Consider the following 922,746-nt stretch of genomic DNA (forward strand, 5'->3'; position numbering starts at 1 on the left):
TCGTACATAGACATTGGTTTCTGGCGTATTTTTATCCGCTTTGCGTGCAGTGAGATTAACGCCGAAAAATGCTGTTTGTTTGTGGTTTAAAAGTGCGGTGTTTTTTTCAATAAATTTATAGAGTAATTTATTGAAGTGTCCATAACGGATCGAAGCACCGATAATAATGCGATCAAATTCCGCTAAGTCAGCCACATTCTCATTAATGCTACACACTTCCGCGCTTAATTTTTCTGCCAAAAATTGGGCGATTTTTTGCGTTTGCCCGTCATAGCTAGAATATAAAATCAAGGTTTTCATTAGGTTCTCCAAAACGCAGGGCTAAATAAAATTAAGAGGGAAAACACTTCCAAACGCCCTGCAACCATTGCGAAAGAAAAAACATATTTTGCGCTATCTGGCACGTCAGCAAAGCTGGTGCTAATCATTCCCAAGCCTGGGCCTGCATTAGTAATCGCGGCAAAAACAGCGCCGATGGAATCAAATGCGCTCATTCCACATAAAATAGCTGCGAAAACGCAGAGCCAGAAGGTTAAGAAAAAAGCGATTAAAAATGCCCAAATACGTTCGATAACGTGCATAGACAAGAGATTATCGCCTAATTTTACGGGAACGACTAAGTTAGGGTGCACAAGGGATTTTAGCTCGCGCTTAAATTGCAACCATACCACCAAAACGCGGATCATTTTGAGCCCACCTGATGTTGAACCTGCACAACCACCCAATAATCCTGCGAACACTAGCATCATTCCTAAAAAAGGCGGTAACTGATTGAAATCAAATAAGGTGTAACCCGACGTCATCGCCATTGAGGCCGATTGCGCACTCCCCTGCGCGAAGGCATCAATTAAGGAAAGGTTATCGAAAGAAAGGTATAGCCCAAGGGATAGCACCAAAATAAAGAAGCCTTGCACTAAACAAAAGAAGCGAAATTCGGGATCGTGCCAGTAAGTTTTCCATAGGCTTTGGTGCTTCCAATGGGTTAGCGCGGTGATGTGCAGCCCAAAGTTGCAGCCAGCTACCAGCATAAAAAAGGCAGCCAGAAAGTAAATAGTGGAATTGTTGAAATAGCCTAAATTCGCGTCGTGGGTGGACATTCCGCCATTAGACACGGTAGAGAAACTATGGGAAATAGCGTCAAACACCGACATTCCAGCCCACCAATAGGCAAAAATACAAATGACGGTTAAAACGCAATACAAAATCCATAACAGCTTTGCTACTTCGGCAATTCTCGGCAAGTTTTTTTGATCTTTAAGTGGCCCTGAGGATTCAATACGATAAAGCTGACTGCCTCCAATACCTAAAATTGGCACGACCGCCACCACTAAGACGATCAATCCCATTCCGCCTAGCCATTGCAAAAGTTGGCGATAAAATAAAATGGATTTAGGCAAATTATCTAGCCCCGACATCACCGTTGCACCCGTGGTAGTGAGTGCTGAAAAGGCTTCAAAAGTGGCATCGGCAAAGCTCATTGTTAATTCATCAAATAATAAGAAAGGGATCACCGCCAATAAACTGAGCAACACCCAGAACGCCACCACAATAAGAAAGCCTTCTCTGGCGCGCAATTCCTGTTTATGTTGATGGCAGCTCCACCACAACAACGTACCAAAAGAAAAGCTGGCAATAAAGGCTTGCATAAAGGCTTTTCCGCCACCATCGCCATAAATCAGCGCCACAAAAGCTGGCACGAGCATTGTGGCTGAAAAGCACATCACCAAAATGCCGATAATTCGAAAAATAGATAATATATGCACAATGTTCTCTCTTATTTTATTGCGATGATAGCCAACTGCCCTGCCGAACGCTCGGTTAATTCTCGTTCAAACACAGTGCGTTTATCAGGACGAATTGCCAACACAAAATGCACTTTTTCTTGGAAATCTTGCGATTCAATCAACACATCTTGCTGCTCGCATAAATGTTGTAGCCAGTTAATTTGGTCATAATCGCAAGTTAAACGAAAATGTTCTCGTTCCACTTTCATTGTGGTTTCGAGCAATTTCAACGCCTGTTGCACACCGTTGCCATAAGCACGCACTAAACCGCCCGTGCCGAGCAAAATTCCGCCATAATAGCGCACCACAACAGCACTGATCTCACCAATCTGGCTACCCAACAAGGCATTCAGCATTGGTTTACCTGCCGTGCCTGCGGGTTCGCCATCATCAGAAAAACCTAAAGATTGAGAATCCGAAGGCTTGCCCGCCACCGCTGCCCAACAATGATGGCGCGCATTCGGGTGCTGGGTACGAATTTCCTGCCAAAAGGCTTTCGCTTGTTCTAAACCTTCTGTATGTTTGAGATAAGTGATAAAACGGCTTTTCTTAATTTCTTCTTCAAAAACCACCGCACTTTGCGGGATTAAATATTCCATAACCCAGACTAATTTTGACCGATATTTAATTGAACGGTATTATACGCACAAAATCACTTCAACGAAAAATAAACAATGAACGAAATTCACATTCACCAACAGTTAGACACCCAAGGGCTGCGCTGCCCTGAACCCGTAATGCTGGTACGCAAACAAATTCGCCATATGCAAGAGGGCGAAGTGTTGCTCATTCTTGCCGATGATCCTGCCACCACAAGAGATATTCCGAGCTTTTGTCAATTTATGGATCATCGCTTACTTAAAAGCGAAACAGAAAGCACACCGTTTAAATATTGGGTGCAAAAGGGGCAGTAAAAAGCAAAATAAAAAGGTGCGTTAAACGCACCTTTGTTTTATTAGAATAATTATAGATAGAATTTATCTACAAAGTTTAATTTGTCATCAAGTTTTAACACTAACGGCTGACCTGTTGGGATTTCAAAATCCATAATGTCTTCATCAGAAATGCCGATAATGTGTTTTGCCAACGCGCGCAATGAGTTACCGTGCGCAGTTACTAATACTCGTTTACCAGATAATAATGCTGGGGCAATTTGATCTTCCCAGAATGGTAATACACGCTCTAAGGTAACTTTTAAGTTTTCGCCATCTGGAATCACATCTGGCGGTAAGTTGGCATAGCGGCGATCGTTGTGCGCTGAATTTGGATCGTTTGGATCTAATAATGGTGGTAAGGTGTCGTAAGAACGGCGCCAAATATGCACTTGCTCATCACCATATTTTTCCGCAGTCGCTTTTTTGTCTAAACCTTGTAATTCGCCGTAATGACGCTCATTTAAACGCCAGCTTTTCACTTGTGGAATCCAAAGTTGGTTAGATTCTTCTAACACGATGTTACAGGTTTTAATTGCACGAGTTAATACAGAAGTAAAGGCAATATCAAACTCATAGCCCGCATCTAATAATTTTTTACCCGCTGCTTTGGCTTCTTCTACGCCACGCTCGGTTAAATTCACATCGCGCCAGCCAGTAAATAAATTTTTTGCATTCCATTCACTAAAACCGTGACGAATAAACACCAATTCCATAGAAAATCTCCTAATGTTAATGAAAAAATACTGGGCATTTTATAGCAAAAATTTCAATCTTTTAAAAGGAAAAAGCACGACTTTCCTGATCTTTCGCAAGGATTTGCTAGGTTATAATTTTTCCCTAAGCGAGGATTTTCAGATTTGTACAAAAATTTTCCGCCGAACATTTAGCGCCTTGCGCAAATAATGGTATAGTTATGCACATTTTTAGCCGCCAGTTTTAGTTTCTAATTTTATTAATGAGAGAAAAAACGTTGAAAAAAATCACCGCACTTTTCTTTTTTGCCTGCGCACTGCCTTTCGCCGTGCAAGGCGCGGATCTGTCTGCGATTCAAAAACAAATCAAACAGCAAGAACAGAAAATTGCTGAACAAAAGCGTGAACAAAATAAATTGCAATCCACCCTAAAAAATCAAGAATTGCAAATTAACGGCGTGGTCGGCCAACTGCGCAAAACAGAATCTGACCTAAAAGCAATTCGCAAAATGATGGCGGATACAGATAAACAAATCAAACACTTAGAAAGACAAGAAAAAAATCAGAAAGAAAAACTGGCTAAACAGATCGATGCAATGTACCGCTCGGGGATTAACCCTTCAATGTTGGAAAAACTGTTTTCTGAAGATGCTAAAAAAGCGGAACGAATGAAGGCTTATTATGATCATATGAATCAAGCTCGCCTTGCATTAATTGAAGATCTGAAACAAACGCAAGCGCAACTCAAGAAAGAAAAAGCCAATATTCAAGATCAGCAAAAAGAGCAACAAAATCAGCTCAATGAGCAAAAAAAGCAACAGCAAAGTTTGCAAAAAGTGCAACGCGAACGCCAATCTACGCTCAATCAGCTGAATAAAAGTTTAGCCAAAGATCAGAATAAATTGGACAGCTTGAAAGCGAACGAAAATGCCTTACGCCAACAAATTAAGCGTGCGGAACAGCAGGCTCGCGAGCAAGAAAAACGTGAACGTGAAGCCTTAGCACAGAAAAAACGCCAAGAGGAACAAAAAAGCCAAAAACCTTACACACCAACGGCACAAGAAAAACAGCTTATGGCAAGCAGTTCAGGGCTGGGCAAACCACAAAGGCAATATCAATATCCCGTATCAGGAAAAATTCTTAACCGTTTCGGTTCAACGCAAATGGGCGAGCTTAAATGGAAAGGGATCGTGATTGGTGCAAATGCAGGGGCGTCTGTACGCGCAATTGCCGATGGGCGCGTGATTTTGGCAAGCTGGCTGCAAGGTTATGGGCTAATGGTGATCATCAAACACGGTGAAAATGATCTGAGTTTATACGGCTATAACCGAGCAGTGTCAGTCAAAGAAGGGCAACTCGTGAAAGCAGGACAGAAAATTGCCGAAGTGGGATCCTCAGGCGGACAATCACGCTCAGGCTTGTATTTTGAAATTCGCCGCAAAGGCGTCGCGGTCAATCCAACAGGCTGGTTGCGATAATGACAAACTCTAATCAAAAACAACGCGTGAAAAAACAATTCATAAAGAAACCAAGTGCGGTCAAAAATTTGTTTATTTTTTCCACCGCACTTTGCTTGAGCCTATTCTCCACAATTGCTCTCAGCCAATCACGTCTAGCCATTGTGATTGATGATGTGGGCTATCGCCCGAAAGAAGATGCTGCCATTTATGCAATGCCGAAAGAAATCTCGGTGGCAATTATTCCTTCTGCACCTTATGCCAAACAGCGTAATGATCAGGCAAAACAGCAAAATCGTGATGTTCTTATTCATCTGCCAATGCAGCCGATGGGAAGCCATAAAATTGAAGCTGGCGGGCTAAGCCTTGGAATGTCGCAACAAACTGTGCGAGAAAAAGTGCAAAATGCGAAAAAAACCGTTTCTGCCGCCATTGGCTTAAACAATCATATGGGCAGTGCGGCAACGGCGGATCAAGATTTAATGACGAAATTAATGATCGCATTGCAAGAACAGCATTTGTTTTTCTTAGATAGCCGAACCATTGGTCGTTCAGTGGCAAGTAAAACTGCAAAGCAACAAGGCGTAAAAGCGCTAGATCGCCATATTTTCTTAGATGATAGCGATGCGTTCGCCGATGTTCAACGCCAATTTCAGCAAGCCATTGCCTATGCACGTAAACACGGTACTGCAATCGTCATCGGACATCCGCGTAAAAACACCGTTGCTGTGCTACAAAACGGTTTACGCACTCTGCCGAAAGACATTCAATTGGTTAATATGGGCAGCTTATGGCGTGGCGAAAAAGTGGTGCCTGTCAAGCCGTTTATTATGCTATTTAACACTACCCCGGCGCCAACTTCCGTTGCGCCTTTTCAAGATGTGCCGTTATTGCGGGGCATTCCACGTTAGACAATTATCAAACAAAAAAACCTTGGGCGAAAACCCAAGGTTTTTATCAACATGAAGTGCGGTAGAAAATTATAAAATTTCTTTCGCTTTAGCCACCACGTTTTCTACGGTGAAGCCAAATAGTTTGAATAATTCACCTGCTGGGGCTGATTCACCAAAGCTGTTCATCCCTACAATACGGCCACCGAAGCCAACGTATTTGTACCAGAACTCGCTAATTCCCGCTTCCACAGCCACACGTCTGGTTACGCTGCTTGGCAATACGCTTTCACGGTAAGCATCGTCTTGTTTGTCGAAAACATTGGTTGAAGGCATTGATACCACACGGATTTTTTTGCCTTCTTGACGAAGTTGCTCCGCCGCTTTCACCACTAATTCTACTTCAGAACCTGTCGCAATAAAGATTAAATCAGGTGTGCCTTCGCTATCGGTTAAGATATAACCACCGCGTGCCACATCAGCCAATTGTGCAGGGGTTCTGTCCATTTGAGTAAGATTTTGACGGCTGAAAATCATCGCACTTGGGCCATCTTTGCGTTCTACCGCCGCTTTCCACGCCACCGCTGATTCCACTTGGTCACACGGACGCCACGTATCTAAATTTGGAATTAAACGTAATGAGGCCGTTTGCTCCACAGGTTGGTGTGTCGGGCCGTCTTCCCCTAAACCGATAGAATCGTGGGTGTAAACAAAAAGCACACGTTGTTTCATTAAGGCTGCCATTCTCACTGCATTATGGGCATATTCCATAAACATTAAGAAAGTCGCACCATAAGGAATGAAACCGCCGTGGAGCGCGATACCGTTCATAATGGCTGACATTCCAAACTCACGCACGCCGTAGTTGATGTAGTTACCATCTTGATTTTCTGTGGCACGAATAGGGCGTGAGCCTGACCATAAGGTTAAGTTTGACCCCGCTAAGTCTGCCGAACCACCTAAAAATTCAGGGAGTAACGGTGCATAGGCTTCAATGGCATTTTGTGATGCTTTACGGCTTGCAATGCTCGCAGGGTTGGCTTGTAATTTTTCAATAAACGCTTGACTTTCTGCCGCCCAGTTTGCGGGCAATTCGCCACTTAAACGGCGTGCAAGCTCTGCGCTTAATTCTGGATAAGCTTGGCTATATGCTGTCCATTTTTCATTCCACACCGCTTCTGCTTGTTTGCCTTTCTCTTTTGCGTCCCATTGGCTATAAATGTCCGCTGGAATTTCAAATGGAGCATAGTTCCAACCGAGATTTTGGCGGGTTAATGCGATTTCTTCATCGCCTAATGGCGCGCCGTGACTATCGTGCGAGCCTGCTTTATTTGGCGAGCCATAGCCGATAGTGGTTTTACAAATAATCAAGGTTGGACGCGCTTTTTCTGCTTGAGCCTGTTTGATAGCCTCCGCAATGGCTTCAGGGTTATGCCCGTCAATTTGCCCGATCACTTGCCAGTTATAGGCTTCAAAACGCTCTTTGGTGTTATCGGTGAACCAGCCGTCCACTTCACCATCAATAGAAATATTGTTGTCGTCATAGAAGGCAATTAATTTGCCTAAGCCCAACGTTCCTGCTAATGAGCAAGCTTCGTGGGAAATTCCTTCCATTAAACAGCCATCACCTAAAAAAGCGTAAGTGTAGTGGTCGATAACCTCGTGGCCTGGGCGATTAAATTGTGCCGCGAGAGTTTTCTCCGCAATCGCCATACCTACTGCGTTGGTGATCCCTTGACCCAATGGCCCCGTGGTGGTTTCCACACCCGGTGCATAGCCATATTCAGGGTGGCCCGGGGTTTTAGAATGTAATTGGCGGAATTGTTTTAAATCTTCGATGGATAAATCATAGCCTGTTAAATGTAAAAGGCTGTAAATCAACATTGAACCGTGGCCATTTGATAACACGAATCTATCGCGGTTTGCCCATTTTGGATTGGTTGGATTATGCACTAAAAAATCACGCCATAACACTTCCGCAATATCTGCCATTCCCATTGGTGCACCCGGATGGCCCGATTTGGCTTTTTGTACTGCGTCCATACTTAAAAAACGAATGGCATTGGCTAATTCTTTTCGATTCGACATTTTTGTTCTCCTAATTATAAAGTTATCAAATGTAAAAGGGATTTGGGCTATTCTACTCCATTTATTGTGAAAAAATAGCAATTAATTTAATTAGTTTTTTATAGGTTTTGTGTTTCTTATGAAAGATATTCCACGTTTCCTTAAAAATCGTCGTTGTATAAAAATAATCGCCAAAAACGACCGCACTTTACCCCAGCTCTTCTTGAAGGCTATGCACTATTTTGAGTGTTTCTATTCGTTTATTTACTGCCCATAATACGCATTTTTGCCGTGTTTGCGAAGATAATGTTTATCTAAAAGTGCTTGTTGCATTGCACCTAATTGCGGATTTAATTGGTGAGAAAATAAGTTCATATAAGCAATTTCTTCCAACACCACGGCATTATGCACCGCATTATCGGCATCTGTTCCCCAAGCGAAAGGCCCGTGTGAATTAACTAACACCGCTGGCACATCTTTCGCGGCAATTTGGCGGGTGCGAAAAGTTTCCACAATCACTTTGCCCGTTTCGAGTTCATAATCACCCGCGATTTCTTGTGGGGTCATTTGTCTAGTGCAAGGAATGCTACCGTAGAAATAATCAGCGTGGGTTGTGCCGAGAGGGAGCAAATCACGTCCTGCTTGTGCCCAAATGGTGGCGTGGCGCGAATGGGTATGCACAATGCCACCAATTTCAGAAAATTGGCGATATAATTCCAAATGCGTTGCGGTATCAGAGGACGTTTTTTTCGTTCCCCACACGCGTTCACCCGTGTTCACGTCCACAATCACAATGTCGTCAGCGGTCATTTTTTCATAATCCACGCCAGAGGGCTTGATAGCGACCAGCCCTAAAGTGCGGTCAATTTCGCTCACATTTCCCCAAGTGAACGTAACCAGATGATATTTTGGCAAGGCTAAGTTGGCTTGCAAGACTTTTTCGCGTAATTCGGCTAACATTGAAATCCTCCTTCTAACATTTTTTGTTCAATAAAACGGCGTGCTTTGATGAGTTCTTCAAGATGAAAGAAATCATATATATAAAAGCATTGTTAAAAATAAATTTATCAGATTTTATTTATCTCTAAATTGTAATTAATCTAATTAACGTTCTTGTCAGAAACCAACCAATCTCATTTAAATAATAAACCAAAAAAAGTATAAAAGTATATTGTAATTATTTGCTCAATATATGGATTTTTCAGCTGTAACACTAAACTGTGATCCAGATCTCTTTTATTAATTTATTCATTTAGTTAATATGGATTCCAGTCATATACAAGCTGTTATGAACATACCCTATCCTATTGATAATAATACCATTATTTATGGTAAGGAGTTTTTTATGAAAATTAATAAGCGATTTTTTATGAAGTCTCTTGCTGCAGTTTCTATCTGTATGTCAGTTGGATTTTATTCATTACCAGCATATTCCAGCTCTAAAGAAACAATGAAATTAGGGTTCTTAGTTAAACAACCTGAAGAACCTTGGTTTCAAACAGAATGGAAATTTGCTGATAAAGCAGCTAAAGATTTAGGTGATGTAGAAATTATTAAAATTGCCATTCCAGATGGTGAAAAAACCCTCAATGCTATTGATAATTTAGCTGCTAATGGTGCGAAAGGCTTCGTAATTTGCACACCTGATCCTAAACTTGGTCCAGCAATTATGGCGAAAGCTCGTTCTTATAATCTAAAAGTAATTGCTGTAGATGATCAATTTTTAAATGCCGCGGGCGAGCCCATGACTAATGTTCCATTAATTATGATGGCAGCAAGTGAAATTGGTCAACGACAAGGTGAAGAACTTTACAAAGAAATGCAAAATCGTCAGTGGAATGTGAAAGATACCGCAGTTTTAGCTATTACCGCAGATGAATTAGATACAGCTCGTCGCCGTACAGAGGGTTCCATTAATGCATTAATTAAAGCAGGTTTTCCTAAAGATAAAATCTATAAATCACCTACAAAAACAAATGATATTCCCGGAGCACTAGATGCTGCAAATTCAATGTTAGTTCAACATCCTGAAATAAAAAATTGGTTAATTGTGGGAATGAATGACAATACCGTTCTAGGTGGTATTAGAGCAACCGAAGGCCAAGGCTTTAAACCTGAAAATGTAATTGGTATAGGGATCAATGGTACTGATGCTGTTAGTGAATTATCAAAACCAAACCCTACGGGCTTTTTAGGTTCATTATTACCTAGCCCAGATGTACATGGTTACCGTAGTACCGAGATGTTATATAAATGGGTAAAAGATGGCATTGAACCACCAAAATATACACCTATTGGCGATCCAGTGTTACTACGTAGAGAGAACTTTAAAGAAGAATTATTGAAAAAAGGGCTCTAAATTAAAATAGATTAGCAAGGGAGATATAGTATGCAAATTCCATATCTAGAATTTGATAATGTAAGTAAGAATTTTCCTGGTGTGAAAGCATTGCAAAATGTTTCTTTCAAATGTTATGAGGGAAAAGTTCATGCGTTAATGGGAGAAAATGGTGCAGGAAAATCAACCTTGCTAAAAATTTTGAGTGGCAATTATCTACCAACATCAGGAAAATTAAGCATAGGTGGTCGCCAGCTAGTATTTCGTAATACGAAAGAAGCTTTATTAGCTGGCGTTGCTATTATTTATCAAGAACTGAATATTGTTCCAGAAATGACTGTTGCTGAAAATTTATGCTTAGGACAATTTTCCCATTCTTTTGGTATAGTGAATAAGGCCGAACTAATTCGTAAAACACAAAAATATTTAGATAAATTAGAATTAAATATTTCACCTGAAACGCCTCTAAAAGAATTATCAATTGGTCAATGGCAAATGATAGAAATTGCTAAAGCATTAAGCCGAGGCGCAAAAATCATTGCTTTTGATGAGCCTACAAGTAGTCTTTCTGCCCCTGAAATTGAAAAATTATTTTCTGTAATTAACGAGTTGCGTGATGAGGGCAAAGTCATTTTATATATTTCTCACCGTATGGAAGAAATTTTTCGAATTAGTGATGAAATAACTGTTCTGAAAGATGGGCAATTTGTGGAAACATTCTCAAATCTTTCAAAAATTACTAACGATGACTTAGTTCGTAGTATGGTAGGTCGGAATTTAGGAGATATTTATAACTATCAGCCAAGAAAAATTGGGGACACCCGATTAAGAATAAAATCATGTTCTAGTTCTAATTTAAACGGTTGTTTTAATTTGGAAGTAAAAAAGGGCGAAATACTTGGTTTATTTGGATTAGTAGGAGCTGGACGCTCAGAACTATTAAAAATCATCTTTGGTGCAGATCCTATGATTTCAGGCTCTATAGAGTTAGATGGTAAAGAAATATCCATCCGTAATCCAAGAGATGCCATTGAACATGGAATTGCCTTATGTCCAGAAGACCGAAAAAAAGAAGGAATAATTCCAACTGCTACAGTAGAAGAAAATATTAACATTAGTGCAAGACGCTCTCATAGTTTTAGCAAATTTATTATTAATAATAAGTGGGAGATAAATAATGCAGAAGAACAGCGTCTACAAATGAATATAAAAACCCCATCCATTAGCCAAATTATTATTAATTTATCAGGAGGAAATCAACAAAAAGTGATTTTAGGGCGTTGGTTATCAGAAGAGCTTAAAGTATTGCTATTAGATGAGCCTACTCGAGGAATTGATATTGGGGCAAAATCTGAAATTTATGATCTTATTTTTAAACTTGCGAGTGAACAATTATCTATTATTGTTGTTTCCAGCGATTTACCAGAGGTTATAGGGTTATCAGATAGAATCTTAGTTATGAGAGAGCATAAAATAGTAGGAGAGGTTAATCGTAATGATGCCACCGAAGAGAAAATATTAAAATTAGCAATGGTTGAAGCAGAACAAAATTAGTACTGGAGATTAATTATGACTACAACAATTAAAAAAGAATATGAGATTAACTCATTAGGTAAACTGTGGAATTCTTATGGCATGTTACTTATTTTTTCTGTAATTTTCATTTTTTCATGCTTTTTTATACCGAATTTTGCAACAGTTATTAATCTTAAAGGATTAGGATTATCTATTTCGATGAGTGGAATCGTGGCTTGTGGAATGCTATTTTGTTTAGCCGCAGGAGAAATAGATCTATCCGTTGCTTCAATAATAGCTTGTGCAGGTGTAGTCACAGCCGTTGTTATTAATGCAACTCAAAGTGTAACACTAGGCATATTGGCCGGATTAGGACTAGGTATTCTAGTTGGACTAGTGAATGGATTTGTTATTGCCAAGTTAAAAATTAACTCATTAATTACTACACTTGCTACAATGCAGATAGCACGTGGATTAGGTTATATTATCTCTGATGGAAAAGCCGTAGGAATTACAAAAGAAGAGTTTTTTGAGATAGGTTATCAAGATTTATTTGGTATTCCCCTACCAATTATATTTACAATAATTTGCTTTATGATCTTTGGTTTTTTATTAAATAAAACAATTTATGGGCGAAACTCTTTAGCTATTGGTGGAAATCAAGAGGCTGCTCGTTTAGCTGGAATTAATGTAGAACGAACTAAATTAATTATTTTCATTGTTTCTGGTTTTGTTTCAGCGTTGGCAGGAATAATTTTAGCCGCACGAATGACAAGTGGACAACCAATGACTTCAGTCGGATTCGAATTAACAGCAATTTCAGCTTGTGTACTTGGTGGTGTTTCATTAACGGGAGGTGTAGGAAGAATCTCTTTTGTGATTGCCGGAGTTTTAATTCTAGGAACAATAGAGAATGCAATGAATTTGTTAAATATTTCACCATTTGCTCAGTATGTTGTACGTGGTTTTATTTTGATGATAGCCGTAATTTTTGACAAATATAAACAGAAATTAATTAAAAGTTAATATGCAAGAAAAAATAAGTAATATACAAGAAAACCCTTTACTACCCGGTTACCAATTTGGTGCTTATTTGGTAGCCGGTCATACCCCTATAGAACGTAATGAAGAGTTAGATTTTATTATTGATCGACCTAATGGGATGTCAGGATATATAATCAACCTAACAACTGAAGGTATGGGCTCAATACTCTATGATGATATGGCTTTTAATTGCACTGTAGGAGATTTATTACTTTTTCCACCCCAGATACCTCATTACTATCAACGAGCTAAGGATTCTAATAATTGGCATCATCAATGGATATATTTTCGTCCAAGGAGCCTTTGGGATAACTGGTTGAGATGGGAAAATTATACACATGGTATTGGACGTTTAACAATTAAAGAACCATCTATTTATCAAGATATTCTATCTTTATTTAAGGAAATTGAACAAGAATATACAGAAAATAAACTTTTCTCACAGGAAATGTCAATGTGTCTTCTAGAAAAGCTTTTAATAAAATGCTCAAGATTAAACCCTTCAAATAGGGTAAATATGCTAGATCCAAGAATCATTTCCGCTTGTCAATTTATTTCAGATAACTTAGATAAGAATTATAAAATAAGTGATATTGCTGATCACATTCATATATCGCCATCTCGCTTAACACATTTGTTTTCAGAACAATTAGGCACCAGCATAGTAAAATGGCGCGAAGAACAAAGAATGATAAAGGCACAGCATTTACTACATATTTCAAAAGCACCAATTTATTACATTTCTCGCCAGTTAGGATATGATGATCAACTTTATTTTTCTAGATTATTTAAACGCTATACAGGTTTAAATCCTTCTGAATATAGAAATTCTCGATAGTTTTAAAGTAAACAATATTAATAAGATAGCAATTTTATCTATATAATCAGCACTTCTCTTATTATAGCTGATGTAAATAAAATATATTCTTACTTTATCTATATTAACCAAAAATATCGGAGTAGCACATCATGGAATCTATCAAAAAAATCATAGAGCAAGGTAAAAGCTCTTTAGGTATTGAGTTTGGTTCAACAAGAATTAAGGCAATATTAATTGATCAAAATGGAAACACTCTTGCCAAAGGTATTTTTGATTGGGAAAATAAGAATGAAAATGGTATTTGGACATATCCTGAAGATGAAATTTGGCAAGGGCTACAGTCAGCATATAGAAGTTTAAATAATAACGTAAGAGAACTTTATCAAATTGACATAAAAAATTTATCTGCAATTGGTATCAGTGCCATGATGCATGGATATTTAGCATTTGATGAAGATGCTAATTTGCTTGTCCCATTCCGCACTTGGAGAAATAACATTACAAAAGAATCTTCTAAAGTACTTACCAAGTTGTTTAATCAGCATATTCCTCAACGTTGGAGTATCTCTCACCTTTACCAAGCTATACTAAATAATGAATCTCATGTCGAAAAAATTGACTATTTAACAACATTATCAGGATATATACATTGGCGATTAACAGGAGAAAAGGTTTTAGGAATTTGTGATGCATCTGGTATGTTCCCTATTGATAGCGAAACTTATAATAAGAAAATGATTGCCCAATTTGAAGAATTAATCAGCCATAAACATTACAGATGGAAATTAAATAACATTTTACCAAAAGTATTAAAAGCAGGAGAGAATGCTGGAAGTCTAAGCTCATCGGGAGCAAGATTACTAGATCCTACCTGCAAATTACAAGCAGGTATTCCTCTCTGCCCTCCAGAAGGAGATGCAGGAACAGGTATGGTTGCAACAAATACAATTTCTGAAAATAAAGGAAATGTATCGATTGGAACATCAGCATTTGCAATGTTCGTTTTAGAAAAGCCATTAAGTCGAGTATATGAGGAGTTAGATATAATCGCTACTCCAACAGGAAATCCAGTTGCAATGGCTCATGCCAATAATTGCAGCTCAGATATTAATGCATGGGCTACTATATTTAATGAATGCCTATCAATATTTGGATTAAATATTCCCTCAGAACAACTTTATAAAACTTTATTTAGCCACTCCTTAAAAGGTGAACACGATTGTGGCAAATTACTATCATATGGTTTTTACTCAGGAGAGCCAAATATAGGACTAATAAAAGGATGCCCAATATTTTTGCATCCAATAGACTCTAATTTTAATCTTGCTAATTTCATGAAAGTCCATATCTATTCTGCTTTTGCCGCAATGAAATTAGGCGTTGACACCTTATTATATAAAGAGCATTGTCAAATCCAGCAAGTTTTAGCACACGGTGGAATGTTAAAAACAGAGGGTGTCGCACAAAAAATTTTAGCATCCGCATTAAATATCCCTATTGCAACAATGACAACAGCTGGAGAAGGAGGTGCATGGGGAATTGCATTACTTGCTAACTATTTAGAAAGTGCTCAGCAATCAATATCACTAGAAGCTTATCTAGCTCAGAATATTTTTCATAAAACACCTCTTTGTATTATCGAGCCAGATCAAGATATGCATCAAGGCTATGAAGAATTCCTTCAATCTTACATAAAAGGCCTTCCCATTGTTAAAACAGCAACAAATCAAATTAATCATTAGGAGAATATTATGGAATTTTTAAAAAAAGTTGAAGTCTGGTTTGTAGTTGGTACCCAGCACTTATATGGCAACGAAGCGTTATCACAAGTTAAAAAAAATGCTGAGCAAATTGTTCAACATTTAAACTCACAGAATCCCTTTTTACAGATTAAATTAAAAAATATTGCCACTACATCTGAAGACGTATTATCTATCTGTCAAGATGCTAATAATCAGGACAAGTGTGTAGGTATTATTGCATGGATGCACACTTTCTCACCAGCAAAAATGTGGATTGCTGGAATTAATCAGTTAAATAAACCCTTACTCCAATTCCATACCCAGCTAAATAAGAATATTCCATGGAATGAAATTGATATGGATTATATGAATCTCCACCAAACGGCACATGGAGATAGAGAATTTGGCTTTATTGTATCGCGCCTACGCAAACCAAGAACTGTAGTTGTAGGTCATTGGAAAAATATTAAAGTAAAACATAAACTAGATCGATGGATGAGAGTAATTGCTGCTATTTATGACCAAAAACACCTAAAAATAGCACGTTTTGGCGATAATATGCGTAATGTTGCAGTAACTGAAGGTGATAAGGTTGAAGCTCAAATAAAATTTGGTTATACCGTTAACGGATATGGCGTATATCAATTAGCAGAAATGATTAATCAAGTAAATGAAGTTGATGTTTTAAAACTGGTAAAAGAATATGAAGAATCTTATCAATTAGTCGATTCTCTAAAAGAGAATGGAGTAAACAGATCTGCTCTATTAGAAAGTGCTCGAATCGAACTAGGCCTAAAACAATTTTTAGATAACGGTGGTTTTCATGCATTTACAGACACTTTTGAAAATCTAAATGGAATAAAACAGCTCCCAGGACTTCCCGTACAGCGACTGATGAAACAAGGGTATGGATTTGGAGCAGAAGGAGACTGGAAAACAGCTGCATTACTACGAGCAATTAAAGTAATGGGCTATGGAATAGAAAAAGGAACGTCATTTATGGAGGATTATACTTATAACCTTGATGATAATAATGAATTAGTTCTTGGTGCCCATATGCTAGAAATCTGTCCAAGTATTGCAAATCAGAAACCTATTTTAGATATAAAACCATTAGGTATCGGTGGAAAAGATGATCCAACACGTCTAATATTTTCCTCCAAAACAGGAGCTGGAATTAATGCAACAATTGTAGATATGGGAAATCGCTTTAGAATGATTGTAGCTGATTTAGATGTAGTCGATAAACCGCAGGCAATGCCTAATCTACCAGTCGGGTCTGCCTTCTGGAAATTAAAGCCTAATTTTGATATCGGCACGCAATCTTGGATTCTAGCCGGTGGCGCGCATCATAGTGTATTTAGCTTAGACATTGATGCTGAAATGTTAAGAACATTTGCTGAATATCTAGAAATTGAATTTATTCATATTAACAAAAATACGGAGCTTGCCTCATTAAAAAATGAATTACGTTGGAATGAAACCTCATATCACTAGTAGAAAAAGTAAGGAAAAGTCAACTCATTGTTTACTATGCTAAATAAGCAATTCCCCAACGAAAAACAGGCTGGTTTCCCAGCCTTTTTATTGATATAAAAAGGGGCTGTAGTAGATTAGCAACAATGCTATACTACAAAAATGAAGATAACATATTGTAAATTAAAGAAATCCATACAGAAAAAACTGCTGGAGTTTTTTATCGCAGAAGTTACTGCAAGAACGGCAGCAAATTTGCTAGATATTCAACCGAATACAGCCGCTTTGTTCTACCATAAAATCAGGCTTGTGATTGACTATCATTTATCCTTTGAAGTTAACGAGATTTTTGAGGGGGAAATTGAACTAGACGAAAGCTATTTTGGTGGTCATCGAAAGGGAAAACGAGGACGAGGAGCGGCTGGAAAAGTTGCTGTTTTTGGGTTACTAAAACGACAAGGAAAGGTATTTACTGTTGTGGTTGAAAACACCAAGAGTGAAACATTACTCCCTGTTATTAAAAGAAAAATCAAGCCTGATAGCTGGGTTTATACGGACACTTATCGCAGTGATGATGCGCTTGATGTGAGTGAATTTCACCACGAACGAATCAATCATTCCGAGCTATTTGCGGTGAAACAAAATCATATTAATGGCATTGAAAATTTTTGGAATCAGGCGAAGCGGATACTGCGAAAATATAATGGAATTAACCGAAAAAACTTTCCTTTATTCTTGAAGGAATGTGAATTTCGGTTTAACTTTGGGACACCAAAAGAGCAGTTAAAAATATTGCGAAAATGGTGTGAAATTTAGGGCTAATCTACTACAGCCCCTTCAATTTTATTAAACATCTTATCAGTTAAACATAAACTTACCTTACGACCTTTTTCTAGCCATAAAAAGCATAACACTCGGATATTTTTTCAAATTATTCCAACCGCTCACCATGTGAAATGAGATCTAAGCCTTGGCGTTCTTCATCTCTGTCCACGCGAAGAGCCATAAATTTGCCCATTATCCATAATAATGCGAAAGAAACCACGCTACTATAAACAAGGGTAATCAGCACACTTTCAATCTGCACCCAAAGGCTGGTATCGTTGCTGCCTGTAATGTCGCTAGAAACAAAAACGCCTGTTAGTACCGCACCGATAATGCCCCCCATACCGTGAATACCGAAAGCATCTAAGGAATCATCATAGCCGAGTTTATATTTCAGCTTGGTTACCGAGAAAAAACATAACACACTAGTGATAAAACCAATCCACACCGCACTTTGTGCCTCTACAAAGCCTGCTGCGGGGGTAATGCCTACCAAGCCAGCAACTGCCCCTGAGGCCAATCCTAAGGCAGAAGGTTTATGACGATAAAGAGCTTCGCATAAAATCCACGCCAAAGCACCAACCGCAGCAGAGATTTGAGTGGTTACCATCGCCATTCCCGCACGACTATCTGCGGCGAGGGCAGATCCTGCGTTGAAGCCGAACCAGCCAATCCATAACATCGCACAGCCAATCAGAGTGAGGGTGAGATTATAGGGTGGCATTGCGTCTTTGCCATAGCCGATACGTTTGCCGATGAACATCGCAGCACATAGCCCCGCAACGCCCGCATTAATATGAATTACCGTTCCACCCGCATAATCTAATACCCCATCTTCAGCCAACCAGCCGCCAATTCCCCATACCCAATGGGCAGTTGGCACATAAACCAGTAATGTCCATAATCCAATGAAAATTAGCACCGCACTAAATTTCATTCGCTCCGCAAAAGCGCCAGTCATAATCGCCCCAGCGATGATAGCAAACGCCATTTGAAAGAGCATAAATACCGATTCAGGAATGGTGCTTGCAGCGGGATAAACCGTGAGTTTTTGTTCTGTGGTAAACACATTTAAACCGTGTAGAAAAAGGCGATCTAGCCCACCGATAAAGGCATTATTGGGCGTAAAAGCAAGGCTATAACCACACACAAACCAGATCACGGCAATCAGGCTACAAGCAGCAAAACTTTGTACCATCACCGACAAAATATTTTTCTTGCGTACCATTCCTGCATAAAACAGGGCTAGCCCAGGGATTGTCATAAACAGAACTAAAATGGTGGATAACATTACCCAAGCGGTATCCCCTGCATTAATTACGGAAAAGGGTTGCACCCAATCTGATAATGCGGCGTGCGATGTCAGGGGGAAACATAAAAGCATTAATAGCCCAACACATTTTTTCATTTTTACACCTCAATTTATTTATAAAGCCTGTTCGCCCGTTTCTCTGGTGCGAATACGCACAACTTGCTCCAAAGGAAGCACAAAAATTTTGCCATCCCCCACTTTTCCACTTTGCGCGGCATCAACGATAGCATCAATCGCGGGTTCAACTAGCTCATCTGCAAGAGCAATATCAATTTGAATTTTAGGAATAAAATCCACCTGATATTCGCTTCCACGATAAATTTCGGTATGCCCCTTTTGTCGCCCAAACCCTTGCACTTGGCTCACCGTAATGCCACGAATACCCACGTCAGTTAAAGCCGCTTTTACATCATCTAACCTAAAAGGTTGAATGATGGCACTGATAAGTTTCATAACGCTCTCCCATATAAATAAACCAGAACAAATTTAGATAACAACAATAAAAATACGATTAAAAATAAAATCTGTCAAATAGAAATGCAAAAAACTTAAAACCTATTTACTAGATTAATTAAATGGGTAAAGATAAGATAAATTAGGATCAATAAACATAGTTAGTTAGCGTTGAATAACGTCCAAATGCAAAACAATTAACTCACAGAGAAATGACAAGACCTAGTCAGAGATTATTCCCATAATAAAAAAATAAACCCACATTCCCCATATTGTGAGCCTCTCCCACAATTTGTGTAAATGCCTGTTTCTGAGATAATACATTAGACACAGGTATTTTATTATGAACGAAAAACAACTCCACGCCTTGGCAGCAGAATTTGCCAAACACCTCAAAACGCCGGAAGACCTTAATCAGTTTTCTCGAATGCTCAAAAAAATCACGGTCGAAGCAGCCCTAAACGCGGAACTGACTGACCACCTTGGTTATGAAAAACATCAGCCACGAAAAGGCAAAAATGCGCGTAACGGCTATACGTCCAAAACTGTGATGTGTGATGAGGGTGAAATGGAAATTGATACCCCTCGTGACCGTGAGGGCACCTTTGAACCGCAGCTTATCAAGAAAAACCAAACCCGAATTACCGGAATGGACGAGCAGATTATCGCCTTATATGCCAAAGGCTTAAGCAATCAAGAAATCGTCGAAATGTTCAAAGAACTCTATGATGCTGATGTGTCAACGAGCTTGATTTCTCGCGTGACAGATTCGGTTAAAGAGCGCGTCTTGGAATGGCAAAATCGCCCGCTTGATGCGGTGTATCCGATTGTTTATTTAGATTGCATCGTGGTCAAAGTGCGTCAAGACGGGCGGATTATCAACAAGTCCGTCTTTGTGGCGTTGGGTGTGAATTTGGAGGGGCATAAAGAATTACTCGGACTCTGGATTGCCGAAAACGAAGGCGCGAAGTTCTGGGCAAACGTGCTAACAGAGCTGCAAAATCGCGGTTTAAAAGACATTTTAATTGCGTGTGTGGACGGTTTAAAAGGCTTTCCTGACGCCATTAATGCCGTTTATCCCCAAACCAAGATTCAGCTTTGCATTGTGCATTTGGTGCGTAATAGTTTGAAATATGTGTCATGGAAAGATTACAAGGCGGTGACTGCGGATTTAAAACAGGTGTATCAAGCCCCGACGGAGATGCAAGCACGCGAGAATTTGACCGCACTTTCGCAAAAATGGCAGGAAAAATACCCGCTTGTAGCGAGAGGTTGGGAGGAGAATTGGGCGAATATCGCGACATTTTTTGATTATCCGTCGGATATTCGCAAAGCGATTTATACCACCAATGCGGTGGAGTCACTCAATAGCGTGATTCGGCGAGTCATTAAAAAACGCAATGTATTCCCGACGGATGAGTCGGTGTTCAAGGTAATATGGCTGGCGATGAAAGATGCGTCAAAGAAATGGACAATGCCGATTCAAAACTGGAAACAGGCAATGAATCGTTTTATGATTGATTTTGGTGATCGCCTCGACGATCACCGTTAAGTTGAAATGGGTGTTTACACAGAATTTGGGATAGGGTCCATATTGTTAGGGAAATGTGAATTTGTCAGTAGGCGGTATAAAATACCTATTATGTGCTGTTGCTATTTATACGAGAAAAATTATTCCCAACCTAATGCCTTTTTGATACCAGCACCATATTCAGGATCGCATTTTGTACAGTTATCAATATGACGCTGTTTGATAAAATCTGGCGCATCGCCCATTGCCCGTGCCGTATTTTCAAATAATACTTGTTTTTGTTCCGCACTCATTAATTGGAACAAGGCACGAGGCTGGCTGAAATAATCTGAATCATCTTCTCGATAATCCCAGAAATCAGCATCACCTGTGATCTTTAATGGTGGCTCTTTATATTGTGGCTGCTCTTGCCATTGGCTGAAGCTGTTTGGCTCATAATGCGGCAGGCTACCATAGTTTGCGTCCACACGTCCTTGACCATCACGGTGGTTACTGTGTACAGGGCAACGTGCACGGTTTACAGGGATTTGCTGATAGTTCACGCCTAAACGATAACGCTGTGCGTCTGCATAGTTGAACAGACGTGCTTGTAGCATACGGTCTGGTGATACGCTAATTCCCGGCACTAAATTACTTGGTGCAAACGCAGATTGTTCTACATCTAAGAAGAAATTTTCTGGATTGCGATTAAGCTCAAATTCACCCACCTCAATTAATGGATAATCTTTTTTCGGCCATACTTTGGTAAGATCGAAAGGATGATAAGGCACTTTTTCTGCGTCTTTTTCTGGCATAATTTGCACAAACATCGTCCATTTCGGGAAATCACCACGTTCAATGGCTTCATATAAATCACGTTGGTGGCTTTCGCGATCTTTACCGATAATCGCTTCAGCTTCGGCATCTGTAAGGTTTTTAATCCCTTGCTGTGTGCGGAAATGGAATTTCACCCAAAAACGCTCATTTTCCGCATTGATAAAGCTATAAGTGTGCGAGCCGTAGCCGTGCATATGACGATAACTTGCCGGGATACCGCGATCACTCATCACGATGGTTACTTGGTGTAGCGCTTCTGGTAATAATGTCCAGAAATCCCAGTTATAAGTAGCAGAACGCATATTCGTACGAGGATCACGTTTCACCGCTTTGTTAAGATCTGGGAATTTACGCGGATCACGCAAGAAGAACACAGGCGTGTTGTTGCCCACCATATCCCAGTTACCTTCCTCGGTATAAAATTTCAGTGCGAAACCACGAATATCACGCTCTGCATCTGCCGCCCCACGCTCACCGGCTACTGTGGTAAAACGCGCGAACATTTCCGTTTTCTTACCAATTTCACTAAAAATTTTCGCTCGGGTATATTTAGTAATATCGTGAGTAACGGTGAATGTCCCGAATGCACCTGAACCTTTCGCGTGCATACGGCGCTCAGGGATCACTTCACGCACAAAGTTCGCTAATTTTTCTTGCAGCCACACATCTTGGGCTAAAAGTGGTCCGCGTGGCCCTGCGGTTAAACTGTTTTGGTTATCCACCACTGGCGCACCAAAATCGGTGGTTAAGTGAGTAACCGGACATTTTTTGATTGAATCAGACATACTCTTTTCCTTTTTGTTATGGGAGAAAACGAGATTTATCATAACAAGATCGACATAGAAAGAATAAATGGAAATCTATATTGATTTGATAGGGCTAAGATAGGTATTGCCTAATATTTTAAGGAAAAGTGCGGTAAAAATTTTATGAATTTTTGCAAAAATAAAAAAGCCAACCCTTAGGCTGGCTTTTGGAATCTTGTATTATCAAGATTATAGGCTGCTTTGATCTACTGCAACGCCTGCACCTTGAGTGGTAGAAAGACTTACTTTCTTAATGAATACACCTTTCGCAGAAGCAGGTTTTGCTTTTGTTAAGGCGGCTAATAACGCTTGTAAGTTTTCTTTTAATTGCTCAGGGGTGAAGTCTGCTTTACCAATTGTGGTGTGAATGATACCGTTTTTATCATTACGGTAACGAACCTGACCAGATTTTGCATTTTTCACTGCTTCAGCAACGTTTGGAGTTACAGTACCCACTTTCGGGTTTGGCATTAAGCCACGTGGCCCTAAGATTTGACCTAACTGACCTACAACACGCATTGCATCAGGAGAAGCGATAACCACATCAAAGTCCATTTCGCCTTTCTTGATTTGCTCTGCTAAATCTTCCATACCCACTAAATCTGCCCCCGCTTCTTTCGCAGCTTCTGCGTTAGCACCTTGAGTGAACACAGCAACGCGAACATTACGACCTGTACCGTTTGGTAATACAGTCGCACCACGAACGTTTTGGTCAGATTTACGTGCATCAATACCTAAATTTACTGCCACATCAACGCTTTCTACGAATTTAGGGCTAGTAAATTGTTTTAATACTGCGATCGCATCATTGATTTCATAAGCTTTGGTTGAATCAACACCCGCTTTGATTGCTTTCATACGTTTGGTTAGTTTAGCCATTGATTAGTCCTCCACTACCAAACCCATTGAACGTGCAGTACCTTCAATAGATTTCATCTTAGTTTCGATTGTTGCACCAGTCATATCCGCTGCTTTAGTTTCTGCGATTTCACGGATTTGTGCTTGAGTTACTTTACCTACTTTATCTTTGTTCGGTTTACCAGAACCAGATTTAATGCCAGCTGCTTTTTTCAATAATACCGCTGCTGGTGGAGTTTTAGTAACAAAAGTGAATGAACGGTCTGCATATACAGTGATCACTACTGGAATCGGTAAACCTTTTTCTAAACTCTCAGTACGAGCGTTGAATGCTTTACAGAATTCCATAATGTTCACACCTTGTTGACCTAATGCTGGACCAACTGGTGGTGAAGGGTTAGCCATACCTGCTGCAACTTGCAACTTAATATAGGCTTGAACTTTCTTTGCCATTTTAATTTCCTCGTTATGGGTGATAACGCTTTTCAGCTCCCCGTGATTGAAAGCACCTTATAGTAAAATTACCTAACAGTGCGATTACATAAAAATACGAGCAAGGTTTGCTCGTAAGGTTGCGAATTATACAAAATATTCCTTTCAGATTCAAGCAAGATCTCCAACTAAAAGTCAGGAAATTAACCTTCCATATAGGCTTTTAACTCTGAACCTTGCAGCCCCGCATTAAGTGCGATCAACAATTTTAAGCGCGCTTTCTGTGCATTAAGTTCTTTCACAAACATCACGCCTTGCTCTTGCAAACTTGCACCACCGCCGTCATAACCATAAACAGGCTCTGCGATGCCGTTAAAACAACGAGAAACCAAGGCTACGGGAATGTTGTGCGCAAGCAGGCGTTGTAATCCTTTTTCCGCTTGCGGTGGAATATTCCCAGCGCCGAGCGCTTCAATAATCAAGCCATCTAACTGTTGCAGATCTAATTGCTCAAACAGCCAACTGTCCATTCCCGCATAGGCTTTGATGATTTGCACATTTCCGCTCACCGTTTCTAAATAAAAACGCACACGTGGCTCGGCAGTTTTGAAAAACAGAATGTCTTTTTTCATAATCACACCCAAAGGACCGTGTGTTGGCGTTTGGAAGGTGGAAACGTTGGTGGTATGAGTTTTGGTAACATACTTCGCAGCGTGAATTTCATCATTCATCACCACTAACACGCCTTTATCGGCACTTTTCTCAAAACTTGCTACGCGCAACGCGGAAAGGTAATTATAAATACCATCACTACCGAGCTCATTATTGGAACGCATCGCGCCCGTAATCACAATCGGCATTTTCGGCAGCTGCATTGTATCCAGAAAATAAGCGGTTTCTTCCAACGTATCCGTGCCGTGCGTAATCACCACACCATCATAATTTGCACCCTCTTGTTTAATTTTCTGGCTTAACGCCAACATATGCTCAAGGCGAATATGCGGACTAGGAAGATTAAGAAAATCCACCGATTCCACTTCAACATTATGCAAATCAGACCCAACTTTAGTCATAGGATTAGTAGCATTTGGCGCCACTTTCCCCAGGCTGTCCGCGTGCATTGAAATTGTTCCACCTGTGTGGAGAACGAGGAGTTTTTTCATTATTTTTCGATCTTCTATTCTGTTTTAATTGTGCTATTTTAGCATAGCTATTCACAAAAAAATTATCCTTGCCTTTCCAACACCTCTACCAAAATTGGTACATGGCTGTGTTCAATATCTTTCACTGCGGTAACTAATACGACTTCTTTTTGATTGGCGATTTTGTGTAGGAAATCTTGTACTAATAATGCGTTTTGCTGGAGTTCTTGGGCGTATTGTTGGGCAAATTCGGGGTAGGTGATTTCAGCGTGGTGATAGCGGGTTCTTAGCTCGGAAGATGGGGTGATGTCTTTTTCCCAAAGGGTGATGTGGGCTTCTAGTTTAGCAATGCCTCTTGGCCAAAGGCGGTCGATTAGGACGCGGAAATCATTTGGGGAAAAATCTTTGTCGTAAATGCGTTTTACTGTAAATTTCATTTGATGCTCAGGGATTGAATTTAGGGGCTAAATTTAGCCCCTTGTGTTGGTTTGATTAACGTAAGCCTAATTCAAAAATTAAGGATTCCGCTTGGCAGCTAAAGGTAAAATCTGCGCTGAGTAAAAAGCCATTTTCAACTGGGGTAATTTCTGCCTTAATTTGGCAAGGCTCAGTTTCTGCACTTCGCGCTTTGGCTGTGAATTCGGTTAAAGCCTGTTCGGCTTCTTCTTTGCTGGCATAAACACGTTCAAGATGGCTAGTGCAATTACTGTTATCAATAATTGTTCCGACATCAAAGGTATTACAGCCAACGCATTCTACGGGATTCTCTTTTTTCATTTTATGACTCCTATTTTTAATTTTTATATGATAAATGCGGTTGAAAAATATTGAAATTTTATACCGCACTTTATTTTTATGCAAAAAAAGCGATGAGTTATCTCATCGCTCTTTGATCATTTACACATCATAAGTGGTTGATGCGGTATTACCACCACGTCCTGTCCAGTTAGTATGGAAAAATTCACCACGTGCTTTATCTTTACGTTCATAAGTATGTGCGCCGAAGTAATCACGTTGTGCTTGAAGTAGGTTAGCTGGTAAATTTGCTGAAGTGTAGCCATCTAAGAAGGTGATCGCACTTGCCATACACGGCATTGGAATGCCCACTTCAATGGATTTTGCCACCACTTTACGCCAATCACTTAAGGCATTTTCTAGGATGTTTTTAAAGTATGGATCTGATCCTAAGAAAATCAGATCTGGGTTGGCTTCATAAGCATCACGGATATTGCCTAAGAAACGGCTACGAATGATACAACCCTCACGCCATAATAAGGCCGTTGCACCGTAGTTAATGTTCCAACCGAAGTTTTCAGAGGCTTCGCGGATTAACATAAAGCCTTGTGCATAAGAGATAATTTTTGAGGCAAGTAACGCTTTACGCACCGCTTCAATCCAAATCTGTTTATCTCCTTCCACAGGCTGAATGGTTTTGTTGAACAATTTAGAGGCGGCAATACGTTGATCTTTAAAGGAAGAAACGCAGCGGGCAAACACAGATTCGGTGATTAAGGTTAATGGAATACCGAAATCAAGAGCGTTGATCCCTGTCCATTTACCTGTCCCTTTTTGTCCTGCGGTGTCTAAGATTTTTTCTACCAATGGTTCGCCATCGGCATCTTTATAACCAAGAATATCGGTGGTGATGTCGATTAAATAGCTATCCAGCTCGGTTTTTTTCCATTCAGCGAAGATTTTTTGCATTTCGTCATAGCTTAAACCTAAGCCATCTTTTAAGAATTGATAGGCTTCACAGATAAGTTGCATATCGCCGTATTCAATGCCGTTATGCACCATTTTCACGAAATGGCCCGCACCTTCTTGACCAACCCAATCACAGCAAGGCTCACCTTTGTCGGTTTTGGCAGAGATCGCTTGTAGGATAGGTTTTACATAAGGCCAAGCTTCTGCGTTACCACCCGGCATAATTGATGGCCCGTGACGCGCGCCTTCTTCACCGCCAGATACGCCAGCACCCACAAAGCGAATGCCTTTTTCCGCCAATTCTTTCACGCGGCGGTTGGTGTCTGGATAGTTTGAGTTTCCGCCATCAATAATGATGTCGCCTTCTTCTAAGTGAGGTAGTAAGGCATTGATAAATTGATCAACCACTTCACCTGCACGTACCATTAACATCACTTTGCGCGGTTTTTCTAATTTGCTCGCCAAATCTTCTAGCGAGTAAGCGCCAATAATATTTGTGCCTTTTGCCGCGCCTTCTAAAAATTCGTCCACTTTTGAGGTGGTACGGTTATACGCCACCACTTTAAAGCCGTGGTCATTCATATTTAAAATTAAGTTTTGTCCCATTACCGCTAAACCGATAACGCCGATATCGCCTTTTTGACTCATAACTTTCTCCTGTTTCGTTATAATCAGTTGCTGCCTTTATGAAAGGCTAGGTTGATGAAATCTGTTGTTGAATAACCACAGATTTCTGCAAAATAATCTGCTGAAATTCTGATGATGTTGCTGCCCAATCCACAAGATCCACTTGCCAAGGTAAATCGCTTTCTGAAAAAGCGTTTTCTACTTCACACAGCGTTCTTAAGGAAAGGGGCTGTGTTGTCATTACCACTAAATCAAGATCTGAAAAGGGATGTGCTGTGCCTTTCACCCTTGAGCCAAAGGCACGCACTTCATACTCGCTCAAGTAAGTGCGGAGTATTTTTTCTACAATTTCAAGATGTTGAGGTTGAATATCAATCATCATTATTACGCTGCTGTAATTGGTTGAGCAAGTTCTTGGCGGAAGCTAAAAAACCGATCATTTGTTCATAAACTTGTTGCGCCTTATTTTGATCGTAAGTATGCGAGGTGATGTTGCGCATTTTGCGATAGAGCAGCCAATTTTCCACTTGCTCAATTAAGCCTGCTTTTGCACTCAAACGCAAAATATCACGGAAATCTGCACTGTCAATTTCATTGGGGGCTTCTGCAATCAGTTTTAATTGGCGTTTCATCATTTTGATGCTTAACTCATAAACAAATTCAAATTTTTGAATGCAACCAGCGATAAGGGTATCTTGCACAATATTTTCTTGTGCTGTAAACCATTGCTTATCCGCCAGTTTGGCTAAGGTCATTTCAAGTGAATTAAACGCCTTTTCTAAGGCTGAGAGATCCAGTTGATCCATTTATTTTCCCAATAAAAATTTGCTAAAAAATCACCGCACTTTTATTTTATTACAACAACTTTGCCGCCTCTTTATCCAAATACCACTCTGTTACTCCATTTTTCGCCTTGATTTTCGCGGCGGGATAAGGCAGATTTTCCGCTGGCGTGCTTTGAATTTCTTTTAAAATTTCCGCTTTAGCTCCCCCTGTTACCAAATAGGTAATGCGTTTGGCTTGCTCAAGCAATTTGGCGGTTTTGGAAATTCTCACTTGCCCTGTTTCTGGGTGTTTGGCGATCACCGCTAAATTTTCGTCATCAAAATTGGTTTGATGTGGGAATAATGAGGCGGTATGCCCGTCTGCGCCCATTCCTAAAATAATCCAATCAAACTCGCCGTTCGGCACGACTTCTGCCAGTTCATTTTGAAAGCGCACGAGCTCCTGCTCCACAGGGGCTTCACCACGAATACGGTGAATGTTTTCTGCTGGAATCTCAATGTGATCGAACAATAATTTTTGTACTTCACCATAATTGCTTTCAGGATCAGAAGGTACAACCATACGATCATCGCCCCACCAAAAATGCAAGTTTTTCCATTGGATAGCTTGGTTATACGGTGCTGTTGCCAAGGTTTTAAACAAAAGTTTTGGCGTGCTGCCGCCTGAAAGTGAAATATGCACAGGGCGACCTTCAAGGCTGTATTGCTTGAGTTCTTCAGCGATTTTTTCCACCGCACTTTGCGCATTTTCAAAAATAACGTTGTTCATTCTGTTCTCCGAAGATCCCCTAGCTCCCGTAAGAGCGGGGGGATTGGTTAGACTTTTTTCTTCATTAAACCGCTGGGTTTACGCCAAACGCGTCCTGTGCGTGCGATCAGTTTATCTGCTTCTGTTGGCCCCCAAGTACCGGCTTCATAGTCATAAATGCGTCCACGAGCGGCTTTGTAATCTAAAATAGGTTGCACAAATTTCCAACAAGCGTGTACGGCATCAGTACGCGCAAACAAGGTAGCATCGCCTTTCATTGCGTCCAGTAATAAACGATCATAAGCACTTAATAAGCTTGGTTGAGCAAGATCCGCATAGCGGAAATCCATAGATACTTCTTTTGCTTCAAAACCTGCGCCCGGCTTTTTCAAACCAAAACGCATTGAAATACCTTCATCAGGCTGAATGCGAATAATTAGTTTATTTTCAGGGGCATTTTGGCTAAATACAGGGTGTGGTGTCGTTTTAAAATGAATAACCACTTCTGTTACCCGTGCTGGTAAGCGTTTTCCTGTACGGACATAAAATGGCACCCCTGCCCAACGCCAGTTATCAATTTCACAACGTAATGCCATATAAGTTTCAGTATTAGAATCCGGTGGCACACCTTTTTCTTCGAGGTAACCTTTAACCTCTTTACCTTCAATAACGCCACGAGTATATTGCCCAAGTACAAGATTATGTTTAACATCTTCTTCACTTAATGGGTGTAGGCAGTGCAATACTTTTGCCACTTCATCACGCATTGAATCCGCGTTAATAATGGCGGGCGGTTCCATTGCAACCATCGCAAGCACTTGTAATAGGTGATTTTGGAACATATCACGCATTGCGCCAGAGCCGTCGTAATATCCTCCACGTTCTTCTACACCAAGCTGTTCAGCCCCAGTAATTTCAATATAATCAATGAAATTACGGTTCCATAACGGCTCAAATAGACCATTAGAAAAACGTAATACTAATAAGTTTTGAACGGTTTCTTTGCCAAGATAATGGTCGATACGATAGATTTGATGTTCTTCAAAAAAGCGATGAATTTGAATATCAAGTGTTTTGGCAGTTTTAATATCATAGCCAAAGGGTTTTTCCACAATTAAACGTTTCCAGCCATAGTCTTCGGTATTTAAACCGTGTGCCGCAAGACATTCAGGAATCACGCCGTACAGGCTTGGTGGTGTGGACATATAATAAAGTGTGTTGCCTTCAGTGTGATATTTTTCGTGCAATTCGGTTAAGCGAGGCACGAGTTTGGCGTAATCTTTGGCATCAGAGGTATTGATTGTTTGGTAATACAGATGGCTGCAAAATTGTTCAAGTATTTCGCCTTCCGCTTTTTCTGTCTTGATTAAGGCTTGACGCATTTTTGTGCGAAATTGCTCATCCGTCATTTCTGTTCTTGCTACGCCTAGCACGGAGAAATCTTCCGCTAAACGCCCGAGTTTGTATAAGTTGTAAAGTGCTGGGATTAATTTACGGTGCGTTAAATCACCTGATGCCCCAAAAATCACGATACAGTTTTTTTCTGCGTTGTGGTTTGTCATATGATTGCTATCCATTTTTAAAAGAGTGGTAATAATATGCGCAAATTCGGCAAATTACCAATAGTTCTCATTAATTAAATTGAAAGATGTTGTGCCAGTTTAATTGTGCGTCTGCCACCATAACAAAATCAGGGTTTACTAAGCTTTCACGCTGATTGTAAGTGAGTGGCTGGAAATGGCGATCAAAAATTTTACCGCCCATTTCAGCTAAAATAATTTCAGCCGCTGCGGTATCCCATTCTCCTGTTTCGCCTAATCGAATATAACAATCTGCCGCCCCTTCTGCAACTTTTACGCTTTTTATGCCACTTGAGCCAATAATCTCAAAATGGTAATTAAAATTTGGCTGCAAAATTGACCGCACTTTCTTTTTCGCAGAATGCGATCCTACAACAATACGAATGGGCTGTGATAAATTAACCGGTTGTCTGTTAAGTGCGGTGGTTTTTTGCGTTGTTTTTTTATAGGCGCCTAAGCCCTGTGCGGCGTAATAGGTTTGTTTGGTTTGCGGGCAATGAATCACGCCTAGCACTGGGCGATGATGATGTACCAAGGCAATTAATACTGAAAAATGCCCTGTGCGATTAATAAATTGTTGCGTGCCATCTAAGGGATCAACAAGCCAATAGGTTTGCCATTGCTGTCTTTTGTGAAAAGGGATTTTACAATATTCTTCTGATAAGACGGGATAAGCTGGGGTAAGGGCGCGAAGCTTTTCCATTAAAAATTGACTGACAAAAAGATCTGCTTCTGTAACTGGGGTATTATCCGCTTTTATGTATGAGGTAAGATTTTTGTTGTAAAACCGATTGAGGTGATGGCCCGCTTGTTCTGCAATCATTAGTACCGATTGTAATAAAGAAGAATCAAATAACAAAACCGCCTCCCAAAAGATGAACCAGATCCAGATAATGAAATGAGTATAGCAAAGGGGATAAAAAGAAAAAAGGGCAAGTATTATCTTGCCCTTAATTAACAAATAAAGATAAATTGAAACAGATTATCACTTATCCTTTTTTCGCCCGAAGTACACGTAATGCATAAATCACGATACCCGCGATAAAGACCGCGAAGCCAAGCCATTCTGCTGTGCTATCCCAGTTTTCCAGCGAAAGTGCTAATGGTGCATCTGAGCCACCAGACGTAACGGAAGCAGCAATAATGAAGGCAAGGATAACGCCAATTAAACTTTCTCCAACAATTAAGCCTGCGGCAAATAGCGTACCGTAGCGATCGGCTTTTTTCTTCACTTCTTCCACATTTTTACCATTACGATGGGCATAAGCCGTTAAATGGCGATTAATAAACCAAGCCAGTACCGCACCAATGACAATTGGCATATTTACAACAGGTGGTAAATAAATCCCCATTCCCACGGCAAGTGCAGGTAACGCAAAACGATTATGGCTTGCTTTTTTCAATAGAAGATCAAGCATAATGAGGACTAAACCTAATCCAATCCCCATAAAGATATAAGACCATTCTAAATTGCTAGAAAAAATACCTGTTGCAATGGTAGTCATTAAGGTTGCTTGTGGCGCTGAAAGTGCTTGAGAAGGATCCATATCAGCGCGTGGTAATGCTCCCGTAAAGCCATAAGCGTGATAAAGAATTTCTAATACTGGGGCAATAACTAATGCACCAACAACACAACCGATAATCAGTGCGACTTGCTGACGCCAAGGTGTGGCTTCAACTAATAGCCCTGTTTTTAAATCTTGTAAGTTGTCATTTGAGATTGCCGCTGTGGTAACCACAATAGAACCAGAAAAAATAGTCAGTGCAGTTAAAAATTTCATTCCTTCTGCGCTTTCAATAAGCCCTGTGAATTTACCTAATGCAAGTAAGGTTAAGGAAATAAGTACCACAGAAATGATTCCAATTCCTGAAATTGGGCTAGATGATGATCCGACAAGACCAGCCATATATCCACAGGCTGCAGCAACGAAGAAACCAATAAATACTGCTAATAGCGTACATACAATAACAAATAAGAAGGCATACTCAGTCGCAATTGGCGCTTCCGCGATAAAATGGTGTAATGCAACCATAATTAATGCAACAGATGTAATCGTGATATAGATCATTGATTTAGGTGATAAATCTAACTGAGTACGTTCACTACTTTGCGCTGATGGATCTTTTAATGCTCGGAAAGATTGTGCCATTCCTTGGATCATAGGCTTCATTAAGACAAGTAAGGTCCAAATCGCTGCAATACCAATGGTACCCACACCAATAAAACGCACTTTACTTTTCCAAATACCCATTGCATAGCTAATCATCTCGCCATCAACAGGCATTGATGATGCGCTAGTGAAATAGGGAACAGCAATTCCCCAAGTGAGAAAAATACCGATTAAAATTGCAATACCACCGACAATACCGACTAAATAACCGGCGCCTAATAAAGCGAAAGAAAACCCCATCGGTACTTGGAAAACTGCATTACCACCTTTAAACCATAAACTTGCCCCATCAGCAATAATGCGCAAGCCATTTGTTGCAAAACTAACTATTGCAGCAATGATACCTCCAGTCGCAATTTCTTTGATACCTGTATCATTTTCTCCTTCTTGGTGATTTCCTGCTTTAAGAATTTCAGCCGCCGCAACCCCTTCAGGATAAGGTAAATCACTTTTAGCCACCATTACTTGACGCAACGGGACAGTGAAAATCACCCCTAAAATTCCCCCTGATGCACAAATTAAAAGGGTTTGCCAGAATGGAAAATCTTGCCAATATCCCATCATTAATAAGCCTGGAATAACGAAAATCACCGAAGAGAGTGTACCTGCGGCAGAGGCTTGGGTTTGTACCATATTATTTTCTAGAATAGTTGACCCAGAAAACATTTTTAATACTGCCATAGAGATTACAGCGGCAGGAATGGATGAAGCAAAAGTTAGCCCCACCTTTAAGCCTAAATAGACATTTGATGCGGTGAAAATCACCGTAATTAACGCACCTAAGAACATTCCTCGGAAGGTAAGTTCTTTTAAACTTGGCGCTGAGTGATACGAAGTTTGCATATTTCTCCCCAATTTTTGTAATAAAAACATCTCATTCTATATCAATTTTATCTAATAAGATCAATTTTTTGTTTTCATCTTCCGTTATGGCATAAAATACAATAAAAAATGACCGCACTTGATTAGGAGAAATAAATGGCAAAACAAAACGTGCGTAATGCGGATAAAAATGATGAAGTTCGTCTAGATAAATGGCTTTGGGCAGCTCGATTTTATAAGACGCGTACCATCGCCAAAGAAATGATAGATGGCGGTAAAGTCCATTACAATAATCAGCGTACTAAACCGAATAAAACTGTCGAAGTGGGCGCATTGATCAAATTACGTCAAGGCAATGAAGAAAAAGAAGTGCAAGTGTTAGCCCTTTCCACCCAACGACGTGGTGCGCCAGAAGCACAATTGTTATATCAAGAAACCGCACAGAGTGTTGAAAAACGGGAAAAATGGGCCATTGCACGCAAAAATAATGCCCTTTCTATGCCAAACCCTGAACGCCGACCAAATAAAAAAGAGCGGCGAGATTTACTTAAGTTTAAATATCAAGAGTAGCCTTGTTATTTGTAGAATGATCCCAATATAAAGGCAAATTGCCAAGTTAATGAACTCATTGATCTAATCCGTGCTTGGCGTTATTTAAGTATTATTGAGGACAATATGACATATCAAGCTGACAACGACAAACTTTATCGTTATTTATTTAAACATCGAGCGGTACGTGGTGAATGGGTACGGTTAAATCAAAGTTTTAAAGAGACTTTAAATACCCACCATTATCCGAAAGTGGTGCAAAACTTACTGGGTGAAATGATGGTGGCAACCAGTTTACTCACCGCCACATTAAAATTTAATGGCAGTATTACCGTACAAATTCAAGGTGATGGACCACTTTCTTTAGCCTTAGTGAATGGTTCCGATGATCAAAAAATCCGCGCATTAGCCCGTTTACAAGGTGAAGTACGTGATGAGATGACACTAAGTGAAATGATTGGTAAAGGGGTGTTAGTCATCACCATCACTCCAAATGAAGGCGAGCGTTATCAGGGCGTGATTGGTTTAGATAAACCAACGATTACGGAATGTTTAGAAGATTATTTCGTGCGTTCTGAGCAGTTGCAAACCCAGCTTATTATCCGTACTGGTGAATTTAATGGTGAGCCTGTGGCAGCGGGAATGTTGTTGCAAGTAATGCCTGATGGCGTGGGCGAAGAAGGAGATTTTGAGCATCTTGCTACCCTTACTGCGACGGTAAAAGATGAGGAAATCTTTGGATTAAGTGCCGAAGAGCTACTTTATCGTTTATATCACGAAGAAACCGTAGAAATTTATCCCGCACAAAATGTGGAATTTTTCTGTGGCTGCACCCAAGAACGTTCGGGCGGGGCATTGCTATTATTACCAGAAAACGAAATTGACGAAATTCTCGCCGAACACAACGGCAGCATTGATATGCAATGCGAATGTTGCGGCACGCATTATTTCTTTAATAAAGAAGCCATTGAAAAATTGCGCGATTCCGCACAATAATTTGATTAGCACGAACTTCGGTTCGTGCTTTTTTATTTCTCTTTCCTTATCTTTTCCTTGATTCACATCACAAAACTTAACTATTTTGAGTAATGGAATGGTTTTTTTCTGATTTTGAGATCTACCTAACATTTTTTTTTTCGTACTTCACATAGAATACCGCTATCTTTTTTAATATTAACTTAATTGAGGTATATCTTATGACTGACGTAAAAAAACTTGTGGCAGAATTGGGTAACTTGGGTATTTATGATGTAAAAGATGTGGTGTATAACCCAAGTTATGAGCAGCTTTTCGAGGAAGAAACTAAGGAAGGTTTAGAAGGCTTTGAGAAAGGAACGGTTACCCAATCTGGTGCTGTTGCGGTGGATACAGGGATTTTCACAGGTCGTTCACCGAAAGATAAATACATCGTATTAGATGAGAAAACCAAAGACACCGTATGGTGGACAAGCGATGCGGCGAAAAACGATAACAAGCCTATGAACCAAGCCACTTGGCAAAGTTTAAAAGAGTTAGTGACTAAACAGCTTTCAGGCAAACGTCTATTTGTGGTGGACGCATTCTGTGGTGCGAACCCAGATACTCGCTTAGCCGTGCGTATTATTACAGAAGTGGCGTGGCAAGCTCACTTTGTAACCAATATGTTTATTCGTCCGTCAGCGGCAGAATTAGAAAACTTCAAACCTGATTTTGTGGTAATGAATGGTTCAAAAGTAACCAATCCAAATTGGAAAGAACAAGGCTTAAATTCTGAAAACTTTGTGGCGTTTAACATCACAGAAGGTATTCAATTAATCGGTGGTACTTGGTACGGCGGTGAAATGAAAAAAGGAATGTTCTCAATGATGAATTATTTCCTTCCACTTAAAGGTATCGCCTCAATGCATTGTTCTGCCAACGTCGGCAAAGAAGGTGATGTGGCAATTTTCTTCGGTTTATCTGGTACAGGGAAAACCACGCTTTCAACAGATCCAAAACGCCAATTGATCGGTGATGATGAACACGGTTGGGACGATGATGGTGTATTTAACTATGAAGGTGGTTGCTATGCTAAAACCATCAAATTATCAGAAGAAAGTGAGCCAGATATTTATCGTGCAATTAAGCGTGATGCTTTGTTAGAAAATGTGGTGGTGAGAGCAGATGGCTCTGTGGATTATGATGACGGCTCAAAAACAGAAAACACCCGTGTTTCTTACCCAATCTATCATATTGAGAATATTGTAAAACCCGTTTCTAAAGCGGGTCATGCGAAAAAAGTGATTTTCTTAACCGCTGATGCTTTCGGGGTGTTACCACCAGTAGCAAAATTGACACCAGAGCAAACCAAATACTACTTCTTATCTGGTTTCACAGCGAAATTAGCGGGAACAGAACGTGGTATCACTGAACCAACGCCTACTTTCTCAGCCTGTTTTGGTGCGGCATTCTTATCACTTCACCCAACGCAATATGCAGAAGTGTTAGTAAAACGTATGGAAGCCGCTGGCGCAGAAGCTTACCTTGTGAATACAGGTTGGAACGGCACAGGCAAACGTATCTCAATTAAAGATACTCGTGGCATTATCGATGCGATCTTAGATGGCTCAATTGATAAAGCTGAAATGTCTGAATTACCAATCTTCAACTTAGCGATTCCAAAAGCCTTGCCGGGGGTTGATCCTGCGATTTTAGATCCGCGTGATACTTATGCAGACAAAGCACAATGGCAAGCCAAAGCGGAAGACTTAGCAAACCGCTTTGTGAAAAACTTTGAAAAATATGCGACCAATGAAGAAGGTAAAGCCTTAATCGCAGCAGGGCCAAAAGCTTAATAAGATTGAAAAATAAGTAAAAAAATGACCGCTCTTTTTAAGAGCGGTCTTCTTTTTTACAAAAAGAAATTAGAAAATAAGCTTATTTTCTTTTTGAACGCGATTTAAAGCCACCTTCATCAAAAGAGCGGTGGTTTTTTTCTTTAAATTTGCGATCCCCTTTGCCACGGGCAAAGCGATCATCAGAGCGTCCACGGCCTTTTCCACCAAAGTTTTTTTCTTTCCCTTTGCTTTCGCCACCTTTAGCTTCACCAAGGAAAGACATTTGCATTTGTTTGTTCATTACGCGCGTTTTAGCGAAATGGTTGAGCAATTCTTTTGGCATTCCTTGTGGTAATTCAATGGTGGAATGGTTATCGTAAAGTTTGATATGGCCAATATAACGGCTGTTAATATCCCCTTCGTTAGCAATGGCGCCAACGATATGACGCACTTCCACGCCATCTAAGCGACCTACTTCAATGCGATATAAATCCATTGGTTGTGGATTGCCATAACCACGGCGTTCGGCAGAACGTGGGTTTTCTTTACGGCTGCCACGATCACGGCGTACGCGTTTATCCACGATAGGATCTGGTGGAAGAATTAATTTTTGTTTGCCTTGTAAGAGCATTAACATTGCAGCGGCAATATCTTCTTGATCTTGATCGGCGGTAAACAGATCTTCTAATAAGCTGCGATATTGTTCTAGATCGTGATGTTCCAGCTGTTTGGTGATCTGCGCCACGAATTTTTTACGGCGGCAAGCCTGTAACGCTTCGTGGTTTGGAATTTCGACTTCTTCAATCGGCTTTTTGGTTAAGCGTTCAATGTTTTTTAGTAGGCGGTTTTCTCTTGGTTCAACAAAGAGTAAGGCACGTCCTGCGCGGCCTGCACGCCCAGTTCGCCCGATACGGTGAACATAGCTTTCTGCATCAAGTGGAATATCATAATTCACCACAAGGCTAATTCGCTCCACATCAAGTCCGCGTGCGGCAACATCGGTAGCCACTAAAATATCTAGGCTGCCATTACGCAGGCGATCCAAGGTTTGTTCACGCAGTTGTTGCGTCATATCACCATTGAGAGCGGCGGCACGGAAACCGTGTTTTTCTAGCAATTCGGTAATATCAAGAGTGGCGGTTTTGGTGCGTGCAAAAATGATTGCTGCGTCAAAATCTTCCACTTCAAGAAAACGTAATAAGGCTTCGTTTTTACGAAATCCGTGTACATACCAGCAGCTTTGCGTAATATCAGGCGCAGTGCGTTGTGTTGATTGGATTTTGACTTCTTTTGGATCGTGCATAAAGCGTTTGGTAATGCGGCGAATCGGTTCTGGCATTGTGGCAGAGAAAAGTGCAGTTTGGTGCTGTTCTGGCAACGCTGCCATAACGGTTTCAACATCTTCAATAAAGCCCATACGCAACATTTCATCAGCTTCGTCTAACACGATGGCTTTTAATTCGGAGAGATCAAGGGTGTTGCGTCTAAGGTGATCTAAAATACGTCCCGGTGTTCCCACGACCACTTGCGCCCCTTGTTTTAAGGCACGCAATTGAATGTCATAACGTTGTCCGCCGTAAAGGGTAACAATGTTGATCCCTTTGGCATATTTCATAAATTGTTCGCACGCATCAGCCACTTGAATGGCAAGCTCACGAGTAGGCGCCATAACTAGCATTTGTGGCATTTTTTTATTTGGCTCAATTTGGGCTAATAAAGGGAGAGAAAAGGCGGCGGTTTTTCCACTTCCAGTTTGCGCCATTCCAAGTACATCATCACCTGCGAGAAGGTGGGGAATACAAGCTTGTTGGATTGGCGAAGGGGATTCAAATCCCATATCTGTTACAGCATTAAGGATAAATTCAGGTAAACCTAAATCATTAAAGGTGATTTTTGTTTCAGTCATTAAAATACTCGAATATAAAAAGGAAAGCTCAATTACTTTCAGTTGCACAAAGCCTAGGTGTGGCGAAAAATCGCAGCTTTGCGGATAACATTGTTGAAAAGTTTTACGTTTTACAACACCAAATCTAGGCAGATGCCTAGTTTATTGTGCTTGCCTGCGTTTTAATTTCGCCAGTTCAAGCACTGCAAAACGATACTCAACAAAGTTATACACCTGATTCGCTATGGCCAATTTAAACAGGGTTTCTGCTTTTTCCCTTTGACCCAAATTGAGTTGTTGTTTTGCTAGATAAAAGTAGGTTTCGGTCAATACTTCGGCATAAGGCATTTTTTGCTTTTCCGCAAATTCCACCCCTTGCTGTTGTAGCTCAGTGAGCGACAACTGACCTAAATAATATTGCACAATATAACTGCCCCATTGCTTTTGCGAGAGCGCTGGCGCCTGTTGTGCTAACTGCTGTTTAGCCTTTCTAGGATTGGTTTCTAGTTCATTGAGATATAACCACAATGCACGGTAAGCATCACTTTTATCTTGTTGATAAAACTGCGCTAAATCTTTCTGTGCAAGTGGGTAACGCGCTATATAATAAAAACCTAATCCACGATTAAATAGGCTATATTCATCGTTTGGATTTAATTCCAATGCCGCATTAAATGCTTCTAGTGCTTCATCATAATCTTCATTGATAAGCTGATAGACGCCCAAATAATTATAAAGTGCGGCGTTTTTTGGCTGAAAAATTAAAGACTGCAAAAAGTCATAACGCGCTAGTCCCCAAAGCCCAAGGGCGTCATACAACACACCTCGTTCAAAATGCAAGGCAGCACGTTCTTTTTTATCAATTCCGCCAATTTGCAATACTTGGCTAATACGAGCAACCATGATTTCTTGCTCAATATGGCTATTCGGTGTCTGTTCCGCAATAATCAACTTATTGTTTGACATAAATGGTTGCGAATTGACACAGCCTACAAGTAATAAGGCAACACACCAGATTGAAAACAATCTGAAAGAGTTTATACGCCAATTACATTGCATCATTGTTTAGCCTTAGGTGTTAGCTCAAGTATGCCTGACTGGCAATGCCAGCCCATTTCCCGTTAAGGAAAATTGCTCCCTAACAAGTAGGGAGCGGTATTTTTATTCTTGCTCGCTCACTGCAACCACAACCTCTTCTGTTGGGGCAGACTCTTGTTTTGGAGCAATATCTTTCATTGTTAAACGGATACGGCCTTGGCGATCAATTTCAACCACTTTCACGCTAACTTCCTGACCTACGCTTAAGTAATCACTGACTTTTTCTACACGTTCATCAGCGATTTGTGAAATGTGAACCAAGCCTTCTTTATTGCCAACTAAGGAAACGAACGCACCAAAATCGGCAAGGCGAGTTACTTTACCTTGATAGATTGCACCCGCTTCAACTTCCGCGGTGATGTCTTCAATACGCGCCATCACTTCTTTCACCGCATTGTTATCTACCGCTGCGATTTTCACTGTACCGTCATCATCAATATCAATGGACGTGCCAGTTTCTTCCGTTAAGGCACGAATTACTGCACCACCTTTACCGATCACATCTTTGATTTTCTTCGGATCGATTTTCATTGTGTGAATACGCGGTGCGAAGTCAGAAATTTCCGCACGTGGTGCAGGAATCGCTTGTTCCATCACACCAAGAATGTGCATTCTCGCGCCTTTTGCTTGGTTAAGGGCAATTTGCATAATTTCAGGGGTAATCCCTTCAATTTTGATGTCCATTTGTAGTGCAGTAACCCCTTCTCGTGTTCCCGCTACTTTGAAGTCCATATCACCTAAGTGATCTTCATCACCTAAAATGTCAGAAAGCACAACAAATTTTTCATCTTCTTTTACTAAGCCCATTGCGATACCCGCAACAGCGGCTTTAATTGGTACACCTGCGTCCATTAAGGCTAATGATGCGCCACATACCGATGCCATTGATGATGAACCGTTAGATTCTGTGATTTCAGACACCACACGCACCACATAAGGGAATTCGCTCAAGCTTGGCATTACCGCAGCCACACCGCGTTTTGCTAAGCGACCGTGGCCGATTTCGCGGCGTTTTGGCGAGCCAATCATACCCGTTTCACCCACTGAATATGGCGGGAAGTTGTAGTGGAATAGGAAGTGATCAGTTTTTTCACCGGTTAATTCGTCAATGATTTGTGCATCACGTTCTGTCCCTAAGGTTGCCACCGCTAAGGCCTGTGTTTCACCACGTGTGAAAATTGCAGAACCGTGTGTGCGCGGTAACACGCCTGTGCAAATGTCTAATGCACGCACGGTATCTACGGTACGGCCGTCAATACGCGGCTCACCGTTTAGAATGCGTGAACGCACGATTTCACTTTCAAGTGCGGTAAGAATATCGACAATTTTTCCTTCGCTAAGGGTTTCATCTTCAGTGGTTAATTGGCCTACTACGTCTGCTTTAATCGCATCAATTTGTTCATAACGAGCTTGTTTTTCAGTGATACGATAAGCATCGCCTAAACGGCTTTCCGCAAGGGCTTTAACTTTATCAATTAATGCCGTATCTGGTGCTGGTGGCTGCCAATCCCAACGTGGTTTTCCTGCTTCTTGGGCAAATTCTTTAATGGCTTCAATCACCACTTGTTGTTGCTGATGACCAAATACCACCGCGGCCAACATTTGTTCTTCGGTTAAAATGTCCGCTTCAGATTCCACCATTAATACGGCTTTATCTGTCCCTGCTACCACTAAGTCTAAACGGCTTTGTTTTTGTTCGTTAGTGGTTGGATTTAATACGAATTGACCATCAATAAAACCAACGCGTGCTGCGCCGATCGGGCCATTAAATGGCACGCCTGAAAGGGTAAGTGCGGCTGAAGCACCGATCATCGCCACTAAATCTGGGCTAATTTGTGGGTTTACCGAAACCACAGTTGCCACGATTTGAATTTCGTTGAAAAAGCCTTCAGGGAATAATGGACGGATTGGGCGGTCGATTAAACGCGCCACTAAGGTTTCCCCTTCAGAAGGGCGGCCTTCACGTTTAAAGAACCCACCAGGGATACGTCCTGCTGCGTAAGTACGCTCTTGGTAGTTTACGGTTAATGGGAAGAAATCTTGCCCTTCTTTAACGTCTTTTTTCGCTACCACTGTTACGAACACGCTAGTGTCGTCCATACTCGCCATCACTGCCGCAGTGGCTTGACGGGCGATTGCACCGGTTTCTAAGGTTACCGTGTGCTGACCATATTTAAATTGTTTAACAATTGGATTCACAATATTTTCCTTTAAATAAAATGGAATAATTTGCGGAACATTCCGCACTCAATGCTTTAGGCGAAATAACAGGCTAACTGTTTGATTTCACGTTGTTTTCCCAATTGCGACTAGCAAAAATTCTCTCAAAAAGCACCGCACTTTGTCGGGTTGCGTAAGAGTATTTTTGATAGCCGCACGCCAACGGGAAAAGAAAAGCCCCGCTATTATACAGGGCTTTTGTGTTTATTGATACCGCTAAATGCGTTGATTTTAGGTTTATTCACCTTACCTAATTATTCTGCTTTTTCAGTTGGTAAAAAGCCAGATTTCACGTCTTTCATATTTGGCAAGTGGTGAGCGATCCCTTTATGGCAATCAATACAGGTTTTGCCATCTTTAATTGCCATTGTGTGCATTTTTTCTGCTACGCCTTTTTGCAAGGTGAAATCCATTGCATCAAAATTATGGCAGTTACGGCATTCTTGTGAATTATTGGCTTTCATTCTTGCCCATTCACGCTCAGCCATTTCTAAACGTGCTGCTTCAAATTTTTCTTTGGTATCCACTTTACCTGTAATATGCGCATAAACTTCTGTTGCTGCTTTAATTTTACGCACCCACTTAGGAATAAATTCGTGTGGCAAATGGCAATCCGCACAAATGGCTTTCACCCCAGTACGGTTCACATAATGCACAGATTGACGATATTCAGGCACCACATCGTTCATATGGCAGCTAGAACAAAACTCTTCCGTATTGGTGTGTTCCAGCGCAGTGTTAAAGCCGCCCCAGAAAATAATCCCAGCAATGAAAGAAAGGGTGATTAGCACGCCGACAGCAATACGACTTGGTGAACGAAACCAATACCAAAACTTTTTGATTAATTTCAACATTTTTATTCTCCGTAACCTTTCATCGGTTTGAATTCATTTGGCACGATTGGCTCAACGTCAGATTGTGAAACGTGGCACTGTAAGCAGAAATAACGGCGTGGTGAGGTTTCACCGCCTACGATATTGCCATTACGATCCATAAAGTGCGTTGGGCTAATGCGTGTTGCGCCAGTAATGCGAGAAGCTTCCACACTGTGGCAGTTTAAGCATTGATTCACATTTTTCGTGACTTGATAATTTTTCACGCTATGTGGAATCGTTGGTGGCTGATTCACATAGTTAAGTGGTGGTAGCTCACTTTGTTTTGGTACATTGTGAAAAGCTGGTTTCACATCTTCGGCTGCCCCTTGCAGATAGTTGTCGATTTTGTCTTCCGCAGCCATTACGCTGGTGGCAAAAAGTGCGGTTAAAATTAATAAGGTTTTTTTAATCATTTTATTCCCCCGAATGATTAAATCTAGTGGTAAAAGTAAATACATTTTCAGCACAAACATCAATGCAACGTCCGCAACTGATACAATCTTTAGAAAGCACGAGCAGGCTTTCGTCTTTTTTGCCATGCAGTGGGCTGCGTAACACTTGCGGTTCAGGGCAAATGTTGTAGCAATCCATACAATTATCACAGCGTGCGCGATCAATCACTTTAATGCGCGCAATACTTTTTGCGCCAATTAAGCCATAGGTCGCGCCGATAGGGCATAAATGCCCGCACCAGCCGTGCTCTGCAATCAATAAATCAAATAAAAATATAGCTAAAATTAACCAAGTGGTTGCACCGAAGCCATAAATTAAGGCGCGTCCAAATGCGCTCACAGGATTGATCCATTCCCACAACATAATGCCACTTAACGCACTGCCGATGAGAATCATCAATAAAATGCCGTAGCGTAAGCCGCGTGGAATTTTGGCATTTTGACGAATACCTAATTTACGTCTTAACCAAGCCGCACAGTCGGTAACCAGATTTAACGGACACACCCAACCGCAAAACACTTTGCTTCCCAATAAGGCATAAAGGGCGATCACAATGCCAGCACCCAGTAAGGTGGTGAAGTTAGGCAAATAACCCGTTACAAGACTTTCTGCCGTGATGAGTGGATCGCTCATTGGAATTAAATCTAAAAATAAGCTACCGCTATAATTACCACGCAGAATCCATACACCGAGCCAAGGGCCGCTCAGAAACATTGCGAGAATGCTTAACTGAGTTAAACGACGCCAAAATAAAAAGCGATTAGCGCGCCACAAGCCCAGTTTTTCTCTTGCTTCTCTACCTGCATATTTCGGTGAATTTGCCATTAAAAGCCCTCCGGTTTGCGTACGGGTAAAGAAATAATGTCGTCAGGCGCAAGGGAATGCCCTGCCTTTTCTTTTTCTTCCCAACCAAGGCGATAATGTTTACCCAACATTCCTTTCGCCAAGGATAGCGGTAATACTTTAATCGCTGCTTCTTCCAGTACGCAGGCTTCTTCACATTTTCCGCAACCTGTACAGGCGTCGGAATGTACCGTTGGAATAAACACCGCGTGCTTGCCCGTACGATCATTACGTTGCATTTCTAGGGTGATGGCTTTGTCGATAAGTGGACAAACGCGATAACACACATCACAACGTAAACCTTGCCAGTTTAGGCAAGTCTCGTGATCTAACAGCACCGATAAGCCCATTCGGGAATCGTTAATATTATCCTGTGTGGAATCTAACGCTCCGCTCGGACAAGCTTTTGCACAAGGAATATCTTCACACATTTCGCAAGGTTTATCCCGTGCGATGAAATAAGGTGTGCCAGCTTCCATTGGCGAAAGCAAGGAAGCAAGGTGCAACATTTCATAAGGGCAGGCTTGCACACATTGTCCGCAACGAATACAGGCGGCGGCAAATTTTTTCTCATCTTCAATGGCAAAGGGCGGGCGTAATGCCACGCCTTGACGAGCAAGGCTTTGCTCTTGTTGAAGACCGAGTAAAATGCCAAGGCCTGCTAATCCGCCCGCGGTGCGAGCTGCGTCCTTAAAAAATTTACGGCGTTCCGGTGTTTGGGTTAATTTTTTCATTTTATTTTTCACCGCACTTTGCTTAGTTTAGAAAGAAAGTGCGGTGTTTTTTTGCTAAGTTTTTTAGGCTTTTTCCACTTTAACGGCACATTTTTTGAAGTCCGTTTCTTTTGAAATTGGGTCAGTGGCATCTAAGGTTAATTTATTTACCAACTGGCCAGCATCAAAGAAGGTGGTGAAAACTAAACCTTCAGGACATTTATTACGTCCACGAGTATCTACATAGGAAATAATTTCCCCACGGCGTGATGAAACTTTGATCTTATCACCGTGGCGTAAACCACGTTTTTTCGCATCGTTCGGGTGCATCCAAACCACATTGTTCGGGAATGAACGGTGTAATTCAGGCACGCGGCGAGTCATTGTTCCTGTATGCCAGTGTTCTAACACACGACCAGTGGATAACCATAAATCGTATTCTTCATCAGGCACTTCTGCAGGTGGCTCATAAGGCACGGCTAAAATCACCGCACGTTTATCTGGCTGACCATAGAAAGACACTTCTTCGCCTGATTTCACATAAGGATCGTAACCTTCACGATAACGCCATAGGGTTTCTTTGCCCTCTACCACTGGCCAACGTAAACCGCGCGCTTTGTGGTAAAGATCGTATTCGGCTAAATCGTGGCCGTGGCCGCGACCAAATGACGCATATTCTTCAAACAAGCCTTTTTGAATGTAGAAGCCGAAATCGTAAGCTTCATCGTTAAGGCGGTCATTGAGTTCAGCGTTAGAATATTTATCTACATTACCGTTGCGGTATAACACTTCATATAAGGTTTTGCCTTTAAATTCTGGGTTGGCATCTAAAAGCTCTGCTGGCCATACTTCATCAGTGGTGAAGTATTTAGAAAATTCCACTAATTGCCATAAGTCAGATTTCGCTTCGCCCGGTGCTTTCACTTGCTGACGCCATACTTGTGTGCGGCGCTCTGCGTTACCGTAAGCCCCTTCTTTTTCCACCCACATTGCGGTTGGTAACATTAAGTCCGCCGCTAAGGCTGATACTGTTGGGTATGGATCGGAAACCACAATGAAGTTTTCAGGATTACGCCAGCCTGGGAAGGTTTCTTCGTTGATGTTTGGGCCACCTTGCATATTGTTCGTACACATTTGCCATAACACACGCATTTTGCCATCTTTTAACGCACGGCTTTGTGCCACGGCGTGATAGCCTAATTTATCGGTGATCGTGCCAGCTGGGATTTTCCACGTTTTTTCTGCAATCGCACGATGTTCTGGCTTGGTAACCACCATATCAGCAGGTAAACGGTGGATAAATGTTCCCACTTCACGCGCTGTACCACAAGCAGATGGCTGACCAGTTAAGGAGAACGGGCCACAACCTGGGATAGAAATTTTACCGGTTAATAAGTGAATGTTGTAAATCAAGTGGTTTGCCCACACACCGCGGGTATGTTGGTTAAAGCCCATTGTCCAGAAAGATACCACTTTGCGTTTTGGATCGGCATAAAGCTGCGCCAAACTTTCTAATTGATCTTTTGGCACACCAGACATTTCGTGAGCTTTTTCAAGGGTATATTCAGACACAAGCGCTTTGAGTTCTTCAAAGTTACTGTCGTACATTTTACCGCTATTGGCATTTTTCGCTGCTTTTTGACGCGGATCGCTATCACGCAAGCCATAACCAATGTCGGTTTCGCCACGTTTGAATTTGGTATGTTTATTCACGAAATCCCAGTTAATGGCATCATTTTGAATGAGATAGTTGATGATGTAGTTGAGAATCACCAAGTCAGCTTGCGGTGTGAACACCATACCGTTATCTGCTAGCTCAAAGCTGCGGTGTTCAAAGGTAGAAAGCACGGCCACTTTTACATCAGGGTTAGATAAACGGCGATCAGAAATACGCGACCATAAAATTGGGTGCATTTCCGCCATATTTGAACCCCATAAAACAAAGGCTTCGGCGTGTTCAATGTCATCATAACAGCCCATCGGTTCGTCAATACCAAAGGTACGCAAGAACGCAACCGCGGCAGAGGCCATACAATGGCGCGCATTTGGATCGATATTGTTAGAACGGAAACCTGCTTTCCAAAGTTTCGCTTTGGCGTAACCTTCAAAAATGGTGCTTTGTCCCGAAGTGAACATTCCCACGCCATTTGGGCCACGTTCTTTCATTGCGTTTAAGAATTTCTCTTTCATTGTTTTGAACGCAGTATCCCAAGTAACTGGGGTAAATTCACCATTTTTGTCGTACTTGCCGTCTTTCATACGCAACATTGGTTGGGTTAAACGGTCTTTTCCGTACATAATTTTTGGCAAGAAGTAACCTTTAATACAGTTCAAACCACGGTTTACTTCTGCATCTGGATCCCCTTGTGATGCCACAACGCGTCCGTTTTGTGTTCCCACTAATACGCCACAACCTGTACCACAGAAACGGCAAACACCTTTGTCCCATTTGATACTGTTATCCTGTGCGGCTTCCACGTTTTTCACTGGAATGCTTAATCCAGCGACAGCTGCTGCAGCGGCGGCTGCATTGGCTTTCATAAAGTCTCGGCGACTTAAATTCATCTCATTTCCCCCACGAGTATGATTAATTATTCATCATTGCCATCATCTTGTTGATGATAGACCAAAGATACGGTAATCACGCCATCAATATTGCGCGCTTGCTCCATTTGTTCGAGCAAAATATGTTGATCGTGAGATTGCATCACCACCACCAACTTGCCTTTTTCTACATCTTCGGCAGGCACTTCAGCATAAGGCAGCGCTAAAAGTGCGGTCTTAATTTTTTCAATTTTTTGCGGATTACATTGAACAATCACGCCACAAACGTGCCATTCTTCCGCTTTATCCATTGGGATAATTTCTTGTTCTGACATAGTTATTCCTGTGGATAATCAAGTTTAATCGCAGAAACAGGGCAGGCACTAATGCACGCACCGCAACCATTACAATCCGCCAAGTTCAGGCTTGGTTGCGCCACCTTACCAAGCTGCGGCACAAAACGAATCGCACGCATTTCACAACTGTCTTGGCAGGCACGACATTCCACCTGTTTTTGCGTTAAGCATTCATTGGTAATATCAACTTTATGCCGCCAAGCCACTTCGCTGACTGGGCGAAAAACAGGCTGCTGACACACGTCCACGCATTTTTGACAAAAGGTACATTCACCTTTATCAAACTGCACTTCAGGAAATCCGCCTTGCCCTTGCACTAAAATCTGCGTTTCGCAGGCTTTGACACAATCGCCACAAGCGGTGCAGTGTTGAATAAACCGCGCTTCACTCACCGCCCAGGGTGGACGCACGCCCTGAAAGCCCTGTACTTTTACCGTTTCGCTTTGTAATGAATGCAGAAACTCTCCACGCAAAAAACGGCGTCTAGGTAATGCGGTTTCTGACATTTTCACGATCCAAAATGGTTTTTTACTAGGTTCGCTATTGTCTAAAGGTAAAGCAAGGTTTTTAATAACCTGAATTGAGTATTTAGGCAGAAAATCACGCTTTTGTTGCGTTAGATCAAAATTATCACCGCGCATTAATTTTATTCATTAGATACAAAATAAAGTGCGGGGAAATTTTTGTGAAAATTTCCTGTTCGAGAGCTAAAACAGCAATGGGATTTTTTGCTAGAATAGCCCTTAATTCTGATTGCCTTTGCCAAGCGTGAACATTGTGAAAAATAAAAAACATTCGGTGGCGACAAAAATCGCCAATTATTTATTGCTCATTATCATCTTCGCTGCATTTATCAGCTTGCTCAGTTTGATTGTGATGCAAAGTAACAAATCTGATGCGGAATTAATCAACGTATCGGGTTCCTTGCGAATGCAAAGTTATCGCATTTTATATGAAATTGAACACGAACCGCAGTTGGTGGCAGAAAATTTACAACAATACCGTGCAACCTTATATTCCAGCACCTTAGCGGATATTAACCAGCAATTTTTCGTGCCTTCTGATGTAAAACAGGCTTATAAAAACTTGGTTGCACGTTGGGAAACAATGGAAGTTTATGCCAAGCAATTAGACTACCAAGCCTATCAAAAAGAAGTGAAAAATTATGTTGAGCAAGTCGATCAATTTGTCTATAACTTGCAAGAGTTTGCAGAGAAAAAGCACGATTTTGCAGTGTTATTCATTCTTTTCACAATGTTATCGATCGTTGCTATGGTGTCTTATGTGGTGTGGTTTACCAAAAAGCAAATGGTTCGCCCACTGGAAAAATTAGCCTTAGCAAGTACACAGGTACAAATTGGGCAGTTTAATCATATTCCCCTCGATGTGAATAACGATGACGAAATCGGGCGACTTTCTTCCGTGTTTACCCAAATGGCCAGTGATTTGCAAAAGCTGTATACTGGGCTGGAAGAAAAAGTGAATGAGAAAACACAAAAACTCAGCCAAGCCAACCGCTCTTTATCAATGCTTTATCAATGTTCTCAATTAGTTACCACCAATAATATTGATCCTACGGTGCTAAAGCAGGTGCTAAACCAAATTAAAGTGAATGAGCATTTACGCTATATTGAATTGAGCGTTTATGGCGCGGAACATTGGCATATTTATTTAGGCGAAAATGATGCCAACTTCTCTTTACAAAAAACCGATCTTTGCGTGGAAGGGGATAAACTTGGCACGCTATATTGGCAAGCTGGCTTGCCTTGCCCTGATTTGCGCACAATGCACAACGTGTCGCAAATGTTGAGCCGTTCGCTTTATTTCCACCATACGCAACGCCAGCAACAACAGCTCCTATTAATGGAAGAGCGGTCAATTATTGCGCGAGAATTACACGATTCTTTAGCGCAAGTGCTGGCCTATCTGCAAATTCAGCTCACGTTGTTGAAACATAATTTGAATAAAGAGGGCGAGCAAAATAAGGAAAAAAGCCTAACGATTATTAAAGATTTTGAACAAGCCTTGAATGACGGCTATGTTCAACTGCGCGAACTGCTCGCCACTTTCCGTTTAACGGTGCAAGAAGCCAATTTACAACTCGCTCTTGAACAAGTGATCGATTCTTTACGCAATCAAACAGAAATGAAAATGCGCGTGGAATGCAGTTTGCCGTCCCACACTTTCAATGCGCAACAGCTAGTACACGCCTTACAAATTGTGCGTGAAGCGGCGTTAAACGCGATTAAACATTCCCAAGGCACGGAAATTGAAGTGATTGCACATACCAATGATGACGGTGAATATGAGCTGTTAGTGCGCGATAATGGCGTAGGCATTCCAAGCCTTGATGAGCCTGCGGGGCATTACGGTTTGAATATAATGAATGAACGTAGCGCCCAACTCAATGCTATACTACGCATCAATAATCGCCCTGAAGGTGGCACAGAAGTGAAAATCACGCTGCCGAATAAATTATAGAGATTAAGGAACACAATGGAAAATCTTCAACCATTTCATACATTTGGAACTAATACACAAGCAAAAATGGTGAAAAAAATCACCGCACTTGAACAGATTCTGCCCCTTTGGCAGCAAGCTCAGCAACAGCAGCTTCCCGTGCTTTTTCTCGGACAAGGCAGTAATGTATTGTTTGTGGAAGATTTTGACGGGATCGTGTTGGTAAATGCGCTCAAAGGTATCGAACATCGGCAAGATGACAACTTTCATTATCTTCACGTTCAAGGCGGCGAAAATTGGCACGAGCTAGTGCAATGGAGCTTAAAACAAGGCATTTATGGCTTGGAAAACCTAGCCTTAATCCCTGGCTGTGTGGGATCGGCGCCAATCCAAAATATCGGTGCTTATGGCGTAGAATTTAAAGATGTATGCGATTATGTGGACGTGCTGAATCTGAATACTGGGGAGATTTTTCGTTTAAGCAAAGCAGAATGTCAATTTGGCTACCGTGAAAGCCTGTTTAAACATCAATATAAAGACGGTTATATGATTGTCGCTGTGGGATTAAAACTCGCCAAAGATTGGCAGCCTGTGCTAAGTTATGGCACGCTTTCGCGCTTTGATCCCGCCACGATAACAGCGGAGGAAATTTTCGCTGAAGTTTGTGCCGTGCGCAGCGCAAAATTGCCAAATCCACAAGAATTGGGCAACGCGGGAAGCTTTTTTAAAAATCCTGTGATTTCCACCGCACTTTTTGAACAATTAAAAAGTCAATATCCAGAAATGCCTAGCTATCCGCAGACAGACGGCACCGTGAAACTCGCCGCAGGTTGGTTGATTGATCAATGTGGTCTAAAAGGCCATCAACTTGGTGGTGCGGCGGTGCATCAAAACCAAGCCTTAGTGCTAGTGAATAAAGCAAACGCAAGCGGTAAAGATGTAGCAAATCTTGCCCATCATATTCGCCAAAAGGTAGCAGAAAAATTTGCTGTGTATTTGCAGCCAGAAGTGCGTTTTATCGGTGCGCAAGGCGAAATTGACAGCGAACAATTTATTTCATCACAACATTAATCATTATTCTCATTTAAAGAAAAGGAAGCAAAATGGATTTCAAAACAATTTTAGAAACCTTACCAACTATCGATCACCTTGCAGGCTTAAGCGTATTTGACGGTGAAACGCAAATTCATCACATTCCTGCCATTGCAGGTAAACTTGGCTCATTGCGCGTGTACAACGCCCTCGCACAAGAATTTAACGGAAAATTAGACCGCACTTGCGCAGAAAAAGGCTTGCAACTTTTTGCCGAACATACGCAAGATGCCAAACAATTCCCCGGCAAGCACCCGAATATTGATCTGTTACTTGCGGTGATTGAGCAGGGCAAGGACTATCGCCTAGTGCCAGAAGAAAAATAAGCGTTAAGCCTTGTAAAATAAGGGCTGAGCGAGATTTTTTGAAGATTTATTTTATTTAATAAAAAATTTATCAAAAGTAACGAACTTTCTTAAAAGTCCATAGTCTAAACTTACAAGAAAAGGATAGATTAATCGTTATAATCGATTGACCTTATTATAGATTATGTTATAAATAGCCCTAAAGTTGGGCGTAAAATAAGAAGGAATATGATGAACAAAGATACACAAACCCTAATGTTAGTTCCTCAAGGCAGCTTAGAAGGCTATATCCGTGCTGCGAACGAATATCCTATGCTAAGCGCAGAGGAAGAAAAGGAATTAGCGGAACGTTTGTATTATAAAGAAGATCTTGAGGCAGCAAAAAAATTGATTTTGTCTCATCTTCGCTTTGTGATCCACGTTGCGCGTGGCTATTCTGGTTATGGATTGCCACAAGCAGATTTAATTCAAGAAGGTAATATCGGCTTAATGAAAGCCGTAAAACGTTTTAATCCAGAAGTGGGCGTTCGCCTTGTATCTTTTGCAGTGCATTGGATCAAAGCGGAAATCCACGAATATGTATTACGCAACTGGCGTATCGTGAAAGTGGCAACCACGAAAGCACAACGTAAATTGTTCTTTAACCTACGCAAAACCAAACAGCGCTTAGGTTGGTTCAATGATAATGAAGTGAATATGGTCGCCGAAGAGCTTGGTGTATCTAAACAAGATGTCATTGAAATGGAAAGCCGTATGACTGGAGCAGATGTTGGCTTTGATCTTTCTAATGAAGATGATGACGAAAGCTTTGCACCAGCGCTTTATCTTGAAGATAAAAGCTCAAACTTTGCCGCAGAACTTGAAAATGAAAATTATGAAACCCAAGCAGCAGATCAAGTTGCTACCGCGCTTGAAGGCTTAGACGAACGTAGCCAAGATATTATCAAAGCACGTTGGTTAGATGAAAACAAAGCCACCTTGCAAGATTTAGCAGCGAAATACAATATTTCCGCTGAGCGTGTTCGCCAACTTGAAACTAACGCATTGAAAAAACTTAAAAGTGCGGTAACTTTCTAATAAAAAATAGGGCTAGATAACAAGCCCTATTTTTTTGTCTGTACGCTTCTCACCATTTTTATTCCCTTGCTTTTCACTGCTATAATATTTCCTTTGCCACAAACAACAGCACAAATTAGCAACCTATGACAAAATCAAATTACATCACCCGAGATGGCTGGAATACACTTGATCAAGAGCTAAAGTTTTTATGGAAAGAAGAGCGTCCAAAAGTAACTCAAGCAGTGTCTGATGCGGCAGCATTGGGGGATCGAAGTGAAAATGCAGAATATATTTATGGTAAACGCCGCCTACGCGAAATTGATCGCCGCGTTCGTTTCTTAACCAAACGTTTAGAAGTGCTGCAAATTGTTGATTACCACCCAAGACAGGAGGGCAAAGTCTTTTTTGGCGCTTGGGTTGCCTTAGAAAACGAACAGGGCGAAGAACATCAATACCGCATTGTGGGCTGTGATGAATTCGATCCAGCCAAAAATTGGATTTCCATCGATAGCCCCGTAGCTCGCGCCTTAATTGGCAAAGAAGTTGATGATGAAGTAAAAGTAAACACCCCTGCAGGCTGGGTAACTTTATATATTAATCAGATTTTGTATGAGAAAAAGTAAGTGTGAAACAAACAACAGCCAATGATTTATGCCATTGGCTTTTTTGTTTAGATGATTTTGGCTTTTATATTCTAAATGGAAAACTCTTACTTTTTATTGAGATTTACCAAATTAGGGCTGCTCTTTTACAGATTATTGAATATTACATACTTCTTTTAACGCAAGATAAATTTCATTTTGATCATTTTCAAGCAAATCAACTATCGCCGGATTACTCAATAGTTTTTTAATGTAACCTTTTGCTACTACTAACCCCATTTTTAAATCAGCTAGTTTTTCCTCTGATATTTTATAGTTCTCTTTAAGTCGTTCCAGTTCCCTTTGCATAATAGAGAGTTCTGCTAAGTCATCATTTGTGGTTTTAGACTTATGATTTTCCACTAACTCTTCCTTTCGGGAACTGAGCAACATCATATTTGCATACGTCAATGTAAATTTATTACTTGCGATCATCATTTCTGCAACTTCTATCTGACGTTTTGGTTTCATCTTACGTAATACTCTAAATATCTCCCGACTAACCTGTTTATTAGCAAGCATATCTACGACTTCTTTCGTAATTCCATTGAGCATATTCATTTTTTGTCGTAACACTTTTAAATCAACATTTAATGTTTTTGCGATTAATTCATCTGATACACCTCGCTCAATAGTCTTTAAAAGCATTTTATTTTCTTGAACCGCTGTCAATCGATTTATTTGCTTATTGTATGTAAACCCCTCATCATCGGTTGATAACATACAAAGAACCTTATCTATACCTAACATTTTTAGAGCCTGTAATCTAGAATGCCCATCGAGTAAAATATACTGGCTATTTTCTGGATAAACAACGAGCGGTTCCACAATACCAATTTCACGAATTGAAGAAAGAATGCTATGAAATTTTACGCTTTTTTCAAAGTTCTTATCCATTTTCTTCGTAGGAAGAATTTGCTCCGTAAAAAGCCAAATTAATTTGTTATGAAATGCATAAGTAATATTTTTAGGCATATATATTCACCTCTTTTTGTTGCAGCATTCTTTTGCTTAAATCTTTGGGCATATCATCTAAATTCTCTGACTTTAAAACAAGTAAGAAGTATTTATCTGAAAACAATTTATTTAAACAAGAAAGAATAATAGATAATTGTTTATCATCATAATCTGCTTGCTTAATCATTAACTTTTGTCGTTCAGTTTCCTCTTTATAAATTTTAACGACGGTCTTAGGATTATAAATAGATGATTTAGCACTACCCGAAATACTTGCATTTGCTTTTTTTCCTACGATATTTCTTCGGTGAATCATATTGCGTATTTTTGTAATGTCTGTGCTTTTTAGTGTACCATTTGCATAAAGTTCTGTAAGTTGAGCCTGAACATTTTGATCATCTGAACGTGAAATAGAAATAGCAATGGATAGCGGCAAGAAGCCTTGTTCTACTGCATTTATTAGCCGCTCTTCCCCTGCGTTAATTAAATGAAGAATACCATTAATATGGCTTTGTGATAGACCTATTTTTCGAGCAATATCTAAAGGCTTATAACCTCTGTCGTAAAGTATTTTGATACCTGATAGCAGTTCCATATTTGAATATTTTCGTCTGGCGATATTCTCTACAAGGCTAATCAAATAACTTTCTTCACTATTTACCTGTATTACTCTACAAGGGATAAATAATTCTCCTAGAACTTTACATGCTTCAAGACGACCTTGACCACAAAGTAAATCATAATATTCTGAATTATCTGTAGATAGTGTTACAGTAATCGGCCTTTTTAGTCCAATTGCTGCAATATTTTCTACTAAATCAGCAAAGACTTTTTGGTTTCGAGTTCTAGGATTTAAAACACGAATTTTGTCTATAGGTAAAATCTGAATAGTGTCGTTTAGCATATATAAACTCCTTTACTAAAATTCGTTCAGCCATAATAAAAAAACGATCTAAATTATTATGACGATATATTTCAAACTCTGCGGGATTACTTTCTGAAAGCTTTAATTTTTCATGAGCCTGCCCCATCATAGGGAGTAAATAATAATCCAAGATCTCTGTTGCATTTTCGTTTAAACGAACTGCTATCGTAATATCTGGATTTAAACTCGAATCAAACCGAATAAACCATTTTTTGGCACCTGATAAACTGCGACTGAGACGACATCGGCTGAGAACAATAGATACGGTAAATTCATCGTTGATACGGACCAAATCTGTTTTTTCATCTATGCATACTGAACCACCAAGCTTAATAATAGTATCCAATGTTTTTTGCACAAAAGCCTTATACTGCTTACGCAGCAATCGATTAATTTCCACATAGTGATAATCTCTTCCTGGCTTGTAATTTATCAAGGTATAAGTATTCAGCAGACTACCAAATCGGCTACTATAAGCACTACTAGATGGGCAATTTTCAGCTTCATCGATGATAATACCAGACAGTTTACCCTTCTCTTTTAACAGTATTTTTAATCGTTCGAGCATTTCATCGTCTGATAATCTTGCTGAACGTTGATATATAATTGACTGCGCAGCATTAAATAATGCCTGAGGAACAATAGCCTCAAATGCTGAATCAACCCTAACCCATTCTTCAATAGGATTTTTTCCTTTATAATCGCGCGTTTTTGATGCACTACGTTTATTCCAAACATTATGCCCAACATACTTTTCATTAATTAGAATTTGATGAACCACACCTTTTGTCCAAGCTGTACCTCTATCTGTAACGATACCTTGAGAATTTAATTTATCTGCAATTTGTTGCTCCGTTTTATGGCCATAAACAAAATCATTATAAATTTGAAGAACTATTTCCTGCTCTTCTTTAGGCCCCGCAACCAAAATGATGCGATCTGTTTGTAAACTTTTTCTCTCCCCTAATTTTAAACTAAATTTTGCATTTCCTTGGGCATCAATTAATCTTCTACGTAATCCAAATCCAGCTGCACCACCTTGACGAAATCCTCGTTGAACCAAATTTTTCTGCCCATTAAAAACTTTTACGCCAAGTTCACGGCAATAATCACCAGCAGAAACGCGCTTAACCAACTTAAAAATCTGGGAACTAATATCATTTCCCTTAAACTGTTCCGCACAGTAATGAACTCGTATTCCTTGATAAGTGCAAATCTGCTCATAATGCGCAGATTCGTCAATATTCATAAAACGTCCCCAGCGGCTAATGTCATATACTAAAATATGATTAAAATCCGCATTACCACTCTGAACAAGCTTTATCATAGAAAGAAACTGTGGCCGATTTTCTGCCGAGAGTCCGCTTTTCCCTTCGTCAATATATTCATGGACAATTTCTAGCTTATTCTCTTTAGCATAATTTTCGATAAAACAGCGTTGCAGATCGGGGGAAAACTCCTGATGCTCAGTAGACATTCGAATATAAGAAACCGCCCGATTTTTAAGTTGATTCTTTGTTCGTATAAGCATTTTAATTACTCCTAATCGATCCCGATAATAAATAATCTAGGAGGAAAAATGTTACACTCAAAAGGCAAAATATTGCACAAAATCACAATCAACGAGATAGTGCTAGCTCAAAAGCTCAGTATTGCATTACGCCAAGAAATGCACGCACAGCATTGGACTGGAAAAATGGTGGCTACGGCATTAGAGGTCAGTGAAAGAACTGTAAGAGATTGGCTCTCTGGAAACAGATTGCCTAATGGACGAGACTTAGTCGCATTGATGACAATATCCCCTCACATACGACAAGTTATATGGGAAGAATCTCAATCAGAAAAATATTATCTAGACACACAAATGATCAGAATCATCTTATGGTATCTATTGATAAACTATCTAACGTAAATTCACCAAACTTAGGAATTACGAAAACTATACATGCCCTATTTGTTAAGTGAAAGTACAACAAAAAGCAAATAGGGTTACTTTCTTTCTCGCTTTCATTTTCTAATCTGAGTGTCTGTTAGTTACTATGTTTTTCTTACCATAGTATCAACCTTTAAAAAATTGTACCAAGAAAAAACAACCACCTTGCCACATAGCGGCATAATGTAACCATATAAAAATAAATGATTTTTCTGATAATTGTACCAAGATTTTTATCACCTAAATCATTACCTTTGGGAGTAACGTAGCGAAATTTTAAAATCTTGGTACAATTCTTGGTACAATTATATTGCGTTATAGAGATTTACGAAGACGCAATCAGACGCATACAATATCGCCAAAGGCTAGATTTTACAAGGATTTTTGAAGCAGTAGGATTTATGTAGAAACGTGTAGAACAGTGGATTGGCGGAAGACAATGGGAGTCGAACCCACCCAAGATTGCTGGCAACCTTAACAGGATTTGAAGTCCTGCCGTTTCACCGGAAACGCCTATCTTCCGAAAGTGCCTTCACTTTAAAGGAAATCGGTTGATTATTCAAGGTGTTGCTAGGGAAATTTAGTCAATACAGCACACTTGATAAGTTAGAGCTGAATTTTCAACAAAAAAACAGTATGATTAAGGCTAATTTTCCTAGAATGGCATAAATGAAAATAGGACAGCACAATGAATAGCCTATTCCAACAACTTCCTTCCATTGATAAATTGCTAAAACAGCCTGAAATTGCGTCTTTGATCGCAGAATTTGGGCGTAGTGCGGTGGTGAAAATTTGCCGCAGTTTGCTTGAAAATGTACGTGCAGAAATAAAAAATACGCAAAAAATACCGCGCTTTTTTCACGATAATTCCACGCTGATCGCAGAAATTCAACAACAATTACAATCCCAGCAGCAAGTGAAAATTCAGCCTGTGCATAACTTAACAGGCACAGTGCTGCATACTAATTTAGGACGCGCATTATGGGCGAATGCCGCACAGCAAGCGGCGCTATTGGCGATGCAAGAGAATGTGGCATTGGAATATGATTTGGCGGAAGGCAAGCGTAGCCATCGAGATAATTATATTAGCGAATTACTATGTGAACTCACGGGGGCGGAAGCCGCTTGCGTGGTGAACAACAATGCGGCGGCGGTGTTACTGATGTTAGCCACCTTTGCGGCAGGCAAAGAAGTAGTGATTTCGCGTGGTGAACTCATTGAGATTGGCGGCTCGTTCCGTATTCCAGATATTATGCAGCAAGCAGGTTGTAAACTAGTGGAAGTGGGAACAACAAATCGCACACATTTGGCGGATTATCGCCGCGCGATCAACGAAAATACCGCCTTTTTAATGAAAGTTCATAGTAGCAATTATCAAATTTGTGGCTTTACACATTCTGTCAGCGAAGCGGAATTAGCACAACTTGGCAAGGAAATGAATGTACCTGTGATGACGGATTTAGGCAGCGGTGCATTAGTCGATCTCAGTCAATATGGCTTGCCAACTGAACCCACTGTACAGGAAAAATGGCAGCAAGGTGTGGATTTAATCTCATTTTCTGGGGATAAATTGCTAGGTGGCCCACAGGCTGGCATTATTATTGGAAAAAAAGATTTTATTGATCAACTGCAATCTCACCCACTGAAACGGGCATTGCGTTGCGATAAAGTGATTTTAGCGGGCTTAGAGGCGACCTTGCGTTTATATCTTCAGCCTGAGAAATTGGCGGAAAAACTTACCAGTTTGCATTTACTCACACAGCCTGTGTCGGCATTACGCCAGCAAGCGGAAATACTCAAAGTGCGGTTGGAAAATCAGTTAAATTTTGCCTATACAATCCGCGTGGAAGAAAGCCAAGCACAGATTGGCAGCGGCGCGCAGCCTTTAGCGAAAATTCCCTCTGTGGCGGTAACTCTTGAAGAAAAAAACTCGCAAAAATTAACCGCACTTATCCAGCGCTTCAAACAACTTCCCCAACCAATTATTGGTCGGGTGGAGCAAAATAAACTTTGGCTCGATTTACGTAGCCTTGCGAATTTTGAGCGCCTACTAAATACCTTGGAGCAACTATGATTATTGTTACCTCAGGCCACGTTGATCACGGCAAAACCGCATTGCTACGGGCTTTAACAGGCACGAATGCCGATCGCCTACCTGAAGAAAAAAAACGTGGAATGACCATTGATTTGGGCTATGCCTATTTGCCGTTACAAGAGAAAACGCTTGGTTTTATTGATGTCCCCGGCCACGAAAAATTTCTTTCTAATATGCTCGCAGGCTTAGGTGGCGTACATTACGCAATGTTGATTGTCGCAGCAGATGAAGGCATTCAGCCACAAACGGCGGAACATTTAGCCATTTTACGTTTATTGCATTTTGAGAAAATCATTGTAGTGCTGACGAAAGCGGATAAAGCCAGCGAATCGCAAATTAATGGAGTAAAACAATCCCTTATTCAGCAATATCCATTCTTGGCAGAAAGCCCATTTTTTATTACTTCCGCCCAAACAGGGCAAGGCATCGCAGAATTACAACATTATTTAGCCAATTTGCCTGAACTAGCGGAGCGCAAAAAACTTTTCCGTTATGCCATTGACCGAATTTTTACCATTAAAGGGGCTGGAACGGTGGTAACGGGTACGGCTTTCAGTGGACAGGTTGCAATCAATGATGAGCTTTATCTTTCCACTGGGCAAAAAGTGAGAGTGAAGAATATCCACAGCCAAGATAGCCAAGCTGAGCTTGGTGAAGCGGGACAGCGCTTGGCGTTAAATATTCAAACCGAGGTTTCACGAGAGGCGATTCAGCGTGGGGATTGGCTTTTTTCTCAACCGCCACTCTCGCCAACGGATCGGATTACTATTGAAGTAGAGGCCGCGCAAAACTTGCAAGAAAGCCAAGCGGTACATATTTATCACGCGGCATCTCGCACCACGGGAAAGCTCACATTATTACAAGCTAAGCAGCTTGCCCCGCAACAAAAAGCCTTGGCAGAGCTAATTTTGCAAGAACCGCTATTTTTAACCTATGGCGATAAATTAATTTTACGCACCGGTGATGCAAAATCCTTATTGGCGGGCGGTAAAGTGGTCGAAATCCATTCACCAAAACGTTATAAACGCACCGAAGTGCGGTTAAATTTTTTACAAAATTTACTCAGCGCACAGCATTCCGCTCAACGCTTGAGCTACTATTTACAGCATCGTCCTATGCAGTTGGCTGAATTAGCTTGGCTGGAACAAATGGAAGAAGCCCAACTCAGCGCCTTGATTGTAGATAATCAGGCGCTGGCTTGGCAAGGTTGGGCGTTTAGCCAAGACTATCAACAAACGCAATCCGATAAACTTATTGAAACCTTGGCAAATTATCATCAACAACAGCCAGACCAGCTAGGATTGAGCAAAGCGCGTTTATATCGCATTGCGGCCATTAATCAGCCTGAAACCTTGATTTATCATTTTATTGAAAAGCTTCTGGAACAAAATAAAATTCAGCAAACGCGCGGCTGGTTACATCTTCCTGAGCATAAAATTCGTTTCAACGCCGAAGAACAAGCCTTATGGCAAAAAGTGTTAGCTCACTTTGAGCAACAACAAGGACAAGCCCTTTGGGTACGCGATCTAGCGAATTTGCTCGATCTTGAAGAAAGTGAAATGCGTAATTTTCTCTACAAAGCAGGCAAACTAGGTTATCTCACCCCCATCGTGCGTGATCGTTTTATGCTCACCGAAACCCTTTATGCTTATGCTCGCTGGATTAAAGCATTTATTCTGCAAAATGAGGAGATTTCAGTTAATCAGCTGCGTGATGAATTGCAATGGGGAAGAAAAATGACGGTGCAATTAATGGAATATTTTGATCGATGCGGATTCTTACGCCGCAAAGGCAATGTGCATTTATTGCGCGATAGGGATTTGTTTGATTTGTAATGGTAATAAAAATTGGCTTTAGCTATTTTATAGCTAAAGCCAATTTGGAACTAAAAAATATAGCGGTAAAAACCGCTATATTTATATATTATTCAGATGCTGAAGCTTCTTCAGCTGCTGGACGATCTACTAACTCAATGTATGCCATTGGTGCATTGTCCCCAGCACGGAAACCACATTTAAGGATACGAGTATATCCTCCAGCACGTTGTGCAAAACGTGGACCTAATTCGTTGAATAATTTCGCAACAGTTTCAATGTTACGTGTACGCGCAAAAGCTAAACGACGATTTGCAACACTGTCTTCTTTTGCTAATGTGATTAACGGCTCAACTACACGACGTAATTCTTTTGCTTTTGGCAATGTTGTCTTGATGATTTCATGACTAACTAATGCACTTGCTAAATTACGGAACAGCGCTTTACGATGGCTGCTATTACGGTTCAGTTGACGACCACTCTTACGATGGCGCATGATCTTATCCTTCTCAGAAAAATCTTAACCCAATGACCACTAATCTTCAGCAATACTTGCTGGTGGCCAATTTTCAAGGCGCATACCAAGTGATAAGCCACGAGAAGCTAGCACATCCTTAATTTCAGTAAGTGATTTCTTACCAAGATTAGGTGTTTTTAATAGCTCAACTTCTGTACGTTGTACTAGATCACCGATATAGTGAATTGTTTCTGCTTTCAAACAGTTAGCAGAACGAACTGTCAGCTCTAAGTCATCAACAGGACGTAAAAGAATCGGATCAAATTCCGGTTTTTCTTCCTTGACTTCAGGCTGACGAACATCTCGCAAATCAACGAATGCATCTAGTTGCTCTGCTAAAATTGTTGCTGCACGGCGAATCGATTCTTCCGGCTCAATAGTGCCATTTGTTTCAAGCTCAATAACTAATTTATCTAAATCAGTACGTTGTTCAACACGAGTCGCTTCTACATTATAAGCAATACGTTGAACAGGGCTATAACAAGCATCAACCAATAAACGACCAATAGGACGCTCTTCATCTTGGTTATGAGCGCGTGAAGAAGCTGGCACATAACCTCGACCACGCTGAACACGAATACGCATATCAATTGATGCGTTTTCGTCTGTTAGGTGGCAAATTACATGCTCAGGATTCACAATCTCAACATCACCATCATGGATAATGTCAGCTGCAACAACAGGGCCAATTCCAGATTTATGTAGTGTCAGAAATACGTTATCTTTATTCTGAACTTTAACCGCTAGGCCTTTTAGGTTAAGAAGCACTTCAAGAATATCTTCCTGAACACCTTCTTTACTACTATACTCATGTAAAACACCATCAATTTCTACTTCAGTTACAGCACAACCTGGCATTGAAGAAAGAAGAATTCGGCGTAATGCATTACCTAGAGTATGGCCAAAACCACGCTCTAACGGCTCTAAGATCACTTTAGCATGAGTTGGGCTAATTTGCTCAATATCAACTAAACGTGGTTTTAAAAATTCTGTAACAGAACCCTGCATTTTATCCTCTCTTTGCTACGAAGCTTTAACTATTATTTAGAATAAAGCTCTACGATCAGATGTTCGTTAATATCTGCTGATAAATCAGAACGTTCAGGAACACGTTTGAACACACCTTCCATTTTTGCAGAATCAACTTCTAACCAAGTTGGTTTTTCTCTTTGCTCTGCTAGTTCTAATGACGCTTTAATACGAGCTTGTTTCTTAGATTTTTCACGAATAGCTACAACATCATTAACTGAAACTTGGAATGATGGAATGTTAACAACACGACCATTCACAACTACTGATTTATGGCTCACTAATTGGCGAGCTTCAGCACGAGTAGCTGCAAATCCCATGCGATAAACAACGTTATCCAATCGACCTTCTAATAATACTAGTAAGTTTTCACCAGTATTACCTTTTAAACGGTTTGCTTCTTTATAGTAGTTACGGAATTGACGTTCTAAAATACCATAGATACGACGAACTTTTTGTTTTTCACGTAATTGACTACCATAGTCTGACAAACGCGGTTTACGAGCACCGTGTTGACCGGGTGCTGTATCAATTTTACATTTTGAATCAATCGCGCGTACTCCTGACTTAAGGAATAAGTCAGTACCTTCACGACGGCTTAGCTTGAGTTTTGGACCCAAATATCTTGCCATTTTCTTTCTCCAACTATCCTAATACGTCTTACACACGACGTTTTTTCGGTGGACGACAACCGTTATGTGGGATTGGGGTAACATCAGTGATGTTCGTGATACGGAAACCCGCTGCATTTAATGCACGGATTGTTGATTCACGACCAGGACCCGGCCCTTTTACCATAACTTCCAAGTTCTTTAAGCCAAATTCTTTGACCATTTCCGCACAACGCTCTGCCGCAACCTGCGCAGCGAACGGAGTTGATTTACGAGAACCACGGAAACCTGAACCACCTGCAGTAGCCCATGCTAGAGCATTACCTTGACGGTCAGTAATAGTAACGATTGTATTATTGAAAGATGCGTGAATGTGAGCAACGCCATCTACAACTTGTTTTTTTACACGTTTACGTGCACGAACTGGTGTTTTTGCCATTTAATTTACCCCGACTTATTTCTTGATCGGCTTACGTGGACCCTTACGGGTACGCGCATTAGTTTTAGTACGTTGACCACGCACCGGTAAGCTACGACGATGACGTAAACCACGATAACAACCTAAGTCTAATAGACGTTTAATGTTAAGTGTTACTTCACGACGTAAGTCACCTTCAACGGTAAATTTACCAACTTCGTCACGCAGTTTATCAATCTGCTCTTCAGACAATTCTCTGATCTTAACGTCTTCAGCAATTCCTGTTGCAGCACAAATAGCTTTTGCTCTAGTTTTGCCGATACCGTAAATTGAAGTTAATGCAATTACAGTATGTTTTTGATCAGGAATGTTAATGCCTGCAATACGGGCCACTATGCACTCCTATTATTTTAACTAAATTGATATACTGATCTTGAAAAGCCCGTTTTCAGGATACTCAAACAGTATATCAAGGACATAAATGAGCTGAGCATTATATATGCCCAGCTGGTTCTTTGCAAGAAAAATTATGAATTAACCTTGACGTTGTTTATGCTTAGGATCGCTGCACAATACACGTACAACACCTTCACGTTTAACAATTTTACAGTTACGACATAATCTCTTTACGGAAGCACGAACTTTCATTGCTTATCCCTTATCTATATGGCATTACTGCCCTAAACCTTTAAGGTTTGCTTTTTTCAGCGCAGATTCATATTTATTTGACATTAAATAACTTTGAATCTGAACGATGAAATCCATAATTACAACTACAACAATCAACAAAGAAGTTCCACCAAAGTCAAAACGAACGTTCCAAGCTGATGTCATAATATAAGGAACTAAACATACAAACGTAATATATAGACCGCCAATTAAAGCTAAGCGAGTCATAATTTTATCAATATAACGTGATGTTTGTTCACCTGGTCTAATCCCTGGAATAAATGCACCAGATTTTTTCAAATTGTCTGCTGTTTCACGTGGATTAAATTGCATCGCAGTATAGAAAAAGCTGAAGAATATAATTGCGATAGCATAAACGATGAGATATAACGGCTGACCTGGATGCAATAGCATTGAAAGATCAGTTAGCCAATCAAAATTTGTTCCTTGTCCAAACCAAGAGGTTAATGTTGCTGGGAACAAAATTACACTTGAAGCAAAAATTGCCGGCATTACGCTTGCCATATTCACTTTCAGTGGAAGATGAGTAGTATGCCCACCTAAAATTTGACGACCTTGTTGACGTTTAGCATACTCAACTTTAATTCTACGTTGTCCTCTTTCAACAAAGACAACAAAGAAAACTACTGCAAAAACAATTACAGCGATTAACAGAAGCGCTAACAAATGTATTTGCCCTTGGCGAGCTTGTTCGATTGTTGCTCCTATCGCTGATGGTAATCCTGCAACAATACCAGCAAAAACAATTAAAGAGATACCATTACCAATACCACGTTCTGTAATTTGCTCACCTAACCACATCAAGAACATTGAACCTGTTACTAAGCTAATTACCGCAGTAAAGTAGAAACCAAAACCTAAGTTTGGCACTAAACCTGGTAGCATATTTGGTAAACCAGTTGAAATACCAATTGCCTGAATAGTAGCAAGTACTAATGTTGAATAACGAGTGTACTTACTAATTTTACGGCGACCTGCTTCACCTTCTTTCTTTAATTCAGCTAATGCTGGATGAACCGTTGTCAGCAATTGAATGATAATAGATGCCGAAATGTACGGCATAATACCTAATGCAAAAACTGACGCACGACTCAAGGCACCACCAGAAAACATATTGAACATATCAATGATGGTACCTTTTTGTTGCTCAAGCAATTGAGCTAAAACAGCTGCATCAATACCAGGAACCGGAATGAAAGAACCGATACGAAAAACAATAAGAGCGCCCAATACAAATAGTAATCGAGATCTTAGCTCTCCTGTTCCACCTTGTGTGGTTCTACTTTGATAACCTGGTTGTTTAGCCATTTATTAATTATTCCTCAACTGAACCGCCAGCTGCTTCAATCGCTGCTTTAGCGCCTTTAGTTACGCGTAAGCCACGAATAGTTACAGCACCTTTAACTTCGCCTGAAAGAATAACTTTTGCAAATTGAATATCTTTAGTTAATACATTAGCCGCTTTTAAAGTGTCTAATGTTACAACATTACCTTCAACTTTTACTAAATCATTCAAACGAACTTCCGCAGTTACCGCTGATTTCATTGAGGTAAAACCAAATTTTGGTAAACGACGATATAAAGGCATTTGACCACCTTCGAACCCGCGACGAACACCGCCACCAGTACGAGATTTCTGACCTTTATGACCACGACCACTTGTTTTACCTAAGCCTGAACCAATACCACGACCTAAGCGTTTTGCACTATGTTTAGCACCTTCAGCCGGAGATAGAGTATTTAAACGCATTCTCTTATTCCTCCACTTTAACCATATATGAAACTTGGTTAATCATTCCACGTACTGCAGGAGTATCGATTAACTCAACAGTATGGTGCATACGGCGAAGACCTAGTCCACGCAAGGTAGCTTTATGCTTCGGTAAACGAGCGATAGAACTACGAACTTGAGTTACTTTAATAGTTTTAGCCATTGTCCATTACCCCAAAATTTCATCAACGGTTTTACCACGTTTAGCGGCAACCATTTCTGGTGATTTCATATTTGCTAGTGCATCAATTGTTGCACGAACAACGTTAATTGGGTTAGTTGAACCGTATGCTTTAGAAAGAACGTTACGAACACCAGCAACTTCTAATACTGCACGCATTGCACCGCCTGCAATAATACCAGTACCTTCACTCGCAGGTTGCATAAATACGCGAGAACCTGTGTGAGTACCTTTAATTGGGTGTTGTAAAGTGCCTTCATTTAAAGCCACAGTAATCATATTGCGACGAGCTTTCTCCATCGCTTTTTGGATCGCTGCCGGAACTTCGCGCGCTTTACCATAACCAAAACCAATGCGACCATTGCCATCACCAACCACTGTCAATGCAGTGAAACTCATGATGCGACCACCTTTAACTGTTTTTGATACACGGTTTACCGCGATTAGCTTCTCTTGCAGTTCACCAGCTTGTTTTTCGATGTTTGCCATCTAAAATTACCTCTATTAGAACTGTAGACCAGCTTCACGGGCAGCATCCGCTAAAGCTTGGACGCGACCATGATATTTAAAACCGGAACGGTCGAATGCTACGTCTTTGATGCCTTTTTCTAAGGCTCTTTCTGCAACAATTTTACCAACTACTGCAGCAGCATCTTTATTACCGGTATATTTAACTTGCTCACTGATTGCTTTCTCAACTGTAGAAGCAGCGGCAAGCACTTCTGAACCGTTTGGTGCGATTACTTGCGCATAGATATGGCGAGGAGTACGGTGAACTACTAAACGAGTTACACCTTGCTCTCTCATCATATGACGAGCGCGAGCTGCACGACGGATACGAGCTGATTTCTTATCCATAGTGTTACCTTAATTATTTCTTCTTAGCCTCTTTTGTACGTACAACTTCATCAGCGTAACGTACACCTTTACCTTTATAAGGCTCAGGACGGCGATAAGCACGAATATCTGCGGCTACTTGGCCGATTAACTGTTTGTCTGCACTTTTCAGAACGATTTCTGTTTGTGATGGACATTCACCAGTAACGCCTGCAGGTAATGTATGCTCAACAGGGTGTGAAAAACCTAAACTTAATGCAACTACGTTGCCTTTCATTTGTGCTCTATAACCAACACCCACCAATTGTAACTTCTTAGTGAAGCCTTCAGTAACACCGATAACCATTGCATTAACTAATGCACGCGCTGTACCCGCTTGTGCGTCAGCACCAACCACGCCTTCACGAGGAGTGAAAGTTAATTCATTATTATCTTGTTTAACTTCAACTGAGTTATGAATAGTGCGAGATAACTCGCCATTCTTACCTTTAACTGTTAGTAGCTGTCCGTCAAGTTTTACCTCAACGCCGGCAGGAATACTAACAGGTGCTTTTGCAACACGAGACATTTTCCTACCTCTCTATTAAGCTACATAACAAATAACTTCACCGCCTAAGCCCTCTTGACGAGCTTTGCGATCAGTCATTACACCTTGAGATGTAGAAATTACAGCTACACCTAAACCACCCATAACTTTTGGTAATTCGTCTTTACGTTTATAAATACGAAGACCAGGACGGCTTACGCGTTGAATGCTTTCTACAACTGGTTTCCCTTGGAAATATTTTAAAGTGATTTCCAGTTCAGGTTTAGCACCTTCTAAAACTTTAACACTTTCAATATAACCTTCTTCAGCTAATACATTGGCAATTGCCACTTTTAGCTTGGATGAAGGCATACTGATCACAATTTTATTCGCAGCTTGACCGTTACGAATACGGGTCAACATATCTGCGATTGGATCTTGCATACTCATTGTGCTTTTACTCCGATTCCAAAATAAAGTAGTAAATTACCAACTTGCTTTTTTAAGGCCAGGAATTTCGCCACGCATTGCTGCTTCACGAACTTTAATACGGCTTAATCCAAACTTACGTAAGAAACCGTGTGGACGGCCAGTTTGGTTGCAACGGTTACGTTGGCGGCTAGGGCTTGAATCACGTGGTAAAGATTGTAGCTTTAACACGGCTGCCCAACGATCTTCATCTGACGCATTTACATCAGAGATGATTTTTTTCAATTCCATACGTTTAGCATAGAATTTCTCAGCGAGTTTTACGCGTTTTACATCGCGTGCTTTCATTGATTGTTTAGCCATTTGTAACCTGCCTTATTTACGGAATGGGAAATTAAAGGCAGCCAATAGTGCTTGACCTTCTTCATCGCTGTTAGCAGTCGTTGTGATAGTGATATCTAAACCACGAACGCGATCTACTTTATCGTAGTCGATTTCTGGGAAGATAATTTGCTCACGTACACCCATACTGTAGTTACCACGACCATCGAATGATTTCGCGCTTAAACCGCGGAAGTCACGAATACGTGGAACAGCAATTGTAATTAAACGTTCAAAGAACTCCCACATACGCTCACCGCGTAGTGTTACTTTACAACCGATTGGATATCCCTGACGGATTTTAAAGCCTGCAACAGATTTGCGTGCTTTAGTAATTAAAGGTTTTTGACCAGTAATCGCTGCTAAATCCGCAACTGCGTTATCTAGCAATTTCTTATCGGTCAATGCTTCACCCACACCCATATTCAGGGTAATCTTTTCGATTCGTGGGACTTGCATGACAGACGAGTAGTTGAATTTCTCTTTCAATTCATTAACTACTTGATCTCTGTAGTAATCATGCAGTTTCGCCATCGCATTACTCCAGTTTTTGATTAAATAATTTCATTGTTAGATTTAAAGAAACGTACTTTTTTACCGTCTTCAAATCTAAAACCTACACGGTCAGCTTTGTTTGTTTTCGGGTTAAAAATTGCAACATTTGACGCATCAATTGGTGCTTCTTTTTTCACTAAACCACCTTCTTTTCCTAATGCAGGAACTGGTTTTTCATGTTTAGTGATAATGTTGATACCTTCAACAACAACTTTACCGTTTGGTAACACTTTAGTTACCTTACCACGTTTGCCTTTGCTTTTACCAGCAAGAACAATCACTTCATCATTTTGACGAATTTTTGCAGCCATTTCTTACTCCTTATAGTACTTCTGGTGCCAAAGAAATGATCTTCATAAACTTCTCAGAACGAAGTTCACGAGTCACAGGTCCAAAAATACGAGTACCGATTGGTTGCTCTGTGTTATTGTTTAAAATTACACAAGCATTACCATCGAAGCGAATGACTGATCCATCTGGGCGACGAACACCCTTCTTGGTGCGCACAACAACTGCTTTTAATACATCACCTTTTTTAACTTTACCGCGTGGAATTGCTTCTTTCACAGTAATTTTGATGATATCACCAATAGCAGCGTAACGACGGTGCGATCCACCTAGAACCTTGATACACATTACACTGCGAGCGCCTGAGTTATCAGCAACGTCCAGCATAGTCTGTTCTTGGATCATCTTAGTACTCCGCTAAAATTAATAACACCCTTTCGGGACGAACCTATCCAAGCTATATGGATAGACTGCGAATTCTACTACAAACTCAAGACATAAATCAACAACAGTCTTAGTAAAAAATGGATTATTTTGACAAATTAATTTATCGTCAAAAATAATCCATTTTATTCATCTAATTTCTTTATCTAAATGGTATAAAACCTAATGTTTATACTCATAGCGAAAATAAAGTGCGGTTATTTTTCCGTAAGTTTTGGCTTAATAACTGCATAAATCACGCCTGTTAGCGCCGCACCAATAGCAATTGCCGCTAAATACATTAATGGCTGAGTTACAAATGGAATCACGAATAAACCACCGTGTGGTGCTTGTAAGCCGATGGATAAGCCTAAAGAAATCGCGCCAGCCACTGCACCACCAATAATGCTTGATGCAATTACGCGCACAGGATCAGCCGCCACAAATGGCAATGCACCCTCAGAAATAAAGCATAACCCTAATACAAAAGAGGCTTTACCCGCATCACGTTGATTAGCGGTGAATTTTTTGCGTGCCAATAACGTGGCAATCGCCATTCCAATCGGTGGCACCATACCCGCCGCCATTACCGCAGCCATTGGGGTGTAAACGCCAGAAGCGATTAAACCTGTGCCGAAAGTATAAGCCGCTTTGTTCACTGGGCCACCCATATCCACACACATCATTGCACCAAGCACCGCGCCTAATAATAACGCATTGCTTTGTCCCATTGTGTTGAGCCATTCCACTAATGCGTCCATTAAGCCTTTTACCGGTGGGTTGATCAGATAAATCATCACCAAGCCGACAATCGCAGAACCGAGCAATGGCAAAATTAAAATCGGTTTTAATGAGCTTAAACTGGCTGGTAATTGAATGGCTTGGTTTAAGAATTTCACCACATAACCTGCAAGCAAACCGGCAATAATCCCGCCTAAAATCCCTGCACCTGCGGTGGTAGCGAGCATACCGCCAATTAACCCCACGGCTAATCCGGGACGATCAGCGATAGAAAACGCCACATAACCTGCGAACACGGCAATCATTAAGTGGAATGCTGCTCCACCACCAATATCCATCAAAGCTTTCGGTAAACCACCTGCAATATTCGGATCTTTAAAGGCCTCAATCCCAAACATAAAGGAAATGGCGATCAGCAAGCCCCCTGCTACCACCAATGGCAACATATGGGAAACCCCTGTCATCAGGTGTTTATACAACCCTTTACGCTCACCCGTGCTTTCTTCGCTGGCTTGTACTTTAGCTGCATTTGCCCCTGTGTAAATTTTCGCTTCTTTAAAGGCTTTTTCAAATTCTTGTGCTGTTTTCTTCAGCGCAAGCCCAGTGGACGTGCGATACATCGGCTTGCCTTCAAATTTGCTTAAATCCACATCAATATCTGCTGCAATAAAGACAAGATCCGCATTCGCCACATCTTCAGGAGAAATAATGTTGCTCGATCCCACTTGCCCACGGGTTTCCACTTTCACATTCCAGCCTTGCTTTTTGGCATATTCAGCAATAGCCTCCGCTGACATAAAAGTGTGCGCTACGCCTGTTGGACACGCGGTAACTGCCACAATATTTTTCGTTTGATGAGAAAAATCCGGCGCATTTTGCACCGCACTTTTATTTTCCGCCCCATTTGAATTTTCCGCTGGCTGATATTCCACTGCTTCGGTCTGCGCTTGTTTTAAGGTCGCCTCTGGCGCATTAAAGGCGTTTTCCACCTCTGCCACAAACAGTTTTTTGCCTTGTAATGCACCGTTATTTGGCGCACTGCCTAAGGCGATCACTAAATCCGCTTGGTTGGCTTCTGCCACCACATCATCGCCTTGCTGTTTTGCTGCCGCAGCCAGCACCTGTTTAATCAAAAAGGCTTTGGCATTGCCTAATTGTTGTGTGTTTGTCAAAAAAATCTTCATTGTTCTACCCTTTAATCACTGAAATTTCTACTTTTTCTAAGATTGGTGTTAATAACGCAGGATCACTCACGCCCACATTGCTTTGCGATACCGCAAAGGCAGACACCGCACTGGCAAACGCCAAGGTGTCTTGCTGTGAAAGCGATTTGCTCAAGCCATAAATTAGCCCAGCCACCATTGAATCGCCCGCACCCACGGTGCTAACCACTTGCTCGCATTTTGGTGGCTTCGCTTGGATCACGCCTTGTTCGCTTAACCACAAAGAACCGTCCGCGCCCATTGAAATAATCACATTGGCAATGCCTTGTGCGCGTAATTTTTCTGCGGCTGCAATAATCTCTTCAAGGGTTGGTAAGGAATGTCCCACCCAAGCCTCAAGCTCGCGATGATTGGGTTTCACTAGCCAAGGATTGGCGGATAACCCCGCGCTAAGCGCTGCATTACTGCTGTCTAACACCACTTTTACGCCCGCTTGTTGTAGCTGTTTAAGCCAATCTGCAAAATCTGCTGGACTAACACCGCGCGGCAAGCTGCCACATACTGCGACAATGTCAAAATCTTTGCATAACAGCAAGGATTGCTGCACAAAATCTTGCCAATCTTGTGGTGAAATTTCATAGCCTAGAAAATTGAGATCCGTTACATCGGCCTCTGTTTCGGTGATTTTCACGTTTATGCGAGTTTTACCCGCCACACGCTGAAAGCGATCTTCTAAACCAAGTTCCGCAAACATTGTGTTGAAATCCCCTTGATTATCACGCCCAAGGAAACCACTCACCGCTACATCAACGCCTAAATCTTTCAACACTTTTGCCACGTTGATGCCTTTGCCCGCAGGGAATAAGCCTAAGGTTTCCACCGTATTCACTTCACCCAGCTCAATACGTTTTAACCGCCCCACTAAATCATAGGCGGTATTTAACGTGATAGTTGCCACTTTTGCCATTATCAACTCCTACTCACCTAATCCTACTCACCCAAGCCAGCTTCAATCGCCGCACCAATGCCATCAAGGGCTTTTTGTGCTTCTTCACCGGTCGCCACGAAACGTAAACGATGCCCTTTCACCACGCCAAGCGCCACCACTTTCATCAAACTTTTAGCGCTCACTAATTGGCTATCGCGATCCACATTTTGCACCGCCACGGAAGCGTTATATTTCTTCACTTCATTAACCAATACGGCGGCAGGACGTGCGTGCAAACCATGTTCGTTACGCACCACAAACACCGCTTCAACACTTTCACTCGGATCTTGATTATCAAGTGCGGTGGTTTTTTCTGCGTTTTTTTCGCTAGTCGTGTTGCTTTCGCCAATCACTTCAATATGATCCGGCTCTTTCGGCGATAAAGAGGATACTTCTTCCCCTAAACCGTCCGCAATGGCTTTACCAATGGCTTCAATGGCTTGTTTGGCATCTTCACCCACCGCGCTAAAACGTAAACGATGCCCAAGGGTTGCGCCCAATGCCACGATTTTCATCAGGCTTTTAGCGCTGATGGCTTCACCACCACGGGTGAGATTTTCCACCGTAATTTTCGAGGCGAATTTTTTCACTTCATTCACTAACACCGCTGAAGGGCGCGCGTGCAAACCATGTTCATTACGCACGGTGAATGTACCGATAACCGTGCCTGCATTTTCGCTACTGGTGTTGGCTGACGCTGGGCTTTCAACGCTCACTTCGCCCCCATTAAGTGCGGTCAAAATTTGCTGAGAATTTCCGTTTAATAAGGCTTGTTGCACGGAATTTTCTAGCAATCGCGCGAGTAGCTCATCAATTTGCTCATTCACACAAGCCACCGTTAGCACGCCTTTCACTTCTTTATGATTATGCTGGAAAACTTGTTTTGCACGGCTGAACGCAAGGGCATTTTTCTCGTTGCCTTGCACCGAATCGGTAAGCCATAAGCCGCCGCCCAGTGGCAATGCAGGAGAGGCGATCACCTCTGCCACAAATTGATTATTCACCGCGCCTTGGCTTTGCAATTTGCCAGCATTAATCGCAATTAAAGTAAGCAGGCTTTCAGTGTCCACATCGAGGCTCAGGTCTTCGCTTTTCACTTCCAGCGTTTCTTCGCCCATTAAAATGGCACGGAATTTTTCTACCTCTTGTAATGTCGCCAATTTCGCCGCTTTTTCTTCATCGCCTAGCACTTGAGTAAGCTGACGCAACAAGGTTAAATGCTCATCTGAACGGGCGGCAATGCCGATCACCACATAGGCTTTGTTGCCGTCGCCCCATTCAATTCCTTGTGGAAATTGAAACACTTGCACACCCGTTTCTTTTACCATTGGACGTGTTTCCAATGTGCCGTGCGGAATGGCAATGCCGTTGCCTAAAAAGGTGGACGTTTGCGTTTCGCGCGCCAACATTCCTGCTACATATCCTGCTTCCACATTGCCCGCTTGTTCAAGCGCTTGCGCCACCAATTCAATGGCTTGCTGTTTATTTTCGGCTTGTGCCGATAAATGAATATTTTTTTCTGATAAGTTAAGCATTTTCCCTCCAGAATATTGGTTTGAATACCAAATGGCGTTGTGATACTGGCTCACTTCTTCGCAAAACCAATTTGGCGATACGTTTTACTGATGATTTGCTTAACACGTTGTTAAACGCTTGCTGAACATTAAGCAAAAACCTTTCAGCTTAAATAAAAAAAGAAAAGGTTACTGATTAAACATCAGTAACCTTACACATTATTTTCCTGTACAGACTTTCAATACTTGATCGCTGCCTTCCGCGATATAGCCCTCATCTAAGGAACGCGGCTGCCCTTTTTGTAGATCTCGCATTGCATCATAAATCCCTTGCGTTGCACTTGGCTGGCTGATTTGCGACCAACAATTTGCACTTAAGCGATTGAAATTATTCTGTAATTCAGAAGCGAACACCACACCACTATAATAAGCATAAACTTGGCTATCCACGCCACCGCCTTGGTATAATTTCGCTTTCACTTCTTCAATCGGCACTAAAATACGGTTGAGATACCAATCATTCACACCGCTAGCAAAAGAATTCACATCATAATCTTCATTTACACGCCCTGAATAGGTTTGCACCGTTGCCGCATACGCAGAAGCATAGGATTTTTTATCGATTTTCTCTTTATCTAAATCGATCACTTTTTTCTCGTTGTCCATAAACGGCACATAAGAAGTCAAAGAAGAACACGCCACTAAAAAGGCACTTAACACTGAAATTGAAATAATTTTGAACATAACTTATCCGTTTTTTGTTAATCAGATTTTTCTTATTATACTGATTATAATTTGAATAAAAAGCCAAATTTCCGTGATTTTTTCACCGCACTTCGCTTTCTAAATCTGCCAGCGTATTAAAATTTTGGAACGCCTCTTTCTGATCGCGAAAATCTACCGCAATCGCGCCATTTTCTCGCATAAACTGCAACATTCGCCGCTCACCGCTGTGTAAATAAGCAGCGAGCTTTTCCGCCAATAAGGTGGAAACTAAACAAAATGTCGGGTGTTCACGCTCACCATCGGTGGCATAAGTGAGTAAAACTGGCGAATTTCCCCCCGCACTTTGACGATCTTGCAAAGATTGCAAAATGGGCTGCTGCAATTTTTCCAATAAATTCAACGGTAAAAAGGGGCAATCACAAGGCACAAACAGCACAAAATCACTCTCTGAGCGTTTTAACCCCGTTAAAATGCCACTCAGCGGCCCTTGAAAATCCGCTAATTCATCGGCAAACACAGGCAAACCAAGCTGCGCATAGCGTTCTTGATTGCGATTGGCATTCACCGCCACCTGCGCCACCTGATCTTTTAAGCGCTGATAACAATGCCACACCAACGGCTGCCCACGAAAAAGCTGCAACCCTTTATCCACACCACCCATTCGCCTTGCCCGACCACCAGCAAGAATTACTGCACTGATTTTCATCTGCCCTCGCTTTGCTTTTTAGCCTACCAAATGGCCTCATTCTACTTGATAAATCCGCAAATAAAAAAGTGCGGTGGAAAAATTGTGTGTTTTTCTACCGCACTTATTAAAGTGCTTTTTTCCGCCAGCTTATTCCTTTCTCCCCGCAATTACAGTATTATTTAGCCCTTTATTATCCAAGGTAAGGAACTGTTATGAAATGTCATCGTCTAAATGAAGTGTTGGAATTATTGCAACCTTATTGGTCGCAAGATCCTGATTTGAGCTTAACCCAAATTTTGCAGAAAATCGCTGATGAAGCGGGGTTTGATAAACCTGTGGCAGAATTAACGGACGAAGTGATTATCTATCATTTGAAAATGTATGGCACAGATAAGCACGAGCCGATCCCTGGGATTAAAAAAGATTATGAAGAAGATTTTAAAACCGCGTTGCTAAAAGCGCGTGGCATTATTGAATAAGGAAAGTTGTAATGAAAAAATTTCTTGTTGCCTTAGCATCATTATTTTTTGTAGCGAATGTACAAGCCGCGGATTTAACCGAAGGAAAACAATACATTGCGTTAAATACTGAACGCGCAGTTCAGCCTGAAGTGATTGAGTTTTTCTCTTTTTATTGCCCACATTGTTATGCCTTTGAAATGGATTATCACATTCCTGAGAAAGTGAAAGCGGCATTACCTGAAGGAACAAAATTTAAGCAATATCACGTGAATTTCTTAGGTTTTCAATCAGAAAATCTCACCCGCGCTTGGGCCTTAGCAATGGCCTTAGGCGTGGAAGAGAAAGTCAAAGCACCATTATTTGAAGCTGCGCAAACTGCGGTGAAAAATCGTGATCAAAGTGCGCCAAGTTTAGACGCGATTCGTCAAATTTTTATTGATAGCGGGGTAAGTGCGGAACAATTTGATGGCGGTATTAACAGTTTTGCGGTAACGGGTTTGTACAATCAGCAAGTGCAAGCAGCTGAGCGTTTTGATGTACACGGTGTGCCAGATTTCTATGTGAACGGTAAATATCGTGTGAACCCTGAGGGCTTATCACACAGTGAAGCGGGTTTCATTCAAGATTATGTAGAAACCGTGAAAGCCTTGCTACAAAAGTAACAAATAAATTGCAAAAATAAGCAAAAATTGGTTTAATGCGTGCCGATTTTGAATTCGCAATATTGAGGATATTATGGCAGAAAGTTTTAGCGTAACGCGTCGTTTTTTTGACGATAAAAACTATCCCCGCGGTTTTGCTCGCCACGGTGATTATACAATCAAAGAATCTCAAGCTTTAGAGCAATATGGTCAAGCATTTAAAGCCTTAGATAGTGGTGAGCGTGCGCCTGCAACAGAAGAAGAAAAAGCCTTTGTGGCATTTTGTAAAGGCGAGCGTCAGCCAGAAACGTTCTTTGAAAAAACGTGGAATAAATACCGCACTTTAACCAGCACCACAAAACGTGTTTATACTTTATCTGGCGTGGTAGCGGATAACCTAGAAGAGATGAGCAACGCGGATTAATCTGCCTAGCAAGATCATAAGGCTTGAGCAATCAAGCCTTTTCTTTTTGTTGGCAACGAATAATGAGAACTATCAATGCAAGCCTTACCTATCGAAAAATATGATGAATTATTGGCAGAAAAACGCCAAAAATTAACCGCACTTTTAGCGCCCTTTAATGCGCCAGAATTAGCGGTATTTGATTCGCCAAAACAACATTATCGTATGCGTGCTGAATTTCGTGTTTGGCATCAAGATGATGATTTTTATCATATTATGTTTGATCGCCAAACACGCAAGCCTTATCGCATTGATCGTTTCCCCATCGCCAGCCAGCTTATCAATGAAATGATGCAAGCCTTGCTGCCCCTGCTCAAACAGCAAACCATTCTCAAGCATCGTTTATTCCAAATTGATTATCTCAGCACCCTGAGCAATAAAATTATCGTAAGCCTGCTTTATCACAAAGTCTTAGATGAACAATGGCAACAGGCGGCGGTAGCATTACGCCAAACCCTGCAACAACAAGGCTTTGACGTGCAGATCATCGGGCGCGCGTCTAAACAAAAAATTTGTTTAGATCAGGATTATGTGGACGAAATTCTGCCCGTAAACGGCAAAGAATATATTTATCGCCAAGTGGAAAACAGTTTCACACAGCCTAATGCGGTGGTAAATAGCAAAATGTTGCAATGGGCGATTGATTGCACCCAAAACAGCCAAGGGGATCTGCTCGAGCTTTATTGTGGCAACGGCAATTTTTCTATCGCGCTGGCGCAAAACTTTCGTAAAGTGCTGGCAACAGAAATCGCCAAACCATCGGTTGCTGCCGCGCAATTTAACATCGCCGCGAACCATATTGATAATTTGCAGATTATCAGAATGTCGGCAGAAGAATTTACCCAAGCAATGAACGGTGCGCGCGCCTTTAATCGTTTAAAAGGCATTGATTTACAAGCTTATGATTGCAATACCATTTTTGTGGATCCACCACGGGCGGGGCTTGATCCTGACACGGTGAAATTGGTGCAACAATATGATCGCATTTTGTATATTTCCTGCAATCCGTACACTCTATGCGACAACTTGCAAACCCTATGTCAAACCCACCGCATTGAGCGTGCGGCGCTGTTTGATCAGTTCCCTTATACTGAACATATGGAATCCGGTGTATGGTTGATCCGAAAATAGCCGTGCAACTGATTTGCGAAACAAAAAATTCGCAAAATTTCACCGCACTTTGTGAACAACAAGGGTTAATTCACCAGCCAGACAGCCCGCTGGCCTTAGTACAAACGGAACAAAACGGCATTGAGCGTTTAGAATTACGCAAATTAGACGAACCCAAATTAGGCGCGGTCTATGTAGATTTTGTCAGCGGTGCAATGGCGCATCGGCGCAAATTCGGCGGCGGACGTGGTGAGGCCATCGCTAAAGCCGTTGGCATCAAAAAAGATTATCTGCCTAGCGTCATTGACGCCACCGCAGGGCTAGGGCGTGATGCCTTTGTCCTTGCTGCTATTGGCTGCCAAGTGCGCTTAGTAGAACGCCACCCTGTGGTCTATTTATTGCTGCAAGACGGCTTGCAACGGGCTTATCAAGACGCAGAAATCGGCGCAATGATGCAGCAAAATATGCAGTTATTGCCGATAAAACAGATTGATGAACTTGCACAACAAGGCACGAAAGCAGACGTGGTCTACCTCGACCCGATGTATCCCCACAAAGCAAAAAGTGCCTTGGTGAAAAAAGAAATGCGCGTTTTTCAGCATTTAGTGGGCGCAGATGAAGACGCAGACCAACTGCTCGCCCCCGCCTTACAAATCGCGCAAAAACGTGTGGTGGTAAAACGCCCCGACTACGCCCAATTTCTCGCTGAAAAAGCCCCGCACTTTAGCCGCGAAACCAAAAATCATCGCTTTGATATTTATCTTGCAGAATAAGAAACAACACAAGTGCGGTAAAAATTTTGCTATTTTTTCACCGCTCTTATTTGCAAATTCTCGCCATCTTGCTTTCTTAAACCAGAAAGAATGAGTACCAGAATTAAGCCGAATAAGCTGGACGTTAGAAAGGTGTAGCTAAAAGCTTGTTGTAGCTGTTCGACACTTTCGCCAAGGGCGTTGCGGTATAAGCCTAAAATCACCGAAGAAACCGCAATGCCAATGCCAATTCCTACTTGCTGAATCACGCTCAGCATTGTTGAACCTGCGCTGGCGTTGTTGTCGGATAAATCGCCGACGGTTAAGGTGTTGATCGCGGTGAAACTGACTGACATACAACCGCCATATGCCAATAAAATCAGCACCATCTGCCAAATTGGCGTGTGGCGTTGTAGCAAGCTCATTGCGGCAATCACGAAAGTCATCACAATGGCGGTGCTGATCAGCGTTCTCTTATAACCAAAACGAGAAAGAATGCCACGAATCAGCGGCTTGAACGCCATTGAACTTACGGCAATTGGCACCATTAGCCAGCCTGCCACTTCTGCGCTGTAATGAAATACCACTTGGAGCATTAACGGTAGCAAAAACGGCACACCCGAGCCACACAGGCGAATAAATAAATTAGCAATAAAGCCTAAACGAAAAGTGCGAATATGAAACAAAGAAAGGGGCATTAGCGGATTGTGAACACGCTTGGCATAAAGATAATAGCAGGCCAGAAATGCCATTCCCACCGCTAGCACCACTAACGCAATCCAAGTTGCGGTGAAATGCTCAGCCACCAGATCCAGCCCCAAGGTCAGGCCCACAAGCCCGCCCGCAAACAGCACAAAACCCCATTTATCTAAACGGCTCACCTGCCCTTTCATATTTGGCATATAAATGCCTGCAAGGAAAATCCCTGTCAGCCCAATCGGAATATTAATTAAGAAAATCCAATGCCAGGTCATATAAGTTACGATTAAGCCGCCCAACACAGGCCCAAGAATTGGCCCAATAAGGCCTGCCATCGCCATAATATTCCACGCATTTAACAGCTGATTTTTCGGCACGCTACGGATTATTGCAAGACGTGCAACAGGCATCATTAACGCACCGCCAAGCCCTTGTAAAATACGGGCAAAGATCAATTGTGGCAAAGATTGCGATAAAGCACACGCCACTGATCCCAGTACAAAAACACCAATGGCAGCACGAAAAACCTTACGCGTACCAAATTTATCCGCCGCCCAACCGCTTAACGGAATAAACAACGCCACCGTCAAAGCATAGCTAATGATCGCCAACTGCATATTCAGCGGCGATTCATTTAGACTGCGCGAAATAGTCGGCAACGCCGTATTCAAAATGGTCGCGTCTAAGGTTTGCATAAAAAAGGCAACGGCGGCAATCCACGCCAAGCCTGTATAATTTTTCGTTTCTGTCATAAAAATTCTGCGATTTTGCACCGCACTTTATTTCATTTGTTGTTGATACCAATGAAAAATAAATGTGGCAATTTGCTCAACCTGATTGATATCCAAATGTGGCACAGTGCAGCTTAAAGGGTAATCGGTGGCGAGCGCAATCACTTTTTCATCAAGCTCTGGCAGGGCTTTCTCCATTGTTTTACGATGCAATAGAATCTTTGCAATAGGTTCGTGTTTGAAGCCTTCCACCAAAATCAAATCCGTCAGCTGCGGATCAAATTGCGCAGCCAAATAAGTTAAACTCACAGGCCGTGGTGTTTCAGTCATCAATGCCCAACGGTTATCACAAGCCATTACCACTTGGCTCGCGCCTGCTTCTTTCATTCGCCAGCTATCCTTGCCCTCTTTATCCACCTGCGCGTTATGATGGCTATGCTTAATCACCGCCACACGCAAACCTAAATCGGCAAGCTGAGGTAAAAGTTTTTCCAGCAAAGTAGTTTTTCCACTGCCACTGTATCCTGTAATGCCAAGCATCGGGCGCATTTTATGTCCTCTATTTGAGAGTTAATTCAGCAATTAAATTTAATAATGATCTTTTTTGTGAAGAATATCACAGATTCATTTATTCAAATATCTCTACGATAATAAAGTGCGGTGTAAATTTCACCGATTTTTATTCAAACACTTTCAACACATCTAAACTCACCCCTTCACCATTTAAATAATCTTGCAGGGCTTGGCTGACAAGTGGGTTGCGTTCTGCTTGTCCTTCTTGTTGGATATAGTGCTGAAATTCTGCGGGGGTGAGCCATAAACCGCCCTCAATATCAGGATCCCTTGGACGGATAGGCAGTTGTTCTTCAAGCTCTACAGCAAACACAAAACGCAAATAATCTTTTTGACTGCGTGGGGCGTGCCATTGGTAAATTTTAATCAGCTTGCTTGGCGTTGCGTCAATTCCTGTTTCTTCACGTAATTCGCGTATTGCACCGGCAAGGATCGTTTCGTTTTGCTCTAAATGCCCCGCAGGTTGGTTTAAGGTCATTTTGCCGTATTCAAATTCTTTGACAAATAAAAATTTGCCTTGGCAATGCACTACGCACGCCATAGTAATATAAGGTCTATGCATTAGATTTCCTTAATTTTAACCGTTGATAAAGTGCTGCTAGCTCTTGGGGATTCAATTGATAATACTGCCCTAATGGCAAATTTTCTACACGAAATCCTGCCATTTTGCCACGAATTAAACGCAAAGTGGGAAAGCCGATATGCGCGGTCATTCGGCGAACTTGGCGGTTCTTGCCCTCACAAATTTTAATTTCTAGCCAGCTTGTGGGAATGTTTTTTCGCTCACGAATAGGCGGCTCTCTGTGCCATAAAAAATTTGGCGCAGAAATCAACCGCACTTTCGCCGGCAAGGTTTTACCATCTTTTAACATTACTCCTTGACGCAGCGGTTCAAGCTCGCTCTCTGTTGGTTCCCCCTCCACCTGCACCAGATAAGTTTTCTCTGTTTTATATTTCGGATCAGCTAGTCGATGCTGAATTTCGCCGTTGTTGGTAAGAATTAACAAGCCCTCACTATCGCGATCCAAACGCCCTGCGGGGTAAATCTGCTCAATAGGGATAAAATCTTTCAGCGTTTGCCGCCCATTTTCATCGCTAAATTGGCTTAGCACATCAAAAGGCTTATTAAACAGCACCACTTTGGTTTGGGCGAAATTCGGTGTGCTTGTTTTTTTACGCGCAAAATGCTGAACCGTTTTTTTGCGTAAATTTTGCCGTTCTTGGTGATTACGGCTTGAAAGAAATTTTGCCTTCATATATGTTATGGAAATGTTGATTCGTTACTTAACAAAAGACACATTTTTAACAATCATTAATGCCGCTTTTGTTAAACATTTCATTCACTATAACACAACATCAAGCATAAAGGAGAAATCCAATGAGTCAAACCCAATCCGCCGTTGTTATCCCACAAGGTGAAAAAATTCGTTTAGATGCACAGGGCGCATTAATCGTGCCAGATAATCCAATTATTCCATTTATTGAGGGCGATGGCATTGGCGTAGATGTAACGCCTGCAATGCAGCGCGTGATCGATGCAGCTGTGGAAAAAGCCTATCAAGGCAAACGCAAAATTTCTTGGTTAGAAATTTATGCCGGTGGCAAAGCTAATAAAGTTTATGGCGAAAACACTTGGCTACCCGCAGAAACCCTTGATTTTATTAAAGAATATCACGTTGCGATCAAAGGCCCGTTGATGACCCCAGTGGGCGGTGGCATTCGCTCGCTCAACGTGGCAATGCGTCAAGGCTTGGATCTTTACAACTGCTTGCGTCCAATTCGCTATTACAGCGGCACGCCAAGCCCAGTGAAGCACCCTGAAAAAGTAAATATGGTGATTTTCCGTGAAAATTCAGAAGATATTTACGCCGGCGTGGAATGGAAAGCTGGCTCGCCTGAAGCGGACAAAGTGATCCAATTTTTGCAACAAGAAATGGGCGTGAACAAAATTCGTTTCCCACAAGATTGTGGTATTGGCATCAAGCCTGTTTCAAAACAAGGCACACAGCGTTTAGTGCGTGCGGCTTTGCAATATGTGATTGATAATGATAGAAAATCCCTCACCCTTGTGCATAAAGGCAACATTATGAAATTCACTGAGGGCGCGTTTAAAGAATGGGGTTATGAAGTGGCGAAAGAATTTGGCGCAACGCTTATCGATGAAGGTCCATGGATGAAACTGACCAACCCGAAAACTGGGCGTGAAATTATCATCAAAGATTCTATTGCCGATGCGTTCTTGCAAGAAGTGTTACTCCACCCAACCGATTACGATGTTATCGCCACGCTCAACCTAAACGGCGACTACATTTCCGATGCCCTTGCCGCACAAGTAGGCGGAATTGGCATCTCACCGGGGGCAAATATCGGTGCGGAAGCAGCAATTTTTGAAGCCACCCACGGCACAGCACCAAAAATCGCAGGGCAAAACAAAGGCAACCCCGGTTCATTAATCCTAAGCGGTGAAATGATGTTACGCCATTTAGGCTGGACAGAGGCCGCGGATTTAGTGGTAAACGCAGTCGCCAAAGCCATTGAAAACAAAACCGTAACCTTTGATTTTGCAGAAATGTTAGAAGACGCGAAATTATGCTCCACGTCCGAATTTGCTGAAGAAATTGTGGCGAATATGTAGCTTAGCGGCAAATCTTTCCCCTTTACTAAATTGGGGAGATTTTGATGCGGGTGAACACATCGGTTCGCCCCTACATTGTGGTAAATCAGAAAAGATCCGTAGAATGGGCTTTAGCCCATCAAAAGGGATAAATTATATTAAATGATGGGCTAAAGCCCATCCTACTCCTACTGTGTGCCTGCCCGAATAGGAGCATTGCGTTGAATAGAGGGCGGACACATCGGTTCGCCCCTACGGGAAAGTGCAATGATAAATGGGAAAAGAGCGGTAAAAAATCTCTGAATTTTTCACCGCTCTTTTTCTTTGCGTTTATTTGTTAATTCAAATAATCATATTCCTCTTGGCTAATCACCGTATCGTAGCCGCCGATGAATTTGTCGGTGTGTTTGCGGATGCCGGTGTATTCTAGGCTCGCATCTTCATAGCGTTTGAAGCTGAACACTGCGCTATTCATTTGAACTTGGTTGAATACGTTAAGGCTAACCAAAAGCTGGAAATCTTTTTGTGTTAAGCCTGTAACCGCAGAGAATAACTCAGGTTCTAGCACTTCAATTACTTCGCGCAAGGTGTGTTCGCGGAAATCGGTAAGATACATAAACACTGGCACGCGGGCAGCAAATTTAATCAGTTTCTCTTGAAGTAACTTGCGTAAGGATTTACGCTCTTTTTCGGCTTCATTGACTGTTTTTTCTTCATCTGGGGTAAGCGGTCGCCCTTCTTGTCTTGCTCCCCCTTTGGTTTTCCTCACTTCAGTAGTGCGGTTGATGATGGTGGTAATGTCTTCTCGTAAGGAGCGGAAGCCCTCAATTTTATCCAATGCTGCCATTGCTTCTTCGCTGTTGCGTAAACGATCAAGGGTAACATTATCCACATTTACCAGCATTGCGCTTTCCCAGCGGCGGGCGAGCAAGGTGGCGGTCATTCCGCTTAGGGCGTAATCTAAAATATCGCCTGCGTCAAAGCGGTGCATTGTGCCGCCGTCATAGGAAAGCACGGGTAAGAAGTGAATAAAATCCGCCACTTGTTTTTCTGGGTTATCTTCCGTTGGGTTTAATTTCGTGCTGTAATCACTCACTTGGGTTAAGGCTCGATTTAACGCAAAATCAAACACATAGCAATATTCTTTCACCACAATTTCTTGCTGATTGTGATCGCGCATTGTCCAAGGGGTTTGCACACGGAATGCCGCTTGGAAATAGGTTTCAGGGCTTTTTAAGTTGCACAGCATAAAAATGCCTGACCATTCAGGAATGGAAATGCCTGTTAATAATTTTCCGCAACTTAGGGTGATGCTTTTATTTTTCAGCGGATTTTCACCAATGGCCTTGCGCACTGGCGGCAAGGCTTTTTCGCCCACGCCAGCCTTGGTGCCAGCGGCCACCACCACGTTATAATCGTGATAAAACTGATTTTGTGGCATTGCCAACAGATTTCGCATTGCAAAACAACTTGCCACGGTGGGCAAAAACCACACCGTATGCAATAAATTTGCCAATAAATTCACATCGCTATAAGGCATTGGCGGTTTCTCAACGCCGAACTGTAAAGGCTGATCGCCACCGTAACGCAACCAATTCAGCCATTTTTGCACTTCATTTTGATACTTAAAGCGCGCCTCATCACCCTCGCCCTCGGCGGCGAAAAATTCGTTTAAATCAAATTCGTTTTTATCGCCTTTTTCTGCCACCGCGCGCAGATCTTCCGCCATTTGGTAAGTCATCATCACCATTTTTGGCAAGGCACGATAAGGGTTGTCGGGCTTGTTCCCCCACTGGATTTTGTCTTGCTGTTCATCGCTATATGTCCAGCTGAACACCTGTTCTTCGATAAATTCGCCATTGTTTAAAGCGCGGAACGGCGTGCCTGAAAGATAAAGATAGTGGTAGGTGGTAAGCCCCAGCTCATCTTGATCAAATTCTATTTGATCCTTTAATTCAGCGCTCAGCTCGCCGTCATCAAATTGTTCTTTGGTTTTGTTGCGCCACGCGCCATAGTGATATTCATCAAACACCACGCAATCCCAGTTAATTTCATACACCCAACGATTGCGATCTTTCACCTTGCCCTTGGCGGTGCGGCCGTGTAAATCTTGCAAAGAAAGGAAACAAATCAACGGTTTATGCAGTTTCTCGCTGTGCGTTTTAATGCGATCCCATTCATCAATATTATTTTTATCCACAAATTGCCAATCGGTAAAATCAATGTGGTTTTGCAAATCTTCTTGCCACGCCGTTTTCACCGCAGGTTTAAAGGTGAGAATCAACACCCGCCGCCACTGCATTTGCTTAATTAATTGATAAGTGGCGAACGTTTTACCAAAACGCATTTTTGCATTCCATAAAAATTGCGGTTCTTTGTTGGCATTTTTCGGATCTGCTCGAAAAGCGTTGAAATAATCCTTTGTGCGTTGCACCGCGCGGGCTTGCTCAGGGCGCATTTTAAAATCTAAAGTGCGGTGTTTTTTCGGCGATTTTCTGCCACGCACCGCCACGATTGCCGCTTGCACCGTTTCCACATCGCACTGAAACCATTCCCCCTCGCTGCGTTTTATGCCCATTTTCTGCAAGGCTTGATGCACATCGTGATCGTTAAAATAAGAACCGTCATCACGCACAGCTAGCTCATCAAGTTTAATTTGATAAGTTTGGCTAGGTGTTTTCACTGGGTATTGTTCCGCAATACGTTCTGCCACTTTGCGCGTGGTGTAGCCCACTTTGAGCATATTCGGAAAGCGATTATCGCTGTAAGCATAAATTTTCGGTTGTTGCAGAGAATGTAAATAATTATTCGACATCGGTTCTCTCCATTGGGCGTACCATTGATTCAATAAAGGCGATTTCATCGCTATTTAAGCCATATTTAGCGTATAACTTTTCATCATTCCACGATTGGCTGAAATCTTGCATTGGGACGAGTTGGTAGGCGTTTCTTGTGGCGTGTTGTGTATTCTTTTTTAAAGTCAGCATAAAATGGAAAAATTTGGTTTGAATGTAAGAAATCACATTTTTTGCTGTTTTTTCATCATCAAAAGGCCCGAAAACTAAATAGGTTTCCGAACAGCAAGAATTGGGTTCACCTAAAATTGGCTTCACTAAATCAACACGGCTATCGCCCGAGCCAATGGCATAAGGCACAAATAATTTATAGCGATCGATCCAATCTCGGTTCACTTTCACTTCACCACGGCTAATGTAATTTACCGCTTTATTGGCATAAAATTTCACTGTGTTATCTTTGGTTTTTGCATAGCCTTTAAATTGGGTAGTAAAACCAAAAGGTTTGCGAGAACTGATGAATTCGTTAAAACTAGGTTCATTGAAACTTTTCACCTTATGATAAAGATCTACGGCTTCGTTACTACGAATAAATGTATCCATATTTTCTTCTAATAAATAACGACTGGCTTGCGAGACCATTTCGCCATTTTCATAGCTGAAAACTTGCGTTTCACCTGTTGAATCTTTTTGCCAAAGGAAATAACACACGCCACCTTTAATATCCACGCCCGAAAAGCAATCCTGCGAATTAGGAAAATCGTGCAATTGACGAATTTGCGAATCTTGCAACATTGTGGCACGGAACTCATCAAGTCCTTTGCCGCCTGCATACCAACGGGCAGGGATAATCATCACCAAATATTCAGGTTGCAATTTTTTCGCTTGTTCCACAAAGTGTTGATAAATCGGGCTAGCACTGGATTGTGCACCACTATCTCTTAATTGGTAAGGCGGATTGCCAATAATAACGTCAAATTTCATCTCTTTATATCGTTCAAAAAATGGGCTGTAAGAATGGATAAAATGGTAGGCGTGGGTTTCAAGTTCATCACCACGATCAAATTCTTTTTGCGATGCACCACATTCCGTACAGCGCTTGTTTTCCCATTTGTGGGCTAAAGTGCGGTAAAAAATATGGCCATTTTCATCATCAAAGGCGGTGCAAACAGAATACTCGCCGTTCGCTTCACGGCTACAATACAGGCTGCGGCGGCTAAGCTGTGCGGTGAGGGTGGTGATGCCAATGCCGAATAATTGCTTGGTGAAAATGTGGTTTAACCGTTCCTGCAAATCAGGAAAATGGCTTTCCAAGCCTTTAATCAGGCGTTTGGCGATCTCGCGTAAAAACACCCCAGATTTACTGCAGGGATCAAGGAATGTTTTGTTGGGATCGCAGAAAAAGTGCGGTGGAATTAAATCCAACATTTTATTTGCCAACTGGGGCGAGGTGAACACTTCATCACTCGATAAATTGGCAAGACAAGATAACACGTCAGGGTTGTAATTTTTCAGCATTATTGGATCTCACTTTGTTCATATTCGGCGGCATAGGTTTGCTTGATCTGCAAAAAATCGCATAGGCTGGATTGAAAAACCGTGCGATAAGGGTGCGGTTGGGCTGCGTTGCCATTTGGCGTGATGGTGTATTCTTCCCCTACCAAGCCTGAGTAGATAAACGGCACGCGCTTGATTTTTCTCTCGTTAATAAAACTCCACTGAGAAAAAATAATGGCTTTTTTCGCCCGCTCTTCTTCCGTACCGCTTAAATTCGGAATGGGAGAATGCTCACGCGGGTATTTCACTTCCATTTTTAACGCATCGCCCAACACAATGTTGAAATGCAACAGGCAATCAATGGCATCAAGACATTCGGTTTTTTGGCTGTGCGGAAATAGCCGCGCGTATTCTTGCGCAGCAAAATCAAACAGCCGTTTGCGGCAGGCTTTTACGTTATCTTCCAACAGCTCAATACCGTAAAGACTGCTTACCACAAGGATTAAATCTCGCTCATAGGAAAGCTGACTTGGCGATTTAACGTGTTTTTTTCGCTTACTTTTATCTAGATAATTTTCTGCCGCCACCGCCAACTTACGGCGCAAAATTTCGATCAAAAAATTGCCCGTTCCGCACGCAGGTTCTAAAAAAGTGGCAGAAAGTGATTGGGTCTGTATCGCGACTAAATCCAACATTGCGTTCACTTCACGCTCTCGGGTATAAACTTCCCCGTGATCCGCCACACGTTTTTTTGAAACTATTTGTTTTTCGTTAGACACTTTAAAATTTGAGATTAGACTTTAAAACTGAAAGTATTATTGATCTTTTTTAAAGTTTTAACAATATAACTTTCATTATCAAAATCACTGCGTGATAGCTTTGCCACGCTATGAACGAAAAAGAAAAATTCGCCATTAATTTAAGGCAAGCTATGACAAGAAAAGGCTATCCACCAAAGCCTTCAGTGTTAGAAACGATCTTTAATTTAAAATATGAAGGGCAAGACATTACGCCACAGGCGGCTTCGCAATGGCTTAACGGTAAAATGATCCCAAGATTAGATAAGTTAAAGACGCTTGCGATTGTTTTAAATATAGATTTAAGTGAACTCGTACCGCCGAACAAGCTACATAAATTGCAAGCTGCGGAACTTAGACGCATTGGCACGCCCGAAGAATTTCGCTGGGAAAACATCGCCACCCAACAAGACAAAGCCCTTTTCAGCCACTTCCTTGATCTCCCCGAACCCCAACGCAATGTTGTGCGAGAAGTGATTATGGCGCTATATAAACAACACTGCGAATAATTGGTTTTGTTGTGCTTTTCCATTCCAGCCTAGAGCATTGTGATTTGTTTGTTGTTTGGAAATATTGTTTGGGCAGGCAATAGCATCTGGTTGAATTTTGAATAGGTGCGATATATAATGCAGAACAGGCGATAAGGTTTCCCTTACCGCCTGTGGCTAGTTATTCAAGTGCTACCAAGCTGTCGGGCTGTATAGCAACACGAATAACATGATAAGAATTATAAAAATAATTTTCATCGGTCTGATCTCAAATCAGAAGTTAAAACCAACTGTTCGAGATGTGCCACTACCTGACCCGCCAGTCAGGTAATGACAACACCTGACCAGCCATGGAAAAGTATAGCATAAACCGCCTTTTTAGGCGGTTTTATTTTTTATCTAAACTGTTTTCCCTTTATTGCCTAGAAAATTTTATTCGGACAAAACTCAATCTCTCCCGACGGAAAAGTGCGGCGGAAAATTTCCGATTTTTTTACCGCACTTTTTTTATTAATCAGCAAAATTCTGCCAAAAATCTAAACGTTCTTTTAGCTCTTGTATTGGCACAAATCGGGCAAAGCGTTCGACTTCTTTTTGCTGATAAAACATTAACACGACAGGGGCTGTTAAGGCGTGGAAACGGCTTGCCATTTCAGGAATATCTGCAATGTTGGCTTGCATTGCAAAAATTTCTGGCTTATCAGCTAAAAGTGGCGCTAATTGTTGCGCTACCGAAGTACAAACACCACAATTTGGTGCTTTAATCAGTAATAAAACCAATGGGTTATCAATGATCTCTTGCTCAATTTGCGCAAGATTTGTTGCTGTATTCATTTTATTTTCTCATTAAAAAAGATTTGTAGGATAGGCTTCAGCCCATTGTTTAACGCGATTTATCCCTTTGGTGGGTCTTACCTATCGTTTCCCTTTTAATAGGCTAAAGCCTACTTTACTTCTCTCATTAAAAAAGCCATCAAGGTAAGATGGCTTTCGTTACAATTAATCAGCTGATGAATTACATTCCCACTAATACGCAAGGGGTAATGGTTTTGGCTTTTTCGAGGGATTTCACCGTTGTGGCGCGATCACCAATTGGCCCAATCACTACTCGATTCCACTCTGCGCTTGCATTAACGCGAGCATTAAAGCCTGACATTATCAACTTAGCTTGTACATTTTCTGCTTGCTGACGATTTTTAAATGCGCCGCATTGCAAGCCATATTTTTTCTCTCCGCCCGTGTTTTTCGCTACTGCGTTTTCCACTTTTTTCGTGCTTTCTGCTTTCTTCTCAGCTTCTTGTTTTTTCGCTGTTTCCGCTTTTTTAGCTTCTTCTTTTACTTTCGCAACAGATTTAGCTTCCACCACAGCAGGCTTACTTTCCACCACGCTAGCTTTGGCTGGCTCTGGTTTTCTTACGGCTTCTCTGGCTGCCTGTTCTTCAGTTTTCTTGCGTTCTTCAGCTTGTTTTAAGCGCGCGGCTTCAGCGGCCTTTTGCTCTTTTTCCATTTCAATTAGCACTTTTTTCTGCTCTTCTGTTAAACGCATATTTTTTTCCAAAGATTTTGGATTGTCATCCACTGGCACTGTGCGCGTTTCTAAGGCTTTAATATAGCTCCACACTTCTTCGGGTGGCGTTGGCAAGACGCTTTTTGGCGCTTTTTTCTCTGGCGTAGGCACAACAGGGGCAATTTCGTTAGATTTTTGCTTAAGAAAATATAATCCGCCAGCAAATAGCGCGATCACTAATGCCACGATCGTTAAAACTACTGATTTATTTACTTTCTTTGCTTTCTTATTTGTTGCGCCAGATCGGCGAGAAACATAATCACGTTTAGCCACAATAACACCTTGTTTCCATTAAAAGTGCGGTCAAAATTTAGGATAAATTTACTCAATCAGTGGGAAATTTAACAATTATCCCCAACCATAATAAAAAATAACCGCAATTCTACTGAAAAATAGGGGTAATGGCTAGCAAGTTTTAACTTAAATCTAACGGATCCACATCTAAAATCCACCGCACTTGGTGAGCCTTTTGCGGAATATGCTGTTTAAACTGGTTTAACACTTGCTGTAATTTCGCTTTGGAAGAATGTTGTAGCAATAATTGCCAGCGGTAAAACCCTGCTTTTTTACTAAAGGGCGCGGGCAATGGGCCGTAAATTTGCAAGCCTGCCACATTTTGTCGTTGTAACTGTTCGGCAATGTGTTGTAAAAACTGCTCCGCTTCTTCGCTATGTCGGCTCTGCGCGCGAAATAAGGCCTGTGCGCTATAAGGAGGCAGCCCCATTTGTTGGCGTAACTGCAAGGCTTGCTGAGCAAATTCGCCATAGCCCTCTTTTAACAAGGTGCGTAATAAGGGGTGATCGGGATAGTGCGTTTGCAGCACCACTTGCCCGTGTTTCTCACCGCGCCCCGCGCGCCCTGACACTTGTACATAAAGCTGAGCAAGCCGTTCCTCTGCACGAAAATCCAAAGAAAACAAAGCGTTATCCACATTCATTAAGCCCACTAAGGTAACATTAGGAAAATGATGGCCTTTTGCGAGCATTTGCGTGCCGATTAAGATCTGGCTTTTGCCTTGCTGAATATCTTGCAAATGCTGTTCTAGCTTGCCTTTGCGCGCGGTACTATCGCGGTCAATACGCGTTACCACATAATCAGGGAAGCGTTGTTTTAGGGTTTCTTCCAGCTGTTCGGTGCCAAGTCCCGTGGTCATCAAATGGGTTGAACCACAATGCCCACATTGCATTGGAATGGGCCTTTGTGAGTTACAATGATGGCAGCGCAACACGCGTTGATGTTGATGATAAGTATAAGGTTTTTCGCAATGCTGACATTCGGCAATCCAACCGCATTCGTGGCAAAACAACACGGGCGCAAAACCACGGCGGTTTAAAAATAACAACACTTGATTGCCTTGCTGTAAATGTTCCTGCATTTTGTTGGCAAGGGCATCTGACAAGCCATTTTGCATACGCTGATGTTTCAGATCGATAACAAATTGCTGAAGTGCGGTACTATTTCCTGCTCTTTTTTGCAAAATAATATGCTGGTATTTGCCCAACTTCACGTTATTTAAGCTCTCAAGGCTTGGCGTTGCCGATCCTAATAAAATAGGAATATCCAACTGTTTGGCATACACCACCGCCAGATCCCGCGCGTGATAACGCCAGCCCTCTTGCTGTTTGAAGGAACTGTCGTGTTCTTCATCAATCACGATCAAACCAAGATCGGCAAATTGGGTAAACAGCGCCGATCTCGTGCCAATAACCACCGCACTTTGTCCCGATTTTGCTCGTTGCCAAGCCTGCAAGCGTTGCGTATCGTTCAAATTAGAATGTAGAACATCAATTTCTACATTAAAACGCGCTTTAAAACGTTGTACCGTTTGCGGGGTTAAGCCAATCTCTGGCACAAGCACCAACACTTGTCGCCCTTTTTTCAAGGTTTCTTCAATGCTTTGTAAATAGATTTCCGTTTTGCCCGAACCCGTTACGCCGTCAATCAACCACGCAGCAAAGCCTTGATGAAATAAAATTTGCCCTAGCGCCAGCGCCTGTTCTTTATTTAAGCGATGTTTATTTTGCTCATTCACAATCGGCTGTTCAATATCTTGCCAAGGGCGAATTTCCGCTAGCTGCTCTTTTTCTACCACATAGCCTTTTTCTTTCAGGTTCTGCCAAATGCTCGCAGCAAAGGGATTTTGCCCTTTTTCCATAGGCTGTGCGGCCAATAATTGCAATGCTTCTTGCTGTTTCTTCGCGCGTTTCAGCAAATTCTCACGCAAGGCTTGCTCGCCTAATTCTGTAATATGGAAAAAAACTTGCGAATTTTGCACCGCACTTTCACCCTGCCGCAATTTCACTGGCAAGGCTTGGAATAAGGCTTCCCCCAAGGGCGCTTGATAATAATTCGCCGCCCAGTGAATGAGCTGCCACACTGGTTCGTTAAATAAATTTTGTTCATCTAGCACGCCCAAGATCCCTTTGAGCTGTGGTGGATCGATCTCACTTTCAGTAGGAAAATCCACCACGATCCCCACTCGTTTTTGCGTTCCAAATGGCACAACCACACGCCCACCCACCACAGGACTTAAGCTCTCGGGTAGAAGATAATCAAAAAATTGGAACAATGGCACAGCCAGCGCCACACGAACAAGTTTCATTATGCGAGCCTTAACAAACAAAAATTGCCCTTATTATAGCGGAATAATCTCGCCCCTTGAATATTCCTTTTTTTTCGGTATAATTCGCACCCTTAAATGATCCTGTTTACAGTAAGATACTGTAAACGTAATATTAACCACACTCGGTGCTAAATTCAGTTTTAGAGAGCGGAGTGGCTTCAAATTGAGGTTTTTCTATTATGCAACAAGCTATTCATCCAGAATACAAAGAAATTACGGCAACTTGTTCTTGCGGTAATGTAATTAAAACACGTTCAACATTAGGTAAAGACTTAAACCTAGATGTGTGTAGCAACTGCCACCCATTCTATACAGGTAAACAACGTGTTGTTGATACAGGTGGTCGTGTTGAACGCTTCAACAAACGCTTCAGCATTCCAAGCACAAAATAAGATTCTTGATAATAAAAAACCCTACGCAAGTAGGGTTTTTTGTTGGCTAAAAGTTAGCTGTGAAACTACAACAAGTGCGGTACTTTTTCACCAAATTTTTCGTTCAATCATTCCTATGTCCACTCAATGTAATATTTACTCGTACTAAACGGTATCATTCGCTATACCAAGACCTTGAGTGAAATAAATTAGGAGCAAAATAATGCCAAACACATTCATTGATCTATTTTCTAAAATAGAAAAATCACAAGCAATTTGCGTAGTTTGTCGTTTAAAACAAGGGTGGACAACCGATTTACTGGAAAAGTATGCTGATATATTAGATTGGAAAATCCTTTCAATGAATCCATCTTTGCCTTGGTCTGAAACATTAATTGAGCAATTTTTAGATCGTTGGGATTATGATTTTCTAGCGGATAATCCGTCAGTACCATGGACAAATGCGTTAATAGAACACTATGCCAATCGCTTGGATTGGAAATTGCTTTCCACAAGCGAAAATTTTCCTTGGACAATGGAAATATTAGAAAAATATCAAGATCAATTGGAATGGTTTGATTATTGGAGTCTTTCAAACAATTTTTCTTTACCGTGGTCGGCGGAGTTATTAGAACGATTTAAAGAAGAATGGGATTGGGATTATATTTCAGAGCAAAAAAATCTTCCTTGGTCAGCAGATTTAATCCAAAAATATCACCGCTGTTGGCAATGGGGCCATCAACCTTATGGTGGTCTTTCTGAAAATGAATTTTTACCTTGGTCAGCAGAATTGATTCAACAGTTTATCCATCATTGGAATTGGGAAATCCTTTCTTCTAATACTGCATTGCCTTGGTCAGTGGAATTTATTGAACAATTTGCAGATTATTGGAACTGGGAAGCCCTTTCTTATAACATTGCATTGCCTTGGACAGAAGATCTTATTAAACAGTATCTTCACCGATGGAGTTGGAAAGGATTGTCGCACAATAAAGCATTACCATGGTCGATAGACTTAATTCAAAAATATGAAAAGCAATGGGATTGGGGTGAGTTTGGTCTTTCACGAAATATTGGATTACCGTGGTCAATGGATTTGATTTATCAATATATGGATCATTGGAATTGGCAGGGATTTTCACGAAATACCACATTGCCTTGGACGGAGAAATTTATCTCTGAATATACGGATCGCTTTAATTGGCAATTGCTTTCTGTCAATCCATCTTTACCTTGGTCGATTGATCTGATTAATCAATATATTGATCGTTGGGAATGGAAAGGCCATTTTGGACTTTCTGAAAATCCAGCACTACCGTGGTCTATTGAATTAATTCATAAATTTATTGATTATTGGGACTGGAATGTACTAACCCATAATGCTGAAGCATTTAAAATATTTGAAGAAATAACAACAGACGATCTAGAAGAAATTATGACTGTCATTTCGAAAATATAATTCAAAAGCTAATTGTGAATAAAATTGTTTTTTATCATACATTAGCCAAATTCTTTACTCGAAAAAAATCGGAAAGTTATCTTTCCGATTTTTTATTTAACGTTCACATAAGTGGTTCAAACTTACTCCCCTTTCCCCAAAAACTCCACCGCGGTATCCGGGAAATCGGTGAAAATACCTGTTGCGCCAGCTTGGTTTAGCAAAGCATCGTACATTTGGTTTACGTTAGTAAAAAATGCAGGTAAGGCATCTTTTCGTACGGTGTAAGGGTGTAGTTCCATATTGTATTTTTTCAATTCTTGCACAAGTGGGGTGTAAACCACTTTGTCTTTTGTGGATTGATCTTTATCAATCAACATATACCAACCCGGCCCTACGCCGTCTGCATATTTTGCCACTTCAGCCATTGCACCATCTTTGAACATCCAACCATAATCATAGTTTACCCATTCCCCCTGCGGATTTTTTTCTTCCGTTTCGTGCCAATCGGTGTAAGCCACAAGTTGAACTAATTTCAGATCCATACCTAATTGTGGCAACAATTCTGTTTTGATACGTTTAAGCTCATTAAAATCAAAGGTTTGCAAATAAACGCGATCAGATTTTTGAGTATAACCATATTTTTTCAGCACTTCTAAGGTGGCTTTGGCAATGTCTTTACCTTCTTTATGATGTAGCCAAGGCGCTTTGATTTCAGGATAAATCCCAATTTTTTTCCCTGTGGATTTTTCTAGCCCTTGGATAAATTCAATTTCATCTTCAAAAGTGTGAATTTTGAAATGGGATTTCCACATTGGGAAGCGCTCTGGATAAACCTGAACTTGTTTGCCATCTTTCACTTCAAAATTTTCTGTCATATTAAGCGATTGGATCTCCGCAAGGGTGAAATCCACCACATAATAACGTCCATCTGCACGTTTACGATCGGGGAATTTTTTCGCCACGTCAGTCAGCCCGTCTAAAAAATGATCGTGGATCACGATTAAATGATCGTCTTTCGTCATCGCTAAATCTTGTTCTAAATAATCCGCTTTTTGTCCAAAGGCAAGGGCTTTACTTTCTAGCGTATGCTCAGGCAAATAGCCACTTGCTCCGCGGTGAGCGATAACAAGTTTTTCATTATTATTCATTGTTGGCATTGCATTTGCTGCTTGCACACAAGTAAATGCCAAGGTGGATAAGGCAACAACTTGAGCTAATTTTTTTAATTTGAATGTCATAAAAACTCCTTTTAGTAAAGTGCGGTGCTTTTTCACCGAATTTTTACAAATAAAAAAGGAAGGGCATTGCTGCACTTCCTTTCTAATTATTCACTATTTACCGTAGTGATCGCCTAATGTGGCTTTATGTTTTGCTTCTTGAATAGTTACGATTAAGAGTAACAATACTGCCAAGATACCGCCGGTGATCATTACATAGAAACCACCGTCCCAACCGTAGTATTCCGCAGCCCAACCCACAACGGCTGAAGCAGAAACTGTACCACCGAGATAACCAAATAAGCCTGTGAAACCTGCAGCTGTACCTGCCGCTTTTTTCGGTGCAAGTTCAAGAGCGTGTAAACCAATTAACATTACTGGACCATAAATTAAGAAACCGATAGTGGTCATTAAGATAAAGTCAGTTAATTGATATGGGTTTTCATACCAAGCTTTGCCTGCATATTGTGCAAGTTCAGCTTCAGGCGTTGCTGGGTTTAACCATAATGCCACTACTGCAATGGTGGTTAAGATCATAAAGATGAAACCCGTTAAACCACGTTTGCCTTTAAATAGGTGATCGGATACCCAACCACAGATAAGCGTTCCCGGAATCGCCGCTAATTCATAAATGGTGTATGCCCACGCTGTACCTTTGATATTGAAGTGTTTCACCTCACCCAAATACACTGGCGACCATTTTAATACACCATAACGAATTAGATAAACGAACACATTAGCAATGGCGATATACCATAACAATTTGTTTTTTAAGACATAAGTAACGAAAATATCTTTGGTGCTGAGATCGTTTTCGTAGGTTTTTTCGTTGTAATCATCTGGATAATCATTACGCCATTTTTCAATGGCTGGTAAACCGCAAGATTGTGGCGTATCTTTCATTACTAAGAATACTGGAATGGCCGCAATCATTGCCGCAATCCCCGGATAGTAAAGTGCTTGTTGCCATACATCTTTTGCAGTGGCTTGCACGCCGTGCTCACTGAAATAAATCGCACTGGCTAATAGCACCATTGCACCCGGCACCATTCCCCCTAGATTGTGCGCGGTATTCCAGATAGACACGATTGTTCCGCGTTCATTTTTCGACCACCAGTGTACCATTGTACGTCCGCACGGCGGCCACCCCATACCTTGGAACCAACCATTAAGGAAGATCATCACAAACATCACTAAAATGCCTGATGTCGCCCAAGGCATTAAGCCCATTAGGGTCATACATAAACCTGAAAGTAACAAGCCACAAGGTAAGAAAACTTTCGGATTTGAGCGGTCAGAGATGGTCGCCATAAAGAATTTTGACAAACCATAAGCTAAACCCGCACCAGTCCCGATAATACCGAGTTCCGCTTTATTATAAAGCCCTGCTTCAATTAACCCTTTCTGTGCTAAATCAAAATTTGCGCGCACAAAATAATATGCCGCATAACCAAAGAAGATCCCTGCAAACACTTGCCAACGCAAGCGTCTATAAGTGGAATCTATCTTTTCTTTTGGCAGCTCCGCAATGTGAGGAGCTGGTTTAAATGGTCCAAACATAGATATTCTCCAAGTTGTTATTTTTTTATAGATGAAATACGTTCTTTTACGAACATTTCCAACATATCATAGCGAGAAAATAAAAAACGAAAAGAAGATAAAGTTTAAGATGTGATGTTTATCACAAAAAAATAACAAAAACTTTTCAATGACGGATAAATAGTGATCTACCTCACATAATTTAATACAAATTCGCTCATTTTATTTTCCAAAACGAACATTTGTCGTATGATAGGCTTGTTAATTTTATCTTTTTATTTACAAATTTAATGTGGGGGAAAAGCGATGAAAATATCACCGCACTTTTATCAAAATGCACAGGACTTTTCGCCTATCAATACGGACGTGATCATCATTGGCGGTGGTGCAACGGGGGCAGGTATTGCACGAGATTGTGCATTACGCGGTATTGATTGCGTGTTATTAGAACGCCGCGATATTGCCACAGGGGCAACGGGGCGTAACCACGGGCTGTTGCACAGTGGCGCACGTTATGCGGTGAATGATGAAGAATCTGCGCGCGAATGTATCCAAGAAAATCTCATTTTAAAAAATATCGCGCGCCATTGTATTGAAGACACCAAAGGGCTATTTATCACGCTGCCTGAAGATGATTTGGCCTATCAAAAAACCTTTCTTACCGCTTGCGATAATGCTGGTATTGAAGCGGTGGCAATCGAACCTGATTTAGCCAGACGCTTAGAGCCTTCGGTCAATCCGAATTTAGTGGGCGCGGTGGTGGTGCCTGATGGTTCTATCGATCCTTTCCGTCTTACTTCCGCCAATATGCTTGATGCCAGCGAACGTGGGGCAAAAATTTTCACCTATTGCGAAGTCAAAGGGCTAATCCGTGAAGGCGATCGCGTGATTGGGACGAAAGTTTACGATCATAAAAATAAAGTAGAACGCTTGTTTTTTGCCCCTGTTGTGGTGAATGCAGGTGGGATTTGGGGACAAGGCATTGCCGAATATGCCGATCTCAAAATCCGAATGTTCCCAGCCAAAGGGGCGCTATTAATTATGGGGCACCGCATTAATAATCTAGTGATTAACCGCTGCCGTAAGCCTGCCGATGCAGATATTCTCGTGCCAGGGGATACCATTTGCGTGATCGGCACAACTTCAAGCCGTATTCCTTATGATCAAATTGATAATATGGTGGTAACGCCTGAAGAAGTGGATATTTTGTTCCGTGAAGGGGAAAAACTCGCCCCTTCCCTACGCCACACCCGTGTGCTACGTGCTTATGCGGGCGTGCGCCCACTGGTTGCCACTGATGACGATCCTTCAGGGCGTAACGTGAGTCGTGGCATTGTGTTACTCGATCACGCAGAACGCGATGGCTTGGAAGGTTTCGTCACCATTACCGGTGGCAAGTTAATGACCTATCGCCTAATGGCGGAATGGGCAACGGATTTGGTGTGCAAAAAACTCAATAAATCCGCCACTTGTACCACAGCGAGCCAGCCTTTACCGGGGTCAGACGCAACACAAGAAGAAACCTACAAGCAAATTATTTCACTGCCAACACCAATTAAAATTTCTGCGGTATATCGCCACGGTCAGCGCGCCACCAAATTGCTCGATCAAGAACGCTTAGATCGTTCCTTGGTTTGTGAATGTGAAGCGGTAAGCGCAGGGGAAGTGCGTTATGCCGTTGATGAACTCAAGGTGAATAATTTGGTGGATTTACGCCGCCGTACCCGTGTAGGAATGGGAACCTGCCAAGCGGAACTTTGCGCCTGTCGTGCAGCAGGCTTAATGGCACGTTTTAATGTTGCCACACCACGCCAATCCACCACTCAACTAGCGTCTTTTATGGAAGAACGTTGGCGTGGTATTCAGCCTATTGCTTGGGGAGAGGCGGTGCGCGAAGCAGAATTTACCAGCTGGATTTATTACAGTTTACTCGGTTTAAATGATGTTAAACCACTTGATGAACAAGCCACACAGGGGACAGATAGCAATGAAATTTGATGTAATTATTATCGGCGGTGGCTTAGCAGGCTTAACCTGCGCCATTGCGCTGCAACAACAAGGCAAACAGTGCGCCATTGTCAATAATGGGCAAGCGGCAATGGATTTTTCCTCTGGCTCATTAGATTTACTTAGTCAGCTTCCAGAAGGAAGTGCGGTGGAAAATTTCGCTGAAATTTACCCGCACTTTGCTAAGCTGCTGCCACATCACCCTTATACATTGTTAGGCAAAGAACAGGTACTTGCCAAGGCCGAGCGCTTTGAGCAATTAGCCGAAGCGCTCAATTTAGATCTGGTTGGTTCAAGCAAAGAAAATCACTTCCGTGTTACCCCACTGGGTGGCTTGCGCCGTACTTGGTTATCTGCCAACAGCGTGCCAACCTTGCCGTTATCACAAACAGAATTTCCCCATAAACGCATTGCGGTGCTAGGCATTGAAGGCTATCACGATTTCCAACCGCAATTATTGGCGGATAACCTAAAACAAAATCCGCAATTTGCCCATTGCGAAGTCAAAATCGGCTACCTGCATATTCCACAGCTAGACCAATTGCGCAACAACGCGCGGGAATTTCGCAGTGTCAATATTTCGCAAATGTTAGAACATAAATTGGCTTTCAGCGAATTAGTTCAAGAAATCAAACAAGCAGCAAATGGCGCAAGTGCGGTGTTTTTGCCCGCTTGTTTTGGCATAGATGATCAGCACTTTTTCAATAGCCTAAAACAAGCAACCGGGCTGAATTTATATGAATTACCTACCCTGCCACCGTCTCTATTGGGAATGCGTCAGCGCAAAGCCTTAAAGGCAGAATTTGAAAAATTAGGCGGTGTGATGCTCAATGGGGACAAAGCCTTACGTGCAGAAATTGTCGATCACCAAGTGAAAGCCCTTTACACCCAATTACATCAAGATGATGCGCTTTATGCTGAACATTTTGTGCTGGCTTCAGGGCATTATTTTAGCTCGGGCATTGTGGCCGATTTCGATCGAATTTTAGAGCCGATTTTTGATTTGGATATTATCGGCTATGGTGATTTTGACAACGATAAGCGCCTTTCTTGGACGAAAGATCGTTTCTCTGCCCCACAGCCTTATCAAAGTGTGGGGGTAAAAATTAACACAAAATGCCAAGTACACAAGTGCGGTGAGATTTTAACCAATTTATACGCCGTAGGCTCGGTTATTGGCGGTTACAATAATTTAGAACTCGGTTGTAGCTCGGGCGTGGCGGTAGTTACCGCGCTCACCGTGGCAGAACAGATTCTTGCAGGGGGCAAATAATGAACATTCAACAATTAATCGAAAACGCAAAACAAAACGCCACCTTGCCACCAAGCCATCAATATGTGGATAACAGTTTTGAAAGCTGCATAAAATGTACGGCTTGCACGGCGGTTTGCCCCGTATCAAAACAAAACCCGCTCTACCCCGGTCCAAAACAAGCTGGCCCAGATGGGGAACGTTTCCGCCTAAAAAGTGCTGCCTTTTATGATGAAGCACTGAAATATTGTACCAACTGCAAACGCTGTGAAGTGGCTTGTCCTTCTGATGTAAAAATTGGCGATTTGATCGTTCGCGCGCGTAATAGCCATTTGAAAGAGCAGAAAAAATCGCTGATTCATAAATTACGCGATGCGGTGCTAAGTAACACGGACATAATGGGCAAACTCAACACCCCTTTTGCCCCTGTGGTGAATACCATTACAGGCTTAAAAGCCACGAAATTCCTACTGGAAAAAACCTTACAAGTCAGCCAGCATCGCAGCCTGCCGAAATATTCCTTCGGCTCATTCCGTCAATGGTATAAAAATAATGCCCTTGAGCGTCAGCGTTATTACAAAGACAAAGTGGCTTACTATCACGGTTGTTACGTGAATTATAATAATCCACAGCTCGGTAAGGATTTAATCAAGGTTTTCAACGCCTTAGATATTGGCGTAATGTTGCTAGAAAAAGAAAAATGTTGCGGCTTGCCATTAAGCGTGAACGGATTTCCAAAACGTGCTAGACAACTTGCCGAATTTAACCTTGCTCAGCTAGAAAATACCATTATTAATCAAGAGCTTGATGTAGTTGGCACCTCTTCTAGCTGTACAATGAATTTGCGTGATGAATATCATCATATTTTAGGTATGGATAACGCCAAAGTGCGTCCGCATATCAATATTGTAACCAAATATTTATATCAGCTATTCCAACGCCAAAATTCACCGCAGTTTAAATCAATGCCGTTAAAAGTGGCGTATCACACCGCCTGCCACGTTGATAAAGCGGGTTGGGCGCCTTATACGCTTGCGCTACTAAAACTGATTCCTGATTTAGAAGTAGTAATGCTACCAAGCCAATGTTGCGGTATTGCTGGCACTTACGGCTTTAAAGCAGAAAACTATGAGGTTTCCCAAGCCATTGGTAAAACCTTGTTTGAGCATATTGAAGAAGGGCAATTTGATTTTGTGATTTCAGAGTGCGAAACCTGCAAATGGCAAATTGATATGTCCACCAGCCTAACCTGCCTGCACCCAATCACGTTGTTGGCGAAAGCATTGTAAAAATAGGCAAAATCTCCGCATAAAAAAACCGCACTTTTAAAGTGCGGTTTTATTTTTCTGAATTTTTTAATCTGAAATTACGCTAATTTTTTGATTTGAGCAGATAATTTAGATTTGTGGTTCGCTGCTTTGTTTTTGTGGATTAAGCCTTTAGATGCCATACGATCCACAACTTTTTGCATTTCTACGAAAGCGGCTTCAGCCACAGCTTTTTCACCTGCTGCTACAGCGGCGTAAACTTTTTTAATGTAAGTACGCATCATAGAGCGTTGGCTTGCATTGTGTTGGCGGCGTTTTTCTGATTGAACCGCGCGTTTTTTAGCTGACTTGATATTAGCCAAGGTCAAACTCCTAAAAATTTCTGTTAGTTTATGAGATAAATAAAGGCGTAAACTATGCCTTTCCGTTCCATAATTGTCAATAAACAATTAGCAAAATTTAGCTTGATTACTCGGTGAGACACAACCGAAAGTCTGCATCGTTCGCTGAAAATGCGGCTTTCAATGTAGCCCACCCAAACGATGTGGGCGAATTTTATCAGTTTTTTTGCCTAGAATATAGCTTAAAAACAAAATTTCTATACAATTAAGCCAAATTTTTCTTGATGAGAAAGCTATTTTGAGTAAACGATTATTAAAATCTGGCATTATTGTCAGTGCAATGACTTTATTATCGCGCGTACTTGGATTGGTGCGTGATGTGATTATCGCCCAAATCATCGGCGCGGGGTTAAGTGCTGATGTGTTCTTGTTTGCCAACCGTATTCCTAATTTTTTACGCCGTTTATTTGCTGAAGGCGCATTTTCTCAAGCCTTTGTGCCAGTTTTGGCAGAATACCAAAAAGCCGGCGATCTCAACAAAACCCAGCAATTTATCAGCAAAGTTTCGGGGACATTAGGCGGATTAGTTACTATCGTTACTGCCTTTGCGATGATTTTCTCCCCTGTGGTTGCCGCCATTTTCGGTACGGGCTGGTTTATTGATTGGCTCAATGATGGGGTAAACGGCGTGAAGTTTGAACAAGCCTCATTGTTACTCAAAATCACCTTTCCTTATTTATGGTTTATTACCTTTGTTGCGTTATCAGGAGCAATTTTAAACACGCTCGGCAAATTTGGCGTGATGGCATTTTCGCCTGTGTTGCTCAATATCGCGATGATTTGCACCGCACTTTTCCTTGCGCCCTACACATCAAGCCCTGATCTTGCCCTTGCTATCGGGATCTTTATTGGAGGTTTGTTGCAATTTTTATTTCAGTTGCCTTTCTTAAAGCAAGCAGGCTTATTAGTGAAACCAAAATGGGCGTGGAATGATGCAGGGGTAAAAAAAATCCGCACGCTGATGATCCCTGCCTTATTCGGGGTTTCCGTGAGCCAAATCAATTTACTGCTAGATACTTTTATTGCCAGTTTCTTGATGACAGGCTCGATCAGCTGGCTTTATTATTCTGACCGTTTGCTCGAATTTCCCCTTGGTTTATTTGGTATCGCCATTTCTACCGTGATCTTACCGACACTGGCGCGCCACCACGTTAATCGCACAGATAATGCCGAACAAAGTGCGGTGGATTTTCGCAACACAATGGATTGGGGCGTGCGAATGATTTTATTACTCGGCGTGCCCGCGATGATCGGCATTGGTGTGCTTGCCCAGCCAATGTTGTTGGTGCTATTTATGCGTGGTGAATTTTTATTTTCTGATGTGCAAGCGGCCTCTTATTCCTTGTGGGCATTTAATATGGGATTGCTCAGTTTTATGTTGATCAAAATTCTCGCCAACGGCTATTACGCACGCCAAGACACCAAAACACCAGTGAAAATCGGTATTATCGCTATGGTGAGCAATATGGCATTTAACCTGCTTGCCATTCCGTTTAGCTATGTGGGGCTTGCCATTGCTTCGGCGATGTCTGCCACCTTAAACGCCTATTTGCTCTACCGTGGGCTAGCACAGGCAAATGTCTATCACTTTAGTAAACAAAGTGCGGTGTTTTTTGCCAAAGTTTTCACCGCAGGGCTAGCAATGGGCGCTGTGGTTTGGCACTATTGCCCAAGTTTAATCCAGTGGCAACAAATGGCGTTTGTTCAGCGCATTCACTGGCTCGTGTGGCTGATTGCCGTTGCGGCAGTAATTTATGGCGGCGCACTGTTACTTTTAGGCATTCGCAAACGCCATTTAGTCCATTCATAAACGCATTATAAAAATAATGAAAAATTTCACCGCACTTTAATGTGGGAATATTTGCGCAGCGCGTTGCGAAAACGTAAACTAGGGCAAGATTATTGGGGAACATTATGAAATTATTACAACAGAAAAAACGCCATTTACTCAGCGCACTAAGTTTGCTGGCGGGTTGTGTTTTAACCAGTTTAAATGTTTACGCTGAGCATACCGTAGATCTCAAAGTGATTGGGGTAAAAGGGGTAAAAGCCATTGAAAACGTGGATATTTACACCAAGATGATCGATCCTGAAGAAGCGGACGGCTCAGATCGCTATCAATATATTGTGAGTGAAGCCATCAAAAAAGCCTTGCGCGTTTATGGCTACTACAACATTAAAATTGATTTTCGCCTGCAACCTGCCAAAGGAGGCAAACGCCCTATACTCATCGCCGATGTTAATGCTGGCAAACCTGTTTTGCTCACAGGAATGGATATTCAAATTCTGGGCCAAGCAAAAGACGATGAAGCCTTCAAAGCGTTAGATAAAAAATTGCCAAAACTTGGCGAGCTACTTTATCATTCCAAATATGAAGATTACAAAAGCGCACTGCAATCCCTTTCTCTGGCTCGTGGTTATTTTGATGCGGACTTTGACGTTTCCCAATTATTAGTGCGTCCTTCCACTTATCAAGGCTGGTGGAAAATCACCTTTGATAGTGGTGAACGCTATCGCTTCGGCAAATTCACCTTTCAGCGCTCGCAAATTCGTGAAGATTATTTGCGTAATATGATGGAAATTGAAGAAGGGCAACCTTATCTCATCAATGATCTTTCCAGTTTTACCAACGATTACACCTCCACTAACTGGTTTAGTTCAGTGTTAGTGCAACCTAACCTTGATGAAGAAAATAAAATCGTTAATGTTGATGTGCTACTCACGCCACGCAAAAAAAATGCAATGGACGTGGGGATAGGTTATTCCACCGATGTCGGCCCGCGCTTTCAATGGGGCTGGACAAAGCCTTGGATCAACAGCCGTGGGCATAGTTTCCGTTTTAATCTTTATGCTTCTGCGCCAAAACAAACGGTGGAAGCGGTGTATAAAATGCCACTGTTGAAAAATCCGCTGCGTTATTATTATGAATTTTCCACCGGTTACGAACGGGAAAAAACTAACGACACGGAAACCTCATCAGGCACCTTTGCAGCGTTACGTTATTGGAATCGCGTATCAGGCTGGCAGCACGCCCTTGGGTTGCGTGTGCGTTATGATTCTTTCACCCAAGCCAATCATTCTGATCGCACTTGGTTGGTTTACCCCACTGCGTCCATTAGCCGCACGCGCTTAAGGGGCGGTTTATTCCCAACTTGGGGCGATGCACAGCGTTTAACCGTGGATTTTGGGCATAAAATCTGGCTTTCTGATGCGAATTTCTTCAAAGTACAAGCGTCCAGCGCGTGGATTCGCACCTTTGCCGATAATCACCGTTTCTTAGTGCGTGGTGAGATCGGTTGGTTACAGACCAAAAATTTAGAGAGAATTCCGCCCGCACTTCGTTTCTTTGCTGGGGGCGATCGTAGCGTGCGCGGTTACGGCTATAAAAAAATCTCACCAAAAAATGCCGAGGGCAAATTGGTGGGCGCAACCCGTCTTGCCACGGGAACATTGGAATATCAATACCAAGTTTATGAAAACTGGTGGCTCGCCACCTTTGCCGACACAGGGCTCGCGGCGAACAGTTTCAATTTAGAAGAACTGCGCTATGGCGCGGGAATGGGCGTACGCTGGGCATCACCTATCGGCGCGGTAAAACTGGATATCGCCACCCCAATTCGTGATAAAGACAACAGCAAAAACGTGCAGTTTTACATTGGTTTAGGTTCGGAATTATAGGCAACAAAAATGACAAAAGAAGCGCAATCCACCCCAAATACCGAAAAGCAAAATATGGCAAACCAAAGCACTGAACAGCAAGGTACCGAAAATCAGGCGGAACACTCCCCTGCCGTGAAGAAAAAACGTCCATTATGGAAAAAGCTGCTGTGCATAAGTGCGGTGATTTTTTTGCCGATTTTTGCCTTGCTCGCCACCCTTGCCACCAATCAAGGTCAGCGCGGTTTGATTCAGCTGGTGGATAAGCTAATGGATAGCCTTTCTATTGAGCAGGTGGAAGGCGGTTTGCAAAATGGGCTAACCTTGCATAATGTCAAATTTCAATCAGAGGGCGTGGATACGCAAATTCAGCAAGCCCATTTGCAACTGGATTTGTCTTGCTTGCTGAAAGCCAAAGTTTGCCTGCAAGATCTCAGCATTCAACAGCCACAAATTCATATTGACACGACAAAGCTGCCGCCGTCCGAAGAAAAGGACAAAGATCCTAGCCCAATGAAGAAAATTCATCTGCCTGTGGCGGTGCAAGCGGATAATGTACAAGTGCAGGATTTAGCTTTAACTATCGATCAAACGCAGATTAATTTAGCCCATTTTTCCACCGCACTTAGCCTAAACAATGACAGCGGTTTTACCCTTGCGCCAACGCAGATTAATGATTTGTTAGTACAAACTTACAGCTCTCCAGAAGAAGAAAAAACCGCACAAAAAACGGAAAGCAAAGCCACTCAACCAACAGAGCAAGTCATTGATTGGCAACAGTTAGAACAAAAACTTACCCCAGCCCTGCTCGGCAATTTAAATAAAATCGAGCTGCCTTTTGATCTCCATATTACCGATATTCAAGGCAAAAATTGGCAATATCAACAGCATTTCGACAGTGCAAATAAGGTGCAAGATAATGCACAAAATAAGGCCGCGAAAAGTGAAACAACGCCTGCCCCTGCACAGCAAATTGAGGTGTCCTCTTTGCAAATCAACGCTGATGCCAAAGGCAATCAAGTGCAACTGCACAACCTGAATATCGCCAGTTCAGTGGGAACGCTAGCAGGGCAAGGCACAATGCAACTGGACGAAGATTTCCCCCTTGATTTTCAGCTTAACAGCCAACTGAAAGGCTATGCGCCATTGAATATCCCACAGGGCGATCTCAACCTACAACTTTCAGGCAAACTACGTGGGCAAACGCAGCTTCATTTGCAAAGCAAAGGGGATATTAATGCGGAGCTGGTGGGTAATGTGGCGCTTAACCAAGAAAAAACGCCCTTTGATCTCAAGCTAACCAGTAAAAGTTTGCAATATCCTTTTGATAAAAAAGAAAAAGATCCGCTGAAAGTACAAAATTTAACGCTCAATCTGACTGGCGATTTGCTGGCTTACCAAGCGCAACTGAATGCCGATGTTTCTGGAATGAGTACACCAAAAACGCAAATTACCAGCCAAATTAACGGCAAACTTTGGCAGGCCAACATTGCACAATTTGCGCTTAACACCTTACAAGGCAAGGCGAATTTAAGCGGTGAAGTAAACTGGCAAAAAGGCGTGCAATGGCAAAGTGCGGTGGATTTTTCACAATTAAATATCACTCAATATTTGCCTTCAATGCCTGCGGTGCTGTCTGGTCATTTCAGCTCGCAAGGGCAAGTTGATGGGCAAAATTGGACAATTAACGTCCCCGATTTAGATATTGACGGCACGCTTTCTCGCCAGCCCTTAAGCCTAAAAGGTCAGCTCAGCGCAGACAACAACAAATGGTTGCAAGTGCCAAATCTGTTGCTCAATTACGGTGAAAACCGCATTGCAATGCAAGGGGAAATCAGCCAGCAATCCGATTTATCCCTTGATATTCACGCACCGAATTTGCGTGGTTTGCTGCCTGAACTTTCCGCCACCCTGTTTGGCTATGCAAAATTGAAAGGGGACATTCACGAGCCAAATTTAAACGTGGATTTAACAGGTAACAATATTCGCTTCCAACAATTACAGCTGAATAAATTCGCCATTAAAGGGGATATTCGTTCGCACCAAGTGATTAGCGGTGATTTAAACGCCAATGTAACGGGCTTGAAATATGCCGATGTGGCAATTAACCAAGCCACCCTTGCATTATCGGGTGATGAAAAAAATCACCAGTTACAACTGCAATCACAGGGTAAACCTGTGGCGGCCAATTTAAAAATTGCAGGAAATTTCGACCGCTCTTCGCAAATCTGGCAAGGGCAAATTAGCGGTGTGGATATTCAATCCCCTGTTGGAAAATGGCAAACAAATCAAGGCGTTGCAGTAACTTATAATCAAAACAAAATCGAAGCCGCCATTTCCTCGCATTGTTGGTTAAACAGCGATATTGAGCTATGTTTCCCTAAAAATTTCACCGCAGGGAAAAACGGCGAAGTGCCATTCCAAGTGCGTAAATTGGATTTAGCCTTAATCAACAAATTATTGGATAAAGAACAGAACCAAACGCAAATCAAAGGGCAATTACAAAGTCAGGGAACGGTGGCTTGGTTTAGTGATAAGCCGCTGAAACTCAATGTGCAAGTGGCAGGAAATCATTTATCGGTGGCGCAGAAAATTGATTATCGCACCTTCAACCTTGCTATTCCGAAAGTGGACATTAAAGCCCAAATGGAAAACAACAATCTGAATTTGGATTCCTCTATTGATTTAGTAGAAAATGGCCGAATTACCACCGCACTTAAATTGCAAGATTTGGCGAAATCTCGCACCTTAGGGGGCAACATTAGCATTCAGCGCTTAAATCTCAATTTAGCCAAACAACTGCTTTCAAGTGGCGAAAAAATCAATGGCGAAATTGCTGCCAACCTCACCTTAGGCGGCAATCTCAATGCACCGCTTATTCACGGTAATTTTGATGTCAATCGCTTAAGCGCCACAATGAAATCCCTGCCGTTCACCATTAAAGACGGCAATTTATCTATGCGTTTTGCCGGCAATCGTTCCACCTTGCAAGGCTATGTGCAAAGCCCTGAAAGCCGTTTAGATATTACGGGCGAAGCAGATTGGAAAGATGTAGAACACTGGAACACGCGCGTGCAAGCCAAAGCAGATCGCTTTAATGTGAATATTCCGTCAATGGCAAAATTAAAAATTAGCCCAAATGTGGAACTCACAGCCAATCCAAAACTGCTTGATATTTCTGGTACGGTAGATATTCCTTGGGCAAGAATTGCCATTGAAGAATTGCCAGACAGCGCCGTTGCCGTAAGCGGTGATGAAGTGATTTTAGACGGCCCAGACAAAACTAAAGTGGGGTTAAAAAACGGTGAAATTAAAGCGCGTACGAAAAGCGGTATGGAAATTCGTTCCGATCTGAAAATTAATATCGGTGATGATGTTACCCTCAACGCTTACGGCTTAAACACTAGCTTAAACGGCTTGCTTTCAGTCAAACAAGATAAAGGAAAACTGGGTTTATTTGGGCAAATTTACTTGAAAAATGGGCGCTATGCCGCTTATGGACAAGACTTGCTAATTCGCAAAGGGCAGATCAGTTTTTCTGGCTTGCCATCTCAACCAATGCTGAATATTGAAGCCATTCGCAACCCAACGGCAATGGAAAACAGCAATATTACTGCTGGGGTGAAAGTAATCGGCATTGCCACAGCCCCACAAGTTACGGTGTTCTCCGATCCTGCAAGCTCGCAAGATGAAGCCCTTTCCTACTTGCTAACAGGGCGTTCACTGGAAAATAGCGGTGAGGCAGGCTCAGGCGGTTCAATCGGGGCGGCACTGCTTGGAATGGGCTTAGCGAAAAGTGGTAAATTAGTCGGCGGTATTGGCGAAGCCTTTGGCGTGCAAGATCTCAGTCTAGGCACGCAAGGGGTGGGCGACAGTTCCAAAGTTACGGTGAGCGGCAATATTACACCACGCTTGCAGCTCAAATACGGCGTAGGCTTATTTGACGGCTTAGCCGAATTTACGGTACGCTACAAATTATTACCACAACTTTATTTACAATCGGTTTCGGGCGTAAATCAGGCCTTTGACCTACTTTATCACTTTGATTTTTAGGGCAATTTTATGAATAACGAAAACCTTCTAGCCAAAGCCTCTGATTATTTACATCAGCGTGGCGAAGCGCGTGAAATCGCCGCCATTGATTTGGGCTCAAACAGCTTTCATATGATCATCGCCCGCATTATCAATGGCTCAATCCAAGTGCTTTCACGCCTAAAGCAGAAAGTGCAGCTGGCTGAAGGCTTAGATGAGAACAACCAGCTAAGCCAAGAAGCCATTCAGCGCGGAGTAAATTGTTTAGCGCTTTTTGCGGAACGGCTACAAGGATTTCCTGCCGAAAATGTCAATGTGGTCGGAACATTTACCCTGCGCACCGCGGTAAACAATGAAGCATTTTTACGCCAAGCGGAACAGGTTTTCCCTTACCCGATTAACATTATCAGCGGACAAATGGAAGCCAAAACCATTTACGCTGGCGTTTCTCACACTCAGCCTGAAACAGGACGAAAATTTGTGGTGGACATTGGTGGCGGTTCAACAGAAATGATCATCGGTGATGATTTTCATCCGCTCATTGCAGAAAGCCGTCATATGGGCTGCGTGAGTTTTGCCAAAAAATTCTTCCCGCAAGGTGAAATTTCCGCCGAAAATTTTCAGCGTGCGGAACAAAGTGCGGTGAATAAAATTGAAGATTTAGCCTTTGAATACCGTAAATTAGGCTGGCAATCAGTGCTGGGTTCATCTGGCACGATAAAAACCGTCTATCAAGTGATTGCGGCAAATCTTGATCCCAATGGCATTATCACCACCGCCCGCTTAGCGCAGCTCAGTGAAAAAGTGCTACAAGTCAGTCATTTTGACGATCTGCATTTGGAGGGTTTAAACGAAGATCGCGCCGATGTTTTCGTACCAGGGCTGGCTATTCTCAGCGCAGTATTTGAGGTGTTCGGCATTGAACAAATGCGTTATTCAGACGGTGCCTTGCGTGAAGGGGTGATGTACAGCCTAGAAAAAAACTTCCAAGTGAGCAATATCCGCCAACGCACCGCCCTTGCCCTTGCCGAACAATTTAACCTTGATATGGCACAATCTGAACGAGTCTATCAAAGCGCTCAACGCCTTGCTGCGCAATACAGTGCTTGGCAAAACAGCCAACTACAAGATGAAATGGTGGACATTCTCCTTTGGGCAGCACGGCTGCACGAAGTGGGCATTGTGATCAATCATAAAGGCTTGCAAAAGCACTCCGCCTACATTCTGCAAAATATGGAGCTACCAGGCTTTGATAAAGAGCAACAACGCCTACTCACCACCTTGGTACGTTACCAAATCAACAATATTAAACAGGCTGATTTTGCAAAATTTTCTCGTTATGCCGAGCAAGATATTCTCGCCCTTGTGCGTTTGTTGCGCTTAGCCATTTTGCTAAATAAATCGCGCCAAGCCACCGTATGGAGTGAAAAAATTTCCCTAAAAATCGACCGCACTTTAGCGCAATGGACAATCCAATTTGAGCCAAGTTATTTAGCCCATAACCCCTTAGTGCGAAATGATCTCATCGCAGAAAACAAATTATTAAAAGAATTAGATTTAGGGCTAAACTTTTCATAAATAAGGAAAAATAATGACAAGGATTAATGTTGTCCCGCCACAAGAACTTTGTGATCAACACCTACTCGCCGAACATCGCGAACTCACTCGCATTCCCAACGCGGTTGCCAAAGGAAAATACAATCTTGCTGGGCAACCTGCGGATTACAAATTAGGCGAAGGACACGTCCGATTCTTTTTCAACAAACTGCAATTTCTCAAAAACCGCTACGATCTCCTACACCAAGAATGCAAAGCGCGCGGCTTTAAGGTGCAATATTTCTGGCCAGAAGATTTACCGCAAGATCCAAGCCTATGGCAAGATTACCAGCCCACAGAAAACGCCTTAACACTCAACCGCGAACGCATTCAATTAAGAATGCCTAAAGTGGCGAGATTTACGCTGGCAAATAAATTGTAATTTAGCTTATTTTGCCTAAAAACCACACTCCAAACGGAGTTTGCAAAAATAATCATAAAGATCAAAACAAAGATCATAATATTTATAAATTTTTGCCTAACCCCTTGTTTTTTTTTTTTTTTTTTTAAACTGAGAAAGTTTCAGCAAAATTTGCATAAGAAACCCAATTTTCACCCTAATTTCTTTTATCTTATGGAGAAAAATTATGCGTTCCTTTATCAAAATGTCTAGTCTTTCATTATTCGTTTCTCTTACTCTTGCCGCTTGCGGCAGCTCTGGCAGCGGTTCTGGTGCTTCAAACCAAAATGAAACCGCCACCAATAACCCACAAATTGTGCAAAATGAAAATGCACTACAAACTCAGTTAGAGAAGTTGAAACAGCAACAGACAAGAACCCAAAAAAACCTTGAAGATGAGCGTCAAAAATTAGCTAAAAAAGAGAAAGAATTACAAGATCTCAAATCAAATAATCAAATCGATCAAGAAAAATTATCTTCCCTACAAAAAGATCTCGAACAAAACAAAGCCCGCGTTTCCAGCCTAGAAAAAACCTTATCAGAACAACAAACTGAAGCCGCTCAAGCTCGCCGTAATTTAGAAGCTCAACTTGCCGCAGCCAATAGTGCTTTAAAGGAAAAAAGCAAAGCACTGGAAGATCTGCAAAATAACCAGAATGCCGATCAAGCAGCACTACAAAAAGCGCAAACAGAATTAAAAGCAAGCCAAAGCGAAGTAGCAAAACTCAATCAACAACTTGGTGAATTGAAACAATTATATCCACAAGCAGAATTTGCAATGGGTAGTCGGGTAAGAAATCGTCCAAAAAACGACCGCTCTTTGATTGAAAACTTTTCGGGATTATTGCCTGAAGGAGTAACCGAAGAACAAACCGTGCGCAACCTGCTATTTACTCCAAAATCAGTGGGAAAACAACAACTTGTACACCATCATATTCAACAGCAAATAGATGGACGCTATGTTGATATGGACTATACATTCTATCATTATCAAGAGGGTGATGCCTATTTAGCCGAAATTTGGGGACGAGGTAAAATTGATGGGCAAGAAGCTTACCCTTCGATTGTTGCCTATGGTGGTAAAGCAACCCCAACCGAAAAATTCGATGCATTCAAACAGTCTCAAATAGTGAAAGAGTACGATGTCAAAATGGCACCGGGAACTGAGCGTTGGTGGGATAGCTACGACACAACATTTACAGCAGATTTTGGCAACGAAAAAATTTCAGGTATTGCGAAAAAAATCGATCTCAACAATGACTTTACTGCTAATGAAGACATTACTTTCCCTGAACAGCCTATTTTCGTAGAAGATGGGGCTATCCGTTTTGGAAGCAATGAAGTATTCGTTCATGTTAATTTTAAAGATAGATCTGACGATATGAAATACGAAGGCTTATTTATCGGCGAAAATGCTGAAAAAATTGTAGGGCGAGTAGGGGGAAGTAGCCTAATTGGTAAGGAAAAAGAATAACCTTATTTTATCAATAACCACTGTAAGGCGTGTATTAACTGCACGCCAATTATTTTAATACTCTATGATTATACGATTTTCAATACCAGTTTTTACCTTATTTTTGTTATTTATTAGCAACACACTGTTTGCCGCACAAGAATTATCACAACCCTTGCCAATCAGCAATATTGCTCAACCTGAACAACCACCACAACAAATGCAAAATACGCCAACGGAAAACGGAAATTGGCAACAGGTTGATTTCTCTACTAATATACAAAATCAACTGAATCTCGCATTGCGTAAACGTAACGCAGCAGAAATCGCCTATTGGCTCAAACACTATCAAGCAAACACGCCACAGCAACAATTTCTGCGCGATTATGCTCAGGGCGTATTAGCACAGCTCAATGGGGATTATACACAGGCAGTTACTTACTATCGCCAATTATTAGCTCAATCACCAGATCTAAACCCGATCCGCCTTGAGCTTGCACGCTCACTGTTTGCCTTAAAACAAGACGATAATGCGCGCACTCAATTTGAAAAATTACTTTCCGCAGCGGATTTACCTTCCCCATTACAACGAGAAATCGGTGCTTATCTCAATACCTTGCAACAACGCAATCAATGGGAAATTCAATTGAGTGGATATTATGTACGTGATACAAATGTGAATAACGCCAATGATACAAAACAAATTGAAGGTATCGCTCAGCTATATAAAAAAGATGATTGGTTACCACAAACTGCGCACGGCATTGCTTACAGCCTACAAGTAAGACGGGATTTCAACCTTTGGCAAGCCTATTATCTACATTTAAACGCGGAATTATTTGGCAAAACCTATTGGAATAATCACGATTATGATGATCTCTACATCCGTACTTATGTAGGAATAAAACACAAAAGCCAACGCCAAACTTGGGCGCTTTTGCCTTTTTACGAACGGCGTTTTTACGGCAATCATCGCTATCAAGAAGGTACAGGATTACGCTTAGAATATCAACGTTGGCTATCGCCAAATTGGCAAATCAGCTCAGCATTGGAATACTCTCGCACGCATTATGATGAAATTACGAGCCTAAATGGGAATAATCGTTTGTGGTCAAACACCCTAATTTGGCTTACTAGCCCACGACAATTTTTTATTTTTGGGGTTGATTATCAACAAGAACGCACGCAAGTAAAACGCTACCAAAACCATACACAAACCTTGCGCTTAGGCTGGGGACGAGAATGGCAGCTGGGCATTTCAAGCCGAATTCAATTTAGCATAGCCAAACGACATTATAAAGACAAAGCAAAAATTGCGATTTTCTCACTAGGTAAAATTCGCCAAGATCACATTTATCGTGCGGAGATTTTACTATGGAAACGTGATTGGCACTGGCTTGGCATCACCCCTAAATTACAATTCCAATGGAGAAAACAGCGCAGCAACTTACCATCACTTTATAATTATCAGAACAGAAGTATTAATGTGATTTTTGAGAAAAGCTTCTAAAGAGGAATATAGAAAAGCAAAGTGCGGTGAAAAATTTGTGATTTTTCCACCGCACTTTTCTTTTTTCTGACTAAAAAATTACTTCTGCCCCAATTTCAATTCCGCGTTTTCAGGCAAATGAATATTCATTTGTGGGAAGGGAATTTCAATGCCGGCTTCATCAAAAGCTAGCTTCACTTTTTCCGTGACATCAAAATGCACTGCCCAATAGTCCGCGGTGTTTACCCAAGGGCGAACCACAAGTTGCACGCTATTTGCCGCTAATGCACCTACCGCAATAGTGGGCTCTGGATCTTTTAGGATGCGCGGATCGCTCGATAAAATACCAGCAACAATCGCTTTCGCTTGTTCAATATTTGCCTTGTAATCAATATCAAAAATGAAATCAATACGCCGGGTGGCGTTGCTGGAATAGTTGGTAATGCTGTCGCCAAACACTTTACCGTTAGGAATTAAGATAGTTTTGTTGTCGCCCGTGCGTAATTCCAAGAAAAGCAAGCCAATTTGTTCCACTTTTCCCACAATACCACCTGATTCCACCACATCATCTTTACGAAATGGTTTGAAAATTAAAATCATCACACCTGCGGCAAAATTTTGTAAGGAATTTTGTAATGCCAAACCAATCGCTAAGCCAGCGGCCCCAATTAGCGCCACTAAAGAAGAGGTATTAATGCCTAATTGAGAAAGTACGGCGATAATCACCATTAATAAAAACAAGAAATAACTAATTGATTTTACAAAACTTTGCAGCATTTCATCTTTGGTGGAATGATAAACACCTTTGGATAATAAACGACTAAATAAACGTGCAATGCGTTTTCCGATAAGATAGATTGCAAGGGCGAGCAAAATTTTTGTGCCGTAAGAGATCACATATTCATTGAGAAAATTATCCATTCCGATGGAATGAATTTTATCAATTAAAGCTGATGTTTCTGCTTCAAGATTGATGGTATTTTCTGTTGCTGGTGGGGTTTCTGTACTCATAAAGAATCCTTTTACTAAAAATCAGGGAAAAATAGACCGCTCTTTTATCAAACTACAAGGTAAAAGTGGGAAAATGAGAAAATAAAAGAAATCTGCACCATTAATTTGATTAATGATGCAGATAACATAAAGAGAATTAGGCGTTCAAGATTTTTTGAATTTCCGCCATACTTAAATGATATTCGTGCGGGCAGCTGCGCCACGCTTCGAGCATTTTGATGTATTTATCCCACATTGGGGTTTGTGAATCGCAGCCGTATTCGCATTGCATAAATTCTGGATATTTGCCCTCTGTGGTGGTGATAAAACGCAAATAGTTGAGATATTTTTTCTCGCGCACCGCACAATAACCGGCAAATTGTAAACGGTGTGGCGTAACAGCAGATTTGTCGCCGAGATTATTATAAGAAACGTGCAAGGCGTGGTACATTTCCAGCGTGTCGCGTACAGTTTGGCATTCTTGTTCTGAAAGGTTAGAGAACTCTTTGTCTAACTCTTTTAATTCTAAGCCAAATCCGCCTTTCACAATGGTTTCCAAACGGGCATATTTTGCCGCGTTGTTTGGATCTAACAAGCCCATTAATTTGTATTGATTGGCTAAAATTAAGCGTTGTGTTGAGGTCATTTCCATAGTGTGATTTCCTATAATTAATCAATTTCTTTTAGTTCATCTTGTGAAAGGGCTTCGCCTTTGCTTTCCACATTACCGTCTTTAACGTGATATTCCAAATTTTGGAAATAGGCTTCGCGGAAAGTGACATAAGGATCTTGCGCTTGGTCTAGCAAGGCATCTTTGTCTAACATTTTGGCACGCGCATCAATGCCCTGCACGCCCCATTTTAATAAGCCCCAAGGGCCTAATAAAGAAAGCATTGGATAAGTGGTATCCACTAAGTTACCCAAATCTTGGCGTGGGGTGGCTGGCCCGTACATTGGCAACATCACATAAGTGCCCGTTTCTACGCCGTAAGCACCTAGGGTATCACCGAAGCGGCGTTTTTCTTCCACGCGTAATGGTGGGCTGGCGCTCGCCCAGTCAATCAAGCCGCCTAAGCCGAAAATACTGTTAATCCAGAAGCGATTAAAATGCACCATTGCTTTTTTAAATTCACCTTGCAATAGGCGATTGACGAAACTGGCTGGTTCATCAAGGTTATTAGCAACATTGATGATCCCTGTTTTAACTGGCTGCGGCACATAGTCTTTCCAGCCTTTAGCAACAGGTTTAAGAATATAAGGATCGGCAACTTTGTAGTTGAAATCCCACATTGCACGGTTAAATCCTTCAAGGGGATCTTTGCGCTCACCAGTTTGCGGATCAATGGTCGCACAGCCTGTAAGCATTGCAGAACCCAGCACCAGGCTGGCAAGTAATACAGATTTTTTCATAAATAAGCCTTGTTACTTAAAATAAGGTACATTGTAAACAACTTGGTGAAAATCTACAAAATAAATCAGAGAAAAATAAATTGCTTGCATTACACTGATTATTTATGCAAAATTAATGAATAAATATATTATTCATCCCTTACGAATTTGCTTGAATATTGGGCTATTGTCTTTTAGAATTAGCCCGTTTAGCCTGTGAGCTGACCACCAATGCAATTTAGCCTAAACGCCAAACAAAAGTGCGGTGTTTTTTTGCTAAATTTCGGTTAATGAGCATTCGTAAGTGTTCACCTACAATTAAGGAGTTTTTTATGTCTAGTCCAGCAATTTTAGTCTTGGCTGACGGCAGCGTTTTCCACGGCACCTCTATTGGCGCAAGTGGCACAACCATTGGCGAAGTGGTGTTTAACACGTCAATGACCGGTTATCAAGAAATCTTGACCGATCCTTCCTATTTCCAACAAATCGTTACCCTAACCTATCCCCATATTGGCAACACTGGCACCAATAATGAAGATCAAGAAAGCAACGCCGTTTATGCCAGTGGATTAATTATTCGCGATTTACCTTTGTTACACAGCAATTTCCGCGCCAATCAAAGCCTTGCCGATTACCTAAAAGCCAATAACGTGGTGACCATTGCAGACATTGATACACGCCGTTTAACCCGTTTATTGCGTGATAAAGGCGCAATGGCAGGCTGCATTATGGCGGGTGAAGTTGATGAACAAAAAGCCCTTGCTCTGGCACGAAGTTTTGGCTCAATGGCAGGAAAAGATTTAACCCAACAAGTTACCTGCCAAGCGCCTTATGAATGGTCGCAAGGGGAATGGCAATTAGGCAAAGGCTATAATCCACAACCAAAACAGAAATATCATATTGTCGCTTACGATTTCGGTGTCAAACACAATATCCTCAGAATGTTGGCAGAACGTGGCTGTAAAATCACCGTTGTGCCAGCCAAAACTTCTGCCGAACAAGTGCTGGCTTACCAACCTGACGGGATTTTCTTATCCAATGGCCCGGGCGATCCTGAACCCTGTGATTATGCCATCAGCGCTATCCAAACTTTACTCGCAAGCAAAAAACCGATTTTCGGCATTTGCTTAGGCCACCAATTATTAGGTCTTGCGGTGGGCGGCAAAACCAAAAAAATGCCATTCGGCCACCACGGCGCCAACCACCCCGTGCAGGATTTGGATTCGCAAAAAGTGTATATCACCAGCCAAAACCACGGTTTTGAAGTGGACGAACACAGCTTGCCAAAAAATGTGAAAATAACTCACCGCTCTTTATTTGATAATTCCGTGCAAGGCATTGAACTCACCGACCAAGTGGCGTTTTCTTTCCAAGGCCACCCAGAAGCCAGCCCCGGCCCAAATGATGTAGCGTATTTGTTTGATAAGTTTGTGGCGGCGTTAGAACAAGCTAAACAAAAATAAAACCAATGATGAGCCACAAAGCTGGATTAATAATCCATACACAACGTTAAAAATATTATAAGAGAAACCAAAATGCCAAAACGTACAGACATAAAGACAATATTAATTATCGGTGCAGGTCCGATTGTGATTGGGCAGGCGTGTGAATTTGATTATTCGGGTGCGCAGGCGTGCAAAGCGTTGCGTGAAGAAGGTTATAAGGTGGTGTTAGTCAACTCTAACCCAGCCACCATTATGACCGATCCTGATATGGCAGACGTTACCTACATTGAGCCAATTACTTGGCAAACGGTGGAAAAAATCATTGAGAAAGAGCGTCCTGATGCCATTTTGCCAACAATGGGCGGACAAACCGCGCTGAATTGTGCCTTAGATCTTTCCAAAAATGGCGTGCTGAAAAAATACGGTGTGGAACTGATCGGCGCAAGCGAAGATGCCATTGATAAAGCGGAAGATCGCGGACGCTTTAAAGAAGCAATGGCGAAAATCGGCTTAAATACACCAAAATCCTTTGTTTGCCATACTTTCGATGAAGCTTGGGCAGCGCAAGCCGAAGTGGGCTTTCCAACGCTTATTCGTCCTTCTTTCACAATGGGCGGTTCTGGCGGTGGGATCGCCTATAACCGTGATGAATTTGTCGCCATTTGCGAACGCGGATTTGATGCCTCGCCAACCCACGAATTACTCATCGAACAATCGGTGCTAGGCTGGAAAGAATACGAAATGGAAGTGGTGCGTGATAAAGCGGATAACTGCATTATCGTTTGCTCCATTGAGAATTTTGACCCAATGGGCGTGCATACAGGCGATTCCATCACCGTTGCGCCAGCGCAAACGCTCACCGATAAAGAATATCAAATTATGCGCAACGCCAGCCTTGCGGTGTTGCGTGAAATTGGCGTGGATACGGGCGGTTCAAATGTGCAATTTGCCATTAATCCAACCAATGGTGAAATGATAGTGATTGAAATGAACCCGCGCGTGAGCCGTTCTTCTGCCCTTGCTTCTAAAGCAACAGGCTTCCCGATTGCCAAGGTAGCAGCCAAATTAGCCGTGGGCTATACGCTCAATGAATTGCGTAACGACATCACGGGGGGATTAATCCCTGCCTCTTTTGAACCATCTATTGATTATGTGGTTACCAAAGTGCCACGCTTTGCCTTTGAAAAATTCCCGCAAGCGGACGATCGCTTAACCACGCAAATGAAATCCGTAGGGGAAGTGATGGCAATGGGACGCACTTTCCAAGAAAGCTTGCAAAAAGCCTTGCGTGGTTTGGAAACGGGCATTTGTGGGTTCAATTTGCTGTCTGAAGCACCAGAAAAAATCCGCACGGAGCTTGGTAACCCCGGCCCTAACCGCATTCTTTATGTGGCAGATGCCTTTGGCGCAGGGTTCAGCCTAGAAGAAGTGCATCATTATTCCAAAATCGATCCTTGGTTCTTGGTGCAAATTCAAGATCTTGTGCAAGAAGAGCTGGCGCTTGAGCAAAAAACGCTGGAACAATTGGATTACGCCGAACTGCTCCGTTTAAAACGCAAAGGGTTCTCCGATAAACGTATTGCTCAGTTGGTAAAAAGCACGGAAAGTGCGGTGCGAAATTTACGCAAATCTTTCAATCTTCACCCTGTTTATAAGCGCGTGGATACTTGTGCAGGCGAGTTTAAATCCGACACCGCATATCTTTATTCCACCTATGAAGAAGAATGTGAAGCCAATCCTTCCGAGCGTAAAAAAATTATGATCTTAGGTGGTGGGCCGAACCGTATCGGGCAAGGCATTGAGTTTGATTATTGCTGTGTACACGCCGCCCTTGCCTTGCGTGAAAGTGGCTTTGAAACCATTATGGTGAACTGTAACCCTGAAACGGTTTCCACTGATTTTGACACCTCAGATCGCCTTTATTTTGAACCGCTCACCCTTGAAGATGTGTTAGAAATCATTCACGTTGAACAGCCTTATGGCGTGATCGTGCATTATGGCGGTCAAACCCCATTAAAACTTGCCAATGCCTTGGCGGAAAATGGCGTGAATATTATCGGCACGTCCGCAGACAGCATTGACGCTGCCGAAGATCGCGAACGCTTCCAACAAATTCTGCAACAGCTTGGCTTAAAACAGCCGAATAACCGCACGGCACGCAATACTATTGAAGCAGTGCAATTAGCGGAAGAAGTGGGCTATCCGCTGGTGGTGCGTCCTTCCTATGTGTTGGGTGGACGAGCAATGCAAATCGTGTATAACGTGGACGAACTCAACAAATATATGCGTGAAGCGGTGCAAGTTTCCGAAGACAGCCCAATTTTGCTTGATCACTTCTTAAACAACGCCATTGAAGTGGACGTAGATTGCATTTGCGATGGCGAACAAGTGGTGATCGGTGGCATTATGCAGCATATTGAACAAGCAGGCATTCACAGCGGCGATAGTGCTTGCTCCCTGCCTCCTTATTCCTTAAACACCGAAATTCAAGATGAAATTCGCCGTCAAACAGCGGCAATGGCAAAAGCCTTGAAGGTGGTGGGATTAATGAACGTGCAATTTGCCGTGCAAGATGGCGTGATTTATGTGTTAGAAGTGAACCCGCGCGCCAGCCGTACCGTGCCGTTTGTGAGCAAAGCCACAGGGCGACCATTAGCCAAAATCGCCGCGCGTGTAATGGCTGGAATGAGTCTCAGCGAACAGCAAATTCAAGGCGAAATTCAACCGCACTTTTATGCAGTGAAAGAAGCGGTTTTCCCATTCATCAAATTCCCAGGGGTAGATACCATCTTAGGCCCTGAAATGCGCTCTACTGGCGAAGTAATGGGCGTGGGCGAAACCTTTGCCGAAGCCTTCATCAAAGCCCAACTCGGCGCAGGCGAACGCATTGCGAAAACAGGTAAAGTGTTCCTTTCCGTGGATAACAAAGACAAAGCCCGTTTATTGCCAATCGCCCAGCGCTTGCAAGAACAAGGCTACGGCTTATGCGCAACCATTGGCACAGCGAACTTCCTGCATGAAAACGGCATCTTCGCACAAATCGTCAATAAAGTGCGTGAAGGCCGCCCACATATTGTGGACGCCATCAAAAATGGTGAAATCGCTATGGTGATAAACACTGTAGGTAGCCTGCCTGAAAGCGTGGAAGACAGCCATTCCATTCGCCGCAGCGCATTGCAACAAAAAGTGTTTATCCAAACCACCCTCGCCGCCGCCGAAGCCTTAGTGGAAAGCGTGAAGAATTTAGATGATTATGCCGTTTACCCTTTACAACAATTGAAAAACATAAAGGCAGAACGCTAAAACCGCACTAATAAAAAATGGCTCAGCAATGTTGCTGAGCCATTTTTTATCAAACATCCATTAATGATTTTTATGGCTAGTGCTATACAAGATTTTATCCGTATAAGCCATTGCGATGGCAGACACGAGGAAGCCAAGATGGAGCAGAAGTTGCCATTTCATTGTAGATTCCGGCATATTGGCGGCATTGACGAAAGTTTGTAGCATATGAATGGAAGAGATGCTGATAATCGACATAGAAAGTTTCACTTTCAACACGGAAGCATTAACGTGGCTGAGCCATTCGGGTTCGTCTGGGTGGCCCTCGGTGTGGAGTTTGGAAACGAAAATTTCGTAACCGCCAACGATCACCATTACCAATAAATTGGCAATCATCACCACATCAATCAAATTCAACACAGAAAGCATAATGGCGTTGGAATCCAGCTCTTGTAGGTTGCTGATAAGTTCCCAAAGGGATTTCATAAATTTGTAGGCGTAGATCCCCTGCACGACGATTAAGCCCAGATAAATCGGCAGTTGTAACCAACGGCTGGCGAAAATAATTTGGCTAAAGATCGCTGGGGTTTTGTATTTTACTTTATTATTTAACGGCTGTTGTTGCATATTTTCCCTATTCAAATAATGTTATCGCGGGCGGTGAAATTACCCGCTTTTCCTTTAAATAGCAATGATTTTATTCATCGCGTTGTGAATGAAGTTGTGTTTCAGAAATGGCACTGAGTTTTGCCAGATCTAAATCGTTATGCAGTAATTCCACCTGTGGCATTACTTTATTGGCTTTGGCAGAAAAGTCTTTAAATCGTTCAATTTTTCCTGCCAAGCCTTGTTGCCCTGCAAAGGCGGTAACCGTGTGGTTGTAATGTCCGCTCACGGTGGCGAGGCTGTTACCCAGTTTGGCTAGACGCTCTGCCACGAGGCACATTTGATTATAAATCTCCCCCGCTTTTCCGCTGATTTCACGAGCTTCAGCGTTGCCTCGTTCAATTCGCCATAAATTCGCCACCGTGCGTAAAATCGGCATTAAGGTGGTGTGGGAAACCAAAATCACGTTTTTTTCATAGGCATAATTGAACAGATTGCCATCTTGTTTCATTGCTTCAATATAGGCAGGCTCAACGGCGATAAACATCAAGACAAAATTCGGGCTATGCACACCAATTAAATTGCTGTAATCCTTGCGCGAAAGCTCATCAATATGATTTTTAATCGCCTTGTGATGCTCACGCAAAAATTGTTGTTGGGCTTGTTCATTGTCGGCACTCACCGCATTTTCATAGGCAACTAACGACATTTTGCTGTCGATAATCAAATGTTTATTATCGGGCAAATACACCACAAAATCAGGGTAATTAGCTTTGCCCTCCGCATTGCGGAAATGCTCTTGTGCCTTGTAATGATCGTTTTCCACCAAGCCTGCTAATTGCAATGCACGCTCAAGCTGAATTTCGCCCCAGTTGCCGAGGGTTTTCTTTTCCCCTTTTAAGGCAGAGGTAAGATTATTCGCTTCTTGCGACATATTCAGCCCGATTTCGAGGACTTTTTTGATTTCCGCTTCTAAATTGGCATTCCCTTTTAAGGATTCCGAATGAATATCGTTCACCCGCTTTTGGAAGCCCTCAATTTGCTCACGGAACGGCTTCAATAACGCATCTAGGCTGGCTTGATTGGTTTGCTCGAAACGCTGGCTTTTTTCCTCTAAAATGCGATTGGCTAAATTTTGAAATTCCACGCTAAGTTGTTGTTTGGTTTTAATAAAATCTTCCTGTTGCTGAGCAAAATGCTTTTCTTTCTCGCTCAAGCTGGTTTTTAGCTCCGTGAGTTGCTGTAAAAGTGCGGTGGATTTTTCGCTTAAATTTGCACATTCTTGCTGTTTTTGGCTGAGTTCTTCGCGGTTGTGGTTGAGCTGGGTTTGCAAGCTATGCACTTGGGCGGTGGCAATACCAAAACGCTCTTTCATTGTGGAAACTTGCGAGGCAGCATCATTATGGCGCGCCTGCTCTTCGTCCAATTCTTGTTGCAAATAGGTGATTTTTTCATCACGCTCCCCAAGCCGTACTTGCAACCCCTCTGCGTTGGTTTCCGCTTTCACTTTATCTTGTTCAAGCTGATTTTTAAGCTGTGAGAGGGCTTCATATTTTTCGAGTAGCTGATTGAAATCATTAATGTTTTTATTCAAATCCTGTGCTAATTCTTGTTTATCACGCTGATGTTTGGTGCTAACAAAAAACAGCACGAGGCAGACTATCAACAAAAAAATCGCCACATAAAGCCATTGAGATTGGGTTAATTCGATCATTCTTTTTCCTAAAATGCGAGTAATGAAATAATGCTGAAAATGCACACCGCACTTTTGGTTAAATAAAAGTGCGGTGGATTTTTCAGATGAAATTTCTAGCAAACTATAATAAAGTATAGCCTTATTTTAGCATTTTTTAACGCGGTAATTATGTCAAATCCACAACTTTATCTTGCTTCGCAAAGCCCACGCCGTTTGCAACTTTTACAGCAGTTGGGGCTATGCGTTGCCACCTTTAATGCTGATATTGATGAAACGCCGAAAATCGATGAGCTACCTGCGGATTATGTCGCCCGAATGGCTTGTGAGAAAAACCACGCCGCTCGTCAGGCATTGCAAAATCAGCCGAATTTTCTACCGCACTTGCCGATTCTTTCGGCGGATACCATTGTGGTGTGCGATCAACAAATTCTCGGCAAACCACAAACCACCTTGCACGCTCAGCAAATGTTAGAGAAATTATCCGCTCGCACGCACCAAGTGCTCACCGCCGTTTGCGTCAGCCGTGAGGAACGCCAAGCGGTGATGGTTCAATCAAGCGATGTAACCTTTAAACCATTGACATTACAAGAAATTCAAGCCTATATCGCCACGGGCGAGCCAATGGATAAAGCGGGGGCTTATGGCATTCAGGGGCTGGGCGGGATTTTCATTTCGCACATTGAAGGCAGTTTTACGGGCATTATGGGGCTGCCAATTTTTGAAACTGCGACCTTGTTGCGTCAAATGGGCGTAACCATTTTGTCATAATAGGAATGGGAAAATGAACAAAAGCCTCTTTCAAGCCAGCAAACACACCGAACATTGCCCGCAATGTGGGGCGGCGTTGCAAATTAAAAAAGGGAAAAAAGGCTTATTTTTAGGCTGCACGGCTTATCCGCAATGCGATTTCATCAAACCCTTGCATCCGCACAGCGAAACCAAAGTGCTGAAAACCCTTGAGCAAGCTTGCCCTCAATGCGGGCATTTTTTGCAATTAAAACAAGGGCAATTTGGTATGTTCATCGGGTGCAGCGATTATCCGCACTGTGATTATATCGTTCACGAACAACTTGAACCTGAGCAAGCGCATTTGCCTTGCCCTGCTTGTGGCAAAGGTCATCTTGTGCCACGGCGTGGACGCCAAGGCAAGGTGTTTTACGGCTGCGATCAATTTCCCAAATGCAAATTCACCCTTGCCAGCCAGCCCTATGCCGTACCTTGTCCACAATGTGCTTACCCCATTAGCACGCTAAAAAAAGAAGAAAAAACCGACCGCACTTTGCATCGCACTTGGTTGTGTGCCAACAAAGCGTGCCGTCATCAATTTGAAACAGACAATGAATAACCAACAGAATGTGGCTCAACTGGTTGAGCAATTAAAACAAAATGAAGTTATCGCCTATCCCACCGAAGCGGTGTTTGGTTTGGGCTGTAATCCGCAAAGTGAAAGTGCGGTGCGAAAATTGCTCGATTTAAAACAACGCCCGATGCACAAAGGCTTGATTTTAATCGCTCCGAGCTTGGATTTTCTATTGCCTTTTATTGATGAACGCCAGCTTTCCGAACAGCACTGGCAGCGCTTAAACGCCCATTATGATCGCCCGACCACTTGGGTTGTGCCAGCAAAAGCCGATACGCCGAAATTTCTCACGGGGCAATTTTCCACTATTGCCGTGCGCATCAGCGATCACCCTGCGGTAAAACTGCTTTGCGAACAGGCGGGCTTTGCGCTCACCTCCACCAGCGCCAATTTAACCGGCTTGCCACCTTGCCGCACGGCAGCGGAAGTGAAAGCGCAATTTGGCGATCACTTTCCTGTGTTAGAAATGGCTATCGGCACGGCGCAAAACCCTTCGGAAATACGCGATCTGTTTACCCAACAACTTTTTCGTCAAGGTTAATAAGGATTTTTATGAATAAGGCTATCAATAACAAAGGCAAAGATCTCTACGCCGTGTGGGGCAATCCTATTGAGCAAAGTAAATCACCACAAATTCATCGCATTTTTGCTGAGCAAACGCAGCAAGATTTAGACTATGTAGCGATGCTTGGTGATGAGCAACAATTTGAACAGCAACTGCTTGCCTTTTTTGCTGAAGGGGCGAAAGGTTGCAACATCACTGCGCCATTTAAAGAGCGCGCCTTTAGTCTTGCCGAGCAACACAGCGAACGTTGCTTGCTGGCAGGTGCTTGTAATACGTTAAAAAAACTCGCCGATGGCACGCTTTATGCGGATAACACGGACGGCGCGGGGCTGGTGAGCGATTTACAGCGTTTAGGCTGGCTCAAACCGCAACAATCTGTGCTGATTTTAGGCGCTGGTGGCGCAACCAAAGGCGTGTTGTTTCCCTTATTGCAGGCGGAGCAAACTATTCTTGTGGCCAACCGCACCTTAGCCAAAGCCACAGAATTGGCGGAAAAATTCAGCCCCTACGGCAATATTCAAGGCTGCACCCTTGCCGACATTCCTGTGCAAAAATTTGATCTCATCATCAATGCCACTTCGCTCGGCTTACAAGGCAAAACCGTGGCGATTGATCCCGACATTTTGCAACAAGCTGGCGCAGTGTACGATATGCAATACAGCAAAGGCGCAGACACACCATTTATCGCCCTCGCCAAAGAGCAAGGTGCACAACATTACAGCGATGGCTTCGGAATGCTCGTGGGGCAAGCGGCTCACGCCTTTTATTTATGGCGTGGAGTAATGCCTGATGTAGCACCTTTGCTTGATGAACTTTAATCCGATTTAATCCGATAAAAAACCTAGCTTGATGGCTAGTTTTTTTATTGGGCTGAATGATTATTTTACACCTGGTGCTTTCCATAGTGATGTGGTTAATCCATCATCTACAAGCTGTAATTGTTTCTGATAAACTTCAGCCCATTGTTGTTTGTGCTGCTGATAAAGCTCATAATTTTTAGGGTTTGGTATGTGTTTTCGTTCAAATCTGACAAGTTTTTTTCCTGCTTCGGCCAAAGAAGAATAAACCCCAACGCCAACACCTGCTGAAATCGCACAACCTAATGCAGTTGCCTCTTTTACTACAGGAATATTTACAATCAGTCCTGTAACATCAGCAAGGATTTGACTCCATAATTTTCCTTTAGCTCCGCCACCAGCAAAAACAATTTCTTTCAGTTTAACTTTAGAAAATTTTTCTACCTGATCTAAATTATAAGAAGATACTACCGCTGCGTTTTCTTCTAATGCTCTAAATAAAACAGGTTTATTGCATTTTTCTGGATCAATCGAAAGATTAATAAATGATGGTGCTGCGTGATACCAAGATTTAAAATGCATCGCATCAGAAAAAATAGGTATAACATCATTTGCTCCAGCAGGTACCTTTTCTGCCATTTGTTCGAGTAAGCTATAAGCATCAACGCCAAGTTTTTCAGCTAAATGTTTTTCTTCTTCACAAAAAACATCTCTAAACCAACGCATCGTTAATCCAGTGAAGAAACTAATAGATTCAGCTTGAACTAAAGGAGAAATGACATAAGGATTTATACGAATATTCATTTCAGGATCTGTCTGCGGGGCTGGCAAATTTACCACTTGTTGCCAAAAAGTCCCCCCAATAATAGCCGCCTGTGAAGGCTCTGTAATACCTAACCCTAAACACCCCAACTGAACATCTCCGCCACCGACAATGACTGGCGTTCCCTCTTTCAATCCTGTTATTTCCGCTGCTTGCTTTGTAACCTGCCCTAAGACTTCACCCGTTTCCTTAACTGGAGGCAAAATAGTAGAGTTTAATCCCGCCATATCTAATAGCATTGGAGACCATTGGCGAGTATGCAAATCCAACATCCCCGTAGTTCCCGCATTAGAAGGTTCTACCGCAAGCTGCCCACTTAGCATAAATCCGAGCCAATCGCTAATCATGGTTATCGCTTTGGTTTTTCGATAAATATCACTACGGTGATGGGCGAGCCATAATAATCTTGGTACGGCACTTAATGCCAAAGTTTGGCCTGAAATATGATAAAGTGTTTCTTCAAATGTATGATTATAAAGCTCTTTTAATTCATTCACCTCTTGGGTTGCTCTAGCATCAACATTGCCACAAGCCCAAATTGGTTGCTGTTTTTCATCGTATAAGACAATACCTTCACGCATTGAACAGGTCGAAATTGCTAAAATCTGATCGGGACTTATTTTCGTTTTATCCAATACTGTCGAAATACTTTTACAAGCTAAATCCCAATTATGTTCTAAATCAAACTCCATTGATCCTGGGATATTTGGATCGCTTAAATGGCTCCATTCGTATTGTGCTGCACCAATTTGATTTCCATCTAAGTCAAAAATAACCGCTCTAATACTCCCAGTTCCTGCATCTAATGCCATTAAATAGGCTGATTTCTTTTCCATGTTCCCTCCTGAATAATCTTGAAAAAACGCTAAAAAAATCAACCGCACTTATAACATCTAGACGAGGTGTGCAAGGATCATACGAGCCGTTTTTTCTTCTGTTACCAATGAATTGATATGCTTCCCATATAATGCACTTAGGATAGCTTCGACCTTATTTTCTCCACCTGCAATACCAATTACATTAGGAATTTTTTGCAAGTTATCTAAAGAAACACTGATTAACTCTTCATGCAATGGCATATCAGGCTGTAATGTGCCATCTTTTTGCATAAAATAACCAAGAATATCTCCTACAGCACCTTTTGCTCTAATTGTTTGCTGCTTTTCTTCTGTTATATAACCTGAACGCAATAATGTTGCTTGTCCTCGCTGCCGCGTTGCTCCAATACCAACGATTGCGACATCAGCACTACAAGCTGCAAGCATAATATCCCTAACGCAAGCTTCTTTTTTAAATAATTTAGCTGCTTCTATTGATGAAGCCCTTAACGGCGCTGGGATAATACTCACGGAACAAGAGCCATCCAATTGGCCAATACCTTTCATATAGGGACCAACCCCTCCAGATAAGGTAATCAGTTTAATTTGATTCTGAGTAATAAAATCATTGCTATATTTAATAGTCTGCATAATGGTTTCCCCAAACCCAATAGATAAAAGTTGATTAGGCTTGAGTAAGGACATTAATAATTGCGCAGCTCCAATTCCTAAGCGCTCATTCAGATCATGTTGTTCTAGCTCTGGTAAAATTCGAATATATTTCAAATCAAAACGTTGCTGTAAGGCCTGTTCTAATTCTAAGCATCCCGTAAACCGAGAGTTAATCTGAACTTTAATAATTCCATGCTGACGCCCTCTTTCTAACAGTCGAGAAACTTTTAGCCTAGGCAATCCTAGTCTTTCTCCAATTTCACCTTGTGTTAAATTATCGTGGTAATAAAACCAAGCAATACGAGCTAAAAGCTCTTCTTCTGTCATTGAATGAGATAATGCGTTCATTTCTTGTCTTTTTTCATTCATTTTCTACTCACAAATATTATTCATATGAATCATAAAAATATCAATTGTTCATTTTCAATTTTTTCAAATACTGTGACAAAGATCACTTTTTAGATAAAAACTTCCATTTATAGGGTAAATAATCTGAATATGAGATCTTGATCACAGATTTATTTTATATTTGGAACTAACATTATGATAAATTGAATTTTAGATTTTACATTTGTTCAATCATTAAAGGTAACATCTTATGCATAATGAATCTTCAATGAAAAAATGTTTATTAGATGTACATAATATCAGCAAATCCTTTTCAGGCGTAGAAGTTCTTAAAGATATAGATTTTTCTGTATATGCTGGTGAAATTCACTCACTATTAGGTGGGAATGGCGCTGGAAAATCAACATTAATGAAAATTATCGCTGGTATCCAATCTGCTGATAGAGGCACAATAAAAATTGGTGGTGAAATTCAGACTAGACTTTCCCCACAGAAAGCACATCGTCTTGGAATCTATCTTGTTCCACAAGAACCTCTGCTCTTTCCAAATTTAACCGTAAAAGAAAATATCCTTTTTAGTTTACCCCGTCATAAAGAAAATGAAGAAAAACTAAATGAATTGCTGAAAGAGCTAAACTCTCATTTGTCTCTTGATATGCAAGCAGGATCTTTAGAAGTTGCAGATCAACAACTTGTGGAAATTATGCGCGGACTAATGCGTAACGCAAGTTTGCTTATTCTTGATGAGCCCACAGCTTCTTTAACACCTGCTGAAACTGAAAATCTATTTAATAAAATTAATTCATTATTAGATAAAGGTGTAGGTATCATTTTTATTTCCCATAAATTAAATGAAGTATGTCAGATCTCTCATCGCATTAGTATTATGCGAGATGGATATATCGCTTTAACAGGGAAAACCAATGACCTAACCCAAGAACAAATTATCAACGCAATTAAGCCTAGCTTGAAAAATGCTCAGCTTAATGAAACACAAAAACTTTGGTTAGAATTGCCTGGTCATCTACGCACTAAAGATACTAACTCTCCTATCCTTGAAGTAAATCATTTAACTGGTGAAGGTTTTAAAAATATCACCTTTGATCTTTATCCTGGTGAAATACTTGGATTAGCTGGTGTTGTCGGAGCTGGTAGAACAGAACTTGCAGAAACCTTATATGGTTTAAGGAAAGCAAAGTGCGGTGAAATTTTATTTAAAAATGAAAATATTACTTCTCTCTCATTAAAACAGCGTTTACAAAAAGGTATTGTTTATCTTCCCGAAGACCGGCAATCTTCAGGATTATATTTAGATGCGGCACTTACTTGGAATGTTTGTGCGCTCACTTATTACAATCAAGGATTCTGGCTAGATGAAAATAGAGAAAATGCTACTTTAGAACGTTATAAAAGAGCGATGGGTATAAAATATGCAATGCCACAACAACCTATTCGCACCCTATCTGGTGGAAATCAGCAAAAAGTCTTAATTGCTAAATGTTTAGAAGCCAATCCACGTTTACTGATCGTTGATGAACCTACTCGCGGTGTTGATGTCGGTGCAAGAGCTGATATCTATCAACTTATCAAATCAGTCGCTAAACAAAATGTTGCCGTGCTTTTCATTTCTTCTGACTTAGAAGAAATCGAGAAAATGTCTGATCGTGTTCTTGTTATGCATGATGGAGAAATTAACTGTAGTTTGCAAGGTGATCAAATAAATAGCGATAAGATTATGCAATTTGCATTTGGCGGATAAATTTCAAAGGAGACACCAAATTATGTGGAAATTCATTCAAAACAATAGAGAAATAACCATTCTAATTGCTATTTTATTTCTTTTTCTATTACTTGGATTTGAAGGTAATGGATTTCATTTGCAAACAATAACAATGATTTTTAATTCATCTCTCATTGTTATCCTATTAGCACTAGGTACAACGTTCGTTATTTTAACGCGTAACATTGATGTTTCCATCGGTTCAATAATGGGGCTATGTGCTGTAATTATGGGTAGTCTTCTTAACGCTGAATTTAATCTGGTTACTGCATTTTTTATGACTTTATTATGTGGAATCGCAGCGGGAATATTTAATGGAATACTTGTTACTTTATTAAAGATACCTGCTATTGTTGCCACACTAGGTACATTAGGTTTGTACAAAGGAATAATGCTATTAATCACTGGTGGTAAATGGATCGAAGGATTACCACAAGATTTAAAATTACTTGCATCCCCTAACTTGTTATCTATCTCTCCCATTGGATGGATGACACTAATACTTATTTTAATTTCTTACTTCATTCTTACTCGTACTCAAAATGGACGCAATTTCTATGCCGTAGGCGATAATCTACAAGGTGCATTACAACTTGGTGTAAAAACAAATCAGATTCGAATCCTTGCATTTACAATTAATGGATTAATGGCGGCCATCGCTGGAATAGTATTCACTTCACAAATTGGTTTTGTTCCGAACTCAACTGGCAGTGGTTTAGAAATGAAAGCTATTGCTGCCTGTGTATTAGGTGGAATTAGTTTGCTTGGTGGAGCAGGAAATATTCTCGGTGCCGTATTAGGCGCTTACTTCCTGATACAAATTGATACGATCTTGGTTTTACTTAAAGTTCCTGCTTATTGGAATAATTTTATTGCAGGACTCGTTTTACTATGTGTATTAATTTTTGATGGAAGAATAAGAGTAATGATTAGTGAAAACTTAAAACTACAACGTTACTCCAGATTCCTTAACACTAAATAAATTAAGGAGAAATTATGTTACAGATAAAGAAATATAGCTGGGAAATAACATTATTCTTTCTTGTTATTTTAGAAATAATTGGATTTGGTTTATTTAACCCTAGAATGCTAGATATCAATATTTTGTTATATAGCACAAGTGATTTTATTTATATTGGAATGTTGGCATTACCACTGACACTGATTATTGTTAGTGGTGGTATGGATATTTCTTTTGGTTCTACTGTCGGTCTTTGTGCTATATCTTTAGGTGTCTTATTTCAATTAGGTTATCCTCTAAGCATTGCTATTTTTCTTACTTTTATCATTGGAATTTTATGTGGGTTATTTAATGCAAGTCTTATTTTGTACACCAAAGTTAATCCTCTCGTCATTACACTAGGAACAATGTATCTTTACGGTGGTGGAGCTTTATTACTATCTGGATTTGTTGGCGCTACTGGTTATGAAGGTATCGGTGGTTTTCCAGATAGTTTATTAAACTTCGCTAATCAAAGTATTTTCAACATTCCAACTTCAATTATTTACTTCATTATTATAGCTATAATATTCTGGTTATTAATGCATAAAACAGTTATTGGCAGAAGTATATTTTTAATTGGCCAAAATGAACGCGCTTCTATTTATAATGCCGTACCTATCAAACAAACCTTATTTATTATTTACGGTTTATTAGGTGCCGTTGCAGCATTTGTTGGAATATTACTAGTATCCTATTTTGGATCAGCTCGTTCTGACTTAGGTAGTTCATTATTAATGCCTGTCCTTACAGCTGTTGTATTAGGCGGTGCAAATATCTATGGTGGAGCGGGTTCTGTTCTTGGCACAGCCATCGCGGCACTATTAATTGGTTATCTGCAGCAGGGCTTACAAATGGTTGGTGTCTCTAATGAAATCTCTAGTGCTTTATCAGGAGCATTATTAATTATCGTACTAATTGGAAAATCATTCAGCATATATCGAAGTTTTATTATGAATTGGCTTAAGAAGAATGTTTTTTATTTAAAACAAAAATAAATAAAGGAGGACTTTTATAATTAATCTTTAACTTTTACTTATGCAGTATCTCATTAATGTTCAACTATAAAATAGGAGACTCACTATGAAAATGCAATTAAAAACAACCGCACTTGCTATTATGTTAGGTTTAACCGCAACTTTTGTACAAGCTGCCGATAGAATCGCATTCATTCCTAAACTCGTTGGAGTTGGCTTTTTTACAAGTGGTGGCCAAGGTGCGACTGAAATGGGTAAAAAACTAGGTGTAAATGTTACCTACGATGGTCCAACAGAACCAAGCGTTTCAAATCAAGTACAATTAATTAATAACTTTGTAAATCAAGGCTATAACGCAATTGTCGTTTCCGCGGTTTCTCCTGAAGGACTTTGTTCTACATTACAACGTGCAATGAAAAGAGGTGTAAAAATTCTTACGTGGGACTCTGATGTAAAACCTGAATGTCGAAGCTACTATATCAACCAAGGCACACCTGAGCAACTTGGTTCAATGCTAGTTGAAATGGCCGCTAATCAAGTCACTAAACCTAAAGCTAAAGTTGCCTTTTTCTATTCTAGCCCAACAGTAACAGATCAAAACCAGTGGGTAAACGCGGCTAAAGCCAAAATCAGTAAAGAACATCCAGAATGGGAAATTGTAACGACTCAGTTTGGTTACAATGATGCAATTAAATCTTTGCAAACAGCAGAAGGTATTATTAAGGCCTATCCAGACTTAGATATTATTATTGCGCCTGATGCAAACGCCTTACCTGCTGCCGCCCAAGCTGCGGAAAACTTAAAAAATGACAAAATTACGATTGTTGGTTTTAGTACACCAAATGTAATGCGACCTTATGTAAAACGCGGCACAGTAAAACAATTTGGTCTATGGGATGTAGTAAAACAGGGTGAAATTTCTATTGCTGTAACAAATGAACTTTTAAAAGGTCGAACACTAAACGTAGGAGATAAAGTTAAAGTTCCTGATATTGGTGAAGTTGAAGTATCACCAAATAGTGTTCAAGGTTATCAATATGAAGCGAAAGGAAATGGAATTGTACTCCTTCCTGAACGTGTTGTTTTTACCAAAGATAATATTGACAACTATAATTTTTAAAATCAGGTAGGAGAATAAAATGGCAGATTTAGATGATATCAAAGATGGAAAAGACTTCGGATTAGATAAGCCCCAAACACATAAGGCATTTTATTTAAAAGGATGTGCGGCTTTAGACTGGGGAATGCAATCTAGACTGGCTAACATATTTAATCCTAAAACAGGTAAAACAATTATGTTAGCTTTTGATCACGGTTATTTTCAAGGCCCAACAACAGGATTAGAGCGCATAGATCTCAATATTGCACCATTATTTGAATATACTGATGTTTTAATGTGTACAAGAGGGATCTTACGTAGCGTTGTTCCTCCAGATACTAATAAGCCTATTGCATTACGTGCATCAGGAGCAAATTCAATTCTAACTGAATTATCGAATGAAGCCGTTGCAGTTGATATTGAAGATGCATTAAGACTAAACGTATCAGCTATGGCTGCGCAAGTTTACATTGGCTCAGAATACGAACATCAATCAATTAAAAATATTATCAAATTGGTTGATCAAGGTTATCGCTATGGAATGCCAATTATGGCTGTAACTGGTGTTGGTAAAGATATGGCTAGAGATCAACGCTATTTTTCACTTTCTACGCGTATTGCTGCAGAAATGGGCGCAAATATAATCAAAACCTATTATGTTGATAAAGGCTTTGAGCGTATTACGGCTGGATGCCCTGTTCCCATTGTTATTGCTGGCGGAAAAAAACTCCCTGAACGCGATGCATTAGAAATGTGCTATCAAGCTATAGATCAAGGCGCTTTAGGGGTAGATATGGGAAGAAATATTTTCCAATCAGATTCACCTATTGCTATGTTAAAAGCTGTGAATGCTGTTGTTCATGGCGGTGAAAATTCGGAAAAAGCTTATCAACTCTATCTTCACGAAAAAAATAGTTAACCACAAATTCATTAAGGAGCAATTATGCTTACAATGTTAGTTGAAATTAATGTGAAAGAAGGAAAAGAAGAAGAATTCTTAACCCTTTTTAAACATCATCAGGCTTGCACAAGTGCTGAAAAAGGGAATATCCGCTTCGATGTTTTACGCGATCCAGAAATCAAAACACGTTTTTATGCTTATGAAGTTTACGCGAGTGAAGAAGCTCTAAATGAGCATAGAAAAACGCCACACTATCAGCATTGTGTGAAAGAACTAGAAAATCTTATGACTTGCCCTAGAAGCAAAAAACTATTTGACTGGGTTAGCCCTGAAATTTCATAAATATATTTAATAGTAAAAAAAATACACTATGCTTTAATCTGTACCCTAAAAGTTGGACGTAAAAGCTAGCAATTAAGGTGCAGATTTTTTTATGAACAAATCATCATTCATTTACATTTTTATCGGCTCACTTTTGAAGTAAAAATCAAAAGTGCGGCCATTTTTTACAAAATTTTTTGCATTTTTTTAAGCTAGTTTTTTATGTGGGGGGAAGATAGGCTTTTTAGCACGATTACTTATGAGAAACTCATTTTTAGAATATTAATCTAAAAATAAAAATCTTTACAAAATTTAAAACTGTAAAAATTGCTAAAACATAGAAAAAATAGGACTATTTATAGTATTTTTATCTATTGACTAAAACTTATATTCCGTTATATTTCCTAACCTTAACATTTCTTTAACGTTTAAATAGGTGAAAATATGACACAGTCAGCAAAACGCGAAACCTTTTCGGGCAGTCGTGCATTTATTTTTGCCGCCATCGGATCTGCTGTGGGTTTGGGAAACATTTGGCGTTTTCCTTATACCACTTATGAAAATGGTGGTGGTGCATTCATTATTCCTTATCTTATTGCGCTTTTAACGGCGGGGATTCCTTTATTATTTTTAGACTATGCGATCGGACATCGTCATCGTGGTGGTGCGCCGCTGTCTTATCGCCGTTTTAACCGCCATTTTGAAACCTTCGGCTGGTGGCAGGTGATGGTCAATGTGATCATCGGGATTTACTATGCGGTGGTGCTTGGCTGGGCTGCGAGCTATACCTATTTTTCTTTCAATGCCGCTTGGGGCGATAAGCCTATCGACTTTTTCTTACACGATTTCTTAAAAATGGGCGATATTGCTCAAGGGGTCAGCTTTGAATTTGTGGGAATGGTAGTTGGGCCGTTAATCGCCGTGTGGCTAGTGGCACTTGGTGTGCTTGCCCTTGGCGTACAAAAAGGGATTGCCAAAGCCTCCACGATTTTAATGCCGGTGCTATTGGTGATGTTTGTAGTGTTAGTGGTATCGTCCTTATTCTTACCAGGGGCAGCAAAAGGCTTAGATGCGTTATTTACGCCAAACTGGTCGAAACTGTCTGACCCGAGTGTGTGGATTGCCGCATATGGGCAGATTTTCTTCTCCCTCTCCATTTGTTTCGGCATTATGATCACCTATGCGTCTTACCTGAAAAAAGACTCCGATTTAACGGGCAATGGCTTAGTCGTCGGCTTTGCGAACAGTAGTTTTGAATTGCTCGCAGGCATTGGTGTATTCGCCGCACTTGGCTTTATGGCAAGCGCCTCAGGGCAAGAAGTGAGTGAAGTCGCCAAAGGCGGAATTGGCTTGGCATTCTTCGCATTCCCAACCATCATCAATAAAGCCCCATTCGGCGAAGTGCTAGGCGTATTATTCTTCGCTTCCCTCACTTTCGCGGCATTAACCTCCTTTATTTCGGTGATCGAAGTGATTATTTCTGCGGTACAAGACAAATTACGTATTCGTCGCACAAAAGTTACAGTTATCGTAGGCTTGCCTATGATGTTAGTTTCTGTGATTTTATTCGGTACAACCACAGGCTTGCCGATGCTTGATGTGTTGGATAAATTCGTGAACTATTTCGGTATTGTGGCAGTGGCATTTGTGTCTTTAGTCGCGATTGTAACGAACGAAAAACTCAGCACCTTGGAAAGCCATTTAAACGCAACCTCGTCTTTCAAATTAGGCTTTTTGTGGCGTTTATGTATCGTGCTAACCACAGGGATTCTCGCCTTTATGTTGTTAAGCGAAGGAGCAAAAGTGTTCACCGAAGGCTACGAGGGCTATCCATCTTGGTTCGTGAATATTTTTGGTTGGGGTATGGCTGTTGGGCTGGTTGTGGTTTCTTTCTTACTCTCACGCCTCAAATGGAAACACGAAGAATTATTTAGCCTAAATGATCAAACAAAAGAGGATTAATCAAATGAGTACCAGTGCAATTATTATGATGACCGTCGCGTTGGTTATTATTTGGGGCGGATTAATTTACGCAATCAAAGCCCTACCAAAAGAAAAAAACTAGTCGGAAAAAAGACCGCACTTTTAAATAGAAACAGCCACGAATGTGTGGCTGTTTTTCATCCAATTTACAAAATTATTTACAACGTCCTGCAGCTTTTTCTAATGCGTTACAAGATGAAGATTTACTTCCATCTGTACCAGAACAGACTGCATCAGAAGAAACGACAACCACGGTTGTAATATAGCATTGATATTTTTTCTTCCCAACGGTGGCAATAAAACGAATATCATCGATACCTGCTTTACGCTCTGAAATTACTACCTTATTTGCGTTTGTACTTAAAGCGAATGCGGCTTTCTCTTTGAGTATTTCATCAGAAATGGTTTGATTTCCCACAACACCGCACCCTGTGAGAAATAACGTGATTAACGTTGCTAATTTTTTCATTTTATTGTGCAACTCCCGCTGCGCCTAACCCAATGGCAGATAATAAAACAGGGGACGTCATTAATCCGATGAGTACTAATACCCAAGCTAGAATATTTACGCCAATACCCGCTAGATTGCGATTTTTAACCGCAATAATCGTGCCAATTAATACGGTAATAAAAGCCAATGGAACAAAAATAAAGCCTAAAAATAAGATACCCAGTACAGCTAGCACACAAGCAATTAATCCTGCGACTAATCCCGTTCCCACTTTAGTTTGCACGTTTTGAGTTGTCATAATTTTCTCCTTAATTTTCATTATTGACAGTTAAGATTTGCACCTAAAACAGGTTCATTCTAACCTGAACCTAAAATAGGTGCAATGAAAAAATTACGCACATCTATTCACGCAGAAGAACAACAATTTCTTCGCCAATTATTTATTACTCAACGGCAAGCATTAGGGCTATCACAACGGGCTTTAGCAGAACGTTTAGGGGTGATTTATTCTTTAATTGGAAAAATCGAAACGGGCGATCGCCGTCTCGATGTGATGGAATTTATTGAATATTGCCAGGCCTTAGAACTTGACCCTAGTAAAGTATTACAACAACTACACGCGACTTTTTTTCGTACTAAATAATTTCCTCGCGAAAAAAGTGCGGTGTTTTTACTTATTCGTCTAGTTCCTGCTGAGCCAGCTTTTCTTGTTTGGAATGATAAAAATACAGATAAATCAACCCAATTGGGGCAATCGCCCAGCTAAAGAAAAAGCATAGAAACATCGTCATAGTTTTTGTAACAAGCAACAAAATGGGGTTCACAAAGAAAACATTCTCTCCCAAGAGATAATCCACCACGCTTTCATACACAAAACGTGAATAAGGATACAAAAAAAGAAGAACGCAATTCATTATTGTGATTGAGATAAATTTGCTGTCAATCACCCCCTTTCCCGCATTAAAGAGCATTGCCTCCAATAGAATAAAAAGAATTAAGCCGAAGAAAAAATGGCGGAAATAGTATGCTTTATTTAAGCCACCAAAGGTTTTGCTGATCAAAGACATTTTCTCTCCTTTATTGATTAATAATGAATTTTATCTTATCACAGACAAAATAAAGCGCGGTAAGATTTTGTAAAATTTTGATTTTTATAAATTTAACAGTAAAATTTGTGCTAATTTTTAGTGAGGAAGATTATGTTAGATATTGTTTTGTATGAACCTGAGATCCCACAGAATACAGGGAATATTATTCGCCTTTGTGCCAATACAGGATTTCGTTTGCATTTAATTGAGCCACTTGGTTTTACTTGGGATGATAAACGCCTACGCCGTTCAGGATTGGATTATCACGAATTTGCTGAAATCAAAAAGCACAAAACCTTTGCTGATTTTCTTGCCAGCGAGCAACCAAAACGCTTATTTGCAATGACCACCAAAGGGCGTTTAGCTCACAGCCAAGTGGCCTATCAACAAGGGGATTATTTGATGTTTGGCCCTGAAACACGCGGTATTCCAATGGCCATTTTAGATGAAATGCCAATGGAACAAAAAATCCGTATTCCAATGACTGAAAATAGCCGTAGTATGAATTTATCGAATTCTGTTGCGGTGGCGGTTTATGAAGCGTGGCGACAATTAGGCTATGCTGGTGCGGTGAATTTTGATCCGACTGCATAAATTAAGCATTTCTTTCTCTTTTTAGCATAAACCGCCTTTCACGGCGGTTTTGTTTTTTAAACGAAGAGAAATAGAAATAATATCAACGCACTACACGCAAAAAAATCGGGCGATAACTTGCTTTTTTGTGCCAAGATTTCGATACCAAATGGACGATCACAAAAGCAAGTGCGGTGCAAAAAACGATAAAAATGCCTTGCCACAGTTCGGTTTGGAAAAGCTGATCGGCGATCAACGTGGAAAGCAATAAGGTGAGTAACGGGAAAAAATACACCAGCAAACTAGACAAAATCAGTGAGCGTTCCATTAAACCAATTTCGATAATTTGCCCTGCTTTGACAGGGGTGATGGTTTCCACCTCAAAAAAATGCGCCGTGCCTGTGCCGTTCAGTTCCGCCAGTGCAGCTGAGCCACAGGCAGACTTTGCCGCGCAGCTTCCGCAGGCACTTTGCGATTGGCATTTCACTTGCGCAATGCCAGATTGATAGGAAATAACTACCGCACTTTCTTTCAGCATTTACTTCACCTTAATATCTTGCACAATTCGTTTTGCGGTAGAAATCGGTAGCTGCCCGACAAGGGTAAATTCGTTATCGCCAAAGGTTTCGCTATAAAAGGTTCTGGTGCCATTCCACCAGCCGTTTTTTTCTTCATTTGGCAAAATTGAACTTGAGCGGTAAAGGGTGAAGGAAAATAATCCATCGCTGTAAAGCTGCGCTTCAATGCGTTCTTCGCCATTAGTTTCCACACTGCGATTAATCAGCTTAAAGCCGTTTGGTAACCAGCTTGGCTGCCAGTCAAAGGCTTCCTTACTTGGCTGGAAAGTGGTTTTGTCATTAATCAGCGCAGGAAAACCCATATGATTAATGGCATTGAGTAAATCATCAAATTGTTCGCTTTGATATAAATTCACCACGCGGAATTGTTCTAACAGATTATTTTCTCGATCTAACACATCACTGCGTAACAACAAATGGCTTTGTTCATCAATAAAGACCACATATTGATAGCGAAAATCATCTTTCGGCAAAATGCGAATGGTTTGCACCACACGATCTGCCACGCGGTTGCGTCCAATATAGGTGAAATCATAATTTTGTTTCAGCGCATCAAGATTGCTCCACATAATCGCAGGCAAGCTGTCCACAATATGATTGGCGTTAATCGAGAACGGAGAATAATTCGGTTGGAAATAACTCACCACATTATCACGTTGCACAATTTGTTGTGGCATTCCGTCAAGGGTGAGCAGTTGGGCGTAGGTTTTGCCGTTATGATGAATATGGCTATAACGTAATGAAGCCATATTCGGCGTGGTTTGCACGAAAGCAATTTCATAGTTCAGATGAGAGCCTGCCTGTTGCATTTCATCTAGCAATTGGCGGGGCTGGACTGCATCAGGTTCTGCCGCCCATAAGGGATTTACAGAAAATAGCACTAAGGAAAGTGCGGTGATTTTTTTGACCGTTTTTAACATCGTTATTCACACATAGGATACAAACAAATTCACCACCAAAAATGGTGGTGAATAACCTAAACTTCATTCATTGTTATTTCTGATTTTGCAAATTTAATCTATCCGCATAAATGCGTTTTTGCAATTCGTAGCTTTGTAGCATTGAATCAATACGTTTATTTTTTTGCTCGATTTGCTCAGGCGTAATCACCGATTGGGTTGGCGCATTATAGCTCACTTCTTGCACGGAATTGTTAAATGGCAAGGTTTGCAACACAGGGGCGTCTTGGTTTTCTTTGCCATTGTGCGCCATAAAACTTTGCACGCCCATCACCGCAACTAAGCACACGCCCGCTGCCACGGCAAATTGAGTCATTGGCATAAACCACGCTTTCAGTTTTTGCATAAATGGCGATTGCGCAGTTTCTTCTGGCATTGGTTGAGAAACCATCGGTTGCGCCACCACAATTTCTTCTTGCTCAATTAAATCTGCCATTTTTGCAGTGAAATCCGCACCCAATAATACTTCACTTTCCTGACGCATTACTGCACGAATAGTATGAAAATTTGCCCAGGATTTTTGTAAATCAGCATCTTGGCAAAGTTTTTCTGTCATTGCCTCGCTGATTTGTTCGCCATCAATGTAAGCGGAAAGTTGCTCTTTTTGCATTGTAAACTCCAGGGTTTTCTCTTTCTTAATGTTATTAATGTTGTATTAGCCTTGAAGAAGGGGTTGAATTTTATTTTCGATAATCTCCCTTGCGCGGAAAATACGCGAACGCACCGTTCCTACTGGGCAATTCATAATATCGGCAATTTCTTCATAACTTAGCCCCTCTAACTCACGCAAGGTGATGGCGGTTTTTAAGTCTTCTTGCATACTATGAATGGTATCAAAAATGATCTTCTTCAATTCACCAGATAACATCTGATTTTCGGGCGTATCTACGTCCCGCAAATTTGTTCCCACATCATAGGATTCTGCCTCATCTGCCAGAATATCTTCATTCGGCGGACGGCGCCCCTGTGCGGTTAAATAATTCTTTGCCGTGTTCACGGCGATACGATATAGCCAAGTGTAGAAAGCACTGTCACCGCGGAATGATTCAATAGAGCGATATGCTTTAATGAATGATTCTTGTACAACATCGGGAATATCATTCGGCGACACATAACGGGTTAATAGCCCTGCCACCTTATTTTGATAACGCGATACCAACAAATTGAATGCTTTCTTATCTCCCTGCTGTACCCTTTCTACCAAAGCCTGATCTGTTAGCTGTTCAGTCATATAACCTCTTATACACCTCTAACAAGCCTTGATACACAAGACAGCAAGCTCGTGTTCTCTTAGAGGGGTGAAAATCGTAAAAGTTCAATCTTTTTATCAAATTAGCTCGATAATTTTTCTTGTATATAGGAAACCATTTGCTGTAATTCAAGATCTGGCGCAGGTTTTCGGTTAAAAAACCACGAAAATAATTGTAAATCCGTTGCCGCTAATAAACGCACAAACGTGGCTTTTTGTTGCTCATCTAGCTCATCAAAATGTTGCTGAAAGAAAGGCATAATCACTTTATCTAACTCTAACATTCCACGCCGACAATCCCATTCAAGGCGAAATTTATTATATTTTTCCATTTCTGTTCCCTTTTGAACTGAATAATGGAGGGATTATAGCGAAAATCTGCCATAAAGTGCGGGGATTTTTTATGAGATTTTATTACCCCTTAAGAATTAACTCTTATGAGTCATAAATTACTTGACTATTACTCGATTAAGCATAGAATGACGGGCAGATTTTCTATTTATTTTATCTAATTTAATAAATATCAAAATCGAACAAAATAACAATATACTATTTTAAGGAGCATACCGTTATGTCAGGTATTTTTACGCAAACTAATCCAGCTCGCCGCCGTTATGGTGTTGCCGCTTTTGTCGGTATTATTGCGGGTTTACTTTCTGCCTTCGTAAAATGGGGTGCAGAGCATCCATTCCCACCACGCAGCCCATTCGATTTATTCGTTGCGGCTTGTCAAGATCCATCACAAGCTTTGGAAGTGTGTTCTCGTGCGTTTTTAAACCCACCACACGTTTTCTTGCGTGATTATTTTGGTATTGATCCAACTGAAGCAGTGTTCACTTTCGCTGATCACGGTTTTAACTGGATTGGGGTAACTCACATCACCTTCTCAATCGTATTTGCGGTGGGTTACTGTGTGGTTGCAGAGCGTTTCCCTAAAATCAAATTCTGGCAAGGTGTGGGCGCAGGTCTAATCGCTGATGTTTGTGTACACTACATCACATTCCCTGCTTTAGGTTTAACACCACCAGTATTAGACTGGCCATTATACGAACACGTTTCTGAATTAGTGGGCCACGTTTTCTGGTTCTGGACAATTGAGATTGTGCGCCGTGATTTACGTAACCGCATCACGCACCAACCAGACCCTGAAGTTCCATTAGATCAACCTTATCGTTAATCAAGTAAAGCCCGAACCCTTCGGGCTTTATTTTTTTCTTTTTTATCACCCCTCTTTTTTGTAAAAATGTAGAGCGAAATCAAAAATTTGCGTACAATGCCATAGCCTGAGTTTAACAATAAAAAGGAGAAAATATGGATAGAAGAAAATTCCTGCGTCTTGGCGCATTAAGTTTATTCAGTGTAAACAGCTTATCGCTCAATGCGGCGGAGCAAAATACTACGGTGGCGTTACGCATTATTGCCACCACGGATATTCACGGTTTTTTGACGGATTTTGATTATTACAAAGATGCGCCTACGGATAAATTTGGTTTTACCCGTGCAGCAAGCCTGATTGCAAGCGCTCGTCAAGAAGTGAAAAACTCGGTGTTAGTGGATAATGGCGATTTAATTCAAGGCAACCCGATTGCCGATTATCAAGCCGCTAAAGGGGATAAAGAAGACAAACCAAATCCGTCTATTTTAGCCCTAAATGCAATGCACTATGATGTGGGAACGATCGGCAACCACGAGTTCAACTATGGCTTAGATTATTTAGATCGTGCCATTAAGCAAGCTCACTTCCCTATTATCAACGCCAATGTGGTGAGAGCCAGCGATGACCAGCCTTATTTCCAACCTTATTTTATTCAAGAAAAAAGCGTAACAGATAATGCGGGCAACACGCATCAAATCAAAATTGGTTATATTGGCTTTGTGCCACCACAAGTGATGGTATGGGATAAAGCCAATTTAGAAGGCAAAGTAAAAGCCTACGATATTAAGAAAACCGCAGAAAAATATGTGCCAATTGTGAAAGCACAGGGTGCTGACATTATTGTTGCACTGGCACACACCGGCCCTTCCGATGAACCTTATAAAGAAGGTGAAGAAAATGCCGCCTTCCATTTAGCTGATGTCAAAGGCATTGATGCCGTGATCTTCGGCCATTCGCACCGCTTATTCCCAAATAAAGAATTTGCTAACAGCAAAGGGGCGGATATTGAAAAAGGCACAATGAACGGCGTGCCAGAAAGTATGGCGGGCTATTGGGCAAATAATATCAGCGTGGTGGATCTCACCTTAAATCAACATAATGGTAAATGGTTTGTGACTGACGGCCGTGCAGCCTTGCGTCCGATTTATGATGCCGATAAGAAAAAAGCCCTTGTGGGCAATCACCCTGAAGTTGCGGCATTACTTGCCCCAGTCCACGAAGCCACTCGTGCCTTTGTAGCACAGCCGATTGGAAAAGCCTCTGATAATATGTATAGCTTCCTTGCCTTGTTCCAAGATGATCCAACGGTACAAATCGTAAACCAAGCGCAACAAGCTTACGCTGAAAACGTGGTGAAAAATCTGCCTGAGCTAGCGGGTATTCCAGTGCTGAGTGCCGCTGCGCCATTTAAAGTCGGTGGACGTAAAAACGATCCAAGCGCTTATGTGGAAGTGGATAAAGGCGATCTCACCTTCCGCAATGCGGCGGATCTCTATCTCTACCCAAATACCTTAGTGATTGTCAAAGTGAGCGGGGCAGAACTCAAACAATGGCTTGAGTGCAGTGCAGGAATGTTTAACCAAATCGATCCAAATAGCGACAAACCACAATCCTTGTTAAATTGGAGCGGTTTCCGTACTTATAATTTCGATGTGATTGACGGGGTAAACTATGAAATTGATGTTACCCAGCCTGCCCGTTATGACGGTGAGTGCAAGCTCATTAATGACAAGGCATCGCGTATTGTCAATCTCACCTATCAAGGCAAACCAGTGCAAGATAGCGATCAATTCTTAATTGCAACCAATAATTATCGCGCTTATTCGGGCAAATTCCCTGGCACAGGTGATGCGCACATCGTCTTTGCTTCCCCTGATGAAAATCGTCAAATTTTGGCAAACTACATCAGCCAAACCACCAAAGAAAAAGGCGAAGTGATCCCTTCTGCGGATAATAACTGGAAACTTGCCCCAATCGCGACCACTCAGCCATTGAAAGTACAAGTGGAAACGTCCCCAAGCGATAAAGCAAAAGCCTTCATCAAGGAAAAAGCGCAATATCCAATGGATTACGTTGGGCAAGATGAACTTGGCTTCGCGGTTTACCAAATAAATTTAAACAAAAAATAGACCGCACTTTTAATAAAAACAAGGCGATGTGAACTCACATCGCCTTTTTTATCGCTTAAATGCAGTATGATTAATTACTGTGCTAACAAACTTTCATCGAGTAGCAAATCTTCATTTTTGTTTACGCCTACGCCGCGGTCAAGAATGTGTTGCGCGATTTGATGGGCTTCGAGCAGGGAGTGTTCGGTGTAAGTGCCGCATTGATATTCGTTTAATTCGGGAATCTCTTTTTGATCTTGCACTTGTAAAATATCTTTCATTGAGGCGAGCCACGCCTGCGCCACTTGTTGTTCGTTTGGTGTGCCGATGAGGGACATATAAAATCCAGTGCGGCAACCCATCGGCGAAATGTCAATAATTTCTACATTTTCGCTGTTTAAGTGATCGCGCATAAAGCCAGCGAAAAGGTGTTCTAAGGTGTGAATGCCCTTTGGTGGCAGAATTTCTTTATTTGGGATACAAAAACGCAAATCAAAAATCGTAATATCATCGCCTTTTGGGGTACGCATTGTTTTGGCAACGCGCACTGCAGGGGCGTTCATTTTGGTGTGATCCACTTTAAAGCTATCGAGTAATGGCATCGTTTCTTCCTTAATTTTGATGTTATGTAAATTAATGTAAAAATTTTTCTATTTTTTTCGAACTTTTCGTAAGTCCTTGTGTCTTATAGTATAGCAACTTGCAGTTGTTTTAATAAATTGATTCCTTAAATTATTTTGCCACCCTAATAAGGTGGCTTTTCTTTATCCTATTTTTGCACAAAAACTCACCTTAAAATGGAAAAATCAAAATTTTTCACTTTTTTTGCAATTTTTATTTGTAAACTTTTGTAAAGTTGTGTAGTATCTCTCTTGCAAAAGAATACAACTTATCGTTGTTTAAAAGAAATTGGTTCCTTAGGTTATTTGCCACCCTTGATGGGTGGCTTTTTTTATTTCTAAGCAAACTACTATCCCTACAAATAACCCATTGCGATAAAACAATGGGTTAATCTGATCATAAGACTTAATTAAAATTTTGCCAGTAACATCGTCTCAAGTTTTTCTTGGTCGATGGCGAATTTGCGGATACCTTCAGCCAGTTTCTCTACTGCCATTGGATCGCTGTTGTGCTGCCAATAGAACTCGCTTTCAGTAAGCGGTTGTGGCTTGGCTTTCACTTCACCCGTGTAGTCTAATTTACGCACAAGTGCGGTGTTATTTTCTTGCAATTCTTTTAATAATGCAGGGGCGATGGTTAAACGGTCGCAACCAGCCAGCTCAGTAATTTCGCCTACGTTACGGAAACTTGCGCCCATTACTACGGTTTGATAGCCGTGTTGTTTGTAATAGTTGTAAATTTTCGTCACTGAAATCACGCCCGGATCTTCTGCTGGTGCGTATTCTTTTTTGTCGCTGTTTGCTTTGTACCAGTCAAGAATACGGCCCACGAATGGGGAAATTAAATATACGCCTGCTTCCGCACAAGCACGTGCTTGCGCTTCTGAGAATAAAAGGGTTAGGTTACAGTTAATGCCTTCTTTTTCAAGGATTTCTGCTGCACGGATACCCTGCCAAGTAGAGGCGATTTTAATTAAAATACGATCGTTAGATACGCCTGCTTCATTATAAAGAGCGATTAATTTACGTGCTTTTTCAACCGTCGCTTGGGTGTCGTAAGAAAGACGTGCGTCCACTTCGGTAGAAATGCGTCCTGGGACAATTTTAAGGATTTCTAAACCGATATTTACTGCTAATTTATCTTCTGCATCAATAAGTTGCTGTGCTTTGTCGGCACTTTTGCTTTTGGCATAAGCAATGGCTTCATCAATTAATGGTGCATATTGAGGCAAAGCAGAGGCGCTTAAAATGAGTGATGGGTTGGTGGTGGCGTCTTGTGGTTGGTAGGTTTTAATGGCTTCAATATCCCCTGTATCTGCCACAACCACGGTCATTTCGCGTAATGCTTCTAATTGTGTTGTCATAGTTACCTCTCATTTGATTGTTAGTTAAGTTCGCATACAATATCACATCTTAGCGATGCACATATAGCTATTTTAGCTTTGGTATTGATAGGTAGATTCTAAATTAAATTTGGCGCGGTAGAAAACCTTAGAGAAATAAAATCTGTGATCAGGATCACAATATAAGGAAAACAAAATGAAAACACGTTGTAATTGGGCGCAAGGCTTAGCTATTTATGAAGATTATCACGATAATGAATGGGGAAAGCCTGAATATAATAGCTTGAAATTATTTGAGAAAATTTGTTTAGAAGGGCAACAAGCAGGGCTTTCTTGGATCACGGTATTAAAAAAGCGGGAAAATTATCGCCAAGCCTTTCATCATTTTGATCCCGTCAAAATTGCTCAAATGAACGAGCAAGATATTGACGCGTTAATGCAAAATGAGGGATTAATTCGTCATCGTGCAAAATTAGAAGCTATTGTGAAAAACGCCAAAGCTTATTTAGCGCTGGAAAAGTGCGGTGAAAATTTTAGCGATTTTATTTGGGCGTTTGTGAATCATCAACCACAAATGAATGATGTGCCTGATTTATCTGCCGTGCCTGCGAAAACGGAAACCTCAAAAAATTTGTCGAAAGCGTTGAAAAAGCGTGGCTTTGTCTTTGTGGGCGAAACCACCTGTTATGCCTTTATGCAATCAATGGGGTTGGTGAATGATCATCTCAACACCTGTTTTTGTAAGCATAAATAAAATGCTTTTTGAGCGGTTTTTCTTTATAATCGGGTTAATTTCTACACCTGAAAACAAAATGGGTTATTAATGAAAAAAAATTACTACACAATGCTTTCTTTCTCAATTTTGACCGCACTTTATGGTGCGCCAAGTTGGGCAAGTTTGCAGCAGCAATGTTTAGCTGGCGTACCACAATTTCAAGGGGAAGTGGTGCAAGGCGATCCAAATGAATTGCCAGTTTATATTGAAGCTGATCGCGCGGAGTTAAATCAGCCTGTTAATGCACGTTACGAAGGGGACGTGGATATTCAACAAGGCAATCGCCATTTAAAAACGCAAGTGGCGGAAGTGATTCAAACGGGCGAAGGGCAAAATGTGCAACGCTTTGCCTATGCGAAAAATGGCTTTGATTATAAAGATAATCTGATCAATCTGTTAGGTGATTCCGCCAAGGTTAATCTGAATAATAAAGATGCCGATGTAGAAGGCGCAGATTACCAATTTGTCGGCCGTCAAGGACGCGGTAAAGCACAGCAAGTTGAGCTACGTAATGATTATCGCTTGTTGAAAAACGCCACCTTTACCTCTTGCTTGCCTGATGATAATAGCTGGGCGATTGAAGCCTCTGAAATGCGTCAGCATATCCAAGAAGAATATGCCGAAATGTGGCACGCGCGCTTTAAAGTTCACGGCGTGCCAATTTTCTATACTCCTTATTTACAACTGCCAATTGGCGATCGCCGCCGTTCAGGCTTACTCATTCCAAGTGCAGGAACTTCTAGCCGTGATGGTTATTGGTATGCACAACCTATTTATTGGAACATTGCACCCAACTTTGATATGACCGTAACACCAAAATATATGTCAAAACGTGGCTGGCAATTTAATGGTGAAGCACGCTATCTCACTCAGCTTGGCGAAGGGTTAATTGCGGGCGAGTATTTGGGCCGTGATCGGCTTGATGATTACCAAGGGGATAACCGCTCGCGCCATTTATTCCACTGGCGACACAGTTCCAGTTTCTTACAAAATTGGCGTTTAAACGTGGATTACACCAGAGTCAGCGATAAGCGTTATTTCTCAGATTTTGATTCCGCTTACGGACGCAGCACGGACGGTTATGCCGATCAAAATTTCCGCATTGCGTACTATCAGCCAAACTACAATTTCTCTCTATCGGCGAAGCAATTCCAAGTATTTGATGATGTGGATATTGGGCCTTACCGCGTTTTTCCACAGCTCGATTTTAATTATTATCGTGATGGGCTTGCTAACGGTTTAATGGATTTCCGTTTATTCTCACAAATTTCTCGTTTTGAGAATGACAGCGCCTTAATGCCAAAAGCTTGGCGTTATCACATTGAGCCAAGCCTTAATATTCCTCTTGCGAACCGTTACGGCAGTTTGAATATTGAAACCAAACTTTACGCCACGCACTATAATCAAACCAAAGGGAAAGGGCAAAATGCCGAAGAGGTTGAACGCTCTGTAACCCGTGTGTTGCCGCAAGTGAAAGTGGATTTTCAAACCTTGCTTGCCAGCAAAGAAACTTTGTTTGACGGTTATACGCAAACCATTGAACCGCACATTCAGTATCTTTATCGTCCTTATAAAGATCAAAGTAATATTGGCTCAAAATTAAATAGCCAATATCTTGGTTTTGGTTATGATTCTGCGTTATTGCAGCAAGATTATTTTTCCTTATTCCGTGATCGCCGTTATAGTGGCTTAGACCGTATCGCTTCGGCAAATCAGTTCACCTTAGGCGGAACAACGCGTTTTTACGATCAAGAAGGAAACGAACGTTTTAACCTCTCTTTAGGGCAAATTTATTATCTCAACGATTCGCGTATTGATAATAATCCAAGCAATAGCAGTGATCGTTCCACCTCATCTTGGTCATTAGAAAGCAACTGGCGTATTAGTCCAAAATGGAATTGGCGTGGTAGCTATCAATACGATACCAGCTTACACCAAACCTCCCTTGCCAATACCGTGTTGGAATATAACCCAAGTGGCAATAATCTGATTCAGCTAAGTTATCGCTATGCAAGTCAGGAATATATTGACCAAAATCTCACCGGCGCAAATGCGTACAATCAAGATATTAAACAGCTCGGTTTAGTGGCTGCGTGGGAAATTGCCGACAGATGGGCCGTGGTTGGACATTACTATCAAGATCTTGCTTTAAACAAACCTGTTGAGCAATATCTCGGCGTGAAATATAACACTTGCTGCTGGGCAGTCGGTGTTGGCGCGCGCCGTTATGTAACCAGTAAAGATGGGCAACAAACCGATGAAGTGGTTTACGATCACGCAATTGGCGTAAATCTTGAATTGAAAGGCTTAGGTACAGATCATCAAAGTGGCATTGAAAAAATGTTGCAAAGAGGAAAACTGCCTTATATTCAATCTTTCAGTCTTTATTAATCACATAGCAATAAGAAAAAGGCCGCAACCAAAAGTGCGGCCTATTTTTTCGCAATTTTTATTAATCTCTAAAATTATTAAACTGGAATGGCTGCCCTAATTCGGCATTTTTCACCAGTTGGATCACCGCTTGCAAGTCATCACGGGATTTTCCTGTTACGCGCACTTGATCCCCTTGAATTTGGGTTTGCACTTTGAGCTTGGATTCTTTGATAAGCTTGGTAAGTTTTTTCGCCATATCCGTTTCGATACCTTGTTTCAGCTTAATTTCTTTGCTGAAGGTTTTACCGCTGTGTTCATATTCTGTTGGAATATCCAATGACGCAGAATCAATGCCACGCTTAATGCAAGCATTACGCAAAATATCCACCAGCTGTTCCACTTGGAAATCGGACTCACTGGCCACTTTAATGGTTTCGTTTTTTTCGTTTAATTCGATAGAAGAAGGCACGTTGCGGAAATCCCAACGGTTGGCTAAATCACGGTTGGCATTTTCCACGGCGTTACGCACTTCGTGCGCATCTAATTCAGAAACAATATCAAATGAAGGCATAATTACTCCTCGTTTTTCATTATTCGGTCATTCGCACCTAAAATACATAATAGTGCGGTTAAGTCGGCAAAGTTTACCACAATTTGCGCCTGTTGTTGCACTTTCGGCTTGGCGTGGAATGCCACACCGAGATTGGCGACTTTCATCATTGGCAAATCATTGGCGCCATCACCAATAGCAACGGTGTTTTCCATTGGAATATGATATTGTTCGCTCAATTGACGCAAGGTATCCGCTTTATATTGTGCGTCCACCACCGCACCTTGCACTTCGCCAGTCAAAATGCCGTCCACAATCTCAAATTGGTTGGAAACCGCAGCATCAAGCCCTAATTCTGCTTTTAAATAATCCGCAAAATAAGTAAACCCACCTGACGCAATGGCGGTTCGCCAGCCGTATTTCTGCAAGCCTTGAATGGTTTCCACTAAACCTGAAGTCAGCGGCAATTTTTCTCGCACTTGTTGCAAAATGTTTTCTGGTGCGCCTTTTAGGGTTGCCACGCGGCGGCGCAGGCTTTGCTCAAAATCTAACTCTCCGCGCATTGCTTGCTCGGTGATTTCAGACACCAATTCACCTGTGCCAGCCAGTTTCGCAATTTCATCAATACATTCAATTTGAATGGCAGTGGAGTCCATATCCATCACTAACAAGCCTTTTTTCTGCAAACTAGCGGAAAAGTTGAGCCGCGCAATATCCACTTCTAATTGATGAGCATATTCTTGCCACTGCGCTTGCCAATTGCCTTGCAACAGCACCGCAAGGTTATGCGCTTCAATCCAATAGTCAAAAAGCGTGAAATTTTCACCGCACTTTTGCTGAAATTTCTGCAATTTAGCCAAATCTAAGGTTTCGCCATAAAGCAAAAAATAATTCTGTCCTGCGGCAAAGGATTGCGTCTGTTGCAGTGGACAAGGCAGATTTGGATACTGTTGTTGTAATTGCTTGAGATTTTGTGTTTGCATAGAAAATCCTGTAAATTATCGGCATTCTTACGATTTATTGTGCCGTGAACGCATAAATAGACTAAAATAGCACCTTATTCTAGCCTATTTTGCGAAATCTTGGGGAAAATAACGTGCAACTTGTGAAACAAAAAGTGCTAAAAATCATTATGTTTAGCTCGATTATGCTACTAAGCGGTCTGATTATGGGCATTATTTTATTCGGTGTCCAACAATTCAAACTTGGCTCACAACTTGCCAGCGTCAATCAAGTTACCCATCTTTCTCACTTATTAGTTCGCCAACAAGCCAATTTATTTGCACTGTTGATCAATAAAGCTAAGCCAGAAGCATTAACGGAAAATTTAGATAATTTTGTCAAAGAAAATTTTATTCTTGATGCCTCCATTTATTCCACCCAAGGGGAATTATTAGCGCAAAGCTCAAATGCTTCGCTGTTGCGCCAACAATTAGGCCTAGAACAACCTGAATCAAAAGAAATCACTAATCAACAAATTGTTGAACCAATTTATTCAAGCAGTGGAGTGGAAGGCTTTTTGCGTGTAACCTTTAACAATAAATACGGACAAACCACACAAAGTAAGATTAATCAGATTTTTAATCGCCTATATGGCGAGCTAATCATTGTGTTTCTCACCGGTGTATTATTTGCCAGCTCCATTCATTATTTTTTAGCACGCTATCGCCGAATCAAACGCCGTCAGTTAGAAAGTCATTCTGTCATACAAAATGAAAAACCTGCGCCATCACGTTTAACTTATCATAAAAAACGTAAACGCTTGAAAAAATAATAAAAAAATCCCGCACTTTTTATCAAGTGCGGGATTTTTTGATAAATTATTCTGCGCTATTCTCTTCGCTTCGATTGACTTCCGTTTTAGGCTTACGGCGTTTGCCGATGTTTTTTGTGTCTTTATGGCGGAGTTTAGTTTTTTTCTGCTGTTCTGATTTTTTCTTTTCTGCCCGTTTTTGTTTAATGCGCGCTTTTTGTTTTTTGCTGACGCTTTTGACTTCGCCGTCTTTCGGTGCTTTGGTGCGTGGTTCTAAGCCTTCGATAATGCGTGGTTTGAGTAGTTCTTCGGTGTAACGTTTAATTTTGCCGAGCAGTTTATAATCGTGGGCTTCTACGAAAGACACTGCCACCCCTTTTTTGCCTGCACGCGCAGTGCGTCCGATGCGGTGTAAATAAGTGTCTGCGCTGTAAGGCAAATCCATATTCATCACGTGGCTGATGTCATCAATATCAATCCCACGCGCAGCCACATCGGTGGCAACTAGCACGGTTACCACGCCATTTTTGAGTTTATCAATGGCATTATTGCGTTGCGTTTGCGCCATTTCCCCTTCTAAATAGGTGCTGCGAATACCACGTTTACGCAAGGTGTCGGAAAGCTCTCGCACGGTTTCACGGCGGCGAACGAAAATAATGCCCTTGCTTACCTTTTCCTGCTCAATAAAACGAGCGAGCAATTTCACTTTATGCTCATCGCTGTCTGCGTGATAGTACCATTGTTGGATTTTTTTACGCTCACGGCGACTTGGCTCCGCATCAATTTGCACAGGGTCATTGAGTAGCCGCCCTGCAAAATCCATTAGCAGTTCACCTTCCAACGTAGCAGAAAACAGCAAGGTTTGTTTACGCCAGCGCGTTTCGGCAGCAATTTTTTCCGCATCTTGCCCAAAGCCCATTTGCAGCATACGATCCGCTTCGTCAAAAATCAGAATTTCGACCGCGCGACAATCAAAATTTTCTTCTTGGATATATTGCAGCAAACGCCCCGGCGTGGCGACCACTAAATCTTGGTTGCTGTTAAACACTTCACCGTGGTTTTGATACGCCACACCGCCTGTGATAGTAGTAATATCAAGGTTGGTAAATTGCGCTAATTGCTCCGCTTGCTCCGCCACTTGCATCGCTAACTCACGGGTTGGGGTGAGAACCAACACCCTTGGCGTACCGGGTTTACGGCGTGGATTATCTAGCAAATGTTGCAAAGCGGGCAATAAGAAAGCGGCAGTTTTCCCCGTGCCAGTTGGGGCTGAGCCTAGCACATCTCGCTCCGCCATTGCTGCTGGAATGCATTCCAACTGAATGGCGGTGGGGCGTTGGTAGCCTTTTTTCGCTAAGGCTTTTAATAATTCTGGGGCGAGATCCAATTCTTCAAATTGTGCTAAGTTCATATTTATTGTTACTATTAGGAAAAAATTAGTGCAGATTATACCGCACTTTGAGTGCAAAGTGCGGTCAATTTTTGGGAAGTTTATGACAAAGAAAAATCAAGGCTTTCGCTTTAAGCAGTTTCAGGTTAATCATCATCGCTGTGCAATGAAAGTAGGCACAGACGGCATTTTGCTTGGTGCTTGGGCGGATATTCAAGGGGCAAAAAACCTTTTGGATCTCGGCACAGGCACGGGGTTAATTGCGTTAATGTTAGCACAACGCACTCCGCAAGATTGCCATATTAGCGCGGTAGAGCTTGATAACGCGGCGGCAGAACAGGCGCAGGAAAATATTCAGGCTTCCCCTTGGGCTGAGAAAATCTCGCTATATCAAATGGATATTGCAAAATTCGCACAAAATCCACCGCACTTTTTTGATTTAATTGTGGCTAATCCGCCCTATTTTGAACCTGCACAGGCTTGCAAAAACGCACAACGTGATCTTGCGCGCTATACCCTTGAACAAAGCCATAATGACTGGCTCAATGTGGCAGCACAATGCTTAAATGAACAGGGGAAAATTCAATTTATCCTGCCCTATGAAGCAGGAAAAATCTTACAAAAAAGCACCGCACTTTATTGCACAGAACAATGTGATGTGATCACCAAAATCGGCAAGCCAGCACAACGAATATTACTCACTTTTCGTAAACTAGCTGAACCTATGCAACATTCACAACTGATTATTTATGACGAAAATAATCAATACCACCCTGACTTTGTGGCACTGACGAAAGAATTTTATCTGAAGTTTTGAATAAAAAACCTAGCACAAACGTGCTAGGTTGGTGAGATTACTCCGCAAATTCGTCCAACATATCTAAGGTTGGGACAAAGAAAAGCGTGCCTGTGCGGGTGCGGCTGAAATCAAGCAAGCGGTCGTAATTTCCTGCTGGGTTGCCGATAAACATATTGTTTAACATTGCTTGCACGGTGCTGAAAGTGTTGGCATAAGCAATGAAATAAGTTCCAACTTCGCCGTTAGCAGAAAATGGCATATTGTCGCGAATGACTTTGCGATCATCGCCCACGTTAGCTAATGCGCTGTGGCTGTTAGCTGGTTTGGTGTCATCGTCCATTTCAATGTCATCTGCTTTAGAGCGGCCGAACACTTTTTCTTGCTCGCTTAATGGCAGCGCACGCCACGCTTGCATATCGTGAACATATTTTTGTACGAACAAATAGCTACCGCCTTGGTAAGCTGGGTCTTCTTCCCCTACGGTGCCGAATAAGATGCGGTCTTCTGAATCGTGTGGGTTTTCTGTGCCGTCCACAAAGCCAAGAATACTGCGTCCGTCCCGATAGCGGAAGCCTTGAATATCCACCACACATTTTGCCACATCGTGTAATACATCGGTGATATTTTGTGCAATGTCAAAGCAGTAGCTTGGTTGATCGCAACGAATATGGAAATGCAAGTCGCCACGGGTTGCCACGGCGGTATATTTTGCGCCTTTAATTGGCTCAAAAGGGGCAAGTTCTTTTGGCAACGGCTGTGGTAAATCAAGGCGTAACCACGCATCGTGTCCAATGCCCATTACCACGCTGGCTTTGGCATCAGGAAAACGGGTTTTCGCTGAATTATTAAGATTGCCAATTAATCCGCAGAGTTGTTGAAACGCAGGTTTTACGTCCACATCATCGTGAAAATTCCACACCATAAAAATGGTGTTTTTGTTTGGTTCATCAAGAACATTTTGTAAAGCAGCCATAATTATCCTTATATTTCTTACAAGTTATACAATTTATTTGCCTTGAGTGAGATATTCACTCCCTTCTAGGATCATTAACTTCCCTTCTTCTGCGCCAATGGCATTAGGTAAATTCGTTACCAATGAATGAGCAAAGTTGCCTTGGTATAATTTCGCTCCTTGGTGCGTTAAATTGGAATGGCAATCAATATACACCTTGCCACCTAATTGTCGCCATAAATAGCAGAAACCATAATCTTCCGACAGATAGCGGTTAGTATCAGGATCGATCATTACATCAAAGAAACGATAGTGCAACCCGTTGTCTTTACGGCTACGGCTGTCTGGCGTGTAGCGTAAGTGCGGGTAATTTTCTCTCATTTTATCAAACACTTCGCGCTTAATGCACATAAAGCCTGTTGGTGCTTCGTCCATTTCCATAAAACCGTCTGGCTGCACTTTGAAGATAATTTCATCGCCTTCTTTTTTGCCTGCATTTACCGTATAACGTGCAGCTAAATTCGCTAATTCTGCACGACTTAAGCCATCAGGAATACGATCTGGCAGGTTTTCAAATTTTAATGGATATACCCCTGCTGCCACATCATAATCAGAAAGCAATAAACGCAAAAAGGCATCTACGGAAAAACCAATATCAGAATCAACCCAAAATAAATGCGTCCATTGGCCATTTTCTAAAAACTCCGCAACGGATTCATTTCTGGCACGAGTAACAAGGCTTTCGCCACGTTTTAATGAAACTTGTAACTGAAATCCTAAGCTTTTTGATGCATCAACTACATTAAGCAATGAAATCAAATAGTTATGAAAATACTTTCCATCGTGGCTCGGTGTCATAATCACCGGATACATATTTTTTAATGCACTAATATCTAACATTTTGATTCCCTATTATGCAATTAAACCCGCTTTCAGTAAGCCTTGATAAATGCCATCTTGTTCTAATTCAGTGGTAACCTGATCAGCGACTTTTTTTAATTCTTCGTGCGCATTGCCCATTGCTACGCCAATTCCCACGGATTTTAGCATTTCAATGTCATTTAAACCATCGCCAAACGCCATAACATTCTCTAAGGTAAAACCTAAATGGCGTGCAATCGCAGCAATTCCTCTTGCTTTTGAGCCTTCAGCATCAAAAATATCCACTGAGTTTTCGTGCCAACGTACCGTTTTCAGATCATCTAAAATATGCGCTTGCGCCACCAGTTCATCTTGATCTTCAGCATAGAAAGCCAACACTTGAAACACTTCGTGATGTTTAAAAAAGGTTTTGTCCACTTGATACTTTGTGGTGATCGGATCGAGTGCTTCTTTTAATCTTGGCGTAATTTCAGAAACACACACTTTATCACTTGCCACAAAGGCATAGGCTATTTGCTGTGCATCAAAAAAATCCACCAATTTTTGTACTTTCTCCGTTGGAATTGGGTGCTTTTCGATCACTTCATTTTGGTAAACCGCATACTGCCCATTCATTGTTACAAAGGTATCAATGCCTTGTTGCGCGATCATTTGATTAATTTTTTCAGGGAAAGCACAGCGTGTGCGCCCTGTGGCAATGCCGACTAAAATGCCCTTATCTTGCAATTTTTGAATGGCAAGTCTGGCACTTTCAGGAAAAAAACCGTTATGTTTACGAAACAAGGTATCGTCAATATCAAAGAAAACCGCTTTGATTGCTTGGCGATTGTTATGCTGAAGATCATTAACCGCTGTCATTTTTTACTCTCTTTTTCTAAAAATTGCTGTAAATTTTACCATTATTGCGATCTAGATCGAAAAATTAATCGCAAAAAATTTACTTATTACACAAAATCTTTAAATTCCTTTGTGCTGATAAGGTTAAAAATCTTGTTAAAAGTGCGGTGTAAATTTAATGAATTTTTTCGCTTTCCGTTGTGTATTATGCCAACAATCGCTCTCAATCCGAAATGCAGGCGTATGCTCAAAATGCAATCGCAACATTGAACGCTATGTTTATTGTGGTTGCTGCGGAATGCCCACAGCAAGCTATGTGCAGCGCTGTGGATTTTGTCTTAATGCAATGCCATATTGGGATCAAATGGTACTTATCGGGCATTACACCTCGCCTTTGGCTGAAATGATCAAAGATTTCAAATTTCATCGTCAATTTTGGTTAGACAAAACCTTAGCACGCTTGCTGCTGTTGGCCGTTTATGAGGCAAGACGAAAGCATTCTCTACACTTTCCACAAGCGATTTTTCCCGTGCCACTGCACCATTTTCGTCAGTGGCAACGGGGTTATAATCAAGCTGATTTAATCGCTAAACGCTTAGCCAAATGGCTGAATATTCCTTGCCATTCGCAATTTATTCAACGGGTAAAGCGCACACCACCTCAGCTTGGTTTAAACGCTAAGGCGCGCAGGAAAAATTTAAAACACGCCTTTAAATTTGCTAATCAAGAGATAAATTATCGTTCCATTGCGTTGGTTGATGATGTGATCACTACAGGTTCAACCCTAAACGAAATTGCTAAACATTTCCGCCAGTTAGGGGTGGAAAATATTCAAGTTTGGGGGTTAGCGCGGGCTTTTCACACTTAGCAATGCCTTGATTATAGAAAATACCGAATAAAAGAAAAGGTGGAAAAAAAGTCTATCTAGCGGTATGATGCCTGACTATCTAGCTCAAGTATTACTGAGGAATAAATAATGCAACAAATTACGATTTCTGACGCGGCGCAAGCACATTTTCGCCGTTTATTAGATCAGCAAGAAGATGGCACGAATATCCGCATTTTTGTGGTGAACCCCGGCACGCCAAGTGCAGAATGTGGGGTGTCTTATTGCCCACCAAACAGCGTGGAAGCGACAGATACAGAAATGAAATATGATACTTTTTCCGCCTTTGTTGATGAAGTGAGCTTGCCATTTTTAGAAGACGCGGAAATTGATTATGTTACGGAAGAATTAGGCTCACAGCTTACCCTTAAAGCGCCGAATGCGAAAATGCGTAAAGTAGCAGACGATGCACCTTTAATTGAACGCGTGGAATATGTCATTCAAACCCAAATTAATCCGCAACTGGCAGGCCACGGTGGGCATATCACCTTAATTGATCTGACAGAAGATGGCTATGCAATTTTACAATTTGGCGGTGGCTGTAACGGTTGTTCAATGGTCGATGTAACGCTAAAAGATGGCATTGAAAAACAACTGGTTAGCTTGTTCCCCGGTGAATTAAAAGGGGCGAAAGACGTAACCGAACATCAACGCGGTGAGCATTCTTATTATTAAGATTCACGAAAACCCTATTCAATCAAGGGCGTAAGTAATACGCCCTTATTTTTTGATTTTATAGAAAATTGATCTTTGCCCTGATTGGTATCAAATCATAGCGCTATTTGTGGAAAATACCGCTCAGTCAGCGCCACAAAATCTTGCAGAGAAATCAACCGCACTTTACTTTCATTGTTTTCATCGCAATTAACAAAGTGCGGTGCAATTTCTTGTAGATTTCTGGCGTAGATGTCGTTTTCTAGCGCATAGCAAGACACGCTGAGTTGGGCGAAAAGTTCTTGGTGTTTGAAGGGAAGTAGCACGCCGTCTTGCCATAGCACAAGGCAATCTTGTTCCGTAAAATGGGCAAAATAGCGAGCGAGGGTTTGGCTGTCGTAATCGGCTTTGGCGAAGGTATAAAGCATCATCATTTCCTGCAAAAAGAATGAAAAAGCACGCTAAAAAGTCAGCACTTTTTCTGCTTGTTGTAATTTTTCCATTAACGCCGCGCGGGACAATATTTCGCAATTCAATAGCCAATTTGCTTTTTCAAGGTGTAAGGCTTGTACGGATTGTTGGCACAGGTAACGCTGTTCGATGTCGTATAATTCCAATAATTTGAAAGGCTGGCTGACATTTTTCTGTAAGATTTTTTCGCTTTGTTGATTGGCAATAAGATTGAAAACCCCGTCATCAAGGAAAAAAACCGCAATTTCGTTTTCATCACAAAAGGCAGTGGCAGCAAGGAGTGCGTCTAAGCCCTCGCGGCTAGCGGCCGTGCCATAAGGCGGTTGGGTAAACACAAAAGCCAGTTTAATCATAGGGTTATCACTCGATCTGCTTGCAGCACGGCTTGGCTAAACTCGCCCAATCCTGCTAATACAAAGCCTTCTGCCAGATTATTTTGCTGTTTATCTTTGCTCGTTAAAGCGTCCACCACGCCACGGCGTTGGGAAGCCGCAATGCAAAGATGCAAAGGGATATGGTGCTGTTTACTCAAGGCTTGCCAATGCTGTTGTAAATTAAATTCATCATTGGCTGGATACACAAAACCGTTGCCATTACTTACGCCATTTTGCATAAACAAAACTTGGCTGATTTGATGCCCTTGTTCAAGCAAGGCGAGTGCAAACTGATAGGCTAAAAATGCCCCTTGCGAGCCATAAACGGGCTGTTTTATCGCCAATACATACCGCATTATTTTGCCTCGTCCTGCTTGATTTGGCGGATATATAAATACACCGTATGGCGTGAAATATCCAGCCGCTCCGCCACTAGGTTGATGGCATCTTTGATGTCAAAAATCCCTTTTTCATAGAGCGAAAGCACAATTTGGCGATTTTTATTATTGTTTGCCACCAAGCGATCGGCGGTGATCTCTTGCACGGTTTGTTCGATGGTTTGGCTAACCAGTTCTTCCACCGAGCTGGCAAAATTCACTTCAGAAGCAGACTGTTGCTCCGCAGGGGGCATAAGGGCTTGGATAAATTGGGTTACCGGCACATCTAAATTAATATTAATGCACAGCAAACCAATAATGCGTTTTTCTTGATTGCGAATGGCGATGGTGACGGATTTCATCAACGCCGTGCCTTTTGCGCGGGTAAAATAAGGCTTGGAAACATTCTCCGTTTGCATTGTTTTGAGCGATTTCAAGGCAAAATCAGTGATTGGCGATCCCACTTTGCGATGGGTGTTATGCCCGTTGGCAATGCAAATGGCAGAATGTTCAAAATCTTCGAGAGAATGCAGCACGATTTCGCAATGACTGCCGATTAAGGCACTCACGCCGTCCACCACCGCCACATAGGAATTTAAAATCGCACGATCTTCATCCGTAAAAGGGCGTCTATCCGTTAGCATTGGGTTTATCTCAAAATGATGGAAAAATCCACCGCACTTTTCTTTCAATGGATATAAAGTGCGGTGGTTTTTTCTTATTTTTTCTCAGGGGTAACGTCTAATACTTCCACATCAAAATAAAGGGTTGAGTTAGGTGGAATTGGGCCTGCGCCTTGTTTTCCATAGGCTAAATCCGCTGGGATAAGCAGGGCAATTTTGCCGCCTTTTTTGACTAACTGAAGCCCTTCTGTCCAGCCTTTAATCACTTGATTTAATTTGAATTCTGCTGGCTGACCACGTTCTACGGAGCTGTCAAACACGGTGCCATCGGCTAATTTCCCCGTGTAATGCACTTTGACCATATCATCAGGTTTGATTGCTGCACCTTCACCTGCTTTTTCAATGCGATACATTAAGCCAGACGCGGTTTTTTTCGCGCCCTCTTTTTTCATAAAGTCCGCGGTGAATTTTTCGTTTTCAACTTGTACTTTCGCTTGACGCGCTTCATACACTTTGTCGCCAATGGCTTTTAATTTTTCTTGGATTTGTTGATCCGTTAAATCCCCTTTGCCCTCTAAGGCATCGTTCACGCCTTGTAATACGCGGGCTTTGTCGTAATTGATCACATCTTTTTGATCGTTGATTAAGGTTTCAAGGAATTGTTTTCCTGTAGCATAACCCACCACATAAGAGGCTTCATCATTGAATTTTTTGTCCGCTGCTTGATCAGCAAAAACTGAGCCAGAAACCACCGCACTTAATGCAAGTGTGATAAGAGAGAATTTTTGAATTTTTAACATTGTTTATCATCCTTTATAATGAAATCGGAATTTTTGATAGGTTAAATTGTATTGCACAATTTAACAACCATTATTTAAGGATTATTTATGCAAATTCAACTTGAACACGCAAAACAAATTGCCGAATTAGAAACAAAAGTGGCATTTCAGGAACACGCTATTGAGGAATTAAACCAAGCCTTGGTGGAACAACAATTTATACTTGAGAAAATGCAGTTACAGCTACGTCATTTGGCGGCGAAGTTAAAAGATTTGCAACCTTCCAATATTGCGAGTCAAGCAGAAGAAACGCCGCCACCTCATTATTAAACACAGAAAAAAGGCTAATCACAAGGATTAGCCAAAGGTTTTTATAGGAAGTTTCTAATTTATGCTATGGGATTAATATTTATTTTGCGAAATAGTTTTCTAAATCGTCGCTACCGCCAATGTATTCTCCACCGATGAAGACTTGTGGTACGCTTGTTTTACCTGTAATAGCACGTACAGAAATGGTACTTGCATCACGACCTAACACGATTTCTTCAAAGGTGTAACCTTTCACTTTTAATAAACCTTTTGCTTTTGCACAGAATGGGCAGCCCGGTTTAGTGAAGATAGACACTGAAGGTTTTGCTTGCCAATCAGGTTTTAAGTATTTGATCATTGTATCTGCATCAGACACTTTGAACGGATCGCCCGGCTCATTTGGCTCGATGAACATTTTTTCCACCACGCCGTTGCGTACAAGCATTGAATAACGCCAAGAACGTTTACCAAAGCCAAGGTCATCTTTATCCACAAGCATACCCATACCTTCAGTAAATTCACCGTTACCATCTGGGATTACGGTAATGTTTTCTGCTTCTTGATCCGCTTTCCACGCGTTCATCACAAAAGTATCGTTTACAGATAAACAGATAATATCGTCCACACCTAAGGCTTTGAATTCGCACGCTAATTCGTTATAACGTGGTAAGTGTGTTGATGAACAAGTTGGGGTAAATGCACCCGGTAATGAAAATAACACGACCGTTTTGTTATCAAATAAATCTGAAGTGGTTACATCAACCCATTGATCGCCCTGACGAGTATGGAATGTTACTTGAGGAACTTTTTTTCCTTCCATTGTTGCTGTCATAATCTTTCTCCTATTGCGATTAAAATAATGATTTCTTATTGACGGGGTGAATTATAGTGAAAATCGTGATATAGTTACAAACGATTAATACCTATCCTTTTAATTGTTCCTTTCTATGATGGAGGAAGCAGAGAAAATATGAATATCCGTGATTTAGAATACTTAGTGGCGCTCGCCGAACACAAACATTTTCGCCGAGCCGCAGATGCCTGCCACGTTAGCCAACCAACCCTAAGCGGACAAATCCGCAAACTGGAAGACGAACTAGGCATCATTTTATTAGAACGCACTAGCCGTAAAGTGTTATTTACCCAATCGGGCTTGCTCCTTGTGGAACAAGCACGCACCGTATTGCGCGAAGTTAAAGTGCTGAAAGAAATGGCAAGCAATCAAGGCAAAGAAATGACTGGGCCATTGCATATAGGAATGATCCCAACCCTTGGGCCTTATCTGCTGCCTTATATTATGCCTGCACTGAAACAAGCTTTTCCTGATTTAGAGCTATTTTTATATGAAGCGCAAACTCACCAGCTGCTAGAGCAACTGGAAAGTGGACGTTTAGATTGCGCTATTCTTGCCACCGTGCCAGAAACCGAAGCCTTTATTGAAGTGCCATTATTTAAAGAAAAAATGTTGCTTGCAATTTCCCAAGAGCATCCTTGGGCAAAAGAGAACAGTATTCCAATGGACAAACTCAAAGGCTGCGAAATGCTAATGCTTGATGACGGCCATTGCCTGCGCGATCAAGCGCTGGGCTATTGCTTCACCGCAGGAGCAAAAGAAAATCCACATTTCCAAGCCACCAGCCTTGAAACCTTACGCAATATGGTGTCCGCCAACGCAGGAATAACCTTAATGCCAGAGCTTGCGGTGTTAAACGAAGGCAATCGCACAGGGGTAAAATACCTCCCTTGTGTGCCAGAACCCTCACGTACCGTAGCATTAATTTATCGCCCCGGTTCTCCATTAAGAATGCGTTATGAACGGGTGGCAAACACCATTAGCAGTATCATCACCCCGATCCTTCAACAAAAATAAGAGGGCAAAATGGCAGGCGTTCGTGCAATTCAAAAAGAAAAAACCAGACGCGCGTTGATCAGTGCAGCGTTTAATCAGCTCAGTGCGGAGAAAAGTTTTTCCAATCTGAGCTTGCGTGAAGTAGCAAGAGAAGCAGGTATCGCGCCCACCTCTTTTTATCGCCATTTTCGTGATATGGACGAACTCGGCTTAGAAATGGTGGACGAAGCAGGCCTAATGCTGCGCCAATTAATGCGCCAAGCACGAAAACGGTTGGAAAATGGCGGTAGCGTTATCGTGATTTCGGTGAATACGTTTTTTGAATTTATCACCCACAGCACCAACGTTTTCCGCCTATTATTGCGTGAAAGCTCTGGCACATCGCACGCGTTCCGCACCGCCGCTGCACGGGAAATTAAGCATTTTATTGACGAACTGGCAGAATATATTGCCGAACGCAATGGCTATTCCCGCCACATTGCTTATATTCAAGCCGAGGGCATTGTTACACTGGTGTTCACTGCTGGTGCGAATGCGCTGGATATGGCAAAAGAAGAACGAGAACAATTGAAAAATCGCGTTATCTTACAATTAAGAATGTTGGCAAAAGGGGCTGCCTATGCCGCCCAGAAAGAACAAAAAGAGCGGTGATTTTTTTTCTATTTTTTCTACTTTTATCGACTTAAATCCGTTCAAAATCGAGCGGATTTTTTATTTTCTCCCTTTCATTGACACTTCATTTAAAACCTTGTTAAGTATAGGTTAAACATTTGTTAAATAAGCATATTTTCTCTTTGATCTAGATCAGTCTTTCGTTTTTTAATGCAAAATTGTTTCAGTTCCAGTTACTCCAAATAGGTATAATTTCCGTAGGAAAAAATTATCAATTTAAAACTTTAGGAGAAATCATTATGAGTAACGTGGTTGAAAACACAATTAGCCCAGCTCAAGCAGAAGTGAACGCCTTGGTGGAAAAAGGCTTAGTCGCCTTAGAGGAATTCCGCCAGCTCAACCAAGAACAGGTTGATTACATTGTGGCGAAAGCCTCCGTTGCGGCACTCGATCAGCACGGTGTGCTTGCAATGCACGCTTATGAAGAAACAGGGCGTGGTGTGTTTGAAGACAAAGCAACGAAAAATTTATTTGCCTGTGAGTATGTGGTAAATAATATGCGAAATCTGAAAACCGTAGGGGTAATCAGCGAAGATGATGTAACGGGCATCACTGAAATTGCTGATCCCGTTGGCGTGATATGTGGGATAACACCAACCACAAATCCGACTTCCACCACCATTTTCAAATCCCTCATCGCGCTTAAAACACGTAATCCAATTATTTTTGCCTTCCACCCTTCAGCACAGCAATCTTCCGCTCACGCTGCGCGTATTGTTTATGATGCGGCAGTGGCAGCGGGTGCGCCAAAACATTGTATTCAATGGATTGAAACACCATCAATGGAAGGCACGGCAGCGTTAATGAAACACCCTGGTATCGCAACTATTTTAGCCACAGGCGGTAACGCAATGGTTGAAGCGGCTTATTCTTGCGGTAAACCTGCTTTAGGCGTAGGGGCAGGAAATGTGCCAGCTTATGTAGAAAAAAGCGCGGATCTTCAACAAGCAGTACACGATATTGTAATGTCCAAAGCCTTTGATAACGGAATGATCTGCGCATCTGAACAAGCGGCGATTGTTGATGCGGAAATCTATGACGATTTCATTAAAGAGATGAAATCTTACGGCGTTTACCTAGTCAATAAAAAAGAAAAAGCGATGTTGGAAGAATTTATGTTCGGCGCAAAAGCCAACAGCGCAAACTGTGCAGGGGCAAAATTAAACGCCAACGTAGTGGGTAAACCCGCCCATTGGATCGCGCAACAAGCAGGTTTTGAAGTGCCAGAAAAAACCAATATTCTTTTAGCTGAATGTAAAGAAGTTGGGCCAAAAGAACCACTCACCCGTGAAAAACTTTCCCCAGTGCTAGCCTTGCTTAAATCCCATTCCCGTGAAGAAGGGGTGAAACTTGCCGAGCAAATGGTGGAATTTAACGGTTTAGGCCATTCTGCTGCCATTCACACCAAAGATACAGCCCTTGCCAAAGAATTTGGCGAGCGTGTGAAAGCCATTCGTGTGATTTGGAATTCACCGTCCACTTTTGGTGGGATCGGGGACGTTTATAACTCCTTCTTGCCATCTTTAACTCTCGGTTGTGGCTCTTACGGTAAAAACTCCGTAGGCAACAACGTAAGTGCGGTGAATTTATTAAATATTAAACGAGTGGGCAGACGGAGAAATAATATGCAATGGTTTAAAGTGCCTTCAAAAATCTATTTTGAACGGGATTCAATCCAATATTTACAATCAATGAAAGGAATGGAACGCGTGGTGATCATCACCGACCGCACAATGGTAGATTTAGGCTTTGTAGAAAAAATTGCGAAACAAATCACCGCACGCGGCAATCACGTTACCTATCAATTATTCGCCGATGTTGAGCCAGATCCAAGCATTGAAACCGTACGCCGTGGGGTTGAGCTAATCCGTAGCTACAAACCAGACACCATTATTGCCCTAGGCGGTGGCTCATCAATGGACGCAGCGAAAGTAATGTGGTTATTCTATGAGCAACCTGAAGTGGATTTCCGCGATCTCGTACAAAAATTTATGGATATCCGTAAACGTGCCTTTAAATTCCCACAATTAGGACGCAAAGCACGCTTTATCGGTATCCCAACCACTTCAGGAACAGGTTCTGAAGTTACGCCATTTGCCGTGATCACCGAAGGTGATAAAAAATACCCAATCGCCGACTATTCACTCACCCCAACGGTCGCTATTGTCGATCCGGCGCTGGTAATGACCGTACCCGCTCACGTTGCCGCGGATACAGGGTTAGATGTGCTAACTCACGCAACGGAAGCCTATGTTTCGGTACTAGCCAATGATTTTACAGACGGCTTAGCGTTGCAAGCGATTAAATTAGTGTTTGAAAATCTTGAACGTTCCGTAAAAGAAAAAGATCCAGAAGCCAGAGAGAAAATGCACAACGCCTCAACGATGGCAGGAATGGCATTCGCCAATGCGTTCTTAGGAATGAACCACTCTCTTGCCCATAAAATTGGTGGCCGTTTCCATACGCCTCACGGACGCACCAACGCCATTTTAATGCCACACGTTATCCGTTATAACGGTACACGTCCGCAAAAAGTGGCAACTTGGCCGAAATATAATCATTACAAAGCCGATGTGAAATACCAAGAAATCGCACGTATGCTAGGCTTACCTTGTGCTACGCCAGAAGAAGGCGTGAAATCTTTCGCGCAAGCTTGTTATGATTTAGCTGCTAGCGTGGGCATTCAAATGTCTTTCAAAGAACAAGGTATTGATGAACAAACTTGGCTCGATGCGCGTCGTGATGTGGCATTGCTTGCCTTTGAAGATCAATGCTCGCCAGCTAACCCACGCTTGCCATTAGTGGAAGATATGGAAGTGATCTTAACCAATGCTTATTATGGCTATGAAGCAAGCCAGTATTAATTGGTAAAAATAAAAAACCACCGTTTTAAAAGAGCGGTGGTTTTTTTATTAGAAAGTATTTTAATAATCCGTTGATATTTTAATTGTACTTGATAAAATTTTTCATAATTAATTGAACCGTAAGAAATTTTGTTATGCCAAGCATAACAAAAGAATTAGGCATTTTAAAACCGCTTTTTTGAGAATTTATCTGACACGAACAGGCTTTTTGTCTTCCATCAGCCAAAAAGAAAAGGTCAAAAATGGCAAGGATTATGACAAACAAATACTTGAACAAGTATTTGGTGTATCACGATTTTTTAAATTTCGTCAAAGATACATCGGCAAATAAAAAGCAGTTTTGCTAGATTTTATTCGCAAAACCATATGTACAGTCGGGCGATCAGACGTGGCTACACGCCCTGCTATTCTAATACAATCTACAATAAAATTGTTATGTTGCCACAGCCAATTAAATAAGGATTTTAAATGATGAGTAATATGATTCAAGACGAACTACATCAAGCCCTGAAATCACTGCCAGAATATTGGGCAGATGAAAACCAAACCACGCTCAACAAACCTAAGCTGATTGATGCAGCCGAAAAAACCGACCCCGTCATTATCGGATTATTGTTGCAAAACGAAACGTTGAAACGTCATTTTTTTACTAAAATTGGTGGTGCATGGGTATTCAAAATGCAGGAATTTCGTTTTTTCTTAGATAAACACAGTGTAAACAACTCTTACACCCGATTTGCCAACCGCATAGGCTTGACAGATGGTAAACGCTTTTTAAAAGACAGCAGCGATATTGTGTTGGATTTTCCGTTTAAAGACTGTGTGTTAAATGGCGGACAAAGCACCGAAGAAGGCGAAGAGATTTATTTTAAACGCAATAACAGCCAGCCAGCCAGCCAGCCAGCCAGCCAGCCAGCCAGCCAGCCAGCCAATTATACACCAAATTAACCCGAAAAAGACAAGAAATCTTTTTTAATCAAATACTTGCTTTTGATGAAATTGACCGACTTTTTGACGCAAAAGCATTCTCAAAATTCTCTCGCCACACCGCAGACGGCAAACAAGCCGTTGGCGAAATCAAACGACATTTTGACGGCACGCCAGCCGAAAATCTCATTATCAAAGGCAATAATCTAATAGCCCTGCATTCGCTTGCCAAGCAGTTTAAAGGCAAAATCAAACTAATTTATATTGACCCACCGTATAACACGGAAAACGATAGTTTTAAATATAACGATAAATTTTCACATTCCACGTGGCTCACTTTTATGAAAAATCGCTTAGAAATTGCGAAAACTTTATTAGCTGATGATGGTGTGATTTTTATCCAATGTGATAACAATGAATATTCATACTTAAATGTTTTACTTAATGATATTTACAGTAGAAACAATCATATGAATACAATTATTTGGAAAAAAGTTAAAAGTGCTAAAAAACAAAGCTCATTTTTATCTAATGTGGTTGAATATATATTAGTTTATTCTAAAAATGGTAAATCAAAAATTAACAAACTTTTCCTTAAAAAGGTTGAAGAGGCAGATTTTAAAAATTACCCATATATTGAAGAAAATACAAATAGAAGGTATGGTTCGTTTGACTTTACTCAAAAAGGTCAAGGTCAGGCAAGATATTTTAATGGTAAATTACTAGAGCCACCAAAAGGAAAACATTGGATTTGGGGACAAGAAGAAATTGATAAAGGTATTAAAGCAGGAAGAATTATTTTCACAAAAAATGGAACACCTAGGGTTAAACGGTATCTTGACGATAAAGAAGGCAATCCATTATCTGATTTATGGAATGATGATGAAGTCCAAATTATCTCGGCTAACGATGCCCAAAGAGTTGAAGATTTTGATGGACAAAAACCAGAAGCACTAATCAAACGAATTATTGAACTAACAACCAACGAAAACGACATAGTCCTAGACTACCATTTAGGTAGCGGCACAACCGCCGCCGTTGCTCACAAAATGAACCGCCAATACATCGGTATTGAACAAATGGATTATATTGAAACGCTTGCCGTTGAACGCTTGAAAAAAGTGATTGATGGCGAGCAAGGCGGTATTTCCAAAGCCGTGAATTGGCAAGGTGGTGGTGAGTTTGTCTATGCCGAGCTTGCTCCATTTAACGAAACCGCAAAACAACAAATTTTGGCTTGTGAAAGTTCAGACGACATCAAAACGCTGTTTGATGAATTATGCGAACGCTATTTCCTAAAATACAACGTCAGCGTAAATGAATTTAGCCAAATTATTGAAGAGCCTGAATTTCAATCTTTGCCATTAGACGAACAAAAACAAATGATGCTTGAAATGTTAGATTTAAATCAAATGTATGTTTCATTATCTGAAATGGATGATGAACAATTTGCAGGTTGCTTAAACGATGACGATAAAGCGTTAAGCCGTGCGTTCTATCAAGCGGAGAAAAAAGATGGCGAATGATAAAACTTTGTTTGAAGTGATTGAAAATGAACGTAAAGCGGTTAAAAAATACAAGCCTGAATTACTTGAAATGCCTGAATTTGTTTCCAAAAACTTAAAATATGATTTTTTTGAATGGCAAAAATCTGCCCTTGAAAACTTTTTGATTTTTGACCGCACTTCAGAGCTAGATGATTTCCCTGATTTAAAAAATAAGCCAACGCATTTGCTATTTAATATGGCAACAGGAGCCGGCAAAACAATGATGATGGCGGCGTTGATTTTGTATTATTTTGAAAAAGGGTATCGGCATTTTTTGTTTTTTGTCAATCAAAACAATATCGTGGATAAAACGGAAAATAATTTTATTGACCCGGCGCACGCAAAATTTTTATTTACCAAAAAGATTTTGCAAGGCGATACGGTAATTCCCATTCGCAAAGTGGAAACGTTCAGCCCACATTCAGACGGCATTGAAATTAAATTTACCAGTATTCAAAAACTGTATAACGATATCCACACCGAGCGAGAAAACCAAACCACATTGGCAGATTTGCACAAATTGAACCTTGTGATGCTGGGCGATGAAGCACACCATTTAAACGCACAAACCAAAAAGGGAAAATCAGCAGAACTCGATTTGGATAAGGAAATTACAAGACAAACCAGTGAAGCGGAAATTGAACGCAAGGGCTGGGAGCATATGGTTTTAGAGTTGTTGCTGAATAAAAACGGTAATCCTAGTGAAAATGTATTGCTGGAATTTACCGCTACGCTACCTGAAAACACGGAAGTGCAAGAAAAATACCGTGACAAAATCATCACGAAGTTTGATTTAAAAGATTTTTTGAGTAAAGGTTACACCAAGTCGATTAACTTGGTTTCTTCCACTTTTGATAAAAAAGAACGTGTATTGCACGCTTTGTTTTTTGCCTGGTATCGCCATCAAATTGCATTGAAATATGGGATTGCAAATTTCAAGCCTGTGATGCTGTTTCGCAGTAAAACGATTGATGAGTCCAAAGCGGATTATCGAGAATTTTTACAATGGGTACAGCGTATTCAAGTAGCAGATTTTGCATTTTTAAATCGACTTTCAGATAACCTAAAAACAGACGAAAACGAAAATGAACAAGGCAAAACACGCACCGAACAAGCATTGACATTTATGCGTGAACAAGGCTTAGAACACAGCAATATTGCTGATTGGATTCGCCAGTCGTATCAAGCACATAATGTGATCATTACCAATTCTGAAACCAATAAAACAAAAAAAGAAAAAACCGATGAAGCAACAGAAAAATTGTTGAACAATTTGGAAGCGGCAGATAATCCCATCCGAGCTATTTTTACTGTTGATAGATTAACCGAAGGCTGGGACGTATTGAATTTGTTTGATATTGTGCGTTTGTATGAAGGGCAAAATGGCGGTGGTACAAACAAAAAAGCAGGAAAAACAGCATCTGCAACAGTTTCAGAAAAGCAGTTAATCGGGCGTGGTGTACGTTATTTTCCTTTTATGTTTGAAGATAAATTACCCAATAAGCGTAAATTTGATGAAAACCAACAACACGATTTGCGTGTGTTGGAAGAATTGTTTTATTACACGCACGATGAAAAATCTCGTTATATTTCTGAATTAAAGGCGGAATTACGTAAAGATGGTTTCCTGCCTGAAAATACAGATAAGGTTTTAGTCAAAATTGGATTGAAAGAAAAATTTGCACAAGATGAAAGTTTTAGAAACATTCTGATTTGGGTAAACGAAAAAAAAGCCAATCCACATGCGAAAGTCCATAATGCGGATAGCTTGAAAGCTAATCTACAAACGTTGTCGTTTACCACACACGGCAGTCAAATTTTGCTGGAAACTCAATTTAAAGCCGATGAAAAAGATGAACAATCCCAACAAATTGGCAAACAGACCGCATTTACCCAAATAATCAAAGTTTCAGAAATGGATAGGCATATTTTCAATAAGGCGTTGCATATTAAAGGAAAAAAGGCAAATTCTTTGTTTCATTTTAACCAGTTGCAAACTAAGCTGAATATTGCCAGACGTGATGAATTGCAAATGGATTTACTCAAAGATTGGAAGATTGAATTTTTGGGTTTAGACGAAAGCAAAAATATTAGCCCTGCTGATAAATTACAGGCTTGTTTGATGGTGCTGGATAAAGTTGAAACCCATTTAAATCAAAGCGATAAGCCATTTATAGGAACAACCGAATTTACGCCTAAAAACTTGTGGAAAATTTTTGGCAAACCAAAACAGAAATGGGTTGAAAAATCCCAAATTAAACAATCTGTTATTCAAAAGTATGATTGGTATGTAATGGATAACTTTATCGGCAACGCTTTGGAAGAAAATTTGATTACCTTTATTGCCAATCAATTGGGTAATTTGCAAACCAATTATGATGTGAGGTTAATTCGCAATGAAGAAGTGTTGAGATTAGCCAATTTTGATGATGGCGAGGGTTTTATGCCTGATTTTATTTTGTTATTGAAAGATAAACAAAAATCTTCTTCAAATGGTATAACTGACTTTTTACATTATCAGATTTTTATTGAACCAAAAGGAAATCATTTACTAGAAGCAGATGCTTGGAAACAACAGTTTTTGAATGAGATTACCAATAAATATGGTAAAGATAAAATTTTGAGTCACGATACACCGCATTATCGTTTGATTGGCTTGCCCTTTTTTGCTGATAAAGAGGAAAGTCCTGAACAATATGAAAAGTTCAAGCAGTTATTTCCCATCGGCTAATTAAAATCATAAAAATCAAATTATTTTTAAATGAGATTACAAGAAAGATCGGAATATTTTCATCGCTAACAATATATAAAGCAATTTTATTAATTGGCTGACCCTATCCCAAATTCTGTGTAAACACCCATTTCAACTTAACGGTGATCGTCGAGGCGATCACCAAAATCAATCATAAAACGATTCATTGCCTGTTTCCAGTTTTGAATCGGCATTGTCCATTTCTTTGACGCATCTTTCATCGCCAGCCATATTACCTTGAACACCGACTCATCCGTCGGGAATACATTGCGTTTTTTAATGACTCGCCGAATCACGCTATTGAGTGACTCCACCGCATTGGTGGTATAAATCGCTTTGCGAATATCCGACGGATAATCAAAAAATGTCGCGATATTCGCCCAATTCTCCTCCCAACCTCTCGCTACAAGCGGGTATTTTTCCTGCCATTTTTGCGAAAGTGCGGTCAAATTCTCGCGTGCTTGCATCTCCGTCGGGGCTTGATACACCTGTTTTAAATCCGCAGTCACCGCCTTGTAATCTTTCCATGACACATATTTCAAACTATTACGCACCAAATGCACAATGCAAAGCTGAATCTTGGTTTGGGGATAAACGGCATTAATGGCGTCAGGAAAGCCTTTTAAACCGTCCACACACGCAATTAAAATGTCTTTTAAACCGCGATTTTGCAGCTCTGTTAGCACGTTTGCCCAGAACTTCGCGCCTTCGTTTTCGGCAATCCAGAGTCCGAGTAATTCTTTATGCCCCTCCAAATTCACACCCAACGCCACAAAGACGGACTTGTTGATAATCCGCCCGTCTTGACGCACTTTGACCACGATGCAATCCAAATAAACAATCGGATACACCGCATCAAGCGGGCGATTTTGCCATTCCAAGACGCGCTCTTTAACCGAATCTGTCACGCGAGAAATCAAGCTCGTTGACACATCAGCATCATAGAGTTCTTTGAACATTTCGACGATTTCTTGATTGCTTAAGCCTTTGGCATATAAGGCGATAATCTGCTCGTCCATTCCGGTAATTCGGGTTTGGTTTTTCTTGATAAGCTGCGGTTCAAAGGTGCCCTCACGGTCACGAGGGGTATCAATTTCCATTTCACCCTCATCACACATCACAGTTTTGGACGTATAGCCGTTACGCGCATTTTTGCCTTTTCGTGGCTGATGTTTTTCATAACCAAGGTGGTCAGTCAGTTCCGCGTTTAGGGCTGCTTCGACCGTGATTTTTTTGAGCATTCGAGAAAACTGATTAAGGTCTTCCGGTGTTTTGAGGTGTTTGGCAAATTCCGCTGCCAAGGCGTGGAGTTGTTTTTCGTTCATAATAAAATACCTGTATCTAATGTATTATCTCAGAAACAGGCATTTACACAAATTGTGGGAGAGGCTCAATTACCTAGAATCAGAAAGAGCGTTCCTCGAACGCTCTTTACTGGTGTTGCCTTTATCAACGGATTGTTAAAACACAGCCTTTTATTCAAAAGTTAGCTGTTGCAGCTTTCACAAGCGGCAGTAAACATCCACACTAATTTTTCTTGCTCTTTGATGTAGTCGCTCATTTGTGAAGCGGTGCCTTCATCATCTGCATCAGCGGCTAAGGCTAAGATTTCACGTTGTTGTTTTAACAAGGTTTTGAAACCGCTTAATGTGCCACTTAAACAGTCTTGTGCTGCACTCACGCCTGTATGTTCTTTGATTAAAGATTTGGTTAAATACTCGCTGAACGCATTGCTTGGCGTGTAGCCTAACGTCAAAATACGCTCTGCGATTTCGTCCACTTTCACCACTAAATCATCATAAATTTCTTCAAATTTTGCGTGTAATTCAAAGAAGTTTACCCCTTTAATGTTCCAGTGATAACCGCGCACGTTCATATAAAATACTTGATAAGTCGCAAGTAAGTTATTGAGTTCTTGTGCTAATTTTTCTGAAGTGGCTTTGTCTAAGCCGATATTTGTTGCCATAGTATGTTCTCCTCTGTTTTGTTGGAAATATAATAGGGATTAATCCCTTACAAATAAAATGGATATAAATGATAGATTTGATAGCCTAAAGCTATTTATTGTTAAAAGTTCGATAGCTTTAAGTTTTCAACCAGTTAGCAATTAACGCCTTACCCAGTTCTGAAATATAAGATTCTGGGTGAAATTGTACGCCAAAAATTGGCAAATGGCGATGCTGCATTGCCATAATTACTTCTTCTTCACAAGTAGCAGTAATTTCTAATTCTGACGGAAAATTCTGCGTCGATACCGCCCACGAATGATAAAGCCCAATTTGAAATTGCGAGGGCAAGCCTAAAAATAAGGCAGAATTTGACCGCACTTTGATTTGCTTTGCCTGCCCGTGTCGCACTTGTGGCAAATTATACAAGGTTGCACCAAAAAACTGGCACAGGGTTTGATGCCCAAGGCAAACACCCAAAATTGATTTGCTATGCTGATAGCGCTCCAACATCGCAAACAGTTGTGGATAAGCACTCGGCACATCAGGGCCGGGGGAAATCAAAATATGACTGAAATTATCCACTTCATCAAGGTTTAGCTGTTCCACATTTACCACAGAAAACGGCACGTCAAATTGACGAATTAAATCCACTAAATTATAGGTAAAAGAATCGTGATTATTGATAATTAATAAATTTGTGTTCATCTCAGGGATTCACTACAATGACCAAAATGTTTGTTATCTTACTTGATTCATCGCCCTTATGCCATTTAATCACTTTGTGCAGCAAGCCAACCGTTTAGGTGCGCAACGCACGCCCTTTTTCTTTTTGATTGATTTTGAACAGCGAAAGCCCATCATTTGCCCCCTTACACAATGCGCAGAGCAAGGCATTTGGTTTGAATTTGCTAGTCAAAATAATCTTTCAACGGCACAAAAAGCCAGCCCAAAACAGCCCTTTAAGCTAGAAAAATTTCCCATTGATTTCGCCACTTATCAGCAAGGTTTTGAGATTGTGCAACAGGCGTTACAGCAAGGCAATTCCTATTTGCTTAATCTGACTTATGCCACGCCGATTGCGATAAATTACGATCTCAATACGCTTTTTTCTGCTACGCAAGCGAAATATAAGCTCTTGTTTAAAAAAGAGTTTGTCTGCTTTTCCCCAGAGCCTTTCGTGAAAATCGCGCATAACCAAATTTTCACTTACCCAATGAAAGGCACGATTAACGCCAACTTGCCTGATGCAGAAAATCAATTACTCAATTGTGAAAAAGAGCAACGGGAACATTACACTATTGTGGATTTAATGCGTAATGATCTGGCTATCGTAGGGCAAAATGTGCAAGTAAAACGTTTTCGTTATTTAGAAAAGATTTTCACTGAACGTGGTGCGATCTGGCAGACAAGTTCAGAAATCTGCGCCGATCTTAAGGAAAACTGGCAAGCCAACATCGGCACAATGCTTAGCCAGCTTTTACCCGCAGGCTCAATCAGCGGTGCGCCGAAAGAAAAAACCGTTGCCACCATTCAACAAGCGGAATTAGCACCACGGGGCTATTACACTGGCGTGTTTGGCATTTTTAACGGCGAAAGCCTAGAAAGTGCAGTGGCAATTCGCTTTATTTCTCAGCAAAACGGAAACACTGCTTTCCACAGTGGCGGCGGCATCACCATTCAAAGCCAAGCCGCGCAAGAATATCAAGAATTGTTAGAGAAAATTTATGTCCCACTTAAACTTCAGCAAGGAACAAAATAATGGATTTTCCCCTGTTTGAAACCCTGTGCATTGAAAATGGGCAAGTGCAAAATCTTGCCCTGCACCAACAGCGTTATGAAAACAGCCTGAGTGAATTTTATGCAGGGCAACCTTATGAAATTTTTTCCCTCGCAAAAATTCTGCAAAAAAACACCGCTCTTTGGGCAAATCTTCAAAGCCCAATTATCCGCTGCCGTATCGACTACAACGCCACGCAATATCACCTGCAATGTTTTCCTTATCAACGTAAAACCTACCAACGCTTCCAGCCCGTGATTTGCGATGACATTGACTACCACCTGAAATATAGCAACCGCGCCATTTTCAACGAATTGCTAAAACAAAAAGGCGATTGTGATGAGATTATGATTATCAAAAATGGTAAGGTAACGGATTGCTCCATTGGTAATCTGGTGTTACGCCAAGGATCACAATGGTTCACCCCTGACAGCCCCTTATTAATCGGCACCCAACGCACCGCATTACTGCAACAAAATAAAATCAAAGTGCGGTCAATTTTTCTCACGGATTTAGCTGATTACGAGGAAATCAGACTGATTAATGCGTTAAATCCGTTGTGAATATTTCTACCAATCTCCTGCGTGGGCTTCAACCTATAAAAGGGGGAAATTGTAGAATGAAGCATACTCTATTTGAATAACCACAAAGCACGGTGGAAAATTTCGAGATTTTTTACCGCACTTTGTGATTTTAGGGTATGCTAGGCACTTTCCTTATGGCTGAAATAGTTAAAAGATAGATAAAATGAGCAACGAAATTAAACTGAATTATCACAAAACCCATTTTCTGACGAGTGCGCCGAATATTCGCGTGTTGCCTGAAGATAGCGGTATGGAAATTGCCTTTGCAGGGCGTTCTAACGCAGGGAAATCCACCGCACTTAATGCATTGACCAACCAGAAAAACCTTGCCCGTACCTCCAAAACTCCAGGGCGGACGCAATTAATTAATGTGTTTGAAGTGGAACCGTTCTACAAATTGGTGGATTTACCGGGCTATGGCTATGCTGCCGTACCTGAGCAAATGAAAATCCAATGGCAGAAGGCTTTGGGTGAATATTTGCAAAAACGTGAATGTTTAGGCGGTGTAGTGATTTTAATGGATATTCGCCACCCCTTGAAAGATTTAGACCAACAGATGATTGAATGGGCGGTGTCCGCTGATTTGCCTGTACTATTATTGCTCACCAAAGCGGATAAACTGAGCCAAAGCGCCGTGAGCAAGCAAGTGAAAATGGTGCGCGAAGCCATTTTGCCATTCCAAGGCGATGTGCAAGTAGAAGCCTTTTCCGCCTTGAAAAAACAAGGCATTGATAAACTAGCAAGAAAATTGGATAGCTGGTTTAGCGCTGTAATTGTGGAAGATGAAGAAGCGTAATCAATGAAAAAGTGCAGGGGAAATTCTGCACTTTTTAAAATCAGTAACAATTCTGCAAAAGCAATCTCTTACCTAAAAAACTTCTCACTACATCAATAGACTGCCCGATCAATTTTCTCGATCCCGATCGCAAAAAAGTGCGGTGGGAATTTTCTTTGTTTTTGGCTTTTTCTATATTAGTTCTTCAAATGAAATGAGATAAAGGATAATAAATGTCGTTAGCCATTGTTTATAGCCGTGCGTCAATGGGGGTGCAAGCGCCGCTGGTGACTATTGAAGTGCATTTAAGCAACGGGAAACCGGGTTTTACCCTTGTGGGCTTGCCAGAAAAAACGGTGAAAGAAGCACAAGATCGCGTGCGAAGTGCGTTGTTAAATGCCAATTTTAAATACCCTGCCAAGCGGATTACGGTGAACCTTGCGCCAGCGGATTTACCTAAAGACGGCGGGCGTTTTGATCTGCCCATTGCCATTGGGATTTTAGCGGCTTCTGAACAAGTTAATCCTGAACGTTTAAAGCAATTTGAATTGTTGGGGGAGCTGGCTTTAACAGGGCAATTGCGTGGGGTTCACGGCATTATTCCTGCAATTTTAGCGGCTAAAAAAGTACGCCGTTGCCCGATTATTGCCAGACAAAATGCTAATGAAGCGGCTTTAGTCGCCGATCAAAAAAGTTATTTTGCGCAAAATTTATTAGAGGTGGTGCAATTTATTAATGAACAAGAAAAACTGCCCCTTGCCACGGATTTAACCACGCAAAGTGCGGTGAATTTTTCTTTTAAAAATCAAGCAGATTTAACGGATATTATTGGTCAGCAACACGCTAAACGAGCCTTAACCATCGCCGCCGCAGGGCAACATAATTTATTGCTTTTAGGGCCACCTGGTACGGGAAAAACAATGTTGGCGAGCCGTTTAACGGGATTATTGCCAGAAATGACCGAGCAAGAAGCCATAGAAACTGCTTCCGTTACTAGCCTTGTACAAAATGAGCTAAATTTTCAAAACTGGAAACAACGCCCATTTCGCGCGCCCCACCACAGTGCGTCTTTGCCTGCTTTGGTGGGAGGGGGGACGATCCCAAGACCGGGGGAAATTTCTCTTTCGCATAATGGCGTGTTGTTTTTAGATGAGCTACCAGAGTTTGAGCGCAAGGTGCTAGATGCTTTGCGTCAGCCATTAGAAAGTGGTGAAATCATTATTTCACGCGCTAATGCGAAAATCTGTTTTCCAGCGAGATTTCAACTGATTGCAGCAATGAACCCAAGTCCTACTGGGCATTACACTGGTGTGCATAATCGTACTTCACCACAACAGGTGATGCGCTATTTGAATCGTCTTTCAGGGCCGTTTTTAGATCGCTTTGATTTATCCATTGAAGTCCCCCTTTTGCCTAAAGGTGCATTACAACACATTGAAAATAAAGGGGAAACCAGCGAGCAAGTGCGGTCAAAAATTATTAAGGTTCGTGAAATTCAATTTGCCCGCGCTGGAAAAATCAACGCACATTTAAGTAGTAAAGAAATTGAGCGAGATTGCAAAATTAGCTCGCAAGACGGCATTTTTCTTGAAAATACGCTCACTCAATTAGGGCTTTCTGTGCGTGCTTATCACCGTATTTTAAAAGTGGCTCGCACCATTGCAGATTTGCATAATGAAAAGCAAATCCAACGCCCTCATTTGGCCGAAGCGCTTTCCTATCGGGCGATGGATCGACTATTGCAGAAACTTTCAAAAAATATGGGGTAACATCTCGGTAAAAAGCTACTCAAACCAAATCAGCGATGCCATTCGGCCTGTTTGCTTATCACGGCGGTAAGAGAAAAACGCTGTTTTTTCAAGATAAGCGCAATGCTCGCCACCACTAATTTGCGAAATGCCTAATTTGTTAAGACGTAATCGGGCGATGTGGTAAAGATCCGCGAGGTATTTGCCTTGCTCACTAGAATCTGGCACAAAGGCTTGTGCAGCATTGGGATCTTGCGCGATAAATTGTTGGCGAACCTCTTCCCCCACTTGGAATGATTTTGGCCCGATAGCAGGGCCTAGCCACGCGATAATCTCTTGTGGTTCGGCTTGGAATTGTTGCATCGTTTGCTCTAACACGCCATCACATAAGCCACGCCAACCTGCGTGTGCGGCGGCAACTTCCGTACCTTGTTGGTTGGTAAACAAGACAGGCAGGCAATCTGCGGTCATTACAAGGCAAACTTGGTTCGGTTGGTTGGTGTAAACCGCATCGGCATCTAAATTGTTGCCCTCATAAGGCAAGCGGATCACCCTTGTGCTGTGAGTTTGATTTAGGAAAAGCGGAAACTGCGGCAAATGAAATTGTTCCACCAACAAAGTGCGGTTGGTTTTTACTGAATTTTTGTCATCGCCAACGTGATCGCCCAGATTAAAGCTATCATAAGGCGCTTGGCTAACGCCACCTTGGCGCAAGGTAGTGAAAGCGTGGATATTGGCAGGAGCTGCCCAGTTTGGTTTAAGTGCGTCCATTTTAGTAATCCAATTCATCTTTATGAGCAAGGTAATCGGCTTTTAAGGCATTCACTAAGCCAACGAAATCCTCTGGTAATGGCGCGTACCATTCCATTAACTCCCCTGTGATTGGGTGTTCTAAGCGTAACATTATGGCGTGCAACGCTTGGCGTTTGAAATCACGCAAGGTGGTGAGTAATTCCTCGCTGGCGTTTTTCGGTGGGCGTGGGCGTCCGCCGTAAGTTTGATCGCCTAATAATGGGTGGGCGATATGCGCCATATGCACGCGAATTTGGTGAGTTCGCCCAGTTTCAAGGCGTAGGCGCAGGCGCGTGTAATTACGGAAACGTTCCATAATGCGATAATGCGTTACCGCTGGCTTGCCCATTGGGTGAACCGCCATATGAGTACGCTTGGTTGGGTGGCGCGCCATTGGTTCGTCCACGGTGCCGCCTTGGGTCATAATGCCGTAAGCAATGGCTTCATATTCACGGGTAATTTTGCGTTTTTGCAGATCTCGCACCAATTTAGTTTGTGCAGGAATGGTTTTTGCCACCACCATTAAGCCGGTGGTGTCTTTGTCTAAGCGGTGAACAATGCCCGCTCTTGGCACTTCTGCAATCGGCGGATAATGATAAAGCAAGGCATTGAGTACTGTGCCATTCGGGTTGCCTGCCCCAGGGTGAACCACCATATCTTTTGGCTTATTGATGACTAAAATATCATCATCTTCATACACAATATTGAGCGGAATATTTTCTGGCTCAAAACGGGTTTCATCTTCCACTTCAACATTGATGGTAATCTGTTCGCCGCCATAAACTTTACTGCGTGGCACATTCACCACTTCACCGTTTACTTTCACCAGATCGCTTTCGATCCAAGTTTTTAAACGTGAACGAGAATAGTCCGGGAACATTTCCGCTAAGCTTTGGTCTAAACGTTGTCCCATTTGGCTGGGCAGAACTTCTGCCGATAAAGTAAGATATGCCATAAATAAATCCGTGAATAATTTGCTTATTTAGCAATGTGCTATAAAATAGGGAGCATTGTAACTTATTTATCATTGCTCGTAAAAAAGGAATCATCAATGCGTAAATTAAAATCTCTCGTCCTGATTGCGCTTAGCGCTTTCGTTATTACCGCCTGTTCAAACAGTTCGCGTGAAATTGAGCAAGCCTCACCACAGGAACTTTACACTAAAGGGCAAGCCTATTTACAAGATGGCGATTACTCTCAGGCAATTCGCTATTTAGATGCGTTAAAAACTCGTTACCCTGGTAGTAACTACGATGCGCAAAACCAACTCAATTTGATTTACGCTTACTATAAAGCAAAAGATTACACCAAAACCCTTGCTACGGCAGAACGTTTCTTGCAACAGTATCCAAACACATCACGCTTAGACTATGTGGTATATATGGCAGGTTTAACCAACTTCTCAATGGGAGAGAACGCATTCCAAGATTTCTTTGGAATTGATCGCGCAACCCGTGAAGCCACTGCATTTAAACGTGCTTTTGCAAATTTCCAAACCGTTGTTCAGCATTTCCCAAATGGCCCTTATGCACAAGATGCGATTTTGCGTATGGCCTATATTAAATCGAGCTTAGCGCGCCACGAATTAGCCATTGCCAAATTCTATATGAAACGTAACGCTTACGTTGCAGTAGCAAACCGTGTGGTGGGAATGTTACAACAATATCCTGATACAAAGGCAACCCTTGAAGCATTACCATTAATGAAAGAAGCCTATGAGAAAATGAACTTGACCGACTTGGCAAATAAAACCCAAGTGTTGATTGATGCAAATAAAGACAAACAATTTGCAGATGTTGAGAAACCAGCAGATCCAGAAATCGCACTACCAAGTGGACAATAGTTCTCGTCATTCTTGATATAACAACGGCAAGCAGTACGCTTGCCGTTTTTTATTTTCCTTTAAGAAGTGCATTATATTAGTGCTAAAAGTGCGGTTAAATTTCCCCACAAATATGCACGGCGGTGTTACTTCCTTCTAATAGCTGAATAATGCTCTCTGACGGTGGGGTATCGGTAAATAAATGGCTCAGCTCGGTGAGTGATCCCAAACATACCATTGCGCGGCGGTTAAATTTGGAATGATCAGTTGCCAAAATAGTGCTACGCGAGCTTTCCATAATCGCACGTTTTACCTGCACCTCGTGATAATCATAGTCTAACAATGTGCCATCGCTATCAATGGCGCTAATGCCGAGAATACCAAAATCTAAGCGGAATTGTTTGATAAATGCCACGGTGGCTTCACCGATAATGCCGCCGTCTTGGCGCAGCGATCCGCCCGCCATTGTGATGTCAAAACTTTTATTTTGCATCAGAATGTAAGCGGCATTCAGGTTATTGGTCACAATGCGTAAATTTTTGTGATTTAACAAGGCATTCGCCACCGCTTCTGGGGTTGTGCCGATGTCCATAAATAACGATGAACCATTGGGAATAATTTTCGCCACTTCTTCGGCAATGCGTCTTTTTTCTGTTGAAAAGAAGTGCTTACGTTCCACATAATCAGAATTTTCTGATGTGGAAGGGGAAGCCGCGCCACCGTGATGACGGCTGATTAAATTATTTTCTGCCAGTTCATTCAAATCGCGGCGAATGGTCTGTGGGCTAACCCCAAGCAGGCTAACTAAATCTTCCGTGCTTAAATAACCATTTTGTTTCACTAGCGAAATGATCTTTTTATGACGAAGGGATTGTTTCATTGCTTCTTCCTGATGTTGTGTTTATTTTTAAATTGTTTTTTGTGGCTTGGCAAACAAGATTTTTACCCCAGCTAATACAACGCCCGTTAATAAGCCCGTGATGTGCGCGGTGTTCCCCATAGAAACCCCAATCAAGGGGCTAACAAAACCAAAGGCGATACCAACAAGGAGCATTGTAAAAAAGCCTTGCGGTAAATGAAAGGGGTGCTGACGACTAAATTTATCCAATACCAGAACATAGCCTAACACCGCATACACCACGCCAGATAATCCGAAAAATGCAGGCCCTGATGCCATATTTTGCGCAAAACCACTAATAAACGCAGAAAGCAGATACAACAGCACCAGCGTTGCTGTGCCAAATTTCTGTTCAATTTTCCCAGCAAAAATCCACCACCACACCAAATTGAAGGTGATATGCCAAGGGGAAAGGTGGACAAGGCTATGCGTGAAATAGCGCCAAAGCTTGGATTGTTCCGCATAGCCGTCTGGATAATGGGTGGCTAGCAAAATGTCTTGATTAAAACCAAGTAGCTGAAAAAGGTAAATAATCAGGCAAAGTGCGGTTAAAAAAACGGTAAATTTTTGTTGTTTCCACTGGGAAAACTGAGGAAATTTCCACCGCACTTTGTCTTCATCAACTTGTTCAATTTTGCCTGTTTCCCAGCTGGCTTGTTGATAACGCGAATGGGTAGGATCTTGCAAAAAGGCCTGTGCTTCTTGTTCTATTTTGGAGAATAATGGATCATCCTCATCAGCAAACACGGCAAAAATCGCTGGTTGCCCCTGCTGTGAAATTTCTTGAACGGATAAATTACGTTGATACTTCGCCAAAATATAATCACGAAAATGAAAAGCAAAGTTACGAATTTCACTACCAAATAAATATTGCATTTGCTATATTTCAACTCTTTAATTTGATGATGTTATGGTGAAATAAATGAATAACCAAAAAATGCCCTCTGGCTTTAGCCCTTTCACTTGGGCGCTCGCTATTTTTTGCCTACCTATTTTGCTTTGGCCCTTGGCGCTACTTATCTCGCCAAATTTACTGAAAAACCCCAGTTTAAGTGATTTGCAAACTACGTTGATGTCGATTTTTTTCTGGGTTTATCCTTTTATTTTAGGCATTAGCGCAAGAATACTTTACCTCATTCATCAACGCAATGCCCAACAAGGCAAAGCCTTGCTTATCCTAAGTGCGGTGATTTTTTACGGCATTTTAGGCTATGTGGCAATGGTGGGATTTAGGGTTTAATTAACTATAAATTAAAAGTTACCACTTTCCCTGTTGGAAGTTGGACAGAAAGGTTTAATGCTCCCCCCATTGCTTCTACATAGCGTTTTACGGAAGAAAGGCGAATGTCGTTGCCGCGTTTTTCTAATGCAGCAACAGAGGGTTGCTTAATATTTAAGGCTTCAGCGATTTCTTGTTGCGAAATTTCTAATTCTTCACGAATACGATATAGTTGCAATTCCATCCGCATTTCTTCTGACATTTTCTTCACTACTGCTTTTTCGTCTTCCGATAATTCCGCCATTAAATCTTGAAAATCTATACTCATTTTTTATTCTCCATTTCAAATTTGGAAAGATATGCGTCATAAACTTGCTCTGCAATTTCAATCATTTCACGATAAAATAACTTTTCATTTTTACCTTTTTTATTCCCACCACATAGCACAATAGCTTGACGAATAGGATCAAAAATAAAAAATAATCGAAAAACAGAAGATTTAGATTGTACCCTTAACTCTTTCAGATTGGGGTATTTAGAGCCTTGCAACGTATCGGCATAAGGTCGGCCTAATTGAGGCCCTTCTGCTGATAGCAAATCCAACGCCGCATAGATTTTTAAAACTTCATCTCGTGGTAATGTTTTTAACCAATCAACAACAGGCTCTTGCAATAAAACTCGCCATATGTGCTTCATTCCCCCTCCTTGATTCATAGATTATAATCTATAACCATAAAAGAGCAATATCCATTTTTATTGAAAATCAGGCGAACCCTGTTCGCCTATTCGTTATAAAATAATGTCTAGTTCGTTGTAAGCGCGTTGCACTTTTTGCAAGGCTTTTTCCACACTTTCATCGCGAGCTAACACCACACCCATTCGGCGATGGCCTTGCACTTCCTCCTTACCAAATAAACGAATATCCGTATTGGGTTCAGCCAACACCTTTTCTAAACCCGCAAATTGTACTTGGTTAGAATGTCCGTCCACCACAATGGCTTTAGATGCCGCTGGGCTAATAAGATTAATTTGTGGAATGGGCAAACCTAAAATCGCACGGGCGTGCAAGGCAAACTCAGAGAGTTCTTGCGAGATCAGGGTAACCATTCCTGTATCGTGCGGACGTGGTGAAACTTCATTGAAAATCACATCGTCCCCCGCCACAAACATTTCCACGCCAAAAATCCCGCGTCCGCCAAGTGCGGTGGTAATTTTTTCCGCAATTCGCTGCGCTTTGGCTAATGCCGCCGCTGACATTGCTTGTGGCTGCCAAGATTCACGATAATCGCCGTTTTCTTGACGATGACCAATCGGCGCAAAGAACGAAGTGCCACCAATATGGCGAACCGTAAGCAAGGTGATTTCATAATCGAATTTGACAAAACCTTCCACAATCACACGCCCCGCTCCCGCACGTCCACCTTGTTGGGCATAATCCCAAGCGGCTTGTAACTGATCGAGCGATTTCACGATACTTTGCCCGTGTCCTGAGGAAGACATAATCGGCTTCACCACACAAGGAACGCCAATTTTTTCCACCGCGCTTTGAAAATCTGCAAAATTATCCACAAATTGATAAGGCGAAGTGGGCAGCCCTAACTCTTCCGCCGCCAAACGGCGAATGCCTTCGCGGTTCATTGTTAAGCGTGTAGCTTTCGCCGTAGGCACAACATTAAAGCCAGCTTGTTCTAGTTCTACCAAGGTTTCTGTGGCAATCGCCTCCACTTCTGGCACGATATAATCAGGCTGTTCTTTTTCAACCAAGGCTTTCAACGCCTCGCCATCAAGCATTGAAATGGTATAAGCACGGTGTGCCACTTGCTGCGCTGGCGCATTTTCATAACGATCCACTGCAATCACTTCCACACCTAAGCGTTGCAATTCAATTACCACTTCTTTACCCAGCTCACCAGAACCTAACATCATCACTTTGGTGGCTTTTGGTGTCAGTACAGTACCTAATGTTGTCATTGTGTTTTCCTTATTTTTAAATATTATCCGTCAGATAAATTATTTAATGTCGATGAAACTGAATTCTTTTTTCCTTAGCTTAAATATAAAAAAATCTGTATTCAGATTTGAATACAGATTTTTTAATTAAGAAAAAATTAATTTACTTTTTCCACTTGACCAAATTCTAATTCCACAGGGGTGGCTCGGCCGAAGATGGAAACGGAAACTTTAAGACGCCCTTTGTCATAATCGATTTCTTCCACCATTCCATTAAAGTCTGCAAATGGACCATCTTTAACGCGAACTTCTTCACCTGGTTGGAATACGGTTCTTGGTTTCGGCTTATCAGAATTTTGCTCAAGGCGATTTAAGATAATGTCTGCTTCGCGGTTGCTAATTGGCGCTGGCTTATCTGGCGTGCCACCGATAAAGCCCATTACGCGCGGCACACTGCGCACCAACTGCCAAGTGTAATCATTCATTTCCATTTGTACTAAAACATAGCCTGGGAAATATTTACGCTCACTTTTACGGCGCTTACCGCCTACATTTTCAACCACTTCTTCGGTCGGCACAAGCACTTCACCAAATTGATCTTCCATTTGGTGTAGCTTAATGTATTCTCTTAATGTGGCTGCTACTCGCCCTTCAAACCCAGAGAAGGCTTGCAAAACATACCAACGTTTTTTTACTGTATTTTCTGTCATGTTAGAATCTCAAATCGGTTAAAAAGGTGATTACTGTAACAATAATTGAGTCAATTCCCCATAAAATGAGAGAAACAAATACGGTTACGCCCATTACGATCAACGTGGTTTGCATTGTTTCAGCACGAGTTGGCCAAACAATTTTTCTCAATTCAGTGCGAGATGCGCTAAGGAAAGCTCTTGCTTTTGTACCTTGGTTAGTAATAGCCAACACACCTGCTGCTGCAAGTAATAAGATCACTACCGCAACAACTCGAATCGGGGTAGAAAATTGATCTGCAAAATAAATATTTCCCACTGCTGCTACGGCAATAATCACAATACCGAGTAGCCATAAAAAGGTATTTAATCCTTTCGATTTTTCACGATTTTCCGCTTGTTCAACGTGTTTCTTTTTATCAATATTTGACGCCATAATTGTATCCATTATTCAATTAAAATCGGGATGCTGTTTTGAACGGGGAATTGTAGCATTTTCTGATTTTATTGCCTATTAAAAATAAGAGAAATTTTCGTGATTTTATAGGATAAAGATAGGGAACTTGGTAGGAAGAAAAAATAATTAAAATTCATACCGCACTTTATTCGCTATTTTGAGCGAAAAGTGCGGTGATTTTTTCCAACTTTTTTATTCAAAAATCCAAGCAAAACAAAAGGGCATCTTTCGATGCCCTCTCTTAGCTTTTAGCTTTTCTAGTGTTACCTAGCAATCATCATTATTTGATGATTTTCGCTACAACACCCGCACCTACTGTACGTCCACCTTCACGAATCGCAAAGCGTAAACCTTGGTCCATCGCGATTGGGTGAATTAAGCTTACTGTCATTTTGATGTTATCGCCTGGCATTACCATTTCCACGCCTTCTGGTAACTCGATTGTACCTGTTACGTCAGTTGTACGGAAATAGAATTGTGGACGGTAACCTTTGAAGAATGGAGTATGACGACCACCTTCTTCTTTCGATAATACGTAAACTTCTGATTCGAAGTCTGTGTGTGGTGTGATTGAACCTGGTTTCGCTAATACTTGACCACGTTCGATTTCTTCACGTTTTGTACCACGTAATAATGCACCGATGTTTTCACCCGCACGACCTTCGTCAAGTAATTTACGGAACATTTCTACACCTGTTACGGTAGTTTTCGCAGTTTCTTTGATACCTACGATTTCTACTTCATCACCAGTGCGGATAATACCACGCTCTACACGGCCTGTTACTACGGTACCACGACCTGAGATTGAGAATACGTCTTCGATTGGTAATAAGAACGGTTGGTCAATCGCACGCTCTGGCTCTGGAATGTAAGTGTCTAAGTGGTTTGCTAACTCAAGGATTTTTTCTTCCCATTGTGCATCGCCTTCTAACGCTTTTAACGCTGAACCACGTACGATTGGTGTATCATCACCTGGGAAATCATATTGAGATAGAAGTTCACGCACTTCCATTTCTACTAATTCTAATAACTCTTCGTCATCTACCATATCGCATTTGTTTAAGAATACGATGATGTATGGTACACCTACTTGGCGACCTAATAAGATGTGCTCACGAGTTTGTGGCATTGGGCCATCTGTCGCTGCTACTACTAAGATTGCACCGTCCATTTGTGCCGCACCAGTAATCATGTTTTTAACATAGTCCGCGTGTCCCGGGCAGTCAACGTGTGCGTAGTGACGTGTTGGAGTATCGTATTCAACGTGTGAAGTGTTGATGGTGATACCACGCGCTTTTTCTTCTGGCGCGTTATCAATTTGGTCAAATGCGCGTGCCGCACCACCGTAGTGTTTCGCTAATACGCTGGTGATTGCTGCTGTTAAAGTTGTTTTACCATGGTCAACGTGGCCGATTGTACCCACGTTTACGTGCGGTTTTGTACGTTCAAATTTTTCTTTAGACATTGCTAATGTTTCCTTTATGTGAAATTTCGTAGCATCTTGAGATGCTACGAAGTTTTATTGAATCAAAAATTATTTTTTACGTGCTTCAATTACTGCAGCTGCAACACTTGAAGGTGCTTCAGCATATTTCAATGGTTCCATTGAGTATGATGCACGACCTTGAGTTTGTGAACGAAGATCTGTTGCATAACCAAACATTTCAGAAAGTGGAACTTCTGCATTGATTTTAACAACAAATTCGCTTGCTTCTTGGCCATTTACCATAGCACGACGACGGCTTAAATCACCAATTACATCACCTACATACTCTGGTGGAGTTTCCACTTCCACTTTCATAATTGGCTCAAGTAATACTGGGTTTGCTTTGCTAAACGCTGCTTTAAACGCTAATGATGCAGCAAGTTTAAACGCTAACTCAGATGAGTCCACATCGTGGTATGAACCGAAGTGTAAACGAACACCGATATCAACCACTGGGTAACCCGCTAATGGACCAGATTTAAGTTGCTCTTGGATACCTTTATCAACTGCAGGGATATATTCGCCAGGAATTACACCACCTTTGATTTCGTTGATAAATTCGTAACCTGGACCTTCTGGATCTAATGGATACAAGTCGATAACAACGTGACCATATTGACCGCGACCACCAGATTGTTTTGCGTGTTTACCTTCAACATCTTTCACCGCAGTACGGATAGTTTCACGGTAAGATACTTGTGGTTTACCGATATTCGCTTCCACTTTAAACTCACGTTTCATACGGTCAACGATGATGTCTAAGTGTAACTCACCCATACCTGAAATGATGGTTTCACCTGATTCTTCATCAGTGTGAACACGGAATGAAGGGTCTTCTTGTGCAAGACGGCCTAATGCCAAGCCCATTTTCTCTTGGTCTGCTTTGGTTTTTGGTTCTACCGCAACAGAGATTACTGGCTCAGGGAATTCCATACGCTCAAGGATAATTGGCGCATCGATAGCACATAATGTATCACCTGTACCAACATCTTTTAAGCCGATTGCCGCTGCGATATCACCCGCACGAACTTCTTTGATCTCTTCACGTTTGTTTGCGTGCATTTGAACGATACGACCAAAACGCTCACGTTTTTCTTTTACAGAGTTTAATACTGTCGCACCAGACTCAACCACACCAGAATATACACGGAAGAAGGTTAAGTTACCTACGAATGGGTCAGTTGCAATTTTGAATGCAAGTGCAGAGAATGGTTCATTATCATCTGCGTGACGCTCACCTTCAGTTTCATCAGGATTGATCCCTTTGATTGAAGCGATGTCAGTTGGTGCTGGTAAGAAATCAATTACCGCATCAAGCATTGCTTGAACACCTTTATTTTTGAATGCTGAGCCACAAGTTACAAGAATAATTTCAGTATCTAACGCACGTTGACGTAACGCACCTTTGATCTCTTCTTCAGTAAGCTCTTCACCACCAAGATATTTTTCCATTAACTCTTCTGAAGCTTCTGCCGCTGCTTCAACAAGGTTTTGGTGCCATTCTTCACATAATTCAACCATATCTGCAGGAATATCATCATAGGTAAATGTCATACCTTGATCGGCTTCATTCCAGTTGATTGCTTTCATTTTGATTAGGTCAACAACACCTTTGAAGTTTTCTTCTGCACCGATTGGAAGTTGTAAAGGAACAGCATTACCACCTAAACGAGTTTTGATTTGCTCAACAACGCGTAGGAAGTTTGCACCAGTACGGTCCATTTTGTTTACGAACGCGATACGAGGTACTTTATATTTGTTTGCTTGACGCCATACAGTTTCAGACTGAGGTTGAACCCCACCTACCGCACAGTAAACCATTACCGCACCATCAAGAACACGCATTGAACGTTCTACTTCGATAGTAAAGTCAACGTGTCCCGGAGTATCGATAACGTTGATACGGTGTTGTGGATATTGCTGAGACATACCAGACCAGAAAGCCGTTGTTGCCGCAGAAGTAATGGTAATACCACGCTCTTGTTCTTGTTCCATCCAGTCCATGGTAGCTGCACCATCATGCACCTCACCAATTTTGTGACTAACACCTGTATAGAATAGAATACGCTCTGTGGTTGTTGTTTTACCAGCATCAATGTGAGCACTAATACCGATATTACGATAGCGCTCAATAGGAGTTACACGAGCCATTATTATTTCCTTGTTTGGAATTCAATAAATTAAAATTTTAAATATGGATAAGGCTTCACCGCATAGCAAAATGTGATGAAGCCTAAAAATCGTTTGATTAACTGATTACCAACGGTAATGAGCAAACGCTTTGTTAGCTTCAGCCATACGGTGAACGTCTTCACGTTTTTTCACTGCTGCACCTTTGTTTTCTGATGCATCAGATAATTCATTTGCTAAACGTAAAGCCATTGATTTATCACCACGTTTACGTGCTGCTTCAACGATCCAACGCATACCTAATGCGTTACGACGTGCTGGGCGCACCTCAACTGGCACTTGATAAGTAGAACCACCAACACGACGAGATTTAACCTCAACGGTTGGACGTACGTTTTCTAGTGCGATTTCAAATGCTTCTAAAGCTTCTTTACCTGTACGTTGAGCTAAAGTTTCTAACGCACCATAAACGATTGATTCTGCGATAGATTTTTTACCATCTACCATTAATACATTAATAAATTTCGCAAGTAATTCTGATCCGAACTTTGGATCTGGAAGAATTTTGCGTGGTTCAATACGACGACGACGTGGCATTGCAATTTCTCCGTTTTTTAATCTTCAGGATTATCCAAAACTCTTTGTGTAAGAGATCTTACGTTTACTGGAGTTTATGATAATTATTTAATTTAATTAGCGTTTGGCCTTACTTAACGGAGAACCATTAAGCTTTAGGACGTTTAACGCCGTATTTAGAACGACCTTGTTTACGATCTTTAACGCCAGCGCAGTCTAATGCACCACGCACAGTGTGATAACGCACACCTGGTAAATCTTTAACACGACCGCCACGGATAAGCACAACGCTGTGCTCTTGAAGGTTGTGACCTTCACCGCCGATATAAGAAGTTACTTCGTAACCATTTGTTAAACGAATACGGCACACTTTACGTAATGCAGAGTTCGGTTTTTTAGGTGTAGTTGTGTACACACGAGTACACACGCCACGTTTCTGCGGGCAAGCCTCTAATGCAGGAACGTTGCTTTTTACAACCTTTTTCACACGCGGTTTGCGTACTAATTGGTTGATAGTTGCCATTAAAAAAGCTCCAGTTTAATAGTTGTTATTCATAAAAGAATGTTTACTTTTTGTTCTACCTTAGAATAGATAGACGCCGAATTTTAATCTTGAATAGCTGTAATGTCAAGGTTTAGCAAAAATAAGCAGAAAAATAACCGCACTTTAGGATCTGATAGGATCCCAATAAACTGCAACTTTTCCAAATTGTAGAAATAATATTGCTTGAATTTCCCTTTCAGTTTTCCAAAAGATTGCATAGAATAAACTTTCTTTATCACATCACAAGGAAAACAAAATGACTAAAATTATTCATACAGAAAAAGCGCCCGCGGCCATTGGGCCTTATGTGCAAGCTGTGGATTTAGGCAATTTAGTGCTAACTTCTGGACAAATTCCTGTTAATCCTGCAACAGGTGAAGTGCCGGTGGATATTGTGGCGCAAGCACGCCAGTCTTTAGAGAATGTGAAAGCAATCATTGAACAAGCAGGCTTAAGCGTGGCAGATATTGTGAAAACGACGGTTTTTGTTAAAGATTTGAATGATTTCGCTACGGTAAATGCGGAATACGAACGTTTTTTTAAAGAAAATAATCACCCTAACTTTCCTGCCCGTTCTTGCGTAGAAGTGGCTCGATTGCCAAAAGATGTAGGCTTAGAAATTGAAGCCATTGCGGTAAGAAAATAATTCCTCATTTAACCAAAAGGGCAATTCATCATTGCCCTTTATTTTTCACTATTTCATTAGATAATAAACCAATGGCTATTTTTGGGAATCCGCCTTTAGCCCTTCAAAAAAAGGAATATATTTTAATAGAATTTCGTCTAATTCTTTAAGGCCTTGTTCATAATCAAAAGAATATTGCCACTTGTCTCCCATTGGAACTTCTTCAATATCTTGAAATTTGCGTTTTAAATAGGATAGTTTATCCATATCATCATCTATCTGCTGTTTGCTGAATGGAATGTTTTGTTTCTCAGCAAAGTCATTGTAATAACAGGAAAGATTGAGCAACATTCCCCAAGAATCGCCCGCTATTACCACCAATCGATGTTTTTCTCTGGTCAAATAATCTGCCCCGCCATCATAAACAGCACGCATCGGGTCATAAAAAAACTCACTATTTTTCATAACCACCTCATCTCTTTGCACAATAATTGCGATATAGCTGCTCAACGAACAAAGGGATTTTACGATCTATGGTTGAAATTGCAAATTTTTCTAAAAAATTCCCGCACTTTATGCGGGAAATTCGTTAAATAATTCTTGAGAACTGTTGGCGTCTGGCTTGTTGTCTTGAGTAGGTGTCAAAACATAAGCAAATATTGCGAATCAGCAAATGCCCAACAGGGGAAACCTGTAATCCTTTTTCGCCGATTTCAATTAAGCCATCTGCGGCAAGGGGCGCGAGCAATTCTAAATCTTCTGCAAAATGGGTTTTGAAATCAATGCCATATTGCTGCTCAAATGGGGCGTAATTCAGTTTGAAGTTGCAAATCAGCTGTTTGATGACATCACGGCGCAAGCAATCTTCTTGGCTCATCACAAAGCCTTTGTGAAGTGCGGTGCCTTTTTGCTCAATATCTGCGTAATAATGTTTTAGCTCTTTTTGATTTTGTGCGTAAGTATCACCCAACAGGCTAATTGCGGAGACGCCAAGACCGAGCAAATCCGCATCTTCTTGCGTGGTGTAGCCTTGGAAATTTCGGTGTAGCACGCCATTTTGTTGCGCAATGGCTAGCTCATCATCAGGTTTCGCAAAGTGATCCATTCCAATGAAGCGGTAGCCTGCATCGCTTAAGGTTTCAATGGTTTTTTGCAAAATGGTAAGCTTGGTTTCAGGTGCAGGCAGCTGATCTTCTTTGATTTTCGCTTGCCCCGCAAAACGGCTTGGCAAGTGGGCATAGTTAAACACGCTCAAACGATCAGGGTTTAATTCAATCACTTTTTGCAATGTGAACATAAAGCTTTCCACATTCTGCAATGGCAACCCATAAATCAAATCCAAATTGGTGGATTGAAATCCTAAAGCGCGTGCACGTTCTAGCAAGGCTTGAATGAAGTCTTCATCTTGTTCACGGTTTACCGCTTTTTGCACTGCTTTATTGAAATCCTGCACACCCATACTAATGCGGTTAAAGCCTATTTTACGCAGATGGTCAAGGGTTTCCAGCTCAATTTTGCGCGGATCCATTTCGATACTAATTTCGGCGTTATCAGCAAAATGAAAATGCTCACGCAACATTGCCATTAAACGGCTAGATTGTTGCTCGGTGAGATAGGTCGGTGTGCCGCCGCCCCAATGCACTTGGGTTACCTTGCGATTGCGGAAAAGTGCGGCGCGATTTTTGATTTCTTTTTCCAAATAATCAAGATAAATATCCGCTTTGTGCTGATGACGCGTAATGATTTTGTTACAGGCGCAGAAATAGCACAATTTATGGCAAAACGGGATATGCACATAAAGAGAAAGCGGACGGTCAGGGTAACGCGCTGCCGCTGCTTGGAAATCTTGTTCAGTATAATTTTCGTTAAATTCTAACGCCGTTGGGTAAGAGGTGTAACGCGGCCCAGAATAGTTATATTTTTGAATTAACGCGGAATCCCACATAGTTCCAGACATTAATTTCCCCCTAAAATTTTTCAATATCCAACAATAATTGATTTAATTCCAACAAAATTTTGCTTTCAAGATCGGCTTCGGCGCTTTCACGAGTGAGATCTAAACGCATACGCTCGTTCTTTTTTAATTCCTTACGCGCTTGATGCGTTGGCATTTCTTTCACCACATCATAAAGCTCAGCCAGCGCAGGATAAGTGGTGATTTTTAAGCCTAAGGGATCGAGCAACATTTTTAATCGAATTGCCCCTTCAGACAAATTGCAATCGCCATTTTGCATTGCTCGCGCGATAATCTCAATACTCTCTTTTAGGCGTTTTACACGCGCCAAGCGAGCATTTTCTAACGCCTGTTTTTGGCTTTTCAAGGCACGCAATAATTTCACCGCATAAGCGGCCATTCCCACAATAATCAAAAGCCCGAGGGCAATTAAAAGATAAATCCACATAAATTATTTAAACTGATTAATATCAATGGTTTCAAAAGTGCGGTATAAATCTTCCGCATTTTCGTCTTCGTCACGAATGCCCAATTCGTCCATTAGCTGCTCGATACGCGCTAAACATTCGTCCACAAAGGCTTGATCTTTGGCATTTAAGGTTTTGCCTGCTTCAAGCTGATCTAATAAATCATTCAAACATTCATTATTTTCAAGCTGTTCAAGTTCCACCATTGGATCAAGCGCCTTTGTTTTTTCCACATCTGGTTTTTCCACCGCCACAGGCGAAATGGTCATTCCTTTTTCTGGCTTATTGACAAACTCCACCACTAATGGAATTTTTTTGCGGCTGCCCACGCGGGGATCTAACTTGGCATCTTGTTCAAGGGCTTTGTTTTCTTCTTGGCGACTATGGCGAGAGCCAGCCACGAGGCCTTTGTGTTTTTTCTTTCTTTTTTCTTCACGCGCCTTGGCATCTAATTCATAACGTGTCAATTTACGCCCACGCCCAGTTGGGGCGCTTTGCGCGGGTTTATCCGCCTTGCGTGTTGGCATAATATCCGTAATACGGCGTGTTTTCTTTTGACGGGACATAATTTCTCTACTATTTGGTAAAAATGAATCGGGGAGAATTGTAGCATTAAATCGCCAATTCTCCGCATTATTTCTGTGATTGGTTAGAACGAATTAAAACGGCACATCTGCCGTGAAATTCATTATTTCACCCGTTAAAGGGTGGCGAATTTGTAAGGATTGTGCGTGCAAACACAAACGTGGCGACATCGCTTTCGCTTGTGGGTGAGCATAAAACTTATCGCCTAAAATAGGGTGGCCAAGGGCAAGCATATGTAGCCTTAATTGGTGCGAACGCCCTGTAATTGGGGTGAGCTTTACCCTTGTGCTGTTATTCGGTAGGCGTTCTAAAATTTCAAAATTTGTTACCGCACTTTTGCCCAGTTCAAAACAAATTTTCTGTCTAGGACGATTTTCCCAATCGCAAATTAGTGGCAAATTCACCGTGCCGCTATCTTGCGCTAAATGCCCCCAAACGAGCGCCTGATAAGATTTCTTCGGCTCACGCTCGCGAAACTGGCGCTTGAGTTCTTTATCCGCCAGCTTGCTCATTGCAAACAGCAAAATCCCACTGGTTGCCATATCAAGACGGTGCGCCGGCTCGCAAAAGCCATATTTTTCTTTTACGCGCGACATTGCACTGTCGTAATATTGCGGCTGATTGCCCGGCACAGAAAGCAAACCGCTCGGCTTATTTACCAATAAAATATGGTTGTCGTGATAGATCACATCTAACCAAGGTTCGCGCGGGGGATTGTAGTCAATTAATGCCATTATTTACTCTTATTACTGATAATCACACGCAGGCTATCCAAGCGCCAAGTGGCTTTGTGCAAGTGTTGTAAAATTTGCTCGCGCTCGGCACTGAGTGCGTCAATTTCATCTTGGCGAATGGTTTTATTCACTTGTTTTAACGCCTGCAAGCGGGTTAATTCGCTGTCCAAACGCTGCGCAGCTTGCTGCTCTGCGTGCTGAATTAATCTTTGCGCTTGTTCGCCAATTTGACGTTCACCTGCTTTTAATAATTGTTCAATATTGGCGCGCAACATTTTGATGACCTTGCTCGCCATTTGTTTTGCCATTGGTTTAAGCTGTTTTTGTAGCAGTTCAAAACCCACTTTATCCGCTAAATTATGCCCTTTGCCGTCAATTAATAAGCGCACTGGCGTTGGGGGTAAGAAGCGAGTGAGCTGCAAACCGCGTGGCGCTTGGGCTTCCACAATGTAAATGAGTTCCAGCCACAGCGATCCCACAGGCAATTCATTATTGATTAACAATGATACGGCAGTTTTGCCAATCTCGCCATCAGTAATCAAATCAATGCCGTTGCGGATCATCGGGTGATCCCAAGTGAGAAACTCAACGTCTTCACGCGCCACGGCTAAATTGCGATCAAAGGTTACCGTTAAGCCTTCTTCTTTTAAGCCAGGGAAATCTGGCACCAGCATTGTGCCTGTGGGGTGAATAACAATGCTCTTTTCGCCAAGATCTTCTTGCTCCACGCCAATAATATCGAACAAATTCAAGGTGAAATTAATTAACTCGCTTGAACCATCTTGCTCGCCAATGGCTTCGGCCAAGGCTTGGGCTTGCTCGCCACCGTTAGAATTAATTTCTAATAGGCGATCTCTGCCTTGATCAAGCTGCATTTTTAAGGCATCACGCTCGGTTCGGGTCTGAGCGACAAATTCATCAAAGGCCACATTCTGTTCATTATGCTGTAAAAAATCTTGCAATTTTGTACCGCACTTTTCAAACAAGGTTGCGCCCATCGGACAGGTTTCTTCAAATGCGTTTAGCCCTTGATGATACCATTTTGCCAACAGAACTTGCGGACTATCCGCAAAACAAGGGGCGTAAATTTCAATGTCTTGCGTTTGCCCAATGCGATCTAAGCGTCCAATACACTGTTCCAATAAATCAGGATTATCTGGCAAGTTAAACAGCACCAAATGATGGGCAAACTGGAAATTTCGCCCTTCTGAACCAATGCTGGACGTGAGCAACACCTGTGCGCCCTCTTCCTGTTGAGCAAAGTAAGCCGCGGCTTTATCTCGTTCCACAATAGACATATTTTGATGGAACACGGCGCTACGAATGGCTTCTTTTTCGCGTAAAGCTTTCTCTAACTGAATGGCGGTTTTGGCTTGATGACAAATCACCAACACTTTTTCTTCACGGTGAGATTGTAAGAAGTCGATCAACCATTCCACGCGCGGATCAAAATCCCACCAAGCAGCATCAGGGTTCATTTTTTGGAAGATCTGCTCAGGGTAAAATAAATCGCTGGTTTTCACTTCACCAAGCATTTTCAGCACACCAATCGCATTGCGATATTGTTTTGGCATTGGCAAGGTGATTTCGTGATAATGACGCAGCGGAAATCCTTTCACGCCTTGGCGGGTATTACGAAATAACACACGACTGGTGCCGTGGCGATCGAGCAGATTTTCCACTAAGGTTTCACACGCTTGGGCTTTTTTCTCGCTATGATGAAGATCCGCTAATAATTCGTTAATATCTTGATCAGACAGCAATTCCGCTAAATGTTTTTCTTCTTGCGTGCTTAATGGCTGCTCGCTTAACAATCCATTCACGGCTTCAGCCACTGGTTGATAATGCTGCTGTTCTTGCACAAAAGCGCTGTAATCATAAAAGCGATCAGGATCGAGCAATTTCAAGCGCGCGAAATGGCTTTCTTGCCCTAATTGTTCAGGGGTTGCCGTCAGCAATAATACGGCAGGAATATGGCTCGCCAACTGCTCGACAATTTGATAAGCCAAACTTGGCGCGTGTTCCGACCATTCGAGATGATGCGCTTCATCGACAATCAATAAATCAAATTCCGCATTCATCAGCTGTTCAGCGCGTTTAGGCTTTTTCACCAGCCAATCTAGGGCGCAAATAATTAAGGATTCTGTTTTAAATGGATTGGTTGCCACGCCACCGTCAAGGCCATCAAAATCAGCGCAACGTTCTTCATCAAAAAGGGAAAAATGTAAATTAAAACGGCGTAGCATTTCCACAAGCCATTGATGTTGCAAGGTTTCTGGCACGATAATGAGCACGCGATCGACCTTTTCGGCAAACAACTGTTGCTGCAAGATCATTCCTGCTTCAATGGTTTTGCCCAGCCCCACTTCATCAGCTAACAACACTCGTGGCGCAATGCGTTGCCCCACTTCTTTGGCAATATGCAATTGATGGGGAATCAACCCACCGCGAATGCCGCGTAAGCCACGCAATGGTGATTGATACTGCGCTTGGCGTTGTTGCAAGACGCGATAACGCAGCACGAATTGGTTTGCGCGATCGATCTGCCCCGCGAATAAACGCTCCTGCGGCTTACTAAAGGCAATTTGCGCACTAAGATCGGCTTCTTGCAATAGGGTTTCTTGCCCATCTTCTTTTTGCACCAAATAGAATGCCAGCCCGTTATGCTCTAACACTTCAAGCACCTTGCCCTGCCAACCCTCTTTGTGACGAATTTCATCACCCACTTGAAAAACCACGCGTACTAACGGGACATTATCTAAGGCATAAATACGAATTTCTTCGGCGGCAGGAAAATTTAGCGTAACCGTACGGTGATTGACTTCCGCAACCACGCCCAAGCCAAGATCATTTTCACTTTCACTAATCCAACGCTGACCAACTATAAAGGACATAAAATTTACTCTTATTATTGTTATAGCTAAATGGCGTATGCTTATAACAAGCCATTTAGCGAAGATTTTATTACGAAAAAGGGCGGCTATTTTAACGATCTTACAGTGAAAAAGAAATGAAAATATATACAACAAAAACACAACATCAATCACAGAATAAAAAGAAAAATGTAGCCTATCCTTGACTTTTAAAAAGTGCGGTGTAAAAATCGCAAGGTTTTTATTTCACTTATTAAGGATAATGCTATGCGTTTTTCTCAAACTCTTAAAAATGAATTTTTTGGTGGCTGGAAACCTTTTGAAGTCGTCTGGCTTTTCTTATTTATTGCTGCACAGCTTTACGCCTATGCACAATCGCCTGTGTCTTGGCTAGAAGCGCTCGCAGGGATTTCAGGTATCTTATGCGTGGTGTTTGTGGGCAAAGGGAAAATCAGTAACTATTTCTTCGGTTTGATTTTTGCTTATAGCTATTTCTATGTGTCGTTAGACAACAAGTTTTATGGCGAAATGACCACGACCCTTTATGTTTATATTCCTGCGCAATTTATCGGTTATTTCTTATGGAAAGAAAATATGCGTAACAGCGCAGAACAAAGCGAAACGGTAATCGCCAAATTCCTGACTGTAAAAGGTTGGGCCACCCTAATCAGCCTTGTGGTACTGGGTTCTATTGCCTTTATCAGCATTTTAAAAACGACGGACGGCAATTCCATTGGCTTAGATGGCGTCACAACGGTGCTAGTTATTGCCGCACAATTATTGATGATTTTGCGTTATAGCGAACAGTGGATCTTATGGATTATCATCAATATCCTTTCTATCATTCTCTGGGCTGACACCCCAGCAATGTATTTAATGTTCGGCGCTTACTTACTTAACTCCTTATACGGCTATTACAACTGGTCGAAGTTAGCGAAAAATTCGTAAAAAATGACCGCATTTTGAACTGTTAATCTAACTTAAAAGGACTGAATTCTGCATTGCACAGGTTCAGCCCTTTTTCTCTATATACTAAAAATTCAAACATTTTCACCGCACTTTAAAATTCTTTCTAACCGTATTTCTCGCTTCAATTTCTGGTATAGGAATAAAATTTTTTTAACGAAAAGCAAGCCCATACTCGCTACGCTGCGTTCAAGCATCACTTTTCTAAAAATTTTATTGAAATGAAGGCTATTTACACGGAGTAAGTGCAGTATAATTTTGAAGAGATTTTAGAAATTTATAAGCATAGCCTATAGAGTTGAACTTATTAGTCATCTCACTATAATAATCTCTCATACAGAAAGATACTATAACAAACTTATGTACCAATATTACATCGTCCACTTAGGCAATAATAAGCAAAAACTTATTCGAGGAATACCAGATAATTGGTTATCCTTTTCTACTTATGAACCACATAAAGATGATTGGGAACAAAAATTTGGTACATTCTGGGCTGATAAGATTTTCGTGAGCGATTTCGATGATTACCAAAAAATAAGTGAAGAGGAAGCCATGCAATTTATAAAATCAACTAAATCATAATGGCAAAAACAAAAAACGCCACTGAGTTCCCTCAATGGCGTTCTTCTTTTATTCAAAACCTGGCGGTGCCCTACTCTCACATGGGAAGCTCCCACACTACCATCGGCGTTACAGCGTTTCACTTCTAAGTTCGGCATGGATTTAGGTGGGTCCACTGCACTAACGCCGCCAAGATAATTCTTTCGCTTATCTAAAGCTTATCTCTCTTCTTTATAGACTTCAAAGCCTTTCGCTCTAAAATCTCTACTCTTTCAATCAAAAACAAGCCAAAACCCTTGAGTGTTGTATAGTTAAGCCTCTCGGGCAATTAGTACTGGTTAGCTCAACGACTCACATCGCTTACACACCCAGCCTATCTACGTCTTAGTCTCAAACAACCCTTACCAACTTAAAGTCGGGGAGAACTCATCTTAAGGCAAGTTTCGTGCTTAGATGCTTTCAGCACTTATCTCTTCCGCATTTAGCTACCCAGCAGTGCCTCTGGCGAGACAACTGGTACACCAGTGATGCGTCCACTCCGGTCCTCTCGTACTAGGAGCAGCCCCTCTCAATTCTCCAACGCCCACGGCAGATAGGGACCGAACTGTCTCACGACGTTCTAAACCCAGCTCGCGTACCACTTTAAATGGCGAACAGCCATACCCTTGGGACCTACTTCAGCCCCAGGATGTGATGAGCCGACATCGAGGTGCCAAACACCGCCGTCGATATGAACTCTTGGGCGGTATCAGCCTGTTATCCCCGGAGTACCTTTTATCCGTTGAGCGATGGCCCTTCCATTCAGAACCACCGGATCACTATGACCTGCTTTCGCACCTGCTCGACTTGTCTGTCTCGCAGTTAAGCTTGCTTATACCATTGCACTAACCTGACGATGTCCGACCGTCATTAGCAAACCTTCGTGCTCCTCCGTTACGCTTTGGGAGGAGACCGCCCCAGTCAAACTACCCACCAGACACTGTCCGAACACCCGTTTCAGGCGCTTCGTTAGAACATCAAACGTTAAAGGGTGGTATTTCAACAACGACTCCACGATAACTGGCGTTACCGCTTCATAGTCTCCCACCTATCCTACACATCAAAATTCAAGGTTCAGTGTCAAGCTATAGTAAAGGTTCACGGGGTCTTTCCGTCTAGCCGCGGGTACACCGCATCTTCACGGCGATTTCAATTTCACTGAGTCTCGGGTGGAGACAGCCTGGCCATCATTATGCCATTCGTGCAGGTCGGAACTTACCCGACAAGGAATTTCGCTACCTTAGGACCGTTATAGTTACGGCCGCCGTTTACTGGGGCTTCGATCAGGAGCTTCTCTTTCGATTACACCATCAATTAACCTTCCAGCACCGGGCAGGCATCACACCCTATACGTCCACTTTCGTGTTTGCAGAGTGCTGTGTTTTTAATAAACAGTTGCAGCCAGCTGGTATCTTCGACTGGTTCATGCTCCATCCGTAAAGAACTTCACACTACGCCAGCGCACCTTCTCCCGAAGTTACGGTGCTATTTTGCCTAGTTCCTTCACCCGAGTTCTCTCAAGCGCCTGAGTATTCTCTACCTGACCACCTGTGTCGGTTTTCAGTACGGTTTAGATAAACCTGAAGCTTAGTGGCTTTTCCTGGAAGTGTGGTATCAATTACTTCAGCACCTTAGTGCCTCGTCATCATCTCTCAGTGTTTACAGTGAACCGGATTTGCCTAGTCCACCCACCTACCAACTTAAACGTACATCTCCAACAGTACGCTAACCTAACCTACTCCGTCCCCACATCGCAGTTTATCCAAGTACGGGAATATTAACCCGTTTCCCATCGACTACGCTTTTCAGCCTCGCCTTAGGGGCCGACTCACCCTGCCCCGATTAACGTTGGACAGGAACCCTTGGTCTTCCGGCGAACGGGTTTTTCACCCGTTTTATCGTTACTTATGTCAGCATTCGCACTTGTGATACGTCCAGCAATCCTCTCAAATCACCTTCTTCCGCTTACACAACGCTCCCCTACCCAACAGGCGTATCACTAATATCCCTCTTCGATTTTTTGCCATTACACTCAACGTGTTTTTCGCTTTACCCACTTGCTTCGCAAGTGGTTAATCGTTAAGGCGTATTAGTGATACGCCTGATGCCGCAGCTTCGGTACTATATTTTAGCCCCGTTACATCTTCCGCGCAGGCCGACTCGACTAGTGAGCTATTACGCTTTCTTTAAATGGTGGCTGCTTCTAAGCCAACATCCTAGCTGTCTAAGCCTTCCCACTTCGTTTCCCACTTAATATAGATTTTGGGACCTTAGCTGGCGGTCTGGGTTGTTTCCCTCTCCACGACGGACGTTAGCACCCGCCGTGTGTCTCCTGAGTATCACTCTTCGGTATTCGGAGTTTGCATCGGTTTGGTAACCCGGGATGGGCCCCTAGCCGAAACAGTGCTCTACCCCCAAAGGTGTCCACTCAAGGCTCTACCTAAATAGATTTCGGGGAGAACCAGCTATCTCCCGGTTTGATTGGCCTTTCACCCCCAGCCACAAGTCATCCGCTAATTTTTCAACATTAGTCGGTTCGGTCCTCCAGTTAGTGTTACCCAACCTTCAACCTGCCCATGGCTAGATCACCGGGTTTCGGGTCTATACCTTGCAACTCAACGCCCAGTTAAGACTCGGTTTCCCTTCGGCTCCCTTATTCAGTTAACCTCGCTACAAAATATAAGTCGCTGACCCATTATACAAAAGGTACGCAGTCACCCCATCACTCAATCCCACTGCTATTTTTTGGGGTTAAATTTTTACTTCGTAAAAATTAACCTTTCAGTGAGGTATTTTTTACTAAACGTCCATCACTCAATAGGCTTGAGTGATGGGGCTCCCACTGCTTGTACGTACAGGGTTTCAGGTTCTATTTCACTCCCCTCACCGGGGTTCTTTTCGCCTTTCCTTCACAGTACTGGTTCACTATCGGTCAATCAGGAGTATTTAGCCTTGGAGGATGGTCCCCCCATCTTCAAACAGGATTCCTCGTGTCCCGCCCTACTTATCGTAAGCTTAGTACCACACGCAATCTTTCAGATACGGGGCTATCACCCTGTGTCGCTTAGCTTCCCAGCTAATTCTCCTAAATCACATGCTATCACTCACTGGCTACTCCGCTTTCGCTCGCCGCTACTCACAGAATCTCGGTTGATTTCTTTTCCTCGGGGTACTTAGATGTTTCAGTTCTCCCGGTTCGCCTTGTTTACCTATTTTATTCAGTAAACAATGATAGGTTCTTCACCTATCGGGTTTCCCCATTCGGACATCGTGGGTTAAACGCTTCTTATCAACTCACCCACGCTTTTCGCAGATTAGCACGTCCTTCATCGCCTCTGATTGCCAAGGCATCCGCCCTGTACGCTTTCTCACTTAACTATACAACCTCAAGGATTTTTCTCCCTGAAGTCTCTTCATTCTCGTTGAGAACGCTTACTTGCTTTTGTTCAAGTAAGTCTTTCTACTCAGACTAATTCAATTTAATAAGAAAATGGCTCTATCACGATGACCACTCTCTCATTAGCTTGAAAGTCTCTTCAGTTTTCAGCTTGTTTTTATATTGTTAAAGAGCAAATCGCTAAAAAATTAGCTTTAAATGGCGTCCCCTAGGGGATTCGAACCCCTGTTACCGCCGTGAAAGGGCGATGTCCTAGGCCTCTAGACGAAGGGGACTACATATAAAGGTAATCTCACACGACATTAAGTTTCGCTCTCGCTTGTCTAACATCAATCATCACAATCTGTGTGAGCACTCATCATTCCAGTCTTGGTAAGGAGGTGATCCAACCGCAGGTTCCCCTACGGTTACCTTGTTACGACTTCACCCCAGTCATGAATCATACCGTGGTAAACGCCCCCCTTGCGGTTAAGCTATCTACTTCTGGTACAACCCACTCCCATGGTGTGACGGGCGGTGTGTACAAGGCCCGGGAACGTATTCACCGCGACATTCTGATTCGCGATTACTAGCGATTCCGACTTCATGGAGTCGAGTTGCAGACTCCAATCCGGACTTAGATGCACTTTCTGAGATTCGCTCACCCTCGCAGGCTCGCAACCCTCTGTATGCACCATTGTAGCACGTGTGTAGCCCTACTCGTAAGGGCCATGATGACTTGACGTCATCCCCACCTTCCTCCAGTTTATCACTGGCAGTCTCCTTTGAGTTCCCACCCGAAGTGCTGGCAACAAAGGATAAGGGTTGCGCTCGTTGCGGGACTTAACCCAACATTTCACAACACGAGCTGACGACAGCCATGCAGCACCTGTCTCAAAGCTCCCGAAGGCACAAACTCATCTCTGAGTTCTTCTTTGGATGTCAAGAGTAGGTAAGGTTCTTCGCGTTGCATCGAATTAAACCACATGCTCCACCGCTTGTGCGGGCCCCCGTCAATTCATTTGAGTTTTAACCTTGCGGCCGTACTCCCCAGGCGGTCGATTTATCACGTTAGCTACGGGCACCAAGCTCAAAGCCCAATCCCCAAATCGACAGCGTTTACAGCGTGGACTACCAGGGTATCTAATCCTGTTTGCTCCCCACGCTTTCGCACATGAGCGTCAGTATCTCCCCAAGGGGCTGCCTTCGCCTTCGGTATTCCTCCACATCTCTACGCATTTCACCGCTACACGTGGAATTCTACCCCTCCCTAGAGTACTCTAGTAAACCAGTCTGAAATGCAATTCCCAAGTTAAGCTCGGGGATTTCACATCTCACTTAATTTACCGCCTGCGTGCCCTTTACGCCCAGTTATTCCGATTAACGCTCGCACCCTCCGTATTACCGCGGCTGCTGGCACGGAGTTAGCCGGTGCTTCTTCTGTGGCTAACGTCAAATCAATATGCTATTAACATATTAACCTTCCTCACCACCGAAAGAACTTTACAACCCGAAGGCCTTCTTCATTCACGCGGCATGGCTGCGTCAGGGTTCCCCCCATTGCGCAATATTCCCCACTGCTGCCTCCCGTAGGAGTCTGGGCCGTGTCTCAGTCCCAGTGTGGCTGGCCATCCTCTCAGACCAGCTAGAGATCGCAGGCTTGGTAGGCCTTTACCCCACCAACTACCTAATCCCACTTGGGCTCATCTTATGGCAGGTGGCTAAACGTCCCACCCTTTAATCTTCCGATACTATGCGGTATTAGCCATCGTTTCCAATGGTTATCCCCCTCCATAAGCCAGATTCCCAAGCATTACTCACCCGTCCGCCACTCGTCAGCGTCGAAAGCAAGCTTTCAACCCGTTACCGTTCGACTTGCATGTGTTAAGCCTGCCGCCAGCGTTCAATCTGAGCCATGATCAAACTCTTTAGTTTAATCTTTCTCAATTCGTACACTAACAAAGCTCTGTGATTTTATTTAAAATCACTATGAATTTCAGTTAAGCACTAATTGTTCTAAATCTTTTAAATTTTTCCAGAATCAACAAGTGCCCACACAGATTGTCTGATTGATTGTTAAAGAGCAAAAAACAACGACGCGATGTGTATCTTTCAATTTCTACAACGTCGCGTCGTTGTGTGCGGCGTATTATAGGCATCTGAAAAATCTTTGCAACCCCTTTTTGCAAAAAAATTTCAATTTTTTTAGCTTTTGACTAAAAACCTATCAACACGCCTATTTTACTGCCAAAAACTAGCGGTTTTTTAATCTTACAATTGATCTATCAACTTCCTTCTGAGATATTTCACGCATTCCCTCAACCTTCAAGGCTTTATTTAACCTAACGATAGCATTCTCCCTTTCTTTATCAGTAAGCAATAGTACATTTTTATTTAACAAGGCGGCTGTGAGGTTCCAAAAGAACTCCAAATTTACAGAAGCTTCGCTCTTACGCAGTTCAACATAGCACACCTCTGCACCAAATCTAATTAATGTATCCACATTAAGCACATTGATTTTATAAAGAAGTTTTTCGTGTTTAATGGAAAGGTTTGGCAATTCTTTGATACGAGTCCTCTTCCGTAATTGCGACTCCTTCAACTTATCTGCAACTTGTTTAATAGAAAAAAGCACTAAAAAGCGATATTCAATTTTATTCTCAAGAACCGATTCAGGTAAGCGATAATACTGAGAAATCTTAAGATCAGGATTTTCTGCGTCAACCACATAAGGCACTGCCCCCAGTTTTATTAAATGTTCAGCCAAAGAATCTACTGCTCTTAAATAAAAACGTGAATTTTGATATATACCAAACATAATGTTTTTATAAAAAAGACCATAGCCAGTAAACAGGCTTTTAGCTCTCACCTCCCCGATTAGCTCCGCAAGCTCTCTTCTGATTTCTAAAGTAGCGTCATATGTGATACTCATATCAAATCTCCTTATGGTTTCCTTAGTCACAAAAAATAACGAGATGCTTTAACGATTCCGTGTAAAGATTTTATATCACACTCCATCTGAAATATTGATAAGAATTTACGACTAATTTTAGTTTCTGTGATTTAGATCGTAAAAAGAAATTATTTTCCCTTCAAAATTGATTAATTGCCTATGAAATATGGCAAACTGTAAGAATTTCATCGCTAAAAATGGCGGGTAATTTTTCTACTTTAATAAAAAAGTGCGGTAAAAACTACCGCACTTTGGTCTGATCGCCAAAAGTTAACAAAGCCTTATCTAAGCAAGCTTTTAGCACAGTACCAATTATCCACAACGACCAAGGTTGTCTTTATCAAGTGTCTGTATGACCCGCACAAGTATTTGGTATTATAACGATCTGCTAAGTAAACTCGCATTAAATAACTTGAGCTCTGTGCAAGACAGAGCTCAATATTTAACTTCCTAGACCGTATAGGATTTTAGAGATCACTTTTATTATTCGGTGGACTTATAGAACTTGTTTTCAATTACATTTTCTTCTTGCTCATTGTATCTACCCAAACAGCGAGTAACAGAATGCTACCTTTTACAATATACTGCCAGAATGTCGGTACATCTAACATACTCATTCCATTATCAAGTAAGGCGATAATAAATGCGCCGATAACAACACCGTAAACGCTACCGATTCCCCCAGCTAAACTAGCACCACCAATAACGCAGGCGGCAATGGCATCAAGCTCTGCATTTTGCCCTGCTGAAGGCGCACCAGCACCAAGTCGTGCGCTTAAAATTAAACCAGCAATGGCTACCATCAAGCCATTCATTGAGAAAATGATTAATTTTACTTTTTCAACATTGATACCAGATAATCTTGCCGCATCAATATTACCACCAATGGCATAAATATGGCGTCCAAACGCGGTTTTTTTCGCAATAAACATTCCGATAACGGCAAGTAATGCGAGCAATAATACTGGGAATGGAATGCCACGATAATCATTTAATAAATAGATCGCGCCAAGTACGCCTAATGCAAATAGGCCATATTTTAAGGTTTCCTGTAAGCCGGAAGGAAGGCTAAGATTTAAGTTTCGTCTGGCTTTCCGTTGGTAAGTTCCCCAACTAATAAAACCAACAATCGCAATCATACCAATGAGCATTCCGGTGAAATCGGAGAGGTATCCCTGACCGATCATTGTCATTTCTGTGCTAATGGGGGAAACTGTTGTTCCATTTGTTAAACCAATTAAAACACCACGGAAAGCTAACATTCCGGCAAGCGTCACGATGAAAGAAGGAACTTTGCGATAAGCAACCCACCAACCATTCCACGCACCAAGCAAGATCCCTAGCGCAAGAGTGACAACAATGGTTAATGAAAGTGGCCAATCCCACCATACATTCGTAATTGCTGCAAAACCACCTAATAGCCCCATTAATGAGCCAACAGAAAGATCGATTTCAGCAGAAATAATCACAAATACCATTCCTATCGCAAGAATCCCTGTTATGGATGTTTGACGTAATAAATTAGAAATATTTCTTGCACTTAAATAAGCCCCTTCTGTTGCAAACGAGAAAAATACCATAATGACAACAATGGCAATTAACATAATATAAACTTGTAAATTAATGGATTTTAACTTAGACATAATTACTCCTTAAGTGCTGCTTCCATCACTTGTTCTTGCGTTAAATTATCATTAATAAGATCGGCTTTAATTCTCCCTTGGTGCATCACTAATACGCGATCACTTATTCCCAAGACCTCTGGTAACTCAGAAGAAATCACGATAATTGCCACCCCTTGGCTTGCAAGTTGGCTAATCAATTTATAAATTTCATATTTCGCCCCAATATCAATCCCTCGAGTCGGTTCATCTAAAATAAGAATATTTGGGTTAAGTAAAAGACATTTTGCTAAAATGGCTTTTTGTTGATTACCACCACTTAAACGCCCAATCGCTAAACTGGGACTTGATGTTTTCACCGTCAATTTCTCGATAGATTGTTGAATAACCGTTTCTTCCAAAGGTTCATTAATCACATTGCCTATCACACAATATTTATTGAGCGAAGATAAAGTGATATTTTTGCCTACCGTCATAATAGGAATAATGCCGTGTTTTTTACGATCTTCTGGCACCATAACAATGTGATGTGCAATCGCATCTGCACAATTTCTAATGTTAATAGGCTTGCCTTGTAAAAGAATTTCACCTTGTTGCTTTCCTTGATAAGAACCAAATAGGCATTGCGCCATTTCGGTTCGTCCAGAGCCGACTAAACCTGCAACGCCTAAAATCTCTCCTTTGTGTAGGTGAAAGCTAACCTCATCAACACGTTTAATATGCCGATTAATTGGATGCCAAGCAGAAAGTTTTTCTACACGCAAAATTTCTTCACCAATGGGATGGGGTTCATAAGGGTAAAGTGAGGTAATTTCTCGTCCTACCATCATCGTGATAATGTCGTCTTCACTCATTTCTGCACAAGGATGCGTGCCAATATGCTCGCCATCACGAATGATACAAATTTTGTCAGAAATCGCTTTTACTTCATTGAGTTTATGGGAAATATAAATACAAGCGATATTATGGGCTTTCAGATCGAGTACAAGATTAAGTAAAATTTCTGTTTCTTTTTCTGTTAAAGATGCGCTTGGCTCATCAAGTACTAATAAACGAACCTGCTTATTTAATGCCTTAGCAATTTCAACTAATTGTTGCTGACCTAATCCCAATTCTCCAACTTTTGTATTAGGATCAACGTCTAACTGAACTTGTTGTAAAATGGTTTTACAGCGTAAGTACATTTGATTGTCATCGGTAATTCCGCTATGACACATTTCATTACCTAAAAACATATTTTCCAAGATGGTCATATTTTTAACTAATGTCAGTTCTTGGTGAATAATTGAAATTCCTTTTTCTTCTGTATCTTTAATGTTCTTTGCAATAAGTGGCTCACCTGAAAAATAAATTTCTCCTGAATAATCCCCATAAGGATAGATTCCGCACAGCACCTTCATTAAGGTTGATTTTCCTGAGCCATTTTCACCACAAAGTGATAGAATCTCTCCTTCATTTAATTCAATGGAAATATTATTTAATGCGGTAACATCACCAAACTTCTTGGTAATATTTTTCATTGATAATAATGTTGGCATAATAAAACCTCTCCGATCAAAGTGCGGTATTTTTCAACCGCACTTTTATATTTAACTACAAAGGTTTAGCAATATTATTTTTCAATTTGCTCTTTGCTATGGAAACCATCTTTAATAATGGTTTCTTCAATATTATCTTTAGTCACTGCAATTGGTGCTAATAAATAGGCAGGCACATCTTTTAGTCCATTATTTAACACCGAATTAGATTCTGGTTTTTCATTTTTACCAAGCTGAACGGCTATTTCAGCGGCTTTATCCGCCAATTTTGTGATTGGCTTATACACTGTCATTGTTTGTGTGCCTTGTACAATACGCTTAATTGCGGCGAGATCGGCGTCTTGCCCTGAAATGGCAACCTTACCAGACAACCCTTGTGCGCTTAATGCTTGAATAGCACCACCCGCAGTTGCGTCATTAGATGCAACAACCGCATCAATATTGTTTTTATTTGCGGTTAAGGCATTCTCCATAATTTGTAAGGCTTTCTCAGCTAACCAAGAATCTACCCATTGATCGCCAACTACTTTAATTTTTCCACTATCAATTAAAGGTTGCAGCACTTTCATTTGTCCTTTACGGAATAATTTCGCATTATTATCAACAGGAGATCCACCCATTAAGAAATAATTTCCTTCAGGTTTCACTTCAACAATACTTTGTGCTTGTAACTCACCCACTTTTTCATTATCAAAAGAAACATAGAAATCTAAATCTGCATTATTAATTAAACGGTCATAGGCTAATACTTTAATCCCTTCACGTTTTGCTTCACCAATAATATTGCCTAATACTTCACCATTAAATGGAATAATCACCAAAACATCTACATTACGATTAATCATATTTTCTATTTGTGAAATTTGTGCCGTGGCATCTCCATTTGCAGATTGAACAAATACTTTTGCACCTAAGCTTTCTGCTTTTTTCACAAAAATATCACGATCTTTTTGCCAACGTTCTAAACGTAAATCATCGATAGACATTCCTATGGTGAGATCTTTAGCGAGGACAGGATTGGCTAATAAGGTTAAAGAAGCCGCAAGAGAAAGAAAAAGATGTTTGATTTTCATAATAGCACCTCATACTAGGTTAAATTAATGATATTTAAGAGTAACAACTTATTCACTCATCCTTAGTTTGCTTAGGTTAATGGGATAATTCAATTATCAGATTTATTAATGCTATTATGTTTTTTCTTTTTTGTGATGAAGTACACAATAATAAAAAAATCGCTATGGGATCAACCGCTAGCGATTTTTTCTCACAATTCTTAATTTATTGTTTAGGTAATTTTGCAATACCAAATCCTGTTAAGCCCCACAACATAGCGAAAACAATACCGCTCCAACATAAAATTGCCCAAGGTAAATAAGATAGCGTTGCAACACCTAATGTTCCCGCCATATAAGCGCCTGCTGCCGTCCAAGGTAAAATTGGCTCAATAATAGTCGCTGAATCCTCTGCTGTACGACTTAAATTTTTTGGATGTAATCCACGTTCGATATAAGCATCTCGTAACATTTCACCCGGAATAAGAATTGAAATTTGTCCGTTACAAGTTACCCCGATCATTGTCAGTCCACAAAGAATGGTTGTGAAAATCAATGAGGCAGTGGAACGTACTAATTTCAATAAATGGCTAATGATTACTTCTAACGCTCCGCTAAGAGATAGAATACCCGCAAAAGAAAGCGCACAGAAACAGATTAATAATGTCCCCATCATTGAATTCATTCCACCACGATTAAGTAAACGAGCTAAATCACTGCTTACCTGAACGTCATTCGGGATCATTGAAACATTAAAGCCATTTACCGCACTATTGATTACATCTGCTAATGCAAATTTTTGAATAAATAATGCATTTAAAATCGCAATAAATGCTGATAATAGCATCACTGGAATTGTCGGTTTCTTAGTGATTGATCCCCAAAGAATAATAGCAACAGGAATAAGTAAGAAAATTACGTTAAAATGATAAATCTGTTCCAGTCCAGATATCATTTCTACCACTTTTTCTGGCGTTGCTACATCGTGTAAGCTTCCTGACATTCCATAAACCACATACACAACAGCAGCAAGCAGGAAGGAAGGCAAGGTCGTATAGAGTAAATGGGCGATATGTTCATACAAATCAACGCCCGCCGCCGCTGACGCAATATTTGTTGTATCAGAAAGCGGTGAAAGTTTATCGCCAAAATAAGCCCCAGCCACCACAGCACCTGCTGTTGCGGCAAGATTTGCATCTAGCCCTATTGCAACGCCCATAAAAGCGACACCAACGGTTCCTGCTGATCCCCAAGAAGTTCCAGTACATACAGAAACAATAGCAGTCAGCAATAATGCGGTAATGTATAGAAATTTAGGATCGATCACTTTTAAACCATAATAAATCATCATTGGGATCGTTCCGCCAGCAATCCAAGTTCCAATTAATAAACCCACAGTAATTAAAATCAGAAGCGCTGGCATTGTTTTGGCAATCTTTCCTGAAATAGCCCCTAACATTTCTTCATAGCTATAACCAAGATATTTGACTAAGCCGCCCGCAAATACACAGGAAACAACCATCAGTGGTTCTGGCGGTAAATCAAAAAAGGCATATCCCAATCCTAACAAAATCAGCATAACAAGAATGGGTGAAAGTGCCTCTATTAAAGTTGGCGTTCTATGTAAACTTGTTGTTTTCATTGTTATTCCCCTTTTGTTTTTACATTAATGCATTTTTGACTTGAATTAATGCTTTCTGTAATAAAGATCTTGGCATTGCGACATTCATTCGAAAAAAGCCCGTTCCTTCAATACCAAAATCTGTTCCCCAAGCCATTTCAACTTGCGCAACATTTCTTAATCTTTCTTTCAACTGCTTTTCAGTGAGCGCAAGTTTTCGATAATTAATCCACAATAAATATGTCCCTTCTGAAGTCGTAACATCTAGCTGTGGAATTTCTGTTGCAAAAAACGCTTTTGCTTGTTGTTTATTTTCTGCAATGTAATTTTTCAGTTGTTCAATCCAAATATCGCAATGTTGATAAGCGGTCATTATGGCTGGCACTGCAAAATAATTTGGATTATGAATACCCAGTTGTAACAAAGTGCGGTGGAATTTTTCTCTAATTTTCTCATTGCTAATCAATATATTGGAAATTTCTAAACCGGGAATATTGAATGTTTTAGCGGGCGAAGTACAAATCATTGAATGTTCTTTTACATAATCATTCATTGCGGCAATGATTTGATGGGAAGAGGCAGAAAAAGTAAAATCTGCGTGAACATCATCAGAAATGATAAATACCCCATATTTCTCGGCCAATTGTGCAATTTTTTGTAATTCTTCCGTTGTCCAAACACGCCCCGTAGGATTATGTGGAGAAATAAGGATAAACGTTCTTGCTTGCTTAAAACAGGTTTCCAACAATGAAAAATCAATGACATATTGATTATCTTTGTATATCAGAGGGCAAGGTAAAAGTTGGCGATCATTTAATGTAACTGTATTGGCAATAGGAGAATAGGAAGGCGTAAACAAACACACTTTTTCGCCCACTTGTGTAAATTCTCGTATATAAATAGAAACTGCCTGAATAATTCTTGGGCAAAACACAATTTCATCGTTACTTACAACATAATGATAATGCCGTTCAAGATACTGGCGAACAACATCAAAATAATTTGCTGGCAATAACGTATAGCCATAAATTCCTATTCGATTAAACAATTCAAGTTGTTCAACTAATTCTTTAGGCGCAGATAAATCCATATCAGCTACTGACATAGAAATAAAATCAGGATATTCCACAGATTGGTTTTGCCATTTTGCTGAAAAAGTCGCAGAACGATCAATGATTGTATCAAATGTTAAATTATCCATATTTTCCTCCCTAATTGGGGTTGTACGAAATGTAAAACAGGTAATAATGATTTACTATTACCAAATCTAATATTGCTATTATGTTTTTTCTTTTTTGTGATATAGCACACAATAAACAATAATCTTAATTGATAAATAAAATAACGTAATTGATCCCCTCTTCTTTTTGGTCAATGATTTCTACAAATTTTATGCCATAAGGAGAAATGATGATGACAAACTATTTTGATAAAATCACAAAAGTTCGCTATGAAGGCGTTAATTCCACCAATCCATTTGCTTTTCGTTATTACAATGCCGATGAAGTCATTTTAGGCAAGACAATGGCAGAACACCTGCGTTTGGCAGTATGTTATTGGCACACATTCTGTTGGAATGGTAATGATATGTTTGGCGTAGGATCTTTAGATCGCCATTGGCAAAAAAATAGTGATCTGCTAGCGGCCGCTAAACAAAAAGCGGATATTGCTTTTGAATTTTTTACTAAATTAGGTGTTCCTTATTATTGTTTTCACGATGTAGATATTGCACCTGAAGGAAATTCTTTTAAAGAATATCTCTATAACTTCCATACACTTGTTGATGTTTTAGCACAAAAACAAGAAGAAACAGGTGTGAAATTGTTATGGGGAACAGCAAATTGCTTTACCAATCCGCGCTATATGTCTGGTGCGTCAACTAACCCCAACCCAGAAGTATTCGCTTGGGCAGCCGCACAAGTAACTAACGCAATGAATGCAACCCAAAAATTAGGTGGTGAAAATTACGTATTATGGGGCGGTCGAGAGGGCTATGAAACCTTACTTAATACCGATCTAAAACGGGAACGTGAGCAAATAGGACGTTTTATGCAAATGGTTGTTGATCACAAGCATAAAATTGGTTTTAAAGGCACATTATTGATTGAACCAAAACCGCAAGAACCAACCAAACATCAATATGATTATGATGTTGCAACGGTTTATGGATTCTTAAAACAATTTGGTTTAGAAAATGAAATCAAAGTGAATATTGAAGCGAACCACGCCACACTTGCCGGCCATACATTCCAACATGAAATTGCAAGCGCTTATGCTTTAGGTATTTTTGGATCTATTGATGCAAACCGAGGGGATCCACAATTAGGTTGGGATACCGATCAATTCCCAAACAGTGTGGAAGAAAATACCCTCGTGATGTATGAAATTCTCAAAAATGGCGGATTTACCACCGGCGGATTTAATTTTGATGCAAAAATTCGCCGTCAAAGTAATGATCCTTACGACTTATTCTATGGACACATTGGAGCAATCGATGTTCTCGCGCTATCATTAAGACGTGCGGCCGATATGATTCAAGATCAACAACTGCAAAAACTTGTCGAACAACGCTATGCAGGCTGGGATAGTCAGTTAGGAAAAGCGATTTTATCTGGCAATACGTCATTAGAAGACTTGGCGCAATTAGTAGAAACACAAAATCTGAATCCACAGCCTGTATCTGGTCAGCAAGAATATTTAGAAAATCTCGTTAACCGTTATATCTACCGTTAATTTTTCTAACAAAAAGGCTTGGAGAGTAATCTACAAGCCTTTGCTCGTACAATAAGGATCAAAATTATGTATATTGGTATCGATCTCGGCACATCTGGTGTAAAAGTGGTATTGCTTGATGAAGACCAACATATCCTTGCCACTAGCCATAAGGAATTATCTATTTCTCGTCCGCAAAACCTGTGGTCAGAACAAGATCCTGAAGATTGGTGGAATGCCACTCATCACGCGATGCTTGAATTATCACAACACCACAATTTAAAATCGGTCAAAGCTGTTGGTTTAACTGGGCAAATGCACGGTGCAACCTTACTAGATAAAGCAGATCACATCTTACGCCCTGCTATTTTATGGAATGATGGTCGTAGTGCAACTGAATGCACAGAATTAGAAGCACTTGTTCCCCAATCTCGTCAAATTACGGGCAATTTAATGATGCCCGGATTCACTGCCCCAAAATTAAAATGGGTACAAAAAAATGAGCCTCATCTCTTCGAGCAAATTCATAAAGTGTTATTACCTAAAGATTATTTACGTCTAAAGATGACGGGTGAATACGCTTCTGATATGTCAGACGCTTCTGGCACAATGTGGCTTGATGTGGAAAAACGGCAGTGGGATAACACAATACTTGAGGCAACAGGCTTAGAGCTAGATAAAATGCCGAAATTATTTGAAGGCAATCAAATCACAGGCTATTTACGTCAAGAAATTGCACAACAATGGGGAATGAATTCTGTTCCTGTTGTCGCAGGTGGCGGGGATAATGCCGCTGGTGCTATTGGTATTGGTCTATATCAAGCAGGGCAAGCAATGCTATCCTTAGGCACTTCTGGCGTCTATTTTGTCGTAACCGATAGGTTCACCGCCAATCCACAAAAAGCCGTGCATAGTTTCTGCCACGCCTTACCTGAACGCTGGCATTTAATGTCTGTCATTTTAAGTGCTGCCTCTGCAATAGACTGGGTAAAAAATATTATAGGGAACAACGATATTAGCCAGTTATTTCAACAAATGGCACATTATACAACATCATCTCAAGCCCTGTTTTTACCTTATCTCTCTGGAGAACGAACCCCACATAATGATCCTTATGCCACAGGTGTATTCTGGGGGCTAAGCCATAATGACAGCAATATTACATTAGCTAAAGCGGTACTTGAAGGGGTAAGTTTTGCACTTGCTGATGGGATTGATGTATTACACGAAACAGGGGCAACGGCTGAAAGTATAAGCCTCATTGGTGGTGGCACAAAAAGTGCTTACTGGCGACAATTATTAGCAGATATTACAGGCAGAACACTTGAATACCGCACAGGTGGTGATGTTGGCCCTGCATTAGGTGCGGCAAAATTAGCACAAATTGCATTAAACCCGAAAGAAGAGATTTCCACCTATTGTCGTAATCTACCATTGGAAGAAGTTTATACACCAAACGCTCAAGTCCACGAACAATACCAACAAAAACGAGAACGCTATCATCAACTTTATCAGCGATTAAAAGGATTTTAACTAGATAAACATTAAGTGCGGTATAAAAATTCAAAAAATTTACACCGCACTTTAACAGAAACAAGGTTTAAATTTTTCTAAATTCCGTTATGCTATTAATGTGGTTTGAGCGACAGGAACGAATAATATGCAAAACATAGGAAAGTTTTACCGCATTGCTTTGCTTTTTAATGCAAATAAAGTTTATGATCGTCAAGTTGTAGAAGGTGTTGGACAATATCTACAAGCCTCGCAATGTACCTGGGATATTTTTATGGAAGATGATTTTGTGTACCATAAAAAAACTATCCAAAGTCTTTCTATTGATGGCATTATTGCTGATTTTGATGATCCTGAAACAGTGGAACTACTTGAAAATATTAATGTGCCAATTATTGCAGTTGGAGGTTCCTACCAAAATCCTGATTTTTATCCACATTTTCCCTATGTAGCCACAGATAATTACGCTTTAATTGAAACCGCCTTTTTACATCTTAAACAAAAAGGGTTAAATCACTTTGCTTTTTATGGATTACCCACAGAAAATCGCCAAAAACATTGGTCTATTGAACGACAAAATGCTTTTGTTGATTTAATGAATAAATATGATTACCCCATACATATTTACCAAGGTGAACAAACCAATTCGCAAAATTGGCGTCAAGCACAAACCAATCTCATTAATTGGATTCGCACATTACCGCAACAGACAGGAATTATCGCTGTCACAGATGCAAGAGCAAGACATCTACTACAAGCTTGCGAAACAGCTAAAATCGCCGTTCCTGAACAATATTGCGTGATAGGCATTGATAATGAAGAGCTGATTCAATACCTTTCTCGCATTTCCCTTTCTTCCGTTTCACAGGGGACAAAGCAAATTGGTTATCAAGCGGCGAAACTTTTACACCGTTGCTTAAATGGCATCACAATTAGTCATAAACCCTTACTCATTCCCCCATTAAAAGTTGAAGAACGCAGCTCCACAGATTACCTTTCTCTACGCGATCCCTTAGTGATACAAGCGATGCACTATATCCGCCAACGCGCTTGTCAAGGAATAAAAGTGGAACAAGTATTGGACCATTTAAGAACCTCACGCAGTAATTTAGAGCTACGCTTTAAAGCGGAAATGAACAAAACGATCCACCAAGTGATTCATCAGCAGAAAATGGAACGAGCCATTAATCTCCTCAGATTTTCCGATATTCCCATTCCTGAAATTGCTGAGGTTTGTGGTTATCCTTCACTTCAATATTTCTATTCCGTCTTCAAAAAAGAACAGCAGCAAACGCCAAAGGCTTTTCGCGATAATTGGCAAAATAAATGAGCCATTCTGACTACCTAAATAAGGAAAAGTGCGGTGAAAAATTGTGAGTTTTTTACCGCTCTTTTTTGAGTGTTTTGATGGTTTGTGTAGGGGCTGGGCTGTGTGCCTGCCCGAATGGGGTGGTTGTGTTAAATGGTATTTTTAAGAAATATCCTAAAGAGAAGTTAGGGGGGATTTGTATAAAAGAACGGATTATGGACATGGATAAAGCCTACGGCTATGAATAATGGTTTTGATATGCACTTCATCGCCTAAAATATCATAAACAATACGATAACCACGACAAAAGGCTTCGCGTGTTCCATCATTGCGCATTCGACCGATAGCTTGTGGCATAAAGGCGATAAGTTCAAAAGTTTTGTTAAATTCTTGCTGTAATTTTTGTGGCGTGGAAATAAAACCAGTAAATTCATAAACACTGGCTAAAATCTCATCAATATCATTTAGGGCTAAATCAGATAAAATGATATTAGTCATAAGCTCCACCGAGCAGAGCTTCTTCTTGTGCGGAGAGTTCTGCTGCTTTTCGTTCAATCGTTGCCTGCCATTTTGCATTGGCTTGCTCAAGGGTAAAAACACGCCCCGCCTTAAAATCCTCATCGCCACGGCGGATTTTTTCCGCTAAAAATTCATCATAACCTTTTTCTTTAAACATTTGGTTTCTCTCTAATAGACTTGAACGAATATTGAATCGATCCTAGCACCTTTTCCATTGAACAACAATAGAAAGGGATTCTTTCCTTGGTTTCTATTCGGGTGAGTACATAGGTCAGCCCCTACGGGGGTATTGGTGAATATTGAAAGAAAAGTGCGGTGGGAAATGGGGGAATATGTTAGAAAATGGGGAAAGTGCGGTGGGAAATTTTGAATTTTTCACCGCTCTTTTTTTGAGTATTTTGATGATTTATGTAGGGGCTGGGCTGTGTGCCTGCCCGAATGGGGTGGTTGTGTTAAATGGTATTTTTAAGAAATATCCTAAAGAGAAGTTAGGGGGGATTTGTATAAAAGAACGGATTATGGACATGGATAAAGCCTACGGCTATGAATAATGGTTTTGATATGCACTTCATCGCCTAAAATATCATAAACAATACGATAACCACGACAAAAGGCTTCGCGTTGATTTTCCCCAATTAGCCTTCCAGCTCCTTCAGGAATATAGGCAATAACATCAATTTTGTTGAAAATATCATCTGCAAGTTTTATTCCACTGTTTTCATAACCAGTGTACTCAATTATATTCGCGATAATTTCACGCAAATCTTGTTGTGCATTGCCAGAGAGAATAACTTTAGCCATAAATCAAAAATTCACGCTCTGCCATAGCTAATTCTTTCGATTTTTGTTCGATCAATTGGCGAATATCTTCTTTGGATTCTGCTAATGAAATAACATTACCAGCCTTAAAATCCTCATCGCCACGGCGGATTTTTTCCGCTAAAAATTCATCATAACCTTTTTCTTTAAACATTTGGTTTCTCTCTAATAGACTTGAACGAATATTGAATCGATCCTAGCACCTTTTCCATTGAACAACAATAGAAAGGGATTCTTTCCTTGATTTCTATTCGGGCGAGTACATAGGTCAGCCCCTACGGGGGTATTGGTGAATATTGAAAGAAAAGTGCGGTGGGAAATGGGGGAATATGTTAGAAAATGGGGAAAGTGCGGTGGGAAATTTTGAATTTTTCACCGCTCTTTTTTTTGAGTATTTTGATGATTTATGTAGGGGCTGGGCTGTGTGCCTGCCCGAATGGGGTGGTTGTGTTAAATGGTATTTTTAAGAAATATCCTAAAGAGAAGTTAGAGGGGATTTGTATAAAAGAACGGATTATGGACGTGGGTAAATCCTGCGACTATGAATAATGGTTTTGATATGCACTTCATCGCCTAAAATATCATAAACAATCCGATAACCACGGCAAAAGGCTTCGCGCGTTCCATCATTGCGCATTCGACCGATAGCTTGTGGCATAAAAGCAATCATATCAATTTTGGCGTGAATATCTTGGTAGAGTTTCATACCACTGATGAAAGAATAGGTAAATTCAGCTACATTTTCTACAATATGATTGATGTTATTTTGTGCTTCTTGGCTAACAATAACCTTATACATAGGAATGATTTTCCATTTCTTCGAATTCACGCGCCTTGCGTTCAAGCAATGCAAGCGTTTGTCGTCTGGATTCTTCTAGCGTTAAAACACGCCCCGCTTTAAAATCCTCATCAGCACGGCGGATTTTTTCCGCTAAAAATTCATCATAACCTTTTTCTTTAAACATTTGGCTTCTCTCTAATAGACTTGAACGAATATTGAACTGATCCTAGCACCTTTTCCAGTGAACAACAATAGAAAGGGCTTCTTTCCTTGATTTCTATTCGGGTGAGTACAAAGAGATTTGGGGAATTGTGTTATTGGGGCGTATGCAATACGCCCCTACGAGATCATCGGGCATTGGTGGATATTGAAAGATTCGTTGGGGGGCTTTAGCCTACCATTTTTTGATGTGTTTTTTCTATGCGGTGGGCTTTAGCCCACCCTACGTTTGGTTTAAATAATGTTGAAACGCAAAAGAGCGGTGGGAAATTTTGAAATTTTTCACCGCTCTTTTTTTAATGTTTTGATGATTTGTAGGGGCTGGCCTGTGTGCCAGCCCGAATGGGGTGGGTGTGTTAAATGGTGGTTGCGTTGAATGGCGGGCGGACACATCGGTCCGCCCCTACGGGGTATTGGTGGATATTGTTGAGAGAGATTGAGAAATCGGGTTATTGCGGTAAATAAAAAGCCTACCGCTAGGGTGGGCTTTGTTAAGCGTTTTATTGCTTCCGATATGATTTGGGTTTATTGGGGTAAATAAAAAGCCCACCGCGAGGGTGGGCTTTGTTAAGCGTTTCATTGTTTCCAACAGGTGGAAGACAATGATTAGATGATGAATTCAGACTTAGCTAATAAATCTTCTAAGCTGTTTACACCATTAACTGTTACGCTGTTGTTGTACTGGTTGCTATCACCTGAAGTGAAGGTCAGTTTATGTGCAAATGAATCAAACTGTGCATTGTGTAGCGATTTGAATGATGATGCATCATTCACGCCTGCAAATACAAGTTTGTCATCACCGTTACCGAAGTCAACGATAGTGTCGTTACCGTTACCACCTTGTAGGTTGTACACAAACTTATCAGCGCCATCGCCACCAGTTAGGGTGTCGTCACCGCCACCGCCGATGATGATGTCGTCACCTGCACCGCCGTTGATGGTGTCGTTACCACCTGTTGCGTTGTTTGAAAGCACGTCTTTCCAGTTTTCTTGGAGATAGTCGTATGCTGCTTTCTGAGTCATTGTACCCCAGTTGTTCATACCAGAAGTATCAATCACATCACCGAAGATCACATCGTTACCGTTACCGCCGTTGATGGTGTCATTACCGCCAGTATAAGTAACCACTTCTGTACCACCAGTTTGAAGAGCGGTATTGAAAGTAGATAAATTACCACCATCAATAAGTGACGCTTCACCTACAGCATGACCAGATGTGTCCTGTGAACGCCAGTTTGAAAAGTCAACCAACGGCTGATCTGGTACATAAGTACTACCACCATTAGAAGGTGTATTATCCAAGTAATCTAGTACATGTTGTTTATTTGACTCAGAGAATGCTGACTGACCATTACCATATAAACCGATAGCATGTACATCAGATATTGCTGCAACTTTATCATAAGCCGCAAAAGTAGCCGCTGCTGTCGAATCAGGTGTACCATCTGTTAAAAGATAAGTAACATTCTGATAAGTGTTCTCTTTCGATGATTCCTTAAAGAATGTATCTGCTGCCTTAAATGCTTCATCATACATTGTCAAACCACCGACATCATACTTGCTCTGAGTATTATTCACAGAACCCCAAGTATCAATTTCTCTTACCAAGGCTTGTGCTTGATCAGGTGTAAAATCAGTATATTTCTTAACTACTCGAGAAATACCAGCAAATAGTACTAACTCAAAATTAACTGTACCATCATGGTTACCAAGATCGGTAACTAGTTTTTTCACAGCTTCTTTTGCTGTACCCCAGATACCATATCTTGATTCCATCGAACGAGTAACGTCAAGCAATACTACCGCATTGTAGTTACCACCTGGCTTAACAATCGTGTTAGTGCCACCAATATCACCAATTACTACGTCAGCTTGGTTGGTTGTTTCACCTTCGATTGCCAAACGTGCAAGTTTATCTTCACTTGGGCCATCAATTGCATCAGCGTTAACGCGAATATCATCGTTACCATTTGTACCAAGGATAAAGTGTCCGTCTTTCTCTACATTTTCGTTAGTTACGGTTAATGTAGATTGTGCATCTGCTTTACCATCAGTAATGGTGTAGTTGATTACTGGTAAAGTACCTGTGTAACCATCTACTGGCGTTACTTTATAAGTACCATCGCTTTGGATTTCTAGCGTACCTACTTTCGCACCATCTTGCATCAAGTCAACTGATGTTGAGCCGCCTGCAGGAACTTCTTTCGTTACATCGCCAACAGTTACTTTCGTTACGGTTAATGATGATGGGCCATCAGTATCTGTATCTGCACCATTATCAGCACGAGTTTCGTTTTTACCTGTAATCACGTTACCTTGTGCAGGAACATCTGTTGTTGCTTTATCAACATCAGGGTTTGCTACTGGCGGTTGGTTCGCTACATTGCCGTTAGTTACGGTTAATGTTGCATTCGCATCCGCTTTGCCATCAGTAATGGTGTAGTTGATCACTGGTAAATCACCAACGTAATCTTCTTCAGGCGTTACTTTATAAGTACCGTCTTTTTGGATTTCTAGCGTACCTACTTTTTGACCATCTTTCATCAGATCAACGGTAACTTTATCGCCATTGGTCGGCACGTTTGTTTCTTGGCCGTTAATGGTTACTTTGGTTACTGTTAATGGTGATGTCGGTCCATTGTCTGGATCGCTATCGTTACGCAACACATTACCCTCTGCAGGTCTTGCTGTGGTTGCAGTATTATCATCATCATTAGCTACTGGCGGTTTGTTATCAACATTTCGGTTAGTTACTGTTAATGTTGATGTTGCAGTGTCTTTGCCATCACTGATTGTGTAAGTGATTTGTGGCAATTCACCGGTATAACCTTCAGCAGGTGAAACAATGTAGTTACCATCGCTACCGATTACCAACGTACCTACGATTACGCCATTTTTGGTTAACTGAGCTGTTGTTGAGTACGCACCCGGAGTTACTTCTGTTTCACGGCCATCAATAACAACTTTAGTTACTTTTAATGGATCTGGTTGGCTATCAGGATCTCTATCCGCATTAGTTGTGCCTTCGTTTGTGCCTTCACCAGTGATTACGTTACCTCTCGCAGGATCTGCTGTAGTTGCAGTATCTGTATCAGGTCGAGCTACTGGTGGCTCATTAACAGGGTTGTTGTTGGTTACTGTTAATGTTGATGTCGCAGTGTCTTGGCCATCGCTTACAGTGTAAGTGATTTCTGGCAATTCACCTGTGTAACCCTCTTTCGGTGTAACAATGTAGTTACCGTTTTTGTCAATTACCAAGGTACCCACTGTTTCACTACCGTTCATCAATTGAACTGTAGTTACACCGTCTTTAGCAACTTCAGTTTCCTGACCATTAACAGTTACTTTAGTTACTGTTAATGCTGATGGACCATCTGTATCCGTATCTGCATTGCCAGTACCCTCTGTCGTGCCTTGACCTGTAATTACGTTACCTTTCGCAGGTTCTGCTGTAGTTGCAGTATCTGTATCAGGTCGAGCTACTGGTGGCTCATTAACAGGGTTGTTGTTGGTTACTGTTAATGTTGATGTCGCAGTGTCTTGGCCATCGCTTACAGTGTAAGTGATTTCTGGCAATTCACCTGTGTAACCCTCTTTCGGTGTAACAATGTACTTACCATCTTTGTCAATTACCAAGGTACCCACTATTTCATCACCGTTCATCAATTGAACTGTAGCAACACCGTCTTTAGGAACAACTGTATCCTGACCATTTACAGTTACTTTGGTTACTGTTAATGCTGATGGACCTCTATCTGGGTCAGTATCGTTAGTCAATACGCTACCAGTTGCAGGCGTTTCAGTAGTCGCTTCTCCAGTATCTGGTTTTGGTTGCGGCGGCTGATTAACAGGGTTGTTGTTAGTTACTGTTAATGTTGATGTCGCAGTATCTTTGCCATCACTGATTGTGTAAGTGATTTGTGGCAATTCGCCTGTGTAACCCTCTTTCGGTGTAACAATGTAGTTACCATCTTTACCAATTACCAATGTACCTACTGTTTCATCACCGTTCATCAATTGAACTGTAGCTACACCATCTTTAGGAACTTCTGTATCCTGACCATTTACAGTTACTTTAGTTACTTCCAATGGTTGTGGTTGGCTATCAGGATCGCTATCCGCATTAGCTGTGCCTTCGTTTGTGCCTTCACCTGTGATTACGTTACCTGTCGCAGGTTCTGCTGTAGTTGCAGTATCTGTATCTGCATTCGCTACTGGTAATTCGTTCTTATCGGCGTCGGCGTCTGCATCTGCGTCAGCGTCCGCATCAGCATCAGCATCAGCATCTGCATCTGCGTCTGCATCTGCATCGGCGTCCGCATCGGCATCCGCATCGGCATCCGCATCGGCATCGGCATCGGCATCAGCATCTGCATCTGCATCGGCATCCGCATCAGCATCGGCATCCGCATCGGCATCAGCATCAGCGTCAGCGTCGGCATCAGCATCAGCGTCGGCATCAGCATCGGCATCCGCATCGGCATCAGCGTCGGCATCAGCGTCAGCATCAGCGTCGGCATCCGCATCGGCATCGGCATCAGCATCAGCATCAGCATCAGCGTCGGCATCCGCATCTGCATCCGCATCAGCATCGGCGTCGGCATCAGCATCCGCATCGGCGTCTGCATCAGCATCGGCATCTGCATCGGCGTCTGCATCAGCGTCAGCATCGGCATCAGCATCAGCATCAGCATCGGCGTCAGCGTCTGCATCGGCATCGGCATCGGCATCTGCATCCGCATCCGCATCCGCATCTGCATCGGCATCTGCGTCGGCATCCGCATCCGCATCAGCATCCGCATCTGCATCCGCATCGGCATCAGCATCCGCGTCGGCATCGGCATCCGCATCGGCGTCTGCATCAGCGTCGGCATCTGCATCTGCATCTGCATCAGCGTCTGCATCTGCATCTGCATCGGCGTCTGCATCAGCATCAGCATCGGCGTCAGCGTCGGCGTCCGCATCAGCATCGGCGTCTGCGTCCGCATCGGCGTCAGCGTCTGCATCGGCATCAGCGTCCGCGTCGGCATCAGCGTCAGCGTCTGCATCTGCGTCGGCATCAGCGTCTGCATCAGCATCGGCGTCGGCATCAGCATCAGCGTCGGCATCTGCATCAGCATCTGCGTCTGCATCGGCGTCCGCATCTGCATCTGCATCGGCGTCGGCATCAGCGTCCGCATCAGCGTCAGCATCGGCATCTGCATCTGCATCAGCATCGGCATCGGCATCAGCGTCGGCATCTGCATCAGCATCGGCATCTGCGTCAGCATCTGCATCTGCATCAGCGTCTGCATCAGCGTCGGCATCGGCGTCCGCATCGGCATCTGCGTCGGCGTCCGCATCAGCATCTGCGTCGGCGTCGGCATCAGCATCAGCGTCAGCATCGGCATCGGCATCTGCATCTGCATCTGCGTCAGCATCAGCATCTGCATCGGCGTCCGCATCAGCATCAGCATCAGCGTCTGCGTCGGCATCGGCATCTGCGTCCGCATCAGCGTCTGCATCTGCATCTGCGTCGGCATCGGCGTCAGCGTCTGCATCAGCGTCAGCATCGGCATCTGCATCAGCATCCGCATCCGCATCGGCGTCGGCATCAGCGTCCGCATCGGCATCTGCGTCAGCATCGGCATCTGCGTCAGCGTCAGCGTCAGCATCTGCATCAGCGTCAGCATCGGCGTCTGCATCAGCATCAGCATCCGCATCAGCGTCTGCATCGGCATCGGCATCTGCTTCAGATGGATCTTTCGCTGTGTCGCGACCTTCAGGGCCTACATTGCCTGCTTCATCTGTCGCACGACCTACTACTTCGCTGCCGTCTTTCACTTTATCTGCGGGGATAGTAACTACACCTGTTTCTGGATTTACATCTACACCTGGATTTTCATCTGGGTTAGTAATTTCCCAAGTGCCGTCTTCACCTTTTTCTACGATTACTGTGTGATCGTTACCGTCTTCATCGGTATAGGTGATTTCCACTTCTTTTGTGTCTTTATCTGCAGGTGGTGTTACAACCACTGAACCATCATCTTTCGCATCAACATCTGGCGCGCCTGGGGCTACCGTATCGATTGGATCTTTCGGAATATTTGGTTTTTCTTCCGCTGTGGTTGTGTCGTCTTCACCTGTGTTACCTGCTTCATCAGTGGCTTTACCAGTTACTTCACCGCCGTCTTTCACTTTATCTTCTGGAATTGTGATTACGCCAGTTTCTGGATCAACAGTTACATCTGGGTTTTCATCTGGGTTAGTGATTTTCCACGTGCCGTCGTCATCTTTTTCAACAGTTACAGTGTGATCTTCACCATCTTCACCTGGGTAAGTAACTTCTACTTTATCCGTATCTTCATCTGCTGGTGGAGCAACAGTAATTGAACCGTCTGGCTGTGCAACTACATCTGGTTTGCCTGGTGGTGTTGTATCTACCGTTGTGGTATCGCTACCTTTCGGGCTATCAACGCCATCTGGATTAACTACTTTTGCAGTTACTTTTAAGGTGCCGCCAGTTTCTGGGATATCGTCTGCTGGTACATCAACAATGATTGAACCATTTGCAATATCTTCAGGTGTTAAGGTTTTGGTTACATCTGGTTGGCCGTCGCCATCAGTGTCAACTTCTACTTTGTCACCTTCTTTGGCATCGTTTGGCAGAGTCACTTTCACTTGAACGCCATCTTCTACTTCTTTGCCGTTCAATACGCCATCACCGCCGTCAAGAATTTCAACACCCGGTTGACCGCGTGGTGGTTCTTTGTCGGTTAAGTCGATAGGCTCTTTTGCCGTGTCGCTGTCTGTACCTGTGTTACCTGCTTCATCTTTCGTAGTAACAGTTACTTCGCCACCATCTTTTACTGCTTCTGGTGGAATGGTTACTACGCCAGTTTCTGGATCAACAGTTACACCTGGGTTTTCATCTGGGTTAGTGATTTTCCAAGTACCGTCTTTACCTTTTTCTACGGTTACAGTGTGATCTTCGCCATCTTCACCTGGGTAGGTTACTTCCATATCCGTAGTATCTTTATCTACTGGATCGATGGTTACTGAACCGTCTTGGTTCGCATCTACATCTGGTGTTGGTGCTGTGGTGTCAACTTTAGCTTGATCTGTACCTTTAGGGCTTACTGCGCCATCGTTATTAGTGATGGTTGCAGATACAGTTAATGTGCCGCCACTTGCAGGTACGTCTTCTGCTGGTACGTCAACAGTGATTTCACCTTTTGCGATGTCTTCTGGTGTGAGGGTAACAGTTACATCTGGCTCACCGTCGCCATCAGTATCTACTTCTACAGTGTTACCTTCTTTGGCTTCTTTTGGTAAAGTGATTTTCGCTTTAACGCCTTCTTTCACTTCTTCACCATTTAAGATACCGTCACCACCGTCAAGGATCTCAACGATAGGCGCTTCTACAGGTGGGGCTTTCGCTGTGTCGCTATCGCCTTCACTTGTGTTGCCAGCTTCGTCTGTTGCGGTTGCAGTTACTTCACCACCGTCTTTTACTTTGTCTTCTGGAATGGTAACAATGCCAGTTTCTGGATCTACGGTTACACCTGGGTTTTCATCTGGGTTGGTGATTTTCCAAGTGCCGTCTTCACCTTTTTCTACTGTAACAGTGTGGTCTTCACCATCTTCACCTGGGTAAGTAATTTCTACTTCTTTGGTGTCTTCATCAGCTGGTGGAGCAACTTTCACTGAACCGTCATTTTGCGCTTCTACATCTGGTGCACCTGGCGCAGTTGTGTCAGGATTGTTGCCTGCTGTATCACGATCTTCAGGACCAGTGTTACCAGTCTCATCAGTTGCACGACCTACTACTTCGCTGCCGTCTTTCACTTTATCTGCTGGGATAGTAACTACACCTGTTTCTGGATCTACGGTTACGCCTGGGTTTTCATCTGGGTTAGTGATTTCCCAAGTGCCGTCTTCACCTTTCTCTACAGTTACAGTGTGATCTTCACCGTCTTCATCGGTGTAGGTGATTTCCACTTCTTTGGTGTCTTTATCTGCAGGTGGTGTTACTTCCACTGAACCATCATCTTTCGCATCAACATCTGGTGCACCTGGGGCAACAGTGTCAATTGGATCTTTCGGAATGTTTGGTTTTTCTTCCGCTGTGGTTGTGTCGTCTTCACCTGTGTTACCTGCTTCATCAGTGGCTTTACCAGTTACTTCACCGCCGTCTTTCACTTTATCTTCTGGAATTGTGATTACGCCAGTGTCTGGATCTACGGTTACACCTGGGTTTTCATCTGGGTTAGTGATTTTCCACGTGCCGTCGTCATCTTTTTCTACGGTTACCGTGTGATCTTCACCATCTTCACCTGGGTAAGTAACTTCTACTTTATCCGTATCTTCATCTGCTGGTGGAGCAACAGTAATTGAACCGTCTGGTTGTGCAACTACATCTGGTTTGCCTGGTGGCGTTGTGTCAACTGTAGTGGTATCGCTACCTTTAGGACTGTCAACGCCATCTGGATTTACCACTTTCGCTGTTACTTTTAACGTACCGCCTGTTTCTGGGATATCGTCTGCTGGTACGTCAACAACGATTTCACCATTCGCGATGTCTTCTGGTGTTAGTGTTTTGCTTACATCTGGTTGGCCGTCGCCGTCAGTGTCAACTTCTACTGTATCACCTTCTTTGGCATCGTTTGGCAGAGTCACTTTCACTTGAACGCCATCTTCTACTTCTTTGCCGTTCAATACGCCATCGCCGCCGTCAAGAATTTCAACACCTGGTTGACCACGTGGTGGTTCTTTGTCGGTTAAGTCGATAGGCTCTTTTGCAGTGTCGCTGTCTGTACCTGTGTTACCAGCTTCATCTGTAGTCGTAACAGTTACTTCGCCGCCATCTTTTACTGCTTCTGGTGGAATGGTTACAACACCTGTTTCTGGATCTACAGTTACACCTGGGTTTTCATCTGGGTTGGTGATTTTCCAAGTACCGTCTTCACCTTTTTCTACGGTTACGGTGTGATCTTCACCGTCTTCACCTGGGTAGGTTACTTCCATATCCGTAGTGTCTTCATCTACTGGATCGATGGTTACTGAACCGTCTTGGTTCGCATCTACATCTGGTGTTGGTGCTGTGGTGTCAACTTTAGCTTGATCTGTACCTTTAGGGCTTACTGCGCCATCGTTATTCGTGATGGTTGCAGATACGGTTAATGTACCGCCACTTGCAGGTACGTCTTCTGCTGGTACGTCAACAGTGATTTCGCCTTTTGCGATGTCTTCTGGTGTGAGGGTAACAGTTACATCTGGCTCACCGTCGCCATCAGTATCTACTTCTACGGTATTACCTTCTTTGGCTTCTTTTGGCAGAGTGATTTTCGCTTTAACGCCTTCTTTCACTTCTTCACCATTTAAGATGCCATCACCGCCATCAAGAATCTCAACGATAGGTGCTTCTACAGGTGGAGCTTTAGCTGTGTCGCTATCGCCTTCACTTGTGTTGCCAGCTTCGTCTGTTGCGGTTGCAGTTACTTCACCACCGTCTTTTACTTTGTCTTCTGGAATGGTAACAATGCCAGTTTCTGGATCTACGGTTACACCTGGGTTTTCATCTGGGTTGGTGATTTTCCAAGTACCGTCTTCACCTTTCTCTACTGTAACAGTGTGGTCTTCACCATCTTCACCTGGGTAAGTAATTTCTACTTCTTTGGTGTCTTCATCAGCTGGTGGAGCAACTTTCACTGAACCGTCATTTTGTGCTTCTACATCTGGTGCACCTGGCGCAGTTGTGTCAGGATTGTTGCCTGCTGTATCACGATCTTCAGGACCAGTGTTACCAGTCTCATCAGTTGCACGACCTACTACTTCGCTGCCGTCTTTCACTTTATCTGCTGGGATAGTAACTACACCTGTTTCTGGATCTACGGTTACGCCTGGGTTTTCATCTGGGTTAGTGATTTCCCAAGTGCCGTCTTCACCTTTCTCTACAGTTACAGTGTGATCTTCACCGTCTTCATCGGTGTAGGTGATTTCCACTTCTTTGGTGTCTTTATCTGCAGGTGGTGTTACTTCCACTGAACCATCATCTTTCGCATCAACATCTGGTGCACCTGGGGCAACAGTGTCAATTGGATCTTTCGGAATGTTTGGTTTTTCTTCCGCTGTGGTTGTGTCGTCTTCACCTGTGTTACCTGCTTCATCAGTGGCTTTACCAGTTACTTCACCGCCGTCTTTCACTTTATCTTCTGGAATTGTGATTACGCCAGTGTCTGGATCTACGGTTACACCTGGGTTTTCATCTGGGTTAGTGATTTTCCACGTGCCGTCGTCATCTTTTTCTACGGTTACCGTGTGATCTTCACCATCTTCACCTGGGTAAGTAACTTCTACTTTATCCGTATCTTCATCTGCTGGTGGAGCAACAGTAATTGAACCGTCTGGTTGTGCAACTACATCTGGTTTGCCTGGTGGCGTTGTGTCAACTGTAGTGGTATCGCTACCTTTAGGACTGTCAACGCCATCTGGATTTACCACTTTCGCTGTTACTTTTAACGTACCGCCTGTTTCTGGGATATCGTCTGCTGGTACGTCAACAACGATTTCACCATTCGCGATGTCTTCTGGTGTTAGTGTTTTGCTTACATCTGGTTGGCCGTCGCCGTCAGTGTCAACTTCTACTGTATCACCTTCTTTGGCATCGTTTGGCAGAGTCACTTTCACTTGAACGCCATCTTCTACTTCTTTGCCGTTCAATACGCCATCGCCGCCGTCAAGAATTTCAACACCTGGTTGACCACGTGGTGGTTCTTTGTCGGTTAAGTCGATAGGCTCTTTTGCAGTGTCGCTGTCTGTACCTGTGTTACCAGCTTCATCTGTAGTCGTAACAGTTACTTCGCCGCCATCTTTTACTGCTTCTGGTGGAATGGTTACAACACCTGTTTCTGGATCTACAGTTACACCTGGGTTTTCATCTGGGTTGGTGATTTTCCAAGTACCGTCTTCACCTTTTTCTACGGTTACGGTGTGATCTTCACCGTCTTCACCTGGGTAGGTTACTTCCATATCCGTAGTGTCTTCATCTACTGGATCGATGGTTACTGAACCGTCTTGGTTCGCATCTACATCTGGTGTTGGTGCTGTGGTGTCAACTTTAGCTTGATCTGTACCTTTAGGGCTTACTGCGCCATCGTTATTCGTGATGGTTGCAGATACGGTTAATGTACCGCCACTTGCAGGTACGTCTTCTGCTGGTACGTCAACAGTGATTTCGCCTTTTGCGATGTCTTCTGGTGTGAGGGTAACAGTTACATCTGGCTCACCGTCGCCATCAGTATCTACTTCTACGGTATTACCTTCTTTGGCTTCTTTTGGCAGAGTGATTTTCGCTTTAACGCCTTCTTTCACTTCTTCACCATTTAAGATGCCATCACCGCCATCAAGAATCTCAACGATAGGTGCTTCTACAGGTGGAGCTTTAGCTGTGTCGCTATCGCCTTCACTTGTGTTGCCAGCTTCGTCTGTTGCGGTTGCAGTTACTTCACCACCGTCTTTTACTTTGTCTTCTGGAATGGTAACAATGCCAGTTTCTGGATCTACGGTTACACCTGGGTTTTCATCTGGGTTGGTGATTTTCCAATTACCGTCTTTATCTTTTTCTACGGTTACTGTGTGATCTTCACCATCTTCACCTGGATAGTCGATATCAACTTTTTGAGTGTCAGCGTCTTTTGGCGGAGCAACTTTTACTGAACCGTCATTTTGTGCTTCTACATCTGGCGCAGCTGGTGCGGTAGTGTCAGGATTGTTGCCTGCTGTACCTTTGCCTTCTTCACCAGTATTGCCACTTTCGTCAGTCGCTTTACCTGTTACTTCGCTGCCATCTTTTACTTTGTCTGCAGGAATAGTCACTACACCAGTATCTGGATCAACAACTAAGTTAGGATCAGTTGTTTTCCATTTGCCATCATCACCTTTTTCTACAGTTGAAGTGTGGTCATTGCCATCTTCGTCTGTGTAGGTGATTTCTACTTTTTTGGTGTCTTCATCTTTAGGTGGCGTTATAACTACTGAGCCGTCGTCTTTCGCATCTACTTCTGGTTTGCCTGGCGCAGTTGTGTCAGGATTGTTGCCTGCATTAGTTTTGCCTTCTTCACCAGTATTGCCGCTCTCGTCAGTCGCTTTACCTGTTACTTCACTGCCGTCTTTTACTTTGTCAGCAGGGATAGTAACTACACCAGTGTCTGGATCAACAACTAAGTTAGGATCAGTTGTTTTCCATTTGCCATCATCACCTTTTTCTACAGTTGAAGTGTGGTCGTTACCATCTTCATCTGTATAGGTGATTTCTACTTTTTTGGTATCAGGATCAGATGGTGGGGTTATCACTACTGAACCATCGCCTTTTGCGTCTACATCTGGTTGACCCGGAGGTGTAGTATCAGGGTTGTTACCAGCGTTTGTTTTACCTTCTTCACCAGTATTACCGCTCTCGTCAGTCGCTTTACCTGTTACTTCGCTGCCGTCTTTTACTTTGTCAGCAGGAATAGTCACTACGCCAGTATCTGGATCTACAACTAAGTTAGGATCTGTTGTTTTCCATTTACCGTCATCACCTTTTTCTACTGTTGAAGTGTGGTCGTTACCATTTTCATCGGTATAGGTAATTTCAACTTTTTTGGTGTCAGGATCAGATGGTGGAGTAATTTTTACTGAACCATCACTTTGCGCTTCTACATCCGGTCTAGCTGGTGGAGTTGTATCTCCAGGGTTACTATTACTGTCACTACCACCAAAATTTCCACCTTTAGTTAATGCAACACCAGCAATAGCAAGTGGAAGTAATGCTAATAACCATAATGGACTAAATGCCCAGAATGCACCAATTGGATTACCACCCAATGCTTGACCGGCAGATACTTGATCTGCTAATTCAGTTACTGCATCTGGTTGTAATGTACTTTCTGGAACATAAGGATAGACTGAACCATTTTCATGCATACCTACAAGTAAACTATCCTTGTAAGCGGCTACGTCCTCATCATAGTAATTAATGATGATTAAATCTGGGTTTTCGATATCAGAACCTTCAAACGCAATTTTTAAATCTTTACCATCGCGTTTGATCATAATGTTTTCTGGCGCAAACCCCGTTTTTTCATCAATAAATTGATAATTCACTTTATTTTGTGCAGCGATAGCAGTTACCGTGCCCGATTTTAAGTGAATTGTCTCTAGCGTTTCTTTAGCGCTATTAATTTTTAACGTTATATTATTGTTAGCCATAATTTATGTTTTACCTTTTTGTGACTACTTGCCACCGTGTACGACAATGCTTACACGACGGTTTGGTTGGTTACAAGCTTGACGCTCTTTCACATTTCTTGGGAAACGCGCTTTACAATCAGCAATTAACGGTTCGCTTTCACCACGACCTTCAGCTGTAATTAAGCTTGCATCTACACCACCTGCAGCTAATGCTTTTTTCACTGTCGCTGCACGTTTAAGAGAAAGTTTTTGGTTATAAGCCGCACTTCCTTCCGGATCGGTATGACCAACCACTGTAACATCACTGATTTTTTCTTTAATTTGTTTAATCTCTGCAGCAACAGCTGAAACTTCTTGTTTGCCTTGTGGCAACATATTCGCATAATCAGAACGATTGAATTTGAATAATGCTGATGCTTCAAGATTAAATTTTCTCAATACTTTTGAACATTCTTTCAAGTGTTCAACACGAGAAAGTGTATGTGTTTGCTCTGGGATGTTTTTAAGCTCTTCTCTTGCTTGTTGTTCATCCACTTGAACGAGCGTTGGTTTACCATTAGCGTTTGTTACTTTAAAGAAAGAAACTTGGTTTACTGCTAGATCATAGAAGTTACCATCATGTTCTTTCGCATAATAACCTGGATCGCGGTGAGTAAATTCACTGTAAAGTTTTTGGTTTTCTGCACAAACTGTTTCTTGACGGTAGGCATTCGGTTGTAACGACGCTAAATATTCACTATTAATGTAAACATTCACCGTTGGTCCATCAATTGCATCTGCTTGACGATAAATCACAACAGAAGAACGCCCTTCTGGAACCACGTTGCTATATGGTACATTCTTTGTATCAACCCAATTTAATTTTTGAGTTGTACATCCTGCAACTGCAAGAGGGAGCAATACCAAAGCGAGTTGTTGATATTTAAATCTCATAAAATTGAACTCCTATTCATCAAAAATATAGTATGTATGCTACACAAAGATGAACAATGAAAGACGATTTGATTTAATAAAAATTAAATCAAAAGAAATTCCTTTTTCCATCGAAAATAAACTATTAACAAAATCATCTTCACGCAAAATGCAGCAGACCGATTTTTCTAATCAGTTGCTTTATGCTAATAATTTTTAGGATGTACTCAAGAAACACCACTGACAAGACCAATAGCTTTAGCGTTTAGCGTTTAGCGTTTAGCGTTTAGCGTTTAGCGTTTAGCGTTTAGCGTTTAGCGTTTAGCGTTTAGCGTTTAGCGTTTAGCGTTTAGTATTGCCCTTTTAAGGGAGCAGCTCAAGCACTTAATCAGCTTAAGCTGTTAAATTGATAATCATCGGTTCGTTAGGTTTTCATTACATAAAAAGTTACTACCCAAAACTCATCCTTGAAGAAATTACCAACATCCCTTCTTCAAATATAAAAAACTGTTTTTTGTTAGACAGTTTCTTTTTTGTTATTCATAATCTGTAAAGATTACTTGCCAAATTGCACACAATACGGACAATTATGACCCTGCCATTATAACTGACGGGTAGAAAAAGTCATCACTTTTATTTGGTATTTCCTATCAATTTTCCTTGATGAAGATCAAATTTTTGTAAATTTACCTTACTAATCGATCATTTTACATACACTAATTTACTTTTCGTGCAAATAACCCACTTAATCCAATCGAATTTGAACCTTTCAGTAAGATTAAATCCTTCTCTTTAATGAGGGTTGGCAAGGCAGCTTTCAACTGTCCCACATCATCAAATACAGAAAAACTGTATTTCGATTTAGATAAAACCGGTGCAGCCATTCGACTTACACTTTTTCCTACTAACACAATATGGCGAACCTTCATTTCACTCAGCCATTCACCAAGCTGTTGGTGATATTTATCGCTATCTGTTCCCAACTCCAGCATATCCCCAATAATCAGTAGTTTATGTTTAATTGGTCGCGTAATCTGTGCAAAATTATCCAATGCAGCAGACATAGAAAGCGGATTTGCATTGTAAGCATCATCAATCACTTCAATATCAAAACCATTAAATTTAGTTTTAAATCGCTCATTTCTGCCTGATACTGGCGAGAAAGAAGCTAATCCTGCAAGGATTTTCTTCATATCTAATTGGAAATAATGAGCAATCGCCAAAATTGCCATTGCATTTAGCACAAAATGCTTACCACTTACGGCTAATTTCACTTTAACTGTTTCGCCATCAGGGAAAACGATTTCAGATGCTCTTTTACTATAAGTCATTAACTTCACATTAGCCTGTGAATGCTCACCATAAGTTAGCACCTTCAATCCTTTGGCTTCTGCTAAGGGTGCAATTAAATCAAACTGTGGAATATCTCTACAGATCACCGCTACTTGCCCTGCCTTCATAGACTCAAAAATGCGGGCTTTTTTAAGCGCAATATTTTCTACTGTATGATGATATTCAAGATGAGCGGGGGCGATATTAGTAATAATGGCAATATCTGGCTGCACCAATTGGCTATTAAGGCTCATATTGCCAATCGCCATTTCTAATATCCAAAAATCATCGCGCTGATCCATTGATGCCATATTCCACGCAATTCCTATCGGTAAATTGGCACTGGATAGCGTCTGCTCAGCTTGTCCAATTTGTTTTAAGGTGTGGGAAAGCATAAAAACTGTACTCGTTTTACCCGCACTTCCTGTTACACCAATCACTTTACCTTTAAAGGCTTTTCTTGATGCCGAACCAATATCCAGCACCGCACGGCGAACATCTTTAACTAATAGCACTGGCGCATCGGTGGTATAAACCGCATTCTCATCATCAGTAATAACGCCCGCGGCTTCTCTTCTTAATAATGAATTAATGCTCACTCTAGGTAAGTATCCCTGCGTCATTCCTTTACCACGTTCAACCAATAAATGATGTGGTTTAAAACTTTTCGGCCACGCGCAAAGTCCATTAGCAAACCAACCTGCTTTTGGTTCAACAATCCAACGTCCATTGGTGATTTTCGGTAAGGTTATCTTATTTAACACATTAGGAGCCTCATTATCTGCATCTGCTTCTTTTGTTAGACTTGCTGGATATTTACCACTTACCAGAATTTCTCTATATCCCACTAATCCTGATAAATAATGCTCTACATCATCAATGCGCACTCGGAAAGCGTGGTGACGAATAAAAAAGCCATGCAAAATTCGCTGCGGATTTTTGAAATACATTGCTACTTCAGGATAGAAGAAACCATTAATTAGATATTTTGCTCGATTATGTAAAGCTTGATAGAACACGGACACATCAAAATCTGCCAACACTTCATCTTTATATTCAGGGAACTCATCGAGTTTCAATAGCATTTTGTGAAAGGCGACTGAAAGTTCAAGCAACGTAGGGAAAGTGGTGATACGATTGTTGATAAAACTCACATAACCATCAATATTTCTTACCGCAAAGGCAAAGTATTTCTTCTCTGGCAGGTATTTAACCAACTCATTAGAACAATAAGATAACCAGTGATCGTGTGCTTTTTCATGTTTATTTTCAATAAAATAGTCAAATGCCTTAACGACACAATCGAGCCAACGGGGATCTTTATCCATTCCATAAAGACGCATTAAACCAAACGCCGCTTCTCCATCATAATAAATAATGCGATTTTCTTCTTTTACTGACAAATCCTCAGCATTGAGAACATGCACAAACCCACCGTTAGCTTTCTGCATCGCCAAAATGCCACAAGCTAATTTTTCACAAAGCGCAAGATACTGTTGCTTACGCGAAGTGGTCGGGAATACGGTCAAATACTTAACCAAAGCCAAAATGGCTACTGCATTTGCCCCTAATTTGATTTCATTTCCCGTATCAACGATATAAGCTTTATCCGCATAATCTCGAATTGACTGTGTAATTAAATAATCCAATGCCTTATCTATTTGCGCTTTCACCTCTGCAAAGAATTTTTCATCAACATTCTGATCGCTGCTCTGTGCTTGCTGATAATAGGATTCATAGCCCTCTAACATTGCATAAGTACTACTCGCGTGACGCAATGTATTGTAAGTCGGGATCACTCGGTCAAAGCAAGGGAAATAACCATATTCATAAATACCATTTTCTTTCACTTGCTTAGATAAATAATGGGTAGATAACTGGATTAATTGTTCAACTTGTGGAAGTTCAAAACTCGCAACTTTACGATGCCCTTGATAACGCGGCTGAGTATCTAGCGTGTAATATTTTGCTTGTTCCACATCAATGAAAAAACCTGCCGTTTGAAACACAATCATTTTTTCATCGGGCAAAAATGCTGGCATCTGACTACTTCCGTGACGTGCCTTAATATAACGCACTAAATTGTCTTGATTTACGCAAGCAGAAGTTACATCTGCCCCTGAATATAAACAAGCATTGGCATTTAACTCCATTTCAGTTAAAAGCAACCAAGGTTCGCGTTTGCCTTCAAAGGCAATCCCTGCACGGAAATAATTACGTTTATAACGTGATAAATCATTATTAAATTTATCCCATTCCGTCAAATTACCATTTAATGCCCATTCCACACGGATATATTTAATTGGATACTCAAATTTATTTTGCAACAAAGAAATATTCGCTTGCACCTTATCTGCCAACGCATCTGCACTTAAGGCGAATATATCCAGCCATATTGTCTTAACCTTTGCTCTTACCGTACCATCGCTCACAGACAAAATAAGCACCTGCGATAAAGGATTTGCGGCATCGTAGATTCGGTTACGTTTCACTTCATTACAAACATCTAGCACCAATTGTTTCATCTTATGTTCCTTAAAAATAACTTTCGATAAAAATTGTATCTCACAATTTCATTTGCTGAAAACACTATATACAAATCTCATCAAAAAAGAATAAAAGTGCGGTAATTTTTAGTGGGATTTTTATCGTAAGAAAAGAAATGATGCAACGATACCACTAAGATAAAAACAAAAAAGTAGGAAACCATTTCCTACTTTTTTATTGCCTTGCAATTATTTTATCACTAACGCTGCAGCGCCTTTTACGCCAGCGGAATCAAGCAGTTGGCTTGGTTTGATTTGCAGGTTTTGTAGGGATACGCCTAAGGCATAGTGCGGTAGGAATTTTTGTACTTTTTCGATGATGAAATCGGCGGATTTTGCGACTCCACCAGCCAATACAATAAGTTCAGGGTTAAAAATATTAATCAGCACGCCTAAGCCGTAAGCCAAATATTTTGCGAAGTTATCCACCACTTGCAGCGCGAGATGATCACCTTTTTTGGCGTATTCAAAAATATGATGTGCTTGCAAGGAATCTAAATCCGTGGAAAAACGTTGGAAAAATTCACCGCACTTTTGTTTATCCATTTCAGGCGCGGAAAGACGTTTTTTGGCCTCTCGCACCAATCCTGGGGCAGAGGTGTAGGTTTCCAAGCAGCCTGTTAAACCGCAGCCGCACTTCATTCCTTGTTCGTTCACCATAATATGGCCAAATTCGCCCGCACAGCCGCCCGAACCAGACAACACCTTGCCGTTTAGCAAAATGCCTGAAGCAATGCCCGTGCCAATCGGCACAACAATAAGATTCGCCACGCCTTGCCCTGCACCGAATAAATGTTCACCCAAGGTAATGGCGCGTACATCGTTTTCCACCACCACATTTTTGTGAGAGATTTCTTCCATTAATTGCTTGGCATTGAAATCATTACCCCAAGAAAAATTGGCCGCGATTTTAACAATTGCTTGATCCACCACTGGGCCTGGAATTCCCAAGCCGATGCCTGCTAATTGTGCTTCTGAAAGCTGATGTTGCGCAAGCAAATCTAAAATGCTCTGCCAAATGCGAGAAAAAGTGGTTCTTGCCCCTTGCTGAGACAAAGTCGGAATGCTCTGTTCTGCAAGAATATTAAAATGGTTGTCTAAAATGCCAATTTTTGTGTTTGTGCCGCCAATGTCCACACCTGCGTAATATTTCATTATCAACTCCATTTATTTCAATAGCCAGAAAATGCATTATTAACATACGCTATTTAAGCGGAAAAAACTATGATAAATATCATAGAGATAGCGTGATAAGGATCACAATTTTGACTGAAATAATGCCTGTTGCACAGCCTGCGGCACAAGTTCACTGACATCGCCGCCGTGTAGATGAATTTCTCGCACGATGGTGGAAGAAACAAAAGCCCATTTTTCGCTAGGGGGGAAAAATAAACTCTCCACGCCCTGCCCATTTTCATTTTTGGTTAATAAGCGGTTTAGGCTGGCGAGTTGCAGTTCGTATTCAAAATCCGTGGTGGTTCGCACGCCGCGAATAATGGCGTGGATTTGTTTTTCTTTCACCACCTTAGCCAATAAATCAGCAAAGCCAAAGACTTCCACATTGGGTAAGTGAGCGACCGCTTGCTGTGCAATTTTCACTCTGGTGTCTAAATCGAATAAGGGCTTTTTGCTCGGGCTGGCGGCAATGGCAACAAAAACGTTGGAAAAAAGCACCGCACTTCGTTCAATAATATCTAAATGCCCGTTGGTGATGGGATCAAAGGTGCCGGGGTAAATTACGGTTGTCATTTTTTCTCCTTTAAGTTCTGCTATGGCGTTCAGGCAAAATTCTGTGTTTATGGGGATTTCAAATAAGGTTGAAGTAAATCAAGCAAGCGTTGTAAAGCACCGCGATTTTCTAATAATACGCCATAGCCCGCTTTTCCTGTGCGTTCACGCAAGGCAGAGGAATTTAGCAAAATTTCCACCGCTCTTGCGATGGCGGCGGCATTATTATTCACCTCAACAAAGCCCTGAACTTCCATCAACTTGCGGTAAACTTCGGGGAAATTGAAGGTATATTTACCACTTACCACAGGAATTTGAAAAGCGAGCGGTTCAAGGGGATTATGTCCGCCTCGTTTCACTAAACTGCCCCCAACAAAGGCGACATCTGCCAAAGCGTACATTAACATTAGCTCTCCCATTGTATCACCTAGCACCACTTGGGTATCAGCTTGTGGCACACGATTTTCGCTGCGGCGCACAAAGGTGAAATGCTGTTTTTCAATCTGCTCCGCCACTTCGTTAAAACGTTCTGGGTGGCGTGGCACGAGAATCAGCAATAAATCGGGAAAGGTTTGCAATAATAAACGGTGGCTTTCCAAAATCAGGCTTTCTTCACCCTCGTGAGTGCTAGCAGCGACCCACACTGGGCGTTGTTGTTTCCATTGGGCTTTGAGCTTTTCTGCTTCAGTGAGTAAGCTCTCACTTAGCACTAAATCATATTTAATATTGCCTGTGAGTTTGAGCTTTTCTGGATCGTAGCCCAGTTTGAGATAACGCTGTCCGCTGATATTATCCTGCGGCGCGATCAGGCTGATTTTGCTTAAAATGGCTTGGATATAGCTTTCCAGCCAACCATAACGTTTTGCTGATCGGGCAGATAAACGGGCGTTGGCAATAATAAAAGGAATATGCTGTTTGTGTAGCTGATAAATTAAATTTGGCCAAATCTCGGTTTCGATGACAATGCAGACTTTCGGTTGAATGAAACGAACAAAGCGTTTAATCGCCCCGGGTAAGTCGTAAGGCAGATAAAAATGGCTAACTTGATCACCAAAAGCGGCTTTGACGCGCTCAGAGCCTGTTGGCGTAACGGTGGTAAGCGTAATGGATAATTCAGGGTAACAGCGTTGAATCGCTTTCACTAAAGGGGTGGCAGCAATCACTTCACCAACAGATGCCGCGTGGATTAACACGCCATTCGCTTTTGGCGGAGTTTGTGTAGCGCGATAAATGCCATAACGCTCCAAAATCCGCTGACGATAAGCTGGCGCTTTGAAGCTACGTAATAAAATAAATAGCCAAATCAGCGGTTGAACAAGATACATTATGCAAGTGTAAATTCTGTGCCACATAGCCGTTTCTTCATTAAGCCAGAAAATTGAGAAATTTGCCCCGCACTTTATTCATACAACTTGGCAAGATAAAGTGCGGTGGAATTTCGCGAAGTTTTTATTTTATTGATTGTTCAATAATGCCGCCACCAAGGCAAATTTCCCCTTGGTAGAATACGGCAGATTGCCCTGGAGTTACTGCAATTTGCGGTTCATCAAAACGTACTTCGATGCTATCATCATTAATTGGGATAATTTGACAAGGAATATCCGTTTGGCGATAGCGTGTTTTCACTGTGCAACGCAGCGGTTCGCGAATCGGTTGGCGATCCACCCAGTGCAGCTGTTGCGCAATTAATCCGCTGGAGAGCAGGGCGGAATTATCCAAGCCCTGAGCGACCACTAACACGTTGTTATTGAGATCTTTTTCCACTACATACCACGCATTTTCCGCTTTGCCTTTCACGCCACCAATGCCTAGGCCTTTGCGTTGCCCTAAGGTGTGATACATCAAACCTTGGTGGCGGCCGATGATTTCGCCTTCGGTGGTTTTGATGTCCCCTGGTTGAGCAGGCAAATAACGTGCCAAGAAATCTTTGAATTTACGTTCGCCGATAAAACAAATGCCGGTGGAATCTTTTTTCTTCGCGGTAACCAAGCCTAAATCTTCTGCGATGGCACGTACCACGGTTTTTTCAATATCACCCACAGGAAACAGACTTTGCGCCACTTGGCTTTCGCTTAAGGTGTAAAGGAAATAGCTTTGGTCTTTGTTAGGATCTAAACCACGCAATAATTGCGCTTTGCCATTGTGATCACGGCGGCGCACATAATGCCCTGTGGCGATATAATCCGCCCCCAGATCTTCGGCGGCATATTCCAAAAAGGCTTTAAACTTGATTTCTTTGTTGCACAGAATATCAGGATTTGGCGTGCGACCAGCTTTGTATTCCGCTAAAAAATGTTCAAAAACATTGTCCCAATATTCAGCAGCAAAATTAATTTTGTGTAATTTGATGCCGAGCTTGTCGCATACCGCTTGTGCGTCCGCCAAGTCTGCAGCTGCGGTGCAGTAATCGGTGCCATCGTCTTCTTCCCAGTTTTTCATAAACAAGCCTTCCACTTGGTAGCCTTGTTGCTGAAGAATAAAGGCGGAAACGGAAGAATCCACCCCACCAGACATTCCACAAATCACTTTAATTTTGCTGTTTTCTGCACGTTGGCTTTCGCTTAATGCAGGGAAATATTGTTCATAAGTTTTTGATTTCATCATAATTTTGCTTAATTTTTTTACCGCACTTTCGTTTCCCCATTGGGGCATTATTTGACTTCGTAAAAGTTATTTTCGCTTTTGTTGAAACGCTCTAATTCTGATGCGTCCACTTCACCTTTCTCTACTTTTGCTTTTAAGTTATCGCAAGGCTCATCACAATCGCAGACTTTTTTTAATCCCAACGCGGAGATCCCCCCGCAGCTTCCTGCAATGGATTTGCGTTTAATAATATAGCCAATAGACATAGCAAAAATAACGAGGACGAAAAAGCCGAAAGTAATAAAAAAGAGTTCCATATTTCCCCCTTATTGGTTGATGAGTTGTTTAAATGCAGAAGACATTTTTACCTCAAATCCTTTTTCCGTTTTAATAATTAAATAAACGGCAAGTTTTTGCTGCTCTGCAATATCCAGTGCTTTCGCTTCACCCAGTACAAATAGCCCTGTTGAAAGCCCGTCTGCGGTCATTGATGACGGTGCTAATACGGTAATTGAGGCTAAATGATGTTGGATTGGACGCCCAGTTTGTGGATCAATTTCGTGCGAATAACGCACGCCATTTTCTTCAAAGTAAATGCGATAATCACCTGAGGTTGCCATTGCTAAATTATGTAGCCCAACAACTTGCTCAACGCTTCTGGAACCGTCAAAGGTAGGCTTTTCAATGGCAATCTGCCAAGGTTTGTTTTCGCTATTATTTCCTTTAACACGAATTTCGCCACCAATTTCTACCATATAGTTGCCAATACCTAAACTTTCTAGGTAATCCGCCACTTGATCCACCCCAAAGCCTTTGGCAATCGAAGATAAATCCACATAAAGTTCTGGCACAGTTTTTTCTAAGTAAAATTTACCCGCACTTTCACTGAGTTTTAATTTTTCAATGCCAACCCACGCACGGCGTTCATCAAGTTGTTGTTGGCTCGGTGCTTTTTCCACGCGTTTTTCGGGGCCAAATCCCCATAAATTCACCAAGGGGCCTACGGTAACATCTAATGCACCTTGTGTAACCTTATTTAAGCGAATGGCTTCACCTATCACTTTGGCAAGATCGGCTGAAATTTCAATGGGCGTATTAACTTGACGATTTTGATTAAAGCGACTTAATTCAGAAGTCGGAATATAAGTGGACATTTTATCATTAACGTCTTTTAAAATATGTTCAATCCCCTCGTGTGTATCGGTAACCGATTGTGAGCCTTCCTCAGTGATGTATTTGATATGGTAGGTTGTTCCCATTGTTTTACCTTCAAAGGCAATTTGTTTTGGCTCTTTATTGCAAGCAGTTAGTGCTACCGCAGTGAACAATGCTACACCCCACATTTGTAATGTTTTGATTTTCATACGCCCTCCCAAAACGACTAATTAATAATGGAAAACAGACAACTCAACATCCTTATCTGTTTTCCATTCTTGATTATTAAAAACAACCGAGGGAAATTGAGCTATTTTTGGAAAATCCCTCGGCTGAAATTTATTGTTGAGGAGCTGGTTCGAGCATCTCTATTGTCAGTTTGCACTCAGCAATCGCTTTATTTGGATCCACCTTAAATTTTGCAAGCATATCTTTTTCCAAATCTGTCCAAAGTGCGTTGATATCATCCATTGAATGGGTTTCTTTCATAATTCTGAAAAAGATTTCTTTCACTTCAAGGCATTCTTTTGGTAATTCTGTCGCAGAAGCGGATAACACAAAAGTCGCAAAAAATATGGTGATCAATAATTTTTTCATTCATTTTCCTTATTAATTTAAGTGATTAAGGTTAGTTTAATTTTAACGCTCAAATCCATAACTATTTGAGAAATTTGACCATTCTTTTAATGGGATCATTCATTTTTCATCTTTAGTTATCTTTAAATCTTAGGATAAGCGGTCTCTTTTTTCAAAAAATTTGCAAGAAAAGACCGCTTGATTGATAAGATTATTTGCCATTCATCTCTTTGAGCATTTTAAGCATTTCTGCACAGCCTGCCGCAACCGCTTTTTCACCATTTTGTTTCATGGCATCAGCTAATTCTGCTTGGGCACCTTTAAATGTTTCTTCAATTTCAGCTTTACTTGGACCATTCTTTTTAGTTTCAGCTACTGTTTTCACATACTCCAAATATTCTTTACACTCTTTTGGAAGATCTTGTGCTTGAGCAGATAAAGCAAAACCTGTAAATAATGCAGCAATAAGTAATTTTTTCATAACATCTCCATTAATTGAAAAATAAGTTAGTCTTCGTTAGGAAAAAAGATCAAATCCACAAAGTCATCGTGAATTTGACCTTAGTTTAAGTAAGCTTGTGAGTAAAATTAACCACCGAAATCATCTAATAAGATGTTTTCATCTTCTACACCAAGATCTTTTAACATCTTGATCACAGAAGCATTCATGATTGGAGGTCCACACATATAGTATTCACAATCTTCCGGTGCTTCGTGGTTTTTCAGGTAGTTTTCATAAAGAACATTATGAATAAAGCCTGTATAACCCGTCCAATTATCTTCCGGCAATGCATCTGAAAGCGCTACATGCCATACGAAGTTGTCGTTTTCTGCAGCTAATTGGTCGAAGTCTTCTTGGTAGAAGATCTCACGTTTAGAACGAGCACCATACCAGAATGACATTTTACGTTTAGATTTTAAACGTTTTAATTGGTCAAAGATATGTGAACGCATTGGTGCCATACCTGCACCCCCACCGATAAATACCATTTCTGCATCAGTATCTTTCGCGAAGAATTCACCGAATGGGCCAGAAATTGTCACTTTATCACCCGGTTTTAATGACCAAATATAAGAAGACATTTGTCCTGGTGGAGCATCAGGCATACGTGGTGGTGGTGTAGCAATACGCACGTTTAGCATAATGATGCCTTTCTCTTCTGGGTATGAAGCCATTGAGTAAGCACGCACAATTGGCTCGTCCACTTTTGACACATAACGCCATAAATCAAATTTATCCCAATCTTCGTGATATTCTTTTGGAATATCGAAGTCTTTGTAATAAACCGTATGTGGATCTGCTTCAATTTGGATATAACCACCCGCACGGAATGGTACTTCTTCCCCTTCAGGAATTTGTAATTTAAGCTCTTTGATGAAGGTTGCTTTATTGTCGTTAGAAATAACGGTACATTCCCATTTTTTCACGCCGAACACTTCTTCAGGTAATTCAATTTGCATATTGGTTTTAACATTTACCTGACAAGCTAGACGATAACCCTCTTTCGCTTCACGTTTTGAAATGTGAGAAAGTTCTGTTGGTAGAATATCACCACCGCCCTCAGTTACTTTCACCACACATTGACCACAAGAGCCGCCGCCCCCACAAGCTGAAGAAACGAAAATCCCTTTGCTTGCTAATGCACCTAATAATTTTCCACCTGCTGGCAAGTGAATGGCTTTGCTTGGATCGTGATTGATTTCAATAGTAATGTCCCCTGAGTTTACGAGTTTAGATTTAGCAAACAAGATAATTGCTGCTAACGCTAAAACCACCACAGTGAACATTGCAATACCTAAAATAATTTCCATTTAGTATCCCCTTCTTATAACTGAATACCTGAAAATGACATAAAGCCAAGCGCCATTAGACCTACGGTGATAAAGGTGATCCCTAAACCACGCAAGCCTGCTGGAATATCAGCATATTTCATTTTTTCAGTTAAACCGGCAAGTGCCACGATAGCAAGCATCCAACCTGTTCCCGCACCGATACCATAAACCACAGATTCAGCAAGGTTGTATTCACGTTGCACCATAAAAGATACCCCACCGAAAATCGCACAGTTTACGGTGATTAACGGTAAGAAGATCCCTAATGCGTTATAAAGTGCGGGGAAAAATTTGTCCAAAACCATTTCTAGGATTTGTACTAATGCCGCAATCACACCGATGAAGGTGATAAAGCGTAAGAAACTTAAATCTACGCCTTCTACTAACGCACCATCTTTTAAGATGTGAGTATAAACAATTTGGTTTGCTGGCACGGCGATACCTAATACCACGATTACCGCGATCCCTAAACCAAAGGCTGTTGAAACTTTCTTTGAAACCGCAAGGAATGTACACATACCAAGGAAGAAAGAAAGTGCCATATTTTCAATAAAAATGGACTTAACAAATAGACTTAAATAGTGTTCCATCTTATTTCTCCACTTGCTCTGGTTTCCAAGTTCTTAAGCCCCAAATTAAGAAGCCGATGATAAAGAACGCACTTGGTGCTAAAAGGAATAAACCGTTTGCTTGATACCAACCACCGTCTTGGATAGTTTGGAAAATAGTCATTCCGAATACTTTACCTGAACCAATTAACTCGCGTAAAAATGCCACAATAACAAGGATCACACCATAACCGATACCGTTACCTAGACCATCAACAAAACTTGCCAATGGTGGCTCTTTCATTGCAAATGCTTCTGCGCGACCCATTACGATACAGTTGGTAATGATTAAGCCAACGAATACCGAAAGCTGTTTAGATAACTCATAAGCATAGGCTTGCAACACTTGGTCCACAAGGGTTACTAATGATGCAATGATCGCCATTTGCACGATAATACGGATACTATTTGGAATATAGTTACGGATACAAGAAATAAAGAAACTTGAAAATGCCGTTACTAAACTTACTGCGATTGCCATTACCACCGCGGTTTCTAATTTTGTTGTTACCGCTAAAGCAGAACAAATACCCAAGATTTGCAATGCAATTGGGTTATTGCTCACAATCGGAGATAACAATAATTTTTTCATATTTGCATTAGCCATTAGTTAGCCTCCGCTCTAAGTTTATCTAAATATGGACCAAAGCCATTACGATCAAACCAGTAATCGAAAGAACCTTGTACCCCTTTCGTTGTTAAGGTTGCACCAGATAAACCATCAATACCGTGTTCTTTATCTGCTGAAGCCCCTTTACCAATTTTAATCGCAACTTGATTTTGTTCATTAAAGAGTTTTTTACCTACAAAGTATTTTTGCCAGTTTGGATTAGCAATTTCGCCCCCTAAACCAGCCGTTTCACCTTGCTCATAATAAGTAATCCCTTTAATGGTATTTGCATCTGGTGCAACAGACACAAAACCATACATCACAGACCATAATCCCGTACCATAAATTGGTAAGACAATTTGTGAAGTTTTGCCTTGTGCATCTTTTACCAAATAAACCTCAGCGTATTTTGCCCGCACTTTAATACCAGCTTTATCATCTTCTGGTTTAATTGTGACACTTTCAGCTGGATTTTTCACCGCAACACGCGCATCAAAATTCGTGATGTTATTAACATAATCACCTGTTGCAAGATCAACAATTTTAGGCTCAATGTTTTCCGCATAAAGTGCTTTTATTTCCGCCCCTTTTGCTTTCGCTGGGAGTAATCCTGCCACACTGAGAATGTTTTTCTGTTTATCTAATAATTTTTGCTCATTTTGCGTCGGTTTTAAACCTACTGCCGCACTTGCTACGATAATTGAGCAAACTAAGCTGACTAGAACAACAACAAGGATTGTTCCGCCAACACTATCTTTATTAAACTTAGCCATTGCGCGCTCTCCGACGTTTGATATTTGCTTGAACAACCAGATAGTCAAAAATTGGGGCAAATAAGTTAGCTAATAAGATGGCTAACATCATTCCTTCTGGATAAGCAGGGTTTACCACTCGAATAATCACTGCCATTGCACCAATTAATGCGCCATACCACCATTTCCCTTTATTTGTAAATGAGGCGGATACAGGGTCTGTTGCCATAAATAACATACCTAACGCAAAACCACCTAACACTAAGTGCCAATGCCAAGGCATTGAGAATAATGGGTTTGTCTCTGAACCAATCACATTGAATAGGGTAGAAGTGGCAATCATACCGATCATCACACCCGCGATAATACGCCACGAAGCAATACGGGCGAATACAATCACCGCAGCCCCAATTAATAATGCAAGGGTCGAAACTTCACCGATTGAACCCGGGATATTCCCTAAGAAAGCGTCCATCCATTGAATTGGCTGACCGGTGGTAACTTGTTTTAATGCTCCTTGACCGCCGGTTGCCCATTGTGAAAGTGCGGTTGCACCAGAGAAACCATCAGCAGCGATCCATACGGAATCCCCTGAGATTTGTGCTGGATAAGCAAAAAATAAAAACGCACGCCCTGCTAATGCTGGGTTCATAAAGTTTTTACCAACACCACCGAACACCTCTTTCGCCACAACAACACCGAAAGTGGTCGCTAGTGCTGCTTGCCATAATGGCAATGTTGGCGGAACGATAAGGGCTAATAAAATAGAGGTTACGAAGAAACCTTCGTTGATTTCGTGTTTACGCACCATGGCGAATAACACTTCCCAGAAACCGCCCACAAGGAATACGGTTAAATAAATTGGTAGGAAGAAAATCGCCCCTAATGCCATTTTAGCAAGTACACCTGCATCAGGCGACACTAAACCTAGTGCGTTTGCTAAGGCAAAATGCCAGTCATTCGCCACATTTTGTGCTAAGTTTTGCGCAAAATCGCCGACGTTTAATGCAAGGATAGATTGCGCCCCCACATTAAACATACCGTAGAACATTGCTGGAAATAACGCCAGCCACACTAATACCATCATACGTTTTGAATCTAACGCATCACGGACGTGAGAAGCTTTCGCTGTTACTGTACCGGGGGTATATAAAAAGGTTGCCGTTGCTTCAAACAGTGCATACCATTTTTCATATTTACCACCCGGTAAAAAAGCAGGTTCCATTTTCTCTAAAAGATGTTTTAAACCCATTTTTAACCTTCCTTCTCGATCTTATCTAAAGCCGCACGCAGCATTGGACCGTAATCATTTTTACCCGGACAAACGAATGTACAAAGTGCTAAATCTTCTTCATCTAACTCTAAGCAACCTAATGCTTGCGCACTATCGGTATCGCCTGCACTTAAATCACGCAGTAATAATGTCGGGATAATATCTAATGGCATCACACGTTCATAAGCGCCAATTGGTACCATTGCACGGTGTCCACCATTAAGTGCGGTGGTAAAATTGAATAATTTATGTCCGAAATGACCTAATACGGTACGGGTGATCGAATATTTATTTGCGCCCGGCATAATCCAACCGAGGAACTCTTTCTCACGCCCTTCTACAAGCACAGAAACCTGTAACGCATAGCGTCCTAAGTAAGCTAATGCACCTTCCGCTTTATGACCGCTTAACACAGAGCCTGAAATAATGCGGTTTTCGCCTTCTTTTAATTCGCCTTGAGTTAATTGGGCTAAATTAGCACCAAGTTGCGTGCGAATTAAACGTGGATTTTTCACCTGCGGACCAGCTAATGCGACAACACGATCTGTAAACAATTCACCCGTGGTAAATAATTTACCGATAGCAATCACATCTTGATAGTTTAAATGCCAAACTTGCTTGGTTGCACCCACAGGATCGATAAAGTGAATATGTGTACCACTTAAGCCCGCAGGGTGTGGGCCACCAAAATCGTGTACGGCTAAATTTGGTAAATCCACCGTTGGGATATTGCTATCGCCCGCTTTACATAAATGCAATTTGCCTTCGTGTAAACGGCTTAATACGGTTAAACCATTGGTGAAATCTTCCCAATGGGCTTTTAACACCACTTCAGGATCAGCCGTTAATGGATTGGTATCCATTGCATTAACAAAAATTGAAGATGGCACGGCATCAACAGCAGGCACTTTACTGAATGGACGAGTACGAAGTGCTGTCCAAAGCCCTGATGCTTGTAGGTTTTGACGAACTTGCTCGGAAGTTAAACTTTTAAGCTCATCGGTGGAATATTTGTTAAAGGTAACCTGATCATCACCTTCGATTTGAATCACTACTGATTGCAACACACGCTTAGCACCGCGATTAATCGCAGTTACAGTACCACTTGCAGGGGCAGTGAATAATACGCCCGGGTTCTTTTTATCTTCAAAAAGCACCTGACCTTTTTTCACTACATCACCTTCACGCACCTTCATTGAAGGACGCATTCCCACATACTCTTCGCCAAGCAAGGCAACTTCAGTAACGGCATTGCCGTTATGGATTACTTGTTCTGGCTTCCCAGCGATAGGAAGATCCAAGCCTTTTTTAATCGTAATCATATTGTATGCACTACTTTTCGTTAGATTAAAAATATAGCTATCGCAAGATAAAACTCAATGCGATAACCTCGTCTTGAGTAATGATTTTTGCTTAATTATCAACGATGAATGCAAACACATCGCAACAATGTCCACTCCAACCACATAAATTTAAAACTCAAATTCTTTTTACATTTCATACTGCTAACAGGAATTAGCTAGCAATATACGTTAAAATTTTGATACAAGTCAGCTGGTTATTTTAACCAATTAATAACGTTCGTGCTACTTTGAAGGGCGGTTTTTCCAATATTTTAAGAAAAAAGACCGCTGTTTTTGTGGAAAATCAATTTTTGCTGAATATTATGAATTTATACTACCTTTTATTAGGTATGAATTATTGTCCAACCCCTAAACAATTTGGTGATTTCGGAAACTGCTGCTCCAAGGCTTGCCATTCATCTAAGGTATAAGTATGCAACGCCAAAGCGTGAATGCCATTTTTCAATTCTTCCGCCAATAATTGATACAGCATTTGGTGGCGTGCAACCTTTCTCACCCCATTAAACGCATCACTCACTAGCACCACTTTAAAATGCGAATCCGCACCGCGCCCTGAGCTGTGCATATGGCTTTCATTTTCAATATGTAAAAAGTGCGGTGCAAATTTTTGCGAAATTTTTTGTTCTAAAACTTGTTGAACACCCATTATCCTTTCCTTCTTTTTATAAACTAACACAATAAAAATTTGCTTTTGCAAAGACTATACATTCATACTGAAGTTTGCAAGAATAGCCGTATCTTTTTTATTCGCGAGGAAATGACTATGCGTTTTGCTAAACTCTCTCTGATCACTTTATTTTCAACTACATTCCTGTTATCCGCTTGCCAAACTCCGCCAAGCAACACCTTACACTTTAGCCCTTCAAGCCCTGTTGTACAATTTAACGCAGCTAACCAACAAGCGGTGTTGAATATCCTTACCCGTGATGTTCGTCAGCACAAAGAGATTTCTAGCTATGTTTATGATGGCAAAATCTTTAAATTGATGGCACAGCCTGAAGTCATTCAACTTTTTGATCAAGTCATCAAGCAAGATCTCAATGCCAAAGGCTTTAAAATTGCACAAACGCCTGCGCAATCAAATACCAATGTCATTTTGAGTATCACGCATTTTTATGCAGATGTCGATCAAGGAAACCTACGCTATAAAATCACCAGCAATGTACAGGTGAATGTACAAGTGCAAGGTGCAAAAGGGCAATTTAGCAAAAACATTGGATCAACCCAAAGCCAAGAAGGGGCATTTACAGCGAAAAATGAAAATATTCAAAATGTATTAGGCAAAACCTTTGAAGAAGTGGTGCAACGCATTTATCAAGATCAAGAAATTGCCAATGCAATCAACCGTTATGCCAACTAATTTGTCTTAAATAAAATTCAAATTTGGAATCTAACGCACAATTTTTGAAAAATCTGATAAATTTTTCTTGATACTGTATATGAATACAGTTATATTGTGCGGCAGTTTCAATTTAATAATGAATTTAAGAGGACAAGCAAAATGGCGAAAGAAGATAAAGCAAAAAAAGGTGAGAAAGTGCAAATTACCAATCAAGAAGAAAAACAAAAAGCCCTCGCTGCGGCGTTAGGTCAAATTGAAAAACAATTTGGTAAAGGTTCAATTATGAAATTAGGGGAAACCCAAGATTTGGATATTGAATCTATTTCCACAGGTTCACTGGGATTAGACATTGCCTTAGGTATCGGTGGCTTACCAATGGGGCGTATCGTAGAAATTTACGGGCCAGAATCTTCCGGGAAAACCACATTAACCCTTTCTGTTATCGCACAAGCACAAAAATTAGGCAAAACCTGTGCCTTTATTGATGCGGAACACGCTTTAGATCCAATTTATGCGGCAAAACTTGGCGTTGATGTCAAAGAATTGCTTGTTTCTCAGCCTGACAACGGTGAAGAAGCATTAGAAATTTGTGATGCGTTGGTACGTTCTGGTGCGATTGACGTGGTGATTGTGGACTCTGTGGCAGCACTTACGCCAAAAGCAGAAATTGAAGGGGATATGGGCGATGCACACGTTGGTTTACAAGCGCGTTTAATGTCGCAAGCCCTGCGTAAACTCACCGGGCAAATCAAAAACTCAAACTGTTTGGTGATTTTCATCAACCAAATTCGTATGAAAATTGGTGTAATGTTTGGTAACCCAGAAACCACTACTGGCGGTAACGCATTGAAATTCTATTCTTCTGTGCGTTTAGATATTCGCCGTGTAGGTGCGGTGAAAAATGGCGATGAAATCATCGGTAATGAAACCCGTGTGAAAGTGGTGAAAAACAAAGTTGCCCCGCCATTCCGTCAAGTTGATTTCCAAATTCTTTACGGTGAAGGCATTTCACGCAATGGTGAATTAATTGAATTAGGCGTAAAACATAAATTGGTTGATAAATCAGGCGCGTGGTTCTCTTATAACGGTGAAAAAATTGGTCAAGGCAAAGCCAATGCAATGAAATGGTTGGCAGAACACCCTGAACAAGCCGAAGAATTAGAAAATAAATTACGCGAAGAGCTTTTAGCAAACCCAGACAAATCTCTCATTGCGGATATTGAAGCGGATCAAAATGAAGACATTGCAGAAATGGATTCTGAATTTTAATCCCTTTGATTAAATCATCTCTAAAAAGTGCGGTAATTTTTGACCGCACTTTTTCTAACAGTAATTTAGGAATCAATGAGAAAAAATGGCATCATTGGCATTAAATTATGTGGTGAACTTGCTCTCCCGCCGCGAATATAGTGAATATGAATTGCGTTGCAAAATGCAAGAAAAAGCCTTCACAGAAGCAGAAATTGAACAGGCTTTAGCGATTTGTCAGGAAAAAAACTGGCAAAGTGATCGCCGTTTTACGGAAAACTATTTACATTACCGATCACAAAAAGGCTATGGACTGAATCGGATTAAACAAGAGCTTTTTCAACTTAAAGGTATTTCTTCAGAGATCGCGGAAGACGTATTAGCGGAAATGGACATTGATTGGTTTGAGATTGCGCATTCCGTGTTACGCAAGAAATTCCCCAATTATGCGCAAGAGCAAGATTTCAAAATGAAACAAAAAATCTGGCGCTATATGCTTTCACACGGCTTTCAAAGTGAAGAATTTGCCGATTTAGTCGGTTCGGGTGAAAACGAGTTTTACTAAGACACAGCATTTACTGCCCCTTTATTTATGCTTTCCAAGGCTTTCCACAAAATATTGGCACAAATAGCCCTTTCTTCTTTGAGTGAACCCTACTCAATGATAAACTAACGCCAATTTTTGTCTTAAATAATTAATATAGGAAACAACAATGCGAGCGAGTCGATATTTATTTGCTACTTTAAAAGAAACCCCGAATGATGCACAGGTGGTGAGCCATCAATTAATGTTGCGTGCTGGAATGGTGCGTCCTTTAGCGTCAGGGCTTTATAACTGGTTGCCAACCGGCTTACGCGTACTTAAAAAAGTAGAAAATATTGTGCGTGAAGAAATGAATAAAAGCGGTGCGATTGAAGTGGAAATGCCCGTTGTTCAACCAGCTGAATTATGGCAAGAATCGCAACGCTGGGAGCAATATGGCCCAGAATTATTACGCTTCCAAGATCGTGGACAACGTGATTTTGTGCTTGGCCCAACACACGAAGAAGTGATCACCGATTTAGTTCGCCGTGAAGTGAGTTCTTATAAGCAACTTCCACTGAATTTATACCAAATTCAAACCAAATTCCGTGACGAAGTGCGTCCACGTTTTGGGGTAATGCGTGGTCGTGAATTTTTAATGAAAGATGCCTATTCTTTCCACACCACAAAAGAAAGCTTGCAAGAAACCTATGACATAATGTACCAAACTTACAGCAATATTTTCACCCGCCTAGGTTTAGATTTCCGCGCGGTGCAGGCGGATACTGGTTCTATCGGCGGCAGCGCATCACACGAATTCCAAGTGTTAGCGCAAAGTGGCGAAGATGATATTGTGTTTTCCACAGAATCTGATTTTGCGGCGAATATTGAACTTGCCGAAGCGGTGGCTCAAGGCGAACGTGGTGCGCCAACTCAGTCAATGGAATTAGTGGATACGCCAAATGCCAAGACCATTAACGAATTGGTGGAACAATTCAATGTACCAGTAGAAAAAACCGTGAAAACCTTGATTGTAAAAGGCGCAAATGAAGAACAACCATTAATTGCGTTAATCATTCGTGGCGATCACAATTTGAATGAAATCAAAGCGCAAAAATTAGCGCAAGTGGCAGAACCACTTGAATTTGCCGATGAAGCGGAAATTAAAGCAAAAATCGGTGCAGGTGTTGGCTCTCTTGGCCCTGTTAATTTGCCGATCCCGGCCATTATTGATCGTAGCGTAGCATTAATGAGCGATTTTTCAGCGGGCGCAAACATTGATGGTAAACATTATTTCAATATCAACTGGGAACGTGATGTGCCAATGCCAGAAGTGGCGGATTTGCGCAATGTGGTAGAAGGTGATCTAAGCCCTGACGGCAAAGGTTCATTGTTAATCAAACGTGGTATTGAAGTAGGACATATTTTCCAACTTGGCACAAAATATTCTGAAGCAATGAAAGCCACCGTACAAGGCGAAGATGGCCGCCCACAAACAATGATTATGGGGTGTTACGGTATCGGTGTGAGCCGTGTGGTTGCCGCAGCAATCGAACAAAGCCACGATGAACGTGGAATTATCTGGCCAACGGACGCGATTGCACCATTTACCGTAGCAATCGTGCCGATGAATATGCACAAATCTGAAAGCATGCAAGAATTTGCCGAAAATTTATACCGCACTTTAAGCTCTGAAGGAGTTGAAGTGATTTTTGATGATCGTAAAGAGCGCCCAGGGGTAATGTTTGCGGATATGGAACTCATTGGCGTGCCGCATATGTTAGTCATTGGTGAGAAAAACCTACAAAATGGCGAAATTGAATATAAAAATCGCCGAACAGGTGAAAAACAGATGATCAACAAAGATCAGTTAGTGGAATTTGTGAAACAACAAATTAAACTTTAACTCGCCAGTATAAAAAATCCCCTGACCAAAAATTCAGGGGATTTTTTAATTCTTCATCATTTAGTTCTTATCGATTCAATAACGCAAAATGCAAAAACTCGACAAAATGATCTGCCCAGTGCATTTCGTGGTGGATTTCGTTCGCCATAATGCGTAAGCGGATATGGTCTAGCGGATGCCCTGTGCGTAACAAAGCCTGATAATAACGCAGGGTGCAATCAATGTAGGCTTGGTTCATATTAGAAATAAATTGCGAATCCATTTCATCGCCTTCATTTGTACCAACTTGGATAAACACGCGGCTTTGTGGCTGTAAAGGGTGATGATGAATAAAGTGCATAAACGCAGGTTCACTAAACCAAGATGCAAGGGAAAATACGCCCAAATGGCCAAAAATGTGTGGATACGCTGCGCCCATATAAGCGGTGATAATGCCACCCATTGAACTACCAGCAAGCAAGGTGTTTTCTGCATTTGGCAAAGTGCGGTAGGTTTTATCGATAAATGTTTTAACCTCATTAACCACCCATTGCGCATATTCCGCACCACGTCCGCCCACATTGCGCACGTCATCGTTGTTGCCCACATCCGTCCGCCAAGGAGCATATTCATTCAGCCGTTCTGCCCCTGCATTATCAATACCGACAATAATGAGTTTCGGCAAATGTTGATAATGCTTAATGGTAGGAATAATTTTCCACGAATGGCCCGAATAGGATTCTTTGCTATAAAACACATTTTGTCCATCGTGCATATAAAGCACAGGGTAATGCTGCCAAGGTTCGTTGTGATAATCTTTTGGCAACAACACGCGCACACGGCGGTGGTGATGGTAATAAGGCACATAAAGAAAATGCTCTTGCATTTCCAGATAATGATTAAACGCACTCATCTTTTAACTTCTATAAAAAACGCTGGCAAGCCCAGCGTTTATCACAAATTATTTTCTCGCCAATGGTGGAACGAAAGTGATGCCCATATCCCAAGGCTGTTCAATCCAAGTGTTTTGTGGAATATCGATTACATAATCGTCCACTAAATCCGCCCCTGCCGGTTTTGCAAAAACCGTTACAAAACGGGCATTTGGATAAAGTTCACGAATGGCACGCGCTGTGTTGCCAGTATCCACTAAATCATCGACCACGATAAAGCCTTCGCCGCCGTTAGGCACTTGCGCAGCGTGTAAAACATTTAATTCGCCTTGCTGATTATGATCGTAGCTTGCGATACACACAGTTTCAACGTGGCGAATGCTCAATTCACGCGCCAATACCGCAGCAGGAAACAATCCCCCACGGCTCACCGCAATAATGCCTTTCCATTGTGATGCTGGCAATAAACGTTCAGATAATTTGCGTGCGTGCATTTGGAACATATCCCAAGTCACAACATATTTTTCACTCATAACTCACCTTAACTAAGAAAGAGAGCGGAAACCGCCCAATAAATAAAATTGCGTTAGGATAACTTGAAACCAATTTTTATGCTATTATTTTGATGAATTTTTTTCATTTGAGGAAAAAACTATGTCTGAAATCCAACAACTTCAACCTACCTTGTTGTGGAAATGGTTCGATCAAATTTGTGCCATTCCTCACCCATCTTATCACGAAGAAGCACTGGCTAATTTCATCGTAAATTGGGCGAAAGAAAAACAATTTTTTGTCGAGCGCGATGAAGTCGGCAATATTTTAATTCGCAAGCCTGCAAGCGCTGGTATGGAAAATCGCCCTACCGTGGTGCTGCAAGCTCATCTTGATATGGTGCCACAAGCCAATGAAGACACCCAACACGATTTCCAAAAAGACCCTATTCAACCTTATATCGAAGGCGAATGGGTCACCGCCAAAGGCACAACCCTAGGGGCGGATAACGGGATTGGCCTTGCTTCTGCCCTTGCCGCATTAGAAGAGGAAAACCTTGCTCACCCAGAGTTAGAAGTCTTGCTCACAATGACCGAAGAGCAAGGAATGGAAGGGGCAATTGGTTTGCGTCCAAACTGGCTGAAAAGCCAAATTATGATCAACACGGATACCGAAGAAAACGGCGAAATTTATATTGGCTGTGCGGGTGGCGTGAATGCTGATCTCAGTGTTCCTGTGCAAAAAATTGCCAACCCTTATGCGCATAGTTACGAGCTAGTATTAAAAGGCTTGCGTGGCGGGCATTCTGGCGTGGATATTCACACAGGACGCGTCAATGCCGTGAAAGCGCTGGTTCGTTTTCTTGCCCATCTCAAACAAGATCACCCACAAATTGATTTCGCCATTAGCCAAATTAAGGGCGGCTCAGTACGCAATGCCATTCCGCGTGAAGCCTTTGTAACCCTATGCTTTGATGGCGATCTCGCCCCATTACAAAGTGCGGTGGAAAATTTTGAAGTTTTATTAAAAACCGAATTAGCCATTGCCGAACCCAATCTGAGTTTGTTCTTACAACCTGTTGAAAAACCAGCACATATTTTTGATAGCCATTCACAAAATAACGTCATTAACCTATTTAATGCCTTACCAAACGGCGTGATTCGTTACAGTGATGCGGTAGAAAATGTGGTGGAAACCTCACTCAGTTTAGGCGTGCTAAAAACCTCAGACAACCAAGTGAATGCCACAATTTTAATTCGTTCACTGATTGAAAGCGGCAAATATTATGTGCAAGAAATGCTGAAATCTTTGACCGCACTTTGTGGTGCAAGTGTCAATTTCGCTGGCAATTACCCAGGTTGGGAACCTCACCCAGACAGCAAAATCTTAGCCTTAACCAGCCAAATTTACGCGGATATTTTAGGCCATCAACCTGAAATAAAAGTGATTCACGCAGGGTTAGAATGTGGCTTGCTGAAAAAAATCTACCCTAATTTAGACGTAGTTTCTATCGGCCCAACCATTATCAATGCTCATTCTCCTGATGAAAAAGTGCATATCCCCGCCGTGCAAACCTACTGGCAATTACTCACCAGAATTTTAGCTGAAGTGAAGTAATTCATTAAAACATAAGTGCGGTGAAAAATTTCGAGATTTTTTACCGCACTTTTTATATATCCCAAAAAGAAAAACCACCCGAAGGTGGTTTTTTAATGTCTAGGATTAAGATATAGATTTTAACTCATTACCATTGATAGCTATACCCCAAATTTAGCTGTACATTCTCTCTATAACGGCTTCCCATTTGATTTTTCACTGATACATCGAAAGAACCTAATGTGGTTTTCAGTGCTGTACCTAATTCAAACTGAGCGCGGTTACCGAATGATTGAATATCAGCTTTATATTGGTTGATAACAATATCGCTTGAGCCAAAATCATTTAGCCAATAAATTCCGGCATAAGGTTTTAGGCTAAGCGATGAAAACGCAATATTTCCCATAAATTGAGCACCCAATTTGCTGCGGTAAGTTGTGTTACCATTGAATTTGGTTGCCGATATGCTCGCTTGTGGCACAACGCTCCAATTAGCAGATATTGGCAATTTAATGCCTGTACCAAGGCGTAAGCTATGCGCATTGAAGCTTTGTTTATCAACTTCATCACCACTTAAGCGTAAGCGGTTGTAGCTGTAATCGGCATCAAGGAATAAGCCGTTTTGCCACTGCATTCCGCCATAAATACCGATATGGTTACCTTTGATTTTTGCGCTGCCATAATCTTTGTCGAAATCAATTTTGCCTTGACCAAGCCCCGTATAAAGCCCTGAATAATAATAGGTATCTTGATTGACAAAATGCGTATCATAACCAACGCTCAGCAAATGGTTACGCTGTTTAAAGCCAGATGTGTTGGCTAAGAGTGTTTGGTAAGAATCCACTTCGCTCCAATTATTGCTATTTTGCACCCAGAACCCGGTTAAGCGTCCATTGTTATGCAAGAAACCAATGCGTTCGCTTACTGTTTCCCCTTGTGTATATAAATAAGCGCGCGCCGCTTGTTGGATTGAAATCACATTATTGGCATATTGACTAAATGTTCTCTCTCCTTCATCATCGCCTTGCGGTTGCGGTTGCGGTTGCGGTTGCGGTTGCGGTTGCGGTTGCGGTTGCGGTTGCGGTTGCGGTTGCGGTTGCGGTTGCGGTTGCGGTTGCGGTTGCGGTTGCGGTTGCGGTTGCGGTTGCGGTTGCGGTTGCGGTTGCGGTTGCGGTTGCGGTTGCGGTTGCGGTTGCGGTTGCGGTTGCGGTTGCGGTTGCGGTTGCGGTTGCGGTTGCGGTTGCGGTTGCGGTTGCGGTTCTTCAGTATCGGCTGATTTTCCTTTATGTGCCAATACCCAGTTATTATTATCTTTCGCTAATTCATAGCGATAAATCCCTACATCGACATAAGGTTTATCTTTTAAGCTGAATGTTCCATCGCCTGAATTAGTTTTCACTAAAATGACTTTGCCATTTTCTTTTTTCGGTTCGTTGCGAGAGTTTCTCACTTGTAAACGATGATCACCTGTTACGCTACCTTTAACAATAATTTGATCGGCTTTTTCAGAAGCGAGATCGGAATTTAGAATAAATTCACCGCTGCCCGATAAATCTTGGTTAATTGTTAAGGTGTGGAATGCGGAATCTGGCTCAAACTCAACGGTTGAATTATTTACGCTGAGATTATCTAAGGTGCTATCACCTTTAAATTTCCACTGGCTATTGCCATTTAAGGTTAAATCCACCGTGCCGTGTTGGTAATTAGGGTTAATATAGCTAACACCTTGCAATTTTGCGCCTTGAGTTGCATTTATTTTTAATGCCAATTCACTTTCTAATTCATCTTCATCATAATCACCAACTTTGATGATCTCTGGATCATTAATCGAAATTAATTTCTGAGTATTAATCTCTCCCCCTTCAATTGAAAGGGTTACAGCATCGCTTGCAACGCCATCAGTCATTCCAAGAAAGAATGAACCCGCAGATACTTTGCTATTTTTGACAGTAATTTGAGTTGGCAATACATTGTTTGTCGTTGAATCATTCACCCCCGAATTCATAAAAACAATACCTTTGCCACCTAAACTAATCTGGCTATCTTGTAAAGAAATGTTCTGAACATTTTTTGGAGAATATTTTGAAAAATCAATTGCGACTTGGTAATCTTTGTCGCCAGTTACTACTAAATGATTTGCATTAACTGTCGTATTTGCATTAAGAACTAAAGCTTCTGCATATTCGCTATTTAAGCGTATAGATAAATTATCTGCCAGAATCGTAGAATCATTCGCACTAATCCCCTCTGCCCCCCTACCATTTAAAATAATTTTTGATTCTTTGATTGATAAATCAGATGAATCTAAATAAATGGCATGACTACCCTCAAAACCATCTGGATTCTGGTTAATTTCATCAAAACTTGAACCCATTATAAAGGTTACATCGGGTTCGATAATCGCTTTGCTCCCTTTACTGTAACGATGTAGGGCTAAAATACTACTCCCGTCATTTGGGTAATTATCTAATGTGGCAACAACGCCCGTTTTAAATGTAATTTGATTTGCTGATGAGGTATTAATAAATCCAAATAAAGTATTAGCCGTAATAATACCATCATCTCTAACCGCATTATCTGTGGCGGGAGTATTAGTATAATTTCCTGCTTGAACGGTAATATTGAACTTTTCTTGGCCGTCTGGGAAAGCGCCTTTATCCAATATTTGGCTATCGTCTATCGGATCTTTGGAAAAAGAGGGTTGATAAACATTATATCCCTCATTTGTTTTAGAATAATTACATCCTAGAGAATTAGAACACGTTAAATCAATCGTATTCGCTTGCGAATAGCAGGCAACTAATATTGCAGCTAAAGATAAATTTGTTGATAACTTCTGCATTTTTTTTCCTTATCCAAAATAAAAAATTTTCAAAAAACAACCGCACTTTAAGACTAGTTATTCCTGAGCTACTAGTTCCACCAGTTTTAAAGTCAGCTCACAAGATTTCACGAAGGAATTAACGGGCAGAAACTCAAAACGGGAATGAAAGTTATGTGCGCCAGTGAAATAATTTGGGGTGGTGATGCCTTTTACAGAGAGAGCAGCCCCATCTGTACCGCCACGCATAGGGATCACTTTGGGTTCTACATTGATCTGTTCCATTGCATTAAATAGTAAATCAATGGATCGGCGATCTTCACCTAAACTATTGGCGATATTGCCATAAATATCAGAAATTGTGCAATTGATTACCGCTCTTGGGTAGCGCTGTTGCATTTGCTGTACCGCTTGTTCGATGAAAGCTTTGCGTTGCTCAAATTGGGCTTTATCAAAATCGCGAATCGCAATGCTAAGCTCAGCTTGACTTTGGTTTGCTTCAAAATGATTAAACCACCAGTAGCCTTCTTTGTTTTCTGTACATTCTGGGGTTTGGCTGCGATCAAACAAGGCGATGAAATCTTGTGCGACTAAAATAGGATTAATCAGCACATTTTTTGCCGACATTGGGTGTGCACTGACGCCTTGAATAGTTATGCTGGCAGAAGCGGCGTTAAAGTTTTCATACACCACTTCGCCTAGCTCGCAACAATCAATGGTGTAGGCGAACTGTGGCTTAAATTTGTTAAGATCCAATAACTTCGCACCACGTAATCCAATTTCTTCATCAGGCACAAAAGCGATATAAATATCCCCTGTGGCAATATTATTTTGCTTAATTATTGAAAGTGCGGTCATAATATTGGCAATTGCCGCTTTGTTATCTGCACCTAACACACTCGTGCCATCACTAAAAATGATCTCTTGCCCTTGGTAAGGCAAAATTTCAGGGTGTTCAGCAACATTTAGCCAAATATTTTTCTCCTCATTAAGTTGCAAATCCTGTCCGTTAAAGGTTTGAATTTGCGGTGTGATATGAGGTGATAACGCAACATCTACGGTATCCATATGAGCACAAAAACCGATGGCAGTGGCATTCGATTTAGTGCCTTTGAACACCCCTGTTACATTGGCGTGTTGGTCAATTTCAACCTCTTGCACGCCTAATTCTTGCAATTCTTTCGCCAATAGCTTTGCCATTTCCCATTGTCCCTGACTACTCGGCACAGTGGGATTACTTGCATCACTTTGACTGCTAATCGCAAGATAACGAAAAAAACGATCAATTAATTGTTGTTGCATAATGCCTCCCTCTTTTCTCTATGCTTTTGGATATGTGTAGCCGCTATCAAAACCAAGCGGAATGCCTAAGCCCCAGAATACATATAACACAAGGGTTAGCACAATAAATAAGCCGATAGTATATGGAATCATCATCGAACAAAGCGTTCCCACGCCAGTATTTTTACAATAACGCTGGCAATAAGAAATCAATAATGGATAAAAGGCAAACATTGGCGTTGAAACATTCATTACTGAATCACTAATTCTAAATGCCGCTTGGGTTAATTCGGGTGAAATATTCACTGACATCAGCATTGGCACGAGAATTGGCGACAAAATTGCCCATTTTGATGTGGCGGACGTGATAATAATATTTAGCAATAAAGTTAATACTAACACCCCAAACACGGTAATACCCGCAGGCATTTGCAAGGCTTTCAAAAATTCAGCACCGGATAAGGCAATCAATGTGCCGATTCCTGAACGGTTAAAAGAATACAAAAATTGTGCACAGAAAAAGGAAAACACAATAAATGGCACAAGGGTATAAGTGATTTTCTCCATGGCTTTGGTGACTGTGCGCGTATCTTTAAATGTGCCTGCAATAATGCCGTGAACCAAAGAAGGCACTGCAAAGAAAATCAGCAATAATGGCACAATCATTTGCATAATCGGCGATTTTGGACTAGTCAATGAACCATCTGACGCTCTCAATAACGAGTTTTCAGGATACGCCAATAAAAACAATCCCACCACCATTAACAATAGCACCAACGATGCCCAGCGAAAGGCTTTTAAGTCTTGTGCAGTTGGTGGGTTAATTGTGGTGTCTTTGCTATCTAAATCCTTATCAATAGGCATTGTGCGTTTTAAATGCGGATCGATAATTTTATCTGTAATATACCAGCAAGTTAGAATCACAAAAACAGTACTACCTAAACTCACAAAGTAATTACACAGCACATTCACATCATAGCTCGGATCTAAAATGCGTGCGGCACTTTGTGTGAAACTCTGCATAATAGGATCAATAATCGAAGGTGTAAAACTGGCGGAAAAGCCTCCCGCTAAGCCAGCAAATGAAGCTGCAATTCCTGCTAAAGGATGTTTACCTACGGAATAGAAAATCAATGCAGAAATAGGCATTAAAATCACATAAGCAGAATCTGCTGCAAGATGAGCGAATACAGAAATGATAATTACGGCTGGTGTAACTATTTTCTTTGGAATAATACTTAACGCACGGCTCAAACCTACATTAATAAAACCACTCGCCTCAGCAATCCCAATGCCAAAAGTCGCAACAATAGTAATACCCAAGGGTGGAAAATTCACAAAGTTTTTGGTGAGTGATGAGAAAAAGGTTGCAATTTCAGAAGATTGGAAAAGATTAGTGATTTGAATCGGTGTTTTTTGAATGGGGTGGATATAATCAAAATGAAAATAAGAAAGCCCCCAAGACAGCAACCAACATACAATTAACGCATAAATAAACAACATTGTAATGTCAGGTAATTTATTGCCGATATATTCAATTTTTTGTAACCAATTTCGTCTTGATACAGCAACTTCAGCCATTCTTTTCTCCTTGTTTAAAGATAATACAAGCAACCGATTATATGATTCTCCCACAAGGAAATCTAGAATTATTCCACCATCTTTTAGTGAAAAAACGTAAAATTCTTACCACTCTTTTAACCGCTTTTTTATAACAAATGAGTTATCACATCAGGAATCACTTTCGGTGTCGGGATAAAAATTTGTTTATGGCGGTTAAGTTCGCCTTTTTCGATGAGAATACTGCTTTTTGGCACTTTAAAGGTTTTGCTTAGGAATTTAAGCAAATGGGCGTTAGCTTGGCCATCAATAGGTGGGGCTGTGATGGTGATTTTTAGCTCGTTGTCGTGTAAGCCAACGATTTGATCTTTACTGGCTTTCGGTTGCAGAAAAATCCGCAACCGAAGTCCTTGCGTGCATTGTTCGATCGCATTCATTAGGCAAATTGCCATAAGATAGGCGCAATGTCGTACATTACACGGTTGGCGTAAAATAATAAAAATGCCAATAACATCGGGGAGAAATCAATCATTCCCGTGTTCGGTAAAATACGGCGAATCGGGTTGAGCAAAGGTTGCGTGAGCTGATAAAGGGTATATTGCAACGGATTTTGCCCGCGGTTAAACCAGCTTAAAATGGCTTGGAAAAACAACACATAAATCACCGCTTCACCCATAGTGCGCAAGGTATGCAATAACCCGATGTAAAGATAAAGCAAAGGATTTGCCGCCACTTGCGCTGATCCTAATAAATCTAGCAAAGGATATTTTGCCACGCCTAATGCCACACACAACGCCAATGCCGCGGTATTTAAGCCTTTCACCGTAGGTAAAAACTTTTGCAATGGCGCAAGCACAGGCTGGGTGAATTTCACTAAGGTTTGCGAAAAAGGATTATAAAAATCCACGCGGCTATATTGAAACCACGCACGCAAAATTAGCACAAAACTAAAAACATTAATCAGGGTATAAACTAAAAATTGAAGGGAATTTAAGCCCATTATTTTCTCCTTAAAAATTACAACCAGCCTTTGCGTTTAAAATAAATATAAGGCGTCAGTGCCGCAACGATCATCAAACCAATCGCCATAGGATAGCCATATTTTAAATGCAATTCTGGCATAAATTCAAAGTTCATTCCGTAGGTGGACGCCACCAAGGTTGCAGGCAGGAACATCACTGACACTACGGAGAAAAATTTCATAATTTTATTCTGCTCAATATTGATATAACCCATTGCCGCTTGCATTAAGAAATTCACTTTTTGGAATAAGGATTCATTATGCGGTTGCAGGGATTCAATATCGCGTAAAATATCGCGCGCTTGCTCTAGCTGATTGGCAGGCAGACGTGTTTTGCGCACCAAAAAGCTCAATGCACGTTGCGTATCCATCAAACATAAACGCACTTTGGAACTGGCATCTTCTTGCTCTGTGAGTGTGGCAAGCGCTTTATCAAAGGCTTCGCCCTGCTTACCCTCCAAAATAACGTGGCTTAATTTTTCCAAATCTGCGTAAGCATTTTCGATTACATCGGCGAGCTGCTCGATTTTGGTTTCAAATAAATCTAACAGCACTTCATAGGCGTTACATTCCACCAAGCGTTGGTTGCGCGAACGCATTCGATAAAGGCGAAAGGCTGGCAATTCACGATCACGCAAGGTGAACAAACGCCCATCACGCAAGGTAAACGCCACGCTGGCAATATCGGCATAATCATTTTCATCTTCACAATAGAAAAAAGAGTGCAAATGCAAGCCATCTTCGTCTTCAAAGAAACGTGCGGACGCTTCAATATCTTCCAATTCTAAGAAAGATGCCAAACTTTGCCCTAAGCCCTGTTGCAACATTTCACGTTCTTCGCTTGACGGCTCAAGCAAATCAATCCAAATGGCGGCGTTGAGATCCTCATCTCCCTCATCTAGCCGAATTAAACGCGCATTTTCCAGTGCAAAAGCATTAATCATTTTGTCATACTCCTTGAGGGATTATGAACAAACCCGATGAACAAAAGAAAACTAAATAATCAGCACATAAAGTGCGGTGCAAAAATTTCGATTATTTAATTAAAGATACCTAATAATTGAGGTAATGAAACTTACCTGCGAAATCTCGCCGATAAGTGGAGGACGAGATTTAGATCAACGATGAATTGGGTATCGACTATGACTGTCCAAAGTGTGTGTCCTCTTGTTGCTAAATCGTGCGGAATGTTACGCTTCAATGGGGTGTTCGTCAAGGGGATCTGTAGGAAAAGAAAGCGATAAAAAGTGCGGTGCAAAAATTCCGATTTTTTCCACCGCACTTAAAAGAAAGGCTATTTCACTACCGTGATTGTCCATTTTGCATCGCCAATTTGGTCAAAATGGGTAACTTCATAGCCTTCTTCTGCCGCCCAGTTAGGAATGGCCTCTGTGGCTTGCGTGCAATCAAATTCAATTTCGATGCCATCACCTGCATTTAATTGTGCCATTGCGGCTTTTGCTTCTTCTAATGGGAATGGGCAGACCAGCCCCGCGGTTTCTAATTTTACGATCATCTTAATTTCCTTCTATGTGAATAAATCTTATGCTGCAGTATTCGCTAACGCCAATCTGCGCGGACGAATAAATAAGACGTGTGCCATTGTCCATACTCCAAGAATCGTGAAAGCAAGGGCAATCCAGCCTTTAGAACTCATCACTGCCGTGGCAGTTAAACCATTTCCGATGGTGCAACCACCCGCCAATGACGCACCAACGCCCATTGCAAATCCACCAACTACACTGTGATAAAGGGTTTTCGTGTCGGGTAAGCGCCATCTAAACTCACGGCTACCTTTCGCGGCAAGATAAGAGCCGATAAAAATCCCGATCACCAAAAACACGCCCCAATTTAACCGTTTTTCATCGCCTGTTACTAAAAAATGAATAAGATTTGCAGAGGGTGTTGTGATCCCCAAGCCGCCAGCACGCCCCGTGCTTTCACTTGCAGGCCAAGCAACCAGTGCAATAATGCCAATAGCCAGTGCTGCTACAAAAGGGTGATAGCGCTTTTCAAACAACCAATGGCGTAACCCTTGATATTTTTGCGGCAATGTTGCCACTTTATTTTTAGGGTGTTTGCTTAGCGTGCGAGAGATTCCAAACCCTACCGCTATCGACAATAATGCGACAAGCCACCAAACAGAAATTCCTAGTTGTGCCGCAAGATTATCATTCATTCTGGTATAGCTAGTTACCGTATTTTTGAATTCCACCAACACACCATATTTCATCATTGCCGCACTTAGCATATACATTGCCAATGCCAACCAACTTCCGATCAAACCCTCACCTGCACGATACCACGTCCCAGTTGCACAACCGCTAGCAAGTACAATACCAATACCAAATAGGTAAGACCCAAAAACTGTTCCAACCAAAGAAAAATCTTCATAAGGTGATGAAATATAACCCAACTCTACAAGAGTCAGCACCCCCACGCTTTGAATTAAAATGGCCAGTAAAAAAGCATAAAACATTTTATTATTTTTCGCCGTGTACATATCACGAAACCCACCTGTCATACAAAAACGGGTACGCTGCAGCACAAAACCAAAAATCACACCGAGAACACCGCCCGAAATTATTGTCCAAACCATAAATTTCTCCTCTAACGTACTAATTAAGTGCGGTTATTATGCGAGAGATTTTTTATAGCTATCCAATAATTAATTGAAAGAATATATTTCTTTTGGTTATAAGAAGTTAAGGCGTTACTGCGTAGTTAATAATGAGGAAAATAAATAGAGGAAACCAATGTTTCCCCTAAAAATTTAGAAAAAACTACCTCGCTTTATTCCATCACTCTCTCAATCTCTTCCTGCACGGCAAACCATTCCATTTCGACTTCGTCTAGCTGTTTTTTGTATTCCGCTTGGTCTTTTAAAAGTGCGGTGAGATTTTCTTTCATTTCTGCTTGGTACAGATCGCCGTTGGCTAGCTGTTGCTCAATGTCTGCCAGCTTTTGTGATAGGGTTTCCATTTTGCTTTCCCATTGGGCGAGAGATTTTCGCAATGGCGCGAGCTGTTGGCGAAGTTCCGCTTCTTTGCGTTTTTGCTCTTTACGATTTTGGCTGCCACTTTCTTTATTGCTTTCTGTTTTGCCAGAGGATTGGTTTTGGCTATTTTGTTCGTTGAGCCATTTTTGATAATCGTCTAGATCGCCTTTAAACTCTTCCACTTGCCCATCGTGAACCAAATAAAATTCATCAACGGTGTTGCGTAATAAATGGCGGTCGTGGGAAACAATCACTAATGAGCCTTGATAATCCACCAAGGCTTCGGTTAGGGCTTGGCGCATATCTAAATCTAAATGGTTGGTCGGTTCATCTAATAACAATAAATTCGGTCGCTGCCAAACGATTAATGCCAACACCAAACGTGCCTTTTCGCCGCCTGAAAAGGTGGCGACAGGCTCATTCACTTTATCGCCGTGAAAGGCGAAACTGCCGAGATAGGTGCGTAATTGTTGCTCCGTTTGTTGTGGGGCGAGCTGCTGAATATGCCAAAGAGCGCTTTCTTCCGCACGCAAGGTATCCAGCTGATGTTGGGCAAAATAACCAAGCTGTACGCCTTTTGCGAGCTGAATATTGCCAGAAAGTGCGGTGATTTCTCCCGCTAATAATTTAATCAATGTGGATTTTCCTGCGCCATTCTTACCGAGCAAACCAATGCGAGAGCCGGGAACAAGATTTAATTTGATTTGTTTCAGAATTTCCGTGGTTTGCCCGTTATTTTCATAACCTGCACTAACTTTTTCCATTGAAAGCAATGGATTAGGCAACGCCAGCGGCTCACGAAATTCAAAAGTGAATGGATTATCCACATAAGCAGGGGCGATGAGTTCCATTTTCGCCAACGCCTTAACACGGCTTTGTGCTTGTTTTGCCTTGCTCGCTTTGGCTTTAAAGCGGTCAATATATTTTTGTAAATGTGAGATTTTTTGCTGTTGCTGACGGTATAACGCCGTTTGTTGGGCTAATTTTTCCGCCCGTTGTTTTTCAAAAGAAGAATAATCGCCAGTGTATTCATTTATTTTTTGATTTTCAATGTGCAGAATTTTGTCCACCACAGGATCAAGAAAATCGCGATCGTGTGAAATCAGCACCAGCGTGCCTTGATATTGTTGCAACCAACGTTCAAGCCAGATCACTGCATCTAAATCTAAGTGGTTGGTGGGTTCATCAAGTAACAACAGATCGGAAGGACATAGCAAGGCTTGTGCTAAATTCAGACGCATACGCCAACCACCCGAAAAAGCACTCACAGGCTGGCTAAGGGCATCTTGACTAAAGCCCAATCCATTTAACAATGCCGCCGCTCGTGCTTGGATTGTCCACGCATCAATGGTATCTAACTGTTCGTGAATGCGCGCAATCGCATTGCCGTCATTGTTTAGATTAGCTTGTTCTAGCTGTTGCTGTAACGCGACATATTGGCGATCACCTAAAATCACATAATCCAGAGCAGAAATAGCAAGCGCTGGGGTTTCTTGGTTCACCCAAGCCAGTTGCCAGTTTGTGGGGTAACTCACTTCGCCACCTTCAGCACTAATTTCTTTTTTTAATAAGGCGAGTAGCGAAGATTTTCCACAGCCATTTTTGCCCACCAAGCCCACTTTTTGCTTAGGATTAATGGTCGCGTTGGCATTTTCTAGCAATGTCGTTTGACCACGTTTTAACGAAAGATTGGTAAATAAAATCATTAAATTTCGGTTTATCTCTGATCAGCAAAGGGGTTATTTTCCACGTTTTTATAAAAATTGCCAATCATTCCAAATTTTTATTGGAAATTTTTCAAAAACCATTTTCAACAATGTGATCTAGTTCAATTTTTTTATAACCTAAACAGGATATGATACAAAATGCAGTTTTACATCTTTGAGGTATAAAAATGACAAACGCTGAACTTATGCAAGAAGGCATAAACCTGATGCTTTCAGGAATGGGGTTCGTGCTGGTTTTCTTGTTAATCCTAATTTTTGCCATTGGATTAATGTCGAAACTGGTAAACCGCTTTTTTCCTGAGCCTGTTCTCACCCAGCCTTCCCCGATAAAAGCACAATCCACTCAAACAGATGATTTAGAAAGATTACGCCCAATTATTGTGGCGGCGATTGCTCATCATCGCCGTAATCAAGGGCTTTAAATTGATTAATTTGGAGAAAATACAATGACTGTTGAAAAGAAAAAAATTGCCGTAACTGATGTTGTGTTGCGTGATGCGCACCAATCCCTTTTTGCGACCCGTTTACGCCTTGATGATATGTTACCTATTGCTGCTGAACTTGATGAAATTGGCTATTGGTCGCTTGAAGCTTGGGGCGGTGCAACCTTTGACGCTTGTATTCGTTTTTTAGGGGAAGATCCTTGGGTGCGTTTGCGTGAACTCAAAAAAGCAATGCCAAAAACCCCATTACAAATGTTATTACGCGGACAAAATTTGCTAGGTTATCGCCATTATGCCGATGACGTGGTAGATCGCTTTGTAGAACGTGCCGTGCATAATGGAATGAGCGTGTTCCGTGTGTTTGATGCAATGAACGATCCGCGCAATATGCAACAAGCGTTGAAAGCGGTGCGTAAAAATGGCGGACACGCGCAAGGAACATTAAGTTACACCACAAGCCCTGTGCATACTTTACAAACTTGGCTTGATACCACAGAACAACTGTTAGAAATTGGTATTGATTCCCTTGTGATCAAAGATATGTCGGGCATTCTCACACCAAATGAAGCCTATCACTTAGTCAGTGAAATCAAACAACGCTTTGATGTGCAACTTCATCTTCATTGCCACGCCACCACGGGAATGGCAGAAATGGCGTTGCTTAAAGCCATTGAAGCAGGCGTGGACGGTGTAGATACCGCCATTTCTTCAATGAGTGGCACATACGGCCACCCAGCCACAGAAGCCTTAGTGGCCACCTTAAAAGGCACACCTTATGATACGGGCTTAGATATTCAAAAATTAGAGAAAATTGCCGCTTATTTCCGTAATGTGCGGAAAAAATACCATAAATTTGAAGGACAATTAAAAGGCGTGGATAGCCGTATTTTAGTAGCACAAGTACCAGGCGGAATGCTCACCAACCTTGAAAGCCAATTAAAACAGCAAAATGCGTCCGATAAATTGGATTTGGTGTTGCAAGAAATTCCAAAAGTGCGGGAAGATTTGGGCTATATTCCACTAGTTACACCAACTTCACAAATTGTTGGAACGCAAGCGGTGATCAACGTATTAATGGGTGAACGCTACAAAACCATTGCTAAAGAAACCGCAGGTATTTTAAAAGGCGAATACGGCCGCACGCCTGCGCCAGTCAACGCACAACTGCAAGCGCGTGTGTTAGAGGGTGCAGAACCAATCACCTCACGCCCTGCGGATCACCTTGAGCCAGAAATGGAGAAACTCACGCTCGAAATCAAACAACAAGCCAAAGAGAAAGGCATCAAACTATCTGACAATGAAATTGATGATGTGCTTATTGTGGCGTTGTTTCCACAAGTGGGGCTGAAATTCCTTGAAAATCGTGGCAACCCTGATGCCTTTGAACCTGCACCAACGGTGGAACAAGCGCCAGAAAAAACTTCGCAAAAAACCACCGCACCTGTAAACCAATCTGTCGGTGGCGCAGCGGTTTATACGGTGGAGTTAGAGGGTAAAGCCTTTGTGGTGAAAGTAAGTGAGGGCGGCGATATTAATCAAATCACTCCAGCTGCAACACCATCAGTTCAACCAGCTCAACCTGCACAAACCGCACCACAGCCTGCAGCGCCGCAAGCCACACCGCAAGCAGCAAATGGTACGCCAGTGAATGCACCAATGGCAGGCACCATTTGGAAAGTGGTGGCAACCGAGGGGCAACAAGTGGCAGAGGGTGATGTATTGCTCATTCTTGAAGCAATGAAAATGGAAACCGAAATCCGTGCTTCGCAAGCGGGAACGGTGCAAAATATCAGCGTGAAAGCCGGTGATGCCGTTGCCGTGGGCGATACCTTATTAACGATTGCATAAGTGCGGGGTAAAAATGGAAAGTATTTTGTCTTTACTGCGTGGAATGGGCATTATGCACCTAGAGTGGGGGCAGGCGGTGATGATTGCCGTCAGCCTGCTACTCTTGTGGCTTGCCATCGCGCGCAAATTTGAACCCCTGTTATTGTTACCCATTGGCTTTGGTGGATTGCTCTCTAATATCCCTGAAGCAGGCTTAGCAATGACCGCATTGGATAACCTTTTGCATAACGGCACCAGTGAGCAACTTGCCATTGTAGCAAGTAAACTCGGTACTATTGCTGATCCTGCATCAATTAAGACCGCACTTAACAATGCGCTGCCCTCTGTACAAAATGAATTGGAAGTAATGGCAGGGGATATGGGCTATTCCGCAGGCGTGTTAGCGTTATTCTATAAAGTGGCGATCGGTTATGGCGTTGCTCCGCTCATTATTTTTATGGGCGTAGGGGCGATGACGGATTTCGGCCCACTGCTCGCCAACCCACGCACGCTCTTATTGGGCGCAGCGGCACAGTTTGGTATCTTTGCTACGGTGTTAGGTGCGTTAGGCTTAAACTGGCTAGGTATCATCGACTTCACCCTGCCACAAGCTGCCGCAATCGGCATTATTGGTGGAGCAGACGGCCCAACCGCAATTTACCTTGCGAGCAAACTCGCCCCTGAATTATTAGGTGCGATCGCCGTGGCAGCCTATTCTTATATGGCGCTCGTGCCATTAATTCAGCCACCGATTATGAAAGCACTCACTTCACAGCAAGAACGCAAAATCCGAATGGTGCAACTGCGTACCGTAAGCAACCGCGAAAAAATTCTTTTCCCGATTGTGCTATTAGTGCTGGTGGCGTTGCTCTTACCTGATGCTGCTCCATTATTGGGAATGTTCTGTTTTGGTAATTTAATGCGCGTCAGTGGCGTGGTGGAACGCTTAAACGACACCGCACAAAATGCGCTAATCAACATCGTTACCATTTTCCTAGGGCTTTCCGTTGGCGCGAAATTGGTGGCGGATAAATTCCTCCAACCTCAAACTCTTGGTATTTTATTATTAGGAATGATCGCCTTTGCTATCGGCACCGCATCTGGCGTATTAATGGCGAAATTAATGAACCGCTTTAGCAAAAATCCAATTAACCCATTAATTGGCGCAGCGGGGGTTTCTGCCGTACCAATGGCCGCGCGCGTTGCCAATAAAATTGGTTTAGAAGCCGATCACCAAAACTTCCTATTAATGCACGCAATGGGGCCAAACGTCGCAGGCGTTATTGGATCTGCCATCGCAGCTGGGGTAATGTTGAAATATATTTCAGCAATGATGTAAAAACATATAAAGAAAACCCAAAATTACTCTGCACCCCAAAAATTGGACTAAACAACCAACTGATTAAGGTGCAGATTTTTTATGACTAAATATACTCAACATCTGAAACAACAATTGCTCGACTTTTATCTTCAAAATGATAAAAAACAGTGTTCCACAGAAGCCCAGAAGCAAAGATGAATGACGTTATCTAATTTAAGAATTAGAAGCGGAGAATACGATTCTAAAAAAGTTGCAGAAACTCAACCAACAAAAATGCAGAAAAAACTGTCATTGTAAATAACTTACTTGTTCCTGCATTTACCGTTAGAAATGTTACTCAGATCAATCAGATTAGCGCGCATTTCCTTCTTTTTTTATCAATTTAGATTTCTGAAGCAAATAGACGCGATTTATAACCCAAATGACAAAAATTAGGGTTATCGTTAAATTACCTTCGGGTTAAAAAATTTTTGACTATTAATCACAAAAGTGTTCAACCGATAATCCAACGTCAGCTAAAAGGACTAAACTCTGTAGAATACAGAATTTAGTCCTCGATTAATACGTAGTCTAACTTTTTGGGGTCAGATCACTTTGGGATAGCTTTTGTTTGTTTAGAAAACAAATCGATTAGTAAACACCTTGCGCTAACATTGCATCTGCAACTTTTACGAAACCTGCGATGTTTGCACCAGTTACGTAATTGATGTTCGCTTGGCCTTCCACCGTACCGTATTTTTTACAGTTTGCGTGAATGTCGAGCATAATTTGTTTTAATTTTGCGTCCACTTCTTCCGCTGTCCAGTATAGACGCTGTGAGCTTTGCGCCATTTCTAAACCAGATGTTGCCACGCCACCTGCGTTTGCTGCTTTACCTGGGCCGAATAATACGCCAGCTTCAAGTAGTGCGTCTGTTGCTTCGATAGTGGTTGGCATATTCGCGCCCTCTGCCACAAGTTGTACGCCGTTGGCGATTAATTTTTGTGCGTCAGCAAGGTCTAACTCGTTTTGTGTTGCACAAGGTAGTGCGATGTCTGCTTTCACGCCCCAAGGACGCTCGCCTGCAACATATTGTAAGCCGAATTTTTCTGCATAATCTTTCACGCGGCCACGTTGTACGTTTTTGATTTCCATTAACGCAGCTAATTTTTCTGCTGTGAAGCCCGCTTCATCATAAACATAACCAGAGCTGTCAGAACAAGTAACCACTTTCGCACCAAGTTGTAATGCTTTTTCAATGGCATATTGCGCTACGTTACCTGAACCTGAAACCACAACGGTTTTGCCTTGGAAAGATTGATTTTTTTCTTCAAGCATTGCTTGTGCGAAATAAACTAAGCCGTAACCTGTTGCTTCTGGGCGAATTAGACTTCCACCGAATGACAATCCACGACCTGTGAATACACAACCTGCTTGGTTTGATAATTTTTTCATCATACCAGCAAGATAGCCCACTTCACGGCCGCCAACACCGATGTCGCCTGCTGGCACGTCTGTGTCTGGGCCAATGTGGCGATAAAGTTCGCTGATCAATGCTTGGCAGAAACGCATTACTTCGCCGTCAGATTTGCCTTTAGGATCAAAGTCTGAACCACCTTTACCACCGCCCATTGGCAATGTAGTTAATGCGTTTTTGAAGATTTGTTCAAACCCTAAGAATTTTAAGATAGATTGGTTTACCGATGGGTGGAAACGCATCCCGCCTTTAAATGGCCCGATTGCGCTGTTGAATTGTACGCGGAAAGCACGGTTTACTTGCACTTGTCCTTTATCATCTGTCCACGCCACGCGGAATTGGATTAAACGCTCTGGCTCAACAAGACGCTCCAAAAGCGCTTGCGAACGATATTGTGGATTTTTCTCTAAGAATGGCCAAATTGAAGTGAACACTTCACGCACCGCCTGTAAAAACTCTGGCTGGTGTCCATCGCGTTGTTCAACTTTGGCTAAGAATTCTTCTAATGAAGTGAATGTTTGCATACTGTGTTTCCTTTTTTAAATAAATATAATTGTTATAGGGGTTACTAAATTTGTGTGATTTTTATACCGCACTTTTAGTAAGCGAACCGATTAAGCGGTCAGGCATTAATATGCAACAAAAAAAGATAGAATTGCAAACATTTTTATCCAAGAAACCCCATTTTTTACAAAGTTTTTTGTTTTAAATTAAATTTTTTATAAAAATATGATGTTATTTATGAATTTATTTTAAACTATATAGCTTAACTTTGACGAAATAATCCTAATATTAATTTCTTAATCTGTGATCTTGCTCACGCGAGATTTATGGTGATTGTTAGAAGAGCTTGATGTAAAGACAAAATAAAAACGGTGCGTCTAATTACACACCGTTTCTGTTATATATGGGTTTAGTAAAATTTAAAACCCAGCTTGTTTTTCTAGTTGTTCAACGAGCACGTCATCAAGGTGAAGTGCGTTAGCAAGATTGCCAAGGAAAACAATTTCTTTGCGATCTAATTCGCCGCACACAACACGGGCTGCAAGGTAAACTTGGGAAGCTAATGCTGTGTCGTTGCCCACTTGTTGGGCGATTTCAGCGATGGAAATGGGTTGTTCAATTTGTTGCTGTAACCAATGATACACTTCAGGATCGTTTCCTGCTTCGGTGATGATGAGTTGTTTTTCTTCATCACTGATTGCTCCATCAGCGGCGGCCGCTGCGATCATTGTTTGCAGAATTAATTGCCCTGATGTGGCTTTTTCTGCGGTATCTACAAAGGTTTCTTCGCTAAGATTTGGATCAAGTGCGGTTGAATTTTGTGCATTTTTTTGCTGATATTGTTGGTAAGCTTGGTAGGCTAAACTTCCCAATGCCGCGAGTGAGCCTAATTTGGTAAGGCTTGCGCCGCCATTACGTCCTAATAACATAGAAAGTAAACCAATGGCTGCTGCGCCACCGCCTGCTTTGGTAATTTTATCTGCGGTAGAGTTTCCGCTCATTGTTTTACCAAGCTGATCTTTAGCAACAGTAAAAACTTGATTTAAAATTTGATTAAAATCCATAGAATGTCCTCCGTTGTGGCAAGTATGGCGAATTATGATTTTTTACCTTTAAATAAGATACTTAAAATTATTGTTAATAAAGTTGGCAACAACCAAGTTAAACCTTCTTGGTGCAATGGAATTTTATCTAACATCGTTTGGATAAAGTGCGGTAATAATTCCATATTTTTTAAGCTATCCGCAATACTAAATAAGGCCGTTACCGCAATAATCAAGCCAAATCCATTACGACTGATACCCAGTTTTTCACGTAACAATTGCATTGCAACAAGCATAATAGCTATCGGATAAATCAATAATAAGGCTGGAATAGTTACACGTAATAAGGTGTTTAAACCAGTTTCAGAAATAATAATCGTACTGATGGTAAATAAAATAATAAAAAAAGTATAATTTAAACGTGGATGAAATTTAGAGAAATAATCAGCACAGGCACTGGTTACCCCAACAAGGGTAGTAAGACTAGCGAGCAACACAATACCGCTCATAATCCACGATCCCCCTACACCAAATAACGCATTAACATATTGTGCGAAAAGTTGGCCACCATTGCTTGAGGTTTTTGCCACTTGTTCGCCTGTTGCACCTAAATAGAATAAGCAGAAATATAATAAGCTCAGTAGCACCACTGAAACTGTGCCTGCGGTAAGGGTATAGCGCACGATCGCGCGGTTGTCAGACACGCCTTTTACCGCCAAAGCGCGAGCCACAATGCCCCCAAAGGCCATTGCAGAAAGTACGTCCATTGTTTGATAGCCGCTAATTAATCCCGTTGCTACGGCAGAATGATCTTGATATGCGCCACTCGGCTCAATCACTGGAGAAAGCGGTGCGTGGATCACTTGGAAAGCCACAATCACTAATAATACGAGTAGTATTGGTGCCATAAATTTCCCAATACTGGAAATCATTGTGCTACGACCAAGCATAAAGCTCATTCCAATCAGGTTAAATACCGTAGCAAAGATAATATGAGAATATTCCCCCGAAATTAAATTAAGCGGTTGCCAGGCCATTTCATAAGCAACATTGGTTACTCTTGGCATCGCAAAGGTTGATCCGATCACCAAATATAAGATAGTCCAAAAGGTAACGTGCGCCCATTTAGGTAAATCTACAGATAATGCTTCACCACGTCCTTTTAGCGTTACCACAATCAGGGTGATAAAAGGCATAAAAACGCCAGTTACTAAAAAGCCTAATGCTCCCCAAAACCATAAATTCCCTGCTTGATACCCTTCCATTGGTGGGAAAATAATATTCCCTGCGCCTAAAAATAGGGAAAAAATCATCATTCCCAATATTGCTACATCTTTTCCAGATAACATTTTACTGATCCTTAAAAATAAAGTATTAATGATTATATTAACCTATGTTTACAAGACATTTGTCTAAACAAGGGCATTTTTATAGATATTTATTAGAGAATTGTCAAGAAAGGATCGTATTTGCAAAAAAATTTGAAGGTACTGATAAAAAAATTGCAGTATAAAACCAAATTTGTACTGCAATTTTTAGATAATATCAAAAATTAGTTTTTCGCCGCAGCTGCCGCTTTCACGATCACCGCGAATGCAGGCGCTTTTAATGACGCGCCGCCTACTAATGCACCGTCAATGTCTGGCTGGGTGAATAATTCTGCGGCGTTGGCATCATTGACTGAACCGCCGTATTGAATGATCACTTGATCTGCCACCGCTTGAGATTTTGCTGCGATATGGCCGCGAATAAAGGCGTGAACCGCTTGCGCTTGCGCTGGAGTTGCTGATTTGCCTGTGCCGATCGCCCAGATTGGCTCATAAGCAATGACTGCGCCATTGAATGCTTCTACGCCTAATGCGTTGATCACGGCATCAATTTGGCGTGCGCACACTTCTTCCGTTTTGCCTGCTTCGTTTTCCGCTTCAGATTCACCAATACATAACACTGGCACTAAACCAGCTTCTTTCAGTGCGGCAAATTTTTTCGCAATAAATTCATCGCTTTCTTTGTGGTAAGTACGGCGTTCAGAATGGCCGATGATGATGTATTTCGCACCAAAATCTTTTAACATTGCAGTTGAAATATCACCGGTGAACGCACCTTGTACGTTTACATCAACATTTTGTGCGCCTAAGGCAATTTGGCTGCCTGCAAGTGCGGCTTCAGCTTCGGCTAAATACATCACAGGCGGTGCAATTGCCACATCACAACCATTTACGCCCGCTAATTCTGCTTTTAAGCCTTCGATTAGCTCTTTGGTAAACGCTTTGCTACCGTTTAACTTCCAGTTACCCATAACTAAAGGACGACGTGCCATAATTTTTCTCCATAGTAATTAACAAAAAATAACCGCATTACTATATCAAATTTTTTCTGCGCTTCCGTTGATTTTAGGCAAATTTAAAAAATTTTTTTGTGAAAAGATGATTATTGTGCATTAAAAAGCTACAATCTACTGTATGGATTTCACAAAAAATCATCAATATGAAAATTTTTAAAGCTGAACAATGGAATTTAGAGCTATTGCTGCCCCTTTTTGAGCAATATCGACTTTCACAGGGTATGGCGGAAAATCCTGACCGCACTTTAGCCTTTCTCACCAACCGTATTCGCTTTAGTGAAAGCATTTTCTTCCTTGCGGTGGACGCTCAAAACCAAGCGCTTGGTTTTATTCAGCTTTATCCTCGCCTTTCTTCCTTACAACTGCAACGCTATTGGCAACTGACGGATATTTTTGTGCTGCCGCAACAAAATTCTACGGAAATTTACACCGCACTTATCGCCAAAGCCAAAGAATTTGTGCGTTACACACAATCTACACGTTTGGTGGTGGAGCAAGATCCGCAGCAGCAATCCTTGCTAGAAATGGCGGGCTTTCGTGCCAATCCCGAAAAACAGATTTTTGAACTTCGGCTGTAATCAAAGGTCTAATTTTCACCTTAATCACAATCCAATTTGGAGAACTATTATGAAATCAGTAAAACACATTCTTTCTGCCTTAGTGGTTGGCTCAGCGGTGTTAGCTAGCGTGCCAAGCTATGCGGCAGACTGCGCAGTCACTAACGTAAAATTTAAAAAAGGCGCATCATCAGCCAATTACAGCGGTAAAATCAAAGGCTGGCAATGTCGTAGCTATGCGTTTTATGCTAAAGAAGGGCAAACCTTAACCGTAAAATTAAGCGGCAAAGGCGCAGCGGAAGCCATTATCTACGGCGAAGATGATTTCGCACCAAACACGCCATATATTTTACCAAGAACAGGGCGCTATGAAGTGCGCGTGCTACAACCGAAAGCACAATCCATCAAAAAACTTACATCAAGCTATAAGATGAATATTAAAATTCAATAAACTAATGCTCTAAAAAGAAAAAGTGCGGTGGAAATTTGTTAAATTTTTTCACCGCACTTTTTTATTTCTTCAATTTAAACTTAATAAGCCACTAACACTTCTTTTTCGCTGATGGTGTTGCCATAAACAGGCAATAAGGTTTTGTCGTAAGCTTGTTTTAACACGCCTTCTTTGCCTAATTTTTCAATTTCTTGATCTAACCAAGCGAGCAATTCGGTGTCGCCTTTTTTCACCGCTGGAGCGATAAAATCTTGATCGCCAAGGGTTTTAATGCCAACGGTAAAACCTGGGTTTTCTTTTGCCCAAGCAAACAGCAAGGTGTTGTCGTGGGCGAGCGCATCACCGCGTCCATCTCTTAAGGCTTCAAAGGTTTCCGTGTTCTGTTCAAATTTTAATAATTTGATGTTCGGATAATGTTTGCTGAAGTAAGCATCTGCCGTGGTGCCTTTGTTCACCAATAAGGTTTTGCCTTCTAACTGATTGATGTCGGTAATAACCGCGCCGTCTTTTGACACCACGCCCAACGCCACTTGCATATAAGGCTTGGCAAAATCCACCACTTCTTTGCGCGCTGGGGTAACGGTGAAGTTGGCGAGAATAATATCCACTTTGTTCGATTGCAAATATTCCACGCGGTTTGCGGCTTCCACCAAAACATATTGCACTTTGTTTTCATCACCTAGCAAATCTTTACCAATGGCTTTTGCAATTTCTACGTCAAAACCTTGGCTTTTGCCCTGGTTATCCACATAGCCAAAAGGCGGTTTATCGCTAAAAACGCCAATGCGCACGCTATCGGCTTTTTGTAGCTGTTGCAGACGATTTTGCGCGCTATTGCTTTCGTTGTCATTGCACGCTGTTAGGCTTGCAGCAAGCAGGGTGGTAGCAAAAAGTGCGGTGATTTTTTTAAATGTTTTCTTCATAGTCTATTCCTCTTGGTTCATAGTTTAAGATGTTTAAGAACGTTTTTGCCCGATCAGAATTCGGGTTGGTAAAAAAGCGATCTGGCGTGTTTTCCTCCACGATTTTTCCTGCGTCCATAAAAATAATGCGATCTGCCACTTGGCGCGCAAAGGCCATTTCGTGGGTTACAATCAGCATTGTCATTCCCTCTTTGGCAAGCTCTAAAATCACATCTAGTACTTCACGCACCATTTCAGGATCAAGGGCTGCGGTAACTTCATCAAACAACATAATTTCTGGGTTCATACACAAAGAGCGAACAATGGCGATACGCTGTTTTTGGCCGCCTGAAAGCTCGCGCGGATAGGCATTTTTGCGATCCAGCAAGCCCACACGTTTAAGTAATTCATCAGCTTGCTTTTCCACTTCCGCACGGGAACGCTTTTGCACTTTCATTGGGCCGAGCAAAATATTGTCGATCACCGAAAGGTGAGAAAATAATTCATAGCTTTGAAAAACCATTCCAATATGTTGGCGCGCTTGTACCCAAGGCACTTGTTTGCCTAACACGCCTTGATCTTGCAAGATGATTTCACCACCTTGAATGGATTCCAGCCCATTAATGCAACGCAACAAGGTGCTTTTCCCGCAGCCTGAAGGCCCAAGCAACACCACCACTTCGCCCTTTTTTATGGCTAAATCAATGCCTTGAAGTGCGGTGGTTTTTTCGTATTTTTTTACCAGTTGATTAATTTCTAATAATGCCATTTTGATTTCCTTTTATTGCTCCCAACGATTTTCTATATAACGAGAAAAAATGGACAAGGGATAACAAATTGCGAAATATAAAAGAAAAATAAGTCCATAAATCCAAAATGCCGCAGAAGGATCGGTAAATAACGAGGTTTCAATAATTTGTTGCCCCACTTTCACCACTTCTAGCACGCCAATTAACATTGCCAATGAACTGGTTTTAATCATTCGGGTAAATAAATTAATCGCACTTGGCGTAACGCGCTTTAAACTTTGTGGTAGCAGCACATATAAAAAGGTTTGTGTACTATTTAATCCCAAGGCATAAGCAGATTCTCGTTGATGTTTTTCAATGGAATTTAATGCACTGCGCATTAAATCGCCCATTTCAGCCGTTCCCCAAAAAATAAAGACGAAAATACATACTGCAATGCCGTTTAAATGAATATTCAACCACTTAGCCAAACCAAAATAGGCAATAAATAACCACACTAGTAAAGGAATAATTCGCACCATTTCTAAATATAAACGACAAATTCCTTGGATTATTTTATTTCGGCTAGTCATTGCAATGCCAAGTAATATGCCTAACAGGCAAGAGAATAATACGGAAATAAATGCAATTTCAGCTGTAACCGCTAAGCCATTTAATAATCGTTGTAAATTATTTCCTTCTAATAAAATAGCTAATCCCATTATTAAATGCTCCCATATTTTGCATAACGGCTACATTTCTCTAAATAATGAATAAGAAACGAAACTGGCAATAAAATAATGAGATAAAATACCACCAATAAAAATAATGCCTCGTTAGTTTTATAATCTAGGCCAATTAATTCTTTCGCCATAAACATTAATTCCGCAATAGCAATCGCACTGGCGATAGAGGTTTCTTTCATTAAAAACAGACAGTTTGCACCAATGGCAGGCAGGGAAAGGCTCAAGGCTTGTGGCGCAATCACATAAATAAAGGCTTGTGTGGGCGTTAATCCTAAGCTCAGGGCTGATTCCACTTGCCCTTTTGAAACGCTCTCAATCCCTGCTCGAATCGCCTCAGCCATATAACTTCCCCCAAGAAAACTTAAGCCAATAATGGCGCAAGTAAACCCATCTAACTTAATTCCCAATTTGGATAAACCAAAATAGAGAAAGAAAAGTTGGATCAACAAAGGCGTATTGCGCGAAAGTTCAATATAGGCTTTGGCGAGCGAATTAAAAAAACGAATGTTGTAGCTGGTAGCCACCGCACACAAAAGCCCAATAATGAGAGAAAACACAATACTCCAAAACGAGAGCTGCAAAGTAATAATGCTGGCATCAATAAATTTCGGAATATTGTCAAAGACATACTGCCAATTCATTTTCCTTCCCTGTTGAAGTCATAAACTGGCAATCATTCTAAACAACGGAAGAGTGAATTTAAAAAGAATAAAAAATTATTGGTTAGATGATTTGGTTATATAAAGCTCATATAAAGAAACTTCCGACATTTCTGTACTTGAAGTAATAACTCATTCTACAGAAGCATTAATGGGATAGATAAGAAATATTTTCCATTATTTTTGAAAGAATGTGAATTTCGGTTTAACTTTGGATTACCAAAAGAACCGTCAAAAAACTACTATTATGGTGTGGAATTTGGGGCTTATCTAATACAACCTCAATATTTATTGAATAAAGCCCATCTGGCGCATTTTCTCTAATACGTCTGCCACAGAAATTTGTGCCATTAAATCTTTGCCTTTCAATTTGGTTGCCCAAGGTAATTGGCTAGAAGGTTTACCAAATTCTTGCAGGGCATTTTGTTCATACACGGAAACCACTTCGGGCAAATTATTATAAGGCCCTGTGCGTAGCGGGTTATGGTAAGCATACAATCCGATCACAGGTTTGCCTTGAGCGGTGGCAATATGTGCTGGGCCGCTATCGGGTGCGAGCAGTAAATCTGCCATTCCGATTAAGGCACTTAATTCCAATAATGAGGTTTTGCCGCTCGCATTCACAGGCTGAAAATCACACAGCGCGATGATTTCTTCGATCATTGCTTGCTCTCTTGGCGCAGGCGAGCCACACAAAATCACATTAATATTCTGACGATGCGCGATATTGGCAATTTCTGCATAGCGTTCAGCCAACCAATCTTTTTCTGATTTGCTTGAACAAGGAGAAATGAGCAGATTTTTTCTTGTCGGATCAATAAATTGCTGAATGGCGGAAATTTCTTTTTCGCCAATGGCTAAATCCCATTTTGGGGTTTCCACAGGCAAGCCTAAATATTCCACAAATGCCCAAAATCCCGCTAAAACGTGCGGATTAGTTGGTTCATTAATTTTACGATTGGTAAATAACCATTGCCCTTCTCGCGCACGGTTTTTGCTAAAACCCACTTTATAAGTGGCTTTGATGCCTAAAGAAATCATTGAAGCACGCAAGGCTGTTTGCATATTTAATAGCACATCAAAATGTTCGCCACGCAAGGTTTTCCATAAAGCTAAAATGCCTTTCCAGCCGGTTTTTTTGTCATACGGAATAAAGCGAATCCCTTTCACATTTTGCAATAACTGCATTTCGGTTTTGCCCACAATCCAAGTGATTTGAGTATCTTTCCAATAACGCTGAATTTGTTGTACCGCTGACAACGCATTACACACATCACCAATGGCGGAAAGGCGTAAAATACAAATGGATTTAGGGGGCGTGGAAAAAAGTGCCATAGATTTCCCTTACTTTTTCTGCTTAATGTAGCATTCTTTTTTATTTTCAGTAGAATATTTTTATTGATCTATTCTATAAGAAATCTGCCCAATATGCTTGAACTGCAACAGCAAAACCAATATTTTATTTTTAATCTGGAAACACAACCTGTTGATCCCAGCGCTTATTTTGATCCGCAATTTTGGCAGCAACAGCAGCGTATTCTTGGTTCAGCCAAAGGGCGGGGGACAACTTGGTTTGTGCAAAGTGCGGACCTTTTTGGCGTAAATTGTGCCTTGCGCCATTATTATCGCGGTGGTTTATTTGGTAAGTTGAATAAAGATCGTTATGGGTTCCACGATCTTCAGCACACGCGCAGCTTCGCCGAATTTCATTTGTTAAATAAATTACATCAAGACGGACTCCCCGTGCCAAAACCTATTGGCGCAAGAGTGATTAAAGGTAAAGCGGGCATTTGCTATCAAGCGGATTTACTGAGTGAAAAAATCGAAAATGCGCAAGATCTCACCGCACTTTTGCAGCATCATTCTTTATCTGCTGAAAATTGGCAGCAAATCGGCCATTTAATCCGCCAATTACACGACCGACAAATCTGCCACACCGACCTTAACGCCCATAATATTTTAGTCCAACATTTCGCCACACCAGAACAAAAATACTGGCTGATTGATTTTGACAAATGCGCCGAAAAATCAGGCAATAACTGGAAAGCCAAAAATCTCGCCAGATTACACCGCTCTTTTATCAAAGAAAAAGGAAAATTAGGCATTCAATTTAGTGACAATGATTGGGGAAATGTTGTTTTGGGGTATAAAGGATAGGATTTTCCAACGTATAACTTATGACTATATTTACAAAAAAGTGCGGTAGTTTTTACCGCACTTTTTATTTAAAAGCTAAGCTACATCTTTTGATTTTCTAGCTTGATATACAACTAAAATTGAGAAAATAATTGCGGCAACAACGGAGAGTAAATCAGCACCTACCCAGAAATAAGCAAGGGAATCAAAATCATAAATTTTATTACCTGCCGAATCAATAACCGTTGTTTTATCAATCATAAAACCTGTTAAAAATTCACCCGCTGCTGCACCAGCGTAACCAAATACACCCATCATTCCCAAGGCAATTCCCGATGCTGATTTGTGGGAAATATCTGTTGCTAACAACCCACCTAAGAAGCAAAGTTGAATACCTAAAGTAATACCAAAGACAGAAAGTGCGCCAATAGCAAGCCAGGTGTTACCTGCAGGAACAAATAAAAATGCTGCAAGAGAAAGAGCATTGAGTAAACTTACTATCACCGTCATAATATTTCGTTTACCTTGCAAGAAACGATCTGACAACCAGCCTGAAACAATTGTCCCTAAAATACCAACAATACTGTTTACGCTAATGATCGATGCGGCTTCTAATGTTGTATAGCCTTTTCCATTTTCAAGGAAAAATACGCCCCAGCTATTTACACCATAACGACCAATATACATACAGCAAGAAGCCACTGCTAACACCCAAATGGCAGGATTTTTAATAACGTCCCATTGATGTTTCAATACTTCTTTATTATCTAACTCCTCTGTTTGTTTATCCATTGTAATAATCGGTTTAAAGCCACAAGCTGCTGGCGAGTCTTTCATAAACATTATTGCAACCAACACGCCCAATAATCCCATAATACCCGCAAAACTAAAACCAAAGCGCCAACCGAAAGTAGTAATAATTGCAGCAGTAACGACAAAGGTTATCCCTTCACCTACATTATGAGCAACTGACCAAAATCCATAGTAAGAACCTCGTTCTTTATCATCATACCAACGTGAAAGTGCTACCACACAAGGACCTACGCCCATTGATTGTACCCAACCGTTAAATCCCCAAATGATAGTAAGAAAAATAGCACTGGTCGTCATTCCCATGGCAAAATTACATAATGCGGAGAAAAATAATCCTACCGAAAGGTAACGTACAATATTTGAGTGATCTGCTACTGCACTATTAACAAATTTACCAACTGCATAGGTAATAAAAATAGCAGAACCTATAACCCCAAGTTCTGTTGGAGTTAAAATATTATTATTGACTAAGGCTGGCTTAGCGACATTAAAAGATAAACGACAAACATAATAAATAGCATAAGCAAAAGAGAATGCCCAAAAACTTTTCATTCTTGTGCTTTTAAACATTGCCTCGGTGTAATCTTTAAGTGGAATAGCTGGGCTTGCTTTGAAAAAATTTAAAATAGACATTGTATTTTCCTCCTATAAAGTTAAGGATCGAATAGCTTCAAGCTGATTAAATATGCCTTGACTGCTAGCAAGAATATAATTTCCTTTTAATAATCCATCATTTGCTAAAAAGTCATTGGTTTGTCCACCAGCCTCTTGAACTAATAAAATACCGGCAAGGCAATCCCACGCATTGATATGCGGTTCAAAATAGCCAATTAATCTGCCTGCCGCGACATAAGCCAAGGTTAATGCCCCTGAACCATTACGGACAAACATTCCTCCTTCTTTTAATACTTGATCAATAACTGGCACAAATGTACTCTGTGGAACACGATGAGACATTCCCAATCCAACTAATCCCTCTTGCAAAGAAGTCGCTTTTGATGCAGATAAAGGAGCTTCATTAACAAACGCACCTTCACCTTTCATCGTATGAAAAAGCTCTTTATGCAATGGATCGTAAATCAGCCCAATAACAATTTCCTGTTTGTAAAGCACTGCAATAGAAATACACCAAGCCTGCAGGCCATATAAAAAAGGACTTGTGCCATCAATGGGATCAACCACCCAGCAAAAGTCCTTATCAAGCCCATCGGCACCGGATTCTTCACCTAAGAAGCCATCATCAGGAAAGTGGGCTTTTAATGCAGTTTTAATCTCTTTTTCAACATTTTGATCAGCGATGCTTACTAAATCTTGTGCTTCTCCCTTTTTATGCTGAATGTTAAGTTTGTCTCTATTTAAGTAGAATGAGAGTGCTATTTCCCCCACATTCTTAATGAGATCTTTTGCAAAAACATAACGTTGCTGTATATGGCTATTCATATGTCCCCCTTTTGTTTCATACCCAACAAAATTAGAACATATATTTCAATATATAAAAACATCAAAATTTTTGTTTTGAGAGATGTTTCACAAAATATTTTTAGACAAGTTTTGACTAGGAAAAGAAAAACCACCCGAAGGGTGGTTTTTTAGATACAGTAAAGAAAGTGCGGTAAAATTAGCGTTTGTTTTTGACTAATTTTTCTGTCAGTTCGTAAGCGCGTAGTTTTGCTAATTCTTTAGCAAGTTGAGAGGCGAGCATTTCGTAGTTTGCGTCTTTTGCGCTAGATACAATGTTTTGTTCTGCGCGGCGTTTCGCTTCTAAAATACGATCTGCGTCAAGCTCTTTACCACGGATTGCGACATCTGCGAGGACGGTAACGACATTCGGTTGAACTTCTAAAAAGCCACCTGAAACGTAGATAACTTCTTCATTGCCATTTTCTAAAGTCAATTTGACGATACCCGGTTTGATTGCCGTTAATAATGGGGTGTGGCCCGGTAAGATACCAAGCTCCCCTTCAATCCCTGTGGCTTGAATGCTTTTTACTTGACCAGTAAAAATGCTTTCTTCTGCACTTACAACCGTTAAATTTAATGTTGCCATTGTGATTCTCCTTCAAGTGTTTAATCAGGCTTGAAGTGATTACATATTTTTGGCTTTTTCTAGCACTTCATCAATAGAACCAACCATATAGAACGCTTGTTCTGGAATATGGTCATATTCACCTTCTAAAATACCTTTGAAACCGCGAATAGTGTCTTTTAATGAGACATATTTACCCGGTGAGCCAGTGAACACTTCTGCAACGAAGAACGGTTGTGATAAGAAACGTTCGATTTTACGCGCACGTGCTACCACAAGTTTATCTTCTTCAGAAAGCTCGTCCATACCAAGAATTGCGATGATGTCTTTCAATTCTTTGTAGCGTTGTAAGATACCTTGTACGCCACGCGCTACATCATAATGCTCTTGGCCAACCACTAATGGGTCTAATTGGCGAGAAGTTGAATCAAGGGGATCTACCGCTGGGTAAATACCTAATGACGCAATTTGACGGCTTAATACAACCGTTGAGTCTAAGTGCGCAAAGGTGGTTGCAGGCGATGGGTCAGTTAAGTCATCGGCTGGTACATAAACCGCTTGTACAGAGGTGATAGAACCTGTTTTGGTAGAGGTGATACGCTCTTGTAATGCCCCCATTTCTTCTGCTAGGGTTGGTTGGTAACCTACTGCAGATGGCATACGACCTAATAATGCAGATACTTCTGTCCCTGCTAGGGTGTAACGATAAATATTATCCACGAAGAATAATACATCACGGCCTTCATCACGGAATTTTTCTGCCATAGTTAAACCGGTTAATGCAACACGCAGACGGTTACCTGGTGGCTCGTTCATTTGTCCGTAAACAAGGGATACTTTGTCTAATACGTTAGATTCAGTCATTTCGTGGTAGAAGTCGTTACCTTCACGGGTACGTTCACCTACCCCTGCAAATACAGAATAACCTGAGTGTTCGATCGCAATATTACGGATTAATTCCATCATATTTACGGTTTTACCTACACCCGCACCACCGAATAAACCAACTTTACCCCCTTTTGCAAATGGGCAGATTAAGTCGATAACTTTGATCCCTGTTTCAAGCAATTCCGTGCTGTTTGCTTGATCTTCATAGCTTGGTGCAGGTCGGTGAATTGACCAAGTTTCTTCTGCACCAATTGGGCCTTGTTCGTCAATTGGTTCACCCAGTACGTTCATAATACGTCCTAGGGTTTTTGTTCCCACTGGAACGGAAATTGGTTTGCCTGTATTAGACACGGATAAACCACGTTTTAAACCATCTGATGAACCCATTGCGATACAACGTACGATTCCACCGCCTAATTGCTGTTGAACTTCAAGCACTAAGCCTGTTTCAACGTTTAAGGCATCATATACTTTTGGTACTGCATCTTGTGGAAATTCAACGTCAATAACCGCACCGATGATTTGTACAATTTTTCCAGTTGCCATTATCGATCCTCTTTACTTAAATTGCCGCTGCACCAGCAACAATTTCATTTAATTCATTTGTAATACTTGTTTGGCGAGCTTTGTTGTAAACTAATTGCAAGTCTTTAATTAAGTTTCCTGCATTATCAGTTGCCGCTTTCATCGCCACCATTCGTGCCGCTTGCTCAGAAGCCAAATTTTCAACTACCGCTTGATACACTTGAGATTCTAAATAACGAACCAATAAACTATCTAACAACACTTTTGGATCAGGTTCGTAAATATAGTCCCAAGATTGTGCGCTTTCACCTAAATCATCATTATCTAATTCAGGTAAAGGAACAAGTTTTTCTAAAGTAGGTTTTTGCGACATTGTGTTGATGAACTTATTGTAAGCAATGTAGATGGCATCTAATTTGCCTTCTCTATAAGCATCAAACATTTCATTTGCCGTACCAATTAATTCTTCAACAGAAGGCGTATCGCCCATTCCTGAATTTTGTGTAGCAATATTCAAGCCAAGGGATTGGAAAAACCCGATACCTTTTGCACCGATTAAACCCAGTGAAACTTCTACTTGTTTTTCTTTCCAACCTTTGATTTCTTGAAGTGCGGTCTTAAATAAGTTGATATTTAAACCACCACATAATCCACGATCTGTTGAAACAAGTAGGATACCTACTTTTTTCACTTCTCGTTCCACTAAAAACGGATGTTTGTAACCAATACTGGCTTTTGACACGTGGCTAATCACGCGGCGTATGGCTTGAGCATACGGGCGTGAAGATGACATTCGATCCTGCGTTTTACGCATTTTCGATGCTGCAACCATTTCCATTGCCTTAGTAATTTTTTGCGTACTTTGAACACTGGAAATTTTGGTTCTTATCTCTTTTGCACCTGCCATTGATGTTCTCCGTTAATGTGAATTACCAAGCACTGTTTGCTTTGAAATTGTCTAAAATCGCTTGCAATGTTGCTTTGATTTCATCATTGTAATCGCCAGTTTTGGTTAATCCGTCCATAAAATCAGCATAGTTATGTGCTGCATATTCTAAAAGAGCAGATTCAAAAGAAGCGATACGATCTAATTCAACATCTTCTAAATAACCAAATTCAACGGCAAATAATACTAATGCTTGCTGTGCAACGCTTAATGGAGAATATTGTTTTTGTTTCAATAATTCTGTTACTTTCTGACCGTGAGAAAGTTGTTTGCGTGTTGCATCATCAAGATCTGAAGCAAATTGTGCGAATGCTGCTAATTCACGATATTGCGCAAGTGCGGTACGAATACCACCCGCTAATTTTTTGATGACTTTAGTTTGTGCTGCACCACCCACACGAGATACCGAAATACCTGGGTTTACCGCAGGACGAATACCTGAGTTAAATAGGTTAGATTCTAAGAAAATCTGACCATCGGTAATGGAAATTACGTTGGTTGGTACGAAAGCTGATACGTCACCTGCTTGGGTTTCAATAATTGGTAATGCAGTTAAAGAACCTGTTTTACCTGTTACTTTACCTTGTGTGAAACGTTCAACATATTCTGCATTAACACGAGAAGCACGCTCAAGTAAGCGAGAGTGTAAATAGAATACATCACCTGGGAAAGCTTCACGACCTGGTGGACGACGTAATAACAATGAAATTTGACGATAAGCAACCGCTTGTTTAGATAAATCATCATAAACGATGAGCGCATCTTCACCACGATCACGGAAATATTCACCCATTGTACAACCTGCATAAGGCGCTAAATATTGTAACGCGGCAGATTCTGATGCGGATGCCACAACCACGATAGTATTTTGTAATGCGCCGTGTTCTTCTAATTTACGCACTACGTTAGCAATGGTTGATGCTTTTTGACCAATCGCCACATAGATACATTTAATGCCTGAATCTTTTTGGTTGATGATAGCATCGATAGCTAATGCGGTTTTACCTGTTTGACGGTCACCGATAATTAACTCACGCTGACCACGACCGATTGGCACCATTGAGTCCACGGCTTTATAACCAGTTTGAACAGGCTGATCAACAGATTTACGATCAATAACCCCTGGTGCGATAACTTCAACAGGCGCATAACCATCGTTTTCAATTTCACCTTTACCATCAATTGGCTGACCAAGGGTATTCACCACGCGGCCTAATAAACCGCGGCCTACTGGCACTTCAAGAATACGTCCTGTACATTGAACTTCCATACCTTCAGAAAGATCAGTATAAGGCCCCATTACAACCGCACCTACCGAATCACGCTCTAAGTTAAGTGCCATTGCATAACGATTGTCGGGTAATGCAATCATTTCCCCTTGCATTACATCGCTTAAACCGTGGATACGAATAACCCCATCGCTCACAGAAACAATGGTTCCTGTGTTGCGTGGTTCGCTCACCACGTTAAATTCGGCAATGCGTTTTTTAATTAATTCACTAATTTCAGTCGAATTTAGTTGCATCTTTTATTCCTCTTATAATTGCAACTCATTTGCAAGACGAGCCAGTTGCCCACGGCTACTTCCGTCAATGACAAAATCATCTGTACGAATAATAACACCAGCAATCAGTGCATTATCTACGCTGCAATTTAATTTAACTTTACGAGCAAGTTTCTTTTCCATTGCGGCTGCAATTTTAGCTTGTTGCTCTGCACTTAATGGTTGAGCTGAGATGACTTCCACATCTGCAATCGCTTGGTGTTCACTCACATAATGTTGGAACAGTGCAAATACCGCTGGAAGTACAGTTAAACGCTTATTTTCAGCCATTAACCGAATCAAATTTTGCCCATATTGATCAAGTTGGTCGCCACAAATTGAAATCACCGTATCAGCAACTTTGCTGGCAGATAAATCACCTGTTAGGAAATCTTGCATCTCTTTATTTTCAACAACTTGAGAAGCAAAATTTAGCATTTCTGCCCATTTTTCCACCGCACTTTTGTTTTGTGCTTGTTGCTCGATAGCAAAATCAAATGCTGCTTTTGCATAAGGGCGAGCTATGGTAGTTAATTCTGACATAAGCCCAACCTTCTTATAGTTCTGCAACTAATTTTTCAATAATGTCATTGTTTGCCGCTTCATCAACCGTGCGACCCACAATTTTCTCAGCACCTGCAACCGCTAAAGAGGCTACTTTCGCTCGTAATTCTTCTTGAACACGTTTACGCTCTGTTTCAATCTCAGCGTGGCCTTGTTCAATAATTCTTGCTTTTAATGCTTCTGCTTCAGCTTTCACTTCTTCTAGGATTTCGTTGCGACGTTTATTCGCTAAATCCACAATTTCTTGTGCTTGAAGTTTCGCTTGATTAATTTCTTGCTCCACCAATGTTTTGGTTTCAGCTTGCTCTTTTCGTGCGACTTCTGCTGCAGCTAAAGCATTAGCAATTGAGCTTTGACGCTCTTCAATTGCTTTAATAATTGGTGGCCAAACATATTTCATACAAAACCACACAAATAGTGCGAATGCAATAAGCTGACCAATTAATGTTGCATTTAAGTTCACAACGCCCTCCTCAATAATGTCATCAATGTTACCCGTTTAGGGTAAAGCTTGGTTGTACAAACAACGCTGACAATTATTGTAATAATCCGATGAATGGGTTTGCGAAAATGAAAAGTAACGAAATACCTACTGCAATCATTGCAATAGCATCTAAAAGACCAGCAACGATAAACATTTTAGTTTGTAAGCTACTTGCTAATTCAGGCTGACGCGCAGAAGATTCTAAGAATTTGCCGCCTAAAATCGCAAAGCCAATTGCTGTACCTAATGCTGCGAAAGCAAGTAGGATTGATGCACCAATAATCGTAGCTGTAATTACAGTTTCCATAGTTTTCTCCGTTAGATTTAAGAAAGTCAGCCTAACTGGCTGGGTTAGTTAATAAAAATCGTTAAATAATCTGTGTTTAATGTTCCGCTTTGTTGTAAGCGATACTTAAATAAACAATCGTTAGCATCATAAAGATAAACGCTTGTAAGGTGATAACCAAAATATGGAAAATCGCCCACGCAAGATGTAATGGAATGCCGAGTGAAGCAATCGCCATATTGGCACTATACATTACGGCAATCAAAATAAAGATAAGCTCACCTGCGTACATATTCCCAAACAAACGGAAACCTAATGAAATAGGTTTAGCAAGCAAAGTTACAGATTCAAGAATTAAGTTTACTGGAATGAAAGCCCAGTGATTGAAAGGGTGGAGCGTATATTCTTTAACAAAACCACTCAATCCTTTCGATTTGATGGTATAGAAAATAATGAGGAAGAATACACAAATAGCCATACCAAGGGTTGCGCTAATATCTGCCGTTGGAACAGCTCTTAAATAATGAACACCGAATAAATTTGCCACTTGTGGTAAGAAATCCACAGGGATTAAATCGATGGCATTCATAATGAACACCCAGCAGAAAATGGTTAGCCCTAATGGTGCAATAACATTGCGTGGCCCGTGGAAATTTTCTTTTACCACACCATCAACCCATTCTACGATCATTTCTACAAAGCATTGCAATTTGCCTGGTACGCCAGAAGTGGCTTTTTTACCCACTTTATAGAAAATAAAAAGGAAAATAACGGCAGATACCGCTGAAAAGAAAAGCGTATCTAAGTGAACGTGCCAGAAAGAATCCCCTGTTTTAAGAAATTCTAAATGGTGTTGAATATACCCTGCGGTTGTAAGGTCAGACATAGTTAATCCCTTGAAATTTAAACTAAATTCTAAAAAATTTACTTACCATTAAAGGCATCAGGTTATTTAGTAATAACCCTAAAAAATAACCAGAAAAGAAAGTAATATAATTCATTTCAGCAAAAAATTTGAATGCTAATACGATAAAAATGATCGTACATATAAATTTTATTGCCCCACCTCGATAAAATGTGGTTAATTTATGATTGTTTTTCTGCTTTATAAAAAACACCAGAAAAACAAATAAACAATGCGGAACAAAAATCGCTAATGATCCGAGCAAAAAAGACCCCGCACTTACGGATTGCGATGTGCTTAACATTGCAAAAATGACAATAAAAACGAGCAATTCTATGCTCAATGCAACCTGATATTTCTTTTTAACTTGTTTTATGATTGCAGACATTTGTCACTTTGTTTAAAAATCAAACGAACCTAACTTAAAATAGCCTATTAATTATACTCAAAATGGATTAGATAGCAATAAATAGACTATACAATAACTTGTTTATTTTATTATAAATTCAAAAAAGGTTCAAAAAATTTTAACCTTTATTTAACAAAACAAGGTTTCTTTCGCCAATTAATTCTGGAACTGTTAAGTTGATCACATTTTTTATCACAAAATCGGCTGATAATTGCTCCACTTCGTCTTGATGATATTGTCCTTTTAGGGCATAAAAGATGCCATTTTCATCAACCAAGTGCTGGCACCAGTCGGTCATATCTTTTAATGACGCAAAAGCGCGGCTTAATACACCATCAAATAACACTTCAGGCTGATAATCTTCAACTCGGCTTAATACTGGAATTACATTGGTAATACCAAGCTCACGCAAGGCATTACGGATAAAGCTAATGCGTTTGCCTAAACTATCTAACAACACAAAGGTTTTATCTGGATTAATAATGGCTAAAGGCAAGCCGGGTAAGCCTGGCCCTGTTCCCACATCAATGAATTGCTCACCTTGTAAGTAAGGACTGACAACAAGGCTATCCATAATATGTTTCACTAACATTTCCTGCGGATCACGCACAGAAGTGAGGTTGTAAGCCTTATTCCATTTATCCAACAACGCCACAAGCTTAACAAGCTGATCTTTTTGCTGATCGCTCACAGAAAGTGCGGTGCTTTTTAGCAGAAAATTTAATTTTTCTTTAAGTTGTTCGATGTTAGCCATTATTCACCACGCTTTAACATACCTTGTTTTTTCAGATTTACCAATAAAATGGAAATGGCCGCAGGTGTTACGCCAGAAATACGGCTTGCTTGCCCAATTGAGGTTGGGCGATGTTGCATTAATTTCGACCGCACTTCATTAGATAACCCAGATACCGCATCATAATCAAAATTATCCGGAATTTCGGTATTTTCATAACGTTTTTGGCGTGAGATTTCTTCTTGCTGATGCTCAATATAACCTTGATATTTAATCGCAATTTCCACTTGTTCTGCCGCTTCTTTATCTTCAATTGCAGGCGCAAATGGAGTTAATTGAGTAAGAGATTGATAATTCACTTCTGGACGGCGTAATAAATCTTCGCCACTTGCCTCACGAGTTAATGGGCTATTTAGCAATTCATTAGCTTCGGCCAAATATTCAGAACGTGGATGCAACCAAATGCTACGCAAACGCTGGCGCTCTAATTCTATATTTTCCATTTTTTGATTAAAACGCGCCCAGCGTTTTTCATCAATTAAGCCAAGTTTATGTGCCGTTGGGGTTAAACGAATATCTGCATTATCTTCACGCAGCAATAAACGGTATTCCGCACGGGAGGTAAACACGCGATAAGGTTCTTTGGTGCCTAAGGTACAAAGATCGTCCACTAACACGCCAATATAAGCTTGATCACGATGCGGATACCAGCTGTCTTTATCTTGCACATAAAGCCCTGCATTAATTCCTGCCAATAATCCTTGCGCCGCGGCCTCTTCATAGCCTGTCGTACCATTAATTTGGCCTGCAAAGAATAAGCCTTTAATCGCTTTGGTTTCTAAGGTAGGTTTTAGATCACGGGGATCAAAATAATCATACTCAATAGCATAACCTGGTTTGATAATGCGAGCATTTTCCAATCCTTTCATTGAATTAACGATGCCCATTTGCACATCAAATGGCAAACTCGTAGAAATACCGTTTGGATAAACTTCATTGGACGTTAAACCTTCAGGCTCAAGATAAATTTGGTGCGAATTACGTTCAGCAAAACGCATCACTTTATCTTCAATGGAAGGACAATAACGCGGCCCTATTCCTTCGATTACACCGGCATACATCGGGCTACGATCCAAATTATTACGGATCAATTCGTGGGTTTGATCGTTGGTATGGGTGATATAGCAAGGAATTTGGCGCGGGTGCTGATCCACTGATCCCATAAAAGAAAAAACCGGTAATTTTGCATCGCCGTGTTGTTTTGCTAGCACATCAAAATTAATGGTTCTTGCATCAATACGCGGTGGGGTGCCTGTTTTTAAACGATCCACGCGCAAATTCAGATCGCGCAGACGATGAGCTAGACTTACTGAGGCAGGATCGCCTGCACGTCCACCCGCATAATTTTCCATACCAATATGGATCTTACCCGATAAAAATGTCCCAGCGGTTAAGATCACCGATTTAGATCTAAACTTTAATCCCATTTTGGTTTCTACACCCGCAACGCGATCTTGTTCGATCAAAATATCTGTTACTTCTTGTTGGAAAATATCTAAATCCGGTTGATTTTCTAACGCGATCCTTACCGCTTGGCGGTATAACACGCGATCCGCTTGCGCACGCGTAGCGCGTACTGCAGGGCCTTTACTGCTATTTAAAGTACGAAATTGAATACCGGCTTGATCCGCCGCAGTGGCCATTAAACCACCCATAGCATCAATTTCTTTGACTAAATGCCCCTTACCAATGCCACCAATGGCTGGGTTACAAGACATTTGCCCTAATGTATCTACATTGTGCGTTAATAATAATGTTTTTAATCCCATTCGTGCTGGCGCAAGAGCTGCTTCTGTACCCGCGTGTCCACCACCAATCACAATCACATCATAACTTTCCGTATAAAACATAATAACCTTAATTGCGTGATAAATTTGATCTTCATAAAAGTAACCGCGTATTCTACATCAAATTGATCGTTGCTTAAATCGAAGATTGAAGATCCGGTGAATTTTGTTCTCTCGATCAAAGGAGCAGAAAGAAGATCCTTGCCTTATTAATATAAGATCTCTTTTTATATATAAAGATCTTATTATGATAATTATTAGGATCGTTGATCCTTGTGCATAAGGCAAATTTTCGCTTAAAAATAAAGGAGTTAGATCCTTTTTTAGGTTGTTTAGATCACCCATTGATCTAGCTGTATATGTTGTGAGTAAAAGCAAAAGTTATCCACAATCAAGCTTTTCCTTATTTTTATTTACAGAATAAATACAATATTTAGACAAGTTTTTACTGAGTTATCCACAGGGTAGTGGATGAGAGATCATTAAAAGAGAGAATGGTGATCTGATGAGATGATCATCAGATCTGAAGATTAAAAATGAGATAAAAAAGTTGGGATCCAATTTTCGGCATACTGTTCTTGATCGTCCACTGCAAGGACATCAATTTTTAAAGGATCGCAAATTTGCACCGCACTTTGTTGGGTTAAACATTCTTGTACAATGTTCACCGCATTGCAGAAGGTATCATAATCGGAATTTCCTAACCCGATCACCGCAAAGCGCAAATGGGATAAATCTGGTTTTTGTGCGCTAATTTCATCAAACAACGGTTTAAGATTATCAGGCAATTCGCCAGCACCGTGGGTGGAAGTGACAATCAACCAAAGATTTTCATCAGCCACTTCAGCAAAATCAGGCCCGTGCAACAGTGCGGTGGAAATTTGCTGAGTTTCTAGCACTTGCTGTAAATGTTCAGCCACATATTCTGCGCCGCCGAGGGTGCTGCCAGTTATTAAACATACTTTTTTAGTCATTTTTACTCCTAAAAAATAAGGCTTAGATAATCACCTAAGCCTTTATTTTTATTCTGAAAATTAAACGTTATCAATACGACCTAACAAAGAGCGTAAACGTTCTTGCCAGTTTTGATGTTCGCTCTTAAGTTGCTCATTCTCATTGCGTAATGATTCATTTTGTTGTTGCGCTTGGCTATTTTTTTCTTTTAATTCTTCAACTTCTAATTGAAGTAATTCAATGGTTTCAACTGCTTGTTTAATTTTTGCTTCAAGTTGGTCTAAAATTTCTAACGACATAGTGGATTCCTTTTAAAAAATGGTTAATGAACATAGATGTGTGCTTATTCTACCTGAGTTTGTTGATTTCGCAAAAAATTTTATCTTTTTATAACGCAATCGTTTGCGAAAGTGATAGAATACGCCGATTTTTAAACAACCAAAGGATCAAAAAAATGAATAGAGCATTAGCCATTGAATTTTCTCGAGTTACTGAAGCCGCGGCACTTGCTGGTTTTGCTTGGTTGGGGCGTGGAGATAAAAATGCTGCCGATGATGCGGCGGTGCAAGCGATGCGATTGATGTTAAATCAAATTGAAATGCGTGGCGAAGTGGTGATTGGTGAAGGCGAAATTGATGAAGCGCCAATGCTCTATATTGGGGAAAAAATTGGTACAGGGGCTGGCGAAGAAGTGTCTATTGCCGTTGATCCCATTGAAGGCACAAGAATGACCGCAATGGGGCAACCGAACGCTCTTTCCGTGTTAGCTGCAGGGGGAAAAGACACCTTTTTGCGCGCGCCTGATATGTATATGGAAAAATTGGTAGTTGGTCCTGAAGCCAAAGGAATGATTGACCTAAACTTACCGCTGGAACAAAACTTGCGCCGTGTGGCATCAAAAATGGGGAAATTGCTTTCTCAATTAACGGTGATCACCTTAGATAAACCACGTCACGCGGAAGTGATCAAAAAAATGCAGCAGCTAGGCGTGAAAGTCTTAGCCATTCCCGATGGCGATGTGGCCGCGTCAATTTTATGTTGTTTGCCTGACGGTGGCGCAGATATGCTTTATGGTATTGGTGGTGCGCCTGAAGGGGTGGTCGCTGCCGCAGCCATTCGTGCTTTAGGGGGCGAAATGCAGGCGCGTTTAATTCCACGTCATCAAGTCAAAGGCAGTTCGCCAGAAAATCAATCCATTGCCGCTGATGAAATTCGCCGATGCCAAGAAATGGGCATTGAAGTGAACCAAGTGCTGAAATTAGAAGATTTAGTGCGTGATGACAATCTTGTTTTTTCCGCCACAGGAATCACCAATGGCGATTTACTTAAAGGTATTCACCGCCGTGGCAATCTTGCTACCACAGAAACTTTGCTCATTCGTGGCCGTTCACGCACCATTCGCCGTATTCAATCGGTGCATTATTTAGACAGAAAAGACACCGCACTTTACCGTTTAATTGATGCCTAACGGAATTTTTAGTTGCTTTATGCCCATTAGGCGGAAATTTTCTGCCTAATGGGTTTTTAACGCCAATTACCACAGATCAAAGTGCGGTGCTTTTTTTTATTATTTTTCAATTTGTTATTTCTCTTCCCATCGCCTATTTGAGATTTTTGCGAAATTAGCCAAAAGCGCAAAAATTTGCTATAATCCGCCCAATTTTTTATCAATAAAAACAGAGAATTGTTATGTCGAATAATGTCCCAGAAAATTATGGTGCAAGTAGTATCAAAGTATTAAAAGGCCTTGATGCAGTGCGCAAACGCCCCGGTATGTACATTGGTGATACCGATGACGGAACAGGGTTACATCATATGGTTTTTGAAGTGGTGGATAACGCCATTGACGAAGCGCTTGCAGGTTATTGCTCGGACATTAACGTGATTATTCATTCTGATAATTCCGTTTCAGTGCAAGATGACGGGCGTGGTATTCCGGTGGACATTCACCCTGAAGAAGGGGTTTCTGCAGCGGAAGTGATTATGACCGTATTGCACGCAGGCGGTAAATTTGATGATAACTCTTATAAGGTGTCTGGTGGTTTGCACGGCGTGGGCGTGTCGGTGGTAAATGCCTTATCTGATAAATTACAGCTCACCATTCGCCGTCAAGGCCATGTTCACGAACAATTTTATAATTTAGGTGATCCGCAAGCGCCATTAACCATTATTGGCGAAACTAGCCAAACGGGAACCACAGTGCGTTTTTGGCCAAGCCCAAGCATTTTCACCAATATTGAATTTGAATACGATATTTTAGCAAAACGTCTGCGTGAGCTTTCTTTCCTGAACTCCGGCGTATCCATTAATTTAATTGATGAACGCACAGACAAACGCGATCACTTCCATTATGAAGGCGGTATTCAAGCATTCGTGGAATATCTCAACAAAAACAAAAATCCTATTCACCAAAAACCGTTCTATTTTTCTACTGAACGTGATGGCATTGGCATTGAAGTGGCGTTGCAATGGAACGAAGGCTATCAATCTGAGAATATTCATTGCTTCACTAACAATATTCCACAACGTGATGGGGGAACTCACTTAGCGGGCTTCCGCGCTGCCTTAACGCGTACCTTAAATGCTTATATGGAAAAATCGGGGCTGAATAAAAAAGGCAAGAACGATAAAGTAGAAACTTCAGGTGATGATGCGCGTGAAGGGTTGGTGGCGATTATTTCCGTGAAAGTACCTGATCCAAAATTCTCATCACAAACCAAAGATAAATTGGTTTCTTCTGAAGTGAAAGGTGCGGTGGAATCGGCAATGAATGAGCGTTTGCAAGAATATTTGGAAGAAAATCCAAATGATGCCAAAATGATTGCGAGCAAAATCATTGATGCCGCACGTGCCCGTGAAGCCGCACGCAAAGCCCGTGAAATGACACGCCGCAAAGGAGCATTAGATATTGCGGGGTTACCGGGCAAGCTTGCCGATTGTCAAGAACGCGATCCTGCCTTATCCGAACTTTACCTTGTGGAGGGGGATTCTGCGGGCGGATCAGCAAAACAAGGGCGTAACCGTAAAAACCAAGCCATTTTGCCATTAAAAGGGAAAATTCTAAACGTCGAAAAAGCCCGTTTTGACAAAATGCTGTCTTCGCAAGAAGTGGGAACATTAATCACCGCACTTGGCTGCGGTATTGGACGTGATGAATATAACCCAGATAAATTGCGTTACCACAGCATTATCATTATGACCGATGCGGATGTGGACGGTGCGCACATCAGCACTTTATTGCTCACCTTCTTTTATCGTCAAATGCCAGAGCTGATTGAACGTGGACATATTTATATTGCACAGCCGCCACTTTATAAAGTGAAAAAAGGCAAAAACGAAGAATACATCAAAGATGATGAGGCAATGGAACAATATGAGCTGAATATTGCTTTAGACGGTGCCGCATTGCACACCACAAAAGATGCACCACCAATGAGTGGCGTAGCATTAGAAAAATTGGTTGCCGAATACAATAACGTACAAAAAATGATCGGGCGTTTATCTCGCCATTACCCAGAAGCCTTGCTGAAAACCTTAATTTATCAGCCAGAATTAACGGTTGAATTAATGCAAAATGAAAGTGCGGTGCAATCTTGGGCTAAATTTTTAGTGGACACGCTGGTGGAAAAAGAAACCAGCGGTAACCATTATAGCTACAAGTTGGTATTCAATACGGAACGCCATTTGCACGAAGTGGTGCTAACCGTGCGTACCCACGGCGTGGATACAGACTATGTTCTAGGCTTCCAGTTCGTTAATGGCAATGAGTATGCACGCATTGTGAAGTTAGGTTCACAATTAAAAGGTTTACTTGAGCCTGATGCCTATGTTTCTCGCGGTGAGCGTCAGCACCCTGTATCTTCCTTTGAACAAGCTGTAGAATGGCTAGTGAAAGAATCGCGCCGTGGTTTAATGGTTCAACGTTATAAAGGGTTAGGTGAAATGAACCCAGAGCAGCTTTGGGAAACCACAATGGATCCTGAAACGCGCACAATGTTGCAAGTTACTATTAAAGACGCCGTGGCAGCAGATCAGCTCTTCACCACCTTAATGGGCGATGAAGTCGAACCACGCCGTGAATTTATTGAATCTAATGCGCTTTATGCAAATTTAGATATTTAATCAATTAATTATAAAATAAAAAACCACTCGTTATAGTTGAGTGGTTTTTTTCACCGCTTTTTATGAAAAATAAAGGCTCAATGAATATTGAGCCTTATGTTTATTTATTATTCTTCACTTAAAAAGCCACCGCTTTGGTGGTGCCAGAGTTTGGCGTAGAGTCCATTTTGTGCGAGCAATTCGTTGTGCGTGCCTTGTTCTACGATATGGCCTTTATCTAGCACGATTAAGCGATCCATTGCAGCAATGGTGGAAAGACGGTGGGCGATAGCAATCACAGTTTTGCCCTCCATCATTTTATCGAGGCTTTCTTGAATCGCCACTTCCACTTCAGAATCCAGCGCGCTGGTGGCTTCATCTAACAACAGAATTGGGGCATCTTTTAGCATTACGCGGGCAATGGCGATACGCTGACGTTGTCCGCCAGAAAGTTTCACACCGCGCTCACCAACGTGAGCATCATAGCCTGTCCGTCCTTCTGAGTCGCTCAAATAAGGAATAAATTCTGACGCTTCAGCACGCTGCGCAGCAGAGATCATTTCTTCATCGCTGGCTGTTGGGCGGCCGTAAATGATGTTTTCACGCACGGAACGGTGCAGCAACGAGGTATCTTGTGTTACTAAGCCAATTTGGCTACGTAAACTTTCTTGCGTAACATCACACACGTTTTGTCCGTCAATGGTGATGTCGCCGTGATTCGCTTCGTAAAAACGTAATAGCAAGTTTACAATGGTGGATTTCCCCGCCCCTGAACGACCGATCAAGCCCACTTTTTCCCCTGGTTTAATGGTAAGGTTAAAGTGACTTAGCAACGGTTTTTGTGGATCATAAGAAAAACTCACGTCATTAAAACGAATTTCCCCTTTGCTCACTTTTAATGGCAAGGCTTGCGGTTTATCCACAATAGTATGCGGCTTGGTGAGTGTGTTCATTCCGTCATTCACTGTACCGATATTTTCAAATAAACGCGCTGATTCCCACATAATCCAACGGGAAATAAAATTCACCCGCAAGGCCATTGCAATGGCGGTGGCAATCGCTCCCACGCCAACGCTGCCTTGCTTCCATAGCACAATGCCAAGGATTGCCGTGCTGAGCGTTAAGGTAATGTTAGTGGCGTAAGTGATAGTATCTAGAGAGGTCGCCAAACGCATTTGGGCGTGTACGGTAACCATAAATTCTTCCATTGAACGCTTGGCGTAACTGGCTTCTCTTGAACCGTGGGAAAATAATTTCACGGTGGCGATATTAGCGTAAGAATCGGTAATTCGCCCTGTCATTAAAGAACGCGCATCAGCTTGGCGTTCCGCCGTTTTAGCTAATTTGGGAATGATAATGCGTAAAATCGTGATAAACGCCACAATCCACAAGGCAAAAGGTAGCAAAAACCACGCATCTAATGCAGCAAGCACAATGCCTGAGGTGATAAAATACACCACGACATAGACCATAATATCCGCAATGGTCAGCACGGTATCACGCACCGCAAGGGCAGTTTGCATAACTTTCGCCGACACGCGTCCAGCAAATTCATCTTGATAGAAACTCAGGCTTTGCCCCAGCATTAAACGGTGGAAATTCCAACGCAAGCGCATTGGAAACACACCTTGCAAGGTTTGCAAACGCACTGCAGACGCAGTAAACGACCAAAATATGCTGAACACTAACAAGGCGGCCATAGCCAAAAGCCAATGACCTTTTTCTTGCCATAAGGTGGCTGGCGTGTACTTGCCAAGCCAATCCACCACAATCCCCATAAACTGGAACAACACGGCTTCCATCACCCCCGTTCCCACGGTGAGCAACGCAAGTAGCAAAATCCAGCCACGCATTCCTTCCATATTCGACCAAATAAAGCGGATTAAACCTTTTTCGGGCGTTTTCGGTGATTGCTCTGGATAGGCATTTAGGCGGCTTTCAAACCATTCAAAAATTTTATTAAACATTGTTTTTCCTAGTGGTATATAAGCAAGGTATGCCTTGCCTTAACCTTAAAATGACCATATAAAAATGGGGCGATCTTAACGTATCTACTAACAAAAAAACAATGTTTTCTCAAAACGTTTTTGAATAAGAGAAGTATTTTATCGATAATTTTTTCAAAAAAGTGTTTAATTTGGGGCTTTTTTTAACTGTTCAACCGCATATTGATTAAGTTTGTGTAATTCTTGCTTTCCTTTTTCCGATAACACTTTATTGTCTTTTAAAATTTGGCTTGAACGGGCGACAATAAATTCTAAATAGGTTTTATTGCCCAGTTTTTCAAATTGTTCTTTGGCAAAATACATATCGGCAAAATCTTTATTAATTTGTGAAAGTAATAATTTTTGTCCGACTAATATCATTAATGCAATCACAAGGGCAATCACCGTGCCGTAGCCTTTGGTTGGGTAGTAGGCAATTCCGCCAATAATAAAAAGTGCGGTGATTAATTTGGAACTATTTTTTAAATAGCTTTCATTTTCTGGTGGATTAATTAGATCTTTTAACTTCATTAAACATTCCTTTTTATTATCATTGTGAATTTGTTTACTCTAATAAAAAAGGCGGTTTTTAACACCGCCCTTTAGTAAATTTTAGTTAGGCTAAAATACCGAAATAGTATCCCACAATGCCCACACCAAACAAGGCAAAAATAATGTACATCGCGTTGATTTTTTTCTGCAATAAATACATACACAAGAAGGTTAAGCCTAACGCGGCAAGCCCCGGAAGCAGTTCATTTAACACGCTTTGCACTGTTGTTACCACTTCTTGCCCTTGCGAGTTGATATAGCGCGAGAGTTCAAGTGGAATATTGATGGTTGTCCATTTGGATACTAACGCCCCCATTACAAATAACCCCAGAATAGATGCCCCTTGAGTGAGTTTTTGTAAACGACCACCGCCCATATCTTGCACAATTTCTGTTCCTTTCGCATAACCATAATGGAAGCCATACCAACGGGTTAAGGCACGGAAAATGTTAATGCCGATAAAGAATAACAATGGCCCTAATAGGCTTCCGCTAATGGCTAAACCTGCCCCTAAGGCGGCGAGAACAGGGCGTAATGTTCCCCAGAAAATAGGATCACCCACACCAGCTAATGGCCCCATTAGCCCCACTTTCACGCCACTAATCGCAGCGTCATCAATGTCTGTCGCGCCGTTAGCGCGTTCTTGTTCCATTGCTGCTGTAACACCAATGATTGACGAGGCAACCCAAGGTTGCGTATTAAAAAATTCAAGGTGGCGTTTTAACGCATCGGCTTGATCTTCTTTTTTGCTATATAAGCGTTTGATTGCGGGGATCATTGATACACAAAATCCCATTGCTTGCATACGCTCAAAGTTAAATGAGCCTAATAAAAATGTCGAACGCCAGTAAGTGCTACGAATATCCGCTTTAGTTAATTGTTTTTTCTCTGACATAATCAATTCCTTCTCTTATAGACCTTCAAGTTCATCATCGGCAAGTTCTTTTTTCGCACTTGCAGCAGGCAAGGTTGCCTGATTAAAACGTGGGTTTAATTGAATATAAATTAATGCTAAACAAGCCCCTAATAATCCTAAGCCAACAAGGTTATAGTTAGAGAATGAGGCAATCACAAACCCCACGAAGAAGAACGGCATTAATGCGCCAGCACGCATCATATTAATCACCATTGCATAACCCACAACTACGATGAATCCCCCTGCAATTTGTAAACCACGGGTTACCACTTCAGGGATCGCATTTAAAGCAGTGGTTACAGTATCTGTACCTGCCACTAATGCCACGAAGAAAGTTGGAATAGCTACCCTTAACGCTTGTAGGGCTAGCCCTGAAAAATGGCACAATTCAATACCTCTGAAATTCGCCTGTTTGGCAAAATCATCGGCTTTATGTTGTAAGAAAATCGTGAGGGTTCGCACAAAAATGGTTAGCACCTGCCCAGCCGCTGCCACAGGAATGGCTATAGCGATCGCCGTGCCTTTATCTTGCCCACCTTTGATCACCAAAATAGCTGCGATCACCGAGGCTAAGGCTGCATCAGGCGCCATTGCTGCCCCAACGTTCATCCAGCCAAGCGCAAGCATTTCAAGCGTACCGCCAATAATAATGCCAGAAGTAATATCACCTAACACCAAACCAATCAGCGTACAAGCCACTAGTGGACGGTGAGTTTGTCTTTCATCTAACACGCTCCCCATACCGCAAATTGCGGCAACAAGGGTAACGAGGATAATTTCCATAGTCGTCATAAATAAGTCCTCTTAATTAGAATTTTAATGCGTCAAGTTTTTGTTTGGTTAATGCTTCTTTCGGGCTGCTTGCCACTTGTTGCAAGCTCAGATCAACCCCTAAATCTAATAATTTACGGAACGCTTCCACATCTTGTTGGTTTACGGTAACCGCTTGTGAAAGCTGTTGATTGCCTTCTTTATAAGTCATACCGCCCACATTCACTTTATCCACTTTCACGCCCCCTTCAATTAGGCGAACAATATCTGTTGGATTGGTTACCAGCCACAGAATATTCTTCCCTGCGTATTTCGGATTGTGGTAAACCTTAATGGCTTTTTCTACGGGGATCACATAGGATTTCAAATGCTCTGGCGCAACTTGCAAAAGCAAATCACGGCGGATTGGATCTTCAGACACTTCATCACTCACCGCAAAAATCGCCTCGCACTTCACCGCTTTTGCCCAAGAAGTCGCAACCTGACCGTGAATCAAACGGCTATCAATGCGTAACAAAGAAATATTCATATTGCCAGAAAGTGCGGTGCTTTTTTCTGAAGTTTTTGGCGTTTCTGAAGTGGTAACTTGAGCAGGTGCTGCCTGTTTTGTTGTGGTTTTCTCAGGCTGGAACGAACGCACTGCCGCCACGCCCACTTCTTTTGCTGTACTCACTAATTCCGCGAGAGAAGAATTATCTTTCGCATCTAACACTTCAAGTAGCATTGGCAAATTCACGCCAGTTACAATATCCGTATTTTCTCCACGCATTGTGGCAACACGGCTTGCCGCGTTATAAGGGCTACCGCCAAATAAATCCACCAAAAATAAAACGGGTTCATTCTCTGGTAATTGGGCAATAATCGCCTGATATTTCTCGACTAAATGCTCACCACCCTCGCCCGGTAAAAAGGTTACAACGTGGGTATTTTCATCTTCGCCGTAAACCATTGCCGCTGAATTTACTAGTTCTTCTGAAAATTTACCGTGCGTTGCAACAATAATATGGGTCATATAACCTCCAAATTTGTTTGAAAAAACGTTTCAGCAAAATAAGTAAAGCAATGCAACCGATTGCAAATACTGAGAAAGTGTAATCCTAATTTTTGGCAGATTAAACGTCTTTTTGTTGAAAATATGATCTGTGTCACAAAAAGAAACGCAGAAAATAGAAGCTATTTACATAACCTTTACTTTTTACCGAGGGATTTTTAGAATGAAAACGCAATTTGGCTCGAAAAGGAGTAAAGACAATGGCATACAAAATGGTTTTCTCAGATATGGACGGCACCTTGCTAAATAGCCAACATCAAATTAGCCCAGCAACGGCACAAGCCATACAACGCATTATGCAGCAAGGCATTCCTTTTATTCCTGTTTCTGCACGCCCCCCTTACGCCATTTTGCCTTATATGGAACAACTTCATAATGAAAATGAGATTATCTGTTATAGTGGTGCATTAATTTTGGACAAAAATCTCACCGCACTTTATTCCATCACCTTAGAAAATACGCTTTTACCTCAACTGGATCAGATCTTAGCCCTGCACCCTACGCTTTCAGTGAGTTATTATTCTCATCTTGATTGGTTTACCACAGATTTAGACAGCCATTGGATTAAGCAAGAAAGCGACATCACAGGGCTAAAAGCAAAAGAAAAACCGCAACATTTAAGCAACGTACACAAAATTTTATTAATGGGAGAAGCGACACAGATTGAGCAAATTGAGCCTTTGCTCAAACAACAATTTCCACAGCTTTCTATTCACCGTTCCAAAAAAGAATATTTAGAAATAATGAATAAAGCATCGACCAAAGCCAATGCCATTCAATTTATGGCACAGCGAGCTGCCGTAGATAAAGCAGACATCATTGCTTTTGGCGATAATTTTAATGATCTCGATATGTTGCAATATGTGGGCTTAGGCATTGCAATGGGCAATTCACCAGAGGAAATTAAACGCATCGCCAAACAAATCACGGCAAGCAATGATGAAGACGGCATTGCATTAAGTTTGGCAACATTTTTCCCCATTATAAAATAAAAAAACTACCGCACTTTACCTTTTATTTGAAAGAAAAAAAGCCAGCAGTTATTGATCTGCACCCCAAAAGTTGGACTAAACAACCAACTGATTAAGGTGCAGATTTTTTATGACTAAATATACTCAACGTTTCAAACAACAAGTGCTCGACTTTTATCATCAAAATGGAAAAAACCGTTCGCTTACTCGCCAGTATTTTCAGCTTCCTCAAAGAACGTTAGCACGTTGGATTGCGAAATTTAATCATAATGGAATCAATGGATTAGCTGTGTTAGGTAAAAAACGATATTATTCTGTTGAGTTTAAATTAAAGGTTATTCAAGCTATCAAAAAAGGCCAGTGCTCCGCTGAAGCCGCCTGCTTTCGCTTTGATATCCCCAGTTCAGGGATAATTAGTCAATGGTTGCAACGCTTTGAAAAACAAGGTATAGATGGGTTATTACTCAAACCTAAAGGTCGTCCAAGTATGAAACTCAACTCGCCTAAAATGCCACCAACGCCCAAAACAGAAGAAGAACGCTTGCGTTACCGAATTTTGGAATTAGAAGCGGAGAATGCAATGCTAAAAAAGTTGCAGGAACTCAACCAACAAAAAATGCAGAAAAAGCCGTCATCGTAAATGCCTTACGCTCGCGTTTCCCGTTGGAATTGTTACTCAGGCTAATCGGATTGGCACGCAGTTCGTTCTTTTATCATCTCAAGCCAAAGGCAGATAAAAATGTAGTGATTTCACAGAAAATAGAGGAAATTTATCGCAAAAATGACGAAAATTATGGTTATCGTCGAATTACCTTGGAATTAAGGAAATACTTGATTATCAACCACAAAAGGGTGCTAGCGATAATGCAACGTTTGGGGTTAAAAGGAAAAAGTAAGCAGAAAAAATATCGTTCTTACCAAGGCAAAGTGGGACACATTGCCGATAATCTGTTGCAACGGGATTTTACGGCAACGATGCCGAATGAGAAGTGGGTAACGGATATCACCGAGTTCAAATGTGCGGAAGGCAAAGTGTATTTATCGCCGATTAAAGACTTGTTTAATAACGAAATTATTGCTTATGATGTGGCGAGAAGTCCGAATTTTGAGCAGATAACCAGAATGTTGACCCAGGCGGTGAACCGATTAGCGGGGAAAAACCGATACTGCATTCCGACCAAGGATGGCAGTATCAAATGATGGGTTATCGAGAGATATTGAAAAAACACGGTATTACGCAAAGTATGTCGAGAAAAGGCAATTGCCTTGATAATGGTGCGATGGAAAGCTTTTTCGGGCGATTGAAGACGGAATGTTACTTTGGCAAGCGGTTTAAAACCTTTGAACAGCTTGAAAAAGTGATTCACGAGTACATTCATTACTACAACAATGAGCGTATTCAAGTGAAGCTCAAAGGACTAAGCCCTGTGGAATACAGAACTCAGTCCTTGAATTAAATTAGAATATAGTCTAACTTTTTGGGGGCAGATCATATGCTGGCTTTCTATTTAAAACAAGTGATTAGCCTTGTGAAGAAATGCGTTTCATATCTGTCATATAACCACGCAATTCTTGACCGATTAGCTCAATTGGATGGTTGCGGATTGCGTCATTCACATCGCGTAAGGTGATGTTGTCGATTTCCACCGTTGGTGTTGGTTCACCTAAATCACCGCGTTGTAAATGTTGCATTACCGTTTTGGCTAAAATTGGGGTTGCTACATTAGCGAATAAATAGTTACCGTATTCCGCCGTGTCTGAAATAACCACGTTCATTTCGTATAAGCGTTTACGCGCAATGGTGTTGGCTATTAATGGTAATTCGTGTAAGGATTCATAATAAGCAGATTCTTCAAAGATACCTGCTGAAACCATTGTATCGAACGCCAATTCCACGCCAGCTTTTACCATTGCTACCATTAATACGCCGTTATCAAAATATTCTTGTTCGCTGATTTTGATTCCGTCCGCTTTTGGTGCATTTTCAAAGCCAGTTTTGCCCGTTTCTTCACGCCATTTTAATAGGTTTGCATCGCCGTTTGCCCAGTCTTCCATCATCACACGAGAAAACTCGCCGCTGATAATGTCATCCATATGTTTTTTGAATAAGAAGTCTAATTCTTGCTTAATTTCTTCCGCAAGTTCAAAGGCACGCAATTTCGCACTGTTAGATAAGCGATCCATCATTAAAGTGATACCACCTTGTTTAAGCGCTTCGGTGATAGTTTCCCAACCGTATTGCACTAATTTTCCTGCGTAAGCGGGATCTTTGCCGTCCGTCACTAATTTGTCATAACAAAGGATTGAGCCAGCTTGCAACATACCACAAAGAATGGTTTGCTCGCCCATTAAGTCTGATTTCACTTCCGCAACGAATGAAGACTCTAACACACCGGCACGGTGTCCGCCTGTGGCTGCCGCCCAAGCCTTAGCAATCGCCATACCTTCACCTTTCGGATCGTTTTCAGGGTGAACTGCGATAAGCGTTGGCACACCAAAACCACGTTTATATTCTTCACGCACTTCTGTCCCTGGGCATTTTGGAGCAACCATCACAACGGTAATATCAGGACGAATTTGCTCACCTACTTCCACAATGTTCAAACCGTGTGAATAACCTAATGCCGCGCCTTCTTTCATTAAACCCATTACATCTGCAATCACTTTGCTGTGCTGTTTATCTGGAGTGAGGTTAATCACTAAATCCGCAGTAGGGATTAATTCTTGATAAGTGCCCACTTTGAAGCCATTTTCAGTGGCACGTTGGAAAGAAGCACGTTTTTCTGCAATGGCTTCAGGGCGTAGCGCATAGCTGATGTCTAAGCCTGAATCACGCATATTCAAACCTTGGTTTAACCCCTGCGCACCACAACCTACGATGACAATTTTTTTGCCTTTTAAGAAATTTGCTTCATCAGAAAACTCTTCACGATCCATAAAACGACAGCGACCTAATTGGTCTAACTGTTGGCGTAAATTTAATGTATTGAAATAATTAGCCATTTTTTTGTCCTTTTGGTTAAGTTGGTTTACAAAATAATCAATGACAGATTATACCTTTCTAAAGATTGCGTAAATTGATATTATTGGAACTTAATGTTGCGGTTTTTGCAATTACAATCTCCCCTAACCCCTCTTTACAAAAGAGGGGGATCTGGCACGAGGGAAAATTACTTTTCCTTTGAAGTAATGTGTTGTTTTTGTCTTAGATATAAATAACGAAGAAAGAATGTTCCCCTCTTTTGTAAAGAGGGGTTAGGGGAGATTAGTGCGGTAATTTTTTATGAATTTTTGTAGGGGAAAACCTATGTGTCTGCCCGCTTAATATGAGCTTATAATTTCTATCATTGGGCGAACACATAGGTTCGCCCCTACAGAAAAATGGTAAAGTGCGGTAAAAAATAATTAATTTTCCCCACCGCTGTTTGCCCGTAGGGGCGTATTGCATACGCCCCAATAAAATTGAATATAAAAATGGGCGTGTGCGACACGCCCCTACAATAAAACTTCTTTTTATTGAGAAAAACCAATGGAATTCCAAGATCTCAAACTCTTCATCGACCTAGCAGAAAACAAAAATTTCGCTAAAACTGCAGGGCAGCATTATATGTCGCCCTCCACCCTTTCACGGCAAATTAAACGGCTTGAAGAAGAACTGGGTGAGCCGTTGTTATTGCGTGATAACCGCAAAGTTTCGCTCACTCCAGCAGGCGAGCTATTTTTGCAATTTGCTTATCCACAATGGCAACAATGGCAATCTTTAAAACAGCAATTTCGTTCTAATCAGCAGGAACTGCAAGGGGAGCTACGCTTATTTTGCTCAGTAACGGCGGCTTATAGCCATTTGCCGCAAATGTTAGAAAAATTCCGCTTGCGTTATCCTAAAGTGGAAATTCAGCTCACGACGGGCGATCCTGCGATGGCGTTGGAGATGATTCAAAGCCAGCAAGTGGATTTGGCTCTCGCAGGGCGGCCAGCACACTTACCGCAAAATGTGATGTTTCATCATATTGATGATATAACCCTTTCTCTTATCGCCCCACGCGTTGCCTGTGCCACCACACAATTATTGCAACAAACGCCCATTGATTGGCAAAAAATCCCCTTTATTTTGCCGGTGGAAGGGCCTGCTCGACAGCGGATTGATCAGTGGTTTCAACAGAAAAAAATCAAACACCCGAAAATTTACGCCACCGTATCAGGACACGAAGGGATCGTGTCAATGGTGGCGCTTGGTTGCGGCGTGGCGTTATTGCCTGATATTGTGATCCAAAATAGCCCGCTTAATTTACAGGTTTCCACTTTGGAGATTGATATTCCTGTACAGCCATTCGATTTAGGGATTTGCGTACAAAAGAACTTACTAAGTTTGCCCTTAGTTCGTGCATTTTGGCAAATGTTGGGGTAAAGTGCGGTAAGAATTTGGTGAATTTTAGGTGGATTATGGTAAAAGGTATCGGTTTTTCTCTTTTAGCCTCAATGTTGTTTGGCTATATTTATTATTTTTCCACATTATTACTGCCATTAAGTGGCGAAGATATTTTTGGCTATCGTGTTGTTTTTACTGCACCTTTTGTGATTGCTGCGGTGTTTATTTTTCGCCAAAAATATATGCTGATCGCTCACCTAAAACGCATCAAATCGCAGCCTTGGTTACTGCTGGTTTTTCTATTTAACGGCAGCATTATGGGCTTCCAAATGTGGCTTTTTTTATGGGCGCCAAACAACGGCGGCGCATTGAGCGTTTCCCTTGGTTATTTGCTACTACCCCTTGTTTTAGTGGCAGCAGGGCGAATTTTCTTCAAAGAAAGCATTTCTCCGCTGAAATTTCTTGCCATCATCATCGCCGCCATCGGCATCGCCTTTAACATTAGCGCAAAGGGCGGACTTTCTTGGGAAAGCATTGCCGTTTGCACTTACGCCGTTTATTTTATGGTTCGCAAATGGTTCGGCTTTAACGACATCACCAGTTTTGCCATTGAAATGGTATTGACCTTGCCTGTGTGTATCTATTTCGCCGCGCAAGTAAACATCGCAGAAGTGCGGTTGGTTAATCCGAATATTTTATCGTTATTATTTCTGCTCGGCTTACTCAGCGGCATTGCCTTTAATGCTTACATCGTTGCCAGCAGCCTATTGCCTATCAACGTGCTAGGATTACTTGGCTACGCTGAACCCATAATGATGCTCGCCGTTTCGCTATTCATCGGAGAAAATATTGACGCCGAAAATTACCCGCTCTTTTTATCTTTAATGGTCGGTATGGGGTTAATTATCGTAGATGGATTGTTGGCGATGAGAAGAAAAAGAACCGTTTAACGATCATCAATATTCTTCAACAAATAATTCCCTTGTTCATCGCATAGGCTGCGGAAGCCTACGTTGGTGATTTTGAGTTTGGGATCTCGGTTAATCTGGGAATAATCAAAATTTTCGTGGTGGTGGCCGTGGAAAATGTGCGTTGCGCCCATTTTTTTCGCTAGTTTATTAAATACGGCAAAGCCAAGAGGGTGGGGTCTTGGTGCTTCGTGAGAGATGAGAATATCCGCTTGCAGATTTTCTAGTTGTTCAAAATCAGAAGGAAAAATCGAGGTGCGGTGGCGCAATGGCAAACCACCGCGCCAGATTTTCTCTTGTGGGCAATATTGGCAATAATGGATTGGGTCGAAAAAAACAGGTTTATTGGGTGGCATCCAAATTTGTCCGCGGAATACGCCGCCTAATCCTGCAATGCGTTTACCTTGAATGGTTTGTACGCGTCCGTGTAGGTTTCGGCTTTTCCATTCTGTTCCCCAAATGGCTTCAAAAGCGGCAACGGTTTTGCTGTCGTGATTGCCGTGAATAAACCAGAGATCGCAGTATTGCGCCAATTTATCCAATTCTTCTGTGGTGGTGAGTTGTAAATCCCCGAGTATGACAAGGGCGATACCCTCTTGCTCTTGCACAAAAGGGTAAAGATGGTCGTATCTTCCGTGTGGGTCGCCTGCAAATAAGATCATAGGGGCTATTATTCCTCAAAAATGGATTTATCGTTGTTTAGTTCGGGGAGTTCTTCTTCATTGAGAATTTTTTCTACAATGGATTTCACCTTATTATAACGCTCTAAATAGCTTGGTGATTCAATTTCAATATAAGGCACGTTATATTTATCCAATAATTTTTTCAATAATTGTTGGAAGCGTTGGCGCTGTTTGTGGCTACCCAGGCTACGCAAGCCGTCATCTACCCATTTGGTGTTGTTGTTCAATAAAATCGTAATATCGAAAGGATATTCTTTGATCATTGAATCCAAAAACGGGTGCGCTTTGCCTTCATATTGAATACAAAATGCTTGCGTGGTGATGAAGTCCGTATCCACAATCGCGACTTTATGGGCGTGGCGCACAGCGTAATCAATATAACGTTGATGACCTAGCGCCATTTGTGGGTAATCAGAATATTGCATCGCCTGCTCATCACCCCCTAATTTTTCAAACACAAATTCACGCCCATATTCCCACGCTGACGTGGTGTTGAATACGGTGGCAAGTTTATTAACTAGCACGGTTTTTCCGCTGCTTTCGCCGCCTAAAATGGCAATAGTTTTGGCGAAAAACGGACGCACTTCTTTCGGGATAAATTTCCAATAATGGAAAGGCGTATTACGAATTTTAGTGGCGGAAACGTTAAAGAATTGACGCTGCGGATCAACCAATTCCACCTGTAAATTCAAATATTTTTCGTAAGGTGCTTTGTCTTGCGGTTCGCTACTAAATACCACGCTAGGATTCACCTGTTTTTCTTCAAAAAGCTGTTTAACCCGTTCTGCCCACGCAGGCCAGCCATTTGGATAGCTTGGCAAGCCGTCTTCTACTAAATGATGAATGAAAATTTGGTTTTTCTGATATTTAAAAATTTGTTGCATCCAACGCAGGCGATCTTGCACCGTTGGCATACGCTTCATTTTGCTGTCATAAAATAATTTCAGATCGCGCTCTGTATCGCTACACACCACAACGTGGACTTCATCTACCTTACTGAACGCTTCATAAATCATATTAATATGCCCAGTATGCACAGGGTAAAACTTGCCAAAAATCACCCCCACTTTTTTATCTTGTAGATCTGTGATTTGTAGCACTTTATGCAAGGCAGACAACTTGGTCGCGCTTGGGTTTTTGATTTTGCCACTCACCAGCTGATTAAAATAAGCGCGGGTAATGTTGGCTTGCTCACAAACCTCGTTTACTTTTAGATTTAACTGCTTGCGTTTTTGTTGTAGATAGGCGAAAGCGGACATCTTGAAATTCCTTATATTGCCAAATTTATTCAGAAAAAGACCGCACTTTTCGTTTAATAAGCAAAGAGCGGTGAGATTTTAGCGCGTTTCTTGCCCTTGATTTTGTGCTTGCAACAGGGCATCAACACGCTTTTCTAGCTCGTTCAGTTTCTCACGAGTACGCATTAAAACTTGGGTTTGCACATCAAACTCTTCACGGGTTACAACATCTAATTTGGCCAATTGAGCTTGTAAAACTTGTTTGAATTTTGCTTCTGCATCTTTACCAAGCTCTTTCATTCCTTGCGGTAAAGAATTTTGCACTTGTTGTATAATTTGCTCTATTTTTTGTGGATTTAGCATAAAGACCTCACATTATTGCGTCAATGTGGCATATTGTATGCAATATCGGCGCAAAGAAAAACATTTTTTCTCTATTTAGATTGCGTTATACTATGCAAGCATTCTCAGGGCAGGGCGAAATTCCCTACCGGTGGTAAGTGCAGCGCGCATAAGCCCACGAGCGTTTACTTGCAAAAGTAAAGTCAGCAGATTTGGTGAAAATCCAAAGCCGACAGTTAAAGTCTGGATGAAAGAGAATAAACAGATTTACCTTAGGTTAAATCTGCCTTTGTTATTGGATTTTCTTATCTAATGAAAAGCCTTTCCTCATCAGCCCTGATTCAAGTATCCATTAATTTTTTAACAGGTTTTTTACTATGAATCAGTCAATTTTATCCGCATTTGGCACACCACAAGAGCGTGTTGAAAAAGCCATTGAAGCTTTCAAACAAGGCAATGGCGTACTTGTTTTAGACGATGAAGATCGCGAAAATGAAGGGGATTTAATTTTCCCAGCGCAAACCATCGAACCTGCACAAATGGCAAAACTTATTCGTTACGGCAGTGGCATTGTTTGCTTATGTTTAAGCGATAAAATTTGCCAGCAACTTGATTTACCGCCAATGGTGCAAAATAACACGAGCGTTAATAAAACGGCATTTACCGTAACCATTGAAGCGGCAGAAGGCGTATCCACAGGCGTTTCTGCAGCAGATCGTGTAACCACTATAAAAGCCGCCGTTGCAGATAATGCGAAACCGCAAGATTTACACCGCCCAGGGCATATTTTTCCATTAAGAGCCGCAGAAGGCGGCGTATTAAAACGCCGTGGACACACCGAAGCTTCAGTAGATCTTGCCGTGCTTGCAGGCTACAAACCTGCTGCAGTAATCTGTGAAATCACCAACGATGACGGCACAATGGCACGCACCCCTGAAATCATTAAATTCGCGAAAGAATTTGGTTATCCCGTGATGACGATTGAAGATTTAGTGCAGTATCGTTTAGCACAGAAATAATATAGAAATAATCTGCTCCCTAAAAGTTGGACTAAACACCCAACTGATTAAGGTGCAGATTATTTTATAAATAAATATACTCAACACTTCAAACAGCAAGATCTCGACTTTTATCTTCAAAATGGAAAAAATCGTTCGCTTATTTGCCGGTATTTTCAGTTTGTCGAAAATGGGGTCTAGTTTAGACCGCAGTTTTATGATTTTGATGGATATTATTGTTTAATACCCACTCCCCTGCGCATTCGTTCCTTTTACAATGGCAACGCCAGCGCTTACGCCTAGACGAGTTGCGCCAGCGTTGAGCATTGCTAGTGCGGTGGCGGTGTCGCGGATGCCGCCTGAGGCTTTTACTTCCACCTTGTCGCCGACGGTTTGCTTCATCAGGGCAACATCTTCAACCGTTGCGCCGCCAGTGCTAAAACCTGTGGAAGTTTTGACAAATGCCACGTTGAGTGCTTTGCAGATTTCGCAAGCCTTGATGATTTCTTCTTTGGTTAGTAGGCAGGTTTCTAAGATCACTTTTAAGGTTTTGCCTTGGCAAGCCGCAAGCACGGTGGCAATATCTTGTTCTACCGCTTGCCATTGATGGGCTTTGGCAAGGCCAATGTTGATCACCATATCAATTTCATCAGCCCCAGCATTAATGGCTTGCACCGCTTCAAAGGCTTTCACTTGGCTTAAATTTGCCCCTAAGGGAAAGCCAACAACGGTGCAAATTTTCACCGCACTTTTCTCTTTGCCATTTTGCGTGAGTGCCTGTTTAGCCAGTGGAATATAGGCGGAGTTTATGCACACGGAACAAAATTGGTGTTCAATCGCTTCTTGGCATAAGTTAAGAATATCTTGTGGGGTTTTATCTGCGCCAAGGGCGGTGTGGTCAATGTATTTAGCAATATCTTGTGGTTGCATTGTGTGTCCTTAATCTTGTCTGGATTTGTGCTATATCATAACCTAAAAGCGGTGGTGAGCGCGAAATTTCTTTAGCCCTTATGCGCAAAATCCTTTAGAATAAACGGCAATATTGAAATCAAATGAGGATTGAAAAATGATTATTGTAACTGGCGGCGCAGGCTTTATTGGCAGTAACATCGTAAAAGCGTTAAACGAGATTGGACGCACAGATATTTTAGTGGTGGACGATTTAAAAGACGGCACAAAATTCGTCAATTTAGTGGATTTGGATATTGCGGATTATTGCGATAAAGACGACTTTATTGCCTCCATTATGGCTGGTGATGATTTAGGCGATATTGATGTGATCTTCCACGAAGGCGCTTGTTCGGCCACCACCGAGTGGGACGGTAAATTTGTGATGGAAAACAATTATGAATATTCCAAAGAGCTATTACATTATTGTTTAGATCGCCAAATTCCGTTCTATTATGCATCCAGTGCTGCCACCTATGGCGACAGTGATACCTTTGTCGAAGCGCGTGAATTTGAAAAACCGTTAAATGTATATGGTTATTCCAAATTTTTATTTGATGAATATGTGCGTAAAATCCTGCCAGAAGCCCAATCACCTGTGTGCGGCTTTAAATATTTCAACGTTTATGGCCCAAGAGAACAACACAAAGGTAGTATGGCAAGTGTGGCTTTCCACCTCAACAATCAAATTTTGAAAGGGGAAAACCCAAAACTGTTCGCTGGTAGCGAGCATTTCTTGCGTGATTTCGTTTATGTCGGCGATGTGGCAGCGGTAAATATCTGGTGCTGGCAACAGGGCATTTCGGGCATTTACAACTGCGGAACGGGCAAAGCGGAAAGTTTCGAGGCGGTCGCACAAGCGGTATTAAAATTCCACGGCAAAGGGCAAATTGAAACCATTCCATTCCCAGAGCATTTAAAAAGCCGTTACCAAGAATACACCCAAGCGGATCTCACCAAACTGCGCGCCACAGGTTATGACAAACCATTCAAAAACGTTGCCGAAGGTGTCAGCGAATATATGGCGTGGTTGAATAAATAACATAGCTACGCAATTAAATCAGATTTAAGGGCGAACCTGCGTGTTCGCCCGAAATAAACAGGGTTAGTCGTAAAAAATTAGCAGAAATTTCACCGCACTTTTCTTTTTAGCTAAATATAAGTGCGGTGGGAAATTGGCGATTTTTGAGTGAGCGAGCATAGCGTTCCCCCGACAATTGATATAATTCACACATTAATGAGAACCGCAGAATGAACATCTTAGTAATTGGCCCATCTTGGGTTGGCGATATGATGATGTCGCACAGTTTATATCAATGCTTAAAACAGCAATATCCTGATTGCCAAATTGATGTGCTTGCGCCCAATTGGTGTAAACCCTTGTTGGAAAGAATGCCGGAAGTCAGACGCGCGCTCACAATGCCTATTGGACACGGCTCCTTTGGCTTGAAACAGCGCTATGAAATTGGGAAAAGTTTAAGAAATCAATATGATATGGCGATTGTATTACCAAACTCGCTCAAATCTGCGTTTATTCCTGTGTTTGCCAAAATTGCCCGCCGCCGTGGTTGGAAAGGGGAAAGCCGTTATTTCTTTTTGAATGATTTACGCGCCAATAAAAATGATTACCCAATGATGGTGCAGCGCTATGTGGCACTGGCTTATGAAAAAAACGCCGTGCCAACGGCAGCGCAAATGACCTTTCCTTATCCTTATTTACAGGTGAGTAGCCAACAAATCGAGCAAACCAAAAACCATTTCCACGCACAACTTGCACAGGCAGAAAATCGCTCTGCGATTGGTTTTTGTCCGGGCGCGGAGTTTGGCCCTGCCAAGCGCTGGCCGCATTATCATTATGCTGCGCTTGCTCAAATGCTGATTGAAAAAGGTTACAGCATTCGTCTGTTTGGTTCAGCAAAAGATGAGCAAGTGAGTGATGAAATTCGTGCTAGTCTGCCAGAAAATTTACAGCCTTATTGCTTAAATTTAGCGGGGCAAACCAGCCTTAATCAAGCGGTAGATTTAATTGCAGATTGCCAAGGCGTGGTTACCAACGATAGCGGATTAATGCACGTTGCGGCGGCGGTACAGCGTCCACTTGTGGCGCTTTATGGCCCAACCAGCCCACAATACACGCCACCATTATCCCATCAAGCGGTGATTATTCGCCTGCAAAAAGGCGGATTAGAAAAAATTCGTCAGGGCAAAGATAGTGCCGAAGGCTATCATCAAAGTCTTATCGACATCACGCCTGCGATGGTAATGGAAAAATTAAGCGAAATTTTACCGCACTTTGATCAGGCATAAATAAGGCAGAACGATGCGAATTTGCTTAGTAAAAACTTCTTCAATGGGTGATGTGATCCACACCTTGCCAGCATTGACCGATGCGCAAAAAGCTTTGCCTCATTTACAAGTGGATTGGGTGGTGGAAGAAAATTTCGCGGAAATTCCTACTTGGCATTCGGCAGTGAAACAAGTTATCCCCGTTGCTATTCGCCGTTGGCGCAAACAGCTTTTACAACGCAAAACTTGGCAAGAATGGCAAGCCTATCGTCAATTATTACAACAAAATCAATATGATGCGGTGATTGATGCGCAAGGATTAGTGAAAAGCGCATTGTTCGCTGTGCGCTTAGCTCAAGGGGTAAAACACGGCTATGATAAACATTCCGCACGCGAGCCTTTGGCTGCCTTATTTTATGATGAGCGCTACGCCATTGATTATCAGCAACACGCCGTAGAACGCATTCGCCAGTTATTTGCGCAAGCCTTGGGCTATGTGTTGCCGAGCCAACAAGGGGATTATGGCATTGCACAGCATTTTCCCGTGCAACAAAGCCTGCCGCCTTATGTGTTGTTGATTCACGCCACCACGCGCGCGGATAAACATTGGTGTAATCAAGAATGGAAAAAATTAGCGCAAAATCTCACCGCACTTGGGTTTGCCGTGCATTTACCTTGGGGAAATGAGAAAGAAAAACAGGCAGCGGAATGGATCGCGCAAGGCATTGAAAATGCCGTTGTTCTACCGAAAATGGATCTCACCGCCTTAGCCCAACATATCGCCAATGCCCAAGCGGTGGTTTCCGTAGATACAGGGTTGGCGCATCTCACCGCCGCCTTGGATAAACCGAACATCACCCTTTATGGCGCAACTAACCCTGATTTAATCGGCACTTACGGCAAAAATCAATATCACTTACAAGCGCCTACAATGGCACAGATTTCTGCCGAAGCGGTATTGCAGCGCTTGCGCCCTTTGCTTTAATTTGATTTTAACGCCCCTTGCAAGCGTCCTTGATTTTTGTGCAATAATTGCACCGCACTTGAATAATCTAAATCCGCTAGCAACATTAAGATAGCCACTTTTGCATTGTTGTGCGCGGAGTTAAGGGTTTGTTCTGCTTGTTCCGCGGTACAATCTGTCGCTTGCATTACGATACGCACAGCACGCGCCACTAATTTTTGATTGCTGGCTTGCACGTCCACCATTAAATTTTGGTAGCATTTCCCCATTAGCACCATACTGGCGGTGGTGAGCATATTCAGCACCAGTTTTTGCGCCGTGCCAGATTTCAAACGACTTGAGCCAGTTAGCACTTCCGCGCCTACCGCAGTGATAATGGCAATTTCCGCCGCCTGCGCCATCGGTGAATTGGCATTGCTAGCAATAGCCACCGTGGTTGCGCCTAAGGATTTCGCATAATCCAAGCCGCCTAGCACATAAGGCGTGCGGCCGCTGGCAGCAATCCCGACCAAAATATCTTTCTCATTAAAATCAATTTCTTGCAAATTTTCCACCGCACTTTGTGGATTATCTTCCGCCCCTTCAATGGGGTGGCGCAAAGCACGTTCGCCCCCAGCGATAATGCCTTTTACCATTTCATTGGAAACGCCAAATGTAGGCGGACATTCTGACGCATCAAGCACGCCCAAGCGCCCACTTGTGCCAGCTCCGATATACACCAAACGCCCGCCTTGCTGGAACGCCTGCACGATTTTTTCCACCGCCGTGGCAATTTTTGGCAAGCATTTTTCGATAGTCAACGGCACGTTTTTGTCTTCCGCATTCATTAATTGCACGATTTCCAACGCCGAAAGCTCGTCCAAATTCATTGAGTTTGGATTACGTTGCTCCGTGCTAAGTTGCGAAAGTTGATTGAGTAATGGGTTGTTTTTCATTTTTTGTCTCTTTGGTTTTTTGGGGAATATAGCGTTCCCGATTTTCAAATCTCCCCTAACCCCTCTTTACTAAAGAGGGGGATAGTTCTTTAGTAAAATTGCTCTTAGTGTGGTAAAAAATTATAAATTTTCCACCGCTCTTTTTGTGAATAGGGATTGATGATTTGTGTAGCAACTGTATTCCGCTAAAAAGCAAAAATACAAATTCGTTAATTAAAGCGCGTGAGCGTCCCATTGCGAGCCATCGCGGACAATCGCATTTAAAATGGTTAGAAGCTTACGCATACAGGCGTTAATCGCCACTTTGAACGCCTTACCATTAGCGCGTAAACGTTCGTAAAATTGTTTGAGTTTAGGCTCAAAACGCACGCAAACAAATGTGGCCATATACAGTGCATTTCGCACGGCTTTGCGACCACCTGAACAGCGGCTTTTCCATTTGGTGTCACCGCTTTCTTTCGGATGTGGCGCAACGCCAACAAGCAAAGCAATTTGTTTATGTGTATATTGACCTAACTCAGGCAACATTGACATCAAAACGGCTATCGTTTGTGTGCCTAACCCTTTGATGTCTTTAAACTTTTTTATTGTATCGTCAAAATGTTTGAGATGCTGTTCGATTTCACTATCCAGCTCATCAATACGCAGACAGAGATAGTCGATATGCTGCTCAACACTGAGTCGTTGTGTGGAATGGACTTGTTCAAGGCGGTTTTTCTCCGCGGAACGCATTTCAACAAGCTGATTACGGCGTGAAACAAGGGCTTCAAGCTGTTCTTGCTCGGGAGTCGGTGGTATGTAAAGCTGTTGCGCTACATTATCACGCATTGCGAGCATCTGGGCGTAAAAAGCCAACATTTTGGCGTCTTTATTGTCGGTTTTTGCTAGTGACTGCGACATCGCAAACTGATTGGTTTGTCGCGGGTTGGCAATCACCACACGAAAGCCTGCGCGGTGGAGTGCTTTAGCTAATGGAAGTTCAAGCCCACCGGTGCTTTCAAGGACAATTAAGTCCACACTGAAACGACGTAAATACTCAATGGTATGCGCAATCCCTTTCGGGTTGTTGGTTTCGGTCTTTGTTCGTTTTTGGTTAGAAAGCCCAATAACGAAATGACGTTTAGCAACATCAATACCACAATAAGTTTGTTCATTCATCATTAACCTGCCTTGCATTCGGGTTTAAGTCTGGCAACTGTTCGGTTTTTTGGTGAAATGTTATCTGCTCTCATTGCTACAACTCGGTTTGTTGCCTGGGGCGGACTCGAGATGCAGATAACGGGGTTTTGTTGCTATTTTATATTAATTTTAATATACAAGGGGCGGACCGATGTGTCCGCCCATTTAAAATCGCGGTTTATTTTATTAAAAATAAAAGTGCGGTGAAATTTTGCCAGTTTTTCCTGCGATTAATTCTGTCCATTTCGGGCGAACACATAGGTTCGCCGCTACGAAAATTATTCTTTATAAAATAATGTGTTACAGTTACTTCTAGGTTCTAACCCTATTTATTATTCAACAATCCTTAGGATAAATCACCCCTAAACTCACCGCTTTTGTTGCACCGGTAACGCTCGGTTCGTTGGAGGGTAAATTTTCCATTCGGCGGTAAGCTAGCCATGCGAAGGCGGCAGCTTCTAGATAGTCTGCGTCTAAGCCATAATCTGTAGTTGTGGCGATTTGCCAATGGGGCAATAAACGTTGCAAGTGCGCCATAATAACAGGGTTTTTCGCGCCGCCGCCGCAGACTAATAATAAACAAGGAAGCGCGTTGTGTTGGCTTAAATATTGCAGATCTTGCGCGGTGCATTGTGCGGTAAATTCTGCCAGTGTTGCTTGCACATCTTGAGGGAGAAGTGCGGTGTGTTTTTGCAGAATTTTTTCTAACCAAGCTAAATTAAATAACTCTCGCCCCGTGCTTTTCGGCGCAGGCAAGGAGAAATAAGGATCTGCCAACAAATCTTGCAACAATGCAGGATTGCTTTGCCCAGACGCTGCCCATTCGCCATTTTTATCATAGCTTTTTCCCTGATGTTTGGCGATCCAACTATCTAGCAATGCATTGCCCACGCCTGTGTCGTAACCTAGCACTGGCTGGTTTGGGATTAGCACAGAAATATTGCTAATCCCACCAATATTCAGCACCACGGTATTTCGCGTAGGATCAGCAAACACATTGTGGTGGAAAGCAGGCACGAGTGGCGCGCCCTGTCCGCCATAAGCCATATCTTTACGGCGAAAATCAGCCACGGTAGTAATGTCTGTACGAGCAGCGATAATATTGGCATCGCCTAATTGCCAAGTAAAGGGCGATTGCCCTTGCGGTGCGTGCCAAATGGTTTGCCCGTGGCAGCCTACCGCCTGAATTTGTTCTGCGCTAAGAGAGTGTTTCGCCAAAAATTGGTTAATGCTTTCTGCATAAAGTACGCCAAGTTGATGATCTAGTTCGCCAATTTGCTGTAACGAGCCTTGCCCTTGCTGGCAAAGTGCGGTGAGATTTTGGCGCAAATTTTGTGGCATTGGCACAAAATCTGTGGCGACCACTTGCGCAGGCTGAGTGGAAAAATCCATTAGCGCGAGATCCACGCCGTCAAGGCTCGTGCCAGACATCACGCCAAGGTAATAATGGGATTGCATAAACATTTCCATAGAAAATTTGAATTGGCGATATTCTATTATAAAATAGCGCAGATTTTTATCTTAAACCGACAGAACAAGGATTTTTATGAAAAATTTAAGCGTAGTGATTTTGGCCGCGGGTAAGGGCACAAGAATGTATTCTGACTTGCCAAAAGTGTTGCATAAAGTTGCAGGCAAACCAATGGTGAAGCACGTTATTGATACAGCCAAACAGCTCAATGCCGATAATATTCATTTAATTTATGGCCACGGCGCAGAATTATTACAACAACACCTTGCCGATGAAAATGTAAATTGGGTGCTACAACCTGTGCAACTTGGTACAGGACACGCAATGCAACAGGCTGCGCCATTTTTCGCAGACGATGAAAATATCGTAATGCTGTATGGCGATGCACCGCTTATCACCGCGCAAACCTTGCAAAAACTGATTGATGCCAAACCAGAAAACGGCATTGCCTTATTGACCGCGCATTTAGAGGATCCAACAGGCTACGGACGGATTATTCGTCAAGACGGCAATGTAGTTGCCATTGTTGAGCAAAAAGACGCCACGCCAGAACAATTAGCCATTCAAGAAGTGAATACAGGCGTAATGGTTTCCAGTGGCGCGAGTTTTAGAAAATGGTTAGCAAAATTGGATAACAACAATGCGCAAGGCGAATATTATATGACCGATGTGATTAAATTCGCCAACCAAGACGGCTGCAAAGTGGCTGCTGTGCAAGCGCAAGATTTAATGGAAGTGGAAGGCGCAAATAACCGCTTACAACTGGCTGAGCTTGAGCGTTATTATCAACGTAAACAAGCGGAAAAATTATTGCTGGCGGGTGTGAGTTTGCGTGATCCAAACCGTTTTGATTTGCGTGGCGAAATCACTCACGGTAAAGATGTGGAAATTGATGTAAACGTGATTATTGAAGGCACAGTCAAATTAGGTAATCGTGTCAAAATTGGCGCTGGTTGCGTGATCAAAAACTGTGTGATTGGCGATGATGTAGAAATCAAACCTTATTCTGTATTTGAAGATGCCGTGATTGGCGAACAAGCTCAAATTGGGCCTTTTGCCCGCCTTCGCCCCGGTACAGAACTTGCCGCACAAACCCATATCGGCAACTTTGTGGAAGTGAAAAAATCACAAATTGGCAAAGGCTCGAAAGTGAACCACCTAAGCTATGTGGGCGATAGCGAAATTGGCGCGAATTGTAATATCGGCGCAGGTACCATCACTTGTAACTATGACGGCGTAAACAAATTCAAAACCGTGATTGGTGATGATGTGTTCGTAGGTTCAGACAGCCAACTGGTTGCCCCAGTAACCATCGCCAAAGGCGCAACCATCGGCGCAGGCACAACCGTTACCAAAGATATTGCAGAAAATGAACTGGTGATCTCACGGGTTCCACAACGTAATATCCAAGGCTGGAAACGCCCAACTAAAAAATAAGTGTAGAAGTGATCTGCTCCCTAAAAATTGGATACTCTCCACAAATTAAGGAGCAGATTTTTATGCGAAAACATTATTCAATAGACTTTAAACTGCAAGCAATTTCATTAGTTTCTGAATAATGAGTATGCGTCAAGAAACGGAATATTTAATTTCCTAGCTGTCTAGGATTTTGGGGGCCGACTACGCATTTTTATTCTTCGCTTTTCACCTTATCCCAAAGTGCATCTAATTCTTCAAGGGTGCTATTTTGTAGCGATTTGCCTTGTTGTTGGGAGAGGGCTTCCAGTTGGCGGAAACGGCGTTCAAATTTTTGGTTGGCTTTGCGTAAGGTTTCTTCTGGGGAGCAATGTAAGTGGCGGCTTAAATTGGCAACGGCAAAGAGCAGATCACCGATTTCTTCTTCAATTTTTGCCTGATCTTGTTGCGGGTGGGTAAGCTCAGCTTGCACTTCTTGTAATTCTTCTTGCACTTTGGCGATCACAGGTTGCACGTTATCCCAATCAAATCCTACTTTGGCACAGCGTTTCTGTAATTTTTCTGCGCGCATTAGGGCAGGGAAAGCGTGGGGAATGTTGTCTAAAATGGACTGACGAGTTTTGTTTTCTTCCGCTTTAATCTTGTTCCAATGGCTGAGCGCTTCTTGTTCGTTGTGGGCTTTTTCTTCACCAAAAACGTGTGGGTGGCGGCGAAGAATTTTTTCTGCCACTTCATTGACTACATCATCAAAGGTGAACAAGTTATCTTCTTTGGCTAGTTGGCTGAAAAAGACCACTTGGAGCAGTAAGTCGCCCAGTTCTTCGCGTAAATTTTCCGTGTTTTGCTGTTCGATGGCTTCGACCACTTCATAGCTTTCTTCTAATAAGCAAGGGGTCATCGATTGATAGGTTTGTTTCAGATCCCAAGGGCAGCCACTATTTGGGTTGCGTAGTTGGGCGATGAGTTGTAGGAAATCTTGGATATTGTGTTTCATTTTTTGCTCGTTTGTACTTTTTTACTTGTTAAGGTTAGGCTGAATGGCGATTATCATAGCATAATTGATGAGTGCTGAGGTTAAAGGTGGGTTAAACAGGCGTTAAGTTATGATGTTAAATTATTGAAAAGTGCGGTGTTTTTTTTCTGAAAATGTGATCTAGTGCATATTTTTTTCTCCATACTAGTGATAGTATGAGAAAAAATTGATTAGCCACTCAGATAAGTAAGGAGTTAGTTATGTATAAACACGTTTTAGTCGCAGTAGATCTTTCTGAGGAAAGTACTTTCTTAGTGGAAAAAGCAGCAGGTGTTGCACAACGGAATGAAGCAAAATTATCGATCATTCACGTAGATGTAAACTTTTCCGATCTTTATACTGGGTTGATCGATGTGAATATGTCATCAATGCAAGATCGTATTTCCACCGAAACGCATCAAGCATTGGTTAGTTTGGCGGATCAAGCCAGTTATCCTGTATCTGAGAAGTTAAGTGGTAGCGGTGATTTAGGCCAAGTATTGGCTGATGCTATTGATAAATATGATGTGGATTTATTGGTTACGGGTCATCACCAAGATTTCTGGAGCAAATTAATGTCTTCAACCCGTCAAGTGATGAATACAATCAATATTGATATGTTAGTTGTACCGCTGCGTGATGAATAAATTTTGACGAAAAAAGCGAAGAATTGATCATTTAATCTGCATTTTAGAGCGATTTATTTTTGCTTTAAGATGCAGATTATTTTTGGGGCTGTCCTAGATAACTAGGCTAAACTCCCTTTAACCAATTGTTTTAAAATAGAAATTTGACTTTTTATGTTGCTGTAATTAAAACGCCATTCACATTCCTTTAAATAAAGCTCAAAATGCGCTTTTGGGATACCATTAAATTTGCGTAAATGGCGTTTTGCTTGGCTCCAAAAATTCTCAATTCCGTTAATGTGGTTATGATTTTCAGCAAAATGTGTGCTGTGATTGATACGAAAATGACTAAATTCACTCACATCAAGCACGTCATAACTACGATAATTATCGGTGTAAACAATACTATCAGGCTTTACCTGCTCCCGAATAATGGGTAACAAGGTGGCAGATTGCGTATTTGGAACCGCAACGGTATAAACCTTGCCATTGCGCTTGAGAAGCCCGAATACCGCAATTTTCCCTGCCGCACCACGACCACGTTTGCCTTTGCGAGCACCGCCAAAATAACTTTCATCGGCTTCAATTTCACCTTCAAACATCTCTAAGTGAAGGCTGTTTTGATAGATGAGTTGGCGTAAACGATGAAAGTAATATGCGGCAGTCGTTTTGTTTACATTGACTAACTCTGCTGCTGTCCTTGCAGTAACACCTGCAACAAATAGCTCAATGAGTTTATTTTGTTTGTGCTGACTTAGACGACTTTTTCTCATTGGTTCATTCTAACCTAAATAGATTTTTTAGTGTTATCTAGGACAGCCCCTTATTTTTTCTCTTGAAAAATGTTTTTTCTAAATTTTAAAAGTATGACAAAATAAGCCCCATTTATCGAATAAGCAAGATAACATAAGGCGATTTAATGAAAACAACGGCAGAAATAAGAAAGTCTTTTTTAGATTTTTTCCATAGCAAAGGCCATCAAGTGGTGCCAAGTAGTTCCCTTGTGCCTGAAAATGATCCAACATTATTGTTCACCAACGCGGGAATGAACCAATTTAAAGATGTATTTCTTGGTTTAGACAAGCGCCCTTACAGCCGTGCGACAACCGCACAGCGTTGTGTGCGTGCAGGCGGAAAACATAACGATTTAGAAAACGTAGGTTATACCGCGCGTCATCACACTTTCTTTGAAATGCTTGGTAATTTCAGTTTTGGTGATTATTTTAAACAAGATGCAATTCATTTTGCGTGGGAATATCTCACATCCGATGCGTGGTTAGGTTTACCAAAAGAGAAACTTTGGGTAACCGTGTACGAAACCGATGATGAGGCCTATGACATTTGGCACAACCAAGTTGGCGTGCCAGCAGAACGCATTATTCGTATTGGTGATAATAAAGGCGCGCCTTATGCGTCAGATAACTTCTGGCAAATGGGTGATACTGGCCCGTGTGGCCCTTGTACTGAGATTTTCTACGATCACGGTGATCATATTTGGGGTGGCCCACCGGGTTCACCTGAAGAAGATGGCGATCGCTATATTGAGATCTGGAATATCGTATTTATGCAGTTCAACCGCCAAGCAGATGGCACAATGGAAAAATTGCCAAAACCGTCTGTGGATACAGGAATGGGCTTAGAGCGTATTACCGCTGTGTTACAGCACGTTAATTCCAATTACGATATTGATATTTTTAAAACACTTATCGCAAAAGCGGCAGAATTAACAGGCGAGAAAGATTTAGGTAATAAATCCTTGCGCGTTATCGCAGACCATATTCGTTCGTGCGCTTATTTGATCGCAGACGGCGTATTGCCATCTAACGAAGGGCGAGGTTATGTGTTGCGCCGAATTATCCGCCGTGCGGTACGCCACGGACATTTACTTGGCGCGAAAGAAGCCTTTTTCTACAAACTTGTGCCAACCCTTGCAGAAGTGATGGCAGAAGCAGGTCAAGAGATCAAAGAAAACCAAGCGCATATCGAAAAAATCTTACGCTTAGAAGAAGAACAATTTGCGCGCACTTTAGAGCGTGGTTTGGCGTTATTAGATGACGCCTTAAGCCAAGTGAAAGATGGCGTGCTTTCTGGCGAAGTAGCGTTCAAACTTTATGATACCTTTGGTTTCCCACTGGATCTTACTGCCGATGTGTGCCGTGAACGTGGTATCACTATTGATGAAGCAGGCTTTGAGCGTGAAATGGAAGCACAACGCCAGCGCGCGCAATCAGCCAGCCAGTTTGGTATGGATTATAACAATGTGATTCGCGTGGACGGCTCAACGGAATTTGAAGGTTATAGCGAATCAAAAAGTCGCGCAAAAATTACCGCACTTTTCTATGAGGGCAAACCAGTAGAACAAATCAGCGCAGGACAAAATGCGGTGGTTATTTTGGAAAATACCCCGTTTTATGCGGAGTCTGGCGGTCAAGTGGGCGATACAGGGCGTTTAGAAGGGCAAGATTTCTTGTTCAACGTTACCGATACGCAAAAATATGGCCAAGTGTTTGGGCATATTGGTGGTGTGGCGGAAGGCACGCTGAGCGTAGGGCAAGTTGTTGATGCGGTTGTTGATGTGGCGCGCCGTAAACAAATTTCCTTAAACCACAGTGCAACCCACTTGTTACACGCGGCCTTACGTCAAGTGTTAGGTAACCACGTTGCGCAAAAAGGCTCATTGGTATCAAACAATTTATTGCGTTTTGACTTTGCACAACCTGAAGCAATTTCTAAAGAACAGCTGTTTGAAGTGGAAAAATTAGTCAACCAACAAGTGCGCGCTAATCACCCTATTCAAACAGAAATTATGGATTTAGATGCCGCGAAAGCAAAAGGGGCAATGGCATTATTCGGCGAAAAATACGCCGAACAAGTGCGTGTTCTCACAATGGGCGATTTTTCCATTGAACTTTGTGGCGGAATTCACGCCCAATATACAGGTGAGATTGGTTTATTCAAAATCATCAGTGAAAGCGCCATTGCGGCGGGTATTCGCCGTATTGAAGCGGTAACAGGCGAAACTGCCATTGATTGGCTTCACCAACAGCTTGGTGTGCTAAATCAAAGTGCAGACTTATTAAAATCTGATGTTTCTTCGCTGACGGATAAAATCCAACAATTACAAGACAAAGCGAAGAAAGCAGAAAAAGAATTGCAACAATTCAAAGAGAAAGCTGCGATGCAAGCTGGATCGGATATTGCAAAAAGTGCGGTGAAAATTAACGGTGTTTCTGTCGTATTACAGCAACTTGATGGAATGGATACCAAGTCATTGCGAGTGATGGTTGATGATTTGAAAAATCAACTTGGATCTGCGGTGATTGCCTTCGTTTCGGTATTAGAGGGTAAAGTGAGTTTAGTCGTAGGGGTTACCGCTGATTTAACAGCAAAAGTAAAAGCCGGCGAGCTGGTCAATATTATGGCTCAGCAAGTAGGCGGAAAAGGCGGTGGTCGTCCTGATATGGCAATGGCAGGGGGATCACAACCAGAAAATGTGAAAGAGGCACTTTCAGCTTGCTCAGATTGGTTAAATACCCATTTATAATAAAAATTTTGTGCCGTAGCTCACAACTTTGAATTTCATTCATCACGTTGTTTGAGTGAATGGAGTAAAATGAAGCAAGTAGTGTCCTTAATTACATTAGGGGAGAAAAATCGTCGATAGGATGTCGAATTAAACAAAAAATGAGGAGGTTGTATGCTGATCTTAACCAGAAAAGTTGGCGAAAGCTTACTCATTGGTGATGAGATTTCTATTACGATATTAAGTGTTCGTGGTAATCAGATCAAAGTGGGTGTCAATGCCCCGAAAGAAGTGTCTGTCTATCGAGAAGAAATTTACCAACGTATGAAAAAACAAGATGACACGTCATCTTAATTAACTTAGTAATTAGAAAAAAGGTGGATAGTTATGAGTAAATTAACTTGCTTCAAAGCTTATGATATTCGTGGTCGCTTAGGCGATGAGCTTAATGTGGATATTGTTTATCGCATTGGTCGAGCCTTTGGACAGTTTTTAAAGCCCAAAACCATCGTTGTTGGTGGTGATGTGCGTTTAACCAGTAAAGAATTAAAAAGTGCCGTAACTAACGGTCTATTAGACTCTGGGGTAAACGTGATTGATTTGGGTGAAACGGGTACTGAAGAAGTTTACTTTGCCACCTCTTTCTTAAAAGCCGATGGCGGAATTGAAGTAACCGCAAGTCATAATCCGATGGATTACAATGGCTTAAAATTGGTGCGTGAGGGTTCACGTCCAATTAGTGCGGATACTGGGCTTGCTGATATTCAACGCTTAGCAGAGGAAAATAATTTTCCACCTGTTACGCAACGCGGTGAATATAAGCAACTTTCCGTATTAGGTGATTACGTTGAGCATTTATTATCTTATATCAATTTAGATAATTTAAAACCAATGAAATTGGTGATTAACTCAGGAAATGGCGCAGCAGGGCACGTTATTGATGCCATTGAAGCGCAATTCCGAGCAAAACGTGTGCCGGTGGAATTTATTAAAGTGCATAACAATCCAGATGGCACATTCCCAAATGGTATTCCAAACCCAATCTTGCACGAAAATCGTCAAGATACCATTGATGCTGTGCTTGAGCATAAGGCAGATATGGGCATTGCCTTTGACGGTGATTTTGACCGCTGTTTCTTATTCGATGAAAATGGTAACTTTATTGAAGGTTACTACATTGTTGGGTTACTTGGTCAAGCCTTCTTGCAAAAAAATAAAGGGGCGAAAATCATTTATGATCCACGCTTAATTTGGAATACCGTTAAATTGGTGGAAGAAAATGGCGGTGAGGCAGTAATGTCAAAATCAGGCCACTCTTTCATTAAAGAAAAAATGCGTGCCGTTGATGCCATTTATGGTGGGGAAATGAGCGCACACCACTATTTCCGTGATTTCTTCTACTGCGACAGTGGAATGATCCCTTGGTTATTAGTGATGGAATTAGTTTGCACCACAGGCAAATCATTAGGCGAATTAGTTAATGAAAGTATTAATACTTTCCCATCTCCGGGCGAAATTAATAGTAAATTAACCGATGCCAAAGCGGCGATTGCCCGCGTTCGTGCAGCGTATGAAAAAGAGGCAATTTCAGTAGATGAAATTGATGGTATCAGTATTGAATATCCAAATTGGCGCTTCAATTTGCGTACATCAAACACTGAACCTGTGGTACGCTTAAATCTTGAAACGCGTGGCGATAAACAGTTAATGACTGAAAAAACCGAAGAAATTTTGGCATTATTACGTCAATAACTTAGCAAAAAAACACCGCACTTTAAGGACAAGGTGCGGTGTGTTCTTTTCTCGGCTATCATTAGATAGCCATTTTCTTACCGTTTCACAACATTAAATAAAAGCTATAAAGTGCGGTAAGATTTTGAATCATTTTAATTAAATAGAAGGACACCGAATGAAAGTTGTTATTCCCGTAGCTGGATTAGGTACAAGAATGCTTCCAGCAACCAAAGCGATTCCAAAAGAAATGCTCACTCTCGTGGACAAGCCGCTAATTCAATATGTGGTGAGCGAATGTGTGGCTGCGGGAGTAAAAGAAATTGTATTAGTGACGCACTCTTCCAAAAATGCCATTGAAAACCACTTTGACACCTCTTTTGAATTGGAAACAATGTTGGAAAAACGGGTAAAACGTCAATTATTAGAAGAAGTGCGCTCTATTTGCCCGAAAGATGTTACCATTATGCACGTTCGTCAAGGTAACGCCAAAGGCTTAGGACACGCAGTATTATGCGCCCGTCCATTGGTGGGTGATGCGCCTTTTGCGGTGGTGTTACCTGATGTGCTACTTACCGATTTCAGTGCCGATCAGCGTAAAGAAAACCTCGCGGCAATGATCAAACGCTTTAAAGAAACTAATGCCAGCCAAATCTTGGTTGAGCCAGTTTCTGAGCAAGACATCAGTAGTTATGGGATTGTCGATTGCGAAGGCGTGCAGTTTAACCCAGGTGAAAGCGCGAAGATTAAACGCACCGTAGAAAAACCAGCGGTGGAAGATGCGCCGTCTAATCTTGCCGTGGTGGGGCGCTATGTGTTCTCCGCAAGCATTTGGGATTTATTGGCAAAAACGCCAGTGGGCGTGGGCGATGAAATTCAGCTCACCGATGCCATTGATATGTTAATCGAAAAAGAAACCGTTGAAGCCTTTTATCAAACAGGCGGCAATTTCGACTGCGGGGACAAATTAGGCTATATGCAAGCCTTTGTAGAATATGGCATTAGACACCCTAAACTCGGCGATGAATTTGCTACATTTATTAAGAAATTAGCAAAAACGCTTTAGTCGCGAGTAAAAATGTAAAAAATTCTTACCGCACTTAAATGTAAGAAATAGCGTTGTCCATACAACGCTATTTTTGTTTCGTAAAAATACGAGTAAGATAGGCAGTATTCAAGATTAATTTAGGCAAGATAATGAACTTAGACGATAAAAATAGCCAACACACCCCAATGATGCAGCAGTACCTTCGATTGAAAGCAGAAAATCCTGAGATTTTGCTGTTTTATCGAATGGGGGATTTTTATGAATTATTTTATGATGATGCAAAAAAAGCGGCGGCATTGTTGGATATTTCCTTGACCAAACGTGGGCAATCTGCAGGGCAGCCTATTCCTATGGCAGGCGTACCCTATCACGCGGTGGAGGGCTATTTAGCGAAATTAGTTCAGCTTGGCGAAAGTGTGGCGATTTGCGAGCAAGTGGGCGATCCTGCCACAGCAAAAGGCCCGGTGGAGCGTCAAATTGTTCGTATTGTTACTCCCGGAACAATCAGTGATGAAGCCTTGTTGCCTGAACGTCAGGATAATTTGATTGCCGCGGTTTATCAGGAAAAAGACAAATTTGGCTTGGCAACTTTAGATATGGCATCGGGGCGTTTTCAGTTGAGTGAGCCTGCCAGCAAAGAGAGTTTGCAGGCGGAATTACAGCGTATTCAGCCTGTGGAATTGCTTTACAGTGAAGATTTTGAAGATCGTTATTTAATTGAAAATGCAAAGGGATTACGCCGCCGTCCCATTTGGGAATTTGAATTAAAAACTGCCATTGAGCAGCTTAATCGTCAATTTGGTACGCAAGATTTACGCGCCTTTGGGGTGGAAAAATCCCCGCTTGGGCTTTGTGCTGCAGGCTGTTTATTACAATACGCCAAGGAAACTCAGCGCACCGCGTTGCCCCATATTCAAAACATTAGCTTAGTGCAAAATAATGAGAATATTCAATTAGATGCCGCTACAAGACGAAATTTAGAACTTACCCAAAATCTCGCGGGTGGTACAGAGCATACCCTTGCTTCCGTGTTGGATAAATGCGTTACTCCAATGGGAAGCCGTTTGCTGAAGCGTTGGATTCACCAACCAATTCGTGATCGTGAAAAATTAACCTTACGCCAACAAACCATTAGTCAAATTTTGCAACAGGATTTAGTGGCAGAATTTCAACCGCACTTGCAACAAGTGGGGGATATGGAACGGATTTTAGCGCGCGTGGCATTGCGTTCAGCGCGTCCACGGGATCTCACCCGTTTACGCACCGCGCTCGCGCAAATTCCTGCGATTCAACATTATCTTAATCAACAACATTGTCCGCAATTTGCTGCATTTTCTCAACAAATTGCCGATTTTTCAGCGCAATTAGATCTATTAGAACGTGCGATTATTGAAAATCCCCCTTTGTTGATTCGTGATGGTGGCGTGATTGCAGAAGGTTTTAACGCAGAACTTGATGAATGGCGCTCCCTTTCGGACGGCGCAACCCGTTATTTGGAAGAGCTAGAGCAAAGAGAACGAGAAACCACAGGCATTGATAGCCTGAAAATCGGTTTTAATGCGGTACACGGCTATTATATCCAGATCCCGCAAGGGCAAGCACACAAAGCGCCTATTCATTATGTGCGCCGCCAAACTCTAAAAAATGCGGAACGTTACATTATTCCTGAATTAAAAACCTATGAAGATAAAGTACTGAAAGCCAAAGGCGCAGCGCTTGCGCTGGAAAAGCAACTTTATGAAGAAATTTTTGATGAATTATTACCGCACTTAGGCGCATTGCAGCTGGCAAGCCTTGCTTTGGCAGAATTAGATGTGCTAACCAACTTGGCTGAGCGGGCAGAAACCCTGAACTATGTTGCGCCAGCTTTTAGTAATGAAATTGGCGTGGATATTCAAAATGGCCGCCATCCAGTGGTGGAACAGGTGTCCAAAAATCCGTTTATTGCCAACCCAGTCAAACTGAGTGCTGATCGCCATTTATTGATCATAACTGGCCCGAATATGGGGGGGAAAAGTACCTATATGCGTCAAACTGCATTGATCACGCTAATGGCTTATATAGGATCTTTTGTGCCAGCAGAAAGTGCTATGATCGGCCCGATCGATCGCATTTTCACGCGTATTGGCGCATCAGATGATCTGGCTTCAGGGCGTTCAACCTTTATGGTAGAAATGACAGAAATGGCGAATATTTTGCATCAAGCCAGCGCAAACAGCTTAGTGCTTATTGATGAAATTGGGCGCGGCACGTCCACCTATGACGGACTTTCCCTTGCTTGGGCCTGTGCGGAATGGCTTGCACAAAAAGTACGATCGCTTACCTTATTTGCCACGCATTATTTTGAGCTGACCGTTTTGCCTGAGCAGTTGAAAGGCATTGTCAACGTGCATTTAGACGCGGTGGAACATAACGACACCATCGCCTTTATGCACGCAGTGCAAGAAGGTGCGGCAAGTAAAAGTTACGGCTTGGCGGTGGCTGCACTGGCTGGCGTTCCGCAATCGGTGATTAAACTCGCCAAACAAAAACTGGCGCAATTAGAAAAATTCTCCCAACAAAACAATCAGTTAAATGCAGAAGCCGTGCAACAACAAGGGCAAGGCGAGCTGTTGTTAATGGAAGAAAATGAGCAGAAAGATGCGCTTTGGCAGATGATTGAAAATCTTGATCCTGATGAAATGAGTCCGAAACAGGCGTTGGCCTATTTGTATGAACTAAAGAAAATAAGATAAATGGAAAGTGCGGTAAAAAATTCACCAAATTTATACCGCACTTTTTATTTTTCATACGCTTGTGTTGGACTTTCAAACCAACTTTCTAAAATAATGCAGGCAGAAATGCTGTCCACCTTGCCTTTTTCAAGCGCTTTAAAGCCACCACGTTGGAAAATCTCGGCGCGCGCTTCCGTGGTGGTAAGGCGTTCGTCTTGTAAGGTTACGGTTACGCCAAATCGTCCGTGTAAGCGATTGGCGAATTTTCTGGCGCGTTGGGTGAGCGGCTGTTCTGTGCCGTCCATATTTAAGGGTAAGCCGACCACCACAATGTTAGGCTTCCATTCCATTAGGCATTTTTCGATAGCCACCCAATTGGGAATGCCGTCTTGTGCTTTAAACGCAGGCAAAGGCTGGGCAGAGCCTGTGATACTTTGGCCTACGGCACAGCCGATACTTTTCGTACCAAAATCAAACGCAAGGGCGGTGATGCTCATTAACTATGCCCTACTTGATGGGTAAAATTGTGCTGTTCGATGCCTAATAATTGATTTGCCGCTGCCCAGCGTTCAAGAGGTGGCACATCAAACAAAATATGTTCATTAGCAGGTACAACTAGCCAGTCATTGTAAGCAATTTCTGTTTCTAACTGTTTCGCCGACCAGCTTGCACAACCAAGGGCAACAAGATATTTTTCTGGTTGAATTGGCGTACCAAAGGTTTCGATGACATCAGGCGAAACCGTCAGCCATAGGTTATCCGCCACTTTTGTACTGGTCATAAAACGTTCTTGATTATCCGTATGCAGAATAAAGCCACGTTCTAAGTGTGTTGGGCCGCCGGCTAGCACCAATTGATTGGGATAACGGCGATTATCCGCCATCATAAAATTCATTTTCAGTGAGAGTTCCGCAATGCTCAGATCGGTGGGCTGAGTTAACACCAATCCCATTGCGCCTTGCTCACTATGTTCGCAAATATACACCACGGAACGATAAAAATGATCGTCTTCCAAATGGGGCATTGCGATTAAAAAATGGTTTTGTAATTGCATATTTTCTTTCCTAAATTCAGGGGGTTAGGCTAAATCCCCAAAACAAACCTGTAACGCGGTGATTGCACTTAACGCCGCTGTTTCTGTGCGTAACACACGCTTGCCAAGCAACACTTCGGTAAAGCCTTGTTGCTCCGTTTGAGTAATTTCTTGTGGCGACAAGCCACCTTCTGAACCAATGAGCAAGCGCACCCCTTCAGGTGGCATAGCAGGCAAGGTACGAATGGAATATGTCGCACGTGGGTGCAAATTCAGCTTTAACATACCGTCTTGCTCGGCACACCATTCTTCTAATTTCATCATTGGACGGATTTCTGGGATCACATTTCGCCCGCACTGCTCACAAGCGGAAATCGCAATTTTCTGCCATTGCTGAATTTTTTTCGCCATACGTTCCGCATCGAGCTTTACCCCACAGCGTTCCGACCACAATGGTGTGATCACCTTTACCCCAAGCTCCACGGATTTCTGAATGGTAAATTCCATTTTTTCGCCACGGGACATCACCTGCCCAAGATGAATGTGCAGCGGGCTTTCCCGATCATCAAACTGACAATCTAAAATCTCCACGCCCACCGCTTTTTTGCTCACTTGCGTAATCACCGAAGGGTAAATATGGTTGCTACCATCAAATAATTCAAGGTGATCGCCTACTTGCATCCGCAACACCCGCCCAACGTGATTCGCCGCCTCTTCTGTTAACTCACATTGCGTACTATCGCGTAGAGAAATAGGATGATAAATTCTGGGAATTCGCATTTTTTCTTACTGTTAATTAAGGTTTGTCTATCATATCAGAAATTGAGGTGATAGGCGGTGATTGTTTTTACAAAAGTGCGGTCGTTTTTTGTGAGATTTTTGGCGTAGCTGTACCAAAAATAATTTTTACGCTTGGGAAAAGTGCAAGCTTCTAGACATTAAAAATATAGTTAAGATTATAGATTTTAGAGGGGTGACGCCCAAAAAATTAGGAATGAATTGGAGCGCTACTGGATACTTAGCATTGTCAGCATTAAATGTTAAAAATGGTTTTATAGATTATTCCATTAAAGCAAATTATGGAGGCGAAGAACTTTATAAAAAATGGATGTCAGGCAATGAGCTAAAAAAAGGGCAAGTATTATTTACAACAGAAGCACCTATGGGTAATGTTGCTCAAGTACCTGATAATAATAAATACATCTTAAGTCAAAGAACTATAGCTTTTGAGGTCAATCCTCAAAATTTAACAGATGATTTCTTAGCAGTATTACTTACATCACCAAATATATTTAAACGTTTATCATCCCTTGCTAGTGGAGGTACAGCTAAGGGTATAAGCCAAAAATCATTGTCAGAACTATTTGTACAATTACCAAACTCAACTATCGAACAACAAAAAATCGGCACGTTTTTCAGGCAGCTCGATAGGCTCATTACTCTTCATAAGCGAGAGGGCATAAAATCACCGCCCCAAAGAGCGGTGAAAAAATTCTTTATTTTCGATAAGTTAAGTAATATTTAGGTTTGATAATGATCGCATTACAATGTCCACATCTTTATTTTCCAATTCGTGAATAATATGCAAATAGGTTTTTTGCGTGGTAGTAATGCTGGCGTGTCCTAAACGACGAGCTACACTTGCAATGGATACACCTGCAAATAGTAGCAGTGAGGCGTGGGTATGGCGAAGTCCGTGTACCGTAATAATTGGAATAGCCGCTTTTTTACAATAACGTGCAATAAGATCATTAATCGTAGAATTATAGACTTTTTCCTGATTTGGCAGAAAAATTGGAATATTTTCAGGGCAATGACGGATTAATTGGGCAAATTGAATTATCGTTTGCCAATCTAGTTGAACTTTGCGAATAGAAGAGCGATTTTTAGTCGGTAAAAATCCACCTTCATTTTTATAATCCCACGTTTTATTGATTGTTAAAGTCTGCCGTGCAAAATCAAAATCTTTTGGGGTAACGGCAAGGGCTTCTGAAAAACGCAATCCCGTTTTTGCGATCAATAAAATTAGCCAATCAAAGCTTAATTTTTCACTTAAATTAAGCTGGTGAATAAGGGTTTGTAATTCATATTGGCTCAAATATTTTGGTTTTTTCTCTCGTGGAATTTTGCCTTTAATAATGGCTTTACGTGTAGGATCGCGGATTACTAATCCCTCATCAACAGCATCTAAAATTGCGCCTTTAATTTGATGATGAAAATCCATTACAGTTTGCCGCTCGTGGCTATTTGCATAATCATTTAAGAGTTGCTGATAGCTAATGCGATTTAAATCACATAACCTAAGCCTTGGTGCAAGGCGAATAAGCCAAGTATGCGTCATTTTGTATTTAGCGAGTGTTACTGGGCGGATCGCACCCTCTTTATAAATGCGAATCCAGCGTTTGAAATAGCGATGAAAAAGCTCTTGATTAGTTAATCGCATAATGATGTCCTCCATTTTATTGAATTGAAAATTACACAATACAACTTAAGAACTATTCAGCGATTTTGTCTATTTTGCAAGATTTTGACTTTGTTTTTATTATCTTTTTTCTAATACCTCTCGCTTATGAAGAGTAATGAGCCTATCAAGCTGCCTGAAAAACGTGCCGATTTTTTGTTGTTCAGGGAGGGAGGGGAGATTTATCTCAACTTTTTTTAGTTCATTAGAGTTTATAGAATCAAATGTTGAACCTGTGCTTAAAGTTTTCCAGAAACCAAAAATATTCATTTTACTTAATGTCTGAAATATGAATTCGTTACCTCGGATTGCAGCTACTCCTCTTCCTAAAACTAAGTCGTAATTAGTTTTTCCTATTTCTCCGACAGGGGCTCTAACACTAAAAATAATATCTCCTTTTTTTCCTAATTTGGTTATTTGCGTTGTCCAAACTCTAGGTGTTACCCAACCATTTTTAATATCAGCATTTCCTTGTACTAATATGTAATCTTTAGGATTATTAGTATAAAATTTTGAACTTGGAGATTGCCCCATAATAATATTAGCCACCTCTCCCAGCTTGCACTTTTCCCAAGCGTCAGTAAATTCGGGGAAGCGAATTTTTGGTATATTGTTGTTTTTCATCGTTTTATTTCCTTTATTTGTTGGGTTAGGGCTAAAAATTCTTCATCTTCGCGATCGGCTTGGCGTGCAGCTTGTTGTTTGCGGTTTTGTTCAAACTCGTCATAAATTGACCGCACTTTTTCTTCCATCTGTTTATGGCTGATTTTGCCTGATGTTTTCAATAGCGGTTTATCATTAAAGGTAAGCAAGGCATCTACGTTATTTCGCCAGTAGTCTAACGTGAGGTCTTGGCGGTTTTTAGCCCGTAATTCAGCACTTTCTAAAAAGATAACCACTAGGCGGTTTAGGCTGTCAATTTCATCAGCCGTTAAGTAATTTTTGGCAATAAGAATGTCTTGTTTACGAACTTGATTGCCTTTCCAGCTTGTGAGTCCCATATTTGGGGTGTTGGCATCGGCACGACTGATGATGAGCTCGGCTGCCGTTTGTTCAGTAACAGCATAAATGAGTTTGTTTTGGGTTTCAGCAAAAAACATTTGTGTGGCTTTGTCGTTACCATCATAATCACTAGAAAGGGCAAAAAGGTCTCGTACTTTTTGGTAAAAACGCTTTTCACTGGCACGAATATCTCGAATGCGTTCAAGTAATTCGTCAAAGTAATCAGGGCGTCCATCAGGATTTTTTAGCCGCTCATCGTCCATCACAAAGCCTTTTTTCATAAGCTCTGCAAGCTGTGTATTTGCCCATTGGCGAAATTGTGTACCTCGTTGGCTACGAACACGAAAGCCAATGGCTAAAATCATTTCAAGGCTGTAAAACGCGACATTGTAATTTTTGCCATCGTTGGCAGTTATTGAGAAATACTCAATAACTGAATTTTCTAATAATTCTTTTTCTTTCAATATGTTGGCAATATGTTTATTGATGTTGCTTACCGAGGTGGCAAAAAGTTCTGCCAGTTGGCTTTGGTTTAACCAAACGGTACCATCTTGAGCATAAAGCGAAACTTTGGCTTTGCCATCATCTGTGTGGTAGATAATAATTTTATTAGTCATCATTTTTCCCTTGGGGATTGGCGTAAATTTCTTTGAGCGTTTTGCCTTGGGCGGTTTTAAACTCTGCCCAGCCATTGGCATTGCCCAAGATCAGCAACGATGCTGCACTGCTTGGGCTAGTAAAGCGAAAATCTTTGGTAAAAAAACACCGCTCTTTTTCTTTGTGCAAAACACCTTTTTCAATCAGTTCATCGCATTGGGTGATGAACTTTTGCCGATATAGTGGCGTTTTATCGTCTTTATGCTGATAGGCAAAATGTGAACCTTTTAGCACAATCATACCGTCTTGGGTGTAGATGGCTTGGGCTTCTACACCGCCACGCGGACAATGAAAAATTTGCTCGGGTTGGCTGTTGGGCTGTGTTGGTTTGCGTAATGGTTCAAAAATCGGGTAACCCAGCGTAGAAAGCAAGAGTTCGCCAATTTCAAACATCGCTTCGCAAGCCGCTTTAAGGGGCAATGGTGTATGCGTTTTTTGCCCTTTATTGCCATTAAATAGGCTAAATCGCCCGCTTTGTGTGGCTTTTTCAATCGCCAGCCATTCTAGATAAAGGGCGTGCGTTTGGGTGAGGTTTTGGGTGAGCGAAACCAGCACCAAGGCGCGCGTGAAGTCAATTTCATTTTTGTCGTGGTGTTGTTTAAGGCGTTTGCCCACTTCACCTGATTGCCCGATATAGACTTCATCATTATCCATACCGCCAATCAGAAAATACACGCCCACTTGGCTGGCTTCTTCCATCGCAAAAAAGGTCGCTAAATCACGGCGTGGCACTTCAATGACACGCATAATCGAGGTACTTTCTTCGGCAATGCGAATGCCTTGCGGTTCGCCTGTGGGCAGGAAGATTTGAATGGTTTTGGGGTGTTTGGGGTGCATTGGGGGTTCCTCTAAGGTCTAAAATTGTTTTTTGCTCATAACCATCTAGACAATTTTAAATCCATATATCTAATTGATTTTCAATCATTTTATTAAGAATGATGAAAGTTTTGTCTAAATGATTCGTCTAAATTTGTCTAAACTATTTTTTATATTGCTCATCTAGACAATTGCCAAATACGGTTTTTATTGCATATAATCCCTTGATTTTTCAGTGATTGTAGAAGATTTTTAATTTTATGGTACTTCTGATTTTCGTCTAAAGCCGTAGGAAGTTTGTCTAGCAGAAGTCGTTCAAAATCTTTTCGCTTAGCTGTTTTGAATTGTTGCAAATATTCAATAATAAGTTTTTGATAATATTTATCATTGAGTCCTTTATGATGAATATATGTGGCTTCATCATCACTAAGTTGTGCAATTGTTGCAGAAATATAGTAATTGGGTTTTCTACCTTCAATGAGCTTTTTGCTTTTTAAGTGCTTTGCCGCTTTATCTGAGATAGGTATCTTTTTCTGTACTTTATCAAGCAACATAATTTCTTCTAGTGATAAATTAGGAGAAGAAGCGAGCTTTTGGGCATAGGCAATATCCAATACTTTACCTACGATACATACCTGTACTTTTTGATCTGAAAGCTGGTATTCGGGTAAGGGAAAAAACCGTTCTTTTTGAATGGTAAACATTTTTCTAATGCCGCTGCCGATCGTGTCAATCATATTAATATTAACCATTGCATTCGCTAAAAAACGATTACGATAGCGGTTTTCTGGTGCGTTTTCAGATAAAACCATTTCAATACTTTGAGGAATAAATCTCCCCGAGTTAGTAAAATAGAGCTGACTATTTTGGCATTCTACTAATGTAATTTTGCCACCTAACTCATAATCTTGGTGAGCAATAGCATTGTGTAGTGCTTCTCGTATTATGTAGGGGTCATATTGCTCAACTTCTTCTGGAAAGAGATTACCGTTTTTGATGTAGCGATATTTTAAGTTTCGGATTTTATTAAATACTTTTTCTACATTAAGTAATAGTGGGCAGGAAAAATGCTCATAATCCATTTCACTGCCTTGTTCATTTTTTAAAATCCAAGTAATCATTGGGCTTGCTGGATTAATCAGAACTTTCGATTCTTCTTTGCCTAGTTTCATATCCTGAATGTTAAAGCGTTCTGATAAGCCATCAGCAAGTTTTTTCTTAATTTCATTACTACCATTCTTTCCGCTGCAGTATGTTGTACCAACTATTTTTTTATCATCACTAACCCCCAATACTAAGAATGCAAAAGGTTTATGATGAAGGTTGGCCTCATTAGCAAGCGCAGAGCAATAGCGTCCTAATTTGTTATCATCAAATTGGTTTTTTGCTTCTTTAAATTCAATGAGTTCATTTTCAGATTGCTGTAATAATTGAGCTACCTGCATATTGCCTCCTTTACTTATTTTTCACTTAATCCTGCACCAACCTATCAGCCAACTGATAAAACGCTTTGCGTAATTCTGTGCGGTATTTGATGTTGGTTAATTTTTGTATATGTTCATCCGTAGCAAGTGCGGTGTAATTTTTGCTGCCTTCTGTGATGATGGTGGTGAGTTTTTTATCATCGTCTAAATCTTTTTCGCCATAGCGATGATTAGCGATAAAATTGCGGATTTGCACATTGTTAATGATGTCGGTAATGCCCCATTTATTGCGAAAATCTAGCAATTTACGATCAATGCTGATATTGCTTGCCGTGCTGATAGTCTTTGACAGTTCGGCAACGCTGATATTTTTCCATTTTTGGCTTGAATCTGTTGGATATTCGCCTGCCATAATGGCTTGAATTGCACGGCGGATTTGTTCTGCATAAGCTGTATCATCCATACCATTGGCAAATTGTTGGATTTTTTCTTCTGTTTTTTCTGCAGCTTCGGTTTCACCGGCTTGTACTTGGGTAATAAGTTGATTCACGAGTTCGGTGAGATAATCATAATCAACTTTAATGTCCTTAATATGAGTCATTCTCAGCTCAACTTGAGATATTGGAATATCTTTTTCCCGAGCTAAATGGCGTTTTAGTTCACCGGCAAGTACGGTAGTGAGCATTTCAAATTGGCTTGGCGTCATTCCAAGCGCTTCAATGAGTGCATCTGGATTATCGTAATCAAAGCCGGCAATATGCCCATCAATTTCCTCAGCTGGATATTGCTTTAATTTGGTAATGCCCGCATTAAAATCACGTAAATGAACTAACATTTCTTCTTTTGCTTTTTCACTTGGAGGAAGTTGCATAAATGGTTCGCCACTTGGGTTTTGAGTACATTCAGCGAGGGCATTGACGACATTTTTGACTTCATCTAATTGTTGATGAAAAGGCTTTACAAGCCAAGGTGGAGTTGGGTCATCATCGCCATAGACAGGCGAGGGTTCTTCAATTTTATTTGCCGAATCTTTGTTGGCGTATGTGGCGAGTGCTTCGTTCATTAGACGTTCATTTTGTACAGGCCAACGGTAATTCACCACTTGTCCCCAAGGTTTTTCTTGCAAATCGGCGATACGGTTGGTGCGTGAATAGGCTTGCACCAGCCCAGCACCTTTTAAGATACGATCGACATAGAGGGTGTTAAGTCCCGGCGCATCAAAGCCGGTGAGTAGTTGATCGATAACGATAACAAGATCAAGATAATTTCTATCGTAAACGGTTTTATTTAGGCGAGAGCTGAGATCTGAAAAATATTCTTGGACAGTGTTTAATCCCCAATTTGTACCAAAGATTGCGTTATAGTCATTAATTGCGTCGTGTAACACTTGATTTGTTTGTGCCATTTCATCACTGTTGTCTGTGTTTAAGCTATAAGTTAGCGCAACTTTTAAGGTAAATTCACCTTTTTTTGACCGCTCTTTGTTCACTCGTTGAAATTCTTGATAGTATTTTGAGGCAAGTGGCGTGCTAGCACCATTACCACTGACGTGGACGGTGAACATTGCGTTGTATTTAAAATCATTGGAACGATTTCGCCAGTTTTTGAAAATATCAGCGACAACAAGGCGGATATGTTCATCACTTTCATCGTAAAAATTACGCGTGAGTGTACGTTCCACTTTTTCGCCTTTGCTGATCGTAGTTTTGCTCTCATTATCTAAGAATTTAGCCTCATCAAATTCCTCTTTACGCATTGCTTCAAGCTCAGCATCAATTTTTTCTTCCGACCAATCAGGGTATTTCTGTTTGAGTAATTCACGAATATCTACAGTGCTTTTGAAATCCACTTTGAAGCCTAGTACGTTGCGATCAGCAATGGCTTCTTTAATGGTGTAGGCGTGCAATAAGTTGCCAAAAATATTTTGCGTGGTTTTTCCGTCAAACATTGGAGTACCAGTATATCCGACCCAAACGCCGTGCTTGAATTTCTCTTTGATAAGCTGGAATTGATCTCCCGCAGTAGAGCGGTGCGCTTCATCAACAATGAAAACGATATTTTTATTTGGTGCGCTAAAATCGCGACTTTTCACTAGTTTTCCAAGTTTTTGCACACTCGTAATAATAATGCTATTTTCATTGCTTTTGAGTTTTCGGCGTAAATCTCGAGTATTATTTGTATCCAGAATAGCGCCTACATCGTCATTGTTATCTGGGTCATAAGCACGATAATTTTCAAGCGTTTGCTTGGTTAAAGCTATACGATCGACCACAAAGACGACTTTGTTTACCTTAGGTAAACGGCTTGCCAACCACGCAGTTTTGAAACTGGTGATGGTTTTTCCTGAGCCTGTGGTATGCCAAATATAGCCAATTTTTTTATCACCCATTTCAAAATCGGCGTGTTTAATCCCCTCAATCACTGCTTGCGTTGCATAAACTTGGTAAGGACGCATTACTTTGAGCATTGTTTTGTTTGGCGTACCATCTAAAATCATATAGTTCGTTGCCATTTGGTGCGCCATTGGGATAGAAAGCATTGAATCGGCAAACTCTTTCCAGTGTCGAACAATACTGTTATCACTACGTTTTTGCCAAGCAAAGGAAAAATCCTTATTAAAATAATCAGCTGTCGTATTTGCCATATATCTTGCATTGTGCGGTGTCATTCCTACCAAGATTTGTACGGTGGAAAAAATACCTTGGTATTGCTGTTCTTTAATATATTGCTCCATTTGGTTGAGTGATTCATTGGCAGAATGTGCATCGGCTTTGAGTTCTAGCTGAATAATAGGTAAGCCATTGATCAATAAAGTTACATCAAAACGGCGGTTTGGTTTACCGGGGATAACCGCAGGGCGTTCGATTTGATTGACAATTTGATAAACCGTGTTGCCTGCGCCAACTTGTTTTTGATCAAAGACAGTTAAAAAAACGTGCTTACCATCATCTAAATCAATTTCAATTTGTGAAACACCATTAGTTCCATATAAAAATTTCCCAGCCTCAAAGGGGGTACGAGTTTGCTCAGCCAGTTTGGTTTTTACTTGATTAAATTCATTTTCACTTAAGGGGGATCTTAATGACTGGGCATTTAACCGTTCTAAAATGCGTTTAAAATTATCCCAAAGCTGTTCTGTTGTTTTGATTTCAGGAAGATATTGCCAAATTCTCGTTTTTCTAGGGAAATCTAAATAGTGGCTTAATCCTTGCAAATGATCAGCTGTGGTGATGTTGCCAGTGGAAAGATATTCAATAAGGGATTTTTCAAATTCCGATTCGTATTTATAGTTAGGCATAATCATTCCTTAATCCTTGATGTTGGATTTGCATTGTTTTTGAAAATTATTGAGTAAGTACGAGGTCAGCATTGCCTCATTTTCGGCCACACGTTTTTTTAACATTGTGATACGACGTTGCAAACGATCAACTTGCCCGATGGCCTGTTGTACTTCCAATGGTGGAAGTGGCGAAAGTTGTAAGTTGCGTAATTGATTAAGGCTATATTTCATCACACTCGAACCCTGTAAACTGGTGATTAATTGCCGTTTTATTCCAACATCATTATTCAGCAAATAAACCAAAAAAGCGTTATCCAGTTCTTTGGACGGATATAGTCGAGCATAATTGTGAGAAAACACATAGCCTGCACGAGTCTGACAGACTTGCACTGCCGTGCCTGAGATCAGGCTAAAAATGATATCCCCCTTTTGTAGCAAGGTAGGGCAATCTGGGGTACAAATTTGCTTGCCCTCTGTGGATTCTGTTCGGATCTCAAAATCCGCTTGTAAATCCGCTTGATCATATAATGAATAACAAGGACTACTCGGTTGCTCTGTGAGCCGAGAAAGTAATGTCCCCATTTCAAATTGCACAAGATGTTGCAGTTTCATTTTGTTCCTTATTGAAATTACAAAGTTAAGTAGCATTATATTCCTGTATAATTATTCGTCAAGATTTTTTTGTTATTTTTATAAATAACATTTTAATTTTGCAAAAAACACCAAAAATCCCACCGCACTTTTCCCCCTAACTCTGCAAAAAATCTGTTAAAATATCCGCACTTCAACGAATGATTAGCTAAGGATACGGTTATCGAAAATTGGCAGCGGGGCTTTGTTTTGCATCGCAGGGCGTATAGTGAAACGAGTTTATTGGTGGATTTGTTTACGGAAGAAACGGGGCGTTTGACGGTGATTGCGAAAGGGGCGAGAACAAAGCGTTCAGCGTGGAAAAGCATTTTGCAGCCGTTTACGCCGTTGCTTCTGCGTTGGACTGGAAAGGGCGAGCTAAAAACCCTGACTAAAGCCGAAGCGGCATCGCTCACTTTGCCAATGCAGCCTACGGCGCTTTATAGCGGTTTTTATGTGAATGAATTGCTGATGCGTTTGCTGGCTGTTGAGACCCCTTATCCTGAGATTTTCCAAGACTATCTAAAATGTATGATGGGCTTGGCAAGTTTGCCTGATGCACTAGAACCAAGCCTGCGAACCTTTGAATTTCAATTACTTACAGCAATGGGCTATGGCATTGATTTTTGCCATTGTGCCGGTTCAGGCGAGCCTGTCGATGAAAATATGACCTATCGTTATCGCGAAGAAAAAGGCTTTATTGCTTCTTTAATTAAGGATAATCTCACTTTTTATGGCAGAGAACTGCTGGCGTTTGAGCGGCGAGAGTTTCACGATCAGGCGGTGTTACAAGCAGCGAAACGCTTTATTCGAATTGCCTTGAAGCCTTATTTAGGCAGTAAGCCGTTGAAAAGTCGAGAATTATTCACCCAACATATTTTGTATCAGAAATAACCTATGGCATTACTTTACTCCCCGAAAAAAGTGGAAAAAAATCACCGCACTTTTACTGCGCAAGTGCAAGATTTAGATTATCAAGGGCTAGGCGTAGCGAAAATTCAAGGTAAAACGTGGTTTATCGAAAATGCGTTGCCTGATGAAAACGTGCAGGTCGAGGTGTTGGAAGAAAAGCGTCAATATGGCAAAGGGGTTGCGAAAAAATGGTTGCAAACTAGCCCACAGCGTGTGCAGCCTGCTTGTGCTCATTATGCAAAATGTGGTGGCTGCCAAACTCAGCATATTCCCTTGGCAATGCAGCGAGAAGCTAAAGAGCGCGCCTTATTTCAGCGTTTAACGAAATTGCAAGCTGACCCCATTGCGTTAATGCCTCGAATTGTGGGCAGCCAATGGCATTATCGTCGCCGTTTACGCTTAAGCATTTATTGGGATAAAAAGCAGGGGCTGCGCATTGGCTTTCGGCAAAAAAATTCGCAAAATATTGAGCCAGTGCAGTCTTGCCTTGTGATCGAAACGCCACTCAATAATTTATTACCAAAAATCACCGCACTTTTGCAAAACTGGTCTAACCCGAAAAATTTAGGCCATATTGAACTAGTGCGAGCGGATAACGGTGTGGCATTATTGCTACGTCATCAAAAAAATTTGGCAGAAAACGACCGCACTTTGTTACTTGAATTTGCTCGCCAAGAGCGCTTAATGCTGTTCGTGCAAGATGATGTGCAAATCCAGCAACTTTATGGCGAAAGCCCTTATTATGAATTGAATAATGGGCAACGGCTGCATTTTGATGTGCGGGATTTTATTCAGATTAATCCGCAACTCAATCAAGTAATGATTGACACCGTACTAGATTGGCTCGACTTAAATGCCCAAGATCAGGTGCTGGATTTATTCTGTGGAATGGGTAATTTCACTTTGCCTATAAGCCGTCAAGCCAAGCAAGTGGTGGGCGTAGAAGGCGTGGCGGAAATGGTGCAGAAAGCGACACAAAATGCGGAACGAAATGGCTGTAAAAATGTCCAATTTTATCAAGGCGATCTGGCACAATCTTTTGCTGAACAACAATGGGCAAGCCAAGCATTTAGCAAAATTTTGCTCGATCCCCCACGCACAGGCGCGGCATTTGCAATGCCGTTTTTGTGTCAGTTACAGGCAGAAAAAGTGTTGTATGTGTCTTGCAATCCTGCGACATTAGTACGCGATGCACAAATGCTGTTGCAAGCAGGCTATCAATTAACCCAAGTGGCAATGATCGATATGTTCCCAAATACGGGGCATTTGGAGAGCATTACTCTCTTTGAACGGAAATAATAAATAGGAAGACGTTATGGTTGCTGTTCGAGGTTCACACCTACTTAACCCGAAAGATTTTGTGATTGAGCAATGGAGCGAAAGCTTGGGGCTTTCTTCTGAGCTGGCAGAGAAGTTGGTGCTGGCTTGGCATTATTCGCAAGATAAAATCCAGCAGCACCAAAACACGGTGGAAAATCCGCAGATGCATTGTTCGCTATTTTCAGGGGTGGAAATGGTGGAAATTTTGCACAGCCTAAATATGGATAGTGAAAGCCTTATCACGGCAATGATTTATCCTGTGGTGAGCCATAATATCGTTGCGCTGGAGCAAATTAGCGAAGATTTTGGCACGGCGATTAGCAAGCTGGTGAAAGGCGTGCTGGAAATGGATAACATTCGCCAGTTAAACGCGAGTCATTCTGCCAATTCCCTGCAAGTGGACAATGTGCGCCGTATGCTGTTGGCGATGGTGGACGATTTTCGTTGCGTGATTATCAAACTGGCTGAACGTATTGCCTTTTTGCGTGATGCAGAAAATTGCTGTTCGGAAGAAGAGAAAGTGCTGGCAGCAAAAGAATGTGCCAATATTTATGCGCCTCTTGCCAATCGTTTAGGCATTGGGCAGCTGAAATGGGAGCTGGAAGATTATTGCTTCCGCTATTTGCACCCTGAACAGTATCGAATGATTGCCAAGTTGCTGAAAGAACGCCGTTTAGATCGTGAGCAATATATTGCGGATTTTGTGGCAGATCTCACCCGCTATTTACAAGAAAATATTGATCAAGTGGAAGTGTATGGCCGCCCGAAACATATTTATAGCATTTGGCGAAAAATGCAGAAAAAACACTTAGAATTTAGTGATTTATATGATGTTCGCGCGGTGCGCGTGATCGTCCAAAAGCTGCAAGATTGTTATTCTGCTCTTGGCATTGTGCATACCCACTTTAAACATTTACCGAAAGAATTTGATGATTATGTGGCAAACCCGAAACCGAACGGCTATCAATCCATTCATACCGTGGTGTTAGGCAAAGGCGGCAAACCCGTAGAAGTACAAATTCGTACCCAACAAATGCACGATGATGCCGAGCTTGGCGTGGCGGCGCACTGGAAATATAAAGAGGGCGTAACAGGGCGTTCAGCCTATGAAGATAAAATTGCGTGGTTGCGTAAATTATTAGCTTGGCAAGATGATATTACCGATTCTGGCGAAGTGATTGCCGAGTTACGCAGCCAAGTGTTTGATGATCGGGTTTATGTGTTTACCCCAAAAGGCGAAGTGATCGACCTGCCAACGGGCTCAACGCCGTTGGATTTTGCTTATGCCATTCATAGTGAAATCGGGCATCGTTGCATTGGCGCGAAAGTGGGCGGACGCATTGTGCCCTTTACTTATCAGCTGCAAATGGGCGATCAAATTGAAATCATCACGCAAAAAACGCCAAACCCAAGCCGAGATTGGTTGAATCCGAATTTAGGCTTCACTAACACCAGTAAATCGCGTGCCAAAATTGCGGCGTGGTTTAAGAAATTAGATCGTGATAAAAATATTCCAGCAGGTAAAGAGCTGTTGGAAAATGAAATTGCACGTTTAGGCATTGCACTCAAGCAAGTGGAGCAGTATGCCTTGCCGCGTTACAATCTGAAAAATTTAGAAGATTTGTATGCGGGCATTGGCGGCGGCGATATTCGCCTTAATCAGCTGATTAACTTTTTGCAAAGCAAACTGATTAAAACCACGCCACAAGAAACCGATGAACAGATTTTACGCCACGTTGCACAGAAAAGTGCGGTGAATTCTGCGCAAAAAAATGAGTCAAAAGGCTATGTGATCGTAGAAGGCGTGGGCAACTTAATGCACCACATCGCGCGCTGTTGCCAGCCAATTCCCGGTGATGACATTGTGGGCTACATCACAATGGGGCGTGGCATTTCTATCCATCGTAGTGATTGTGAACAGTTTTTAGAATTGCAAGCCAGCCACCCAGAACGTGTGGTGGAATCCGTTTGGGGAGAGAGCTATGCCAGCGGTTTCCGCATTAGTATTCGCATTATCGCCAGTGATCGCCACGGCTTGTTGCGTGATATTACCACTGTGTTGGCTAATGAAAAGATCAGCGTGCTAGGCGTATCAAGCCGTACGGACACGAAAAAACAAATCGCCACGATGGATATGGAAATTGAGCTAAACAACGTGCAAATGCTGAGTAAAATCCTCGCCCGTTTAGCAAAATTAGATGATGTGATCGAAGCAAAACGTTTATAAGAAAAACGGTTATAGGAAAACCAAGTGCGGTGGTTTTTCGTGTAATTTTGTTGCGATTAAAGCGAAAAATTGAGTTATCCCATTCAATCAATTAATAAGGAAAGAAAATTGGAAAAAACAACGGGCTTGACCCATTTAATTAAATCCACAGGCTATTCAATGCAAGGCTTAAAAAGTGCTTTCAAAAACGAAACCGCTTTTCGCCACGAAGTGTTTTGTGCTTGCATTTTAATCCCTTTGGCGTTTTTATTGGCTGACGACAAAATCGAATTGATCTTGATGATTGGTTCAGTGTTATTAGTGTTAGCAGTAGAGTTGCTTAACAGCGCGGTTGAAGCCGTGGTGGATCGCATTGGCACGGAACATCACGAGCTTTCCGGACGCGCGAAAGATCAAGGCTCAGCCGCCGTGTTTGTAACGTTGATCATCGTTGCGCTAACCTGGGGCGGGATCTTATTCTTTTAATGTCATTACTCACTGAGCAAAGGAAAACTAGGGAAAACCTTTATTATCAGTAAAATACAGAAGTGCGGTGAAAATTTGTTGAATTTTTTCACCGCACTTTTATTTGTTATATCTGCTTAGTTAGAGCATAAATAATGCTAAGAATAACACCGCAAGCACCATTCCTAAGCCGGTACGTTTGACAATTTCCACTGGGCTAACCATTGCTAGGCCTGCGCATACAATGGTTACGCCAGCAATAGGGGAGGCAGTGCGTCCGATAGCCCCTGCGATAGCCGCTGCCATACCAAGATTTAAGTGGGTATAACCTAATTCTACCGCGTGTGGGGTTACCGCCGTGTTGAAAGCAATGGCTGCCGCATCGCCAGAACCGGTGAGCAAGCCCATTAAGAATGGCCCGATGGTTGCGCCCCAGCGGACGAATTCGTTGGAATGTTTAAGGAATTCAATCGCACTGTCAATGGCGCCGGTGGATTTTAATCCTGCCACAAAAACGCTGGCGGAAATAATGATACCCAACACGTTTGCATAAGCGCTGCCCATTCCGTTAAAGAATTCTTCGGTAATTTTCGCTGGGGAAACTCGGGTGACGATAATGGCGTAAATTGCACCAATTAACATTGCTTGTGGCACGCCCATTTTTGTCCATGCCAACGCGGGGATCTCCTGTAAAGACGTACCGCCGATCACCAAAATCACCAACGGTAATAAAGGCGCAATGGCAAAAAGGAGGTTCGATTTTTGGAAAGATTGTTCCGCTTCTTTCGCTTCAGCTAAATAGGCTTGGCGGTGTTCTTCGCCGTAATCTTTCAACATTAATGCAACCAAGGTTAGTGAAACCGCCGCAATCGCTCCTGCGATCATTGTGTAAGGCGCGTGAGATAAGTTCACTTGCGTGATGGTTAAATTGGACATTTCTGCGATCATTGCAGAATGAGAAGAGCCCGGACTCATCATTGAGCCGAACGTTCCTGCCAAAATCGCAGCCCCCGCAGTGGCTGGGCGTACGCCAGCACTTTTTAGCACGGGGATTAAGGTTGCGCCAACCGCAGCGGCACAACCTGCCGCAGAAGGGATCGCGATATTAATAAAGAAGGTGATCACCGTGGCAAAAGGGATTAAGAAAAATCTGAGTCCTGAAAGCGGTTTCGTCATTAAATGCACCAGATGGGTGTCGCATTTTGTGTATTTCATTACATAAGCAAAACCCATACTAGAACAGATCGCCATAATCAAGCCACCGCTGGTCATTGATTTTGCAAAAGCGTCCAACGCGCCCATTGGGTTTAGGGTGAGCAAGGACATCATCAACCCCAAGCCAATTAATACGGTGCGCGTTTCATATTTTTTTACCAGTAAATAAACCGCAGCGATAACGCCCAAAATCGCTACAAAAGATTTAAGTTCAAGCATTTTTCTTCTCCTTAGTAATCAAAGGTAACACCGCTTGCATAGCGTTCGCATTGTCCATTTTTGCTGAATTTTAGCACCGCACTTTGCTGTGCTTCGCTAATATCCAGCACTTTGGCTTGACTGCCTTGAATCTGTAATGCCGTACCTTCAGGCAAGGCGTAAACGTGCGATTCAGGATTGACAATCAAAAATTCCGCCAAGCGCTCTTCACGGCTTTCACCGTTATGCCCTGCAATTTTGCCGGAAATAAAGTGTGGATTAATTTGATGTGGGAAAAGATTCAACGCGTCAAAGGAAGGCGGATAAAGAATTGGCATATCATTGGTGGTCATAATGGTTTTGCCTGCCACATTTGCCCCTGCGCTCCAGCCAAAATAAGGCGTACCTTGTTGCACTTTTTGACGAATGGCGTCTAATAAATGGTGTTCATACAACCCATTGATTAGGCAGAAGGTGTTACCACCGCCAATGGCGATCACGTCAGCTTGCTCAATAATATCTAAATGGCGCTTGCCACGATGGACAGACACCACGTCCATTTCTAGCTCTGCCAAAGCTTGTTGCACCAGCGCTTCATACTCATCATAACTACGGCTCACACCTGCATAAGGCACAAATCCAATAGTTTTTCCTTTGTATGTAGAAAGAAAGCTTTTCAGCCACGGCATACAATGCACGAGATAACCCGTATTTTGGTATTTAGAACCGCTCATTAAAAGCATATTTTTCATTCTTGCCTCCTTGTTGAATATAATGCATAAGAGTAAGGAATGATTACTCTTTATGAGTATTATGCGTTGTTAGATCAGGAAAAGAGAATGAAATTTACAATAAAAAGGCAGTTTTTTGAGCAATATCACAAAAAATCCATCTAGTTAGAATAGATGGATTAAAAGAGCGGTGATTTTTTTAGGAATTTTGTGTTTTAGCGCTTTAATTTAACCTTTTCCACCGCGTGATTTGCGCCCTTAGTTAAAATCAAATTGGCGCGTTCACGGGTCGGCAGAATATTTTCTCGCAGGTTTTTGCCGTTGATGTCTTCCCAAATTTTGCTCGCTGTGGCAACGGCTTCTTGCTCGGAAAGGCTGGCATAGTGTTTAAAGTAAGAATCAGGATTATTAAAGGCACTTTGGCGAAATTTAAGAAAACGGCGAATGTACCATTCTTTTAATAGGCTTTCTTCCGCATCAACATAAATAGAAAAATCGACAAAATCAGAAACAAAGACTTGATTTGTATTGCTATTTCCGCGTTGTAGCACGTTCAATCCTTCTAAAATAAGAATGTCGGGCTGATCAACATAATCAAACTGATCAGGCACAATATCGTAAGTTAAATGAGAATAAATCGGCGCACTCACATTGCGTTTGCCTGATTTTATATCAGCCAAGAAATGGATCAGGCGTTGCGTATCATAAGAAACAGGAAAACCTTTCTTTTGCAACAGGTTATCTTTTTTGAGTTTTTCTAAAGGATATAAAAAACCATCGGTGGTGATGAGATCCACTTTACGCACTTGTGGCCAGTTTGATAAGAGTGATTGCAAAATCCGCGCGGAAGTGCTTTTCCCCACCGCAACACTGCCTGCAATGCTGATAATATAAGGGGTTTTTTGCTTATTACCACCAAGAAAACGGGTTAAAACGGTCTGACGGCGCAGATTTTCTTCAATATAGTAGTTAATTAAACGCGCCAACGGCAGATAAATAGTGCTAACTTCATCTAATGACAGATCTTCGTTAATCCCTAGCAAAGGCTTGAGATCTTGCTCGGTGAGTTTTAATGGAACGGATTTGCGTAATTCTGCCCATTGCTGGCGATCAAAAGAAAGAAAGGGCGTTAATTGCTCATTTAATAAAGTCGAATCAGAAAATGCCACAATGTTGTCTTCATATTTATAGAATGTTGAATAGAAATATACCCTATAAATTTGCTTATGATTAGCGAAATTTAGAATAAATTGGCACTTTTTTTATAAATTTTGTGCATTTTGACTGAGAAATAGCCGAACAATAAAAAAAATCTATTTTTTTTCAAAAAAACGCTTGTCAGTGATAAAAATTTCCCTATAATACGCCTCACTTGCTTACGACGCCGACTTAGCTCAGTAGGTAGAGCAACTGACTTGTAATCAGTAGGTCACCAGTTCGATTCCGGTAGTCGGCACCATAACCAATCGTAGTCAAGTTCATTCATTTAGTGCGGAGGGATTCCCGAGCGGCCAAAGGGAGCAGACTGTAAATCTGCCGGCTCAGCCTTCGAAGGTTCGAATCCTTCTCCCTCCACCATTTTTTAGATGAATTCTGATGGGACAGATGAATTTAGGACTGCGGGCATCGTATAATGGCTATTACCTCAGCCTTCCAAGCTGATGATGCGGGTTCGATTCCCGCTGCCCGCTCCAAAGCGCTGATATAGCTCAGTTGGTAGAGCGCACCCTTGGTAAGGGTGAGGTCGGCGGTTCAAATCCGCCTATCAGCACCAGCCTTAACTTCACCTTTCTCTTATTAATAGTTTAAACTTAATTCAATTGGTTAATGTGGTATTTTGAACCATCGATAACCGTGTTTATCTAGAGGGACTCTTAATGTCTAAAGAAAAATTTGAACGTACAAAACCGCACGTAAACGTGGGTACAATCGGCCACGTTGACCATGGTAAAACAACTTTAACAGCAGCAATCACCAGCGTATTAGCGAAACACTACGGTGGTGCGGCACGCGCATTTGACCAAATCGATAACGCGCCAGAAGAAAAAGCGCGTGGTATCACCATCAACACCTCACACGTTGAATACGATACTCCAACACGTCACTACGCACACGTTGACTGCCCGGGACACGCGGACTATGTTAAAAACATGATTACTGGTGCGGCGCAAATGGACGGTGCAATCTTAGTAGTAGCAGCGACAGACGGCCCAATGCCACAAACTCGTGAGCACATCTTATTAGGTCGCCAAGTAGGTGTACCATACATCATCGTATTCTTAAACAAATGCGATATGGTAGATGACGAAGAGTTATTAGAATTAGTAGAAATGGAAGTGCGTGAGCTTCTTTCTCAATATGATTTCCCAGGTGATGATACACCAATCGTACGTGGTTCAGCGTTAAAAGCGTTAGAAGGCGATGCGCAATGGGAAGAAAAAATCCTTGAGTTAGCAAACCACTTAGACACTTACATTCCAGAGCCAGAGCGTGCGATTGACCAACCATTCTTATTACCAATCGAAGACGTATTCTCAATCTCAGGTCGTGGTACAGTAGTAACAGGCCGTGTAGAGCGTGGTATTATCCGCACTGGTGATGAAGTAGAAATCGTAGGTATCAAAGAAACTGCGAAAACTACCGTAACAGGTGTAGAAATGTTCCGTAAATTACTTGACGAAGGTCGTGCGGGTGAAAACATCGGTGCATTATTACGTGGTACAAAACGTGAAGAAATCGAACGTGGTCAAGTATTAGCGAAACCAGGTTCAATCACACCACACACAGACTTCGAATCAGAAGTTTACGTATTATCGAAAGAAGAAGGTGGTCGTCATACTCCATTCTTCAAAGGTTACCGTCCACAATTCTATTTCCGTACAACTGACGTAACAGGTACAATCGAGTTACCAGAAGGCGTGGAAATGGTAATGCCAGGCGATAACATCAAAATGACAGTAAGCTTAATTCACCCAATCGCGATGGACCAAGGTTTACGCTTTGCGATTCGTGAAGGTGGACGTACAGTAGGTGCGGGTGTTGTAGCGAAAATCATCAAATAATGATGATTGCTAGGTAACACTAGAAAAGCTAAAAGCTAAGAAAGGGCATCGAAAGATGCCCTTTTGTTTTGCTTGGATTTTTGAATGAAAAAGTTGGAAAAAATGACCGCACTTAGTTGGTGTTAGCCTTAAAATAAGGCGTATAAAAAATCCTGCTGTCGCAGGATTTTAATCATTTAATATGGCGTTATGGAAGAATTATTTCGCTGGATATTCCCACCAAATATCAAACAGTTGGCTGATTTCAATTTGTTGTAATCCATTGCTTTCTAACCAGTTTTTTACTAGCTCGCGGTGGCTTTCATCACATTTTCCGATTTCTTCTAAGCAGACTAAACCTTCCCAATGTAAATAACCGCTACCTTCATAAGCTAAGCCATTTGGGCGAATAACTTCGTTGATAAAACGATCTACAACTTCATCAATTTTATCAATCGGAGTATTTTCTGCGAATTGCCAGTTTACTAAAAAGCCTAATTCTTGGAATTCTGCAAGGTGCATTTTTTTGCGTTGTCTTCTGTTACGTTGAATAGCCATCGTTTTCTCCTCGTGTTTCTAGGCTGATATTATTCAGTTTTAATAAAATATAAATCCCATACGCCGTGTCCCAAGCGATGACCGCGCTGTTCAAACTTAGTCAGTGGGCGGCTTTCAGGACGTGGAATATAGTCCTTTGTGGCGGAAGTATTGCGTAACTGTGGATTGTTTTGCAATACGTCTAACATTTGTTCCGCATAGTTTTCCCAGTCTGTTGCCATATGAATAAAGCCTTGGTTGGCGAGCTTTTGGCAGACAGTTTGCACAAAATGCGGCTGTACAATGCGGCGTTTATGATGCTTCGCTTTATGCCAAGGATCAGGGAAAAAAAGCTGCAAGCCAGCAAGGCTGCCATCGGCAATGCAATCGCGTAAAATTTCTGTGGCATCGTGGCAAATAATGCGTAGATTTTTTACCTTTTTTTCCACGGCATAAGCAATACACGCGCCCACACCGGGGGTATGCACTTCAATTCCTAGATAATTTTTATCTGGATTTTGCTCCGCCATTTCCACTAGGGATTTTCCCATTCCAAAACCAATTTCTAAAATAACAGGCTTGTCGTTGCCATAAATCTTTTTAAAATCAAAAGGTTCTGTTTGATGTGATAAGCCATAAATTGGCCAATATTCATTCATCATATTACGTTGAAAATCGCTTAATCGCCCTGTACGCAACACGAAACTACGCACTTTACGTTTGTAGCGTCCGTCTGCGGTAAATTCCGCGGTTTCAACGGTTTTGCGTTTTTGATCCGCAAAGCTGGTTTGTCGTTCTGTCATTGAAAATCTTACTGCCAAAATACATTTTATTGTTGATAAAATGCACGAAATGATATTGAACGGCTATTCTATGGGTTCACTCCCCATCACGCAAGGGAAAAGGCAAAAGTGCGGTAATTTTTTTGTGCATTTTGTTCAATTTCGCTCTGTGATACACTTGTTCCTTTTATTTATCTCTTGGATTTATGTTACAAGCACAATCTTCTCCTGATGATTTTTTTGCCCGATCAGTTCTCACTTGGTACGATCAATTTGGGCGCAAGCATTTGCCTTGGCAGCAAAATAAAACCCTTTATGGCGTTTGGCTGTCCGAGGTAATGTTGCAACAAACTCAAGTTGCCACGGTGATTCCTTATTTTGAACGCTTTATGCAACGGTTTCCAACGATCATTGATCTTGCCGATGCGCCCCTTGATGAAGTGCTGCATTTGTGGACGGGCTTGGGCTATTACGCGCGGGCAAGAAATTTGCACCAATCGGCACAAATTATTCGCGATCAGTATCAGGGCAATTTCCCCACTGAATTTGAGCAAGTACAGGCGTTAAAAGGCATTGGTCGAAGCACGGCGGGGGCAATCTTATCTTCTTGCTTAAATGCCCCTTATCCTATTTTAGATGGCAATGTGAAACGCGTGTTATCTCGTTACTTTACGGTTGAAGGCTGGGCGGGCGAGAAAAAAGTGGAAAATCAACTTTGGCAGTTAAGTGCTGAAGTAACGCCAAGACAGCGTGTGGCAGATTTTAATCAAGCGATGATGGATATTGGTGCGATGGTATGTACACGCACAAAACCGAAATGCACGCTTTGTCCGTTATCTGAAAAGTGCGGTGCAAATTTGCAACAAAATTGGCAAGATTACCCTGCGAAGAAGCCAAAGAAAACTTTGCCTGAGCGACAAAGTTATTTCTTAATTTGGCAGCAACAAGGCAAAGTGGCATTAGAACAGCGTGAAAATGCGGGCTTGTGGGGTGGTTTGTATTGTTTTCCACAATTTGACAGCAAGCAGGATTTATTGGCTTATTTGGTGCGTCAAAACGTGGATTTTTATCAGGAATGGCCAGCTTTTCGCCATACCTTTAGCCATTTTCACTTAATGATTCACCCGATTTATGTGAAACAGGAATATCACGGCGAGGACGCGAATCGCTCTGATTGGAAAAAGGTGAGTGAAAATCACGGCAACTATGAATCTTCTATACAAAGTGCGGTCAAATATTGGTATGATCCGCAAAATCCTGATCAAATTGGACTGGCAACGCCAGTCAAAAATCTTTTATTACAGTTAGCAAAAGGAAAAGAATAATGGCAAGAACGGTATTTTGTGCCTATTTAAAACAAGAGGCGGACGGGCTAGATTTTCAACTTTACCCAGGCGAATTAGGCAAACGTATTTTTGATAATATCAGCAAACAGGCTTGGGGCGAGTGGATGAAAAAACAAACAATGCTCGTTAATGAGAAAAAATTAAATATGATGAATGCCGAACATCGCCAATTATTAGAGCAAGAAATGGTGAATTTCTTATTTGAAGGTAAAGATGTTCACATTGAAGGCTACGTTCCACCAGAAGAAAAATAATGATGAAAAAATATGTTATTGCATTAATCATTCCCTTTTTATTTGCCTGTGGTGGCTCAAGCCATAAGCGTGTCTATAATGATGAGGCGTTTAGCAAAGATACGCGCGGGTTAGATATTTTAACGGGGCAATTTTCCCATAATATCGATCAAATTTGGGGCGTAAATGAATTATTAGTGGCAAGCCGTAAAGACTATGTGAAATACACCGACAGTTTTTACACTCGCAGCCACGTTAGCTTTGATGAAGGTACGATCACCGTAGAAACTCAGCAAGATCTTAATCGTCTGCATAATTCTATTGTGCATACGCTATTAATGGGATCCGATGCCAACGGTATCGATTTATTTGCTTCAGGTGATGTGCCGATAAGTTCTCGCCCATTCCTTGTTGGGCAGGTAGTGGATAATTTGGGCCAACAAATTACCAACGAGTTTATTGCAGGTAATTTTGCTGATTATCTTCTACAAAATAAATTGCAAACACGCCGTTTAAGTAATGGCAGAATGGTGCAGTTTGTGGTGATCCCAATGATTGCTAACCACGTTGCCGTGCGTGCGCAAAAATACCTACCAATGGTGCGCCGTGCAGCTAGACGCTATAACCTTGATGAAAGCTTGATTTTAGGCATTATGCAAACGGAATCTAGTTTCAACCCTTATGCGATTAGCTATGCTAATGCTATCGGCTTAATGCAAGTGGTGCCGCGTACTGCTGGACGTGATGTATTCCAAATGAAAGGGCGCGCTGGTCAGCCGTCAAAAAGCTATTTGTTTGATCCCGAAAAAAATATTGATGCGGGCGCATCGTATTTATGGCTATTACAAAATAAATATTTAGATGGCATCACCAATCCAACGTCTAAACGTTTTGCGATGATTTCTGCGTATAACAGCGGGGCAGGTGCGGTGTTGCGCGTGTTCCACGAAGATAAAGATATGGCGATTGAACAAATCAACCGCTTATATCCTGAGCAAGTGTACCGAATTTTGACTACGGCACACCCATCTTCACAAGCAAGAAATTATTTAATTAAGGTGGATAAGGCACAAAAAAGTTATCGTGTTAGACGATAAAAATTAAAAGTGGTTTTGATTTTTTATGCGATTTTTGCTGTATTTCTATGCGTTTCGCTTGTTAAATATTCAAACAAACAAAAAAACGTAAAAAAGTTAAAATTAATGATTGACTTAAGACGCTAAAAATCGTTTAATACGCACCACTGATGCGTTGCCTCGATAGCTCAGTCGGTAGAGCAGGGGATTGAAAATCCCCGTGTCGGTGGTTCGATTCCGCCTCGAGGCACCACTATTCCTCCTTAGTTCAGTCGGTAGAACGGTGGACTGTTAATCCATATGTCGCTGGTTCAAGTCCAGCAGGAGGAGCCAAATTCTTAACAGCCGCTAATGAAAATTAGCGGCTTTTTCATATCTAATTACCCTCTCTTTTCTGATTAAAAATTAACAAAATTAACACCGCACTTTATTTCTCAGTATTTGCTTTTCATCATCACCTATTTATGCGAAACTGAATCGCCAAAGAACGTGTAGCTTAGCAGGATAGAGCAGTCCCCTCCTAAGGGACAGGTCGGCGGTTCGACTCCGCCCACGTTCGCCATTCTATTGTTTTTTTACGTTCGCCAATGTTCAAAATTTATAGGAAATGTAACAAAAACAACGGGTTGCCGTTCGTGTTTGTTCGTTTGTGTTTTTCTTTGTTTGCTTGCATCCGTGCTTTTTAGATCCCTGTTTGGATCCCTCACCTTAGAGGGATTTTTACGAGGGATCTAAAAGGTTAATTATCCTTTATTTTTCATAAGGTTATGAGATATGAGCAAAATTGTTAAACCTTTAACCAATACTACCCTTCAAAATCTAAAGCCTATGGCGAAAGAATACATTAAATCTGATGGGCAAGGGCTTTACATTAGAGTAAAGCCTAATGGCGCTAAGATTTGGTATTTCGCCTATAAATACTTTAAGAAGCATAAGAAAGTTAGTTTAGGGGCATTCCCTGATTTATCTTTGGCAAAAGCTAGAGAAATTGCGCAGGAATATCGCACGCTACTTGTGCAGAATATTGATCCGCTAGGTTATAAAAATGCACAATTTGAGCGCTTGGAGAATGATATGATGACTTTAAGGGAGTTGGCGATTAAATGGCGAGATCGGCGATTGCAACAAGGAAAGGTAAAAGAGCAAACCATTAAAGAGGCTTTTCGGCGGCTTGAAGTTTATATATTCCCCGTTGTTGGAGAGATGAACATTAAAGAAGTGAGCTTAAAATCTATTTTTTCTGCACTTAGTCCGCTTAAGCATTCTAATACACTTTATAAAATTAATGTTTCTTTAAATCAGATATTTCAACTTGCGGAAGATGAAGAATTAATTATTAAAAATCCATTAAGGGGAATTCATAATGAATTTAATTACATTCAGGCGGTGCATCAGCCAACAATTCCCCCAAGCGAATTACCTTATTTATTTAAAGTATTGCAAAATGCGAATATTCAGCGCCCCACCGCACTTTTAATAGAATGGCAGCTATTAACAATGTTGCGTTCTGCGGAAGCGGTACGGGTTGAATGGTCAGAAATTGATTTCAAAAATAAAGTGCTACATATTCCTGCTGAAAAAATGAAAGGAGGAAAACGGCCGCATAGCGTTCCTTTATCTACTCAAGCCTTATATATTTTAGAGCAAATGCGGCGATATAATGGAAATAGGAAATATGTATTCTCAACCTATACCGCACCTTACACTAATCATATGAGTACACAGGCGGCAAATGTGGCGCTAAAGCGAATGGGATTTAAAGGGCTTTTAGTCGCCCACGGTTTGCGCTCTATTGCTAGTACCTATCTTCACGATCTTGATGTATTTTCTTCTGAAGCTATTGAACTATGTCTTTCACACGAAAATAAAGGCAAGGTTCGGGCAGCTTATGATAAATCGAAAAAGTGGAAATCAAGAATTGAGATTATGCAAACTTGGGGGGATTATGTGGAGAAATGTAAAATAGAAGCCATCAAAGCCTAATTTTTAGCCCCTATTTATTGGGGCTAGTTTCTTTTTGTAATGCAGCAAGCATTTTAGCCTTATCTTCTGGCGAAAATTGGCTTATAAGTGTGTTAATAAAAACGTCTTTATCCAGTAGGCTTGTTCTTGTGGTATGACTAAATTCTAAATTCATTACAAAACGATGCAAGCATTCTGGATTATTGCAAGAACAATAAAGACGGCTAAAGCCTTGAAGTGGTCTTTCTGTTCTTGTAATTGTTGCGCGGCTTTTGCAAACTGTGCAATAAATTTTAAAGGCTCTTGGCATTGTTCAATCTCTTAACTGTAAAAATTTTTTGGTATATCTCTCACGTAAAACGAGAAATTTTCTTTAATTTCAATAGATTAATCGTTTAACATTCTATTTAGTGATTTTTTTAACTGAAATTCAGTGAAATTAACTGTAATTTTTTCAGTTAAGAAAATAGGACGAAAAGGGTTTATTTCTTTTATTTTCAATGTATTACATATTTTTGATACTGAAAATTAACTGAAAAAATCACAATTTTTGACACAAAAAACGCGGGAGTGGGATTGCTTTTTTCGTGCCGTATGACGTGACGTAGGATTTTACCCGCACAATGGAAACTTTCTAGCCATTTTAATTAATTTGTTCATCTTGTTATTGTGATAATTAATATCACAAGGCAAATTCATTTAATCCCTATATTAAATCCCCTAATATTTATCTATGTAATTAAGTGCTATAGCATTTATAGCCGTTCAAATTATAGGAGTATAAATGAAAGAGAAAAAAGAACGCTTTATTTCACTAGATGAAGTTATTACAAGAACAAGCCTTAGCAAATCTACCATTTATAACTATATGCGCGGGGGGAAATTCCCTAAAAGTATTACGATTGCAAGTAATCGTGTTGTGTGGTTAGAAAGTGAAGTGGATAGCTGGATTGAAGAAAAGTTAAGAAGAAGAGCGAAATAAATAGCCCTAGATAAATTTTATTATCTAGGGCTAGATGCTCACGAAAACAAAAAACGAGATATAGTTTAATATAGTTATTTTCTTGAAGTATAAGAATATTTCAAGAACCCTTGTTTAATCTAAAGTTATAAATTAAACGTAAATATTATACCAACAAAAAAGGAAAAATAAAATGCCTGAAACAACTGAAAAAACTGAAACAAAAAGAAAATCTCCTGCTATTCTAATTGCATTAAATGGCAAACCCATTCTTATGCATAATTTAAGTATCACTGGTACTTTTAGACGAGAAGAAGCGGATATGAGCGGTCGTAAATCTAGCACAAAAAAAGCAGATAAAGGGATAAAGTCGAAAGAACTCCACGTTAAAGGAATGATTCCATATAGAGAGGAAAAATGGCTAACTGATCTAATTAATTTAGCTGAAGGCACTGATGGAACAGGTGGACAAATTAAATATAGAGTTTCATCAAGAACTGCGCAAGCAATGAACATTAGAGAAGTAAAATTCAGCGGTGAAGTTGATATTGTAGAACAAGATGACTTTATGGCTTGGAATGTAAGTTTTATTTTAAAAGAAGCTAATAGTGTTAGCGAGAAAAAAGAAAAACGCAAACCAAAACCAAAGAAAATAGTACAAAAAGAAAACCACCCTAAAGCACAGCCTACACAGGCTAAACCAAATAAAGCTGAAGAAAAAATTGATGGCACAGAAAAAGATCCGAGCTTTTCAGGCCGTTTAAATCAAGGCGATTTTAAAGGAGCAGCCAAAAAAGGATTAGAGAAAATATCTTCTATTTTCTCAAGTGATAAAAGCCAACCATCCCCAGAAAAATAATACTACGGAGAAAAAACTATGTTAGATACCATAACTCAAAACGAAACTTTTATTCAGAAAAAAGCGGAATACGAAGAGGCGCTAGAAGCATTAAAAAAAGCGAATGATGAAATCGCAAAGAAACAAGAAATTATTAATCGTAATAATGCAATTATTCAAGCATTGCAAGCTGAAAATCTTGAACTTGAACAGAAATTAGATGGCTCATTAGACGTAGAAAACGCTGATCTAGACTTTGCTGAATTTGATAAACTCTCCGATCAACTTAATTCAAATACAAGAAAAATTACTTTATTAGAAAAATTGAATAAAGAAACAGAAAATAAAATTGAAATTTTCAAACTTGAAGAATACAGCAAAGCAGCTTCAGAAGCCAGATCAAAATATTTTAAATTAAATAAGTATGTCTATGAGCTTACGCAAGAACTTATTCAAGATGAAGATATTATAAAAAACCTAAATTTTCTATGCGGTATTTATGTAGAATGCTTAGAAGATAGAGAAATAAACAAACTGAAACAGCTACATATGACTGTAGAACAAGTATTTTTAGAAGATTTAAGTAAGAAGGTAAGACCATTTATTAAGAATCCCGAAAAATCCCCTTTAGGAATAGATAAGCCTAAAATTCTATATCAGACTCTAGGCACTGGCTTCTTTGCCCGCCGCCGCTTGCAAGAACTCAAAGAAAAACAATAATTCACGCCATTAAGCCGCCTTGTGCGGCTTTTCTTTTCTCTCTTTACGCATTCCAATTTACACCGCCTAGCACGATATAGCACTTCACAACTGTAATAATAAACAGTATAATTCTGTAAATAAAAACAGACTAGAGGATTTGTTCTATGGACATTTTTAAAGATCAAGATTTTATTCCATTGCGTACCTTTATAAATACGTCTTTAGATCTTTTTGGCAAAGAGATTAGCTGCGAAGAATTAGCTTACTTAATATTCTTTAAAATGATTAAGTTATATATACATATATCAGGAAATCAAGAGATGTTCTTTATTGGCAAGGAGATTATTGAGGAAGAACCTATTTTAAGCGTATGTGGTGAGATTGATGAGTACTATTTTATTAAGTATGATGATAAAGAAGAAATAATTGATAGAGAAATAATAGAAGATAACAAAAAGGTTTTGAAAAATGAATTTAGCTCTATTACATTAGAGTTAATAGAAAAAGGAAGAATAAATCAAAACAAAGGAGGAATACCACTTTTTCAAATCATTGATAATAGGACAAAAAAGCCAATTTACTTTGCAGAAAAAGCCATAAGAATAAGTAATAGCTTTAAATTTAATGGATATTTTCCTTTTATTGTTGAATTTGAAGAAATAGTAAAATTATATAAAGGAATACTTGAAAACAAGGAGGCTTTGACATCGGCAAGAAATTTAACATATGGATTTTTTATTGATTTATTGAAAGGAGACTACAACAAAGAGACAATTGAAAATATTGATATAATAGAGCATTTTATTTGTTTATATCTTACAGTTGATATTGCTACTATTTTTATTGATATAAAGAAATTTTTAAAAGAAAATTTTAATTTTATAGATAATTTATATATTCATAGAAAGGATATTGAGGGAATAATTAAAAATGGAGAAATCACAAGTCCTATATTAAAGGAATATAACAAGAATAAACAACTCAAAACACAAATTATACAATTAAAAAATAAACTCACTTACGACGGCAACCCAACAGAAATCAATACATTGAAAAGTATTATTGCTGGGCTTCTTTGCATTATCGATCCTAGTCGCCCTATAGATAGACGTTATTTAACCAAAAGCGGGAAATTAAGCAAAAATAAACTAGCTAATGATGTTGAGAAATGCTTAAAAACACTAAGCCCTGAAGAGATTAAAAAAGTTAGCAACCGCACTATCAGAAATCATTTTAGTAAAATCACCAAAAGCAAGGCAAATTAGGCCTTGCTTTTTTATTGCCATAAAAATCTTGTAATTCATACAGAAACTTGCCAAAAATAAAAATTTTTAATTTATATATCAATATATTATGAAAAATAATGGCGATTTTTGGCAAGTTTTCACCATTGAAATTTCTTTTTTCCTACCATTCCCCCCGCAAACAAAAAAAAGCAGTTTTCGGCTTTGGCGAGCGTAGAAAAAACATTTTTTTGATTTTTTGACACCAACCATACATAGGAGAAAAACAATGGATTTTTTAACCGCACTTCACCAATACAGAAAAAACAAGGCAAAGCAGTTTAATGCCGAAGATCAGTACAATAAAGACGCTTTCTCGCTAGAGAAAGACGAAGTTCAAGCAATGCTTGAAAAAATTACCCAGCGTTCTGATTTCCTCAAAGCAATTAACGCAATCCCCGTTCATAATGAGCAAGGGCGGAAAATTTTCGGGCCTCTCAAGCCCAATATCACAGGGCGACAATACCTAGAACGCCATATCATTGAACAATCTGATCACGAAGACGGCTATCAAGTGTATGAAACAGATAGCGGAATTACATTGAAATGGGGAATGCTAGATCTTTTCAACCTTTACCCAGAAAAATTTGATCAGTTGATTGATGAATTTGTTTTAGATCAAATCGCCGCCAATATTATGCAAATCGGCTGGGCGGGTAAAAGCGTTGCGCAAAATACGGCAGCCGTTGATCTTTCTGACGTGAATAAAGGCTGGCTAGCTTTGCTTGCCGAGCAAAAGCCCGAAAATGTGAAAGCCACGGGCAAAAACGGCAAACTAAAAATCTTTGGTGAAAATGCTGATTATGTCAGTTTAGATGCCTTAGCCATTGCCCTAAGAAATCAATTAGATGAACACCACAGAAACCGCAACGATCTTGTCTTTTTAGTGGGTGCTGGGTTATTGGCACGGGAAGAACAGCCGATCACCAGCGCAACCCCAGCAGAGCAGGATAAAGTAGGTTTGCAAAATCACTATATCACTAATCAATTCGGCGGAATGAAAACCCTCACCCCGCCACAGTTTCCACTTTATGGCGCAGTAGTCACGACATTACAGAATTTAAGTCTTTACACGCATAACCGCAGTGGGCGCTATTCAATCCGACAAGATGACGAAAGAAAGCGGGAAGTCGTGAGCTATTGGCGCTTTGAAGGCTATGTTGTGGAAGATTTGGGCTTAATGGCAGCGGTTGATCCTGCAATGGTGATTTTAGGCTAATTCTAGCGGCGTAACCGCCCAAGGGTACGCCAATTTTAAAGGAGTAAACACAATGACGCTTTTAACCTTAAAAGAATTACAAGCAATGAAAATCGGCGGCAGAACAAAAATCTATCACCTAGTAAAAATGGGCGATTTTCCAAAGCCGATCAAAATTGGCAAACGTAGCTTATGGCAATTAGAAGACGTGCAAGCGTGGCTAACAAAACACAATCCAAATAAAGGGCTAACACAATGAGCAGCGATGTAATGACAATCATACGGATATTTATTCACCTATCTGATAACGAAAGAATAAAAGTGCTTATTTCACTGTATGAAGATATTCACCGAGAAGAGCATAGCAAGATGAAAAGCTCACCTTTTGGGCAAATTTATAACGCCCTCAATCGCCTTTCTTTACGGCAAAAGAAAGAATTAATTCAACGGCTTGAACAAGGGTATGCAGAAAGTGAAAGGTTTAAAAATTAAATGCCCAGAATGTGGAAAAGCATTGAATATCCGCACATCAGAACGCCCTAGCGCGTGCGTAACACAAGCCCTTGTTTACTGCGTGGAATGCGATATTAAAGGCACAATCACCGCCCAATTAAGCGACATTAAAAAAGGCGTATTTAAACCGGTTACACCCAGCCATAAATGGCAACAAGATCCCAAATGAACGGGGCAAAATTCAGGCAAAGAAAAAGCGCACCTGTGATCTGCCAATCGTGCGCTTTAAGTTCCCCTTAATAACCAACAAGGTAAGGATTTATGAAGGATTGTTTCATTATGATTAAAAATAACCATAAATCAATGAGTAATATTACACTAATAAGAAAAAATAACAACTTATTTTCAATTATTCACGCATATTTATTGACAAATGCCCAAGCTTCAAATTATGCTTTCCCCGCTTTCGCAAAATCGAAAGCCAGCCGTGAGAAGCTGAATATACCAAAGGCGAACAGCACGCCAACCCGTGCTTTTTTTGTTCGTAGATTTCACACACCCAAAAAAAACCGCCCAGCGGTAATTCTCTCTATGATGGCGTGTAGTGGGCAATCCTTGCGATTGGCTAGTTTTCCTTTGGTACTAGTTTCTCACCCTGCTACACGCTATCGCCAAACCGTGAGAAGTTTCGCGATAGCCTTTAATCAATCAACCAAAGGACTATCAGCAATGATCTACAAATTCCAATTAGTCGGCTCTCGCCTACACGTTTCAACCTATGCCAAAAGCGAAGCGCACGCGCGCCAATTCCTAAACCTCACCCCACAAGAGGCGATTTGCTTTGCACGTATTAAGGGGGGGCGCTATGTGTGAAAATCAAATAAAGATCGCTCAATATTGGTTAGATCAGGCAAAGGAAAAATACGCAAAAAAGCAGATCAAAGAAGCAAAAGAAAATCTAATGCGTATTGAATATGCGATTTATCCTTTACGCTATCCAACTAAAAAGCCACCTCAAGTGAAACAACCCAAACTAGAGCCGACACCACTTAAACCCGTGGAGCATTCAAAAATGAATAGCGCAGAACCTAAATCGCTATTTAATCACGGTGATCCACTAAATGATCAACAAGCTAAAGCGGCAATTAAATTTATAGAACAGCGATTAAACGCCGCAAAAGTTTATCACCACAACGGGAATATGTGGGGGGTTACTCATTCCATAGAAGCAATTATTAACAGTTTACCTACTCAAATTAGTAAAAATAGGGGGAAAGAATGAAAAACAAATTAGAAGAAATTAAAGCACTTAGCGAACAACTAAGCACTGAATTAGAAAATTTGACAACATTTCCTTATTTTTATGAAACCTTGACCGCATTCAATTTAGGTGAAGCTCCTAGTAAAAAAATAGGACGACTAAATGCAATGGCACAAATAGAACAGGTTTACCTAAAGCACATAGAAAGCCTACAAGAGAAAATACATTCTCAATTAAGTGAGTTAGTAACATCAGAGGTTAAATTATGATGAACGGAAAGAGAAAATATCAGCCAACCAAACCCAAAGCGCAAGAAGATCAAATCATTTTAATTGGTGATGAAGCGTGGCAAGCGTGGGATAACGGAAACGGCACATTATGGCAAATGCTCAATGAAAACTTGCTTAAATTAGGCTGCGATTTCAAGCCTTATATTTTTGGCGAAAATCCGCTTAAAAATATCCCCGCACAAACCCTTGCGCCAAAAATGCAAGAATACATTAAACTGTTTGAATGCGGGCAATTAAGCGAGCAACAACGCACAGCAATTTGCCATAATTTAGCCACCAAAACCGCCGCAAAAGTGGTTTCTTTGCATAATGTCGCAACTGGGGAATTAATCGAAAACTTCAGCCCCTATATTGAGCGCATACGCAAAGGCGAAGCGGAGGCAGCGAAACTGATCGCACAAGCCAGCATAGACCAAAACGCCCTGAAAACCTCGCCTTATATTGATTATCGCGAAAACGGGCTACTTGAGGGGCTATTTTATGTTGTACCAAAGCTAGACAAAGATACGGGCGAAGTGCTGCGGGAAGATTTGAAATGGATCTGCGATAAACTGGAATTAATCGGCAAAGGTAAAAACGAAAACGGCGATTATTTCTATATTTTCCAATGGCACAACCCAGACGAAAAAGAACCCCGCATTGAGGCCATAAATTGCGGTGATTTTGGCACTGATACCGCTTGGCGCTTACTCAAAAACCAAGGCTTTAAAATGACACCGAAAACAGGGATTGCACAAAACCTTGTTGAGCATTTTCACGCCTTGGGGCTGAATGTGCAATCTTGGGCGGTTACCCATTCCACAGGCTGGCATAATGGGGCGTATTTATTGCCTAGCGGTGAGATTTTGGGCGAACCTAGCCAACCTATTATCTTCAAAAACAAAAGCGCCAATGCGGGCGGCTATGGCACCAAAGGCACGCTTGAAAGCTGGCAGCAAGAAATTGCCCGCTATGCCAACAAAAACACGTCTATGATGTTAGGCATTGCTACCGCCTTAGCTAGCCCGCTTTTACGCCTGATTAATGCAAAAGTTTTGGCGTTCATTTATTTAATTCTTCAAGTAAGGGAAAACAACCACGCTGAACATTGCCAATAGTCTTTATGGCAACCCTGATTTAATTGATTTAAGCTGGAACACCACAGCCACCGCCCTAAATAACGAAGCGGCAGCCAGAAATGACGGCTTCATTACCCTTGATGAATTAGGGCAAGCCAAAAAGATTTATGACGTGGAAAATATCGCCTATTCACTTTTCAATGAAAAAGGGCGAGCAAAAGGAATGAAAGAAGGCGGCAACGATGAACTTTCACGCTGGAAAATCACCGCACTTTCAACGGGTGAAAAAGACGTAGAAGGCTTTTTGCAATCCAAAGGGGTAAACATTAATGCGGGGCAATTAGTGCGGCTTTTGAATATTCCTTTAATCGAAGCCAATCACTTACACGGCTTTGCCAATAACAAAGCCCACGCCGACCACCTGAATGAAGCAAGCCTAAATCATTATGGCGTAGTGGGGCGGGAATGGATCAAATACATTGCCGAAAACAAAGCCTTTATCAAAGCAGAATATCAATGCTATAAAACCGAATGGGCAGAACGCCTTGCCAATAACACCGCCGCACAGGTGCAAAGGGTAGCAAGCAATTTTGCCATATTAGAAACCGCTTTACAGACCGCACGGCATTTAACCTTATGGGCGGAAGCAGATAATCGGGAATGCTTAATTCAATCCTTCAATGATTGGCACATTGATTACGGCACAGGCGAACGGGAAGAAGAAAAAATTATTGAGTTCTTCAATGGCTGGCTTGATGAAAACGCAGAAAGCGGCTTTATTCAAGTTCCTGAACCCACCACGCAGCGGATTATTCAAAAAATCTTGGGCTATCGCATTCTAGATGGCTTTTGCGGTGAAATTGAGCATTTTTATATTCACCCTAAAGCCTTTAAAGACGTGATTAAAGAAAGCGAATTTCCCCGCAAGCTGGTATTTGAAGCAATGGAAAAGCATCAAATGCTGAAAACTGGCACGGAACAAAAACAAAGACCCTATCAGCACAAAGTGCCTACACAATTAGAACGGTATATCAACAGCAAGGGAAAACGCTTTTTTATCGTCTATCCTGCCTTAATCGAAGAAACAGAAAAAACCGAAGAATAATCACCGCACTTACTCAATAAGCCAGCTTTACAAGTTGGCTTTTTTTTGCTCAACATCTTACAACACCAAGCAAGCTATAAAATAAAATTTTACTAGGATAGATAAAATAAATTGGGAAAATGGGAAAATATCAATATAAAAATATATTATATTATATAAATCAATAAGTTATAAAAAATCATTTTCCCAAATTTAAAATAATTTTCCCAAAATGAAGAAAATTTTCCCAAAAATCGCCTTTTTTTTCCCAAATTAAGAAAAAATCATTCTCTCAAACAAAACGCACAAAAAATAGACAAAATTATAAAATTCCCATTTTTCGGGGTGATTTTTCCCAAAAATTTAAGCATTTTCCCATTTTTATTTTTTGCTTAATTCATTGAATATAAAAAGAAAAATGGCACTTTTTCCCATTTTCCCATTTTCCCAAACGTTTTCTACACTCAGACAAAAAAATTTTTTTCACGCTGCTAGAAAATTTTTTTGCTTATTGACTAGTAACCAAGAATATTAAAATTTTTCATTATGCTGATGATGTTTGATGGTTGATAATCCAGCTAGGGCAAAAACTAGCAAAAATAACAGTGATCCCAAATGATCCCTTTTTTCAACAATCGAAATAAAAAAGCCTTATAATACAATGCCTTAAATTACTGAATGGCGAACCCTCTCACCGCCATTCTACTACTTTTCTACGTTCGCCTACGTTCAAAATTTCAAAAAAATGCAACAGAAACAATATGTTACTGTTTGTCTTTGTTCATTTTTGTTTTTCTTTGTTTGCTTACATCCACACTTTTTAGATCCCTCACCTTAAAGGGATTTTTACGAGGGCTCTAAAAGGTTAATTATCCTTTATTTTTCATAAGGTTATGAGATATGAGCAAAATTGTTAAACCTTTAACCAATACTCCCCTTCAAAATCTAAAACCTATGTCGCCAAGATTTGGGATTTCGCCTAATATGGGACATTCTTGCCTTCAATAAAAAAGCCCGCTAAATAGCGAGCTTGTTGTCCATTAACTGATTATTTAATATTGACCAAATAATCGATTTATTTTTTCTTCTTTCGTTAGCGTTGGGTCTCGTAAAATTTTAATAATCCAAATAGCACCTAATATTAGGGGAATGCCAGGTAAAATTAGCGCATATAGCAAACCACGATAGTATTCATCACTTAATGGGATTAAGTCGAGCAATTTCACACCATAATGGGTATAAACGAAACCAACAAGAGCAAGCAGAATAAATGCAAATATTCGCTTAAAACCTATCATTGCTAATATAAAACCGGTACTAAATTCATTCATCGTTTATCTCCAAAATTTATACATCTTCAATCTACCAAATACGCGTCAGTAGTCAAACTATTTCGCTCATTATTATTGCAATCTCCTTAATTCCGTAAAGCGATATTATTTTCCCTTGAAAAAGCGTTAAAGTTAAATATATCGATTATAATCTTGCTTTTATATGAAAGCACCCCACCTCATAACTCCAACTCTAAATCACTTTCCACTTGGCAGCAGCAAAGTAGCACTTCGTTTTCATTTACAAAAGCAAGTGGAGGTTCATTATAGCGGACTTTACCCTTTTTTATTTTTGTGCGACAAGCGCCGCAATAACCCGAACGGCACTGATATTCTGGATAAATGCCGTTGATTTCTAATTTTTGAAGCAACGGCATTTCGTTGTGGTGTTCAAGGGTGATTTTTTGTTTTAATAGGGTGATTTTCATTTTTTAAAGTGAGATATTGGAATAGTCGTATTTGAGTAAAATTTTCTTTTTCCTGAGATAAATTTCTTTTTTCTTTGTGATTAATAACGGGTTCGCCGTTGGCAACTTCCTTTCTTTTGTGTTTCCCAACTGGAAGCAAGTAAAGTTTTTATGTCGCAGTTAAATCACTTTTTTCTTTGGAATTGATAACGGATTTCGCTCGTTGAGCGACCTACTTTCTTTTGCTTGCTCAAAAGAAAGTAGGCAAAGAAAAAAGCCCCAGCTAAATTACTGATCTTCATTTCAATAAAATTTTCTTAACGAAAAATCAGCCTGATGTTCGCTACGCCCTAGTTCGGCATGATTTTTCTAAAAATTGCATTGAAATGAAGGCAATTTACACGGGAGATGATAATACGCTTTCATAGATTGTATCTACCAATCCCCCTCTTTAGTAAAGAGGGGTTAAGGGAGATTTGTTCTGAAAGGCACTTCACCACCTACGAGCCGTAGGCGGTTAGGTTATACAGCCACGCCGTGGCTGGAACGAGGGAATTTTCTTTATACCTTCTAAAAATTAGAAAAATCCCACCGCACTTTTCCCCAGACAAACCTTAAAGCTCATTCAAACTCAACACATCTGTCATATCAAACAAGCCCTGTTCTTTACCTGCAAGCCATTTTGCGGCGCGCACTGCTCCATTAGCAAAAGTCATTCGGCTTGAGGCTTTGTGAGAAATTTCTACACGTTCACCAATATCTGCAAACCACACACTATGTTCACCGACAACATCACTGGCACGAATTGTAGAAAAGCCGATTTCATCACGTTTACGCTCACCCGTAATCCCTTCACGGCAAAATACCCCGTGAGTTTTGAGATCACGCCCCAAGGTTTTCGCAATATGTTCCCCCATAGATAACGCTGTGCCTGATGGTGCGTCCACTTTGTGGCGGTGATGGGCTTCAATAATTTCAATATCACAATAATCGCCCATCACTTTGGCGGCTTTTTCAAGTAATTTAAAGACTAAATTAACCCCGACACTATAATTAGAGGCAAAGACAATCGCAATTTGCTCCGCAGCTTTGTTAATAGCCTGTTTCCCTGCATCATCAAATCCTGTTGTGCCAATCACCATTTTTTTCTGGTGTTGAACGCAAAAATCCAAGTGTGCTAACGTGCCTTCAGGGCGAGTGAAATCAATGATTAAATCGAAATGATCTTTTTCTGCGTTTAAATCATCAGAAACTTTCACGCCAAGTTGCCCAATTCCCGCCAATTCACCCGCATCTGTTCCGACCAATGATGAACCTTTGCGTTCAAACGCTGCACCTAATTTTACGCCTTCTGCGTTATGTACGGCCTGAATTAATTGGCGTCCCATACGGCCACCAGCCCCTACCACGGCAATTTTTAATGTCATTTTCTACTCCTGTTACGAGGTGAGTTCAATAATGGTGGTTAAGCCCGAATAAATCAGTTCACCACCGAAAAAGAGGAAAACAATTCCCGCAAAATTGTCAATATAGCGATTGTAGCGATTATAAAAATCACGAACGATTTTACGCGAAAAGAAAAATGCAATTAAGATAAAATAAAGCACACTTTCCAAGGCTAATAGGAGAATAATCAACATAATTTCTGTATTATTTGATATGCTCGCCATAAAGCCTGACATCACACTACTAAAAAAAACGATCACTTTAGCATTGCTCAGATTGATCAATAATCCTTTCATAATTTCACGTGAAATAGGGTGATGTATTTCTTGATGTGGTTTTAGCGTGGCTAACTGTGCATTTTTCGTTACTTGCAACATCTTTATACCACAATAAGCTAAATAACCTCCCCCTAAACACATAATAATATACTGTACGAGGTAATTGGTTCGATTAATTATAGCTAGCCCAAAAATAACTAAAGTCGCCCAAAATAAAATACCGAATCCAATACCTATTGCGCCTGCAATCGCATTACGCTGGCTTTCACTGGCCGCTTTGCGACTTACATAAAAGAAATCTGGCCCCGGGCTAAGTAAACCAACAAGATTAACGAATAATACGGTCCACATTAAATAAGACTCTCCATAACAACAGATAAACAAAGATGTATTGCGATAATGCTATAAATTGCTGCCAGTACATCATCAATCATAATGCCAAAGCCGCTTTGCAACTTACGATCAAAATAGCGGATAGGATAAGGTTTTAAAATATCGAAAACACGAAATACGGCAAAACCTATTGTACACCATAGCACATTGATTTCTGGTAACACAGCAAGCACCATAAAAATACCAACAAATTCGTCCCATACTATCGCACCGTGATCGTGTACGCCCATATCATCAGCAGTTTTCTGGCAAATAACGCAACCTGCAATAAAACACAGTGCGGTGAAAAAAAGAAAGATTTTTAACGGCATTACCTGCAAAAGTGCCGCACCGATTAATGTGGCGGCTAAACTTCCCCAAGTTCCGGGGGCGGGACGAAGCAAACCTGAACCAAACCCAACGGCAAGCAAGTGAATTGGGTTCGTTAATCGCAGAGAATGACGTGGATCTTGTTGAATTTTTTGCATAATCTTTTATTTAAAATGATCGAAACCTAAGCTCTGTGGCATTGCCACTTCTACGCCATGGCGTAGAAGTTGAATGGATTTTTTGTTAGCCGGACGCAAAGCACGTAATTGTCCAATGCAAGTGTAATTCACGCCAATATGACTTAAGTGTTGATCTAATTTTGCACGCAAATCATCTGGCACAGTAAAACAGAGTTCATAATCTTCCCCCCCAGTTAAGGCAAATTGCTCCGCTTTAGTTAAACCAAACGTATTAATTAATGCCTTGGACAAAGGAAGTTTATCTACATTGATCACCGCACTACATTGACTACGCGCTAAAATATGACCAAGATCAGCGATTAAACCGTCGGAAATATCAATGGCTGAACTCGCAAGCGATGATACCGCCAATTCTAATCCAAGTAACACTCTTGGTGTGGGACGAAGATGACGCTTAATTAAATAATCCTGTTCAGAATTAGACAAATTTTGCACCGCACTTTGATTTCTCACCGCATTAGGCGAATTGAGTAATAATGATAACCCACCAGCACTATCACCAAGTGTACCTGATACATAAATCCAATCACCCACATTGGCACTATGGCGACATAATGCTTTCCCTTTGGGAATAATCCCTTGTGCGGTAATGCTAATCACGTGTAAAGCACCTTTGGTGGTATCACCACCGATCAGATCAACATTATAATGATCAAGGATTTCAAAGAAACTTTGGCTAAATGCCTGTAACCACGAATGATTAATATGAGGGAGTGTTAATGCAAGAGAAAACCAAGCTGGTTCAGCGCCCATTGCCGCCAAATCACTCAAATTTGTTGCGACAGCTTTATAGGCAAGATCGGCGGGAGAGATAGAGGGCAGAAAATGGGTATTTTCTACCATCGTATCCGTTGTAATGGCAATACGTTGATTTTGCCGATGTTCAGTAATGGCACAATCATCGCCAATAGCCAGAATGACATCTTTACGAGAAGGGCGCTTAGAGGCTGTAAAATAACGCTTAATTAAGTCAAATTCACCTTCACTCATTACAACCCTTCCATGAAATAATTATTTACGTGATAACGCTGGGGCGACTTTATCCAATACCCCATTCACATAGCGGTGGCTATCATCCGCACCAAAAACTTTTGCTACTTCAATTGCCTCATTAATCACCACTTTATAAGGCACATCTAGTTCAAATTTCAGCTCATACACGGCTAAACGCAAAATAGCACGCTCAATGGGATCTAATTCCTCAAGGCTACGATCCAAATAAGCCGTCATTGCGGCTTCCACCGTATCAATATTTTCGGCTGTTTGACGTAATAATTTGCGGAAATAAGGCATATCCACGCCTTGCATATCCTGTTCGGTAACAAAAGCTAATTCCACTTCATCAATAGGATTTTGTGAAATATCCCAAGAATATAATGCTTGTACGGCACATTCTCTTGCGCGACGACGTTGGCTTGGTTTCTTTACTTTATCATTCATCACAAATTCAGCCATTATGCGTTATCAATTTGAGCCAATAGATTCACCATCTCTAAAGCAACTAAAGCCGCTTCTGCACCTTTATTACCCGCTTTAGTGCCTGCGCGTTCAATGGCTTGTTCAATATTTTCCGTTGTTAAAACCCCGAACGCAACAGGGATCTCTGCCTGCATAGCTACTTGTCCTAGCCCACTGCTCGCTTCACCTGCAACATATTCAAAATGTGCTGTACCACCACGAATCACAGTACCTAATGCAACAATCGCATCATATTTTTTGCTTTCTGCTAAGCGACGAGCAACTAAAGGTAATTCATAAGCACCGGGGGCGCGCACTAAAGTGATATTGTCATCTTTGATTTGACCAATACGTTTTAACGCATCTAATGCGCCTTCTAATAAACTTTCGTTAATAAAGCTGTTAAAACGAGCAATCACCACCGCAACTTTGGCATTTGGTGCTGCAATCGCGCCTTCTAATACTTTCATAATCTGTCCTATGTTTGATGTTATGGAAATAGGGGCGGATTTTATCATAAAAATCAAGGTTGAGATATTTTATTCTTGTGGTTGGAGGGATTTTCTTTGTGGTTAATAACGAGTTTCGCTCGTTGAGCGACCTACTTTCTTTTGCTTGCTCAAAAGAAAGTAGGCAAAGAAAAAAGCACCCGACTAAATTGCTTATCTTCATTTTTAACAAATTTTCTTAACGAAAAGTAAGCCCATACTCGCTGCGCTGCGTTCAGGCGTTACTTTTCTAAAAATTTGTTAAAAATGAAGGCAATTTACACGGGAGATGATGATACGCTTTCAATAGGTTGCACCTACCAGTCCCTCTCTTTAGTAAAGAGGGGTTAGGGGAGATTTATTCTTAACTTTACCACCTACGAGCCGTAGGTGGTTAGATAGTACAGCCACGCAGTGGCTGAGATAAGGGAATTTTCTTTGCACTTTCTAAAAATCCAAAAATTCCCACCGCACTTTAAAATTCACCCTAACCGTATTCCCCGTCCAAACCGCCCGAATGGAGATAAAATTTTTAGAAAAATCACGCCGAGCGAGAGCGTAGCGAACATCAGGCTAATTTTTCGTGAAGAAAATTTTATTGGAATGAGGAAAAGCGGTTTGATCGGGGTTCCTTTTCTTTGCTTACTTTCTTTTTGGAACGCAAAAGAAAGTAAGTCGCCAACGGCGAAACCCGTTATTAATAACAAAGAAAAAAGCAATTTAACGACAAAACAAAAAAACAATTTGTAAAGAAATAAAAACACCCTGTAAAAAAATGATTACATTTACAAAAAAGTGCGGTAAAATCTACCGCACTTTTAGTTTAACTAGGAAAATATTATGAAAAACAAGACATTTGGAAGTGCCTTGCTTGTTGCGGGGACGACAATTGGGGCGGGGATGTTGGCGATGCCGCTCACTTCAGCAGAAATGGGCTTTGGCTATACGCTCGCATTACTCTTTATCCTGTGGATTTTGCTTTCTTACAGTGCGTTGCTATTTGTTGAAGTGTATCAAAAAGCTGAACGCAAAGACGCAGGAATTGCGACACTCGCTGAACAATATTTCGGTATTACAGGGCGTGTGTTAGCGACGCTTTCGCTAGTGATTTTTATGTACGCCATTCTTTCCGCCTATGTAACAGGTGGCGGTTCGTTATTAGCGGGATTATTGCCGTTTTTAGGGGATAATGCGACTTCCGTTTCTATCGTGCTATTCACGGTGGTGCTAGGCGTGTTTATCGTCATTAGTACAGGTGCGGTGGACGCACTCACCCGTTTATTATTCGTGATTAAACTGGTGGCGTTTGTGCTGGTGTTGGCAATGATGTTGCCATTGGTAACAAGCGATAACTTGCTTGCAATGCCATTGAAAGATTTCTTGATTGTATCGGCAAGCCCTGTGTTCTTCACGTCATTTGGCTTCCACGTTATTATTCCTAGTATTAACAAATACTTAGATGGTGATATTCGCCGTTTACGTATTGCCATTATTGGAGGGACAGCAATCCCATTAGTGGCTTATATTTTGTGGCAAATGGCAACGCACGGCGTTTTTCCACAATCTGAATTTGTGCAAATTGTAAATAATGATCCGACATTAAATGGGTTAATCAATGCCACCTTCCAAGCGACGGGGAGTTCATTAATTAGCGGTGCGGTAAGAACATTCTCAACCCTTGCATTAGTTACCTCTTTCCTTGGCGTGGCATTATCACTGTTTGACTGCTTAGACGATTTATTAAAACGTGTAAACATTAAAGCCAATCGCATCCAACTCGGTTTACTGACTTTTATTCCACCACTTGCTTTTGCTTTATTCTATCCAGATGGCTTTATTGCGGCCTTAGGCTATGCAGGACAAATGTTTACTTTCTATGGTTTAGTGTTACCCGTTGGAATGGCTTGGCAAGCACGGAAACGCTATCCTGATATGCCATACCGTGTACTAGGCGGAAATATAAGCTTATTTATTGCCTTGTTATTAGGATTATTAATTATGAATGTACCATTCTTAATCCAAGCGGGTTATTTACCACAAGTGATTGGTTAATAAATTGATTTAACAGAAAATTTCACTTAAGCCGATCATTAGATCGGCTTTTTTATCCATATCACAAGGCTTATACCTAAAAAGAATTATTAGTTTTATTGAAATTGCTTTTCAAAAAATATAGAATCAGCCAAATTTATCTCACCTTTTTATCCTATTATGAATATCAGATTTACACCGATTGCAATGGCCGTTGCCCTTGCCTTACATAGCCCTTTGCTCTTTCCCTTGATCGCCAAAGTGCGGTGGAAAAATTAAAAGATTTAACCGAAAACTCCCCATCAGAAGTCGATTGGCAAGACACCGATCGCACGGCGACAAGTGATTTTGTTAAACTTGCAAGAGCGATCCACGTTGATACGGGGTTAGATTTACGTTCTTTTAATGAAGGGGAAATTTATCCAGAAGAAATAATTGAAGACAAGAAAGCGGCAGGCGGGTTTAGAGTAACAACAGAATTCTCACCTAATAAAGAATATCCTAATCGTTATGACTTTGAACGCTTTTTTTACGATCTGCACGGAACGGAAATGGCTCGTATATTGCTCAATACCGCACAACATGGGCAAATTTACGCTGTTCAACGGCTAGGGCTTACAGATAGCGATTGGAGGCGCAGACTCCCTGCGACTAAAGCCGCAAATGAGCAATTAAAAGCACAAACCAAAGAATATGCCCCTGTTATTGCCCATATTTGGAATGAAGAAATTGCGGATAGAGATCTGGAAAGTCCTTATCTTCAATATATTGAAGAACGGTGGAAACAATATGGGGATAAGGTCGCTGAAATAGCTCAGCAAGGCTCATTACAATTATTTGCAACAGGTAATGATCATACTCAATATCCAGATAATCCTTATACTTCAGTACTAGCATTACTTGATTTTAATGACTATATGTCATTAAGAACCAATTTAAAAGATAAGGTTAAGCAATCAGCAACATAACTATGAAGAACGTTACAAAGCGGTAACTAAATCCTTAAAAAAAAGATTTACCGAATTGCAACTCCGCTACGGCTATGCTTTATCGCCACAAGTTGAATTGTTCGGTGCGGTGAATTACGGCAAAGGTAAGCTGAAATATCAAAGTAGCTTTAGCTTTAATACTGAACACAACAACAATGAAGGTCGCACAACGGGCTATGGCGCCAATGTTGGAATGGCGTGGCGTTATCCGATTACGGCGAATTTAAGCTGGCAAAATATGTTTGATCTTGCCTATGGATACAAAGAATTATCACATTTGGCAACGAGCAGTGATGTACAAATTAACAAACTGAAAACCCAGTTTAGTAGTCTTGGTGCTGTTTCCCAGCTTAATTACCAATTCGGTAATATCAATCTTTTTGCTCACACGCGCGTGCAAAAAAACTTATCCAGAAAAACCAAAAGCGAAGTCAATTATGTCGGCGTGCAAGCCAAGGTAGATCAACGCAATAAGATTTACCCGAAAACTCAAGTACAGTTTGGTGCGGGCAGCAGCTATCAATACAAAAATTGGAAAATATCTATAAGCGTCAATGTTGGTAACTACCACCAAAAAGGCACAAATATTAATCTAAGTTATTCTTTCTAATTGATAAAATCGTCATTCATTGAATGGCGATTTTTTTTATACATTTTCCACCGCACTTTATTTTTTAGAAATTTGATCTAACGCAACAAAATATCACTTTTATCTCCATACACAAAAATACTTGATAAAATTAGTCGGGTATTAATTCGTGCTGTCATATGGCTATCATTTGACAGTATTTTTCTGAGCTGTAAATGCTCTATTTACTTAAACTATGGAGATCTATTATGGGGCAATACAAAAAGCTCTGGTACACCTTAATTGTGGTGCTTATCGGCGCATTTTCTATTCTCGGTTATTTTGGAGTGGATATTTATCGTGAAGCGCCGCCCATTCCAGAAAAATATGTCAATGCCAATGGCGAAACCTTGATAACTAAACAAGATATTTTGCAAGGCCAAACGGCGTGGCAAACAACTGGGGGAATGCAACTTGGTTCAATTTGGGGACACGGTGCTTACCAAGCCCCCGATTGGACGGCAGACTGGTTACACCGAGAACTCACCAATTGGTTAGACATTACCGCACAAAAAGAATTTGGTAAAAATTTTGATGCTTTAGATGATGATCAAAAGGCTGTGTTACAATCTCGCTTAACTCGCGAATATCGTGGCAGCAAAGTTGAAAATGGTGCGGTGCAATTATCTGATACTCGTCAGCAAGCTATTGAAAAAACAGCACAATATTATATTTCCTTATACGGTGATGATCCGCAATTTAAACTCACTCGCGATCATTTTGCGATGAAAGATAACACTCTGCCAGCATTATCGGATCGTCAAGATTTAACCAAGTTTTTCTTCTGGACAGCTTGGACTGCTTCGGCTAATCGTCCAAATACAGATGCCACTTACACCAATAACTGGCCGCACGAACCACTCATTAATAATGTGCCAACGGCAGAAAATATTATGTGGTCAATTGCCAGTATCGTTTTCTTAATCCTAGGGATTGGAATGATGGTTTGGGTGTGGGCATTCAAGAAAAAAGAAGATGAAAAAGATCCAACACCAGATGTGGTTGATCCGCTCACTAAAATTCAGCTTACCCCTTCACAAAAAGCCTTGGGTAAATATCTATTCACCGTGGTCGCATTATTCATTGCACAAGTTACCTTTGGTACAATCGTGGCCCATTACACGGTAGAAGGACAAGATTTCTACGGTATTCCACTTTCTGAATATTTACCTTATTCCTTAATTCGCACTTGGCACGTTCAAAGTGCATTATTCTGGATCGCAATGGCATTCTTAGCTGGTGGTTTATTCCTTGCGCCGATTATCAATGGTGGCAAAGATCCAAAATATCAAAAACTCGGTGTAGATATTCTATTTTGGGCGCTAGTTGTCTTAGTTGTGGGATCATTTACTGGTAGCTATTTAGCGATTGCCCACCAAATTCCAAAAGAACTGAGCTTTATGTTCGGTCATCAAGGCTATGAATTTATCGATCTCGGACGCTTCTGGCAAGCAGTAAAATATGCAGGTATTTTATTCTGGCTAGTCCTAATGCTACGCGGCACTATCAATGCCTTTAAACAACCTGGCGATAAAAACTTACTCGCTTTGTTCTTTGCTTCTGTTATCGCTATTGGTTTATTCTATGGCCCGGCCTTGTTCTATGGCGAACACACTCATTTATCTGTGATGGAATATTGGCGCTGGTGGGTAGTACACCTTTGGGTTGAAGGCTTCTTTGAAGTATTCTCTGTGGCGGCACTTTCCTTTATTTTTGTCAGCTTAGGCTTAGTTTCACGCCGCACTGCAACCGTTTCCACTATTGCGTCAGCATCAATCTTCTTAATTGGAGGTATTCCTGGCACATTCCACCACCTATATTTTGCAGGGGCTACCACACCAATTATCGCCGTTGGCGCATCGTTCTCCGCGTTAGAAGTTGTACCGCTCGTGTTACTCGGTTATGAAGCTTGGGAGCATTGGTCAATGCAACAAAAAGCACCTTGGATGGAACGCTTAAAATGGCCTATTTACTGCTTTGTCGCCGTGGCGTTTTGGAATATGTTAGGCGCTGGCGTATTTGGTTTCTTAATCAATCCACCTATTTCGCTTTACTATGTCCAAGGGCTAAACACAACAGCAGTACACGCACACGCTGCGTTATTTGGGGTTTATGGCTTCCTTGCTCTTGGCTTTGTGTTTCTCATCGTGCGTTACTTACGTCCAAGCATTCAATTTGACGACAAACTGATGAAATTTGGTTTCTGGAGTTTAAATATCGGCTTAGTCGTGATGATTATTTCAAGCCTTTTACCAATCGGCGTAATCCAAGCGCACGCCAATATGGTACACGGATTATGGTATGCACGCGGTGAAGAATTTATGCAGCAAGATCTTTTCGTTACCCTACGCTGGGTGCGTATCCTAGGCGATGTGATTTTCGGCTTAGGCGCGCTTGCCTTCTTCTGGCAAATGGTGAAAATGGTTTTTGCAAGACAAAAATAAATCGTTATATTGATAAAATCCCCGTAAAAAGTGCGGGGATTTTTTTTCATTATTTTAAGAAAGCAAAATTCGTCCAAATGGGAAGGCTTGCTGTAATAAAAAAGAGCAATAAAAGCGTTTGATAGCTAAATTTCGTTTGTTTAATAATTGGAAAAGCAATAATCACCATTAATACAAGATGCAATAAAAAATATAGCCCTAACGCCAATTCATTAGCAAAAATCACCGCACTTTGCAGTGCCAAATAAACTAACAGAACAGAAAAAATGGCATTAAGTAGTAAGAAAATAATCATTATGAGTGGCAATAATGCGATAAATCCTTGTAAACGGTTTTTACTGATCACAAGAACCAAATTGGCCAAAATAACCCCTAATAGAATTTGCCCGAAAGGGGAATAAGGCAATAAAGCCACCCAAGATAGCTGGGTGAAAATTAATCCATACAACACAATGCCTAGAGCCGCTAATAACGTAGCAAAAAGCAAAATAGATTTACGCAACTGCACTTCTGCTGGTTGGAAATAAATGGCTAAGGTTGTACCTATTCCACATAAACAGAGCATATCCGTTAGCACATAATGATAATTAGAAAATAGGCTTAGCAAGAGCCAAAATATCCAATAAATTAAAAAATAATTATTCACCTTAATTAGGCGCGAACGTTGCCCATTACAAATTTCGCCCTTATGGCATACCAAAATACAAAGCAGTTGTGCAACAAAAACAGCAAGACTGAAATGTGAAATAGCCTTTGACTGACCTTGTAAATAAAGGGCGAAGCTATCTAGCGAAATTAACAATAATAAAGGCAAAAAGCAGGTGATAAAAAATACAGGCTTGGATTGATTTTCTGACATAATATTTCCTTTTCGTCATCTAAGCGGCACATTATGCAGAAATTTAAAAGAGCGGTCAAAATATCTCTGATTTTTAACCGCTCTTTTTCTACTATTTCGTCAATAAATCCAACGCTTCTTGGTATTTATCCACGGTTTTTTGAATGACATCTGCGGGAATTTTTGGCGCTGGGGGTTCTTTATTCCAACCGCTGTTTTCTAGCCAATCGCGGATAAATTGTTTATCAAAAGACGGCGGATTGACGCCTTCTTGATAGGTATCCACCGACCAGAAACGGCTAGAATCTGGCGTTAGCACTTCGTCCATTAAGGTGAGCGTGCCGTTTTCATCTAAACCAAATTCAAACTTGGTATCACAAATAATGATGCCTTTAGTCAGTGCATATTCTGCTGCGGCTTTGTAAAGGGCGAGCGCTTTTTCTTTCACTTGGGCTGCCAGCTCTGCTCCAATCAATCGTTCACATTCTGCATAACTGATATTAATGTCGTGATTGCCCACTTCTTCTTTGCTTGATGGGGTGAAAATAGGTTCAGGTAATTTGCTCGCTTCTTGCAAGCCTTTTGGTAATTCCAAGCCACAAATCGTGCCTGTTTGTAAGTAGTCTTTGAGACCACTTCCTGTAAGGTAGCCGCGCACGATAGATTCAATTTTAATTGGCGTTAAGCGTTTACAAACAACCGCGCGATCTTTGACTAAATCCGCTTCCGCTTTCGGTAACACATCATACACCGTGTCACCAGTGAAATGATTCGGCATAATTGAGGCTAATTTGTTAAACCAAAAATTGGAAATCTGGGTAAGAATTTCGCCTTTGCGCGGAATAGGATCATCTAAAATTACATCAAATGCAGATAAACGATCGGTGGCAACCATCAGCATTCGTTTATCGTCAATTTCATAGAGATCGCGCACTTTGCCCGAATAGATTTTTTTTAAACTTAGCTCGCTCATTTTGGCCTCTTTTTAATTCGTGAAAAAACTGTTGCATATTGTACCGCACTTTTCCCCTTTTGAAGCAAACGATTGCTTAATTTTTTTCGTTCAGCGAAAAATCGCACAAAGACAAAATAAAAGATTGAGAATAGGCTAAATATCAGGGAAAATAGAGCCCATTTTTTGACGATATACTTAGAGAACAATGTCTTTGAACGATTATCCACAACAAGTTAATAAGCGCAGAACCTTTGCGATTATTTCCCACCCCGATGCGGGTAAAACCACCATTACGGAAAAAGTGTTGCTTTACGGAAATGCTATTCAAAAAGCAGGCTCAGTAAAAGGAAAAGGCTCAGCCCAGCACGCGAAATCCGACTGGATGGAAATGGAAAAACAACGGGGAATTTCCATCACCACCTCCGTAATGCAATTTCCTTATAACGAATGCTTGGTGAATTTGCTTGATACCCCCGGACACGAAGATTTCTCGGAAGATACTTACCGCACTTTAACCGCGGTAGATAGCTGCTTAATGGTCATTGACAGCGCAAAAGGGGTTGAGGAACGAACCATTAAATTGATGGAAGTTACCCGTCTGCGCGACACGCCAATTCTCACCTTTATGAATAAGTTAGACCGTGATATTCGTGATCCAATGGAATTATTGGACGAAGTGGAAAGCGTATTAAATATCCATTGTGCGCCTATCACTTGGCCAATTGGTTGCGGAAAGCTTTTCAAAGGCGTGTATCATTTATACAAAGACGAAACCTATCTTTACCAGACTGGACAAGGGCATACCATTCAAGAGGTTCGCATCGTTAAAGGCTTGGATAATCCTGAGCTAGATGCTGCCGTAGGCGCGGATTTAGCCCAGCAACTGCGTGAGGAATTAGAGCTAGTCAAAGGGGCATCGAACGAATTTGATTTATCCCTCTTTTTGAGCGGTGAGCTAACCCCTGTTTTCTTCGGTACGGCATTAGGCAATTTTGGGGTGGATCATTTCCTTGACGGCTTAACCGAATGGGCGCCTGCACCGCAAGCTCGCCAAGCGGATACTCGTCTGGTTGAAAGTAGCGAAGAAAAGCTCACGGGCTTTGTGTTTAAAATTCAAGCCAATATGGATCCAAAACACCGCGACCGCGTCGCCTTTATGCGTGTTGTTTCGGGCAAATATGAAAAAGGAATGAAGCTCCGCCACGTTCGTATCGGCAAAGATGTAGTGATTTCTGATGCTTTAACCTTTATGGCAGGCGATCGCACCCACGCAGAAGAAGCCTATGCTGGCGATATTATCGGCTTGCATAACCACGGAACAATCCAAATTGGCGATACCTTTACCCAAGGCGAAGAATTAAAATTCACTGGCATTCCAAACTTTGCGCCAGAATTATTCCGCCGCATTCGTCTTAAAGATCCGCTCAAACAAAAGCAATTGCTCAAAGGTTTGGTGCAGCTTTCCGAAGAAGGTGCGGTGCAAGTTTTCCGCCCATTAACCAATAATGATTTAATTGTTGGTGCGGTTGGGGTGCTACAATTTGATGTGGTGGTTGCACGCTTAAAATCAGAATATAACGTGGAAGCCATTTACGAAACTGTAAATGTTGCCACTGCCCGTTGGGTGGAATGTGATGATGCGAAGAAATTTGAAGAATTTAAACGCAAAAATGAACAAAATCTTGCGCTAGATGGGGGGGATAATCTCACTTATATCGCGCCAACAATGGTCAATCTCAATCTTGCCCAAGAGCGTTATCCTGATGTCGCGTTCTTTAAAACAAGAGAACATTAAAAAACAAAAATGGGCATTTCGCCCATTTTTATTTTCGTTTTAAAAAGAAAAGTGCGGTAAAAATTTCCCAATTTTTTACCGCACTTTTTACTGTTTTCTATGACGGCTTAGTTTTAACCGCCTGCTAACTTCACAGTAAAGCCTTTTTGCTCTAATAACTGTTTGAGTAACTCTCGTTTTTCACCTTGAATTTCAATCAAGCCATTTTTTGCCGAGCCACCGCAGCCGCAGCGTTTTTTCAGTTCTGCAGCTAATTTTTTCAATTCATCATCGGGCAAATCTAAGCCTTTGATTACGCTAACACCACTGCCCTTTCTTCCGCTCACTTGGCGCTCAATACGAACGATGCCATCACCTTTAGGGCGTTCAGGCTGTGATTTTTCTGCTTTAATTCGGCCTGTTTCGGTGGAATAAACTAAGGTGCTTTCTGACATATTACCCCGCAATAGACGCATTAATCGCACGCAACACTTCTGCTGGATTTTCAGCTTGCGTAATCGGGCGTCCGATAACCAAATAATCAGAACCCGCTTGAATTGCCGCTGCTGGCGTCATTACACGGCGTTGATCGCCGAAATCAGAACCAATCGGGCGAATACCTGGGGTGATCAATTTGAAATCTTTGCCACAATGTGCGCGTAAAATTTCTACTTCCTGTGGCGAACATACCACACCGTCAAGCCCTGCTCTTTGGGTTAAATTGGCAAGACGAATCACTTGCTCCATTGGCGACGCATTAATGCCAATTTGTAGCAGATCGAGATCTTCCATACTGGTTAGTACGGTAACGCCAATTAAAATCGGTGCATCTTTGCCATAAGGCTCGAGAATATTTTTGGCTTCTTCCATCATTCGTAAACCGCCGCTGGCGTGCAAATCGACCATCCAAACGCCTAAATCTGCTGCAGAACGCACCGCTCTTGCGACCGTATTAGGAATATCATGGAATTTGAGATCAAGAAAAACGTCAAAATTACGGCTGTGTAGCTGTTTAATAAAATTAGTGCCTAGGGTGGTAAACATTTCTTTTCCCACCTTTAAGCGACATTGGCTTGGATCAAGTTGATCGACAAGGGCAAGCGCTTGCGCTTCTTTTTCATAATCTAGGGCAACAATCACTTTACTGCTCATTTTCACGTCCTCGTTAGTTTAGTTATATTCAATATCTGGCGTTGGTTTGATGCTTTCCCATTGACGACAAGAAGGACAGCACCAAATAAGTTTGTTTGTTTGATAACCACAATTCGTACAGCGATAATCAAAACCCTGCTTAATTCGCTCACCCACCATTTTTGATAGCAAAATCAGGCTTTCTTTACCGCGCCCTTCTTCGGCACTTTCAATTTGATATTGGATAAAGCGGTGGAAAACAATGGTTGTGGGGTTTTGATTGAGTTGTTGATAAAGTTTTGCTTGCGCAGCTACAAGGCCATCTTTTTCTGCAATAAAATCAGCTAAGGCAAGATCAACGGCACTGCTTTTGCACACTTGGCTCGCTTTAATGAGAAAAAGCTCAAAATTATCTTGCTGATGTAATTCTTCATAGCAATATTTTAAAGCCGACAGCACTTCACCAATGTAAGCGGGGTTTTGCTGCAAAATATTTTCTAAATTTTTTACCGCACTTTGATAATCCAGTTGCAACATTTCATTTTGTGCGAGTAATAATGACGCTCGGATACAATTTGGATAAACGGTTAAAGCGCGCTGTAAAAGTGCCGTAGCCATTTTTTTTTGCTCAGCATCAAGGCTTTGGGCATATTCACAATAATAATGTGCCAAGGGGATAGGATCAAAGTGCGGTGAAATTTTGGCGAGTTTTTCCGCGACATTAATGGCTTTTTTCCATTCTTTCATTTTTTGGTAAATGACCGCCAGTTGCTGTAATGCGTTTTCCGCAAAATCTGGCTCATCGACCAAAAGGATATACAACGCTTCAGCACGATCGAAAAAGCCAACGGTCATAAAATCGCGTGCAAGCTGTTGTTTAGCAAGCAGTTTTTGTTCAAAACTATAATTAGGGCTACGATCTAAGGCTTGGTGAATTCGTAATGCACGATCCACTTCGCCACGGGAACGGAATAAATTTCCTAAGGTGAGTTCGGCTTCAAATTGTGAACTTTGTTCAATTTCATTTTCTTGTTCTTGTTTTTGTAGAATGTCCAAGAACAAATCAACTGCTTTTTCTTGCTGATTAGAAAGAAGTAAATTCACCCCCGTTACATAATCACGGGATAATTTGTTGGTGATTTCTTCCTGATCCTTTTTCGCACTACGATGCCCCATATACCACCCATAAGCTGCGGCAATAGGAAGCAGTAGAAAAAGCAGTTCAAGCATTATTGTGGAGCCTTATCTCGGCTTGATGTTAATTCAGTAACTTGTGCGGAAAGGCGTTTTACCTTGCGTGCTAATCCCATATTTTTTAGTTTTAATTTGAGATAGAAAAAGCCAGTAATAAACCAACCTAACAGCAAGCCAAAACCAAATAAGATAGCCACTAACGTGGAAAGCTGTAATTCGCTTTGAGCAACAATATAATTAAAGGTAATGACTTGATCATTATTCGCCCCAATGGTGATAGCAACTAGCACAACGGCGAGTAAAATAATAAAACCAAAAATATACTTAATCATTACGCACTCCAAAAGATTTATATAAATACAAAAAACGACACAAAAGGTGCCGTTTAGTTAGCTGACTATTATGCTTGAGCATCTACACGCATTCTAAGATCTTTACCTGCTTTAAAGTGCGGTACAGATTTTGCGTCTAATTCAACTTTTGCACCCGTTTTAGGATTACGTCCTACACGAGGCTGACGGAAATGTAGTGAAAAACTGCCAAAACCACGAACTTCAACACGCTCTCCATTTTCCAAGGTTTGTGCAATTTGCTCTAAAATTTCTTTTACTGCATTTTCTACATCTTTAACTGAAATAGAAGGATGTTGTTGAACTAATGTTTCAATGAGTTCTGATTTAGTCATAATATTCTCCTAACTATCAAGAAGTTAGCGTGAGTTTCCCCACGCCAACTTTAAAGGGAACTAAAATTATTCACCTTTAGCTGCTTTGAATGCTTCAGCCATTGCGTTTGGAATAACTACTTCTTCTTTATTCACGCTTGCAACTGCTGCCGCTTCTTCAGCTTGATCTTTCGCTTTCACTGATAAGTGAACTAAACGCGCTTTACGATCTACACCGGTGTATTTCGCTTCAACAACATCACCTGCTGCAACTTCGCTTGTTAAGTCAGCTGCACGGATATAACCTTCAACACCGCCGTCTAATTCAACTTTAGCGCCTTTTGCATCTGCTTCAACAACTTTAGCACTTACGATAGCGCCTTTTTTGTTTGCTGCGATGAAGTTATTGAATGGATCATCTTCAAGTTGTTTGATACCTAAAGAGATACGCTCTTTTGCTGAATCCACTTGTAGAACTACTGCAGAAACTTCGTCACCTTTTTTGTAGTTACGAACTGCTTCTTCACCTGGTACATTCCAAGAAATGTCAGATAAGTGAACTAAGCCATCGATACCACCTTCAAGACCGATGAAGATACCGAAATCAGTGATTGATTTGATTTTACCAGTAACTTTATCGCCTTTGTTGTGCGTTTCAGCAAATTGTAACCATGGGTTAGGTTTGCATTGTTTTAAACCTAAAGAAATACGACGACGATCTTCATCGATTTCTAATACCATCACTTCAACAGTATCACCTAAGCTAACAACTTTAGATGGGTGAATGTTTTTGTTTGTCCAATCCATTTCAGAAACGTGAACTAAACCTTCAACACCTTCTAAAATTTCAACGAAACAACCGTAATCTGTTAAGTTAGTTACTTTACCCGTTAATTTGCTGCCAACTGGGTGATTTTCTGCGATAGCAACCCAAGGATCTTGACCTAATTGTTTTAAGCCTAAAGAAACACGAGTGCGATCTTTATCAAATTTTAATACTTTAACTGTGATTTCATCACCTACATTCACGATTTCGCTTGGGTGTTTAACACGTTTCCAAGCCATATCTGTGATATGTAATAAACCATCAACGCCACCTAAATCAACGAACGCACCGTAGTCAGTTAAGTTTTTAACTGTACCTTTAACTTCTGCGCCTTCCGCTAGGTTAGCTAAGATTTCTTCACGATCTTGGCTGTTTTCTGATTCGATTACAGCACGACGAGAAACAACAACGTTGTTACGTTTTTGATCTAATTTGATTACTTTGAATTCTAATTCTTTACCTAATAAGTGATCTGCATCGCGTACAGGGCGAGTATCTACTAATGAACCAGGTAAGAATGCACGAACACCGTTTAACTCAACTGTGAAACCACCTTTCACTTTACCGTTGATTAAACCGATAACAGTTGCTTGATCTTCGTAAGCTTTCTCTAATTCGATCCAAGATTCGTGACGTACTGCTTTTTCACGAGATAATTTAGTTTCACCGAAACCATCTTCAACAGCGTCTAACGCAACGTTTACCACGTCGCCAACTTTAACGTCTAATTCACCTTGTGCATTTTGGAATTCTTCAGCTGGGATACGCGCTTCAGATTTTAAACCTGCATCTACATATACGAAGCCTTTTTCAATAGCAACAACAGTACCGTTAACGATTGAACCTAAACGAGTTTCAAGGTCTTTTAATGATTCTTCAAAGAGTTGAGCAAAAGATTCTGACATAATTAATCTTCTAAATTTAGTTAATAACGTCCACTTTATATCCATAAAAAGTGGGGCTGATAATAAATGTTTATCCTTCCTTGAATAAACTGACGAAAATAATTTAAGCCTTAAAAATCAACCTTTTGGCGGATATAATCAAGAGCTTGAGCAATCACTTCCTCAATACTTAATTCCGTGCTGTCTAACAACAACGCGTCCTCAGCAGGTTTTAAAGGGGCGATGGGGCGATTTCTATCGCGAAAATCACGCTCTTCTATCTCGGCTAAAATCTGTGCAAAGTTACCACTAATTCCCTTAGTTTGCAACTGTTTATAGCGTCTTTTCGCTCTTTCTTCTGCGCTAGCATCTAAAAATAACTTCACCTGCGCATCGGGGAAAACTACGGTTCCCATATCACGCCCATCAGCAATAAGCCCTTTTTCGTTGGCAAAACTTTGCTGTAATTGCAATAATGCAGCACGAACTTGTGGGAATACGGCTACTTTAGATGCTGCCTCTGCCACTTCTTGCGTGCGAATCTGACGGCTCACATCTTCACCTTCTAAAATAATTTTAACTTCATTATCTTCAGGTAAAAATTCAACATCTAAATGACGAGCCAAATTAGCCAAAGCCGCTTCATCATCTAATGGCACTTGCTTTTTTAACGCCGCCAATGCAGTAACACGATAAATCGCCCCGCTGTCTAGCAAGGCAAAGCCTAGCTTTTGCGCTAAGGCATAACATAGCGTCCCTTTACCTGCGCCACTCGGCCCATCAACGGTGATCACGAGATTTTTCTGCATAGTTATTCGTTCTCTTATTGTGTTTTTATAAGTGCGCTAATGATAGCACAGCTGCGTACATTTCGCATTGTGATTTATAAAGTGCGGTGCTTTTTTATGGAATTTTTGCTTTATTTCCATACAACATAAACCTTTGGCTTTTTGTTGAAAATAAATAATAAATTTTGCTTATTTTTTAGAATTTTGTACGAAAAATTTACATTCAAACAGTAAATTACGCACCCTATTCGAAATCACTCTTTTTATAATTCATACCAACTTAAGGTGTTGTATCCACTGCATAATTTTATGCAGTTCTTTCCTCTCAATCATATAAGGAGAAATATTATGGCGTTTAATCTTAAAAATAGACATTTACTTAGTCTAGTTAATCACTCTGAACGTGAAATTAATTATTTGCTTGATCTTTCTCGTGATTTGAAACGAGCAAAATATGCTGGAACAGAACAACAAAAATTAAAAGGTAAAAATATTGCCTTAATTTTTGAGAAAACCTCAACACGCACTCGCTGTGCATTTGAAGTGGCCGCTTATGACCAAGGTGCAAATGTTACTTACATTGATCCAACATCTTCACAAATTGGCCATAAAGAAAGTATGAAAGACACCGCGCGTGTACTCGGACGAATGTATGATGCCATTGAGTATCGTGGCTTCAAACAAACTGTAGTTGAAGAACTGGCGGAATATGCTGGCGTGCCAGTGTTTAATGGTTTAACCGATGAATTCCACCCAACCCAAATGCTCGCCGATGTTCTCACTATGATCGAAAATTGCGATAAACCACTCACTCAAATTAAATATGTTTATATTGGTGATGGACGCAACAATGTCGGCAATTCTTTATTATTAATCGGCGCAAAATTAGGTATGGACGTGCGTATTTGTAGTCCTAAATCACTTTTACCAGAACCTGAATTAGTGGCGATGTGCGAAAAATTTGCCCAAGAAAGTGGCGCACGCATTACCGTAACGGAAGATATTGATCTTGCGGTAAAAGATGTGGATTTTGTACATACTGATGTATGGGTTTCTATGGGTGAGCCATTAGAAAGCTGGGGCGAACGTATTAAATTGCTTTTACCTTACCAAGTTACCCCAGAATTAATGAAACGCACTGGCAATCCAAGAGTGAAATTTATGCACTGCTTACCTGCTTTCCATAACAGTGAAACCAAAGTAGGACGTCAAATTGCCGAAACCTATCCTGAATTAGCAAATGGTATTGAAGTAACAGAAGACGTGTTTGAATCTCCAATGAATATTGCTTTTGAACAAGCTGAAAACCGTATGCACACCATTAAAGCGGTGCTTTATGCGAGTTTAACCTAGCGAATAAAAGGAGCATATTATGCGAATAGTGATTGCATTAGGGGGCAATGCCCTACTCCGCCGTGGTGAGCCATTAACCGCTGAGAATCAACGGCAAAATGTGAGAATTGCGTGCGAACAAATTGCCAAGATTTGGCCTAATAATGAATTGGTCATTGCGCACGGTAATGGCCCACAAGTCGGTTTATTAGCCTTACAAGGCGCGGCTTATAAAGATGTGCCAACTTATCCACTTGATGTACTGGGTGCGGAATCAGTGGGAATGATCGGTTATATGATTCAACAAGAATTAGGTAATCTTGTACCATTTGAAGTGCCGTTTGCCACCTTGCTTTCTCAGGTTGAAGTGGATAAAAATGATCCTGCGTTCCAAAATCCAACAAAACCGATTGGGCCAGTTTATACCAAAGAAGAAGCGGATAAATTAGCCAAAGAAAAAGGGTGGTCAATTGCCCAAGATGGCGATAAATATCGCCGCGTTGTACCAAGCCCATTACCAAAACGAATTTTTGAAATTCGTCCTGTTCAATGGTTGCTTGAAAAAGGCAGCATCGTTATCTGCGCAGGCGGCGGTGGTATTCCAACCTACTATGATGATCAACATAATCTTTGTGGGGTTGAAGCCGTAATCGATAAAGATCTCTGTTCAGCTTTATTAGCCGAGAATTTAGATGCGGATCTCTTTATCATCGCTACCGATGTTTCTGCGGTATATCTAAATTGGGGCAAAGAAAATCAGCAAGCTATTGCCACTGCGCCACCAGATATGATCGAAGAAATGCCATTCCCTTCTGGTTCAATGGGGCCAAAAGTGCAAGCAGCGGTGAATTTTGTTAAACATACGGGTAAAGATGCTGTGATAGGTTCACTTTCTGATATTGTGGACATTGTGAAAGGTAAAGCGGGTACGCGTATTACAACAAAAGCCAAAGACATCACCTATTATTAGGTGAGCAATGAATACGCTTTATCTCAGTATAAAGCGTATTCTTACCATAACTTGCTGTATATAAAGGAGTATATTATGGAAAACGCACATAAAAAGACCTTTAACTTTCCGTCAGCATTTTCAATTTTATTTGTCATTTTAATTATTGCTGTAGCGCTCACTTGGATTATTCCAGCTGGTTCTTATTCCAAGCTCACTTATAATTCGGCAAATAATGTCTTTGTGGTAAAAACTTATCAGCAAGAAGATACCGTTTTACCAGCCACCAAAGAATCCCTTGATAATTTGAATATTAAAATTGAATTATCAAACTTCACCGAAGGCACAATCAAAAAACCGATTGCCATTCCGGGAACTTATCAACGTGTTCAACAAAATCCTAAAACACCGCAAGATATTGCTATCAGTATGGTGCAAGGTACGATTGATGCCGCAGATATTATGGTCTTTATCTTCGTCTTAGGGGGAATGATCGGGGTGATTAACCGCACAGGCTCTTTTAATGCGGGGCTAACCGCACTGGCCAATCGCACCAAAGGCAATGAATTTTTAATTGTTTTCTGCGTATCTGTGTTAATGGTTATTGGCGGTACAACTTGCGGTATTGAAGAAGAAGCGGTTGCTTTCTATCCTATTCTCGTTCCCGTATTTCTTGCTCTGGGCTATGATGCAATAGTTTGCGTAGGGGCAATTTTCCTTGCTGCATCAATGGGAACGGCATTTTCCACCATTAATCCATTCTCTGTGGTGATCGCTTCCAATGCGGCAGGTATTCCATTTACAGAAGGGATTACTTGGCGATTTGTGGGGCTAATTCTCGGCTCAATTTGTGTTATCGCTTATCTTTACTGGTACTGCAAAAAAGTAAAAGCCGATCCAACGGCATCTTACACCTATGAAGATCGCGAAGAATTTGTCCAAAAATATATGAAAAACATTGATACAACCCAGATCATTGAATTCACCACGCGCAGAAAAATCATTTTAATGCTGTTCTGTATCGCGTTTCCAATTATGGTTTGGGGAGTGATGTTCGGAGGCTGGTGGTTCCCACAAATGGCGGCTTCTTTCCTTACCATCACAATTATCATTATGTTTATCTCTAAACTGAAAGAAAAAGAAATCGTCAATGCCTTTACTGAAGGGGCATCAGAACTTGTAGGGGTTTCTCTTATCATCGGTTTAGCGCGTGGGGTAAACCTTGTACTTGATGAAGGAATGATTTCCGACACCATTCTTGCCTACGCATCAGAACTGGTTTCTGGTGTACCGGGTAGTGTGTTTATTTTGGCACAACTTGTGATTTTCATCTTCCTTGGTTTGATTGTGCCGTCTTCATCTGGTTTGGCGGTGCTTGCAATGCCAATTATGGCACCACTTGCAGACACCGTGGGCATTCCAAGACACATCATTGTATCTGCCTACAACTGGGGGCAATACGCAATGTTATTCCTTGCACCAACAGGACTTGTTCTAGTTACTCTGCAAATGCTCAACATTCCATTTAACAAATGGGTGCGTTTTGTGATGCCAATGATTGGATGCTTGCTAGTGATAGGTTCAATCTTACTCGTTGTGCAAGTTTCACTTTACACCTAACGTCTATACACTTGCGTACAAGCAAATTGTACGCAAGTGCTTTTTTGCAAAGAATCTGCCAAACAATAACCTAGATCACAGTTTTACCCAGATTATCTTGTTATAATCGATCGTGCACAAAGCTACACAAGGATAACGTATGGCTAAGAAAGTGTTTGATAATATCGATACTCGCATTTTAAGAGCATTACAACGTAATGGACGCTTGCAAAATAACGAGTTAGCCAAAGAAGTGGGATTATCTAATTCCGCTTGTTTACGCCGAGTTAATATATTAGAGCAAAGTGGCGTGATTGATAATTATGTCGCCTTGCTTAATCCGCAAAAACTTAACTGCAATCTGGTGATTTATGTGCTAGGTTCATTTTTTGAAGAAGATCTCAAAGTCCGCGAACGCTTTATGTTTGAAATGAAATCCCTGCCCCAGATTGCAGAATGTCATCTAATGGCAGGAGATTATGATTTTATTCTAAAATTATTTGTTTCCGACCTTGAAGAATTTCATTCCATCAAAATGCGTTATCTCACCAAAGAAATTGGTATTAAAAATATCAAATCTGAAATCGCCCTAAAAACCGTCAAAAACACAACAGAACTTCCACTCTAATTTCCGTAAAAAACAAAACCCAAAAGTGCGGTAACTTTTGGGCTTATTTTTAGTTAAATACTGCGCTTAAATCGGTTTCCAGTTTATCTAACATTTCATAGCGCTTACGATACATAGAACGCTTTTTACTCTGAATTTCTTCCAAAGGCTTACGCTCAATCTCTAACGGTAACGCCCAATAACCCTGTGAATTCAGCTTCCCATTGTTTTCTTGCCAGAATTCGTCATAGTTGAAAATCAAGCGTTTAGAATCATTCCAACGGAATTTGGCTTGGCGCTTATGAGAAATCGCCACCAAATCACAATTCAGCTGTTTCGCCAATGCTTTAAAGGCATTCACCAACATAAACATCGGACGTAAGCCATATAATTCTTTTGTTGCAAGGCGAACAATATCCTGCGCGCTTTCCCCTTTCGGGCCTTGAATAGAGGCAATCAATATTTGATTTGGCGATAAAAAAGTAAAAGACGCATCGTAAACACTGCGCTGATTCTCTTGATCATAAATATTCAGAGAGAAAAAACCTTCTAAAGGATCAATTTGATTAAGATTGAAATTTAAAGATAATTTTTCTGTTAATTGTGATAATGGTAACGTTTTTTGATCAACTAGTTGTTGGCAAAATGTTTCGCCTAGCTTTTCTTCTGCCAGCAAGAAATGTTGCTTAATGCTCTCTAATCGTTGTTGTGCATTAAAAGATTTATCGCAATAAGCATAAAGCAATGCATTAGTGCGGTATAAATTTTGGTTAAAAAATTCTGTCCATAACGGCTTTTCATTTAAAAAGGCAGTGAATGTCCGACATTGCTTGGCATATAAAAATGTTCTTGCGAAATAACGCAATTTTTCTCTTGTACGCTTTAACACTCGTTTTTCATAAGGATAAAGTTGAGCAAAAGAAGGAAAAGAAAACAAGCTGGACATAAATATACCAAGGTTAGTGGCTAAATAAAGTGGCGATTTTAATAGAAAAAATCCTGCAATTCAATGCAATTTCATCAAAGCTAAAAAAGCCCCAACTCAATTTGAGCGGGGCTAATGAAAATATATCTAGCAAAAATTATGAGCCTCTCCCACAATTTGTGTAAATGCCTGTTTCTGAGATAATACATTAGATACAGGTATTTTATTATGAACGAAAAACAACTCCACGCCTTGGCAGCAGAATTTGCCAAAAACCTCAAAACGCCGGAAGACCTTAATCAGTTTTCTCGAATGCTCAAAAAAATCACGGTCGAAGCAGCCCTAAACGCGGAACTGACTGACCACCTTGGTTATGAAAAACATCAGCCACGAAAAGGCAAAAATGCGCGTAACGGCTATACGTCCAAAACTGTGATGTGTGATGAGGGTGAAATGGAAATTGATACCCCTCGTGACCGTGAGGGCACCTTTGAACCGCAGCTTATCAAGAAAAACCAAACCCGAATTACCGGAATGGACGAGCAGATTATCGCCTTATATGCCAAAGGCTTAAGCAATCAAGAAATCGTCGAAATGTTCAAAGAACTCTATGATGCTGATGTGTCAACGAGCTTGATTTCTCGCGTGACAGATTCGGTTAAAGAGCGCGTCTTGGAATGGCAAAATCGCCCGCTTGATGCGGTGTATCCGATTGTTTATTTGGATTGCATCGTGGTCAAAGTGCGTCAAGACGGGCGGATTATCAACAAGTCCGTCTTTGTGGCGTTGGGTGTGAATTTGGAGGGGCATAAAGAATTACTCGGACTCTGGATTGCCGAAAACGAAGGCGCGAAGTTCTGGGCAAACGTGCTAACAGAGCTGCAAAATCGCGGTTTAAAAGACATTTTAATTGCGTGTGTGGACGGTTTAAAAGGCTTTCCTGACGCCATTAATGCCGTTTATCCCCAAACCAAGATTCAGCTTTGCATTGTGCATTTGGTGCGTAATAGTTTGAAATATGTGTCATGGAAAGATTACAAGGCGGTGACTGCGGATTTAAAACAGGTGTATCAAGCCCCGACGGAGATGCAAGCACGCGAGAATTTGACCGCACTTTCGCAAAAATGGCAGGAAAAATACCCGCTTGTAGCGAGAGGTTGGGAGGAGAATTGGGCGAATATCGCGACATTTTTTGATTATCCGTCGGATATTCGCAAAGCGATTTATACCACCAATGCGGTGGAGTCACTCAATAGCGTGATTCGGCGAGTCATTAAAAAACGCAATGTATTCCCGACGGATGAGTCGGTGTTCAAGGTAATATGGCTGGCGATGAAAGATGTGTCAAAGAAATGGACAATGCCGATTCAAAACTGGAAACAGGCAATGAATCGTTTTATGATTGATTTTGGTGATCGCCTCGACGATCACCGTTAAGTTGAAATGGGTGTTTACACAGAATTTGGGATAGGGTCAAAATTATTCAGATTTTACTGCTTCTTTTAATTCAGCTGCTTTCTCTGAAACTGCGTTAGATGCTTCTGATACTTTGCTTTCTGCAGCTTGTTTTAATTCTGCTGCTTTGTCTGCTACGGCATCTTTAACTTCAGTTGCTTTCGCTGCTGCTGCATCTTTTGCTTCTACTGCTGCGTCTTTTACTTCAGCTACTTTATTTGCTGCCGCATCTTTTGCTTCAGTTACTTTATCCGCTGCTGCTTCTTTCACATCTGCTGCTTTTTCTGCTGCTGCATCTTTAGCTTCTACTGCTGCGTCTTTTACTTCTGCCGCTTTATCTGCCGCTGCTTCTTTAACTTCTGCTGCTTTATCTGCTACTGCTTCTTTTGCTGCATCTGCTTTTTGAGATACGGAATCCATCACTGATGATGCTTTTTCAGAAACGGCATCTTTTGCTTCAGATACTTTAGCTACTGCTGCATCTTTAGCATCAGTAATTTTATTGGTTACAGATTCTTTTACTTCAGCAACTTTTGCTACCGCAGCATCTTTTACTTCTGTCGCTTTTTCAACGGCTGCATCTTTTACATCTTTTGCTGCTTCTACTGCTGCATCTTTAACATCTGAAGCTGCTTGAGCTACTGCGTCTTTTGCTTCTGCAACGCTAGATTTAGCTTGCTCTTGAACTTTACTGTCTTTGTCGAAACAACCTGTTACGGCTAAACTTGTTCCTAATACTAATAAAGCTAATAGTGATTTTTTCATTGTTTCTCCTAAATAGTTTTGTAATGATCATTTACAAACTTATTGTTTGCCCGCATAGTCTGTAACAAAAAAAGGTAAAAATAAACCTCTATTTACATTTTTTTACTTACGTTCAAAAAAGTAGCACTTTAAAAACATTAATAACCTATTGATAAATAAAGATTTTACAATAAATAATTAAAATTGCGTGATTTTATGTAAATCTTTGAACTTACTGAAAGTACGCAATAAGTAAAATTTATTCCACCCAAGTTACTAATTCTTCCATCGGTTTTCTTGATTTTGCTTTAATCTCTTTCGCACGATAACCAAAGGTTATCATAACAGAAACGCCCCACTCTGCTGGGTCAAACGCACCTGCTTCTGCTAAAATTTGATTTACTGCTTCATAGTTAAAGCCCTCAATTGGACAGCTATCCACGCCAATAAATGCCGCACCAGTCATCATATTTGCTAGGGCAATATAGGTTTGCTTGCTTGTCCAATCAAATAATGCACGCTCACTTTCTAGCACTTTCATATCATTTTGCTGAAAAGTGCGGTATTTTTCTTTTGCTTTTTCCATTTGCTCGGCTGTTAATCCACGCTTAACCAAAGCATTATGAAAATAATCAGAATCGTAACGGGCATTTTTCTTGGCTAAAAGCGCTACCACATAACTCGCGTCATCAAGTTGTGTTGCTATTCCCCAGCTCACAGGCTTCAATTTTTCACGCAATTCAGGATTTTGAATTACCACAAAGTGCCAAGGCTCTGAGCCTACAGAACTTGGTGATAAACGAGCAAGCTCTAAAATATAATCAAAATCTTCACAGCTCACTTTTTTATTTGGATCGTAATAACGTGTTGCGGCACGAAAACGAAATCTGTCTAATACTTGGTCTTTGCTAAATACGCTCATTATGCTTTCTCCCGATAAAATTAAACTTCGTCATTATAACAATCAGTAGGAAAAATGAGGAAATGTTATTCCGACTAAAGTTGATAGGTATCAAATAAAAAAGTTACCCATTTTTGTGGGTAACTTTTCTTTTTCAAACTCAGTTTTGGTTAAAAATCAGATTATTCAACCACTAATGTGCGGCAAGTGTTTGTTCCGCCAGAAGTTAAAAGATCACCTTGGGTTAGTAATACAAGATCACCTGTTACTAAATACCCTTTATCTTTCAACAATTGAATCGCTGCTTTTAAGCCTTCGATTGTACGGCTTTCTTGATCGAAATGTACTGGCACAACACCACGATATAATGCACAAAGATTTAAGGTTTCTTGATGACGTGATAACGCAAAAATTGGTAAGCCAGAACTAATACGCGACATCAATTTCGCCGTATGTCCGCTGTTTGTCATCGCAATAATCGCTGCCACACCTTTCATATGGTTAGCGGCAAACATAGCGGACATTGCAACGGCTTCTTCAATAGTATCAAAAGTGCGATCCACACGATGGCGAGAAACATTCACACTAGGCATTTTTTCAGCCCCTAAACATACTTTTGCCATTGCCGCGACAGTTTCAGAAGGATACTGACCTGCTGCTGTTTCTGCTGAAAGCATTACCGCATCCGTACCATCTAACACCGCATTCGCAACGTCCATTACTTCCGCACGGGTTGGCATTGGGTTGCTGATCATTGATTCCATCATTTGCGTTGCAGTGATAACAACACGATTTAATTGACGAGAACGGCGGATTAATTTTTTCTGAACGCCCACTAATTCAGGATCGCCAATTTCAACACCTAAATCACCACGCGCCACCATAATCACATCAGAAGCAAGAATAATATCGTCCATTGCTTCATCACTCACTACGGTTTCTGCACGTTCTACTTTTGCGACAATTTTCGCTTTAAGACCTGCTTCTTCCGCTAATTGACGCGCATAGTTCAAATCTGCACTTGAACGTGGGAAAGATACCGCTAAGTAATCCACGCCAATACGCGCTGCGGTGATAATGTCAGCTTTATCTTTTTCCGTTAAGGCATCTGCAGATAAACCGCCACCTAATTTGTTAATCCCTTTATTATTTGAAAGAGGGCCACCAACAGTTACCTCAGTGAACACTTTCGCGCCATCAGTAGATAATACTTTTAGCTGAACACGGCCATCATCTAATAATAAAATATCTCCAGGAACAACGTCTTGTGGTAACGTTTTATAATCTAAACCAACAGCTTCTTGGTTACCTTCACCTTTTGGCAATTCCGCATCTAAAACGAATTTATCACCAATATTTAAGAAAATTTTACCATCTTTAAAGGTAGAAACACGGATTTTAGGCCCTTGTAAATCCCCTAAAATGGCCACTGTTTTACCTAATTTTTGTGCAATTTCACGCACACGTTGCGCACGCCCAATGTGATCTTCAGGTGTGCCGTGAGAGAAATTCATTCTCACCACATTAGCACCTGCTGCGATAATTTTTTCTAGGTTGTTACCACGGTCCGTAGAAGGCCCCATAGTACATACAATTTTGGTTCGTCTTAGTCTTCTAGACATTATTTACTCCGTTGATCATTACATATAACTAAAATTTTTGGCTATTATACGATTAAAATGGAATGAGATCGAGATCACAAATTGTAAAAAAGCTGTAAGTTTTTTAAGCAATCGTTTATCTTTAAAGCAACTATTGAGAATAATCAAAAACTTACTTGTCATCAAAAACAAAACAATATATGATTTGCCCATTCCATTCAGTGCGACTATAGCTCAGTTGGTTAGAGCACCACCTTGACATGGTGGGGGTCACTGGTTCGAGTCCAGCTAGTCGCACCATTTTACTGCAAAATCCTCATAACTAATCAAATCTTTATTAAAAACAACCGCACTTTATACTGGCCTGATTGTTTCTAACTCTATCACAGCATCAAATTCTTCGCATAGGCGCTGTAATTTAGGATCTTGTTGTAGCGCTTGCTGTGCTTCGGCTTTTAGCTGATGGTAAATTTGTTTGCGGTGATCCATTGAAGTGAGCTGATTGAGATCATCGCTATTTTCAATAATAAGTTGAATATCTTTTTGATAAAAATGGTTTAACGCCTGTTGTAACTCACGGCGGATAGGCTCTTCATTAAGGTGTTGATGGCCTGAACGCAGGGCCAAAACGAGCTCATTTTCATCTTGGCAAACAATAAAGCTATTCATCGCCATTTGTTTGACTAATCCAGAAATGCCTGTTTGCTCAATAATTTCCGTCCATTTGTCCTGTGCTTTTGCCATTGTAAGCACTTTTTCTTTTAATTCTGGTGTGGTGTTTTCCAAAATGGCTTTGCGGATTTCTGACGGGCTGGCACTATCCTGCTCTTGTGCCATTTCAGGATTGCTCCAATTCCAGCGGTAGTTTTCTGGCAAATTGAGATCCTCTTCCTGATCAAGATCAGCAGAAAAATCTGACGAATTTTGCACCGCACTTTCAATCACAGGCTCTGTCATTGGAGGAATCGTTGTCGTTGATTGAGATGTCGGTTGAGAAATAGAAGATTGAGAAGCAGACGGCTGAGAAGCCTTATGAGTAGCTCGTGCCGTATTTTTTTGCTGTGTAAATTTGCGTTCTACCACAGGCAAGCTGATCTCTTGCGAATGAGAAACCGCTGGCTCCGAAACTAGCTTTGCGTTATTGGCGTTAGTGTTTTTTTTTTCGCTTGTTGTAGGCTTAGAAAGCTGATCTAACGCATCAAGCACATCTAAAGTAGACTTGCTTACTGGCGAAGGGTTTTGTGTGGAACGAACTGGCTGTCTAGCAGACGGCATTGTTTTGGTTTGTGGCGCTGAATTTGCTTTGATCTGTTGTGATACAACAGGCATCTCCACTAATTTTACCGAATTTTGCACCGCACTTTGCGCAGAATGATTACGCTCATTCACTTGTTCCACTGGCTGCATAGCAGGAGCCGCTTGAATTAATTTAGGGTGGAAAGCTAAAGCACGCAATAAAATCATTTCCACGCCCATTCGCTGATTTGGTGCGAAGGCAAGCTCTTTTTGTCCGTTTAAAATAATCTGATAGAAAAACTGCACATCTTCTGGTGGAAGATGTTTCGCCAAAAAGCCGATATGGCTTTCATCACTAATTTGCGCTTGTGGCAATAATTGACACATTGCAATTTTATGCAGATTTTCGGCCACCGCTTTTAGCAGTTCATCCCAATCGCCGCCTTTTTCCGCCACCGCTTGAATAGCTTTCATTAAGGCTTCACCGTTGCCCTGCTGTAAAGCGTACAAAATATCAATAGGCTGGCTGTCATCAAGCAAGCCGAGCATTGTATTTACTGCATCAAGGGTAATATTGCCGTTGCTCATTGCAATGGCTTGATCGGTTAAACTTAGACTATCACGGATACTACCTTGTGCCGCTTTAGCTAATTTTTCAATGGCAAGGGGTTCAAAGGGGATCTTTTCTTGCTGCAAAATAAAGGACAAATGATCGGCGATTTGTTGCTGATCGAGCGCTTTCAGATGAAATTGAATACAGCGAGATAAAATGGTAATCGGCAATTTCTGCGGATCAGTGGTTGCCAGCAGGAATTTGACATATTCAGGCGGTTCTTCAAGGGTTTTCAGCAAGGCATTGAAAGAATGGCGAGAGAGCATATGCACTTCGTCAATCAAATAGACTTTATAACGCCCTTGTACAGGTTTGTATTGCACATTGTCGAGCAATTCACGGGTATCCTCCACCTTGGTGCGTGAAGCGGCATCAATTTCAATAAGATCGATAAAGCGCCCTTCTTCAATGGCTTTACAATGTTCGCAAACGCCACAAGGATTGGCCGTTACGCCTTCAACACAGTTTAGCCCTTTCGCAAATAAACGAGCAATAGAAGTTTTCCCCACCCCACGCGTACCGGAAAAAAGATAGGCGTGGTGCAGGCGATTTTCATTTAATCCGTTAGCAAGTGCGGTAAGAACAGGTTTCTGCCCTACCACATCGGAGAACTTTTGCGGTCGCCATTTTCTTGCTAAAACTTGATAACTCATTCCTTGCTCGCTTAGGATAAATTAGTGGCCTTCAAAATTCACTAATGAGAACGGGGTTACCCCTAAATTGCGTAAGCGTTGTTCGCCGCCAAGTTCTGGCAAATTAATCACGAACGCGGCATTTTTCACTTCACCACCAAGACGTTCAACCAACTTCACAGTGGCTTCAACTGTGCCGCCTGTGGCTAATAAATCGTCAATAATCAATACGTTATCGCCTGATTGAATAGAATCTGTGTGAATTTCTAAGGTGTCTTGCCCATATTCTAACTGATAGGATTGCGCAATGGTTTCACGCGGCAATTTCCCCGGTTTACGCACTAATACAAAAGGAATATCTAAGGCTAATGCCACTGGCGCACCAAAAATAAAACCACGACTTTCTGTGCCGATAACTTTAGTGATGCCTTTGTCTTTGTATTGTGCCACGATTAAATCAATGGTCGCCTTGAATGCCGCGGGGGTTTCTACAAGGCTTGTAATATCACGAAAGATAATGCCTTCTTTCGGGTAGTTTGGAATGGATTTGATCGATGATTTAATCAGTTCTAATTGTTTGTTCATTTTATTACCTAAAGTGCGGTCAAATTTTCGACCGTTTTGCATAAAAAAGAGCGGCACGCATATTACCACAGATTATTCAATTTAACGATAAATATCCGCACCATCTTTTCGGGTTTTTAATAAACGCAAAATCCACACATACTGCTCTGGCGTTGGGGTAACAAATTGTTCAATTTCTTTGTTCATTTCCCGTGCCATTTGTGCAGGCTCTTCGCTAATTGGCATTGGTGGGTGAATTTCCATTTCATATTTACCACGCTCTGCGTTATAGCGCGGAAACATAGGGATCACCACAGCTTTTGCCAATTTTGCCATTTTATTCAAGCCCGGCAAGGTGGCTTTATAAGTGGCAAAAAAATCCGCATATTCACTTAATTCTTCGCCATAATCTTCATCAGGCAAATAATACCCCATTTCGCCTTTTTTTACTGCATTAAGAAAGGGTTTTATACCATTTTGTCGGGCGTGCATTTTGCCGCCAAAACGCTGGCGTGTCATCGTCCACAGCCAATCGACCAATGGGTTACGGTGGGGATTATACATTGATGTCATCGGCATTCCGTAAGTATGCAAAATGATCCCCGAGGCATCAATCGCCCAGCCGTGCGGCACCATTAAAATAATGTTATGCCCCGCTGCTTTAGCTTGCTGAATATATTCAAGGCCCATAAATTCGCTGCGTTGTTGCAGATGTTTTTTTGAACGCAACGCAATTTCACCAATGCCCAGCATCACTTGGCTGACGGTGATAAACATTTCATCGATTACTTTTTCGCGCTGCTGTTCTGTCCAATCAGGAAAACAATATTGCAAATTTACCCTTGCGCGATGACGCTGTTTTTTCGCTTTTTGCCCAACGAGTAAGCCAATTTTCGCAGCGATCTTATCCCTTAAGCGAAAAGGCACAAAGGCGAATAGCGCCAAGGCAAAAATACCAAGCCAAACGCCCCAATATTTTGGCAATAAAAACGCCCATTGCCATTTGGGATCATAGCCCACGCGAGCGGTTAAGCGTACATCATCATTTTGTTGTGTCATAAAACCTCAACTAACCGAACCAGCCTTGATCATAAGCCATTTTGGCAGTCATAATAAAAGACATTATCACCACCATCGGGCGAATTAACTGCTTGCCTTTGCTTAGCACCATTTTCGCGCCTAAATTTGCGCCGATAATTTGTCCTAACATCATTACCAGCCCAGCTTCCCACCAAATTTGTCCGCCAATGAGAAAGAGCAAAAGTGCGGCAATATTTGACGTGAAATTTAGCACTTTGGCGTGAGCCGTGGCTTTTGCAAGATTAAAACCAAGCAACGTAACAAAAGCTAAACTTAGCAATGAACCTGTTCCCGGCCCGAAGAAACCGTCATAAAAGCCAATTCCAAATCCTGCGCTAAAGGCAAAAGTGGCGTAAGAAATGCGTTTGTGCCGATCTTCATCGCCTAAATTTGGGGTGAACAAAAAATATAAGCCAATGGCTAGCACTAGAAATGGAATGACTTTTTTAATCAACGCACTATCCACTAACTGAATAAGGATCGTGCCAAGCACTGCGCCGATGAAGGTCATTAGCACGAGCAGCCAAATTTCTTTTAAATCCACCGCTCTTTTGCGTAAAAAATAAAAGCTCGCGGAAAATGAGCCACCGCAGGCTTGCAGTTTGTTCGTGCCTAATGCCATCGCTGGGGGAACGCCTGTCATCAATAAGGCAGGAATAGTGATTAAACCACCGCCGCCAGCAATTGCGTCAATAAATCCAGCAATAAATGCCACTAAAAATAATAACGCAATAAGATTTAGGCTGATTTCCATTTTTCGCTCCTATTTCCGCTCTTATGTTGCTACTCTAATTGTTATTCTAGGGCTTATTCCAACCATTCGCTTTGGTTTGGCGCGTGGCTTACTTGCTGGCATAAAAATGGCTCAGGTGGACGCGCTTTGGGTTTGCTTGTTCCTGTTGAAGGTTTCGCTGGTTTAAACCAAGAATATAGCTCATCACCACAGCCTTCTCCCGCGGGAACGGGTGCTTGATTTTCGCAGTAAGTCGCGCCTTTCGGGCAAGTTAAGCGAACGTGAAAATGGGAATCATGTCCAAACCACGGGCGAATTTTTTGCAACCAACTGCGATCACCGCGCACCGTTTGGCATAATTTCAATTTAATCGCAGGATTAACGAAAATACGCGCCACTTGCTTATCTTGTGCCGCTAAACGAATTAAATTGGCGTGATTTTCATTCCATACGGAATCATCAACACGTTGCGCTTTGCGATCCACCACTAACAAGCCCATTCCCGCTGGATTTTGTGCATCTTTATCGGATAAACGCCCTAAACGTAACCAAATATCTGCGTCCAAGCCCATTTGGTGGCTGGCGTGTCCCGTTAAAAAGCGTCCGCCCCCCGGCATTGCAATATCGCCGATAAGCATTGTTGGAATGCCTGCGGATTTGGCTTTTTTGCCTAAGCGTTGCAAATAGGCAATCATATCTGGGTGTCCGTAATAGCGATTTTTGCTGGTGCGGATCACTTGGTAACCTTCGCCATTAAAAGGCAAAGGTTGCGCACCAATAATACAGCCATTGCTATAAGATCCCACTGGGGTTGGCTCGCCCGCAATAGGGCGTTTGACTTTCTGCCAATATTCAGGGCCTGCCATTGCGCTGCTCGCAGAAAAAATTCCGCAAAAAAGCACCGCACTTAATAATTTGGTTAAATTTTTCATTTACATTGTGCCTTAAATCTTAATAGGTGATCGAGTAAAACAATGGCGGTCATTGCTTCCGCAATAGGTACGGCACGAATGCCTACGCAAGGATCGTGGCGCCCTTTGGTGATCACTTCCACTGGCTCATTATTCAAATTCACTGAACGCCCTGCAATGGTAATGCTCGAAGTAGGCTTTAACGCAATGGTCGCAATAATCGGTTGGCCCGAGCTAATGCCGCCTAAAATTCCTCCTGCGTGGTTAGAACAAAAACCTGCTGGCGTCATTTCGTCACGGTGCTTCGTGCCTTTTTGTTCCACCACCGCAAAGCCATCACCAATTTCCACGCCTTTCACCGCATTAATGCCCATCAAGGCGTGCGCCAAATCCGCATCAAGGCGATCGAAAACCGGCTCGCCCAATCCTACTGGTACATTTTCTGCCACCACGGTTAATTTAGCGCCGATGGAATTGCCTTCTTTTTTTAACTCGCGGATTAATTCATCAAATTTTTCCACCGCACTTGGATCGGGGCAGAAAAATGGGTTGCTGTTTACTTGTTGCCAGTCAATTTGAGCAATGTCTTCCACCGTTTTCGGATCAATTTTTACGGAGCCAATTTGTGAAAGATAACCTCGCACTTCAATACCAAAATGTTCACGCAGATATTTTTTCGCAATTGCCCCAGCGGCCACGCGCATTGCTGTTTCGCGAGCCGAAGAACGTCCACCACCACGATAATCACGCAAGCCGTATTTTTGTTGGTAAGTATAATCAGCGTGACCAGGGCGGAAACGATCTTTGATTTCGCCATAATCTTGCGAGCGTTGATCGGCATTTTTGATAATCATTCCAATGCTCGTGCCTGTGGTTTTCCCTTCAAACACCCCTGAGAGAATTTGCACTTCGTCATCTTCCCGTCTTGGCGTGGTGTAACGTGAAGTGCCGGGTTTGCGGCGATCCAAATCTGGCTGAATGTCCTGCTCTGAAAGTTCAAGTCCCGGTGGTACGCCGTCCACAATACAGCCCAAGGCAACGCCGTGGGATTCACCAAAGGTGGTTACGCGAAAAAGTTGTCCGATACTGTTTCCTGCCATTATTTTTCCTTATTTATTCCTTATGATTTCGCTAAATTTTCTGACACGATTTTTATTTCTTGCGATGTGGTTGGATTTTTAATGAACACATCAAGCTGATTGAACGCAATTTCCACATTATGCGCGGCAAATAGCTCATCAATACGACGATTCACATAATCGATGGTTCGGGTACGTTCATTTAGGTTACCCACATAAACACGCAGTTCGTGATCCAAGGTACTTGCGCCAAAAGTTAAGAAGTATGCCACAGGCTCTGGATCTTTCAAAACATATTCACATTCATCAGCCGCTTGCAATAATAAACGTTTCACTAATTCTAAATCTGAGCCATAAGCCACGCCTACACTTAACACCACGCGCGTCATTGAATCAGTCAATGCCCAGTTGATCAAACGTTCTGTTACAAAAGCTTTATTTGGCACGATCACTTCTTTTTTATCAAAATCGATCAAGGTGGTGGAACGAATACGAATTTTCGATACCGTGCCTGAATATTCCCCAATGGTAACCACATCGCCAATCCGTACCGGGCGTTCAAATAAGATGATAATACCTGAAATAAAGTTGGCGAAGATTTCTTGTAAACCGAACCCTAAACCTACCGAAAGTGCGGCAAATAACCATTGCAATTTTGACCACGACATTCCTAACACGGAAAACGCTGCGCCACCGCCAATAGCAATAATAAAATAGGTCAGCAGGGTGGTGATGGTATAAGGCGTTCCCTGTGAAAAACTCATTCGTGAAAATACTAAGACTTCTAGCAAGCCGCCAATATTTTTCACTAACGCATAAGTGCCGATGATGATAATCAAAGCAAATAATAAATTCAGTAAGGTGATTGATTCGCTCACCGTGCCAGTTTCTGTTACCACCTGTTGTTGCCATAAGGTTACCCCTTCTAAATAATAGGCAACGGTGATGAGATCAGACCAAACCCAATAAAATAAGCCAAATAATGCCAGCCATAATAAGAGATCCACCACGCTTTTCACTTGGCTTTTCACTTGCGAAATAGCTAAGCTTTCTTCGCGGGAATAGTCTGAATTAAGATCATTATTATTTTCTTCTTTTTGTGCTTGTTGCGCCTGAATTTTTTCTTGTAAGCGGCGATAAGCAAGGCGTCTTGCCGATACGGTAAAGCCACGATACACCACATCGCGCGCAATCATCCAGATCACTAACACAAAATAAGAAGACATTAAATGTTCCATCAAATTCAATGCGGTATAATAATAGCCCATAATAATTAGTACAATTAAGGCAATGGGCGCGATAACTAACACTAATCTTGCAAATCTTAAAAAATGACTTTGTTCACCTGCCTGTTCTTGCGTTTGCTGATAAATAGTCACGGCATAGCGTAAGCGTGGGCCAACAATAAATAAGGTGATGACTAAAATAAAGATTGTTAATACTTCACCTAATACATCATTCGTAATGCCTGTGTCTAAATAGGTAAAAATAGCGGCATTTAACCATAGGGCATTAATCCATACCGAACGTTTAAACACGGAATAAAATAACTGCACATTATTTTTAGGCATATTAAAGTGTCGATAAGCCAACCCATTTGGTCGTAACATTGCTAAAATAAAAGCAAATAATAACCAATAGCCCGCCATTCTCACTGCCCATAATAAGAAATCTTCAGGGGTTTCAAAACAAAAAGTTAAGATTAAAATGAGTGTAGAAAGAAAAATAAAGGTTGAACGCAAACATAAAATTAACGTCCAAAAAATGGCTTCTGGCGTATAACGTTGGCGCTCACCTTTTAACGTATTAATACGGCTATTAATTAATGCTAAACGCTGTGTAATTTTATCCTTTCGCCATTGAATTAATCCCACAATAGACAATAAAAATAAAATTGATACTGTCGCAGGAAAAATATTTTCTGTCCAGTTAGAAAAACTAATTAACTTAGAAATATCCTTTAACTGAAATTGTAATTTTGGCAAGAAATTAGCCACCCAATCAAGATCGATTGGAGGATTACTTCTTACCCAAAAGCTTTGCTGTTGTAATTTGCTTTGCAGGGTATCACTAATTGCGGTAACCTGCTGTTGGTTCAATTCAATATTAATCGCTAAATTAAGCTGATTATTTAATATAGTAATGGTATCAGATAAGAGTTTTCGTCTTTCTTGTAAAATATTATTAAGTTGTGCTTTTTCTGCATCATTAAAGGTTGTATTCGCCGTTTTTGCTAAATTAGCAATATAACCTGAGGTATCATACAAATTATCTCGTGATTCCGTTAAATCAAAAATCTTCACGCGAAGATCCGTAATTTGTTTAGATAAACCTTGGATCATTTGATCTTGCGGTAACAATTGTTTTTGTTTATTGATAATACGAGAAAGCACTAAAGTGCCTTGTAAGGCACTAATTTGCTCATTAATATTGCGTTCCGTTTGTTGTAAATTATCTAATACACTTTTAATGCGCAAATTATCTTGCGAAAGAATATTTAATTGTGTTGTTTCTTGAATTAGATCTTGGCTAATTTGTAAATTAATATTTTGCTGATCTAAAATGGCTGGATTTGTGGTTGAGTTATTATGTTGAGATTGCTTTAACTGTTCTGCCTGTTGGCGTGTTTCTTGCAAGTTTTTTTCATTAATGACTTGCTGAAGCAAAGACAATTTATTTTGTAACTGTTGCTGTTGTAAGGTTTTTTCTTCTGATTGAATAGTATATAAGGAAGTAAGATCATTATTTCCTTGCAATAATAATTGATTATAAGAATTTTGTAGATTCAGATATTCTAGTTCTACATCTAACTTTATTTTATCACTAGAATCTGAGGCTAAATTAAATAATTGCTTATCAATTTCTTGCGTTCTTAATAAATTTGCACTCAATGCAGATTGCGCACGCTCTGGCGCAGCACGCTGACTGACTAACTGTGCATTAATTGCTACCAAATCGGTTTGAACTTGTTGTAAGTTTTGCTGTGTGGTAATCAATTGCGTTTGTAACTCTGACAAAGAAAGCGTTAATAGCTCTTGTTCAGAAGGAAACACTTTATTTTTTAATTTATCTAAATCATTTTGTGTTGCTAAAATATTTTTTGGTGCATCATTAATTAAACTTTTTAATGCAGCATAATCTTGTTTTTGCTTATCAATTTTGGCGAGAAAATCTAGCGTCTCTTCCAAATTAGCCACTTGTGTTTTATTCGCGGGATCTGTTTGATCTGTTTCTTTTGCCGCCGTCAGCTGTGTCTGAATTTGCTGCGTAGAAGGTAATTCTGCCAAGGCTGAACTGGCAAAAATCAAAAACGCGATATAAATAAAGAAGGTCTTAATAGCTCTCATCAATTATCCCATTAATTGCTGTAATACTGTTTTTAACGCATTGCGTGAAATTTTAATCGTTCCCTGTTGCTGGCATTGTGCCACATCTAATGGAAAATAGTGTATCGGTTGTTTAAATTTTTCTAATCGCGAAGCAAGCCAAATTCGTAAATTTTCCACCGCACTTTGGCTAAATTCATCAATAAACTCAACCATTGCCACAGGGCGTTGCCCAAATTCCATATCTTCCACAGGCAGGACAACAACTTGTTTTACCTTAGGATAATGCAAAATAACCCGTTCAATTTCTTCAGGCTGAATATTTTCTCCGCCTGAAATAAACATATTGTCTAATCGCCCTAAAACGCATAGCTCATCATTTTGCCATTCACCGAGATCTTTGGTGTGAAGCCAACCATCCTGTTGAACCAAAGGCAATATTTCACCCTGTTGCCAATAACCTAGCCCTAAGCCTGCACCACGCAAACAAATTTCTCCCTCAATCAGCGCAAGTTCTCGACCTTTGAGGGGGAAGCCCACACCACGATATTGATCGCTTTTTTTCGCACAGACTGTGGATGCCATTTCTGTCATTCCATAACCAGAATAACAAGTCAGACGATATTGTGCCGCCTGCTGCGTTAAGGCAAGGGGAATATGGCTGCCCCCTAATAAAATGTGCTGAGTATGTTCAGTCTGTTCAGAACGTTGTTGCAAATAAGTGAGAAAGCGTTGCAATTGTGTTGGCACAAGAGATAAATGTGAAACCTCAGCCGCGGCGGAATAAAAATTCTCATTCGGCAAATGCAATCTTGCTCCCGCGTGCAACCAGCGCCATACAATGCCTTGCCCTGAAACGTGATATAACGGTAAAGAAAGCAACCACGCATTTTCTGCCCCAAATGCCATTAATTCGCACACGCCTTGCGCATTATCCAAATGTCCTTGCAGGCTATGCACCACCGCTTTAGGGCTGCCCGTTGAACCGGATGTGAGTGTCATTGTCGCTGGACGATTGGGATCATAAGCCGCCGTGCAATTTTTTTTAGCTTGCGAAGCCGTAACGGATACAACAAGTGCGGTGCAATTTTGCAATATTTTTTCGCCCTTAGGATCATAATAAAAATGTACATCCGCATTTTCACATAATTGGGTAATCTTTTCTTCTGGAAAAGCCGGATTAATCCCCAACACTCTCGCGCCCAATTGAATCCCTGCTAAATAGGCAAGCAAGAGCGCAAAACTATTTTTTCCGCATAAGGCAATCCCCTCACCAACATTCACTCCTTGCTGAGAAAATGCCTGTGCCACAGTATTAATTTTTTCACTCAGTTGCTGCCAAGAAAAAAGTTCGCCTTGCTCATTGCGCAAGGCTACTTTATGTTGATAATCAGGCTGGGCGGCATAATGTTGCCAAAGATATGTCATTGTAATGCCAATTAATTTACTGTGAAAAATGTGCGCACTTCGTCAATCAATTCTTCTGGCAAGTGCATTGATTGCATTGCACCTTCCAACATTAACATTTTACGACCACTATTTGTATTGGTGATCACCCAATATGGCGTATTAGGAATTTGTTTTGGCTTAGTGTGATTCCCCGCCATTAACAATGTCCCCTCATCACGGGCAAAGTACACGCGCGTACGCCCTTGTAAGGATTCCGTAGCCTGTGCAAAACTTTCTGGATTGGTGCGATAAAGCACGCGTAAAATAGCCAAGAAGCGTACCACCGCTTTGCTTTCTTGCTGAAAATCAGCGGACTGGATCAACTCACGCACCTTGCTAACCATTTTTTGGATCGCCTCATCAGATTGCTTTCTCGTTGCCACTTTTTCTTTTGCGGCTGGTTTTTCTTCCACTTTTTCATTATCTCGTGCTAATTCGTTGGAAATTTCCACCGCACTTTGATTATCAGCAGAAAGGTTTGGTGCAAAGGTCACATTATGATCAGTACGCACCGCAGGAAAATTGAGTAAACGGCGTAAAATATCAGAAGCACTTTCACCGATAGATCGGGTTTGGCTGGCTATGTATTGATAAAGTTCTTCATCTACTTCAATAATTTTCATTTTTTCTCTCCAGTTGCTTGATCTCTTTACGCTTTTGCAACATTATAACGATTTATTTTCAAATACTCACGCAAAAATTATGTCGCAAACGCAATTACTCAATTTTCAATTTCATCAATTAAAACAACCTACTAGCAACCCAACCTTAGTGTTTATTCACGGATTATTTGGCGATATGAATAATTTAGGGGTGATTGCCCGAGCCTTTGCGGAAAATTACCCTATTTTACGCCTAGATTTACGCAATCACGGACAGAGTTTTCATTCTGAATCAATGAATTATGATTTAATGGCGGAAGACCTATTAGCCACTATTGAACATTTAGATCTTAAACAGGTGATCTTAATCGGGCATTCCATGGGGGGAAAAACCGCAATGAAAGCGGCAAGCCTTCGCCCTGATTTAGTGAAAAAATTGATCGTTATTGATATTGCGCCAGTGAAATATGGCGAACACGGACATAATAGCGTATTTGATGGCCTTTTCGCCGTAAAAGAAGCTCACGCAGAAACACGCCAGCAAGCCAAACCAATATTAGCTCAACACATACCAGAAGAAAGCATTCAGCAATTTATGTTGAAATCCTTTGATGCACAATCTACTGAAAAATTTCGTTTTAATTTGACCGCACTGAAACAAAACTATTCTCACCTTATGGATTGGCAGGATTGTTTTTATCCCAACCCTACTCTATTTATCAAAGGTGGACAATCTGATTATATTCAACCTGAATATAGCAAGCAGATTTTAGCCCAATTCCCCCAAGCCAGCTCTTTCACCATTAACGGCAGTGGACATTGGGTACACGCCGAAAAACCTGACGCGATTATTCGCATTATTCAGCGTTTTTTAGATAGCCAATAACAATCTCACCAATCAAAGGTTGAGGGTTTTAATCAACTATGAATTGTGATATAGTTCGCGGCGATGAGTAGTTGTAGCTTATCATTCTCAATTAGCTACATTTTAACCAGTTCAGTGATTTGAAAAATGGCAAAACAAGATGCAGATTGCATAACCTTAGATCTGTTTGCTAACACACCCAAAGTGGGACGCCCAAAAACAAATCCGCTGACCCGAGAACAACAACTCCGTATCAACAAACGTAATCAACTTAGACGGGATAAATCCTGCGGTTTAAAGCGTGTTGAGCTGAAATTGCATACGGATATTGTTCAACAATTGGAAGATTTAGCGTCTGTACAGCGTGTTAGTCGTTCAGAGTTAATCGTAACGATTTTACAAGAATATTTTAAATTTCAAGAAAATAGGAAATAAAAATGGCTATCGTTGGTTTATTTTATGGTAGTGACACGGGCAATACTGAAAACATTGCACGAATGATTCAAAAACAATTAGGCTCAGAAGTGGTAGATATTCGCGATATTGCCAAGAGTACGAAAGAAGATATTGAAGCCTATGACTTTTTAATGATTGGTATCCCAACTTGGTACTATGGTGAAGCCCAATGCGACTGGGACGACTTTTTTCCAACCTTAGAAGAAATTGACTTCACAGATAAATTAGTCGCCATTTTTGGTTGTGGCGACCAAGAAGACTATGCAGAATATTTCTGCGATGCAATGGGAACAGTACGTGATATTATCGAACCAAAAGGTGCGATTATTGTCGGTCATTGGCCAACGGAAGGTTACACTTTTGAAGTTTCGCAGGCACTCGTTGACGAAAATACATTTGTAGGTCTATGTATTGATGAAGATCGTCAGCCAGAACTGACTGCTGAACGTGTTGAAAAATGGACAAAACAAGTTTTTGATGAAATGTGTTTAGCTGAGTTAGTTGAGTAACCCACCAAGAGCAAAAGAAAGGAAACATTATGTCTGAAGAAAATATTAAACTTCTTAAAAAAGCAGGGTTAAAAATTACCGAGCCACGCTTAACGATTTTAGCGTTAATGCAAGAACATAGTATGTCACATTTTTCTGCAGAAGATGTTTATAAACTATTGCTTGAACGCGGTGAAGATATTGGCTTAGCAACGGTTTACCGTGTACTTAACCAATTTGATGAAGCAAATATTCTCATTCGCCATAACTTTGAAGGAAATAAATCCGTTTTTGAACTTGCACCGAGTGAACATCACGATCATATTATTTGCGTGGATTGTGGCAAAGTCTTTGAGTTTAATGACGAGATCATTGAACAACGACAAAAACAAATTAGTGAAGAACACGGTATTAAATTAAAAACGCACAGTTTATATCTTTACGGTAAATGTAGTGATATTGATAACTGTGATGAAAAAGATAAAGAGAAATAAAAAAATTGGCTGGTTTCATACCAGCCATTTTGTTATTCAGGCTTTCCCTGCTCACCAATATGGCTTGCGCAGGCATAAGCGGAACTCCACGCCCATTGGAAGTTATAACCACCAAGCCAGCCGGTCACATCTAGCACTTCGCCAATAAAATACAGCCCTTTGACTTTGCTACTTTCCATTGTTTTTGACGAAATTTCGTGCGTATCCACACCGCCCATTGTGACTTCTGCGGTACGATAACCCTCCGTGCCATTAGGGAAAATTTTCCAATGATGAATGAAATTTTCTAAATTTTCCAACCGCACTTTGCTTAAATTCGCCAAGGTTTCCGTTGGAATCATCTCGCGTTCTTGCCAAAGCTCCACTAATTTCGTTGGTAGAACGCGTGATAATGCGGTTTTTAACTGCAATTTCGGCGAAGTTTGGCGTAATTCCTGCAAATAATCGCCAATGGATTGATTTGGTAATAAATCCACTTCCACCCATTCATTCGGTTGCCAATAGTTAGAAATTTGTAAGATCGCTGGCCCAGAAATACCACGGTGGGTAAACAATAATTGATTAAAAAAAGACTGCCCATTTTCAGCACTCACACGCACAGGCAAAGAAACGCCAGCAAGTGCGGTGTAAAATTGCTCTGTTTCTCGCCAACGGAATGGCACAAGGGACGCACGCGGTGGGATCACGGCCAAGCCAAACTGTTCAGCAATTTGATAGCCCAAAGGGGAAGCACCTAAAGCGGGCATTGAAAGCCCACCTGTTGCCACCACAAGTTGATGACAATGCCAAGTTTGTCCGTTCGCTTGCACGGTAAAACCACCATTCTCCAAGGCGGAAACTTGTTCTATGTGCTGGCGTAACTGAATATTAACCTGATATTTCACACATTTCGCAAGCAATAAATCCACAATCTGTTGCGCGCTTTCATCACAAAATAGTTGTCCGAGTTCTTTTTCGTGATAGGTAATGCCATATTCCGCCACTAACGCGATAAAATCCCATTGAGTAAAACGTGCTAAAGCAGATTTCACAAAATGAGGATTGTGCGAAAGATAATGCTGTGGCGTAACCTCTAAATTAGTGAAATTACAAAAGCCACCGCCCGACATCAAAATCTTCCGTCCCGCTTTTTTACCGCTATCTAAAACCGTTACCTGTTTGCCTTGCTTGCCAAGCTGACCTGCACAAAACAGCCCTGCTGCTCCTGCGCCAATAATCAGCGTATCAGAAAAATAAGGTGTCATTGCGCAGCTCCTTTTTTGGCGTTTTGTAGCATTTCTGCCATTTGCATACTTTGAATAATAGTGCGCCGATCGATCCCCGATTTATCCGAATCTAGCACCTTTTGCCAAAGGGCAATGGCTTTGGGATAATCCGTTTGTACAAAGGCTTCTCCGGCCAACAGCGATAAACTCGATGCTTCTTTCGGATCTTGCGAGAGCGCTTGATCAAGCATAGCTTGCACCTGTGGGGTGATTTTTTGCCCTGCTTTTTGATACAACGCATTTGCCGCTAAGCCTAAAATTTCAGGTTTTCCGCCTGTTAAGCGATCGGCATAAGAATAAGCCACCAAGGCATTATCGAACTCATTATTTTGCATATAAGCCTGCCCTAACTCGATCCAAGCCTCACTGTTGTTGGGATTTTGGCGCAAACGTTGCTCAATTTTTTCCACATAAGTTTCATTTTTTTGCCCCGCACTTTGCCCATTAAATGATTCCGCAAAGGGATCGGCAGATTGCGTTGTAATCGTTTGTTTTGCTTGAAGTTGTTGCTGGTATTGCTGTTCAGCGGAAAAGCGATCAAGGGAAAAATAATATCCCATAGGCAACGCAATCAATAATAGGCTCAACGCCACAAAATAAGGACGACTTTTCAATGTTGAAGCCATCGCAAAGTGCGGTTGTTTTTCAAGCTGTTTTTCATCATCAAGTAAACGTTGGGCAAATTCCTGCGCTAATTCTGGATCAAGCTGACCTTTCGTTTGTTGCTGATAAAGGGCGATATTTTGCTGTTGGCGATAATTTTTCTGCCAATTTATTCCGCGCCCTAAAGGCAACCAAAGCCCAAGGCTAATCAAGAGTAAAAGGACTACGCCGATGAAAAAAGTCATTCTGATTTATCCGTTTTGGCTAATAAACTGTTTAATGCTTGCTGTTGCTCTGCGCTGAGTGCTGAATTTTGCGGCTTTGGCTTCACGCACAACATTCGCCACATTGCTAGCGCCCCAAGCAATAGCAAGAAGAAAGGCAAGCCCCACAATAACAGGGTGGTGGATTTCACTGGCGGATTATAGCGCACGAAATCACCGAAGCGGCTCGTCATCACGTCAATGATTTGCTCGTTGCTGCTGCCGGCTTCCACCATTTTATACACTTCAATACGCAGATCATAAGCAATGGGCGAATTGGATTCCACCAAGTTTTGATTTTGACATTGTGGGCAACGCAGGGATTTCGCCAAGGCCACGGCTCGGGTGCGCTCGGCAGGATTGCTAAATTCAAAGGTATCCACCATTTCTGCCTGAGCCAGTTGGCTGATTGCGAAAAATGTTATGACGACTAACCACCATTTTTTCATTCTTTTCCTTCCTGTTTAGCCGTTTCTTGCTTAGCCGTTTCTTGCTTAGCTGTTTCTTGCAACGCTAAGTGCGGTGCATTTTTTGCTAATTTTTGCCATAAGGGCAGAAATTCTTGTTGCCAAATTTGCTGATCCAATGGCCCTGAATAGCGATAATGAATAATGCCGTTGGCATCAACCAAATAGGTTTCTGGCGCACCGTCCACACCCAATTTCATTGCAAATAAGCCCTTGCTATCATCAATCACCTGATGAAAAGGATTGCCCATTTCCTGCAACATTAGCAAGGCATTTTGCCGTTTATCCCGATAATTTAGCCCCACAATCGGCACGCCTTGACTTTGCAAGCGCATTAAAAAGGCGTGTTCTTGCTTGCAATAGGCACACCAACTGCCCCATACATTAATGAGATAAGTTTCTTTCGGCAAAGATGCGTTGCTCACATTGATTTCAGGCTCAAGCAGATCACTTTGATAAAATTCAGGCACGGGCTTGCCAATTAACGCGGACGCAATTTTTTTCGGATCATTATGCAGTCCTAGCAACAAAAGACCACAGACTGCAATGATCAAGAATAAGGGCAGAAACACAATGATTTTTCTATTCATCTTTCGCTCTCCTTGTGCGCAAGGCAAGGGCGCCCAATAATGCACCAAACGCCATTAAGGTTGCGCCAATCCACAGCCAGCGTACAAAAGGCTTGTAATGCAGACGGAACGAAAATTCGCCCGCGCCAAGTTTATCCCCCATCACAATATAAATATCGCCAAGCAAGTTCCAATACAAGCCAACTTCCGACATATTCATCGTGCGCACTTCATAATAACGGCGTTCAGGATAAAGTGCGGTGATTTTTTTGCCGTTTTTTGTTATCTCAAATTGCGCCACTTCGCTGGTGTAATTGGGCCCGAGTTCATTACGAAAACCAAGGTAGTGAAACTCATAGCCGTTCAGCATTTGGCTTTGGTTAGGCGATAAGCGCACGCCAATTTCACTAGCAAAATAGCTCGACATTGTCGCACCAATCACCGTAAGTGCTAACCCACAATGGGCGATTACCATTGTCCAACGCTTTAAGGAAAGGGATCGCCACGCGCCCCAAAGAGTAACGCCAAGCAACCAAAACGCCAAGCTAATTAACGCAAAAGGCAAGGCTTGAAAATGTAAGGTTTCATCATTTTGAATGGTGAATGCGATCATTGCATAAGCAAGCCCACAGGCAGGAATTAGCAATAAGACATTGCGGCACAACAAAGTGCGGTGGATTTTTTTCCAAAATGCACTGACGACAAAAATCATCGCCAGCAATGCCAGCACAATAAGGGGCAAGAAAATGGTGTTAAAGTAAGGCGCGCCGACAGAAATCGAACCCCAGCCCATTGTGCTAAATAGCATTGGATAAAATGTGCCTAAAAATACGCTTGCCGTGGCGACTGCCACCAAAATATTGGCTATGAGCATTAGGCTTTCTTTAGAAAAAAAGGAAAAATGCACCGCACTATTTTCACTTGGGCGCACATTCACTTTCAGCGCAAATAAGGTGAGCGAGCAAGTGGTGAGCAAGAAAAAGAGCATTAACAACGCCATTCCCCGCTCTCCGTCCATAGCAAAAGCGTGTACAGAAGTTAGCACGCCCGAACGCACAATAAACGTACCTAATAAACTGAATGCAAAGGCAAACAGGGAAAATAAAATCGTCCAATAATGGAAAACGCCACGTTGTTCGCTCACGGATAAACTATGCAATAGCCCTAGCCCAAGCAACCACGGCATTAATGAAGCGTTTTCAACTGGGTCCCAGAACCACCAGCCGCCCCAGCCAAGCTCATAATATGCCCACCACGCACCGAGCATTATGCCTAAGGTTAAAAAGAACCAAGAAACCAGCACCCAAGGGCGTGTCCAGCGAGCCAGCGCGGCATCAAAATGTCCACTTAACAAGGTGGCAAGGGTGAGAGCAAAATTCACCGCAAAGCCTACATAGCCAAAATAAAGCAACGGTGGGTGAAAAATTAACCCTATATCTTGCAGCATCGGGTTAAGATCACGTCCTTCCAAAGGGCTAGGAAATAAACGCTCAAAAGGATTGGAAAAAAATACGATAAACAGCGCAAAACCAAAACACAGCAAGCCTAAAATAGACAGCGTTCGGCTGGCAATAATGGGATCAATTTTACGGCTAAAAAAGGCAAATGCCATTGTCCATAATCCCAACGAAAATAGCCAAAACAGCATTGAGCCTTCGTGTCCGCCCCAAGTGGCGGCAATTTTGAAAAATTGCGGTAAGGCAGAATTAGAATGCGCCGCCACATATTGCACGGAAAAATCATCAGTCGCAAAGCAATAAGCTAGCCCAAGCAAGGAAAGGGTGGTAAAAATCCCAAACAGATAACTCAAATTCCACGCCGATGTAATTAGGCGTGGATTGCCTTGTTTAATCCCAATATGCGGCACAATCGCCAACAGCAATGCGGAAACAAGAGCAAAAAGTAAAGCAAGAAAAGCAAGTTCTGGGATCATTGTCATATTCGTTGGTTAATTTGTTGTGTATTTTAGAGAAAATGCGTAGCAATGTCATTGTGTTATGCAGAAAAATCATCAAGCTCATTCTCAATTCAAGCAGTGATAAAAATGCGTAAAAATGCACCGCACTTTATTTTCTGCAAATGACTTTTCTCGCCCGTTTTCCCTTTGCCATTAGGGGATTTACGGCAAAAAACGCCATTAAAACAAAGGCGAACACCTTGGTTCGCCCTGATAATCATTGACTGTTTTGATTAGGCCAAAGTCATTTGCCCTGCGTATAAAATGAAGTAACGCAAGCAAAGTACCCCGATTAACCCCAATCCTGCCACAATCAGCATAAAGCCTTTTTGGTGTTTGAGTTTCTCACCTGCAACAGCGTTGAGTAAGAGGGGTAACACAATCCCAATGCCTACCACGCCGATCCAGAAGACATTCGCCCAGAAGCCACCCGAAAGTGCGGTGTGAAATGCCACGGTTTTTTGTCCACCACCAAGGTATAAACCAAAGAAGAAAGCGAACAATAAGAAAGCTTCAATCAACACCACTGGCTGTTCAAATTTATGTAAGAACGCCAAGCCTTTGGAATGAGTGCTTTCTTTGGTGCATAAAATGGTGAAGAAAATCAATGCCGCAATGCCCGATGACGTACCTGATGCCAAGAATAACACCGGCAAGACTGGGTTATTTAGCATTGGATAGCTCACTAATGCAGAAAGTAGGAACCCTGTATATGCCCCTAACGCTACGCTAAGCAATAAGGTAATGATCTCAATGGCATTAGTGAATTTAGCAGCAATATCAATGATTTTCTCTGCAAGATTTGCAAGTTTCGGCACAAAGCGCTTCACAAGGCTCAATACTAGTGATTTGAAGATAATCGCTAACCATAATATCAAGAACAACATATACACTTGGAACAACATCACCCCTGCGGACATAATTGAGGTGTGGTGATAATTGAACATTAAATACCAGAATGTCCAAGGTTTGGTTAAGTGGAAAATCAATAGCAATAAACCAATGGTAATGCTAATCGGTGCAAGCAAGGCATTAACCTTTAAGATATTGTTCTCTTCCGGGCGTTCCCCTGCTAATCCTGCACGTTTTAGCAATACCGCAAGCATTGTTGCCCCTGCGGAAATCCCTAATAAAAAGAGATAAATCGCAATCGGCCCGTCCCACACTAAAGATGGGAAATGAAATGGACTGTTCATCGTCTGATCTCCCCTGCTCTAGCTGGAACGTGGTAAAGATTTGGATCTGTACCTAATTCAACTTTTGTACGATAGGTTTGTTTTTCTTTCAGTTTCAAAGAAATTTCACTTTGCGGATCGTTGGTATCACCAAAGGTTAGGGCTTTGGTTGGGCAAGCTTCTACACAAGCTGGCTGTTTGCCTTTTGCCAAATTAGTATCGCGACAGAAGTTACATTTATCGGCGGATTTATACACAGGGTGAATAAAGCGCACGCGATATGGACATACGGCAATACAGTATTGACAGCCAACACAAAGATCTTTGTTGACATCAACAATACCAGTGGAAGCATCAATATATGAAGCCCCTGTTGGACACACAGCAACACAAGGTGCATTGGTACAATGCTGGCACGAATGACGGAAAAATTCATATTTCACGTCAGGAAATTCGCCATAAGGTTCGCTACGAATAATTTCTAAACGTGAAACGCCTTCTGGCACTTGGTTGGTTTCACGACACGCGTCCATACAAGCGGTACAACCAATACAAGCGGTTTCATCGTGCAACATTGCATAACGAATCGGCTTTTCTTCTGCCTTATCTTGTGCTACTAACTTAATTGTTGTTCCTGTCATTAGGATCAAAGCGCCCATTCCAGAAACAAAATTACGGCGTGAGCAAGTTGTCATTTGTTATCCTTTTGTTCGCTGGTCGGGTCAAGATCTTTTAAGGCTTTGCGTTTTTGTTGTTCTCCGTGACAATCCACGCAAAGTTTAATGCGTTGTTTTTTCTCAATGCCTTTCATTGCGTCTTTTTCTGGGTGCAAAGTATGGCACGCCGCACAAGGCAATTTCATTGCGTGAACATCGTGCGCCCAAAGTTTCTCGCGTAATTTTTCAGGACGGTGGCAAGAGAAGCAAACTTGATTTTGCTCTTGCACAGAGAACATTGGTTTTTTGTCAGAGAAAATATCGCTTTCAAAACGCATTACATCTTTCGCACCACGGCGGTGATTTTCAGAAATATTACCGTGGCAGCTCACACAGGTAATCGGCTTGCCTGTGCTTGGATTGGTTTTCGATAAGTGCGTACCGTGGAATTTACCAAAATGTAAATCACCGCCAGATTGTTCATCAGTGGCTTCTAATTTGTGGCATTTCGCACAGTATTCATTAGGATTACGCTGGTTTTCCAACGTGGGTTGATAACTAAGCTCCACAGTTTTACTCTCGACTGATGCGGGCAATGCAACAATCATCACCCCCAATAATGCCGCCAGTTTCACCATTTTCTTTAATACAACGTTCATTTCTTATTACCTCAAATTTTCGTTCAAAATAGACCGCACTTTAGTTTTCTTCCCACTTTAAGGTTTCTTCCTAAGTCGGCACTTAATAAAGTGCGGTTACTTTTTGGCTTATTTTGCTGGTGGAGCTTTCTCCATTAAGCCTTTTTCTAACGCTTCTTTATTCCATTGTGGAACAACTTCTTTGAGGAATTTCGCTTTCGCTGCACGTTCTTTTTCAATATCAATGCCCATTGCTTTCCACGCATTTTCAGCTGTTGAAATATCTGGGTAATTGATTGGCTGTTTCACACCGTGTTTGGTGAGAATAATGGCTAATTTAGTACGTGCATCAGCAATACGATCTAAGCCTGTTGCAATGGTTTTTAAGATAATATCTGGTGCGTGAATATGACCACCGTGGCCCGCAGCAGAATAATCCCAACGCCATTGTGCGTGACGGATAGCTTGTAATGCTGGTTTCATTTCTTCTTCTGTTGCACCTGCGTCCCAAGCCGCTTTCGCTTCAAAGTGTGCTTTCACGATTTGGTCTTCAAGTTTAATCATCACGTCTTTGATGTCTTTTTTATGACCTGCTACCACTTTGGTTAAAGTTTCTTTACTTTGATCGTGGCAGTTTGCACAGGTGTTTTCAAAAGAATCCAGCGGATTACCAATTTTGTGGTCCGTGTAAACTTTACCATCAGCCCCTTGTACTTTTGGCATATGGCAATCCACACAGGTTACGCCATTTTTACCGTGTGTCCCTTGTAACCAAGTTTCATAGTCTGGGTGCTGTGCTTTTAACATTGGTGTTTTAGAGATAGAGTGAATCCAATCGTAGAATTCGATATTGTCATAGTATTGTTCCATACTATCCACATCTACCCCTTTCATCCAAGGGAATACCACATTGTTTACCACTTTTTTATCAAAGTAATATTCAACGTGACAGTTAGCACAAATTGCGCCACGTTTGTCTGTTTTATCTAAATGAGCGAAGTCTTTTCCGATCGCATCTAAGGCGCGTAAAACGTGCGGACGAGCGATGCGTAAAGCAGGTTTACCTTCTGCAAAATCTTTTGATGTAGTGTCGTGACAGTCAGCACAGCCGATAGAATTTACCACTTCAGCGCCACCTTTTGCCCATTTGCCGTTGAAGTATTCTTCTTCACCCCATTCAGCAATTAAACGTGGCACATCTGGGCCTTTACACGTCCAGCACGCCATTGGTTGTGGGCCGCTGTTAGCATCAAACGGCGCACCTGTACGCAAAATATTGCGCACGTCAGTTACGGTATAGAAGTGACCACGCGGTTTGTTATATTCTTTTGAGAACGCATAACCGCCCCACATTACGATCATTCTAGGATCAACTTCAATTGCCGGAACAATTTCCGTAGATTCTGCAGTTGCAGCCCAACTGTTATATTGTTTTGGATATTTTTCAGCAAATTGTTCACTGATTGCTTGAATTTTCAAATCAGGATTTGGTTTTGCTAATTCCTCACGAGTTGGAGCTCGCTTTTCTGCTACACTATTATCTGCCGCCATCAAAGGTTGCGCAGACACTAAAGTCAATCCAGCAATCGCCAGAGAAGCTAAAGTTTTTCTGAAAATGTTCACGATAATTACTCCATACATTGATCAATGTTGTACAACAAATAAACTTAAGCAATAAATGATAATTTTTCTCATTAAAAACAATATGATAATGAATTAAGAGAAAGTTTTTCACGCTTAAAAATAACAAATTCATTCTCATTTTTCAGCGCTATTTTGCTATTTTTTGCGTTTGATCAATGTTTTTATTAGGAATAACCTTTTTGAGTTATTTTTGCTACACAAAAATAACCCTTAAGAGTTATCAAAATCCTAGGAAATTTGCCTTTTCTAAGCATAACGGGGTAATTTATTCTTGCTACAAAACAAAATAAGAAGTAATAAAAAACAACCAATAAATGCTACATTTTTAACCACGCTTTATTTATTGCTTTTTTAGAGAGAAAAGAAGAATTTTTGGGGATTTCTGCCCTTCGTGCTATGCTTAGTACAATTTTTTCTCATACAATCGAAAATAGTCAGATAACTATGCAAAATGATCATTTAACTCAGCAACGTTTTGCTGATTTACCACTAAATCCAAGCGTATTACAGTGTTTAGAAAAAAACGGTTTTAAATACTGCACGCCAATCCAAGCCCTTTCTTTGCCAATCACCCTTGCAGGGCGTGATGTAGCAGGGCAAGCGCAAACAGGCACCGGCAAAACAATGGCCTTTCTCACCGCCACCTTTCATCATTTATTAAGCGAAAATTCGCAGCATAATGCCACGCAACCGCGTGCGTTAATTTTAGCGCCCACGCGCGAGCTTGCCGTGCAAATTAGCAATGATGGCGCGGCGCTCTCACAAGCCACAGGACTAAAAATGGGGCTAGCTTATGGGGGTGATGGCTACGATAAACAGCTTAAAGTGATTGAGCAAGGCATTGATATTTTAATCGGCACAACAGGACGCGTGATTGATTACGTCAAACAAGGCATTATTCGCTTAACGGATATTGAAGTGGTGGTGCTAGATGAAGCAGATCGAATGTTCGATCTAGGCTTTATCAAAGATATTCGCTACTTACTGCGAAAATGTCCGCCCCCTGCTGAACGCTTAACAATGCTCTTTTCCGCGACTCTTTCTTATAAAGTGCGTGAGCTTGCTTTTGAAGATATGAATGATCCTGAGTATGTGGAAGTTGAACCGCTGCAAAAAACAGGCCACCGTATTAAAGAAGAACTGTTTTATCCGTCTAACCAAGACAAAATGGCGTTATTAATGACATTGTTGGAAGAAGAATGGCCTGAGCGTTGCATTATTTTCGCGAACACCAAACATCGCTGCGAAGAAATTTGGGGCTATTTAGCCGCTGATGGACATCGTGTGGGGCTGCTCACAGGCGATGTGGCACAGAAAAAACGCCTTGCCTTATTACAGCAATTCACTGAAGGCAAATTAGATATTTTAGTGGCCACCGATGTTGCCGCGCGTGGCTTGCATATTCCTGATGTTACGCACGTTTTCAACTATGATTTGCCTGATGATCGCGAAGATTATGTGCATCGCATTGGCCGCACAGGGCGCGCAGGCGAAAGCGGCGTTTCCATTAGTTTTGCTTGTGAAGAATATGCAATGAATTTACCTGCCATTGAAGAATATATTGGCCATTCCATTCCAGTGAGCCAATATGATCCGCAAGCGCTACTCAGTGATTTGCCAAAACCTTACCGCAAACGCACTGGGCAAAGCCATTATCAAAATAATAAACGCAATTTTAAAAAGCGTTATTAATCTCAAAAAATCGCCAAAATTCCACCGCACTTTTATAAACAAAACATAAACAAGAAAAGTGCGGTGATTTTTTCTATTATTTCTGTTTTATCTCGTGATAGAATTGACAGATTTTTAACACACAAATTTAATGAGCGATAATATTTCGTATGACAACATTAGTAGATTTTTTAATTAACAAATTAGACGATTTAAAAGCCGTTGATATTTTGCATTTAGATGTGCAAGGCAAATCAAGCGTAACGGATAATATGATTATTTGCACAGGCACATCAAGCCGTCATATTAGTTCTTTGGCGCAAAAACTGATTGATGAAAGCAAACAAGCAGGTTTTGAATCTTTTGGTGAAGAAGGTAAAGCCACCGCAGATTGGGTGGTGGTCGATTTCGGGCAAGCGATGGTGCATATTATGCAAGCAGACAGCCGTGAAATGTATCAATTAGAGAAACTTTGGGGCTAAATGAAAATCCAATTAATTGCGGTAGGCACAAAAATGCCTGCTTGGGTCGCCACAGGCTTCGAAGAATATCAACGCCGTTTCCCAAAGGATATGCCCTTTGAGCTAATCGAAATCCCTGCGGGCAAACGTGGCAAAAATGCGGACATTAAACGCATTTTGGAGCAAGAAGGCAAAGCAATGCTGGCGGCTTGTGGGCGCAATAAGATTGTGACCTTAGACATTCCCGGTAAGCCTTGGACAACCGAACAACTGGCACAACAGCTGGAGGGTTGGAAAAATGATGGACGAGATTTATGCCTATTGATCGGCGGGCCTGAAGGTTTATCGCCAGAATGTAAAGCTGCCGCCGAACAAAGCTGGTCGCTTTCCCCTTTAACCTTACCCCACCCTTTAGTGCGCGTGGTGGTGGCGGAGAGTTTGTATCGTGCTTGGTCGATTACTACCAATCACCCTTATCATCGAGAGTAATCAATGGATTTAAAGAAATTGCTTTCTCAGCCAACAATGGAGCCGATCCGCGATAAAAAAGCGGAGCGTAACCTGTTTATTCGCCGCGCCTTAGTGTCTTTTTTAGGCGTGCTTGGGCTGTCTGCAATTTTGCTCACCAATTTATATCATCTGCAAATCGTCAATTATGACACTTATCAAACCCGTTCTAACGGTAACCGTATCAAATTATTGCCGTTGCCACCAACACGCGGTTTGATTTACGATCGCTATGGCAAATTGCTTGCCGAAAATCTCACCTTTTTTGGCTTATACATCGTGCCAGAAAAAGTGGAAAATTTAGACCGCACTTTTGAACAGCTCAAGCAAATGGTAGGGTTAAATGAAGACGATATTGCGAATTTTAAGAAAGAACGCCGCCGTTCTTCGCGCTATACGTCCATTTTACTCAAGCCTGATCTCACCGAAGAACAGATCGCACGTTTTGCGGTAAATCAGCATCAATTCCCGAGTTTATCCGTTAAACCTTATTTTAAACGTCATTATTTGTACGGCGAACCGCTCACCCATATTTTAGGTTATGTGGCAAAAATTAATGATAAAGATGTGGAACGCCTGAAAAAAGAAGACAAATATGCCAATTATGCTGGCTCGCACAATATCGGCAAGCTAGGTATTGAACGCTATTACGAAGAACAATTACACGGTGAAGTGGGCTTTGAAGAAGTAGAAATTAACAACCGTGGTAAGGTGATTCGTAAATTACGCGAACAGCCTGCGGTGGCGGGTAAAAGCATTCATCTCACCATTGATTTAGAATTGCAACGTTATATCACTGATCTGTTAGCGGGACATAAAGGCGCGGTGGTGGTGCTAGATCCAAAAGACAGCAGCATTTTAGCGATGGTTTCAACCCCAAGTTATGATAATAACCTTTTCGTTGATGGCATTTCAGGTAAAGATTACAAACGCCTGCTTGAAGATCCTGAGCGTCCGCTTTATAGCCGTGTTACGCAAGGGGCTTATCCGCCAGCTTCTACGGTAAAACCGTTTATTGCGGTAGCTGGTTTGCAAGAAGCCTTGATCACGCCAAGCACAACGGTGTTTGATCCGGGCTATTGGATGTTGCCAAATAGCACCAAACGTTTCCGTGACTGGAAAAAATCAGGCCACGGTTATACGGATCTCAATAAAGCGATTACCGAATCTTCCGATACTTACTTTTATCAGCTCGCTTACAATATGGGGATTGATAAACTTTCTGGTTGGATGAAAGCCTTTGGTTTTGGTATGCCAACGGGTTTAGATATTCGTGAAGAAACCTCGGCAATTATGCCTTCGCGCGAATGGAAACAAAAACGGTATAAAAAACCTTGGCTACAGGGTGATACCATTTCCGTGGGTATTGGACAAGGCTATTGGACAGCAACGCCATTGCAAGTGGCAAAGGCCTTAGCTATCTTGATTAATAATGGCAAAGTAAACACACCGCACTTAATGAAAGGGGTGGAAGGCTCTTTCTTTGAACCTTACAAAGATCCCTTGTTATATCCCGACATTGAAGCCAATGATAGCTATTGGGCACAAGCCAAACGCGGTATGTATAACGTGATTAATGCGAGCAACGGGACAGGGCGTAAAGCCTTTGCTGGCACGAACTATCACGTTGCAGGAAAATCAGGCACAGCACAGGTTTTCAGCTTAAAAGAAAACCAAACCTATAACGCAAAATCACTGAGCAAAGAATTGCACGATCACGCGTGGTTCATTGGCTACGCCCCTTATGAAAATCCGAAAATTGTGGTTTCTGTGATTTTAGAAAATGCCGGTGGTGGCGGTAGCAACGCAGGCCCAGTGGTAAGAAAAATTATGGATTACTATCTTAATCAGCGTCTTCCACAAGTAAGCCGAATGGAAAATAAACAGAACGAAACACAACCCCAACAAGAGGAAACAGAATAATGAGTGAAAAGAAAATCTGGCTCAACTTGTGGCAGCGTTTACACATTGATTTCTGGTTATTTATTGGTCTTGTGATTATTTCCGCCTATGGGCTATTAGTGCTATACAGCGCTTCAGGTGGCAATGAAGTGATGTTCCGCAACCGTATCATTCAAGTTACCCTTGGCTTTGTGGTGATGTTTGTTATGGCACAACTTTCCCCGCGTTTTTATCAGGGCATTGCCCCTTATTTATTTGGTGTGGGCATAGTATTGCTGATTCTAGTAGATTTGGTGGGAACAACCAGTAAAGGTGCGCAGCGTTGGTTAGATCTCGGTTTATTCCGTTTTCAGCCTTCGGAAATCGTCAAACTGGCCGTGCCATTAATGGTGGCGGTGTATTTAGGCAAACGTCCGCTTCCACCCACTTTAAAACATACCTTTATCGCGCTCTTTATTATTATTGTGCCTACCCTATTGGTTGCCATTCAGCCTGATTTAGGCACATCAATTCTGGTAAGTGCGTCTGGAATTTTCGTTGTTTTTCTGGCCGGAATGAGCTGGTGGCTGATTTTAATTGCGGTGATTGGGCTGGCTGGTTTTATCCCTATAATGTGGTTTTACCTAATGCACGATTATCAACGCACAAGGGTGCTAACCTTACTTGATCCAGAAAAAGATCCCCTTGGCGCGGGTTATCATATTTTGCAATCAAAAATTGCCATTGGTTCAGGCGGTATTTGGGGCAAAGGTTGGATGCAAGGCACGCAATCCCAACTAGAATTTTTGCCTGAACCACATACCGATTTTATTTTTGCCGTATTAAGTGAAGAACACGGAATGGCTGGCTTTGCCATTTTGATGTGCCTTTATTTATTTATTGTGGCAAGAGGTTTGATGATTGGTGTTGAAGCACAAAATGCTTTCGGTCGCACCCTTGTTGGTGCATTGACCCTGATCTTTTTTGTTTATGTTTTTGTGAATATTGGAATGGTGAGCGGCATTTTACCCGTGGTGGGCGTGCCGCTCCCGTTAATGAGCTATGGAGGGACTTCTTTTGTAACATTAATGGCAGGTTTTGGCTTGATTATGTCAATCCACACCCACAAAGAACATTTTTTTAAAGGAACTAAATAAATCTTTTTTACTCTGACTAACTATTTAATAAGACACAAATGAAAATGAAATTTACCTTCTTACTTAAACTTAGCGCGGCACTTGTATTTTTAGTTGCCAGCGCAAACAGCCACGCAGAAACACACAAGTTATATGGCGTAAAAGGCGCAGCCTTAACACACAAACCTGTTAGCGAAAAAAATTATTCTTATGTAGTCAAAGGGGTAACCTATAGCACCAAACATAAGAAAGATGCGAAACATTATCGTCAAGAAGGCGTTGCCAGTTACTATCACAGAATGTTTGCTGGGCGCAAAACGTCAAATGGCGAATATTACAATCCAAACAGTTACACCGCCGCCCATAAAACTTTGCCCCTAAACTCTTATGCACTGGTTACTAACCTGCGTAATGGCAAAAAAGTGGTGGTGCGAATTAATGATCGTGGCCCATTCGTAAAAGGCAGAATTATCGATCTTTCACGCAAAGCGGCAAATCAGCTAGGTATCGTACATAGTGGCTTAGGTAAAGTACGCGTTGAAGCGATGTATGTTGATCGTAATGGGAAAATCTCAGGTGCGGGCGCAAATTCTTTAGCCAAAATGGCAAAAACGGCGGAAGCTAAAAAACGTCTGGTGGTTTCACCTAACGCAAGCAAAGGAAAAAGTGCGGTTAATTCTAAGAAAATTCCTTCTGGTTATCAGCTAAAAATGCTCGATTTAAGCAAATCTCAAGCGCAAGAAATCGTGAAAAAAGCAAAAAAGATGAAAATTGACGCACAAATGATTTCCCATAAGAAAAAATATGAAGTACGCTTTGGCGCAGTAAAAACTAAGAAACAGGCACAAACGCTAAAAAGCAAATTACACCGCCTTAATCGCACCAAACCAATTGTGATTTCTAGCTATAAAAACTAACTTAAATTTAGGAAAAAATGATGTTAAAACAAATTGTTAAGAAAACAAAGATCGCATTTTTAACTGCCACATTAGGAGCAAGCCAAAATCTTTTTGCAGAAGATATTCAATACGGCATTGCCGCACCACAACTTAATGCGCAAACCTATATTTTAATGGATTACAATTCTGGTGCGGTGTTAGCAGCATTTAACCCTGATCAACGCCAATACCCTGCTTCACTCACCAAAATGATGACAAGCTATGTAGTGGGTGATGCGTTAAAACAAGGCAAAATCCACGATACGGATATGGTTACCATTGGTAATAGCGCTTGGGGTAAAAATTTCCCAGGTTCATCAAAAATGTTCCTAAATTTAAACCAACAGGTTTCCGTTGCCGATCTTAACCGCGGGATCATTGTGGTATCGGGCAATGATGCTTGTGTGGCAATGGCGGAACACGTTTCAGGCTCAACACAAAATTTCATCAATGCAATGAATAAATATGTGGAACAGTTTGGTCTAAAAAATACCCATTTCACCACCGTACACGGCTTAGATGACGAAAATCAATATTCTTCCGCCCGTGATATGGCATTAATTGGGGCGCATATCATTCGTGATTTACCTGAAGAATACAAAATCTATGCGGAAAAAGAATTCACTTTCAACAAAATCCGCCAACCAAATCGCAATGGCTTATTGTGGGATAAAACCCTTAAAGTTGATGGTATGAAAACAGGGCATACCGATAAAGCGGGCTATAATCTCGTAGCATCTGCCACAGGTAATGGCAATATGCGTTTAATTTCAGTTGTAATGGGCGTGCCAACTTACAAAGGCCGTGAAATTGAAAGCAAGAAATTATTGCAATGGGGATTTGCTAACTTTGAAACCTTCAAAGCCTTAGAAGCCAACAAAACCGTTTCTGAACAAAGCGTTTATTATGGCGATAACAGCAAAGTACAACTTGGCGTGCTGCAAGATCAATTTATCACCTTGCCAAAAGGTCGCCAAGCGGAAGTGAAAGCCCGTTATGATTTAGATAAAAAATACCTTGAAGCGCCATTGGCGAAAGGTCAAGTGGTAGGAAAAATCACCTATCAGCTTGATGGCAAAGACATTGCTAAAGTGGATTTACAAGTAATGAACAATGTTGAAGAAGGCGGTTTCTTCGGCAAAATCTGGGATTGGTTAGTGCTAACTGTAAAAAGTTTATTCAGCTAAACTTGAAATTGGTAAAATCTTCCCAATCTAAAGCTCAAATGGCCGCACTAATCAAAGTGCGGTCTAAATTTTTAACAAATTTGAGGACAAAAAAATGGCAGAACAAGAAAAAGTCGTGAAACTTGAAGATATTCCACAAAAGCAACTTAAAGATCTTCTTGAATTCCCTTGTGATTTCACCTTCAAAGTGGTAGGTGCAAACCGTCCAGATTTAGCCGATGATGTGATCGCTGTGGTACAAAAATATGCCAAAGGTGATTATAATCCGCGTGAAAATGTGAGCGGAAAAGGCACATACAAATCCATTTCAGTGGATATTGTGGCTGAAAATATTGAGCAAGTGGAAACCCTTTATAGCGAACTTGCCAAAATTGATGGCGTAAGAATGGTGCTTTAATCTGCATAAACAATAAGGTAAAGGCGATGACCCAATCCATTATTATCCGCCAACTTGGCGTGCAAGATTATCAAGAAATTTGGCATAAAATGCAGCAATTTACTGATAATCGTGATGAAAATACCCAAGATGAAATCTGGCTCGTTCAGCACCCTGCGGTGTTCACCCAAGGGTCTGCGGGCAAGCCTGAACATTTATTGCAACAAAGCGCGATCCCTGTGGTGCAATCAGATCGTGGCGGACAAATCACCTATCACGGATTGGGTCAGCAAGTTATGTATGTGCTGATCGACATTAAACGCCTAAAAGCACAAGGCAAAGATCTCAATGTACGCCAACTGGTTACCGCCCTTGAGCAATCGGTGGTGCAAACGCTGGCAGATTACGGCATTGAAGGCTATCCCAAAGCCGATGCACCAGGGGTGTATGTGGACGGCAAAAAAATCTGCTCGCTCGGTTTACGCATTCGCAAAGGCTGTTCTTTCCACGGTTTAGCGCTAAATATTAATATGGATCTTACGCCTTTCTTATACATTAACCCCTGTGGTTATGCAGGGCTTGAAATGTGTCAAATGGCAGATTTTATCCCGCAAGAAGAAGCACAGCCAGACAAGGTTTCGCCCAAATTAGTTACACACTTCACCCAATTATTGGGGTATAATTCCGTAACAAATTCTTAACAAAAATAGGAGCGTTAATGGCAACGCCTTTTAAAATGGAACGTGGCGTAAAATATCGTGATGCCGCAAAAACTTCCATTATCCCAGTAAAAAATATTGATCCCAACCAGCCTTTATTGAAAAAGCCTGAGTGGATGAAAATCAAACTGCCAGCCAATTCAGCCAAAATTGATAGCATCAAAAATGGAATGCGCCGCCACGGCTTGCATTCAGTGTGTGAAGAAGCATCTTGCCCTAACTTGCACGAATGTTTTAACCACGGCACGGCAACCTTTATGATCTTAGGTGCAATTTGTACGCGCCGCTGCCCATTCTGTGATGTGGCACACGGCAAGCCTTTACCGCCTGATCCTGACGAACCACGCAAATTAGCCGAAACTATTCAGGATATGAAATTACGTTATGTGGTGATCACTTCAGTGGATCGCGATGATCTGCCTGACCGTGGTGCTGGCCACTTCGCCGAATGTGTGAAAGAAATCCGCGCGCTTAATCCAGGGATCAAAATTGAAATCCTTGTGCCTGATTTCCGTGGACGCATCGAACAAGCGCTAGAAAAATTAAAAGATAATCCACCAGATGTGTTCAACCACAATTTGGAAAATGTGCCACGCTTGTATCGTGATATTCGCCCGGGGGCAGATTATGAATGGTCGCTCAAATTATTGCGTGAGTTCAAAGCAATGTTCCCTGATATTCCAACCAAATCAGGCTTAATGGTGGGCTTAGGCGAAACCAACGAAGAAATTTTGCAAGTAATGCAAGATTTACGCACCAACGGCGTAACAATGCTTACACTCGGGCAATATTTACAACCAAGCCGCCATCATTTACCAGTCGCGCGTTATGTTCCGCCTGAAGAATTTGACGAGTTCCGTGATAAAGCCAATGAAATGGGCTTTGAACACGCCGCCTGCGGGCCTTTCGTGCGTTCTTCTTACCACGCTGATCTCCAAGCCAGCGGCGGATTGGTGAAATAATCTAGCAACTAAATGACTCTAATACAAAGAGGGGTAGAAAATTTCAAGATTTTTCACCGCTCTTTTTCTCCATAATAAAAACCCCGCAAAATAAAGTGAGTGCGGGGCTTTTTTGCAATTTTTTCAATTAGGCTTGGGCGATATGACCTTGATCTAAATGCACCACATCAACTTGATTATTCGGTGTAACTTGGAAGGCTTGACCAAAACCTTTAACGAATAATCCTTGCTGTGGGATCAAATGAAATAGCGAAAAATCTTGGAATTGAACCAATTCTTGCATCACCTTGCTACTTTGAAAACCTTAATATCAGTAATTAAGTGATAACATAAGATAGCATAAGAATGGTAAGATCAAGCGGAATACATTAAGATTATCTGACAATGTTTATGCGATTTATTACTGTATTACTGTTTAGCCCTAACTAGCCAATTTTTTTATTATTTACCCCTTTATTTTCTAGACATCACCGCTATTTAATGGTAACTTTACGCCCATTCTATGTTCAAATATCTTCATTACAAATTCATTTTCCAATCTAACAACATTTCAAATTATTATGCATTTAACAGAACTTAAAAATATGCCTGTTTCCGAGCTGGTAAAACTCGGTGAAGAACAAATGGGTTTAGAAAATCTAGCCCGCTTACGCAAACAAGATATTGTTTTTGCCATTTTAAAACAGCACGCCAAAAGTGGTGAGGATATTTTCGGTGGTGGTGTGTTAGAAATCCTGCCTGATGGCTTTGGTTTCTTACGTTCCGCTGACAGCTCCTACCTTGCTGGCCCTGATGATATCTATGTTTCTCCAAGCCAAATTCGCCGTTTCAATTTACAAACTGGGGATAAAATTGAAGGTAAAATTCGCCCACCAAAAGAAGGCGAGCGTTATTTTGCCCTACTCAAAGTTGATCGCGTTAATGACGACAAGCCTGAAGTTTCTCGTAGCAAAATCTTATTTGAAAATTTAACGCCACTTCACGCTAACTCCCGTTTAAGAATGGAACGTGGTAACGGCTCAACAGAAGATTTAACCGCTCGTATTTTAGATTTAGCCTCCCCTATCGGCAAAGGGCAACGTGGCTTGATTGTTGCGCCGCCAAAAGCGGGGAAAACAATGTTGCTACAAAATATTGCACAGAGCATCACCCATAATTATCCTGAATGTGTGCTTATCGTGTTATTAATTGACGAACGTCCAGAAGAAGTAACCGAAATGCAGCGCTCGGTAAAAGGTGAAGTAATTGCTTCAACCTTTGATGAACCCGCCTCACGCCACGTTCAAGTTGCTGAAATGGTTATCGAAAAAGCAAAACGTTTAGTTGAACATAAAAAAGATGTGGTGATTTTATTAGATAGTATCACGCGTCTTGCCCGAGCTTATAACACCGTAACCCCTGCTTCAGGTAAAATCCTTTCTGGTGGTGTGGATGCCAATGCGTTACATCGTCCAAAACGTTTCTTCGGTGCAGCGCGTAACGTGGAAGAAGGCGGAAGTTTAACCATTATTGCCACCGCACTTGTAGATACAGGGTCAAAAATGGATGAAGTGATCTTTGAAGAATTTAAAGGCACGGGGAATATGGAGCTCCATCTTTCACGTAAAATCGCTGAAAAACGCGTGTTCCCAGCTATTGACTTTAACCGTTCAGGAACGCGTAAAGAAGACTTACTCACCACCCCTGACGAACTACAAAAAATGTGGATTCTACGCAAAATCCTTAATCCAATGGGTGAAGTGGAAGCAATGGAATTCCTTATTGACAAACTCGCCGTTGCCAAAACTAACGAAGAGTTTTTCGAGATTATGAAGCGTTCTTAATATGAAAAATAGCACGTTAAACATTTAGACGTGCTATTTTTTTAATAAAAACAATGGTCAATTGAACTAAAAACAATCAAACGAATCAATTTTAAAAAGAATTGATTGACTTGAATATCAGAAATCTCTAATATACGCCTCGTTCCACGGAGGAATGGTCGAGTGGTTGAAGGCACCGGTCTTGAAAACCGGCGAGGGTTTACGCCCTCCAAGAGTTCGAATCTCTTTTCCTCCGCCATATTCTAAGAAGCCGTAAGTAAAATACTTACGGCTTTTTTCTTTTTACCAAGCAAAAACTGATAACGCCCCAATAAAGTGCGGTGCTTTTTTACTGTCTTTTCTCGCAACTAAAATAAATTTGATTGCTTGTATAATGGGAGTCTTGAGTTTTAACGCTATTAAGGGTATGTTATATCAACTTTTTTTATAACTGAGGTGAGTATGAAAATTATCCTTTTAGGTGCGCCAGGTGCAGGAAAAGGCACGCAAGCACAATTTATTATGAACAAATTTGGTATTCCACAAATTTCTACGGGTGATATGTTACGCGCGGCAATTAAAGCGGGAACAGAATTAGGCAAACAAGCGAAAACCTTAATGGACGCAGGACAGCTTGTGCCAGATGATTTAATTATTTCGCTTGTGAAAGAGCGTGTTGCACAAGATGATTGCGCAAAAGGCTTTTTATTAGATGGCTTCCCGCGCACTATTCCGCAAGCGGACGCCTTAAAAAACGCCGGTATTAGCATTGATTATGTGTTGGAATTTGATGTACCAGATGAAGTGATTGTTGAGCGTATGAGCGGTCGCCGTGTTCACCAAGCTTCTGGACGTACTTACCACGTTGTGTATAACCCGCCAAAAGTAGAAGGCAAAGATGATATAACAGGTGAAGATTTAATTATCCGTGCTGATGACAAGCCTGAAACCGTGTTAGATCGCTTGAAAGTGTATCACAACACCACCAAGCCATTGGTAGATTACTATCAGGCTGAGGCCAAAGCAGGCAATACAAAATATTTCCGCTTAGATGGCACACAAAAAGTGGAAGAAGTAAGCGCAGAATTAGATAAAATTTTAGCTTAAAATTATTAAAGGGGATAACGGACCCTATCCCAAATTCTGTGTAAACACCCATTTCAACTTAACGGTGATCGTCGAGGCGATCACCAAAATCAATCATAAAACGATTCATTGCCTGTTTCCAGTTTTGAATCGGCATTGTCCATTTCTTTGACACATCTTTCATCGCCAGCCATATTACCTTGAACACCGACTCATCCGTCGGGAATACATTGCGTTTTTTAATGACTCGCCGAATCACGCTATTGAGTGACTCCACCGCATTGGTGGTATAAATCGCTTTGCGAATATCCGACGGATAATCAAAAAATGTCGCGATATTCGCCCAATTCTCCTCCCAACCTCTCGCTACAAGCGGGTATTTTTCCTGCCATTTTTGCGAAAGTGCGGTCAAATTCTCGCGTGCTTGCATCTCCGTCGGGGCTTGATACACCTGTTTTAAATCCGCAGTCACCGCCTTGTAATCTTTCCATGACACATATTTCAAACTATTACGCACCAAATGCACAATGCAAAGCTGAATCTTGGTTTGGGGATAAACGGCATTAATGGCGTCAGGAAAGCCTTTTAAACCGTCCACACACGCAATTAAAATGTCTTTTAAACCGCGATTTTGCAGCTCTGTTAGCACGTTTGCCCAGAACTTCGCGCCTTCGTTTTCGGCAATCCAGAGTCCGAGTAATTCTTTATGCCCCTCCAAATTCACACCCAACGCCACAAAGACGGACTTGTTGATAATCCGCCCGTCTTGACGCACTTTGACCACGATGCAATCCAAATAAACAATCGGATACACCGCATCAAGCGGGCGATTTTGCCATTCCAAGACGCGCTCTTTAACCGAATCTGTCACGCGAGAAATCAAGCTCGTTGACACATCAGCATCATAGAGTTCTTTGAACATTTCGACGATTTCTTGATTGCTTAAGCCTTTGGCATATAAGGCGATAATCTGCTCGTCCATTCCGGTAATTCGGGTTTGGTTTTTCTTGATAAGCTGCGGTTCAAAGGTGCCCTCACGGTCACGAGGGGTATCAATTTCCATTTCACCCTCATCACACATCACAGTTTTGGACGTATAGCCGTTACGCGCATTTTTGCCTTTTCGTGGCTGATGTTTTTCATAACCAAGGTGGTCAGTCAGTTCCGCGTTTAGGGCTGCTTCGACCGTGATTTTTTTGAGCATTCGAGAAAACTGATTAAGGTCTTCCGGCGTTTTGAGGTGTTTGGCAAATTCTGCTGCCAAGGCGTGGAGTTGTTTTTCGTTCATAATAAAATACCTGTATCTAATGTATTATCTCAGAAACAGGCATTTACACAAATTGTGGGAGAGGCTCGGATAACGTATTATCCCCTTTTTCATTTAGTCTAATCCCACAATTTTCCAACGATGATGACTTTTTCCATCAATTTTTCCGCCTTTCACTTGGCTAATATAATTAATCATCATATTTTGGATTGTTCCGTTTTCTTGCCCTAAAGCAACTTTCGATTCCCATAATACTGGAATTTCTTGACCATCAAATATTCCGCCTTTTTTACTTAATTGTCCAAAACGATATGAATTCATTCCTACTTTTACTTTCATATCATCTGTAATAGCGCGTCCGTCCGCTAGCTTCAGATTTACGATTTTATGGCCTTTAGGATTTCTTAAATCAATTTCATAACTTACGCCACCAAATAAATCAAAGGTAACATATTTTGATTTTGCTCGCTTTGAATTGTAGCGATAAGCTTTATCACCAGCTTCAAGGGTATCAAAATAATCTGCAGACCATTCCATATATTGTTTTAATTGTTTGCCTGTCATTTCATAAACTGTGACATCTCCACCCGCATAGCGATAATTATAGATAATATCTTTTTTCTTAATTGGCCCTTTTTCTAACCGCACTTTTTGATGATCAAAGGCAAAAGAAACCACGTCTGCGTGACTATAATATTGCTGAACATCGTGGATAAAGGAAGATAATCCAGTATCTTGGGAAAATGCCACTGAAACCCCATAATTTTCACCTTGTGGAACCATAGAGTTTTCAGTTTCTCCAATAACAACGTTATTTAAACGGCGAAGCTCATCATGATAAGGCTGATAAATTTTGACAATTTCCTCGTCTGCCTGAATATCTTTCACAGGTACCGTTTTTGCTGTTTTATTTAATAATTTTACTTTTTCTTTTTCAACATCAAAAACGAGATCAACTTCAGATACGACCGTTCCATAGCGATGAGGTTCTGTGATCAACGTATCTTTGATTGTTACACTAGGAATATTCTTGTGCATATGTCCCGCAATAATCACATCAATACCATCGACTGAATTCACCAAATCGGCCACACCTGTTTGTGGAATATTGTTTTCATTTTCAATTCCCATATGTGCTAATACAACAATAGCATCGACACCTTGTTTTTTTAATTCTATGATTTGCTTTTTCGTTTCTTCAATTGGTGAACTAAAAGTCATTGCATCAAGGTAGCCGGTATCTAATTCAAAAGTCGCTGACATCGGTGTAGTTAAACCAATAAAACCAATTTTTACGCCATCTTTTTCAATAATTTTTGTTGGCGAAAGGTAACGGCGACCATCCTTATAGTAGAAATTCGCTGCAAGCTTTTCTGCTTGCATATCTTTCAGAATTTCATCTAAAGCTGTCATACCAAAATTAAATTCATGATTACCTAAAATGAAAATATCATATTTCATTTGATTCAATACTTTAGGAATCGGATTATCTTTATAATATTCAGGACTTTTAGCAAAAACCTCCACTTGATTATCCTGAATGGCATCGCCAATATCGACTAGCACAACATTTGGATTATGCTTACGAACCTCATTGATATAAGAAGAAATCTGTGCATAAGAACCTGAAGAATCAGCAATATCTGCCCCATAGCTCCACGGAACAACTCTACCGTGAACATCAGAAGTACCCAAAATTTTTATATTAACTTCTTTAGCAATAGTCATATTCACTGCGGATACCATAAAAAGAGCGGTAAGAATTTTTTTCATTTTAAACTCCAATAACATAATGAAAAATAAAGGAATATCATTCTACGATAAATTTATTGCTATTTCTTAGATAAAAATGTGATCTCCATCACAGATGTTATAACCTACTGAATGTGCTATGATAATCTTTTTTACTCTTGGACATAAAAAATGACTGAATCTATTAAAAAATTAGATCCTGATGCGGCGATTGATATTGCTTATGATATTTTTCTTGAAATGGCTGCGGAAAATCTTGATCCAGCGGATATTTTATTATTCAACTTAGAATTTGAACAACGTGGTGCGGTGGAGTTTGTTGAAACCGCCGATGACTGGGAGCAAGAAATTGGTGTATTAATTGATCCTGAAGAGTATGCGGAAGTTTGGATTGGGCTTGTTGATGATAATGATGAAATGACCGATATTTTTGCCAAATTTCTCATTTCACATCGAGAAGAGGATCGGGAATATCACATCATTTGGAAAAAATAATTTACTAGAAAAGAAAAAACCATCACATTTTAGTGATGGTTTATTTTATTCGGGAATTAAGCTAAAACCATTACATTTTCTGCTTTTTTTCCTCTTTTATCATCAATAATATCAAACTCCACGGCTTGACCTTCTTTTAAGGTGCGGAATCCTTTAGATTGAATTGCTGAGAAATGTACAAACACTTCTTCTCCACCTTCTGATTGTAAAAAACCAAACCCTTTTGTTTCATTGAACCATTTAACGGTTCCATTATTTTTAGACATTGTAAATCCTAAGTTAAATCTAATCTTAGATAACGCAATAATATTATGATGATAAAATAAAAAACTTTAAATATAGCCACAGATTATTGATTGTTATCTCTACTGCTTAAAAAGCAAAGCCATAGTAACAGCATATAGCTAAAATAGCACCTTTTATTTTCAATAAATCTCATTTATTTTTTAATTGGCTAATTTATCAAGTAATTTTTGATGAATACCACCAAAACTACCATTTGACATCACTAAAATGTGATCGCTTGGTTTGGCTTCTGCCACAATCATATCCACTAATTTATCTAAATTTGCTGTCCAGCTAGCTGGTTGAACGCATTGGTTGGCGATTTCCACCACGTCCCACGGAATGTTGTCTGGCTGTAATAAAAAGATATGATCAGCGCGTGCCAGTGCTGGTGCTAGCTCATCTTTATGAACGCCCATTTTCATTGTGTTGGAACGAGGTTCTAACACCGCCAGAATACGCACACCGCCGCCCACTTTATCGCGAAGTGCGGTTAAAGTTGCGAGAATTTCTGCAGGGTGATGGGCAAAATCATCATACACGCTAATGCCATTCACTTCGCCTTTTAGCTCTAAACGGCGTTTTGCATTAATGAAACTGCCTAAAGCGGCGCAGGCATTTTTAATCGACACGCCTGCGTGATATGCCGCCGCAATTGCCATTAATGCGTTATGCATATTATGTTGTCCAACAATATTCCATTTCACTTCTGCCACTTTTTCGCCAAAATGATACACAGAAAACTCGGTGCAATCATTGGTGATGCGTTCGGCATACCATTCCTGCCCTTCTCCCAAGAATTGCTGTTCCGACCAACAGCCCATTTCTAAGGTTTCTTTTACACTTTGTTCATTGGCGAAAGATAAAATGCGTCCACTTGCCGGAATGGTACGGATCATATGATGAAATTGGCGTTGGATTGCTTTGAGATCATCAAAAATATCCGCGTGATCAAAACCAATGTTATTGATAATCAAAGTTTTTGGATTGTAGTGAATAAATTTCGAGCGTTTATCAAAAAATGCGGTGTCATATTCGTCGGCTTCAATGACAAAAAATGGGCTTTCACCTAAACGGGCAGATGTACCAAAATTGCCCGCAATGCCACCGATTAAAAAGCCGGGGTTTAGTCCATTTTTCTCTAAAATCCAGCTGAGCATACCTGTTGTAGTGGTTTTCCCGTGCGTGCCAGAAACCGCCAACACCCAGCGATCACGCAATAAGTTATCGTGCAACCACTGCGGCCCTGAAGTATAGGGTAAACCATTCTCAAGCACATATTCCACGCAAGGATTGCCACGTTTCATTGCATTACCAATTAACACCAAATCTGGCGCTGGCTCAAGCTGAGCTGGATCATAATTAGGGATAATTTCAATTTGATTTTCTTGTAAAAAAGTACTCATTGGCGGATACACATTAACATCCGATCCCGTTACTTTATATCCCATCTGTTTGGCAATAATCGCCACACCGCCCATAAACGTGCCGCAAATTCCAAGAATATGAATATGTTTTTGTGTCATTTTTTTTATCTCTTATACAAAAAACGAAAATAAAATGTGCCTGAGATCACAAACTCAGTAGGAGATTATTTCTCTTGCTCAAAGGCTAGCTATAATAAATCAACTCTTTCAAACTGTACAATGTATTCATTCAAAAATAAGGATAAATTATGAAAACGTTAGGGCAATTTATTGTTGAAAAGCAAGCGGAATATCCCAATGCAAAAGGCGAACTTTCGGGCATTCTTTCTTCTATTCGTTTAGTGGCGAAAGTGATCCACCGTGATATTAACAAAGCAGGGCTAACCAATAACATTATTGGTAACTCTGGCGTGGAGAATGTGCAAGGCGAAGTGCAAATGAAGTTAGATTTATTTGCTCACAACACAATGAAACAAGCCCTCATTGCACGCGAAGAAGTGGCAGGATTTGCTTCCGAAGAAGAAGAAAATTTTGTTGCTTTTGATACCGAACGCGGACGCAATGCGAAATATGTGATTTTAACCGATCCCTTAGACGGCTCATCAAATATTGATGTGAATGTTGCCGTTGGCACGATTTTTTCTATTTACCGCCGCGTTTCCCCTATCGGCACGCCAGTAACCTTAGAAGATTTTTTACAACCAGGGCATCGCCAAGTGGCAGCAGGTTACATTGTTTATGGTTCCTCAACAATGTTAGTTTACACCACAGGAAATGGGGTAAACGGCTTTACTTACGATCCGTCCTTGGGCGTATTCTGCCTTTCGCACGAAAATATCCAAATGCCAGCAAGCGGCAAAATTTATTCCATTAACGAAGGGCAATATCTCAAATTCCCATTAGGGGTGAAAAAATACATTAAATACTGCCAAGAAGAAGACAAAGCTACTCAACGCCCTTATACATCACGCTATATTGGCTCTTTGGTGTCTGACTTCCACCGCAATTTATTGAAAGGCGGTATTTATATTTATCCAAGCGCCACAAACTATCCAAATGGCAAACTTCGCCTACTTTATGAAGGCAACCCAATGGCATTTTTAGCCGAACAAGCAGGCGGCCTTGCCACTGATGGCTATCAACGCATTTTAGATATTCAGCCAACGGAATTACACCAACGCTCACCGCTCTTTGTTGGCTCAAAAGAAATGGTGGAAAAAGCACAAAGTTTTATGGATTAAGAACGATTATTCTGAATTTAAAGCGTTGCACAAAAAGTGCGGCGCTTTTTTTATTTTTATTTCTCATTTATCACATAAAACGAAACCTTTCTATTTATCCTAACTCACTGTAAAAATTAGAAAAATTTTCACCGCACTTTTTACGCAGTGATAAAAGAAAGAATTTAAACATAAAATGAAAGCCTATCCGCATTAATCTCACAAAAAAATGTTAATAAATCGTAACTAACTATCTATTTTCTAAGCAATTATTTTTTAGCCAAACGATTGCCTTCACAATTTTGATATTTTGTTCCACATAAAATTTTTATGCGCTATATCATCTGCAAGGGTTAATTTCCTGCCAAATGCTGATGAAAGGAGCGCAACAATAATGTTTAAAACAACAATAACAAACAAATTCGATTTACTTTGGACGTTAAATTTATTCGGCACGGCCGTAGGAGCTGGGGTGCTGTTTTTACCCATCAATGCTGGAATGGGCGGATTTTGGCCGTTAATCGCCATTATGCTGTTGGTTGGGCCGATGACTTATTTCTCACACCGTGCGTTATCTCGCTTTGTACTGTCATCTTCTAAACCCGGCAGCGATATTACAGAAGTAGTAGAAGAACATTTTGGACAAGGCGCAGGGAAAATTATCACCCTACTCTACTTTTTCGCCATTTTTCCTATTTTATTAATTTATGGTAATGGCATTACCAATACGGTGGAATCCTTTATTGTCAACCAGTTAGGGCTAGGCGCACCGAACCGCATTTTGCTTTCTTTCATTTTGATTGCAAGCCTGATTTCGGTAATGCTAATGAGCGAAAAAATAATGCTCAAAATGACCGAATTTTTGGTCTATCCCCTTGTTTTTATTTTATTTTCGCTTTCCATTTATTTAATTCCGCAATGGAATACGGCAATGCTTCACCAAATGCCTGACGCCACCAGTTTTATTAGCACGCTGTGGATCACCATTCCGGTGTTAGTGTTTTCTTTTAATCATTCCCCTGCGATTTCTTGCTTTTCGCAATCGCAACAACGGGAATACAAATTGCCAGAGCTGACCGAATGCCACGCAAGCCAAGCATTGAAAAACACCTCAACCTTACTACTATTTTTCGTGATGTTTTTCGTGTTTAGCTGCGTGCTAACTCTTACCCCAGAAGATTTAGTGCAAGCCAAAGCGCAAAATATCAGTATCCTTTCCTTTTTAGCCAATAAATTTGATAACCCTTATATTTCCTACTTTGGCCCTTTAGTGGCATTTCTTGCTATTACCAGCTCTTTCTTTGGCCATTATTTAGGCGCGCGAGAAGGCATTCAAGGGCTGTATTTAAAATTTTCGGGCAAACAAGATATTACGAATCGAAAAAAATTGAATTTTTTCACCGCACTTTTCTTTTTATTGACCTTATGGGCGGTGGCAATTATCAATCCAAGTATTCTTGGTTTAATTGAATCCATTGGTGGGCCAATTATCGCCGCAATTCTGTTTTTAATGCCAATGTATGCCATTCAAAAAGTGCCTGCGATGGCGCGTTATCAAGGCTATGCTAGCAATGTTTTCGTTACCGTGATGGGAATGATTGCAATCTCAGCTGTAACCAACCACTAAAAGTGAGAAATTAGGACTTATGTTGAATTAAACGGAATTAAGTGGTCGGAAGTCTTATAGAGTAAGGGGTTAAGAGAGTTTAGCCCCTTTTTTATTGAGAGAAATTTAAAGATGAGAAAATGAGAAAAATTAGCTGATTAGAGCCAGTTTAACCGCTTAAAGTGAGAAACACAGATCCAAATTTAAAAGCGTTTAAATGACGTTTAAATTTATATGGCTAGCGTTTAATTATTTAGAGTTACCCCACCTTGAAAAATCAAAGAAACCTTTTTATTATCAAATTATTAGGTGCTTAAAATTCAAAAATAAGCACCTTAGATGGCTTTTTGTCTGAAACCTTAGGCTACGGCACAAACCTCAACCGTGGTCTGGCTCTCTTTTTGTTCCTTTTCAGTCTGGGTTGCTAACGCTTCAGCTGTTGCCAACAAGCCAACTTGCCTATCCTTATTGCACCGCCTAAACGCACACACAAGCTGCCATTCGTCATTCGTTAAACCCTCTGGCGGTTTAGGCGAAACAAAGCCTTGTGCCTTAGTTTCAAGGGCTTGCAGCTTGTTTTCTAGCTGATCTATGCGTTTTTGTAAATCGTCTTGGCTTAGCTGTACAGGGTTATCAGGTTCTTTTGTTAAGGGTTCAGAAAAGCCCAAAGCTTGCTGTACAGAAATAGGCATATCACCAACATAATATTCAAATACTTTGCCTTTTATGCCATTAATCCGACGTCGCTGCCACCCTTCCTTTTTTGCCCTATATGTAATTCCCTGAATGGTATCTGGCATATCAGGATTGCCTAATAGGTGTTTTAATTCTATCCATCTTTCTTTCATACAAAGCACCTTGTTTTAAAGGATAGCTTTAAAACAGAGAGGGAAATAAATCTATTTATAAATCAATTAGATAATTAAAATTACCTAAAAATTTTAATTTTTTTGATTTAAAGTTATTGCTTTAAAGCTAAAAGTGTTTTAAAGTAGTTTTAAAGTTAAGTGTAACACTGTCGGTTTACACTAAAGACTTAATCCTTAACTATCTCATAAAAGCAAGAAGAGGTAAATGGTGGAAGAAAAAGATTGGAGTAATAAAAAAATTGTTTATGAGCTTCACGAAAGAAATATCACATTAGAGTTTCTTTCTAAGAAAGCAGGTCTAGCTCCCTCGACATTAAAAAATGCATTAAGAGTAAGTTATCCAAAAGGGGAGCGAATTATTGCTGAGGCTATTGGGGTTGATCCTAAAACAATATGGCCATCTCGTTATTACGCTAGGGAAAATCGGTTATGTGGATAACAATTCAAGATTTATTACCTCTTGAATGCACGCCAAAAACATCTCAAGGGATAATTTATCAAGCAAAATCTCAAGGTTGGGAAAAACGTAGAAAAGAAGGTGTAAAAGGAAAAGTATTTGAATACGCCTTCACCTCCCTACCCCAAGAAGTCCAAGCAGAATATTTGCTTAAAAACAGCAAGCCATCAAAACAAAGTGCGGTGGAAAAACAGGCTGAAAAGCAAATGAGTGAAAGTGCGTGGAATGTATTGTCATCAGCCACGTTTGAACAAGAAAAACGAGCTGAACGCCGTTTTCAAGCGGTGTTAAAGCTCGCAGGGTTAGTTGAAAACAAAATGCCATTAATGCAAGCAATGGCAAAAGTGGTTGAATTTTATGCCAATAGCGAAGGTGAAAAAGTCAGTCAAGGTAGCCTAAAACGCTGGTGGTATAAGGTGAAAAAGCAACCGCAAGGCAATTGGCTGCCCCTGTTGCTTGATCGTGTTGAACGAGATTGTTCCAGCCGATTTGCTGAAATTTCAGAGAACGCGTGGAAATTCTTTTTGAAAGATTACTTACGCGAAAGCAAACCTAAATTCAGCGTGTGTTATTACCGTTTAACCCTTGCCGCTGAAGAAAACGGCTGGGAAATACCAAGCCTAACTAGCTTAAAACGGAAACTACACCGCGAATTTACTCCTGCAGAGCTGGCACTTGCTCGCGGTGGGGAACACGAACTCAGGGAATTAACCGCACCGCAAGTGCGTACGGTGGTGGATTTAGACGCCTACGAAATCGTCAATGGTGATGGCTATCAGCATAACGTTTGGGTGAATTGGTATGGCGAGGGGCGTAAGCCTATCCGACCAAAAACGTGGTTTTGGCAAGATGTGCGTACACGTCGCATTTTGGCGTACTGCGTGGACGATAGCGAAAACGGCGATCAAATTCGCCAAGCCACTTTAAGAATGATTAAACAATACGGTATCCCGAAAACCATTTTAATGGATAACACCCGTGCCGCGTCAGATAAGCAAACCACGCAACAACGTAAACGTGGCAAGCACGCAAAAGACGGTGTAGTGATTGATGGCATGTTAGATCGCCTTGGTATCAAAGTTATCCGCACCTTGGTGTTTAAAGGCAGGGGGAATGGACGAGGCAAGCCGATAGAACGGGCATTTAGACGAGATAGCCTACCCGCTTATATTGATGATGATCAACGATTACGCACCTTTTTTACAGGTTGGAGCGTAGCCGAAAAGCCCGAAAGCTATCAATGCAAAGTGGGGGCAGATAAAGCCTTATTTTTAGAGATTTTAGAACAAGGCGTGCGGCTTTGGAATGACAAAGCGGATCGTGAAACGGAATTAGGACAAGGCATTTACAGCGCCAACCAATTATGGGAACGCGATTACGCCAAAACCAAGCAAGTTTTTGCCACCGATGAACAACTACGTCAGCTAATGATGCTCGGTGAAAGCACGAAAGTAGATAAACACGGACGCTTTACCTTAAAAGCAGGTTATGTCTTACACAATCAGAAGAACATTTACGAAGCCACCGCATTAGTGGGCAGCAATATCGGCAATGTGATTGTGCGTTATGACCCTGACAACTTGCACGGCACCGTCCACCTTTACGACCTGAATGGCGTGTATTTATGTGATGCCGAATGTGTAGTGAAAACCGCCTTTAACAGCGAAGAAGGCGCAAGAATACAGAAACGGCTTACTAATGAGAACCGTCGTATCGCTAAGAAAATGGTGGAAAACCACGAAAAACTTAGCGACCACGAAATGGATCAATATCGCAAGCGGTTTGATAAACCTGATGCAGATTTTGTTGAGCCAGAAGAACGTTTACCACTGCAATGGACACAATGGAAAGATGGTTCAACCGTACGCCAAGTGGAAACCTTGGCAGAAGATGAAACCAACGAATTTGAACAAGGCTGGGCGTGCAAGCAAAGTGGATTTATTGCCGCCGAATATTAAAACCCAGCTCGCAATGATGTTGCGCGATAAGCAGTTTTCACAAGCGGAAATCTTAGAAGAAATTAATGACCTGATCCGTGATTGTGGCTTACCTGAAACAGCCTTGTTAAGCAAAACAGGGCTTAACCGTTACGCCAGCCGAATGGAAAAAATGGGGGCGAAAATCCGTCAATCTCGTGAAATAGCAGAAATCTGGACAAAACAATTTGGTGAGGCACCACAGTCTGATATTGGCAAAATGTTGATGGAAATTGTTAAAAACATTGCCTTTGAAACCTCACTTGGAATGAGTGAGGACGGTAGTGCTGATCCGAAGTCTATTGCGCTACTCTCTGCTGCAGTACAACGTTTAGAGCAGGCAGAAAGTCTGAGTTTTAAACGTGAGCAGGCTATCCGTCAAGAAACCATCAAGCGTGCGGCGGAAGCGGTAGAAGAAGCCGCAAAAGAAACAGGGGTGAGTATGGACGATGTAACAAAAATGGTGAAAGCAGTCTATGGCATCGAATAACACGGTTCGCCTAGGAAAAGGTATCAACTATAACAGCGAACCAAATAAGCGTTATCGCTGTTACTCTAGTTCGGTCATTCTTGTTTCTAGTGTATCAATACGCCCCACCTCTTTAGCAATGGTTTCTAATACTTTATTAATGGCTTTTTCAGTTGGTTTTTTCATTGTTTATTCTCCTGTTTTTGTGCTGGGGACATCATTGCTCTGTATGGGGAAAGAGTAAAGTTGAAATAAGCGGTAGTGAGTCTGAGTGGTTAGGAATAAAACTGGAGAAGTATGGAGGTCTATTTCAGAAAATTTAAAGGTGGTTTAAATGGCGTTTAAATGGCATAAAAAATCCACATAACGTGGGAAAAATTTTTCTCAAGTTATGTGGACGCGTTTCTCATTTTGCGCGGACGGCTTCAGATTTAGTGGCGAAAAATTTACTCGCCAAGGTAACCCAAGTTAAGGTTGATGTTTATGGCTCACTTTCAATGACAGGGCGTGGGCATAATACCGACATTGCCATTATTATGGGCTTAGCAGGCTATTTACCGCACGATGTGGATATTGATTTAATCCCTAAATTTATTTCTGATGTAAAAAGCACCGCACTTTTGCCATTAGCACAAGGGCAGCAAGTGGCGAAATTTGATTATGAAAGCGATATGGTCTTTCATCAAACCTTTCTGCCTTTACACGAAAATGGAATGACGCTGTCCGCCTATGAGAATGACAACTTGCTTTATCAGCAAACCTATTATTCTATTGGTGGCGGATTTATTGTTGATGAAGCCCATTTCAATCAGCAGGAAGAATCCGACATCAACGTGCCTTTCCCTTACCAAAGTGCGGCAGATATTTTGCATCATTGCAAAGAAAATGGTTTAGCCTTATCGAGCGTGATGCTACAAAATGAAATTGCCTTACACGGAAAAAAAGCCACGCAAACGCACCTAAAACGCATTTGGCAAACGATGAAAGAATGTATTGAGCACGGCTTGGCTACGGAAGGCTTATTACCCGGCCCACTTAAAGTGGTTCGCCGTGCGGCAACTTTACATCGTTTACTGCAAGCCAACAATGGGCTTTCCAACGATCCAATGAAAGTGATCGATTGGGTCAATATGTATGCGCTTGCGGTCAATGAAGAAAATGCCGCAGGCGGACGTGTGGTTACTGCGCCAACCAACGGTGCTTGCGGTATTGTGCCTGCGGTGCTGTCTTATTATGAAAAATTCATTTCGCCAATTACCGATGAAATTGTAGAACGCTATTTACTTGCTTGCGGAATGATCGGCTCACTTTACAAAATGAATGCGTCCATTTCAGGGGCAGAAGTAGGCTGTCAAGGCGAAGTGGGAGTTGCTTGCTCAATGGCAGCGGCTGGCTTAACAGAAATTTTGGGCGGTAGCCCCGAGCAAGTTTGTATGGCCGCTGAAATTGCGATGGAACATAATCTGGGACTGACTTGCGATCCTGTGGGCGGCCAAGTGCAAGTGCCTTGCATTGAGCGCAACGCCATTGCTTCCGTCAAAGCCATTAACGCGAGCCGAATGGCATTGCAACGCACCTCGAACCCGCGTGTGAGCTTGGATAAAGTGATCGAAACAATGTACGAAACTGGCAAAGATATGAATGCCAAATACCGCGAAACCTCGCAAGGTGGTTTGGCAATCAAAGTGGTTTGCACCTAAAATTTGCAGCAAAAAATAAGGCGGTTTGTTCCGCCTTATTTTATTTTTACATTTCAATTATTTAAACTCAATTTCCACCGCACTTTCGCCGAACATCTCCACTAGCGTATTAATCAATTCATCACTTGGATTCACTGACCACTGCACGCCGAGTTTGACTAACGCGCGTCCTTGTGGACTTTGGTAATAAATATTAATGGGTAACGCACCGCCGCTATATGGGCTAAGAGTATCTTTAAATTGCTTAATAAAATGTGGCGAAAGCTGTTCTTGCGTTAAGCAAATTGCCAGACTTTTGGCGTAACGACTGCGTGCTTCGTCAAGGGTCATTAATTCTCGCACAGACATTTTTAAGCCTTGCGAGAAATCATCAAAACTGACCTGCCCTGACGCAATCACAATGGTGTCTTTTTGTAATTTTTCACCAAAACGCTCTAGGCTTTCGCCAAATAATGTCAGATCTAAACGCCCCGAACGATCATCTAAGGTAGCAATGCCTAAGCGGTTGCCTTTTTTTGTTATCGCTACCCGAGAACTCACGACCAAGCCACAAGTGGTGCTGATTTGTCCACGATAATTTGGTACAAGATCTTTTAATCTTGTTGAGCTGTAATGAGCAATTTCCTTTAAATAAGGGCTAATCGGGTGGCTACTTAAATACAGTCCAAGGGTTTCTCGTTCGCCATCTAAAATTTGTTTTTCGCTCCAACGTGGTGTTTTCGCATAAGCCTGCTCCACCTCTTCTGGCGTTTCTGTCAGCACGCCAAACATATCCGCCTGTCCTATCGCCTCATTTTTGGCATATTGATCTGAGGCTTTTAAAGCATCTTCTAAATTTTTTGCTAGCGCTGCACGATGTGGACCTAATTTATCGAATGCCCCTGACATTATGAGGCTTTCAAAGGTGCGACGGTTGATTTTCTTTAAATCCACTCTAGCGCAAAGATCAAATAAATCTTTGAAAATACCACCTTGTTCACGGGCAGCAATTAAGGCTTCAATCGGCCCTTCTCCCACGCCTTTGATTGCCCCAATACCATAGACGATTTCCCCATTATCGTTCACGCTGAAATGATGTTTTCCTGTATTAATATCTGGTGGGGTAACCTTTAAGCCCATACGCAAACATTCATCGTATAGCCCAACGATTTTTTCGGTGTTATCCATTTCAGACGTCATTACTGCCGCCATAAATTCTGCGGGATAATGCGCTTTTAGCCATAATGTTTGGTAAGAAACCAAGGCATACGCCGCGGAGTGCGATTTATTAAATCCGTAACCTGCAAATTTTTCTACTAAATCGAAAATTTTCATTGCAAGGTTACCGTCAATCCCGTTTTTAATTGCCCCTTCTTCAAATACAGAGCGTTGTTTTGCCATTTCTTCGGGTTTCTTTTTCCCCATTGCCCGACGTAATAAATCTGCCCCACCAAGGGTGTAACCTGCCAGCACCTGCGCAATTTGCATCACTTGTTCTTGATATAAAATGATACCGTAAGTTGGCTCTAAAATCGGTTTGAGTGAAATGTGCTGATATTCTGCATCAGGGTAAGAAATTTCCTCTTCGCCGTGTTTACGGCGAATAAAATTATCCACCATTCCTGATTGCAACGGCCCCGGACGGAACAACGCAACCAACGCAATAATATCTTCAAAACAGTCTGGTTTCAGGCGCTTAATCAAATCCTTCATTCCACGCGATTCTAGCTGGAATACCGCGGTAGTTTCTGCATTGAGTAACACTTGGAAAGATTGCGCATCATCAAGTGGGATACGATTAATATCCACTAACGGCTTGCCTTCTTTAGCCAGACGCGTATTAATCATATCCAATGCCCATTTAATAATGGTTAGCGTACGCAATCCTAAGAAGTCAAACTTCACCAGCCCGGCATACTCCACATCATTTTTATCAAAATGGGTAACTGGGTGTTTGCCTTCGCTATCACAATATAAGGGCGAAAAATCAGTGATCAGCCCCGGCGAAATCACCACGCCCCCAGCGTGTTTCCCTGCGTTACGCGTTACCCCCTCGAGCTTGCGCGCCATATCAATTAATGCTTTAACTTCTTCATCGCTTTCATAAATTTCAGGCAAACGAGGTTCTGCTTCAAAGGCTTTGGCTAAGGTCATTCCCGGATCAGGCGGAACTAATTTAGAAATGCGATCCACAAAGCTATAAGGATGCCCTAATACCCGTCCTACATCACGGATAACCGCTTTGGCTGCCATTGTACCAAAGGTGATAATCTGCGACACCGCACCGCGTCCATAGGTTTCCGCCACGTGTTCAATCACGCGATCTCGCCCGTCCATACAGAAATCCACGTCAAAATCGGGCATTGATACCCGTTCTGGATTTAAAAAACGCTCAAACAGCAAATCAAATTCAAGGGGATCAAGATCAGTAATTTTCAACGCATAAGCTACCAGCGATCCCGCCCCAGAACCACGCCCCGGGCCAACAGGAATATCATTATCTTTCGACCACTGGATAAATTCCATTACGATTAAGAAGTAACCGGGGAAACCCATTTGGTTAATCACATCTAGCTCAACTTGCAGGCGCTCATCATATTCTTTGCGTTTTTCCGCCCGCTCTTTTTCATCGGGGAATAAAAAGGCTAAGCGCTCTTCCAAGCCCTCACGGGATTTTTGCACCAAATAATCTTCCGTGCTGAGATCCCCGGTGGGAAATTTTGGTAAGAAATACTCGCCCAAACGAATTGTTACATTACAACGTTTGGCGATTTGCACGGTATTTGCCAGTGCGGTGGGAATATCGGCAAATAATTCGCACATTTCCTCTTCAGTACGGAAATATTGCTGATCGCTGTATAATTTCGGACGTTTTGGATCATCAAGGGTATAGCTATCGTGAATCGCAACGCGGATCTCGTGTGCCTCAAAATCTTCGGAAGACAAAAAGCACACATCATTGGTTGCCACAAGGGGAATATGATGTTTTTCTGCCAATTTTAAGGCGGCCTGAATATAGCGTTCTTCTTCAGGGCGACCAGTGCGACAAAGGCTCAAATAAAAATGATCGGGGAAAAATTCTTGATAAAAACGCACCGCACTTTCGACATCCGCAGGATTATTTTTCAGTAATTTTTTCCCCACATCGCCATTACGTCCGCCAGAAAGAATAATCAAGCCTTCGCGGTGTTCCACCAGCCATTGCTGATCAATATAGGGTAAATCCGTGTAACCCCGTTCATACGCCTTGGATAATAATAAGGTGATGTTGTGATAGCCTGTGTTATTTTTCGCAAGCAAGGTGAGTTCAAAATGTTCATCACCGAGCAAATCACTTTTCACCAGCACATCAGCCCCAACAATGGGCTTCACCCCTGAGCCAAGAGCTTCGCCATAAAATCGCACCAAACCGCAGAAATTGGTGAAATCCGTCAATGCCATTGCCACCATTTCGTTTTCCACGCAGGCTTTGACCAACGGTTTTACTTTCGCAATACCATTAATCATTGAAAAATCGCTATGCACACGCAAATGCACGAAACGCGGTTCTGACATAAAAAATCCTTGTTATTTTGCTATTGATGAGATGAAAAAGGGAAATTAGCCTGCCATTTTAACGAGATTTTAGCGCGGATCCAATTTCTTTTTCTTTGCTCAGTTTCATTCGTCATTCGCCCTTGTTCACTGCCCAATTCCTGTCTAAAATAAAGCAAATTTTTACCGCACTTTAATGAAGGGATTTATGCTACTGAGCATTTTGTATATTGTGGGCATCACCGCCGAAGCGATCACGGGGGCATTAGCCGCAGGACGTGAAAAAATGGATATTTTCGGCGTGATTATCATCGCCTCAATGACTGCCATTGGCGGTGGCTCGGTACGTGATGTGCTGCTTGGGCATTATCCCCTTGGTTGGGTGAAAAATCCTCATTATTTCATTATCGTTGCCTGTGCTGCGGTGCTAACGGTGGTGATTGCACCGTTCATTCGCCATTTTATGCGCTATTTTCGTACCATTTTCTTGGTGCTAGATGCCTTAGGGCTTATCGTGTTTTCCATTATCGGTACGCAGATTGCATTAGATATGGGGCATAGTTTTATTATTGCGATTATCGCAGCAATTATCACTGGCGCATTTGGTGGCGTGTTGCGGGATTTGCTGTGCAACCGTATTCCCCTTGTCTTCCAAAAAGAGCTGTATGCCAGTGTTGCATTGCTGGCAGCAAGTATTTATATTGGCTTGCTTCAGTTGAATATTAATCACAATATCGTGATCGTGGTAACCCTCGCTTGCGGTTTTACCATTCGCTTGCTCGCCATTCGTTTTGAGTGGCATTTGCCAGTGTTCGATTATCAAGAACAGGAAATCGCCGAAAAGCAAGCCGATGACAAACTGCCGAAAAAAATCAAATAAAAATTAAAATAAGGATAAACAATGACGAATTTAGTAGAAATGGGCAAACAAGCCAAACAAGCGGCTTTTGTGTTGGCACAATGTAGCGAGAAAGAAAAAAATCACGCGCTTCAATGTATCGCTGATCAATTAGAACAACAAGCTGATCTCATTTTGGCGGAAAATGAAAAAGACATTCAAGCCGCTCAACAAAATGGTTTGTCGGAAGCCTTGATTGATCGCCTATTGCTCACACCTGAACGGCTACACGCCATTGCCCAAGATGTTCGTCATATTATTTCGCTGCCCGATCCTGTGGGTAAAATCATTGATGGTGGCACGCTAGACAGTGGATTAAAAATTGAACGCGTGCGCGTGCCTTTAGGCGTGGTAGCAACCATTTATGAAGCGCGACCAAACGTAACCATTGATGTGGCCAGCTTATGCTTAAAAACAGGTAACGCGGTGATTTTACGCGGCGGCAAGGAAACCCAACATTCCAACAAAATTTTAGTCGAAGTGGTGCAACAAGCCTTATTACAAGCCAATTTACCGCAATATGCCGTGCAAGCCATTACTGATCCAAACCGTGATTTAGTGATGCAATTAATGAAACTGGATCGCTATGTGGATATGCTTATTCCAAGGGGCGGAGCGGGCTTACATCAGCTTTGCAAAGAAAACTCCACCATTCCTGTGATCGTTGGGGGCGTGGGCGTATGCCATACTTTCGTAGAAAAAAGCGCCGATTTAAACCGTGCCTTAGCGGTGATTAGCAACGCCAAAACTCAGCGCCCAAGCACTTGTAATACCCTTGAAACCTTGTTAGTGCAAAAAAGCATTGCCGAGCAATTTTTGCCAATGTTGGCGGAATTTAGCCAATCGAAAATAAAATTTCACGCAAATTCCACCGCACTTTCTATTTTAAGCAATGCGGGCGCGCAAGTTGTGCCATTGCAAGAGCAGGATTTACAACAAGAATGGGGTTCGCCTGATCTCAACGTGGTGATTGTTAAAGATATTGATGAAGCGGTGGCCTTTATTAATCAATATGGTACGCAACATTCTGATGCGATCTTAACCAGCTCGCAACCTCTTGCGCAACAGTTTATCAATCAAGTGGACAGCGCAGCGGTGTATGTCAATGCCAGTACACGCTTTACCGATGGCGGACAATTTGGCTTAGGTGCAGAAGTGGCAGTGAGTACACAAAAACTCCATTCCCGCGGGCCAATGGGATTAGAAGCGCTAACATCTTACAAATGGGTGGGCGTGGGCGATTATTTAGCGCGCCCTTAATCCTTTAGTGATAAATTGAAAATTATTCGATTATTCGGGCTAAAATTTTATAATATCAAAACGTCATTTTAAAAATGGCGTTTTTTATTTAATTTTATAAAATAATATTTGACAATGTTTAATGAAATCGTTATTTCTAGGGCATTCTAATACAACATCATTGATTTTTTATAGGAAGGTAAAACTATGTCAACTCTCTCTGTGGCAAAATTCGGTGGAACTAGCGTTGCAAATCATAGCGCAATGAGCGCTTGTGCAAATATTGTAACCGCTGATCCTAATACGCGTGTGGTGGTGCTTTCGGCCTCGGCAGGTATCACCAATTTATTGGTTGCGCTTGCTAATGGTAAGAACGCAGAAGAACGCGCGAAACTCATCGCAGAAGTGCGTCAAATTGAAGAAGCGATTTTAGCTGAACTTAAAGACGACAGCGAAGTGCGGGCAAAAATTGAAGAAATTTTAAAACATATCGAAAGCCTTGCTGATGCCGCAAGCGTGGCTGCTTCACCTGCTTTAACAGACGAATTGATCTGCCAAGGGGAAATGATGTCCACCTTGCTTTTCGTTCAAGTGTTAAAAGAGCTTGGCGCAAAAGCCGTTTGGGTGGACGTGCGTACCATTGTGGCAACCAACAGCCATTTCGGTAAAGCCGCGCCAGATGACGAGCAAACGCAGAAAAATAGCGATGCGCTATTAAAACCGATTCTTGCTCAAGATAACGACACAATGATTATCACGCAAGGCTTTATTGGACGCGATCCACAAGGCAAAACCACCACCTTAGGACGTGGCGGCAGCGACTATTCTGCGGCACTTTTAGCCGAAGTATTAAACGCTAAAGACGTGTTAATTTGGACGGACGTAGCCGGTATTTACACCACCGATCCACGCATTGTACCAGCAGCACAACGCATTGACACAATGAGCTTTGCGGAAGCGGCAGAAATGGCAACATTCGGGGCGAAAGTGTTACACCCAGCAACTCTGCTTCCAGCGGTTCGCAGCAATATCCCTGTGTTCGTAGGCTCAAGCAAAGCCCCACAAGACGGCGGTACTTGGGTAACCAAAGATCCACAACCACGTCCAACTTTCCGTGCAATTGCATTACGCCGCGATCAAACTTTGGTAACGCTTTCCAGCTTAAGTATGCTACACGCGCAAGGTTTCTTAGCCAATGTGTTCAACATTTTAGCGAAACACAAAATCTCTGTGGATACCATCACCACTTCTGAAGTAAGCGTAGCTCTCACCTTAGACAAAACAGGCTCTGCTTCATCAGGCGCGGAAATGCTCTCGCCAGAATTGCTTGCGGAATTAAGAGAAGTGTCTAGCGTAAAAGTGGATACTGGCTTATCTTTAGTCGCATTAGTGGGCAATGATTTACACGTTACCGCAGGTATCGCCAAACAAATTTTCGATACCCTAGAAGCCTACAACGTAAGAATGATCAGCTACGGCGCAAGCACCAACAATATTTGTATGTTAGTCCAAAGCGAACAAGCTGATGATGTGGTCAGAGCATTACATAAGAATTTATTTGAATAATTCAAACTAAAGACATCTAAAAAGGAGAAATGCGTCAAACATTTCTCCTTTTTCTTTGCTTTATTTATATCGATTGAAATTATCGCAAAAATATCACCGCACTTTATTCGAGCATTAAAACCTGCAGCAAGAGAAGAATTGCTCCGTATTGTAAATAATAAGTTGTCTTCACACAAAACCTACAAATTCCATTTTACCAATGGACGCTCACAGCCATTAAAAATAGATACTAATGAGATTTCGCCAGGAAAAGTTGTGGCAGAGCTTAACTTTATATTTTGGGAAAATATGTTATCACAAACTCATCGAGAGAGATGGATAAGCCATTTTAATAAAGCATTCCCTAATGTTTGTATTTCCTCCCCTGATGAACGTGATTTAATAGTGAATGAGATACATAACATAACAAGCCGAGTGCGTTATCTAAGGAATAGAATTTGTCACCATGAGCCAATTTTCGATGAAAGTAAAATCGATCTTATCAACGTATTTAATAATATAAAACAGGTGTTATGGTACATTTCGCCTAAAACGGCAGATATATTGAAGCAACTTGAGCGTATAAGTCAAACAATCGCACGAAAACCTCAAAAAGGAAAAGGCATAAGGGAAATCCCTTAGGGGATTTAAGGGTAACCTTTCCAAGGGGAAAGGTCTTACCCGAAAAGGCCAAAGGGCTAAATGGGACCCTATCCCAAATTCTGTGTAAACACCCATTTCAACTTAACGGTGATCGTCGAGGCGATCACCAAAATCAATCATAAAACGATTCATTGCCTGTTTCCAGTTTTGAATCGGCATTGTCCATTTCTTTGACACATCTTTCATCGCCAGCCATATTACCTTGAACACCGACTCATCCGTCGGGAATACATTGCGTTTTTTAATGACTCGCCGAATCACGCTATTGAGTGACTCCACCGCATTGGTGGTATAAATCGCTTTGCGAATATCCGACGGATAATCAAAAAATGTCGCGATATTCGCCCAATTCTCCTCCCAACCTCTCGCTACAAGCGGGTATTTTTCCTGCCATTTTTGCGAAAGTGCGGTCAAATTCTCGCGTGCTTGCATCTCCGTCGGGGCTTGATACACCTGTTTTAAATCCGCAGTCACCGCCTTGTAATCTTTCCATGACACATATTTCAAACTATTACGCACCAAATGCACAATGCAAAGCTGAATCTTGGTTTGGGGATAAACGGCATTAATGGCGTCAGGAAAGCCTTTTAAACCGTCCACACACGCAATTAAAATGTCTTTTAAACCGCGATTTTGCAGCTCTGTTAGCGACCCTATCCCAAATTCTGTGTAAACACCCATTTCAACTTAACGGTGATCGTCGAGGCGATCACCAAAATCAATCATAAAACGATTCATTGCCTGTTTCCAGTTTTGAATCGGCATTGTCCATTTCTTTGACACATCTTTCATCGCCAGCCATATTACCTTGAACACCGACTCATCCGTCGGGAATACATTGCGTTTTTTAATGACTCGCCGAATCACGCTATTGAGTGACTCCACCGCATTGGTGGTATAAATCGCTTTGCGAATATCCGACGGATAATCAAAAAATGTCGCGATATTCGCCCAATTCTCCTCCCAACCTCTCGCTACAAGCGGGTATTTTTCCTGCCATTTTTGCGAAAGTGCGGTCAAATTCTCGCGTGCTTGCATCTCCGTCGGGGCTTGATACACCTGTTTTAAATCCGCAGTCACCGCCTTGTAATCTTTCCATGACACATATTTCAAACTATTACGCACCAAATGCACAATGCAAAGCTGAATCTTGGTTTGGGGATAAACGGCATTAATGGCGTCAGGAAAGCCTTTTAAACCGTCCACACACGCAATTAAAATGTCTTTTAAACCGCGATTTTGCAGCTCTGTTAGCGACCCTATCCCAAATTCTGTGTAAACACCCATTTCAACTTAACGGTGATCGTCGAGGCGATCACCAAAATCAATCATAAAACGATTCATTGCCTGTTTCCAGTTTTGAATCGGCATTGTCCATTTCTTTGACGCATCTTTCATCGCCAGCCATATTACCTTGAACACCGACTCATCCGTCGGGAATACATTGCGTTTTTTAATGACTCGCCGAATCACGCTATTGAGTGACTCCACCGCATTGGTGGTATAAATCGCTTTGCGAATATCCGACGGATAATCAAAAAATGTCGCGATATTCGCCCAATTCTCTTCCCAACCTCTCGCTACAAGCGGGTATTTTTCCTGCCATTTTTGCGAAAGTGCGGTCAAATTCTCGCGTGCTTGCATCTCCGTCGGGGCTTGATACACCTGTTTTAAATCCGCAGTCACCGCCTTGTAATCTTTCCATGACACATATTTCAAACTATTACGCACCAAATGCACAATGCAAAGCTGAATCTTGGTTTGGGGATAAACGGCATTAATGGCGTCAGGAAAGCCTTTTAAACCGTCCACACACGCAATTAAAATGTCTTTTAAACCGCGATTTTGCAGCTCTGTTAGCACGTTTGCCCAGAACTTCGCGCCTTCGTTTTCGGCAATCCAGAGTCCGAGTAATTTTATGCCCCTCCAAATTCACACCCAACGCCACAAAGACGGACTTGTTGATAATCCGCCCGTCTTGACGCACTTTGACCACGATGCAATCCAAATAAACAATCGGATACACCGCATCAAGCGGGCGATTTTGCCATTCCAAGACGCGCTCTTTAACCGAATCTGTCACGCGAGAAATCAAGCTCGTTGACACATCAGCATCATAGAGTTCTTTGAACATTTCGACGATTTCTTGATTGCTTAAGCCTTTGGCATATAAGGCGATAATCTGCTCGTCCATTCCGGTAATTCGGGTTTGGTTTTTCTTGATAAGCTGCGGTTCAAAGGTGCCCTCACGGTCACGAGGGGTATCAATTTCCATTTCACCCTCATCACACATCACAGTTTTGGACGTATAGCCGTTACGCGCATTTTTGCCTTTTCGTGGCTGATGTTTTTCATAACCAAGGTGGTCAGTCAGTTCCGCGTTTAGGGCTGCTTCGACCGTGATTTTTTTGAGCATTCGAGAAAACTGATTAAGGTCTTCCGGCGTTTTGAGGTGTTTGGCAAATTCTGCTGCCAAGGCGTGGAGTTGTTTTTCGTTCATAATAAAATACCTGTGTCTAATGTATTATCTCAGAAACAGGCATTTACACAAATTGTGGGAGAGGCTCCTAAATGGCCTAAATGCATTTTCTAAGCATATTTCTCCATTAGCTCTATCATTGGTTTATATCTATCTTGTTTCCCAAGATGTTTTTTTACGCTATATTCGCCACTGACATCACATTTTCTAAACCTCTTTAAACTCAGCACCAGTTAAAGCATTTTTTATGATCTCTTTTTTTATACTTTCACTAATAATAATCGCTACAGAAAACTTGCCTAAACGAAATAACGCCTTATTAATCTTTGAATAATCTAATTTCAGTTTATAAAAACTGTCATATTCACCAGCCAAGTCTGGCCTTATAGGATCATCCTTCTCAAACTTAGTAAATTCTGAACGATTTTCATCAACACAATCAATTTCATTATGAATGACCATGGCGAAATATTTTTTTATTGTTTTTTTATTTTCTATTTTGACAGGAATAAAAGATAGACCATTAGTATTCTCTATCAAAACTTTAAAATCTTCACTCACAATAGGAACGTTAAATGGAACCATAGTTGTATAATCAAGTTCTTCTCCATCTTGAATTAATCGTATTATCAGATTAGTTTCATGAATCTCTGCATTTATTAATTTCCAATTATCAATGCTATGAATACCTCCTAAATACCAACGGTTTGGGTAGTCAATATCATCTAATAATCTATAATATTTCATTAATTACTCCTTGGTTAGCCATTTATTCACTTGTGCACCTGGTGTTTGTTCGTCTTTATTGATTTTTAAATTTCTAATAGAGATTCATTACCAATCTATCTTCAAGAGTCTTAAGGAGGGACTACTCTTTTTCTATTGTTAAATAAAATTTAGCCTGTATATACACAAATCTCCTCAAAATAAAATCCAGTTAAACCAGCTGATTCAATTCTTAATTTCAATTCTTCGCTAATAACTAAATATATAGAATAACCTTTAATTCTAAATATATGTTTGCCATCTATTTTTGAGGAATTTAATACAATCTTATCAAAATATTTATAGTCTCCTTCTCTATCAGGCCTAACTGGGTCATCTTTTTTATATTTTATATACTTAGACTTTTCTTCATCTATAGCATCAATAATATCTACTCCTATTGCATAATATGTTGAAAAAAATCTCCCATTATCTAAAACATTAACCGCTGAAAAAATAATGTCATAATGTAGCAAAACATCTTTTGCTTTTGGACTTAATATAGGAACTCCATACACAAGATTTTCAGTAAAATCTGTTTTTATCCCATGAATTTCAATTGGTACAGACATTTCTTTATCAATGGAATAATGAGGGAACATTGTAAACCCCCATTGTTCTATATATAGAGAATCATTTATTTCCCCTAAATACCATTTGTTTAGAATTTCCATGTCTTCAGATAAACGGTAATATTTCATTATCTATCAACTCCAATGACTAATTTATTTAATTCTGTATTTGAATCAGATATTTCTATTTTCAATTGCTTCAATGTAGATCTCACAGCTTCTTCATATTGTGTACTCTTAGGAGATAAACCTCTTGTTGCATCATACAATCTATCATATACAATTTTATGATATTTTTCTGGGTGTGGACCTTGGTGTCCCACCACTTTTACTTTATTATCTACATCATTAAAACTTAAATTTGCTCCATCAAAAATCTTCTCAAATCTAGGAGTCCAAGGTCCTCCATTTACTGTAGATATACAGTTTTTATCTGTGCAAATATGATGGATTGGTACTTTTTGATTTAATGTGTTTTTTAATCCTAAAGGTTTTGATACATTTATTTGCAAACCATTATCATCAATCATCATAAATTGATTAGACAACGTTCCATTAGAAGAGATTCTTTGATAAATAGTGCTATTTGTAACAGCATCTTTTACCTCAGTATTTATGAGTTTTCCTCCGTTAGGTCCTTCAACTATACCGAGTGATAATATACGATAATTATTTCCTAGCTCATTGCCTGTTACATAACTTAAACTTCCTCCCCGAGTAATTTTTTCAGAAGCAGCCACTGTCGCTTTTTGACCTAATATACTTGCACCTTTAACCGCAGCACTCCCAGCTTTAGCGACAGGAGCAAATTCAGCCACAACACTCCCTCCCCGAATTAACGGAATTAGCGTCGTTTCCACAGACATATCTTTGCCATACAGATAATTTACATCCGATTGATTGTAATGGGTTCGTAAAATATCTTTTGAGGCACTAGTCAGTGTTGACCATTTTTCACCTATACAACTAGAGAGTGATTTAAGGCACTCCGAAGCACTATAGGCTATATTTTGTGTCAGTGTTTTGGTTGTATCGAGTGGGTGGTTTAATAATGCTCGCCCTGAGCTAGAAAGCCCATCAAGTACATCGCTTCCACTTTTTACTATGAGGTTATTCCGAATTTCAGGGATTAATGCGTTGGTTAAAACCTGATTATTCGCTTTGTCATATTGTGTGGCTACCCCAATACTACTCAAAAGTATCGCACTGGCTAGGTTGTCCGCTTTGTAATCCGCGTTTAAACCAAGCTAAACGCTGAGCTGATGTGCCGTGCGTAAAGCTATCAGGTACAACATAACCTTGAGAACGTTTTTGCAAGCGATCATCACCTACCGCTTGAGCGGCGTGAAAGGCTTTTTCAATATCCCCCGCTTCAAACAGGCCTGTTTTACTTGCTTGATTCGCCCACACGCCAGCAAAGCAATCCGCTTGTAATTCCAGTTTTACCGAAAGTTGATTGGCTTGCGCAGGACTTACATTTCGCTGAGCCTGATGCACTTTAGGCAAGATACCTAATAAATTTTGGATATGATGCCCTACTTCGTGCGCAATCACATAAGCAAACGCGGAATCACCGCCAGCTCCAAGCTGATTTTTCATATCATTATAAAAGGAAAGATCAAGGTAAACACGCTGATCATTCGGACAATAAAATGGCCCCATTGCGGACTGTCCTGTGCCACAGGCGGTATGCGTAACCCCGTTATATAACACCATTATTGGTGCTTGATAATGCTGATTATGTTGTGAAAAATAATTTCCCCAAACCGTTTCTGTATCAGCCAACACCACACGAGAAAGGCTGGTCAGTTGCTGTTCTTCTTGGCTTGATTGGGTATGACTGGCCGTTGGTTGTTCAATAAAATCAGGCGTGCCAACTAAGCCAGAAAGATCAACACCATAATAAGCACCAACAAGCAAAATAATCAAACCAAGTACGCCCGTTCGTTTTCCACCACCAAAGGAACGCCCTGAATTTCGTCTATCTTCAACATTTGTGCTTTCTCTACGGCCTTGCCAACGCATAATTTCTGTCCTATTTATAATTAAAGTGCGGTTATTTTATTATAAAAAATCTTTCATTGGGCAATTTACACTGAATTTATTTCTACCAACTTCGCGTTAGTTTCCTAGATTTCAAGCAATGAATGTACTAAAATTTAACGGTGATCAATTTAATCGCATTTTTTACAAGACAAAAATGAAAAATCGTTTTAAGATTAGCGGGATTTCAGATTTTATCTTTGAAAATTAACTTAAATATGAGGAAAACAAAATGGCGAAAATCGTTAAAATTATTGGTCGTGAAATCATCGACTCTCGCGGTAACCCAACTGTGGAAGCAGAAGTTCACCTTGAAGGTGGTTTCGTAGGTCTTGCAGCTGCGCCATCTGGTGCATCAACAGGTTCTCGTGAAGCGTTAGAATTACGCGATGGCGATAAATCTCGTTTCTTAGGTAAAGGTGTATTGAAAGCGGTTGAAGCGGTAAATGGCCCAATCGCACAAGCTTTAGTGGGTAAAGATGCCACTAACCAAGCTGAAATCGACCAAATTATGATCGACTTAGACGGCACTGAAAACAAATCTAAATTCGGTGCAAACGCAATTTTAGCGGTTTCTCTTGCTAATGCCAAAGCAGCAGCAGCATCTAAAGGTTTACCACTTTATGCGTGGATTGCTGAGCTTAACGGCACACCAGGTGTTTACTCAATGCCATTACCAATGATGAACATCATCAACGGTGGTGAACACGCAGATAACAATGTGGATATCCAAGAATTTATGATCCAACCAGTGGGTGCGAAAACCTTAAAAGAAGCACTACGCATTGGTGCTGAAGTGTTCCACAACCTTGCTAAAGTATTAAAATCTAAAGGTTTAAGCACTGCAGTGGGCGATGAAGGTGGTTTCGCTCCAAACCTAGAATCAAACGCTGCAGCGCTTGCTTGTATCAAAGAAGCAGTAGAAAAAGCAGGCTATGTATTAGGTAAAGACGTTACTCTTGCAATGGACTGCGCATCATCTGAATTCTACAACAAAGAAAACGGTATGTACGAAATGAAAGGTGAAGGTAAATCATTCACTTCTCAAGAATTCACACACTACCTTGAAGAGCTTTGCAAAGAATACCCAATCGTTTCTATCGAAGATGGTCAAGATGAATCAGACTGGGAAGGCTTCGCTTACCAAACTAAAGTGTTAGGCGACAAAGTTCAATTAGTGGGTGATGATTTATTCGTAACTAACACCAAAATCTTAAAAGAAGGGATTGAACGCGGTATCGCAAACTCAATCTTAATCAAATTCAACCAAATCGGTTCATTAACTGAAACTTTAGCGGCAATCAAAATGGCGAAAGATGCAGGTTATACTGCAGTGATCTCTCACCGTTCTGGTGAAACTGAAGATGCAACTATCGCAGATTTAGCGGTAGGTACAGCAGCAGGCCAAATCAAAACTGGTTCAATGAGCCGTTCTGACCGTATTGCGAAATATAACCAATTAATCCGTATCGAAGAAGCATTAGGCGACAAAGCCCCATTCTTAGGATTAAAAGCGGTTAAAGGTCAAGCGTAATTTAATTACTGCTTTGCGCAACATTTATCCAACTAAAGTGCAGGATTTTCCTGCACTTTTTTATTCCCTACACAACCTAACAAGTGCGGTGCTTTTTTAGCAAATTTATTTCCGCCATAAGCCTACAAATCTTCACCATTTCAAGGTACACTATTGTTTTTTATCCAATTGGGGAACCTATGCGTTTACTTGTATTCCTTCTGCTCGCAGTATTAGTGCTATTCCAATATGATTTTTGGTTTGGCAAAAATAGCTATTTGGATCATAAACAGCTCGAGCAAGAAATTGCACAACATTTGCAAGAAAATGAAAAATTAGCCCAACGCAATCACGCCATCGCAGCTGAGATCAAAGATCTCAAAGAAGGGGTTGATGCCATTGAAGAACGCGCTAGACAACAGCACGAAATGGTAAAAAATAACGAAATTTTCTACCGCATTGTTAAAGATCACAAATAATATGAAAAGAGAAATTATCGCCGTTGTGCCAGCCGCTGGTATTGGTAGCCGAATGCAGGCAGATCGGCCGAAACAGTATTTGACAATTCTTGGCAAAACTGTTTTAGAACATACATTAGAAACTCTACTCAATTCATCTCATATTGATCGCATTATCCTTGCGGTTGCGCCTAAGGATCCTTATTTGGCAAAAATAGATTTGCTTAACCACCCAAAAATTCATCTTGTTGAAGGGGGGGAAACCCGCGCGCAATCTGTTCTCAATGGGTTAAACGCGATCAATCCTAGTGCAAACACTTGGGTGATGGTACACGATGCCGCGCGTCCTTGTTTAACGCAGCAAGAACTCTCTGCCTTAGCGGACATCACACAGCCTGATGGTGCAATTCTTGCCATTCCTGCAATCGATACCATCAAAAGAAGTAATTCACATCAGCAAATTGAAAAAACAGAAGACCGCAACGAAATTTGGTTAGCACAAACGCCCCAATTTTTCCCCGCTCTTTTGCTCACGCAAGCTATTGAACAAGCGCTTACGCAACAACAAAATATTACCGATGAAGCTTCTGCAATGGAATTTCTTGGCTTCAAACCGCAATTAATTCAAGGTAAAACCAGCAACATTAAAATCACACGTCCAGAAGATTTAGCGCTTGCGGAATTTTATCTCAGCCAAAAGAAGCACCAATAAAATATCAGCAATAAAAAGTGCGGTGAAAAATCTGAAAATTTTCCACCGCACTTGTCTTTTTACTATTCTGTTACTTCATCGCTAACTGATAAAATCTAGCGATATTCTGCGCTGTTGAAATCAGATTTTCTTTCCCCGAACGCAAGGTGTTTTCCAAACTATCGAGCTGACGAATAATCGGAAAGACCGCGTCAATGCCCTGTTCATACACCACTTCGTAATCTTCCCGCAGACAGCCTACGATAGCAATCACAGGTTTGCCAAATTGCTTAGCAGTTTTGGCGACACCAATGGGCGTTTTTCCGTAAGCACTCTGCCCGTCCATTCGCCCTTCGCCAGTAATCACCAAATCAGCATCTTGCACTTGGGCGCTAAAATTTAAGGTTTCTAACACAATATTTACGCCTTTTTTCAACCGCACTTTAGGTAGCAGCAATAATCCACCGCCCATTCCGCCAGCCGCTCCTGCACCAGATTGATTGGCGATATTAATGCCAAGCTGTTGCCGTACTTTCTCGGCAAAATGAGCAAGCGCTGCATCAAGTTGTTGCACCATTTGCACGGTTGCGCCTTTTTGCGGACCAAACACGGCAGATGCGCCAGTTTCACCACATAATGGATTATTCACATCACAAGCCACTTCAATTTGTACTTGTGCTAAACGTGAATCAAGCTGGCTTAAATCAATATGAGCGGTGTGAATTAACTGCTCGCCACCATAGCCCAAAGATTGATTTTCAGCATCGAGAAAGCGCGCGCCCAAGGCTTGCAACATTCCCACGCCAGCATCATTGGTCGCGCTTCCACCAATGCCGAGAATAATTTTTTTCACCCCATAATTTAAGGCGTTCAAAATCAATTCTCCCGTACCAAAACTAGTGGTTTTCAATGGATTACGCGCCTCCATTGGCACAAGATGCAACCCAGAAGCTGCCGCCATTTCAATGAATGCGGTTTCACCATCACCAGAAAGCCCCCAAAAGGCATCAATCTTATTACCCAAAGGGGCGGTAACCGTGCATTGGATCAGCTTGCCTTGCGTCGCGTCCACCAAAGATTGCACCGTGCCTTCCCCACCATCAGCCATTGGAATTTTGTAATATTGCGCGTGCGGAAAAATCTTGCGAAACCCAATTTCAATCGCCTCCGCCACTTCAAACGCGGTCAAACTTTCTTTGAATGAATCAGGTGCGATGAGTATTTTCATTGTTAATTCCTGTTAAAGTAAAACCAAGGAAAGGACATAAACAGTGCTAATCCCCACAATTCCCATAATAAAAGTGAGTGTGGTTTGTGTGCGATAGCCTTGTTGTGGTGTCATTTTACTAAAGTTTGTTACCACCCAGTAGTAACTGTCATTAGCGTGAGAAACACACATTGCCCCTGCCGCAATCGCCATTACGGTCAGCGCCGCAGCAATTTCACTGGTTAAGCCTAATGCACTCATTAGAGAATCATCAACATTGAACATTCCCATAATTGCCGCAGTGGTGATCATTGCTACGGTAGAGCTGCCTTGTGCGGTTTTCAAAATCGCTGAGATAATAAATGGAAAGAAAATCCCCGCACTACTAATAATATATGCATTTTCTTTAATATATTCTACGAATCCCGCTTCAACAATCACTTTGCCTAATACGCCACCAGCTGCTGTAATAAACAGAATTGGGCCAACGAGTTTTAGGGTGTCGTTGGTTAAGGTTTCAAACTCACTCATTTTGCCACATTGAAAAATAAGAATGATGGCAAAAATTAACCCAACACCTAAGGCAATAATCGGATTGCCTAAGAATAAAATGAAATTGGCAATATCCCCTGTTGCACCTGAAATTTTAGTGATTGAACCTAATGCCATTAAAATGATAGGAACAAAAATTGGCGCAAGACTTAAAAAGCCATTAGGTAAAGTGCCATATTTTTTCAATAAGGCTTCATAACCTTGAGCAATCAGCTCATCATTACCATCATCTTGCAAAATAACTCGCTTACCAATAAATTTGGCAAAAAGATAACTTGCGATTAAAACAGGAATGGATACTGCAATCCCCATAAGAATGACCAATAATAAATTATGCTCTAAACCTAGCCCACCTGCCACGGCAATTGGCCCTGGTGTTGGCGGAATAAAAACGTGGGCGGCATAAAGCCCCGCACTCAGTGCAACCGCAGTACCAACGGGGTTAGCGGCAATTTTTTTCTGAATCGCTTCACGAATTGGGTTTAATACAACAAAACCACTATCACAGAATACAGGAATACCAACAACCCAGCCCATAATAAGCATAGCCAGCTCTGGTCGTTTTTGTCCAACCAGTTTAACAACCATATCTGCTAATTTTAAGGCTGCACCTGTTTTTTCTAGCACCATACCAATAATTGCACCGAAAATAATCACAATACCGATGCTCTTAAATGTGCCACTAAAGCCAGCGCCAACCATTGCTGGAATTTTAGTGAGTGGAATGCCCGCAATAAGCGCTAACGCAAGGGAAATGCTCATTAATGCGAGGAAAGGATGAACTTTTAATTTCGCTATCATAAAAATCATAATAAGGATAGCAAGGATAAAGCTAATAATGAGTGCGATGCCCGTCATATTATTTCTCCTTTTATATGATTAATCAGCAATCACATTATTGTTTTCTCTAAGAGAAAATGCTTTATCTAAAAATACAAAAAATAATAGGGTAATTCACAATAATTTGTAGAAATAAACAAATTACTTTTTTAATAATATACTTAAATAGAATATAAATAAATCATCTATCTTATTGAAAGACAAAGAAGTTATTTGCTCAATTTTGTTAAGTCGATAACGCAGCGTATTACTATGAATGAATAAATTTTGTGCAGTGAGAGTGAGATCACAATTTGATAAAAAATATTGTTGCAGCGTTTTGCGTAATTGTTGATGGGTATCTTGTGCATAAAGTTTATTAATGGGTTTTAACAATTCCTTTGCTTGCCAAGAATCGGTTAAATCATCTAATAAAACCGGCAACTGGTATTGTTCAAAAAAATAAATTGATTTTTTAGGGAAAAATTTTAACCCGTAACTTAGCGTACTTAATGCCGTTTTATAAGAAAGAGATAACCTTTCATTTCCACCTAAAAAACCGCCTACCACAATCTTATATTGGCGAGAATTCCAATGTGCTGGCACAAAAGTTTTCAACAACGTTTTATTTTGACGTTCACTTGCTGGTAATAATATCAAGATGGAATCCAAAGAATGAATGGCAAAAAGCACATTTTGCTGTTGCAAGTAGCTGACTAATTCCTGTAATTGATTTTGATTGGAATGGCACAAATTGATCAGCGTTGCCACATAATCAAGGGATAAATCAATGCCAAAGAAATTTGCCTGTTGAGCAAGCTGGGGATATTTCTGCGAATCATTGACTAACTGTAAAATAAATTCTTCTTTATAGCGATGCGACCAGCGTTCTTGCTCAATTAAAATGTGCTGTTCAACAATTAATTCCGCCGTCATTTTTACTAATTCAGCATAAGGACGTACTTCCTCTGGCTTGCCTGATACCCCCACAACACCAAAAATATTACCGAGATAATTAATCGGAATATTGATACCAGGCTTGGCTTCTTGATTCCATTTTTGCGAAAGAAACTCATCAACTTCCACAACCCGATTTTCTCGAATTGCAATCACCGCTCCCGTATGTTTTTGCTTTAAACGGGAAGTATCGCCAGAAGCAATAATCACCCCATTTTTATCCATTACATTGACGCTGTTTGGAATAATATGCATTGCCCGTTGAACAATTTTCTGTGCAACTTGCTGATCAAGTTCCATAATCCACCTGAAAATGAAATCAAACTTGGCTAAATCATATAATTAAAATGCTTATTTACCCAAGATATTTATTGCATTTTTTCTCTTAATCGCTACAATTGTTGCTCCTTGTCGGCGCTGAATTAGAGATCGGCGTTTGATGTATGACTACCCCTACTATTGAGGATTTTAATATGTCTCTAAGCACAGAAAAAAAAGCAGCTATCGTTGCTGAATTTGGTCGTGATGCAAAAGATACTGGTTCATCAGAAGTTCAAATTGCATTATTAACTGCACAAATCAACCACTTACAAGCACACTTTGCCGTGCATAAAAAAGACCATCACGGTCGCCGTGGTTTATTACGTATGGTTTCTCGTCGTCGTAAATTATTAGACTACTTAAAACGTACTGATTTAGCTAAATACAGCGAAACAATCGCTCGTTTAGGTTTACGTCGCTAATTTCCAAATTAGAACAAGAAAACGCTCAAGCAATTGAGCGTTTTTTTATGGGAATATTTTATCAATAGCAAAAATAAACCTATGTCTGCTCAAAAAAATACCCTAAAAAATTACCGCACTTTAAAATTTACCTTAACTACATTCTCAATTCAAATCACTGAAAGAAAAAGAAACACACATTCATTTGATCTCAAATAAAATCTTGTTTATCCTACCCCAATCCTCTATAACCGAGATAACAAAATGGCACTGGATTTAGCAGAAATTAGACAACAAATCACCCAAATTGACCGCAGTTTATTAAAACTGCTTTCGGAGCGTCATCGCTTGGCTTATGACGTGGTACGCAGTAAAGAAATCACGCAGAAAGCCTTGCGTGATGTGGAGCGTGAGCAACAATTATTACAAGAATTGATTCAATTTTCTGAAAATGAAAATTATCAGCTTGATCCACAATATATCACGCAAATTTTCCAGAAAATTATTGAAGATTCTGTGCTGACTCAGCAAGCCTATTTGCAAAAGAAACTCAATGAACAGCGTGAGCAAAATAGCCATATTGCTTTCTTAGGCAAACGCGGATCTTATTCTCATCTTGCGGCACGCAGTTATGCAACCCGTTATCAAAAACCGTTCATTGAACTGAGTTGCAGTTCTTTCGAGCAAGTATTTGAAAAAGTGCAAAATGGCGAGGCGGATTACGGCATTTTGCCGCTGGAAAACACGACTTCAGGTTCAATAAATGAAGTCTATGATTTGTTACAGCATACGGATTTATCGCTCATTGGTGAGTTGGCATACCCGATCAAACATTGCGTACTCGCAACAGAACACGGCGAGTTAAGCCAAATTGACACCCTATACAGCCATCCGCAAGTGATCCAGCAATGCAGCCAGTTTATTCGCAGCCTTGATCGTGTACATATCGAATATTGCGAAAGCAGCTCGCACGCAATGCAGTTAGTGGCAAGCCTGAACAAGCCAAATATTGCGGCATTGGGGAATGAAGATGGCGGTCATCTTTATGGCTTACGCGTGCTGAAAAGCAATATCGCCAATCAAGAGAATAACATCACCCGTTTTATTGTGATTGCCAAAGAACCTGTGGTGGTATCGCCGCAAATTCACACTAAAACCCTGTTATTGATGACGACAAATAAACGCCAAGCAGGCTCACTGGTGGACGCGTTATTGGTGTTCAAAAAGCACGATATTAATATGACGAAACTGGAATCCCGCCCGATTTATGGTCAGCCATGGGACGAAATGTTTTACCTTGAAATTGATGCCAACATCAACAACCCAGAAGTGCAACAAGCGTTAGAAGAATTGCAAGCACATAGCAACTATCTAAAAATTCTCGGCTGCTATCCGAGTGAGATTGTAAAGCCTGTGGAAGTGAATTAAGCAGGTAAAATCTAAAAATACAAGGCATAATAGATAAACGTGCGGTGAAAAATTCACAAAATTTCCACCGCACTTTAAAATTATCCCCAACCACATTCCCCGTCCAAACCGCCCGAATGGAAATAAAATTTTTAGAAAAATCACGCCAAGCGAGAGCGAAGCAAACATCAGGCTGATTTTTCGTTAAGAAAATTTGTTAAAAATGAAGATCAGCAATTTAGTCGGGAGCTTTTTCTTTACCTACTTTCTTTTGAGCAAGCAAAAGAAAGCAGGTCGCCAACGGCGAAACCCATCATCAACCCAAAGAAAAAAGCAATCAGCCAGCAATAAAGTGCGGTCATTTTCCACAGAGTTTTAAAAATTATAAAATTCCCACAGCACTTTAAAATTCAGCTCCCTATTCCCCGTGTAAATTGCCTTTATTTTTAACAAATTTTTAGAAAAGTAATGCCTGAACGCAGCGCAGCGAGTATGGGCTTACTTTTCGTTAAGAAAATTTGTTAAAAATGAAGATCAGCAATTTAGTCGGGGGGCTTTTTCTTTGCCTACTTTCTTTTGAGCAAGCAAAAGAAAGTAGGTCGCCAACGGCGAAACCCATTATCAACCCAAAGAAAAAATGATAACACTAAAAAAACTATCTATTATTCAGCACCAAACGCCAACATCACCTTGCCAATATGCGTGCCTTTATCCATTTCTTGGTGTGCTTGCTGAACATCTTTAAAATCAAAGACTTGATGAATTATTGGCTTGGCGATTTGTTCGTTTTCTAATTTGCCCCAAACATTTTGTTGTAGCGATTGTGCGATTTCCGCTTTTTCAGCTTTAGTGCGGCTACGCATTGTTGATCCAGTAATATGGGTGCGTTTTAAGGCGATTTGCAATAAATCTACGTTTTGTGCCACTGCACCGCCCATAAAGCCGATTAAAAACAATCTGCCATTTTGCTTTAAGCAAGCTAAATTGCGTTGGAAATAACTCGCGCCGACCACATCTAAAATCGCATCAATTCCACCCGCACTTTGAATAACTTCGGCGAAATCTTGCGTTTTATAATTAATTGCAACCGCACCATATTGTTCAACAACGGTACATTTTTCTGCATTGCCTACGGTGGCATAGGTTTTAATGCCTAGGCTTTGTGCGATAGCAAGCGCCGTTAGCCCAATGCCACTTGTTCCGCCGTGAACCAATAAACTTTCCCCCGCTTTAACCTGTTGTTGCATAAACAAATTTACCCAAACGGTGAAAAGGGTTTCGGGCAACGCGGCGGCTTCTAGCAACGAATAATTTTTAGGAACTGGTAAGGCTTGGCTGGCTGGCACAAGGCAATATTCGGCATAAGCACCACCATCAGTTAAGGCGCAAACTTTATCGCCTAGCTGAAATTCGCTCACACCTTCACCCACCGCAACCACTGTGCCTGAAAGCTCCAAGCCCATAATTGGCGTAACGCCTTTGGGCATTGGATACAACCCTTGGCGCTGCATAATATCAGGGCGATTTACCCCTGCATAAGCCACTTTAACCAGTAGCTCACCAGCTTGCGGTGTGGGAATGGTGGCTTGTTCTATAAATAACACATCGGGCGCGCCCGCTTCTCGCATATTAATTTGTTGCATTGTGTGTGGTGTTGTTTGTGGCATTTTATTTTCCTTACATTTTACTTGGATAATAGATTTTTACCTTTTCTTGATGATCTTGCGCTTGTTCAATTAATTTTTCCGCAATTTGCTGCCCTGTCATTGGGCGATAATCCGCAAGGACACTGGCTGGTAAAAACTTAAACAGCCACGCGGCGATCTTTTCTCCTAAGCGAAAATCAGCACGTTCGCCTAGAATTAATGAAGGCCGTGCAATTTGCAAGCAATTTAGTTGTAATGCTGTGAGCGCCTGTTCCGCTTTTCCTTTGGCTTGGTAATAAAACAAGTTTGACTGAGCATTGGCGCCGATCGCTGATACAAAAACAAAACAAGGTACATTCGCTTGTTTGGCTAAGGTTGCCAAGGCGATGGGATATTGCACGTCCACTTTGAGAAACTGTGCTTTGCTACCCGCTTTTTTCAAGGTAGTGCCAAGGGTGCAAAAGACTTCGTCCACAGTAGGCATTGCTATGTTTTCAAGCTGATCAAAATCAATTTGTTGAACAAGAATTTTGGGGTGAGAAAAGGTTACCGCTCGGCGAACCCAAAGGATAATCTGTTGATAACGTGGATCTTCGCATAATAATTCCACTAATGCCTTGCCCACCACGCCAGTTGCGCCCACAATTAATGCTGTTTTCATTATTTTCTCCAATGAAAATGCCGTTAAAAAACGGCATTCCGTGATAAAAATGAGTATGAATTAAAACTCTTGCACCGTTGGGCGAATGGTGATTTCGTTCACAGCAACGTTGTCTGGCTGTTCCACCGCATAAGCAATGGCTCTCGCAATGGAGCTAGCTGGAATTTCGTGGGCGGCATAGAATTTTTGCACGCGTTCGCGAGATTCTGGATCGCTACTGCTGAATTTTAGTTCGCTTTCAATCGCCCCTGGGTACAGGGTAGTTACGCGGACATTATGCCCTGCCATTTCGGCACGCAACCCTTCGCTAATGGCTTTCACAGCGAATTTTGTGGCACTATATACTGTGCCGCCGCCCGATGACACTTTCAAGCCAGCCACAGAAGACAGGTTGATGATATGCCCTGAATTTTGTGCAAGCATTGTTGGTAACACCGCCGCAATACCGTATAGCACGCCTTTGATATTCACATCAATCATTCGATCCCATTCATCTACTTTTAACGCACTCATCACTGCACCCGGCATAATGCCTGCGTTGTTGATTAACACATCAATGCGACCAAATTGTTGTAACGCAGCTTGTGCCAATTTTTCTACGTCTTCACGTTTTGATACGTCCATTTGCACCACAACGGCTTCGCCACCTTGTTGCTGAATTTGCTCAGCAAGGGCTTGCAAACGTTCTAAACGTCTTGCACCTAGTACCACTTTAGCTCCTAATGATGCTAAATGGCGTGCGGTTTCTTCACCTAATCCACTTGACGCCCCTGTGATTAAGACCACTTTGCCTTGAATATTATTGCTCATTATTGTTCCTTATTTCATTGATCTTATTAGATAAAAAAGAGCGGTGAAAATTTTCTCAATTTTACACCGCTCTTAGGGGTCTTTGTACATTTGAGTTATCGTTTAAAATTAGCTATCAGCTCAAATATACAATGAATGATCAACAGACCCCAAAATTATTTCACTCGGCTATTTCACTGCTTTCAATAATTCATCCGCTGCTAAAATCCCTAAGTTGTTTGATGCTAATGGGCTATCACCAGTAAGCAATTTGCGATCTTTGTGAACTTGACCTGTGATGCCTTCGTTCATAATTTTCACGCCTAATTTAGCAAGATTTTCACCCACTAACCATTGTAATTTACCTGGCATATAACCGATTGCTTGGTTTGCACCTTCATCTAATGAATCTGGGAATACGCAAAGCTCATAGCCTTTGAATGGGAAATCTTCCGCTTTTTCACCTACGCCAGCCGCTAATAAAGAAGCTGGGCCGTGGCATAAAGTGATCAAGTGTTTATCTTTATTTAATGCCCAATCTAACACTTTTTTCACGTCTTTGCTGTGTGGCACGCCTGCTAATACACCGTGACCGCCCGGGATAAATACGGCGATATAAGGTGAATCTTCCGCTAGGACTTCAGGTAAAATATCTTCTAATTTTTTCGGATTCACTAATTTTGGCAAGTATTGGTTATATAAATCCATTACCGCTTTATCTTCTTCTGGCATTGCCCAAATTTCTAATTTAACTGGGTTACCTGATAAGGTTGCCACATCAATTTCAAAGCCAGCGTGGTGCATATGCAACATAGGTAATAACATTTCAACGGGGTGGTTACCTGTTGAGAATAATTTACCGTTTTGCATTTCGATATAACGCTCATCTGTACCGATCATTAATACTTTGTGTTTACCACCAGTATAAGGTTTATCGAATTTGAAACCATCAAAGTCTGTTTTTTTGCTGGTGTATTGGGTTAAAGAATATTCTGATGGGAAGAACGCATTGTGTTCAGCGCGATCCGCCACGGGGTTTTTACTTAAATCTGTCATTTTACTCTCCAAAAGTTTTTATCTTATAAAGTTCACTATGAAAAACCGTTTTAGCGTTTTTTCTGGCGTGCATTCTATCCCTAGATAATTACATTGAAAAGGGATAAAATCGGAATAGACTATTCGCAAAAAAGGAATAATATGAATAAACTTGATGCCTTGCGTTATTTTAGTGTGGCAAGTGAAACTTTAAACTTTCGCGAAGCTGCACAACGCCTTGCGGTATCGCCACAAGTGGTAACCCGAATGATTGCCGAGCTAGAAAATCTGCTGGGTGAACGCTTGTTTCAACGTAATACGCGTAGCATTAAACTCACGGAATTTGGCGAACAATTTCTGCCCCAAGCACAACAATTATTGGTCGATAGCGAACGGCTTTTTTCTTCACAAAAAATTAATGATAAAGCGATGCAAGGCATTGTGCGAATTACCGTTCCGCCAATGCCCTATAATGATCAGGTTTTGTATGAATTATTGACCGCACTTGAACCCTATCCCGATTTGGTCATCGATTGGCGCGTGTCTTTAGATAAGCTAAAAACCATTGATGATCAAATTGATATTGGGCTTCGCGTGTGTCTTGAGCCTGAGCAAGATTGGATAGCCCATCATATCTTTACCTTACAAGAAAAAATTGTTGCTGCACCAAAATTATTGCAACGCTTAGGCATGCCCGAAAGCCTACAAGATCTGGCGTTAAACTATCCGCTCAGCGGCTTGATTAACCCGAAACTGAAACGCATTTGGCACTGGCAAATTAATGCCCAACAGCATTTTATTCCAACCCACCCTAAATTTTTGGCTTCCGATATGTATAGCGAATTGCAATCGGCTTTGGCTGGGCGAACTTGCTCGCAGCTGATTGATATTTTATGCCAGCCTTATATCGATCAAGGCAAATTGATAGAACTGTTTCCAGAGGTGGAAAAACAAAAATGGCAGCTTTATTTATATCGCCCTTATCAAACAATGGTGAGCGAACGAGTGCGCTTTGTTTATGATTTATTAAAAGAAATTTTACACCGCACTTTCCACCCAACCGAATAAGAAATAAGATCAATGCAGCTGTATCATTTGTGATGGATTAACTTGCAGCACACCTTTGAGTTGAGCAAGCTGCTTTTCTCCTGTTGAAAGATCTAAATGTTCAGGAATATGCACCGCAATGGCGTTAAAGTTTTGGTATTCATACAGCAATTCAGCGCCTAATTTTTGGCTGGCTGCGATAAGCTGCGGTGCAGTGGTTAAAGTGCGGTCGTAAAAAATAATAGGGGCTGTAGTAGATTAGCAACAATGCTATACTACAAAAATGAAGATAACATATTGTAAATTAAAGAAATCCATACAGAAAAAACTGCTTGAGTTTTTTGTCGCAGAAGTTACTGCAAGAACAGCAGCAAATTTGCTAGATATTCAACCGAATACAGCCGCTTTGTTCTACCATAAAATCAGGCTTGTGATTGGCTATCATTTATCCCTTGAAGTTAACGAGATTTTTGAGGGGGAAATTGAACTAGACGAAAGCTATTTTGGTGGTCATCGAAAGGGAAAACGAGGACGAGGAGCGGCTGGAAAAGTTGCTGTTTTTGGGTTACTAAAACGACAAGGAAAGGTATTTACTGTTGTGGTTGAAAACACCAAGAGTGAAACATTACTCCCTGTTATTAAAAGAAAAATAAAGCCTGATAGCTGGGTTTATACGGACACTTATCGCAGTGATGATGCGCTTGATGTGAGTGAATTTCACCACGAACGAATCAATCATTCCGAGCTATTTGTGGTGAAACAAAATCATATTAATGGCATTGAAAATTTTTGGAATCAGGCGAAGCGGATACTGCGAAAATATAATGGAATTAACCGAAAAAACTTTCCTTTATTCTTGAAGGAATGTGAATTTCGGTTTAACTTTGGGACACCAAAAGAGCAGTTAAAAATATTGCGAAAATGGTGTGAAATTTAGGGCTAATCTACTACAGCCCTAAATAATAAAATCGCGCGTGGTACTTGACGCTTGCTCCACTTGCTGTGAGGAAATTTGAGCTGTAGTGATGTCTTGAGCATAAGCCAGATTAACACAGCCAAGCAATAATCCTACCAAGAACAATGAACGTATTTGCATTATTTAATCGCCACCATTGATCCAAAATTAAAACACTGAAACCACAATTCAATGTGAGAAAATCCCACCGATTTCAACCGCGCTTTGTGGGTTTCAATATCATCAGTACGCATTACATTTTCAAGTGCGGTGCGTTTTTGGCTCACTTCTAGCTCGCTGTAACCATTGGCGCGCTTAAATTCGTGGTGTAAATCAATCAATAATTCATCGATTTTTTCATCATTAAAACGGAATTTTTCCGACAGCACCAACACCCCATTCGGATTTAGCCCTTGATAAATTTTTTCTAACAACGCGGTGCGATCTTGCGGAGGCAAAAATTGTAAAGTGAAATTTAAAATCACCATTGAGGCATTGTTGATTTCAATGTTACGAATATCATCGCACAAAATTTCAACAGGAACATCGCTATGATAAGCCTGAATATGCTGGCGACAACGTTCCACCATCGGCAACGAATTATCCACGCCAATAATCTTCACATTCGGCTGATGAATGTTGCGTCTGGCCGCAAGGGTTGCCGCCCCACGAGAGCAGCCTAAATCATACACATTAGAATTTGGCGTAACAAAACGGCTGGCTAACATTCCAATGGCGGTGATGATATTAGAATAGCCCGGCACAGAACGCTGGATCATATCAGGGAACACTTCCGCCACATTTTCATCAAAAGTAAAATCGCCCAAGTTCTTAATCGGGGCGGAAAAAATGGTATCTTTACTCATTATTTATCCTAAATTTGTCATCAAAGTGCGGTGAAAATTCACAAAATTTTTACCGCTCTTTATTTTGTCAGCATTTTAGAGCAAGACCGCGGTTCTCACAAATGGAAATGTATCAATCTTAATTTGTAATGACATTGTATATGCAATATAATACAGTCAATTTAACCAATGAGAGATTGATTATGACGACAATGACAAACAATAATGCCGTGGTGAATTTTCGTTTACCACAACATTTAAAAACAGAAGCATTTGAAGTGATTGCCCAATATGGCCTTACCCCTTCACAAGTGTTTAATATGTTTTTAACTGAAATTGCTGCCACCAAAGCGATTCCTTTGAGTTTGAATTATTTACAACCTAATGCAAAAACTTTAGCGGCAATGAATGAAATTGAAAGTGGAACGGCTGAACGTTTCTCTCTTGATGACAAAACTGATCTTGCCACCTTATTGCAACAAATAGCAGAAGAGAAAAAATAAAATTGAACAACAATGCCTAAAATTAGTTCGGTTAAATACACATTCAGAAGTTTTTGCATAACTTCTCAATTAACAATTCTATCCCCCCAAGATTTCCGCTATAATCTTGCGGTTATCACTTTTTTAAGATTTCAATAAGGAAAATATTATGATGCGAACTCATTATTGCGGGGCGTTAAACCGCAGCAACATTGGACAAGAAGTTACTCTGAGCGGTTGGGTGAATAAGCGCCGTGATTTAGGGGGCTTGATTTTTATCGATTTGCGTGATCGTGAAGGCATTGTACAAGTCTGCTTTGCCCCGAAATATCAAGAAGCACTCACTGCTGCGGCTGGCTTGCGTAATGAGTTTTGCGTACAAATTAAAGGGGAAGTGATTGCGCGCCCTGAAAATCAAATCAATAAAAATATGGCAACAGGTGAAGTGGAAGTGTTGGCGAAATCCCTTTCTGTTTACAATGCGTCTGATGTGTTGCCGTTGGATTTCAATCAAAATAATACGGAAGAGCAACGCTTAAAATACCGTTATTTGGATTTACGCCGCCCTGAAATGGCACAACGTTTAAAAACTCGTGCGAAAATCACCAGTTTTGTACGCCGTTTTATGGACGATCACGGTTTCTTAGATATTGAAACCCCAATGCTCACCAAAGCCACGCCAGAAGGTGCGCGTGATTATTTAGTACCAAGCCGTGTGCATAAAGGTAAATTTTATGCCTTGCCACAATCGCCACAATTATTTAAGCAATTATTGATGATGTCGGGCTTTGACCGCTATTATCAAATTGTAAAATGTTTCCGTGATGAAGATTTGCGTGCGGATCGTCAGCCTGAGTTTACCCAAATCGATGTGGAAACCTCATTCTTAACCGCCCCTGAAGTGCGTGCAATTATGGAACAAATGATTCACGGATTATGGTTAGACATTTTAGGCGTAGATCTCGGTAAATTCCCAATGATGACTTGGGCGGAGGCAATGCAACGTTTCGGTTCAGATAAGCCTGATTTGCGTAACCCGTTAGAAATGGTGGACGTGGCTGATTTAGTCAAAGACGTGGATTTCAAAGTATTCAGCGGCCCTGCTAATGATCCAAATGGGCGCGTAACCGTGATCCGCGTGCCAAATGGTGCAAGCATTACCCGTAAACAAATTGACGAATACACCCAATTTGTTGGCATTTATGGCGCAAAAGGCTTAGCGTGGTTGAAAGTTAATGAGCTTGAAAAAGGCTTAGAGGGCGTGCAAAGTCCAATTGCGAAATTTTTATCAGAAGACGTGTTAAATGCGTTATTAAACCGTGTGCAAGCACAAAATGGCGACATTCTTTTCTTCGGCGCAGACAAATGGAACGTTACCACTGACGCAATGGGCGCATTACGCTTGAAATTAGGCCGTGATTTAGGCTTAACTCGCTTGGAAGAATGGAAACCACTTTGGGTGGTAGATTTCCCTATGTTTGAACGTGATGAAGAGGGCAACCTTGCCGCAATGCACCACCCATTCACTTCACCGAAAGATTTCAGCCCAGCACAGCTTGAGCAAGATCCAACAGCAGCAGTAGCCAATGCTTATGATATGGTGATTAACGGCTATGAAGTGGGCGGCGGTTCTGTGCGTATTTTCGATCCGGTAATGCAGCAAACCGTTTTCCGCATTCTTGGCATTAACGAAGCGGAACAACAAGAAAAATTCGGTTTCTTACTTGATGCCTTAAAATACGGCACACCACCACACGCAGGTTTAGCCTTTGGTTTAGACCGATTAGTGATGCTTTTAACTGGCACAGACAACATTCGTGATGTGATCGCCTTCCCGAAAACCACCGCCGCCGCGTGCTTAATGACCGAAGCCCCAAGCTATGCCAACCCGCAGGCATTGGCGGAGTTGGGAGTTGCGGTTGTGGCTAAGGAAAATAAAACAGAATAGTTTTTCTGGGCAATTGTAACAACTGTGTTTTTTAGGAAACACTGTTGCTATGGTTGGATCTGTGCCACCGCATACGCGCCGTATGCGGTTAGCCGGCTGCGCCACGCTGTGGCGATGGGGCGTAGTGTGGGCTTCAGCCCACAATAAGATCAAATAACACCGCCGCTGTTAATTTTGGTAAAAACGATAGGCTTCAGCCCACAATTTAACGCAATTTTTTTATTCCGTGGGCTGAAGCCCACGCTACGGTTAGGGGTGTTTGAAAGGGGCGTATCACATACGCCCCATAATCAATAATATAAACGTTTTAGAAAGATAAATGACCTATAAAAATCCCCAAAGCGTTCTCGTTATTATCTACGCCAAAAACACAAATCGCGTGCTGATGCTACAACGCAAAGATGATCCTGATTTTTGGCAGTCGGTAACAGGTTCAATGGAAAATGGCGAAACTGCAAGAGAAACGGCAATCCGTGAGCTTTGGGAAGAAGTGCGGTTAAAAATTTTGCCAAATTCCACCGCACTTTTTGATTGCAACGAAAGCGTAGAATTTGAAATTTTTCCCCATTTCCGCTATAAATACGCACCGAATATCACCCACGCGCACGAATATTGGTTTTTATGCGCCGTGGAAGAGGAATTTGAACCGCAATTAAGCGAGCATTTAGCCTTTAAATGGGTTTCCCCACAACAGGCCGTGCAAATGACAAAATCGCCAAATAACGCCGCAGCGATTGAGAAATATTTGGTAAATAAGGGCTGATTGATTATTTGGCTGAAATAAATTCTGCCAAATCTCCCCTAACCCCTCTTTGCTAAAGAGGGGAATTTTGTAGTTATAGCTCAAAATGCGTTAATAATACGCTCATATCCCCCCCTCTTTAGCAAAGAGGGGCAGGGGGAGATTTGATAGTAGCAATAATTACGCACTAAATGATATGACGCCTATTGTGGTGAACATAAGTCGCCAACGGCGAAACCCGATTTATAAAAACAAACAAATTTAATTAAACTCAAGATCAAAAAGATCACAAAAAATAGAAGGAAAAAAAATGGCAGGACATAGTAAGTGGGCAAATATTAAACACCGTAAAGCCGCCCAAGATGCCCAACGTGGAAAAATCTTTACTAAATTAATCCGTGAATTGGTTACCGCAGCCAAACTAGGTGGCGGTGATGTGAGCGCTAACCCGCGTTTGCGTGCAGCGGTGGATAAAGCCCTTTCTAACAATATGACGCGCGATACCATCAACCGTGCAATTGATCGCGGTGTGGGCGGTGGCGATGACACCAATATGGAAACCAAAGTTTATGAAGGCTATGGCCCAGGTGGCACAGCGGTAATGGTGGAATGTTTAAGTGATAACGCAAACCGCACCATTTCGCAGGTTCGCCCAAGTTTCACTAAATGCGGCGGAAACTTAGGTACAGAAGGTTCTGTTGGCTATTTGTTCAGTAAAAAAGGTTTGATTTTAATTGCGGAAGCCGATGAAGATGCGCTTACAGAAGCGGCAATTGAAGCGGGTGCAGATGACATTCAACCACAAGAAGACGGCAGTTTTGAAATCTACACCGCGTGGGAAGATTTAAGTGCAGTGCGTGAAGCCATTGAAGCAGCAGGTTTCAAAATTCAAGAAGCTGAAGTAACAATGATCCCATCAACTACGGTAAATCTTGATGCGGAAACGGCACCAAAATTATTACGCTTAATTGATATGCTAGAAGATTGTGATGATGTGCAAAACGTGTATCACAATGGCGAAATCAGTGATGAAGTAGCAGCATTGCTTTAATTTCTCACATTGATTTGATCGGCGATAAGTTAAAAGGTGCGTGATCTTCAGCACCTTTTTCATTTAGGAAAAAAGATGGCAATTATTTTAGGTATCGACCCTGGTTCTCGTTTAACCGGCTATGGGGTGATTCGCCAAATGGGGCTTAAATTGGAATATTTAGGCAGCGGGGTGATCCGCACTCAGGCAGAAGATATGCCAACCCGTTTAAAGCGTATTTATGCGGGCGTGAGCGAAATTATCACTCAATTTCAGCCCACAATGTTTGCCATTGAGGAAGTGTTTTTAGCCAAAAACGCCAATTCTGCCTTAAAACTTGGACAAGCCCGTGGCGTGGCGATTGTCGCTGCAGTGAACCACGATTTACCGGTGTTTGAATATGCCGCGCGCTTAGTCAAGCAAACGGTGGTTGGCACAGGGGCGGCCGATAAAACCCAAGTGCAAGAAATGGTAACACGCATTCTTAATCTTTCCGCGAAACCGCAAGCCGATGCTGCCGATGCCTTAGCCATTGCCATCACGCATTCCCATTCCTTCGCGCATTTATCGCAAATTAATCAAAATGTGCAAAAAACAGAGGGAAAAAACACCGCACTTTTGCGTCCAAGATATAGTCGCGGGCGTTTCCGTTTATGATGGTTAAGTGTGAAAATTTATCGTTTAAAACTGGATATTTATCCAGTTTTATTTTATCCTATGGCAAATCGTTTTAAGGGGAAATTATGATAGGCCGTTTAACAGGATTATTAGTCGAAAAGCAGCCACCAGAAATTTTGCTTGATGTGCAAGGCGTGGGCTATGAGCTTTTATTGCCAATGACCAGCTTTTATAACTTGCCAGAAACAGGACAACAAACCACCCTGTTCACCCATTTGGTCGTGCGGGAAGATGCGCATTTGCTGTTCGGATTTTCTCACAAACAAGACCGCACTTTATTTCGTGAGCTAATCAAAACCAACGGTGTAGGCCCAAAACTGGCGCTTGCCATTTTATCTGCAATGTCGGTCAATGAATTTGCTTATGCCATAGAACGTGAAGAATTGTCTAAATTAGTCAAAATCCCCGGCGTAGGGAAAAAAACAGCAGAACGCTTACTGGTTGAATTAAAAGGGAAATTTAAGGATTTACCACAAGGTGATTTCTTTATTGAAAGCACGCATTTGCCTGCGATAGAAAAATCACCAAATAAAGAAAATGTTCAAATTGATGATGCGGTAGCGGCATTAATCGCGCTAGGTTACAAAGCAAATGAAGCGGAAAAAATGGTGAAGAAAGTTGCCGATCCTGCGCTTAACAGCGAACAATTAATCCGCGAAGCCCTGAAAGCGGCGTTATAAATGAAGGCAGAATAATGATTGAAGTAGATAGAATTGTTAGCGCAACGGAAAAATTCGATGAAGAAGTCATTGATCGTGCCATTCGCCCTAAATTACTCACCGATTATGTGGGGCAACCTCAGGTCTGTGAGCAAATGGAGATTTTTATCCAAGCCGCCAAACTGCGCCAAGATGCGCTCGATCACCTATTGATTTTCGGTCCACCAGGGTTAGGGAAAACCACCCTTGCTAATATTGTGGCGAATGAAATGGGCGTAAATATCCGTACCACTTCAGGGCCAGTGCTTGAAAAAGCAGGCGATTTAGCGGCAATGCTGACCAATCTTGAACCACATGATGTGCTATTTATTGACGAAATTCACCGCCTTTCCCCAGCCATTGAAGAAGTACTGTATCCCGCAATGGAAGATTATCAGCTTGATATTATGATTGGTGAAGGCCCAGCGGCACGCTCAATTAAACTGGATCTGCCCCCTTTTACCTTAATTGGCGCCACCACCAAAGCAGGCTCGCTCACTTCCCCTTTGCGAGATCGTTTCGGTATTGTTCAACGTTTAGAGTTTTATTCTGTAGAAGATCTTACATCTATTGTCGCTCGCAGTGCGCAATGTTTAAATTTAGCCATTGAACAAGATGCTGCGCAAGAAATTGCCTGTCGTTCCCGTGGTACACCGCGTATTGCCAACCGTTTATTACGCCGTGTGCGAGATTACGCCGATGTTAAAAATGCTGGACAAATTTCCGCACAAATTGCCAAATCCGCCCTTTCAATGTTAGACGTTGATCCCGCAGGTTTCGACTTTATGGATCGCAAATTATTAAGCGCCATTATTGAACGTTTTAACGGTGGCCCTGTGGGCTTAGACAACCTTGCCGCCGCCATTGGTGAAGAACGTGAAACCATTGAAGATGTGCTTGAGCCTTATTTAATCCAACAAGGCTTTTTACAACGCACCCCAAGAGGGCGTATCGCCACATTGCGAACCTATCGTCATTTTGGTATCAATAAATTGACCGATGAATAATAAAAATTCCTCATAAAAAAATAGCAATACACGTTGTATTGCTATTTCTCTCTTTATTTGCAATTCACCTACTGGCGATAATGTTCCAAAAAGCGTGCTAATCGGGTTAGCGCATCTTCAATTTGATTCACATAAGGCAAGGTAACAATGCGGAAGTGATCTGGGGAATGCCAGTTGAAACCACGCCCGTGTACAAGCAACACTTTTTCCTGCCGTAATAAATCCAGCACCATTTTTTCATCATCATAAATATTGAATTTTTTCACATCAATTTTCGGGAACATATACAGCGCGCCCATTGGTTTAACACAACTCACCCCAGGGATTTGATTAATCAGTTCATAGGCTTTGTTGCGTTGTTCTAATAAGCGTCCGCCTGGCAGAATAAATTCATTAATGCTTTGATAGCCGCCTAATGCAGTTTGAATGGCGTGTTGCATTGGGTGGTTGGCGCATAAACGCATTGAAGCTAGCATATCCAAGCCTTCAATATAGCCTTTCGCCTGATGTTTCGGACCATTTAAAATCATCCAGCCTTGACGGAAACCTGCCACACGATAAGATTTTGACAAACCATTAAAGGTAATGGTTAATAAATCTGGTGCAAGGGCAGCAATATGATGATGAACTGCATCGTCATACAAAATTTTGTCGTAAATTTCATCGGCGAAAATAATTAAATTATGTTCACGAGCAATATCTACAATGCCTTGCAATAAATCTTTGCTATACACCGCACCCGTTGGGTTATTCGGATTGATAATCACAATGGCTTTAGTGCGTGAAGTGATTTTGCTTTTAATATCCTCTAAATCAGGAAACCAATCTGCCTGTTCATCGCATAAATAATGCACTGCTTTTCCGCCAGCAAGGGTGGCCGCTGCCGTCCATAATGGATAATCTGGCATTGGGATCAACACTTCATCATCATTATTCAGCAAGGCTTGCATTGACATCATTATCAGCTCAGACACGCCATTACCGATATACACATCATTCACATTGGCACCGTGAATCCCTTTTGACTGGTAATATTGCACAATGGCTTTGCGCGCAGAATATAACCCTTTGGAATCGCAATAACCTTGTGCCGCTGGGAGGTTACGCAAAATATCCACCAAAATTTCATCTGGTGCTTCAAAACCAAAAGGCGCGGGGTTGCCGATATTTAATTTTAAGATTTTATGCCCGTCTTCTTCCAAACGCAGTGCTTCTTTATGCACTGGCCCACGAATATCGTAACAAACGTGTTCTAACTTGCTTGATTTAGGAAATTTTGTCATTGTTATTATCCTTTTGGTTGCTAAAAATAATAATGTTGCGTGCAGTTATCATTGGGGTAAAAAATTGCCGATAAAAATCGGCGTATTTCTCATCCCACTTTACGCTTATTTTGCAAAGATGAAAAGATTTTATAAAAAATTCTGCCAAAGTGCGGTAGAATTAGCCCTTATTTTTAACTGATTTTATTGGCAAAAACAACGCTTTTTAAATGGATAATTTGCAATCAATTAAACAACAGCTGATCGAGAGAATTTCCCCTGCGCTGCCTACGCAACAAGGGATCGCTTGCGTGCAGGTTGAAATTAAGGCTGATCTCAATTTATTAAGCTGGTTAAAAGGGCAAAAAACCTATCCGCAGTTTTACCTGAATTTCCGCGATAGCACCCAAGTTGTGGCGGCTATCGGGCAAGTGCGCGGCTTTTCGCAATTAAATCAAGCACAATCCTTTATGCAACAAAGCGGTTATCCTTTAGTGGGCGGCGTGCAATTTTATGGCGAAAGCCAATTTTTCTTGCCGCGTCTGTATTTGCAACAGCAAGAAAATAAGTTAAACATTCAGTTATTTATCGATCACACAAAAGATGTTGAGCAAGAGCGCCAAGCCTGTTTAAACGCATTAAAAACCTTTGAAAAAAGCACCGCACTTTGCCCAATTCAACAATCCATTCATTTTGGGAAAAAACGGGCAGAACAAAATGAATGGTGCGAATGGGTGGAAAAAGGTTTACAGCACATTAAACAAGGCGTGCTGAATAAGATCGTGTTGGCCAATGAAACCCTTTTCCAATCAGAAGGCAAACTGAACGCCTATGATTTTTTGGGCGAAAGTGAACGCTATAATTTCGGTTGCTATCATTTTCTTTTTGCCGAAACGGAAGAATGTATTTTTATTGGCTCAAGCCCTGAACGCCTATATCAACGGCAAGGTTCACAGCTGCAAACTGAGGCCTTAGCTGGCACAGCGTTAGCGGGTGAAAATGCACAAGAAACCGAACAACAAGCACAATGGTTGTTGCAAGATGAAAAGAATATTTATGAAAATCAATTAGTTGTTGATGATATTAGACAACATCTTGCCCCTTATAGCCAACACATTACGGTGTCCCCTTTGGGCTTGAAAACCTTACGTCAGGTACAGCATTTAAGACGCCAAATTTCAGCGCAAATTTCCCCTGAATATGGTGATGATATTTTCTTAAACGCCATTCACCCCACCGCAGCCGTGGCAGGCTTAGGGCGCAACGAGGCACTCGCCTTTTTACGCCAAACGGAAACCTTTGATCGCTGTTGGTATGCAGGAACATTAGGCGTAATGCAAAAAGAATGGGCTGAATTTTGCGTTGCCATTCGCTCTGCATTCATTGAGCAAGAACAAATTCGCGTTTTTGCCGGTGCAGGGATTGTTGAAGGCTCTATTCCCTTGTTAGAATGGCAAGAAATTGAGCGTAAAGCCTTAGGATTAATTTCTTTATTACAAGAATAAAAAGAACGGACAAAATAAACGGAGAACCCTATGTCAGTGAGTGTATTTAATCGTTGTTGGTCAAAAGTAATCTTGGAAACCCTTGTGCGCCAAGGTGTAAGCCATTTTTGCATTGCGCCCGGTTCTCGTTCTACCCCACTCACGTTAGAAGCGGCACGCCTTGAACAAGGTGGCAAAGCCAAATGCCATACTCATTTTGATGAGCGTGGTTTGGGCTTTCTCGCCCTTGGCTTAGCCAAAGCGCATAAAAACCCCGTGGCGATTATTGTTACTTCTGGTACAGCGGTAGCAAACCTTTATCCTGCGGTGATTGAAGCGCGCCAAAGTGGGGTTAATCTCATTGTATTAAGCGCTGATCGCCCGCCAGAATTATTAGAGTGCGGTGCAAATCAAGCGATTTTACAGCACAATATTTTTGCCGATTATCCTGTGGCAACGGTGGACTTACCGCGCCCTAGCCAAGATTACACGCCAAATTGGTTGATTTCGATTGTGGAACAGGCTTGTTATCGCCAAAGTCAGCACGCTGGCGTGGTGCATATTAATGTGCCATTTGCGGAGCCATTGTATGAAGCCAATGCAGATCAGATTGATCAACATTCTTGGCTTGCGCCGATTCAACGTTGGCTAAGCCAAAACAAGCCGTGGCATAATCATCAAGCGCCACAACGAGAAGTAGTAATGCACGAACATTGGGATCATTGGCGCACAAAACGTGGGATCATCTTGGTCGGCAAACTGCCACCAGAGCAATCGATGGGCATTCGCACTTGGGCTGAAACCCAAGGTTGGATTATGCTCACCGATATTCAATCGGGCGTTGAGCCAACTCTGCCTTATGCCGATATTTGGCTGGCAAATCAAACTGTTAAACAAAAATTGCTAGAAGCAGATATTGTGTTGCAATTTGGTTCACATTTTATCAGCAAGCGTATTAATCAATTTATGGCGGCGTTTAAAGGGGAATATTGGATTGTTGAGCCGTCAGATAATTCGGTTGATCCAAACCATCACGCGCACACTCGTTTTAATGGCAAAATTCACCATTGGTTACGCGCTCACCCACCGTTGCGCCAAAAACCTTGGCTACTCGAGCCAATCGCCCTTGCCAAGTTCTGCGCAAGCTTTGTGGAACAGCAAGTGGGGGGCAATTTGAATGAAGCCTCTTTAGCCCATCATTTAGAGCGTTTATTGCCGAACAATGGTCTGCTCTTTTTAGGCAACAGCCTATTTGTGCGCTTGGTTGATGCGCTCACCAAGCTGCCTGAAGGCTACCCTGTTTACACCAACCGTGGCGCAAGTGGCATTGATGGTTTGCTTGCCACCACTGCAGGGTTAAGTTTAGGCTCAAATCAGCCTGTGGTTGCGATGTTAGGGGATACTTCTGCCCTATACGATCTCAATTCCTTAGCATTGCTTAAAAAAGTAAACCAGCCAACCATTATTTTTGTTATCAACAATAACGGCGGCGCAATTTTCGATATGCTGCCTGTGGATGCAGAAATGAAAGATAAATTCTATCGTATGCCACATAATTTGGAATTTTCTCACGCCGCATCAATGTTTGATCTCAAATATGCGCGCCCTTACACTTGGGCAGATTTAAGCTCGGTGCTAAAACAGGCTTATTTCCGCCGTGAAGCCACCTTGATTGAAATTAAGGTGAACAACAGTGATGGCAGCAATATTTATAAACGCCTGATTGAACAAATTAGCCACGCGGTGATTGGCGCATAACTTCTCAATAACGAAATGGCAACGCAACGTCCGTATTTGGTTTTTCTGCACGGGTTACTTGGCACAAAAGCCGATTGGCAAAAAATCATCGAAAAACTACCGCACTTTCCTTGCGTTGCCCTTGATCTTCCTTTTCACGGCGAAAATAAGCAGCTTGCCGCCAAGGATTTTGCTCAAAGCGCTGAAATCTTAAGTGCGCAAATCCAAGGTGCGGTGCAAAATCAGCCTTATTTTTTAATCGGTTATTCCCTCGGCGGACGACTTGCCCTTTACTACGCCTTACAAACCGAAGTGAAAAAAGGGGATTTGCAAGGGCTGATTTTAGAAGGCGCAAATTTAGGGCTAACCTGCGAGCAAGAACGCCAACAACGCTGGCAAAATGATTGTGATTGGGCGGAACGCTTTGCCACTCAGCCTGCGCATCAAGTGTTAGAAGATTGGTATCAACAACGCGTGTTTGCTCACTTAACCGCCGAGCAACAGCAAGCTTTAATTCAACTTCGCCAAGCTAATTGTGGTGAAAATATCGCCCAAATGCTCAAAGCCACTTCCCTTGCCAAACAACCTGATTTTCGTCCACAAGTGCGGTCAAATTCCTTGCCAATTTTTTATCTTTGTGGTGAAAACGATAGCAAATTCCACCAAATGGCGGTGGAAAACCAACTGAACTTACATTTAATCCCGAACGCTGGACATAATGCCCATCAAGAAAATCCGCAAGGTTTTGTCCAAGCCTTAAAGCAAATTTTAACGGCATAAAAAAACCGTCTGATTAGACGGTTTTCTTCACTTAATTTTCTAAGCTTAAATAAGCATTACATTTTCTCAACAGTCTTAATCCCCAACAGATCCAACCCTTGTTTTAAGGTTTTCTCTGTGAGTAAGGCCAATTTTAAACGGCTGAGTTTAATGCTTTCATCTTCATTGTTAAGAATTGGGCAATGTTCGTAGAAGCTTGAGAACACGCCAGCCAATTCATAAAGATAAGCACAAAGAATATGTGGTGAGCCTTCTTTTGCCACTTGTTGGATTGCTTCTTCAAACTGGAGCAATTTAATGGCTAAAGTACGCTCTTTTTCATCGACCACTTTGATTGGTGCATCTGCAAGCTGTGCGGGGCTAATACCCGCTTTGTTGAAAATGGAACGAATACGCGTGTAAGCATATTGCATATAAGGCGCGGTGTTGCCTTCAAAGCTGAGCATATTATCCCAATCAAATACATAATCCGTGGTGCGATTTTTGGATAAATCCGCATATTTCACTGAGCCAATCCCCACCGCTTCCACCACGGCAGCTTTTTCTTCTGGAGAAAGTGCGGTGCTTTTTTCGCTAATTAATTTATCTGCACGCTCAATGGCTTCATCAAGAAGATCAGCTAATTTTACTGTGCCACCACTGCGTGTTTTGAAGGGTTTGCCATCTTTACCAAGCATCATTCCAAAGTTTTTATGCTCTAATTGGAAGCTCTCTGGCACATAACCAGCTTTGCGGGTAATCAGCCACGCTTGTTGCATATGCTGGCTTTGACGAGTATCCGAGAACACTAATACGCGATCGGCTTTTAAGGTTTCATAACGATATTTGGCTGCGGCGATGTCTGTGGTGGTATATAAAAATCCACCATCTTTTTTCTGTACGATCACGCCCATTGGATCGCCATCTTTATTTTTAAATTCATCAAGATAAACCACCAATGCACCGTCATCTTCCACGGCTAATCCTTGCGATTTCAAATCTTCTACAATGGCAGGCAACATTGGGTTATACAGGCTTTCACCCATCACATCTTTTTCTGTGAGGGTAACGTTTAGGCGATCATAATTGCGTTGATTTTGTTGCATTGTAATATCAACCAATTTTTTCCACATTGCGCGGCAGTATTCATCGCCACTTTGCAATTTCACCACATAACCACGGGCTTTTTCAGCAAAGGCTTCATCGTTGTCGTAATGTTCTTTCGCCGCACGGTAAAAGGCTTCTAAATCGCTTAATTCCATTTCACTGGCGTGTTCATTTTCCATTTTTTCTAAATAGGCGATGAGCATACCGAATTGCGTTCCCCAGTCGCCAACGTGGTTCGCGCGGATCACCTTATGTCCGAGAAACTCAAGGGTACGCACTACGGCATCACCAATAATGGTTGAACGCAAATGCCCAACGTGCATTTCTTTTGCCACATTTGGTGAAGAATAATCCGCCACGATGGTTTCTTTTTTATCCGTGTGAATGCCAAGGTGATCGTCTTTTAATGCGGTTTGCACGTTATCCGCAAGCCAACTTGGTGAAAGAAAAATATTAATAAAGCCAGGGCCTGCAATTTCAATTTTGTCGGCAATAGGGCTAAGATCAAGATGTTCTAGCACTTTTTGTGCAAATTCACGGGGATTTAAACCCAATTTTTTCGCAGCCGCCATAATGCCGTTAGCTTGATAATCACCAAATTGTGGTTTGTTAGATTGGCGTACTAGGGCTTCGCATTGTTCATCAGCCCCTGCTTGGATCATCGCGTGCTTAATTTTGTCAGATAAAATGGATTGAATATTCACGGTTTATCCTTAATTTTTAATTGTGAAAATAAAATAATTCGCTATGATACCTTCTTTCTGAATTAAGACAAAGACAAAGCAAGAAAAAATGACAAGTGCGGTGCAAAATTTTTCATTTTTTGACAACCCTTTCTTTTCCTACGATGAGTTTGCCAAATTTGAGCAGCATATTTTACAACTAGCGGAAAAAATGGCGTTGCCGTTGCAAGATTATGTGATTGATCATCTTGCCGTGCGAGTGAACAGCGAGCAATCTGCGCAACGCTGGCTCAGTGAGTTATTAAAGTGCGGTAAAATTTTAAGTGATAATTTAGTCAATGGGCGAAAAATCTATCTTATTCAATTAGATACGCCATTAACTTTTGCCAATCAGCAAGTACAGATCGTGGAATTGCCGTTCCCGAAAAATAAACAATATCCACAGGAAGGCTGGGAGCATATTGAAGCCGTTATGCCTTTTTTGCCTGATGAAACGGTCGAACAATGGATTGCGCGTATTAATTTACTTTTTTTATGGAACCAATCAGACATTTTAAAAGTCAAAGTGAGTACGCCAAAGGTGGAAGGTGAGGTGTTGCCAAATCCTTCTATCGCGGTAAGTTTTATGGACAATCAAGAAAATAAAACTTGCATTAAGCTACACCCCTATCATATAAAATCTATTATTACGGAATAATAGATAGGGAAATCAATAAATTAGACAACGTAAGTTAAAGGTATTTATTATGAAAAAAATGAGTCTAGCATTAGCGATTTTAATGAGCTTAGGTTTAGCAGGTTGTGCAAACCAAGACATTTACAGCGGTGATGTTTATTCTGGTGGTCAAGCAAAAGAAGCGCGCGCTATTAGCTATGGTACGATCGTTTCTGTGCGTCCAGTGAAAATTCAAGCGAAAAATGAAGGCGTAATCGGTACTGTTGGTGGCGGTGTACTTGGTGGTATCGCAGGTTCTGGTATCGGCGGCGGCACAGGTCAAGCCATTGCAACTGCGGTGGGCGCAATCGCTGGTGCGGTAATTGGTAGCAAAGTAGAAGAAAAAGCGAGCCAAGTTGATGCACAAGAATTGGTAATCAAACAAAATGACGGTAAACAAATCGTTGTTGTACAAAAATACGATGCTAAATTTGTTCCAGGTGCAAAAGTACAGCTTGTTGGCAATGCAAACAGCTTAAATGTTTCTGTAATCTAATCACAATTTAGATAAAAGAGATTAAAATCAAATAAGGGCTGAATAATCATTCAGCCCTTTATTTTTACATTGATTTTGCTAAACCAAGCTGTGCAAAATAGCTTTTGGTTTCTTCAAGCACCACCTTGCGCAGACCAATTAAGGCGACAAGATTTGGGAATGCCATTAATCCATTGACAATATCTGCCAAGATCCAAATGGTTTCAAGGTGAATAAAGGCGCCACAGCCCACTAATACAATAAAGATAAAACGGTAGAATTTTACTCCTTTTACCCCTGCTAAATAAACGAAACAGCGCTCGCCATAATAACACCAGCCTAAAATCGTGGTGAATGCGAAAAATAATAATCCAAGGGTAACAATCGTGCCGCCCGCTGCTGTACCAAGTCCTTTGGAGAACGCAAGATTGGTTACCGCTGCCCCTGCTTCTGGCGCTTGCCACGCCCCTGTTAGCACGATCACAACGCCTGTCATCGTACAAACAATAAGCGTATCCAAAAACGTTCCAGTCATTGAAATCAAGCCCTGACGTGCAGGCTCTTTAGTTTGTGCCGCAGCCGCTGCAATAGGCGCGCTACCTAAACCTGATTCATTAGAGAAAATACCACGCGCCACGCCTGATTGAATGGCTTTCATTACGGTATAACCTAATGCACCGCCAAGTGCCGATTGCGGATTAAATGCACTTTCAATAATCAAACTCACCGCTGCTGGCACTTGTTGCCAATTCAATACAATAATAATGATTGAGGTTGCCACATAAAGCACAGCCATAAAAGGCACAACAATGGCGGCAACAGAAGAAATGCGTTTAATACCGCCTAAAATAATCGCTGCCACTAAAAGCGTGATAATGGGCGCCATAATTTCCACAGGAATATGAAAACTGTCCTGCATTGCGTGGGTGATAGCCTGTACTTGTGGGAATGTCCCGATGCCGAAAAATGCCACCAAAATCCCACAAATGGCAAACATTTTTGCTAGCCATTTGATGCCTAACCCACGTTCAATGTAGTACATCGGGCCGCCAGCAATAAATCCGCGTTTATCAATAATGCGATATTTCACCGCCAATAAACATTCTGCATATTTGGTCGCCATACCAAACAACGCCACTAGCCACATCCAGAAAATTGCGCCCGGGCCGCCAGCTTGTACGGCGGTTGCCACCCCAACAATATTTCCTGTCCCAATGGTTGCCGCCAAAGCGGTGCTTAATGCGGCGAAAGCAGACACATCGCCCTTGCCATTTTGTGCGCCTTTTTCTTTTCTAAATAAATAAGTTAAGGCTCTTGGCAATTGAAAAATTTGAATAAAACCTAAACGAAAGGTGAAATAAAGCCCTACGCCAGATAATAAAATTAACAGTGGCGGGCCCCAAATAAATGAATTGACTGATGACAATAATTCAGTGATTGACATTGAATGTTCCTCGTAAAAAATCTCGGTTTACAAGGAGGCGAAAAGAGTTTGGCGAATAGAAAAAAGACAACGCGAAGCCTCGCGTTATATCACCTGAAATAATCTCTTGCCCCTGTCCTTTTGCCTGAGCGTTTGAAAAACGATGAAAATTTCACCGCTCTTTTGCGCCTTCGGCGTCCATTTTGCAAATGCAATGGATCTCTCCAAGGGTTCGTCCAGTAACAGTCCTCGCTAACTTAATAGCACCTGAAAGATTTTACCTCGTCGGTGCAGGGTTAATTCCCTACTCTCCAGCTACCTTCATCCGAACATACTTTTGTAAAAAAGTGCGGTGGATTTTAGCAAGATAATTTTAATTTCTCAATCCTTTTGCAAAAATCGGGAGAATGCCTAAGAAAATGGACAAGAAAATAGATAGGCAACAGACAGGCGATTGCAGCAACGGCGTTTTAATTGCCACCGTTGCTAGACAAAATTTGTGATTTTCGATCAATTAGTTAAAGGGATTAATGCGCTTCACGCTGCCATTTTTTAGCAATATAGCTACAACTTGGCACTAAATTTAATTGATGTTCTCGCACAAATTGCACTAAGGCCTGATAAAGTTTATCCGCCACACCTTGCCCGCGTAAACTCTCTGAAACATAAGTGTGATTAGCATTAATGCTATGCGCATCAATAAAATAATAAGTGAGTTTTGCCACTTTTTGCCCTTGTTCATCAAGGACAAAAAACTCGCCATCTTGTGGATTTTGTTGATGTTGAATATTCATTTTTTTCCTTTGTTTGCTTTCTTAAATAACGTTCTTTTAGCTAGCCACGCCAATCTTCGCCAAAATGCTCATTGGTAGCGAAATCCGCTGTTTCACAGGGAATGGCTTTTTCTTCATTTGCCCATTCACCTAAATCAATTAGCTGGCAACGCTTGCTACAAAAAGGACGATACTGGCTTGCCGCCGTCCAAGGCACGGCTTTTTGACACACAGGACAAGGCACTTCAAAAATTTCTTCACCCATTGGTTTTCTCTTTTTCCTTTGCAAGTTGTAAATATTGGTGGTGCAATTCTAACACTTTTTGCTGCAAATAAGGCAGATTTTGGCCTAATTCCGGTTCGTTATCTACCACATCATCGGCGACTGATAAACGTTTTTCTCGGCTGACTTGTGATGCCATAATATTTTTAATCAAGGCAATTTTGTTTTGATCCCGCTTCGATGCACGCAATAGCTGAGTTTCTGGCAGCACATCAACTACTAACACGCGATCACAAAATGCCGTCAGATCATTTTCGATCAGCAATGGCACAACCCACAACACATAAGGCGCTTGGCTTTGCGCAAGCTGATGTAACATTTCACGCCGAATGGCAGGGTGAAGCAAATTATTTAACCACGCCTTTTCCTGCGGACGCTCAAACACAATTTGACGCAAGGCTTGGCGATTTAACTCGCCTGAATCTAGCAAAATAGTTTCGCCAAAATGTGCTGCAATTTCCGCCAGCAATGGCGTTCCTTTCGCCACCACTTCTCTTGCCACAATATCCGCATCAATAATTTCCGCCCCTAACTCGGCAAATAAATCCACAATGGTGCTTTTGCCACTGCCAATGCCGCCCGTTACGCCAACGATATAACTCATTTTTTCCTACCTTTATTTATTTTGCTAGAAATCATACGCTGTCTTTTTTAGCGAAGCAATAATAGGCTCAAGGCAGAAAGGCTTAAAAACGGTGCAAAAGGAATTTGTTGCACAATTTGTTGCCCATCACGCCTGCACAATTTTTGTATGCCACAAAAAACAATAGCATAACAACAAGCAAGAAAAACAAAGTGCGGTAATTTTTGCCAGAAAATGCCAGCACTGAGCGCAAATGCTAGCCAACAATCCCCTTCACCTAACATTGTTTTGTGATAAACCATTTGGCTTATGTAGCAAATACTATAAAAAATTAACAAAATTCCTACCGCACTTGCCACGGCCTGCTCCAAGGAAAGCGGAATAATGTGCCAATGCACGCCAAGCAGCGTCCATAAGAAAAGCCAAACGCATAATAATGGTGAAATCAATCGATAAAGCCAATCAATAATGCTGATTAAAATCACCAAGCCCAGCCAAATCGCCCACCATAATGCGACATAAGGATCCACATTAAGCTTACCGCACAAGATAAACAATCCTGCAAAGGCAAAAATATAACACAAAAAATCACCGCACTTTTTATCCTGCCAAGAAGAATGTGGCATTGGCTTTTCTCTTTGTCGTAACTGGAAAAGTTCACAATAATCTTGCCATACAGTCTGCGTTAGCCGTTGGGCAAAAGTAGCAATATACAGAAAGATAAGTAGCCCAACAAAGCCACCCAATAAAAATGTTGCAAGCGTAATCATTGGATCATCGATCCCATATTGAAAATGGGTAAATACATTCCTAGCAAAACTGCACCGATTAAACCGCCAATAATCACCATTAGCAAAGGTTCAAGCAGTTGAGAAAGTAGATCCACTTGATGATTGAGATCCTGCTGATATTTATCAGCAATATGTTGTAGCATCTGTGCTACCTGCCCACTTTCTTCACCTATTTTTAGCATTTGTTGTGCTGTCATTGGAAAGAAATCACTAGCTACGCTATCGGAAAATTTATAACCTTGATTGAGCCAATATAACGCTGTTTCCACCGCTTGATTTAGCACGGGATCGCCCGTATAAACTTGCTTTACCTGCCAGCTTTGCTGTTTCGGTAAAAAAGATTGCAATGCCATATTTAACGGCACGCCTGAACGCAACATTAGCGCAAGAGCTTGGCTAAAGCGAATCAAGCGGGCTAACTGGGTAATCTTGCCCAAAATTGGCATTTTATTGATACACCTATTTTTCCACTTTATTAGCTTTGCCGAACGCTTTAGACGAAAGCGAATAAACAGCAAAACCAGTATAAATAACAAAGCAAGTTGCCAAAAATGTTGTTGCAATCCTTCGGAAAGATGTAATAAAAATGTGGTAAATGCGGGTAGGCTAGCATTATTATTGCCGTACATTTCAGCAAATTGTGGCACGATAAAAATCAACAACAACAAGGTCAAAAGCACGGAAATGCCCAGCACCAACATAGGATAAAGCAAGATTTTTTGGATTTTTCGTTGCAGAATTAAGGATTGTTGGCGATATTGTGCGATTTGCTCACACACTTGCGCAAGCTTGCCTGTCATTTCGCCCACTTTAATTAGCTGCTGTTCCTGTTGTGAAAAATATTTCCCTTGTTTTTCAATTCCTTGTGAAAAGCTTAAACCGCTTTCAAGATCTTCTATCAATCGCCCAAGCCATAGATTTAAGGAAATCACTGTGCAATTCTGCAGCAATAATTGCAAACTTTGCTTAATCGGCACGGCGGATTTCAGTAGCAACGCCAGCTGGTTAATCAGTTCATATAATTCATTCGCTTTCGGTTTACGCGGAAATTGCCAGTTGCGTTGCAGCTTGATATTTTGCAACTGCCGTTGAAACAAGGCTTGCCGCGCTATTTCAATATTCTCTGCTACGATCATACCTTGTTGTTTTTGTTGCAAAAAATTCGTAGCTTGCCAATTAAACAGTTTCATTTTGTGATTGTTCATTATGTGATGAATGGGCTAAATACAGATATCGCCTAGCTTAACCAAGAAAAAATAGCGAAAAAAATACCGCACTTTATTTTTTCGATTTAGATCGCAAAATTTATTTTTACTTATCGCGAGCCTGCCAAGCCTTATTGGATAATGCTTTGTTAAAAATATGTTGAAATATGATCGAAATGTTTTTTCTGAGCAAAAATAATTTTGAATTATTACACAAAAATTAGGCAAATATTAAACAAACAGATACTTAATTCGCGTTATTATTACTTATTGTCAAAAAACTGTGATCTTAATCACATTAAATTGGAGTGTTTTCCTATACAATCCGCGCCAGATTTTAAACTTAAACCATAACCACTTGTATAAGGAGTCCTTATGGCTATTGCGATCATCATCGCAACACACGGCGTGGCGGCAGAACAACTGCTCAAAACGACCGAAATGTTGATTGGTGAACAAGAAAACGTTGCCACGATCGATTTTGTTCCCGGCGAAAACGCTGAAACGATTATGGCGAAATATCAGGAAAAACTCAGCACAACCCTATCACATTGTGATGAAGTGTTGTTCCTTGTAGATACTTGGGGCGGCAGTCCGTTTAATGCGGCGAACCGTGTATCGGAAGGCAAAGATAATATGGATATTGTGACTGGGGTAAACGTGCCAATGTTGGTGGAAACCTTTATGGCGCGTGATGATGGCCCAAGTTTACAAGAACTGGTGGCGATTGCCTTAGAAACAGGCCGTACTGGTGTGCGTGCCTTAAGATATGTGGAAGAAGAGCCAGAGCAAGCGCCGCAAGCCGTTGCTCAAGCCGCCCCTGCACCAAGCCAACCTGAAGTGGTTACACCAAATAAAGAAGGTCATCTTGTTGTTGGGCTTGCGCGTATTGATGACCGCTTAATTCACGGTCAAGTAGCAACACGCTGGACAAAAGAAAGCAAAGTTTCTCGTATTGTGGTAGTCAATGACGATGTGGCGAAAGATAGCGTGCGTTCAACAATGCTGAAAAGCGTAGCCCCTCCGGGCGTTACCGCTCACGTTGTGGGTGTGGAAAAAATGATCCGCGTTTATAACAACCCTGAATATGCGGGCGAGCGTATGATGTTGTTATTCACCAATCCAACAGACGTGTTAAAACTGCTTGAAGCAGGATTTGATATGAAATCGATCAATATTGGTGGTATGGCATACAAAGATGGTAAAAAAATGATTACCAGTGCCGTATCCGTTGATGATAAAGATATTGACGCATTCAAAGCCATTGACGCAATGGGTGTGGAACTTGATGTGCGCAAAGTATCAAATGATAGCCGTCAATATATGATGGATTTATTAAAGAAAAACAATCTTGTATAAGGGATGACTATAATGGAAATTTCAACACTACAAATTATTCTTGTCTTTATTGTTGCCTGTATTTCAGGTATGGGTTCAATCCTTGATGAATTCCAAACTCACCGCCCATTAATTGCTTGTACACTTGTTGGCTTAGTCCTCGGTGATATTAAAACAGGGATTATCGTTGGTGGTTCGTTAGAATTACTCGCTCTGGGTTGGATGAATATTGGTGCAGCACTTGCGCCAGATGCCGCCCTTGCTTCCGTCGTTTCTACGATCCTTGTGATTGTTGGCGGTCAAGAAATTACCACCGCAATCGCCTTGGCGATCCCACTTGCTGCCGCAGGTCAAGTACTAACTTATGTTGTGCGTGCCATCACTGTTGGTTTCCAACACGCTGCCGATAAATCCATTGAAGATGGTAATTTAAACCGCTTAGACTGGATTCATTGCAGTGCCTTAATTTTACAAGCAATGCGTATCGCTATTCCAGCCTTGATTGTTGCCTTAACCGCAGGAACAGACGCTGTACAATCAATGCTAAATGCGATTCCAGCAGTAGTTACAACAGGTCTAAAAATTGCCGGTGGAATTATCGCCGTGGTAGGTTATGCAATGGTGATTAATATGATGCGTGCAGGGCATTTAATGCCATTTTTCTACGCAGGTTTTGTGGTTGCCGCCTTTACGAATTTCAACCTTGTTGCCTTAGGTGTGCTAGGTGCAATTATGGCAGCACTTTATATCCAACTTCACCCAAAATACAACCAAAGTAAACAAGTGGTGCAAGTGGTTTCTAATGGTAACAATGATCTTGATAACAGATTAGATTAATGGGGTAAGAAAAATGACAACAGAAATGAAAAAAGTAACCCAAAGTGATTTAAATAAAGTCGTAATGCGTTCTAACCTTTTCCAAGGCTCTTGGAACTTTGAACGTATGCAAGCGCTCGGTTTTGCTTATTCAATGGTTCCCGTGATTAAACGCTTATACCCTGATGCGAATTCACAAGAACGTAAAGATGCAATCAAACGCCATTTAGAGTTTTTCAATACTCAACCCTTTGTTGCAGCACCTGTTCTTGGTGTAACCATTGCGATGGAAGAAGAGCGAGCCAATGGGAAAGAAATTGATGATGCGGCAATCAACGGGATTAAAGTAGGGCTAATGGGGCCTCTAGCTGGTGTGGGTGATCCTATTTTCTGGGGAACAGCACGCCCTGTATTTGCTGCACTCGGCGCAGGTTTAGCACTAAGTGGAAGCATTCTTGGCCCATTATTATTCTTCTTTTTATTCAACCTTGTACGTTTAGCAACCCGTTATTACGGTGTGGTTTATGGCTATAAGAAAGGGCTTGATGTTGTACAAGATATGAGTGGCGGGTTATTGCAAAAACTGACCGAAGGTGCATCTATTCTCGGTCTCTTTATAATGGGGGCGTTGGTACAAAAATGGACAAGCATTAATGTACCTCTGGTGGTTTCTACCATTGAAAAACAAGATGGTACGATTGAGGTTACCACCGTGCAATCTATCCTCGATAGCTTGATGCCGGGCTTACTGCCATTGCTATTTACCTTTGCTTGTATGTGGCTATTACGCAATCGTGTCAATGCGTTATGGATTATCGTGGGTATTTTTGTCATCGGTATCATCGGTGCTGCAACAGGTATTCTCGCTTAATCGTTACTTAAAGACAGAATAATGATAAAATTAAACTCTCCTCGAACTTTCGTGGAGAGTTTATTTTTTACATAATCAGAATACGGACGTAGTTATGATCAATACCGCTTTATTAGTCTTTATCATTCTTTATTTTTTATATGCTTTCTACGATCAATTCCTTATGGAAAAACGCTTTGGTGAAACGGTCTTAAATGTGCGTTTACGTCGTAAATCAAAAATTGAAGGCATTATTATGCTTGCGCTAGTTGGTATCGCGATTTATCAAGCCTTACCACAAGGCATTGAACCTTACACAATGTTTTTATTGGTAATGTTTGGCATTTTAATGATTTATCATTTCTTTATCCGCTACCCTGTCTTTATTTTGAAAAAAGAAGGCTTTTTCTTAAATAATCTTTATTTGCAATATGCTTACATTAATACCATTAATATTGGTGAAAATGGTTTCTTGCAGTTAGTGCTAAAAAATGGAAAAGCCGTGCCTTTAGCCGCACAAAATCCTAAAGATGTGGAAAAAATTTTGCAATATCTCACTGATAGCGGACGCATTTCACAAGCTCAAAATGCTGTAGAGCAAGCAAAACAAAAATCTACCGCACACCACAGCGAAAAACAAAATAAAAAAGGAAAATAACTATGCTTTACCCATTAAACGGCAAGCTTCAGCATTATGTTTGGGGCGGACACCAATTTTTACCAGAATTTCTGGACATTCCAGCGCAACAAAATGAATATTACGCCGAATGGTGGTTAGGCGATCACAATTCTGCGCCATCGATCATTGAAGAAAATGGTACATCACAACCATTAAACGCATTTTTAGCCAAAAATCCCACCGCACTTGGTGCTGCAAGCCAAGCTCAATTTGGTCGCAGCTTACCTTATTTACTCAAAATTTTAGATGTAAAACAGCCCCTCTCAATTCAGCTTCACCCAACAAAAGCACAAGCAGAAGCGGGTTTTGCTAAAGAAAATGCCCTCGGTATTGCACTTAACGATCCAACGCGAACTTATAAAGATAATAATCATAAGCCGGAAATGATGATCGCGCTGTCCGATTTTTGGCTCTTACACGGCTTCAAAACTAAGCAAGCAATTATCGAAACACTACAAGCTCGCCCATCTCTTGCACCGCTTGCTGAAAAACTTGCACAACAATCTTTAGCGAATTTTTATGCTGATCTGATGCAAGCAGAGCAACAAGCACTCGCTATGTGGCTTAATCCGATTATTCAAGCTAATCAAACGGCTTATGCACAACATCAGCTTAGCCTTAATAATCCTGATTATTGGGTACTTTACACGATGGAAGCAATGCAAATTCCACCTGAAAAACTTGATGTAGGACTGATTTGCTTCTACTTATTTAATATTGTCGAAGTCAAAAAAGGCGAAGGCATTTTCCAAGATGCGGGGATTCCACACGCCTATTTACGCGGTCAAAATATTGAATTAATGGCTTGCTCCGACAATGTTATTCGTGGTGGTTTAACCCCAAAACACGTTGATATTGCTGAATTGTTGAAAGTTATTGACTACCGAGAAGTCATACCGCAAATTATCCCTATTGCACCAAAAAATGAGCCAGTTTTTACTTACCAAACACCCGCAAAAGACTTTGCCCTCACTCAAGTGAGCTATCAACAAGGTGAACAACATCGTTTACATTCACAAAGTGCAGAGATTTTATTAGTAATGCGTGGCGAATTAAAAATTAGCGAAAATTCCACCGCACTTCACTTAAAACAAGGTCAATCCACCTTTATCAGCGCAGATTCTGACTATTTAATAGAAGGAATTGAAGATGGGTATGCGGTGATTGCGAAGTTGCCTTGAAAGCCGTTTATTGAATATCAAATAGGCTCTTATCCCAGAGCCTATTTTTACCTAAACCATTTCTCTTAACGTTTTTTCTAAGCGCACAAACCCTTCTTGCAATTCTTCATCGCTAATATTCAACGCGGGGGCGAAACGCAAGACATCAAGGCCTGCAACTAAAATCATTAGTCCATTTTTAGCCGCACTTTTCACAAATTCGCTGGCTTTTCCTTGATAATTCGCATTTAGCTCTGCGCCAATCAACAAGCCCTCACCACGAATTTCGCTAAATAAATTCAACGCTTGATTTAGCTCAGACAATTTCTGCATAAATAATTCAGAAGTGCGGTGGATTTTTGCTAAGAATTTTTCATCAGAAAGCACGTCCACCACCTTTGATGCCACTGCACAAGCAAGGGGATTGCCGCCAAAAGTTGTGCCGTGCACACCAACAGAAAAACTTTTCGCAATCTCATGGGTGGTGAGCATTGCGCCAATTGGAAAGCCATTGCCCAATGCTTTGGCAGAAGTCAGAATATCAGGCACAACGCCATATTTCATATAGGCATAGAAATACCCCGTGCGCGACAAGCCCGTTTGCACTTCATCGAAAATCAATAACGCGTTATTTTCATCACAGAGTTCACGCAAGCCTTGTAAAAATGCACCGCTAGCAGGCTTAACCCCACCTTCCCCTTGAATCGGCTCAACAATCACGGCGCAAGTATGGTCATCAATCACAGCTTTTACCGCTGCAAGATCGTTAAAAGGAACGTGGATAATATCCGCAGGTTTCGGCCCAAAGCCATCAGAATATTTCGCTTGCCCACCTACGCTCACCGTGAATAATGTACGTCCGTGAAAACTTTGCTTAAAGGCAATAATTTTGCTTTTCTGCGCACCAAAATGATCTACCGCATAACGGCGAGCCAATTTCAACGCGGCCTCGTTAGCTTCCGCACCAGAATTAACAAACATCACTCGATCCGCAAAGGTTTTCTGCACCAATTTTGTAGCTAATTGCAAGGTTGGCTCACTGGTAAACCAGTTACTAGAATGCCACAGCGTTTCCCCTTGCTCCTTCAGTACCGCCACAATCTCATCAGGGCAATGCCCCAACGCATTCACCGCAATACCGCTTGTGAAATCAAGATATTCTCGCCCTTGCTGATCCCAAACTCTGCTCCCCTTCCCTTTCACAGGAATAAACTCTGCGGGCGCATAATTTTGTATCATCACTTCATCAAAGGTTTGTCTGTTATAAGCACTCATTTGCGATCCTTAAATTTTCCAAAAGTGAGGATAGCATAGTTCAAAATGAATAATTAATCAATTATTTTGAATATAAAATCAACCTTTCACAAACGGATAAAACGGTTTACCCCAATCCAATTCATTATGGTTTTTCATCATAATTTCAATCATTACAGGTAAAAACAACGAAAGAATTTGACTGCTCACCTTTAACTGCTCACGATTTGCCGAACTATTAAAGGTTGATCCACCGTGAAGAATTTGATTTCTCAAAGTGTAAAGGCGACTAAACAATACATCTAAAATGCGAGAAGTATTCCGATTTTCTAAGGCAGAAAGGAGCTTCTCCCGCTCATTCATTTCGGCAATTCGATAGTCTTTTTCTGTGATATTGCCATTATGAAAATGCCAAAACGGCTGAAAAATAAATTTGTTATCGGTCAGTAAGCGAATAGATTGTGAGAAATTTTTCCAGACTAAATCATAAATTTGCTGATCTTCATCTAAAGCACAAATTCGCAATAAAAATTCATTCAAATTTGCCCGCTCTTTGTTCTCTAAATTTTTAATTTCTTTTGCATACGCCGAATTAAACGCAATCCAAAGAAAAATAAATTTGGTGTCTAAATCCGCCGTTTCCTCTGCCTGTTTTAACCAACTTAACGCACGATGAATACGGAGTTTGAAGTTGTCGGAATAGTTTTGGGAATCGCGGGTTTGTTTGAAGTAAGTGGTAAGATTAGAAAGATTAATCATTATCTATTGATCCTTATTTTATCTTTAGTTATATCTTAAAAAGATAAAGAGTAAATATTTTGAGCCTCTCCCACAATTTGTGTAAATGCCTGTTTCTGAGATAATACATTAGATACAGGTATTTTATTATGAACGAAAAACAACTCCACGCCTTGGCAGCAGAATTTGCCAAACACCTCAAAACGCCGGAAGACCTTAATCAGTTTTCTCGAATGCTCAAAAAAATCACGGTCGAAGCAGCCCTAAACGCGGAACTGACTGACCACCTTGGTTATGAAAAACATCAGCCACGAAAAGGCAAAAATGCGCGTAACGGCTATACGTCCAAAACTGTGATGTGTGATGAGGGTGAAATGGAAATTGATACCCCTCGTGACCGTGAGGGCACCTTTGAACCGCAGCTTATCAAGAAAAACCAAACCCGAATTACCGGAATGGACGAGCAGATTATCGCCTTATATGCCAAAGGCTTAAGCAATCAAGAAATCGTCGAAATGTTCAAAGAACTCTATGATGCTGATGTGTCAACGAGCTTGATTTCTCGCGTGACAGATTCGGTTAAAGAGCGCGTCTTGGAATGGCAAAATCGCCCGCTTGATGCGGTGTATCCGATTGTTTATTTGGATTGCATCGTGGTCAAAGTGCGTCAAGACGGGCGGATTATCAACAAGTCCGTCTTTGTGGCGTTGGGTGTGAATTTGGAGGGGCATAAAGAATTACTCGGACTCTGGATTGCCGAAAACGAAGGCGCGAAGTTCTGGGCAAACGTGCTAACAGAGCTGCAAAATCGCGGTTTAAAAGACATTTTAATTGCGTGTGTGGACGGTTTAAAAGGCTTTCCTGACGCCATTAATGCCGTTTATCCCCAAACCAAGATTCAGCTTTGCATTGTGCATTTGGTGCGTAATAGTTTGAAATATGTGTCATGGAAAGATTACAAGGCGGTGACTGCGGATTTAAAACAGGTGTATCAAGCCCCGACGGAGATGCAAGCACGCGAGAATTTGACCGCACTTTCGCAAAAATGGCAGGAAAAATACCCGCTTGTAGCGAGAGGTTGGGAGGAGAATTGGGCGAATATCGCGACATTTTTTGATTATCCGTCGGATATTCGCAAAGCGATTTATACCACCAATGCGGTGGAGTCACTCAATAGCGTGATTCGGCGAGTCATTAAAAAACGCAATGTATTCCCGACGGATGAGTCGGTGTTCAAGGTAATATGGCTGGCGATGAAAGATGCGTCAAAGAAATGGACAATGCCGATTCAAAACTGGAAACAGGCAATGAATCGTTTTATGATTGATTTTGGTGATCGCCTCGACGATCACCGTTAAGTTGAAATGGGTGTTTACACAGAATTTGGGATAGGGTCAATATTTTACATTTACTCTTTCTGTAATATTTCACAAACTTCAATATTTAAACGAACAAACTCTTCCCAAGAATATTGTTCAGAAAGATGTGCTAAATAATAATCTTTTACTCTACAAATTAAGGGACGATCATTATAAATATTACACAGCCTTGTATTTTGATCAAAGTTCATACAAATTCCATCACCTCGATCTAAAAACTTTGTTTGCTCATTCAAACCAATTCTCTCACAGCACTTGCCGCAAGAGGAACAAGGAAAATCAGATAATTTAGCCATATCAGATATATACCACCTGAGTAATATACTCAGGCGGCCTTTCTTATTTACTTAAAGTAAATGTTTCTCCTCCATCAAAGTCTTGCTTAACAGTGCTAAGAATACTTCTTAAACTAGTCTCACTATCACCTAATAAATTTCCATCTTTATCTAAAATAGGTGTATCAATCACTGCTTTAATCAATTGCATAATTTTTACATTTTTCATAACTGTAAATTTAGCATCTTGATTATAAGATGAATAATCAATACCTTGATCTTCAATGACTAATTTTAATTCATTTAAAGCTCGACGAGATTTGGCTCTTAATTTAGAGAGAATATCAATAGATAATTTTGCGACATTAGAAATCCCTTCCGTCAGTGTTATTGTTGTTTTCGCGTCCGCTGCGAATTGCTTAGCGACTTCAAGATTACTATAGGCCTCATTTAGTTTTTTCTCTGCCTGCGCGCCCATATACCAGCCAGCAATAGCCAACGCAGGACCTGCGGCTAATGCCCCAAGAGTCATTGCTCCACCAGCCATACCAAGTCCACCAGTCGCAACACTTCCACCGCCCAGCCAAGCTAAGGTAGCATTTGTAGCTGCCGCACCACTTAATGAACTTATCGCAGTTCCTGTACTTGCAGCGGCAAATGTCATAGTACCACTATATGCACCAAATGCTGTTAATGCACCAGCTACCGCACCTGTTCCTGCCCCTAACCCCGAAGAAACAATAAAAGATACTTGTTTCTCCATTTCTTGTAATGTGGTATGGCTGAATTCTTTAAGATTTAAATTTCCCAAATCCCCCTCATGAGCAAAATCAACATTTTTAATTTGCTCAAACGTTTCTAAAAAATGTTTTACATTATTTGATAATGTATCAGCTTTTCTCTGGCCTAATTCTGTCAAAGTTTTTTCACATCCAATTCTTACCTCATTCATTCTGACCTCAAACCATTTTACAATGCTTTCTGCTGAATCATTAAGCTCTCCAGCTTTATTATTATCACGAATTGCTTTGTAACCTTTATAAGCTCCAAGCAATCCAGATCCAACACCAATACCTACAGCGATTAATGGAACTGCCATTTTCTATTCTCCTATTGTTTATTCATTAATTAAATCTGAAGCTTCTTTTTGAACTTTATAGATGACCTTGACCAAATCCTTAAATTCTTCAAGGTATTCAGCATCTATATCAAATAATTTTGCAATCTCTTGGATTAGCAAAAATTCTTTTTCATCTAAGTTATTGTTAGACAACCCCATTCCAATTAACTCAAAAATAATAATTTTCTTGTCTTTTTCTGTTAATCTAGAAATACATGCTCGTTCTTTCACTAAATATTCTAATACTTGAAGAAAAACCTGCATTTTTATCTCTGCAAGCTCAAGTATAAGATTTTCCATTACATTTTTATCTAATGATAATAGATCAATCCCTTCACCAACAAGTTTATTGAGAATATCTTGTTTTATATTAGAATTATTTTTATATTCATCTAAGATCTTTTCTTTACCCTTATTAAAAAGAGACTTCAAAGTTTCTTCTTCGCGCCCAAGATAATTATAATATCTTCCTTTTTTGGATAAAATATCATATAAAAAATCATGAAAATCATCTGACTCATCTACATGATATGATAATTCTTTAGTGTACTCTTCCAAACGAATGAGTTCTAAATCATCTATAAACGTTGCATAAGGACTAATATAATCTTTACGTCCCTTCATATTATCAGCTACTTGTTTTGCCATGGATTGTTTATTTCCTTCAATCATTGCAACCATCGCTGCTAATTCTAAAAAAAGCGTTCTTGCGCCTTGATCAGATAATTGATTTAAAAACATTTTTCTCTCCTAAATTATTAGAGGTTTATCAGAAAGCATTGCCGAATCCAGCTCTGCTATATTACGAATAGTAAGTTGTTTTCCTAATACTTCAGCAAAACGATTAATACCATCGCAATAATCATCAGCAGAAATATTAGAATCATTCAATATAGAAAATAATGATTTACTTTCTTTATTTAATTGAATTAGTTTTGTTGTAAACAATTGATTTAAGCGTTGTTGATAATTTCTAGCTAAGCGAATAGAAGCCTCACACTGAATTTCCAACATTAATCTTCGTTTAGCGGAAAGTTTGGCATCTTGTAATGCTGCAAAATACCCCTGATAAAAAGTACCTGCCAAAGCACTACCTACCATTCCACCGATTAGTCCGCCTAAAACAGGAATTGGTATTGCCATCTGCCCTAAGACCGTAAACATAGATGCAGAAAGCATACTTGAAACAGTTAATCCCATTTCTTGCATAAGTTCAGATTGAGAAATTTCATCATTAATAAACTTATTGACTGATTTCCCCGTACTAATACAAGCAGAAATAATCATTGCTGGTAATCCTGTTTTGCTCAGACTACGCAATGCTGTATGTTGTGATTGCTGCATCAATGATTTAATTGTTGAACCAGCAAATCCTGTTGCATAACCAACACCCGTTGCTTTTAATGTATCTAACGATACATCTGTTAGCGCGTCCGAAAATTCTTTATCTCCAGAATAAACAGAAACAATGTTACTAATTAAAGAAATTCCTCCTCCTATAGCTGCCCCAAATTTAGCTCCTTCTATTCCAGCTCTATGGCTAATTGCTGCAATATTCTTTGCTGTCTCCCAAGTAGGATTTAAACGAAGTGCAATAGCTTCATCTGTAGTTAATCCAGAATCTGCTATTTTTCCTTCTAACTGACTATAATTTTTAGCTTGACTTTCAAGCTTTGCTGCTCTCTCTAGATCTCCCTTCTGTCTAAGTTTTTTAGCTTGTTCTGTAAGCTTTTTAGCCTCTTGTCGGCAAGTCTCTTTCATTTTTTCAACTTGCTCAGTAGGAACTTCTAACTTATCTACTCCCATATAGCGTGAATAATCATTTTTCCCCCCACCTTCACCACAAGCTATTCTCTTTAGTAACTTATCTGTATCCGTAACAAATTTCATTTGAGAAGTAGAAATTTCCTTACCGTCCAGTAATTCAACAATATCTACCACATTATGATTTTTGCCATAACTTGAAATATCTTCACTTCTACTAAATCTATTTGCTTTTCCTTCAATAATTGCTTCGGCATTTTTTCGACTTACACTATCAATTTCAGCTGAAAAGCCTGCTTGCTGTTTTATATTGTTTCCAGCATATTCAGAAATATCTAGTAAGCTACGGTCAAATTTCTGCCCGGTTTCATAATCAATTCCTCTCAAGCCTTTAAGAAATTCAGCCCCAGCGGAACCATATCTTGATACAGTTTCAGCAGTGGCACCTGCGATCGTATTCTTCTCTAAATTTTCCCAAGACAAATTATCTTTATTTTTGGAGCTCATAACATTCCCCTTAATCTTCTTATTTCTTATAACTTACATTGATTCGACTATTCATAAAGTCTCTACCAATTTCAAAATCTGGGTTGTAGGTAGCGATATTATGAATTGCAATACCAATAGCAGTCGCAGTACCAATTAATGTTCCTATACCAGAAAATATGGCTGCCCCAATTCCTGCAGCACGGTTTTCCGTATAGACTCGGCAAGTAAAGCCATTCATTTCGATTAAATATTCAATACGATCAATATCTCGCATAAAATCTTCTGTTTTTACTGAAAAACTTACTTTATTTTGAATTAAATTATTCAATGTTTGGCTATCTAATGTTTCCAACTTTACTGAAGTCAGCTTCATTTGTATTGCTCCTATTTACTTTCCATCTTACTCAAATACTGTACCAAGTTATTTTGCAATTCTCCCTGCAAGTTTTGCGGGCTGATAATAGAGAGATGTGGAATCCAATATTGCACAATGGGCAGAATATCTAGGGGATTGGCATTTTCTGAAGCCAATAACAATTCACCGTTTTCTAACTTGTGTAATAGCTTTTGATTTGGTAATAAATTACGGCGTAAGAAAAATGGTGCTGCAAAGGCGGAAATCTGAATCACGACCTCTGTTATCACATTGCCGTGAGAAAGCGAATCGCTGTTTTTAATTTGCTCAATAAACTGTTGATTAGGAATAAAATGCTCGGCTAGTACTTCCAGCTGGCTAATTTGGGTAAAACAAAAGGTTTTTTGTTTATCATTTTGATTGTTATCCGTACCAACCAGATACCAAATGCCATTTTTATTTGTGAGTAAATAAGGGGAAATCTGATAAAAACTGTTTTGATTCGTTGATAACTTTTTATATTTGAAAGAGATTTTTTTACTTTCGTGAATGGCTTGATTAAGTAAATCAAACTGAGCTTTCAGATGTGAAATATCTTCATATTGAAAGCCTTTCACTTGCACAGATTGTGTGAGTTTTTCTTGGTAAAAAGCTTTATCAACACTTGGGAAAAGGTTGGAGATACTTGCAAAAAGGGCAAAGCGTTGAATATCTTCTTCCGTTAAAATATCTAACTTTTGGCGGTTTAATTTATAAAATCTTGGGCCAAGTTCTTCCCAAGGGAGGAAATCTAATCGCTCATTAATATCACGCTGTAAAGTGCGGATAGAAACTTCAAAACGTTCTGCCAGTTGATTAATATCAACACGCTTTCCCATATTGAGATCAACAAGCAAAGCACTGATACGTTGAGCTAACTGATTGGTTCTACTACTTTTTGTCATAACTTAGAAATCGGTTTGGTTATTGATTGAAAGCTATTGTAAATAAGTTTTAAGTAAGACTTACGTCAGGTTGTGTCGAGCTAAAAATTTTTTTATTTTTTTGTAAATTATTTTTCCGCCCCAAAATTAGACTTTTAACATCTAGTATAAGTATATTGTGCTATTTATGAATAGAAGTCAATATCTATTATTTCTCTCTTTTAAGGGAGAAAATAATGCTGGATAAGAATAAGCAGCTACTACTCAATGTAGGACAAGCCATAGCAAAATACCGCCAAGCAGTAGGATTGACTCAAGCGCAGTTGGCAGAAATTTTGGAAATTAGTAATGATGCTGTTTCTCGAATGGAGCGTGGGAAATCAGTTCCAAATATTTTACGTTTATTAGAATTATCTGAAATATTTCACTGTGAAATTGCAGATTTATTAACAAATAGTAGTAATCGTTCTATGGATCAAGCCAGACAATTAGAACAGTTATTAAAAGGATTAGATGGCTATGAACGCGCTGAACTACTTAATTTAGTAGAGCGAATGTTGAAATGGAAAGCGCATAAAGAAGAATAAAAAAATAGCCTCTAAAAATAGAGGCTAATTACTTTGAAAAATATGACTAACTCGTCCCACCTACCGTAATTTCTTCAATCTTCAATGCAGGCTGGCCAACGCCAACGGGTACGCTTTGGCCTTCTTTGCCGCATACGCCGATGCCGTGGTCGATTTCTACGCTGTCGGCCACCATTGAGATGTTTTGCATCACCTCAATACCGCTGCCGATAAGGGTTGCGCCTTTGACTGGTTTGGTGATTTTGCCATTTTCGATTAAATAGGCTTCAGAGGTTGAGAACACGAATTTGCCTGAAGTAATGTCCACTTGGCCGCCACCAAAGTGCGGTGCAAAAATGCCACGATCTACAGAAGCAATCAAATCGTCAAATTTACTTTTTCCTTCAAGCATATAAGTATTGGTCATCCTTGGCATTGGCAAATGGGCATAACTTTCACGGCGGCCATTGCCCGTAGGCGCAACGCCCATTAAGCGCGCATTCATTTTGTCTTGCATATAGCCTTGCAAAATACCGTCTTTAATCAATACGTTACATTGGCTTGGCACGCCTTCATCATCAATGGTGAGCGAGCCGCGGCGATTTGGCAATGTGCCATCATCAACAATGGTGCAAAGCGGTGAAGTTACCAGCTCCCCCACTTTGCCCGTAAATAAGGAACTTTCTTTACGATTGAAATCCCCTTCTAAGCCGTGTCCGACCGCTTCGTGTAATAGCACGCCCGGCCAGCCTGCACCAAGCACAACAGGCATTAATCCAGCAGGTGCTGGGATCGCATTAAGATTCACCAAAGCTTGTCGCACCGCTTCTTTTGCGAACGCCACTGCGCGCATTTCGCCATTGTCTATCTCAAAGAACCAATCTAATCCAAAGCGTCCGCCGCAGCCTGCGCCACCACGCTCACGCTTGCCATCTTCTTCCACCAAGACTGAAATAGACAAGCGCACTAAAGGACGAATATCCGCAGCTAATGTGCCATCAGTGGCAGCAATCAGCACTTCTTCATAAATTGCACTTAAACTAGCAGAAACCTTGGTAACACGCGGATCAGCCGAACGCGCGGTGCGATCCACCAAATGCAATAATTCAATTTTCTTTTCTTTACTGAGGCTTTCCAGTGGATTAATCGCCGCATAGCGTTGAACCGCAGAAACTGGTGTGAACGGCTGTGGTAAAATAAAACTTTGCTGCGTAGGCTGCGCAATGCCTTTCACTGCATTGGCACATTGCTGCAGACTCGCCAAGTTAATTTGATCCGCATAAGCAAAGCCGGTTCTCTCACCACTCACCGCACGCACGCCCACACCGCGATCAATATGAAAACCGCCTTCTTTAATAATACCGTCTTCTAACACCCAACTTTCATCTTGGCTAAGCTGGAAATATAAATCCGCATAATCAATATTGCGGTGATCCATTAGGTTAAACACATTCATTAAATCTTGCGTTGCCAACTGACTCGGCGCAAGTAGGGATTGGGTTACTTTATTTAGCATTGTTTTCTCGTTTTAATCATCATTAAAAATAAAAAAGCTGTTAGTCAAGCTAACAGCTTAAACCATAATATTAATCTCTGAGTATGGATTCCACAATATCTTGAACTTCTGACACAATATAATCTGGTGCAGATTCTAATTTCTTCGCATCTCGATGTCTAAAATCAATGGTTCTTGTTTGATAAGCTAGAATAATACCTTGCGTTTTACAGCCTGTACCGCTTAAGGTAACAGCAAAGCCATTTTCTCTTGCCATTTCAGCGTTACCTTGTGTAATCGGCGCAATTTTCATAAAACCCAATTGATGAAAAGCACGACTACTCAGCACTAACGCAGGTCTGCGTTCTCCTTGAATTTCTTTTCCAACCGTCGGATTTAAACACACCGAGATAATATCACCACGATCAAAGGGCGATTTTACCATATTAAACTTCGCCTCCCACGGGTTCAATAGAATCCCATTCATCGCAAGTAGGCAACGTTTTATGCGATGTCATTGCGATACGTTCCGCAAGGCTTAATCTTTTTTTCTTTACCTTGCTTGGATTGGGTAGCACAACAACTTTAATAGTTTGTTCATCAACTTGCGCAAATTCCAACATATCTCCCGCATTTAAATTCATTGCAGCAGCAAAATCCTTTGGCAAACGCACGGCTTTACTATTTCCCCACTGTTTGATTTCAACTTTGATGTTCATTGCTTTACTCACTTTCACAAAATAGTTAATGTATCATCAAATGATACATTGATAATTTACGCTAATTTATCAAATCGTGCAAGAAAGGAATACTGATTCCGCAGGGCTTATAGCAAAAAATTCATAAAAAAAGACCGCACTTTGATCTGCCTTAATCTATCTTGCAAACAAAGTGCGGTGCTTTTTGGTGAAGTTTTACATTACTACCACGTCAAACTGTTCTTGGTGGTAATACACTTCGGTTTTTATTTGAATTTGTTTGCCAACGAATACTTCTAATTCTGCCACGAGTCCGTGGCTTTCTTCGTTGATCAAATAATCCGCCACGGCTCTTGAAGCATACACCACAAATTTTTCGCTGTCGAAAAGGTGATGTACGCGGATAATTTCACGCATAATTTCGTAGCAAATGGTTTCTACGGTTTTCACCCGTCCACGTCCGCTACATTCTGGGCATTCATCACATAAAACGTGTTCTAAACTTTCGCGAGTGCGTTTGCGTGTCATTTCCACCAAACCGAGCTGAGTAAAGCCGTTCACACTGGTTTTTACACGATCTTTTGCCAGTGCTTCTTGTAAGGATTCCAGCACGCGGGTTTGATGCTCTTCTTTTTGCATATCAATAAAATCAATGATGATAATACCGCCAAGATTGCGTAACTGAAGCTGTTGAGCGATGGCTTTGGTGGCTTCAATATTGGTATTGAAAATGGTTTCTTCAAGGTTACGATGCCCCACGAATGCGCCGGTATTAATGTCAATAGTGGTCATTGCTTCCGTTTGTTCGATAATGAGATAACCGCCCGATTTGAGATTAACACGCTTGTCCAAAGCAGTATGAATAGCATTTTCCACACCATAGACATCAAATAAGGGCTGTTTCCCAGAATGAAGCACTAATTTGTTGGTTAAACTTGGGATAAACTCTTCGGTAAATTGTTTCACTTCCTCAAAGCAAAGGTGGGAATCGATGCGGATTTTTTCTAAACTAACGCCAATAAAATCACGCAAAATTCGTTGCGGAAGTGCAAGTTCACCATAAAGCATTGAACGTGTTGGATATTTTGCTCGGCGCTCCATTACCTTGCGCCATAAGCGTTTTAAAAATTCGGCATCTTGCAGCAGATCTTCTTCTCGCGCCCCTTCCGCCGCCGTACGAATAATAAAGCCGCCTAATTCATCGCAAAACGGTAATACCAGATCTTTTAAGCGCGCACGTTCTTCTTCGCTTTCAATCCGTTGCGACACGCCAACGTGGCTGTTTTCTGGCATAAACACGAGATAGCGAGAAGGCAGGGTAATGTCTGTGGTCAGCCTTGCGCCTTTCGTGCCAAGGGGATCTTTCACCACTTGCACCACAATATCTTGCCCTTCACGCACCAGCTCCGCAATGTCTTTGACGATGAACTGTTTTTTCTCGTTTTCATCGACACATTCTGTATGCGAAACAATGTCAGAAGCGTGCAAAAATGCTGCTTTTTCCAAGCCTATATCCACAAAAGCCGATTGCATTCCGGGCAGCACGCGCGTTACTCGCCCTTTATAAATATTGCCAACAATGCCGCGTTTGGCTTGGCGTTCGATATGCACTTCTTTCAAAATCCCTGTATCCACAAGGGCTATGCGGGTTTCACTTGGGGTAACATTAACTAATAATTCTACGGTTTCCATACTTACTATTAAATTGATTACGCTGTTGGCTAGTCTAACCAAAAGGCGCATAGAATAATAGTAGCAAATCAGGTAAAATGTGACCTTTCTCAAACTTTATCGCTTCCTTTGGAAGCTTAACACCTGATGACAATAAAAATGATTGATTTTCGCCCTTTTTATCAACAAATCGCAACAAGCCCGCTCTCTGCTTGGTTGGAAACCTTACCCGCACAACTCAAACAATGGGAAAAACACGTACACGGTGATTATGCGAAATGGGCAAAAATTGTGGATTTTCTGCCTGATTTGCACGCCAATCAGATTAATTTAAAAAGTGCGGTGCAATCTGAGGGCGATTTTGAACTCAGCACAGGCGAGCGTCAGCGTATTATTTATCATCTCAAGCAATTAATGCCTTGGCGCAAAGGGCCTTATCATCTTTATGGCATTCATATTGATTGCGAATGGCGTTCTGATTTCAAATGGGATCGTGTGCTTCCACACCTTGCCCCACTCAAAGATCGCGTGATTTTAGATGTAGGCTGCGGCAGTGGCTATCATATGTGGAGAATGGTGGGCGAAGGGGCAAAAATGGTAGTGGGTATTGATCCTACTGAATTATTTTTATGCCAATTTGAAACGGTGCGTAAATTGCTAAATAATGACCGCCGCGCCAATTTAATCCCCCTTGGCATTGAGCAAATGCAGCCTTTAGGCGTGTTTGATACCGTGTTTTCAATGGGTGTGTTATATCATCGCAAATCGCCTTTTGAACATTTTGCACAATTGAAAAATCAGCTAAAAGCTGGCGGTGAATTGGTGCTTGAAACCTTAGTCATTGATGGCGATGAAAACACCGTGCTTGTGCCGCAAGATCGCTACGCCAAAATGAAAAACGTGTATTTTATCCCTTCAGTCAAGGCCTTAATTTTATGGCTAGAAAAAAGCGGATTCCACAATGTGCGCTGTGTAGATGTGGCGGTAACCAGCCTTGAAGAACAACGTAAAACCGAATGGCTAGAAAATGAGAGCTTGATTGATTTTCTTGATCCAAACGATCATAGCAAAACCATTGAAGGCTACCCTGCGCCAAAAAGAGCGGTGATTTTGGCGGAGAAATAATTAGAAAAAACACCGCACTTTTCCAGTTATAAATAAAAATGGGGGCAAAATTATCTGCCCCCATTTCATTTATCCTTGTATTTACACTTCTTGTTGTGCTTTCACTGCGGCAACTGCCACCATATTGATAATACGGCGAACAGAAGACGCTGAGGTTAAAATATGCGCGGTTTTATTCACGCCCATTAAGATTGGCCCAATGGTGATTGGCGTTGCGGTGCCTTGTAGCAAGTTAAGGCTGATACGCGCCGCTTCCATTGTTGGCATAATTAGCAAGTTTGCCGCGCCTTTTAACGGACTATCTGGCATCACTTCGTTGCGTAAACTTTCGGAAAGGGCAATGTCGCAGTGCATTTCACCGTCAATGATTAATTCTGGCGCTTTTTCACGCACAAGTTTTAACACTTCACGCATTTTTACTGCATTTTCATCATTGAAACTACCATAGTTAGAATGAGAAACCAGCGCCACTTGTGGTTCGATACCAAAACGGCGAACTTCTGCCGCAGACATTAAGGTGATTTCCGCTAATTCTTCTGCCGTTGGATTTGGATTAACGAACGTATCGGCGATAAACAAGTTGCCCGTTGGTAGCACCAAACCATTTACAGTAGCAGGAATTGCGCCTGCTTTCACACCAGTGAAATCTTTGATTGCACCTAAGTGAGAAGCATAAGGCCCAACCAATCCGCAGAGCATAGCATCGGCTTTGCCAAGTTCTAACAACACTGTGCCAAGTGCGGTCGGATTATGCAACATTTTGCGTTTTGCACCTGATGGCGTCATTCCTTGGCGTTTTAATTTGTCGTGATAACGTTGCCAGCATTCGTCATAGTAAGGATTGTTTTCGATGTCGATAATGTCAAAATCACGCCCTACTTCAAGATGCAAGCCAAGTTTTTTGATTTTCTCGGCGATGATATGCGTGCGTCCCAATAGCACGGGCTGGGCAATGCCCAAGGTGGCGATTTCTTGCACCGCGTGCAGTACGCGAGTTTCTTCGCCGTCTGTTAGCAAGACACGTTTTTTGTCTTGTTTTGCTTGGGCAAATACCGGCTTCATAAATAAATTCGTTTTGTAAACGAATTGAGTGAGTTTTTCTAAATAGGCATCAAAATCTTCAATCGGACGGGTTGCCACGCCGCTATCCATCGCCGCTTTCGCGACCGCTGGGGCTATTTTCACAATAAGACGCGGATCGAACGGTTTTGGAATTAAGTAATCCGGCCCAAAAGAAATTTCCGCGCCACCATAGGCAGAAGTAACCACTTCGCTTTGCTCTGCCAAGGCGAGATCCGCAATGGCGTACACCGCGGCTAATTTCATTTCTTCATTAATGGTGGTGGCGCTCACATCTAATGCACCACGGAAAATGAATGGGAAACAAAGCACGTTATTTACTTGGTTTGGATAGTCTGAACGGCCTGTACAAACAATCGCATCAGGGCGAACTTCTTTAGCAAGTGGCGGTAAAATTTCAGGTTCTGGGTTAGCCAAGGCAAGAATTAGCGGATTTGGCGCCATCACTTTAACCATTTCTTGGGTTAATGCGCCCGCCGCGGAACAGCCAAGGAAAATATCACAATTCGGCATTGCATCTGCCAAGGTGCGCGTGCCGTTGTCTTCAATGGCGTAAAGCTTTTTGGTTTCGTCCATTCGTTCATCACGGCCTTTGAAAATTACGCCTTTGGAATCGCACACGGTGATGTGTTCTTTTTTCATTCCAAGAGAAACCAACAAGTTCAAGCAAGCAATAGAAGCTGCACCTGCACCCGATGCCACTAATTTTACGTCTTCAATTTTTTTATTCACAATGCGTAAACCGTTGATCACCGCAGCGGCTGAAATAATGGCTGTGCCGTGCTGATCATCGTGGAATACAGGAATATTCATTCGCTCACGCAATTTTTGTTCAATGTAAAAACACTCTGGGGCTTTGATGTCTTCCAGATTAATGCCGCCGAAAGTTGGCTCAAGTGCGGCGATAATTTCTACTAATTTATCAGGATCTTTTTCATCAATTTCAATATCAAACACATCTACGCCCGCGAACTTTTTAAATAGCACGCCTTTCCCTTCCATTACTGGTTTTCCTGCTAAGGCGCCAATATTGCCTAAACCTAGCACCGCGGTTCCATTAGAAATTACCGCAACAAGATTGCCGCGAGCCGTGTATTTATAAGCGTTGGCAGGATCTTTCTCAATTTCTAAACAAGGCTCTGCCACTCCTGGGGAATAAGCTAAAGCAAGATCACGCTGTGTGGCGAGAGATTTGGTTGGGGTAACTTCAATTTTTCCCGGCTTTGGAAATTCGTGGAAATCAAGCGCCGCTTGGCGTAATTGTGCGTCCATAAAACAGTCCTTATAACAATTTGAAAAGGTTGTGAGAATAATTCAACGCCCTATTATAGGCGAAAAAATCAGAAAATCTGTGATTTACAACACATTATTTACAATTCATTCACAAAATCAACCGCACTTTTGTTTTCGGTGTAGCTAGGCGCTTCTCACCAAGAGAAGCACTCTTGATTTTGGAACAGACCCTAGGGTTTTATGCCGAGATGTTGTACAATATTTCGTTTTTATAAACGAGAAAATCACGCAATGAGATTAGATAAATTTTTAGCCGAGCAAACAGGATTAACGCGCTCTCAAGCCAATAAAGCCCTACGCCAAAGTGCGGTGCAAATTAATGGAAAAATTGAGAAAAGCGGCGCAACCAAAGTGAGTGCGGAAGATGAGATTTACTTTGATGGCGAACGCCTTACTTGGTTTGAAGCGGGGCATTATATTATGCTGAATAAACCGCAAGGCTATGTTTGTTCCAATGATGACGGTGATTATCCAACAATTTATCAATTCTTTGATTATCCCCTTGCCGGCAAATTGCACAGTGCAGGGCGCTTAGATGTGGATACCACAGGGCTGGTGTTGCTCACCGATGATGGACAGTGGTCCCATCGCATCACTTCACCAAAACATCATTGCGAGAAAACCTATTTGGTTACCCTTGCCGATCCTGTAGAAAATCATTATCAACAAGCCTGCGCCGAAGGCATTTTATTGCGTGGTGAAAAACACCCTACCAAACCAGCCAAACTTGAAATTATTGATGATTACAATGTGAATCTCACCCTAAGTGAAGGGCGTTATCATCAAGTAAAACGAATGTTTGCCGCCTTAGGCAACAAAGTGATTGGGCTGCACCGTTGGAAAATTGGCGATGTAGTGCTAGATGATCAATTAGAAGAAGGGGAATACCGCCCTTTAAGCGCAGAAGAATTAAACGCATTAAAATAAGGATAGCATTTTGAGCGAAAAAACGATTCATAAACCCAGCTTTATTTTCATTTTGACCCTTGGGCTACTTTCAATGTTGCCGCCGCTTGGGGTGGATATGTATTTGCCTGCCTTTTTGCGAATGTCGCAAGATTTGCACGTTAGCCCTGAGCAAATTCAGCATACCCTAACCTTTTTCGCTTACGGTATGGCTGCAGGACAGCTTTTCTGGGGACCTGTGGGCGATAGCTATGGGCGTAAACCCATTATTCTGCTAGGCGTGATTGTCAGTGCCATTACCGCGTTAATTCTCACGACAATCAATCAAATTGGTAGTTTTACCGTGCTACGCTTTATGCAAGGCTTTTTTGGCGCTGCGCCCGTGGTTTTAGTGGGCGCATTGTTACGCGATCTGTTCAGTAAAAATGAACTTTCACGCACAATGTCCACAATCACCCTTGTGTTTATGGTAGCTCCACTGGTTGCACCAATTATTGGTGGCTATTTGGTAACTTATTTCCATTGGCACTCGATCTTTTATGTGATTGCGGTAATGGGCGCGTTGAGTACCTTGCTGGTGTTTTTCATCATTCCTGAAACCCATAAAAAAGAAAACCGCATTCCTTTACGCTTAAACATTGTAGTGCGCAATTTCGTCAATTTATGGCAGAAAAAAGAAGTGCTGGGTTATATGTTTATGAGCGCCTTTGGCTTTGGTGGCTTGTTTGCATTCTTAACTGCGGGATCGATTGTGTATATCGGTATCTATGGCATTGCGGAGCAAAACTTTGGTTATTTCTTTATGCTGAATATTAGCGTGATGACCTTAGGTTCGTTTTTAAATGGACGCTTGGTAACCAAAGTCGGCGCAGAAAAAATGCTGCAAACAGGTTTGATCATTCAATTTCTTGCGGCGATTTGGTTATTATTAGTGGTGTTTTTCGATCTTGGCTTTTGGTCAATGGCCATTGGCGTAGCACTGTTTGTTGGGCAGAATTCGCTCATTAGCTCAAATGCAATGGCATCTATTTTAGAAAAATTCCCTGCAATGGCTGGCACAGCGAATTCAATGGTGGGCAGTGTGCGTTTCGGCACGGGCGCTTGTGTAGGATCGCTTGTTGCATTAATGAAAATTAACAGCGCCGCGCCAATGCTTTTAACGATGGTCGGCTGCTCATTTTTAGCGGTCAGCTGCTATTATTTCTTAACCTACAAACGCCTATAATTTCGTTTTTTCCGTTAGCCCTGAAAGAATAGAACAATCAGGGCTATCATTCCCTTGGCAAGAACAATGCCAGCGCTGCAACAAATCCAACATTTCTTGTAAGCTCGCAATCTTATCTTTTAGCTCCGTAATATGTTGTTCTGTAATGGCTTTTACTTCGCGACTGGTGCGATTCGGATCGCTATTTAACCTTAACAATTCGCGAATTTGTTGCAATGAAAATCCCACTTTACGCGCGTTACTAATAAAGCGCAGCTGGCTTAAATCCTGCTCAGAATAAAAGCGATAACCCGATAAAGTGCGTTGCGCCTCTGGCAACAATCCTGCCTTTTCATAATCCCTAATTTGCTTGGCGGATAAACCTACTTTCTCGGCTGCTTGGCTGATGTTCATAATATTCTTTTCTCATAACAAAAACGTTTGATTATGATAACACGAATATTAAGCTAGAAAAGTGCGGTGAATTTTGGCTAGATTTTTCAAAGAACATTTCTTTTTTCGTAATAACTAATATATGTATTAATATCTATTGCCTTGTAATTCACTAGGCAATACAATCAATTTAATGATATCTGTGAATAAAGGAAAGAAAAATGCTAGCTGATTTCATCTTATTTTGGACAAAAATCTTTTTTGGCATATTAATTGCATTAAGTTCACTCTTTCTATTATTTACAATTGATATGAAATACATTCTTGCTTTCTTTGGCATTTTTGTGTTTTCGTTTGTGATTCGCTTGATTATGGTATTCGCTCAAACAAAGAAACATTATGCAGAATTAGAAAAAATAAAGCAGGAACAAGCACGTGTAAAATACGTCATCATCAAGTAAAAAACAATTTTTTGAAATAAGCTTGCATTATGATGGCAAGCTTTTTTATCGGGAGAAATTTTAAGTTAATCTCTCCGCTACACAAAACAAAAGATGGTTGGATGCAAAAATTTGGTACATTCTGGTCTAATAAAACTTTAGTAATTAATTTTAATAATTACCAAAAATAAAAAAACGCCACTGAGTTCCCTCAATGGCGTTCTTCTTTTATTCAAAACCTGGCGGTGTCCTACTCTCACATGGGGATGCCCCACACTACCATCGGCGTTACAGCGTTTCACTTCTAAGTTCGGCATGGAATTAGGTGGGTCCACTGCACTAACGCCGCCAAGATAATTCTTTGTATTCTTTAGATTCTTTACTTTATTTCTCTTAGTCGATAACTTCTCTTATTTCTATGCCATTATCCGACTAAGTGTCTTTATTCTTACTCTTTCTTTCCAATCAAAAACAAGCCAAAACCCTTGAGTGTTGTATAGTTAAGCCTCTCGGGCAATTAGTACTGGTTAGCTCAACGACTCACATCGCTTACACACCCAGCCTATCTACGTCTTAGTCTCAAACAACCCTTACCAACTTAAAGTCGGGGAGAACTCATCTTAAGGCAAGTTTCGTGCTTAGATGCTTTCAGCACTTATCTCTTCCGCATTTAGCTACCCAGCAGTGCCTCTGGCGAGACAACTGGTACACCAGTGATGCGTCCACTCCGGTCCTCTCGTACTAGGAGCAGCCCCTCTCAATTCTCCAACGCCCACGGCAGATAGGGACCGAACTGTCTCACGACGTTCTAAACCCAGCTCGCGTACCACTTTAAATGGCGAACAGCCATACCCTTGGGACCTACTTCAGCCCCAGGATGTGATGAGCCGACATCGAGGTGCCAAACACCGCCGTCGATATGAACTCTTGGGCGGTATCAGCCTGTTATCCCCGGAGTACCTTTTATCCGTTGAGCGATGGCCCTTCCATTCAGAACCACCGGATCACTATGACCTGCTTTCGCACCTGCTCGACTTGTCTGTCTCGCAGTTAAGCTTGCTTATACCATTGCACTAACCTGACGATGTCCGACCGTCATTAGCAAACCTTCGTGCTCCTCCGTTACGCTTTGGGAGGAGACCGCCCCAGTCAAACTACCCACCAGACACTGTCCGAACACCCGTTTCAGGCGCTTCGTTAGAACATCAAACGTTAAAGGGTGGTATTTCAACAACGACTCCACGATAACTGGCGTTACCGCTTCATAGTCTCCCACCTATCCTACACATCAAAATTCAAGGTTCAGTGTCAAGCTATAGTAAAGGTTCACGGGGTCTTTCCGTCTAGCCGCGGGTACACCGCATCTTCACGGCGATTTCAATTTCACTGAGTCTCGGGTGGAGACAGCCTGGCCATCATTATGCCATTCGTGCAGGTCGGAACTTACCCGACAAGGAATTTCGCTACCTTAGGACCGTTATAGTTACGGCCGCCGTTTACTGGGGCTTCGATCAGGAGCTTCTCTTTCGATTACACCATCAATTAACCTTCCAGCACCGGGCAGGCATCACACCCTATACGTCCACTTTCGTGTTTGCAGAGTGCTGTGTTTTTAATAAACAGTTGCAGCCAGCTGGTATCTTCGACTGGTTCATGCTCCATCCGTAAAGAACTTCACACTACGCCAGCGCACCTTCTCCCGAAGTTACGGTGCTATTTTGCCTAGTTCCTTCACCCGAGTTCTCTCAAGCGCCTGAGTATTCTCTACCTGACCACCTGTGTCGGTTTTCAGTACGGTTTAGATAAACCTGAAGCTTAGTGGCTTTTCCTGGAAGTGTGGTATCAATTACTTCAGCACCTTAGTGCCTCGTCATCATCTCTCAGTGTTTACAGTGAACCGGATTTGCCTAGTCCACCCACCTACCAACTTAAACGTACATCTCCAACAGTACGCTAACCTAACCTACTCCGTCCCCACATCGCAGTTTATCCAAGTACGGGAATATTAACCCGTTTCCCATCGACTACGCTTTTCAGCCTCGCCTTAGGGGCCGACTCACCCTGCCCCGATTAACGTTGGACAGGACCCTTGGTCTTCCGGCGAACGGGTTTTTCACCCGTTTTATCGTTACTTATGTCAGCATTCGCACTTGTGATACGTCCAGCAATCCTCTCAAATCACCTTCTTCCGCTTACACAACGCTCCCCTACCCAACAGGCGTATCACTAATATCCCTCTTCGATTTTTTGCCATTACACTCAACGTGTTTTTCGCTTTACCCACTTGCTTCGCAAGTGGTTAATCGTTAAGGCGTATTAGTGATACGCCTGATGCCGCAGCTTCGGTACTATATTTTAGCCCCGTTACATCTTCCGCGCAGGCCGACTCGACTAGTGAGCTATTACGCTTTCTTTAAATGGTGGCTGCTTCTAAGCCAACATCCTAGCTGTCTAAGCCTTCCCACTTCGTTTCCCACTTAATATAGATTTTGGGACCTTAGCTGGCGGTCTGGGTTGTTTCCCTCTCCACGACGGACGTTAGCACCCGCCGTGTGTCTCCTGAGTATCACTCTTCGGTATTCGGAGTTTGCATCGGTTTGGTAACCCGGGATGGGCCCCTAGCCGAAACAGTGCTCTACCCCCAAAGGTGTCCACTCAAGGCTCTACCTAAATAGATTTCGGGGAGAACCAGCTATCTCCCGGTTTGATTGGCCTTTCACCCCCAGCCACAAGTCATCCGCTAATTTTTCAACATTAGTCGGTTCGGTCCTCCAGTTAGTGTTACCCAACCTTCAACCTGCCCATGGCTAGATCACCGGGTTTCGGGTCTATACCTTGCAACTCAACGCCCAGTTAAGACTCGGTTTCCCTTCGGCTCCCTTATTCAGTTAACCTCGCTACAAAATATAAGTCGCTGACCCATTATACAAAAGGTACGCAGTCACCCTTTCGGGCTCCCACTGCTTGTACGTACAGGGTTTCAGGTTCTATTTCACTCCCCTCACCGGGGTTCTTTTCGCCTTTCCTTCACAGTACTGGTTCACTATCGGTCAATCAGGAGTATTTAGCCTTGGAGGATGGTCCCCCCATCTTCAAACAGGATTCCTCGTGTCCCGCCCTACTTGTCGTAAGCTTAGTACTACACGCAATTTTTTAGATACGGGGCTATCACCCTGTGTCGCTTAGCTTCCCAGCTAATTCTCCTAAATCACATGCTATCACTCACTGGCTACTCCGCTTTCGCTCGCCGCTACTCACAGAATCTCGGTTGATTTCTTTTCCTCGGGGTACTTAGATGTTTCAGTTCTCCCGGTTCGCCTTGTTTACCTATTTTATTCAGTAAACAATGATAGGTTCTTCACCTATCGGGTTTCCCCATTCGGACATCGTGGGTTAAACGCTTCTTATCAACTCACCCACGCTTTTCGCAGATTAGCACGTCCTTCATCGCCTCTGATTGCCAAGGCATCCGCCCTGTACGCTTTCTCACTTAACTATACAACCTCAAGGATTTTTCTCCCTGAAGTGTCTTCATTCTCGTTGAGAACGCTTACTTGCTTTTGTTCAAGTAAGTCTTTTACTCAGACTAATTCAATTTAATAAGAAAATGGCTCTATCACGATGACCACTCCCTCATCAGCTTGAAAGTCTCTTCAGTTTTCAGCTTGTTTTTACATTGTTAAAGAGCAAATCGCTAAAAAATTAGCTTTAAATGGCGTCCCCTAGGGGATTCGAACCCCTGTTACCGCCGTGAAAGGGCGATGTCCTAGGCCTCTAGACGAAGGGGACTACATATAAAGGTAATCTCTACACGACATTGAGTTTTGCTCTCGTTTGTCTAACATCAATCATCACAATCTGTGTGAGCACTCATCTTTCCAGTCTTTATAAGGAGGTGATCCAACCGCAGGTTCCCCTACGGTTACCTTGTTACGACTTCACCCCAGTCATGAATCATACCGTGGTAAACGCCCCCCTTGCGGTTAAGCTATCTACTTCTGGTACAACCCACTCCCATGGTGTGACGGGCGGTGTGTACAAGGCCCGGGAACGTATTCACCGCGACATTCTGATTCGCGATTACTAGCGATTCCGACTTCATGGAGTCGAGTTGCAGACTCCAATCCGGACTTAGATGCACTTTCTGAGATTCGCTCACCCTCGCAGGCTCGCACCCCTCTGTATGCACCATTGTAGCACGTGTGTAGCCCTACTCGTAAGGGCCATGATGACTTGACGTCATCCCCACCTTCCTCCAGTTTATCACTGGCAGTCTCCTTTGAGTTCCCACCCGAAGTGCTGGCAACAAAGGATAAGGGTTGCGCTCGTTGCGGGACTTAACCCAACATTTCACAACACGAGCTGACGACAGCCATGCAGCACCTGTCTCAAAGCTCCCGAAGGCACAAACTCATCTCTGAGTTCTTCTTTGGATGTCAAGAGTAGGTAAGGTTCTTCGCGTTGCATCGAATTAAACCACATGCTCCACCGCTTGTGCGGGCCCCCGTCAATTCATTTGAGTTTTAACCTTGCGGCCGTACTCCCCAGGCGGTCGATTTATCACGTTAGCTACGGGCACCAAGCCTAAAGCCCAATCCCCAAATCGACAGCGTTTACAGCGTGGACTACCAGGGTATCTAATCCTGTTTGCTCCCCACGCTTTCGCACATGAGCGTCAGTATCTCCCCAAGGGGCTGCCTTCGCCTTCGGTATTCCTCCACATCTCTACGCATTTCACCGCTACACGTGGAATTCTACCCCTCCCTAGAGTACTCTAGTAAACCAGTCTGAAATGCAATTCCCAAGTTAAGCTCGGGGATTTCACATCTCACTTAATTTACCGCCTGCGTGCCCTTTACGCCCAGTTATTCCGATTAACGCTCGCACCCTCCGTATTACCGCGGCTGCTGGCACGGAGTTAGCCGGTGCTTCTTCTGTGGCTAACGTCAAACAATAGTGCTATTAACACTACCGCCTTCCTCACCACCGAAAGAACTTTACAACCCGAAGGCCTTCTTCATTCACGCGGCATGGCTGCGTCAGGGTTCCCCCCATTGCGCAATATTCCCCACTGCTGCCTCCCGTAGGAGTCTGGGCCGTGTCTCAGTCCCAGTGTGGCTGGCCATCCTCTCAGACCAGCTAGAGATCGCAGGCTTGGTGAGCCTTTACCTCACCAACTACCTAATCCCACTTGGGCTCATCTTATGGCAGGTGGCTAAAACGTCCCACCCTTTAATCTTTCGATACTATGCGGTATTAGCCATCGTTTCCAATGGTTATCCCCCTCCATAAGCCAGATTCCCAAGCATTACTCACCCGTCCGCCACTCGTCAGCGTCGAAAGCAAGCTTTCAACCCGTTACCGTTCGACTTGCATGTGTTAAGCCTGCCGCCAGCGTTCAATCTGAGCCATGATCAAACTCTTCAGTTTAATCTTTCTCAATTCGTACACTAACAAAGCTCTGTGATTTTATTTAAAATCACTATGAATTTCAGTTAAGCACTAATTGTTCTAAATCTTTTAAATTTTTCCAGAATCAACAAGTGCCCACACAGATTGTCTGATTGATTGTTAAAGAGCAAAAAACAACGACGCGATGTGTATTTTCAACTTGTTTACAACGTCGCGTCGTTGTGTGCGGCGTATTATAGGCTTCTTTAAAATCTTTGCAACCCCTTTTTGCAAAAAAAATCGCAAAAAATGCCAAAAATCATTGCAACTGATTATTTTGAAATCACACCGCTGAATTATCAGGCAAAGTGCGGTGGAAAATTAGCAAAATTTTTACCGCTCTTTTTCTTGTCTATGATAAATCCATTGAAAAAACAGAAAAAAAGCTTATGATGAACTGGTGGAATATCCCACGATTCATTAAGAAGGAAAATAGTATGGCTTTAGGCTGGTATGAATTGAAAAAAGCAAGTGATGGTCAATTTATGTTTAACCTTTATGCGGCAAACTCGCAAATTATCTTGACCAGTGAATTGTATAAAACCAAAGCGTCTGCGCTAAATGGTATTGAATCTGTGCAGAAAAATGGTAGCGATGAGGCGAATTTTGAGTTCCGCGTGGCGAAAAATGAGAAACCTTATTTCGTATTGAAAGCCAAAAATCATCAAGAAATCGGACGCAGCCAATATTATGCTTCTCAAGAAGGGGCAAAAAATGGGGTGAAATCAGTAATGAACAACGCGCCGACAACGCAAATTAAAGATTTAACTGCCTAATTTAAAAGATAAAAGCGAGAATTTCTCGCTTTTATTTTATCAACATAACAGATTATTTCCTCCCCAAAATTTCCCCTTGAAAATTCCTTATAACCTTGTAGGATTTGGATATGTCATCAAGATAAAAGGAGCAAGAAAATGACAAAAAATGTTATCGGCCTTGGCGTGGCAGGCAATTTTGCGGGGCATTTGGAACAAGCAGGTGAGGCGAAAGATTTTGCCCAAGTGAAAACGGCAGAAACCCATCAACCCAAAGCAATTTTTCCTTTTTATGTGCCTGCAGAAAACTTAGGCGAGTATGACTTTTTGGCGGTCAATCCGTTAAGTGCCGAATATATTCGTTTTCCGCAAGCGGGGGCGGATAATTTGCAGATTGAGCCTGAAATTGCCCTGTTGTGTGAAGTGCAATATTCTGGCGAAAAAGTTACCGCACTTTTGCCTTACGCCTTTGCGGCTTATAACGATTGTTCTATCCGCCGTCCTAATGCCAATAAAATTTGTGAAAAGAAAAACTGGGGCGAGGAAACCAAGGGCTTGGCGGCGACAACAATTCCTCTCACGTCCTTTGACTTAGGCAGTGAAATTGATGATTATCGCATTGCTTGCTTTCATAAACGTGATGGCAAGATGAATGCTTATGGCGTGGATAGCCCCGCTTTAGGATACAGCTATTTTCATCAAAAATTGCTTGATTGGATTGTGGGACAAATGAATAATCAGCCTGATTTCGGTCCGATGAATCATATCGCTGATTTGCTAAAAAAAGCCCATTATCCAACCCAAGCGATCATTAGCATTGGTGCAACCCGTTATACTGAATTCGGCACGAGCCATTTTCTGCAACCTGACGATGTGAGCATTGTGGTGGTGTATAACGGCAAGAAATATTCACCGCAACAAATTGAGCAAATGGCAGCGCAAGAACGTTTTGCAGAAGATATTTCAGCCCTTGTACAAAAGGTGATTTAACTATAATTTGAAGAATAAGGGGAAATGTTCCCCTTTTATTTAGCTTTACGCTTTTCTCCGTAGCGACACTTCGCCGCCATTAAATCGCACAAGGCCTTGTTCCGTTTCTAATAACAGGTAGCCTTCGCTGTCTATGCCACGTTCAATGCCGTGCTGGCTCGCGTTTTCGCTGATCAAGCTCACGGGCTGATTAAGAAAAGCGTCCCATTCCGCCCAGCGTGAATGAAAAAATGCCATTCCTTTTTGTTCAAAGAGATCGAGATAATGATAAAGCCGCTGCACTAGCGCGATGATGATTTCATCGCGATCAAAATGCGGTAGAATTTCTCGTAATTCTGCCCAAGGTTGATTAATATTGGCTTGTTTGGGTAAGGCAAGGTTAATGCCAATGCCAATAATCAAATTCAGCAAGCCATTCTTACGATTAGTAATTTCCACCAGCACGCCCGCCAGCTTTCGCCCTTGCAATAACACATCATTCGGCCATTTTAACCCGATGCTTTGCGCGCCAAAGGCTTGTAAGGTTTCTGCAATGGCAATGCCGATAACTAAACTCAGCCCATTCAGCGAAATCTGAGGTGGGAACGTCCAATAGGCACTGAGAATAATCTGCCCTGCAAAAGGCGAAAGCCAATCACGCCCACGCCGCCCACGCCCTGCGTATTGATATTCTGCCAAGCACAGTTGCCCTTTTTCTAGCTGCTCAATCTGTTCCAATAAAAATTGATTTGTGGAATGAATCACAGGTTTGACCAGCACGGGATAAGGCGCAAGGCGTTGCTTTATTTTCTCCACCGAAAGCAAGGGCAATTCTGGCTTGAGCTGGATTTCATCACCGTTCCGTTCAAATTTAATGCCCAGTTCGCTTAGCGTCTGAATATGAGCATTGAGTTGCGTTTCATCACAATGTAAAAGTGCGGTCAAATTTTGGCGAGAATTTTTCTTGCCGTCTGCCAACAAGGTTAAAAGCTCAAACATTTCTTTTCCTTTTATAACTTTCTTTTTTATAAATAGTCGCGAATTTTTTTAAATACAAAAAATATTTGCGGTTTGCCATTCCAAAATCAGCATAAACTCTGTATAATCTCGCCGCAATATTTTTTACCCTTTTTTCATATTAACCTTAGGGATTTTCCCTTCTACAGAGAGAGAATATTGCTATGCTACGCGTATTAAAAGAAGCCCTCACGTTTGATGATGTCCTTCTCGTTCCAGCACATTCCACCGTGCTGCCAAACACTGCCGATTTATCCACGCAATTAACTAAAACCATTCGTTTAAATATCCCAATGCTTTCTGCCGCAATGGATACCGTTACCGAAGCGAAACTTGCCATTTCCCTTGCGCAAGAAGGCGGTATTGGTTTCATTCATAAAAATATGAGCATTGAACGCCAAGCGGATCGCGTGCGTAAAGTGAAAAAATTTGAAAGCGGCATTGTTTCCGATCCTATCACAGTTACCCCTGATTTAACCATTGGCGAATTAGCGGAAATCGTGAAGAAAAATGGTTTTGCAAGCTTCCCTGTGGTGAGCAACCAAGGTGCGTTAGAAGGTATTATCACAGGGCGCGATACGCGTTTTGTGAAAGATATGAATAAAACCGTTGCGGATCTGATGACACCAAAAGATCGCTTAGTTACCGTAAAAGAAGGCTCATCTAGCCAAGAAATTTTCAGCCTAATGCACGCACACCGTGTAGAAAAAGTACTCGTGGTGAATGATGATTTCAAATTAAAAGGAATGATCACCTTAAAAGACTTCCAAAAAACCGAACAAAAACCTAACGCTTGTAAAGATGAATTCGGCCGTTTACGCGTGGGGGCTGCAGTAGGTGCTGGCACAGGCAATGAAGAACGTATCGAAGCCCTTGTACAAGCCGGCGTGGACGTGTTGTTAATTGACTCTTCCCACGGACATTCCGAAGGCGTGTTGCAACGTGTGCGTGAAACTCGCGCGAAATATCCTGATTTACCAATTATTGCAGGCAATGTGGCGACAGCAGAAGGTGCGATTGCCCTTGCTGATGCCGGTGCAAGTGCGGTGAAAATTGGTATCGGCCCTGGCTCAATTTGTACCACACGTATTGTAACAGGCGTAGGTGTACCACAAATCACCGCCATTGCCGATGCGGCCGAAGCCTTAAAAGATCGCGGCATTCCTGTTATTGCTGACGGTGGTATCCGTTATTCTGGCGATATTGCCAAAGCTATTGCTGCTGGCGCAAGTTGTGTCATGGTGGGTTCAATGTTCGCAGGCACAGAAGAAGCACCGGGGGAAATCGAATTATTCCAAGGCAGAGCCTTTAAATCTTACCGTGGAATGGGATCATTAGGTGCAATGAGCAAAGGCTCGTCCGACCGCTATTTCCAAAGCGATAACGCTGCCGATAAACTCGTGCCAGAAGGCATCGAAGGGCGCATTCCATATAAAGGCTATTTAAAAGAAATTATCCACCAACAAATGGGCGGTTTACGTTCTTGTATGGGATTAACAGGCTGCGCCACCATTGAAGATCTGCGCACCAAAGCGCAATTCGTACGCATCAGCGGCGCCGGCATCAAAGAAAGCCACGTCCACGATGTTACCATCACGAAAGAAGCACCGAATTATAGAATGGGCTAAATAAAAGTGCGGTAAAAAATACCGCACTTTTTCACATAATTAATTTAATAACTGGAAATAAAATGAACAATATCCACAATCACAAAATTTTAATCTTAGACTTTGGTTCACAATATACCCAGCTTATCGCTCGCCGTGTGCGGGAAATTGGGGTGTATTGTGAGCTGTGGGCTTGGGACGTAACAGAAGAGCAAATCCGTGAATTTAACCCAACAGGGATTATTCTTTCTGGTGGGCCGGAAAGTACCACGGAAGAAAACAGCCCACGTGCGCCCGAATATGTGTTTAACGCTGGCGTGCCAGTGCTAGGAATTTGTTACGGAATGCAGACAATGGCAATGCAGTTAGGCGGTTTAACGGAAACTTCTGACCATCGTGAATTTGGTTATGCTTCCGTTTCTTTACAAAATCCAACCGCACTTTTCGCTGGTTTAGATGATGGCGAACACAAACTCGATGTTTGGATGAGCCACGGCGATAAAGTGACTCAATTACCACCGCACTTTCAAATCACGGGTGTAACGCCGACCTGCCCGATTGCGGCGATGTCTGATGAAAACCGCCACTTCTATGGCGTGCAATTCCACCCTGAAGTGACTCACACCAAAAGCGGCTTAGCCCTTTTAACCAATTTTGTGGTAAACATTTGTGGCTGCGAACGCAACTGGACACCAGAAAATATCATCGAAGATGCCGTGGCTCGCATTAAAGCGCAAGTAGGCGATGACGAAGTGATTTTAGGTTTGTCAGGCGGTGTGGACTCTTCCGTTACCGCTTTATTATTACACAGAGCTATTGGCAAAAACCTACACTGTGTTTTCGTAGACAACGGCTTGTTACGCTTAAACGAAGCCGATCAAGTAATGGAAATGTTCGGCGATAAATTCGGCTTAAACATTATTCGAGTGGACGCCGAAGATCGTTTCTTAAACGCACTAAAAGGCATTTCAGATCCTGAAGCGAAACGCAAAATGATCGGTAAAGTGTTCGTTGATGTGTTTGATGACGAATCGAAAAAACTCAGCAGCGTCAAATGGTTAGCACAGGGCACGATTTATCCTGATGTGATCGAATCTGCGGCGAGCAAAACGGGCAAAGCACACGTGATCAAATCCCACCACAACGTAGGTGGATTGCCAGATTATATGAAACTTGGCTTGGTAGAGCCATTACGCGAACTGTTTAAAGATGAAGTGCGTAAAATCGGCTTAGCCCTCGGGCTTCCAGCAGAAATGCTCAACCGCCACCCATTCCCCGGTCCGGGCTTAGGCGTGCGCGTACTCGGCGAAGTGAAAAAAGAATACTGCGATTTACTCCGCCGTGCCGATGCTATCTTTATCGAAGAACTTTACAATTCAGGCTGGTACTACAAAGTCAGCCAAGCCTTCACCGTATTCCTACCGGTAAAATCCGTAGGCGTAATGGGCGATGGGCGTAAATACGATTGGGTTGTTTCCCTCCGTGCAGTAGAAACTATTGATTTTATGACCGCACATTGGGCGCACCTGCCTTATGACCTACTTGGCAAAATCTCCAACCGCATCATCAACGAAGTGGACGGCATCTCCCGCGTGGTTTATGACGTCAGCGGAAAACCGCCAGCGACGATTGAGTGGGAATAAAAAAGCCCCGCTTTCATCACATATCATTTTAAAAATACTCAAAACCCTGTTATTGCAGGGTTTTTCTAATTACTTAATTCCGTGTAGTTATCAAGGCTCCCAATAATCTGTTTTGGGTTTGGCAACACAAAACTAAGTACTTTTAACTTATTAAGTTTATCAGCAAAATCCAAACTTTTATTCGTTGCTATCGCTGCATTTTCAATATTTTTTAAATATGTATTTGTTCTTTCAGCAAACTGCTTGCGTACCGTTGTGCCTTTGTCAGACCATCTTGAAATTTAACTTGATCTAACGCCAACTGAATATTTAATTGCCCAAGTGAACCCGCCATATTATTATTTTCTCCCATAAAAAAGCCCGCCGTAGCGAGCTTCTATTTGAATTTAATCTTACTTATAAAAACTGTTGTCCCAATATCGGGAATAGCGTTTATCTTCCCTATCAAAAAACGCTTTTTTACTCAATTTCCAATGCAAAAACAGTAATACAACAAATAATACTGACAAGGCGGTAACAATCGTTTTCCAAGAGAAAAAGCTAAAAGCCGCCAATAACACCAATAATATGGGCAAAAGAGAAAAAGCCGCGATATAGAATTTGGCACCAAACAAGAGGCTGTCTGTAATGAAACTATAAGTATTTCTCATTAATAACTCCTATTGATTAGGCAATATTTTAACGGTGTTAATTATTGTTCCCAAGCAAAATCCACCCAACAAGCCTACAATTAAAACATCCCACCAAGAAAGATTAATATCAAAATAAACCATTCCCGCGATAAATAAACCTATTGGTATTAAAAAAAGTAGAGGTAGAATAATCAACGACCAAAAAAAGCCTAGTAATCCTCGAATAAAAAACATTAAATCAGACATATTACCTCCTAAACGTTATCTTCCAATCTACCAAATCCCCACTGGCAGTCAAGTTATTTCAATAAAGAAACCAATAAACTTTTCCCTGCTAACTTAATTGCCTCAAAGGATAAATCAATCCCTTTCGTTTTAATGATTTGTTTAATTTTATTCCACGCTGTATCACTTCGGATTTTGTCAAGAAATTCGTGTCCTTGCCACGTTAAATTTATTGCCACAAAATCCGCATCACCATTGTAGAATTGTCTTCAATGCAAATCAGTTCAGCCTGTGCCAACAGTTGATAATGATACACTACTACATCGGCTGGAAAGCCTTTAATGCTCTCACTATCTAATGGCGTATCATCAACCTTTTGCTCAAGCTTGAACAAAATTTTGCGGATAAGCTCCCAATTTCGTTTCATTTGATTCTCCTGCAACCGCACTTAAACTAAAGTGCGGTTGGTTTTAAGTAAATTTTTAACGCATATTAAACGGTTTATAATACGGATTTTTACATACTTTAATGATTTCAGCTCTTAAGGAATCCATTACTTTTCCGTACTTTGATTTTGGCATACGGCAAAGCGACGGAGAAACAATTCAAATCGTTGCCGACCTTGCGAATACTGTTGCAAGTCATACCCATAATGGCGGCCCAGCACCAGATCAAAGCAGCACGTTCAGCGGCTACAACAGTAGGGCATTAAATGAGAAAGGTAAACTCACGCCGATTATTGAGCAGTAAACATATCATCACACATCTAGCCACCTATTTAGGTGGCTTTTTTATTACCTGCCGCCTTTATTTAAAAGGCTTTGGCTACAGCTTTTCTTTTATAAAGTGAAACCAAACTTATCCACGGAAAATTCTTACGCCACGTCAAACGTCACGGAAAATCCACTCTCCCACCCGCGTTTTTTATGCAAAAAATTGCCATTTTTTCAGTTAAATTTCATAGGCAAAAATTATCTAAAGCTAGGACGGAAAAGGGATCTTAGAAAAAAGGAAATGTGATCTTAACTGAAAAATTTACAGTTAATTTCAGTGATTTTCAGTTAAAAAAGATCAGGTTTTATCAAAACGAAAGCTATCATATTGAAATATAAAAAGAATTTCTATTTTACGTGGGGAGTTTGTATAAAATGATTTACAGCTAACCGCTCACACATCTGAAATTTGGTGACCATTGGTCACCAAATTAAGAGAAAATGGCTTATCAGAATTTTTAAGATAGGCTAAAAATAGTCACCAAATGGACACCAAAAGAAAAAGTGCGGTAAAAATAAGATATAAAAAAAGCCGCTCTTGGCGACTATCTTATTGATTTATTTGTACTTTTAAATGGTGCCCGAGGGCGGACTTGAACCGCCACGACTCGAAAGTCGAGGGATTTTAAATCCCTTGTATAGCCCATTAACTCTAATAGCTCTTCAAGTGGAAGATCCAGCCAATACTACCACAAGATCTATTGCTAAATAGATAACTTGATCTTACACAAATTCCAAGGCTTGTAAAGGCTGGACATTAACTTTTTATAATAATGCTGAATTTACAGTGTCTCTAATCATTTCCACATCGTCTTCTATGTAAGTTAGTGTTACCTTAATATCCCTGTGCCCCAATAACTGCTTGGCTACGTAAAGATTATTAGGATTCTTCATTAAATTTGTTGCAACTGTGTGCCTAAATCTATGTGGAGATACATTGAACCCAACAGAACGAGATATAACTTTAAATATATGGCTTATTTGATGTTCACTGGTATTTTTAGCTCTATTCCTGGACAAAGGGCAAAAGAGATTAAAGTTAAATAACTGACAATCATTAGTTTGATTTGCTCGCTTTAATTCAAGGATAAGGTTCTGAAGATAAGGAAACAACTTATCTGAAATAGGAATTGTGTGTGAATGATGATTTTTATTTATTTCGGGAGATATATGAATAATTCTACTCACTAAATCTATATCACCAACCTTTAATTTTATTAATTGAGCTCGGCGAATTGCTGTATATCTGAATGTCTTTATTAACGTTTCAACAAACCATACAGGATTCAAGATACCTGGCAAATTATGTGCACCTTGCAGAAAAAAATCTAACTTTGCTAGTTCTGTACTAGACAAAATTTTCCGCTTAGCTTTTCCCTCTCTTAAAAATAATTTATTACAAGGATTATCTTGATAATCTAATAAATTTTGTTCAATTCCAAATTTATAGATTGCTTTGATGTGGCGCAAATAGCTATTCCATGTGATTGGTTTAATATTACTCCCAACCGCGGTTCTTCTCCAATCTAAAAGCAATAAACTAGAGATTTCATTTGGATACATAACATTGCAATTTCTCTGTAAGAGTCTAATAGCTTTCTGATAACTCTTAATTGTATCTCCTCGGAGATACTTATATAAAAAAATTTTGTAATAACTCTTCAAATGTAATATTACCTACCGCCATAATTAAGGTTCCTTTAATATTCTAATTAAAAAATTTCTAATATACTAAATTTCTATCGATTTAAAATAATTTACTCCATGCAGGATAAAATCTCTTATATCCTTTGAGTTTCGTAATAAATCCAGCAAACACTTCTCTTCTTTATTTATTGCTATAACCCCCCTCTCACCAAAAAGTATATAATTAATATCAACACCCTCTAATCCTAGCTTCATTAAATAGTCGACTCTAGGCATAATTCGATTATGCTCATATTTGAACTGAGCTTGTGATCTAACACCTCCTAATTTTGCAAATGCTCTTTGAGTTAACCCCATTCTCTGTCTTTCTTCTTTTAAACGATGACCAATATACATATACATCCCTATTCTAGATAAAACGTTGACTAGCTCGTAATATATCTATCCAAAATATACTAAGCAATCAATTTTTATTTCATTTTTTCAGATAATAAATGCGAGAGCATACTCGATCTTTAAGGGAGTAACTCATTACATGGCTATAGGTAGGATTCCAATTAGTTATAAATAACACCTATATACATTATTTGATATTTCAGGAACCATGTATTATAAAAGACAAAGCAAACAAGAAAAAAATAGTAAATAGATATTCGTAATATTATATAGCATTTAAAAAAGATTTAATCTATTCATCTCTGCTACATTTTCTTATCTTTTACAGCTTAAAAGTAAGAATAATCAATGACAAAGAAAAAATCAATATTGACGCAGGAACTTTAAGATCAAATAGAATTATAAAAGAAAGAGACTTCCCACTCGAATTAAATAATTGAATGAGGCCTTAATAAAAGAAGCTGAACAGAAAACTTTAGATTATCGTGTGGCATAAAATCATGCAAAGGTCGATAAAAGCCATCCTTATACTCAATCCCAAACATTGAGTATTTAAATTAAGTTAGGTGATGGACCTTTAATATAGTAGCTATAATAAAGTATGGTGTGCTTGACACACCATACTCGTAGCTAATCTAGTTAATTAAGCTTCAATTGGTGTACGCCAGTCATCTGAACCTGATGTACCTGCTACAGTATGCTCCCAAGTGATTTTTCGGTAAGCTAAAAAGACATCAAGTAATTGAGTAAACTCTTTTTGAGAAGGATCCTGTGCATGTGGCATTAAAAGATCCATATTAACAATAGTTGCATCTTCTAATGTAGTTGTGAAGTAATGCTCTTGTTTGCCTTCAACTGATGTGCGATACCATTTTAATTCTACTTTCGGTAGCATTTCTCCTGAAGCTAACGCATTATAAAGTAATGGAACTGCTTTATTTAGGGCTACCGTTAAAATTAATGGTTTATGTGCACGTTGACCTGATGGTTGACCTGATTGTGGATCCGTTGGTACGGTCACTTGGTGTTTAACCTGCTGAACCAACATTTGATCTTCATGACCTTCAACAAAAATATTTCCCACAGAATCAGCCGTAAACGCACCAGCTGTGATATTACCTTGGGTTTTTCCTGTAATTGAAACGTAACATGGAGTTGGCATAGTAGTTGTCCTCACTAATGTAATAATGTAATAAATAATTATTGACGTCAGAAATCAAAAAAGATGATTTCTTGTATATTAGTATGTCGTTTTTTATCTAAAAAAACAACAAAAAGCTTAAAAAACACTCTATTAAAGAACCAGAATTTTGATATACTAAATTTGTAGATGGTCTATATACCATGTATACCCCTTTTCATTCTATACAATTAAAGAAGGATAATGCTATGAGTAAAAAAGAAGGTTCTGTTGCACCTAAAGAGCGAATCAATATTAAATACGTCCCGGCAACAGGCGGTGAAACTGCCGAAGTTGAATTACCATTAAATCTCTTAGTTGTTGGTGATATGAAGGGAAAAGCAGAAGACTCATCTATAGAAGAGCGATCAATGATTTCTATTGATAAAAACAATTTTTCTTCAGTTATGGAAGAAATGGAAATTGGTTTGAATATTAATGTTGCAAACAAATTATCCGATGACGCATCACCAGATGATGAAATTAATGTGCAATTAGACATCAAATCTCTTAATGACTTCTCTCCAGATAACATTGTTAAATCCGTTCCAGAATTACGTAAATTGCTTGAATTAAGAGAAGCATTAACTGCCGTCAAAGGACCACTTGGGAATGTTCCGGCTTTTCGAGCTAGAATCGCAGAACTACTCGAAGATGAGCAATCCCGAGCTCAATTACTTGCAGAATTAAATTTAGTTGATAAAAAATAGTTGATCATACCAGAGGACTTTAGATATGGCTGATAAAATCCAAACAGAACAAATCGAACAAAATACCACTACCTCGGGCTCATTACTTGATGAAATCATGGCTCAAACAAGGCTTTCTGAAGATAGTGAAGGCTATGATATTGCTAAACAAGGTGTCGCTGCTTTTATTAGTAACATTTTAGAAACAGGCTCAAAAGAAGAGCCAGTAAACAAGTTATTAATAGATAAAATGATCAATGAGATTGATCGGAAATTAAGCGCCCAAGTAGATGAGATTCTACATCACAATGAATTTCGTAATTTAGAATCATCTTGGCGCTCATTAAAATTATTAGTTGATAAAACAGACTTTAGAGAAAATATTAAGATTAACGTTTTTCATGCAACAAAAGAAGAATTACTCGATGACTTCGAATTTGCACCTGAAATTGTTCAATCTGGTTTTTATAAACACGTTTATTCTTCTGGCTATGGTCAATTTGGTGGAGAACCTATTGGTGCCGTGATTGGGAACTATGAATTTACCCCTAAATCCCCAGATATGAAACTCTTGCAATATGTGAGCGCTGTAGGTTCTATGGCTCACGCCCCATTTATATCTTCCGTATCCCCCGCTTTCTTTGGTATTCAAAGTTATACTGAATTACCTGCAATTAAAGATCTAAAATCAGTGTTTGAAGGACCAATGTATGCTAAGTGGCGTTCATTACGAGAATCTGAAGACTCTCGTAGTTTAGGATTAACTGCCTCTCGTTTCTTAGTTCGTTTACCTTACTCTGTGTCAGACAATCCGGTAAAAACTTTTGGCTATGAAGAGGATGTAAGTAAAGACCACGAACACTATCTATGGGGTAATAGCGCATTTTTACTAGCTTCTTGCTTGACGGATAGTTTTGCTAAATATCGTTGGTGTGCAAATATTATTGGCCCACAAAGTGGCGGTGCAGTCTACGATTTGCCAGTTCATATTTATGAAGCGATGGGACAAATTCAGTCAAAGATCCCAACAGAAGTGCTTATTACAGATAGAAGAGAATTTGAATTAGCGGAAGAAGGATTTATCGCATTAACTATGCGTAAAGGCAGCGATAATGCTGCATTCTTTTCTGCTAATTCTGTTCAAAAACCAAAAATTTTCCCAAATACAAAAGAGGGTAAAATAGCAGAAACCAACTACAAATTAGGTACTCAATTACCATATACATTTATGATTACTCGAGTAGCTCATTTCTTAAAAGTGTTACAACGTGAGCAAATTGGTAGCTGGAAAGAAGCAACTGATTTACAAACCGAGTTAAATAAATGGCTCAAGCAATATGTTGCTGATCAAGAAAACCCACCTGCAGATGTTCGTAGTCGTCGCCCATTCAGAGCGGCATCTATTTCTGTATCAGATGTAGAGGGAGATCCAGGTTGGTTCTTGTCTTCCATCAAATTAAGACCACACTTTAAATATATGGGATCTAACTTTGAACTATCGCTTGTTGGCCGTCTAGACAAGGAATAGAAAAATGGCATTATTAAGTTGGCAACGAGATAGTACAGCTAGCTTATTTGAGCGTATACAGGGGAAGGAGGTAAATCCTTCTCCACTCTCCCATTCTGGTCTCAAAACTTTTATCGAATCAATAAAACATAATCTTAACAATATCCTTAATACCCATCCAGGCACATCACAAAGTGCGGTCCAATTAGGAATTATGGACTTAAATGATGCCACGAGTAATACAGGAGATATCTATCAAAAAATATCCCAAATCATTCAAGAATGCATTTTGAATTTTGAGCCTCGAATCATCGCGGTAAATGTGACACCATTTCCTAATGAAGAGCAACCTCTAACCCTATTTTTTTACGTCACGGCAACAGTATCCTTTGAAGACTACACCAAAGACATTGCCTTTAATTTACACCTAGATAACGATCATCGTTATTATCTAGATATGAGCAACATTACTTAAGATGTGATTATGTCTCTTGAAAAATATTTTAGACAAGAATTAGATTATCTGCGTGAATTAGGTAAAGAAATTGCTAATGAAAAACCTCATTTGGCTAATTTTTTATCTGAAAAAAGTGCTGATCCCGATGTTGAACGATTACTAGAAGGCTTTGCCTTTTTATCTGGTAGTTTAAGAGCTAAAATTGAAGATCAATTTCCAGAGTTCACTCATAGTTTGATTAATATGCTCTGGCCAAATTATCTGCGCCCAACACCAAGTATGACTATCGTTGAATTTTTCCCCAACCCTAAAGTTGCAAAAGGTTTTGATGTCGTAAATAAAGGCACCACGTTATTAAGCCGTCCTATAGTATCTGGTAACTCCGACAAAAAACTACAATGTCAATTTCAGACTTGCCGTGATGTTTGGCTCAATCCCTTCTCTCTTTCGGATGCAAGTGTATTAAATAGTAACGAGCAAGCTATTGTTAGCTTAGTATTTTCTAGTGAATCACCACTAAAACTCTCTGAACTAGATTTAAATAAGTTGCGTTTTTATCTTGGAGCAGATGATTACACTAATCAGCAACTATATCTATGGTTTAGCTATTACTTGACAGGTGCAGAGATTGTTGTCAACGACCAGAAAATAACATTACCTGAGTTTAATTTTTCACCTGCAGGATTTAATAAAGAAGACGCACTCTTACCTTACCCTAAAAATGCTTACAGTGGTTATCGGATCTTACAAGAATATTTCTGCTTTCCCGAAAGCTTCATGTTCTTTGACGTAAATGGTATCGCTCCACTACCAAATACTCTTGATGAATCAAATCAATTTATATTAAACCTCTATTTCTCTGAGCCATTGTCTTCAGATGTTCAAATCAGAAAATCAACCTTTAGACTACATTGCACACCTGCAATAAATTTATTTAAGCATAGTTGTGAACCGCTCAGATTCGATGGAGATAAAGATGAATATTTGCTAAAAGGAAGTTATTCTCATCCTGAATGGTATGAAATATTCTCAGTAGATCAAGTATCAAGCCATGTTGAAAATAGGAACAATAAAGCTAGAGGGCCTCGTCATTCTTCCACACGTCATTACTTACCTTTTGAAAGCTTTGAGCATCAAATTGAATATGCTAAAGGACGAACCGAGCTTTATTATAAAGTAAGGGCTAAAGATGCCTTATTTGAAAAAGGATTTGATCATTATATTTCTTTTGTAAGAGGCGATGAGGTAATAAGTTTAGAAAAAACCGAATCCATCTCGATCAATGTGACTTGCACTAACCGTGAAATACCAACCAACTTAAAAGTTGGTGATATTTGCATTGGCACAGAAACAAACCCTGCAATTGTTGAATTTAAAAATATCACTCGTCCATCTATGCCACTGCATCCATTACTAGATGGAACACTCGCTTGGAAATTAATTTCCAATTCTTCACTAAACTACTTATCGTTACTCGAAATTGAGGCATTAAAAGAGATTATTAGAACCTATGATCTGCCCAGCTGGCATAGTAGGAGAAATGCCAAAATGTCCCAAAAGAAACTTGATGCGATTAAGTCAATAGACACCAAGCCTATAGATCGATTATTTAAAAGTGTTTCTATTAGAGGACTACAATCTACCTTATATATCAAACAAAGCGAATTTAACTCTGAAGGTGAAATGTTTTTATTTTGCACTGTGCTATCCCAATTCTTCTCTCTCTACGCAAGTGTAAATTCATTTCACAAACTGAAAGTAATAAATTTAGATAATCAAGCGAGCTATGAATGGCCTATTCAAATCGGACAGCATCAATTGATGTAAACACCGCCTCCCAAAAACTAGACATTAGCCGATACAATTTCTATCGGCTAATGGAGCTATTATGTAAAATCAAAGGGGTTGATCCAAGTGAAAGCTTAAGTTTATTACCTAAAGATGAAATTATTCGCCTAACATCACTAGCCGGATTAGGCTTCCCAATTAGAGACATCGCTAACTTAAAAGAATTACCGGAAGGAACATTTGAACTTCAAGTTTCTTTTTTAGGTTTGCATGGTAGCCAATCGCCCCTACCTGGCTATTACCTAGATAGTCTAGCCACTGAATATCTTCATAAAGAGACAAAATTAGTTGATTTTATGGACTTATTCAACCATAGACTATCGTTATTACTACATCAGATTTGGCGAAAATATCGCTACTACATAAATTACCAAACAAATGGAACTGACGAATATTCTAACAGAATGTTTGCCTTAGCTGGACTTGGCTATAAAAGTATCAGAAACAAACTCTCTGTCAATCATTCCAAAATGTTAGCTTATGCTGGTATTTTATCTAGTCCTGCTCGCTCCCCTGAAATCATTTGTAACTTGGTTTCCCATTGTTTTGATTTAGAGTTCGTCTCACTAGAAAGTTGGTGTTTTCGTTATGTTGAAATCATCGAAGATGAACAAAACCGATTAGGATTAATGAAAAAAGAAGCGGGTAAACCACCAAAAGGCCGTTCTTGTTTAGGTGAAAATTTCACCTTAGGTAGCAGAAAGCCAAACAGAGGAAGCAAATTTGAATTACAGCTCAACAACCTTTCTCGGCAAGAATTTTTGTCATTTTTACCAAATGGAGAAAATTATCTCCCCCTCGTTACCTTTGTCTCTTTTATATTAAAAGATCAATTTGCCTGGGATTTGAGATTAGGATTAGCAAAAGAGCAAGTATCAGGTATGGTTTTAGGAACCGAGCAAGATAGTTTACTTGGCTGGACTAGTTTTATAGGTCATCCAGTGCAAGAACCCGATGTGTTATTGACAATTAGAGAGTAAAAATTAATACGAATTTAGCAAGGAGAAATTATGTTCGACTTATTCACCTCCAAAGGCCTCCACTTCACCCTCGAAGTGGCACAACTGCCACCTGACACCTTCCGTGTTGTCAAATTCGATTTCGAAGAAGGCTATAATTCCCTCTTTAAACTCTCCATTGTCGCGGCAACACAACATAATCAGCTTCCATTTGGTTCACTACTCGACTGCGCTGCAACCCTTTCCATCTGGCAAGATGGTGAGCGACAACGGAATATCTCCGGTATCGTCACACAAATCAAACTCGGTAAAACCGGTGAACGCTATACCTTTTATCACTTTACCCTCTCCCCTCATCTCTGGCGATTAACCCAAAAAAGACGCTCTCGCATTTTCCAGCATACCAGTATTGAAGCTATCTTAAAAACCCTGCTAAGCGATTCCGATGTGCTTTTTCACACCATTGATATCGCCTACCGCACAAGACGGGAATATTGTGTACAATACCGCGAAACCGATTATGAATTTTTCCAACGGATTATCGGTGAAGAAGGCTTGTTTTTCTTTTGTACGGAAGATGAACATAATCAAATTGACCGGCTCTTTATTTACGATGATGCCCATCGTTTATCTAAAGAAGATACCCTCTCCCTTGACTATAATGCCAATCCTACCGTATTACGCCAAGCCCCTCATCTCCGTACCTTTCAATGGACCGAACAAATTCGTCCTTCTGAAGTGTTGTTAAAAGATTACACCTTCAAAAAACCAAACTGGAATGCGGAATATGGCTTACAAGGCACACAAGAAGAGATTCAATTCCAAGGAGACTACCCTTACTACGACTACCCTGGCCGCTATAAAAATGACAGTGGCGAACGCTTTGCCCAATATCGTCTCGACAGTTTACGCCGTGATGCCCATACGGGCGAGGGAGAAAGCAATCACCCAGCTTTAAGAATAGGCCAACTCTTACACATTCATCGCCACCCTCGTGCTGACTTCAATCAGCCTTGGCAATTAACTTACATTCAACATCATGGCGAACAACCGCAAGCCTTAGAAGAGGAAAGCCATTTTAGCCAACGTGAAAACACCACCTTTATCACTAATCGTTTTGAATGTCTTTCTCCGGAAAAAACTTTCCGTAGTAATTTCCCTCAAAAACCACAAATCTGTGGCACACAAACTGCGGTAGTCACTGGCCCCAAAGGGGAAGAAATTTTCACGGATTACCAAGGCCGGGTTAAAGTGAAATTTCATTGGGATAAAGGGGAATTCAACGATTCCAGAAGTTCTTGCTGGGTGCGTGTTGCTCAACCTTGGGCGGGGCAAAACTGGGGGATGCTCGCCATTCCGCGTGTTGGGCAAGAAGTGGTGGTGAGCTTTTTAGAAGGCGACCCAGACCAACCGCTGATTATTGGACGCGTGTATAATGAGCTACAAATTCCTCCGGGTAATCTGCCTGCCACCTATACCCAAATGCACATTAAATCGAAAACCTACAAAGGGGAAGGTTACAACAGCATTCTCTTTGAGGATGCCGCGAACCGAGAATTATTTGAAATGCACGCCCAGCGGGATATGACCACACTGGTTGAACATGACCAAAAAAATCACATCAAAAACCACCGCACTTTAACGGTTAACGGTAGCCAACGTACTCAAATTGACCAAGGCAGAACCACCCAAATCACCACCGGTAATGACATCAAAACCGTCTTAGCGGGAAACAATCTTGAAACCATCAGCTTACTTAAAGCAATCCAAGCGAAAGAGATTTTCAACGCGGCACACGACCGTATTGAGCTTGAAGTGGGCAAACAAACTAGCATAACGATGGACAATGAAAAGATTCTCCTTCGCTTTGGTAAAAACACGATTTTGATGAATGAAGAAGGCATTTGGTTGGATGGTGTGCATATTGGAATGCAGGAGAAGGAGTTGCAAGTGCCGGATAATACCGGAGAGCCTAAAAAAGAATCTCATTACATCGCGAAGGTTCTCGTAACAGATAAAGCTACTGGAGAAATTTTAGCTCATCGACCTTGTGAAATTGAATTTTCATCAGGAAAACGAATTAAACAAGAAACAGATCAAAATGGCTATTTATATATTCAAAGCAACCAAAAAGAAACTGTAAATATTCATGTGCTGTTTAAATCACCAAAAAGACTCTTACAAGCTAATGAGGTTATTGAAGAATGAATCAACAAATAACTACAACGATAGGATTGGAAAAAGAATATGAAGTTAAAGAGCATGTTATAAAAACGAATGACAAAGCAGCAACAAGGCAGACTATTATTAATAGAGTGAATAATAACCTAAAGGAAAGGTTCGGAACACAATTTATTGAACGCTCCGGTTGGAAAGCTAAACCGCCTAAGAAAAAACTCACCGAAGGCTGGAACTATAATGCAATCGTCATTCACCATCAAGGAAATGCAAGTTTCGGTTTCTGTTGTGGAGACCCTATGAACGAAACACAGAAAATTCAACAATCTGAAATGAAAGGACCTCAAAATTTTGATGATATCGGTTACCACTATATTGTAAGCTGTGAAGGGAATATTTTAGAAGGAAGAGATATTAGATTTCAAGGCTCTCATGTAAATGGGAATAATTCAAATAAGATAGGAATATTATTACTGGGGGATTATTCAGAAAGAGGTGAGGTTAATTGGACTGGCATAAAGAAAGCAAAGGATTACCTTATAGATCATCTAGACTTTTTTCATTCATTCAGTGTCCCAGAAATTCAAGGATATGCTTGTATCACTTTAATTGAAGCATTGCTATCAGTATTTTATATTAAACAACTAGGAGGACATCGAGAATTTGCTTTACCAGGCGATCATCGAACGTGTCCAGGAAATGTAGGAATGCAATTTGTTACCTATTTAAGACAACATTTTCAACTATCTGTACCAGAAAAAGGAAAAATTAATGAATAAAAAACTCTATAAATTTTATAAATGTACAACAATCTTATTATTTATCTCCAATCTAATATTGGCTAGTATGATTATGTTTTTCAATAGTGAAATAGGTATAGTAAGAACAACTACAGAATTTGGAGCTGATTATGGCTTCTTTTATAAAAAGAAAAATATGCATAGGATTTATTATTTTGATCCTGTCGGAGAACAAGACCTAGATCAACTTTCAGATGAAGCATTTCATGAACTATCAGAGTTTTGTATGGCAGCTAGTAAAGATAATAATTGGTATGACAATAATTGTGGCTCTTATTTTAATAAGGAAGTAAAAAGAAGAGCCTCTCTACGTCCTCATTCTTTTATTTTAACATATAACGGTGAAATATATAGAAATAGTCCTTATATTATGCAATATGATAGAAAAACTATAGAGGGTATAACAAATGATAAAGGAGAGACAGAAACCGTTTACGTTAGCGATAAAAATGATGTACATATAGAAATTGATTGGGAAGCTTATAAAAAACAGATGAAAACCCAAGGTAATAAAAAGCCAGAAAATATTCCTTTGGAAGCAGAGAAAAAACAATAAAAAAATATACTACACGCTAATCAGGCTATTGAAAAATGAATAAAAATAAAACAACTGAAGTGAAACTAAAAAAAGATATCTGTGAGATTAAAAACATTCAGCTTAATGATAAAGCTGCAACAAGACAAGCTATTATCAATTACATTGAAAAAAATCTCATACTAGGAATTTCAAATAAATTTATTGAACGCTCAGAATGGAATGCCAAAAAACCCAAGAAAGAATTATCGGATGATTGGAATTATACGGATATTGTTATCCATCATCAAGGAAACGCATCATTTGGAACAGAATGTGTACCAGTATTTGAAGTAGCGCATAGTATACAAAACGAACACATGAGTGGTAAGTTCGATGATATAGGATATCACTATATTGTTGCCTGTGATGGTCAAATAGCTGAGGGGAGAGATATTAGATTCCAAGGCTCCCATGTTAATGAGAACAATTTTCATAAAGTAGGAATATTATTAACTGGGGATTATTCAGAAAGAGGTGAAGTTGATTGGAAGAAGAAAAAAGATAAAAAAGACTATCTTATAGACCACCTAGACTTTTTCTACTCATCTAGTATTCCTCAATCTCAAAAATATGCTTGTATTATTTTAATTGAGGCATTGCTATCAGTGTTCTGTATTAAACAACTAGGAGGGCATCGAGAGTTCGCTTTATCAAATGATCACCGCACTTGTCCAGGAAATGTAGGAATGCAATTTGTCACCTATTTAAGACAACATTTTCAACTATCTGCACCAAGAAAAGGAAAAATTAATGAATAAAAAATTTTATAAATGCACAACAATCTTATTATGTCTTTCTAATCTTATATTGGTTGGAGTTGTTATATTTTTTAATAGTGAGATAGGACTTGTCAGAGTAAGTGGTGAATTTGGTTCTGGCTATGGTTTTTTTTATAAGAAAAAAGATATGCACAGAATCTTCTATATTGATCCAGTAGGTGAACGAAACTTAGACCGATTATCTGATGAAGATTTTAATGAATTATCTGAATATTGTGCTGCATTAAGTGAGGATAATTATTGGTATAAGGCGGATTGTGGCCCTCATTTTATTAAAGAAGTAAAAAGAAGAGAGGCAATAAAAAGAGTAGAGATCCCTGAAAAAATCAAAAGTCCTCACCGTTTTAGATTATTAGGAGAAAGTGAGCCATATAGAAATATACCCTATATTATGCATTTTGATGGAGAAACCGTAAAAGGAATTACCAATGAGAACGGAGAAACAGAGGAGGTTTATGTTTCAGATGAGGATGAAGATAATATTGATATAAAAATTGATTGGGACGCCTATTTTGGTAAGGAAGTGGATGAATATAGCAAATAAGACTAAAAGACGGATGACAAATTTACATACCACAAAAATAGGCTGACAAAGCTTCTATTATGTACCACTGTCTTATGGGGTGTTCACGAACTTATTGTGTTTTGGAAATACAGTATGTATTACTATGTCACGCCAGATAAAAAATTTTAATAAGGGATAACAATGAACACCCTAAAATTCCCCGATTTTTCTGTTTCCAAAGGCCTCCACTTCACCCTTGAAGTGGCCCAACTGCCGCCTGACACCTTCCGTGTTGTCAAATTCGATTTCGAAGAAGGCTATAATTCCCTCTTTAAACTCTCCATTGTCGCAGCAACACAACATAACCAGCTTCCATTTGGTTCACTACTCGACTGCGCCGCAACCCTTTCCATCTGGCAAGATGGTGAGCGACAACGGAATATCTCCGGTATCGTCACACAAATCAAACTCGGTAAAACCGGTGAACGCTATACCTTTTATCACTTTACCCTCTCCCCTCATCTCTGGCGATTAACCCAAAAAAGACGCTCACGCATTTTCCAACATACCAGTATTGAAGCTATCTTAAAAACCCTGCTAAGCGATTCCAATGTGCTTTTTCACACCATTGATATCGCCTACCGCACAAGACGGGAATATTGTGTGCAATACCGCGAAACCGATTATGAATTTTTCCAACGGATTATCGGTGAAGAAGGCTTGTTTTTCTTTTGTACGGAAGATGAACATAATCAAATTGACCGGCTCTTTATTTACGATGATGCCCATCGTTTATCCAAGGAAGATACCCTCTCCCTTGACTATAATGCCAATCCTACCGTATTACGCCAAGCCCCTCATCTCCGCACCTTCCAATGGACCGAACAAATCCGTCCTTCTGAAGTGTTATTAAAAGATTACACCTTCAAAAAACCAAACTGGAATGCGGAATATGGCTTACAAGGCACGCAAGAAGAGATTCAATTCCAAGGAGACTACCCTTACTACGACTACCCTGGCCGCTATAAAAATGACAGTGGCGAACGCTTTGCCCAATATCGTCTCGACAGTTTACGCCGTGATGCCCATACGGGCGAGGGAGAAAGTAATCACCCAGCTTTAAGGATAGGTCAGCTCTTACACATTCATCGCCATCCTCGTGCTGACTTCAATCAGCCTTGGCAATTAACTTACATTCAACATCATGGCGAACAACCGCAAGCCTTGGAAGAGGAAAGCCATTTTAGTCAACGTGAAAATACCACCTTTATCACTAATCGCTTTGAATGTCTTTCTCCGGAGAAAACTTTCCGTAGTAATTTCCCTCAAAAACCACAAATCTGTGGCACACAAACGGCGGTAGTCACTGGCCCCAAAGGGGAAGAAATTTTCACGGATTACCAAGGCCGGGTTAAAGTGAAATTTCATTGGGATAAAGGGGAATTCAACGATTCCAGAAGTTCTTGCTGGGTGCGTGTTGCTCAACCTTGGGCGGGGCAAAACTGGGGAATGCTCGCCATTCCGCGTGTTGGGCAAGAAGTGGTGGTGAGCTTTTTAGAAGGCGACCCTGACCAACCGCTGATTATTGGACGCGTGTATAATGAACTACAAATCCCACCAGGTAATCTGCCTGCCACCTATACCCAAATGCACATTAAATCAAAAACCTACAAAGGGGAAGGTTACAACAGCATTCTCTTTGAGGATGCCGCGAACCGAGAATTATTTGAAATGCATGCCCAGCGGGATATGACCACCCTGGTTGAGCATGACCAAAAAAATCACATCAAAAACCACCGCACTTTAACGGTTAACGGTAGCCAACGTACTCAAATTGACCAAGGCAGAACCACCCAAATCACCACCGGTAATGACATCAAAACCGTCTTAGCGGGAAACAATCTTGAAACCATCAGCTTACTTAAAGCTATCCAAGCGAAAGAGATTTTCAACTATGCTCACGACCGTATTGAGCTTGAAGTGGGCAAACAAACCAGCCTGACGATGGACAATGAAAAGATTCTCCTTCGCTTTGGTAAAAACACGATTTTGATGAATGAAGAAGGGATTTGGTTGGATGGTGTGCATATCGGGATGCAGGAGAAGGAAATTGAAAAAGAGAATTTTTTAACAGAAGGCATTCAACCCTATAGCCATAGCTTTATACTTCAAGATAAATCGGGTAATCCATACAAAAATATGCCTTATATCATACGTTATGATGGTAAAACCTTAACAGGTATCAGTGATAATGAAGGAAAAACGCGTCCGATTTACACTCAAGACGAAACAAAAGTAGATGTACAAATTGATTGGGAAAAACTATAAGGAACAATAAATGATTACTCCTATTATTACAAAAAGCAAGACACAGCCCATTGAAAATAACAGCTATACGATACACGCTGAAGATGCTTATTTTCTTGTACTTGGCTTTGAGGTCAATAAATCACCTTTAACTAACCCTAATTTTGAAGAGGAAATGAAACAAAATCAAGAGGAAGATAATAAGCCTCAACGATCCGCTTATAAAAAAATCTCTATAGAGGATGATGTTGTGGGAGATATCGGGCTAGAAATTCCGTTTCATAATGCATTAACTGACCCAGGACATGCATTTATGTATTTAGTTAAAAACCTAAATGCTACGATTTTCTTAAGTGTTGGGCCTTTAGTTAATGATGCTGAACGATTAGATGAATATAGAAAAGCCCATCAACTCCCTGACGAAGAACAGATTAATCAAATATTAGCCAAGCAGCCTGTCGCCCAATCAGGCTATAAAATAGGACACAACATTAGTCGTGCTTATGGAAGAGGGACCTCTGAATATCGGATACCAGAAAAAACATTCTTATTTAAATTAAAAATCACTGAAAAACAGTATGAAGCGATTTATAAAAATGTGGAGAGAATAAAAAAAGAAATAGAACAAGGAGAACGTTTTTATAATATTTTTGATAATCATACTTGCGCAAAAGTGGTAAGGGATGATGCGATTGCAAATATTTTACCTGACTTACCTTGGGGAAGAAGTGCTGTGATGACAGGACATATTCAGGCAATTAATCCTTATGCTTTTTATGAACAAATGCAGGAGTATAAGAAGAAAGTAAGGTTTGTCAGAGAATTTGTTATTGACATGGCAGATAAAACAGAGGATGAATGGAGTAATTTCATTGAGGAAATTAGAAATGGAAATCACAAGAAACTGATATCATCCAAGATGCCAAAGGACATTATTTTAGAAAAGGGAGTAAGAAAATGAAAAAAATATTATTTGGACTCCTTCTATTATTTATATCATGGCATAGTGTCCCCATCGAGAAAAAATTAAAAAATGAAAAAGAGGATTTATATGAAAAATATATCAACGCAGAACAAATAAGAAAAATCAAAACTTATAAGTTTACACGAAAAAATGTAGAAGATTTTATATTTTTCCTTCAATGCTCTATTAATGTTTTAGAAGATGGAAATATCTATTCTGTTTTAAATAAGCTAAATTATTCGTTTAAAGGAGGAGAAGATAGCCCCAAGAAACTCTTTGCTCCTATAAAAAATGGAAAAATCTATTACTACTACATTTTTCAAGATCCAATTAAAGAGCATAAAGGAGTTTCCGGACGTTACAGTGTATACTTTAAGAAAAAAGATAAAAAATACTGGAAAACCGCGACTATATTCCCTGTTGCAGAAAAAATGGCAATGAACTCAGAGTTTACTCAAAAAGATTTTAATGACTTTCATCTTGTGTTTAAGCATAAATATTTTTTAAAAGAATTACTTACTAATGATACTAATAAATATCTAGCAGGATATTCTGCCTATAGCCTCAGAGAGCCTGCACGTTTTGAGGAAGAGGAAAACAATTGCTATGCAATTTATCGATTTGAACGCAAAGATGAAAAAGCCCATCTCCAATTTGATTTTTGTGTGAGCCGCAATAATTACCAAGAAACGGATAAATACCCTTATCGATTTGGAAAAATTGTGATTGAACGGTTAGATGAGCCAAAATCACCTAATTATAAAATTGTGCCATACAAAGCAAAAACTTTACCAAATTGGGGGCAATAAGAATTATCAATTTCAATATGATTTGTTGAGTATTAAGCAATAGGCGAAAAACTACTGCGCTTTTGTCAGCATACCAAGAAAATCTCCTTTTCATTAATTGTGAATTCACCTAAGTTCATTTATATTATCAAGATAAATGAACCATTGCATATCAATGAAAAGGGTATCCTATGTACCGAAATGAGACTAAAATACCAACCTTCTCCGTTGCTAACGATCTCCACTTCACCCTCGAAGTAGCACAACTGCCGCCTGACACCTTCCGTGTTGTCAAATTCGATTTCGAAGAAGGCTATAATTCCCTCTTTAAACTCTCCATTGTCGCGGCAACACAACATAACCAGCGTCCATTTGGTTCACTACTCGACTGCGCAGCAACCCTTTCCATCTGGCAAGATGGTGAGCGACAACGGAATATCTCCGGTATCGTAACACAAATCAAACTCGGTAAAACCGGTGAACGCTATACCTTTTATCACTTTACCCTCTCCCCTCATCTCTGGCGATTAACCCAAAAAAGACGCTCTCGTATTTTCCAACATACCAGCATTGAAGATATCTTAAAAACCCTGCTGAGCGATTCCGATGTGCTTTTTCACACCATTGATATCGCCTACCGCACAAGACGGGAATATTGTGTGCAATACCGCGAAACCGATTATGAATTTTTCCAACGGATTATCGGTGAAGAAGGCTTGTTTTTCTTTTGTACGGAAGATGAACATAATCAAATTGACCGGCTCTTTATTTACGATGATGCCCATCGTTTATCCAAGGAAGATACCCTCTCCCTTGACTATAATGCCAATCCTACCGTATTACGCCAAGCCCCTCATCTCCGCACCTTCCAATGGACCGAACAAATCCGTCCTTCTGAAGTGTTATTAAAAGATTACACCTTCAAAAAACCAAACTGGAATGCGGAATATGGCTTACAAGGCACACAAGAAGAGATTCAATTCCAAGGAGACTACCCTTACTACGACTACCCTGGCCGCTATAAAAATGACAGTGGCGAACGCTTTGCCCAATATCGTCTCGACAGTTTACGCCGTGATGCCCATACGGGCGAGGGAGAAAGTAATCACCCTGCTTTAAGGATAGGTCAGCTCTTACACATTCATCGCCACCCTCGTGCTGACTTCAATCAGCCTTGGCAATTAACTTACATTCAACATCATGGCGAACAACCGCAAGCCTTAGAAGAGGAAAGCCATTTTAGCCAACGTGAAAACACCACCTTTATCACTAATCGTTTTGAATGTCTTTCTCCGGAAAAAACTTTCCGTAGTAATTTCCCTCAAAAACCACAAATCTGTGGCACACAAACTGCGGTAGTCACTGGCCCCAAAGGGGAAGAAATTTTCACGGATTACCAAGGCCGGGTTAAAGTGAAATTTCATTGGGATAAAGGGGAATTCAACGATTCCAGAAGTTCTTGCTGGGTGCGTGTTGCTCAACCTTGGGCGGGGCAAAACTGGGGGATGCTCGCCATTCCGCGTGTTGGGCAAGAAGTGGTGGTGAGCTTTTTAGAAGGCGACCCAGACCAACCGCTGATTATTGGACGCGTGTATAATGAGCTACAAATTCCTCCGGGTAATCTGCCTGCCACCTATACCCAAATGCACATTAAATCAAAAACCTACAAAGGGGAAGGTTACAACAGCATTCTCTTTGAGGATGCCGCGAACCGAGAATTATTTGAAATGCATGCCCAGCGGGATATGACCACACTGGTTGAACATGACCAAAAAAATCACATCAAAAACCACCGAACTTTAACGGTTAACGGTAGCCAACGTACTCAAATTGACCAAGGCAGAACCACCCAAATCACCACTGGTAATGACATCAAAACCGTCTTAGCGGGAAACAACCTTGAAACCATCAGCTTACTTAAAGCCATTCAAGCTAAAGAGATTTTCAACGCGGCACACGACCGTATTGAGCTTGAAGTGGGCAAACAAACCAGCCTGACGATGGACAATGAAAAAATTCTCCTTCGCTTTGGTAAAAACACGATTTTGATGAATGAAGAAGGCATTTGGTTGGATGGCGTGCATATTGGAATGCAGGAGAAGGAGTTGCAAGTGCCGGATAATACCGGGGAATTAAAACCGCTCTATAGGCTCCAGTTCCATCTATTAGATGATGAAGGAAGGCCTTACCCAAATACCCCTTTTTCAATTAAATTACCAGAAGGCGAACAAAAAGGAATAACGGATGAAAATGGATTAACACCTGTCTATTTTAGTGGACAATCTGCTGAAGCTGAAATTCGGTTACATATTGATGAAGTAGAAAATGATCATTGGAGTTGGAAATAATGGAAAAAGAGAAAAAGACAACCGTTGGAACATTTACACAGGACCCGACTAAGAGCATTGTTAAAGTTCAAATCACGAGAAGAATTCCTGATGGAGTGTATGTGTGGGTTGAAACGGAAGGATGGGGACATGCTTACATTATGACTAGTATTGATAATCATATAACTGTTTATACATATGGAAGATACGATGATGTTGATTTCTGGAAAATTACAGGAGAGGGAGTTTTAGGAAAATTCGAGGATTGTGAAGCTATACTATATATGAAAAGTAGTAAACATGATAGTCTTTGTTCTGTCTATAAAATATTGGACATTACCCCTTGTAAAGTGCTTAGTATCTTAAATTTTGAATGGAGTAGAAGTAATGAAAAACCGAATAACCCCGAAAAATTTAAAGATAATCCTAAGATTAAAAATTTATGGATAACAAAAGGGCATGTCATTGATACTTATGCTGTATACAATAGGAATTGTACAACTATTACAATTGATACTATTGAAAAAGCGGGTAGCAACTTATTCTCTAACTTAAATAAAACAGAAGAGCCACTTTGGAGTATACTTCTTACACCTGCTGGATTACAAAATTATTTGGAGAACAGCAATAATTCTGCAATAGTAAAAAACATAACGCAATATATGAAGCTAACTCTATTTCCAGGGTGAAAACCATGAAAAAAATAATAACTGCGATGCTTGTTTTTTTATACTTATATAACATACTCACCTATGTAGATATTAATATAAGAATAGGGGATGACTTTCTTTACATTAGTAATCTTTCATTTGAAAATCTATCAAAACTAAGAGGTATAGTTTCTCAAATCTCAAAGCTATTCGTGTTATACTCAATAATGGGATTTATTTGCTTAGTAAATAGAAAATTAATACTTTTTATTTTATCTATTGAGGTGCTTATTTTTATTTACTATACTATTTTAATGGCATTATTTTTATTAAGCATAAAAAGCAATCAATCCATACCCACAATAAAATATATCATTGATAACTTATATGTCGAGGCATTGATACTTATACTTAATCCATTATTACTCTTTATGAAAAATCATTACAACCCAAAGAAAAAATAAAGGGGGCTGTAGTAGATTAGCAACAATGCTATACTACAAAAATGAAGATAACATATTGTAAATTAAAGAAATCCATACAGAAAAAACTGCTTGAGTTTTTTGTCGCAGAAGTTACTGCAAGAACAGCAGCAAATTTGCTAGATATTCAACCGAATACAGCCGCTTTGTTCTACCATAAAATCAGGCTTGTGATTGGCTATCATTTATCCCTTGAAGTTAACGAGATTTTTGAGGGGGAAATTGAACTAGACGAAAGCTATTTTGGTGGTCATCGAAAGGGAAAACGAGGACGAGGAGCGGCTGGAAAAGTTGCTGTTTTTGGGTTACTAAAACGACAAGGAAAGGTATTTACTGTTGTAGTTGAAAACACCAAGAGTGAAACATTACTCCCTGTTATTAAAAGAAAAATCAAGCCTGATAGCTGGGTTTATACGGACACTTATCGCAGTTATGATGCGCTTGATGTGAGTGAATTTCACCACGAACGAATCAATCATTCCGAGCTATTTGCGGTGAAACAAAATCATATTAATGGCATTGAAAGTTTTTGGAATCAGGCGAAGCGGATACTCCGAAAATATAATGGAATTAACCGAAAAAACTTTCCTTTATTCTTGAAGGAATGTGAATTTCGGTTTAACTTTGGGACACCAAAAGAGCAGTTAAAAATATTGCGAAAATAGTGTGAAATTTAGGGCTAATCTACTACAGCCCCAAAATTATAAAATATATAAAATCAATGATGTCTCATTAGATAAAAACATAACTTTCTTTGAGGACTTGTGGAATAATAGTAATGAAACACCTAATAACTCTAACAAAAAAGAGATATGGAAAAAATATGGAAAGGTTATTAGTAAATATAATTTATTTTATAGAAACTGCACAACAGTTACTATTGACTCATTAAAGTATGCTGGCACAAACATATTTAACATTGAATTAAAAGACTCTTCCGATAATATAGAATATAGATACAAAATAGAAGGAATCATTGCACCATTAGAATTAGGAAACTTTATGGAGACTAGAAAAATATCCTCAACTAACATTAGTGACTTCACATCACAAATAAAGTCCTACTTCAACTAAAAAGAGATGAAATATGAAATACATACTATTTACAATCCTTGCCATTTTTTTTGCATTAATAATAATCGATATCAACCTAAATATAAAATATAGTATATTCGTTGATGAAACTATGGATCACACCCTTTACAAGAGGATATTTTCTTTTTTTTATTCTTGCAATCATATTCTGTCAATTCACTTTCTTTTTAGTTTTTTTCAAAAAGAAGAAAATATTTTATTTTCTTATCTTTAATCACGCTCTCTATATTAATTGGCGGATGGGCTTTCATAAATGCCACTAACTCATTTAAATCGAACATAGAAAGAGAGGTTATTTCGATATATCTTGAATATTTTTTATTATTTTTTATCTCTGTTTTGTTATTTATATCGAAGACTTATATTAAAATAAAAAATTGAAACTATATAAACAACATATATACATAAAGTCTATTCTTAGATTCCTAAAGGAGTAATATTATAGAAAGGAGTTAAAATGAGACTTATTCTATTATTTTTGTTTTTAAGCGTACCCTGCTTTGCTAAAGAAAAAGAGGTATTTTTAGACTTTAGAGATTATGCTTTAAAACTATGTTTAACTATAAACTACAAAGAGCTTGGCATTGAATTAAATGATGCTTCTAAGTTATCCGAAAATCATTCGGTACAGGAAATATATGATTTAATGAATTTTGTAACTCAAAAAACGAATGAATTTCATAAACAAAAATATATAATTCACATGGAGGAAAGAAAAGATATTATAGCTAATGATATATTCTTACAATGCATTAGTTTTTATAAATCAAAAGAGCTGTCTGATTTTGTTGAAAGTTTAGAAAAATAATAATTTATGCCGTATGCTCATTAGTAAAAATACTAAAGAACAAATTTTATTTTTAGAGTTAAGATGATATGCCAAACAAAAAGCTTTTATTAACACTTTTATTTTTTATTATAAATAATAGCAATGCATCCAACTTGCTTACACAAGTAAAAGAGAAACTTTCTAATGACGAGTTAGCTTTGGAGCAATTCCAATATTTAGGGACATTACATTGTCTTGATGTAAGAATAGGAATGGAAAAGAACTCATTATTTACTAATGAATATATACATCTTTATAATAACCTTTATCCCCTCCCTAGATTATTTAAAAGTAATAAATTACTGGAAAAATATATTATTATTGAAAAAGATGTTATCTTTCCAAAAAAAGGAGTTATGCTGGATAAATATTTCCACAACGACCTTAATTCCTGTTTAAAATTATATTCATCATCTAACATAAAAAAACAATACTTAGACTTTATCTCTAAAAAGATTAACTATATAGATGAAGATCCTGATTCTTCTGAATATGAGGATGAAAAAACTATAAGAGAAAATATGCTAGACTATATCAATAGAGGAAAATTAGACGTACATAGGTTTTTAGATGGGCTTCCAAAAGAATAAAAGAAAAATGAACAATATCTTTCTTAAACAAAATGCTGAATGGTTCGCTATAATTACTTTCTTTCTGTTATATGTCTGTACAGGAGGTTTTAGATATTCTAGAGTTGTAGACTATCAAGGAATATATTTATATTACATTCTTTCTTTTACCTTATGGTTTTTGATAAGAACATTTTTCCACACTAAGAAATATTTATTTTTCATAGTTTGCCCAATTATTTGTCTATTTCTATCCTGTTTTATTATGTCTTTTTATTATTTTAATTCTGGTTTTATATTTTTTTTAATACATTTCATCCTATGCTATATAGTTATGGGATATATTTATCTGAGCTTGCTAATGATCTTATTTTACAAGATTTTAAAATGATAAATTTCTTATTAGAACCTTTGAATATTATCAAATTAATCAAATGTTAGCCCCTTATCCTGCCGCTCAGGTCGGCTATGAGCTCGGAAAGGACTTCAATCGTGCTTATGGAATAGCGACCGCTGACTACCGAATATCCGAAAAAGTCACCTTGTTTCAATTAAAAATTACCGAAGCACAGTATGAAGCCATTTATAAAAATGTAGTACGAATCAGAAACGGAATAAAACAACGAGAGCAATATTATAATATTGCAAACAATTATACCTGTGCAAAAGTGGTAAGGTATGATGCCATTGCAAATATTTTGCCTGATTTACCTTGGGGAAGAAGTGCTGTGATGACAGGGCATATCCACGCGATTAATCCTTATGCGTTTTATGACCAAATGCAAGAATATGAAGCCAAGAATGAACTTATTGGACGAAAAGTAATAGATAAAGGGGATGAATATATAACAAAAAAGTTTTGGGATGAATTTATTACCGCCATTCGAGATAACAAACAACCGTATGATATCTTCTGGGAACTGGAGAAAACACGATGAATCTACTTAGAAAAGCTTTAGTAAACTTCTGTTGCTGCCTTATTTATATCACCTGCTCTGCCAAGTCCTCTTCTAACGAGGATATAAATAAGGAATATATTCGTATCTATCATATAACCCCTAAACACACCTACCAATTTACACCACAGGATATTGCTATTGTTAAAAAATTAATTTGGAGTAGCTTAAATGTTCTTGGTCAAAAATCTAGCATAGCAGGCGAGATCGCTAAATTAGGCACGCCTTTTGAAGGCGGGGAAGTTCTGCCTAAAAAATTCTTTTCGCCCATTCGATATGGAGAGATTTTTAACTATCACACCTTCGAAAAAAGACGTGAAGGCAATAAAGAAATTTTTGTTGAAGGCATATACGGTAGCCAAGTTAACAAACGCTTCAATAAAAAATATTGGGATTTTGCCGAAATAAGAATCTGGAACGATAATTATGGGCAAGCAACCCACTTTTTAGACAGTGATTTTGAAGAATTTAATTTAACGTTTAAAGAAAAATTCTTATTTCTCGATTTATCACCCAAAGATCAAAGAATATACGGCATTGATGAAGAGAAATATATTGGTAGAGATAGATGCTACGCGATTTATCGTTTTGAACGTGTTATTGGAAAGGAGGAATACCACTTTTATTTTTGTGTAAATAGTGAGAATTACGATGAACACGCACGTTATCCCAATAAGTGGGGAAATCTAGCCATAATACGGGTAGATGATCCAGCCCCAGATAAATCACGTTACAAAGTTGTACCATATAAACCGACAACACTGCCGAATTGGGGGAAATAAGAATTATCAATATGATTTGTTGAGTATTAAACAATATTGTAGAAGTTAAAACTTCTATATAAGCTACCTTTAACTAAGGTAAAAAAAATAAACTAAATTAGGTTCTAAAGTATATCTATGAAAAATTTTTATATAATTATTCCAATGTTACTTATTTCTTCCTGTACAACAACGCCCACGGAAATACCGCAGAATACACAGCATTGGGCCACATTACAAAACCAAGACACAAACCTTTATAACATAGATAATAAATTATTTCGTAGTGAGCAACTCACCTCAGAAAACTATGATTTAATTCAAAAATACAATATAAAAACCATTGTCAATTTACGTTTCTTTGATCGTAATGAAGACAGGAACGCTTTTCAGCATACCAATTTAAAACTTATCAATACACCATTACTTTCTTGGGCAATAACGCCTAAAGAAGTCGCTAATGTACTATGGGAAATTGAACAAGCACAAAATCAAGGTGCGGTATTAGTGCATTGTTATCATGGCGCAGATCGTACAGGTCTAATTTCTGCTATGTATCGAATCATATATCAAAATTGGGAGCCTAACGAAGCAAAACGAGAAATGATTGAAGGGCCGTATGGATTCCATTCAATTTGGAAAAACATCGAAGGATTCTTTACCCCAGATAATATTAATCAAGTTAGAGAAAACCTAATTCAATTAAGAATGAATAAAAACTAGCACAATGTTTTAACAAAAATCTGCACCTTAATAAATTGCCTCTTAGTTCAACTTTTGAGGTGCAGATAAAATAATGGTTTCCTTATTTTTTCAACGGCAATCCAGTTTGCCAATCTAGCCCTGCTTTTTCAGCGAGTTTTTGCATTAACTCATCGCTTGGTTTTTGTGGTGAAGGGCCTTCAAACCAACGTTGGAAAGCGATTTTACCGTCCCAAGGTGGGAGTTTGGCTGGGGGTAAGGGAACGATTTCATCAAGGTCGGGAACAGTGGGATTTAGGAAATAATATTTAGAAAGATAGCTTTTGATCATTTGATAACGCGTTGAACGTTCAAGATCTATATTCCCTCCCAAATACATATATTCTCCTGGTTCATGTACTTTAAATCCTTCAGCTAAACTAAGTGCCGATAATTTGTTTCCTGCTTTTACACCTTGATGGTACATCTGGATTGCATCTTTATAATTTTTATCATTATCATAAGATATTGCTAACCATCTAGCCGCATCTGCCTGTCCTTGCATCGCTGCACATTTTAATAATTGTTCCCGCAGGTCTAACCTAAATCGCAAGGTATTTTTATCATTAAACAACGCTAAAAGCTGTCCTATATCATATTGTGCATCTCGACTCCCCATATCCGCTGCTTTTCGTAAATACGCAAACTTCCCCCCTGAGGTAGTTTTTACCCCATAGTTGCTATCAAGATGATAGTAAAGTTTATACATTGCGGTGGCAGGTAAAGTTTTTTCTAACTCTTTATTTAAGTGATACACTTCTGTTTGTGGTTTCTTCACCACCACACGTTTGGTTTCCAGCAGCCACTGTAGGCGTAAATTCGCTTGATAATCGCCATTATAGGCAGCAATACGGTAATACACGGCCATATTTTGCCAGACCTCATCGCCTTTTTTGCCCCGCCACATATTGTGTAAATCATGATAAAGGGCATAGTCATAGAGGCTATGTACTTCTTTATCAATAGGTGGACGCACTTCATGTTTACATTCAAAGGTGAGGTTATCTAAAATACTGTTGTTTTTTTGCATTGGCGTATCCTTACTGGTTGAGGCCACTGTGTGACACGCACACAAGCTGGCAATAAGACTGAGTAATACAAGTTTTTTGATTGGTTTCATTAGTCTGACCTCGCTACATTAGGATAAAAATAGAACAGTGATGCTTAAACAAAAACCATAAATCCACCTTAATTTTCCACCGCACTTTTTTCTGCTCTCAATAAAAAGTGCGGTAGTTTCCCCCTTATTTTTTCAACGGAAGACCTGTCTGCCAATCCAGCCCTGCGTTTTCAGCGAGTTTTTGCATTAGCTCATCACTTGGTTTTTGCGGTGAAGGGCCTTCAAACCAACGTTGAAAAGCGATTTTACCGTCCCAAGATGGAAGTTTGGCTGGGGGTAAGGGAACGATTTCATCAAGGTCAGGGACGGTGGGTTTTAAAAAGTAGTATTTAAATAAATAATCATCGATCATCTTATAGCGTGTGGCTCGTTCTAGATCTATTTTACCACCTAGATAATACGAATCTTTAAGATCAGTTTCTCTAAATCCAAGGGATAAACGAAATGTAGATGGTTGATTGCCCGCTTTGACTCCTTGATGATGAGCTTGAATAGCTTCTTCATATCTTTGTTCTGCTCTATAGCGGATTCCCAGCCATTCTGCTGCCTCTCCTTGACCTTGATGAGTTGCACAGCTTAAAAATTGTTCCCTTAGTTGCTTTCTAAATAAAAACGTAGCGTCATCTTGTATTCGAATTAATATTTGCCCAATCTCGTATTGTGCATCCCGACTCCCCATATCCGCTGCTTTACGCAGATAAGCAAACTTCCCCCCCTGGGCTAGTTTTTACCCCATAGTTGCTATCAAGATGATAGTAAAGTTTATACATTGCGGTGGCAGGTAAAGTTTTTTCCAGTTCTTTATTTAAGTGATACACTTCTGTTTGTGGTTTCTTCACCACCACACGTTTGGTTTCCAATAACCATTGCAAGCGTAAGTTCGCCTGATAATCGCCATTATAGGCTGCAATACGGTAATACACGGCCATCTTCTGCCAGACCTCATCACCTTTCTTGCCCCTCCACATATTGTGTAAATCATGATAAAGGGCATAGTCATAGAGGCTATGTACTTCTTTATCAATAGGCGGACGCACTTCATGTTTACATTCAAAAGTGAGATTATCTAAAATGCTGTTGGTTTTTTGCATCGGCTTATCCTTACTGGTTGAGGCCACTGTGTGACACGCACACAAGCTGGCAATAAGACTGAGTAATACAAGTTTTTTGATTGATTTCATTAATCTAACCTCGCTACATTAGGATAAAAATAGAACAGTGATGCTTAAACAAAAACCATAAATCCGCCTTAATTTTCCACCGCACTTTTATTTCTGCCCTCAATGAAAAGTGCGGTGGTTTTTTCCTTATTTTTTCAACGGCAATCCAGTTTGCCAATCAAGCCCTGCTTTTTCAGCCAGTTTTTGCATTAGCTCATCACTGGGTTTTTGTGGTGATGGGCCTTCAAACCAACGTTGAAAGGCAATTTTGCCGTCCCAAGGGGGAAGTTTGGCAGGGGGTAAAGGCACAATTTCATCAAGATCGGGAACGGTGGGTTTTAGAAAATCATAATCAAATAAATAATCGCCAATCATTTCATAGCGTTTTGATCGTTCAAGATCTTGGATAATTCCCGCATTTAGGCGATGCTTCTTGCTTTTATCAAATCCTTGGTATAGTTTAAATGCAGATTGCTGATTGCCCGATTTTACACCTTGATGATAGGCTTGAATTGCTTCTTGATATTTTTTATCAGATTCATAATAAATTCCTAACCACTTTGCGGCCTCACCTTGCCCCTGCGTTGTTGCACATTTCAGTAATTGCTCTCTTAAATCTAGACGAAATTTTAGTGTGGCATCATCTTTAATTAATGCTAATGTCTGTCCTAGATTAAGTTGCGCCTCCCTACTCCCCATATCCGCTGCTTTACGCAAATAGACAAACTTCCCTCCTGGGGTAGTTTTTACCCCATAGTTGCTATCCAGGTGGTAGTAAAGTTTATACATTGCGGTGGCAGGTAAAGTTTTTTCCAGTTCTTTATTTAAGTGATACACTTCTGTTTGTGGTTTCTTCACCACCACACGTTTGGTTTCCAGCAGCCACTGTAGGCGTAAATTCGCTTGGTAATCACCATTGTAAGCAGCAATACGGTAATACACCGCCATCTTCTGCCAGACCTCATCACCTTTTTTGCCCCGCCACATATTGTGTAGGTCATGATACAGTGCGTAGTCATAGAGGCTATGTACTTCTTTATCAATAGGTGGACGCACTTCGTGTTTACATTCAAAGGTGAGGTTATCTAAAATGCTGTTAGAGGTTGTCATTGGCTTATCCTTATTGGTTGAAACCGCTGTGTGGCACGCACACAAGCTGGCCATAAAACTGAGTAACACAAGTTTTTTTATTTGTTTCATTAGTCTGACCTCGAAATTTCAGTGGTTAAACGTAAAAATTCACATAAAGGTTGTTGTGGAGGTTCATTTTTAGCTTTAGCATTGAAATTAATTTCTATTAATTCTTCCCAGATTCTAAAAACTTCTTTTGTTTTCTTAAAACTCTTCATCTCTTCGGGATTGGCTTCTAGATGATTATTAGTATGCAAATTCCATAAATCATAACGTAACTGGCTTGCCACGGCTTGGCATTCGGAAATAATCCCCAACTCCGTATCCACCTGCATACTGCGGGTATTCAGATTGGCTGAGCCAATGAAGGTAAACACATCATCAATAATCGTAACTTTCGAATGAATATACACCTCTTGCCACGCATCCATTGAGGTTAGCGTGCAAATATGCGTCCGAATCCCCACCGCATCACTGACTTCGCGTTTGAGTTGTTTCATCTCTTCATATTGTGCCTGAATCGCCTGTTGTTCCTGTTCAGTTAATGCAGATAATTCCTCTAAAACTGCTGCTTTTTTCTGGGTAACCGCCTCTCCACCTTGCCCTCGTTCCTCTTGTGCAGTTAAGGTTTCAAGCTGCTCTTCTAGCTCTTGTCTTTTCTTTCGATAATCATCATATTTGGTATAATCACCATCATTCGTGTTGTCACTATCCAATTGGGTGCTTACCCCCGGTAACACATCCTCTCGCCCCAATAGCTTGAGCATTTGATAGGTGTTATAGGTTCCACTACCAATTCCCGCATCACTGGAATTGGTCACCACAAACCAATATAACGGTTGGCTGACCTCTCGCCCATTGTCTTTCAATCGCTGCCAATGGGATTGATACGCTCGCACCAATTCTGTCCAGCGAAAATATTGGTTTTCCGTATAAATAAAATGGCTCGCCTTTTTGATATTCTCCAAATACATTGCTCGGATATGCTCTTCTTTCGGATTATCATAAGTGCGTAAAATTTGTGCCATAATTAATTCACCCAGCTCAGGACGTGGGGCAAACGAATCTCGCGTTAGCACACTTCTTCGTCTATCTGAGGCCAAAGAGGTGTTGTAGGCTTCCCTTGCCTCTCGGTCAAACCATCCCACTAAATTACGGCTATCACTTCTATCCCAAGATTGGCAAAAATTATGGTTGATATCCCACAATACCTTTCCCGTTACTAAAGAAGAGACATCCTGTAACGGTATCGGCGCGTTACGTTGTGTATGTGGTGCAATGGGGCGGCTGTAATGACTACTTTCATCCCAATACTCATCAAGCATATTATGCTCTAATACAAATCCCACTGCATTAGGTGGGTCAATATAATCAATCAGCACCGTCTTTTGATGATGGGAAGGGGAAACATACAATACGAGCCGGTTCATAAAAGGTAACGCACTGGCCTCAGGATAATGATTAAAATGACTTTTCACACTGCGTTTTTTCACTTGCAATTTCACACGATACTCACTGAAACTAAAGCCATAAAGTTCTGTAAAAGCCCCGCTAAACACCGTTTCCGAATAAACTTCATTTAATCGGTTTAACTCGGCTAAATCCTTTTCTCCTATCTTGCCCGCCACCGCACGATACCACCAATAATCATAAGCGCGCTGAGCCTCGCTCTGATATGCTTTACCTCTTTGCTGGAAAGGCATTAACCCCGGCGCATTTCCTAAATTAGCCTCGCCCAATCCTTTTACGGTTTGGACGTCTATCCACATACTCCATACTAAAACCTTAACCTCTCTGCCTTCTACGGCTTTTTGTATCAATAATCGACCAATACAAGGAGATTCCCCATCTCGCTTAAAAAGCATGGAAGGTTGAAAACCCCAAATTGCAATGTCGATAGAATGTTTTGCCTTAGCGATAAAATCATACAGGGTTTCAAAAGTTGTTTGACCATTAATCAATGGCTGAAACGTCGCCGGTGTTGCAGGTGGTGGCTGAACAATCACCGGCCTTTCCGCCCCCATCTCGTTACAGGCATCTTGCCGTAAAAACCAACTTTGGTTTAACTTCCCTTGGCCTGTGGCCTTTGAAATAACAATGGTTGGATAGCGGTTTTTTGACATCTTAGTTATCCTTTAATACTTGGTGATAATCAGCAAGCTCGTTATCTTGAGCTTGCTCTGTCGGATACCCTTGTTTATCTAATGTACTAGCAAGGTCTATTTCCTCAATTAATTGCAAATGAAACCGTTGCCCATTGCCTAGCTCAATTTCGCCTTCTTTGTCTGTGTCTTTCACTTCAAAATAAAGCGAGCCGGTTTCATCAATAACACCTTGCCCAATCTCTTGCTGTTCAATCATCACTTTATAAGGCATTCCAGCATAAGCACTCTGCTTTGAATGTGCCGATTCCATTAAATTTAATCGAATCTCTTTAGCACCAGCGATACTTTTGCCATGCACGGTTTTTGTGCTGTCATAAACGGTAATCGTTGGAAAAGCATTGATAATCACCCCGCCACAGCTGGTTTTATCCCCTTCTCGGGCTAAGGCCTTACCGCCAATGGAGACGGTTTTTGCTCCAGCGATAATTACACCACTATGTCCTGGACATTCTACCTTATCACCAATACAAGCCGCCGCTTTGCCACCAAAGGTGACAGTAGATTGCCCTCCCACAACCTGGCCAACCGAACCATCAGGGTGTAGCACAGAAGCACCAATATGAGCAGGATTTTTGCCTTTCGGCGTAATCGACCAATGTTTTGGAGAAAAAGTTGATTTTGAGTCTTGCATAATGAGATTCCTTGTCTCTAACATCAATACATTCAACGTGCATCGTCTTTGCCCTTATTTTTTCAACGGCAATCCAGTTTGCCAATCTAACCCTGCTTTTTCAGCCAGTTTCTGCATTAACTCATCACTTGGTTTTTGTGGTGAAGGGCCTTCAAACCAACGTTGAAAAGCGATTTTACCGTCCCAAGGTGGAAGTTTGGCTGGGGGTAAGGGAACGATTTCATCAAGGTCAGGGACTTTAGGTTGGAGATAGTCTTTCGTTGACAAATAATTCTGTATCATTTTATATCTTACTGAACGCTCTATATCTTCAGGCAGATTTAGAAAATCAATATCTTCACCATCATTTTTTCGCTTACCATCAAATCCATAAGCTAATCTATTTGCTGAGGATGAAGAACCATTTTTTACGCCTTGATGAAACGCTTGAATTGCTTGCTCATATTGACCTTGATTTTTATAACGGATACCTAAAAATGTGGAGGCCTTTGCTAAGCCTTGGTCCGAAGCACATTGTCTAAGTTGCTCAATAATTTTTTGTCTATATGGGAGCGTTTCGGGATCATCTATATCCCCTAACATATCTGCCACCACATACTGCGCTTCTCGACTACCCAAATCCGCTGCTTTTCTTAAATAGGCATATTTGCCGTCTTTTTCTTTAGTGGTGACACCAAAGCCAATATCTAGATGTCCATAAAGCTTATAATATGCCGTCGCCGGAAGTGATTTCGCTAGAAGTTTATTGAGATTATGCACCTCATCATAGCTCGTTGAGGTTAAGGCTCGGTTGGTTTCTAATAAATATTGCAACCTTACATTGGCTTTATAATCCCCATTAGCTGCGGCAATTCGGTAATAAGGCAAAAGTTCATTCCAATCCCCTGCTTTCCCTGTCCACATTTTGTGTAAATCTTGATAAAGGGCATAGTTGTAAAGCAGTTGGGCTTCTTCGGGGATAGGTGGTCTCTCTTCATGAACACAGCTAAATTCTAAGGCAGCAAGTTGTTGCATAACATCCATTTTATACTCCTTTTTCAATTTTTCACTTTCAGCTCTTTCTTTGGCGGTACAACGTTCTGGTCGATAACTCGGCCCTCCGCCCATAAAAATAGGGTTACATTCTAAATACTTAATCAATAAGACAAAACTTACGGGAACGGCAATGGCAATAAACCAAAATATTTTTAAACACGCGTGCTTCATTAGTCTAACCTCGCTACATTAGGATAAAAATAGAACAGTGATATTTAAACAAAAACCATAAATCCGCCTTAATTTTCCACCGCACTTTTTTCTGCTCTCAATAAAAAGTGCGGTAGTTTCCCCCTTATTTTTTCAACGGAAGACCAGTTTGCCAATCTAGCCCGGCTTTTTCAGCCAGTTTTTGCATTAACTCATCACTTGGTTTTTGCGGTGAAGGGCCTTCAAACCAACGTTGGAATGCGATTTTACCGTCCCAAGGTGGGAGTTTGGCTGGGGGTAAGGGAACTATTTCATCAAGGTCAGGGACTTTAGGTTGGAGATAGTCTTTCGTTGATAAATAGTGTCTTATCATCTCGTATCTTAATGAGCGTTCTAAATCTGTAGAAAGATTTAAAAAATACATATCACTTCCGTCATCTTTCCTTTTATCATCAAAAGCACTAGATAACCATCCTGCAGAAGAAGAAGAGCCGTTTTTTACCCCTTGATGAAAGGCTTGAATTGCTTGCTTATATTGTCTTTCATCCTGATAACTGATTCCTAAAAACTCCGAAGCCTCCGCTAAGCCTTGTTCTGAAGCACATTGCCTGAGCTGTTCAATTATTTTTAGTCTATATTTAAGCGTTTCAGGATCATCAACTGCACCTATGTATTTAGATACTACATACTGCGCCTCTTTACTACCCAAATCTGCTGCTTTTCTTAAATAGGCATATTTACCGTCTTTTTCTTTGGTGGTGACACCAAAGCCAATATCTAGATGTCCATAAAGCTTATAATATGCCGTCGCTGGAAGCGATTTCGCTAATAACTTATTCAAACTATGTACCTCATCATAGCTCGTTGAGGTTAAGGCACGATTGGTTTCTAATAAATATTGCAACCTTACATTGGCTTTATAATCCCCATTAGCTGCGGCAATTCGGTAATAAGGCAAAAGTTCATTCCAATCGCCGGCTTTCCCTGTCCACATTTTGTGTAAGTCTTGATAAAGAGCATAGTTGTAAAGCAGTTGGGCTTCTTCGGGGATAGATGGTCTCTCTTCATGAACACAGCTAAATTCTAAGGCAGCAAGTTGTTGCATAACATCCATTTTATACTCCTTTTTCAATTTTTCACTTTCAGCTCTTTCTTTGGCGGTACAGCGTTCCGGCCGATAACTCGGCCCCCCACCCATAAAAATAGGGTTACATTCTAAATACTTAATCAATAAGACAAAACTTACGGGAACGGCAATGGCAATAAACCAAAATATTTTTAAACACGTGTGCTTCATTAGTCTAACCTCGATACTTTCGGATCTGCCCGGAAAAATTGACGTAAAGGATGTTTAGGCATCTCGCCTTTTTCTCTTGCAGATTGATTTGCATTGATTAAATCTTTCCATTTATTAAATACCTTTTCAGAATCACGATGATCATGCAAATCAGGAGGATTGGCATCACTATCATTCTTTGTATGCAAACCCCATAAAGTTTGCCGCAACTCACGAGCAACTTGCCCATTCTCAATTACTATACCTAACTCAGTATCTTTCTCCATACTGCGGGTATTTAAATTGGCTGAGCTGATTATCGTAAAAACATCATCCATAATGGTCACTTTGGAATGCACATACACCTCATCCCAACTGTTCGCTGAGGCTAATGTGCAAATATGGCTTTTAATACCTGGTGTCTGGTCAATTTTGGCTTCAAGTTTTTTGAGCAACTCAAGTTCTTTTTGGTCAATTCCTTTTTCAACATTTTTTTGGGTCTTTTTTATCTCTTCCTCTAAACCTGCTTTTTGTTTTTTTAACTCATCGATTTCCTTCATCACTAAACTTGGATTTGAATGTGAATTAGGCTGAGTTAATCTAAAGTAGTGATACTCAATTTTTGTTTGGATTTCTTCAATCTTTAACTGCCTTACTACATTAGGCATCACATCTTGTCTGCCTAATAATTTCAACATTTGATTAGTGGTGTAAGTGCCTTTACCAAGCCCATCATCACTTGAGTTTGTTACCGCAAACCAGTAAATCGGACTAGTTCGTCCTGCTTGTCGCATTTTTTCCCAATGGGTAAGGAAGGTTTCAACTAACGGAGGATAACGAAAATATTGATTTTCCGTGTAAATATAGCTCACCGTTTTTTTGATATTTTGCAGATAAATTTTTTGAATATCGGTGACTCGTGGTTCATCATAAGTGCGTAAAGTTTGGGCTTTAACCTGATGGCCAAATTTTTCATTAGGGATAAACATTTCACGGGTTAGATGTTGTCGTTGTTGGGTGAGATTCTCTGTCGCCTCATAATTCCCTCGATTTTCAAATAATCCATTACGATCCCAAGATTGGCAGAAGTTATAGTTGATATCCCATAACACTTCACCCGTCACAACACTCGACACATCTTGTAACGGTGTATTGACATTTTTTCCTAGGTGAGGAAGTTTGATATCGCCATAATGATGTTCGTTCGTATCCCAATAGTTATCAATCATATTATGCTCCATCACAAAGCCGACTGCGCATTCTGGCAATTCATAATCAATTAACACTGTTTTTTGGTGATGTGAAGAAGTAGCAGATAAAGTTAGCTCTGCTTGCCAAGGCAAATTTTTATCAAAATACTTACGGTTATCAAAGGTGTCATTAAATAAAGCGATACGGCGATTTTTATATTGGATTTTCTTTCTTGCCACTGTGCGGGAAAAAGTGACTAAATGTGAATAGTTAGCCTCAATATCTTTGATTAAATTAATACGGCTTTTGTTAAAAATAGTTTTCGCCTCTTTAAATTCAGCTGCATCCTTTAGATAAGGATCAGTAAAATTCATTTTAGTTCTTTCTAGAAAAAGGTGTAACTCCCCTTTAATCGCCATATACCAATAGTAGTCATATTGTTCTTGCGCCCTAATGACGTCAGTTACACTACGATATTTTACGCCCTGCATTCCACCTAAATTCGCATTTTCATGTACAAAGGTTTGTGCATGAAACCACATACTCCAAACCAGTAAACGAATTTGTACATTTTCATACGCTTTGATTATGAGCAAATCCCCAATGCGGTAAGTTTTGTCATCGCTACCTCGCTTAAAACACATAGAGGGCTGAAAGCCCCAAATTGCTATATCAACAGAACGCTTGGCATTGTTAATTGCTTCATACACTTCAGCAAATGCCGTTTCACCATTCACTAAGGCTTTGAATGTTGCATCCACCGGTCGACTTTTATCCCCATTTTGGTAAGTCTCCGCATTATCTAAAAACCAACGCTCTGTTAAAATCACTTCATTTTGATGTTTCGCAAGTTGTATGCGAATCGGTTGTTTTTCCTCGTCCATCACGTTTCCTCCTTAATGTTACAGAAGATTAGCTTTCCGTCGCGATGATATAGCGATCGCCATTTTTAAGCACAAGCTCAAATTCGTTGGTGTTTTCTGGAACTTCAAGGTAAAAATCCCCTTCTTCATTAGAAAGGCCCTCACCCACTTCACTCCCATCAATGTAAAGCTTATACGGCATTCCTACATATTTCTTTTGCTCAGAAAAGGCTGATTGAAAGAGAGATAATTTAAGTTCCTGTTTGCCCTCTGCACTTTTGCCATGCACGGTTTTTGTGCTGTCATAAACGGTAATCGTTGGAAAGGCATTGATAATCACCCCGCCACAGCTGGTTTTATCCCCCTCTCGAGCTAAGGCCTTACCACCAATTGAGACGCTTTTTGCACCGGCGATAATTACACCACTATGTCCTGGGCATTCTACCTTATCACCAATACAAGCCGCCGCTTTGCCACCAAAGGTGACTGTAGATTGCCCTCCCACAACCTGGCCAACTGAACCATCAGGGTGTAGCACAGAAGCACCAATATGAGCAGGATTTTTGCCTTTCGGCGTAATAGACCAACGTTTTGGAGAAGAAATTAAATTTGAGTGTTGCATAATGGCGTTCCTTATGCTTATATAGATAGATTGAACATTATTTCAGCATAGTTTATATATGCAATGCAAGCTAAACGATACTCGACTTTGTATTTATTCATTAAGATGAAAGATTCCACAAAAACATATTTAGTTATATAATGTTTTACGTCCGAGGTTTAAGCAGGGTGTCTGTATTTTGCTTTTCCTATAGGCAGCCTCTTCTTTAGTTGTTAAATCTATTTTTAGTTTTTTTATTATTATCAGTAAAAAAACTAACACAAATTGGTATGGAGCAATAAAATGATAAGCGGAGACAATAAGACTCTAATCCTGAAAGTAACAAACTCTGCAAATATAGAGAGTGGCTGTCAGGCTTATTTTATTTTTGATTACAATGGAGGAACGCTAGGTAGCAGTAAGAATAATCTGTGGGTTATTCAAGATACCAAGAATAACATTCAGCCCGACCAGGCTAGAGTTGAATGGCGAGATAACCATTATTGCTTCCAAGTCACCGGTAAGAATGAGGTTTCGATCAATGGAAGTATGATAAATGCTCGTTCTGGTTTTATTCGATTAAATAAAAGTGACATCATCACCATTGGTAATATAGAGATTAAAGTTTATATTGAAAATGAAAAAGATGTGGATCTTAAATCTCTCGCTCTAGAACCAGTAGAAATTATCGGTACGCAAGATCATTTAAAACACCTAATCGGAGATAAAAAACAATTCTCCTCCCCTCAGAATAAAACAAATAATTTCCTCAAAGAGGATAAAAGTCTAGATCCTTTATCAGCCTTATCTAATGATGATCCAACAGTTTCCTCCACAGGATTATTAAATAATGAAAGTCCATTTACTCACTCTTCGGCTACCTCTTCAAATATAGGACGCTCTACCATGTCTTCATCAAACTTTATTGATTTACCACAACCTGAACAACATCAAAAATCCGAATATATTGAAAATGCATATGTCACCATTTCCCCTTTGCTACGAGAAATGGATACGAAAATACCGTTAAACAATAGCCAAGACATCAATGATATTCTAAGTGAGATAGGAAGCACATTAAAAGCAACAGTTGATGGTCTATTACGTTTACAGCAAGCTCAAAGTAGTTTATCAGATAAACACCTACGCCCTATTGAGGATAATCCCTTACGTTTAAACTTAGATTATCCAGCCACAATGGACATTTTATTTGGGAATCAAAAAAGCCCTGTTCATTTAGCTGCGCCTGCTGCTGTATCTGAATGTTTAAATAATTTACTCATTCATAATGAAGCAAACAAAATGGCTATCATTAGTGCGTTATCTGCAATCTTACAGGCATTCTCACCCGAAATGTTATTGGCTCGTTTTGAAAATTATCGCCGCAGTAATGAACGGCAAGACATGGATCCATCCTGGGCTTGGCGAATGTATGAAAATTACTATCGAGAATTGACTTCAACACGTCAGCAAGGCTTTGAGAAACTGTTTTGGGAAGTATACGAACAAGCCTACGATAAAGCATTACGGGAACAGGGTAAGTAATAGGATTCAGTATGATTAGCAAATTTAGTTTTTTCCTGAAAATTGCCATTTATTTACCAATTAGCATAGTCTTAATTGGGTGCAGTAGCACTTTAGAAACAGCGACAAAAATTGGGCAGATAATTAGTGACCCTAGCACCCCAGTAGGACCAATTGAAGATCGGCCATCTACAATGGCATTAACTTTATTAACTGATAATAATGTTAATCCTAATGATGATGGTGAGCCTTCCCCTTTAGAATTACAAGTTATTTATCTTTCTGAAGACTCAAAATTACTCGCCTCTTACTATGAACAATTTGAAGGAGATAGCTTAAAAGATATACTAGGAAAAAACTATATTTCTCATCAAGATTATGCAGTTCAACCAGATCAGTACAAGGTTATTTCTGATATTACATTAGATAAAGATACACGTTATTTAGGGGTTATTGCCTATTACTCAGATCCAGAAAAAGCACAATGGCGCAAAGTCATTCCAATCAAAGGTAAGGGATACCATTATAATATTTTAGTTTATTTAAAAAAATGGACATTTGATATTAAGGAGTATAAAGAATAAATATGGCAACAAGAAATCGCGTTATTTGGGGAGAAGGGACTTTTGTTAGACCTCAGCACTTCCAGCAACAACAACGGCATTTAGATTATCTACTGTCGAACCAGCTCCTTTCTCTAACAGGGTATAATTATGGATTACAATACGTAGAAATTGATTCGGAGCTTTTGAACTTAGGTAGAATTTCTCTCATCGCTGCAAAAGGTTATTTTTCTGATGGTACTTATTTTGATATACCATCTCAAGATGCCAACCCAAATATTCTTGAAGTTAAACAAGGTGATAATGTCGTTGGACAATGCATTTATTTAGCATTACCTACTTTAACGAATACTATTAATGAAATTCAATCAGAAAATCAAAAAAATAATCATATCGTACGTTATAAAGAAGTTCATGAAGAAATAAGAGATTTGCATACACCTCATGGAGATACTTCAACCATATTTTTAGCTCAATTATCACCACGCTTAATGTTTGAAATGGAAGATAAGAGTGCTTATACCTATATCCCTATTGCTAAAATAAAAGAGCGATTGGAAAATGGCCAAATTATTTTAGATGAAAAGTTTATTCCAACCTGTATGACAATCTCTGCTTCTACGGTATTGAAAGATTTTGTCGTTGAAATGGAAAATACACTGGATCAACGAACATTAACATTGGCATCTCGCATTGGTTCTCCTGGACAGCGAGGCGTTGCTGAGGTTTCTGAATTTTTAATGCTACAATTACTTAACCGTAAGTTGCCATTTTATCGTCATTTAAATATTCATCCTAATTTACATCCTGAATATTTTTATCGAGAACTTGCTTCATTTTGTGGAGAATTGATGGTTTTTACTGATGCTTCGAGAACAGTAAGCCCATTCCCTCCTTATGATCACCTTAATTTGACAAAAAGTTTTCAGCAACTATGTTCAGAAATTAGAATGGCATTAAGTACAGTTCTAACACCTAGAGCAGTATCAATCCAACTTGCTATTAACGAACATGGCATTCGTTCTGCAGCAATTAATGATGAACAATTACTCAACACTGCAACATTTATTTTAGCTGTATCTGCAAGGATACCTGTTGAAAATTTAACTCATCAATTTATGCATCAAACCAAAGTTACCTCTCAAGGTCGCCTACAGCAACTGGTAAGTGTACAAGTACCCGGTGTTTCTCTTATATCATTAGGCGCAGCCCCAAGAGAGCTACCTTACCATGCAGGTTATGTTTATTTTCAGCTAGATACAAATTCAGATGAATGGCAAGAAATTAAACGTAATCGAACTATTGCTTTCCATATATCAGGCGAATTTCCAGATTTAGATATGCATTTATGGGCGATAAGGAATTAATTTATGTTCGATCAGTCTGATTTATCATTACAAGAATATTATCATCTTCCATTGCGCGGAAATAACATTAATAAGATGATTGATGCTGCAACGCCATTACTCGGAATGATTTTACGCCTAAAAGAAGTAAATGCAGATATGATGCCCGAGAAACTGTATTCGCAAGTGGTGACGGATATACAGTCTATGGAGCAGTTACTAAGAGAAAATCATTATGAAGCTGGTATGATTGTCTCTTTCCGATATATTTTATGCACATTTATTGATGAGGTTGTGCTATCGCATGGATGGGGAAGCAGCAATAGCTGGTTAAATAAATCCTTATTGACTCATTTCCATAATGAGACTTGGGGTGGTGAGAAAGTTTATATCCTACTCGATAAGCTAATGTCTGAACCTAAACGTTATAGAGATCTCCTTGAATTTATGTATCTATGCTTCTCCTTGGGGTTTAAAGGACGTTACAAAATAAACAATCATAATGCTGAGTTTGAAGATATTTTTAAACGTTTATATGATTTGCTCCTCACATTAAGAGAGAATAAACCAGAACATCTTGTTTTATATCAAAATAATGATGAGCAAATACAACAACCTTATTCATTAACCAAAAAGCTCACAATTAAAAGAATTCTTATCTATCTCATTATCGTATTAACTTGTATTTATGCGGTCTATTTCTTTATGCTAGACCATCAAAGTGATGTAATTTTAGAGCAATTAAATAATTTACTTAATTAGGAAAATGTATGAAAGTAGAATTATCCAGCCTTATTGCCAAACTCTCTCCAGTTACTAAATCCATTATGGAAAGTACTGCTGCACAATGTATGTCAGAAAACCAAACAGAAATTTTGGTACCTAATCTGTTATTACAAGCAATAAAAACCCCACTTTGTGATATAAGAAAAATACTTTCTCATTTTGACATCGACGTAGATACACTGTCAGAACAGCTCCAAGAAACATTACCTCAAACTCCATCTTTAGTTGAGGGGAACTACCCTAGTTTCTCACCATTATTAGTAGATTTATTACAAGATGCCTGGTTGCTAACAACCACTGAACTTAATCAAAAAGTCCTTAGAAGTGGCGCTATTTTATTAACTTTACTTGCAACACCACAACGTTACTTATTACCCAAAGTATCGAATATCTTAGTTAATATCAATCGTGATTTATTAAAGCAACAATTTGAGCAAATTACATCTGGCTCTAGTGAAAGCGATACTTTCGAAAGAGAGCAAAATAGAAATAACTATGAAACTGAACATCAGCTTCTTAATAAATATGCACAGAATGTGACCGCATTAGCAAGAGAAAATAAATTAGATCCTGTCTTATGCCGAGATGACGAAATTAACTTAATGATTGATATACTTTGTCGTCGTAGAAAAAATAATCCGATTATCGTTGGAGAAGCTGGCGTTGGTAAAAGCGCATTAGTTGAGGGGCTTGCCTTACGTATTGTGGAAGGAAATGTCCCTGAAAATATGAAAGATACCGAGTTGATGACATTAGATCTCGGAGCTATGCAAGCTGGTGCATCTGTAAAAGGTGAGTTCGAAAAACGTTTTAAAGGTATTATGTATGAAGTTAGTCATTCACCAAAACCAATAATTCTTTTTATAGATGAAGCTCATACATTAATTGGTGCAGGTAATCAACAAGGTGGGTTAGATGTATCCAATTTATTGAAGCCCGCACTTGCTCGAGGAGAATTAAAAACTATTGCTGCAACTACCTGGAGTGAATACAAAAAATATTTTGAAAAAGATGCCGCACTTTCTCGTAGATTCCAATTAGTCAAGGTTGATGAGCCAAATGTTGAAGAATCTATAGTGATCTTAAGGGGGTTACAAAATATTTATGAAACCGCCCATAATGTATTGATTGAAGAGGAAGCGCTTATTGCCGCAGCTCAATTGAGTGAACGTTACCTAACAGGCAGGCAATTACCAGACAAAGCCATTGATGTACTAGATACAGCTTGTGCTAGGGTGGCTATTAATTTCACTTCTCCGCCAAAACAACTAGCCTTATTTCAGAATCAATTATCACAGATAAAATTAGAAATTGAGCTATTAGAGCGTGAAATTTCAATAGGATTTAGCCAAAATAATGTTCGTTTAACGCAATTAAATAAACAATACAATCATATACAGAAGCAAAAGGATGCCTTATCTAAACAATGGGAAAAGCAAAAAGATTGCGTAAACCAGATTATAAAATTAAGAGAGGCTCTTTTAAATAATGATGTTGCGAATAAAAGATCAAATATCAATAAGTTAAAACATTTATCCTCTCGTTTATCAAAATTACAAGAAACACAAATTCTTGTTGCACCTCAAGTGACGAAACAGCAGATTGAAAGTGTTATTGCAGAATGGACCGGAGTCCCATTAGACAAATTATCACAAGATGAATTGAATACAATTACCCATCTACCTCAATTTTTAACCCAAGAAATAAAAGGTCAGGATCTTGCAATTCACCACCTATATAAACATTTACTTACTGCAAGAGCTGATTTGCGTAGATTAGGACGCCCGCTAGGCTCATTCTTATTAGTAGGTCCAAGTGGTGTCGGTAAAACAGAAACAGTAATACAAATTGCAGATTTATTATTTGGAGGGAAACAGTATCTAACGACAATCAATATGTCTGAATTTCAAGAAAAGCATACTGTTTCTCGCTTGATTGGCTCGCCTCCTGGCTATGTTGGTTATGGCGAGGGAGGAATACTTACCGAAGCAATTAGACGCAAACCTTATTCCGTTGTCTTACTAGATGAAGTCGAGAAAGCGCACCCTGACGTACTAAACCTTTTTTATCAAGCTTTTGATAAGGGGGAGCTTGCCGATGGAGAAGGTAGATTAATTGATTGTAAAAATATTGTATTCTTTCTAACATCAAATTTAGGCTACCAAACTATTGTAGAGAATGCCGAAACGCCTGAAGTGATAACGGATAAGCTTTATCCTGAACTAGCAAATTTCTTCAAACCAGCTCTTTTGGCAAGAATGGAAATCGTTCCTTATTTACCATTGAATAAAGAAACGCTATTGACCATTGTAAATGGAAAACTCAATAAGCTCGTTAACCTACTCACTGAGCGTTTTAGTGCAAAAGTGACTATCTCAGAAGAAGTGAAAGAGGAAATTTTATCTCGTGCAAGTAGATCTGAAAATGGAGCTAGAGTTCTTGAATCAATTATAGATGGCCAACTATTACCTCCAATTTCATTATTACTTTTACAGGCATTAGCAAATAAGGAAAACATAGATCATATCCACTTTATCGTTGATAACCATACGTTTATTGCAAAAATTGGAGACAAAGAATGCAATTTAAGCTAATTTTATACGTGATCGGAATTCTATTTCTCCCGCTTGCTATACACGCCAGTGAAAAGGGAGAAAATTTAGAGCTTTCCCTATTAAAAGACATAAAAAAATGCCGTGCGGTTCAATCTGTGTTAGAACGAATAGAATGCTACGATTCTATCTCTATTGGTCAAGAAACTGGGGAGCAAAACTCAAACTCCCCCAAAGGAGAGGCTTGGACTCGAGCAAATCAGCAGGAAGCAAAACGCGAAACGAATACTACCCATTTTATCTTAACTGAACACGGAGATACTAATCCAACAATACTATTAACAACACCCGCTTTAGGGTATCGTTCAAATAGACCAATTCTTATGTTTAGTTGTATTGATAATATCACTCGATTACAAGTAGCTCTACCGGCTCCTATCAATAAAAAGAATAGTATTTCAGTGATATTGACAACAGAAAATTCGACATTCTCAACACAATGGTTTGTTCGTGAAAACTATTTTTTACTCGAGTCTAGCCGTGGTTTAGATGGGATCAAAGAAATACAAAAATTATTTAATGCAGATACATTAAAAATACAAGCTAAACATAAAGAATTTTCTGATTTGATCTTCAACATCAAAGAATTGGCTAATGAAATTAAGCCGCTACGAACAGCTTGTCACTGGTAAATAAATTTTATAACGTTGAGCAACACTATGGATTACTTAGAACAACATCCTTGGCGTCAGTTAATAGCTTCTCCTATTAGTTCGCCGATTGAGCAAGAAATCTCAGAACAAAATCTAGACTGGGAATATTTAGATGGCGAAATGGTTAAGCTAGGCTCTCTAGAACATGAACTATTGGATATTGATAACGTTCAAAAAACGGCCCTTTCTCTACTCTCTAACGAAAGTAAAGATTTAAGAATCTTAGCCCATTTATTACGAACGCTACAGCATTCTGGTGGTGTTTTAGAGGTATTACTTGCTCTGCAATTATTGAGTGATTATGTCGAGCTATATTGGGAAAACGCACCGCCATCTTCTGAACTAAAGAAATATCGTTTAACAGTACAAATCTGTAAACGTTTTGAAAATGCTGCTAACAACTTCAAGCAATCTGCCTCCCGAATAGAACAAGAAGTTGCACTTCAACTATTAAATAAACTTCATCAATATTGGCAAGATAACAAACTGGCTACGACATTGATGGATTTACTTTCTCGTTACGCTGTAGATCGAGAAATTACCATTACTCCTAAAGATCCCGAACAGAAACAACCACCGAAATCACAAAAACAAACGTTTGGCTCCTCTACGCCATCAAATAATTCTATTATTGACCCTATAGAAGTGGATGCAAGCAATGAGAGAGCCTGGAAAAATACCTTGTTTAAGGTGGTAGAATATTTATTAGATCGTGAAATATCCCAACCTTTAGGTTATTTACTCAGACGCTATGCAATTTGGAATAACATTACTACAATTCCTTTAGCTGAAGAAAATAAAACGCCTTTATCTCCACCTTCAGCAGATCGAATCGCCTATTATGAGTCATCAATAGCAAATGCAGATATTGCATTATGGAAAGATATCGAACATAGTCTCACTGTTTCGCCTTACTGGTTTGAAGGACATTATTTATCTGCGATGATAGCTATTTCATTGGGCTATGATGAAATAGCAAATGCTATTAGAGATTCCGTAAATGAATTTTTAGAACGTTTACCTCAATTAAAAGAATTGTATTTTAGCGATGGAACAGCTTTCTGCTCTGAACGTTTGCTACAATGGCTATCTGAGGATAATTTGTATATAAATGATAATACATCTGCGCTTCAGGTTAATGGAACATCTACTGATGATTTATATAATGAAGATATTGAAATTGCACTTGGATCCTTGAATAGAAAGAAACATACAGATTTAAAAGACAAGTTTTATGATCAAATTTTCTTAGCTCAACTACTAGAAGAGAAAGGCTTCAATGAGCTAGCCAAACAACATTATTTTTCTATTTATAAATCCATAGAAAATCTTTCTGTAAAAGAATGGGAAGATAGTTTATATAGTACACTTAAACAAAAATTAGATAGAAATTAGAAATATAAGGTTTATAAAAATGAAATTACCATTAGCATTAACAACATTTAAACCACTTTTAACGAAAATTAGAAGTTCAGGAATTGTGCTATGTATTATAGGGTGGTTTGCATTATTAATCTTCATCTGGCTAAAAGGAGAACACTTTGCTTTAGGTGAATATAAACCACTATCAAGTTTAACTTCAAGATGGCTAACAACAGCTATATTAATTATTATTGCAATAAGTTTTATTACTTGGAAAGTAATCCAAAGATTAAGAACACTTGAAGCACGTCAACAAGAAGATAAACAACAAAAGTATCAATCTATAAAACCTGAAATAGATGCACAACGTCGATATTTTGACCATTGGATTAATCAATTCAAAAGACATATAAACCAACAAGACTATGCCTATTTCCTGCCATGGTATCTTATATTAGGGATTGAAGATAGCGGAAAAACTACATTACTGCAAGAAGGTGGAAATTTTACTAAATTATATAATGATGAAGAGGGTGAGCAGCAAGTAAATTTCTCGATATTTACTAATAAACAAGCCGTAGTAATAAACCCTAATCACAATCTCATAGAACAGCTCGATAATATTGAAGAAAAACCCAAATTATATAAAAAATTGTGGGGTAATTTATTACACCAAATTGCCGAACAAAGAGCAAGACAACCATTAAATGGCATCATTCTTACTATCGATATACATAGATTATTAGTGTCAGACAAAGCTCAGAAAGAAATGTATGTAAAGCTATTATCTCAGCGTTTGCAAGATATTTTTGAGATGACTCAGGGAGCATTGCCCATCTACCTGATTATGACAAAACTAGATATATTGCACGGCTTTGATAGTATTTACCATACATTAAATAAAGAACAAAAAGATGCTGCATTAGGTATTAGCTTTAGTCAACACGGTGAAAATTGGAAAATAGAGTTAGAGCATTTTTGGAATCACTGGATTTCTCAAATGAATGCTCTACTCCCTTCCTTACTCTATCAAACGACTTCTGAAAAACGTAGCCAACTTTTTAGCTATGTAAGACAATTAGCAACAGCAATGGATATATGCATTCCCTTTCTGGAAAGTTTAATGACGAATAAAAGTCGTTCATTTCATTTTCTAAAAGGGGTTTATCTGACATCTGCAACTCAAAAAGGGAAAATAGATGACATTTTTGTACAGTCTGCATCGGAACAATATCACCTTGGTAGACAAACCTACCCAATATGGGGAGTAAAAAATACTCAACCTTATTTTTGTAATGAACTCTTTGAGCAAGTTATTTTTAGCTATCCAAATCTCGCACAAGAAAGCCAAGGCTGGATAAAGCAATATCGCTCTTACATAAAAACATTTTGTTTCTCAAGTGGTATTCTTGCATTAGCTTTATTAGGAAGCTGGCATTACTTCTATTATAAAAACTATCAGGCTGGTATCAATGTACTTGAACAAGTAAAAGAGTTTAAAGCGATCCCTATTTCCTCTGAGCAAGATCATTTTGGAGATAAACAATTACCACTACTTAACCCAATCCGAGAAGCCACATTATCTTACGGCAATTATCACGATAAATCTTATATTTTTAAGGATATGGGACTATATCAAGGTAACGATATTGGCCCCTATGTAGAAAGCACTTATTTAAGGCTTCTTCAATTAAGGTTTATTCCAGCCATTATGAGTGGTTTACTAATCGAACTCAATAATGCGCCAGCAGAAAGTGAAGAAAAATTAGAAATTCTAAGGGTAATGCGTATGCTTGATGATAAAACCGGTAGAGATAACCGTTTTGTCAAAGAGTTTATGCGTAATTACTGGAGTAATGAATTTCCAGGACAAAAAGGATTACAAGATAATCTAATGTTACATCTAGATTATGCATTGCAACATACTAACTGGTTTAACGGTCGATTAAACGGAGATGAGATTCTCATTGAGGCTTATCAACCCTATGATTTATCGATAAAGGATGCTCAAATCGAATTAGCTCGTCTCTCAATTTACGATCGGGTTTACCAAAACTTAAAAATAAAAGCAAACACTGTGCTTGCGGCTCCTTTGAATTATAGGGATGAAATAGGCTCAGGTTTTGATACAGTGTATATGGCAAATAATGAGCAATTATTGAAGATCCCTAGATTCTTTACAGAACATGGACTAAAAAATTATTTTGTTAAACAAAATGAGCATTTAATTGATTTAATAGCAATGGATAGTTGGGTATTAAATCTTAAAGAAAATATGGAATACAGCGACGCAGATCGACAACGTATTAGCGAGCGTATTTCAGAACAATATGTGAATGATTATATTTCCACTTGGCGATCTGCGCTAAATAATTTAGATATTAGGGATTTTGCTAACCTGGAAGAAGCAATAAGTGCAATTGAAAAAATAACAGGCGGAGAACAAACAATTAAGCGAGCCTTGGTTATTTTAAGCGAAAATACGCTACCGCCTATATTACCAGATAAAGAAGGAAAGGAATTGCAAGAAGCAATAAATACGCTAGAGTATCGATTAATGTCGCAGATAGATCATAGTTTTGCTGAAGAAAAATCAGTCTTAAACGATGCAGAAAACAAAAATAGTGCATTGCAAGATATTTATCAGAAGCTATCTGATCTACATCGCTATCTTCTATCCATCCATAATGCACCAGATTCTGGAAAAGCTGCATTACAAGCAGTAAAATTAAGAATAGATCAGCGCTCATCTGATCCTATTCTAGAACTGCAGCAATTAGCAAAAACACAGCCTCAACCAGTTTCTCGTTGGTTAGGACAACTTGCGGAATATTCTTGGCGTGCAGTATTAAAATCAGCTATTGTTTCATTAGAAGTTGAATGGAACAATAAAGTGGTAAAACTATATAAAACCTATATAGATGGGCGTTATCCTTTTTCTGATAGCGCACAAGAGGTTCCACTAAGTGAATTCACCCGTTTTTTTGCCCCTAATGGGATTTTGGATGAATTTTATCAACATAATTTAAAACCATTTATCGAAAGCGACCTAACAGAATTATCAGAGGATCACTCACCATTAATTAGGAATGATGTCGTTGAGCAATTAATGCTAGCTCAAGAAATTAGAGATACGTTCTTTAATACAGGAAATGGAATTGGTATTCAATTTACCATTGAGCCCATCAATATTTCAGCAAATAAAAGACGTAGTGTATTAAATCTTGATGGTCAAATTATTGATTATTCACATGGCTTAAAAAAACAAACAAATATTGTCTGGCCAAATTCAATGAATGCGAATGTAGAAAGTAAGCTGACACTCGTTCCAACATCAAGTAATGCTCCACGTAGTTTAATCTTCAAAGGACCTTGGGCACAAATGAAATTACTTACTACTGGAAAAATAAGTAATGAAAAAGAAGGATCATTTGATATTCGCTATGATGTTGATGGAGGATATGCTACTTATAGAGTACATATTGATGCCTCAGACAATCCATTTTCTAAGGAACTATTTAAACTATTCAAATTACCTGAAACATTATATTAGTATGCTTTTTAAATGCTTTATTTTAAAGAATAGATATGAAAAATATGGATAAACACATTACGGAAATCCAAGTAGGCAAAAACCCTTCTAATACAGATGCTTATTTAAAAATTAGGGAGCAAATCAACTTTCTCAGTCGTCCAGAAAAACGTATTGACTGGAGAAAAGTTGCTAATTTATCCTATGGTATATTTAACCAAAATGGTATGGATCTACAAACGCTTTGCTATTATACCGTTGCCAAAGCTTATTTAGATCCCACTATTACACAAATAAATCAAAATCTAAGCATTATGGCTACTTTAATGAGTAATCACTGGTCTACATTCTGGCCTGATGGAATTCAGGCTAGGATAAATATCTTAAACTGGTTAAATAAACATATTAGTCCTTTAATCTTAAGTATAAATATTGATGATAAAACCTCAAAAGAGCTCTACAGGCTAAAAAATCACCTTACAGAAATACTAAATCAAATTAGTCTACATACAAATACATCTTGTAATCTGACTAATACATTAAACTTATTACAAGAGAAACTGAAAATAGAAAGAGAGCGGGATAATAATTTTCATATAGAAGAGAAAAAGAACATAAACGTTAAAAAAGAAATTCAAAAAACTCCCTCTATAGCACAAAAGATAATAAACTATGAACATCCCAATGCCCCAGTGATAGAAGCAACTCATAGTTTTTCTCCACCTAAAAATAATAGACGCTACATTAGCCTTCTAAGTAGTTTTTGCATAGGTGTTATACTATCCTTTCTAGTTAGTTATTTTTATCTACAACAAAAAAGTGAGAACTTTCAACCTATACCACATAGTTCACCAGGTATCTTAACAATTGACTCAATGAATATTGAATTACAGTATCAATTAAACCAACAAGAAAACATTGTTAAATATGTAGAATACATTCAAAAAGAGTTGGCAAAAAATCAACTGAAACAGAAAATAACACAATTACAAAAAGAGCTAATTACAGCAGAACAAGAAAAAAAAGGAATAACAATTTCTCAATTAAAAACAGCACTTTATGATATGGAGCGCACTATAAATATAAATCCACCGATTGAGCAACAGCTTTACCAGTACAGTCTTACACCTCAAGATTATATGCTACAAACATCACTTGAAGAAAAGTTAATAGGTTTATTAGTATATTATTATAGAATACGTCAAGACAACCAAAATATTAAATGATTTAGATACATATTAAATTATATTTTTTAGATAAACCTAGAAGTATCTAGTCATCTAATGATAGGTATCTATTATTTATTAAGATTTTATCACCAAAAAATAATTTGGTATTCGGGACAAGATAACCTGTTAAGAATGACGATTTTTTAGGTCCAATCACCTTACAACGCCAAAAATTAGTCGTGTCATCCTTGATTATTCGTTTTCTATGCAAGCCTAATGCTTGAAATTCATATTGTAAATTATTTACACATTCTTCATTATAAGGCTCCCCTTTTTCTTGTAAATATAGTTCAAAAGAACTTGGGCTAACAATAAATAAACAATCATTAACAATATGAACTTTTGCCGTACGATCATTAAAGGTGAGTTTATTATTTAGCAGTTTATCTTTTAGCCAATCTACAAATTTCTGCCCTTCGGATTTGAAATGCTTATTTTTATCTGCTGAAGATACAACAACAGTCTCCGTTTCAACAGTGATACAAGTATCTAAATCCGCTGACTCAGATTTTAATGTCATTGCTGCCTCAGTTTCAGAATTCTCAGAAGATATATTCTCAACTTGTTGCTTATTATTGCTATTAGGTGTGAACATATTTAGTAAAAAATCAACACTATTCTCATCATTATTTTCTAGTGTTGCATCAATATTCTGAGATGAATTAATTGATTGAGGTTCGGCATCGTTCTCTTGTAAGTTTGAGGTAGTCTCTGTATTTCCTTTTTTATTTATAGGTGCAGTATCTGCAACAGCATTTATTGTATTCGATGTATTTTCTTCTTCCTCATTTTCCTTTTCTACAACACGGATTGTTCCAGCAAATAATTCAGGGCGATCATCAACATTATCCCAAATTACCTCAGGTTTAATACGTAACAAGCTAAACTTATCTTTTGGTTTCCAACCTGCATCTGCCTTTAACTGACAATACCAAATCGCCGTACCTTCTGACGTACTTTCAATAACTTGATGAGCTTGCATTTCATCAAACAGTTTACGATTATCATTCGGCGCACTAATCCCCTGTCCTATCAAATAAGCTCGAATTTGATCTGCCGCAGTTTTACTCATTAGCCATAACCCTTCTTCGGTAAGCCAACCATCTCCTGGACCTTTAGCACTGATTTTAAATTTTTGTGAAACTAAATAACGTAAGGCTAAAACAAGTTGTTTTGCAAAGGAAATTACTGGTTTTTGGAGAAGTTTAGTAATATCACCGCCAAGAGCAAGAGCAACACTGTTTTGATCTGCTTTTTGCACAATTTCAGCTAATACGCTGGCTTTATCATAATGTCCTGCCATTGCGTACGTTAACGCAGAAAATACCTCTGGATAGGTTGCCAACCAATCGAAAGTTTCCTTAGCAATTAATTGATTTGCAATAAATCCCCCTAATACAGGGTGAAGTTCATAATCTCTCTGCTTAATGTATCTAAATTTGTAAGGCAATGTTGGTATGCCATTCCAAGCGTACCAACGTTTCCCATCTTGTAACTGCATTTCAATATCAACGATGGATTTACCTACATCGTGGACTAAGGCTAAATAAATCACTGCTGCGGTCCAAGCATCTTTTTGTTTTGCTTGTTCCTCTGGGGCTGCATTTAATGGCAGAACATAGTTTTGGCGTAATTTAGCCGCAAAAGAAATGACTTCTAAACCGTGGTCTAGCATCCCGCCTAAATGAGCGTGATGATGTGATTCTGAGGCTGGCAATAGCTGAACCATCTCGGCATAACGTTCAATGGGTTTTTGATACAAATGTTCAAACATTTCCCTTGTCATTGAGACTTGTTGCCACAGCAAGCCAAGATAACGCTGCCGCAATTCTGTATTAAGTAATTCTTGAGCAGAATAAGGCCTGATCCAACCATCTATATTCTGCTTTGGGGCTGCGTTATCTTTTGTAATTTTAGATGTATGTGGTTTTGATTTAAAAAGCTGTGTCAGTGATTTAAACATTAAGGTATCTCGCAAAAAATATGAGTAATGAAAGAAAAGGCCATTTAGCCCTTTGGCCTTTTCGGGTAAGACCTTTCCCCTTGGAAAGGTTACCCTTAAATCCCTTAGGGGATTTCCCTTATGCCTTTTCCTTTTTGGGGTTTTCGTGCGATTGTTTGACTTATACGCTCAAGTTGCTTCAATATATCTGCCGTTTTAGGCGAAATGTACCATAACACCTGTTTTATATTATTAAATACGTTGATAAGATCGATTTTACTTTCATCGAAAATTGGCTCATGGTGACAAATTCTATTCCTTAGATAACGCACTCGGCTTGTTATGTTATGTATCTCATTCACTATTAAATCACGTTCATCAGGGGAGGAAATACAAACATTAGGGAATGCTTTATTAAAATGATTTATCCATCTCATTCGATGAGTTCGTGATAGCATATTTTCCCAAAATATAAAGTTAAGCTCTGCTACAACTTTTCCTGGCGAAATCTCATTAGTATCTATTCTTAATGGCTGTAAGCGCCCATTGATGAAATGGAATTCATAGGTTTTGTGTGAAGACAACTTATTTACAATACGGAGCAATTCTTCTCTTGTTGCCGGTTTTAATGCTCGAATAAAGTTATCATTTAGAATACTATGTGCCCTATAACTAGGTTCTAGCGCATTAATAATGGCATTTCGTAATGCTACTTCATATAAGCTAATCACTTCCAAAAGTGCGCCACTTATTTGTATGTTCCAAATATAGAGTTCATATGCCTGCATATCTTTTAATGAAAGGTCATCTTCATCTTTGAAGTAAGATAGATAGGTTTCTATTCTTGCTTGGGATAATAGAGTGTGAAGCTCACTAATTTTAAATGCCATAATTTTAAACCATATTAATTAACACATTGACAACGATGTCATTGAAGTATAGCATATAGGAAGACTTAGGGACTGTGAAGATAGCGATCATTGATTAGCTGGACCCCCCTTTGCAAAAGAGATAGCCCCAATTGATGAAATTGGGGTTTCTTTTTATTCATCAATTTCTGCTTCCACTCCTTCTTCCTCTATAATCACTTCTTCCCATTCATCTTCTGATAAAAACTGCCAATAATTACAAATCCAACCATCTTCAAATTTTTCCCATACCCCCGCATAGTTATACTCTGTCACTTCGGGATCTGCGTGGCAAATTTGGCCCGCTTGAATTTGTGCGTTGGCCCAACTTGAAAAAAGAAGAGTTATAACGATAATCAAGATTTTCATTTTTAGGTCATCTTATTCCTCCTGTTCCAGTATATTTATCCTAAATGACTTTTCCTCTCCTAAATTCTCTGAAATTTCAAAACAATTAATTCTCCTAAAATCTCCTGATATTTTGCAAAATAGCTACTGTAATTAGGGTATACCTCAATGACACTGGCAAAAATCCAGTAAATGCCCCCGTCATTTAGACTGAAAATGGGGTTCAATAACCGAGTCATAAAAAAATGACCTTAATGAAGGTATGTTGAGTATTTTATGTTCGCACGAATCTATATGAGAGTCTCCACCGAAGAGCAAGATCTACAACGGCAAGAAAAACTGATCAATGATACAAAACGTAAAGGCTTTTATGTGGCAGCCGTATATCGTGAAAAAATTTCAGGCACAACGGAATGGGAAAAACGCCCAGAACTTTCTCGGTTAATTAGTGATTTGCAACAAAACGATGTCGTGATTGCCGAAAGCATCGATCGCTTAACACGGTTAGAACCGAAAAAAGCCCTTGAATTAATTAATGCCATACAATCAAAAGGGGCAAAAATTCAGGTTCCTGAAGTATTTGACTTTGATACCGTGTCACAAAGCCTCGGTACAAGTGCAGAGGTTTTTGACCCTAAATTTTTAATGTCAGACCTCTTTTCTGCAATGCAGAATATGTTTTTAAAACTTGCCGTCAGCGTGGCACACAATGATTTCCAAAAACGAAAAGAACGACAACATCAGGGAATTGCTCTTGCTCGAAAGCAACGAAAATATCGAGGGCGGCAACCCAATATCGCATTACACCACGCCATTATTGAACAGCGAAAAAATGGGACATCCATTAAAGAGACCGCGGCAATCCTTAATACAAGTGAAAGTACAGTATTGAGAGTTTGGCGAAAATATAAGGTTTAATATCATTAAAAACGGTAATGAGGAATATCATGAACCATAACATTTTAAAACTGAATGCGACATCTACTCAAAATAGTCCTATTAATATTCGTTTTAATAACTATTTAGAAGAACACCTTGATAGCATCACCAGCTCCATATTGGTGATTATTTCTGGAAAAATTGCAACAGGAAAATCAACTCTCTTAAGCAAAATAACAAAGCTCAAAAGCGTAGTTTTGATTAATTCACTACTTGACTTAAATAATAAATCCCCTAATCTAAATGACAAGGACATTTTAGGTATTGATGTTTCAAACTTTCAAGAATTGGATATCATCATAAAGCAATTAGAAACCTTAAGAAATCCAATTATTATCACTACTATCGACTACATTTACCTTGAGTCACTAACAAACTGGCAAGCATTTATTAATAGCAGAAAAAAACTGACAAAGATGAGAAATGCACCAATTCACTTGCTCCTAACTAGAAACCAGATTTCAACGAAGGCGTTATTCTAAAATAACTAAAGCTACGAAGAGTAACTCACTACAACAAAAATACTTTCCTCCTTCCATTTTAGCACTTGAAATTACCGTACATACACCGTACAATCAACACCTAAAAAAAGAGGAGAATATTATGCCAGCCACAGCGAGATTTGAAGCTAGAATTAATACTGATGTGCAACAACTATTAAAGCGTGCTGCAATCCTTGAAGGACGTAGTTTAAGTGATTTTGTAATTAGTGCAGCACTGTCGGCTGCGAAAAAAACAGTGGAAAAAAATGAACTTATCCACCTTTCCATCGCTGATCAGCAGTGTTTTGCAGAAGCATTAATTTCACCGCCTATGCCAAATAAAAAAATGCAAGAAGCACTTGATTTAAGCACCTCATTATTGGGGGAATAATGCTCCCCAATATCAAGATTACTGCATTTGATAAAGCCTATCTACGCGATCAATTTGATTGTGGCGTTCCGCCGTTAAATCAGTATTTACAAAAACAGGTTTCACAAGACATCAAAAGGCGTATCGCCTCTTGCTTTGCTGTCATTGATGAAAACAAACGTATTTTAGGCTACTATACTTTAGCTTCAGCAAGTATTCCTCTTGTTGATCTCCCTGAAAACCTTAAGAAAAAACTGCCCCGTTACCCTAGTATTCCAGCGGTTTTACTTGGTCGCTTAGCCGTTGATAAGCAAGCAAAAGGCAATGGTTTAGGAAAAGCCTTACTCGGTAACGCACTAAAACGCATTATTCGTTCGGATATTGCGGCTTATGCATTGATTGTTGATGCCAAAGATCAAAGTGCGGTAGATTTTTATCAACAATTTGGATTTCTCCCTTTCTCTAAAGATACCCACAAATTATTTTTTCCACTAGCAAACATCAATCTTCATTTAGATCGAGAAGCCTAAACCTAAACTTCTTACAGTAAAAAAGCACTCAATACTGAGTGCTTTTATTACCATTATTCATGGTCAAATTCAAAATCGTCCTTCGAATAACCAAACTCCATTGCAATATTGAAAAGTCTTTCTACTGAATCAGGATATTCGCAATGACAAGTCTCTGTTTCATCAGAACTTTGAATACCTGCAAATAGCATTCCCGGTTCAAAATAGGCTAATCGAAAACTTGCTTCAGGAAACCGATGGGTAAGCTCAGTAAACCATTCTGAAGGTGGACACCATGCGGTATTAAAGCTCACACAAAAATACGTCTGTCCATCAAGTATATCATCGCAACATTGTGTATCCGCATTCCATTTTACGCCCCAATTCGCATAAGCCCATTCATACCAAGTAGGCGCATTATATTTACGCTGATTATCAATATATTGCTGCCCTAAGGCTAAATCAAAGTGAAAATAATCCTGTTCATTAGAATGAACGTTAAGCCAATGGATAAAATCACCCACTGTCCAGTGATTCTCTCGTGATAACAAAGATAATCGTAACGCTTTCTTGCCATCTTTGATAAATTCATCAATTAGCTCGTCAGTCAGTTGCTGTAACCTGTCTAGCCCCAATAATCGAAATGATGGCCAACCATAGCCTCCAGAAACAATATTCACTTCTTCAGGCATTGGGATTAACAAGTTAAAATCAACCACCAGCTGATTTTCTTCTTGATCGAAGCGTAAAACTTTTTCAACAATCGACTTCAGCATGGCAGAATCTTGAGCTGAGACTTCAAGTGAGTTTTCGCACCAATTTGGCATCGTGTATCTCCTTATTTAAGTGAAATGATAAAAGGGATACACTGCCCCAAAGGGATAAATGTATCCCCATTGGGAAAAAGTGCGGTAAAATTTAACCGCACTTTTAAATGTTGAAAGAAAGAGGTGCATCATTAAATGATGCCACTCCGTATGGTTTACGCCGCTTCAGGATAGTAATGCTCATATTGTTTTTGAACATCAAGCGTCTCAAGCATATATTCACAGGCTTTGCGGGCAAACCCTGAGGCTTTAAGAATGGCTCGATTATCCTCTTTCAAAATCTTGAGCCAACTTTGAATATAGGCGGCATTTTGTGGAACTTGGCTAAACCCAAGATGTGCACATAAAAATGCCCCACCCATTTCAGCAATTAGCTCTTCAAAGGCATAGACTTTGTTGCCAAATTTGGCTTTACCTGAGGCAATGCCTTCTCGATTTAAACGCGAGGCGTGCCCTGTGGCGTGCGTCATTTCGTGCAAAAGTACGCTGTAAAAATCCCGCTCTGAATGGAATTGTTTCATTTCAGGGATTACGATTTTATCGGCTTTTGGCTGATAAAAGGCTTCGGGATTGGGTACAATATCCACTGTCAGCGACATTCCATCAATAATTTTGCGAATGTCTGCGTAAATCTGGTATTGGGTCAGTTCAGAATCCCCTGCACGTTCTTGCGTGTTATCAAACATTGCTTTCGGCAAACCGTCGCATTGTTCAATGTTGAAAACAGGATAACGTTTTAAAATGGCAAACTGCTCCATTTCAGGGTTGCCATCTTCATCACAAATCGGGTTACCTTCGTCATCACATTTTTCACGCTCAATCGGGCAATAGCTCGCAACAATTGTCGCTTTCTCACCTTTACGCACATAGCCGCCTAATTTGTTAGCTGCCCGTGCGGTGATCCATTTACATTGTCGATAGCCATTTTCTGCGCCAGCAATCCATAAAAGTAAGATATTTATTCCTTGATAGTATCGTCCTGACACGGCATTGCAAGGTATGCCTAAATTGCCTTCAGGGTTATCCCAAGGTTTTAGCCAAGGAACCGTGCCTGCTTCAAGTGCGGTGATAATTCTATCGGTAATTTCTTGATAAATATCTTTTTTCTGAGTTGAATTGTTCATGTCTGTTCTCCTAAATATAAAAAGGGGAACAGCCCCACAATCGGAGATGTTCCCCGATTGGGTTGAAAAGAAAGTCAATTTATTGAGGCTGACGTAATTGCGTTAAGCCTGCTAGCTTGTGTGCAAAGGTTCTCGCTTCACGAATGGCATCAAGGATTAAATCACGTCTATGGCCTCGGTAAGTGGTATCCTCACTCAAGTAAGTACACCAACCTAATGAACTTTCGCCCATTTGAATGCCGAGTGCTTTGTGATAGACCGTAGCACTTAAATCAACGATTTTCATGCCATTCAAAATGGCTTCGCAAAATTGATTGGTATCCTCATAGCCAAAATCTTCTGAGCTAAAATAGCCATAATGAAAAGGCACGGGTTCAACCGTAAATTCAATGCGATACTGCTTAGTATTAATGGTGCGACGTTTTTCTTCTGGTTCAATATACATTGATTCCAGCAAACGATACCCAAGACGTTCCAGCATTGTTGAGGTGTCTTTAATGTATTCGCCTAAATCCGCAATAAAGTTGTCCCAGATTGCCCTGAACATTTCTTTATCTTTGTTGCGAATATCTCGAAAGCAAAACGCTTCTTCCGCTGGACGCGTATCAAGGCTCATCGTATTACAATGGGAATAGCGATAACCGAAATGATTACGCGTAATGTCAAGCACATTGAAATACTCATTCGCCCCAATATATTCGGCAATAAATGCAAATCGGCGATAGGCTTTCTCTGTTTGGTCAGGATAAATGTGTTTATACAAATTAATCCAATCATCAGAATAAAGCCGACCATAAAAGGCAACGCCATCGCCTTGGCTATAAGAAAGCGAACTTTCAATCATTAATTCACTTGGAAAGCCAGCTTCAACCAATTTATTGTCAAAATAAGTGTGTAAAATATTCATTGTGTTTCTCCAAAATAAAAAAGGGGAAACACATTTCCTCAAGGGAAAGGTTTTCCCCTAAGGATAGGAATATCTTATCGTGATACGATTAAGATAGGTGTTGAAAGGTTAATTCGATTTGTTTTCGGGATCTTTGTCAGCAAGTGCTTCATCTTCTGAAAACTCTGCTTTAATTAAATCCCAATTCGCCCAATATAAAAGCCCAACAAACGTGCCTATAAAGAGCGTTGACAAACCGAGTATAACAAAGAGTGGCCAGTTCATTTTTTCTCTCCTTGCGTATGTTTTGACTTAATATCTGTATAATAAGCACAAAGATGACCTATTATCCAAGTAACTGCACCAAAAAGAAAGAGAAAAATCCCTTCAAGAACAGAAACGTTGTCTGAAGATAAAACCGTTCCTACAAGTCCAAGTCCCATCAGGTAAGCTCCTTTGCGTAAATCATCACTTAAGCGTAATAACGTTACTGTCTGTAAATGATGGAATAATGCTTTTAGCTTGGCTTTCATCTTGTTCGCCCTCCTGAGACCAACAAGGTATTTTCATCTTTTTGAGTCACCTCCAAAAAACGAAAATGTGAACCATGTTGTGCTGGCATTTTTTGTAAAAATCGCACCGCACTTTCTTGTGGTTGGCGAGCTGCCCAAACAGCCTTAGCTCGCTGAATAATTTCATCAATCAAGGCTTGCTGGGGTTTAGTATCAAGATGCTGATATTTCGGCATATAATCTCCAACTGCTGAGAATAAAATTTGCACTCTCATTGTGTTTCTCCTTAAAAATAGTGGGGAAACACAACCTCCTTGTGGGAAGCAATATGTTTCCCCAAAGGACGTAGCAAGGTTAACTAAATGTCAGTTTAGTAATACCAAAATAAGATAGCCGCAGACACCGCCCCCATCAGTAAGCCAATTAAGCTCATTGAGAGAACGACTTTTAAATGACGCCGCTTAAGTTTTTCGATTTCTTCACAATACGAAATTTCCTGTTGCTGTTGCAACATTTCGTGAAAGGCTTCTTGCTCAGCCAAACGTCGCTGAACATCGTCTTCAATACTGTGATGAACTGCTTGGCTCACGCCTGATAGTTTGTTGCGTGCAAAAACCACGGCTTTGCCTAAACCCCGACCTAAAACATAGGAAAAAGATTTTTTGGCTTTTTCGGGTTGTTGAGATGATCCAAAGGGATCGAAAGGAAGTGAATTGCTCATAATGCATTCTCCATTGAAGTTAAACATAGGTTCAAGGAGAAACGCCCTGCAGGGACATTTTTCCCTGAACAGGTGAGATAAAAGACACATTCACAGTGTAATCACTGAAACCTCTTTCAGAATGCTGAGGTTATTTCGGCAATGAACACAACTACCACGACGGGCTAGTCCGTTGCTATTTCAGGTGTTCTGCAACGTTTTAAGGGCTACCAAAGTAGCTGACTTAATGCCCTTATCATACAAAATTCACTCCCATAAAAAAATCCTTTTTTGCTGTTTCTTTGCACAATAATTGTTTCTATTTCAAAGAGAATTAATTATTCAGTTCATTTTGGAAGTTCGCTAAGGTTGGGCTATTTCTCTTTTAGTTGGTAAAAGGTCATGATAAAGCGAACGCTCCTTGTATATTTAAGTATCAGTATAGCTGCTTGGGCTGAACTTCCACGCGAAGTCAATATCACGGTTTTCAGCACACAAGCCTATCCCATTCAAAATGTCCAACTGGCTCAGCATCTTTACCATCTCGACCGTGTCGAACAATGGGAAGATGCGCTTAGCCAAACATTAAGTACCAATCCCGTCCAAGCGGAAAGTCAATCGAAAGCCTTCTTTCAACATCCTGATAGCCAAACGAAAATCCACGAATTACAGCAGGCTTATCAAGGCGTGATTATGGGCTGGCAAATGGGCATTCGCAAAGTCCCCGCCGTGTTATTTGACAACCCACAATTTGGTCAAGGTGTTATTTATGGTGTAACTGATGTTCAGTATGCCATTCAACTTTGGAAACAATGGATAAATCAAAAAGAGGGAAAATAACGTGACAATAAAAATCCCGCAAAAACTGACCGCACTTTGTACCGCACTTGCTTTTACTACAACAGCACAAGGCGAAATTAATACCGCGACCATTATGGCATCGAGTGCTTCAACCAGCTGCTTAGAATACAAGGTGGTAGGCACCTGTTTTTGGCTCTTCTGCACTTATTTTGGTTGCAAAGTTCGCACTTCAACAAAAGTACGCCACTTTTTGCCTGAAATGGTGGTTTCAGCCTATAACCACGATGGACAAAATCCGTGGTCAGAAATGAATGTGATGTCTCAAGGGGTTAAAGGCGGGGAATATCGCTCACCACAAAAAAATTACAGCCAGCTTAATTTTAAAAATGCTACTGCACTTGGCCACCCTCAAGGGGCGATTGGTAATTTGTTAAAAAGTACAGGTTATTATTGCCAAACCCAAACAACACCATTTATGCCGTATTTTTTAAGTAGCCTTGATTACTTTGCGTGGCAACAAAATTTGCCTGAGATGTTTTACCCTGAAGCACTGATACCAGGAATGCGTGAAGTACGTTCAGGGGCGGAGATGTGGGGAAATATTTATCCACGAGGTGGTGCGGTAACCCAAGTGGATGATTATAAGGCATCAGCCGTCATTGCACAGCGTGTTGCCGACATTGTTACCCGCACAGGACAACTCCATATCTATCAGCCTGCGGCGAGAACAGGCGGTGCAGGCACTTGGTATCCCAAACCTGTTAAAGAAGGCAATGCCAATAATCATAAATGGCAACAGCTCTCTCCCGAGATGCAACAATCTTGCAGTGCATTCCCTGATACCCCGCCGACAATGTTATCTGAAAAAGGCAATTATGCCTGGGCGTTATGGCGCCCTTATAAATGCTGTAAGCGTCGTGGGCAAACCTTTTTATACAGTATTGATTGGTCTAACGATAACGAATAAAAGGAAACAAAATGAAACGACTCAATAAAGTGAGTGTTGCGGTACTTTTCGCACTCAGTACATCTCCCATTTATGCAGAGCGCTCTCTGTTAGACAACATTCAATTTAATAAATCTGACTCCGTTTTATCCGATCAAATTTACTATCAAATCGGCGGCGGTTCAGGCTATATGACACCACCGACACGAGCAAAATCCCTGAAAGCCATTGAATTTGGGATTGGCTGGAAAGCCAATTTAATGTGCGGTAATTTTGATATTAAAACCACCGTAAAAAACCAATTAAACGGTATCACGGAGGGATTTAAAGATTTGATGAGCAACGTGATGGAATCAGCAAAAGGGGCAGTAGCCAGTCTTCCAGCGATCGTTATCCAACGTGCTAATCCACAACTTTATGACATTTTAACCAATGGTGTTTATCAAGGACGGCTTGATTTTAATCGCCTAAAAACCAGTTGTGAAGCCATGTCCAAACAGCTCGCTGACTATACCCTAAATGGGCGTTGGGCAAAATCGGCGGATTTGGAAAATTACAAAAGCATTGTGGCCACCGAACCCGATGCACAAAAAGCACAGAAAAAATCGGAAGATAACAAAGGAAAAAATGGTAAAGAATGGATTGGCGGTCAAAAACGCGGTGGCGAAAATCAAAAACAAATCAAACTGATTGAAGATGTTTCTAAAGCAGGTTACAACCTCTTACACAACCGCAACGCCTTAGATGAAAGCCCACTTACAGGGCAATCTTGCACAGGGGCGACTTGCCAAACCTTTGATTCGCCACAAAAACTCTCCGACTTTTTAACCCGAACCATTGGTGAACAGTCCATTTCGACCTGTACTGAAGATTGTGGCCCGAAAACCAGCTCAAAAGCAGGGGTTGGATTGGCTCCTGCAATTGAAGAAGAAAATGTACAAACCGTAGAGAAACTCGAGCAAGTGCTGAATATGGACACGCCAAGTAAAGAAATGCTGGCTGAACTGAGCTCTAATACTATTCCTGTTACACGGGGACTCATTGAAGCCTTACGCGAAGATCCTGATGTGGAAGTGCTTAGCCAACGTTTAAGTGCTGAAATCGCCACGGCCAAAGTGATGGAAAAAATGCTATTAGCTCGTCGAGCAATACTCGCAGGAATGCGCGAACCCTATGTAGCAGCCGATCAAAATGCACAACAAGAGCTGGAAAAAACCTTAAATAAAATTGATTTAGAAATCTCTCAAGTCAAACTTGAAATGGATATGCAAAAAATGATCACCAGTAACACAGCATCTGTCGTGATTCAAAACAAACTCAACCGCGAAGCCAATGTTGGCAACCATGGAGAGGGCTATGACAACGTGGATAAACGTGTCAATGACTTAGCTTACGGCACACCAAATGTGGAAGATCATATGGAAGCAGGCGATATTGCCTTACCTCGCCGAAACATTGCCCTAGATGTTCCGATTGTGAACAACGTTGTGCCTTATAGACCGCCTTATAACGCAAGTGGAAACTATTCTGGCAATTATAAACCAATTGCCCCCATCAATGGTTCCTCTCTTGATCAAGCGACAAGTCTATTGAGAAAGTTTGAAGGATTTATTAGTAAAGCAAAATGGGATATGAATGCACAGCGTTTAGGCTACGGCTCAGATACGATAACCAAAGCAGATGGTACGGTGATCAAAGTACAACCTGGAATGACCGTAACCAGAGAAGATGCTGAGCGTGATTTAGCTCGAAGAACGAAGGAATTTGCAAATATTGCGAGAAGAAACGTTTCTGCCGAGACTTGGGATAAATTACCACCTAATGCACAAGCTGTTTTAACCTCGATGGCTTACAATTATGGTTCTCTGAGTAAATTGGAGTCCGTGGTAAAAGCAGCAAACGTCTCAGCCAATACAGGTGATATGACTGCATTAGCCAATGCAATCAGAAGACGACAAGTTGATAACGGCGGAATGAATGCTCGACGTCGGAATCAAGAGGCTGATTATGTCCTGAATAAAACAAACTAAAAAATAGTCGCATTTTTAATCTTTCATTGATACATTATTAACATCTCAAAACAGCCGGAGCTTTTTATGCGTAAATATCTTTTTTCAAGCATTATTTTAACCGCACTTTTTTCTACTAATGCCCTTGCTGCAAATAATAGCAATATCATTTTTTCTTGCACGGCAACAGATGGTAAACCCATTATGGTGAAAAAAGTTGGCAGTGATTATGAATACACATATGGTCAATTTAGTTTTAAAAATCCAATCAAACAAGTCATCGCCAATGAAAACTCTGAAATTTCAGTAGGTTCAGGATTTATTACGAATGTAATGGAACTTAAAAATAACGGAATTTCTTACCGTGTTGGTTTTCTTCAAGGTAGAGGTACCAACACGATTGACAACCCTAGCGTTGACATTTACAAGAATGGGCAATATGACGACTCTATCGAATGTAATGTAAAAAAAGCGATTAAACAAAACTTTGCTTCAACACAGATTCGCCGTAGCGGTCTTTAGGCTACAACAAAGTATCTAAAAAGGGGCGTTCCAATTTATTACGCTCCTTTTTATTACAACACAAGAAAAAATCCTTAGCAGAAGGTGCATATTGATCACCATAAATAGGTTTAATCACCGATGAAACAAGATGATGAATGTTACCAACTTCTTGCAAGAAAAAGTGCAGTTGAGATACTTCAACGACTCACTCCAGCAGAAGATATATCAACGCAAGATGAATTGGACAAGTACATTGATGATGAAAGAAACAATTTATAATCCAAGCGTGATTGATATGGACATCACTCTTGCCAATAACATTTGGGATAACTGGTTTAATGATGCACTGGTCGCATCAGCAGTTTTTTCTGTATGGATTTCTTTAATTTACAATATGTTATCTTCATTTTTGTAGTATAGCATTGTTGCTAATCTACTACAGCCCCAAAGAAATTATTGGATATTTTCCTGAAAAGCGTCTATATTTGGGAAAGAGAGCATCAGCTATCATAGTGCTACTTAATTTAGGTGCTTCGCTACCGTATAATGCGAGTTTTACAAGTAGGTGCTTCGCTGCCGTATAATGCGAGTTTTACAAGTAGGTGTTTCGCTACCATATAATGCGAATGTTAAAGTAATGCTAAAAAAGAGCAGGATAAACTGTTCTTTTTTACTACATTGAGATCGACACAAATCCCCCCAACTCACCTAAAAAATTAGTCTTTCAGAATTGCCTCAACAATATCCTGTGTTTCAGCTAAAATATAGTCAGGCACCGACTCCACTTTCTTTGCATTTCTTCCTTTAAAATCAATAATTCTGGCTTGGTACGCTACAATAACACCTTGTGTTTTACAACCTGTCCCACTTAGTGTCACGGCAAAACCGTTATTTCTCGCCAGTGTAGCATTACCTTGTGTAATGGGAGCAATCATCATAAATCCTAAATTATGAAAGGTATGGTTACTTAGTACCAATGCAGGACGGCTCTCCCCTTGTAACTCGTTTCCTACAACAGGATTCAAGCACACAGTAATAATGTCCCCTCGTTTAAAATTGTATTTAGCCATTAAATTTCATTCCCTATTGGCGTAAGAGAATCCCATTCTTCAATAACGGGGAGCTGTTCAGTAGAGGTCATTGCGATACGTTCAGCTAAGGTGAGTCTTCTTTTTTTCGGGGCATTAGGAACAATGACAATTTTGATTGTATTGTCATCCACCTTTTCTAGTTCTAAAAAATCGCCCATATTTAAATTCATTGATTCAGTAAAGTCTTTCGGTAAACGAATCGCTTTACTGTTGCCCCATTGTTTTACTTGTAATCTCATATTTGTGCTAGGCAAAACGTATATCTCTCGATAAACGAAAACTCAGCCTCTCCTTAATCCACTAGTCTTTCATTTAACCACAATCGTATCATTTTATGATACACTTTTAGTGTAGCTTTATTTTTTGTAATGTCAAATGATTACGCAAATTCATTGTAAATTGCCTATTGACTTTTCTACACAAGAGGACAAGAATAGTCAGCATATAAATTGTACAACCCTATGGAGATCATAAACGGAGGCAAAAATGAAAATGGCACGTTTTGCAAAATTCGTAGATAAAACAGAAAACGCGATTAACAAATTTCAATGCTGGCAGGCATCTAAATGGCTTAAGGCAGTCATTGTTCTCGGCATTTCTGTCTTACTCTTTGGTGTATTTTACTACTTGACCGCATTCACAATTTTGTTAGCTTTAATCGTGGCATTTAAATTTTTTCCTGAAGATGTAAAAGGTATCTTAAATTTCTTCAGTGAAATTCTTTCAACTGATGGTAATAAGAAAGACACTGAAGATGGTTATAGAGACGGAGACTTAGGGTTTGGATTTTATGTCGGTGATATAAGAACCGATGATGATTAAATAGCAAAATCAAGAATGACTTTGCTATTTTTCATTATTTATTTCGACATTGTTTTTGCACCAGATTGAACAATATTTGTTCCATTTGAGCCACTTTCTTTAACTTGTCGTGAGCCTTGTGTGAAATGATCTGCCAATTTTCCTACATTCACTCCAGCCCAAGACATTGCCGTAACCCAAACACCAGGCAAAACCAAAAACATTACCCCTAACACAAAGCTCATAATCACATCATCACGGCTATTTTGGAGAAACGCCCAACTGATTTCTGATTGATGGCCAGGGGAATTATACAAAATGCTAATCAGAAACGAATCCAACCAACGTGCTAGCTCCCACCAAAATGACACGGTCACTAATGCAAACTGCACAAACATCAACGTTACAATGGCTTTTAAGGAATACCCACTAAATATAATGACAATCGGCGTTAAAATAATGACTGCCATAATCAGTAAGGCTTGGATCATAGGCAACGCATTACGCATTGCATCAAAACCTGGGTACGCAGCAAGGCTGCCCGCCGTAATCCCCAATGCGGATACCACTGAAGAAACATTATTGGTTAGTGTAGAATCTAAACTGCCACCGTATCCTTCATAGGCTTTTCCCCTTGAGATATTAATATTTTCAGGGCGTAATAAGGTGCGAAGTAACGCCTCATCTTGAATATTCGCATCAGTAAACAGCTCGCCTAATTTCACCGATAGATTTTGTCGCATATCTGACAACAACATATCTTTTAACCCAATGCCACTGTCTGCCCACCATTCATCGCAATGCGGGAAACCGCCCTCGCCCGTATTGGGTAATCCCTGATCACGGTTAGGGTCATAAGCCCAACGTTGCATCGGTTGCATCGCTCGATAACGAGGATAAAGTTCACTATTATTCACTAAAATTTTCCCGCCAAGCCAGCTTACCTCTCTAGCTTGTGCGGCATTCATTGCCACTTGGCTATCCAACACTTTACGGCGAGCAGGCAAATAACATTGCTGCACAAATTGACGGACTTCGGTCAGCAGTGCGGGGTTGTTAATTTTTTCGTGTTGCACTTCAAAACGGATTTGACGCAAATCAGGCTTACAAGGAATGGTTGAAACCGCACCGTGTAAAATCCCTTTATTCACCGCGTGCATCAAGCCCCACAACAAGGGCACTTTGGCTTGTTTATCGGCAAATTCACTCACCATATTGGCATAACCTGTTTTTTCAGGGGCTAATGGCACTTTATAGCCACAATGCTTCGATTGCTCCACATTGTAAGCCATATTATTGAGCGAAATCGGTAACATCGGGGCAAGGGTAATCACAATCACCAGCATTGCAGGAAAAAATTGTATGCCTAGCCAATCAATCAGCAATTCGCCTTTGTTTCCCTCATCTGCCCCTTGTTTTTTCACTTCTAACCACGTTTTGATGAGTACCCCAATTAAAGGGGCAATAAATAAGCCTGTACTGGCCAGTAATCCAAATAGACCATTGTTGATTATCCACCCCAATAACGTGAGAAAATATTCAAGATAGCTGTCTACATTAAACGTCATCTTTTCCTCCCCTTTATAATCGATAGAGTAAATTCAGCCCTTCAACGGTGAGAAATACCGCTATCACCAATCCCCACAGTTGAACGGAGAACGGACGAACACGATAAATACGATACATTAACCCTATCACCACCGCATACAAGCAAAGTCGCCACGCCATCCACCCATTGGCAGTTTCCTGCAACCATTGATTTAGATTCAGTCCTGGCATATAAGTCACCAAGACAACGCCAAGTAAAAGCACACTTAAAAAGAGCAATACGCCGATTAAAAGTGCGGTCAAAATTTTGCGTGTTTTTGAACGGGTTTTCATTGTGCCTCCCCGCCAAATAGTCCAGTCGGAATGGTCGGAGAAATCCCGAGTTTTTCACTCAACGCATAAGCAAACCAAAAGGCATCAATGTCATCGGCAACACTTAAAGAAAGCCGTGTGGCATTCATCTCGCTAACAAATTGATAATACCCACCAATATTGAGTAAAAGGTAAGTGATCCCTTTCTCGCCAATCACCTTAATATGCCACGCACGTTGTTTGAACACACGATGCGGATACAAAATAAACTGTTGTACGTTCCCCACTCTTGCCAAAATCTGCTTACAAAGCCGCTCTAAATCTTGCAAAACTGGGGCAAGATTAAAAGGACGAATAATTGGGTCAGCTTGAAATAAGAGGCCGACACGACTTGTCTTAGGTTGGCTCATCAGTAATTCCTCTTGCTTTATCAATCTGTTTTGCCATTATCAGGGCTGCATCAAGTTCACTGCACTGATGCTCAGCCATAATGGCTCGGCGTTGTGCTTTCTCGTGTTTTTCTGTCATACCCAGAGCCAAATAAATACTCGGTGGCACGACACGGAATAAGGCTTCCATATTGGTTGCCAGTACCACACCCTCAGTATATTTTTTATCGGCTTTTTTCGCAGAAAGTAACATCAATTTTTGTGCTTCAGAAAGACGACGAAAACGGTTCACTTCTTCAATTTCATCATTGGTCAGATTCAGCAACTCCCACCATTCAATCATACTGAGCAATTTCGCTGCCTCTTTCGGAAAATCCTCCATATTTTGCGTGGCCAGCCACAACCAAATGCCCAATTTTCGCCACATTTTTGACCCTTTTACCAAGAATTTAGCAAGCAAGGGATTGACGGTGATAATATGGGATTCATCGGTAATATTGACGATAGGACGAAAACTGTGTTGGTATTTTTCCCCAAGGCTATTGATATGGTTAATTAAGGAAATATACGCAATAGAAAGCTCGGCTTCATAGCCTTCACGGGCAAACATCGCTAAATCCACAAGGGTGATGTCTGCCTCTGGCCAAATTTCCCCTTCACGGTTAAAAAACTTCCCATTAATTCCCGTACAGAACATATCCATCGCCTCTGCCATTTCAGCCAATCTTGCACGTCGCTCCTCTCGGGTATCGGGGTGTTGACTCAACGCCTCTAAAGCATCGCGAACATCGCCCGCGAGGGTTTGTCGCCCCTCAGCATAGGTTTTTTCGGCGGCCATCATAATGGCACGACGGATTTGGGCTCGGTCGGCACGACTCATTTTGTCATCTTCTTTCATCTCGCCGCCCGTGATCATTAAGCGTGTGGTCAATTCCATTTCAGCTAATAAATCACGTTGCTCACTGCCCTCTTCATCGTCCTCTTCCTCATCAATAACCGCCTCAACATCGACGTTCATTTCGAGGAGTTTATGGGCTTCGGAAAAAAGCGGTAAAGCAATATCACTGCTCGGCTCAAGGGAAATACGGTTGACCGTTAAACCATAACGTTGGGCGTAATCGGCAAATAAGCCAAAGGAGTTTCCTGCCTCAACTACAAAGAGACGTGGTCGATGTACTGCCATTAGTTGTGCCATTTGGGCATTCAATGTGGCTGATTTTCCCGATCCTGTTGGCCCTAACAGCAATTTATGGGCATTTTTGGCTCTGTCTTTCGGATTAATGGGATCAAAATCCAGGGGTGAACCACCGCGATTAAAATAGGTAATGCCAGGGTGTCCTGTGCCTGTTTCCCGCCCAAAGACAGGCAGCATATTAGCGAGGTGCTGCACAAAATAATACTTGGTATAGTAATGGGTTTTCATATCCAACTGCGGATTGAAATTCATTGGTAACCAACGAAGATAACTGTTCAACGGGGCAATTTCAGCATTTTCTTTAACGGGAACAAGATTGTTACTCAGTAAAATGGTTCGAAGTTCACGAGAACGTCGTTTGAGTTCTTTTTCATCTTTACCGTGAAGATAAAACGCCAGACTGGCTTGATAGAGCTTGTGACCATCTTTGAGGTATTCCATCACGGTTTTGACATCTTGTTTCAGGTAAATCGACTCATAATTTTCGCCTACCGCACGGCTGCTAATTCGTTCAAGATGGGCTTCTAATTTGTCTTGAGGATACACCACAATAGTTGTCACCATAATGGTCGATTCAGGCAACAAGTCAAATAAGGCATTAATATTCTTACCACGCCGTACCTCACCTGTGAAATGCCCAATGGCTGGGGTATTTCTTAGGTTGTCAACAACCACCACTTCGTGAGGTAGCCCATCAAAATACCAATAATCCTGTTTGCTTTCAGGTTGGTTATAAAAGAGATTTTCAGAGAAATCTTGCCCAACAAACGGCAAATCATCGCTTGTTGGTTGATGCAGTTTGTCATAGCAGCTGCCATTATCGAGATCAAACGCCATCGCAGGATTAGGGTTAAACCAACGGAGTAACCATTGATGAATTTGCTCGCCTGTTTGGCGTGTTAAGTGAAGCCCCGCGGTCGTTAATGCCCCAACCACCCGCTCACAGGCATTATTTAAACTTTCTACCGCACTTTGTTCTTCATTTTTTCCCACATAACGGTAAATGACCATTCGCGTACGGCGAATACGCCCAGACCAGATCGTATTGGTAATGCGATCATCAACAAATAATCCCCCTGGCTTACTAATGTCTTTTAAATGTTTTTCTGTATTTTTTAACCATTCTTGCGTAAACGCACTTTGCACAATATCAGGGGCAATATAGGCTTTCAGGCTTTCCACATAAGGGCGTAAATCTTGTTCATCTTGACAATAAAACTGCACAACGTACGGGTAATTATCTAATTCATCAAAACTGTCTTGCAGTGCGTCTTTAACAAGGCTGCGTACACGACTTAAATAGTCCTCACCACGCCCTTCCGTACCAATAGGTTTAACATCAAATACTACGCCAACACTGCGTACGTCATCTAATAACATCACACCTTCTTGTTCTAAAAATTCGCCCCACGGCAAATAATCCACAAAAGAGGGCTGTTTGCTATATAAACGCTGATGATGTGCTGCTTGGGTTAATTTACCACTCCGCTTCACAGTTTGAGGCACAGAAAACCCAGATGAAGGCTCAGAGGACGGCGTTTCCTTCTCTACGTTTTTCTCTACCTCCTCGCCTTTTTCTGGACGAGAAGCCGCCTTATCAGGAAAAAAGGACGTCAATACGTCTGAAAACACGCCCATTATAACCCCCTTGTCCGTTCACCTGGCTGTGCATACTGTACGCGACTATAAAAGGGGATCACTGTGGAATACCCAGGGATCGGCATTGGCTCACCTGATGCCGATAAATGAGGATACACATACATAATTAAATCAGGATTAGGGAGCTTGGGAAAAAGGTTTTTAATTTCATTTTCTGCCGTGCGAGTATAATCCCGTTGTTCTTTAAAGCCGATATAATTGACAGGATCAAGCTGACGGTTATTGCTATCGCGATAAACCTGTAACTGTGCGCCACTGCCCCCTTTATTCCAAATCGCCTGCATTGTTTCCTCACCAGTTGGCAATAAGGCTTTTTGTGAAGTTGAGCAAGCGGACAATACACAAAACGTGATAAGTGCGGTAAAAATTTGTCTTCTTTTCATAGCAAATTCCTTAATTGAAGTCTTAATCAAGCTGAGAGGAACGAGAAAATTGGGCATATTTCACTTTACGCCCTTTGAGGTCGTAATCAATGTCAATGGCTTTATCAATGTGGATCGCAATAGGGTGTCCAGGTGGTACATAAATGGCATCAAAATTCTGCCCATAACGCTCTTTAAACCAATTTGCGGTTTCTTGAATGCCTTGCCCTAGTGCTTGGCCCACCACATATTTGCCTTGTTGTCCCGTTACCGCACCAACAACCGTATTGCCATCAACCACCGTTGTAGTTTGAGCTTGCGAGTAACCTTGTGCGGCTGCGCCCGCGGCAGCCAGTAAGAAATGCGTGCCTAAATATTCCGGGGCATTAGTTTTCCGCTCCCCAGGAATACAAGGGATACCATGTGGGTCGGATAACCAGCCAATGTTTTCATCCCCTTTGCCAAGGTTGCCATGGGTAACAATCCGTCCATCACTAAATACAAACGTCAGACTTTTTACCTTACCACGCACACAAGATAAGGTCCAATCCCCTGTCGCCGTCCCTGACACAATGGCTTGTTCGATGTCTGGCAGTTCAATGCCATTAGCAATTAAATTATCTCGTCCAATAATGGCTTTAAACGGGTAAGGGTCATTTACTGAATTACCAATTGGGATACGCCCTAATAAGGCGGTCATTGACGTTGAGCCCATCAACGTTGAATTTTCAGGGATCGTGTAAACCGCAATTTTATTTTTTTGTTTCCCACTCGATGAGCTTGAAGAGGTTGTGCCACGGTCATTCTCATCACTGCCTGAAATAAAAGGTAATCCCTTTTTACCCGATGTGGTATTGGATACGTTAAGGTTTGGGAAGCCAATTTTAGCAGGGTTACGTTCATCTTCGATTTGATCATCGGGATTAACCCATTCAACGCGCTGTCCGTTTTCCTCTGCCCCCGTTCCCACTTGACCATTTCCGATAGGAAGCGGAGTATCCTCCTCAACGCCAATCCCATTGGTTGTATTGCCCTGATAAGTGCTTGACTCATTAGAGGACGTGCGACCTTGAACTAACTGCGACATTTCTTCGCGAAGTATCGCCACCATATTTTGTAGCTCTCGCGTTTTGCTTTGTACCGCCTCATCAACTTGTTGCTGCACATCTTGCTCACGTTTACGCAAGGTTTCATTTTCTTTGAGGATTTTTTCATTTTGCGAGATTACTTTCTCATAACGACGGTTACTTTCTTTCGCCGCCCCAATTAACGTACGAACCGTGTCATTTTTGGTATCTCCCTCTAAACCCAATTGACGGATTTCTTCAGGCGTGAGATCTTTAAGTGCGGTATCCAACACACTGGGTTTTGTGCTTGAAGACGATGACGAACCACTAAATAAGAGATAGGATACACCACCGACCATAAGGAAAATAATCGCACCAATGACAATAAACATCTTATTGGCTTTCATTCTGTGCCTCCTTCACTGTTGCAGAGCGAGTTTGCTCAATCACTTTTTTCACCACAATTTTGGTGCGTTTGACTTTTTTCGGTGGCACATATTTTTTCGATTCAGGAATGATAGCTTGATTTGGTCGCCCTTCCGTGACCAAATAAAGGGTTGTTGTATCTTCCGTTGAACCGCTACCTCCCAACCAATGATGTTGAAAAGTCGCCGCATAAAAACGCCCTTGCAGCTCACGCGGGTCGAGGTCAAGGCGTGAGGCGCCTTTATTTTGTAGGCGAATAGCGGTAACCACATAATCACCCAGTTGCCAGCTCATTAATGGCGTTGCAGTGATGGGTAATGCAGGTAATAACGTGGTGATTTTTGACGGCAAGCCGTGTGCAATTTGGCGAATACCTGGAACGGATTCGACCGTACGCAATGGGGCATAAAGCATCTGGGCGGCATAACGGGTCAGGGCAGCAGGTACAGGTAATTGAGGAGAGGCAGAAACTTGCTCTTCTGCCTCTTCATCTTGATTCAGACTGCCTGATTGATTTTCTAATTTTCCCTCATAAAGCAAGCGAACGGTTTCTTGAGGATTGGCCACCTTTTCTTTTGCGGTAATATCCAGCAAAATAATTTCGTTGGTCAGCATATCTTTGAGCTGTAACCGTGCGGTAGGAAAGGGTTCTAAGGCTTTAAGATACACCGCCCCACCTGTGGATTGTAAACGGATTTTCCCCTCTAAGGCTTTTGGATAGCCCACTTTGACGTTTTTATCGACCAAAATGACCCGTTCTTTCTCCACCTGCAAATCAATCGGCAAAGGGAGGCGTTGCCACTTCATTAAGATTTCGGCTTGAGCATTCCACGCAATCACAGCACAACAGAGTGCGGTCAAATTTCGTAAGGTTTTTCGTTTCATTTATTTTTTCTCCTCACTCTCACTTGCCTCTAAACGTAAGGGTATGGAGGCATAACAATTAAAACCTAGTCCCCAAGGATTACGCTGTGAATCAATATCCATTCGCACAATACTGATAGGAAAACGGGTTAAAACACGTTTGACAGGCTCGTCTTTGTAATACTCATCGACACTTAAATCCAAATTCACCGTCCAGCTATCTCGGCTATGGACAATCACACGATCATCACTAAATCCCCGTCCTGGGATTTCATACACGCCACGCACACGATCTCGCAATTCACTATGACGTTGGCGATCCTCATAATCTTGTTGCAAAAATGCTTCACAAGAGGGCGTTAAAAAGGGCTTAAGTGCTTCAATGTTTTTTTCGTAATCTTGTGTCCCATCAAGTGTCCAGCGGTTAAGCTGCTGAAAGGTTTGATAGGCAAAGGCATACACGGTTGATGTAGGCACTTCCCACCAAGGTCGCTGACTGCCTGCCCTTAAATCAGGGGGAAGTAAGATTTTCAAGGTACTTGGGAAGGTGTAAATAATAAACATTAAGGCAAAACAAATAAGGGTGATGCAAACGATCGCAATCTTGGCTACGGTTAATTGGCGATCTTTATGGTTCAGTTCACTTTTCAATCTACTCATTTAGAACAGTCCTTTTGAAGAACGACGAGTGGCCCAAAAGCCGACCCGCCGAATAAATTTATTGCCGCCTAAAAGCGAATCCATACGCTCTTCAATCAGACGGTTTAAATAGGCTTCTGGCTTGCCCCGCTTTAAACGGGCGAATAGCACTTTGCCAATCAGTACAAAAATAATGCACATTAACATCGCAAGAGCAGGCGCAAGAATCCAAGACAGCCCAATCGCCCACAGCATAATGCCAATCACCAACCCAACCCCAAATCCGATCGCTGCTGCAATACCAAATTCAGGCACCGTCATCCCACCGTACACGGTCGCTTCTCGATTAAGTCGGGTGGGTAAAAATTGAATATCGTCTTGAGTTGACATAGCGTATCCTTATCCTGTGAGCAAAGGGTAAGTAAAATAAGATTAGAAAAGCCCAACGGCCATTTTCACCAACCAGAGCGAGAAGAAAATCAGAATAAAACCAACAATTAAGGCTGCAATAAAAGGCGTCCAACCTTTTTTATCGGTTTCATCTGTTGCTTGGTTGTATGTTTTAATTAAGGCTTTAACGACTGTTAAAATGCACCAAACCGCAAATAGCACAGAGGCAAGTGTTGCTAAGGCTTTCGCGACAATAAAAATAATCTCCATCGGATCGGTCGTATTACTATCCACGCCAGGAATTTTAAAATCAGGAATTTTGGACGCATCAGGTCCTGCGGCGAAGGCGTTTTGCACAGCCCCCAAACACAGAACTGAAAAAGCCAAATAACGCTGTGCACCCCATTGCCAAGTGCGTTTTACTTGCTGAAAAAAAGAATGGAAAAGAGTCATAATTACCTCTCAGAAACGAAAAATAGCACGACAACAATTAACACTGCTGCCCCTTTTAGAATCAATTTTAAATAGTCAAAGAGATCTCCCTTAAACCCATTGAATAACCCGCTGTAACCTTTTTTTATTGCCCATACATAAGCAAACAGCAACAATGCCACGAAAATAATCGCAAAGAAGGCACGAAGCTCTGTGGCATTTAGGCCACTGGCAATTTCAAAGGCCTTAAGCGGGGTATAATCACTTGCCATACTGTCCTCCTTAATGTCTTAATTTGGTGTAATCTTCTTGCAAGCGACGAGAGGCGTTGGGATCGCGAGGAATGGCACGTGTTGGATTGATATATTGATTAATGCCACTTTTAATCGCATTAATATCTCGACGTGCAGCTTGATAATCAAAATATTCACGGTTTTTCTCCGAGGTCTGAGCCAGAGCCTCCGCACGCGTAAGCGAATGCTGAGCGGCTTCAAGTTGCTTGATAGCCTGAGCTAACTGGGCATTTTCGGAAGCCTGTACAGTCAATGCCATCATAGACACAGAGACGGTGAGTAAAACCTTTTTTCCTAACGTATTCATCGACAACTCCTTAACTTAAATTGATTCGGGTTAAGGTTGCCAAAAACGAAATGGAAGTTTAATGAGAAATTCTGTTCAGAATTGAGAGAGTTTTGGCTGGCACTTTTAATCATACAATGTATGAGATATAATACTTGGTATGATAATTATTTCCGAGTGTCGCTGATGTACACAATTATTGAGCAAGAAAGTTTTAAGAAGAAAGCAGATCAACTTTGGAGCGAAGAAGAGAGAGCCACTTTCTTTAGTTTTTTAGCAAATAATCCCTTAATCGGTGATGTTATTCCTAATGCGAATGGCTTGCGAAAAATTCGTTGGAGAGCATTAGGGAGAGGCAAACGAGGAGGGTTAAGAATCATTTATTTTAATTTATTAGATGACGGGATTATTGTTATGCTTGATATGTATGCAAAAAATGAAAAAGAGAATATTTCTACAAAAGAATTAAACACGTTACAGCGAGGTAAAAAATGAAAGATATCCAAGAGAAAATTGCATTAGCTACAAAAAACTGGAATATTAATGAGATAGTCAATGCAGTTATTGCTGATGACCCCGAGGCGATTACCATTAAAAACAGCTTAGCGGAGGCACTTCAACAAACCCAAAAAGGACAGTTAGCAAGAAAGAATAAAATAAACTTATCGTCTATTGTTGAAACACGAATAAAATCGGGGCTTTCGCAAGATAAATTTGCAAGGACATTAGGGATTTCAGTCAATACATTACGTTCTTGGGAGCAGGGGGTGCGTAGTCCCAGTGGTGCGGCTGCTACCTTATTAAAACTCCTAGAAAAACGCCCTGAATTAGTGGCAGAATTAAGTCTTAGTTAAATATTCACAGCTTGAAACCATTAAATTTTTCATAAACAGGAGAATGTAATGCAACTTGCTGAAGTGCCTACGGGCATTATTAAAACATTTGGTCCTTTTGGTATCCTTTATCAAGTGGGTAAACCTGATAAAGCATTACCCGATGGCGATATTTTGGTAAATATCACGTTAATTGAAAGTGGTGAACAACAGAAATATCGATTATCTAAATTGCTCAATGACCCTAATGCGGAGTAAATAAATGTACGCAATTTCATTTGATCTTGTTGTTGCTGACACAGAAGAAAACCACCCGAAGGGGGTTACTCAGGCTTATACGGATATAGGAACAACCTTAAACAGGTTTGGCTTTGAACGTATTCAAGGAGGCCTATACACGAATGCGGATGAAAATATGGCGAATCTTTTCCAAGCAATGAATGCATTAAAAGCAATGTAACGGTTTCCTTATTCCGTTCGAAATATTCGTGCATTCAGGATTGAACAATGGTCTGATTTTACACCTGTTATCAAGGAAAATGATTTTAAAATTATTTCAAAAACGGAAACAGAAAATGCAATCCTAACGCCAACGTACCGCCTCCTAACATAAAATAAACACCGCTCCAAAGATATTGGCGATCTTGAAAGAGATACGTTATTCCCACAAACGTATTCATACCACACATCATAATTAAGATGATACTCAAATAAAATGACATCATAACAAACTCCATGTAATCAAATTGGCGTTTATTATTTCAATCATGCAATCAATAGACATTAAAAAATTATCTTAAAAATTTTGCTAATTCAGGTATCACGCTCGCAATTGCCAGAATGAAACTGGCTCCACCTAAAATAAGATTACATCTTTTGTGATTCTTATCTGACAAATAGAGTGAATTGATAGAATCAGTCAATCGCTTAATTAATTCTGGAGAATTATTTTTTTGAAGCAATTTAACGATTTCTTTCAAATTATTGGGTAAATTGACTAAATCAATCTCTCGCTCATAATAAAGAAGTAGCTCTAACACCGTACTTTGATGCTCTTTTATATCATCAGTCAATGTGATTAGATATAATCTTCTTAACATATAAGATACATAATAACGCTTTACCTTTGTTTGCTTGATTAAGATAGTAAGGCTAATCTCGTTCAGATTTCCTTTTTGTAAAAGTATTCTTGCCTTATTAAAAAAGACAGTAGCTGCATGTTTATCCACAACAGCAGTAAATAAAATCAATAAAATAATAACAAAGGCATAAATGAAAATTATTTTTGTTGATACTTCCATAAAATTCCCTCAATGTAAAATACCATCAAACAAGGTCTTTTAATCATACAATATATGAGGTATGCTTGGTATGTATGGAAAGACATTCAAGAGAAAATCGCATTAACCACAAAAAAAACTGGAACATTAATGAGATAGTCAACGCAGTTATTGCTGATGAGCCCGAGGCGATTATCATTAACAGTAGTTCAACAGAGGCACTTCATCAAATACAGTGGTTAGATAAAGATTATTGCTAATGATTGTGTTTTATTATTTAAGCTATATTTAAGCCTTTAGGGTGAAAGGCATAGATCATTACGTAATCCCTTATCACTAAAAATTTTACAGCATGTCCATTTTTTAAAGGGAATGTATGAAATTTTCCATCGTTATAGGCAGACGCAATATAGCTTAATTTTTCGGCTAAACGCTCAATATCATCAATAAATTTATCTGCAACCTCAGGGCTTTTGCTTTGTTCTTCGATGTACTCTGCCTTATCAAGCAACTGAAACCGAGCCATTTCAGACCAGCGAACGATGTAATCTTGTTTCATCTCTTCAAGACCTTACGCAAATCTGACATAACTTCTTCGTGTGAATAAGTTTTGATTTTACCGCTTAAAATACCTTGTAAAAAACGCTGTTCCTCAGTCAAAGAATGCTCAAATGAGGACAAAATCTCTTGTTCAAATACCGATAGTGGTTGCTGCGTTAAATGATGTTCTGTCATTACTTTCATGATTTGTTTTTCCTCTATCATTCGAAATTTTCTAAAAAATTTACCCTTTTACGCCCCTCTCATAAAGGTTTGGGAAAAGATATCAACGAGTAAAGTATTCCTTATCGCTATTTATAATTAATTATATACCAAAAAGGGCGGTAAATCGCCCTATTTTCGCTTGGTTACAAATATTTTTTAAAGCTCGCTGCGGTAATACAAATGGATAAACCAAATAAAAAGGCGGCTGGAATTAAAATAATATTCGGGTAAACTGAAACAGGAATAGACAAATAAAGTACCCAAGAACCTATCATCACAGGCTTAATGTAGCGTCTTGCATGGTGATACAAAAAACTTGATTCTCGTCCTGAACCAAATTTACGCAAATCACGCATCATTAACCCCTCCGTAAAGCCCGCAAAGGCAGCTAATAAAAACAACGGGCTGGTAAAAATAATCACAATCAACCGCACAACAAAGGTAATCGACACATAAATAATGGACTCTAAATAGGCTCGCGTATAATGGTAAATCAGGTATTCCCAATCACTGTGTTTGTTGGGTGATTGTAACCAAGGTTGAAACCCTGTTTTCACAAACAGCCAATCATGCACCGTCAAGGTAAGCGTATTGGCAAGTTCACTGGGTGAATAACCAAAGAGGCTGCGTGTTGCACTTTCTGAAATCCAGCCTAATTCCTGAATCATCATCGCTTGGCTATGCCGATGACCTTGTTCAGGCCAAATAAAGGCAATCCCTAACCATTCAAAGAGAATGCTTAATAATAGAGAGATAAACAATGCAGCCAATAAGGCTGAAACTGTATGACAAGGCCCCTTTTTCTTGCTTGAACTTGAGGTTTGTTCACTCACTGAAGTGCTTCCTTATGCGATAACTGACAGTGAATAAGGACGTAACCTTGCTCATTTTTCGTTGACACCAAATAAAAGCAGGTTCGTTGTTTTGCAATATCTTCTTCGCGTAAAGGAACATCACTGGCTGTCCACAGTGAGATGCCCTCATCGGCATACTTTGTGGAAAATTGATGTACGGAATCTTGGCTTTCGACCCATTTATTAAAATAGGGTTGCAGATAAAAAAGCAGCGCTTCAGCATTTGGTAGCCCACTTGACACCGCAAAGGCTTCCTCAAAATTAATATATTGATTCGGTAAATCAAGCACATTGGTTTCATTTTCAAACATCATTCTTCTTCTCCTATATCATCATCGGTATCCACTTGACTAATGGCATCACTTTCCTCTTCGGGCATATCTATATCGTTACCCCAATCCACCTCTACCTTGGCAATGCGTTCTTCTGCAATCATCTCTTCAAATGAACTCGCAATATCTTTTGAGGGAGTATATTCCTTAAACGCAGGCTCCCACCAATTTGTCGCCACATGGTAATGCTTTTGCATTTTCTCCAAAAGTTCTTGCATCGAAGCGGGGATCACATCGTCTTTATCAATGGCAGGCAGTGGCATTCGCACTTTATATAACGTACTCCCGTTCATCAGAATAAATGCTTGCCCCTTAGGGAGGTTGGTGACATTCGCCACATCTAATAACGGCACTTCTTTTTGTGAAATCCGCTCCCCTGTATTGGAGGTAAAGGCTTTGTCATCATCAGGATTACTTGAGTCGGTCACACTTGAAGTCACCATACTCTGTAAAATCGTCACCCGATGCAGTTGATCGGTAAGCAATTTTGCGGTTTCAGGCGATTTAACCCGAAACATAATCAAAGTATTAAAATTACCAATAGTTTGCTCGGCTTTGGCACGATTTCCCAAACGGGCTTCAATATCGGCGATGGTTTGGGTATAGGCGGTGACTTGCATACCTGCCCCACGTCCTTTATTGATAAGGGGGATAAATTCATCGCCCATTAGCTCATTAAACTCATCGCAATGTAAATTGATTTTTACGGGTTTATTTGAACCGCCAAATGTCTCAGGTAATCCTTCATTTACGCCGTGCTTATAAATATGTCCAGCCATTGAAACGAGATCGGCAAACATACTATTACCTACCGCCGCTGCAACCGTGGCATCAGAAAGCGCATCAAGCCCAACATACACAATGCCTCGTTTACGTATCACCTCTTCCCAATCAAAAATTGGTCGTTCATCATTCACATCCGTATAGTCTGGCGATAATAACTCTTCGATTTTCCCCGTGGTCAATTTTTCTAAGAGCGGTAATAATGACGCCACAATTTTATCAAAATAGGTTTTATCATAACGTACAGCCGTCGCCAATCCTTCAAGCACAGGATCGAAGATTTTATTTTCCAAAATATATTGATTGATCACCCAAATCAGTGGGCGGTCTTTCATACCAAAGGATAAATTTTTTACATCAACGCCTGCGGCAATGCTTAATAGCTGTGGCCAAAGTGCAGGATCACGGGCATCAAAATAGGTTTTCGCATAATTAAGAAACAGAGAATCAATATTTTGTACAAAACGAGAGATTTGCGAATAATTTGGGCGTTCCCCCATTTCAACCAAGGCTCTTGCAACAATATTGACAAAACGCCAAGCAAATTCTTTAAAGGCGGCAGAATTACCCGCGCCACTTAACTGCCCTGAAATCCGCCCAGCAACCTCTGAAACACGCCCAAAGCGTCCAATAGGATTATAGCGTGCTGAGCGTTCAGGATAGCCTAAATGGAACATATAAAATTCCTTATCACGCCCAGCCCGTTTCGCTTCGGCATACATCCGTTTTAACATATCGGGATCGCCTTTGGGATCAAAAAAGACAACCACTTCACGCTCGGCTTGCGTTTTTCCTCGATGAATATCTTGCGTAACAAGGACCTCAGCAAAACGGGTTTTCCCTACCCCCGTCGTGCCAAAAACTGCTGTATGCCCACCGCGTGAATTTAACGGCTGCATCACATCAATTTCATTGACTTCAATCCCGTGAATAGCGGGAATTCCCTCAACAGGCGGTAAGGGTCTAACGGGATTAAAAGGAGAATCTGAGGTGGTGAACTTGGTGATCACATTATCGTGATGTTTTTCATATTCTCTAGCACGCAGAAAGAGTTTAGATGGGCGAAGGTATTTTTTTCCCTCTGCTGAAAAGCAATCATACAATCGCTGAGTATGTTCAGGTTGCCATTCAAACCCGCGACCCAGAAATAAAAATTTCTGACTAACAGGAATTTGACGACTGGTTAACGCATAATAAGGCAATCGCTTTAAATTCCTATGGTAACGCACAATACGCCACCCTTGTCGAAAGCGAAAATAACTGATCCCGCCAAAGCCTGCGGCAAGTCCATAGCCAATCATCGGATTTAAGGCAAGCGACCAAGGTGCTACCGCACAAATATAGGCACAAGCAGCATGAGCCGCAGCAGGATAAAATTCCACAGGGGGACGTAGTAGCCCTTCTAATAAATACTTCGATGCCATTATTGTGATACTCCTCTTTCAGTGATTAGTGCAGGATAATGATTCAGCTTCAAACGGCGGCTTAAATCGTCCGCACTGGTTGGTAATAATGGCAAATTTGGGGCAAGCTCGCGTAGTGCGGTCAATTCCTCAAGGGTTGCTACATTCACCACTAATCCCACTGCTTGATTGGCTAATAATACGTCATAATGTTGTTTAAGCCATTGACGAGATAAGTTATCTACTCCCACTAAAAACAGTGGCGACATTCCTGTCAAGTCAAGGGCTATTGGATTAACTTTGCCAGGGGTTAAACGATGGGAAACCACAGGGAGCATATCGGCCTCACTAATGGTATCGGGGATTGCATTCGGGAAATGGGAGGTATTTTCATCCGCCTCAGGCTGAATTCCTTCATAAAAACGCACCGCACTTTCACCACCTAAATCAGCAATAACGGGCAATTCTGCCGAAATGGTACTTGTGCAGAAAACAAACATCGCACTCAACATGAGCGAACGAAGTCGGTTCATTTATTTTCTCCTTAAAAAACACACATAGATGAAATAACCTATCGCCGCAAGATTCAAACTAATGAGTAGCGTAACCCAATAAATCTGATTAAATAAGGCTTGATAGGCTAAAGGATAACCTTGCAATCTGGCTAATTGGACTATCGTTGTCTCAAAATGAGCGGGTGAGAAAAAATACAGCCATACACAACCATAAACGACGAGAAAACAAACCCCAACGCTGAAAATAAATTTGATAATGGCAGTCATTCTTTTATTCATCATTTTTCAAATCTCGTAAATTTCCCTTATCATTTATTTTGGCTCAACCCAAACAAGCGGTGTACCTTGTGGTTCAACCCAAAAAATGGCTTGATTTTGCACCGCACTTTTAGGAGATACCCAAGCATAGTTTTGTTCGTTTAAATGGATTCGATTATTGGCAATGTGTTTATGCAGTCGATAACGCTGGCCTTGATACGCAAGAAATTGCGCAACCGACATCCCTTTACGCATACCATTGCGACGCATATTGCGAATATCTTCGGCATTCGCACGCCCTAACAAGGCTCGATGCAATCCCTCTAAACCAATGTTATGGGCAAGATAAAGATGTTCATCAGTCGGTTTAATGCCGCGTAAGGCAAACTGTTCCAAATGCCAACGGGCTAATAACGCAGTGGCATAGGTATTTGTGCGGTGATGACGCCGTGGATCGGATTTGGTGCCACGATTTGAGGGGGTTATTAATCGCATTCCAAGCATTTTCCCTCGCGTACTCTGTGCTAACCAATTCCACGTTTTTTGCGTAAACTGTCCAACGCCTAATGCCCCTGTTGGCGAACGTTTTCCATACCAGCCATCTTCCATCTTTACTAAACCTCTTAACATCGCCTCACTCACTTGATAATGCTGTGCTGCATTATGAATATCTTGATCGATGTCTTGACCAAAACTAAACGCCTGTGCTGAAACCGTACAGGTACACAACAGGAAAATACTCACTAATAAACGAGTGATTGCCATTGTCCGTCCTGTTGAATTTGAAATGCGGCGGGCATTTTGCCTTTCGCATACTGCAACCAATAACCTGTATCGTGATTTAAGGTAATTAACCGTTTTTTCACCTTAATCGGATCAATGTGATGTTTCTTCGCCCACTCTCGAATCGCGTTATCATTCCCGCCGACGATATAAATATCGACAGGGGTGCTATTGCCCACATGGGAAAGAATACGGCTCACATCCGCCTCACATTTTGCACAGTTGTCTAAACGGGTAAAATAAATCACCCGTCCAGCCGATTGTGAAATATGCGGTTCAACCTCAAACGGCAATTCATTAGGATAAAGTTTGGCAAAGGCTTTATCATAGGCACGCTGAAATGCAAGCTCCCGTTCAACACGTTCATACATCTTACGGGCTAAGAGTTCAGCATATCGGGTACGTTCTTCCTCGGTTTTTGCTTCAATGCCCAAGGTCGTTAAGGGATCAAGATTCGGCGACCATATTCCCCGCTCCCCTTTTTGTAATTCAAGGTAACGTTGCCATTCTTCAGTGGTCAATCCCCATTCTTGGGCTTTCTGTTGTAATTCGGATTGGGTGAGGGTATGTGTATCTAGCTGCTTTTCAAAGGTTGTCGTGTGGCTTGACGTTGCTGAAAGTAACGACGAAGAACGCGTTAAGGGATCCGCATTTCCATGAAGCGAAATGCCTATCCCCAAGATAGACAATGAAACCCACTGAGCCAATTTATTCATTGATCACCTCAGTTTCTGTCGTGGTTGAAATGATTTCGACACGTTTGGTTTCCACATCAATAGGCTTATCACGCGGTGTAAAACACACCGTACGATTAAACGCATTTAACGTCATTGCGTAGGCGGGACCTGCCAACATTTGGAGGGCTTCACGAAGTTTGATTGGTCCAAATTGACGATGAACTTTAGGGAGCGGTAACGAAAAGAGCGACGCGGTTTGATTAAAATGAGAGCCTGCACAAAGACGCAACCCTGTTCCAGATAAAGTGCGTGTTAAACCTTGTCCAACGGTTACTACATTGGGGCTTTTTTTCTGTGGTAACATATTTACCGTCACCATCTGCTCCAGCAAATACTTCTGCCCCTCTTCTGGTGAGGTGTTCACGAGCGTATAACGCCCCTGACGGATAATTTGTGTGGTTGATTCATCAACAGTTTGATAAATATCAGGAACGATCACCTGTTCTGATCTCACCAAAGGCTGCTGAACGTTTTTTTCAATAACCGTTTGAGAAGCGGGCAAAGGATGCGTTTCAACAGAGGGAGAGCCATTTTGATTTTGAGTGGGGTGCTGAACACAGCCGATTAATGTCGCACTCACCCCTCCCACGATTAAAAGTGAAAAAGCGGATTTTTTCATTGTTCTTCTCCAATAACGTGATGAATTAATGACGATTGGCTTTACTATGGAGAAGATAAGACGGAAGTGGAATAATTTTTTATTTTGGCAATAGAAATAAATACCTAAAAACGATGAGTATGATATTTTATATTAGAAGGATATGATGAGGAGGAATAATGAAAATTTATAAACTAAGCATAAATACCCAAAAAGAATACCATATAGGAAATAATTCTGAACAGTTTGAGAGGCTGACACAACGAAAAGCACCCTATTATCAAACATAATCCAAAAGGTATATTAACCGCTTATGCAATTTGCCCTGGTTGTAACAACCCGATAGAACTTATCGGTATGATTAGACAACCCAAAGACAAGCGTCGATATGGAAAACATTGTGGTTATAACGTCATGGGGTTGGCATTGAATAATGTGGAAGATTATCACTGTTGCAAATACAGAGCCAGACAGCATTATGTTCGTACACAGCGAAGAAGTGTCGCCTCTCCTTTAGCGATTCAAATTCTTAACCAACTAAAAACACAATTCGATCGGATAATTTATCTGTTAAAGGTAACAACAGGTATCCAAATTACACCTAACTTAGCAGAAAAAATGTTAATCACTTATCTGTCTAGTAAAGGTCAATATTATACGGGAGCAGACTTACGAAATACGCCTTGGATTTTTGCTTATCTCAGTAACAGCCAATCTTTATACCAACAGCGTATTTCAAAAAAATATGAGAAAGCAACTGAATTAATTTGTGCCTTAAGACAAAGTAAAGATATCGAAATCATTGAAAATGAATCTAGCTATATTATTACAAACAAGCCAAATAAATTTACAACCATCGCATTTTGTTTTCATTCACATAAAGTTATCGCAAAAGAAAATGGGGAGATTATTGAAAAAATGACCTACTCAATTTCAGAAGAAAAAGATAAATTTGACTTTGATGATCCGAAAAATCCTCTAAACAATGTATTGTGGACAACAGAAATCCAATTCGACTATGACTTTTACCAGAAATTGATTTTTTCAAAAAAGAATGAGGATAAACGACAGCATAACTACTTAGCTATTGCCAATAAACTTATTACGTAATAAAAAGCGATGGTCAGTTTAATGTTGATACCAATAATCAAAATCTGCATAACGCCCCGCTAATCTTAACCAAAAACTTATGGGTAACGTAGGAATTTGTCCCCCAATTTCTAATTTTTTGAGGGTATCCAAAAACAGGGTAATTGGAAACGTAAAATGGGAAATCGCCTTTTTTGGTGAAGCTGAAGTTAGATCAAAGTATTTTTTCTGTATCAGAAAAGCAAAATTTTCATCACAATAATCGCATTGAAAGGTGATATGCTGAACGGGATAAATATGTACATACCAAGGTGAATAGATGTAAGGTTGATGCCGAGAGGGCTCAACAGCACAAACAACTTGTTTAATCCATTGCTCAGGAATATGGGGGACAAATCCTTTATCTTTCAACCAAATGAGGCTTTCTATTATCTCTTTTAAAGATAAACTAAATAAATGATTGTGATGACGAAACAAAATTTCCACGTGAGTACTCCTCAATAACGGTAATAACAATCTTTCACTATACGGGAGAATTTTGCTAAACAAATCCTAAATTCATTTTTGGCAACGGTTAAAAATAAGGGAGAACACAAAAATCACTAAAACAAGGTAAAAAAATAGCGACCTATGCCGCTATTTTTCATTAATTTAAGTACAATGTAGATTTGATTTCTTCCACTTTTGCCATAAACGCATTAAGCGTGTTAATCGCTTCACCATCAATACAAAAATGGCTGTCGAAACCATTTACAAAGGTGAATACCTTAACTCGCTCATCGCCCTCCTCTAAACTAATCTGTTCAAAAAAGAGACTTTCGAGTCGTCCAATAACGAGGCTTTGGTAAATATTGCCAAGATGAGGAATGTCCTCACAACCTCGAGCCACTTCCCAAACCTCGCTATCTTCAATTGTGGCATTAAAGTGATAAAGAATACCCTCCCAGTCTGCTAAATTTTGGCTAACAGAATGGAGATAGAGTTCAGGCATAATATTATTGCAGTACATATGTGTTTCTCCTAAATAATCAATCAGAGAGAAACACACCCTAAAGGGAAGTATTTCCCTCTAGGGTTAAGATGGTGTAATAATTAGTTTGCTCGTACAGATAAAGCTACTTGTCCTTTTTCTTGTTCAATGAGCATTAAGGCATCATTGAGCAAACGATGAACTTGCTTTTTCCATTGCTGTAACAACTCCCACGGATTTTGTGGTACTTCAGCAAAACCACGTTGTTTCACAAGGTCAATAATACACTGGGCTTTATGCATAATACTTTCAAGCTCAATGATTAAACTGTTAACCAAATAGGTTTTACCTGGCGAAATAAAAGAGAAATTACGCATTTGTGCATTGATTTGTTCCATTGCCTCTAACGCCTGCTCTGAGATTAGTTGAAAATCCCAGTGTGTTGGTTTGAGCTCGAATGGACGCCCAAAAGCTAAAAGTGCGTGACTGCCATTTAACAATTGTTGACATTGTTGAATAAAGGCTAGGTTTTGCATTGTTTTTTGAAAACAAGCATGTTCTGGCTCAAACGCCTGAATACAGGCAAAATCCATACTCATTGATTCATCACATTCAATTTCACGTTGGCACTGTGATAATTGACGATAGAACCCTTTCACTGAAGACAGATGCGTCAACTCACTGACACGATCGCAGAGTTTATAGGTTAAATAGATGAATCGTTGCTGAATATTTTTTACGGTTTCATCGTAAATTTGAGCCGCTTCCAAAACTTGGTTTACCGTTAATGTTGTCATGGTGTTTCTCCTTAATTGATAAAAAATGAAAGGGAAACGCCCCATAAGGGAATGTTTCCCCTATGGGTGAATAAAGTGCGGTCAATTTTCACTGCACTTTTAACGTTAAAGATCAATGCAATTAGCCCCAAAGCCGCTGAGCTAGCTCAACTTTTTTCGCCAATTCATTGACTTTTTTCTTGGCGTAAGTGAGTGAATAGCTATGCTCGCGTTTTTCTGGGTTATCCTTCAAATCTTGATGATTTTCCTTGGCTTTTGCCAATTCAAACTGAAAATACGCAAGACTTTCTGGCATAGATAAATCGATGACTTCTGCACGCTCTAGCCAATAGGGGATTTTATCCTCATAATGCTCGGCTTTTTGCATTTCTTCGACCGCTTTATCCATACGTTTGGCATTACGCTCAATTAAGGCATGATGTCGTCTTTCGCTATGATGTCCCACTTTAATGGGTTCACCGAGGCTTAAAAACTCACGTCCTTCATTAGCTGCCTCACAATATTGCTCACTACGCTTATGGGCGTTATTTGCACAATATTGATAGCGTTCTGCTTTGTTTAAGGCGTGGGTTTGACGATTGACTCCATCACAACGCACAAAAGAATAAAAATAGAAGTCATCTTGTTGCTTCACAAGGTTATAGATTTCTACTTCCGTTTCTTTCCCATATTTACTGGTTAGCATGACAATATCCCCTCGTTGATGAGGTTCAGCACATTTCGCCAAAAATACGTTTGGGACAAATTTTGCATAAGTGTTAAGTGACATAAGATATTCTCCTAATAAAATGGGGAATATCTGCCCCACAAGGGAAAATATTCCCCTATGGGTAAAGTTGGAACCGACCTATTCAAAAATAGGTTGATTTAATGTGAAGAGTTAACGGGTTTTTCGTGTTTTTTTGTTTTCAAACAAAATATCTCGATAATCCCAAGTTACCCAAGCGGCTAAGGTGATAGCGGGCACTAAAATTATTGCCATTGCTGCAATCAGCCATACATTCATATCGCCTCCTATGGTTGATTAGCCTTTCTATTTCTTTTATAGAAAGACTGTCGTGATTTCGGTGATATTGTATCGACTACATACTCTAGGTACAAGCCAATACCCCACGATAATATGCCAAATAGTGCAAGTAACAAAGACTCACTCAATCCAATATTATCATTTGGTAAAACCAATCCAACAAATCCGACACCAGTAATCGCCCCCGCCTTACGCAAATCTTCTCCGATACGACGAAGGGTTTTGAGATTCCATCGATGGTTAAATTGATGGTTCCGCTTAAAAGTAAACATATCGTTCACCGCCTTTCATAAAATTAAGGGAACGACACCACAAGGGACATCATTCCCTATGTGGGGTTGAGTGAATGTTAAAACAGGCAATCAACGGTTAATCATCGCGATAAATATCACCTGAAACCGTATTAACTGCCCCCTGTATCCGTTGTGCTTGTACATCACCATTCACGGTTTTAACATTACCTGACACATCGCCGTGTATCGACACATCACCATTGACCGTTTCAATGCGTTCGACATTACCTGTTACCGCAATGTCAGTGACATTGCCAGCATCAATATGATTCACATTGCCGAAAACTTCGATGTGTAAGACAGGTGCTTTTTCAAGCACAATAACCTGACCATCAATGGTAAGCTGTGGGGCTTGGATTGACACTTGTCCATTCTCTATTGAGATGGTTTGTGATGAGGCAACCATATTTTTCACATTGCCATGAGCAATCTGAGTGAAGACAGGTTTTCCGTTAACATAAATACCTTGTTTCATTGTGTTCTCCTGCTAAAAAGAAAAATGAGGATAAAGAAAAAGACTGACAAGCGTGCCAGTCTTTCCGTTGAGTGTAATGATTAAGCGTTTGGTGTGGCTAATTCTACATTGGCATTTTCAACATGTTCTGTTTTTGCTTCAGTAGCGCTAGAATATTTGAGTTCACCATCAATTTTAATCATTTTGATATTAATCAAGCGACCTTTCAATGCCACGCCTGTATCACCTTTCTTGTGATTTTTACCGTCTTTTTGATAGGTAAACGTATCAAACCAAAGGTCTGACATCACAAAGGCGATCAGGACTTTTTTGTTAGCATTTACGGCATCTTGACAACGTTTAACCAGATTTTCCGTATCTTTTCCAACCACATTACAGTTGAAAAAACGGTATTCAGGCTGAGATGATTCCCCTACTAATGCAGCAATATCACAAGAGTAGAAAGGCGTTCCTTTTTTCGGCTCAACTAAACGAATATTGTTCAAGTAGCCTAAACCTTGAGTATGAAGGTTAAAGAAATTTTTTTGTGTAGATGAGTTAGACATAATGTTTCTCCTAAAGTAAAAATAAAAAAAGCGGAGAAACATCCTTACCCAACACGGGAAAAATGTTCCCCGCCAGGGTTAACAGATGAGGCAGCATTCCTGTTTTCACAGCGTCATCTTTCAGAATGCTGATGACATTTCGGCTGGTATTAACACAACTACCACATCGGGCTAGTCCGTTGCTCTTTCAAGTGTTTGGCAACTTTTAAGGGCTACAACGTAGCGACTTAATGCCCACATTAAACCGCAAAATCGCCTCTCCCGTATAGAAAGAATTAAATATTAATAAAAAAGAATTTTGTTCCATAAGTAAATAAGCCATAAATGAACAATTCACTTATGGCTTATTTACTTTTTAAGATAACAATTTGAAAAAATTGTGTGAATGACAGACCAATATAAATGGATGATTGAAATCTTCCCATCTTCGTTACAATGTTTGATTTCCTATCGCATCTACCTGATTACATTGTGGTCTTTAATCAGTATAACGGAGGCATCTCAATCGATACAAAGGGCACCCAATTTTTCACCAGTGGGCTCTGGCTAGGATAAAGAAGCAACGTATTGCTAAGTCGTCATAACACTTAATAAAATGCGATGACGACTTAGCAATCACGCGATTGTCGATAAAAAGATAAAACACACACTCCCAATATCACTGAACCCTCTTTCAGAGTGCTAAGGGTATTTCGGCACAACATTGATGACCGACAATGTTAAAACGGCTTACTTTTGCCTGCAATACTACCTTATTTGACAGATTGACGCAAATTTGCAAATTGTTGAGAAAGGTTAATTGGTGTTGCTTTTCTGGCAGAGGATTTTTTCTTGGCGTTTGATTCAATATATTTGCATCGTGGATAGCCCGTACAACCCCAGAAGTCCCCATTTTTCCCTTTCATTTTTCGAAGTCCCTTACCGCATTGCGGGCATTTTTTAATGGCTATATTGCCCATTTTGATACCTTGATGCCCACAGGTTTGAATAAGATGCCGAATAAACTGTTCTTGCTTTTGCATAAATCCTTGCAAGCTCATTTGGTTCTCGGCAATTTGGTTTAAGGCTTGTTCCCACAATGCCGTTAAACCAGGATCTTTTAATACCGTTGGTAAATTATCAATCAACATCACACCAGCCTCTGTCGCCACAATGGATTTCCCTTTTTTCTTGATATAACCACGATCATAAAGGGTTTTCATAATACTGGCTCGAGTGGCTTCTGTTCCCAACCCCTCCGTTTCGCGTAATTGTTTCTTTAGCCGTTCATCGGTAACAAAACGGGCAACATTCACCATTGCCGTGAGCAAGGTGCCTTCTGTATAGTGTGCAGGTGGCGTGGTTTTAAGTGATTTTACTTCCGTCTTCATCACCCTCAATATTTGTCCACTATTCAGTATTGGCAAACCTTGTTTCTCTCCCTGTGCTTCTTTAGACGAACGAAACAAGGCTTTCCAACCCGCAACCACAACTACTTGACCTTTGGCAAGGCATTGATGCTCTCCACAAGATAACCGAATTTGGGTTTTATCCACTTCAACGTGCGGTAGAAATTGAGCGAGATAACGACGACGAATTAAGTCGTACACCTTAAACTCGTTTTCGTCCATTTTAGCAATATCAACAGGCTGTATTGTGGGAATAATCCCATGGTGAGCGGTAATTTTTTTATCATTCCACGCACGGGATTTTTGGCTCAAATTAAGCTGCGTTCGCAAAGGCTGTAACTTAGGATCTGACTGCATTAGGCTACTGATGACCTGAGGCACTTCAAGTAATTGTGCTTCAGGGAGATAGCCGCAATCCGTACGCGGATAGGTAGTTGCTTTGTGTTTTTCATAGAGGGATTGGGCAATATCAAGCACTTGTTGCGTTCCTAAATCATAGAGGCGATTACATTCTGCCTGCAAATCACTTAATGCAAAAAGTAACGGCGGACTTTCTTTTTCCCGCTTTGTTTCTATATTCTGTACGCACACTTGCCCCGCCTGACGAATCTGTTGTTCTGCCTCCTGAACAACCTTTATCTCTAAACAACGCCCCTCTTCATCACAATATTGCTCTGGTACAAAAAGCGTTGCAGCAAAAGAGGTCGCATTGTCAGAGCTTACTTGAACGAGCAGGGCATAATGAGATTTTGGCACAAAATTCGCGATTTCCTTATCTCGATTCACCACGAGAGCCAATGTAGGGCTTTGCACTCGTCCTACCGAAAGCGGCGGACCTTGATAGCCTTGTTGTTGTGCCAAAAGGGTAAACATTCGACTAAAATTCATTCCAATTAACCAATCTGCCCGACTACGGGCAAGCCCAGCATAATAAAGTGGCAAGGTTTCTTCATTGGTTTTAAGTTGGCTGAGTGCTTTACGCACACTGATCTCATCCAATGCGGTGATCCATAACCGCTGAATATGTCCACGATAGCCCGCAATATCTAATAACTCACGGGCAATGGTTTCCCCTTCACGATCAATATCGGTTGAAATTACTACCGTGCGTGCTTTTTTCAGCAATGTCATCACGGTTTTATATTCTTTTTTTGCATCGGGTTTAGGGGAAACTTGCCATTGGGAAGGAATAATCGGGAGGGTATCTAATCGCCACGCCTTAAATGCGGGATCGTATTGTTCTGGCGAGAATTGCTCAACCAAATGCCCTCTTGCCCAAGTCACAACGATTGTGCCATCAGCCGTAGATAAATAACCTTCTCCTTTTTGTGTTGCACCAAGCACTTTTGCAATATCCCGTCCTTGACTGGGTTTTTCGCATAGAAAGAGTTTCATTATTTATCCTTTTATAAAAATAGTCATTCCAGGCATGACTTTCTAATCAATTAGATTGAATTTAAATTACTTTTAATGTAAAAATGATGATTAATTGTCATGAAATATAAGAGAGTTTTTCAGATCCTATTCACAAATAATGATTTCAGCTCTTTTCGACAACTGCTCATTGTATGAATAGCTAACAGCAGGTATTGGCATTGTTCACATGATGAAATATGTTCTAAATTTCCGCTTGAATTATTTTGGTGACGACTTACACAATCATGCCAATCATCAGGAAATACTCCTCCGTGGAGAATAACAAAATAATCTCTAATTTCATCAATTGAGGCTGAAAGCACCCAATTTTCTAATTCAATTTGATAGTCAAGCAAAACTTGTTCGGGTATCCGTGGATAAGGAGAAGATGACATAATAAGTGTTCATTTAATTATATTTCCGATAATTAAATAAAATCTCTTTCGCATAAACAATCATTTATTCAATTCTGAAATGGAGGAAATTTATGGGATGGAAAAAAATAAGAATAGATTTTGCACCGACAGTAAAATGCCAATTTTGCCCTCGACATATTACATCTGGGAAAGCCGTTATTATCCTTAACGATAATGGTTTATATAGTTATGCAGGCCCGAATTGTGCCAAAGATCCAACTAAGGTTGATAATCCTAAAGATAAAATCATAGATATAACAAAAGGTTGCGTAGAAGAACACACTTCAACTAAGAGGGAGGGGAAAAGCACACTTTATGCAAATACAAGTGAAGAATTACCTACTTCGCTTGATTTTGATGACTACTTTGATGATAACGCTGCTAAAGCCTATTTACTGTTAAGATTCGAAAAACTTTCTCATATCCCCAAAATATCTACTTCTAATTCTAACTCAGCAAAGTTAACATCTATTTATCAAAAGTTTTTATCAGAGAAAAAGATAGATATTTATGATGAAAAATATCTCAGTGTTGTCATGTATGGCACCAAACAACCTTTGTTTACCTATAAATCGCTGCAATCTGTTTATGCCGCTGATTTTTGGTTGAATATATTTCTGGAAAAGCAACCAGAACATAAGTTTTCCCAAAGTTTACTCGAATATCTACATCAGAATCTCAGATTAAGCGAAAAGCAAATAAACAAACTTAATGAATGTTTTTCTAAAATAAAAGGCATTAAAATAAAACTAAAAGCAAATGGTTTCGGGTAAAAAAGCCCAATCATCAAGATTGGGCAATACTGAGGTTTCAGAGCAAATAAACCTATTTAGCCGCTTTTAAAATATCCGCTTTGATTTGATTAGCAAAGTCTTGAGAGCCTTTCACTTTCCAAGAAATAAGGGTATTTCTGCCCTCTTTTTCTAAGGTAACTGCGGCATAATATCGCCCCTCTTTACCAAAAGAATCCGCCATTCGATAATAAACACCAGGCGTTTTTTCATGAACATAGCCGCCTTCGGCAATTGCCGCTTTCTTCCAGGCACAGTTCTTATTTGATTCAGGATCGCATTTCAACATTTCTTCCATTGTTTCAAACCCCACATTACGCTTAATACGTACATACAGGGTATCAATATCCCGTTTAGAGGTTAAGGTATCCGAAAATTGTTGTTTATCTGCATTGAGCGTACGATTAATTTCCCCTGCCCAATCCCCCACTTTTTGGTTAATTGCAGAAAGTTCAGCGCAACCTGAGATAATGCCCAATATAAAAAGTGTAGTCGTAATTTTTAATGTTTTCATTATATCAACTCCGAATTGCTAGCCAGAATGGCATTTAACTCTACCCCAAAATAATTAAATATTCATCATTGCAACTCAGAAAGGAATCTGATCATCGTCAAAGCCATCATCAGGGATAGGGGGTGGTACAGGCTGAGATGCTGAAGTTTGAGTTTGTGGTGTTTGGTAGGCAGGCTGACTCTGTTGCACATATTGATTACGACCTTGTTGTGCCGCTCCAACTTGCGTTGCCTGCTCTGCTTGATAGCGCTCAGGACGGCTATCTAGCATTTGAAGTACATCGCCTTGGATTTCTGTGGTATAACGATCTTGCCCATTTTGGTCTTGCCATTTACGGGTTCTTAATCGCCCCTCGACATAAACTTTCGAGCCTTTGCGTAAATATTCTCCCACAATCTCAGCTTGACGACGATAAAACACAATCCGATGCCACTCGGTTAATTCACGTTTTTCACTTGTATTCTTATCTATCCAACTTTCACTAGTTGCCACACTTATATTGGAAACCGCTTCGCCATTCGGCATTGTTCTTACTTCAGGATCTGCACCAAGGTTACCCACGATAATCACTTTATTAATCCCTGCCATAATGTTGTCCTCACAAATGATTGATAATTGACGTTATCTGTATTAAACGTGATTTTAGTCAGGAATAAAGGGGGTAATTCAATTTCAATTTTAGATAATTATTGAGCTGCTATGGTTTACTTTAATTGTGAATGAAATTTCTATCTTTGACATAACAACCTCCATTATAAATAACGTGTCAAATTAATTACCTAACTACTCTATTTTTTATCTACCAGATAAAAACCGATATAAGTCCCATCTAGTATTTCATCTTTACACTTATCATTACTTCTATTTAACTTTATTTCAATTGGTAAATTAAATTGCTCAACTAGGGAAAGAAATCTATTCTGGCTTAAATAAAATGCAAAAACCTGTTTTCCATTTGAAAAATCATATATATCTGCACTATCCCCATAGTGGGAACTTAAGTAAGTATAAAGTGCCAAATTACGGCTTTCACCTAACAATAAGTCTTGTTGTATACTTTTTGAATCTTCCCACGATGTAATGCTGTACGTTATATCAATAAAATGATTAAAATCTATTTGATGCTCCATTACTAATACTCCCCTATTACTCAGTGATTGTTATCTATAACCTATCCAAAGGTAATGCCATTTTTCGTTAAGGTAAGGGGCTTGTCCCCTTACCTTTAAAAGGCCTTTTGTATCCAGCGAGTACAAACTTTGAAAATCCAATGAGTACAAACTTGAAAATCCAGCCATTACAAACTTTTTAATTAGACGACAGTTCACCTTGAATGATGGCTTCAACTTCGGTTAATTTATCAATGGTTGCGGATAATTGTCGCATCATCGAATTTAATACCGACATTTGCATATTTAACACTAAGCGTTCTTTTTCCATCTGAGCAATACGTTTTTTAATGCCGTCAGATACCGTACTATCTTCAACCAATCCTTTCCAAATCAACCCGCCTTTTTCAGCGGATTGGTTAGTTTGCCCAATAGTGATACGCCAACGTAAAAAATGCCCACCCGATGAAGAGGCTTTATCTTGCATTAAACGAAACCCTAAGGCTTTTGTAATTTCATTGCTTCTCAGTTTCTGGACAATATCTTGATGTTGACTGATTAAATGCTCTCTCACTTGATAAAGCGAGAGCTGTAATTGCTCGCAATCCTCTATGCTGGCTATCTCACTAAAAAACTGTTTCAATGCCAAATTAAGTGGGGTATGCACCGCTAAATCACGGTACATACTTTTTGGAATTAACTCATTTTTCATTCTTTCCCTCTTAGCACTGTGCCATTCTTATGATGTTCTTTTATTCTGAGCCATTCTCAACAAACTCGTCTTGTTCTGGTTCAGCCTCAGATGACGAGGCATTTTTTATAACTGGAGCAAAATTTGCACGTTTTTCACCTGATAAAATTTCAGGGGATAATTCATACTTCATTCGTTTTATCGCAGCTTTATAGCGTGCATTATTTTCGATTGCATCGCGGCGAGTAATCCCTGAATGGCGATAATTTTCAACCAAGCCAAAACACTGACGAATTAATTTTGCCCCAGCTTCAATCCAATCTGAGGCTTCGCTACGGGTCATTAAGGCAATATGAGAGGCGGCCATTACTGCACAAGCGAGCTCATCAAATTTTAGAAAAAGGTAAATTAATTGATAGCCAAGTTGAGAATTAAAGGTCAGTGCATAACGTACAGGCTCTACTGACACTGAATTTTCCATATGGAATGCCGCGGGGATTTGTTCACTATAAAGGTAATTTACCTTATCAACCAATTGCTGCATTTCCTGACGATAACCCAGCACTTTGGTTTCAAACCGTAGTAAATAGTCATCTGCATAAGGATCATCATTCGTTGCCGCACGTTGAATTTGACTTAATAAACTCAGGCAATTCGGCATACTGATGATCCCCGCACGGGTAATTTTGCCTTGTTCATTTCGTACAGCTGCACGACCTACCCATAATTTAGATGCGTGATGCGTATTAATGGTAATTTCAGGCGCACTTCTTAATGGTCCTGGTCGTTGATTTTGAAGATCAGTGGTTGTCATATAGATACTCCTATTCTATGGTTGATTTTTATACTTTGAAGAACCCTTCTTCACTGATTATTTTTTGTACTTTGAAGCGTCCCGCTTCACTGGTTAATTTTTGTACTTTGAAGCGCCCCGCTTCACTGATTATTTTTTGTACTTTGAAGCGTCCCGCTTCACTGATTATTTTTTGTACTTTGAAGCGTCCCGCTTCACTGGTTAATTTTTGTACTTTGAAGCATCCCGCTTCACTGGTTAATTTTTGTACTTTGAAGCGCCCCGCTTCACTGATTATTTTTTGTACTTTGAAGCGCCCCGCTTCACTGATTATTTTTTGTACTTTGAAGCGTTCCGCTTCACTGGTTAATTTTTGTACTTTGAAGCGCCCCGCTTCACTGATTATTTTTTGTACTTTGAAGCGTCCCGCTTCACTGATTATTTTTTGTACTTTGAAGCGCCCCGCTTCACTGATTATTTTTTGTACTTTGAAGCGTCCCTCTTCACTGATTATTTTTTGTACTTTGAAGCGTCCCGCTTCACTGGTTAATTTTTGTACTTTGTAGGGTCCCCCTACAGTGATTGTTTTTTGTACTTTGTGTAGCCTCTTTTTAGCGGTTATTTTTTATACTTTGAAAAGCCCCTTTTCAGCGGTTATTTTTTGTACTTTGAAAAGCCCCTTTTTAGTGATTATTTTTTGTACTTTGTACAGCCCCTGGACAGTGATTATTTTTTGTACTTAATTCAATAACTGCGTTTTTAAATTCCGTATCATTTCGGCACGTGCTTGCCGCTGTTCCAATGTTGGCACAGATGATGGTGTTTTATCTCGTTCTGGCACAGTCATCTGTGTCTGTGATTTATTCATCATTGATGGATTACTCTGACTCAGATGCTGTTCAAGTAAATAGGGGTTAAATTGCCCTAAATGTGCTTTTCTCACTAAGCTGAGCAAATAGCCATGCGGCTTCTTAATAGTTCCTTTTGCCAATCGCTGCTCAGCCTCAAACAAAATGGCTTGGCATAAGCCTAAATCAAGCCCCTCCATTGCCTTGGCAATAGATTGTTTCTCAAAGGCATTTAATTTCAATGACCAATCAATCTCCTCTGGATTACCTGTACAGTACTTATTTATAAATACAGTACTGTACTTGTACGAGGTATTCGCTGAGTTCCTTAACGGAACTGAGCTTAAAATCAATGACTTAGCCTGTTTTTCTTGGCTGAGTTCCTTATTGGAACTGAGTAAATTCTGGCTAAGTTCCTTAATGGAACTCGGTAAATTGGTCATTTTTTCACTGAGTTCCTCACTTGCTTGACCAAGTTCCCTATTGGAACTCAGTAAATTTTCTTGGATAGTATCTAAATTTAAGGTACTAAAATCAGCCTCTTTTTCATTTTTAACACGAGAACAATAATCTTGATAACGGGCTTGCATCCAATCAATATGCGAAACATAATGCCACTGGGTTTTATCTGAAAGAATATTATCGACAATATGCGTTGCAACCCCTCGAACTACGACGTCTTTATGTTTTGTGGCTGAATGGAGCAAATGCAAGTAATCTTCGTTAAGTTGAATCGCATCTAATATGGGGATAGGCTCATCGTGCAGTAAATAGACATTCCCTTTTACTTGCCCTAATTCATTACGCACGGTTTCACAAAGGGTCAACCACCTTGTCAGGCGTAGCAGTAATAAGGTTTGACTGACAGTTTTACGCGATAGGCTCGCATTCAGGTAAGGTTTATCTGAAAGCAGCTTTCCCAATACCTCGTAAGACGGAAATAATCCCCCTTGAAACTCTCTCGCCTTATGCTTGATCAGTTGCCAAGCAAATTTGGCTCGCGGGGTTAAATACGGATCATAAAGTAGCCGTGTTGGCACGGTTTCGTGTTGATTCCCAAAAAAGAGTAATCCCTGCTCTGTGTTGGGTGATGTGGTGATTTGCTCAAAAATTGTCATATTTAATTCTCCAAAACCTGTTGTGAATTATTTCGATTGTTTTGGGTCTGTATTTCGTTATAATGCTTCTGCATTTTATACAAGAAGAATGCCAAGGCGATTTTTCGCCAATCCCCAAACGTGCGCTCACACATTTGGGGATTTTTTCTTTTATTTTTTATTACGATACCAAGGCTCAACCGCACGCCAAATCGCCGTCAAATTAATTTGCGTTTCTTCCGCAAACAGCATTAATAATTCCAGACCTTCCATTGACTCTAAACTTTGAATACTGTCTTTATGTTGACACCATAACTCCCATAAAAGCGTCTTTTGCTCATCTGTGGCTGTGGCTTTTCGTCCAGGCTCTTCACGAATCCCCAATAAACTGCGTCTTGCTGAGACTTTCGTTGTACTCAAACCAAAGTAGGCATTCAACATTTGAATGGACGCACCAAGGAGCAAGGCACGATCAATAATCATACGTTCCTGTGAATTTACCTGCGCCATTTTGACCATTTTCCAAAAGGCATTGTGATCGATACTAATCGCTGCAATCGGCACTTTAGATTGGGCAATATCGTATATTTCATCAATGCTTAACTGTTGGATTTCACTGAGTTCTGCCGTTGAAAAGCCAAGGTGATGGCAGGTATTCACGTTGCCTTCGCGGATATTATTTACAATGTGGTCTAAAATCACTTTATTTAAATTATCAAGCATAACGCCTCCATTAAGCTGAAGCCCGCAAATAGCGAACAAGACGAATGAGTCGAAATAATTTCACCAAGGTAACATCATCAATTTTAGGTTCTCGGTCTGCTGAGCCTAACAATAATGCCGTATCAAGAAAACAGGCTTCCGAATAGGCTAAATTCTGTGTTTGCAACATACTGAGTAACTCATAAATGGTACGTTGGGTGTCATCTTTTAAGGAATCTTCGACGGCTTTCATCTGAAAGCTGTAATCGACGGGCTCGTTTACAACGTGTTCAACGAGTTCATCAAGCCCAAACTGCTCGGCAATATCTAAAGCAAGCGAATAGGCTTCAGCCTTATGTTGGCGACTTGGATATACCTGCCAAATATCTGAAACAGGTTGACGCCCAACACAAGCGAACTCCAAACCATTAGCTTGTGCCTGCTGTTCACGCTGTGCCTGAATACTCATTCCTGGCGTAATGCCATAATTTTGTGCAAATTGCTGCGCGAGATCTTGGGTTGGTTCATTAGTAGCAACGTCATTGGCTGTTTCAATATGAATAACCTCATTGACTGCCTCAGTTTCTGAATTATCCGTGCTAACCTCTTCCGCTAAAGTGCGGTCATTTTTTGCTGAATTTTCGGTATTTTCATCAAATACTGGAGAAATCACATTTGTGTTCTCTAGCGGTGGGCTATCATCGGATTGAATCAGCTCTGGGTGCGATTTTCCCAATTGCTGTTGCTGAAATCTCGCCACATCTTCTTCACTATGCTGAATTTGGGCATCAATTTCGCGTTGCTTTTGCGCTAATTTCTGAAATTTACGCTCATCCAGATCCACTTCCATATAGAGCATTTCATAGCTGACTTTTCCCTCAAGGGCATCCGTCATCTCATTAATTAACGCATCTTGAAAGATTTTTACATTGAATGGGTTATCGTCATTACAACGAGAAAGGCTGTTTTGCCAAATAGCCTCAAACGTAATCTCTGTTTCAAATTGATATTGCTGCCAAACTTCAAGGGCGTTATTGCGAATGGCTAACAACTTCTCTATTGGGCTATGACCTAAGCCATTAAACAATACATCAGGAATAAAAGGGTACAGATAATTTATACACCGTTCCATCTTTGAAATTATTGTTTGATGAATAATATACCCATCATTTTCTAATTCACTTGAAAGCTCTCGAGCGGATAATGAGTGCCCAAGTTTTTTCTCATAGTATTCCTTCGCCTGCTGAATCCCCAACGCTTTCTCAATAAAAGTAAGATCAGCTCGCGTATCATTTTCAATTAAGTGACCGATCAGCAGATCCAATTCCGCTTCTACACTATCTGCGGTTTCTCCTTTCCAAGGTTTATAGAGACACTCAATTGACCAAAAACGCTGATCTTGGGTTTCACTAAACAATTCTTTTAAGGCTTGAATACGAGTATTCCCTCCGTCTGCGATAATATAAAAAGGCTCTCCTGGGCGTTGAGTAATATTCGGTTTATGATCAAGCCCACGTCGGCGAATGGATTCTTTGATCATCTCAAAGTTAGGATTACGCGTTTTACGTGGGTTATGCTCATAAGGGCGTAATTTATCCAAGGTTACCGTAATGTACTGAGAGGTTGTTGGGTAATGCGTCGCAGCCGCCCCCACATAAGAAGGCGAGGTATTCACCATTGGTGCAACATTTAAATTCCGTGCCACGGCATCTGATAATTTTTTGTTCTTAGTGTTCATCGTAATATCCACCTAAATTCATTTCATTTTCAAATAAACTAAACTCACCATAAAAACGGCATTTCACGCTCCCTAATGGTCCATTACGTTGTTTGCCGATAATGATTTCAGCTAGCCCCCGATCAACACTTTCTGGGTGATAGACTTCATCACGATAGATAAATAGGATCACATCAGCATCTTGCTCTAACGAGCCAGATTCGCGTAAATCCGCATTGACAGGACGTTTATTGGTGCGTTGTTCTAAACTACGATTGAGTTGTGAAAGGGCATAAACAGGACGCCCTAATTCTTTAGCTAAGGCTTTCAATGCCCCTGAAATTTGCGTGATTTCAAGATGTCGGTTCTCTACTCTGCCTGTGCCTCGCATTAATTGGAGATAATCAATGAACACCGCCGCAGGCAAACCATATTGTCGGCTATATTGACGTACTTTACTGCGTAATCGAGGGATCGTTAATGCTCCTTCATCATCAATAATTAAACGTTTGCTCCAGTCTTTTTGAATACGCCCCACAGCCTCAGAAAGTTTGCCCCAATCTTCTTCCTCAAGCTCAGTTGCTCGACGAATCTTTTGCAAACTCACTCGTGATTTCATTGCCATAAAACGTTGTAAAAGTTGATCTGCTGGCATTTCCTGACTGAAATAAAACACGGGTTGATCTGTCATCTTATCCAGAATACTTGCTGCTGCCGTGAGGGAAAGTGCCGTTTTTCCCATCGCAGGGCGAGCTGCGATAATAATCAGTTCCCCCGCTTGCCCACCAGTGGTCAATTCATCAATTTGTTGAATACCCAATGGCGTACCTGTAACAGGATCGGCATTTAAGGTGGATTGCTCCATCTTGTTGAACATTTGCGAAAAAATGTCCGCTAATTGCACCGCACTTTTATCGGTTTGATTTAACGAAATTTGCGTATATCGCTGTTCAATTTGCTCGGCAAGTGCTGCCAAATTTTCCGCATTCTTAGGCTCGGTCATTTCAGTTAAAATAAACTGCCCCAAGGCTAGAAATTGACGTTGCCGACTATATTGTTTGACAAGCTCCGCATAAGCCACAATATTGGCAACCGATGGCGTGTTATGTGCCATTTCAGCTAAATAAGCGAAACCACCAACTTCTTCCAAGGTGCCTTTTTCTTTGCAATATTCCGACACCGTAAGCATATCGACGGCTTTATTTTGGTTCGCAAGTGATGCGATAGTTTCAAAAATATAGCGATGCTGTATAAGATAGAAATCTTCAGCATTGAGAATGATCGCCACATCATCAAAACCATCCGCATTAATCAACAACCCGCCAATGACCGAATGTTCTGCCTCAAGCGAATAAAGCTCGGCGGGAGACTTTTTCATTTTACGCATTATGCCCTCCTAAACCTTGCTCAAATTGGAGAGCAAATTGAGGCAATAAATGCATACAAAGGGCTTGGATTACGGCATACTCTGCTTTGCTATGTCGATAGACGGGCAGTGAATAGGTTGCCGCCTCACGGTAAGCGACTTTGTCAGGAATATGAAAATCAAGGAGGGTTTTATCAGCACTTAAGTTTTGTTCAAAAAGCTGTTTGAGATGACCAAGCACAAATTTAACATCATTGGTATGATCGACACAGTTAGGCAAGGCCTTGAGTGGCGGGAGCGAAAAGCCAAATGCTTCAAAGGTCTGCAATTCTTGGTACATTCCAATCGTACCGCGAATAAATTCTTTTGCGGATAAAATATGTGGCAAGATAGGACAAAATAACAAATCGGCAGCAAGTACGGACATATCTACCGTAATATCTCGCGTTCCGCGTGTATCCACAATAATCACATCATAACCGTTGAGCTTTTTAAGCAAAAAGCTAAACCGTATTGCACCATCAGGGGCATTACGTAGCATCTGGCTGACATTATTTGTGGGATCGTTGGATTGAATTAAATCTAAATTTGGTAGGGTTGTTTTTGAAATAATATGGGCGGGATCGACATCTTGATAGGTCAAAAACTCGTGGATACCACCTGGTGCAACATAATCTAAGGCAAAATAAGCACTGAGTGTCGGTTGCGTATCGGTATCAATTAATAAGGTCTTTAACCCGTGATCTGCACAAAATGCACCAATATTCGCCGCATTTGTACTTTTTGCTGAACCACCTTTGGTTGAGGCGATAGTAATAATGAATGGTTTTTTAATAACAGCTTGACTAGTGTTCATAATCATACTCACTTATACAAGAAGAATAAGAAAGTATTGGCTGAAAGCACTATGTATAGAAGATATTTTTAGGACTAACCAAATTTCACGCTAAAAATCAAGTAAAAATCTGATTCTAAATGGTGCCCGAGGGCGGACTTGAACCGCCACGACTCGAAAGTCGAGGGATTTTAAATCCCTTGTGTCTACCGATTTCACCACTCGGGCTGAGTGATATTGCTGACTGCGGTTGCATTATGGAGGCGTGTCCCGGAGTCGAACCGAGCTACATGGATTTGCAATCCAGTGCATAACCGCTTTGCTAACACGCCGTAGCGTAAATTGGAGCGGGAAACGAGGCTCGAACTCGCGACCCCGACCTTGGCAAGGTCGTGCTCTACCAACTGAGCTATTCCCGCTTTCGCTGCAACACATTCGCTGTCAGTGGCGTGCATTTTACTGACTTCTTGAACGCTGTCAATTAAAAATATGAAAAAATATTATTGATTGATGAAAAAAAATGCAAGACGCGTAAATATGCTTTAAAACAAAGCGATTTATGGATAATTTTAGATCGTTTTTAATCTTTTTATCTCATCGCAAAACTAAATTTAAAATCTACTTTAAACAGGCGATCCTTTGTGCCAAAATGTGGCAATGCTATTTATCCATACTGCACGGCATCATTCTCTTGCTGAATAAAAGTGCGGTGAAATTTTTTGCAATTTTTACGAGGAATAATATGACACAGCAATACAAAATCGAAACACTACTCGCGCAGGCAGGCAATCGCACAGATGAAAGAACAGGCGCAGTATCTACGCCTATTTTCCTTTCTACTGCCTATGGTCATCACGGTATTGGGGAAAGCACGGGATATGATTACACCCGCACGAAAAACCCTACGCGTACTGTTTTAGAAGAAACCATTGCTAAATTAGAAGGCGGTGAACGCGGCTTTGCTTGCGCTTCTGGTATGGCGGCGATTCAGTTAATTATGCAGTTATTTGCTGCGCCCGATGAATGGATTGTGTCTAGCGATGTGTATGGCGGCACTTATCGTTTATTAGATTTTGCCTATAAAAATACTCACGGGGTGAAACCAGTTTATGTGAATACCGCTTCTCTTGACGCCATTGAGCAGGCGATTACACCAAATACCAAAGCGATTTTTGTGGAAACACCGTCAAATCCATTAATGGAAGAATGTGATGTGCCAGCCATTGCAAAATTGGCGAAAAAGCACAATTTATTACTTATCGTAGATAATACATTCTTAACGCCGGTGTTATTCCGTCCTTTAGAATGTGGCGCGGATATTGTGATCCATAGCGGAACAAAATATATCGCTGGGCATAATGATGCCTTAGTGGGCTTGGTGGTGGCCAATGGGCAGGAACTTTGTGATCGTCTATTTTATATTCAAAATGGTGCGGGCGCAGTGCTTTCGCCATTTGATAGCTTTTTGACCATTCGTGGAATGAAAACCTTGGCATTGCGAATGGAACGTCATCAAAAAAATGCGCAAGAACTCGCGAAATTCCTTGCGGAACAGCCACAAGTGAAAGATGTACTTTACCCAAACAAAGGGGGAATGCTCTCTTTTCGTTTGCAAGATGAGGCTTGGGTAAATCCATTCTTAAAAGCCATTAAATTGATTACTTTTGCGGAAAGTTTAGGTGGCACAGAAAGTTTCATCACTTATCCTGCGACTCAAACCCATATGGATATTCCTGAAGCGGAACGTATTGCCCGTGGCGTGTGCAACTGTCTGTTGCGTTTCTCGGTGGGATTAGAAGATGTGGAAGATCTCAAAGCGGATCTGTTACAAGCTTTCGCCCAATTAAAGTAACAAAACAGGGAGAATAGAATGAGAGTCGCTGTTTATAGTACAAAAAGCTACGATCGCAAATATTTAGAATTAGTCAATGTGAAGTATGGATTTGAGCTGGAATTCTTTGATTTTATGCTCACGGAATCTACCGCCAAAATGGCAGAACATTGTGATGTGGTGTGCATTTTTGTGAATGACGATGGCAGCCGAAAAGTCTTGGAAAAATTGGCCGCACTTGGGGTAAAAATGGTGGCCTTGCGTTGCGCTGGTTTTAATAATGTGGATCTCAAAGCCGCACAAGAATTAGGCATTCAAGTGGTTCGTGTACCAGCTTATTCGCCAGAAGCGGTGGCAGAACATACCGTAGGTTTAATGCTAACTCTAAATCGCCGTATTCACCGCGCTTATCAACGTACGCGTGAAGCGAATTTTTCCCTTGAAGGATTGGCTGGCTTCAATATGCACGGGCGCACGGTGGGTGTGATTGGTACAGGGAAAATTGGCATTGCCGTAATGCGTATTTTAAAAGGGTTTGGTATGCACATTTTGGCTTATGATCCGTTTAAAAATCCTGTTGCGGAAGAATTGGGTGCAGAATATGTTTCGCTTGATGAATTATATGCCAGATCGCAAATCATCACCCTGCACTGCCCTGCTACGCCAGAAAACTATCACCTACTCAATCGCGACGCTTTTGCCAAAATGCGTGATGGCGTGATGATTATTAACACCAGCCGCGGCACGTTGATCGATACACAGGCAGCGATTGATGCCTTAAAACAACGCAAAATTGGCGCATTAGGAATGGACGTATATGAAAATGAACGCGATCTGTTCTTTGAAGATAAATCCAACGAAGTGATTCAAGATGATGTCTTCCGCCGTCTATCTTCGTGTCATAATGTGTTGCTCACAGGGCATCAGGCATTCTTAACGGAAGAAGCGCTAACCAGTATTTCTAACGTAACGCTAGAAAATATTTACAGCCTAAAAACAGGCAAACCTTGCCCGAATTTAGTACTGCCATCTTAACTTTTAACAATTACATTGATTAGTGATGATAGCTTGAATTTGTGCTATCATCGCCTCATATTAAGGAAAACGCCATAACCTATGGCAAATTAGACAATAGACAAGACAAATAAGGAAAATAAAATGAGTGAAGTATTACATACAACTGATGCCACTTTCGAAGCTGATGTTTTAAGATCAGATGTGCCTGTATTATTAGATTTCTGGGCACCTTGGTGTGGCCCTTGCCGTATGGTTGGCCCAATTCTTGATGAATTAGCAGCAGAATTAGGCGATAAAGTGAAAATTGTGAAAATCAATATTGACGAAAACCAAGCAACACCAGCCCAATTTGGCGTTCGCAGCATTCCAACTTTATTAATGTTTAAAGAAGGAAAAGCCGTTGCTTCGCAAGTAGGCGCATTGCCTAAAAATCAATTAGCGGCATTTATTGCACAAAATAGCTAATTATTCTCTGAAAAATAAAATCCCGATATATTTATCGGGATTTTTTCTTAATAGCTTTTCTGATTTCTCAACTGTTTCAAAATTTCTTTTAACTTGCCTTCTAACGGTGCAGTAAAAAATAAAGTTTCCTGCGTTTTCGGGTGTTCAAGGCGAATGGCATAAGCGTGCAAAAACAACCGATCTAAACCTAATTCTGCCATTTGGCTATCAAACTGTTTATCGCCATATTTGCTGTCTAAGGCGATGGGGTGGCCGGCATATTGTGTATGCACACGAATTTGGTGAGTTCGCCCAGTAACTGGGGAGGCTTTTACCAAGGTGGCATTGTCATAGCGTTCCTCAATGCTAAATAAGGTTTCTGACGGCTTGCCTTGCTCGCTCACGCGCACAATCCGTTCGCCACCAGCTAATTCATTTTTTAGCAAGGGCGCTTTGATCGCTTTGCAGTGAGATTGCCATTGCCCACGCACTAAGGCAAGATAATCTTTGCGTACGGTTTTATTACGCAGTTGCTCGTGCAAATGACGCAACGCCGAGCGTTTTTTCGCCACTAATAAAATGCCTGAAGTATCCCGATCCAAACGATGAACTAACTCTAAAAAACGTGCTTCAGGACGCAATGCCCTTAAGGCTTCAATCACGCCAAAATCTAATCCGCTGCCACCGTGTACCGCAATGCCCGAAGGCTTATTGAGTACCAATAAGGCATCATCTTCAAAAATAATTTGCTGTTCTAATTGCGCAACTTTGTTGAGCTTTTTCGATACTGGTGCTTGCGTTTTCTCACTCACGCGTACAGGCGGCACACGCACAACATCACCACTTTGCAGTTTATATTCAGGCTTAATTCGCCCTTTATTGACCCGTACTTCGCCCTTGCGCAAAATGCGATAGATTAAACTTTTTGGCACGCCTTTGAGCTTATTTAACAAATAGTTATCAATGCGTTGACCTGCTTCATCTTCGCTAATCTGCAACATTTTTACGCTAGGATTTACAATTTTTTCATCAGTTTTGTTCGACATTGGTTTCATTTTATCCTTTGCAAAATTGGGCGGATTATAGCACAAATGCACGGATTTACCTTGCTAAAAAATCCCTATCGTTAGATAATAGAGCGAATTTTTGCCAGCTTACTGGGAAAAATGAAATAAACGCAAAGATAACGCTGCAAATGGCATAAGACGTTGTTTTATAAAATAAATTTCGTCTAATTTGATTTTGTTACTGTGATGGCAGAATGAAAATTAGACAATGAGTGTGATAAAAATCTCCCACGCTTGCAAAATAATGATTTCAGTCATTTTGTTTGTATCGAAAGATCGTTTCGATAACGCAATCAATGCACCCAGCAACTGACAGTCGAGAGAATGACATTTTGCGACAGACACGAGGTCGATTGCGAAGCCAAAGTGCGGTGATTTTTTATGACAAATTTAAGATAAAAATATAAGAGAAAATCGAATGAAAAGAATGTTAATTAATGCAACCCAAAAAGAGGAGTTGCGGGTTGCTCTCGTTGATGGGCAACGATTATTTGACTTGGACATTGAAAGTCCCGGACACGAACAAAAAAAAGCCAATATTTATAAAGGCCGTATTACCCGTGTTGAACCTAGCCTTGAGGCTGCATTTGTTGATTACGGCGCAGAACGCCACGGTTTCCTTCCATTAAAAGAAATCGCCCGTGAATATTTCCCCGCCGATTATGTCTATCAAGGTCGCCCAAATATTCGTGATATTTTGCACGAGGGGCAAGAAGTTATCGTGCAAGTAAACAAAGAAGAACGTGGCAATAAAGGGGCTGCTCTTACCACGTTTATTTCGTTGGCGGGAAGCTATTTGGTGATTATGCCAAACAACCCTAGAGCGGGTGGCATTTCACGTCGCATTGAAGGGGAGGAGCGCTTAGAGTTAAAAGAAGCCCTGAGTTCCCTTGATGTGCCTGAAGGCGTGGGCTTAATCGTGCGTACCGCTGGGGTCGGCAAATCGCCAGAAGAATTGCAATGGGATTTAAAAGTCTTGTTACATCATTGGGAAGCCATTAAACAAGCCTCTGAAAGTCGTCCTGCTCCTTTCTTAATTCATCAAGAAAGTGATGTGATCGTGCGTGCGATTCGTGATTACTTACGCCGTGATATTGGCGAAATTTTGATTGATAATCAAAAGGTTTATGAAAAAGCCAAAGCACACATTAAATTAGTGCGTCCTGATTTCATCAACCGCGTTAAACTTTATCAAGGCGAAGTGCCACTATTCAGCCATTATCAAATTGAATCGCAAATTGAATCAGCCTTCCAACGTGAAGTGCGTTTACCGTCTGGCGGCTCGATTGTGATTGATGTTACTGAAGCACTGACGGCGATTGATATTAACTCCGCACGCTCAACCCGTGGTGGTGATATTGAAGAAACCGCACTCAACACCAACCTTGAGGCGGCAGATGAAATTGCCCGTCAATTACGTTTGCGCGATTTAGGCGGTTTGATCGTGATTGATTTCATTGATATGACCCCAATTCGTCATCAACGTGAAGTGGAAAATCGTATGCGTGATGCGGTGCGTCAAGATCGCGCACGTATTCAAATTAGCCGTATTTCTCGCTTTGGCTTATTAGAAATGAGCCGCCAGCGTTTAAGCCCGTCATTGGGTGAATCTTCTCACCACGTTTGCCCGCGTTGTCAAGGCACAGGCAAAATTCGTGATAATGAATCCCTTTCTTTATCCATTTTGCGGTTGCTAGAAGAAGAGGCGATCAAAGAAAACACCAAGCAAGTTCACACCATTGTACCGGTACAAATTGCCTCTTACTTATTGAATGAAAAACGTCGCGCCATTAACAATATTGAAAAACGTCATAATGTGGATATTGTGGTTGCCCCGAATGAAGCAATGGAAACACCTCATTTTAGTGTATTCCGTATTCGCGAAGGGGAAAATCACCATCATTTAAGCTACAACCTTGCAAAAGTTCACCGTGAACAAGAAGATACTTTTGATGCGGAAGAATCTTTAGTAAGCCGTAATATCGAAACTGCAGCAGTAACCACTGAAAACGTGTTAGAAAACGCGGCGGTATCTTTGGCGATTGAAACGCCAGCGCCAATGCCAACTGAGCCGAAAAGTGGTGGATTATCGAGCTTTATTGCTGGGCTTATTGCCAAAATTAAAGGCCTGTTTGCAACAAAAACGGAGCAAAAAAAGACCGCACCTCGTGGTAAAAATAATCGCCGCCGTAATAACGATCGCCGCAATACAAGACGTAATCGCAATGAGCAAAAGTCAAATGAAGACTTGAATAAGCGCAATGAACGCACTTTCGACAATACAGAAAGTCGTCCTAGTCGCAATAAGCAAAGCAAAAAACCATTGCCAGTGGTTGAAGATAACGCAATCGTTACAGAAAATAGCACAAGCGAAAGTACCAATGCACCAGTACAGCAACGCCGCCAGCGCCGTGATCTGCGCAAAAAAGTGCGTATTGAAGAAAATGTAACAGCGCCAATCATCACGCCAGCTGAGCAATCCCCTACCGCATTGCCTATGGTAGAAACAGCGCCTAACGCTGAAGAAATGTTGCCAGTTGCAAGCGTTGAAACCACAGATACAACAGCGAATACTGATGCGATCATCAACGAAAACAACCAAAATGACAGCAAAAAACGCCGCGATAATCGCCGCCGTTTACCGCGTCATTTGCGCGTGCGTAAATATCGTACACCAGAAGAAAAATCGCCAATGCCATTGTTCGCAGCGGTTGCTTCACCAGAATTAGCGAGCGGTAAAGTGTGGATTGATAGCAATGCTTTTGCGAGCAATAAATCGAACAATTTCTTGTCTGTTGATGAATTGCTTGAACAGCAAAATGGCAGCGATGAAACTGCCGTAACTACACCTGCAACCCAATTATTGGTGCAGCAAGAAAGCAATGAGCCAACCCCATTGGCAGGTTTTGTAACACAACCAGCTAATGAATCGGTGGAGAAAAAAGTCCAAGCCTCATTACAACGTTTGCATAGTGAAAGTGCAGCAGCACCAAGTGCGCCAGCTGAAAGCACTCAAACGCACGCTAATGAGCAAGTGGAAATTTCAGAAAAAACCGACCGCACTTATGAGTTTAACGGCCGTTTAGGCACCGTTTCAGCCGTGCCACATACACGTTCTGAAATGACTTCAGCCCAAGCGATTGCAAGCACGGAAGGCGACTACCCTATCGTAGAATGGAAAGAATCACGTTACTATTTCTACGGTAAAGGCGCAGCGGGACATCACAATGCAATTAGCCACGTTTATGCTGAAGCTACTTCAGCGAAAACAGCGGAATAAGGTTAATTCAAATTGCTAACTGATAATGCACCTTGCCTTAAGTAAGGTGCATTTTTTTATCGTTCTATTTATAACCTTTGATGGAATTTTATATGGCAACCTATTTAGTCGGCGATCTGCAAGGCTGTTATGACGAATTACACGCTTTGTTGGAAAAGGTAAACTTCGATCCAAGCCAAGATGTGCTTTATTTAGTGGGTGATCTGGTGGCGCGTGGGGATAAATCCCTTGAATGTTTACGTTTAGTCAAATCCCTTGGTAACGCGGCGCACACCGTGCTGGGCAATCACGATTTGCACTTAATTTCCACCGCACTTGGCATTAAAAAAATCAAACCCAAGGATCGCGTGGACGCCATTTTCAACGCCCCTGATTTTCACGAATTGATTGATTGGCTACGCCAGCAACCTTTGCTCATTCATAATCAACAAGCAGGATTTTTACTCACTCACGCTGGGATCTCGCCTGATTGGGATCTTGCAACAGCAAAAGCCTGTGCCGCCGAAGTGGAGCAAGTGCTACGCCACGGTGATTATTATGCAATGATCGAACAGATGTATGATAACCGGCCTGATCGTTGGTCGCCTGATTTACAGGGCATCGATCGCCTACGTTACATTATCAACGTGTTTACCCGTATGCGTTTTTGCTATTACGATCACCGTCTTGATTTTGATTGCAAAGCTCCTGTGGATCAAGCCCCCTCTGAGCTAACCCCTTGGTTTCGGCTTAATAATCCCCTATTCAAAACGGAAAATATCGTCTTTGGCCATTGGGCCAGTTTAGTGGATACGCCTACGCCAGCTAATATTTATGCCCTTGATACCGGCTGCGTGTGGGGCAATCGAATGACAATGCTACGCTGGGAAGATAAACAGTATTTTACTCAACCTGCAATGAAACAATACACCTAACCTATGAAAGAAAAACTGATTACTTCTGCCAGTTGCGAGCTGTTCAATCTTCCTTTTTTCCAGTTCGCCCAGATGAAAAAATTCTGCCCAGAGCAAATCCCGCAAATTAAAGCGGATTACAAACGGCAATGGAATTTATGGAAAACGGCGATTTTGCAAGTGGCTCAACGCCTTGGCACGCCTTTTGCTGACCCCCATATTGAAAAATGGTGTAACGGTTGGCAAGTGCGGGCGCATTTTTTCGCTTATTTCAAATATGAATTTAACAAAAATTCTGCCGCCATTTTATCGGTTATTTTAAACCGTCGCCGTTTACAAGTGAGCCTTGATTGGCATTGCTACCGCGCCGATCGCTCGCAAATCAATGTACAACAATATAACCAATGGTTTGAACAGCTGGATCAAACTCAGTATGCCGATTTTGATTTTTGGCGTGGCGATGAAAGTGGATACGCCGATTTCCGCAAAGTGCGGTCGCTTTCTGCGCAGGATTTTTTACTCAACAATGATGAAGATTTTTTCTGTATAGGGAAAAATATTGAAAAAGCCGAGTTAGATCACATTGATGCTGTGGAATTTATCGCACAAACCATTCAAGAGTTAGTGCCGTTGTATGAGAAATGCCACCACCAATAAGGGTGGCAATTTTCGCAATAGTTCTATCAATTTTCCCCATTTTACGCTATCCTATACTACATTTTCTTATTCATCTATGCCGCCTAAAATCGCCGTAATAAATGGGCAAAGTGCGGTCAATTTTTTGATAATTTTTTAAAGGTAACATTATGCAAGAACAATATCGCCCTGATTTAATTGAGCCTGAAGTGCAGAAATATTGGGCTGAGAATAAAACATTTAAAGCGGTGCAAGATCCAAGCAAAGAGAAATATTATTGCCTTTCAATGTTCCCCTATCCGTCTGGTCGCTTGCATATGGGACACGTTCGCAACTACACCATTGGTGATGTAATTTCGCGCTATCAGCGAATGAACGGTAAAAATGTGTTACAGCCGATGGGTTGGGACGCATTTGGCTTGCCTGCGGAAGGTGCGGCGGTGAAAAATAAAACCGCGCCTGCAAAATGGACATACGAAAATATTGATTATATGAAAAATCAGCTCAAAATTTTGGGCTTTGGTTTTGACTGGGATCGTGAAATCGCTACTTGCAAACCTGAATATTACAAGTGGGAACAATGGTTCTTCACAGAGCTTTATCGCAAAGGTTTAGTGTATAAAAAAACTTCTAGCGTAAACTGGTGTCCGAATGATGAAACCGTGCTTGCCAATGAGCAAGTTCACGAAGGGTGTTGCTGGCGTTGTGATACGCCTGTGGAACAAAAAGAGATCCCACAATGGTTTATTAAAATCACCGAATATGCCGAGCAATTATTGGGCGGTTTAGATCATCTGCCAGAATGGCCAGATATGGTGAAAACAATGCAACGTAACTGGATTGGCCGTTCGGAAGGGGTGGAAATTACTTTCAACATTGAAAATTCTGATGAAGCCGTAACAGTTTATACCACGCGTCCTGATACTTTCTATGGCGTGTCTTATCTTGCTGTGGCAGCCGCGCACCCATTAGCAGAAAAAGCAGCGCAAAATAACCCCACACTTGCGCAATTTATTCAAGAAGCTAAAAACACGAAAGTGGCGGAAGCCGAGCTTGCCACAATGGAGAAAAAAGGAATGGCAACGGGCATTCACGCCATTCACCCGATTACAGGAAAATTAGTGCCTGTTTGGGTAGCGAATTTCGTGTTAATGCACTATGGAACAGGTGCCGTAATGGCTGTGCCTGCGCACGATGAGCGTGATTATGAGTTCGCTAAAAAATATGATTTACCGCTTTATCCTGTAATTACACCCGCAGACGGTAGCCCGTTAGATTTATCACAGCAGGCCTACACCGAACACGGTATTTTGATCAATTCAGCAGAATTTGACGGCTTAGATTTTGACGCAGCATTCAAAGGCATTGCGGATAAATTGGAACAAATGGGCGTGGGCAAACGCCAAGTGAATTACCGCTTACGCGACTGGGGTGTTTCTCGTCAGCGTTATTGGGGCGCACCGATCCCAATGCTTACCCTTGAAAATGGCGAGGTTGTACCAGCTCCGTTGCAAGATTTGCCGATTGTATTGCCTGAAGATGTGGTAATGGACGGCGTGCGTAGCCCGATCAAAGCCGATCCTGAGTGGGCGAAAACCACCTACAACGGCGAGCCAGCTTTGAAAGAAACGGATACCTTTGATACCTTTATGGAATCCTCTTGGTATTACGCACGCTACACTTGCCCAGATTTCCACCAAGCAATGCTCAACCCTGATGAAGCCAATTATTGGTTGCCTGTGGATCAGTATATCGGCGGCATCGAACACGCCACAATGCACTTGCTTTACTTCCGCTTCTTCCACAAATTATTACGTGATGCGGGCTTGGTAAACTCTGACGAGCCAGCAAACAAATTATTGTGTCAAGGAATGGTATTGGCTGATGCCTTCTATTACACCAGCGACACCAACGAGCGCATTTGGGTATCACCAACGAAAGTAACTCTTGAACGTGATGAGAAAGGACGCATTATCCGTGCCATTGATGATGAAGGACGCGAGTTAGTCCACAGCGGAATGACAAAAATGTCAAAATCGAAAAACAACGGTATTGACCCACAAGAAATGGTGGAAAAATACGGTGCGGATACCGTGCGCTTATTTATGATGTTTGCCTCCCCTGCGGAAATGACCTTGGAATGGCAAGAATCAGGCGTGGAAGGGGCAAATCGTTTCCTACGCCGTTTATGGAATTTAGTGTTTGAATACAGCCAAAATCCAGCAAAAACTGCGCTAAATCCGACCGCACTTTCCAGTAGCCAAAAAGCGCTTCGCCGTGATGTGCATAAAACCATTGCGAAAGTCAGCGATGATATTGGTCGCCGCCAAACCTTTAACACGGCGATTGCTGCGGTAATGGAGTTAATGAACAAATTAACCAAAGCGCCATTGGACGATGAACAAGATCGCGCAGTAATGGCAGAAGCCTTAAATGCAGTGGTAAGAATGCTTTACCCAATCACCCCACACATTTGTTTCCAATTATGGAAAGAGCTTGGCAACCAAGACGCCATTGACTTCGCCCCTTGGGTGAAAGCCGATGCGCAAGCAATGGTTGATGATGAAAAACTGGTGGTGGTGCAAGTAAACGGCAAAGTGCGTGCGAAAATCACCGTGCCTGCGGATATGACAGAAGACGCCATTAAAGAAATCGCCCTTGCCGCTCCGAATGTACAAAAATTCCTAGACGGTTTAACCATTGTGAAAACCATCTATGTACCAGGTAAGTTATTTAGCTTTGTCGCGAAATAATCCAACCGCTCCACTCATTGAGTGGAGCGAATTATTAAGAGAAAACACTATGTTGAATTTACTTAAAAAATTATGCCTTGTCGGTGCGTTGGCTGCACTTACGGCTTGTGGTTTCCACTTTGAAAATGGTGAATTAATTCCACAAGAGATGAAAACATTGCGTTTGGAAAGTAGTGATCCTTATGATGCGATGACGATTGCTATGCGCAAGCAGTTGCGAGCCAATAACATTCAGCTTGTTGAGCAAGGTGATGTGGTGGTGTTGCGCTTAAATAATGCTCGTGAGAATAGCGAAGTGGCGTCTATTTTCAAACAGGGGCGTGAGGCGGAAAAAGTGTTAGTGTTGCAAGTGGAAGCCAGCGTTCAGCTTAAAAATAAGCAACGTTATCCAATTAACACCCAAGTTACACGCACTTTCTTTGATAACTCGCGCGCTGCCTTAGCGAAATCTGCCGAGAAAGACGTGATTTGGAACGATATGCGTGAACAAGCTGCGCGTCAACTGATCACCAAAATGGTGGCGTTAAAACAACAGGTGAAAAGCCAATAATGCAACGTCTGTTTGCTGATCAGCTGAGTGCCTCGCTAGAGAAAAAATTGGCATCAATTTATTGTCTGGTGGGGCAAGATCCCTTGCTTTTACAAGAAAGCAAGGATCTCATCTGTGCTGTAGCAAAGCAGCAAGGCTTTGATGAAAAAAATGAAATCACTCTGGATAACAGCACCGATTGGATCGCATTAAACGAACAAGTGCAATCAATGGGCTTATTTTTTAGCTGTCAAATTTTATTGCTAAATTTTCCTGAAAATCTCACCGCACCTTTACAAAAGCGTTTAGCCGAATTAGTTGGCTTATTAAGTCAAGACGTGTTGCTTATTCTACAAACGGCAAAGCTCACCAAACCAATGGAAAAGCAAGATTGGTTTGTGCAAGCTAATCAGTTTGATGCGCAATTTTCTATCGTCAATTGTCAGACACCAAATATTGAACAGCTCCCCCGTTGGATTGTAGGGCGCAGCAAAGCCTTAGAGATTTTTGTTGAGCCAGAAGCAATCCAGCTTTTGTGTTACAGCTACGAAAATAATCTTCTTGCCTTAAAACAAACCTTACAACTGCTCGCCTTGCTTTATCCGAAAGAAAAAATCACCTTATCTAAAGTGCAAAATGTGGTGGAACAATCTTCCGTTTTCACCGTGTTTCAATGGATTGATGCCTTGTTGGAGGGGAAAAGCCAGCGTGCAAGACGCATTTTAGACGGTTTACGTGGCGAAGACATTCAGCCCGTGATTTTATTGCGCACCTTACAACGCGAGCTAATTACGATCCTAACGCTTACTCAACCACAACAAGGAATGAACAATATTGATCAACCGCTTTCTACCGCAAAATTGCGCGAACAGTTTGATCAACTCAAAATTTGGCAATCACGCCGCCCGCTTTTTCTGCAAGCGATCCAACGCTTAACTTATCGCAAATTGTATAAAATCATTCAACAGCTCGCTGAATTAGAACGTTTGGTAAAACTTGAATTTAGTGATGATGTGTGGGAAAAGCTAGCAGATATTTCTATTCAATTAGCCCATTAAATGAATTCTTCTGCATAGCAAATAAAAAATATAGCAAATAAAAAAGTGCGGTGAAAAAATCAGAAATTTTCACCGCACTTTTTATCTTTCAATCACAATAAACTATCTAAAAATATTACGATTTTGCTCTACCCGTTTAAATTGGCTAATTAATAAAACCGCCAATAATAAACTATAAAAGGCGAAAATCACCACAATCCATTGTGCCATTGAAAAGCCTAAGAAAGACCAACTAATCTCCGCGCAAGATCCCGTTGGATTAAATACATAAGGCAACCAGCGGTCTAACGGCAAGGTTTGTGGAAATTCAGCCATATAAGAACATTGATTCCAAGGTGCAGGATTGAGCTGATAATCAACGTGTTTAATGGCCAGCAATAAGCCTTTCACCGCGCTGCCCAAGCCCACCAATAATGCCAATAAACGCAAAATTAATGCGCGCGGATAAAGCAAGCCAATTAATGCTGAAAATGTAATGCCAAACAAGGCGACTCGTTCGTAAATACACATTACGCAAGGGGCCAACCCCATTCCGTGTTGAAAATAAAGTGCGGTGCTTTCTAACGCAATTGTTGAGATCAATAAAAGCAACCAACCACCACGATTGAGCGATAACTGTTTGAAATATTTCAGCATTGGGAATCCTTCTTATACTGGCGTAATTAATCCAATTTGTGCTAAAAGTTGTGTCATTGCTGGTAATAAAAATTCTACCGCAAATAACCCCACTAAAGATAACACAATTGTATAAGGTAGCGCCATATAAACCATTCTTCCGTAAGACAAACGAATCAACGGCGCAAGTGAAGAAGTCAGCAAGAATAAAAATGCCGCTTGCCCATTTGGCGTTGCCACCGATGGCAAGTTTGTCCCTGTGTTGATGGCAACAGCAATTAATTCAAATTGATGTGGCGAAATAATCTGTTGTTCCAATGCGGCTTTTGCTTCGTTAATATAAACCGTTGCCACAAATACGTTATCAGAAATCGCGGATAACACCCCATTGAAAACATAGAACAGCATTAATTGCACATCTTCGGAAGCAGAAAGCACAAGATCAATGATAGGCGCAAACAGGTGCTGATCCACAATCACCGCGACCACTGAGAAGAACACCACCAACAATGCAGTGAATGGCAAGGATTCTTCAAAGGCTTTACCGAGCGCGTGTTCGCTGGTAATACCGCAAGCTGATGTACATAAAATAATGACACTTAGCCCAATTAGCCCGACTGCGGCCAAATGGAACGCCAAGCCAACCACTAACCATACGCCCACCAAGGCTTGGACTACCAATTTTACGCGTTCTTGATTGTTCATTTTAAGCTGGCGATTACGGTCAAATTTAGCCAGTACGCCCCACACTTTACGCGGAAGTTTCGCACCATAACCAAATAAGCGGAATTTTTCCACCACAAGGCAAGTTAATGCGCCACAAATTAAAATTGGCACGGTAACTGGTGTCATACGGAAAAAGAATTCACCAAAGCCCCATTTTGCTTGTTCAGCAATGATCAGATTTTGCGGCTCGCCGACCATTGTCATCACGCCGCCTAATGCCGTTCCCACGGCTGCGTGCATCATTAAGCTACGCAAAAAGGCACGAAATTCTTCCAAGGTTTCACGGCTATTGCCAATGTGTTTGTCATCATTAATATCATCAGAATCATCAAATTGTTTGCCCGATGCCACTTTATGATATACACCGTAAAACCCCATTCCCACGCTAATAATCACCGCCACCACGGTTAAGGCATCTAAAAATGCGGAAAGAAATGCCGCACTTAAGCTAAATGAAAGGGATAACACCAATTTGGAACGAATGTTGAGTAACAGCTTGGTAAAAATGAAAAGGAGCAGCTGTTTCATAAAATAAATGCCAGCCACCATAAACATTAACAGCAAAATTACTTCAAAATTTGCCATAATTTCTTCTTTAACGTGTTCGGGGTGAGTCATTCCAATCATCACCGCTTCAATGGCTAGCAGCCCGCCGGGTTGTAATGGATAACATTTCAACGCCATTGCAAGCGTTAAAATAAACTCCGCAACCAGCACCCAGCCTGCAATAAATGGGCTAACACAAAAAAACAAAATCGGATTTAAAACTAAAAATCCGACTATTGCCAGTTTGTACCAATCAGGACTTGAACCAAGAAAATTTTTCAGAAATGCTTGAGAATAGTTCATATTACGACCTTTACTTTAAAACGAAAAAATATAACTGTGCTAATTGTAATATATCCACCTTTCAAGGATAATAACAAATCTCTATTTTGTTATCTATATCACAAATTTTTCAACAAATAATTGCGCAAAAGTATGAATAATCATCAGTCGCTTCTTAAAGCCCAAAGCCCAGCGGGATTAGCTGAGGAATATATTGTAAAAAGCATTTGGAATAACCATTTTCCACCGGGTTCTGATCTACCAGCAGAACGGGAATTAGCAGAAAAAATCGGGGTAACCAGAACGACATTGCGAGAAGTGTTGCAACGCCTTGCCCGTGATGGCTGGTTAAGCATTCAACACGGCAAGCCAACCCGCGTGAATAATGTATGGGAAACCGCCGGGCCGAACATTATCAGCACGCTGATTCAGCTTGATAAATCCACCATTCCTGTGATCATCACCAATGTGGTATCTTTGCGCACTCGAATGGGCGAACATTATATCCCAGAAGCCATTCAAACCGATCCTGCCGCTTCATTAAAATTATTTGAAAACCTACCGCACTTGGCCGACACCCCACAAGCCTACGCAGAATTTGACTATAATTTATACCGCTCTTTTACCTTTGTGGCGAACAAACCCGTCTATGGCTTAATTCTAAATAGCTTTAAAGATCTCTATCACCAAGTGGCATCGTTATTCTTTTCTGAAGCCAAATCACGCCAATTCACTATGCAATTTTACCAAGCCCTACGCCAAAGCTGCGAACAAGGTAATGTTGAACTTGCCATTCAATGCCTAGCGGAAAACCGCGAACGCAGCAGCAGCATTTGGAAAGCGATGTTGCATCATTTACCAGCGGATTTTGGGGAGTAACAGATTCATCAATACACAATTAGTAAGTACAATATAAGTAGAATAAATATCATCAAATCTTGGGAGAATACAAATGACAAGTACTCAGCAACGCGCTGAATTGCAGCGCAGAATCTGGCAAATTGCTAACGACGTACGCGGCGCCGTAGACGGCTGGGATTTTAAACAATTCGTTTTAGGCACACTTTTTTACCGCTTTATCAGCGAAAATTTTTGTCATTACATTGAAGGTGGCGATCCTGATGTAAATTACGCCAGCTTTCCTGATGATGCCATCACGCCAGAGATTAAAGATGATGCGATTAAAACCAAAGGCTATTTCATCTATCCCTCACAGCTTTTTGCCAATATTGCCAAAAATGCTCACATCAACCCTGAGCTAAATATGGATTTGAAAAAAATCTTTGACGCTATTGAAAGCTCTGCTAACGGGTACGATTCCGAGCATGATATTAAAGGGCTTTTTGCTGATTTTGATGTTACAAGCTCCCGACTGGGCAACACGGTAGAGGATAAAAATAAACGTCTTGCTGCCGTGATTAAAGGCGTGGCAGATTTGGATTTTGGCGATTTTGAGGATAATCATATTGACCTTTTTGGCGATGCCTATGAATTTTTGATTTCCAATTATGCCGCTAATGCGGGTAGATCGGGTGGAGAATATTTCACTCCCCAAAGTGTGTCTAAACTTATTGCACAACTCGCGCTACACGGACAAAAAATAGTGAATAAAATTTACGATCCAGCCTGCGGATCAGGTTCACTACTATTGCAAGCCAAAAAACAATTTGATTCTCATCTAATTGAAGAAGGATTTTTTGGTCAAGAACGTAATCAGACTACTTATAACCTTGCTCGAATGAATATGTTCCTGCATAACATTAATTATGATAAATTTGATATTGAATTAGGAGACACACTATTAACGCCTAAATTTAGTGATGAAGACAGGTTTGATGCTATTGTTTCTAACCCACCTTATTCATTAAAATGGGTTGGAAGTGATGATCCAACTTTAATTAATGATGAACGATTTGCACCTGCAGGCGTATTAGCACCAAAAGCTAAATCCGACTTTGCTTTTGTTTTACATTCACTAAGCTATCTTTCTGCCAGAGGGCGTGCGGCAATAGTAAGCTTCCCTGGAATTTTTTACCGTGGCGGTGCTGAGCAAAAAATCCGCCAATATTTGGTAGACAATAACTTTGTGGAAAGCATTATCGCCCTGCCGCCAAACCTGTTCTTTGGCACAACCATCGCGGTGAATATTTTGGTACTTTCCAAACACAAACCTGATACAAAAACCCAGTTCATCAATGCAAATGGCGAGGAATTTTTCAAAAAAGAAACCAATAACAATGTGCTGACCGATGATCATATCGCCCACATCATCGAACTTTTTGACAAAAAAGAAGATGAGCCACATCTCTGCGCCATGGTGGACAACAGCACCATCGCGCAAAATGATTACAATCTTTCCGTGAGCACCTATGTAGAGACAAAAGACACGCGCGAAGTGATTGACATCAACCAGCTCAATGCCGAAATTGAGGAAACCGTTACCAAAATCAGCCAGCTGCGTGGGGAGATTGCCCAAATCATCAAAGAGATAGAAGCATGAGCGAGATGATTTTATACACCGCTGCAGATGGCGGCATACAAATCAAGGTAACCCTAGAAGATGAAACCGTATGGCTGAGCCTAGACCAAATGGCACAGCTTTTTGGCAGAGACAAATCCACCGTTTCTCGCCATATCAAAAATATTTTTGAAGAAGGAGAGCTGCAAAGAGATTCAGTTGTTGCAAATTTTGCAACAACTGCCAGCGATGGGAAAACCTACCAAGTAGAACACTACAACCTTGATGTCATCATCTCCGTAGGCTATCGGGTGAAATCCTTGCAAGGAACTCGCTTCCGCCAATGGGCTACCACGCGGCTTAAAGAATACCTGATCAAAGGCTTCACTATGGACGATGAACGCCTGAAAAACCTCGGCGGCGGCAGCTATTGGAAAGAACTTTTAACACGCATCAAGGACATTCGTTCCAGCGAAAAAGTGATGTACCGCCAAGTGCTGGATCTCTATGCCACCGCCACCGATTACGACCCACAAAGCGACATCAGCAAGCAGTTTTTCCAAACCGTACAAAACAAACTGCACTATGCCGCCCATGGCCATACCGCCAGCGAAGTCATCTACTACCGTGTAGACAGCGACAAGCCTTTTGCCGGACTAACCCACTTTAAAGGCGCACAGCCCACGCAGGCAGAAGCCATGATCGCCAAAAACTTCTTGGAAGAAAAAGAACTCAGAATCCTGAACAACCTCGTTGCCGCCTACTTTGACCTAGCCGAACTCAACGCCCTAGAAGAGCGCGAAATGCGTATGGCAGACTTCTTACGCGAACTGGATACCATTTTGGCATCAACGGGCAGAAAAGTGCTGGAAAATGCTGGCAAAATCTCTTCTGCCCGAGCGCAAGAAAAAGCCAAAGCCGAACTCCGTAAATACAAGGCAAAAACCCTCAGCCCCGTAGAAGAAGACTACCTGAAAGAAATTAAAACATTAACCCAAAAGACGAAGAAGAAACAGCTATGAACTACTTAGAAAAACTACTACAAGGCGCACCCGTAGAATGGAAAACACTGGGGGAAGTTTTAGATTATGAGCAACCTACACCCTTTTTAGTAAAATCCAAAGAGTATTCAGATGAGCATGAAACGCCTGTTCTCACTGCTGGACAAAGTTTTATTTTGGGCTACACCAACGAAACAGATGGGATTTATCAAGCCTCAAAGGAAAATCCTGTAATTATTTTTGATGATTTTACAACTTCCTTTCATTGGGTAGATTTTCCTTTTAAAGTCAAATCTTCCGCCATGAAAATGCTGTCACCAAAGGGAGATACTATACATTTCAAGTATGTTTTCTATGCTATGAAATGTATTCACTATAAACCAGAAGATCATGCACGACAGTGGATTTCTAAATATTCAAAAATAAAAATCCCCATTCCCCCGCTGTCTGTACAAAGAGAAATCGCCCGAATTTTAGACGCATTTACAGCGATTACCAGCGAGCTTACCAGCGAGCTTACCCTACGCCAGAAACAATATCAACACTATCGCGACAAATTGCTCACCTTTGGCGATGAAGTAGAGTGGAGAACGTTGGGGGAGATCTGTGAAAAAATTTATTCAGGAGGAACGCCAAAAACAAATATTCCTGAATATTGGGAGAACGGTTCAATCCCTTGGATGAGTTCTGGAGAAGTTAATTTAGAAACTATTTATCAAACAGAAAAATTTATTACACAGTTAGGACTTGATAACTCTAGCGCCAAATTTGTTCCCAAAAATTCCATAGTGATTGCATTAGCTGGGCAAGGCAAAACTCGCGGGAAAGTAGCACGAACAAGAATAGATTTAACAACCAATCAATCTTTGGCTTCACTTACTTTTAATGAAGAAAAAATAAACCATGATTTTGTCTATCATTTTTTACTTACTCAATATGAAAATTTAAGACAAATTTCATCGGGAAGTGGTACACGAGGGGGATTAAATCTTCAGATGATTTCTAACTATAAAATTCCCGTTCCTTCATTGGAAGAACAAAAACGCATTGCCGCCATCTTGGATAAATTCCATACGCTCACCAGCTCCCTTTCAGACGGCCTGCCCAAAGAAATTGAACTGCGGCAGAAGCAATATGAGTATTATCGAGATTTGCTTTTGAATTTTAAGCAAGATGAAGCAAGATTTTGCATGGCTTAAGCAAGGTAACCATAATCTCTCAACGTATTGAAAAACAAAGATTTATTTTGTTTAAGCAAGTTTTGCTACGCAATAAGCAAGTTTTTAGAGGTAAAAGATGACCACACAAACCACCCCCATCGCCGAAACAGATGAATTTATCATATTGGATAAATACGAAAAAATTGAACAGCCCAGCCACTACCAAAGCGAGGCGGATTTGGAGCGGGAATTTATCGCCGACCTCGTGCAGCAAGGCTATGAATTCCGCCAAGACCTCACCACCAATGACAACCTTTTGGCAAATGTGCGCGAGCAACTACAACGGCTGAATGAGGTGCGTTTCAGTGATGAAGAATGGGCGCGTTTTGTGGCGGAGTATCTTGATCCACCTGCGGAAACCCTTATTGATAAAACCCGAAAAATTCACCACGATTATATCTATGATTTCGTGTTTGATGATGGGCGAATCCAGAATATTTATCTAGTAGACAAAAAGAACATTCAGCGCAACCGCTTGCAGGTGATTACGCAATTTGAGCAAACAGGCACGCACGCCAATCGCTATGATGTGACGGTGCTAGTCAATGGCTTGCCGCTGGTGCAAATTGAGCTGAAAAAACGCGGGGTCGCAATTCGTGAGGCGTTCAACCAAGTGCATCGTTACACAAAAGAGAGCTTTAATGCAGAAAACTCCCTGTTTAAATATTTGCAGATTTTCGTCATTTCCAACGGCACGGATACGCGCTATTTTGCCAACACTACCAAGCGCGATAAAAATAGCTTTGATTTTACGATGAATTGGGCAAAGTCCAATAATGAGCTGATTAAAGATTTAAAAGATTTCACCGCCACTTTTTTCCAAAAAAATACCCTGCTTAATGTGCTGCTGCATTATTCTGTTTTTGATGTCAGCAACACGCTGCTGATTATGCGCCCTTATCAGATTGCTGCCACCGAACGCATTCTTTGGAAAATCCGCAGCACTCATCTAAGTAACAATTGGAGCAAGCCTGAAAGCGGCGGTTTTATTTGGCACACCACAGGTTCAGGCAAAACCCTAACCAGTTTTAAAGCCGCACGCCTTGCTACGGAACTAGATTTTATTAGCAAAGTGTTCTTTGTGGTGGATAGAAAAGATTTAGACTATCAAACCATGAAGGAGTATCAGCGCTTTTCCCCTGATAGCGTCAATGGTTCCGACAGCACCGCTGGCTTAAAACGCAATATTGAAAAAGATGATAATAAAATCATCGTAACCACCATTCAAAAGCTCAACAATCTGATGAAATCAGAAGAGAATTTGGCGATTTACAGCCAGCCTGTGGTATTTATTTTTGATGAATGCCACCGCTCACAGTTTGGCGAAGCACAGAAAAATCTTAAAAAGAAATTTAAAAAATTCTGCCAGTTTGGTTTCACTGGTACGCCGATTTTCCCGCAAAATGCCTTAGGCTCAGAAACCACGCAAAGCGTCTTTGGCAGGGAATTGCATTCTTATGTCATCACTGATGCCATTCGTGATGAAAAAGTGCTGAAATTTAAAGTCGATTATAACGATGTCCGCCCTAAATTTAGAGCCGCAGAGCAAGAGCAAGATCTTAAAGAACTCTCAGCCCTTGAAAACAAGCAAGCCCTTTTGCACCCCGAGCGCTTAAACGAAATTGCCCGTTATGTCTTGAAGCACTTTAAACAAAAAACCCACCGCCTCAATGCTTCAGGCAAGGGATTTAATGCGATGTTTGCCGTAAGTAGTGTAGAAGCCGCTAAGCATTATTATGAGATTTTTAAACAATTACAAAGTGCGGTAGAAAATCCGCTAAAAATTGCTACCATTTTTTCTTTTGCGCCCAATGAAGCGCAAGATGCCATTGGCGATATTGAAGATGAAAACTTTGAACCCACGGCGATGAACAGCTCTGCTAAGGAATTTTTGCAGGCAGCCATTGGCGACTATAACGCTATGTTTCAAACCAATTACGGCGTGGATAGCAAGGAATTTCAAAATTATTACCGCGACCTTGCCAAACGGGTCAAAAATCAAGAAATTGATCTGCTGATTGTGGTGGGTATGTTTTTAACGGGCTTTGATGCACCTGCCTTAAATACCCTATTTGTGGATAAAAACCTGCGTTATCACGGGCTGATTCAAGCCTATTCGCGCACCAACCGCATTTTTAACCGCACCAAAACTTTCGGCAATATTGTGACTTTCCGAGATTTGGAGCAAGCCACCATTGATGCCATTACGCTTTTTGGCGATAAAAATACTAAAAATGTGGTGCTAGAACGTAGCTATCAGGATTATATGAATGGTTATGTAAATGATGCTGGTGAGCGAGTTCGAGGATATAAAGAAATTGTTAAAGAGTTACAAACGAGATTTCCTGATCCCACTGCTATAGAAAAAGAATCAGATAAGAAAGCCTTTGCGAAATTATTTGGTGAGTATTTGCGTATTGATAATATTTTAAGAAATTATGATGAATATAATGCAATTACAGATAGTAGTAATTCTGGAAATCAAATTAATGAGGGAAATGGTGAATATGTAACAGATCCTATTGTTTTGCCTGAGAAAATCCGTCAAGACTATCTTTCCACTTATAATGATATTCGTGATTGGCAGCGCCAACAAACCGATGGAAATGGTCAAGAAATATCCAATATAGATTGGAGTGATGTGGTTTTCGAAGTCGATCTATTAAAATCACAAGAAATTAATTTAGATTATATTTTAGAATTAATTTTTGATGAAAATAAGAAAACCAATAATAAGTCCGATCTAATTAAAGAAGTTCGCAGAATTATTCGTTCAAGCGTGGGGCACCGAGCAAAAGAAAGTTTAATTATTGACTTTATCCAGCAAACTGATCTTAATAGTATTCCTGATAGAGTTGAAATTATAGAGTCCTTTTATAAATTTGCCCAATTAGAGCAAGAAAAAGAAGCGAATGAACTCATTAAGAATGAAAAACTTAATGAAGAAGCTGCAAAACGCTATATTTCAGCCTCTTTAAAACGTGGCTATGCGAGTGAAAATGGTACAGCATTGAATGAAGCGCTACCAAAACTTAGCCCTTTAAATCCGCAATATAGAACGAAAAAACGAACTGTATTTGAAAAGCTTGCTGCTTTTGTCGAAAAATTTAAGGAGATTGGAGGAAAAATTTAAAATTCCAACCATAAAAAAACAGCTATTCCTAAGAATAGCTGTTTTTGTTTGTGGCGTTATTTGCCTAAATTATCAAAGAATTTTTTCACGCCGTCAAAGAAACTTGAAGATTTCGGGCGGTGTTTTTTCTTACCGCTTTCAAGGCTTTCTTCAAATTTTCTTAATAACTCTTTCTGTTCAGCGTTGAGTTTCACTGGGGTTTCCACAATCACTTTGCAGATGAGATCCCCAGTATAACCTGTTCTCACAGACTTAATGCCTTTACCGCGTAAACGTAAGGATTTACCTGTTTGGGTTTCAGCTGGGATTTTCACTTTTAAGCGACCATCAAGGGTTGGCACTTCAATTTCACCACCAAGTGCTGCCATTGTGAAACTAATTGGCACTTCGCAGTAAAGATTATTGCCATCACGCTCAAAAATGTGGTGCGGTTTAACGTGAATCACCACATATAAATCCCCCGCTGGCGCTCCAAACTCCCCTGCTGCACCTTCACCAGCTAAGCGTAATTGGTTGCCGGTATCCACGCCTGCTGGAATGGTAACGGAAAGATTTTTCTTCTTGTAAACGCGTCCTTCACCGTGGCATTTTTTACACGGATTTTCAATTTTTTTACCTGTGCCGTGACAAGTTGGACACACATCTTCAGTTACAAAGAAACCACGCTGATGACGTACTCGTCCCGCACCGTGACAGGTTGGACAGGTTTCCACTTTGGAATCTTTTTCAGCGCCTGTACCGTGACAATGATCACATTCTGCCAAGGTATCAAACTGAATTTCTTTTTTCGTTCCGCGAACCGCTTCTTCTAGGGTAATTTCGATGTCGTAGCGTAAATCTTCACCGCGCACAACACGCTGTTGGCGTGAGCGGCCACCACCGAAAATATCGCCGAACATATCACCAAAAATATCGCCAAAATCTGCACCGCTGAAGCCACCAAAACCGCCGCCTGCGCCACCAAATCCGCCTTGTTCAAAGGCTTGGTGTCCATATTGATCATAAGCAGCACGTTTTTCTTTATCACCTAGAATTTCATAGGCTTCTTGCACTTCTTTGAATTTCTCGGCAGCCTCTTTATCCCCTTGATTGCGGTCGGGGTGTAATTTCATTGCAAGGCGTTTGTAGGCTTTTTTAATCGCTTTTTCATCTGCACCACGTTCAACGCCAAGCACTTCATAATAATCTCGTTTTGCCATTTTTATCCTATTTTTTATACGCTAAAAGGGCATATTGCTATGCCCTTTGGATTATTGTTGAATGTGAATTATTTATTGTCTTTCACTTCTTCAAACTCAGCATCTACCACATCATCACCGTTGTTTTGTTGTGGTTGTTCACCGCTTTGAGCTTGTTGTGCTGTGGCTTGCATTAATTTTTGTGATGCTTCCACTAACGCTTTAGTTTTCGCTTCGATTTCAGCTTTGTCTTCACCTTTCGCTGCTGTTTCAAGTTCGCTCACGGCTTTTTCAATTTGGGCTTTATCATCAGCAGATAATTGATCGCCAACTTCGCCTAATTGTTTGCGTGTGCTGTGAACAAGGTGATCAGCTTGGTTACGCGCTTGAACTAATTCTTCAAATTTACGGTCAGCTTCTGCATTGGCTTCTGCATCACGCACCATTTGTTGGATTTCATCTTCGCTTAAACCAGATGAAGCTTTAATGGTAATTTGTTGTTCTTTACCTGTGCCTTTATCTTTCGCTGAAACGTGGATAATACCGTCTGCGTCAATATCAAAAGTTACTTCAATTTGTGGCATACCGCGTGGTGCTGGGTTAATGCCTTCTAGGTTAAATTGACCTAGTGATTTATTTGCAGACGCTTGTTTACGCTCACCTTGTAACACGTGAATGGTTACTGCACTTTGGTTATCTTCAGCAGTTGAGAACACTTGTGATTTCTTCGTTGGAATCGTTGTGTTTTTCTCAATTAAGGTAGTCATCACGCCACCCATTGTTTCGATACCTAATGAAAGCGGGGTTACGTCTAATAACAATACGTCTTTCACATCACCTGCTAATACACCACCTTGAATTGCCGCACCGATTGCAACAGCTTCATCAGGGTTCACATCTTTACGAGGCTCTTTGCCAAAGAACTCAGCCACTTTTTGTTGTACTAATGGCATACGAGTTTGACCACCTACTAAGATCACGTCATCAATGTCTGATACGCTTAAACCTGCATCTTTCAATGCCACTTTCACAGGCTCTAATGAGCGTGCTACTAAATCTTCTACTAAGGCTTCTAATTTCGCACGAGTTAATTTAATGTTTAAGTGTTTTGGCCCTGTTGCATCTGCAGTGATGTAAGGTAAGTTCACATCAGTTTGTTGCGCTGAAGAAAGTTCGATTTTCGCTTTCTCTGCTGCTTCTTTCAAACGTTGCATTGCAAGTGGGTCGTTGCGTAAATCAACACCTTGCTCTTTTTTGAACTCATCAACTAAGTAGTTAATTACACGGTTATCGAAGTCTTCACCACCTAAGTGAGTATCACCATTGGTTGCTAACACTTCAAAAGTTTTTTCGCCATCTACCTCATCAATTTCGATGATAGATAAGTCAAATGTACCACCACCTAAGTCATATACCGCGATAGTGTGGTTGCCTTTACCTTTGTCTAAACCATAAGCAAGCGCTGCTGCTGTTGGTTCGTTAATAATACGTTTAACATCTAAACCTGCAATGCGGCCTGCATCTTTGGTTGCTTGACGTTGTGCATCGTTGAAGTAAGCTGGTACAGTAATTACCGCTTCAGTTACTGGCTCGCCTAAGAAATCTTCTGCTGTTTTCTTCATTTTTTTCAACACTTCAGCAGAAATTTGCGGTGGTGCCATTTTTTCATCTTTCACTTCAACCCACGCATCGCCGTTGTCTGCTTTCACAATGCTAAATGGCATAATGTTCACGTCGCGTTGTACTTCTTGATCTTCAAAACGGCGACCGATTAAACGTTTGATTGCAAATAATGTATTTTTTGGATTTGTTACAGCTTGACGTTTCGCAGGCTGACCTACTAAGGTTTCGCCATCATTTGTATAAGCAATAATTGACGGAGTTGTACGATCCCCTTCCGCATTCTCAATAACACGCGGTTTGTCGCCGTCCATTACAGCCACACAAGAGTTTGTTGTACCTAAGTCAATACCAATAATTTTTCCCATAATATGTTTTCTCCTAATAAAATTCGATTAATTCGTTTACGATTGATTAAATTGGGCTAGCTTTAAAAATTTCAAGTGCAATGTTGCAAATTTTTTTGCATTTTTTCACACAGGAATAACATTCAAAGTGCGGTGGAAAATTTCCACATTTTTCAGCCCAACTCACTGATGGAAGTAAAATGTTGGCTGAAAGAGAAATTTCAAGGGGAAAAATGAAAAAAAATTTTACTTTTTTGTAAAAAAATACGAAATCCCTTTCTCAGCCTTTACTCACACCATACAAGCCCGTAAAATACAGGCAAATTTTTTACCCTTGTGAACCAATGAAATTCTTAAAAACCCTTTTTATTCCTTTATTTATCAGCTTGTTATTAGCAGGCTGTGCCCTTGATATTGATGATAACCGCCCTGCCGATGTGCAATATATTGAAAAAAACGACCGCACTTGGCAGCAACATTTGCAACAAATTCAACAAATTAGCGCTTATCAAGCAGAAGGACAAATTGGCTATATCAGCGCCAAACAGCGTTTTTCTACCGCCTTTGATTGGCAATATCAAAATCCGAAAGCCTATACGCTGGTGCTTTCTTCAGCCTTAAGTAGTTCCAAACTCACCTTTAAAATGCACGCGCAAGGCTTAACCATTTCAGATGAAAAAGGACGCCAGCGCTCCGCTAAAGATGCCCAAGCATTATTACGCGAAATTATCGGAATGGATATTCCGCTCACCCAGCTGGCCACTTGGTTGAAAGGTGAGCCGAACAATCAACAGGATTACAATGTGGGTGAGAACCATTTGCTCGCCAACTTTACTTATGCCGTCAATGGTGAACAATGGACGGTGGATTATTTGAATTATCATCAAGACCGCTCCCCTGCGCTGCCACGGGATATTTTGCTAAAAAATGACGCACAAACCCTGAAAATTCGCGTTAATCATTGGAAATACTAATGAAAAATTATCATTTTTCCACCGCACTTTTTGTTCCGCCGAAAAATGGACGCTACCGTTTTCCTAGCCCAGCAAAATTAAATTTGTTTCTTTATATTAATGGACGCTTGGAAAATGGTTACCACGAATTGCAGACCTTATTCCAATTTTTAGATTTTGGCGATTGGCTGGAAATTGGCGTTAGGGACGATTCTCAAATCATTCTTTCTCCAGAAATTCCCCATTTAAAACAAGAAGATAACCTCATTTATCGCGCAGCGCGTCTACTTCAACAGCACACAGGTTGCCAGCTTGGGGCAAATATTCATTTAGATAAAATCTTGCCTATGGGCGGCGGCGTTGGTGGTGGCTCATCAAATGCGGCTACCACACTTGTTGCCCTTAATGCTTTGTGGAAAACACAATGTTCCCTTGAAGAATTAGCTCAGTTAGGGTTACAGCTAGGCGCTGACGTGCCTATTTTCGTTCACGGCAAAGCGGCCTTTGCAGAAGGCGTGGGGGAAAAGATCCATTATTGTAATCCTGCTGAAAAATGGTATGTGGTGCTAAAACCTGAGGTTTCCATTTCAACAGGCGTCATTTTTCAAGATCCCAATTTGCCACGCAATACCCCGAAAAAACCACTTTCACAACTTTTAGCTGAAAATTATACAAACGATTGCGAAAAAATTGTGCGAGATCATTATCCAGAGGTTGAAGAACTGCTGGGCTGGTTGTTACAATATGCACCCGCAAGATTAACGGGAACAGGGGCTTGTGTTTTCGCAGAATTTGACGATGCTCAATCTGCTCAAGCGGTATTTCTAAATAAGCCAAAAGACTGTTTTGGTTTTGTTGCAAAGGGGCTAAATGTTTCGCCATTACACCAAATGATGGAGCATTTATTCCAATGAGATCAATATTTTACACATTCTTCCATCTAAAATTCTGAGGTTAATTTTACAATGCCTGACATAAAACTTTTCGCTGGTAATGCAACGCCAGAACTAGCAAAACGAATTTCTGAACGCTTATACCTTTCTCTCGGTGATGCCACCGTAGGACGCTTTAGCGATGGCGAAATTCAAGTGCAGATCAATGAAAACGTGCGTGGTAGCGATGTTTTCATTATTCAATCAACCTGCGCACCAACAAATGACAACCTAATGGAATTACTTGTGATGGTTGATGCTTTACGCCGTGCATCAGCAGGCCGTATCACTGCGGTAATCCCTTATTTCGGCTATGCTCGCCAAGATCGCCGTGTGCGCTCTGCGCGTGTGCCTATCACCGCAAAAGTGGTGGCTGATTTCTTATCAAGCGTAGGGGTAGATCGTGTTTTAACCTGTGATCTTCACGCTGAGCAAATTCAAGGTTTCTTTGATGTTCCTGTGGATAACGTATTTGGTTCGCCAGTATTAATTCACGATATTTTAAAGAAAACCGATCTTGAAAATCCAATCGTGGTTTCACCTGATATCGGTGGTGTGGTTCGCGCTCGTGCAGTGGCAAAATTACTCAACGATACTGATATGGCAATCATTGATAAACGCCGTCCAAAAGCCAATGTATCGCAAGTTATGCACATTATTGGTGATGTAGCTGGACGTGATTGTATTCTCGTTGATGATATGATCGATACAGGCGGAACACTATGCAAAGCCGCAGAAGCACTCAAAGAACGTGGTGCAAAACGTGTCTTTGCTTACGCAACTCACGCAGTTTTCTCAGGCTCAGCGGCGAAAAATCTTGCCAGCGATGCCCTTGATGAAATTGTAGTTACAGACACCATTCCACTTACCCCAGAAATCAAAGCCTTGGGCAAAGTGCGTGTACTTACTCTTTCTGGAATGTTAGCTGAAGCCATTCGTCGTATCAGTAATGAAGAATCGATCTCAGCAATGTTTAATTAAATCAACAAGAGGGCTTTCTATAAGCCCTTTATTTTTTACAAAAGAAAACTTATAACCGCTCTTTTTCCCCGCCAAAATCATCGAGTAAGTTTTCGGTGAGATGTGAAAGAATCCCTGTCATTAAGACAAAATCTGCATCAAAGCGTTGGGCGACATCTTCTTTCAAAATATCATCATTTTTCTCCCGCACTTCATCTGCAAATTTCAAGCGTTTTAACGTGCCATCTTCGTTTAATACAAAAGACAAATACCCTTCCCATTCAAGCGCCAATTGCGTAATGGTTTTACCGGCCTGCAAAAGTGAAAGAATTTCTTCTGCATCAAGAGCTTGCTGTTTACAACGAATCACGGCGTTATCCTGACTGCCGCGCAATTCAGCATCTTCCAAAGGAATTAACCAAGCAGGCGTGGCATTTTCACTTACCCAATGGCTCATTACGATAGTTGGCTCATTGGCAAAAGCGAGTGGCACAACAGGTAATGAACCTAAAGATTTGCGCAATAAAGCAAGGGCATCTTCCGCACGCTTGCTTGATGCTGCATCAACATAAATAAGCTGTTTATCACTATCAATCCAAATCGCGGTTTGCTGATATTTGCTAAACGCACGCGGAAGTAACATTGCCACCACATCATCTTTCAGCGCCTGTTTTTCCACTTTCTTTAATTTGCGATTTTCTTTTTGTTCTAACTCATTAATTCGTTGCTCTAATTCACGCTTAACCACTTGCGCAGGAAGGATTTTTTCTTCTTTTTTGGCCAATAATAAAATCTGCTTACCCACAGAAAAATGCAATAATTCACTGGTTTTCAATGGCGAAACCCAGCCAAATTTTTGCATATCACCTTGTCCACAAGGATAAAATTGCCCCTGTTCTAATTGAGTCTGTAAATATTCCGCTGACCAGTCCAACGGTTTGGTTAAGCGGTAAATCATTAGATTTTTAAAAAATTGATATGCCATAATGCGTTATCTCTTTTATACCGTCTCTACAAAATAAGCTACCCGCAGGTAGCTTATTAATTTTAATCGTGATCAATTATTCCGTTGTGGTTTCAACATTGATCTCAACGCTTTCACCTTCAACATCGCTCTCTTCATCGTCCACATCACAAACACGCTCAAGGCTTACCACTTGCTCGTCTTCGGCGGTGCGAATTAAGCGAACCCCTTGGGTGTTTCGTCCAACAATGCTCACTTCGCTAACACGGGTTCTTACTAAGGTTCCCGCATCGGTAATCAGCATAATTTGGTCATTTTCTTCCACTTGGGTTGCGGCAACCACTTTACCGTTACGCTCGCTCACCTTGATAGAAATCACCCCTTTGGTGTTGCGTGATTTAGTTGGGTACTCCGCTAAATCGGTACGTTTACCATAACCGTTTTGCGTTGCGGTAAGGATTGCGCCGTTATCTTTCGGGATCACCAGCGACACCACTTTGTCGATATTCAGATCTAGCGTCTCTTCGCTGTTATCGTCAGAAATTTCTTCAATTTCCACCGCACTTTCATCTTCCGCAAGATCGTTAGTTAGGGCTAATTTAATGCCACGCACCCCTGTTGCGGTACGTCCCATTGGGCGCACAGCGCTTTCTGCAAAACGCACCACGCGTCCTTGTGATGAGAACAGCATAATCTCGTTTGAACCGTCTGTAATGTCCACGCCGATGAGTTCATCTTCATCACGCAAGTTAAGGGCAATAATCCCGTTAGAACGTGGGCGGCTGAATTCGGTTAAAGCGATTTTTTTCACCATACCGCCTGCAGTAGCCATCACCACAAATTTATTTTCTTCATAAGCGGAAATTGGCAAGATGGCGGTAATACGCTCGTTTTCATCTAATGGCAAAATATTGACAATTGGACGACCACGTGCGCCACGGCTGGCTTGCGGTAATTGATACACTTTGAGCCAGTATAAACGTCCACGGCTAGAGAAACATAAAATCGTATCGTGGGTGTTCGCGACCAGTAATTTTTCGATGAAATCTTCTTCTTTCATCTTGGTTGCGGATTTACCTTTACCGCCACGGCGTTGTGCTTCGTAATCGGTAAGTGGTTGATATTTCACATAACCTTCGTGAGAAAGGGTTACCACCACATCTTCTTGTGCGATTAAATCTTCTAAATTAATATCGCCTGACGCCATTGTGATTTCAGTGCGGCGTTCATCGTTAAATTCCGCTTTAACACGTTCTAACTCTTCACACACCACTTCTCTTAAGCGTTCAGTGCTATTTAAAATGCGTAATAATTCGCCAATTTCAACCAAGATTTGTTGGTATTCGGTAACGATTTTTTCGTGTTCTAAGCCTGTTAGGCGTTGTAAACGTAAATCTAAAATAGCGCGGGCTTGTTCTTCAGAAAGGTAATATAGCCCATCACGCACACCAAATTCTGGCGCAAGATCTTCAGGGCGAGAAGCATTCATTCCTGCCGCTTCTAACATTCCACTCACGTTGCCTAAATCCCAACCGCGTGCAAGCAAGGCTTCACGGGCTTCATCACCGGTTTTTGACGCACGAATTAATTCAATAACGGGATCGATATTCGCTAAGGCAATGGCTAAACCTTCTAAAATATGCGCACGTTCACGGGCTTTACGCAGTTCAAACACCGTACGGCGAGTTACCACTTCACGGCGGTGTTTCACAAAGGCTTCAATAATTTGTTTTAAATTGAATAATTTCGGCTGACCGTGATCCAACGCCACCATATTGATACCAAAGGTCACTTGCATTTGGGTGAGTGCATAAAGGTTGTTCAACACCACTTCGCCCACGGCATCACGTTTCACTTCAATTTCAATACGGAAACCTTCTTTATTGGATACATCAAGTACGTTGCTAATGCCTTCGATTTTTTTATCACGCACCAACTCAGCGATTTTTTCCACCAATTTCGCTTTGTTTACTTGATAAGGAATTTCCGTCACGATAATGGTTTCACGGCCTTTTTCGCTGGTTTCAATTTCTGCTTTGGCACGCACATAAACCTTTCCACGCCCTGTTTTATAGGCATCTTCAATGCCTTTGCGACCATTAATTAACGCCGCTGTTGGGAAATCTGGGCCGGGAATAAATTGCATTAATTCATCAATGGTGATGTCTTCGTTGTCTAAATAAGCCAAACAACCATCTAACACTTCACCTAAATTATGTGGGGGAATATTGGTTGCCATACCCACCGCAATCCCCGATGAACCATTGACTAACAAGGCTGGGATTTTGGTTGGCAACACATCAGGGATCATTTCTTTGCCATCATAGTTCGGCGAGAAATCCACGGTTTCTTTGTCTAAATCCGTTAATAATTCCTGCGTGATCTTTTGCATACGCACTTCGGTATAACGCATTGCCGCTGGCGCATCGCCATCCACTGAACCGAAGTTACCTTGACCGTCCACCAACATATAACGCAATGAAAACGGCTGCGCCATACGCACAATGGTGTCATAAACTGCACTATCACCGTGCGGGTGATATTTACCGATCACATCACCCACCACACGAGCAGATTTTACATAGGCTTTATTATAGGTAATGCCACTTTGATCCATTGAATATAAAACACGGCGGTGTACCGGCTTTAACCCATCACGCACATCAGGCAACGCACGTCCAACAATCACAGACATTGCATAATCAAGATAAGAAGATTTAAGCTCTTCCTCAATACTCACAGGGGTAACGTTGGAGACCAAATTCGTCATTGAAATATTCCCTAATTACATAAAAAATTAGGCGAGATTGTATCATAATTTCAATGATTTCTCTAATCGTTATGTATTTTTTTCTTTGGGATTAATAACGGGTTTCGCCGTTGGCGACTTCCTTTCTTTTGCTTACCCAAAAGAGAGTAAGCAAAGAAAAGAACCCCGATCATCGTCAAATTTCTCTTACTTCCAGACTGCGTTATTTTGTCTTGCCGTACTGGAGTACTGTCTTCAACAAAATTCCTTGTCTGTAAGTGAGAAATTTGACGAACTCACTTTTCCTCATTCCAATAAAATTTTCTTCACGAAAAATCAGCCTGATGTTCGCTACGCTCTCGCTCGACGTGATTCTTCTAAAAATTTTATCTCCATTCGGGCGGTTTGGACGGGGAATGCTATTAAGCATTGTAGGGTAGGGTGGGCTTAAGCCCACCTCAAAGCATAGGCAACCCACGAAGTGAAAACAGCAAAATGGTGGGCTAAAGCCCACCCTACGAGATATGAAAGCGTATCATAATTTCCCGTGTAAATTGCCTTCATTTTAACAAATTTTTAGAAAAGTAACGCCTGAACGCAGCGTAGCGAGTATGGGCTTACTTTTCGTTAAGAAAATTTGTTAAAAATGAAGATCAGCAATTTAGTCGGGGGCTTTTTTCTTTGCCTACTTTCTTTTGAGCAAGCAAAAGAAAGTAGGTCGCTCAACGAGCGAAACCCGTTATTTATCCCAAAGAAAAAAGCAATTTAACGATAAAACCAAAACTTTACTTTTCTTCATTCGAGAACGCAAAAGAAAGGAAGTTGCCAACGGCGAAACCCGTTATCCCCCCCCAAATAAAAAAGAAATTTAACATAGAAAAAATATTTTCTTTAACTACTAAAAACAGCTATTCGAACCATAAAGTGCGGTCATTTTCCACAAAATTTTAAAAATTTCCATCGCACTTGTAATATAATCCCCGTCCAAACCGCCGTCATTCCAATAAAATTTTTAGAAAAGTAACGACTGAACGTAGCATAGCGAGTATGGGCTTACTTTTCGTGAAGAAAATTTTATCAGAATGAGGAAAAAGCGGTTTGATCGAGGTTCCCTTTTCTTTGCTTCCTTTCTTTTGGGAACGCAAAAGAAAGGAAGTCGCCAACGGCGAAACCCGTTATCAGCTCCAAAGAAAAACGAAATTTTAAAAGACGAGAAAAATAATGCAAAACATCGACCAACAAGAACTGGACAAATTCGAAAAAATGGCAAAAACTTGGTGGGATCCTGAGGGGGATTTTAAACCCATTCATCGTTTAAATCCCGTGCGTTTAGCTTATATTTGTCAGCAAACACAAGGATTATTTGGGAAAAAAGTGTTAGATGTTGGCTGTGGTGGGGGAATTTTATCAGAAGCAATGGCAAAACAAGGGGCAACTGTTACGGGGATTGATATGACCACCGCCCCGCTTGAAGTGGCAAAATTGCACAGCCAAGAGCAGGGGCTAAGTATTGATTATCAACAAACCACAGTAGAAAATTTTCTGCAAAAACATACCGCACTTGGTGGGGAAAAATTTGACGTGATAACCTGTATGGAAATGCTGGAACACGTTCCCGATCCCAGTTCGATCATCAACTCCTGCAAAGCATTGTTAAAACCAGATGGCGTGCTATTTTTCTCCACTATTAATCGCACCTTGAAAGCTTGGGCTTTAGTGATCATCGGTGCGGAATATGTATTAAAAATGCTACCAAAAGGCACGCACGATTACGAAAAATTTATCAAGCCAGCTGAACTTTTGGCGTGGACGGACGAGGCAAAGTTAGAATGTGTGAATATGGTGGGCTATCACTATAATCCACTAACAGGAACATTTAAATTAAATCAGGACGTAAGCGCCAATTATATGGCTACCTTTAAAGGGGTAAAATAATGGATATATCCTATTCATAAGAACTTTTTTATTATCCTAATGACAAAGCTTGGAATTATTTAGGGGCTGTCCTAGATAACTAGGCTAAACTCCCTTTAACCAATTGTTTTAAAATAGAAATTTGACTTTTTATGTTGCTGTAATTAAAACGCCATTCACATTCCTTTAAATAAAGCTCAAAATGCGCTTTTGGGATACCATTAAATTTGCGTAAATGGCGTTTTGCTTGGCTCCAAAAATTCTCAATTCCGTTAATGTGGTTATGATTTTCAGCAAAATGTGTGCTGTGATTGATACGAAAATGACTAAATTCACTCACATCAAGCACGTCATAACTACGATAATTATCGGTGTAAACAATACTATCAGGCTTTACCTGCTCCCGAATAATGGGTAACAAGGTGGCAGATTGCGTATTTGGAACCGCAACGGTATAAACCTTGCCATTGCGCTTGAGAAGCCCGAATACCGCAATTTTCCCTGCCGCACCACGACCACGTTTGCCTTTGCGAGCACCGCCAAAATAACTTTCATCGGCTTCAATTTCACCTTCAAACATCTCTAAGTGAAGGCTGTTTTGATAGATGAGTTGGCGTAAACGATGAAAGTAATATGCGGCAGTCGTTTTGTTTACATTGACTAACTCTGCTGCTGTCCTTGCAGTAACACCTGCAACAAATAGCTCAATGAGTTTATTTTGTTTGTGCTGACTTAGACGACTTTTTCTCATTGGTTCATTCTAACCTAAATAGATTTTTTAGTGTTATCTAGGACAGCCCCATTATTTATTATGTTTAGGATATACCTTTATGCTTTTTTCTCGCTTTAAATTGAAAAGCGCAACATTAATTGCACTGGTTGCGCTTTATTTTACCTTAGTGCTAAATTTTCCTTTTTACAAAAAAGTGTGGGCGCTGCACCCATTTGCGGGGCAGCCTGAAGATTATTTTCTTCTCACCGTTCCCGTCTTTATTTTCTTTACGCTAAATGCGGTTTTTCAACTTTTTGCGCTACCTATTTTGCACAAAGTGATTATTCCGCTGTTGCTGATTATTAGCGCTGCCATTAGCTATCAAGCCTTATTTTATGATGTGCATTTCACCACGGATATGCTCGAAAATGTGCTGCAAACCACGCCAGCGGAAAGTGTTCGTATGCTCACTTGGCAATATCTCGCGTGGATTGCGTTTTTTGGCGTGTTGCCAGCCATTTTATACATTATGGTAAAGGTGGATTACCGCACTTGGTGGAAAGAGCTTGGTTTGCGCGTGGGCTTGATCGCTCTTTCTGGCGTAGTGATTTGGGGCATTGCGAAAGGTTTTTATCAAGATTACGCCGCCTTTGTACGCAACAATAAACCTGTGGTGAATTTAATTGTGCCGTCTAATTTCATTAGTGCAGGGGTAAATGAAATCAAACGCGTGCGTGAAGCGAATCGCCCTTATGAACAAATCGGTTTAGATGCACAACAAGCCAAACCTGATGAATATCGCCATTTCACCGTGATTGTGGTGGGCGAAACTACGCGTGCGCAAAACTGGGGATTAAATGGTTACGCACGCCAAACCACCCCAAAACTGGCAGCGCGTGGCAAAGACATCATCAATTTTACGGACGTTTCCAGTTGTGGCACATCAACCGCCATTTCCGTGCCTTGTATGTTCTCTTATCTCCCCCAAGCCCAATACAATGGCGGCAAAGCACAAAAAATGGATAATTTGCTTGATGTGCTACAACGTGCGGACGTGAACATTTTCTGGTTAGATAATAACAGCGATTGCAAAGGCGTTTGCTTGCGTGTGCCAAATGAAGTTACCAATATGAAAACGCCAGAATACTGTACTGACGGCGAATGTTTAGATGACATTTTATTAAAAGATTTCGACAAAATTCTTAATGAAAGCCAAAAAGATACGGTATTGATTTTGCATACCATCGGCAGCCACGGGCCAACCTATTACGAACGTTACACGCCTGAATTTAAAAAGTTTGTACCAACGTGCGACACCAACGAAATTCAAACTTGTAGCAACGAACAATTAGTGAATACTTACGATAACGGCATTTTGTATATTGATAACTTCCTTGATCAAGTGATCCAAAAATTGGAACACCGTGATGATTTGGAAAGTGCGGTATATTATGTGTCAGATCACGGTGAATCCCTTGGTGAGGACGGCATTTATCTGCACGGCACGCCTTATGCCATCGCGCCAGATTATCAAACCAAAGTGCCAATGTTCTTTTGGTTCTCTAAAACCTGGCAGCAAAATGAAGGTGTGGATTTAGACTGCCTGCGCCACAACGCCAGCGTCCAACATTATTCCCACGACAATTTATTTAGCACCGTGATTGGAATGATGGATATGAATTTAAAAACGGAAGTGTATCAAAAGGATTTAGATATTTTGGCGAGTTGTAAAAAAGCCCATTAGTAAATAATAAAAAAGAGGGTGAAAAATTTTAATATTTTCCACCGCTCTTATTGTTTCTGGCTATACAAAGCTTGGATTATTCTTCCATATACCCCAAGCTGCGCAAGGCGCGTTCGTCATCAGCCCAGCCTGATTTCACTTTCACCCAAAGTTCTAAATGGACTTTGTTGTCAAATAGGCGTTCCATATCGGCGCGTGCTTCTGTACCGATGACTTTAATTTTTTGCCCTTTATTGCCGATAACCATTTTTTTCTGGCCATCGCGTTCAACCAAAATTAGGGCGTTGATTTCATAAGTGCCGCGTTCGTTCGTTTTGAACTGTTCGATTTCAACGGTTACAGAATAAGGCAGCTCTTCGCCCATAAAACGCATTAATTTTTCACGAATGATTTCAGATGCCATAAAGCGTTGTGAACGGTCGGTAACGTAATCTTCTGGGAAATGATGTACGCCCTCACGCAAGGATTCACGCACAATTTTTTCCAGTTCTTGCACGTTGTTGCCACGTTGTGCAGAAATAGGAATAATGGCTTTAAAATCAAATTTTTGGCTGATTTCGGTGATAAATGGCAGTAAATCCTCTTTATCTTTGATATTGTCGATTTTGTTTATTGCCAACACCACAGGGGCTTTAGCACGGCGCAGTTTATTTAGCACCATTTCATCATCGGCATTCCAATGCGTGCCGTCCACCACGAAAATAATTAAATCCACATCGCCAATGGCACTACTTGCTGCGCGGTTCATTAAGCGGTTAATGGCGCGTTTTTCTTCAATATGCAGCCCTGGGGTGTCCACATAAATGGCTTGATAAGGGCCGTCTGTTTGAATGCCTAAAATGCGGTGGCGAGTCGTTTGTGCTTTTCTTGATGTAATGGAAATTTTTTGCCCTAAGATTTTGTTTAATAAGGTAGATTTCCCCACATTTGGACGCCCTACGATAGCAATAAATCCGCAGTAGGTTGGCTGTTCTTGGTGATGTTCTGTTGTTTGTGTCATTTTATATCCAATATTTTTAAGATTTGTTCTGCGGCGGCTTGTTCCGCTTTACGGCGGCTTGAACCTACGCCAATAAAAGTGCGGTCAATTTTTTTGATTTTTTCCACACGACATTCTACGGTAAAGGTTTGGTTATGCGCTTCCCCTTTAATATCAATTACTTTGTAGCTCGGCAAAGGGAAATGGGACGCTTGCAAATATTCCTGTAAGCGGGTTTTGGGGTCTTTTTGGTTTTCCCCTGGTTTGATATTTTTTAGCAGATCTTGATACCATTTTCGCGTAACTTGAGTACTCGTTGGCAGATCTTGATCAAGCGAAATTGCCCCAATAATGGCTTCCACGCAATCAGCTAAAATAGATTCGCGGCGAAAACCACCGCTCTTTAATTCACCCGGCCCAAGCAGCATATATTCGCCTAGCTCAAATTCACGCGCCAGTTGGGCAAGGGTGGGTTCGCGCACAAGGGTGGCTCGCATACGGCTGAGTTCCCCCTCGTTGCATTTTGGAAATTGCTGATACAAGGCATCTGCAATGGTGTAGTTTAAAATCGCATCGCCTAAAAATTCCAAGCGTTCATTGTGATTTTTCGCCGCACTTCGGTGCGTCAGTGCTTGCTTAAGCCAATTAATATCTTGGAATTGATAGCCAATTTTACGCTGTAAGCGTTCTAAGTTTTTTGTCATTATTCTGATTATTCGATTTTATTCAATTTTGCTAAACATTCTTTCAAAGCGCAGACCTGTTGGCCATTCGCCTTGTTTTTTATCAAGGCTTAGCCAAATATATTTTGCTTTGCCGACAATATTTTTCTCTGGCACAAAGCCCCAAAAACGGCTGTCTGCGCTGTGATTACGGTTATCCCCCATCACAAAATATTCCCCTTCTGGCACAACCCATTCGGTGATGTAATTTTGCTGGTTTCGATAACCTTGATACAAGTAAGTGGCGTTCGGCGGTTGTGGATCCCAATGAATTTGGTGGGTTACATCGCCTGTTTCGGTTACTTTTAACGGGTGAACATTGCTATATACAGGTTTACCTTGGCGATCTTGCCCGATGATAATGTTGAAATCTGCATCAGGTTGCGGTTCGCTATAAGTAAATGCCTTGGTTACGCAATTTTCCGTACATTCTTTGCCGTCTTTGCCATAAGTAATCGTAATATGGCGATCCGCTTCGTTATATTCAATGCGATCCCCCGGAATACCGATAATGCGTTTAATGTAATCCACATTTGGCTCTGGTGGCGCTTTAAATACGATAATATCGCCACGCTGCGGCTTGCCTGTTTCAATCAAGGTATTTTGAAAAACAGGATCTTTAATGCCGTAGGCATATTTTTCCACCAGTAAGAAATCGCCCACACGCAAGGTCGGTTCCATTGAGCCAGACGGAATCTGGAATGGCTCAAATAAGAAAGAACGCAAAATCAAAACAAAAGCAAGCACAGGAAAAAGTGAAGCTAAAAACTCACCGCTCTCTGAAATCGGTTCAATTTTCGCTTTTTCTTCTTCGCTTAACGATTTTCCGCTACGCTGTTCAACGCGCTGAATTTGGCGTTCACGTTTAGGCTGCACGGCAAAGCGATAATAAGCCCAAAGCGCGCCACAAAGTGCGGTTAATAAAATCAATAAAATGGTGAAGGTATTTGGCAAGCCTAAATGCTCCAACCATTTCCATATTCCATAGCCTGCAGCAATTAATAGAATAAAAAATATGTTTGATTTTGACATTCTCTTTCCTTGTTAATCTTTGCCAACGTGTAAAATGGCTAAAAACGCTTCTTGTGGCACTTCAACGTTACCCAAAGACTTCATTCGTTTTTTACCTTCTTTTTGTTTTTGTAACAGTTTTTTCTTACGGCTGACGTCCCCACCATAGCATTTAGCGAGTACGTTTTTACGCAACTGTTTCACCGTTGAACGCGCGATAATATGGTTACCAATGGCCGCTTGGATCGCAATATCAAATTGCTGACGCGGAATCAGCTCACGCATTTTTTCCACCAATTCACGGCCACGATAAGGGGCATTATCTTTGTGGACAATCAACGCCAGCGCATCAACACGTTCACCGTTGATCATAATATCCACGCGCACCATATCAGAGGCTTGGAAACGTTTGAAACCATAATCCAATGAAGCATAACCGCGCGAAGTGGATTTTAAGCGATCGAAGAAATCCAGCACCACTTCACCCATTGGAATTTCATAGGTCAGCGCGACTTGGTTGCCGTGATATACCATATTGGTCTGCACGCCACGTTTTTCAACGCACAGGGTGATCACGTTACCCAAATAAGTTTGCGGCAACAGCATATTACATTCTGCAATCGGCTCACGAATTTCACTAATATTATTTAGTGGTGGCAATTTTGATGGGCTATCCACATAGATCACTTCACCATTAGTTTGCAACACTTCATAGACTACGGTTGGCGCGGTGGTGATTAAATCAAGATTATATTCGCGCTCTAAACGCTCTTGAATAATCTCCATATGCAATAAGCCTAAGAAACCGCAACGGAAACCAAAGCCAAGTGCGGTGGAATTTTCTGGCTCATAGAATAAAGAGGCATCGTTTAGGCTTAATTTACCTAGCGCATCGCGGAAAGCTTCATAATCGTCTGAACTAATCGGGAATAAACCTGCATAAACCTGTGGTTTTACTTTCTTAAAACCTGGTAACGCGGTGCTTGCAGGATTATTGTGTAGAGTTAAAGTATCCCCTACTGGCGCGCCTAAAATATCTTTAATCGCGCACACAACCCAGCCCACTTCGCCGCAGTTTAACACTTGGGTATCCACTTGTTTCGGGGTGAAAATCCCTAAGCGATCCACGTTGTAAGATTGCCCAGTGGACATCACTTTGATTTTATCGCCTTTGCGTAACGTACCGTTTTTAATACGCACGAGAGAAACCACGCCAAGATAGTTATCGAACCAAGAGTCAATAATCAAGGCTTGCAATGGGGCATCAGGATCGCCCTCAGGTGCGGGGATTTTTTTCACAATTTCTTCTAGCACATCTTCAATGCCCTGCCCTGTTTTGGCAGAACAACGCACAGCGTCCATCGCATCAATACCCACAATGTCTTCAATCTCTTCCGCCACACGCTCTGGCTCAGCGGCAGGCAAGTCGATTTTGTTTAACACAGGCACCACTTCCAAATCCATTTCAATGGCGGTATAGCAGTTTGCCAAGGTTTGCGCTTCAACACCCTGCCCTGCATCTACCACAAGCAATGCGCCCTCACAAGCCGCAAGGGAACGCGAAACTTCATAAGAAAAATCCACGTGTCCTGGGGTGTCGATAAAATTCAGCTGATAGGTTTCGCCGTCTTTCGCTTTATAATTGAGCGTTACACTTTGCGCTTTAATGGTGATCCCACGCTCACGCTCTAAATCCATTGAATCTAATACTTGTTCCGCCATTTCACGGTCGGACAGCCCACCACAGGTTTGAATTAAACGATCGGAAAGGGTTGATTTCCCGTGGTCAATATGCGCAATGATTGAAAAGTTACGAATGTTCTTCATATTTTATAAATAAACTAAACTCTAAAATTTGACAAAATTTAACTGGGCGATTGTACCTGAATATGCGTTGCTATGCTATATGAAAGGGAAAGTATTTCACCTTGATTACGCCTTAATCGTTATCAGCCCAAACGATTGAAAGGTGATAAAAAGAGAATAAGAAAAGAAAAAGTGCGGTGTTTTTTAGAAAAATTTTAGCAAAAAAATTGCCCTAACCTGAGGCTAGGGCAATCTTTACATCAAACATATCAACAATAATTAAGGAATTAATTATAGACTTTCAGTGAAAGTACGAGTGATTACATCACGTTGTTGTTCTGGGGTTAATGAGTTGAAACGTACTGCATAACCAGAAACACGGATAGTTAATTGTGGATATTTTTCAGGATTTTTCACCGCATCTTCTAAGGTTTCACGGCGTAAAACGTTCACGTTTAAGTGCTGACCACCTTCAACTTTTACTGTTGGGGCAACATTTACTGGTAATTCACGATATTCGATTTGACCTAATTCGCTTACTGCTACGATTTGATCTTCTGCGAAATCACCTTTTGCACATAAACAACGTGCTTCACCTTTTTCGCTGTCTAATAACCAAAATGAATTTAATAAGTTATCATTTGCGGCTTGAGTGATTTGAATACCTTTAATCATACGAACTCCTAAATTTGTGTGTTAAGTAACCTAAGTGGGGTAAAATTTTATCAAATTATTTGAGCAATTCAATTATTTTGAGAATACAGGAATTAATTTAATTAAAAAAATATTACCATTTTGACTTATATCAAAAATAACCAAAACAAACAGCGAGAATTGAAACAATTTCATAACAATTAAATAACATAACATCAACGAATAGCAAAAACTTGTTCTATCAATTTTTCTCAAGGTTATTTATAATCTTAGCCTAGGTTTAACGCTGAGGAAAACAAAATGAAAACGTGGAAAGATGTGATTGGTGGCGAGAAAAGCCAGCCCTATTTTCAGCAAATCTTACAGCAAGTCCAGCGTGAAAAAGCGGCAGGCAAAATTGTCTATCCGCCGAGCAATGAGATTTTCAATGCCTTTAAATTAACCGAATTTGATCAAGTGAAAGTGGTGATTTTAGGGCAAGATCCTTACCACGGGCCAAACCAAGCGCACGGTTTATCTTTTTCGGTGAAACCCGGTATTGCGCCACCACCTTCGTTAGTCAATATTTATAAAGAATTAGCCAATGATGTGGGCTTTCAAATTCCTCAGCACGGTTATTTAGTGAGCTGGGCAGAACAAGGCGTGCTGCTGTTAAATACTGTTTTAACCGTGGAACAAGGCAAAGCCCATTCCCATTCAAACTTTGGTTGGGAAACTTTTACCGATCGGGTTATTTCCGCCTTAAATGAACAACGCGAAAATCTTGTTTTTCTCTTATGGGGCAGCCACGCGCAGAAAAAAGGGCAATTTATTGATAGACAAAAACATTGCGTACTAACTGCGCCGCACCCTTCACCCTTATCGGCACATCGCGGATTTCTCGGCTGCAAGCATTTTTCGCAAACGAACGCTTATTTACAACAGCATCAATTAGCGCCGATAGAATGGCAACTGCCCTTAACGCTTTAAAGAATTTATAAGGATTTCATTATGTTAGCAATTATCTCTCCCGCCAAAACCCTTGATTTTGAAAGTGCGGTGGAAAAATTTGAGGTTTCTCAGCCTGATTTAACGGAATATAGCGAGCAGCTGATTGAGATTTGTCGTCAGCTTACACCGCAAGATGTTGCCTCTCTAATGTCCATTAGCGATAAATTAGCGGCATTAAATGTGGCACGTTTTGCTGAGTGGAATCAGGATCACAATGAACAAAACTCGCGCCCTGCGATTTTTGCGTTCAAAGGTGATGTTTATACGGGGTTAGATGCCACGCATTTATCTCGTGATGATATTTTATTCGCCCAACAGCACTTGAGGATGTTGTCGGGCTTATATGGTTTGCTACGTCCTTTGGATTTAATGCAGCCTTATCGTTTAGAAATGGGAACAAAATTAGCCAACCCGAAAGGCAAGGATTTGTATCATTTTTGGGGCAATATTATCACCGCGGCGGTGCAACAAGCCTTGGATCAGCAAGGGGATAATGTGTTAGTTAATCTTGCCTCCGATGAATATTATAAATCCGTTAAGGAAAGTGAGTTGAAGGCGCATATTATAAAACCAGTTTTTTTAGATAATAAGAATGGTAAATATAAAGTGATCAGCTTTTATGCGAAAAAAGCGCGCGGTTTAATGTGTCGCTACATCATTCAAAATCGCCTCACTCAAGTGGAACAATTAAAAGATTTTGATCTCGGTGGCTACTGGTTTGACGCCACTTCATCAACGGAAAAGGAATTCGTGTTTAAACGCGATTTAAGTGAATAAAATGAAACAATTACTTCAATGGATTGTAAAACAGAAAAGTGCGGTACAAAAAATCATCTTTTTTTCAACCGCTCTTTTGCTGACTGCTTGCACCACTTCCCCACAACTTTCGGTGGAGCAACAGATTCAGCATAATGATAAAACCTATTATCTCGCCTCGCAGCAAGATTTAGGCACCATTGCTCGTTACGTTTATGTGCCAAAAGGTGAAAGCGCGGAGCAATGGCATAGTGCCATCGAATTATTGCAAGATCGCAATAAGGATAAGCTCTCTTTAAAAGATCGCATTGCCTTGCGCAAACGGGTTTATCGTAATACTGGCGTAGAGCATTTCGATATTTATAGCAAAAAAAATGAGCTGTTTGCCTTTGTGATTTACGATCCAACTGAACAAAATCCCGATTGGCAGGTAAACGTGGCACGGGGTAAAGAGATTCCATTTTGTGGTTTTGTGCAATATCAATATTCCGTGAAAATTGCCAAAGATCGCAAATTAATGAATATGAAACACAACCGCGTAATTCGTTATTTGAAGAAATATGTGGTGGATAAAGAAATGCAGAAATTAAATAATGCGTATTTTAGTTGGAGCTTGCGGTTTTGTGCAATATCAATATTCAGTAAAAATAGCCAAAGATCGCAAATTAATGAATATGAAACATAAACGCGTAATTCGTTATTTGAAGAAATATGTGGTGGATAAAGAAATGCAGAAATTAAATAATGCGCATTTTAGTTGGAGCTGTCATCTTTAATGCAAGAGTTATATTCTAAACAAGTAAAACGGGCTGCTCACTGCGCCATTTTCACCGCGTTGCTGTTAATTTTAATCAAAGGTTTTGCGTGGTGGAAAACGGACTCCGTCAGTATGCTAGCGTCCATTACGGATTCTACGCTGGATTTATTGGCGTCTTTTATGAATATGCTGATCTTGCGTTTTGCCCTAATGCCAGCGGATCACAACCATTCTTTTGGGCACGGTAAAGCGGAATCCCTTGCTTCGCTCATTCAAAGTGCGTTTATTTCTGGTAGTGCGATCTTCCTTTTATTACAAGGGATTTACCGTTTAACTTCACCGCAGCTGTTAAATCAAACCTATCTCGGCATTATGGTTACGCTGTTTTCCATTGTGGCAACTTTGCTTCTGGTGCTGTATCAAAGCCATATCATCAAGCAAACTGATAGCCCTGCGATTAAGGCGGATCGCTTGCACTATCAAACCGACTTACTGATGAATATTGCGATTTTATGTTCTTTAGGCTTGAGCTTATGGGGTGTGCTGTGGGCTGATGCAATTTTTGCTATTTTGATTGCTTTATATATTTTATGTAATGCGGCAAAAATGTTTTACGATGCTATTCAGTTATTGCTCGACCAAGCCTTGCCGCCACAAGAAATTACGCAAATTGAACAGGTGATTCAATCGCAACCGAATATTTTAGGCTTTCACGATTTGCGTACACGCCGCTCAGGGGCAATTCGTTTCATTCAATTTCATTTGGAACTCGATGATCATCTTTCTTTTGTGGAAGCGCATCAAATTACCGATCATCTTGAACAGCGTTTACGCCAATGTTTTCCCCGTGTCGATATAGTAATTCATCACGAACCAACCAGCGTGGTGCAGATTGAACAAGCTCAAGCTGATAGCTTACAGCCAAATACTTAACCTAAATCAAAATGTGATAGAATTCACGAAATTTTTCTAGAGCGGATTTGGCGAATAGTGTAAGCTACGCACAGTTTTTATATTATTAACTTTGAATAAAGGTATTGATGATTATGATTAAAAAAATTGCCGTATTAACAAGTGGTGGTGATGCCCCAGGAATGAATGCTGCGATCCGTGGTGTGGTTCGTTCAGCCTTAGGCGAAGGCTTAGAAGTTTATGGTATCTATGATGGTTATCACGGGCTTTATCACAATAAAATCAAGCAATTAACACGTTATAGCGTATCAGATATTATTAACCGCGGCGGAACATTCCTTGGTTCAGCACGCTTCCCAGAATTTAAAAACCCAGAAGTGCGGGCAAAATGTGCGGAAATTTTACGTTCCCACGGCATTGATGCACTCGTTGTTATCGGTGGGGACGGTTCTTATATGGGGGCAAAATTGCTTACCGAAGAACACGGCTTCCCTTGTGTGGGTATCCCCGGCACTATTGATAACGATGTGGCAGGCACAGACTACACCATCGGCTATCAAACCGCATTAGAAACGGCGGTAACGGCTATTGACCGCTTGCGTGATACATCAAGCTCGCACCAACGTATTTCAATCGTGGAATTAATGGGCAGACATTGTAGCGACTTAACCATTTCTGCAGGGATTGCAGGTGGCTGTGAATACATTGTAGCGTCAGAAGTAGAATTTAACCGCGAAGAATTAATTCAGCACCTTGAGCGCAGTATCCAAGCTGGCAAACGCCACGCAATCATTGCGATGACAGAGCATATTTGCGATGTGAATGAGTTAGCCAAAGAAATTGAAGCCCGTGTAAAACACGAAACTCGCGCAACCATTTTAGGTCACATCCAACGTGGTGGTACACCTTGCGCCTTTGACCGTATTTTAGCTTCTCGTATGGGCGTTTATGCGGTAGATCTGCTTTTACAAGGCAAAGGCGGTTACTGCGTGGGAATCCAAAACGAACACCTTGTTCACCACGATATTATTGACGCAATCAACAATATGCGCCGTGAATTTAAAGCCGACTGGCTCAAAATGGCAGCGCGTTTGGATTAATTTGCTATTTTTCATAAGCATAAAAAAGAGCCAATTTTATTGGCTCTTTTGTTTTTATCGCTCTTGTGCTTGTATAAAAGCACAATATTATTCTGCTCGTGGGCAAATTTCCGAATCTGCAAAGAAATAGGCAATTTCACGGGCGGCGCTTTCAGGGCTATCAGAGCCGTGAACGCAGTTTTGAGTTTTGCTTAAGGCAAATTCTTTGCGTAATGTGCCTTCATCGGCTTCTTCTGGGTTGGTTTTGCCCATTAAAGTGCGGTAGTTTTTTATTGCATTTTCTTTTTCTAGCACAGAAACCACCACTGGTGCGGAAGTCATATATTTCACCAAATCATCAAAAAATGGCTTTCCTTGATGTTCCGCATAAAACCCTTCTGCTTGTGTTTGCGTTAAATGCACCATTTTCATTGCGATGATGTGAAACCCTTCACTTTCTAAGCGGTTGAGAATTTTGCCAATTAAATTACGCTCTACCGCATCAGGTTTAATAATGGATAATGTCCGTTCCACGCTTTCCTCCTATGAATTTGCTTGGTTGAGTAAAAGATGCGCCAAGGTCTGCACGCCAATGCCTGTTGCGCCTGTTGCCCATAAATCACTGGCTGATTTACGATAAGTCGCCGAGCAATCAATATGCAGCCAATGGTGTTGGTAATTTTTCACGAAGTAAGATAAAAATGCTGTTGCAGTACTTGCGCCCGCGCCCACTGGTACTGTGCCGATATTGGCGATTTGGGCAAATTGAGAGCTGATCTGCGCACGGTGAAATTCTTCAAAAGGCAAACGCCAGAAAGGCTCGTTAGCCGTTTGTGCAGCGTTAAACAGGCTTGCAACGAGTTCGTTATCCATTGAAAGCACGCTGTGATAATCATTGCCCACCGCCATTTTTGCTGCGCCCGTCAAGGTTGCGCAATCAATAATAAATTGTGGATTTTGCTTATCCGCTTCAATTAAGCCATCAGCCAGCACTAAACGCCCTTCTGCATCGGTATTTAACACTTCAGCGGTTACGCCATTGCGATAAGTGATAATATCGCCCAACTTCATTGCTTCGGCGCTTACCATATTTTCCGCGCAGCAGAGATAAAGTTTCACGCGCTGGTTTAAGCCACCAGCAATGGCCATACCTAATGCGCCAGTAACTAAGGCTGCGCCGCCCATATCAGTGCGCATTGTGGACATTGAGTCACTTGGCTTTAAGCTATAACCACCACTGTCAAAGGTGATCCCTTTGCCCACTAGACAAGCTAAAACAGGGGCGTTTGGATCTTGGCTTGGATTGAAATCTAATTGCAACATTGCTGGCTTATGGTTGGAGGCTTTGCCCACATTCCAAATGCCTTGATAATTTTTCTCTAATAAGGCTTCGCCAGAAATAATCTCAAAATTCACCGCACTTTCATTGGCGTATTCCGCTGCAAGCTCTGCAATAAATTGCGCCGCGCGTTCAGCTAATTTTTGTGGCGTGATAACATCGGAAGGTAAATTAATGATTTCTCTCACAAAATCACCGCACTGAATACGGGCAAATAGCTCCGCTTGCGGTTCGTCATCTAAATGAGGAAACTCAATGGCATAATCCTGTTTTGCAGAATAAAAACCTTGATAAAACGCCCAACAGTTTTCTAAATCCCAATTTTCGCCCACTAATTCCACCTCTTTAATGCCTTGATTACGCAATTTACGCGCGGCTTTTTGAATTAAAGTGCGGTCGGAATTTGTCGAATTTTGTTTAAGGTGAACCGTGCCTTCGTCATTTGCAAAACTGAGTAACGCATTTTCGCCCCAAACTGGGCTGGCAGGTTGTGTTGAAAGGTGAATTAACATAATGATCTTCCTTATTTAGATTAGGTTTAGTCATCCTAATACAAGAGTGAGAAAAATCAAAATGTTAAATCTCCCCTAGCCCATTTTTTCAGCTAGGGGAAAGATCAATGAAACTTAAGCAATTGGCTTCGTTTTATAGAATGAGATCATTGCAATTGGTGCAATCACGGTGAACCAAATTGACCATTGCAACGGCATTCCTAAATACACACATAGCACGCCAAGGAAAGTCGCAGCGATAGCAAGCACAAAACCGATCACGCTGTAATTGGTATCTTTATCTAAATACCAACGCAAGAATGCTAAGGCGATGAGATAAACCGCCGAGCAAATGCTTAACACGGTCATTGCAAATAAAGGCGAAACAGAATGTGCATTTGAACTTGCGTGTTCCACCACTTCCGCCATTGTGCCAAATTCTTTCACGGAATCGGCTAACAATTCTAATCCAGAACCTAAAGCGGTAAGCGCGATGAAAATCAATAAATGTCCGTAGCCATAGACTAAGGCATTATTTAACGTGCGATCGCTGTGCAAAAATTCGCCCCACGGCATTTTGAAATAAAGCCACCAAAGGGAGAACATTAACGCTGAAATCCCTAAGCCTAATGGGAATGCTTCAGTGAGCATTGCTTCATTGCTGTGGAATAATGGTGTGATGGCGTTAGTTGCGCCTAAAATCCCTTCGCCCAAAACGATAATCACTAATAAGCCGTAACGCTCTGAAATGTGATGTGGGTGCCAAGGGGTTTTGTTGGCACTTTCCGCCCAGGCTGGCACAGAAAGCTCAAGCAAGGCTAAGAATGGGAATAAGGTGTTGAATAAATAAGGGAATTTTAATGCCACAATAGTCCAACAAATTTGTGCGAAAATAATCCCGAAAGCATAACGTAAACAGGTGGTGCGGCGCTCTGGATCGCCTTTTGCAGCACGAAACCATTGATACGCCATTGCTACACGCATTACGATGTAGCCGATCAAAATCATCACATAATCGTTGTGTTCAAATACATTATTAATACCGATAGCTAAAATAATTGCGCCGAACATTTGCACCATTGTTACAATGCGATAAGTAAAATCATCATTGTCGTAAGCAGAGGCAAACCAAGTAAAGTTCATCCACGCCCACCACACGCAGAAAAATGAAGTGGCAAAATGGATTAAGCCTTCACTGAAATGATGCGCCGCAAGGGCGTGATGCAAGCCGCTTGCAGTCGCTGCAATGGCGATCACGAAAACTAAATCAAAATAAAGCTCTAATGTGGTGGCAACACGATGGACCTCGTGGTGATCACGGGCTTTCATTAATTTATGAATCATTCAATACTCCGAATTAAAAAGAAGAATTAGGCTGGTTTAAAAATTCAATTTCTTCCGCGGTTGATGTGCGATTTAAAATCGCATTGCGGTGCGGATAACGATTAAATTTATCAATAATCGCTTTATGGCGCAGTTCAAAATCTAAGGTGTAATCATCATTGAGTGCGGTAAATAATTCCACCGCTTGCTGATGAATCAGCGCTGATTCACTGTGCATATAAGGCATAATCATAAATTTACGCCATAAGGTCGGTAGACTAGCAAAATCAGGCTGTTTAATGGCTTCTTGAGCCAACACTAATGCCATTGAATCCTGCGCAAAGGCTGCTGGGGTGTTGCGATATAAATTACGCGAGAATTGATCTAACACGATAATTTCTGCCAAGCGCCCTTCAATGGTTTCACGCCAGTTGGTGCATTCACCTTGCGCGGCGGCTTTTAAAGTGCGGTCAAATTTTTCGCGAATTTTGTCATCAAATTCATCGCTTTTAACAAACCAAAACGGTTGATTCTCTTCGCTAAACCAAAAATCTAGCACCGCTTGTGGCGAGGCAATACTCATAAACATTTCCTTAGTTGAAGATAAAAAATGAAGTGAATTTCACGGCGGCGGATTTTACCACAATTTAGCAAAACTTGCCCATTAGACTAAATTTCTAGAAAAAACTTGGTGAATGCGATTGATAAGAGTATAATTCGCCCGTTTTTTGACTTATTTATTAACTAATATTAGAGGAATTAATGGCTAAAGAAGATTGCATTGAAATGCAAGGCACGATTTTAGAAACCTTGCCAAACACGATGTTCCGTGTGGAATTGGAAAATGGACACGTTGTAACCGCACATATTTCAGGGAAAATGCGTAAAAACTATATTCGTATTTTAACTGGCGATAAAGTAACCGTGGAAATGACCCCTTACGATTTAAGTAAAGGACGCATTATTTTCCGCAGCCGTTAATTATCGCATCATTTTTCTTCTTACCTATTCAAATTTTGCCCTAGCCTTGTCTAGGGCAAATTTTTATCTCTTTTTTTATGCGTTGTTGTTATCATAATGCCATTGTCTATTTGGCTAAATCAAGGTTGTAAAATGAGAAATATCAAACACTTTGCACAACGTTATGTGGATTGGGTAATCCGCCTTGGACGCGTGCGATTTTCTATACTTGGCGTCTTAGCACTGGCAGTGTTGGCTTTATGCACACAAGTGTTGTTCAGCCTTTGTGTGGTGGGAACGGTTTATTGGACGGACGTGGTGCGTTCCGTGGTGTTTGGCTTGATTTCCGCGCCCTTTGTAATCTATTTCTTCACCCTTTTAGTGGAAAAACTGGAAAAATCTCGCCTTGAATTAGCCAAATTAGTGGAAAATTTACGCCGTGAAGTCTCAGAACGAATGGTGGCAGAAAAAAAACTTTCTGTGGCATTAAATGATTTAGAGCAAAACAGCCGTAACAAAACCGCCTTGATGACCACCATTAGCCACGAATTACGCACACCACTGAACGGCATTATTGGCTTAAGCCGCATTTTATTAGACGGCAATTTAAGCGCCGAACAGCAAAATTATCTGAAAACCATCAATATGAGTGCGGTGTCTTTAGGGCATATTTTTAGCGATATTATTGATTTGGAAAAAATTGATGCGCACAAAATTGAGTTAAATCGCAAAGAAACGGATTTTTATGCCTTTCTTAATGATATTGCCAATTTTGCGACCTTAATGGCGGAGCAAAATCAGCTCAAATTTGAACTGGAATACGAACCTGATTTACCGCAATGGCTGATGCTAGATAGCGCCAGATTAAGCCAAATTTTATGGAACTTAATTAATAATGCGGTGAAATTTACCCCCAAAGGCGTGATCAAGCTGAAAGTTAGCCGAACTGGCGAACAGCAATTTGCTTTCGCCATTTCCGATACGGGTATTGGCATTGCTGAAAGCGAGCTAGCAAATATTTTCGCAATGTATTACCGCGTGCAATCCAATCAATATCAGCACGCAGGCAGCGGCATTGGCTTGGCAGTTTCCAAAACCATTGCCAATTTAATGGGCGGTGATCTCAGCGTGCAAAGTGCGGTGAAAAAAGGCTCCGTTTTTACCTTAACCATTCAGGCTGCCCCCGTCAGCAAGCCGTTAGCCTATCATCAACATCTGCCAAACCAACTGCGTATTTTGCTGATTGAAGATATTGAAGTGAATGTGATCGTGGCGAAATCCGTGCTGGAAAAATTAGGTTATGAAGTAGATGTCGCAATGACGGGGCAACAAGCCATTGAAAAATTTGAACAAAATAGCTATGACTTGCTACTCATTGACATTCAGCTGCCAGATATGTCGGGCTTTCAAATCGCCCAGCATTTACGCCAAAAATACGAAAATGATGAATATGATTATCTGCCGCCACTCATTGCACTCACCGCCAATGTAATGCACGATAAGCAAGCGTATTTACAGCAAGGAATGGACGATATTCTGCGTAAACCCCTCTCTTTAGAGGCACTGACGCAATGTCTTTATCAATATTTTGCTGATGAGATCGTAATGCCGCTAGGCGAAAGTTCTTCCAAAGCAATGCCAGAAACAGCAATAGAACAAGATGAAGCACTAGATTTCGCCACGCTCAATGAATTTGTCGCTTTATTGGGCGTAAAAACAGTAAAAAATAACACCGCACTTTTCCAACAGCTAATGCCTGATTATATGGCGGAATTAATGGCGGCTTACCAAATTTATCAAACTCAACCCGCTCACAAAACTGAAGTCGGCAACATTGCCCATAAAATCAAAGGTGCGGCAGGTTCAGTGGGCTTAAAACGTATCCAACAAATCGCCGAACAAGCCCAACATAGCGAAAACCCAAATTGGGAAAGTGAAATCGCCCATTATTTGGAACAACTATCGCAAAATTGGCAGAAAGATTTGGACAAATTAATGAATTGGCTAAATTCTGTTGATCATTAGCAAAGTTTTTACACATTACACTAGCCACGCTTGAAGGTTTTAGCTAAAATCTGTGCAATTTTAATTCGACATCAACAAGAGGAGAAAACCGATGAATTTTCCAAATGTTGCCAAGCAGGTGATTGATAAACTGGGCGGCAAAGACAACATCAGCGCGCTTGCACATTGCGCAACTCGCTTACGCATTGTGGTGAAAGACGAAGGCAAAATTGACAAAGAAGCTATCGAAAATATTGATGGTGTAAAAGGTCAATTTGCAGTTTCTGGCCAGTATCAAATTATTTTTGGTTCAGGTACCGTAAATAAAGTACACGATGAAATGGCGAAACAGCTTAACATCGGCGATATGACCAAAAATGAAGTGGCGAAACAAGCTTCAGAAAATAACCAAGGGCTAATTATGCGCTTGGTGAAAGGCTTGGCGGATATTTTCGTGCCAATTATCCCGGCTATCGTGGCGGGCGGTTTGTTAATGGGTATCCACAGTATGCTTACCGCACAAGGTTTCTTCTGGGACGTACCACAAGCCTTGCGCGATTCAGGGCAACCTATCACGGGTTATTCTGTTGTGGATCGCTTCAGCAATCTTTCTGATTTGGTTGATTTTATTAATACTATTGCCAACGCGCCATTCGTGTTCTTGCCGGTATTGCTTGGTTTTTCTGCCACCCGTAAATTCGGTGGAAATCCGTTCTTAGGGGCAGCATTGGGAATGTTATTGGTTCACCCTGCATTGGCGGACGGCTGGAACTATGCCCTTACCGCTGCGCAAGGCAAAATCACACACTGGAATGTATTCGGTTTAGAAATCGAAAAAGTGGGCTACCAAGGCACGGTAATTCCAACCTTGATTTCGGCTTGGGTTCTAGCTACGTTAGAAAAAACATTCCGTAAATTTGTGCCGTCTTATCTCGACAACCTGATCACCCCAATGTTCTCGCTCTTTATCGCAGGTTTACTGGCGTTCACCGTGATTGGGCCAATCGGACGTGAAGCGGGGGATTTGATCACTATCGGTTTAACTTGGTTATATGACAAACTTGGCTTTATCGGTGGTGGTATTTTCGGGACGTTCTATGCACCAATCGTTATCACTGGTATGCACCAAACCTTTATCGCCGTAGAAACGCAGCTGCTTTCTAATATGTCATTATCGGGCGGTACATTCATCTTCCCAATCGCGGCAATGTCAAACATCGCACAGGGTGCGGCTTGTTTAGGCGTGGCATTCGCATTGAAAGATCCAAAAGTACGCGGCTTAGCTGTTCCTTCAGGTATTTCTGCGTTATTAGGGATCACTGAGCCTGCAATGTTCGGGGTGAACTTACGCTATCGCCAAGCTTTCTTAGCGGCAATGATCGGTTCAGGTTTATCTAGCGCCTTTATTGCGTTCTTCAATGTAAAAGCGCAAGCACTTGGCGCAGCAGGGTTCTTAGGTATTCCATCTATTAAACCAGACAGCCTTGCAATGTACAGCGTGGGTATGGTAATTTCTTTCGCCGTTGCATTCACCCTTTCTGTTATTTTAGTAAAACGCGCGCAAGCTAAAGCGTAATTTTTATAAAATTCGCAAAAAAGCACCGCACTTTGATCTGCACCTTAAACAGGAATACAATATTCTGCGTTTAAGGTGCAGATTTTTATTTTCAGCGAGGCAAAAATGAAGACGCAAATCGATAAGCTAGCTTGGCTATACATTAAAGATAAACAATTATTAATGGCACGCTCTAAAGGCAAAGAGAAATTTTATCTCCCCGGAGGAAAAAGAGAGCAAGGCGAAAGTGATCAACAAGCCCTAATGCGCGAAATTAAAGAAGAATTGGGCATCGACTTAATTGAAAATAGCCTTCAACGAATCGGTGCATTTTCCGCTCAAGCAGACGGAAAAAATATGGATTGCGTTGTAACGCTCACCTGTTACAAAGGGGATTTCATCGGTGATTATCGCCCTGAAAGTGAAATTGCTGAATTAGCTTGGATTGGTTATCAAGACAAAGAAAAATGTTCTCTCGCCACCCAAAAAGTTTTGGAATATTTAAAACAGCAAGGGACGCTGGAATAAAAGAACTAAATAAATTCGCAAAAAACAACCGCACTTTTAAGCTATAGCATCAAAAGTGCGGCTATTTTTTGCCATATTTTTAAACCAATCCCACCATTTCAAAAAATGCCCGATAGGCCGTCACTTTTTTGTCAAAGGCAAGTGGATAAGCCCTTGAAGTTGAAGGCAGGCGATATAAATTGAGCGAGAAATCGGGGTAAGGGTATGGGATAAAGCTGTTGGTTTTCGGTGCTTTAACCTTTTCAGGCAATAGGGAAAGCAAAATCTCAGTGGCTTTGCCCCCAGTGGTGAAAATCCAGTGGCATTGTGGCACTTGGGGCAGTACTTCGCTAAGATTGACACTTTCCACCACTTTCAAAAATTTATCTGAGGCATTATCTTGCTCTCGAATGGCTTTGCGCACCGTTGGACATAATGCAATGCCCTTTTGCCATAAGAAATCCTTAATTCGAGCGGAATCAAAGCGTTTTTCATTTGGCACTTGAAAATAATCCGCACGTCCGAAAAACACTTCACCATACACGCGCCACATATCATTTTGAAAATTCGGATAATGAAATTCCATACAGCGTTTTTCCGCCTTAGGGGGAAAACTTCCCATCATCATCACTGTGGCGTGCGGTGGCAATATCGCGGGAAATGGGTGCGTTTCGATTTGCTCGCTCATCTATTTTGCCACCTTTAATTGTTGATACAAATAATGACGATAGCCTGCCAATAATTGCTCATCTCGGCAATCTTGCAGTTTTCCACCGCTTAATTTGCGCATTGCAATATTGGCTTGCATAAATTCATCGGCAGGCAATCCCGCAATTTCTAAAATCAAACCGCCAGCCTGAGCTAAATCAAGGAAATCCTGTTGTTGCTCAAAGTCAGTTTGCATATTGCTACGCACCACAAATTGCGTAATGTAATCTGGATTTGGATAATCAAATTGATAAGCAGGCTGCGCACCACTAATAGAAATTTGGTGATCACCAAAATAAGCCAGCACATAAGGTTTATGACGATTTTGCATATAGCGATTGAAATCTTCCATAACATCATTGAGCTTCACAATTCGCTGAATATAATCGTTTAACTCGCCCGTTCCTTTAGCAGTAAAGCCTTGATTTTGCAGATTAAATACATTACCAACATCGTGATAAGGCCCGTGTTCACGCATTGTAAGAACATAAACAAATAAAGGCTGATTTACCTTTTCAAGTGCAGGAATACCTTCTTTTTGCAAAATTTTCTGCACATATTGGCTCATTTCATCACTGCCAATCGTCCATAAATTTTTGCTTAATGGTGCGGGATAACCCAACTCTTGCGGCTGCAACATTAGATCAAAACCAAGATGATCATAGGCCGGCTTAGCGTTGTAATTGCCTTTTGTGAACGGTGATAAGGCCACACAATAATAGCCCTGTGCTTTCAAGTTTTGGATAAAGCTGTATTGCAAATGCGGCACAACAGAATAAAACACGGCATTCGCCATTGCGCCAAAATCCGTTGAAGGTAACCCAGACAAGAAAGCAAACTCTGATTTCCAGGTTGCACCACCTAAGGTATGCACACGCAAATGACTGTTAAACTTGGTATCAACCTGATTTTCATACATTGTAATTGGCGAAATATCGGCGCTTTCAAATACAAAACTATGCGGGTTTAGGGTAGATTCCTGAAGCCATACCACAATATCTGGTTTCTCTGCCTGCGCAGTGCGTGAATAATCAGCAACCTGTTGTTTTTGTTTAAGAAAATAATCCGCATCACCATCAAAAACAGGCGGTTTAAAAAACACACCACGGCAAGACATTGGTAGGTTTAAAAACACATCTCGCCCATCATCAGGTAAGGAATCAAGCCATTGCTTAATGGCTGATTTATTTTTGCTGTAATGGCAAATGGCAAAAATCGTGAGAAAAAGCACCGCACTTGCCAAAATTCGCCATTCAGTGCCTGCCACCTCTGCTGACGACCAGCCCATCACGGCATAAACCAGCAATCCAATCAAGCCTGCAATGGCGAAAATAGCCGAGCGATAATGCAGCAAAGTTTCCCAATTTCGCCAGTCCAGAACTAAAAAGAAATCAGACACCAAGAGCGGTTGTTTATAAAAATGAATTTTCAGCCGATGAAAAAGCATCAGCACCACAAACAGCACCGCTGCAAAATTCAGCCCACGCTGCCACTGCCCCGTAAGGCTAAACATTAAACTGAAAAACAACACAAACTGTGCAATCGCAAAAAAATACGTCCAGCGATAATGTGAATTAATAATGAAAATCACCGCAGCGAGGGTGAAGAGGGAGAGTAGGAGGTATTGCATAGTGAAATTAATGTTTTAGCCTAAATAAAAAATTATGTATAAACCGATTAATGCGATCTTTTAAGTTAAAGTATTCGCGTCTGATTTTAGAAGAAATAGTTATCTTCTTCTCCCCACGCTTATCTTTACCAATAAGCGAAACAATTTCTTCTTTATGCTCAATACAAGGAGGATATATAGCAAAATTTTCTATTTTATTTTCATAGAAACGAGCCATTTGATCATCAACTGGATAAATCCATTCTTGGCAATATTCTAAAAATTGTTGAGCTACTTTAGGCGTTATCGCATAGCCTTGTGTACAAACATAATCTTTATAGAATTTAGCTACAGAAAACGCACCAAAATTTTCTATTTCTTGTTTTGCATTATTTCGATAATTTCTATGTAACCATACAAAAGGATATTTTGCTAAAACTTTATCTAATTGCGAATAAACACTTTCAAAATTATTAAGTATAGTTATATCATCCTCTAATACAATGATAGGTGTATTGCTATTAGCACATTCTTTCCACAAAGAATAATGGCTAGCAAAACAACCTAATTCGCCCAATGAAAGAGTTCTTCCTTTTCTCTGAAAATGTTTTTCTGAATTATAATGAGAAAATAAAGGATGCTCAGGATTCTCTCTTGCATTAACTGCAGGAAAAAATTGAAATTTAATGCCTAACTTATCAAATTGCTCTTTAATAAGTTTCTCTCTATCTTTTGCTGACTCAATATGGATCACATAAATAGATATCATTCGGTTAATCTCCGATTATTGTCAATTGTCATTGCATAAAAAATAACATTACACATATAAAAGAACATTGCATATTCCTTCAATCTTAATAAAGCATCGCTAAGACTAAATGAAAGTAATGCAAGAACATTAATTATTCCTAGTAGTGCTATAAGTTTTTTTTCTTCACTCTCAGCCTTCCTATACATTTTTATATAGAAAAATCCTAAAGTATAAATAAATAGCACTAGAAAAACCAATCCAATTATGCCTCTATAAAAAGCTTGCTCAATAAAAAGATTATGAGTATGAGGAAAATCTTTTATAATTGAAGGAAAATCAGAGCTCTTAGATTGTTCCAATCGTTTTTCATCCATGCCATCTTTCCCCCAACCTAATAAAGGTTTTTCTTTAATACCTTGAAAAGCACTTCGCCATAACTCAAATCTCATTCCTATTGAAGTTTCTTTATTGCTTCCATCAAAATATTGAGTAACATCACTAATCGCCTCATTATAACGTTTTTGAATACCTGTTTGGGGAATAAATCCTGCAATAATAACTAAAGCTAAAATAGAAACTAAGAAAGGGATAATGATATTTTTTAAATATTTTCTATAGTGAAAACTTAAAACTACAATAGCCACAGGAAAAATAAGCCAAGTTCCTCTTGAGCCAGTTAAAATATTTCCAAAAAGTCCTACCGATGCTGAACACAACATTAATATACCTAATAGTTTTTTATTAGTTATTAGATAATTAACTCCAAAAATAAAACAATACAAAGAAACAGTCATTATAATCGCTCCTGCTGGAATTGGATGAATATAACTAAATGCTCTTTCTATTCCAATGAAGAATTTATTATATATCGCAGAAATACCATAAATGAAACTACTTACCCCAAAAACTAATGCAATAAAATTAAAAGTCAGTTTATATTTCTGAAGCAATAGAATAATAGGTATTGACAAGATTAAGAAATGATCTGCTTTAAATGAACTAGGAATAGAATCTCCATTAATTAAAGCAACAAAGAACGAAACCAAATAAAAACTTAAGGCAGAAAATATATAATATTTTATATATTTAGAGATAACAATTTCACTTTTGTTTCTAGCAATTACAAAAAAAGATATTAAAACTAGTAACAACGGAGCAATATAATAAGCATTTTTTATAGTTATCAATGTAGAAAAAAATGCAAATAGCAATAAATTAATAATGTAATACAACCTATTTTTATTTAAATCACTCCAAATCATACAAGCTCCGTGTAGCATATCTATAAATGATAAAATTAGATTAACCGCACTTCAATTCAAAGTGCGGTTCATTTTTAATACATTTTCAGCAATCCCTACAACGCCTTCAAAATATCATCAACACGCTCTTTCGCATCGCCGAAGAGCATTTGGGTGTTTTCTTTGAAGAATAATGGATTTTGTACGCCGGCGTAGCCTACTGCCATTGAGCGTTTGAATACCACCACATTAGCGGCTTTCCACACTTCTAGCACTGGCATTCCTGCGATTGGGCTGTTTGGATCATCCATTGCCGCAGGGTTTACGGTGTCATTTGCGCCAATAACTAAGACGACATCGGTATCAGCAAAATCATCGTTGATTTCGTCCATTTCTAATACCACGTCATAAGGCACTTTGGCTTCAGCGAGTAACACGTTCATATGACCCGGTAAACGCCCTGCTACTGGGTGAATACCAAAACGCACATTCACGCCACGATCACGTAATTTTTGTGTAATTTCAGCCACGGGATATTGCGCTTGTGCCACCGCCATTCCATAGCCCGGTGTGATGATCACAGAGCTTGCATTTTTCAGCATTTCCGCTACTTCTTCCGCGCTTGTTTCACGGTGTTCGCCTTGTTCTTGATCACCACTTGCAACCACATCATTACCAAAACCGCCAGCGATAACGCTGATAAATGAACGGTTCATTGCTTTACACATAATGTAAGAAAGAATCGCCCCTGAAGAGCCTACTAATGCCCCAGTTACGATCAAGAGATCATTATTAAGCATAAAGCCTGCTGCTGCCGCTGCCCAACCTGAATAAGAGTTCAGCATTGATACCACCACTGGCATATCTGCACCACCAATTGATGCCACTAAATGCCAACCAAAGGCAAGAGCAATGATAGTCATTAATAGCACTGGGAAGATATTTTCTGGCGAGCTTAAAAATGCGATCATTAATAACGCCGAAACCACTAACGCCGCTAAATTTAATTTATGGCGATGCGGTAACATTAAGGCTTTAGAATTAATAATCCCACGTAGTTTACCGAATGCGACCACAGACCCTGTGAAAGTTACTGCCCCGATGAAGATGCCTAAGAACACTTCAACATTATGGATAGTTGCTAAAGTCGCTTGTTCCGCATCAAATGCTGCTTTCGCATTTTCTAATGCTGCTTCGCTGATAAATGCTGTACCTTCTGGTGCAACAAATTCTGGCGTAACGTGTAAGCCAAAGCTATTAAAGCCGACCAACACAGCAGCAAGACCAACAAAGCTATGTAAAATAGCTACAAGCTCTGGCATTTCGGTCATTTCTACTTTTAATGCACGTTGGATACCAATCACCGCGCCAATCGCCATTGCAATTAAAATCCAAATTTGTCCTGACGTTTGTGGCCCGAAAATGGTTGCGATAAGGGCAATAGTCATCCCCACGATACCATACCAACAACCTGCTTTAGCAGTTTCGTGTTTAGAAAGCCCTGCTAAGCTCATAATGAAAAGTAATGCCGCTACAATATATGCAGCCTGTACTAAACCTTCTGACATTGCTTTTTCTCCTTAACCTTTTCTAAACATTGCAAGCATACGTTGGGTCACTTTAAAGCCACCAAAGATATTGATACTTGCGACTAAAATTGCAATAAATGCGAGTAGGCTGATAAAGAAACTGCCTTGGGCAATTTGCAATAACGCTCCCACAATGATAATGCCTGAAATGGCGTTAGTTACTGCCATTAATGGGGTATGTAAGGCGTGGCTCACATTCCAAACCACATAGTATCCCACCACACAAGCAAGTACGAACACGGTGAAATGTGATAAGAATGCCGCAGGCATTACTGAACCTAGCCATAAGAACAGCACGCCAATTGCTCCCATAATACCGTATTTGATACGCGGATCTTGTGGTTTTTGTTCTTTCTTCTCAACTACAACCTCAGCTTTTTGTTGTGGTTGGGCAGAAACTTGAATTGGCGGTGCCGGCCAAGTGATTTCACCATCGCGAATGACTGTTACACCACGTAACACAACATCATCAAAATCAATATTGATCGTACCGTCTTTCTCTTTACATAATAACTTGAGCAAGTTCACCAAGTTAGTCCCGTAAAGTTGGGAAGATTGCGTTGGCAAGCGTGCAGGGAAATCGGTATAACCGATCACTTTCACTTGATTATCGGTAACGAACACTTCACCCGGTTTAGTGTACTCGCAGTTTCCCCCTGTTAGGGCGGCTAAATCCACAATTACCGAACCCGGTTTCATTGAATCCACCATTTCTTTGGTGATCAAACGTGGTGCAGGTTTTCCTGGGATCGCAGCAGTGGTGATGATAATATCCACTTCTTTCGCTTGTGCAGCATAAAGCTCCATTGCACGGCGATTAAATTCTTCCGACATCACTTTCGCATAACCATCGCCTGAACCGCCTTCTTCTTCAAAATCAATTTCTAAGAAGTCTGCGCCCATTGATTTCACTTGCTCTTTTACTTCAGGACGAGAGTCAAAGGCACGCACAATGGCACCAAGGCTATTTGCGGTACCAATCGCCGCTAAACCTGCCACACCCGCACCAATTACCAACACTTTCGCAGGTGGCACTTTACCTGCCGCCGTGATTTGTCCAGTGAAGAAACTACCAAACGCATTGGCAGCTTCCACCACCGCACGATAGCCTGAAATATTCGCCATTGACGAAAGGGCATCTAAGGATTGCGCACGAGAAATACGCGGCACCGCGTCCATTGCTAACACATTGATTTTCTTAGCCGATAATTTTTGCATTAAGGCTTCATTTTGGGCTGGCCAAATAAAGCTGATCAGGGTTGCCCCTTCTTTAATTAACGCAATTTCCTCATCGGTTGGCGGATTCACTTTCATAATCACATCGGCATTCCAAACCTCTTGTGCTGTGCCGATTTTCGCGCCTGCATTAATAAATGCCTGATCTTCAAAACTTGCTTTAAAACCTGCATCGTGTTCAACCAGCACTTCAAAGCCAAGCTTTAAAATTTGCTGAACAGTCTTTGGCGTTGCCGCCACACGGGTTTCATTATCAAGCAGTTCTTTAGGTACACCAATTAACATAATGTTTCCTTCAAATTGGTTGATGATAAAATCTGGAAAACCTTGCTTTCCAGCCCATAAATGACAAAAGTCAAACTGCCCTAACTGTACCATTTATTGCAAAAAAGATACAAAAAGATTTTGCAAATTTCATTGAAAAAATTTACCTATAAATCAAATTTTTAAAAATCATCTAAAAAAGCCATAGAATCAATAATTAAAAACGAATAAAAAAGCACCGCACTTTACTTTTTCACAATTTTACAAAATGATACACTTCCCTTTTTAATCGAAACAGGAACACAAAATGCAATTACCCGCACTTCAATCCGCCACACTGATACGCCGTTACAAACGTTTTTTAGCCGATGTAGAACTAGCGAACGGTGAAATCCTTACCATTCACTGCGCCAACACAGGGGCGATGACAGGCTGTGGCGAAAAAGGCGATACCATTTGGTATTCCACCTCCGACAGCAAAACTCGTAAATACCCCCATTCGTGGGAGCTCACCCAGCTCAAAAATGGGCAAATGGTGTGCATTAACACGCACCGTTCCAATCAGCTCACCTTTGAAGCCTTGCAAAATAAGCAAATCAAAGAATTAGCCGCATACAGCGAAATTCTGCCTGAAATGAAATATGGCGAAGAAAACAGCCGCATTGATTTTCTGCTCAAAGGCGAAGGCTTGCCCGATTGCTATGTTGAAGTGAAATCCGTCACGCTCGTAAAAGGCAATCTCGGAATGTTCCCCGATGCAGTAACAACCCGCGGGCAAAAACACTTGCGTGAATTAATGGCGATGAAAAAGCTGGGACATAGAGCGGTGATTTTTTTCGCAGGATTGCACAACGGTTTCGATCGCTTCAAAGTGGCAGAATATATCGATCCCGAATATGCCAAACTGCTTAGCCAAGCCATTAAAGAAGGTGTGGAAGTTTATGCCTACGCAGGGGAATTTGAATTTTCTCAACAAATTCCCACTGCACTTTCTCTTACAAATTCAGTGCCTTACATCGAATAACAAAATTTGTTGAGAATTATTTGCATTTATCTATTGACTTCCTATTTGAGAACTATTATCATCTAACCATTCAAACAATAATAGATAATCACTCCAACACTTTAGTGCCTCTCCCCCCACAGAAAGAGGCACTTTTTTTTTGTGCGTGAAATGGGGAAGTGCGGTGCTTTTTTCACAATTTTTCCTTAAATCTTCTCCGCCAAAGGCTTGGGCTAATTTGATGTTTTTTCTTGAAATGTTGGCGAAAGGCGGTGGCAGAATGAAATCCCACTTGAGCCGCAAGGCGTTCAATTTCTAAATCTGTGCTTTCTAATAAAATGCGTGCTTGCTGCAAGCGAATTTCAATCAACCATTCTGTAAACGCCATTCCTGTGGCTTGGCGAAAATGGCGGGTAAAGGTGCTGCGGCTCATATTTAAACGCTGGGCAAGATCATTAATGCAATAATCCTGCATCAAATTTTGCTGAATATACTGCAATAATTCATTGATATTTTCACTGGCGGATTTTCTTGCCACTGGGCGTTCGATAAACTGTGCCTGCCCACCTTCTCGGTGTGGTGAGATCACCAACATTCGAGCCAACTGATTGGCTATTTTCACCCCATAAATCCGCCGCACAATGGCTAAACAGCAATCTAGCCCTGCCGCCGTGCCTGCTGAAGTCATCACCTTACCGTCTTCCACATAAATCGCTTGAATATCCAAATTTACGTTTGGAAAACGCTGACGAAAAGCCGCCTCCCCTAGCCAATGGGTTGTGGCACGTTTGCCGTTTAGCACGCCACTGTATGCCAATGGAAACGCACCGTAACATAGCCCCACTAATAATGCGCCACGTTCCAAGGCACTTTGCAAGGCGTTTTGCATTGCTAAGCTAGGCGGTTGGGTTAAATCGTGCCAACCAAAATGAACAATAACATCAGCTGTTTCCAACAAGGATAAATCCCCATCAGCAGGCACAAAAATGCCCTTTTCGCCATAGCAACTTTGGGTATTTTCTGCCACGATTTTCACCTTAAATAAGGGATCTTCACCCATATTCAGTGAAAAAACCATATTCGGAATGGCAAATTGAAAGGGATTAAAATTAGGGTATAAAACCAAAGCAACAACAGGTGCGGTCATATTTTTCTCGATTTTTGAGCCAATCTTTTCGTTATATGAATAATAAGCCAATATTTTTGATTTAGCAAAATAGCGATAATGGCATTTTTCATCAACAAAGGAAATTTTATGAAGATTAAACACTTATTTTCTAGCTTTTTACTTAGCGCCGTATTGGCAACTAACGCTTTGGCGCAAGATGTCTATCAACATATTCGCAATGCCACAGCTAAGCTCACTTATGCGGGCGAAACCTTTTTAATCGACCCAATGCTTGCCAAAAAAGGCACTTATGAAGGTTTTGAAGGCACGCTCAACAGCCAAAAGCGTAATCCATTGATTGAGTTACCTATGCCTGCTGAAGACGTGTTCAAAGGCGTGTCTGCGGTGGTGGTTACTCATACCCATTTAGATCACTGGGATCCTGTGGCACAACAAATCTTACCGAAAAATTTGCCTATCATCGTACAAAATCAAGCCGATGCAAAACTCATTAAAGATCAAGGGTTTAAAGATGTTCGCGTGCTAGATGAAAGCCTAAAAATCGGCAAAGTAACGCTACACAAAACAGGGGGCGCACACGGCACGCCTGAAATGTATGCCGTTGCCCCATTGGGTAAGCTCTTAGGCGATGCAATGGGTGTGGTATTCACCGCCAAAGATCACAAAACTCTCTATATTTTGGGTGATACATTGTGGACGGCAGATGTAAACAAAGCCTTAATCAATTACAACCCTGATGTGTTAGTGATGAATACAGGTGATGCGCGCGTTAATGCCTTTCCAAATAACGGCATTATTATGAGCAAAGAAGACGTGGCTCACGCTTACCAAGCCGTGCCAAATGCCAAAATCATTGCGGTACATATGGATTCAGTCAATCACACTGCGGTAAGCCGTAAAGATTTACGCGAATTTATCGCTAAAGAAAAATTAACCGATCGCGTTAGTGTGCCAAATGATGGCGAGAACATCGCATTCTAAAAAATATTGAAAAAAATTACCGCACTTTGATCTACCTTGATAAGCCATTCAAAGTGCGGTCAAAATTTCACAAATTTTCCCCCTATTCCACATCACTTTCTTTAAACCATTGCGCTAAATATTCTAGCAAGGCGGCTGCGGTGGGTAATAGGCTTTTTCTTGACGGATAAACTGCGTGGATCATTCCACTCGGTAAATGATAAGGATCGGCAAGGGCAATCTTGAGTTGGTTATGTTGTATTTCTTTGCGTACGGAAATATAAGGCTATGCGCTGAAATCCAACAAACTTGGAATCGTCCTGATGCAGAAAAATGGGCAGAGGCTTATCAAGCCGTTTTCCCTGAATATCAACTATTAATCGAAAGCTATCAAAAAGCCCGTGAAGTTGAGAAAAACCACGAAGTTTTAGATTCTGAAAAATAAACTTTTAATGAGTGTCTTTTTATTTTATACCGTCTAATTTTAGGCGGTATTTTTTTGAAAAAATTACCGCACTTTGATGTGATTTTAAAAATTCAAAGTGCGGTGCTTTTTTCTTTATTTTATGCCATTGTTGCGGCATCTATAATCAGTTGAGTTACCGCTTCGGCTTGCGACATTAGCGAAGCGTGGCTTGCATCAAGGCTGATAATTTTACGTGGGGAAATGCGTTCCGCCATCATTTTTTGGTTAGCCGGAGAGATCATTCTATCTTGCGTAGAAATTTGATAAAAACTTGGTTTCACCTTCCAAGCGGCTTGGCTGACGGTATCCGCAAAAGTGGAAGCTAATGGGGCTTTTTGTGTAATCGCCATTGGGTACGCTTCGTCCTCACTCACATCTTGGCAAAAACTTTGCTGATAACGACTGCGGTCAATCCATAAATAACCATCACTATCGCCAACAATGGCAGAAAATGCTTCAGGTGGATTTTGTTGACTAATTCCGCCCGCACTTTCACCCACTTCAGGGGCAAAGGCGGCGATATAAACTAAAGCTTTCACATTAGGTAAATCGCCCATTTCTGTGATCACTTTACCCCCATAAGAATGCCCTACCAGCACCACAGGCTTCTGAATTTGCGCCACCATTTTGCGTGTACGCGCTGCATCATCAGCTAATGAAGTGAGCGGATTTTCTACCGCATACACATCAAAATACCCCTGTGCTTTCAATGCGTTAATCACGTTATTCCAATGGCTTGCACCGCCCCAAAAACCGTGTACTAAAACAATTGCAGGTTTTTCCATTTTTTACTCCTAAGTTTATGATAAATTTTGTGCAATCATACGCTCATCATAAGCAAAAACAATAGGTAAAAATAGGGTCATCTCTCTAAATTCAATAGGCTTTACCAATAAGAAATAACAAAGTGCGGTCAAAATTTGGCAAATTTTTAGCAGTCATTTAATGCGCGTAATTGATTGCCTGTGGCATCAAAATTATCAGCCGAAAGCCAGCGTTGGAACTTAGGTTTCATTGCCTGCCATTCTTCTTGCAACATTGAAAACCACGCGGTATCACGGTTACGCCCTTTATACACTAGCGCACGCCTAAAAATCCCCTCAAATTGAAAGCCAAGGCGCTTCGCCGCATTGAAAGACGGCTGATTTAGACTATCACATTTCCATTCGTAACGGCGATAATGTAAGGTTTCAAACACATATTGCATTGCTAAAAATTGGGCTTCGGTTGCAACACGGGAATGTTTAAGGCTTTCTGAATAAATCACCCAGCCCATTTCGATAGTACGATTTTTCGTATCAATACGCATTAGAGAAAATGTCCCTACCACTTTTTCGCTCGCCTTATCAATAATCGCCAAATAATAAGGATCTGACAGGCTTTCCCATTGTTGCAAAAGTTGCCGCGCGGCTTGTTCATTAGGTTGTGCATCAATAGACAAATAAGTCCATTGGCTTTCTGGGCTGTTTGGCCCGAAAAAATCATAAATATCGCTAAAATGACGAGATACACAAAGGCGTTCTAAGCGGCAATATTGCCCCTCTAACACCTGAATATTCGGCAACTCCCCTGCGCTAAAATCCACAACAGGCTCACCGATAGGTTGATTGAGATGATTAAATCGCATTGTCTTCCTCCTATAACATTGCCTCTATGTTGTCTAAAAAATAGCATAAAATACAAGTGCGGTCAGATTTTTCACCATTTTTACAAGGACATTTAATGATAACGCCAAGTCAAATTATCCAACACATTGCCGATCATTATAACATAACGTTAATCCAGAATATTTATAGGCAAAATTCGCTGAATATGCCATTTTCCGCCATACCAACGGCGGCAAATGGTTTGCTATTTTAATAAATGTCGTGGGCAATAAAATTGGCTTAACAGATTAATATAAGGATAAAGTCGTTTTTATCGGATAGTCACTGCTGAATTTGGATGAGCATTCCTATATTCACGACTCACGCTTTCATAGCCCTATCGCAAGCTCATGTAGTAAAATCACCCCTGTGATTAATCTATAAATCTGTTTTTCAACTTAGATTCACCAGTTGCTCAGCTAATTCTAACGCATCAACTGGCCAAAAACATTCTGGGCGTGGGCGTTGAACGTAAGGAAGCCCCATCGCAGGGCGACAATTTAAAATGGCTGTAAGCCATTGTTCAGGAATAGAATTAATGCCATAAACTGCTCCCAGTAGCGCACCACAAATGGCTGCGTTGGTATCCGTATCGCCACCTCGCATTACAGTATCGATCACAGCACTTTCAAGACTTTCAGCGTGTATTAACTGCCACAGCATATTGTGAAAGGCAATGATCACCCAACCCTGCTGAGTAACATAATCCTGCGGTGGAGCGCTCTCTGATTCTTCAATAGCTTGTAACAATAAATTATCAACCGCTAACATTTGTGCCCACTGTTTGATTTTAACAAATAACGCCTTGGCATCGGTTTTTTGGCTAATTGCGTCAGCAATAGCCATTGCCATCAGAGCATTAGCCTGCAAACAGACTGGATTTGGATGTGTTAATTGCGCATCTTGCATTGCCCAGTTTGCCACTTTCTCAAGTGGATAATTCGCACCAAAAATACCTAAAGGGCTAATACGCATCAACGCACCATTCGCTTGGCTATTTGAATTTTTTGCCCTGATAGCGCTGAAGCGATAGTCATACCGCAATCAAAGGGTTGTGAATTAAGCCAAAACAGATAAACATTTTGCACCATTTTGACATCATAAGTGCGTATTTTTACCAATTGGCGCGCTAGCAATAATGCCATTTCAGAATCGTCCGTTGGTTGTCCTGCAATGGTATTCCAGGTTCCGCCATTTTCTAATTTTCGGACACCGTTAGAGTATTTTTTGCGAATCATTTCTGGCGATAAAAATTCTACCAAACTGCCTAGTGCGTCGCCCGCCAATTGTCCTAATAAACAGCCTTGTGCACGTTGGATTTTTTCTTGCATTCTAGCTTAACCTCTCAACCCTAAATTCAAGTATTATTTTTCCAAAACAAAAAGTGTAGCTATTCTACCACCATTTTTGCTTCTGCAAGGTATGCAAAATAATTTGTAGATTAAATACTTTTCTCTGAATTATTTTAACGGTTACGCTTAACTATTATGCTAAAAAACAAATAAGTAATGCTGATTATTTTGCAAGTCTTTTCGCAAATTCGCCCTTTTCTTTTCGATTAATCCCCAATCCGCCTTTTCATTTGCCCAAGATTATCTATAATAACCTAGTTTACATTAGCAAGAATCACATAGGAAAAACCAATGACAGAGATTAACAATGTCCTTGCCGAGTTAAAACGCGGTACGGATCAAATTTTTTCAGAACAGGATCTAATTGAAAAACTTAAAGAAAATCGTCCATTGCGCGTGAAATTGGGGGCAGATCCGACTGCGCCAGATATTCACTTAGGGCATACTGTGGTGTTGAATAAATTACGCCAATTCCAAAATTTTGGTCATCACGTGATGTTTTTGATTGGCGATTTCACCGCCACCGTGGGCGATCCTTCGGGGAAAAACGCAACCCGCCCGCCACTTTCTCGCGAAGATGTGTTACGCAATGCGGAAACCTATAAAGAGCAAATTTTCAAAATCCTTGATCCTGAAAAAACAGAAATCGTGTTCAACTCTGATTGGTTAGGGCAATTAGGCACGGTGGGAATGATCCGCCTTGCGTCCAATTACACCGTGGCGCGTATGCTTGAACGTGATGATTTCAAAAAGCGTTTTAGTAATAATCAGCCGATTGCAATTCACGAATTTATCTATCCATTATTACAAGGCCACGATTCCGTGCATTTGAAAGCCGATGTGGAATTAGGCGGTACAGACCAAACCTTTAACTTGCTGATTGGGCGTGAGTTACAAAAATCAGACGGACAAAAACCGCAAGTCGCCATCACCTTGCCACTGCTTGTGGGCTTAGATGGTGAGAAAAAAATGTCGAAATCCCTCGGCAACTACATTGGGGTGAACGAAGCACCAAATGAAATGTTCGGTAAAGTGATGTCGATTTCCGATGATTTAATGTGGGATTGGTATGATTTGCTTTCTTTCCGTCCATTAAGCGAAATTGCTCAGTTCAAACAAGAAGTAGCAGAAGGACGCAACCCGCGTGATATTAAGGTGTTATTAGCGAAAGAAATCACTGCTCGCTTCCACTCCGAAGCCGAGGCAGACGCCGCAGAGCAAGCCTTTATTAACCGTTTCCAAAAAGGGGCGATCCCTGATGAAATGCCAGAATTTACCTTTGAGGGCGAAATTGGGCTAGCCAACTTGTTAAAAGAAGCGGGGCTTGTTAGCTCGACTTCTGAAGCCATTCGTATGGTAAATCAAGGCGGGGTAAAAATTGACGGCGAAAAAGTGGAAAATGCCAAAGCTATCATTTACGCCTCCACCGCCGTTTATCAGGTAGGCAAACGCAAATTCGCTCGCGTAACGGTGAAATAATCCTTTTAAAGATAGGCGTATGAGAATACGCCTTCTTTTTACCCGCAAGCTAAATGGATTTTGCAAATCCTTGAAAGATCAGCAACATTTCCATATAAAAACGCAACGTAATAAAACGTAAAATAAAAGTGCGGTAAAAAATTAGCCATTTTTAACATTATCAATAGGTGGAATTATGTCAGAAAAAATTTGGGTATTAGGCGATGCGGTGGTGGATTTAATCCCCGATGGCGAACAACATTATTTACGCTGTGCCGGTGGCGCGCCAGCCAATGTGTCAGTGGGCGTAGCACGGCTCGGCGGTGAAAGCGGTTTTATCGGCAAAGTGGGCAAAGATCCTTTGGGCGAATTTATGCAACAAACCTTGCAGCAAGAAAAGGTGGATACCACGTTTATGACCTTAGATCCCGCACAACGCACTTCTACCGTGGTGGTGGGATTAGATCAAGGTGAACGCAGTTTTACCTTTATGGTTAATCCAAGTGCGGATCAATTTTTGCACGTTTCTGAATTACCTGCCTTTTCGCAAGGGCAATGGCTGCACTGCTGTTCCATTGCGTTAATCAACGATCCTTCTCGCACGGCAACCTTCAACGCGATGAAAAATATTCGTCAGGCGCAAGGCTATGTGTCTTTCGATCCCAATTTGCGTGAAAGCCTATGGCAAAGCCTCGATGAAATGCGTGAAGTGGTGATGCAAGCGGTCGCTTTAGCCGATGTACTGAAATTTTCGGAAGAGGAACTCACTTTCCTAACGCAAACCGACAGCCTTGAAAAAGCTTTTGAAAAAATCACCGCACTTTATCCGCAAAAGCTGATTATCGTAACCCTAGGCAAAGAAGGGGCGCTTTATCATTTCAACGGAACAAAAGAAATTGTGGCAGGCAAAGCATTACAACCTGTGGATACCACAGGCGCAGGTGATGCCTTTGTGGGCGGTTTATTAGCAGGGCTTTCGCAAAATCCTGATTGGCAAAGCAATCACGAAACGCTCGTGAAAATCTTACGCCAAGCCAATGCCTGCGGTGCATTAGCCACCACGGCAAAAGGCGCGATGTCTGCCCTACCGAACCACGAACAATTACACGCATTTTTAAGCGAATAAGGAGAATGCCAATGATCATTTTCAATGAAGGGAAATACAAAAGCCTTTACGCCGCCGAGCAAGGCGAGTTAGAAAAAATCGCTCAAACCGTGGCGCAAGATAAGGATTTTCGCCCTGTTTATCATCTTGCACCGCCAACGGGTCTGCTTAACGATCCAAACGGTTTGATTTTTGATGGCGAAAAATATCATCTTTTCTATCAATGGTATCCCTTTGATGCCTTACATGGAATGAAACATTGGCAGCATTTCATCACGCAAGATTTCCAACAATTTAGCCAAGCAGATTTGCTTGTGCCTTGCGAATTATATGAAAGCCACGGCTGCTATTCGGGCGGTGCAGTGTTAATTGATGACAACATCGCGGTGTTCTACACAGGCAATACCAGACGTCCAAGCGATAATCAGCGCGTACCTTATCAAAATCTGGCGATTTTCAGCAAAGACGGAAAATTATTAAGCAAACGTCCGCTTATCGAACAAGCCCCCCAAGGCTACACCGAACACGTTCGCGATCCCAAACCGTTTCTCACCAAAGACGGTAAAATCCGCTTTATCTGCGGTGCGCAACGGGAAGATCTCAGCGGCACGGCGTTAATTTTTGAAATGGACGATTTGGCAGACATGCCTCGTTTATTAGGCGAACTTGCCTTACCAGCCTTTGATAATCAAGGCGTGTTTATGTGGGAATGTCCTGATTTATCGCAAATGGGCGATAAATCGCTCTTTATTTGGTCGCCACAGGGCAAAGCGCGTGAGCGCGAGCAATATCAAAATAATTATCACGCTGTTTATGCACTGGGTAATCTTACCGATCGCCAATTCTACGCAGAACAGATTGCAGAACTGGATCAAGGCTTTGATTTCTACGCCCCACAAACCTTTTCTGGCACGCAAACAATGCTGTTCGGCTGGGTGGGGTTACCTGATTTAAGCTACCCTACAGATCTCTACAAATGGCACTCAATGCTTTCAATGCCACGTCAATTACGCTTACAAGATGGTAAAATCTATCAGCTACCGATTGAAAATATTTATAAAAATCTCACCGCACTGCAATCTATTACGATTGAAAAAGAGGCGGTAATTGCAGATTTAGATCGCGCTTATCTCAAATTTGATGCAAACGCCCAGCCGTTCAGCCTGAAATTCTTTAATAATGCACAAAATCAGCATTTAACCCTAAGTTATGACGGCGAGTTGCTCTGCTTAGATCGCAGTCAAACGGAACAAACAGATTCAATGAAATCCTTTGGCGACAAGCGTTATTGCCGCATTGAAAATTTACGCCAAGTGGAAATTTTCTTTGATCGCTCCGTGGCTGAAATTTTTCTCAATCAAGGCGAAAAAGCAATGACTTCACGCTTTTTCATCTGCGCAAGAGAAAATCAACTTTGTACAGATAAGCCACTTACATTGCAGGTGGGGTATCCAAAGAAAATTGAGATTGATTATATAAAATAGAGTTATTCCTATGACATTACTCAAATACAAAGGTTATGTCGGCACCATAGAAGCAGATTTAGAAAATAATGTGCTATTTGGCAAATTGGCATATATCCGAGATGTGGTTACCTACGAAGCAGAAACCTTGCCACAATTAGAGAAAGAATTTCAAACTTCTGTGGATCTGTATTTGCAAGATTGCCAAGAACTTGGGCGAACGCCTGACAAACCTTTCAAAGGCGTATTTAATGTGAGAATTAGCGAAGAACTTCACCGTAATGCTGTGTTAGCTGCGGGTGATCTTAGCTTGAATGCCTTTGTTGCCGAAGCAATTAAAGAAAAAGTAGAGCGTGCTGGCATTACAAATTAATACAATCTCGCATCATTCCCCCTACAAAATGCAATAAAAGTGCGGTACAATTCCGCACTTATTTTTATCTGAAATTAGCCAATCGCCGAGAAAATATGGAACAGTTTAGTCAATATATTCCTGATGAGATCACAATGTGTCGCTTTGGAGCAAAGTTAATGCAAATTGTTAGCCAAATGGCGACAGAAAAAGGCATTGTGATTTATTTAAACGGTGATCTTGGCGCAGGGAAAACCACCCTAAGCCGTGGAATGATCCAGGGGTTAGGCTATGAAGGCAAGGTGAAAAGCCCAACTTACACCTTGGTGGAAGAATATCATTTAGCGGGAAAATCCATTTATCATTTTGATTTATATCGTTTAAGTGATCCAGAAGAATTAGAATTTATGGGCATTCGTGATTATTTTAATGCACAAAGTATTTGCCTGATTGAATGGTCTGAAAAAGGACGTGGTTTACTTGCTGAGCCTGATTTGATCATTCAAATTGATTATGTTGATGACGCGCGCAATCTCACTTTGCACGCCAAAAGCAAGCAAGGCGAGCAGATTATTCAACAGCTCATCGCATAACGGATTGATAACGCCATTTAACCTAAGCTATTTTTTTGTGAAGTTTTAGAATGAGAAACCTTTACCGATTTATTTACCTTTTTTTCTTATGCGGATTTGTCGCCGTTTCAAGTGCTTTCGCCAATGTTTGGACGATCGCCATTGACCCAGGCCACGGCGGAAAAGATCCCGGTGCAATTAGCCGTACGCAACACATTTATGAAAAAAATGTAACGCTTTCTATTGCGCGAGAACTCAAAGCCTTGTTGGATAAAGATCCCAACTTCCGCGCGGTGCTAACGCGCAAAGGCGATTATTATATTTCTGTGCCAGATCGCTCAGAGATCGCGCGCAAATATAAGGCAAATTATTTGGTTTCCATTCACGCCGATTCTTCTGTTTCCCCTGATTTACGCGGTGCGTCCGTGTGGGTGCTATCCAATCGGCGTGCGAACAGCGAAATGGGGCAATGGTTGGAAGATCATGAAAAGCGTTCTGAGTTATTAGGCGGCGCAGGTTCGGTGCTAGCTTCCCATAAAGAGAAATATTTAGATCAAACGGTGCTAGATTTACAATTTGGCCATAGCCAACGTGTAGGCTATGAGCTTGGTTCGATTGTGTTACGCCGTTTTGCCAAAATCACCACCTTAAGCCGCAGCACACCACAACACGCCAGCCTTGGGGTGCTACGTTCTCCTGATATTCCCTCTATTTTGGTGGAAACGGGCTTTTTATCCAATCCTGATGAAGAGAAAAAACTCAACTCGCTGGCTTATCGTAAAAAATTGGCGATGGTGATTTATGAAAGTTTGGTGGATTTCCGCCGCCGTAATGTGAAAAGTGAAATCAATGTTGCTAAAACGCCAGCGGTAAATAGTAAAAATGAAAGTGCGGGGCAAAATTCGCAAGAAAAATCCAATTCAAACAACGATCTACCAAAAGACAGTGGCATTCGCCATAAAGTAAAAAATGGTGAAAGCCTTGGTGGATTGGCGGCTAAATATGATGTCAAAATGAGCGATATTATTGCCTTAAACAAGCTCAAACGCCGTGAATTATGGATTGGTGAAACCATAAAAATTCCTGACAATGGCAAAAATAGCAAAGCTGCAACAAGTAAAGCCGAGCCGAAAAATAGTAAAACAACAAGCAAAACAGAAAACAAAAAAACAGATAATAAAAAGACAGATAAGTTAAAAACCGACAACAAAAAAGCGGATAAAACTGCAAACAAAAATACCAAAACCGAGAATACTGGAAAAGACAAAACTCCGCCGAAATTCCATACAGTGAAAAAAGATCAAACCCTGTATGCGATTTCGCGTGAATATAATATTCCTGTGCCAACGCTGTTAAAACTCAATCCAAAATTGAAAAACGGCAAAGTACAAACAGGACAAAAAATTCAGCTACGTTAGGGCTGTTGATATAGGAACGCCAATGCCAATTCAAATTCTGCCACCGCAACTTGCTAACCAAATCGCTGCCGGCGAGGTGGTGGAACGCCCTGCATCTGTGGTGAAAGAATTAGTGGAAAACAGCCTTGATGCGGGTGCGAATAAGATCCAAGTGGATATTGAAAACGGCGGTGCGAGCCTGATCCGTATTCGCGACAACGGCACAGGCATTCCGAAAGATGAACTTTCGCTTGCTCTTGCACGCCACGCCACCAGCAAAATTGCGAGCATTGAAGATTTAGAAGCCATTCTAAGTTTAGGCTTTCGTGGCGAGGCGTTAGCAAGTATTAGCTCGGTTTCACGCCTTACGCTCACCTCCCGCACGGAAAAGCAAAAAGAAGCTTGGCAGGTTTACGCTCAAGGGCGTGAAATGGAAACCACCATCAAGCCCGCCTCTCACCCTGTTGGCACCACGGTTGAAGTTGCCAATTTATTTTTTAATACTCCTGCCAGACGTAAATTTTTGCGTACCGATAAAACGGAATTTTCTCATATCGATGAAGTGATCCGCCGCATTGCGCTTGCAAAACCGCATATTGCTTTTACGCTTACGCATAATGGCAAAATCGTGCGTCAATACAAAAGTGCGGTGGATTTTTCGCAAAAATTAAAACGCATTGCTGCCATTTGTGGTGATGAGTTTATTGCTCACGCCCTGCATATTGATTGGAAACACGATGATTTGCACCTTTCTGGTTGGGTGGCTGAACCGCATTTTAAGCGTTCGCAAAATGATCTCACTTATTGTTATGTGAATGGGCGAATGGTGCGCGATAAAGTGATCACCCACGCCATTCGTCAGGCCTATGCGGATTATTTAGGCGCAGAAGAATACCCAGCTTATATTCTTTTTATTGATCTCAACCCTAACGAAGTGGACGTGAACGTTCACCCCACCAAACACGAAGTGCGTTTTCAGCAAGCTCGGCTGGTACACGATTTTATTTATCAGGGTGTACAAAATGCCTTACAAACCAGTTTTGAATTAGGTCGTAATGAGATTGCTACGCAACAAATGTCGCCCGCAGAAACCGCCACACAACGAGAAGAAAAGACTTTCCAAGTGCAAGAACCACAAGGCTTATGGCAGCCCAATCAGGGTTCGATAAACCGTGCGGCGGCAGGAAGAAACATTTTTCAACCAATGCCTGATTATTCTAAACGGAATGAGCAGAACACAGCAGGGAAAAGCATCGCTGAAAAAAATACGCCAAAAGAAAGTGCTGTAGAAAAATCAGCAAAATTTACACCGCACTTTGACCATTACACCAAAACGCCTGCGGTATCCAAAAAGGAACGCCAAGCTTATGGTGAATTGCTACAAACAGGGAAATTGCAACAAAGCACGCAAACCGCTGCACCAAACAATATTCAATCTGCACCTGAAATGCCCCTTGCACAATCTAACCATATGCTACGCGCCTTAGCCTTAGTGGAAAATAAGGCCTTGTTATTGCAACAAAACCAGCAATTTTATCTGTTGCCAATTAAAAAATTACAACAAACGCATATTCAATTAAGCCTGCAACAAAATAATGTGCCACAGCAAGCGTTGCTGATCCCCATAATGTTTCGCTTGGACACGGAACAACAAGCCCATTGGCAGCAACAAAAAGCGTTCTTTGTGCAAGCAGGTTTTGATTTTAATGAAAATCTTGCCCAGCATCGCATCAGTTTAACCAAAGTGCCGGGCTGTTTGCGTCAGCAAAATTTACAGCAATGTGTGGGCAATCTGCTCAATCAAAACGTGGATAATTTCACGCAATTTTTAACCGCACTTTGTCAGCAATTGGATTATGCGAAAATTGAGATTTTCAGCGATGCGGTGAATTTACTCAGTGAAACAGAACAACTGGCTCAGCAACAGGCAGAATTTCATTTATCCCAATTATTTATCACCATTAATTGGCAAATCTATTTAGATCAGGAACAATAATGTCAGCCAAACCTCGCGCGATTTTCTTAATGGGGCCAACGGCCTCGGGCAAAACAGACTTAGCAATCAAATTACGCCAACATTTCTCGGTGGAAGTGATCAGCGTGGATTCTGCTTTAATTTATCGTGGAATGGATATTGGTACGGCAAAACCCAATGCGGAAGAACTAACTCTCGCCCCGCACCGTTTGATTGATATTAAAGATCCCAGCGAAAGCTATTCTGCGGCAAATTTTCGCCAAGATGCGTTGCGTGAAATGGCGGACATCACGGCGCAAGGCAAAATTCCTTTGTTAGTGGGCGGTACTATGCTCTATTACAAAGCCTTGCTTGAAGGGCTTTCACCGCTGCCTTCGGCAGATGAAAACTTGCGTCAAGAAATTGAGCAAAAAGCTGCACAAATCGGTTGGAATGGTTTGCACCAAGAATTGGCGAAAATCGACCCTATTTCTGCGCAACGCATTAATCCTAACGACAGCCAAAGGATCAACCGTGCGCTGGAAGTGTTTTATCTCACAGGCAAATCACTCACTGAACTCACAGAGCAAAAAGGTGAAGCGCTGCCTTATGCGATCACGCAATTTGCCATTGCCCCGCAGGATCGCCAAATTTTGCACCAACGCATTGAACAACGTTTTCATAAAATGATTGAGCAAGGTTTTCAGCAAGAAGTGGAAAAACTCTATCAGCGTGGCGATTTGCACGCGGACTTGCCGTCTATTCGCTGTGTGGGCTACCGTCAAATGTGGGAATATTTGCAAGGCGATTATGATCACGATGAAATGGTTTTTCGTGGCATTTGTGCGACACGGCAGTTGGCGAAACGGCAAATTACTTGGCTGCGTGGTTGGAAATCTCCCATCACTTGGCTTGATAGTTTAGCGCCAGAAAAATCCTTCCAGCAAATGACGCAAACGTTAAAATAATTCTTGTGCAATGATGACATTAATAAAGATTATTGCTATATTGAACGTCGGAGACAATTTTGTTCCCATAATACCCTATAACTAATATAAGAAGGAAAAAAAGATGGCAAAAGGACAATCATTACAAGATCCTTATTTAAACGCATTGCGTCGCGAACGCATTCCTGTGTCAATTTATTTGGTGAATGGCATTAAATTACAAGGACAAATTGAATCATTCGATCAATTTGTTATTTTATTAAAAAACACAGTAAATCAAATGGTTTACAAACACGCAATTTCTACGGTTGTGCCTGCGCGTGCGGTTTCTCATCACAATAACCAAGCTCACCAACAACAGCACAATGCAAACCAAGAAGTTGTTGCAGAAGCTGCCGCAGACGCACAAGCTGAATAATTTTGGATAATCCAACCATTTCAAGCTTATTAGAACAAAGCACGATAGAAAAAAGTGCGGTAGAAAATTTAGACGAAATTTCCACCGCACTTTCGCCTTTTTCTCAATCTCTCTTCTCAGCAAATCCACTTCAAGATCGCGGCATTATTGTGCAAGCGTTTTTTTCTGCGGATAAAAATCTGGACGATTTGGCTGAATTTCAGCTTTTAGCAGAATCCGCTCAGGTGGAGATTGCCACCATTATCACCACCAGCCGTGCAACACCGCAAGCGAAGTATTTTATCGGTCAGGGCAAGTCGGAAGAAATTGCCCAAGCGGTAAAAGATCACAACGCTAATGTGATTTTGGTAAATCATTGCCTTACACCAGCGCAAACGCGAAATTTAGAAAGCCTTTGTGAATGTCGCGTAGTGGATCGCACGGGGCTGATTTTAGATATTTTTGCTCAGCGTGCGCGATCTCACGAGGGGAAACTACAAGTCGAGTTGGCTCAGTTAAAACATCTTGCCACTCGTTTAGTACGGCGTAAAACAGGCTTAGATCAGCAAAAAGGCGCGGTTGGCTTGCGTGGCCCAGGGGAAACACAACTAGAAAGCGATCGCCGTTTGATCAAAGTTCGCATTGCTCAGTTACAAAATCGCTTGAATAAAGTGGAAAAACAACGCAATCAAAATCGTCAAACCAGAAAGAAAGCGGATATTCCAACCATTTCCTTGGTGGGCTATACCAATGCGGGCAAATCTACGCTGTTTAATTTGCTTACCAATGCTGAGGTTTATGCCGCGGATCAGCTTTTCGCTACCCTTGATCCCACCCTACGCCGCCTAAGCATTCCCGATATTGGCACAACGATTTTGGCGGATACCGTAGGCTTTATCCGAGATCTGCCGCACGATTTGGTTTCAGCCTTTAAATCCACGCTGCAAGAAACAACGGAAGCCAGTTTGTTATTGCACGTTGTGGATTGTGCCGATGCTCGAAAAGAAGAAAATATCCACGCGGTGAATGAAGTTTTGCAAGAAATCAATGCGGATCAAGTGCCGACTTTGCTGGTTTATAACAAAATTGATCAAGTGGAAAACCTTGCGCCACATATTGAATATGATGAGCAGAATCGTCCTGTTGCAGTGTATATTTCCGCCCATTTGCAACAAGGCATTGCCCTATTATTCGATGCCATTCGACAAAAATTAAGCAAAAGCATTGTGCAACTACAGCTTTGCTTGCCGCCACAAGCGGGAAAAATTCGCCATTGGCTGTATGAAATGGATTGTATCCGTGAAGAAAAAATCAGTGAGCAAGGGGAATTTTTGCTGAAGGTGAATATTGAACAAAGCGAATGGCAAAAATTATTGAAAAAACAACCGCACTTATCGGACTATGTAAGCAAATAAGCAAAGCCTTTCCGCGGCTTGCTATTTCCCGATGCCATATTGTTTTAACTTATTGGCGATGGCGGTGTGTGAAACACCTAATCTTGAAGCCAGCTTTCTAGTGCTTGGATATTCTTCATAAAATTTCTGCAATACCATTGCTTCAAAATTATTCATAATTTCATCAAGGGTTTGATTGCCAAATTGCTCAATACTTGGCAACGGAATTTCTTGCTCCACTAAGTGTAAATCAGCAATAGCCAACTGATTATTTTCAGCCAATGAACAAGCGCGGTACAAGGCGTTGTGCAACTCTCGTACGTTGCCTGCCCAAGTGTAATGGGTAAGATAATTAAGAAAGGCTTCATCAAAGTGCGGTGCAGAAATGCCCAATTCTTGGCTGATTTGCTGAATAAACATTGCTGTTAGCTGTGGAATATCTTCTTTACGCTCGCGCAGCGGCGGAATGGTTAAACTCAGTACATTCAAGCGATGAAATAAATCTTCGCGCATTTTGCCTTTTTCCACATAATGGCTAAGAGGAATTTGCGAAGTGCAGATCACGCGCACATCGGCATAATGCTCTTTTTCCTCGCCCACACGGCGAAACGTGCCATCATTTAGAAAACGCAATAATTTTGCTTGTAAGCTCAACGGCAACTCCGCTACGCTATCAAGTAACACTGTGCCACCGTTGGCATATTCAAAAAAACCTTGGCTTTCCGCTTGTGCATTGGCGCGTCCAAACATTTCGCTTTCGGCATCTTCACTTGGCAGCCCTGCGCAATTCACCGCAATAAATTGATTTTTTCGCCGTGGACTATAAAAATGACAGGCTTTCGCAATGAGATCCTTGCCTGTTCCCGTTTCACCTTGAATAAGCAAAGGCGCATCTAGCAGCGCAAATTTTTTGGCTTTTTCCACCACTTCTTGCATTTTGTGGCTTTGCATAACCACCTGTGAAAAAAGATCTTTTTCTGCTGACATTGCTTGCTCTCCACGCCATTTTTTGATGAAACTGGCAAGTATTGTAAACTTTTCTGTAAAAATGGAAAGAAAAATTTACAATTTTAATCAGGCAATGTGAGATTAATCTGCTTTTTTACTTGGCAACAATAAGCTCTTTAAATTCGATAACACTTCTTTTTGGATATGCTTTAAGCGTGGGCGTTCTTCTTGCTTAAAGGCAAGCGGACGGCAGAATTCCATAGCTTTAATGCCAAGTCTTGCGGTAAGCAGCCCCACACCAACACCTTGAGCAATGCGAGCGGAAAATTTCGCCGTAACATCTTGTGAAAGCCAATCCATTCCAATATCTTGGATCACTTCGGTTGCTCCTGCAAACGCCATATTTAATAGCACCATTCGCAATAAACGCAGGCGGCTGAAATAACCCAGCTCAATATGATAAAGTTTGGCTAACTGATTGATTAAACGAATATTTCGCCACGCAATAAAAAACACATCAACCACTGCCAAAGGGCTAACTGCAACAATGGCCGCGGCTTCGATGGCATTTTTGCTAATTAATTTTTGGGCTTGTTTATCAATGGGTTTTAGCACCGTTTGGCTGAATAAATAGGCGGTTTCACTGGCGGAATGCCCTTCATTAGCCTGTTTTTGCCACTGGATCAATTCTGGCGATTGCGGCGAAATATCCATTGCTTTCACAATATCTTGGCAGAGCTGTTGGACTTTTTCACTTTCTTGTGGGGAAAAATCTTGCTGAAAATCCACCGCACTTTGCTGGCGTACAGATTGGCGGTTAAGCAAGGTTTGGCTTTGCTTTTGCAAGATCATTCGTTTTTTTAACTTCACCAGCTTACGCCATTCGCTGACAATCGCGCTGATTCCCAATGCCACCAAGGAACAACTTGCCACGGCAAAAGAGAAATAAATCCATTGGTGATTTTGCCAGCTGTCAATCAACCATTGCACCGACTGCGCAATCACAGCACCGCCAAAAAAGAGTGCAGAACCTGCCAGCCATTTTTTCCACCAACGGGGTTTTGGCTGCACTGCTTGCTCAAACTGTGGTGCGAGATCACCCAGTTCATCTTCCACTTCCGCTTCAATAATTAAATTCTCTTGCGAAAAAGTTTGTTTCGGCGCAAAGGCTTGTTGTTCTTGATCTTCAAGTGCGGTGTGAAAAATTTGTTTTTTCATTGGTTATCTTTCTCCGTTACGATCAATGCGGTGCGATCAATCCAGTTTATCCGCGAGTAAAAATTGCAGTACGGCGTCCATTCGTAAATGGGGAATGGGGTTGCCTTGTTCAAGGGGCAGGGGTTCAAATTGATCAAATTCAAAATGTTGAGTTTGCCAAAATTGCGCATTCGGTAAGCGGTTTGGTACTTCCCCTGGGTAAAGGGTGATTTTTTGCTGATCTTTTTGTCGAACGCCTTGGATCGCAGGATAAAACTTACCATTTTGATTTACCGTAACCTGCTGTGTGGCGCGAATAGCAGCAATGGCGCTGTATGCGGTTTCAATGCCTTCATATTCCACATAACGACCGCCTTCTTGTACGAGCTGACGTAGCAGGCTGACCAAATTATGGCGTTGATCTTTAGTGATGTGATCTGCTTTGGTGGCAAGGAACATTAATTTATCAATTTTTGGTGAAAACAAACGATTAAGCAAGGTGCGTTTGCCATAATGAAAGCTCTTAAATAAGGCTTGCAATCCTTCTTGCATATCTAAAAAAGCACGTTGGCTATGATTAAGCGGCGTAAGACAATCTGCCAAGATCACTTGGCGATCAAAGGTGGAAAAATAATCTCGATAAAAACCTTTGACGATATGTTGGCAATAATAATCGTAACGCTTTGTTAAAAAAGCAAAATAGCTATTGCTATCAGCTTTTTTCAAGGCTTGCCATTGTTCCGCATTAAGATGAACCAAGGGAAAGAATTGCACCGCAGGCGAGCCTTCCAGATCGCCCATTAACACAAAACGCCCCGGTTGAATAAAGTGCAAGCCCTGCGCTTTACAAGCAAGTAAGTATTCCGTGTAATCCTTTGCTAGTTGCGCCAGCACTTCTTCATCAGCTTTCGCAAATAAGTCGATTTTTTCGAGTTTTTCGCGCCATTTTTGCGCTAACTCAAGACGTTGCCCTTGCATAAGCTGACGCTGTTGTTCGCTCCATTGTTGAAAATCTAATTCGAGCAAGGGTAAATCTAAGAGCCATTCCCCTGGGTAATCAAAAATATCAAGATAAAGGGTGCTAGTTTCTTTTAAATGACGCCATAAGCCACGCTGTTGGTAACGAATGGCCAAGCGAGTTTCACTCACGCCACGGGTGGAGTCAGGCCAGTGCGGTGGCTCGTCCGTTAAACATTTCAAATTTGTTTCATATTCAAAACGGGGAATGTGCATTGTGCGCTGTTCAATGCGTTTTACGGCTAAAATCCGTTTATCGCGTGCCGCATCAAATAAGGGTAAATGGGCGTTATCCACTGCATTAATATGCAAAAGTTGGTTCACAAGGCTGGTAATAAAGGCCGTTTTGCCGCTACGACTTAGCCCTGTTACGGCTAAACGTAACGTGCGGTCAAATCCACGGTCAATTAGGTTATCCAGTTCTTTTTGAATATAATCAAACATTTTATTTCTAAATTTCGCTAATATACTTTAAAATTTCGTCATAATTTATCACAAATATGCCTATTATGTTTATAAGAAAAATCGTTGTTTCTGCTATTTTGCTGAGTGCAAGCCTGATCAGCTTGCCCAGTTTTAGCGCCCCTAAAGTGCCAAAAATTCTCACGCAAAATGGGTTAATTTATTGCACGCAGGCAAACGGTTTATCTTTCAATCCGCAAACGAGCGATGCGGGAACCAGTATGAACGTGGTAACCGAGCAGATTTACAATAAATTATTTGAAATCAAAAATAACAGCGCAACCGTTGAGCCAGTGCTGGCTCAGAGTTATAGCCTGTCCGCAGACGGCAAAACCATCACCATTAATTTACGCAAAGGAATTAAATTTCACCAAACAGATTGGTTTACCCCAACGCGTAATTTTAATGCGGAAGATGTGGTATTTTCGCTCAATCGCGTGCTAGGACATAACACGGATTTGCCGACTTTAGAAACCCTAGTGGACTACAAAAATCCGCAATATCGTATTTTCCACGAACAAGCGCGCAAAGTGCGTTTTCCTTATTTTGAAAGCATTAAATTGAGCGAAAAAATTGAGTCTGTGGTTGCCACTTCGCCCTATCAAGTTCGAATCCAGCTTTTTCAGCCTGATGCGTCCATTCTTTCCCACCTTGCCAGTCAATATGCCATTATTTTCTCGCAAGAATATGCCTTGCAGCTCAACGCTGATGACAACCTTTCTCAGCTAGACACCTTGCCAGTGGGAACTGGCCCTTATAAAGTGCAAAATTTCGTGCGAAATCAATATGTTCGTTTAGCAAGAAATGAAGATTATTGGCGTAAAAAAGGGAAAATTGAGCATATTATTATCGATCTTTCCACAGACAGAACGGGGCGTTTGATTAAATTCTTAAATGGCGAATGCCAGATCACCTCTAGCCCTGATGTGAGCCAACTGGGGATTTTGAAGCAGTTTGATGAGCGCTATTATTTGAAGTCCACGGAAGGAATGAATTTATCCTATTTGGCATTTAATTTTTTGAAACCTACGATGAAAGATCTGGATCTGCGCCGAGCTATCTCGCAAGGTATTGATCGGGAACGCATTATTCATCGGATTTATCATAATACGGCAAGTGTAGCGAATAATATTATTCCTAATATTTCTTGGGCGGCAACGGTGAACACGCCTGATTTTGCCTATGATTACAACCCAAAAGCAGCCAAGGCCTTTTTACAAGATAAACAGCTCAAGCTCACAATGTGGGTGCTAAACGAAGAACAGGTGTATAACCCTTCGCCAATAAAAATGGCAGAATTAATCAAATGGGACTTAGCACAAGTGGGGGTGGAATTAGCCATTCGCCCTGTCACTCGCACTTATTTAATTGAGCAGCTGCGAAATGGTTCGGAAGATTACGATTTGATTCTCACTGGCTGGCTTGCGGGGAATTTAGATCCCGATAGCTTTATGCGCCCGATTTTAAGCTGCGGCACGGTCAATGACATCACAAATCTTTCCAACTGGTGCTATGCGCCTTTTGAAGATGCAATGAACCGCGCTTTAAATACCACGCATTTACGTTCGCGCGCCAATTATTATAATATTGCGCAAGAAATTATTTTGTCAGAATTACCCATCATTCCTGTGGCGAACGTAAAACGAATGTTGATTGCGAATTCACGGGTAAAAGGCTTGGAACTTGCGCCTTTTGGCAGCATTAACTTTACTACGCTATCCTATCAACAAGGAGAGAAAAAATGATTTTGTCGTTTTTCAGACATCTTATCTTGTTGGTGATCACCTTAGTGATTCTTTCTATCATTAGCTATGCGGTACTAATGCGCGATCCGCTCAATGAAGTGTTGGCTACGCCGCATTTTTATTCAGGCTATTTTTTCTATGTGAAAAATTTACTCAATGGGGATTTGGGGATTAGCTATAACGGCGGTGATTCCTTAAGTGATTTGGTTCTCACCGTGCTCCCCCCTACCCTTGAGCTTTGCTTTAGCGCCATTTTACTGGCGTTGCTCTTTGGCATTCCTTTAGGGCTAATTGGGGCGATTTATCGTAAAAAATTCTTCGGAAAAATCATCCGCACTTTGTCTGTCATAGGGCTTTCTCTACCCGTGTTTTGGCTTGCGCCTCTATTGCTTTATGCGGCCGCTATTTATGGCTGGGAGATTGCTGCTATTGGGCAATATAATTTGCTTTATGAAATTCAGCCCATCACGGGGTTTCCTATTATTGACGTTTGGTTTATTGATGAACCTTATCGCATTAAGGTGATCCAAAATGTGCTGCAGCACCTAATTTTGCCGACCTTAGTGCTAACCATTTGGCCAACAATGGAAATTATTCATATCGTACAAGAGCGTGCAGGCTATTTGTTTGAGCAGCCTTACATCAAAATTTCAATGACAAGAGGCTGGTCAATGTGCAAGATTTTGCGTACGCATATTTTACGCAACACCCTACCATTATTAGTGCCACAAATGACGCGATTATTCACCCTTGTGATTGCACAATGTATGTTGGTTGAAGGCACCTTTGGTTGGTCTGGCATTGGGCATTGGCTGATTAATGCCGTTGCCCAGCAAGATTACAACAGTATTTCCGCAGGCATTATCGTGATTGGATTATGTATTATTGTGGTGAATTTATTGGTAGAAACGCTCACCTTTGTGTTAGATCCGTTAAATAAGAAAGGTTGGTATGCAAGATAAAGATCCGGCAGAATTTCGCCACACAGCAACATTAACCACCATTTGGAAATTATTCCGCCAAGATAAAGTGGCACTTGCCAGTTTTTATCTATTTTTGCTGTTTATTTTGACCGCACTTTTTAGCGGATTCATTGCCCCTTATCCCGCTGAAACGCAGTTTATCGGTTTTGAGCTAATGCCCCCCTCTTGGGTAAATGGCGGAAAAATCGCCTACTTCTTCGGCACAGACGACATTGGACGTGATGTGCTAAGCCGCTTAATTACAGGAACAACCTACACCTTGGGTTCTGCCTTAATCGTGGTGATTTTCACCGCTATTTTAGGCGGCATTATGGGCGTTTGGGCTGGAATGTCGCAAGGGATTAAATCGCGTGTACTTGGGCATTTTCTTGATGCTTTCCTTTCTACCCCCATTTTGTTGATTGCCATTATTATTGCCACCTTAATGCAGCCTAGCCTGATTAACGCAATGCTTGCCATTACCTTGGCATTATTACCACATTTTATTCACGAGATTTACCAAGCCATTCAAAAAGAGCTGAAAAAAGAATACATTTTAATGCTCCGCCTTGAAGGGGCATCAAATTGGATTTTATTAAAAGACGCCATTTTCCCCAATATTTGGGGGAAATATATCCAAGAAATCACCCGCGCTTTTACCATCGCTATTTTGGATATTAGTGCATTAAGTTTTATTTCTCTCGGTGCGCAAAGCCCAATGCCTGAATGGGGCGTGATGATTAAGGATTCTCTCGAATTGATTTACCTTGCACCTTGGACGGTAATCCTACCAGGGCTTGCCATTATGGCGGTGATCTTAGCTGCGCTATTACTCGGCAACGGCATTAATAAAGCCATTGAAAAATATTATGAATAGGAATTCCTATGGCACTACTTGATATTCGTAATCTTTGCATAGAAATAAAAACGCCAAATGGTCGAGTAAAAATCATCGATAACGTCAATCTCACCTTAAATGAAGGGGAAATTTGCGGCTTAGTCGGGGAATCGGGTTCAGGAAAAAGTCTGATTGCAAAAGTGATTTGTAACACCATTAAGGATTCGTGGGTTGTTACCGCTGATCGCTTTCGGTTTAATGATGTGGAACTGCTCAAGCTTAGCCCACATAAAAGGCGGAAATTGGTGGGCAAAGAAATCTCAATGATCTTCCAAGAGCCGCTGACGAATTTAGATCCCAGCAGCAAAATTGGTAAACAGTTGATCCAAAATATTCCCTCTTGGACATTCAAAGGGCGCTGGTGGCAATGGTTTGGCTGGAAAAAACGCCGCGCCATTGAATTATTACACCGTGTGGGGATTAAAGATCATAAAGACATAATGAACAGCTACCCCGATGAAATCACTGAAGGGGAAGGGCAAAAAGTGATGATCGCCGCTGCCGTTGCCAATCAGCCGCGCTTATTAATTGCTGATGAGCCGACCAATGCGTTGGAATCCATCACTAAAGTGCAAATTTTCCGCCTGCTGTTGAGTATGAACCAAAACCAAAGCACATCTATCTTGCTAGCCAGCAATGATATTAATAGTATCCGTGAATGGTGCGACAGTTTCAGCGTGCTTTATTGCGGGCAAAATGCGGAATCTGGGCCGAAAGAAAGTGTACTCAGCACACCACATCACCCTTACACCAATGCACTGCTGCATTCTATTCCTGATTTTAAACAGCCGTTACCGCTTAAAAGCCGTTTAGGTACATTGCGTGGAAGTGTTCCCCTGTTGGATCAGCTGCCTATTGGCTGTCGCCTTGGCCCACGTTGTCCATTTGCGCAGAAAAAATGCATTAATAAACCGCCAACAAGACGCATTAAACACCATGAATTTGCCTGCCATTTTCCACTGAATTTGCGTGAAAATCAGCGAAAAGAAAGAGAAGATGTCGCAACACCACTTATCATTAATACGGATGAAAATAACGAAGAATAGGAAAAGCGAATGAGTGCCTTATTAAAAATTGAAAATTTATCCAAATCCTTTGATGATAATGTCGGCATTTTTTCATCTAGCCAGTTCGTTGCCGTGGAAAATGTCAGCTTCCAGTTAGAGCGTAAGAAAACCTTAGCAATTATTGGTAAAAATGGCTCGGGCAAATCCACTTTGGTAAAAATGATCGTGGGGATTATCGCACCAAGTGCGGGGGAAATTTTGTTTAAAAATAATCCCTTACAGTTTGGCGATTATCACTACCGTTCGCAGCATATTAGAATGGTTTTCCAAGATCCAAATAGTTCCTTCAACCCTAAGCTTAATGTCGGTCAAATTTTGGATACCCCACTACGCCTTGCCACAGATTTAACCGAAGAAGAGCGTGATGAAAAAATCTTTGCGACTCTCAAGCTGGTAGGGCTTTATCCCGATCACGCCAGCATAAAAATCAATACAATGTCAGTGAGCCAAAAACAGCGCGTTGCCCTGGCTCGTGCTTTAATCCTTGAGCCTGAAATCATAATCACTGATGATGCCCTTGGCTCACTCGATGCCACGGTGAAAACTCAGCTAATGAATTTAATGCTCGAAATCCAAGAAAAACTAGGTATTTCTTATATTTATGTGGGGCAACATTTGGGCATTATTAAGCATATTTCTGATGATGTGTTAGTGATGGACGAAGGCAAAATGATCGAATACGGCACAACTCGTGATGTCTTCACTCACCCACAAAATGAGATTACCAAACGTTTAGTTGAAAGCCATTTTGGCCGACTACTAACAGATGAATCTTGGCAATAAAAAAGGCTGAATAATTCAGCCTTTCGTCAGGTATTTATTTTTTCGGCTCTAACACAAATTCGCCGAATGAAGAATTAATATGGAAATTTGGTTTTTCGGTTTTTGGATCAACCCAAGTAATCCAATTTGCTTGTTCTTTGCCTTTTCCTTTAATAATAGAAAATTCTGCACGATAAGCCCCAGCGCGGATTTTATTGCCTTGAATTAAATTATGTTCTTTTAATTCACTAAGCGCAATTTTACCCTCAAGGGTATAACCTTTTTCTGTGCGAACGCCTACGGTTTCTAAGGTTTTTGGATCCCATTCTGCATTAATATTTTTTTCAACATCACGCAACATTGATAAGGTGCGGCCTTTGTAATCCATTTCCAAGGCAACATATTTTGGATATTTTCCATCTGCTTGCTGTTTATCAATTTCGCCCGGTGCCATAAATAATTCTACACGGTCTTCGCGCGCAACCATCCATTCGTGATCGGTGGTGTCATAAATTAAAACATTCGGATCTTCTACATCAAAAGAGAAATAAAAATTTTGATCATCGTGAAACGCTTTAAATTCTGTTTTTGGCATTTGTGCTTGTTCCCAAGGATTAACAAAATCTGTTACTCCTTGCACTTTGCCCCACACGGCTTCATCAAGCTTACCATCTAACACTGGCGCTTGTGATTCAAATGCTACGTTATAGCTCTTAGCTGGTGCTTCTGCTGCTGCGTTCATTGAAAATAATGCACCGAAAAGTGTTGCAATTAATAATTTCTTCATAAAAATTCTCCTATGAATTAAAGATGAAATGAATCATTATCTATGAGTTTGACGCATTAAACGAATAATGGTGATGGTATTTACCACCATAACCGTACTTTCTAATAACACGCCACCTAAAGATCCCACTAAAATATTATTTGTTAACCAACAAGCTGAACCGACTAACATAAATAAACGCATTGGAATGCCTTTTAATAAAAATAATGAAATCGTTCCAATAGTTGAGGCAATAATCGGGAAAACCTGCCAAACGGAATCTGCAATGACATAGCCAAAAATAATCCCTAATAAAACAAAAAAGAAGGCAATATATTTTGATGAAACATAAATGGACGTTGCCGTTCTTAAGGTGGAAAGCAACGAACTTAATGCCGCTACATTCGCACCTAATAAAATAAAATGGCTCATATAAGTGATATTTTGAATCAACATCACAATTTTGAGCTTTTTATCATTCTTTTGGTAAAAACAAATTACCCCTAATATAAAAGCTAAAATACCGAGTAATTGTGGAATGTTTATAATATCATTAAACATAAATTTACTACTTCACTAATCCCATTAATTCGGGAATTGACATTGAAATTGCAGGAATATAAGTTACCAACATTAACGTAATAAAAATGGCTACAAAAAATGGAAGTAGCGTTTTTATTACTTGTTCAATTTCAATATTCCCCACCTTACAGCCAGTGAACAAGATCGGGCCAACTGGCGGAGTTATTGTACCTAGTGAAAGATTAAAAACCAACAAAATACCAAACTGAATTGGACTCATTCCGAGAGAAGTACAAATCGGTAAAAAGATAGGTGTAAAAATAAGAACAGCTGGCGTTGGATCCATAAAGGTTCCAATCACTAATAAAATCAAGTTAATAATTAACAAAATGAGAATTGGGTTATCTGTAATAGACAGTAATCCAGAGGCTATCATATTTGGAATCTGTGTGAATGCCATCACCCAAGACATCACAGATGAAGTTGCCAACATAAAAATCACGATGGCAGACATTTTTGCTGTTTGTAAAAAGATTTGTGGCAATGCTTTAAAAGATAAAGTGCGGTAACAAATACTTAAAATTAATGAATACACAACTGCAATGGCCGAAGCTTCTGTCGCAGTAAATATCCCTGCAAGAATCCCTCCAATAACAATAAATACTAAAGAAAGACTAGGAAGTGCGGCAAAAATTACGGGAATACTTTGGGTAAAACTCATCTTTTCACGACTAATATATCCTCTCTTCTTTGCCATTAGTGCTGCAATAATCATTACCGCAACACCCCATAAAATTCCAGGCAAGTAACCCGCCATAAATAAGGCAGAAACAGATACACTGCCTGCAACAGTGGCATAAACAATAATCGTATTACTTGGTGGAATTAGCATTCCAGTAGGAGCTGAAGCAATATTCACAGCAGCGCTGTAACGAGGATCATACCCTTCTTTTTTCTCTATTGGCGACATTATTCCTCCAACCGCAGCTGCTGAGGCTACTCCAGATCCACTAATAGAGCCAAATAACATATTGGAAATAATATTCGTTTGAGCAAGCGATCCTGGTAGAAAGCGACTAAATAATTTCGCAAAGTTAATTAAACGAATAGCAATCCCCCCACTATTCATTATATTTCCAGCCAAAATGAAAAAGGGAATAGCTAATAACGCGAAAGAATCCAAACCTACGAAAATTCGCTGAGCAGACGTTACCATTCCACCATTAAATGGGAGAATAACCAACATTGCGGCAACAGATGAAATTCCAACACTAATACTGATTGGCGTGCCAATCACGAGGAAAAATACCGTACCGATTAACATTACTAATGCTGCTGTTGTGGCAAGATCCATAATCATTTCCTCTCTATAATCTATTTTTCATTAGGCTGATAAAATTTTATTAAATTACAAATAACATAAAACACAATCAATATCCCGCTAATTGGAATCGCAGAATAAATAAATCCCATTGGAATTTGTAATGCTGAATCCAATTGGAACATCTGACGTAAGGTTGCACTATAACCACCAAAAATCATTACACCAATAGCAAAAGCCGCAATTGCCAATTCAGCTATGGTATTAGCAATAATTTGTCCTTTCGCTGAAAGTTTATTTTTTAGAAAAGCAATCTCCATATGCTCTCTTAATCCAAAAACATAAGCTCCTGCAAAAAGAATAAGCCAAACAAAAAGATACCGAGAGAGAATTTCACTCACTGCACTTGGGCTATTAAATACATATCTCGAAACTACTTGATAAGTAATTAAGATTGTCATTAACGCAACAATAAAAATACAAATACCTTCGAGTAGGCGATCAATAATTTTTTTAATTCCAAACAGAATATACATGCTATTCTCTCCCAATAAATAAGGGATAGATATCAACTATCTATCCCATAATGTTTTATTTCAATGCAATAATTTTTTCATAGAGTGCTTTCTGAGCTGGTGTTTTAATTAGCTCTTCTTGCAATGGTTGACAACTTTGTTGGAATTCGGTGGTATCCACTTCCACAAAAGTCGCTCCTTTTTCTTTCGCTAACTCTTCTGCTTTTTTAATTTGAGCATTCCAAAGTTCAAATTCAGTTTTTGTACTCTCTTTTGCTAGCTTTTTCAATGTCGCTTGATCTTGTGGTGTCATTGTAGATAAGAACATATCGCTCACAACTAATAAATCAGCGACTCGTAAATGCCCTGTACGAGAAAAATAAGGGGCGACTTCATATTGTTTTAGATCTGCATAAGTAATCTCATTATTTTCTGCACCATCTAACACACCTTGCTGAATTGCGGTATAAACTTCACCTTGGTTCATTGGAACCCCCGTTCCTCCCATACAAGAAAGCATTTTAATCATAGTATCAGATTGTAAAACACGGATTTTTTTGCCTTTTAATTCAGCTTTGGTTTTAATTGGAGCATCTTTGGTGTAAAGGCTTCTCGCACCAGCTGTATAGGCAGTAAGCACTTCAAAACCAAATTTCTGTGTTGATGCAAACAAATCATCTAAAATACCAGAAGTAAATACTTTCTCTTGGTGCGCTGTATTCGCATATACATATGGAATACCCAATACAGCAAAGGTTTTATCGTAATTTTCAACTAATGGATTTGCTACCACTGCCATTTGAATCGCACCATTTTGTACTAGTTCTAATGATGCTCGCTGATCACCTAATAATTCATTTGGAAAAACACTCACTTTATAACGTCCATCTGTCGCTTTAGTGAGCTGCTCACCAAATTGTTGCAGAGCCTGATACTGAGGGTGTTTATCTGATTGATTAAAAGAAACTTTAATCTCAGTCGCTGCTAGGGTATAAGATGAACACATTGCTCCCATCGCAGTAACCAATAACAATGCTTTCTTAGATAATTTGAATAATTTCATACTTAACTCCTCATAGATTAGTAGTAAAAAGATTGATATTTATGGTCATAAGCATTTAACGTAAATCATTCATCTCAATGAAATCCATATCATCAAATGTCTGATTTTCACCTGCCATTCCCCACACAAAACGATAATTTTTTGTACCGCAGCCTGAGTGAATTGACCAGCTTGGTGAAATAATTAATTGTTTATCTCGCACTACAATATGGCGAGTTTCTTGTGGCTCTCCTAAGAAATGAAAAACTACTTGATCTGGTGCAATATCAAAATAAAGATAAGCTTCCATACGACGTTCGTGAGTATGCGCTGGCATTGTATTCCATACACTACCAGTCTCTAATTCCGTCATTCCCATACAAAGTTGGCAAGTTGGCAGAATATCGGGATGCAAATATTGATTAATCGTCCTAGCATTTGCATTCTCTAAGGAGCCGAGTTTAACTTTCCGTGCTTCGGCATATTTGATAAGTTTATTTGGGAATTGATGATGGGCGGGAACGCTTAATCCGTATAAAACTGCAGGTTGTTTTGTATCAAGAGAAGAAAAAACGATATTTTCCGTTTCTTTACCTAAATACAGTGCATCGAAATGCGCTAAGGTGTAGCTCTCTTGCTCTGTTTCAATTAGTGCTGGGCCACCTAGATTAATAATACCTAACTCACGACGTTGCAAAAAGAAATCCGTACCAAAAGATTTTTTATCAATCACTTGATCCAAAAATAATTTTTCTGCCCCATTTGGTACTATGCCTAAAGCGACTAAACGATCGATATGGCTATATACTACATTAATCTTATTAAGCTGAAATAAATCTTCACAAAGAAAAGCATCGCGCAATCTTTGTGAATCATAATGTTTAGCATCCTCTGGATGCATATTGTGCAAAACTTTCATTCCATTTCTCCTGTTCAAACAGAATTCAGGTCAAATCTAAACTAGAATGAAGTTTCAGTCTATGAATAAGTTTTGATTTTGTGATCTTGATCTAAAATTTTTCAAAACAATGTTTCAAATAAGAAAAGCGGTCTAAAATAGACCGCTCTTTTTCTATGTATCTTCTCCGCATCACGCCATCAGATTAAATCTCTAACGGCTGTGCTGTTTCTTTTAATACAGCATTAAGGGCTTCAATGTTGGCTTTACCTTCGTTGAGTAACCATTGTTTTGCTGCTTCTGCACCTTCTGCTTTAAAGATTTCCGCAGCACCTGCCCAAGTAGCACGTCCGCATAATACGCCGTTGAAATCACAACCTGCATCTTTAGCAAAGCGTAGCGTGTCTAAGAATAATTGTGCGCTCACACCTGCACTTAAGAAGATAAATGGAATTTCGGTGGCATCGCTTTGTTCTTTGAAGTACGCTTTCGCTTGTGCTTGGCTATATACCGCATCTTGCTCTGCGAAACCTTCGACAAATTTCATATCCACTGGCACTTCCACTTTTAATACGTCAACGCCAAAACGTGGCTCGGAGAATAATTTCATTGCTTCGATCACTTTGCGCGGTTTGATTTTCGCATATTCTTTCGGATCAGAAATATTCGCGTCATAGCTCACAAGCTCTAGGAAGAATGGCATTTCTTCTGCTTTACATTCTGAAGCCACGCGTTCTACAAAGGCTTCTTTGCGATCATTCACTTCTTTGCCTTCGTCAATATCGATATAAAGCAATAATTTGATGCCGTCTGCGCCTTTCGCTTTTAAGCGTTGCACGGAAACATCGTCAATTAAGTCAGGGTAACGTCCTGGTTGGGTTTTGTCGTAACCAGTTTTTTCATAAGCCATTAATAAGCCTGCGTTAGCAGCACGTTTTTCAGCCGCTTTCCAGCCCACTTCTGGGTCAAGCAAAATAGATGAGGCATAAGGGGTTAAGTATTCAGACACCAATACTTTAAACTCTGCAAGTTGTTCATTGCTTGCAGATTCACCAAGCATACGGCGTAATGCGCCACGCTGGTCAATGGCGAGCGCCGCAATTAAATTGTCTTGGCTACATAATTTTTTTAAACGTTCAGTTCTTAACTTTGACATTGTTTTCTCTCCATCTTTGTAAATATAAAAATCTTAAAATTTTTCACCGCACTTATAAACTTGTTCACCTTGAATATAAGTGGCTTGAACTTGTAATTCTTTGTTTAATAACGTGAAATTTGCTTCTTTGCCGACAGCAATATCACCAATGCGATCTGCCACACCTAAATAAGTGGCGGGAATGGTGGTAACCATTTGAATGGCTTCCCATACAGGCACATCAGCTTTAAATACCATATTGCGTAAGGCCTGATCTAGGCTACAAGTGCTGCCTGCAAGGGAACCGTCAAAGGTTCTCGCTTGACCGTTTTCTACCCGTACAGTTTGCACACCTAACGTGTACTCGCCATCTGGCAAGCCGCCTGCGCGCATACAATCTGTGATCAACACCATTCTGCGGTAAGTTTTTAATTTATAAGCTAAATTTAATACGGCTGGGTGAACGTGAATGCCGTCTGCAATAATTTCCGCCAGCATATCGTGATATAACACCGCCCCCGTACAACCCGGCTCACGGTGATGTAAAGCACTCATTCCATTAAATAAATGCACACCGCAATCTGCTCCTAAATAATAGGCTTTGGTCACTTGCTCAAAGGTGGCGTTAGTGTGTGCCACAGACACCTTCACGCCATTTTCTACCAACCATTTAATAGCAGGTTCTGCATTTTCAATTTCAGGCGCAATGGCAACACGCAGCAAAGTGCGGTCGGAAATTTGTAATAATTCTTCTAATTGTGGAATCGTTGGCGGCATTAAATATTCAGTTGGGTGCGAGCCACGATGGCGCTCGGTGAAATATGGCCCTTCCATAAAGCTACCCAATAATTCTGCGCCCGATTGCTTGCCTTGTTGAATGTAATCTTTCATTCGTTGCATTGATGAAAGAATATTTTGCCAAGGCGCTGAAACCGTTGTTCCCACCCACGCGGTAACCCCAGTTTGTGGTAGCGCTTGTGCAATGGTAGCCAGCGCAGTGTCGTTTTCGTCCATCACATCTGCCCCAGCGCGGCCGTGAATATGCACATCAATAAACCCTGCGGAAAGATAGCTGTCGGGATAATAATGCACATCGCAATCAACAGGCTTTTCTTCTTGGATACTTTCTATTTTGCCTTGATTTATCACCACATATTTATTCAGTAATTCCCCTGATGAAGTCATCACTTTTTCAGGTTTAATGGCATAACGCATTGTTTTTTCCTCTTAATCTACAATAATCACTTCAATATTATTTTCCTGAAGTGCGGTCAAATATTCGGGAGAAATTCCAGAATCGGTAATTAATACATCAATATCGGCAAATTTGCGGATAACGTGGCAACTTTTTTTACCAAATTTACTGGAATCCGTTACCGCAATCACTTGATTAGAAATCTCACACATAATGCGGTTTAAGTTGGCTTCTTGCTCATTGTGAGTGGTAATGCCTGCCTGAATATCAAACCCATCAACACCAAGAAAAACCTTGCTAAAACAGTAATTTGCTAAACTGGCATCTGCTTGTGGGCCAGAGAAAGACATCGCATTTTTGCGTAATTTCCCGCCTGTCATTAGCACTTCCACATTTTCCGCATCGGCTAATTCAGAAGCAATATCCAGTCCATTTGTCATTACCAGCACATTTTTCACTGTGGATTTTTTCAACGCAGCAGCAATTTCTCGCGTGGTCGTTCCTGAATCTAAAATAATAATATCATCGTCATTAATCAGTTTTAGCGCGGCTTCCGCAATCTTATTTTTTGCCCCTAAATTACGATGTCTTTTTTCGGCATTGCTTAATTCTGCGATCATTCCTTTATTTGGTACAGCACCACCGTGTGAACGCACAATATAGCCATTTTTTTCTAAAAAATTGAGATCTTGCCGAATAGTAACGGTAGAAACAGAAAAGGTTTCAGCCAAATCTTCCACACGGGCAGAAGAATTTTTATTGACTATTGCGACAATCTCCATTCGTCTTTCAATTGCACTTTTCATCTTTTTTCCTTTGACCGGTTTTATATTGTATCAATTATAGCCTTAAACAAAGATAAATGAAAGAAAACGAAATGATATATTAAAAAAATAGGAATATAATATGTTAGAAGCCTCCTCCTACTTTCATTTTCTTATTTCTCGCTATGCTGTATTCTAATATTCTGCCCTAATACCTCAATTTGCGTTAGAGCAGTAAAAGGGGATTTGTCTTCACCTTTTATAAAATTAGTCAGCAAAATAAAATCACTTTGTCGTTGCTTGAAAGAAAATGTCTGCGGTTGCCCTGTTCGGCTTAAATGCAAGATTTCTTCGCTACCATCAGAAAAATGTACACTCAAACTTTCCCACCACGCATCGTGAGGAAAATCCGCTCTTAACATCAAAATCAAGCCGTCAATTTCTACTGTTCGTCCAAAATCGATTTTTAATTGTGCATTAGGGGATTGGGCGTTGCTCCAAGAGGTAAAAGGATAAGAACCGTGTGCATTACTATCAAAAATGCCATCAATCACATTATAAGGGGCAAAGCGAATATTGCTTGGCACAATATTACTACTAATTTGTGGATACACACCTTTTTGCTGAGGTTGGCAATAAGGGTTAAACGCTAGATTGCCATATTGGTTAATTTCATACTCTCTCGCACTGCGAACCCAGAGGAAATGCAGCCCGCCTTGGAATGCTTTATCACTATTGTATAAGCGTGTTTGATCACCAAACGGAATTTGAAACTCAAAAAGGTTTTCCGTTACATAAATAAGGCAACTTTCTAAGCTATCCTCTAAACGCAACTTTAAATAACAAGGGGGATTATCTACCTCAATACGGATCACATCGCCCGCTTGATATTCACCTTTATAAGTGAGCATTAAAAAGTCAAAAGCACTTTTGCAAATTTTGATGTTGCTATTTTGATCTAAAACACTGAGCGTAATTTTTGTCATCATTCTTCCTCAAAAAAATCAGCCACCATAACAGTGGCTGATTCATCAGATTATTTTGCTTTTGCTGAAGCCTCAATCGCTTGGAATTCTTCAGGATTCCACGCCATTGGTTTTGGTTGTGTGCTGATCCAGTCGTAAAATGCTTTTTGCAATTCTTTTACTTTTTCTGGATATTTATCTGCCACATCTTGGCTCTCTGCTGGGTCAACTTTGTCGTGATAAAGATGAAGTTTGTTACTTCCATCATTGTAGAAGTATAACGCCCAATCTTGATCGCGAATCGCCCACGAGCTTTTCGAGAGTTTTTCTAAGTTTGGATTTTTCGGTGCGTCATTGGTGTTATAGGTGATATATTTCCAATAATCCGCCCAGAATTTTTGGTTATCCTCACTATAATGTTTCGCACCTGGCCCCGCCCAATAGAGATATTTATGCGGTGAAACTTTTTCTTTGCCTTCTAACACTGGCAAAATATCACGACCATCAAGTTTTAAAGACGCTGGCACTTTAATATTCGCTGCTTTCAGTGCTGTTGGCAGAATATCTACCGCAGAAATTAAGCTGTCATTTTTGGTATCCGCTGGAATGTGTCCCGGCCAAGAAACGATGAATGGCACTCGCACACCACCGTTATACATTTGTCCTTTAAAGCCACGATCCATTCCATTTAATGGCATTGGTGCTTCGTGAACCGAACCATTGTCGGATAAGAAGAAAATAATGGTGTTATCTAATTTGCCGTCAGCTTTTAATTTGTCGATAATTTTGCCAATGCCCTCATCAGCCGCATTGATCGCCGCAAAATATTTATCGGCTTCCACATTCCCTGTATTGAAACGATCCATATATTTGGCAGGTGATGCCTCTTCCAATGGAATGTGTGGTACGCTATAAGCGAGATTTAAGAAAAACGGTTTATCGCCTGTTTTATCAATAAATTGCAGTGCTTCATTGGTTAAATTATGGGTTAAATAGCCCGGTGCTTCGATTGGCTTGTCATTACGCCATAGTGCTGGGGAATTCCACAATGCTGCCCCTGATACAAAATAGCTGTAAGAATAATCAAAACCGCGATCCGTTGGGAAATAACCTTTATCTGGTACAGATGAGAAGTTATCGTGGTAATCACGGGTTTTTACATCATCAGGCTTAGTGATACGTCCAATTTTTCTGTCTTTATTCACTCGAGCGTTATGGTATTTACCAATATTCGCCGTGGCATAGCCATTTTCTTGGAATAACGCTGGCAACAGCTTCACATCAAGTGGAATACCGTTGAAAGAATCATCATTACTATAAATACCAAAGGACGCTGGATAACGTCCTGTCAAAATCCCTGCACGAGATGGGCCACAAACAGGGTGAGCAACGAACGCATTGGTCATTTTTACCCCAGTAGCGGCTAATTTAGACACATTCGGCATTGCACGCTGTGCGGCATCAATCATTTTATCTAAATCACCTTGATAACGAGCAGCAACAGGGCGTTTGCTTAATTCGTTCTTGTCTAAACTGTCAATGGCGAAATCAAGCTGGCCTGTGCCTAAATCGTCCATTACAATAACCAGCACGTTCGGTTTTTGAGGATCTTGGCTGTGTGCGTAAACAGGCTGAGCCGCAGCACCAACAACCAATGCGGATAATAAACACTGACTAAGTAACGAGCGTTTCATTATGATCTCCTTTGATTTTAGTTGATTATTTTCATAATATCTTCAGCCAACCCGCCACGCTGAATAATTTCCCGCATACGGTGCATCAAAGGTGCGGTTTGACGGAAGAAGAGTTGGTAAGAAGGACAAAGATAATTTTGTTTAAATTTTTCCCCTTTCAAATTCACAATACGATGCTTCGGACACCCGCCTTGACAAATCATTCTCACATCACATTTTTCGCAGGCTTTAGTGAGCGTTTCTTTTTTCGCCTTACCAAATTTTTGTTGCTTGGTTGAAAGTGCAATTTGATTGAGAGGCTGTTTATTAACATTACCTAAACGATAATCAGGATAAACATAATGATCGCAAGAATAAACATCTCCATTGGCTTCTACGATCATTGCGGTACCACAAGTTTCCGTATGAATACAGCTGGTGGAAGGATAACCCAACCATTGCCCAAGTAAGTTATCAAATTCACGCACGAAAATACGCCCCACATCTTGTCGAACCCATTCGGTAAACACGTCTAATAGGAAATGCCCGTAGCCATCTGCTGGTACAGAAAAGGGAGCCATTCGATAATTTTTTCCAGGACTATAATCACAACGTTGTAAGGAATAATTCGCCACTTCAACAATAGGAATAAACTGCATAAAAGTCGAGCCTAACTCTTTCAACGCTTGGTAAGTTTCCCGTCCTTTATCCCAGTTTTTATCATTAATTACAGTGAGCGTATTAAAATCCACTTCATATTCTTTTAATAGATCAATGGCTTTTTTCACCCGTTCAAATGTGGGCTGCCCATTGACAGAAATACGATAGCGGTCGTGAACCTCACTTAAACCATCCACAGAAATCCCTATAAGAAAATTATTTTCTTTGAAAAATTCTGCCCATTGACGATTAATCGCAATGCCATTGGTTTGAAAACCATTGGTAATCGTTTTGCCGTTAGCAAATTCTTTCTGAAATTGCACCGCTCTTTTAAAAAAATCCAAACCGAGTAAGGTGGGTTCACCGCCTTGCCACGCGAAATCAACGTGATCGCCTGCGTGGGATTCAATGTAGTTTTTGGTATATTGACGTAAAGTATCGTCAGACATTAGGCGAACGTTATGTGTTAGGACTTGCTCTTTTTCCAAATAAAAACAGTATTCACATTTGATATTGCAATGGAAACTACTTGGTTTTGCCATCATATGAAAATAAGCGGGTTGAGATTGACACATAAACAACTCCTAATGTGAAAGAAATGTTAGGTTAGGGAAACGATAATTCAATTTAACTAAAATTATCTGATAAGAGGGAAATTTCCTTTTCCCTCTTACATTGCATAAAAAGCAAAAACGAAATTAGCTATTTAATACTTCAGTAACGTAAGCACGAATTGCGTCATCTTGACAGTTGTCGAAGAAGCATTGTTGGAAGCGCTCACCGCTTACCGCTGTTTTCACCAATTCAGGATCGATAGCGCGTAAGGTATCTAAGTAGTTATCTTTTGCTACCGCTGCTTTCACTTGGTTTAAGATGCCAGCATTACGTACTTGTGGTTCACGACGTTCTACTGGATAGCCTTGTCCACGCTCACCTTCAAAGGCTTTTTCAAACATATAACGCACGTTTAATTCTGCCCCCCAGCCAAATCCTTTGGCAAAAGCTAAAGATAATGCGTTACCGTTATTGATTTGTGCGAATAAGAACGCGTCAGCAGGTTCTAAGCAGTAACCACACACCACACCTGGGTGCAGGTTTAATGACATTAATGCACCTTGCCCTGTACCACAACCTGTTACCACAAAATCAACGGCTTTTGAGTTTAATAAAATGCTCGCCATAATCCCTAAGTGGATATAAGTTAAGTGGTGATCTTGCTCGCTGTTCATTCCCACGTTATAAACGCTATGCCCTTTCGGCTCAACCACGTTTTTTAACTCATTTAAGATAATTGGATTTTTCGCCGCTTGGCTGTTTTCCATCATTAATGCAATTTTCATTTTTCTTTCCTTAATTCAATAATTAAAAGTTACCGTTATTCGGCTTGTAATTGATAAATTTCTGCTCCTGCAAGTAAGAAAGCACCCACACCGTAATCGATGTTGTCTTCTTCTTTCACTTCACGCGGATTGAAAGCAGGAAGCTGAATCCAGCCTAATTTGCCCTCAGAATTGACCGCACTTTCTAATGCTGCCCACGCTTTTTCAACCACTGGCAAATAAGTTGCACGATCTAAAATGCCTTGATTAATCCCCCAAGCTAATGCGTAGCAGAATAATGCCGTTGCACTGCTCTCTTTCGCAGGGAAAGTTTGCGGATCAAGTAAACTTGCTCGCCAGAAGCCATCTTCGTGCTGGAATGGCAAAACAATTTCCGCAAGCTGGCGGTATAGGGTTGAATAACGCTCGCGTTCTGGGTAGTCTTCTGGCATATCACGGAATAAACGTGGAATCGCTGCAATCACCCAGCCTACACCACGTCCCCAGAAGACTTTTTCACCGTTATCTTCACGTAACTCACCACCTTTGCCATCAGGAATGTAGCGATAATCACGGTAAAATAAGCCGGTTTCTTTATCTTGCAAATGATCGACCGAATCCCACCACGCTTGGTTTGCATAATCACGGTATTTGCTGTCGCCTGTTAAGGTGGATAAGCTGAAGAAAACCTGTGGTGCCATAAATAATGAATCACACCACCACCAATCTTCTCGTCCCGGTTTTGGATTGGCTAGCATATCTTCAACAAAGTTTAGGGTAGGCTCTAAGGCTTCTGGCTGATTAAATAGGGGATACACATCAAGGTAAGGCTGTGCACACACTAAATCATCGGCAAAGCGTGCGTGAGGGCCAGTGCGAAATCCCGTGTGTAGGGTATAATTTAATACCCCATCTAAAAATGTCTGTGCACCGGTTACTTTCCACGCATTAGAAACGCTCGCCCAAAATACGGCGCGATCCCAATCCGTATCTTTAATAAAACGTACACGCCCTGTACGGCGGATAACGGTGCGCGTTTGATGAGTTGCTTGCCATTGATAGACTTTTTCCATCAATGCAAGAATTTGCTGTTGTTGAGGGGTCATAACTTTTCCTCTGTGTTGTGAGCAAAATAATTAGAGTCCGTCCGATTCACCTTCATCGTCTTGTGAAAGTGCGGCTAAATCTTGACGTAAATTTTTAATTTGGCTAAATTCGCCATTCGCTAATAACTCGGTTAATTCACCTAAGCTAAATTCTTCGCGTTCAAGTGCGGCATTAACGATCATAGATAAATTCGTGCCTGCCACTACCTCCACATTTTCATCTTTTAATAGAAGGTTAATTGCACGATTGCAAGGAGAGCCACCATACAGATCAACTAAAAACAACACGCCATCGCCTGTATTTACGCGATCTTTTGCGGCAAGTAATGCGGCTTCTAATTCATCTGTTGTCATTGATTCAACAAAATCTACAAATTCTAGTTGTGGTTGTTTGCCCACAATGGCCTCTACCGCAGAACGCATTCCCGATGCAAAATTAATATGACCTGATACTACAATACCTAACATAAGTTATCCTTACTTTATCCTATTGATAAGGAAAATGAGGTTTCCCCCATTTTCCTTTATCCCAAATGTTAAATAATACCGATTAAATGCCCAATCACACCAAAGGCAAGGGTGCTAAAGATAAGCACTGGTGGTTTAGCCCAAAAGCCTGTACCTTTCACTAATTTAAACATTAAAAAGACTAATGCTAAAGGCAATAAGTTTGGCATAATTTTATCAAACAAGGCCGATTGCAATTCCACCGCTTTGCCCCCCATTGTAATGGTGGCTGTGGTTTTAAACTTGATAAAGGTGGCACACAACGCCCCAATAACGAAGATCCCCATAATATTTGCCGCTTTCGCAAGACGCTCGGTAGAATCACTCATATTCACCATTGCCGCCGTACCAGCTTTGTATCCCATAAACATTAAGCTGAAATACACGAAGAAGTGCATAATTTGATAAAGGATAAAGAACACAAATGGGCCAGCAATCGATCCTTCCATTGCAATTGAAGAACCTAAGGCAAGGGTTAATGGCATAATGGTCATATGGTCAATCCCATCACCAATCCCACCTGTTGGTCCCATACCTGCCACTTTCATTACATTAATGGTAGAAGGTTTTTCTTTGTTCTCTTCCATTGCAATGGCTGTACCAAGCAAGAAAGTGAACAATTTCGGACTCGCATTGAAAAATTGTAAGTGGTTTTTTAGTGATTTTGCTAAGTCATATTTATTATTGCCGTGAATTTTTTTCAACGCAGGAATAATTGAATATGCCCAACCACCCGCTTGCATCCGCTCAAAGTTGAAGTTACCTTCCATAAATAAACCGCGGATTGCACATTTCCAAAGATCACCTTTTGTAATCACTTTACGCACAGTTTGATCTTGATATGCGTCAATATCATCAACAAGGCTTTCTGTTACTTGATTTTTTACATTTTTAGATTCCATCTTCGAACTCCTGTGCTTGAGATTGGTTGTTGTTATTGCTGTTACCTGAGAAGTAGAAATAAAGGACGGCGATTGAACCACCAATAATTGCGACTGCCATAATTGGAAGTTTTAAATACGTGGTTGCAACAAAGCCGATAAAGAACACACCTGCCATTTGTTTTGACCACATAATTTTTAATAACATCGCAAAACCGATAGCTGGAACAAGACGCGCACCTAAACCAAGACCTTTTAATAGCTCTGTTGGTGTGTGAGTATTAATCCATTCGGCTGCGTGTTCACCGAAGTAAACAGTAACAAAGGCCACCACAGCATATAGTAACGCACGGACAGAAATTGTTGAAATGAGAAGAAAATCTAACCCATTTGGATTGGCTTGCTCAGCATATTCATCAGCTTTACCCATTGTGAAAGAAGTAAGCGCAAAGAAGCCGATAATTAACATTTGCATCAATACTGCAATAGGCATACCTACACCCATTGCTACTTCAGCAGATTGTCCTGTCATTACCGCAAAGGCAACCGCGGCAATGGTTCCCATTGTTACATCAGGTGGCTGAGCCCCTGCATTTGGTACTAAACCTAACCACGCAAGCTCTAAGGTTGCTCCAGTGATTAAGCCTAATTGCAAATCGCCCATAATCAAGCCAACAACAGGCCCGGTAATGAGTGGACGGTGAATATTTAATGCGACATCGTATTTGTCGATTCCGCAGAAAAACGCCCAAACTGCGACTAATAATGCTTCGTAAAACATAAACGCTCCTTATCGTAAATTAAAGATATTGTTTAATATCGATTTCCTGCGCATCTGGGGTATTTTGGATAGTGCAAGTTACACCTGCATTTACCATTCTACGGAATGCGTCAAGGTCTTTTTCATCAACTGAAACAGTTTTAGTAATTTGGTTTTTGCCTTCGTGGAAGTGCATATTACCAATATTACAATGTTTAATTGGCACCCCACCTTCAACCAAACGTGCTACATCTGTTGGGTTGTTGCACAAAATAAAGATTTTTTGTTGTGGTGATGCTTTATGAATAACATCAATGGTTTTTTGAATAGTGAAAAAACGCACCGCATATTCCCCGCCTGCAGAGGCTTTCATTCCTGCTTGCATAAATGCAGCATTTGGACCTTCTGCGGCTTCATCATTCGCCACTAAAATCAAATTGGCTTCTGAATGTTTACCCCAAGTAATTTTAATTTGACCGTGAAGTAAACGCTCATCAATACGGGTCCAGACAATATTAGGTGTTGACATAAAACTCTCCTTAATAATTATGAATGAAATGGGTGAATGATAACGCCTTGAACCACACGGTTTACTTCACCTGTTGGGCAAGGATTATCTGTGGTAATACCACGGGTAAACGAACTATAAAATGAATTAATTTGTGCAAAGACAATGTACGGGAACAATAGTGCATAATCTGGTGCATCAGCAAAGCCTGCGATATTCACTACATCTCGTCCTTCTACGCCCGATTGTGCGGTTAAGCACACAATGCGTGTTGCAATACCATCTCTGCATAATTCATTATATAAATCAAGATCATATAAACGGGTATAAGGTTGATTTGATAAAAACTCTACAACCACCGTTTTAGGATTCACAATAGATTTAGGCCCGTGACGGAAACCGAGTGGTGAATCATAGGTTGCCACAATGCGTCCTGCGGTTAATTCCAAAATTTTCAACGCAGATTCTTGTGCAAGGCCTTGTAAGCCACCGCTACCTAAATAGATAATGCGTTCCATATCAACCTTAGAAAGTTGGCGAGCATAATCCACATAACGAGGGATCAATTTTTCTGTGGCATCGCAAATAAATTGTAGCTGTTCAACTACTGAGCCTTTTGGCAATAAGAACACAGAAAGCGCTGATAACATCATTGAGCTAAAGCTAGATGTCATTGCAAAACCGCCGTCATTGGTTTGTGGTGGCATTAATAAAGCTAAAGTGCGGTCATTTTTTTGTGCATTTTGATATAACGCACCTTGCTCATTACAAGTAATGAATAAGTGATAACAATTAGTTAAGCACTGATTGGCTAACTCTACCGCAGCCACACTCTCAGGGCTGTTACCTGAACGTGCGAAAGAAATTAATAAGGTTGGCACGTCCTGTGCAAAATATTGGTAAGGATTAGACACAATATCTGTTGTGGCAATGGATTCCACACGTTTATCCGTTAAGGTTAAAACGAAAGGCTGTAAGGAATGTCCCACGAAAGCTGAGGTTCCTGCACCAGTGAAAATCACATGTCCATTAGCCGCATTCATTACAGGCGCAATGAAATCTAAGATTTGCTGACGTTGCGCTTCCACTGTCTGTAATGCTTGTAACCAAGCCTGAGGCTGATGCTCAATTTCTTTTGCGGTCATAATGGCTTTACCTGCCACTAATTCGCTTTCTGAAAATCCTAAATAACTTGTCATCTTATCTATCCTCAATTATTTATTGAAAAAACTTGCTAAGGCGTATTGGCGAACAACCGCACGCACTTTGTCTAGCACTAATTCTCTACCGCGTGGTGCAAGTGTGCCTTCGCGCACAGCAACATATTGCTCTGGTAAATATTGGCTTAATAGTGGTAATGGAATATCCAGATTTTCAAAATTCGCTAACAATTTCTCCACTGCCGTAGCAATTTCAGGATTTGTCCAGTAATAACGAATACGATCACTAAAGCTAAAACTTCTTGCAAAACGCTGTTCTAATTCAGTGCCGTGATAATATTTTTGCCAGTTTTCTGGGTGTGCTAACATTTGCTCTTCAAGCACAGCGAGTAAGTTGGAACGTTGCTCTGCTGGGAATAAATAGTCTTCCATTGCACATAAAGCATATAAACCTTCACGCAATGCAAACGTTAATGCCGGCCCAACTTTTAAAATCGCAAAGTGATTTTTTACTAAGGCTTTGTAAGCTTCTTCTGTTTGATAATCAGTAGAATGCGCTTCAAACACTAAATTTTCATAATCATTGACCACTTGGCTTAAGGCTTGTACTTTCTCTGGAATAAAATCAATCACTTTAGTGTGATCAAATTCCACGCCCGGCTGCACCACTAAACCAATTACGCGTGGCCAAATATGTTCTAACCCAACGCGTGCAAAGGCTTGTTGGTGGGCATTAATAGTGGCTTTCGCAGCACTTGGTGAAGTTACCTCTAATTCAGCGATTTCTTCTGCTTCACCACCTGGGACAGGAACTTCTGTGCCAACAATGTAAACGATACGATCAGCAAAGCCATTTTTCGCTGCCGTTTGTTCTGCAACTACAGCCAAACGCGCGGCACGCTCTGCCACAATTTCATCAGACAATGGCACTGGATCGCCTTTACAAGACATACTGCAATCTAAGTGAATTTTTTCAAATCCTGCTGCCACATAAGCTTCAATCAGTTTCTCGGCATTGGCCATTGCTTCATCTGCGGCCAATCCTTGCCAACGATTAGGGCCTAAATGATCGCCCCCTAAAATTAATTGATCACGCGGAAAACCCACTTGGTCAGCAAGCTGTTCAACGAAATGACGAAAATCTGCTGGCGTCATTCCTGTATAACCACCGAACTGATCCACTTGGTTAGACGTCGCTTCAATCAATAATGGGGTGTTATCTTGCTTCGCTTGTAATAATGAGGCCTCTAAAACTAGAGGATGTGCAGAACACACGGAATAAATTCCTACTACTTCACCTGCTTTATGTTGTTTAATCAGTTTCAGTAATGTACTCATTTTGGATTTTTCCTTTTCTTTTGATATGGATATTTTACCAAGCAATTTGTTTCAAATTGTTTTGAGCGGATTATAACGAACGCAATCAAAAGAAAAAAATACAAAAATCGAAATCTGTGATCTAATTCACAAAATAAAATATTTTTTCTAAAACGATGTTTTAAAATGTGGAGATTAGGATTTTTTTATGAAAAAATAACCGCACTTTGTTTATTAAGAAGTAGCGCAAAGTGCAACTAAGTCAAAGATAAGGAGTAATCAATGAGTATTTCACGTCGTAATTTTATTAAAGGTGTTGCGACAACCGGTGCGGCAGCAGCGCTGTCAACCACTGCGGTAAATGCAGTCGCCAATAATAATGCTAAAGATTCAGCCAAAAAATCCAACAACCCACCACTGAACCTATTAATCGTATTCCCAGATGAAATGCGTGCAATGGCGCAAGGGTTTAAACATCAAGATCCCGCCATCACTCCGCATTTAGATGCTTTTGCTAAAACGGCTAAAGTGATGGATCAAATGGCGTCAAACTATCCCCTTTGTTCACCATTCCGCGGTATGTTTATGACAGGTAAATATCCGCTACACAATGGGGTAACAGGTAATACCCACGACTACGGCGGTAAAGTGGGAATTGAACTTTCACCTTATGCGAAATGTTGGTCTGATGTATTAAAAGATGAAGGCTATTCATTAGGTTACATTGGTAAATGGCATTTGGACGTGCCACAAGAACCGTACATTAAGAGCTACAACAACCCAATGGAAGGACGCTATTGGAATGATTGGACACCACCAGATCGCCGCCACGGTTTTGATTTCTGGTATTCTTACGGCACTTATGATTTACACTTAAAACCAATGTACTGGGGCAATGACACACCGCGTGAATACCCAGAATACGTAGATCAATGGGGGCCTGAACACGAAGCGGATATGGCGATTAAATATCTTCGCAATGAAGGTAATCAATATCGCGATCCAAGCAAACCGTTCGCCTTAGTGGTTTCAATGAACCCACCTCATTCCCCTTATGATCAAGTGCCACAAAAATATCTTGATATGTATCCGCAAAGTTCTAAAGAACTCAACACACGCCCAAATGTCGATTGGGATAAAAAATATCAAGAAGGCTACGGTCCGCAATATTTCAAAGAATACTTGGCGATGGTTTCAGGGGTTGATGACCAATTTGGCCGCATTCTTGCCGAACTTGACAAACAAGGCCTGGCAGACAACACCTTAGTAGTGTTCTTCTCTGACCACGGTTGTTGTATGGGGTCTCACGGTGCACCAACCAAAAATAATATTTATGAAGAATCAATGCGCGTGCCAATGATGTTCCGCTTACCGGGCAAAATCCCTGCGGGTGTGAATGAAAGCTTAATGTCTGCGCCAGATATTTATCCAACCATCTTAGATCTTCTTGGCTTCAAAGATAGCATTCCAGATAGTGTGGAAGGGGTGAGCTTGGCAGAACAAGTGCTACACGACAAAGGGGTTAGCCCAACTTCTCAGCTCTATCTCTTTGTTCCTTATGGTCAACCTTCTTTCGGAAGACGTGGCGTGCGTACCAAAACTCACACATTAGAAGTTGATCGTCAAGATGGCGAACCATTGAAATATAAACTCTTTGATAATGTGGCAGATCCATACCAAATGAAGAATATTGCAGATAGCAATCCTGAATTGGTACAAAAACTGATCAAAGAAGAATTATTGCCTTGGTTAGAAAAAACCGGTGATTCTTGGCGTCCAGTGGAGTTCATTACTGGCCCAACGAAAAAAATGAAAAAGCAACTTGAAAGCTGTGCTACACCAAAAGCTTAATCGTTGCTAATTGCTCTCACTGAAGCTATTTGTGTCTTCAGTGAGAGTATATAGGAGCAAATAAATGACAACAGATCCCAAAATTCGCTTTACTGAACGACCTTATTTAGCTCACGAACATCCCCAATTTCAGGATTATTGGCGAGCCTTTAAGGAAAGATTGCAGCGTTCAATAAAACGAAAAGCCTGCTTTAGCAAAACCGATCCTCTTATTGATAAACAGCTAAAACAGGCATTTACGCAAGATTCCACTTTTTCACAAGAAAAGTTTGAATTACTGGTTGAATATTTTATTCGCTCCTTTTTTCATTATGCCAATGATGACTATGCCCGTGCCGATTATCACGGTTATCCATCAGAACAAGGAATGGTTTCTGATTCTATTGAAGGGGCGGCACGCAATTATCCTCTGTTAGCCGCCTATTTACACTATCAGTCAGATCCCTCTCATCCCCTTTTTCAGCAAGTTCAACAGGCTTTATCAACGGGTTTTCTCAATGCAACCAATCCCAATCATTCAGGTTACTGGGGAAAGTTAAAAAGTTTTCAGCAAACAATCTGCGAAAGTGCTGATTTCGCCCTTGCCCTTTGGCTGAGTAAAGCCCATATTTGGCAACACTACAACGCTTCACAACAGCAACAGATTATTGATTGGCTACGTCAAATCAATCACGTGCAAACGGTGGACAATAACTGGCATTTGTTTATCTTATTAGTGCAATTGGTCGTCAAAGATCTTGCTGGCATTGATGAAATCAATCAAGAACGCTATCAACGCATTAAAGAATTTTATGTTGGCAATGGCTGGTTTAGGGATGGCGAAAAAGGTAATTTCGATTACTACAATTCTTGGGGCTTTCACTATGGGTTATTTTGGCTCGATCAAATCGCTCCAGATTTTGACCGCACTTTTATTCAACAAAGTGCGGTGCAATTTTGTCAAGATTTTCATTATTTATTCGCGCCACAAGGCTTTGCTTTTTTTGGTCGTAGCCTGCCTTACCGTTTTGCTGCACCGACGGCGTTAATCAGCACAATGATTCAGCAAGAAAAAACGAATGGACAAGGAAAACGTATCCTATCTCAACTCACCCATTTTTTTATTCAACAGCACGCTATTCAACAAGGCAATGTTACCCAAGGACTCTTTGAAACAGATAGGCGACTGGTTGATCCTTACAGCGGTGCGGCAAGTGGGTTGTGGTCGCTGCGTCCTTTTATTTTATTACTTTATGCAGGTCAAAAGATTCATTTCTGGCAAACTGCCGAACAGCCACTTGCCATTGAAAAACAGGATTATGATATTCAAATCCCAGCGATTAATTTACGCATTATTGGCACACAAGCAACCCAAGAAATTATCGCCCAATTTCAGCATCAACAATACCCCAATTTGCCGTTCCAACAAGCCTGTTTACAACAGCAGAATGGACGAATGAAGATCATAGAATGGCTTTGTGGGCGTTCCACTCGAGGCAAAAATAATTTACTACGAAAAGGAGTAACGACATTTTCATCAAAACTCTCTCTTTATCTTTCCAATAAAGAGAAAAAATAACAAAAAAACCACCGCACTTTTCTATGCAACAGTTTTATGCGAAGGATAAATTAGCAAAAAATAAGGCGGAATAATCCGCCTTAACCAATTTTGCAATGCTATTCCGCTACTGGATAATGCTGATAACCTAACTGTTTAGACACATTTCTGCCTGCTTGATGTAATAACTCGACTAACTGAGTAAAATTCTCTTGCTCAAAACGCACTACAGGAATGGAAATAGAAATTGCTGCAATGGTATGACCAAAACGATCATAAATAGGTGCAGCAACGCAACGCAAACCTAATTCTTGTTCTTCATTATCTTCTGCATAATATTTTTGTCTAACGCCAACTAACTCTTGTTTTAATTCGTCAATATTTTTAAGGGTATGCGTGGTATGGGGGACAAATTCTACATTCTTCAATAATGTTTCTACCTCAGTTTCTGGTAATGCAGATAATAATACCTTACCAATAGCTGTACTATAAGAAGGGTTTCTTCTCCCGACTCGTGAATACATTCTTAAATTATATGTAGAATCAATTTTATGCAAATAAACTATTTCATTTCCATCTAATGCGCCTAAATGTAAGGTTTCGCCTGTTTGCTTTGAAATCACTTCCATTTCTTTATTAGCCAAGTCAATCAGATCGACATATTCTAATGCTCTTGCACTCAGTTCAAATAATTTTAGGGTCAAACGATATTTATCTGTTTCGCCTTCTTGTGAAACAATACCTAGCCCTTTCATTGTTTGCAAAAAACGGTATATCGTACTTTTTGACATCATCAGACGTTGAGCAAGATCTGTTACACCAATTTCTTTTTGTTCGCTTAATGCATCAACAATACCAAAAACCTTCAATACTGATGATACAACATCGGGTTGAGTATCTTTTTCCATAGTGCCTCTACATATCAATCAAAAATTATCAAAATAATATTAACACAAGCAATATTTTTGAAAAGAAGAAAAAGCAAAACAATATTTCATTTTTATTGAATGAAGACCATAATAAACTTATAATAACGCTTATTTCACTCACTTTAATTAAAGGGGGAAACAGTGAAAAAAATTGCAATTATCGGCGAATGTATGATCGAACTCAACGGTGAACCATTCGGGAATATGTGGCAAACCTATGGAGGTGATACCTTAAACACCGCCACTTATCTCTCTCGCATTAGTTCCCCTCACGACATCGAAGTTCACTATATTTCCGCAATGGGTAATGACAAACTCAGCCAACAAATGATCCAACATTGGCAACAAGATCACATTCATACGGAAAATGTGCTGATTGATCCCTCACGCCAAGCGGGGCTTTATTTAATCCAGTTAGATAAATTTGGCGAACGCACTTTCCTTTACTGGCGTTCTGAATCTGCCGCACGTTATTTACTCCAACACCCTGAGTATCCTCAAGTACAAAACAACCTTGCTGAAATGGATATGATTTATTTGAGCGGAATCTCTCTTGCGATTTTGCCTGATGCAGATCGTAATACCCTCATTAACCAGCTTCAACAACTGGCTAAACAAGGGGTAAAAATTGCTTTTGACAGTAACTACCGCCCAAAACTTTGGGAATCCGTACAAAAAACACAAGAAATTTACACCGCACTTTATCCGTGCATTCATCTTGCATTAGTTACCTTTGATGATGAACAAGCACTCTGGGGAGATGAACAACCTGCACAATCAATACAACGTTTAAAACAACTTGGGGTAAAAAATATTGTCCTGAAGCAAGGTAAAGAAGGCGCATTATTCTGCGATGAACAAGGCAACCAGCAAAATGTTGCCACCACACCTGTAACTAACGTGGTGGATACCACCTCTGCAGGCGATGCCTTCAACGCAGGCTTTTTAAACGGCTATTTGCGTGATAAATTACCGCAACAATGCAGCCAACAAGGCAACCAAGTCGCAGGCATCGTCATTCAGCATAAAGGGGCGATTATTGACAAAAACGCCACCGCACACCTAATTGATCAATTTAACTGAGGAATAAGCAATGAACACAGCGCAAATTATTGAAAAACTTCGCCAATTAAAAGTGATCCCCGTGATCGCCTTAGATAACGCACAGGATATTCTTCCCCTTGCGGAAACCTTAGCCAGCAACGACTTACCAGTGGTGGAAATCACTTTCCGCTCAGCCGCAGCGGAAGAAGCAATCCGCTTAATCCGCCAGCATAACCCTTCTATCTTAATCGCTGCTGGCACGGTGCTAACCAGCGAACAAGTGGTACAAGCGAAAAATGCAGGCGCAGATTGCATTGTTACCCCAGGCTTTAACCCGAAAATCGTGAAGCTTTGCCAAGAGTTGGATATTCCTGTAATGCCGGGAGTGAACAACCCAATGTCTATTGAAGCGGCATTAGAATTAGGCATAACCGCAGTGAAATTCTTCCCTGCCGAAGCCTCAGGCGGCGCAAAAATGATCAAAGCCTTACTTGGCCCTTATGCACAATTACAAATTATGCCAACGGGCGGAATCAGCGTAAACAACATTAAAGACTATCTCGCCATTCCAAACGTAGTGGCTTGCGGCGGTTCTTGGTTCGTAGAAAAATCCCTTATCAACAGCCATAACTGGGAAGAAATCGGCCGTTTAGTACGTGAAGCCGTAGCAATTACCAATGCTTAACAGAAAAACAAAGTCTTAAAATAAAAGTGCGGTGGAAAATTTTGAAAAATTCCACCGCACTTTTTCTTATAATTCAGAACATCAATAAGGCACTTTCCCCGCTTTTTCAATTAATGATTTAAGATACGGAATATCATCGTGGCTGAGCATATCGATTAATCCCTCGCGTAGCCATTGGATAATTTCGCTTTCTGTATCATAGCCGTATTTTTGATTGTACATTTCTAACACGGGGATTTCTTTGGATTCGTGCAGATACATTCTCACTGACAGCCCTGCTTTTTTGTAGGCAATTAAATCTTCTTTGCCAACATAGTGGTATTCCACGCAAACACTGCTGGCGTTTGATCCCAACACCGCACTGAGCTGATCGTTATAGCGTGCGAGGGTAACCACTTGCAACCGCAAGGCTGGCAATAAGGCTTTCACTTTATTAATTAAAACGTGATCAAAGCCTAATAATAAAATTTGATCCACTGTATTGGTACGTTGCAAAATCTCAGCTAAGACTTCCGCAAAACGCTGATGATTGCGACGTTGTTTAGCTTCTACAATTAACCCTACATTATTTTCTTGCGCCCATTTTAAAACGGTTTCTAACTCTACAATATGCGTGCCTTTGAAAGCGGGGGAAAATTTCTCACCGAAATCATACTGCTGTAATTCAGCAAGTGTCATTTGTTCCACATATCCTTCACCATTAGAAACACGTTCAATAGAAAAATCGTGAATAACCACAATTTTTTCATCTTTTGTCATTGCAATATCCAGTTCAATGCTATGTGTCCCCGCTTCTAATGCGCCAATAAAGGCAGGCATTGTATTTTCTGGATACTTGGCACTATAACCACGGTGGCTATTTGCGAGAATGATTCCTTTCTCTGTTACATTAAATTCAAATGCCATTTTTAACCTCTCTCTTACATTCAATTTAAAAACTAAACTCATTTTAGAGACAATAGAAATATCACGCAAACACTATTACAACCAAAGGGAGAAAATATCTAATTTTCGTGATCAAACTCACAAAAACAAACTTAAATGAGTTTATTTTTTAAATTGTAATTGATCGCGCTTTATCTTCTAGTTTAGAGTATTCACGAAATTATCATCGAGGAGAAATCGATTATGGCAAAACTAGAATTACGCAATATCACCAAAAAATTTGGTGATTTCTATGCAGCAAATAACATCTCTTTTACTGCTGAAGAAGGGGAATTCGTTACGCTACTCGGTCCTAGTGGCTGCGGAAAAACCTCTTTGCTTAAATTAATTGCAGGCTTTCACCGTGCCGATGAGGGGGAAATTGTCATTGGCGATCGTCAAGTCAATGACATTCCACCAGAAAAACGGAATACCGCAATGTGTTTTCAATCCTATGCGCTTTTTCCTCACTTAAATGTTTCTCACAATATTTGTTATGGCTTGAAACAAAAGAAAATTCCTATTGATGAACAAATCTCACGCTTAAATGTGGCATTAAAACAAATGGATTTAGAAACCCAGAAGCTAAAATTACCTTCTGAGCTTTCAGGTGGTCAGCAACAGCGTGTTGCCCTTGCCCGTGCAATGGTTACCCGTCCTGATGTGATTTTATTCGATGAACCGCTCTCTAATCTTGATGCCAAACTGCGTGAAAGCGTACGCTTTGAAATTAAGCAACTTTCTCATCAATATAATCTGACCAGTATTTATGTTACCCACGATCAGGCGGAAGCCTTGTCAATGTCAGATAAAATTATCGTGCTAAATAAGGGATCAATTGAGCAAGTGGGAACACCGCAAGAAATTTATTATCAACCGAACAACCGCTTTATTGCTGATTTCATTGGTGTCGCAAACATCACCAAAGCAAACGTAAAACACTGGCAAGAGGATCTCTATCAGGTGGATTCCTTATGGGGCAAATTCGTTGTGCAATCGGCACATAAACCTGTGGCTGAGAATATTTATATTTGTTTCCGTCCTGAAGATGCGATCCCTTGTGAAGCTGATAGCAATGTAGAAAATAAATTTAGTGTCAAGGTTCTACAAACCGCCTTTATGGGGAATATGACTGAAGTGCAAGGCTTGGTTACCTCTGGCTTGCCAAATGAAAAAGTGCGGTTGCAATTAACCAAGTTTTCACCGTTATTAAATCAGTCAGAACAATTACATTTCACCCTTGCTCGTGATGCCATTCGTTTCTTGGAGGCGGTATGAAATCCTTAAAACAAGATCTCAAAGCCTGGCTACTGCTTGGAACAGGGCTTGGCACCATTTTATTATTAATGGGTTCGACCTTTTATTTAGTGGTTGCACAAAGCTTTGGATTACAGAATATGTATGGCGAACCGTCCCACTTCACGTTTGATTATTGGCAAGAAGTGTTAAGCAACCCTATCTTTCATAAATCATTTTGGTATTCGGTGCGGGTTTCTTTTCTGGGTGCGGTATTTTCCATTTTAGTGGCTTACCCCATTGCATTATGGTTACGCAATCCGATTAAGGGCAAAGAATTTATCGTTACCTTTTTCCGTATGCCAATGCTTGTGCCGGGATTAGTGGCGGCATTCTTATTTATGAATATGATTTCCTACCACGGTATTCTTAATGAAACCTTAGTTTGGTTAGGCATTTGGGAACAACCAAAATCCTTGCAAAATGACAGCTTTGGTTGGGGAATTGTGATTTTGCAAATGTGGAAAAATATTCCATTCGCCTTAATTCTTGTTGGCGGTGCGGTGAATTCTCTGAAAAGCGATCTCTTTGATGCGGCGTCAAATCTGGGTTCAAACAGTTGGCAGCGTTTTATTTATGTGATCTTCCCTCTCACACTGGGTGCGGTACAAGTTTCCTTTATTTTGATTTTTATCGGCGCATTAGGGGATTTCGCCTTTTATAGCATTGCCGGCCCACGTGATACCTATTCGCTAGCTCGCTTTATGCAAATGAGCGCCTATGAATTTGAAGAATGGAATCAAAGTGCGGTGTTAGCGATGGTGATTATGCTCACCTCTGCACTCGCGTCAATTTTAATCACGCTGATTATTCGTCCATTATCTGTTAAACGAGGAGCGGTAAAATGAACAAAATACAAAGCAAAAACACACGTTTAATCAACCGCATTGTGCTGATCTTTTTTGTGGTAGTCAATTTTGTTTGGCTCGTTTTGCCGTTCCTAATGGCAGGATTATGGTCGCTTGTTGATCCACAACATCCTTGGAGCTATCCAGATATTTTCCCACCTGTGCTGTCTTTTGAGCGTTGGCATTATGTGTGGGAAAACACCGCCCTGAAAGAAGCAATGTTGAATAGCTATACCATTGCGCCGATTGTTTCTTTAATCGCCATCACGCTTGCCTTACCAACAGCTTATGCCTTTGGACGAATGGAGTTTCGTGGTAAAAAAATTGCCGAACTTATTACCTTAATTCCTTTGGTGATCCCTGGAATGATCATTGCGCTATTCTTTAGTGCGGTGTTAATTCAGCTCAACATTAGCAATCCAATGATCGGCATTATTATCGGGCATACGGTAATGACATTGCCTTACGCGATTCGCATTTTGTCTTCAGGATTTTCTTCCGTTCCGCAAGATTTGATTGATGCCAGCCGTGATCTTGGTGCGTCAAAATTCACCACCTTTAAAGATGTGTATCTGCCGATGCTTAAGCCCGCATTTTTAGCCTCCATTATTTTCTGTTTAGTGAAAAGTATTGAGGAATTTAGTATTTCTTTTGTCATCGGTTCGCCAGATTTTATCACCGTGCCAACCATACTTTATTCTTTCTTGGGCTACTCTTTCATTCGCCCAAATGCCGCCGTGGTATCGATTATCTTATTAATTCCGAATGTTATCTTGTTACTCATTATCGAGCGTTTATTGAAAGGTAACTATTTATCACAATCCACAGGCAAAGCCTGATTTCCACCAGAGGAGAAACAATGATGAAAACTCGTCTTATCAAAACCGCATTAATCAGTTTAGGGCTAACCACCGCCCTGTCCGTTCCGGCTTCCCAAGATCTCAGCCAAAAAAGTTGGGAAGAGATTGTAGCGCAAGCTAAACAAGAAGGCTCGGTAACCTTTAGCGTGTGGTATTTACAACCGCAATTCCGTCTTTTTGTCAAAGATTTTGAAAAAACCTATGGCATCAAAGTGAAAATCCCAGAAGGAACACTAGATGGCAATATGAACAAGCTCATTGCTGAAAAATCACTAAGCAAAGGCAAAATGGATGTGATCGCCATTGCGGCGGATAACTACCCGATTGTGCAGAAAAATGAGGTATTAAGAAATCTCGATAAATTGCCAAATTTCGCCCAAGCTAACCACGCCTTACAAGGGGTAAAATTTGACAATCAAGCAATGGGATTTTGGGGCAATCAAACAGGCTTTGCTTATGATCCATTACGGGTTTCAGAAGATCAATTACCACAAAGTTGGCAAGAAACCGTTACCTACATTCAAACTCACCCGAAAAAATTTGGTTATGCCGATCCAAATGGAGGGGCTTCAGGTAAAGCATTTATTTTCCAAGCCTTACTTAATGTAAGCGGTCAATATGATTATCAAAACACGCCATTTGATGCTGCTCAAACGAAAAACTGGCAAAGCACCTGGGATTGGTTTAACCAAAACAAACAAAATATGGTTCGTACCGCCTCTAACGCAGATAGCTTAACACGCTTAAATGATGGGGAATTAGATATTGTTTCTGCGTGGCAAGATCATTTATTTAGCTTACAAAAACAAGGTGCGGTTACCCCAAGATTGAAATTCTATGTGCCAAAATTTGGTATGCCGGGCGGTGGGAATGTCGTCGTTGTCGCACAAAATGCGCCACACCCAGCAGCAAGTTTGGTGTTCGCCAACTGGCTAGTCTCCCCAGAAACCCAACAAAAATTAGCCGCTCATTTTGGTATTCGTCCATTAAATGCGGAAGTCGGCGAAGCGGATATACCATTCTTCCCATTAGATTGGAGCAAAGCCGCGATTGCAGATTTCACCAAAGAAGTGATCGCCAAATAACATTGTTGATGAGTTAAGGTTCTGCCTTAACTCATTTTTTCTCTCTTTTTTTGATTATTGTTCCAACAAAAGCAAGTTAGATTTAATATTGTTAGTGCAAAAGTGCGGTTAAAAATTTTGCAATTTTTAGGGCATTTCGTGCCAATAATACCCTTTCCTTTCTATCCTAATCTTGGAGGACATTCTATGAAAAAGCTCACCTTAAGCCTTAGTTTACTTAGCAGCACATTGTTTTATGCCACAAATCTTAATGCGGCGCCTAATGTGCCAGACAATCACCAAGCAGAAGCGCTACAATTAGAAAAAATCGTGATTTTTAGCCGACACGGTATTCGCACACCCTTAGTGGGAAAAGACAGCATTTTATCTCAAGCCACGCCCTATCAATGGGTGAAATGGCAAGATAAAACAGGCTATCTCACTGCCAAAGGGGCAAGATTAGAAAAATTATTCGCGGCTTACTGGTCTGAATGGTTGCAACAAACTGGCATTCTGTCATCACAATGCCCGAAAGATGATCTCTTTATTTACACCAACGCTCGCCCGCGCACCATTGATACAGGGGTAAGTTTTGCTAAAGGAGCATATTCCCATTGCGCCATTAGAGTGAATTATCTTGGCAAATATAACACGATGGATAACACCTTTAACCCAGTGATTCGCAGTAAAGTAGATAAAACCTTTGAGCAAAAAGCCCGCAACGCAGTCGATGAATTAGTCGGTAAAGGAGGATTTGCTCAGCTAAACGCACATCTACAAAGTAATTTCAACGCCCTTGCACAAACGTTAAATCAAACACAATCCCCCTTATGCCAAGAAAAACTCTTATGTAATTTAGACCAAGAACCTAATACCCTCACCTTCACTCAAGGAAAAGAACCGAAAACCACAGGTGCATTACGCGATGGAACAGGGGCAGCTGATAGCTTCCTACTGCAATATTATGAAGGCTTTCCTGCTAAAGATGTGGCTTGGGGTCGCATTAATAATCAACAAGATTGGAAAAAAATTGTTGATATCAAAGAACGCTACAACCAATTATTATTCGGCACGCAAATAATGGCAAAAGAAGCAGCCACGCCGCTGCTCACCTTTATTCAAAATAGTTTTAAAGACTACGGTTACCAACACCCTTATATTGAAAACGCACGCAATGCCAAGGTCGTATTGTTGGTCGGACACGATTCTAATGTTGGTTCGCTCTTACCATTATTAAAAGTAAAACCTTACCACCTGCCCGATCAACTGGAAACGACACCAATTAGTGGCAAAGTTGCCTTTGAAAAATGGGTCTCGCCAAGTGGCGAAGCCTTTATGAAAGTAGAATACGTTTATCAAACCATTGATCAATTACGTAATGGCACGAAACTCACTTTGACTAATCCACCAAATCGTATTACCTTACAGCTAGAAGATTGCCCAACCAATGCGCAAGGTTTATGTAAAATGGCTGATTTTTATCAAGCTGTTGAAAATGCGTTAAAATAATACCGCACTTTTATCTGTGTAAATTAAGGTAAAATTGACTGAGAAGCCTCTCTGATCGCCAAAGTGAGGCTTTTATTTCATAAAGATAGAAAAATGAAAAAAGATAATTCCGTATTCAATTTAAAATCTAGCGAAAAATTGTTATTACGCCTCATTCGCCAATATGCCCCTTCACGCAAGGAACTCAGTACATTATCAGGCTTAACCGCAGGGGCAGTAACACAATATTGTCGCAAACTCTTGTTTCTTGGCTTAATCAAAGAAACGGAAAAAATGGTAAAAAAACGGGGAACGCCTTCTTTTCATTTAACCTTAAATCCCAACGCCTGTTGCTCTATTGGGGTTACCTTTTCTGATCACGCATTTCAGCTGGCGATTGTGGATTTTGTTGGTAATAAAATTGCGAATGAACGCTATGTATATGACAATATCGTACAATTTGATGAATTATGCCAAAAAATTCATAGTGCTGTTACGCAATTGCTTGAAAAGAAATTTTTGTCTGAAGCCAAAATCCTTGGTATTGGTTTCTCCCTTTCTGGCTATCTCTTGGAAGACAAATCGATTTCCTCCCCTTGGTTTCCTTTATTACAAAATATTCCTAATTTAGCCACAGTATTGAGCGAAAAATTGGGCTACCCTTGTTATATTGAAAACAACATCAACACCGTAGCCTTAGGTGAATATTATTCAGGTTTATGGAATGATATTGACGATATGGTAGTTATCAGCCTTGATTTTGGTATTGGCGCAGGCATTATTTCACAAGGTAAACTGATCCGTGGTGGGTTTGGTAATGCGGGAGAAATCGGCTTATTATTCCCCTATAACTCGCCTAGACCAAGTTGGAAAGATCTCACCGAAAAACTTGGCGAAGATAATCATCAAACAAACTTATTAGACAACACCGCGGTAAAAACTTGGCTAGCACATAGCCAGCCCCAAGTGCTGTCTCTCATTCTCTCCGCCATTGCGTGGCTTGACCCCAAAGTCATCGCCCTAACCGGAATGTTGCCTCAAATCTTAATCAACCAACTGATTAATTACGTTAAAAATGCAGAACAACTACAAAACATCAACCGCACCTCAGCGCAACTGAGCGCATCAAAGATAAAATTTGAAGATATTTCCATCGGCGCTGCCATTGTGCCAATTTATCACTTCTTACAAGATGATGAGTAAATAATAAAGTGCAGTGAAAAATTCTGATCTGCCCCCAAAAAGTTAGACTATATTCTAATTTAATTCAAGGACTGAGTTCTGTATTCCACAGGGCTTAGTCCTTTGAGCTTCACTTGAATACGCTCATTGTTGTAGTAATGAATGTACTCGTGAATCACTTTTTCAAGCTGTTCAAAGGTTTTAAACCGCTTGCCAAAGTAACATTCCGTCTTCAATCGCCCGAAAAAGCTTTCCATCGCACCATTATCAAGGCAATTGCCTTTTCTCGACATACTTTGCGTAATACCGTGTTTTTTCAATATCTCCCGATAACCCATCATTTGATACTGCCATCCTTGGTCGGAATGCAGTATCGGTTTTTCCCCCGCTAATCGGTTCACCGCCTGGGTCAACATTCTGGTTATCTGCTCAAAACTCGGACTTCTCGCCACATCATAAGCAATAATTTCGTTATTAAACAAGTCTTTAATCGGCGATAAATACACTTTGCCTTCCGCACATTTGAACTCGGTGATATCCGTTACCCACTTCTCATTCGGCATCGTTGCCGTAAAATCCCGTTGCAACAGATTATCGGCAATGTGTCCCACTTTGCCTTGGTAAGAACGATATTTTTTCTGCTTACTTTTTCCTTTTAACCCCAAACGTTGCATTATCGCTAGCACCCTTTTGTGGTTGATAATCAAGTATTTCCTTAATTCCAAGGTAATTCGACGATAACCATAATTTTCGTCATTTTTGCGATAAATTTCCTCTATTTTCTGTGAAATCACTACATTTTTATCTGCCTTTGGCTTGAGATGATAAAAGAACGAACTGCGTGCCAATCCGATTAGCCTGAGTAACAATTCCAACGGGAAACGCGAGCGTAAGGCATTTACGATGACGGCTTTTTCTGCATTTTTTGTTGGTTGAGTTCCTGCAACTTTTTTAGCATTGCATTCTCCGCTTCTAATTCCAAAATTCGGTAACGCAAGCGTTCTTCTTCTGTTTTGGGCGTTGGTGGCATTTTAGGCGAGTTGAGTTTCATACTTGGACGACCTTTAGGTTTGAGTAATAACCCATCTATACCTTGTTTTTCAAAGCGTTGCAACCATTGACTAATTATCCCTGAACTGGGGATATCAAACGGCTTCAGCGGAGCACTGGCCTTTTTTGATAGCTTGAATAACCTTTAATTTAAACTCAACAGAATAATATCGTTTTTTACCTAACACAGCTAATCCATTGATTCCATTATGATTAAATTTCGCAATCCAACGTGCTAACGTTCTTTGAGGAAGCTGAAAATACTGGCGAGTAAGCGAACGGTTTTTTCCATTTTGATGATAAAAGTCGAGCACTTGTTGTTTGAAACGTTGAGTATATTTAGTCATAAAAAATCTGCACCTTAATCAGTTGGTTGTTTAGTCCAACTTTTGGGGTGCAGATCATTCCAGCGCACTTTTTCTTTATCTTGTTGTTATTGTGCGTAATGCAAAATAGCATTACAATTATTACAAAATAGAAGGAGGAAAAATGGCAACACTTAATATTCGTCTTGATGATGAACTAAAACAAGAAGCTTATGCGGCATTACAGAAAATGAACCTGACGCCAAGTGAAGCGGTAAGATTACTATTCCAATATGTAGCGCAAAATAATAAATTTCCTATTCAAACTGTGTTAGTCAATGATGAAGATCTTGAATTGCTCGAAACTGTTCGTCATCGCCTAGCCCACCCCGAAAAAGGCATTAAGGTTAGCTTAGATGAGCTATGAGCTAGTTTTTGATCCAAGAGCGTTAAAAGAATGGCGTAAACTTGGTGAAAATATAAAGCACAATTTAAGAAAAAATTGGCTGAGATTTTGCGTAATCCTCGCATTGAAGCTAATCGGCTTAGTCATTTTCCTGATTGCTATAAGATAAAACTACGCAATGCGGGATACCGTTTGATTTATCAAGTTCAAGATGAGCAAGTGGTTGTTTTTGTCGTGGCTATCGGTAAACGAGAAAACAGCCAAGCTTACAAAGAGACAAAAACAAGGCTATAAAAAATCCGTACTGTTGTACGGATTTTTTGTATTTGCTTTACGCTGAAAATTACTTCACACGCGAAACATATTCGCCAGAACGGGTATCAACTTTAATCACTTCGCCTGTTTGTACGAATAATGGCACGCGTACCACTGCACCAGTGCTTAATGTGGCTGGCTTACCACCTGTACCTGCGGTATCACCTTTCAAGCCTGGGTCAGTTTCCACGATTTCTAATTCCACAAAGTTTGGTGGGGTTACAGAAATTGGTGCACCGTTCCATAGGGTTACGATACAATCTGCTTGGTCTAATAACCATTTTTCTGCATCGCCCACCGCTTTTGCGTCTGCTGAATATTGTTCAAAGGTTTCTGGGTGCATAAAGTACCAGAAAGCGTCATCTTTGTAAGAATAGGTTAAGTTTAAATCCATTACATCAGCCGCTTCCACAGATGTACCTGATTTAAAGTTCACATCTAACACTTTGCCAGAAATTAATTTACGAATGCGAGTACGAGTAAATGCTTGACCTTTTCCCGGTTTTACAAATTCATTTTCAACGATCACGCAAGGCTCGCCATCTTGCATAAATTTTAGACCTGGTTTGAAGTCAGTGGTAGTATATGTAGCCATATTATCCTCAAATAAAAAGAGATTGTTTTTAAAAGTGCGTATTTTAACCCGAAATATCCCCATTAGAGAAGTAGAAAATTGGGCAGATCATCTCGCAAATGCCATTTCTGATCCCAAAGTCTTGCTGGAACACTTAAATCTTCCCCTTTCTCTTTTTGAAAAAGATTTTGCCGCGCGCAAGCTGTTTGCCTTGCGTGTTCCCTTGCCTTTTGTGGAACGAATGGAAAAAGGCAATCCAAATGATCCGCTCTTTTTGCAGGCAATGACCTCGCATTTAGAATTTGTGCAAGCGGAAGGATTTAGCAAAGATCCTTTAGAAGAACAACAAACCGCCGCGCCAAATATTTTGCATAAATACCATAACCGTTTGTTATTTATGGTAAAAAATAGCTGTGCGATTAATTGTCGCTACTGTTTCCGCCGTCATTTTCCTTATGCTGAAAACAAGGGTGATAAGAAAAATTGGCAAAAAGCCTTGGACTATATCGCGCAACATTCAGAAATTGATGAAGTGATTTTCTCTGGCGGCGATCCCCTTATGGCGAAAGATCACGAGCTAGAATGGCTGCTAAAACAATTAGAAAAAATCCCGCACTTACAGCGTTTACGCATTCACAGCCGTTTGCCTGTGGTGATTCCGCAGCGTATCACTGACGAATTTTGCGAGCTGCTGGTACAATCTCGCTTGCAAACGGTGTTGGTTACCCACATCAATCACCCCAATGAAATTGATGAGCATTTGGCGCACGCAATGACGAAACTGAAAAATGCGGGCGTAACCTTGCTTAACCAAGCGGTGATGCTGAAGAATATAAACAACAATGCCCACACGCTAAAAGCCTTGAGCGAGCAACTTTTCCGCATTGGCATTCTGCCCTATTACTTGCATTTGTTTGATAAAGTGGAGGGCGCGAGCCATTTTTATCTTGATGATGAAAGTGCGGTGGAAATTTACAAAGAATTACAAAAGCTCACTTCAGGCTATTTAGTGCCGAAATTAGCACGCGAAATTGCCAATGAACCAAATAAAACTTTATATTCTGCCTAATTGCTAATGGAACAATGGCAAAATATCCTTTAAAATAAGCAAAATTTGCACCGCACTTTATTTTAGTGCTTTTATTAACATAAGGTATCAACTGTGACTGAACAACATAAACCAGAAAATAACGCAGCCAACAAGGCGCAAAGTGAACTTGATTTAGAATTTAATCAAATGGAACCGATTACCCCTAAAAAACCTGTTAGCCAAGAGCCTTCTTTACTTGATAAAGCAAAAGAAATGGTGAGTTCGTTAGGCAAAAAAGAAGGGGCTTCAACAGAAACCAATACAGTTGAAACAAGCGAAAGCGAAGTATTGGTAGAAAACAATGGCGCAACAGAAGAAGTGGTTGTTGAACAAAGCACGCAAACACAAGATGAGCCGATCAGCAGAAATCTTAATAAGCCTGAACGTTGGGCTATTTTAGGCTTCATTCCGCCAAAATATCGCCGTATTTTCATCGTATTATTACTGGCGGTGATCATTTTGTTGATTATCTCTTGGTTAAAACCAAGTTCTGATACCGTCAATGCGTTTGAACAGCCGTCAAACAGCATTCCAACTCAGTTCCAATCGCTCAATCAAGAGCAGCCAATGGAAAATAATGTGTTGGATAACTTAAACCAAGGGCAACCTGCACAGCAAGCAGATGCGCAAAACGCACAAAGTGGCAGTGAGAATGCTCAAACAGCAGTAACAGCAGCAAACGCAGAAAATAATGCCAACGATGCGCAAAACAATGACACAACAGCGCAATCAGCAGCACAAACTACAACGCAAGCTGAACAACCTGTTGCCGTAGCCAAACCACAACCTGCCCCTGTTGAACCGAAAAAAGCGGTAGAAACAACAAAAGCAGTAGCACAAACTAAACCTGTTGCCCAACAAGCAAAACAACAGGCGAAACCTGTGGCAAAAGCGACAACACAAACAACAAAACCTGCTGCGAGCAAAGCAAAGACAGAAACTAAAGCGCAAACAGCACAAAGCGTGAAAAAAGCTGAACCTAAAGCAGAGAAAAAAGTTCCTGTGGTGGAAGCAAAACCAGCTACAAGCAAAACTGCAGGCACAAGCAAAACCCTCACCATTCCACAAGGCGTTTCGCTTATGCAAGTCTTCCGCGATAACAATCTGAATATTTCTGATGTGAATGCGATGACAAAAGCGAACGGTGCAGGCAATACGTTAAGCAGCTTTAAACCCGGTGATAAAGTACAGGTTTCACTCAATTCGCAAGGCCGTGTTGAACAGCTTCGCTTAGCGAATGGTAGCACCTTTATTCGTCAGTCGAATGGTACTTATCAATATAAAAAATAATCTCTCATCAATAACCAAAGTGGGCAATAAAAAGCCCGCTTTTTTCTTGCTTGCATTTGTGGAAAATTTACGCAAATAAATGAAAAAAGGCTTGAAAAAAATTAGCAACAGGGCTATGTTGTAGATGGACCTTTCAATCCTAAGTAGAAATACTTATCATCAAATAAGAGGTAAATGCTATGACTCTAAATATCACAAGCAAACAAATGGACATCACCCCTGCAATCCGCACTCACATTGAAGAAAGACTTGCTAAATTAGGAAAATGGCAAACTCAACTGATTAATCCTCATTTCATTTTAAATAAAGTACCAAAAGGCTTTGCGGTGGAAGCCTCCATCGGCACGCCATTTGGTGATTTGTTCGCAAGTAGCGAATCGGAGGATATGTACAAAGCAATTAATGAAGTAGAAGAAAAACTCGAACGCCAACTCAATAAATTGCAACATAAAAGTGAATCTCGCCGTGCAGAGGAACGCTTAAAAGATTCATTTAACTAAAAACTTTTCCATTTTAGCCCGCACTTTTGCGGGCTTTTTCTTTGTCTAAGCCCGCCTTTATTGTACAATACCGCCCTTATTTCGTTGGTTGAATCAAATTCAGCTGTAACCGTGGTTCGCAACCCTCCCACGCAAAAAAACTAGGACATCTTATGACAACATTCAAAAATCACAATCGCAAAGCGGTCGTTATCTTTTCTGGTGGGCAAGATTCCACCACCTGTTTAATTCAAGCTATTGCCGATTATGGTGTAGAAAATGTGGAAACCGTAACCTTTCATTATGGTCAGCGCCACGCCATTGAATTAGAAAAAGCCAAATGGATCACACAAGATCTTGGGGTAAAACAAACTTTCATTGATACTTCTGTGATCAAAGCGATTACCTCAAATGCCCTAATGAATGAAAACGCAGAAATCAAACAAGAAAAAGACGAGTTGCCAAACACCTTTGTGGACGGGCGCAACGCTTTATTTTTGCTTTACACTGCTATTTATGCCAAAGGGCAAGGTATTTCTGACATTATCACCGGCGTGTGCGAAACGGATTTCAGTGGCTACCCTGATTGCCGTGATGTGTTCATCAAATCAATGAACGTTACCCTGAATTTAGCGATGGATTACAATTTTAATCTTCGCACGCCGTTGATGTATCTCACCAAAGCGCAAACTTGGGCGTTAGCAGATAGCCTGGGTGCGCTAGATTATGTTCGCAATCATACCCACACTTGTTATCAGGGGGTGGACGGCGGTTGTGGCGAATGTCCAAGCTGCGTATTACGCAATAAAGGTTTAGACGAATATTTACAACAAAAAAGTGCGGTACAAAATGTTTAAAGTTTCTAAAGAATTCAGTTTTGATATGGCGCATTTGTTGGACGGACACGATGGCAAATGCCAAAACCTGCACGGCCACACTTATAAATTACAAGTGGAAGTGCAAGGGGAACTACACGCCAGTGGAGCGAAAAAAGGAATGGTGATGGATTTTTCTGATCTCAAACAGATCGTAAAAGAACAGATTCTCACCCCAATGGATCACGCCTTTATTTATGATGAAACTAGCGAACGCGAAAGTAAAATTGCACGGCTATTGCAAGATCTCAATTCCAAAACCTTTGCAATGCCCACGCGCACCACCGCAGAAGAAATGGCACGCTTTATTTTTCAACGCTTAAGTGAACACTTGCCGATTAGCGCCATTCGCTTGTGGGAAACGCCTACTTCATTTTGTGAATATCGGGAAAATTAATGGCGGGAAGATTAATGGCAGAACTGATTTCTAATCCAAGCTATCCCATTGTAGAAATTTTCCAAAGCCTGCAAGGGGAAGGCGCGAACACAGGAATGCCGAGCATTTTTATCCGCTTCGGCAAATGCAACTTGGCCTGTCCTTGGTGCGACACGCCCTACAATGATTTTGAGCCGTGGTCGTTACAGCAAATCTTAGCTAAAGTACGGTCGTTTTCGGCAAAAAATATTATCATCACGGGTGGCGAACCCACCATTCAGCCACAGCTGGTTTTGTTGCTTGATCAACTTAAGGCAGAGGGCTATTTTCTTGCCATTGAAACCAATGGATTAAAGCCTGTCCCTGCACAAATTGATTACATTGCCACCAGCCCGAAACGAGAGTATGCGCAGAAATATCGCCAACGCTGCATTGCGCAAGCCAATGAAGTGCGCATTGTGGCAGATGCCGATGTGCAAGAATTTTGTGCATTAATTGAAAGCCAAATTCAAGCGCAGCATTACTACCTTTCCCCTTGTGAAATCAGCGGCGAAATGAATTTGCTCCACACCATTACGCAATTAGGCTTGCTAAATCAACGCCCGAATAAACCGAAATGGCAGTTGAGCATTCAAACGCACAAGCTGATTGGAATTGAATAAAATTGGATAAAAAAACACCGCACTTTCTGTTTATAACAAGATAAAGTGCGGTGTTTTTTTATGATAGTTTTTTTATTTGCTTAGACTTCTATTTACCTTGATTTTCTAAGTAAATCCACTCTGCTACTTGTTTGGCGAAATAGGTGAGAATGCCGTCTGCGCCTGCGCGTTTAAAGCACAGCAGACCTTCCATAATACATTCTTTTTCTTTCAACCAGCCGTTTTGAATAGCCGCCATATGCATTGCGTATTCACCCGATACTTGGTAAGCAAAGGTTGGCACGCCAAAGTGTTGTTTCACGCGGTACACCATATCCAAATAAGGCATTCCCGGTTTTACCATCACCATATCCGCGCCCTCTTGAATGTCTAATGCCACTTCTTGCAGGCCTTCATCGCTGTTAGCAGGATCGAGCTGGTAGGTTTTCTTATCGCCCCCTTTCAGGTTAGCTGAAGATCCCACCGCATCACGGAATGGGCCATAATAATTCGAGGCATATTTGGCAGAATACGCCATAATTTGCGTGTTGATAAAGCCTTTCTCTTCAAGTGCGGTGCGAATTTTGCCAATTCTTCCGTCCATCATATCACTTGGCGCAACAATATCAGCCCCTGCTTCTGCGTGGGAAAGGGCTTGTTTTACCAACACTTCCGTGGTGATGTCGTTGAGAACATAGCCGTCATCATCAATAATGCCGTCTTGTCCGTGTACCGTGTAAGGATCGAGCGCCACGTCTGTTAGCACGCCCAATTCAGGATACGCCGCTTTTAGCGCTTTGACCGCACGTTGTACTAAACCATTAGGATTGTAGGCTTCTTCCGCCATCAGGGATTTTTTACTTTGATCAATCACAGGGAACAAGGCGATCACGGGAACGCCATATTTGACTAACAATCCCGCTTCAATAAGTAACTGATCTAAGGTTAAACGCTCCACTTTAGGCATTGACGGCACAGGTTCGCGATAATTTTCACCTTCAATAATAAACACCGGATAAATTAAATCATCTGCCGTGAGCTTATTTTCTGCCATTAAGCGGCGACTGAAATCGTGCTTACGCATACGGCGTAAACGGCGTGCAGGAAAGCCTGTGAAAATTTGTTGAGTCATCATTATTCTCCAAAATCTCTTCGTTATAAGGATAACGGGCGAACACATTGGTTCGCCCTAAAACTAGTTGGAAAGAAATTATTCTTTGTGTTGTTGTGCTTCACTCTCGTTGCTGTCGGTGTCGCTGCCCGTGTCGTCATTATCTTCTTTCGGGCGATAAAAACGCGCAAATAATAACCCCACTTCAAATAATAGGCACATTGGAATAGCAAGCAAGGTTTGTGAAAAAATATCCGGCGGTGTAAGCAACATTCCCACCACAAAGGCGGCAACGATAATGTAAGGGCGTTTTTTCTTCAAGTCATCAATGGTGGTAACACCAGACCAACAAAGCAAAATAATCGCCACTGGCACTTCAAAACACACACCAAACGCAAGAAATAAGGTGAGAACGAAATCTAAGTAGCTACTAATATCTGTGGCAATGGCAACCCCTTCAGGTGCGGTTTTGGTGAGAAAACCAAACACGAGTGGAAACACCACATAATAAGCGAACGCTACGCCTAAATAAAACAGCACAGTGCTAGAAAATAACAGCGGATAAATTAAGCGTTTTTCGTGCTGATACAGTGCTGGCGCGATAAATGCCCACACTTGGTAAAGCAAGAACGGCACAGAAATAAACACCGCTACGACACCCGTTAATTTCAATGGGGTAAAGAAAGGCGTCGCGATATTAGTTGCGATCATACTCGCCCCTGACGGCATTACGCTGAGTAATGGCGAGGCAACAAAATTATAAATATCGTTGGCAAAATAAACCAAGCCTAAAAAGACCACCGCCACCACGAACACGCAACGCAACAAACGATCACGCAGTTCCAGTAAATGGCTAATTAAAGGTTGGGTTTCTTCAACAGTCATAAAATGCCTTTATGCTTTTTCTGATTGAGATTTTGTTGAAGGGGCAACATCAGCAAGGGTATCATCTTCAGGATAGTACGCACTGGTTAGCTCCAATTGAGATTCATCTTGCTCGGCAAGCTCTGCCATATCTGCAGGGGAAAGTGCGTTCTCTGGTGATGTATCACTTTGAGCGCTGTCGTGATGTGCGGTTTCTTGCGGAGAAATTTGTTCAGAATTTTGCACCGCACTTTTTAATTCTTGCACTTGATGCTCAAAGGACGTTTGCGTGCTTGCTGCTTTTTCTTCTAAATTGGCTTTAATTTTTTCCGCAGAAGCCTTTAATTCTTCCACCGTTTGGCTCAATTCAGGAGAAAGTTGCTGTAAATTAAGGTGTTCAGCTTTTTTGATGCTTTCCTGTAATTCCTGCAATTTCAGCTCTTGGCTCAATTCATTTTGAACATTCGCAGCTAAACCACGAATGGTGCGAACCCAGCCCATCACGGTACGAATCGCCACGGGCAAGCGTTTAGGGCCTAGCACCACTAAGCCCACAATAGAAATTAACAGTAATTCAGAAAAACCAATATCAAACACGGATTATGCCTGTTCTTTGTCTTTTACAGTTTCCGCTTTCGCTTGTTGTGCGTCATCGGCAATTTTTTTCGGCTCTGAAGCTGTTTCATCATCTTTCATTGCATTTTTAAAGCCTTTTACTGCAGTCCCTAAATCTGAACCCACATTACGCAATTTTTTTGTGCCGAAGAAAACTAATACAATTAACAAAACAATGAGTAATTGCCAAATACTTACGCCACCTAAACCCATTTTTTTACTCCTATAACTAACTTAATAAAATTGTGCCAAAATATAACTTTTTTATTCATCTTGAACAATAGACAATTTGCATTATTTCACATTTTATTGATTTATCGCCACATTTTGCCTTTAGCTAAAGGCTATGGCATTATCAACGCCATAAGCCAAAGCAGCCCACCGCCTGTTAATAAACCGATATTTGCCCATAAAGGCAAAGCGGAAAATTGCCATAATGTTCCCAAAAACAGCACTGTTCCCATTATCAGTGCAAGGGCTTTTTTCTGCCAGCGTTGCTGTTTTGCCAACTTTTTATTGATTTCGTGTAACTGCTGGCGAATTTGCGTTTGCTGTTTTAAGGCGTCCATTAAGGCCGCGGGGAATTGTGGCAAATGCTCAGTAATATAAGGCAGGCTAGCCTTTAAATTTTTCGCCAAGGCTTTCACGCCCATTTGTTCGTCCAACCAATTTTGTAAGAAAGGTTTAGCGGTATCCCATAAATCTAACTGCGGATAAAGCTGACGCCCTAAGCCTTCAATGTAAAGCAAGGTTTTTTGTAATAACACTAGCTGCGGTTGCACCTGCATATTAAATTCGCGCGCCACATTGAATAAATTGAGCAATACCTGCCCGAACGAAATTTCCGATAAGGGTTTGGCGAAAATCGGCTCGCACACTTCACGGAAAGCCTGTTCAAATTCATCAATATTGGTATCTTGCGGCGTCCAGCCTGCATCAACGTGCATTTGCGCCACTCGGCGATAATCACGGTTAAAAAAGGCGACAAAACTTTCTGCTAAATAGCGTTTATCGTTATCGTTCAAACGCCCAACAATACCGCAATCAATGCCAATATATTGTGGATTTTCAGGGTGTTGTGGATTCACGAAAATATTCCCCGGGTGCATATCCGCGTGGAAAAAGCTATCGCGGAACACTTGGGTAAAAAACACTTGCACGCCACGTTCTGCCAGTAATTTCATATCCGTGCCGTTGGCTTTTAGGGTTTCCACATCAGAAACGGGAATGCCGTAAATACGCTCCATTGTAATCACATTGCGATAGCAAAATTCTTGATACATTTCAGGAATATACAACATTGGACTATCGGCAAAGTTAGCTTTGAGCTTAATGGCATTGGCCATTTCGGTGCGTAAATCCAGTTCATCACGCAAGGTTTTTTCATATTCACGAATCACTTCCACTGCGCGAAGGCGATACCCTTCACTTGATAAACGCGGAATCCAACTGGCGAGTTTATACATCCAGCTTAAATCTGCTTCAATTTGTGGCTGAATATTCGGGCGTAGCACTTTCAGCACCACCTCTTTCCCTGCAAGGGGCTGTGCGGCGTTAAATCTTGCCGTATGCACTTGTGCAATAGAGGCGGAAGCAAGCGCGGTTTCATCAAAATCATCAAACCAAGTTTCTAATTTACCCCCAAAGGCTTGTTCAATTTGTTCACGTGCTAGCTTGCCGTCAAAGGGTTCAACTTGATCTTGCAATAATGCCAATTCATCAGCAATATCAGGGGGGAATAAATCTCGTCTGGTGGAAAGCATTTGCCCGAGTTTGATCCAAACTGGCCCAAGTTCTTGTAATGCAAGGCGTAAACGTAAACCAAAGGCGAGATCTTTATGCTGATTGCGTAGCCAAAATAAGGTTTTTCGCCAACAGCGCAAAGGTCGCGTGTAGGCGTTGTGGGGCAAGGCTTCATCAATGCCATAAATTAAAAAAGTGCGGATAATTTTGTATAAACGTTTGAAATCTTTAAAAGTCATCAGATTAAATTCGGTTCTTTTCAAGTTGAGCTAATTTTTGTTCTACAAGTGCGGTGTGTTTTTCCAGCGTTTTTACTTGTTCGCAAAAATCTGCAATGGCAAGGCTTGGCGAGATCACCGCCCATTCTTCCGTTAAACGCTCCCCCCAATATTGCTGGCTTTGTTGCAATTTTCTTTTTGCCATTTGAGCAAAATTGCGCAAAAAATTCACCGCACTTTGTGCTACCACATCACCCACAAAAGGGGAAAGCAGTTCGGCAGGATCTTTTTCTAAAAACTCCAACAAGGCAGTGAAATCTTGCAAGACTTGCAAATCTCCTTGTAGCTGAATGGATTGATCGTTTAAATGGGCGGATAGTTGCTGCTTGCTCGGCATTTGTAGCAATAGCTGCGCCTTGAGATTCACCGCACAATCCACTTCACCTTCATATTGATTGAGCAGATCAATGCGCTGCGGCGAAAAAACAAAATAAATCGGAAAATCAATTTGTTGCACATTGATTTTCAGCACCTTGCCGTTAAGTTTGCGTAAATAAATTTCGCTATGCGCGGTGCGTTTTAACAAATAATTTAGCAAGGATTCCAACGCACCGTTGAGCCATTGTGGCAGCATTAATTGTTGCAGAAAGTTCATTTTTTGCTCGCTTAAAATTTATAACCACGGTGCAACGCCACAATGCCCGCGCTGAGATTGTAGTAACTTACTTGCTCGAATCCTGCTTGCTCCATCATTGTTTTAAGATCTTCTTGTTTCGGGTGCATTCGGATCGATTCGGCTAAATAACGGTAACTATCGCCGTCATTCACCACCACTTCGCCGATTTTCGGCAAAATATTAAATGAATAAAAATTATAGATTTTGCTTAGCGGATCTAAAACCGGTTTGGAAAATTCCAACACCAACAAACGTCCACCGGGTTTTAGCACGCGAAACATTGAACGCAATGCTTTGTCTTTGTCTGTAACATTACGTAACCCAAAACTGATAATCACGCAATCAAAGGTATTATCGGCAAAAGGCAAGGTTTCCGCATTGGCTTGCACATAATTGATGTTGCCAATCACACCAAGGTTACGCAATTTTTCTCGCCCTACATTGAGCATAGAAGAATTAATATCCGCCAAAATCACTTGCCCCGTTTCCCCCACAATGCGAGAAAACTTGGCGCTGAAATCCCCTGTCCCCCCTGCCAGATCAAGCACTTTCTGCCCTTTGCGCACGCCGCTGCAATCAATGGTAAAGCGTTTCCAAACACGGTGAATACCAAAAGAAAGTAAGTCATTCATCAAATCATATTTGCCTGCCACAGAATGAAACACGTTAGCTACGAGCTTTTGTTTTTCTGCTTTCGCCACGGTTTGGAAGCCAAAATGGGTGGTTTCTTGCTCGTTATCAATAGGCGCTGCATTAGACTGCTCTACGTCAGTTTGCGCAAAGTGCGGTGCATTTTCTTGCTGTTTTTTGTGGGTGTTGTTGTGGGAAGTCATAACCTTGTCCGAAAATAATCTGAATGCTGCTTAGGATAACAAAAAATAGCGGATTTCTCCGCTATTTTTCCACTATTTTAGTGATTACTTTTGCTGTGCATCAGCTTTATATAATTTCTGCTTATAAGCATAGCTGCCCCACAAGGCGTAAGCTAAGGCTTCTTTTTTCATTGCTTCGGGAATTTCAGCTGGAATGAGCTTTCCTGCTTGCTCATCATAACGGAAGCCTTGTACAGGTTGATTTTGCTGTAAAATTGCCACATCGTCTCCTTTGCGATAAGCCATTGTGCGGTCAAATTGCATTAGCGCACGATTCGGGTCTTGCGGCTGGGTTAAATCATAACCGAGCATTGGATAATTGCCACTCGCTCCGATCAACGAAAGCAAGGTGGTCGGCATATCAATTTGACTCACTAAACGGTTATCACGGCGTGGTGCAATACCTTCCCCTAAAATCAGGGCTGGAATATGGAAATGCTTGATTGGCACTAAGGTGCTGCCATTCACGCGCGAATCGTGATCGGCAATCACTAAAAACACGGTGTCTTGCCAATAATTGGATTTTTTCGCTAATTGGAAAAAATACCCCAAGGCATAATCGGCGTATTTCGCGGCATTGTTACGGGTTTGCTTAGGCTGTTCATAAAGATCAATTTTGCCATCAGGAAACTCGAAAGGATCGTGATTGCTAGACGTAAACACCAGACTAAAAAATGGTTTACCATTTGTTTGCCACTGGCTAAATTGCTCATTGGCTTTGGCGAAAAGATCTTCATCGCTCACGCCCCAAGTGGCGGTAAAGCGTGGATTTTTATAATCTTTTTCATCAATAATGGTTTCAAAACCATTGCCATAGAAAAAACTCGCCATATTGTCGAAGTGCTTTTCTCCGCCATAGATAAACGAAGTTTGATAGCCTTGCTGTTTTAAGAAATCCGCAATGGTAAAGAAATTATTTTGCGAACCCGATAATTTCACCACCGAACGCGCTGGCGTTGGGGTAAATCCAGCGGTTACCGCTTCAATACCGCGCACAGAACGTGTACCTGTGGCATAAAGATTCTCAAACAACCAGCCTTCTTTTGCCAATTCATCAAAATGCGGAGAAAGGGGCTTGCCACCTAGGGTTTGGACGAATTGCGCACCAAGGCTTTCTTCCAAAATAATCACTAAATTTTTTGGCTTGCCTTGATAGCTCGCCACATTTTTCGTCATTGTTGGCAAGCTGTCAGAAATATAATCACTTTCAGGGCGGTTTCTCACTTGTTTCAACGTAGCGACTACTTCGTCCAGTGGCATTTTACCGTAAATTTCGGAAGAACGATCTTCGTCTTTCATTTGCTGAATGGCAAACATTACAGAATAGCTGGAATTTAATACCAAAGAATTCACTAAGGGATCAGAAGAAAATGCCACCATTGCAGGGTTAATACCGCGATGCTGAAAACTTGATCTCGCGCCAATAAAGGTAAGTACGCCGATAAGCAAGAACACCACTGGCCGCCAATACCATTTTGGATAAGACACATTTTTCCATAAATTAGCGGACAGTCGCCAGAAGCCATAAGCAAAAAGTGCGGTCAAAATTGGAGTTAAAATTAACGCCAGAATATGGCCGTTTGCGAGCATAGTAAACACTTCTTTCGGATTGACTAAATATTCTACAAACAAACGGTTTGGGCGGAAATCATAGGTTTCGATAAAAGCAGGTGTGGCAATTTCCATAAAAATAATAAACACACTACTTAACACGAGCCATACGCGCACGAAGTCATTTACCAGCCGTCCAATTGAGCCATTACCTGCAAAAAAACAAGTGAGCAAAATGGGCAAAGCAAATAACCAACATAGGCTTGCTACATCAATCCTGATGCCTTGTAAGAATAGCGGAATCCAGCCATCAACGGCGGAAATGCGATCTGCTTGCCAAATACCTAGCAATAATCGGCTTGCAGACAAAATAACTAAATTGATGAAAAAGAAAACAAAGAGCGGGTAAAAAATCCCGAGATATTTTTTGAGCGTATTCATAAAGTTCAAGATCCAAAAGAATGAATGAAAATTAGAAGAGATATTCGCAGGAAAGTTCAATCAATTTGCGGCTTTCTGCTTTATTTTTTGCAATAAAATAAATTCGCCCAAAAAATAATCCGCACTTTTGGCGGATTATCTAAAAAATTACGCTTTTACTCCAAGATTACCGATTTTTACGCCTAAAAATCCTAGCGCTACAGGATCAAGATATTCGCCTAAAAATTTGAATAATTCGGTTAAATCAGTAAAAGTGCGGTTGATTTTTACTTGATCTTCCACTTTGCGGGTGAATTCATAGGTGATCTTTTCCCCGTCAATATGGGCATCAAGCGTGATATAAATTTTCTCAAAAAAATGACTGTGCGCGCCTTCCTCACCGGGATCGCTAATTCGTACGTTCCATTCGTTGCTAAATAAACATTCTGTTCTGATTGACATAATGACTTCCTCTATTTGCTATTTTTGTTAAGAAAAACCCGATTATAAAATCTCTGTTGCCAAAAACTTGATAATCGGGCTTTTCAAAATATTTCCCTTGATGTTTCGCTTTTCGCTGATAACTGCCTTTGCCTTTTCGTTTCTTTTCAATGCGTTGGCGAAATAATTTGTCGGATAATAATGCCTGAATGGCGTTATCTCGGATTGTCCCTTTATTATGCTGATAGGTGGTGCAACCTTGCACGTCAGCAACGGGCGCAAAAGATTTTTTCTTTTTCATCATTGCCTCTCAATAAATAAAATGGGTAAAAATAATGCCCGCTCAATGATTATGGCGGAGCGGGCATTATTATAGCGAAGAAATTATAAAATTGCTAAAACACTTTCTGGCGGGCGGCCAATTTTGGCTTTTTCACCATTCACTACAATAGGGCGCTCAAGCAAGGCAGAATGCTGTGAAATAGCTTCCAGCAACTGTTCTTCGGTGAGCTCAGGATTATCAAGCTGCAAAGTGCGGTATAAATCATCCTTAGTTCTCATCATTTCTCGCACGCTGTTAAGCTGCAACTTTTGCGCGAGCTGTTGCAAGAACTCAACGGAATATTGCTTTTCTAAATAAAGCTCGATTTCAGGCTCAATCCCCTGCTGTTGTAATAAGGCAAGGGTTTCGCGGCTTTTGGAACAACGTGGGTTGTGATAAATTTTAACAGTCATAGAAAATTCCTTTTATTAGGGGCTGTTGATAATTCATTTTACATTTGAGCTGGTAGCTATTTTTTGTGAGAACAAGGCGAACGGGGGGAAGTTTAGCTATTCTAAACGAACCGCGTTCAACACAGTTATCACAAAAAATAGTTCCAGCCCTTTGGGTTAGGTTTAAAATTAGCACACTCTTTGTCGTCATTCTCAATCGCTGCGATTGTGCTAATTTTAAACAATAACTCAAATGCAAAATGAATTATCAACAGACCCTCATATAAATCCCCCTGATTTTACCTTATAATCAGCACAAATTCTCGCCGAAAGGAGCTTTTATGTTAGAAATGTTGAAAAATTGGTATAAGCGCCGATTTAGTGATCCGCAGGCAATGGCATTACTCGCCATTTTGCTGTTTGGCTTTATCGCCATTTATTTTTTTAGTGATTTACTTGCGCCGTTATTGGTGGCCATCGTACTGGCTTATTTGCTGGAAATGCCAATCCGCGTGTTAAATGAAAAACTCAAATTCCCCCGCTTACTAGCCACCATTTTAGTGCTTGGCGGCTTTATTAGTATTGTGCTGATTATCGCGCTGGTACTCATTCCGACACTGGTTAATCAAACTATTAACTTGTTTAGCGAACTGCCACATATGTTTAATTCGCTTAATGATTGGTTGCGTTCTTTACCTGAAAATTATCCACAAGTAGTGGATTACCAAATGATCGACAGCTTTTTCACTAGCGTGAAAAGCAAAATTTTAGGCTTTGGCGAATCAGCGCTTAAACTCTCAATTTCTTCCATTATCAGCCTTGTGAGCCTAGGCATTTACGCTTTCCTTGTGCCATTAATGGTATTTTTCTTATTGAAAGATAAACAAGAATTACTCACGTACATCAGCGGATTTCTGCCACGCAACCGCAAACTAGCCGATAAAGTATGGCAAGAAATGCAAAAACAAATCGCAAATTATATTCGCGGCAAAATTATTGAAATTCTGGTGGTTGGCGTGATTACTTATGCAATCTTCCTATTTTTCGATCTACGCTATGCCTTGTTGCTCGCCGTTGCCGTGGGGCTATCCGTGCTAGTGCCTTATGTGGGCGCGGTGTTAGTCAGCATTCCCGTGGCGTTAGTGGCAATGTCGCAATTCGGCATTACCCCGACTTTCTGGTCATTAATCGCCGCTTATGTGATAAGCCAAATTTTAGACGGAAACTTGCTTGTGCCATTTTTATTCTCTGAAGCGGTAAACCTTAATCCGCTGACCATTATTGTCGCCGTGCTGATTTTTGGTGGATTATGGGGCTTCTGGGGCGTGTTCTTTGCGATCCCGCTTGCAACCTTAGTCAAAGCCGTGGTGCATTCTTGGCCTTCCGATGAAAGTGCGGGGCAAAATTAAGGGATTTTTATCTCAAAAACGCCCATACAAAAGTGCGGTAAAAATTTTTAACTTTTTATTTGCATAGTTATGCAAAAAATATTAATATTATTTCAACTTTAAATTTAGAGCTAACAACAAAAATGACCATTAGTGTAAAAAATCTCAATTTTTTCTACGGTTCATCACAAGCCCTGTTTGACATTAACTTAACGGCGGAAGATGGCGATACCGTGGTTTTATTAGGGCCAAGTGGTGCGGGGAAAAGTACGCTGATTCGCACCTTAAACTTATTAGAAGTGCCAAAGTCTGGTGAGTTGGTGATTGCCAACAATAAATTTGATCTTTCTGCGGCAACGGCAAATCCAAAACAAATGCGTCAATTACGCCAAGATGTGGGAATGGTATTCCAGCAATACAATCTATGGCCGCATTTAACGGTTATTGAAAATTTAATCGAAGCGCCCGTAAAGGTGCTTGGATTAGATAAAGAAACGGCGAAAAAACAAGCTCTTGAATTGCTTGCCCGTTTACGTTTAGAAGAATTTGCTGATCGCTTTCCATTGCATCTTTCTGGTGGACAGCAACAGCGTGTGGCGATTGCGCGAGCATTAATGATGAAACCGCAAGTTTTATTATTTGATGAACCAACCGCAGCGCTCGATCCTGAAATTACGGCGCAAGTGGTGTCCATTATTCAGGAATTACAAGAAACAGGCATTACTCAAGTGATTGTTACCCACGAAGTTTCTGTGGCACAGAAAGTGGCAACCAAAGTGGTGTATATGGAAAAAGGCCATATCATCGAAATGGGCGATGCAAGCTGTTTTATGCAGCCTAAAACAGAACAATTTAAACAATATTTATCTCATTCACATTAAGGAATTACACAATGAAAAAATTACTTTTAGCAACCCTTTTAGCAAGTTCAGCAGCAATGGCGCAAGCACAAGATATTACTTTTGCAATGGAGCCAAGCTATCCGCCATTTGAATTAACCAATGAAAAAGGCGAAATCGTTGGTTTTGATGTGGATATTGCCAACGCAATTTGTAAAGAAATCGAAGCTACTTGTCATTTCAAAAGCCAAGCTTTTGACGCGTTAATTCCAAGCTTAATTAAAGGCCGTGGGTTTGATGCTGCAATTTCAGCTATTGATATTACCGAAGCACGCGCAAAACAAGTGGCATTCAGCCAACCTTACTACGAAAGCTCAGCAAGTTTCATCGCAGTAAAAGGCAAAGCAGATTTAGCTACGGCGAAAACCGTGGGCGTGCAAAATGGGACAACTTACCAACAATATGCTAACGCAGAAGCTAAACAATACACGGCAAAATCTTACGCAAGCCTGCAAGATGCGATTCTTGACTTAAAAAATGGACGTATCGATTTGATCTTCGGTGATACTGACGTATTGCGTGATATGTTCGAGAAAAACCCAGAATTAACTTTCGTAGGCGAGCGTGTTACGGATAAACGTTACTTCAACAACGGTTTAGGTATCGCGGTAAATAAATCTAACACTGCGTTAGTAGAAAGCCTAAACAAAGGTATCGAAGCCATTAAAGCAAACGGCGAATACCAAAAAATTTACGATAAATGGATGACTAAATAATCGCTATGTTTGTGGATTATCTTCCTTTAATGTACACCGCAACCCTAATGACCTTAGGGTTAGCGGTGTGTTCCTTATTATTAGGGCTCGTTTTATCGCTCATTTTTGTTAGCCTAGAAATGAGCAAATGGCAATGCGTGCGTAAACCGAGCGCTGTTGTCATCACCCTTTTGCGTGGCTTGCCTGAAATTTTGGTGGTTTTCTTAATTTATTTCGGCATTCCTGAAGTGTTGGAATTAATCACTGGAAAATATTTGGAACTTAGCCCATTCTTTTGTGGGGTGTTGGCGTTATCCATTATTTTTGCTGCCTATGCTTCGCAATCCTTGCGTGGTGCCATTCAAGCCATTCCCCTTGGGCAATGGGAATCAGGCGCGGCCCTTGGTTTAAGCCGTAGCTATACCTTTTTGCATATCATTATGCCGCAAGTTTGGCGACACGCTTTACCGGGCTTGAGCAATCAATGGTTAGTGTTATTAAAAGATACAGCCCTCGTTTCATTGATTGGGGTACACGATTTAATGCGTCAAGCAGAATTAATTAACACAAGAACCCACGAACCCTTCACTTGGTATGGCTTTGCTGCATTAATGTATTTAGTGATTACGCTTATCAGCCAAGTGCTAATTCGTAAGCTAGAATGGCGTTTTACCCGCTTTGAAAGAGGAGTGGAATAATGATTCACGATTATTTCATCACCATCGCACAGGGGATTCCTACAAGCCTATTGCTTACGGTTTCTGCGCTCTTTTTTGCGTTTATTTTAGCCATTGCTTTAACCTTTATTCTTGCAATGGAAAATAAACTGCTAAAAAGTGCGGTGAATATTTTCCTAACTTTATTCACTGGCACACCGCTATTAGTGCAATTCTTCTTAATTTATTACGGCCCAGGACAATTCCAATGGATCGTAGAAAGCCCCGCTTGGGCGCTATTGTCTAATGCGTGGTTTTGCGCAATGCTCACCCTTGCGCTAAACAGTGCGGCTTATTCCACACAATTATTTTACGGCGCAGTGAAAGCGATCTCAAAAGGACAATGGGAAAGTTGCGCAGCGCTTGGCTTAAGCCGTTGGCAAACGCTGAAAATCTTAATTCCTTATGCCTTAAAACGCGCCTTGCCGTCTTACAGCAATGAAATCATTTTGGTATTTAAAGGCACATCGCTTGCTTCAACCATTACCATTTTAGATATTATGGGCTACGCAAGACAGCTTTACGGCACAGAATATGACGCACTCACCATTTACGGCATCGCAGGTGTCATCTACCTTGCCATTACAGGCATCGCCACATTATTACTACGCAAACTAGAAAATAGAGTGTTGGTGTTTGAAAGATTGGAAGTGGAAAAAAGTTAATTTTTCATCTAAAAACGGATCGCAATGATCCGTTTTTTTACACGATATAAATTCATTATTCCCATTCTTATAAGGCACATTGCTACCTTTATTTATCTCGCATTAATTTTAGTACGACTACTCAGGGGAACTATTAGGGATCTAAATATGCTTAATTAAAATAATAAACTGTTATTTACTAGGTGAATAGAGAGAAAAACTAACTAACTGTTTTTATTGATCTTTTTAAAAGATAAAGGTTATTTATAAGGTTGGCTGGTGCCCCCAACAGGACTTGAACCTGTGACCAATCGATTATGAGTCGACTGCTCTAACCGACTGAGCTATGGGGGCGGTGAGAACGGCAAGATTATAGGCGAAAGTGATGCTAAAGTCTAGAATATGGCTGTTAGGCGGCGTAATTTTCGCCAATTTTAATTTGCATTTAGCTCGTCTTTTGATTAATAAATCGCATTCCTTCTGGCGAGACTTCTAGCACAGAAGAAGTTTCGCCCCAATCGCCCAATACAATTCGTTCAAAGTGCGGTGGGATTTTATGCAAATTTTGCCGATGCGTATGTCCGTGGATCAGCTGCGGAACGTTAAATTGTTGCATTGTTTGCAACACAAAATCCGCATTCACGTCCATAATTTGATTGGATTTATGTTGCTTATCCTGTTTGCTTTTAGCACGAATTTTTTCGGCAATTTTTAACCGCACTTTTAAAGGCAGATGTAAAAAAAGCCATTGACGCCATTTTTGATGCACTTTTTTACGATAGCGTTGATAAGCCACATCATCAATGCAAAGGGTGTCGCCGTGGCAAAGCAAGGTAGGCGTGCCATATAAATCAATCACTTGATAAGTTGACAACAGCGTTAAACCGCAAGATTGGGCAAATTTTTTGCCGATAAGAAAATCGCGATTGCCGTGCATAAAATAGCATCTCACGCCGTTTTCCGTTAAATGGCGAATTTGCTGTTTCACCAAATCAATCAAAGGGGAATGCTCATCATCACCAATCCAAAAATCAAAAAGATCGCCTAAAATATACAAACTTTCCGCATCTTTGGCTTGATTTTGCATAAAATCCACAAAAAGTGCGGTTAAATCTGGGCGATTTTCGCTTAAATGTAAATCTGCAATAAAATAGGTCTTTGCCATTGTTGAATATCTTTGGGAAGAATGAAATTGCTTGATAGCCTAGCATTTTTTTAGCGGATTGATACAAATATTTGCGGATTTTCGCTATACTTGTGCAAATTTTTTTCAGGGTATGTGTTTATGCTAAAACTTCTTCGCATTATTGTGGTTGTGCTATGCTGTATTTTAATTTGTTTGCTCGGCACGATTTATTCTCTCATTCGTTTCAGAAATCCAAGTAACGTGGGTGATGTAGCGCGTTGCTTCGGGCGTTTGTATCCCCTTTTCGGTTTGCAAGTGGAACATCGTTTCCCTGCCAATGCGGAAAATATCGGGCCGTGTATTTACATTGGTAATCACCAAAATAACTACGATATGGTCACCATTTCTTATATGGTGATGCCACGTACCGTGAGTGTCGGGAAAAAAAGCCTGATTTGGATCCCGTTCTTTGGCATTTTATATTGGGCATCGGGTAACATTTTTTTAGATCGTGATAACCGTTCCAAAGCACATAGCACAATGACTCAACTGGCTGAACGTATTAACCGTGATAAGCTTTCTATTTGGATGTTCCCTGAAGGCACGCGTAGCCGTGGACGTGGTTTACTGCCATTTAAAACAGGCGCGTTTCACGCTGCCATTGCCGCTGGCGTGCCGATTGTACCAGTGGTTTGTTCCACCACGCAAAATAAAATCGATCTTAACCGTTGGGATAATGGCAAGGTGATCTGTGAAATGTTGCCACCTGTGGATACTTCGGCTTACACCAAAGACAATGTGCGTGAATTGGCGAGCTATTGCCATTCTTTAATGCAACAACGAATCAACGAACTTGATGCGGAAATTGCCGCCAGCCAAGCTCAACAAGACGCAACAAAATAAAATGAATCATTTTTCTCGCCGTCAATTTTTTAAAACTGCCCTCACTGCTGGGGCTTTTTCAGCCATTCCTGCGCCATTATGGGCGGCTGATCGCCAGCCTTTAAGCGTTCCCCCATTAATGGAAACTCGCCGTGGCAAGCCTGTTTTTTTAGAAATAAACAGCGCGCAAACCCAATTAGAGCGGGGAAAAGCCAGCGAAGTGTGGGGATTTAATGGTAATTATTTAGGCCCAACATTAAAAATGCGCCAAGGGGATTTTGCCAAGCTGAACTATCGCAATAGCTTGTCGCAAATGGTGGCGCTAGCCATTCAAGGACTGCAAGTGAGCGCTGAATCACTGGGTGGCGTATCTCACCCTTTCAAACAAGGACAAGGCTGGTCGCCTATTCTGCCGATCACTCAGCCTGCTTGCACTTGCTGGTATTCCGCTTGCACCTTAGGGCATTCCGCGTATCAAACCTACCGCGGCTTGCTCGGACTGTGCATTATTGAAGATAACGAAAGCCGTAAATCAAGCTTGCCACAAAAATATGGCGTAAACGATATTCCTTTGATTTTGCAAGATATGCAATTAAATGATGAAGGGGTGCAATTATTCCAACAAAATCGACCGCACTTTTTTGGCAATCGTTTATTTGTCAATGGGCAAGAAGCGCCTTATTTAGAGGTGCCACGCGGCGTTGTGCGTTTACGTTTGCTGAACGCTTCCCTTTCACGCCGTTATGAATTACGTTTTGATGACGAGCGCGATTTCCAACTCATCGCACTTGATCAAGGCTTTTTACCACAAGCGAAAACCACAAAGGTACTTTTTCTTGCACCGGGCGAACGTGCTGAAATTCTTGTTAATCTCAATGAGGGGGAAAACGCCACCTTAATTGTGGGGAAAAAACGAAATTTCTTCAGTAAACTCACAGGCTTTTTCGCCAGCGATGAAGAATTGCTCGACAACACAGTGCTTGAGCTACGCCCACAAGGCTTAAGCAGTGCCTTTGCACAAAACAACACAATGCAGTTTAACACCGATGCACCGCAAGCATTAAAGGCGGAAGTTCGCCGTGAACGTCAGTTCCAACTTGATGCGAATAATGGAATGCTCAATCAACAACGTTTCGATCCTAGACGCATTGATGTAAATGCCGAATTAAACAGCACGGAACGCTGGACAATCACGAGCAACGAACCTGCAGGATTTAAAATTCAGGGGGCAAAATTTATCATTGAAAGCATTAATGATAAGCCTGTGGCAGAAAACGATCTTGCGTGGAAAGACAGCCTGTGGATTGAGGGCAAAGTGCAGATTTTAGTTCGCTTTCAACAGCCGTCTTCTAACGGCCACCCTTTCACCTTTGGCGCGGCAGATCTGATGGCAGCAGACAAAGGTTGCTTAGGCTTAATGGTGGTGCAATAAAAGAAATAACGCCAAGTTATGTGATATGCGCCTTTAATCTAAAAGTGCGGTTGAATTTTTGTGAATTTTTTTGTTAAATCAAACAAGATTTAGGAAGTTAAAATCAGTTAAGGTTTCGTTATGTGTCAGCTATTAGGAATGAATTGCAATACGCCCACCGATATTGTGTTCTCTTTTGAAGGATTTCGCCGCCGCGCAGGGCTTACCGATAGCCATTCTGACGGTTTCGGCATTGCCTTTTTTGAAGGCAAAGGCGTGCGTATTTTTCGCGATAACCAAGCCGGGCATAGTTCCCCCATTGCAGATTGCGTAAAACAATACCACATTAAATCTTTCAACGTGATTGCCCACATTCGCAAAGCCACACAAGGCAAGGTAACCATTGAAAACACGCACCCATTTATTCGTGAAATTTGGGGCGAAAACTGGGTATTTGCGCACAACGGCAATCTGACGAGTTTCCCTGATATGTCGGAAAGTTTCTGCCAGCCCATTGGCTCCACCGACTCAGAAGCCGCTTTTTGCTATATGGCTGAACAGTTAAAAAATCGCTTTCGTAAAAAGCCCACAGAAGAACAAATTTTCCAAGTCATTCAAGAAATTACCAAAGAATTAACGCAAGGTGGCACGTTTAATTTTATTCTCTCAAACGGGGAATGGATGATCGCCCACTGCTCCACCAATTTGCATTACATCACACGCAAAGCCCCTTTTGGTACAGCGCAACGCATTGATGATGACGGCGTGATCGACTTCCGCCAACATACCACAGAAAAAGATAAAGTAACCATTATTACCACCTTTCCACTTACTAAGAATGAAACCTGGACAAAAATGGAACACGGCGGTTTTGTATTTTTCAAAGATGGCGATAAAGTTTACGAAGTACTTGGCATGCCAAAAGAAGCCATTGATGATGGCACATTAGGTGATGCGCGAAAAATCGCCTGTGGCTAATCTTGGACTTTAAATCATTATCCATAAAAAAAGAGCGGTAATTTTCACCGCTCTTTTTCTTGCAACGTTCACTAAATTAGTGTTTACCGCCACAGCAACCACCACCATGATGGTCGTGATCGTGGTCGTGATGATGGTGATGACCGCCACAACCACAACCGTGGCCTTGTTCATCGCTATCACCGTGTCCACCGCAGCAGCCACCTTCTTGGTGAATATGCCCGTGTGCAATTTCTTCTAAGGTCGCTTCACGAGTTCCTACCACTTCTACATCGAATAATAACTCTTGACCAGCAAGCATATGGTTTCCATCAACCACCACATCATTATCACCCACTTCGGTGATCACCACTGGCAATGGGCCAACATCGGTTTCCGCGATAAAACGCATTCCTGCAACCAATTCATCTACGCCAACAAATACATCTTTTGGCACACGTTGCACTAAATTTTCGTTATATTCACCATAACCTTCTTCTGGTTTGACACGAACCTCAAATTTATCACCAACAGATTTACCTTCAAGGGCTTTTTCTAACCCAATCACTAAATTGTTATGTCCTTGTAAATACTCTAATGGTTGGTTTGCTGGCGCTTCATCTACAAGCACACCATCTTGAGTACGAACTTGGTAAGCAATGCTCACCACTACATTTTTTGCAACTTTCATCTTAGACCTCAATTGCTAGTTAAAATATGCCTCATTGTATCGAAAATGGCGCAAGCTGTCATTATTCCTGAATAAGCTGAATTTTCGCCTCAATACTTGCGCGCACATTCGCTTTGCCATTACTAAGCTGAACCTCGCTTGAAGCAGGACTGGCCATTTTTGCCATTGCCACATAAGGGCGAGCCACAAAACGCCCACTTTCCATCGGGGTACGAATATTCAAATTCACAATTTGATACCCTTTCGCCCCTAAAGATTGCTGAATTAACGTGGCTTTGCGGTTTAGTCGCGTCAGCGCTTGTTGCATCATTTCATCTTCTACTTGACTAATCGCCGCAGAAGAAACTTCAGAATCCACATATTCGATCGCTAAAATGCCATTTAGCTCAGTGATCGCTTTTGACAAACTTTCGCTATTTTTGCTTTGTAAGGCTAACTGCCCGCGCGCAACCCAGCCATTTTGCTTACCTTTATCATCATAGCGAATCTGCGTGCTACGCGAATTATCACGCAATTCCACATCAGGGTAAGCTTTCAAAATCTCAAAAGCACGATTAATTTTTTTGCTCACTTCATTATTTGCCGCCGCTAAATCTTTATTTTCCGCTTGTGTAAATAACGTGGCTTTTAACAAATCGTGCGAAATCTCCTGCTCCACCTCCACTGAAAAACTAACGATATTCTGTTTTTCTAGGGATTCTGCTGAAAATGCCGTCAAAGGCAAGGCCAATAATACTAATGATAAATAACCTAAACGCATAAAATTCCTTATTGTTACAATAAAATGGGTTCTGTACATAGACAATGGTTAGCTAAAATAGTTCCCCCTAATCCATTGCTAAATCCTTTCTGACTATTTTATTACAGATAAAAATATGCTAAAAATTCACCGCACTTTTCACAACTTTTTCATACACTGAGCCATCAAAATGACAATTTCTGCTGATAGCGTAATAAAACAAATCGCGCAAAAATATCAAATTCAGCCCGAATATTTATGGAAACAATTTCCCCAATATGCAGTTTTCCGCCATATCAAGAACCGTAAATGGTTCGCTATTTTAATGAATATCAGCGCTGAAAAAATCGGCTTAACCAGTTCGGAAATCCTTTGGGTGCTAAATGTCAAAGCCGCTCCTGAAATGATTGGCGCACTACGAATGATAAAAGGAATTTATCCCGCCTATCATATGAATAAAACTCATTGGGTAAGTTTAAATCTCACTGAGATTGATGAGAAATTGTTATGGGAGCTGGTGGCGGAGAGTTTTGGCTTGATATAAAATAAATAGAGAGCGTTCCCCTAGCTTGCAATCAAGGTAGCTCCCCTACTCCACCTTAAACCGATAAATCACCTGATTTGCCGATCCACGCCAAATAAGCGAGGGATCGGCTTGTTCTTTGATAAATTTGCCGTCAATGAGAACATCAATATAAGGCAGCATTTGGCGTTGGAGATCGTTAAGTTCGGCGAGTTTGTAGCCTGTCCAAAGCCAAATGTCTTTATCTGGGCATTCCCTTTTGACGCGTTTGACTAAGGCGAGCAAGGTCGGCACGTTGCGGGGGTGTAAGGGATCACCGCCTGATAAGCTAAGCCCTTGCCGTTTAATGCGTTGATCTTGTAGATCGCGAATAATTTGATCTTCCATCGCTTTATCAAAGGGAACCCCTGCACTGAATGACCAGCTTTTTTGGTTGTAACAGCCTTTGCAAGCGTGTTCGCAGCCGCTCACAAATAAAGTGCAACGCGTGCCTTCGCCGTTTACGATATCAACGGGGTAATATTGGAGGTAGTTCATAAATATTTATTTTTATTCAGGTTAATTTCTTGTTTCTTTGTGATTAATAACGGGTTTCGCCGTTGGCGACTTCCTTTCTTTTGCGTTCCTGAATGAAGAAAAGTAAAGTTTTAGTTTCATCGTTAAATCACTTTTTTCTTTGTAGTTAAGAACGAGTTTCGCTCGTTGAGCGACCTACTTTCTTTTGCGTTCCAGAATAAAGAGAAGTAACGTTTTGGTTTCATCGTTAAATTGCTTTTTTCTGCGTAATTGATAACGGATTTCGCCGTTGGCGACTTCCTTTCTTTTGCTTACCCAAAAGAAAGGAAGCAAAGAAAAGGGAACCCCGATCAAACCGCTTTTCCCTCATTCCAATAAAATTTTCTTAACGAAAAATCAGCCTGATGTTCGCTACGCTCTCGCTCGGCGTGATTTTTCTAAAAATTTTATCTCCATTCGGGCGGTTTGGACGGGGAATGAGATTAAGCTTAATTTTAAGTGCGGTGGGAATTTTTGAACTTTTAGAAGATACTAATGAAATTCCCTCGTTCCAGCCACGGCGTGGCTGTGTTACCTAACCGCCTACGGCTCGTAGGCGGTGAAGATTTTTAGCATTGTAGGGTGGGCTTCAGCCCACCTAAAACAAAGCATAGGCAACTCACTGAGTGAAAACGGTAAAATGGTGGGCTGAAGCCCACCCTACGAACTATGAAGGCGTATCATAATCTCCCGTGTAAATTGCCTTCATTTTTAACAAATTTTTAGAAAAATAACGCCTGAACGCAGCGTAGCGAGTATAGGCTTACTTTTCATTAAGAAAATTTGCTAAAAATGAAGATCAGCAATTTAGTCGGGTGCTTTTTTCTTTGCCTACTTTCTTTTGAGCAAGCAAAAGAAAGGAAGTCGCTCAACGAGCGAAACTCGTTCTTAACTACAAAGAAAAAAGCAATTTAACCCTCAAACAAAAATTCTCACACCATTCCCCACCTATAAATGCTTCACTCTTCTTTTCACCTCTTCCTGCTTTCCTGCATTAAACGGTCTGGCGTCTGGGCTGCCTAGGTAGCCGCAGACTCGGCGGGTGACGGAAACTTTTTCGCTGTCGTGGTTGCCGCATTTAGGGCAGGTGAAGCCTTTGCTGGTGCAGTGAAATTCGCCTGTGAAACCACATTCATAACATTCATCAATCGGTGTGTTGGTGCCGTAGTAAGGCACGCGGTCGTAGCTGTAATCCCACACATCTTCTAAGGCTTTGAGATTGTGCTGAATATTGGGGTATTCGCCGTAGCAAATAAATCCGCCGTTCGCCAGTGGTGGGTAAGGCATTTCAAAATCCAGTTTGTCGTAAGGATTGACCTTTTTCTCCACATCTAAATGATAGCTGTTGGTGTAATAGCCTTTGTCGGTTACGCCAGTTATCACGCCAAATTGTTTGGTGTCTAAACGGCAGAAGCGGTCGCATAAATTTTCGCTTGGGGTGGAATAAAGGCTAAACGCGTAGCCAGTTTCTTGTCGCCATTGTTTGGTGGCTTTGGCTAAATATTCCACAATCGCAATGCCTTTTTGTCGCAATTGTTCGTCATCATAAATATGATGTTGCGGATAAAGCGCGTTGATGGTTTCGTGAATGCCAATATAGCCAAGAGAAATGGAAGCACGGCCATTTTTGAAGATCTCCGCCACGTTGTCATCAGCTTTCAATCGCACGCCGCACGCTCCCTCCATATATAAAATAGGGGCAACTCGTGCTTTGGTGTTTTCAAGGCGAGCAATGCGCGTCATTAAGGCTTTTTTCGCGATGGCAAGACGTTCATCAAGTAAGGCGTAAAAACGCTGCTCATCGCCTTTAGCTTCAAGTGCGATACGCGGTAAATTCAGGCTAACCACGCCAAGGTTATTGCGTCCATCGTGCTGTAATTCGCCCTCTTGTTCATACGCGCCTAAAAAACTGCGGCAGCCCATTGGTGCTTTGAAAGATCCCGTTACTTTGACCACTTGTTCATAATTGAGGATATCGGGATACATTCGTTTAGAAGCACATTCCAACGCCAGTTGTTTGATGTCGTAATTAGGATCGCCAGCTTGTTGGTTTACGCCTTTTTTAATGGTAAAGACCAATTTCGGGAATACCGGCGTTTTGTGATTTTTACCTAAGCCACGAATGCGGTTGCGTAAAATGGCTTGCTGAATTAAACGTGCTTGCCAGCTCGTGCCTAAACCAAAACCAAAGGTAACAAAAGGGGTTTGTCCGTTGGACGTGTGAAGCGTATTCACTTCATATTCCAAGGATTGGAACGCGTCAAAACAATCCTTTTCGATCAACGCCTTGGCATAATTTTCAGGCTCAGGTACATTCCATTGTTGGGCAGTTCTTAAATGCTTTTCATAACTCAGTTGCACATAGGGTGCAAGCACTTCATCAATGCGATTAATGGTTGTACCGCCGTAAATATGGCTTGCCACTTGGGCAATAATCTGTGCGGTAACCGCTGTTGCCGTCCCGATGGATTTCGGTGGTTCAATTTCTGCATTGCCCATTTTAAAACCTTGAGTGAGCATTCCTTTGAGATCCACCAACATACAATTAAACATTGGGAAGAATGGCGCGTAATCCAAATCGTGATAATGAATTTCCCCTTTTTCGTGTGCTTCCACCACATCACGCGGCAGAATGTAACGCTTGGCATAATGTTTCGCCACAATGCCTGCCAGCAAATCCCGCTGCGTTGGGATCACTTTTGCGTCTTTGTTGGCATTTTCATTAAGCAATTCTACGTTGCTTTGCTCAATCAGCCCTTCAATTTCACGCGTGAGCTGGCTACGCTTTTCCCGCGCTAAATCACGATCGTGGCGATATTCAATATAGGCGCGTGCTACTTGCGGATAATCACTCGCCATTAACTGGTTTTCAACCAGCAACTGAATGTCGTGAATGTCAATTTCCTGCTGATACTTGGCAAAAATGCCATTGGCAACCTGTTGCCCCATTTTTTGCCAATAATCGCCCTGTTCAATGCCAACCGACAATGCCGCTTTACGAATAGCATTAACAATGCGCTGAATATCGAATTGTGCGCGTGAACCATCACGTTTAATCACAAAAAACGAACTCATTGTACAACCCCTATATATTGTGTCTTTATAATTTTGAAAGCACTATATATAGATATTTTGTTAAATTCAACTGGCTAAAATGATGTATAAAAAGATGCTTTTTTAGCCAAAAAACAGGTGAATTTATTGATTTTTCAGGCCTATTTTATGAAAAAAAGATGAGAACAATTCTCAATAAATCACAATATTATTTGATCTAAATCAAATAATATAAAAATAAAGTGCGGTGAAAAATTCGTAAGTTTTTTCTATTTTGCCCTAAAAAAACTAATGCGAAAGATAAATTAATATCAAGCATACCTTTTTGGCAATGTGATCTAGTTCAAACATTTCTCCTAATGAAATCCGTATAATATAGGCACTTTCTACCAAAATAGGGGTATAAAAATGAAAGATGTAAGAACAGAAGTGGATTTATTAGGTGAACGCGAAGTGCCAAATGATGCCTATTGGGGCATTCACACATTGCGTGCAATGGAAAATTTCAACATTTCAGATAATACCATTTCTGATGTGCCAGAATTTGTACGCGGAATGGTGATGGTGAAAAAAGCCACCGCGCTAGCCAATGGTGAGCTAGGGGCTATTCCGAAAAAAATTGCCAATGCCATTGTCAAAGCCTGTGATGAAGTGCTAGAGAATGGACGCTGTATGGATCAATTCCCAACAGATGTGTATCAAGGCGGTGCAGGCACTTCCGTGAATATGAACACCAATGAAGTGATCGCCAACCTTGCGTTGGAATTGCTCGGGCATAAAAAAGGGGAATACGATATTATCGATCCAATGGATCACGTTAATGCCAGCCAATCCACCAATGATGCCTACCCAACGGGCTTCCGCATTGCGGTATATAACAGCATTATGCACTTGCTGAAAAATATCCGTTATCTACAAAAAGGTTTTGAAGCCAAAGCCAAAGAGTTTGCCGATGTGCTAAAAATGGGGCGTACCCAATTACAAGATGCTGTGCCAATGACCGTAGGGCAAGAATTTAAAGCTTTCTCCGTGTTATTGGAAGAAGAAGTGCGTAACCTAAAACGCACAGCAAAATTACTGCTTGAAGTCAATCTTGGCGCGACCGCTATTGGTACGGGCTTAAACACCCCTGAAGGCTATGCGGAACTGGCGGTGAAATACCTTGCTGAAGTAAGCCAACTGCCTTGTGTGCCTTCTGAAAACCTAATCGAAGCCACTTCCGACTGCGGCGCTTATGTGATGGTTCACAGTGCCTTAAAACGCACCGCGGTGAAATTATCCAAAGTGTGTAATGACTTACGTCTTTTATCTTCAGGCCCAAGAGCAGGTTTAAATGAAATCAACTTGCCAGAATTACAAGCAGGTTCGTCCATTATGCCAGCCAAAGTAAACCCTGTTGTGCCAGAAGTGGTAAACCAAGTGTGCTTTAAAGTGATCGGTAACGACACCACCGTTACCTTCGCCGCCGAAGCAGGGCAATTACAGCTTAACGTAATGGAACCGGTGATTGGTCAAGCAATGTTTGAATCCATTTCACTTCTCAGCAATGCGTGCGTGAACTTGCGTGATAAATGCGTGAATGGCACTACCGTGAACGCAGACGTATGCCGTAACTATGTATTAAATTCTATCGGCATTGTTACCTATCTCAATCCGTTTATCGGTCACCACAATGGTGATATTGTTGGTAAGATTTGTGCAGAAACAGGCAGAAGCGTGCGTGAAGTGGTGCTAGAACGTGGCTTGCTCACAGAAGAGCAACTTGACGATATTCTCTCTTTAGAAAATCTGATGAATCCGCGCTACAAAGCGAAAAAATTCCTTGATGAATAAGCTGAGATAGCACTATTAACATAACAAAAGTGCGGTGGAAAAAATGGAAATTTTTCACCGCACTTTGTTTTTCTGATTGCACGCTTATCAATGCGAATTAATGGGCTTCGTCCCAGTTATTGCCCACGCCCACATCAACAATCAGTGGCACAACAAGCTCTGCGGCATTTTCCATTAGGGATTGAATGAGATCGCTGTAATGGGCAATCTGCGCTGCGTTCACTTCAAATACCAATTCATCGTGAACCTGCATAATCATTGCGATATTCGGATCTTGTGCAATGGCGCTGTCAATGGCGATCATCGCACGCTTAATAATATCCGCCGCCGTGCCTTGCATTGGGGCGTTAATCGCCACACGCTCTGCGCCTTTTCTGCGCATTGCGTTACTCGATTGAATCTCAGGCAGATACAAACGGCGTCCGAACAAGGTTTCCACATAACCTTGCTGTTTGGCTTTTTCGCGAATATCGGTCATAAAGGTTTGCACACCGGGGTAACGCTGGAAATACAAATCCATATATTTTTGCGCATCACCACGGGGAATGCCAAGCTGGCGAGAAAGCCCAAAAGCGCTCATTCCATAAATAAGCCCAAAGTTAATGGCTTTTGCACTGCGGCGTTGTTCGCTGGTAACCTCATCAAGTGGCACGCCAAAAATCTCTGCAGCGGTGGAACGGTGAATATCCTTGCCTTGCTGGAATGCACTAATCAAGCCTTGATCTTGCGATAAATGTGCCATTATGCGCAGTTCGATTTGAGAATAATCCGCCGCGATAATTTTATACCCTTCGCGTGCAATAAAGGCTTGGCGAATACGGCGCCCTTCTTCATTACGAATAGGGATATTCTGCAAATTTGGATCGCTGGAAGAAAGCCGCCCCGTTGCCGTTACGGCTTGATGATAAGAGGTGTGAATCCGCCCCGTGCGTGGATTGATCATCAACGGAAGTTTATCCGTATAAGTGGATTTCAATTTCGCTAAACCACGATGTTCAATAAGTAATTTCGGCACAATATGCCCTTGTTGTGCCAACTCTTCCAACACTTCTTCATTGGTGGAAGGCGCGCCTTTTGGGGTTTTGGCGATAATCGGTAAACCGAGCTTTTCAAACAGGATTTCTTGTAATTGTTTGGTGGACGCAAGGTTGAAATTTTCCCCAGCCGCCTGATGCACTTGACTTTCAAGTGCGGTTAATTTTTCGCTAATTTCTTGCGATTGTGCGAGCAAGGTTTCGCTGTCCACCAACACGCCGTTGCGTTCAATACGTGATAACACGCCCACCAATGGCATTTCAATATCATCAAATAACTTCACCAAACTTTCTGTTTGTGCTAATTCTGGCCATAGGGTTTGGTGCAATTTCATTGTGATGTCTGCATCTTCCGCGGCATATTCACTGGCTTGTTCGATAGCAATTTTATCAAAGGTGAGCTGCTTTTTGCCCTTGCCTGCAATGGCTTCAAATTCAATGGGTTGATGATCCAAATGGCGTTTGGCAAGCTCGTCCATATTGTGTCGCCCTGTGCTGTTTAGCACATAGGATTCCAACATTGTGTCAAAACGCACGCCTTGCAGTTCAATGCCGTGATTGGCGAATACGGTGAGATCGTATTTGATATTTTGCCCCACTTTTTCAATCTGCGGATTTTCCAATAAAGGCTTAAGTGCCACCAAACATTGCTGCTTGTCTAACTGGCTCGGCACACGTTCAAAATAGGTTTCGGTTGCGTCTGCGCTGCCGAATAAATCCCCTTGCGATTGGCTTTCACGCACCACTTCGTGCAAATGATCAAGGGGGATATAGCATGCCTCGCCATTTTCTAAAGCAAAAGAAATACCTACCAAGTTCGCTTGCATTACGTCTAAATTATCGGTTTCCGTATCCACCGCAATGAGTTTGGCGTGCTGAATTTTATTCAGCCATTCATCGAGCTTGGCTTGGCTATCCACGGTTTCATACAAAGTGCGGTCGATTTTTACCGAATTTTTCACCGCACTTTTTGCTACATTTTCTTGTGCTGTTGGCGTTGCAAATTTGGCGCTTTGCAAATCCCCTTTAGTTAAACCGCTTTCGCCGTCCATCACTTCATTTAGCCAACGCTTAAACTCATAGCGCGCGAAATATTCCACTAATTCATCACGCTGATTTTGCCCAAGCGTGAGTTCTTCTGGCTTCACCGCTAAGGGCACATCGGTTTTGATGGTCGCAAGAATGTAAGACAAATCCGCATCAGCTTTGGCGGCAAGCAATTTTTCGCCTAATTTTTTTGCACCACGAATGGGCAGCTCCGCCACTTTTTCCAAATTAGCGTAAATCTCAGCCATACTGCCAATGCCTTGCAAAAGCCCAAGCGCAGTTTTTTCGCCCACACCAGCCACACCGGGGATATTGTCCGCACTGTCGCCCATTAAGGCCAAATAATCAATAATCAATTCAGGCGGAATGCCATATTTTGCAATCACGCCCTCGCGATCCAGCAGGCTGTTATTCATTGTGTTGATGAGCATAATGTTATCGTCCACCAACTGAGCCATATCCTTATCGCCCGTGCTAATCAACACTTTTTGGCCTGCCTGAGAAGCCTGCACCGCAAGCGTGCCGATAACATCGTCCGCTTCTACCCCTTCAATAGATAAAAGCGGAATGCCAAGGGCTTTGATAATGGCGTGCAAGGGCTGAATTTGCTTGCGCAAATCATCAGGCATCGGCGGACGGTGCGATTTATATTGCTCAAATAATTCATCACGGAAAGTTTTCCCTTTGGCATCAAACACCACCGCAATATGGCTTGGCTGCACCTGCGCAATCAAACTTTTCAGCATATTCAAAACGCCATACATCGCCCCCGTTGGCTCGCCAAGAGAGTTGGTAAGCGGTGGAAACGCGTGGAACGCACGATACAAATAAGACGATCCGTCAACTAACACAAGCGGATTTTCTGCAATTTTAGCCATAAGATTCTCGATAACTGTGATGAAAAATGGGGGATATTATAGCGGAAAGTGCGGCGGGATTTTGAAAAATTTTACAAGAATAAGCTGACAATGCACAACGCGCCCCATTATAATCCCCCGAATTAATTGATTGAACGCAAAAAACGGAAAGCACAAACTATGAATATCATCACCGTAACAGACCGCGAAACCTTACCCCTAGATCACTTGCTTAATCTCTGGCAAGCCAGCGTGGAAGCCACTCATCACTTCTTATCCAAAGAAGAAATCGCCGCCATTCGCCCTTATGTGCCAGAAGCGTTCAAAGGCGTGGAGCATTTATTATTAGCAGAAAAAGACGGTGAAATCATCGGCTTTATGGGCATCAACGGCAGTAAATTAGAAATGCTCTTCATCGCCCCTGAACAACGCGGCAAAGGCATCGGCAAGGCCTTATTACAGCACGGAATCACGGAATTGGGTGTGAATAGCCTAACCGTCAATGAACAAAACCCACAAGCAGTGGGCTTTTACCAGCATATGGGCTTTCAAACGGTGGAACGGCATGAATTGGACGAACAGGGGCAGCCGTATCCGATTTTGGTGATGGAAAAGTAAGATATAGTCAACCACATATTTATCAAAAGAGCAGAGCGTACTGCTTTTTTGTTTAATTATTCTAGAAATTAGTTATAAGGAAAAAAGATGAGCAATATAGATAAAAATACAGCCCATACTAAAGTGGAAGGTAAACAAAATTCTAGTAATTTTCAGTGGATAGATTTCTATCAAGAAATAGCAAATAAATTATTAGCTTTTGAGAACAGAAGGCAGGAATTAATTAAAGGAATTTATACTATTCTAGAGAAATTGGAGCTAGATAATTTTTTGCAAGATAAATTTGAAGATGGAAGCAGCGGTTCCTTACAAGATATTTGCCCATTCACTGTCATGGGGATATTTAATAGAGGCGTCAAAGGTATTAATCGAACAAGAATTGCACAAGAACTCGCCAAACTACTTGGTGTTTCTATGCCTGCGCCGCAAACCTTTGATGGAATTCCTATTCTTAATAATCAGAATTCATGGTTTTTTGATTATGGTTATAAACAACAAAAAGAAGACATTGACAATCTATGGAAAATGTTTAGGCAGGCAATTACTTACGCCGACAAAAATAACGATAACAATAAAATCAAGTTTAAAGAAATTTATAATAATGTAATCAAGCAAAATCATGTTAAATGGAACCTTACAATGGGATTATATTGGATACGTCCTAAACATTATTTGCCTCTTGATAGAAATTCAAGAAAATATATTGAAATCCATCTGAATGATAGAAGATTTTCTGACTATAAGGTTTGTAGTGCAGATGAATACTTTAAATTAATGGATATTTTAAAAGAAGAATTTAAAGACGAAAACTTTCCAGTGCATTCTTTCCCAGAGCTATCGTATGAGGCTTGGCTGTCATCTAATGATAATAGCAAACCCACTAAACCTAATCCTACCCCATCTAATAAATTAAAAGAAGAAACAAAAACTACCATGCCTTATTCTATTGAAAATATCCTAGCAGAGGGCTGCTTTTTGCCTAAAGAGCAATTGGAAAAAATTCTTCAACGCCTACAAATTAAGAAAAATCTTATTCTCCAAGGCCCACCAGGCACAGGGAAAACTTGGCTAGCTAAGCGGTTAGCATTTGCTTTAGTCGGAGAAAAAGATGCGAAAACGAGCAAGATTCGTGCGGTTCAATTCCACCCCAATCTTTCCTATGAAGATTTCGTTCGAGGCTGGCGGCCGTCAGGCGATGGAAAACTGGCATTGGTTGATGGCATATTTATGGAGATGATTCAGACGGCAAAAAAGAATCTAAATTTAGAGTATGTCGTTGTAATTGAAGAAATCAACCGTGGCAATCCTGCACAAATTTTTGGTGAAATGCTTACTTTGCTCGAAGCCGATAAAAGAATAGAAGATGAAGCATTAACTCTTTCCTATCAGCGCAAAGACGGCAAACGCATCTTTATTCCAAAAAATCTTTATATTATCGGCACAATGAATATTGCGGATCGCTCCCTTGCCTTAGTGGATTTAGCCTTACGCCGTCGGTTCGCTTTTATTAATCTCATGCCGTTATTTAATGAGGCTTGGGAAAAATGGTTAAAAGATTGTGGCATTGCAGAAAGCGCCATAGAAACCATAAAAACATGTTTAACGGCACTTAATAAGCAAATATCAGAAGACCCAAACTTAGGTACCCAATTCCAAATTGGGCATAGCTACTTTACGCCATCAGAAAAAGAAAAGGAAAAAAAGATTGCTGATGTGTATGAATGGTTTGAGCAAATCATAGAGAGTGAAATATCACCTTTACTTGATGAATATTGGTTTGATAATCCAGATAAAGCGAAAGCAGCAAAAGATTTATTGAAGATTTCTGTATGAATGAAATAGAGATAAACCTTACTGAAGAGATAGGCCACATCAATAAAATTCCTGTCCGCAATCTTTGGTTATTAATGCTATATGCTTCTGATTTATTCAGGAGCTTGGCAAAGAAAAATATTGCGGTAGAAGACAATCCCGATGATATTCCCGATCTCATCGCAAAAATACTTTGTCGCCAAGTAGAGCGCCGTATTCAGCGCAATTTAAGTTATGGCTATCAATCAAGATCGGACATACTCCATCGCGTGCGTGGACGCATTGACCTATTCTATACCGAGCGCCATCAACTGCTTAACCGAGGCAAAGTAGCGTGTCGGTTTGATGAGTTGACAGTTAATACCGTTCTCAATCGATATGCGCGTGCAGCGCTGGAAAAAATTGCTGGAATAGTTAAAGATAAAAAAACGTTAGCACACAAATGCCGAAATTTATCTGCCAGCTTAAAACATATGGGCGTAGTCGGTGAATGTCCTTCCCGAAGCGAAATTTCTAGCATTCGTTTGGGTAGACATGAAGTAGAAGATAAACCCATGATGGCAGCCGCTCAACTGGCATTTAATCTTGCTCTGCCTACTGAAATGGTTGGCAGCAAATCACTCTTTTCACCCGAACGAAAAATTGAATGGATTAGAAAGCTATATGAAAAAGGTGTTGCGGGTTTTTATGATGTGGCCTTATCACCAAAAGGCTGGCGTGTAACAGCAGGGAAACAACTCAATTGGCAGATAAGTAACAAAACTTCAGGAATTGATGACATCTTTCCCTCAATGCGTGCTGATATTATTCTTGAACATCAAGAACTAAAACGGCGCATCATTATTGACACCAAATTCAACACGCTCACAACTGGAGGCTGGCATAGAAAACAAAGCTTACGCAATGCCTATCTTTATCAAATCTATACCTACATACGCTCACAGGAAAATCAGAATGACCCATTATCCCAAAACGCATCAGGGTTATTGCTGCATCCTTCCGTTGATGGCGATAGGAATGAATCTGTAACGATACAAAATCATCAATTTCAATTTGCTACTGTTGACTTAAGCAAATCAGCAAAAGAAATAAGAAAACAGTTGTTAGATATAGTTGAAACAAATTGAAATAAATTTTGATCATAAAAAAGAAGAAAAAAACACCGCACTTTGCAATTAAGGGCTAACGCTATTGGAACATTATCGAGATACGCCTATGGGGTTGGTGCGGATTAACGCAGCTTTGGCGACTATTGAGCATATGCTATTGCCCAAATTAGCCTATTTTCAATAACGCTATCCTGATATTGTGCTTGAACTCACGAGCGACAATCACTTTGTGGATATCGTGGCAGAAAGTTTTGATGCAGGTATCCGCTTGGATAGCGATGTATCAGAAGAAATGATTGCCGTTAGAATCAGCGAACCTTTAAAAATGGTTACGGTGGCAAGCCCAAAATATTTGGCAAAAAATGGTATTCCACAAAACTTGGATCATTTATCCCAACACCAATGCATTGGTTATATACCTGAAGATTTGGTGGTAAATGAATTGGCAAGCGCTCAGATTATCCGCTTATTTGATGAATATGCATTCGCGTTGCCCGCCTTATATTTGTACTATCCGCACCGCAATGTTTCACCCGCATTAAGAGTCGTCATTAATTCTTTAAAAGTTTGATTAAAAAATATTCATAATTTATTGTTAAAAATTAAAATAAAAACCCTTTTGCCATCAATCATTGCTTAAAGAAGAATGAATGAACAAACTAGAAGCCCTAAAATATTTCTGCACCGCCGCCGAGAGCAAAAATTTCCGAGAAGCCGCTAACCGTCTGGCTATATCGCCCTCTGCCGTCAGCCGCACCATTGCTGAATTGGAACAGCAACTGGGCGAATTGCTCTTTAAACGCAACAGCCGCAGCATCCAGCTCACGGAATTTGGCGAAGATTTTTTACCCAAAGCCGAACAACTGCTGCAAGACAGCGAACAGCTTTTTCAAAACATTCACCAGCAAGATTTACAAGGCATGGTGCGTATCAGCAGCGTCCGACTGCCGTATCACCACCGCATTTTATGCGATTTATTAGATGCGCTCACACCCTATCCCGACACCATTTTGGATTGGCAAATCGACCCCATCAAACGCCACCACATTCAGCACCGCATTGATATTGGCGTGCGCATTGGCAACGCGCCCGACCCCAGTTTTATCGTCAAACCCATCGCGCAGACGGAATATCTCTATGTCGCCGCGCCGTCCTTAATCGAGGCATTGGGAGAACCGAAAGATTTGGAAGATTTTCGCGTGCGCTATCCGTTCAGCGGCTTGATGAATTTAGAAACGGGCAAACTGTGGGGATTTTCCTTTGGCGATGAATTATTTCAGCCAAAAAACATCCGCCTCATCAGCACCGATCCTTACGCCCAACTCACCGCCGTCTTGGCTGGAAAAACAGTGGCGCAATTAGGCAGCCTCGCCTGTCGGAAATATTTAAACAATGGGCAACTGCGGCAACTGTTCCCAGACATCAAACAAGAAAGCTGGCAGCTCTACCTCTATCGCCCTTATCACCCACTCACCCCAAAACGCGTGCGTTTGGTGTTTGAATTATTGGAGAAAATTTTAAGGAAGCATCTTGTGGAATAAAAAGAAAAACCCGAGTTCAATTCACAACTCGGGTTTTTATCAAGACTGTTTCCCTCACCCCACCTGCACCCTTTGCGCAATATCTTTCAAATTACTGTAGTTTTCCACCAAACTCGACACATCATCAAGCAACATTGGTTAATATCCGCAAAATAAACGTCCCCAATGGGTGGTTTGTGGAGAAAGAGGTCTAAGAAAGACAGCCTGAAAAACTTTCAGGCAGCCTATCTTATTAAATAAAATCTTGCATTAAATCATCAATGGTTTCCTTAACCGAACGTATAGCATGAATATAAGTGACCCCATTACCAACCGAGATATACCCCTTTTCCAAATCCCCCTCTAACATTCCCAGCCTCATACCATATCCACCAGTTTGTGCTTGTGCCAACGATTCACGGCTTGCTCCCGACTCATCTAATGCTTTTAGATGCCAAGCCAGTTGCGTAGGCAATGAGCGATAATATGCAGGTAAAGTGCGAAATAAAATTAAATCTTGTGCACTGCTCTCTACCAACATTTTTTTAACATCGGGATGCATTCTATTTTCTATCGTCGCCAACAACACCGACCCAACAAATACCCCCTCTGCCCCTAACGCAAATGCCGCACGCACGCCACGAACATCCGCAATGCCACCAGCTGCCATAACAGGAATATCTACCGCATCAACCATTTGTGGCACAATGGAAAAAGTCCCAATCACTCGCTCAGGCACCGTCCCGCCCTCATCAAAACCTGTTGCAACAAAAATATCCGCACCAATTTCTTGGGCATAACGTGCATTTTCTACCGTTGGTGTAAGTGGACGAAAAATGGTTTTCATATGATGAGCTTTAAATTTTTCTAGCATAGGACGATAATCATAACCGTCTAATCCGTTAATCAAAACCACTGGCACTTTTTCTTCTACGAGTAAATCCACTACTTTAGGGACAGTTTCCAGATCGTTGCTCAATATTGTAGGCACGCCAAACGGTTTATCCGTGAGCGCCTTAACCTTTTGAATTTCCTCACGCATCGTTTGCAAAAGTGCTTCCGTTGTTTTAGGTGCTTTGTGCAAACCTGCATTAGGCCCCAAAATCCCTAACCCACCTGCATTACTCACTGCGGCAACAAAATGCGCATCCGTCATCCAGCTCATTGGCCCTTGAACGATGGGTAAATCAATGCCCAAAATCTCACAAATTCTGCTTTTCATCTGTTTTTCCTTATAGTTAGAGAAGATGCCACTATTGTAACTTTTCAAAATCAAAAGTAGAATAGCAAGAAACAATAAGCACGTTTTCATTTATGGAAAGATATGAACCTAGATGACCTAAAACTCTTTACAGCCATTTTTCAAGCAGGCAGCCTTTCTACGACATCCATTCGTCTTAATATTGCCATTGCCACATTGAGCAGACGCTTATCAGAATTAGAAAAATCCTTACAAACGCAACTGTTCATTCGCGGTAAAAATGGACTAACCCCAACCGCAAAAGGCATTTATCTTTATGAACAAGTGCATTTAAGCATTGATCATTTATTAGAAACAGAAAGACAATTGCAGCATCAACAAATGCCATTAAGCGGCGTTTTACGTCTATCCACTCCATCAGCCTGCGAGCCTATTTGGACGTGGGCAAATACTTTTCGCCAATGCCATCCAGAAGTGATGATTTATATCCAAGTTACCGATAGAGTGATCGACTTAATTGCCGATGGGATTGATATTGCTTTTAGAGTTGGGAACTTACAAACAGAAAATGTCATTGCCCGTAAGGTGATGGCAATCCATACCCAATGGATTGCTCATGAAAACGTTATTGCACAATGGGGAACACCCAAAACCCCTCAGGATTTAATACATTTTCCTTGCGCTGGCTGGTCAGCAGATGGACAAAATAAAATGCAATGGCAGTTTTCCAATCAATCTATTGAATTAAAAGGTATTTTTACTTCAAATGATATTTATGCCATCGCACATTTCGCGAAACAAGGAACAGCCATTTGTCAATTACCTGATTACTTGGCTAAACCGCTTATTGAAAATGAAGGATTTGTTGAAATTTTACCTGACTATGGCTCAAAAGCTTACCCTATCCACGCACTGTATTTGGCACATCGCTATCCTTCAACCTTAATTAAAAAATTTTTGGATTTTTGTTTGGAGCAGGCAGCGTGAAAAGAAAAACCCGAGCTTACTATTTAAACTCGTTTTTTATACTTTTTATATCACTCAGGCTGCCTGAAAGACGGTTAAGTTTTCAGGCAGCCTCAGAACGATTTGTAACAGTTTCCCCTTCCATCATAAGAGAGAGCAGCAACATCGCTCTACCGATAAAAAAATAAGATGATTATGGATTGCAGAGAAAACGCCGGATAAACCGTAGCCTACCAAGGATTAGGCAGTAGCAAAGAACATGCAGGCGTTACTCTAATTAATATTGCGTAGGTGAGCTGACCGGCATTTCAAAACTAAGCGCAAGCAGGACTCTCACCATTTTGGTGAAGGTTATTCTTATATTTCTTGTTCAAGTTTTTTTGAATCCATTTGCCCATTACATCCACTTCAAGCAGCGTTACCTGATGTTCAATAGGATAGGTTTGAAACGTAAAATCCCGATGCTGTGCCAGCAACATTTTGCCCTGTTCAATTTGGGCAAGAGTAATTAGCGAATCTTGGCTGCCGTGTAACCATAAAATGGGGGTATAAAAACCGTTATCTTGCCATTGATTAGCAAGTGGCAGGTAGCCTGATAGCCCGATAATGCCGCCAAGGGGCTTATCGTAGCTTGTACCTGCCAGTAGCGAAATGGCACAACCTTGCGAAAATCCCCCTAAGAAAATTCGTTGGCTCGAAATGCCTTGAGCAATTTGTTCATCAATCAATTGATGAACATACTTAACCGCACTTTGAATGCCGCTTGCATCTTCTTTGACAAGAAAATCATTGCCAAGTAAATCGTACCAACTCGACACCGCCTGCCCTGCCCACGTGTTATATCGCACAGGGGCATGCGGTAAGATGAATTGAGTATGCGGCAACTGGCTTGCCAAATGCGTTGCCACACTTTGAAAATGCAAGCCGCTAGTGGTTAAGCCATGCAGAAAAATCACGCAAGAATCCATTTCAGAGGGCTTGATAATAAGCGGATTGGCACGCGGTATTAATGGCATCCATCCACTCCGCATTGCATTCCCGCCACAATGTCCGCTTGTTGCTCTTGCGTCCACAGTTCTTGCAGTAGATTAAGAAAATGTGCACTTGGTACAGAGCCAGCCACAGGCACACCATTGATACGGAAATAGGGCACAGCTTGCACACCTAATTGTTGCGCCTCTTGCTCATCGGCACGCACCGCATCGGCAAACTCATCAGAATCCAGCATTTGGCGAATGCGCTCGCCATCAATGCCTATTTCTTCGCCGACTTGAATCAAATTGGCGTGATCAGAAAGCGCGAAATGATCGATAAAATACGCACGAAATAAACGCTCCACCGCCTCGCTTTCTTTCCCCAACTGCGCCGCCAGTTTGGTCAAACGGTGGGCATCAAACATATTGGTGTTTTGCACCTGCTCATAATCCATATCAATGCCCGCTTTTTGTGCCATTTGTTCAATGCCACGAATCATATTCAGCGCTCCTTGTGGCGTTTTGCCATATTTGTATTCAATGCGTTGCTGCGTGCTGTTTTCCACCTGCTTGCTTGCCTGTGGGTAAAGCTCATAGGCTTTGTGGTGAACCTGTACCGCTTCTGCGTGTTCAAACTGTGCCAATGCTTGCTCTAAATGGCGTTTGCCTATATAGCAAAACGGGCAGGCATAATCTGAAAAAATATCAATCTTCATCGTTGTGTCCTATCGTTAAATCTAAAAATATAGATGTAAAGTTTACTAAAAAAACGCCTGTCGGCGCTGGTGTAGCGGATTCATCACCCCACTGTTTGCGCAGTGATTATAAAATCGTTGCTAATTGCTGGAGAAAATCCGCCACGGCTTGAGTGTTGTAGCGATAATACGTCCACTTCCCCGTGCGTTTCATCTCCAACAAGCCCGCATTTTTCAAGCTATTTAAATAAGACGACACTACCGATTGAGCCAAGCCACTTTTAATCACCACCGCCTGCACACATACCCCACCATCAGCATCAATGGCTTCTGAGGAAAATTCTGCTGAAGTGAAATAGGCGTGAGGCGATTTGAGCCATTGCAACATTTGCAAACGGCTTTCATTGGAGAGAGCTTTTAGGGTTTCTATCGTTGTTGTCATCTTTATCCTTGGCCATCAAAAATCAAGGGTATTTTAATCTACAAAACTAGATTTGTCAATATGTAGCTTGCTAAAAGTGAACGAAAAAACTACTACACTTTTAACCTAGCCCATTATTGCCCCCTGATGCCATCTGTAATGACAGCTTATTCTTCAACAATTAGCCCTTTGCCGATTCGGTAATGCACATACCCAAGAAGCGGACATCACATTAGCGATACCATCAGCTTGGGCTGAAATGCCATGATGATTTTCCTTATTTCATTGATTGTTGCGAGATGAACAATTATTTACTCTTTTTTATCATGAAACAATTCTTTAAAAGATATTTTAAAAAATCTGCCTGAAATCTTTCAGACGGCCTTTTAATAGCGAAAACCACCCTGATTCCCCACCACTTCTACTCTAATCTTCAGTATTTCTTTTTCTGCCACCATCTGTGCTGTTTTGCTTAAATACTCCTGAAAATGCGGGGTTTGCCGGTGTTGTTCATAGGCTTTGGCATCGGCATAGATTTCAAAAAATAGCCAATGATTCGGGGCATTTTTCTCCGTGCCTGCCGCCATCAGCCAAACGCCGTTTTCTTTGTCCATCGCGATTTGCATTTCATTTTTTACGATTTGGGCAAACTCGCTTTGATACTCGGGTTTGACGCGGACTTTCACCAAATTGGTCTGCATGGTTTGCCGTTGGCGACTTCCTTTCTTTTGCTTACCCAAAAGAAAGAAAGCAAAGAAAAGGGAACCCCGATCAAACCGCTTTTCCTCATTCCAATAAAATTTTCTTAACGAAAAATCAGCCTGATGTTCGCTTCGCTCTCGCTCGGCGTGATTTTTCTAAAAATTTTATCTCCATTCGGGCGGTTTGGACGGGGAAATTCGGTTAAGGCGAATTTTAAAGTGCGGTGGGATTTTTTGAGGTTTTAGAAGGTACTAATAAAATTCCTTCGCATAGCCACGGCGTGGCTGTGCTATCTAACCACCTACGGCTCGTAGGTGGTAAAGTTAAGAACAAATCTCCCCTACCCCCTCTTTACTAAAGAGGGGAACTGTAGGTACAACCTATGAAAGCGTATCATAATTTCCCGTGTAAATTGCCTTCATTTTTAACAAATTTTTAGAAAAGTAACGCCTAAACGCAGCGTAGCGAGTATGGGCTTACTTTTCGTTAAGAAAATTTGTTAAAAATGAAGATCAGCAATTTAGTCGGGGCTTTTTTCTTTGCCTACTTTCTTTTGAGCAAGCAAAAGAAAGTAGGTCGCTCAATGAGCGAAACTCGTTCTTAACTACAAAGAGAAAAGCGATTTGACGATAAAACAAAAACTTTACTTTTCTCCATTCGGCTAAACAAAAGCAAGGAAGTCGCCAACGGCGAAATCCGTCATCAATCCCAACTAAAAACAACAATCATCCAAATACCCCAACACTATTCCCCCAAATCTGCGCTTCAATCTCATCAGGGCTTTCCGACCTTAATTCGCATAATACCTTGAACGTTTCTCGTATGCGCATTGGTCGGTTTGGTTGTCCTTGAAAGCCTGACACGGGCATATCCGGGCTGTCAGTTTCGAGCAATAAGCTATCTAAAGGCAGACGTTTAATAGTTTCACGAGTTTTGTTCGCACGTGCATAGGTAATCACACCGCCTACGCCAATTTTATAGCCTAAATCGACAAAGCGTTTGGCTTGTTCATAACTACCTGAGAAACCGTGTACCACACCCGTAATGCTAAGTTGGGCATTTTTTAAAAAACGATAAAGATCCTCATGAGATTTGCGTGAATGTAAATTCACTGGTAATTGATTGTCTTTCGCTAAATGAAGTTGAGCTTCTAAAAATTCGCATTGTTTTTGCCATAATGCAGGCGTTAATAGCTCAGGCACGCCTTTTTCTAAGCCAATTTCAGCTACCGCGGTCAGATTGTTAGAACGCTGAGCAAGCCGCTGCGCCAATAGGTCTAAATCTGCTAAGCGATGCCGAGCAATATATAATGGATGTAAACCCAAGCCATAATAAAGCTGTTTAGGATAAAGTGCGGTGAGTTTTTCAATATTATTAAAATCTTCTGCTTGCACTGCCACCACTAACATTTTCTCAACGCCAGCTTGTTGGCTTTCTTCAATCAGTTCCGCCAAAGGCTGTTGAGTGCTAGCCAATAAATAATCAAGATGAGTGTGAGTATCAAAAAATGGCACGAAAATTCCTGTTAATCAAAAATGGTCTGCCAATGTTTGGCGTGATGTGCTTCAAAACACATTTTTATTTGTGCTTCTGTTGTTTTGCCCGTTGCCAAAGGTGGTAAATTCTGTAAGGAAAAATAACCACTGGCTAAGGTTTCGCTATTTGGTTTAAATTCTCCCCCTATAGCACGGCAATAAATGAACACTTTACATACATTATGCGCCAACGCAGGAGGGTTATTTTTAGTATGATCTTGCAAGGCAATAACAAACTCGGCTATGGCATCTAGCCCTGCTTCTTCCTTTACTTCTTTCAGCACATTTTCTTTGACGGTGGCAACCACATCACACCAACCGCCGGGAAGCGCCCACAAGCCATTTTCTTCTTGTACCAATAGAATTTGGTTATCTTGAAAAATTGCCGCTCTAGTATCAATTTTTGGCGTTTGATAACCATTTTCATTGCAAAATAACTGGGTAACACGCGCTAAAGGTAAATTAGATTGGGCTTGCAACATTTCAGCGCTAATTTCTCTAATCCGTTGAAAGCGTTCTAAATCAAATTTGTTTTCAGAATAAAATAAGCCAGCTTGTGCCAAGCCTTGCAATTCGATTATCCATTGCAACCATTTTTCATTTTGCATCGTACGCTTCCTTAGAGAAGATAGTAAAAATCAAGTGCGGTAAAAATTTTAGTTATTTTAAAAGGAGGCAAGCCTCCTTTTATTTCGTCAATCTTATTCCACTGTAACAGACTGAATGACAATATCGTCCACAGGAACATCTTGGTGGAAGCCTTTATTGCCGGTTTTTACACCTTTGATTTTATCTACGACATCCATACCGTCCACGACTTCACCAAATACGGCATAGCCCCAATCTTGTACCACTTCTTTGCCAAACATTTGTTTAGAACGGTAATCCAAGAACGTATTATCTGCTACATTAATAAAAAACTGTGCTGTTGCAGAATGCGGATCAGAAGTGCGAGCCATTGCGATAGTCCCACGTTTATTGCTTAAACCGTTATTGGCTTCGTTTTTGATAGGCGCATTGGTATTTTTTTCCTTCATTCCCGCTTCCATTCCACCACCTTGGATCATAAAGCCGTTAATAACACGGTGGAAAATTGTGTTATCATAAAACCCATTTTTACAATAGGTTAAAAAATTTTCGCTGGTAAGTGGCGCTTTTTCGCTATTTAAAGTAAGTTTGATATCACCCAAATTGGTGTGTAAAGTAACCATTGTCATCGTTATATTCCTCTAACTGATAAAGGCGGTTATTATTTCATAAAAGTGCGGTATAATTCCAGCTCATTTATTTTGTCTAATTCATCATTTCAAGAGAAACAAACAAATGCTAAAAATTTTCAATACATTAAGCCGAGAGAAAGAAATTTTTACTCCCATTGAAGCCAATAAAGTGGGAATGTATGTGTGCGGTGTTACCGTTTATGATTTATGCCATATCGGACACGGACGCACTTTTGTTTGTTTTGATGTGATTGCACGTTATTTACGCTATTTGGGTTACGATCTCACTTATGTACGCAACATTACCGATGTGGATGACAAGATCATTAAACGCGCATTAGAAAACAAAGAAACCTGTGAGCAATTAGTGGATCGAATGGTCGCTGAAATGTATCGTGATTTTGATGCGCTCAACATTTTACGCCCAAATATTGAACCAAGAGCCACCCATCATATTCCTGAAATTATTGATATTGTTGAAAAATTAATTCAACGTGGCCACGCTTATGTGGCAGAAAATGGCGATGTGATGTTCGATATAGAAAGTTTCCCACAATATGGCAAACTTTCTCGCCAAGATCTCACTCAATTACAAGCCGGGGCAAGAATTGAAATTTCAGAAATTAAGAAAAACCCGATGGATTTCGTGTTATGGAAAATGTCTAAACCGAATGAACCAAGCTGGGATTCCCCTTGGGGAAAAGGCCGTCCGGGCTGGCATATCGAATGTTCCGCAATGAACAGCAAGCAACTTGGCGATCATTTTGATATTCACGGCGGTGGCTCGGATTTAATGTTCCCGCACCACGAAAACGAAATTGCCCAATCTTGCTGCGCTCACGATGGCGACTATGTGAACTATTGGATTCATTCAGGAATGATAATGGTGGACAAAGAAAAAATGTCGAAATCTCTCGGCAATTTCTTCACCATTCGCGACGTGTTAAATCACTATAACGGCGAAGTGGTGCGTTATTTCTTGCTCACTGCCCATTATCGTAGCCAACTCAATTACAGCGAAGAAAACCTTAACCTTGCGCAAGGCGCATTAGAGCGTTTATATACCGCATTACGCGACACCGATGCCACAGTCGCTCCACAAGGCGGTGAAGAATTTGTCGCCCAATTTAAAGAGGCGATGGACGATGATTTCAATACGCCAAATGCCATTTCTGTACTATTTGAAATGGCGCGTGAAATCAATAAATTAAAAGGCGAAGATAAAACCAAAGCAAATCAACTTGCTGCACGTTTGCGTGAATTAGGCGATATTTTAGGCTTATTACAACAAGATCCTGAAAGTTTCTTACAAGCAGGTGCTGACGATGATGAAGTGGCAAAAATCGAAGCCTTAATCAAACAACGCAACGAAGCCCGCGCTGCCAAAAACTGGGCCGCTGCTGATGAAGCCCGCAATCAGCTCAACGCAATGGGCATTGTGTTAGAAGACGGTGCAAATGGCACGACTTGGCGGAAGCAGTAAACAAACATATCGCAGGTAAATGGCCTGCGATATTTTTATCTAACAAACTCAAAAAATAAAAGGATAAAAAAATGAACTACCAAGCAGTCGCTTTTGATTTAGATGGCACATTGCTCAATTCACAAGGGCAGATTCTTGCGGAAAATAAACAGGCGATCGCTAAGTTGCAACAGCAAGGCGTTAAAGTATTGTTGGTAACAGGGCGACATCATACGGCGGTGATTCCTTATTATGTGGAGCTGGGTTTAACCACGCCGATTATTTGTTGCAACGGCACCTATGTTTATGATGTGCAAAATGACAAGGTGCTGGCTGCCAATCCACTTTCGCAACAACAAGCGCAGCAAATTTATGATACGGCAACCAAGCACCATTGCCATTTATTAATGTATTCTCGCAATGCGATGAATTATGCTGAGCTCAATCCGCATATGGAAAAATTTCTGAAATGGGTGGCCAGTTGCCCTGAGAATGTCCGTCCTTTAGTGCGAAAAGTCGAAAGCATTCAAGATGTGATCGATCACGACAAGCCAATCTGGAAGTGCGTGATTAGCGCCCAAAACAAAGACATTATGAACCAAGTGGTGGCAGAATTGCCGATTGAGCAATTTAGCTGTGAATGGTCTTGGGTGGATCGTGTGGACATAGCCAACGCTGGCAATACCAAAGGGGCAAGATTGCTAGAACTATTAAATCAATGGCAAATTTCACCGCAGCAAGTGATTGCGTTTGGCGATAACCACAATGACATCAGTATGCTCACTGCTGTGGGATTAGGCGTGGCGATGGGCAATGCGGAAGATGAAGTAAAACATCAAGCCAAGCTCACCACCACAAGCAATGATGAAGCTGGCATTGCAGAAGTCTTAAAAGTGCAGTTTGCAGATAAAAATCTGTAATTTTTTCACCGCACTTTTCAATATACAAAATAGATAAAATGCCTATTTCTTACCAATAAATTAGCGTGAAATAGGCAAATAGCGGTATTTAAAATGAATCGCCAAAAACAGCATAATGCTAACCAAGGCAAAAATACCGCCAACCATTCCAATATAAGGCAACCCTAAATGTTGCATTACTTGATTGCCGAGCAATGCACCGCCACCAATGCCGATATTATAAATGCCTGAGAAAATCGCCATTGCGACATCCGTGGCATCTGGTGCGAGTTGTAAAATGCGGATTTGCAAACTCAAACCAATGCCTGCAATGCCAATGCCCCACAATAGCACCAACGGATAAGTAAAGGCGGAATGGCCTTTTAATAGCGCTAAAGCAAAGAGTGAAAGAGCCAGACTGCTCATTGCAATCAGCAGAAATTTTGCTGGTCCAAAGCGGTGAAAACGACTAAATAGCATACTGGCGATCATTCCTGCGCAGCCAAACAGCAATAAAATCAAGGTGGTTTCCGTTGGGGCGATGCTCACTTCTTGAATCATAAAAGGTTCAACATAACTGTATGCAGTGAAATGAGCGGAAATCACAATGGCGGTGAGAACAAATAACCCCACCAACAGCGGACGTTTGAATAATAGCGGGACACTTTTTAATGTGCCGGCGTTTTTGCTCACTAAGTGCGGTAATAATTTATATAGAAAAATCAACACGATAAACGCTACTACGCCAATCACGCCAAAGGTGGTACGCCAGCCAAGCCATTGCCCGATAATACGCCCTAAGGGCAAGCCTAACACCATCGCCAAGGCACTGCCCATTGCTAACAAACCGAGCGCTTGTGCTTTTTTATCTTTTGGCGCAAGGCGAACGGTGAGCGAAGCGGTGATCGCCCAAAATACCGAATGAGAAATGGCAATACCAATACGAGAAATCAGCAACACTTGGAAATTCCACGCCACGCAAGACAAAATATGGCTCACAATAAAGAGCATAAACAACTTAATCAACAAACTACGTCGTTCTAATTTGGCGGTGAGCAGCATAAAAGGCAAGGAGAGCAAGGAAACAATCCACGCATAAATGGTGATCATTAGTCCAGTTTGGCTGACTGGCATTTGGAAACTTTCGGCAATATCAGAAAGCAACGCCACAGGAATAAATTCAGTCGTGTTGAAAATAAAGGCGGAAAACGCCATACAAATAACACGCCATAATTTCACACGGCGAACAATTTTGGGAGATAACATTTTAAATTAGGGTTAGCAAAAAAGCTGGCTATTCTAGCACAGAAGTTTAGATTTTGCTCAGCGAGAAAAGCGTTGTTTGAATAAATCTTTGAGTTGTTTTTTTAAGCCTTGAGTGGACTCAATTTTATATTGCGGCGAATGGCAATCACCGAAAAAATGTAACGGCAAGCGGAAGTTTTGATATTTTTTCTCACGCAAATTGAGATTAACGAGAAAATCACATTGTTGGCTGGCTTGCTCTACCGTGCCTTCACCCACGAGTTGAAAATAAGGATCGCGCAATTGTAAATTCTGCCATTGCATTTTTTGCTGATCCCAGATTAATTGCGCATTAAGCTGTTCAAAGGGGGAATCCATATTTTGCAATTGTTCCGCATCATAATTAATCGGTAAACGTTGTGCCACAATGGCTAACAAATTCACGTTTTTCACCTTACCATTCGCGATTTGTAAACTGGCTTGCCCTTTCTCGATTTGCATATCAACAAGTGCCACTTCCCCTTTTAATTGCGCCTGCCCCGTTGCTAGCACAGGCAACTTAAACAAGGCAAGCCATTGTTCTATGGCGATATTTTGTGCGGAAAATTCCACGCGATCAGGTTGTTGCTCAAATTGAAAATCCACATTTCCTTGCGCTGCTAAAGCAAGTTTGCCATTGATAAAGTGCGGTTGAAATTCAAGCAGAATTTTGCCTTGTGAAAAGGGAGTTTGATTAATGATTAAATGTCTAAAATCAATCTGATACGGGCTATTTTTCAGATTGATATCACCTTGCTCGAGCTGAAATGCTATATTTTCCACATCACCATATAAAGGTTGCCAAAATTTCCATAGCCCTGAAAATTGAGTGAAACGAGCATATTGTCTGTCTATACCAACTACACCTTGCAAGTTAAGCTGCACCTTTGAGTTTTTTGCATTCAGTAAAAATCTAAAAGCTAGCGGCTTGGCTAGGATGGGAACTTCATTTGTTTGCCACAAAGAAGATAGCGCAAAAATATCTTGCCAAGAAAGTGCGGTAGTTTTTACAGTTAAATTTATCTCTTGCCAAGATATATCCGAGCCGTAACCTTTTTCTAACTCAATTTGCTGGATTTGAACATTACCACTCAGCAATGCGATTAGGCTGACATCAAAGGTAATTTTTTCGAAAAAAAACCACCGCGCTTTTTGTTGGAACTTAACGTTATGTAAGGATAGTTGGGCGGGGAAAAGCTGGCTTTCCACTTTTGCCACTTGGATATGCTGTTGCGCAAGGCGTTCCGAAAGCTGCGCTGTTAAGCGGGATTTCTGCCAAAAAAGAAAACACAGCCCCACGCACAACAGTGCGATTAGCCATAGTGCTTTCTTTTTCATTGTTTATTTATCCTTATCAATACGGCTGGCCACCGCATTTTGTTGATCTTTATATTTGGCATCTTGACGACGGTTATAAGGACGGCTCGCCTCACCACTCAGTACTTCAAAACTGAGTGCGCCAATCACCATTTTAGGACGTAATGCTAAGGGAAGTTTTCCTGAATTGTAAAATTCTAATACAATACGCCCATTCCAACCCGGATCGATACGGTGTGCCGTAACGTGTACCATTAAGCCTAATCGCGCAAGGGAAGAGCGCCCATCTAGCCAACCGATAATATTAGCAGGCAAGGATACCGCCTCAAAGGTGGTGGCAAGTGCCAATTCACCGGGATGAAGGAAAAAGGCTTCGCCATCTGAGATCAAAATTTCATCGCTCATTACCGCCTCAAGTTGCGCAGAAACTTCTTCTTTAGGTCCGCTTAAATCAATGTAAGGTGCGGTATGCTCACGAAACACACGGAAAGAATTGCCCAAACGCACATCAACGGTCGCGCCATTGATTTTGTCGTTGTCTGGGCGCGGCGTTAAGCTGATAATGCCTTCATCTAAATAACGTTCAATGTCGGTATCACACAATCTCATTTTGCCCCCTATTTGCTTTTCAGCAGGTGTCTAATTTGTGCTTTTAACATATTGATTGCAATACGGTTTTTCCCACCGCGTGGGACAACAATATCGGCATATTGTTTAGACGGCTCGATAAATTGTAAGAACATAGGGCGCACAGTAGCACGATATTGATCCACCACTGATTGCAAAGAACGCCCACGCTCTTCCATATCACGTTTTAAACGGCGGATAAAACAAATATCTAACGGCGTATCCACGAATACTGAAATACTCGCTTCTTGGCGAATGCGTTCGTCCGTGAGCAACAAAATGCCTTCTAAAATAATCACTTTTTTCGGTTTGAAATGGGTGGTTTCGCCCGTGCGTGTGTGTTCCACATAGCTATAAACGGGAATATCCACCGCTTGCCCCGCTTTTAAGGCGCGCAAATGTTGTAGCAACAAATCGCGATCCATTGAATTTGGGTGGTCATAATTGGTTTTAATGCGTTCTTCAAAAGCAAGGTGGGTTTGATCTTTGTAGTAGCTATCTTCGGAAATAATGCCAATGTCTGCGCAACTGAGTTCATCACGAAGTTCTTTATGAATGGTGGAGGCAATAAGGCTTTTTCCTGAGGCGGAAGCCCCTGCGATAGCGATAATAATGCAATCTTGGTCTGACATAATATGGCTCAACTAGACGAGTTACAGTGATTGTAGAATTATAAAGAAAAATTTTGTTTTTTAATAATAGTTTCCCCCTTTTAATGAAATAAAACGAAAGGAATCTTCCATTTTGTGAAGTGGTTCACAGCATTTTTTACTCCATTCGGATAGGATTAGGCTCATTTAATTGAGATTAATCAATGATCTAGGCGATTTTGCGCCAAACCATAAGGAGTACCACAATGAAATGTAAAGCAATTTCTCTCGCAATTTCCACCGCACTTGCCACTTCTGCCTTAATCTTCAGTATGCAAGCGCAAGCCAAAGGACGCTTGGTGGTATATTGCAGCGCCACAAATGAAATGTGTGAAGCTGAAACCCAAGCCTTCGGCAAAAAATATGATGTGAAAACGTCTTTTATCCGTAATGGTTCAGGCAGCACCTTTGCGAAAATTGAAGCGGAAAAGAAAAATCCACAAGCTGACGTGTGGTATGGCGGCACGCTCGATCCACAATCTCAAGCCGGCGAACTTGGTTTATTAGAAGCCTACCGCTCGCCAAATGTCGATCAAATTATGCCAAGATTCCAAGATCCTGCTAAAGTTAAAGGCAACTACACCTCCGCCATTTATATGGGGATTTTAGGCTTTGGGGTAAACACTGAACGCTTAAAAAAATTAGGTATTACAGAGGTGCCAAAATGCTGGAAAGACTTAACCGATCCACGTTTAAAAGGCGAAATTCAAGTGGCCGATCCACAAAGCTCAGGCACCGCGTACACCGCCATTGCTACCTTTGTGCAATTATGGGGCGAAGATCAAACTTTTGATTTCTTCAAACAACTTCACCCGAACATTTCTCAATATACTAAATCGGGCATCACGCCTTCACGCAACACAGCCAGAGGTGAAACCACAGTTGGGATTGGCTTCCTACACGATTACGCCCTTGAAAAACAACAGGGCGCGCCAATTGAATTAGTCGTGCCTTGCGAAGGCACTGGTTATGAACTTGGTGGTGTGAGTATCTTAAAAGGCGCGCGTAACTTAGACAACGCCAAATTATTCGTGGATTGGGCATTATCAAAAGAAGGCCAAGAATTAGCGTGGAAAAAAGGCCGTGCTTTCCAAACGCTGACCAACACCACCGCCGAACAATCTCCTACGGCGTTTGATCCAACCAAACTTAATCTCATCAATTATGATTTTGAGAAATACGGTGCATCAGAAGAACGCAAACGCTTGATTAACAAATGGGTTAATGAAGTGAAATTGGCGCAATAAATAGTTTTGTCATAGTGAGGTGGGTAATGAAAAAAGTAACGTCCAATCTAATTTTATCTAGTCTATTATTAGCAGGACTAAGTCTTTCTAATATGGCTTTCGCTGAAGGGCGATTGGTGGTTTATTGCAGCGCGCAGAATATTGTATGCGAAAAGGCAGTGCAAGGATTTGCGAAAAAATACAATGTAAAAACTTCCTTTATTCGTAATAGCTCTGGCAGTACCCTTGCCAAAATGGAAGCTGAGAAAAATAATCCTCAAGCAGATGTTTGGGTTGGCGGCCCTTTTGATACCCACCTCCAAGCAGGCGAATTAGGCTTAATTGCGTCTTATGATTTCCCGAAACGCAATGAAGTGATGACACAATTCCAAAAACTTGGCAATGGAAAAAGTTCTATTATTTATATGGGCGTTTTAGGTTTTGGCGTTAATACAGAACGGTTAAAAAAACTAGGTATTACAGAAACACCAAAATGCTGGAAAGATCTGTTAGATCCTCGCTTAAAAAATGAAGTACAAATTGCTGATCCACAAAGTTCTGGCACAGCTTACACTGCCATTGCCACTTTCACGCAACTTTGGGGGGAAGATAAAGCCTTTGATTACCTAAAACAAATCCATCAAAATATTTCACAATATCCAAAAGCAGGAACAGCCCCATCACGCAACACAGCAAGGGGCGAAACTGCGATTGGTATCGGTTTTTTACAAAATTATTCTTTTGAAAAACAACAAGGTGCACCCATTGAGCTTGTCGTGCCTTGCGAAGGCACAGGTTATGAGCTTGGTGGCGTAAGCGTTATTAAAAATGCGCGTAACTTAAAAAATGCACAATTATTTGCTGATTGGGTAATGTCGAAAGAAGCGCAAGAATTGTCGTGGAAAGAAGCGCAATCTCATCACGTTGCCACAAACATTAATGCCGAGCCTTCACCTTACGCACTAAAACCTGCTGATTTGAATTTGATCGATTATAATTTTGATAAATTTGGTTCAAACGAAACACGCCGTCATCTTATTGACAGATGGGTGAATGAAGTAAAATTGGCGAAATAATCGGTGTTTCACGGAGATGTTATGAAAAAGCTGTCACAGATGTTTAATAGCAGCCTATTTTGGATTTTGCTCGCGTTGTTGGGCTTTATCTGTTTGCCTTCTATGGCGTTGTATTACGGTTTGGCGGAATCCACGCCTGATGAAATTTATGAAGCAATGGGCTGGGCGAGCTTTAATTTAAGTTGGTTTTGGTTTGCTGCATTAGCCTTTGTGCCAATTCTATCTGCCATTTTCAAAGGGAAAGGGGAACGGCAGCAAGGTATAGCAGAATTTCTGGCGGTGTTGGCGATTTTCCTATTTGTGTTTATTTCTGCCACAATAGAAAAATTCAATCTCGGCTATTCCGTTTTTGTCCTAATGTTGAGCCTGATTGCCCTTGCCACTCAAGGCTTGGCAAAGATGAAGGTGATGCAAGGGGATAAATTCATCATCGCCTCGCTGATTAGCATTGTCTTGCTGATTTTCTTTTTTATTGTGTATCCCACCTTGGCGATTTTTATCTCGATGTTTTACGACAACGGGGAATTTGTGCCAAGCCAAGTAATCAGCATTGTCGAAAAACCTTACATCATTCGGATAATCGGTAATTCCCTTAGTGTAGCAATTACGGTGGGCATTTTAGCCACATTATTTGGTTTGATTTTTGCTCTTTACACCACACGCATTGCCAAACGCACCGCCGTGATCGGAAAAATTTTCTCCATTTTGCCGATTGTGACCCCGCCTTTTGTGGTAGGGCTAGGGGTAACCCTAATGCTTGGGCGTTCAGGTTATGTTACTGAGTTTTTAGTAGAATATTTTGGCTTTAGCAGCAACTGGTTATATGGTTTTACTGGGATTATCATCGCCCACACGCTTGCGCTAACGCCAATGGCTTTTATGATTTTAGAAGGGGCGTTAAAATCCATTCACCCGTCTATTGAAGAAGCGGCATATACGTTGCGCTCAAACCGCTATCAAGCCTTTTTTAATATCATTTTCCCCCTACTCAAACCAGCGCTTGCCAATGCCTTTTTAGTGGTGGCAATCCAATCTTTGGCGGATTTTAGTACCCCACTTGTGCTAGGTGGTAGCTTTGATGTGATTTCTTCGCAAATTTATTTCTACATTGCAGGCTCGCAGTTAGACTACGCTTCAGCCAGCACCTTAGGCAGTATTTTGCTGATCTTCTCTTTGGCGATTTTTGTGATCCAATATTTATGGATCGGCAATCGCTCTTATGTTACCGTTTCAGGCAAATCCTATCGCGGTGATGTGCAAGATTTGCCAAGTGCGATGAAATTTTTCATTATTTTTACCCTTGGTTTCTGGATGCTGTTTAATGCGGTGCTATACGGCAGTATTTTCTACGGTAGCTTCACGATGAACTGGGGCGTGGATTACACTTTCACCTTTAAACATTATCTCACCTTATTCGGACAAGGCTTTAGTGACGGTGCTTGGCCATCACTGATTCATACGGTGATTTTTGCCGCCACCGCAGCTCCAATTACAGCGATTTTTGGCTTATTGATAGCCTACATCACCGTGCGCCGTGATTTTAAAGGCAAGAAAACCCTTGAATTTTTAACCTTACTTTGCTTTGCCGTACCGGGAACGGTGGCGGGGGTTTCCTATATTCTTGCCTTTAACAATGCACCAATTTATATCACGGGGACAAGCATCATCATCGTACTTTCAATGGTAATGCGTAATATGCCTGTGGGTATGCGTGCTGCCGTGGCAGGTTTAGGACAGCTTGATAAATCCCTTGATGAAGCCTCGCTTTCACTCAAAGGCAGCTCGTTAAAAACCATTTGGTATATTGTGTTCCCACTGCTTAAGCCCGCGTTGCTTTCCGCTTTGGTAACCAGTTTTGTACGCGCAATGACTACGGTCAGCGCCATTGTCTTCTTAGTTACCGCAGATACAAGGGTTGCCACTTCTTACATTCTAAACCGCGTGGAAGACGGCGAATACGGCGTTGCCATTGCTTATGGCTCAATTTTAATCGTGGTAATGATGGCAATTATTTTGCTATTTGACTGGTTGGTGGGCGACACGCGAATTGCTCGTTCTAAAGCGAAAAAAATGAATTAATAGGTTGTAAAAATGAAGAATAATGATTTTTTAGTGTTAAAAAATGTGACCAAATCCTTTGGTAAAGCGGTGGTGATCGATGATCTCAATCTTTCCATTAAACAAGGCTCAATGGTTACCCTGCTCGGGCCATCTGGTTGCGGAAAAACCACCGTGCTACGCCTTGTGGCTGGGCTAGAAAGCCCTACTTCAGGACAGATTTTTATTGATGGAGAAGATGTTACTAAATCTTCCATTCAAAATCGTGATATTTGTATCGTGTTTCAGTCTTATGCGCTGTTTCCGCATATGTCCATTGGGGATAATGTGGGCTACGGTTTGCGTATGCAGGGCGTGGGATCAGCAGAGCGCAGACAGCGAGTTAAAGAAGCCTTGGAATTGGTGGATTTGGCAGGCTTTGAAGATCGCTATGTGGATCAAATCTCAGGTGGTCAGCAACAACGTGTCGCTTTAGCGCGTGCGCTGGTGCTAAAGCCCAAAGTGTTATTGTTTGACGAACCACTGAGCAACCTTGACGCCAATTTACGCCGTAGTATGCGTGAAAAAATTCGCGAGCTGCAACAACGCCTTGGTATCACGTCCCTTTATGTTACTCACGATCAAAGCGAAGCATTCGCCGTGTCTGATGAAGTGATCGTAATGCACAAGGGCAAAATTATGCAAAAGGCTTCTGCGAAAGAACTTTATCAGCACCCTAACTCGTTGTTTTTAGCGAATTTTATGGGGGAAAGTAGCATCTTTGACGGCAAACTTGAAAACGGCACGATAACGGTTAATCAATATGCGTTCACCTTGCCAAATGTGCAATCCTTCGGTTTGCCAGACGGAGAATGTTTAGTCGGCATTCGCCCTGAAGCGGTACGCCTTTCAGCGCAAGGCGATGCGGCTCAACGCTGTGAAATTCAAAGCGCGGTGTATATGGGCAATCACTGGGAAATTGTAGCGCAATGGGGCGGCAAATCGCTACTCATCAATTGCCAACCTGATAGCTTTGATCCTGCTATCAAACAAGCCTATGTGCATTTTGCTGACTATGGGGTTTTCTTACTGAAAAAAGAATAGTGCATTTCGTTGCAATGGCTTACAACAGCCGATTAAAAAAGTGCGGTGGAAAATTTAGCAAAAAACCACCGCACTTTTTATTATCTGACTTTATTTTGCAGAACATTTTCTGTACTTTTCTGCGCCAGCTTTTGCTGCTTTTTCTGTTCACGCCGTTTTTGAAAGAAAGCGCTGAGTTTTTGGCTACATTCTTCTTGCAGTACACCGCCGGTAATTTCAAGGCTGTGGTTCATTTTATAATCATCAAAAAAATGAAAACGTGAACCCACTGCCCCAGTTTTGAGATCATAAGCCCCGAACACTAACCGTTTGATTCGACTATGTAAAATCGCCCCTGCGCACATTGTGCAAGGTTCAAGGGTAACGTACAGGGTGGTATTGAGTAAGCGGTAGTTTTGTTGTACTTGTCCTGCTTGGCGGAGTGCGACAATTTCTGCGTGAGCGGTGGGATCGTGCTGAAGAATAGATAGATTCCAGCCTTCTGCCACAATATTTCCTTCATCATCAACTAACACCGCACCTACAGGAATTTCCCCTAAGGCTTCCGCTTTATCGGCAAGGCTTAGGGCGTAACGCATCATTTTTTCATCAAAATCTGACCGCACTTTTATTCCCTCAATGTGTAATTCGTGTGAAAAATCAGCCATAAATTGGCTGATTGGGAAAATAAAGTGCGGTGCTTTTTGGCGCAATTTTTTCATTTTGCTCTTTTTATCTTACACCGAGAAAGGATATTTAATCGCAGGGTGAGATTCATAGCCAATCACCTTGAAATCGTCCATTGTTACCCAAGTTTCCAGATCTTCAAGGGTTTTGATGTCGGGATTAATTTCTAACTTCGGTAGTGGCAATGGCTCACGCTTGAGTTGAACATTTTGCATAAGTTCAAGCTGATCTTCATAAATATGCGCATTGACGATTTTATGATACGCCATTCCTGCTTTTTTCCCTGTAATCTGCGCCATTAATGCTAAGAAAGTAAACACTTGAATTTGATTAAAATTCAGCCCGAGTGGCACATCGCAAGAACGCTGATAGCTGGTTAAATAGAGCGTATCGCCCAGCAAAGAAAAGGTGTGGGTGTGCATACAAGGGCGCAAACAGCCGAGTTCAATTTCACCTGGGTTATAAAACGTGATAATTTCGCCACGATCGTCTAGCCCTTTGGTTAAGTTATTCACTACCTTACGCAATTGGTCGAGGGTTTCACCGTTAGGTTTACGCCAAGCGCGCCCTTGTACGCCGTAAACACGCCCCATATCGTCTGTGCCTTTGCGGTGTGGATTATTCAACCAAGCCTGATTTTCATTGGCGTTGGCGTCCCACGTTTTTGTGCCAAGCTGGCGGAAATCTGCGGCGTTGTCATAGCCACGAATATAGCCTAAGAATTCCGCAATGGCCGCTTTCCAATAGCTTTTTCGCGTAGTGATTAGTGGAAATTCATTGTCCGCCACATTGTAGGTAAGATCAGCGTTAATTAGGGTTAAACAACGTTTTCCAGTACGTTCATTTTCCACCCAAGTGCCGTTATCAATAATGTTTTGGCATAAATCTAAGTATTGACGCATTGTAAATTTCCCCTATTTTTTCACCGCTCTTTTATAAGCCATCAGCATAATTAGCGCACCGAGCAAAATCATTGGCAATGAAAGAATTTGCCCCATTGAAATGTGCTGTTGGAAGAATAAGCCGAGCTGCGCATCAGGCTCACGGAAATATTCAATAATAAAACGGAATGTGCCGTAGCCGACTAAAAATAGCCCTGCCACCGAACCTGCTGGACGTGGCTTTTTAATAAACAGATTAAGGATAATAAATAACACCAAGCCCTCTAACACCGCTTCGTAAAGTTGCGAAGGGTGGCGCGGTAAATAACCGCCAGAAGGGAACAATACCGCCCAAGGTACGTCTGTTACACGCCCCCAAAGCTCATCATTAATAAAGTTACCAATACGCCCCATTCCTAAGCCAAAAGGAATAAGCGGCGCAACAAAATCTGCTGTCGCCCAAAAGCCGCGATGTTGTAATTTTGCGGTGATAAACATTGCCAAAATCACACCAATTAAGCCGCCGTGGAAAGACATTCCCCCTTCCCACACGCGGAATAAATACATCGGATCTTGCAAGAAATAATCGAACTGGTAGAACATCACATAACCGATACGTCCACCAAGAAATACGCCAAGAAAACCGTTAAATAATAGGCTGTCCACTTGTTCTGTTGTCCAGCCGCTATTTGGGCGGTTAGCACGGCGAACCGCAAGCCAGCGCGCAAATACAAAGCCGATTAAATACATTAATCCATACCAACGCAAGGCAACAGGGCCAAGTTGGAAAATCACAGGATCAAATTGGGGGAAAGTTAAAAATTGTGAAGTCATACAGTTCCTTTATTTCATAAGCATATTGATCGCAATACAGATCAATAACACAGCAAAATAACGTTTGAGGGTTTTCACCGGCAATTTATCTGTGGTGCTAGCCCCAAGTTTTGAAGTAAAAAATGAGGTTGCCGTAATCCCCACCACAGCAGGTAAATACACATAACCTAATGAATAACTTGGCATATTTGCTTGTCCCCAGCCGCCCACAATAAAGCTTAGCATTCCTGAAAGTCCAAGCAACATTCCACAGAATGCTGATGAGCCGATGGCTTTTTTCATTTCAATACCACGCCCATTCAAAAATGGCACAATAAAACCACCGCCGCCAATGCCCGCAATGCTGGAGGCTATCCCAATCAGAATCCCACCAATCACAGAAGAGGTAGTAGTGAGCGCTTTTTTCACTTCTTTCGGTTTAATCGAAAGCAACATTTTCACCGCGAGATACACTACCAAGCAGGCAAATAATTTGCTTGATACGCTTTTATCTAAATTGCCGACAAAAAGCCCTGAAATAAAGGTCGTTACCATAATCACAGGAGCAAGCACTTTCACCGCAGGCCAAACAATATTGCCGAGCTTGTGATGACGTTGCGCCGAAGAAAAGCCTGTTACCACAATGGTGGCGAAAGAGGTTCCCAATGCTGTGGACATCAAAAGTTCGCTAGGCACATCAACCATTGGCAATAAATAAACCAACACGGGAACAATAATCAGCCCGCCGCCAATGCCAAATAAGCCCGCTAAAAAGCCGACCACACAGCCGACAATTAAACAAATAAGAAAAAAGCTCAGCATTATGCCCCCCTTGTTCGATGAAATGAACGTTTATGAAATTTGCCTGATGAATATTTTTTACCAGAATGTTTGTTCGCCGTATTTGTTGCAGAATGGGTTGGCGAAGATTTCTGTTCTTGAGAATAGGAATTTGGCTGATTTTTTCCATTAAATAATACCGCCGCAAATTCCTTCATTGCCTTGCGGTACACTTCTTTTTTGAAAGGCACAACCTGACGCACAGGATACCAAAAACTCACCCAACGCCAGCCATCAAATTCTGGCGATTTGGTGGTTTGCATATTAATATCTTTTTCGTCCGAAACTAATTGCAATAAGAACCAACGTTGTTTTTGTCCGATGCACATTGGTTTGCTGTCGTAGCGTAATAAGCGTTTAGGAAGTTTATAGCGCAGCCATTGTTTTGAAACATAAAGCAATTTAACATCTTTACGGGTTAAACCCACTTCTTCAAAAAGCTCACGATACATCGCCTGCTCAGCCGTTTCATTATCATTTATGCCGCCTTGCGGAAACTGCCACGAGTTTTGCCCATAGCGTTTCGCCCACAAAACCTGACCTTTACGGTTACAAATAACAATTCCCACATTCGGACGGTAGCCATCGAAATCGATCACTATCGTTCACCTTAGTTTTAAAAATTTTAAATTCTGAATTGGTGAATTGTTTCACAAACTCAAGGTTTTAACAACCCGCAAACACGCTTTTAAGGCGGTTTTCTATCAGAATTTAACTCAATAAAATCTTCCCACCTGTTAATAAATTGAATAAAAATCACAACGCTGTGTATAACATTGTGAAAAGTGCGGGAATAAAATTAAATTATTTGTGTATAAGGATAAAAAATCCTTTATTTCAAAATAAGTTAAAACAGATCCTTGCTTATCATTAAGATCTAAAATCAAGATCCAAGATCGCATTTTTTTACTCCAATTACCGCTTAGAAAAAAATCATACTGTATTTTTATCAGGATTTTCACCGCACTTTTATTGCCAAACTGTGAGTTATTCAGCATTTTTGTGGATAAAATTGTGGTTTTATACAGAATAGGTGGGAATTAAATGCTAAGTTTGCCATAAGCACAATAAGAAAAAAGAATAAAACCATTAAAAATCAAAATGATAGCGTAATCAAAAAGTGTTTTAGCATTGTGAGTTAAAGGCTCAAAAAGGACTGATTATTAATTAATCGAAGATCAAAGTGCGGTGCTTTTTTCTCGCATTTTTTATAAAACTAGCCCTAAAACTTGACCTTTACCAGCTGTTAAACCTTATACTATGGCAAATTTTTATTTAGGATCATTTATGCACCATCACCACCACGATCACGGCTCACAAAATCAACGCATTTTAGCTTTCAGTTTTGCCATTATCACCGCTTATATGGTGATCGAATTTCTCGGCGGCTATTATTTCAACAGCTTAACATTAATGGCGGACGCAGGTCATATGGCAAACGACAGCCTTTCTTTATTGCTTGCCTTTGTTGCTCTATTTTTCAGCCATAAAACACAAAAATATTTCGCTCTGCTCAATGCAGTTTCTTTAATTATTGTGGCGATTTGGATTTTATGGGAAGCCCTTGAACGCTGGCAAAATCCTTTACTGATTAATGCCTTACCAATGCTAGGCGTGGCGATTGTGGGGCTGTTGGTCAATGTGATTGTGGCGTGGTTAATGCTAAAAAGTGATCACGAAAACCTAAATATTCGTGCCGCCTATTTACACGTTTTGGCTGATTTATTTGGCTCTGTTATCGCCATTATTGCGGGGCTAAGCGCGTGGCTGTGGCAAATTCAGTGGATAGATATTGTCGCCAGCGCCATTTTAAGTGTGTTTATTTTGCGCAGTGGGGTGAGTATTGTGTAGCAAATTCTCATCAAGCAAGATAAGCAAAAACCACATTCTCACTCCCATTAAAAAATGCTCCCTGCCCTAATATAAGGGAATAAGGGAGCATTCTTCTATTTACTTATCCTTAGCTGTTTATTCTTCGTGGCTAAATAGCGCTTCGATAAATTCATCAGCTTGGAATGGGCGTAGATCTTCAATTTTTTCCCCAACACCAATATAACGAATCGGTAATTTGAATTGATCGGCGATGGCGAAAATCACGCCGCCTTTGGCTGTGCCGTCTAATTTAGTTAAGCTAATTCCTGTTAAACCTACTGCTTCGTTGAATAATTTGGCTTGGCTAATGGCGTTTTGCCCTGTGCCCGCATCAAGGGTAAGCATAATTTCGTGCGGCGCGGTTTCATCGTATTTTTTCATTACGCGAACGATTTTTTTCAGCTCGTCCATTAGATTATTTTTATTCTGCAAACGCCCTGCGGTATCGGCAATCAAAATATCAATATTACGCGCAGCCGCCGATTGCATTGCATCATAGATCACCGAAGCGGAATCCGCTCCCGTGCTTTGTGCCACCACAGGAATATTATTGCGTTCTCCCCACACTTGAAGCTGTTCCACCGCAGCGGCACGGAAAGTATCCCCTGCGGCCAACATTACCGATTTGCCTTGCATTTGGAATTGGCGCGCAAGTTTACCAATGGTCGTGGTTTTCCCTACGCCATTGACGCCCACCATTAAAATCACATAAGGCTTTTTGCTGGTATCAATTTCTAAAGGCTGCGCCACAGGCTTGATAATCTCTGCGAGTTCTAATTTTAATTGTTGATACAGTAAATCCGCATCTTTTAGCTGCTTGCGGCTAGCGTGCTGCGTTAAGTTATTGATAATTTTAGTGGTTGTTGGCATACCAATATCAGCGATGAGCAACTGTTCTTCTAATTCTTCAAACAGATCATCATCAATTTTTTTGCCCGAAAATAGCCCGAAAAAGCCCGAACCAATATTTTGTTTGGTGCGAATTAAGCCTTTTACCAAACGGCTAAAAAAGCCCCCTTCGCTTGGTTTTTCTTGCGTTGAAATTTCTGGATTTTCTACCGCACTTGGTTCTTGCGGAAGCTCGGTTTGCTCTACGATTTCTGTTTCTTGCGCTAAAACTTCGGAACTTTCCACCGCACTTGGTTGTTGCGAAAGTTCGGCTTGCTCTACGATTTCTGCTTCTTGCGCTAAAACTTCGGGATTTTCCACCGCACTTGGTTCTTGCGGAAGTTCTGCCTGCTCCACAATTTCTGTTTCTTGCACCAAAACTTCCGGATTTTCCACCGCACTTGGTTCTTGCGGAAGCTCTGCTTGCTCGGTGATTTCTGTTTCTTGCACTAAAACTTCTGGATTTTCCACCGCACTTGGCTCTTGCGGAAGCTCTGCTTGCTCTATGATTTCTGTTTCTTCCACCAAAACTTCTGGATTTTCCACCGCACTTGGTTCTTGCGGAAGTTCCGTTTGCTCGGTGATTTCTGTTTCTTGCACTAAAACTTCTGGATTTTCTACCGCACTTGGTTCTTGCGGAAGTTCTGTTTGCTCTACGGTTTCTGTTTCTTGCACCTCAGCTTGGTTCGATGTTTCTTCTTTCTTTTTTCCTAATCCAAACCAAGACCAAAAACCACCTTTTTTATTTTTTTCTGCCATAAATTACTCGCTATTATGAAAAAATTACTGATTTTCTGAATTTTATACTAAACTATGCCACCTGATTTTATTCTGTTACCGAACGCAAAAATCGGCTGGAAATGGGCATTGAGTTCAGCGAAAAGTTTGCATAGTTTATCATAATTTGGCGAATCCCTATGAAAAAAAATCCTGCGACACGTAAGCAACATACTAATCTGGCAAAAGGTGAAGTCCGTATTATTGCAGGGCTTTGGCGTGGGCGGAAATTGCCTGTGTTGAATGCGGAAGGACTTCGTCCAACAGGTGATCGCGTGAAAGAAACGCTATTTAACTGGCTGATGCCTTATATTGTGGACGCGACTTGCTTAGATTGTTTTGCTGGCAGCGGTTCATTGGGGTTAGAAGCGCTTTCACGCCAAGCCAAGCAAGTGACCTTTTTGGAACTCAATAAGCAAGTGGCAAAGCAACTCACGCAAAATCTACAGCAGCTTAAATGTACGCCACAGCAAGGACGTGTGATTAACCAAGATAGCTTGCATTATTTACAGCAACCAGAGCCAAAACCTGTGTTTGACTTGGTGTTTCTCGATCCGCCTTTTCATTTTGATCTCGCACAACAAGCCGTTGATTTGCTGATTAAATTTAATTGGCTTAAGCCCAATGCGCTAATTTATGTGGAAACGGAAAAAAACAAAACCCTAAGCGTGCCAGATAATTGGCAAATATTAAAAGAAAAAACCACTGGGCAAGTGAGTTATCGGTTATATCAATTTCTTGAGAGAAGATAATAATATTTTTCCTTAGAATGATAATCAAGAGAATAAATCTCTATTATTTTATCACCGACTGGAAATTGGTTTATTTTTGAAGTGTTTAATAATGAATTTGGAATAAATTTAGCATTATCATTAATTAGTGTAATGGCAAATTGGTTTTTATTCTGTTTAGCTTTAATTGCCGCATCAAAGCTAAGATGTAAATATAACGAGTGTTCAGTAGATAATGTTGCCTTATCTGTAATTATTAATGGAATATATTTAAGTAATTTTAACTTAATGAATGTAGTGCCATCATCTTTTACTTCTACCTTAGACAAATCAATACTTTTACTCAATGCACTTTCAAAGAATGCTTTAGCTCCTTCTTTATATTTTATACCGCAAAGATGCATAAAGTTACTCTTTCTAAAATAAATCGATATCTCAACGTGTTTTGTCTTATAAACAACTTCTTTGTTAATAAATGTTCTTTGTAGAAAATCGGCTATTTGATAAATATCATTAATATATTTCTTCAATCTTTCTTGCTGATTATTTGCCATACTTCAAAATCCTAGATATAAAAAAAGCCTACATAATGATCTGCCCCCAAAAAGTTAGACTATATTCTAATTTAATTCAAGGACTGAGTTCTGTATTCCACAGGGCTTAGTCCTTTGAGCTTCACTTGAATACGCTCATTGTTGTAGTAATGAATGTACTCGTGAATCACTTTTTCAAGCTGTTCAAAGGTTTTAAACCGCTTGCCAAAGTAACATTCCGTCTTCAATCGCCCGAAAAAGCTTTCCATCGCACCATTATCAAGGCAATTGCCTTTTCTCGACATACTTTGCGTAATACCGTGTTTTTTCAATATCTCTCGATAACCCATCATTTGATACTGCCATCCTTGGTCGGAATGCAGTATCGGTTTTTCCCCCGCTAATCGGTTCACCGCCTGGGTCAACATTCTGGTTATCTGCTCAAAATTCGGACTTCTCGCCACATCATAAGCAATAATTTCGTTATTAAACAAGTCTTTAATCGGCGATAAATACACTTTGCCTTCCGCACATTTGAACTCGGTGATATCCGTTACCCACTTCTCATTCGGCATCGTTGCCGTAAAATCCCGTTGCAACAGATTATCGGCAATGTGTCCCACTTTGCCTTGGTAAGAACGATATTTTTTCTGCTTACTTTTTCCTTTTAACCCCAAACGTTGCATTATCGCTAGCACCCTTTTGTGGTTGATAATCAAGTATTTCCTTAATTCCAAGGTAATTCGACGATAACCATAATTTTCGTCATTTTTGCGATAAATTTCCTCTATTTTCTGTGAAATCACTACATTTTTATCTGCCTTTGGCTTGAGATGATAAAAGAACGAACTGCGTGCCAATCCGATTAGCCTGAGTAACAATTCCAACGGGAAACGCGAGCGTAAGGCATTTACGATGACGGCTTTTTCTGCATTTTTTGTTGGTTGAGTTCCTGCAACTTTTTTAGCATTGCATTCTCCGCTTCTAATTCCAAAATTCGGTAACGCAAGCGTTCTTCTTCTGTTTTGGGCGTTGGTGGCATTTTAGGCGAGTTGAGTTTCATACTTGGACGACCTTTAGGTTTGAGTAATAACCCATCTATACCTTGTTTTTCAAAGCGTTGCAACCATTGACTAATTATCCCTGAACTGGGGATATCAAAGCGAAAGCAGGCGGCTTCAGCGGAGCACTGGCCTTTTTTGATAGCTTGAATAACCTTTAATTTAAACTCAACAGAATAATATCGTTTTTTACCTAACACAGCTAATCCATTGATTCCATTATGATTAAATTTCGCAATCCAACGTGCTAACGTTCTTTGAGGAAGCTGAAAATACTGGCGAGTAAGCGAACGGTTTTTTCCATTTTGATGATAAAAGTCGAGCACTTGTTGTTTGAAACGTTGAGTATATTTAGTCATAAAAAATCTGCACCTTAATCAGTTGGTTGTTTAGTCCAACTTTTGGGGTGCAGATCAATAAGTAGGCTTTTCTAGAATAAAAATGGTTGGTTTATTTTGGTGCCTGCCACCCATAGGCGCTTACGTCCTAGCTTTGTTTCAGGTTTATTTTGGTGCCTGCCACCCATAGGCTCTTATGTCCTAGTTTTATTTCAGGTTATTATCGAGCCAACCCTCGCCTACTTATTCTGTGCTTTTAAATTATTTTGTCAAGCTTTTTAACTCCTTCGATATAAGCCATTTTCGCTCACTACCAAACCTTGCAATTCCAAACTTAATAATTGTGTGAGTAGTACATCAATGGATAAAGATAAGCGGGCGGAAAGCTCGTCAAGGCTGATGGCAATATGGCTAAGTTGAGCGTAAAGTTCGGGGTGGCTTGGCGGTTCAGATTGTTGTGGGGCTGCTCTTTTAGTTTGGGGGCGAATTGGGTTAAATGGGAGAGCTTGCTGTTTTGGCGGTGTGTACAATGATGCGGCATAGCCGTAATTCGGCAGATTATCCACAATGTCCTGCACATTTTCCACCAGTGTAGCGCCTTGTTTAATCAATTTATGGCAGCCTTCACTGAAGCCATTTTGGATATTACCGGGGAGCGCAAAGATTTCTCGATTTTGCTCAAGGGCGTAGCGTGCGGTGATCAATGAACCACTTCGTTCTGTGGCTTCAATGATCAATGTACCAAGAGAAAGCCCGCTGATAATACGATTGCGGCGTGGAAAATTCTCTGCCACGGGCGGTTGGTTGGGTAGAAACTCAGAAACCAATGCCCCGTTATTCTCAATAATTTGTTGCGCTAAGCCACGATGTTTAGTGGGATAAACCGCATTCAGTCCACTACCTAATACGGCAATAGTCTGCCCTTTTTGTGCTACCACCGCTTGATGACAAAAACCGTCAATACCTAGTGCCAAACCACTAGTAATGACAAAACCTGCCTGATTTAATTCTTGAGCGAAAAACTTCGCCCAATATTCTCCATAATTAGAGCAATAACGGCTGCCCACAATAGCAATTTGCGGTTGCGCAAGTGCGGTAAATTTTCCTTGTAAAAATAGCAGTGGTGGCACTGAAGGAATTTGTTTTAACAAATAAGGATAATCTTGCTCAGTAAAATTAAGCAAAAAATTGCCCGCACTTTGCGCCCAATCTAACGCAGGATCGATAAATTTACGCTCAGGATTAAACCAGCGCTGAATTTGGCTCTCAGTCCACCCCATTTGTTTGAAAGCAATCGTGTCATAGTCTAAAAGCTGTTCAGGGCTAATTTCGGCCAGTATTTTTTGAATCCTATGCGCACCAAGTTTTGGCACTTGCAATAAGCGAAGTAACAGTTCATTGATCTTCATTGTGCAAACTTCATAATAAAACACTGATGCAATTATCAAGGAAGATCCTATTTTTAGGGGAAATAAAGAAATGTTTTGCGATCGGGATCGAAAAAATAGTCATAACGCCACAATATTGTGGCGTTATCGGTGATATTTATCTCAAAAGTGCGGTGATTTTTAGGCTAATTTTGCGGGGATCTGTGGTGCTTTCAAACGATGTAATTGCGTGCCTTCAAGATTGATATTGCCAAAACGTGAATGACCATTGTTCCAATCTTCTACCGCTTGGCGTAAGGCATCTTGACTGTCTGCCACGAAATTCCACCAAACTAAGGTTTTATGTGGTAATGGTTCTCCGCCTAGCAGCATAATATGGCTGCCAGCTTCGCCCTTGATTTTGAATTCGTGAGCTTGGCAATCCGTTAAGCTAACCAATTGATCTTGTTGGTAAACTTGTCCTTCAATTTCTACTTCACCTTTCAGCACAAGTACGCCATATTCAAAATATGGCTGTTGTTCTATGGTAATGGTTTGGCCTTGCTGAAATTGAATATCTACACCAACTAATGGGCTATATTGCTGAGTTGGTGCGGCTCTGCCTTGATAACTACCTGTGGTTAAAATGTAATTCACGCCATTTTCTTGCCATTCAGGCAACTCAGGATAATGTTGAAAATTTGGCTCAATGTCTTGATCCATTGGAAGCGCAATCCAAAGTTGTACTGCGTGAAGCTGATGCACGCCCTCAGGGGTTTGTTCCGTATGACTAATGCCACGCTGAGTGCCTGTGCCTGCGGTCATTAAGTTCACTTGTTTTGGCTTAATTAATTGACGATAACCAAGGCTGTCTTGGTGCCAAACTTCCCCCTCTAGCATCCAAGTGAAAGTTTGCAAATTAGTATGTGGGTGTGCGCCTACTTGTAAACCTGCATTATCATCAGCAAACTCCGATGGCCCTGCGTGATCAAGAAAACACCACGCGCCAATGGTGCGTTTACCCGCTTGTGGTAGCAGACGCGCGACAGGGATTCCGCCTACATCTTTAGTAATTGCATTTAATTTATCTACGCTCATTTTCACTCCTTATGCTCTAATTCGTTGTCTTATGCTTTCGCCCATTGAATAAAAGTTTGCGCAAACTTACTTAAGAAACCCGCAGTGCGTTCATCTGCCACTTCACCTTGTTCATTCAATGCCTGATTGGCTTTACTTAAAAAGACTTCTGCGGTTGTCAGTACATTCGCACCAATGCTTTGCAAACTTTGGCGAATTTGCAAACCAGAATTAATTCCACCATAAGCCCCTGGTGAAGCTGTAACAATCGCTACTTTCTTGCCCTGCCATAAATTTTGGCCATAAGGACGAGAAGCAATATCAATGATATTCTTAGTCGCGGCAGGCATTGCACGGTTATGTTCTGGGCTAACAATTAGCACTGCATCAGCGTTTTTAATTTGCTCACGCACGCGATCATATTCTGGCACGTCCACCTGATCGCGATCTTGGGTATAAAGAGGCAAATCATCAATACGTACTTCGGTTACGTTTACGTCTGCAGGGAACTGTGAAACGATATAATTGGCTACGCTACGGTTAATGGATTTTTGGCTTAAACTGCCGATAATCAAGGCGATATTCATCATAAACTCCGATCATTATTAATAATTTAGCTAAGTGTAAGAATTATACTTAAGGGAAAATGCGACAACAATGTTAATCTTGGAAATGCACTTTTTATTAAGAGTAAAAAGTGCGGTCATTTTTTCATAAAAAAACGGGATTACATTGCAATCCCGTTCTCTGCTTAATTAATAGCTTTCGCTTGTATCATTAAAGCGCTCAATTTTCGCGCCTAAACCACGCAATTTATCTTCGATATGCTCATAGCCACGATCAATATGATAAATGCGATCTACAATGGTTTCACCACTTGCAATACAACCTGCTAGCACCAAGCTGATTGAAGCGCGTAAATCCGTTGCCATTACTTCCGCACCTGAAAGACTTTCTACACCGTGGCAAATCGCGGTATTGCCTTCAATTTCGGCTTTTCCGCCCATACGGATTAATTCTGGAATGTGCATAAAGCGGTTTTCAAAAATGGTTTCGGTAATTTTGCTTGTGCCTTCCGCCACCATATTTAATAGGGTGAACTGCGCTTGCATATCTGTTGGAAAACCAGGGTGTGGCATTGTGCGAATATTCACGGCTTTCGGACGTTTGCCTTTCATATCTAGCGTGATGGTATCTTCGGTGATCTCAATTTCAGCCCCCGCTTCACGCAATTTATCAATCACCGCATCAAGGGTATCTGCTTTCGTGTTATGGCAGACAATACGCCCGCCTGAAATCGCCCCTGCCACAAGGAATGTGCCAGTTTCAATACGATCGGCCACCACCGCGTGTTCGCAGCCAGTTAAACGCTCTACCCCTTCAATAGTGATAGTATCTGTGCCTGCGCCGCTAATTTTCGCGCCCATTTTATTTAAGAATACGGCGGTATCCACAATTTCAGGTTCGCGTGCGGCATTTTCAATAATGGTTGTCCCCTGTGCAAGGGTGGCTGCTGTCATAATAGAAAGGGTTGCGCCCACGCTCACTTTTTCCATTACAATGCGTGTGCCGATCAAACGCCCATTGGTATGTGCTTTGACATAACCATCTTCAAGCACAATTTCTGCACCTAAACGTTCTAAACCGCTGATATGTAAATCCACAGGACGCGCACCAATAGCACAACCACCAGGGAGCGAAACCTGTCCTTGATGAAAACGCGCCACCAGCGGTGCTAATGCCCAAATTGAAGCACGCATTGTTTTCACCAATTCATAAGGTGCAATGAAATGATTGATTTTTGAGCCGTCTAAATACACCACGCCACCGTCTTTTTGCTCTACTTGCATACCAAGCTGACGCAAAATTTTTAGCGTAGTTTCAATATCTTTTAACTCGGGTACATTGGTTAGAGTAACAGGTTCTTCGGCTAAGATTGCGGCAAACAAAATAGGCAAAGCGGCATTTTTTGCCCCTGAAATTTTAACATCACCGCTTAAACGAGATTGCCCATAAACACGAAATTTTTGCATATCAACGTCCTAAAAATTAATTAATGGGATTAAGTAAACGCTCGCGTTTCCACTTTTCTTGGGTAAAGGTTTTGATGGTTAAGGCGTGAATTTCGCCTGAAGAAAAATATTGCATTAACGGTGCATAAATGGTTTGTTGCTGTTTTAATCTTGAAAGTCCGGCAATTTCATCATCAATCACAATCACGCCAAAATGCGCATTTTCGCCTTGTACATAAACTTCTTCAAGCCCAAGTGCGTCTTTTAAAATTCGTTCAATTTCTTGCGTTTCCATTAATTCTTTCCACTATGTTGTAAAAACGGGTCAATCCATTTTGATAACCCAAAAAGATCAGCCAATGTGAGGAATTGCTCAGGTGCATTTTGAATGATTTGCGTCTGTGCTTGCTTTTGGCAATGATGAATAAAATCACACAATAAAGCAAAGCCTGCACTGTCAATTCGCGTTAAATCGGCAAGTTCCCAAATAAGTTGCTGGTGCGCAATTTTATCCGTAGATAAAAAAGAATAACGTTGTTCCCACAATGGCAACAACGTTTTTCTGGATAACGCCCCAGTCAAGCGGAGCGTTATCTTATCATCATTTTGTTCAAATGCCCAAGTTAAACTTGGTGCTAAACCTGATGTATTGTGCATTGATTATTTACCCAATGTAACAGGCGCATTTGCCGCTTTTTGCACTTGTTGGGTCAGCGCTTCAATGCCGTCTTTGCGTAACGTTGCACTCCATTCTTGTTTTTTGGTGTTTACCATACTCACGCCTTCAGCCGCCATATCATACACTTGCCATTCACCGGTTCTGCTGTTTTTACGCCAGAAGAAGGTTAAATTAATTGGCTGCGCATTACCATTTTGCACCACTTTCACGCGAATGCTCATTTGGTTATCAGACACATTTTTCGGTTTTTCAATGTCAATTTTTTGGTTTTTATATAAGGTTAAAACTTGCGCATAAGATTGCTCAATAAATTGATCAAAGGCAGCGAAAAATTTTGTACGCTGCTCTGGTGTAGTACTTTTGAAATACTGCCCTAACACCAATGATCCCGCATAATTAACGTGTACATAAGGCATTAAATCTTTACGCACAATAGTTCTTAAATAATTTGGGTTTTGTTTAATTTGGCTTTGGCTGTTCGCAATATCGCTAAACAATTTGTCTGATGCCTTTTGCATTAAGCCATAAGGGCTATCGTCCGCCATTGCTTGCACCGCAAAAAGTGCGGTGAAAATTACTAAAGTTTTGCTTAACCAGTTTGTCATTGTTTGTTTTAACATTGATTCCTCCGTAAAACGAAAAAAGAAATTATTGTTGCGCTTCAGGTTTGCTGTCATCAGATTTATTCTTATCCCCATAAAGGAATTGACCGACTAAATCTTCTAACACCATTGCAGATTTGGTATCCACAATTTTGCTGCCCTCTTTGAGCATTTTGGTGGTTTCGCCATCATCAAAACCAATGCTCAACGCAATATATTGTTCACCTAATAAGCCTGAGGTTTTAATTGAAAGCGAGCTGTTATCAGGAATTTCGTTATATTCTTGATTGATCGCAATCTTCACCACTGGCAAATAGGTTTGTGGATCAAGCTCGATATCACTTACTCGCCCAATTACCACACCGCCAACTTTTAATGGCGCACGCACTTTTAGTCCACCAATATTGTCAAAAGTTGCACTCACTTGATAAGATTTTGCTTGGCTAAAGCCTTGCACATTTGCCACTTTTAATCCTAAAAAGACAAAAGCGCCAATGGCAAGCAATAAAAATAACCCTACCCAAAATTCATACTTTGCTGTTTGTCGCATAAAAATACCTTAAATTTACACCGCACTTTATTTTGTGCTGTTTTTTAATGAAATGAAACTTCTTAGTTAATCAGCCTGATTAACTCCCACCAAACATTATCGCGGTTAAGACGAAATCTAGCCCAAGTACCACAAGGGAAGCATTGACCACGGTTTTAGTGGTGGCTTTGCTGATGCCTTCGGAAGTTGGCACGCTGTCATAACCATTAAACAGGGCAATCCATACCACGGCAATGGCGAAAAATAGACTCTTAATTAAGCCATTGAGAATATCGGTTTTCCAACTCACTGAGTTTTGCATTACTGACCAAAAACTGCCTGCGTCCACGCCTTTCCAATCTACGCCCACCAATGAGCCGCCCCAAATGCCAATAGCGATAAAAATAATGGATAAAATTGGCATTGCAATCACGCCAGCCCAAAAACGTGGCGAAATCACACGGCGCAACGGATCAACCGCCATCATTTCAAGGCTAGAAAGCTGTTCGGTGGCTTTCATCAAACCAATTTCTGCGGTTAGCGCAGAACCTGCACGGCCTGCGAATAATAATGCGGTAACCACAGGGCCTAGCTCGCGTAATAAGGAAAGGGCAACCAATTGCCCAAGGCTAGTTTCTGCAGAAAAATCCACTAGCACCACATAGCCTTGTAGCCCAAGCACCATACCAATAAACAAGCCTGAAAGCATAATAATCAGTAGAGATTGCACGCCCAAGACATAAAGCTGTTTAATCAGCAACGGAAAATGCTTTCTAATTTGTGGCTGCCCGACTAATGCGCCCCACAGCATAAAACCTGAACGCCCAATGCCTTTGCAAAAATTGATGGCACTGCGTCCCAAGGCGGAAATCATATCACTTATCATCAAATAACTCCTGAACATAATCACCTGCGGGATAATGGAAACGCACAGGGCCATCTGCTTCGCCTTTGATAAACTGTTGTACTTGTGGATCTTGGCTGGCGAGCAATTCGGCTGGCGTTCCTTCGGCAATCACTTTTTTATCCGCAATAATGTAGGCATAATCAGCGATGCTTAGCACTTCTTGCACATCGTGGGAAACTACGATGGAAGTGAGCTGCAAGGCTTGATTTAAGCGTTTAATCAGGCTCACAATTACGCCCATACTAATCGGATCTTGCCCTGTAAAGGGTTCATCATACATTATTAATTCAGGGTCAAGGGCAATGGTTCGCGCCAAGGCTGCGCGTCTTGCCATACCGCCAGATAATTCAGAAGGCATTAAATCCGCTGCACCGCGTAACCCCACCGCTTGCAATTTCATCAATACCATTTCACGGATTAACTGTTCCGGTAGATTGGTATGTTCACGAATGGGGAACGCCACGTTATCAAAGGTGGACATATCGGTAAACAATGCGCCTGACTGAAAGAGCATTCCGATGCGCTGACGCAATTTATAAAGCTCCGCACGGGACATTTGACAAATATCCTTACCATCAACCAAAATTTCTCCTCTATCAGGTGAAAGTTGCCCACCAATAAGACGCAACAAGGTGGTTTTCCCAATCCCTGACGGCCCCATTATGGCGGTAATTTTTCCCTGTTCAACGCGTAAATTCAGGCGATCATAAATGACACGCTCACCACGCTTAAAGGTGAGATTTTTTACTTCTACAAAAGAATGATTCATTAATCGAATACTTGCCTTGTTTTGATTTTAAATTGAAAGGCAGATCATATTAGATATGCCAAGAATGTCAAACGGCATTTCGATCTTTACATTCTTTACAATGGCCCACAAAAGGCAATGCGCGCAAAAAATTTCATAAAAAATCTCCGCACTTTTACACGACATTGTTCTTGCTTTTGCCAAATTATGCTATGATTCGCCTTCACATTAATCTGGAACATCGTTTAATTTATGAATATTCGTTGGAATATTATTTTATCAGTGATTGCTTTAGGCCTGCTGGCTTGGCTATATAGCATGCAAGGAAGCGATTCTGACACGCAAGGGTTAATCAAATCAGAAGATAGCCCTGAATACATTGGCAATAAAATGCAAACTACCGTGTTTTCGCCTACGGGTGAAAAGCAATATTTCGCCCTAGCCGATAAAGTGGAATACTATAACAACAGTGGAAACATGGATTTCCAGCAGCCCTTGGTTTATTTATATGATGTGCAAGATGAAAATTTAGGCACACAAAGCTGGAAAATTCGCGCAGACAAAGCTCAATTAACCAAAGATGAACTTTTACATTTAGAAGGAAATGTGTTGGTGCAAAGTCTGTTGAGCGATTCGCGTCTGCAACGCGTGGATACCGAACGGGCTACGGTAAATTTAAAGACGCAAGATATTCACTCTGATACAATGGCCACCATTACTGGCTTGAATTTTACATCAAGCGGCGCCAAATTAACTGGTAACTTAAAACAACAAATTGCAACCTTAGCAGAACAGGTGAAAACCCACTATGAAATTAACAAGTAAATCTCTTTTATTTTTTACCGCACTTATGACTTCAATGTCAGCGTTTGCTTTAAAAAACGATACCAATCAACCGATTAACATTGAATCCAACAATCAATCATTGGATATGGAAAACCAAACGGTAACCTTTACCGATAACGTGGTGATCACCCAAGGTTCTATTTTGATTAAAGCGGATAAAGTGGTGATTACACGTCCACCTGAAAATTCCAACAAAAAAGAAACCGTAGATGCCTATGGTCGCCCTGTTACCTTTCATCAATTATTAGATGATGGCAAACCTGTGGACGGCAAAGCGAATAAAGTGCATTACGATCTTGGTACAGAATTTTTAACCTTAACGGGCAATGCAGAATTAAAACAGCTAGACAGCAAAATCACTGGGCAATTAATCACTTATGATGTGAAAAAACAACAGCTAAAAGCCTCGGGTTCAAGCAAATCTCGTGTTAAAACCGTATTAATTCCTGCGCAATTAAACAGTAAAAAGAAATAGGATAGCCTTATGCCAACGCTTTATGCAGAACATTTAGCCAAAAGCTACAAGAGCCGCAAAGTGGTTTCTGATGTGAGTTTAAACGTGAGATCAAATGAAATTGTGGGCTTGCTTGGGCCTAATGGAGCAGGCAAAACCACCACGTTCTATATGGTTGTCGGCTTGGTGCAACAAGATGAAGGCAAAATTCGCATTGATGATGAAGATATTAGCTTGTTGCCAATGCACGATCGCGCCAGAAAAGGCGTGGGCTATTTGCCGCAAGAGGCGTCTATTTTCCGCCGTTTAAGTGTGTACGACAACCTAATGGCGGTGCTAGAAATTCGTAACGATCTCAATGCACAACAACGCCGTGAAAGAGCGGAAGAATTAATCGAAGAATTTAATATTGCCCATATTCGCGACAACCTAGGACAATCCCTTTCAGGTGGGGAGCGTCGCCGTGTGGAAATTGCCCGCGCGTTAGCCGCGAATCCTAAATTTATTTTATTAGATGAACCTTTTGCTGGGGTCGATCCCATTTCTGTGATTGATATTAAAAAGATTATTATGGATCTGCGCGATCGTGGTTTAGGTGTGCTAATTACCGACCACAACGTGCGCGAAACCCTTGATGTATGCGAACGCGCTTACATTGTAAGCGCAGGGAAAATGATCGCCACAGGCACACCTGAAGAAGTGATGAATAACGAACAGGTGAAACGGGTTTATCTCGGTGAAGAATTTAAACTATAACTTATGACTAAATTTACCCAATTACTGAGTCCTGAAAATATTCGCCAAGGACTGGTTTGCTCAAGTAAAAAACGTGTTTTTGAAACAATTAGCCGCATTGTGGCGGATCAAATCCACGGGGAAGATGATCCCGAACACAGCAGTTTTGACTGCTTATTTAACCGTGAAAAGCTGGGCAATTCAGGCCTAGGTAATGGCGTAGCTATGCCTAAAGGGCGTTTACATACAGGCAATAAACCTATTGCCGTGTTTTTGCAACTTGCCACGCCGATTGATTATGAAGCCGCCGATCACCGTGATGTGGATTTAATTTTTGCCTTGCTCATTCCTGCCGAAGCTTGTGGCGAATTTTCTCAATCCGTATTACCTGAATTAGCAGAAAAATTGCTGGATAAATCCCTTTGCAAACAGTTAAGAGCAGCGCAAAGTGCGGAGGAAATTTGGCAAATTTTTGAGTATGCGGATAATCATTCTGATGACGAACAAGACGCTGAGCAACAAAGCGAACAAGAAAATGAGCCAAAGGCTGAACAAGAAAATACACAGAATGAGCAAACGGTAGAAACAGAACAGTAACAATCATTCAGGGGAGAAATCAGGTGGAAATCATCATTATTAGCGGACGTTCTGGCGCAGGCAAATCCGTTGCCTTGCGTGCCTTAGAAGACACTGGCTACTATTGTGTGGATAATCTCCCCGTCACCCTGCTGCCCGAGCTGGCAACGATTCTGGCGAAAAAACAATCCTCAGTGGCCATTAGCATTGATATTCGCAATCTTCCTTCTTCAAACGCAGAACTGGAACACAGCCTTGAACAACTGCAACAACATCATCAGGTAAAAATTATTTTCCTTGATAGTGAACGCAATGCGCTAATCAAACGTTATAGTGATTCTCGCCGCCTGCACCCACTTTCCGTTGATTCCCTTTCCCTTGAAGCGGCCATTGATGCGGAACAGCAATATCTCACGCCACTGATTGATGCCGCCAATTTAATTATTGACACTACCCATCTTTCCACCCACGAATTGGCGGAACACCTGCGTGAATTTTTGCTTGGGCATACACAAAAAGAATTAAAAATTATTGTTGAATCTTTTGGTTTTAAATATGGCATTCCGCTTGATGCAGACTATGTGTTTGATGTGCGTTTTCTGCCTAATCCCCACTGGAATCCCGAGCTACGCCCAATGACTGGGCTAGAACAGCCTGTAATGGATTTTCTCAACAAGCATAATGAAGTGAACCACTTTATTTATCTCACCCGCAATTACATTGAAACTTGGCTGCCAATGTTAAAACAAAATAACCGCAGCTATCTCACCATCGCCATTGGCTGCACCGGCGGCAAACACCGCTCCGTTTACATTGCCCAACAAATTGGTGAATATTTCCAAGCCAAAGGGGAAAATGTTTTAATCCAGCACAAATCCTTAGAAAACTATAAAAAATAAGCCCGCACTTTTGTGGGGCTTAATTGTAGATTTCTCTTCGATGACCGATTTCTAATGCCGTGATAAGTAATTCTCCATTATCAATGTGACAAATAATACGATAATCCCCAACACGATAACGCCACATTCCAGATAAATCGCCAACCAAGCCTTTACCTTTATCTCTCGGCTCTTCAAGGGTTTGAAGTGATTTGAGGTAATTTATTATACGTTGTGCTTGTTGAGGATTTTTCTTAGCAAGTTTGGCAAGTTGTTTTCTAGCGGTATCAGCGAATATCACCGCCCAAATTGAGTTCATTCTCTACGTCCTGTAAGGTGTATGTTTTTTCTTTGCCTGAACGAACGCGTTCTAATGTTGCATTAGCTAAAAGCAAATCCTCTAAATCTTCTAAATAGGCTTCTAGGGCTTGTTTAATGTAGAAAGATTTTGCTCTTCCTGTTTCGATAGCTAAATGATCTAAACGTCGTTGCAACTCATCAGGCAATCTCACGGTAATAGTCATATGGTTCTCCTTGATTAAGTACAAGTTTATTATAAGAACGTATTACCTGTATTACAAGTAACAAACCTATTTTGCTGAAGGAAGAAAGGCAAAACGGGGGCTAGGTGCGAAAGGAAAATGTTTTAATCCAGCACAAATCCTTAGAAAACCATAAAAAAATAAGCCCGCACTTTTATCGGGCTTATTGCAAACATTGTTAAATTCACCGCCTATTTTTCAGGGGATAATTTATCAATGCAATATTCTGATGACTTCTCCCCAATATTTTCCATCGCATTTTCTAACTGCTTAATGGTCATATTGCCTTCATTTAATTTTTGCTCAAGGCCCAAATGTTCAAATTCATTTTGTATCTGCGAAATAAAACATCCGCAGAATTGCGCTTTAGGAATTTCAAGAATTCTCGATAATTCGCCTAATTTTCCCTGATCACATTCTTCATGCACAGAATAAATCATTTCTGACATCACTTCTGTGCCAAAATTTCCTGCCCATAACATAGGCGAAAACAATAGTCCCAAAAGGGCGGTGGTTTTTTTCATTGTTTTTCCTTATTGCTAATTTATGGTGCTTTATTTAACTTACGATACATATCACACCCTCCCTGAACCCTTGCTTCACAGGCTTTACCAAAATACTCCTTGGCTTTCCTATCATCTTGCTTTACACCTTCTCCATCAAGATAAGCAAAACCAAGTAATCCTAACGCCCGTTCATTACCTTGTGCCGCAGCCTTTTTAAACCAATCTACAGCCTCAAAATAATCTTGCTTTACACCTTGTCCTTTTTGATACCTCATACCTAAACTAACTTGCGCACCAGCATTCCCCTGCTCTGCCGCTTTTCGATACCATTTCACCGCCTCAAAATAATCTTGTTTAACGCCTATTCCATCATCATACATCAAACCTAAAATAGCTTGTGCATCTACATCTCCTTGTTCCGCTGCTTTTCGATACCACTTCGCCGCTTCAACATTATCTTGTTTCACGCCTCGTCCCTCAGAATATATTAGACCTAACATAGTTTGTGCCCAAACATCCCCATGCTCTGCGGCTTTTCGATACCATTTCGCTGCTTCTACATAATCTTGTTTCACACCTTGCCCCTTAGAATATATCACACCTAACATAGTTTGTGCCCGAACATTCCACTGCTCTGCGGCTTTTCGATACCATTTCGCTGCTTCTACATAATCTTGTTTCACACCTTGCCCCTTAGAATATATCACACCTAACATACCTTGTGCCAAAACATCCCCTTGCTCTGCGGCGTTACGATACCATTTCGCCGCCTCAGCATAATCTTGTTTAACACCATATCCATTAGCATACATCAATCCTAAATTATATTGTGCATCTGCATCTCCCTGCTCCGCCGCTTTGCGATACCATTTTACTGCTTCAACATCATCTTGTTTCACGCCTTGTCCATATTTATACTTCCAACCTAACTGAAATTGTGCGGTCGCATTCCCCTGCTCTGCGGCTTTGCGATACCATTTTACTGCTTCAACATCATCTTGTTTTATGCCTTGTCCAATGGCATACATCCAACCTAAATTAAATTGTGCGGTCGCATCCCCCTGCTCTGCCGCTTTGCGATACCATTTTACCGCTTCAAAATAATCTTGTTTCACGCCTTGTCCATTAGCATACATCACGCCTAAATTAGATTGTGCGTTTGCATTTCCCTGCTCTGCTAGAGGTTGGAATAATTTAAAAGCGGTTACAAAATCATTTTTGTCATAAGCATCTAGGGCTTGTTGGAATTCTGTTTCTCGTGCAGAAACTACATACGCCATTTTAATTGTGCCTATTACGGCAAAAGAAAGGAGTGCAGTAGTTAATAGTGTTTTAGTAAATTTCATCGTTTTTTTCCTTAATTTTCAATGAATAAATTTATTTAGTAGCTCATTGCATTTCACATAATGTGGTTAAAATTTTATCGAATTAATAACAAAGATCCAAGTTGTTAAAGAAATTTGTGTAAAACCGAATTATTAAAAAACTTAGATCTATTTAGGTGAATAATAGAGTTAGATAAGAAATTAAGATTATTCTAAGTAAGAACATATATTCTCTTAATACTCATTATCATAATGTAAAGTAATAAATCCGAATATTGACAGGCTTAGCCTGAGTTACTCCAAGCTATCCAGCATCAACCCAAACCAATCCTGCATTATGTTGGTCATTGCGTTTAAGTCTAGTTGCGCTAATTCTTGTTCGCTTAGCACGCGTTGCCAGTATTTATCTTCTTGTTTAAAACCATAATCGTTGCCATAAATGCTTTCGTACAAGATGGCCAAGCATTTTTGTTGGATTTTGGCTTGATCATCTTTGCCTTTTTCATTTTTGAGTGCTTTGAAATAGTTCCCCAAATTTTCTGTTAGCACTAAGCAAGGGGATTGCTGGGCTTGAACATAGGCTTCCAGATAACATTGTAATTGAGCAAGTGCGGTGGTTTTTTGCAGAATTTTAAACCGCACTTGTTCTCCTTTGGCATAACTATGGGCTGGGGCGACATTTTCTTGTGTGGCACATTGCACTAAATAATAGATCCAGTTTTCAATCAGATCTTTATCACGGATTTTTCCGCCTACACGCCAAGTTACTCTCTCCACTTTCCCCTTTGATGTGCCATCAACCAAAGGATAAAGCTGATTGATTACACCTGTTAAACGCAAAGTTTGGGTTGGCAGGGTGAAATCCAGCTCGACTGCCACGCTTTGGCTTTCTTGCGTTAAATAGTCAGCCACCTCTTTTTTCAAATCGCGAATATCTTGGCTCAGTTTTTGCCCTTGCACTTCAGCAAAAGCGCCCCTTGGCATTATGCCTTTGATTTGTAACTGGCGGAAAAATTGGCTAAATTCATCATCGTTGAGATAAAGCAGTTGCTGGTTAATGGCATAGCGTTCCAAGTTATCGAAATCGAAATTTTCTGTGTCCCTTAAGGCGCTTTCTTCATTTTGCAGGTGAATGCCTAAAATCTGCTCTAGAAAAAATCGAATCGGGTGCTGCACAAAGGCGATAAGCTGGCTTAACGCCACTGTTTGCACCCGATGATCATTATTCAACGGCTGAATAAAGCCCTGTTCTTGCTGAGCAGTTTTATTCACTAATGGTAACCATTTGCGAGCAAAAGTGCGGTGGTTTTTACTGAAATTTTTCTCGCTAAAGGCAGTCATTGGGTGATGGATCACCAATTTTTTACGCCAATATTCATTCGGATTTTCGCCCTCCTCATTCTCAGGCAATGGCAAGTTTTCTGCCACATAATCCAATAATTGATTTACCAGTACAGAGGGTTCTTTCGGCTCATCGTCAATGATTGAATGCCCGACATAGCTGAGATAGAAATAATCTTGCGCAGAAACGAGCGCTTCAAGGAAGAGATAACGATCATCATCTCGTTTGAAACGATCGCCTTTTTGCTGATGATATTGCATAAGATCAAAGCTATTTGGTGTACTTTGGCGTGGGTATTCTCCTTCATTCATTCCTAGCAAACACACCACGCGGAATGGGATTGAGCGCATTGGCAATAAGGTGCAAAAATTCACTTTCCCCGCCAAAAAACGTAAGTTATGCGGGTTTTCTTGCAAATAGCCACGCATCACTTCCGCCACCACTTCTGCGCCAAGTGATTGTTCAAATTGCACATTGACCAAAGGTTCAGCAAAGGTTTCAATGCAATCATTAAGATACCATTGGGTTTCTTGGCTTGTTTCATCAAATTGGAAAAAGATTTCCACCAGTTGGGATAAAGCTTGCTGCCATTGATCAATAGAATGTTCGCCGCAAAGTGTTTGATACCATTGATAAAGTTGTTCAATAAATTCCGCTAAATAGCCTGCTAATTGCCCTTTTAAGCCGTAGCTATTATCAAAACCTAGGCTGTCTTGCCAAATGCCATTTTCTTCACGCATTGCATAACCGAGCAACATTCTCTCCAGCCCTGCTTTCCACGCGTTATAATTTTCTTGTGCCACGCCCTGATATTTTTCTAAGCCAAAGCGAATGCCTGAATGTTCCACCCAATGATGAATATAAGGCAGATCTTCAAGCGCAATATGAAAATGGGCGCGGATACTTGGAATATCGAGAAAATCCAGCACATCTTGCGCGCTAAACAGGCTTTCTTTCAGGTTTAACAATTTGATGAAAGCCGACACGATCACATCATTTTCCGACAATTTATTATCCGAAATGGAAAATGGAATGTAAGGCTTACCTTGCTCAAAAACCGCGCGAATATAAGGGGTATATTTATCAATATCGGCCACCATTACCACCACATCTTTTGGCGTTAGGCTCGGATCTTGATTAAACAAATGCAGTAAATAATCTTGCAAGGCTTCCACTTCTCGCATTGCGCTATAACAGGCGTGAATGGAAAAAGACGGATCTTGCGGTGCAAAATGCAGCGGCTCAATGCCTGTTGGGGTAAGCGTTAAAATCCGTTGCTGAATTTGGTGTAATAAGCTGTCTTCTGCCAATTCTACATAAGCATTAATTTCATTACTTTGCAGATCGGTGAGCAGATAAAGGAAATCACGCCCTTGCTTGCCCCAAGAAGAAAGTAACGGATTGCCCACTTGCAACATTTCTTGCTCGGCAGTGCGTTCGTATTGCTCTTGTTCTAATCGTGCAATTTGCTGATGAGAAAATAATGGGTTAGCTTGCTGGCTTTGTTGATCGGTGCGGGAACGCTGTTGTAATTTTTGCCAATATTGCTTATCGACAATATCGCCCCAATACTCACGGCAAGGATTAGTGAAAAATAAATGCACATCACAAAACTCGCTGATGCCGTTGAGAATTTCCAAATACACTTTTGGCAGGGCTGAAATACCAAACACAAAAATGCGTTTCGGCAGTTTTAGCGGTACTTTTTCACCCAGTAGCTGAAGAAATTGTTGGTGTAAATGCGCCCTGTGCCAAACTTCTTCACTGCCATTTTGCTGTTGAATTTCAGCCACTAATGCCCGCCACAAAATGCCTTGCCATTCAATATGGCGTGTAATTTGATCGGCTAACTGTTGTTTATCTTCACTTTTCTGTGCCGTAATTTGTTGCGCAATGCTGCTGTCTGCATTTTTTTCCCACGCGCTGATCCAATCTGGACGATACACTAGATATTGGTCAAATAAATCTGCCACTTTTTCTGCTAGCTGATACAACTTTTGTTGTGCCGATTGTGGCGCAGAATTGAGATAATCTCGCAATGGTGCAAAGGCGGGCTGTGCTAAATATTGCGGAATCAATCGCATTAAGCGCCATACAATCTGTTCTTTGGCAAATTGATTTTGCTGCGTTACATTAAACAAATTATCGCGATACAGCTGCCAAATAAAAGTTGCTGGCATAGGAAATTGTAAATTCGCTGAAATTCCTTGCTTTTCCGCAATTTGCCATTGCAGCCACTGCGCCATTCCGGGACTTTGTACCAAAATAATTTCCGACTGCAACGGATCGTCCAACGGCATTGTTTTCATTAAATGCAGTAGGATCTCTTTTTGTGTTTCAAGCAAATTGGAATAATAAACGGTTAGCACAGAATTTCCTTTTATAAGCTGGTTTCCCCTGTGGGATAACGCACAGTAACTTTATTTTTATGACAATGAAGATGAAAAATAAGCTGATTTTGTTCAATTTGAGTTTGACAACTCAGCCCCATAAACAGACGCTGCTGCTGATTATGCGCAATAGAAATGGCTTGTAAATCTTGATAAATTTTCACCGCACTTTGCCGCTGGTGCGTGAGCCATTGATTAATGGACAGAAAAATACCACTAAATAGGGTTAAAGTCATTAGCAAAGAAAATAAATTCATTCCTTTGTATTTTAGCGGTCTATAAAGGCTCGAAATCATACCAGCTCCTTTTTGCTAGCCGCCAAAAACGATAGGCCTGAACCACTTCTTGTAGCGTTTTCTTATTGTAAACCAATTTCACATTTTCCCCTTGATGTAATTGCCCTTGCGTGATCACTGCGCCACGAACTTCCCCTTTGCCAGATAAAGTTAAATCTCCTTCTGCTACAATCACCGCATAAATATTGCCGTTGATTTCCCAATGTTTCTCTCGTTCGGAAAACCAATAAAGGGGATATTTGCTGATATTTTCTTGCTGTAAAACTTTACCAAACAAAGGGGTGATCTCAGGATCAAAATATTGCAAAAATTCCCCCGCACTTATGCCACGACTTGGCGTTTTCTGAAATAGGCTTATTCGCTCGCACCAAGCAAAATGCGCGGCCTCATCAAAAGTGCGGTGGTTTTTTGTTGGATTTTTAAACTCAAGACGATAGACTGAATCGGCATAATCTAAGGGCAATTTTTCGCATTCTTGTTGCAGATGTTGGCTGCTTATTGGTAAGAGCGCTACATCATTTTCCGCATAATATTTTTGCTGTGCATTCATTGCGCGATAAAAATGCAGTTCTTCTTGATTAAACAACATTGCGATCATCAATAATGAACTAAGCAACAACAATAAGGTTAGGGTAACAATGCCTTTTTGTGCTTTCATTCTGCACCGCCTTGATTGAGCAAAGGAATCACCGTTTCGCTTTCATATTCAATATGCGGTTGTTTGACGAGTTGCCCTTTTAACTGTGCTACAAGTAGCAAAGGTTCTTTTAGCCACTGTAAAGAAAAATGGGTGATCGCAATTTCACGTTCATCAAACAGATCCACCCAGCCGCCTTTCTCACACGCGGTTTGTTGAATATAAGTTTGGCATTCTTCTTTTGTGCATTTTTGCTTAACGGTGTTTTTGTAAGTTAAACGTGTTTCTAGCATTTTTTGCTTTAGGCGATAACCAAACAATTCACGTTCGATTTCTTTTGCTCGATTTTTACCATTTTCAACGCATAATCCTTTGGTGTAAGTAGAGCCAATACAACCTGAGTTATCCAAATCATAGAAAAATAACACACAGCTATTCGGCTTTTCTCCCGTGGTTTGGCTAACAACAAGACTTGTGCCTTGTTCATCTTGCTCAAACAAAGCAAAATTATCCACTTTACGCTTTCCAACGGCAGCACGAAATCCCGTGCGGCGTAAGTCTTTAGCGATTAATTGCAGGGTTCTTTCTATTTCGGCTTGTAAAAACAGCCGTGCATTCATTTGCTGAATTTGCCATTGGCTATGTTGATAAAATTTCACGATGGCTATTAATAACAGGCCAGATACCGCCAAGGCGATCATCAAACCTAGCAAACTTTGCCCTTTTAAATAGCGGTTCATCTAAGGCTCTCCGCACGCACTGAGCGAATTTCCCTGTTTTAGCTTTAAGCTACCCACATTAAAAAAAGAAAATAAGATTTTCTCTTGCCCTGCTTGCAATAAGAAGCAGTCCGCCTGAATAGTGTTGCGGATACCGCTGAATCTAGCCATTTCTTGCGGAAAATAATGTTTACTGCTAATCATTGTTTGTTTTGGAAACAAGGGTTGATAAATATTCGCCATTAGCTCCTCTACACATAAGTGCGGTTGTAAACAGTTGCATATTTTGTCGCTTTTGACTTGGGCGGCAATGCACCATTTTTGACTTGTCAGATCACGATTTGCCACTAAAAACCATACTTGATTAGAATTTTCAACGCGCCGTTGAATTGTGCGGAAAAATAAATATAAGCGCTGTTGCTCTTTGCCTAGCAACCATTGTTCCTGATTCTGTTGCCATACAGGTAAGGCCGTAAGCAATAGCATACTGGAAATCAATAGCACAATAAGAAATTCTAATAGCGTGAAACCTTTCATTTTAGCCATAATAAAAACTCGGATTTTTCAACCGCACTTTTGCCTTTGTTTATCGGTAATTTTCTATACGCAAGCCTAACAAGTGCGGTGCTTTTTTAGTAGGAAATGAAGAAGGTTTTGGAATCAAGATCGCAAAAATAGGAAAAAAGAGAATAAAACGCAAGAATGTAATAGATGAAAAATAATAAGGTGTAAGATAGATTGTTATGAGAATTTAAGGGATAAATTGATAGTGGTGGGTCGTGAAGGATTCGAACCTTCGACCAACGGATTAAAAGTCCGCTGCTCTACCGACTGAGCTAACGACCCTAAGTATATTTAATGGCTTTGAAGTGGTGGGTCGTGAAGGATTCGAACCTTCGACCAACGGATTAAAAGTCCGCTGCTCTACCGACTGAGCTAACGACCCTAAATATATTTAGGCTGTTACGTTTGATTGGTGGGTCGTGAAGGATTCGAACCTTCGACCAACGGATTAAAAGTCCGCTGCTCTACCGACTGAGCTAACGACCCGAACAGGTATCATTGCGTAACGGAGGCTTATAATACTGTTTTTATTTTAATAATCAATAAAAATTTTCTATTTTTTGTTTGTTTGCACGAATAAACAACAACTACATCACCCTTTAGCACGCAGATAAATAAAAAACCGAGCATTCAAGGCTCGGTTTTTTTTGTTTCGTCAATAAGGCAGATTAGTATGCTAACACTGCACGACGGTTTTTAGAATATGCAGCTTCAGTGTGACCTAACTCAGCTGGTTTTTCTTCACCGTAAGAAACTGTTGAAAGCTGACCTGCTTGAACACCTTTAGCAGATAAGTAGTGCGCTACTGCGTCAGCACGGCGTTGGCCTAATGCGATGTTGTACTCTGGTGTACCACGTTCGTCAGTGTTACCTTCAACAACCACTTTAGATGCTGGAGTTGCTGTTAAATATGCAGCGTGCGCATCTAAGATTTGTTGGTATTCACCTTCGATGTTGTATTTATCGAATCCAAAGTAAACTGTGTTGTAACGTTGCTGTAAATCTTCAACTGAATAACCGCCAAAGCTTTGGGCAGTTGCTACAGATGTTGTACCAGCAGTTTCATCTTTTGAAGAACTACAAGCTGCTAATACTGCTACAGAGCCTGCTACTACTAATAATTTTGCAAAGTTTTTCATTAACTTCTCCTAGTTTTTAGTTAAATATGGGGACCAAGCTGGAAATTTCACTTGCCCATCACTTCCCGGCAGACGTGCTTTGAAACGCCCATCAGCAGAAACCAATTGTAGCACCTTTCCTAAACCTTGTGTAGAACTATAAATAATCATAATTCCATTTGGTGAGATGCTTGGACTTTCATCTAAGAAAGTTGAGCTCAACATCTCTGTTGCGCCTGTTGCGAGATCTTTTTTCATAATATGATCCGCAGAAATCATTATTAAGGTGCTGCCATCAGCAGAAATTTGTCCGCTATAAGTGCGACCACCAGAACTTAGTAAAGTTGCACCGCCACCACTTGCACTCATTTGATATACTTGTGGTGAACCACTTCTATCAGAAGTAAAGACGATTGAGCGACCATCTGGCGACCACGCAGGCTCAGTATTGTTACCTGAACCGCTCGTTAATTGTGAAACGCTGCCGCTGGCTAAATTCATCACATAAATATTTAACACACCATCTTTTGATGAAGCAAAGGCTAATCTTGAACCATCAGGCGAAAACGCTGGCGCACCATTATGTCCTTTGAAAGAAGCAACCACGCGGCGCGCGCCTGAACGTAAATCTTGCACTACGAGCTGAGATTTACGGTTTTCAAAAGAAACATAAGCAAGTTTATTACCATCTGGTGACCAAGCTGGCGACATTAATGGTTGTGCGCTTTGGGTAACGATAAATTGGTTATGTCCGTCATAATCAGCGACACGCACTTGATAAGGCTTTGAGCCACCATTTTTTTGCACTACATAGGCAATTTTTGTTCTAAATGCCCCACGAATGCCTGTGAGTTTTTCAAACACTTCATCACTTACCGTATGCGCGCCTAAGCGAATTGCGCTGGCTGGAACGGCATATTGATTTTGCGCTAATACTGCGCCTGCTGTGCCTGATGCACCAATAGTATCCACAAGTTGATAAGCAATGCTGTATCCATTGCCATTTGGTGTAACTTGCCCAACCACGATAGCATCAATACCTAAAGATGACCACGCATCAGCATTCACTTCTGAAGCTGAAGTAGGTTGTTGTGGCATTTTTGCTGGCGAAATTGGATTGAATTTTCCGCTATTGCGTAAATCTGCAGAAATAATTTCAGCTACATCTGTTGGCATTGCACCTGTGCCATTCCACTTAAATGGCACAACAGCAATAGGACGCGCGCTATCAACCCCTTCGTCAATCACAATACGCACTTCGTCATCTGCTAAGGCGACATTTGCCAATAGCACCCATAGCATCGTTAAAAACTGTGTGATACGAATCATTACTTTCATAAAATTCACCTTAAATTGTTAAACCAATTATTTCAAATCAAAATCAATAACTGGTGATTTATATTTACTATAAATAGCATCTGATGGCGCAGCGGGAACTTTCTTCGTTCTTGCTACTGCACTCATTGCCGCAGAACAAATATCATCAGGGCCAGAAATTCTTTGATAACTTGAGATCGTGCCATCACGTTGCAATTGAATACGAATGCGACAGACTTTCCCTGCAAAGCTCGGATCTTTTAAGAAACGGCGTTGAATTTCTTTCTTAATGACGCCAGCATAACGATCACCTTCTTTTTTGCCATCGCCTGCGCCTAAACCTGCTCCACTGCCTTGGCTGCCTGCTTTATTCGCATTACCACCAACTTTGGCACTGCCGCCGCCAATATCACCACCATTGATGAAATTATCTAGCGCCGATTGCTGTGCGCGACGTTTATCTGCTTCCGCCTTGGCTTTTGCTTCGGCTTTAGCTTTGTCTGCTTTTGCCTTGGCTTCAGCTTTCGCTTTAGCTTCTGCCTCTGCTTTGGCTTTTGCAGCAGCTTCCGCTTTTGCTTTTTCCGCTTGAGCTTTTTTCTCTGCGTCCGCTTTAGCTTTTGCCTCCGCCGCTGCTTTTTCGGCTTTTAACTTGGCTTCTTTTTCAGCTTGTTCTTTGGCTTTTTTCGCTTGCTCAGCGGCTTTCGCTTTGGCTTCTTCTTCAGCTTTTTTGGCCTGCGCGGCTAAACGTTTTGCTTCAGCTTCTGCTTTCAGCTTTGCCGCTTCCGCTTGTTGTTTCGCCTTTGCTTCTTGCAACTTCTGTTTTTCTAAGGCGATGCGAGCTTGTTCTTCACGTTGCCTTTGTTGCTCTGCCAACTGTTCTTGCTGTTTTTTCAGTTCAAGCTGTTTTTGACGCTCTTGCTCACGCTGTTTTTCAAGCTGCTTTTGGCGTTCCAATTCTTGCTGACGTTTTTGTTCTTCTAACTGAGCTTGTTTTTGTTCTTGTGGATCGGGTTCTTTCTGCTGTGGTTGAGTAGGTTTATCCACCTGCCCTTTTTTCTGTTGTTGCAAACGTCCCCATTCCTGTGCGGCAGATCCTGTATCGACCATCACGGCGCTGATCACATCGCCATCACCTTCACCGCCGCCCATTATTTCTACTTTGTAATAAAGCGAGCCAAGAATTAACAAGCCAAATAGAATAATGTGCAGAATAATTGAAATGGCAAAGGCGCCAATTCCGTTATTTCGTTGATTATTACGCACAATAGACCTACTTACCTTAAATTGGGTTTGTCATTAATCCAACAGATTTTATTCCTGCTAGATGCAGTAAATTGAGTGCTTTAATCACTTCTTCATAAGGCACATCTTTCGCTCCGCCAACCAAGAACATTGTGTTGTTGTCTTTGTCATATTCTTGTTTAGCCATTTGCGTAACCATTTCTTCTGTGAGATTTTCACTGCGTTCGCCGCCAATGGAAAGGCTATATTGACCAATGCCTGAAACTTCTAAAATAACCGGCACTTTGTCTTCATTGGATACGGATTGGCTTTCCACCGCATCTGGCAATTCCACTTGCACACTTTGTGAAATGATCGGTGCGGTTGCCATAAAAATAAGCAATAGCACTAATAACACATCTAAAAATGGCACTATATTGATTTCAGATTTTATATCACGACGTTTACGACGATAAGACATTATTGCCTCTAAAAACTTTGCTAAAAATCACCGCACTTTGTGCGACATACTATTGATGACGACCGAAAACTTGACGATGCAAGATGGTGGTAAATTCATCAATAAAGTTACCATAATTTTGCTCAAGTTTATTGACGCGTAAACTTAAACGGTTATACGCCATTACCGCAGGAATTGCGGCAAATAGACCAATTGCTGTTGCGATCAAGGCTTCTGCGATCCCCGGTGCAACCATTTGCAAGGTGGCTTGTTTTGCCCCGCTTAGCGCCATAAAGGCGTGTATAATTCCCCAAACCGTACCGAATAAGCCGATATATGGGCTGATTGATGCGACCGTAGCTAGGAATGGTACGCGTGTTTCCACATCTTCAATTTCACGGTTCATTGCCAAATTCATTGCGCGCGTGCTGCCTTGAATAATGGCTTCTGGGGCATCTGGGTTGGCTTTTTTCAAGCGTGAGAACTCTTTAAAGCCGACATAGAAAATTTGTTCACTACCTGTTAAACCATCACGGCGGTTAGATAGGCCTTCGTATAATTTATTTAGTTCTTCGCCAGACCAAAAGCGATCTTCAAACGCTGAGGAATCTTTTAAGGCTTTGGTTAATACGCGGCTGCGTTGGATAATGATCGCCCAAGACATAATGGAAAAAGCGATCAGGATTACAATTACAATTTGAACCACTACACTGGCTTTTAAAAACAGTTCCAAAAAGTTCAATTCACTGGTCATTACATAGCTCCAAAAAATAGGATAGTAAAATAGGTAAGTGCTTATTACCCGTTAAATGCTGCTTTAATTTCTTGTGGAATAGCAACAGGTTTCATTTTTGTGAGATCCACACAGGCTACTTTTACTTCTGCCGTACAAATCAGCACATCATTACGTTTTATTTGCTGCGAAAACAAAATTGTTGCGCCTTTAATGCCGCTTATTTCTGTTTCCACCGTTAATAAATCATCTAGCTTTGCGGCAAGACGATAATCAATCTGCATTGTTTTGACAACAAATGCGAGATTATGTTCATCAAGCAATGCTTGTTGAGAAAAGCCTAATTCACGCAGATAATCAGTTCTTGCTCGTTCAAAGAAATGCAGATAATGGGCGTGATAAACCACTCCACCTGCATCGGTATCTTCATAATAAACTCGTATTGGTAGAGAAAATCGTTGCATAAATTATCAACCTTGAGTTTTTAATCGTTGTTTTTTAGTACAGAAAATTGCCGTATTGTAGAGAGCTTAATCAGGATTAGCAAGAAATAAAGTGCGGTGAAAATTAAAAAGATTTTTGCTTTATTTGCTGATATAAGAAAAACTTGGCAAAAAATCACCGCACTTTGATAAATGAGTATTTGATCAATGCGTGAACGCTGACAAAAGGAAATGTTGCACTAAGGCAATGATGCCAACGATATAACCAACATAAGGGAAAAATAGCCCTTTCCAAATGGCTGCGCGAATTTCAAACCCAATGCCGTGAATCCATAAAATCACCGTTGCCCACAAAATAAAAATGACCCAAACAGGTGGCGCCGTTCTTAATTGTGTGGCAAATTCATTAATATTAAAGAAAAAGCAAAGGGTTAATGCGATAGCTAAGATCAACGAAAGGGCTCGCCAAGAGCCCTTATTTACTAAATGATATGCTTTATCAATCATTGACTTACTCGTCAAATTTACCTGTTTTTTCAATGCCAATGGTAATCACTGCACTTAGCATTATGGCAAACAAGACACCCACTACCCATAAAACATAAAACATAATTTCGCTCCTTAGTATAATGAGTTTTTGTTGTCTTCGATGAAATCACTGTCCAAACGACCAAACATTTTGATGTATGACCAGATGGTGTAAGACAATAAGATCACCACAAACACTAATGCAAAACCAAGCATTAAGGTTAAGGTTAATTGGCTTGATGTTGAATCCCACATTAATAGGCTCATATCAGGGTGAGAGCTTGATGGCATTACAAATGGGAACATTGCCACGCCACAAGTTAAGATCACGCCAGCCATTGTTAATGATGAGAACAAGAAGGCAAAACCACAGCGGTTTGCTTTCGATGCCAATACATTTAATAACGCACCACCTACCGCTAAAGCAGGGAAGATGAACAATACAGGGGCATCAAAGTAGTTTTTGAACCACGCGCCCGCTTCAACAGCCACTTGTTTTGTTAATGGTGATGAAGGTGCATTGTGATCCACTACGCTAGTTACCACATAGCCATCTTTGAAGTATAACCACACGCCTGCTAACACGAAAGTGATTAAGGTTGCCATTGCGCCAACTTGGGTAATTACTCTTGCACGCTCACGCAATTCAGAAGTGGTTTTTAATTGTAACCACGCACCGCCTTGCGTAATGAGCATTGATAAGCTAATTAAGCCACAAAGTAAGGCAAATGGGTTTAATAATTCAAAGAATGATCCTGTGTAGAAAATTTGGTGCATATCATTGAAATAGAATGGCACACCTTGTAATAGGTTACCAAAGGCTACACCAAATACTACTGATGGCACAAATCCACCAATGAATAAGCCCCAATCCCATAGCTTGCGCCATAATGGATTGTCGATTTTAGCGCGATATTCTAAGCCCACTGGACGGAAGAATAACGCTGCTAACACTAAGATCATTGCAATAAAGAAACCTGAGAATGAGGTTGCATAAACCAATGGCCAAGCTGCAAACATTGCACCGCCAGCAGTTAATAACCACACTTGGTTTCCGTCCCAGTGGGGAGCGATTGAGTTGATCATAATGCGTTTTTCCACTTCTTTTTTACCTGCAAATGGTAATAGTGTTAAAACGCCCATATCAAATCCATCGGTTACTACGAAGCCAATCAGTAATACACCAACGAGAACCCACCAAACAAAACGTAAAAATTCGTAATCAATCATAGTTAGGCTCCTAATTATTTAGATGACTGCTCAAAGTAGTAACGACCTGTTTTTAATGCACTCGGGCCAAGACGAGCATATTTAAACATTAAGTACATTTCCACTACTAAGAAAATAGTATAAAGGGCGCAAATCAGACCGATTGAGAACCATAATTCGCCAGTGGTTAAGTTCGATGCTGCCACACCAACTGGTAACATATCGTAAATAGCCCAAGGCTGACGACCATATTCCGCTAAGAACCAGCCACTTTCAATGGCAAGCCAAGGAAGCGGAAGTCCCCATAATAATGCGTGTAACAAGAAGCGGCTTTTACCCACTGTTTTACGCACATTTTGTACCACGGCGGCAATCATTAAGATAAGAATTAAGCCACCTGCTGCCATCATTACACGGAACGCCCAGAATGTTGGCCCAACATTAGGTACAGTATCTAAGGTTGCTTGCTTAATTTGTGATTCTGTTGCATCAACCACTTTGTCTGTATAGCGTTTTAATAGTAAGCCATAACCAAGATCACCACGCACTGCATCAAATTGTGCTTTGGTTTCTTCATTGATTTGACCGGCTTTTTTCTCTGCTCTTAATTGCTCAAGCAAACCATAAGCCACCATACCTTGACGAACACGTTGTTCATTCACCACTAAAATATCGTTAATCCCTGCAAAGGTTTTATCCAATGAACGAGTTACGATAATCCCTGCGGCGTAAGGAATTTGTAAGGCAAAATCATTATGTCTTTCTGCTTGATTTGGCACCACAATCATATTCCAGTTAGCTGGTGCGGGTTCAGTATGCCACTCACCTTCCATTGCGGCCAATTTCATTGGCTGATGTTGGCCAATTTCATAGCCTGATTCATCACCCATAATAAGCACGCTTACCACGGCAATAGTACCAAAGACCGAAGCCACAGAGAAAGAGCGTTTCGCAAAGCCAATATCGCGTCCTTTTAAGATGTAATAAGCACTAATTGCTAAAACAAAGAATGCGCCTGAAACATAACCTGCAGATAACGTGTGTAGGAATTTACTTTGTGCAACTGGATTTAACCAAAGATCCATAAAGCTGGTCATTTCCATTCGCATTGTTTCAAAATTGAAATCTGAGCCTACTGGCGCTTGCATCCAGCCGTTTGCCACCAAAATCCACATTGCAGAAAGGTTTGAACCGAAAGCCACGCAGTATGTTGAGAGTAAGTGCTTACCTTTTGATAAACGATCCCAACCGAAGAAGAATAACCCAACAAAGGTAGATTCTAAGAAGAAGGCTAATAATGCCTCAATTGCCAGTGGTGCACCAAAAATATCGCCCACATAATGTGAATAATATGACCAGTTAGTCCCGAACTGGAATTCCATTGTAATACCAGTTGTTACCCCTAAGGCAAAGTTAATACCAAATAACTTACCCCAGAATTTTGTCATATCTTTATAAACTTCTTTGCCTGTTGCCACATAAAGGGTTTCCATAATCACAAGAATGAAAGATAAACCCAATGTTAATGGCACAAACAAGAAGTGATATAACGCAGTTAATGCAAACTGCAATCTAGAGAGTTCAACAACGTCTAACATCTCAACTCCTTGTAAATATTACAAGTTCTAAACCAATGATTACTGTGTAATCACCCCAAAATCTTAAAGGTACACCCTTAAGGCAATTATGCTGAATTACCTTTGTTACAAAAACGACTAAATTATAACCATTTTGTAACAAACGAAACGCACATAACTCCAGATCGGTATTATTCTACTACTAAAAGTATGGATAAAAAATAGCGAATAATGCCACACCGATCACATTTTTACATTTCAACTCCAAATAACCAGGCTATTTAAGTCAAAGCTGGAATTATAAATTTTCCCAACATTTTTACAACATCAATTATAACAAAGTTAAAAATATAGACTAAAAAAACGGCAAATAACTAGACTTCAGCGGATTTTTTTGATAAGTTTCTCTTGTTTATTTTTATTCATTAACCTATTACAATTTTTCTTTATCCATAACAGATTGATTTATAAATGGATTTAAAATTTTTTTAAAATAAAAGGAGTCTCAGCAAAATGCTCAAGAAAAAGACCGCTCTTTTGGCAACCATAATGGCCTGTACATTTGTTACCTTCTCTACGGCAAATGCAGCACAACAAAATGCCATTCCTCAACAATGTCAGAAACTGTTTAAAGAAACAGAAAAACTGATCTCTCAGGCTGAGAAACAACCGGGTACACATACTCAATTAAATAAAATCAAAAGTAAGCTAAAACAAAGTAAAAAACAGATTTTAGAAATGGAGCTTGCGACCCAGATTAAAAGTTGCGATGTTGCACTAGCTAAACTTACTTCTATTCAGCAAGATAACGATTAAAATCAATACCTTAAGAGAATAATAAAAAGAAAGGCTTGTTAAACACAAGCCTTTCTTTTATCTTTGTAAACATTACACTTCTTGTAAAACCACTTTTCCAATGTAACCCAAATTACGATAACGCTGTGCGTAATCAATGCCGTAGCCCACCACGAATTCATCAGGAATCGTGAAACCTACCCAATCCACTGGCACTTCCACTTCACGGCGCGAAGGTTTATCCAATAAAGTACAAATACGCAATGAAGCGGGATCACGCAGTTTTAGCATTTCACGCACTTTTTGTAAGGTGTAGCCGGTATCAATAATATCTTCTACAATGAGAACCTGTTCGTTACGAATATCGCCATCAAGATCCTTGCTAATTTTCACATCGTGATTTGTTGTCATTCCGCTGCCATAGCTTGTGGTGGTCATAAATTCCACCTCTACCGGTAAATCAATCTCACGCACAAGATCAGCCATAAACATAAATGAACCACGCAACAAGCCAACCACAATCAGTTTTTCTACCTTTTGCTGATGATAATATTGCGTAATCTCACGGCCCAATTCGCTAATTCTTGCACGCACATCTTGTTCCGAAATCATCACATCTACATAGTGTTTTTTCATTATTAATTTACCTTTAAGCCCGCCAATGGCGAAATGATTGAGTTAAAAACGGTGAAATTGTAGCAAAAAAAAGGCCGAGATATAAGTCTCAGCCTTTTAAATACCCTAACGAATTTACTTTCTACTCTACTTGTTTGGAGCATCTTAAAAATGAATGATCATTTTCAACAACAATACTTAACAAACGCCTTCATTCTAGCAAACTAAAAAGCATTGTCAATAAGAATAATTCTCATTTATAAAATTAATTTCCTGATACCTTCATTTTTTCTAACAAAATTGAACCAGTTTGAATGTTAGAGCGATGTTCAACATCGTCCGCCACGGCGACAATTTGCTTAAACATTTCGGGAAGTGATCCTGCAATGGTAATTTCAGCCACAGGATACTGGATTTCCCCATTTTCCACCCAAAATCCTGCTGCGCCACGGGAATAATCACCAGTAACGAGATTGACGCCTTGTCCCATGAGATCCGTAACTAACAAGCCTGTTCCCATTTTTTCTAAAAGTGCGGTCAATCCGCCTTGCAAATTTGGTTTCACTAACCAATTATGAATACCACCCGCGTGGCCCGTGCTTTGCATACCGAGTTTTCGCCCACTATAACTGGTTAATAAGTAAGTTTGCAAAATGCCTTGGTCAATAATTTCCATATCACGCGTTCGCACGCCTTCACTATCAAAAGGTGAAGAAGCCAATTTCCCTATTAAATGTGGGCGTTCACTAATGTGAAACCAATCTGGCAAAATTTGCTTGCCTAAGGCATCTAATAAAAAGCTCGCTTTACGGTATAAACTGCCGCCACTAATCGCTGCGGTCAAATGACTGATCAGCCCTGTTGCCACATCATTTAAAAACACTACTGGCACTTCTTGGGTCGCAATTTTTTGCGGGTTTAAACGTGATAAGGCTTTTTTCGCCGCATTTTCCCCCACCCAAGCGGGATTTTCTAACTTATCTGGATAACGCGAAATGGTATATTCATAATCACGCTCAAGCTGATCATTTTCCCCCGCAATCATCGAACAAGAAAGGGAATAACGGCTAGACAAATAGCTCTGCAACATTCCATAACTGTTGCCATAAACTCGCACGCCAGTATGAGAATTAAAAGCAGCCCCTTCACTATTCACAATACGCTCATCATAATCTAATGCCGCTTTTTCTGCATTCAATGCTAACGTTGCCGCCTGATCCACATCAATTTCAGTGGGGTGATAAAGGGATAAATCTGGCGCATCAAACGCCATTAAATCGCGATCAGCCAAGCCGGCGCAATCATCAGGGGAGGTATATTTTGCAATGGCTAATGCTGCTTCTACGGCATTTTTAATGGCTTTAGGGCTAATATCGGATGTAGATGCATTCCCTTTTTGTTGGCCTAAATAAACAGAAATACCCAACGCCCCATCATTATTAAATTCCACATTTTCAATTTCTTGTAAACGTGTGGAAACAGAAAGCCCATTCACTTTGGTCACGGCAACTTCCGCGCTTGCGCCCGCTTTTGTTGCAATATCAATGGCATAACTCACAGCCTCACGCAATTCTTGTTCTTGCTGTTTTAAAAGTGCGGTAGGATTTTGTTGCATTTTTTAACCTCTTATCAAAATTTGCCGTATTCTATCCCATTTTCCCTTATCTCGCTAATTTAGCCGAAATTATGCTACACTAACGCCCATTTAGCGCATTTAGATTTAGGAAAACCTTATGGCAAAACGTAGAAAAGAACAATTTGATTGGGAAGATGAAGAACAAGAAGAAATTATTTGGGTAAGCAAAAGTGAAATAAAACGTGATGCGGAAGCCTTAAAACAGCTGGGTGAAAAATTGGTAAATCTAACCAAAACCAACTTAGAAAAAATTCCATTGGAAGAAAATATTCTTGATGCCATCGCGCTCGCTCAACGCTTACAAAAAGAAGCAAAACGCCGCCAACTACAATATATTGGTAAGCTACTGCGCCAAGTAGATGCTGAGCCAATTCAAGAAGCCTTGGATAAAATCGAGAATAAACACAATCACCAACAAGCGCTATTGCATAAATTAGAATTACTGCGTGATGAACTCATCGCCAAAGGGGACGAAGCATTAAGCAATGTACTGAATGACTACCCTGATGCCGATCGCCAACATCTGCGCAACCTAATCCGCGCAGCACAAAAAGAAAAATCACAAAACAAGCCCCCTAAAGCCTATCGTGAACTTTTTCAATATTTGAAAGAATTAGCGATTGAGGAATAATTTGTAATTCTCACATATCTCAATAAAAATGGCACGCTTAACGTGCCATTTTTTGCTGAAAACGCTTGTTTTAACCTAAAGCACCCATTTTTCCAAATTAGTTTCTACTTTAGGTTTTAAAGATAACTCATCTTCTAACGCATTTAACCATTCAACACAGGTTTCAAAAGGGGAAAAATGATGGCGTCGGGCAATGGCAGCAAAATCGCCTAAGGTTAAATTATCTAGATATTGAAATCGAGCAAGTTCTTGTTTATTCAAACTTGTTAAGCCTAATTTCGCTACTTGATTGATCGCTACATCTTTTCGCTGTTCTGGCACTAAATATTCAAAATGTAATTTAAGATCAAAACGACGTAAAGCAGCTGGGTCGAGATTATCCATTAAATTCGTTGAAACAATGAGCAAGCCTTCAAATTTTTCAATTTGAGTCAGCATTTCATTTACTTGACTATGTTCCCAACTACGTTGCCCATTTTCTCGAGCAAACAAAAAAGTATCGACTTCATCAAAAATCAGCACCATATTATTCTCTTTCGCCTGCTGAAATACCCGTGCAATATTTTGTTCTGTTCCACCGACATACTTATTTAATAAATCTGAGCCTTGGCAAATTAAGGCTTTCAGCCCCATTTCTTGTGCTAACCACATTGCCCACGCTGTTTTTCCTGTTCCTGGCGGACCATAGCAACAAATTCGCCCTCGTTTCGAACGCATTAATCCTTCACTAATTTTATGTATATTATTTCTACAAGCGACCCAATCCAAATTATAAGCAACATTATTTTCGACAAGAGGTTCGATTTTTTTAAAGCCTTGTGAAGCGAGCATTTGATTAAACATTGTTAATGCTTTATCAGCAAAATCTGCGGCATTTTCTGTAGGCAACACATTAATTAGATTTAAAGTACGACTTAATACCGCTGGCGATAAATCGGCATTTTGAGCAAAATATTGGATATAATCGGTAGAAAGTTTATCGCCCACCAACTCTGTAATCAGTTGTTCTTTATGTTTACTCGGTAACATCGGCATTTCAAATACCATATCAAAACGGCGTAAATAGGCATTATCAATACAACTAACTGAGTTGGATATCCAAATCATTGGAATAGCATTATTTTCCAAGAAATCATTCACCCAGGCTTTATGTTCTTGAGCAACAGAATGGCTCATTAAGGAACCTGAGAAAACATCTTCCACTTCATCAAAAATAATGATTGCTTTTTTTCCTGCCAATAATTTTTGTGCTAAACGGCAGTTTTCTAAACGTGTTCTACCACTTAACACATCACCATCTTTATCTTGGCTTACCATTGTATAAGCGGGTACATTCAATGTTTCAGCTAATAGTGCCGCAAATTCGGTTTTACCCGTTCCTGGCGCACCATAAAGCAACATATTTATCCCTTTTTTCTTGCTGTTTATGGAAAATTTGAAGTAATTTAGCATCATTTCACTATTTTTAGCGATATGATCATAGTGGCTAAGTTTTAATGTACAAGGTGGTGTTGGAATAGTAGCTTGCTCAATTAAGGATTCTTCAGTAATGGGTAAAATGACAAAATCATCAAAATCTAAAGCATCTCCCCAGCGTAAGTAATCGTGAAGATAATTAGAATAATAATTGCGTGCATCAATCAAGCCATAGCTCCTCAGTTTGCTTCGCTTAGTGAGTGCAAATCTCACCTCTCTCTTAGGATGATTGATCAAATTTGCTAAAATTGATGCGGCTTGGTCTAAATCCCCTTTAGGTAGATACCCCAACAAATCGCGCAAACCTCGCTCTGCTTGTAAATGGAATGTAAACCTCATAATCGCTTTTTCGCAAGCGGTTAATTCAAGAAATTCGGTAAGTTTCGTTAAATTATCATGCGCAGTTTGCCAATTTTTTGGCTCTTCTTTTTGAGCCAAAATAGTTTGATAGCGTTGCTTTAATAGCTCCCGGGCTTGTTGCTTGAGGTCTGCGTCTGTTTCCATTTCTTGTGGCAAGCCAAGAGCATATGCCACATCGTCATCATCATAACAATTATTACTAAAAAATTCTGAAAATAATTTATACTCAAACATTGCTTTTAGCATAATTTTTTCAGAATAAAGCGAAACGGTTGAAGGGTTTAATTGATATTTACTCATAAAACATTCCTTTTGGTGATTTCACACGAGAAATTATATTTATGAGTACGACAATTTGTGTCGCAAAAGGAAGCTATATTCTAAAATATTTCAAATTTTAACCTTTCTACAAACCAGATAAAACGTCTTTCTTGGTTATACAACCCGCTTACGTTTAGCTGGTAAAGCGATTATTCATCTAATAACCGCTTCCAAATTTCAACTGTTTCAGGTTTTGGTGTACCCTTTTCCATTCCCAATTGAATAGCAATATGCTGCAGCTGCTTTGCAAGCTCTGGATGTCCACATAAATTAAGGCTTACGATAATACGAGAAATTTTTTTATCTTCGTGTCCAATATGCCTAATCCAATAATCTCGATTCTTTACTTCCTCGCTAATTTTGAGTTCACCATTTTCCAAATATAATCCCCAATAACGGATAATATGTTTAAACGTTGTTAAAAATTTATCTTGAAGATTGGGATCATTACGGAAAAACGCCGTATCTTGTGGCTGAAATGCGGGTGCGAGATTGTTCCATTTTGATGGTTTTTCTACGGGAAACAACCACGCAATCCAAAAATAGCCCTGATTTAATATAAATTCTTCAAGCTTCCACGTTTCTTCCAAGCTCAGATTAGCCTGACTTGTTTTGCGTTTACCTTGATAAAATTCAATAATAGGGTGCCGATTCATAACAAATACCTATAATATTATTCAATTCACTTACCGCTTTCAAACATCTCAACATCTTACAGCATACGAACCCCTTATTTCGCAGGGGTTCCTACTTTAGCTAATATTATTTATATACTTTTTGGTTTCAGACTCTAAAATTTCAATCATGTCTTCATTATGTTTGTCAATTTGTTTCTTTCCCCAACTTTCGCAAGAGCAAGAAAGCATTAGTGCTTGCTTAGGACTAATACATTTTAAACTTCCACTTTCATACCGCTTTCTTTTTTCCGATGGCACTTCATTGTTTAGTGATGAGTTCTGATAATGTGAAATCAAACATAGATTTCCAAAGCTATCTAAAACTTCTTCTCTCTTATCTATATCCTCTATATCACTAAGTAAACTATCTCTTTTACTTTGCGGTAAATAATGTTCAATAGAGTTTCGAGATAATGAAAATACGAACTCATTTTTCTTCAAAAATTTATTATCCTTGCCATGATTATCCCAATCTTTCCATAACAGATAATCTAAATAGTTAAAGATATAATTTGGTATATTCTGCCCACCTGATTCAAATAAATCAGGTCTTTCAGAGTTTTTATAATACTTATAAGCTAACTGCTCTAAAATTTCTATATATTCAACAGCACTTAAACTATATGTATTTTCTAATTCACTAAATTTACTTAATTTCTCTAAAACATCAAACAACCAGTTTTTATAGGTCTTCTGCCTAAATGAAGTATGGAACATTGATAATAACTGCACTATTTTAGTATGATTGTCAGATAAATCATCTGTATCACCATCTTTATCAACATCATTGTCAAGTCGTTCCAAAGCAGTTCCAAAGGTATTAACTTCCCTAAAGGCGCCATCTTTATATTTTTTTACGCCATTTAAAATCCAGCTATCTTCTTCCTCTTTTGACTTAATAATGTATCGATCAAAAATCAATCTAACCTTTAGTAACAGAAGGATAAATTTTTTTATGGTCGCAGGTTCATCCCCCATCCCTTTAAATTCATTAAGAAGATATTTATCATTTAATGGTACATCTCCACCACGAGAAATCTTATATACAATCATTAAGAAGTTTGGAAAATCAATAATGGATTTGAAGTTTCCATCTTCATCACTTCCTTTATCTTGATTAATTTTATTATTAGTTTGTTCCAATAAATTTAAAATGCTCTCCTCATTAGTTCCTTCATCAGTATATTTAATCTTATTTAAGATGTTCTTCATTTTATCGAAATTTTCTGGTATTTTATTTACTAGCTCACCAAAAAATGCGTCTGAAGTTCTTATATTCTTATTCTCATCATTTGAATAAGGAAAGCGCTTAATTGCATATACAGACATATCTGAGCAGGCATCCCAAATTAATGCAAATAGTTTTTTATCATCATCGCCAGTGAGTTTTTCCATTAACCTAGCTTTTAACACTTCGTGCTTCTCTAACTGCTCACCTCGATTATTCATAATCTCAAAATAATGATTAAGATCGGTATCTTCTGGCACTTCAGTTCTTAAAATCACGACTTTATCTAGTAAAAAACCAGAAAACTCTTCAATAAAATCATTCTCTTTATTTTCTTTTACTATTTTTTTACTAAAAATATCTAAGATAAATTTATACCCTATTTCAATACTGTTCCCATATTTATTATCACCTAAGTTATTTAGGCTTTGATTAGATTCATCACGATACTCAAAATTCAAATTAATATTTGGATTCTTATTGAAATAACTTAATAACAATTTCAATGTTGTTAGCCGTTGCTGTCCATCAATAACCTCATAACCATCTTTTCGTTTTGCAACGACCAAGCTACCAATATAATAATTATTTTCCTTATTCTCTTTATTCTCTTTATTCTCTTTATTCTCTTCATTTTTTAGTGCTTCTGAAATATCTTGAATCAATAGCTCAATTTCATCTCTTCCCCAAGCATAATTACGCTGATAAATTGGAATAATGTAGTTATCACCATTGCATAACTCGCTTACTGTTAATGTTTTCACTTGATTATTTTCCATTTTTATTCTCCAAATCAGATCCTAGTAATATTGATAATCCTGTATTATTATTTAAATCAAATTCTTGTTTATATTTATCAATAATGAATTCTAAAAATTCTCTTGATTTCTCTACTCTCATAAGATGAGAGAATAGACTATGCTCACCATATACTTCATTTTCTATCGTTCTATAAAAAACTCTTCCTTGCATTAAGCGAATGCGGTAACACCATTTAAAGCATTTCTCTATCGCTTGAACAAGATGTTCTTGACCAAATTTATCATAGTAAAGCATAACTAAGCATTGAAATAGGTTTTTAATATATCCATCGCCTACACGATTAGCCCCTGGATAACTATTGATAAAATGTATTAACCCATATTCCTTCAAAGAATTTAATGGTTTTCCATCTTGTAAATAATCTAGTTTCTCTTTAAAAATTTCACGATTATTTAAAAACCCACTTTTCTTATCAAATAAGAATATATAGTTTTGTCTATAATGTTCAATATATTTAAAAAATAGTTCGCCATTAATAATAGGTTGAGTAGATTGAAAACTTAGCTGACTAAATCTACGATCTATTAGCATAGGGAAAGTCTGATACAGCTTATATAAATTGAAATTAGCTAACTGCTGATTAATATAAGGATAATTATCGCTAGCATTAGCTCCTTTAAAGGTATCTAATTCTTTATTAGTAAAAGATTCTGCCCGTTGATACTTATACCAACGGCGTAATCGAAACAGGGTATTACTAATAACTTGCTGTAAATCAGCAATGTCTGCATCTACTGCATTTTCCCAATTTTCTACACATTGATAAACGGTTTGTTTATCTGCATCTAGCTCTCTTAAATGATATGCCTTAAGTAAATCATAGGGTGCAAGTGATTTCCCCCTTGCATTTTGTGCATCAAAAAACTGGAATGCTTCATCAATATTTTCTAATTCAATATAAACCAATTCACATATATCTAAAATATAGTTGAAAAATGCCTTCTTATCTTTTACTCTATCTTGAATAAACTGCTCGGTTGCATTTTTATTTTTTATTAAGTTATCAGCACTAATGCTATGAGGAAGTTTTTCATTTAATAATGGTAAGGAATCGCCTGATAATGGTGAGGAGCTATCTTTATTCAATAAATATAAAATTAATGACAAACTAATTAACCGTTGTTGTCCATCTACAATATTAGATTTATTTTCAGTTTTATCTTCATGTATAACTATCGCTCCAACTCGATAAACTTTTTTATTATGTTTATCAAAATTAGAATAAAGATCATTTAATAGTTGGGTAATATTTTTTGTCGTCCATTTATAAGGTCGCTGATAATCAGGAATAGATAATTTACCCATCACTATTTCTTTAATTTTTTTTATTTTTGCAATTTCTTCAGTCATTCTCTTTTCCTACTTTCTATAATTTGAAATACAACATATTGTAACAAAATTTCATCAGATTTAATCTGCTTGCAATAACTCATCAATTGCTCTCAACGCCTCTAATCCTCCCATTTTCAAGCTCAAAAAGTGCATTTTTGGCACACCTGCATCAATCGGGTTAATACGAATTAAACCACCTTTTTTCTGCTTGGCGATGCGTTCGGAAAAATGGCGAACTGTCGGTACGGCTTTTCCTGCACCAATTTCAATGACTATTGGACGCTGGGCTTTACCTAGCCATTCATTAAGTCGTGTATATTTAATAAGTTGATAGTTTTCGCAATAAGTATAATCATTAAACATCATTACATTTTGCCGTGCTAAGCCCCCGCAATTGGGGCAAGTTGGTGCTTCACTCACGACGATACATTGTTCGTCATCCGTAATAGGATTGTAGCCATAAGACCACCAAGATTGGTTTTGACAATTATTCATACATTGCAAGCGATCTAACGTGCCGTGGCACTCGTAAATTCGACTTTCATTAAACCCTGCTTTACGAAAATGCCCGTCCACATTACTGGTAAATACAAAATAACCGTATTGCTTATTTTCACCCCAGCGTTTTAAAATGGTATAACCTTCGTGAGGTTCGGCTTGGCGATATTGATTTAAGCGATGAGCAAAAAACCATTTAGCAAGTTCAGGACGTTGTTCATAGGCAAAAGGTGTTGCAATATCTATAAATTGCAAATTAAATTTTTTAAGTGGAGGGTAGGCATTCCAAAATCCTCCAACACTTCTAAAATCAGGTAGACCACTATCAACAGACATTCCCGCCCCAGCGGTAATTAGAATGCCATCAGCTTGGCGAATAAGCTCAACCGCATAATTTAGATCGTTATTCATCGCTTCCTCCTTTATTTTTTATCATTTTAGCCAGAGAAGCGACAAATTATGTCGTTAAATTATAAAAATTCGCACAAAATGACAGAAAAATCATCATAAGTGCGGTGCTTTTTTACTATTTTTCTGCAAGTTTGAAGACATTCAATGCTATTAGGATATTTTTGCCAAATTTGTTTAATCTGTATCGGCGTAATGTAATTGTGCAAACCATCTGAGCAAAGTAATATGCTTTCGCCTTTTGCTAGTTGAAATGTTGCAACATTAATACGGAAATCTGCCTCATCAAAATTAGCACTAATACAATCAGATAAACCTTGATACATTGATGCATATTCCGTTTGCTCATCAGCCAAACCTTGAGCCTGCATTTCAGCAAGAATAGTATGATCAAAACTGAGTTGTTGCCACTCGCCATTTATCGTGATTTTATAGGCTCGGCTATCGCCTGTATTGACTATTTTACCACTTCCATCTGCATATAATTCACAGCCAACAAAGGTACTACTTGTTCCAAAATAAGATTGTGCATATCGTTCACTTAACTTATTTTGAATATCCCTTAGCCAAGCTGAACTAAGCGATTGACATTGACTTAATTGTTCCATTAGAAATCGGCTAGCGAGTTGAGGTTTTGGGCTATTAGAAACACCATCGGCGATGCCAAAAATTACGCTATCCTCATATAAAATAACATTTTCAGCATTTTTTAGCTTCCATTGGTAAACGTTCACGCCATTGAATAAAGCATCTTGATTGTGTTTTCTATGATTACCAGCTTGCTGGCAAAATGTGAGTTGAAATGGCATAAGGATTCTCCTAATTGGCTGTTTACCAGTAGTTTTATTCAAATGATATAGGGAATATAGGGAGCAAACTATGTTAATGGCTCTCGCTCAATATCCCAAATATCCTCACCAAATTTTAAAGGCCACCAATCCAACATATCATTTTCAGGCAGGGTTGCACGAAAGCGGTAATGTTGATCACTTTCTTCTAAAATCTGTTGATCGTTGGAAAGAGGGGTTTCCGTTAAATGAAATCCTGCCCATTTTGCAATAGAAAACGTCAAGCGAATTTTGCGGATAGTTTGATAACGGGTAAAACCTAAATAGCCCTCATCTTGATAGGCCTGCAAGTTGAAATCTTTAGGTCGCTTAAAGCTAAATGTAGAGATGTCTGCTTTACAGATACGATGCATTGCCAGTATTCTGTTATCGGAAAATCCATCAAAACGGCAAATTAGGTAAATGCTCGCACCTTGCTGTGCAATTGCCAAAGGCATAATAGTTGCCGAGTGTTGTTTGCCACTTGAGTTTTGATATTCGATCTTGAGTAACTTGTTCTGATACAGCGCTTGGCTAACGGCTGAAAAAATATCCTCTCCAATTTCGGCAGGAATTAATGGTAAAGTTGTTGGAGTAACACAAACTTTATCGAGCCATTGATGTGTAGGCTTTTCTTTGTCATTTGGGTAAGCCCCTGAAATCATTCGATCAGCTTGATCAAAAAATGGTTTCATTGAGGACATAATATTCGCGGGTAACAAATATTTAAGCTGTTTTTCTGCGAGTTTGAGTAATAGTGATTGCTGCTCATTCAAAACGGGTAGCGCAAATCCAGCTGAACGCTCTTTCCAATAATAGGTATAAGGCTTGCTATCATTGTTACATTCTAAATCGTCAAAATGTAAGCAAAGTGCTTGTAGCGTTCTCTGAATACTACGTAAATCACGATTAAAGCCTAAATCTTTCAGTTTTTCGTGAATCGTTTTTGCCTCTATGCTCGCTGGCAGCCTAGGAATAATCCTTAAAATTTCTATCTGCAAAAGCGTAGCATCAATATCTTTTGGTCGAGTTGTCATAATTTTATAATTTCCTCTAGCTTCAATTATAAAATTATAGCAAAAGCAAGTGAATATTTTGTGAGAATAGTGAGAAGTTTAGGGCTAATCTAATATAGATATAGCCCTTATATATTTTACTTCGGCGCTTGCATAAAGCGGAAGAAGTCGCTGTCTGGTTTGAGAATCAGCATATTGTTTGATTCTGCAAAGCTTTTTTCGTAGGCTTTCATACTACGCACAAAGCTGTAAAACTCAGGTTCTTGCGCAAAGGCATCGGCGTAGAGTTTGGCGGCGGCGGCATCACCGTTACCACGCAATTCTTGTGCCGTTTTATTGGCGGTGGCCAGAATTACCGTAACTTTACGATCCACATCAGCTTGAATAAATGCTGCCTTTTCTTTACCTTGTGAACGATGCTCACGAGCCACTGCATCACGCTCTGCACGCATACGTTGGTAGATTGATGAAGACACTTCATCAGGGAGATTGATTTGTTTTACTCGTACATCAACCACTTCAATCCCTAATTCTGAGGTACTATCTTGCCCTGTATTCAAGGCTTTGCGCGCACCAACCATTAATTCGCCGCGTGTCCCTGACACAATGTCTTTAATGGTGCGAGAACCCACTTCAGAGCGTAAACGGTCATTCACTTTACGGCGTAATAAGTTGGACGCTTGAGTATAATCGCCGCCACCTGTTGCGGTAAAGAAACGGCCGAAATCACTAATTCGCCATTTCACATAAGAATCCACTAAAAGATCCTTTTTCTCAACGGTAACAAAGCGATCTGGCGCACCGTCTAGCGTGCGAATGCGTGCATCTAACACTTTCATTGAGTCAATAAATGGGATTTTGAAGTGTAAACCCGGCTCATACACCACCACTTTATTGTCTGAATCACGATGAACTTTGCCGAAACGCAACATAATGCCACGCGTGCCTTCATCTACAATCACAAGGCTAGAATAAATCACCGCGAGCAATACCAGTAAAACAGGGGTTAAAATCTTACGCATTAGTTAAATCTCCCTTGGCGATTTTCAGATGATTGTGGATAGCTCTCACTGTTGGAAAAAGAGCGAGTTTCGGAATAAATTTCCTGATTTTTCACCGCACTTTGTGAATTTGATGAGTTAGGTGCGGTGCTTTTTTCGCTACTTTTTGGCGATAAAATTTTATCGAGCGGTAGCACGCTTAAGTTATTGCCGTTGCTATCAAGCAATACTTTTGGCGTGTTTGCCATCACTTTTTCCATGGTTTGAATATATAAGCGATCACGCAATAATTGCGGCGCTGCTTTAAATTCAGGCAATAAGCGTTGGAAACGTTCCACTTCCCCTTGCGCATTTAACACCACTTGATCTTTATAGGCCGTGGCTTCTTCAATAATGCGTTGTGCATTACCACGCGCGATTGGCTCTTGCTCGCGAGCATAGGCTTCCGCTTCACGAATATAGCGTTGCTCATCTTCTTGTGCTTTGATCGCATCATCAAAGGCGGCTTTCACTTCTTCAGGTGGTCGCGCAGATTGGAAGTTCACATCAAGCACTTCTAATCCCATATCATAAGGCTGAATAATGCCATTCAAGGCTTTCCAAGTGTCTTCACGCACAATAGAACGCCCTGTGGTTAAAATATCGTCCATTGACATATGGCCAATCACATAACGCAAGGCACTGTCGGTAGCTTGGTTTAAGCTGTCATCGGCATTGGTTACGCTGAATAAATATTTTGCTGGATCACTCACCCGATATTGTACGGTCATTTCTACTTTCACCATATTTTCATCGCGGGTGAGCATTGCCCCTTGGGTTTTCAGCTCTTTCACTTGTTCCACATTAACGGGGATCACTTTATCTACGAAAGTCGGTTTCCAGTTCAAACCTGGTTGTACGATTTTTTCCAGCTCACCAAAACGTAACACCACGCCACGTTCCGCTTCTTTCACAGTGTAAAAACCACTCACGCCCCAAACAATCGCACCAATCACCGCGGCAACAGGTAACAATTTACCTAAGCCGAAAGACAGGCCTTTGCCGCCGCCATTATGGTTGCCACCATTTTGACCGCCGCCGAGTTTTTTCAATAAATTACTAAAGACTTCTTCAAGATCAGGTGGGGATTGTTCCTGCTTATTGCGCTTATCCCATTGGTTATTTGGATCGGATTTGTTATCCGATTGATTTGGGTTGCTCCCTGGTTTTCCCCAAGGATCTTGATCTGAACCATTAAAGGACATTCTTTTCTCCATTTGTCAAAAAATTGTTACAAGTCTAAACAAAATAATAGGTGAAGTCTAGGGCGGATTGCCCGCTTTTCCTTCTCTTTAAGCCGTCAAAAATCCGTTAAAGTGCGGTTCACTTTATAGCAAATTTTTTGTCTTAATTCAGTGGGAATTAAGCCTTCATCATTCCAATAAAAATAATGTGCTGTTGTAAGGGTTTCATTAGCAAAAACGGCCAAATAAAAGGGCAATTCTTGCGTAAATATGGCTTCCCCTTGCGGGCAATAGGCTGAAAATAATTGCAGACTCTCTGCTTGGTGATCCACTTCCGATAATTTCACAATACCCACCCCTTGAGATTTCAACAGTGCTTCACGCAAACACCAAATACGATAAAAAGCTGTTTTTTTGTCAAGCTGCTTGGCAAACCATTGTTGTTCTTGTTCGGGAGCGAAATGACCAAGCAAGGCAGCATAATCCCGTTCTTTTTGCGGAAATTCAATGTCAATTCCCACCGCACTTTGGTTTTCATTTTTTTCATTAACCTTGAGCATCACTGCCACCCAATCGCCTGAATGGCTGATATTAAAATCAATATTCGGTTTGGGGAAATGCGGCCGTTGGGTTGGGCTATATTGAATGTCTGCTAAAAGTGCGGTGGAAATTTGTGCTGTTTTTAATAATTCCCATAGCAAAAAATGTGCCACCCAACGGCAACGATAACGTTGCCACAAACGAGGTTGTTCAGGCGGTGCTTGACGTAATTTAGGCGTGAGTAATGCCGTTGGAATTTGCTCGAAAGGATAAGACTGATGAATATTTCCCCACGCAATAAAAATGCTCATTCACGCTCCTTGTTACGCAGGGAAAGAAAATTAATGTTGAAAACGAGCCAAACGCGCACGGCAGAATTGTTCTTGTTTCTCAGCAGAGAGTTTTGTAAATTCTTTGCGATATTGCGCAAAATCCTGTTGCAACGTCTGCAAGGTTTCCGCAGGTAAGGTGGAAGTGGCAACATTCTCATCTAAAATATTGAAATAGGTTTGGCAGCTGTTAGCTAATTTAGCCGATTGAGTAACATTCAGCACTGAACTACAAGCAGATAACAATAAGCTGATAACGACAATAAATTTTTTCATACCATTCCTTTTTATAAGTCAAAAATAAGCGTTGCCTAGTTTTAGACAACGCCTCTATTCTAACCTAATTTATTAAGATAACAACTCATTTACACGTTTAATGAATGCGGTTGGATTTTCCAACGATCCGCGTTCTGCAAACATGGCTTGCTCAAGCAGTAATTCCACCCAATTTGCAAAGGCTGCATCGTCTGTCATCTCCGCCACTTTTTTCACTAATGAATGGTCTGGATTTAGCTCAAAGGTATATTTCACTTCTGGCACTGGCTGCCCACTCATTGCAAACAATTTCGCCATTTGTGTGGTCATTTGATCGTTATCCGTTGAAACCACCGCTGGTGTATCCGTTAAACGATGGGTTAAACGTACCGCTTTCACGCGATCTCCCAATAAGGTTTTCACGCGTTCAACGAAAGCACCAAAGGCTTCATCTTGTGCCTTTTGTTCTTCCTGTTCTTGATCCGCTAAATCGCCTAAATCAAGATCGGACTTGGTAATAGGCTGCAATGGTTTGCCATCAAATTCGGTGAGATAACTTACCATCCATTCATCAATACGATCAGAAAGCAACAACACTTCAATGCCTTTCTTATTAAACAGCTCTAAGTGCGGGCTATTTTTCGCTGCAATATAGCTATCTGCCGTGATGTAATAAATGGCTTTTTGACCTTCTTTCATTCGCGAAACATAATCTTGCAAGGAAACAGTTTGCTCGCTGCTATCATTATGCGTTGAAGCAAAACGATATAAACGGGCAATTTGCTCGCGGTTAGCCACATCTTCCGCCACACCTTCTTTTAACACCAAGCCAAATTCTTTCCAGAATTGTAAATATTGCTCTGGATTGTCTTTCGCTAATTTTTCTAGCATTTGTAATGAACGCTTGGTAAGCGCTTTACGCAAGGCGGCGGTTACTTTGTTATCTTGCAGAATTTCGCGAGAAACGTTGAGCGGTAAATCGTTGCTATCAATTAAACCACGCATAAAACGCAGATAATTCGGCATAAACTGCTCGGCATCGTCCATAATAAACACGCGTTGCACATAGAGTTTTAAACCTTTTTTGTGATCGCGGTTAAAGAGATCCCAAGGGGCTTTAGACGGCACATAAAGCAAGCTGGTATATTCTTGATTTCCTTCTACTTTATTGTGCGCCCATAAAAGCGGATCGGCAAAATCGTGGCTTAAATGTTTGTAAAATTCTTTATATTCTTCATCAGAGATTTCGCCTTTTGAGCGTGTCCACAAGGCTTGGGCTTTGTTGATCTTTTCCCATTTCACGCCCGTTTCTTTGCCTTCATCATCATATTCTGGCGTCAAAATTTCTACTGGCAAACCAATATGATCGGAATATTTGCTGATGATTTCACGCAAACGCCACGCGTTGGCAAACTCTTTATCTTCCGCGCGCAAGTGCAATGCGATCTCCGTTCCACGATCTTTTTTCTCAATGTTTTCAACGGTATATTCACCTTCACCAGTGGATTCCCACAACACGCCTTGATCTGCTGGCACACCTGCAGCACGGGTTTTCACGGTTACTTTATCCGCCACAATAAAGGCAGAATAAAAACCAACTCCAAATTGCCCGATAAGCTGGCTATCTTTCGCTTGATCCGCACCAAGTGCGCTCAAAAATTCTTTCGTTCCTGATTTCGCAATCGTTCCTAAATGATCGATCACTTGCTCACGCGTCATTCCAATTCCGTTATCGCTAATGGTGATCGTGCCTTTTTCTTCATCAAAGCTAATGCGCACTTTTAAATCGCCATCACCTTCATATAATTCTGGTGCAGAAAGCGCCTTAAAGCGTAGCTTGTCCGCCGCATCAGACGCATTTGAGATTAGCTCACGCAGGAAGATTTCTTTATTCGAGTAAAGTGAGTGGATCATTAATTGAAGTAATTGTTTAACTTCAGATTGAAATCCACGAGTTTCTTGATTTTTGTTCATTGCATTTCCCTCTTTAAAATTTCAAATCTATATAAGAGCAAAAGCCTTAATTTCAACAGAACAGGTTTTTAGTTGATGATAATTTAGACAAAAAAATCAGAAAAAAACACCGCACTTTCTATTCATTGAACGATTAACGATAGATAAAGTGCGGTTAGTTTTTGGGGAGTTTTGTCATCGTGGGATCATCAAGCAAATATTTCTTATTAATTAAGAAAGAAAAGGTGCTGCCCTGACCTTCTTGGCTTGTGATATCTAAATGGGTGTGGTGTTGTTCGAGGATATGTTTAACAATGGCTAGGCCTAATCCACTGCCGCCCGTTTGGTTATTACGCGATTCATCAACGCGGTAGAAGCGTTCGGTTAGATGGGGGAGATGTTTTTCTGCAATGCCGATACCATTGTCTGATACGCTAAATATTGCGCCGTCTTCACAAGGTTGCCAGCGGATATGAATTTGTGCATTTTTCCCTGCGTGCCGAATGGCATTATAGATTAAATTTGAAACCGCACTTTGTAGCTGATTTTCATCCCCCAGAATTGTTAAATTAGGTGCAATATCAAATACTAATCGCTGAGAATTGGCATTCAGTATAAAGGTGTTTTTTTGTAATGAATGAATGATTTCGGATAAATTAACGGGGTAATGTTCATTATTAGAATGTTCAATTTTTGCCAGAAGACTTAATTGATCAAGCAAGTGCGACATTCTTTGGCTTTGTTCTTGCATCGCTTGGATTGCTTTATTATATAAGGCATCTGCTGGTTGAGTTTCAGCTAATAATTCTAAATAACCCTTTAATACAGTAAGTGGCGTACGCAATTCGTGGTTTACATTAGATAAAAAAGTTTGTCTAGTATGAAGAAGTCGAATTAATTGTGTTACATCGCGCACAATTAAAAGTATGTTGTTACTGTCATAAATATTAGCGCTAATTTCAATGTAACGCTGATCTTCCGTTAATAAAACCAAAGGGTGTTGGGACGCGGAATAATTGAAATAATCTTTAAACTCAGGATAAAAAATAATGCTAAAAATATTTTTGTGTGCTTTTTTATGCCAATAGAAAGAAAATATTTCTTGCGCAGCACTGTTACACCAAAGGATTTCCCCCTCTTTTTGACAGATGATAATGCCCTCTGGGAAATATTGAATATGTTTATTCAATTTTGAGAGCAGCCTTAAGGTTTTTATTTTTTCTTTCCGATTTTTTCGCCGCCAATAATCTTGTGTTGGAAGAATATATTCTAAAATTGTTTTTCTTTTTTTTGATTCAAGCTGGGGATATAAAAGGCTAAGCAGTTTAAATTCATTATTATGATGCCAAATTAAGGCAATAATTAAACAAATAATTAACCAGAAATAAAAATCTTTGGCAAATAAACTAAAAAAGAAAGCGGTTGCAATCAGTAAAATCGTTTCTAATAAAATATGTTTAGCAGAAAGTTTCATTTTCGTTCATTGCTCCAAAATGATTGGAAAAACGATAACCGCTACCACGCACGGTTTGTATATAACGTTCAAAACCGTAAGGTTCTAAGCATTTACGCAATCTTCGAATATAAACATCTACGGTTCTGTCTTCCACATAAATATCATTTCCCCAAATAAAATCAAGTAACTGCGCGCGGCTATATACTTTCTCAGGGTGCTGCATAAAAAAATGGAGCAATTTAAATTCAGTGGAACTTAGATTAATTTGGTTTTGTTGGTAGGTTACACGTTTAGCATTTTGATCAAGAATTAATCCGTCTATATTCAATATATTAGGGATTTGTTCATAGGTTCTACGCAGTAGCGCATCAATGCGGGCAAGTAATACTTTTGGTGAAAATGGCTTGCTCACATAATCATCTGCCCCTGCGTTCAAACAGGCAATGCAATCTTCTTCCGCACTGCGCGCGGTGAGCATAATAATTGGAATGCTATCAAATTGTGGCGTTTTTTTCAGGTAGTGAATAAATTGAATACCTGAACGTCCAGGTAGCATCCAATCTAATAAAATTAATTTAGGATTTTCTGCTATTTTTTTCACCGCACTTTGATAATCACAGGCCTCAATAATGGCATATCCCTGCTGTTCAAGAAATAATTTAATCATTTCTCGAATAGCTTGTTCATCTTCAACGACTAAAATCCTTGTTGTCATTGCCATCTCCATAATATAAAAATGCGCAAATTCACTGAGCTGAGCCTAACCCATTCTACCATGAATATAGTCTTCGGTTCTTTTATCTTTTGGATGTTCAAAAATCATTTTAGTTTCACCAAATTCCACCAATTCACCTAAATACATATAGGCCGTATAATCAGAACAGCGTGCAGCTTGCTGCATATTATGGGTAACAATCGCAAGTGTATAATCTTGTTTTAATTCAAAAATAAGCTCTTCAATTTTCATTGTAGAAATAGGATCAAGTGCAGAACAAGGTTCATCTAGCAATAGCACATCAGGCTTAATGGCGATGCTTCTTGCGATACATAAACGCTGTTGTTGCCCGCCAGATAAGCTATCACCATTTTTATTCAATTTATCCTTAACTTCATTCCATAATGCCGCTTTAGTTAATGCCCATTCCACACGATCATTCATTTCTGATTTGCTTAACTTTTCAAATAATTTAATTCCAAAAGCAATATTATCGTAAATAGACATTGGAAAAGGGGTAGGTTTTTGGAATACCATACCAACTTTAGCACGAATAATGGCGATATCCGTTTTTGTTGTGAGTAAATTATCGCCATCTAAATAAATTCCCCCTGTCGCCTTTTGTGTGGGATATAACTCAAACATTCGATTAAATGTTCTCAATAGTGTGGATTTTCCACAACCTGACGGGCCAATAAATGCAGTAACTTTATTGCTTGGTATGCGTAAATTAATATTTTTCAAGGCGTGAAAATCACCGTAATAGAAATTTAAGTTTTTTACTTCAATTTTGCTATTTTTAATGTCAAGCATAATAGTCCCCTATTTTTGTTTATTCGAAAAATAAAAGCGAATAAAAATATTTAAGCTGAGTACAAACACAGTAATTAGGCTTGCTCCAGCCCAAGCTAATTCATTCCAATCTTTAAATGGGCTTGCGGCATATTGATAAATCACAACCGGTAAATTTGCCATTGGTTCGTTCATATTAAATGAGATAAATTGATTGGAAAGGGCGGTGAAAAGTAGTGGTGCAGTTTCCCCTGCAATGCGCGCCACAGCTAATAAAATCCCAGTTAGAATCCCTGATTTTACTGCTTTATAGCAAATCATTGTGATCACTTTCCAACGTGGACAACCCAGCGAAATTGCTGCTTCGCGTAGATTATTCGGAATAAGTACAAGCATATTTTCCGTTGTTCTCACTACAATCGGAATCACAATTACAGCTAATGCCAATGCGCCCGCCCAACCAGAGAAATGATTCACTTGTGCAACATAAATAGAATAAATAAATAATCCAATAATAATTGATGGTGCAGAAAGCAGAATATCATTTAAAAAACGGGTCATTGTGGCTAATTTACTAAATCTGCCATATTCAGCTAAATAAGTTCCAGCCAAAACACCGATTGGCGCGCCGATAAATAAGGCAACAATGAGCATTTGTGTCGAGCCAATAATGGCGTTAAGCAATCCCCCTTTTTCACCTGGCCCTGGCGTTTTTTCTAAAAACAATTCAAATGAAAATGCGGGAATCCCTTTTATGATTAAGGTGATAATGATCCAAGATAACCAAAATAAACCAAAAATCACCGCCAGTATGGCAACACCAATCATTAAATTATTGATACATTTTCGCTGTTTAAAGCGCGCAGTCATCTCATTATTCATCATTAGCGTTTTCCTTCTTTTAAGGTCATACGAGCAATTAAAATGCGAGATAAAGCCAGTACCAAAGTAGTAATTAAGAATAAGATCAATCCTAATTCCATTAATGAAGATTTTTGTAGGCCTGCCGCTTCATTAAATTCATTGGCAATTGCTGAGGCAATGGAAGTGCTTGGTGAAAAAATAGAACTTGGCAAATGGAAGGAATTTCCTATTACGAATGTAATCGCCATCGTTTCCCCTAATGCTCGCCCAAGCCCCAGCATAATTCCTCCAATCACCCCTGTTTTGGTGTAGGGTAATACAATGTGCCAAACCACTTCCCAAGTGGTTGCACCTAGTCCATATGCGGATTCTTTTAGCATAGGTGGAACAACAGAGAATACTTCACGCATAATTGACGCAATAAATGGGATAATCATAATGGCAAGCACTAATCCTGCGGTGAATAATCCAACGCCAAAGGGCGCGCCAGAAAATAATGCGCCAAGGTAAGGAATATCCCCAAGGGTATCAATCAAATGCGGTTGAATATAGGTTTGAAATAATGGCACAAATACAAACAGCCCCCACATTCCATAGATAATGGAAGGAATGGCCGCCAACATCTCCACGGCGATGCTAATCGGTTTCTTTAATTTCTCTGGCGCAAGCTCGATTAAAAAAGTCGCAATCCCAAAAGATATTGGCACAGCAATGATTAACGCAAAAAGTGCCGAAATCAACGTCCCTACAATAGGCACAATGGCACCATAAATATCTTGCGTTGGATTCCATTCATCAGTCCATAAAAAGGCAAGGCCAAATTGTTGAATCGAATCCCAGCTGCCATAAATTAACGATAGCAAAATGGAAGCCAGCATAATAAGAACAATAAAGGCAAAAAATCGGGTTAAACTATGAAAAACAAATTCAAAGATTTTTTGTTTACTACATTGAGCATTAAGATTTTTCATACACAAGCCATTCATCTTAGCGCTTAGCAGTTTATTACTCATCGCCCGCTAAGCGCATAAAATTATCAAAAAATAGACCGCACTTTAATAAACAGTCTTACCCTGTGCATCTTTAATTTCAGATTGCCATTTGGTTTTAATTTGTTGAACAACAGCTTCTGGTAGCGGTACATAATCAAGTTCGCTGGCTGCCTCTTGCCCTTGGCTAAATGCCCAATCAAAAAAGTCTAACACCCCTTTGGTTGATGCAGGTTTATCCGCCAGTTTATGTAACAAAATAAAACTTGCCGCCGTAATTGGCCAAGAGTTTTCCCCAGCTTCATTGGTTAAGATCACGCCCATATTGTCCACTTCATTCCATTTCGCATTCGCTGCGGCTGAAGTAAAGCTTTCTTTTGATGGTGTAACAAATTTTCCCGCTTTATTTTGTAGCGTAACCCAAGCCAAATTATTTTGTTTAGCATAGGCGTATTCCACATAACTCACCGAATATTTAATTTGACCAACATAGGCGGCAACACCTTCATTGCCTTTGCCACCTTGTCCTACCGGCCATTTTACTGATTTGCCTTCGCCAACTTTTTCTTTCCATTCTGGCGAAACTTTAGATAAATAATTCGTCCAGCCAAATGTCGTTCCTGAACCATCTGAACGATAAATTACAATAATATCTTTATTAGGTAGGGCTAGATTTTCATTCAGCTTGGCAATCGCAGGATCGTTCCATTTTTTTATTTTGCCTAAAAAAATGTCTGCCAATAATTCGCCTGAGAGTTTTAAATCCCCAGCGGAAATCTCAGGCAGATTAATCACGGGAACTGTTCCACCAATGATCGCAGGGAATTGTAAAAGCTGATGTTTTTCAAGAAGATGGGATTTCATTGGATCATCTGATGCGCCAAAATCAATGGTTTTTGAAATGATTTGTTGCTGTCCGCCACCAGAGCCAATAGATTGATAATTAACGCGATTGCCCGTTTCTTTTTCATAAAGTGATGCCCATTTTGCATAAATGGGATAAGGAAAGGAAGCACCTGCCCCTGTGATTGTTTGGGCTTTTGCCACCGCCAAGAAACTCATTGATATGCCTAATACGGTAAAAATCTTCAGCATAGATTTTTTCATATTGCTCTCTCCATTATTTAACTTGCCAGTTATTTGGCAACGAGAAGTTTAAGAAAACAATATTACAGTTTGATGACAATATTGAATTTATTGCAAAAATTTTTCTCTTAGTCGAATAATAAAAAACAACAAAAAACCACCGCTCTTTTCCCTAAGTGCGGTGGTTTTTTCTGTATTTTTATTGGTAGGAATAGAATTATTTTTTCTTCGCGTATTTAAGCGAGTCAATGGCTACGGCGAAGATGATAATGCTACCTTTGATAATATATTGCCAATATGGGTTTACGCCAATGTAGGTTAAACCATAGTTGATCACGGTGAAGATCAATACCCCAGTTACCACACCAAGCACCGTTCCCACACCACCAGCGAAGGACACGCCGCCCACCACACAAGCGGCAATGGCATCAAGTTCATACATAAAACCAAGGTTATTAGTGGCACTGCCGATACGCCCTGCTTCAAGCATACCGCCAAAGGCATAAAATACCCCTGCAATCATATAAATAGCCACAAGATTACGGGTTACGTTTACCCCTGAAACACGCGCCGCTTCTGGATTTCCACCAATGGCAAAGATGTTTTTACCAAAGCGTGTTTTATTCCATAACACCCACACAAACACAGCACAAATGGCCGCATAAATGGTGATGTAGGAAAGTTTAAAGCTACCTAAGCGGAAAAAGCCTTGCGCAAAGGTAGAGAATTGTTCGTTAAAACCTGCAATTGGTGATGATCCCACTGCATCATAATAAAGCGAGTTGATCCCGTACACGATGATCATCGTTCCCATTGTGGCAATAAATGGCGTTACATTAAGATAAGCGATGACGATCCCGTTTACTAAGCCAATAATTGCTCCCACCACACAAACGGTAAGAATCACCACAGGAATAGGAATTTCACTTAAATTTGGGAAGACGCGATTCATATTATCCATTGCTTGTAGCAATGTGGCTGAAATTACCGCGGCAAGCCCCACTTGACGTCCTGCGGATAAGTCTGTCCCTTGTGTGATCAGCACGCCTGCCACACCAAGGGCGATGATTAAACGCACAGAAGATTGGGTAAGAATATTACTAAAATTTCTTAAACTCAAAAAGCTGGAATCTTGCATAATGATAATGCCAAGAAGTACCAACAGCACAAAGTAAATAGCATTTTGCTTAAGGAAATCTAGCGATTTATTTTGTTTTAAAGCTGACATAATTCATTTCCTTCTAAATTAGAGATATTTCGCTGCAAGTTGCAGAATTTCTTCTTGCGAAGTTTTTGCGGTTTCAACAATGCCCGCCACTTTTCCGTTACTCATTACCAAAATTCGGTCGGTTACGCCTAGAAGCTCTGGCATTTCAGAAGAAATCATAATAATGCCTTTGTCCTTTTTAGCGAGTTCCATAATCAGTTGGTAAATTTCAAATTTTGCCCCAATATCAATGCCGCGTGTTGGTTCATCAAGCATTAAAATTTCAGGCTGAGTGAGCAACCAACGGCCAATAACCACTTTTTGCTGGTTTCCGCCCGAAAGCGATCCGATGGTGGTTTTGTGCGATGGCGTTTTCACGTTCATTGCATCGATCACCCACTGGGTGTCGCTTTTCATTTTTTCGCCACTTAGCAAACCTAGCCGCCCTAAATAAGATTTCATATTTGAAATCAATGAGTTAAATTCAATATTTAGGTTAGCATAAATCCCTGTGGAACGGCGTTCTTCCGTGACCAACGCAAAACCGTTATTAATGGCTTCAAGTGCGGTGCGATTTTTCATTGTTTTTCCGTGCAATTTAATTTCGCCCGTTTTACGTTCACGCACGCCGAAAATGGTTTCCACAATGTCCGTGCGTTTTGCTCCAACAAGTCCTGCGATGCCAAGAATTTCCCCTTTACGAAGCTGGAAGCTGACATCTTGAATAGAAGGTTGGTTCAGTGCCGTTAGGTGTTCCACTTCTAAAATCACTTCTTGTGGCTGGTTGGTTTTTTCAGGGAAACGTTGCGTAAGTTCACGCCCTACCATCATTGCCACAATTTCGTCCATCGTGCTGCCTTTGACTGGCACGGTGTTGATCCATTTGCCATCGCGTAAAATGGTAATTTCATCGCAAATTTTGAAAATTTCGTCCATTTTGTGCGAAATATAAATAATTCCACAACCGCGTTCTTTGAGCTTTTCGATGATTTTAAATAAATGCTCCACTTCTTTTTCAGATAGCGATGAAGTGGGTTCGTCCATAATCACAATTTTTGCGTTATAAGAAAAAGCCTTTGCAATTTCAATCATTTGCATTTGTGAAACAGAGAGATTTGCCACTTTTTCTTTAGGATCAACATCAATATCCAATTCATCAAAAATGGCTTTGGTGTCACGATACATTTTGGCGTGATCGACAAACACACCTTTTAGTGGATAACGTCCAAGCCAAAGGTTATCCATCACATTACGCTGGCGCACAAGATTGAGTTCTTGGTGAACCATTGAAATACCATTTTCAAGTGCTTCTTTTGATGTTTTAAAATTAACTGGTTGATTTAAAAAGAGAATCTCACCTTCGTCTTTAGCATAAATGCCAAATAAGCATTTCAGCAAGGTGGATTTGCCCGCACCGTTTTCCCCCATTAATGCGTGTACTGAGTGAGAACGCACGGTGAGATTTGCCCGGTCTAAAGCTTTAACGCCCGGAAAGGTTTTGCTTACATTGGTCATTGTAAGCAAGACTTCTTGGGTATTTGGTGTGTGTTCTGTCATAGCCAACCCCATAGAAAAGGGGAAGAAAGCCTTCCCCTATATGCCAATAAAATTATTTTAAGAAATCATTTAAGTTGTCTGCGTCAATGCCTACATAAGGAATACGCAATACTTTGTTTTCTAATTTCCAGTTTGTGCCTTCTGCAATTGGTTTACCTTTTGCTAGGTTATCGGCAAATTGCACGATCACTTTACCCTGTGTTACACCATCGTTTAACACTGTACCTGCCATTTCGCCTTTTTTAACTAGCTGTAACACTTCTGGCAAGGCATCTACACCAAAGATTGGTAATTTTTTACCGTGTGCTTTGGTGGCTTCCAACGCGCCCATTGCCATACCATCATTGTTAGAAATAATCACTTCAATTTCGTTGGCTTTCGGGCTTGATAACCACGCATCCATTTTATCTTTGGCTAATGCCGCGTCCCACATTCCGGTGTCGATAAAGAGTTGTTCGGTTTCAATGCCGTTTTTATTCAACTCTTCAATCACATATTTAGTACGCGCTTCCGCATCTGGGTGGCCTGGCTCACCTTTCAATAATACATATTGAATTTTGCCATCTTTATTTAAATCGTAGGCAGGGTTAGCTTTCCAGTGTTTCGCAATTAATTGGCCTTGGATCACGCCAGATTCTTTCGGCTCAGTCCCTACATAATAAGCTTGCTCATAACTACCAATGGCTTTTGCACCAGGATCTTTATTGAAGAAAATCACTGGCACATCTTCTAACTGTGCTTTTTTAATAATGGTTGGTGCAGCCGCTGGATCCACAAGGTTAATCGCAAGGGCTTTCACCCCTTTAGAAATCAGCACATCAACTTGGTCATTTTGCACCGACTGGGCATTTTGCGAATCGTTCATTAACAATTCAATGTCTTTAAATTGTTTGGCTTCTTTGTCAATTTCTTGACGCATTAATGACATAAAGTTGTCATCGTATTTATAAATAGTTACCCCCACACGATTCGCTGCTTGAGCAACAGTACCAGCAAGCCCCAAGGTTAAAGCAAGTGCGGTGATTTTTAATGAGATTTTTTTCATAGGGATAGCTCCTTAATTGTTTAGTGGAAAATTTACCTCTAGCGCAATTAAGCATATAAGAAAATAAACTGTAAGACTGTGATCCCTCTCACATTAATGGAAACGATTACAAAAAAATATTCAAAAATGTGACGGTGATCATAAATTAATCGCAGGGTTCTGTGGAAAATCGTCTGACTAGGGTGGGATTAAATTGGGTATGAATTGGCGTATTAATGCGGTTATCCACCAAACTTAACGCCAGATTTGCAGCATAAGTTGCCATTAAATCAATGGGATAGCGAATGGTAGTGAGCTTAGGAATCAGATAACGAGCAATGGGCATATCATCAAAGCCGATAATGGAAAATTGTTTCGGCACGTTGATATTGTTTTCATTCAGCACCGAAATTGCGCCTGCCGCCATTGTGTCGTTATAGGCCACCACGGCAGTTAGATCAGAATTGTAGCTCAACAAATGGATCATCGCCTGCTCGCCCCCCTCAAAATCCGGTGAGCTGTGCGCAATGCGATGTTCCGCCATCGGCAAATTGTGCTGCGCAAGGGCATTAAGATAGCCTTGAATACGCTCTTTTTCATCATTAATTTTATGATTTGAACCAATATAACCGATGTGCTTATGCCCAAGGCGGATTAAATTTTCCGTAGCAATAAACGTACCTTTGGTGTTATCTAGGCTCACGCAACGATTTTCATAGCCTTGTACCACGCGATTAATCACCACCATTCCCGCAATGCGGCTTAAATATTGGCTAAGTTCTTCATCACTCAAGGCTTTGGTGTGAACCACCAAACAGCTACAACGCTTGCGTAGCAAGGTTTCAATGGCATTACGTTCCTTTTCCGCATTATGATAGCCAATGCCGATCAAAATGCTTTTGTTGTGCTGTTCCGCCACTTTATCCACTGCTTTCACTAAAATCGCAAAGAAAGGATCAGTAACGTCCGTGACCACCACGCCAATGGTGTCAGTGTTTTGCAAGGCAAGGGCTTGCGCATTAGCATTCGGGTGATAGCCCAATTCCTGCACCGCTTTTTGCACTGCAAGGCGTGCCTTTTCACTGGCGGAAGAATGATTATTCAACACGCGCGAAACTGTTGCCACTGAAACGCCCGCTTGTTTTGCTACATCACGAATGGTAATCATCTTCTCCCCTAAAAACGCTGCAAATTTACACCGCACTTATCATATAAAGAATTTTCTGTGATTGAAAACGCTTACTTTAAAAAATGAAAACTACATCACAAAAAAATCACACTTTTTTTCTCAATTTGTGATCTAGTTAATAGTTTATTTTTGGCAATCTGCTATTTTATAGCAGTTTATTTTTGTAACCGCTTTCATATTTTCACTTAAGGAGAACATTATGTCTGAACAATTTGTTGCGGCAGATCATCCACACCGCCGCTATAATCCGCTTATCGATCGCTGGGTATTGGTTTCTCCCCATCGAGCAAAACGTCCATGGCAAGGTCAGCAAGAAAAAAATGAAGAAACGCAAAAACCGAGCTATGATCCAAGCTGTTACCTTTGCCCAAACAATAAGCGCATTACAGGCGAACAAAACCCAGATTACCGCAAACCCTTTGTGTTTAAAAATGATTTTTCCGCCTTGTTAGAACAAACGCCAGCCCCCGCGCCGAGTGATGATCCCCTTTTCCAAACTGCCGCCGCGGAAGGGGAAAGCCGTGTGATTTGCTTTTCACCAGATCACAGCAAAACCTTACCATTACTCACGGTGGAAGAAATTGTTGATGTGATTGACGTATGGCAAGCTCAGCTTAACGAGCTAGGGCAGCGTTATCCTTGGGTGCAAATCTTTGAAAATAAAGGGGCGGCAATGGGCTGTTCCAATCCGCACCCACACGGACAAATCTGGGCAAACAGTTTTCTGCCGAATGAAGTGGCGCAAGAGGATTTAGCGCAACAACGTTACTTTGAAAAACACGGTTCTGTGCTATTGGTGGATTATGTGCAACGTGAATTAGCGCTGAAAGAACGCATTGTGGTGGAAACCAAACACTGGGTTGCCCTTGTACCTTATTGGGCTGTATGGCCTTTTGAAACCTTATTACTGCCAAAAGTTCATATTAAAAATTTCGCCCAGCTCAGCCCTGAACAACAGCAAGATTTGGCGCTTGCCTTGAAGTTGCTCACCACCAAATATGACAACCTGTTTGAAACCTCTTTCCCCTATTCAATGGGCTTTCATTTTGCCCCATTTAATGGCAAAGAAAATGATCATTGGCAACTGCACGCGCATTTTTATCCCCCATTATTACGCTCCGCCACGGTGCGAAAATTTATGGTGGGCTATGAAATGCTAGGCGAAAGCCAGCGCGATCTCACCGCAGAACAAGCGGCAGAACGATTACGTGCCTTAAGCGATATTCATTACAAACTACGCTAGGATCTGTTGATAACTCAAATGCACAATGAATTATCGACAACCACTAAATCGAAGGAGACAACTGATGAACCCACAACAACGAGCAGAACAATTATTTTCCGAAAAATTCCACCGCACTTTTGATCTGCGTGTTTATGCCCCCGGGCGTGTCAATATTATCGGCGAGCATACGGATTACAATGACGGCTTTGTAATGCCTTGCGCGATTAATTACGGCACAGCAGTATGCGGTGCAAAGCGTGATGACAGCCTTTTCCGTGTTTATGCCGCCGATCTTGATGAGTTTGACGAATTTGATCTTGCCAAGCCCATTGAGCCTAATCCCGCCCACAAATGGACAGGCTATGTGCGTGGCGTGGTGAAATTTATTCAAGCGCAATGCCCTGACTTCAAACAAGGGGCTGATTTAGTGATTAGTGGTAACGTCCCACTTTCTGCGGGGTTAAGTTCTTCTGCTTCGCTTGAAGTGGCGGTGGGAAAATTCTGTCAACAGCTCGCACAACTTCCACTCAGCGATACCCAGCTGGCGTTAATTGGACAGCAAGCAGAAAACAAATTCGTAGGCGCGAATTGCGGCAATATGGATCAGCTGATCTCCGCCCTTGGACAAAAAGATCATTTATTAATGATCGATTGCCGCAGCCTTGAAACTCAGCCAACCCCTGTTCCTAATGATGTGGCAGTGATGATTGTCAATTCGCACGTTAAACACGATTTAGTGGCTGGTGAATACAACACACGCCGCGCGCAATGTGAACAAGCGGCAGAATTTTTTGGTGTGAAAGCCTTGCGTGATGTGTCCGTAGAACAATTCGAAAAAATGGAAGAAAAACTCACCGCATTTGATCCTATCGTAGCAAAACGTGCCAGACACGTTGTTAGCGAAAACGCACGCGTGCTTGCCGCAGTGGAAGCCTTAAAACAAGGCGACCTCACGAAACTTGGGCAATTAATGGCACAATCCCACGATTCAATGCGCGATGATTTCGAGATCACCGTGCCACAAATTGATTACTTGGTGGAACTAGCCCAACTTGCCGTGGGTAACACAGGCGGCGCAAGAATGATAGGCGGTGGCTTTGGTGGTTGTATCGTGGTGGTGGCGCCGTTGGATAAGGTGGACGCCGTGCGTAATATCATCGCAGAAAACTATGAAAAACAAACGGGATTAAAAGAAGATTTCTATGTTTGTACCGCCTCAAAAGGGGTCGCCGTATGTTAAGACAATCTCACACAGGGCTTGCGCCAGATGGCAAGCCCTTCAAGCTATTTACCCTAACCAATCAACAAGGAATGTGTATTCAATTAATGGATTGGGGCGCAACTTGGCTTTCTTGCCAAGTACCTGTGAATGGTGGCTTACAAGAAGTGCTATTGGGAGCGCAAGTGCCTGATTATCTAAAACAACAAGCCTATTTAGGTGCAACCGTGGGGCGTTATGCCAACCGTATTGCCAACAGCCGTTTTCGTTTAAATGGCAGAACGGTTTACCTTAACGCCAATCAAGGCAAACACCAACTTCACGGCGGCGAAGGCTTTGATAAACGTCGTTGGCAAGTGGAAAAGTGCGGTGATAATTTTGTCCAATTTTCTCTGTTCTCGCCAGATGGCGATCAAGGTTTTATCGGCAATGTGCAAGTGAAAACCACTTATCGCTTAACGGAACAAAATAGCGTTCACATTGAATTTGAAGCACTAAGTGATGAAGACACACCGCTTAATCTCACCAATCACGCCTATTTTAATTTAGATAATGCACGCCAAGGCGCGGACGTGCGCGGGCATTTTCTGCAACTGAATGCGGACTATTTTTTACCCGTGGACGAACAAGGCATTCCGAATGCGCCACTCAAAGCGGTGCAAGGCTCAAGTTTTGATTTCCGCCAAGAAAAAACGCTCGCACAAGATTTCTTACAGCAAGAACAGCAGCTCACCAAAGGCTATGATCACGCCTTTTTACTCAATGGCACACAACCTTGCGCGGTACTGACTTCCAGCAATCGCCAGCTTACCCTTGCCCTTTCCACCTCACAACCTGCATTACAAGTTTACACAGGGAATTATCTGGCTGGCACGCCAAATCGCCTAGGCTATACTTACCAAGATTATCAAGGCATTGCCCTTGAACCAGAATGTCTGCCAGATACCCCAAATCACCCAGAATGGCAAAAATATGGCGGCATTGGTAAGAAAAATCGGCCTTACAAGCAATGGATAAACTATCAATTCCAGTGCAATTTAAACGCGACATAAAACAAATAAAATAAGCGAATAAAAATTAAAATATTTCTGTACATCTTAATTTTTATTCCTATAATAGCCGCTCCTTAATTAATTTCTCTCTCATTTTTAACCTTAGGAGCTTTTTATGAGTTTTATGAAAGAATTCCGCGAATTTGCAATGCGTGGAAATGTTGTTGATATGGCTGTCGGTGTGGTTATCGGTGGTGCATTTGGTAAAATCGTAAGTTCATTAGTTGCTGATGTAATTATGCCTGTTTTAGGTTTATTCACTGGCGGCGTGGATTTCAAAGATTTACACATCGTGTTAAAACAAGCGGTAGGCGAAACGCCAGCAGTAACTTTAAACTACGGTGTATTCGTACAAAATATCGTTGATTTCGTGATTATTGCGTTCGCAATCTTCTTAGTAATCAAAGGTATCAACAAAATGAAAAAACCAGTTGAAGAAGCACCTGTTGCTCCAGCAGAGCCTTCAAATGAAGAAAAATTATTAACAGAAATTCGCGATTTATTGAAAAAATAATCCGCACTTTCTATTATAATCTCCCTCATCGTAGGGAGATTTTTTTATCTCCACTGTTCCCCATTCTTAATCAAGGAGAAAACAATGAAAGCCATTCCAGATAATGCAGAATTACAGCAAGAAACCGAAGAAATTATTCAACAATTATTAGAAGACGGTAGCGATCCAAACGCGCTTTATATTATTGAGCATCACATTAGTCATTATGATTTTGAAAAATTAGAAAAAATCGCGGTTGATGTATTTAAAGCGGGCTACGAAGTATCTGATGCAGAAGAGTTTCAAGATGAAAATGGCAAGACTTTATTTTCTTTTGATGCCATTAGCGAAATTGAATTAAACGCCAAACTCATTTCCGCCCAACAGCAAGAATTGCTTCCATTGATCAGCAAATTCAACGGCATTTATGATGGTTGGGGAACGTATTTTGAAGATCCTAACGCCACCGATGACGAATATGGCGAAGACGGCGAGTTTTTTGACGATTTTGATGATGAAGACGAACACGCCCCAAGCCACCACTAATCATATCGTTTAATCTTAAAAATAAAGTAAAAAAATCCCTGCACTTGGTTATAAAGTGCGGGGATTTTTTTAGATATTTTCGAACTTATCTCACCTTTTTCCGAATTTCCCACTGATTGTTGATATTCAATAAATAAAGGCTTTTATCTTTTGCCGCATAGCCGCCTTTTACTGCATCTAAAATTAAATTTTCTGGTAAATTCGCTGAGAAAACTTCGGCTTTGCCTTGTTCTTCGGCAAGAATGACATATACCGCAAGGGTTGGGTTTTCAGGATCGGTTAAACGAATATCGGCAATGGAAAAAGGTTGTACGCATTGCTGTTTGAGTTCTGACCAAGTGTAGCCTGCAGAAGGAATGCAGCCTCTTTCATCGCGGTCTGCGCCTACTAAAGGCATTGACGAAGGGGAAGTACAGCCCATTATCAGGGCTGTACTGAGCAAGGATAATGTGATAGGTTTTTTCATCTTAGCGTCTTGGTAAATAGTTTACAGGATCAACGGATTTACCTTTGTAACGAATTTCAAAGTGAAGTTTTACGCTATTTGTGCCAGAGCTGCCCATTTTGGCAATTTGCTGACCTGCGCGTACTTCTTGCTGATCTTTTACTAAAATGCTTTCGTTATGCGCATAGGCACTGAGGAAATCATCATTATGTTTGATGATGATAAGATTTCCGTAACCGCGCAACGCATTTCCAGCATAAACGACACGGCCTGCTGCGGCGGCATTAACTGCTTGACCACGCGAACCGCTGATGTCGATCCCTTTGTTACCACCATCTGAAGTGGAGAAACCTTGCACGATTTTACCATTGGTTGGCCATTGCCACGCCACATTTGATACAGCTGGCGCTTGCGTTTGCACAGGTTTTGCTACAACTGGTGCAGTCGGGGTTACCGTTACAGGCGCTTGTGCGGCTGCTTGTGCTGGTGTGCCAGTATTTGATTTGACTGGGCCAATAATTGAGCCGTCAGAGCCATATTGTGTGCCGTTAGGGCCTGGTGTATAGGTTACCGCAGGCTCAACAGGTTTAGCTGGTTTTTCCGCAGGTTTTGCTGTGCTTGTGGTATTCACTGGCGTTGGCGCTGGTACGGTTTCGTTAGACACTTTCAAAGTTTGTCCCACGCTTAAGGTATAAGGCTCAGACATATTATTCATTGCCGCAAGCTCTTTCACGTCAATGCCGCAAATATAAGCGATTAAGAACATCGTATCGCCTTTGCGTACTTTATAGGTATTCCCTTTATAAAAGCCTTTGTCGATTTTACTGTAATCTGGCGCATTGGTTTCAGGGTTACGCGGAATCTCAAAATTTTGCGAAACCTGTTGTGCTTTGGCTGCTGTGTTAGCTGCAGTTTTTTTAGTGTGTTGAACCACTTGGTTTGCTTGTTGTTGCACCTGATTTGTTTGTCGCTGCACTTGGGCCACCTGCGGTGCTTGCACTTGTGGCGTTTGTACCTGCGGCGCTTGATAAGTTGGTTGCGCCGTTGGTGCAGTCATTGTCGCTGGCATACTTTGTTGTTGAATTTGTGGCTCCCAAGTATTGCCTGCGTTGTTATCTACGGGCTGCATTGTGCCTGGTGGTAATGCGCCATCAGCACTTTCTACAGGCGCTGGTGCGCTCGATGAACAAGCGGATAGCACTGCCACGCTAATAGGTAAAAGTAAAAATGATTTTTTCATTGGAGTTCCTCTATTAATTCATTGATTCTGGCATAGGTTGTTTTTCAATAATCGGTTGCCATTGGGCATCTTCCGTTGCGCCAGTGCCAAGCACAGGCTGCATCATTCCTGGTGGAAGGGCATTTTCATCTTGCTGTTGTGGTTCTGATGAACAAGCCCCTAACAGAGAAAAGCAAGCAAATAAGATTAAAAATTTCTGCATTTTTGACCGCACTTTTATTTGAAAATGAAATAAATGATCACAGCAAGAAGCACCACAGCCCAGCCAATCCATTCAATCGATTGGCGTAATTTATGAGCAAATTTCTCACCGCCCCAAGCGGCTAATTTCGCCACTAAAATAAAGCGTGCCGCACGCGAGATAGCGGAAGTCAGCAAAAATGGCAAAAACGCCATTTGCATCACGCCTGCGCAAATAGTGAAAATTTTATAGGGGATCGGCGAAAATCCGGCAATAAACACCACCAAAATGCCCCATTGTTTAAACCACGACATTGCTGTGTCTAAGTGGCCTTGATAGCCCCATTTTACGATATATTCTTGAATATAATCAAAGGCATAGTAACCCAAACCATACCCCACCACGCCACCGAGCGCGGAAGCAATGGCGGTATAAATTCCCAGCTTTAACGCTTGTTTTGGACGTTTCATTGCCATTGGCACAAGCATTACATCAGTGGGAACGGGGAAAAAAATGGATTCGATAAAGCTGGTAAACATTAACCACGCAGTGGCATAGCGATGTGCCGACCACTGCATCACCTTATCGTACATCGCACCAAATATTTTCAATGGCATACCCTCAATTATTTGCAAAGCGAAATATTATTCACTTTTTAACCAATCTTGTAAAGATTGAAGTGAATGATACGCCGTCATATCCGCCTGAATTGGCGTGATCGAAACATAGCCATTTTTCACTGCGTGAAAATCCGTGCCTTCTTGCTCATTTTCCGCCAAGCCTGCTGGGCCAATCCAATAAATGGTGTCGCCACGGGGATCTTGTTGTTTAATCACTTCCGCTGCCGCAGCGCGATAGCCTAAATGGCAAACTTTGATGCCTTTAATTTCTTCATAAGGCAAATCTGGCACATTAATATTAATGATTTCGCGGCTTTTCAGTAATTGATTATGCAATTTCGGCACAAGTTCGCACACAATGCGTGCAGCAGTTTCATAATGCTGACGCCCATCAAGGGATACCGCAATGGCTGGCAAGCCAAGATGACGGCCTTCAAAGGCAGCGGCAACCGTGCCAGAATACAGCACATCATCACCTAAATTTACCCCAGCGTTAATGCCAGATACCACCAAATCAATTTGTCCTGAAAGAAAACCGTTTAACGCCAAATGCACGCAATCTGCAGGCGTACCATTAATGCAGTAATCCCCATTGTCTAATTTCATTGGGCGTAACGGCTCCACTAAGGTGAGCGAGCTGGACGCCGCGCTGCGATTACGATCAGGCGCAACCACGGTAACTTGTGCGATTTTACGCAATTCTTTGGCAAGGGCTTTGATGCCTTCGGCGTGAATGCCATCATCATTAGAGAGTAAAATATTCATTGTGTTTCCTATTCAATAAGCGTAACTAATTCGCGAACCAACGCGGTGGCATAGCTACCCGCGGGGAGCGAAAAAGACAGTTTTAGCCCTTCGGGTAAAAATGTCCACTGCAAATCTTGCGGGTGCATAATTAAAGGGCGGCGGCTGGGTTTCATTCGTTCTTTTTGCATTAAAGTGAGAATGGCTTGATGCTGCTGCACAACCGCGTTTTCATATTCATTCGCAGGCTGTGGCTCTTCCCCCACCAAAGGGGCGGTGAGAAAAATATCGCGATTTTCTAACCGCACTTTTAATTCATTGCGATCTTCATTTTCATCAACGCTAAACCAACTTTGCGAACCACTTAATTGCATAATATCGCCAAGCAAAACGGTTTGCGAAAGTTGTCGTGAGAGGCGATCGGACACCACCAAATTAAATATTTCACTGCGCGCGGCAGAAAGGTAAAAACTGCGTTTTTTGCGATCTTTCACCTTAATTTCGCCTTGCGCCCAACGCATCGCTTGAGTGAGATTATGCCCATCACGGCCAAAACGTTGCTCAGTAAAATAATTAGGAAAACCAAAATTTGCTAAATTTTCTAACCGCACTTTGAGATCCTCTGTTTCTTTCGCATCACGCAATAAAATCTCAAAATGATTGCCGTCTAGGCTGCCTGTACGAATTTTGCGGTTATGCCGTGTTACGTTGAGCATTTCCACCCCCTCTAGCTGAAACTGGCTGAAATCAGGGGTGGGCTGGCCAGCCATATGTAAGCAGAACCACTGTTCAGTAACCGCCTTGCGATCTTTTAATCCAGCATAACTCATATTACGCGCTGGAACGCCCGCAAACTCCGCTAACTTTTCGCCAACAAACAGTGTGTTGGCATCGGTTTTTCGCACATAAAGGGCAACAAACTCCCCTTCGCCCGCCATTTCGTAGCCTAATTCTTCTTTGACAATAAAATCCGCGCATTCGGCTTTTAAACGTGCTTGCTGTGTAGGTTGTGATTGTAAAAAGGCTAATTCTTGCATTGTTTTTTCTTGCATTTTAGGCCTTCACCAAAAGCGCTACCGCTTCACAAGCGATCCCTTCGCCGCGCCCAGTAAAACCGAGCTTTTCGCTCGTGGTGGCTTTCACGTTCACCTGTTCCACATCGCAATCTAACACCTGCGCAATGGCAGCTCGCATATTATCAATATGCGGACGCATTTTCGGCGCTTGCGCAATAATGGTTACGTCCACATTGCCGATTTTATAGCCCTTGCCTTGCACTTGACAATAAGCCTCTTGCAGCAAGCCCTTGCTGTCCGCCCCTTTATATTGCGGATCGGTGTCTGGGAATAATTTACCAATATCCCCCAACGCCACCGCACCTAACAAGGCATCAGTTAGAGCGTGCAACGCCACATCGCCATCACTATGCGCCAGCAAACCTTTCTCATAAGGCACTGCCACCCCGCCAATCACAATCGGCCCTTCACCGCCAAAGGCGTGTACATCAAACCCATGCCCAATTCGTATCATATTCTTTCCTAATCGCTGATCAAAAATAGTGCAAGATTATAGCATCACAAGCTCTATTCAAAAATGGATAATTTAAGTGCGGTGGGATTTTTGTGAGTTTTTGACCGCACTTTTATTTGCTTGTGATATTTACTTCTTAGAAAAATCCGTTACTGTATAACGCTAACCTTGCTGTATGGAGAAATCAATGAAACACCTCCCCCTTATTCCCGGTTTATTATTAACTGTTTTAATTAGTGTGCTGGCGAGCTGGGTTGCGCAAACTCAGTTGGCGGTGCAGTGGCATATTAGTGCCTTGACCTTAGCCATTGTGTTGGGGATTTTGGGCGGTAATACCTTTTATCCTTATATTGAACCGCAAATGAAAGCTGGCGTGTTGTTTGCGAAAGGAATTTTACTGCGTTGCGGTATTGTGCTGTTTGGCTTTCGTTTAACCTTTCAGGATATTAGCCAAGTGGGATTAAGTGCGCTGTTTGCTGATGCTACCGTGCTGATTTTAACCTTTTTACTTACTTGTTGGGTGGGCATAAAATGGCTGAAGATCGATCGTCAAATCGTACAGCTCACCGCGGCAGGTTGTAGCATTTGTGGGGCAGCGGCGATTATGGCGACAGAGCCGATCGTAAAAGCGCCATCTTATAAAGTTTCTGTGGCAGTGGCATTGATCGTGATTTTCGGCACGCTGAGTATGTTTCTTTACCCTGTGTTGTACCCTTATTTGCAAGCCTATTTGCCTGATCAGGCGTTTGGTATTTATATTGGTTCGACAATTCACGAAGTAGCGCAAGTATATGCAGCTGGCGCGAATATTGGATCACAAGTGGCGGATACTGCGGTGATTTCTAAAATGTTGCGCGTGATGATGCTCGCACCGCTTTTACTTGCGTTGTCCTATTTTTTACGCAAAGAAAGCGGGGAGCAACAAGGCAAAATTGTAATTCCTTATTTTGCGTTATTATTTATTGGCGTAGCAATTTTTAATTCTTTCAATGTATTACCGCAAGCCGTGGTGAGTTTTTTGGTTCAGCTTGATAGTATTTTATTGATGATGGTAATGGCGGCATTAGGACTTACCACCAATATTAACTCTCTCAAACAAGCAGGAACAAAACCGCTATTATTAGGTGTGATCATTTGGATTTGGTTAATTGTCGGGGGATTGGCCATTAACTTGTTATTTGCACAAATTTAATTTATGAGCATAAAAATAAGGCGTTTAAAAAACGCCTTATTTTGATCTGCCCCCAAAAAGTTAGACTATATTCTAATTTAATTCAAGGACTGAGTTCTGTATTCCACAGGGCTTAGTCCTTTGAGCTTCACTTGAATACGCTCATTGTTGTAGTAATGAATGTACTCGTGAATCACTTTTTCAAGCTGTTCAAAGGTTTTAAACCGCTTGCCAAAGTAACATTCCGTCTTCAATCGCCCGAAAAAGCTTTCCATCGCACCATTATCAAGGCAATTGCCTTTTCTCGACATACTTTGCGTAATACCGTGTTTTTTCAATATCTCTCGATAACCCATCATTTGATACTGCCATCCTTGGTCGGAATGCAGTATCGGTTTTTCCCCGCTAATCGGTTCACCGCCTGGGTCAACATTCTGGTTATCTGCTCAAAATTCGGACTTCTCGCCACATCATAAGCAATAATTTCGTTATTAAACAAGTCTTTAATCGGCGATAAATACACTTTGCCTTCCGCACATTTGAACTCGGTGATATCCGTTACCCACTTCTCATTCGGCATCGTTGCCGTAAAATCCCGTTGCAACAGATTATCGGCAATGTGTCCCACTTTGCCTTGGTAAGAACGATATTTTTTCTGCTTACTTTTTCCTTTTAACCCCAAACGTTGCATTATCGCTAGCACCCTTTTGTGGTTGATAATCAAGTATTTCCTTAATTCCAAGGTAATTCGACGATAACCATAATTTTCGTCATTTTTGCGATAAATTTCCTCTATTTTCTGTGAAATCACTACATTTTTATCTGCCTTTGGCTTGAGATGATAAAAGAACGAACTGCGTGCCAATCCGATTAGCCTGAGTAACAATTCCAACGGGAAACGCGAGCGTAAGGCATTTACGATGACGGCTTTTTCTGCATTTTTTGTTGGTTGAGTTCCTGCAACTTTTTTAGCATTGCATTCTCCGCTTCTAATTCCAAAATTCGGTAACGCAAGCGTTCTTCTTCTGTTTTGGGCGTTGGTGGCATTTTAGGCGAGTTGAGTTTCATACTTGGACGACCTTTAGGTTTGAGTAATAACCCATCTATACCTTGTTTTTCAAAGCGTTGCAACCATTGACTAATTATCCCTGAACTGGGGATATCAAAGCGAAAGCAGGCGGCTTCAGCGGAGCACTGGCCTTTTTTGATAGCTTGAATAACCTTTAATTTAAACTCAACAGAATAATATCGTTTTTTACCTAACACAGCTAATCCATTGATTCCATTATGATTAAATTTCGCAATCCAACGTGCTAACGTTCTTTGAGGAAGCTGAAAATACTGGCGAGTAAGCGAACGGTTTTTTCCATTTTGATGATAAAAGTCGAGCACTTGTTGTTTGAAACGTTGAGTATATTTAGTCATAAAAAATCTGCACCTTAATCAGTTGGTTGTTTAGTCCAACTTTTGGGGTGCAGATCAAATCACCGCACTTTTTTACCTCATCATTTCCCTTTCTTTCTACTCTAATGGATTTCAACCATTGCGTTTATCAAGCCAAACAGAGATAACAATGGACGCAAACAGGCGGCGTATTTAGCATTTTCTCTTTGATTAGAAAAGTGCGGTATATTTTTGAGCTTTTTATTTAGCCTAGATCTTTGGCGAAATATCTATTCTATGCTAGGCTTAATGCTATTTTATCAATCACTATGAGGGCAACAATCCATTATGACATCATTACTAACTTCCGCGTTTATCTATCTCTTTGCCGCCGTGGTGGCCGTGCCAGTTTCCAAACGTTTGGGATTAGGTTCAGTGCTAGGCTATTTGTTGGCAGGGGTGGCGATTGGGCCAATTTTAGGCTTAGTCGGACAGGAAACCGAACGCGTGCAGCACGTTGCTGAATTTGGCGTGGTGATGATGTTATTTTTAATCGGTTTAGAGCTTGATCCTAAAATGCTATGGGCGTTACGCACCAAATTGCTCGGCTTGGGGGGCTTGCAGGTCATTCTATCTATTGGCGCGATTGCAGGTATTGCCCATTTGCTTAATTTTAGCTGGGAAATGAGCATTGCCATTGGCTGTGTGTTGGCGGTGTCGTCCACTGCGATTGTGTTGCAAACCTTGGGGGAAAAGCATTTGCTGAATAGCCCCGGGGGACAAAGCAGTTTTTCCGTGCTGTTATTCCAAGATATTGCCATCATTCCGATTTTAGCGTTCTTGCCAATGCTTGCTTCGCCTGAATTGATTGATAGTCTGCATAGCGCGGAGCAACATTCAGACAATTTATTAGACGGGGTGAATAATTATGTCAAAACCCTGATCACCTTTAGTGTGATTGGTTCGATTATCTTTGGCGGCTATTTTCTCGCACGCCCAATTTTCCGCTATATTGCCGCATCAAGAACCCGTGAAATTTTCACCGCATTTGCCTTAGCATTGGTGATCGGCATTGCAGCGATGATGTCGGCTATCGGCCTTTCGCCTGCCTTAGGCACATTCTTGGCGGGTGTGGTATTGGCAAATAGTGAATATCGTCACGAACTAGAAAGCAATCTTGAACCGTTCAAAGGCTTATTGCTTGGTTTGTTTTTCATCACCGTAGGCGCAGATATTAATTTCAGCTTATTATTCAATGACTTCACGGTGATTTTAGGCATCACGCTATTATTTATTCTCATCAAAGCCATTGTCTTATGGGGGCTGGGGTTAATATTCCGTTTGGATCGCCTTAACCGTAATTTATTCGCCCTAAGCCTAGCACCAGCGGGAGAATTTGGTTTTGTGCTACTTTCTTTCAGCCAACAAAATGGCATTCTACCAAGAGAAATCACCGACAAACTCTTACTTGCCGTAGCCATTTCAATGTTGCTCACGCCTTTCTTATTTATTGCTTACGATAAGCTGATCGTACCGCGTGCAAGCCACCAACAACAGCGCGAAAACGACACTATTGAAGATCAAAATGACGTCCTTATTATCGGCCACGGACGTTACGGGCAAATTATCAGCGGAATGTTAATGAGTTGCGGCTACAAGCCTACGGTTATTGACTACGATGCCACCTTGGTGGAAGGCTTATCGCGCTTTGGTTTAAAAACCTATTTTGGCGACGGCTCACGTTCTGACTTGTTAGAAACTGCGGGCATTGCGAAAGCCAAATTATTAGTGATCGCCCTTGATGACAAAGAACAAGCCATACAAATCGCCCACTTTGCGCATCACTTTTACCCAAATTTACCGATTATCACCCGCGCTTATGATCGCCGCCATGTTTATGATTTATACCGTGCTGGGGCAAGAAATATTGTGCGAGAAACTTTCGACTCCGCGATCCGCAGCGGCCGTTTAGCCTTAGAACAGCTTGGAATGGACAAAGAAAAAGCCAAACAAATCGCAGAATTTTACTACCACCGCGATCGCCACGGCTTAGCTGAAATGGCAAGCCTTTACGATCCTGAAATTTCCGTATTTAGCAACGAACGAATGATCGCCCGCGCCAAAGAACTCGAACAAGAAACCAAATCAATGATGCTCACCCTGCTCGCAGGCGGCAAGGTTGATTGGCAGCCAGGGGAAGAGAATCGAACGGGGGAGTAAGTTAAAGCCGCCAATATTGCTTGGCGACTTTATTTATAATAAAAAGGTTATGCCGTATGTAAATTTAAACTTTCTTGTACGGCATACAAAGGAATATTGATTAGCCAATCTTGATGGCGATAATCCGCCATAGAAAAGCGCAGAGCCTGTTTAGGATTATATTGCTCTACATAAACTCGTAGGCTTTTTGCCTTCAAATTTTCTTCTGCTTTTACTTCAATCGGAATGATAGATTGTTGCAGCTGTATCACAAAATCGACCTCCGCCGTTCCTTTCTCGGTTGCCCAATAACATACAGGATTATCCTGTTGAGCAATGAATTGCTGTAATACATATTGTTCAGTCAATGCCCCTTTGAACTCACTGAAAATGCGATTGCCTTCAAGTAAGGTGCTGATATCTAAATGGCTTTGCGCAGCTAGCAAGCCAACATCTAAGCCGTATAGTTTGAATGCATTATCTTGATAGGCTGAAAGCGGTAAATGTGGCTTTTTAATTCGCTGTACACAATGTACTAATCCACTATCTTTTAGCCATTGCAACGCAATTTCGTAATCTTTGCTTCTTGCTCCTTTTTGTAGATTGGCATAAAAAAACTTTTTGTTTTCTTTTGCTAATTGTTCTGGAATTGATGCCCAAATAGACCGCACTTTTTGTACCGTGTAGCCGTCTTGAATATGTTTAGAAAAATCTTGCTCATAGGCGATCAGCAAATTACGTTGCACTTCCCTTACAGCATCAAAATTTTGTGTATCAATAAAAGTTTGCACAGCTTCAGGCATTCCACCAATAAAGTAATATTGTCGTAATAGTTCAATATACCGACTTTTCATTGCAGAAATTAATGCCCAATCTTGCGTTTTGAGTAACGTAACAAGATCATCTTGCCCCAATGCCAACAAAAATTCGCTAAAGTGCATAGGATACATTGGCATAAAATCCACTTTCCCCACAGGGAAAGAAACTTGATGATGTAAGGATACGCCAAGTAATGAGCCTGCCGCAATAATATAAAAGTGCGGTGCATTTTCATAAAAATATTTGAGCGATGCCAACGCTTGCGGGACTTCTTGGATTTCATCAAAAATGAGCAATGTATCTTCTGCTTGAATATCAACACCAGTTTCGATTTTTAAACCTAAAATCAATCGGTTAATATCAAAATCACTAGAAAACAGGGTTTTCATTCTTGGATTGTTATCAAAGTTTACATAAGCTACTTTGCTAAAATAATGTTTACCAAAATATTTCATTGCCCAAGTTTTGCCCACTTGGCGAGCGCCTTGAATAATTAAAGGCTTTCTGTTGGGTTTCGCTTTCCATTTTTCTAAGGCTTGTAAAATCGTGCGTTTCATTAAAATTTTCTCCCTAGCAAGATAGGCTATTTTAAGTAGGTTATGATTTTTTACAAGGAAAAAAAAGAAGCGGTAAAGCATTTTTTCCAATGAAAAATGCAATTATATTACATTTTTATAAAGGAATATGTGGTTATTTAGTTGCAGCCTCTGCATTTACTTCCACCACTTCCCCATCATCAAAAAACAGCTTGATTGGGAAAGTTTCGCCTTGTTGGATTGGTTGGGTGAGATCGAAAACCATAATGTGTAAGCCACCACGTTTTAGGCTAACACTTTGTTTCGCGGGGATTTCAATGCCGTTGAGTGCGTGCATTTTGCCGTTGTGCATTCCGTGTAATTCTAGGCGCGCGGGCTGTTGGCTTTCGGCGAAAAGCAGATTGACGCTTTCATTGCCAGTGTTTTGCAGCTGCATAAAAATAGCGCTTGGTTGCCCTGCTTTTTCGGTGGGGAAGATGGTGGCTTGGCTCACAACAATTTCCGCTTGGGCTACTAGTGGGAAAAGTGCGGTGCAAATTAAGCCGATTTTTTTCATCGCGTTCATTGGGTTCTCCTTTTTATTAAAATAGATTGAAATAAAACTGCTACAGTGCAGGGCTGTGGCTTGTTTAGAATAACTAAACTTTACCACATTCACCTTTTTCTCACAAAAACTAGCCGCCAGCTCAAATGCAAAATAAATTATCAACAGACCCTAGCAAGAATTTGTCATTTTGCTTTCATTCGTTGTTTGCCTTTTAAAGCAAGGCGAAAAATGCTATATTGCCCCAGTTTTTGAGAGATTCTCGCCCACATAATGATTTTCATACAACATTCATAGCAAAATGGCAGATTATTACGACATCACCCTTGCCCTTGCTGGTGTATGCCAAGCGGCTGCGCTAGTGAAACAATTCGCTCATCACGGCAGTGCCGACAATTTGGCTTTCAACGCCAGCCTACAAAGCTTATTACAAACTTCGCCCGAAAATACCTTAGCAGTTTATGGTGGCAATGCGGCAAACTTAAAATTAGGCTTGCAAACCTTGATGGAACAGCTCAATGGCCGAGATGCGGAGCTAACGCGCTACTGGGTGAGCTTGCTGGCCTTGGAAGGCAAGCTGAGTAAATCGCCAAAAGCAAAGGCGGAATTGGCACAACGCATCGCCTATTTGCCTTCACAGCTCAATTTTTATGATTTACTTGATGAGCAGATGATAAGCAATCTTGCTAGCATTTATGTGGACGTCATCAGCCCGCTCGGTAGCCGTATTCAGGTGCTTGGCGCGCCAGATTATTTGCAACAACAGGGCATTCAGCACCGTATTCGCGCAAGTCTATTGACGGGTATTCGCTCCGCGGTGCTATGGCGTCAAGTTGGCGGTAAAAAATACCAGTTTCTTTTTTCCCGTGGCAAAATCGCCACAACGGCACAACAAATTTACTCAACCCTTTAGGAGTTCTTTCTTATGGAATTAAACGCACTTACCGCGATTTCCCCGATTGATGGTCGTTATCAAGACAAAACAACAGCTTTGCGCGCTATTTTTAGCGAATTTGGCTTGCTCAAATTCCGTGTTACGGTCGAAGTTCGTTGGCTACAAAAATTGGCGGCGACTGCACAAATTCAAGAAGTGCCTTCTTTGTCGCAAAAAGCAAACGATTACCTTGATGAAATTGTGGCGAATTTTAGTTTGGTGGATGCACAACGTATCAAAGAAATTGAAAAAACCACCAACCACGATGTAAAAGCGGTGGAATACTTTTTGAAAGAAAAAACTACCGCACTTGAAGAATTAGCTGCGGTGAGCGAGTTTATCCATTTTGCTTGTACTTCTGAAGATATTAACAACCTTTCTCACGCCTTAATGTTGAAAACGGCGCGCGAAGAAGTGATTTTGCCTGAATGGCAAAAATTAATTGATGAGATTGAGCGCCTAGCCCACGAATACAAAGCGATCCCATTACTTTCGCGCACACACGGACAGCCTGCTTCTCCGTCCACCGTTGGGAAAGAAATGGCGAATGTGGTGTATCGCTTGAAACGTCAGTTCAAACAACTACAAGACATTGAAATTCTTGGCAAAATCAACGGTGCAGTGGGAAACTACAATGCCCATTTATCCGCTTATCCTGATGTAGATTGGCATCAATTTAGTGAAGAATTTGTTACTTCGCTAGGCATTAAATGGAACCCTTACACCACACAAATTGAGCCGCACGATTATATCGCGGAGCTGTTCGATAATATCGCCCGTTTCAACACTATTATTATTGATTTTGACCGCGATCTTTGGGGCTACATCGCATTAAATCACTTCAAACAACGCACCATCGCGGGCGAAATTGGATCATCCACAATGCCGCACAAAGTGAACCCGATTGACTTTGAAAACTCAGAGGGAAATCTCGGCATTGCAAATGCGGTAATGGGGCATCTCGGGGCGAAATTGCCGATCTCTCGCTGGCAACGTGATTTAACGGATTCCACCGTGTTGCGTAATCTGGGCGTGGGCCTGGGCTATTGTCTAATCGCCTATGCCGCCACCAGAAAAGGCATTAGCAAACTTGAAGTGAATGAACAGCACTTGCGTGATGAACTCAACCAAAACTGGGAAGTGTTGGCTGAGCCAATTCAAACCGTAATGCGCCGTTATGGCATTGAAAAACCTTACGAAAAATTGAAAGAACTGACACGCGGAAAACGCGTTGATGAGCAAGCAATGCGTGAGTTTATTGAGAAGTTAGACATTCCAGCGCACGAAAAACAGCGCTTACAACAACTCACCCCAGCCACTTATATTGGCGCAGCGGTGGTGTTAGTGGAAAAACTTTAATGGGCTAAAAATAAGTGCGGTGAAAAATCTCGACATTTTTCACCGCACTGTTGTTTGCTAAGAAATTAAAGATGGGCTTTAGTAAAAGCGCGCGCTTCTGCGATTAATTCATCGCTTGGGCGTTGCTGAGTGTAAAGCACAAATTGCTCCACAGCCTGCAAAGTAAGCACTTCTTCACCTGAAATAATTTGTTTGCCTTGCTCTCGTGCGTATTGAATTAATGGCGTTTCGGCAGGCATTGCTACCACATCAAAAATCACATTTGCTTGAGCGATCATCGGCTCAGGGAAAGCTAAATCAAATTCTTCTTTGCCTCCTTGCATTCCGATTGGCGTAACATTAACTAAAATATCCGCTTGCTGATCGTTGAGATCGGCAAGGTATTGATAGCCATATAAATTGGCTAAATAGCCCCCTGTTTCAGCATTACGCGCATAAATTTTAAGCTGCGTGAATCCAGCATTTTTGAACGCCGCCACCACTGCTTTTGCCATTCCGCCGCTGCCTTGTACGATCACACTGCTATGTTTATCTAATTGATATTTTTCGATTAATTTTGCAATGGCAATGTAATCGGTATTATACGCAACCAAATGTCCGCCATTATTAACAATAGTATTAACCGATTCAATGGCTTGCGCAGAAGGATCGATTTCGTCCACAAAAGGCATACAGCTTTCTTTAAATGGCATTGAAACTGCACAACCGCGAATGCCAAGAGCACGAACACCTTTTACGGCATCGCCAATATTATTGGTGGTGAAGGCTTTATAAATGTAATTCAGCTCTAATTTTTGGTACAAATAATTGTGAAAATACGTGCCGTTGTTACTTGGTCGCCCTGATAGAGAAATGCAGAGCGTGGTGTCTTTATTAATCATTTCAACCTCTTAAATATTCAAATTTGTATCTTTATCAATAAAGCATTGATTCATTTCAAAAGCTGGCTTAGCGGCTTTGTCTTTGCCAATCGCTTTTGATGGCACGCCTGCTACGGTGGTGTATTCTGGCACGGCTTGCAACACCACAGAATTTGCACCGATTTTGGCGTAACGGCCAATTTCAATATTGCCGAGAATTTTCGCGCCTGCGCCAATCATCACGCCCTCACGCACTTTCGGGTGGCGGTCGCCAGATTCTTTTCCTGTTCCGCCAAGGGTAACGCCTTGCAAAATGGAGACATCATTTTCAATCACTGAGGTTTCACCCACCACAATGCCTGTGGCGTGGTCGAACATAATGCCGCAGCCAATTTTCGCCGCAGGGTGAATATCCACATCAAAGGCAACGGAAATTTCATTTTGCAAATAAATCGCCAGCGCCTTGCGGTTACGCTGCCATAAATAATGGGTTATGCGGTAGCTTTGTAAGGCGTGAAAGCCTTTTAAATAAAGCAACGGCGTTGTCCATAATTCCACCGCTGGATCTCGTTGGCGCACCGCACGAATATCACAAGCAGCACTGCCGATAATATCAGGCTCAACTTGGTAGGCTTCTTCAATAATTTCACGCAGGGCAATGGCTGGCATAATGGGATTGGCTAATTTATTCGCCAAAATATAGCTCAACGCATTGCCAAGATTTTGATGTTTAAGAATGGTGGAATGAAAAAAACTGGCGAGCATTGGCTCACATTCTGCTAATTCTTTCGCTTCTTGACGGAGTAATTTCCAAACTTCAGCAGGCATTTTATTCTCCTTTGCGCTCACGTCCAAGCAGGCTTAATGCCACATCTTGCGCATTTTTACCGCAGAATAACACTTGGTAAATTTGTTCGGTAATCGGCATTTCTACTCCGTGGCGCTGAGCGAGTAAATAGGCTTCTTTGGTGTTGTAGAACCCTTCCACCACTTGTCCAATTTCAGCCAAGGCTTCTTCGGCATTTTTGCCTTGCCCAAGCATTAAACCAAAACGGCGGTTACGCGATTGGTTGTCGGTACAGGTTAGCACCAGATCACCTAAGCCAGACATTCCCATAAAGGTGCTTGGATTTGCTCCAAGGGCTTCACCTAATCGGCTGATTTCCGCCAAGCCACGGGTAATCAAGGCAGTGCGTGCATTTGCGCCAAAGCCCATACCATCAGACATTCCAGCGCCAATGGCGATCACGTTTTTAATCGCGCCACCAAGCTGAACGCCGATCATATCCTGATTAATATAAACACGGAAATGTTTGCTGCAATGAATACGCGCCTGAAACTCTTCCGCGAAAGCCTGATCGTGTGAAGCCAGCGCTATTGCCGTAGGCAATCCTGCCGCCAGCTCTTTCGCAAAGGTTGGCCCAGAAAGCACCGCAAGGGGATATTGCGTGCCAAGTTTTTCTTCCACCACTTGTTGCAATAAACGCCCTGTATCACGCTCTAAGCCTTTGGTTGCCCACACAATGCGGTGATGTGGTTGTAAGTGCGGTCGGATTTTTTGTAAAACTTCGCCAAAAACGTGGCTTGGTACAACGATCAATAAATCTCGCGATTTTTGCACCGCACTTGCAAGATCGCTTTCTATTTCAAGCGCACTTGGAAAAGGAATATTCGGTAAAAAGGCTTGGTTGCAACGTTCTTCATTCAAACGTTGCATATGTGCGGGATCGTGTCCCCAAAGATAAGTCGGCGAACCATTGCGAGAAAAGCTGATAGCCAGCGCCGTGCCGTAAGATCCTGCGCCAATCACGGTAATGGGTGAATTTGAGATGTTGTTGTGCATTAATAATCCCCATAATTAAAATAAAGGTGAATCACATTCACTGTTAATGCCTTGAGTTTAACCTACTTGAATTAGACTGAAAATAGAATTTTTACAGAAGTGAGTTAGTGGTGGGGCGTTACATAAAGTAGTTGGATAGATTATCTTGCCAAATTGTATCCTATCGAATACAATTTAAAAAGGAGGTGAGTATGGAAAAAATAAATGAAATAAGAACAACAGCTGAATTTGACCATTGGCTAATGAATTTAAAAAATCGCATAGCAAAAATGGCAATTATCAAGCGAATAGAGCGAGCCGAGCGAGGAAATTTCGGTGATCATAAACCATTAGGTGGTGGGCTTTATGAAATGCGAATAGCAACAGGAGCAGGTTATCGTGTTTATTACATTCAAGATGGCAATACCTTATATTTTTTGTTGTGTGGTGGCGATAAATCAACACAACAGGCAGATATTAACAAAGCAAGAATGATGATCGAGGATTAACATAATGAAATTAAAAGCAAATATTAAAACAAGTCATTTTGACGCAGCAAAATACCTTACTACGGAAGAAGATATACAGGCTTATTTAGCTGAAACCCTAAAAAGTGGAGATCAAGAAGAATTTTTAACCGCTCTTTCAACAGTCGCAAGAGCAAGAGGAATGACGGAGCTGGCTAAACAAACAGGTTTAGGGCGTGAAAGTTTGTATAAAACCCTATCCAAAGGCAGTAAACCGAGATTTGAAACCATACAAAAAATTCTCGCAGCGTTTAATTTGGAGCTCGTGCCAACAATTAAAGTGCGGTAATTTTTTTCTTAATTATTTTCACATAACCAATCGTACAATATAGCTAACAAATCTCCCCTCCCCCCTCTTTACTAAAGAGGGGGATTGGATCGAAGCGTGTCTAAGATCTCAAGTAAAAAATAACAAAGCCAAAAATCCAGAAAAAACCACCGCACTTTTCTGCGTCATCAAATTTTTTCATCGCGACAAATGTAGTGGCGGACCGATGTGTCCGCCTGAAAGATATTCCCACAACAAAACGTAGAATGGGCTTTAGCCCATCAAAGGGGAAATTGCGTTTAATGGTGGGCTGAAGCCTCACCCTACCTACCACAAATGTAAACAGTGTCTTTAGGGAATTTGTAAATGATGTTCCAAGAAATTCCCCTCTTTAGTAAAGAGGGGTTAGGGGAAATTTGGAAAGCAGAGATGATTTGGAAATTTATATAAAAAAAGTGGGCATTTCCGCCCACTTTTCTGATTAATTCACGGTTTCTGCTTGCTCGCTTTGTGCTTGCTCCGCTTGTTGGCGCTCTAAATATTCCATAAAGAGTGCATCAAAGTTTACTGGAGAAAGATTTAATGGCGGGAATGTGCCGCGGTTTACAAGGCTAGCAATTAATTCACGCGCATAAGGGAAAAGCATATTTGGGCATTGTGAGGTTAAGCAATGGGCAAGTTGAACCCCTTCAAGGCCACTCACAGTAAACACGCCTGCTTGTTTTACTTCACAAATAAATGCTACATCACCGCTTTCTTCAAGGGTGGTTTCGGTGGAAATGTTTAAACATACTTCATAAAGATCTTCACCCAATTCAACCACTTCGGTGTTTAAATCGAAAGAAAGTTGTGGTTTCCACTCTTGTTGGAAAATATGTGGAAGATTTGGTGCTTCAAAAGACACATCTTTAATATAGATGCGTTGAATTTGTAATACGGCTTCTGTTGCTTGTGCTTCCGTTGCAACTTCTTGATTTTGCTCAGTCATTTTTTATTCCTCTGTGAGTTATTTATCTTTTTTCACTAATGGCAAATTCGCTGAACGCCAACCTGCAATCCCTTCTTTTAATGCGTACACGTCGCTAAATCCTTGTTTAGCCAAAAGCTCTGCGGACGCGCCAGCTGCCATTCCTGTGGCACAAACCACCACAACAGGCTTGTCTTTATGCTGTTCAATTTTACCAATATTTTGATTTTTAATTTCGCTTGGTAGTAAATGAATGCTGTGAATAATATGCCCACGTTCAAATTCATCAAGGGTGCGCACATCGATCACGGTGGCATCTTTATTATTCATTAAACTAACCAATTCCGCATTCTCAATGGTTTTCACTTTGGTGATGAATGCTTTGAAATAGGTATAAATAACGAGAAAAAATACGGCTATCCAAGAAATAACCATTAATGTGTGATTTTTGGCAAAAGCAGTTGCCATCGGTAGAAATTCTTGCATTTTACTCTCTATGTTTTAGTTCAAAATAAAGGCTTAAGTATAACCGCACTTTATTGATCTTTCAAAGGAAGTCTGTGAAATTCCTGTGTCGTTATTCAATAATTTATTCTAAATCAAGAGATAAACAAAAATAGTTAGCAGAAATATAGCGATAATGACACTTTATTGCTATATTAGCGCCGATTATAGGGGTATCCCTTTATGTGGACATTTTCTTTTGGCTATTCTCAAAAAGAAAATCATTTTATCTTTTATCATTTATAAGAGGTTCTATTATGTTTTTTCTCCAATTTGCCATCGTATTGGTGTGCATTTTGATTGGTGCGCGCATTGGCGGTATCGGCTTGGGGGTAATGGGCGGCGCAGGGCTTGCTATTCTCTCTTTCGGTTTTGGTTTACAACCAGCGGGCTTACCAATCAACGTAATGTTAATGATTATGGCGGTGGTTTCTGCAGCGGCAGCAATGCAAGCAGCAGGCGGTTTAGATTATATGATCAAAATTGCCACCAACATTTTGCGTAAACACCCGAAATACATCACCTTTATTGCACCAGCGGTAACTTGGACATTCACCGTATTAGCGGGAACAGGTCACGTTGCCTATTCTGTATTGCCTGTAATTGCTGAAGTCAGCCGCCACAACGGCATTCGTCCTGAGCGTCCACTTTCAATGGCGGTAATTGCATCACAATTTGCTATCGTTGCTAGCCCAATCGCTGCGGCAGTGGTGGCGGTGGTGGCCTATCTTGAACCACAAGGTATTCACCTTGGTGATGTCTTAATGGTAACAATGCCATCAACCATTTTAGGTTTGGCAGTGGCTTGTATTTTCGTCAATAAAATGGGTAAAGAATTAAAAGATGACCCGAATTATCAACGTTTATTACAAGATCCTGAGTATGTAAAAGAAAACCACACAGACGTAAACCCAGACAACATTCAATTAAAACCAACGGCGAAACTATCTGTTGGCTTATTCCTATTTGGTGCATTACTTGTGGTATTAATGGGGGCATTCCCAAGCCTACGCCCAGCCTTTGACGGCAAAGCAATGGGAATGGCACACACTATCGAAATTGTAATGCTTACCGTGGGTGCGTTAATCATCTTAACTTGTAAACCAAACGGCAACGCCATTACACAGGGTTCCGTATTCCACGCGGGTATGCGTGCGGTTATCGCCATTTTCGGTATTGCGTGGTTAGGTGATACATTAATGCAAGCCCATATGACCGAAGTAAAAGAAAGCGTGAAAGTCTTGGTAGAAACCGCGCCTTGGACATTCGCCCTTGCGTTATTCGTGCTTTCTGTATTAGTAAACAGCCAAGGTGCAACAGTGGCAACCTTATTCCCAGTAGGTATCGCATTAGGCATTCCAGCGCCTGTATTAGTTGGGGTATTTGTGGCAGTAAATGGTTACTTCTTCATTCCAAACTACGGCCCAATCATTGCTTCCATTGACTTTGATACCACCGGCACAACACGCATTGGTAAATTTATCTTTAACCACAGCTTTATGTTGCCGGGCTTATTAAGTATGGCATTCAGCCTTGCTTTCGGCTTATTATTTGCCAATATTTTGCTGTAATTTTTACCGCACTTTATTTCTCAACTGGGGGCATTGCTCCCAGTTTTTTTATGCCCGCATCTTATACAAAAAGTTAGCTATGGCATTCCTAGCCAAACTTCCGCATAATATTGCCACTTGATATAGCAAAGGAAAATCACAATGACCATTTCAAAACAACAAATTCTTGATGCTTACCATTTCCGCCACGCGTGCAAACAATATGATCCAAGCAAAAAAATCAGCGATGAAGATTTTCGTTTTATCCTTGAAACCGCCCGTCTTTCGCCAAGTTCATTCGGCTTTGAGCCGTGGAAATTCTTAGTGATCGAAAATCAGCATATTAAAGAATTAATCCGTGATAACGCTTGGGGCGCGAAAGATAAGATTATGGATTGTAGCCATTTTGTGGTGATTTTGGTGCGCCAACCGCAAACCCTTTTAGCCGATGGCGAATACGTTCCACATATTATGCGTGATGTGCATCATATCCCTGAAGACGCGCTCAAACTGCGTCAAGGTTTCTACCGCAACTTCACTGAAAAGGATTTTGCTCTAACTGAAAACCCCGTGGCGTTTTACAACTGGGCGTGCCGCCAAAGTTATATCGCGCTCGGCAATATGCTCACCAGCGCCGCAATGATCGGCATTGACAGCACGCCGATTGAAGGCTTCCCACTGCAAAAAATGAATGATCTATTGATGGCTGAAGGCTTATACAAGGCAGACGAATACAAACTCAGCGTAATGGCTTCGTTTGGTTATCGCCTAAACGAACCAAGAGAAAAAACACGCCAAGCCTTTGATGACGTGGTGGAGTGGGTTAAATAAAATGAGAAAAATATTATTTAGTGCATTCATTGCCACAACGTCTATCTGTACAGCGTACGCTCAATTAGAAGAGCAACATTCTTTCGACTCATTACCTTATTTTAATCAAACAAAAGATGGATACCAGCTTGAATTTGATGGAAAAAATTACCGCTCTTTTACAGTGCAAGTAAATGGTAAGTCCCTTAAATTTCGTGCTTTTGAGAAAATTGTATATGTAAAATATCCTACCAATGCTGATTACCAAAGTTTAAATTTTTATGTGCCAGAAATTTACTTTGAAGGGGGGACAATAAATGGTTTTAACCTAGAAACGGCTCCTATTTTTTTACCTAATGCTGTTGGTGGGTATATGCCTGCCAAACCTGCCACTTATGACAATAAAGGGTTTGGCTCGGGAGAAAAACCAAATGCAATTTTGACCGCACTTTCTAAAGGCTATGTGGTTGCAAGTGTGGGGGCTCGTGGCAGAACACTAGAACAAAATGGCAAATATACAGGAAAAGCCCCTGCGGCCATCATTGATCTAAAATCGGCAGTTCGTTATCTACATTTTAACGATGCACGAATGCCTGGTGATGCAAATAAAATTATTTCTAATGGCACTAGCGCAGGAGGGGCATTATCTGCTTTATTAGGTGCAAGCGGGGATAGTTTAGATTACAAGCCTTACTTCCAATCTTTAGGCGCAGCTGAAGCCAGCGATACTATATTTGCTGTTTCTGCTTATTGCCCTATTACTAATCTCGAACAGGCTGATAAGGCTTATGAATGGGAATTTAATGGTTTAAATCAGTTCAGTCGAATTGATATGAGCAAACTTAATGCTCAAACATTTAATGATCGCTCAAAGCCAATGCCAAGAATTGAAGGGAATTTAACCGAAACAGAAATCCAAACTTCTAATGAGTTAAAAAGCTTATTTCCTGCTTATTTAAATGCACTAGATTTACGTGATGAAAACAATCAGCCACTGACATTAAACGAAAAAGGAAAAGGTTCTTTTGAAGCCTATATGAAAAATCAAATATTAAAATCAGCGCAACAAGCTTATGCAAGTGGCACTGATTTATCTGATTTTGATTGG

The 922,746-nt window shown here is 41.0% G+C and carries 890 protein-coding genes, 19 tRNA genes, 6 rRNA genes, 9 pseudogenes and 3 riboswitches (2 of these 927 only partly in view); of the genes and pseudogenes, 374 read left to right on the forward strand and 550 right to left on the reverse strand.

Annotated elements, in window-relative coordinates:
- The 3 genes in view from hemG to L5B76_RS04730 are tightly spaced (at most 11 nt apart) and all read right to left on the reverse strand, a layout consistent with a single transcriptional unit that may run on beyond the window.
- Positions 1 to 300 carry the 5' portion of a menaquinone-dependent protoporphyrinogen IX dehydrogenase gene (gene hemG / locus L5B76_RS04720; RefSeq protein WP_265754451.1) on the reverse strand. It extends 210 nt beyond the left edge of the window, so 300 of the gene's 510 nt are visible here — the first part of the coding sequence; it begins with the start codon at positions 298 to 300; its stop codon lies beyond the left edge, outside the window.
- Positions 300 to 1,763 carry a TrkH family potassium uptake protein gene (locus L5B76_RS04725; protein WP_265754452.1) on the reverse strand — a complete coding sequence of 488 codons (1,464 nt, stop codon included), beginning with the start codon at positions 1,761 to 1,763 and terminating at the stop codon, positions 300 to 302. The genes hemG and L5B76_RS04725 overlap by 1 nt, the downstream gene beginning before the upstream one ends.
- An 11-nt stretch (positions 1,764 to 1,774) precedes the next feature.
- A complete protein-coding gene (locus L5B76_RS04730; RefSeq protein WP_265754453.1) occupies positions 1,775 to 2,383 on the reverse strand; it encodes a YigZ family protein in 609 nt (202 codons plus the stop codon).
- Between the two features lie 75 nt (positions 2,384 to 2,458).
- On the opposite strand from L5B76_RS04730, the gene tusA reads away from it, so the two are divergent.
- Complete coding sequence (gene tusA / locus L5B76_RS04735; protein ID WP_103854448.1) at positions 2,459 to 2,698, forward strand: sulfurtransferase TusA; 240 nt, start codon at positions 2,459 to 2,461, stop codon at positions 2,696 to 2,698.
- A gap of 50 nt (positions 2,699 to 2,748) precedes the next feature.
- Here the strand turns inward: tusA and L5B76_RS04740 are convergent, their stop codons facing one another.
- The gene (locus L5B76_RS04740) at positions 2,749 to 3,432 is read right to left on the reverse strand and encodes a 2,3-diphosphoglycerate-dependent phosphoglycerate mutase (RefSeq protein WP_115248940.1); all 684 of its coding nucleotides are present in this window, start codon (positions 3,430 to 3,432) and stop codon (positions 2,749 to 2,751) included.
- 242 nt (positions 3,433 to 3,674) lie between these two features.
- Between L5B76_RS04740 and envC the strand changes: the two genes are divergently transcribed.
- Together envC and L5B76_RS04750 are read left to right on the forward strand one after the other, a co-directional pair.
- On the forward strand, positions 3,675 to 4,889 hold the full coding sequence (gene envC, locus L5B76_RS04745) for a murein hydrolase activator EnvC (RefSeq protein ID WP_265754454.1): 1,215 nt from the start codon (positions 3,675 to 3,677) through the stop codon (positions 4,887 to 4,889).
- Positions 4,889 to 5,779, forward strand: a complete 891-nt coding sequence (locus L5B76_RS04750) for a divergent polysaccharide deacetylase family protein (protein WP_265754455.1) — start codon at positions 4,889 to 4,891, stop codon at positions 5,777 to 5,779. Before envC ends, L5B76_RS04750 begins: the two co-directional genes overlap by 1 nt.
- A 69-nt stretch (positions 5,780 to 5,848) precedes the next feature.
- On the opposite strand, the gene tkt is transcribed toward L5B76_RS04750, so the two are convergent.
- Positions 5,849 to 7,861: a transketolase gene (gene tkt, locus L5B76_RS04755; protein ID WP_265755521.1), complete on the reverse strand. Its 2,013-nt coding sequence runs from the start codon at positions 7,859 to 7,861 to the stop codon at positions 5,849 to 5,851.
- Between the two features lie 228 nt (positions 7,862 to 8,089).
- Entirely contained in the window at positions 8,090 to 8,785 is a 696-nt protein-coding gene (gene araD / locus L5B76_RS04760; protein WP_265754456.1) for an L-ribulose-5-phosphate 4-epimerase, read from the reverse strand.
- Positions 8,786 to 9,170: 385 nt separating this feature from the next.
- Here araD and L5B76_RS04765 point away from each other — a divergent pair, with 385 nt between their 5' ends.
- The 7 genes from L5B76_RS04765 to L5B76_RS04795 all read left to right on the forward strand — a co-directional run bounded on the left by L5B76_RS04765 (position 9,171) and on the right by L5B76_RS04795 (position 17,576).
- Positions 9,171 to 10,184 carry an arabinose ABC transporter substrate-binding protein gene (locus L5B76_RS04765; protein WP_326938257.1) on the forward strand — a complete coding sequence of 338 codons (1,014 nt, stop codon included), beginning with the start codon at positions 9,171 to 9,173 and terminating at the stop codon, positions 10,182 to 10,184.
- Between the two features lie 30 nt (positions 10,185 to 10,214).
- Complete coding sequence (gene araG / locus L5B76_RS04770) at positions 10,215 to 11,717, forward strand: L-arabinose ABC transporter ATP-binding protein AraG (protein ID WP_265754457.1); 1,503 nt, start codon at positions 10,215 to 10,217, stop codon at positions 11,715 to 11,717.
- 15 nt (positions 11,718 to 11,732) lie between these two features.
- Complete coding sequence (gene araH, locus L5B76_RS04775) at positions 11,733 to 12,704, forward strand: L-arabinose ABC transporter permease AraH (protein WP_265754458.1); 972 nt, start codon at positions 11,733 to 11,735, stop codon at positions 12,702 to 12,704.
- Between the two features lies 1 nt (position 12,705).
- A complete protein-coding gene (gene araC / locus L5B76_RS04780; protein ID WP_265754459.1) occupies positions 12,706 to 13,560 on the forward strand; it encodes an arabinose operon transcriptional regulator AraC in 855 nt (284 codons plus the stop codon).
- 131 nt (positions 13,561 to 13,691) lie between these two features.
- Complete coding sequence (locus L5B76_RS04785; protein WP_265754460.1) at positions 13,692 to 15,284, forward strand: xylulokinase; 1,593 nt, start codon at positions 13,692 to 13,694, stop codon at positions 15,282 to 15,284.
- 9 nt (positions 15,285 to 15,293) lie between these two features.
- Positions 15,294 to 16,781, forward strand: coding sequence for an L-arabinose isomerase (gene araA / locus L5B76_RS04790; RefSeq protein ID WP_265754461.1), 1,488 nt, complete (start codon positions 15,294 to 15,296; stop codon positions 16,779 to 16,781).
- Between the two features lie 141 nt (positions 16,782 to 16,922).
- Entirely contained in the window at positions 16,923 to 17,576 is a 654-nt protein-coding gene (locus L5B76_RS04795) for an IS1595 family transposase (protein ID WP_265754463.1), read from the forward strand.
- 115 nt (positions 17,577 to 17,691) lie between these two features.
- Here the strand turns inward: L5B76_RS04795 and L5B76_RS04800 are convergent, their stop codons facing one another.
- Both L5B76_RS04800 and L5B76_RS04805 read right to left on the reverse strand, forming a co-directional pair.
- Positions 17,692 to 18,993 (reverse strand): ammonium transporter, encoded by a 1,302-nt coding sequence (locus L5B76_RS04800; protein WP_265754464.1) that lies wholly within the window; start codon positions 18,991 to 18,993, stop codon positions 17,692 to 17,694.
- An 18-nt stretch (positions 18,994 to 19,011) separates the two neighbouring features.
- Positions 19,012 to 19,350, reverse strand: coding sequence for a P-II family nitrogen regulator (locus L5B76_RS04805; protein WP_265754465.1), 339 nt, complete (start codon positions 19,348 to 19,350; stop codon positions 19,012 to 19,014).
- Between the two features lie 343 nt (positions 19,351 to 19,693).
- Here L5B76_RS04805 and L5B76_RS04810 point away from each other — a divergent pair, with 343 nt between their 5' ends.
- Positions 19,694 to 20,902, forward strand: coding sequence for an IS256 family transposase (locus L5B76_RS04810; protein WP_013745008.1), 1,209 nt, complete (start codon positions 19,694 to 19,696; stop codon positions 20,900 to 20,902).
- Positions 20,903 to 21,021: 119 nt separating this feature from the next.
- On the opposite strand, the gene L5B76_RS04815 is transcribed toward L5B76_RS04810, so the two are convergent.
- From L5B76_RS04815 to L5B76_RS04875, 13 genes are all read right to left on the reverse strand, one after another.
- Positions 21,022 to 22,482 carry a catalase gene (locus L5B76_RS04815; RefSeq protein ID WP_265754467.1) on the reverse strand — a complete coding sequence of 487 codons (1,461 nt, stop codon included), beginning with the start codon at positions 22,480 to 22,482 and terminating at the stop codon, positions 21,022 to 21,024.
- A 210-nt stretch (positions 22,483 to 22,692) separates the two neighbouring features.
- Positions 22,693 to 23,382 (reverse strand): 50S ribosomal protein L1, encoded by a 690-nt coding sequence (rplA, locus tag L5B76_RS04820; RefSeq protein WP_103854986.1) that lies wholly within the window; start codon positions 23,380 to 23,382, stop codon positions 22,693 to 22,695.
- 3 nt (positions 23,383 to 23,385) lie between these two features.
- A complete protein-coding gene (rplK, locus tag L5B76_RS04825; RefSeq protein WP_103854413.1) occupies positions 23,386 to 23,814 on the reverse strand; it encodes a 50S ribosomal protein L11 in 429 nt (142 codons plus the stop codon).
- Between the two features lie 182 nt (positions 23,815 to 23,996).
- A complete protein-coding gene (locus L5B76_RS04830) occupies positions 23,997 to 24,956 on the reverse strand; it encodes an asparaginase (protein ID WP_265754468.1) in 960 nt (319 codons plus the stop codon).
- A 62-nt stretch (positions 24,957 to 25,018) separates the two neighbouring features.
- The gene (locus tag L5B76_RS04835) at positions 25,019 to 25,372 is read right to left on the reverse strand and encodes a DUF488 domain-containing protein (protein ID WP_265754469.1); all 354 of its coding nucleotides are present in this window, start codon (positions 25,370 to 25,372) and stop codon (positions 25,019 to 25,021) included.
- Between the two features lie 55 nt (positions 25,373 to 25,427).
- Positions 25,428 to 25,712: a YfcZ/YiiS family protein gene (locus tag L5B76_RS04840; RefSeq protein WP_265754470.1), complete on the reverse strand. Its 285-nt coding sequence runs from the start codon at positions 25,710 to 25,712 to the stop codon at positions 25,428 to 25,430.
- A gap of 120 nt (positions 25,713 to 25,832) precedes the next feature.
- Entirely contained in the window at positions 25,833 to 27,287 is a 1,455-nt protein-coding gene (gnd, locus tag L5B76_RS04845) for a decarboxylating NADP(+)-dependent phosphogluconate dehydrogenase (protein WP_265754473.1), read from the reverse strand.
- A 46-nt stretch (positions 27,288 to 27,333) separates the two neighbouring features.
- The gene (locus L5B76_RS04850) at positions 27,334 to 27,645 is read right to left on the reverse strand and encodes a nucleotidyltransferase family protein (RefSeq protein WP_265755523.1); all 312 of its coding nucleotides are present in this window, start codon (positions 27,643 to 27,645) and stop codon (positions 27,334 to 27,336) included.
- Positions 27,638 to 28,072 (reverse strand): nucleotidyltransferase substrate binding protein, encoded by a 435-nt coding sequence (locus tag L5B76_RS04855; RefSeq protein ID WP_265754474.1) that lies wholly within the window; start codon positions 28,070 to 28,072, stop codon positions 27,638 to 27,640. The genes L5B76_RS04850 and L5B76_RS04855 overlap by 8 nt, the downstream gene beginning before the upstream one ends.
- Before the next feature lie 49 nt (positions 28,073 to 28,121).
- A complete protein-coding gene (gene pgl / locus L5B76_RS04860) occupies positions 28,122 to 28,820 on the reverse strand; it encodes a 6-phosphogluconolactonase (protein ID WP_265754475.1) in 699 nt (232 codons plus the stop codon).
- A gap of 47 nt (positions 28,821 to 28,867) precedes the next feature.
- Entirely contained in the window at positions 28,868 to 30,361 is a 1,494-nt protein-coding gene (zwf, locus tag L5B76_RS04865; protein WP_265754476.1) for a glucose-6-phosphate dehydrogenase, read from the reverse strand.
- A 70-nt stretch (positions 30,362 to 30,431) separates the two neighbouring features.
- Positions 30,432 to 31,238, reverse strand: a complete 807-nt coding sequence (gene cysQ / locus L5B76_RS04870; RefSeq protein WP_265754479.1) for a 3'(2'),5'-bisphosphate nucleotidase CysQ — start codon at positions 31,236 to 31,238, stop codon at positions 30,432 to 30,434.
- Positions 31,239 to 31,368: 130 nt separating this feature from the next.
- Positions 31,369 to 33,393 carry an OPT family oligopeptide transporter gene (locus L5B76_RS04875; protein WP_250351394.1) on the reverse strand — a complete coding sequence of 675 codons (2,025 nt, stop codon included), beginning with the start codon at positions 33,391 to 33,393 and terminating at the stop codon, positions 31,369 to 31,371.
- A 135-nt stretch (positions 33,394 to 33,528) separates the two neighbouring features.
- Here L5B76_RS04875 and hslR point away from each other — a divergent pair, with 135 nt between their 5' ends.
- From hslR to pckA, 3 genes are all read left to right on the forward strand, one after another.
- Positions 33,529 to 33,942, forward strand: a complete 414-nt coding sequence (hslR, locus tag L5B76_RS04880) for a ribosome-associated heat shock protein Hsp15 (protein ID WP_250351395.1) — start codon at positions 33,529 to 33,531, stop codon at positions 33,940 to 33,942.
- Between the two features lie 105 nt (positions 33,943 to 34,047).
- Positions 34,048 to 34,917 carry an Hsp33 family molecular chaperone HslO gene (gene hslO, locus L5B76_RS04885; protein ID WP_265754480.1) on the forward strand — a complete coding sequence of 290 codons (870 nt, stop codon included), beginning with the start codon at positions 34,048 to 34,050 and terminating at the stop codon, positions 34,915 to 34,917.
- 200 nt (positions 34,918 to 35,117) lie between these two features.
- The gene (gene pckA / locus L5B76_RS04890; RefSeq protein WP_265754481.1) at positions 35,118 to 36,734 is read left to right on the forward strand and encodes a phosphoenolpyruvate carboxykinase (ATP); all 1,617 of its coding nucleotides are present in this window, start codon (positions 35,118 to 35,120) and stop codon (positions 36,732 to 36,734) included.
- 82 nt (positions 36,735 to 36,816) lie between these two features.
- Here pckA and L5B76_RS04895 read toward each other — a convergent pair whose 3' ends face one another.
- The 10 genes from L5B76_RS04895 to napF form a co-directional block, all read right to left on the reverse strand.
- Entirely contained in the window at positions 36,817 to 38,622 is a 1,806-nt protein-coding gene (locus tag L5B76_RS04895) for a DEAD/DEAH box helicase (protein ID WP_265754482.1), read from the reverse strand.
- Between the two features lie 141 nt (positions 38,623 to 38,763).
- Complete coding sequence (gene nlpI / locus L5B76_RS04900; RefSeq protein ID WP_265755524.1) at positions 38,764 to 39,660, reverse strand: lipoprotein NlpI; 897 nt, start codon at positions 39,658 to 39,660, stop codon at positions 38,764 to 38,766.
- 102 nt (positions 39,661 to 39,762) lie between these two features.
- Positions 39,763 to 41,898: a polyribonucleotide nucleotidyltransferase gene (gene pnp / locus L5B76_RS04905; protein WP_265754483.1), complete on the reverse strand. Its 2,136-nt coding sequence runs from the start codon at positions 41,896 to 41,898 to the stop codon at positions 39,763 to 39,765.
- Between the two features lie 275 nt (positions 41,899 to 42,173).
- Complete coding sequence (locus L5B76_RS04910; RefSeq protein WP_265754484.1) at positions 42,174 to 42,773, reverse strand: cytochrome c3 family protein; 600 nt, start codon at positions 42,771 to 42,773, stop codon at positions 42,174 to 42,176.
- Between the two features lie 2 nt (positions 42,774 to 42,775).
- Positions 42,776 to 43,207 carry a nitrate reductase cytochrome c-type subunit gene (locus tag L5B76_RS04915; RefSeq protein WP_194751826.1) on the reverse strand — a complete coding sequence of 144 codons (432 nt, stop codon included), beginning with the start codon at positions 43,205 to 43,207 and terminating at the stop codon, positions 42,776 to 42,778.
- A 1-nt stretch (position 43,208) separates the two neighbouring features.
- Complete coding sequence (gene napH, locus L5B76_RS04920) at positions 43,209 to 44,072, reverse strand: quinol dehydrogenase ferredoxin subunit NapH (protein ID WP_265754485.1); 864 nt, start codon at positions 44,070 to 44,072, stop codon at positions 43,209 to 43,211.
- Positions 44,072 to 44,824 (reverse strand): ferredoxin-type protein NapG, encoded by a 753-nt coding sequence (gene napG / locus L5B76_RS04925; protein WP_103853585.1) that lies wholly within the window; start codon positions 44,822 to 44,824, stop codon positions 44,072 to 44,074. The genes napH and napG overlap by 1 nt, the downstream gene beginning before the upstream one ends.
- A gap of 63 nt (positions 44,825 to 44,887) precedes the next feature.
- Positions 44,888 to 47,368 carry a nitrate reductase catalytic subunit NapA gene (napA, locus tag L5B76_RS04930; RefSeq protein WP_265754486.1) on the reverse strand — a complete coding sequence of 827 codons (2,481 nt, stop codon included), beginning with the start codon at positions 47,366 to 47,368 and terminating at the stop codon, positions 44,888 to 44,890.
- Positions 47,369 to 47,394: 26 nt separating this feature from the next.
- The gene (locus L5B76_RS04935) at positions 47,395 to 47,682 is read right to left on the reverse strand and encodes a chaperone NapD (RefSeq protein ID WP_103853571.1); all 288 of its coding nucleotides are present in this window, start codon (positions 47,680 to 47,682) and stop codon (positions 47,395 to 47,397) included.
- A gap of 2 nt (positions 47,683 to 47,684) precedes the next feature.
- Complete coding sequence (gene napF / locus L5B76_RS04940; protein WP_265754487.1) at positions 47,685 to 48,209, reverse strand: ferredoxin-type protein NapF; 525 nt, start codon at positions 48,207 to 48,209, stop codon at positions 47,685 to 47,687.
- Positions 48,210 to 48,480: 271 nt separating this feature from the next.
- Here napF and narQ point away from each other — a divergent pair, with 271 nt between their 5' ends.
- The 5 genes from narQ to greB all read left to right on the forward strand — a co-directional run bounded on the left by narQ (position 48,481) and on the right by greB (position 53,242).
- Entirely contained in the window at positions 48,481 to 50,184 is a 1,704-nt protein-coding gene (gene narQ, locus L5B76_RS04945; protein WP_265754488.1) for a nitrate/nitrite two-component system sensor histidine kinase NarQ, read from the forward strand.
- Between the two features lie 15 nt (positions 50,185 to 50,199).
- Positions 50,200 to 51,234 (forward strand): UDP-N-acetylmuramate dehydrogenase, encoded by a 1,035-nt coding sequence (gene murB, locus L5B76_RS04950; RefSeq protein ID WP_265754489.1) that lies wholly within the window; start codon positions 50,200 to 50,202, stop codon positions 51,232 to 51,234.
- Positions 51,235 to 51,266: 32 nt separating this feature from the next.
- Complete coding sequence (locus tag L5B76_RS04955; RefSeq protein ID WP_265754490.1) at positions 51,267 to 51,581, forward strand: DUF2322 family protein; 315 nt, start codon at positions 51,267 to 51,269, stop codon at positions 51,579 to 51,581.
- Positions 51,582 to 51,791: 210 nt separating this feature from the next.
- Positions 51,792 to 52,637, forward strand: coding sequence for an RNA polymerase sigma factor RpoH (gene rpoH / locus L5B76_RS04960; RefSeq protein WP_265754491.1), 846 nt, complete (start codon positions 51,792 to 51,794; stop codon positions 52,635 to 52,637).
- 125 nt (positions 52,638 to 52,762) lie between these two features.
- On the forward strand, positions 52,763 to 53,242 hold the full coding sequence (gene greB / locus L5B76_RS04965; protein ID WP_265754492.1) for a transcription elongation factor GreB: 480 nt from the start codon (positions 52,763 to 52,765) through the stop codon (positions 53,240 to 53,242).
- 132 nt (positions 53,243 to 53,374) lie between these two features.
- On the opposite strand, the gene L5B76_RS04970 is transcribed toward greB, so the two are convergent.
- From L5B76_RS04970 to L5B76_RS04980, 3 genes are read right to left on the reverse strand one after another with little or no spacing between them, the layout of a single operon-like run.
- A complete protein-coding gene (locus L5B76_RS04970) occupies positions 53,375 to 54,235 on the reverse strand; it encodes a plasmid partitioning protein RepB C-terminal domain-containing protein (protein WP_265754493.1) in 861 nt (286 codons plus the stop codon).
- A complete protein-coding gene (locus tag L5B76_RS04975; protein ID WP_265754494.1) occupies positions 54,228 to 55,121 on the reverse strand; it encodes a plasmid partitioning protein RepB C-terminal domain-containing protein in 894 nt (297 codons plus the stop codon). Before L5B76_RS04975 ends, L5B76_RS04970 begins: the two co-directional genes overlap by 8 nt.
- Positions 55,063 to 56,673, reverse strand: a complete 1,611-nt coding sequence (locus L5B76_RS04980; RefSeq protein WP_265754495.1) for a recombinase family protein — start codon at positions 56,671 to 56,673, stop codon at positions 55,063 to 55,065. The genes L5B76_RS04975 and L5B76_RS04980 overlap by 59 nt, the downstream gene beginning before the upstream one ends.
- A gap of 48 nt (positions 56,674 to 56,721) precedes the next feature.
- On the opposite strand from L5B76_RS04980, the gene L5B76_RS04985 reads away from it, so the two are divergent.
- A complete protein-coding gene (locus L5B76_RS04985; RefSeq protein ID WP_265754496.1) occupies positions 56,722 to 57,054 on the forward strand; it encodes an XRE family transcriptional regulator in 333 nt (110 codons plus the stop codon).
- Between the two features lie 448 nt (positions 57,055 to 57,502).
- Here the strand turns inward: L5B76_RS04985 and L5B76_RS04990 are convergent.
- Positions 57,503 to 57,597: transfer RNA gene (locus L5B76_RS04990), tRNA-Sec, on the reverse strand.
- Between the two features lie 166 nt (positions 57,598 to 57,763).
- Here L5B76_RS04990 and selA point away from each other — a divergent pair.
- Complete coding sequence (gene selA, locus L5B76_RS04995) at positions 57,764 to 59,149, forward strand: L-seryl-tRNA(Sec) selenium transferase (protein ID WP_265754497.1); 1,386 nt, start codon at positions 57,764 to 57,766, stop codon at positions 59,147 to 59,149.
- A complete protein-coding gene (gene selB / locus L5B76_RS05000; protein WP_265754498.1) occupies positions 59,146 to 61,005 on the forward strand; it encodes a selenocysteine-specific translation elongation factor in 1,860 nt (619 codons plus the stop codon). Before selA ends, selB begins: the two co-directional genes overlap by 4 nt.
- Before the next feature lie 88 nt (positions 61,006 to 61,093).
- Here the strand turns inward: selB and rplQ are convergent, their stop codons facing one another.
- The 22 genes from rplQ to mobA all read right to left on the reverse strand — a co-directional run bounded on the left by rplQ (position 61,094) and on the right by mobA (position 75,478).
- Positions 61,094 to 61,480 (reverse strand): 50S ribosomal protein L17, encoded by a 387-nt coding sequence (gene rplQ / locus L5B76_RS05005; protein WP_115248910.1) that lies wholly within the window; start codon positions 61,478 to 61,480, stop codon positions 61,094 to 61,096.
- 39 nt (positions 61,481 to 61,519) lie between these two features.
- The gene (locus L5B76_RS05010; RefSeq protein WP_115248909.1) at positions 61,520 to 62,509 is read right to left on the reverse strand and encodes a DNA-directed RNA polymerase subunit alpha; all 990 of its coding nucleotides are present in this window, start codon (positions 62,507 to 62,509) and stop codon (positions 61,520 to 61,522) included.
- A 32-nt stretch (positions 62,510 to 62,541) separates the two neighbouring features.
- Entirely contained in the window at positions 62,542 to 63,162 is a 621-nt protein-coding gene (gene rpsD, locus L5B76_RS05015) for a 30S ribosomal protein S4 (protein ID WP_115248908.1), read from the reverse strand.
- Between the two features lie 28 nt (positions 63,163 to 63,190).
- Positions 63,191 to 63,580, reverse strand: a complete 390-nt coding sequence (gene rpsK / locus L5B76_RS05020; protein ID WP_012072238.1) for a 30S ribosomal protein S11 — start codon at positions 63,578 to 63,580, stop codon at positions 63,191 to 63,193.
- 15 nt (positions 63,581 to 63,595) lie between these two features.
- Positions 63,596 to 63,952 carry a 30S ribosomal protein S13 gene (rpsM, locus tag L5B76_RS05025; RefSeq protein WP_017805524.1) on the reverse strand — a complete coding sequence of 119 codons (357 nt, stop codon included), beginning with the start codon at positions 63,950 to 63,952 and terminating at the stop codon, positions 63,596 to 63,598.
- Between the two features lie 141 nt (positions 63,953 to 64,093).
- Positions 64,094 to 64,207 (reverse strand): 50S ribosomal protein L36, encoded by a 114-nt coding sequence (gene rpmJ / locus L5B76_RS05030; protein WP_115248907.1) that lies wholly within the window; start codon positions 64,205 to 64,207, stop codon positions 64,094 to 64,096.
- A gap of 24 nt (positions 64,208 to 64,231) precedes the next feature.
- Positions 64,232 to 65,557 carry a preprotein translocase subunit SecY gene (gene secY / locus L5B76_RS05035; RefSeq protein ID WP_115248906.1) on the reverse strand — a complete coding sequence of 442 codons (1,326 nt, stop codon included), beginning with the start codon at positions 65,555 to 65,557 and terminating at the stop codon, positions 64,232 to 64,234.
- A gap of 7 nt (positions 65,558 to 65,564) precedes the next feature.
- Positions 65,565 to 65,999: a 50S ribosomal protein L15 gene (rplO, locus tag L5B76_RS05040; RefSeq protein WP_265754502.1), complete on the reverse strand. Its 435-nt coding sequence runs from the start codon at positions 65,997 to 65,999 to the stop codon at positions 65,565 to 65,567.
- Between the two features lie 4 nt (positions 66,000 to 66,003).
- On the reverse strand, positions 66,004 to 66,183 hold the full coding sequence (gene rpmD / locus L5B76_RS05045; RefSeq protein WP_103854522.1) for a 50S ribosomal protein L30: 180 nt from the start codon (positions 66,181 to 66,183) through the stop codon (positions 66,004 to 66,006).
- Positions 66,184 to 66,189: 6 nt separating this feature from the next.
- Positions 66,190 to 66,690 carry a 30S ribosomal protein S5 gene (gene rpsE, locus L5B76_RS05050; protein ID WP_103854523.1) on the reverse strand — a complete coding sequence of 167 codons (501 nt, stop codon included), beginning with the start codon at positions 66,688 to 66,690 and terminating at the stop codon, positions 66,190 to 66,192.
- Positions 66,691 to 66,705: 15 nt separating this feature from the next.
- Positions 66,706 to 67,059, reverse strand: coding sequence for a 50S ribosomal protein L18 (gene rplR, locus L5B76_RS05055; RefSeq protein ID WP_017805529.1), 354 nt, complete (start codon positions 67,057 to 67,059; stop codon positions 66,706 to 66,708).
- A 13-nt stretch (positions 67,060 to 67,072) separates the two neighbouring features.
- Positions 67,073 to 67,606, reverse strand: coding sequence for a 50S ribosomal protein L6 (gene rplF / locus L5B76_RS05060; protein ID WP_115248904.1), 534 nt, complete (start codon positions 67,604 to 67,606; stop codon positions 67,073 to 67,075).
- A 15-nt stretch (positions 67,607 to 67,621) separates the two neighbouring features.
- A complete protein-coding gene (gene rpsH, locus L5B76_RS05065) occupies positions 67,622 to 68,014 on the reverse strand; it encodes a 30S ribosomal protein S8 (protein WP_115248903.1) in 393 nt (130 codons plus the stop codon).
- Between the two features lie 36 nt (positions 68,015 to 68,050).
- Entirely contained in the window at positions 68,051 to 68,356 is a 306-nt protein-coding gene (gene rpsN, locus L5B76_RS05070) for a 30S ribosomal protein S14 (RefSeq protein WP_103854526.1), read from the reverse strand.
- 12 nt (positions 68,357 to 68,368) lie between these two features.
- Positions 68,369 to 68,908 (reverse strand): 50S ribosomal protein L5, encoded by a 540-nt coding sequence (gene rplE / locus L5B76_RS05075; RefSeq protein WP_103854527.1) that lies wholly within the window; start codon positions 68,906 to 68,908, stop codon positions 68,369 to 68,371.
- A 20-nt stretch (positions 68,909 to 68,928) separates the two neighbouring features.
- A complete protein-coding gene (rplX, locus tag L5B76_RS05080) occupies positions 68,929 to 69,240 on the reverse strand; it encodes a 50S ribosomal protein L24 (protein ID WP_103855457.1) in 312 nt (103 codons plus the stop codon).
- 10 nt (positions 69,241 to 69,250) lie between these two features.
- Complete coding sequence (rplN, locus tag L5B76_RS05085) at positions 69,251 to 69,622, reverse strand: 50S ribosomal protein L14 (RefSeq protein ID WP_005548786.1); 372 nt, start codon at positions 69,620 to 69,622, stop codon at positions 69,251 to 69,253.
- A 236-nt stretch (positions 69,623 to 69,858) separates the two neighbouring features.
- A complete protein-coding gene (locus L5B76_RS05090; RefSeq protein ID WP_265754503.1) occupies positions 69,859 to 71,565 on the reverse strand; it encodes a fructose-specific PTS transporter subunit EIIC in 1,707 nt (568 codons plus the stop codon).
- Positions 71,566 to 71,569: 4 nt separating this feature from the next.
- Entirely contained in the window at positions 71,570 to 72,511 is a 942-nt protein-coding gene (gene fruK, locus L5B76_RS05095) for a 1-phosphofructokinase (RefSeq protein WP_265754504.1), read from the reverse strand.
- Positions 72,512 to 72,534: 23 nt separating this feature from the next.
- Positions 72,535 to 74,067, reverse strand: a complete 1,533-nt coding sequence (gene fruB, locus L5B76_RS05100; protein WP_265754505.1) for a fused PTS fructose transporter subunit IIA/HPr protein — start codon at positions 74,065 to 74,067, stop codon at positions 72,535 to 72,537.
- A gap of 198 nt (positions 74,068 to 74,265) precedes the next feature.
- Positions 74,266 to 74,790 carry a hypothetical protein gene (locus L5B76_RS05105; protein WP_103855911.1) on the reverse strand — a complete coding sequence of 175 codons (525 nt, stop codon included), beginning with the start codon at positions 74,788 to 74,790 and terminating at the stop codon, positions 74,266 to 74,268.
- 82 nt (positions 74,791 to 74,872) lie between these two features.
- Positions 74,873 to 75,478 carry a molybdenum cofactor guanylyltransferase MobA gene (gene mobA, locus L5B76_RS05110; RefSeq protein WP_265754506.1) on the reverse strand — a complete coding sequence of 202 codons (606 nt, stop codon included), beginning with the start codon at positions 75,476 to 75,478 and terminating at the stop codon, positions 74,873 to 74,875.
- Between the two features lie 194 nt (positions 75,479 to 75,672).
- On the opposite strand from mobA, the gene L5B76_RS05115 reads away from it, so the two are divergent.
- The 5 genes from L5B76_RS05115 to L5B76_RS05135 all read left to right on the forward strand — a co-directional run bounded on the left by L5B76_RS05115 (position 75,673) and on the right by L5B76_RS05135 (position 78,908).
- Positions 75,673 to 75,939: a YihD family protein gene (locus L5B76_RS05115; protein WP_103853621.1), complete on the forward strand. Its 267-nt coding sequence runs from the start codon at positions 75,673 to 75,675 to the stop codon at positions 75,937 to 75,939.
- Positions 75,940 to 75,950: 11 nt separating this feature from the next.
- Positions 75,951 to 76,583, forward strand: coding sequence for a thiol:disulfide interchange protein DsbA (gene dsbA / locus L5B76_RS05120; protein WP_265754508.1), 633 nt, complete (start codon positions 75,951 to 75,953; stop codon positions 76,581 to 76,583).
- Positions 76,584 to 76,656: 73 nt separating this feature from the next.
- Positions 76,657 to 76,986 carry a DUF413 domain-containing protein gene (locus L5B76_RS05125; RefSeq protein ID WP_103853619.1) on the forward strand — a complete coding sequence of 110 codons (330 nt, stop codon included), beginning with the start codon at positions 76,657 to 76,659 and terminating at the stop codon, positions 76,984 to 76,986.
- Positions 76,987 to 77,061: 75 nt separating this feature from the next.
- Positions 77,062 to 78,156 carry a tRNA (uridine(54)-C5)-methyltransferase TrmA gene (gene trmA, locus L5B76_RS05130; protein WP_265754511.1) on the forward strand — a complete coding sequence of 365 codons (1,095 nt, stop codon included), beginning with the start codon at positions 77,062 to 77,064 and terminating at the stop codon, positions 78,154 to 78,156.
- The gene (locus L5B76_RS05135) at positions 78,138 to 78,908 is read left to right on the forward strand and encodes a class I SAM-dependent methyltransferase (RefSeq protein WP_265754512.1); all 771 of its coding nucleotides are present in this window, start codon (positions 78,138 to 78,140) and stop codon (positions 78,906 to 78,908) included. The genes trmA and L5B76_RS05135 overlap by 19 nt, the downstream gene beginning before the upstream one ends.
- A gap of 29 nt (positions 78,909 to 78,937) precedes the next feature.
- On the opposite strand, the gene L5B76_RS05140 is transcribed toward L5B76_RS05135, so the two are convergent.
- From L5B76_RS05140 to L5B76_RS05155, 4 genes are all read right to left on the reverse strand, one after another.
- Complete coding sequence (locus L5B76_RS05140) at positions 78,938 to 80,338, reverse strand: DHA2 family efflux MFS transporter permease subunit (RefSeq protein ID WP_265754514.1); 1,401 nt, start codon at positions 80,336 to 80,338, stop codon at positions 78,938 to 78,940.
- Between the two features lie 27 nt (positions 80,339 to 80,365).
- A complete protein-coding gene (gene mobB, locus L5B76_RS05145; protein ID WP_326938258.1) occupies positions 80,366 to 80,866 on the reverse strand; it encodes a molybdopterin-guanine dinucleotide biosynthesis protein MobB in 501 nt (166 codons plus the stop codon).
- Positions 80,867 to 80,996: 130 nt separating this feature from the next.
- A complete protein-coding gene (locus tag L5B76_RS05150) occupies positions 80,997 to 81,452 on the reverse strand; it encodes an NUDIX domain-containing protein (RefSeq protein WP_265754516.1) in 456 nt (151 codons plus the stop codon).
- The gene (locus L5B76_RS05155) at positions 81,445 to 82,146 is read right to left on the reverse strand and encodes a pseudouridine synthase (RefSeq protein WP_265754517.1); all 702 of its coding nucleotides are present in this window, start codon (positions 82,144 to 82,146) and stop codon (positions 81,445 to 81,447) included. The genes L5B76_RS05150 and L5B76_RS05155 overlap by 8 nt, the downstream gene beginning before the upstream one ends.
- A 122-nt stretch (positions 82,147 to 82,268) precedes the next feature.
- Here L5B76_RS05155 and icd point away from each other — a divergent pair, with 122 nt between their 5' ends.
- Entirely contained in the window at positions 82,269 to 83,525 is a 1,257-nt protein-coding gene (icd, locus tag L5B76_RS05160) for an NADP-dependent isocitrate dehydrogenase (protein ID WP_265754519.1), read from the forward strand.
- Positions 83,526 to 83,841: 316 nt separating this feature from the next.
- Here icd and L5B76_RS05165 read toward each other — a convergent pair whose 3' ends face one another.
- The 3 genes from L5B76_RS05165 to L5B76_RS05175 are packed head-to-tail and all read right to left on the reverse strand — an operon-like array spanning position 83,842 to position 88,575.
- On the reverse strand, positions 83,842 to 86,319 hold the full coding sequence (locus tag L5B76_RS05165; protein WP_265754520.1) for a DEAD/DEAH box helicase: 2,478 nt from the start codon (positions 86,317 to 86,319) through the stop codon (positions 83,842 to 83,844).
- Positions 86,309 to 87,817, reverse strand: coding sequence for an Eco57I restriction-modification methylase domain-containing protein (locus tag L5B76_RS05170; protein WP_265754521.1), 1,509 nt, complete (start codon positions 87,815 to 87,817; stop codon positions 86,309 to 86,311). The genes L5B76_RS05165 and L5B76_RS05170 overlap by 11 nt, the downstream gene beginning before the upstream one ends.
- Entirely contained in the window at positions 87,817 to 88,575 is a 759-nt protein-coding gene (locus L5B76_RS05175) for a hypothetical protein (RefSeq protein ID WP_265754523.1), read from the reverse strand. Before L5B76_RS05175 ends, L5B76_RS05170 begins: the two co-directional genes overlap by 1 nt.
- A gap of 152 nt (positions 88,576 to 88,727) precedes the next feature.
- Here L5B76_RS05175 and L5B76_RS05180 point away from each other — a divergent pair, with 152 nt between their 5' ends.
- On the forward strand, positions 88,728 to 89,102 hold the full coding sequence (locus tag L5B76_RS05180) for a helix-turn-helix domain-containing protein (protein ID WP_265754524.1): 375 nt from the start codon (positions 88,728 to 88,730) through the stop codon (positions 89,100 to 89,102).
- A gap of 489 nt (positions 89,103 to 89,591) precedes the next feature.
- On the opposite strand, the gene L5B76_RS05185 is transcribed toward L5B76_RS05180, so the two are convergent.
- From L5B76_RS05185 to priA, 3 genes are all read right to left on the reverse strand, one after another.
- Positions 89,592 to 89,915, reverse strand: a complete 324-nt coding sequence (locus L5B76_RS05185) for a thioredoxin family protein (protein WP_115248886.1) — start codon at positions 89,913 to 89,915, stop codon at positions 89,592 to 89,594.
- 181 nt (positions 89,916 to 90,096) lie between these two features.
- On the reverse strand, positions 90,097 to 90,921 hold the full coding sequence (gene ftsN, locus L5B76_RS05190) for a cell division protein FtsN (RefSeq protein WP_265754525.1): 825 nt from the start codon (positions 90,919 to 90,921) through the stop codon (positions 90,097 to 90,099).
- 142 nt (positions 90,922 to 91,063) lie between these two features.
- Positions 91,064 to 93,250: a primosomal protein N' gene (gene priA / locus L5B76_RS05195; protein WP_265754527.1), complete on the reverse strand. Its 2,187-nt coding sequence runs from the start codon at positions 93,248 to 93,250 to the stop codon at positions 91,064 to 91,066.
- Positions 93,251 to 93,450: 200 nt separating this feature from the next.
- Here priA and rpmE point away from each other — a divergent pair, with 200 nt between their 5' ends.
- Together rpmE and L5B76_RS05205 are read left to right on the forward strand one after the other, a co-directional pair.
- Complete coding sequence (rpmE, locus tag L5B76_RS05200) at positions 93,451 to 93,663, forward strand: 50S ribosomal protein L31 (RefSeq protein WP_103855586.1); 213 nt, start codon at positions 93,451 to 93,453, stop codon at positions 93,661 to 93,663.
- Between the two features lie 202 nt (positions 93,664 to 93,865).
- A complete protein-coding gene (locus L5B76_RS05205) occupies positions 93,866 to 95,101 on the forward strand; it encodes a hypothetical protein (protein WP_265754530.1) in 1,236 nt (411 codons plus the stop codon).
- Between the two features lie 122 nt (positions 95,102 to 95,223).
- On the opposite strand, the gene glpQ is transcribed toward L5B76_RS05205, so the two are convergent.
- Positions 95,224 to 96,321 (reverse strand): glycerophosphodiester phosphodiesterase, encoded by a 1,098-nt coding sequence (gene glpQ / locus L5B76_RS05210; protein WP_265754533.1) that lies wholly within the window; start codon positions 96,319 to 96,321, stop codon positions 95,224 to 95,226.
- Positions 96,322 to 96,414: 93 nt separating this feature from the next.
- Positions 96,415 to 97,860, reverse strand: a complete 1,446-nt coding sequence (gene glpT / locus L5B76_RS05215) for a glycerol-3-phosphate transporter (RefSeq protein WP_265754535.1) — start codon at positions 97,858 to 97,860, stop codon at positions 96,415 to 96,417.
- Between the two features lie 285 nt (positions 97,861 to 98,145).
- Here glpT and glpA point away from each other — a divergent pair, with 285 nt between their 5' ends.
- From glpA to glpC, 3 genes are read left to right on the forward strand one after another with little or no spacing between them, the layout of a single operon-like run.
- Entirely contained in the window at positions 98,146 to 99,837 is a 1,692-nt protein-coding gene (glpA, locus tag L5B76_RS05220) for an anaerobic glycerol-3-phosphate dehydrogenase subunit A (protein ID WP_265754536.1), read from the forward strand.
- On the forward strand, positions 99,827 to 101,119 hold the full coding sequence (gene glpB / locus L5B76_RS05225) for a glycerol-3-phosphate dehydrogenase subunit GlpB (protein WP_265754537.1): 1,293 nt from the start codon (positions 99,827 to 99,829) through the stop codon (positions 101,117 to 101,119). The genes glpA and glpB overlap by 11 nt, the downstream gene beginning before the upstream one ends.
- Entirely contained in the window at positions 101,119 to 102,387 is a 1,269-nt protein-coding gene (gene glpC / locus L5B76_RS05230; RefSeq protein WP_265754538.1) for an anaerobic glycerol-3-phosphate dehydrogenase subunit GlpC, read from the forward strand. The genes glpB and glpC overlap by 1 nt, the downstream gene beginning before the upstream one ends.
- Positions 102,388 to 102,464: 77 nt before the next feature.
- Here the strand turns inward: glpC and rpsT are convergent, their stop codons facing one another.
- The gene (rpsT, locus tag L5B76_RS05235; protein ID WP_017805402.1) at positions 102,465 to 102,728 is read right to left on the reverse strand and encodes a 30S ribosomal protein S20; all 264 of its coding nucleotides are present in this window, start codon (positions 102,726 to 102,728) and stop codon (positions 102,465 to 102,467) included.
- 277 nt (positions 102,729 to 103,005) lie between these two features.
- On the opposite strand from rpsT, the gene murJ reads away from it, so the two are divergent.
- The 7 genes from murJ to L5B76_RS05270 all read left to right on the forward strand — a co-directional run bounded on the left by murJ (position 103,006) and on the right by L5B76_RS05270 (position 115,415).
- Positions 103,006 to 104,577: a murein biosynthesis integral membrane protein MurJ gene (gene murJ / locus L5B76_RS05240; protein WP_265754540.1), complete on the forward strand. Its 1,572-nt coding sequence runs from the start codon at positions 103,006 to 103,008 to the stop codon at positions 104,575 to 104,577.
- Between the two features lie 104 nt (positions 104,578 to 104,681).
- Entirely contained in the window at positions 104,682 to 106,445 is a 1,764-nt protein-coding gene (gene tamA / locus L5B76_RS05245) for an autotransporter assembly complex protein TamA (protein ID WP_265754541.1), read from the forward strand.
- Positions 106,446 to 106,499: 54 nt separating this feature from the next.
- The gene (gene tamB / locus L5B76_RS05250; protein ID WP_265755525.1) at positions 106,500 to 110,477 is read left to right on the forward strand and encodes an autotransporter assembly complex protein TamB; all 3,978 of its coding nucleotides are present in this window, start codon (positions 106,500 to 106,502) and stop codon (positions 110,475 to 110,477) included.
- A 9-nt stretch (positions 110,478 to 110,486) separates the two neighbouring features.
- The gene (ppx, locus tag L5B76_RS05255) at positions 110,487 to 112,034 is read left to right on the forward strand and encodes an exopolyphosphatase (protein ID WP_265754542.1); all 1,548 of its coding nucleotides are present in this window, start codon (positions 110,487 to 110,489) and stop codon (positions 112,032 to 112,034) included.
- Positions 112,035 to 112,047: 13 nt separating this feature from the next.
- Complete coding sequence (locus L5B76_RS05260) at positions 112,048 to 112,434, forward strand: pyrimidine dimer DNA glycosylase/endonuclease V (RefSeq protein WP_265754543.1); 387 nt, start codon at positions 112,048 to 112,050, stop codon at positions 112,432 to 112,434.
- A 205-nt stretch (positions 112,435 to 112,639) separates the two neighbouring features.
- The gene (locus tag L5B76_RS05265; protein WP_265754545.1) at positions 112,640 to 113,926 is read left to right on the forward strand and encodes a hypothetical protein; all 1,287 of its coding nucleotides are present in this window, start codon (positions 112,640 to 112,642) and stop codon (positions 113,924 to 113,926) included.
- A 103-nt stretch (positions 113,927 to 114,029) separates the two neighbouring features.
- Positions 114,030 to 115,415, forward strand: a complete 1,386-nt coding sequence (locus tag L5B76_RS05270; protein WP_265754546.1) for a porin family protein — start codon at positions 114,030 to 114,032, stop codon at positions 115,413 to 115,415.
- Between the two features lie 78 nt (positions 115,416 to 115,493).
- On the opposite strand, the gene L5B76_RS05275 is transcribed toward L5B76_RS05270, so the two are convergent.
- The 3 genes from L5B76_RS05275 to L5B76_RS05285 all read right to left on the reverse strand — a co-directional run bounded on the left by L5B76_RS05275 (position 115,494) and on the right by L5B76_RS05285 (position 117,794).
- Positions 115,494 to 116,405: a mechanosensitive ion channel family protein gene (locus L5B76_RS05275; RefSeq protein WP_265754547.1), complete on the reverse strand. Its 912-nt coding sequence runs from the start codon at positions 116,403 to 116,405 to the stop codon at positions 115,494 to 115,496.
- Between the two features lie 136 nt (positions 116,406 to 116,541).
- Positions 116,542 to 117,036: a YfbU family protein gene (locus L5B76_RS05280; RefSeq protein WP_265754548.1), complete on the reverse strand. Its 495-nt coding sequence runs from the start codon at positions 117,034 to 117,036 to the stop codon at positions 116,542 to 116,544.
- A 17-nt stretch (positions 117,037 to 117,053) separates the two neighbouring features.
- Complete coding sequence (locus L5B76_RS05285) at positions 117,054 to 117,794, reverse strand: VacJ family lipoprotein (protein ID WP_265754549.1); 741 nt, start codon at positions 117,792 to 117,794, stop codon at positions 117,054 to 117,056.
- A 311-nt stretch (positions 117,795 to 118,105) separates the two neighbouring features.
- Between L5B76_RS05285 and carA the strand changes: the two genes are divergently transcribed.
- On the forward strand, positions 118,106 to 119,236 hold the full coding sequence (carA, locus tag L5B76_RS05290; RefSeq protein WP_265754550.1) for a glutamine-hydrolyzing carbamoyl-phosphate synthase small subunit: 1,131 nt from the start codon (positions 118,106 to 118,108) through the stop codon (positions 119,234 to 119,236).
- Positions 119,237 to 119,308: 72 nt separating this feature from the next.
- Positions 119,309 to 122,521, forward strand: a complete 3,213-nt coding sequence (gene carB / locus L5B76_RS05295; RefSeq protein ID WP_265754551.1) for a carbamoyl-phosphate synthase large subunit — start codon at positions 119,309 to 119,311, stop codon at positions 122,519 to 122,521.
- Positions 122,522 to 122,581: 60 nt separating this feature from the next.
- Here carB and L5B76_RS05300 read toward each other — a convergent pair whose 3' ends face one another.
- Positions 122,582 to 123,127, reverse strand: a complete 546-nt coding sequence (locus L5B76_RS05300; protein WP_130229970.1) for a TIGR00645 family protein — start codon at positions 123,125 to 123,127, stop codon at positions 122,582 to 122,584.
- 70 nt (positions 123,128 to 123,197) lie between these two features.
- Positions 123,198 to 124,820 (reverse strand): DNA recombination protein RmuC, encoded by a 1,623-nt coding sequence (gene rmuC / locus L5B76_RS05305; RefSeq protein WP_265754552.1) that lies wholly within the window; start codon positions 124,818 to 124,820, stop codon positions 123,198 to 123,200.
- A gap of 150 nt (positions 124,821 to 124,970) precedes the next feature.
- Here rmuC and L5B76_RS05310 point away from each other — a divergent pair, with 150 nt between their 5' ends.
- From L5B76_RS05310 to aroE, 4 genes are read left to right on the forward strand one after another with little or no spacing between them, the layout of a single operon-like run.
- Complete coding sequence (locus L5B76_RS05310; RefSeq protein WP_265754553.1) at positions 124,971 to 125,570, forward strand: Maf family protein; 600 nt, start codon at positions 124,971 to 124,973, stop codon at positions 125,568 to 125,570.
- A gap of 13 nt (positions 125,571 to 125,583) precedes the next feature.
- Positions 125,584 to 126,147, forward strand: a complete 564-nt coding sequence (locus tag L5B76_RS05315) for a DNA topoisomerase family protein (RefSeq protein ID WP_265754554.1) — start codon at positions 125,584 to 125,586, stop codon at positions 126,145 to 126,147.
- Positions 126,140 to 126,703, forward strand: a complete 564-nt coding sequence (locus tag L5B76_RS05320) for a Sua5/YciO/YrdC/YwlC family protein (protein WP_265754555.1) — start codon at positions 126,140 to 126,142, stop codon at positions 126,701 to 126,703. Before L5B76_RS05315 ends, L5B76_RS05320 begins: the two co-directional genes overlap by 8 nt.
- 11 nt (positions 126,704 to 126,714) lie before the next feature.
- On the forward strand, positions 126,715 to 127,545 hold the full coding sequence (aroE, locus tag L5B76_RS05325) for a shikimate dehydrogenase (RefSeq protein WP_265754556.1): 831 nt from the start codon (positions 126,715 to 126,717) through the stop codon (positions 127,543 to 127,545).
- A gap of 60 nt (positions 127,546 to 127,605) precedes the next feature.
- On the opposite strand, the gene lsrK is transcribed toward aroE, so the two are convergent.
- Together lsrK and lsrR are read right to left on the reverse strand one after the other, a co-directional pair.
- Positions 127,606 to 129,159, reverse strand: coding sequence for an autoinducer-2 kinase (gene lsrK / locus L5B76_RS05330; RefSeq protein WP_442780790.1), 1,554 nt, complete (start codon positions 129,157 to 129,159; stop codon positions 127,606 to 127,608).
- 81 nt (positions 129,160 to 129,240) lie between these two features.
- Entirely contained in the window at positions 129,241 to 130,185 is a 945-nt protein-coding gene (lsrR, locus tag L5B76_RS05335) for a transcriptional regulator LsrR (RefSeq protein ID WP_234702156.1), read from the reverse strand.
- A gap of 250 nt (positions 130,186 to 130,435) precedes the next feature.
- On the opposite strand from lsrR, the gene lsrA reads away from it, so the two are divergent.
- From lsrA to L5B76_RS05375, 8 genes are all read left to right on the forward strand, one after another.
- Positions 130,436 to 131,944, forward strand: a complete 1,509-nt coding sequence (gene lsrA, locus L5B76_RS05340; RefSeq protein WP_265754558.1) for an autoinducer 2 ABC transporter ATP-binding protein LsrA — start codon at positions 130,436 to 130,438, stop codon at positions 131,942 to 131,944.
- Between the two features lie 22 nt (positions 131,945 to 131,966).
- Positions 131,967 to 132,947, forward strand: coding sequence for an autoinducer 2 ABC transporter permease LsrC (gene lsrC / locus L5B76_RS05345; RefSeq protein ID WP_065230569.1), 981 nt, complete (start codon positions 131,967 to 131,969; stop codon positions 132,945 to 132,947).
- Between the two features lie 14 nt (positions 132,948 to 132,961).
- Positions 132,962 to 133,963 carry an autoinducer 2 ABC transporter permease LsrD gene (gene lsrD / locus L5B76_RS05350; protein ID WP_265754559.1) on the forward strand — a complete coding sequence of 334 codons (1,002 nt, stop codon included), beginning with the start codon at positions 132,962 to 132,964 and terminating at the stop codon, positions 133,961 to 133,963.
- An 85-nt stretch (positions 133,964 to 134,048) separates the two neighbouring features.
- A complete protein-coding gene (gene lsrB / locus L5B76_RS05355; RefSeq protein WP_065230571.1) occupies positions 134,049 to 135,062 on the forward strand; it encodes an autoinducer 2 ABC transporter substrate-binding protein LsrB in 1,014 nt (337 codons plus the stop codon).
- A 19-nt stretch (positions 135,063 to 135,081) separates the two neighbouring features.
- Positions 135,082 to 135,960 (forward strand): 3-hydroxy-5-phosphonooxypentane-2,4-dione thiolase, encoded by an 879-nt coding sequence (gene lsrF / locus L5B76_RS05360; RefSeq protein WP_265754560.1) that lies wholly within the window; start codon positions 135,082 to 135,084, stop codon positions 135,958 to 135,960.
- 24 nt (positions 135,961 to 135,984) lie between these two features.
- On the forward strand, positions 135,985 to 136,284 hold the full coding sequence (lsrG, locus tag L5B76_RS05365; protein ID WP_039090075.1) for a (4S)-4-hydroxy-5-phosphonooxypentane-2,3-dione isomerase: 300 nt from the start codon (positions 135,985 to 135,987) through the stop codon (positions 136,282 to 136,284).
- A gap of 423 nt (positions 136,285 to 136,707) precedes the next feature.
- On the forward strand, positions 136,708 to 138,225 hold the full coding sequence (locus L5B76_RS05370) for a sodium-dependent transporter (RefSeq protein ID WP_265754561.1): 1,518 nt from the start codon (positions 136,708 to 136,710) through the stop codon (positions 138,223 to 138,225).
- A 4-nt stretch (positions 138,226 to 138,229) separates the two neighbouring features.
- Positions 138,230 to 138,328, forward strand: a complete 99-nt coding sequence (locus L5B76_RS05375; protein WP_017806746.1) for a methionine/alanine import family NSS transporter small subunit — start codon at positions 138,230 to 138,232, stop codon at positions 138,326 to 138,328.
- 72 nt (positions 138,329 to 138,400) lie between these two features.
- Here the strand turns inward: L5B76_RS05375 and L5B76_RS05380 are convergent, their stop codons facing one another.
- Both L5B76_RS05380 and L5B76_RS05385 read right to left on the reverse strand, forming a co-directional pair.
- The gene (locus L5B76_RS05380) at positions 138,401 to 138,715 is read right to left on the reverse strand and encodes a hypothetical protein (RefSeq protein ID WP_265754562.1); all 315 of its coding nucleotides are present in this window, start codon (positions 138,713 to 138,715) and stop codon (positions 138,401 to 138,403) included.
- 1 nt (position 138,716) lies between these two features.
- A complete protein-coding gene (locus L5B76_RS05385; RefSeq protein WP_265754563.1) occupies positions 138,717 to 138,995 on the reverse strand; it encodes a hypothetical protein in 279 nt (92 codons plus the stop codon).
- Positions 138,996 to 139,079: 84 nt separating this feature from the next.
- On the opposite strand from L5B76_RS05385, the gene L5B76_RS05390 reads away from it, so the two are divergent.
- A complete protein-coding gene (locus L5B76_RS05390; RefSeq protein WP_115248854.1) occupies positions 139,080 to 139,340 on the forward strand; it encodes a helix-turn-helix domain-containing protein in 261 nt (86 codons plus the stop codon).
- Positions 139,341 to 139,371: 31 nt separating this feature from the next.
- Here L5B76_RS05390 and L5B76_RS05395 read toward each other — a convergent pair whose 3' ends face one another.
- Positions 139,372 to 139,764, reverse strand: a complete 393-nt coding sequence (locus tag L5B76_RS05395; RefSeq protein ID WP_265754564.1) for a hypothetical protein — start codon at positions 139,762 to 139,764, stop codon at positions 139,372 to 139,374.
- 132 nt (positions 139,765 to 139,896) lie between these two features.
- Here L5B76_RS05395 and trmL point away from each other — a divergent pair, with 132 nt between their 5' ends.
- Positions 139,897 to 140,379 (forward strand): tRNA (uridine(34)/cytosine(34)/5-carboxymethylaminomethyluridine(34)-2'-O)-methyltransferase TrmL, encoded by a 483-nt coding sequence (trmL, locus tag L5B76_RS05400; RefSeq protein WP_265754565.1) that lies wholly within the window; start codon positions 139,897 to 139,899, stop codon positions 140,377 to 140,379.
- An 82-nt stretch (positions 140,380 to 140,461) separates the two neighbouring features.
- Here trmL and L5B76_RS05405 read toward each other — a convergent pair whose 3' ends face one another.
- The 5 genes from L5B76_RS05405 to L5B76_RS05425 form a co-directional block, all read right to left on the reverse strand.
- The gene (locus tag L5B76_RS05405; protein WP_265754566.1) at positions 140,462 to 140,896 is read right to left on the reverse strand and encodes a SoxR reducing system RseC family protein; all 435 of its coding nucleotides are present in this window, start codon (positions 140,894 to 140,896) and stop codon (positions 140,462 to 140,464) included.
- A complete protein-coding gene (gene rseB / locus L5B76_RS05410; protein WP_265754567.1) occupies positions 140,897 to 141,856 on the reverse strand; it encodes a sigma-E factor regulatory protein RseB in 960 nt (319 codons plus the stop codon).
- Between the two features lie 73 nt (positions 141,857 to 141,929).
- A complete protein-coding gene (locus tag L5B76_RS05415; protein ID WP_115248849.1) occupies positions 141,930 to 142,505 on the reverse strand; it encodes a sigma-E factor negative regulatory protein in 576 nt (191 codons plus the stop codon).
- 45 nt (positions 142,506 to 142,550) lie between these two features.
- Positions 142,551 to 143,126, reverse strand: a complete 576-nt coding sequence (rpoE, locus tag L5B76_RS05420) for an RNA polymerase sigma factor RpoE (RefSeq protein WP_115248848.1) — start codon at positions 143,124 to 143,126, stop codon at positions 142,551 to 142,553.
- Between the two features lie 101 nt (positions 143,127 to 143,227).
- Complete coding sequence (locus L5B76_RS05425; protein ID WP_103853634.1) at positions 143,228 to 143,476, reverse strand: FAD assembly factor SdhE; 249 nt, start codon at positions 143,474 to 143,476, stop codon at positions 143,228 to 143,230.
- A 239-nt stretch (positions 143,477 to 143,715) separates the two neighbouring features.
- Here L5B76_RS05425 and L5B76_RS05430 point away from each other — a divergent pair, with 239 nt between their 5' ends.
- Together L5B76_RS05430 and cpdB are read left to right on the forward strand one after the other, a co-directional pair.
- The gene (locus L5B76_RS05430; RefSeq protein WP_265754568.1) at positions 143,716 to 144,321 is read left to right on the forward strand and encodes a YagU family protein; all 606 of its coding nucleotides are present in this window, start codon (positions 143,716 to 143,718) and stop codon (positions 144,319 to 144,321) included.
- A 134-nt stretch (positions 144,322 to 144,455) separates the two neighbouring features.
- Positions 144,456 to 146,429 (forward strand): 2',3'-cyclic-nucleotide 2'-phosphodiesterase, encoded by a 1,974-nt coding sequence (gene cpdB / locus L5B76_RS05435; protein WP_265754569.1) that lies wholly within the window; start codon positions 144,456 to 144,458, stop codon positions 146,427 to 146,429.
- A gap of 74 nt (positions 146,430 to 146,503) precedes the next feature.
- Here cpdB and luxS read toward each other — a convergent pair whose 3' ends face one another.
- Both luxS and tal read right to left on the reverse strand, forming a co-directional pair.
- Entirely contained in the window at positions 146,504 to 147,010 is a 507-nt protein-coding gene (luxS, locus tag L5B76_RS05440; protein ID WP_265754570.1) for an S-ribosylhomocysteine lyase, read from the reverse strand.
- Between the two features lie 428 nt (positions 147,011 to 147,438).
- Positions 147,439 to 148,392, reverse strand: a complete 954-nt coding sequence (tal, locus tag L5B76_RS05445) for a transaldolase (protein ID WP_265754571.1) — start codon at positions 148,390 to 148,392, stop codon at positions 147,439 to 147,441.
- 175 nt (positions 148,393 to 148,567) lie between these two features.
- Between tal and L5B76_RS05450 the strand changes: the two genes are divergently transcribed.
- Entirely contained in the window at positions 148,568 to 149,125 is a 558-nt protein-coding gene (locus tag L5B76_RS05450) for a DNA-3-methyladenine glycosylase I (RefSeq protein ID WP_265754572.1), read from the forward strand.
- A 69-nt stretch (positions 149,126 to 149,194) separates the two neighbouring features.
- Entirely contained in the window at positions 149,195 to 151,537 is a 2,343-nt protein-coding gene (lptD, locus tag L5B76_RS05455) for an LPS assembly protein LptD (protein WP_265754574.1), read from the forward strand.
- A gap of 61 nt (positions 151,538 to 151,598) precedes the next feature.
- Here the strand turns inward: lptD and L5B76_RS05460 are convergent, their stop codons facing one another.
- Both L5B76_RS05460 and serB read right to left on the reverse strand, forming a co-directional pair.
- Positions 151,599 to 152,090 (reverse strand): YajQ family cyclic di-GMP-binding protein, encoded by a 492-nt coding sequence (locus L5B76_RS05460; RefSeq protein ID WP_115248839.1) that lies wholly within the window; start codon positions 152,088 to 152,090, stop codon positions 151,599 to 151,601.
- Between the two features lie 2 nt (positions 152,091 to 152,092).
- Positions 152,093 to 153,052 carry a phosphoserine phosphatase gene (serB, locus tag L5B76_RS05465; RefSeq protein ID WP_265754575.1) on the reverse strand — a complete coding sequence of 320 codons (960 nt, stop codon included), beginning with the start codon at positions 153,050 to 153,052 and terminating at the stop codon, positions 152,093 to 152,095.
- Positions 153,053 to 153,165: 113 nt separating this feature from the next.
- Between serB and L5B76_RS05470 the strand changes: the two genes are divergently transcribed.
- Positions 153,166 to 153,843: a YtjB family periplasmic protein gene (locus L5B76_RS05470; protein ID WP_265754576.1), complete on the forward strand. Its 678-nt coding sequence runs from the start codon at positions 153,166 to 153,168 to the stop codon at positions 153,841 to 153,843.
- Between the two features lie 46 nt (positions 153,844 to 153,889).
- On the opposite strand, the gene srmB is transcribed toward L5B76_RS05470, so the two are convergent.
- A complete protein-coding gene (gene srmB / locus L5B76_RS05475) occupies positions 153,890 to 155,233 on the reverse strand; it encodes an ATP-dependent RNA helicase SrmB (protein ID WP_265754577.1) in 1,344 nt (447 codons plus the stop codon).
- A gap of 82 nt (positions 155,234 to 155,315) precedes the next feature.
- Between srmB and L5B76_RS05480 the strand changes: the two genes are divergently transcribed.
- Positions 155,316 to 156,029 carry a tRNA1(Val) (adenine(37)-N6)-methyltransferase gene (locus L5B76_RS05480; protein ID WP_265754578.1) on the forward strand — a complete coding sequence of 238 codons (714 nt, stop codon included), beginning with the start codon at positions 155,316 to 155,318 and terminating at the stop codon, positions 156,027 to 156,029.
- A 37-nt stretch (positions 156,030 to 156,066) separates the two neighbouring features.
- Here L5B76_RS05480 and L5B76_RS05485 read toward each other — a convergent pair whose 3' ends face one another.
- The 3 genes from L5B76_RS05485 to L5B76_RS05495 are packed head-to-tail and all read right to left on the reverse strand — an operon-like array spanning position 156,067 to position 158,703.
- Positions 156,067 to 156,984, reverse strand: coding sequence for a Dyp-type peroxidase (locus L5B76_RS05485; protein WP_265754579.1), 918 nt, complete (start codon positions 156,982 to 156,984; stop codon positions 156,067 to 156,069).
- Positions 156,985 to 157,017: 33 nt separating this feature from the next.
- Positions 157,018 to 157,863, reverse strand: coding sequence for a hypothetical protein (locus L5B76_RS05490; protein WP_265754580.1), 846 nt, complete (start codon positions 157,861 to 157,863; stop codon positions 157,018 to 157,020).
- 12 nt (positions 157,864 to 157,875) lie between these two features.
- Positions 157,876 to 158,703, reverse strand: a complete 828-nt coding sequence (locus L5B76_RS05495) for a Cof-type HAD-IIB family hydrolase (protein WP_265754582.1) — start codon at positions 158,701 to 158,703, stop codon at positions 157,876 to 157,878.
- 157 nt (positions 158,704 to 158,860) lie between these two features.
- Here L5B76_RS05495 and L5B76_RS05500 point away from each other — a divergent pair, with 157 nt between their 5' ends.
- Both L5B76_RS05500 and nfuA read left to right on the forward strand, forming a co-directional pair.
- Entirely contained in the window at positions 158,861 to 159,550 is a 690-nt protein-coding gene (locus L5B76_RS05500; RefSeq protein ID WP_265754583.1) for an amidophosphoribosyltransferase, read from the forward strand.
- Between the two features lie 108 nt (positions 159,551 to 159,658).
- A complete protein-coding gene (nfuA, locus tag L5B76_RS05505) occupies positions 159,659 to 160,243 on the forward strand; it encodes a Fe-S biogenesis protein NfuA (protein WP_265754584.1) in 585 nt (194 codons plus the stop codon).
- Between the two features lie 95 nt (positions 160,244 to 160,338).
- Here nfuA and L5B76_RS05510 read toward each other — a convergent pair whose 3' ends face one another.
- The 5 genes from L5B76_RS05510 to L5B76_RS05530 form a co-directional block, all read right to left on the reverse strand.
- The gene (locus L5B76_RS05510) at positions 160,339 to 160,650 is read right to left on the reverse strand and encodes a DsrH/TusB family sulfur relay protein (protein WP_265755526.1); all 312 of its coding nucleotides are present in this window, start codon (positions 160,648 to 160,650) and stop codon (positions 160,339 to 160,341) included.
- 33 nt (positions 160,651 to 160,683) lie between these two features.
- Positions 160,684 to 161,046, reverse strand: a complete 363-nt coding sequence (tusC, locus tag L5B76_RS05515; protein WP_265754585.1) for a sulfurtransferase complex subunit TusC — start codon at positions 161,044 to 161,046, stop codon at positions 160,684 to 160,686.
- On the reverse strand, positions 161,043 to 161,423 hold the full coding sequence (gene tusD / locus L5B76_RS05520; protein WP_265754586.1) for a sulfurtransferase complex subunit TusD: 381 nt from the start codon (positions 161,421 to 161,423) through the stop codon (positions 161,043 to 161,045). Before tusD ends, tusC begins: the two co-directional genes overlap by 4 nt.
- Positions 161,423 to 162,088, reverse strand: a complete 666-nt coding sequence (locus L5B76_RS05525; protein ID WP_265754587.1) for a helix-turn-helix transcriptional regulator — start codon at positions 162,086 to 162,088, stop codon at positions 161,423 to 161,425. Before L5B76_RS05525 ends, tusD begins: the two co-directional genes overlap by 1 nt.
- A gap of 74 nt (positions 162,089 to 162,162) precedes the next feature.
- The gene (locus L5B76_RS05530; protein ID WP_265754588.1) at positions 162,163 to 162,867 is read right to left on the reverse strand and encodes an FKBP-type peptidyl-prolyl cis-trans isomerase; all 705 of its coding nucleotides are present in this window, start codon (positions 162,865 to 162,867) and stop codon (positions 162,163 to 162,165) included.
- 87 nt (positions 162,868 to 162,954) lie between these two features.
- On the opposite strand from L5B76_RS05530, the gene L5B76_RS05535 reads away from it, so the two are divergent.
- Positions 162,955 to 163,176 carry a SlyX family protein gene (locus L5B76_RS05535; RefSeq protein ID WP_265754589.1) on the forward strand — a complete coding sequence of 74 codons (222 nt, stop codon included), beginning with the start codon at positions 162,955 to 162,957 and terminating at the stop codon, positions 163,174 to 163,176.
- Between the two features lie 79 nt (positions 163,177 to 163,255).
- On the opposite strand, the gene L5B76_RS05540 is transcribed toward L5B76_RS05535, so the two are convergent.
- Entirely contained in the window at positions 163,256 to 163,987 is a 732-nt protein-coding gene (locus tag L5B76_RS05540; protein ID WP_265754590.1) for a glutathione peroxidase, read from the reverse strand.
- A gap of 138 nt (positions 163,988 to 164,125) precedes the next feature.
- Between L5B76_RS05540 and oxyR the strand changes: the two genes are divergently transcribed.
- The 7 genes and pseudogenes from oxyR to L5B76_RS05575 all read left to right on the forward strand — a co-directional run bounded on the left by oxyR (position 164,126) and on the right by L5B76_RS05575 (position 173,745).
- Positions 164,126 to 165,025 (forward strand): DNA-binding transcriptional regulator OxyR, encoded by a 900-nt coding sequence (oxyR, locus tag L5B76_RS05545; protein ID WP_265754592.1) that lies wholly within the window; start codon positions 164,126 to 164,128, stop codon positions 165,023 to 165,025.
- Positions 165,026 to 165,034: 9 nt separating this feature from the next.
- Positions 165,035 to 165,655 carry an HTH-type transcriptional repressor FabR gene (fabR, locus tag L5B76_RS05550; RefSeq protein WP_115248821.1) on the forward strand — a complete coding sequence of 207 codons (621 nt, stop codon included), beginning with the start codon at positions 165,035 to 165,037 and terminating at the stop codon, positions 165,653 to 165,655.
- A gap of 260 nt (positions 165,656 to 165,915) precedes the next feature.
- Positions 165,916 to 168,540, forward strand: a complete 2,625-nt coding sequence (gene adhE / locus L5B76_RS05555; RefSeq protein WP_265754593.1) for a bifunctional acetaldehyde-CoA/alcohol dehydrogenase — start codon at positions 165,916 to 165,918, stop codon at positions 168,538 to 168,540.
- 254 nt (positions 168,541 to 168,794) lie between these two features.
- Positions 168,795 to 169,012: pseudogene (locus L5B76_RS05560) on the forward strand (hypothetical protein); the annotation flags it as partial.
- Positions 169,012 to 169,488: a site-specific DNA-methyltransferase gene (locus L5B76_RS05565; protein ID WP_326938266.1), complete on the forward strand. Its 477-nt coding sequence runs from the start codon at positions 169,012 to 169,014 to the stop codon at positions 169,486 to 169,488. The pseudogene L5B76_RS05560 and the gene L5B76_RS05565, both read left to right, overlap by 1 nt.
- A 50-nt stretch (positions 169,489 to 169,538) precedes the next feature.
- A complete protein-coding gene (locus L5B76_RS05570; RefSeq protein WP_442780791.1) occupies positions 169,539 to 170,993 on the forward strand; it encodes a site-specific DNA-methyltransferase in 1,455 nt (484 codons plus the stop codon).
- Positions 170,983 to 173,745, forward strand: a complete 2,763-nt coding sequence (locus L5B76_RS05575) for a DEAD/DEAH box helicase family protein (RefSeq protein WP_265754595.1) — start codon at positions 170,983 to 170,985, stop codon at positions 173,743 to 173,745. The genes L5B76_RS05570 and L5B76_RS05575 overlap by 11 nt, the downstream gene beginning before the upstream one ends.
- Before the next feature lie 137 nt (positions 173,746 to 173,882).
- On the opposite strand, the gene L5B76_RS05580 is transcribed toward L5B76_RS05575, so the two are convergent.
- The 3 genes from L5B76_RS05580 to L5B76_RS05590 form a co-directional block, all read right to left on the reverse strand.
- On the reverse strand, positions 173,883 to 175,091 hold the full coding sequence (locus tag L5B76_RS05580) for an IS256 family transposase (RefSeq protein ID WP_013745008.1): 1,209 nt from the start codon (positions 175,089 to 175,091) through the stop codon (positions 173,883 to 173,885).
- A 161-nt stretch (positions 175,092 to 175,252) separates the two neighbouring features.
- The gene (locus L5B76_RS05585; protein WP_103853920.1) at positions 175,253 to 175,732 is read right to left on the reverse strand and encodes a Dps family protein; all 480 of its coding nucleotides are present in this window, start codon (positions 175,730 to 175,732) and stop codon (positions 175,253 to 175,255) included.
- Positions 175,733 to 175,850: 118 nt separating this feature from the next.
- Positions 175,851 to 176,420, reverse strand: coding sequence for an anthranilate synthase component II (locus L5B76_RS05590; RefSeq protein ID WP_265754596.1), 570 nt, complete (start codon positions 176,418 to 176,420; stop codon positions 175,851 to 175,853).
- Between the two features lie 58 nt (positions 176,421 to 176,478).
- Between L5B76_RS05590 and L5B76_RS05595 the strand changes: the two genes are divergently transcribed.
- The 4 genes from L5B76_RS05595 (at position 176,479) to L5B76_RS05610 (ending at position 180,620) form a co-directional block, all read left to right on the forward strand.
- A complete protein-coding gene (locus L5B76_RS05595) occupies positions 176,479 to 177,474 on the forward strand; it encodes an aminodeoxychorismate synthase component I (protein ID WP_265754597.1) in 996 nt (331 codons plus the stop codon).
- The gene (locus L5B76_RS05600) at positions 177,474 to 178,055 is read left to right on the forward strand and encodes an aminotransferase class IV family protein (RefSeq protein WP_265754598.1); all 582 of its coding nucleotides are present in this window, start codon (positions 177,474 to 177,476) and stop codon (positions 178,053 to 178,055) included. The genes L5B76_RS05595 and L5B76_RS05600 overlap by 1 nt, the downstream gene beginning before the upstream one ends.
- Positions 178,056 to 178,239: 184 nt before the next feature.
- Complete coding sequence (gene yihA / locus L5B76_RS05605) at positions 178,240 to 178,872, forward strand: ribosome biogenesis GTP-binding protein YihA/YsxC (RefSeq protein ID WP_265754599.1); 633 nt, start codon at positions 178,240 to 178,242, stop codon at positions 178,870 to 178,872.
- A 212-nt stretch (positions 178,873 to 179,084) separates the two neighbouring features.
- The gene (locus tag L5B76_RS05610; RefSeq protein ID WP_265754600.1) at positions 179,085 to 180,620 is read left to right on the forward strand and encodes a YifB family Mg chelatase-like AAA ATPase; all 1,536 of its coding nucleotides are present in this window, start codon (positions 179,085 to 179,087) and stop codon (positions 180,618 to 180,620) included.
- Positions 180,621 to 180,635: 15 nt separating this feature from the next.
- On the opposite strand, the gene pgeF is transcribed toward L5B76_RS05610, so the two are convergent.
- Both pgeF and rluD read right to left on the reverse strand, forming a co-directional pair.
- Positions 180,636 to 181,370, reverse strand: a complete 735-nt coding sequence (pgeF, locus tag L5B76_RS05615) for a peptidoglycan editing factor PgeF (RefSeq protein WP_265754601.1) — start codon at positions 181,368 to 181,370, stop codon at positions 180,636 to 180,638.
- Position 181,371: 1 nt separating this feature from the next.
- Positions 181,372 to 182,346, reverse strand: a complete 975-nt coding sequence (gene rluD / locus L5B76_RS05620) for a 23S rRNA pseudouridine(1911/1915/1917) synthase RluD (protein WP_103855312.1) — start codon at positions 182,344 to 182,346, stop codon at positions 181,372 to 181,374.
- A gap of 96 nt (positions 182,347 to 182,442) precedes the next feature.
- On the opposite strand from rluD, the gene L5B76_RS05625 reads away from it, so the two are divergent.
- On the forward strand, positions 182,443 to 183,234 hold the full coding sequence (locus tag L5B76_RS05625) for an outer membrane protein assembly factor BamD (RefSeq protein WP_265754602.1): 792 nt from the start codon (positions 182,443 to 182,445) through the stop codon (positions 183,232 to 183,234).
- Positions 183,235 to 183,328: 94 nt separating this feature from the next.
- On the opposite strand, the gene L5B76_RS05630 is transcribed toward L5B76_RS05625, so the two are convergent.
- Both L5B76_RS05630 and L5B76_RS05635 read right to left on the reverse strand, forming a co-directional pair.
- A complete protein-coding gene (locus L5B76_RS05630; RefSeq protein WP_194751349.1) occupies positions 183,329 to 184,093 on the reverse strand; it encodes a DeoR/GlpR family transcriptional regulator in 765 nt (254 codons plus the stop codon).
- A 27-nt stretch (positions 184,094 to 184,120) separates the two neighbouring features.
- Complete coding sequence (locus L5B76_RS05635) at positions 184,121 to 184,987, reverse strand: rhomboid family intramembrane serine protease (RefSeq protein WP_265754603.1); 867 nt, start codon at positions 184,985 to 184,987, stop codon at positions 184,121 to 184,123.
- 46 nt (positions 184,988 to 185,033) lie between these two features.
- Between L5B76_RS05635 and L5B76_RS05640 the strand changes: the two genes are divergently transcribed.
- Positions 185,034 to 185,351 carry a DUF5389 domain-containing protein gene (locus L5B76_RS05640; protein ID WP_265754604.1) on the forward strand — a complete coding sequence of 106 codons (318 nt, stop codon included), beginning with the start codon at positions 185,034 to 185,036 and terminating at the stop codon, positions 185,349 to 185,351.
- A gap of 4 nt (positions 185,352 to 185,355) precedes the next feature.
- Here the strand turns inward: L5B76_RS05640 and L5B76_RS05645 are convergent, their stop codons facing one another.
- From L5B76_RS05645 to rpsL, 9 genes are all read right to left on the reverse strand, one after another.
- Positions 185,356 to 185,658: a helix-turn-helix domain-containing protein gene (locus L5B76_RS05645; RefSeq protein ID WP_265754606.1), complete on the reverse strand. Its 303-nt coding sequence runs from the start codon at positions 185,656 to 185,658 to the stop codon at positions 185,356 to 185,358.
- Positions 185,655 to 186,026, reverse strand: a complete 372-nt coding sequence (locus L5B76_RS05650; RefSeq protein ID WP_265754607.1) for a type II toxin-antitoxin system RelE/ParE family toxin — start codon at positions 186,024 to 186,026, stop codon at positions 185,655 to 185,657. Before L5B76_RS05650 ends, L5B76_RS05645 begins: the two co-directional genes overlap by 4 nt.
- Positions 186,027 to 186,119: 93 nt before the next feature.
- Entirely contained in the window at positions 186,120 to 187,301 is a 1,182-nt protein-coding gene (gene purT, locus L5B76_RS05655; protein ID WP_265754608.1) for a formate-dependent phosphoribosylglycinamide formyltransferase, read from the reverse strand.
- A gap of 137 nt (positions 187,302 to 187,438) precedes the next feature.
- A complete protein-coding gene (gene nusG / locus L5B76_RS05660; RefSeq protein WP_115248807.1) occupies positions 187,439 to 187,990 on the reverse strand; it encodes a transcription termination/antitermination protein NusG in 552 nt (183 codons plus the stop codon).
- A gap of 1 nt (position 187,991) precedes the next feature.
- A complete protein-coding gene (gene secE, locus L5B76_RS05665; protein WP_265754609.1) occupies positions 187,992 to 188,405 on the reverse strand; it encodes a preprotein translocase subunit SecE in 414 nt (137 codons plus the stop codon).
- Between the two features lie 301 nt (positions 188,406 to 188,706).
- Positions 188,707 to 189,891, reverse strand: coding sequence for an elongation factor Tu (gene tuf / locus L5B76_RS05670; RefSeq protein WP_265754610.1), 1,185 nt, complete (start codon positions 189,889 to 189,891; stop codon positions 188,707 to 188,709).
- 69 nt (positions 189,892 to 189,960) lie between these two features.
- Positions 189,961 to 192,063 (reverse strand): elongation factor G, encoded by a 2,103-nt coding sequence (fusA, locus tag L5B76_RS05675; protein WP_265754611.1) that lies wholly within the window; start codon positions 192,061 to 192,063, stop codon positions 189,961 to 189,963.
- 105 nt (positions 192,064 to 192,168) lie between these two features.
- Positions 192,169 to 192,639: a 30S ribosomal protein S7 gene (rpsG, locus tag L5B76_RS05680; protein ID WP_103853509.1), complete on the reverse strand. Its 471-nt coding sequence runs from the start codon at positions 192,637 to 192,639 to the stop codon at positions 192,169 to 192,171.
- 127 nt (positions 192,640 to 192,766) lie between these two features.
- Positions 192,767 to 193,141: a 30S ribosomal protein S12 gene (gene rpsL / locus L5B76_RS05685; protein WP_013745731.1), complete on the reverse strand. Its 375-nt coding sequence runs from the start codon at positions 193,139 to 193,141 to the stop codon at positions 192,767 to 192,769.
- Between the two features lie 277 nt (positions 193,142 to 193,418).
- On the opposite strand from rpsL, the gene L5B76_RS05690 reads away from it, so the two are divergent.
- Positions 193,419 to 193,808: a RidA family protein gene (locus L5B76_RS05690; protein WP_046097851.1), complete on the forward strand. Its 390-nt coding sequence runs from the start codon at positions 193,419 to 193,421 to the stop codon at positions 193,806 to 193,808.
- Positions 193,809 to 193,883: 75 nt separating this feature from the next.
- Here the strand turns inward: L5B76_RS05690 and L5B76_RS05695 are convergent, their stop codons facing one another.
- From L5B76_RS05695 to rapA, 6 genes are all read right to left on the reverse strand, one after another.
- Positions 193,884 to 194,252: a hypothetical protein gene (locus tag L5B76_RS05695; RefSeq protein WP_265754612.1), complete on the reverse strand. Its 369-nt coding sequence runs from the start codon at positions 194,250 to 194,252 to the stop codon at positions 193,884 to 193,886.
- 124 nt (positions 194,253 to 194,376) lie between these two features.
- On the reverse strand, positions 194,377 to 195,744 hold the full coding sequence (gene hemN / locus L5B76_RS05700) for an oxygen-independent coproporphyrinogen III oxidase (protein WP_265754613.1): 1,368 nt from the start codon (positions 195,742 to 195,744) through the stop codon (positions 194,377 to 194,379).
- 10 nt (positions 195,745 to 195,754) lie between these two features.
- Positions 195,755 to 196,189: a DUF2489 domain-containing protein gene (locus L5B76_RS05705; RefSeq protein WP_265754614.1), complete on the reverse strand. Its 435-nt coding sequence runs from the start codon at positions 196,187 to 196,189 to the stop codon at positions 195,755 to 195,757.
- A 3-nt stretch (positions 196,190 to 196,192) separates the two neighbouring features.
- Entirely contained in the window at positions 196,193 to 196,774 is a 582-nt protein-coding gene (yihI, locus tag L5B76_RS05710; RefSeq protein ID WP_265754615.1) for a Der GTPase-activating protein YihI, read from the reverse strand.
- A 93-nt stretch (positions 196,775 to 196,867) separates the two neighbouring features.
- Complete coding sequence (gene rluA, locus L5B76_RS05715) at positions 196,868 to 197,527, reverse strand: bifunctional tRNA pseudouridine(32) synthase/23S rRNA pseudouridine(746) synthase RluA (RefSeq protein ID WP_103853678.1); 660 nt, start codon at positions 197,525 to 197,527, stop codon at positions 196,868 to 196,870.
- Complete coding sequence (gene rapA / locus L5B76_RS05720; RefSeq protein ID WP_265754616.1) at positions 197,527 to 200,421, reverse strand: RNA polymerase-associated protein RapA; 2,895 nt, start codon at positions 200,419 to 200,421, stop codon at positions 197,527 to 197,529. The genes rluA and rapA overlap by 1 nt, the downstream gene beginning before the upstream one ends.
- 246 nt (positions 200,422 to 200,667) lie before the next feature.
- On the opposite strand from rapA, the gene pnuC reads away from it, so the two are divergent.
- Complete coding sequence (gene pnuC, locus L5B76_RS05725) at positions 200,668 to 201,348, forward strand: nicotinamide riboside transporter PnuC (RefSeq protein WP_265754617.1); 681 nt, start codon at positions 200,668 to 200,670, stop codon at positions 201,346 to 201,348.
- Between the two features lie 660 nt (positions 201,349 to 202,008).
- Here the strand turns inward: pnuC and rrf (L5B76_RS05730) are convergent.
- The 10 genes from rrf (L5B76_RS05730) to L5B76_RS05775 form a co-directional block, all read right to left on the reverse strand.
- Positions 202,009 to 202,124: ribosomal RNA gene (gene rrf, locus L5B76_RS05730) — 5S ribosomal RNA — on the reverse strand.
- Positions 202,125 to 202,237: 113 nt separating this feature from the next.
- Positions 202,238 to 205,347 (reverse strand): 23S ribosomal RNA (locus tag L5B76_RS05735).
- A 218-nt stretch (positions 205,348 to 205,565) separates the two neighbouring features.
- Positions 205,566 to 205,641 (reverse strand) — tRNA-Glu (locus tag L5B76_RS05740).
- A 98-nt stretch (positions 205,642 to 205,739) separates the two neighbouring features.
- Positions 205,740 to 207,280, reverse strand: a 16S ribosomal RNA gene (locus tag L5B76_RS05745).
- The 16S, 23S and 5S rRNA genes sit together here with 1 tRNA gene alongside, the layout of an rRNA operon.
- Positions 207,281 to 207,599: 319 nt before the next feature.
- Positions 207,600 to 208,277 (reverse strand): TfoX/Sxy family DNA transformation protein, encoded by a 678-nt coding sequence (locus L5B76_RS05750; RefSeq protein WP_265754618.1) that lies wholly within the window; start codon positions 208,275 to 208,277, stop codon positions 207,600 to 207,602.
- A 536-nt stretch (positions 208,278 to 208,813) separates the two neighbouring features.
- Positions 208,814 to 209,941 carry a sugar ABC transporter permease gene (locus L5B76_RS05755; RefSeq protein ID WP_265754619.1) on the reverse strand — a complete coding sequence of 376 codons (1,128 nt, stop codon included), beginning with the start codon at positions 209,939 to 209,941 and terminating at the stop codon, positions 208,814 to 208,816.
- Positions 209,942 to 209,943: 2 nt separating this feature from the next.
- Positions 209,944 to 211,458: a D-xylose ABC transporter ATP-binding protein gene (xylG, locus tag L5B76_RS05760; protein WP_265754621.1), complete on the reverse strand. Its 1,515-nt coding sequence runs from the start codon at positions 211,456 to 211,458 to the stop codon at positions 209,944 to 209,946.
- 74 nt (positions 211,459 to 211,532) lie between these two features.
- Positions 211,533 to 212,531 carry a D-xylose ABC transporter substrate-binding protein gene (xylF, locus tag L5B76_RS05765; RefSeq protein WP_265754622.1) on the reverse strand — a complete coding sequence of 333 codons (999 nt, stop codon included), beginning with the start codon at positions 212,529 to 212,531 and terminating at the stop codon, positions 211,533 to 211,535.
- 205 nt (positions 212,532 to 212,736) lie between these two features.
- Positions 212,737 to 214,152: a Na+/H+ antiporter NhaC gene (nhaC, locus tag L5B76_RS05770; RefSeq protein ID WP_265754623.1), complete on the reverse strand. Its 1,416-nt coding sequence runs from the start codon at positions 214,150 to 214,152 to the stop codon at positions 212,737 to 212,739.
- Positions 214,153 to 214,171: 19 nt separating this feature from the next.
- Positions 214,172 to 215,332: a MalY/PatB family protein gene (locus tag L5B76_RS05775; protein ID WP_265754624.1), complete on the reverse strand. Its 1,161-nt coding sequence runs from the start codon at positions 215,330 to 215,332 to the stop codon at positions 214,172 to 214,174.
- A 212-nt stretch (positions 215,333 to 215,544) separates the two neighbouring features.
- Here L5B76_RS05775 and xylA point away from each other — a divergent pair, with 212 nt between their 5' ends.
- The 3 genes from xylA to L5B76_RS05790 all read left to right on the forward strand — a co-directional run bounded on the left by xylA (position 215,545) and on the right by L5B76_RS05790 (position 219,685).
- Entirely contained in the window at positions 215,545 to 216,864 is a 1,320-nt protein-coding gene (xylA, locus tag L5B76_RS05780) for a xylose isomerase (protein ID WP_265755528.1), read from the forward strand.
- 66 nt (positions 216,865 to 216,930) lie between these two features.
- Entirely contained in the window at positions 216,931 to 218,376 is a 1,446-nt protein-coding gene (gene xylB, locus L5B76_RS05785; RefSeq protein WP_265754625.1) for a xylulokinase, read from the forward strand.
- A gap of 127 nt (positions 218,377 to 218,503) precedes the next feature.
- Positions 218,504 to 219,685 (forward strand): XylR family transcriptional regulator, encoded by a 1,182-nt coding sequence (locus tag L5B76_RS05790; protein ID WP_265754626.1) that lies wholly within the window; start codon positions 218,504 to 218,506, stop codon positions 219,683 to 219,685.
- Between the two features lie 192 nt (positions 219,686 to 219,877).
- Here L5B76_RS05790 and L5B76_RS05795 read toward each other — a convergent pair whose 3' ends face one another.
- A complete protein-coding gene (locus L5B76_RS05795) occupies positions 219,878 to 220,162 on the reverse strand; it encodes a type II toxin-antitoxin system RelE/ParE family toxin (RefSeq protein ID WP_265754627.1) in 285 nt (94 codons plus the stop codon).
- Positions 220,155 to 220,340 (reverse strand): hypothetical protein, encoded by a 186-nt coding sequence (locus L5B76_RS05800; protein WP_265754628.1) that lies wholly within the window; start codon positions 220,338 to 220,340, stop codon positions 220,155 to 220,157. The genes L5B76_RS05795 and L5B76_RS05800 overlap by 8 nt, the downstream gene beginning before the upstream one ends.
- A gap of 175 nt (positions 220,341 to 220,515) precedes the next feature.
- Between L5B76_RS05800 and L5B76_RS05805 the strand changes: the two genes are divergently transcribed.
- Positions 220,516 to 220,734: a hypothetical protein gene (locus tag L5B76_RS05805; protein ID WP_265754629.1), complete on the forward strand. Its 219-nt coding sequence runs from the start codon at positions 220,516 to 220,518 to the stop codon at positions 220,732 to 220,734.
- Here L5B76_RS05805 and L5B76_RS05810 read toward each other — a convergent pair.
- From L5B76_RS05810 to L5B76_RS05915, 22 genes are all read right to left on the reverse strand, one after another.
- The gene (locus L5B76_RS05810; protein WP_265754630.1) at positions 220,700 to 220,984 is read right to left on the reverse strand and encodes a type II toxin-antitoxin system RelE/ParE family toxin; all 285 of its coding nucleotides are present in this window, start codon (positions 220,982 to 220,984) and stop codon (positions 220,700 to 220,702) included. The genes L5B76_RS05805 and L5B76_RS05810 overlap by 35 nt on opposite strands.
- Positions 220,977 to 221,156 carry a hypothetical protein gene (locus L5B76_RS05815; RefSeq protein WP_110479703.1) on the reverse strand — a complete coding sequence of 60 codons (180 nt, stop codon included), beginning with the start codon at positions 221,154 to 221,156 and terminating at the stop codon, positions 220,977 to 220,979. Before L5B76_RS05815 ends, L5B76_RS05810 begins: the two co-directional genes overlap by 8 nt.
- A 360-nt stretch (positions 221,157 to 221,516) precedes the next feature.
- Positions 221,517 to 221,801 (reverse strand): type II toxin-antitoxin system RelE/ParE family toxin, encoded by a 285-nt coding sequence (locus tag L5B76_RS05820; protein ID WP_265754631.1) that lies wholly within the window; start codon positions 221,799 to 221,801, stop codon positions 221,517 to 221,519.
- Complete coding sequence (locus L5B76_RS05825; RefSeq protein WP_017807304.1) at positions 221,794 to 221,967, reverse strand: hypothetical protein; 174 nt, start codon at positions 221,965 to 221,967, stop codon at positions 221,794 to 221,796. The genes L5B76_RS05820 and L5B76_RS05825 overlap by 8 nt, the downstream gene beginning before the upstream one ends.
- 641 nt (positions 221,968 to 222,608) lie before the next feature.
- The gene (locus L5B76_RS05830; protein ID WP_265755564.1) at positions 222,609 to 235,232 is read right to left on the reverse strand and encodes a cadherin-like domain-containing protein; all 12,624 of its coding nucleotides are present in this window, start codon (positions 235,230 to 235,232) and stop codon (positions 222,609 to 222,611) included.
- Positions 235,233 to 235,256: 24 nt separating this feature from the next.
- Complete coding sequence (locus L5B76_RS05835; RefSeq protein ID WP_265754632.1) at positions 235,257 to 236,147, reverse strand: OmpA family protein; 891 nt, start codon at positions 236,145 to 236,147, stop codon at positions 235,257 to 235,259.
- Between the two features lie 695 nt (positions 236,148 to 236,842).
- Positions 236,843 to 239,983: a UDP-N-acetylmuramoyl-tripeptide--D-alanyl-D-alanine ligase gene (locus L5B76_RS05840; protein ID WP_265754633.1), complete on the reverse strand. Its 3,141-nt coding sequence runs from the start codon at positions 239,981 to 239,983 to the stop codon at positions 236,843 to 236,845.
- 210 nt (positions 239,984 to 240,193) lie between these two features.
- On the reverse strand, positions 240,194 to 241,159 hold the full coding sequence (locus tag L5B76_RS05845) for an ROK family protein (protein ID WP_265754634.1): 966 nt from the start codon (positions 241,157 to 241,159) through the stop codon (positions 240,194 to 240,196).
- A gap of 102 nt (positions 241,160 to 241,261) precedes the next feature.
- On the reverse strand, positions 241,262 to 241,753 hold the full coding sequence (coaD, locus tag L5B76_RS05850) for a pantetheine-phosphate adenylyltransferase (protein WP_265754635.1): 492 nt from the start codon (positions 241,751 to 241,753) through the stop codon (positions 241,262 to 241,264).
- A 47-nt stretch (positions 241,754 to 241,800) separates the two neighbouring features.
- A complete protein-coding gene (gene waaA / locus L5B76_RS05855) occupies positions 241,801 to 243,084 on the reverse strand; it encodes a lipid IV(A) 3-deoxy-D-manno-octulosonic acid transferase (RefSeq protein WP_265754636.1) in 1,284 nt (427 codons plus the stop codon).
- Between the two features lie 97 nt (positions 243,085 to 243,181).
- Positions 243,182 to 244,333: a tRNA 2-thiouridine(34) synthase MnmA gene (gene mnmA / locus L5B76_RS05860; protein WP_265755529.1), complete on the reverse strand. Its 1,152-nt coding sequence runs from the start codon at positions 244,331 to 244,333 to the stop codon at positions 243,182 to 243,184.
- A 50-nt stretch (positions 244,334 to 244,383) separates the two neighbouring features.
- Positions 244,384 to 244,632 (reverse strand): (Na+)-NQR maturation NqrM, encoded by a 249-nt coding sequence (gene nqrM, locus L5B76_RS05865; protein ID WP_250351355.1) that lies wholly within the window; start codon positions 244,630 to 244,632, stop codon positions 244,384 to 244,386.
- 9 nt (positions 244,633 to 244,641) lie between these two features.
- Positions 244,642 to 245,679 (reverse strand): FAD:protein FMN transferase, encoded by a 1,038-nt coding sequence (locus L5B76_RS05870; RefSeq protein WP_265754637.1) that lies wholly within the window; start codon positions 245,677 to 245,679, stop codon positions 244,642 to 244,644.
- 130 nt (positions 245,680 to 245,809) lie between these two features.
- The gene (locus L5B76_RS05875; RefSeq protein ID WP_265754638.1) at positions 245,810 to 246,067 is read right to left on the reverse strand and encodes a hypothetical protein; all 258 of its coding nucleotides are present in this window, start codon (positions 246,065 to 246,067) and stop codon (positions 245,810 to 245,812) included.
- 190 nt (positions 246,068 to 246,257) lie between these two features.
- Positions 246,258 to 246,527 (reverse strand): hypothetical protein, encoded by a 270-nt coding sequence (locus L5B76_RS05880; RefSeq protein ID WP_265754639.1) that lies wholly within the window; start codon positions 246,525 to 246,527, stop codon positions 246,258 to 246,260.
- Positions 246,528 to 246,634: 107 nt separating this feature from the next.
- Positions 246,635 to 247,858, reverse strand: a complete 1,224-nt coding sequence (gene nqrF / locus L5B76_RS05885; RefSeq protein ID WP_265754640.1) for an NADH:ubiquinone reductase (Na(+)-transporting) subunit F — start codon at positions 247,856 to 247,858, stop codon at positions 246,635 to 246,637.
- A gap of 14 nt (positions 247,859 to 247,872) precedes the next feature.
- The gene (nqrE, locus tag L5B76_RS05890) at positions 247,873 to 248,469 is read right to left on the reverse strand and encodes an NADH:ubiquinone reductase (Na(+)-transporting) subunit E (RefSeq protein ID WP_013745915.1); all 597 of its coding nucleotides are present in this window, start codon (positions 248,467 to 248,469) and stop codon (positions 247,873 to 247,875) included.
- 1 nt (position 248,470) lies between these two features.
- Positions 248,471 to 249,094 (reverse strand): NADH:ubiquinone reductase (Na(+)-transporting) subunit D, encoded by a 624-nt coding sequence (locus L5B76_RS05895; RefSeq protein WP_265754641.1) that lies wholly within the window; start codon positions 249,092 to 249,094, stop codon positions 248,471 to 248,473.
- Positions 249,094 to 249,870, reverse strand: coding sequence for a Na(+)-translocating NADH-quinone reductase subunit C (locus tag L5B76_RS05900; protein ID WP_265754642.1), 777 nt, complete (start codon positions 249,868 to 249,870; stop codon positions 249,094 to 249,096). The genes L5B76_RS05895 and L5B76_RS05900 overlap by 1 nt, the downstream gene beginning before the upstream one ends.
- On the reverse strand, positions 249,863 to 251,101 hold the full coding sequence (locus tag L5B76_RS05905) for an NADH:ubiquinone reductase (Na(+)-transporting) subunit B (RefSeq protein WP_250363872.1): 1,239 nt from the start codon (positions 251,099 to 251,101) through the stop codon (positions 249,863 to 249,865). Before L5B76_RS05905 ends, L5B76_RS05900 begins: the two co-directional genes overlap by 8 nt.
- Before the next feature lie 2 nt (positions 251,102 to 251,103).
- Positions 251,104 to 252,444, reverse strand: coding sequence for a Na(+)-translocating NADH-quinone reductase subunit A (locus tag L5B76_RS05910; RefSeq protein WP_265754643.1), 1,341 nt, complete (start codon positions 252,442 to 252,444; stop codon positions 251,104 to 251,106).
- A 376-nt stretch (positions 252,445 to 252,820) separates the two neighbouring features.
- On the reverse strand, positions 252,821 to 253,132 hold the full coding sequence (locus tag L5B76_RS05915) for a BolA family protein (RefSeq protein WP_115248715.1): 312 nt from the start codon (positions 253,130 to 253,132) through the stop codon (positions 252,821 to 252,823).
- A 111-nt stretch (positions 253,133 to 253,243) separates the two neighbouring features.
- On the opposite strand from L5B76_RS05915, the gene L5B76_RS05920 reads away from it, so the two are divergent.
- From L5B76_RS05920 to proS, 4 genes are all read left to right on the forward strand, one after another.
- Complete coding sequence (locus L5B76_RS05920; protein WP_416086320.1) at positions 253,244 to 253,846, forward strand: YajG family lipoprotein; 603 nt, start codon at positions 253,244 to 253,246, stop codon at positions 253,844 to 253,846.
- 183 nt (positions 253,847 to 254,029) lie between these two features.
- Positions 254,030 to 255,097: a recombinase RecA gene (recA, locus tag L5B76_RS05925; protein WP_265755530.1), complete on the forward strand. Its 1,068-nt coding sequence runs from the start codon at positions 254,030 to 254,032 to the stop codon at positions 255,095 to 255,097.
- A gap of 85 nt (positions 255,098 to 255,182) precedes the next feature.
- On the forward strand, positions 255,183 to 255,641 hold the full coding sequence (recX, locus tag L5B76_RS05930) for a recombination regulator RecX (protein ID WP_265754644.1): 459 nt from the start codon (positions 255,183 to 255,185) through the stop codon (positions 255,639 to 255,641).
- 148 nt (positions 255,642 to 255,789) lie between these two features.
- Positions 255,790 to 257,505 carry a proline--tRNA ligase gene (proS, locus tag L5B76_RS05935; protein ID WP_265754645.1) on the forward strand — a complete coding sequence of 572 codons (1,716 nt, stop codon included), beginning with the start codon at positions 255,790 to 255,792 and terminating at the stop codon, positions 257,503 to 257,505.
- A 67-nt stretch (positions 257,506 to 257,572) separates the two neighbouring features.
- On the opposite strand, the gene L5B76_RS05940 is transcribed toward proS, so the two are convergent.
- Both L5B76_RS05940 and gpt read right to left on the reverse strand, forming a co-directional pair.
- Positions 257,573 to 258,397 carry an alpha/beta hydrolase gene (locus L5B76_RS05940; protein ID WP_265754646.1) on the reverse strand — a complete coding sequence of 275 codons (825 nt, stop codon included), beginning with the start codon at positions 258,395 to 258,397 and terminating at the stop codon, positions 257,573 to 257,575.
- Between the two features lie 48 nt (positions 258,398 to 258,445).
- Positions 258,446 to 258,910, reverse strand: coding sequence for a xanthine phosphoribosyltransferase (gene gpt, locus L5B76_RS05945; RefSeq protein ID WP_265754647.1), 465 nt, complete (start codon positions 258,908 to 258,910; stop codon positions 258,446 to 258,448).
- A gap of 121 nt (positions 258,911 to 259,031) precedes the next feature.
- Between gpt and L5B76_RS05950 the strand changes: the two genes are divergently transcribed.
- Entirely contained in the window at positions 259,032 to 260,486 is a 1,455-nt protein-coding gene (locus L5B76_RS05950; protein WP_265754648.1) for an aminoacyl-histidine dipeptidase, read from the forward strand.
- Between the two features lie 127 nt (positions 260,487 to 260,613).
- Here the strand turns inward: L5B76_RS05950 and L5B76_RS05955 are convergent, their stop codons facing one another.
- From L5B76_RS05955 to L5B76_RS06000, 10 genes are all read right to left on the reverse strand, one after another.
- The gene (locus L5B76_RS05955; protein WP_265754649.1) at positions 260,614 to 263,307 is read right to left on the reverse strand and encodes an autotransporter outer membrane beta-barrel domain-containing protein; all 2,694 of its coding nucleotides are present in this window, start codon (positions 263,305 to 263,307) and stop codon (positions 260,614 to 260,616) included.
- Positions 263,308 to 263,364: 57 nt separating this feature from the next.
- Positions 263,365 to 264,588, reverse strand: a complete 1,224-nt coding sequence (pepT, locus tag L5B76_RS05960; RefSeq protein WP_265754650.1) for a peptidase T — start codon at positions 264,586 to 264,588, stop codon at positions 263,365 to 263,367.
- An 18-nt stretch (positions 264,589 to 264,606) separates the two neighbouring features.
- On the reverse strand, positions 264,607 to 266,148 hold the full coding sequence (locus tag L5B76_RS05965; RefSeq protein WP_194750849.1) for an AbgT family transporter: 1,542 nt from the start codon (positions 266,146 to 266,148) through the stop codon (positions 264,607 to 264,609).
- Positions 266,149 to 266,276: 128 nt separating this feature from the next.
- Complete coding sequence (yggU, locus tag L5B76_RS05970; protein WP_265755531.1) at positions 266,277 to 266,564, reverse strand: DUF167 family protein YggU; 288 nt, start codon at positions 266,562 to 266,564, stop codon at positions 266,277 to 266,279.
- Positions 266,564 to 267,127 (reverse strand): YggT family protein, encoded by a 564-nt coding sequence (locus L5B76_RS05975; protein WP_103854361.1) that lies wholly within the window; start codon positions 267,125 to 267,127, stop codon positions 266,564 to 266,566. The genes yggU and L5B76_RS05975 overlap by 1 nt, the downstream gene beginning before the upstream one ends.
- 17 nt (positions 267,128 to 267,144) lie before the next feature.
- On the reverse strand, positions 267,145 to 268,092 hold the full coding sequence (gene corA / locus L5B76_RS05980) for a magnesium/cobalt transporter CorA (protein ID WP_265754651.1): 948 nt from the start codon (positions 268,090 to 268,092) through the stop codon (positions 267,145 to 267,147).
- Positions 268,093 to 268,338: 246 nt separating this feature from the next.
- Positions 268,339 to 268,467 carry a hypothetical protein gene (locus L5B76_RS05985; RefSeq protein ID WP_265754652.1) on the reverse strand — a complete coding sequence of 43 codons (129 nt, stop codon included), beginning with the start codon at positions 268,465 to 268,467 and terminating at the stop codon, positions 268,339 to 268,341.
- Positions 268,443 to 268,664 (reverse strand): sulfurtransferase TusA family protein, encoded by a 222-nt coding sequence (locus L5B76_RS05990; RefSeq protein WP_265754653.1) that lies wholly within the window; start codon positions 268,662 to 268,664, stop codon positions 268,443 to 268,445. Before L5B76_RS05990 ends, L5B76_RS05985 begins: the two co-directional genes overlap by 25 nt.
- Positions 268,665 to 268,691: 27 nt before the next feature.
- Positions 268,692 to 269,747, reverse strand: coding sequence for a YeeE/YedE family protein (locus L5B76_RS05995; RefSeq protein WP_265754654.1), 1,056 nt, complete (start codon positions 269,745 to 269,747; stop codon positions 268,692 to 268,694).
- A gap of 194 nt (positions 269,748 to 269,941) precedes the next feature.
- Positions 269,942 to 271,852, reverse strand: a complete 1,911-nt coding sequence (locus L5B76_RS06000; protein WP_265754655.1) for an ABC transporter ATP-binding protein — start codon at positions 271,850 to 271,852, stop codon at positions 269,942 to 269,944.
- 188 nt (positions 271,853 to 272,040) lie between these two features.
- On the opposite strand from L5B76_RS06000, the gene L5B76_RS06005 reads away from it, so the two are divergent.
- The 3 genes from L5B76_RS06005 to L5B76_RS06015 are packed head-to-tail and all read left to right on the forward strand — an operon-like array spanning position 272,041 to position 275,482.
- On the forward strand, positions 272,041 to 272,295 hold the full coding sequence (locus L5B76_RS06005; protein ID WP_103854285.1) for an oxaloacetate decarboxylase subunit gamma: 255 nt from the start codon (positions 272,041 to 272,043) through the stop codon (positions 272,293 to 272,295).
- A gap of 24 nt (positions 272,296 to 272,319) precedes the next feature.
- The gene (gene oadA, locus L5B76_RS06010) at positions 272,320 to 274,164 is read left to right on the forward strand and encodes a sodium-extruding oxaloacetate decarboxylase subunit alpha (RefSeq protein WP_265754656.1); all 1,845 of its coding nucleotides are present in this window, start codon (positions 272,320 to 272,322) and stop codon (positions 274,162 to 274,164) included.
- 13 nt (positions 274,165 to 274,177) lie between these two features.
- The gene (locus L5B76_RS06015; RefSeq protein ID WP_115248736.1) at positions 274,178 to 275,482 is read left to right on the forward strand and encodes a sodium ion-translocating decarboxylase subunit beta; all 1,305 of its coding nucleotides are present in this window, start codon (positions 274,178 to 274,180) and stop codon (positions 275,480 to 275,482) included.
- 612 nt (positions 275,483 to 276,094) lie between these two features.
- On the opposite strand, the gene gdhA is transcribed toward L5B76_RS06015, so the two are convergent.
- The 4 genes from gdhA to tpiA form a co-directional block, all read right to left on the reverse strand.
- Positions 276,095 to 277,444: an NADP-specific glutamate dehydrogenase gene (gene gdhA / locus L5B76_RS06020; RefSeq protein WP_265754657.1), complete on the reverse strand. Its 1,350-nt coding sequence runs from the start codon at positions 277,442 to 277,444 to the stop codon at positions 276,095 to 276,097.
- Between the two features lie 399 nt (positions 277,445 to 277,843).
- Positions 277,844 to 278,488 carry a tellurite resistance TerB family protein gene (locus L5B76_RS06025; RefSeq protein WP_265754658.1) on the reverse strand — a complete coding sequence of 215 codons (645 nt, stop codon included), beginning with the start codon at positions 278,486 to 278,488 and terminating at the stop codon, positions 277,844 to 277,846.
- A gap of 32 nt (positions 278,489 to 278,520) precedes the next feature.
- Positions 278,521 to 279,816, reverse strand: coding sequence for a branched-chain amino acid transport system II carrier protein (gene brnQ, locus L5B76_RS06030; RefSeq protein ID WP_265754659.1), 1,296 nt, complete (start codon positions 279,814 to 279,816; stop codon positions 278,521 to 278,523).
- Positions 279,817 to 280,019: 203 nt separating this feature from the next.
- Complete coding sequence (tpiA, locus tag L5B76_RS06035; protein ID WP_017805179.1) at positions 280,020 to 280,787, reverse strand: triose-phosphate isomerase; 768 nt, start codon at positions 280,785 to 280,787, stop codon at positions 280,020 to 280,022.
- Positions 280,788 to 280,954: 167 nt separating this feature from the next.
- Between tpiA and L5B76_RS06040 the strand changes: the two genes are divergently transcribed.
- Positions 280,955 to 281,389: a GNAT family N-acetyltransferase gene (locus tag L5B76_RS06040; RefSeq protein WP_265754660.1), complete on the forward strand. Its 435-nt coding sequence runs from the start codon at positions 280,955 to 280,957 to the stop codon at positions 281,387 to 281,389.
- Between the two features lie 49 nt (positions 281,390 to 281,438).
- Positions 281,439 to 281,819 carry a hypothetical protein gene (locus L5B76_RS06045; RefSeq protein WP_265754661.1) on the forward strand — a complete coding sequence of 127 codons (381 nt, stop codon included), beginning with the start codon at positions 281,439 to 281,441 and terminating at the stop codon, positions 281,817 to 281,819.
- Positions 281,820 to 281,899: 80 nt separating this feature from the next.
- On the opposite strand, the gene L5B76_RS06050 is transcribed toward L5B76_RS06045, so the two are convergent.
- The 5 genes from L5B76_RS06050 to L5B76_RS06070 form a co-directional block, all read right to left on the reverse strand.
- Complete coding sequence (locus L5B76_RS06050; RefSeq protein ID WP_265754662.1) at positions 281,900 to 282,742, reverse strand: cysteine ABC transporter substrate-binding protein; 843 nt, start codon at positions 282,740 to 282,742, stop codon at positions 281,900 to 281,902.
- Positions 282,726 to 283,490: an amino acid ABC transporter ATP-binding protein gene (locus tag L5B76_RS06055; protein WP_265754663.1), complete on the reverse strand. Its 765-nt coding sequence runs from the start codon at positions 283,488 to 283,490 to the stop codon at positions 282,726 to 282,728. Before L5B76_RS06055 ends, L5B76_RS06050 begins: the two co-directional genes overlap by 17 nt.
- A gap of 12 nt (positions 283,491 to 283,502) precedes the next feature.
- The gene (locus tag L5B76_RS06060) at positions 283,503 to 284,171 is read right to left on the reverse strand and encodes an amino acid ABC transporter permease (protein WP_265754665.1); all 669 of its coding nucleotides are present in this window, start codon (positions 284,169 to 284,171) and stop codon (positions 283,503 to 283,505) included.
- Between the two features lie 2 nt (positions 284,172 to 284,173).
- Positions 284,174 to 284,836: an amino acid ABC transporter permease gene (locus tag L5B76_RS06065; protein WP_265754666.1), complete on the reverse strand. Its 663-nt coding sequence runs from the start codon at positions 284,834 to 284,836 to the stop codon at positions 284,174 to 284,176.
- A gap of 306 nt (positions 284,837 to 285,142) precedes the next feature.
- Complete coding sequence (locus L5B76_RS06070) at positions 285,143 to 286,189, reverse strand: glycosyltransferase family 9 protein (protein ID WP_265754667.1); 1,047 nt, start codon at positions 286,187 to 286,189, stop codon at positions 285,143 to 285,145.
- A 93-nt stretch (positions 286,190 to 286,282) separates the two neighbouring features.
- Here L5B76_RS06070 and L5B76_RS06075 point away from each other — a divergent pair, with 93 nt between their 5' ends.
- Positions 286,283 to 287,011 carry a 3-deoxy-D-manno-octulosonic acid kinase gene (locus L5B76_RS06075; RefSeq protein WP_265754669.1) on the forward strand — a complete coding sequence of 243 codons (729 nt, stop codon included), beginning with the start codon at positions 286,283 to 286,285 and terminating at the stop codon, positions 287,009 to 287,011.
- A gap of 75 nt (positions 287,012 to 287,086) precedes the next feature.
- Here L5B76_RS06075 and L5B76_RS06080 read toward each other — a convergent pair whose 3' ends face one another.
- From L5B76_RS06080 to L5B76_RS06150, 15 genes are all read right to left on the reverse strand, one after another.
- The gene (locus L5B76_RS06080; RefSeq protein WP_265754670.1) at positions 287,087 to 288,436 is read right to left on the reverse strand and encodes an MFS transporter; all 1,350 of its coding nucleotides are present in this window, start codon (positions 288,434 to 288,436) and stop codon (positions 287,087 to 287,089) included.
- 12 nt (positions 288,437 to 288,448) lie between these two features.
- A complete protein-coding gene (locus L5B76_RS06085) occupies positions 288,449 to 289,243 on the reverse strand; it encodes an inositol monophosphatase family protein (RefSeq protein ID WP_265754671.1) in 795 nt (264 codons plus the stop codon).
- Between the two features lie 178 nt (positions 289,244 to 289,421).
- Positions 289,422 to 289,850, reverse strand: a complete 429-nt coding sequence (locus tag L5B76_RS06090; protein ID WP_115248763.1) for a F0F1 ATP synthase subunit epsilon — start codon at positions 289,848 to 289,850, stop codon at positions 289,422 to 289,424.
- A 39-nt stretch (positions 289,851 to 289,889) separates the two neighbouring features.
- Entirely contained in the window at positions 289,890 to 291,263 is a 1,374-nt protein-coding gene (gene atpD, locus L5B76_RS06095; protein WP_103854309.1) for a F0F1 ATP synthase subunit beta, read from the reverse strand.
- A 16-nt stretch (positions 291,264 to 291,279) separates the two neighbouring features.
- Positions 291,280 to 292,149, reverse strand: coding sequence for a F0F1 ATP synthase subunit gamma (gene atpG, locus L5B76_RS06100; protein ID WP_035688897.1), 870 nt, complete (start codon positions 292,147 to 292,149; stop codon positions 291,280 to 291,282).
- 22 nt (positions 292,150 to 292,171) lie between these two features.
- The gene (gene atpA, locus L5B76_RS06105; RefSeq protein WP_035688894.1) at positions 292,172 to 293,713 is read right to left on the reverse strand and encodes a F0F1 ATP synthase subunit alpha; all 1,542 of its coding nucleotides are present in this window, start codon (positions 293,711 to 293,713) and stop codon (positions 292,172 to 292,174) included.
- A gap of 12 nt (positions 293,714 to 293,725) precedes the next feature.
- Positions 293,726 to 294,274: a F0F1 ATP synthase subunit delta gene (gene atpH, locus L5B76_RS06110; RefSeq protein ID WP_035688891.1), complete on the reverse strand. Its 549-nt coding sequence runs from the start codon at positions 294,272 to 294,274 to the stop codon at positions 293,726 to 293,728.
- Positions 294,275 to 294,287: 13 nt separating this feature from the next.
- The gene (gene atpF, locus L5B76_RS06115) at positions 294,288 to 294,758 is read right to left on the reverse strand and encodes a F0F1 ATP synthase subunit B (RefSeq protein WP_017806727.1); all 471 of its coding nucleotides are present in this window, start codon (positions 294,756 to 294,758) and stop codon (positions 294,288 to 294,290) included.
- A 73-nt stretch (positions 294,759 to 294,831) separates the two neighbouring features.
- Positions 294,832 to 295,086, reverse strand: a complete 255-nt coding sequence (atpE, locus tag L5B76_RS06120; RefSeq protein ID WP_005539567.1) for a F0F1 ATP synthase subunit C — start codon at positions 295,084 to 295,086, stop codon at positions 294,832 to 294,834.
- Between the two features lie 76 nt (positions 295,087 to 295,162).
- Complete coding sequence (atpB, locus tag L5B76_RS06125) at positions 295,163 to 295,951, reverse strand: F0F1 ATP synthase subunit A (protein ID WP_265754674.1); 789 nt, start codon at positions 295,949 to 295,951, stop codon at positions 295,163 to 295,165.
- A gap of 22 nt (positions 295,952 to 295,973) precedes the next feature.
- On the reverse strand, positions 295,974 to 296,357 hold the full coding sequence (locus L5B76_RS06130; protein WP_265754676.1) for an ATP synthase subunit I: 384 nt from the start codon (positions 296,355 to 296,357) through the stop codon (positions 295,974 to 295,976).
- A 139-nt stretch (positions 296,358 to 296,496) separates the two neighbouring features.
- The gene (rsmG, locus tag L5B76_RS06135; RefSeq protein WP_265754678.1) at positions 296,497 to 297,132 is read right to left on the reverse strand and encodes a 16S rRNA (guanine(527)-N(7))-methyltransferase RsmG; all 636 of its coding nucleotides are present in this window, start codon (positions 297,130 to 297,132) and stop codon (positions 296,497 to 296,499) included.
- The gene (gene mnmG / locus L5B76_RS06140) at positions 297,132 to 299,021 is read right to left on the reverse strand and encodes a tRNA uridine-5-carboxymethylaminomethyl(34) synthesis enzyme MnmG (protein ID WP_265754679.1); all 1,890 of its coding nucleotides are present in this window, start codon (positions 299,019 to 299,021) and stop codon (positions 297,132 to 297,134) included. Before mnmG ends, rsmG begins: the two co-directional genes overlap by 1 nt.
- A gap of 467 nt (positions 299,022 to 299,488) precedes the next feature.
- Positions 299,489 to 299,932 carry an FMN-binding protein MioC gene (gene mioC / locus L5B76_RS06145; protein WP_265754680.1) on the reverse strand — a complete coding sequence of 148 codons (444 nt, stop codon included), beginning with the start codon at positions 299,930 to 299,932 and terminating at the stop codon, positions 299,489 to 299,491.
- A gap of 60 nt (positions 299,933 to 299,992) precedes the next feature.
- Positions 299,993 to 300,211 carry a cell division protein ZapB gene (locus L5B76_RS06150; protein WP_103854316.1) on the reverse strand — a complete coding sequence of 73 codons (219 nt, stop codon included), beginning with the start codon at positions 300,209 to 300,211 and terminating at the stop codon, positions 299,993 to 299,995.
- A gap of 155 nt (positions 300,212 to 300,366) precedes the next feature.
- On the opposite strand from L5B76_RS06150, the gene glpX reads away from it, so the two are divergent.
- Positions 300,367 to 301,380, forward strand: a complete 1,014-nt coding sequence (glpX, locus tag L5B76_RS06155) for a class II fructose-bisphosphatase (protein ID WP_103855677.1) — start codon at positions 300,367 to 300,369, stop codon at positions 301,378 to 301,380.
- Positions 301,381 to 301,601: 221 nt separating this feature from the next.
- Positions 301,602 to 304,034 (forward strand): DNA topoisomerase (ATP-hydrolyzing) subunit B, encoded by a 2,433-nt coding sequence (gene gyrB, locus L5B76_RS06160; RefSeq protein WP_265754681.1) that lies wholly within the window; start codon positions 301,602 to 301,604, stop codon positions 304,032 to 304,034.
- 107 nt (positions 304,035 to 304,141) lie between these two features.
- Here the strand turns inward: gyrB and L5B76_RS06165 are convergent, their stop codons facing one another.
- The 5 genes from L5B76_RS06165 to L5B76_RS06185 all read right to left on the reverse strand — a co-directional run bounded on the left by L5B76_RS06165 (position 304,142) and on the right by L5B76_RS06185 (position 309,249).
- A complete protein-coding gene (locus L5B76_RS06165) occupies positions 304,142 to 305,980 on the reverse strand; it encodes an ABC transporter ATP-binding protein (RefSeq protein WP_103853477.1) in 1,839 nt (612 codons plus the stop codon).
- A 165-nt stretch (positions 305,981 to 306,145) separates the two neighbouring features.
- On the reverse strand, positions 306,146 to 306,529 hold the full coding sequence (locus tag L5B76_RS06170) for a hypothetical protein (RefSeq protein WP_265754682.1): 384 nt from the start codon (positions 306,527 to 306,529) through the stop codon (positions 306,146 to 306,148).
- Positions 306,530 to 306,614: 85 nt separating this feature from the next.
- Positions 306,615 to 307,445: a PTS mannose transporter subunit IID gene (gene manZ / locus L5B76_RS06175; RefSeq protein ID WP_265754683.1), complete on the reverse strand. Its 831-nt coding sequence runs from the start codon at positions 307,443 to 307,445 to the stop codon at positions 306,615 to 306,617.
- A 15-nt stretch (positions 307,446 to 307,460) separates the two neighbouring features.
- Positions 307,461 to 308,258: a PTS mannose/fructose/sorbose transporter subunit IIC gene (locus L5B76_RS06180; protein WP_124994888.1), complete on the reverse strand. Its 798-nt coding sequence runs from the start codon at positions 308,256 to 308,258 to the stop codon at positions 307,461 to 307,463.
- A gap of 16 nt (positions 308,259 to 308,274) precedes the next feature.
- On the reverse strand, positions 308,275 to 309,249 hold the full coding sequence (locus tag L5B76_RS06185) for a mannose/fructose/sorbose PTS transporter subunit IIB (protein WP_265754684.1): 975 nt from the start codon (positions 309,247 to 309,249) through the stop codon (positions 308,275 to 308,277).
- Positions 309,250 to 309,488: 239 nt separating this feature from the next.
- Here L5B76_RS06185 and L5B76_RS06190 point away from each other — a divergent pair, with 239 nt between their 5' ends.
- The gene (locus tag L5B76_RS06190) at positions 309,489 to 310,280 is read left to right on the forward strand and encodes a Cof-type HAD-IIB family hydrolase (RefSeq protein WP_265754685.1); all 792 of its coding nucleotides are present in this window, start codon (positions 309,489 to 309,491) and stop codon (positions 310,278 to 310,280) included.
- Positions 310,281 to 310,389: 109 nt separating this feature from the next.
- Positions 310,390 to 311,716: pseudogene (locus L5B76_RS06195) on the forward strand (IS3 family transposase).
- A gap of 64 nt (positions 311,717 to 311,780) precedes the next feature.
- Here the strand turns inward: L5B76_RS06195 and ilvC are convergent.
- Positions 311,781 to 313,262 (reverse strand): ketol-acid reductoisomerase, encoded by a 1,482-nt coding sequence (gene ilvC, locus L5B76_RS06200; RefSeq protein WP_265754686.1) that lies wholly within the window; start codon positions 313,260 to 313,262, stop codon positions 311,781 to 311,783.
- 526 nt (positions 313,263 to 313,788) lie between these two features.
- Between ilvC and ilvY the strand changes: the two genes are divergently transcribed.
- Together ilvY and rarD are read left to right on the forward strand one after the other, a co-directional pair.
- The gene (gene ilvY, locus L5B76_RS06205) at positions 313,789 to 314,667 is read left to right on the forward strand and encodes an HTH-type transcriptional activator IlvY (protein ID WP_265754687.1); all 879 of its coding nucleotides are present in this window, start codon (positions 313,789 to 313,791) and stop codon (positions 314,665 to 314,667) included.
- A gap of 35 nt (positions 314,668 to 314,702) precedes the next feature.
- On the forward strand, positions 314,703 to 315,578 hold the full coding sequence (gene rarD / locus L5B76_RS06210) for an EamA family transporter RarD (protein WP_194750843.1): 876 nt from the start codon (positions 314,703 to 314,705) through the stop codon (positions 315,576 to 315,578).
- On the opposite strand, the gene L5B76_RS06215 is transcribed toward rarD, so the two are convergent.
- From L5B76_RS06215 to ubiK, 3 genes are all read right to left on the reverse strand, one after another.
- On the reverse strand, positions 315,575 to 316,258 hold the full coding sequence (locus L5B76_RS06215) for a metallophosphoesterase family protein (RefSeq protein ID WP_115248740.1): 684 nt from the start codon (positions 316,256 to 316,258) through the stop codon (positions 315,575 to 315,577). The genes rarD and L5B76_RS06215 overlap by 4 nt on opposite strands.
- Before the next feature lie 8 nt (positions 316,259 to 316,266).
- Complete coding sequence (gene nadR, locus L5B76_RS06220) at positions 316,267 to 317,538, reverse strand: multifunctional transcriptional regulator/nicotinamide-nucleotide adenylyltransferase/ribosylnicotinamide kinase NadR (RefSeq protein ID WP_103854511.1); 1,272 nt, start codon at positions 317,536 to 317,538, stop codon at positions 316,267 to 316,269.
- A gap of 78 nt (positions 317,539 to 317,616) precedes the next feature.
- A complete protein-coding gene (gene ubiK, locus L5B76_RS06225; protein WP_103855384.1) occupies positions 317,617 to 317,880 on the reverse strand; it encodes a ubiquinone biosynthesis accessory factor UbiK in 264 nt (87 codons plus the stop codon).
- Between the two features lie 96 nt (positions 317,881 to 317,976).
- Positions 317,977 to 318,122, forward strand: a riboswitch (FMN riboswitch).
- A 114-nt stretch (positions 318,123 to 318,236) separates the two neighbouring features.
- Here ubiK and ribB point away from each other — a divergent pair.
- The gene (ribB, locus tag L5B76_RS06230) at positions 318,237 to 318,878 is read left to right on the forward strand and encodes a 3,4-dihydroxy-2-butanone-4-phosphate synthase (protein WP_265754688.1); all 642 of its coding nucleotides are present in this window, start codon (positions 318,237 to 318,239) and stop codon (positions 318,876 to 318,878) included.
- A gap of 219 nt (positions 318,879 to 319,097) precedes the next feature.
- On the opposite strand, the gene deoC is transcribed toward ribB, so the two are convergent.
- Positions 319,098 to 319,787: a deoxyribose-phosphate aldolase gene (deoC, locus tag L5B76_RS06235; RefSeq protein ID WP_265754690.1), complete on the reverse strand. Its 690-nt coding sequence runs from the start codon at positions 319,785 to 319,787 to the stop codon at positions 319,098 to 319,100.
- Positions 319,788 to 319,923: 136 nt separating this feature from the next.
- On the opposite strand from deoC, the gene rfaD reads away from it, so the two are divergent.
- From rfaD to rfaC, 3 genes are all read left to right on the forward strand, one after another.
- Positions 319,924 to 320,847, forward strand: coding sequence for an ADP-glyceromanno-heptose 6-epimerase (rfaD, locus tag L5B76_RS06240; protein ID WP_265754691.1), 924 nt, complete (start codon positions 319,924 to 319,926; stop codon positions 320,845 to 320,847).
- Positions 320,848 to 321,056: 209 nt separating this feature from the next.
- The gene (waaF, locus tag L5B76_RS06245; RefSeq protein WP_265754692.1) at positions 321,057 to 322,112 is read left to right on the forward strand and encodes a lipopolysaccharide heptosyltransferase II; all 1,056 of its coding nucleotides are present in this window, start codon (positions 321,057 to 321,059) and stop codon (positions 322,110 to 322,112) included.
- Positions 322,113 to 322,125: 13 nt separating this feature from the next.
- Positions 322,126 to 323,076: a lipopolysaccharide heptosyltransferase RfaC gene (gene rfaC, locus L5B76_RS06250; protein ID WP_265754694.1), complete on the forward strand. Its 951-nt coding sequence runs from the start codon at positions 322,126 to 322,128 to the stop codon at positions 323,074 to 323,076.
- Here the strand turns inward: rfaC and murQ are convergent.
- The 3 genes from murQ to L5B76_RS06265 form a co-directional block, all read right to left on the reverse strand.
- A complete protein-coding gene (gene murQ / locus L5B76_RS06255; RefSeq protein ID WP_265754695.1) occupies positions 323,073 to 323,990 on the reverse strand; it encodes an N-acetylmuramic acid 6-phosphate etherase in 918 nt (305 codons plus the stop codon). The two genes, rfaC and murQ, sit on opposite strands and share 4 nt — an antisense overlap.
- Before the next feature lie 213 nt (positions 323,991 to 324,203).
- Entirely contained in the window at positions 324,204 to 325,151 is a 948-nt protein-coding gene (locus tag L5B76_RS06260) for a transposase (RefSeq protein ID WP_265754696.1), read from the reverse strand.
- Positions 325,152 to 325,505: 354 nt separating this feature from the next.
- The gene (locus L5B76_RS06265; protein ID WP_265754697.1) at positions 325,506 to 326,633 is read right to left on the reverse strand and encodes an anhydro-N-acetylmuramic acid kinase; all 1,128 of its coding nucleotides are present in this window, start codon (positions 326,631 to 326,633) and stop codon (positions 325,506 to 325,508) included.
- Positions 326,634 to 326,715: 82 nt separating this feature from the next.
- On the opposite strand from L5B76_RS06265, the gene glmU reads away from it, so the two are divergent.
- Positions 326,716 to 328,077: a bifunctional UDP-N-acetylglucosamine diphosphorylase/glucosamine-1-phosphate N-acetyltransferase GlmU gene (gene glmU / locus L5B76_RS06270; protein ID WP_265754698.1), complete on the forward strand. Its 1,362-nt coding sequence runs from the start codon at positions 326,716 to 326,718 to the stop codon at positions 328,075 to 328,077.
- 193 nt (positions 328,078 to 328,270) lie between these two features.
- On the opposite strand, the gene mazG is transcribed toward glmU, so the two are convergent.
- Entirely contained in the window at positions 328,271 to 329,050 is a 780-nt protein-coding gene (mazG, locus tag L5B76_RS06275; protein WP_265754699.1) for a nucleoside triphosphate pyrophosphohydrolase, read from the reverse strand.
- 239 nt (positions 329,051 to 329,289) lie between these two features.
- On the opposite strand from mazG, the gene uspA reads away from it, so the two are divergent.
- Positions 329,290 to 329,715, forward strand: a complete 426-nt coding sequence (gene uspA, locus L5B76_RS06280) for a universal stress protein UspA (RefSeq protein WP_115248791.1) — start codon at positions 329,290 to 329,292, stop codon at positions 329,713 to 329,715.
- 101 nt (positions 329,716 to 329,816) lie between these two features.
- On the opposite strand, the gene L5B76_RS06285 is transcribed toward uspA, so the two are convergent.
- The gene (locus tag L5B76_RS06285) at positions 329,817 to 330,467 is read right to left on the reverse strand and encodes an IS1595-like element ISHpa1 family transposase (protein WP_194752148.1); all 651 of its coding nucleotides are present in this window, start codon (positions 330,465 to 330,467) and stop codon (positions 329,817 to 329,819) included.
- A gap of 146 nt (positions 330,468 to 330,613) precedes the next feature.
- On the opposite strand from L5B76_RS06285, the gene alaS reads away from it, so the two are divergent.
- The 5 genes from alaS (at position 330,614) to mutS (ending at position 338,731) form a co-directional block, all read left to right on the forward strand.
- Entirely contained in the window at positions 330,614 to 333,238 is a 2,625-nt protein-coding gene (alaS, locus tag L5B76_RS06290) for an alanine--tRNA ligase (RefSeq protein ID WP_265754700.1), read from the forward strand.
- Positions 333,239 to 333,391: 153 nt separating this feature from the next.
- Positions 333,392 to 333,571: a carbon storage regulator CsrA gene (gene csrA, locus L5B76_RS06295; RefSeq protein WP_194750808.1), complete on the forward strand. Its 180-nt coding sequence runs from the start codon at positions 333,392 to 333,394 to the stop codon at positions 333,569 to 333,571.
- A 33-nt stretch (positions 333,572 to 333,604) separates the two neighbouring features.
- Complete coding sequence (locus L5B76_RS06300; RefSeq protein WP_194750807.1) at positions 333,605 to 334,969, forward strand: phosphomannomutase CpsG; 1,365 nt, start codon at positions 333,605 to 333,607, stop codon at positions 334,967 to 334,969.
- 157 nt (positions 334,970 to 335,126) lie between these two features.
- Positions 335,127 to 336,014 carry a UTP--glucose-1-phosphate uridylyltransferase GalU gene (gene galU / locus L5B76_RS06305; RefSeq protein WP_265754701.1) on the forward strand — a complete coding sequence of 296 codons (888 nt, stop codon included), beginning with the start codon at positions 335,127 to 335,129 and terminating at the stop codon, positions 336,012 to 336,014.
- A 131-nt stretch (positions 336,015 to 336,145) separates the two neighbouring features.
- A complete protein-coding gene (gene mutS / locus L5B76_RS06310) occupies positions 336,146 to 338,731 on the forward strand; it encodes a DNA mismatch repair protein MutS (RefSeq protein ID WP_265754702.1) in 2,586 nt (861 codons plus the stop codon).
- Positions 338,732 to 338,775: 44 nt separating this feature from the next.
- On the opposite strand, the gene ruvX is transcribed toward mutS, so the two are convergent.
- The 3 genes from ruvX to rsmE are packed head-to-tail and all read right to left on the reverse strand — an operon-like array spanning position 338,776 to position 340,523.
- Positions 338,776 to 339,207 carry a Holliday junction resolvase RuvX gene (gene ruvX / locus L5B76_RS06315; protein WP_265754703.1) on the reverse strand — a complete coding sequence of 144 codons (432 nt, stop codon included), beginning with the start codon at positions 339,205 to 339,207 and terminating at the stop codon, positions 338,776 to 338,778.
- Positions 339,207 to 339,764, reverse strand: coding sequence for a YqgE/AlgH family protein (locus L5B76_RS06320; protein ID WP_115248797.1), 558 nt, complete (start codon positions 339,762 to 339,764; stop codon positions 339,207 to 339,209). Before L5B76_RS06320 ends, ruvX begins: the two co-directional genes overlap by 1 nt.
- A 24-nt stretch (positions 339,765 to 339,788) precedes the next feature.
- Complete coding sequence (gene rsmE / locus L5B76_RS06325; RefSeq protein ID WP_265754704.1) at positions 339,789 to 340,523, reverse strand: 16S rRNA (uracil(1498)-N(3))-methyltransferase; 735 nt, start codon at positions 340,521 to 340,523, stop codon at positions 339,789 to 339,791.
- A 145-nt stretch (positions 340,524 to 340,668) separates the two neighbouring features.
- Between rsmE and L5B76_RS06330 the strand changes: the two are divergent.
- A pseudogene (locus L5B76_RS06330) lies at positions 340,669 to 341,268 on the forward strand (restriction endonuclease subunit S); the annotation flags it as partial.
- Here L5B76_RS06330 and L5B76_RS06335 read toward each other — a convergent pair.
- From L5B76_RS06335 to L5B76_RS06365, 7 genes are all read right to left on the reverse strand, one after another.
- Positions 341,254 to 342,186: a site-specific integrase gene (locus tag L5B76_RS06335; protein ID WP_250351115.1), complete on the reverse strand. Its 933-nt coding sequence runs from the start codon at positions 342,184 to 342,186 to the stop codon at positions 341,254 to 341,256. The pseudogene L5B76_RS06330 and the gene L5B76_RS06335 overlap by 15 nt on opposite strands.
- A gap of 99 nt (positions 342,187 to 342,285) precedes the next feature.
- Positions 342,286 to 342,828 (reverse strand): restriction endonuclease subunit S, encoded by a 543-nt coding sequence (locus L5B76_RS06340; protein WP_265754705.1) that lies wholly within the window; start codon positions 342,826 to 342,828, stop codon positions 342,286 to 342,288.
- Positions 342,825 to 343,823 (reverse strand): virulence RhuM family protein, encoded by a 999-nt coding sequence (locus L5B76_RS06345; RefSeq protein ID WP_265754706.1) that lies wholly within the window; start codon positions 343,821 to 343,823, stop codon positions 342,825 to 342,827. The genes L5B76_RS06340 and L5B76_RS06345 overlap by 4 nt, the downstream gene beginning before the upstream one ends.
- On the reverse strand, positions 343,816 to 344,700 hold the full coding sequence (locus L5B76_RS06350; RefSeq protein WP_265754707.1) for a GIY-YIG nuclease family protein: 885 nt from the start codon (positions 344,698 to 344,700) through the stop codon (positions 343,816 to 343,818). The genes L5B76_RS06345 and L5B76_RS06350 overlap by 8 nt, the downstream gene beginning before the upstream one ends.
- Before the next feature lie 158 nt (positions 344,701 to 344,858).
- On the reverse strand, positions 344,859 to 346,124 hold the full coding sequence (locus L5B76_RS06355; protein WP_265754709.1) for an ATP-binding protein: 1,266 nt from the start codon (positions 346,122 to 346,124) through the stop codon (positions 344,859 to 344,861).
- Positions 346,125 to 346,149: 25 nt separating this feature from the next.
- The gene (locus L5B76_RS06360) at positions 346,150 to 349,401 is read right to left on the reverse strand and encodes a type I restriction endonuclease subunit R (RefSeq protein WP_265754710.1); all 3,252 of its coding nucleotides are present in this window, start codon (positions 349,399 to 349,401) and stop codon (positions 346,150 to 346,152) included.
- Positions 349,402 to 349,410: 9 nt separating this feature from the next.
- The gene (locus tag L5B76_RS06365) at positions 349,411 to 349,995 is read right to left on the reverse strand and encodes a restriction endonuclease subunit S (RefSeq protein WP_265754712.1); all 585 of its coding nucleotides are present in this window, start codon (positions 349,993 to 349,995) and stop codon (positions 349,411 to 349,413) included.
- Positions 349,996 to 350,196: 201 nt separating this feature from the next.
- Here L5B76_RS06365 and recO point away from each other — a divergent pair, with 201 nt between their 5' ends.
- The 4 genes from recO (at position 350,197) to L5B76_RS06385 (ending at position 354,937) form a co-directional block, all read left to right on the forward strand.
- On the forward strand, positions 350,197 to 350,907 hold the full coding sequence (gene recO / locus L5B76_RS06370) for a DNA repair protein RecO (RefSeq protein ID WP_265755532.1): 711 nt from the start codon (positions 350,197 to 350,199) through the stop codon (positions 350,905 to 350,907).
- Between the two features lie 3 nt (positions 350,908 to 350,910).
- Complete coding sequence (gene rlmD, locus L5B76_RS06375; protein WP_265754713.1) at positions 350,911 to 352,224, forward strand: 23S rRNA (uracil(1939)-C(5))-methyltransferase RlmD; 1,314 nt, start codon at positions 350,911 to 350,913, stop codon at positions 352,222 to 352,224.
- A 16-nt stretch (positions 352,225 to 352,240) separates the two neighbouring features.
- Positions 352,241 to 354,472, forward strand: coding sequence for a GTP diphosphokinase (gene relA / locus L5B76_RS06380; RefSeq protein ID WP_194752029.1), 2,232 nt, complete (start codon positions 352,241 to 352,243; stop codon positions 354,470 to 354,472).
- A gap of 108 nt (positions 354,473 to 354,580) precedes the next feature.
- A complete protein-coding gene (locus L5B76_RS06385; protein ID WP_265754715.1) occupies positions 354,581 to 354,937 on the forward strand; it encodes a diacylglycerol kinase in 357 nt (118 codons plus the stop codon).
- Positions 354,938 to 355,057: 120 nt separating this feature from the next.
- Here the strand turns inward: L5B76_RS06385 and dcuC are convergent, their stop codons facing one another.
- The 3 genes from dcuC to coaA form a co-directional block, all read right to left on the reverse strand.
- On the reverse strand, positions 355,058 to 356,350 hold the full coding sequence (gene dcuC / locus L5B76_RS06390; RefSeq protein WP_126370546.1) for a C4-dicarboxylate transporter DcuC: 1,293 nt from the start codon (positions 356,348 to 356,350) through the stop codon (positions 355,058 to 355,060).
- 11 nt (positions 356,351 to 356,361) lie between these two features.
- Positions 356,362 to 357,081 (reverse strand): dipeptidase PepE, encoded by a 720-nt coding sequence (gene pepE / locus L5B76_RS06395; RefSeq protein ID WP_265754716.1) that lies wholly within the window; start codon positions 357,079 to 357,081, stop codon positions 356,362 to 356,364.
- A 194-nt stretch (positions 357,082 to 357,275) separates the two neighbouring features.
- Positions 357,276 to 358,229 carry a type I pantothenate kinase gene (gene coaA / locus L5B76_RS06400; protein WP_265754717.1) on the reverse strand — a complete coding sequence of 318 codons (954 nt, stop codon included), beginning with the start codon at positions 358,227 to 358,229 and terminating at the stop codon, positions 357,276 to 357,278.
- A gap of 214 nt (positions 358,230 to 358,443) precedes the next feature.
- Here coaA and L5B76_RS06405 point away from each other — a divergent pair.
- The 5 genes from L5B76_RS06405 (at position 358,444) to tuf (L5B76_RS06425) (ending at position 360,122) form a co-directional block, all read left to right on the forward strand.
- Positions 358,444 to 358,519: transfer RNA gene (locus L5B76_RS06405), tRNA-Thr, on the forward strand.
- Between the two features lie 34 nt (positions 358,520 to 358,553).
- Positions 358,554 to 358,638: transfer RNA gene (locus tag L5B76_RS06410), tRNA-Tyr, on the forward strand.
- Positions 358,639 to 358,679: 41 nt separating this feature from the next.
- Positions 358,680 to 358,754, forward strand: a tRNA-Gly gene (locus L5B76_RS06415).
- 4 nt (positions 358,755 to 358,758) lie between these two features.
- Positions 358,759 to 358,834 (forward strand) — tRNA-Thr (locus tag L5B76_RS06420).
- 103 nt (positions 358,835 to 358,937) lie between these two features.
- Complete coding sequence (gene tuf / locus L5B76_RS06425) at positions 358,938 to 360,122, forward strand: elongation factor Tu (protein WP_265754610.1); 1,185 nt, start codon at positions 358,938 to 358,940, stop codon at positions 360,120 to 360,122.
- A 198-nt stretch (positions 360,123 to 360,320) separates the two neighbouring features.
- Here the strand turns inward: tuf (L5B76_RS06425) and L5B76_RS06430 are convergent, their stop codons facing one another.
- Positions 360,321 to 360,659, reverse strand: coding sequence for a YggL family protein (locus L5B76_RS06430; protein ID WP_103855688.1), 339 nt, complete (start codon positions 360,657 to 360,659; stop codon positions 360,321 to 360,323).
- 29 nt (positions 360,660 to 360,688) lie between these two features.
- Complete coding sequence (trmB, locus tag L5B76_RS06435; RefSeq protein ID WP_265754718.1) at positions 360,689 to 361,441, reverse strand: tRNA (guanosine(46)-N7)-methyltransferase TrmB; 753 nt, start codon at positions 361,439 to 361,441, stop codon at positions 360,689 to 360,691.
- 185 nt (positions 361,442 to 361,626) lie between these two features.
- Here trmB and mutY point away from each other — a divergent pair, with 185 nt between their 5' ends.
- The 7 genes from mutY (at position 361,627) to L5B76_RS06470 (ending at position 366,058) form a co-directional block, all read left to right on the forward strand.
- Positions 361,627 to 362,745 carry an A/G-specific adenine glycosylase gene (gene mutY / locus L5B76_RS06440; protein ID WP_265754719.1) on the forward strand — a complete coding sequence of 373 codons (1,119 nt, stop codon included), beginning with the start codon at positions 361,627 to 361,629 and terminating at the stop codon, positions 362,743 to 362,745.
- Positions 362,745 to 363,020: an oxidative damage protection protein gene (locus L5B76_RS06445; RefSeq protein WP_115248691.1), complete on the forward strand. Its 276-nt coding sequence runs from the start codon at positions 362,745 to 362,747 to the stop codon at positions 363,018 to 363,020. Before mutY ends, L5B76_RS06445 begins: the two co-directional genes overlap by 1 nt.
- Before the next feature lie 2 nt (positions 363,021 to 363,022).
- Positions 363,023 to 364,096, forward strand: coding sequence for a membrane-bound lytic murein transglycosylase MltC (gene mltC, locus L5B76_RS06450; protein ID WP_115250132.1), 1,074 nt, complete (start codon positions 363,023 to 363,025; stop codon positions 364,094 to 364,096).
- A gap of 156 nt (positions 364,097 to 364,252) precedes the next feature.
- Positions 364,253 to 364,328: transfer RNA gene (locus tag L5B76_RS06455), tRNA-Phe, on the forward strand.
- Between the two features lie 4 nt (positions 364,329 to 364,332).
- Positions 364,333 to 364,408 (forward strand) — tRNA-Asn (locus tag L5B76_RS06460).
- 152 nt (positions 364,409 to 364,560) lie between these two features.
- Positions 364,561 to 364,637 (forward strand) — tRNA-Arg (locus L5B76_RS06465).
- 212 nt (positions 364,638 to 364,849) lie between these two features.
- Entirely contained in the window at positions 364,850 to 366,058 is a 1,209-nt protein-coding gene (locus L5B76_RS06470) for a tyrosine-type recombinase/integrase (RefSeq protein WP_103854383.1), read from the forward strand.
- 10 nt (positions 366,059 to 366,068) lie between these two features.
- On the opposite strand, the gene L5B76_RS06475 is transcribed toward L5B76_RS06470, so the two are convergent.
- On the reverse strand, positions 366,069 to 366,347 hold the full coding sequence (locus tag L5B76_RS06475) for an ogr/Delta-like zinc finger family protein (RefSeq protein WP_265754720.1): 279 nt from the start codon (positions 366,345 to 366,347) through the stop codon (positions 366,069 to 366,071).
- A 474-nt stretch (positions 366,348 to 366,821) separates the two neighbouring features.
- On the opposite strand from L5B76_RS06475, the gene L5B76_RS06480 reads away from it, so the two are divergent.
- The 13 genes from L5B76_RS06480 (at position 366,822) to L5B76_RS06540 (ending at position 375,186) form a co-directional block, all read left to right on the forward strand.
- Positions 366,822 to 367,019 (forward strand): helix-turn-helix transcriptional regulator, encoded by a 198-nt coding sequence (locus L5B76_RS06480; RefSeq protein WP_115248689.1) that lies wholly within the window; start codon positions 366,822 to 366,824, stop codon positions 367,017 to 367,019.
- 172 nt (positions 367,020 to 367,191) lie between these two features.
- On the forward strand, positions 367,192 to 367,857 hold the full coding sequence (locus tag L5B76_RS06485; protein ID WP_265754721.1) for a baseplate complex protein: 666 nt from the start codon (positions 367,192 to 367,194) through the stop codon (positions 367,855 to 367,857).
- 18 nt (positions 367,858 to 367,875) lie between these two features.
- Positions 367,876 to 368,556, forward strand: coding sequence for a hypothetical protein (locus L5B76_RS06490; protein WP_265754722.1), 681 nt, complete (start codon positions 367,876 to 367,878; stop codon positions 368,554 to 368,556).
- Between the two features lie 146 nt (positions 368,557 to 368,702).
- Positions 368,703 to 369,803, forward strand: coding sequence for a hypothetical protein (locus L5B76_RS06495; RefSeq protein ID WP_265754723.1), 1,101 nt, complete (start codon positions 368,703 to 368,705; stop codon positions 369,801 to 369,803).
- Positions 369,804 to 370,050: 247 nt separating this feature from the next.
- Positions 370,051 to 371,040 carry a phage major capsid protein, P2 family gene (locus L5B76_RS06500; RefSeq protein WP_265754724.1) on the forward strand — a complete coding sequence of 330 codons (990 nt, stop codon included), beginning with the start codon at positions 370,051 to 370,053 and terminating at the stop codon, positions 371,038 to 371,040.
- 52 nt (positions 371,041 to 371,092) lie between these two features.
- Positions 371,093 to 371,278 carry a helix-turn-helix transcriptional regulator gene (locus L5B76_RS06505; protein ID WP_265754726.1) on the forward strand — a complete coding sequence of 62 codons (186 nt, stop codon included), beginning with the start codon at positions 371,093 to 371,095 and terminating at the stop codon, positions 371,276 to 371,278.
- Entirely contained in the window at positions 371,275 to 371,511 is a 237-nt protein-coding gene (locus L5B76_RS06510) for a hypothetical protein (RefSeq protein WP_265754727.1), read from the forward strand. The genes L5B76_RS06505 and L5B76_RS06510 overlap by 4 nt, the downstream gene beginning before the upstream one ends.
- Positions 371,492 to 371,701 carry a transposase gene (locus tag L5B76_RS06515; RefSeq protein WP_265754728.1) on the forward strand — a complete coding sequence of 70 codons (210 nt, stop codon included), beginning with the start codon at positions 371,492 to 371,494 and terminating at the stop codon, positions 371,699 to 371,701. Before L5B76_RS06510 ends, L5B76_RS06515 begins: the two co-directional genes overlap by 20 nt.
- A gap of 134 nt (positions 371,702 to 371,835) precedes the next feature.
- Complete coding sequence (locus L5B76_RS06520; RefSeq protein WP_265755533.1) at positions 371,836 to 372,345, forward strand: ash family protein; 510 nt, start codon at positions 371,836 to 371,838, stop codon at positions 372,343 to 372,345.
- A complete protein-coding gene (locus tag L5B76_RS06525; protein ID WP_265754729.1) occupies positions 372,338 to 372,754 on the forward strand; it encodes a hypothetical protein in 417 nt (138 codons plus the stop codon). Before L5B76_RS06520 ends, L5B76_RS06525 begins: the two co-directional genes overlap by 8 nt.
- Positions 372,751 to 373,002, forward strand: a complete 252-nt coding sequence (locus L5B76_RS06530) for a hypothetical protein (RefSeq protein WP_265754731.1) — start codon at positions 372,751 to 372,753, stop codon at positions 373,000 to 373,002. Before L5B76_RS06525 ends, L5B76_RS06530 begins: the two co-directional genes overlap by 4 nt.
- A complete protein-coding gene (locus tag L5B76_RS06535; RefSeq protein WP_265754732.1) occupies positions 372,999 to 374,120 on the forward strand; it encodes a DUF927 domain-containing protein in 1,122 nt (373 codons plus the stop codon). The genes L5B76_RS06530 and L5B76_RS06535 overlap by 4 nt, the downstream gene beginning before the upstream one ends.
- Positions 374,121 to 374,142: 22 nt before the next feature.
- Complete coding sequence (locus L5B76_RS06540) at positions 374,143 to 375,186, forward strand: DUF927 domain-containing protein (RefSeq protein WP_265755534.1); 1,044 nt, start codon at positions 374,143 to 374,145, stop codon at positions 375,184 to 375,186.
- A 1,031-nt stretch (positions 375,187 to 376,217) separates the two neighbouring features.
- Here L5B76_RS06540 and L5B76_RS06545 read toward each other — a convergent pair.
- From L5B76_RS06545 to ribH, 8 genes are all read right to left on the reverse strand, one after another.
- Positions 376,218 to 376,496: a hypothetical protein gene (locus L5B76_RS06545; RefSeq protein WP_265754733.1), complete on the reverse strand. Its 279-nt coding sequence runs from the start codon at positions 376,494 to 376,496 to the stop codon at positions 376,218 to 376,220.
- A 179-nt stretch (positions 376,497 to 376,675) separates the two neighbouring features.
- Positions 376,676 to 376,924 (reverse strand): class I ribonucleotide reductase maintenance protein YfaE, encoded by a 249-nt coding sequence (gene yfaE / locus L5B76_RS06550; protein ID WP_110478933.1) that lies wholly within the window; start codon positions 376,922 to 376,924, stop codon positions 376,676 to 376,678.
- A gap of 593 nt (positions 376,925 to 377,517) precedes the next feature.
- On the reverse strand, positions 377,518 to 378,330 hold the full coding sequence (gene dapB, locus L5B76_RS06555) for a 4-hydroxy-tetrahydrodipicolinate reductase (protein ID WP_265754735.1): 813 nt from the start codon (positions 378,328 to 378,330) through the stop codon (positions 377,518 to 377,520).
- 12 nt (positions 378,331 to 378,342) lie between these two features.
- Entirely contained in the window at positions 378,343 to 378,978 is a 636-nt protein-coding gene (locus L5B76_RS06560; protein WP_250350161.1) for a LysE family transporter, read from the reverse strand.
- Complete coding sequence (locus L5B76_RS06565; protein ID WP_265754736.1) at positions 378,978 to 379,487, reverse strand: phosphatidylglycerophosphatase A family protein; 510 nt, start codon at positions 379,485 to 379,487, stop codon at positions 378,978 to 378,980. The genes L5B76_RS06560 and L5B76_RS06565 overlap by 1 nt, the downstream gene beginning before the upstream one ends.
- A gap of 6 nt (positions 379,488 to 379,493) precedes the next feature.
- Positions 379,494 to 380,519: a thiamine-phosphate kinase gene (thiL, locus tag L5B76_RS06570; RefSeq protein ID WP_250350159.1), complete on the reverse strand. Its 1,026-nt coding sequence runs from the start codon at positions 380,517 to 380,519 to the stop codon at positions 379,494 to 379,496.
- Positions 380,520 to 380,540: 21 nt separating this feature from the next.
- Entirely contained in the window at positions 380,541 to 380,969 is a 429-nt protein-coding gene (gene nusB / locus L5B76_RS06575; protein ID WP_265755535.1) for a transcription antitermination factor NusB, read from the reverse strand.
- 14 nt (positions 380,970 to 380,983) lie between these two features.
- Entirely contained in the window at positions 380,984 to 381,457 is a 474-nt protein-coding gene (gene ribH, locus L5B76_RS06580; RefSeq protein ID WP_265754737.1) for a 6,7-dimethyl-8-ribityllumazine synthase, read from the reverse strand.
- Positions 381,458 to 382,315: 858 nt separating this feature from the next.
- On the opposite strand from ribH, the gene L5B76_RS06585 reads away from it, so the two are divergent.
- The 4 genes from L5B76_RS06585 (at position 382,316) to L5B76_RS06600 (ending at position 387,567) form a co-directional block, all read left to right on the forward strand.
- Positions 382,316 to 383,527 (forward strand): aromatic amino acid transport family protein, encoded by a 1,212-nt coding sequence (locus L5B76_RS06585; protein WP_265754739.1) that lies wholly within the window; start codon positions 382,316 to 382,318, stop codon positions 383,525 to 383,527.
- A gap of 245 nt (positions 383,528 to 383,772) precedes the next feature.
- The gene (locus L5B76_RS06590; RefSeq protein ID WP_265754741.1) at positions 383,773 to 384,474 is read left to right on the forward strand and encodes a hypothetical protein; all 702 of its coding nucleotides are present in this window, start codon (positions 383,773 to 383,775) and stop codon (positions 384,472 to 384,474) included.
- Positions 384,475 to 384,529: 55 nt separating this feature from the next.
- The gene (locus L5B76_RS06595; protein WP_265754742.1) at positions 384,530 to 385,105 is read left to right on the forward strand and encodes an autotransporter domain-containing protein; all 576 of its coding nucleotides are present in this window, start codon (positions 384,530 to 384,532) and stop codon (positions 385,103 to 385,105) included.
- Between the two features lie 227 nt (positions 385,106 to 385,332).
- Entirely contained in the window at positions 385,333 to 387,567 is a 2,235-nt protein-coding gene (locus L5B76_RS06600) for a nitric-oxide reductase large subunit (protein ID WP_126372227.1), read from the forward strand.
- 49 nt (positions 387,568 to 387,616) lie between these two features.
- On the opposite strand, the gene L5B76_RS06605 is transcribed toward L5B76_RS06600, so the two are convergent.
- On the reverse strand, positions 387,617 to 388,426 hold the full coding sequence (locus L5B76_RS06605) for a hypothetical protein (RefSeq protein WP_265754743.1): 810 nt from the start codon (positions 388,424 to 388,426) through the stop codon (positions 387,617 to 387,619).
- Between the two features lie 91 nt (positions 388,427 to 388,517).
- Positions 388,518 to 389,378, reverse strand: a complete 861-nt coding sequence (locus L5B76_RS06610) for a phosphoribosylaminoimidazolesuccinocarboxamide synthase (protein ID WP_265754744.1) — start codon at positions 389,376 to 389,378, stop codon at positions 388,518 to 388,520.
- A gap of 187 nt (positions 389,379 to 389,565) precedes the next feature.
- On the opposite strand from L5B76_RS06610, the gene prfC reads away from it, so the two are divergent.
- Positions 389,566 to 391,155 carry a peptide chain release factor 3 gene (gene prfC / locus L5B76_RS06615; RefSeq protein WP_265754745.1) on the forward strand — a complete coding sequence of 530 codons (1,590 nt, stop codon included), beginning with the start codon at positions 389,566 to 389,568 and terminating at the stop codon, positions 391,153 to 391,155.
- Positions 391,156 to 391,268: 113 nt separating this feature from the next.
- On the opposite strand, the gene yciH is transcribed toward prfC, so the two are convergent.
- The 7 genes from yciH to cmk all read right to left on the reverse strand — a co-directional run bounded on the left by yciH (position 391,269) and on the right by cmk (position 396,642).
- Positions 391,269 to 391,589 carry a stress response translation initiation inhibitor YciH gene (yciH, locus tag L5B76_RS06620; RefSeq protein ID WP_265754747.1) on the reverse strand — a complete coding sequence of 107 codons (321 nt, stop codon included), beginning with the start codon at positions 391,587 to 391,589 and terminating at the stop codon, positions 391,269 to 391,271.
- Between the two features lies 1 nt (position 391,590).
- Entirely contained in the window at positions 391,591 to 392,286 is a 696-nt protein-coding gene (gene pyrF, locus L5B76_RS06625; RefSeq protein ID WP_265754748.1) for an orotidine-5'-phosphate decarboxylase, read from the reverse strand.
- 18 nt (positions 392,287 to 392,304) lie between these two features.
- Positions 392,305 to 393,495 carry a lipopolysaccharide assembly protein LapB gene (gene lapB / locus L5B76_RS06630; protein WP_265754749.1) on the reverse strand — a complete coding sequence of 397 codons (1,191 nt, stop codon included), beginning with the start codon at positions 393,493 to 393,495 and terminating at the stop codon, positions 392,305 to 392,307.
- Entirely contained in the window at positions 393,495 to 393,791 is a 297-nt protein-coding gene (locus tag L5B76_RS06635; protein ID WP_103853140.1) for a LapA family protein, read from the reverse strand. Before L5B76_RS06635 ends, lapB begins: the two co-directional genes overlap by 1 nt.
- Before the next feature lie 68 nt (positions 393,792 to 393,859).
- Positions 393,860 to 394,144, reverse strand: a complete 285-nt coding sequence (locus tag L5B76_RS06640; RefSeq protein WP_103853141.1) for an integration host factor subunit beta — start codon at positions 394,142 to 394,144, stop codon at positions 393,860 to 393,862.
- Positions 394,145 to 394,210: 66 nt separating this feature from the next.
- Positions 394,211 to 395,854 (reverse strand): 30S ribosomal protein S1, encoded by a 1,644-nt coding sequence (gene rpsA / locus L5B76_RS06645; protein WP_115249335.1) that lies wholly within the window; start codon positions 395,852 to 395,854, stop codon positions 394,211 to 394,213.
- 110 nt (positions 395,855 to 395,964) lie between these two features.
- Entirely contained in the window at positions 395,965 to 396,642 is a 678-nt protein-coding gene (gene cmk / locus L5B76_RS06650) for a (d)CMP kinase (protein WP_265754752.1), read from the reverse strand.
- 327 nt (positions 396,643 to 396,969) lie between these two features.
- Between cmk and L5B76_RS06655 the strand changes: the two genes are divergently transcribed.
- From L5B76_RS06655 to L5B76_RS06670, 4 genes are all read left to right on the forward strand, one after another.
- The gene (locus L5B76_RS06655; RefSeq protein WP_103855764.1) at positions 396,970 to 397,974 is read left to right on the forward strand and encodes an ornithine carbamoyltransferase; all 1,005 of its coding nucleotides are present in this window, start codon (positions 396,970 to 396,972) and stop codon (positions 397,972 to 397,974) included.
- A gap of 19 nt (positions 397,975 to 397,993) precedes the next feature.
- Positions 397,994 to 398,923 carry a carbamate kinase gene (gene arcC / locus L5B76_RS06660; RefSeq protein ID WP_265754753.1) on the forward strand — a complete coding sequence of 310 codons (930 nt, stop codon included), beginning with the start codon at positions 397,994 to 397,996 and terminating at the stop codon, positions 398,921 to 398,923.
- Between the two features lie 75 nt (positions 398,924 to 398,998).
- The gene (locus tag L5B76_RS06665) at positions 398,999 to 400,522 is read left to right on the forward strand and encodes a YfcC family protein (protein ID WP_265754754.1); all 1,524 of its coding nucleotides are present in this window, start codon (positions 398,999 to 399,001) and stop codon (positions 400,520 to 400,522) included.
- A gap of 139 nt (positions 400,523 to 400,661) precedes the next feature.
- The gene (locus tag L5B76_RS06670; protein WP_103853147.1) at positions 400,662 to 401,129 is read left to right on the forward strand and encodes an Lrp/AsnC family transcriptional regulator; all 468 of its coding nucleotides are present in this window, start codon (positions 400,662 to 400,664) and stop codon (positions 401,127 to 401,129) included.
- A 49-nt stretch (positions 401,130 to 401,178) separates the two neighbouring features.
- Here the strand turns inward: L5B76_RS06670 and L5B76_RS06675 are convergent, their stop codons facing one another.
- The gene (locus L5B76_RS06675; RefSeq protein ID WP_265754755.1) at positions 401,179 to 402,054 is read right to left on the reverse strand and encodes a VirK/YbjX family protein; all 876 of its coding nucleotides are present in this window, start codon (positions 402,052 to 402,054) and stop codon (positions 401,179 to 401,181) included.
- A 207-nt stretch (positions 402,055 to 402,261) separates the two neighbouring features.
- On the opposite strand from L5B76_RS06675, the gene L5B76_RS06680 reads away from it, so the two are divergent.
- Positions 402,262 to 403,470, forward strand: coding sequence for an IS256 family transposase (locus L5B76_RS06680; RefSeq protein WP_265754756.1), 1,209 nt, complete (start codon positions 402,262 to 402,264; stop codon positions 403,468 to 403,470).
- Between the two features lie 42 nt (positions 403,471 to 403,512).
- Here L5B76_RS06680 and L5B76_RS06685 read toward each other — a convergent pair whose 3' ends face one another.
- The 3 genes from L5B76_RS06685 to pyk form a co-directional block, all read right to left on the reverse strand.
- Positions 403,513 to 404,253 carry a hypothetical protein gene (locus tag L5B76_RS06685; protein WP_265754758.1) on the reverse strand — a complete coding sequence of 247 codons (741 nt, stop codon included), beginning with the start codon at positions 404,251 to 404,253 and terminating at the stop codon, positions 403,513 to 403,515.
- Between the two features lie 238 nt (positions 404,254 to 404,491).
- Positions 404,492 to 405,154 carry an NAD(P)H-dependent oxidoreductase gene (locus tag L5B76_RS06690; RefSeq protein ID WP_265754759.1) on the reverse strand — a complete coding sequence of 221 codons (663 nt, stop codon included), beginning with the start codon at positions 405,152 to 405,154 and terminating at the stop codon, positions 404,492 to 404,494.
- A 161-nt stretch (positions 405,155 to 405,315) separates the two neighbouring features.
- On the reverse strand, positions 405,316 to 406,755 hold the full coding sequence (gene pyk / locus L5B76_RS06695; RefSeq protein WP_265754760.1) for a pyruvate kinase: 1,440 nt from the start codon (positions 406,753 to 406,755) through the stop codon (positions 405,316 to 405,318).
- 202 nt (positions 406,756 to 406,957) lie between these two features.
- On the opposite strand from pyk, the gene L5B76_RS06700 reads away from it, so the two are divergent.
- Positions 406,958 to 407,034: transfer RNA gene (locus L5B76_RS06700), tRNA-Val, on the forward strand.
- Positions 407,035 to 407,088: 54 nt separating this feature from the next.
- Here L5B76_RS06700 and dnaX read toward each other — a convergent pair.
- From dnaX to seqA, 9 genes are all read right to left on the reverse strand, one after another.
- Complete coding sequence (gene dnaX / locus L5B76_RS06705; RefSeq protein ID WP_265754761.1) at positions 407,089 to 409,236, reverse strand: DNA polymerase III subunit gamma/tau; 2,148 nt, start codon at positions 409,234 to 409,236, stop codon at positions 407,089 to 407,091.
- Positions 409,237 to 409,257: 21 nt separating this feature from the next.
- The gene (apt, locus tag L5B76_RS06710) at positions 409,258 to 409,800 is read right to left on the reverse strand and encodes an adenine phosphoribosyltransferase (RefSeq protein ID WP_103852691.1); all 543 of its coding nucleotides are present in this window, start codon (positions 409,798 to 409,800) and stop codon (positions 409,258 to 409,260) included.
- Between the two features lie 81 nt (positions 409,801 to 409,881).
- Complete coding sequence (gene lpxM, locus L5B76_RS06715; protein ID WP_265754762.1) at positions 409,882 to 410,838, reverse strand: lauroyl-Kdo(2)-lipid IV(A) myristoyltransferase; 957 nt, start codon at positions 410,836 to 410,838, stop codon at positions 409,882 to 409,884.
- Between the two features lie 10 nt (positions 410,839 to 410,848).
- On the reverse strand, positions 410,849 to 411,613 hold the full coding sequence (locus L5B76_RS06720) for a TSUP family transporter (protein WP_115249327.1): 765 nt from the start codon (positions 411,611 to 411,613) through the stop codon (positions 410,849 to 410,851).
- 53 nt (positions 411,614 to 411,666) lie between these two features.
- Positions 411,667 to 412,524: a penicillin-insensitive murein endopeptidase gene (gene mepA / locus L5B76_RS06725; protein WP_265754763.1), complete on the reverse strand. Its 858-nt coding sequence runs from the start codon at positions 412,522 to 412,524 to the stop codon at positions 411,667 to 411,669.
- Complete coding sequence (gene aroC / locus L5B76_RS06730; protein ID WP_265754764.1) at positions 412,521 to 413,603, reverse strand: chorismate synthase; 1,083 nt, start codon at positions 413,601 to 413,603, stop codon at positions 412,521 to 412,523. The genes mepA and aroC overlap by 4 nt, the downstream gene beginning before the upstream one ends.
- 20 nt (positions 413,604 to 413,623) lie before the next feature.
- Positions 413,624 to 416,929, reverse strand: a complete 3,306-nt coding sequence (gene mscK, locus L5B76_RS06735; RefSeq protein WP_265754765.1) for a mechanosensitive channel MscK — start codon at positions 416,927 to 416,929, stop codon at positions 413,624 to 413,626.
- Between the two features lie 3 nt (positions 416,930 to 416,932).
- Complete coding sequence (gene menE / locus L5B76_RS06740; protein WP_265754767.1) at positions 416,933 to 418,336, reverse strand: o-succinylbenzoate--CoA ligase; 1,404 nt, start codon at positions 418,334 to 418,336, stop codon at positions 416,933 to 416,935.
- A gap of 11 nt (positions 418,337 to 418,347) precedes the next feature.
- Complete coding sequence (seqA, locus tag L5B76_RS06745; protein WP_250349767.1) at positions 418,348 to 418,980, reverse strand: replication initiation negative regulator SeqA; 633 nt, start codon at positions 418,978 to 418,980, stop codon at positions 418,348 to 418,350.
- A 79-nt stretch (positions 418,981 to 419,059) separates the two neighbouring features.
- On the opposite strand from seqA, the gene L5B76_RS06750 reads away from it, so the two are divergent.
- From L5B76_RS06750 to fur, 4 genes are all read left to right on the forward strand, one after another.
- A complete protein-coding gene (locus tag L5B76_RS06750) occupies positions 419,060 to 419,845 on the forward strand; it encodes an alpha/beta fold hydrolase (RefSeq protein WP_250349766.1) in 786 nt (261 codons plus the stop codon).
- Between the two features lie 126 nt (positions 419,846 to 419,971).
- A complete protein-coding gene (ybfE, locus tag L5B76_RS06755; protein WP_250349765.1) occupies positions 419,972 to 420,259 on the forward strand; it encodes a LexA regulated protein in 288 nt (95 codons plus the stop codon).
- Positions 420,260 to 420,261: 2 nt separating this feature from the next.
- Entirely contained in the window at positions 420,262 to 420,789 is a 528-nt protein-coding gene (fldA, locus tag L5B76_RS06760) for a flavodoxin FldA (protein ID WP_115249319.1), read from the forward strand.
- Positions 420,790 to 420,818: 29 nt separating this feature from the next.
- Positions 420,819 to 421,262 (forward strand): ferric iron uptake transcriptional regulator, encoded by a 444-nt coding sequence (gene fur, locus L5B76_RS06765; RefSeq protein ID WP_265754768.1) that lies wholly within the window; start codon positions 420,819 to 420,821, stop codon positions 421,260 to 421,262.
- Between the two features lie 32 nt (positions 421,263 to 421,294).
- Here fur and L5B76_RS06770 read toward each other — a convergent pair whose 3' ends face one another.
- From L5B76_RS06770 to nrfA, 9 genes are all read right to left on the reverse strand, one after another.
- Positions 421,295 to 422,506 (reverse strand): NAD(P)/FAD-dependent oxidoreductase, encoded by a 1,212-nt coding sequence (locus tag L5B76_RS06770; protein ID WP_265754770.1) that lies wholly within the window; start codon positions 422,504 to 422,506, stop codon positions 421,295 to 421,297.
- Entirely contained in the window at positions 422,503 to 423,375 is an 873-nt protein-coding gene (locus L5B76_RS06775) for a tetratricopeptide repeat protein (RefSeq protein ID WP_265754771.1), read from the reverse strand. Before L5B76_RS06775 ends, L5B76_RS06770 begins: the two co-directional genes overlap by 4 nt.
- Positions 423,372 to 423,842 (reverse strand): heme lyase NrfEFG subunit NrfF, encoded by a 471-nt coding sequence (nrfF, locus tag L5B76_RS06780; RefSeq protein WP_265754772.1) that lies wholly within the window; start codon positions 423,840 to 423,842, stop codon positions 423,372 to 423,374. The genes L5B76_RS06775 and nrfF overlap by 4 nt, the downstream gene beginning before the upstream one ends.
- Complete coding sequence (locus L5B76_RS06785; protein ID WP_265754773.1) at positions 423,839 to 424,450, reverse strand: DsbE family thiol:disulfide interchange protein; 612 nt, start codon at positions 424,448 to 424,450, stop codon at positions 423,839 to 423,841. Before L5B76_RS06785 ends, nrfF begins: the two co-directional genes overlap by 4 nt.
- Positions 424,443 to 426,362, reverse strand: coding sequence for a heme lyase NrfEFG subunit NrfE (gene nrfE, locus L5B76_RS06790; RefSeq protein ID WP_265754774.1), 1,920 nt, complete (start codon positions 426,360 to 426,362; stop codon positions 424,443 to 424,445). The genes L5B76_RS06785 and nrfE overlap by 8 nt, the downstream gene beginning before the upstream one ends.
- A gap of 257 nt (positions 426,363 to 426,619) precedes the next feature.
- Complete coding sequence (nrfD, locus tag L5B76_RS06795) at positions 426,620 to 427,582, reverse strand: cytochrome c nitrite reductase subunit NrfD (RefSeq protein WP_265754775.1); 963 nt, start codon at positions 427,580 to 427,582, stop codon at positions 426,620 to 426,622.
- Positions 427,579 to 428,256: a cytochrome c nitrite reductase Fe-S protein gene (nrfC, locus tag L5B76_RS06800; RefSeq protein WP_265754776.1), complete on the reverse strand. Its 678-nt coding sequence runs from the start codon at positions 428,254 to 428,256 to the stop codon at positions 427,579 to 427,581. The genes nrfD and nrfC overlap by 4 nt, the downstream gene beginning before the upstream one ends.
- Positions 428,253 to 428,876, reverse strand: coding sequence for a cytochrome c nitrite reductase pentaheme subunit (nrfB, locus tag L5B76_RS06805; protein WP_265754777.1), 624 nt, complete (start codon positions 428,874 to 428,876; stop codon positions 428,253 to 428,255). The genes nrfC and nrfB overlap by 4 nt, the downstream gene beginning before the upstream one ends.
- Positions 428,877 to 428,984: 108 nt before the next feature.
- A complete protein-coding gene (gene nrfA, locus L5B76_RS06810; protein ID WP_370445361.1) occupies positions 428,985 to 430,478 on the reverse strand; it encodes an ammonia-forming nitrite reductase cytochrome c552 subunit in 1,494 nt (497 codons plus the stop codon).
- Between the two features lie 465 nt (positions 430,479 to 430,943).
- Here nrfA and rhlB point away from each other — a divergent pair, with 465 nt between their 5' ends.
- The 10 genes from rhlB to lipA all read left to right on the forward strand — a co-directional run bounded on the left by rhlB (position 430,944) and on the right by lipA (position 440,337).
- Positions 430,944 to 432,191: an ATP-dependent RNA helicase RhlB gene (gene rhlB / locus L5B76_RS06815; protein ID WP_265754778.1), complete on the forward strand. Its 1,248-nt coding sequence runs from the start codon at positions 430,944 to 430,946 to the stop codon at positions 432,189 to 432,191.
- 149 nt (positions 432,192 to 432,340) lie between these two features.
- Positions 432,341 to 432,652, forward strand: coding sequence for a ribosome silencing factor (gene rsfS, locus L5B76_RS06820; RefSeq protein ID WP_103853974.1), 312 nt, complete (start codon positions 432,341 to 432,343; stop codon positions 432,650 to 432,652).
- Positions 432,653 to 433,120: a 23S rRNA (pseudouridine(1915)-N(3))-methyltransferase RlmH gene (rlmH, locus tag L5B76_RS06825; protein WP_265754780.1), complete on the forward strand. Its 468-nt coding sequence runs from the start codon at positions 432,653 to 432,655 to the stop codon at positions 433,118 to 433,120. It begins immediately after the preceding gene.
- A 3-nt stretch (positions 433,121 to 433,123) separates the two neighbouring features.
- Positions 433,124 to 435,061, forward strand: a complete 1,938-nt coding sequence (gene mrdA, locus L5B76_RS06830) for a penicillin-binding protein 2 (protein ID WP_265754781.1) — start codon at positions 433,124 to 433,126, stop codon at positions 435,059 to 435,061.
- Positions 435,061 to 436,176 (forward strand): rod shape-determining protein RodA, encoded by a 1,116-nt coding sequence (gene rodA / locus L5B76_RS06835; protein WP_265754782.1) that lies wholly within the window; start codon positions 435,061 to 435,063, stop codon positions 436,174 to 436,176. Before mrdA ends, rodA begins: the two co-directional genes overlap by 1 nt.
- A gap of 38 nt (positions 436,177 to 436,214) precedes the next feature.
- On the forward strand, positions 436,215 to 437,072 hold the full coding sequence (locus tag L5B76_RS06840; RefSeq protein WP_265754783.1) for a septal ring lytic transglycosylase RlpA family protein: 858 nt from the start codon (positions 436,215 to 436,217) through the stop codon (positions 437,070 to 437,072).
- A 20-nt stretch (positions 437,073 to 437,092) separates the two neighbouring features.
- Positions 437,093 to 438,280: a serine hydrolase gene (locus L5B76_RS06845; protein ID WP_265755536.1), complete on the forward strand. Its 1,188-nt coding sequence runs from the start codon at positions 437,093 to 437,095 to the stop codon at positions 438,278 to 438,280.
- 94 nt (positions 438,281 to 438,374) lie between these two features.
- Positions 438,375 to 438,677, forward strand: coding sequence for a DUF493 family protein YbeD (ybeD, locus tag L5B76_RS06850; protein ID WP_103853968.1), 303 nt, complete (start codon positions 438,375 to 438,377; stop codon positions 438,675 to 438,677).
- Between the two features lie 26 nt (positions 438,678 to 438,703).
- Positions 438,704 to 439,357 (forward strand): lipoyl(octanoyl) transferase LipB, encoded by a 654-nt coding sequence (gene lipB / locus L5B76_RS06855; RefSeq protein ID WP_103853967.1) that lies wholly within the window; start codon positions 438,704 to 438,706, stop codon positions 439,355 to 439,357.
- A gap of 17 nt (positions 439,358 to 439,374) precedes the next feature.
- Entirely contained in the window at positions 439,375 to 440,337 is a 963-nt protein-coding gene (lipA, locus tag L5B76_RS06860; RefSeq protein ID WP_265754784.1) for a lipoyl synthase, read from the forward strand.
- Positions 440,338 to 440,464: 127 nt separating this feature from the next.
- Here lipA and L5B76_RS06865 read toward each other — a convergent pair whose 3' ends face one another.
- Positions 440,465 to 440,620: a hypothetical protein gene (locus L5B76_RS06865; RefSeq protein ID WP_265754785.1), complete on the reverse strand. Its 156-nt coding sequence runs from the start codon at positions 440,618 to 440,620 to the stop codon at positions 440,465 to 440,467.
- Between the two features lie 277 nt (positions 440,621 to 440,897).
- Between L5B76_RS06865 and rho the strand changes: the two genes are divergently transcribed.
- The 3 genes from rho to adk all read left to right on the forward strand — a co-directional run bounded on the left by rho (position 440,898) and on the right by adk (position 443,246).
- Positions 440,898 to 442,160, forward strand: a complete 1,263-nt coding sequence (gene rho / locus L5B76_RS06870; protein WP_265754786.1) for a transcription termination factor Rho — start codon at positions 440,898 to 440,900, stop codon at positions 442,158 to 442,160.
- Positions 442,161 to 442,308: 148 nt separating this feature from the next.
- Positions 442,309 to 442,398: transfer RNA gene (locus L5B76_RS06875), tRNA-Ser, on the forward strand.
- A 203-nt stretch (positions 442,399 to 442,601) separates the two neighbouring features.
- Entirely contained in the window at positions 442,602 to 443,246 is a 645-nt protein-coding gene (adk, locus tag L5B76_RS06880) for an adenylate kinase (RefSeq protein ID WP_115249303.1), read from the forward strand.
- Positions 443,247 to 443,304: 58 nt separating this feature from the next.
- On the opposite strand, the gene L5B76_RS06885 is transcribed toward adk, so the two are convergent.
- The gene (locus L5B76_RS06885) at positions 443,305 to 444,513 is read right to left on the reverse strand and encodes an IS256 family transposase (RefSeq protein ID WP_265754787.1); all 1,209 of its coding nucleotides are present in this window, start codon (positions 444,511 to 444,513) and stop codon (positions 443,305 to 443,307) included.
- Positions 444,514 to 444,606: 93 nt separating this feature from the next.
- Positions 444,607 to 446,265 (reverse strand): bifunctional metallophosphatase/5'-nucleotidase, encoded by a 1,659-nt coding sequence (locus L5B76_RS06890; protein ID WP_265754788.1) that lies wholly within the window; start codon positions 446,263 to 446,265, stop codon positions 444,607 to 444,609.
- A gap of 150 nt (positions 446,266 to 446,415) precedes the next feature.
- Here L5B76_RS06890 and L5B76_RS06895 point away from each other — a divergent pair, with 150 nt between their 5' ends.
- Positions 446,416 to 446,739 carry an HI1450 family dsDNA-mimic protein gene (locus L5B76_RS06895; protein ID WP_265754789.1) on the forward strand — a complete coding sequence of 108 codons (324 nt, stop codon included), beginning with the start codon at positions 446,416 to 446,418 and terminating at the stop codon, positions 446,737 to 446,739.
- A 56-nt stretch (positions 446,740 to 446,795) separates the two neighbouring features.
- On the opposite strand, the gene L5B76_RS06900 is transcribed toward L5B76_RS06895, so the two are convergent.
- On the reverse strand, positions 446,796 to 447,005 hold the full coding sequence (locus tag L5B76_RS06900) for a cold-shock protein (RefSeq protein ID WP_115249300.1): 210 nt from the start codon (positions 447,003 to 447,005) through the stop codon (positions 446,796 to 446,798).
- A 180-nt stretch (positions 447,006 to 447,185) separates the two neighbouring features.
- Positions 447,186 to 448,550, reverse strand: a complete 1,365-nt coding sequence (gene mpl, locus L5B76_RS06905; RefSeq protein WP_265754791.1) for a UDP-N-acetylmuramate:L-alanyl-gamma-D-glutamyl-meso-diaminopimelate ligase — start codon at positions 448,548 to 448,550, stop codon at positions 447,186 to 447,188.
- A 149-nt stretch (positions 448,551 to 448,699) separates the two neighbouring features.
- On the opposite strand from mpl, the gene fbp reads away from it, so the two are divergent.
- Together fbp and L5B76_RS06915 are read left to right on the forward strand one after the other, a co-directional pair.
- Positions 448,700 to 449,692 carry a class 1 fructose-bisphosphatase gene (gene fbp / locus L5B76_RS06910; protein ID WP_265754792.1) on the forward strand — a complete coding sequence of 331 codons (993 nt, stop codon included), beginning with the start codon at positions 448,700 to 448,702 and terminating at the stop codon, positions 449,690 to 449,692.
- Between the two features lie 373 nt (positions 449,693 to 450,065).
- A complete protein-coding gene (locus L5B76_RS06915) occupies positions 450,066 to 451,298 on the forward strand; it encodes a serine/threonine transporter (protein WP_265754793.1) in 1,233 nt (410 codons plus the stop codon).
- A 338-nt stretch (positions 451,299 to 451,636) separates the two neighbouring features.
- Here L5B76_RS06915 and L5B76_RS06920 read toward each other — a convergent pair whose 3' ends face one another.
- A complete protein-coding gene (locus L5B76_RS06920; protein ID WP_265754794.1) occupies positions 451,637 to 452,125 on the reverse strand; it encodes a DNA-binding protein in 489 nt (162 codons plus the stop codon).
- A 226-nt stretch (positions 452,126 to 452,351) separates the two neighbouring features.
- Between L5B76_RS06920 and L5B76_RS06925 the strand changes: the two genes are divergently transcribed.
- The 4 genes from L5B76_RS06925 (at position 452,352) to L5B76_RS06940 (ending at position 456,748) form a co-directional block, all read left to right on the forward strand.
- On the forward strand, positions 452,352 to 452,585 hold the full coding sequence (locus L5B76_RS06925; protein WP_268738885.1) for a helix-turn-helix domain-containing protein: 234 nt from the start codon (positions 452,352 to 452,354) through the stop codon (positions 452,583 to 452,585).
- Positions 452,576 to 454,561, forward strand: coding sequence for a transposase domain-containing protein (locus L5B76_RS06930; RefSeq protein WP_265754795.1), 1,986 nt, complete (start codon positions 452,576 to 452,578; stop codon positions 454,559 to 454,561). The genes L5B76_RS06925 and L5B76_RS06930 overlap by 10 nt, the downstream gene beginning before the upstream one ends.
- Complete coding sequence (locus tag L5B76_RS06935) at positions 454,494 to 455,069, forward strand: DUF3486 family protein (protein ID WP_265754796.1); 576 nt, start codon at positions 454,494 to 454,496, stop codon at positions 455,067 to 455,069. The genes L5B76_RS06930 and L5B76_RS06935 overlap by 68 nt, the downstream gene beginning before the upstream one ends.
- A 347-nt stretch (positions 455,070 to 455,416) precedes the next feature.
- Entirely contained in the window at positions 455,417 to 456,748 is a 1,332-nt protein-coding gene (locus tag L5B76_RS06940; RefSeq protein WP_442780775.1) for an L-serine ammonia-lyase, read from the forward strand.
- Between the two features lie 57 nt (positions 456,749 to 456,805).
- Here the strand turns inward: L5B76_RS06940 and dnaE are convergent, their stop codons facing one another.
- On the reverse strand, positions 456,806 to 460,282 hold the full coding sequence (gene dnaE / locus L5B76_RS06945; protein WP_265754797.1) for a DNA polymerase III subunit alpha: 3,477 nt from the start codon (positions 460,280 to 460,282) through the stop codon (positions 456,806 to 456,808).
- A 187-nt stretch (positions 460,283 to 460,469) separates the two neighbouring features.
- On the opposite strand from dnaE, the gene L5B76_RS06950 reads away from it, so the two are divergent.
- The 4 genes from L5B76_RS06950 to L5B76_RS06965 all read left to right on the forward strand — a co-directional run bounded on the left by L5B76_RS06950 (position 460,470) and on the right by L5B76_RS06965 (position 464,585).
- A complete protein-coding gene (locus tag L5B76_RS06950; protein WP_265754798.1) occupies positions 460,470 to 461,141 on the forward strand; it encodes a trimeric intracellular cation channel family protein in 672 nt (223 codons plus the stop codon).
- Positions 461,142 to 461,162: 21 nt separating this feature from the next.
- Positions 461,163 to 462,419 (forward strand): glutamate-5-semialdehyde dehydrogenase, encoded by a 1,257-nt coding sequence (gene proA / locus L5B76_RS06955; protein WP_265754799.1) that lies wholly within the window; start codon positions 461,163 to 461,165, stop codon positions 462,417 to 462,419.
- A gap of 186 nt (positions 462,420 to 462,605) precedes the next feature.
- Positions 462,606 to 463,964, forward strand: coding sequence for a lysine-sensitive aspartokinase 3 (gene lysC, locus L5B76_RS06960; RefSeq protein WP_265754800.1), 1,359 nt, complete (start codon positions 462,606 to 462,608; stop codon positions 463,962 to 463,964).
- Positions 463,965 to 464,219: 255 nt separating this feature from the next.
- Positions 464,220 to 464,585 carry a hypothetical protein gene (locus L5B76_RS06965; protein WP_265754801.1) on the forward strand — a complete coding sequence of 122 codons (366 nt, stop codon included), beginning with the start codon at positions 464,220 to 464,222 and terminating at the stop codon, positions 464,583 to 464,585.
- Between the two features lie 102 nt (positions 464,586 to 464,687).
- Here L5B76_RS06965 and L5B76_RS06970 read toward each other — a convergent pair.
- From L5B76_RS06970 to ypfJ, 7 genes and pseudogenes are all read right to left on the reverse strand, one after another.
- Positions 464,688 to 465,260: pseudogene (locus tag L5B76_RS06970) on the reverse strand (IS256 family transposase); the annotation flags it as partial.
- A gap of 33 nt (positions 465,261 to 465,293) precedes the next feature.
- Positions 465,294 to 465,866: pseudogene (locus tag L5B76_RS06975) on the reverse strand (IS256 family transposase); the annotation flags it as partial.
- 33 nt (positions 465,867 to 465,899) lie between these two features.
- Positions 465,900 to 467,106 (reverse strand): annotated as a pseudogene (locus L5B76_RS06980) (IS256 family transposase).
- 186 nt (positions 467,107 to 467,292) lie between these two features.
- Positions 467,293 to 467,832: an Imm43 family immunity protein gene (locus L5B76_RS06985; RefSeq protein ID WP_265754802.1), complete on the reverse strand. Its 540-nt coding sequence runs from the start codon at positions 467,830 to 467,832 to the stop codon at positions 467,293 to 467,295.
- Positions 467,833 to 467,981: 149 nt separating this feature from the next.
- A complete protein-coding gene (locus L5B76_RS06990; protein WP_265754803.1) occupies positions 467,982 to 468,551 on the reverse strand; it encodes an imm11 family protein in 570 nt (189 codons plus the stop codon).
- The gene (locus L5B76_RS06995) at positions 468,551 to 469,618 is read right to left on the reverse strand and encodes an AHH domain-containing protein (protein WP_265754804.1); all 1,068 of its coding nucleotides are present in this window, start codon (positions 469,616 to 469,618) and stop codon (positions 468,551 to 468,553) included. Before L5B76_RS06995 ends, L5B76_RS06990 begins: the two co-directional genes overlap by 1 nt.
- Entirely contained in the window at positions 469,611 to 470,447 is an 837-nt protein-coding gene (gene ypfJ / locus L5B76_RS07000) for a KPN_02809 family neutral zinc metallopeptidase (protein ID WP_265754806.1), read from the reverse strand. The genes L5B76_RS06995 and ypfJ overlap by 8 nt, the downstream gene beginning before the upstream one ends.
- 250 nt (positions 470,448 to 470,697) lie before the next feature.
- Here ypfJ and eno point away from each other — a divergent pair, with 250 nt between their 5' ends.
- From eno to ispD, 3 genes are all read left to right on the forward strand, one after another.
- Positions 470,698 to 471,999: a phosphopyruvate hydratase gene (eno, locus tag L5B76_RS07005; RefSeq protein WP_103854254.1), complete on the forward strand. Its 1,302-nt coding sequence runs from the start codon at positions 470,698 to 470,700 to the stop codon at positions 471,997 to 471,999.
- Positions 472,000 to 472,178: 179 nt separating this feature from the next.
- Entirely contained in the window at positions 472,179 to 472,457 is a 279-nt protein-coding gene (ftsB, locus tag L5B76_RS07010) for a cell division protein FtsB (protein WP_265754807.1), read from the forward strand.
- A 1-nt stretch (position 472,458) separates the two neighbouring features.
- Entirely contained in the window at positions 472,459 to 473,148 is a 690-nt protein-coding gene (ispD, locus tag L5B76_RS07015) for a 2-C-methyl-D-erythritol 4-phosphate cytidylyltransferase (protein WP_265754808.1), read from the forward strand.
- A 70-nt stretch (positions 473,149 to 473,218) separates the two neighbouring features.
- Here ispD and L5B76_RS07020 read toward each other — a convergent pair whose 3' ends face one another.
- The 3 genes from L5B76_RS07020 to L5B76_RS07030 all read right to left on the reverse strand — a co-directional run bounded on the left by L5B76_RS07020 (position 473,219) and on the right by L5B76_RS07030 (position 476,962).
- Positions 473,219 to 474,355, reverse strand: coding sequence for a glycerate kinase (locus L5B76_RS07020; protein WP_265754809.1), 1,137 nt, complete (start codon positions 474,353 to 474,355; stop codon positions 473,219 to 473,221).
- A 12-nt stretch (positions 474,356 to 474,367) separates the two neighbouring features.
- Positions 474,368 to 475,744 (reverse strand): GntP family permease, encoded by a 1,377-nt coding sequence (locus tag L5B76_RS07025; RefSeq protein WP_265754810.1) that lies wholly within the window; start codon positions 475,742 to 475,744, stop codon positions 474,368 to 474,370.
- A 123-nt stretch (positions 475,745 to 475,867) separates the two neighbouring features.
- Positions 475,868 to 476,962, reverse strand: a complete 1,095-nt coding sequence (locus L5B76_RS07030; protein WP_265754811.1) for a sugar diacid recognition domain-containing protein — start codon at positions 476,960 to 476,962, stop codon at positions 475,868 to 475,870.
- Between the two features lie 173 nt (positions 476,963 to 477,135).
- Here L5B76_RS07030 and rpsO point away from each other — a divergent pair, with 173 nt between their 5' ends.
- Together rpsO and pheA are read left to right on the forward strand one after the other, a co-directional pair.
- Complete coding sequence (rpsO, locus tag L5B76_RS07035; protein WP_017805737.1) at positions 477,136 to 477,405, forward strand: 30S ribosomal protein S15; 270 nt, start codon at positions 477,136 to 477,138, stop codon at positions 477,403 to 477,405.
- Positions 477,406 to 477,648: 243 nt separating this feature from the next.
- Entirely contained in the window at positions 477,649 to 478,812 is a 1,164-nt protein-coding gene (gene pheA, locus L5B76_RS07040) for a prephenate dehydratase (RefSeq protein WP_265754812.1), read from the forward strand.
- 641 nt (positions 478,813 to 479,453) lie between these two features.
- Here the strand turns inward: pheA and L5B76_RS07045 are convergent.
- The 4 genes from L5B76_RS07045 to hchA all read right to left on the reverse strand — a co-directional run bounded on the left by L5B76_RS07045 (position 479,454) and on the right by hchA (position 482,943).
- Positions 479,454 to 480,458 carry an NAD(P)H-quinone oxidoreductase gene (locus L5B76_RS07045; protein WP_265754813.1) on the reverse strand — a complete coding sequence of 335 codons (1,005 nt, stop codon included), beginning with the start codon at positions 480,456 to 480,458 and terminating at the stop codon, positions 479,454 to 479,456.
- A gap of 10 nt (positions 480,459 to 480,468) precedes the next feature.
- Positions 480,469 to 481,098, reverse strand: a complete 630-nt coding sequence (locus L5B76_RS07050) for an NAD(P)H-binding protein (protein WP_265754814.1) — start codon at positions 481,096 to 481,098, stop codon at positions 480,469 to 480,471.
- Positions 481,099 to 481,158: 60 nt separating this feature from the next.
- On the reverse strand, positions 481,159 to 481,908 hold the full coding sequence (locus L5B76_RS07055) for an SDR family oxidoreductase (RefSeq protein WP_265754815.1): 750 nt from the start codon (positions 481,906 to 481,908) through the stop codon (positions 481,159 to 481,161).
- 168 nt (positions 481,909 to 482,076) lie between these two features.
- Entirely contained in the window at positions 482,077 to 482,943 is an 867-nt protein-coding gene (gene hchA, locus L5B76_RS07060; protein ID WP_265754816.1) for a glyoxalase III HchA, read from the reverse strand.
- A gap of 141 nt (positions 482,944 to 483,084) precedes the next feature.
- On the opposite strand from hchA, the gene L5B76_RS07065 reads away from it, so the two are divergent.
- On the forward strand, positions 483,085 to 483,990 hold the full coding sequence (locus L5B76_RS07065; protein WP_265754817.1) for a LysR family transcriptional regulator: 906 nt from the start codon (positions 483,085 to 483,087) through the stop codon (positions 483,988 to 483,990).
- A gap of 9 nt (positions 483,991 to 483,999) precedes the next feature.
- Here L5B76_RS07065 and L5B76_RS07070 read toward each other — a convergent pair whose 3' ends face one another.
- A complete protein-coding gene (locus L5B76_RS07070) occupies positions 484,000 to 484,140 on the reverse strand; it encodes a hypothetical protein (RefSeq protein ID WP_265754818.1) in 141 nt (46 codons plus the stop codon).
- Between the two features lie 112 nt (positions 484,141 to 484,252).
- Here L5B76_RS07070 and L5B76_RS07075 point away from each other — a divergent pair, with 112 nt between their 5' ends.
- Positions 484,253 to 484,906 (forward strand): IS1595 family transposase, encoded by a 654-nt coding sequence (locus L5B76_RS07075; RefSeq protein WP_265754819.1) that lies wholly within the window; start codon positions 484,253 to 484,255, stop codon positions 484,904 to 484,906.
- A gap of 18 nt (positions 484,907 to 484,924) precedes the next feature.
- Here the strand turns inward: L5B76_RS07075 and L5B76_RS07080 are convergent, their stop codons facing one another.
- Both L5B76_RS07080 and cmoA read right to left on the reverse strand, forming a co-directional pair.
- On the reverse strand, positions 484,925 to 485,065 hold the full coding sequence (locus L5B76_RS07080) for a hypothetical protein (RefSeq protein ID WP_265754820.1): 141 nt from the start codon (positions 485,063 to 485,065) through the stop codon (positions 484,925 to 484,927).
- A complete protein-coding gene (gene cmoA, locus L5B76_RS07085; protein ID WP_265754821.1) occupies positions 485,065 to 485,790 on the reverse strand; it encodes a carboxy-S-adenosyl-L-methionine synthase CmoA in 726 nt (241 codons plus the stop codon). Before cmoA ends, L5B76_RS07080 begins: the two co-directional genes overlap by 1 nt.
- A 191-nt stretch (positions 485,791 to 485,981) precedes the next feature.
- Between cmoA and L5B76_RS07090 the strand changes: the two genes are divergently transcribed.
- The 7 genes from L5B76_RS07090 (at position 485,982) to ruvB (ending at position 492,354) form a co-directional block, all read left to right on the forward strand.
- Complete coding sequence (locus L5B76_RS07090) at positions 485,982 to 486,272, forward strand: type II toxin-antitoxin system RelB/DinJ family antitoxin (protein WP_265755538.1); 291 nt, start codon at positions 485,982 to 485,984, stop codon at positions 486,270 to 486,272.
- Positions 486,273 to 486,420: 148 nt separating this feature from the next.
- Positions 486,421 to 488,199 carry an aspartate--tRNA ligase gene (aspS, locus tag L5B76_RS07095; RefSeq protein ID WP_265754822.1) on the forward strand — a complete coding sequence of 593 codons (1,779 nt, stop codon included), beginning with the start codon at positions 486,421 to 486,423 and terminating at the stop codon, positions 488,197 to 488,199.
- 319 nt (positions 488,200 to 488,518) lie between these two features.
- Entirely contained in the window at positions 488,519 to 488,962 is a 444-nt protein-coding gene (gene nudB, locus L5B76_RS07100; RefSeq protein ID WP_265754823.1) for a dihydroneopterin triphosphate diphosphatase, read from the forward strand.
- Positions 488,963 to 489,251: 289 nt separating this feature from the next.
- On the forward strand, positions 489,252 to 489,992 hold the full coding sequence (locus tag L5B76_RS07105) for a YebC/PmpR family DNA-binding transcriptional regulator (protein ID WP_103852766.1): 741 nt from the start codon (positions 489,252 to 489,254) through the stop codon (positions 489,990 to 489,992).
- Positions 489,993 to 490,067: 75 nt separating this feature from the next.
- A complete protein-coding gene (gene ruvC / locus L5B76_RS07110; RefSeq protein ID WP_265754824.1) occupies positions 490,068 to 490,628 on the forward strand; it encodes a crossover junction endodeoxyribonuclease RuvC in 561 nt (186 codons plus the stop codon).
- An 86-nt stretch (positions 490,629 to 490,714) separates the two neighbouring features.
- Positions 490,715 to 491,329, forward strand: coding sequence for a Holliday junction branch migration protein RuvA (ruvA, locus tag L5B76_RS07115; protein ID WP_265754825.1), 615 nt, complete (start codon positions 490,715 to 490,717; stop codon positions 491,327 to 491,329).
- 14 nt (positions 491,330 to 491,343) lie between these two features.
- Complete coding sequence (ruvB, locus tag L5B76_RS07120) at positions 491,344 to 492,354, forward strand: Holliday junction branch migration DNA helicase RuvB (protein ID WP_265754827.1); 1,011 nt, start codon at positions 491,344 to 491,346, stop codon at positions 492,352 to 492,354.
- A gap of 68 nt (positions 492,355 to 492,422) precedes the next feature.
- Here ruvB and L5B76_RS07125 read toward each other — a convergent pair whose 3' ends face one another.
- Positions 492,423 to 493,637: a pyridoxal phosphate-dependent aminotransferase gene (locus tag L5B76_RS07125; protein ID WP_115249275.1), complete on the reverse strand. Its 1,215-nt coding sequence runs from the start codon at positions 493,635 to 493,637 to the stop codon at positions 492,423 to 492,425.
- Positions 493,638 to 493,846: 209 nt separating this feature from the next.
- On the opposite strand from L5B76_RS07125, the gene L5B76_RS07130 reads away from it, so the two are divergent.
- Genes L5B76_RS07130 through menH form a run of 3 tightly spaced genes read left to right on the forward strand, consistent with a single transcriptional unit; the run spans position 493,847 to position 497,617 of the window.
- Entirely contained in the window at positions 493,847 to 495,121 is a 1,275-nt protein-coding gene (locus L5B76_RS07130) for an isochorismate synthase (RefSeq protein ID WP_265754828.1), read from the forward strand.
- Between the two features lie 30 nt (positions 495,122 to 495,151).
- Positions 495,152 to 496,858 carry a 2-succinyl-5-enolpyruvyl-6-hydroxy-3-cyclohexene-1-carboxylic-acid synthase gene (menD, locus tag L5B76_RS07135; RefSeq protein WP_265754829.1) on the forward strand — a complete coding sequence of 569 codons (1,707 nt, stop codon included), beginning with the start codon at positions 495,152 to 495,154 and terminating at the stop codon, positions 496,856 to 496,858.
- Between the two features lie 15 nt (positions 496,859 to 496,873).
- On the forward strand, positions 496,874 to 497,617 hold the full coding sequence (gene menH, locus L5B76_RS07140) for a 2-succinyl-6-hydroxy-2,4-cyclohexadiene-1-carboxylate synthase (protein ID WP_265754831.1): 744 nt from the start codon (positions 496,874 to 496,876) through the stop codon (positions 497,615 to 497,617).
- A gap of 56 nt (positions 497,618 to 497,673) precedes the next feature.
- Here the strand turns inward: menH and argS are convergent, their stop codons facing one another.
- Complete coding sequence (gene argS, locus L5B76_RS07145) at positions 497,674 to 499,407, reverse strand: arginine--tRNA ligase (protein WP_265754832.1); 1,734 nt, start codon at positions 499,405 to 499,407, stop codon at positions 497,674 to 497,676.
- Positions 499,408 to 499,495: 88 nt separating this feature from the next.
- Between argS and L5B76_RS07150 the strand changes: the two genes are divergently transcribed.
- Positions 499,496 to 500,083, forward strand: a complete 588-nt coding sequence (locus L5B76_RS07150; RefSeq protein WP_265754835.1) for a VOC family protein — start codon at positions 499,496 to 499,498, stop codon at positions 500,081 to 500,083.
- Positions 500,084 to 500,132: 49 nt separating this feature from the next.
- A complete protein-coding gene (locus tag L5B76_RS07155) occupies positions 500,133 to 500,597 on the forward strand; it encodes a glycine zipper 2TM domain-containing protein (protein ID WP_115249269.1) in 465 nt (154 codons plus the stop codon).
- Positions 500,598 to 500,661: 64 nt separating this feature from the next.
- Here the strand turns inward: L5B76_RS07155 and L5B76_RS07160 are convergent, their stop codons facing one another.
- The 6 genes from L5B76_RS07160 to L5B76_RS07185 form a co-directional block, all read right to left on the reverse strand.
- Positions 500,662 to 502,020, reverse strand: coding sequence for an alanine/glycine:cation symporter family protein (locus L5B76_RS07160; protein ID WP_265754836.1), 1,359 nt, complete (start codon positions 502,018 to 502,020; stop codon positions 500,662 to 500,664).
- 102 nt (positions 502,021 to 502,122) lie between these two features.
- Positions 502,123 to 502,237: riboswitch (glycine riboswitch) on the reverse strand.
- Positions 502,238 to 502,526: 289 nt separating this feature from the next.
- Positions 502,527 to 502,793, reverse strand: a complete 267-nt coding sequence (locus L5B76_RS07165) for a GNAT family N-acetyltransferase (RefSeq protein ID WP_126373210.1) — start codon at positions 502,791 to 502,793, stop codon at positions 502,527 to 502,529.
- Positions 502,794 to 502,833: 40 nt separating this feature from the next.
- Positions 502,834 to 503,037, reverse strand: coding sequence for a DNA gyrase inhibitor YacG (gene yacG, locus L5B76_RS07170; protein ID WP_103853339.1), 204 nt, complete (start codon positions 503,035 to 503,037; stop codon positions 502,834 to 502,836).
- Positions 503,030 to 503,659, reverse strand: coding sequence for a dephospho-CoA kinase (gene coaE, locus L5B76_RS07175; RefSeq protein ID WP_265754839.1), 630 nt, complete (start codon positions 503,657 to 503,659; stop codon positions 503,030 to 503,032). The genes yacG and coaE overlap by 8 nt, the downstream gene beginning before the upstream one ends.
- A gap of 47 nt (positions 503,660 to 503,706) precedes the next feature.
- Positions 503,707 to 504,408 (reverse strand): prepilin peptidase, encoded by a 702-nt coding sequence (locus L5B76_RS07180; protein ID WP_265754841.1) that lies wholly within the window; start codon positions 504,406 to 504,408, stop codon positions 503,707 to 503,709.
- On the reverse strand, positions 504,405 to 505,619 hold the full coding sequence (locus tag L5B76_RS07185) for a type II secretion system F family protein (protein WP_265754842.1): 1,215 nt from the start codon (positions 505,617 to 505,619) through the stop codon (positions 504,405 to 504,407). Before L5B76_RS07185 ends, L5B76_RS07180 begins: the two co-directional genes overlap by 4 nt.
- Before the next feature lie 390 nt (positions 505,620 to 506,009).
- Between L5B76_RS07185 and manX the strand changes: the two genes are divergently transcribed.
- From manX to manA, 5 genes are all read left to right on the forward strand, one after another.
- Positions 506,010 to 506,993: a PTS mannose transporter subunit IIAB gene (gene manX, locus L5B76_RS07190; RefSeq protein WP_265754844.1), complete on the forward strand. Its 984-nt coding sequence runs from the start codon at positions 506,010 to 506,012 to the stop codon at positions 506,991 to 506,993.
- Between the two features lie 12 nt (positions 506,994 to 507,005).
- The gene (locus L5B76_RS07195; RefSeq protein ID WP_250350750.1) at positions 507,006 to 507,809 is read left to right on the forward strand and encodes a PTS mannose/fructose/sorbose transporter subunit IIC; all 804 of its coding nucleotides are present in this window, start codon (positions 507,006 to 507,008) and stop codon (positions 507,807 to 507,809) included.
- 13 nt (positions 507,810 to 507,822) lie between these two features.
- Complete coding sequence (locus L5B76_RS07200) at positions 507,823 to 508,659, forward strand: PTS mannose transporter subunit IID (RefSeq protein WP_250364232.1); 837 nt, start codon at positions 507,823 to 507,825, stop codon at positions 508,657 to 508,659.
- A 94-nt stretch (positions 508,660 to 508,753) separates the two neighbouring features.
- Positions 508,754 to 509,296 carry a YobD family protein gene (locus tag L5B76_RS07205; RefSeq protein WP_250364231.1) on the forward strand — a complete coding sequence of 181 codons (543 nt, stop codon included), beginning with the start codon at positions 508,754 to 508,756 and terminating at the stop codon, positions 509,294 to 509,296.
- A 2-nt stretch (positions 509,297 to 509,298) separates the two neighbouring features.
- Positions 509,299 to 510,498: a mannose-6-phosphate isomerase, class I gene (manA, locus tag L5B76_RS07210; protein ID WP_265754845.1), complete on the forward strand. Its 1,200-nt coding sequence runs from the start codon at positions 509,299 to 509,301 to the stop codon at positions 510,496 to 510,498.
- A 51-nt stretch (positions 510,499 to 510,549) separates the two neighbouring features.
- Here the strand turns inward: manA and L5B76_RS07215 are convergent, their stop codons facing one another.
- Together L5B76_RS07215 and L5B76_RS07220 are read right to left on the reverse strand one after the other, a co-directional pair.
- The gene (locus L5B76_RS07215) at positions 510,550 to 511,752 is read right to left on the reverse strand and encodes an aspartate aminotransferase family protein (protein WP_265754850.1); all 1,203 of its coding nucleotides are present in this window, start codon (positions 511,750 to 511,752) and stop codon (positions 510,550 to 510,552) included.
- A gap of 78 nt (positions 511,753 to 511,830) precedes the next feature.
- Positions 511,831 to 512,490 carry a HEPN domain-containing protein gene (locus L5B76_RS07220; protein ID WP_265754851.1) on the reverse strand — a complete coding sequence of 220 codons (660 nt, stop codon included), beginning with the start codon at positions 512,488 to 512,490 and terminating at the stop codon, positions 511,831 to 511,833.
- 128 nt (positions 512,491 to 512,618) lie between these two features.
- On the opposite strand from L5B76_RS07220, the gene L5B76_RS07225 reads away from it, so the two are divergent.
- On the forward strand, positions 512,619 to 513,827 hold the full coding sequence (locus L5B76_RS07225; RefSeq protein WP_013745008.1) for an IS256 family transposase: 1,209 nt from the start codon (positions 512,619 to 512,621) through the stop codon (positions 513,825 to 513,827).
- A gap of 50 nt (positions 513,828 to 513,877) precedes the next feature.
- Here the strand turns inward: L5B76_RS07225 and L5B76_RS07230 are convergent, their stop codons facing one another.
- From L5B76_RS07230 to L5B76_RS07255, 6 genes are read right to left on the reverse strand one after another with little or no spacing between them, the layout of a single operon-like run.
- On the reverse strand, positions 513,878 to 514,144 hold the full coding sequence (locus L5B76_RS07230) for a YkgJ family cysteine cluster protein (RefSeq protein ID WP_265754853.1): 267 nt from the start codon (positions 514,142 to 514,144) through the stop codon (positions 513,878 to 513,880).
- A gap of 43 nt (positions 514,145 to 514,187) precedes the next feature.
- Positions 514,188 to 515,222 carry a hypothetical protein gene (locus L5B76_RS07235; RefSeq protein ID WP_265754854.1) on the reverse strand — a complete coding sequence of 345 codons (1,035 nt, stop codon included), beginning with the start codon at positions 515,220 to 515,222 and terminating at the stop codon, positions 514,188 to 514,190.
- Between the two features lie 18 nt (positions 515,223 to 515,240).
- Positions 515,241 to 515,984, reverse strand: coding sequence for a hypothetical protein (locus tag L5B76_RS07240; RefSeq protein ID WP_265754855.1), 744 nt, complete (start codon positions 515,982 to 515,984; stop codon positions 515,241 to 515,243).
- Positions 515,985 to 515,993: 9 nt separating this feature from the next.
- Positions 515,994 to 517,514, reverse strand: a complete 1,521-nt coding sequence (locus L5B76_RS07245; protein ID WP_265754856.1) for a hypothetical protein — start codon at positions 517,512 to 517,514, stop codon at positions 515,994 to 515,996.
- A gap of 19 nt (positions 517,515 to 517,533) precedes the next feature.
- On the reverse strand, positions 517,534 to 517,869 hold the full coding sequence (locus L5B76_RS07250; protein ID WP_265754857.1) for a hypothetical protein: 336 nt from the start codon (positions 517,867 to 517,869) through the stop codon (positions 517,534 to 517,536).
- Positions 517,870 to 517,880: 11 nt separating this feature from the next.
- The gene (locus L5B76_RS07255) at positions 517,881 to 518,795 is read right to left on the reverse strand and encodes a helix-turn-helix transcriptional regulator (protein ID WP_265754858.1); all 915 of its coding nucleotides are present in this window, start codon (positions 518,793 to 518,795) and stop codon (positions 517,881 to 517,883) included.
- A 215-nt stretch (positions 518,796 to 519,010) separates the two neighbouring features.
- Between L5B76_RS07255 and L5B76_RS07260 the strand changes: the two genes are divergently transcribed.
- Positions 519,011 to 519,361: a helix-turn-helix domain-containing protein gene (locus tag L5B76_RS07260; RefSeq protein ID WP_126371639.1), complete on the forward strand. Its 351-nt coding sequence runs from the start codon at positions 519,011 to 519,013 to the stop codon at positions 519,359 to 519,361.
- Positions 519,362 to 519,407: 46 nt separating this feature from the next.
- Here the strand turns inward: L5B76_RS07260 and tldD are convergent, their stop codons facing one another.
- From tldD to rng, 4 genes are all read right to left on the reverse strand, one after another.
- On the reverse strand, positions 519,408 to 520,856 hold the full coding sequence (gene tldD, locus L5B76_RS07265; protein ID WP_265754860.1) for a metalloprotease TldD: 1,449 nt from the start codon (positions 520,854 to 520,856) through the stop codon (positions 519,408 to 519,410).
- A gap of 70 nt (positions 520,857 to 520,926) precedes the next feature.
- The gene (locus L5B76_RS07270; protein WP_265754861.1) at positions 520,927 to 521,280 is read right to left on the reverse strand and encodes a type II toxin-antitoxin system PemK/MazF family toxin; all 354 of its coding nucleotides are present in this window, start codon (positions 521,278 to 521,280) and stop codon (positions 520,927 to 520,929) included.
- Position 521,281: 1 nt separating this feature from the next.
- Positions 521,282 to 521,554 carry an AbrB/MazE/SpoVT family DNA-binding domain-containing protein gene (locus L5B76_RS07275; RefSeq protein ID WP_126371645.1) on the reverse strand — a complete coding sequence of 91 codons (273 nt, stop codon included), beginning with the start codon at positions 521,552 to 521,554 and terminating at the stop codon, positions 521,282 to 521,284.
- Between the two features lie 195 nt (positions 521,555 to 521,749).
- Entirely contained in the window at positions 521,750 to 523,225 is a 1,476-nt protein-coding gene (rng, locus tag L5B76_RS07280) for a ribonuclease G (protein ID WP_265754863.1), read from the reverse strand.
- 138 nt (positions 523,226 to 523,363) lie between these two features.
- On the opposite strand from rng, the gene cmoB reads away from it, so the two are divergent.
- Positions 523,364 to 524,329: a tRNA 5-methoxyuridine(34)/uridine 5-oxyacetic acid(34) synthase CmoB gene (gene cmoB, locus L5B76_RS07285; RefSeq protein ID WP_265755539.1), complete on the forward strand. Its 966-nt coding sequence runs from the start codon at positions 523,364 to 523,366 to the stop codon at positions 524,327 to 524,329.
- An 81-nt stretch (positions 524,330 to 524,410) separates the two neighbouring features.
- Here the strand turns inward: cmoB and L5B76_RS07290 are convergent, their stop codons facing one another.
- A complete protein-coding gene (locus L5B76_RS07290) occupies positions 524,411 to 526,681 on the reverse strand; it encodes an NADP-dependent malic enzyme (protein ID WP_265754865.1) in 2,271 nt (756 codons plus the stop codon).
- A 252-nt stretch (positions 526,682 to 526,933) separates the two neighbouring features.
- Between L5B76_RS07290 and rsuA the strand changes: the two genes are divergently transcribed.
- Together rsuA and L5B76_RS07300 are read left to right on the forward strand one after the other, a co-directional pair.
- Positions 526,934 to 527,629, forward strand: a complete 696-nt coding sequence (gene rsuA / locus L5B76_RS07295) for a 16S rRNA pseudouridine(516) synthase RsuA (protein ID WP_265754866.1) — start codon at positions 526,934 to 526,936, stop codon at positions 527,627 to 527,629.
- 7 nt (positions 527,630 to 527,636) lie between these two features.
- Positions 527,637 to 528,833 carry a Bcr/CflA family multidrug efflux MFS transporter gene (locus tag L5B76_RS07300; protein ID WP_265755540.1) on the forward strand — a complete coding sequence of 399 codons (1,197 nt, stop codon included), beginning with the start codon at positions 527,637 to 527,639 and terminating at the stop codon, positions 528,831 to 528,833.
- Here L5B76_RS07300 and cueR read toward each other — a convergent pair.
- On the reverse strand, positions 528,828 to 529,226 hold the full coding sequence (cueR, locus tag L5B76_RS07305; protein ID WP_115249244.1) for a Cu(I)-responsive transcriptional regulator: 399 nt from the start codon (positions 529,224 to 529,226) through the stop codon (positions 528,828 to 528,830). The two genes, L5B76_RS07300 and cueR, sit on opposite strands and share 6 nt — an antisense overlap.
- A gap of 200 nt (positions 529,227 to 529,426) precedes the next feature.
- Here cueR and L5B76_RS07310 point away from each other — a divergent pair, with 200 nt between their 5' ends.
- Complete coding sequence (locus L5B76_RS07310) at positions 529,427 to 529,666, forward strand: hypothetical protein (protein WP_265754867.1); 240 nt, start codon at positions 529,427 to 529,429, stop codon at positions 529,664 to 529,666.
- A 216-nt stretch (positions 529,667 to 529,882) separates the two neighbouring features.
- On the opposite strand, the gene rrf (L5B76_RS07315) is transcribed toward L5B76_RS07310, so the two are convergent.
- From rrf (L5B76_RS07315) to L5B76_RS07330, 4 genes are all read right to left on the reverse strand, one after another.
- Positions 529,883 to 529,998, reverse strand: a 5S ribosomal RNA gene (rrf, locus tag L5B76_RS07315).
- A 143-nt stretch (positions 529,999 to 530,141) separates the two neighbouring features.
- Positions 530,142 to 533,141: ribosomal RNA gene (locus L5B76_RS07320) — 23S ribosomal RNA — on the reverse strand.
- 217 nt (positions 533,142 to 533,358) lie between these two features.
- Positions 533,359 to 533,434, reverse strand: a tRNA-Glu gene (locus tag L5B76_RS07325).
- Positions 533,435 to 533,533: 99 nt separating this feature from the next.
- A 16S ribosomal RNA gene (locus L5B76_RS07330) occupies positions 533,534 to 535,075 on the reverse strand.
- 458 nt (positions 535,076 to 535,533) lie between these two features.
- On the opposite strand from L5B76_RS07330, the gene L5B76_RS07335 reads away from it, so the two are divergent.
- Positions 535,534 to 535,872 (forward strand): YegP family protein, encoded by a 339-nt coding sequence (locus L5B76_RS07335; protein WP_103852704.1) that lies wholly within the window; start codon positions 535,534 to 535,536, stop codon positions 535,870 to 535,872.
- A gap of 138 nt (positions 535,873 to 536,010) precedes the next feature.
- Positions 536,011 to 536,841: a DUF5718 family protein gene (locus L5B76_RS07340; RefSeq protein WP_265754868.1), complete on the forward strand. Its 831-nt coding sequence runs from the start codon at positions 536,011 to 536,013 to the stop codon at positions 536,839 to 536,841.
- Between the two features lie 45 nt (positions 536,842 to 536,886).
- Here the strand turns inward: L5B76_RS07340 and birA are convergent, their stop codons facing one another.
- Positions 536,887 to 537,819 carry a bifunctional biotin--[acetyl-CoA-carboxylase] ligase/biotin operon repressor BirA gene (gene birA / locus L5B76_RS07345; RefSeq protein WP_265754869.1) on the reverse strand — a complete coding sequence of 311 codons (933 nt, stop codon included), beginning with the start codon at positions 537,817 to 537,819 and terminating at the stop codon, positions 536,887 to 536,889.
- 182 nt (positions 537,820 to 538,001) lie between these two features.
- On the opposite strand from birA, the gene guaB reads away from it, so the two are divergent.
- Positions 538,002 to 539,465 (forward strand): IMP dehydrogenase, encoded by a 1,464-nt coding sequence (guaB, locus tag L5B76_RS07350; protein WP_265754870.1) that lies wholly within the window; start codon positions 538,002 to 538,004, stop codon positions 539,463 to 539,465.
- Between the two features lie 62 nt (positions 539,466 to 539,527).
- Positions 539,528 to 541,087 carry a glutamine-hydrolyzing GMP synthase gene (guaA, locus tag L5B76_RS07355; RefSeq protein ID WP_265754872.1) on the forward strand — a complete coding sequence of 520 codons (1,560 nt, stop codon included), beginning with the start codon at positions 539,528 to 539,530 and terminating at the stop codon, positions 541,085 to 541,087.
- Between the two features lie 211 nt (positions 541,088 to 541,298).
- Here guaA and L5B76_RS07360 read toward each other — a convergent pair whose 3' ends face one another.
- Genes L5B76_RS07360 through L5B76_RS07380 form a run of 5 tightly spaced genes read right to left on the reverse strand, consistent with a single transcriptional unit; the run spans position 541,299 to position 542,371 of the window.
- Positions 541,299 to 541,439: a hypothetical protein gene (locus L5B76_RS07360; RefSeq protein ID WP_265754873.1), complete on the reverse strand. Its 141-nt coding sequence runs from the start codon at positions 541,437 to 541,439 to the stop codon at positions 541,299 to 541,301.
- Between the two features lie 40 nt (positions 541,440 to 541,479).
- A complete protein-coding gene (locus tag L5B76_RS07365; protein WP_265754874.1) occupies positions 541,480 to 541,737 on the reverse strand; it encodes a hypothetical protein in 258 nt (85 codons plus the stop codon).
- Positions 541,738 to 541,746: 9 nt separating this feature from the next.
- Positions 541,747 to 541,965, reverse strand: a complete 219-nt coding sequence (locus tag L5B76_RS07370) for a hypothetical protein (RefSeq protein WP_265754875.1) — start codon at positions 541,963 to 541,965, stop codon at positions 541,747 to 541,749.
- 53 nt (positions 541,966 to 542,018) lie between these two features.
- Positions 542,019 to 542,183 carry a DUF2513 domain-containing protein gene (locus tag L5B76_RS11640; protein WP_265754876.1) on the reverse strand — a complete coding sequence of 55 codons (165 nt, stop codon included), beginning with the start codon at positions 542,181 to 542,183 and terminating at the stop codon, positions 542,019 to 542,021.
- Entirely contained in the window at positions 542,174 to 542,371 is a 198-nt protein-coding gene (locus L5B76_RS07380; RefSeq protein ID WP_265754877.1) for a DUF2513 domain-containing protein, read from the reverse strand. The genes L5B76_RS11640 and L5B76_RS07380 overlap by 10 nt, the downstream gene beginning before the upstream one ends.
- A gap of 101 nt (positions 542,372 to 542,472) precedes the next feature.
- On the opposite strand from L5B76_RS07380, the gene L5B76_RS07385 reads away from it, so the two are divergent.
- Positions 542,473 to 542,694 (forward strand): hypothetical protein, encoded by a 222-nt coding sequence (locus tag L5B76_RS07385; RefSeq protein WP_265754878.1) that lies wholly within the window; start codon positions 542,473 to 542,475, stop codon positions 542,692 to 542,694.
- 788 nt (positions 542,695 to 543,482) lie between these two features.
- On the opposite strand, the gene L5B76_RS07390 is transcribed toward L5B76_RS07385, so the two are convergent.
- The 3 genes from L5B76_RS07390 to L5B76_RS07400 form a co-directional block, all read right to left on the reverse strand.
- Positions 543,483 to 544,382: a tyrosine-type recombinase/integrase gene (locus tag L5B76_RS07390; protein ID WP_103855534.1), complete on the reverse strand. Its 900-nt coding sequence runs from the start codon at positions 544,380 to 544,382 to the stop codon at positions 543,483 to 543,485.
- Between the two features lie 66 nt (positions 544,383 to 544,448).
- Complete coding sequence (locus L5B76_RS07395; protein ID WP_250350011.1) at positions 544,449 to 544,760, reverse strand: helix-turn-helix domain-containing protein; 312 nt, start codon at positions 544,758 to 544,760, stop codon at positions 544,449 to 544,451.
- Between the two features lie 643 nt (positions 544,761 to 545,403).
- Positions 545,404 to 545,922 (reverse strand): Hcp family type VI secretion system effector, encoded by a 519-nt coding sequence (locus L5B76_RS07400; protein ID WP_250350010.1) that lies wholly within the window; start codon positions 545,920 to 545,922, stop codon positions 545,404 to 545,406.
- Positions 545,923 to 546,149: 227 nt separating this feature from the next.
- Between L5B76_RS07400 and tssB the strand changes: the two genes are divergently transcribed.
- From tssB to L5B76_RS07510, 22 genes are all read left to right on the forward strand, one after another.
- Positions 546,150 to 546,650: a type VI secretion system contractile sheath small subunit gene (gene tssB / locus L5B76_RS07405; protein ID WP_103852645.1), complete on the forward strand. Its 501-nt coding sequence runs from the start codon at positions 546,150 to 546,152 to the stop codon at positions 546,648 to 546,650.
- Positions 546,651 to 546,675: 25 nt separating this feature from the next.
- Positions 546,676 to 548,157, forward strand: a complete 1,482-nt coding sequence (gene tssC / locus L5B76_RS07410) for a type VI secretion system contractile sheath large subunit (RefSeq protein ID WP_250350008.1) — start codon at positions 546,676 to 546,678, stop codon at positions 548,155 to 548,157.
- Between the two features lie 4 nt (positions 548,158 to 548,161).
- Positions 548,162 to 548,611 carry a type VI secretion system baseplate subunit TssE gene (gene tssE / locus L5B76_RS07415; protein ID WP_250350007.1) on the forward strand — a complete coding sequence of 150 codons (450 nt, stop codon included), beginning with the start codon at positions 548,162 to 548,164 and terminating at the stop codon, positions 548,609 to 548,611.
- 9 nt (positions 548,612 to 548,620) lie between these two features.
- Positions 548,621 to 550,420, forward strand: coding sequence for a type VI secretion system baseplate subunit TssF (gene tssF / locus L5B76_RS07420; protein ID WP_265754879.1), 1,800 nt, complete (start codon positions 548,621 to 548,623; stop codon positions 550,418 to 550,420).
- A complete protein-coding gene (gene tssG, locus L5B76_RS07425) occupies positions 550,384 to 551,421 on the forward strand; it encodes a type VI secretion system baseplate subunit TssG (RefSeq protein WP_250350005.1) in 1,038 nt (345 codons plus the stop codon). Before tssF ends, tssG begins: the two co-directional genes overlap by 37 nt.
- Before the next feature lie 30 nt (positions 551,422 to 551,451).
- Positions 551,452 to 553,608 carry a type VI secretion system Vgr family protein gene (locus L5B76_RS07430; RefSeq protein WP_265754880.1) on the forward strand — a complete coding sequence of 719 codons (2,157 nt, stop codon included), beginning with the start codon at positions 551,452 to 551,454 and terminating at the stop codon, positions 553,606 to 553,608.
- Positions 553,605 to 554,357, forward strand: coding sequence for an N-acetylmuramoyl-L-alanine amidase (locus L5B76_RS07435; RefSeq protein ID WP_265754881.1), 753 nt, complete (start codon positions 553,605 to 553,607; stop codon positions 554,355 to 554,357). Before L5B76_RS07430 ends, L5B76_RS07435 begins: the two co-directional genes overlap by 4 nt.
- The gene (locus L5B76_RS07440; RefSeq protein WP_265754882.1) at positions 554,350 to 554,934 is read left to right on the forward strand and encodes a hypothetical protein; all 585 of its coding nucleotides are present in this window, start codon (positions 554,350 to 554,352) and stop codon (positions 554,932 to 554,934) included. Before L5B76_RS07435 ends, L5B76_RS07440 begins: the two co-directional genes overlap by 8 nt.
- Before the next feature lie 35 nt (positions 554,935 to 554,969).
- A complete protein-coding gene (locus tag L5B76_RS07445) occupies positions 554,970 to 555,713 on the forward strand; it encodes an N-acetylmuramoyl-L-alanine amidase (protein WP_265754883.1) in 744 nt (247 codons plus the stop codon).
- Positions 555,706 to 556,278, forward strand: coding sequence for a hypothetical protein (locus L5B76_RS07450; protein WP_265754884.1), 573 nt, complete (start codon positions 555,706 to 555,708; stop codon positions 556,276 to 556,278). Before L5B76_RS07445 ends, L5B76_RS07450 begins: the two co-directional genes overlap by 8 nt.
- A gap of 162 nt (positions 556,279 to 556,440) precedes the next feature.
- A complete protein-coding gene (locus L5B76_RS07455) occupies positions 556,441 to 558,567 on the forward strand; it encodes a type VI secretion system Vgr family protein (protein ID WP_265754885.1) in 2,127 nt (708 codons plus the stop codon).
- A 10-nt stretch (positions 558,568 to 558,577) separates the two neighbouring features.
- Positions 558,578 to 559,507, forward strand: coding sequence for a hypothetical protein (locus tag L5B76_RS07460; protein WP_265754887.1), 930 nt, complete (start codon positions 558,578 to 558,580; stop codon positions 559,505 to 559,507).
- The gene (locus tag L5B76_RS07465; RefSeq protein ID WP_265754888.1) at positions 559,504 to 560,319 is read left to right on the forward strand and encodes a hypothetical protein; all 816 of its coding nucleotides are present in this window, start codon (positions 559,504 to 559,506) and stop codon (positions 560,317 to 560,319) included. Before L5B76_RS07460 ends, L5B76_RS07465 begins: the two co-directional genes overlap by 4 nt.
- Before the next feature lie 170 nt (positions 560,320 to 560,489).
- Positions 560,490 to 562,646: a type VI secretion system Vgr family protein gene (locus L5B76_RS07470; RefSeq protein ID WP_265754889.1), complete on the forward strand. Its 2,157-nt coding sequence runs from the start codon at positions 560,490 to 560,492 to the stop codon at positions 562,644 to 562,646.
- Positions 562,646 to 563,314 carry a hypothetical protein gene (locus L5B76_RS07475; RefSeq protein WP_250349990.1) on the forward strand — a complete coding sequence of 223 codons (669 nt, stop codon included), beginning with the start codon at positions 562,646 to 562,648 and terminating at the stop codon, positions 563,312 to 563,314. The genes L5B76_RS07470 and L5B76_RS07475 overlap by 1 nt, the downstream gene beginning before the upstream one ends.
- 466 nt (positions 563,315 to 563,780) lie before the next feature.
- Positions 563,781 to 564,422 (forward strand): IS1595 family transposase, encoded by a 642-nt coding sequence (locus L5B76_RS07480; protein WP_250349989.1) that lies wholly within the window; start codon positions 563,781 to 563,783, stop codon positions 564,420 to 564,422.
- Between the two features lies 1 nt (position 564,423).
- Positions 564,424 to 564,831, forward strand: a complete 408-nt coding sequence (locus L5B76_RS07485) for a hypothetical protein (protein WP_250349988.1) — start codon at positions 564,424 to 564,426, stop codon at positions 564,829 to 564,831.
- Positions 564,832 to 565,309: 478 nt separating this feature from the next.
- A complete protein-coding gene (locus L5B76_RS07490; protein ID WP_250349975.1) occupies positions 565,310 to 565,660 on the forward strand; it encodes a hypothetical protein in 351 nt (116 codons plus the stop codon).
- Positions 565,661 to 565,728: 68 nt separating this feature from the next.
- Entirely contained in the window at positions 565,729 to 566,271 is a 543-nt protein-coding gene (locus tag L5B76_RS07495) for a hypothetical protein (RefSeq protein ID WP_265754890.1), read from the forward strand.
- 413 nt (positions 566,272 to 566,684) lie between these two features.
- Positions 566,685 to 567,188 (forward strand): hypothetical protein, encoded by a 504-nt coding sequence (locus tag L5B76_RS07500; protein ID WP_265754891.1) that lies wholly within the window; start codon positions 566,685 to 566,687, stop codon positions 567,186 to 567,188.
- The gene (locus L5B76_RS07505) at positions 567,185 to 567,988 is read left to right on the forward strand and encodes a hypothetical protein (RefSeq protein WP_265754892.1); all 804 of its coding nucleotides are present in this window, start codon (positions 567,185 to 567,187) and stop codon (positions 567,986 to 567,988) included. The genes L5B76_RS07500 and L5B76_RS07505 overlap by 4 nt, the downstream gene beginning before the upstream one ends.
- Before the next feature lie 117 nt (positions 567,989 to 568,105).
- The gene (locus tag L5B76_RS07510; protein ID WP_265754893.1) at positions 568,106 to 568,690 is read left to right on the forward strand and encodes a tyrosine-protein phosphatase; all 585 of its coding nucleotides are present in this window, start codon (positions 568,106 to 568,108) and stop codon (positions 568,688 to 568,690) included.
- An 82-nt stretch (positions 568,691 to 568,772) separates the two neighbouring features.
- On the opposite strand, the gene L5B76_RS07515 is transcribed toward L5B76_RS07510, so the two are convergent.
- The 10 genes from L5B76_RS07515 to L5B76_RS07560 form a co-directional block, all read right to left on the reverse strand.
- Positions 568,773 to 569,738 carry an SEL1-like repeat protein gene (locus L5B76_RS07515; protein WP_265754894.1) on the reverse strand — a complete coding sequence of 322 codons (966 nt, stop codon included), beginning with the start codon at positions 569,736 to 569,738 and terminating at the stop codon, positions 568,773 to 568,775.
- A gap of 214 nt (positions 569,739 to 569,952) precedes the next feature.
- Positions 569,953 to 570,507: a DUF6396 domain-containing protein gene (locus L5B76_RS07520; RefSeq protein ID WP_265754895.1), complete on the reverse strand. Its 555-nt coding sequence runs from the start codon at positions 570,505 to 570,507 to the stop codon at positions 569,953 to 569,955.
- 10 nt (positions 570,508 to 570,517) lie between these two features.
- A complete protein-coding gene (locus L5B76_RS07525; protein ID WP_265754896.1) occupies positions 570,518 to 571,009 on the reverse strand; it encodes a hypothetical protein in 492 nt (163 codons plus the stop codon).
- Between the two features lie 126 nt (positions 571,010 to 571,135).
- Complete coding sequence (locus tag L5B76_RS07530) at positions 571,136 to 572,188, reverse strand: SEL1-like repeat protein (protein WP_265754898.1); 1,053 nt, start codon at positions 572,186 to 572,188, stop codon at positions 571,136 to 571,138.
- Positions 572,188 to 574,242: a phospholipase D-like domain-containing protein gene (locus L5B76_RS07535; RefSeq protein WP_265754899.1), complete on the reverse strand. Its 2,055-nt coding sequence runs from the start codon at positions 574,240 to 574,242 to the stop codon at positions 572,188 to 572,190. The genes L5B76_RS07530 and L5B76_RS07535 overlap by 1 nt, the downstream gene beginning before the upstream one ends.
- Before the next feature lies 1 nt (position 574,243).
- Entirely contained in the window at positions 574,244 to 574,915 is a 672-nt protein-coding gene (locus L5B76_RS07540) for a PAAR domain-containing protein (protein WP_250349960.1), read from the reverse strand.
- A gap of 54 nt (positions 574,916 to 574,969) precedes the next feature.
- A complete protein-coding gene (locus L5B76_RS07545) occupies positions 574,970 to 576,121 on the reverse strand; it encodes an SEL1-like repeat protein (RefSeq protein WP_250349959.1) in 1,152 nt (383 codons plus the stop codon).
- Between the two features lie 124 nt (positions 576,122 to 576,245).
- Complete coding sequence (locus tag L5B76_RS07550) at positions 576,246 to 577,397, reverse strand: DUF6396 domain-containing protein (protein ID WP_265754900.1); 1,152 nt, start codon at positions 577,395 to 577,397, stop codon at positions 576,246 to 576,248.
- Positions 577,397 to 579,451: a phospholipase D-like domain-containing protein gene (locus L5B76_RS07555; RefSeq protein WP_265754901.1), complete on the reverse strand. Its 2,055-nt coding sequence runs from the start codon at positions 579,449 to 579,451 to the stop codon at positions 577,397 to 577,399. Before L5B76_RS07555 ends, L5B76_RS07550 begins: the two co-directional genes overlap by 1 nt.
- Before the next feature lie 28 nt (positions 579,452 to 579,479).
- Positions 579,480 to 580,052 (reverse strand): PAAR domain-containing protein, encoded by a 573-nt coding sequence (locus L5B76_RS07560; protein ID WP_265754903.1) that lies wholly within the window; start codon positions 580,050 to 580,052, stop codon positions 579,480 to 579,482.
- A 282-nt stretch (positions 580,053 to 580,334) separates the two neighbouring features.
- Here L5B76_RS07560 and tagH point away from each other — a divergent pair, with 282 nt between their 5' ends.
- From tagH to L5B76_RS07605, 9 genes are read left to right on the forward strand one after another with little or no spacing between them, the layout of a single operon-like run.
- Positions 580,335 to 581,576: a type VI secretion system-associated FHA domain protein TagH gene (gene tagH / locus L5B76_RS07565; protein ID WP_265754905.1), complete on the forward strand. Its 1,242-nt coding sequence runs from the start codon at positions 580,335 to 580,337 to the stop codon at positions 581,574 to 581,576.
- Between the two features lie 11 nt (positions 581,577 to 581,587).
- Positions 581,588 to 582,139 (forward strand): type VI secretion system lipoprotein TssJ, encoded by a 552-nt coding sequence (tssJ, locus tag L5B76_RS07570; RefSeq protein ID WP_250349948.1) that lies wholly within the window; start codon positions 581,588 to 581,590, stop codon positions 582,137 to 582,139.
- A gap of 2 nt (positions 582,140 to 582,141) precedes the next feature.
- Complete coding sequence (tssK, locus tag L5B76_RS07575) at positions 582,142 to 583,485, forward strand: type VI secretion system baseplate subunit TssK (protein WP_250349947.1); 1,344 nt, start codon at positions 582,142 to 582,144, stop codon at positions 583,483 to 583,485.
- A 3-nt stretch (positions 583,486 to 583,488) separates the two neighbouring features.
- Positions 583,489 to 584,226: a type IVB secretion system protein IcmH/DotU gene (icmH, locus tag L5B76_RS07580; RefSeq protein WP_250349946.1), complete on the forward strand. Its 738-nt coding sequence runs from the start codon at positions 583,489 to 583,491 to the stop codon at positions 584,224 to 584,226.
- Between the two features lie 8 nt (positions 584,227 to 584,234).
- Complete coding sequence (tssH, locus tag L5B76_RS07585; protein WP_265754906.1) at positions 584,235 to 586,844, forward strand: type VI secretion system ATPase TssH; 2,610 nt, start codon at positions 584,235 to 584,237, stop codon at positions 586,842 to 586,844.
- The gene (gene vasI / locus L5B76_RS07590; protein WP_265754907.1) at positions 586,829 to 587,494 is read left to right on the forward strand and encodes a type VI secretion system-associated protein VasI; all 666 of its coding nucleotides are present in this window, start codon (positions 586,829 to 586,831) and stop codon (positions 587,492 to 587,494) included. Before tssH ends, vasI begins: the two co-directional genes overlap by 16 nt.
- Before the next feature lie 27 nt (positions 587,495 to 587,521).
- On the forward strand, positions 587,522 to 588,910 hold the full coding sequence (gene tssA / locus L5B76_RS07595) for a type VI secretion system protein TssA (RefSeq protein WP_265754908.1): 1,389 nt from the start codon (positions 587,522 to 587,524) through the stop codon (positions 588,908 to 588,910).
- 19 nt (positions 588,911 to 588,929) lie between these two features.
- A complete protein-coding gene (gene tssM / locus L5B76_RS07600) occupies positions 588,930 to 592,430 on the forward strand; it encodes a type VI secretion system membrane subunit TssM (RefSeq protein WP_265754909.1) in 3,501 nt (1,166 codons plus the stop codon).
- Positions 592,431 to 592,465: 35 nt separating this feature from the next.
- On the forward strand, positions 592,466 to 593,635 hold the full coding sequence (locus tag L5B76_RS07605) for a type VI secretion system ImpA family N-terminal domain-containing protein (RefSeq protein WP_265754910.1): 1,170 nt from the start codon (positions 592,466 to 592,468) through the stop codon (positions 593,633 to 593,635).
- 46 nt (positions 593,636 to 593,681) lie between these two features.
- On the opposite strand, the gene mobH is transcribed toward L5B76_RS07605, so the two are convergent.
- The 3 genes from mobH to L5B76_RS07620 all read right to left on the reverse strand — a co-directional run bounded on the left by mobH (position 593,682) and on the right by L5B76_RS07620 (position 596,857).
- Positions 593,682 to 595,601: a MobH family relaxase gene (gene mobH, locus L5B76_RS07610; RefSeq protein ID WP_265754911.1), complete on the reverse strand. Its 1,920-nt coding sequence runs from the start codon at positions 595,599 to 595,601 to the stop codon at positions 593,682 to 593,684.
- A gap of 104 nt (positions 595,602 to 595,705) precedes the next feature.
- Positions 595,706 to 596,470 (reverse strand): Abi family protein, encoded by a 765-nt coding sequence (locus L5B76_RS07615; protein ID WP_265754912.1) that lies wholly within the window; start codon positions 596,468 to 596,470, stop codon positions 595,706 to 595,708.
- A 153-nt stretch (positions 596,471 to 596,623) separates the two neighbouring features.
- Entirely contained in the window at positions 596,624 to 596,857 is a 234-nt protein-coding gene (locus tag L5B76_RS07620) for a hypothetical protein (protein WP_265754913.1), read from the reverse strand.
- A 273-nt stretch (positions 596,858 to 597,130) separates the two neighbouring features.
- Here L5B76_RS07620 and L5B76_RS07625 point away from each other — a divergent pair, with 273 nt between their 5' ends.
- The 4 genes from L5B76_RS07625 to L5B76_RS07640 all read left to right on the forward strand — a co-directional run bounded on the left by L5B76_RS07625 (position 597,131) and on the right by L5B76_RS07640 (position 599,157).
- Positions 597,131 to 597,754, forward strand: coding sequence for a recombinase family protein (locus L5B76_RS07625; RefSeq protein ID WP_199735584.1), 624 nt, complete (start codon positions 597,131 to 597,133; stop codon positions 597,752 to 597,754).
- Positions 597,755 to 597,783: 29 nt separating this feature from the next.
- Complete coding sequence (locus L5B76_RS07630) at positions 597,784 to 598,257, forward strand: hypothetical protein (protein WP_265754914.1); 474 nt, start codon at positions 597,784 to 597,786, stop codon at positions 598,255 to 598,257.
- 121 nt (positions 598,258 to 598,378) lie between these two features.
- Positions 598,379 to 598,648 carry a type II toxin-antitoxin system TacA family antitoxin gene (locus L5B76_RS07635; RefSeq protein ID WP_035686537.1) on the forward strand — a complete coding sequence of 90 codons (270 nt, stop codon included), beginning with the start codon at positions 598,379 to 598,381 and terminating at the stop codon, positions 598,646 to 598,648.
- Entirely contained in the window at positions 598,648 to 599,157 is a 510-nt protein-coding gene (locus tag L5B76_RS07640) for a GNAT family N-acetyltransferase (protein ID WP_046097285.1), read from the forward strand. Before L5B76_RS07635 ends, L5B76_RS07640 begins: the two co-directional genes overlap by 1 nt.
- A gap of 53 nt (positions 599,158 to 599,210) precedes the next feature.
- Here L5B76_RS07640 and L5B76_RS07645 read toward each other — a convergent pair whose 3' ends face one another.
- The 7 genes from L5B76_RS07645 to L5B76_RS07675 form a co-directional block, all read right to left on the reverse strand.
- Positions 599,211 to 599,963 carry a hypothetical protein gene (locus L5B76_RS07645; RefSeq protein ID WP_265754915.1) on the reverse strand — a complete coding sequence of 251 codons (753 nt, stop codon included), beginning with the start codon at positions 599,961 to 599,963 and terminating at the stop codon, positions 599,211 to 599,213.
- A 155-nt stretch (positions 599,964 to 600,118) separates the two neighbouring features.
- Entirely contained in the window at positions 600,119 to 601,087 is a 969-nt protein-coding gene (locus L5B76_RS07650; RefSeq protein WP_265754916.1) for an ArdC family protein, read from the reverse strand.
- Between the two features lie 79 nt (positions 601,088 to 601,166).
- Positions 601,167 to 601,994: a hypothetical protein gene (locus L5B76_RS07655; protein ID WP_265754917.1), complete on the reverse strand. Its 828-nt coding sequence runs from the start codon at positions 601,992 to 601,994 to the stop codon at positions 601,167 to 601,169.
- A gap of 108 nt (positions 601,995 to 602,102) precedes the next feature.
- Complete coding sequence (locus L5B76_RS07660; protein WP_156127753.1) at positions 602,103 to 602,258, reverse strand: hypothetical protein; 156 nt, start codon at positions 602,256 to 602,258, stop codon at positions 602,103 to 602,105.
- A complete protein-coding gene (locus L5B76_RS07665; RefSeq protein ID WP_046097287.1) occupies positions 602,255 to 602,506 on the reverse strand; it encodes a hypothetical protein in 252 nt (83 codons plus the stop codon). Before L5B76_RS07665 ends, L5B76_RS07660 begins: the two co-directional genes overlap by 4 nt.
- A complete protein-coding gene (locus L5B76_RS07670) occupies positions 602,503 to 602,760 on the reverse strand; it encodes a hypothetical protein (protein WP_250349930.1) in 258 nt (85 codons plus the stop codon). Before L5B76_RS07670 ends, L5B76_RS07665 begins: the two co-directional genes overlap by 4 nt.
- Positions 602,761 to 602,855: 95 nt before the next feature.
- Positions 602,856 to 603,206 (reverse strand): hypothetical protein, encoded by a 351-nt coding sequence (locus L5B76_RS07675; protein ID WP_035686545.1) that lies wholly within the window; start codon positions 603,204 to 603,206, stop codon positions 602,856 to 602,858.
- 381 nt (positions 603,207 to 603,587) lie between these two features.
- Between L5B76_RS07675 and L5B76_RS07680 the strand changes: the two genes are divergently transcribed.
- From L5B76_RS07680 to L5B76_RS07700, 5 genes are all read left to right on the forward strand, one after another.
- Positions 603,588 to 604,025, forward strand: coding sequence for a TIGR03757 family integrating conjugative element protein (locus L5B76_RS07680; protein WP_265754918.1), 438 nt, complete (start codon positions 603,588 to 603,590; stop codon positions 604,023 to 604,025).
- Position 604,026: 1 nt separating this feature from the next.
- Positions 604,027 to 604,953, forward strand: coding sequence for a TIGR03756 family integrating conjugative element protein (locus L5B76_RS07685; protein WP_442780778.1), 927 nt, complete (start codon positions 604,027 to 604,029; stop codon positions 604,951 to 604,953).
- Between the two features lie 11 nt (positions 604,954 to 604,964).
- Positions 604,965 to 606,962, forward strand: a complete 1,998-nt coding sequence (locus L5B76_RS07690; protein ID WP_265754919.1) for an integrating conjugative element protein — start codon at positions 604,965 to 604,967, stop codon at positions 606,960 to 606,962.
- Between the two features lie 66 nt (positions 606,963 to 607,028).
- Positions 607,029 to 607,463 (forward strand): hypothetical protein, encoded by a 435-nt coding sequence (locus tag L5B76_RS07695; RefSeq protein ID WP_265754920.1) that lies wholly within the window; start codon positions 607,029 to 607,031, stop codon positions 607,461 to 607,463.
- Between the two features lie 130 nt (positions 607,464 to 607,593).
- Positions 607,594 to 607,860: a hypothetical protein gene (locus L5B76_RS07700; RefSeq protein ID WP_265754922.1), complete on the forward strand. Its 267-nt coding sequence runs from the start codon at positions 607,594 to 607,596 to the stop codon at positions 607,858 to 607,860.
- A gap of 301 nt (positions 607,861 to 608,161) precedes the next feature.
- Here L5B76_RS07700 and L5B76_RS07705 read toward each other — a convergent pair whose 3' ends face one another.
- Both L5B76_RS07705 and L5B76_RS07710 read right to left on the reverse strand, forming a co-directional pair.
- On the reverse strand, positions 608,162 to 608,515 hold the full coding sequence (locus L5B76_RS07705; protein WP_039163122.1) for a type II toxin-antitoxin system PemK/MazF family toxin: 354 nt from the start codon (positions 608,513 to 608,515) through the stop codon (positions 608,162 to 608,164).
- Positions 608,515 to 608,775: an AbrB/MazE/SpoVT family DNA-binding domain-containing protein gene (locus tag L5B76_RS07710; protein ID WP_039163202.1), complete on the reverse strand. Its 261-nt coding sequence runs from the start codon at positions 608,773 to 608,775 to the stop codon at positions 608,515 to 608,517. The genes L5B76_RS07705 and L5B76_RS07710 overlap by 1 nt, the downstream gene beginning before the upstream one ends.
- A gap of 247 nt (positions 608,776 to 609,022) precedes the next feature.
- On the opposite strand from L5B76_RS07710, the gene L5B76_RS07715 reads away from it, so the two are divergent.
- Entirely contained in the window at positions 609,023 to 609,358 is a 336-nt protein-coding gene (locus L5B76_RS07715; protein ID WP_039163124.1) for a hypothetical protein, read from the forward strand.
- Positions 609,359 to 609,396: 38 nt separating this feature from the next.
- Here L5B76_RS07715 and L5B76_RS07720 read toward each other — a convergent pair whose 3' ends face one another.
- The 12 genes from L5B76_RS07720 to L5B76_RS07775 are packed head-to-tail and all read right to left on the reverse strand — an operon-like array spanning position 609,397 to position 619,175.
- Positions 609,397 to 610,905 (reverse strand): conjugal transfer protein TraG N-terminal domain-containing protein, encoded by a 1,509-nt coding sequence (locus L5B76_RS07720; RefSeq protein WP_039163126.1) that lies wholly within the window; start codon positions 610,903 to 610,905, stop codon positions 609,397 to 609,399.
- Between the two features lie 13 nt (positions 610,906 to 610,918).
- On the reverse strand, positions 610,919 to 611,218 hold the full coding sequence (locus L5B76_RS07725; RefSeq protein ID WP_035686564.1) for a hypothetical protein: 300 nt from the start codon (positions 611,216 to 611,218) through the stop codon (positions 610,919 to 610,921).
- Positions 611,215 to 611,607, reverse strand: a complete 393-nt coding sequence (locus L5B76_RS07730) for a hypothetical protein (protein ID WP_265754926.1) — start codon at positions 611,605 to 611,607, stop codon at positions 611,215 to 611,217. Before L5B76_RS07730 ends, L5B76_RS07725 begins: the two co-directional genes overlap by 4 nt.
- Positions 611,594 to 614,419, reverse strand: a complete 2,826-nt coding sequence (locus tag L5B76_RS07735) for a conjugative transfer ATPase (protein ID WP_265754927.1) — start codon at positions 614,417 to 614,419, stop codon at positions 611,594 to 611,596. Before L5B76_RS07735 ends, L5B76_RS07730 begins: the two co-directional genes overlap by 14 nt.
- Positions 614,419 to 614,823 carry a TIGR03751 family conjugal transfer lipoprotein gene (locus L5B76_RS07740; RefSeq protein ID WP_265754929.1) on the reverse strand — a complete coding sequence of 135 codons (405 nt, stop codon included), beginning with the start codon at positions 614,821 to 614,823 and terminating at the stop codon, positions 614,419 to 614,421. The genes L5B76_RS07735 and L5B76_RS07740 overlap by 1 nt, the downstream gene beginning before the upstream one ends.
- A 22-nt stretch (positions 614,824 to 614,845) precedes the next feature.
- Entirely contained in the window at positions 614,846 to 616,276 is a 1,431-nt protein-coding gene (locus tag L5B76_RS07745; RefSeq protein WP_265754931.1) for a TIGR03752 family integrating conjugative element protein, read from the reverse strand.
- A complete protein-coding gene (locus L5B76_RS07750; protein ID WP_265754932.1) occupies positions 616,263 to 617,180 on the reverse strand; it encodes a TIGR03749 family integrating conjugative element protein in 918 nt (305 codons plus the stop codon). Before L5B76_RS07750 ends, L5B76_RS07745 begins: the two co-directional genes overlap by 14 nt.
- Entirely contained in the window at positions 617,181 to 617,819 is a 639-nt protein-coding gene (locus tag L5B76_RS07755; RefSeq protein ID WP_035686580.1) for a PFL_4703 family integrating conjugative element protein, read from the reverse strand.
- Entirely contained in the window at positions 617,820 to 618,188 is a 369-nt protein-coding gene (locus tag L5B76_RS07760) for a TIGR03750 family conjugal transfer protein (protein WP_265754934.1), read from the reverse strand.
- A 42-nt stretch (positions 618,189 to 618,230) separates the two neighbouring features.
- Positions 618,231 to 618,641 carry a DUF2976 domain-containing protein gene (locus L5B76_RS07765; RefSeq protein WP_265754936.1) on the reverse strand — a complete coding sequence of 137 codons (411 nt, stop codon included), beginning with the start codon at positions 618,639 to 618,641 and terminating at the stop codon, positions 618,231 to 618,233.
- Positions 618,642 to 618,643: 2 nt separating this feature from the next.
- Positions 618,644 to 618,892, reverse strand: coding sequence for a DUF3262 family protein (locus tag L5B76_RS07770; protein ID WP_194751638.1), 249 nt, complete (start codon positions 618,890 to 618,892; stop codon positions 618,644 to 618,646).
- A 10-nt stretch (positions 618,893 to 618,902) separates the two neighbouring features.
- Positions 618,903 to 619,175 (reverse strand): integrative conjugative element protein, RAQPRD family, encoded by a 273-nt coding sequence (locus L5B76_RS07775; RefSeq protein WP_370539169.1) that lies wholly within the window; start codon positions 619,173 to 619,175, stop codon positions 618,903 to 618,905.
- 210 nt (positions 619,176 to 619,385) lie between these two features.
- Here L5B76_RS07775 and L5B76_RS07780 point away from each other — a divergent pair, with 210 nt between their 5' ends.
- Genes L5B76_RS07780 through L5B76_RS07795 form a run of 4 tightly spaced genes read left to right on the forward strand, consistent with a single transcriptional unit; the run spans position 619,386 to position 620,492 of the window.
- Entirely contained in the window at positions 619,386 to 619,694 is a 309-nt protein-coding gene (locus tag L5B76_RS07780) for a DNA-binding protein (protein ID WP_265754937.1), read from the forward strand.
- Positions 619,691 to 620,053 carry a helix-turn-helix domain-containing protein gene (locus L5B76_RS07785; RefSeq protein WP_265754939.1) on the forward strand — a complete coding sequence of 121 codons (363 nt, stop codon included), beginning with the start codon at positions 619,691 to 619,693 and terminating at the stop codon, positions 620,051 to 620,053. The genes L5B76_RS07780 and L5B76_RS07785 overlap by 4 nt, the downstream gene beginning before the upstream one ends.
- A 48-nt stretch (positions 620,054 to 620,101) precedes the next feature.
- Positions 620,102 to 620,290 carry a DUF5397 family protein gene (locus L5B76_RS07790; protein WP_265754941.1) on the forward strand — a complete coding sequence of 63 codons (189 nt, stop codon included), beginning with the start codon at positions 620,102 to 620,104 and terminating at the stop codon, positions 620,288 to 620,290.
- A 4-nt stretch (positions 620,291 to 620,294) separates the two neighbouring features.
- Entirely contained in the window at positions 620,295 to 620,492 is a 198-nt protein-coding gene (locus L5B76_RS07795; RefSeq protein ID WP_326938261.1) for a virulence factor, read from the forward strand.
- A gap of 331 nt (positions 620,493 to 620,823) precedes the next feature.
- On the opposite strand, the gene L5B76_RS07800 is transcribed toward L5B76_RS07795, so the two are convergent.
- The 10 genes from L5B76_RS07800 to pilL2 all read right to left on the reverse strand — a co-directional run bounded on the left by L5B76_RS07800 (position 620,824) and on the right by pilL2 (position 628,361).
- Positions 620,824 to 621,333 carry a hypothetical protein gene (locus tag L5B76_RS07800; RefSeq protein WP_265754942.1) on the reverse strand — a complete coding sequence of 170 codons (510 nt, stop codon included), beginning with the start codon at positions 621,331 to 621,333 and terminating at the stop codon, positions 620,824 to 620,826.
- A 256-nt stretch (positions 621,334 to 621,589) separates the two neighbouring features.
- Positions 621,590 to 621,871 carry a type II toxin-antitoxin system RelE/ParE family toxin gene (locus L5B76_RS07805; RefSeq protein ID WP_194751642.1) on the reverse strand — a complete coding sequence of 94 codons (282 nt, stop codon included), beginning with the start codon at positions 621,869 to 621,871 and terminating at the stop codon, positions 621,590 to 621,592.
- Positions 621,868 to 622,047: a hypothetical protein gene (locus L5B76_RS07810; RefSeq protein ID WP_416086796.1), complete on the reverse strand. Its 180-nt coding sequence runs from the start codon at positions 622,045 to 622,047 to the stop codon at positions 621,868 to 621,870. Before L5B76_RS07810 ends, L5B76_RS07805 begins: the two co-directional genes overlap by 4 nt.
- Before the next feature lie 173 nt (positions 622,048 to 622,220).
- Complete coding sequence (locus tag L5B76_RS07815; protein WP_035686600.1) at positions 622,221 to 622,910, reverse strand: TIGR03747 family integrating conjugative element membrane protein; 690 nt, start codon at positions 622,908 to 622,910, stop codon at positions 622,221 to 622,223.
- Positions 622,907 to 623,245, reverse strand: coding sequence for a hemophilus-specific protein (locus L5B76_RS07820; RefSeq protein ID WP_265754944.1), 339 nt, complete (start codon positions 623,243 to 623,245; stop codon positions 622,907 to 622,909). Before L5B76_RS07820 ends, L5B76_RS07815 begins: the two co-directional genes overlap by 4 nt.
- Complete coding sequence (gene traD, locus L5B76_RS07825; RefSeq protein WP_035686607.1) at positions 623,242 to 625,470, reverse strand: type IV conjugative transfer system coupling protein TraD; 2,229 nt, start codon at positions 625,468 to 625,470, stop codon at positions 623,242 to 623,244. Before traD ends, L5B76_RS07820 begins: the two co-directional genes overlap by 4 nt.
- The gene (locus L5B76_RS07830; RefSeq protein ID WP_265754945.1) at positions 625,470 to 625,982 is read right to left on the reverse strand and encodes an integrating conjugative element protein; all 513 of its coding nucleotides are present in this window, start codon (positions 625,980 to 625,982) and stop codon (positions 625,470 to 625,472) included. The genes traD and L5B76_RS07830 overlap by 1 nt, the downstream gene beginning before the upstream one ends.
- A gap of 294 nt (positions 625,983 to 626,276) precedes the next feature.
- The gene (locus L5B76_RS07835; RefSeq protein WP_035686626.1) at positions 626,277 to 626,987 is read right to left on the reverse strand and encodes a hypothetical protein; all 711 of its coding nucleotides are present in this window, start codon (positions 626,985 to 626,987) and stop codon (positions 626,277 to 626,279) included.
- Positions 626,966 to 627,721, reverse strand: a complete 756-nt coding sequence (locus L5B76_RS07840) for a TIGR03759 family integrating conjugative element protein (RefSeq protein WP_081637521.1) — start codon at positions 627,719 to 627,721, stop codon at positions 626,966 to 626,968. Before L5B76_RS07840 ends, L5B76_RS07835 begins: the two co-directional genes overlap by 22 nt.
- The gene (gene pilL2 / locus L5B76_RS07845) at positions 627,714 to 628,361 is read right to left on the reverse strand and encodes a PFGI-1 class ICE element type IV pilus protein PilL2 (RefSeq protein WP_265754947.1); all 648 of its coding nucleotides are present in this window, start codon (positions 628,359 to 628,361) and stop codon (positions 627,714 to 627,716) included. Before pilL2 ends, L5B76_RS07840 begins: the two co-directional genes overlap by 8 nt.
- 336 nt (positions 628,362 to 628,697) lie before the next feature.
- Here pilL2 and L5B76_RS07850 point away from each other — a divergent pair, with 336 nt between their 5' ends.
- Positions 628,698 to 629,450, forward strand: a complete 753-nt coding sequence (locus L5B76_RS07850) for a hypothetical protein (RefSeq protein ID WP_265754948.1) — start codon at positions 628,698 to 628,700, stop codon at positions 629,448 to 629,450.
- 18 nt (positions 629,451 to 629,468) lie between these two features.
- On the opposite strand, the gene L5B76_RS07855 is transcribed toward L5B76_RS07850, so the two are convergent.
- From L5B76_RS07855 to L5B76_RS07895, 9 genes are all read right to left on the reverse strand, one after another.
- Complete coding sequence (locus tag L5B76_RS07855; protein ID WP_035686633.1) at positions 629,469 to 629,915, reverse strand: hypothetical protein; 447 nt, start codon at positions 629,913 to 629,915, stop codon at positions 629,469 to 629,471.
- 160 nt (positions 629,916 to 630,075) lie between these two features.
- The gene (locus L5B76_RS07860) at positions 630,076 to 630,438 is read right to left on the reverse strand and encodes a hypothetical protein (RefSeq protein ID WP_035686635.1); all 363 of its coding nucleotides are present in this window, start codon (positions 630,436 to 630,438) and stop codon (positions 630,076 to 630,078) included.
- An 83-nt stretch (positions 630,439 to 630,521) separates the two neighbouring features.
- Positions 630,522 to 631,196 carry a hypothetical protein gene (locus tag L5B76_RS07865; protein ID WP_265754949.1) on the reverse strand — a complete coding sequence of 225 codons (675 nt, stop codon included), beginning with the start codon at positions 631,194 to 631,196 and terminating at the stop codon, positions 630,522 to 630,524.
- Between the two features lie 121 nt (positions 631,197 to 631,317).
- Positions 631,318 to 631,965 carry a DUF3560 domain-containing protein gene (locus L5B76_RS07870; protein WP_265754951.1) on the reverse strand — a complete coding sequence of 216 codons (648 nt, stop codon included), beginning with the start codon at positions 631,963 to 631,965 and terminating at the stop codon, positions 631,318 to 631,320.
- A gap of 111 nt (positions 631,966 to 632,076) precedes the next feature.
- Positions 632,077 to 632,202 (reverse strand): hypothetical protein, encoded by a 126-nt coding sequence (locus tag L5B76_RS07875; RefSeq protein WP_256730360.1) that lies wholly within the window; start codon positions 632,200 to 632,202, stop codon positions 632,077 to 632,079.
- Positions 632,203 to 632,592: 390 nt separating this feature from the next.
- The gene (locus L5B76_RS07880; protein WP_039163181.1) at positions 632,593 to 632,991 is read right to left on the reverse strand and encodes a hypothetical protein; all 399 of its coding nucleotides are present in this window, start codon (positions 632,989 to 632,991) and stop codon (positions 632,593 to 632,595) included.
- 80 nt (positions 632,992 to 633,071) lie between these two features.
- Positions 633,072 to 633,536 carry an STY4534 family ICE replication protein gene (locus L5B76_RS07885; RefSeq protein WP_265754952.1) on the reverse strand — a complete coding sequence of 155 codons (465 nt, stop codon included), beginning with the start codon at positions 633,534 to 633,536 and terminating at the stop codon, positions 633,072 to 633,074.
- A 752-nt stretch (positions 633,537 to 634,288) separates the two neighbouring features.
- Positions 634,289 to 636,319, reverse strand: a complete 2,031-nt coding sequence (locus L5B76_RS07890; RefSeq protein WP_265754953.1) for a DNA topoisomerase III — start codon at positions 636,317 to 636,319, stop codon at positions 634,289 to 634,291.
- A 119-nt stretch (positions 636,320 to 636,438) separates the two neighbouring features.
- On the reverse strand, positions 636,439 to 636,735 hold the full coding sequence (locus tag L5B76_RS07895) for a hypothetical protein (RefSeq protein WP_265754954.1): 297 nt from the start codon (positions 636,733 to 636,735) through the stop codon (positions 636,439 to 636,441).
- A 92-nt stretch (positions 636,736 to 636,827) separates the two neighbouring features.
- Here L5B76_RS07895 and L5B76_RS07900 point away from each other — a divergent pair, with 92 nt between their 5' ends.
- The gene (locus L5B76_RS07900; protein ID WP_265754955.1) at positions 636,828 to 637,529 is read left to right on the forward strand and encodes a hypothetical protein; all 702 of its coding nucleotides are present in this window, start codon (positions 636,828 to 636,830) and stop codon (positions 637,527 to 637,529) included.
- Positions 637,530 to 637,581: 52 nt separating this feature from the next.
- On the opposite strand, the gene L5B76_RS07905 is transcribed toward L5B76_RS07900, so the two are convergent.
- The 13 genes from L5B76_RS07905 to L5B76_RS07965 form a co-directional block, all read right to left on the reverse strand.
- Entirely contained in the window at positions 637,582 to 638,061 is a 480-nt protein-coding gene (locus L5B76_RS07905; RefSeq protein ID WP_265754956.1) for a hypothetical protein, read from the reverse strand.
- Between the two features lie 75 nt (positions 638,062 to 638,136).
- Positions 638,137 to 638,649, reverse strand: coding sequence for a single-stranded DNA-binding protein (gene ssb, locus L5B76_RS07910; RefSeq protein ID WP_035689391.1), 513 nt, complete (start codon positions 638,647 to 638,649; stop codon positions 638,137 to 638,139).
- A gap of 200 nt (positions 638,650 to 638,849) precedes the next feature.
- Complete coding sequence (locus tag L5B76_RS07915; RefSeq protein ID WP_035689393.1) at positions 638,850 to 639,191, reverse strand: hypothetical protein; 342 nt, start codon at positions 639,189 to 639,191, stop codon at positions 638,850 to 638,852.
- A gap of 178 nt (positions 639,192 to 639,369) precedes the next feature.
- Complete coding sequence (locus L5B76_RS07920) at positions 639,370 to 639,882, reverse strand: DUF3158 family protein (protein ID WP_035689394.1); 513 nt, start codon at positions 639,880 to 639,882, stop codon at positions 639,370 to 639,372.
- 40 nt (positions 639,883 to 639,922) lie between these two features.
- On the reverse strand, positions 639,923 to 640,675 hold the full coding sequence (locus L5B76_RS07925; RefSeq protein WP_265754957.1) for a PFL_4669 family integrating conjugative element protein: 753 nt from the start codon (positions 640,673 to 640,675) through the stop codon (positions 639,923 to 639,925).
- A gap of 718 nt (positions 640,676 to 641,393) precedes the next feature.
- Entirely contained in the window at positions 641,394 to 642,620 is a 1,227-nt protein-coding gene (locus L5B76_RS07930) for an STY4528 family pathogenicity island replication protein (RefSeq protein ID WP_265754958.1), read from the reverse strand.
- A gap of 150 nt (positions 642,621 to 642,770) precedes the next feature.
- Positions 642,771 to 643,322, reverse strand: a complete 552-nt coding sequence (locus L5B76_RS07935; RefSeq protein ID WP_265754959.1) for a DUF2857 domain-containing protein — start codon at positions 643,320 to 643,322, stop codon at positions 642,771 to 642,773.
- A 10-nt stretch (positions 643,323 to 643,332) separates the two neighbouring features.
- Complete coding sequence (locus tag L5B76_RS07940; protein ID WP_265754960.1) at positions 643,333 to 645,039, reverse strand: ParB family protein; 1,707 nt, start codon at positions 645,037 to 645,039, stop codon at positions 643,333 to 643,335.
- Positions 645,029 to 646,405 carry a replicative DNA helicase gene (gene dnaB / locus L5B76_RS07945; protein WP_265754961.1) on the reverse strand — a complete coding sequence of 459 codons (1,377 nt, stop codon included), beginning with the start codon at positions 646,403 to 646,405 and terminating at the stop codon, positions 645,029 to 645,031. The genes L5B76_RS07940 and dnaB overlap by 11 nt, the downstream gene beginning before the upstream one ends.
- A complete protein-coding gene (locus L5B76_RS07950; protein ID WP_265754962.1) occupies positions 646,398 to 647,240 on the reverse strand; it encodes a ParA family protein in 843 nt (280 codons plus the stop codon). Before L5B76_RS07950 ends, dnaB begins: the two co-directional genes overlap by 8 nt.
- Before the next feature lie 120 nt (positions 647,241 to 647,360).
- Positions 647,361 to 647,447 (reverse strand) — tRNA-Leu (locus L5B76_RS07955).
- Positions 647,448 to 647,477: 30 nt separating this feature from the next.
- A tRNA-Cys gene (locus L5B76_RS07960) sits at positions 647,478 to 647,551 on the reverse strand.
- 11 nt (positions 647,552 to 647,562) lie between these two features.
- Positions 647,563 to 647,638, reverse strand: a tRNA-Gly gene (locus tag L5B76_RS07965).
- Between the two features lie 323 nt (positions 647,639 to 647,961).
- On the opposite strand from L5B76_RS07965, the gene L5B76_RS07970 reads away from it, so the two are divergent.
- The 3 genes from L5B76_RS07970 to trxA all read left to right on the forward strand — a co-directional run bounded on the left by L5B76_RS07970 (position 647,962) and on the right by trxA (position 650,532).
- Positions 647,962 to 649,071: a methionine biosynthesis PLP-dependent protein gene (locus L5B76_RS07970; RefSeq protein ID WP_126371985.1), complete on the forward strand. Its 1,110-nt coding sequence runs from the start codon at positions 647,962 to 647,964 to the stop codon at positions 649,069 to 649,071.
- 18 nt (positions 649,072 to 649,089) lie between these two features.
- Positions 649,090 to 650,085: a 2-hydroxyacid dehydrogenase gene (locus tag L5B76_RS07975; RefSeq protein ID WP_103852720.1), complete on the forward strand. Its 996-nt coding sequence runs from the start codon at positions 649,090 to 649,092 to the stop codon at positions 650,083 to 650,085.
- 123 nt (positions 650,086 to 650,208) lie between these two features.
- Positions 650,209 to 650,532, forward strand: coding sequence for a thioredoxin (trxA, locus tag L5B76_RS07980; RefSeq protein ID WP_115249234.1), 324 nt, complete (start codon positions 650,209 to 650,211; stop codon positions 650,530 to 650,532).
- Positions 650,533 to 650,579: 47 nt separating this feature from the next.
- On the opposite strand, the gene rluC is transcribed toward trxA, so the two are convergent.
- Positions 650,580 to 651,557, reverse strand: coding sequence for a 23S rRNA pseudouridine(955/2504/2580) synthase RluC (rluC, locus tag L5B76_RS07985; protein WP_265754963.1), 978 nt, complete (start codon positions 651,555 to 651,557; stop codon positions 650,580 to 650,582).
- A 439-nt stretch (positions 651,558 to 651,996) separates the two neighbouring features.
- On the opposite strand from rluC, the gene rne reads away from it, so the two are divergent.
- The 6 genes from rne to holA all read left to right on the forward strand — a co-directional run bounded on the left by rne (position 651,997) and on the right by holA (position 660,727).
- A complete protein-coding gene (gene rne, locus L5B76_RS07990; RefSeq protein WP_265754964.1) occupies positions 651,997 to 654,858 on the forward strand; it encodes a ribonuclease E in 2,862 nt (953 codons plus the stop codon).
- Between the two features lie 92 nt (positions 654,859 to 654,950).
- A complete protein-coding gene (gene apaH, locus L5B76_RS07995) occupies positions 654,951 to 655,772 on the forward strand; it encodes a bis(5'-nucleosyl)-tetraphosphatase (symmetrical) ApaH (protein ID WP_265754965.1) in 822 nt (273 codons plus the stop codon).
- A gap of 3 nt (positions 655,773 to 655,775) precedes the next feature.
- Entirely contained in the window at positions 655,776 to 656,408 is a 633-nt protein-coding gene (locus L5B76_RS08000; protein WP_265754966.1) for an HI_0552 family protein, read from the forward strand.
- Positions 656,409 to 656,557: 149 nt separating this feature from the next.
- Complete coding sequence (leuS, locus tag L5B76_RS08005; RefSeq protein ID WP_265754967.1) at positions 656,558 to 659,140, forward strand: leucine--tRNA ligase; 2,583 nt, start codon at positions 656,558 to 656,560, stop codon at positions 659,138 to 659,140.
- Positions 659,141 to 659,189: 49 nt separating this feature from the next.
- The gene (locus tag L5B76_RS08010) at positions 659,190 to 659,690 is read left to right on the forward strand and encodes an LPS-assembly lipoprotein LptE (RefSeq protein ID WP_265754968.1); all 501 of its coding nucleotides are present in this window, start codon (positions 659,190 to 659,192) and stop codon (positions 659,688 to 659,690) included.
- On the forward strand, positions 659,690 to 660,727 hold the full coding sequence (gene holA, locus L5B76_RS08015; protein WP_265754969.1) for a DNA polymerase III subunit delta: 1,038 nt from the start codon (positions 659,690 to 659,692) through the stop codon (positions 660,725 to 660,727). Before L5B76_RS08010 ends, holA begins: the two co-directional genes overlap by 1 nt.
- Before the next feature lie 102 nt (positions 660,728 to 660,829).
- On the opposite strand, the gene dsbB is transcribed toward holA, so the two are convergent.
- A complete protein-coding gene (gene dsbB, locus L5B76_RS08020; RefSeq protein WP_103855492.1) occupies positions 660,830 to 661,363 on the reverse strand; it encodes a disulfide bond formation protein DsbB in 534 nt (177 codons plus the stop codon).
- A 12-nt stretch (positions 661,364 to 661,375) separates the two neighbouring features.
- A complete protein-coding gene (nhaB, locus tag L5B76_RS08025; RefSeq protein ID WP_115249228.1) occupies positions 661,376 to 662,917 on the reverse strand; it encodes a Na(+)/H(+) antiporter NhaB in 1,542 nt (513 codons plus the stop codon).
- 132 nt (positions 662,918 to 663,049) lie between these two features.
- On the opposite strand from nhaB, the gene fadR reads away from it, so the two are divergent.
- From fadR to L5B76_RS08050, 5 genes are all read left to right on the forward strand, one after another.
- The gene (fadR, locus tag L5B76_RS08030) at positions 663,050 to 663,775 is read left to right on the forward strand and encodes a fatty acid metabolism transcriptional regulator FadR (RefSeq protein ID WP_103855494.1); all 726 of its coding nucleotides are present in this window, start codon (positions 663,050 to 663,052) and stop codon (positions 663,773 to 663,775) included.
- Positions 663,776 to 663,848: 73 nt separating this feature from the next.
- Positions 663,849 to 665,396, forward strand: coding sequence for a type I restriction-modification system subunit M (locus L5B76_RS08035; protein ID WP_265754970.1), 1,548 nt, complete (start codon positions 663,849 to 663,851; stop codon positions 665,394 to 665,396).
- 5 nt (positions 665,397 to 665,401) lie between these two features.
- A complete protein-coding gene (locus L5B76_RS08040) occupies positions 665,402 to 666,376 on the forward strand; it encodes a virulence RhuM family protein (RefSeq protein ID WP_442780792.1) in 975 nt (324 codons plus the stop codon).
- Positions 666,373 to 667,554, forward strand: coding sequence for a restriction endonuclease subunit S (locus L5B76_RS08045; protein WP_265754972.1), 1,182 nt, complete (start codon positions 666,373 to 666,375; stop codon positions 667,552 to 667,554). The genes L5B76_RS08040 and L5B76_RS08045 overlap by 4 nt, the downstream gene beginning before the upstream one ends.
- Positions 667,555 to 667,651: 97 nt before the next feature.
- Positions 667,652 to 670,708 carry a type I restriction endonuclease subunit R gene (locus tag L5B76_RS08050; RefSeq protein WP_265754973.1) on the forward strand — a complete coding sequence of 1,019 codons (3,057 nt, stop codon included), beginning with the start codon at positions 667,652 to 667,654 and terminating at the stop codon, positions 670,706 to 670,708.
- Positions 670,709 to 670,764: 56 nt separating this feature from the next.
- Here the strand turns inward: L5B76_RS08050 and dnaJ are convergent, their stop codons facing one another.
- Together dnaJ and dnaK are read right to left on the reverse strand one after the other, a co-directional pair.
- Positions 670,765 to 671,907, reverse strand: a complete 1,143-nt coding sequence (dnaJ, locus tag L5B76_RS08055) for a molecular chaperone DnaJ (RefSeq protein ID WP_265754974.1) — start codon at positions 671,905 to 671,907, stop codon at positions 670,765 to 670,767.
- A gap of 68 nt (positions 671,908 to 671,975) precedes the next feature.
- Positions 671,976 to 673,874: a molecular chaperone DnaK gene (gene dnaK, locus L5B76_RS08060; RefSeq protein WP_035688348.1), complete on the reverse strand. Its 1,899-nt coding sequence runs from the start codon at positions 673,872 to 673,874 to the stop codon at positions 671,976 to 671,978.
- Positions 673,875 to 674,197: 323 nt separating this feature from the next.
- Here dnaK and lolB point away from each other — a divergent pair, with 323 nt between their 5' ends.
- The 3 genes from lolB to L5B76_RS08075 are packed head-to-tail and all read left to right on the forward strand — an operon-like array spanning position 674,198 to position 676,719.
- The gene (gene lolB / locus L5B76_RS08065; RefSeq protein ID WP_265754975.1) at positions 674,198 to 674,827 is read left to right on the forward strand and encodes a lipoprotein insertase outer membrane protein LolB; all 630 of its coding nucleotides are present in this window, start codon (positions 674,198 to 674,200) and stop codon (positions 674,825 to 674,827) included.
- A complete protein-coding gene (ispE, locus tag L5B76_RS08070) occupies positions 674,827 to 675,720 on the forward strand; it encodes a 4-(cytidine 5'-diphospho)-2-C-methyl-D-erythritol kinase (RefSeq protein ID WP_265754976.1) in 894 nt (297 codons plus the stop codon). The genes lolB and ispE overlap by 1 nt, the downstream gene beginning before the upstream one ends.
- 51 nt (positions 675,721 to 675,771) lie before the next feature.
- Positions 675,772 to 676,719, forward strand: a complete 948-nt coding sequence (locus L5B76_RS08075) for a ribose-phosphate pyrophosphokinase (RefSeq protein ID WP_194751259.1) — start codon at positions 675,772 to 675,774, stop codon at positions 676,717 to 676,719.
- Positions 676,720 to 676,768: 49 nt separating this feature from the next.
- Here the strand turns inward: L5B76_RS08075 and rdgC are convergent, their stop codons facing one another.
- Together rdgC and gyrA are read right to left on the reverse strand one after the other, a co-directional pair.
- Positions 676,769 to 677,683, reverse strand: coding sequence for a recombination-associated protein RdgC (gene rdgC, locus L5B76_RS08080; RefSeq protein WP_265754977.1), 915 nt, complete (start codon positions 677,681 to 677,683; stop codon positions 676,769 to 676,771).
- A 76-nt stretch (positions 677,684 to 677,759) separates the two neighbouring features.
- Positions 677,760 to 680,432, reverse strand: coding sequence for a DNA topoisomerase (ATP-hydrolyzing) subunit A (gene gyrA / locus L5B76_RS08085; protein WP_265754978.1), 2,673 nt, complete (start codon positions 680,430 to 680,432; stop codon positions 677,760 to 677,762).
- Positions 680,433 to 681,632: 1,200 nt separating this feature from the next.
- Here gyrA and ubiG point away from each other — a divergent pair.
- On the forward strand, positions 681,633 to 682,346 hold the full coding sequence (gene ubiG / locus L5B76_RS08090; RefSeq protein WP_265754980.1) for a bifunctional 2-polyprenyl-6-hydroxyphenol methylase/3-demethylubiquinol 3-O-methyltransferase UbiG: 714 nt from the start codon (positions 681,633 to 681,635) through the stop codon (positions 682,344 to 682,346).
- A gap of 79 nt (positions 682,347 to 682,425) precedes the next feature.
- Here the strand turns inward: ubiG and L5B76_RS08095 are convergent, their stop codons facing one another.
- Positions 682,426 to 683,076, reverse strand: a complete 651-nt coding sequence (locus L5B76_RS08095) for an IS1595-like element ISHpa1 family transposase (RefSeq protein ID WP_194752148.1) — start codon at positions 683,074 to 683,076, stop codon at positions 682,426 to 682,428.
- A gap of 79 nt (positions 683,077 to 683,155) precedes the next feature.
- Between L5B76_RS08095 and L5B76_RS08100 the strand changes: the two genes are divergently transcribed.
- Positions 683,156 to 684,781, forward strand: a complete 1,626-nt coding sequence (locus L5B76_RS08100) for a phosphoethanolamine transferase (RefSeq protein ID WP_265754981.1) — start codon at positions 683,156 to 683,158, stop codon at positions 684,779 to 684,781.
- Between the two features lie 76 nt (positions 684,782 to 684,857).
- Here the strand turns inward: L5B76_RS08100 and era are convergent, their stop codons facing one another.
- The 5 genes from era to grcA form a co-directional block, all read right to left on the reverse strand.
- Positions 684,858 to 685,781 carry a GTPase Era gene (era, locus tag L5B76_RS08105; RefSeq protein WP_103854019.1) on the reverse strand — a complete coding sequence of 308 codons (924 nt, stop codon included), beginning with the start codon at positions 685,779 to 685,781 and terminating at the stop codon, positions 684,858 to 684,860.
- Positions 685,778 to 686,464: a ribonuclease III gene (gene rnc / locus L5B76_RS08110; protein ID WP_103854020.1), complete on the reverse strand. Its 687-nt coding sequence runs from the start codon at positions 686,462 to 686,464 to the stop codon at positions 685,778 to 685,780. Before rnc ends, era begins: the two co-directional genes overlap by 4 nt.
- 18 nt (positions 686,465 to 686,482) lie before the next feature.
- Positions 686,483 to 687,514 carry a signal peptidase I gene (gene lepB, locus L5B76_RS08115; RefSeq protein ID WP_265754982.1) on the reverse strand — a complete coding sequence of 344 codons (1,032 nt, stop codon included), beginning with the start codon at positions 687,512 to 687,514 and terminating at the stop codon, positions 686,483 to 686,485.
- Positions 687,515 to 687,526: 12 nt separating this feature from the next.
- On the reverse strand, positions 687,527 to 689,320 hold the full coding sequence (gene lepA, locus L5B76_RS08120; protein ID WP_103854974.1) for a translation elongation factor 4: 1,794 nt from the start codon (positions 689,318 to 689,320) through the stop codon (positions 687,527 to 687,529).
- A gap of 270 nt (positions 689,321 to 689,590) precedes the next feature.
- Positions 689,591 to 689,974: an autonomous glycyl radical cofactor GrcA gene (grcA, locus tag L5B76_RS08125; protein WP_103854707.1), complete on the reverse strand. Its 384-nt coding sequence runs from the start codon at positions 689,972 to 689,974 to the stop codon at positions 689,591 to 689,593.
- Between the two features lie 279 nt (positions 689,975 to 690,253).
- Between grcA and ung the strand changes: the two genes are divergently transcribed.
- From ung to pfkA, 5 genes are all read left to right on the forward strand, one after another.
- Entirely contained in the window at positions 690,254 to 690,922 is a 669-nt protein-coding gene (gene ung / locus L5B76_RS08130) for a uracil-DNA glycosylase (RefSeq protein WP_265754984.1), read from the forward strand.
- A gap of 21 nt (positions 690,923 to 690,943) precedes the next feature.
- Complete coding sequence (yaaA, locus tag L5B76_RS08135) at positions 690,944 to 691,720, forward strand: peroxide stress protein YaaA (RefSeq protein ID WP_265754985.1); 777 nt, start codon at positions 690,944 to 690,946, stop codon at positions 691,718 to 691,720.
- A 1-nt stretch (position 691,721) separates the two neighbouring features.
- The gene (locus tag L5B76_RS08140) at positions 691,722 to 692,384 is read left to right on the forward strand and encodes a hypothetical protein (protein WP_265754986.1); all 663 of its coding nucleotides are present in this window, start codon (positions 691,722 to 691,724) and stop codon (positions 692,382 to 692,384) included.
- A gap of 90 nt (positions 692,385 to 692,474) precedes the next feature.
- Positions 692,475 to 693,389, forward strand: coding sequence for a cation diffusion facilitator family transporter (locus L5B76_RS08145; protein WP_265754988.1), 915 nt, complete (start codon positions 692,475 to 692,477; stop codon positions 693,387 to 693,389).
- Between the two features lie 113 nt (positions 693,390 to 693,502).
- The gene (gene pfkA, locus L5B76_RS08150; protein WP_265754989.1) at positions 693,503 to 694,468 is read left to right on the forward strand and encodes a 6-phosphofructokinase; all 966 of its coding nucleotides are present in this window, start codon (positions 693,503 to 693,505) and stop codon (positions 694,466 to 694,468) included.
- Between the two features lie 87 nt (positions 694,469 to 694,555).
- Here pfkA and ndk read toward each other — a convergent pair whose 3' ends face one another.
- The 4 genes from ndk to L5B76_RS08170 all read right to left on the reverse strand — a co-directional run bounded on the left by ndk (position 694,556) and on the right by L5B76_RS08170 (position 698,183).
- On the reverse strand, positions 694,556 to 694,981 hold the full coding sequence (gene ndk, locus L5B76_RS08155) for a nucleoside-diphosphate kinase (protein ID WP_265754990.1): 426 nt from the start codon (positions 694,979 to 694,981) through the stop codon (positions 694,556 to 694,558).
- Between the two features lie 9 nt (positions 694,982 to 694,990).
- Positions 694,991 to 696,298, reverse strand: a complete 1,308-nt coding sequence (pepB, locus tag L5B76_RS08160; protein ID WP_126373288.1) for an aminopeptidase PepB — start codon at positions 696,296 to 696,298, stop codon at positions 694,991 to 694,993.
- Positions 696,299 to 696,412: 114 nt separating this feature from the next.
- Positions 696,413 to 697,621, reverse strand: coding sequence for a low temperature requirement protein A (locus L5B76_RS08165; RefSeq protein ID WP_265754992.1), 1,209 nt, complete (start codon positions 697,619 to 697,621; stop codon positions 696,413 to 696,415).
- 13 nt (positions 697,622 to 697,634) lie between these two features.
- Complete coding sequence (locus L5B76_RS08170) at positions 697,635 to 698,183, reverse strand: DUF924 family protein (protein ID WP_265754993.1); 549 nt, start codon at positions 698,181 to 698,183, stop codon at positions 697,635 to 697,637.
- A gap of 179 nt (positions 698,184 to 698,362) precedes the next feature.
- Between L5B76_RS08170 and infA the strand changes: the two genes are divergently transcribed.
- The 4 genes from infA to L5B76_RS08190 all read left to right on the forward strand — a co-directional run bounded on the left by infA (position 698,363) and on the right by L5B76_RS08190 (position 702,647).
- Positions 698,363 to 698,581, forward strand: coding sequence for a translation initiation factor IF-1 (infA, locus tag L5B76_RS08175; RefSeq protein ID WP_005627617.1), 219 nt, complete (start codon positions 698,363 to 698,365; stop codon positions 698,579 to 698,581).
- 132 nt (positions 698,582 to 698,713) lie between these two features.
- Positions 698,714 to 700,585: an ATP-binding protein gene (locus L5B76_RS08180; protein ID WP_265754994.1), complete on the forward strand. Its 1,872-nt coding sequence runs from the start codon at positions 698,714 to 698,716 to the stop codon at positions 700,583 to 700,585.
- A 91-nt stretch (positions 700,586 to 700,676) separates the two neighbouring features.
- Positions 700,677 to 702,140: a sucrose-specific PTS transporter subunit IIBC gene (locus L5B76_RS08185; RefSeq protein WP_115249163.1), complete on the forward strand. Its 1,464-nt coding sequence runs from the start codon at positions 700,677 to 700,679 to the stop codon at positions 702,138 to 702,140.
- A 105-nt stretch (positions 702,141 to 702,245) separates the two neighbouring features.
- Complete coding sequence (locus tag L5B76_RS08190) at positions 702,246 to 702,647, forward strand: NUDIX hydrolase (protein WP_265754996.1); 402 nt, start codon at positions 702,246 to 702,248, stop codon at positions 702,645 to 702,647.
- Between the two features lie 79 nt (positions 702,648 to 702,726).
- Here the strand turns inward: L5B76_RS08190 and L5B76_RS08195 are convergent, their stop codons facing one another.
- The 6 genes from L5B76_RS08195 to pntA form a co-directional block, all read right to left on the reverse strand.
- Positions 702,727 to 703,314: a DNA glycosylase gene (locus L5B76_RS08195; protein ID WP_265754997.1), complete on the reverse strand. Its 588-nt coding sequence runs from the start codon at positions 703,312 to 703,314 to the stop codon at positions 702,727 to 702,729.
- Entirely contained in the window at positions 703,315 to 704,964 is a 1,650-nt protein-coding gene (locus L5B76_RS08200) for an LTA synthase family protein (protein WP_265754998.1), read from the reverse strand.
- A 7-nt stretch (positions 704,965 to 704,971) separates the two neighbouring features.
- The gene (locus L5B76_RS08205) at positions 704,972 to 705,712 is read right to left on the reverse strand and encodes a glycosyltransferase family 25 protein (RefSeq protein WP_265754999.1); all 741 of its coding nucleotides are present in this window, start codon (positions 705,710 to 705,712) and stop codon (positions 704,972 to 704,974) included.
- Positions 705,709 to 706,956, reverse strand: coding sequence for an O-antigen ligase family protein (locus L5B76_RS08210; RefSeq protein WP_265755000.1), 1,248 nt, complete (start codon positions 706,954 to 706,956; stop codon positions 705,709 to 705,711). The genes L5B76_RS08205 and L5B76_RS08210 overlap by 4 nt, the downstream gene beginning before the upstream one ends.
- 95 nt (positions 706,957 to 707,051) lie before the next feature.
- Positions 707,052 to 708,503 (reverse strand): Re/Si-specific NAD(P)(+) transhydrogenase subunit beta, encoded by a 1,452-nt coding sequence (gene pntB, locus L5B76_RS08215; RefSeq protein WP_265755002.1) that lies wholly within the window; start codon positions 708,501 to 708,503, stop codon positions 707,052 to 707,054.
- A gap of 12 nt (positions 708,504 to 708,515) precedes the next feature.
- Positions 708,516 to 710,045 carry a Re/Si-specific NAD(P)(+) transhydrogenase subunit alpha gene (gene pntA / locus L5B76_RS08220; RefSeq protein WP_265755003.1) on the reverse strand — a complete coding sequence of 510 codons (1,530 nt, stop codon included), beginning with the start codon at positions 710,043 to 710,045 and terminating at the stop codon, positions 708,516 to 708,518.
- A gap of 286 nt (positions 710,046 to 710,331) precedes the next feature.
- Between pntA and sfsA the strand changes: the two genes are divergently transcribed.
- Entirely contained in the window at positions 710,332 to 711,048 is a 717-nt protein-coding gene (sfsA, locus tag L5B76_RS08225) for a DNA/RNA nuclease SfsA (RefSeq protein WP_265755004.1), read from the forward strand.
- 172 nt (positions 711,049 to 711,220) lie between these two features.
- Here the strand turns inward: sfsA and L5B76_RS08230 are convergent, their stop codons facing one another.
- Entirely contained in the window at positions 711,221 to 712,174 is a 954-nt protein-coding gene (locus tag L5B76_RS08230) for a GlxA family transcriptional regulator (RefSeq protein ID WP_265755542.1), read from the reverse strand.
- Positions 712,175 to 712,282: 108 nt separating this feature from the next.
- Here L5B76_RS08230 and L5B76_RS08235 point away from each other — a divergent pair, with 108 nt between their 5' ends.
- Positions 712,283 to 713,137 (forward strand): MBL fold metallo-hydrolase, encoded by an 855-nt coding sequence (locus L5B76_RS08235; protein ID WP_103853205.1) that lies wholly within the window; start codon positions 712,283 to 712,285, stop codon positions 713,135 to 713,137.
- 232 nt (positions 713,138 to 713,369) lie between these two features.
- A complete protein-coding gene (locus tag L5B76_RS08240; protein WP_208107154.1) occupies positions 713,370 to 713,561 on the forward strand; it encodes a hypothetical protein in 192 nt (63 codons plus the stop codon).
- Positions 713,562 to 713,680: 119 nt separating this feature from the next.
- Here the strand turns inward: L5B76_RS08240 and L5B76_RS08245 are convergent, their stop codons facing one another.
- Together L5B76_RS08245 and L5B76_RS08250 are read right to left on the reverse strand one after the other, a co-directional pair.
- Positions 713,681 to 714,367, reverse strand: coding sequence for an alpha/beta hydrolase (locus L5B76_RS08245; protein WP_265755005.1), 687 nt, complete (start codon positions 714,365 to 714,367; stop codon positions 713,681 to 713,683).
- A 146-nt stretch (positions 714,368 to 714,513) separates the two neighbouring features.
- Positions 714,514 to 715,209: a GNAT family N-acetyltransferase gene (locus L5B76_RS08250; protein ID WP_265755006.1), complete on the reverse strand. Its 696-nt coding sequence runs from the start codon at positions 715,207 to 715,209 to the stop codon at positions 714,514 to 714,516.
- 95 nt (positions 715,210 to 715,304) lie between these two features.
- Between L5B76_RS08250 and L5B76_RS08255 the strand changes: the two genes are divergently transcribed.
- Positions 715,305 to 715,442 carry a hypothetical protein gene (locus L5B76_RS08255; protein ID WP_265755008.1) on the forward strand — a complete coding sequence of 46 codons (138 nt, stop codon included), beginning with the start codon at positions 715,305 to 715,307 and terminating at the stop codon, positions 715,440 to 715,442.
- Between the two features lie 179 nt (positions 715,443 to 715,621).
- On the opposite strand, the gene L5B76_RS08260 is transcribed toward L5B76_RS08255, so the two are convergent.
- Together L5B76_RS08260 and L5B76_RS08265 are read right to left on the reverse strand one after the other, a co-directional pair.
- Positions 715,622 to 716,203, reverse strand: coding sequence for an ADP-ribosylglycohydrolase family protein (locus L5B76_RS08260; RefSeq protein WP_265755009.1), 582 nt, complete (start codon positions 716,201 to 716,203; stop codon positions 715,622 to 715,624).
- The gene (locus tag L5B76_RS08265; RefSeq protein WP_265755010.1) at positions 716,203 to 716,559 is read right to left on the reverse strand and encodes an ADP-ribosylglycohydrolase family protein; all 357 of its coding nucleotides are present in this window, start codon (positions 716,557 to 716,559) and stop codon (positions 716,203 to 716,205) included. Before L5B76_RS08265 ends, L5B76_RS08260 begins: the two co-directional genes overlap by 1 nt.
- Positions 716,560 to 716,871: 312 nt before the next feature.
- On the opposite strand from L5B76_RS08265, the gene tyrS reads away from it, so the two are divergent.
- From tyrS to hflX, 10 genes are all read left to right on the forward strand, one after another.
- The gene (tyrS, locus tag L5B76_RS08270; protein WP_265755011.1) at positions 716,872 to 718,059 is read left to right on the forward strand and encodes a tyrosine--tRNA ligase; all 1,188 of its coding nucleotides are present in this window, start codon (positions 716,872 to 716,874) and stop codon (positions 718,057 to 718,059) included.
- Between the two features lie 175 nt (positions 718,060 to 718,234).
- Positions 718,235 to 719,164 (forward strand): aminoimidazole riboside kinase, encoded by a 930-nt coding sequence (locus tag L5B76_RS08275; RefSeq protein ID WP_265755012.1) that lies wholly within the window; start codon positions 718,235 to 718,237, stop codon positions 719,162 to 719,164.
- Between the two features lie 11 nt (positions 719,165 to 719,175).
- A complete protein-coding gene (locus tag L5B76_RS08280) occupies positions 719,176 to 720,627 on the forward strand; it encodes a glycoside hydrolase family 32 protein (RefSeq protein WP_265755013.1) in 1,452 nt (483 codons plus the stop codon).
- Positions 720,628 to 720,637: 10 nt separating this feature from the next.
- Positions 720,638 to 720,979 (forward strand): type II toxin-antitoxin system HicB family antitoxin, encoded by a 342-nt coding sequence (locus L5B76_RS08285; protein WP_103853212.1) that lies wholly within the window; start codon positions 720,638 to 720,640, stop codon positions 720,977 to 720,979.
- 95 nt (positions 720,980 to 721,074) lie between these two features.
- Entirely contained in the window at positions 721,075 to 721,551 is a 477-nt protein-coding gene (gene tsaE / locus L5B76_RS08290) for a tRNA (adenosine(37)-N6)-threonylcarbamoyltransferase complex ATPase subunit type 1 TsaE (protein WP_115249142.1), read from the forward strand.
- 50 nt (positions 721,552 to 721,601) lie between these two features.
- Positions 721,602 to 722,948: an N-acetylmuramoyl-L-alanine amidase gene (locus L5B76_RS08295; RefSeq protein ID WP_265755015.1), complete on the forward strand. Its 1,347-nt coding sequence runs from the start codon at positions 721,602 to 721,604 to the stop codon at positions 722,946 to 722,948.
- A 22-nt stretch (positions 722,949 to 722,970) separates the two neighbouring features.
- On the forward strand, positions 722,971 to 724,923 hold the full coding sequence (gene mutL / locus L5B76_RS08300; RefSeq protein WP_265755016.1) for a DNA mismatch repair endonuclease MutL: 1,953 nt from the start codon (positions 722,971 to 722,973) through the stop codon (positions 724,921 to 724,923).
- The gene (gene miaA / locus L5B76_RS08305; protein WP_265755017.1) at positions 724,923 to 725,849 is read left to right on the forward strand and encodes a tRNA (adenosine(37)-N6)-dimethylallyltransferase MiaA; all 927 of its coding nucleotides are present in this window, start codon (positions 724,923 to 724,925) and stop codon (positions 725,847 to 725,849) included. Before mutL ends, miaA begins: the two co-directional genes overlap by 1 nt.
- A 103-nt stretch (positions 725,850 to 725,952) precedes the next feature.
- Entirely contained in the window at positions 725,953 to 726,246 is a 294-nt protein-coding gene (gene hfq / locus L5B76_RS08310; RefSeq protein WP_103853217.1) for an RNA chaperone Hfq, read from the forward strand.
- Positions 726,247 to 726,248: 2 nt separating this feature from the next.
- Positions 726,249 to 727,640: a ribosome rescue GTPase HflX gene (gene hflX, locus L5B76_RS08315; RefSeq protein ID WP_265755019.1), complete on the forward strand. Its 1,392-nt coding sequence runs from the start codon at positions 726,249 to 726,251 to the stop codon at positions 727,638 to 727,640.
- Between the two features lie 21 nt (positions 727,641 to 727,661).
- Here the strand turns inward: hflX and L5B76_RS08320 are convergent, their stop codons facing one another.
- From L5B76_RS08320 to L5B76_RS08330, 3 genes are all read right to left on the reverse strand, one after another.
- The gene (locus tag L5B76_RS08320; RefSeq protein ID WP_265755020.1) at positions 727,662 to 728,606 is read right to left on the reverse strand and encodes a sigma 54-interacting transcriptional regulator; all 945 of its coding nucleotides are present in this window, start codon (positions 728,604 to 728,606) and stop codon (positions 727,662 to 727,664) included.
- Between the two features lie 102 nt (positions 728,607 to 728,708).
- A complete protein-coding gene (locus tag L5B76_RS08325) occupies positions 728,709 to 729,785 on the reverse strand; it encodes a TIGR01620 family protein (RefSeq protein WP_265755021.1) in 1,077 nt (358 codons plus the stop codon).
- A gap of 36 nt (positions 729,786 to 729,821) precedes the next feature.
- The gene (locus L5B76_RS08330; protein WP_265755022.1) at positions 729,822 to 731,225 is read right to left on the reverse strand and encodes a YcjX family protein; all 1,404 of its coding nucleotides are present in this window, start codon (positions 731,223 to 731,225) and stop codon (positions 729,822 to 729,824) included.
- 65 nt (positions 731,226 to 731,290) lie between these two features.
- Here L5B76_RS08330 and L5B76_RS08335 point away from each other — a divergent pair, with 65 nt between their 5' ends.
- From L5B76_RS08335 to L5B76_RS08355, 5 genes are read left to right on the forward strand one after another with little or no spacing between them, the layout of a single operon-like run.
- Positions 731,291 to 732,988, forward strand: a complete 1,698-nt coding sequence (locus L5B76_RS08335; RefSeq protein ID WP_265755023.1) for an ABC transporter substrate-binding protein — start codon at positions 731,291 to 731,293, stop codon at positions 732,986 to 732,988.
- Positions 732,985 to 733,950 (forward strand): ABC transporter permease, encoded by a 966-nt coding sequence (locus L5B76_RS08340; protein WP_265755025.1) that lies wholly within the window; start codon positions 732,985 to 732,987, stop codon positions 733,948 to 733,950. Before L5B76_RS08335 ends, L5B76_RS08340 begins: the two co-directional genes overlap by 4 nt.
- Positions 733,940 to 734,827 carry an ABC transporter permease subunit gene (locus L5B76_RS08345; RefSeq protein WP_265755027.1) on the forward strand — a complete coding sequence of 296 codons (888 nt, stop codon included), beginning with the start codon at positions 733,940 to 733,942 and terminating at the stop codon, positions 734,825 to 734,827. Before L5B76_RS08340 ends, L5B76_RS08345 begins: the two co-directional genes overlap by 11 nt.
- An 8-nt stretch (positions 734,828 to 734,835) precedes the next feature.
- Positions 734,836 to 735,894 carry a peptide ABC transporter ATP-binding protein gene (locus L5B76_RS08350; RefSeq protein ID WP_265755029.1) on the forward strand — a complete coding sequence of 353 codons (1,059 nt, stop codon included), beginning with the start codon at positions 734,836 to 734,838 and terminating at the stop codon, positions 735,892 to 735,894.
- 9 nt (positions 735,895 to 735,903) lie between these two features.
- The gene (locus L5B76_RS08355; RefSeq protein ID WP_265755030.1) at positions 735,904 to 736,698 is read left to right on the forward strand and encodes a peptide ABC transporter ATP-binding protein; all 795 of its coding nucleotides are present in this window, start codon (positions 735,904 to 735,906) and stop codon (positions 736,696 to 736,698) included.
- A gap of 34 nt (positions 736,699 to 736,732) precedes the next feature.
- Here the strand turns inward: L5B76_RS08355 and L5B76_RS08360 are convergent, their stop codons facing one another.
- From L5B76_RS08360 to kbaZ, 20 genes are all read right to left on the reverse strand, one after another.
- Complete coding sequence (locus tag L5B76_RS08360; RefSeq protein ID WP_265755032.1) at positions 736,733 to 737,464, reverse strand: carbohydrate-binding family 9-like protein; 732 nt, start codon at positions 737,462 to 737,464, stop codon at positions 736,733 to 736,735.
- A 36-nt stretch (positions 737,465 to 737,500) separates the two neighbouring features.
- Positions 737,501 to 738,004 (reverse strand): YgjV family protein, encoded by a 504-nt coding sequence (locus L5B76_RS08365; RefSeq protein WP_115249131.1) that lies wholly within the window; start codon positions 738,002 to 738,004, stop codon positions 737,501 to 737,503.
- Positions 738,005 to 738,011: 7 nt separating this feature from the next.
- Positions 738,012 to 739,319 (reverse strand): TRAP transporter large permease, encoded by a 1,308-nt coding sequence (locus L5B76_RS08370; protein ID WP_115249130.1) that lies wholly within the window; start codon positions 739,317 to 739,319, stop codon positions 738,012 to 738,014.
- A 20-nt stretch (positions 739,320 to 739,339) separates the two neighbouring features.
- On the reverse strand, positions 739,340 to 739,822 hold the full coding sequence (locus tag L5B76_RS08375; protein WP_197717457.1) for a TRAP transporter small permease: 483 nt from the start codon (positions 739,820 to 739,822) through the stop codon (positions 739,340 to 739,342).
- 55 nt (positions 739,823 to 739,877) lie between these two features.
- On the reverse strand, positions 739,878 to 740,864 hold the full coding sequence (locus L5B76_RS08380; protein WP_115249129.1) for a TRAP transporter substrate-binding protein: 987 nt from the start codon (positions 740,862 to 740,864) through the stop codon (positions 739,878 to 739,880).
- Between the two features lie 55 nt (positions 740,865 to 740,919).
- On the reverse strand, positions 740,920 to 741,762 hold the full coding sequence (gene kduI / locus L5B76_RS08385; RefSeq protein WP_115249128.1) for a 5-dehydro-4-deoxy-D-glucuronate isomerase: 843 nt from the start codon (positions 741,760 to 741,762) through the stop codon (positions 740,920 to 740,922).
- A gap of 184 nt (positions 741,763 to 741,946) precedes the next feature.
- A complete protein-coding gene (locus L5B76_RS08390; protein WP_265755033.1) occupies positions 741,947 to 742,897 on the reverse strand; it encodes a tagatose 1,6-diphosphate aldolase in 951 nt (316 codons plus the stop codon).
- 33 nt (positions 742,898 to 742,930) lie between these two features.
- A complete protein-coding gene (gene nagA, locus L5B76_RS08395) occupies positions 742,931 to 744,091 on the reverse strand; it encodes an N-acetylglucosamine-6-phosphate deacetylase (protein WP_103853292.1) in 1,161 nt (386 codons plus the stop codon).
- A 12-nt stretch (positions 744,092 to 744,103) separates the two neighbouring features.
- Positions 744,104 to 744,877 (reverse strand): transcriptional repressor AgaR, encoded by a 774-nt coding sequence (gene agaR, locus L5B76_RS08400; protein WP_103853293.1) that lies wholly within the window; start codon positions 744,875 to 744,877, stop codon positions 744,104 to 744,106.
- A 131-nt stretch (positions 744,878 to 745,008) separates the two neighbouring features.
- A complete protein-coding gene (locus L5B76_RS08405; RefSeq protein WP_126373157.1) occupies positions 745,009 to 745,824 on the reverse strand; it encodes a carbohydrate-binding protein in 816 nt (271 codons plus the stop codon).
- Between the two features lie 47 nt (positions 745,825 to 745,871).
- A complete protein-coding gene (locus L5B76_RS08410; protein ID WP_017806045.1) occupies positions 745,872 to 747,494 on the reverse strand; it encodes a sulfatase family protein in 1,623 nt (540 codons plus the stop codon).
- A gap of 17 nt (positions 747,495 to 747,511) precedes the next feature.
- Positions 747,512 to 748,708: an anaerobic sulfatase maturase gene (locus tag L5B76_RS08415; RefSeq protein WP_103853296.1), complete on the reverse strand. Its 1,197-nt coding sequence runs from the start codon at positions 748,706 to 748,708 to the stop codon at positions 747,512 to 747,514.
- 123 nt (positions 748,709 to 748,831) lie between these two features.
- Entirely contained in the window at positions 748,832 to 749,473 is a 642-nt protein-coding gene (locus L5B76_RS08420; RefSeq protein WP_265755038.1) for an RpiB/LacA/LacB family sugar-phosphate isomerase, read from the reverse strand.
- 35 nt (positions 749,474 to 749,508) lie between these two features.
- Positions 749,509 to 750,558, reverse strand: a complete 1,050-nt coding sequence (locus L5B76_RS08425) for a glycoside hydrolase family 88/105 protein (RefSeq protein ID WP_265755039.1) — start codon at positions 750,556 to 750,558, stop codon at positions 749,509 to 749,511.
- Between the two features lie 30 nt (positions 750,559 to 750,588).
- Complete coding sequence (agaF, locus tag L5B76_RS08430) at positions 750,589 to 751,026, reverse strand: PTS galactosamine/N-acetylgalactosamine transporter subunit IIA (RefSeq protein WP_265755041.1); 438 nt, start codon at positions 751,024 to 751,026, stop codon at positions 750,589 to 750,591.
- A gap of 68 nt (positions 751,027 to 751,094) precedes the next feature.
- Positions 751,095 to 751,967: a PTS system mannose/fructose/sorbose family transporter subunit IID gene (locus tag L5B76_RS08435; protein WP_265755043.1), complete on the reverse strand. Its 873-nt coding sequence runs from the start codon at positions 751,965 to 751,967 to the stop codon at positions 751,095 to 751,097.
- Positions 751,957 to 752,727 (reverse strand): PTS N-acetylgalactosamine transporter subunit IIC, encoded by a 771-nt coding sequence (gene agaW, locus L5B76_RS08440; protein WP_265755045.1) that lies wholly within the window; start codon positions 752,725 to 752,727, stop codon positions 751,957 to 751,959. The genes L5B76_RS08435 and agaW overlap by 11 nt, the downstream gene beginning before the upstream one ends.
- A gap of 19 nt (positions 752,728 to 752,746) precedes the next feature.
- Positions 752,747 to 753,235, reverse strand: coding sequence for a PTS N-acetylgalactosamine transporter subunit IIB (gene agaV, locus L5B76_RS08445; protein WP_265755046.1), 489 nt, complete (start codon positions 753,233 to 753,235; stop codon positions 752,747 to 752,749).
- Positions 753,236 to 753,252: 17 nt separating this feature from the next.
- On the reverse strand, positions 753,253 to 754,413 hold the full coding sequence (locus L5B76_RS08450; protein ID WP_265755047.1) for an SIS domain-containing protein: 1,161 nt from the start codon (positions 754,411 to 754,413) through the stop codon (positions 753,253 to 753,255).
- 15 nt (positions 754,414 to 754,428) lie between these two features.
- Entirely contained in the window at positions 754,429 to 755,712 is a 1,284-nt protein-coding gene (kbaZ, locus tag L5B76_RS08455) for a tagatose-bisphosphate aldolase subunit KbaZ (protein WP_265755048.1), read from the reverse strand.
- Positions 755,713 to 755,973: 261 nt separating this feature from the next.
- On the opposite strand from kbaZ, the gene L5B76_RS08460 reads away from it, so the two are divergent.
- Positions 755,974 to 757,542, forward strand: coding sequence for a sulfatase family protein (locus tag L5B76_RS08460; protein WP_265755049.1), 1,569 nt, complete (start codon positions 755,974 to 755,976; stop codon positions 757,540 to 757,542).
- Between the two features lie 64 nt (positions 757,543 to 757,606).
- Positions 757,607 to 759,100 carry a DUF2264 domain-containing protein gene (locus tag L5B76_RS08465; RefSeq protein WP_265755050.1) on the forward strand — a complete coding sequence of 498 codons (1,494 nt, stop codon included), beginning with the start codon at positions 757,607 to 757,609 and terminating at the stop codon, positions 759,098 to 759,100.
- Between the two features lie 98 nt (positions 759,101 to 759,198).
- Here the strand turns inward: L5B76_RS08465 and kdgR are convergent, their stop codons facing one another.
- On the reverse strand, positions 759,199 to 759,987 hold the full coding sequence (gene kdgR, locus L5B76_RS08470) for a DNA-binding transcriptional regulator KdgR (protein WP_265755051.1): 789 nt from the start codon (positions 759,985 to 759,987) through the stop codon (positions 759,199 to 759,201).
- A 162-nt stretch (positions 759,988 to 760,149) separates the two neighbouring features.
- Between kdgR and L5B76_RS08475 the strand changes: the two genes are divergently transcribed.
- Both L5B76_RS08475 and L5B76_RS08480 read left to right on the forward strand, forming a co-directional pair.
- Positions 760,150 to 761,091, forward strand: coding sequence for a sugar kinase (locus L5B76_RS08475; RefSeq protein ID WP_265755053.1), 942 nt, complete (start codon positions 760,150 to 760,152; stop codon positions 761,089 to 761,091).
- A 10-nt stretch (positions 761,092 to 761,101) separates the two neighbouring features.
- A complete protein-coding gene (locus L5B76_RS08480; protein ID WP_265755055.1) occupies positions 761,102 to 761,737 on the forward strand; it encodes a bifunctional 4-hydroxy-2-oxoglutarate aldolase/2-dehydro-3-deoxy-phosphogluconate aldolase in 636 nt (211 codons plus the stop codon).
- A gap of 81 nt (positions 761,738 to 761,818) precedes the next feature.
- On the opposite strand, the gene L5B76_RS08485 is transcribed toward L5B76_RS08480, so the two are convergent.
- Positions 761,819 to 762,643, reverse strand: coding sequence for a glycerophosphodiester phosphodiesterase (locus tag L5B76_RS08485; protein WP_265755057.1), 825 nt, complete (start codon positions 762,641 to 762,643; stop codon positions 761,819 to 761,821).
- 222 nt (positions 762,644 to 762,865) lie between these two features.
- Here L5B76_RS08485 and L5B76_RS08490 point away from each other — a divergent pair, with 222 nt between their 5' ends.
- From L5B76_RS08490 to L5B76_RS08515, 6 genes are all read left to right on the forward strand, one after another.
- Entirely contained in the window at positions 762,866 to 763,939 is a 1,074-nt protein-coding gene (locus L5B76_RS08490) for an ABC transporter ATP-binding protein (RefSeq protein WP_265755059.1), read from the forward strand.
- Positions 763,936 to 764,805, forward strand: a complete 870-nt coding sequence (locus L5B76_RS08495) for an ABC transporter permease (RefSeq protein WP_265755060.1) — start codon at positions 763,936 to 763,938, stop codon at positions 764,803 to 764,805. The genes L5B76_RS08490 and L5B76_RS08495 overlap by 4 nt, the downstream gene beginning before the upstream one ends.
- The gene (locus tag L5B76_RS08500) at positions 764,802 to 765,644 is read left to right on the forward strand and encodes an ABC transporter permease (protein ID WP_021461276.1); all 843 of its coding nucleotides are present in this window, start codon (positions 764,802 to 764,804) and stop codon (positions 765,642 to 765,644) included. The genes L5B76_RS08495 and L5B76_RS08500 overlap by 4 nt, the downstream gene beginning before the upstream one ends.
- Before the next feature lie 23 nt (positions 765,645 to 765,667).
- On the forward strand, positions 765,668 to 766,750 hold the full coding sequence (locus L5B76_RS08505) for an extracellular solute-binding protein (protein WP_265755543.1): 1,083 nt from the start codon (positions 765,668 to 765,670) through the stop codon (positions 766,748 to 766,750).
- Positions 766,751 to 766,936: 186 nt separating this feature from the next.
- The gene (locus L5B76_RS08510) at positions 766,937 to 768,238 is read left to right on the forward strand and encodes a histidine-type phosphatase (RefSeq protein WP_265755062.1); all 1,302 of its coding nucleotides are present in this window, start codon (positions 766,937 to 766,939) and stop codon (positions 768,236 to 768,238) included.
- Positions 768,239 to 768,331: 93 nt separating this feature from the next.
- On the forward strand, positions 768,332 to 769,420 hold the full coding sequence (locus L5B76_RS08515; protein ID WP_265755063.1) for an ROK family protein: 1,089 nt from the start codon (positions 768,332 to 768,334) through the stop codon (positions 769,418 to 769,420).
- 59 nt (positions 769,421 to 769,479) lie between these two features.
- Here L5B76_RS08515 and L5B76_RS08520 read toward each other — a convergent pair.
- Positions 769,480 to 770,796: pseudogene (locus L5B76_RS08520) on the reverse strand (IS3 family transposase).
- Positions 770,797 to 770,938: 142 nt separating this feature from the next.
- On the opposite strand from L5B76_RS08520, the gene L5B76_RS08525 reads away from it, so the two are divergent.
- On the forward strand, positions 770,939 to 771,181 hold the full coding sequence (locus L5B76_RS08525; protein WP_115249106.1) for a type II toxin-antitoxin system RelB/DinJ family antitoxin: 243 nt from the start codon (positions 770,939 to 770,941) through the stop codon (positions 771,179 to 771,181).
- Positions 771,171 to 771,454 (forward strand): annotated as a pseudogene (locus L5B76_RS08530) (type II toxin-antitoxin system RelE family toxin). The gene L5B76_RS08525 and the pseudogene L5B76_RS08530 overlap by 11 nt, the downstream one beginning before the upstream one ends.
- Before the next feature lie 49 nt (positions 771,455 to 771,503).
- Here the strand turns inward: L5B76_RS08530 and efp are convergent.
- Positions 771,504 to 772,070: an elongation factor P gene (efp, locus tag L5B76_RS08535; protein ID WP_103854617.1), complete on the reverse strand. Its 567-nt coding sequence runs from the start codon at positions 772,068 to 772,070 to the stop codon at positions 771,504 to 771,506.
- 34 nt (positions 772,071 to 772,104) lie between these two features.
- Here efp and epmB point away from each other — a divergent pair, with 34 nt between their 5' ends.
- The 6 genes from epmB (at position 772,105) to L5B76_RS08565 (ending at position 776,821) form a co-directional block, all read left to right on the forward strand.
- Complete coding sequence (gene epmB / locus L5B76_RS08540) at positions 772,105 to 773,118, forward strand: EF-P beta-lysylation protein EpmB (RefSeq protein WP_265755064.1); 1,014 nt, start codon at positions 772,105 to 772,107, stop codon at positions 773,116 to 773,118.
- Between the two features lie 93 nt (positions 773,119 to 773,211).
- Positions 773,212 to 774,429 carry a LysM-like peptidoglycan-binding domain-containing protein gene (locus tag L5B76_RS11615; protein WP_265755065.1) on the forward strand — a complete coding sequence of 406 codons (1,218 nt, stop codon included), beginning with the start codon at positions 773,212 to 773,214 and terminating at the stop codon, positions 774,427 to 774,429.
- 179 nt (positions 774,430 to 774,608) lie between these two features.
- Positions 774,609 to 774,929: a ribosome-associated translation inhibitor RaiA gene (raiA, locus tag L5B76_RS08550; protein ID WP_115249105.1), complete on the forward strand. Its 321-nt coding sequence runs from the start codon at positions 774,609 to 774,611 to the stop codon at positions 774,927 to 774,929.
- A 105-nt stretch (positions 774,930 to 775,034) separates the two neighbouring features.
- Positions 775,035 to 775,079, forward strand: a riboswitch (PreQ1 riboswitch).
- Positions 775,080 to 775,081: 2 nt separating this feature from the next.
- Positions 775,082 to 775,765 (forward strand): 7-cyano-7-deazaguanine synthase QueC, encoded by a 684-nt coding sequence (gene queC / locus L5B76_RS08555; RefSeq protein ID WP_265755066.1) that lies wholly within the window; start codon positions 775,082 to 775,084, stop codon positions 775,763 to 775,765.
- The gene (queD, locus tag L5B76_RS08560; RefSeq protein ID WP_265755067.1) at positions 775,758 to 776,180 is read left to right on the forward strand and encodes a 6-carboxytetrahydropterin synthase QueD; all 423 of its coding nucleotides are present in this window, start codon (positions 775,758 to 775,760) and stop codon (positions 776,178 to 776,180) included. Before queC ends, queD begins: the two co-directional genes overlap by 8 nt.
- 14 nt (positions 776,181 to 776,194) lie before the next feature.
- Positions 776,195 to 776,821 (forward strand): 7-carboxy-7-deazaguanine synthase QueE, encoded by a 627-nt coding sequence (locus L5B76_RS08565; RefSeq protein WP_265755068.1) that lies wholly within the window; start codon positions 776,195 to 776,197, stop codon positions 776,819 to 776,821.
- Between the two features lie 88 nt (positions 776,822 to 776,909).
- On the opposite strand, the gene hemB is transcribed toward L5B76_RS08565, so the two are convergent.
- From hemB to arsC, 11 genes are all read right to left on the reverse strand, one after another.
- On the reverse strand, positions 776,910 to 777,932 hold the full coding sequence (gene hemB, locus L5B76_RS08570) for a porphobilinogen synthase (protein ID WP_265755544.1): 1,023 nt from the start codon (positions 777,930 to 777,932) through the stop codon (positions 776,910 to 776,912).
- Positions 777,933 to 778,010: 78 nt separating this feature from the next.
- A complete protein-coding gene (tatC, locus tag L5B76_RS08575) occupies positions 778,011 to 778,796 on the reverse strand; it encodes a Sec-independent protein translocase subunit TatC (RefSeq protein WP_265755069.1) in 786 nt (261 codons plus the stop codon).
- Between the two features lie 9 nt (positions 778,797 to 778,805).
- Positions 778,806 to 779,372, reverse strand: coding sequence for a Sec-independent protein translocase protein TatB (gene tatB / locus L5B76_RS08580; RefSeq protein WP_265755071.1), 567 nt, complete (start codon positions 779,370 to 779,372; stop codon positions 778,806 to 778,808).
- Positions 779,373 to 779,375: 3 nt separating this feature from the next.
- A complete protein-coding gene (gene tatA, locus L5B76_RS08585; protein WP_265755072.1) occupies positions 779,376 to 779,603 on the reverse strand; it encodes a Sec-independent protein translocase subunit TatA in 228 nt (75 codons plus the stop codon).
- A 131-nt stretch (positions 779,604 to 779,734) separates the two neighbouring features.
- Complete coding sequence (ubiB, locus tag L5B76_RS08590) at positions 779,735 to 781,372, reverse strand: ubiquinone biosynthesis regulatory protein kinase UbiB (RefSeq protein ID WP_265755074.1); 1,638 nt, start codon at positions 781,370 to 781,372, stop codon at positions 779,735 to 779,737.
- 4 nt (positions 781,373 to 781,376) lie between these two features.
- Positions 781,377 to 782,006, reverse strand: a complete 630-nt coding sequence (locus L5B76_RS08595; protein ID WP_265755075.1) for a ubiquinone biosynthesis accessory factor UbiJ — start codon at positions 782,004 to 782,006, stop codon at positions 781,377 to 781,379.
- Between the two features lie 11 nt (positions 782,007 to 782,017).
- Positions 782,018 to 782,860 (reverse strand): bifunctional demethylmenaquinone methyltransferase/2-methoxy-6-polyprenyl-1,4-benzoquinol methylase UbiE, encoded by an 843-nt coding sequence (ubiE, locus tag L5B76_RS08600; protein ID WP_265755076.1) that lies wholly within the window; start codon positions 782,858 to 782,860, stop codon positions 782,018 to 782,020.
- 84 nt (positions 782,861 to 782,944) lie between these two features.
- Positions 782,945 to 784,891: an LTA synthase family protein gene (locus L5B76_RS08605; RefSeq protein ID WP_265755077.1), complete on the reverse strand. Its 1,947-nt coding sequence runs from the start codon at positions 784,889 to 784,891 to the stop codon at positions 782,945 to 782,947.
- Between the two features lie 147 nt (positions 784,892 to 785,038).
- Positions 785,039 to 785,332, reverse strand: coding sequence for a DUF5377 domain-containing protein (locus L5B76_RS08610; RefSeq protein ID WP_103853438.1), 294 nt, complete (start codon positions 785,330 to 785,332; stop codon positions 785,039 to 785,041).
- Positions 785,304 to 785,615, reverse strand: coding sequence for an alternative ribosome-rescue factor A (locus L5B76_RS08615; RefSeq protein WP_103853437.1), 312 nt, complete (start codon positions 785,613 to 785,615; stop codon positions 785,304 to 785,306). Before L5B76_RS08615 ends, L5B76_RS08610 begins: the two co-directional genes overlap by 29 nt.
- 80 nt (positions 785,616 to 785,695) lie before the next feature.
- Entirely contained in the window at positions 785,696 to 786,046 is a 351-nt protein-coding gene (gene arsC / locus L5B76_RS08620) for an arsenate reductase (glutaredoxin) (RefSeq protein WP_265755079.1), read from the reverse strand.
- 320 nt (positions 786,047 to 786,366) lie between these two features.
- Between arsC and L5B76_RS08625 the strand changes: the two genes are divergently transcribed.
- From L5B76_RS08625 to artM, 5 genes are all read left to right on the forward strand, one after another.
- Complete coding sequence (locus L5B76_RS08625) at positions 786,367 to 787,434, forward strand: AI-2E family transporter (protein ID WP_265755080.1); 1,068 nt, start codon at positions 786,367 to 786,369, stop codon at positions 787,432 to 787,434.
- A 122-nt stretch (positions 787,435 to 787,556) separates the two neighbouring features.
- Positions 787,557 to 788,294 (forward strand): arginine ABC transporter ATP-binding protein ArtP, encoded by a 738-nt coding sequence (gene artP, locus L5B76_RS08630; protein WP_126373306.1) that lies wholly within the window; start codon positions 787,557 to 787,559, stop codon positions 788,292 to 788,294.
- Between the two features lie 11 nt (positions 788,295 to 788,305).
- On the forward strand, positions 788,306 to 789,028 hold the full coding sequence (locus L5B76_RS08635) for a lysine/arginine/ornithine ABC transporter substrate-binding protein (protein WP_103853430.1): 723 nt from the start codon (positions 788,306 to 788,308) through the stop codon (positions 789,026 to 789,028).
- Positions 789,029 to 789,033: 5 nt separating this feature from the next.
- A complete protein-coding gene (gene artQ / locus L5B76_RS08640) occupies positions 789,034 to 789,705 on the forward strand; it encodes an arginine ABC transporter permease ArtQ (protein WP_103853429.1) in 672 nt (223 codons plus the stop codon).
- Entirely contained in the window at positions 789,705 to 790,388 is a 684-nt protein-coding gene (gene artM / locus L5B76_RS08645) for an arginine ABC transporter permease ArtM (RefSeq protein ID WP_265755081.1), read from the forward strand. The genes artQ and artM overlap by 1 nt, the downstream gene beginning before the upstream one ends.
- A gap of 256 nt (positions 790,389 to 790,644) precedes the next feature.
- Here the strand turns inward: artM and L5B76_RS08650 are convergent.
- Positions 790,645 to 790,721: transfer RNA gene (locus L5B76_RS08650), tRNA-Ile, on the reverse strand.
- A 91-nt stretch (positions 790,722 to 790,812) separates the two neighbouring features.
- Entirely contained in the window at positions 790,813 to 791,532 is a 720-nt protein-coding gene (gene lpxH, locus L5B76_RS08655; protein ID WP_265755082.1) for a UDP-2,3-diacylglucosamine diphosphatase, read from the reverse strand.
- Positions 791,533 to 791,652: 120 nt separating this feature from the next.
- Here lpxH and L5B76_RS08660 point away from each other — a divergent pair, with 120 nt between their 5' ends.
- The 3 genes from L5B76_RS08660 (at position 791,653) to L5B76_RS08670 (ending at position 794,764) form a co-directional block, all read left to right on the forward strand.
- Positions 791,653 to 792,396 carry a 1-acylglycerol-3-phosphate O-acyltransferase gene (locus L5B76_RS08660; RefSeq protein WP_115249089.1) on the forward strand — a complete coding sequence of 248 codons (744 nt, stop codon included), beginning with the start codon at positions 791,653 to 791,655 and terminating at the stop codon, positions 792,394 to 792,396.
- Position 792,397: 1 nt separating this feature from the next.
- Positions 792,398 to 793,807: a multicopper oxidase domain-containing protein gene (locus tag L5B76_RS08665; protein WP_265755545.1), complete on the forward strand. Its 1,410-nt coding sequence runs from the start codon at positions 792,398 to 792,400 to the stop codon at positions 793,805 to 793,807.
- A gap of 120 nt (positions 793,808 to 793,927) precedes the next feature.
- Positions 793,928 to 794,764, forward strand: a complete 837-nt coding sequence (locus tag L5B76_RS08670) for a class II glutamine amidotransferase (RefSeq protein ID WP_265755084.1) — start codon at positions 793,928 to 793,930, stop codon at positions 794,762 to 794,764.
- A 76-nt stretch (positions 794,765 to 794,840) separates the two neighbouring features.
- Here L5B76_RS08670 and slyD read toward each other — a convergent pair whose 3' ends face one another.
- Both slyD and L5B76_RS08680 read right to left on the reverse strand, forming a co-directional pair.
- Positions 794,841 to 795,434 carry a peptidylprolyl isomerase gene (slyD, locus tag L5B76_RS08675; protein ID WP_194750318.1) on the reverse strand — a complete coding sequence of 198 codons (594 nt, stop codon included), beginning with the start codon at positions 795,432 to 795,434 and terminating at the stop codon, positions 794,841 to 794,843.
- Between the two features lie 61 nt (positions 795,435 to 795,495).
- Positions 795,496 to 796,194 carry an SIMPL domain-containing protein gene (locus tag L5B76_RS08680; RefSeq protein WP_265755085.1) on the reverse strand — a complete coding sequence of 233 codons (699 nt, stop codon included), beginning with the start codon at positions 796,192 to 796,194 and terminating at the stop codon, positions 795,496 to 795,498.
- Between the two features lie 169 nt (positions 796,195 to 796,363).
- Between L5B76_RS08680 and L5B76_RS08685 the strand changes: the two genes are divergently transcribed.
- Positions 796,364 to 796,717 (forward strand): MmcQ/YjbR family DNA-binding protein, encoded by a 354-nt coding sequence (locus L5B76_RS08685; RefSeq protein WP_265755086.1) that lies wholly within the window; start codon positions 796,364 to 796,366, stop codon positions 796,715 to 796,717.
- Between the two features lie 45 nt (positions 796,718 to 796,762).
- Here L5B76_RS08685 and nrdG read toward each other — a convergent pair whose 3' ends face one another.
- Together nrdG and nrdD are read right to left on the reverse strand one after the other, a co-directional pair.
- Positions 796,763 to 797,233, reverse strand: a complete 471-nt coding sequence (gene nrdG, locus L5B76_RS08690) for an anaerobic ribonucleoside-triphosphate reductase-activating protein (RefSeq protein WP_265755087.1) — start codon at positions 797,231 to 797,233, stop codon at positions 796,763 to 796,765.
- 966 nt (positions 797,234 to 798,199) lie between these two features.
- Positions 798,200 to 800,326, reverse strand: a complete 2,127-nt coding sequence (nrdD, locus tag L5B76_RS08695; protein ID WP_265755088.1) for an anaerobic ribonucleoside-triphosphate reductase — start codon at positions 800,324 to 800,326, stop codon at positions 798,200 to 798,202.
- 387 nt (positions 800,327 to 800,713) lie between these two features.
- On the opposite strand from nrdD, the gene aspA reads away from it, so the two are divergent.
- A complete protein-coding gene (gene aspA, locus L5B76_RS08700) occupies positions 800,714 to 802,138 on the forward strand; it encodes an aspartate ammonia-lyase (RefSeq protein ID WP_265755089.1) in 1,425 nt (474 codons plus the stop codon).
- A gap of 97 nt (positions 802,139 to 802,235) precedes the next feature.
- Here aspA and polA read toward each other — a convergent pair whose 3' ends face one another.
- Positions 802,236 to 805,097 (reverse strand): DNA polymerase I, encoded by a 2,862-nt coding sequence (gene polA / locus L5B76_RS08705; RefSeq protein WP_265755091.1) that lies wholly within the window; start codon positions 805,095 to 805,097, stop codon positions 802,236 to 802,238.
- 159 nt (positions 805,098 to 805,256) lie between these two features.
- On the opposite strand from polA, the gene L5B76_RS08710 reads away from it, so the two are divergent.
- The 5 genes from L5B76_RS08710 (at position 805,257) to L5B76_RS08730 (ending at position 810,156) form a co-directional block, all read left to right on the forward strand.
- Positions 805,257 to 805,694, forward strand: a complete 438-nt coding sequence (locus L5B76_RS08710) for a GNAT family N-acetyltransferase (RefSeq protein WP_265755092.1) — start codon at positions 805,257 to 805,259, stop codon at positions 805,692 to 805,694.
- An 87-nt stretch (positions 805,695 to 805,781) separates the two neighbouring features.
- Positions 805,782 to 807,527: an McrB family protein gene (locus L5B76_RS08715; RefSeq protein WP_265755093.1), complete on the forward strand. Its 1,746-nt coding sequence runs from the start codon at positions 805,782 to 805,784 to the stop codon at positions 807,525 to 807,527.
- Positions 807,524 to 808,633 (forward strand): 5-methylcytosine-specific restriction endonuclease system specificity protein McrC, encoded by a 1,110-nt coding sequence (gene mcrC / locus L5B76_RS08720; protein ID WP_265755095.1) that lies wholly within the window; start codon positions 807,524 to 807,526, stop codon positions 808,631 to 808,633. Before L5B76_RS08715 ends, mcrC begins: the two co-directional genes overlap by 4 nt.
- Positions 808,634 to 808,811: 178 nt before the next feature.
- The gene (locus L5B76_RS08725; RefSeq protein WP_326938267.1) at positions 808,812 to 809,186 is read left to right on the forward strand and encodes a LysR substrate-binding domain-containing protein; all 375 of its coding nucleotides are present in this window, start codon (positions 808,812 to 808,814) and stop codon (positions 809,184 to 809,186) included.
- A gap of 79 nt (positions 809,187 to 809,265) precedes the next feature.
- Positions 809,266 to 810,156: a LysR family transcriptional regulator gene (locus tag L5B76_RS08730; RefSeq protein WP_265755097.1), complete on the forward strand. Its 891-nt coding sequence runs from the start codon at positions 809,266 to 809,268 to the stop codon at positions 810,154 to 810,156.
- Between the two features lie 232 nt (positions 810,157 to 810,388).
- Here L5B76_RS08730 and L5B76_RS08735 read toward each other — a convergent pair whose 3' ends face one another.
- The gene (locus L5B76_RS08735; protein WP_265755098.1) at positions 810,389 to 811,357 is read right to left on the reverse strand and encodes an NAD(P)H-dependent flavin oxidoreductase; all 969 of its coding nucleotides are present in this window, start codon (positions 811,355 to 811,357) and stop codon (positions 810,389 to 810,391) included.
- A 102-nt stretch (positions 811,358 to 811,459) separates the two neighbouring features.
- On the opposite strand from L5B76_RS08735, the gene L5B76_RS08740 reads away from it, so the two are divergent.
- Complete coding sequence (locus L5B76_RS08740; protein ID WP_265755099.1) at positions 811,460 to 812,323, forward strand: LysR family transcriptional regulator; 864 nt, start codon at positions 811,460 to 811,462, stop codon at positions 812,321 to 812,323.
- Between the two features lie 293 nt (positions 812,324 to 812,616).
- Here the strand turns inward: L5B76_RS08740 and L5B76_RS08745 are convergent, their stop codons facing one another.
- The 7 genes from L5B76_RS08745 to L5B76_RS08775 all read right to left on the reverse strand — a co-directional run bounded on the left by L5B76_RS08745 (position 812,617) and on the right by L5B76_RS08775 (position 817,840).
- Positions 812,617 to 813,318, reverse strand: coding sequence for an alpha/beta hydrolase (locus L5B76_RS08745; protein WP_265755100.1), 702 nt, complete (start codon positions 813,316 to 813,318; stop codon positions 812,617 to 812,619).
- Positions 813,309 to 813,992, reverse strand: a complete 684-nt coding sequence (locus L5B76_RS08750) for a DsbA family oxidoreductase (RefSeq protein ID WP_265755101.1) — start codon at positions 813,990 to 813,992, stop codon at positions 813,309 to 813,311. Before L5B76_RS08750 ends, L5B76_RS08745 begins: the two co-directional genes overlap by 10 nt.
- A 106-nt stretch (positions 813,993 to 814,098) precedes the next feature.
- Positions 814,099 to 814,413 (reverse strand): ArsR/SmtB family transcription factor, encoded by a 315-nt coding sequence (locus L5B76_RS08755; RefSeq protein ID WP_265755102.1) that lies wholly within the window; start codon positions 814,411 to 814,413, stop codon positions 814,099 to 814,101.
- Between the two features lie 365 nt (positions 814,414 to 814,778).
- Complete coding sequence (locus tag L5B76_RS08760) at positions 814,779 to 815,132, reverse strand: putative quinol monooxygenase (protein ID WP_265755104.1); 354 nt, start codon at positions 815,130 to 815,132, stop codon at positions 814,779 to 814,781.
- A 687-nt stretch (positions 815,133 to 815,819) separates the two neighbouring features.
- Positions 815,820 to 816,608, reverse strand: coding sequence for a TatD family hydrolase (locus L5B76_RS08765; RefSeq protein ID WP_265755105.1), 789 nt, complete (start codon positions 816,606 to 816,608; stop codon positions 815,820 to 815,822).
- Positions 816,609 to 816,619: 11 nt separating this feature from the next.
- Complete coding sequence (locus tag L5B76_RS08770) at positions 816,620 to 817,237, reverse strand: NUDIX hydrolase N-terminal domain-containing protein (protein WP_265755106.1); 618 nt, start codon at positions 817,235 to 817,237, stop codon at positions 816,620 to 816,622.
- Between the two features lie 93 nt (positions 817,238 to 817,330).
- Positions 817,331 to 817,840: a peptidylprolyl isomerase gene (locus tag L5B76_RS08775; protein WP_250351644.1), complete on the reverse strand. Its 510-nt coding sequence runs from the start codon at positions 817,838 to 817,840 to the stop codon at positions 817,331 to 817,333.
- A 112-nt stretch (positions 817,841 to 817,952) separates the two neighbouring features.
- On the opposite strand from L5B76_RS08775, the gene cysS reads away from it, so the two are divergent.
- Positions 817,953 to 819,332 carry a cysteine--tRNA ligase gene (gene cysS / locus L5B76_RS08780; RefSeq protein ID WP_265755107.1) on the forward strand — a complete coding sequence of 460 codons (1,380 nt, stop codon included), beginning with the start codon at positions 817,953 to 817,955 and terminating at the stop codon, positions 819,330 to 819,332.
- Positions 819,333 to 819,403: 71 nt separating this feature from the next.
- Positions 819,404 to 820,231 carry a pyridoxal phosphatase gene (locus L5B76_RS08785; RefSeq protein WP_265755108.1) on the forward strand — a complete coding sequence of 276 codons (828 nt, stop codon included), beginning with the start codon at positions 819,404 to 819,406 and terminating at the stop codon, positions 820,229 to 820,231.
- A gap of 60 nt (positions 820,232 to 820,291) precedes the next feature.
- Here the strand turns inward: L5B76_RS08785 and L5B76_RS08790 are convergent, their stop codons facing one another.
- From L5B76_RS08790 to udk, 4 genes are read right to left on the reverse strand one after another with little or no spacing between them, the layout of a single operon-like run.
- Positions 820,292 to 821,476, reverse strand: coding sequence for a sugar transporter (locus L5B76_RS08790; RefSeq protein ID WP_265755109.1), 1,185 nt, complete (start codon positions 821,474 to 821,476; stop codon positions 820,292 to 820,294).
- A 57-nt stretch (positions 821,477 to 821,533) separates the two neighbouring features.
- Complete coding sequence (locus tag L5B76_RS08795; RefSeq protein ID WP_265755110.1) at positions 821,534 to 822,832, reverse strand: hypothetical protein; 1,299 nt, start codon at positions 822,830 to 822,832, stop codon at positions 821,534 to 821,536.
- A gap of 3 nt (positions 822,833 to 822,835) precedes the next feature.
- Complete coding sequence (gene dcd, locus L5B76_RS08800; protein WP_265755111.1) at positions 822,836 to 823,420, reverse strand: dCTP deaminase; 585 nt, start codon at positions 823,418 to 823,420, stop codon at positions 822,836 to 822,838.
- Positions 823,421 to 823,428: 8 nt separating this feature from the next.
- Positions 823,429 to 824,070 (reverse strand): uridine kinase, encoded by a 642-nt coding sequence (udk, locus tag L5B76_RS08805; protein ID WP_265755112.1) that lies wholly within the window; start codon positions 824,068 to 824,070, stop codon positions 823,429 to 823,431.
- Positions 824,071 to 824,294: 224 nt separating this feature from the next.
- On the opposite strand from udk, the gene L5B76_RS08810 reads away from it, so the two are divergent.
- Genes L5B76_RS08810 through fbpC form a run of 4 tightly spaced genes read left to right on the forward strand, consistent with a single transcriptional unit; the run spans position 824,295 to position 829,531 of the window.
- Positions 824,295 to 825,335, forward strand: coding sequence for an ABC transporter substrate-binding protein (locus L5B76_RS08810; RefSeq protein ID WP_126373327.1), 1,041 nt, complete (start codon positions 824,295 to 824,297; stop codon positions 825,333 to 825,335).
- A gap of 26 nt (positions 825,336 to 825,361) precedes the next feature.
- Positions 825,362 to 826,390 (forward strand): ABC transporter substrate-binding protein, encoded by a 1,029-nt coding sequence (locus tag L5B76_RS08815; RefSeq protein WP_265755113.1) that lies wholly within the window; start codon positions 825,362 to 825,364, stop codon positions 826,388 to 826,390.
- Positions 826,391 to 826,411: 21 nt separating this feature from the next.
- A complete protein-coding gene (locus tag L5B76_RS08820; RefSeq protein WP_265755114.1) occupies positions 826,412 to 828,469 on the forward strand; it encodes an ABC transporter permease in 2,058 nt (685 codons plus the stop codon).
- Between the two features lie 12 nt (positions 828,470 to 828,481).
- A complete protein-coding gene (gene fbpC / locus L5B76_RS08825) occupies positions 828,482 to 829,531 on the forward strand; it encodes a ferric ABC transporter ATP-binding protein (RefSeq protein WP_265755115.1) in 1,050 nt (349 codons plus the stop codon).
- Between the two features lie 80 nt (positions 829,532 to 829,611).
- On the opposite strand, the gene tadA is transcribed toward fbpC, so the two are convergent.
- From tadA to rppH, 5 genes are all read right to left on the reverse strand, one after another.
- Positions 829,612 to 830,151, reverse strand: a complete 540-nt coding sequence (tadA, locus tag L5B76_RS08830; protein WP_265755546.1) for a tRNA adenosine(34) deaminase TadA — start codon at positions 830,149 to 830,151, stop codon at positions 829,612 to 829,614.
- Positions 830,152 to 830,247: 96 nt separating this feature from the next.
- A complete protein-coding gene (locus L5B76_RS08835) occupies positions 830,248 to 831,099 on the reverse strand; it encodes a thymidylate synthase (protein ID WP_265755116.1) in 852 nt (283 codons plus the stop codon).
- 12 nt (positions 831,100 to 831,111) lie between these two features.
- Positions 831,112 to 831,912 (reverse strand): prolipoprotein diacylglyceryl transferase, encoded by an 801-nt coding sequence (gene lgt / locus L5B76_RS08840; RefSeq protein ID WP_265755117.1) that lies wholly within the window; start codon positions 831,910 to 831,912, stop codon positions 831,112 to 831,114.
- Positions 831,913 to 831,921: 9 nt separating this feature from the next.
- Positions 831,922 to 832,713: a sulfite exporter TauE/SafE family protein gene (locus L5B76_RS08845; RefSeq protein WP_103854039.1), complete on the reverse strand. Its 792-nt coding sequence runs from the start codon at positions 832,711 to 832,713 to the stop codon at positions 831,922 to 831,924.
- Entirely contained in the window at positions 832,713 to 833,330 is a 618-nt protein-coding gene (gene rppH, locus L5B76_RS08850) for an RNA pyrophosphohydrolase (RefSeq protein WP_265755118.1), read from the reverse strand. The genes L5B76_RS08845 and rppH overlap by 1 nt, the downstream gene beginning before the upstream one ends.
- Positions 833,331 to 834,018: 688 nt before the next feature.
- On the opposite strand from rppH, the gene L5B76_RS08855 reads away from it, so the two are divergent.
- Positions 834,019 to 834,582: a cation diffusion facilitator family transporter gene (locus tag L5B76_RS08855; RefSeq protein WP_265755119.1), complete on the forward strand. Its 564-nt coding sequence runs from the start codon at positions 834,019 to 834,021 to the stop codon at positions 834,580 to 834,582.
- A gap of 117 nt (positions 834,583 to 834,699) precedes the next feature.
- Here the strand turns inward: L5B76_RS08855 and ftsY are convergent, their stop codons facing one another.
- Positions 834,700 to 836,250, reverse strand: coding sequence for a signal recognition particle-docking protein FtsY (ftsY, locus tag L5B76_RS08860; RefSeq protein WP_265755120.1), 1,551 nt, complete (start codon positions 836,248 to 836,250; stop codon positions 834,700 to 834,702).
- 158 nt (positions 836,251 to 836,408) lie between these two features.
- Between ftsY and rsmD the strand changes: the two genes are divergently transcribed.
- A complete protein-coding gene (rsmD, locus tag L5B76_RS08865; RefSeq protein ID WP_265755121.1) occupies positions 836,409 to 837,020 on the forward strand; it encodes a 16S rRNA (guanine(966)-N(2))-methyltransferase RsmD in 612 nt (203 codons plus the stop codon).
- On the opposite strand, the gene L5B76_RS08870 is transcribed toward rsmD, so the two are convergent.
- The 12 genes from L5B76_RS08870 to mlaF all read right to left on the reverse strand — a co-directional run bounded on the left by L5B76_RS08870 (position 836,999) and on the right by mlaF (position 846,873).
- Complete coding sequence (locus L5B76_RS08870) at positions 836,999 to 837,553, reverse strand: PBECR4 domain-containing protein (protein ID WP_265755122.1); 555 nt, start codon at positions 837,551 to 837,553, stop codon at positions 836,999 to 837,001. The two genes, rsmD and L5B76_RS08870, sit on opposite strands and share 22 nt — an antisense overlap.
- 71 nt (positions 837,554 to 837,624) lie before the next feature.
- Positions 837,625 to 838,952 (reverse strand): IS3 family transposase gene (locus L5B76_RS08875; protein ID WP_265754395.1). Its coding sequence is split into 2 segments (ribosomal slippage): positions 837,625 to 838,502 and positions 838,502 to 838,952, totalling 1,329 coding nucleotides; the frame shifts between segments, so codons are not numbered across the junction.
- 257 nt (positions 838,953 to 839,209) lie between these two features.
- Positions 839,210 to 840,340 (reverse strand): DNA-processing protein DprA, encoded by a 1,131-nt coding sequence (gene dprA, locus L5B76_RS08880; protein ID WP_268738888.1) that lies wholly within the window; start codon positions 840,338 to 840,340, stop codon positions 839,210 to 839,212.
- Between the two features lie 159 nt (positions 840,341 to 840,499).
- Positions 840,500 to 841,396, reverse strand: coding sequence for a pirin family protein (locus tag L5B76_RS08885; protein WP_265755123.1), 897 nt, complete (start codon positions 841,394 to 841,396; stop codon positions 840,500 to 840,502).
- A gap of 29 nt (positions 841,397 to 841,425) precedes the next feature.
- Entirely contained in the window at positions 841,426 to 841,965 is a 540-nt protein-coding gene (locus tag L5B76_RS08890; protein WP_103853710.1) for an NADPH-dependent FMN reductase, read from the reverse strand.
- A gap of 165 nt (positions 841,966 to 842,130) precedes the next feature.
- Positions 842,131 to 843,408, reverse strand: a complete 1,278-nt coding sequence (gene murA, locus L5B76_RS08895; RefSeq protein WP_265755124.1) for a UDP-N-acetylglucosamine 1-carboxyvinyltransferase — start codon at positions 843,406 to 843,408, stop codon at positions 842,131 to 842,133.
- A 16-nt stretch (positions 843,409 to 843,424) separates the two neighbouring features.
- On the reverse strand, positions 843,425 to 843,682 hold the full coding sequence (locus L5B76_RS08900) for a BolA family protein (protein ID WP_103853262.1): 258 nt from the start codon (positions 843,680 to 843,682) through the stop codon (positions 843,425 to 843,427).
- A complete protein-coding gene (locus L5B76_RS08905) occupies positions 843,682 to 844,044 on the reverse strand; it encodes an STAS domain-containing protein (protein WP_103853263.1) in 363 nt (120 codons plus the stop codon). Before L5B76_RS08905 ends, L5B76_RS08900 begins: the two co-directional genes overlap by 1 nt.
- 3 nt (positions 844,045 to 844,047) lie before the next feature.
- The gene (gene mlaC, locus L5B76_RS08910; protein WP_115249040.1) at positions 844,048 to 844,686 is read right to left on the reverse strand and encodes a phospholipid-binding protein MlaC; all 639 of its coding nucleotides are present in this window, start codon (positions 844,684 to 844,686) and stop codon (positions 844,048 to 844,050) included.
- A 28-nt stretch (positions 844,687 to 844,714) separates the two neighbouring features.
- Positions 844,715 to 845,218: an outer membrane lipid asymmetry maintenance protein MlaD gene (mlaD, locus tag L5B76_RS08915; protein ID WP_265755125.1), complete on the reverse strand. Its 504-nt coding sequence runs from the start codon at positions 845,216 to 845,218 to the stop codon at positions 844,715 to 844,717.
- A 79-nt stretch (positions 845,219 to 845,297) separates the two neighbouring features.
- On the reverse strand, positions 845,298 to 846,083 hold the full coding sequence (mlaE, locus tag L5B76_RS08920) for a lipid asymmetry maintenance ABC transporter permease subunit MlaE (protein ID WP_115249038.1): 786 nt from the start codon (positions 846,081 to 846,083) through the stop codon (positions 845,298 to 845,300).
- The gene (gene mlaF, locus L5B76_RS08925) at positions 846,073 to 846,873 is read right to left on the reverse strand and encodes a phospholipid ABC transporter ATP-binding protein MlaF (RefSeq protein WP_265755126.1); all 801 of its coding nucleotides are present in this window, start codon (positions 846,871 to 846,873) and stop codon (positions 846,073 to 846,075) included. The genes mlaE and mlaF overlap by 11 nt, the downstream gene beginning before the upstream one ends.
- 231 nt (positions 846,874 to 847,104) lie before the next feature.
- Between mlaF and lptC the strand changes: the two genes are divergently transcribed.
- Genes lptC through rapZ form a run of 5 tightly spaced genes read left to right on the forward strand, consistent with a single transcriptional unit; the run spans position 847,105 to position 850,362 of the window.
- Entirely contained in the window at positions 847,105 to 847,677 is a 573-nt protein-coding gene (lptC, locus tag L5B76_RS08930) for an LPS export ABC transporter periplasmic protein LptC (protein ID WP_265755127.1), read from the forward strand.
- On the forward strand, positions 847,661 to 848,173 hold the full coding sequence (gene lptA, locus L5B76_RS08935) for a lipopolysaccharide transport periplasmic protein LptA (RefSeq protein ID WP_126373113.1): 513 nt from the start codon (positions 847,661 to 847,663) through the stop codon (positions 848,171 to 848,173). The genes lptC and lptA overlap by 17 nt, the downstream gene beginning before the upstream one ends.
- A gap of 9 nt (positions 848,174 to 848,182) precedes the next feature.
- The gene (lptB, locus tag L5B76_RS08940) at positions 848,183 to 848,908 is read left to right on the forward strand and encodes an LPS export ABC transporter ATP-binding protein (protein WP_265755128.1); all 726 of its coding nucleotides are present in this window, start codon (positions 848,183 to 848,185) and stop codon (positions 848,906 to 848,908) included.
- Positions 848,909 to 848,911: 3 nt separating this feature from the next.
- A complete protein-coding gene (gene ptsN, locus L5B76_RS08945) occupies positions 848,912 to 849,484 on the forward strand; it encodes a PTS IIA-like nitrogen regulatory protein PtsN (protein WP_265755130.1) in 573 nt (190 codons plus the stop codon).
- Positions 849,485 to 849,507: 23 nt separating this feature from the next.
- Positions 849,508 to 850,362 carry an RNase adapter RapZ gene (gene rapZ / locus L5B76_RS08950; RefSeq protein ID WP_265755131.1) on the forward strand — a complete coding sequence of 285 codons (855 nt, stop codon included), beginning with the start codon at positions 849,508 to 849,510 and terminating at the stop codon, positions 850,360 to 850,362.
- Positions 850,363 to 850,381: 19 nt separating this feature from the next.
- Here the strand turns inward: rapZ and L5B76_RS08955 are convergent, their stop codons facing one another.
- The 22 genes from L5B76_RS08955 to L5B76_RS09065 form a co-directional block, all read right to left on the reverse strand.
- Positions 850,382 to 850,660, reverse strand: coding sequence for a type II toxin-antitoxin system RelE family toxin (locus L5B76_RS08955; protein WP_265755133.1), 279 nt, complete (start codon positions 850,658 to 850,660; stop codon positions 850,382 to 850,384).
- Positions 850,629 to 850,865 carry a type II toxin-antitoxin system RelB family antitoxin gene (gene relB, locus L5B76_RS08960; RefSeq protein ID WP_265755134.1) on the reverse strand — a complete coding sequence of 79 codons (237 nt, stop codon included), beginning with the start codon at positions 850,863 to 850,865 and terminating at the stop codon, positions 850,629 to 850,631. Before relB ends, L5B76_RS08955 begins: the two co-directional genes overlap by 32 nt.
- Before the next feature lie 209 nt (positions 850,866 to 851,074).
- Positions 851,075 to 851,407 carry a hypothetical protein gene (locus L5B76_RS08965; protein WP_265755135.1) on the reverse strand — a complete coding sequence of 111 codons (333 nt, stop codon included), beginning with the start codon at positions 851,405 to 851,407 and terminating at the stop codon, positions 851,075 to 851,077.
- Positions 851,408 to 851,427: 20 nt separating this feature from the next.
- Positions 851,428 to 852,735, reverse strand: coding sequence for an SEL1-like repeat protein (locus L5B76_RS11620; RefSeq protein WP_326938262.1), 1,308 nt, complete (start codon positions 852,733 to 852,735; stop codon positions 851,428 to 851,430).
- Between the two features lie 273 nt (positions 852,736 to 853,008).
- Complete coding sequence (recC, locus tag L5B76_RS08980) at positions 853,009 to 856,425, reverse strand: exodeoxyribonuclease V subunit gamma (protein WP_265755137.1); 3,417 nt, start codon at positions 856,423 to 856,425, stop codon at positions 853,009 to 853,011.
- Positions 856,426 to 856,436: 11 nt separating this feature from the next.
- Positions 856,437 to 856,742 (reverse strand): DUF5374 domain-containing protein, encoded by a 306-nt coding sequence (locus L5B76_RS08985; RefSeq protein ID WP_103854152.1) that lies wholly within the window; start codon positions 856,740 to 856,742, stop codon positions 856,437 to 856,439.
- Complete coding sequence (locus L5B76_RS08990) at positions 856,723 to 857,400, reverse strand: DUF2572 family protein (RefSeq protein ID WP_265755139.1); 678 nt, start codon at positions 857,398 to 857,400, stop codon at positions 856,723 to 856,725. Before L5B76_RS08990 ends, L5B76_RS08985 begins: the two co-directional genes overlap by 20 nt.
- Positions 857,397 to 858,119: a PulJ/GspJ family protein gene (locus L5B76_RS08995; protein ID WP_265755141.1), complete on the reverse strand. Its 723-nt coding sequence runs from the start codon at positions 858,117 to 858,119 to the stop codon at positions 857,397 to 857,399. Before L5B76_RS08995 ends, L5B76_RS08990 begins: the two co-directional genes overlap by 4 nt.
- Complete coding sequence (locus L5B76_RS09000; RefSeq protein ID WP_265755142.1) at positions 858,120 to 858,644, reverse strand: type II secretion system protein; 525 nt, start codon at positions 858,642 to 858,644, stop codon at positions 858,120 to 858,122. It abuts the gene before it with no gap.
- Between the two features lie 224 nt (positions 858,645 to 858,868).
- Positions 858,869 to 858,944, reverse strand: a tRNA-Lys gene (locus L5B76_RS09005).
- Between the two features lie 24 nt (positions 858,945 to 858,968).
- Positions 858,969 to 859,044: transfer RNA gene (locus tag L5B76_RS09010), tRNA-Lys, on the reverse strand.
- Between the two features lie 28 nt (positions 859,045 to 859,072).
- Positions 859,073 to 859,148 (reverse strand) — tRNA-Lys (locus L5B76_RS09015).
- A gap of 182 nt (positions 859,149 to 859,330) precedes the next feature.
- On the reverse strand, positions 859,331 to 859,801 hold the full coding sequence (gene pal, locus L5B76_RS09020) for a peptidoglycan-associated lipoprotein Pal (RefSeq protein WP_103855200.1): 471 nt from the start codon (positions 859,799 to 859,801) through the stop codon (positions 859,331 to 859,333).
- A 9-nt stretch (positions 859,802 to 859,810) separates the two neighbouring features.
- Positions 859,811 to 861,109 (reverse strand): Tol-Pal system beta propeller repeat protein TolB, encoded by a 1,299-nt coding sequence (gene tolB / locus L5B76_RS09025; protein ID WP_442780793.1) that lies wholly within the window; start codon positions 861,107 to 861,109, stop codon positions 859,811 to 859,813.
- A gap of 36 nt (positions 861,110 to 861,145) precedes the next feature.
- Positions 861,146 to 862,360: a cell envelope integrity protein TolA gene (tolA, locus tag L5B76_RS09030; protein ID WP_265755146.1), complete on the reverse strand. Its 1,215-nt coding sequence runs from the start codon at positions 862,358 to 862,360 to the stop codon at positions 861,146 to 861,148.
- 16 nt (positions 862,361 to 862,376) lie between these two features.
- The gene (gene tolR / locus L5B76_RS09035) at positions 862,377 to 862,799 is read right to left on the reverse strand and encodes a colicin uptake protein TolR (RefSeq protein WP_103854158.1); all 423 of its coding nucleotides are present in this window, start codon (positions 862,797 to 862,799) and stop codon (positions 862,377 to 862,379) included.
- A gap of 49 nt (positions 862,800 to 862,848) precedes the next feature.
- Positions 862,849 to 863,532, reverse strand: coding sequence for a protein TolQ (tolQ, locus tag L5B76_RS09040; RefSeq protein WP_265755148.1), 684 nt, complete (start codon positions 863,530 to 863,532; stop codon positions 862,849 to 862,851).
- A gap of 44 nt (positions 863,533 to 863,576) precedes the next feature.
- Complete coding sequence (gene ybgC, locus L5B76_RS09045; RefSeq protein WP_265755149.1) at positions 863,577 to 863,975, reverse strand: tol-pal system-associated acyl-CoA thioesterase; 399 nt, start codon at positions 863,973 to 863,975, stop codon at positions 863,577 to 863,579.
- A gap of 183 nt (positions 863,976 to 864,158) precedes the next feature.
- Complete coding sequence (ybgE, locus tag L5B76_RS09050) at positions 864,159 to 864,461, reverse strand: cyd operon protein YbgE (RefSeq protein ID WP_265755150.1); 303 nt, start codon at positions 864,459 to 864,461, stop codon at positions 864,159 to 864,161.
- Between the two features lie 4 nt (positions 864,462 to 864,465).
- The gene (locus L5B76_RS09055; RefSeq protein ID WP_103853713.1) at positions 864,466 to 864,564 is read right to left on the reverse strand and encodes a cytochrome bd oxidase small subunit, CydX/CbdX family; all 99 of its coding nucleotides are present in this window, start codon (positions 864,562 to 864,564) and stop codon (positions 864,466 to 864,468) included.
- An 11-nt stretch (positions 864,565 to 864,575) separates the two neighbouring features.
- Positions 864,576 to 865,712 carry a cytochrome d ubiquinol oxidase subunit II gene (cydB, locus tag L5B76_RS09060; RefSeq protein WP_126373401.1) on the reverse strand — a complete coding sequence of 379 codons (1,137 nt, stop codon included), beginning with the start codon at positions 865,710 to 865,712 and terminating at the stop codon, positions 864,576 to 864,578.
- A 14-nt stretch (positions 865,713 to 865,726) separates the two neighbouring features.
- A complete protein-coding gene (locus tag L5B76_RS09065) occupies positions 865,727 to 867,289 on the reverse strand; it encodes a cytochrome ubiquinol oxidase subunit I (protein WP_265755151.1) in 1,563 nt (520 codons plus the stop codon).
- A 528-nt stretch (positions 867,290 to 867,817) separates the two neighbouring features.
- Here L5B76_RS09065 and L5B76_RS09070 point away from each other — a divergent pair.
- Positions 867,818 to 868,084 (forward strand): DUF5339 domain-containing protein, encoded by a 267-nt coding sequence (locus L5B76_RS09070; protein WP_228516154.1) that lies wholly within the window; start codon positions 867,818 to 867,820, stop codon positions 868,082 to 868,084.
- Positions 868,085 to 868,156: 72 nt separating this feature from the next.
- Here L5B76_RS09070 and hpt read toward each other — a convergent pair whose 3' ends face one another.
- Positions 868,157 to 868,699 (reverse strand): hypoxanthine phosphoribosyltransferase, encoded by a 543-nt coding sequence (gene hpt, locus L5B76_RS09075; protein ID WP_265755152.1) that lies wholly within the window; start codon positions 868,697 to 868,699, stop codon positions 868,157 to 868,159.
- Between the two features lie 244 nt (positions 868,700 to 868,943).
- The gene (pmbA, locus tag L5B76_RS09080; RefSeq protein ID WP_265755153.1) at positions 868,944 to 870,293 is read right to left on the reverse strand and encodes a metalloprotease PmbA; all 1,350 of its coding nucleotides are present in this window, start codon (positions 870,291 to 870,293) and stop codon (positions 868,944 to 868,946) included.
- 118 nt (positions 870,294 to 870,411) lie between these two features.
- On the opposite strand from pmbA, the gene yjgA reads away from it, so the two are divergent.
- A complete protein-coding gene (yjgA, locus tag L5B76_RS09085) occupies positions 870,412 to 870,945 on the forward strand; it encodes a ribosome biogenesis factor YjgA (protein ID WP_265755154.1) in 534 nt (177 codons plus the stop codon).
- Between the two features lie 75 nt (positions 870,946 to 871,020).
- On the opposite strand, the gene L5B76_RS09090 is transcribed toward yjgA, so the two are convergent.
- From L5B76_RS09090 to L5B76_RS09195, 22 genes are all read right to left on the reverse strand, one after another.
- Positions 871,021 to 873,081: an AAA family ATPase gene (locus tag L5B76_RS09090; protein ID WP_265755155.1), complete on the reverse strand. Its 2,061-nt coding sequence runs from the start codon at positions 873,079 to 873,081 to the stop codon at positions 871,021 to 871,023.
- Positions 873,082 to 873,251: 170 nt separating this feature from the next.
- Positions 873,252 to 873,758: an opioid growth factor receptor-related protein gene (locus L5B76_RS09095; RefSeq protein ID WP_265755157.1), complete on the reverse strand. Its 507-nt coding sequence runs from the start codon at positions 873,756 to 873,758 to the stop codon at positions 873,252 to 873,254.
- A gap of 96 nt (positions 873,759 to 873,854) precedes the next feature.
- On the reverse strand, positions 873,855 to 875,786 hold the full coding sequence (locus tag L5B76_RS09100) for a DUF262 domain-containing protein (RefSeq protein WP_265755158.1): 1,932 nt from the start codon (positions 875,784 to 875,786) through the stop codon (positions 873,855 to 873,857).
- Complete coding sequence (locus L5B76_RS09105; RefSeq protein WP_265755160.1) at positions 875,776 to 877,179, reverse strand: DUF262 domain-containing protein; 1,404 nt, start codon at positions 877,177 to 877,179, stop codon at positions 875,776 to 875,778. The genes L5B76_RS09100 and L5B76_RS09105 overlap by 11 nt, the downstream gene beginning before the upstream one ends.
- 60 nt (positions 877,180 to 877,239) lie before the next feature.
- Entirely contained in the window at positions 877,240 to 878,070 is an 831-nt protein-coding gene (locus tag L5B76_RS09110; protein ID WP_265755161.1) for an SIR2 family NAD-dependent protein deacylase, read from the reverse strand.
- 59 nt (positions 878,071 to 878,129) lie between these two features.
- Complete coding sequence (locus L5B76_RS09115; RefSeq protein ID WP_265755163.1) at positions 878,130 to 878,876, reverse strand: PP2C family protein-serine/threonine phosphatase; 747 nt, start codon at positions 878,874 to 878,876, stop codon at positions 878,130 to 878,132.
- A 68-nt stretch (positions 878,877 to 878,944) separates the two neighbouring features.
- On the reverse strand, positions 878,945 to 879,931 hold the full coding sequence (locus L5B76_RS09120; protein WP_265755164.1) for a helix-turn-helix transcriptional regulator: 987 nt from the start codon (positions 879,929 to 879,931) through the stop codon (positions 878,945 to 878,947).
- Positions 879,932 to 880,047: 116 nt separating this feature from the next.
- Positions 880,048 to 880,932, reverse strand: coding sequence for a protease modulator HflC (gene hflC, locus L5B76_RS09125; protein ID WP_103853731.1), 885 nt, complete (start codon positions 880,930 to 880,932; stop codon positions 880,048 to 880,050).
- On the reverse strand, positions 880,932 to 882,155 hold the full coding sequence (gene hflK, locus L5B76_RS09130) for an FtsH protease activity modulator HflK (RefSeq protein ID WP_265755166.1): 1,224 nt from the start codon (positions 882,153 to 882,155) through the stop codon (positions 880,932 to 880,934). The genes hflC and hflK overlap by 1 nt, the downstream gene beginning before the upstream one ends.
- A gap of 95 nt (positions 882,156 to 882,250) precedes the next feature.
- On the reverse strand, positions 882,251 to 882,985 hold the full coding sequence (locus L5B76_RS09135) for a 4'-phosphopantetheinyl transferase family protein (protein ID WP_265755167.1): 735 nt from the start codon (positions 882,983 to 882,985) through the stop codon (positions 882,251 to 882,253).
- Between the two features lie 30 nt (positions 882,986 to 883,015).
- The gene (locus L5B76_RS09140) at positions 883,016 to 883,279 is read right to left on the reverse strand and encodes a DUF5339 family protein (RefSeq protein ID WP_265755168.1); all 264 of its coding nucleotides are present in this window, start codon (positions 883,277 to 883,279) and stop codon (positions 883,016 to 883,018) included.
- Between the two features lie 72 nt (positions 883,280 to 883,351).
- Positions 883,352 to 885,232, reverse strand: coding sequence for a molecular chaperone HtpG (htpG, locus tag L5B76_RS09145; RefSeq protein WP_265755169.1), 1,881 nt, complete (start codon positions 885,230 to 885,232; stop codon positions 883,352 to 883,354).
- A 154-nt stretch (positions 885,233 to 885,386) separates the two neighbouring features.
- Positions 885,387 to 886,685, reverse strand: coding sequence for a phosphate regulon sensor histidine kinase PhoR (phoR, locus tag L5B76_RS09150; protein WP_265755170.1), 1,299 nt, complete (start codon positions 886,683 to 886,685; stop codon positions 885,387 to 885,389).
- Positions 886,669 to 887,382, reverse strand: a complete 714-nt coding sequence (phoB, locus tag L5B76_RS09155) for a phosphate regulon transcriptional regulator PhoB (protein ID WP_194751761.1) — start codon at positions 887,380 to 887,382, stop codon at positions 886,669 to 886,671. The genes phoR and phoB overlap by 17 nt, the downstream gene beginning before the upstream one ends.
- A 45-nt stretch (positions 887,383 to 887,427) precedes the next feature.
- Entirely contained in the window at positions 887,428 to 888,195 is a 768-nt protein-coding gene (gene pstB / locus L5B76_RS09160) for a phosphate ABC transporter ATP-binding protein PstB (protein WP_115249006.1), read from the reverse strand.
- Positions 888,196 to 888,204: 9 nt separating this feature from the next.
- Positions 888,205 to 889,056, reverse strand: coding sequence for a phosphate ABC transporter permease PstA (pstA, locus tag L5B76_RS09165; protein ID WP_115250146.1), 852 nt, complete (start codon positions 889,054 to 889,056; stop codon positions 888,205 to 888,207).
- 2 nt (positions 889,057 to 889,058) lie between these two features.
- Positions 889,059 to 890,009, reverse strand: coding sequence for a phosphate ABC transporter permease subunit PstC (gene pstC / locus L5B76_RS09170; RefSeq protein WP_115250145.1), 951 nt, complete (start codon positions 890,007 to 890,009; stop codon positions 889,059 to 889,061).
- Between the two features lie 84 nt (positions 890,010 to 890,093).
- Entirely contained in the window at positions 890,094 to 891,122 is a 1,029-nt protein-coding gene (gene pstS / locus L5B76_RS09175) for a phosphate ABC transporter substrate-binding protein PstS (RefSeq protein ID WP_265755549.1), read from the reverse strand.
- 208 nt (positions 891,123 to 891,330) lie between these two features.
- The gene (mglC, locus tag L5B76_RS09180) at positions 891,331 to 892,341 is read right to left on the reverse strand and encodes a galactose/methyl galactoside ABC transporter permease MglC (protein WP_103853904.1); all 1,011 of its coding nucleotides are present in this window, start codon (positions 892,339 to 892,341) and stop codon (positions 891,331 to 891,333) included.
- Positions 892,342 to 892,359: 18 nt separating this feature from the next.
- Positions 892,360 to 893,877 carry a galactose/methyl galactoside ABC transporter ATP-binding protein MglA gene (gene mglA, locus L5B76_RS09185; RefSeq protein WP_115249000.1) on the reverse strand — a complete coding sequence of 506 codons (1,518 nt, stop codon included), beginning with the start codon at positions 893,875 to 893,877 and terminating at the stop codon, positions 892,360 to 892,362.
- Positions 893,878 to 893,929: 52 nt separating this feature from the next.
- Positions 893,930 to 894,922 carry a galactose/glucose ABC transporter substrate-binding protein MglB gene (gene mglB, locus L5B76_RS09190; RefSeq protein WP_115248999.1) on the reverse strand — a complete coding sequence of 331 codons (993 nt, stop codon included), beginning with the start codon at positions 894,920 to 894,922 and terminating at the stop codon, positions 893,930 to 893,932.
- A 145-nt stretch (positions 894,923 to 895,067) separates the two neighbouring features.
- Positions 895,068 to 896,069 (reverse strand): substrate-binding domain-containing protein, encoded by a 1,002-nt coding sequence (locus L5B76_RS09195; RefSeq protein WP_265755172.1) that lies wholly within the window; start codon positions 896,067 to 896,069, stop codon positions 895,068 to 895,070.
- Positions 896,070 to 896,289: 220 nt separating this feature from the next.
- On the opposite strand from L5B76_RS09195, the gene galT reads away from it, so the two are divergent.
- From galT to rraB, 5 genes are all read left to right on the forward strand, one after another.
- Entirely contained in the window at positions 896,290 to 897,333 is a 1,044-nt protein-coding gene (gene galT / locus L5B76_RS09200; RefSeq protein ID WP_265755173.1) for a galactose-1-phosphate uridylyltransferase, read from the forward strand.
- Positions 897,334 to 897,397: 64 nt separating this feature from the next.
- Entirely contained in the window at positions 897,398 to 898,555 is a 1,158-nt protein-coding gene (gene galK / locus L5B76_RS09205; RefSeq protein WP_265755174.1) for a galactokinase, read from the forward strand.
- Positions 898,549 to 899,586, forward strand: coding sequence for a galactose-1-epimerase (gene galM / locus L5B76_RS09210; protein WP_265755175.1), 1,038 nt, complete (start codon positions 898,549 to 898,551; stop codon positions 899,584 to 899,586). The genes galK and galM overlap by 7 nt, the downstream gene beginning before the upstream one ends.
- A 115-nt stretch (positions 899,587 to 899,701) precedes the next feature.
- The gene (gene mscL / locus L5B76_RS09215) at positions 899,702 to 900,100 is read left to right on the forward strand and encodes a large-conductance mechanosensitive channel protein MscL (protein ID WP_265755176.1); all 399 of its coding nucleotides are present in this window, start codon (positions 899,702 to 899,704) and stop codon (positions 900,098 to 900,100) included.
- A gap of 84 nt (positions 900,101 to 900,184) precedes the next feature.
- Positions 900,185 to 900,625 (forward strand): ribonuclease E inhibitor RraB, encoded by a 441-nt coding sequence (rraB, locus tag L5B76_RS09220; RefSeq protein ID WP_268738889.1) that lies wholly within the window; start codon positions 900,185 to 900,187, stop codon positions 900,623 to 900,625.
- An 85-nt stretch (positions 900,626 to 900,710) separates the two neighbouring features.
- On the opposite strand, the gene L5B76_RS09225 is transcribed toward rraB, so the two are convergent.
- Genes L5B76_RS09225 through ispF form a run of 7 tightly spaced genes read right to left on the reverse strand, consistent with a single transcriptional unit; the run spans position 900,711 to position 905,385 of the window.
- Positions 900,711 to 901,091, reverse strand: coding sequence for a hypothetical protein (locus tag L5B76_RS09225; protein WP_265755177.1), 381 nt, complete (start codon positions 901,089 to 901,091; stop codon positions 900,711 to 900,713).
- Between the two features lies 1 nt (position 901,092).
- Positions 901,093 to 902,310, reverse strand: coding sequence for a murein hydrolase activator NlpD (gene nlpD, locus L5B76_RS09230; RefSeq protein ID WP_265755178.1), 1,218 nt, complete (start codon positions 902,308 to 902,310; stop codon positions 901,093 to 901,095).
- A gap of 13 nt (positions 902,311 to 902,323) precedes the next feature.
- A complete protein-coding gene (locus tag L5B76_RS09235) occupies positions 902,324 to 902,512 on the reverse strand; it encodes a hypothetical protein (protein ID WP_103854175.1) in 189 nt (62 codons plus the stop codon).
- Positions 902,513 to 902,526: 14 nt separating this feature from the next.
- Positions 902,527 to 903,102 (reverse strand): YqaA family protein, encoded by a 576-nt coding sequence (locus L5B76_RS09240; protein ID WP_265755179.1) that lies wholly within the window; start codon positions 903,100 to 903,102, stop codon positions 902,527 to 902,529.
- Positions 903,103 to 903,135: 33 nt separating this feature from the next.
- The gene (gene surE / locus L5B76_RS09245; protein ID WP_265755180.1) at positions 903,136 to 903,876 is read right to left on the reverse strand and encodes a 5'/3'-nucleotidase SurE; all 741 of its coding nucleotides are present in this window, start codon (positions 903,874 to 903,876) and stop codon (positions 903,136 to 903,138) included.
- 8 nt (positions 903,877 to 903,884) lie between these two features.
- On the reverse strand, positions 903,885 to 904,892 hold the full coding sequence (truD, locus tag L5B76_RS09250; RefSeq protein WP_265755551.1) for a tRNA pseudouridine(13) synthase TruD: 1,008 nt from the start codon (positions 904,890 to 904,892) through the stop codon (positions 903,885 to 903,887).
- Positions 904,893 to 904,908: 16 nt separating this feature from the next.
- Positions 904,909 to 905,385: a 2-C-methyl-D-erythritol 2,4-cyclodiphosphate synthase gene (gene ispF / locus L5B76_RS09255; RefSeq protein ID WP_265755181.1), complete on the reverse strand. Its 477-nt coding sequence runs from the start codon at positions 905,383 to 905,385 to the stop codon at positions 904,909 to 904,911.
- 187 nt (positions 905,386 to 905,572) lie between these two features.
- On the opposite strand from ispF, the gene L5B76_RS09260 reads away from it, so the two are divergent.
- Positions 905,573 to 906,577 (forward strand): YeiH family putative sulfate export transporter, encoded by a 1,005-nt coding sequence (locus tag L5B76_RS09260; RefSeq protein WP_265755182.1) that lies wholly within the window; start codon positions 905,573 to 905,575, stop codon positions 906,575 to 906,577.
- Between the two features lie 77 nt (positions 906,578 to 906,654).
- Here L5B76_RS09260 and L5B76_RS09265 read toward each other — a convergent pair.
- Positions 906,655 to 907,981 (reverse strand): annotated as a pseudogene (locus tag L5B76_RS09265) (IS3 family transposase).
- A gap of 306 nt (positions 907,982 to 908,287) precedes the next feature.
- Between L5B76_RS09265 and L5B76_RS09270 the strand changes: the two are divergent.
- Positions 908,288 to 910,159 carry a monovalent cation:proton antiporter-2 (CPA2) family protein gene (locus L5B76_RS09270; protein ID WP_265755183.1) on the forward strand — a complete coding sequence of 624 codons (1,872 nt, stop codon included), beginning with the start codon at positions 908,288 to 908,290 and terminating at the stop codon, positions 910,157 to 910,159.
- A gap of 47 nt (positions 910,160 to 910,206) precedes the next feature.
- Here the strand turns inward: L5B76_RS09270 and L5B76_RS09275 are convergent, their stop codons facing one another.
- Entirely contained in the window at positions 910,207 to 911,514 is a 1,308-nt protein-coding gene (locus L5B76_RS09275) for an ATP-binding protein (RefSeq protein ID WP_265755184.1), read from the reverse strand.
- Positions 911,515 to 911,647: 133 nt separating this feature from the next.
- Positions 911,648 to 912,058 (reverse strand): copper chaperone PCu(A)C, encoded by a 411-nt coding sequence (locus L5B76_RS09280; RefSeq protein WP_265755185.1) that lies wholly within the window; start codon positions 912,056 to 912,058, stop codon positions 911,648 to 911,650.
- 280 nt (positions 912,059 to 912,338) lie between these two features.
- Between L5B76_RS09280 and hflD the strand changes: the two genes are divergently transcribed.
- Together hflD and purB are read left to right on the forward strand one after the other, a co-directional pair.
- Positions 912,339 to 912,950, forward strand: coding sequence for a high frequency lysogenization protein HflD (hflD, locus tag L5B76_RS09285; RefSeq protein WP_265755186.1), 612 nt, complete (start codon positions 912,339 to 912,341; stop codon positions 912,948 to 912,950).
- A 12-nt stretch (positions 912,951 to 912,962) separates the two neighbouring features.
- On the forward strand, positions 912,963 to 914,330 hold the full coding sequence (gene purB, locus L5B76_RS09290) for an adenylosuccinate lyase (protein WP_265755187.1): 1,368 nt from the start codon (positions 912,963 to 912,965) through the stop codon (positions 914,328 to 914,330).
- A gap of 65 nt (positions 914,331 to 914,395) precedes the next feature.
- Here the strand turns inward: purB and L5B76_RS09295 are convergent, their stop codons facing one another.
- From L5B76_RS09295 to gpsA, 3 genes are read right to left on the reverse strand one after another with little or no spacing between them, the layout of a single operon-like run.
- Positions 914,396 to 915,211, reverse strand: coding sequence for a shikimate 5-dehydrogenase (locus tag L5B76_RS09295; RefSeq protein ID WP_265755188.1), 816 nt, complete (start codon positions 915,209 to 915,211; stop codon positions 914,396 to 914,398).
- A gap of 9 nt (positions 915,212 to 915,220) precedes the next feature.
- Complete coding sequence (gene cysE / locus L5B76_RS09300) at positions 915,221 to 916,018, reverse strand: serine O-acetyltransferase (RefSeq protein WP_126371260.1); 798 nt, start codon at positions 916,016 to 916,018, stop codon at positions 915,221 to 915,223.
- A gap of 1 nt (position 916,019) precedes the next feature.
- Positions 916,020 to 917,033, reverse strand: a complete 1,014-nt coding sequence (gpsA, locus tag L5B76_RS09305) for an NAD(P)H-dependent glycerol-3-phosphate dehydrogenase (RefSeq protein ID WP_265755189.1) — start codon at positions 917,031 to 917,033, stop codon at positions 916,020 to 916,022.
- A 191-nt stretch (positions 917,034 to 917,224) separates the two neighbouring features.
- Between gpsA and L5B76_RS09310 the strand changes: the two genes are divergently transcribed.
- Positions 917,225 to 917,521, forward strand: a complete 297-nt coding sequence (locus L5B76_RS09310; RefSeq protein ID WP_265755190.1) for a type II toxin-antitoxin system RelE/ParE family toxin — start codon at positions 917,225 to 917,227, stop codon at positions 917,519 to 917,521.
- Positions 917,522 to 917,525: 4 nt separating this feature from the next.
- The gene (locus tag L5B76_RS09315; RefSeq protein ID WP_194751558.1) at positions 917,526 to 917,828 is read left to right on the forward strand and encodes an addiction module antidote protein; all 303 of its coding nucleotides are present in this window, start codon (positions 917,526 to 917,528) and stop codon (positions 917,826 to 917,828) included.
- 460 nt (positions 917,829 to 918,288) lie between these two features.
- Here L5B76_RS09315 and secB read toward each other — a convergent pair whose 3' ends face one another.
- Positions 918,289 to 918,795: a protein-export chaperone SecB gene (secB, locus tag L5B76_RS09320; RefSeq protein ID WP_265755191.1), complete on the reverse strand. Its 507-nt coding sequence runs from the start codon at positions 918,793 to 918,795 to the stop codon at positions 918,289 to 918,291.
- Positions 918,796 to 918,813: 18 nt separating this feature from the next.
- Positions 918,814 to 919,260, reverse strand: coding sequence for a rhodanese-like domain-containing protein (locus tag L5B76_RS09325; protein ID WP_265755192.1), 447 nt, complete (start codon positions 919,258 to 919,260; stop codon positions 918,814 to 918,816).
- 275 nt (positions 919,261 to 919,535) lie between these two features.
- Between L5B76_RS09325 and L5B76_RS09330 the strand changes: the two genes are divergently transcribed.
- The 3 genes from L5B76_RS09330 to L5B76_RS09340 form a co-directional block, all read left to right on the forward strand.
- Positions 919,536 to 920,849, forward strand: coding sequence for an anaerobic C4-dicarboxylate transporter (locus L5B76_RS09330; protein ID WP_265755193.1), 1,314 nt, complete (start codon positions 919,536 to 919,538; stop codon positions 920,847 to 920,849).
- Between the two features lie 141 nt (positions 920,850 to 920,990).
- The gene (locus L5B76_RS09335; RefSeq protein WP_265755194.1) at positions 920,991 to 921,659 is read left to right on the forward strand and encodes an NAD(P)H-dependent oxidoreductase; all 669 of its coding nucleotides are present in this window, start codon (positions 920,991 to 920,993) and stop codon (positions 921,657 to 921,659) included.
- A 1-nt stretch (position 921,660) separates the two neighbouring features.
- Positions 921,661 to 922,746: the 5' portion of a subtype B tannase gene (locus L5B76_RS09340; RefSeq protein WP_265755195.1), read on the forward strand. The gene runs 450 nt beyond the window's last position; 1,086 of the gene's 1,536 nt are visible here — the first part of the coding sequence; the start codon lies at positions 921,661 to 921,663; its stop codon lies off the right edge, out of view.

The organism is Avibacterium sp. 21-594, from assembly GCF_026226815.1.
Taxonomy (GTDB): Bacteria; Pseudomonadota; Gammaproteobacteria; order Enterobacterales; family Pasteurellaceae; genus Avibacterium; species Avibacterium avium.

What these genes read in the sequence shown, in the direction of transcription:
- gpt (WP_265754647.1), bottom strand. Translation starts at nt 258,910, where the DNA reads ATGAGTGAAAAATATGTTGTGACTTGGGATATGTTCCAAATGCACGCA.
- L5B76_RS06360 (WP_265754710.1), bottom strand. Translation starts at nt 349,401, where the DNA reads ATGCCTAACTATAAATACGAATCGGAATTTGAAAAATCCCTTATTGAA.
- L5B76_RS08000 (WP_265754966.1), top strand. Translation starts at nt 655,776, where the DNA reads ATGAAAGAAAAACTGATTACTTCTGCCAGTTGCGAGCTGTTCAATCTT.
- ptsN (WP_265755130.1), top strand. Translation starts at nt 848,912, where the DNA reads ATGACTAAATTTACCCAATTACTGAGTCCTGAAAATATTCGCCAAGGA.
- slyD (WP_194750318.1), bottom strand. Translation starts at nt 795,434, where the DNA reads ATGAAAGTTGCAAAAAATGTAGTGGTGAGCATTGCTTACCAAGTTCGT.
- carB (WP_265754551.1), top strand. Translation starts at nt 119,309, where the DNA reads ATGCCAAAACGTACAGACATAAAGACAATATTAATTATCGGTGCAGGT.
- L5B76_RS06485 (WP_265754721.1), top strand. Translation starts at nt 367,192, where the DNA reads ATGCCTGAAACAACTGAAAAAACTGAAACAAAAAGAAAATCTCCTGCT.
- L5B76_RS08495 (WP_265755060.1), top strand. Translation starts at nt 763,936, where the DNA reads ATGAAATCCTTAAAACAAGATCTCAAAGCCTGGCTACTGCTTGGAACA.
- L5B76_RS07230 (WP_265754853.1), bottom strand. Translation starts at nt 514,144, where the DNA reads ATGGCTAAATTATCTGATTTTCCTTGTTCCTCTTGCGGCAAGTGCTGT.
- mglB (WP_115248999.1), bottom strand. Translation starts at nt 894,922, where the DNA reads ATGAAAAAAATCTCATTAAAAATCACCGCACTTGCTTTAACCTTGGGG.
- rplO (WP_265754502.1), bottom strand. Translation starts at nt 65,999, where the DNA reads ATGCGTTTAAATACTCTATCTCCGGCTGAAGGTGCTAAACATAGTGCA.
- L5B76_RS06320 (WP_115248797.1), bottom strand. Translation starts at nt 339,764, where the DNA reads ATGCAATTACAAAACCATTTTTTAATCGCAATGCCCCATTTGGAAGAC.
- pntA (WP_265755003.1), bottom strand. Translation starts at nt 710,045, where the DNA reads ATGTTAATTGGTGTACCTAAAGAACTGCTTGATAATGAAACCCGTGTG.
- L5B76_RS05390 (WP_115248854.1), top strand. Translation starts at nt 139,080, where the DNA reads ATGAAAAAATTACGCACATCTATTCACGCAGAAGAACAACAATTTCTT.
- mutL (WP_265755016.1), top strand. Translation starts at nt 722,971, where the DNA reads ATGCCAATTCAAATTCTGCCACCGCAACTTGCTAACCAAATCGCTGCC.
- hemB (WP_265755544.1), bottom strand. Translation starts at nt 777,932, where the DNA reads ATGACTCAACAAATTTTCACAGGCTTTCCTGCACGCCGTTTACGCCGT.
- rluA (WP_103853678.1), bottom strand. Translation starts at nt 197,527, where the DNA reads ATGGCATTAATTGACTACAATCCCCCGCGCGAACCTTGGTTAGATGTG.
- araA (WP_265754461.1), top strand. Translation starts at nt 15,294, where the DNA reads ATGGAATTTTTAAAAAAAGTTGAAGTCTGGTTTGTAGTTGGTACCCAG.
- rdgC (WP_265754977.1), bottom strand. Translation starts at nt 677,683, where the DNA reads ATGGCATATCAATTTTTTAAAAATCTAATGATTTACCGCTTAACCAAA.
- L5B76_RS08900 (WP_103853262.1), bottom strand. Translation starts at nt 843,682, where the DNA reads ATGGAAACGCAAGAAATTGAACGAATTTTAAAAGACGCACTTGGGCTT.
- L5B76_RS08990 (WP_265755139.1), bottom strand. Translation starts at nt 857,400, where the DNA reads ATGAAAGCACAAAAAGGCATTGTTACCCTAACCTTATTGTTGTTGCTT.
- L5B76_RS09065 (WP_265755151.1), bottom strand. Translation starts at nt 867,289, where the DNA reads ATGTTAGACGTTGTTGAACTCTCTAGATTGCAGTTTGCATTAACTGCG.
- hemN (WP_265754613.1), bottom strand. Translation starts at nt 195,744, where the DNA reads ATGTCTGGAACTATGTGGGATTCCGCGTTAATTCAAAAATATAACTAT.
- L5B76_RS09120 (WP_265755164.1), bottom strand. Translation starts at nt 879,931, where the DNA reads ATGACAACTCGACCAAAAGATATTGATGCTACGCTTTTGCAGATAGAA.
- L5B76_RS05535 (WP_265754589.1), top strand. Translation starts at nt 162,955, where the DNA reads ATGCAAATTCAACTTGAACACGCAAAACAAATTGCCGAATTAGAAACA.
- L5B76_RS06285 (WP_194752148.1), bottom strand. Translation starts at nt 330,467, where the DNA reads ATGAGAAAAAGTCGTCTAAGTCAGCACAAACAAAATAAACTCATTGAG.
- L5B76_RS09135 (WP_265755167.1), bottom strand. Translation starts at nt 882,985, where the DNA reads ATGAGCATTTTTATTGCGTGGGGAAATATTCATCAGTCTTATCCTTTC.
- L5B76_RS06935 (WP_265754796.1), top strand. Translation starts at nt 454,494, where the DNA reads ATGAAACCAACGAATTTGAACAAGGCTGGGCGTGCAAGCAAAGTGGAT.
- queC (WP_265755066.1), top strand. Translation starts at nt 775,082, where the DNA reads ATGACAACATTCAAAAATCACAATCGCAAAGCGGTCGTTATCTTTTCT.
- yihA (WP_265754599.1), top strand. Translation starts at nt 178,240, where the DNA reads ATGAGCAACGAAATTAAACTGAATTATCACAAAACCCATTTTCTGACG.
- L5B76_RS06585 (WP_265754739.1), top strand. Translation starts at nt 382,316, where the DNA reads ATGAAAAACAAGACATTTGGAAGTGCCTTGCTTGTTGCGGGGACGACA.
- tal (WP_265754571.1), bottom strand. Translation starts at nt 148,392, where the DNA reads ATGACAACACAATTAGAAGCATTACGCGAAATGACCGTGGTTGTGGCA.
- L5B76_RS08660 (WP_115249089.1), top strand. Translation starts at nt 791,653, where the DNA reads ATGCTAAAACTTCTTCGCATTATTGTGGTTGTGCTATGCTGTATTTTA.
- L5B76_RS06365 (WP_265754712.1), bottom strand. Translation starts at nt 349,995, where the DNA reads ATGAAACTGCAACATCTTGTGCAATTTGAAATGGGGACATTACTTTCT.
- L5B76_RS07835 (WP_035686626.1), bottom strand. Translation starts at nt 626,987, where the DNA reads ATGGCAATCACTCGTTTATTAGTGAGTATTTTCCTGTTGTGTACCTGT.
- L5B76_RS06840 (WP_265754783.1), top strand. Translation starts at nt 436,215, where the DNA reads ATGAAAATGAAATTTACCTTCTTACTTAAACTTAGCGCGGCACTTGTA.
- L5B76_RS05370 (WP_265754561.1), top strand. Translation starts at nt 136,708, where the DNA reads ATGACACAGTCAGCAAAACGCGAAACCTTTTCGGGCAGTCGTGCATTT.
- L5B76_RS08435 (WP_265755043.1), bottom strand. Translation starts at nt 751,967, where the DNA reads ATGGAATCTAAAAATGTAAAAAATCAAGTAACAGAAAGCCTTGTTGAT.
- L5B76_RS07755 (WP_035686580.1), bottom strand. Translation starts at nt 617,819, where the DNA reads ATGAGTAGATTGAAAAGTGAACTGAACCATAAAGATCGCCAATTAACC.
- L5B76_RS07920 (WP_035689394.1), bottom strand. Translation starts at nt 639,882, where the DNA reads ATGAAAAATGAGTTAATTCCAAAAAGTATGTACCGTGATTTAGCGGTG.
- L5B76_RS06060 (WP_265754665.1), bottom strand. Translation starts at nt 284,171, where the DNA reads ATGGGATTAGCTATTTTATTAGAAGGAAATAATTTACAACGATTATTA.
- L5B76_RS05830 (WP_265755564.1), bottom strand. Translation starts at nt 235,232, where the DNA reads ATGGCTAACAATAATATAACGTTAAAAATTAATAGCGCTAAAGAAACG.
- L5B76_RS08415 (WP_103853296.1), bottom strand. Translation starts at nt 748,708, where the DNA reads ATGTGTCAATCTCAACCCGCTTATTTTCATATGATGGCAAAACCAAGT.
- L5B76_RS06525 (WP_265754729.1), top strand. Translation starts at nt 372,338, where the DNA reads ATGTGTGAAAATCAAATAAAGATCGCTCAATATTGGTTAGATCAGGCA.
- L5B76_RS07235 (WP_265754854.1), bottom strand. Translation starts at nt 515,222, where the DNA reads ATGGCAGTTCCATTAATCGCTGTAGGTATTGGTGTTGGATCTGGATTG.
- L5B76_RS05265 (WP_265754545.1), top strand. Translation starts at nt 112,640, where the DNA reads ATGCGTTCCTTTATCAAAATGTCTAGTCTTTCATTATTCGTTTCTCTT.
- manZ (WP_265754683.1), bottom strand. Translation starts at nt 307,445, where the DNA reads ATGTCAGAGAAAAAACAATTAACTAAAGCGGATATTCGTAGCACTTAC.
- alaS (WP_265754700.1), top strand. Translation starts at nt 330,614, where the DNA reads ATGAAAACAACGGCAGAAATAAGAAAGTCTTTTTTAGATTTTTTCCAT.
- murA (WP_265755124.1), bottom strand. Translation starts at nt 843,408, where the DNA reads ATGCAAAAATTTCGTGTTTATGGGCAATCTCGTTTAAGCGGTGATGTT.
- galT (WP_265755173.1), top strand. Translation starts at nt 896,290, where the DNA reads ATGTCTGAACAATTTGTTGCGGCAGATCATCCACACCGCCGCTATAAT.
- L5B76_RS05905 (WP_250363872.1), bottom strand. Translation starts at nt 251,101, where the DNA reads ATGGGTTTAAAACATCTTTTAGAGAAAATGGAACCTGCTTTTTTACCG.
- rsmD (WP_265755121.1), top strand. Translation starts at nt 836,409, where the DNA reads ATGAAAAAAAATCCTGCGACACGTAAGCAACATACTAATCTGGCAAAA.
- L5B76_RS05415 (WP_115248849.1), bottom strand. Translation starts at nt 142,505, where the DNA reads ATGCAAAAAGAGCAACTTTCCGCTTACATTGATGGCGAACAAATCAGC.
- efp (WP_103854617.1), bottom strand. Translation starts at nt 772,070, where the DNA reads ATGGCTACATATACTACCACTGACTTCAAACCAGGTCTAAAATTTATG.
- rpmD (WP_103854522.1), bottom strand. Translation starts at nt 66,183, where the DNA reads ATGGCTAAAACTATTAAAGTAACTCAAGTTCGTAGTTCTATCGCTCGT.
- holA (WP_265754969.1), top strand. Translation starts at nt 659,690, where the DNA reads ATGCAACGTCTGTTTGCTGATCAGCTGAGTGCCTCGCTAGAGAAAAAA.
- ybfE (WP_250349765.1), top strand. Translation starts at nt 419,972, where the DNA reads ATGGCAAAACAAGATGCAGATTGCATAACCTTAGATCTGTTTGCTAAC.
- L5B76_RS05695 (WP_265754612.1), bottom strand. Translation starts at nt 194,252, where the DNA reads ATGAAAAATAGTGAGTTTTTTTATGACCCGATGCGTGCTGTTTATGAT.
- pmbA (WP_265755153.1), bottom strand. Translation starts at nt 870,293, where the DNA reads ATGCAACAAAATCCTACCGCACTTTTAAAACAGCAAGAACAAGAATTG.
- L5B76_RS08605 (WP_265755077.1), bottom strand. Translation starts at nt 784,891, where the DNA reads ATGAATACGCTCAAAAAATATCTCGGGATTTTTTACCCGCTCTTTGTT.
- rsfS (WP_103853974.1), top strand. Translation starts at nt 432,341, where the DNA reads ATGACAACATTAGTAGATTTTTTAATTAACAAATTAGACGATTTAAAA.
- atpD (WP_103854309.1), bottom strand. Translation starts at nt 291,263, where the DNA reads ATGGCAACTGGAAAAATTGTACAAATCATCGGTGCGGTTATTGACGTT.
- fusA (WP_265754611.1), bottom strand. Translation starts at nt 192,063, where the DNA reads ATGGCTCGTGTAACTCCTATTGAGCGCTATCGTAATATCGGTATTAGT.
- L5B76_RS05485 (WP_265754579.1), bottom strand. Translation starts at nt 156,984, where the DNA reads ATGGCTGCTTTACAAAATGTTCTTGATGAACCAAACAAAAACACCATT.
- L5B76_RS06640 (WP_103853141.1), bottom strand. Translation starts at nt 394,144, where the DNA reads ATGACTAAATCAGAACTCATTGAAACATTAGTTCAACAACATCCTTCT.
- L5B76_RS07535 (WP_265754899.1), bottom strand. Translation starts at nt 574,242, where the DNA reads ATGTCAAAAAACCGCTATCCAACCATTGTTATTTCAAAGGCCACAGGC.
- vasI (WP_265754907.1), top strand. Translation starts at nt 586,829, where the DNA reads ATGCAATTTAAGCTAATTTTATACGTGATCGGAATTCTATTTCTCCCG.
- L5B76_RS06130 (WP_265754676.1), bottom strand. Translation starts at nt 296,357, where the DNA reads ATGTCTGCAATCATAAAACAAGTTAAAAAGAAATATCAGGTTGCATTG.
- L5B76_RS07075 (WP_265754819.1), top strand. Translation starts at nt 484,253, where the DNA reads ATGAAGATAACATATTGTAAATTAAAGAAATCCATACAGAAAAAACTG.
- L5B76_RS06215 (WP_115248740.1), bottom strand. Translation starts at nt 316,258, where the DNA reads ATGATCTTATTTGCAGGCGACCCACACGGAAGATACGACCATCTTTAC.
- L5B76_RS07645 (WP_265754915.1), bottom strand. Translation starts at nt 599,963, where the DNA reads ATGCCAAATTGGTGCGAAAACTCACTTGAAGTCTCAGCTCAAGATTCT.
- L5B76_RS06015 (WP_115248736.1), top strand. Translation starts at nt 274,178, where the DNA reads ATGGAAAGTATTTTGTCTTTACTGCGTGGAATGGGCATTATGCACCTA.
- L5B76_RS07510 (WP_265754893.1), top strand. Translation starts at nt 568,106, where the DNA reads ATGAAAAATTTTTATATAATTATTCCAATGTTACTTATTTCTTCCTGT.
- L5B76_RS07560 (WP_265754903.1), bottom strand. Translation starts at nt 580,052, where the DNA reads ATGCAACACTCAAATTTAATTTCTTCTCCAAAACGTTGGTCTATTACG.
- rplA (WP_103854986.1), bottom strand. Translation starts at nt 23,382, where the DNA reads ATGGCTAAACTAACCAAACGTATGAAAGCAATCAAAGCGGGTGTTGAT.
- L5B76_RS06090 (WP_115248763.1), bottom strand. Translation starts at nt 289,850, where the DNA reads ATGGCAACATTAAATTTAACGGTTGTAAGTGCAGAAGAAAGCATTTTT.
- L5B76_RS04765 (WP_326938257.1), top strand. Translation starts at nt 9,171, where the DNA reads ATGAAAATTAATAAGCGATTTTTTATGAAGTCTCTTGCTGCAGTTTCT.
- yihI (WP_265754615.1), bottom strand. Translation starts at nt 196,774, where the DNA reads ATGTCCCGTCAAAAGAAAACACGCCGTATTACGGATATTATGCCAACA.
- selB (WP_265754498.1), top strand. Translation starts at nt 59,146, where the DNA reads ATGATTATTGTTACCTCAGGCCACGTTGATCACGGCAAAACCGCATTG.
- L5B76_RS08905 (WP_103853263.1), bottom strand. Translation starts at nt 844,044, where the DNA reads ATGCACAATACATCAGGTTTAGCACCAAGTTTAACTTGGGCATTTGAA.
- L5B76_RS04785 (WP_265754460.1), top strand. Translation starts at nt 13,692, where the DNA reads ATGGAATCTATCAAAAAAATCATAGAGCAAGGTAAAAGCTCTTTAGGT.
- L5B76_RS04810 (WP_013745008.1), top strand. Translation starts at nt 19,694, where the DNA reads ATGAACGAAAAACAACTCCACGCCTTGGCAGCAGAATTTGCCAAACAC.
- L5B76_RS07500 (WP_265754891.1), top strand. Translation starts at nt 566,685, where the DNA reads ATGTTAGCCCCTTATCCTGCCGCTCAGGTCGGCTATGAGCTCGGAAAG.
- L5B76_RS06920 (WP_265754794.1), bottom strand. Translation starts at nt 452,125, where the DNA reads ATGAAAGAAAGATGGATAGAATTAAAACACCTATTAGGCAATCCTGAT.
- proA (WP_265754799.1), top strand. Translation starts at nt 461,163, where the DNA reads ATGACGAATTTAGTAGAAATGGGCAAACAAGCCAAACAAGCGGCTTTT.
- waaF (WP_265754692.1), top strand. Translation starts at nt 321,057, where the DNA reads ATGAACATCTTAGTAATTGGCCCATCTTGGGTTGGCGATATGATGATG.
- L5B76_RS06495 (WP_265754723.1), top strand. Translation starts at nt 368,703, where the DNA reads ATGGACATTTTTAAAGATCAAGATTTTATTCCATTGCGTACCTTTATA.
- tamA (WP_265754541.1), top strand. Translation starts at nt 104,682, where the DNA reads ATGAAATTATTACAACAGAAAAAACGCCATTTACTCAGCGCACTAAGT.
- srmB (WP_265754577.1), bottom strand. Translation starts at nt 155,233, where the DNA reads ATGAACTTAGCACAATTTGAAGAATTGGATCTCGCCCCAGAATTATTA.
- L5B76_RS09330 (WP_265755193.1), top strand. Translation starts at nt 919,536, where the DNA reads ATGTTTTTTCTCCAATTTGCCATCGTATTGGTGTGCATTTTGATTGGT.
- L5B76_RS06040 (WP_265754660.1), top strand. Translation starts at nt 280,955, where the DNA reads ATGAAAATTTTTAAAGCTGAACAATGGAATTTAGAGCTATTGCTGCCC.
- artM (WP_265755081.1), top strand. Translation starts at nt 789,705, where the DNA reads ATGATTCACGATTATTTCATCACCATCGCACAGGGGATTCCTACAAGC.
- ispD (WP_265754808.1), top strand. Translation starts at nt 472,459, where the DNA reads ATGAAAAGAGAAATTATCGCCGTTGTGCCAGCCGCTGGTATTGGTAGC.
- oadA (WP_265754656.1), top strand. Translation starts at nt 272,320, where the DNA reads ATGACTGTTGAAAAGAAAAAAATTGCCGTAACTGATGTTGTGTTGCGT.
- nrfD (WP_265754775.1), bottom strand. Translation starts at nt 427,582, where the DNA reads ATGAACAGTCCATTTCATTTCCCATCTTTAGTGTGGGACGGGCCGATT.
- L5B76_RS06500 (WP_265754724.1), top strand. Translation starts at nt 370,051, where the DNA reads ATGGATTTTTTAACCGCACTTCACCAATACAGAAAAAACAAGGCAAAG.
- L5B76_RS07725 (WP_035686564.1), bottom strand. Translation starts at nt 611,218, where the DNA reads ATGAAAACCCGTTCAAAAACACGCAAAATTTTGACCGCACTTTTAATC.
- L5B76_RS05840 (WP_265754633.1), bottom strand. Translation starts at nt 239,983, where the DNA reads ATGAAACAATTGGTGCTAGATGTTTGTAATGAAGTGAAACGTAACCGA.
- L5B76_RS07905 (WP_265754956.1), bottom strand. Translation starts at nt 638,061, where the DNA reads ATGAAAACATTAAAAATTACGACTACACTTTTTATATTGGGCATTATC.
- L5B76_RS08635 (WP_103853430.1), top strand. Translation starts at nt 788,306, where the DNA reads ATGAAAAAATTACTTTTAGCAACCCTTTTAGCAAGTTCAGCAGCAATG.
- L5B76_RS06080 (WP_265754670.1), bottom strand. Translation starts at nt 288,436, where the DNA reads ATGTCTATTTTAAATTTTTTCAAAGCAAGCCCAGCTATTCCACTTAAA.
- fabR (WP_115248821.1), top strand. Translation starts at nt 165,035, where the DNA reads ATGGCAGGCGTTCGTGCAATTCAAAAAGAAAAAACCAGACGCGCGTTG.
- rsuA (WP_265754866.1), top strand. Translation starts at nt 526,934, where the DNA reads ATGAGATTAGATAAATTTTTAGCCGAGCAAACAGGATTAACGCGCTCT.
- L5B76_RS04835 (WP_265754469.1), bottom strand. Translation starts at nt 25,372, where the DNA reads ATGAAATTTACAGTAAAACGCATTTACGACAAAGATTTTTCCCCAAAT.
- L5B76_RS08365 (WP_115249131.1), bottom strand. Translation starts at nt 738,004, where the DNA reads ATGTTTAATGATATTATAAACATTCCACAATTACTCGGTATTTTAGCT.
- adhE (WP_265754593.1), top strand. Translation starts at nt 165,916, where the DNA reads ATGAGTAACGTGGTTGAAAACACAATTAGCCCAGCTCAAGCAGAAGTG.
- L5B76_RS07475 (WP_250349990.1), top strand. Translation starts at nt 562,646, where the DNA reads ATGGAAAAAGAGAAAAAGACAACCGTTGGAACATTTACACAGGACCCG.
- L5B76_RS07165 (WP_126373210.1), bottom strand. Translation starts at nt 502,793, where the DNA reads ATGAATATTCAACATCAACAAAATCCACAAGATGGCGAGTTTTTTGTC.
- L5B76_RS07940 (WP_265754960.1), bottom strand. Translation starts at nt 645,039, where the DNA reads ATGAACACTAAGAACAAAAAATTATCAGATGCCGTGGCACGGAATTTA.
- L5B76_RS04830 (WP_265754468.1), bottom strand. Translation starts at nt 24,956, where the DNA reads ATGAAAAAACTCCTCGTTCTCCACACAGGTGGAACAATTTCAATGCAC.
- kduI (WP_115249128.1), bottom strand. Translation starts at nt 741,762, where the DNA reads ATGAAAGTTTTGCACAATATGCATCCAGAGGATGCTAAACATTATGAT.
- L5B76_RS07900 (WP_265754955.1), top strand. Translation starts at nt 636,828, where the DNA reads ATGGGATGGAAAAAAATAAGAATAGATTTTGCACCGACAGTAAAATGC.
- L5B76_RS07655 (WP_265754917.1), bottom strand. Translation starts at nt 601,994, where the DNA reads ATGAATATTTTACACACTTATTTTGACAATAAATTGGTTGAAGCTGGC.
- L5B76_RS09000 (WP_265755142.1), bottom strand. Translation starts at nt 858,644, where the DNA reads ATGGCTAAAATGAAAGGTTTCACGCTATTAGAATTTCTTATTGTGCTA.
- L5B76_RS07935 (WP_265754959.1), bottom strand. Translation starts at nt 643,322, where the DNA reads ATGCTTGATAATTTAAATAAAGTGATTTTAGACCACATTGTAAATAAT.
- proS (WP_265754645.1), top strand. Translation starts at nt 255,790, where the DNA reads ATGCGAGCGAGTCGATATTTATTTGCTACTTTAAAAGAAACCCCGAAT.
- L5B76_RS06045 (WP_265754661.1), top strand. Translation starts at nt 281,439, where the DNA reads ATGAAATCAGTAAAACACATTCTTTCTGCCTTAGTGGTTGGCTCAGCG.
- tssH (WP_265754906.1), top strand. Translation starts at nt 584,235, where the DNA reads ATGAAAGTAGAATTATCCAGCCTTATTGCCAAACTCTCTCCAGTTACT.
- mobH (WP_265754911.1), bottom strand. Translation starts at nt 595,601, where the DNA reads ATGTTTAAATCACTGACACAGCTTTTTAAATCAAAACCACATACATCT.
- L5B76_RS04840 (WP_265754470.1), bottom strand. Translation starts at nt 25,712, where the DNA reads ATGAAAAAAGAGAATCCCGTAGAATGCGTTGGCTGTAATACCTTTGAT.
- L5B76_RS07290 (WP_265754865.1), bottom strand. Translation starts at nt 526,681, where the DNA reads ATGGACGCACAATTACGCCAAGCGGCGCTTGATTTCCACGAATTTCCA.
- L5B76_RS05910 (WP_265754643.1), bottom strand. Translation starts at nt 252,444, where the DNA reads ATGATTACGATTAAAAAAGGCTTGGATCTTCCTATCGCTGGGAAGCCA.
- lptB (WP_265755128.1), top strand. Translation starts at nt 848,183, where the DNA reads ATGCCAACGCTTTATGCAGAACATTTAGCCAAAAGCTACAAGAGCCGC.
- L5B76_RS07550 (WP_265754900.1), bottom strand. Translation starts at nt 577,397, where the DNA reads ATGAAGCACACGTGTTTAAAAATATTTTGGTTTATTGCCATTGCCGTT.
- hfq (WP_103853217.1), top strand. Translation starts at nt 725,953, where the DNA reads ATGGCAAAAGGACAATCATTACAAGATCCTTATTTAAACGCATTGCGT.
- L5B76_RS07540 (WP_250349960.1), bottom strand. Translation starts at nt 574,915, where the DNA reads ATGCAAGACTCAAAATCAACTTTTTCTCCAAAACATTGGTCGATTACG.
- L5B76_RS07625 (WP_199735584.1), top strand. Translation starts at nt 597,131, where the DNA reads ATGAGAGTCTCCACCGAAGAGCAAGATCTACAACGGCAAGAAAAACTG.
- L5B76_RS07735 (WP_265754927.1), bottom strand. Translation starts at nt 614,419, where the DNA reads ATGGGCGTGTTTTCAGACGTATTGACGTCCTTTTTTCCTGATAAGGCG.
- L5B76_RS06355 (WP_265754709.1), bottom strand. Translation starts at nt 346,124, where the DNA reads ATGCAGGTAGCTCAATTATTACAGCAATCTGAAAATGAACTCATTGAA.
- L5B76_RS08260 (WP_265755009.1), bottom strand. Translation starts at nt 716,203, where the DNA reads ATGCGTATTAGCCCTTTAGGTATTTTTGGTGCGAATTATCCACTTGAG.
- L5B76_RS07895 (WP_265754954.1), bottom strand. Translation starts at nt 636,735, where the DNA reads ATGTCATCTTCTCCTTATCCACGGATACCCGAACAAGTTTTGCTTGAC.
- tldD (WP_265754860.1), bottom strand. Translation starts at nt 520,856, where the DNA reads ATGCTAAATAAAGTAACCCAATCCCTACTTGCGCCGAGTCAGTTGGCA.
- pstS (WP_265755549.1), bottom strand. Translation starts at nt 891,122, where the DNA reads ATGCTGAAGATTTTTACCGTATTAGGCATATCAATGAGTTTCTTGGCG.
- L5B76_RS07975 (WP_103852720.1), top strand. Translation starts at nt 649,090, where the DNA reads ATGAGAGTCGCTGTTTATAGTACAAAAAGCTACGATCGCAAATATTTA.
- L5B76_RS07065 (WP_265754817.1), top strand. Translation starts at nt 483,085, where the DNA reads ATGAATAAACTTGATGCCTTGCGTTATTTTAGTGTGGCAAGTGAAACT.
- L5B76_RS05540 (WP_265754590.1), bottom strand. Translation starts at nt 163,987, where the DNA reads ATGACAGCAACAATGGAAGGAAAAAAAGTTCCTCAAGTAACATTCCAT.
- rpsL (WP_013745731.1), bottom strand. Translation starts at nt 193,141, where the DNA reads ATGGCAACTATCAACCAATTAGTACGCAAACCGCGTGTGAAAAAGGTT.
- L5B76_RS07885 (WP_265754952.1), bottom strand. Translation starts at nt 633,536, where the DNA reads ATGTCTAACTCATCTACACAAAAAAATTTCTTTAACCTTCATACTCAA.
- L5B76_RS08835 (WP_265755116.1), bottom strand. Translation starts at nt 831,099, where the DNA reads ATGCGTCAATACTTAGATTTATGCCAAAACATTATTGATAACGGCACT.
- L5B76_RS09335 (WP_265755194.1), top strand. Translation starts at nt 920,991, where the DNA reads ATGACCATTTCAAAACAACAAATTCTTGATGCTTACCATTTCCGCCAC.
- L5B76_RS06490 (WP_265754722.1), top strand. Translation starts at nt 367,876, where the DNA reads ATGTTAGATACCATAACTCAAAACGAAACTTTTATTCAGAAAAAAGCG.
- L5B76_RS07515 (WP_265754894.1), bottom strand. Translation starts at nt 569,738, where the DNA reads ATGCAAAAAAACAACAGTATTTTAGATAACCTCACCTTTGAATGTAAA.
- agaW (WP_265755045.1), bottom strand. Translation starts at nt 752,727, where the DNA reads ATGTTTTACGAAGCATTATTAGTCGCAGTTTGGGCGTTTTTCTGCGGA.
- relB (WP_265755134.1), bottom strand. Translation starts at nt 850,865, where the DNA reads ATGACTATTACCGTGAGATTGCCTGATGAGTTGCAACGACGTTTAGAT.
- L5B76_RS08200 (WP_265754998.1), bottom strand. Translation starts at nt 704,964, where the DNA reads ATGCAATACCTCCTACTCTCCCTCTTCACCCTCGCTGCGGTGATTTTC.
- L5B76_RS07680 (WP_265754918.1), top strand. Translation starts at nt 603,588, where the DNA reads ATGATAAAGCGAACGCTCCTTGTATATTTAAGTATCAGTATAGCTGCT.
- L5B76_RS07950 (WP_265754962.1), bottom strand. Translation starts at nt 647,240, where the DNA reads ATGAACACTAGTCAAGCTGTTATTAAAAAACCATTCATTATTACTATC.
- glpC (WP_265754538.1), top strand. Translation starts at nt 101,119, where the DNA reads ATGAACATTCAACAATTAATCGAAAACGCAAAACAAAACGCCACCTTG.
- L5B76_RS07365 (WP_265754874.1), bottom strand. Translation starts at nt 541,737, where the DNA reads ATGAGAAATACTTATAGTTTCATTACAGACAGCCTCTTGTTTGGTGCC.
- L5B76_RS07490 (WP_250349975.1), top strand. Translation starts at nt 565,310, where the DNA reads ATGAGACTTATTCTATTATTTTTGTTTTTAAGCGTACCCTGCTTTGCT.
- L5B76_RS08665 (WP_265755545.1), top strand. Translation starts at nt 792,398, where the DNA reads ATGAATCATTTTTCTCGCCGTCAATTTTTTAAAACTGCCCTCACTGCT.
- L5B76_RS08375 (WP_197717457.1), bottom strand. Translation starts at nt 739,822, where the DNA reads ATGTATATTCTGTTTGGAATTAAAAAAATTATTGATCGCCTACTCGAA.
- L5B76_RS05880 (WP_265754639.1), bottom strand. Translation starts at nt 246,527, where the DNA reads ATGAAAAAATTACTTATTGCTGCATTATTTACAGGTTTTGCTTTATCT.
- cmk (WP_265754752.1), bottom strand. Translation starts at nt 396,642, where the DNA reads ATGCAGAAAAATCTCGTGATCACCGTTGATGGGCCGAGTGGCGCAGGT.
- yciH (WP_265754747.1), bottom strand. Translation starts at nt 391,589, where the DNA reads ATGTCAGAAAGCACCTTAGTTTATTCCACCGAAACAGGCCGAATTAAA.
- tusD (WP_265754586.1), bottom strand. Translation starts at nt 161,423, where the DNA reads ATGCGGTATGTATTGGCGATAAAACAGCCCGTTTATGGCTCGCAAGGG.
- L5B76_RS05815 (WP_110479703.1), bottom strand. Translation starts at nt 221,156, where the DNA reads ATGTTTAAAGAAAAAGGTTATGATGAATTTTTAGCGGAAAAAATCCGC.
- L5B76_RS07635 (WP_035686537.1), top strand. Translation starts at nt 598,379, where the DNA reads ATGCCAGCCACAGCGAGATTTGAAGCTAGAATTAATACTGATGTGCAA.
- L5B76_RS05800 (WP_265754628.1), bottom strand. Translation starts at nt 220,340, where the DNA reads ATGTTTAAAGAAAAAGGTTATGATGAATTTTTAGCGGAAAAAATCCGC.
- atpG (WP_035688897.1), bottom strand. Translation starts at nt 292,149, where the DNA reads ATGGCAGGTGCAAAAGAGATAAGAACCAAAATTTCCAGTGTTCAAAGT.
- cysE (WP_126371260.1), bottom strand. Translation starts at nt 916,018, where the DNA reads ATGCCTGCTGAAGTTTGGAAATTACTCCGTCAAGAAGCGAAAGAATTA.
- tuf (WP_265754610.1), top strand. Translation starts at nt 358,938, where the DNA reads ATGTCTAAAGAAAAATTTGAACGTACAAAACCGCACGTAAACGTGGGT.
- L5B76_RS07800 (WP_265754942.1), bottom strand. Translation starts at nt 621,333, where the DNA reads ATGGAAGTATCAACAAAAATAATTTTCATTTATGCCTTTGTTATTATT.
- L5B76_RS08165 (WP_265754992.1), bottom strand. Translation starts at nt 697,621, where the DNA reads ATGATTCATAAATTAATGAAAGCCCGTGATCACCACGAGGTCCATCGT.
- L5B76_RS05115 (WP_103853621.1), top strand. Translation starts at nt 75,673, where the DNA reads ATGAAATGTCATCGTCTAAATGAAGTGTTGGAATTATTGCAACCTTAT.
- L5B76_RS05480 (WP_265754578.1), top strand. Translation starts at nt 155,316, where the DNA reads ATGACAAAGAAAAATCAAGGCTTTCGCTTTAAGCAGTTTCAGGTTAAT.
- menE (WP_265754767.1), bottom strand. Translation starts at nt 418,336, where the DNA reads ATGACATATCTTTGGCAACATTATGCCGCCCAGCCTGATTATCAACAT.
- pyk (WP_265754760.1), bottom strand. Translation starts at nt 406,755, where the DNA reads ATGTCTAGAAGACTAAGACGAACCAAAATTGTATGTACTATGGGGCCT.
- L5B76_RS06260 (WP_265754696.1), bottom strand. Translation starts at nt 325,151, where the DNA reads ATGATGAATGAACAAACTTATTGTGGTATTGATGTTGCTAAACGTCAT.
- L5B76_RS08735 (WP_265755098.1), bottom strand. Translation starts at nt 811,357, where the DNA reads ATGAAAAGCAGAATTTGTGAGATTTTGGGCATTGATTTACCCATCGTT.
- dnaX (WP_265754761.1), bottom strand. Translation starts at nt 409,236, where the DNA reads ATGAGTTATCAAGTTTTAGCAAGAAAATGGCGACCGCAAAAGTTCTCC.
- envC (WP_265754454.1), top strand. Translation starts at nt 3,675, where the DNA reads ATGAGAGAAAAAACGTTGAAAAAAATCACCGCACTTTTCTTTTTTGCC.
- gpsA (WP_265755189.1), bottom strand. Translation starts at nt 917,033, where the DNA reads ATGCACAACAACATCTCAAATTCACCCATTACCGTGATTGGCGCAGGA.
- L5B76_RS05135 (WP_265754512.1), top strand. Translation starts at nt 78,138, where the DNA reads ATGGTTGATCCGAAAATAGCCGTGCAACTGATTTGCGAAACAAAAAAT.
- rarD (WP_194750843.1), top strand. Translation starts at nt 314,703, where the DNA reads ATGGTAAAAGGTATCGGTTTTTCTCTTTTAGCCTCAATGTTGTTTGGC.
- L5B76_RS08035 (WP_265754970.1), top strand. Translation starts at nt 663,849, where the DNA reads ATGACAAGTACTCAGCAACGCGCTGAATTGCAGCGCAGAATCTGGCAA.
- L5B76_RS05755 (WP_265754619.1), bottom strand. Translation starts at nt 209,941, where the DNA reads ATGTCTAAGTTAAAATCCATTAATTTACAAGTTTATATTATGTTAATT.
- L5B76_RS06335 (WP_250351115.1), bottom strand. Translation starts at nt 342,186, where the DNA reads ATGCGATTAACTAATCAAGAGCTTTTTCATCGCTATTTCAAACGCTGG.
- mlaF (WP_265755126.1), bottom strand. Translation starts at nt 846,873, where the DNA reads ATGAATCATTCTTTTGTAGAAGTAAAAAATCTCACCTTTAAGCGTGGT.
- cydB (WP_126373401.1), bottom strand. Translation starts at nt 865,712, where the DNA reads ATGATTGATTACGAATTTTTACGTTTTGTTTGGTGGGTTCTCGTTGGT.
- trxA (WP_115249234.1), top strand. Translation starts at nt 650,209, where the DNA reads ATGAGTGAAGTATTACATACAACTGATGCCACTTTCGAAGCTGATGTT.
- ribB (WP_265754688.1), top strand. Translation starts at nt 318,237, where the DNA reads ATGAATCAGTCAATTTTATCCGCATTTGGCACACCACAAGAGCGTGTT.
- napG (WP_103853585.1), bottom strand. Translation starts at nt 44,824, where the DNA reads ATGAAAAAATTAACCCAAACACCGGAACGCCGTAAATTTTTTAAGGAC.
- L5B76_RS05750 (WP_265754618.1), bottom strand. Translation starts at nt 208,277, where the DNA reads ATGAGTATCACATATGACGCTACTTTAGAAATCAGAAGAGAGCTTGCG.
- L5B76_RS05635 (WP_265754603.1), bottom strand. Translation starts at nt 184,987, where the DNA reads ATGCAATATTTATTTGGTAGTGAAATTCGTAACTTTGCTTTTCATTTT.
- rsmE (WP_265754704.1), bottom strand. Translation starts at nt 340,523, where the DNA reads ATGCGAATTCCCAGAATTTATCATCCTATTTCTCTACGCGATAGTACG.
- L5B76_RS07240 (WP_265754855.1), bottom strand. Translation starts at nt 515,984, where the DNA reads ATGTTTTTAAATCAATTATCTGATCAAGGCGCAAGAACGCTTTTTTTA.
- L5B76_RS08685 (WP_265755086.1), top strand. Translation starts at nt 796,364, where the DNA reads ATGACAATTTCTGCTGATAGCGTAATAAAACAAATCGCGCAAAAATAT.
- L5B76_RS09280 (WP_265755185.1), bottom strand. Translation starts at nt 912,058, where the DNA reads ATGAACGCGATGAAAAAAATCGGCTTAATTTGCACCGCACTTTTCCCA.
- L5B76_RS07525 (WP_265754896.1), bottom strand. Translation starts at nt 571,009, where the DNA reads ATGAAATCAATCAAAAAACTTGTATTACTCAGTCTTATTGCCAGCTTG.
- polA (WP_265755091.1), bottom strand. Translation starts at nt 805,097, where the DNA reads ATGGCTAAAATTGCAGAAAATCCGCTTGTGTTAGTTGACGGATCGTCT.
- L5B76_RS07780 (WP_265754937.1), top strand. Translation starts at nt 619,386, where the DNA reads ATGTACACAATTATTGAGCAAGAAAGTTTTAAGAAGAAAGCAGATCAA.
- ybgE (WP_265755150.1), bottom strand. Translation starts at nt 864,461, where the DNA reads ATGATTGATAAAGCATATCATTTAGTAAATAAGGGCTCTTGGCGAGCC.
- L5B76_RS07245 (WP_265754856.1), bottom strand. Translation starts at nt 517,514, where the DNA reads ATGAGCTCCAAAAATAAAGATAATTTGTCTTGGGAAAATTTAGAGAAG.
- L5B76_RS08485 (WP_265755057.1), bottom strand. Translation starts at nt 762,643, where the DNA reads ATGGCATTTGAATTTAATGTAACAGAGAAAGGAATCATTCTCGCAAAT.
- L5B76_RS07820 (WP_265754944.1), bottom strand. Translation starts at nt 623,245, where the DNA reads ATGATGTTTGAAAATGAAACCAATGTGCTTGATTTACCGAATCAATAT.
- rlmD (WP_265754713.1), top strand. Translation starts at nt 350,911, where the DNA reads ATGGCATTACTTTACTCCCCGAAAAAAGTGGAAAAAAATCACCGCACT.
- pckA (WP_265754481.1), top strand. Translation starts at nt 35,118, where the DNA reads ATGACTGACGTAAAAAAACTTGTGGCAGAATTGGGTAACTTGGGTATT.
- L5B76_RS05965 (WP_194750849.1), bottom strand. Translation starts at nt 266,148, where the DNA reads ATGGCTGAAGTTGCTGTATCAAGACGAAATTGGTTACAAAAAATTGAA.
- L5B76_RS05510 (WP_265755526.1), bottom strand. Translation starts at nt 160,650, where the DNA reads ATGCTTTATACCTTCGCCAAAGCCGATTACGACAGCCAAACCCTCGCT.
- L5B76_RS08170 (WP_265754993.1), bottom strand. Translation starts at nt 698,183, where the DNA reads ATGAGTATTGCCTCGCCACAAGCGGTGCTAGATTTTTGGTTTAGCGAA.
- L5B76_RS05320 (WP_265754555.1), top strand. Translation starts at nt 126,140, where the DNA reads ATGAATAACCAACAGAATGTGGCTCAACTGGTTGAGCAATTAAAACAA.
- L5B76_RS06915 (WP_265754793.1), top strand. Translation starts at nt 450,066, where the DNA reads ATGTTTAAAACAACAATAACAAACAAATTCGATTTACTTTGGACGTTA.
- L5B76_RS06685 (WP_265754758.1), bottom strand. Translation starts at nt 404,253, where the DNA reads ATGAAAAAATCACTATTAGCTTTATTAGTATTAGGAACAAGTTTAGCC.
- L5B76_RS09310 (WP_265755190.1), top strand. Translation starts at nt 917,225, where the DNA reads ATGGAAAAAATAAATGAAATAAGAACAACAGCTGAATTTGACCATTGG.
- nqrF (WP_265754640.1), bottom strand. Translation starts at nt 247,858, where the DNA reads ATGGAAATTATTTTAGGTATTGCAATGTTCACTGTGGTGGTTTTAGCG.
- ruvB (WP_265754827.1), top strand. Translation starts at nt 491,344, where the DNA reads ATGATTGAAGTAGATAGAATTGTTAGCGCAACGGAAAAATTCGATGAA.
- dnaE (WP_265754797.1), bottom strand. Translation starts at nt 460,282, where the DNA reads ATGTCAGAACCGCGTTTCGTGCATTTGCGTGTGCATAGCGATTTTTCA.
- L5B76_RS07260 (WP_126371639.1), top strand. Translation starts at nt 519,011, where the DNA reads ATGCTGGATAAGAATAAGCAGCTACTACTCAATGTAGGACAAGCCATA.
- L5B76_RS06610 (WP_265754744.1), bottom strand. Translation starts at nt 389,378, where the DNA reads ATGAGCGAGCTAAGTTTAAAAAAAATCTATTCGGGCAAAGTGCGCGAT.
- L5B76_RS07970 (WP_126371985.1), top strand. Translation starts at nt 647,962, where the DNA reads ATGACACAGCAATACAAAATCGAAACACTACTCGCGCAGGCAGGCAAT.
- pyrF (WP_265754748.1), bottom strand. Translation starts at nt 392,286, where the DNA reads ATGAGCAGTAAAGTGATTGTTGCCCTAGATTATGAAAAAGAAGCGCAA.
- tssF (WP_265754879.1), top strand. Translation starts at nt 548,621, where the DNA reads ATGTCTCTTGAAAAATATTTTAGACAAGAATTAGATTATCTGCGTGAA.
- L5B76_RS05825 (WP_017807304.1), bottom strand. Translation starts at nt 221,967, where the DNA reads ATGTTTAAAGAAAAAGGTTATGATGAATTTTTAGCGGAAAAAATCCGC.
- birA (WP_265754869.1), bottom strand. Translation starts at nt 537,819, where the DNA reads ATGTTTGAGCTTTTAACCTTGTTGGCAGACGGCAAGAAAAATTCTCGC.
- L5B76_RS08285 (WP_103853212.1), top strand. Translation starts at nt 720,638, where the DNA reads ATGACATTACTCAAATACAAAGGTTATGTCGGCACCATAGAAGCAGAT.
- L5B76_RS06445 (WP_115248691.1), top strand. Translation starts at nt 362,745, where the DNA reads ATGGCAAGAACGGTATTTTGTGCCTATTTAAAACAAGAGGCGGACGGG.
- pstB (WP_115249006.1), bottom strand. Translation starts at nt 888,195, where the DNA reads ATGCTTGACATTAAAAATAGCAAAATTGAAGTAAAAAACTTAAATTTC.
- L5B76_RS07205 (WP_250364231.1), top strand. Translation starts at nt 508,754, where the DNA reads ATGATCAATACCGCTTTATTAGTCTTTATCATTCTTTATTTTTTATAT.
- ung (WP_265754984.1), top strand. Translation starts at nt 690,254, where the DNA reads ATGAAAACGTGGAAAGATGTGATTGGTGGCGAGAAAAGCCAGCCCTAT.
- agaR (WP_103853293.1), bottom strand. Translation starts at nt 744,877, where the DNA reads ATGAAAAGTGCAATTGAAAGACGAATGGAGATTGTCGCAATAGTCAAT.
- L5B76_RS08075 (WP_194751259.1), top strand. Translation starts at nt 675,772, where the DNA reads ATGCCTGACATAAAACTTTTCGCTGGTAATGCAACGCCAGAACTAGCA.
- fbp (WP_265754792.1), top strand. Translation starts at nt 448,700, where the DNA reads ATGAAAACGTTAGGGCAATTTATTGTTGAAAAGCAAGCGGAATATCCC.
- ubiB (WP_265755074.1), bottom strand. Translation starts at nt 781,372, where the DNA reads ATGACTTTTAAAGATTTCAAACGTTTATACAAAATTATCCGCACTTTT.
- tolR (WP_103854158.1), bottom strand. Translation starts at nt 862,799, where the DNA reads ATGTCTTATCGTCGTAAACGTCGTGATATAAAATCTGAAATCAATATA.
- L5B76_RS08680 (WP_265755085.1), bottom strand. Translation starts at nt 796,194, where the DNA reads ATGCGTTTAGGTTATTTATCATTAGTATTATTGGCCTTGCCTTTGACG.
- nrfC (WP_265754776.1), bottom strand. Translation starts at nt 428,256, where the DNA reads ATGACAACTTGCTCACGCCGTAATTTTGTTTCTGGAATGGGCGCTTTG.
- L5B76_RS08595 (WP_265755075.1), bottom strand. Translation starts at nt 782,006, where the DNA reads ATGAACTTTCTGCAACAATTAATGCTGCCACAATGGCTCAACGGTGCG.
- L5B76_RS05575 (WP_265754595.1), top strand. Translation starts at nt 170,983, where the DNA reads ATGGCGAATGATAAAACTTTGTTTGAAGTGATTGAAAATGAACGTAAA.
- L5B76_RS08740 (WP_265755099.1), top strand. Translation starts at nt 811,460, where the DNA reads ATGAACCTAGATGACCTAAAACTCTTTACAGCCATTTTTCAAGCAGGC.
- selA (WP_265754497.1), top strand. Translation starts at nt 57,764, where the DNA reads ATGAATAGCCTATTCCAACAACTTCCTTCCATTGATAAATTGCTAAAA.
- L5B76_RS06885 (WP_265754787.1), bottom strand. Translation starts at nt 444,513, where the DNA reads ATGAACGAAAAACAACTCCACGCCTTGGCAGCAGAATTTGCCAAACAC.
- ftsY (WP_265755120.1), bottom strand. Translation starts at nt 836,250, where the DNA reads ATGGCAGAAAAAAATAAAAAAGGTGGTTTTTGGTCTTGGTTTGGATTA.
- L5B76_RS06520 (WP_265755533.1), top strand. Translation starts at nt 371,836, where the DNA reads ATGAGTAATATTACACTAATAAGAAAAAATAACAACTTATTTTCAATT.
- L5B76_RS08350 (WP_265755029.1), top strand. Translation starts at nt 734,836, where the DNA reads ATGGCACTACTTGATATTCGTAATCTTTGCATAGAAATAAAAACGCCA.
- lpxH (WP_265755082.1), bottom strand. Translation starts at nt 791,532, where the DNA reads ATGGCAAAGACCTATTTTATTGCAGATTTACATTTAAGCGAAAATCGC.
- rpsG (WP_103853509.1), bottom strand. Translation starts at nt 192,639, where the DNA reads ATGCCACGTCGTCGTCGTATTGAACCACGCAAAATTCTTCCAGATCCA.
- L5B76_RS07480 (WP_250349989.1), top strand. Translation starts at nt 563,781, where the DNA reads ATGAAGATAACATATTGTAAATTAAAGAAATCCATACAGAAAAAACTG.
- lipA (WP_265754784.1), top strand. Translation starts at nt 439,375, where the DNA reads ATGGCAACGCCTTTTAAAATGGAACGTGGCGTAAAATATCGTGATGCC.
- L5B76_RS06605 (WP_265754743.1), bottom strand. Translation starts at nt 388,426, where the DNA reads ATGTCAGAAAATCAATCCAAGCCTGTATTTTTTATCACCTGCTTTTTG.
- pfkA (WP_265754989.1), top strand. Translation starts at nt 693,503, where the DNA reads ATGATTAAAAAAATTGCCGTATTAACAAGTGGTGGTGATGCCCCAGGA.
- L5B76_RS08775 (WP_250351644.1), bottom strand. Translation starts at nt 817,840, where the DNA reads ATGGTTACTTTACACACCAATTTGGGTGATATCAAACTTACTTTAAAT.
- L5B76_RS06070 (WP_265754667.1), bottom strand. Translation starts at nt 286,189, where the DNA reads ATGGCACTTTTTTCCACGCCCCCTAAATCCATTTGTATTTTACGCCTT.
- L5B76_RS05835 (WP_265754632.1), bottom strand. Translation starts at nt 236,147, where the DNA reads ATGAGATTTAAATATCAACAACTCGCTTTGGTATTGCTCCCTCTTGCA.
- L5B76_RS07430 (WP_265754880.1), top strand. Translation starts at nt 551,452, where the DNA reads ATGTTCGACTTATTCACCTCCAAAGGCCTCCACTTCACCCTCGAAGTG.
- glmU (WP_265754698.1), top strand. Translation starts at nt 326,716, where the DNA reads ATGAAAAATTTAAGCGTAGTGATTTTGGCCGCGGGTAAGGGCACAAGA.
- L5B76_RS07400 (WP_250350010.1), bottom strand. Translation starts at nt 545,922, where the DNA reads ATGCCAACTCCATGTTACGTTTCAATTACAGGAAAAACCCAAGGTAAT.
- htpG (WP_265755169.1), bottom strand. Translation starts at nt 885,232, where the DNA reads ATGAACAAAAATCAAGAAACTCGTGGATTTCAATCTGAAGTTAAACAA.
- rpmE (WP_103855586.1), top strand. Translation starts at nt 93,451, where the DNA reads ATGCAACAAGCTATTCATCCAGAATACAAAGAAATTACGGCAACTTGT.
- L5B76_RS07105 (WP_103852766.1), top strand. Translation starts at nt 489,252, where the DNA reads ATGGCAGGACATAGTAAGTGGGCAAATATTAAACACCGTAAAGCCGCC.
- nqrM (WP_250351355.1), bottom strand. Translation starts at nt 244,632, where the DNA reads ATGGAACTCTTTTTTATTACTTTCGGCTTTTTCGTCCTCGTTATTTTT.
- L5B76_RS06480 (WP_115248689.1), top strand. Translation starts at nt 366,822, where the DNA reads ATGAAAGAGAAAAAAGAACGCTTTATTTCACTAGATGAAGTTATTACA.
- L5B76_RS07790 (WP_265754941.1), top strand. Translation starts at nt 620,102, where the DNA reads ATGCAACTTGCTGAAGTGCCTACGGGCATTATTAAAACATTTGGTCCT.
- L5B76_RS05090 (WP_265754503.1), bottom strand. Translation starts at nt 71,565, where the DNA reads ATGAAGATTTTTTTGACAAACACACAACAATTAGGCAATGCCAAAGCC.
- kdgR (WP_265755051.1), bottom strand. Translation starts at nt 759,987, where the DNA reads ATGGAAAAAGATACTCAACCCGATGTTGTATCATCAGTATTGAAGGTT.
- L5B76_RS08490 (WP_265755059.1), top strand. Translation starts at nt 762,866, where the DNA reads ATGGCAAAACTAGAATTACGCAATATCACCAAAAAATTTGGTGATTTC.
- L5B76_RS07255 (WP_265754858.1), bottom strand. Translation starts at nt 518,795, where the DNA reads ATGACAAAAAGTAGTAGAACCAATCAGTTAGCTCAACGTATCAGTGCT.
- ruvA (WP_265754825.1), top strand. Translation starts at nt 490,715, where the DNA reads ATGATAGGCCGTTTAACAGGATTATTAGTCGAAAAGCAGCCACCAGAA.
- rpoH (WP_265754491.1), top strand. Translation starts at nt 51,792, where the DNA reads ATGAACAAAGATACACAAACCCTAATGTTAGTTCCTCAAGGCAGCTTA.
- L5B76_RS07750 (WP_265754932.1), bottom strand. Translation starts at nt 617,180, where the DNA reads ATGAAACGAAAAACCTTACGAAATTTGACCGCACTCTGTTGTGCTGTG.
- phoB (WP_194751761.1), bottom strand. Translation starts at nt 887,382, where the DNA reads ATGACAACAAGGATTTTAGTCGTTGAAGATGAACAAGCTATTCGAGAA.
- fbpC (WP_265755115.1), top strand. Translation starts at nt 828,482, where the DNA reads ATGAAGAATAATGATTTTTTAGTGTTAAAAAATGTGACCAAATCCTTT.
- L5B76_RS07605 (WP_265754910.1), top strand. Translation starts at nt 592,466, where the DNA reads ATGAAAAATATGGATAAACACATTACGGAAATCCAAGTAGGCAAAAAC.
- L5B76_RS08195 (WP_265754997.1), bottom strand. Translation starts at nt 703,314, where the DNA reads ATGAGCGAGCAAATCGAAACGCACCCATTTCCCGCGATATTGCCACCG.
- L5B76_RS08410 (WP_017806045.1), bottom strand. Translation starts at nt 747,494, where the DNA reads ATGAAACGCTCGTTACTTAGTCAGTGTTTATTATCCGCATTGGTTGTT.
- rpsO (WP_017805737.1), top strand. Translation starts at nt 477,136, where the DNA reads ATGTCTCTAAGCACAGAAAAAAAAGCAGCTATCGTTGCTGAATTTGGT.
- L5B76_RS07180 (WP_265754841.1), bottom strand. Translation starts at nt 504,408, where the DNA reads ATGATTACGCTTGCAACATTTTTATTGGGTGGCTTTGTTGGGCTACTT.
- L5B76_RS07195 (WP_250350750.1), top strand. Translation starts at nt 507,006, where the DNA reads ATGGAAATTTCAACACTACAAATTATTCTTGTCTTTATTGTTGCCTGT.
- L5B76_RS05875 (WP_265754638.1), bottom strand. Translation starts at nt 246,067, where the DNA reads ATGAAAAAATTATTGATCACCATATTTTTTGCGACTTTTGTGTTATCC.
- napA (WP_265754486.1), bottom strand. Translation starts at nt 47,368, where the DNA reads ATGAATTTAAGTCGCCGAGACTTTATGAAAGCCAATGCAGCCGCCGCT.
- L5B76_RS05870 (WP_265754637.1), bottom strand. Translation starts at nt 245,679, where the DNA reads ATGAAAATCAAAACATTACAAATGTGGGGTGTAGCATTGTTCACTGCG.
- L5B76_RS06770 (WP_265754770.1), bottom strand. Translation starts at nt 422,506, where the DNA reads ATGACACCTTATTTTTCTGATACGCTGATTATTGGCGCAGGAGCAGCA.
- L5B76_RS07270 (WP_265754861.1), bottom strand. Translation starts at nt 521,280, where the DNA reads ATGGTAAAATCGCCCTTTGATCGTGGTGATATTATCTCGGTGTGTTTA.
- L5B76_RS06180 (WP_124994888.1), bottom strand. Translation starts at nt 308,258, where the DNA reads ATGACGACTATGGAAATTATCCTCGTTACCCTTGTTGCCGCAATTTGC.
- aroC (WP_265754764.1), bottom strand. Translation starts at nt 413,603, where the DNA reads ATGGCAGGAAACAGTATCGGACAACTTTTTCGCGTAACCACCTTTGGT.
- rplE (WP_103854527.1), bottom strand. Translation starts at nt 68,908, where the DNA reads ATGGCGAAACTGCATGATTACTACAGAGATCAAGTAGTTAATGAATTG.
- L5B76_RS09195 (WP_265755172.1), bottom strand. Translation starts at nt 896,069, where the DNA reads ATGATTACCATTCGTGATGTAGCAAAACAAGCGGGCGTTTCAGTGGCA.
- menH (WP_265754831.1), top strand. Translation starts at nt 496,874, where the DNA reads ATGGCAACGCAACGTCCGTATTTGGTTTTTCTGCACGGGTTACTTGGC.
- L5B76_RS05530 (WP_265754588.1), bottom strand. Translation starts at nt 162,867, where the DNA reads ATGTTAAAAATTCAAAAATTCTCTCTTATCACACTTGCATTAAGTGCG.
- rpsH (WP_115248903.1), bottom strand. Translation starts at nt 68,014, where the DNA reads ATGAGTATGCAAGATCCAATCGCAGATATGTTGACCCGTATTCGTAAC.
- nqrE (WP_013745915.1), bottom strand. Translation starts at nt 248,469, where the DNA reads ATGGAACACTATTTAAGTCTATTTGTTAAGTCCATTTTTATTGAAAAT.
- ruvX (WP_265754703.1), bottom strand. Translation starts at nt 339,207, where the DNA reads ATGAGCATCACCGCCCTTGCGTTTGATTTTGGTACGAAAAGTATCGGC.
- L5B76_RS08785 (WP_265755108.1), top strand. Translation starts at nt 819,404, where the DNA reads ATGAACTACCAAGCAGTCGCTTTTGATTTAGATGGCACATTGCTCAAT.
- L5B76_RS05280 (WP_265754548.1), bottom strand. Translation starts at nt 117,036, where the DNA reads ATGGAAATGACCTCAACACAACGCTTAATTTTAGCCAATCAATACAAA.
- L5B76_RS05500 (WP_265754583.1), top strand. Translation starts at nt 158,861, where the DNA reads ATGAATTTTTTCGCTTTCCGTTGTGTATTATGCCAACAATCGCTCTCA.
- rlmH (WP_265754780.1), top strand. Translation starts at nt 432,653, where the DNA reads ATGAAAATCCAATTAATTGCGGTAGGCACAAAAATGCCTGCTTGGGTC.
- L5B76_RS07615 (WP_265754912.1), bottom strand. Translation starts at nt 596,470, where the DNA reads ATGGCATTTAAAATTAGTGAGCTTCACACTCTATTATCCCAAGCAAGA.
- L5B76_RS07385 (WP_265754878.1), top strand. Translation starts at nt 542,473, where the DNA reads ATGATTTCAGCTCTTAAGGAATCCATTACTTTTCCGTACTTTGATTTT.
- lipB (WP_103853967.1), top strand. Translation starts at nt 438,704, where the DNA reads ATGACCCAATCCATTATTATCCGCCAACTTGGCGTGCAAGATTATCAA.
- L5B76_RS04910 (WP_265754484.1), bottom strand. Translation starts at nt 42,773, where the DNA reads ATGTTGAAATTAATCAAAAAGTTTTGGTATTGGTTTCGTTCACCAAGT.
- lepB (WP_265754982.1), bottom strand. Translation starts at nt 687,514, where the DNA reads ATGTCAAAATCAAACATATTTTTTATTCTATTAATTGCTGCAGGCTAT.
- L5B76_RS05610 (WP_265754600.1), top strand. Translation starts at nt 179,085, where the DNA reads ATGTCGTTAGCCATTGTTTATAGCCGTGCGTCAATGGGGGTGCAAGCG.
- lepA (WP_103854974.1), bottom strand. Translation starts at nt 689,320, where the DNA reads ATGAAGAACATTCGTAACTTTTCAATCATTGCGCATATTGACCACGGG.
- dcd (WP_265755111.1), bottom strand. Translation starts at nt 823,420, where the DNA reads ATGAGATTGTGTGATACCGACATTGAACGTTATTTAGATGAAGGCATT.
- secE (WP_265754609.1), bottom strand. Translation starts at nt 188,405, where the DNA reads ATGGCGTCAAATATTGATAAAAAGAAACACGTTGAACAAGCGGAAAAT.
- L5B76_RS07185 (WP_265754842.1), bottom strand. Translation starts at nt 505,619, where the DNA reads ATGAAACTGTTTAATTGGCAAGCTACGAATTTTTTGCAACAAAAACAA.
- artQ (WP_103853429.1), top strand. Translation starts at nt 789,034, where the DNA reads ATGTTTGTGGATTATCTTCCTTTAATGTACACCGCAACCCTAATGACC.
- L5B76_RS04850 (WP_265755523.1), bottom strand. Translation starts at nt 27,645, where the DNA reads ATGATTGATATTCAACCTCAACATCTTGAAATTGTAGAAAAAATACTC.
- L5B76_RS07215 (WP_265754850.1), bottom strand. Translation starts at nt 511,752, where the DNA reads ATGAGTGCTTATAACAGACAAACCTTTGATGAAGTGATGATACAAAAT.
- secB (WP_265755191.1), bottom strand. Translation starts at nt 918,795, where the DNA reads ATGACTGAGCAAAATCAAGAAGTTGCAACGGAAGCACAAGCAACAGAA.
- L5B76_RS08280 (WP_265755013.1), top strand. Translation starts at nt 719,176, where the DNA reads ATGATCATTTTCAATGAAGGGAAATACAAAAGCCTTTACGCCGCCGAG.
- fruK (WP_265754504.1), bottom strand. Translation starts at nt 72,511, where the DNA reads ATGGCAAAAGTGGCAACTATCACGTTAAATACCGCCTATGATTTAGTG.
- L5B76_RS08205 (WP_265754999.1), bottom strand. Translation starts at nt 705,712, where the DNA reads ATGATATCTATTTATGTGATCCATATTGAGTCAGCAAAAGATAGAGAG.
- ypfJ (WP_265754806.1), bottom strand. Translation starts at nt 470,447, where the DNA reads ATGCGTTGGCAAGGCCGTAGAGAAAGCACAAATGTTGAAGATAGACGA.
- atpH (WP_035688891.1), bottom strand. Translation starts at nt 294,274, where the DNA reads ATGTCAGAATTAACTACCATAGCTCGCCCTTATGCAAAAGCAGCATTT.
- L5B76_RS05640 (WP_265754604.1), top strand. Translation starts at nt 185,034, where the DNA reads ATGAATAACCAAAAAATGCCCTCTGGCTTTAGCCCTTTCACTTGGGCG.
- L5B76_RS07795 (WP_326938261.1), top strand. Translation starts at nt 620,295, where the DNA reads ATGTACGCAATTTCATTTGATCTTGTTGTTGCTGACACAGAAGAAAAC.
- ftsB (WP_265754807.1), top strand. Translation starts at nt 472,179, where the DNA reads ATGCGTTTACTTGTATTCCTTCTGCTCGCAGTATTAGTGCTATTCCAA.
- hpt (WP_265755152.1), bottom strand. Translation starts at nt 868,699, where the DNA reads ATGAAAAAACACTATGTAGATGTGATGATTTCGGAACAAGATGTGCGT.
- L5B76_RS08295 (WP_265755015.1), top strand. Translation starts at nt 721,602, where the DNA reads ATGAGAAACCTTTACCGATTTATTTACCTTTTTTTCTTATGCGGATTT.
- hflC (WP_103853731.1), bottom strand. Translation starts at nt 880,932, where the DNA reads ATGCGTAAGATTTTAACCCCTGTTTTACTGGTATTGCTCGCGGTGATT.
- L5B76_RS08355 (WP_265755030.1), top strand. Translation starts at nt 735,904, where the DNA reads ATGAGTGCCTTATTAAAAATTGAAAATTTATCCAAATCCTTTGATGAT.
- L5B76_RS08360 (WP_265755032.1), bottom strand. Translation starts at nt 737,464, where the DNA reads ATGAAGAAATTATTAATTGCAACACTTTTCGGTGCATTATTTTCAATG.
- L5B76_RS06505 (WP_265754726.1), top strand. Translation starts at nt 371,093, where the DNA reads ATGACGCTTTTAACCTTAAAAGAATTACAAGCAATGAAAATCGGCGGC.
- L5B76_RS06925 (WP_268738885.1), top strand. Translation starts at nt 452,352, where the DNA reads ATGGTGGAAGAAAAAGATTGGAGTAATAAAAAAATTGTTTATGAGCTT.
- mobB (WP_326938258.1), bottom strand. Translation starts at nt 80,866, where the DNA reads ATGCGCCCGATGCTTGGCATTACAGGATACAGTGGCAGTGGAAAAACT.
- L5B76_RS07850 (WP_265754948.1), top strand. Translation starts at nt 628,698, where the DNA reads ATGATTAGACAACCCAAAGACAAGCGTCGATATGGAAAACATTGTGGT.
- ybgC (WP_265755149.1), bottom strand. Translation starts at nt 863,975, where the DNA reads ATGCAACGATTTTCTCTACCAATACGAGTTTATTATGAAGATACCGAT.
- L5B76_RS06890 (WP_265754788.1), bottom strand. Translation starts at nt 446,265, where the DNA reads ATGAAAAAAATTCTTACCGCTCTTTTTATGGTATCCGCAGTGAATATG.
- L5B76_RS06930 (WP_265754795.1), top strand. Translation starts at nt 452,576, where the DNA reads ATGTGGATAACAATTCAAGATTTATTACCTCTTGAATGCACGCCAAAA.
- L5B76_RS06655 (WP_103855764.1), top strand. Translation starts at nt 396,970, where the DNA reads ATGGCGTTTAATCTTAAAAATAGACATTTACTTAGTCTAGTTAATCAC.
- L5B76_RS08235 (WP_103853205.1), top strand. Translation starts at nt 712,283, where the DNA reads ATGAAGATTAAACACTTATTTTCTAGCTTTTTACTTAGCGCCGTATTG.
- icd (WP_265754519.1), top strand. Translation starts at nt 82,269, where the DNA reads ATGAGTCAAACCCAATCCGCCGTTGTTATCCCACAAGGTGAAAAAATT.
- L5B76_RS07250 (WP_265754857.1), bottom strand. Translation starts at nt 517,869, where the DNA reads ATGAAGCTGACTTCAGTAAAGTTGGAAACATTAGATAGCCAAACATTG.
- rmuC (WP_265754552.1), bottom strand. Translation starts at nt 124,820, where the DNA reads ATGATCGAATTAACCCAATCTCAATGGCTTTATGTGGCGATTTTTTTG.
- manX (WP_265754844.1), top strand. Translation starts at nt 506,010, where the DNA reads ATGGCTATTGCGATCATCATCGCAACACACGGCGTGGCGGCAGAACAA.
- aroE (WP_265754556.1), top strand. Translation starts at nt 126,715, where the DNA reads ATGAATAAGGCTATCAATAACAAAGGCAAAGATCTCTACGCCGTGTGG.
- mepA (WP_265754763.1), bottom strand. Translation starts at nt 412,524, where the DNA reads ATGAAAAATTTAACCAAATTATTAAGTGCGGTGCTTTTTTGCGGAATT.
- L5B76_RS09055 (WP_103853713.1), bottom strand. Translation starts at nt 864,564, where the DNA reads ATGTTTTATGTTTTATGGGTAGTGGGTGTCTTGTTTGCCATAATGCTA.
- L5B76_RS07395 (WP_250350011.1), bottom strand. Translation starts at nt 544,760, where the DNA reads ATGTATATTGGTCATCGTTTAAAAGAAGAAAGACAGAGAATGGGGTTA.
- fur (WP_265754768.1), top strand. Translation starts at nt 420,819, where the DNA reads ATGTCTGAAGAAAATATTAAACTTCTTAAAAAAGCAGGGTTAAAAATT.
- L5B76_RS05150 (WP_265754516.1), bottom strand. Translation starts at nt 81,452, where the DNA reads ATGCATAGACCTTATATTACTATGGCGTGCGTAGTGCATTGCCAAGGC.
- L5B76_RS08345 (WP_265755027.1), top strand. Translation starts at nt 733,940, where the DNA reads ATGCAAGATAAAGATCCGGCAGAATTTCGCCACACAGCAACATTAACC.
- rodA (WP_265754782.1), top strand. Translation starts at nt 435,061, where the DNA reads ATGAGTGAAAAGAAAATCTGGCTCAACTTGTGGCAGCGTTTACACATT.
- guaB (WP_265754870.1), top strand. Translation starts at nt 538,002, where the DNA reads ATGCTACGCGTATTAAAAGAAGCCCTCACGTTTGATGATGTCCTTCTC.
- ribH (WP_265754737.1), bottom strand. Translation starts at nt 381,457, where the DNA reads ATGAAAGTATTAGAAGGCGCGATTGCAGCACCAAATGCCAAAGTTGCG.
- L5B76_RS07860 (WP_035686635.1), bottom strand. Translation starts at nt 630,438, where the DNA reads ATGTACTGCAATAATATTATGCCTGAACTCTATCTCCATTCTGTTAGC.
- napF (WP_265754487.1), bottom strand. Translation starts at nt 48,209, where the DNA reads ATGTCAGAAACCGCATTACCTAGACGCCGTTTTTTGCGTGGAGAGTTT.
- L5B76_RS06775 (WP_265754771.1), bottom strand. Translation starts at nt 423,375, where the DNA reads ATGACTTTTTTCATCGGCGTAGTCCTTTTACTCTTGATTAGCCTTGGG.
- L5B76_RS04955 (WP_265754490.1), top strand. Translation starts at nt 51,267, where the DNA reads ATGGATTTCAAAACAATTTTAGAAACCTTACCAACTATCGATCACCTT.
- L5B76_RS05775 (WP_265754624.1), bottom strand. Translation starts at nt 215,332, where the DNA reads ATGGATAATTTAACATTTGATACAATCATTGATCGTTCTGCGACTTTT.
- xylB (WP_265754625.1), top strand. Translation starts at nt 216,931, where the DNA reads ATGTATATTGGTATCGATCTCGGCACATCTGGTGTAAAAGTGGTATTG.
- L5B76_RS05810 (WP_265754630.1), bottom strand. Translation starts at nt 220,984, where the DNA reads ATGGCTAAAGTTATTCTCTCTGGCAATGCACAACAAGATTTGCGTGAA.
- gyrB (WP_265754681.1), top strand. Translation starts at nt 301,602, where the DNA reads ATGTCGAATAATGTCCCAGAAAATTATGGTGCAAGTAGTATCAAAGTA.
- L5B76_RS05300 (WP_130229970.1), bottom strand. Translation starts at nt 123,127, where the DNA reads ATGCAACAACAGCCGTTAAATAATAAAGTAAAATACAAAACCCCAGCG.
- guaA (WP_265754872.1), top strand. Translation starts at nt 539,528, where the DNA reads ATGAACAATATCCACAATCACAAAATTTTAATCTTAGACTTTGGTTCA.
- lolB (WP_265754975.1), top strand. Translation starts at nt 674,198, where the DNA reads ATGAAATTCTTAAAAACCCTTTTTATTCCTTTATTTATCAGCTTGTTA.
- L5B76_RS08710 (WP_265755092.1), top strand. Translation starts at nt 805,257, where the DNA reads ATGAATATCATCACCGTAACAGACCGCGAAACCTTACCCCTAGATCAC.
- dsbA (WP_265754508.1), top strand. Translation starts at nt 75,951, where the DNA reads ATGAAAAAATTTCTTGTTGCCTTAGCATCATTATTTTTTGTAGCGAAT.
- greB (WP_265754492.1), top strand. Translation starts at nt 52,763, where the DNA reads ATGACAAAATCAAATTACATCACCCGAGATGGCTGGAATACACTTGAT.
- L5B76_RS07670 (WP_250349930.1), bottom strand. Translation starts at nt 602,760, where the DNA reads ATGAGAGTGCAAATTTTATTCTCAGCAGTTGGAGATTATATGCCGAAA.
- rplF (WP_115248904.1), bottom strand. Translation starts at nt 67,606, where the DNA reads ATGTCTCGTGTTGCAAAAGCACCTGTTAGTATTCCTGCCGGCGTTGAG.
- L5B76_RS09100 (WP_265755158.1), bottom strand. Translation starts at nt 875,786, where the DNA reads ATGGAAAATAATCAAGTGAAAACATTAACAGTAAGCGAGTTATGCAAT.
- L5B76_RS08390 (WP_265755033.1), bottom strand. Translation starts at nt 742,897, where the DNA reads ATGTCAAAGTTAAGAACTGAACGTTTAAAAAAATTATGTAGCCAAGAC.
- glpA (WP_265754536.1), top strand. Translation starts at nt 98,146, where the DNA reads ATGAAAATATCACCGCACTTTTATCAAAATGCACAGGACTTTTCGCCT.
- nusB (WP_265755535.1), bottom strand. Translation starts at nt 380,969, where the DNA reads ATGAATGATAAAGTAAAGAAACCAAGCCAACGTCGTCGCGCAAGAGAA.
- L5B76_RS04740 (WP_115248940.1), bottom strand. Translation starts at nt 3,432, where the DNA reads ATGGAATTGGTGTTTATTCGTCACGGTTTTAGTGAATGGAATGCAAAA.
- manA (WP_265754845.1), top strand. Translation starts at nt 509,299, where the DNA reads ATGCTTTACCCATTAAACGGCAAGCTTCAGCATTATGTTTGGGGCGGA.
- L5B76_RS07640 (WP_046097285.1), top strand. Translation starts at nt 598,648, where the DNA reads ATGCTCCCCAATATCAAGATTACTGCATTTGATAAAGCCTATCTACGC.
- L5B76_RS07785 (WP_265754939.1), top strand. Translation starts at nt 619,691, where the DNA reads ATGAAAGATATCCAAGAGAAAATTGCATTAGCTACAAAAAACTGGAAT.
- L5B76_RS06530 (WP_265754731.1), top strand. Translation starts at nt 372,751, where the DNA reads ATGAAAAACAAATTAGAAGAAATTAAAGCACTTAGCGAACAACTAAGC.
- menD (WP_265754829.1), top strand. Translation starts at nt 495,152, where the DNA reads ATGTCAGTGAGTGTATTTAATCGTTGTTGGTCAAAAGTAATCTTGGAA.
- nagA (WP_103853292.1), bottom strand. Translation starts at nt 744,091, where the DNA reads ATGCGTTATGCCATTAAACCTGAAAAAGTGATGACTTCATCAGGGGAA.
- L5B76_RS06475 (WP_265754720.1), bottom strand. Translation starts at nt 366,347, where the DNA reads ATGCCAAGAGCCTTTAAAATTTATTGCACAGTTTGCAAAAGCCGCGCA.
- L5B76_RS09140 (WP_265755168.1), bottom strand. Translation starts at nt 883,279, where the DNA reads ATGAAAAAATTTATTGTCGTTATCAGCTTATTGTTATCTGCTTGTAGT.
- hslO (WP_265754480.1), top strand. Translation starts at nt 34,048, where the DNA reads ATGACATATCAAGCTGACAACGACAAACTTTATCGTTATTTATTTAAA.
- L5B76_RS08505 (WP_265755543.1), top strand. Translation starts at nt 765,668, where the DNA reads ATGAAAACTCGTCTTATCAAAACCGCATTAATCAGTTTAGGGCTAACC.
- L5B76_RS09095 (WP_265755157.1), bottom strand. Translation starts at nt 873,758, where the DNA reads ATGAATCGGCACCCTATTATTGAATTTTATCAAGGTAAACGCAAAACA.
- L5B76_RS05315 (WP_265754554.1), top strand. Translation starts at nt 125,584, where the DNA reads ATGAACAAAAGCCTCTTTCAAGCCAGCAAACACACCGAACATTGCCCG.
- waaA (WP_265754636.1), bottom strand. Translation starts at nt 243,084, where the DNA reads ATGTGGCACAGAATTTACACTTGCATAATGTATCTTGTTCAACCGCTG.
- lsrG (WP_039090075.1), top strand. Translation starts at nt 135,985, where the DNA reads ATGCTTACAATGTTAGTTGAAATTAATGTGAAAGAAGGAAAAGAAGAA.
- L5B76_RS06690 (WP_265754759.1), bottom strand. Translation starts at nt 405,154, where the DNA reads ATGAGCGTATTTAGCAAAGACCAAGTATTAGACAGATTTCGTTTTCGT.
- L5B76_RS06680 (WP_265754756.1), top strand. Translation starts at nt 402,262, where the DNA reads ATGAACGAAAAACAACTCCACGCCTTGGCAGCAGAATTTGCCAAAAAC.
- lsrD (WP_265754559.1), top strand. Translation starts at nt 132,962, where the DNA reads ATGTTACAGATAAAGAAATATAGCTGGGAAATAACATTATTCTTTCTT.
- rplK (WP_103854413.1), bottom strand. Translation starts at nt 23,814, where the DNA reads ATGGCAAAGAAAGTTCAAGCCTATATTAAGTTGCAAGTTGCAGCAGGT.
- L5B76_RS08370 (WP_115249130.1), bottom strand. Translation starts at nt 739,319, where the DNA reads ATGGATCTTGCCACAACAGCAGCATTAGTAATGTTAATCGGTACGGTA.
- L5B76_RS08045 (WP_265754972.1), top strand. Translation starts at nt 666,373, where the DNA reads ATGAACTACTTAGAAAAACTACTACAAGGCGCACCCGTAGAATGGAAA.
- L5B76_RS07125 (WP_115249275.1), bottom strand. Translation starts at nt 493,637, where the DNA reads ATGACAAAATTTCCTAAATCAAGCAAGTTAGAACACGTTTGTTACGAT.
- L5B76_RS05975 (WP_103854361.1), bottom strand. Translation starts at nt 267,127, where the DNA reads ATGGGCTTAAATTCCCTTCAATTTTTAGTTTATACCCTGATTAATGTT.
- dprA (WP_268738888.1), bottom strand. Translation starts at nt 840,340, where the DNA reads ATGAAGATCAATGAACTGTTACTTCGCTTATTGCAAGTGCCAAAACTT.
- L5B76_RS07890 (WP_265754953.1), bottom strand. Translation starts at nt 636,319, where the DNA reads ATGAAACTCTTTCTATGCGAAAAACCCAGTCAAGGACGGGATATTGCA.
- L5B76_RS05895 (WP_265754641.1), bottom strand. Translation starts at nt 249,094, where the DNA reads ATGGCTAATGCAAATATGAAAAAATTATTGTTATCTCCGATTGTGAGC.
- L5B76_RS06085 (WP_265754671.1), bottom strand. Translation starts at nt 289,243, where the DNA reads ATGAATAGCCATATACAGCAACGTTATGTTTTTGCAAAAGATCTCATT.
- L5B76_RS07380 (WP_265754877.1), bottom strand. Translation starts at nt 542,371, where the DNA reads ATGAAACGAAATTGGGAGCTTATCCGCAAAATTTTGTTCAAGCTTGAG.
- L5B76_RS09070 (WP_228516154.1), top strand. Translation starts at nt 867,818, where the DNA reads ATGGCCTGTACATTTGTTACCTTCTCTACGGCAAATGCAGCACAACAA.
- ruvC (WP_265754824.1), top strand. Translation starts at nt 490,068, where the DNA reads ATGGCAATTATTTTAGGTATCGACCCTGGTTCTCGTTTAACCGGCTAT.
- surE (WP_265755180.1), bottom strand. Translation starts at nt 903,876, where the DNA reads ATGAATATTTTACTCTCTAATGATGATGGCATTCACGCCGAAGGCATC.
- tolQ (WP_265755148.1), bottom strand. Translation starts at nt 863,532, where the DNA reads ATGACCAGTGAATTGAACTTTTTGGAACTGTTTTTAAAAGCCAGTGTA.
- L5B76_RS07130 (WP_265754828.1), top strand. Translation starts at nt 493,847, where the DNA reads ATGGATAATTTGCAATCAATTAAACAACAGCTGATCGAGAGAATTTCC.
- L5B76_RS05950 (WP_265754648.1), top strand. Translation starts at nt 259,032, where the DNA reads ATGTCTGAAATCCAACAACTTCAACCTACCTTGTTGTGGAAATGGTTC.
- L5B76_RS05380 (WP_265754562.1), bottom strand. Translation starts at nt 138,715, where the DNA reads ATGAAAAAATTAGCAACGTTAATCACGTTATTTCTCACAGGGTGCGGT.
- fadR (WP_103855494.1), top strand. Translation starts at nt 663,050, where the DNA reads ATGAATAATCATCAGTCGCTTCTTAAAGCCCAAAGCCCAGCGGGATTA.
- L5B76_RS08425 (WP_265755039.1), bottom strand. Translation starts at nt 750,558, where the DNA reads ATGACCCCTCAACAACAGCAAATTCTTGCATTGATGGAAAAAGTCTAT.
- mscL (WP_265755176.1), top strand. Translation starts at nt 899,702, where the DNA reads ATGAGTTTTATGAAAGAATTCCGCGAATTTGCAATGCGTGGAAATGTT.
- L5B76_RS07665 (WP_046097287.1), bottom strand. Translation starts at nt 602,506, where the DNA reads ATGAAAGCCAAGCTAAAAGCATTATTCCATCATTTACAGACAGTAACG.
- L5B76_RS05430 (WP_265754568.1), top strand. Translation starts at nt 143,716, where the DNA reads ATGTCAGGTATTTTTACGCAAACTAATCCAGCTCGCCGCCGTTATGGT.
- hchA (WP_265754816.1), bottom strand. Translation starts at nt 482,943, where the DNA reads ATGACAGATTTAAGTAAAAACCCCGTGGCGGATCGCGCTGAACACAAT.
- kbaZ (WP_265755048.1), bottom strand. Translation starts at nt 755,712, where the DNA reads ATGAGTACATTACTGAAACTGATTAAACAACATAAAGCAGGTGAAGTA.
- pepE (WP_265754716.1), bottom strand. Translation starts at nt 357,081, where the DNA reads ATGAAAAATATGCTTTTAATGAGCGGTTCTAAATACCAAAATACGGGT.
- tolB (WP_442780793.1), bottom strand. Translation starts at nt 861,109, where the DNA reads ATGATTCGTATCACACAGTTTTTAACGATGCTATGGGTGCTATTGGCA.
- L5B76_RS07445 (WP_265754883.1), top strand. Translation starts at nt 554,970, where the DNA reads ATGAATAAAAATAAAACAACTGAAGTGAAACTAAAAAAAGATATCTGT.
- L5B76_RS08140 (WP_265754986.1), top strand. Translation starts at nt 691,722, where the DNA reads ATGAAACAATTACTTCAATGGATTGTAAAACAGAAAAGTGCGGTACAA.
- rplX (WP_103855457.1), bottom strand. Translation starts at nt 69,240, where the DNA reads ATGGCTGCAAAAATTCGTCAAAATGATGAAGTGATTGTTCTTGCTGGT.
- L5B76_RS08340 (WP_265755025.1), top strand. Translation starts at nt 732,985, where the DNA reads ATGATTTTGTCGTTTTTCAGACATCTTATCTTGTTGGTGATCACCTTA.
- mutS (WP_265754702.1), top strand. Translation starts at nt 336,146, where the DNA reads ATGAACTTAGACGATAAAAATAGCCAACACACCCCAATGATGCAGCAG.
- icmH (WP_250349946.1), top strand. Translation starts at nt 583,489, where the DNA reads ATGTTCGATCAGTCTGATTTATCATTACAAGAATATTATCATCTTCCA.
- L5B76_RS08715 (WP_265755093.1), top strand. Translation starts at nt 805,782, where the DNA reads ATGAGCAATATAGATAAAAATACAGCCCATACTAAAGTGGAAGGTAAA.
- L5B76_RS06025 (WP_265754658.1), bottom strand. Translation starts at nt 278,488, where the DNA reads ATGGATTTTAATCAAATTTTAAATCAAGTTTTTACTGTTGCTAAAGAT.
- L5B76_RS07740 (WP_265754929.1), bottom strand. Translation starts at nt 614,823, where the DNA reads ATGAAAAGAAGACAAATTTTTACCGCACTTATCACGTTTTGTGTATTG.
- nlpI (WP_265755524.1), bottom strand. Translation starts at nt 39,660, where the DNA reads ATGCAATGTAATTGGCGTATAAACTCTTTCAGATTGTTTTCAATCTGG.
- xylA (WP_265755528.1), top strand. Translation starts at nt 215,545, where the DNA reads ATGACAAACTATTTTGATAAAATCACAAAAGTTCGCTATGAAGGCGTT.
- coaD (WP_265754635.1), bottom strand. Translation starts at nt 241,753, where the DNA reads ATGACAACCGTAATTTACCCCGGCACCTTTGATCCCATCACCAACGGG.
- L5B76_RS07050 (WP_265754814.1), bottom strand. Translation starts at nt 481,098, where the DNA reads ATGAAAACAGCATTAATTGTGGGCGCAACTGGCGTGGTGGGCAAGGCA.
- ybeD (WP_103853968.1), top strand. Translation starts at nt 438,375, where the DNA reads ATGGCAGAACAAGAAAAAGTCGTGAAACTTGAAGATATTCCACAAAAG.
- L5B76_RS07530 (WP_265754898.1), bottom strand. Translation starts at nt 572,188, where the DNA reads ATGAAACAAATAAAAAAACTTGTGTTACTCAGTTTTATGGCCAGCTTG.
- carA (WP_265754550.1), top strand. Translation starts at nt 118,106, where the DNA reads ATGTCTAGTCCAGCAATTTTAGTCTTGGCTGACGGCAGCGTTTTCCAC.
- glpT (WP_265754535.1), bottom strand. Translation starts at nt 97,860, where the DNA reads ATGTTTGGACCATTTAAACCAGCTCCTCACATTGCGGAGCTGCCAAAA.
- lsrK (WP_442780790.1), bottom strand. Translation starts at nt 129,159, where the DNA reads ATGGCATTAGATGCAGGAACTGGGAGTATTAGAGCGGTTATTTTTGAC.
- L5B76_RS05285 (WP_265754549.1), bottom strand. Translation starts at nt 117,794, where the DNA reads ATGAAAAAATCTGTATTACTTGCCAGCCTGGTGCTGGGTTCTGCAATG.
- L5B76_RS06750 (WP_250349766.1), top strand. Translation starts at nt 419,060, where the DNA reads ATGTCGCAAACGCAATTACTCAATTTTCAATTTCATCAATTAAAACAA.
- L5B76_RS05600 (WP_265754598.1), top strand. Translation starts at nt 177,474, where the DNA reads ATGGATTTTCCCCTGTTTGAAACCCTGTGCATTGAAAATGGGCAAGTG.
- rpsK (WP_012072238.1), bottom strand. Translation starts at nt 63,580, where the DNA reads ATGGCAAAAACACCAGTTCGTGCACGTAAACGTGTAAAAAAACAAGTT.
- L5B76_RS07310 (WP_265754867.1), top strand. Translation starts at nt 529,427, where the DNA reads ATGCTAGCTGATTTCATCTTATTTTGGACAAAAATCTTTTTTGGCATA.
- aspS (WP_265754822.1), top strand. Translation starts at nt 486,421, where the DNA reads ATGATGCGAACTCATTATTGCGGGGCGTTAAACCGCAGCAACATTGGA.
- L5B76_RS07460 (WP_265754887.1), top strand. Translation starts at nt 558,578, where the DNA reads ATGATTACTCCTATTATTACAAAAAGCAAGACACAGCCCATTGAAAAT.
- dnaJ (WP_265754974.1), bottom strand. Translation starts at nt 671,907, where the DNA reads ATGGCAAAACGAGATTATTATGAAGTGCTTGGCGTTGAACGTGGTGCA.
- cmoB (WP_265755539.1), top strand. Translation starts at nt 523,364, where the DNA reads ATGATTGATTTTCGCCCTTTTTATCAACAAATCGCAACAAGCCCGCTC.
- nfuA (WP_265754584.1), top strand. Translation starts at nt 159,659, where the DNA reads ATGCAACAAATTACGATTTCTGACGCGGCGCAAGCACATTTTCGCCGT.
- tuf (WP_265754610.1), bottom strand. Translation starts at nt 189,891, where the DNA reads ATGTCTAAAGAAAAATTTGAACGTACAAAACCGCACGTAAACGTGGGT.
- L5B76_RS07870 (WP_265754951.1), bottom strand. Translation starts at nt 631,965, where the DNA reads ATGTCACTTAACACTTATGCAAAATTTGTCCCAAACGTATTTTTGGCG.
- eno (WP_103854254.1), top strand. Translation starts at nt 470,698, where the DNA reads ATGGCGAAAATCGTTAAAATTATTGGTCGTGAAATCATCGACTCTCGC.
- L5B76_RS04805 (WP_265754465.1), bottom strand. Translation starts at nt 19,350, where the DNA reads ATGAAACTTATCAGTGCCATCATTCAACCTTTTAGGTTAGATGATGTA.
- ubiE (WP_265755076.1), bottom strand. Translation starts at nt 782,860, where the DNA reads ATGACTTCCCACAACAACACCCACAAAAAACAGCAAGAAAATGCACCG.
- pstC (WP_115250145.1), bottom strand. Translation starts at nt 890,009, where the DNA reads ATGAAAAATCTTAATGCTCAATGTAGTAAACAAAAAATCTTTGAATTT.
- L5B76_RS08265 (WP_265755010.1), bottom strand. Translation starts at nt 716,559, where the DNA reads ATGCAAGAAAAAATCCAACGTGCACAAGGCTGTTTATTAGGACAATTG.
- nrfF (WP_265754772.1), bottom strand. Translation starts at nt 423,842, where the DNA reads ATGAAAAAATGGTGGTTAGTCGTCATAACATTTTTCGCAATCAGCCAA.
- L5B76_RS08755 (WP_265755102.1), bottom strand. Translation starts at nt 814,413, where the DNA reads ATGACAACAACGATAGAAACCCTAAAAGCTCTCTCCAATGAAAGCCGT.
- L5B76_RS07090 (WP_265755538.1), top strand. Translation starts at nt 485,982, where the DNA reads ATGACAAACAATAATGCCGTGGTGAATTTTCGTTTACCACAACATTTA.
- L5B76_RS05795 (WP_265754627.1), bottom strand. Translation starts at nt 220,162, where the DNA reads ATGACTAATATCATTTTATCTGATTTAGCCCTAAATGATATTGATGAG.
- L5B76_RS07770 (WP_194751638.1), bottom strand. Translation starts at nt 618,892, where the DNA reads ATGGCAAGTGATTATACCCCGCTTAAGGCCTTTGAAATTGCCAGTGGC.
- L5B76_RS07830 (WP_265754945.1), bottom strand. Translation starts at nt 625,982, where the DNA reads ATGAACCGACTTCGTTCGCTCATGTTGAGTGCGATGTTTGTTTTCTGC.
- L5B76_RS08965 (WP_265755135.1), bottom strand. Translation starts at nt 851,407, where the DNA reads ATGAAAAAAACCACCGCCCTTTTGGGACTATTGTTTTCGCCTATGTTA.
- L5B76_RS08330 (WP_265755022.1), bottom strand. Translation starts at nt 731,225, where the DNA reads ATGTTTGATTATATTCAAAAAGAACTGGATAACCTAATTGACCGTGGA.
- corA (WP_265754651.1), bottom strand. Translation starts at nt 268,092, where the DNA reads ATGATTAATGCTTTTGCACTGGAAAATGCGCGTTTAATTCGGCTAGAT.
- L5B76_RS06985 (WP_265754802.1), bottom strand. Translation starts at nt 467,832, where the DNA reads ATGAAATATTATAGATTATTAGATGATATTGACTACCCAAACCGTTGG.
- phoR (WP_265755170.1), bottom strand. Translation starts at nt 886,685, where the DNA reads ATGAAACTTTCTGCTAAACATATTTTATTAGAAACGATTTTACTGATT.
- L5B76_RS05940 (WP_265754646.1), bottom strand. Translation starts at nt 258,397, where the DNA reads ATGAGTGCGTTTAATCATTATCTGGAAATGCAAGAGCATTTTCTTTAT.
- L5B76_RS08855 (WP_265755119.1), top strand. Translation starts at nt 834,019, where the DNA reads ATGCACCATCACCACCACGATCACGGCTCACAAAATCAACGCATTTTA.
- L5B76_RS08325 (WP_265755021.1), bottom strand. Translation starts at nt 729,785, where the DNA reads ATGAAAAAACAAATTTTTCACACCGCACTTGAAGATCAAGAACAACAA.
- lsrR (WP_234702156.1), bottom strand. Translation starts at nt 130,185, where the DNA reads ATGAACGCATTATCTCATTCAATGACAGAAGAAGAGCTTTTAGCTCGT.
- L5B76_RS07875 (WP_256730360.1), bottom strand. Translation starts at nt 632,202, where the DNA reads ATGAATGTATGGCTGATTGCAGCAATGGCAATAATTTTAGTGCCCGCT.
- L5B76_RS08190 (WP_265754996.1), top strand. Translation starts at nt 702,246, where the DNA reads ATGAAGACGCAAATCGATAAGCTAGCTTGGCTATACATTAAAGATAAA.
- L5B76_RS04935 (WP_103853571.1), bottom strand. Translation starts at nt 47,682, where the DNA reads ATGTCAGAACAAGAAATTATCCCAATGGATAAAGCGGAAGAATGGCAC.
- L5B76_RS08145 (WP_265754988.1), top strand. Translation starts at nt 692,475, where the DNA reads ATGCAAGAGTTATATTCTAAACAAGTAAAACGGGCTGCTCACTGCGCC.
- brnQ (WP_265754659.1), bottom strand. Translation starts at nt 279,816, where the DNA reads ATGTTATCTGGAAAAGATGTAGCAATATTGGGAATGATGATTTTTTCC.
- fruB (WP_265754505.1), bottom strand. Translation starts at nt 74,067, where the DNA reads ATGCTTAACTTATCAGAAAAAAATATTCATTTATCGGCACAAGCCGAA.
- L5B76_RS08730 (WP_265755097.1), top strand. Translation starts at nt 809,266, where the DNA reads ATGAACAAACTAGAAGCCCTAAAATATTTCTGCACCGCCGCCGAGAGC.
- mnmA (WP_265755529.1), bottom strand. Translation starts at nt 244,333, where the DNA reads ATGAAATCAAAAACTTATGAACAATATTTCCCTGCATTAAGCGAAAGC.
- coaE (WP_265754839.1), bottom strand. Translation starts at nt 503,659, where the DNA reads ATGAGTTATATCGTTGGCGTAACGGGCGGCATTGGCAGTGGCAAAAGC.
- L5B76_RS09315 (WP_194751558.1), top strand. Translation starts at nt 917,526, where the DNA reads ATGAAATTAAAAGCAAATATTAAAACAAGTCATTTTGACGCAGCAAAA.
- L5B76_RS06055 (WP_265754663.1), bottom strand. Translation starts at nt 283,490, where the DNA reads ATGGCATTATTAGAAATTAATCAACTGGTAAAAAAATACGAAAAAACC.
- tssJ (WP_250349948.1), top strand. Translation starts at nt 581,588, where the DNA reads ATGATTAGCAAATTTAGTTTTTTCCTGAAAATTGCCATTTATTTACCA.
- L5B76_RS07220 (WP_265754851.1), bottom strand. Translation starts at nt 512,490, where the DNA reads ATGATTAATCTTTCTAATCTTACCACTTACTTCAAACAAACCCGCGAT.
- purT (WP_265754608.1), bottom strand. Translation starts at nt 187,301, where the DNA reads ATGACAACATTAGGTACTGTACTGACACCAAAAGCCACCAAAGTGATG.
- L5B76_RS08245 (WP_265755005.1), bottom strand. Translation starts at nt 714,367, where the DNA reads ATGGAAAAACCTGCAATTGTTTTAGTACACGGTTTTTGGGGCGGTGCA.
- L5B76_RS08750 (WP_265755101.1), bottom strand. Translation starts at nt 813,992, where the DNA reads ATGAAGATTGATATTTTTTCAGATTATGCCTGCCCGTTTTGCTATATA.
- L5B76_RS06535 (WP_265754732.1), top strand. Translation starts at nt 372,999, where the DNA reads ATGATGAACGGAAAGAGAAAATATCAGCCAACCAAACCCAAAGCGCAA.
- yaaA (WP_265754985.1), top strand. Translation starts at nt 690,944, where the DNA reads ATGTTAGCAATTATCTCTCCCGCCAAAACCCTTGATTTTGAAAGTGCG.
- L5B76_RS08525 (WP_115249106.1), top strand. Translation starts at nt 770,939, where the DNA reads ATGGCAACACTTAATATTCGTCTTGATGATGAACTAAAACAAGAAGCT.
- arsC (WP_265755079.1), bottom strand. Translation starts at nt 786,046, where the DNA reads ATGACTGTTAAAATTTATCACAACCCACGTTGTTCCAAAAGCCGCGAA.
- L5B76_RS06600 (WP_126372227.1), top strand. Translation starts at nt 385,333, where the DNA reads ATGGGGCAATACAAAAAGCTCTGGTACACCTTAATTGTGGTGCTTATC.
- L5B76_RS06950 (WP_265754798.1), top strand. Translation starts at nt 460,470, where the DNA reads ATGCTACTGAGCATTTTGTATATTGTGGGCATCACCGCCGAAGCGATC.
- L5B76_RS09110 (WP_265755161.1), bottom strand. Translation starts at nt 878,070, where the DNA reads ATGAATAACGATCTAAATTATGCGGTTGAGCTTATTCGCCAAGCTGAT.
- mazG (WP_265754699.1), bottom strand. Translation starts at nt 329,050, where the DNA reads ATGAAACACAATATCCAAGATTTCCTACAACTCATCGCCCAACTACGC.
- L5B76_RS07225 (WP_013745008.1), top strand. Translation starts at nt 512,619, where the DNA reads ATGAACGAAAAACAACTCCACGCCTTGGCAGCAGAATTTGCCAAACAC.
- L5B76_RS05995 (WP_265754654.1), bottom strand. Translation starts at nt 269,747, where the DNA reads ATGGTTTGGACAATAATTTCGGGCGGTGTTCTCGGTGTGATTTTTGGT.
- trmA (WP_265754511.1), top strand. Translation starts at nt 77,062, where the DNA reads ATGCAAGCCTTACCTATCGAAAAATATGATGAATTATTGGCAGAAAAA.
- L5B76_RS05185 (WP_115248886.1), bottom strand. Translation starts at nt 89,915, where the DNA reads ATGAATACAGCAACAAATCTTGCGCAAATTGAGCAAGAGATCATTGAT.
- raiA (WP_115249105.1), top strand. Translation starts at nt 774,609, where the DNA reads ATGACTCTAAATATCACAAGCAAACAAATGGACATCACCCCTGCAATC.
- L5B76_RS05125 (WP_103853619.1), top strand. Translation starts at nt 76,657, where the DNA reads ATGGCAGAAAGTTTTAGCGTAACGCGTCGTTTTTTTGACGATAAAAAC.
- L5B76_RS07805 (WP_194751642.1), bottom strand. Translation starts at nt 621,871, where the DNA reads ATGAAACAAGATTACATCGTTCGCTGGTCTGAAATGGCTCGGTTTCAG.
- L5B76_RS04730 (WP_265754453.1), bottom strand. Translation starts at nt 2,383, where the DNA reads ATGGAATATTTAATCCCGCAAAGTGCGGTGGTTTTTGAAGAAGAAATT.
- L5B76_RS06675 (WP_265754755.1), bottom strand. Translation starts at nt 402,054, where the DNA reads ATGTCCAGCTTGTTTTCTTTTCCTTCTTTTGCTCAACTTTATCCTTAT.
- L5B76_RS08625 (WP_265755080.1), top strand. Translation starts at nt 786,367, where the DNA reads ATGTTAGAAATGTTGAAAAATTGGTATAAGCGCCGATTTAGTGATCCG.
- L5B76_RS06785 (WP_265754773.1), bottom strand. Translation starts at nt 424,450, where the DNA reads ATGAATAGAAAAATCATTGTGTTTCTGCCCTTATTCTTGATCATTGCA.
- L5B76_RS08615 (WP_103853437.1), bottom strand. Translation starts at nt 785,615, where the DNA reads ATGATGAAAAAGAAAAAATCTTTTGCGCCCGTTGCTGACGTGCAAGGT.
- L5B76_RS07455 (WP_265754885.1), top strand. Translation starts at nt 556,441, where the DNA reads ATGAACACCCTAAAATTCCCCGATTTTTCTGTTTCCAAAGGCCTCCAC.
- lptA (WP_126373113.1), top strand. Translation starts at nt 847,661, where the DNA reads ATGAAATTAACAAGTAAATCTCTTTTATTTTTTACCGCACTTATGACT.
- L5B76_RS07700 (WP_265754922.1), top strand. Translation starts at nt 607,594, where the DNA reads ATGATGAATGTTACCAACTTCTTGCAAGAAAAAGTGCAGTTGAGATAC.
- dnaK (WP_035688348.1), bottom strand. Translation starts at nt 673,874, where the DNA reads ATGGGAAAAATTATTGGTATTGACTTAGGTACAACAAACTCTTGTGTG.
- L5B76_RS06170 (WP_265754682.1), bottom strand. Translation starts at nt 306,529, where the DNA reads ATGAAGTTAAAAGATCTAATTAATCCACCAGAAAATGAAAGCTATTTA.
- L5B76_RS05705 (WP_265754614.1), bottom strand. Translation starts at nt 196,189, where the DNA reads ATGTGGATTTATCTTTTAATTGCCCTCGGGCTTTTGATTATTGTGGGA.
- nusG (WP_115248807.1), bottom strand. Translation starts at nt 187,990, where the DNA reads ATGACAGAAAATACAGTAAAAAAACGTTGGTATGTTTTGCAAGCCTTC.
- L5B76_RS08210 (WP_265755000.1), bottom strand. Translation starts at nt 706,956, where the DNA reads ATGATTTGGAGTGATTTAAATAAAAATAGGTTGTATTACATTATTAAT.
- csrA (WP_194750808.1), top strand. Translation starts at nt 333,392, where the DNA reads ATGCTGATCTTAACCAGAAAAGTTGGCGAAAGCTTACTCATTGGTGAT.
- mltC (WP_115250132.1), top strand. Translation starts at nt 363,023, where the DNA reads ATGAAAAAATATGTTATTGCATTAATCATTCCCTTTTTATTTGCCTGT.
- L5B76_RS07520 (WP_265754895.1), bottom strand. Translation starts at nt 570,507, where the DNA reads ATGGGGAGTCGGGATGCACAATACGAGATTGGGCAAATATTAATTCGA.
- ubiK (WP_103855384.1), bottom strand. Translation starts at nt 317,880, where the DNA reads ATGCTAAATCCACAAAAAATAGAGCAAATTATACAACAAGTGCAAAAT.
- lsrF (WP_265754560.1), top strand. Translation starts at nt 135,082, where the DNA reads ATGGCAGATTTAGATGATATCAAAGATGGAAAAGACTTCGGATTAGAT.
- L5B76_RS08515 (WP_265755063.1), top strand. Translation starts at nt 768,332, where the DNA reads ATGAAAAAAGATAATTCCGTATTCAATTTAAAATCTAGCGAAAAATTG.
- L5B76_RS08040 (WP_442780792.1), top strand. Translation starts at nt 665,402, where the DNA reads ATGATTTTATACACCGCTGCAGATGGCGGCATACAAATCAAGGTAACC.
- L5B76_RS05590 (WP_265754596.1), bottom strand. Translation starts at nt 176,420, where the DNA reads ATGAACACAAATTTATTAATTATCAATAATCACGATTCTTTTACCTAT.
- L5B76_RS05820 (WP_265754631.1), bottom strand. Translation starts at nt 221,801, where the DNA reads ATGTATAAGGTTATTGTTAGCCAAGAAGCACAAAATAACATCAATCAT.
- L5B76_RS07765 (WP_265754936.1), bottom strand. Translation starts at nt 618,641, where the DNA reads ATGACTCTTTTCCATTCTTTTTTTCAGCAAGTAAAACGCACTTGGCAA.
- mioC (WP_265754680.1), bottom strand. Translation starts at nt 299,932, where the DNA reads ATGACTAAAAAAGTATGTTTAATAACTGGCAGCACCCTCGGCGGCGCA.
- L5B76_RS06635 (WP_103853140.1), bottom strand. Translation starts at nt 393,791, where the DNA reads ATGATTAAGTATATTTTTGGTTTTATTATTTTACTCGCCGTTGTGCTA.
- rseB (WP_265754567.1), bottom strand. Translation starts at nt 141,856, where the DNA reads ATGTTAAAAACGGTCAAAAAAATCACCGCACTTTCCTTAGTGCTATTT.
- L5B76_RS07545 (WP_250349959.1), bottom strand. Translation starts at nt 576,121, where the DNA reads ATGAAGCACGCGTGTTTAAAAATATTTTGGTTTATTGCCATTGCCGTT.
- nhaC (WP_265754623.1), bottom strand. Translation starts at nt 214,152, where the DNA reads ATGAAAACAACAAGTTTACATAGAACGCCAACTTTAATAGAGGCACTT.
- L5B76_RS05645 (WP_265754606.1), bottom strand. Translation starts at nt 185,658, where the DNA reads ATGAGTATAGATTTTCAAGATTTAATGGCGGAATTATCGGAAGACGAA.
- ilvC (WP_265754686.1), bottom strand. Translation starts at nt 313,262, where the DNA reads ATGGCTAATTATTTCAATACATTAAATTTACGCCAACAGTTAGACCAA.
- cpdB (WP_265754569.1), top strand. Translation starts at nt 144,456, where the DNA reads ATGGATAGAAGAAAATTCCTGCGTCTTGGCGCATTAAGTTTATTCAGT.
- rplQ (WP_115248910.1), bottom strand. Translation starts at nt 61,480, where the DNA reads ATGCGCCATCGTAAGAGTGGTCGTCAACTGAACCGTAATAGCAGCCAT.
- L5B76_RS05920 (WP_416086320.1), top strand. Translation starts at nt 253,244, where the DNA reads ATGACTATGCGTTTTGCTAAACTCTCTCTGATCACTTTATTTTCAACT.
- ispF (WP_265755181.1), bottom strand. Translation starts at nt 905,385, where the DNA reads ATGATACGAATTGGGCATGGGTTTGATGTACACGCCTTTGGCGGTGAA.
- L5B76_RS08255 (WP_265755008.1), top strand. Translation starts at nt 715,305, where the DNA reads ATGATAACGCCAAGTCAAATTATCCAACACATTGCCGATCATTATAAC.
- trmB (WP_265754718.1), bottom strand. Translation starts at nt 361,441, where the DNA reads ATGACAGAACGACAAACCAGCTTTGCGGATCAAAAACGCAAAACCGTT.
- mglA (WP_115249000.1), bottom strand. Translation starts at nt 893,877, where the DNA reads ATGACAGAACACACACCAAATACCCAAGAAGTCTTGCTTACAATGACC.
- L5B76_RS07160 (WP_265754836.1), bottom strand. Translation starts at nt 502,020, where the DNA reads ATGTCAATCACTGAATTATTGTCATCAGTCAATTCATTTATTTGGGGC.
- L5B76_RS08405 (WP_126373157.1), bottom strand. Translation starts at nt 745,824, where the DNA reads ATGATGACAAAAATTACGCTCAGTGTTTTAGATCAAAATAGCAACATC.
- L5B76_RS08870 (WP_265755122.1), bottom strand. Translation starts at nt 837,553, where the DNA reads ATGGCAAATAATCAGCAAGAAAGATTGAAGAAATATATTAATGATATT.
- tssB (WP_103852645.1), top strand. Translation starts at nt 546,150, where the DNA reads ATGAGTAAAAAAGAAGGTTCTGTTGCACCTAAAGAGCGAATCAATATT.
- mlaC (WP_115249040.1), bottom strand. Translation starts at nt 844,686, where the DNA reads ATGTTAAAACAAACAATGACAAACTGGTTAAGCAAAACTTTAGTAATT.
- L5B76_RS04795 (WP_265754463.1), top strand. Translation starts at nt 16,923, where the DNA reads ATGAAGATAACATATTGTAAATTAAAGAAATCCATACAGAAAAAACTG.
- lsrA (WP_265754558.1), top strand. Translation starts at nt 130,436, where the DNA reads ATGCATAATGAATCTTCAATGAAAAAATGTTTATTAGATGTACATAAT.
- L5B76_RS06895 (WP_265754789.1), top strand. Translation starts at nt 446,416, where the DNA reads ATGACTGAATCTATTAAAAAATTAGATCCTGATGCGGCGATTGATATT.
- rfaC (WP_265754694.1), top strand. Translation starts at nt 322,126, where the DNA reads ATGCGAATTTGCTTAGTAAAAACTTCTTCAATGGGTGATGTGATCCAC.
- L5B76_RS06545 (WP_265754733.1), bottom strand. Translation starts at nt 376,496, where the DNA reads ATGAATGAATTTAGTACCGGTTTTATATTAGCAATGATAGGTTTTAAG.
- lysC (WP_265754800.1), top strand. Translation starts at nt 462,606, where the DNA reads ATGTCAACTCTCTCTGTGGCAAAATTCGGTGGAACTAGCGTTGCAAAT.
- L5B76_RS07695 (WP_265754920.1), top strand. Translation starts at nt 607,029, where the DNA reads ATGCGTAAATATCTTTTTTCAAGCATTATTTTAACCGCACTTTTTTCT.
- mpl (WP_265754791.1), bottom strand. Translation starts at nt 448,550, where the DNA reads ATGACACAAAAACATATTCATATTCTTGGAATTTGCGGCACGTTTATG.
- L5B76_RS08185 (WP_115249163.1), top strand. Translation starts at nt 700,677, where the DNA reads ATGAATTTTCCAAATGTTGCCAAGCAGGTGATTGATAAACTGGGCGGC.
- lptD (WP_265754574.1), top strand. Translation starts at nt 149,195, where the DNA reads ATGAAAAAAAATTACTACACAATGCTTTCTTTCTCAATTTTGACCGCA.
- glpX (WP_103855677.1), top strand. Translation starts at nt 300,367, where the DNA reads ATGAATAGAGCATTAGCCATTGAATTTTCTCGAGTTACTGAAGCCGCG.
- L5B76_RS04855 (WP_265754474.1), bottom strand. Translation starts at nt 28,072, where the DNA reads ATGGATCAACTGGATCTCTCAGCCTTAGAAAAGGCGTTTAATTCACTT.
- galM (WP_265755175.1), top strand. Translation starts at nt 898,549, where the DNA reads ATGTTAAGACAATCTCACACAGGGCTTGCGCCAGATGGCAAGCCCTTC.
- tusC (WP_265754585.1), bottom strand. Translation starts at nt 161,046, where the DNA reads ATGATTAAACTGGCTTTTGTGTTTACCCAACCGCCTTATGGCACGGCC.
- L5B76_RS08985 (WP_103854152.1), bottom strand. Translation starts at nt 856,742, where the DNA reads ATGATTTCGAGCCTTTATAGACCGCTAAAATACAAAGGAATGAATTTA.
- purB (WP_265755187.1), top strand. Translation starts at nt 912,963, where the DNA reads ATGGAATTAAACGCACTTACCGCGATTTCCCCGATTGATGGTCGTTAT.
- dnaB (WP_265754961.1), bottom strand. Translation starts at nt 646,405, where the DNA reads ATGCGTAAAATGAAAAAGTCTCCCGCCGAGCTTTATTCGCTTGAGGCA.
- L5B76_RS08995 (WP_265755141.1), bottom strand. Translation starts at nt 858,119, where the DNA reads ATGAACCGCTATTTAAAAGGGCAAAGTTTGCTAGGTTTGATGATCGCC.
- L5B76_RS07055 (WP_265754815.1), bottom strand. Translation starts at nt 481,908, where the DNA reads ATGAGCAATAATATTCAAGGCAAAGTGGTCTTAATCACAGGGGCGTCA.
- L5B76_RS06165 (WP_103853477.1), bottom strand. Translation starts at nt 305,980, where the DNA reads ATGTTTAATAAAATTTTTGAATGGTTTGAAAGCCGCCTAAATGCCTAT.
- L5B76_RS05915 (WP_115248715.1), bottom strand. Translation starts at nt 253,132, where the DNA reads ATGGGTGTTCAACAAGTTTTAGAACAAAAAATTTCGCAAAAATTTGCA.
- L5B76_RS07020 (WP_265754809.1), bottom strand. Translation starts at nt 474,355, where the DNA reads ATGAAAATACTCATCGCACCTGATTCATTCAAAGAAAGTTTGACCGCG.
- araD (WP_265754456.1), bottom strand. Translation starts at nt 8,785, where the DNA reads ATGTTAGCCGAATTACGCGAAAAAGTCTTGCAAGCCAACTTAGCCTTG.
- L5B76_RS06345 (WP_265754706.1), bottom strand. Translation starts at nt 343,823, where the DNA reads ATGACTAATAAAATTATTATCTACCACACAGATGATGGCAAAGCCAAA.
- L5B76_RS05985 (WP_265754652.1), bottom strand. Translation starts at nt 268,467, where the DNA reads ATGGACAATCACGGTAGTGAAATAGCCTTTCTTTTAAGTGCGGTGGAA.
- yacG (WP_103853339.1), bottom strand. Translation starts at nt 503,037, where the DNA reads ATGGGTGAAGAAATTTTTGAAGTGCCTTGTCCTGTGTGTCAAAAAGCC.
- L5B76_RS05630 (WP_194751349.1), bottom strand. Translation starts at nt 184,093, where the DNA reads ATGAAACAATCCCTTCGTCATAAAAAGATCATTTCGCTAGTGAAACAA.
- apt (WP_103852691.1), bottom strand. Translation starts at nt 409,800, where the DNA reads ATGAACAAACAATTAGAACTGATTAAATCATCGATCAAATCCATTCCA.
- tssG (WP_250350005.1), top strand. Translation starts at nt 550,384, where the DNA reads ATGGCCTATTCAAATCGGACAGCATCAATTGATGTAAACACCGCCTCC.
- rapA (WP_265754616.1), bottom strand. Translation starts at nt 200,421, where the DNA reads ATGTCCTTTATAGTTGGTCAGCGTTGGATTAGTGAAAGTGAAAATGAT.
- rluC (WP_265754963.1), bottom strand. Translation starts at nt 651,557, where the DNA reads ATGTCGAACAAAACTGATGAAAAAATTGTAAATCCTAGCGTAAAAATG.
- L5B76_RS07435 (WP_265754881.1), top strand. Translation starts at nt 553,605, where the DNA reads ATGAATCAACAAATAACTACAACGATAGGATTGGAAAAAGAATATGAA.
- galK (WP_265755174.1), top strand. Translation starts at nt 897,398, where the DNA reads ATGAACCCACAACAACGAGCAGAACAATTATTTTCCGAAAAATTCCAC.
- napH (WP_265754485.1), bottom strand. Translation starts at nt 44,072, where the DNA reads ATGGCAAATTCACCGAAATATGCAGGTAGAGAAGCAAGAGAAAAACTG.
- L5B76_RS07630 (WP_265754914.1), top strand. Translation starts at nt 597,784, where the DNA reads ATGAACCATAACATTTTAAAACTGAATGCGACATCTACTCAAAATAGT.
- L5B76_RS09295 (WP_265755188.1), bottom strand. Translation starts at nt 915,211, where the DNA reads ATGATTAATAAAGACACCACGCTCTGCATTTCTCTATCAGGGCGACCA.
- L5B76_RS06430 (WP_103855688.1), bottom strand. Translation starts at nt 360,659, where the DNA reads ATGGCTATTCAACGTAACAGAAGACAACGCAAAAAAATGCACCTTGCA.
- tssM (WP_265754909.1), top strand. Translation starts at nt 588,930, where the DNA reads ATGAAATTACCATTAGCATTAACAACATTTAAACCACTTTTAACGAAA.
- L5B76_RS08565 (WP_265755068.1), top strand. Translation starts at nt 776,195, where the DNA reads ATGGCAGAACTGATTTCTAATCCAAGCTATCCCATTGTAGAAATTTTC.
- L5B76_RS06300 (WP_194750807.1), top strand. Translation starts at nt 333,605, where the DNA reads ATGAGTAAATTAACTTGCTTCAAAGCTTATGATATTCGTGGTCGCTTA.
- L5B76_RS08795 (WP_265755110.1), bottom strand. Translation starts at nt 822,832, where the DNA reads ATGAAAAAGAAAGCACTATGGCTAATCGCACTGTTGTGCGTGGGGCTG.
- galU (WP_265754701.1), top strand. Translation starts at nt 335,127, where the DNA reads ATGAAAGTTGTTATTCCCGTAGCTGGATTAGGTACAAGAATGCTTCCA.
- L5B76_RS07505 (WP_265754892.1), top strand. Translation starts at nt 567,185, where the DNA reads ATGAATCTACTTAGAAAAGCTTTAGTAAACTTCTGTTGCTGCCTTATT.
- nadR (WP_103854511.1), bottom strand. Translation starts at nt 317,538, where the DNA reads ATGTCCGCTTTCGCCTATCTACAACAAAAACGCAAGCAGTTAAATCTA.
- truD (WP_265755551.1), bottom strand. Translation starts at nt 904,892, where the DNA reads ATGCAAGAATTAGCCTTTTTACAATCACAACCTACACAGCAAGCACGT.
- L5B76_RS08460 (WP_265755049.1), top strand. Translation starts at nt 755,974, where the DNA reads ATGAGTATTTCACGTCGTAATTTTATTAAAGGTGTTGCGACAACCGGT.
- pntB (WP_265755002.1), bottom strand. Translation starts at nt 708,503, where the DNA reads ATGTCAGAAGGTTTAGTACAGGCTGCATATATTGTAGCGGCATTACTT.
- L5B76_RS07495 (WP_265754890.1), top strand. Translation starts at nt 565,729, where the DNA reads ATGCCAAACAAAAAGCTTTTATTAACACTTTTATTTTTTATTATAAAT.
- atpB (WP_265754674.1), bottom strand. Translation starts at nt 295,951, where the DNA reads ATGTCTGACCTTACAACCGCAGGGTATATTCAACACCATTTAGAATTT.
- L5B76_RS04970 (WP_265754493.1), bottom strand. Translation starts at nt 54,235, where the DNA reads ATGCCTAAAAATATTACTTATGCATTTCATAACAAATTAATTTGGCTT.
- L5B76_RS05900 (WP_265754642.1), bottom strand. Translation starts at nt 249,870, where the DNA reads ATGGCTAAGTTTAATAAAGATAGTGTTGGCGGAACAATCCTTGTTGTT.
- L5B76_RS07080 (WP_265754820.1), bottom strand. Translation starts at nt 485,065, where the DNA reads ATGCAAATACGTTCATTGTTCTTGGTAGGATTATTGCTTGGCTGTGTT.
- fldA (WP_115249319.1), top strand. Translation starts at nt 420,262, where the DNA reads ATGGCTATCGTTGGTTTATTTTATGGTAGTGACACGGGCAATACTGAA.
- tssC (WP_250350008.1), top strand. Translation starts at nt 546,676, where the DNA reads ATGGCTGATAAAATCCAAACAGAACAAATCGAACAAAATACCACTACC.
- lsrB (WP_065230571.1), top strand. Translation starts at nt 134,049, where the DNA reads ATGAAAATGCAATTAAAAACAACCGCACTTGCTATTATGTTAGGTTTA.
- ispE (WP_265754976.1), top strand. Translation starts at nt 674,827, where the DNA reads ATGAAAAATTATCATTTTTCCACCGCACTTTTTGTTCCGCCGAAAAAT.
- L5B76_RS05580 (WP_013745008.1), bottom strand. Translation starts at nt 175,091, where the DNA reads ATGAACGAAAAACAACTCCACGCCTTGGCAGCGGAATTTGCCAAACAC.
- rpsD (WP_115248908.1), bottom strand. Translation starts at nt 63,162, where the DNA reads ATGGCAAGATATTTGGGTCCAAAACTCAAGCTAAGCCGTCGTGAAGGT.
- L5B76_RS07440 (WP_265754882.1), top strand. Translation starts at nt 554,350, where the DNA reads ATGAATAAAAAACTCTATAAATTTTATAAATGTACAACAATCTTATTA.
- L5B76_RS08500 (WP_021461276.1), top strand. Translation starts at nt 764,802, where the DNA reads ATGAACAAAATACAAAGCAAAAACACACGTTTAATCAACCGCATTGTG.
- L5B76_RS07275 (WP_126371645.1), bottom strand. Translation starts at nt 521,554, where the DNA reads ATGAACATCAAAGTTGAAATCAAACAGTGGGGAAATAGTAAAGCCGTG.
- L5B76_RS06065 (WP_265754666.1), bottom strand. Translation starts at nt 284,836, where the DNA reads ATGAATTGGCAGTATGTCTTTGACAATATTCCGAAATTTATTGATGCC.
- L5B76_RS08480 (WP_265755055.1), top strand. Translation starts at nt 761,102, where the DNA reads ATGAACACAGCGCAAATTATTGAAAAACTTCGCCAATTAAAAGTGATC.
- dsbB (WP_103855492.1), bottom strand. Translation starts at nt 661,363, where the DNA reads ATGCTGAAATATTTCAAACAGTTATCGCTCAATCGTGGTGGTTGGTTG.
- L5B76_RS06185 (WP_265754684.1), bottom strand. Translation starts at nt 309,249, where the DNA reads ATGACCCATATTATTGTTGCAACGCACGGTAAATTTTCAGAAGAACTA.
- recX (WP_265754644.1), top strand. Translation starts at nt 255,183, where the DNA reads ATGGCATCATTGGCATTAAATTATGTGGTGAACTTGCTCTCCCGCCGC.
- atpA (WP_035688894.1), bottom strand. Translation starts at nt 293,713, where the DNA reads ATGCAACTAAATTCGACTGAAATTAGTGAATTAATTAAAAAACGCATT.
- L5B76_RS05405 (WP_265754566.1), bottom strand. Translation starts at nt 140,896, where the DNA reads ATGCTGAAAGAAAGTGCGGTAGTTATTTCCTATCAATCTGGCATTGCG.
- L5B76_RS05585 (WP_103853920.1), bottom strand. Translation starts at nt 175,732, where the DNA reads ATGGCAACAAATATCGGCTTAGACAAAGCCACTTCAGAAAAATTAGCA.
- arcC (WP_265754753.1), top strand. Translation starts at nt 397,994, where the DNA reads ATGCGAATAGTGATTGCATTAGGGGGCAATGCCCTACTCCGCCGTGGT.
- rpsE (WP_103854523.1), bottom strand. Translation starts at nt 66,690, where the DNA reads ATGGCAAACATCGAAAAACAAGCTGGTGAACTGCAAGAGAAGCTAATC.
- L5B76_RS07155 (WP_115249269.1), top strand. Translation starts at nt 500,133, where the DNA reads ATGAAAAAAATGAGTCTAGCATTAGCGATTTTAATGAGCTTAGGTTTA.
- L5B76_RS09225 (WP_265755177.1), bottom strand. Translation starts at nt 901,091, where the DNA reads ATGAAAAAACCTATCACATTATCCTTGCTCAGTACAGCCCTGATAATG.
- nlpD (WP_265755178.1), bottom strand. Translation starts at nt 902,310, where the DNA reads ATGAAAAAATCATTTTTACTTTTACCTATTAGCGTGGCAGTGCTATCC.
- seqA (WP_250349767.1), bottom strand. Translation starts at nt 418,980, where the DNA reads ATGAAAATTATTGAAGTAGATGAAGAACTTTATCAATACATAGCCAGC.
- artP (WP_126373306.1), top strand. Translation starts at nt 787,557, where the DNA reads ATGACCATTAGTGTAAAAAATCTCAATTTTTTCTACGGTTCATCACAA.
- pgeF (WP_265754601.1), bottom strand. Translation starts at nt 181,370, where the DNA reads ATGGACGCACTTAAACCAAACTGGGCAGCTCCTGCCAATATCCACGCT.
- nrfB (WP_265754777.1), bottom strand. Translation starts at nt 428,876, where the DNA reads ATGAACGTTGTATTAAAGAAAATGGTGAAACTGGCGGCATTATTGGGG.
- L5B76_RS06670 (WP_103853147.1), top strand. Translation starts at nt 400,662, where the DNA reads ATGGCTAAGAAAGTGTTTGATAATATCGATACTCGCATTTTAAGAGCA.
- ilvY (WP_265754687.1), top strand. Translation starts at nt 313,789, where the DNA reads ATGGAATTCCAAGATCTCAAACTCTTCATCGACCTAGCAGAAAACAAA.
- mobA (WP_265754506.1), bottom strand. Translation starts at nt 75,478, where the DNA reads ATGAAAATCAGTGCAGTAATTCTTGCTGGTGGTCGGGCAAGGCGAATG.
- L5B76_RS05105 (WP_103855911.1), bottom strand. Translation starts at nt 74,790, where the DNA reads ATGTTCAAAATTATTTCAATTTCAGTGTTAAGTGCCTTTTTAGTGGCG.
- L5B76_RS06560 (WP_250350161.1), bottom strand. Translation starts at nt 378,978, where the DNA reads ATGTGGACCGTATTATTCGTTAATCTTGTTGGTTTACTTAGCCCGGGG.
- L5B76_RS07025 (WP_265754810.1), bottom strand. Translation starts at nt 475,744, where the DNA reads ATGACGGGCATCGCACTCATTATTAGCTTTATCCTTGCTATCCTTATT.
- luxS (WP_265754570.1), bottom strand. Translation starts at nt 147,010, where the DNA reads ATGCCATTACTCGATAGCTTTAAAGTGGATCACACCAAAATGAACGCC.
- L5B76_RS05180 (WP_265754524.1), top strand. Translation starts at nt 88,728, where the DNA reads ATGACAAGAAAAGGCTATCCACCAAAGCCTTCAGTGTTAGAAACGATC.
- tsaE (WP_115249142.1), top strand. Translation starts at nt 721,075, where the DNA reads ATGGAACAGTTTAGTCAATATATTCCTGATGAGATCACAATGTGTCGC.
- L5B76_RS05170 (WP_265754521.1), bottom strand. Translation starts at nt 87,817, where the DNA reads ATGCTGAAAAATTACAACCCTGACGTGTTATCTTGTCTTGCCAATTTA.
- L5B76_RS08240 (WP_208107154.1), top strand. Translation starts at nt 713,370, where the DNA reads ATGTTGTATTTCTTTGCGTACGGAAATATAAGGCTATGCGCTGAAATC.
- pheA (WP_265754812.1), top strand. Translation starts at nt 477,649, where the DNA reads ATGGCACTGGATTTAGCAGAAATTAGACAACAAATCACCCAAATTGAC.
- rluD (WP_103855312.1), bottom strand. Translation starts at nt 182,346, where the DNA reads ATGGCATATCTTACTTTATCGGCAGAAGTTCTGCCCAGCCAAATGGGA.
- lpxM (WP_265754762.1), bottom strand. Translation starts at nt 410,838, where the DNA reads ATGACACAACAAAATGATGATGTACGCTTAACCGCTCGCGTGGGCTAT.
- L5B76_RS06190 (WP_265754685.1), top strand. Translation starts at nt 309,489, where the DNA reads ATGGCATACAAAATGGTTTTCTCAGATATGGACGGCACCTTGCTAAAT.
- adk (WP_115249303.1), top strand. Translation starts at nt 442,602, where the DNA reads ATGAAAATTATCCTTTTAGGTGCGCCAGGTGCAGGAAAAGGCACGCAA.
- L5B76_RS05805 (WP_265754629.1), top strand. Translation starts at nt 220,516, where the DNA reads ATGTTAGAAAATGGGGAAAGTGCGGTGGGAAATTTTGAATTTTTCACC.
- L5B76_RS05140 (WP_265754514.1), bottom strand. Translation starts at nt 80,338, where the DNA reads ATGACAGAAACGAAAAATTATACAGGCTTGGCGTGGATTGCCGCCGTT.
- L5B76_RS08420 (WP_265755038.1), bottom strand. Translation starts at nt 749,473, where the DNA reads ATGAAAATTGCATTAATGATGGAAAACAGCCAAGCGGCGAAAAATCCA.
- L5B76_RS08380 (WP_115249129.1), bottom strand. Translation starts at nt 740,864, where the DNA reads ATGAAATTATTCAAATTATCTAAGAAAGCATTGTTATTGGTTACTGCG.
- L5B76_RS05375 (WP_017806746.1), top strand. Translation starts at nt 138,230, where the DNA reads ATGAGTACCAGTGCAATTATTATGATGACCGTCGCGTTGGTTATTATT.
- leuS (WP_265754967.1), top strand. Translation starts at nt 656,558, where the DNA reads ATGCAAGAACAATATCGCCCTGATTTAATTGAGCCTGAAGTGCAGAAA.
- L5B76_RS08820 (WP_265755114.1), top strand. Translation starts at nt 826,412, where the DNA reads ATGAAAAAGCTGTCACAGATGTTTAATAGCAGCCTATTTTGGATTTTG.
- araC (WP_265754459.1), top strand. Translation starts at nt 12,706, where the DNA reads ATGCAAGAAAAAATAAGTAATATACAAGAAAACCCTTTACTACCCGGT.
- pstA (WP_115250146.1), bottom strand. Translation starts at nt 889,056, where the DNA reads ATGAATAATGAGATGACTGCGCGCTTTAAACAGCGAAAATGTATCAAT.
- L5B76_RS05625 (WP_265754602.1), top strand. Translation starts at nt 182,443, where the DNA reads ATGCGTAAATTAAAATCTCTCGTCCTGATTGCGCTTAGCGCTTTCGTT.
- L5B76_RS04980 (WP_265754495.1), bottom strand. Translation starts at nt 56,673, where the DNA reads ATGCTTATACGAACAAAGAATCAACTTAAAAATCGGGCGGTTTCTTAT.
- glpB (WP_265754537.1), top strand. Translation starts at nt 99,827, where the DNA reads ATGAAATTTGATGTAATTATTATCGGCGGTGGCTTAGCAGGCTTAACC.
- L5B76_RS08450 (WP_265755047.1), bottom strand. Translation starts at nt 754,413, where the DNA reads ATGACAAGTTATTTAGGATTTTCAGAAAGCGAATTAGTGGCAGGTAAA.
- L5B76_RS07915 (WP_035689393.1), bottom strand. Translation starts at nt 639,191, where the DNA reads ATGGAGCATCAAATAGATTTTAATCATTTTATTGATATAACGTACAGC.
- atpE (WP_005539567.1), bottom strand. Translation starts at nt 295,086, where the DNA reads ATGGAAACTGTAATTACAGCTACGATTATTGGTGCATCAATCCTACTT.
- L5B76_RS07150 (WP_265754835.1), top strand. Translation starts at nt 499,496, where the DNA reads ATGACAAGTGCGGTGCAAAATTTTTCATTTTTTGACAACCCTTTCTTT.
- L5B76_RS09235 (WP_103854175.1), bottom strand. Translation starts at nt 902,512, where the DNA reads ATGCAGAAATTTTTAATCTTATTTGCTTGCTTTTCTCTGTTAGGGGCT.
- L5B76_RS05495 (WP_265754582.1), bottom strand. Translation starts at nt 158,703, where the DNA reads ATGACAGCGGTTAATGATCTTCAGCATAACAATCGCCAAGCAATCAAA.
- tagH (WP_265754905.1), top strand. Translation starts at nt 580,335, where the DNA reads ATGATAAGCGGAGACAATAAGACTCTAATCCTGAAAGTAACAAACTCT.
- L5B76_RS07045 (WP_265754813.1), bottom strand. Translation starts at nt 480,458, where the DNA reads ATGCCACAAACAACACCACACACAATGCAACAAATTAATATGCGAGAA.
- rfaD (WP_265754691.1), top strand. Translation starts at nt 319,924, where the DNA reads ATGATTATTGTAACTGGCGGCGCAGGCTTTATTGGCAGTAACATCGTA.
- araH (WP_265754458.1), top strand. Translation starts at nt 11,733, where the DNA reads ATGACTACAACAATTAAAAAAGAATATGAGATTAACTCATTAGGTAAA.
- L5B76_RS07465 (WP_265754888.1), top strand. Translation starts at nt 559,504, where the DNA reads ATGAAAAAAATATTATTTGGACTCCTTCTATTATTTATATCATGGCAT.
- L5B76_RS08010 (WP_265754968.1), top strand. Translation starts at nt 659,190, where the DNA reads ATGTTGAATTTACTTAAAAAATTATGCCTTGTCGGTGCGTTGGCTGCA.
- L5B76_RS06565 (WP_265754736.1), bottom strand. Translation starts at nt 379,487, where the DNA reads ATGCAAAAAATTCAACAAGATCCACGTCATTCTCTGCGATTAACGAAC.
- rpmJ (WP_115248907.1), bottom strand. Translation starts at nt 64,207, where the DNA reads ATGAAAGTTCGTGCTTCCGTAAAGAGATTATGTCGTAACTGTAAAATT.
- nrdG (WP_265755087.1), bottom strand. Translation starts at nt 797,233, where the DNA reads ATGAACTACCTCCAATATTACCCCGTTGATATCGTAAACGGCGAAGGC.
- mcrC (WP_265755095.1), top strand. Translation starts at nt 807,524, where the DNA reads ATGAATGAAATAGAGATAAACCTTACTGAAGAGATAGGCCACATCAAT.
- rraB (WP_268738889.1), top strand. Translation starts at nt 900,185, where the DNA reads ATGAAAGCCATTCCAGATAATGCAGAATTACAGCAAGAAACCGAAGAA.
- L5B76_RS07660 (WP_156127753.1), bottom strand. Translation starts at nt 602,258, where the DNA reads ATGAACTGGCCACTCTTTGTTATACTCGGTTTGTCAACGCTCTTTATA.
- L5B76_RS06510 (WP_265754727.1), top strand. Translation starts at nt 371,275, where the DNA reads ATGAGCAGCGATGTAATGACAATCATACGGATATTTATTCACCTATCT.
- grcA (WP_103854707.1), bottom strand. Translation starts at nt 689,974, where the DNA reads ATGATTAAAGGTATTCAAATCACTCAAGCCGCAAATGATAACTTATTA.
- tatC (WP_265755069.1), bottom strand. Translation starts at nt 778,796, where the DNA reads ATGACTGTTGAAGAAACCCAACCTTTAATTAGCCATTTACTGGAACTG.
- L5B76_RS06350 (WP_265754707.1), bottom strand. Translation starts at nt 344,700, where the DNA reads ATGCACCCCAAACACCCCAAAACCATTCAAATCTTCCTGCCCACAGGC.
- L5B76_RS08250 (WP_265755006.1), bottom strand. Translation starts at nt 715,209, where the DNA reads ATGCGATTTAATCATCTCAATCAACCTATCGGTGAGCCTGTTGTGGAT.
- L5B76_RS05205 (WP_265754530.1), top strand. Translation starts at nt 93,866, where the DNA reads ATGCCAAACACATTCATTGATCTATTTTCTAAAATAGAAAAATCACAA.
- L5B76_RS07470 (WP_265754889.1), top strand. Translation starts at nt 560,490, where the DNA reads ATGTACCGAAATGAGACTAAAATACCAACCTTCTCCGTTGCTAACGAT.
- secY (WP_115248906.1), bottom strand. Translation starts at nt 65,557, where the DNA reads ATGGCTAAACAACCAGGTTATCAAAGTAGAACCACACAAGGTGGAACA.
- rho (WP_265754786.1), top strand. Translation starts at nt 440,898, where the DNA reads ATGCATTTAACAGAACTTAAAAATATGCCTGTTTCCGAGCTGGTAAAA.
- rplR (WP_017805529.1), bottom strand. Translation starts at nt 67,059, where the DNA reads ATGGATAAGAAATCAGCTCGTATCCGTCGTGCAGCTCGCGCTCGTCAT.
- infA (WP_005627617.1), top strand. Translation starts at nt 698,363, where the DNA reads ATGGCTAAAGAAGATTGCATTGAAATGCAAGGCACGATTTTAGAAACC.
- mlaE (WP_115249038.1), bottom strand. Translation starts at nt 846,083, where the DNA reads ATGATAAGTGATATGATTTCCGCCTTGGGACGCAGTGCCATCAATTTT.
- L5B76_RS08465 (WP_265755050.1), top strand. Translation starts at nt 757,607, where the DNA reads ATGACAACAGATCCCAAAATTCGCTTTACTGAACGACCTTATTTAGCT.
- L5B76_RS07840 (WP_081637521.1), bottom strand. Translation starts at nt 627,721, where the DNA reads ATGAATAAATTGGCTCAGTGGGTTTCATTGTCTATCTTGGGGATAGGC.
- L5B76_RS07360 (WP_265754873.1), bottom strand. Translation starts at nt 541,439, where the DNA reads ATGGGAGAAAATAATAATATGGCGGGTTCACTTGGGCAATTAAATATT.
- L5B76_RS06265 (WP_265754697.1), bottom strand. Translation starts at nt 326,633, where the DNA reads ATGTTTATGCAATCCCATTATTACCTTGGCGTGATGTCTGGCACGAGC.
- L5B76_RS06900 (WP_115249300.1), bottom strand. Translation starts at nt 447,005, where the DNA reads ATGTCTAAAAATAATGGAACCGTTAAATGGTTCAATGAAACAAAAGGG.
- priA (WP_265754527.1), bottom strand. Translation starts at nt 93,250, where the DNA reads ATGAAACTTGTTCGTGTGGCGCTGGCTGTGCCATTGTTCCAATTTTTT.
- L5B76_RS07370 (WP_265754875.1), bottom strand. Translation starts at nt 541,965, where the DNA reads ATGTCTGATTTAATGTTTTTTATTCGAGGATTACTAGGCTTTTTTTGG.
- L5B76_RS04800 (WP_265754464.1), bottom strand. Translation starts at nt 18,993, where the DNA reads ATGAAAAAATGTGTTGGGCTATTAATGCTTTTATGTTTCCCCCTGACA.
- lsrC (WP_065230569.1), top strand. Translation starts at nt 131,967, where the DNA reads ATGTGGAAATTCATTCAAAACAATAGAGAAATAACCATTCTAATTGCT.
- L5B76_RS08770 (WP_265755106.1), bottom strand. Translation starts at nt 817,237, where the DNA reads ATGCAAAATGAAAAATGGTTGCAATGGATAATCGAATTGCAAGGCTTG.
- traD (WP_035686607.1), bottom strand. Translation starts at nt 625,470, where the DNA reads ATGGCATCGAAGTATTTATTAGAAGGGCTACTACGTCCCCCTGTGGAA.
- L5B76_RS08810 (WP_126373327.1), top strand. Translation starts at nt 824,295, where the DNA reads ATGAAATGTAAAGCAATTTCTCTCGCAATTTCCACCGCACTTGCCACT.
- tatA (WP_265755072.1), bottom strand. Translation starts at nt 779,603, where the DNA reads ATGGGTTTAGGTGGCGTAAGTATTTGGCAATTACTCATTGTTTTGTTA.
- tusA (WP_103854448.1), top strand. Translation starts at nt 2,459, where the DNA reads ATGAACGAAATTCACATTCACCAACAGTTAGACACCCAAGGGCTGCGC.
- L5B76_RS05260 (WP_265754543.1), top strand. Translation starts at nt 112,048, where the DNA reads ATGACAAGGATTAATGTTGTCCCGCCACAAGAACTTTGTGATCAACAC.
- oxyR (WP_265754592.1), top strand. Translation starts at nt 164,126, where the DNA reads ATGAATATCCGTGATTTAGAATACTTAGTGGCGCTCGCCGAACACAAA.
- L5B76_RS07930 (WP_265754958.1), bottom strand. Translation starts at nt 642,620, where the DNA reads ATGACAATTTTTGAGCAAATCACCACATCACCCAACACAGAGCAGGGA.
- nhaB (WP_115249228.1), bottom strand. Translation starts at nt 662,917, where the DNA reads ATGAACTATTCTCAAGCATTTCTGAAAAATTTTCTTGGTTCAAGTCCT.
- tssE (WP_250350007.1), top strand. Translation starts at nt 548,162, where the DNA reads ATGGCATTATTAAGTTGGCAACGAGATAGTACAGCTAGCTTATTTGAG.
- tssK (WP_250349947.1), top strand. Translation starts at nt 582,142, where the DNA reads ATGGCAACAAGAAATCGCGTTATTTGGGGAGAAGGGACTTTTGTTAGA.
- L5B76_RS07720 (WP_039163126.1), bottom strand. Translation starts at nt 610,905, where the DNA reads ATGACGTTTAATGTAGACAGCTATCTTGAATATTTTCTCACGTTATTG.
- xylF (WP_265754622.1), bottom strand. Translation starts at nt 212,531, where the DNA reads ATGAAAATCAAACATCTTTTTCTTTCTCTTGCGGCTTCTTTAACCTTA.
- L5B76_RS04815 (WP_265754467.1), bottom strand. Translation starts at nt 22,482, where the DNA reads ATGTCTGATTCAATCAAAAAATGTCCGGTTACTCACTTAACCACCGAT.
- L5B76_RS04895 (WP_265754482.1), bottom strand. Translation starts at nt 38,622, where the DNA reads ATGACTGAAACAAAAATCACCTTTAATGATTTAGGTTTACCTGAATTT.
- L5B76_RS06865 (WP_265754785.1), bottom strand. Translation starts at nt 440,620, where the DNA reads ATGCAAGAATTGGTTCAATTCCAAGATTTTTCGCTATTTCATTTGATC.
- L5B76_RS09090 (WP_265755155.1), bottom strand. Translation starts at nt 873,081, where the DNA reads ATGAGTAAATATCAATTAAACCCTTCAACCGTTTCGCTTTATTCTGAA.
- thiL (WP_250350159.1), bottom strand. Translation starts at nt 380,519, where the DNA reads ATGAGTGAAGGTGAATTTGACTTAATTAAGCGTTATTTTACAGCCTCT.
- L5B76_RS05990 (WP_265754653.1), bottom strand. Translation starts at nt 268,664, where the DNA reads ATGATCGTAAAATTAGAAACCGCGGGGCTGGTCTGCCCATTCCCATTA.
- gdhA (WP_265754657.1), bottom strand. Translation starts at nt 277,444, where the DNA reads ATGCAAACATTCACTTCATTAGAAGAATTCTTAGCCAAAGTTGAACAA.
- hflD (WP_265755186.1), top strand. Translation starts at nt 912,339, where the DNA reads ATGGCAGATTATTACGACATCACCCTTGCCCTTGCTGGTGTATGCCAA.
- L5B76_RS07675 (WP_035686545.1), bottom strand. Translation starts at nt 603,206, where the DNA reads ATGAGCAATTCACTTCCTTTCGATCCCTTTGGATCATCTCAACAACCC.
- L5B76_RS07880 (WP_039163181.1), bottom strand. Translation starts at nt 632,991, where the DNA reads ATGAAACAAGGTATTTATGTTAACGGAAAACCTGTCTTCACTCAGATT.
- L5B76_RS08050 (WP_265754973.1), top strand. Translation starts at nt 667,652, where the DNA reads ATGACCACACAAACCACCCCCATCGCCGAAACAGATGAATTTATCATA.
- pepT (WP_265754650.1), bottom strand. Translation starts at nt 264,588, where the DNA reads ATGCAACAACAATTAATTGATCGTTTTTTTCGTTATCTTGCGATTAGC.
- L5B76_RS08510 (WP_265755062.1), top strand. Translation starts at nt 766,937, where the DNA reads ATGAAAAAGCTCACCTTAAGCCTTAGTTTACTTAGCAGCACATTGTTT.
- L5B76_RS05275 (WP_265754547.1), bottom strand. Translation starts at nt 116,405, where the DNA reads ATGAGTACAGAAACCCCACCAGCAACAGAAAATACCATCAATCTTGAA.
- rhlB (WP_265754778.1), top strand. Translation starts at nt 430,944, where the DNA reads ATGCAAAATGATCATTTAACTCAGCAACGTTTTGCTGATTTACCACTA.
- mscK (WP_265754765.1), bottom strand. Translation starts at nt 416,929, where the DNA reads ATGAGAGCTATTAAGACCTTCTTTATTTATATCGCGTTTTTGATTTTT.
- L5B76_RS11620 (WP_326938262.1), bottom strand. Translation starts at nt 852,735, where the DNA reads ATGAAATTTACTAAAACACTATTAACTACTGCACTCCTTTCTTTTGCC.
- rsmG (WP_265754678.1), bottom strand. Translation starts at nt 297,132, where the DNA reads ATGGCTAACATCGAACAACTTAAAGAAAAATTAAATTTTCTGCTAAAA.
- L5B76_RS06720 (WP_115249327.1), bottom strand. Translation starts at nt 411,613, where the DNA reads ATGGAAATCAGCCTAAATCTTATTGCGTTATTATTTTTAGTGGCATTT.
- L5B76_RS05790 (WP_265754626.1), top strand. Translation starts at nt 218,504, where the DNA reads ATGCAAAACATAGGAAAGTTTTACCGCATTGCTTTGCTTTTTAATGCA.
- rne (WP_265754964.1), top strand. Translation starts at nt 651,997, where the DNA reads ATGAAAAGAATGTTAATTAATGCAACCCAAAAAGAGGAGTTGCGGGTT.
- L5B76_RS06665 (WP_265754754.1), top strand. Translation starts at nt 398,999, where the DNA reads ATGGAAAACGCACATAAAAAGACCTTTAACTTTCCGTCAGCATTTTCA.
- serB (WP_265754575.1), bottom strand. Translation starts at nt 153,052, where the DNA reads ATGCAAACACAAAATCTCAAGCAATTACAACAACAGTATCCAAATCTG.
- era (WP_103854019.1), bottom strand. Translation starts at nt 685,781, where the DNA reads ATGACACAAACAACAGAACATCACCAAGAACAGCCAACCTACTGCGGA.
- L5B76_RS08955 (WP_265755133.1), bottom strand. Translation starts at nt 850,660, where the DNA reads ATGAACTCAATTTGGGCGGTGATATTCGCTGATACCGCTAGAAAACAA.
- L5B76_RS07775 (WP_370539169.1), bottom strand. Translation starts at nt 619,175, where the DNA reads ATGATGGCATTGACTGTACAGGCTTCCGAAAATGCCCAGTTAGCTCAG.
- tpiA (WP_017805179.1), bottom strand. Translation starts at nt 280,787, where the DNA reads ATGGCACGTCGTCCTTTAGTTATGGGTAACTGGAAGTTAAACGGTAGC.
- L5B76_RS05155 (WP_265754517.1), bottom strand. Translation starts at nt 82,146, where the DNA reads ATGAAGGCAAAATTTCTTTCAAGCCGTAATCACCAAGAACGGCAAAAT.
- rplN (WP_005548786.1), bottom strand. Translation starts at nt 69,622, where the DNA reads ATGATCCAAGAACAGACTATGCTGGACGTTGCTGATAACTCAGGCGCT.
- zwf (WP_265754476.1), bottom strand. Translation starts at nt 30,361, where the DNA reads ATGACAAACCACAACGCAGAAAAAAACTGTATCGTGATTTTTGGGGCA.
- L5B76_RS04985 (WP_265754496.1), top strand. Translation starts at nt 56,722, where the DNA reads ATGTTACACTCAAAAGGCAAAATATTGCACAAAATCACAATCAACGAG.
- hslR (WP_250351395.1), top strand. Translation starts at nt 33,529, where the DNA reads ATGGCAAAACAAAACGTGCGTAATGCGGATAAAAATGATGAAGTTCGT.
- L5B76_RS08275 (WP_265755012.1), top strand. Translation starts at nt 718,235, where the DNA reads ATGTCAGAAAAAATTTGGGTATTAGGCGATGCGGTGGTGGATTTAATC.
- L5B76_RS08335 (WP_265755023.1), top strand. Translation starts at nt 731,291, where the DNA reads ATGTTTATAAGAAAAATCGTTGTTTCTGCTATTTTGCTGAGTGCAAGC.
- L5B76_RS06050 (WP_265754662.1), bottom strand. Translation starts at nt 282,742, where the DNA reads ATGAAGAAAACATTTAAAAAAATCACCGCACTTTTTGCTACCACCCTG.
- L5B76_RS09325 (WP_265755192.1), bottom strand. Translation starts at nt 919,260, where the DNA reads ATGCAAGAATTTCTACCGATGGCAACTGCTTTTGCCAAAAATCACACA.
- pgl (WP_265754475.1), bottom strand. Translation starts at nt 28,820, where the DNA reads ATGAACAACGTTATTTTTGAAAATGCGCAAAGTGCGGTGGAAAAAATC.
- L5B76_RS08100 (WP_265754981.1), top strand. Translation starts at nt 683,156, where the DNA reads ATGCTTTTTTCTCGCTTTAAATTGAAAAGCGCAACATTAATTGCACTG.
- L5B76_RS09105 (WP_265755160.1), bottom strand. Translation starts at nt 877,179, where the DNA reads ATGACTGAAGAAATTGCAAAAATAAAAAAAATTAAAGAAATAGTGATG.
- L5B76_RS05565 (WP_326938266.1), top strand. Translation starts at nt 169,012, where the DNA reads ATGAGTAATATGATTCAAGACGAACTACATCAAGCCCTGAAATCACTG.
- L5B76_RS05690 (WP_046097851.1), top strand. Translation starts at nt 193,419, where the DNA reads ATGACTAAAATTATTCATACAGAAAAAGCGCCCGCGGCCATTGGGCCT.
- L5B76_RS08095 (WP_194752148.1), bottom strand. Translation starts at nt 683,076, where the DNA reads ATGAGAAAAAGTCGTCTAAGTCAGCACAAACAAAATAAACTCATTGAG.
- L5B76_RS05425 (WP_103853634.1), bottom strand. Translation starts at nt 143,476, where the DNA reads ATGGAAAAATATAATAAATTTCGCCTTGAATGGGATTGTCGGCGTGGA.
- L5B76_RS08670 (WP_265755084.1), top strand. Translation starts at nt 793,928, where the DNA reads ATGTGTCAGCTATTAGGAATGAATTGCAATACGCCCACCGATATTGTG.
- L5B76_RS07620 (WP_265754913.1), bottom strand. Translation starts at nt 596,857, where the DNA reads ATGAAAATCTTGATTATCGTTATAACTCTTCTTTTTTCAAGTTGGGCC.
- L5B76_RS05650 (WP_265754607.1), bottom strand. Translation starts at nt 186,026, where the DNA reads ATGAAGCACATATGGCGAGTTTTATTGCAAGAGCCTGTTGTTGATTGG.
- L5B76_RS07745 (WP_265754931.1), bottom strand. Translation starts at nt 616,276, where the DNA reads ATGAAAGCCAATAAGATGTTTATTGTCATTGGTGCGATTATTTTCCTT.
- cueR (WP_115249244.1), bottom strand. Translation starts at nt 529,226, where the DNA reads ATGAACATCAGCCAAGCAGCCGAGAAAGTAGGTTTATCCGCCAAGCAA.
- L5B76_RS05450 (WP_265754572.1), top strand. Translation starts at nt 148,568, where the DNA reads ATGAAAACACGTTGTAATTGGGCGCAAGGCTTAGCTATTTATGAAGAT.
- L5B76_RS07335 (WP_103852704.1), top strand. Translation starts at nt 535,534, where the DNA reads ATGGCTTTAGGCTGGTATGAATTGAAAAAAGCAAGTGATGGTCAATTT.
- L5B76_RS08230 (WP_265755542.1), bottom strand. Translation starts at nt 712,174, where the DNA reads ATGACCGCACCTGTTGTTGCTTTGGTTTTATACCCTAATTTTAATCCC.
- rng (WP_265754863.1), bottom strand. Translation starts at nt 523,225, where the DNA reads ATGGAAACCGTAGAATTATTAGTTAATGTTACCCCAAGTGAAACCCGC.
- L5B76_RS07925 (WP_265754957.1), bottom strand. Translation starts at nt 640,675, where the DNA reads ATGACAACCACTGATCTTCAAAATCAACGACCAGGACCATTAAGAAGT.
- L5B76_RS09270 (WP_265755183.1), top strand. Translation starts at nt 908,288, where the DNA reads ATGACATCATTACTAACTTCCGCGTTTATCTATCTCTTTGCCGCCGTG.
- lptC (WP_265755127.1), top strand. Translation starts at nt 847,105, where the DNA reads ATGAATATTCGTTGGAATATTATTTTATCAGTGATTGCTTTAGGCCTG.
- mrdA (WP_265754781.1), top strand. Translation starts at nt 433,124, where the DNA reads ATGGATTTAAAGAAATTGCTTTCTCAGCCAACAATGGAGCCGATCCGC.
- L5B76_RS07650 (WP_265754916.1), bottom strand. Translation starts at nt 601,087, where the DNA reads ATGAACAATTCAACTCAGAAAAAAGATATTTATCAAGAAATTACCGAT.
- xylG (WP_265754621.1), bottom strand. Translation starts at nt 211,458, where the DNA reads ATGCCAACATTATTATCAATGAAAAATATTACCAAGAAGTTTGGTGAT.
- pepB (WP_126373288.1), bottom strand. Translation starts at nt 696,298, where the DNA reads ATGTTAATTCACCTTTCAACACAACCTGCCAGCCCAGTTTGGGGCGAA.
- miaA (WP_265755017.1), top strand. Translation starts at nt 724,923, where the DNA reads ATGTCAGCCAAACCTCGCGCGATTTTCTTAATGGGGCCAACGGCCTCG.
- L5B76_RS06470 (WP_103854383.1), top strand. Translation starts at nt 364,850, where the DNA reads ATGAGCAAAATTGTTAAACCTTTAACCAATACTACCCTTCAAAATCTA.
- L5B76_RS07730 (WP_265754926.1), bottom strand. Translation starts at nt 611,607, where the DNA reads ATGAGCCAACCTAAGACAAGTCGTGTCGGCCTCTTATTTCAAGCTGAC.
- L5B76_RS07760 (WP_265754934.1), bottom strand. Translation starts at nt 618,188, where the DNA reads ATGTCAACTCAAGACGATATTCAATTTTTACCCACCCGACTTAATCGA.
- L5B76_RS08745 (WP_265755100.1), bottom strand. Translation starts at nt 813,318, where the DNA reads ATGCCATTAATACCGCGTGCCAATCCGCTTATTATCAAGCCCTCTGAA.
- dcuC (WP_126370546.1), bottom strand. Translation starts at nt 356,350, where the DNA reads ATGCTTGAACTTAAATCTTTTGTAGCGATTTTGGGCGTTATCGCTGCG.
- L5B76_RS05845 (WP_265754634.1), bottom strand. Translation starts at nt 241,159, where the DNA reads ATGAAATATTACGCAGGTGTGGACATTGGCGGCACAAACACAAAAATT.
- mlaD (WP_265755125.1), bottom strand. Translation starts at nt 845,218, where the DNA reads ATGCGACAAACAGCAAAGTATGAATTTTGGGTAGGGTTATTTTTATTG.
- uspA (WP_115248791.1), top strand. Translation starts at nt 329,290, where the DNA reads ATGTATAAACACGTTTTAGTCGCAGTAGATCTTTCTGAGGAAAGTACT.
- L5B76_RS06150 (WP_103854316.1), bottom strand. Translation starts at nt 300,211, where the DNA reads ATGTCGTTAGAAATTTTAGACCAACTTGAAGCAAAAATTAAACAAGCA.
- L5B76_RS05165 (WP_265754520.1), bottom strand. Translation starts at nt 86,319, where the DNA reads ATGTCGAATAATTATTTACATTCTCTGCAACAACCGAAAATTTATGCT.
- pilL2 (WP_265754947.1), bottom strand. Translation starts at nt 628,361, where the DNA reads ATGAAAAAATCCGCTTTTTCACTTTTAATCGTGGGAGGGGTGAGTGCG.
- rnc (WP_103854020.1), bottom strand. Translation starts at nt 686,464, where the DNA reads ATGACAAAAAACTTAGAACGCTTACAGCGTAAAATTGGCTATCAATTC.
- L5B76_RS07450 (WP_265754884.1), top strand. Translation starts at nt 555,706, where the DNA reads ATGAATAAAAAATTTTATAAATGCACAACAATCTTATTATGTCTTTCT.
- nrdD (WP_265755088.1), bottom strand. Translation starts at nt 800,326, where the DNA reads ATGAGTTCGTTTTTTGTGATTAAACGTGATGGTTCACGCGCACAATTC.
- L5B76_RS05395 (WP_265754564.1), bottom strand. Translation starts at nt 139,764, where the DNA reads ATGTCTTTGATCAGCAAAACCTTTGGTGGCTTAAATAAAGCATACTAT.
- L5B76_RS06075 (WP_265754669.1), top strand. Translation starts at nt 286,283, where the DNA reads ATGCTTGAACTGCAACAGCAAAACCAATATTTTATTTTTAATCTGGAA.
- L5B76_RS07810 (WP_416086796.1), bottom strand. Translation starts at nt 622,047, where the DNA reads ATGACAGAACATCATTTAACGCAGCAACCACTATCGGTATTTGAACAA.
- L5B76_RS04975 (WP_265754494.1), bottom strand. Translation starts at nt 55,121, where the DNA reads ATGCTAAACGACACTATTCAGATTTTACCTATAGACAAAATTCGTGTT.
- apaH (WP_265754965.1), top strand. Translation starts at nt 654,951, where the DNA reads ATGGCAACCTATTTAGTCGGCGATCTGCAAGGCTGTTATGACGAATTA.
- aspA (WP_265755089.1), top strand. Translation starts at nt 800,714, where the DNA reads ATGAAAGATGTAAGAACAGAAGTGGATTTATTAGGTGAACGCGAAGTG.
- murQ (WP_265754695.1), bottom strand. Translation starts at nt 323,990, where the DNA reads ATGAAAAACAACCCATTACTCAATCAACTTTCGCAACTTAGCACGGAG.
- L5B76_RS05490 (WP_265754580.1), bottom strand. Translation starts at nt 157,863, where the DNA reads ATGTTAGATATTAGTGCATTAAAAAATATGTATCCGGTGATTATGACA.
- rpsA (WP_115249335.1), bottom strand. Translation starts at nt 395,854, where the DNA reads ATGTCAGAATCTTTTGCTCAACTCTTTGAAGAATCATTAAAAGACCTT.
- L5B76_RS07705 (WP_039163122.1), bottom strand. Translation starts at nt 608,515, where the DNA reads ATGGCTAAATACAATTTTAAACGAGGGGACATTATTACTGTGTGCTTG.
- nrfE (WP_265754774.1), bottom strand. Translation starts at nt 426,362, where the DNA reads ATGATCCCAGAACTTGCTTTTCTTGCTTTACTTTTTGCTCTTGTTTCC.
- cysS (WP_265755107.1), top strand. Translation starts at nt 817,953, where the DNA reads ATGCTAAAAATTTTCAATACATTAAGCCGAGAGAAAGAAATTTTTACT.
- L5B76_RS08890 (WP_103853710.1), bottom strand. Translation starts at nt 841,965, where the DNA reads ATGATGAATATCGCCTTGATTATCGGCAGTTTAAGCCAAAAATCCATT.
- L5B76_RS07710 (WP_039163202.1), bottom strand. Translation starts at nt 608,775, where the DNA reads ATGAGATTACAAGTAAAACAATGGGGCAACAGTAAAGCGATTCGTTTA.
- hflK (WP_265755166.1), bottom strand. Translation starts at nt 882,155, where the DNA reads ATGTCCTTTAATGGTTCAGATCAAGATCCTTGGGGAAAACCAGGGAGC.
- L5B76_RS07865 (WP_265754949.1), bottom strand. Translation starts at nt 631,196, where the DNA reads ATGACAACATTAACGGTAAACCAAGTTTTGGAAGCGGCTCAAATTTAC.
- L5B76_RS08815 (WP_265755113.1), top strand. Translation starts at nt 825,362, where the DNA reads ATGAAAAAAGTAACGTCCAATCTAATTTTATCTAGTCTATTATTAGCA.
- L5B76_RS04750 (WP_265754455.1), top strand. Translation starts at nt 4,889, where the DNA reads ATGACAAACTCTAATCAAAAACAACGCGTGAAAAAACAATTCATAAAG.
- mnmG (WP_265754679.1), bottom strand. Translation starts at nt 299,021, where the DNA reads ATGTTTTATACGGAAAGTTATGATGTGATTGTGATTGGTGGTGGACAC.
- gyrA (WP_265754978.1), bottom strand. Translation starts at nt 680,432, where the DNA reads ATGACGAATTTGGTCTCCAACGTTACCCCTGTGAGTATTGAGGAAGAG.
- relA (WP_194752029.1), top strand. Translation starts at nt 352,241, where the DNA reads ATGGTTGCTGTTCGAGGTTCACACCTACTTAACCCGAAAGATTTTGTG.
- tamB (WP_265755525.1), top strand. Translation starts at nt 106,500, where the DNA reads ATGGCAAACCAAAGCACTGAACAGCAAGGTACCGAAAATCAGGCGGAA.
- L5B76_RS05525 (WP_265754587.1), bottom strand. Translation starts at nt 162,088, where the DNA reads ATGCTAACGGATAGACGCCCTTTTACGGATGAAGATCGTGCGATTTTA.
- L5B76_RS05385 (WP_265754563.1), bottom strand. Translation starts at nt 138,995, where the DNA reads ATGACAACTCAAAACGTGCAAACTAAAGTGGGAACGGGATTAGTCGCA.
- L5B76_RS08885 (WP_265755123.1), bottom strand. Translation starts at nt 841,396, where the DNA reads ATGAGCGTAGATAAATTAAATGCAATTACTAAAGATGTAGGCGGAATC.
- queD (WP_265755067.1), top strand. Translation starts at nt 775,758, where the DNA reads ATGTTTAAAGTTTCTAAAGAATTCAGTTTTGATATGGCGCATTTGTTG.
- nudB (WP_265754823.1), top strand. Translation starts at nt 488,519, where the DNA reads ATGACCTATAAAAATCCCCAAAGCGTTCTCGTTATTATCTACGCCAAA.
- tyrS (WP_265755011.1), top strand. Translation starts at nt 716,872, where the DNA reads ATGACAGAGATTAACAATGTCCTTGCCGAGTTAAAACGCGGTACGGAT.
- L5B76_RS04875 (WP_250351394.1), bottom strand. Translation starts at nt 33,393, where the DNA reads ATGCAAACTTCGTATCACTCAGCGCCAAGTTTAAAAGAACTTACCTTC.
- L5B76_RS06990 (WP_265754803.1), bottom strand. Translation starts at nt 468,551, where the DNA reads ATGAAATATTACCGTTTATCTGAAGACATGGAAATTCTAAACAAATGG.
- lapB (WP_265754749.1), bottom strand. Translation starts at nt 393,495, where the DNA reads ATGCTTGAACTGCTTTTTCTACTGCTTCCTATTGCCGCAGCTTATGGG.
- glpQ (WP_265754533.1), bottom strand. Translation starts at nt 96,321, where the DNA reads ATGACATTCAAATTAAAAAAATTAGCTCAAGTTGTTGCCTTATCCACC.
- L5B76_RS08610 (WP_103853438.1), bottom strand. Translation starts at nt 785,332, where the DNA reads ATGTCAATCAGAACAGAATGTTTATTTAGCAACGAATGGAACGTACGA.
- rpoE (WP_115248848.1), bottom strand. Translation starts at nt 143,126, where the DNA reads ATGACTGAACAGCTAACAGATCAGGCTTTGGTAGAAAGGGTACAGCAG.
- L5B76_RS06845 (WP_265755536.1), top strand. Translation starts at nt 437,093, where the DNA reads ATGTTAAAACAAATTGTTAAGAAAACAAAGATCGCATTTTTAACTGCC.
- agaV (WP_265755046.1), bottom strand. Translation starts at nt 753,235, where the DNA reads ATGTCAACACCTAATATTGTCTGGACCCGTATTGATGAGCGTTTACTT.
- L5B76_RS05010 (WP_115248909.1), bottom strand. Translation starts at nt 62,509, where the DNA reads ATGCAGGGTTCTGTTACAGAATTTTTAAAACCACGTTTAGTTGATATT.
- araG (WP_265754457.1), top strand. Translation starts at nt 10,215, where the DNA reads ATGCAAATTCCATATCTAGAATTTGATAATGTAAGTAAGAATTTTCCT.
- L5B76_RS06005 (WP_103854285.1), top strand. Translation starts at nt 272,041, where the DNA reads ATGACAAACGCTGAACTTATGCAAGAAGGCATAAACCTGATGCTTTCA.
- L5B76_RS09260 (WP_265755182.1), top strand. Translation starts at nt 905,573, where the DNA reads ATGAAACACCTCCCCCTTATTCCCGGTTTATTATTAACTGTTTTAATT.
- trmL (WP_265754565.1), top strand. Translation starts at nt 139,897, where the DNA reads ATGTTAGATATTGTTTTGTATGAACCTGAGATCCCACAGAATACAGGG.
- L5B76_RS05955 (WP_265754649.1), bottom strand. Translation starts at nt 263,307, where the DNA reads ATGCAGAAGTTATCAACAAATTTATCTTTAGCTGCAATATTAGTTGCC.
- L5B76_RS09115 (WP_265755163.1), bottom strand. Translation starts at nt 878,876, where the DNA reads ATGCCATTTCAACTCACATTTTGCCAGCAAGCTGGTAATCATAGAAAA.
- L5B76_RS07715 (WP_039163124.1), top strand. Translation starts at nt 609,023, where the DNA reads ATGAAAATGGCACGTTTTGCAAAATTCGTAGATAAAACAGAAAACGCG.
- pnuC (WP_265754617.1), top strand. Translation starts at nt 200,668, where the DNA reads ATGCGTTTTTCTCAAACTCTTAAAAATGAATTTTTTGGTGGCTGGAAA.
- ssb (WP_035689391.1), bottom strand. Translation starts at nt 638,649, where the DNA reads ATGGCAGGGATTAATAAAGTGATTATCGTGGGTAACCTTGGTGCAGAT.
- L5B76_RS08180 (WP_265754994.1), top strand. Translation starts at nt 698,714, where the DNA reads ATGAGAAATATCAAACACTTTGCACAACGTTATGTGGATTGGGTAATC.
- dapB (WP_265754735.1), bottom strand. Translation starts at nt 378,330, where the DNA reads ATGACATTAAAAATTGCCGTGGTAGGGGCTGGTGGCCGTATGGGACGC.
- tssA (WP_265754908.1), top strand. Translation starts at nt 587,522, where the DNA reads ATGGATTACTTAGAACAACATCCTTGGCGTCAGTTAATAGCTTCTCCT.
- L5B76_RS07690 (WP_265754919.1), top strand. Translation starts at nt 604,965, where the DNA reads ATGAAACGACTCAATAAAGTGAGTGTTGCGGTACTTTTCGCACTCAGT.
- L5B76_RS08790 (WP_265755109.1), bottom strand. Translation starts at nt 821,476, where the DNA reads ATGTTATCTCCCAAAATTGTTCGCCGTGTGAAATTATGGCGTGTTATT.
- L5B76_RS08845 (WP_103854039.1), bottom strand. Translation starts at nt 832,713, where the DNA reads ATGCTGAGCTTTTTTCTTATTTGTTTAATTGTCGGCTGTGTGGTCGGC.
- L5B76_RS06340 (WP_265754705.1), bottom strand. Translation starts at nt 342,828, where the DNA reads ATGAAAAACAACAATATACCAAAAATTCGCTTCCCCGAATTTACTGAC.
- L5B76_RS05310 (WP_265754553.1), top strand. Translation starts at nt 124,971, where the DNA reads ATGTCAAATCCACAACTTTATCTTGCTTCGCAAAGCCCACGCCGTTTG.
- L5B76_RS07340 (WP_265754868.1), top strand. Translation starts at nt 536,011, where the DNA reads ATGACAAAAAATGTTATCGGCCTTGGCGTGGCAGGCAATTTTGCGGGG.
- gnd (WP_265754473.1), bottom strand. Translation starts at nt 27,287, where the DNA reads ATGAGTCAAAAAGGCGATATCGGCGTTATCGGTTTAGCGGTAATGGGA.
- murB (WP_265754489.1), top strand. Translation starts at nt 50,200, where the DNA reads ATGGAAAATCTTCAACCATTTCATACATTTGGAACTAATACACAAGCA.
- mutY (WP_265754719.1), top strand. Translation starts at nt 361,627, where the DNA reads ATGTTACAAGCACAATCTTCTCCTGATGATTTTTTTGCCCGATCAGTT.
- L5B76_RS07030 (WP_265754811.1), bottom strand. Translation starts at nt 476,962, where the DNA reads ATGGAACTTGATCAGCAAGTTGCACAGAAAATTGTTCAACGGGCAATG.
- yjgA (WP_265755154.1), top strand. Translation starts at nt 870,412, where the DNA reads ATGGCAAAACGTAGAAAAGAACAATTTGATTGGGAAGATGAAGAACAA.
- deoC (WP_265754690.1), bottom strand. Translation starts at nt 319,787, where the DNA reads ATGCAACCACAAGATATTGCTAAATACATTGACCACACCGCCCTTGGC.
- prfC (WP_265754745.1), top strand. Translation starts at nt 389,566, where the DNA reads ATGTCTTTGAACGATTATCCACAACAAGTTAATAAGCGCAGAACCTTT.
- L5B76_RS09275 (WP_265755184.1), bottom strand. Translation starts at nt 911,514, where the DNA reads ATGAAACGCACGATTTTACAAGCCTTAGAAAAATGGAAAGCGAAACCC.
- cmoA (WP_265754821.1), bottom strand. Translation starts at nt 485,790, where the DNA reads ATGAGTAAAGATACCATTTTTTCCGCCCCGATTAAGAACTTGGGCGAT.
- L5B76_RS05595 (WP_265754597.1), top strand. Translation starts at nt 176,479, where the DNA reads ATGCCATTTAATCACTTTGTGCAGCAAGCCAACCGTTTAGGTGCGCAA.
- udk (WP_265755112.1), bottom strand. Translation starts at nt 824,070, where the DNA reads ATGTCAGACCAAGATTGCATTATTATCGCTATCGCAGGGGCTTCCGCC.
- L5B76_RS07555 (WP_265754901.1), bottom strand. Translation starts at nt 579,451, where the DNA reads ATGGACGAGGAAAAACAACCGATTCGCATACAACTTGCGAAACATCAA.
- ppx (WP_265754542.1), top strand. Translation starts at nt 110,487, where the DNA reads ATGAATAACGAAAACCTTCTAGCCAAAGCCTCTGATTATTTACATCAG.
- agaF (WP_265755041.1), bottom strand. Translation starts at nt 751,026, where the DNA reads ATGTTAGGTATTGTAGTATCAGGTCATATTAATTTTGCATCGGGAATG.
- yggU (WP_265755531.1), bottom strand. Translation starts at nt 266,564, where the DNA reads ATGAATGCGATCGAACAATGCACGCAAGGACTTCGGTTGCGGATTTTT.
- yfaE (WP_110478933.1), bottom strand. Translation starts at nt 376,924, where the DNA reads ATGAAAATCACCCTATTAAAACAAAAAATCACCCTTGAACACCACAAC.
- mglC (WP_103853904.1), bottom strand. Translation starts at nt 892,341, where the DNA reads ATGTCAGCTTTAAAACAAAATAAATCGCTAGATTTCCTTAAGCAAAAT.
- L5B76_RS05460 (WP_115248839.1), bottom strand. Translation starts at nt 152,090, where the DNA reads ATGCCTTCATTTGATATTGTTTCTGAATTAGATGCGCACGAAGTGCGT.
- L5B76_RS08320 (WP_265755020.1), bottom strand. Translation starts at nt 728,606, where the DNA reads ATGTCAGCAGAAAAAGATCTTTTTTCACAGGTGGTTATGCAAAGCCAC.
- lgt (WP_265755117.1), bottom strand. Translation starts at nt 831,912, where the DNA reads ATGACTTCACAATTTTTAACTTTCCCCCAATTTGATCCTGTGATTTTC.
- L5B76_RS04915 (WP_194751826.1), bottom strand. Translation starts at nt 43,207, where the DNA reads ATGATTAAAAAAACCTTATTAATTTTAACCGCACTTTTTGCCACCAGC.
- L5B76_RS07200 (WP_250364232.1), top strand. Translation starts at nt 507,823, where the DNA reads ATGACAACAGAAATGAAAAAAGTAACCCAAAGTGATTTAAATAAAGTC.
- ubiG (WP_265754980.1), top strand. Translation starts at nt 681,633, where the DNA reads ATGCAAAACATCGACCAACAAGAACTGGACAAATTCGAAAAAATGGCA.
- sfsA (WP_265755004.1), top strand. Translation starts at nt 710,332, where the DNA reads ATGCAATTACCCGCACTTCAATCCGCCACACTGATACGCCGTTACAAA.
- pal (WP_103855200.1), bottom strand. Translation starts at nt 859,801, where the DNA reads ATGAAAAACTTTGCAAAATTATTAGTAGTAGCAGGCTCTGTAGCAGTA.
- L5B76_RS06000 (WP_265754655.1), bottom strand. Translation starts at nt 271,852, where the DNA reads ATGATTTTATTTACCAATCTTTCGTTAAAACGTGGTCAAACGACATTG.
- rpsN (WP_103854526.1), bottom strand. Translation starts at nt 68,356, where the DNA reads ATGGCTAAACAATCAATGAAAGCACGCGATGTAAAACGCGTAAAACTC.